The sequence below is a fragment of the Streptomyces sp. Je 1-369 genome, from assembly GCF_026810505.1.
In the GTDB taxonomy this organism is placed as follows: Bacteria; Actinomycetota; Actinomycetes; order Streptomycetales; family Streptomycetaceae; genus Streptomyces.
The window spans coordinates 4,217,527-5,015,000 of record NZ_CP101750.1 but is presented as its reverse complement, the minus strand read 5'-3'; the positions used below and the strand labels follow the sequence as shown (position 1 = coordinate 5,015,000).

Sequence of the window (797,474 nt, the reverse complement as noted above, 5' to 3'; positions counted from 1 at the left end):
CGCCGATTCCTCATTTCGCAAATACGCATGAAAACGAGCCGAAGGCGAGACCCAGGAGGGCGCACGACGTCGATCGTTGTAATGGTTCTTGCGGAATGGCTGCCCGGGGACCGACCATGTGGTCGACGCTCACGTCGGGCAACTCGGAGAACACTACGTAGCCCCTCCCGGAGTGTCAACCCGTGACGGCGGGCCTCCGCCAGGTCTACTCTGGGTGACGTGACTACACGTGCGTACGCCCAACTGTGGTGGGCCGCCTGAGGGCGGCCGTACATACGCATGTACTCGACGGCCGCCGCCTCGGCGGCCGTTTCTCGTTCTCCCCCTGGAGGATCCGGAGCCCGGTCGCCGGGTCGGCGGTCCTGACCAGGAGGCGGAGAAATGACGAGGATCTTCAGCGGGGTCAAGCCGACCGGGCATCTGACCCTGGGGAACTACCTGGGAGCCGTCCGGCAGTGGGCCGAGGTCGACCAGTTCCGGGCCGACTCCCTCTTCAGCATCGTCGACCTGCACGCCCTGACCGTGGACCACGATCCCGGGCGGGTGCGCAGGCTCAGCAGGCAGGCGGCGACGCTGCTGCTCGCGTCGGGCATCGATCCCGAGCGGGCGACCGTCTTCGTCCAGAGTCATGTGGACGAGCACGCCCGGCTGTCGTATCTGCTGGAGTGCGTCGCGACGGACGGCGAGATGCGGCGGATGATCCAGTACAAGGAGAAGTCCGTACGGGAACGGGCGCGGGGCGGGAGCGTGCGGCTGTCGCTCCTCACCTATCCCGTGCTGATGGCCGCGGACATCCTGGCGTACGGCGCGGACGAGGTGCCGGTCGGTGAGGACCAGACCCAGCACGTCGAGCTGACGCGGGATCTCGCGGTGCGGTTCAACCAGCGGTACGGGCAGACCTTCGTCGTACCGCGGGCCACGCCGCCCAAGGTGGCCGCGCGCGTCATGGACCTCCAGGACCCGACGTCGAAGATGGGCAAGTCCCACGAGGCCGGTGCCGGGATCGTCTATCTGCTCGACGAGCCGGACGTCGTCAGCAAGAAGATCATGCGGGCCGTCACGGACAGCGGCAGCGAGATCGTCTTCGACCCCGAGTCAAAGCCGGGGATCTCGAACCTGCTGGAGATCCTCGCGTCTTGTCAGGGCGGCAATCCGGAAGCCTTGAGCGGTGCGTATGAGTCGTACGGCGCGTTGAAGAAGGACACCGCGGAGGCCGTGGTGGAACTGCTCAGGCCCGTACAGCTGCGGCACAAGGAGCTGGTGGCGGACCCCGGGTATCTGGAGGGGGTGCTGCGACGGGGGGCCGAGCGGGCTCGGGGCATGGCCAAGCCGACGGTGGACGGGGCCTATCGGGCGATCGGGCTGCTGCCGCCGGTGAACGAGGCGCGGTAGGCGCGAGGGCTGGTGGCGAGGCGCGACGCGAAGTGCTGGCGCATCGTGACCTCGCTGCCGAAGCCCGCGCGGCGGGCCACCTCGGGCATGGGGAGGTCGGTGCGTTCGAGGAGTCTCTGCGCGGCCACGACGCGCTGGTCCAGGAGCCAGCGGAGCGGGGTCGTGCCGGTGGCCGCCGTGAAGTGGCGGGCGAAGGAGCGCGCCGACATGCCCGCGCGGGCGGCGAGGTCGGTGACGGCGAGCGGTTCGTGGAGGTGCCGGAGGGCGTACTCGCGGACGGAGGCGAGGGCATCGGCGTCGCGGTCGGCGCGCGGGGTCGGGTGCTCGATGAACTGGGCCTGGGTGCCGGACCGGAAAGGGGCGGTGACCATCGACCGGGCGATGGTCGCGGCGGCTTCGGAGCCGTGGGTGGTGCGGACGAGGTGCAGGCACAGGTCGATGCCGGCGGCCGTGCCCGCCGCGGTCCAGATGTTGTCGTCCTCGATGAAGAGGGCGTCGGGTTCCACGGTGACGCGGGGGTGGTGGGCGCGGAGCAGGTCGACGAGGTTCCAGTGGGTGATCGCTCGGCGGCCGTCGAGCAGTCCTGCCTGGGCGAGGGTGAAGGCGCCGCCGCAGAGTGCGGCGACGGTGATCCCTCGGGTGTGCGCCTCGCGCAGGGCTTCCAGGAGGGGCCGCGGGGCGGGCGTGAGGTGGTCGTCCAGGCCGGGGACGACGACCAGGTCCGTGCCGGTGAGGCCGGTCAGCCAGTCGAGGGTGCGGTCGGGGGTGAGGGTCAGGCCGCCTCGGATCGGTACGGGTGCGGGGTCGGCCGCGACACGGCGCAGGTCGAAGGCGGGCACGCCTCGGTCGGTCCGGTCGGTGCCCCAGACCTCCGTGATGACGGAGACGTCGAACGCGCGGACGCCGGGGAAGGTGAGGAGGGCGATGCGCTGGGGGGCTGGTGCACGCGGTGGGGCGGGGTGACTCGGCACCTTGGCAGTAAACCATCGATCGCTGTCTTTTCTGCTGCTGGGGCGGTGGGGTGCGGGGCGGCAGCATCGGGGGCATGGAGATCGCAGCGAACGCAGCACTGGTCGTGGTGGACGTACAGAAGGGGTTCGAGGAGGAGGAGTTCTGGGGGGCTCGGAACAACCCGGGGGCCGACGACAACATCGCGTCGTTGATCGACGTATGGCAGGCGACGGGGCGGCCGGTCGTCTTCGTACGGCATGACTCGCCGAAGCCGGAGTCGCCGTTGCGGCCGGGGTACGTGGGCAACGGCTTCAAGGAGTACGTCGAGGAGCGGCGGGGGAAGGGCGCCGGGGACGAGTTGCTGGTGTCCAAGACCGTGAACTCGGCCTTCTACGGCACGCCGGATCTGGACGCCTGGTTCAAGGCCGCGGGGATCACGCAGGTCGTGGTGGCCGGGATCCAGACCAACATGTGCGCGGAGACGACGGCGCGGATGGGCGGGAACCTGGGGTACGAGGTGGTGTTCGCGCTGGACGCGACGTACACCTTCGATCTGGTGGGGCCCTTCGGCTGGCGGTGTGCGGCGGAGGAGCTGGCGCGGGCCACGGCTGTTTCCCTGCACGGCGGGGGCTTCGCGCAGGTGGTGACCACGGAGACGGTGCGGGGTGCGGCCGCGCGGTAGGGCGGTAGGGCGGCCGACCGGGGCGGTCAGGTGTTGTTGCCGGAGGCCAGTTCGCGGCTGCGGTCGCGGGCCGCTTCCAGGGCGGCGATGAGGGCGGCGCGTACTCCGTGGTTCTCGAGTTCGCGGATGGCGTTGATCGTGGTGCCCGCGGGGGACGTGACGTTCTCGCGGAGCTTCACGGGGTGCTCGCCGCTGTCGCGGAGCATCACGGACGCGCCGATCGCCGCCTGGACGATGAGGTCGTGTGCCTTGTCGCGGGGCAGGCCGAGGAGGATGCCGGCGTCGGTCATGGCCTCGACCAGGAAGTAGAAGTAGGCGGGGCCGGAGCCGGAGAGCGCGGTGCAGGCGTCCTGCTGGGTCTCGGGAACGCGGAGGGTCTTGCCGACGGCGCCGAAGATGGCCTCCGCGTGCGCCAGGGCGGCGGAGGAGGCGTGGCTGCCGGCCGAGATGACGGACATGCCCTCGTCGACGAGGACGGGAGTGTTCGGCATGACGCGGACGACCGGGGTCGACTCGGTCAGGCGCTCTTCGATGAAGGCGGTGGTGATACCGGCGGCGGCGCTGATGACGAGGCGGTCGGGGGTGACGTGGGGGGCGAGTTCGTCGAGCAGCTTGGCCATGTCCTGCGGCTTGCAGGCGAGGATCAGGGTGTCGGCCTGCTTGGCGGCTTCGGCGTTGGTCACGGGGGTGACGCCGTAGCGGGTGCGGAGTTCGTCGGCGCGTTCCTGGCGGCGGGTGGTGACCAGGAGGTCGGCGGGTGCCCAGCCGCCGCGGATCATGCCGCTGAGCAGGGCTTCACCGATCTTTCCGGTGCCGAGGACTGCGACTTTCTGGCTCGTGTTGCTGCTCATGAACGGGGGCCTCCGGGGTTGCTTCGTCCGGGGGCCATCCTCGCATCGGTGCACCGGGGGCAGTGGGGGTGTCCGGTGGGCGGGATGTGGGGGCGAGGGTGGGGGTCGGGGGCGGGGTCGGGGGAGTTACGTCGTGCGGCGGCGGAGGGTGGCCGCGCCGAGGGCGAGGACCGGGAGGGCGCTGCCGGCGACGATCACGACGTCGCGGATGAAGTGGCCGGTGACGTCGGGGTTGTGGACGACCTGGTTCATGCCGTCGACGGCGTACGACATGGGGAGGACGTTGGAGATCCACTCCAGGATCGGCTGCATGGTGTCGCGTGCGGCGAACAGGCCGCAGAGCAGGAGCTGGGGGAAGATCACGGCCGGCATGAACTGGACGGCCTGGAATTCGGAGGAGGCGAAGGCCGAGACGAAGAGGCCAAGGGCGGTGCCGAGGAGGGCGTCGAGCAGGGCGATCAGGAGGAGCAGCCACGCGGAGCCGGTGACTTCGAGGCCGAGGGCCCAGAGGGCGAGTCCCGTGGCGAGGACGGACTGGATGACGGCGAGGGCGCCGAAGGCGAGGGCGTACCCGGCGATGAGGTCGCCTTTGCCGAGGGGCATGGCGAGGAGCCGTTCGAGGGTGCCTGAGGTGCGTTCGCGGAGGGTGGCGATGGAGGTGACCAGGAACATCGTGATGAGCGGGAAGATGCCGAGGAGTGAGGCGCCGATGGAGTCGAAGGTCTGCGGGCTGCCGTCGAAGACGTAGCGCAGGAGGAGCAGCATCACGCAGGGGACCAGGATCATCAGCGCGATGGAGCGCGGGTCGTGGCGGAGCTGGCGCAGGACTCGCGCGGCGGTGGCGAAGGTGCGGTAGGCGTTCATGGGGTGCTCCTGGGGGCCCTGGCTGTGGCCGTGGTTCCGGCCGTGGCCGCGTGGTGTGCGTCCGCTTCGTCCACGAGGTGGAGGAAGGCCTCTTCGACGGTGTCGGAGTGGGTGCGGGCGCGCAGGGCGTCGGGGGTGTCGTCGGCCAGGAGTTCGCCGTCCCGCATGAGGAGGAGGCGGTGGCAGCGTTCGGCCTCGTCCATGACGTGGGACGAGACGAGGATGGTGGCCGCGCGGTCGGCGGCGATGGTGTGGAAGAGCTGCCACAGGTCGCGGCGGAGTACGGGATCGAGGCCGACCGTCGGTTCGTCGAGCGCGAGGAGTTCGGGGGCGCCGAGGAGCGCGACGCCGAGTGAGACGCGGCTGCGCTGGCCTCCGGAGAGGTGTCCTGCGAGGGAGCCGGCGTGCGAGGTGAGGGCGACGTCGTCCAGTACGCGGGTTACCTGGTCGCGGCGGCGGTCGGCGGCGGTGCCCGGGCCGGGGTCGAGGATGGCCGCGAAGTAGTCGAGGTTCTGGCGGACGGTGAGGTCGTCGTAGACGGACGGGCTCTGGGTGACGTAGCCGACGCGGGAGCGGAGGGCGGGGGCGCCCGCGGGGTGGTCGAGGACTTGCAGGGTGCCGGTGACATTGGCCTGGGTGCCGACGATCGCCCGCATGAGCGTGGACTTGCCGCAGCCGGAGGGGCCGAGGAGTCCGGTGATTCGGCCTCGCGGGACGGTGAAGTCGAGGCCGCGCAGGACGGTGCGGGAGCCTCGGACGACGGTGAGGTCGCGGGCCAGGACGGCGGTGGCTTTCGCCGGGGCTGGTTGGGGCCCCGTCGTGTCCGGGCCGGGCGCCGGACTCCCCTTATTCACCATGTGATGAATAATCCTCCCGGCGGCAGGGGTCGTCAACCCGATCCGGTCGGGTGGCCGAGGCGCGGGTCAGCGCTTGCGGCGGTTGCGGGGGTTGCCCGTGCGGCGGGCCGTGCGCTTCTCGTACTGGTCGCGGGCCTCGTCGTACTCCTCGCGGTGCAGTTTCTCGCCCGGGGCCTCCGAGAAGGACCGGAAGAAGTACGCGAGGAGGGTGCCGACGAAGCCGATGGTCATCAGGCCGCGCGTCGAGGACTGGGATGCCGCGTCGTGACGGCGCGAGAACCCCTCCCACGTGCGGCGGAAGGCGAGGGCGCTGCAGATCGCGAACATCACGACGACCAGGAGGTTCACGAACGTGCCGACGGCCGCGATGGCCAGTCCCTCGTAGGCGAAGCGCAGCACGAAGCAGCCGATGGCCGCGGCCACGAGCGAGCCGATGGCCACGCCGACCCGCCGGGCGCCGTAACCGCCGTCGTGGGCCACCCAGGTCGTCCCGAAGAAGCGGAGCGGCTCCGGTTGCGGGCCGGGTGCCGTGCCGGAGGTTGTGGCCGTACTACCTGGGGGCGGTGTCTGGGGAGCGGGGTCTTCAGTCACCCTTTGATTATCGCCTGTCGCCCTGCGGGACCCGGCGCGCGTACAGGCGCGCCCTATTCGTCCCCCGCCTTGCCAGAGCGCACGCCCCGGCCGCTAGTTTGGGCAGCGAAACGTTGCATCGGTGAACGCGGGGGAGGTCGGTGAGCATGTCGCTCCGTGGAGGAGACCCGGAGGAGATCGGCGGATACCCGCTCGAGTCGCGTCTCGGTTCGGGCGGCATGGGCACGGTCTTCCTGGGGCGCTCGGCGTCCGGCCGTCCCGTCGCCATCAAGCTGATCCACCAGCAGTTCGCGGACGACGACGAGTTCCGGATCCGGTTCCGGCAGGAGGTCGCCGCGGCCCGCCGGGTCAGTGGCGCGTTCACCGCCGCCGTGATCGACGCCGACCCCGAGGCCGCGCACCCGTGGATGGCGACCACGTTCATCGAGGGCCCCACCCTCGCCCAGCGCATCGCCGAGCACGGCCCGATCGGCGGTGCCGACCTGCGCAGGCTGGCCATCGGGCTCACCGAGGCGCTGCGCGACATCCACCGCGCCGGTGTCGTGCACCGGGACCTCAAGCCGTCCAACGTGGTCCTCTCCCCCGAGGGCCCCCGGGTCATCGACTTCGGCATCTCGCGCGCCGCGGACCAGCAGACGCTGACGATGACGGGCCGGGTGATCGGCACGCCGCCGTTCATGTCGCCCGAGCAGTTGCAGACGCCGCGCGGCGTCGGGCCCCGCTCCGACGTCTTCTCGCTGGCCACGCTGCTGGTGTACGCGGCGACCGGGCAGGGGCCCTTCGACGCGGACAGCCCCTACATGACGGCGTATCAAGTCGTGCACGAGCCGCCCTCGTTGGGTGCCGTGCCGGGCGCGCTGCGGCGCGTGGTCGAGCCGTGTCTCGCGAAGGACCCTGACGACCGGCCCTCCGCGGACGAACTTCTCGTACGGCTGCGGGACCTGCCGTCCGATCTCGGCGGTACGACGGGGCCTGCCGCGGGCCCGCGCTGCACCCATGAGACCGACACGCAGCACCACCTCGCGGCGGACGACGACACTCCGGCGCCCGCTCCCGCAGCTACGGCTTCCCCGCGCTCCACCGAGACCGGGACCCTCCTCGGGCGCCGGCTGCGCCGCCGTTGGCGTCCCGCGCTCGCCGCCGCCGTGGCCGTGGCCGCGATCGGTGGCGGGGTCGCGATGATGCGGGCGGGCGACTCGGGCGGGTCCGGCGCCGACGCCGGAGACCGGGGGCGGGACATCGCGGCCGCCGGGGCGCGGCTCCCCGGCGGGTTCGAGCCGTGGCGCAAGACCGTGCCGGGCGGCCGCGCCGACATCCCGGACGAGCTGCGCTGCGAGGCACGCGGGGACGCGTTGTTCTGCGGGGGCGGCGGTGTCGTCGCCGCGCGGCTCAGGCTGTCCGACGGGTCCCGCGTCTGGACGGAGAAGAGCCCCGGCGTGCCCACACAGGGCATGCACATGGTGGGCGTCACCGACGACACGGTGCTCGGCTACCGCCTCGCCGCCGAGGACGACCCGGTCAACCCCGCCACCGAAGTGGTCGCCATCGACGCGGACAAGGGCAAGGAGCTGTGGTCCGTGCCGTCCGGCGCCCAGTCGACGGCCGTCACGAACCGTACGCAGGACGCCGTGGTCGTCAACTCGACCGTCGTGACGATCGACGCGTCCAACAGCCGCTTCGAGGCGCGGCGGGCGCACAGCGGGAAGGTCGCCTGGAAGCAGCCGTTCCCCGCGGGCAAGCAGTGCGCCCCGGTCACGGCGGGCACGCGCCTGTACGCGATGTGCGCGCCGCGCGCCGAACTGGCCGCGAGCGAGGTGCGCCACCCCGACCTGCGCGTCGTCGACCTCGCGTCGGGGAGCCTCGGCGAGCCCGTCGCCGTCCGGGGGCCCGCCGTGCCGGTCGGCACCGCGGGCGACAGCCTCGTACTCCTGCACGAGCGGCGTGAAGGGCCCGCGCTGGTGGGCTACGACGGGGTGACGCGGGTCGCCCGGGACTCCCACGAGGCCACGTACACGCGGCTGCCGAAGACGTACGACGGGACGCCCGGGATGGCGGACGGCACCGTCTTCGTGACCGGGCAGACCGGGCTCGTCACGGCGCTCGACCCGGCGACCGGCAGGAAGAAGTGGTCCCGGCAGACGGGTGTGGAGGGGCTGTCCGGACCGGTGTCCGGGGACGGCGACGGGATGCTGTACTTCAGCTCGGCCAGCGGGCGCGTCGCCGCGCTCACGTCCCGCAAGGGCGAGCAGCGCTGGGCCACGAACCCGCGGGCCGACGGTCTCGCGGGCGAGGTGGGCGCCAGCCCGCGCGTGAGCGTCAAGGGCGGCGTGGTGGTCGTGGCGGCCGCCAAGAACACGGTGTTCGCCTTCGACGCGACGAAGCCGCCGAAGTCCGGCTGAACGCTGACGTCCGGCCGGACCCGCACCCGGGATCAGGGATCAGCAGCGCGGTGCCACGTACCCGCTGCTGCCCGTGCGGACGTACGTGTCCGAGACGTAGCGGCCGCTGCCGATGCGGTCCCAGATCTTCGACGTGCCGGTCGGGCCCGTCACCGTCTCCCCCGGCTTCTGGCAGGCGATGGTGACGCGTGAGCCCGCGCTGAGACGGCCGACCTTGCGGTACGACGTGCCCGGTCCTGAACGGACGTTGACGTCCGCGGCGATCGGGTAGCTCCGCGCGGCCGGCGCCTCGACGGTCTCTTCCGGCTCGATGGCCTCGATGGCCGCGATTGCCTCGACGGTCTCTTCCGGCGCCATGACGTTCTCGCTCACAGTGCTCTCCCCCCGTACACGAGGACGCGGGCGCGCCCTCGGTGCGTATCTCACACCAAGGACGCGCCCGCGTCCCGAACGGTTTCCGTGTGTCGCCCCGCGAAGGGCCTTCGCTCAGCCGAGCTTCGACACGTCCCGGACCGCGCCCTTGTCGGCGCTGGTCGCCATCGCCGCGTACGCGCGCAGAGCAGCCGAGACCTTGCGCTCGCGTGCCTTGGGCGCGTACACGCCGCCGAGCGCCGCGCGGCGGGCGGTCAGCTCCTCCTCAGGGACGAGGAGTTCGATCGAGCGGCCGGGGATGTCGATGCGGATGCGGTCGCCGTCCTCGACGAGCGCGATCGTGCCGCCGGCCGCCGCCTCGGGGGAGGCGTGGCCGATGGACAGACCCGACGTACCGCCGGAGAAACGGCCGTCGGTGACCAGGGCGCAGGTCTTGCCGAGACCGCGGCCCTTCAGGAAGGAGGTCGGGTAGAGCATCTCCTGCATGCCGGGGCCGCCCTTGGGGCCTTCGTAGCGGATGACGACCACGTCGCCGTCCTTCACGACCTTGTTGAGGATCTTCTCGACGGCCTCTTCCTGCGAGTCGCAGACGACCGCGGGGCCCTCGAACGTCCAGATCGACTCGTCGACGCCCGCGGTCTTCACGACGCAGCCGTCCACGGCGATGTTGCCCTTGAGGACGCCGAGACCGCCGTCCTTGGAGTAGGCGTGCGCGACATCGCGGATGCAGCCGCCCGCGGCGTCCGTGTCGAGGGTGGCCCAGCGCTCGGACTGCGAGAAGGCCTCGGCGGAACGCTTGCAGCCGGGCGCCGCGTGCCACAGCTCGTTCGCCTCGTCGGAGGCGGAGCCGGACCGGATGTCCCAGGTGTCCAGCCACTCCTTGATGGAGGGCGAGTGGACGGTGTGCACGTCTTCGTTGAGGAGGCCGCCGCGGTAGAGCTCGCCCAGGAGCGCGGGGATGCCGCCCGCGCGGTGCACGTCCTCCATGTAGTACGTGGTGGTGGGCGCCGCGTTCGGGGCGACCTTGGCGAGGCAGGGGACGCGGCGCGAGACGGCGTCGATGTCGCCCAGGTCGTAGTCCACCTCGGCCTCGCGGGCCGCGGCGAGCAGGTGCAGGATCGTGTTCGTCGAGCCGCCCATGGCGATGTCGAGGGCCATGGCGTTCTCGAAGGCCGCGTGGGTGGCGATGTTGCGCGGCAGGACGGAGGCGTCGTCGCCGTCGTAGTAGCGCTTGGTGATGTCGACGACCGTGTGCCCGGCCTTCTCATACAGCGCCTTGCGGGCGGTGTGCGTGGCGAGGACCGAGCCGTTGCCAGGCAGGGAGAGGCCGATGGCCTCGGTCAGGCAGTTCATCGAGTTGGCGGTGAACATGCCGGAACAGGAGCCGCAGGTCGGGCAGGCGTTCTCCTCGATACGGAGGATGTCCTCGTCCGAGATGCTCTCGTCGACTGCGTCACTGATCGCGTTGACCAGGTCGAGCTTGCGGACCGTGCCGTCGACCAGTGTGGCCTTGCCGGCCTCCATCGGGCCGCCGGAGACGAAGACCGTCGGGATGTTGAGGCGCAGGGCGGCCATCAGCATGCCGGGGGTGATCTTGTCGCAGTTGGAGATGCAGATCAGGGCGTCGGCGCAGTGGGCCTCGACCATGTACTCCACGGAGTCCGCGATCAGGTCGCGGGACGGCAGCGAGTACAGCATGCCGCCGTGGCCCATCGCGATGCCGTCGTCCACGGCGATCGTGTTGAACTCGCGCGGGATGCCGCCGGCCTCGCGGATCGCGTCGGAGACGATGCGGCCGACCGGCTGCAGGTGCGTGTGGCCGGGGACGAACTCCGTGAAGGAGTTGGCCACGGCGATGATCGGCTTCCGCCCGATGTCGGCCCCGGGTACACCGGAGGCGCGCATAAGGGCGCGGGCGCCCGCCATGTTGCGGCCGTGGGTGACTGTGCGGGACCTGAGCTCGGGCATGGTCGCTCGCTCCTTCAGGGAATGGCAGGGATTCCGGCGATATACGGAGGGACAAGACTGCCATCGAGCGTACGCCGCGGCTCCAGGATCCGGACAGGGTGTCCGGATGGCGGGACGGCCGTCTCACTCCCCCGTCAGGTGCCCCTGCACCACCGGAGCCACCCGCGCCACGAGCTGTTCCACGTCCGCCGAGGCCAGCGGTTCGATCTGGATCACGTACCGGAGCATCGCGACGCCCACCAGCTGCGCGGCCGCGAGCTCGGCCCGCAGTTCCGCGTCCGGTACGTCGAGGCGGCCCGCGATGCGCCCGAGGAGCTGGGTGGAGATGAGGCGGCGGAAGACCGCGGCGGCCGTTTCGTTGTCGACCGCCGAGCGCACGATGGCGAGCAGCGGGGCGCGTGTCGCGGGGTTCTCCCAGACGCCGAGGACGAACCGGGTGAGGCGCTCGCCGACCCCGTCGAGCGGCCCGTCGTCGATCGCGGCGGGCGCTTCCAGTGCCGGGGCGAAGGCGATGGTGATGGCCGCCTCGAAAACCTGCTCCTTCGTACCGAAGTAGTGGTGTACGAGTGCCGAGTCCACGCCCGCGGCCTTGGCGATGCCGCGTACGGACGTCTTCTCGTAGCCGCGTTCGGAGAATTCCTCGCGGGCCGCGCGCAGGATCTGGTCGCGCGTCGCGGGGCCGGTCTCCGTCTGCGTACGGGACGGACGTCCCCGGCGCCGCGGCGCGGTGGCCTCCGACGGCGTGCCGGGGGCGGTCACGTGCGTGGCACCTTCACCGCGGACGCGAGGTGCAGCCGCGTGAAGGCGAGGGCCTCGGCGAGGTCGGCCTCCCGTTCGGCGCTGGACATCGCGCGGCGCGTGTTGACCTCGATGACGACGTGCCCGTCGAAGCCGTTGACCGCGAGGCGCTCCAGGAGCTCGGCGCAGGGCTGCGTGCCGCGGCCCGGGACGAGGTGTTCGTCCTTGGCGGAGCCCTTGCCGTCGGCGAGGTGGACGTGGCCGAGCCGGTCGCCCATGCGGTCGACCATGTCCATCGCGTCGGCGCGGGCGGTCGCGGTGTGCGAGAGGTCGACGGTGAAGTGGCGGTAGTCGTCCTTGGTGACGTCCCAGTCGGGTGCGTACGCGAGCATCTCGCGGTCGCGGTAGCGCCAGGGGTACATGTTCTCGACGGCGAACCGTACGTCCGTCTCGTCGGCCATGCGCCAGATTCCGTCGACGAAGTCGCGGGCGTACTGCCGCTGCCAGCGGAACGGCGGGTGGACGACGACGGTCGACGCGTCGAGCTTCTCCGCGGCGGCCTTCGCGCGCTGCAGCTTGACCCACGGGTCCGTGGACCAGACGCGCTGCGTGATGAGCAGGCAGGGCGCGTGGATGGCCAGGATCGGGATCCGGTGGTAGTCGCTCAGTCTGCGCAGGGCCTCGATGTCCTGGCTGACGGGGTCGGTCCAGACCATGACCTCGACGCCGTCGTAACCCAGGCGCGCGGCGATCTCGAAGGCCGTCGCCGTCGACTCCGGATAGACCGAGGCCGTCGACAGGGCGACCTTCGCATCCGGGATGCGCACCACTGGTTCTGCCACGAGGGACAGCGTACGGGCCGCGCCGGGGCGCCGGGGAGGTGGCCTCGTACCGCCCCGGTCGGGGCCCGTCCGGCCACTCACGGTGCCGGGAGGTGGTCGAGCTTGCGGAGGATCACACCCTCGCGCAGCGCCCACGGGCAGATCTCCAGGGTCTCGACGCCGAAGAGGTCCATCACGCCCTCCGCGACGAGCGCCCCGGCGAGCAGCTGTCCGGCCCGCCCCTCGGAGACGCCGGGCAGCTCGGAGCGCTCCTGCGTGGTCATCGCGGCGAGCTGCGGAACCCAGTCCTCCAGGGACTTCCGCTTCAGTTCGCGCTGTACGTAGAGACCGTCGGCGGAGCGTGCGGCGCCCGCGAGGCGGGCGAGCTGCTTGAACGTCTTCGACGTGGCCACGATGTGGTCGGGGGCGCCGAACCTGGCGAACTCGCCGACGGTCCGCGCGATCTGCGCGCGCACGTGGCGGCGGAGCGCCTTCACGTCGGAGGGGTCCGGCGGGTCCGTCTGGAGCCAGGCGGCGGTGAGGCGGCCCGCGCCGAGCGGCAGGCTCGCCGCCGCGTCGGGCACCTCGTCCATGCCGTACGCGATCTCCAGGGAGCCGCCGCCGATGTCGAGGACGAGGAGCTTGCCCGCGGACCAGCCGAACCAGCGCCGGGCGGCCAGGAAGGTCAGCCGGGCCTCCTCCTCGCCGGTGAGGACCTGGAGGTCGACGCCGGTCTCGTCCTTGACTCTGGCGAGTACCGCGTCGGCGTTGCTCGCCTCGCGCACCGCGGAGGTGGCGAAGGGCAGGACTTCCTCCACGCCCTTGTCCTCGGCTGCCACCATCGCCTCGCGGACGACGGTCACCAGGCGGTCGACGCCCTCGGGTCCGATCGCACCGGCGGGGTCGAGGAGTTGAGCCAGGCGCAGGTCGGCCTTGTGGGAGTGCGCGGGCAGCGGGCGCGCGCCGGGGTGGGCGTCGACCACGAGCAGATGCACCGTGTTCGACCCCACGTCGAGGACACCGAGTCTCATGTACGGAACGCTACGCCGGATGGCGCGGTCGGCTGGCCTCGGGCGGTCGGCCGCGCGCATACCCTGGAGACGTGCCAAAGACGAAAAAGGCGAAGACCGACAAATCGAAGTCGGGGAAGCCGTCGACCCAGCAGGCCGCGTCGGAGAAGCCGACGAAGAAGGGGAACCCGGAGAAGCCGGGGAATCCGGGAAAGCCGGAGAAGTCGGAGAATCCGGGAAAGCCGGAGAAGCTGGGGAGGCCGGAGAAGAGGGAGAAGCCGGGAAAGTCCGGGAGGCCTGCGAAGGTGGCGTCGGCGGAGCCGGACGAGAAGGGGCTCGACTTCGCCCGTGCCTGGGTGGAGTTCCCTGATCCCGCGGACGACGAGCAGACCTTCCGCTGCGATCTGACATGGCTGACCTCTCGGTGGAACTGCATCTTCGGCAGTGGCTGCCAGGGCATCCAGCCGGGTCGCGCCGCCGACGGCTGCTGCACGCTGGGTGCCCATTTCTCGGACGATGACGACGAGAAGCGGGTCGCCGGGTACGTCGAGCGGCTCACGCCCGACATCTGGCAGCACCACGACGTGGGCCGGGAGACCGGCTGGGTCTCCACGGACGAGGACGGCGACCGCCAGACCCGTCCGTACAACGGCTCGTGCATCTTCCAGAACCGCCCCGGTTTCGAGGGCGGCGCGGGCTGCTCGCTGCACATCCTGGCGTTGCGGGAGGGCCGCGAGCCGCTGGAGACGAAGCCCGACGTGTGCTGGCAGCTGCCGGTGCGCCGGACGTACGAGTGGATCGACCGGCCCGACGACACGCGCGTGCTGCAGGTGTCGATCGGTGAGTACGACCGGCGGGGCTGGGGTCCCGGCGGCCACGACCTGCACTGGTGGTGCACGTCGGCGACGTCGGCGCACGGCGCGGGCGACCCGGTGTACGTCTCCTACCGGCCCGAGCTGATCGAGCTGATGGGCAAGGAGGGGTACGACCAACTTGTGAAGCTGTGCGAGGAGCGGCTGGCCTCCCAGCTTCCACTGCTCGCACCGCATCCGGCGGATCCGGTGACGCGCTAGGCCTGTTCGGGCAGGCGGGGCTTCCGGCACGGTGCTAGCCCGGACCCGGTCCTCCGCCTCCGTCGCCCTGCGGCGGTGACGTGTCGCCCGAGCCCGGCCCCGGGTCCGACGGGGTGGGCGTCGGGTCCGACGGGGTCGGTGTGGGGTCGGGGTCGGAGGGGCCCGGGTCCGACGGGCCCGGATCCGAGGGTCCGGGGTCGGAGGGGCCGGGGTACGAGGGGCCCGGGTCGGAGGGGCGGGGGTCCGTGGGCCGCGGGCCCGGCCCGGGGTGGCCGGGCGGCCGCCCGTCCCCGTACCCGTCGATGGCGATGATCGCGCCCGACGGTGCGATCGAGACCCGCGCGCGCCAGTGCCCCGCGGGCTCGCGGTTGTGGTCGACGTACACCTGGATCGTGACCGACCGGCCCGGCGCGAGCGTCCCCGATGAGCGGCTCAGATAGAGCCACGACGCGTTCTCGCCCGCCGACCAGTGGACCGGTGCACCACCGGACGCCGTCAGCGTGATGAGCGTCGTGTCGCCGCTGGGCTGTGCTTCTACGGTGAGGCGTCCCGGGCCGGTCGACGAGCCGGACCCGCCGCTGATGACCTCCACGGAGACGTCGGGCGAGTGGCTGCCCTTGGTGAAGCGGGGCTCGGGGCCCTTGCGGGCGTTGCCCGCGTTCTCGTACCCGTCCCCCGTGCGTTCGCCGCCGAGGCCTCCGGCGCCGCCGTCCTCGCTCGCGGTGACCGAACGGCCGTCATGGCCCTCGCCGGTGAGCGGCGCTCCCCGGTACGCGGCCCAGAGGGCGAACACCGGGGCGGCCACCACCGTGGCGACGACGGTCGTCGTGACGGCACGCGCGCGGAGGCGGTCGCGGCGGGCCGCGTGGTCCTTGGGGTCCATCGGGAAGCCCCGCCGGTCGTACCGGGGACCGCCGCCACGCGCGCGTGGGACGTGCGCCATCGCCGTGTGGAGCGCGGGGCGCGGGGCTTCGACGACGGGGAGCGCGGCCGGGCTGACGGCCGTGCCGGGCCAGGCGGTCGCACCGGCGCGCTCGGCGGTGCGGCGGCAGCGCGGGCAGTCGTCGACGTGCCGGACGAGTTCGCGGCGCAGGGCGGTGCCGAGCAGGAGCTGGTTGTCGCCGGTGAGGCGGGCGACGATGGGGCAGCTGCCGGTCTCCACGACGGCGAGGGCGGCGCGGGTGCGCTCCACCTCGCAGGCGGCGGAGGCGAGCAGGCCGCGGGTCTTGGTGAGGTCCATGCCGAGGACGGCGGCGACCTGGGCGGGGGTGAGCTGGTGGCGGACGGCCAGTTCGAGGGCCTCGCGCTGCTCGGGGGTGGTGCCCGCGGCCTCCGGCCAGGCGAGCTGGGCGAGTTCGCGGCGGCGTTGGCGAGCCGTTTCTTCTGTGACTGCGGAGGCGGTGGGGTTGGTGGGGGTGGTGGAGAGCGCGGAGGCCTCTGTGGCTGCGGAGTCCGCCGAGGGCGCTGGGGGCGCTGGGGCTTTCGCGCCGTCAGTGCCGACCGCGCCCTCCGAGGAGGCCGCGGCCACATCCTCCCGCTTCGCCGCGCCGTCCCGCTTCGCCCCACCCTGCGCGTGCCTGCCGCCGCCCTCCCGGCTGCGCTTCGCCTCGGCCAGTCGGCGCAGGCAGACCCAGCGGGCGAGGGCGTAGAGCCAGGTCTTCAGGTCGCTCTCGGCCGCGGGGCCACGGGCGCCACGGCGCTCGGCGTGGTGGAGCACGTCACCCACGGCCGCCGTCGCCGCGTCGTGGTCGCAGAGCACCGACAGGCAGTACGTGAACAGGCCGTCCAGACACGGTTCGTAGCGCGCGGGAGGCATGGTCCGGGGCGTCGGGCGGGGCACCACGCGCTTGCGCGCATCACGGTGCGCCCGGTGTGCGCCGGTTGTGTTCGTGGGAGATTCCGGACTGCTGCTCATCACCCGTGCGAAGTTATGCGGATGATGCAGCTCGCTTCCTCCCCCTTGAGCACATTTAATCCTTACGGGTGAACAGATCCCTCAAAAGGGGACAGGAACCCCCGATTCCGTGGCCCCGGCTCGCACACGTGACGGACGGGGCGCGGACGCGGGGACGTCATCGGCGGACGCGGCCGCGTTGTCAGTGGCCTCGGCTACGGTTTCGACCATGGCTGCCCGTACGAAATCCACCAAGGACCGTCCGTCCTACCGCTGCACGGAGTGCGGCTGGCAGACGGCCAAGTGGCTCGGCCGCTGCCCCGAGTGCCAGGCGTGGGGAACGGTCGAGGAGTACGGCGCGCCCGCGGTCCGCACGACCGCCCCCGGCCGCGTCACCTCCTCCGCCGTCCCGATCGGCGAGGTCGACGGGCGCCAGGCCACCGCGCGCTCCACCGGCGTGCCCGAGCTCGACCGGGTGCTCGGCGGCGGTCTCGTCCCCGGCGCCGTGGTGCTGCTCGCGGGCGAGCCGGGCGTCGGCAAGTCCACGCTGCTCCTGGACGTCGCGGCGAAGGCGGCGAGCGACGCGCACCGCACGCTCTATGTGACGGGTGAGGAGTCGGCGAGCCAGGTGCGGCTGCGCGCCGACCGCATCGGCGCCATCGACGACCACCTGTATCTCGCCGCCGAGACCGATCTCGCCGCCGTCCTCGGCCACTTGGACGCGGTCAAGCCGTCCCTCCTGATCCTCGACTCGGTCCAGACGGTCGCCTCCCCCGAGATCGACGGGGCGCCCGGCGGCATGGCGCAGGTCCGCGAGGTCGCGGGCGCCCTGATCCGCGCCTCCAAGGACCGCGGCATGTCGACGCTCCTGGTCGGACACGTCACCAAGGACGGCGCCATCGCGGGCCCGCGCCTCCTGGAGCACCTCGTCGATGTGGTACTTCAGTTCGAGGGCGACCGGCACGCGCGCCTGCGCCTGGTCCGCGGCGTCAAGAACCGGTACGGGACGACGGACGAGGTCGGCTGCTTCGAACTGCACGACGAGGGCATCACCGGACTCGCCGACCCCAGTGGCCTCTTCCTCACCCGCCGCGCCGAGCCCGTCCCCGGCACCTGTCTGACCGTCACCCTGGAGGGCCGCCGCCCCCTGGTGGCCGAGGTCCAGGCGCTCACCGTCGACTCGCAGATCCCGAGCCCCCGCCGCACCACGTCGGGACTGGAGACCTCCCGCGTCTCGATGATGCTGGCCGTTCTGGAGCAGCGCGGCCGGATCACCGCCCTCGGCAAGCGCGACATCTACAGCGCGACGGTCGGCGGCGTGAAGCTCTCCGAGCCCGCGGCGGACCTCGCCGTCGCCCTCGCCCTCGCCAGCGCCGCGAGTGACACTCCCCTGCCGAAGAACCTCGTCGCGATCGGCGAAGTGGGCCTCGCGGGCGAGGTCAGACGGGTCACCGGCGTCCAGCGCAGACTGGCCGAGGCCCACCGTCTCGGCTTCACCCACGCCCTCGTGCCGTCCGACCCCGGGAGGATCCCCGCCGGTATGAAGGTCATCGAAGTCGCCGACATGGGGGACGCTCTCCGTGTCCTTCCGAGGTCCCGTCGCCGAGAGGCCCCACGGGAGGAGGAAGAGCGCCGGTAGACTTTGCCCTGGTCTCGCCCATCCGTACGAAGCAAGGTGCCGGCGAAGGCCTGGAGAACCTGCGACCGAGGGAGTGCAGTGGCAGCCAACGACCGGGCATCGGTTCCCGGCAAGCCGGGTTCGGGCTCCGGTGCCGATGGGCTGATGCGCGCCTCCCTGAGCGCCGTCGCGCCCGGGATGGCACTGCGGGACGGCCTGGAACGCATCCTCCGCGGCAACACGGGTGGCCTGATCGTCCTCGGCTGGGACAAGACCGTCGAGTCGATGTGTACGGGCGGTTTCATCCTGGACGTCGAGTTCACGGCGACGCGGCTGCGTGAGCTGTGCAAGCTCGACGGCGGCATCGTCCTCGACAAGGACATCACCAAAATCCTGCGCGCGGGCGTGCAGCTCGTGCCGGATCCGACGATTCCCACGGAGGAGACGGGCACACGGCACCGCACGGCGGACCGCGTGAGCAAGCAGGTCGGCTTCCCCGTCGTCTCCGTCTCCCAGTCCATGCGACTGATCGCGCTGTACGTGGACGGCCAGCGGCGCGTCCTGGAGGACTCGGCGGCGATCCTCTCCCGCGCGAACCAGGCGCTCGCCACCCTTGAGCGGTACAAGCTCCGTCTCGACGAGGTCGCGGGCACGCTGTCGGCTCTGGAGATCGAGGACCTGGTGACGGTGCGGGACGTCACCGCCGTCGCGCAGCGCCTCGAAATGGTGCGCCGCATCGCGACGGAGATCGCCGAGTACGTGGTGGAGCTCGGCACGGACGGGCGTCTCCTCGCCCTCCAGCTGGACGAGTTGATCGCGGGCGTCGAGCCCGAGCGCGAGCTGGTCGTGCGGGACTACGTGCCCGAGCCCACGGCCAAGCGGTCCCGCACGGTCGACGAGGCGCTGGCCGAGCTGGACTCCCTCACCCACGCGGAGCTCCTCGAACTCCCCACGGTGGCGCGGGCCCTGGGTTACACGGGCTCCCCCGAGGCGCTGGACTCCGCGGTGTCCCCGCGGGGCTTCCGTCTCCTCGCCAAGGTCCCCCGGCTCCCCGGAGCGATCATCGACCGCCTGGTCGAGCACTTCGGCGGCCTGCAGAAGCTCCTCGCCGCCAGCGTGGACGACCTCCAGACGGTGGACGGCGTCGGCGAGGCCCGGGCGAGGAGCGTCCGCGAGGGCCTGTCGCGCCTGGCGGAATCGTCGATCCTGGAGCGGTACGTCTAGCCTGCGGCGAACTGCGGCGAACTGCGGCGATCTGCGACGACCTGGGCCACTCCTACGCCGAAGGTGGCTAGTCCTTTTCGAGGACGAAGGAGGCCTGGGCCGTGCCCAGGCCCGGGGCATGCGCCTCGACCAGGTACGTTCCCGGGGCCGCCGACCCCGCCGAAGGCGTCGCGCACTGGGGCTCGCTGGCCCGCCGGTCCCACTGCACGGAATGCGTGATCCGACCGTCCGCGGGGACCCGCAGCAACAGGCTCCCGCTGCCCTCGGGGCAGTCCGCCGAGGACCAGAACTCGTCGTCGCCATCGGCCTGAGTGATCGTCAGCACCGTGCCCTTGCCGCCGAGATCGACCTTGCAGGCCTTGCCGCCGCTGTTCTCGGCGATCAGCTCGAACTTCGGCTTCTCGTCGACCGCGTACCGGTTCTCGATGCTGCGCACCTTCAACTTGACGTCGCCACTGGTGCAGTTGGGGAGCCGCGTACCGGCCGGAAGCCGGTCGCCCGAACCTCCGCCACCCTTCGCGTCGTCGCCGGAGCCACCGCCCCCCGAGCCCTCCGCACCGTCGGAGCCGCCCGAACCGCCCGACCCCGATCCACCGGAGCCACCGGAGCCGCCGGAACCGCCCGAGCCGGAACCGGAGCCTTCGCTCGACTCGTCCCGCCCGCCCGGGTGTTCGCTGATCGCGGGACCGGACCCGGTGGGCCCCGGAGTGATGGACGTGGCGGGGCCGTTGCCGCCCGGCCCGTCCGCGTTGTTGCCGCCGCCTCCGCCACCGGAGGTGACGATCCAGACGACGAGGAGCACCAGGAGGCCGAGTACGGACAGCAGAACGGCCCTCCGACGCCAGTAGATGGTGGAGGGAAGCGGCCCGACCGGATTGCGCAGAGATCCCACGCCCAAACCTTACGAGAGATCCGGTGCTTCTCCCGCCCCACCCGCCGCCTTGGGCGACAAAGTTTCCGGATCATCATCCCGGGACGCCTCTTACACCCCTGTCCATCGTCAGGTGTGTGACCGGACGATCGCCAGATGTGACGATTCGGCCGTACTACGTACCGTCCGTAATCATGGACACCATGACCGACGATCTCTACCGCGATATCACCGAGTTCGCCCACGACACGCCCTCGTGGTTCCAGCATCTCGCCGAGGTGTGGACGGAGCTCGGACTGCTGCTGTTCGGGGTGCTGTTCATCGTCGCCTGGTGGCGGGCCAGGCGCGGGGACCCCCGCGCTCTGGCGGTCGCGGTGCTCGCTCCTCTCGCCACGGCGGTGGCGTACGTGTGCAGTGAGCTGGCCAAGTCCGCGATCGACGAGGAGCGCCCGTGCCGGGCGGTGTCCGGCGCGCTGAGGCCGCTCGTCGAGTGCCCGCCGCACGGTGACTGGTCCTTCCCCAGCAACCACTCGACCATCGCGGGCGCCGCCGCCATCGGTCTCGCGCTCGCCTGGCCGCGCATCGCGGCCCTGACCGTGCCGATGGCCGTGCTCATGGCGTTCTCGCGGGTCTTCGTCGGCGTCCACTACCCGCACGACGTGGCGGTGGGGCTGGTCTTCGGCGCGTTGATCGTGTTCCTGCTCGTACGGATCGCGACGCGTCCGGTGGCGCGGATCACGCTGGCGATGCGGGGGTCGTCCACGGGGATCGTGAAGTGGTTCGCGGGTCCGGGTCCCGGCCGCGGCCGGGGCCGCGTCCACATCCCCGCGCCCTCGCCCGCCCCGGCTCCGGCTCCGGCGCCGACCCGCCAGCCGCCGGTCTACGACCCCGCCGCGTACGACCCGCCGACCATGACGATCCGCCGGGACGACACGCAGCAGCCCCGCTGATCTCTTCCGATCACCCCGTCCCGGAGCCCCGGCGTCCCGGAACCCCGTCGTCCCGGAGTCAGTCCGTCTCCGGGACGAGTTCCGCCTCGTACGCGACGATCGCCGCCTGCACGCGGTTCCTGACCCCGAGCCGGTCGAGGACCGCGCTCACGTACGCCTTCACCGTGCCCTCGACGAGATGCAGGCGCGCGGCGATCTCCGGATTGGACAGGCCCGCGCCGACCAGGCCCAGCACCTCGCGTTCGCGCGGCGTGAGGGCCTGGATGCGGGCGCGGGCCGTGGCGCCGCGGCCCATGCGCCGGGCGCCGAAGCCGTCGATGACGTGCCGGGCGACCTTGGGCGAGAGGAAGGCGGCGCCGCCTGCCACCGCCCGTACGCCCGCGATGAGTTCGTGCGGGTCGCCCGATTTCAGCAGGAAGCCGGTGGCTCCGCCGGCGAGCGCCCGTGCGATGTACGCGTCCTCGGAGAACGTCGTCAGCATCGCCACGGCGGTGCCGGGCGCCGTCCGTACGATCTCCTCCCCCGCGGTCAGGCCGTCCACGAGCGGCATGCGGATGTCGAGCAGCGCGACGTCGGGCCGGTGGGCCTGCGCCAGCGCCACGGCCTCGCGCCCGTCGCCGGCCTCCGCGACGACCTCGATGTCCTGTCCCGCGGCGAGGATGGCCCGTACGCCTGCCCGGATCATGGCCTCGTCGTCGGCGAGGAGGACGCGGATGGCGCGGGCGGCACCCTCCTGGTCCGGTCGTACCTCGTCGTTCATCGCACCCTCTCCCTGTTCTGTTGGTCCTGTGCCGTCGGGATGACCGCCTTGTCCACGAGACGGCCCTCCGATCCTCCGTCGCCTCCACCGCCTCTGCCGCCTCCACCGCCTACGCCCTCGAAGCAGAGCCTGAAGTGCGCGACGGAAGTGAAGAGTTCGCCGCTCGACCGGTAGTACGCGCAGTCGGCGCCCCGCGGCGGCGGGGTCGGGGCGCGTTCGAGGGGCGGGTCGGCGACGGTCCGGTCGGGGAGCACGCGCTCGACGTCGGCGCGGGGCTGGCCGATGCGCAGGCGTGCGTAGTCGGCGGGGGCGAGGACGGAGTGCGTGCGGGTGTACGCGTACCAGGCGAAGGTGCCCCCGACGAGCAGCGCTCCCGTGACGACGGCGGCGCCGAAGGCCAGGGCGGTGCGGCGGCGGGCGTCGGTGAGGCGGGGCGCGGCGGGCCGTGGGGTGACGCCTCGGTCGGGGAGGCGGGCGGTGACCCGGAAGCCGTCGCCGTGCGGTCCCGCTTCGAGCGTGCCGTCGAGGTCCGTGACGCGGGCGTGCAGGGCGCGCAGTCCGGAGCGGCCGCCTGACGGGGAGCCGGGTGCGCAACCCGGCGCGGCCGGGCGGCCGTTCATGACGGTCACCGTCGTCACGGACCCGTCCCGCGCGGATCCGTCCCGCGTTGACCCGTCCCGCGTTGGAGACCCGTCCCGCGTGACCGTGACGGTGACGTGCGCGCCCGGCGCGTGCTTGGCGGCGTTGGTCAGGGCCTCCTGGACGACCCGGTGGACGGTCCCCTCGGTCAACTCGCGGCGCCCCGTGTCACCCTGCGCCCGCGCCCGCGCCCGCACCCGCGCCTGGGGGCCGTCCCCCTCGTCGACGTACGTGATGCGCAGGCCCGACTCCGTGGCGCGCGCGACGAGTGCCGCGACGCTCTCACCCGCCGGGGCCAGCGGTGCCTGTTCGTCTCCTTCCTCGCGGAGCAGGCCGATGATCGTGTGCAGCCGGTCGGTGGCCTGCGAGGCGGCCACGCGGAGGTCGGCGGCGGCCTCGCGGTGGGGGTCCGGCAGGTCGGGGGCGACCTGGAGGGCCCCTGCGCGTACGGCGATCAGGCTCAGCTCATGGCCCAGGGAGTCGTGCATGTCCTGGGCGATGCGGGCCCGTTCGCGCAGCCGGGCGCGGTCGGCGACGATGCGCTGCTCGCGCTCCAGCTGGTCGGCGCGGGCCCAGCCGGCGGCGGCCAGTTCGCGGCCCTGACGCCAGTAGCGGCCGGCGAGCCAGGGGAAGACCGCGCCGAAGACGAGCGTCGCCATGAGGACGGCCCACTCGACGGTCGGGTCGACGTCGCGCACGGCGACCTTGACCGTGCCGACGGCGGCGATGCCGCCGAAGCCGAGCAGCGCGGTCCTCGCGCGGTCGGCGCGGCGGCCCAGGAGCAGCGCGAGGACGGCGAACGCGGGGCCGTAGGCGAGGGTGAAGAGGGAGGGGGCGGTGGCGAGGCCGAGGGTGGCGGCGAGGAGGAAGGCGGGGAGGGGGTGGGCCCGGCGGACGGTGACGGCGGCGGCGAGGACGGCGAGTCCGGCGAGCTGCTGCGTGGCGGAACGGGGTTCGTTGAGCCCCAGCCGGTCCACACTCACGACGGGCGCGGTGAGCGCTGCCCACAGCAGCACGCCTTTGGTACGTCCGCGGACGCCTCTCCCGGCGCCTCTCCCGGCGCCTTTCCCGGCGCCTTCCCGGCGGCGCCCTTCCCGGCACCCTTCCCGGCGCCCATCCCCGCTCCTTGATCCACCCCGCCGACGCTACTGGCCGCCCGCGTGTCCCCGCCCCTGCCGATCGTCAGGTCTCGACGCCGAGCGCGGCGCCACCGTGGCTGGTCGCGCAGTTCCCCGCGCCCCTGACCCACCCTGCACCCACGCCCCCTCACAGGCCGGCCCGGACCGCCGCCGCGCACCCGGCCCCTGACCCACCCTGCACCCAGGCCCACGCCCCCGTAGACGTTGGCCCGGGCGCCCCGTCGGGTGGGCGGCTCGGTGAAACCTGTGGCGCTAGCCGCGCGGTTGGCTCGTGTGTCGGCGGGCCCGTGGCAGGATCGGATGTGCCATGACTGCGCCCACGAAGCCCCTGCCGAACAGCCCCGTCCCCGGGGACGCCCCCGAGCCCGCAGGCGAGTTCCTGCACCGTCCCGTAATCGCGTGGTTCGACACGCATGCCCGTGATCTGCCGTGGCGTCGTGAGGACGCCGGGCCGTGGGGCGTGATGGTCAGCGAGTTCATGCTCCAGCAGACGCCCGTCAGCCGCGTCCTGCCCGTGTACGAGCAGTGGCTGGCCCGCTGGCCCCGCCCCGCCGACCTCGCCAAGGAGGCGCCCGGTGAGGCGGTCCGCGCCTGGGGGCGGCTCGGGTATCCGCGTCGCGCCCTGCGGCTGCACGGCGCCGCCGTCGCCATAACGGAGCGGCACGGTGGCGACGTACCGCGGCAGCACGCCCAGTTGCTCGCGCTGCCCGGCATCGGCGAGTACACGGCGGCCGCCGTGGCCTCGTTCGCGTACGGGCAGCGGCACGCCGTGCTCGACACCAACGTGCGCCGGGTCTTCGCGCGGGCCGTGACCGGCGTGCAGTACCCGCCGAACGCGACGACCGCCGCGGAGCGCAAGCTCGCCCGCGCCCTCCTCCCCGAGGAGGAGGAGACCGCGTCCCGCTGGGCGGCCGCCTCCATGGAGCTGGGCGCCCTGGTCTGCACGGCGAAGAACGAGAACTGCGCGCAGTGCCCGATCGCCGCGCAGTGTGCCTGGCGTACGGCGGGGAAGCCCCCGCACGAGGGTCCCGCCCGCCGCGGTCAGACGTACGCGGGAACGGACCGGCAGGTCCGGGGCAAGCTGCTCGCCGTGCTGCGCGAGGCCGTCGCGCCCGTACCGCAGACCGTGCTCGACCGGGTGTGGGACGAGCCGGTGCAACGGGCCCGCGCGCTGGACGGTCTGGTCGCGGACGGCCTGGTGGAGCCGCTGCCGGACGGTTTGTACCGGCTACCCCTGACCTGACCGAACCTGGCCGGACCTGACCGGGCCTGACCGCTTACCTGCTGGTTTCCCCGGCCTGTCCGCCTTCGACCCGATGGCCGGGACGCCTGGGGCCCTGGTAAACGCAGGAGTTTACTCGGGCCCTACTTCTGTTACACAACCTACGTACAGCCGTGCGTCCGCCGCTGGCTGCTCCGCACAACCTCGTGACAACCCCTCCGTAGCTTCTTACCTGTACCGCACAGCAGGGACGGCGGTCGGCAATGGGGACGGAACGGAGGCGGTTTGATATGGCGCACGGCGAGGTGCTCGAGTTCGAAGAGTACGTCCGCACTCGGCAGGATGCCCTGCTGCGCAGTGCCCGGCGCCTGGTCCCGGACCCCGTGGACGCCCAGGATCTGCTCCAGACCGCCCTGGTCCGGACGTACGGCCGCTGGGACGGCATAGCCGACAAGCGGCTCGCGGACGCCTACCTGCGCCGCGTCATGATCAACACCCGTACGGAGTGGTGGCGCGCCCGCAAGCTCGAAGAGGTGCCCACCGAGCAGCTGCCCGACGCGAGCGTGGAAGACTCCACCGAGCAGCACGCGGACCGCGCGCTGCTGATGGACATCATGAAGGTGCTCGCACCCAAGCAGCGCAGCGTGGTCGTGCTGCGACACTGGGAGCAGATGTCCACAGAGGAGACGGCCGCCGCCCTCGGCATGTCGGCCGGAACGGTCAAGAGCACGCTGCACCGGGCGCTCGCCAGGCTCCGTCAGGAGCTGGAGAGCCGCGACCTGGACGCGCGCGCGCTCGAACGTGAGGAGCGGGAGAGTTGCGCGGCCTAGGCCCTCGGGTCAGACACAGCGTGCAGGCGGTGAGCGCGGCGATGGCCGGGTTCGCCGCCCTCGGCCTTTTGCTCTCCGCCTGTTCGACGGGCGGATCCGGTGCGCGCGACGAGGGCCCTGCCCACAGCGAGCCCGGGGTGTCCTCCGCGCCGTCCCCCTCGCCCTCGGTGTCCGTGCCGGCGAAGAAGATCGACGCGGTGCGGCTGGTCAAGGAGGACCCCAAGGTCAGCCCTTCGATCAAGCGGGATCTGAAGCCGTGCGTGGGGAAGGCGTACCCGGTCGACGTGTCGTACGGGAACCTGACCGGGGGATCCGCCTCAGATGTTGTGGTGAATGTGCTGACCTGCGGTGATGCCGTGGGGATCGGCAGTTACGTCTATCGCGCCCAGGGCGATAAGTACGAGAATGTCTTCCAGGCCGAGGAGCCCGCCTCCGTCTACGCCGAGATCGACCGGGGCGCTTTGGTCGTGACGAAGCAGTTGTACGAGTCGGGCGACTCGGTGGCCTATCCCTCCGGCGAGGAAGTGATCACGTACCGCTGGTCCGCGAACCGTTTCACGGAGTCGGGGCGTACGCGCAACGACTTCGGAAACGCGGTGGGCGACGGGCCGACCGAGCCGTCCGTCGACTGACGCCCCCACCCGACCCACGTGGTGCACCCCATGGACCCGATGCACCCCGACGCCCCTGACGCCCCTGACGCCCCTGACGCCCCGTAAAGGACTGAGAGCACCCGATGGCAGAGCAGACCCACGTCCTGTTCGTCGAGGACGACGACGTCATCCGTGAGGCCACCCAGCTCGCCCTGGAGCGCGACGGCTTCGCCGTGACCGCCATGCCGGACGGTCTCGCGGGCCTTGAGGCGTTCCGCGCCGACCAGCCGGACATCGCGCTGCTCGACGTGATGGTGCCCGGCATGGACGGCGTCTCGCTGTGCCGCCGCATCCGCGAGGAGTCGACCGTCCCGGTGATCATGCTGTCGGCCCGTGCCGACTCCATCGACGTCGTGCTCGGCCTTGAGGCGGGCGCCGACGACTACGTGACCAAGCCGTTCGACGGCGCCGTCCTGGTCGCCCGCATCCGCGCCGTCCTGCGCCGCTTCGGGCACGCCAGCGGTCCCGGTTCGGCGGGCGGCGGCCACGACGAGGGCGATGCGGCGGACGGCGGGGTGCTGACCTTCGGCGACCTGGAGATCGACACGGTCGGCATGGAGGTGCACCGGGGCGGGGCGCCGGTCGCGCTGACACCGACCGAGATGCGTCTGCTGCTGGAGTTCTCGTCCGCGCCGGGCACGGTGCTCTCCCGCGACAAGCTCCTGGAGCGGGTGTGGGACTACGGCTGGGGCGGTGACACCCGCGTCGTCGACGTCCACGTGCAGCGGCTGCGCACGAAGGTGGGCCAGGACCGCATCGAGACGGTCCGCGGCTTCGGTTACAAGCTCAAGGCGTGAGCGGGACTCGTGCCGCACCCAGCAACGATCAGGGAACTCAGGGGACAGCGCATATGAACGGGGGGCGCAGGGCGGTCGGCCGTATCCGCGAGGTGTTCCGGTCCGGCGGGTCCTTCCGGCCGAACGGGGACTCCCGATCCGGCGGGGACTCCCGGTCCGGCGGGGACTCTCGGCCCGGCGGGGACTCCCGGTCCGGCAGGGACTCTCGGCCCGGCGGGGACTCTCGGCCCGGCGGGGACTCCCGGTCCGGCGGGGACTCCCGGCCCGGCGGGTCCTACCAGTCCGGCGGGGACTCCCGGCCCGGCGGATCCTCCCGGCCGGACTGGGACTCCCGGCCCGGCGGCAGCTTCCGGCCCGGCGGGGACTCCCGGTCCGGCGGATCCTTCCGGCCCGGTGGGGACTCCCGGTCCGGCGGATCCTTCCGGCCCGGTGGGGACTCCCGGTCCGGCGGATCCTTCCGGCCCGGTGGGGACTCCCGATCCGGCGGATCCTTCCGGCCCGGTGGGGACTCCCGATCCGGCGGATCCTTCCGGCCCGGCGGGGACTCCCGATCCGGCGGGGACTCCCGATCCGGCCGCGGCTTCCTGCCCGGCGGCGGCTTCCGGCCTGGCGGCGGCCTCCGGCCCGGCGGGCCACCGCGTGGCCGCCGCGTACAGCTGCGCACCGGCGTGCGCTGGAAGATCGCCGCCGCGATCGCCCTGGTCGGCGCGCTCGTCGCGATCGCTCTGAGCCTTGTCGTGCACAACGCCGCACGCGTCTCGATGCTCGACAACGCGCGCGACGTGCAGGACGAGCGCATCCAGTTCGCGCTGCGCCTCTACTCCTCCGCCTCCCAGCGCCAGACGCTGCAGTTCGGCACGAAGGTCGACGACCCCGAGCTGCCGCAGGAGCTGCGGCAGAAGGTCCTCACCGGCCGCCGCGCCACCTACGTCGAGCAGAAGCCCGACGGCGTGCCCGACATCTGGGCCGCCGTGCCGCTCGCGGACGGCCACGTCCTGTCGCTGCACTCCCGTTTCACCGACCGCAGCGCCACCGTGATGAAGGACCTCGACCAGGCCCTCGTCATCGGTTCGATCGCGGTCGTCTTCGGCGGCTGCGCCCTCGGCGTCCTCATCGGCGGGCAGCTGTCGCGGCGCCTGCGCAAGGCGGCGACGGCGGCGAGCGAGGTCGCGCAGGGCCAGACGGACGTGAGCGTCCGCGACGCGATCGGCGGTGTCGTGAAGGACGAGACAGACGACGTGGCGAGCGCCGTGGACGCCATGGCCGACGCCCTCAAGCAGCGCCTGGAGGCCGAGCGGCGGGTGACCGCGGACATCGCGCACGAGCTGCGTACGCCGGTGACCGGACTCCTTACGGCCGCCGAGCTGCTGCCGCCGGGCCGGCCGACCGAGCTGGTCAGGGACCGCGCGCAGGCGATGCGCACGCTGGTCGAGGACGTACTCGAAGTGGCGCGTCTCGACTCCGCCGCCGAGCGCGCGGAGCTGCAGGACATCACGCTCGGCGAGTTCGTGGCGCGGCGCATGGCCGTCCTGAGCACGGACGTGACGGTGACGGTGGTGCACGAGTCGGAGGTCACCACCGACCCGCGCCGCCTGGAGCGCATCCTCGGCAACCTCGTCGCCAACGCGACCAAGCACGGCAAGCCGCCCATCGAGGTCAGCGTCGAGGGCCGCGTGGTGCGGGTGCGCGACCACGGCCCCGGCTTTCCCGAGGCGCTCCTGGACGAGGGCCCGAGCCGGTTCCGCACGGGCAGCGCCGACCGCGCGGGCCACGGGCACGGTCTCGGTCTGACGATCGCGGCGGGCCAGGCGCGGGTGCTCGGCGCGCGGCTCACCTTCCGCAACGTACGCCCGGCGGGCGCGGCTCCCGAGGTGCCGTCCGAGGGCGCGGTCGCGGTGCTGTGGCTGCCGGAGCACGCGCCCACGAACACGGGCAGCTATCCGGTCCTGAAGCTGCCGGACAACCTGTAGGCCCTGACCTGATACGGACGACGGCCCCCGACGCGCGATGCGTCGGGGGCCGTCGTCCGTCGGGGCGGGGGTGGGATCAGACCGGCTCCGCGACCGTCGTCTGTCCGGCCGCCCGCGCGGAGTCCCCGTCCGCGTTCCCGGCAGGCTTGTCCGCGTTCCCGGCAGGCTTGTCCGCGTCTCCGGCGGCCTTGTCCGCGGGGCCCGAGCCGCGCAGCGGGACCTCCTTCACGAAGAACGCCGCGATCAGGGCGACGACGCTGATGCCCGCGCCGAGCAGGAAGGCGGAGTGCGTACCGGCGGACACCGCGTGCTGGTAGGCGTCCCTGATGGCCGCGGGCAGCAGCTTCAGATGGTCGGCGTCCAGCTGCGCGGTCGTCTCCGTGACCTTGCCGCCCGATGCCCCCGCGCGCTCCGCCATCACGTCGTGGACGCGGTTGTTGAAGAGCGCGCCCATGATCGCGACGCCGAACGAGGAGCCGAGCGTACGGAAGAGCGTGGCCGAGGACGAGGCGACGCCCATGTCCTTCATCTCGACGCTGTTCTGCGCGACCAGCATCGTGATCTGCATCAGGAAGCCCATGCCGGCGCCGAGCACCGCCATGTACAGGCCGGAGGTGAGGCGGGAGGTGCCGGTGTCCATCTGGGCAAGCAGGTAGAAGCCGGTGACCATCAGGATGGTGCCCGCGATCGGGAAGAGCCGGTACTTGCCGGTCGAGGTGGTGACGCGGCCCGCGACCATCGAGACCGCCATCATCGAGAGCAGCATCGGCAGGAGAAGCAGACCGGAGTTGGTCGCGGACGCGCCCTGCACCGACTGCTGGAAGAGCGGCAGGAACAGCATCGCGCCGAACATCACGAAGCCGGTGATGAAGCCGATCACGGCCATCAGCGAGAAGTTGAGGTTGCGGAAGATGTGTAGCGGCAGAATCGGTTCGGCGGCCTTCTTCTGTACGAAGAGGAAGCCGACGAGCGAGGCGACGCCGATGCCGATGAGCTCCATGATCACGGCCGAGCCCCAGGCGTACTCGGAACCGCCCCACGTGGTGACGAGCACGAGCGCGCTGATGCCCACGGTGAGCAGGGCCGCGCCGAGGTAGTCGATGCGTCCCTGCGCCTTCTTCTTGGGCAGGTGCAGGACGGAGGTCACCATGGCGAGGGCGACGGCGCCCAGCGGCAGGTTGATGTAGAAGGCCCAGCGCCAGCCGAAGTGGTCGGTGATGGAGCCACCGACCAGCGGTCCGCCGATCATCGCGACCGCCATGACGCCGGTCATCATGCCCATGTACTTGCCGCGCTCCCGCGGCGGCACCAGATCACCGATGATCGCCATGACGCCGACCATCAGGCCGCCCGCGCCGAGTCCCTGGATGGCCCGGAAGCCGATGAGCTGGCCCATGCTCTGCGCCATGCCGCTCAGCGCGGAGCCGACGAGGAAGATGACGATGGCGGTGAGGAAGGAGCCCTTCCGGCCGTACATGTCGCCGAGCTTGCCCCAGATGGGGGTGGAGGCGGCGGTCGCGAGCGTGTAGGCGGTCACGACCCACGCCAGGTGTTCCATGCCGCCGAGGTCGCCGACGATCGTCGGCATCGCGGGGCCCACGATCATGTTGTCGAGCATCGCGAGCAGCATCGTGATCATCAGGGCCATCAGCACGACGCGCACGCTGCGCGGCTGCGGCTCCGCCTTCCGCAGGACCGCCTCGGTCGGTTTCTCCGGCATGTTTCCCCACTCCCCGTACGATGCCGGGCTCCCCGATACTTACTTGCCGCCCGGCTAGTTGATTACACTGGGGAAGGTAGACCCGTAACTAGCCGGTCGTCAAGTAAGTTTTATCGAAGTTCAGTGGAGCCGAGGAGCACCCCGATGGGCACGGGCACAGGCACGAGCAAGCAGCAGCGCCGCGGGAACACGCGCCAGCGGATCCAGGACGTGGCCCTCGAGCTCTTCGCCGAGCAGGGGTACGAGAAGACGTCGCTGCGCGAGATCTCCGAGCGCCTCGATGTCACGAAGGCGGCGCTCTACTACCACTTCAAGACCAAGGAAGACATCCTGACCAGCATCTTCGATGACCTCACGAGGCCCATCGACGAGCTGATCGCCTGGGGTCACGAGCAGCCGCGGCCGGTCTCCCTCGAGACCAAGCAGCAGACCCTCACCCGGTACAGCGAGATCCTCATCCAAGCGGCGCCGCTCTTCCGCTTCATGCAGGAGAACCAGGCGACGGTGCGCGACCTGAAGACCGGCGAGAGCTTCAAGGACCGCATGCTCGGGATCTACGAGATCCTCAAGGACCCGCAGGCGCCGATGTCCGACCAGGTGCGCTGCTTCAGCGCACTGTTCACCATGCACGGCGGGATGTTCGTGCTCAAGGACGTCGAAGGCGACCCCGAGGAGAAGCGCAAGGCCATCCTGGAGGTCGCCATCGATCTGGTGACACGGGCGCACACGGGCGCCTGAGCGGTTGTGGGGACGTGGGTCGTCAGACCTTCACGCCCACCGACGCGAGGAACTTGACCGGGTCCACGGCCGTGCCGTAGTTCGGGGCCGTACGGATCTCGAAGTGCAGGTGCGGACCACTGGAGTTGCCGGTGTTGCCGGAGAGGGCGATGCGCTGGCCGGTGCCCACGGCCTGGCCCACCCGGACGTCGACCTGCGAGAGGTGCGCGTACTGGGAGTACGTGCCGTTGTCGTGCTTGATCACGACGGCGTTGCCGTACGCGGGGCCGTCACCGGCGCCGTTCGGCCCGGCCTTGACGACGGTGCCGCCGTGCACGGCCCCGACCGAGGTGCCGACCGGCACGGCGAAGTCCTGGCCGGAGTGCTTGTGGGACCACATGGTGCCGCCGAGGCCGAAGGTCGCGGAGAGCGTGTAGTTCTTGACCGGGTCGACCCATGCGGCAGCCTTCGCGGCGGCGGCCTTCTTGACGTCGGCGGCCTTCTTCGCCTGGGCGGCGGCCTGCTTCTGGACGGAGTTCGAGGCGACGCCGGGCAGCGCGCCACCGCTCTTCGTGTCACCGGCGGCGACCGAGACCCCCGCGCCGAGGGCCGTCGACACTCCGATGCCCGCGGCGATGAAGGCCACGCGGGTACGGAAGAACGACGGGCCGGGACGGTGGGACTGGGTGCGCTTCGACATGGGGATGTCCTCCGGGGTGTGACGACTGCGATGACGACTGCGTGACGACTGCGGCGACGCCTGACGCGTACGACCGAGGGGGGCATGAACGGACCCGGCAGGCGGGGCGGGCGGATCGCCCGCTGACCACGCTTCGCCGGGTCGGCCATCCCTTGGTAACCCCCACCCCGCCCGGGACCCAAAACGCCCATCTACTACCCAAAGCCGTAGCGAGGCGCAGGGATTTAGACCGCTTGACACCCCCAAATCCGGACAATTTCCCCGCAGTCCGGTAACGGAGCTTCGTCCGGCTCGCTGCGTTTACCCGCACGTCGGAGCCGCTCCGCACCCCCACCTACACCAGAGCCCCGCCTGCGGGGCCCGGACGCGTCCAAGGTCCCGGAGGTTGCGGGCCGAAGGTCCCGGGCAGGGGACCCGCCATATCCACTATTCCGCCTAGTACCACTCAAATCGCCTGTGCGGCATGTCACCGGCCCCCGAGATCCACCCCGCCGCGAATGTGACCCGCACTACGCTCACGCCCATGGATCCCGCGGTCATCGGCACCCGCCTGGCGTCGAGTGCAGTCGCCTCCCTGGTCAAGCGGCTGTTCGTACGGGAGGGCCCCGGCGCGGGCCTGGTGGAGAAGCCGGTCAGGCTCTCGTCCCTGGTGTCGTTCAGGGGTGAGCAGCGCACGCTGGGCCGCCGGGACGTGCGCCGCCTCGCGGAGCGGCTCGTGGCGGCCTCCCTCGCCTCCCCCGGCGAGCGCACCTTCCCGCCGGACGAGGCCGAAGCGGTCACCGACGCCCTGGCCCGGGCGCTCCTCTCGCTCGGCGACCTCGACATGGACGACGTGCAGGCGGTCCGGCTCGGCCACCGTGAGCTGGCCCGCACCCTGATCGGCGGCGCGTCGGCGGCCGGCCTCTCCGCCGACGCCGCCCTCTACCTCGACTCGGTCACCGAGTGGGCGTGCCTGCACATCCTCCAGTTCTTCACGCAACGCTCCACGTTCGTCGCGGCGACGCTGGTCGCGCAGAGCCGGGGCCAGGACGAGCTGATCGCGAAGGTCGACGAGCTGATCGCCCGCAGGCCGACCGCCGGGTCGCAGGACGTCACCTTCGAGCGGCGCTACCTCGCGTACGTGGCGAAGAAGCACTCCAAGCTGACGATCTTCGGCATCGATCTGACGGGCTCGCCGGGGAGGTGGCCGCTGGACGCGGCGTATATGTCGCTGGAGGCGGTGGGGCCCGGGCATGTGCGGAGGTTTCGCCACCTGACTGAAGAGGAGTACCGCTTCGTCGGAGGGGACGACCGCCCTTTCGAAGCGGAGCATCGCGTGGAGATGGTGGAGATCACCGAGCACGCGCCGCCACTCCCGGCGGACCAGGCCCTCGCTACCCATGACCGGGTCCTCCTGCGGGGTGAGGCGGGCTCGGGCAAGACCACGTTGGCGCAGTGGCTCGCGGTGAGCGCGACGCGCCGGGACGTGGCGGGACCGGACCCGTCCGCGACGCATCCGTCCATGGCCTATCTGACCGACCACGTCCCCTACGTACTCCCCCTGCGCACCCTCACCCGCCACGGCGAGCGCCTGCCCGCCCCCGCCGACTTCCTGGCCGCCGTCGGCTGTCCGCTCGCGGGCACCCAGCCCCAGGGGTGGGAAGCGCGCGTTCTGACGGCCGGGCGCGCCCTCGTCCTGATCGACGGCATCGACGAGATCCCGGACGCCGAGCGCGACCGCACCCGGGCCTGGCTGAGCGACCTCATCGACGCGTTCCCGGGCAACCGCTGGCTGGTGACGTCCCGCCCGTCGGCCGTACGCGAGGACTGGCTCACCGAGGAGGGGTTCACCGAGCTGACGCTCTCCGCGATGGGGCAGGACGAAGTGACGGCGTTCATCGAGCGCTGGCACACCGCAGCGGCCACGGGGGTCCCGGAGGAGGACGCCGAACTCGTCGCGTACGAGAGTCAGCTCCTCGCAGCCGTGCGCTCCAAGCCGGACCTCGGCCTCCTCGCCACCAACCCGCTCATGTGCGGCCTGATCTGCGCCCTCCACCGCGACCGGCGCGGTTTCCTGCCGATGGGCCGCAAGGACCTCTACACGGCTGCCCTCTCCATGCTCCTGGTCCGCCGGGACCGTGAACGCCACATGACGGTCCCGGAGTTGCGGGAGGAGCCACAGCTCCAGCTCCTGCAACGCCTCGCGTACTGGCTGATCCGCAACGGCCGTACGGTGATGGACCGTTCGCGCGCCGAGTCCATCATCGCGGACGCTCTCCCCGCGGTCCCGGAACTGGCGCCGCTCGGCGACGCCCACGCGGTCTACACCCACTTCCTGCACCGCAGCGGCCTCCTGCGCGAGCCGGGTCCGGGCACCGTCGACTTCGTCCACCGCACCTTCCAGGACTTCCTGGGGGCGCGGGCGGCGGTCGACGAGGGCGACTTCGGCGTACTCGCCCGGCACGCGGCGGACGACCAGTGGGAGGACGTCATCCGCATGGCCGTGGCGCAGGCGCGGCCGCGCGAACGGGCCGAACTGCTGGGTGACTTGCTTTCGTACGGGGACGGGCTTCCGGAGGAGGGGGCCCGCAAGCGTGTCCATCTCCTGGCCGCGGCCTGCCTGGAACACGCGGCGGAGCTGGCGCCGACGGTGCGGGCCGAGGTGGAGCGGCGGACGTCGGCGCTGATTCCTCCGCACGACGTGGCGAGCGCGCAGACACTGGCGAAGGTCGGCGCGATGGTGCTCGACCTGCTGCCCGGACCGGACGGCCTGTCCGACGACGAGGCCGTGCTGGTGGCCATCACCGCGACGCGCGTGGACTCGGACGCGGCGATCCCCTTCCTCGCCCGGTTCGCCCGGCACCGGGGTCTCGGGGTCCGCAGCCAGTTGATGTGGGGGTGGTACCGGTACGACTGCCGTGCGTATGCCGACCAGATCATCGCCCGGTTCGACGACGCCGAGGACATCCACTTCACTCTCCGCACCGACGATCAGATCGTCGAGCTCGAACGGCTGGGCCTGCGCCCTCGGAAGCTGGACATCAGGCCGGGCGTCACCCCCGCCGTGGCCTCCCGCTTCATCGCGGCCTGCGAGCCCACCTTCCTGATGCTCAACAGGTTCCCGCCGACCTTGCTGACGGCCGAGGCACTGAACGCCCTCGGCCACCTCGACGGACTCAGCCTCGTCGGCATGCAGGAGCCGTGGAGTCTTTCGCCGTTCCCCGCCGAGGCGCCCTTGACGTTCCTCAACCTCGTGGACTCCCGGGACTCCCTGACCGATCTGCACCTCGCGACCCGGTGGCCGACGCTGGAGCGAGTGGCCTTCGGCGACGACGATCCGCTGTCCGCCGCGGACTGGGAGGTGCTCGCGGCGCTTCCCGGCCTGACCGTGCTACACCTGCCGTCGCACGCCTTCACGGCCGTCCCGCCGGGACTTGCCCTGCCCGGCCTGGCACTCCTACAGCTCTCTCCGGACGCGTCCTGGGCAGCCATGACCTCCCGGCTCGGCACGGTCGCGCCGGGGCTCAGGCACCTCTACGTATACAATCGCCCGGTCAGCAGCCGGGACCAGCACGCCCCCATCGACGTCTCCGCGCTGGCCTGCCATCCGAGCCTGACGGAGCTGACGGTCCACGCCGTGGCCACCGGCCTGGACACCTTGCCCGCCCACATCGACGTACACGTCTACGGCCCACTCACCGATTGAGCTGAAACCACACTCCTTTGCCCGTACTCGCGGGCGTCACCCCGCACACGTCGGACAGTGCGGTCACGAGGAAGAGCCCCCGCCCGCCTTCCTCTTCCGCATCGGGCCTGCGGGGAGCGGGCAGTTGGTCGCCGCCGTCGTACACGGCGATGCGTACGTGGGTGGTGGCGACGGCGGCTCTCAGGTGGACGTCGCTCTTCGTGTGCTGGTGCACGTTGGTCACCAGCTCGGAGGTGCAGAGAGCGGCGGTGTCCCCGAGGTGGCCGAGGCCGAGGGTTTCCAGGGTGCGCTGTACGAAGTCGCGGCAGATCTTGGCGGAGTGGGCGTTGCCGGGGGTGAACAGGGTGTAGGTGTCCGACGTGAGGTCATGCGGGGGTACGCCCATGAGACGCCTCCATGGCGTTGGGGTCGCTGGTTCGACTGGTGAATGACCGGCCCCACGTGGCCCGACCGCAGTGGCCTACCGCTCCTCGCGAACAATCCCCCGTCCGGCACGGGGTGTTGGATCGGGCGGTGCGCTTCTGTGGGCGGGCAGGGTGGGGGGAATGCGTCGACAGCGAGGCTTCCGACAACAGTGTGTGAGCGTCGCCACACTCAAGGTAGCGAATACCGGCTCAGATCTGCAACCGTCTTGCGCGGATTGCTGGACCTTGCCCGATCAATAGCGGCAAACTGTGGGCCAACCACCGGGAGAACCCGCATGGCCCTGCGCACACACATCACCGAACGGCAGAGACGGCTCGGCTCTGAGCTCCGCAAACTTCGCGAAGCCGCAGGGCTGTCGGTCAATGCGGCCAGTAGCCGGATCGGCCTGGGTGCCGCCCACCTCAGTCACATCGAGGCAGCCCGGACGGCCGTCTCGGCGGACCGCCTTGTCGCACTCCTGTACGCCTATGACGTCAGATCTGAGCCCTACATCGCCACACTGACCAGGATGGCTGAGAGCGACGGCAAGGGGTGGTGGACGGAGTTCCGTAAGTCCCTGTCGCAACACAGCCTCGACTTGGCCGAGTTGGAGTCGCGCGCTGCTGGCGTCCAGAGCTACGAAACGCTCCTCATCCCGGGTCTGCTCCAGACCGAGGCCTACATGAGGGCCCTCTTCTACAGCTCGCGACCGGGCGCCTCCCCCGCGGAGATCGAGGCACTGGTCGACTTCCGCCGCGCCCGCCAACAGGTCCTCTCGGGTGACTACACCACGGCGCTCCACGCCGTCATCCACGAGGCTGCCCTGCGCATCACTGTGGGTAGCCCAGAAGTTATGCGGGGCCAACTCGCTCACCTCGTACGCGCCGCACAGCGCCCTGGCACGACCATCCAGATCCTGCCCTTCGACTCCGGCGCCCGCGCCTGGTTCGGCACGCCGCTTTTGATCCTTGACTCAGACGTAGCGGGGTTGGAAACAGTGCTGTTGGATCACCCGGCCGCTCCTCTCCTGCTGGGCGACGCCGAATCCATCACCCGTTACAAGAGCACGTTCGACTCGCTCAGGCGAAACGCCCTCTCGCCGGTGACGGCCGAGGGGCCACCGGGTAGCCACGAGCAACGGGACTCATGGGGCCTGATTCACCATGTCCTCTACACGCATTAGGGAAGCGCCGTGCACGAACTCGTCTGGCAGAAGTCTTCTTTCAGCGACGGGGCAGGCGTCAATTGCCTCTACGTCGCGGCGAGCCACAACGCCGAAACAGTCCACCTTCGGGAGAGCGACGCCCCCACCACAACTCTCACCACCCACCCCGCTGCGTTCGCCGCTCTCATACGAACCCTCTCCACCCGCACGACTACTTCTCGCCCCCTCCAGGGAGCCCCAGAATGAGCACTCTCAACTGGCAGAAGTCCACGTTCAGCGAGGGGGGAGGCGCCAACTGCGTCTACGTGGCCGCACACCCCACCGGCCGCATCTACCTCCAAGAGAGCGACGCCCCCGACACAACCCTCACCACCCATCCCGCAGCGTTTGCCGCTCTCATAGACACACACTCGCAGGGAAGGCGCACCGGGCGAATCGACCGCCAGGAGCCCTCTCAGCGAGCTGCAACGCAGTTTGTCCAACAGCCTGTTGGACAATTCACCGAGCCACCCGCGGCCATCCGGCACGGCTTCCCGCACCCACACCGGCGCCGATAGTGCAACGGCCTGTTGCACAATCGGCGTGGGGCCGCATCACCCGGCAGGGGGCAACCCGAGACGGCCCCGGCACGCCCTAACTACCCTACGTGTAACCGCCGTTGCCCTACCCTCGACCCATGGTCGACCCCGGAGCCCTAGGCGCCCGACTCGCGTCCAGCGCGGTCGCGCCCCTCGTGAAGAAGCTCTTCGTGAAGGACCAGCCCGGCGCCGCGCTGGTCACCAAGCCGGTACGGATCTCCGGGCTCGTCTCGTTCAGGGGCGAGAAGCGGGACGTCACCCCGAAGGACGTCGAGAAGATCGCGGACGAGCTCGTCCGCAGGGCGCTGCGAGCGGCCGGACCCGGCGAGGCCCCCGTGGACGCCGGGGAAGCCGTCGCGGTGCGGACCGCCCTCGCCCTCTCCCTCGCCGCCCTCGGCACCCTCACCATCGAGGACTACGAAGCCGTCGCGCTCGGCCCCGACGAGTTCGCGCGGACCCTCCGCTCGCAGTCGGCCGTGACCGTCGCGACGTTCACGTTCAGCAGCGACGCCGAGCTGTTCCTCGACCGGCTGCTGCACACCGCGTCGCTGCACATCCTGAACTTCTTCACGCAGCGGTCGACGTACATCGCCCGCCAGCAGACGCAACAGAGCCGCCAGCTCGCGCAGCTCGTCAAGGCCGTCGACGTACTCCTCGATCGGCTGCCGTCGCAGTCAGCAGAGGACGCCGCGTTCGAGGCGCGGTACGCGTCGTACATCACCTCGCACCACGGCACCCTCACCATCTACGGCCTCGACGTCTACGCGGGCACCAGCGAGTGGCCCCTCGACACGGCCTACCTCAGCCTGGAGGCGACCAGGGACCGCCTGGGCGAGGGCGCGGCCCAGGTCGCCGCCGAGCAGGTCCTCGCCCAGCACGACCACGTGCTGCTGCGCGGAGTCGCCGGGTCCGGCAAGACGACGCTGGTCCAGTGGCTCGCCGTGACGGCGGCCGACCGGACGTACGAGCACGGGCTGACCCACCTCATCGGGCGGGTGCCGTTCGTGCTGCCGATGCGGCGGATCGTACGGCCGGGCACCGAACTCCCCGCGCCGTACGACTTCCTGACCGCCGTCGGGTGCCTCGTCGCCGGGGAGGAGCCGCCCGGGTGGGTGAACCGCGTGCTGCGGGCGGGGCGCGGCGTGCTCCTCGTCGACGGGCTCGACGAGATCTCCGAGGACCGGCGCGAGTCCGCCAAGCGCTGGCTGCGCGACCTGACGCGTACCTTCCCCGGCAACCTCTGGCTCGTCACGACCCGCCCCTCCGCCGTCCCGGACCGCTGGCTGGACACCACCGGCTTCGCCGAGCTCACGCTGTCGCCGATGACCCGCGACGACGTCGAGACGTTCGTGCGGCGCTGGCACCGTGCTGCGGGCGCGGACGACGGCATCGGGACCGCTCTCCTGGAGACCGTGCGGGCCGCCTCCGAACTGAACCGACTCGCCACCAACCCGCTGATGTGCGGCATGCTCTGCGCGCTCCACCGCGAGCGGCGCGGCTTCCTGCCGCAGGACAGGAAGTCCCTGTACGAGGCCGCTCTGACGATGCTGCTTGAGCGCAGGGACGTCGAGCGGGACGTCATGGTCATACGGCTGCCGTTCGCCACCCAGGTGCAGCTCCTCCAGAAGCTCGCCTGGTGGCTGATCCGCAACAGCCGCTCGGAGATGGACGAAACGGATGCCGTGAGCATCCTCGGGGGTGCCGCGCCCGCGATGAACATCGACGGCAGCGGCGAGGAGGTGTACCACTGGCTCCTCCTGCGCTCGGGCCTGCTGCGGGAGCCGGCCGTCGGGCGCGTGGACTTCCTGCACCGCACCTTCCAGGACTACCTGGGCGCCCGTCTCGCCGTACAGGAGCTGGACTTCGACCTGCTCCTGAACAACGCGGACCGCACCGAGTGGGAGGACGTCATCCTGCTGGCGGTCGCCCACGCGCGGCCCAAGGAGGCGGAACGGATGCTTCAGCGGCTGGTGGCGGGCGGCACGGCGCGGGGGAAGCTGCTCGCGGCGGCGGGGGCAGCGTACGCGGCGGAGCTGGCGCCGGTCGTGCGGCAGGGTGTGGAGGAGGGGGTACGGTCGCTGATTCCGCCGCGAACGGAGCGCGAGGCGTACGCCCTGGCGGAGGCGGGCGGCGATCTGGTGCTCCACCTGCTGCCCGGACCCGACGACGTCGAGGGCGAGCTCGCCCACCTGGTGCCCTTGGTGGCCGCCAAGATCGGCAGTGACCCGGCGCTGCACTTCCTGACACGCTTCCGCGACCATCCCGACCGCCACGTCCAGCTGGTCCTCACCGCGTCCTGGACGATCTTCGACCGCGAGCCCTACGTGTCGGAGATCCTCGCCCACCTGTCCCGACGGCCCTTGGTTCCCGTGCACGGCGCCGCGGACCTCCGCGCCCTGCGCTCCATCGGAGGCTGGCCGAACATCAAGGTCATCGGCGCCTACCGCGTGGAGGACCTCGTGGAACTCATCGTGCCCGAGCAGCTCACCCGGCTCTCGCTGGACGCACCCCACCCCGTCGAGGGGCTCGCCTGGCTCTCGGCCTTCCCGCGCCTCACCGACGTGGACGTGGGCACGGAGGTGGACGCGGACACCGCCCGGCAGCTCCCGTCCGGCGTACGCCTCAACGCCCGCCCGGCGCAAGGCACTTGACCTATCCTTTGTGCCCATGGAGCCCGTAGTACGCACCCCCTCGGCCCGCACCATGCCCCTCGTACAACGGTTCTTCCGCGCCCCCTCCCGACCCCCCACCACCCCCGACCTGATCGCCGCCCTCACCACCTGGCGCGGCCCCGACGCCCCCGCCGACCCGGACCACGTCCACCGCACCGCCGCCGACTTCATCCAGCTCGCCGCGGAGCGGCACAGCGCGCCCACCGGCGAGCTCCCCGCCGTCGCCGACGTACTGACCCGCACCCTCCTCGCCATCGGCGAACTCGACCTCACCGACGCCGACGCCGTGCGCCTCGGCCCGCAGGACTATGCGCGGCGGCTGCGCGGCGCCGTGCAGGGCGCGGACCGCGGGCTGAGCCCCGACGCCGCCTGGTTCCACGACGAGCTGCTCGTCGCCGTCTGTCTGCACGTGCTGCACCACTTCGTGCGCCGCTCCCCGTACATCCAGCGCCACATGCCCGAGCGCGCCAGCCGCGTCCGTCAGCTCGTCGACCTCAACGACGCCGAGGTGGCGGCCGCCGCCCGACGGAACGAACCATCCCGCGAAGACGCCGAGTTCGAAGTCGCGTACGCGCAAGAAGTCGTACGGCAGCACGGCTGGCTGACCATCGTGGGCGTCGACCTCGCCAACGCTCCCGATCGGTGGCCCCTGGAGGACACCTACCTCAGCCTCCAGGCGGAGGAGAGCAGCGACGGACCCGCCTCCGCCCCCGGCGGGCACCAGCGCACCGTGCTCCTCGCCGACCGCGCCCTGGAAGGGCACGAGCGCGTGCTGCTGCGCGGTGTCGCGGGCTCCGGGAAGACGACGCTCGTGCAGTGGCTGGCCGTGGACACGGCCCGGAACGGCACCCGCGTGCCGTTCGTCCTTCCCGTACGCCGCTTCGCCAGGGAAGGCTTTCCCGCGCCCGATGACTTCCTGCACGCCATCCGCCACCCGTTGGCCGACCGGGCGCCCGAAGGATGGGTCGTACGGACCCTCCTCGCGGGCCGTGCCCTGCTCCTGGTCGACGGGATCGACGAGGCGCCCGAGGAGAGCCGCGGCGCCCTGCGCGACCGGCTCCGCCGGCTCCTGCGCATCTTCTCCGGCACCGCCTGCCTGGTCACCTCGCGGCCCTCCGCCGTCGAGGACGGCTGGCTCTCGCAGGAGCGCCTCGCCGAGGAAGGGTTCACCGAGCTGTCGCTCGCCCCCATGTCCCGCGACCAGGTCACCCACTTCATCCGCGACTGGCACACCGCCGCGATGGGCGACGAGCAGTGCGGGGAGCAGCGGGACCGGGACGCCCTCAAGGAGTACGAGCAGCGCCTGCTGCACTCCGTACGGATCTACCGCGAGCTGCGCCGCCTCGCCACCAACCCGCTGATGTGCGGCCTCATATGCGCTCTCAACCGGGACCGCTCCGGTTCCCTGCCCAAGGGCCGCAAGGAGCTCTACGACGCCGCCCTGGAGATGCTGCTCCAGCGCCGTGACCCCGAAAGGGACGTGCTGTACGCCGATGACGTACGGCTCCAGCAGGGTGCCCGCGAGCTGCTTCTGCGCAAGCTCGCCCACGCCATGCTCGACGAGGGTCTCTCGGAGCTGCCGCGCCCCCGCGTCATCGACGTCCTGAACGGTGCCCTGCCCGCCATTCCCTCGGCCCGTGCCGCGGGCGACGGCGAGAAGATCTTCCGGCATCTGCTGCACCGCACCGGGCTGCTGCGCGAGCAGGCGGGCGTCTCCGTCGACTTCATCCACCGCACGTTCCAGGACTATCTGGCCGCCAAGGAGATCGTGGCCCGCGGCCGCCTCAACACCCTCGTCGATCACGCCCACCAGCCGGAGTGGGAGGAGGTCATCCGCATGTCCGCCGCCCACGCCCGCCCTGACGAGTGCGCCGCCTTCCTGGAACGTCTGCTCGCCGCCGCCCCGGGTCTGCGCAGGCCGCACGTCAACCACCGGCGCCTGATGGCCGCGGCCTGCCTGGAACACGTCAGCGAGCTCGACCCGGCCGTCCAGGAACTCGTCCACCGGCGCACGAAGAACCTGCTGCGGCCCACGACGGAACAGGGTGCCCGCAGCCTCGGCTGGGTCGGACCCATCGTCCTGGAGCAGCTACCGGACCCCGAGCAGGTGCCCGGCGACCAGCAGGCGCTGCTCCTGGCCATCACGGCGACCCGCGTCCAGGAGGACGCCGCGATCGACTACCTGGCCCGGCTGCGCGGCCGCTCCTCCCTCGCCATCCGCACCGAGCTGGCCCGCCCCTGGCGGCACTTCGACACCGAGCGGTACGCGCGCGAGATCATCGCCCACCTCGACCCGGCGGGCCTGTACTTCCCCGTGTCCGACGCGGCGGAGCTGGCCGCCCTGCGCGGTCTCGGCGGGCGGCCCCGGATTCAAGTGGCGGGCGTCATGCGCACCGACGAACTCCTCTCGGGCCTCGTCCCCGAGCGGCTCACCCACCTGTGGATCAACGCGGAGCTGCCCGACCCGGACATGTCGTGGCTGGCCCGCTTCCCCGGCCTGCACGTCCTGCGCGTCAACCCGCGCCTGCCGCGCGTTCGGAACGTACCGGAGGGCGTGACGATCACCGCGTGACCGTCGCACACGAAAAAGTCGTGTACGAAAAAGTCGCATACGGAAAAGAGGCATACGGAAAAGGGGCTGCCCCGGACCGTACGAAACGGTCCGGGGCAGCCCCTTCGAGCGTTCAGCCCTGCGTGGGCGTCACGCGTCCTTGCTCAGGTTCGGGCCCGCGCCGCCACCGGCGGCCGACTCGATCGGCGGCACGTCGGGCAGTGCCGCCTTCTCCTCGCCGCGGAAGGTGAACGTGGCGGTCTCGCCCTCGCCCTCCACGTCGACGACCACGATGTGGCCGGGGCGCAGCTCGCCGAAGAGGATCTTCTCGGAGAGGGTGTCCTCGACCTCGCGCTGGATCGTGCGCCGCAGCGGACGCGCGCCGAGCACCGGGTCGTAGCCCTTCTTCGCGAGCAGCTCCTTCGCGGGCTGGGAGAGCTCGATGCCCATGTCCCGGTCCTTGAGGCGCTCGTCCACCTTGGTGATCATCAGGTCGACGATCTGCAGGATGTCGCCCTGGGTGAGCTGCGGGAAGACGACGACGTCGTCCACGCGGTTCAGGAACTCCGGACGGAAGTGCTGCTTCAGCTCGTCGCTGACCTTGTTCTTCATCCGCTCGTAGTTGGACTTCGTGTCGCCCTGGGCCGCGAAGCCCAGGTTGAAGCCCTTCGAGATGTCACGGGTTCCAAGGTTGGTCGTCATGATGATGACCGTGTTCTTGAAGTCCACGACGCGGCCCTGGGAGTCGGTCAGGCGACCGTCCTCCAGGATCTGCAGGAGCGAGTTGAAGATGTCCGGGTGGGCCTTCTCGACCTCGTCGAAGAGGACGACGGAGAACGGCTTGCGGCGGACCTTCTCGGTCAGCTGGCCGCCCTCTTCGTACCCCACGTAGCCGGGGGGCGAACCGAAGAGACGCGAGACCGTGTGCTTCTCGCTGAACTCCGACATGTCGAGGGAGATCAGCGCGTCCTCGTCGCCGAAGAGGAACTCGGCGAGCGCCTTGGACAGCTCGGTCTTACCGACACCGGACGGACCGGCGAAGATGAACGAGCCACCGGGACGCTTCGGGTCCTTCAGACCCGCTCGCGTACGCCGGATCGCCTTCGAGAGTGCCTTGACGGCGTCCTTCTGGCCGATGACGCGCTTGTGGAGCTCGTCCTCCATGCGCAGCAGGCGGGAGGACTCCTCCTCCGTGAGCTTGAAGACCGGAATACCGGTCGCCGTGGCCAGGACCTCGGCGATCAGCTCGCCGTCGACCTCGGCGACGACGTCCATGTCGCCGGCCTTCCACTCCTTCTCCCGCTTGGCCTTGGCGGCCAGGAGCTGCTTCTCCTTGTCGCGGAGAGAGGCGGCCTTCTCGAAGTCCTGCGAGTCGATCGCGGACTCCTTGTCGCGGCGGACGCCCGCGATCTTCTCGTCGAACTCGCGGAGGTCCGGCGGCGCGGTCATCCGGCGGATGCGCATCCGGGAACCGGCCTCGTCGATCAGGTCGATCGCCTTGTCCGGCAGGAAGCGGTCCGAGATGTACCGGTCGGCCAGCGTGGCGGCCTGCACCAGGGCCTCGTCCGTGATGGAGACGCGGTGGTGCGCCTCGTACCGGTCGCGGAGGCCCTTGAGGATCTCGATGGTGTGCGGCAGCGACGGCTCCGCGACCTGGATGGGCTGGAAGCGGCGCTCGAGGGCCGCGTCCTTCTCCAGGTGCTTGCGGTACTCGTCGAGCGTCGTCGCACCGATGGTCTGCAGCTCACCGCGGGCCAGCATCGGCTTGAGGATGCTCGCGGCGTCGATCGCGCCCTCGGCGGCGCCCGCACCCACCAGGGTGTGGAGCTCGTCGATGAACAGGATGATGTCGCCGCGGGTACGGATCTCCTTGAGGACCTTCTTCAGGCGCTCCTCGAAGTCACCGCGGTAGCGGGATCCTGCGACCAGCGCGCCGAGGTCCAGGGTGTAGAGGTGCTTGTCCTTGAGGGTCTCGGGCACCTCGCCCTTGACGATGGCCTGGGCGAGACCCTCGACGACGGCGGTCTTGCCGACGCCGGGCTCACCGATCAGGACCGGGTTGTTCTTCGTACGACGGGACAGCACCTGCATGACCCGCTCGATCTCCTTCTCGCGCCCGATGACCGGGTCGAGCTTGGACTCACGAGCGGCCTGGGTGAGGTTCCGGCCGAACTGGTCGAGGACCAGGGACGTGGAGGGCGTGCCCTCGGCAGGACCGCCCGCGGTGGCGGTCTCCTTGCCCTGGTAACCGGAGAGCAGCTGGATGACCTGCTGCCGCACCCGGTTGAGATCGGCGCCCAGCTTGACCAGGACCTGGGCGGCGACGCCCTCGCCCTCGCGGATCAGGCCGAGCAGGATGTGCTCCGTGCCGATGTAGTTGTGGCCCAGCTGAAGGGCCTCGCGGAGCGAGAGCTCCAGGACCTTCTTGGCACGGGGGGTGAAGGGAATGTGCCCGGACGGAGCCTGCTGGCCCTGCCCGATGATCTCCTCCACCTGCTGGCGGACCGCCTCGAGCGAAATCCCGAGGCTCTCCAGGGCCTTAGCGGCGACACCCTCGCCCTCGTGGATCAAGCCCAGGAGGATGTGCTCGGTGCCGATGTAGTTGTGGTTGAGCATCCGGGCTTCTTCCTGAGCCAGGACGACAACCCGCCGCGCGCGGTCGGTGAACCTCTCGAACATCGTTAATCGCTCCTCAGAGCGGTCAGGCAGTAAAGGGGTCGGTCCCCTCCCTGTCCTTCCGCAGCTTAGTCCCGCAAGCGGGGACCGCTCATTCCAACTGCCGACACCCGGACCCCAACTCGGAGGATCTCCTGACCCCGAACGCCGACAACTGCTCCAACCCGATGGTGCGAGACGATGTTCCCGCAGGCCAGGCAGTTACCCCCACCAGCACTACGCCGATGGCGAACGTGTGGCGCCCGGAAGCGCGTGTCGCCCCTCCCCACTAGGGATGTCTTACCCGTAAGGACTGACACTCCATGCGGCGCGCCCCGGTTCCCTCAGCTACGGGCGAACAGCCTTGCGTCGCCGAACACGTCCTCACGCCCACTTTCCGGACACGCAGCGCGTCCATTCGGCCACCCTGCGTAACCCGTGCGCCGTTGCGACTGTTGCCCCGGCATGGCCCCCACAGTTCCTCAGCCCCGGGTACCGGTCGAGCAGAGCGACCCGGTGCGGCAGTGGTACGAGAACGAGCTCGGCTGGGCGACCGCCCCCGAGCCAGGTCCCGCGCGGCTCCTGACGGGGCTGCGCTTCGACGTCCTGGAACTTCCCGCGGAGGCCGGTTTCGCGGCGCTGCGCCACCTCGGGCCGAAGGCTCCGGTGGCACTGCGCGGGGAAACGATGCGCCTCCTGGTGAGCGCGGGAAGCGCGGACGAGCTGCCGGGGCTGCTCGACTGGCTGGAGTGGGGACACATCCCCCTCGGCCTCACCGCGGTCGGGGCGGGCGGGCGGATCATCGCGCCGACGCCCCCGGGATGGACCGGCTCGCGGGGGGCCGCCGTCTGGCTGCGACCCCCGGAGCCCGGCTGTGAGGTGGAGCCGACGCTGCCCGCGCTCCCGTCCCTGCCCGGCATGGGGAAGGGAGGGACCACGCAGCACAGCGATCCCGCCGTGGGCTCCGGTCTCGTACGACTGGTGGACACGGCGGCGACGCAATGCCACCGGGTCCGGCTGCGGCGTCGCAGCCGTCAGCCGTTGGCCTTCTCGTAGGCCTCGCGAATGGACGCGGGAACGCGGCCGCGGTCGTTGACCTCGAAACCGTTCTCCTTCGCCCAGGCGCGGATGGCCGCCGTGTCCTGGCCACCGCCCGTCGCGGCGGCGCGCGCCTTGCCGCGACCGCCCGAACCACGGCCACCGGTACGCCGGCCGGCCTTGACGAAGTCCTCAAGGGCGCCACGGAGCTTGTCCGCGTTGGCCGTGGTGAGGTCGATCTCGTAGGACTTGCCGTCCAGCGCAAACGTCACGGTCTCGTCTGCCTCGCCACCGTCGAGGTCATCGACAAGAAGGACCTGAACCTTCTGTGCCACCGGATTTCCTTTCATCGATAACTGTGAGACCGGGCCGCAAGCCGCACGACACGCGCCGTCGATTCACCGGCCCCTGTTATATGCAGTACTGCAGTACGTCGGAAAGCAAACCGCTTTTGCTGGAAAAACACAAACCCCTGGGAGAGACCGGGGACCCCTAGAACCCTGGAAACGTGCGCGTTTCGGACATAGCCCACCCGGGCAGGGGACGATCAGGAATACCGCCTGACGATCACAGATGCAGAAGCATCCGGCTGTTGCCCAAGGTGTTCGGTTTCACTCGTTCGAGGCCGAGGAACTCGGCGACGCCCTCGTCATAGGAACGCAGGAGCTCGCTGTAGACATCTCCGTCGACCGGAGTCTCGCCGATCTCCACGAAGCCGTGCTTCGCGAAGAAGTCGACTTCGAAGGTGAGACAGAAAACCTTGCGGACGCCGAGCCAACCGGCGGTCCGCAGCAACTTGCCCAACAGCTGATGCCCCACTCCGGCACCCCTGACCTCGGGATTCACGGCCAGTGTGCGCACTTCGGCGAGGTCTTCCCACATGACGTGCAGAGCGCCGCAGCCGACCAACTCCGCGTTGTCGTCGCGTTCCGCCACCCAGAACTCCTGGATGTCCTCGTAAAGCGTCACCGTCGCTTTGTCCAGGAGGATGCGCTCGCGGACGTAGGAGTCGAGGAGCCGGCGGACGCCCGGCACATCGGAGGTTCGCGCCCTCCGGACGGAGACTGCTTTTGAGCTGAGTTCGCTGACTTCGTTGCGTTCGGGGACCTCTGCTGGCATGAAGCGGACGCTATCGCTCTGCGCCGCGCTCGACGGAGGCGGGGTTCTCGGGGGGTTGGGTGACTTCGGGGGAGTGGGTGACTTCGGGGCGCTGGACGACTTCGGAGCGTTGCGCGACTTCGGGGCCTTGGACGATACGCATCGCGTCGCTCAGCGCTTCCCGCTGTTCCGCCGACATCATGCCGAAGAAGGCGACGAGTGCGGCGGCGGGGTTGTCGCTCTGCGACCAGGCTTCGTTCATCAGTGCGGCTGCGTAGGCGGCACGAGTGGAGACCGCCTCATATCGATAGGCGCGGCCTTCCGCTTCGCGGCGCACCCAGCCCTTCTGATGGAGATTGTCCAAAACGGTCATCACGGTGGTGTACGCGATGGACCGTTCCTCCTGAAGGTCTTCCAGGACTTCTCGAACGGTCACGGGGCGGTTCCACTTCCACACCCGCGTCATGACTGAGTCTTCGAGTTCTCCCAATGGACGAGGCACAGCAGAACAATAGTGGGAGACGTCACTATTGGCGTGATGCGTGAGGGACGTGGCGTACCCCCATTTTCGACAACTTCTGCAACAAAAAGGGCGTACGACTCGAAACGCGCGTGAGTCGTACGCCGGGGCCCCGGGTGGGGGGCACTGGGAGTGCTGGGAGTGCTGGGGGTGCTGTGGGTGCCGGGGTGCTGCTACCGGTCAGGCGCTGCCGGTCTTCGGCGTCTGCCGGACGGCTTCGGCGCGGGAGATCGCGGCGTCGACGGCCGCGTCTTCCTTGGCCTTGTTGGCGCCGCCCTGGGTCTTCACGATCGTCACGATGAGCCCCGTGAAGAACACGGCCATCACTACGGGGGGCACGAGCGCGGAAACGTAGTCCATGCCCTCCAGAGTAGCTAGCCCGCGACGAGCTGGTGCGGCGGGTCCGCGGGTGTGGCGGGCGCGGAGGGCGCGGTGGGCTCCGCGGGCGCGGTGGGGGCTGCGGGCGTCTCGGGCCGCCGCTTGGGCGGGAACACCTCGGCGGGGGTGGGGACGGGGCGGGGCGGGGTGGTGGCGGGGCGCTCGGAGGATTGCCGGGGGTTGGGCGCGGCACACACGACCTGCCCGGTACTCCCGGTACTCCCGGCACTCCCGGTACTCCCAGTACTCGCAGCGCCCCCGGTGTCCAGGCCTCCGGGGAGGGCCAGGAGGCGGGTGCGGGAGGCCGGGATGGGGAGGGGGATGGGGAGGGGTGTGGCGTTGAGGGCGGCGGGGACGGCCCGGCCCGCGAGACGGGCGCGTACGGCTCGCTCGGCGATGACGCGGCAGCGGTCGAGCAGGGTGGCCGCGGTGGGGTTGCCGCGCAGGGCGCGCAGGGCGGCGAGGTCGTCGGCGGTCGGCTGGTAGCCGCCGCTCAGGACGTCGTCGAGGAGTGCGAGGTAGCCGGTGGCGGTGCCGGGCAGGGCGGCACGGTAGCGGGCGAGGTCGGCCACCAGGAAGGCGCGCAGCCTGGCGCCCTCGCGCACGGCTTCGTCGACCGATTCGGCGAGCCGGAGGCAGTCCTGGACGTCCTCGTCGCGGACGGGGCTGGGGTGCAGGGCGAGGCCCAGGGCACGACGGAGCACACGCAGCTCCTCCGCACTGAAGGCCATGCCGCCCCGGGATCCGTATGGCGTGGGCATGGGCTGACGATACGCGCCAACCGGACAAAATCCTCTTAACGCCACTTCTGGCGGGTCGCCTTGGGCGGGGGGCGCCGTCGGTCCGTTTCTGGGGGCGGGGCCGCGGGGGTATGTACGTACTCGCTATCCCTGCGCCGCGCCCGACATTCCCGGCCGTGGAGGTGTGCTCGGTGCTCCGTGCGCACATACCCCCACGTCCCCTCCGGCGCGCTCGCGGCCGCGGCCCGGTGGGACCGCCGCCGCTGCCCCTACTCCCGCTGGACGTCGCGGGGCAAACGGGCGGGCGGGTGGGGAGCATCCGCCGCGAAGCGGCGGGCTCGGCGCCCCTACCCGCGCAGGACGTCGCAGGGGAAGCAACGCCCGCCCGCCCCCGTAAGTCAGTCCGCGCGGCGGCGGGCCAGGGCGTAGGCCACCGCGCCGATGCCGAGCGCGGCGACCGCCGCGACGGCGAGCCAGGGGAGGATCCCCGCCCCGGCCCCCGCAAGGGGGGACGAGGAGGGCGAAGCCGCGTACGCCGCCGGCGCGGAGCCGACGAGCACCGCCCCCAGCGCCAGAACGCCCACCCACAGTCGTCTCTTGTGCCTCATCCGCCCCAGCCCGCCCCACACCCGCTCAAGTCCCCGTCCTGCGCAGACTCTTGCAGAAGCGGACGCGGAGTGCACACAGGCCGGTCGCGAATCGGCGGCAATCAGTCAGCTCCGGGCAACGTTCCGCTCGTAGACGAGCCGAAGCCCGATCAGCGTCAGCCACGGTTCGTGCTCGTCGATGACCGACGCCTCGCCGAGGACCATCGGCGCGAGACCGCCCGTCGCGATGACCGTGACGTCGTCGGGGTCCCCGCCCGCGCCCGCCAGTTCGCGGGCCATCCGGTTCACGACCCCGTCGACCTGCCCGGCGAAGCCGTACAGGATGCCCGCCTGCATGGCCTCCACCGTGTTCTTGCCGATGACGCTGCGCGGCCGGGCCAGTTCGATCTTCCGGAGCTGAGCTCCTCGTACACCGAGAGCCTCCACGGAGATCTCGATGCCGGGGGCGATGACCCCGCCCGCGTACTCCCCGCGCGCGGACACCGCGTCGAAGGTCGTGGCGGTGCCGAAGTCGACGACGATCGCCGGGCCCCCGTAGAGCTCGACCGCCGCCACCGCGTTGATGATGCGGTCGGCGCCGACCTCCTTGGGGTTGTCCATGAGGATCGGGACGCCGGTCTTGATGCCGGGCTCGACGAGGACGGCGGGGACGTCCCCGTAGTAGCGCCGGGTGACCTCGCGCAGCTCGTGCAGGACCGAGGGGACGGTCGAGCAGATGGCGATGCCGTCGATGCCGTCGCCGAGCTCGTCGCCGAGCAGCGGGTGCATGCCCATCAGGCCGTGCAGGAGCACGGCGAGCTCGTCGGCGGTGCGGCGCGCGTCCGTGGAGATGCGCCAGTGCTCGACGATGTCCTCGCCGTCGAAGAGGCCGAGGACGGTGTGGGTGTTGCCTACGTCGATGGTCAGCAGCATCAGTCGCGCACCGCTTCTCGCAGGTCGAGTCCGATGTCGAGGATCGGGGACGAGTGGGTGAGGGCGCCCACCGCGAGGTAGTCGACGCCCGTCTCGGCGTACGCCCTGGCGTTCCCCAGGGTGAGGCGGCCCGAGGACTCCAGGAACGCGCGGCCGTCGACGAGGGCGACGGCCTCCGCCGTCTCGCCGGGCGTGAAGTTGTCCAGGAGGATCAGGTCGGCGCCCGCGTCGACGACCTCGCGCAGCTGGTGGAGCGTGTCGACCTCGACCTCGACGGCCAGGCCCGGGAACTGCTCGCGCACGGCCTTGAAGGCCTGTGCGACGCCGCCCGCCGCCACCACGTGGTTGTCCTTGACCAGTGCCGCGTCGGCGAGCGACATGCGGTGGTTGACGCCGCCTCCCATGCGCACCGCGTACTTCTCCAGCGCGCGGTAGCCCGGCGTCGTCTTGCGGGTGTCGCGGACCTTCGCCTTCGTGCCGTCCAGAACGTCCGCCCACGCGCGCGTGGCGGTCGCGATGCCGGAGAGGCGGCACAGGATGTTCAGCGCGCTGCGCTCGGCGGTGAGCAGGTCGCGGGTGCGGGTCGTGACGCTCAGGAGGACGTCACCGGCCGCGACGCGGTCGCCGTCCTCGACGTGCCGCTCGACCTCGAACTCCTCCTCGCACACCACGGAGATGATGGCTTCGGCGACGCGGAGACCCGCGACGGTGCCCGCCTCGCGCGCCGCGAAGTCGGCGGTGGCGACGGCGTCCTCGGGGATGGTGGCGGCCGTGGTGACGTCCACTCCGCCTGCCAGGTCCTCCTCGATGGCCATGTGCGCGATGTCCTCGATCTGCACGGGATCGAGTCCTGCCTCGGCCAGGAGCTGTACGAGCGCGGGGTCGAGGCCGCACTCCATCGGGTCGTAGGAGTCGTCCCCGCCGCAGCCGCAGGCGTCGCCGCAGCCACCGCCTGCGGCTGAGGGGTCGGCGAGGGGGAGGTCGTCGGGGGTGCTCACGGTCACTGCTCCTGGGGACTGGGACGGGTCGGAGGGAAGTCGTGGGTCTCGGTGGTGTGCGCCGCCAGGGTCCTGTCCGGATTGAGGCGTACGACGATGTGGCGCCGCCAGGCCGCGTCGTCGCGGTCCGCGTGGTCCTCGCGCCAGTGGCAGCCGCGGGTCTCCTCGCGGCGCTGGGCGGCGGCCACCAGGACGCGGGCGACGCACAGGAGGTTGGTGGTCTCCCAGGAGTCGACGCCGGGCTCGGCCGTCTTGCCGTGTTCGGCGAGCGCGCCGGCGGCCTCGGCGTGGATGCGGGCCAGCCGCGCGGCGGCCTCGGTGAGGGACGAGGCGGAGCGGAGGACTCCGGCGCCTTCGGTCATGACGCGCTGGATGGCGAAACGGGCCTCGGCCGGGAGGAGGGGATGCGTCGGGGTCTCCGAGGGGGTGACGGGGGCAGGCACGCGCGCGTGGAGGGTGTTTTCCGCGTGGCGGGCCACGATGTCGTCGGCGATGCGCTCGGCGTAGACCAGGCCTTCGAGCAGGGAGTTGGAGGCGAGGCGGTTGGCGCCGTGCACGCCGGTGCAGGCGACCTCCCCGCAGGCGTAGAGCCCCGGGACGGTGGTGCGGCCGTGCGGGTCGGTGCGGACGCCCCCGGAGGCGTAGTGCGCGGCGGGGGCGATGGGGATGGGCTCGGTGACCGGGTCGATGCCGTGCGCCCGGCAGGCGGCGAGGATCGTCGGGAAGCGGTTCTCCCACATGTCGGCGCCGAAGTGCCGGGCGTCCAGGAACATGTGGTCGGCGCCCTTCTCCTGCATGCGGCGCGTGATGCCCTTGGCGACGATGTCGCGGGGCGCCAGCTCGGCCAGCTCGTGCTGTCCGACCATGAAGCGCACGCCGTCGGCGTCCACGAGGTGCGCGCCCTCGCCCCGGACGGCCTCGGAGACCAGCGGCTGCTGGCCCTCGGCGTCGGTGCCGAGGAAGAGCACCGTCGGGTGGAACTGCACGAATTCGAGATCGGAGACCTCGGCGCCCGCGCGCAGGGCGAGCGCGACGCCGTCGCCCGTGGAGACGGACGGGTTCGTGGTCGCGGAGAAGACCTGGCCCATGCCGCCGGTGGCGAGGACCACCGCGGGGGCGTGGACGGCGCCCACGCCGTCGTGCTGGCCCTCCCCCATGACGTGCAGGGAGACACCGGCGGTGTGGCCGTCGGCGTCGGTGAGGAGGTCGAGGACCAGCGCGTTCTCGACCGTCGGGATGCCGCGGGCGCGGACCGCCTCGACGAGGGCGCGGGAGATCTCCGCGCCGGTCGCGTCGCCGCCCGCGTGCGCGATGCGGCGCCGGTGGTGGCCGCCCTCGCGGGCCAGCTCGATGGCGCCTGCGGAGTCCTTGTCGAAGTGGGCGCCGGTCTCGATGAGGCGGCGTACGGCACCGGGGCCCTCGGTGACGAGGGTGCGCACGGCCTCCTCGTCACAGAGCCCCACGCCCGCCACGAGCGTGTCGTCCAGGTGCTGTTCGGGGGTGTCGCCCTCGCCGAGGGCCGCGGCGACGCCGCCCTGCGCCCAGCGGGTGGAGCCCGCGTCCAGGCGGGCCTTGGTCACCACGACCGTGCTGAGTCCCGCGGCCGCGCAGCGCAGGGCGGAGGTCAGTCCGGCCACTCCGGAGCCGACGACGACGATGTCGGCGTCGAGGGACCAGCCGGGGGCGGGCGCATGCAGCCGTATGCCGGTGGCACTCATGCGGGGGCTCCGAACGTCAGCGGGATGTTGTCGATGAGGCGCGTCGAGCCGACCCGGGCGGCCACGGCGAGGACGGCCTCGCCGCGGTGGCCGGGGCCGACCTCGGTGAAGTCGGCGGGGTCCACCAACGTCACGTAGTCCAGCTCCAGCGGGGGGACCAGGCGGGCGGCGTCGTCGAGGACGAGGCGGGCCGCGGCGACGACGGCGGCGGGTCCACCGGTCGCGGAGGGCTCCGCGGACTCCGCCACGGCGTGTGCGTCGGCCGCCGCGCGGGACTCGCCGATCTCGCTCAGGGCGACGGCACGCGCGCGTGAGGCGGGGGCACTGGCGGCCCGTGCGCGCAGCGCCTCCTGGGCGGCGTGCCGGTCGCGGCCCGCGAAGAGGGCCTGGGAGAGGGCGAGGGCGGTGCGCCGCTCTGCCGGGGCGAGATAGCGGTTGCGGCTGGAGAGGGCCAGGCCGTCGTCCTCGCGGACGGTGGGGACGCCGACGATCTCCACGGGGAAGTTGAGGTCGCGGACCATGCGGCGGATCAGGGCGAGCTGCTGGGCGTCCTTCTGCCCGAAGAGGGCCACGTCCGGCGCGGTGAGGTGCAGCAGCTTGGCGACGACGGTGAGCATGCCGTCGAAGTGCCCGGGGCGGGTGGCGCCTTCGAAGACGGTGCCCATGGGGCCCGCGCCGACGCGGACCTGCGGTTCGCCGCCCGGGTAGACCTCGTCCACGGCAGGGGCGAACACGACGTCCGCACCGGCCTCTTCGGCGATCTTGATGTCGGCTTCGAGGGTGCGCGGGTAGCGGTCGAGGTCCTCGCCCGCGCCGAACTGGAGCGGGTTCACGAAGACCGTGACGACGACCTCGCCCTCGGGTCCTGCGACGCGGCGGGCGGCGCGGACGAGGGAGGCGTGTCCGTCGTGCAGGGCGCCCATGGTCATGACGACGGCGCGGCGGCCCGCACGCGCGCGCGTGCGGAGCGACTCGGCGGTGTGCAGGAGCGTGGTGCTCGTGCTCATCGGACTCCCCCTTCGGCTCCGCCGGTGCCGGGGGTGCCGTTGGCTCCGTTGGCGAGCACGCCGAGGAGGTCCTCGGCGAGTTCGGGCTTGAGCAGGCCGTGGGCGAGGGCGCGGTCGGCGGTGGCGCGGGCCATCGCGAGGTAGCCCGCGACGGTCTGCGGGGCGTGCTTGCGCAACTCGGCGACGTGCGCGGCGACGGTGCCCGCGTCCCCGCGCGCCACGGGGCCCGTGAGCGCCGCGTCGCCCGAGCGGAGCGCGTTGTCCAGGGCGGCGCCGAGCAGCGGGCCGAGCATGCGGTCGGGGGCCGAGACGCCCGCGTCGCGCAGCAGGTCCATGGACTCGGCGACCAGCGTGACCAGGTGGTTCGCGCCCAGGGCGAGGGCCGCGTGGTACAGCGGGCGGTTCTCTTCGGCGATCCACTCGGGCTCGCCGCCCATCTCGATGACCAGGGCCTCGGCGGCGAGCCGCAGCTCCTCGGGGGCGGTCACTCCGAAGGAGCAGCCCGCGAGGCGCTGCACGTCGACGGCGGTGCCGGTGAAGGTCATGGCGGGGTGCAGCGCGAGCGGCAGGGCTCCGGCGCGCAGGGCGGGTTCGAGGACCTGCGTGCCGTACCGCCCGGAGGTGTGGACGAGGAGTTGGCCGGGGCGCACGGCGCCGGTCTCGGCGAGGCCCTCGACGAGGCCGGGAAGCGCGTCGTCGGGGACTGTCAGGAGGACCAGGTCGGCGCGTTCGAGCACCTCGGCGGGCGGGACGAGGGGGACGTCGGGGAGCAGGGCGGCGGCCCGTCGCACCGACGTGTCGGACACGCCGGACGCGGCCACCGGACGGTGCCCCGCGAGCTGCAACGACGCGGCGAGCGCGGGTCCCACCCGGCCCGCTCCCACGACTCCCACGGTGAGCCTCGCGGGGCGGTCCCGCGGGTCTGGCTGATGCGATGCGTTCACGCGGCGGCGCCTTCCGTTCCAGTCCGCTCGGGGTACCGGACGATTTCTCGTCATGTTAACGCGATCGGTTGGCGCCGCGTCTTCCGCTGTCCACAGCCTGTGGTTATTCATATGACCGGTGCGCGATGAACGGGTCATGCTCGGAGGATGCCCTCTGAAAGCGCGGTAGAAGAGCAACCGGAGCCGCGGAATGACGCGGACGAGATCCAGGCGGCCCGCCGCCGCGCCGCCGCCGTGGGCGCCGTCCGGACCCTGCACCGTTCCGTCCTGAACATCCCCCTCACCGAGCGCCTGTCGGCACTGGCCGCCGCGGCTCCCGAGGTGGTCGGCGCGGAGGACCCCACCGACATCTACGGCAACGCCGTCGTGGCCTCCCTGGAGGGCGAGGTCGCACGGCTGCTCGGCAAGGAGGACGCCGCGTTCTTCCCGACCGGCACGATGGCGCAGCAGGTCGCGCTGCGCTGCTGGGCGGGCCGTACGGGGAACGCGACCGTGGCGCTGCATCCGAAGGCGCATCCCGAAGTGCATGAAGGGTCCGCGTTCTCCGTGGTCAGCGGATTGCGGACGGTGCATCCGACGGGTGAGCCGCGGCTGCCGACGGCGGACGAAGTACGGGACTTCGAGGAGCCCTTCGGGACGCTGATGCTCGAACTGCCGCTCCGGGACGCCGGTTTCGTCCTGCCGGAGTGGGAGGAGCTGGAAGAGGTCGTGTCGGCGGCGCGCGAGAGGGACGCGGTCGTGCACTTCGACGGCGCCCGGCTCTGGGAGTGCACACCGCACTTCGGACGCGGTCTCGCGGAGATCGCCGGTCTCGCCGACTCCGTGTACGTGTCGTTCTACAAGTCCCTGGAAGGGCTGAGCGGCGCCGCGCTGGCCGGTCCGCGCACCCTCGTCGAGGAGGCGAGGGTGTGGCGCCACCGCTACGGAGGGCAGCTGTTCCAGCAGTTCCCCGTCGCGGTCTCGGCGCTCCTGGGCCTGAAGCACACGCTGCCCCGGCTGCCGGAGTACGTCGCCCACGCGCGCGTGGTCGCCGACGCCCTGCACGAGGGGTTCGCGGCCGCGGGGGTGCCCTGGTCGCGCGTACACCCGGAGCGCCCGCACACCCACCAGTTCCAGGTGTGGCTGCCGTACGCCCCCGACGTACTGGACGAGGCGTGCCTCGGGCAGGCCGAGGAGACCGGCACGCTGCTGTTCGGGCGCTGGTTCCCGGACGGGCCGCCCGGCCTGTCGGTCACGGAGGTCACCGTGACCGAGGAAGGCCTCAAGTGGACGGCCCATGACGTCAGGGAAGCGGTCGCGGAGTTCGTACGACGGATCCCCGCGTGAGGCGGGCCAGGGCGGCGCGGACCCTGCCGCGCGCGGGGCGTTCCGCGAGGACCGCGCGGAAGCGGCCGTAGTCGCGGACTTCGCGGACCGCCTGCCAGTCGTGCTGTCCGGGCGCGGGCGGCGTCGGTCCGCCGTGCTGCGCGGCGCGGTAGGAGTCGAGGAGGAACTGCTGGGTGACGCTCATGACGGATACCTCTCGGTATAAATAGTACTTAACGGACATCGATGGGCCGGTTCGTGCCTCGGCTCGGTCGTCGACCGTGACGGGTGAGGCGGGGTGGGGTGATGTGGGGCGGGGGATGTCGGCCACGGCGGCGCTGCCGTGCCTCCCGATGACCACAAGCCTGCGCCCGCCGCACCGTCCGCGTCGCGCCGATTGACGGCGCTCGTCAATCGGCGGCCGCGCTGTCAGTGGCGAGGTGCACCATGGGGCCATGAGCGTGAGCATCGACATCAGCGGGCTGGCCAAGGAGCGGATCCACGTCGTGCCCTCGCCCCTGTCCGAACTCGGCATGTCGCTGCACGCCCTGTCGGAGCCGGGCCACCACCCGGGGCTGCAGGGCTGGGTGACGGCCGTGTCCACGCGCCTGGACCCCTGCCTCGCGGACCGCCTCTGCGAGGCCGACTTCCTGTGGCGCACGACGTTCTCGGACGTGTTCGCGCCCTTCGCGGGACTTCCCGGGCAGAACGCGCTGCCGGGGGCCACGCTCGCCGAGGAGCTCGACCAGCTGGACAAGCTGACCGACGAACAGTTCGTGGACGCGGCCCTGGAGTTCACCTGCCAGTCGACGTACGCGGAGCCGGACCGCAAGCTCCTGTCCGACCCCGCCGTGCAGCGGCGCGCACTGGACCTGGCCGCCGCGCGCGGCCCGCACCAGGTGCGCTTCACCAAGCGGCTGCTCGAGGACCCGCCGGTCGTCCGGGCGTGGTTCCGCACGCTCATGGAGGACTGCGACGAGGCCTTCTTCGCGGACACCTGGGCCCGCGTGCACCACCAACTGGCCGCGGACGCCCGGCACAAGACCGAGCTGCTGCGGCGCAAGGGGCTCGCGGAGGCCCTGAAGGCCATCTCCGGAGCGGTGTCCCTGGACGAGAGTGGTCAGGTCATCACCGTGGACAAGATGAGCGACGGCCGGACCACCGCCGGCTCCGGAGGCCTGACGATCGTCCCGACCAGCCTCGGCTGGCCGCACCTGTGGGTGCTGCACCGGAGGGGCTGGCAGGCGTCGATCACATACCCGATCAGCTCCCCCGGGCTCACCGCCCCGCCCACCGTGGAGCAGCTGACCCGCCGCATGTCCGCGCTCGCCCACCCGGTGCGGATGCGCCTGTGCCGCCACCTCGCACGCGGGGCGTACACCACGAGCGAGCTGGCCGACGCGCACGGCATGACGGCGCCGGAGATATCCCGGCACCTCGGCGTCCTGAAGAAGGCGGATCTGATCACCACGCGCCGTCGGGGGCGCTATGTCCAGCACCAGCTGGACATCAGCGTCGTGTCCCGCCTGGGCAGCGACTTCATCGAGGGCGTACTGCGCTAGCCCCCCCCGGCGAGCCGTATGCCCTAGGAGTTGCCTCCGGCCCGCACGAGTCCCGTCTCGTACGCGAGGACCACCACCTGCACCCGGTCCCGCAGGTCCAGCTTGGTCAGGATGCGTCCGACGTGCGTCTTCACGGTCGCCTCCGACAGGACGAGCCGGGCGGCGATCTCGCCGTTCGACAGACCCTGGGCGACCAGGATCATGACCTCGCGCTCGCGGTCGGTGAGGCGCTCCAGGTGCTTGTGCTGCGGCTGTCCCCCGGCGTTCGGCAGCATCGGCGCGAAGCGGTCGAGGAGCCGTCGCGTGGTCGACGGCGCGACCACCGCGTCGCCGCTGTGCACGGAGCGGATCGCGGCGAGCAGCTCCCCCGGGGGCACGTCCTTGAGCATGAAGCCGGACGCCCCGGCCTTCAGCCCCGAGAAGGCGTACTCGTCGAGGTCGAACGTGGTCAGGATCAGCACCTTCGGCGGGTTCGCGTCCTGGCAGATGCGCCGGGTCGTCTCCACGCCGTCCAGCTTCGGCATGCGGACGTCCATCAGCACCACGTCGACCTCGGTCCCGCGCAGCACCTCCAGGGCCTCCACGCCGTCGCCCGCCTCCGCGACCACGTCCATGTCCGGCTGGGCGGCGAGCACCATCCGGAACCCGGTGCGCAGCAGCACCTGGTCGTCGACGAGCATCACGCGGATCGACATCAAGGGGTCCTTCCAAAGGGCTGAGGGCTGTCGGCTCACATAAGACTGTCAGGTGGTGTGATCAGTGTGCGGGCTTGAGCGGCAGCAGCGCACTGATCCGGAAGCCGCCGCCGGGACGCGGCCCCGCGTCGAGCGTGCCGCCGACCATGCCGACCCGCTCGCGCATGCCGATCAGGCCGTGCCCGCTGCCGTCGGCCCCGCCGTCCTCGTACAGCTCGTGCGGTGCGCCCTTGCCGTCGTCCTCGACCAGCAACCCCAGGCCGTCGTCGAAGTACACCAGGCGCACGCTCGCCCCGGCGTTCTCGCCGCCGTGCTTGCGGGTGTTGGTGAGGGCCTCCTGCACGATGCGGTACGCGGTGAGCTCCACGCCGCTGGGCAGGGGGCGCGGGGTGCCCTCGACCTTGTAGTCGACGGGCAGGCCTGCGGTGCGGACCTGCTCGATGAGTTCGTCGAGCTGCTCGACGTCGGGCTGCGGAACGTACTCGCCGCTCTCCTCGGGCTCCCCGGTGCGCAGCACACCGAGCAGCCTGCGCATCTCGGCGAGGGCCTGGCGGCCGGTGCCCGAGATGGTCTCCAGGGCCTTCCTGGCCTGGTCGGGCGCGGCGTCGAGGACGTACGCGGCGCCGTCGGCCTGGACCACCATCACCGAGACGTTGTGGGCCACGACGTCGTGCAGCTCGCGGGCGATCCGGGCCCGCTCGGCCGCCACCGCCACCTTCGACTGCGCCTCGCGCTCCCGCTCCAGGCGGTCGGCGCGCTCCTCCAGCTGCGCGAAGTAGGCGCGGCGGGTGCGGATGGAGTCGCCGAGGACCCAGGCGAGCACGAAGGGCACGATCTGGAACATCGTGAAGAAGACGAGCCCGAAGGTGCTGGTGTTCTCCGTGGGCCAGCGCATCATCGCCAGCGGGGCCGCGCACAGGCCGCCGATCAGCGCGAAGCGCGAGGCCCAGCGCGTTCCGTCGGCCGCCGCGGTGTAGACGATCACCAGCATCGCGAAGTTCGAGGGCATCGTCTCCACGTCGAAGACGAGCTGCAGGAAACCGATGACCGCGGCGAGCACCAGCATCTTCTCGGTGGCGCGTCGGCGCAGCGTCACCACCAGGGAGAGCCCGATGGCGACGGGGATCGAGAGCATCCGCGGCTCGCGTCCGCCCCCCTCGGCCATGGCCACCAGACCGATCCCGGAGATCCCGAGGAGGACGAAGGCCCAGAAGCCGTCGACCCAGGTCGGGTGTCTGCGGAGGAAGTCATAGAGGCGCTGCACGTAACCCAGCGTAGGCAGGCCATCGGCGCCCCCGGGTCAACCGGAGGTCCGATCCGTAGCAAGTACATGTACTCCCCAAGGTGGAGGCCCGCTTAGCCTGCGGGCTGTGACGAACGACAAGGAAGTGCTACGGACGACCGCCCCGCGCGGCTGGCGCGAGGCCACGGAGGCCGCCCTGTACGGCCCTCAGGGCTTCTATCGCCGACCCGATGGACCCGCCGCCCACTTCCGCACTTCCGTGCACGCCTCGCCCCTCTACGCGGGCGCCGTGGCGCGTCTCCTGGCCCGCCTGGACGCGGAGCTCGGTCACCCGTACGAGGTGGCCTTCGTGGACATGGGGGCGGGCCGCGGCGAACTCACCGCGGCCGTACTCGCCGCGCTCCCCTCCGATGTGGCGGCACGCGTGCGTGCGTACGCGGTGGAGCTCGCGGAGCGCCCGGCGGACCTCGACCCGCGCGTCGAGTGGCGGAGCACTCCGCCGGCCGGCGTCACGGGCCTGCTGTTCGCCAACGAGTGGCTGGACAACGTCCCGGTGGACGTCGTCGAGGTCGACGAAGACGGAGTGCCGCGCCGCGTGCTCGTGGACGGCGACGGCACCGAGGCTCCGGGCGACCCCGTGGACGGGCCGGACGCGCAGTGGCTGGCGCACTGGTGGCCACTGGCCCCCGAGCCCGGCCTGCGCGCGGAGATCGGGCGTCCCCGGGACGGGGCGTGGGCGGCCGCCACGGCGACCCTGACGCGCGGCCTCGCGGTCGCCGTCGACTACGCACACACCCGGGGCGCCCGCCCGCCCTTCGGGACGCTGACGGGCTTCAGAGAGGGCCGCGAGACGGCGCCCGTGCCCGACGGCAGCTGCGACATCACGGCGCATGTGGCGCTGGACGCCTGCGCGGCGGACGGATCCGCGCTGCTCACCCAGCGGGCCGCGCTCGGCGCGCTGGGCGTGAGCGGCGGCCGACCGCCGCTCACGCTCGCCTCCACCGACCCGGCGGCGTACGTACGCGCCCTCACACGCGCGGGAGAGGCCGCGGAGCTCACCGCGCCCGGCGGCCTCGGCGACTTCGGGTGGCTGCTGCAGCCGGTCGGCGTCGCCCTGGGGGCGCTACTGGCCGATGACCCTCTACTTGTCGATGTCGCCGACCACGAAGAACAGTGACCCCAGGATCGCCACCATGTCCGCGACCAGCTGCCCCGGAAGGAGCTCGGTGAGCGCCTGGATGTTGTTGTACGACGCCGAGCGCAGCTTGAGGCGGTACGGGGTCTTCTCGCCCTTGCTGACGAGGTAGTAGCCGTTGATGCCGAGAGGGTTCTCGGTCCACGCGTACGTGTGGCCCTCCGGGGCCTTCAGGACCTTCGGCAGCCGCTGGTTGACCGGCCCCTGCGGGAGCCCGGCGATCCGGTCCAGGCAGGCGTCGGCGAGGTCCAGGGCGTTGTGGGTCTGTTCCAGGAGGCACTCGAAGCGCGCCAGGCAGTCGCCCTCCTGGCGCGTGACGACCTTCAGCGTGTCCTGGAGTTCGCCGTAAGCCAGGTAAGGCTCGTCACGGCGCAGGTCGAGGTCGACCCCGGAGGCGCGCGCGATGGGACCACTCACTCCGTAGGCATGCACCGCCTCCGGGCTGAGGACACCGACGCCGCGCGTACGGCCCCGGAAGATCTCGTTGCCGAGCACCAGACGGTCGTACACGTCCATGCGCGACCGCACCGACGCGACCGCCTCCCGCGCGCGGGTGGTCCATCCGGCGGGCAGGTCCTCCTTGAGGCCGCCCACGCGGTTGAACATGTAGTGCATGCGGCCGCCGGAGATCTCCTCCATCACGTTCTGGAGCTCCTCGCGCTCGCGGAACGCGTGGAACACCGGGGTGATCCCGCCCAGTTCGAGCGGGTAGGACCCGAGGAACATCAGGTGGTTCAGGGTGCGGTTCAGCTCGGCGAGGAGCGTGCGCAGCCAGACGGCGCGCTCCGGGACCTCCATGCCGAGCATCCGCTCCACGGCCATGACGACGCCCAGCTCGTTCGAGAACGCCGACAGCCAGTCGTGGCGGTTGGCCAGCATCACGATCTGCCGGTAGTCCCGCGCCTCGAAGAGCTTCTCCGCACCGCGGTGCATGTAGCCGATGACCGGCTCCGCGTGCTGGATGCGCTCGCCGTCGAGGACCAGGCGGAGGCGGAGCACACCGTGCGTGGACGGGTGCTGAGGGCCGATGTTGAGCACCATGTCGGTGCTCTCGGCCGCTCCGCCGATGCCGAGCGTGGTCTCCGTGGTGGTCTCCGTCGTGGGACTCATGGCCACAGTCTCTCGCACGCGCCGCCGTGTCAGCGGCCCTACGTACGCTTGGGGCATGGACACGGGGACAGCGGGGCCGGCAGGGCCGGCGCGGGAGCGGGCCGAGCCGGTGTGGTCCGGACTGCCGCGGGGGCTGCTGAGGCTGCGGCGGCTTCTGCTGGTGGTCTGGCTCGTGCCGGTCGCGGTGGCCGTCGGGATCCCGCTCGGCCTGTTCGCGGGGCCCGCCTGGGCCGCGTTCGCGCTGGTGCCGCTCGCCGTCGTCGCCTGGGGATGGCGGGTGCTCGGCCGCAACTGGCGCTCGTGGCGGTACGCGGAGCGGGCCGACGACCTGCTCATCAGCCGGGGCGTGCTCTGGCGCAAGGAGACGGTCGTGCCGTACGGCCGGATGCAGCTCGTCGAGGTGACCTCGGGACCCGTCGAGCGCCGCTTCGGACTCGCGAGCGTCCAGCTGCGCACCGCGGCGGCGGCCACCGACGCACGCATCCCGGGGCTGCTCCCCGAGGAGGCGGAGCGGTTGCGCGACCGGCTGACGGAGCTCGGCGAGGCCCGATCGGCGGGGCTGTGAAGGGCGTACGGGAAGCGGCGGACGCAACCCGTCCCGGGGCCGACGGCGCGGTGCCGGAGCGGCGCCTGCACCCCTTCACGCCGCTGCGCCGCGCGTGGGCGCCCTTCGCGGTCCTGGTGGGCTGGGCGGTCCACGACCCGAACGGCACGCAGCAGCGCCTCTCCGCGCTGACCGCCACCACCCTGCTCCTCGGCAGCGTGGCCGTGGTGGTCGGCGGCGCGCTGTACGGCTTCCTGAGCTGGTGGTTCACGCACTTCTGCGTCACCGACACGGAGTTGCGCATCCGCACCGGGCTGTTCTTCCGGCGCACCGCCCACATCCGCCTCGACCGGCTCCAGGCCGTCGACGTGACACGTCCGCTGCTGGCCCGCATCGCGGGGGTCGCCAAGCTCAAACTGGATGTCGTCGGGGCGGAGAAGAAGGACGAGCTGGCCTACCTCGGTGAGCGCGAAGCGGCCGAGCTGCGGGCCGAACTCCTCGCGCGGGCGGCGGGTTTCGCCCCCGAGGAGGCGCGCGGGGTCGGCGAGGCGCCGGTGCGGGGCCTGCTGCACGTCCAGCCGCGCGTGCTCGCCCTCTCCCTGCTGCTCACCGGCGCACCCTGGGGGATGCTGCTCGCCGCGACCGTGGTGCCCGCCTTCATCTGGTTCGGCACCCACAGCCTGTGGACGGCCCTCGGGGCCGCCGTCCCCATGCTGGGCGGCGCGTTCGCGAGCAGCGGCGGCCGGTTCATCAAGGAGTACGACTGGACGGTGGGCGAGTCCCCCGACGGCATCCGCATCGACCACGGGCTGCTCGACAAGGCACATGAGACGGTGCCGCCGGGCCGGGTGCAGACGGTGCATGTGGTGCAGCCGTTGCTGTGGCGGCGGCGCGGCTGGGTGCGGGTCGAGCTGGACGTGGCGGGCTCGGCCAACAGCGTGCTGGTGCCGGTCGCGCCGCGCGAGCTCGCCGAGGAGGTGATCGGGCGGGTCCTGCCGGGGGTGCGGGTGCCGGATGCGGCGGACCTCGTGCGGCCGCCCGCGCGTGCGGCGTGGTGCGTGCCGCTCTGGTGGAAGGGGTACGGGCTCGCGATCACCGATGAGGTCTTCGCGGCCCGCCACGGCCTGCTCAGACGCCGTCTGTCCCTCGTCCCGCACGCGAAGGTCCAGAGCGTACGGCTCTCCCAGGGCCCCTGGGAGCGGTTCAAGGGCGTGGCGGACGTACGGGTGGACACGGGCGCCGACAAGACGGTGGCGGCCCGCCTACGCCCCGCGGACGAGGCGGCGACACTCCTCCGCGCCCAGGCGGACCGCTCCCGAACGGGTCGCAGGGAGGCCCTCCCGGACCGCTGGATGGCCTGACCCCTGCGGGCCCCGCCCTCGGGGGAGCGTTACGCCCGGAGGGCCGTACGCAGTTCCCCCACGTCGATCTGTTCCGTCTCGTCGTGGGCCGTCAGGTCGATGACCTGGCCGACTCCGCGCGCCGCGTCCCCCTCGGGCGCGTCCTTGAACTCGCCCTCGGTCTCCGCCTTGTGGACCGCGAGGGCCTCCTCGCCCACCACGTCGGCGAGGTCCTCGTTCTGCACGGACTCCAGCGCGGCCGGAGCCACGTTCTTCGTACCGAAGAAGTCGAACCCGCCCTGGGGAGCCTGACGTCGCGACTGCGCGGGCGGCGCGACGGCGACCGCGCGCTCGTGCCCGGCGTATCCATCGGCCGCCCCGGGCTTCCCCCGCGACTCGTCCTCCGTTTCCGGTGGTGCGGGCGGAGTCATGCGGTCGAGCGCCGCGTTGGCCCGCAGGAACAGCGAGGGCGTGGGAGACGCCCCCGGCCTGGCAGAGGTCTGCGCACGCGCCGCGGGCGTCTCCGTACGCGAGGGAGTCTCCGTGGGCGAAGGAGTCTCCGTGGGCGAGGAGGCCTCCGTACGCGGCGCGGGCGTGGACGGCACGCGCCCCGGCGCACCCGCGCGCACCGCGGGCACCAGGTCCTCGGCACCGGAACCGGACGCCGCACCCGAAGCGGGCAGCGCGGGCGGCCCCGAGGACGTCGCCTCGATGGCGAGCAGCCGCCGCCCCTCCAGGGCGCTGGCCCGCTCCGTCTCCGCGGTCGCGTACCGCCGCAGGAGCGCGGCGTGTTCGTTGCGCAGGGCCGCGAGCTCCGCACGCTTGGCGCGCAGCTTCGTCTCGAGCCTGCCCCGCAGCTCGCGGGACTCCTCCAGGTCGGACTCGGCCTCGGCTATCCGTTCCTCGTAGCGCCACTCATCACTTGCGCGGGCGCGGGTGAGCTCGGCGACGCGCTTGCCCGCCGTCTGGTCCCAGCGGCGCATGACGACCGACCCGATGACGGCAGCGGCGGCCGCGGCCGCGACGAGCCCGCGGAGCACGACCGGTTCCGCGAACATCCAGGCGCCGCCGGCGCTGAGAATCGAAACGCCTGCGACCGTCGAAGGAGGAAGCAGCCTGTGCAGGGGTGGGGAATGGCGGTGGCGTCCACGTGGCATGGCCAGAAACTTACCGCGCGTAGGCGAAGTCTGGTGCCCCGACCGGGAAAAAGCAGGCACCACGTCCGTAACTCGCCGCAACTCTCCACCCCTCTTACAACTTGTTTCAGCGCTCAACTTCCGCTGTGACTACAGAACTTCTCGGCGCTTTTCTTGATCATCTTCAGATGAGGCCCTTCGACTTCAGATACTCCTCGGCGACATCCGCTTCCTTCTGGCGCTCCTCGTCGACCTTCCGGTTTAGTTCGATGAGGTCGTCCGTCGTGAGCGTCTCGGTGAGCTTGCCGAGCGCGGCGGCTATCTCCTTGCCACCGGCCTCCTTCGCGTTCACGACGGGGAGGATGTTGTCCGCGTTCTGCAGCTTCTTGTCGTCCTCGAGGATGACGAGGTCGTAGTTCTTCAGCGTCGCGTCGGTCGTCGTGGTCAGCACCAGTTGGTCCGTGCCGTTCTTGACTGCCTGCTTGGACTGTGTGGTGCCGACGCCCTTGGGGTCGATTCCGGTGACATCGATGCCGTACTTTTTCTTCAGGCCCGGCGCGCAGAACGGGCGGGACTCGCATTCGTCGCCCGCCGCGATCTTGACCTTCTCCCCGGACTTGCCGAGATCCGAGAGCGTCTTGAGCTTGTGCTCCTTCGCGTATTCCTTGGAGACCGCGAACGCGTTCTGGTCGACCGCCCGACCCGCCGGAAGCACCTTCAGACCCTCCGGCTCCGCGAGCTTCTCCAGCGCGCTCACCGTGGCGTCCAGATCGCTGGAGGCGACCGTCTCGGCGTTCGGGCCGTTCTTCTCCAGGTTCAGGAATTCCGCGAGCGTCGCCGCGTATTCGGGAGCGACGTCGATCGAGCCCTTCTTGAGTTCGGGCTTGTAGATCTCGCGGTTCTGCACGGTCTTGACCTGCGCGTCATAGCCGGCCTTCGCCAGAACGCCGACGTAGAGCTCCGCGAGCACCTTCTGCTCGGTGAACCGCGCGGAGCCCACCACGAGCGAGCCCTTCTTGTCACCGCCCGCCTTGTCCGCCCCCTTGCCGTCGTCCTCCAGGCTGTCCCCGCCGCACGCGGCGAGACCCGCGGTCAGCGCCACGACGGCCGCGGCCGCCCCTGCCATCCGTCGCGCGCGACGCGTTGTGCTGTTCATCGGTGAACCACCATTTCGAGAAAGAAAAGAAAGGAACCAGAACCCACGACCGCCCGCACCCCGCCGTCCTACCGCCGCATCGGGTCGAAGAGCCGCCCTGCCACCACGAGGACCCCCTCCACGAGGAGTGCGAGCAGCGCCACGAGGACGGCGCCCGCCACCACTTGCGGAGTGTTCTGGAGGTTGAACCCGGCCGTGATGATCCGGCCGAGACCGCCCTCGCCCGCCATCGCGGCGAGCGTGGCCGTCGCGACGACCTGCACCCCCGCGGACCGTATGCCGGTCATGATCAGCGGGTACGCGAGCGGCAGCTCGACCCGCGCGAACAGCTGACCGCCGCTCATCCCCATCCCGCGCGCGGCCTCCACCACCGCGCGGTCCACCTCCCGCATCCCGAGGTAGGCGTTGGTCAGCAGCGGCGGGACGGCGAACAGCACCAGCGCGATCAGCGTCGGCGCGTCACCGTGCTCGCCGAGCGGGGTGAGCGTGAGCAGGATCAGCAGGGCCAGCGTGGGCACCGCGCGGCCGACGTTGGAGATGTTGACGGCGAGGGCGCCGCCCTTGCCCAGGTGGCCGAGGTACAGCGCCAGGGGCAGCGCGATGGCGCAGGCGACGGCGAGGCAGACCCCGGTGAAGTACAGGTGCTCGGCGAGGCGGTGCCACACGCCCTTCTCGCCCTGCCAGTTGGCGGCCGTGGTCAGCCACTCCCAGGCCCCCGTGATCGCGTTCATGCGGGCTCAGCCACCTTCGTTACGGCCGCCTTGCTCGACGCCCGGCCTGTCCGTACGCGATGGGCTCTCGTCCACGGGGTCAGCCACCGCTGGAGTCCCAGCAGCAGCAGGTCGGCGACCACGGCGAGGAGCACGCAGAGCACCGACGCGGTCAGGACCTGCGCCTTGAAGGTCGTGTCGAGGCCGTCGAGGATGAGGGTGCCCAGGCCTCCGTAGTCCACGATCGCGCCGACGGTGGTCAGGGCGACCGTGGAGACCGTGGTGATGCGCACGCCGGCGAGCAGCGCGGGCAGCGCGAGCGGCAGCTCCACCTCCCACAGCAGTCTCAACGGGCCGTACCCCATGCCCTTGGCGGCGTCCCTGGCCTCCTCGGGGACGGCCTGGAGGCCGGCCAGGATGTTCCGCACGAGGACCGTCAGCGAGTACAGCACGAGGCCGGTGACGACCAAGGAGACGGAGAGCCCGAAGAAGGGCAGGAGCAGCGAGAACATCGCCAGCGAGGGGACCGAGTAGAGCACGGTCGTCACGCCGAGGATCGGTCCCGCGAGGAAGCGGAAGCGCCGTGCGAGCAGCGCGAGCGGCAGGGCCACGGCGACCCCGATCGCCACGGAGACGACGGTGATCCCGACGTGCTCCAGGGTCGCGTCGATCAACTCCTGGCTGCGGGTGCGGAGATATTCCCCGCAGATCCAGTCGTTCGTCACCAGACAGTTCTGCTCGGCCACGCGCCCCACCTCCCCCGAATCCCCGGACGTATGCCGTACACACGTCCCCCCGTGTCTGGCGACCCTAACGCGAGGCACCGACAATCGCAGTGAGTCGTTGTACGGCCGCAACACGCCCGTCACGCACAGCCCCTCGCCGCCCTCCACAATGGGGAACCATGATCCGGTTCGAGCACGTCACCAAGCGGTACGCGGACGGCACCACGGCCGTCGACGATCTGTCCTTCGAGGTCGCCGAGGGCGAACTGGTCACGCTCGTCGGCCCGTCGGGCTGCGGCAAGACGACGACGATGAAAATGGTGAACCGGCTCATCGAGCCGAGCGAGGGCCGGATATTCGTCGACGGCGACGACATATCCGGAATCGATCCCGTACAACTGCGGCGCCGCATCGGCTATGTCATCCAGCAGGTCGGGCTCTTCCCGCACAAGACGGTGCTGGAGAACACGGCGACCGTCCCGCATCTCCTCGGCGTCAAGCGCGGCAAGGCCCGCGAGCGCGCCGCCGAACTCCTCGACCTGGTCGGCCTCGACCCCGCCGTCTTCGGTGACCGCTACCCCGAGCAGCTCTCGGGCGGCCAGCGCCAACGCGTGGGCGTGGCCCGCGCCCTGGCCGCCGACCCGCCGGTGCTGTTGATGGACGAGCCCTTCGGCGCGGTCGACCCCGTCGTCCGCGAGCACCTGCAGAACGAGTTCCTGCGGCTCCAGCAGGCCGTGCGCAAGACGGTGCTCTTCGTGACGCACGACATCGAGGAGGCGGTCCGCCTCGGGGACCGCATCGCGGTCTACGGTCACGGCAGCATCGAGCAGTTCGACACTCCGTCGACGGTCCTCGGGGCCCCCGCGAACGACTACGTCGCGGACTTCGTCGGCGCGGACCGCGGCCTGAAGCGGCTCTCCGTGACACCGATCGAGGAGGGCGACCTGGAACAGCCGCCCGTGGTGCACCTCGACGACGCGCTGCCCAAGGAGCTCGACGCGCGCTGGGCCGTCGTCCTGGACGGCGAGAACAACCTGCACGGCTGGCTCTCGGCCGAGCACGCGCGCGCGGAGAGCGGCACGGTCCGCGAGCACGCCCGCCGCATGGAGGCGTGGCTCCCGGTCGGCGCGAGCCTGAAGCAGGCGTTCGCGACGATGCTGCAGCACGACGCGGGCTGGATCGCGGTCATCGACAAGGACAGCGAGGGCCGCTTCCTGGGTGTGCTCACACCGACCCGGCTGCACGAGGCGCTGCGGCGCTCGACGGCGGCGGACGCGCGGGACATCGCCCGCGCGGAGGTCGAGTTGGAGACGGTGGCAACGATCACGCCCTAGTCGGCGTTCACCCGGCGCTCAGCCGTCCGCTGATCCACTCCAGCGTCGCCGGGATCTCCCGGCGCCAGGTGTTGAAGTTGTGCCCGCCGCTCTCGAGCGTGATCGACGAGACGCGCGTGGGCGCCTTCACCTTGTCGATGAACTTCAGGGTGTCCTTGTAGTTGCCCTCCCCCTTCTTGCTGGTGGTCACGAGGAGGGACGTCTTGGGCGGCGGCATGTGGTCCAGGTACCAGTCCAGGTCGGCGTGCTGCTTCCGCTCCTTGTCGCCGTGGAACAGGTCGCCCGTGGTGACGTCGATGGGTGCCTTGTAGTACGCGGACAGACCCGCTCCCGCCCCGTACGTGCCCGGGTGGTGCATGGCGAGCTTCAGCGCGCAGTAGCCGCCGGTGGAGTCGCCGATGACGCCCCAGTTCTGTCCCTTGCCGCCCACCCTGTAGTGGTCGGATATCGCTTTCGGCAGGTCCTTGGCGAAGAACGTCTCGGTCTGCGGCCCGCCCGGCACGTCCACGCACTCGGTGTCGCGCGGCGGCGCCACGGTCGGCCGCATCATGACGAGGATCATCGGCTGCATCTTGCCGTCGGCCGCCTGCTTGTGGGCGGTCTGCGGATAGTGCAGGCCCTTGATGAGCGCCTCCGCGGTGCCCGGGTAGCCGGTGAGCACCACGGACGCGGGGAACTTGCGGTCCTTGTGCTGCGGCTGGAAGTACTCGGGCGGCAGGTAGACGTAGGCGGGGCTGCCTATTTTGGACTCCTGTCCGCCGACCTCGATCTTCTGGATCTGGCCCCCGACGGAGGGGCGGCCGCCGCCCGGCACGTTCACGGTCTGGGTGTCGACGACCTTGACGGGCCCTTCTCCTTTGGCCGGATCGTGGTCCACCACCACTCCGGGCGCCGTCTCCTGGCCGAAGAGGTCGGCCCAGGTGGCGTAGAAGCCGAAGGCCTGGTTGGCCGACAGGCCCACCGAGGCGAAGACCGCGATCTGGGTGGCGAGGAGCAGCCCTACACGGCCCACGACCGCCTTCCAGCTGCGGCGGGCGAGCCGCGGCCAGAGCCAGATCGTGCCGACGAAGAACAGCACCGCCAGCAAGACCGCAAGGGCGAGGACCTTGTTGCTCGTGAGACCCATGGGGAGTTCTGCCTGCGCTTTCTAACCTGTGCCGGGCACGTGCCTCGGCTTGACCGGACCCTGGACGGTCCGGCCGGCGGAGATGCCGCGGGCCCGCCGGGGCCTGCCAGAGCATTTCCAGCCGTTTCCGGTCGGGAATGAACCCGTCTCCCTGAAGGACCGTCCTAGAGGGCGCAATGTAGCCGGATGCGCTTTTGGCACCGGATTAAAGCTCTCTCGCAGAACTACGGGATGCGATGTCTGTCAGGATAGATGGGGAAATGTCGGGCGGGGTTCCGGACAGTGAGGTGCGCCACCGCGACAGCCGACTGCACAAGGTGCTGCGCGGCCCGCGCCCTGAGGCGGTGCCCACGCTGGTCGCCAGAGCCTGCACCCTCGTCGGCCTCCTGAACGTCGCGGCAGGGGTCTTCCCCCGCTTCCGGCACAGCCGCATGCACGCCATCGCCGAGGTGCTGCCCGGCGCGCTCGGCCCCTTCGCCGCCGCGCTCGCGCTCAGCTCCGGCATCCTGCTGCTGCTGCTCGCGCACGGCCTGCGGCGCCACAAGAGGCGGGCCTGGCGGGCCGCCGTGGTGCTGCTGCCCGCGGGTGCCGCGGCGCAGTTCGCGTACCGGCACTCGGTCATCGGCGTCGTGATCTCGATCGCGCTCCTCGCACTGCTGTTGCGCCATCGGAGTGAGTTCACCGCGCTGCCCGATCCGCGCAGCCGCTGGCGTGCCCTTGCCAACTTCGTCCTCCTCGGTGCCGGATCGATTCTGCTGGGCCTGGTGATCGTCAGCGTCCACCCCGGCAAGGTCATCGGGGACCCCAGCATCACGGAGCGCCTGGAACACGTCCTCTACGGACTCTTCGGCTTCGAAGGCCCGGTCGACTACTACGGACGCACGTCCTGGACGGTCGGTTTCTCCCTCGGCGCCCTCGGCATGCTCACCGCCCTCACCACCATCTACCTGGCCTTCCGCCCCGAGCACCCCGCCGCGCGCCTCACCGAGGACGACGAGACGAAGCTGCGCGCGCTGCTCGACAAGCACGGCGGCCGTGACTCCCTCGGCCACTTCGCGCTCCGCCGCGACAAGGGCGTCGTCTTCTCCCCCAGCGGCAAGGCCGCCGTCACCTACCGCGTCGTCTCCGGAGTGATGCTCGCCAGCGGCGACCCGATCGGCGACGTCGAGGCGTGGCCCGGCGCGATCGAGCGCTTCATGGACGAGGCGAAGGCCCACTCCTGGACGCCGGCCGTCATGGGCTGCTCCGAGACGGGCGGCGAGGTCTGGACCCGCGAGACCGGCCTCGACGCCCTGGAACTGGGTGACGAGGCGGTGGTGGACGTCGCGGATTTCTCCCTGTCCGGGCGTGCGATGCGCAACGTACGCCAGATGGTCAAGCGGATCGAGCGCAATGGCTACGAGACGCGCGTACGGCGCATCCGTGACCTGGGCGAACAGGAGCTCACCCGGATCCAGCGGGCCGCCGAGGACTGGCGCGGCACCGACACCGAGCGCGGCTTCTCGATGGCCCTCGGCCGCATCGGCGACCCGGACGACGGCGACTGTCTGATCGCCACCGCCCACAAGGCGGACGAGGAGCCGGGCCCCTACGGCGACCTGAAGGCCGTCCTCCACTTCGTCCCGTGGGGCAAGGACGGCGTCTCCCTCGACCTCATGCGCCGTGACCGCGCGGCCGACCCCGGCATGAACGAGCTCCTCATCGTGGCCGCCCTCCAGGCGGCCCCGAAGCTCGGCATCGCGCGCGTGTCCCTCAACTTCGCCATGTTCCGCGCGGCCCTCGCCCGCGGCGAGAAGATCGGCGCGGGTCCGGTCCTGCGCGCCTGGCGGGGCCTGCTCGTCTTCCTGTCTCGCTGGTTCCAGATCGAGTCCCTGTACAAGTTCAACGCGAAGTTCCGCCCCCGCTGGGAGCCCCGCTTCGTCGTCTACCGCTCCAGCAAGGACCTCCCCCGCATCGGCTTCGCCGCGATGCAGGCCGAGGGCTTCGTCACGCTCGCCCTGCCGCGCTTCCTGCGCCGGGGCACGCTCCAGCGCCGCCCCTGCCCGCACCGGGCCGCCGAGCGGGAGGTCCAGGCGGCGTAATCGCGCCGCTTCCGGGCCTAGGCTGGAGGTATGAGTACGTTGCGCGGGCGGGGATCGGTCCAGGGACTGCCGGAGTGGGACCGCTGTGCGGTCATGGGCGTGGTGAACGTGACGCCGGACTCCTTCTCCGACGGCGGCCGCTGGTTCGACACGACGGCCGCCGTCAAGCACGGCATCGACCTGGTCGCGCAGGGCGCCGACCTCGTCGACGTCGGCGGCGAGTCCACCCGCCCCGGCGCCCCCCGCGTGGACGAGGACGAGGAGCTCAAGCGCGTCGTGCCCGTCGTGCGGGGCCTGGCCGCCGAGGGCGTCACGGTCTCCGTGGACACGATGCGCGCCACCGTCGCCGAGCAGGCGCTCGCGGCGGGCGCCGCCCTCGTCAACGACGTCAGCGGCGGCCTCGCCGACCCGCGCATGGTCCCGGCGGTCGCGGCCGCGCACGCCCCCTTCGTGGTCATGCACTGGCGCGGCTTCCTCACCGACATCCACGCGAAGCCGCACTACGAGAACGTGCTCTCCGAAGTCGTCGACGAGCTCCACGCGCGCGTGGAGGCTGCCATAGAGGGCGGCATCGCCCCGGAGCGCATAGTCGTCGACCCGGGCCTCGGGTTCTCCAAGGAGGCCGAGCACGACCTGACGCTCCTCGCCCACCTGAAGCGGCTGCGCGGGCTCGGCCACCCGATCCTCGTCGCCGCCTCCCGCAAGCGCTTCCTCGGCCGGGTCCTCGCGGGCCCGGAGGGCGCCCCGCCGCCCGCCCGCGAGCGCGACGCCGCCACCGCCGCCGTCTCCGCCATCGCCGCCCACCAGGGCGCCTGGGCGGTCCGCGTGCACGAGGTGCGGGCGACCGCCGACGCGGTCCGCGTCGCCCGTGCCGTGACCGGCGCGGCTGGCGGCCCTCGGTGACCGCCGCGAGGACCGACATCGAGCAGGTACAACTCGCCAACACGGCGTTCTACGAAGCACTGGAACGCGGCGACTTCGACGAGGTGTCCGACCTCTGGCTGGACTCCGAGGACACCCCGGAGAGCTCGGGCGGCACGGAGGACGCCGAGGACGCCGAGGACGCCGAAGGCGCCCAGGACGGCGACACGGCCGGTGACGCCGTCTCCTGCGTCCACCCCGGCTGGCCGGTCCTGACGGGCCGCGGCGAGGTCCTCAGGTCGTACGCGCTGATCATGGCGAACACCGAGTACATCCAGTTCTTCCTCACCGACCTGAAGGTCGGCGTGGCCGGCGACACCGCTCTGGTGACGTGCACCGAGAACATCCTCAGCGGCGGCCCGCCCCCGGAGGGCGGCGGCGAGCTCGGCCCGCTCGTGGGCCAGCTCGTGGTCGCCACCAATGTGTTTCGCCGCACACCCGACGGCTGGAAGCTCTGGTCGCACCACGCGTCACCGGTCCTCGCGGAAACCGATGACGAAGAGGATGAGGAGACCCCCACCTGAGTGGGTAGGCGCCCACTGATCAGTGTGTGCCGAGGCGCCCGACGGGCCCCGCGGGCGAGTGCTGTCAGTGCTCGCAGGTAGATTCGATCGAGGCTGGTGTGCCGACCGCACTCGGTACAGGCCTGCCGATACCGACGATTGCAGGAGTGATTCGCGTGGATCGTGTCGCGCTGCGCGGCCTCAAGGCCCGCGGGCACCACGGTGTCTATCCGCGGGAGCGCGAAGAGGGCCAGACCTTCATCGTGGACCTGGTGCTTGGTCTGGACACGCGAGCGGCCGCGGCCGACGACGACCTGGCGAAGACCGTGCACTACGGAGTCGTGGCCGAAGAGGTCGTGGCCGTCGTCGAGGGCGAACCCGTCGACCTCATCGAGACGCTCTCGGAGCGCATCGCCCAGGCGTGTCTCAAGCACGACGGAGTTCTGGAGGTCGAGGTCTGCGTGCACAAGCCGGACGCCCCGATCACCGTCCCGTTCGACGACGTGACCGTCACCATCACCCGGAGCCGAGTATGACTGCGCCCTTCAAAGCGGGTCAGAGCGACCCCACCGTCCAGCCGGTGCCCACCTCCGTCGTCGCGCAGGTGGACGCCGCGGACACGACCCTGTCCAACCCCAAGCGCGCCGTGATCTCCCTCGGCAGCAACCTCGGCAACCGCCTGGAGACGCTCCAGGGCGCCATCGACGCCCTGGAGGACACCCCCGGCCTGCGGGTCAAGGCGGTCTCTCCGGTGTACGAGACCGAGCCCTGGGGCGTCGACCCCGGCAGCCAGCCCTCGTACTTCAACGCGGTCGTCGTGGTGAAGACGACCCTGCCGCCCGCCTCGCTCCTGGAGCGCGCGCAGGCGGTCGAGGAGGCCTTCCACCGCGTGCGGGACGAGCGCTGGGGCCCGCGCACCATCGACGTGGACATCGTGGCGTACGCGGACGTGGTCTCCGACGACCCGGCCCTCACGCTGCCCCACCCGCGCGCCCACGAGCGCGCCTTCGTCCTCGCTCCCTGGCACGATGTGGAACCGGAGGCCCAGCTGACCGGCCGGGGCCCGGTCGCGAAGCTGCTCGAGGCGGTCACCCGGGACGGTGTGGCTCCCCGCGCCGACCTGGAACTCCGACTGCCCGAGTAGTCGTTGGAGAAGGCGGTCGAGGTAAGCAAGCCGATGAAGGGTCACCCGTGAAGGAACTGCGCATCAGGACACTGGTCGGCCTCTTCCTCGTGGCCGGAGTGCTGTCCTGGTCGGGCGCCCGCCTCTGGGACTCCGTCGGCTCGCTGCCGCGGGTGCCGCTGGCCGCGCCCATCGTGCTCGCGGTCATCGCCGTCACCCTCCTCGCGACGGCGCTCTCCCTGCGCGCCCGGCTTCGGGCCCAGCGCGAGCGGCGCCCCGGCGCGAAGGGTGTCGAGCCGATGATGGCCGCCCGCGCCGTCGTCTTCGGCCAGGCGAGCGCCCTGGTCGCCGCGCTGGTCGCGGGGATGTACGGCGGGACGGGCGCGTTCCTCCTGGAGTTCCTCGACATTCCGCCCCGCCGCGACCAGGCGGTGTACGCGGGGCTCTCGGTCCTCATGGGCATCGCGGTCATAGCGGCCGCCTTCTTCATGGAGCGGGTCTGCAAGCTCCCCGAGGACGACGACGAGAACGGCGAGACGACCGCGGCGGCGTAGGACCTCTCGAAACGCGTGCGCCCGTCAGGCGGGCGCTACAGCAGCGTGCCGCCCTCGACCTGCGTCTCGCCCAGGATCCGCTCCAGGCGCCCGAGGACGTCCGCGTCCAGACGTACGTGCGCGGCCGCGAGGTTCTCCTCGATGTGCTTCGGCGTACGGCTGCCGGGGATCGGCACCACGTTCGGGTCCTGGTGCAGCAGCCAGGCGAGCGCCAGCTGCGCCGGGGTGATGTCCAGTTCCTGCGCGACGCCCCGCACGGGCGCGAAGCGGTCGTTGTTGGCCTTCAGGTTCGCCGCGTCGAAGCGCGGCGCGTTCTGCCGGAAGTCGCCCTCGGTGACCTGGCCGACGGTGCCGGTGAGGAAGCCGGCGCCCAGCGGCGACCACGGCACGAGCCCGACGCCGAGCTCGCGCGCCGCCGCGAGGAGTTCCGGCTCGGCGGGCTTCCACATCGACCACTCGATCTGCACCGCCGACACGGGGTGCACGGCGTGCGCGGCCCGCAGCTGGGCCGCCGTCACGTTCGAGAGGCCCAGGTGCCGGACGAGCCCCTCCCTGATCAGCTCGGCGACCGCCCCGACGGTGTCCTCCAAGGGGATCTGCGGATCGGGGAAGTGCGGGTAGTACAGGTCGATGTACTCCGTCTCCAGGCCCCGCAGGCTCGCCTCGGCATAGCCGCGTACGTGCTTCGGGTCGCCGTTGACCGCCAGCTCACCGAAGGCGTAACCGATGGGGAAGGGGTGCGGCTCCACGCCCTCGGGCAGCCGGAAGCCGAACTTGGTGGCTATCGCGACCTGGTCGCGGCGCCCTCTCAGGGCCTTGCCGATGAGGCGTTCGTTGTGGCCGTCGACGCCGTACCCGTCGGAGGTGTCGATGATCGTGGCGCCCGCCTCGACCGCCGCGAGGAGGGCCCGCTCGCCGCGCTCGTCGTCGACCTCGCCGTAGACACCCGGGGAGAGCACCATGGCGCCGTAACCGAGGGCGGAGACCTCCAGGTCGCCGAGCTTGCGGGTGGGCAGGGACTGCGTGCTCGTATTCGTCATACACGCAGTCTTTCGGCCACGCCCCTCCACCGTCCACCACTTTGGGCCACAACAGCCGCACACGACACACGAGTTAAGCGGAACGAAGGCTTCAGCGGGCCATGATCAGACTCATCGCCTCGTTGCGCGTCGCGGGGTCGCGCAGCTGGCCGCGGACCGCGGAGGTGATGGTCTTGGCACCCGGCTTGCGGATGCCGCGCATCGACATGCACATGTGCTCGCACTCCACGACGACGATGACGCCGCGCGGCTCCAGGATCTCCATCAGCGAGTCCGCGATCTGCGTCGTCATGCGCTCCTGCACCTGCGGACGGCGCGCGTACACGTCCACGAGGCGGGCGAGCTTCGACAGGCCGGTGATCTTGCCGCTGGTCGCCGGGATGTACCCCACGTGGGCCACGCCGCGGAACGGCACGAGGTGGTGCTCGCAGCAGGACGTGACCTCGATGTCCTTCACCAGGACCATCTCGTCGTGGCCGAGATCGAATGTCGTCGTCAGCACGTCCTCGGGCTTCTGCCAGAGCCCGGCGAATATCTCCCTGTACGCCCGCGCAACGCGTCCCGGGGTCTCCCGCAGCCCTTCCCGGTCGGGGTCCTCCCCCACGGCGATGAGCAGCTCGCGTACGGCGTTCTCGGCCCGCTTCTCGTCGAACTCGCCGATCAGGCCGTCGCCGTCCAGCGTCACCGGGTCGGTCATCTTGTGCCTCGTTCCTGTGCGTCACACGCGGGCGTACGAAATAAGCCGCGCCCCCCAGGCTAGAACCAGGGGGGCGCGGCATCCATTCCGGGCCTGCTGAGGCGCGCGGGATCAGCTCTCGGGGCGGTCCTCGGGGGCCACCTCGATGGGCTGCTCCGTGCTGCCCGACGTCACCGCGGGGGTCGCGCCGTTCGCACCGTTCGTCAGCGACAGCTCCTTGGGGGAGAGCACCGGCGGGCGGGTCGAGGGCGTGCGCCGCGAGGAGCCGGTCCACGCCGGGCGGGCCGGGCGCTTCACGATGGTCGAGAAGATCTCGGCGATCTCGTCCTTGCCGAGGGTCTCCTTCTCCAGGAGCTGGAGGACCAGGTTGTCGAGCACGTCGCGGTTCTCGACGAGGATCTCCCACGCTTCGTTGTGCGCGGTCTCGATGAGCTTCTTGACCTCTTCGTCGACCAGCGCCGCGACCTCTTCCGAGTAGTCGCGCTGGTGGCCCATCTCGCGGCCGAGGAAGGGCTCGGTGTTGTCGCCACCGAACTTGATCGCGCCGAGGCGCTCCGTCATGCCGTACTGCGTGACCATCGCGCGGGCCGTGCCGGTGGCCTTCTCGATGTCGTTCGCCGCGCCCGTCGTCGGGTCGTGGAAGACGAGCTCCTCGGCCGCGCGCCCGCCCAGCATGTACGCCAGCTGGTCGAGCATTTCGTTGCGCGTGGTCGAGTACTTGTCCTCTTCGGGCAGGACCATGGTGTAACCCAGGGCCCGGCCGCGGGAGAGAATCGTGATCTTGTGGACCGGGTCCGAGTTCGGTGAGGCCGCCGCGACCAGGGCGTGTCCGCCCTCGTGGTACGCGGTGATCTTCTTCTCCTTGTCGGACATGATCCGGGTCCGCTTCTGCGGGCCCGCCACGACGCGGTCGATCGCCTCGTCGAGCATGCTGTTGTCGATCAGCTTCTTGTCGCTGCGGGCGGTGAGCAGCGCGGCCTCGTTGAGGACGTTGCTCAGGTCCGCGCCGGTGAAGCCCGGCGTGCGACGGGCGACCGCGGAGAGGTCGACGTCCGGAGCGACCGGCTTGCCCTTCTGGTGAACCTTGAGGATCTCCAGACGGCCCAGCATGTCCGGGCGGTCGACGGCGATCTGCCGGTCGAAGCGGCCGGGGCGCAGCAGCGCCGGGTCGAGGATGTCGGGGCGGTTCGTGGCGGCGATCAGGATGACGCCGCCCTTCACGTCGAAGCCGTCCATCTCGACGAGCAGCTGATTCAGCGTCTGCTCGCGCTCGTCGTGGCCACCGCCGAGACCGGCACCGCGGTGACGGCCGACGGCGTCGATCTCGTCGACGAAGACGATCGCCGGGGCGTTCGCCTTGGCCTGTTCGAAGAGGTCACGCACACGGGAGGCACCGACACCGACGAACATCTCGACGAAGTCGGAACCGGAGATCGAGTAGAACGGGACTCCGGCCTCACCGGCGACGGCACGCGCGAGGAGCGTCTTACCGGTACCGGGCGGGCCGTAGAGCAGCACGCCCTTGGGGATCTTGGCGCCGACGGCCTGGAACTTCGCCGGCTCCTGGAGGAACTCCTTGATCTCGTGGAGCTCCTCGACCGCCTCGTCGGACCCGGCCACGTCGGAGAACGTCGTCTTCGGGGTGTCCTTGGTGATGAGCTTCGCCTTGGACTTCCCGAAGTTCATGACCCGGGAGCCGCCGCCCTGCATCTGATTCATCAGGAACAGGAAGACGACGACGATGAGGACGAAGGGGAGCAGGGAGAGCAGGATGCCGACGAAGGGGTTCTGCTTCGACGGCGAGACGGTATAACCGTCCGGGATGTCCTTGGTCTGGTACTTGGACTGCAGGGACTTGGCGAGGTCGACGCCCTGGTCGCCGATGTAGCTCGCCTGGATCTTGCTGCTGTCCTTGACCTTCTGGCCGTCCTTGAGCTCGACCTTGATGATCTGCTCGTCACCGGTGGTGATCTTGGCGGACTCGACCTTGTTGTCGTTGATCGCCTGGACGACCTGGCCGGTGTCCACCGTCTTGTAGCCACCGGACGAGCCGACGACCTGCATCAACACGACCACGGCAAGGACGGCCAGCACGATCCACATGACTGGCCCACGGAAGTATCGCTTCACGTCCATCCATACGGAGCGATGACGCCCCGTCCCTCCTGCCATAGTGAGTTTGATAAAGACTGTTCTTCGGACGGTACCCCAGCATTGTGACCCGAAGCTGTCCGGGACTGCTGGCAATCCGGCCTTCGCATGCTCCAACGTCGGGAAACGGGTGAGGGTTCCCCTGCGCCGTACGCGGTGCGTACGGCGGCGCTACGGGACGTCAGCCGCCGTAGACGTGCGGAGCGAGCGTTCCGACGAACGGGAGGTTGCGGTACTTCTCCGCGAAGTCGAGGCCGTACCCCACGACGAACTCGTTCGGGATGTCGAAGCCGATCCACTTCACGTCGATCGCGACCTTGGCCGCGTCCGGCTTGCGCAGCAGCGTGCACACCTCGAGGGAGGCGGGCTCGCGCGAGCCGAGGTTGGAGAGCAGCCAGGACAGCGTCAGACCGGAGTCGATGATGTCCTCGACGATCAGGACGTGCTTGCCCTTGATGTCGGTGTCCAGGTCCTTGAGGATCCGCACGACGCCGGAGGACTGGGTCCCCGCGCCGTACGACGACACGGCCATCCAGTCCATCGTGACGGGAGTGGACAGGGCGCGCGCCAGGTCCGCCATGACCATCACCGCGCCCTTGAGGACGCCGACGATCAGCAGGTCCTTGCCCGCGTACTCCGCGTCGATCTTGGCGGCCAGCTCGGCCAGCTTGGCGTCGATCTCTTCTTTGGTGATGAGCACCGACTGGAGGTCGGTGCCCATGTCTTTCGCGTCCACCCGCATCACTTTCGGTCGTCCCACCGGCCGACTCGGCCCGTCAGTCACACGGGCCTCTCGTCAGCCTTGCCGGATCACCAGTCTGCCACCCTGGCGCTGAGCCATGACTTTGCCCGGGAGGTTGATGGCTCCTTGGCCGCGCCAGCCCGTGATCAGGCGGTCGACCTCCTCGATGTGCCGGGCGAAGAGCGAACCGGCGGGGGCGCCCGCGTCGATGGCGGCCCGGCGCACGATCCGGCGGCGCACCGCGGGGGGCAGCGCGTAGAGCTTCGCGCACTCCAGGAGGCCGGTGGCGTCGCGCACGGTCGTCTCGGCCTGGGCGGCCCAGGTGTCGAGGGCGTCGGCGTCGTCCCTGGACAGCTGGGCCGTGCGGGCGAGCGCCTCGACGACGCCCTTGCCGAGCGCCTTCTCCAGGGCGGGCAGGCCCTCGTGGCGCAGGCGGGAGCGGGTGTACGCCGGGTCGGCGTTGTGCGGGTCGTCCCAGACGGCCAGCGACTGGACCATGCAGGCCTTGCGTGCGGTCTGCCGGTCGAGGTGCAGGAAGGGGCGGCGGTAACGGCCGGCGACCCCCGAGGTCGCCGCCATTCCGGACAGCGAACGGATCCCGGAGCCGCGGGCGAGGCCCAGCAGAACGGTCTCCGCCTGGTCGTCGCGGGTGTGGCCGAGCAGGACGGCGGCTGCTGAATGCCGTTCGGCGGCGGCGTCCAGGGCCGCGTACCGCGCGTCGCGGGCGGCGGCCTCGGGGCCTCCGTCGCGGCCCACGTCCACGGCGATGGAGTCGACCGGGGTCAGGCCGAGCGCGGTGAGGCGCACGACGACCTCGGCGGCGCGCAGGTCGGACCCCGGCTGCAGGCCGTGGTCGACGGTGACGCCGCCGGCGCGCATGCCGAGCTTGGGGGCTTCGAAGGCGAGCGCGGAGGCGAGCGCCATGGAGTCGGCGCCGCCGGAGCAGGCGACGAGGACGAGCGGCGACGCGGCCTGCTCGTGCGGGGGGTGCGAGGGGTGAGAGGAGTGGGTGGGGCTCAGGGGGTGCGGGGTTTGCGGGGGTTCGCTCGCGGAGGTGCGTTGGAGGTCGGTCAGGACGTCGTGGAGTACGCGGCGGACCGCCAGGCGTATCGCCGCGACCGCAGGATGGGGACCCATGTCCGGTTCCCTTCGTGAAGTTCGGGGGGTGAGCTCGGGTCAGTCACTCAGGACCCACTCGGGATGTCCGGCCCCTCGGGGGGTCTCACTTCCCGCGCGTTCGGTCACTCAGAGTGTGTCGATGGTGACAGAGCCGAGCCGTTCCCCGAGCATTGCACGCCTACCCATTGCCTACGGTCCCTCGGACGGGTGATTACGGGGGCGTTCTCCTGCCATCGGCCGCATCCGGCCTCTCAGTCTCCTTTACGGTGCACCCGCGCGACCCAGTCCGCCGGTTTGGCGATCTCCGCCTTCGTGGGCAGCGTGTTCGGCGACGTCCACACGCGGTTGAAGCCGTCCATGCCGACCTCGTCCACGACGGCGCGCACGAAGCGCTCACCGTCGCGGTACTGGCGCAGTTTCGCGTCGAGGCCGAGGAGCTTGCGCAACGCTTGGTCGAGGCGGCTCGCGCCGCGGGCCCGCCGCTGCTGGAACTTCTCGCGGATCTCGCCGACGGACGGCACGACGTCCGGGCCCACGCCGTCCATCACGAAGTCCGCGTGGCCCTCGAGCAGGGACATCACGGCTGTCAGGCGGGCGAGGATCTCGCGCTGGGCGGGGGTCTGGACGAGCTCGACGAGGGAGCGGCCGCCCTCGGACTCCTCGCCCTCGGTGTCGGTGCGGCCGCCCGCGAGGGACTGGGCGGCCTCCCTGATGCGCTCCAGGACCGTCATCGGGTCGACCTCGGTCTCGCCGAGGAACGACTGGATCTCGGCCTCCAGGTGGTCGCGCAGCCACGGCACGGCGGTGAACTGGGTGCGGTGCGTTTCCTCGTGGAGGCAGACCCAGAGGCGGAAGTCGTGGGGGTCCACGTCGAGCTCGCGCTCCACGTGCACGATGTTCGGGGCGACCAGGAGGAGCCTGCCGCCGCCGTTCCCTCCCGCGGGGAGGTCGCGGGTGGCCGGGGCGAACGTCTCGTACTGCCCGAGGACGCGGGAGGCGAGGAACGACAGGAGCATGCCGAGCTCCACGCCCGTCACCTTGCCGCCGACCGCGCCGAGGACGGCGCCGCCGGGGCCGGTGCGGCGGTCCTGCATCTTGTCGAGGAGGGGCTTGAGGATCTCCCTGAACCCCGCGACGTTCGCCCGGACCCAGCCGGCCCTGTCCACCACGAGGACCGGGGTGTCGTGGGTGGACTCCGTCCCCATCCTCGTGAAGGAACGGACGTGTTCCTCCGAGGACTTGGCGTGCCGGCGGAGCTCCGCGACGACGGCTCGCGCCTCGTCACGGCTCACCTCTGGCCCCGGCCTCACGAGCCGGGTCGCGGTCGCCACCGCGAGATTCCAGTCGACCATCTCGGCACCACCGATGCTCGTCATGCGTCAACGGTACGTGCTGGCTCCCTCCCGTGGAGGGGCTAGCACCCCTGACATTGCCCTGGAGCCGCCCCTAGGGACCCTTGGGGTGGGCGGGATGTGGTGTTCGGGTGCGGGTGGATCGGCTTTTCTGCGTGCGGGTGGGTGGGCTCTTCTGCGGGTGGATCGGCTTTTCTGCGTGCGGGTGGGTGGGCTCTTCTGCGGGTGGGTGGGCTTTTCTGCGTGCGGGTGGGTTCTTCTGGTGCGGGTGGGTGGGGGTTGCTCGCGCAGTTCCCCGCGCCCCTGGCGGCGGCTCCCCGGCGCCGGGCGTTCAGGGCTCGGCGATCAGCGGCCTTCGTCCGCGGGTGCGTCGGGGGTGCTCGCGCAGTTCCCCGCGCCCCTGGCGGCGACTCCCCGGCGTCCGGTGTGCAGATCTCGGCGATCAGCGGCCTTCGTCCGCGGGTGGGTGGGGGTTGCTCGCGCAGTTCCCCGCGCCCCTGGCGGCGGCTCCCCGGCGCCGGGCGTTCAGGGCTCGGCGATCAGCGGCCATCGTCCGCGGGTGCGTGCGGGGTGCTCGCGCAGTTCCCCGCGCCCCTGGCGGCGACTCCCCGGCGTCCGGTGTGCAGATCTCGGCGACTCGGCCAGCCTTCGTCCGCGGGGCCGTGGGGGCTTGGCGCGCAGTTCCCCGCGCCCCTGGCGGCGGCTCCCGGGCACCGGGGATTAAGGGCTCGGCGGTCGGCGGCCTTCGGCCGTGGGGAACCCCTGGTGTCAGGCGGTCGGGGGTGTTTTAGCGGCAGCCGCAGTTCGCCACCGTCGATGCCATGTGATCCAGGGCCTTCTGCGCCGATTGGGGGTCTGTCGTGCCTGTGGTCATGAAGGCGAAGACCAGGAGGCGGCCGTCCGCGTCCACCACCGTTCCCGCGAGGCTGTTCACGCCGGTCAGGGTGCCTGTCTTGGCGCGGACCACGCCCGTGCCCGGGGAGTCCTTGGGGTAGCGGTCGACGAGGGTGCCGGTGAAGCCCGCCACGGGAAGGCCCGTGACGACCGAGCGCAGTTCGGGGCGGCCCGGGTCCGCCGCGTGGTCCAGGAGCGCGGCGAGGAGCTCCGCGGAGATGCGGTCGGCGCGGTCCAGGCCGCTGCCGTCGGCGAACTCCGTGCCGGACAGCGGCAGCTTCTGCTTGGCCAGGGCGTCCTTCACCGCTCTGCCCGCGCCGTCGAAGCTCGCCGGTTCCTTCCCGGCGATCGCCGCCTGGCGGGCCAGCGCCTCGGCGATGTCGTTGTCGCTGTGCGTCAGCATCCGCTCGACCAGGGCCGACAGCGGCGGCGACTCGACCTTCGCGAGGGCCTCGGCGCGCTCTGACGCCTTGGAGGAGCCAGGTGTGGTGTCGGGGGGTGTGGTCGTGGTGATGCCCTTGTCGCGGAGGAGGTCCGCGAACTTCTTCGTCGCCTCGCCCGCCGGGTCGGCCGTGCGCGGTGCGGGGCCGCTCGTGGAGTCGTCCAGACGGCCCTCGTCGGCCATCAGGGCGCTGACCGGCGTGATGTTCTCGTTCGGGCCGATCGGGTGCTGCACGGGTCCGGAGTACAGCGACGTGTCGTACGAGAGCTTGATCTTGTCGATGCCGCGGCTCTTGAGGGAGCGTGCCGTGTCCTCGGCGAGGGTGCGCAGGCTCGCCGCGGTGTCCGTGTAGCGGCCGTCCTTGCGGGCGGTGAGCGTGGGGTCGCCGCCGCCCACGAGGACGACGTCGGGAGCGGCCGAGGAGTCGGGGGGCTCGATCACCGTCTTCGTGGCGATGCGGTGGTCCGGGCCCACCGCGGAGAGCGCCGCGACGGCCGTGGCGATCTTGGTGGTCGACGCGGGCGTCAGGCCGTCGCCCGCGTTCTTGCCGTAGACCGGCTTCCCGGAGGCCGCGTCGAGCACGACGGCCGAGCGCTTCGGGCCGAGCGCAGGATCCCGCATGAGCGGATCGAGTACGTCCGCCATCGCGCTGTCCGTCGGCGCCGGTGCCACGCCCGCGGGCGCACCGAGGCCCGCGAGCACCGAGGGGGCGCTCGGAGCCGCTTCCGGCTCGCTTCCGGGCGCACGACCAGCGTGATCTGCGCCACCCCAGGCCTCCTGGGAAGCGGCCAGGTCCCGCTCCGCCGTACGCTGACCGGAGGAGTCCCAAGGGCCGGCCGCGGCCACCGCCCCGGCCGCGATGACCAGGCCGAAGGCGGCGGACCCAGCTGTGAGCTGCCAGGTCGTGAGCTTCCCGGTGAACCCGGAGAGCTGGATGGCGGAAGGCTTTGGCAGCTGTCTCAAAAGCTGTCGAGGCCGTTGCCAAGGCTTGAGCTCCGGCACGACGACCAGCCCCTTTCGCGATCACACATCTGCGTGAGGGACACTTAATCACCCGAAGTATGTGCTGATCATGGAGGAGCCACCCGTGGAGTTCGACGTCACCATCGAGATTCCGAAGGGTTCGCGGAACAAGTACGAGGTGGACCACGAGACCGGCCGGATCCGTCTGGACCGTCGCCTCTTCACGTCGACCAGCTACCCCGCGGACTACGGATTCGTCGAGAACACCCTCGGCGAGGACGGTGACCCGCTGGACGCCCTGGTCATCCTGGACGAGCCGACCTTCCCGGGCTGCCTCATCAAGTGCCGCGCGATCGGCATGTTCCGGATGACCGACGAGGCGGGCGGCGACGACAAGCTGCTCTGCGTCCCGGCCTCCGACCCGCGCGTGGAGCACCTGCGCGACATTCACCACGTCTCCGAGTTCGACCGCCTGGAGATCCAGCACTTCTTCGAGGTCTACAAGGACCTGGAGCCCGGCAAGTCCGTCGAGGGTGCCGACTGGGTCGGCCGCACGGACGCCGAGGCCGAGATCGAGCGTTCGTACAAGCGCTTCAAGGACGAGGGCGGCCACTGAGCCACTCGCCCCGGGCGGGCCGCGCGACCCCAGGGGGGTCACGCGGCCCGTTCGTGTATCTGTGCCCATACTGGCCATACGGAGGGTGCGTACGAGTCGTATGAGAAGTGAGGGCATCAGTGGCCGAGCAGGAGGCCGAGGACCGCAAGCCGCAGTCGGACGAATCACGCAGTGCGTTCGTGCAGCCCAGCGGTGTGATGGCGCAGCCACCGGCCCCTGAGGACGAGTCGCAGACGACGTCCGAGTTCGCCGTTCCCACCGGTTTCGCGTCGCCGTCGTCGACGACGCAGGAGACCGAGAAGTCGGCGTTCACCACGCCGCACACCTACACCTCCCGCAACGCCCCGCAGGCCTTCACTCCCGCGCAGGGCATACCCCTGGTGAAGCTCACCAAGGACGTGCCGTGGCAGGACCAGATGCGCACGATGCTGCGCATGCCGGTCACCGAGCGGCCCGCTCCTGAGCCCGCGCAGAAGCAGGAGGACGACACCGGGCCCGCCGTGCCGCGCGTGCTCGACCTGACGCTGCGTATCGGTGAGCTGCTGCTCGCGGGCGGCGAGGGCGCCGAGGACGTGGAGGCGGCGATGTTCGCCGTCTGCCGCTCGTACGGCCTCGACCGCTGCGAGCCGAACGTGACGTTCACGCTCCTGTCGATCTCGCACCAGCCGTCCCTGGTGGACGACCCGGTCACGGCGTCAAGGACGGTGCGCAGGCGCGGCACCGACTACACGCGGCTCGCGGCGGTCTTCCACCTGGTGGACGACATCAGCGACCCGGAGCTCGAGATCTCCCTGGAGGAGGCCTACCGCCGGCTCGCGGGCATTCGGCGTAACCGTCACCCCTACCCCGGCTGGGCCCTCACGGCCGCCAGCGGGCTCCTCGCGGGCTCCGCTTCGGTCCTCGTGGGCGGTGGCGCGCTGGTCTTCCTGGTGGCCGCCGTGGGCGCGATGCTCGGCGACCGGCTCGCCTGGCTCTGCGCGGGGCGCGGGCTGCCGGAGTTCTACCAGTTCGTGGGCGCCGCGATGCCGCCCGCCGGGATGGGTGTGGCGCTCAGCTTCGTGCACACCGAGGCGTCCATGGCCTCGGCGGTGATCACGGGTGGGCTCTTCGCGCTGATCCCGGGGCGGGCCCTGGTGGCGGGCGTGCAGGACGGTCTGACCGGCTACTACATCACCGCGGCCGCGCGTCTCCTTGAGGTCATGTACCTCATCGTGGGCATCGTCTGCGGTGTGCTGCTCGTGCTGTCGCTCGGCGTCATGCTCGACGCGACGAACCTGACTCCGGAGACGAAGTTCGGCGTGACGTCGTCGCGGCCGGTCATCCAGATCCTGGCGTCGATGGCGCTGAGTCTGGCCTTCGCGATCCTGCTCCAGCAGGAACGTAACACCGTGCTGATGGTGACCCTCAACGGCGGCATCGCGTGGGTGATGTTCGGTGCGCTGGCGCAGACGCCGCTGGAGCTCTCGCCCGTCGCCGCGACGGCCGTCGCGGCCGGTCTGGTGGGTCTGTTCGGGCAGCTCTTCTCGCGGTACCGGTTCGCGTCCTCACTGCCGTACGTGACAGCCGCGATCGGTCCACTGCTGCCCGGTAGCGCGACGTACTTCGGGCTGCTCGCGCTGGCGCAGAACGACCTGAACACGGGCATGAACTCGCTCACCAAGGCCGTCGCGACGGCCCTGGCCATCGCGATCGGCGTGAACCTGGGGAGCGAGGTCTCCCGGCTGATCCTGAAGGTGCCGGGCGCGGCCTCGGCGGCGAACCGCCGCGCGGCCAAGCGGACGCGCGGCTTCTAGGGCCTGGTTCCGACACAGGCCCAGGGCCTGTGTTCCGAGACAGGCCCTGGCGGGCCTTGCCGGGGGCGTCAGCGCTTGGCGTGGCGGCCGCGCTGCTGGGCCGGGGGCGTGCCCGGGGCGCCCGTGCCCTCGTCGGCCGCGGCCTTCTTGGACTTGCTGCGCGCCCGCAGGAACTCGATGGCGATCGGCACCACCGAGATGAGGACGATCAGGAGGAGGATCGCCTCGATGTTCTTGTGCACGAACTCGATGTTGCCGAGCCAGGCGCCGAGCAGGGTGACGCCCGCGCCCCACATGACGCCGCCGATGATGTTGAACGTGAGGAACGAGCGGTACCGCATGCCGGAGACACCGGCGATGATCGGCGTGAAGGTGCGCACGATCGGCACGAAGCGGGCCAGGACCAGGGACTTCGGCCCGTACTTCTCGAAGAACTCGTGGGCCTTGACCACGTTCTCCTGCTTGAACAGCTTGGAGTCCGGGCGGTTGAAGAGCGACGGGCCGACCTTCTTGCCGAAGAGGTAACCCGCCTGGTCGCCGAGGATCGCGGCGATACAGATCAGCAGGCAGGCCAGCCACAGCGGGGTGTCCAGCTTGTCCGTGGTGATCAGCAGACCCGTGGTGAACAGCAGCGAGTCGCCGGGCAGGAAGAAGCCGATGAGCAGGCCCGACTCGGCGAAGACGATCACCAGCAGGCCCCAGAGACCGAACTGGTTGAGCAGGTAATCCGGATCCAGCCAGCTTGGTCCGAGCGCAAGCGTCGTCACGGTTCCGGGCTCCTGAGGGGTGAGGGGGCGGGGCGGCGGCAGGTGCAGCCCCCCAATTTATCAACGCGGGGCGGCCCGCCCGGGTTCCACCTTCCTCAGGGCCCCGGAAGCCGGGTCAGCGGCGCCTCTCCTCGTTGCGGCGGTGGCTGCGGCGGCGGGCAGCCGTCGCGTTCCGCGTGCGGGGGCTCGGGACCCGTTCCCCCGCGGTACGTCCAGACTGCTCCGGCTCCAGCACCTCGGCCAGCGACGAGATCGTCGGGTAGGTGAAGAAGGCGGTCAGCGGGACGTCGATGCCGTGCCGGTCGCGGAGCTCCTGGCGTACCCGCACCACCAGAAGAGAGGTGCTGCCGGCGTCGAAGATGTTCTCCACGACACTGACCCGGGAGACGCCCAGGACTCCGCACCACGTCTCGTGCAGCAGGTCCTGGACCGGCCCCGTCGGGGGGACGTGGTCCGTGCCCGACGTCTGCTGCCGGGCGATGCTCCTCAGTGCGTTCCGGTCGGTCTTGCCGTTCGGGGTCAGTGGCAGCACGGGCAGCGTCAGGACGCGGCTGGGCACCATGTACTCGGGCAGGGCCTGGCGCAGGTGGGCCCGCGTGCTGTGCTTGAGGACCCGCAGCAGGGCTCCTTGCCTCGGGTCGTTGCCGACCGGCCCGTCGACGGCGGGACGTTCGTGGATGAAGCGGCCCTCCGCGCGGCCCCGGCGGGTGAAGGTCGTCCGGATGCGCCCCTCTCCGGGAAGACACCGGGACCAGGCGTGATGCGTCTGCCACCCGTGCCGCTCCGCCGTCCCGTCGATCTCCTCCGGCGAGCAGAGGGGCGGGGGCGTCTCCTCGTCCGACCGCGTCTCCTCGTCCGTCCGCGTCTCCTCGTCCGTGAGGAGCCGGGCGAAGCGGGCGACGCGGGCGTTCGGGATGCCGTCGACGACGACGGCGGCCGCGTCCGACGTGGCGAGCAGTTCCTCCAGGCCCGCGAGTCCGCCGGTTCCGTCCCAGTCGTGGCTCTCCCGGGGGTCTGCCTGGTCCGGTGCCTCCCCACCGATCCTGAGCAGGACGTCGTAGCGGAAGCGGGTCATCTCGTTGTCGTACCCGGACGTCTTGAGCGACACCTGGATCCCGGTCACCGCGGGCAGCTCGTCCTGCAACCGCGCGAAGTACCCGGGGTCGACGAGCAGTTCGTCCTCCTCCAGCGCGTGCCGGGCGGCGAGGGCGCGCAGCTCCGCGGGCCGTATCCGCTCGTCCGTCCGCAGCACACTGGCGTGGAAGGCCTCCGCCAGCCGCAGACTGCGCAGGTCACCGATGAAGACATGGCCCCCGGGGGCGACGATCCTGCTCGCCTCGGCCAGTACTTCCGAGAGGTAGTCCAGGCTGGGGAAGTACTGGGCGACCGAGTTGATCACCACGCAGTCGAAGAGTTCCCCGGCGGCCACCCCGGCGATCTCCGTGGCGGGCGCCGTGACCAGCCGCACCCGGTCGGTGATGCCCCTGCGGACGACCGCGTCCTCCACGTGTCCGACGGCTTTCGCGGAGAAGTCGACGCCCAGGTAGCGGTCGGCCGCGGGGGCCAGCCGCAGCAGCAGCAGTCCGGTGCCGCAGCCGATCTCCGCGAAGGTACGGGCACCGGTCCCGGAGATCCGCTCGACGGTCCGTGCCACCCAGTCCCGCATGTCCGCCTCGGGAAGCGGCTGCTTGGAGTAGCTGCTCTGCCAGCCCTTCAGGTTGAGGTCGTCCTCCGCGGCGGGTTCGCCCTCGGCGTACGTGGTCTCCCAGAGCGTGCGCCAGTCGTCCATGGAGTCCCCGGACCGCGCGTCGCTCCGCGGCGTCACGAACGTGACCAGCTGGTCCTCCCCCGCGGAGGTCGTGACGGCCAGCGTGCAGGCGTCGCGGACGCCCGGGCAGGCCTCGGCCACGGCGTCGACCTCCCCGGGCTCCACGCGGTGCCCACGGACCTTCACCTGGTCGTCGAGGCGCCCGAGGTACTCCAGGTTCCCGTCGGACCGCCACCTGACGAGGTCTCCGGTGCGGTACACCGGCACGTCCTGGACCGCGGTGAACCGCTCCGCGGTCAGCTCGGGCCGGCCGAGGTAGCCGAGTGCCAGGCCCGCGCCGCCGATGCACAGCTCCCCCGGCAGGCCCATGGGGACCTGGCGGCCGGCGGCGTCGATGACGAACAGGCTGGTGTTCGAGAGGGGCCGCCCGATGCCGGTGACGGAGTCGTGCCGCCGCAGCACGGCACGCGTCGACCAGATGGTGGTCTCCGTCGGCCCGTAGAGGTTGTGGACCTCGGGTCCCAGCGCGGTCAGCGCCTGGGCGAGCGAGTGCGGCAGGTGCTCGCCACCGCTCCAGATCTGCCGCAGCGCGGGCGGCGCGGCGCGGGTGGACGCGGTGTAGAGCTTCCAGGTCGCCGGGGTGGCCTGCACCACCGTGATGTCCTCGTCGGTGAGCAGCTCGTGCAGCCGTTCCGGGTCGCCCCCGGCGCCCGGCGGCCCGATGACCAGCGTCCCCCCGGTCAGCAGGGGCAGCCAGAGCTCCAGTCCCGCGATGTCGAAGGAGAGGGAGGTCAGCGCGAGCAGCCGGTCACTCGCCCCGAACTCCGACTCGGACGCGAAGTCGTCCAGGAGGTTCCCGAGGCTCGCGTGGTCGACCAGCACCCCCTTGGGGCGGCCGGTCGAGCCCGATGTGTAGATCACGTAGGCCACGCTGTCGCCGTCCGTCACCGGCTCCGGAGCCGTGGCGGGGAGCGTGGACGCCGGTCCGTCCAGCAGGAACACCTCGGTGCCCGCGGGGACCGGAACGCGGTCCGCGAGGTCGCTCGTGCTCAGCAGCACCTTGATGCCGGCGTCCGCCGTCATGTGTTCGAGGCGGGCGCGCGGGTACGCCGGGTCGAGAGGTACGTAGGCACCTCCCGCCAGCCAGACGCCGAGCAGGCCCGCCGGCAGGTCGCGGCCGCGCGGGAGGGCGACGCCGGCCAGCTCGCCCGGCCGCAGCCCGCGTGCCGCAAGCTCCGCGCCGATGGCCGTTGCCCGTGCGATGAACTGCGCGTAGGTGTACTCGCCGTCGGCCGCCTTCACCGCCACGTCGTCCGGCCGACGGCGTGCCGTCCCGGACAGCCTGACGGGCAGGGCGCGGGCGTCGACCGGGCGGGCGGGTCCCGTGCCGAGCTCGTTCAGTTCGGCGCGCTCCCGCGCGTCCGCCAGGTCGATGCCCCCGACGCGGACGTCCGGGTCGGCGGCGACGACGTCCCACAGCCGCCTCAGGTGCCGGCCGAACCGCTCCGCCGTCACGTGGTCGAAGAGGTCCGTCGCGTACCGCAGCCGGCAGTCGAGGCCGCCGTCGGCCGGGGTGACGGTCAGCGCCAGGTCGAACTGGGACGGCGGGCAGCCGGTGCCGACCGGTTCCAGTTCGGCGCCCGGGATCTCCATGCGGGGTCCGGGGTCGCTGCGGAACGTCAGCATCGCTTGGACCAGCGGGTGGTGGGACAGGCTTCGCTCAGGTGCCAGGCCGTCGACGAGTTCCTCGAACGGAACGCCTCGCGCGTCGGCCCTTCGGTGCGCGTCACGCAGGCGCTCGACGTACGCGGCGAACATCGGGTCGCCGGTCATGTCCGCGGGGATCACGAGGGTGTTGTCGAAGGGCCCGATCAGCCGCTCGGTGCCGGCCTGTGGGCGGGAGGCCGCCGGGGTGGCCAGCAGGAGGCGGGACTGCCCCGACCACAGACTCAGCACCGCCGAGAACGAGGCCAGCAGCATCGTCTCCAGGGTGGTGCCGCACTCCGTCGCCACCCTCTCGAAGTCCCTTGCCTGCGACGGCCGGACGTGCCAGGAGAGGGACGAGGCCGCGAACGTCTGCACGGCGGGCCGCGGGCGATCGGCCGGCAGGTCGAGGACCGGCGGGAACCCGGCCAGCTCGCTCGTCTGCGCCGCACGGCGTTCGACGGCCGACAGGGTGCCCGCCTCCTCGCGCTGCCGCTCGGCGAAATCGGCGTACCGGAGGGGCACCTCGTGCGGGTCCGCGTTCCCGCCGGGACCGTCCTGCCGGTAGAGCGCCGCGACCTCGCTGAGGAAGAGGTCCATGGACCGGGTGTCCGCCACGATGCGGTGGAGCACGAACACCAGCACTCCGGCGCCCTCGCCGCCCCGCACCAGGCCCACGCGTACCAGGGGCGTGCGGGTGAGGTCGAAGGGTTCGCGGGCGAACTCCTCCGCTCCGGCCAGGACCGCGGCGTCGTCGCGGGCTTCGATCGTCCGTACGGCGACGGGTGCCTCGTCCCGCGCTTCCTGGACGAGGACACCGTCCACGACGCCGAAGCGGGCCCGCAGCACCTCGTGCCGGTCGAGCACGCCGTTGACCGCCCGTTCGAGAGCGGGTACGTCCAGCTCGCCGCGTACGGCGAACTGTGCGCACAGGTGGTGCAGAGCCGTCCCCGGCACCAGCTGCTCGGCGAACCAGAGCCGCTGCTGCGACAGGGAGACCGGGTTCGCGTCCGTGCCGTACGTCATCGGCCGACCTGCTTTCCTGTGCGTTCCGCGGGGTCGGTCCCCGGGCCGTGGTCCTGCAGCACCGGGTGCAGGCAGGGGGTCCGGTCGAACTCCCGGGGCAGGGTGTCGATCCGTCGCGCGTGGTCGCGTTCGGCGTAGGCGTCCCAGTCGATCCGGATGCCCCGTTCCCACAGGTCGCCGACCGTCCGGAGCAGCGAGTGGCCCGGTGCGGCTTCCCCTTCGGGCAGCACGGCCAGGGTGGTGTCCTCGGCCGCTCCGGCGAGCCGGGCGGCCCGCAGCAGGCTCGTCCCGCCGCCCAACTGGAGGCAGACGGCACCGGGGTGCTCGACCGCGAGGGTGCGTACGGCGTCGTCGGGCGCGGCCGGCTCGCCCGGTTGGGCGCCCCAGTACCCGGGGTCGCACGCCTCCTCGGCGGTCAGCCACGTTCCGGTGGCCGCGGAGAGCGTCGGTGTCGTGGGGGCGTGCAGCCGCACCTCGCGCATCTGCCGGGTGAAGCGGACGGCGGCCTCCGCTCCTTCGTGCGCGTCCGCGAGGGTCTGGGCGCGTCGGCACACGGCCCGGGCCGCGTCCTCGGAGGAGAGGACTCCGCTCAACCGGGCGGCGGTCAGCTCCCCCACGCCGTGCCCCACAAGCAGGTCCGGGCCGATTCCCAGGTCGGCGAGGAACGCGTGCTGCCCGGTGGCCAGCAGGTGCAGTACGGGCCGGGTGGTCAGCGGGGTGTCGGCGAGCCCGTCCTGCCGGGACGCGCCGCGCCGGAACGCGTCGCGCACGGCCGCGAACGCCTCGGGAGCCAGCACCTCTTCCATGACGGCGAGTCCGTCGTCCACGGTCGCCCGGAAGACCGGCTCCGCCTCGTAGAGCGCGCGCGCCGCGTCCGGCGCCGGGACGTCGTCCCCCGGCAGCATGAAGACGAGGGCCGGGGGCCCTTCGGGGGCGGCGTGGAACCGCTCCCGGGCGGGCCAGCGCACGTCGGCCGCGCTGCCGTCGACGGGGATCAGCGCGGTCGCGCGCGTGGTGAGCTGCGGGCGTCCGGTGCGCAGCGTGTGTCCGATGTCCCGCCGGGTGTCGGCCGTGGCTCCGGCCACGGTCCCACGCGCCGCGTCGACGGTGGCCGCCAGGCGTTCCGGGTCGTCCGCGGAGAGCGGCAGCAACTGCCAGGAGCGGCCCTTGCGTTCGGCGAGCCGCACCTCCCGCTCGGCGTCGCCGATGACGACGTGCGCGTTCGTGCCGCCGAGGCCGAACGAACTGACGGCCGCGTAACGTCCACGGTCCGAACGGGGCCAGGGGGTCGGTCTGTCCGCCAGCGAGAACGGCGTACCGCGCAGGTCCGTCGGTGTTCCTCCCGCCACGAGGGGGGCGTTGGGCGGGATCTCGCCGTGCCTCAGGGCCAGGAGGGAGCCGATGATGCCGGCCGCGCCCGCGGCCGCGGTGAGGTTCCCGATGTTCGCCTTGACGGAGTGGAGCCGGCACTTGCCCGCTTCCGCTCCCGAGGACCGGAACGCCTGGGTCGCGGCCTCGATCTCCAGTGCGTCCCCGATGCGCGTGCCCGAGCCGTGGCCTTCGAGGAGACCGATGGCGGAAGCACTCAACTCGGCTACGTCCAGGGCCTCTTCGACCAACTCGGTCTGTCCGGCCACCCCTGGCGCGGTGAAGCCCGCCCGTTCCCTGCCGTCGTTGTTCACGGCCGTACCGGCCACCACGCCGAGGATCGGGTTGCCCGCGGCCAGTGCCGCGTCCAGGCGGCGCAGGAAGAGGACGGCGACGCCGTTGCCGTCCACGGTGCCGTCGGCCGCGGTCGTGTACGGCTCGCAGCGCCCTCGCGGTGAGTAGATGCCGTTCTCGGCGAACAGGTAGCCCGCGTCCCGCACGTTGACCGCCACCCCGCCGGCCAGCGCCGCGTCGCACTCGCCCGCGAGGATCGCCTGACACGCCAGGTGCACGGCGACGCTCGATGACGAGCAGGCGGTCAGGACGGTCATCGAAGGGCCGGTGAGACCGTAGGCATAGGAAATTCGGCTGGACATGTAGTCCGGGTCGGTTCCGATGGCGAGACCGGCGGTATCAAGATCACGGTCGGCTGCCGCCGACCGGTATTCGATCCGCGCGCCGTAGTCGGTCGTCCGGGACCCGAGGAACACTCCGACCCGATCCGGCAGCGAACCGATGAAGCATCCCGAACTCTCCACCGCCCGATAGCAGGCTTCCAGCATTACGCGATGCTGCGGATCGGTCAGTTCCGCCTCTGTCCTGGTGAATCCGAATGCCCGCAGATCGCATGCAAGTGCATCTGCCATCGGGAATTCGACCGGAACATATGCGGGGTTCTTGTAGCGGCGCTCGGGAACTCCGCGCCGCGCCAGATCCTCGGGGCTGATTTCTTGCCGACCGGAACGGCCCGTGCTGATGAGTCGCCAGAAGTCCGCCGTATTCCGCACATTCGCCGCACGGATCGACATCCCTACCACGGCAACACGATCAGACATTACACTACCCATCTCACGAAATGCGTCGAGCAGGATGCCGACCTGGATGACCAGGCTCGCCAGCGCGACCAATCTTGTCTCGCTGGCGAGACAAGCGCAATAATCGGCTCAGGGTGTTGCGACATCGCCCGTTAGACTGATTCCGCAGGAGAGTCCGTGGCGAAACCATTCGCAGATGAAGAAGTCGGATACCTGGTTCTTGTCAACGACGAGAACCAGCATTCACTGTGGCCCGCGTTCAGCACCGTACCGGCCGGCTGGGCGGTGGTGCACGGAAAGGACACGCGGGAGAAGTGTCTCGAGTACGTTTCCGCGCACTGGACGGACATGAGGCCGGCCGGCCTGATCAGGGCGATGGCAGATGAACCGCGTTAGAGAGGTGTCGGAGACGTGACGGTCGACAGTGGGTTCCGCAACCCCATGGACGCGCTGGTGGTCAACAGCGTGCGAAACCTGACGGGAAAGACGAGCGTCGGCATCGGCGACGACTTCTTCGACATCGGAGGCAACTCGATCATCGCGATCCGCCTCGGGCACGTTCTGAGCGAGGAACTCGGAATCCCCCGCACGGTGCGCGTCATCTTCAAGAATCCCGTGCTCAGCGATCTCAGCGATGCGCTCAGCGAGTTGGCTGGCGGTACGGCCACGGCCTGACCCCCGCACCACCAGCCATTTTGTTCGTCAGAGCTCGGCTGCGGCGCGCCGCAGCATCTCTGCCGCCCAGGTCTCGACCGGCGCGCTTTCCTTAGTGGCGGCTCTCTGGAACTTTTCCAGGTCCTCGGCCGAGAGTTCGAGGTTGAGCAGGCACGCCTCGGGCTCCTGCCCCTCCGCGGCGCAGCCCCCGGAATCCTGTGCCGCCATCTCGCCCTGCTGGATGAGCTGGCTGCTTCGGATCTGGCCACGGAGCTTGTTCCTGCTCCAGCCGAGCTCTTCCGCTTTCCTCAGCCAGTAGTCCTGCTGCGGTTTCTCGAGCGCCACGACCTCCAGGTGGTGGCTGAAGCTCAGGTTCTGCCGCCTGCGGTGCAGCGGAAACTCGCGGGCCACCCAGGTGTAGTTGCGAAGTGTCTGGTAGCTGAGCGACGTACGCCTTGTCGCTTCCACATACCGGTCGTGGAAGGTGGATTCACCGTAGACCAGCCAGTCGGCGATCCACCAGGCAGATGAATTCGCGAAAGAAAACAGGTTGACGCCAACCTTTTCCCACGCAACGAGGCTCTGCTTGGCGGTGAACACCAGGCCTGATTTGTGGAACTGGACCCCCAAACCCAAAGGGCCACCTGCGGCGCTTTCCGCTATCGAGTGCGGTATAACCGCCCCATTCAGCTTTGCCGAGTTGGAATCCATACTCATTGCTATCCCCATACAATTCGTGCAGAATACGAGGCACACTGTACCAGCGCGACTTCGTCCCGCTGACGTTTCGTTGCCCATCAAAAGCCGCAACTGGGCACCTTGTGCAACCTCTCACGGTGTCGCCCCATGGGTCGTGTGATCTATTCGTTCCGGCGGCTCTCACCCGCTGCTAAGTTCCTTGCACATGGCACAGACAGGGGAGACAACGGCGGGGCCCGGCCTGGGGTCCGCATTCATCAAGCTGTGGGCGGCGAACACGACGTCCGCGCTCGGCACCGGGCTCGTCACCATCGCCGCACCGCTGTTCGTGGCCTCGCGGACGAGCGACCCCCTGACCGTTTCGGCGATCACGGTCGTCACCTGGATCCCCTGGCTGCTGTTCACACTGCCCGGCGGGGTCTTCGTCGACCGCGTCGACCGCCGACGGCTGATGGTCCGGCTGGACTGGGCCCGAGTAGCGGTGATGACGGCGTTCGGCGCCGCGATCCTGCTGGACCGCGCGCCGCTGTGGATGCTGTTCGTGACCTTGTTCCTCATCCAGACCGGCGAGGTACTGTTCCGGTCGGCGAGTCAGTCGATGATCCCGGCGTTGGTGCCGCATCAGCTGCTCGAGCGCGCCAACGGCTGGTTGATGGGCGGCGTGACGACGACGCAGCAGATGATCGCCGGGCCGCTCGGCGGCTTCCTGTTCGTGCTCGCGGCGAGCATTCCGTTCCTGGCCGACGCGGGGACGTACCTGATCAGCGCCGTGCTGACCGCACTGATCCCAGGGACCTTCCGGGCCGTGGCGCGGGAGCGCGGCCACGACACGGCGGACGCGGACGGCCCGTCCCCCGTCGACGGTCCGTCCCCCATCGACGGGGCGGACAGCGCGGCGCGCCGCACCAGGGGCGGCCTGAAGCAGGGCCTGGCCTCGGTCCGCTCCGACATCGCCGACAGCGTCCGCTTCCTCATGGGCCAGCGGATCCTGCGCACCATGAGTGTGCTGATCGGCGTCCTGAACATCACGCTGTACGCGGGCGGCGCCGTCCTCGTCCTGCTCGCCAAGGAACGGCTCCACCTCACCTCGGTGGGTTACGGCCTGCTCATGACCTGCATGGCGGTCGGCGGCATCCTCGGATCCGCGTTCGGCGACCGGCTCATCCGGCGGGTGACGGCCACCTGGACGGTCCGCGTCGGCCTCGTCCTCGAGGCCGTGACACACCTGGTGCTCGCCCTGTCCCACAACGCCTACCTGGTCGGCGGCGCGCTCTTCGCCCTGGGCGTCCACAGCACGCTGTGGTTCATGGTCAGCAGTTCGCTGCGCCAACGCCTGACCCCGCCGGAGATGATGGGCCGCAGCGCGGGCCTGAACCTGTTCATCATCTTCGGCGGCAACGCGGTCGGAGCGCTGCTCGGTGGCATGGTCGCCAAACAGTTCGGCCTGTCGGCGCCGTACTGGATCGGGTTCGTGGTCGCCGTCGTCGTCGCGGCGACCGCGTGGCGGGTGTTCAGCCCGGCGGCCGTGGCCGAGGTCTACGCGACACCGGTGCCCGGGCCGGAGGCGGACGGCCCGGAGGGCGTCACGACCGCCGCTCCGGACTCCACCCGTTCGTCATGAGCGGGTGACGAGGCCCCGCAGGACCGGGCCGAACTGACGTACCGGCAGGGGATCCAGCATCTCCTCGTGCACACAGTCGACCGTGTGGACCTCCACTCCGTCCTTGGCGAAGCCGTCCCAGTCGATGTCCGACTCCCCGCGGACCCGCCGCGAGCCCACCGCCTCGATGCTGACGATCCGACCGCCGAACATCCGCGCCCGATGGCCCTGGAACAGCCGGAAACAGTGCCGGGTGATCTCCGAGAGCCGGTCGATCCGCGGGGCCGGCAGCTCCGCCAGGGCTCGGCCGACCCCCCGGACCGACTGCTCGACGAGTTCCAGGAGGTCGTCCGGCACCCCGCCCCCGGCTCCCCGGCCGTCCCCCGACGAAGGCCCCGCGTCGAACAGCACCAGGAGCGGCACGCTCTCCCCGAGCTCCTCCAGGGCCACCGCCATCTCCTGCGCGACCGTGCCGCCGAACGACCACCCCATCAGGGTGTACGGGCCGTCGGCCTGTACCTCACGGATGACGGAGACATACGTACGCGCCAGCTCCCGGACCGACTCCGGCCGCTGCCCGGTTCCGCCGAATCCGCTCGATTGCAGCCCGAAGACCGGATGCCCCTTCGGGATGTACGGCAGAAGCCTGGAGTAGCACCAGCTCAGCCCGCCGATCGGGTGGACGAGGAACACCGGGGCCAGGTTGCCTTCCGCCCTCAGCGGGAGAAGCGTCGCGAAGGAGTCGCTCTGGGCGCGGTCGAGCCGTCCGGCCAGTCCCGCGACGGTCGGGGCCTCGAACAGGGTCCGGATCCCCAACTCCGCGCCCAGCACCGCCCGTACCCGCGAGACCAGCCTGCTGGCGAGCAGCGAGTGCCCGCCCAGATCGAAGAAGTCGTCGTCGAGCCCGACCCCGTCCACTCCCAGTACCTCTGCGAACAGTTCGCACAGGGTCTCCTCACGCGGGGTGCGCCGTTCGTCGGCGGGCGCGGGCCGCACGTGGAGCGGGGCGGGCAGCGCCCGGCGGTCCAGTTTCCCGCTCGGGGTGAGCGGCAGCCGGTCGACCTCGACGATCATCGGGACCATGAACTCCGGCAGGTGCTCGCCCACGAACCGGCGTACCCGCGAGGGAACCAGGGCGGCTCGGGCGGACGGCACCACGTAGGCGACCAGACGCTTGTCACCCGGCCGGTCCTCGCGCACGGTCACCGCCGCTCGGGCGATGTCGTCGTGCCGTCGCAGCACCGCCTCGATCTCGCCCGGCTCGATCCGGAAGCCCCGTACCTTCACCTGTCCGTCGGCACGGCCAAGGAACTCCAGCTCTCCGTCCCGGTTCCACCGCGCCAGGTCCCCGGTCCGGTACATCCGCGTACCGGCGGCGCCGAACGGGTCGGCGACGAACCGCTCGGCGGTCAGGCCCGGCCGGTGCAGGTATCCCCGGGCGACCGTCGCTCCGCCGACGTACAGCTCGCCGACGACACCGGGCGGCACCGGGCGGAGTCGGTCGTCGAGCACATACGCCCTGGAGTTCGGGACCGGCGAGCCGATCGGGGCCGACGCCGGCCAGTCCTGGGTCTCGCCTGGCAGCGAATGGGCCGTCACGATGTGCGTCTCGGTCGGGCCGTAGTGGTTGTGCAGGCGGCGCCCCGGCACGGCGCGGTGGAAGGCGGCCAGCCGGTCGGAGAGTACGAGTGCCTCTCCCGCCTGGGAGATGTCGCGCAGTTCGGGCAGGGTGACGCCGGACTGCGCCGCCGCCTCGCAGACCGCGTCGACCATCACGTTCGAGGCGTGCAGCTCGCTCACCCGGTGGTCGTGCAGCCAGCGGACCAGTTTCTCCGGATGGCGTCGGGTGTCGTCGTCGGGCACCAGCAGACAGCCGCCCCTGTGCAGCGTCGAGAGGATCTCCAGGGCCGATACGTCGAAGCTGATGGCCGCGAACTGGGCGGTCCGCACCTCCGGCCCGGTCGGTGCGACCGAGGCGTGCCACAGCACGAGGTTCACCAGCACCCGGCCCGGCACCACGACGCCCTTGGGCACCCCGGTGGAACCCGAGGTGTACATCACGTACGCCGGGTGGTCCGGCCGCAGCGGCGTGCCGCGGTCGAGGTCGGACGGGTCCGTGGCCGGCCAGTCGCCTGCCGTCTCCTCCAGCAGGACTCGCGGGCACCCCGTTCCGGGCAGCGCACCGGCCGCCCCGGCCGTGGTCAGCACCAGGGCCGGGGACGCGTCGGCGAGCATGAACGCGATCCGGTCGGCGGGGTAGGCGGGGTCCAGCGGCAGATAGGCCGCGCCCGTCTTGAGGACCCCCAGCACGGCGACGATCATCTTCGCCGAGCGGTCCACCGCCAGGGCCACGGTCTGTTCCGGCCCCACGCCCCGGGCGATCAGCCGGTGCGCCAGCCTGTTGGCCCGCTCGTTCAGCTCCGCGTACGACAGCAGGACTTCACCGCACGACACGGCCGCCGCGTCCGGGGTCCGGCGGGCCCGGTCCTCGAACAGCGTGGGCAGGGCCGCCCCTGCCTCCTCCCGGACGCTCGGATTCCACTTTTCGAGCAGCACCTCTCGTTCCCGGTCCGTCAGGATCTCGGCGAGGACCACCGGCCGGTCGGGGGCGGCGACCAGCTGCTCGACCAGCCGCACCAGCCGTCCGGCGAACGCCACCACCGTGTCGTGGTCGAACAGCTCCGTCGCGTACTCGACGACGCCCGTGATCCCGGCCGCCCGCCCGTCCGCGTCGTACGACTCGCGGAACTCGCAGTTCAGATCGAACTTGGCGGAATCCCGCCCGGGCACGTGCATCTCCTCGACCCGCAGGTCCGGCATGTCGAGGGAGACCCCGGCGCCCGCGTCGAAGACCAGCATGACCTGGAAGAGGGGGTGGCGGGCGAGGGACCGGGGCGGGTCCAGGATCTCCATCAGCCGCTCGAAGGGCAGATCCTGGTTCTCGAACGCCGCCAGGTCCGTCTCCCGGACCCGGGCCAGGAGCTCGCGGAACGTGGGGTCCCCCGACACATCGGTCCGCAGCACCAGCGTGTTGGCGAAGAACCCGACCAGATCGTGCAGCGCTTCCTCACCGCGCCCGGCCACGGGCGTACCCAGCGGGATGTCCGTCCCGGCCCCCAGGCGCGACAACAGCGACGCCAGTGCCGCCTGCACCACCATGAACGGCGTCACGCCCGCCTGGCGTGCCAGTTCACCGATCCGCGCGTGGAGACCCGCGTCGATGGCCACGGGCACCTCCGCGCCGCGATGACCGGCCGCCGCGGGTCGCGGGCGGTCGAACGGCAGCGCCAACTCCGCAGGCAGCCCGGCCAGCGCGTCCCGCCAGTAGGCGGACTGCCGCGCCAGCACGCTGTTCGGGTCCTCCTCGGAACCCAGCAGCTCCCGCTGCCACAAGGTGTAGTCCGCGTACTGGACCGGGAGCTCGTCCCAGTCGGGCGCCCTCCCCGTCAGACGCGCGGCGTACGCGACCGCGAGGTCCCTGCCCAGCACCCCCATCGACCAGCCGTCGCAGGCGATGTGATGCACCAGCAGCATCAGCACGTGCTCGTCCGGGCCCACCGAGAAGCCACGCGCACGCACCGGTACCTCGGCCGACAGGTCGAACACGTGCCGGGTGGCATCGGCGGCCGCCAACCCCGCCACCTCGTCCTCCCCGGCCGTGGCCCACACCAGCGGCAGCACGGCCTCGCCCTCGGGCACGACTCGCTGCACCGGCTCACCGTCCACCACCGGAAACACCGTCCGCAGGCTTTCGTGCCGCACCACCACATCGGTCAGCGCCGCTTCCAGCGCCCCGGTGTCCAGGGAACCGGACAACCGCAGCACCAACGGCACGTTGTAGACCGCGCTCGGTCCTTCCAGCTGACCCACGAACCAGAGCCGCCACTGCGCGTACGACAACGGAAACATGTCGTCCCCCTCGCTGTCCCCGAGCACGCCTAGCTCCCGTTCCGGTTTCCGCTGTCCCCGGCGCTCTCGTGGTCCAGTTCGGCCAGCGGTCGCTCGCCGTCGGCGACCATGGCATCGAGCAGGTTGCGGAAGTACCGCGGGACGCGCTCGACGAGGTCGGCGGGGAGGACGTCGGCCGCGGCCTCGAACTCGCACCGGAACCCGTCCGTGCGGTCCACGATGTTCAACGCCAGCGGGTTGCCGACGTGGGTGATCGGCAGCGGGTCGGCCTCCGACACCGCGAGACCGTCCATGGCGGGCACCGACACCTGCCGGTAGAACGACATCGACGTCGTGAACAGCTCGCTGCGCAGGCCCTCTCCGGGCGCGGCGAACTCCTCGACCAGGTCCGCGAACGGGTAGTCCTGGTGCTCCAGACCGTTCACCAGCTGCATCAGGACCTCGGCCACGTAGTCCGCGACCAGGATGTCCGCCGGCATGCGCAGCCGCAGCGGCAACAGGTTCGAGCAGTACCCCACCACCCGGTCCAGCTCCTGCGGGCGCCGGGCGGACGCGACCGGTACGACGACGTCGTCCTGCCCCGTCAGCCGGTGCAGCAGTGCCCCCCAGGCCGCGACCAGGTAGGCGAACACCGTGACGCCCTCCTCGCGGGCGGCGTCCCGCATCCGCCCGCAGAACTCCGGTTCCAGGAGGAGACTGTGCCGTACCGCACGGTAGGGGAAGTCCGCCCGCCGCCCCGACGTCGGCAGTCCGAGGACGGGCGCCTCCTTGAGGAGGGAACGCCAGAAGCTCCGGTGCTCGGCGGCGGAGGAGCCGGTGATGGCCTTCTCGTGCCAGGTGACGTAGTCCTGGAACTGCGCGGCCGGCGGCAGCTCGGGGCTCGTCCCCCGGCAGTGGGCGTTGTACAGGGCGACGAGGTCGTCCAGCAGGACGCTGTAGGACCAGCCGTCCACGGCCGCGTGGTGCACCGTGATCAGCAGCAGGTGCCGCTGCGGGGCCGTCTCCACGACGGCGGCACGGAACACCTGGCCGCCGACCGGGTCGAGGGGACGCTCGGCCCAGGCGCGCAGGAAGTGCGCGAGATCGGCCTCGGTCCCGCAGGTGTGCTCGGTCAGCACGTCGGCCGCCGTGATCCGGCCCGCGGGACGGACGTCGAGCGTCTCGCCGTCCCCGCCGAACGTGGTCCGCAGGGTCTCGTGACGGTCGACGAGACCCCGCACGGCGGTGCGCAGCGCGTCGTGGTCCAGCGGGCCGTCGAGCCAGAACCCGACGGACATCTCGAAGGCACGCACACCCCCGTCGTCGAGGGCCTTCAACTGCCGCTGCGCGAGGGTGCTGCGCGGCGCCGTCGGCAGCGGCGCCACCGGGAGCGGCGGGGCCGCGGCCGGGCTCGTGCGGCCGGTGCCCAGCATGCCGTTGGCCCGCAGCTCCTCGACGGACTCGCGCACGGCGGTGCGGATGTGGTCGAGATCGGCCTGTTCGTGTGCGGTGGACAGGAAGAAGTTGCGCAGCTCCCAGACGAACACGCCGCGGTCGAGGAGGTTGAAGTAGAACGGGTCCATGTTCGCCTCGTGCTCGAACTTGAAGAGCGAGGAGAACCTCTGGACGTTGATCGGCACGTCGAGGGCGCGGAGGTCGTCGTTCAGTCCGTCCACGAACAACTCGGTCTTGCGGTCGAGGTCTCGTTGCAGGCCGGGCCCCTCCGCGCGCAGATGGTCCAGGACCGCCTTGGCCGCCGCCATGGTCAGCGGATGCTGGTTGAACGTGCCGCCGAAGAACGTGGATTCGACCGTCGGGCCCGAGTCGTCACCGAAGTTCCAGACACCGCCGTCGATGGAGTCCATGACGCCGTCACGTCCGGCGATCACCCCGAGCGGCATGCCGCCGCCGACGATCTTGCCGTAGGTGGCCAGGTCGGCCTCGATCCCGTACAGGCCCTGCACGCCCGCCGGATGGCAGCGGAAACCCGTCACCATCTCGTCGAAGATGAGCTTCGTGCCGTGCGCCTCGGTGATCTCACGCACCTCGTGCAGGAACTCGGGCTTCTGCACGCCGGGGGTGCGCAGGGTCACCGGCTCGGTCAGGACCGCCGCGAGCTCCGAGCCGTGCTTCCTGATGAAGTCGAGCGCGTCCCGCGAGCCGAATTCGAGCACGTACACGTTGTCCACGGCACGCGGTGAGACGCCCGGCGCGAGCGGCCTGGTGCCGAACACCCCGTTCTCGTACGACGGCGCGGCGAGCACGCTGTCGAAGTGGCCGTGGTACGCGGTGGAGAACACCACGATCTTGTCTCGACCGGTTGCCGCCCGCGCGAGGCGGACCGCCGTCATGACCGCTTCGGTGCCGCTGTTGAGGAAGGCGACCCGTTCCATGCCGGTGAGTTCGAGCACGCCGGCGGCGACATCCTCGACCAGCCGGGTGCGCGGCCCGAGGCTGAACCCGACGTCCAGCCGCTCACGGACGGCCGACGTGACGACCGACGGATTGTGGCCGAGGAGGTGGACGCCGTAGCCCAGGGTCAGGTCGACGTACTCGTTCCCGTCGACGTCCCACAGCCGCGCGCCGCGGCCCTGCTCGGCGACGAGCGGGTACAGCATCTCCTTGGTCGAGGGACGGAAGCCGACGGTGGACCGGCTGTCGGCCACCATCGGGCGGAACCGCTGGGCGAAGTCCTTCGAGCCCTTAGTCCGCGCGCCGAGCCGATCGGCCAGCGTCTTGAGGTAGCGGGTGCGCTGTGCCGTCTCCACGGGGCTGACCGCGCTGCCGCGGGCGCCGGGGGCGAGCGGGACCACCGACTTCGCCGGAGCCGTCCGCGCGGAGGGCAGCGGTGCGGGCCGCTGGGCGACCGGTGCGGCGGTCGCGTCGGCGGCGGGTCCGGTGACCGGCTCGCCGGACCTCAGCAGGTCGAGCTGTTGCCGCATGATCAGGAGCTGCTCCTTGATCAGGCTCTGGACCGCGGTGGAGGCTCCCGCGGACGCGGAGTCCGTGATCGCGGGGTCCGTGATCGCAGGGCCCGCGGGGGCCGTGGGCACGGCGGCCGCGGCGGCCGCGGTCGGGGGTTCGACCGTCGGCACCACGGGGGCCGGGACCGTCGGCGTCGGCGCCGGTGCCACCGGGACCGGCGCCTCCACCGCTTCCGCGGCCGGCACCGTCCGCGCTCCCGGCAGCCTGTCCGCCGCGGTGTGGGCGCGCAGGTGCTCGGCCAGGTCGGCCGGGGTCTGGACGGCCCCGAAGAGCTGCCGGAGCGACACCTTGCAGCCGTAGCGGTCCTCCACGATCCGCAACATGCCGAGCAGCGCCATCGAGTCCGCGCCGAGGTCCGTGAACGAGGCCTCGGGGTCCAACTGGTCGGGTTGGATGTCGAAATAGCCGCCGACCAGGGTGACGATCTCTCGGAGCAGTGGCTCCACGGTGTTCTCCTCGTGGTTCATGTCAGCCGGCCGAGCGCGGCGTTCGCGTGTCATGGGATGCGTGGGGGCCGGGCATCAGGTCGTCCCCGTCCGGCGGCCGGGGCGGCGGCGTGACGGCTCAGTGGTCCGTTCCGGATCGAGCCGCGCCGCCAGGAGGTCGACCGTCGGGTGGGTCAGGAGGTCGATCCCCGTCAGCGGCACACCGAGTTCCCTCTCGATGCGCCGGGCGAGTCTGACCGCGAGCAGTTCGTCGCCGCCCAGGTCGAAGAGGCTCAGGTCGTAACGGTCGACCTCGGTCCGCAGCACCTCGGACCAGAGCTCGGCCAGCGTCGCCTTCAGCTCGTCACCGCTCGGCCGCCGCGCGGGGACGACGGGCGCGGGTGACACCGGCTCCGGGCGTACGCCCTGTTCCTGTACCTGCTCCCGGACCTGTTCCTGTTCCCGTACCTGTACGTGGCGCTCCAGGTCGGTGGCGGACACCGTGAGCCGGGACGGCAGGCCGGAGCCGAGGACGAGGTCGAGGACGTCGGCCGCCTGCTCCGGTGGCAGAGAGCTCCGCCAGCTGACGCCCGCCAGTCCGTCCGCGGCCGACACCTGGGCGTCCAGGAAACGGTCGACCGCCGCGTGTACCGCGCCGCCGGTTCCGCCCGGCACCGAGGCCGGGGAGGACATCATGACGCCGAAGTCGGCGGGGGCGTCGCGGAAGATCTCGTCCAGCACCAGTGCCCCGCGGACCGCCGGGGCGAGGTGCTCCCGCCAGGCGCCCCGGTCGGTACGGGCGTTCCCGAGGCCGCCCCCGGCCCGCGGTGCTCCGGCGCAGTGGAACCAGCCGTCGATCCGGCCGAACCGGAGCCGCGTGGCGTCGACGAGCTCCCGCATCGCCCGGACGTCGGTGACGTCGACGGACGCCGTCGTGACGGTGCCCCCGAGCCGTTCGACGGCCCGGACGGCCTCGATCTTCCTGCTGACGGGGTCGGCGGGCCCGTGCTGGGCGACCCACCGGTCGAACTCGTCCGGGCGCGGGAGGGGGGTCCTGTCGGCGAGCACCAGTACGGCCCCGACGGCACGGCTCAGCCGGTCGGCCAGGAGCAGGCCGAGCTCCCCGAGGCCGCCGGTGACGAGGTACACACCGCCGGGCCGGAGTCGGCCGGACGGCTCCTCGCGACCGGCCGCGGACGTCACGGGGACGAACCGCCGCGTCCAGCGCCGACCGTGCCGGAACGCGACCGGGGCCGCGGTCGGAGCGGCGGCCTCCGCGAGGAGGGCTTCCGGCGTGCGGAGGCCCGCACGGAGGTCCGTGCCGGTGTCCGTCCCGATGTCGATGCTCCGGCAGCGGAGCCCCGCGAACTCCCGCGACAGGACGCCCAGTACGGCGTCGGTCATCGCGGCGGCCGGTGCGACGGACTCGCCGCCCGTGATGTCGTGCACGTCGCGCGCCACCACGGTGAGATGTGCGTCGGCACCGCCCCGGCCGCGGGTCAGGTGTACGGCGATGTCGAGCACCGAGAACAGCCCGAGGTCGCAGGCGCGGTCCAGACCGGCGAGCGTGCTCCGGCCCGACGCGATGTCGAGGGACCAGAAGTGCATGACCCGTTCCGGGGCCTGCCCGTCCGCGGCGATGGCCGCGAACAGCCTCTCGAAATCTCCGGCGTCCGCGGGATCGACGACGAAGGAGCCGTCTTCGGTCCGCCCGAAGGCATCTCCGTGCCGCACGACGACCACGGAGGCGCCCCGGCCGCGCAGGGCGTCCGCCAGTGCGTCGCAGACACCACCGGAGTCCGCGAACAGCAGCCACGGGCCCGCGGGTTGCGTGCTCCGCGCGTGCGCGTCCGTCACGGGGTCGAGGCGCTGCCAAGACTGTGTGTAGAGCAACGGGGCCGGACCCTGGACGCGCACCGGCTCCCGCGTCCCGGTGGCAGCGGGCGGCTCGATGCGGAGGAAGGTGCGGTTCAGTGGGTGGGCAGGCAGCGGAACGCGGCGCCCCGCCCCGCCGGACCAGTCCGACCAGTCCACCGGCACACCCGCGGTCCACAGCCGTGCCGCGGCGGTCAGCAGCCGTTCCACGGGCGGCAGAGCCGCGTCGGCGCCGAGGACCGAGTCCTTCGGCAGTGCGTCGGGCGGGGTGCCGATGGCGAGCACGGCCGCCCCGTCCCCCGACCGGCCCGAGAAGGCCTCGGCGGGCCGGTCGCCCTCCCAAACGTCCCGGGTCCAGTGCTGCGGGTCGAGCGCGCGCGCCTGCGGCAGCTCCCCGCCGACGACGGCCGACAGGACGGGGATGTCCGGCACCCTCGGCCGGATCTCGGGGGCGCGGTCGAGCCTCCCGGCCCGCCAGGACAGCAGCGCCATCGCGTCGGACGGCGAGAGGGCACCGGCGAAGCAGGCCGCGAGGACCTCGCCGGCCCCGGCTCCGCCGACCGCGGCGGGTCGTACACCGGACTCCGCCCACAGGGTCGCGAGCGCCTGAGTCGCCGTCACCCGAGCGGCCACCGGGTCGTCGTCCGCGGTGCCGGAGGGCGGGAAATTCCGCTCCACGAGGTCGGCGACGGCCGGCAGCCGCGCGGCCAACGTCCGGAACTCGTCGGCCGGAACCTCACCGAACAGGAAGGAGACGGCCGGTGCCGTCCCCTCCGGCGGCGGGCCCGCGGTCTGCCCGTCGGCGAGTGCCCGCAGTCGGGCCGCGGCCGTGGCGCGGTCGTCCGCGACGACGGCACAGCGGTGCGGGAAGGCACGCCGCCCCCGCCGCAGCGTGTACGCCGCGTCGGCGAGGTCGGGTGCGTCCGGGCCCTCCAGCGCGTCGGCCAGCCGGGCGGTCAGTTCGCGCAGGGCCGTGCCGCTCCTGGCGCTCACCGCGAGCAGCTGCGGGGCGACCGCCGGCTGTGGCGTGCCGGGCGGCGCGGGTGCCTCTTCGAGGACGACGTGGGCGTTGGTGCCGCCGATGCCGAACGAGCTGACCCCGGCCCGCCGGGGGGTTTCGCCGGACGGCCACGCCGCCGACGAGGTGTTGATGTGGAACGGGCTGCCGTCCAGGTCGATCCGGGGGTTCGGGCGGGTGAAGCCGGGGTGGCCCGGGATCTCACGGTGGTGCAGCGCCAGGACCGTCTTGATGAAGCCGGTGATTCCCGCCGCGGCGGCGAGGTGCCCGACGTTCGCCTTGACCGAGCCGAGGGCGCACCGCCCCGGCCGGGCGCCGCCGTCCACGAAGGCCTCGCTCAGCGCGGCGAACTCGATGGGGTCGCCCAGGGCCGTCGCGGTGCCGTGCGCCTCGACGTACGTGACGGTGTCGCTGTCCACTCCGGCGACCGCCTGCGCCTCGGTGATCACCGCTCGTTGGCCGCCGATGCTCGGGGCGGTGTAGCCGATCTTGTCGGAGCCGTCGTTGTTGATCGCGGAGCCCTTGACCACGGCGAGGATCCGGTCACCGTCCTCGATCGCCTCGGCCAGCCGCTTCAGGGCGACCAGACCCACACCGTCGCCGAACGTGGTGCCCGCTCCGTCGGCGTCGAACGGCCGGCACCGTCCGTCCGGGGACAGGATCATTCCCTCGCTGAAGACGTAACCCGGGTAGTTGTTGGCGATCACCGAGACACCGCCCGCCAGGGCGATGTCGCACTCGCCCGTGAGCAGGCTCTGCACCGCCAGGTGCACCGCCACCAGCGACGTCGAACAGGCGGTCTGCACATTGATGCTGGGACCGGTGAGGCCCAGCTTGTACGAGATCCGGGTGGTCAGGTAGTCCTTGTCGTTGGCGATCATGAGCTCGGTGCCGTCGTAGCCCAGCGGATCGCAGGAACGGGCCACGACGTTGGTCAGGTACGTGTTCATCGACGCGCCGGCGAACACGCCGATGGCCTGGTCGTCCGCGCCGCCGGAGTAGCCGACGGTTTCGAGCAGCTCCCACGCGACTTCGAGCAGGATCCGCTGCTGCGGGTCGAGCAGTTTCGCTTCGCGCCGGGTGTAGCCGAAGAACTCGTGGTCGAAGCCGAACGCGTCCGGCAGGACCGCGGCCCGCTTGACGAAGCAGGGGTCGCGCAGCACCTTCTCCGGTGCCCCCGCGGCCGCGAGCTGCTCGTCGGTGAACGTGGTCAGCAGGTCGTCCCCGGCGCGGAGCCTGCTCCAGAACCGGTCCAGGTCGGCGGCGCCGGGGAACCGGCCGCTCATGCCGATCACGGCCACGTCGTTCGGCCGGACCGGCGGGCCGGTCTCTTCGGCGTCAGACATCGTCGCCTCCCTGGGCGCCCGGGCGGTTCCGCTCCCGCGCGCGCAGCCGCGCGCTGCGGGCCGTGCCGTCGGCCAGCTGTGCCCGCCGGCTCGTCGCCCGGCCCCGGGCGGGGCTCGCGCCGGCCGTGGCGGCGGCCGGGCCGAGGCGCCGGGCCAGGGAGGTCACCGTCGGATAGCGGAACATCTCGTTCACCGTCAGCGGTGTCTCGGCGGACTCGTCGGCGAGCAGCGCGTGCACCTGCATCAGCAGCATGGAGTTGCCGCCGAGATCGAAGAAGTTGTCGTCGGGCCCGATGCCCTCGCGTCCGAGCACCTGTTGCCAGGCGGCGGTCACGCGCCGCTCGTGGACGATCGGCGCCGGGCCGCCGGGTTCGCCCCGCCGGACCGCGCCGACGGCTTCCCGCGTCGGAGCGGCGGGCCGGTCGATGCCGGGTTCGACCTCGGTCGCCATGGGCAGCTCCGCCACCCCGCGGCCGGGGTCGGCGAGCGCGGCCGTGAGCAGCGCCACGTAGTTGTCGGCCGCCTGACGGGCCGCCAGGGGGGAGAAGACGGACTTGCGGTACTTGAGCAGTCCGACGAGCCGGTCGCCGTCGTGCACGACCTCCAGCACGAGTTCGAGCTGGTCGTCCTGCTGGTCCAGCCGGAACGGCGTCGCGGTCAGACCGGCCCAGGGGACCGGGGACGCGCCCTCGTCGGCCACGTACAGGCCCGCCAACGCCGGGTACCTGCTGGGCTTCTGGTAGCTGAACATGGCCTGGAAGACCGGGTTGCGGTCGTCCACCCGGCGCGGGGCCAGCTCACTGACGAGCAGCTCGAAGGGGTAGTCCTGGTGCTCGAGCGCCTCCACGACGGTGCGGCGGGTCCGGCCGAGCTGCTCGCGGAACGACCCCGCCGAACGCAGATCGGCGCGCAGCACCACGGGGTTGACGAAGTTTCCGACGCACTCGGCCAGCGCCGGGTCGGTGCGGCCCGCGACCGGGGTCCCCACCAGCACGTCACGCTGTCCGGTGTACCGGCCGACGAGGACCTGGAAGGCCGTCAGGAGCACGGCGTAGGGCGTGACCCCCTCCTCCTGAGCCAGCGCGAACACACCGCGGGCGAGCTCGGCGGAGAGGGGGAACACAATGGATCCGCCCTCTTCGGCGTCGGCCGGGTCCAGTTCGAACCGGGGCCACGCGGCAGGTTCGAGCGGGCCGGAGAGCTGGTCGTGCCAGTAGGCGCGTGCCCTGCCGCCCTTCTCACCCGCGATCAGGTCGCGCTGGTAGGAGACGAAGTCGCTGTACGGGACGTTGTGGGCGGGCAGCCGCGCCGGACGCCGTTCGGCCTCCGCGAGGTAGAGCTGCTCCAGTTCCGACACGATGACGCCGAGGGACCAGAAGTCGCACACCACGTGGTGGAGGGCGAGCAGGACGACGGCCTCTCCCGTCGCCCCCGTGTACACCCGTACGCGGATGAGCGGCCCGGCCGTGAGGTCGAACGGCTCGCGGTGGGCGCCGCGCACCGCGTCGTACAGCTGCTGCTCGGTCCAGTCACGGGCGTCCAGCTCGGCGAAGTCGGGTTCGAGCCAGCCGTGCACGGTCTGGCGGCCCGCGCCGTCGTCCCTGTCCGCGCCCACGCGGCCGAAGGTGGTGCGCAGGGCCGCGTGCCGCCCGACGAGCGACTGGGTCGCGCCGCGGAAGGCGGTGGGGTCGAATCCGTCGGTGAACCGGGCGGTGAACGCGACGTTGTAGGACGCGCTGTCCGGGTTCATCCGGTGCAGCATGAGCAGCGGGCGCTGGGCGTACGAGAGCGGGTGGCCGGTGCGTGCCGTGCCGGCCCGCGACCGGAGCGCCGCCTCCAGTTTCTTCCGGACGTCGTAGTCGGTCATGAGGTTCCGTCCTGATCGGCCAGCCAGGGCAGCAACGCCTGGATCTGGTCCTCGGTCAGCGAGTCGAGGTTGGCCAGGAGGCGTTCCGCCTCTTCCGGCGAGAAGGGTTCCGTCCCGGAGGGTGCCTCGGCCGGTGCCGTCATGGACGGTGCCGCCTGGGCAGGAACCGTCCCGGCGGGCGCGTCGCGCGTCAGGAGCTCAGCGAGCTCGTCGACGAGCAGGCGCACGGCCTTGCCTTCGAGGAGGCCGGTGAGCGGCAGGTCGACGTCCAGGTCGCGGAAGACCTGGCCGCGCACCTCGACCGCCACGAGCGAGTCGAGTCCCGCCGCGGAGAGCGAGAGGTCCTCGTCGACAGCGGTCCCCGGCATGCCGAGCCGGGTGGCCAGCATGCCGCGCAGGTAGTCGAACACCAGCTCGCGGCGGCGTTCCGGTACGGCGCCGGGCCACTCCCGCCGCAGCCGCCCGACCGCCTCCGCTCCGTCCTGGGCGGGCCTTCCCGGCGCGTCGTCCGTGGTGACGGTCCTGGTTCCGGGGAACCGGGCCAGATAGCGGGCCCAGTCGACGGCGAAGACGCCGTACTGGCCGCCGGGCCCGGCCAGCAGCCGGTCGAGCGCGGCGAACGCAGGACCGGTCTCCAGCGGGGTGAATCCGGTGTCCGCGATCCGGTCCCGCAGGCGTCGGCTCAGTTGCGTCACCATGCCGGCCTCCCACGGTCCCCAGTCGACGCTGAGTGCGGGAAGCCCCAGCCCTCGCCGGTGGTGGGCGAGCCCGTCGAGGAAGGCGTTGGCGGCAGCGTAGTGCGCCTGTCCGGGCGACCCGAGCAGACCGGCCGTGGAGGCGAAGAGGACGAAGTGGTCGAGGTCGAGGCCGAGGGTGGCGCGGTGCAGGTGCCGGCCGCCCGTCACCTTCGGTTCGAGCACCGCCCGGAAGCGGTCCCAACTCAGCTGCGGCAGCACCGCGTCGTCGACCACGCCGGCCGCGTGCACGACGCCCTTCAGGCCGCCCCACTCGCGTTGTGCGCGTTCGACCAGCTGAACGACCGCCGCCTCGTCCGTCACGTCGAGGCCGACGACGGTGACCCGCGCACCCAGCTGCTCCAGCTCGCGGACCTGCTCGTCGATGCCCGCCCCGGGGCCGCGGCGGGAGGCGAGCACCAGGTGGCGCACCCCGTGCCGGGCCAGCCATGCCGCGGTGCGCAGTCCGAGCGCCCCGGTTCCGCCGGTGATCAGGTAGCACCCGTCCGCGCCGAGCCGGACCGGCGGCGCCGTCGGTGCCGTCGGTGCCGTCTCGTGGCGCAGGGTGGGCAGGTGGACGCGGCCGTCCCGGATCGCGGCCTCCGCCGGGGCGTCGGGCGTGGCGACCACCTCGGGCAGCATGCCCAGTGCGCGGGCGGCGTCGTACGGATCCACGTCCAGGAGCCGCACGTCGAGCTGTGGTGCTTCGAGTGCCGCGCTCCTGCCCAGCCCCCACAGCATCGCGCCGTGCGGATCGCGGGCCTCGGCGGACTCGCGGACGGCGACCGCGCCGCGGGTGAGCAGCACCACGGCGGCCGGTGTCCGGCCCGCGCGTTCGGCGGCCCGCACGAGGGCGGGCAGGCTGCCGCAGGCGGTCCGCGTCTCCTGTCCGGCCGGGCCGGGCTCGTCCAGCCCGAGGCAGTGCAGCACGCTCGCGGTCCCGGTGTCGCGCAGGAGCCGCGTCAGGTGGTCGGCGTCGGCGGGGTCGAGGGCGTAGTGGGAGGCGTCGTGGCGTACGAACTCCTCGCCCGCCTCGACGATCACGCAGCGGCTGCCACGCGTCTCCAGTGCCGTGACCGCGTGACGCCAGTGGCCCCCGCGGTCGGCGAGCACGATCCACGGTCCGGCCACGGTCGGCGCGCCGTCGGTCGGCTTGCCCAGCTCCCATTCCTCGACGTAGATCCGCGCCTCGGTCAGGGAGCCTTCCGGTGCGGCGGCCGGGGGCGAGCGGAAGGACACCGCCCGCAGTTCCAGGCCGAAGAGGTCGAGCAGCGGGTTGCCCTCGTGGTCGGTCAGCGAGACGTCGGCCACGGCCCGCGTGGCCTCGGCCGAACGGTGCCGGATGAGGACGACACCGGATTCCGACGTGCTCCGGGACGCGTGGAACACGGCCCGTTCGATGCGGAAGGGCAGCAGCACACCGTCGTCGGGGGCCTCGCGGACGATCCGTGCCGCGATCGCCAGCTGGACGCAGGAGTCGAGCAGCGCCATCGTCCGCTCCCGCGGCGAGGAGGCCGCGAAGTCGACGTCGCCGGTGCTGTCCTCGCCGGTCAGGCGCAGCTCCTTGATCCACTGGAACGCGGGACCGAACCGGAAGCCGTGCTTCTCGAACAGCGGGTAGAGCTCGGCGGCGGGGACCGGACTGCCCGCGCGGTAGCCCGCCGGGTCCGTCCGGGCCCCGGCCTGTTCGGCGGCGTCGGCCGTCCGCAGCCGACCCTCGGCGTGCACCTGCCATGACTCGTCGGCGAGGGGGGCGTCCGCGCGCGCCAGGCCGAGCGACTGCGCGACGAACCTGCCCTCGCCGGCCGGGGTGAGCACGAGCTGGACCCGGCGTTCCTCCTCCCCGGCCGTCAGGGCGCGCGGGAAGACCAGGTCCTCGACGACCGTGGCGGACCCGGCCGCCACCGCCTCCACCAGGCATGCCGTGTGGTAGGCGCCCGGTACGACGATGCGGCCGGAGATCTCGTGATCGGCGAGCGTACGCGGGGCCCGCGCGGCCACGGTCGTCTCGTAACGCCGCTGCGCGGACTGCGGCAGGGCGAGCCGCGTCAGTTCGGGCGGCTCACCGGCTCGCGGCGCGGACGGCGCGGTGTCGGTACGGGCCTGGGTCGGGGCCGGGGCCTGGGCGATCCAGTGCCGGGTCCGGGCGAAGGGGTACAGGGGGGCGGCCGCGTTGTTCGCGTGCAGCGGCGCGTAGTACGCCGCCCAGTCGACGGCCGCACCGGCGCGGTCCAGGCGGGCCAGGTGGGCGAGGACCGTGGCCGGGTCCGGGGTCCTCGTGGACAGGCCCGGCAGGAGGACGACGTCGTCGTCGGCCTGGGCACGGCTCGCGGTGGTGAGCGTCCTGCCGGTGCCCACCTCGAGGAGAACGGTGCAGCCCCCGTCGAGCAGCCCGGCCACGCCGGACGCGAATCTGACCGGTGAGGTGAGCTGGCGTCCCCAGTACTCCGCGCCGAGGTCGTCCCCGGTCGCCCACGCGCCGGTGAGGTTCAGCGCGAGCGGCACCTGCGGCGGCCGGTGCGTGATCCGGTCCGCCGCCGCCACCAGGGCGGGGACGGCGGGGGCCACCAGGGACGAGTGGAAGGCGTGCGTCGTCTCCAGGGGGATCGTCCCCCAGCCCCGCTGCCGGAACTCGTCCTCCAGCTCGGTCAGCACGGCGTCCGGGCCCGAGACGGTGACACGTTCCGGCGCGTTGTACGCGGCGACAGCCGCCGAACCGCCCTTGGCTTCGACCAGGCGCTCCAGCTCGGCCACGTCGGTGCAGCCCACGGCGACCATCCGGCCGCTGCCGGGTACCGCGGCGAAGGCGCGACCGCGCGCGCAGACCAGTTCGAGCCCCTCTTCGGGGGTGAACACACCGGCGACGCAGGCAGCCGCGTACTCGCCCAGGCTGTGGCCGACCACCGCGTCCGGCCGTACCCCGCACGAGGCCCAGAACTCCGCCAGGGCGACCTGCATGAGGAAGACCGCGGGCTGGAGCAGTTCGGCCCGTGCCTGTGCCGCGGGGTCGGTGAACACGTCGAGCGGGCCGACTCCGGTGAGGCGGCGGAAGAGGTCCGCGTGGCGGTCGAGGGCCGCACGGAACGCGGGGTGCGCACGGTGGAGCTCGACGGCCATGCCGGGGTACTCGGAGCTCTGGCCGGGGAAGAGGAACCCCGTCACCGGCTTGGCTCGCGCCGTCTCACCCGTGTCCGCCTGCCCGGTCCCCGACCGCAGCCACGACTCGATGCGCTCGGCCGCCGTGTGCCCGGTGTCGGCGACGACGCTGACCCGGTGCCGCAACGCGCGCCGTCCGACCTGGCTGGTGCGGGCCAGGTCCCGCAGGGCCGCGTCCGGCTCGCGCAGACGGCTCGCCCACCGTCCGGCGAGCTCCCGCAGCGCGTCGGGGGTCTTGGCACTGATCGTGATGAGCTCGTGTCCCGGCGGCTGGTCGGGCGCGCTCTCGGGTGCCGGCCGGCGTTCCGGCGCCTGTTCGAGCACGGCGAAGGCGTTGGTGCCGCCGATGCCCAGGGAGTTGACGGCCGCCCGGCGCGGGGAGCCCGGCATGGAAAGCGGCTCGGCGTTGACGAACAGGCCCGTTTCGTCCAGCTTCAGCCGGGGGTTCGGCGCCGTGAAGTACGGGCTCGGCGGGATCCGCCCGTGGTGCAGGGACAGGGCGGCCTTGATCAGGCCCGCGATGCCCGACGCCGCCTCCATGTGCCCGATCAGCGCCTTCACCGAGCCGATGGCGCAGGGCGCGTCCCGGCCGAAGAGCTTCTTCAGCGCACCGATCTCGGTGGGGTCGCCGAGCGGTACACCGGTGCCGTGTGCCTCGATGTAGCCGATCGTGGCGGGGTCGACGTCGGCGGCGGAGAGGGCCCGCCGCATCGCGCCAAGCTGGCCCGGCAGGCTGGCGGCGCCGTAACTCGCCTTGCCGCCACCGTCGTTGTTGATCGCGGTGCCGAGGATGGTGGCGTAGACGGTGTCGCCGTCGCGCTGCGCGTCGGCGAGCGGTTTGAGGACGACGGCGCCCACGCCGCTGCCGAAGATCGTGCCCTGCGCGCCGACGTCGAACGGGCGGCAGCGGCCGTCCGGCGACAGGATGCCGCCCCGGCGGTGCCAGTAACCGGAGGCAGTGGGCAGCCGGAGGTTCACGCCGCCGNCCAGCGCCGCGTCGCACTCGCCGCGCAGCAGGCTCTGGCAGGCGAGGTGCACCGCGACCAGCGACGTGGAGCAGGCCGTCTGCACCGTCAGGCTCGGTCCGGTCAGATTGAGCTTGTACGACACCCGGGTGGCGAGGAAGTCCTTGTCGGAGCCGAGCTGTTCGAGCGAGGCCGTCGGATCGGCCAGTGGCCCGGTGTTCGCGAGCACCTCGGGGAGGTAGCCGGTCAGAACGCCGCCGCTGCCGGCGAAGACGCCGACCGAGGCACCGGTACCGGCCGCCGGGCGCAGGCCCGCGTCCTCCAGCGCGTGCCAGCACGTCTCCAGGAAGACGCGGTGCTGGGGGTCCATCGCGGCGGCCTCGCGGCCCGAGATGTCGAAGAAGGCCGCGTCGAAGAGGTCGACGCCGTCGATCGACGAGGCCGCCCTGACGTAGTCGGGGTCCTTGAGCCACTCCGGATCCACCCCACCGCGCAGCAGTTCCTCGTCACCGAGGTCGCGGATCGACTCGCGTCCGGCGAGGATCGCGTCCCAGAACTCGCCCACGTCCGCGGCCCCGGGGAAACGCGCGGCGATGCCGACGACGGCGATCGGGCTGCCGCCCGGCTCCGGCTGTGTCATGACGGCTCGCCGGCACCGAGCCGGGGCCGGACGGCCGGGGCGTACGCCTCCAGCAGATCACCGACCGTGCGCACACCCGTGATGGGCATCTCGTCGGAGAACGGGTCGGCGTCCAGCTCCATCTCCAGGACGGCGACGAGCCGGGCGAGGTGCAGCGACTCCAGACCGAGCTGGTCGACGAGCAGCTGGTCCTCGTCCAGGTGCTCGACCGGCCCCGCCACCTCGTTCACGATGTCGAGCAGCGCGGCCATGACCGTCTCGCGCCTGTTCATTCGAATCACACTCCCGTTCGCATTTGCCCCGGTCCCCCGCAGTCGGGGTTCAGCAGGTGTAGCCACCGTCGACGGTGATGGTCTGGCCGGTGATGAAGCTCGCCGCGGGCGAGGTGAGGAACCGGATGACGCCCAGCACGTCCTCCGTCGAGCCGAGTCGGCCCAGTGGTGTGCGGCGCACGATGCGGCGGCGCTGGTCCGCGCTGATCCCCGCGGTCATCTCGCTCTCGAAGTAGCCGGGGGCGACGCTGACCACCCGGACTCCCGCGGGGCCGACCTCACGGGCCAGGCCTCGGGTCAGCCCGTCGAGGGCGGCCTTCGCCGCGCCGTACACGGCCACACCGGTCTGTCCGCGCAGCGCGTTGATCGACGACAGGTTGATCACCACGCCGTCGCGGCGGGCGAGCATGGGCTTGAGACAGGCACGGGCGAGCAGCACGGGCAGCGCCACGTTGGTCCGCAGCGCGGCGTCGATGGCCGCCGGGGCGGTCAGCGTCAGCAGGCCTTCGAGCCCGACGGCGGCGTTGTTCACCAGCACGTCGATGCGGCGGTGGCGGCGCACGGCCGTGCGGACGAACTCCTCGACCGCGTCGGCGTCCGTGCCGTCGACCGCGGACCAGAACAACGCGTCCGGGCCCGCCGACTCCCGCAGCGCGGCCAGTTCGGCGGACTCGGTACGGCTGAAGGTCTCGACCCGGTAGCCGCGCCGCAGGAAGTCCGTCACCAGCGCGAGGCCCAGGCCGCGGCTGCCGCCGCTGACGACCGCCACCGGACGCGGATCCACGGTGCCGCTCACACCGCACCTCCCTTTCGCTTGAAGCGCTCGCCGTGCAGCGGCACGTCCGAGACGGTGATGACGGCCGGGACCTTGTGGGGCGGGAGGTGCTCGGCGCAGAACCGGCGCAGCCGCCTGCTCAGCGCCTGCGGCTCCTCCGTCCCTGTCGCCTCGACCGCGGCGACGACGATCTCTCCCGTGACGGCGTTCGGGCGGCCGCTCACGATGACGTCCCCGACGTCGGGGGCCCGCAGCAGTACGTTCTCGACCTCCGTGGGGGAGACCTTCTCGCCGCCGACGTTGATCAGCGCCGAGAGCCGCCCGAGTACACGGAGCGTGCCGTCGTCGGCCACCTCGACCGCGTCGCCGGTGTCGAGCCAGCCGTCCTCGTCGAACGGGCTCGGCGCGTTGAGGTAACCGAGCATGCTGCTCGGCGACTTGATCCAGAGCACGCCGTCGCGCACGTCCGTGGTGAACCCGTGGCCTCCGACGTCCATCCGCAGCGAGTCCGACGCCGCGGACCGGGTGGGCAGGATGCCGGTCTCGGTGAGGCCGTACGTCTGCTTGAACCGCACGCCGGGGAACGCCTTGGCCGCTTGCGCGAGGGTGACCTCACGCATCGGCTCGGTGCCGTAGGTGACCAGTTCGAGCGAGGACAGGTCGTGGTCGCGGTGGGCCCCGGAGAGCAGCAGCATGTTGAGGAAGGTCGGTGTGGTCGGCAGCACCTGGACGCGGTGTTGCTCGATGGCCGCGCACGCGTGCTTCGGGGTGCGCCGCGGTTCGGTGACCACCGTGCCGCCGCCGAGGAGCGTGCGGAACAGCGTATTGACTCCGCCGATGTGGTCGAGCGCCATGAACTGCAGCGTTCGCCGCGGGCGGGGCGACGCACGGAATCCGCCGAGCAGCCGCGGCAGCGACAGGAGCGCCGCCTTGCTCTCGCCCGTCGACCCCGAGGAGAACAGCAGGAGGCCTGCCTCTCCCGCTCCGGCGAGCTTCGTCAGGAGGGCGGGCCGTGGCTCGTCCGGTGCCTGGACCGTCCGGAAGGTCCAGTCGTCAGGACCGTCGAACTCGATGACCCTGGTCGCGTGTGCCGTCGCGATCCGGCGCGTCCGCTGTTCCTCCGGCGGATCGGTGGGGGCGAAGGGAACCACGACCCCGCCCCGGACGGCGATCGCCATGAAGAGCGCGACCGTGGCCGGCGACGGGCTCCCGACGATCGCCACGGTCTCGCCCCCGGCCACCCCGAGCCGGTCGAGCTCGGCCAGCCAGCCGGTGGTCCGCTCGGCGAGCCGCGCGCACGTGACGCTGCCGCCGTGCCCGGCCATCGCCTCCGCGTCGCCCCGGTCCTGGAGTTGTGACAGCAGCCAGTCCATGGTGCCTTCCCCGCTTGTCATGGTGTTCACTTCCCTCGCCTGCGCAGCGCGGGCCTGGGCGCGCTGTCGGCGGCGCCCAACCGCGCCGCGATGTCGGCGATCGTCCGCGCCTCGAAGACGGTTCGGATCCGCAGCTCGCAGCCCAGGACGGCGCGTACGCGGCCGATGAGCGTCATGGCGAGCAGCGAATTGCCGCCCAGGTCGAAGAAGTTGGCGTCGAGTCCCACCTGCGGTACGCCGACGACCTCGGCCACGATCTCGCAGAGCGTGCGTTCGCGCGGGTCGGCGGGGACCGTGACGTCCCGGCCCGCGTCCGGCTCGGTGCCCGACGGACCGCTGTCGGACAGCGCCTTGCGGTCCAGCTTGCCGTTGGGCGTGATCGGGAACTCGTCGAAGATGCCCACCCGGTCGGGGAGCAGCGCGGCGGGGAGCCTGCCGCGCAGGAACTCCCGTACCGCGGCGGGGGTCAGACCGTCCCGGCCGTTCCCGTCGGGTACGACGTAGGCCACCAGTCGCGCCATGGGGGTGCCCGCGTCCGTCGCGAAGACGGCGGCACGGACGATGGCCGGGTGCGCGAGCAGCGCGTTCTCCACCTCACCGGGCTCGACCCGCAGGCCGCGGACCTTGACCTGGTCGTCGACGCGGCCCCAGAACTCCAGCTGCCCGTCGGCACGCAGCCGGCCCTTGTCGCCGGTGCGGTACATGCGCTGTCCGGGGACGCCGCTGAACGGGTCGGCGATGAAGCGCTCGCTGGTGTACGCGGGCTGTCCCACGTACCCCTGGGCCACTCCCAGTCCGCCGATGCAGATCTCCCCGACGAACAGGGGCGGCAGCAACTGGAGCTGGTCGTCGACGATGTAGATCCGGGTCGTGCCGACCGCGCGCCCGGACACCTGGTGCTCGAGTCCGCGGATCTCCGTGGAGGTCGAGTCGACGGTGCACTCGGTGAGGCCGTACAGGCTGAACGCGAGCAGCCCGGGCTGGTCGCGCAGGCGCCGCCAGAGCCGGTCGGACGTGTTCTCGCCGCCGAACGTGACGATCTTCGGTGGGTACGGCCTGTCCAGGAGACCGGCGTCGACGAGCATCTCCATCTGGCTGCTGTTGCAGTCGAGCACGTCGATCGCGGTATCGGGATCCGATCCGCGGGCGAGCAGTCGCAGCGGGTCCATGCGCTCTTCTTCGTCGAGCAGCAGCAGCCGGTGCCCGAAGACCATCATGCCGAGGCAGTGGTTGATGAACACGTCGAAGGTGACGGCGCTCAGTGCGCCGATGTTCACCTGACGGCCCTCGGGCAACTGCGCGTACATCGGCGCCTGCTGGGTGGTGGCGAGCGCGACCAGGCTCTCCTGGTCGACGATCACGCCCTTCGGCTTTCCGGTGGAACCCGATGTGAAGACCACGTAGGCCGGGGCGGCACCCGGACGCGGAAGGGTGGCGAAGACGTCGGCGGGGGCGCCGCCGGGGGCCGGGGCCTCCTCCGCGAGCCGGGCCGCGTCCGCCCGGAGCACGGCCGCCGAGACCGTCTCCACGTCGGAGAAGGGCTCGTCCGCGACCACCAGGGAGACGCCCGCCTCTTGCAGGAGCATGCGGCGGCGCTGTTCGGGCTGCTGCCGGTCGAGCAGCAGGAACGCTCCACCCGCGCACCAGGTGGCGAGCATCGTGACGATCAGGTCGCCCTGCCGGGGCAGGCAGATTCCCACCATGGTGCCGGTCCGCACGCCACGGGCCCGCAGACCGGCGGCCAACGTACGGGCGCGGTCGGCCAGTTCGGCGAAGGTCAGCCGTTCGCCTGCCGCGCCGACCGCCTGGAGTCGGGGTGTGGCGGCGGCGGTCCGCTCGAAGAGGTCCCACACCGAGGTGTGTCCGGTGCCGGTACGGCCCTGCTTCGCTTCGTCACCGGCGCCGAGTGCAAGCGTCTGCGCGCGCGTGGCCGCGTCGTGGACGGGGATGTCTCCGATCGGGACACCGGGCGTCCGGACGAGGGTGCGCAGCACATGTCCGTACGCGGCGGCGAACTGCCGCATGGCCGCTTCGGAGAACCGCCGGCGGTCGTACTCGACGGTGAGCGTGGTTTCGCCCGCCATGCGCTGGACGTCCAGCGTCAGGTCGAACTGGAGCCCCGACAGCTCCGTGGGCTCGGGCAAGGTCGAAACCTGGAGGCCGTCCAGCACCCAGACGTCGCTGGGGTCGAGCGAGGCGTAGCTGATCGCGACCTGGAAAAGGGGGTTGCGGTCGGCGTCGCGATGCGGGGCGACCGCGTCCACCACCGCCTCGAACGGCACGTCCTGGTAGGCGAGTGCGCCGTGCACCGTCTCCCGTACACGGTCGAGGTACTCGTCGAAGGTCAGGGCGGGGGCCGCCTGCGAGCGCAGCACCACCGTGTTGGCGAAGAACCCGATCGAGCCGAAGAGTGCCGAGTTCGGGCGGCTGAACACCTGCGTGCCGACCGTGATGTCATTCGTTCCCGCCCAGCGCTGGAGGAGAATGAAGTACACCGCGAGCATGCCGGTGAACGGAGTGATCGACCGGTCCTTGCAGAACCGTTCGAATTCTTCCGTCACACCGTCCGGCAGCGCGATCGGAAGCCGTGCGCCGATGGCCTTTCCCGGATTCTCCCCGCCGTCCTCGGGGAATCGATTCGAGGGAATGTCCGCCAACTGGTCGAGCCAGTACTCCAGTCCCGCACGGTCCTCGTCGGGCTTGTTCTCGGCCAGGCAGAAGTCGGCGTACTGCGCGGCCGGAACCGTCAGGGCGGGCGCGTCCGGGTCGGCGTAGGCAAGGCGGAGTTCTCCGGCGAAAACCTGCGCGGAGACTTCGTCGATGATGATGTGATGAAACGCCAGGGCCACCAGTTGCATCCCAGGCGCAACCCTTATGACACTCATCCGCCAGAGCGGCCCCGAAGCGATGTCGAACGGCAGCTCGATCAGCCTTCGGGCCTCTTTTTCCGCCCATGCGCGGCGCTCTCCGGGAGCGTTTCCCGGGGCCTCCACGACGTCGACCGGAGCCCGCCGCACGGAATCCCGTTCCGCGTCGTGCACGGCGTCCGATTCGTGCACGACCTGCAGAACCTCACCGGCACGCTCGAGGAAAGTGGTGCGCAGCGTCTCGTGCCTGCGGCGCAGCACGTCCACCGCGCGTTCGAGTCGCTCTACCGCAAGTTCACCCTCGACGACAAGGACAGTCCCCCACACGTCGGCCGAGCTGTCCGGCCGCATCATCGACGCGAAGTACATCCTGCGCTGCGCGGAAGAGGCGGGAATCACACGCGAAATACCCTTGGCCGAAAGACCGTCACCACCCAAATTCTGGTAATTCGCGTGATGCGTTCGAGGCATGAAAGCCCTCCAAGCGATCGGCCATGTCTACGTGTGGACTGTTAACGGACACTACCCGCTGGTCACCGGAGCGAGCGACGTACCGAAGGCTTCTCCACGCCTCTCCGCCGCGGCTTCTTGTCTCGCCGGCGGGACAGACCGGACCGACATCGTGCTCCACCATCAATTGATGCTTCCGCGAATCTGTGCCGATACTCCACACTGATCGGCGAGGGGAGCGATCACCATGGATTTCAGCCTTTTCTATTTCGCCAACGACAGCGGCACCACAGAGGACGACCGGTACCGGCTGCTTCTCGAGGGCGCCCGCTTCGCGGATGAGCACGGATTCCACGCCGTGTGGACCCCGGAACGCCATTTCCACCAATTCGGAGGTACCTATCCGAACCCCTCGGTGACCGGTGCGGCCGTTGCCGCGGTCACCAGCCGTGTCAAGATCCGGGCCGGCAGCGTGGTGGCACCGCTGCACCATCCGGTGCGGATCGCCGAGGAATGGTCGGTCGTGGACAACATCTCGCGCGGCCGCGTCGGGGTGTCCTTCGCCTCCGGATGGCACGCTACCGACTTCGCACTCAACCCGTCGACGTACGGGGACCGCCGGACCGAGATGTACGAGCGGATCGAGCAGGTGCGGGCGCTGTGGCGCGGAGAGGCGATCAAGGTCACGGACGGGCTGGGAAACCCGGCCGAGGTGCGGTCCTTCCCTCCCCCGGTGCAGGCCGAACTGCCGGTGTGGATCACCAGCGTGGGCGACATCGAGACCTTCCGCAGCGCGGGCCGGATCGGCGCCGGTCTTCTGACCCATCTGCTCGGGCAGACGCCGGAGCAACTGGCCGAGAAGATCGCCGCGTACCGGGAGGCCGCCGCCGAGGCGAACCCCGACGGACGGCCCGGTCACGTCGTGGTGATGGTGCACACGTTCCTCGGCGACGACAACGAAGCCGTCCGCGAGCTCGTCAGGCCGTCACTCTCCGCCTACATGCGCAGCTCGCTCAACCTCATTCTGGCCTCGGACACCGGCTCCGGCTCCGACGGTCCTGGAAGCCTCGACCCGGACGAGATCGATTTCCTGGTCGAGCGGTCGTTCGAGCACTACTTCGACAACATCGGGCTGCTCGGCTCGGTCGACAAGGCCCGGGAAGCCGTCCGGCGCCTCACGGAACTCGGCGTGGACGAGGTCGCCTGTCTCGTCGACTTCGGACTGCCGACGGACGAGGTCCTCTCGGGCCTCACGCATCTCCAGCACCTGCGCGACGCATGTGGCACCAGCGATGCGGCGGACGCAGCGGGATGACCACCTGCTGGGCCGGGTGACCGCGTCCTGCACCCCACCAGTAACGGGAGCATCATGCACATAGCGTTTATCCACACCCCCATTCCCTTGCGGAACGTGAACAACAGGGGGGACTACTGGACCAACTTCGACAGCCGCTACATCGCCGCGCACCCGAACGTGCAGCCCATGCGCAAGATCCTCTGGGAGCTGCCGCACTGGGTGCCCTGGCTCGCCGCCGTCATCGAGCAGGCGGGCTTCGACTCCATGGAAGCGCTCGACTTCTACGGCGACTGCGCGATCATCGACGGCATCGACGAGCCCCGGATCCACGACCGCCTGACGCGTCACCCGGCGGACGTCTACCTCTTCTCGCCCATGACCATCAACCTGCCGCAGGCGCTGCGCATCGCGGAGATGGTCAAGGAGATCCACCCGCGCGCCCGAACGATCTTCGGCGGTGTGGTGGCGACCCCGCTGTACGAGGAGGTGGCCCGCCACCCGGCCGTCGACTACGTGGTCCGCGACCGCGGCGAGTACGCGCTGCCCGAGCTGCTGCTGGCCCTGCGCGACGGCGGCGACCTGTCCGCCCTGCGCAACCTCGCGTACGAGACGCCCGGCGGAGAGCTGGCGGTCTCCAAGCTCCACCCGTACATCCCGGTCGAGGACATCCCCTTCCCCAAGGTCGACATCTTCCCGAAGGACACCGGCCAGGACCTCCGCTACATCCGGCAGAACTACGCGCTGGGCTGCCCCTTCACCTGCGACTTCTGCACCATCCAGACGATCGGCCGCAAGCCGATGTACTTCTCCCCCGACCGGGTCCTGGCCGAAGTGGCGGCCTACCGGGAGCAGTTCGGCAAGCACCACCACGTCTACTTCGGCGACGAGACCTTCACCGCCAACACCCAGCGCACCCTGGACATCTGCTCGGCCCTGGAACGCGACGGGACCATCACCTACGACGCGCAGACCCGCCTCAACTGCCTGCGCGACACCCGGCTGCCCAAGGCTCTCTACGACAGCGGCTGCCGCTGGATGGAGATCGGCCTGGAGTCGGCCAGCGCCGACACGCAGCACGCCTTCAAGCAGCACACCAAGCTGGACCCCCTGGAGGAGACACTCGCCCGGCTGCGCGACGCGGGGCTGCCGACCTGCTCGTACCTCATCATGGGCCTGCCCAACGAGAAGCCGGACGACATGCGCCGCACCATCGACTGGGCGTGTTCGCTCATCGACCGCGGGCTGCTCTACGCCTCCTACCTCTCGCTGTTCGTGCCGTACCCCGGCACGCCGATGTTCGACCACCCCGAGCGCTACGGCATGAAGCTCCTGCACCGCCAGTACGACCTGTACAACGAGGAGCTGCCGCCGGTCGTCGACACCAAGCACGCGACGAGCGAGGAGGTGTACGACATCTTCGTCGAGGGTGTCGGGATGCTCGCACAGGCCATGGGCCGGGCGCCCGCCCTCACCTTCGACCACGCGCCGTCGCAGCACCGGGCGTACGGCGAGTTCTGGAGGGCGGGCTGAGGCCTCACGCGTTGCGGGCCGCGTTCGCGAGGATCGCGTCCCGCAGGTACACCGCGAGGCCGGGCCTGATGTCTTCGTAGAAGGCCGTGAAGCGCTCGTCGGCCACGTACATCTCGCCGAGACTGGTGTGCATCTCGTGCGAGCACGTGTAGTGGTTCTCCGTGATGAAGCGGCGGTGCTCCTCCGCCGCTTCCATGGCCTCCACGGAGTCGGCGGGCACGCCGCGGCCGAGCAGCTCGCCCACGCGCGCGTGGACCGCGTCGAACTCGTCGTTGATCCGCTTCCAGTCGTCCTTGGTGTACGAGGCGGACTTGCGCTGCGCCTCGCGGTAGGCGTCCGTGTCGCCCCAGCGCTGCTCGACCTCCTCGGCGTACTGGTCGGGATCGTGGTCTCCGAAGACCTCGAACTTCTCCTCGGGCGTGAGGTTGATGCCCATCTTCTTCGCCTCCATGGCGGTCTCGACGGCGGCGGCCATCTCCTGGAGCCGGTGGATCCGCGCGGTCAGCAGTTCGTGCTGACGGCGCAGGTGGACCCGTGGGTCCGTGTCCGGGTCGTCCAGGAGGGCCGCCACCTCGTCGAGGGGGAAACCGAGCTCCCTGTAGAACAGGATCTGCTGCAGCCGGTCGAGGTCGTCGTCGCCGTAGCGCCGGTGACCCGCGTGGCTGCGCCCGCCGGGCACCAGCAGGCCGATCTCGTCGTAGTGGTGCAGCGTGCGCACGGTCACTCCGGCGAAAGCGGCGACCTGTCCCACGGAGTAGCTCATGGCGTCCGCCCTTCTTCTTCTCGGTACGCGGATCAGCCTCTGTCCTCACGTCGCGTGAGGTGCAAGTACGGAAGCCGGGCGGCCCGAGCTACCTGCTCAGCGCCGTGAACCTGCGGACCGCCAACGGCAGGAATACCCCCACGAGCACCACGGGCCACAGCACCGCCAGAAGCCCCGCGTGTTCCGCCGCCCAGGACGTGCCCACCACCCCCGGGTCGTTGCCGAAGAGATCACGGACGGCCGTGGCCGTCGCCGACAGCGGGTTCCACTCGACCAGCGCGCCCAGCCAGCCCGGCATGTTCTCCGGGACCGTGAAGGCGTTGGAGAGGAACCCGACCGGCCACACCAGGATCTGCACGGTCACCACCAGCTCCGGCCTGCCCGCGACCATCGCCAGGTGGATGCCGAGCCACAGCATCGCGAACCGCAGCATCAGCAGCAGCCCGACGGCCCCGACGACCGCCCCGGGCGAGCCGTGCCAGCGCCAGCCGACCGCGAGTCCGACGCCCATCATGACCAGGAGCGAGACGAACGACTGGAGCATGTCGGCGACGGACCGCCCCACCAGGACCGCGCCGTTGGCCATCGGCATGGAGCGGAACCGGTCGATCACGCCCTTGTTGAGGTCCTGGGTGACCGCGACCATCGTCGCGTCGAGCCCGAAGACCATCGTCAGCGCGAACATGCCGGGCACGAGGAACTCGGCGTACTCCCCCGCGATGCCCTTCCCGCCGCCGATCAGGTAGGTGAACATCAGCAGCATCATGACCGGGAAGACGAGTCCCACCAGGACCTGCACGGGCTGCCGCGCCCAGTGGGCGAGTTCGCGCCGCGTCATGGTCCAGGAGTCGGTCACGGCCCGGATCGTCGGCGTGGTCGGCGTACTCACACGGTCTCCTTCGTACGGTCCGTCAGGCTCAGGAAGACCTCGTCCAGCGTGGGCCTGCGCAGCGCCACGTCCTCCGCGTCGATGCCGGCGTCCCGCAGGCCCCGCACGACGGCCGTGAGGGCCTCCATGCGGTCCGTGACGGGCGCGGAGGCCATCCGTCGGTCCGCGTCCACCGTGGCGCCGGGAGGCAGCACGGCGGCCGCACGGGCCAGTTGGGCCGCGTCACGCACCACCACGTCGATGCGGTCGCCGCCCAGCTTCGCCTTGAGGTCGTCCGCCGTGCCCTCCGCGATGACGCGCCCCTCGTCGATCACCGACATGCGGTGGGCCAGCTGGTCCGCCTCCTCCAGGTACTGCGTCGTCAGGAGCACGGTGGTGCCGCCGCCGACCAGCGAGCGCACCGAGTCCCACACCTCGGCGCGGCCGCGCGGATCGAGGCCCGTGGTCGGCTCGTCCAGGAAGAGCACCTCGGGGTCGGTGACGAGGGACGCCGCGAGGTCCAGACGGCGCCGCATGCCGCCGCTGTACTGCTTGACGGCCTTGCGCCCGGTCTCCGCGAGCCCGAACCTCTCCAGGAGCTCGTCGGCCCGCACGCGCGCGTGGCGGGCGCCCAGGTGGTGGAGCCGCCCGAACATGTCCAGGTTCTGCCGACCGCTCAGCTCCTCGTCGACCGCCGCGTGCTGGCCGAGCAGCCCGATGCGCCTGCGCACCTCGTCGGGCCTGCGCCGCACGTCGTGCCCCGCGACCTCGACGCGCCCCTCGTCCGGCCGCAGGAGGGTGGCGAGCATCCGCACCGCCGTGGTCTTGCCCGCCCCGTTCGGCCCGAGCACGCCGTGCACCGTGCCGCGCTCGACCCGCAGATCGAGGCCGTTCAGCGCCTTCTTCCCCGCTCCCTTGGTCCCCTTGCCCCGCTGCCCGTACGTCTTGTGCGCACCTTCGACGACGATCGCGTCCGGCATCCGACTCCTCTCCGAACCCCACTGAACCCCGCTGAACCCACAGAAAAAGCCTTAGTCAAACTTGACTAGATGGACGAAGATAGCGGAGGCGCCCTCATTCGTCAAACTTGATTAGTGATCGTCCCCAGCGTGCCGGTCCCCCGACGCGAACGGGTTCTCCTCACCGTCCGCGAGCACGCCCACAAAGGGGTCGCCCTCCCCCGCGAAGGTGTACGCGCCGCCCTCCACGCGCGCGATGAGGCTCTGAGTCCACTCCGCGCCCGTGTCGGCCGAGTGCACCCAGTAGTTCATGATCTCGCCGATGTGGCCCAGCTGTTCGGGCCCTTCCTCCGGCGTGTAGTACTCGGTGACGGAGGTCCGCCACTCCTCGATGCGCCGCACCCGCTCCTTGAGGAGGCCCACGACCTCCTCGCGCGGCAGGTCGACCATGAGGCCGAGCGCCGCCGTGAGGATGTCGGGCCGCTGGTCGTACGTCGTCAGGGACTCACGGAGGAGGGAGAGGTATTCCTCCGTTCCCTGCTCCGTCATCTCGTACTCCGTGCGCGGCGGGCCGCCGGCCGTGGAGGGCGCGATCTCGTGCGCGCGCAGCAGCCCTTGCTTCGCCAGCTGCTTCAGGGCGTGGTAGATCGACCCCGGCTTGGCGTTGGACCACTCGTGGGCGCCCCAGTACTCCAGGTCGTTGCGGACCTGATAGCCGTGGGCGCGGCCGTGCTGGCGCACGGCCCCCATCACCAGCAGCCGGATCGCCGACATGTACCGCGCCCTTTCGTTCAGCCCCCGGACCCGTTCGCCCCCGCCCCCGGTCTTCAACTTTGACTAGGGTAGCCCTGTTCAAGTGCCACCAGCTCGAAGGCCGTCTTCCCGTCCAAGGACTCGCGGACGATGTCGGCGTGGCCCGCGTGCCGCCCGATCTCCTCGACCAGGTGCAGCATCAGCCAGCGCATCGACACGGCGCCGTCCTTCGGGAACCACGGCGCCTCGGGCAGCGGGAAGGTGTCGTCCAGGCTCGGCACCTCACGGATGAACGCCTCCGTCTCGCGGGCGACCCCGTCCCAGAACGCCAGCGTCTCCGCGAGCGTCTCACCCTCCGCCAGGACGAAGCCGTCGCCCCACGTCTCCTGCGTGCGGGCCTTCTCGTTGGGCTTGCCCTGCGCCATGCGGAGCCAGTTGAGCTCCACCTCCGCGACGTGCTTCACGAGACCGCCGAGCGTCAGCTCGCTGGCGCTCGGGCGGGTCCTCGCCCGCTCGTCGGTGAGGCCGATGACCGAGCGGCGGACACCGCCGCGCTGGGCCTCCACGAAGGCGATGAGGGCGCCGCGCTCGTCGCCGTGTGCTTCCGCGCTGACGTGGGTGACCATGGTGTCCGCCTCTCTCCGGCCCGCTGTCACGGGCTGTTCCGCCGGGCGTTCCCGCCGGGCTTCTCGACACCACAGACGCTACGGAGCCTTGCGGTCAGGTTCTGTCCGCAAGGCTCCGGGAGGCTCCGCAAGGCTCCAAAACAACGAGGGGGGTCAGAACGGGAAGCGCGACCTGCCGTGCTGCACCGAGATCCACTTCTGCGTGGTGAACGCGTCCACCGTCGACTCGCCGTTCAGCCGCCCCAGGCCACTGCTCTTCTCGCCGCCGAACGGCACGATCGGCTCGTCGTGCACGGTGCCGTCGTTCACGTGGATCATGCCGGTCCTGACGCGCTTGGCGATGCGTACGCCGCGCTCCGTGTCGGCGGTGTGCACGGCGCCGCTCAGGCCGTACGGGGTGTCGTTGGCGATGCGGACCGCCTCGTCCTCGCCGTCGAAGGGCAGCAGCAGGGCGACGGGGCCGAAGATCTCCTGGGTGAGGACCGGGGAGCCGTCGGGGAGGTCGGTCAGGACCGAGGGGGCGACCAGGTTGCCGTCGGTGCGCCCGTGCAGCAGCGCCTTCGCGCCGGCCGCGACGGCCTGCTCGACGACGGCGGTGACGGCGTCCGCCTGCGAGGAGTTGATGAGCGGGCCGATGTGAGTGGCGGGGTCGGACGGGTCGCCGACCTTCAGGCTCGCGACCTTGTCGACGAACTTCTCGGTGAACTCCGCCTGCACGGACCGGTCCACGAGGATGCGGTTGGCGGCCATGCAGACCTGGCCCTGGTGCACGAAACGGCTGAAGACCGCCGCGTCCACCGCGTAGTCGATGTCGGCGTCGTCCAGGACGATCAGCGCGCTGTTGCCGCCCATCTCCAGGATCGAGCGCTTGAAGTGCGAGGCGCAGACCGTGGCGACGTGGCGGCCCACGCGGTCCGAGCCGGTGAAGGAGATGACGCTCGGCACGGTGTTCTCGAGGAAGGCGTCGCCTATCTCGGCTATGTCCGTGATCACCACGTTGAGCAGTCCGGCCGGCAGGCCCGCGTCCTCGAAGACCTTCGCGACCAGGGCGCCGCCCAGCACCGGGGCGTTCTGGTGCGGCTTGAGCACCACGGCGTTGCCGAGGGCGAGGGCGGGCGCGACGCTCTTGATCGACAGGAGGAACGGGAAGTTGAAGGGGCTGATGACTCCCACCACACCGACCGGGACGCGGTAGAGACGGTTTTCCTTGCCCTCGTCCGGGGAGGGCAGGACGCGGCCCTCGGGGCGCAGCGCGAGATGGACCGCCTCGCGCAGGAACTCCTTGGTGAGGTGGAGCTCGAAGGCGGCCTTGAGGCGGGTGCCGCCCAGTTCGGCGACGATCGCCTCGCTGATCTCCTCCTCGCGGTCCTCGATGATCCGCAGGGCGCGCTCGAACACGGCACGGCGCGCGTAGGGGTTCGTATCGGCCCAGTCCCGCTGTGCCCGCTCGGCCGCGCGGTACGCCTGGTCGACCTCGTCCGCCGTGGCGACGGTGATGGACGCCAGCTTCTCCCCGTCGTACGGATTGAAGTCGATGATGTCCCAGGAACCCGACCCGGCCTTCCACTCCCCGTCGATGTACTGGTGAGCCAGGTCGGTGAAGAAGGACATGAGCGGACCCCTTGCCGCGGCAGCAGACGGCCGCAAACGGAAGCAGACACCTGATCTCACGTCATAGTACTTATGTTTCAGGTGAGTTGGAGCAGACCACGGAGAAGATCCCGGCTTCCGACCGGATCGGGGCTGTCCTTCTGCAGCTGCGCGACCACGCGCTCGTACTGGGCGACTTCCTCCGCCTTGTCGAGGTAGAGGGCGCCGGTGAGCTGTTCCACGTACACGACGTCGGAGAGGTCGGACTCCGGGAAGCTCAGCATGGTGAAGGCGCCGCTCTCGCCCGCGTGCCCGCCGAAGCTGAACGGCATGACCTGGAGGGTGACGTTGGGGCGCTCGGAGATCTCGATGAGGTGCTGGATCTGGCCCCTCATCACCTCACGGTCGCCGTACGGCCGACGGAGCGCGGCCTCGTCCAGTACGCAGTGGAAGCGGGGCGCGTGCTCGGAGGTGAGGAGTTTCTGGCGTTCGAGGCGCAGGGCGACGCGGCGGTCGATCTCGGCCCGGCTCGCGCCCTTCATGCCTCGGGCGACGACCGCGTGCGCGTACGCCTCGGTCTGCAACAGGCCGTTCACGAACTGGACTTCGTAGACGCGGATGAGCGAGGCCGCGCCCTCAAGGCCGATATATGTCTGGAACCAGCCGGGCAGGACGTCCGAGTAACTGTGCCACCAGCCCGTGAGGTTGGCCTCTTTGGCGAGCGAGAGCAGCGCGCCGCGCTCGGCGTCGTCGGTGACGCCGTAGAGCGTCAGAAGGTCCTCGACGTCCCTGGACTTGAAGCTCACCCGTCCCAACTCCATGCGGCTGATCTTCGATTCGGAGGCGCGGATGGAGTACCCGGCCGCTTCGCGCGTGATGCCGCGGGATTCCCTGAGCCGCCTCAGCTGCGAGCCCAGCAGGATGCGCCGTACCACCGAGCCGCTCGACTCCCCTGCGGTCACTTCGCTCAATCCTCCCGATCGACTGGAAGCCAGCAGTCTGCCATTAAACGCTCCGGGCCGTACACGTCCGGTTACAGAAACAGAAACGGTCCGAAAGGTCTCCACAAGAAGTCGTGGGAAGAAATGGGCAAGAAGTGGCACGGGAACGACCAAGTCCGGCGCGTGCACGTGCATCTGCCCTTGCATCTGCTGTGCGCATTCGGAACCATGGTCCGCGCGCCACCGCTGTACCGACCGCACCATCGGCGACCGACCGCGCCACCGCTCCATCGCTACGTACCGCGAAACCGGGGAGTGCCTCGCATGGGGACGAATGGATCGACCATGCTCGAGCCGTTAAGGCAGGGGCTACCTCCGATCGACCCCTCCGCCGTCTCGGACGCGGCGTCCGTCGCCCTCCCCGCCCGCTACGAAGCAGTGGGCAGCGCCCGGCAGTTCACCCGTAAGACGCTGGGCCAGTGGGACCTCGACGAGCGGTTCGACGACATCGCGCTGGTCGTCTCCGAACTCGTCACCAACGCGCTGCGCCACGCACTGCCCGCCGACACCCCGCGCGATCCCCAGGAACCGCCGGTGCGGCTGCACCTGATGCACTGGGCGACGCGGCTCGTGTGCGCGGTGCGCGACCCCAGCGACGAGAGTCCGGTCGCGCGCGACACGGACGACGACTTCTCCTCGGAGTCCGGGCGGGGCCTGTTCCTCGTGGACTCGTTCAGCGACAGCTGGGGCTGGCACCCGCTCGCGGGCGCGCTGCGCGGCAAGGTGGTCTGGGCACTGTTCAGCCTGCGCTGAGGGGGGTGGGTCAACCGCCTATCAGGTGGTCGAACTCCCCGTCCTTCATCCCCAGCAGCATCGCCTCGATCTCGGCGCGCGTGTAGACGAGCGCCGGGCCGTCCGGGAACCGCGAGTTGCGCACGGCGACGTCGCCGCCCGGCAGTTTCGCGAACTCCACGCACGAGCCCTGCGAGTTACTGTGCCTGCTCTTCTGCCAGACGACGCCGTGAAGCTCCGTGGCCGCCATGCCGTTAAACGCGTGGTGCACAGGTCGCTCCCCGGGTGGTGCGGTGCCGTGAGTGGCTCTAGATGCAGTGGTCAACTGTCCCGGATCATAGCTGTGTTCACATGCGGATGCATGGGCAGATGCACGTGCACGCGGGGTGTTCCCTTGATTACAGCGTTGAAAGCCCTCTCGGCACCTCGTCCTGGGAAGAGACGCAAACCGCGCCCTATCTGTTCCCTCCCGCTCCGTACGGCAGCAGCGCCATCTCGCGGGCGTTCTTGATCGCCGCGGCGATGCGCCGCTGCTGCCGCGCCGACACGCGCGTGACGCGACGGCTGCGGATCTTGCCGCGGTCCGAGAGGAACCTCCGGAGCAGATCGGTGTCCTTGTAGTCGATGTACGTGACGCCGGCGGCGTCCAGAGGGTTGGGCTTCGGCTTGAGCGGGCGGGCGGCGGACTTGCGCGGGGACAAGGGTCAGACCTCCAGGAGAGTGTCGAAGGCGGGGGGCAGGTGTTTCCAGGCGTCGCGCCCGGCGGCGTACTCCTCGTCCGTCAGCAGGCAGGACTCCAGGACCTCTTCGAGTCCGTCGCGGTCCAGGCCCGGCGAGGTGAACACCAGGTGGTTGCAGCGGTCGCCGTGCTCCGGGTGCCAGTCGAGGGCGGCGGCCGCGCGCCGCACCGGCGGGACCATCTCCCACGCGGCGTCCGGCAGCGAGGCCAGCCACGGCCCGGCGCTCTCGACGCAGAGCGCGCCGCCCGCCGCGTCCCACCCGAGCAGCGTGTCCGGGTGGTCGGCCAGCCAGAACCGGCCCCGGCTGCGGGCGGCGGCGCAGGTCAGGTCCTCCAGGGCGTCGTACAGCCGCTCCGGGTGGAACGGCCGTTCCCTGCGCCATACGAAGGTCGCGACTCCGCACGCGTCGGCCTCGGCCGGCAGCAGCGCGCAGGCGGGGTGCTGCGCCGCGGCGGCGGACTCGACATCGAACCCGGCGAGCGCGGCCGCGGCCAGCTCGCCCCGCCCGACCGGCACCTGGTGTGCCGTCGGGTGGAGCTGGGCCAGCAGCGCCCGGTCCTCGTCGTCGGCGGGTCCGGTGTCGTCGCCGTCCGCCACGGCGAGCACCGGTGCGTACTCCAGCTGTCGCGCCCAGGTGTCGGCGACGGTGCGCTGATCGTTCGGGGCGGCGGCGAGTCCGGCGTCCATGAGGTCGTCGCCGTTGCTGAGGCAGGGCAGGAGCAGCGCCGGGTCGACGGCGGTGACGACACCGCTGAGGACGAGGGCGTCACCGGCGTGCGCGGCGACGACCTCGGCCATCGCCTTGGGCTCGACCGAGTCCCACAGCTCGACGACCGCGAGCCGGGTGAGGCCCGCGTCCGCGAGGCGGTCGAGCTCGGGCATCAGGTCCTCGCGGAGCGCACAGCACGCGCAGTCGTTGACCAGGGGCGCGTCGCCGGTGGAGAGCACGCCGGTGGTGTCGCGCACCGTGCGGACGACGGTGCCGCCCACCGCGGTCGACAGGTCGTGATGGAGGGCCACGCTGTCCGGGACGGTGGCGAGGAGTTCGTCGACGGCCGCCTTGCGGGCGACCGCGTGCAGACCGCCGACGATCACGACGTCCATGCGGCGCGGCGGGTCCGTGGGCGCCATCAGCTCTTGCCGAACCGGCGCTCGAAGCGCTCGACGCGGCCCGCCGTGTCCAGCACGCGGGACGTGCCCGTGTAGAAGGGGTGGCTGGCGGACGAGACCTCGACGTCGATGACGGGGTAGGTACGGCCGTCCTCCCACTCGATCGTCCTGCCGCCGGTGGCGGTCTCGCTGCCCGCCGCCGTAGAGCGGGTGAGGAAGGCGAATCCGGCGGCCTTGTCGCGGAAGACGACGGGGCCGTACGGGGGGTGGATGTCCTTGCGCATGACGGTCAGCGCTCCTCTCGGAAGTCGAGGTGGCGGCGGGCCATGGGGTCGTACTTGCGGATGGTGAGGCGGTCTGGGTCGTTCCGCCGGTTCTTACGGGTGACGTACGTGTAGCCGGTCCCTGCCGTCGAGCGGAGCTTGACGACGGGGCGGAGTTCATTGCGTGCCATGGGGCTAGTATATGAAAATGACTCTCGTTTTCAACAGGGGATCCTGTGACTCCACAACGGGGTCCTGCGACCCCAAAACGGGGTCCTGTCCGACGTCACGACCCGACCCGACCGAGAGGTGCGTCACCTTGTCCGCCCACTGCCAGCTGACCGGAGCGGAACCCCGCTTCGGCAACAACATCTCCCACTCCCATCGGCGTACGTCCCGCCGCTTCGACCCCAACGTCCAGCGCAAGCGGTACTGGCTGCCGAGCGAGGGCCGGTACGTGCGGCTGCGGCTCAGCACGAAGGGGATCAAGACCGTCGACCGCATCGGAGTCGAGGCCGCCGTCGCCAGGATCCGTGCGCGCGGGGTGAGGATCTGATGGCCAAGAAGAGCAAGATCGCGAAGAACGAGCAGCGGCGCGCGATCGTCGCGCGGTACGCCGCGCGGCGTGCGGAGCTGAAGGAGATCATCCGGAAGCCGGGAACGGGTGACGCGGAACGGCGTTCGGCGCGGGCGGAGTTGGCGCGCCAGCCGCGGGACGCGAGTGCGACGCGGGTACGGAACCGGGACAGCGTCGACGGGCGCCCGCGCGGATACGTCGGGGCGTTCGGGCTGTCGAGGGTGAAGCTGCGTGAGCAAGCGCACGCCGGATTCCTCCCCGGGGTGCGCAAGTCGTCCTGGTAGCTTGGCGCGCGATTCGGCCGGACCGGTCGTGACCGCCCGGCACAACGCGGCCTCGGCCAGGGGGAGTTCAAGTGCGTACGTACGTCCGTAGTGTCCAGGTTCTCCGGATTCCCCGAGTTCCCCGGGTTCTCCGAGTTCTCCGAGTTCTCCGGGTTCCCGGTACGGCGGTGGCGGGGCTTGCGGCCGCGCTGGTGCTGAGCGGGTGCGGGAGTGGTGGGGGCGGGGATGGGGGCGGGGGTGGTGGTACCGGTGGCGGCGGTGGCAAGAAGAACGGCAGCTCGTCCGGCAGCTCGTCCGGCGGCTCGACCGACGGCTCGACCGACGGCTCGGCCGGGTCCGGTGGCTCGGGTTCCGAGGGCGGAAGCCTGGAAGGTTCGTGGATTGCCACGTCCGGCGGGAAGCCGCTCGTCCTGGCGGTCACCGGGAAGACCGTGACGCTCCTCGGCGAGGACGTGCTGTGCAACGGCACCGCGGACGGCGGGGCGGGCTCGCAGACGCTCACCCTCAAGTGCCCGAAGGGCAACGGGGACCGTACGGCGGGACGTGTCGAGTCCGTGAACGGCAAGTCGATGAAGGTCGCCTGGGAAGGCGCGGGCACGGACGAGTTCCTGAAGACGGAGGGCGGCAAGCTGCCTGAGGGTCTGCCGACGGCGGGGATGCCGTAGTCCTGCGGGGTCGGTATGGGTTACGCGCCCTCCTGACGCAGGGCCTTCAGCGGGCCGCGGGACCCTCCGGGTTCCGCGGCCCGTCGGCGTCCGGGCGCTTCGTGGCCGTGCCGTCGACCAGCATCGGCGGGGGTGTGGTGTCCAGGGCGTCGGACAGTTCGTCGAGGGTCTCCAGGAGCAGGCCCGCGCCCCGGCGGACCACGCGGTCGGGGACACCCTCGCCGTCCCACTCCTCCAGTGCGGTGCGGACCGCCTCCCACTTGGGCACCCGGCGTTCGCGCAGCGCCTTCGCGCCCTGTTCCGTCGACTTGCGCAGTGCCTCGGCGAGGCGGGCTGCCGCGGGGACGGGGGTGTCGCCGCGCTCCGGCAGATGGGCCTCCATCAGCATGGCGACGCGGCCCAGTTGGGCGAGTACTTCCTCGGCGTCGGCGGCCGCGGCGCGGGAGAGGCCGCGGTGGCGTACCGGCTCGTTCTTGGCCCGGTCGACGGCTTCCTGCCAGGCGACGCGGGCGTCACGGGCGGCGAGCAGGGCTTCGCGGACGTCGGGGCAGGCCTTGCCCGCGGGGTGGGCGTAGCGGTCGACGACGGCGGCGGCGTACCGGCCGTCGGCGACCAGCCAGTCGGCGAGGCGGGTACGGAGGCGGGGGGTCTCCCAGGCGGGGTAGAGCGCGTACGCGATCATCGCGAGGACGCCGCCGAGCAGGGTCAGGACGACGCGCTCCGGGACGGTCTGCGTCCACTGCTGGCCACCCATGCCGAGCAGGAAGACGACGTACGCGGCCACGCAGGCCTGCGCCGCGACCTGGCCGGTACGCATCAGCAGGTACATCATCCCGGCGCAGAGCACGGCGAGCGCGGCGGAGAGCCCCGTGCCGGGGTGGGCCAGCTGGACGAGCCCCGTGGCGAGGGCGACGCCGACGAGGGTGCCGCCGAAACGGGCGACCGCGCGGGAGTACGTCTGGGAGAAGTCGGGCCGCATCACCATGACCGAGGCCATGGGGGCCCAGTAACCGTGCCCCAGAGGCAGCAAGTGCCCGAACAAATACCCCGCGGCGGCCACGGCGGTGACACGGATGGCGTGCCGGGTGACCGGCGACTCATGCCGCAACTCCCCCCGAACGGCCCGCACCGCGGCGGGCACCAGCGCGAAGAGGGTGGGGCGGAGGAGGGGGGTGGGGGGTGTGGGGGTGGGTGCCGCTGGCGTGGGCTCCGTTGAGGCTTGACCACGCGAGGCAGGCGACGCTGGGGCTGGCGGTGTTGGGTTGGGCGCCGCTGGAATGGCCTCCGTTGAGGCCGGACCCGGCGAGGTGGGCTCCGCCATGGCCGTCTCCGCCGGAGCGGACGCCTCCGGGGCTGGCCCCGACGGGGCTGACTTCGACGGGGCTGGCTCAGTCGAGTTCGGCTCAGTCGAGGTCGGCTCCGTCGAGGGCGGCTCCGTGGTGGGGCTGTTCGTGTTGCCTGCTGTTTCCAGGACGTCCTTCAGGAGCGCGCCCAGGCGGGTCGCCGCGCGGTACGCCGGGCCCGTGAGGATCGCCCCCGTGTCCGGCGTCCGCAGCGCGGCCTGCGCCTCCGGGGGGATCTTGACCGGGTCCCCGTGCCGGATCGCCCGCGCCGCCGCGTCCAGGACCGCGCCCGCCGCCCCCAGGAGTTCCCGCACCCGGTCCCGCTCCTTGCCCTCCGCGGGGACGCCCACCGCCGGGTCCGCGAGGGAGGCGAGGACCGGGCGGATCCGTTCGGCGACGCCCCGCGCCCCGTGCAGCTCGGCGGGGCGCGTGCGGGCCTGGCGCGCGGTGATCGTCGCCGCGTCGCGCGCCGCCATCAGGGGCTCGGGGTCGAACGCGGCCACCGGATCGTGGCGGAGCCGGCGCGCGTAGTCCGCCTCGGCCGCCAACGCGTCCGCCAGCGCATCCCTGTGGGCGCCCCATCGGCGTACCGGAAAGAGGATCACCAGCGCCGCCTGCACACAGCCGCCCACGATCATCATCGCCGCGTGCCCCGCCGCCGCGGCGACCGACGTCGGGATCGTGACCGTCACCAGCATGATCGCCACGTTGGACGACGCGATGATGCCGACCGTGGGGCCCGCCGCCCAGCTCAGGCCCGCGAGGAACGTCCACAGGCAGAGCAGGGCGAGGAAGAGGAGCAGGTGGGAGCCGGTGAGGTAACCGAGGAAGGTGGAGACGGCGAGGCTCGTGCCGGAGGCCAGGGCCAGCTCCGGACGGGGCCGCCAGCTGCGCTGAAACGTGGCGATGGCCGCCTGGAACGCGCCGAACGCGGAGCTCGCCGCCACCGCGGGCCCGAACAGCGTCAGGCTGAGGCCGATGACGACGGCGAGGCCGGCGGCGCCGCGCAGGGCGACGAGGGGTTCCAGACGTTTGCGCTCGACGGTCAGGCCCGCGCGAGCTGTCTCTTTCAGCGCGCGGAGCCAGGTCACTCTGTGATGATACGGGGCATATCGGGCAGCGTGAGGCGCCTGCCTCACGGCGCGAGCGCCGGGAGTGGATTCAGAGGGGGTGGGTTCAGGGGGGTGGAGTCAGGTGGGGAGTGCCGGGCCCCGGTCGCGCGGGGTGACGTGCGCGCGGTCGGCGGCTGCCGTGCCGTGATGCCAGCCCTCGGCGTCCGTCACTCCCCGTACCCGCGTCGTGGACGTCTCCGGGAACATCCGCTCCGCGTGGTCCGTGACGGCGACGTCGCGTGCCGCCAGGACGGGAAGCAGCGCCGACACGTCCCGCGACTCCCCCGCCGCCCCGGTCGCCGCCCCGGTCGCCGCCTCCCGCACCGCGTGCTCGCCCGCCTCCGCCAGCCGGCCGCCGATGCGGTGCGCGTACGCCATCAGGAAGGACTGCCGGAACGTTTTCGTGCGCTTGCGGCCCGCGGCACGCTGGCCCGCCTCCGCCTTGGCCATCGCGGCGGTGCCCTGCACGAGGAGGGAGGTGTGGAGGAGTTCGACCGACTCCAGGTCGGCTTCGAAACCGACGACGGTCGAGAAGCCGTACGCCTCGTTCCACACCGCCCGGCAGTGGTTCGCGGCGGCCACGGCGTCGAGCAGGATCGCCTTCGCCGTCTCGTACGGCGCGTCCACGCCGATCCGGCACGCGGCCGGGACGTCCTTCGCGTGGGTGCGGGCGGCGAGCAGCGCCTCGTCGAGCGAGTGCCGCGCCATCAGCTCCTGCGCCTTGGCGGTGAGCGCCTCCGCCTCCTCCGGATAGCCGGTCGCCTCCGCCTTGGCGAGCAGCGCGCGGATACGGGTGAGCGTGCGCGGCTCGCCGTGGACCGGCCCCGGGACGCTGTCGCCGGGCGGCGGGCCCACCGGTTCGATCGGGGGGAGGCGCAGGAGAAGCCGGTACAGCTGGAGGTGCACGGTGGCGCGGGTGAAGCGGTCCCGGCCCTTGTCCCGGTCGCGGGCGGACTCTCCGTCCGGCCCGAGGTCGGCGAGCTGGGCGGGCCAGCGGGGCGGCAGGTGGGCGTAGCGGGCGGTCTCCGTGCGGATGAGGTCCGCGGTGAGACGTACGTGCGGGTCGTCCAGGTCGCGGCGGACCAGGCGGACCACGTCGGCGGGCTGCCAGCCGTGCCGCCAGGCCCGGTGCAGGTACTCCTCGCCGCGTCGGCGCAGGTCGGCGTCCGTGTCGGGGGCGGCCGCGAGGAGGGACGCGCCGGTGTCCAGACCGTCGTCACCGTCGCCGTACAGCGCCGCCGCGAACGCTCTGTCGATCACCGAATCCATGGGACAAGGGTAGGGGCGCGGCCTTGCCCGCTTCCCCCCGCGGCCAACTCATCCACAGGCTGTGGATGAGTTGGCGCGCCGCCGCGCTGCCACACCACACCGCGCCGCATCGCGCCGCGCTTCAGCTGTCGCCGCCCTCGTCGATGAGCCGCCGCACCTCACGGTCCACCATGCCGAGCCGCGCCTCGGCGACGAGCGGTACGGCGCGGCGCTGTCTGCGTGCCTCGTGTACGTCGATGTCGACCGTCACCAGTCCCGGCTCCCACTTCGGCGCCTGCGCGACGACGGTGCCGCGCGGGTCGACGACGCGGGAGCCGCCCCAGAAGGAGGCGCCGTTCTCGTTGCCGACGCGGTTCACGAAGACGACCCAGCACTGGAGCATGCGGGCGGTGTACGAGAGCAGTGTGTCCCAGTACAGGCCGGTGTCCATCGCCTCCGGGTCCAGGCTGGCCGCGCTGTTCGTCGGTACGACGATGACTTCGGCGCCGTCCTGCACGGCGAGCCACGGCAGGACGGGCTGCCAGGCGTCGTTGCAGATGAGCGTGGCGGCGCGGCCGTGCCCGCCGGGCAGGTCGTACGCGCGCAGGTGCTGCCCCGGGCTGACGTGCTTGCGTTCCTCCCACGCCAGGTAGTTGGGGAGGTACAGCTTCCGGTGTACGTGCAGGAGGCGGCCGCCCGTGTAGTACGCCGCGGTGTTGTACGCGCGCAGGCTGGTGTGCTCGTGGAAGCCGAGGAGGACGTCGGGGCGGCGTGAGCCTCCTGGGCCTTCGGTGCCGTCGGGGTCTTCGGGGGCGGAGAGGGTGAGCACGCGCGGGTCGTCCGTCGTGATCGACGTGTCCTTCTCCAGGCCGCCCAAGTGGTAGCCGTGCAGGCTCAGCTCCGGGAAGACGACGAGGTCCGCGCCCTGGGCCGCGGCCTGGGCGATGTGGTCCCGTGCGGTGTCCAGGTTCCGGCCGACGTCTCCCAGGGCGCAGTCGGTCTGTGCCAGCGCGACTCGCATGCGTTGAGCTTCGCAGCGGGGTTCGGGGGCCGCACGTGGAGGTCCCCCGGACGGGGGCGGGGTCCGGCGCCCTCCCCGCGACGTCCCGCGTGAGTAGGGCCGGGTAGGGCGGGTGGGGCCGGTAGGGCCGACGAACCCCCGGGCGATGTCAGTGGCGGGTGCGAGACTCGCCGTATGGCTGGTCGACGGTGGGTTGTCGCTGGGGTCGAGGGGGGAGGCGCTGAGCTCGTCCCCCTCGGGGACGACGCGCTGCCCGCGAGCCGCGTCGTCCGCGAACCCGACCTCGCCGAAGCCGTCCGGTCCCGCCCGGACGTCGACCGGTGGGTCTGGCGGTCCACCGCCGAGATCTACCCCCGCCTCCTCGCCTCCGGCACCCGCGTACCCCGCTGCTACGACATCGAGGCCGCCGAACTCCTCCTCCTGGGCCACGAGGGCCGCCTCGGCGAGCCCCGTTCCGCCGCCGCCGCGCTCGCCAGGCTCCGCCACACCCCCGTACCCCCGGATCCCCCGCCCCGCGCCGCCGAGCCCGGCACGCAGGACTCCCTCTTCGAGCCGCGCCCCGGCGGCGTCCCCGTCACGATCGACGAACTCGTCGAGGTGCACGCGGAGCAGCAGCGAAGACACGATGCCACCGCCCACCCCGGCCGGATGCGGCTGCTCACCGCGTCGGAGTCCGCGGGCATGCTGGTGGCCGCCGAGATGAACGCCGCGGGGCTGCCGTGGCGTGCCGACGTGCACCGGGACCTCTTGAACGAACTGCTCGGCGAGCGGTACGCGGGCCGGGGCGAACCCCGCCGCCTCGCCGAGCTCGCCGACGACGTGTCCGCCGCGTTCGGCCGCCGCGTCCGCCCGGACCTCGCCGCCGACGTGGTGAAGGCCTTCGCGCAGGCCGGAATCAAGGTGAAGTCGACGCGGCGCTGGGAGCTGGAGGGGCTCGACCACCCGGCGGTGAAGCCCCTGATCGAGTACAAGAAGCTGTACCGGATCTGGACGGCACACGGCTGGAGCTGGCTCCAGGACTGGGTGCACGACGGACGCTTCCGCCCCGAGTACACCCCGGGCGGCTCGGTCAGCGGCCGCTGGACGACCAACGGCGGCGGTGCGCTGCAGATCCCGAAGATCATCCGCAGGGCCGTCGTCGCCGACCCGGGCTGGCGGCTGGTCGTGGCGGACGCCGACCAGATGGAGCCGAGGGTCCTCGCCGCGATCTCCCGCGACCGGGGCCTGATGGAGGTGGCGGGCAGCGAGGAGGACCTGTACACCCGCCTGTCGGACCGCGCCTTCTCCGGCGACCGCGACCACGCGAAGATCGCGCTGCTGGGCGCGGTGTACGGCCAGACGTCGGGCGACGGCCTGAAGAACCTCGCCGCACTCCGCCGCCGCTTCCCGCTGGCCGTGGCGTACGTCGACGACGCGGCGAAGGCGGGCGAGGAGGGCAGGCTCGTAAGGACCTGGCTGGGCCGGACGAGTCCTCCGGCGGCGGGCGCGGGCGAGGACGACGAGGCGGGCATCCCGCAGGAGGAGGCCGCAAGCAGTAGCGGTGGTGGGCTCGGCTCCGGCAGCGAAGAGTTCGTTCCCGGGTACGCGTCCAGCAACGCACGTGCGCGGGGCCGCTTCACGCGCAACTTCGTCGTGCAGGGCAGCGCCGCGGACTGGGCGCTGCTGATGCTGGCCGCCCTGCGGCGGACGATCACGGAGGGCGGACTGCGGGCCGAGCTCGTGTTCTTCCAGCACGACGAGGTCATCGTGCACTGTCCCGCGGATGAGGCGGAGACGGTGGCGCTGGCCGTGCGCGAGGCGGGTGATCTCGCGGGCCGGATCGCGTTCGGGGAGACGCCGGTCCGCTTCCCGTTCACCACGGCGATCGTGGAGTGCTACGCGGACGCGAAGTGAGGGAGGGAGGGGGGAGGGGAGGGGAGGGGGGCTACGGCGTCAGCAGCGTCCTGAGTTCGTCCACCACCTTGCTGTCCGTGCCGTCCAGCGCCGCCAGCGCCGTCCGCCACTGTTCGTACGCGTCCTGCTCGCGCCCCTCCGCCCGCAGCAGGAGCCCGCGTTGGTGCCTGGCCAGACCCGTCATGTGGGCGTCGCCGCGTTGTTCGGCGCGGTCGAGCAGCGCGGTGCACTCGCGGGTCGCGTCCGTGGTGCGGGAAAGTCCGCGCAGGGCACGGACCAGGCCGAGGCGGGCCTGGGACGCGCTGTGCCAGTCCTCGTACTCACCGTGCAGGCGCAGACTCTCCTCGAAGTGGCCGAGGGCGGCGGCGGGTTCGCCGAGGGTGAGGTGGGCGTAGCCGATGTTGCAGTGGGCGGACTGCCGTACGACGGCGTGCCCGAGGGTGTCACCGATGGCGAGGCTGCGTTCGTGGTGGGTGATGGCGGCGCGGGCGTCCGTGTGCTCGTACAGGTTGCCGAGGTGGCTGAGGGTGATCGCCTCGCTGAGCGGGTCGGCGAGCTCCCTGGCGAGGTCCAGGCTCCGGTGGAGGGACTCGGCGGACTCGGTGTGGCGCCCGAGGCCTTCGAGGAGGAGGCCGCGGTTGTTGAGGCCTCGGCGTACGCAGGACACGTAGCCGAGGGTGCGCCAGAGGGTGAGGGCCTCGTCGTTCAGGGCGAGGGCCTCGCTGCTGCGGCCTGACATGAAGTGCACGCCCGCCGCGTCGGTGAGGGCCTGCGCCTCGGCGGCGGTGTCGCCCCGGCGGCGCGCGGCGTCCAGCGCGAGCGCGCCGAGTGCGGCCAGTTCGGTGAGGCGGCCACGGCGCTGGAGGTAGGGGAAGAGACAGCGGACCAGGACGGGGAGCAGTCCCGCGGGATCGGGGTGCCGTTCGGTGAGGGCGAGGACGTTGGGGAGTTCGGTGTCGCCCCAGGCGAAGGCGGACTCGGCGGTGAGGGGCGGGCCCGCGTCGGCGGCGGACCGGCCGGGGCGGGCGAGGACCGCGTCCACGCCACGGAGGCGGTCCGCGCGGTCCAGGCTCTCCGGGAGGATGGCGAGGAGGGTGCGGCGGGCGGACTCGGCGTACCAGCGGAACGCCTCCTCCACGAGGTCCGTCTCCGTGCCTGCTCCCCTGTCTGCTCCCCTGTCTGCTGCCCTGTCTGCTGCCCTGCCTGCTCCCCTGTCTGCTGCCCTGTCTGCTTTCCCATCTGTCTCCCTGTCCGCCTCCCTGCCCGCGTCCGCCGCCGTCTCCCTCGCGAAGTCGCGTACGAGGTCGTGCGGGGTGTAGCGGCCGTACGACGTCTCGTCGAGGAGGGCGACGTCGACGAGGCGGTCTAGGGCCGCGCCCGCACGCAGCTCGTCGGTGCCCAACAGGCGGGCCAGGAGCGGCACTCCGTACGTGGGGAGGTCGAGCGCGCCGATCCGGGTGAGGGCACGTGCCGCGTCGCGGTCGGCCTCGCGGTCGGAGGTCCGCAGGGCGTCGAGGGCGACGGCGAGGGAACGGCGCACGCTCAGGTCGTCGTACTCCAAGTGGTGCAGGCGGCCGCCACTGACGGTGAGGAGTTCGGCGAGGGCGTCCGGGGTGAGGGCGCGCCGGGCGGCGAGGCGGGCGGCGACGATGCGCAGGGCGAGGGGGAGGCGTCCTGCGAGTTCGACGAGGGGGTGCCCCGCGTCGAGTCCGGCGCGACCGGAGACGGCGCGCAGGAGCGCGGCGCTGTCCCCGTCGGAGAGGGGCTCCAGCGGGAAACGTTCCGCGCCGTCGAGGGCGGTCAGCGGGGAGCGGCTGGTGACGACGACCGCGCACCCGTCGCCCGCGGGCAGCAGGGGCCGCACCTGCGCGGCCGTGGCGGCGTCGTCGAGGACCATGAGGGTACGGGTGGGCGCGAGCAGCGACCGCAGCAACGCGCTCGCGGCAGCGGGGTCTTCGGCGCCGTCCGGCGCGTGCCGGGGCTCGGCACCGAGGTCCCGCAGGAGCGCGCCGAGGGCCTGCGTCGGGGTGAGGGGGGTCATGCCGGGGGTGGCGCCGCGCAGATTGACGTAGAGCTGCCCATCCGGAAACTCCGCGCGCAACGCGTGCGCGACGTGCACGGCAAGCGCGCTCTTGCCGACACCCGCCATGCCGGAGACGACGGCGACGCGCCCCCCTCCGGCTCCGGCCAGGGTTCGCCTCAGCTCCCGCACGGTGCGGTCCCGGCCGGTGAAGTGGGCGGGGGCGGGCGGAAGTTGCGAGACCCCCGACGCGGTCGAAGCAGACACACGGGACACCGGCCCGTCGGCCGTCGGACCGGTCGCACCAGGCGTCACGGAGGCGGCGCCGTCAGCCGCTGGACCGACGGAGGCGGTGCCGTCAGCCGCTGGACCGACGGAGGCGGCGGCAGCGGCACCGGCCTTGACACCGGCAGCGACAGCAACAGCGGCACCGGCACCGGACCCGAGACCGGCACCGCTACCACCACCGCCGCCTCCGGCACCGCTACCGCCAACGGCATCGCCACCGGCACCCCCCGGGGCGTTCACCCACGGCCCCCTCAGCACCTCCCGATGCGCGTCCCGTACCCCCTCCCCCGGCTCCGTGCCGAGTTCCCGGATCAGCCTGTGGCGCAGTTCGCGGTGGACGGCGAGGGCCTCCGCGTCGCGGCCCGTGCGGTGGAGCACCAGCATCAGCTGGCGGTGGAAGACCTCGCGGAGGGGGTACTCCGCGACCAGCGAAGCGAGTTCGGGCGCCAGCGCACTCAGCCCCGTGCCGAGTTCCAGTTCCGCGTCGTACCGCCACTGCAGCGCGAGGAGACGTGCCTCTTCCAGGCGCGGTACGAGAGGGTGGCCGTCCAGCGAGTCGGGAAGCCCGCTCAACGGCGTGCCCCGCCACAGCGCGAGCGCGTCCGTGGCGCACTGCGACGCCCGCACCCAGTCCCGTTCCGCGTGCGCCGCCCGCGCCCGTGCCACCAGGTGCTCGAAGACCCGTACGTCCAACTCGCCCTCGCCGACCCGCAACCGGTACCCCGGCGGAACCGCGTGCAGCCGCCCCGGGTCGTCCAGGAGCCGGCGCAGCCGCGTCACGTGGTTCTGGAGGGACGCCTGCGCCGACGCAGGGGGGAAGTCGCCCCACAGGGCGTCCTTGAGAGCGCCGAGGGAGACGACCCGGTCGGGCTCGAGCAGGAGCGCGGCCAGCAGCGCGCGCCCCTTCGCGCTGCGCACGGGGTGCGGCGCGCCCCCCGCGTCGTACACAGCGGGAGCCCCGAGCAGGCCGAACCGCAGTCCGCACCGCTCGCTCAACGCCTTCTCCCCATGCCGTGTCGCGCCCGGTGGCGCCCTGTAGAGCCCTGCAGAGCCCTGTCGCGCCGTACCGCAGGACCGTTGGCCACATGTTAGCGATCTGTTGGCGTGGCCTGATGTGATCTCTCCATCGGACCTGGCCCGCCGGTGCTCGCGCACAGCGCGTTACTCGGGGGAGTGTCGCCGCCGCGGCTGGGTCCGGGGGCAGAGAGAGCCCCGGTCGCCGGAGGTGAGCGACCGGGGCTTTCGCCCTGCCCGGCTCAGCCCTGCCCTGCCCCGCCCCGGCTCAGCCGGCTCGATCCGGCTCACCGGAGCGCACTGCCCCTCCCGGGCCGTCGCCCTCCCCCACCGGCAGCCGCACCGTGAAGAGCGAGCCCTTCCCCGGAATGCTCTGCGCCGCCACCGTCCCGTCGTGCGCCTCCACCAGTTTCCGCACGATCGACAGACCGAGCCCGCTGCCGCCCGTCGCCCGCGTCCGCGACTTGTCCGCGCGCCAGAAGCGGTCGAATACGTGTGGCAGATCGGCGGGCGCGATCCCCGTGCCGGTGTCGGCGACCTCGATCAGGACCGCCTCGGGTGTCGTGCGGCAGCTGATGCGGACGCTGCCGCCCTCCGGCGTGTGGCGGACCGCGTTGGAGACGAGGTTGCCGATCGCCTGCCGCAGCCGCAGCGGATCGGCCGTCACCCACGGGTCGCCGAACGCGGTGGCCCTGAGCCGTACCCCCGCGCCGTCCGCGCGCGCCTGGTGCGCCGCGGCGACCTGGTCGGCGATCTCGGCGGCCCGTACCGGCTCGCGGTGCAGCCGGAGCGTACCGGCGTCGGCGGCCGCCAGATCCTGGAGGTCGTCGACGATGTGCTGGAGCAGCAGCGCCTCTTCGAGGAGAGAGGTGACGAGTTCGGGGTCGGTGTCGACGACCCCGTCCTCCGCCGCCTCCAGCCAGCCGCGGATGTTGGACAGCGGCGTGCGCAGCTCATGCGCCACATCGCTGACCATGGCCTTGCGCTGTTCCTCCAGGGCCTTGCGGTGGGCCGCCATGTCGTTGAACGCGGCGGCGAGTTGGCTGATCTCGCCCGCCGAGCGCGTGGCCCTTGCGGGGACCGGTTCGCTCGACTCGCCGTTCTTCATGCGGCGCGTCGCGGCGGTGAGTGCGCGCAGCGGCCTGGTCAGCCGGGTCGCGGCCAGCGCGGTGACGGCGATCGTGACGGCGAGGACGGCCGCGGCGAGCAAGGCCAGACGGATGGTGTTGGCCCGGGAGAGGCTGAAGGCGGGGGTGCTGCGGGTGCCGTCGGAGCTGGTGATGAAGAGGAGCGCGGGCGACGAGACGTAGGGGCCGAGCTGCTCGCGGCGCGCGGTGTCGACGCAGGACGCGGTCGCGGCGGTGGTGGACTCCGGCCCGACGGCCCCGGCGTTCGGACGGATCGCCGCCCGCTCTTCACTGGGCCATACGGCGCCGTCGGGCGCTGGGGGTACGTCGGGCTTCGCGGCGGCGAACGACGGCACGGAGGCGGCGACCGGCTTCGGACCGCTCCGCCCCTCCAGGTCGAGGCCGACAGGGACGGGGTCGAGGCCCTGCCGCTTCAGACAGGCGCCGGTGAGGGCGTTGAGCTTCTTGAGGGCCTTCTGCTCGGACTCGGTGGGCATCTCCAAGGGAGGCGTACGGCACTGGGACTGCAGGAACTCGCCCGGGTCGTGGTCGACGCGGACGGTGGGTCGGCCGCCGGGGCCGACGACCACCTGGGGTGTCATGCCGAGGTCCACGAGACAGGCCGCGCGCCGGTCGGCGGCGTCCTTCAGGCGCGTACGTTCCACCTTGGTGAGCCGGTACGGGCCGACCGCCCGTGGATCGATGCGGTCCGCCGCGGCGTCGTCCGACGCCTCGTTGTCCGCACGGCCCGGGGCGAGCGCGCTGTCGACGGAGAGCGGGTCGAGGACGGCGGAGGCGGTCGGGGGGAGGGGTGCGGCGGACTTGTCGTCGCCGGTCTTGGGGCTGGTTGTGGCGTCACGCCCGGTGCGGGCCTTGGGAGACGGAGGCGGCCTCCCGGAGTCCCCACCCTCGGCGGCACCGCCGGCCCCCTTCGGCGGCGCCGACGAGTCCGCGATGACCTTGCGTTCCTGCGTGGTGAGCGCGATACGGCGGCCGGTCTGGCGGGACAGTTCGCGGACGGCCTCGTCGGCGCCCCGCCACTCCGGAGAGGTCGCGCCGAGGCCGAGGAGCTTGTCGTAGATACGGGCGTCGTCGGCGAGTACCTGCCCCTGTTCCTGCCGCAGCGCCCCGGACGTGGTCTGCGCGGCGAGCCACGCAGTGGCGGCGATGGAGCCGATGGATACCAGTACGGAGACGGCGAGCAGCCGGGCCAGCAGGCTCTTGCGCAGCGGAACGTCACGCGCCACGCGTCGCCCCCGCACCCGCACCCGGACCCGCGCCCGGACCGGCACCCGCCCCTGCCAGCTTGTACCCCACCCCGAACACCGTGAGAAGGCGGTCCGGGCGCCGCGGATCGGACTCGATCTTCTTGCGGAGGTTCAGCACGTGCACGTCGACCGTGCGCGCGGATATGTACCCCGACGAGCCGTGGATGCGGTCGAGGAGCTGCGGCCGCGTGAAGACCCGGTCCGGCTCCTCCGCGAGGACCGTGAGCAGGTCGAACTCGCCCGGCGTGCAGTCGACGTGCCGTCCGTCGACCGTCACCTCGTGCCGCAGCGGGTCGACGACGAGGCCGCCGACCCGCAGGATCCGCCGGTCCGTTTCGGGCAGCGGCGCGTGGATGCCGCCCGCGCGGCGCAGCAGCGTCCGGACCCGGGCCATCAGCTCGCGCGGACTGTACGGCTTGGTGAGGTAGTCGTCAGCGCCCGTGTCGAGGCCCATGAGGAGGTCGTCCTCGGTGGTGCGGGCGGTCAGCATCAGGATCGGGAGGCGGGTCAGCTCCGTCGGCCCGTTCCCGTCCCGGAGGAAACGGGTGACCTCCAGGCCGTCGGTGCCGGGCATCATCACGTCGAGGATCAGCAGGTCCGGCAGCCTGCGCCGCACCTCGGCCAGAGCGGCGGACCCGTCGTGGACGACGGCGGCCTCGTGGCCCTCGCGTTCCAGATAGCGGCGGACCAGCTCGGCCTGTTTCTCGTCGTCCTCCGCGACCAGGACAAAAGCGCACATGGCGTTGAGGATAGGCACCGCCCGACAGATTCCGGTGGGGCAAATGGGATCGCGACGGCGGGCTGACAGGATCCTCACAACTCGCTGCCAGGCTGTTCCGGGCCCTATCGCCCGCGCGCCCCCCGGCCTAGCCTCCCCGCATGGCAACCGCACAGGTCAACGGCATCACCATCGGCTACGACGACAACGGCCCCGGCGCGGGCGACGTCAGCCCCCGTCAGGGCGACGCCCGGCGCACCCTCGTCCTCCTCCACGGTCACCCCTTCGACCGCTCGATGTGGACCCCGCAGCGCGCCGCGTTCACCGCGACCCACCGCGTGATCACCCCGGACCTCCGCGGCTACGGCGCGTCCACCGTCGTGCCCGGCACCACCGGCTTCGCCACCTTCGCCGAGGACATCGCCGCCCTCATGGACCACCTGGGCGTGCGCGAATTCGCGCTCGGCGGGGTCTCCATGGGCGGCCAGCTCGTGATGGAGTGCTACCGCCTCTTCCCCGAGCGCGTCACGGGGCTGCTCCTCGCGGACACGTCCCCCGCGGCCGAGACCGCGGACGGCAAGGTGTTCCGCAACGCCCTCGCCGACCGCCTCCTCGCCGACGGCATGAAGGGGTACGCGGACGAGGTGCGGGACAAGATGGTGGCTCCGTACAACGCGAAGGTGTCCGCGTACGTCCACCGCCTGATGCTGTCCGCCCCGCCGGAAGGCGCGGCCGCCGCCCTGCGCGGCCGGGCCGAGCGCCCCGACTACCGCGATCTGCTGGCCCGCGCCGACGTCCCCTCGCTCGTCGTCGTGGGCCGCGACGACACGTTCACGCCGGTCTCCGACGCCGAGGCCATGCACGCCGTACTCCCCGACTCGACGCTGCACATCGTGGAGTCGGCGGCGCACCTGCCGAACCTGGAGCGCCCCGACGACTTCAACTCCGCGCTCCGCACCTGGCTGGCCCGCCTGGACGGCTGAGGACGCCCACCAGGTGGGCCGCTGCCGAGTGGGCAGGCCTACCAGGTGGGCCGCGCCCCCACCCCGCCGTCCACCACCAGGTCCGTCCCCGTGATCCAGGACGCCGCGTCCGAGGCGAGGAACACGCACGCGCTGCCGATGTCCTCGGGCCGCCCGAGCCGCCCGAGCGGTGCCGCCCTGCCCCACCGTTCCACGCCGTCGGGCCAGTCCTCGGCGAGCCCAGGACGGTCGATGAGGCCGGGCGAGACGCTGTTGACGCGGATGCCGTGCGGACCGTACTCCAGGGCTGCGGAGCGGGCGAACATGATCAGGGCCGCCTTGGACGCGCTGTAGTGCGCGTGGCCGGGCGCGGGGCGCGAGCCCTCGATGGACGCGATCTGCGTGACCGTACCGCCGCCGTCCTGGCCCACCATGATCCCGGCGGCCGCCTGCGTGCAGCAGAACGCACTCGTCACGTTCGCCTCGGACAGCTCCCGCCAGTCCGCCGCCGACATCCCGTCGAGCGCCTGAAGGGGCTGGATCCCGGCGTTGTTGACCAGCGCGTCGAGCCGCCCCCGCCAGGAGTGCGCCTCCTCGACGAGGCGGTGGCACTCCTCCTCCCGGGTCAGGTCCGCGGTCACGGCGACGGCGTCACCGCCCGCCGCCACGATCCGCCCGACCAGTTCCTCGGCCCGCTCGCCGCCCCGCCGGTAATGGACGACGACCGCGGCCCCCGCCTGCGCGAACCGCCAGGCGATCCCGGCCCCGACACCCCCGCTGGCGCCGGTCACCAGAGCGACCCGTCCCGCCAGCCCGGGCAGCGCCTCATCCCGCATGGAGCCCACGTCATTCACCACTCTCTGCCTCACCCAACTCCCTCTCGTCCCCCGTCCTCGTCCCCCGTCCTCATCCCCCATCCTCGTCCCCCGCCTTCATCCGCAACGGCTCCCCCGCCCGGCACAACTCCCGGATGAGTCCGGCCCGCCCCGGATACCGTGCGCTCAACTCCTCCGGGTCCCCGCCCTCGTAGTCCTCGGGGACGAAACCGGGCGCCATCGTCGTCCCGAAGAGCGCCCAGCCGTGCCGCCCGCCGTCGGCGGGGACGCGCGCGCCCATCCACGTGCCTGCGGGGACGACGAACTGCACGTCGCCGCCGGGGCCGAGGACGGCGATGCGGTCGGTGCCGTCCGGGGCGAGGAGCAGCAGTTCCAGGGCGTCGCCCTCATAGAAGTGCCAGACCTCGTCGGTGGGGAGCCGGTGCAGGGCGGAGAAATCGCCGGGGGCGGTGGTCAGGAGGACGACGATCGCCGAACCCGCGGGGCGCCCGTCCGCGTCCGGCGGCCCCACCCAGGTCCGCCGGAAGAGTCCGCCCTCCACCGGCAGCGGGCGCAGCCCGTGCCGCGCGGCCACCTCTTCTGCTGTTTCGACTGTCTCGGCCATGATCGATCGCTCCCCGGCCCAGGAGCGTCATAACCCCGGAGCTCACCATTCCGGAAAGCCGCGGAGGGCCGGGCCACGAAATGACTCGTGGCCCGGCCCTCCGCGACGGACGTGCCTGCTGAACGTACTGCTGAACGGGCCTACCGCGTCGGCGTCGCGTCGTACCCGAAGCGCGCCGCCATATCGACCAGACCCGGGTGGGCGAAGCGTTCCCGCAGGTCGCCCTCCCCGATCCACTCGCGCCACTCCCCCACCTGACCGCGCCGCATGATGCGCGCGTTCTTGGTGGTGTCGCCCTCACCCGCGGACGCCGCGTCCTCACGGGCCCGCATCGCCTTGAAGGAGCTGCGCTCGGCCGCCTGCTCGACCACCTCGGGCGGCACCGCGAGCCCCAGGGCCGCGAGCATGGCGGTGATGGCGCCCACGGGGTGGGACTTCAGGTCCTCGAACCGTACGACGGCGAACTTCGAGAAGTCCGGCGCCGCTTCGAGCCAGCTCCGGTAGAAGCGGGCCCAGCCCGGGATCGAGGGCTCCCCGTCCCCGAGCCTGACGCGGTCGAGGAAGTCGGGGTAGGTGAGCTTCCCGATCATGTCCGCGGCGTCCGGTATCCAGGAGCCGCCGAAGGAGGAGAACCACTTGTACGACGAGTAGATGGTGTCGCGCGGGTCCCGCACCACCAGGATCGCGGTGTTCACCGAGGACTCCGCGAACACCTCCGGGTAGAAGTGCGTCTTGATGAACCTCTTGGCGACGGCCCCGCTCGCCGCCCTGTCCAGAGCCGCCTGGCTCTTCTCGGACGTGGCCGCAAGACGCTGCCGGTAGTAGTCGAGACGGTCCTCCACCGACTGCGACACACCGTCGGCCTCTTGGGGCGGCTCGACGTACGGGTCGAGGTAGTCGAAGCCGAGCTCGAACACGATGTTGGCCACGAGCGCCTGCCCGGAGCCCGGGTCACCTGCCACGACGATGTCGTGCTCGCCCAGCAGTCGCGCACTGCGCCGGGCCAGTTCGTCCGGACGCAGTTCCCGGGCGGAGTCCTCGGTCATGTCGGAAGTCCTGTCTCTCCCCCGCGGCCCCACGGCCGAAGGCGTCGGTGCGGAGCCGGAGCGGTGGCGGGTCACTTCTTGGCGCGCGCCGCGACCGCCCTGGTCAGGTAGGTGACCTCAAGCTTCTGCGCGTCGGCGAGGCGCTCGCGGATGTAGTCGAGGAACTGCTCGAACTTGTCGACGCCGAGCTGCACCCGCACGTCGTTCACCGACTGCCACAGGCCGATGTAGTGGTCGATGCTCTGCTCGACGGAGTGCCTGCCCTCCAGCACGACGACGTCGTCGAAGCGCGGGCTGGCGTTGAACTTGTCCGACAGCTCCTTGATCATCTGCGGGTGGGCGGAGGTGATCCGCTTGCGCTCGCCCATCAGGCGCTTGAGCTCGTTCTCGATGTCCACGAGCACCGGGTTGACCTCGATCAGCCGCGGGTTGTAGAGCGCGACGAACCAGCCGCCGGGACGCAGGACACGGCAGAACTCGGCGGTGCCCACCTCGAAGTCGACCCAGTGGAAGGACGACGCCATGCTGATGAGGTCGGCCGACCCGTCGGCGAGTCCGGTCTGCTCGCCCTGGCCCTTGCGCCAGGTGATCGAGTAGCCCTCGGAGTCCGAGATGCCCTCGGCGCGCATGTTGTCGTTCGGCTCGACCGCGGTGACCGAGCGGAATCCGCCGTCCGCCACGATGCGGGTCCACAGGCCCGTGCCGGCGCCGACGTCGACGGCGTCGAGCTCGGCGGCCGGGCGGCCCACCAGGCCGATCAGCGCGTCCCGCACCGAGGTCGCGTAACCCTCGCGGTACTTCGAGTAGTCCTTCGCCAGGTCGGTGAAGTCTCCGTGCTTGAGCTTGGTCGAAGTCGTCGTCATGCGAGGCACAGCTCCTTATATGTTCGCTGAAAAGCTGAATCGATAACCGTGAAAGCCTGGTGGGGCTCCATGAGCCCTTTGAATTCGTGCCTCATGCCACGGCGGACGGCAAACGCTGCTCGTGCGCGAGTCGAATCATGGTGGCCGCGGCCTTCGGATCGACATCCCCGTAGTTGGTGACCACGAGATCGGGATCGGTCGGGAACTCGGCGGACTGCCCGATTCCGACCACGTCCTTGTCGTCGTTCTCGCTGTAGATGCCCTTGCTGTCCCGTCGCTTGAGTTCCGCGACGGGCACGTCGAGCAGCACCTCGAAGTAGTCGGGCTGGTTCTCCCGGTTGTGCCGCTGCACCTCGTGGAAGAGCGAGATGGTCGCGACGACCACGAGATGTCCCTGTTCCGCGAGCAGTTGGGACAGTCGCGCGTAGGTCATGGATGTCTTTATCCGGCTTTCACGGTCGAATCCGGAGGTCATCATGCCCAACGCGGTCCGCACCTCGTTGCCGTCGAGCAGAATCGGCTGCCGACCGCGCTGGAGCAGTTGGCGGACCAGTTCGCGGGCGACCGTCGTCTTGCCGGCCTCGGCAAGCCCGGTCACCCAGATGACCGCCCCGCCGGAATCGGCGCCTCCAACTCCCGTGGTTCCCATGGATGGCTCCCCTCAGTGGACGTACGGTGGCCCGCTCGGCGCAGGCGGACTCTTCACAGCACGACTTCACTGCTGTAAAGTTCCTCAGAAAATTTTGGCACGTAAATTCAGCATGCATTACTCGGAAAATCTCGAGTATCCCCGTGAAAAAAGGCCACTGTCTGGCCGTTGAATGCGCCGTTGAATGGTCGCTCTTTCCGGCGTTCCACTCGGTCGAGCGGACACCGATCGAGCGGACACTGATCGAGCGACCCCGTCAGTATTGTCCCGGCGTTTACCGGGCGTCCAATATCTGTTCGTACTGAAGCCTAGATCGGTCAGTTATGGAGATACGCCAACTCGAGTACTTCGTCGCTGTCGTCGAGGACGGCAACTTCACCAGAGCGGCGGCCAGGGTCCATGTGACACAACCGGGCGTGAGCGCACAGATCCGCCGACTCGAACGGGAACTGGGGTACGAACTGCTCGACCGGTCCGGACGCACGGTCCGCCCCACCGCCGTCGGCGAGGCCCTGCTGCCCTACGCCAAGGCCGCGCTGGCCGCGATCCGCAACGCCAGACTCGCGGTCGACCAGGTGGCGGGGCTGCTGCGGGGGCAGGTGAACGTGGGCATGGTGACGGTGGTGGCGTCGCTCGACGTGCCCGGCATGCTCGCGGAGTTCCAGGCGGAGCATCCCACCGTGGAGGTGGCGCTGCGCCAGGGCAGCACCGACGACCTCGTCGACGCGCTGAAGGACGGCGAACTCGACATGGCCTTCCTCGGCATGGCCGTCGAGCCCCCGGCCTTCCTGCGCACGGAGGTCATCCTCACCGACCCGCTCGTCGCGGTGCTGCGCTCGGACGACGAGTACGCCGAGCGGGATTCCCTGCTGCTCAAGGAGTTGGCGCCCCGTCAGCTGCTCTCGCTGCCGAGCGACAGCGGCACCCGGCGCCAGCTCGACAGCTCCCTCGCCACGGCGGGCATCGACGCACCCATCGCCTTCGCGGCCAGCGATCCGCAGGTCCTGGTGGACATGGCCGCCCGCGGTTTCGGCGTGGCGATCCTGCCGCGCGGGGCGGTCAGATCAGCGGGCGAGGATCTGCGACTGATCCCGTTCCGCGACCCGGACATGCACGGGCGGCTATATCTGGCGTGGCCCGACGACCGGACGATCGATCCCGCGGCGCAGGCGGTCATCCAGCACGCGCTCCACCGCATTCAGGAACGTAACGCCCCTGCCGAAACCGGACCCTGACGCGCCGTCACTTCACGGGCTGCGGCTCGCCCGCCTCGACACCGGCGTCACCGGCGTCCTGCGGCGGCTGCTTGGCGGCCAGGAAGTCCTTGGTGCGGATCAGGAAGAAGGCGAACACCGCTCCGGCCAGGGCCAGTACACCGGTGATGATCAGCAGATCGTTGAGCGCCTCCGCGTAACCGGAGTGCAGCGCGGTGGCGACCTCGTCCCGCATCGACGCCGGCACCTTCTCGCCGAGCCCCGACACGTCGCCGTGCTCGACGGCGGCCGCGACACCCGGGGCGCTGCTCGCCAGCTCCGGAATGCCCGACAGGTTCCGCAGGACGTCGTCGTGGAGCGACGCCGTGAAGATGGAGCCGAGGATCGGGATGCTGGCGGCCATGCCGACCTGCCGGAAGGTGATGTTGATGCCCGACGCGGTGCCCGACCGGTCCGGCGTGACCACGCCGACGGCGGTGGAGGCGAGCGGCGGGTTGACGACGCCGCTGCCGATACCGGCCACGACGAAGCCGGGGATGAGGTGGGTCCAGCTGCTCGACGCGTCGTTCCCCGACATGAGGAGCAGGCCGATGCCGACGAGAAGGAGACCGGGGCCGATCAGCCACTTCACCGGCAGCTTGCTGCTCAGCCGTCCCGCGACGGTCGACGCCACCAGGGCGCACACGCTGATCACCAGCAGGCGCACGCTGGATTCGAGCACGGAGTAGCCGAGGCCGTTCTGCAGGTAGAGCACCAGGTAGAGGAGCATCGCGAACAGCGAGCCGTTCATGGTGAACGCGGCTATCGAGCCGCCCACGAACGTCGGGGTGCGGAACAGCGACAGGTCGAACAGAGGTTCCGCGGACCGGAGTTCCACGATCAGGAAGGTGATCAGGAGGGCGGCGGCCGCACCCAGCCACAGCACGACGTCGGTGTTGCCCCACTCCGTCTCACCGGCCCGGATCAGACCGTAGATCAGCGCGACCAGACCACTGGTAAACAGGACGAAGCCCGGCCAGTCCAGCTTGAGCCTGCCCCGCGCCGGGGACTCGTCGACCTTCCACAGCGTCACCAGGATGGCGATGACGCCGAGGGGAACGTTGATGAGGAAGATGCCGCGCCAGCTGATGTTGGCCGCGATCAACCCGCCGAAGACGGGCCCGAGTCCGGAGGCCAGGCCCGTCACCGCACCCCAGACGCCGAAGGCGACGCCCCGCTCCTTCCCGGTGAAGGTCCGGGCGAGCAGCGCCAGCGACGTGGCGTACATGACCGATCCGCCGATGCCCTGTGCGGCACGCGAGAGGATCAGCATGAGGGGGGAGGACGCGATACCGCAGAGCAGCGAGCTGACGGTGAAGACGGCGAGGCCCACCATGAACAGCTTGCGGTAGCCGTAGCGGTCGGCCAGCGAACCGCCGACCAGCAGCATCGCGGCGAGGGTCAGCGAGTAGGCGTCGACGACCCATTGCGCGTCGGCGAAGCTGCTGTCGAGTCCGCTCTGGATCTGCGGCAGGACGACCGTGACGATGGTGGCATCCAGCAGGAGCATGAAGGTCGACGCACAGACGACCACCAACGTCCACCACCGCTTGGCCATGGCTGATCTCCCCCGGGGTCGATTACTTGGGCTGGATGAATTCGGGCTGGTCGAGGATGCGCAGCCACGAACCGTCGGGCTGGCGGCGCACGACCTGGGCGCGCGCGCCCGTGCCGTCCTTCGGCGGGGTGGACGTGAGCGCGATGTCACCGTTGATCAGAGTCGGAAGGGGCTCCTCCGGCTCGAACTTGGGGTTGCGCGTCATCGCCATTTCCCACAGCTTGCGGATGGCCTCGCGCCCCTGGGTGATCTGGCCGGGCGGGAAGGCGACCACCGCGTCCTCCGCGTAGAGCTCCGCCACGCCGGTCGCGTCGCCCTTGTTGGCGCGCTCGACGAACAGCCGCGTGATGTCTTCCGGCTTGAAGGCCTTCTCATATTCGGACACAGGGGAGCCTCTCGTTCAGAGCTGATTTCCAGCACCGTCAAGCTTGGCTGCGGGGATCTGGCAAGTCCAACTCCCCTTACTTCTGGCAACCAGAAGCAATAGATCTGGTTCGCGGGACCAGGACGACTGCCGGGGGGCTCCCGGCGACTGCGCTACCGACGGCTGCGCTACCGACGGCTGCCGGGGGACTGAGGAATTCCTCAGTCGCCACCTCGGCGTCCGGGCCGAACGCCCCGTACGCTCACTGGCTTCCCTGCCCCTCCGCTCCCTCCCTCTCCCCTCCCGCCCTCTCACACCGAAGACGGAGGCACCCATGTCCAGTTACGCACCGCACACGATCAGTCACGTCTTGCGAGCACTGCCATGAGGGTCGACGTCGCCTGGTGGCACCTGGACGGCACGCCGCAGACCATCGAGTCCATGCGCGAACACCTGCGCGACCACACGCTCGACCACTGGACCCAGGTGCCCGGTCTGCGGCTGAAGATCTACTTCGCGGACCGGGAGCAGAACCGGTGGGGCGCGGTGATGCTCTGGGAGACGGACGAGCGGCCACCGCTGGACGAACTGCCCCCGAACGCCGCCCTCGCACTGATCGGGCGGCCCCCGGACATACGCGCCACCTTCGAGGCGGAGGGCACGGTCGAGGGACTGCACGACCTGGCGTCGTTGCAGGCCCTGGGCCCGGCTTTCGCCGGGACGGCGTTCTCCGGGACAGCTATCACCGGGACACCCGTGGCGGTGTTGACACCCCCGAACAGCCCCGGTTCCAATGCCACGGTTCCTTCAAAAGAGAAAATGTCGGGCGAAAAGCCGGGAAGGACAACGACAACCACATGACGTCGAATACCTGGGACATCCTCGACCTCCCGCCCGGCGTCCGGCCCGACCCGGACGAATACATCAGGGCCGCGATGGACTGGCACTTCGGCCCCGAGACCGGCTCCCCGTACTGGCTGGAGCGCGCGAAGTCCCTGGACTTCGACCCGCGGACCGACATCTCCTCGGTGGCCGACCTCGTACGCTTCCCCAATGTCGCCGCCGAACTGCGCAAGGTCCGAGCCGAGGACCTGATCCCGCGCGGGTACGGCGAAAACCCGGACGTACGGGGCGTGTTCGAGAGCGGCGGCACCACCGGCGCCCCCAAACGAGTCGTCCTGCACGGCGACTGGCGCCGACGGCTGCTCCACTGGACCGGCGAGCAACTGGACGCCCACGGCTTCCCGCGGGGCGCAAACTGGCTGGGAATCGTCCCCAGCGGCCCGCACATCGTCGGTGAGTTCTTCCGGGGCTCGGCAACGACGCACGGCAACCACGGATTCACCATCGACCTCGACCCGCGCTGGGTGAAGCGCCTGATATCCGGGGGCCGCGGCAGCGAGGCCGACGACTACGCCGAGCACGTCGTAGACCAGGCGGCGGACGTACTGCGCTCGCAGAACATCGGCATCCTCACCGTCACCCCGCCGATCCTGGACCGGATCGCGCGCCGCGACGAACTCGTGGAGCTCATCAACGAGAAGGTCAGGGCGATCCGTTGGGGCGGCACACAGCTCGACCCCGACTCCCGCCAGGTGTACCGGACGGAGATCTTCCCCGACACCGTCTTCTCCGGGAACTACGGCAGCACGATGATCCTCGGCTTCGCGGGCGAGCGCCCCGGCCTCGGCGACGACGACCCCTGTGTCTTCGACACGCTGAGTCCGTACGTCACCTTCTCGGTCGTCGACCCCGAGACGCTCAGGCCGGTCCCGTACGGGGCGCGCGGCCGGGTCGTGGCCAGCCACGTCAGCAAGTCGTTCCTGCTCCCCAACAACCTCGAACGCGACCTGGCCACGCGGGTCGAGCCGCTCGACGGCGGCCCCGGCGACTCCGTGGCCGACATCGCGCCGGTCAGCAGGTTCGAGAACGAGGACGTGGTGGAGGGCGTGTACTAATGCCATCCACCCCGAATCCCGAGACCCCGAACCCCGACACCCCGTATCCCGACACCCCGACGCCCGCCCAGGACGGCACGACCGGCGATCCGGTGCGGAAACCGGTGCAGGAGCCGGTGCAGGAGCCGGTGCAGGAGCCGGTGCAGCTCGACGCGCTCGGCCCCCGCGGCGCGTTCCGCGCCAGAAACCGCCAGGTGGTCACGGACGTGACCGGCCGCCCCGCCGCCGAACTGAGCCTCGTACCCCCGCCGTTCGTCAGCCGCACCCACTCCGCGCTCCGCCGCGCGGCCCCCGCACCGGCCGATGAGCGGGTACGCAGGATCGCCGCCGCGGCCGACCTGTTCGCCACCGGCACCGTCGCCGGGCTGAGCGTGGCGGAGTACCGCCTCCTGGTCAGCCGCGTCGGCGGCGTTCCGCTCACGGAGGTCACCTCGGCCGTCGACCGGATCGCGGAACGGCTCCGGGACATCGCGACCGGCATCGCACAGGCACGGCCCGCCGGCGCGGTCACCGACTGGCGGGACCCGCTGGTCAGGAGCGGCCGGGCCGTCCACACCCGGCGCGGCGACACCTTCGCCGTGCACGCGGCGGGCAACCACCCCGGCACCCACAGCCTGTGGCCCGAGGCGCTCGCGCTGGGCTTCCGCGTCACGGTCCGGCCCTCCCGCCGCGAGCCGTTCACGCCGCACCGGCTCGTCTCCGCGCTGCGCCTCGCGGGCTTCGGGAACGACGAGATCACGCTGCTGCCCACGGACCACGCGGGCGCGGACGCCGTGCTGCGGGGCGCCGATCTGGGCCTGGTGTACGGCGGCGAGGACGTGGTCCGCAAGTACGGCGCGGACGCGACCGTCCTGCTCCAGGGCCCCGGCCGTTCCAAGGTCCTGCTGACGGCCGACGTGGACTGGCGCGACCACCTCGACACCATCGTGGACTCCGTCGCCGGGCGCGGCGGTACGGGCTGCGTGAACACGACGGCCGTCCTGGTGGAGGGCGACCCGACGCCGCTGTGCGAGGCGCTCGCCGAACGGTTCTCGGCGCTGCCCAGCCTCCCGCCGGACCACCCGAAGGCGGTGCTGCCCGTACAACCGGCCGCCGGTGCCCGGGCGCTCGCGGAGTACGTGGGGCGCCGTGCCGCGGGGGCCCGGGCCTGGCTGGGCGCGGACACGGTGGCGGACGAGCTGGGTGACGGCAGCGCGGTCCTGCGCCCGGCAGTCCACCAGCTCGACCGCGCCGACGCCCCTCAGCTCGGCGCCGAACTCCCCTTCCCCTGTGTGTGGGTGGCACCCTGGCGCCCGGCGGACGGAATCGCTCCGCTGCGCGACAGCCTGGTGCTCACCGCGCTGACGCACCAGGAACCGCTGCTCGACGGGCTCCTGGCGGAACCGTCCATCGCCAACCTGTACGTCGGAGACCACCCGACCCACTGGATGCGGCCCGGGCTGCCGCACGACGGCTACCTCTCCGATTTCCTGATGCGCACGAAGACGGTCGTACGAGACTGAAGTCGCCTCCGGTGCACCCGGCTACCGCCGGTTGCCCCGGCTGTCACCGCTGTGCGGAGCGACTGTCCACTTCCTGTGCGACGTTGAGCCAGACCTCTCCGCAGGCGCGTGCCACGTTCGCCACCATGTCGACGCAGTGGGCCGGAACGCTCTCGATGAGCCGGTTCCACTCGTCGGGGGGCAGCGTGGCCGCGTCGAGGAGCCGCAGCAGCAGACGGCCGGAGTCGGTGAAGCGGATGGAGGGGTCCCGCTTCAGGATCGGAATGAGGTCGGCGGCGACGCTCTGCTCCGCGTCCGCAGGGCTGAGCCGCGCGGAAATGGGCGATGTGACAGCGGAATCGGAGGCGATCCGGGCCGTCAGAGCCACGGCACCCACAGCACTCCCCGCCGCATCTCCCACCGGCATGGACCCCACAGACCCCACCGTTCCCATGCCACCCCTCTCTCCCATCGCCCCCACCGCTCCCACCGCTCCCACCGCTCCCAGGGCGGGGATGGCTGTGAGGTCGGGCGCGTCCTGGTGATGCGGCGAGGGAACGAGCCGCGGCCGCGCCACCACTCCCAGCCCCTGATCCCCCTCCTCCAACTTCCTGCGCACGTCACGGGCGGTGGAACGGGAGACTCCGGCGGCCCCGGCGATCTGCCGCAGCGTCGCGTCGGGGTGGGTCCGGATGAACTCGCCGGTGGCGGCGCGTGCGCTGCTGCTGTCGACCGGCCGCGTCCGGCCGTCGCGCCCGATCCGCACCGGCGCGGCGGGCAGATCGTCGCCGAGCCTGCGCCGGATGCTCCCGACCGTCTTGGGCGAGAGACCGGCGAACGAGGCGATCATGCGGTCCGACCACTGCGGGTGGGAGTGGATGATGCGGGTGGCCGCGGCGTTGCGGTCGGCCCGTGTCAGGGGCAGCCCGTGGGTGGTGTTGGCCTGGACGGCCACGATGAACACGTCCGGCTCGTATCCGTCGAGAAACCGGACGGCGATCTCCCGCTCACCGCGCAGCACGGTCGCCCGCAGGCGGTGCATGCCGTCGATGACGCGCATCGTCGGCCGGTGGACGAGGATCGGCGGCAGATCGGATCCGGCCTCGGCCAGGACCCGGATGTGGTCGACGTTCTCGCCGACCAGCCGCGGTGAGTCGGCCGACCACAAGAGGTCGACGGGTATCCGTTCGACCGGCAGTGAATGCGGCCGTATTTCCCAAGGCTTCTTTTCCGCTTCCACCGCTGCCACGACTCCCGCAGCTTCCTCGGCTTCCTCGGCTTCCTCGGCTTCCCATGCTTCCGTCGACTCGCTCGCATACATGAACCCGTCGCCCCCTGTCAGAGTTCGCCTGTCTGCATCGACACGCAACCGTCGCCCCCGCGAAGCGGAATCAATAATTCCCACCGGATTGCCCAGAACATGCTTCATGGAATGCGCAGAATGGACGCCGCGCAGGGCACAAACGGAACTCGTGACAACGCCGGAACCTGGAATAGTTGTTTACTTAAATTACCGCCCAGGTACCCCACGGGGCCACTGTGACAGCGGCCACGCCCGCCACACTCGCACACTTTCAAGCCAAATTCCCCAATTAGCTTGACAGTTAACCTCCCCACTCACACCCCAACCCCCCTCCGCCAAACCTCCATCTCTCCTCAAGCGGAATTTGACCAGAAGCCGAACGAATACCATCACCGATTACTAGAATCACGAGCCATGGAACTCAGGCAGCTCGAATACTTCGTCGCGGTGGCCGAAGAGGAGAACTTCACTCGCGCCGCGGAGCGCGTGCACATCAGCCAGTCCGGAGTGAGCGCCCAGATCCGGCAGTTGGAGCACGACCTCGGGACTTCGCTGTTCGACCGCTCGGGCCGCAGCACCCGACTCACCCCCGCCGGAGTGGCCGCACTGCGGCACGCGCGCTCGGCCCTGGCGGCCGTGGACGCCGTGCGGCAGGCGGTCGACGAGGTGAACGGCCTGATCCGGGGCAGGCTCGTGGTCGGCATGGTGACGGCATGCACGGTCACACCGCTCTTCGACGCGCTGTCCGCCTTCCACCACCGGCACCCCGGCGTGGAGATCACCCTCCTCGAAGACACCTCCGACCGCCTCCTGGAGCGACTGCGCGCGGGCACCGCGGACATAGCGCTGGTCAGCACCTCCGGTTCCACCCCACCGGGCCTGGAGGCATACGAGATCATCCGCGAGCCCCTGGTGGCCGCGATGCCCATCGGCCACCCGCTCTGCGAAAAGCCCGCGGTGACCCTCGAAGACCTGGCCCACCACTCGGTGGTGAGCCTCCCGACGGGCGCCGGGGTGCGCAGGGTCTTCGACGACGCCTGCGCCGCGGCGGGCGTCCACATGGAAATCGCGTTCCAGGCAGGCGCCCCCAGCGCAATCGCCGACCTGGCGATCCGCGGCCTGGGCGTCGCCATCCTCTCCGAGTCCCTGGTAGCCCAGCACCGCCCCCGCCTGACCACCCGCAGGATCGCGGACATCCACACGGAGCCCGTCCTGTCCCTGGCCTGGTCCACCACGGACAACCCCGCCCTGCGCCAACTGATCCACCACTGCCACGAGTCCTTCACCCGCCCGGCCCCCGTCCCCGAGCCGATCGCCTGACCAAACACAGAAAACCCCAGGTCAGATTGGATCTGACCTGGGGTTCCAGATGAGCCGCCTTCGGGATTCGAACCCGAGACCTACGCATTACGAGTGCGTTGCTCTGGCCATCTGAGCTAAGGCGGCGCGCCGTCCGCACCATCGTGCGATCAGCAACGCGGCCAAGTCTACACAGTTTTTCAGAGTGCTCCGCACACCCCCTGCGGGCGGCTATGAGCAGCGCTTTCCGTCCTTCGGGACGGTGCCCTCCAGGAGGTACGCATTGATCGTCGAGTCGACGCACTCGCTGCCGCGGCCGTACGCCGTGTGGCCGTCGCCCTCGTAGGTGAGGAGGCGGCCGGAGGAGAGCTGGGAGGCGAGGGCCTGGGCCCAGCGGTAGGGGGTCGCCGGGTCGCGGGTCGTGCCGGCTACCAGGATCGGCGCCGCGCCCTTCGCCTCGATGCGGTGCGCCTTGCCCGTGGCCCGCACCGGCCAGTACGCGCAGTTCAGCGAGGACCAGGCGAGGCCCTCGCCGAAGACCGGCGAGGCCTCCTTGAACGCCGGGACGCCCTTCTCGACCTCCGCGGGGGACGCGAAGGCGGGCGGGAGGTCCAGGCAGTTCACGGCCGCGTTGGCGAACATCAGGTTCGCGTACTTTCCGTCGCCGTCCCGCTCGTAGTAGCCGTCGGAGAGGGCGAGCAGGCCCGAGCCGTCCTTGTTCTTCATCGCCGACGTGAGCGCGTCCCGCAGCTGGGGCCAGCCCGCCTCGTCGTACATCGCCGCGATCACGCCCGTCGTGGCCAGCGCCTCGCCGAGCCGCCTGCCGCCGCTCCCCCCGATGAGCAGCGGCTGACGGTCCAGCTCGCCGAAGAACGCCTTGAGGCGCTTGCCCGCGTCCTCGGGGCTCCCCGCACCCAGGGGACACTCCTGGCCCTTCGACGCGCAGTCCTTCGCGAAGGACCGGAACGCCGTCTCGAAGCCGGCGGTCTGGTCGCGGTTCATGCGGCGCGCGGGCAGCGACGGGTCCATCGCGCCGTCCAGGACCAGCCGGCCCACCCGCTCCGGGTACAGCTCCGCATACGTCGCACCGAGGAACGTCCCGTACGACGCGCCTACGTACGACAGCTTCCCGTCACCGAGCACCGACCGCAGGACATCCATGTCGCGGGCCGCCTCGACCGTGGAGACGTGCGGCAGGACCTTCGCCGACCGCTCCTTGCAGCCGGACGCGAACGACTGGAAGGCCGTGCGCAGGGCGTCGGTCTCGTGGGGGTCGTCCGGGGTGACGTCGGTCTGCGTGTACGCGTCCATGCGCTCGCCTTCGAGGCACGTCACGGGCTCGCTGCGGGCCACGCCGCGCGGGTCGACGGCCACCATGTCGTAGCGGGCGCGGACCTCCGCGGGGTAGCCGAGGGCCGCGTACGACTGGAGGTACCCGATCGCCGAGCCGCCCGGCCCACCCGGGTTGACCAGGAGCGAACCGAGCCGGCCCTTCTTCTTGGTGGCCTGCTTGCGGGAGACCGCCAGCTGGATGTCGCCCGCCGCGGGCCTCGCGTAGTCGAGCGGGACCTTCATCGACGTGCACTGGAACCCGGGCGCACCGCAGTCGCGCCAGCTCAGCTTCTGCCCGTAGTACGGGGAGAGTTCCGCCGGTGTCGAGCGGGACAGCGACGCCAGCGAGGCCTCCACCGGTGAACTCCCGCTCGAACAGCCGGAGATGAGCAGCCCCGCGGCCACGAGCAGGATGCCGCCCGTACGGAGGGGGAGATGACGGCTGCGGCGACTGTTACGGGGGCGACCGCTGCGACCGCGACTGCTGATGTCCATCCCGCGAGACTAACTCTCCGCACGCGGACGGTCACACATCGCACTCGTACGAGTGACGCGACGTCAGTCGTCGATCCACCCCCGCCGTGAAGCCGTTCAGCCCGCCCGCAGCGCCACCGTCATCGCCTCGACCGCGAGCAGCGGCGCCACATTGCGGTCGAGGGCCGTACGGCAGGCACTGATCGCCTCGATGCGGCGGAGCGTGGCCTCGGGCGCCGCGGCCAGGGCCAGGCGCTGCAGCATGTCCTGGACCTCCGTGTTGGCGATGGCCACCTGCGAGCCGAGCTGCAGGGCGAGCACGTCTCTGTAGAGCGCGGTCAGGTCGGTGAGCGCGAGGTCGAGGCTGTCCCGCTGCGTACGCGTCCTGCGCCGCTTCTGCCTGTCCTCCAGCTCCTTCATCGCCCCGGCCGTACCGCGCGGCATCCGACCGCCCTGCGCCGCGCCGAGCGCCGCCTTCAGGTCCTCGGTCTCCTTGACGTCGACCTCCTCGGCGACCTGCTTCGCGTCCTCGGCCGCCGTGTCGATCAGCTCCTGCGCGGCCTTCAGGCAGCCGCCGATCTCCTCCACCCGCAGCGGCAGCTTCAGGACGGCGTTCCTGCGCTCACGCGCGCGTGGGTCGGTCGCAAGGCGCCGGGCCCGGTCGATGTGCCCCTGCGTGGCACGCGCCGCGGCAGCCGCCACGTTCGGCTCGATGCCGTCCCTGCGTACGAGCACGTCGGCGACCGCGTCCACCGGAGGTGTACGCAGCGTCAGGTGCCGGCAGCGCGAACGGATGGTCGGCAGCACGTCCTCCAGGGAGGGCGCGCAGAGCAGCCACACCGTGCGGGGGGCGGGTTCTTCGACTGCCTTCAGGAGGACGTTCCCCGCGCCCTCGGTGAGGCGGTCGGCATCCTCAAGGACGATGACCTGCCACCGGCCCACAGCGGGCGACAACTGGGCGCGCCTGACGAGGTCGCGGGTCTCCTTCACGCCGATGGAGAGCATGTCCGTGCGGACCACTTCCACGTCGGCGTGGGTGCCGATCAGGCTGGTGTGGCAGCCGTCGCAGAAGCCGCAGCCGGGGGCGCCGCCGAGCGCGCGGTCCGGGCTGGTGCACTGCAGGGCGGCGGCGAAGGCCCGCGCGGCGGTGGCCCGTCCGGAGCCGGGCGGGCCCGTGAACAGCCAGGCGTGCGTCATCTTCGACGACTCCGGAGGCGGCGTGTCCGTACTGACCGCGGTCACCAGCGCGTCGGCGTCCCGGGCGGCGGCGCCCAGCTGCTCGCTCACCCGCTCCTGCCCCACCAGGTCGTCCCACACGCTCATGGGGTCACCGCCTTACGCCGCGTTCTGCTGCTGTTCCACCGGACCGATCCGCCGGACCGATCCGCTGGACCGATCCGCCGGACTGCCATTGTGCGGGACGCCTCTGACAATCCGGCCCGGACCTTCAGCGACGTGCTCAGCGGCCTCGCCGACCGCGCCGCTTCCGCCGGTCGCCGTCGTCGTCACCCGCGGCGTCGTCGTCCGCGTCCTCGTGCGACCCGAGCAGTTCGTCCGCGAGCGACGGCAGGTCGTCGAGCGGCGTCTCCTCGGCCCAGTCGGAGCCCGCGTGCCGGGGCACGCCGTGCTCGTCGACCTGCGGCAGCTCACGGGTCCGGTCGTTGGCACCGTCGAGCGAGGACGCGGGCTCGGCGGCGGGTCGCTCGTCCCGGAAGTACCCCGGCGGCACCTTGTCCTGCCCCACGGCAGGCAGCACGGCCGTCTCGTCCGCGGCGCCCGCGGGCTCGGTCGCCCGCGGCAGCACCGCGGTGTCCTCCGCGCTCGGACCCTCGACCCCGGCATCGGCACCGTCACCGGTCCCGGTCCCGACCGCAGGCAGCACGGCCGTCTCGTCGGTGGCTCCGGACGGGGGCTTCACCACCGGCGTCGGCACGGTGGTCTCGTTGTCGGGTACGGACGGCTCGGCCGCAGCCTTCTGCTCGGGAGCAGGAGCGTCCCGCTCAGGAGCTGGGGCCTTCTTTTCAGCGGCCGCCGCCGGCTTACGCACAGGCGTCGGCCTCTTCCGCTCCGGAGCCGCCGCAGCCGTCGCCGCAGCCGCAGAGGCCGCCGCGAGCCGCCGCGCCTCCTCAGCCCGCAGCAGCGCCTCCTCGGCCTTCCGCTGCTTCTCGAGCCGCCGCTGCTCCGCCTCCGCGCGCAGCCGCGCCTCTTCCTCGGCCTCGCGCTTGCGCCGCGCCTCCTCGGCCGCCCGCACCTTCTCCTCGGCGAGGAGCCTGGCCTTCTCCCCCTCGGCCTTGCGCCGTGCCTCCTCGGCACGCTTCCTGGCCTCCTCGGCCTGCCGCTCGGCCTCGCGGCGCTGGGCCTCCTCCAGCTCGCGCCGCTTGCGCTCCTCCTCCTCGGCACGGAGCTTGGCGAGCTGCTCCTGGCGCTCGCGCTCGAGGCGCTCCTCCTCGGCCTTGCGCGCGGCCTCTTCCTCGGCCTTGCGCCTGGCTTCCTCCTCGGCGGCCTTGCGGGCCTCCTCCTGTGCCTTCACCTCGGCTTCGGAGAGGGGCAGTACGAGGTCGAGCCGGTGCCGGATCACGGTCGTGACCGCCTCCGGCTCCTGGGAGGCGTCGACGATCAGGTACCGCCCGGGGTCGGCGGCGGCGAGCGTGAGGAATCCGGAACGCACGCGCGCGTGGAACTCGGCGGGCTCCGACTCCAGTCGGTCGGGGGCCTCCGTGAACCGCTCGCGGGCAGCCTCGGGCGACACGTCGAGCAGGCACGTCAGGTTCGGTACGAGACCGCCGGTCGCCCAGCGGTTGATGCGGGCGATCTCGGTCGGCGACAGGTCACGTCCTGCGCCCTGGTAGGCGACGGACGAGTCGATGTAGCGGTCGGAGATGACCACGGCGCCGCGTTCGAGGGCGGGGCGCACGACGGTGTCGACGTGCTCCGCGCGGTCGGCGGCGTACAGGAGCGCTTCGGCACGGTGCGAGAGACCGGCCGACGAGACGTCGAGGAGGATCGAGCGCAGCCGCTTGCCGACGGGCGTGGCCCCCGGCTCGCGCGTGACGACGACTTCGTGGCCCTTGGCGCGGATCCACTCGGCGAGCGCTTCGGCCTGCGTCGACTTGCCGGCGCCGTCGCCGCCCTCAAGGGCGATGAAGAAGCCGGTGGCGCAGGGCGCCTGCGCCGGGTCGTCGCCGCCGCGCAGCGCGTCAAGGAGGTCGTGCCGGAGGGGGACGCCCTGCCGGTCGTCGGCCTTGGCGAGGACCAGCGCGGCCACCGGCAGGAGCAGGGCGCCGACCAGCATGAGCGTGAACGCGGCGCCGCCGTGGTCGAAGACGAACTTGCCGTTGACCATCCGGTGCGGCCCGATCGCGGCGGCCACCACCGGGGCGATCAGCGCGCCGAGCGCGAGGGTGAGGCGTACGACCGCGTGGAGGTGTTCCGTCGTACGGGCCCTGCGGTAGTCCTCGACCTCCTGGTCCAGCAGCGCGTGGCCGATGTTCGCGGCGACGCCCGCGCAGACCCCCGCGAGGGCCAGGAGCAGCAGCACGGTCGTCACGTCGGGCACGAGGCCCGCGGCGAGCAGCGCGATGCCGGTGAGGGCGATGGCGAGGGCGAGCAGCCTGCGGCGCGAGAGCGTGGGCAGCAGGGACGGCGCGGTGCGGATGCCGACGGCGGTGCCGCCGGTCAGGGCGAGGACGATCAGGCCGTATGTGACGGGTCCGCCGCCCAGGTCCTTGGCGTGCAGCACGGCGACGGCGACGGCGGCCGCGATGGCCCCCGTGACGGCGGCGCAGGCCGCGACGAACAGCGAGATGGCGCCGGTGCGGCCCTTGTCGGTGCCGGTGCCGGTACGCGGCCTGCGCAGCCCCTCGAGCGGGCTGCGGGCGCGGGGCGTCTGCGTACGGGGAAGTTCGAGGAGGTACAGGATCGACAGCGACGCGGCGAAGAGTCCGGCCGCCACGAAGGAGGCCAGTCCGGCTTGGTGGAGCTCGAACCAGTCGAGGCCCGCGCCGAGCAGGTTGCCGATGAGGGTGATGGCGACGAGGGTCGCGGCCGCGAGGGGCAGCGCGAGGAATCCCGTACGCAGGGACAGGCGCCGCAGCGCGTCCATGTGGTCCGGCAGCGGCCGTACCGTCGCGCCCTCCAGGGGCGGTGCGGGCAGCAGCGCGGGCGCCGCGCTCTCCTTGGCGACGGTCCAGAAGCGCTCGGCGACGCCGATGACGAAGGACGTCACCAGGATCATCGCGAGGGCGTTGTCCGGGGTCCAGTCGATCCACAGGGGTGCGACGACGAGGAGCGCGGCACGCACTCCGTCGGCGCCGACCATGGTCCAGCGGCGGTCGAGCGGTCCGTCCGGGGAGGTGAGCGAGGTGAGCGGTCCCAACAGCACCGCCCCGAAGAGCAGCGTCGCGAGGACGCGTGCTCCGAAGACGGCGGTCACGGCGAAGGCGACACCCCGATAGCCGCCTCCGAAGGCGGCTTCGGCGATGGCCGACTGGAGCGCGAGGATCACCAGGACGAGGAGCGCGAGCGCGTCGCCGACACTGCCGACGAGATGGGCGCTCCACAACCTCTTCAGCTGCGGTACGCGCAGCAAGGCGCGGACGGCACGCTCTCGGGAATCTGCGACCAGGGCGTCGTCGGGGGCCGGGTTTCCGGCCGTTGGCTGCTCGGCACGCGTCATCCGTCCAGCCTATCTGGACGGACCGACTCCCCGCCGAGCCACCCGAACAAACGACCGTCAGGTCCGGGTGGCTCCCGGTATGGGAGCCCTGGGGCACCCACGGGGCAGCGGTGTCACTCCTCCGAAGCAGCACTCTTCGAAGCGGCCGTCTTCTTGGCGGCAGTCTTCTTGGTAGTGGTCTTCTTCGCGGCAGTGGTCTTCTTGGCCGCCGTTTTCTTGGCGGCGGTCTTCTTTGCGGGCGCCTTCTTGGCAGGTGCCTTCTTCGCGGTCTTCTTGGCGGGGCCCTTCGCCCGCTTCTCCGCGAGGAGCTCGTAACCCCGCTCCGGGGTGATGTCCTCGACGGAGTCGGCCGCCCGCAGCGTCGCGTTCGTCTCGCCGTCCGTGACGTACGCCCCGAAGCGGCCGTCCTTGACGACGACCGGCTTCTTGCTGACCGGGTCCTCGCCGAGCTCCTTCAGGGGCGGCTTGGCGGCGGCGCGGCCACGCTGCTTCGGCTTGGAGTAGATCTCCAGGGCCTCTTCCAGCGTGATGGTGAAGAGCTGCTCCTCGGTGTCGATGGAGCGCGAGTCGGTGCCCTTCTTCAGGTACGGCCCGTACCGCCCGTTCTGCGCGGTGATCTCGACGCCTTCCGCGTCGGCACCCACCACGCGCGGGAGGGACATCAGTTTGAGGGCGTCCTCCAGAGTGACCGTGTCGAGGGACATGGTCTTGAAGAGGGAGGCCGTACGCGGCTTGACCGCGTTCTTGCCGGTCTTCGGGGTGCCCTCGGGGAGCACCTCGGTGACGTACGGGCCGTAGCGGCCGTCCTTGGCGACGATCTGGTGGCCGCTCTGCGGGTCCGCGCCCAGCTCGAAGTCGCCGCTCGGCTTGGCGAGCAGCTCCTCCGCGTACTCGACGGTCAGCTCGTCGGGTGCCAGGTCGTCGGGGACGTCCGCGCGCTGGTGGTTCTCGGAGTCGCGCTCGCCGCGCTCGATGTAGGGGCCGTAGCGCCCGACGCGCAGCACGACGTCGTTGCCCACGGGGAAGGACGACACCTCGCGGGCGTCGATCGCGCCGAGGTCGGTGACGAGCTCCTTGAGGCCGCCGAGGTGGTCTCCGTCGCCGTTGCCCGCGTCGGCGGCGCCGCCGGAGGCCTCGCCCTCGCCGAAGTAGAAGCGCCGCAGCCACGGCACGGCCTGCGCCTCGCCCCGCGCGATGCGGTCGAGGTCGTCCTCCATCCTGGCGGTGAAGTCGTAGTCGACGAGGCGGCCGAAGTGCTTTTCGAGCAGGTTGACCACGGCGAAGCTCAGGAAGGAGGGCACGAGGGCCGTCCCCTTCTTGAAGACGTATCCGCGATCGAGGATCGTGCCGAGGATCGACGCGTACGTCGACGGGCGGCCGATCTCACGCTCTTCGAGCTCCTTGACGAGGCTGGCCTCGGTGTAGCGGGCCGGGGGCTTCGTCGCGTGGCCGTCGACCGAGATCTCGTCGGCGGAGAGCGCGTCGCCCTGGTTGACCTGCGGGAGCCTGCGCTCGCGGTCGTCCAGCTCGGCGTTCGGGTCGTCGGCCCCCTCGACGTACGCCTTGAGGAAGCCGTGGAAGGTGATGGTCTTGCCGGACGCGCTGAACTCTGCGTCGCGGCCGTCGGAGGCGCGGCCGCCGATCTTGACCGTGACGGAGTTGCCCGTCGCGTCCTTCATCTGGGAGGCGACGGTCCGCTTCCAGATGAGCTCGTAGAGCCGGAACTGGTCGCCGGTCAGACCGGTCTCGGCGGGCGTGCGGAAACGATCCCCTGACGGGCGGATCGCCTCGTGCGCCTCCTGGGCGTTCTTGACCTTCCCGGCGTACGTGCGCGGCTTGTCCGGCAGGTAGTCGCTGCCGTAGAGCTGCGTGACCTGCGCACGGGCTGCGGTGACCGCCGTGTCCGACAGAGTCGTGGAGTCCGTACGCATGTACGTGATGAAGCCGTTCTCGTACAGCTTCTGGGCCACCTGCATGGTGGCCTTCGCGCCGAAGCCCAGCTTGCGCGAGGCCTCCTGCTGCATCGTCGTCGTACGGAACGGGGCGTACGGCGAGCGGCGGTACGGCTTGGACTCGACCGACCGCACGGAGAAAGAGGTGTCCTGGAGGGCGGCGGCCAGCGCGCGGGCGTTCGCCTCGTCCAGGTGCAGCGTGTCGGACTTGAGCTGTCCGACGGAGTTGAAGTCACGGCCCTGCGCGATGCGCTTGCCGTCGACCGCGGTGAGGCGGGCGACGAGCTGCGACGGGTCGGAGGCGTCACCGGCGCGGCCGGTGCCGAAGGTGCCGGTCAGGTCCCAGTACTCGGCGGAGCGGAAGGCGATGCGCTCGCGTTCCCGCTCGACGACGAGGCGGGTGGCCACGGACTGCACGCGGCCGGCCGACAGGCGCGGCATGACCTTCTTCCAGAGGACCGGCGAGACCTCGTAGCCGTAGAGACGGTCGAGGATGCGGCGGGTCTCCTGGGCGTCGACCATGCGCTTGTTGAGCTCGCGCGGGTTGGCGACGGCGCTGCGGATCGCGTCCTTGGTGATCTCGTGGAACACCATGCGGTGGACGGGGACCTTGGGCTTCAGGACCTCGAGGAGGTGCCACGCGATGGCTTCGCCCTCGCGGTCCTCATCGGTGGCGAGGAAGAGTTCGTCGGACTCCTTCAGGAGGTCCTTGAGCTTCTTGACCTGCGCCTTCTTGTCGGCGTTGACGACATAGATGGGCTGGAAGTCGTGTTCGACGTCCACGCCGAGGCGGCGGACCTCGCCGGTGTACTTCTCCGGCACCTCCGCGGCGCCGTTGGGGAGGTCGCGGATGTGCCCGACGCTGGCCTCGACTACGTAGCCGGGGCCGAGGTAGCTCTTGATCGTCTTCGCCTTGGCAGGCGACTCGACGATGACGAGTCGGCGGCCGCCCTGTGCGGTCTCGCTGGTCGGGGACAACTTCGCTCTTCTCTCCGGTCGGCGCTCGGTGGCAGTGCGCGGCAGCAGTGCTCGGTCGCACTGCCGCGTCGCCCCGCTCACTCGCATTGCGCTGTGGCAATGCTCGTGGCAGTGCGGTGACAGTGCCCGCATGGCTTGCGTTGCGCTGTCGCTGCGGAGTGTGACGGTACATCCCGCCCCCGTGTCAAACGGGAAAAGCCCGCAACGGCCACTCGAACGGTAACCCGACTACCGCCATTCCTGCCGCCCGGAGTGGCGACCCACTGTTTCAGCACCTCACACGGCCGGAGCCCGCACGAGGCCTGTGCGATCACTGGGGAGGGTGCGTCGCCGGAGTCGCGGCGCGGCCGCTCTCCAGCCGCTTTGCCTCCGCTTCACAGCCTCGTGAAGCACCACGCCCCGAGCAGCAGCGCGCCCGATCCCGCGAGCGTCGCGAAGGTCACCGATGCGACGGGGTTCACACCCTGGGCGACGGGAGCGCGGTGCGCGACACGCACACCCGTCCACATCAGCAGTCCGGCGCCGAACAGTGCGAACACCGTTCCGGCGAAGATCGCTGGCCCGCTCTCCATGGTCTTGCCTCCCCGTGCCGAGTTCCCCTGTCGGGAGGCTGACACGCACGGGAATCGGGAGGACGAAATCGGGGTGAACGGCGAGCGGGGATGTTGGCCTGATCAGCCCCCAACCGTCCCGTAACCAGCCCCCCAACCGGCCCGTCACCAGCCCCCAACCGGCCCGTAACCAGCCCCTACTCCGACGCGGGCAGCAGGAAGCCCTGCTGCACGAGGAGCCTGATCTGCGCGGGCGTACGGTCCCGCAGCAACACCGGGTCCTCCCCGACCAGTTGCGCGATGGCATCCAGGATCCGCCCGGCGCTCAGCGAGCCGTCGCAGACTCCCGCGAACCCGGCGCCCACCGTGTCGACCTTGGTGGCCCGCCGCATTCCGCGGTTCTGGCGCAGCACGACGTGCTCCGGGTCCTCGGCGCCCGGCAGTCCGACCTGCTCCTGCACGACCTCGTCGGCGAGCTTGAAGTGCGCGGCGAGCAGCGCGGCGTCGTCGTGGGCGCGCAGGTACTCCTGCCGCTCGAAGAACTCCCGCACCGTGTCGCCGAGCGGCTGCTCGACGGGGTGCGGCCACTCCTCGACGGTGACGGACGGCTCGGCGGCAGCCGTCTTCCTGAGCGTGATCCAGCCGAATCCGACGGCACGCGTGCCCCGCGCCTCGAACTCGTCCAGCCACGCGTCGTACCGCGCGGCGTACTCCGCGGAGTCCGTGCGGTGGTCCCCCGCGTCGCGCAGCCACAGCTCGGCGTACTGCGTGATGTCCTGCACCTCGCGCTGCACGATCCAGGCGTCGCAGTCGCGCGGCACCCAGGACCGCAGCCGGTCCTGCCACTCCTCGCCCTCCACGTGCTGCCAGTTGGCCAGGAAGTGCGCGTATCCCCCTTCGTTCAACCGCTCCCCCGCCTCCTGAACGAGCGAGCGGCACAGATCGTCCCCGCCCATGCCGCCGTCCCGGTACGTGAGCCGGGCGCCCGGCGAGATCACGAAGGGCGGGTTGGAGACGATCAGGTCGTACGTCTCGTCCGCGACCGGCGCGAAGAGCGAGCCCTCCCGCAGATCGGCCTCCGGGGCGCCGGACAGCGCCAGGGTGAGCCGGGTGAACCGCAGGGCCCGCGGGTTGAGGTCGGTCGCGGTCACGCGCGTGGCGTGCTGCGCGGCGTGCAGGGCCTGGATGCCGGAGCCGGTGCCGAGGTCGAGGGCGTTCCCGACGGGGAGGCGCACCGTGATGCCGGCCAGCGTGGTGGACGCGCCGCCCACGCCGAGGACGACGCCCTCCTCGTGCTTGCCGATGCCGCCGGCGCCGCCGACCGCGCACCCCAGGTCCGAGACGATGAACCAGTCCTCGCCGCTCGGCCCGCCGTACGGCCGCACGTCCACCGTCGCCCACAGTCCGCCGTCCCGCTCGGCCAGCCAGTCGCTCTCCAGGAGTACGTCGACGGGGAGAACGTCGGCCACGCGCGCGTGGGGCACCGATTCCTGCAGCAGGAAGAGGCGTACGAGCGCCGGGAGGGCCCCGTCCCCGCGCGTGGCCCGCAGCGCGGGCACGGTCTCGCTGCGGGCCAGCGCGGTGTAGGCGGGGGCCCCGAGCAGCTCGAGCAGCCCGTCGGCGGTGAAGTCGGCGGCGAGCAGCGCGTCGCGCAGGGCGGCGGCGACGTCGGCGCGGTCGGACGAGGGCAGGGGAAGGCTGGCGTTACTCACCCCTCCATTGTGGCCCGCCGGGCGCGCCGATGCCCTCGACACCGCGTGGGCACCGAGGGCATCCCTTGCGGAAGGGTCAGCTCTTGGCGGAGGGCGTGGCGGACGCGCTCTTGCAGCTGTCCTGCTTGCCCATCGCCTTGCCGACCTCCCCCTCCTGCAGCTTCTCCAGGGCCTCGTTGCCGCTCTTGCTGAGCTTGTCGAGCTCGCCCGCGACGTCCTTGAGGCCGTCGGCGAAGTCCGCCTGGTTCTTGGTGTCCAAGCCGTCGACCTGCTTCTTCAGGTCGCCGTACGACTTGGAGATGGCGTTGAGTTCCTTGACCGCGTCGTCGGTCTTCTTCTTGCCGTCGTCGACCGGGGGCGCGCCCGCGTTCTTCACGGCGTCGCCCATCGACTTGTAGGCGTCGGACATGTCCTTGAACGCCTTGGAGTCGGTCTTCTGGACGTCGCCCGGCGAGCTGTTGTCGGAGGTCTCCTTCTGGATCGCGGCGTTGGCGCCGGCGATCTTCTTCGACTGCGGCTGCACCGAGTCACAGACCTTCTTGGCCCAGTCGTCCAGCTTCTTGTTGCCGTCGTCGCTGCACCCTGACAAAGCGAGTACCAGTACCGCACCGCCGGACAGTGCGGCTGCAAGCTTCTTGTTCACCGGATTGGTCCCTTCCATGGCTCTCGGCCCCGGAACTTACACGCCAACTGGGCGACATCCGCATGCCGGGGGCTCGGTACATCCGCTATTGCAGCCATTTGCACCAAGCGGCGTACGGGAACGGGGCGCGAGAGAAGGCTCACGGATCTCTCCGCGGACACACGCAGGGCGGACGGCGCATCAAAAAGCGCCGTCCGCCCGCGTGTTGGGCAGAGCCCGACTAGGAGTCACCGAGTCGGGTCATGAGACCGCGGCCCTACGAGACCACGGCCGGATCGGCCGGCTTCGCCACCCGCTCGGAGTTGCCGTCGTCCCCGACGGCGATACCGCGCCGCTTGGAGACGTAGACCGCACCGATGATGACCGCGATGGAGAGCGACGCGATCAGCGCCCGCATCCCGACGCTGGCGTCGTCCCCGTAGCTGAACTTGACGACCGCGGGCGCGATGAGCAGCGCCACCAGGTTCATCACCTTCAACAGGGGGTTGATAGCGGGGCCCGCGGTGTCCTTGAACGGGTCGCCGACCGTGTCACCGATGACGGTCGCGGCATGCGCCTCGCTGCCCTTGCCGCCGTGGTGCCCGTCCTCGACGAGCTTCTTGGCGTTGTCCCAGGCACCGCCGGAGTTGGCGAGGAAGACCGCCATGAGCGTGCCGGTGCCGATCGCGCCCGCGAGGAACGAGCCGAGCGCGCCGACGCCGAGCGAGAAACCGACCGCGATCGGCGTGAGCACGGCGAGCAGACCCGGTGTGGCCAGCTCGCGCAGCGCGTCCTTGGTGCAGATGTCGACGACGCGGCCGTACTCGGGTTCCTCGGTGTAGTCCATGATCCCGGGGTGCTCGCGGAACTGCCGCCGCACCTCGTAGACCACGGCGCCCGCCGACCGCGACACCGCGTTGATCGCCAGCCCCGAGAAGAGGAAGACGACCGCGGCGCCGAGGATCAGGCCCACCAGGTTGTTGGGTTGTGAGATGTCCATCACAAGGTTCATCGGAGCGCCGTCGCCGAGTTTCTCGCCGACGTCCTTGGCCGCTTCCGCGATGGCGTCGCGGTACGACCCGAAGAGCGCCGACGCCGCGAGGACCGCGGTCGCGATGGCGATGCCCTTGGTGATGGCCTTGGTGGTGTTGCCGACGGCGTCCAGGTCGGTGAGGACCTGCGCGCCCGCGCCCTCGACGTCGCCGGACATCTCGGCGATGCCCTGCGCGTTGTCGGAGACGGGACCGAACGTGTCCATGGCGACGATGACGCCGACCGTGGTCAGCAGTCCCGTACCGGCGAGCGCGACCGCGAACAGGGCGAGCATGATCGACGTACCGCCGAGCAGGAACGCCCCGTACACGCCGAGCCCGATCAGCAGCGCGGTGTAGACGGCCGATTCCAGACCGATCGAGATACCGGCGAGGACGACGGTGGCCGCGCCGGTGAGCGAGCTCTTCCCGATGTCCTTGACGGGACGCCGGGTGGTCTCGGTGAAGTAGCCGGTGAGCTGCTGGATCAGCGCGGCCATCACGATGCCGATGGCGACGGCGATGAGCGCGAGAACCCGCGGATCACCGTCGTGGCCCTTGATCGCGGCGTCGGTGACACCGTCCAGGTCCGCGTACGTGGACGGCAGATAGACGAAGACCGCCACGGCCACGAGGACGAGCGAGATGACGGCGGAGATGAAGAATCCGCGGTTGATGGCGCTCATCCCGCTGCGGTCGGAGCGCCGGGGCGCCACCGCGAAGATGCCGATCATCGCCGTCACGACGCCGATCGCCGGGACGAGCAGGGGGAAGGCGAGCCCGGAGTCGCCGAACGCGACCTTGCCGAGGATCAGCGCCGCGACGAGCGTCACGGCGTACGACTCGAAGAGGTCGGCGGCCATACCGGCGCAGTCGCCGACGTTGTCGCCCACGTTGTCGGCGATGGTCGCGGCATTGCGCGGATCGTCCTCCGGAATGCCCTGCTCGACCTTGCCGACCAGGTCGGCGCCGACGTCGGCGGCCTTGGTGAAGATGCCGCCGCCGACTCGCATGAACATCGCGATCAGCGCGGCGCCGAGGCCGAAACCTTCGAGCACCTTCGGCGCGTCGGCCGCGTAGACGAGCACCACACAGGAGGCGCCCAGCAGACCGAGCCCCACCGTGAACATGCCGACTACGCCGCCCGTGCGGAAAGCGATCTTCATGGCCTTGTGCGAGACAGCGGTGAGATCCTTTTCGGGTTCACCTTCTGCCGGAGTGGCCTCTCGGGCGGCGGCTGCGACGCGCACATTGCTGCGTACGGCGAGCCACATACCGATATAGCCGGTGGTCGCCGAGAACGCCGCTCCGACCAAGAAGAAGATCGATCGTCCGGCGCGCTGATTCCAGTCGTCCGCGGGCAGCAGCATGAGCAGGAAGAACACCACGACGGCGAATACGCCGAGTGTGCGCATCTGCCGACCCAGATAGGCATTCGCGCCTTCCTGGACCGCCGCCGCGATCTTCTTCATGCTGTCGGTGCCCTCGCCCGCCGCGAGTACTTGTCGTACGAGCACACCCGCGACGACGAGCGCCGCCACCGCGACGGCTGCGATCACCATCACGATGAGACGGTTGTCATCTGTCAGGACTGCGGCTGCGAAGGTTGTGGGTTGGTCAAACTCATGAGGGGTAGAAAGCCCCGCCATTCGTCCTCCTTGACGCTTGGGCTGAGCTCAAGATGTGGACGGATTGTAGGGAGCGGAACCTGATCAAAACAGAGCGCCACAAACGGAATTGACCTGAGATTGCTTCTCAGCAAATGATCGCGCGTCTGGATTGGCCCCGAAAGCGGTAATGCCTCAAAACCGTTGACAGTTGACCGGTGAGTGATCGGAGCGAGATCGTCGATCTAGGGCCGTATAAGATCAGAAAAAGAAAAGGCCCAGTTCACCGTGGTGGTGACGGGGCCAGGGGACGCCGGGGCGGACGTCGGAACGCGGACGGCAAGCAGGCGTATGGCGCCCGGAAAGTGCCCGTGAGTGTCAGGGTGACGCCGCCCGGCACTGATCGACACCGCTGGACGCCACGTGGAACTGCTTGGCGGCATCGGCGCGGCGCGGGGCTACTCGGAGGCACTCGAACTCGGAGTCACTCGAAGCCGCTGCGAGCCGCTCGCTGGTGTGTGGGGTGTTCCTCAGCGCACAAGGGGTGCTTCTCAGCGCACGAGCGGCGCGGGCGTCGTCGGCCAGCTCATGCGGATGAGGCCGCCGGCCTCACCGGCCGTGACCTCCACGTCGTCCACGAGGCCGCTGATGACCGCGAGGCCCATCTCGTCCTCGCCCTCGGCATCCGCCTCTTCGCCGTCGTCGAAACGCACGCCGGGCGCCCGGTCACCGGGAGCCGCACGGGGGGCCTCGTCGCCGACCTCGATGGAGAACTGTTTCTCGTCCTCGATCAGCGCAACCCGCACCGGCGCCGTCACTCCGCTGCTCTGATGCAGCCCGACGGCGCGCGTGCAGGCCTCGCCGACCGCGAGCCTGACCTCGTCGAGAACGGCCTCGTCCACCCCGGCCCTGCGCGCCACCGCGGCCGCCACCAGACGGGCGGTCCTGACGTGCTCGGGCAGGGCGCTGAAGCGGAGCTCAACGGTGGCCATGCATCCCCCTCGACATACGCACGTGCTGTCAGGGGGCCGGGCCGCAGGCCCGGTCCCCTGCTGTACTGCCGTCCCGGGCCCAGGGGCCCGGGAGGTCAGGCGCTCGGTCGAAGGCCACTCAGTCGGTGGCCGCGACCGCTTCCTCGACCGAGGTGTGAATGGGGAACACCTTGGTCAGACCGGTGATACGGAAAATCTTGAGAATGCGCTCCTGGTTGCAGACCAGGCGCAGCGAGCCCTCATGGGCACGCACACGCTTCAGGCCGCCGACCAGCACGCCGAGCCCGGTGGAGTCGAGGAAGTCCACGCCCTCCATGTCGACGACCAGATGAAAACTGCCGTCGTTCACCAGCTCGACCAACTGCTCGCGCAGCTTGGGCGCGGTATAAACATCGATTTCGCCACCGACCTCGACGACCGTACGATCGCCGACGGTACGGGTCGACAGGGACAGGTCCACGGATCCTCCAGCACCTTGCTATCGAGCGGTCATCCCTCGGGACACCTCGGCAGAGCCCCCAGGACGGATCGCCAGCCGCGATGGCATTCAATCACTTACCGGCAGGCGTGCACGACGCCTTCGGACCATTGTCCATCTCGCCAGTGACACACTCGATGCCGATGGCCAAAATTTCTCCTCCCGGAGGACCCTCTGCGGGCGCCCCGGCACGCACGTCCCCGCGGACCGTTCTTGACCGGCTCACCGCGGGGCCGAGCCGTGCATCGCGCGTCACTCATACGGAGCACCTGCCCCCACGTGAGGCCCGGTATGCAGTCTGGCCCGACCGCATCCGTTCCGAGGTCATATCCGCCGTCCAGGCCGCCGGCATCGAGCACCCCTGGGCGCACCAGGCGCTTGCCGCCGAGCACGCCCTGGACGGGGAATCCGTGGTCGTCGCCACCGGCACCGCTTCCGGCAAGTCCCTGGCGTACCTCACCCCCGTCCTCTCCGCCCTCCTGGACGGCTCGGAAGCACCCAACGGGCGCGGCACCACCGCCCTGTACCTCGCGCCCACCAAGGCCCTCGCCGCCGACCAGCGCCGCGCCGTCCGCGAGCTGGCCGCCCCCCTCGGCAACGCGGTGCGCCCCGCCGTCTACGACGGCGACACCCCCTTCGAAGAGCGCGAATGGGTCCGGCAGTACGCCAATTACGTCCTGACCAACCCCGACATGCTGCACCGCGGGATACTCCCCTCCCACCCGCGCTGGTCCTCCTTCCTGCGCTCCCTGCGCTACGTCGTCATCGACGAGTGCCACACCTACCGCGGCGTCTTCGGCTCCCACGTCGCCCAGGTCCTGCGCCGCCTGCGCCGCCTCTGCGCCCGCTACGGCTCCGAGCCCGTCTTCCTCCTCGCCTCCGCCACCTGCGCCGACCCCGCGGCCTCCGCGGAGCGCCTCACCGGCCTCCCCGTGCAGGAGGTCGCCGACGACGCCTCACCCCGCGGCGACCTCGTCTTCGCCCTCTGGGAACCCCCTCTCACCGAGCTCCACGGCGAGAAGGGCGCCCCGGTCCGCCGCACCGCCACCGCCGAGACCGCCGACCTCCTCACCGACCTCACCGTCCAAGGCGTCCGCTCGGTCGCCTTCGTACGCTCCCGGCGCGGCGCCGAACTGATCTCCGTGATCGCCCAGGAACGCCTCGCCGAAGTCGACCGCTCCCTCGCCCGGCGTGTCGCCGCCTACCGCGGCGGCTACCTCCCCGAGGAGCGCCGCGCCCTGGAGCGCGCCCTGCACTCCGGCGAACTCCTCGGCCTCGCCGCCACCACCGCCCTCGAACTCGGCGTCGACGTCTCGGGGTTGGACGCGGTCGTCATCGCCGGCTACCCGGGCACGCGGGCCTCGCTCTGGCAGCAGGCCGGACGCGCGGGACGGTCGGCGCAGGGCGCGCTGGCCGTCCTCGTCGCCCGGGACGACCCGCTGGACACGTATCTCGTCCACCACCCCGAGGCGCTGTTCCAGCAGCCCGTCGAGTGCACGGTCCTCGACCCCGACAACCCCTACGTCCTGGCGCCCCACCTCTGCGCCGCCGCATCCGAACTCCCCCTGACCGAAGAGGACTTCACCCTCTTCGGCCCCACCACCGAAGAACTCCTCCCGCAGCTGGAAGCCGCGAAGCTCCTCCGGCGCCGGACCAAGTCCTGGCACTGGACCCGCCGGGAGCGGGCCGCCGACCTCACCGACATCCGCGGCGAGGGCGGAAAGCCTGTCCAGATCGTCGAGGAGGGCACGGGCCGGCTCCTCGGCACGGTCGACGCGTCCGCCGCGCACACGAGCGTCCACGAAGGCGCGGTCCACCTCCACCAAGGGCGTACGTATCTCGTCCGCCACCTCGACCTGGAGGACTCGGTCGCCCTCGTCGAGGAAGCCGCGCCGCCCTACTCCACGACCGCTCGCGACACGACGGCGATCTCCATCCTGGAGACGGACACGGAGGTCCCCTGGGGCGCGGGGCGCCTCTGCTACGGCTCCGTCGAAGTCACCAACCAAGTCGTCTCCTTCCTGCGTCGCCGCATCATCACCGGCGAGGTACTCGGCGAGACCAAGCTGGACCTCCCTCCTCGTACGCTCCGGACGCGCGCGGTGTGGTGGACGGTGACCGAGGACCAACTCGACGCCGCACGCATCAACCCCGAGATCCTCGGCGGCGCGCTGCACGCCGCCGAACACGCGTCCATCGGCATGCTGCCGCTCTTCGCCACGTGTGACCGATGGGACATCGGCGGCGTCTCCGTCCCGCTGCACCCGGACACGCTCCTTCCCACGGTCTTCGTGTACGACGGCCACCCCGGCGGGGCGGGCTTCGCCGAGCGGGCCTTCCACACGGCCCAGGAGTGGCTCACGGCCACGCGCCAGGCGATCGCCTCCTGCGAGTGCGAGGCGGGCTGCCCTTCGTGCATCCAGTCCCCCAAGTGCGGCAACGGCAACGATCCGCTGCACAAGCGGGGGGCGGTGCGGTTGCTTTCGGTGCTGTTGCGCGATGCGGGGGCCGGCGGGGCGCCTTGAGCGGTGTCTGCGGTGGGGGTTCGTCTGGCGTTGCGTTGCTGCGCGGGTGCGGCCGGGGGGGGGCGCACCTACTCCCGCTGGACGTCGCGGGGTGAACGGCTGGGCGGGTGGGCGAGTGGGGAACATCCGCCGCGCAGCGGCGGGCTTGGTGCTCCTACCCGCGCAGGGCGGTGCACGGGGGACAGTTCGGCGCTCCTATCCGGTGGGGCAACGCCCCGGATGTCACCGGGCCCGCCCGGGATCTGACCGTCGCGGTGAAAGGGCCCGCCGAAGACGAGACCGAGACCTCTGAGGTCTCGCCCCGCAACCCGCACAGAACCATTCGCGCACCTTGTGCCGCAGCCACCCGCCCCGCCCCCGCGCAAGCCGCATCGGACCCCGCAGACCACCGATCCGCCGCCGCCAGCGCCGCCAGGTCCGCCGCGCCGCCCGCCCGGTGCCGAGCCACGACGACCTGCGTCATCGCGAGCACCGCACCGCAGATCACGCCGAGTACGGCCATCACGACGACCACCCACACCGTGGCGGCTCCGCGATCGCGTCCCGCACCTGTCCACGTATCGACTCTCATACGGCCGCCCCCACGCTCTCCTCCGCCAACGCCACCGCTTCGGAACGCAGGCGCAGACCCAGCCCCAGCACCTCCGGGCCCGGGGCGTCCGCCACCACCTCGACCCGCACGAGGTCGGCCTCACGTCGCACGGATACGTTCGCCCCGCGCGGCGCCGCCTGCCGGGCCGCTGCCACGGCCGCCTCATCGGGGTCCTGACGGGCCGCCGCCCGCGCCCCGGCCCTGGCGGCGTCCACGCACTGGATCTGCGCGGAGGCCGCCAGCAGCGTCCAGATCAACGCCATCGTGAAGAGCACCAGCGTCGGCAGCACCACGGCCGCCTCCGCCGTCACGAACCCCCGGTCCGAGAGGCCGGGTAGGCGCGCCCGAAGCCGGGCGAGGCACCGCTGCCGCCCGCCCTCAGAACGGGACATCGAGCGCCTTCTCCACCAGCGCCTGCAGCGCCGCCTTGACCTGTCCGCTCGTCACCACCTTGTAGAGCAAGCCGGCGAAACCCACCGCCGCGATCAAGCCCATGGCGTACTCGGATGTCACCATCCCGGCATCTGGCCCCAGCGACCCCCGCGACGACCGCGCCCTTCGCCTCAGACCACACGTCCACCGCATCATCCGCCCCCGCATTTCAACCTCCGTCATGACGTGCTCGAAAATGTTTCTTCAGGTCCCTGTTCGTGTTTCGTGTTCGGCGCCTTCGGTCCTCAGCCCGCGCTCAACAACCCCTCCGCCAGTCCCATCACCACCGGCAGCACCCCGACCGCCACGAAGGCGGGCAGGAAGCACAGGCCGACCGGGGCCGTCATCAGGACCGCCGCCTTGCGTGCTGCGGCCGTCGACGCTCGGGCGCGGTCCGCCCTGGCGTCCGCGGCCAGGCGGGCCACCGGGTCCGCCGCCGGTGCGCCGGATTCGCCCGCGCGCGCCAGGAGGCGGGCCAGTGGGGCGGCACCCGGTATCGCACTCAACTGGCGCCACGCGTCCGAAGGTTCGCCGCCCAGCCGTACCTCTGCCGCGCCTCGGGACAGCCGTACGCCGACCGGACCCTGCAAGGACTCCCCCACCGCCTGCGCCGCTGCCGTCGGACTCGCTCCGGACGCGATGCACGCCGCTAAGAGGTCAGCCGCCAGGGGGAGTTGACGGGCCGCCTCCTCCGTGTCGTGATGCCGGCCCTCGGAACCTTCGCGCTTCTGGCGAATGCGGCGCCAGGCCAGGTGTCCTACCGCCGCCGCGGCCAGAACCCCCAACACGCCACCCGCCAGCACGTAGACCGCACTCGCCGTTCCGGCCGGTAGCAGCCAATCGCGTTGTACAGCCCAGCCGTTCAAGCGCGCTTTCCGGACTCCGGTCTTCGACGGCCGCGTCTCGGGCAACGCCCTGTCCACCCGCCTCCTCTGCGCCCTCTCCTTTCGCGCGGCCAGCGCCGTCAGCGTGAGCCACAGCACGGCTGCGGCAACCCACACGATCACCCCCAGCCTGTGGACAACGTTCACCGTTCCTCCGCCCCTCGCACGATGCGCAGCGCCCACCACACGCCGACGCCCTCCAGGACTCCGCCCACGGCGAGACACGCCAACCCGGGGCCGGTGTGGAGCAGCACCCGCAGCGGCTGTGCTCCCAGCGCGCTGCCCATCAGCAGGCCCAGCAGCGGGAGGGCGGCCAGCATCACGGCCGTTGACCGGGCGCCTGCCAGTTGGGCTCGCAGGTCGGCGCGTTGGTCGCGTTCTGAGCGCAGTGCGGCCTCCAGGCGTTCCAGACCGGCGGCGAGGCCCGCGCCCCGGTCCACGGCGACCCGCCAGCACGCCGCCAACCCCAGGAGGCCCTCGGCGCCCGGCTCCCGGGCCGCCGAGCGCAGCGCACCCGGCACGTCGCCGCCGAACCGTGTCGCGGCCAGCACCGCACTCCGGGCGGCGCCGGTGCCCACCCCGGCGTCGACAGGGTCGTGGAGTGTCAGGCGCAGCGCATCTCCGGGCTGGCGTCCCGCCCGCACCTCGGCCCCCACCTCCCCGAGCAGCGCGATCACCGCGACCTCGCGTCGCTCACGTTCCCGGCGCGCGGCCCTGGCCCTCCGCACGCCCGCCGCCAGCGGCACCCCGGCCACACCCAAGGCCAGCGGCACCACCGACTCCCCCAGCAGCGCCACCACCGCCCCGGCCGCCACGCACCACCATTCGGGACGCAAGCGGCCACGGGCTGTTTCGACCAGTCGTTGCCGACGCGGAGTTGCGGGTGGTTGTGCGGCGTGGGGTGGCAGGAGTTTCCGGAGGCGCCGTGACGCGTGATCCCGTCGGGTCAGCAGCCAGGCCGCGACACCCGCGCACATCGTCAGCGCCGCTGTCCATGCACCCATCGCCGTGGTCATCGATCCTCACCCCCGCCTGTGAGGAGGGTGTTCAGGCGGTTCCAGCCCTGCTCCCGGGTGAAGGCCCGCTCGCCCCATCGCAGTGCCGGTACCGTCACCACCAGACCCGACGCGGCTCGCTCCAGGACGTGCACCTCGGCCATGCGGCGGCGGCCCGCCCGGTCGCGTACGAGATGGATCACCACCGACAGGGCGGCCGCCAACTGGCTGTGCAGGGCGGCCCGGTCGAGGCCCGCGGTCGTGCCCAGGGCTTCCAGGCGTGCCGGTACGTCTCCGGCCGCGTTGGCATGCACCGTGCCGCACCCGCCCTCGTGCCCCGTGTTCAGCGCCGCCAGCAGATGCACGACCTCCGCGCCCCGGACCTCGCCCACGACCAGGCGGTCCGGGCGCATCCGCAGGGCCTGGCGCACCAGGTCGTCCAGGCCGACGGAGCCTGCTCCTTCCTGGTTCGCGGGCCTGGTTTCCAGGCGCACCACGTGCGGGTGGTCGGGTTTCAGCTCCGCCGAGTCCTCGGCGAGCACGATCCGCTCCTTCGGGCCCACCAGGCTCAGCAGCGTGCTCAGCAGGGTCGTCTTGCCGGTGCCGGTGCCGCCGCTGATCAGGAAGGACAGGCGGGCGTCGAGCAAGGCCCGCAGGATCGGCTCGCCGTCCGGCGGGATCGTCCCCGCCGCAGCCAACTCCGCGAGGGTGAAGGCCTTGGGGCGCACGACCCGCAGGGAGAGGCAGGTCGAGCCGACCGCCACTGGTGGCAGGACCGCGTGCAGGCGGGTGCCGTCCGGCAGGCGTGCGTCCACCCAGGGCCGCGCGTCGTCGAGGCGGCGGCCCGCCACGGCTGCGAGGCGCTGCGCGAGCCGCCGGAGTGCGGCGGCGTCCCGGAACGTGACGTCCGTGAGCTCCAGGCCGCCGCCCCGGTCCACCCACACCCGGTCGGGCGCGGAGACCAGCACGTCGGTCACGGAGGCGTCCGAGAGCAGCGGTTCCAGAGGACCCGCCCCGACCAGCTCCGAGCGCAGTTGTTCCGCCGCCCCGAGGATCTCCGTGTCGCCGAGCACCCGGCCCTGGGCCCGCAGCGCTTCGGCGACCCGGGCGGGGGTCGGCTCCGTCCCGCTCTCCGCGAGCCACTGCCGCACCCCGTCCAGCATCCGGGCCCCCACGACCGCGCTCATACGCCCCCTCCCACGGCGTCGACCGGCAGTCGGCCCCAGAAGGCAGCGCAGAACCGCGCGAGCGGCCCGCGTGCCACGCCTCCCGGTGGCGTCCCCGAGGCCTGCTGGGCCGCCAGGCCCGCCTCCCAGGGCACTTCCCCGGCCAGCGGCAGGCCGAGGAGCCCCGCGACCTCCTCCGAGTCGAGCCCGCCCGGTGCCGGACCTCGCGCCACCACCACCCGCAGATCCCGCAGCGCCATGCCCGCGGCCGCAGCCACCCGGCGGGCCCCCGCGACGGCGCGCAGCTCCGCGGGCACCACGAGCAGCCCCAGGTCCACCTGCGCCATGGCCTCCGCGACGGCCTCGTCCATCCGGCGCGGCAGGTCCACGACCACCGCGCCGCCCCGCCTGCGAGCCGCCGCGACGACCGCCCGCACGGCTTCGGGGGCGACCGCGACGGTCTCTCCCCGGTCCCAGCTCAGGACCCGCAGCGCGTGCATGTGGGGCAGCGACTCCTCCAGCGCGCCGCCTCCGACCCTGCCCCGCGAGGCGGCGAAGGCCGGCCAGCGGAGCCCTTCGGCGTCCTCCGCGCCGAGGACGACGTCCAGGCCGCCGCCCAGTGGGTCCGCGTCGACGAGCATCGTGCGCCGCCCTTCACGGGCCGCCGTGACCGCGAGGGCACAGGCCAGAGTGGAGGCGCCGGCGCCTCCACGGCCGCCGAGGACCCCGACGGTGAGCGCGGGGCGCCGCACGCCCTCGGCCACATCGGCGATGCGGTCCACGAGCCACTGCTCGCCGTCCGGCAGGACCAGCACGTGGTCGGCGCCGATCTCCACGGCCCGCTGCCAGACTCCGGGATCGTCCTGATCCCGCCCAACCAAGACGACTCCACGCCGTCGCACGGCCCCGCGCACCCGGTCCGCCGCGTCGTCCCCGACCAGAACGAGCGGTGCCGCGTCCCAGCTCCCCCGCCGCTCGGGCCCTCCGTGATGCACCTCCGGCAGCGCCCCCGCCGCGGCACACAGCCGCAGCAGGTCATCCAGCAACTCCACGTCCTCCGTGACGATCAGCGGTCCGCCCTGTCGGCCATCGGCCTGCATGGCCACGGCACTTGAAATGACTCCACCCACGATCCCGTCCCCCTCTTGGCACATGACTCCTGTTAATGCCGCGCTCGTCACCCGCGAAGAACCTGGCAAAGCAATCCGGCCATGAACTTCGCGAGTGGAACGGGCGGAATCAGCGTGCAGCGGCGCTGGAAAGCGTGTGGATCTTGGTCAATAACTGTGGACAAGACGGTGCTTGTGAATAACCCGCTCACCCATACCGGTGACATCCCACGGCCATCACCATGACTTCCACAGAGCAGCCCTGTGACTACACACAGTGACGAACCTTGGGCAGGGCGACGCGCGGTCGAGAAGGCAACGAGAACGGCTCAAGGGCCGGAAGAGGATCGACGGAGGGTTCAAAAACCCATCCGGACATGCGACGACCCCCGCCGGGGGGGAGAGCGGGGGTCGTCCCCACGGTCCGACTCGGGGGGGGAGGAGCCAGACCGGGTTAGCACGGTCGCGAACGATCCGTGACTTCCATGGTGTACCCGAGAGCCTTCTCAGGCAAACCCACGCGCCTCAGCTTACGCCGAATGGTGGGCGCCTATGCTCGGCCTCGTGGAAAACCACTCCCTTCCCCGCACTGCCGCGTTCTTTGACCTGGACAAGACGGTCATTGCGAAGTCGAGCACTCTCACCTTCAGCAAGTCGTTCTACCAAGGCGGCCTGATCAACCGCAGAGCAGTACTGCGCACCGCGTACGCGCAGTTCGTGTTCCTCGCGGGCGGAGCCGACCACGACCAGATGGAACGGATGCGTTCATATCTGTCCGCGCTGTGCCGCGGCTGGAACGTGGAACAGGTCAAGGAGATCGTGGCCGAGACGCTGCACGACCTGATCGACCCGATCATCTACGACGAGGCGGCGTCCCTGATCGAGGAGCACCACACCGCGGGCCGCGACGTCGTCATCGTCTCCACGTCGGGCGCCGAGGTCGTCGAGCCCATCGGGGAGCTCCTCGGCGCGGACCGCGTGGTGGCGACCCGCATGGTGGTCGGGGACGACGGCTGCTTCACGGGCGAGGTGGAGTACTACGCGTACGGCCCCACCAAGGCGGAGGCGGTCAAGGAGCTCGCGCGGTCGGAGGGGTACGACCTCGACCGCTGCTACGCCTACAGCGACTCGGCGACCGATGTGCCGATGCTGGAGTCGGTCGGACACCCCTTCGCGGTCAACCCGGACCGCGCGCTGCGCCGGGAGGCCCTCACGCGCGCGTGGCCGATCCTCGACTTCAACCGTCCGGTGCGCCTGAAGCAGCGCCTTCCCGCGCCGCCCCGGCCCGCGCTCGTCGCAGCCGCCGCGGTCGGGGCCGCCGCGGCCACGGCGGGTCTCGTCTGGTTCGCCAGCCGACGCCGCGCGGTCGCGGGCTGACCGAACCCCCACGGGCCCCTTCGCGGCCGGGCCGTCATGCCTCCGACACGAACTGTCCGCTTCGCTCCTATTTGAACCCAAAAGTAAAGAAGTGCGGCCAGGACTTCCGCTTACCCCAGGACAGGAGTACAAAGGAGTCAACGGCCCGCGAGACCAAGGACATCCGAGAGGATCACCTTCAAACGCAGTAAAGGCCCCACGGACCGAAGCATGAACACCGAGCACCCACGCGACGTCGACCCGTCGATTACGGGCCAGCCGCACCAGGTGACGGGCAACGTCCCGACCTGATGGGCAACACTTCGAGGACGCTTGGTAACCCGGTGAACATGCCAGCGGCGGTACGGCTTCCGTACCGCCGCAACCCTGTTCGGGACCGCCGCACCCCTCTCCGGGACCGCCGCAACCCTTTTCGGGCCCCCTACGCCGCGCCGCGCTGCAGCGCCTCGCAGACCGCCGTCGACTCCCTGACGCCCAGCTCGACCGCCTTCCCGCAATGGGCGATCCAGGCCGCCATACCCTCGGGCCTGCCGGACGCGTAGCCGTCGAGCGCCGCCACGTAGGCCGCCCGCCCCAGCTCTGCGTACCCCGCCTCGGCAGGGCAGACCGACTTCGGGTCGAGGCCGCTGCCCACCAGGACGATGCGTTCGGCCGCGCGCGCCACCAGGCCGTTGTGCGAGCCGAAGGGGCGGAGGCTGACCAGTTCGCCGTGGACGACGGCCGCCGTCACCAGCGCAGGCGCCTCGCTGCCCGCGATGATCAGCTGCGAGAGACCCTCCAGGCGGCCCGCCACCTCGTCCGCGTCCGGCACGGGAAGCTCGACCAACGGTTCGTCGACGGGCTCGCCGGCGAGCCGCGGGCGGCCCGCGCCCTCCGTGGAGTCGGCCGCGCCGACCAGGTGCAGACGCGCGAGGACCCGCAAAGGAGACTGCCGCCAGATGGACAGGAGCTGCCCCGCCTCCGCGGTGAGCCGCAAGGCCGCGCCGACCGTGCGCTCCTCGCCGTCGCCGCTGAAGTCGGTGCGCCGGCGCACCTCTTCGAGCGCCCAGTCGGCGCCGGAGAGCGCCGCGGAGCCCCGGGCGCCGCGCAGTGCCGCCTCGGAGGTGATCTCGTTGCTGCGGCGCCGCATGACCCGGTGTCCGTAGACCCGGTCCACGGCCCTGCGCACGGAGTCCACGGAGTCGGCCACGCCGGGGAGGGCCCCGAGGGCCGCGAGCGGATCGGCTGTCGTACTCATGAGTACGACCCTACGTACTTCCGGGCCGCGCTCCACGAAGGAGTGGTCTTCTTCACGCACATGACGCACGCATGGTGAGCAAACCGCTACGCTTCGTGATTATGAAAATCGCTTTCGTAGGGAAGGGCGGCAGCGGCAAGACCACGCTGTCCTCGCTCTTCATCCGGCACCTCGCCAGTACTGGCGCGCCCGTCATCGCGGTGGACGCCGACATCAACCAGCATCTGGGTCCCGCCCTGGGCCTCGACGAGGCGGAGGCCGCCGAGCTGCCCGCCCTGGGCGCGCGCCTGCCGCTCATCAAGGACTATCTGAGGGGCTCCAATCCGCGGATCGCCTCCGCGGACACGATGATCAAGACGACGCCCCCCGGCGAGGGCTCGCGGCTCCTGCGGGTGCGCGAGGACAACCCCGTGTTCGACGCGTGCGCTCGAACCGTGGAACTCGACGACGCCACCGTCCGTTTGATGGTCACCGGGCCGTTCACCGAAGCCGACCTCGGTGTCGCCTGCTACCACTCCAAGACAGGAGCGGTGGAGCTCTGCCTGAACCACCTCGTCGACGGCCGCGACGAGTACGCGGTCGTGGACATGACCGCAGGCTCGGACTCCTTCGCCTCCGGCATGTTCACCCGCTTCGACATGACGTTCCTGGTGGCCGAGCCGACGAGGAAGGGGGTCTCCGTCTACCGCCAGTACAAGGAGTACGCCCGTGACTTCGGCGTGAGCCTCGCGGTCGTCGGCAACAAGGTGCAGGGCCAGGACGACATCGACTTCCTGCGCGAGCAGGTCGGTGACGACCTCCTGGTGACCGTCGGGCACTCGGACTGGGTGCGCGCCATGGAGAAGGGGCGCCCGCCGCGCTTCGAGCTCCTGGAGGAGGAGAACCGCCGCTCCCTGCGGGCGCTGCAGGATGCGGTCGACGCCTCGTACGAGCGCCGGGACTGGGAGCGGTACACAAGCCAGATGGTCCACTTCCACCTGAAGAACGCGCAGAGTTGGGGCAACGAGCGGACGGGGGCCGACCTGGCCGCCCAGGTCGACCCCGCCTTCGTGCTCCGTGAGCGCATGACCGCCACGGCCTGAGCCCAGACGTCGGTCCCGGGCCGGGACGCCGGGCGCTACCGCTTGTCCGCCGGAGCGCCCGGGACGCCCTTGGGGGCCGGTGCGGGCCGCGCGGAGAGGAACGCCGACCAGCCCCCCTTCGGCGCCTTGCCGACCGGCAGTCCGGTCAGCCTCGCCAGCACCTTCGGGTCCTGTGCGTCGAGCCAGTCCGCGAGCTGGCGGAAGGAGACGCAGCGCACGTCGCGCTTGGTGCAGACCGTCTCGATGGTCTCCTCGATGGCGCGCATGTACGTGCCGCCGTTCCAGGACTCGAAGTGGTTGCCGATGATCAGCGGCGCGCGGTTGCCCTTGTAGGCGCGTTCGAAGCCCTGGAGCAGACCGTCACGCATCTGGTCGCCCCAGTACTCGTGCTGGGACGGGTCGCCGTGCGAGGTCGAACCGGACTGGTTGACCATGAAGTTGTAGTCCATGGTCAGCGTCTCGAACTTGCGGCCGGGGACCGGGACGAGCTGCATCGACAGGTCCCACAGCCCTTCCTTCTTCTTGGGCCAGGCCTGGTTGTTGACGCCGCTCGTGTCGTAGCGGAAGCCCAGCTCGCGGGCGGCACGCATGAAATTCTTCCGGCCTTCGAGGCAGGGCGTGCGGGCGCCGATCAGTTCCTTGTCGTAGTCGAAGGGCAGGGGCTGCGCCTTCTTCGCGCCGGTGTTGGTCTTCCAGGCCTTCACGAAGGACTTTGCCTGGGTGATCTCGTCCTTCCAGTCCGCGACGGACCACTCGCCCACGCCGCCGCCCTTGCCGCAGAAGTGGCCGTTGAAGTGCGTGCCGATCTCGTTGCCTTCGAGCCACGCGCCGCGGAGCTGCTCCACGGTGTCCTTGATTCCCTTGCGGTCGTTGAAGCCGATGTCCGAGCTGCCCGCCATGTGCTGCGGCGGCTTGTAGAGCTTCCGCTTCCCCTCGGGAAGCATGTACACGCCGCTGAGGAAGTACGTCATCGTCGCGTCGTTGCGCTTGGCGACCTTGCGGAAGTGTGAGAACAGCTTCTGACTGTCCTCCCCCGCCCCGTCCCAGGAGAAGACGACGAACTGCGGGGGCTTCTGGCCCGGCTTCAGGCGGGCGGGTCTGGGCAGGTGCGGCTGTTTGCCGGTGAAGGCCGTGGAGCCGTCACCGATCATCCGGACGGCGTTCTTGGGGGCGTGGGCACCGGCGCCCTTCTTCGGGCCCTGCGTGCCTTCCTTCGCGCCGGTGCTGCCGTCGGCGCAGCCGGACAGTGCCGCTCCGCACGCCACGAGGGCGGTCAGGCTCGCGGTGATCCTCCGGGTGGCGGCCATGTTCCGCCCACCTACTTCCGTGCAAGTCGGGACAATTCCGACCGAACGTCGCACGGCATCCGGAATCAAATGTTCCGACGAGCCGATTAAATTCTTTATTCACTCATCAGGGTGACTGATTGCACCATTTGCCCTGAAAATCCATCCCGGACCTTTACTCTGGATTACGATCCGTTTACCGAGAGTTGAGAAATCCCGCCGCTGCACGCCGTGACCCACGGCCGCGATATGCCCTCCAGAGATCTTCGGAGGACCCCTTGTCCCGCGACCGCGCTGCCCCGGAGGAGACGGGAAACATGTCTGCCTGCGTCCCCACCCGCACCCCTGACTCGGCTCACACGCCTCGCGCCAACAACCCCCACGCCCCGCCACCGGGCAAGAGGTTCCGCATCGCCGGTGCCGACCTCTCCGCATCGGTCGCCGTCTTCCTGATCGCCCTGCCGTTGTCGCTGGGCATCGCCCTCGCCACCGGAGCGCCGCTCCAGGCGGGCCTCGTCGCCGCCGCCGTCGGCGGCATCCTCGCCGGAGCGCTCGGCGGATCACCACTACAGGTCAGCGGCCCCGCCGCCGGCCTCACCGTCGTCACCGCCGACCTCATCCACCGGTACGGCTGGCGCACCACCTGCGCCATCACCGTCCTCGCCGGACTCGCCCAACTCGGCCTCGGTTGCCTGCACGTGGCCCGCACCGCGCTCGCCGTCAGCCCCGCCGTCGTCCACGGCATGCTGACCGGCATCGGAGTCACCATCGCCGTCGCCCAGCTGCACATCGTGCTCGGCGGCACCCCGCAGAGCTCCGTGCTCGACAACCTCCGGGCCCTCCCCGCCCAACTGGCCGACCTGCATCTGGCCGCCCTGGCGATCAGCCTGCTCACCCTGGCGATCCTGCTGCTCTGGCCACGGATTCCCGGCCGTGCGGGGCGCTTCACCCGCGTCATGCCCGCGGCCCTCATCTCCGTCGCCGCCGCGACGGCCGTCTCCGCGCTCGCCGGACTCCGGGTCGACGAGGTCGACCTGCCGTCCTGGCGCAGCCACGCGCTGGCCGGGCTGCCGGAAGGGCCCGCGCTCGGCCTCGTCGCCGCCGTGCTCACCATCACGTTGGTGTGCAGCGTGCAGTCGCTGCTCGGCGCCGTCGCCGTCGACAAGGTCATCGCCGGTCAGGCCGACCTCCACCCGGGCGTGCGCCGCGCCGACCTCGACCGCGAGCTGCTCGGCCAGGGCGCGGCGAACATCGTGTCCGGAGCGCTCGGCGGGCTACCCGTCGCCGGAGTCGCCGTGCGCAGCATGGCCAATATCCGGGCGGGCGCCGTGAGCCGGAACTCCACGATGCTGCACGGCGTTTGGGTAGTAGTCGCCGCGCTGCTCCTGGTGCCCGTCCTGGAGCTGATCCCCCTCGCCGCCCTTGCCGCGCTCGTCATGGTCGTCGGCATCCAGATGGTCAGCCTCAACCACATCCGCACCATCACCCGCCACCGCGAGATCGTCGTCTACGCCGTCACGAGCCTCGGCGTGGTCTTCCTCGGTGTCCTCGAAGGCGTGGCTCTCGGCGTCGCCGTCGCCGTGGGCGTCTCCCTGCACCGGCTCGCCCGCACCCGCATCACCCACTGCGAGGACGACGGTGTCCATCACGTGCGGGTGCGCGGGCAGTTGACGTTCCTCGCGGTGCCGAGACTCAGCAAGGCACTGCACCAGGTGCCCCACGGGGCCGACGTGATCGTGGAGTTGGACGGATCTTTCATGGACCATGCCGCGTACGAATCGCTGCAGTGCTGGCAGGACGCGCACACCGCGCACGGCGGCAGTGTCGAGGTCACCGGCCGCGCCGGGACTCGTATCTCCGTGCCCGCCGGGGGTTCAGGACCGGGGAGCCGGGAGCTGGTGGGCGCGTCCCACTCCTGTTGCAGGCCGTGGGCCCCATGGCGCAATCACCACTGCGACCGGCCGCAGGAGGAGCGTCAGGAGGGACAGGAGGGGCGTCGGCCCAGCGGGCACCAACTCGCCAGCGGGATCAGCGCCTTCCAGCGGAACACGGCACCTCATGTGCGGGGCGAGCTGGCCCGGCTCGCGCGTGAGGGACAGCAGCCCGCACAGCTCTTTCTGACCTGCGCGGACTCCCGCGTCGTCACCTCGATGATCACGTCGAGCGGTCCCGGTGACCTCTTCGTCGTCCGCAATGTGGGCAACCTGGTGCCGCTGCCGGGCGCCGAGAGCGGGGACGACTCGGTGGGCGCCGCGATCGAGTACGCGGTGGATGTGCTCGAGGTGCGGTCCATCACCGTGTGCGGGCACTCCGGATGCGGTGCCATGCAGGCGCTGCTCAACACACCGCCGGGCGGCGCCCAGACCCCGCTGAAGCGGTGGCTGCGGCACGGCCTGCCGAGCCTGGAGCGCATGGGCGCACAGGACAGGGCGTGGGCGCGTCTCGCCGGGCGCGCGCCCGCCGACGCGGTCGAGCAGCTCTGCCTCACCAATGTCGTACAGCAACTGGAGCACTTGAGGGCGCACGAGTCGGTGGCGCGCCGACTTGCCGAAGGTGATCTTGAGCTGCACGGTATGTACTTCCACGTCGGTGAGGCACAGTCCTATCTGCTGACGGAGGGCAGCGGTGCCGAGCCGCTTCCCGACGAGGTCTTCGACCAGGTGGCGCCCACAGCACAGGCCGAAGTCGAGCGGACGCCCTCCGGGTGACCCCGCCGAGTGCCCCCTCCGCGTGACCGGCCGGGAAACGCACGAGTAAAGGTCTAAACCAATTTTCGGCAGGCCCTTGTCACCACGGGTTGTGTCTGATGAGCTGTGGCTTCGGACACAACGGTCGCCCCCGGCAAAGCAGCGCAAGGGAGATGTCGTGAGCAATGAAAGCCTGGCCAACCTCTTGAAGGAGGAGCGTCGCTTCGCGCCGCCGGCGGAGCTGGCTGCCGCCGCCAACGTCACGGCGGAGGCGTACGAACAGGCCAAGGCTGACCGGCTCGGCTTCTGGGCCGAGCAGGCCCGTCGGCTGACCTGGGCCACGGAGCCGACCGAGACGCTCGACTGGTCGAACCCGCCGTTCGCCAAGTGGTTCGCCGACGGGAAGCTCAACGTCGCGTACAACTGCGTCGACCGCCACGTGGAGGCCGGCAACGGCGACCGCGTCGCGATCCACTTCGAGGGTGAGCCCGGCGACAGCCGGGCCATCACCTACGCCGAGCTGAAGGACGAGGTCAGCCGGGCAGCCAACGCGCTGACCGAGCTGGGCGTCCGGAAGGGCGACCGCGTAGCCGTCTATCTGCCGATGATCCCCGAGGCAGTCGTCGCGATGCTGGCCTGCGCCCGCATCGGCGCCGCCCACTCCGTGGTCTTCGGCGGCTTCTCCGCCGACGCGATCGCCAAGCGCATCGAGGACGCCGACGCCAAGGTCGTCATCACCTCCGACGGCGGGTACCGCCGGGGCAAGCCCTCCGCGCTCAAGCCCGCCGTGGACGAGGCCGTGAGCCGCGTCGAGGGCGTCCGGCACGTCCTCGTCGTACAGCGCACCCAGCAGGACGTGGCGTGGACCGAGGGCCGCGACGTGTGGTGGCACGAGATCACGCGAAAGCAGTCCGCCGAGCACACTCCCGAGGCCTTCGACGCGGAGCACCCGCTCTTCATCCTCTACACCTCGGGCACCACGGGTAAGCCGAAGGGCATCCTGCACACCTCCGGTGGCTACCTGACGCAGGCCGCGTACACCCACCACGCCGTCTTCGACCTCAAGCCGGAGACCGACGTCTACTGGTGCACGGCCGACATCGGCTGGGTCACCGGCCACTCGTACATCACGTACGGACCGCTGGCGAACGGCGCGACGCAGGTGATGTACGAGGGCACCCCCGACACCCCGCACCAGGGCCGCTTCTGGGAGATCGTCCAGAAGTACGGGGTCACGATCCTCTACACCGCGCCCACGGCCATCCGCACCTTCATGAAGTGGGGCGACGACATCCCCGCGAAGTTCGACCTGAGCAGCCTGCGGGTGCTCGGGTCGGTCGGTGAGCCGATCAACCCCGAGGCGTGGATCTGGTACCGCAAGAACATCGGCGGCGACCGCTGTCCCATCGTGGACACCTGGTGGCAGACCGAGACCGGCGCGATGATGATCTCGCCGCTGCCGGGCGCGACCGAGACCAAGCCGGGCAGCGCCCAGCGCGCCCTGCCGGGCATCTCCGCCACCGTCGTCGACGACGAGGCGAACGAGGTGCCGGACGGCGGCGGCGGTTACCTGGTCCTGACCGAGCCGTGGCCCTCGATGCTGCGCACCATCTGGGGCGACGACCAGCGGTTCATCGACACGTACTGGTCGCGTTTCGAGGGCAAGTACTTCGCCGGTGACGGTGCCAAGAAGGACGAGGACGGCGACATCTGGCTGCTCGGCCGCGTGGACGACGTGATGCTCGTCTCCGGGCACAACATCTCCACCACGGAGGTCGAGTCGGCGCTCGTCTCGCACCCGGCGGTCGCCGAGGCGGCGGTCGTGGGCGCGGCGGACGAGACCACGGGGCAGGCCATCGTGGCGTTCGTGATCCTGCGCGGCACGGCGAGCGCCGAGGACGAGGGGCTCGTCGCGGACCTGCGCAACCACGTGGGCGCCACGCTCGGTCCGATCGCCAAGCCGAAGCGGGTCCTGCCGGTGGCCGAGCTGCCGAAGACCCGGTCCGGCAAGATCATGCGCCGTCTGCTGCGGGACGTCGCGGAGAACCGGGAGCTCGGTGATGTCACCACGCTCACCGACTCGTCCGTGATGGACCTCATCCAGACGAAGCTTCCGGCCGCTCCCAGCGAGGACTAGGGCCCTCTGTACGGAAAGGGCACCCGGCGCCAAGCGCGCCGGGTGTCCTTTTTGCCCTTAGGGTGAAGATCACTGGATTCGTCCGGGCGCACGTTAGGTAAGCTAAGGATCGCGTCAACATCGCGACAAGACGATGCGACGAGAAAACGTGACAAGTAGTACCTAGGTGCGCCGGGAAGTCTGGTCGGCATGTGCTCAGCCCTGCCTACCCGACCGGAGGTCGACTCACGTGTCCGCGCCCGTCCCCAGCAACAACGACCGCAAGGTGCTCGGACGCCTTTCCCTGCCCGAGCGGAACTTCGTCGCGGAAGCCCTGCGCGCCGAGACCGTCGGCGGCGTGCTGCTGCTCGTCGCCGCCGTCGCCGCTCTGATCTGGGCGAACACGGCAGGCGGCTCGTACGACTCCGTCCGGAACTTTCACCTCGGGCCCGGCTCCCTCGGCCTCGACCTCTCCGTCCAGCACTGGGCGGCCGACGGTCTGCTCGCCGTCTTCTTCTTCGTGGCCGGCATCGAACTCAAGCGCGAGCTGGTCGCGGGCGACCTGCGCGACCCCAAGGCGGCGGCACTGCCCGTCGTCGCGGCGCTCTGCGGCATGGCGGTGCCCGCGCTCGTCTACTTCCTCACCAACACCGCGGGTGGCGGCTCACTGGACGGCTGGGCGGTGCCGACCGCCACCGACATCGCCTTCGCGCTCGCGGTCCTCGCCGTCATCGGCACCTCACTGCCGTCCGCGCTCCGCGCCTTCCTGCTGACCCTCGCCGTCGTCGACGACCTCTTCGCGATCCTGATCATCGCGGTCTTCTTCACCAGCGACCTCAACTTCGCCGCGCTCGGCGGCGCCGTCCTCGGCCTCGTCGTGTTCTGGCTGCTGCTCAGGAAGCGGGTGCGGGGCTGGTACATCTACGTTCCGCTGGCGCTCGCCACCTGGGGCCTGATGTACAACAGCGGCATCCACGCCACCATCGCGGGCGTCGCCATGGGCCTGATGCTGCGCTGCCACAAGGAGGACGAGAGCGAGGAGCACTCCCCCGGCGAGCACATCGAACATCTCGTACGTCCCCTCTCCGCGGGCCTTGCCGTGCCGCTGTTCGCCCTGTTCAGCGCCGGAGTGGTGGTCACGGGCGGCGCGCTCGGCGATGTCTTCACCCAGCCGGAGACGCTCGGTGTGGTCCTCGGCCTCGTGGTCGGCAAGGCCGTCGGCATCTTCGGCGGCACCTGGCTCGCGGCGCGCTTCACCAGGGCGGAGCTGAACGACGACCTGGCCTGGCCCGACGTGTTCGCGGTCGCCTCACTGGCGGGCATCGGCTTCACCGTCTCGCTGCTGATCGGCGAGCTCGCCTTCACCGAGAACCCGCTGCTCACCGACGAGATCAAGGCGGCCGTCCTGACCGGCTCTCTCATCGCGGCGCTGTTCTCCGGGATCCTGCTGAAGATGCGTAATGCCAAGTACCGCAAGCTGTGCGAGGACGAGGAACGCGACGACGACCTCAGCGGAGTCCCCGACATCTACGAGATGGACGACCCGGAGTACCACCACCGGATGGCCGCGATCTACGAGAAGAAGGCCGCGGAACACCGGAGGCTTGCCGAAGTAGCGGTTGGGGAACGCGAGGATGGCAACGGTCCGGCATGATCTGAGCAGACATATCTCAGAAGCAATCAGAAGAGAAAAAGGGGAGAACGCGATGAGCTCACCCGACGGCCCCGTCGGCGCCGAGCGCAGCCTCGGCCAACTGGTCGCCACGGCGACCGGTGAGATGTCCGCGCTGGTCCACGACGAGATCGCGCTGGCCAAGGCGCAGCTGCGGCAGGACGTCAAGCGCGGCGCGATCGGCGGCGGCGCGTTCGCCGCGGCCGGAGCGGTCCTCATCTTCTCGCTGCCGATGCTGAGTTTCGCGCTCGCGTACGGCATCCGTACCTGGAGCGGCTGGAACCTCGCCGTCTGCTTCCTGCTGTCCTTCGCCGCGAACGTGCTGGTGGCCGGGTTGCTCGCGCTGATCGGCGTCGTCTTCGCGAAGAAGGCCAAGAAGGGCAAGGGCCCGCAGAAGGTCGCCGCTTCGGCCAAAGAGACGGCTGCCGTACTGGGGAACGTCAAGCCGCATCCCCGTGCCGTGGGCCCCGCGGGTGCTGTCGACGTCCGAATCGGTGAGACGGGGGCCACTGTGGCACGCTCGTCCTCATGACGGACCCCGCCGCCCAATCGGCCCATTCCTCCGCCTCGGTCGTACGCGCCGAGGGACCCTGGACCCACCGGGATGTGGCCGCCAACGGCGCGCGCTTCCACATCGCCGAGATGGGGGACGGGCCGCTGGTCCTGCTCCTGCACGGTTTCCCGCAGTTCTGGTGGACGTGGCGGCACCAGATGGTGGCGCTCGCGGACGCTGGTTTCCGTGCCGTCGCGATGGACCTGCGGGGCGTGGGCGGCAGCGACCGCACGCCCCGCGGCTACGACCCGGCGAACCTCGCCCTCGACATCACCGGTGTCGTCCGTTCCCTCGGTGAGCCGGACGCCGCGCTCGTCGGGCACGACCTGGGCGGGTACCTCGCGTGGACGGCGGCCGTGATGCGGCCCAAGCTGGTGCGCCGCCTCGCCGTCTCCTCGATGCCGCATCCGCGGCGCTGGCGCTCGGCGATGCTGTCGGACCGCAAGCAGACCGCGTCGGCGTCGTATGTGTGGGGCTTTCAGCGGCCCTGGGTACCGGAACGTCAACTTGTCGCCGACGACGGCGCCCTGGTGGGCCGTCTGGTGCGGGACTGGTCCGGGCCCGGACTGCCGGACGACGAGGCGGTCGAGACGTACCGGCGGGCCATGTGCATCCCGTCGACGGCGCACTGCTCGATCGAGCCGTACCGCTGGATGGTGCGGTCGATGGCACGCCCCGACGGCATGCAGTTCAACCGTCGCATGAAGCGCCCGGTGCGGGTGCCGACGCTGCATCTGCACGGCTCGCTCGACCCGGTGATGCGGACGAGGAGCGCGGCGGGATCGGGCGAGTACGTCGAAGCGCCGTACCGCTGGCGCCTCTTCGACGGCCTCGGACACTTCCCTCACGAGGAGGATCCGGTGGCCTTCTCGACGGAACTCGTCAACTGGCTGAAGGACCCCGAGCCCGACCGCTGAGGGCCCGTGAGGCAGATCGCTGACGGGTTCATGCGAACGTCTGTCCTACGAACGCCAATTGCCTCGCGCATAGGCCAATTGGGGCCCCTGAGCGCGATTACCGACCATGGGGCACGGGCAGACGTCGGGGTATGGGCTGGACGCACGACTACAGTGACGTAGCACGCAATCGCCGCTCGGCCACAGCGCTGAACAGCCGCGAGAGGGGCGGGCCGCAGGACCCGGGCCATCACGGCCCCCCTCAAGAAATGGGCATTCCCCACATCCTCCGCCGGAGGGCACGCTGGGTCTCCGCGCGGCTCCGGCACACCCGCGACTGACCCCGTTCTCCTCCAGGGCCTCCGACCGCCGCTCCAGAGCCACCGACACAGGCCCTAGAGCGCGCAGCCCTCGCTGTCCACCTCTTGGTTGGCGGTGCGGCCCTTCTCGATGTCCTCGCGCACCTCGTCCGCCGTCAGCGCATAGCCGGTGTCCGGGTCGTCGAGGGACTTCGCGAAGACCACGCCGTAGACCTTGCCTTCGGGCGTGAGCAGCGGGCCTCCGGAGTTGCCCTGGCGGACGGTCGCGTAGAGCGAGTACACATCACGGCGCACGGTGCCCCGATGGTAGATGTCCGGGCCCTTGGCCGTGATGCGCCCGCGCACGCGCGCGGGACGCACGTCATAGGGCCCGTCCTCGGGGAAGCCCGCGACGATGGCGCCCATGCCGCTCGCCGCGTCCTTGGACGTGAACTGCAGGGCCGGTGCCCGCAGCGTGGGCACGTCCAGTACGGCGATGTCGCGCTCCCAGTCGTAGAGGACGACCTTGGCGTCGTGGATCTGGCCCTGATCGCCTATCTGGACCGTCGGGTCGTCCACGCCGCCGACCACGTGCGCGTTGGTCATCACGCGGCGGTCCGCGAAGACGAAGCCGGTGCCTTCGAGGACCTTGCCGCAACTGCGGGCCTCGCCCCGGACCTTCACGATGGAGCGCTTCGCCTTCGTGGCGACCGCGCTCTTGGCGAGCTTGGGGTCCGGAGGCTTGACCTCCGTGATGGGCTCGTCCGAGAACGGGCTGAAGACCTGCGGGAAGCCGTTGCGCGCGAGGACCGAGGAGAAGTCCGTGAACCAGGTGTCGGCCTGGCCGGGCAGGGCGCGGTCGACGCCGAGCAGCACCTTGGAGTTACGGACTTCCTTGCCGAGCGTCGGCAGCGTCGCACCCGCCAGGAGTGAACCGATCAGCCAGGCGACGAGGAGCATCGCCACCACGTTCACCAGTGCGCCGCCCGTCGCGTCAAGGGCCCGGGCCGGCTGCCAGGTGATGTATCTGCGCAGCTTGTTGCCGAGGTGCGTGGTGAAGGCCTGCCCGATGGAGGCACAGACGATCACGATGACGACGGCGATCACCGCCGCCGTCGTACTCACCGTGGCCGCGTCGTCGTCGTTGAGCGCGTCCCAGATGACCGGCAGGAGATAGACGGCCACGAGACCGCCGCCCAGGAACCCGATCACCGAGAGGATGCCGACCACGAAGCCCTGGCGGTACCCCACGACCGCGAACCACACCGCGGCGAGCAGCAGCAGGACGTCCAGCACGTTCACCGATTCAATCCTCGCCTCGCATCGCGGCCGCCGTTCCACGCAACCTTGTCATGCGCGCCAGTCGAGCGGGACCTGCCTGCCGCGGTCCCAGGGGCGCTCCCAGCCCGCGAAGTGCAGGATTCTATCGATCACGCCGGCCGTGAAACCCCAGACCAGGGCGGACTCGACAAGGAAGGCGGGCCCGTGGTGACCGCTGGGGTGTATCGCCGTCGCCCGGTTCGCCGGGTCCGTGAGATCTGCCACGGGAACCGTGAAGACCCGGGCCGTCTCGTTCGGATCGACGACGCCGACCGGCGTCGGGGTCCGCCACCAGCCGAGGACGGGCGTCACGACGAAGTCGCTCACGGGGATGAACAGGCGCGGCAGCTCGGCGAAGAGCTGGACGCCGCGGGGGTCGAGGCCCGTCTCCTCCTCGGCCTCGCGCAGCGCGGCACGCAGCGGGCCCTCGCCCTGCGGGTCACCGTCCTCGGGGTCGAGGGCGCCGCCGGGGAACGAGGGCTGCCCCGCGTGCGACCGGAGGGAGCCCGCGCGCTCCATCAGGAGTATCTCGGGGCCTTTCTCGCCCTCTCCGAAGAGGATCAGTACGGCGGACTGGCGTCCGGCGCCGCTCTCCGGGGGCAGGAAACGGCTCAGTTGGAGCGGCTGGACCGTCTGCGCGGCATGGACGACCGGGTCGAGCCAGGAGGGCAGGCCTGCGGTGCTGAGCAACTCTCCTTGGGGCCCTTGGGGCTGACGGCCCGCGTGGGTCGCTTGGGTCGTGTCACCGTTCTCGGTGGCGTTCGTCGTCTCGCTCGCGTGCGTCATCGGCACCCCCGTCCGTATCTGGACAACGCTCTTTCCCCTGCCGTTCGTTCCACCCTGCGTCGCTGTCGTCTCATCCCGCGGCGAGCGGGGGCGCCGGCTTGCCGGGGTAGTCCGGCGGCGGCTTGAGGCGCTGGCCCGGGAAGCCGCCCATCTCGTACTTCAGCAGCTTCTTCGCCTTCTCCGGGTCGGTCTCCCCCTCCCCGTACGACGGGCAGAGCGGGGCGATCGGGCAGGCGCCGCAGGCGGGCTTGCGGGAGTGGCAGATGCGGCGACCATGGAAGATCACGCGGTGCGACAGCATCGTCCACTCGCTCTTCGGGAAGAGCGCGGCGACCGCGGTCTCGACCTTCACCGGGTCGGTCTCCTCGGTCCACTTCCAGCGCCGCACCAGACGGCCGAAGTGGGTGTCCACGGTGATGCCGGGGACACCGAACGCGTTGCCGAGCACCACGAACGCGGTCTTGCGGCCCACGCCGGGCAGCTTCACGAGATCGTCGACGCGGCCGGGGACCTCGCCGCCGAAGTCGTCCCGCAGCGCCTTCGCCAAACCCATGATCGACTTGGTCTTGGCGCGGAAGAACCCGGTCGGCCTGATCAGCTCCTCGACCTCCTCCGGGACGGCCGCGGCCAGGTCCTCCGGGGTCGGGTACGCGGCGAAGAGGCGCGGGGTCGTCTGGTTCACGCGCAGGTCGGTGGTCTGGGCGGAGAGGACCGTGGCGACCAGGAGCTCGAAGGGGTTCTCGAAGTCCAGCTCCGGGTGCGCGTACGAGTAGACGTCCGCGAGCTCCCGGTTGATCCGCCGGGCGCGGCGGACGAGGGCGGCGTGGGACTCGGGCGCCTTCTTGGGTGCGGTGGCCTTCTTGGCCGCGGTTTTGGGTGCGGTGGCCTTCTTGGTTGGCGCGGCCTTCTTCGCCGGGACGGCGGTCTTCTTGGCGGCGGCTTTCGCGGACTTCTCGGACTTCTCGGACTTCTCGGACTTCGTGGGCTTTGCCGCCGTCGTCGTCTCAGTCGTCGTAGCCGTCGTCGGTTTCGTCGTCTTCTTCGTGCTCACAAGGCCGACCTCATCGCAGGGGACATCAGGAAACCTGTCCGATTTGTCGCTTCGTCAGGGGTGTAGGACGCGTGTTCGCCCACAGCGGAATCGCGGATTTCGGCCACCTGCCCAGCCCCCTCGGCCTGCGCTCTCACCGGCTTTTTGGACACCCGGCCAGCCTAGAGCCCGGCACTGACATTCGCCCTTGACCCCCTGGATCGGCCCCCAATTGGCCCCCTCCCGCACAGCTTGCGACGCCGGTGCGGCAGACTTGTGACTGATCACACTGTTTGGACCGTCCGGCAAAATGGGGAACACGGACCCCTGATATGCGGGGGAATCAAGATCCCCTGAGCAGGTCGACAAGGAGAGAACTCGTGGACGACGTTCTGCGGCGCGCCCCGCTCTTCGCGGCGCTCGATGACGAGCAGGCCGCGGAGCTCCGCGCCTCCATGAGTGAGGTGACGCTCGCGCGCGGGGATGCTCTCTTCCATGAGGGTGACCCCGGAGACCGCCTTTATGTGGTCACCGAGGGCAAGGTGAAGCTCCACCGCACCTCGCCCGACGGGCGCGAGAACATGCTCGCGGTGCTCGGTCCCGGCGAGCTCATCGGTGAGCTTTCGCTCTTCGACCCGGGCCCGCGGACCGCCACGGCCTCCGCGCTCACCGAGGTGAAGCTGCTCGGCCTGGGCCACGGTGACCTCCAGCCCTGGCTGAACGCCCGGCCCGAGGTGGCCGCCGCGCTGCTGCGCGCCGTCGCGCGGCGCCTGCGCAAGACCAACGACCAGATGTCCGACCTGGTCTTCTCCGACGTGCCCGGGCGTGTGGCCCGCGCGCTCCTCGACCTGTCGCGCCGCTTCGGTGTGCAGTCCGAGGAGGGCATCCACGTCGTGCACGACCTCACGCAGGAAGAGCTGGCCCAGCTGGTCGGCGCCTCCCGCGAGACGGTCAACAAGGCGCTCGCGGACTTCGCGGGCCGCGGCTGGCTGCGGCTCGAGGCCCGCGCCGTGATCCTGCTGGACGTGGAGCGGCTGGCCAAGCGGTCGCGCTGACGCCGCATCTGTACTGACGCAGTACCTGTACTGATGCTTTAGCAGTACCTGTACTGACGCTTTATCTGTACGTCGATGGGTCCCGCCTCCTGAGAGGCGGGACCCATTCGCGTTGTGCGGGCCCCTGGGTCCGACGGGCGGCAGGGCGCCGTCAGATCAGCCCGTGCTCCCGCAAGTAGTCCAGCTGCGCCCTGACCGAGAGCTCCGCCGCGGGCCACAGGGAGCGGTCCACGTCGGCGTACACGTGCGCGACGACGTCGGAGGCCTCCGCGTGGCCGTTCTCCACGGCCGTCTCGACCTGGGCGAGCCGCGTGGCGCGGTGGGCCAGGTAGAACTCGACGGCTCCCTGCGCGTCCTCCAGGACCGGCCCGTGCCCCGGCAGGACCGTGTGGACGCCGTCGTCGACCGTCAGGGACCGCAGCCGCCGCAGGGAGTCCAGGTAGTCGCCGAGGCGGCCGTCGGGGTGCGCCACGACCGTCGTGCCGCGGCCGAGGATCGTGTCGCCCGTCAGGACCGCCTGATCCGCGGGCAGGTGGAAGCAGAGCGAGTCCGCCGTGTGGCCCGGGGTCGCGACGACGCGCATCTCCAGGCCTCCCGTGGTGATGACGTCGCCGGGTGCCAGACCCTCGTCCCCGAGCCGCAGAGCGGGGTCCAGGGCCCGCACAGGGGTACGGGTCAGCTCGGCGAAGCGGGCGGCTCCCTCCGCATGGTCGGGATGGCCATGCGTGAGCAGGGTCAGGGCGACGTGCTTGCCCAGCTTCTCGGCCGTCTCGATGACACGGCTCAGGTGGGCGTCGTCCTGGGGGCCTGGATCGATGACCACGGCGAGCGGGGAGTCCGGCTCGGACACGATCCAGGTGTTCGTGCCGTCGAGGGTCATCGCGGAGGGGTTGGGCGCGAGAACGTTGACCGCGCGGGCGGTGGCGGGGCCGCTGAGGACCCCGCCGCGGGGCTGGCCGGGGAGGGCCGCGGCATCGGTCATGCGGGGGTGACTCCTGTCTGGGGCGGGCGGGGGCCCAGCGGGGGTTGTGTGTGGCGCCGGGCCTTCAGGGCACGTACGGGATGTTCCCGGGAACCCTTCACTTCTTCCGAGAACGTCACCGCTTGCCGAGAAACCGTCACTACTTGCCGAGAACCCGTCACTGCTTCTCGCGAACCCGTCACTGTTCCCCGCCCGCTCCCACCCGCTTGGTGAACTCGTCGTGCCCCGGCCAGGAGAGCACCAGCGTGTCGTTCTCCAGGCGGGCCTGGGCCAGGACCGGCGTCATGTCCTGGTCCGGGGCGGCGGCGAGGGCCGCGCGGGGTGTCGGGTGGGCGCTCAGGGACCGCAGGGTCGCGATGGTGGGCGGCATCATCAGGAGTTCGCCGTCGTCGTAGCGGGCGGCCGCCTCCGAAGGGCGGATCCAGACCGTGCGGTCCGCCTCCGTGGAGGCGTTGCGCGTGCGCTGGCCCTCGGGGAGTGCGGCCACGAAGAAGAACGTGTCGTAGCGCTTCGGCTCGAACTCGGGGGTGATCCAGCGCGCCCACGCGGCGAGCAGATCGCTGCGCAGGTACAGGTTCCGGTGGTCCAGGAACTGCGCGAAGGAGAGTTCGCGGGCCACCAGGGCCTTGCGGTCCGACTCCCAGTCGTCGCCCGTGGTGTCGCCGACGACCGTGTCGGGCGTCCGCCCCGCGAGCAGGACGCCCGCTTCCTCGTACGTCTCGCGGACCGCGGCACAGACGATCGCCTGGGCCTCGGCCTCGTCGTCGACGCCGAGGCGGGACGCCCAGGACGCGCGCGTGGGACCCGCCCAGCGCACCAGGTGGTCGTCGTCGCGCGGGTCGACGCCGCCGCCCGGATACGCGTACGCGCCTCCGGCGAAGGCCATGGAGGCGCGTCTGCGCAGCATGTGTACTTCCGGCGCGCCGTTCCCCGCCTCGTCCCACCCGTCCCTGAGCAGCATGACGGTCGCGGCGCGGCGCGGGGCGGCGGGTGTCAGCTCGCCGCTCGCGAGGGCGCGGATGCGGTCGGGCCACTCCGGGGGGTACCACTGCCCATTTGCCATGGGCGGAGGCTATCCCCTAGTGAGCTGATGTTCGAGAGGCAACTATCGGTGCCTACGGAGGGGCGCCTGTCGGCGCCTACGGAGGGACACCCATCGGTGCCTACAGGGACCCCGGTACGCACGACCGGCGCCCCCGAACGGCCGAAAACCGGTCACGCCTCGGTCAGTTCCACCTGGAACTCGACCTCGACCGGAGCGTCCAGCGGCAGCACGGCGACGCCGACGGCGCTCCGGGCGTGCACGCCCTTGTCCCCGAGGACCTCGCCGAGGAGCTCACTGGCACCGTTGATCACGCCGGGCTGGCCCGTGAAGTCCGTGGCCGACGCGACGAAGCCGACGACCTTCACGACGCGCGCGATGCGGTCCAGGTCTCCGGCGACCGACTTGATCGCGGCGAGTCCGTTCAGCGCGCAGGTGCGGGCCAGGTCCTTGGCCTCCTCCGGGGTCACCTCGGCGCCGACCTTGCCGGTCACGGCGAGTTTGCCCGCCACCATCGGGAGCTGGCCCGCGGTGTAGACGTACACGCCGGACTGGACCGCCGGCTGGTAGGACGCCAGCGGCGGCACGACCTCCGGCAGCGTCAGTCCGAGCTCGGCGAGGCGCGCCTCGACTGCGCCGCTCATGCCTGCCTCTCCCGCTTCAGGTAGGCCACGAGCTGCTCGGGGTTGTTCGGCCCGGGCACGACCTGGACCAGCTCCCAGCCGTCCTCGCCCCAGGTGTCCAGAATCTGCTTCGTGGCGTGGACGAGCAGAGGCACGGTTGCGTATTCCCACTTGGTCATATGGCCGACTGTAGTCGCTGTGCGGGGCTGCTCAGGGTGGGCTCCTGCATGGTCCGTGCGGCGACTGGTTAGGCTCGGAAGGGTGAGCAGGCTCCAGGTCGTCAGTGGCAAGGGCGGTACCGGCAAGACCACGGTGGCCGCGGCCCTCGCGCTCGCCCTCGCGACGGAGGGCAAACGCACCCTCCTCGTGGAGGTCGAGGGCAGGCAGGGCATCGCGCAGCTCTTCGAAACCGAAGCGCTGCCCTATGAGGAGCGGAAGATCGCCGTCGCTCCCGGGGGCGGGGAGGTGTATGCCCTCGCCATCGACCCCGAGCTCGCGCTGCTCGACTACCTCCAGATGTTCTACAAACTGGGGGGAGCCGGACGCGCCCTGAAGAAGCTCGGGGCCATCGACTTCGCCACCACCATCGCGCCCGGACTACGGGACGTGCTGCTGACCGGCAAGGCCTGTGAGGCCGTGCGCCGCAAGGACAAGCGCGGGCGGTACACGTACGACTGCGTCGTCATGGACGCCCCGCCGACCGGTCGGATCACGCGCTTCCTGAACGTGAACGACGAGGTCGCGGGGCTCGCGAAGATCGGGCCGATACACAATCAGGCGCAGGCCGTCATGCGGGTCCTGAAATCCCCGGAGACGGCCGTGCACCTAGTGACCCTGCTCGAGGAAATGCCCGTCCAGGAGACGGCGGACGGCATCGCCGAGCTGCGGGCCGCGCAGCTGCCCGTGGGCCGCGTCATCGTCAACATGGTGCGCCCAGCCCTGCTGGGCGACGCCTCCCTGGAACAGGGCCTCGACCGCACGCCCCGTACGGCCATCGCCAAGACGCTGTCCGCCGCCGGGCTCGGCGGCGCGCGGCGCGGCGGGGGCGCGGAGCGGCTGGTCGACCCGCTCCTGGAGCAGGCCGCGGAGTACGCCGAGCGGTACGCCCTGGAGCGCGACCAGCGCGCCCAGCTGACCGAGTTCGGCCAACCGCTGCACGAACTGCCGCTGCTCGCCGGCGGCATGGACCTCGCGGGCCTCTACGAGCTCGCCACGGCACTGCGGAAGCAAGGGATCGCATGACCAGGGACCGCACGACCAGGGACCACTCGCCCCAGGAACCGGCACGCCCCCTGGCCCCCGAACGCACGCTCGACGTGGACGCCCTGATCGACGACCCGAAGACCCGCATCGTGGTCTGCTGCGGCTCCGGAGGCGTCGGCAAGACAACCACGGCAGCGGCGATCGGGCTGCGTGCGGCGGAGCGGGGCCGCAAGGTCGTCGTGCTCACGATCGACCCGGCGCGCAGGCTCGCGCAGTCCATGGGCATCGACTCGCTCGACAACGTCCCGCGCCGGGTCAAGTCGATCGAACCCGTCGAGACGGGCGACGGCTCCGAGGGGCCCGGCGAGCTGTACGCCATGATGCTCGACATGAAGCGCACCTTCGACGAGATCGTCGAGGCGCACACGGACAAGGAACGCGCGAAGGCGATCCTCAACAACCCCTTCTACCAGTCGCTCTCCGCGGGCTTCGCCGGCACGCAGGAGTACATGGCGATGGAGAAGCTGGGGCAGCTGCGGTCCCGGGACGAGTGGGACCTGATCATCGTGGACACGCCGCCGTCGCGCTCCGCGCTGGACTTCCTCGACGCCCCCAAGCGCCTCGGGTCCTTCCTGGACGGAAAGCTGATCCGGCTCCTGATGGCGCCCGCGAAGGTGGGCGGCCGGGCCGGGATGAAGTTCCTGAACGCCGGCATGTCGATGATGACGGGCGCCCTCGGCAAACTCCTCGGCGGTCAGCTCCTGCGTGACGTGCAGATGTTCGTGACGGCCATGGACAGCATGTTCGGCGGTTTCCGTACGCGGGCCGACGCGACGTACCGGCTGCTGCAGGCGCCCGGCACGGCGTTCCTGGTGGTGGCCTCGCCGGAGCGGGACGCGCTGCGGGAGGCCGCGTACTTCGTGGAGCGCCTCGCCGCGGACGACATGCCGCTCGCGGGGCTCGTGCTGAACCGTGTGCACGGCAGCGGCGCCGCTCAGCTGTCGGCCGAGCGGGCGCTGGCCGCTGCGGAAAATCTTGAGGAGAGCGGCATTGTGGATCAGGAGGACGGGAAGGTAGCTGTTCGTAACTCCCCCGAGAATGACGCGACTTCAGAGATTTCCGCGCCGTCCGACTCAGCGAACTCAGCGAACTCCACGGCTCCCGAGGACCCCGATCCCTCCGGAGACCCCGACCCGTCCGTCGAGGACCCGTCCGTCGAGCAGCTGACCGTGGGGCTGTTGCGGCTGCACGCGGAGCGCATGCAGCTGCTCGACCGTGAGCGGCGCACGCGTGACCGCTTCACCGCGCTCCACCCCGAGGTGGCGGTGGCCGAGGTGGCCGCGCTGCCCGGTGATGTGCATGACCTTGCGGGGCTCCGGGCCGTAGGGGACCGGCTGGCGGGCTGACGGAACGTGGGGTTCGTCGGCCCGGATGCCCGGCTGCGGGGCGCGGGGCCCCGCCTGTCGGTCGGTCTTCTCGGGTTGTTCCCGGGATTTCCTCGCCTTCGGCGGTCTACCCGACCGCCGCGTAGCTCTCGTACGTCTCCTCGTCCTCCAAGTCCACGGGCAGCAGGCCCGCGCCACGCTCGTACTCGGAGCGCGCTGTCTCCAGGAGCCTGCGCCATGAGGTGACGGTGGGACGCCTGCGCAGCAGTGCGCGGCGCTCTCGCTCCGTCATGCCACCCCACACGCCGAACTCGACGCGATTGTCCAGCGCGTCGGCCAGGCACTCGGTCCGCACCGGACATCCGGTGCACACCGCCTTGGCCCTGTTCTGCGCTGCTCCTTGAACGAACAGTTCATCCGGATCGGTAGTGCGGCAGGCCGCCTGCGCACTCCAGTCGGTTACCCAGCCCATACCGGCGCCGTCCTCTCCCGAATCGAGGCTCCCCCACGGCGGCAGCGGCATATGCACCGCCGCCAGTTGAGGACGTTACGGAAGGTAGGGACAGCGCAACACCCCCTTCGGGCCCAATCTTGAATGGCCCGAACGGACTATGCGTAAGCGGCAGATCACCCGACGGAGTGAGCGGGCGACATCCGTGAGGAACCCGGCATTCCGGGACAGTTCAGTTGAGTCACAACGGACACCGGGCGCCACATAAGGCGAATTCGGACATGATTCCGTCGGATATGGGAGCGAGCCGGGCTTGGTGCCGAACCACTCTGCTGTGACAGTTGGGAGCAGCTTAGGCCAAGGCATTAAGGCGTGTCCGGCGAATCAGAACGTAGGCTGCCCTCATGGGAAAGAAGCGCTCGGGCGGTGGTCTGTCACCTACTCAGCAGGCCGCGAAGTTCCTCGGAGTCAGCGTTCTGGCGGGTGCGGTGCTTGCCGGGATCGCCCTGCCCGCCTTCGGGGCGCTGGGCCTCGCGGCCAAGGGCTCGGTCGAGGGGTTCGACGAGATCCCCGCCAACTTGAAGCAGCCGCCGCTCAGTCAGCGCACCACCATCCTGGACAACAAGGGCGGGCAGATCGCCACGGTCTACTCGCGTGACCGCACGGTCGTCCCGCTCAAGAACATCTCGCCGTACATGCAGAAGGCGATCGTCGCGATCGAGGACGCCCGGTTCTACGAGCACGGCGCGGTCGACCTCAAGGGCATCCTGCGCGCGCTCAACCAGAACGCGCAGAGCGGCGGCGTCTCGCAGGGCGCGTCCACGCTCACGCAGCAGTACGTGAAGAACGTGTTCGTCGAGGAGGCCGGCGACGACGCGACGAAGGTCGCCGAGGCCACGCAGCAGACGATCGGCCGCAAGGTCCGCGAGCTGAAGTACGCGATCCAGGTCGAGGAGGAGCTGGGCAAGAAGCGGATCCTCAAGAACTACCTGAACATCACCTACTTCGGGCAGCAGGCGTACGGCATCGAGGCGGCCGCCCAGCGGTACTTCTCGAAGCACGCCAAGGACCTGAAGGTCCAGGAGGCCGCTCTCCTCGCCGGTATCGTGCAGTCGCCGAGCCGGTACGACCCGGTGAACGACGCGGCCGAGGCCACCAAGCGACGCAATGTCGTGCTGCAGCGGATGGCGGAGACGCGCGACATCACGCAGGGCGAGGCCGACGCGGCCAAGAAGACCGACCTCGGGCTGAAGGTGAGCACGCCCAAGAACGGCTGCATCACCTCGGTCAGGGGCGCCGGCTTCTTCTGTGACTACGTTCGCGAGGTCTTCCTCAACGACCCGGTCTTCGGCAAGACGAAGGAGGACCGGGCCAAGGTCTGGAACCGGGGCGGCCTGAAGGTCCGCACGACGCTCGACCCGCAGACACAGGACTCGGTGCAGGCGTCGATAAAGAATCACGTGAACAAGGGCGACGACGTGGCGACCGCCGCCAGCATCGTCGAGCCGGGCACGGGCAAGATCCGCGGCATGGGCCAGTCGCGTCCCTACGGCATCAACCTCAAGAAGGGCGAGACCACTCTCAACCTCTCGGTGGACGACTCCATGGGCGGCGGCGCGGGCTACCAGCCCGGTTCGACGTTCAAGCCGATCGTCGCGGCGGCGGCCCTGGAGGGCGGCAAGTCGGCGGGGCAGAGCTACTCGTCCCCGTACGAGATGCCGTACCCGAAGCGGGTGGCCACCTGTGACGGCAAGCAGTGGGTGAACTCGGGCAACGCGAAGCTGACCAACGAGAACGAGTCCGAGGTCGGTCCGTACGGCATGCGGGAAGCGACCGCGAAGTCCGTCAACACGTACTACGTGCAGCTCATCGGCGACATCGGCATCTGCCCGGTGACGGAGCTGGCCGCCAAGATGGGCGTCGAGCGCGCCGACGGCAAGAAGATGGACCAGGCGCCGTCGATCGCCCTCGGTACGCAGGAGATGTCGCCGCTGACGATGGCGGGCGCGTACGCCACGTTCGCCTCGCGCGGCACGTACTGCACGCCGATCGCCATCGAGTCGATCGCCACGCTCGGCGGCAAGTCGCTGCCGGTGCCGAAGTCGACGTGCTCGCGCGCGATGTCGGAACGGACCGCCGACACCATCAACACGCTCCTGAAGGGCGTGGTCGAGGACGGTACGGGCAGGAAGGCCGGTCTCGGCTCCCGCGCGAGCGCGGGCAAGACGGGTACGACGGACTACCGCTACGCCGCCTGGTTCGTGGGCTACACCCCGAACCTGTCGGGCGCGGTCTGGGTCGGCGACCCGATGCACGAGCGGCGCATGGTCGACATCACCATCGGCGGCGTCCCCTACGGCAAGGTCTTCGGTGGCGAGGTGCCGGGTCCGATCTGGCGCGACGCGATGAGCGGCGCGCTCGCGGGCAAGCCGGCGCCGAACTTCAACACCGTCCACATCCCCGGCGGGGACAAGGACGAGGACGAGGACCACGGCGATGGCGGCGGCCACGACGACGGCAGGCCGGGCGGTGACGGCGGCGGTCTCGGGGGCGGCGGCAACGGCGGCGGTGCGGGTAATGGTGGCGGCGGGGGCGGGAACCCCTGGCCGGACATCTCGATTCCGTCGGACGTGCTGGGCGGGAACGGGAACGGTGGGAACGGAAACGGGAACGGGAACGGGAACGGTTTCGGCGGGATCGGTGGTGGCTGGCGGAGGTAGCTCCGGCCGGTTCCGCGGTCGTACGTGGCGGTAGTACGTGAATGAGGGCGCCCCCTGAGGCAGGGGGCGCCCTCATCGTCGTACTAGGGACTGTGCCGTTCGGGCTCAGCCCGCGAGGAGCTCCTTGACCGTGGCGGCGACGCGGCCGCCCTCAGCCAGGCCCGCGACCTTCGGGTTCACGATCTTCATGACCTGGCCCATGGCACGCGGCCCCTCCGCACCGCCGGCCTTGGCCTCGGCGACGGCCTCGGCGACGATCGCCCGCAGCTCGTCGTCGGAGAGCTGCTTCGGCAGGTACTCGGCGAGGATCTCGCCCTCCGCCTTCTCCTTGGCCGCCTGTTCGGCACGGCCGCCGTCGGCGAAGGCCTCCGCGGCCTCACGGCGCTTCTTGGCCTCGCGGGCGATCACCTTCTGCACCTCGTCGTCGGAGAGCTCACGGGCCGTCTTGCCCGAGACCTCCTCCTTCGTGATCGCGGTGAGGGTCAGCCGGAGCGTCGAGGAGCGCAGCTCGTCGCGCCCCCGGATGGCGGCGGTGAGGTCTTCGTGCAGCTTCGACTTGAGCGTGGTCATGCGTTGATTGTGGCAGGTGCGGATGATTCCCCGCCCACGGATTTTCGGGGGCCGATCCCGCTGCCGATCTTTCTGCCGAGTCCTGTGACGACTTCCGTGTCGACTCCTGTGTCGACTCCCTTGAGACGCAGGCCGGTTGCTCCAGGACTGCCCTCACGGGTTACCGCTCGAGTCTGAGACGATGGAGGGATGCGCGCGCGATACGCAGTACCCCTGGGCATCACGGCGACGGCTGCGGCCGGTCTCGCCTATTCGGTGGGCGTCGAGCCCCGTTCCTTCCGGCTGAGGCGGGTCACGGTGCCCGTGCTGCCGCCGGGGATGCGTTCCCTGCGGGTCCTCCAGGTCTCCGACATCCACATGGTGTCCGGGCAGCGCAAGAAACAGCGGTGGCTGCGCTCGCTGGCGGGCCTGCGACCCGACATCGTCATCAACACGGGCGACAACCTGTCCGACCCCGAGGGCGTCCCGGAGACGCTGGACGCGCTCGGGCCGCTGATGGAGTTCCCCGGGGCGTACGTCTTCGGTTCCAACGACTACTACGGCCCGAAGCCACGCAACCCCGGCCGCTACCTGATCGAGAAGGTGCAGGGCAGGCACGGCCTGAACGGCAACGCCCCCGCCGTGGGCGTTCCCCGCAACCCCTGGGAGGGCCTGCGCGACGGCTTCGACGCGGCGGGCTGGGTGAACCTCACGAACACGCGGGGCTCGCTGAAGGTCGACGGCTACGAGATCGCGTTCACGGGCCTGGACGACCCGCACATCAAGCGGGACCGGTACGCGGAGGTGGCGGGCGGTCCGGAGACGGGCGCCGACTTCTCGATGGGCATCGTGCACGCGCCGTACCTGCGCGCGCTGGACGCCTTCACGGCCGACGGCTACCCGCTGGTCCTCGCCGGTCACACGCACGGCGGGCAGCTCTGCATCCCCTTCTACGGCGCCCTGGTCACCAACTGCGACCTGGACACGGACCGCGTGAAGGGCCTCTCCCGGCACGAGTCCGAGGGGCGGACGTCGTACCTCCACGTGTCGGCGGGGTGCGGGGCGAACCGCTACACGCCGATGCGGTTCGCGTGCCCTCCGGAGGCGACGCTGCTGACGCTGACGGCGCGGGACACGGCGCGGGACTGAGGGGTCCGTACGTACGCACGGAAGGCATGCTTCCGGTAGACCCGCTTACGGTGGAAGCATGATCGCGCCGACTTCTTCGAGGGACAGGGACAGAGGCCGCCACGGTACGGGTGGGGGCGTCCCGGCGGAGGCGGTCATACCCCCGGTCCGCCGTCCCTTCGTGGCCGTCTTCCGTACGCTGATCGTGCTGGCCGCGGTGACCGGGGTGGTCATCGACCTGGTCACCGGGGAGCCGCTGCGCGTCCTCAGCTACTTCACGGTGCAGAGCAATGTGCTGGTGGCGGTGGTGCTGGGGCTCGCCGCGTGGCGCTCCTGGGAGGGCCGACCCGCCCTCCCCCCGTGGATGACGGCCGGCACGCTGCTCTTCATCACGATCACGGGCCTCGTCTACCACTTCGTCCTGGCCAACGACACGAGCGGCTTCTCGATGACGGAGGGCGCAGCGGCACTCTCCAGCTGGCACTCGACGTCCAACCAGCTCCTGCACACGGTGACGCCGATCGGCGTGGCCCTCGACTGGTTCCTGCTCACCAGGCCGGGCGGCCTGCGCCCGCGCCACGCGGGCCTGTGGCTGCTCTACCCCCTCGCCTACCTGGCCTTCGCCCTGGTCCGCGGCGCGCTCATGTCCCCGGGCCCCATGTCCCGCTACCCCTACCCGTTCCTCGACGTCGACCTGCACGGCTACCCCGGCGTCCTCGGCAACGCCGTCATCTTCGGCCTGGCCTTCTACGCCCTGGCCCTCCTGATCATCGGCCTCGACCGGATCCGGCCCGTTCCGCGGGGCCCCGGGAGCGCTCCTCCGAAAACCGGATTTCGTCTCCGGCCGCCGGTCCGCTAAAGTAATCGATGTCGCCACGACCTGCCCGCCAGGCCGCTGGAACAACGACATCGGGGTGTAGCGCAGCTTGGCAGCGCGCTTCGTTCGGGACGAAGAGGTCGTGGGTTCAAATCCCGCCACCCCGACAGCTGAAACACCAGGTCAGGCCCGGTACTGAGAGATCAGTGCCGGGCCTGATTTGCATTCGGGGGCCAGTTTGGGAGCCATTTGGGAGCCGACTTCGGGGTTCGGCTCCCAGCGAGCTCCCCGCTCTGGGCGAGCGGGCTTGCGAGTTCTCGTCGCGTGCTGACCGTGAGTGGCCGTTCTGACACCATTGCTGGCACTGGTCCGTCTTGCGCCGCTTCCCGCCGCCGGAGGTCTACCGCCATGCCGCTACTAGCCGCAGATCACCGTCGCGTTCAAACAGCAGTCATAGGCGACAAGGACTCCGATCTCGCGATCATCCTCCCCATGGAGGCGACAGAGCTTACGCGCTGGCGGCAGCAGCACCCCACGTACAAGTATTGGTGCGGCACACTGCTCGGCGGCTGCGGAGAGCCGCTGACCGACCGCCGCTATCACTCGAAGGTCTGCCACTTCGCGCACCACCCACATCACACCTGTACTCGCGCAGCCAATGGGGAGGACAGCGCCGACCACCTGTTCATGAAGCAGGCCCTGCACAACTGGATGGGGAGCCAGGGCTTCAAGGGGGCTGTGCAACTACCCAAGGATGCCGCTGGCCCCGGCAGCATGATCGATGTCGATCTGCAGGGCAGCCCGCGTCGACTGCGTTTCCGCCTGCGGCCAGACAGCAGTGGTTCATGGGGCCTCGCTTCCGACGAGGCAGACGTTCTGGGTGAGAGGGAAGCAGATTGGATCTTCGGGCTGGGCGGCCCCGCACCCGAGGAACTTCTGGACGACGTCGGCTATGTCTTCCGCATTCGGTTCGAGACCCAGGGAGCCGAGCGATGCCCCTACCTCGGCGTACAACAGCGCGGTCGTGCCACCGAGTGGACGCCGTTCGCCGACGTAGCCCTGACGGTCGACGGACTCTCGACACCGGCAGTCGAAGAGATCCGGGCCGCGCGCAGGCGGTCCAACGCGGGCAGCGCAAGCAGCAGCGCACGAAAGCCGTCGAGCGAAGCATCCCTCGCTGAACCCCGACCAGTTCGGCACATGGACCGGGAAGAGCTGGTCGTCGCACTTCGAGACGCCTTGGAGCTGGACGCGCGCTGGGCCATCAAGCCGACGTGGAATCGTCTGGGGCAGATGATCGGCGTGGACTTCGGCCCGTACAGCGACGTGGATCTCGTCGGATTGCTCACCGAGGTCGACGCCCCGTTCCCACAGAAGGACCCCGTCCTGTCCGCCCTTATACGGACTGACACCGGCGAGCCGCTGCCGTACCTGACCGGCATCATCGACGGTCTTGGGCTGGGCAGGCCGTCTTCGGGCCCCCATCTGAAGCGGTGGGCGCAACGGGAAGCGGACCGCGCGTTCGCGAAGTACGGGATCCCGGCACGCGCGATGCCGCCGACACTGCCGCTCGATGCAGCAGTGCCCGAGGTCCTCACCCCTCTCCCTCACTCCCCTCAACGAGGCGGAACCGCGCGAAACCGACGAGCTGTCGCACATGACGGCCAGACGCCCGCTCCCTGGAAGCGTCTGCAACGTCTGATCACCGAAGGACAGGAGTTGCTCGGTGGTACGCGGGGCAAGAGTGGTACGCGCCTGAAGCGAGAACTCCGAATCGCTCGCCGGTTGCTGGAGGACACACGGCGCATCCAGCTCAGCAACCTCGGGCTCCGTGCCCTGCGGGAGACAAACTCCCTGCTTGGGGCTGCGATCGCGGGGGCGCGGAAGGCGCCACGTCAGAATCGGAAGGCATCTGGCGAAGGCACAGGACCGAATCCCTCATTTGAGGCGTCGAAGCCTGACCGTCAGCAGCCCGATGCCCAGCCCCCGAAGGCCAAACGGACGGCTGTCCCGCTCTCAGGCCAAGATCTGCGCCAGCGGCTCATCGCGGTCGCACAGGCAGGCAGCACTACACACTGGCTGCTGCTGACTGGTGGAAAGAGCACCCCGCAGGAAGCACGACTCACGCTTCTGTTGCAGGTCGAGGATCACTCGGAAAGCGACGCACCGCTCCTGTCTGCGTTGGTCGTGGCTCCCGACGGCGGTCCGGTCCCGTACTTCCGGGAGATCCTGAAAGGCGTCGGGCTCGCTGTGCCGCAGTCAGACGAAGCGCTGTTGAGGATTTGGCGCCGCGAGCAGGAACGCGCGCACGCGGCCTACGCGGTCCCTCCCCGGCCGGTACCGCCCAGGCTTGTTCCGAGGAAGGCCGCTGCCGACGCTGTTCGCAAGCCCTCCTGACACTGGCAGTGGAGGTGGCTCGTCCGTAAACGTGCTTGGCCCCGTCAGCGTCATCATGAGGTCATTGACGGGCCGTCAGGCGCTGCTGGAGCAGGGAGTTGAGCACCCGCACCGGCGACGTCGGGCACATCGCGAGCCGGGCGTCGAGCGCCGCTTCCCACTAGCATGGACCGCAGCCCTGAACCTCATGGAGGGCATGACCTCCGACCGCACCCTCAAGGCCATCCAGTCGATCCGCCCCACCCTCGCGGTTTGCCAGCGGCGCAAAGTCCCTGGCGCTGCCGAACTCGCGCTCCGCGCGCGGGAAGCGCTCGCCTAACGAGCCCAACAACCCGGCCGACGAGGGGACCACCGTGGCTCAGCCGAACACCGAGGACCAGCCCAAAGCCCTCAAGCCCGCGCTCGAATCGATGACCTTGCTGGTCGCGGCCGTCATCGTCCACGACCAGGCCACCAACCGTGTCGTCCTCCTCCAGCGCAGCCAGAACGCCAAGTTCACCCAGGGCATGTGGGACCTCCCCGTCGGCAAGAGCGAGCCGGGCGAACCGGTCACGGAAACGGCGGTTAGAGAGCTGTACGAGGCAACGGGTCTGACGGTGAAGCCCGAGTCCCTGAAGGTCGCCCACATCATCCACGGCGCCTGGGTCGTCGAAGCCCCCAACGGCTTCCTCACCGTCGTCTTCGTCACCCACGAATGGACTGGCGAACCTGAGAACCGGGAACCTCGCAAGCACGGCCGGGTCCGCTGGGCCGATGCCGACGCTGTCCCGGAAGAGTTCGTGGACACGACCGCCAGCGCACTGCACGGGTACCTTGCCTCTGGGCAACAAGTGCCCCTGGATGGGTGGCAGTAGAGGACAAGCGGGCCCAGGGCAAGGCCGGAAAGTATGGCGTTCTTTGCCGTAACTACGCCGGTGACCAGGTCCGGAGCTGGAACAGCAGACATCCACTTGGTGCGGTCAATCGCAGATTCGTCGTGCGATGCCCGCCCCTCGGCACGAGGGTGTTGCTTGAGGCCACTCCCCTCAGGCGCAGAACAAGTGCGGGCACACCCAATAGCCCACTTCACAGAACGCATGTTCGACATGAATGATGAGGTTGGTCGCGTGCCAGTTCGGTACGTCGTTCGTTAGGCAGCACAGTCGAGGCGCCGAACACAAAGAACCGCGGGTGCTTCGCCACGTGCGCCGGGAGGGGCAGCGATGGGCGATCGCAGCACGATTGAGTGGACCGAGGCGACCTGGAACCCCACGACCGGATGCGACCGTGTGTCCACCGGGTGTGACAACTGTTATGCCCTGGTGTTATCAAGACGCTTAAAGGCCATGGGAGTTGCCAAGTACCAGACCGACGGAGATCCGAGGACTTCAGGTCCGGGCTTTGGCCTCGCCCTGCATCCGGACACCCTGGACATCCCGCGCCAGTGGAAGGCACCGCGCATGGTGTTCGTGAACTCCATGAGTGATCTCTTCCACGCCAAGGTGCCTCTGGAGTTCGTCCAGCAGGTGTTCCAGGTGATGGCGGAGACTCCGCAGCACACCTACCAGTTGCTCACCAAGCGGGCCCGCAGGCTCCGGCGGCTGGCGGACGAACTCGACTGGCCCTCCAATCTGTGGATGGGCGTCTCCGTAGAGAATGCCGACCACCTCGACCGAGTCGACGACTTACGTAGAGTTCCTGCCGCTGTGCGCTTTTTGTCCTGTGAGCCTTTGCTCGGCTCTCTGGCCGGTTTACACCTGGACGGAATCGGCTGGGTGATCGCCGGAGGGGAGTCCGGCCCTCATCACCGACCTGTCAGTGAAGAATGGTTGATCCATCTCCGCGACGCTTGCAAGGAGGGCCAAGTGCCCTTCTTCTTCAAACAATGGGGCGGCCGCACCCCCAAGTCCGGGGGGCGTGAACTCATCGGCGCGACATGGGACGAGATGCCTCCCCGGCTGTCGGCAACCGCGCACTAACAGCCATTCCTTAGCTACGCCGTACGCGCTCTGGTGGCATATGGCAACGGTGTGTGACGCTTTTCCCAGTGGGGTCGTACTGAAGTGGGGGGAGCGGCTATGGCCGTGCCAAAGGAGACGGTGTGGGATCGCGATCCGCACACTGCAGCCAAGCACGACTTACTGGAGCAGTATCTGGAAGCGTGGGCACCGATCCTGCTGTCGCGTCATGACGTGATCACCTACGCAGAGGGCTTCGCGGGATCCGGCATTTATAAACAGGGCGAGCCCGGATCCCCTGTGATCGCCTACGACGTATTTGCCGATGCCCTGCTCAGGTCTCCCAAACGGATGAGGCTGGTCCTCATGGAGGAAGACCCGCGGCGAGTGGCAGAGCTGGAGCGCCAGATGACGCTCGCTCGCGCGAAGCATTCGGTCGACGTGACCGGGCGGCTGACCGTCGACGTACGCCATGGAGAGTTCCATCCGGCCCTGCTGCAGAGGCTGCGGAGCCTCGGTTCGTTAGACCACCCGCTGTTCGTCTTGCTGGACAGCTTCGGAGGCCCGGACATTCCGTACTCGTTGCTGCAGGAGCTTGGCAGCTGTCGCAGCACAGAGGTCATGGTCACCTTCGCCCCCAACTTCCTCGCCCGCTTCGCCGAGAAGCACGATGGCCACCGTCAACTAGGCGATGACGCCTTCGGCAGCCCGCACTGGCAGGCCGTCTTCCAGCAACCCTCAACGCAGAAGTTCGCGTTTCTCCGCGAGCAGTACCGGGACACGCTGCGCAGGGCCGGCTTCCTCCATACGCTGTACTTCGAAATGGTCGATGAGGGGAACAGGAAGCTTTACCTGATCTTCGGTACCGCCCACGAGAAGGGGCTGGCGAAGATGAAGACGGCCATGTGGAAGGTCGACCCTTCCTATGGGGTCCGCTACCGCGACCCGAGGGACGTGCAGCAACAAGAACTGGCCCTCGAATTCGAGCCCAACACCGCGCCCCTCCAGCGGATCCTGCGCACGTTCGTCGCCGATTCACCCGACGGGCGGACTGTAGAGGAGCTCCAGAAGTACACGCTTCTGGAGACCGTCTACCGCCCCGAACAGGTCATCCGGCTGATACGTCAGATGCGCGATGAAGGTGTCGTGAAAACAGAGCCCCACGCTGTCAACGCGAAGACCCGGGTGACCATCTCGACGCCTCCGCCCAAGTCCAACCCGGCAGGGGAGCAAGTTTCACTCTGGTAGGTAGCCCGGTCGCATCAGTCGAACTGTGCGGCAGCCCCTGCCCTGCGACCAGGTCAGCCCGGTCGCAGGGGCCAACCGCAAACACCGTTCGCGGTTAGACAGCGCTGCTGTCCTTCCCGCCGCACCCTGCAGATACGGGAACCTCTGCGTTGTGTGGTTGCAGTTCCCGTGTTCTACGGATGTTGCTTCACGATGATTTCTGTCGTGCCGACACCACGTGCTGCGAGGAGTATCGCGGGCCTCAGAGGGAGGTGTACACGTACTGAAGGCAGTACGAGCGACCGTTGACGATGTATCCCGGCGCCATAACGAACAGCACCGGTGCTCCCTCGTCGCAAGAGGGCCATTGCTCCTGGCGTGCCGGTTCTAGCGCAACGCCCGGCGTGCAGATCGTGTCCCAGCTGTGGTGAAGACCAGCACGGTGGATCTCCGCTGCTAGCTCGGAGCAGTGACCGCGCAGTGTGGCGAGGGCGTTCTCGATGTGGCCATCGCTCTCCGGGAGGTGAAGGCGACGCACGATCTCTCGGCTGGACTTGAGGTCATCGGTGAACAGTTGCTGGCTTAGCAGCCCCATCAGGCGGTATCCGCGCTCACGTTCAGGGCGGTCCATGACGCGGTCGCAACGCTCGGCATAGCGGCGGGCGAAATTCAGCAGACGCTGCTCGACCAGAGTGCGGTACCGGCGGGCTAGGGCCTGATGCTTCCCGTGTTCTGCTCCGGGTAGATCATCGCGTTCGGCCGTCCGCACGGCCATCAACGTGCCGAGCTGACGTTCCAGTCGGTCCAATCGACGCCGCAACTGACCGTGTTCGTGTTCGCCGGCCTTGGCGGACTTCTCCAGCTGATCGATCCGCGCCAACGCTTGGTCAAGCTGCTCCTGCAGGAGATCATCTTCGTATTGCCACTCGATGTCTGCTGTAGGGCTGTCGTCGGGTACTTCACGAGGACGGCTCAAGAATTGCATCGTCATTCCTCGTCAGTAGTTGGAGTGGAAGCGGACGCTGGTGGCGATCTCACCACCGCCCTGGACGAGTTCGGCCCGTGCCTTGATCTCGGTCTCACCGAACCGCATGAAGAGACGCAGCGCGCGCTCCTCGAGCTCGAAGCGCATGACGGGCTTCAAGTCCACGGTGACCGTAGCCAGTGCGTCGCACCCCGGATCGGTGACATAGCGGGGGTCGGGATGGCTCGTGGCGTAGATCGTGAAGTCGACCTCTGTGTGGTCCTCCTCGAGCGGCACGTACTCACGCATCACCTCGGCGTCGGTGGGTACGGACGCGCCGGCGCGGGTGAAGATGGAGAAGCGGTCTTCGCAGGTGGCCTGACCCCGGGACGTCACGTAGCGCTTGGCCTCGGGGTCGATGCCTTCCTCGAAGTCATCGTTCACCTCGGTGCCGTAAGTAAAGCGGCTGCGCCGCGCACGGGTCTGGGGGTCGTAGCAGAAGTGCGTGGCACCGAACAGGACAGCGATGTCGGGGTTGGGGGGCACCATCACCTGGGTGCGCTCACCAAAGCGCTCCTTGACCGCCTGCTGGAGGTATGGGGAGTTGCTGAAGCCACCGACCAGGAGGATGACGTCGGGGCTGCTGTTCTCTCCGCGGGAGGCATCCATTTCCTTGAGCTGGGACTCGATGAGGTCGAGGGTGCCGGGGATGACGGTGTCGAACAACGCGTGGATCTGGGCGGGGGTGAGGACGATGGCATCGTTGATCTTGTTCTGGCGCCGGGCTAGGCGCTTGCGGACGGCGGCGCCCAGCCGACGGTCGATAGCCGTGGGGATCAGCAGGTTGAGGTTCTCATCCTGATCGAGGGCGACGTGCAGCTTGCCGCGCTCCCACTGGTCAACAAGATTGAGCAGGGCGTCGGGACAGTTTTCCTGGATCTCGTCCAGGATGTCCTGGTCGCCGAGACAGTCCCGGAGGTGCTCCTTCTCAAAGGCACGGTTGAGGAAGTCCGACCCGAAGCGGTCGCCGATGGATCGGCCGATCTCGATCATCTTTCCGTCGGTGTCGTTCTCGTAGGCCGTGATGTCCACGGTGCCGCCCCCGCAGTCCACCACCATGAACCGGGCGCCAGGAGCCAGGAGATCGCTGCTGGGGCCATTGTGGTCACCCACGACCCGCACCCCGGATACGCGCGCGTAGTGGGCCGCCGCCTCCGGCTCGAGAGATAGCAGCACCCTCCCGTCTTCACGGGGCAGTCCGGCGTCCATTGCGATGCCGCGCAGCACGGACTTTTGGTAATCGCTCCAGCAGGCGGGCGAAGTAAGGCACCAGCGGACGTCGTCCTCGTCATATCCGCTGGCAGCGATCTGCCGCAGGGTGACGGAGACGACCTCCCGCAGCAGCATCGTCAGCAGATCAGGTGTCAACCGGTCGGTGGGAGTGCCGCGTTTCAGTACTTCCCGCTCCTTGCCGGCGGGCTCGGCTGACGAAGAGTCCGAGTCAACGCTGCTGTCGTCGGTGGTCTGTGGGGCAGGGCGCACCCCGAGGTCCATCTTGAAGCCGTGGTGGTAGCGCGCCCCTTGGTTGCGGAGCGCGGCACCCTGGGTGAGCCAGAGCCGTCGGGCGTCGTACCCCCAGGCGATCAGCTTTCCGTTGGTGTCGAGCAGGAGTGCCGACAGGTTCTTCGCTGTGGGTGCGGGCTGCGACTCCCACTGGTCACAAAAATGGATCTTCCGGCTGGAAGGCTCGGCATTGGATTCCGAGATGACGCACCAGGCGGCGCCGATGCCGTGGGTGCCGATGTCGATGGCCGCTACGAGGCGAGGAGCAAACACATGATTCCGTTCGTACGGACGAAAGGGTGAACCTCAACGTCCGGAACACGGTGCCGGAACGCGAGGGTTGTGCAGTTCTGCACAACTGCCTTTCTTCTGTGGTGAGTTGACTCACGAGAAGTCGCAGACCAGCGGCTTCTTCTCCGGCAGGGGAGCGTCGACGCGGCGAAACATCCACCCGCAGGGAGTAGCCGGGTTGTGCAATTTTGAACAGGGCTGTGTAATGCAGCACAGCCGCCGCAAGCGTCGTCACCGCCTACTGTGCGGCGCATGGAGAGCAGCAGCGACTCCCGATCGCACCGCACGTACAAGATCGAGAGGGCGGGTGTCTCATATGCACCGTCGCCGGAAGACAGCGCAGACGTCGTGCGGGAGAAGCTTGAGAAGTACCGACGTACGTGTGCCACGCGAGATGGCTTGGTCATCGCGGCGAAGAGGTCGGGGTTGAGCGAGGTCGAAATCGCTCAACTCTCGGGCCACTCCCGCAACACAGTTCGCAGCATCCTCACGAAGCACGGCGAGAGCGCAGGCTGAGGGGTTCGGGCTTGCGGGATGTCCCTGTGGTGGCGGACACGTGGCTACTCCGCCACCGCAGGCCAGCCGTGCCGAATGCGTAAGCGATGCCTGAGCGGACGGCGCCCCACTGCTTGGTCATGGGTTCGTGCCCTGCAGCCATGCGCTCCATGGGCTTGTCCTCAGATGAGATAGGGGCGCCGATCAGTCGCCCTGCTGTCTGGCGATCATGTGGTGTAGCGCCAGCTCATGCGCGGCGTGGATGCTCCGGGCGTAGGAGCACACCACACAAGTACCGGGCCCGTAACCGGCACCGAAGTCATCGAGCCCAGTCACGACGAGGGTTTCTCGTTGGCAGACAGGGCAGTCCATCAGCCGCTTGTCGTCAATGAGGTCGTCAGGATGTACCGGTCCGTAGTCACCCACGACGGACATCCGCCTGTCCGCTTCGTCGTCACCGATCAGTTGCATGTAGTCGTAGGACCGCTGCTGCTCGTACCGGTCCTGGATCTCGTCCCTAACCCAGTCGGATTCCCTTCGCTCGTCGCTGACTTGCCCAAGGGCAGAGTGATCATCGAGCGCAAGCAGCGCCGTCACGTGCCGGGCTTCCAGCTCACCTGCACCTCTCGCATGCCGCACGCGCTGTGTCTGCTCCAGGGCGTCGCGCAGAGTGTCCGTGTCTACTGGCGTCCCTGGTGCGCCCACCTCGTCCGGCAACAGTCGTATGCCCTCGCCCGCCTCATCGCATCGCCGGGTGATGACCTGCAACAGTTGGGCTGCCGACTTCAGTCGGTGTTCGCCGTTTTTCCGCTTTTCCGCCTCCTCCCCGGGCCAGGTCTGCGCAACGATTGCTGCTAGACCGTTCGTCAACGCCTGATCGAAAATTGCGGCAGCACCGGGCACCTTGAGGTCGACATCCAGGACCGCAGCGCACTTTCCGTACTCTTCAGCTCGCTTCTCCTGCACCACCCCATCATCGGCGATGTGTCGGCGCGCCCTCGCTCTCTGCCAGTAGCTCAGCACTTCGATGCCCAGCAACAGGCACTGGCTGGTAGGCACACCGTCTTCAGAGACCCAGCCCGTCCACACGCAGGGACAAGCCCGCTTGGGAGCCATCTGGGAGCCGATTCACTCCCCTAACCCCCGCCAGACCCTCCGAACCCACCCGGTCCTATCTCCTTGACCTGCGCAAATACCATCCTCGCAGGCAAGATCATCAACCGAGCCTCATTCGGGACGAAGAGGTAGTGGGGTTCAAATCCCGCCACCCCGACGGCTGAAACACCAGGTCAGGCCCGGTACTGAGAGATCAGTACCGGGCCTGCTTTGCGTTCGGGGGCCATTTTGGAAGCCGTTTGGGAGCCGACTTCGAGATCCGGCTCTCCCGCGGGCCTCCCCCTCGCACCCGTTATCCCCTAGCGGTACTCGCGGAGCCGCTTCAAGAAGGCGCCAACGAGGTCGTCGATCTCAGAGTCGACGCTCGTCTCCTCCACCAAGATCCGCTCGATGTGAACGATCCCGCTGTTGCGCCAATGACGATCGCGAGTCGCATCCGCTGCCAATCGGCCCTTGTGGTGCGGTCCATCGACCTCAATGATCCCGATGCGGCCAGCCACAGCCACCAAGAAGTCCGGGGTCCACACGCTCCCAGTGGCTACACGACCCATCGGGAGCGGGAAAATGGAAACGGAGGAGTCAGCAGGCAGGACCTCCTGCTGCCTCTTGAGCGCCTCGTAGACTCGCATCTCCTCACGAGAGTCGAAGACGAAGCCGTCTGCACCAAGCACGGCCCCACTGCTCTTGGATCGCGTCCGGGCCGCCTGATTCGATGCCGTGCCCTGCGTCAGCCGCTGCTGCAACGCCTGTCGCCAGTTCTCATCCACCTTGGGAAGCGCTGGCGCAGCCGAGACGCTCCTGATCTCGATCTCGTGGCGTTCTGCGACATGGCCAAAGACTGGCTGTATGGAGTCGATGGCCTCCTTGGTGAAACGTGAGACCAGGTAGGGCGGCACGATCAGTACGGCGTCCTGCCAGTCGCCGAACCTGTTGCCAGGCACGATTTCTACGTCATCCACATCAAGCAGGAGCGCAGCTGCCTGGTTGTTTCCCTGCTCGTGCAGCAGATGGGCGGTCTGCGCAAGGACCGTCATCAATGCGCCCTCCATACCTCCCCCGTCTTCCGCGCTCTCTTCTCCGACCCGTGCCATCGGAGGCTGACTCGGCAACGAAGGGACAGGGAGCGTAGTCGGCAGGGGCCGTGATGACGTCGAGTCAGGTAGTTGTTTGTCGACGATCTGCCGAACAGTCGGGCGGATACCGAGGAGCGCGTCCAGCGTCTCCTCCAGCACTGCAACAGAGTTCGAGCTCACCCAGTTGTCGACCGCACCCTGGTTGATGAAGGCCAGTACGACGGTCGAGCCGTCGTACGATGCCAGCTGCGCATTTTGGGACAGCAGGAGCCACGTAAACCTTCGACGCTGCTTCACCGCGTCCAAAATGTTCGGCCAGTGCTGCTGCAACTCAGTCGTGCGCTCTACCTTGCCTGCCACGCCGCCTCCTCGCCCTGACTCCCGTATGCAGGATAGGGCGCAGCACTGACAACTCAGATCGCCACCTTCCGATCTGCGATCCTGAACTGGCCTTAATCTCAAACCAGTTCAGGGTCACCGAAAAGGCGGCGACAGCTGCCGCACTCAGACCTGGGTACGGCAGCTCTTCCTACAGCTGAGCTGCCGCCTTGGACCTCAGGAGATCGTTCAAAACGCGCACCGGGGATGTGGGGCACATCACGAGACGTGCGTCGAGCGCCGCCTCCCACTGCTCGGTCAGGCCAGACATGAGGCGTCGTCGCATGCCGAGCGTTACGTGCGCGTATCGGGCCGAGACCGAGCCGTCGATGTGGCCCATGCGTTCGTCCATGAGGACCTTCTCGGTGCCGAGGTCCTCCATCATCGTGCGGTGGGTGTGGCGCAGGCCGTGGGGCGTGAGGCCCTTGGCGATCGGGAGCCAGCAGGCGTCCGCCCGCGCTGCCGCTCCTCGGCCTCGGGCCGGGATGCCCGGCCACGGCTCACCGAGGATCGGCACCGGGCGCGCCTCCTGCGGCGCCTTCTTCGGGTACCAGCCGGAGACCGCCGGGGTGAACAGCCAGGTGGCGAAGCCGTTGCGGCGCCAGTGGGCCGCGTGCTCGGACGTGGTGCCGCCTCGTACGAACCCGAGCTCCGCGATGGCGAGTTCGACGCGGACTCGGGTGTCCTCCCGTACGCGGTCCGGGTGGTTGAGGACGTTCGAGACCGTACCCGTGGAGACTCCGGCACGGCGGGCGACGTCGGCGAGCTTCGCGCCCTGGTGGCCGCCGGTGCGGGCCGTGCCCTGGCCGCGGAAGACGTACGTCCTGCCGTGACAGGGGCAGGGCGTCGGCTTCGTACGGGCGATGTGGTTGGCGACCAGGGCGGACAGCCAGTCCATCGAGTCGATGGTGCGGTAGCTGTCGTCCTTGGGCGGGCAGCGGACCAGTTCGCCGGTGTCCAGTTCGTACAGCTGCCACTCGACCCGGAAGGCGTCACGGCGTACGAACTCCGTTTCCAGGCCGACGATTTCGCCCCAGCGCTTGCCGGTGTAGCCCTTGAGGACCGTGGCGACGAACTCGTCGTCCCGGCCGGAGAGCAGAGCCGCCCGCTCGGCGGTGAGCAGGATGCCGAGGGCGTCGGTGACGACCTTCTCGGGGCCGCGGTCGCGTGAGCGGCCTGCGCGCTTGCCGCGACCGCGACGGCGTGCAGCCGGGTTGGACGTGAGCAGGCCCTCGTCGATCGCGTCCTCGAAGATCAGGTGGAGCGTGGAGCGCCAGGTCTTGACGCTGGACGCCGCGTAGACGGCTCGCTCCTTCTTCTCCCACAGCTCGACGTCCGGGCGCAGGATGCCTGCGAGCGCCTTGTTCTCGAAGTCGGGGAGCAGGTGCTCCTCGATGTGGCGCTTGTAGTTCTGCATCGTCGAGGCGGCCAGGTCCTGGGCGGCGTACCAGCGGCTCGCGTACTCGCCGAAGGTCTCCTGGCCGAGTGCCGGGTCGCGCCAGTCGCCACGCCGGTACTTGTTCTCCGCCTCACTCGCGGCGCGCTGGGCCTCGCCCTTGGTGGCGAACTTCAGCGGCTTACCGTCTTCGCCGACGACCGTGAGGTGCTTGCCGGGCGCGATCTTGTAGCGGCCGCGCCAGTAGTTTCCGCGCTTCTCGCCGAAACCCACGTATCCCTCCCCTGCTTCGTCGTCGTGCTAGGCCGCGGTCCCGAACTGGCTCTGGCGCGCTCGGCGTGGTGGCCGGGCGCGGAGGCGGGTCGTGGGAGCATCGGGCGGCGAAGGAGGCTGCGAGGCAGGGGCCTTGGCTGCAGGAGCCGCTTTCGCTGCCCGTTGCTGCGGGAGGGCAGGGCGGGCCTCGTTCATGCGGATGATCTCCGCGAGGTGCTCGCTGGTGAAGCGGTACGCGCGGCCGACGCGGGTGAACGGGATGAGCCGGCGGCGGGCACGGTCCTTGACCCACCAGGCGGAGCAACCGAGGACGGCGGCGACTTCCTCGGGGACATAGAGGCGCGGCAGGGCGACCTCGGCGTCCGTGGTCGGAACGGAGGCAGGGGGTATTGCGGGTTGGCGCAAGGAGGGAGTCCTCTGCAGGTCTTGGCGGGCATGGGGCGCGGCAACGCCGACCCGCCGGTCGATCGCTAGGGATGTGGATGAGCTGCCCGGCCTGGGGGGTTTGCGGGCCCAGGGCGGGAGGGGGTGCCGGAGGCTATGCCCCGTTGGTGGAGTGGCCGTCGCTGTCACCAGGCGGAGGGCCGTGCATCTTCAGCATGGTCTTGTTGGCCTCCTCCGCGATGGCGCTCTGGACCATGAGGTCGGCTTCTTCGCGGATGTCGGGGTGCTCGGCGAGGTAGGCGTCAAACGCTTCGCGCGCCTGTGTGAAGGCCATGTTGGCTCTCTGGGTCGCGCGGAACGCGTCCACGACCTCGTCGATGAGTTCCATGGCGCGGGCCTTGGCCGCCAACTGCGGTGGCCCGACGAGATTGCGCAGGTCGATGCCGAGGACCTCGGCGAAGCCGATGGCGTCGTCGAGGTTGATGCGGCGCTTCCCGTTTTCGATCCGCCAGACTGCGGACGGGTTCATGTCGAAGCCGGCCTCGTTGAGCCGGTCGGACAGCGCGTTGGTGCTCCAGCCGCGCGCCTCGCGCTCCACCCTGATGCGGGTCGCGACGTTCGCCTCGCCGCTGAGCAGGACGCCCTCCGACGGTTCTTCCTCCGCCACCGGCGCCTCCTTCCGTTCGTAGCGACGCACTGCGGTTTGCAGCACAGCCTAAACAGTAGCATCACTACTGCGAGATGCAAAACACTACTGCGATCTGCAATTCATGTGGCATAGTGGTGGCATCCCACCCCACCGACATCAGGAGTCCGCACGCCCGCACATCGCATGAAAGAAGCCCCCGGCAATGCCGGGGGCTCAAGCGCAAACCTCTCAACCGCCATCCCTAGCGATCAACCTGCGGAGACCGGGATTGCCGTCCCATATGGCCCGCAAGCAGAGGAGCTGATGCCCAGTATGACCGATGCCCAGCCGAATACGCCATCCCTTCCCGACGGCTCCGGCACGTCGTGGCCCCCAGTCACCGTGCCCGGCCAGCCGTCCGGCTCCGCTGCGCCTTCGGCAGAAGAGGACCGCGACGACGGTGCCTCGTCACCACCGCTGGCCGAGGGGGCGCAGATCCTGGACGCCCTTCGGGCGCAGATCAAGCGCTACGTGGCCATGCCGAGCGAGGAGGCCGTCACGGCGGTGGCCTTGTGGGTCGCGGCGACGCATCTGCAGCGCGCGTGGCAGCACGCGCCGCGCCTGGCAATCGTCGCGCCGGAGAAGCGGTGCGGTAAGTCCAGGCTGCTGGACGTGGTCACCGAGACGGTGCACAACCGTCTGATCACGGTCAACGCCACCGCAGCGGCGATCTTCCGGTCGATCGACGGGGACGACCCGCCGACGCTCTTGGTCGACGAGGCGGACACCATGTTCAGCAGCACCAAGGCCGCGGAGAAGAACGAGGAGGTGCGCGGCCTCATCAACGCCGGGCACCAGCGTGGCCGACCGACGCTGCGGGTGTCCGGGCCGGAGCATCAGGTGCAGGAGTTCCCCACCTTTGCCATGGCCGCGCTCGCGGGGATCGGTGACCTGCCTGACACGATCATGGACCGTGCGGTGGTCATCCGGATGCGCCGTCGCGCGGCGGGCGAGAAGGTGGCGTCCTTCCGCACCGGCCGGGACACCCCCGCCCTGAACGCGATCCGCGACCGCCTCCGCACCTGGCTCCAGCCGCTGTACGCGCAGGCCATGGAGATGGAGCCGCCCATGCCGGTCGAAGACCGTGCGGCGGACACCTGGGAACCGCTGGTCATTATCGCCGACCTCGCCGGAGGCGACTGGCCCGCGCTGGCCCGTACCGCCTGCCGCACTATGACCGCCTACGAGGCCGGCCAGGACGAGGAAGGCGGTCTGCGCACCCGCCTCCTGACCGGCATCCGCTGCGCCTTCGCCGCCGTGGGCGACCCAGCCGTGCTGAGCACGAAGCACCTGCTGGAGTCCCTCAACGCGGACAGGGAAGCACCGTGGGCGGAGTACGGCGCCAACGGGCTGACCCCGCGCGGACTGCAGCTGCTGCTCAAGCCGTACGGGATTGGCTCGGCCAACCGCCGCTTCCCCGACGGCACCCAGGCCAAGGGCTTCGCGCGCAACCAATTCCTCGACACCTGGGCGCGCTATTGCCCCGAGCCGAAGGCAGCGGACGAGCCGGTGCCAGGCACCGCAGCCTGACTCGACGCCACTCGTATCACTCGTCCCCGCGCAGGTCAGCGCGGGGACGAGTGGACAGCCCGCAACGAGTCATCTCGACATCACCACGCCACTCGTACCTGTGCTGACCAGGCACGCGACGAGTGGTACGAGTCCCAGCACCTCGCGGCCGCAGCGCCATGCTCGCGCCCTGGCCGCTCGTAGGTGCCCCCATACACCGGAGGTCTCCCCTGCCCCCGCACGAACCCACCGCAGCCGAACCCACCACACCCGGGTCCGCCGCACCCAAGACCGGCGCCATCCGCTTCGGCATCGCCCTGCTCGGCACCATCGGCTTCGTCCTGTCCTACGACGCTCTGCGGCAGATGGCCGTCGCCGCCCACATCCGCCCGCTCTTCACCATCGGCTTCCCCCTCGTCATCGACGGGTTCATCGCCATCGGCATTGGCACCCTGCTCCTGGTGCGTACCGCGTCGACGGCCGCCCGCCTGTACGTGTGGATCCTCGTCATCCTGGCCACCGCGCTCAGCATCTGGGCGAATGCGCTCCACGCCGTACGCCTCAACCAGCAGGCCCACAACGGCGGTCTGCAGCTCGGTGACTGGACCGTGGCCGTGCTCTCCGCGCTCCCGCCGCTCGCCCTGGCCGGCGCGGTGCACTTCTACCAGATCATCCAGCGTGACCTCGCACTGGCTGCCAACCGGGAAGACACCGACCCAGTAGTCAACGGCGCCACCTCGGACGTCCAGCTGTCCGCGCACCTCAAGGTGGCGGGCGCTCTGGCAGACGTGGCGGAGGACGCTACTGATGTGGCGGGTTCGTCCGCCTCTTCCCCTTCGACCGGCGCGGAGGGCGACATCGTCGATCCCGAGCTGCTCTCCCTCGCCCGGCGTGCGCCTCGTGGGCGCGGAGGCAAAGCCTCCCGCCGCCACATCGAGGACGCGGTCCGAAGCACCGGCCGCACGATCGGCAAGGACGAGGCGGAACGCGTCAAGGACTCGCTCCAGGCCGAACTCGACGAAGCCGCAGCAGCCGAACCGCGCGAGACCGCGCCAGCGGTGATCGCTTCCTGACTACCGGCCACTGCCAACCGCGTCCCGCTTCTCTCGTCCCCGCGCACGTCAGCGCGGGGACGAGTCTCCCTCCGGCGACGAGTCGACCCGACATCACCGCACGCCCCGATATCCACACCCCACCGAGTAGGTCACCCATGCCCGCACCACAGCACGAACTGCCCACCCCACACGAGGAGATGACCACGACTACAGCAGCCACCACAACGCCAGCAAGGTATCCCGCTGGACCGTCCACAGGCCGGTCCCTCGGGGAAGCCTCCGCCCCGGGGGTAGCGCAGGCACTCGGGCACCAGGGGGTGCCCGAGGAGGAACTACCGGCACACGCCGATCCCGCCGCTGCTGCCGACGCTCCGCTGCCGCGTGCTGCAGACGTCGCCGCCCTGCACCGTGTCGCCCAGCGTCGCAAGCCCGACCCGGGCGGCCGGCGCAAGAAGCGCGTCGATGTCCGCTACAGCGTTGAGGAGAGGGACGCCATCCTCGCCAAGGCCACGTCACTGAACCTCAGCGGCGCCCACTACGTCGCTGCCGTAACCCAGGCCCACGTTGAAGGTGAACTCACCGTGCCCGGCCAGCGCACTCAGCTGGACGACTACATCGACGAGCTCAACGCCCTGCGCAGCGAGGTGGCAGCCATCGGCCGCAATGTCAACCAGATCGCCAAGAAGCTCAACTCCGGCAGCCATCCACACCCTGGGGACAGCGCCCTCCTCGCCCAGACCGACCGCACCCTGGACGCGGTCGGTGAGGCTGTGCGCCACATCGCGGCAGCCGCGAACCAGGCCGTCAGCCACAAGGCGGCCGGATGATCGCGAAGATCACGGGCGGCAAGGAGACCGCCAACTTGATCCGCTACCTGTACGACACGAAGAAGAAGGGCCACACCGACCCGCACCTGGTCGCCTCATGGGACGGCTTCGTTCCCGACCCCGGCCGCGCCGACGACGTCGACGCCACCAAGAGGCGCCTCGTCGCCGACCTCGACCTGCACGTCAAGCAGGCCGAGCGCCTCGGCCGCGCCCCCGAGAAGCATGTGTGGCACTGCTCAGTCCGTGCCGCCAAGACCGACCGTCACCTCAGCGACGAGGAGTGGGGCGACATCGGCCGCCGCGTCGTGGCCGCCACCGGCATCGCGCCGGACGGTGATCCGGACGGATGTCGCTGGGTCGCCGTACGGCACGCACCCGACCATATCCACATCGCCGCCACCAAAGTCCGCTCCGACCTGCGTACCGCCCGCCACTGGAACGACTACCTCACCGCCGACCGCGAACTCGCCGCCATCGAGAAGGAGTACGACCTCTTCCAAGTCATACGCGGGGACCGCACCGCCGCGAAGCGGCCCACCCGCGCCGAGCAGGAGAAGGCCAGGCGCGCCGGCCAGGCCCGCACCGCCCGCGAACACCTGCGCGCCACGATCCGTACCGCCGTGGCCGCCGCCACCAGCACCGAAGAGTTCATCCGTCTCCTGGAGCACACCGACGGCATCCTCGTGGACGTCAAGCACTTCCCCTCCGGAGACGTACGCGGCTACACCGTCGCCCTCGAAGGCGACGTCAACGCCGTACAGGAACCGATCTGGTACTCCGGTTCCGAACTCTCCCCCGACCTTTCCCTGCCCAAGATCCGCAAGCGCCTCGACGCCACCGACCCGCAACGATGCCCGCGCAAGACCAACCCGTGGCATCAGGCGACGGCCGCCGCAGAACGCATCCCCCACCACCTCGAACACGGCGACGACGTAGCCGCTCAAGCCCATCTGGCCGCCTTCGGTGAAGCCCTCGACGCCCTACCCCTTCGCGCGCCCCAGGCAATTCAGCCCCAACTCTGTCAGGCAGCTGAGGCGTTCGAGCGCGCCACTCGCTCCCGTATCCAGGCTGAGCACCAGCACGCCCGCGCCCTGCGCGGCGCCGTGCGGGCCATGGTCCGCGAGCCCACCCCCAAGGACGGCGCCCTGCTGGCGATGTTCCTCGACGCCGCGATCCTCGCCATCATCGCCGCCGCCCGCTGGCACCAGCTCCACCACCACGACCAACAGGTGGCCGCAGCCCACCAGGCCCTGGTCCACCTCCGGGCCGCCTACGAACAAACTGCCGTCGCGCCACTGACCGTGCTCGCCCAGCGCAGGCCACCCACTCAGGTAGTGGAGCGGCACATGCTCCTCATCCGGCAGACAATGCCCGATCACGCGGAACAGGTGTTGGAGGATCCGGCCTTCGACGCGCTCGCTGCCGTGCTCGCGGACGCAGAGAAAGCCGGGCACGACCCGAAGCAGCTCCTGCAACAGGCCGCCGACCAGCGTGCGCTCGATGATGCCCGCCGACCCGCGCGGGTGCTGACGTGGCGCGTCGAACGCCTCAGTACGAGGTCGGCGCCCAGCGCCCACGCACGTGCGGCACAGGCGCAGAGTGCGGCACGGCGGTCGAGCACGCCGGCGCAAACACCACCGGCTGCTCCGGCCGCTCAACCTCAGTCGCCCCAGGCTCGGCGACGGTGACACACCCACCGCGAGCCGCACGTGGAGTCGGCGCCATGCGGCTTCGACTCCACGTGCGGCGCCGGGTGCGTCCGCCGCCTGCCCGCCGCTCGCAGCGGCACGGCCTCGTACGGGCGTGCTGCTGACGGCCTCCGGACCAAGACCCTGGCGGCCTTACCGCCCCCGGGCCTCGGTGAGCGCCGCCACCAGTACGTCCAGGTCGCCGGTGTAGACGATCACGTCTTCGTCGTCGGCCGGGGGATCGAAGCGGGCGAAGAAGTCGTCCAGGGCTTCCGGGGTGACGGTCAGCGCGTTGGCGTCCTCGCGTACGTTGCGCTCGGTCAGGCGCCGCAGCAGTTCGTCGCGGTCGGCGGGGAGGTAGACGACAACGGGCAGGCCGCCTGCTTCGCGGGCGGCCTGCCGCCAGGCGTCGCGCTCGGCGCGGCGCCACAGCCCGTGGTCCAGGGCGACGTCGTTGCCGGCCTCGATCTCCTTGACGAACCGGCCCCGGGTCGCTTCGACCACGGGCCGTTCGCGCTCGAAGTAGGTGTGTTCGGGGTAGTCCACGCCGTACCGGCCGTGGAGACGGTGGACCTCCTCGTCCACGGACAGCCGGAGGTAGCCGCGGTCGGCCAGGGCCTGGGCGACGGTGGTCTTCCCGGAGCCTGTGAGACCGGCCAGGAGTACGGCGAGGGGCACGTGGTCATCCTTCCGCGACATGCTGTCCGCGCGTGAGTGCGTCGTGTGTCAATCCTGGCCGCTGTGGGCGTGCGGACGCCAGGTGGTGAAGACGTTGCGGGCCTCGGAGGGCCAGCTGAAGGGCATCCGATCCAGGCTCACCTGCCGGAAGGCGAACCGCGGGTCGCTGGTGTTGATCACGCCGCCGTGCTGTCCGACGTGGGCCAGCAGGCGTCCGGCCTCGTCGCGGACGGCCGGGGTGTGTTCCTGCCAGGTGCCGTGGGCGAAGTGCTGGACCCGTCGGCGCAGGTCGTCCAGGACGCCCGAGCGCCACTTGAAATGGTGAACCGCGCAGATGCGGTCCGCGTCCGGCCGCTGGCCCGGAGCACGGTGGTTGCCGGAGGAGACGGTGACGTCGTGGCGGGCGAGGACGATCTTCCTCGGGTCGCCGTGCAGGAGCCGGTGGGTGAGGTGTCCGCCGAGGGGATAGGCGAGTTCGAGTCCGCCTTCGGGCCGCCAGCCGGTCAGGCGTCCGCTGGCAGCGACGCGGTCGAGCATCAGACCGCCCACCACAGAGCTTCCGGACTTCTCGGCCTGGGCGATCACCTCGTTCAGCGGGGCGGGGTACTGCTGGAACTCGTCGGCGTCGGCAAGCAGATGCCAGCCGGGACCGGCCCGGTGCCGCAGGGCGTCGCGGAGCTGGGTGTTGGTGTGCTCGTGCCAGGGGCCGGTGCTGGTGCCGGTGGGGATGATGCCCAGCTCCCGGCACGCGGCCTGGAGCTCGTGTCGTTGTGCGTCGGGGACGTGGTCGGGGAAGTGGAAGGCGATCAGGAACCGCTCGACGCCCAGCCACCGGTAGTGGCGGGCCCAGGCGGCCAGCAGCGGCGGCTCGACGGGGCCGATGACGGCGATCAGCGCGGGAGGCGTGCTCGGCATTCAGGACTCCTTCGTGCGCAAGGGGGCGAAGGCGCGGGTGAGGAAGTCGGCCTGCTCGGCTGCGGACCGCATCCCGAGCAGAACCGGGGCCTCCGGTCCGGGCAGCGGGGGCGGCTGACGGATGACGGTGTGCAGGGCATCTGCGAGGGCGTCCGGGTCGCGTGCGGGGAACATCAGGGCCCAGGGCTGGCCGTGCAGGCGGGTGGTGAGGGCGTCGTCGTGCTCGGAGACGATCAGGGGGACGCCGAGCCGGGCGGCGTCCATGACGAGCCCGGATTCCTTGCCAGTCCCGGGGTGGCGGGTGACCAGGGCGGCGTCCGCGGCGGCGTACACCAGCCGCAGCACGGAGTCGCTGACCGGGCCGGGCACGGTGTGCACCCGCAGGCCGGGCAGGGACTGCCATCGCTCGAGGACGGCCTCGTCGAGCGGGGAGCCGGTGACCACTAGGTGCAGGGGCTCCTTGAGCCGGTCCAGGGCGGCTTCGAGGACAGGGATGTCCTTGTAGGGCCACCACCCACCGACCAGGCAGACCACCGCCTCGGCGGCGGGGATGTCGAATGCGGCTCGGCCCCCGTCACGTTCGGCGTCGCTCAGGCGGTGGCCGTCGTCGACTGCGAAGGCGCCCACCACCGCGGGCAGGTCGGCGAAGGCTGTGGCGAACTGATCGCCGACGGCCTGCGTCGGGTACACGGCAACCACCCGTTGCTCGCCCCGGCGGGCGAGCCGGCCCAGCATCCGCACGACGGCGTCCTCGGCCGTGACCGCCTCGTGGACGAACCGCAGGTGCGGCTGCCCGCCGAGGAGGGCGGCGGCCCCGTGCAGGGCCTCGCTCGCGGTCAGGATCACCACCGCGTCGGCGCCGGACTCCAACCGGCGGCCGGACCGCAGCGCGGACGCCTCGGACAGGCAGCGGGCGATCAGGGTGATCTGGTGCGGCACCCTCCGCAGGCGGCGGGGCCAGCGCCGCGAGCGGAACACACGCTGACCGGCCGAGGAGAGCCCGGCCGCCAGGCGGGAGACGGCCAACAGCACGGTCGCCGCCGGCCCGGCCGGTGCGGTCACCAGCCGGGCACCCGCCTCGCGCAGGGCACGTACCGCCTCGGAGGCGATCCCGTGCGGGGCGATGACGAGGCTGCCGGGCCGGGCCTGGGCGAGGGCCGCCAGCGTGCGCTGATGGTGCCCGCCCAGGCGGTTCGCGTACGGCTCGATGAGTACGAGCGGACCGGTCATCCGGACACCGCCTGGTCTCCGTGGGCGGCGGTGAACCTCTCCCGCAGCCAGGTGGGGTCGTTGAGGTGGTCGAACTGCTGCGGGTCACGCGCGGCCTGCCGGGCGAAGGCGACGCCCTCGGTCGCCCCAGCGGCGGCATAGGCGGCGAACTCGCCGCTGCGGCTGAGCATCCAGGCATCGACGCGCTGATGGGCGTCGTCGTCGGCCATGCCGTACTCGCTGCCGCGGGACAGCATCGCGCACTCGCGGAAACCGGCCTTCCAGGCGTGGAAGGGGCTCTGGTTGAACCGCGTGATCCCGGCGGTGTGCTGGGCGAATTCGATCCTTCCGGGCAGGGCGGCGAGCACGTCCACGGCGTCGCCCATCTCCCGCAGAGCGCTGCGGCGGATCAGCTTCAGGCCGCCGTAGCCGTAGGTCAGGCCGTTGACCGGGTTGACCGCCCGCCACACCCGCATGGAGACGCCCTCGTCCAGCGGCTCGACAGTGGCCACATCGAAGTCGGTGTCGATGGCGAAGTCGCCGTCGGCGAGGAAGAACTGCTCGCGCTCGACGACCTCGGCGCACAGCCGGTAGGCCCGGCGCATCCCGTGGACCCCGTGCAGGCGCTTTACGGTGCCGCCGAGAGTGCGCTGGAGGCGGGAGTGCAGGGAGTTGGCCATCGGCTCGTCGTAGGAGAGGAAGACAGCGTCGAAGCCGGTCACGAGATGGCCTCCAGGTAGCGGGCGGCGACCAGGGCGGGGGTGAAGTCGGCGGTGGAGGCGTGGGCCCGCTTGGCGTGGACGGCGTGGAACTCGTCGTCCGTGGCGAGGCGTTCGGCCAAGGCGACGGCCTCGTCCGGGGTGGTGAAGCACAGCTCGGGGTCGATGTGTTCGGCGAGCCAGCCCAGGCGAGGCGAGATGACCGGCAGGCCCATGCCCTGGCAGTCGATGACGCTCATCGACCACGGGCAGCCGGGCCTGAACGGGGCGATGCCGAAGCGGGCGCCGGCCAGCAAGTTCTTGTAGCGGACGCGGTCGCCACGGTCGGAGACGACCTGCACATGCGGCAATGCGGCGAGCTTCTCGCGCATCTTCTCGGGGCTGTCGTCCAGGCCCTTGCGCTCGGCCCGGCGCTGGCCGAACAGGTCCATCACCCGCAGCCGCACCGCACCGGAGTCGCTGAGTCGGCGGGCCACGTCCACGAACTGCTCGGTGCCGTAGTGCGCGTACAGCCGGTGGTTGTAGACACCGATCGCCGTACCGGTCGTGGGCTGGGCCGTGGCCGGGTCGCGGACCAGGCGCTCGTCACGCGGTGCGGGCACCACTCGCAGCCGGTTGCCGAGGTCCAGCGTCATCCGGGCAGCGGCGGCCGACACCCAGGAGGCGGCCGTGGAGGAGTGGACCATCACCCGGTCGCACGCGGCCAGGCCCGCGGCGAACGCCAGCAGCACCGGCCGCCCCAGCCCCGCGTCGTCCAACGACGGGTCGGGCAGCATCTGCCCGCCGCCCGCGAACGAAAACGGCAGGTAGTGGCAGTACCCGGCCAGCAGCGCATCCGACCCGGCCTCCAGCAGAGCCGTACGAACGGCCGGGGCCTCCTCGATCTGGTTGGCCACCACCACGTCCGGCTTCTCCGCCCCGATTAGGGCCACCAACTCGTCGATGTCCGCCGAGAACCGGGCCCGGTACTTCGTCCCGGGCACCTTGGTCTGGTGGAAGCCGCAGCGGGCATCCCCGGCCGCAGCCGGGGCAGCGACGGTTACATCCGCCCCGGCGTCGGCCAGGGACGGGGCCAGCAGATCCGCGAAGATCCACCCCGAATCCGCCGACAACCGGTCGGGGTTGGAGATGTTGAGCAGGTACAGCACGCGCATGGTTGCGTCGCCTCCCTCGTTCGCCCGGGGGTCGATCCGGGCCGTTGAGGGAAGGAAACCGGCGACGTGAGCCGTGACGGGATGATGAACTTGGATCACTCACGGTTCATTCATGCTCACCAAGTGACGCGGAGCGGGGCTTCGATGGACGCGCACAGCGAGGAGATCACCGTCGAGCAGGCGGCCGAGGACTTCGCGGCTGAGGTAGCCAGATGGCGGGAAGTACGCGGCATGTCCAAGCGGGCATTAGCGCTGGCCATGGGCTTCGACCCGTCCTACGTCAGCCACGTCGAGTCCGGCCGCCACAAGCCCACCGAGGAGTTCGCCCGGCTCGCCGACGAGCACCTCAACGCCGGGAAAGCGATCTGGCGGCGCTGGTGCGATTACGAGCAGGCCCGCACCAGGACCCGTCGCCAACCTGCGGCCCCACCGGCCCAGCGCAGGCACGAGCAGCCGTATGCCACCGGGTCCGCCCTCGTCGTCGAACACGACGCCGCCCGCCTCCAGTACGACGGCCACTCCTACCGGCTCACCATGCGACGGTTGCTGCGGAACACCGGCGACGAACCGGTGACCCGCTACCTGATCCGCATCTCCGTCGACCGCTACCCCGGCGACCCCGAGCAGTCCAACGCCCACTACCGAGTCCACCCGCTGACCTGGGACGAACTCGACCTCACCGCCACCTGCCGCGGCGAGACGATGCGCTGGCAGGCCAAGCACGACCGCGACGCCTTCAAGGAAGTCTGGCTGCTGTTCGACAACGAACACGGCCGCTTCCCGCTCTACCCCGGCGAGTCCGTATGGATCGAGTACGCCTACACCGTCGGCGACGACAAATGGGGCAACTGGTTCCAGCGAGCCGTCCGCCTGCCCACCGAACAACTCGAAGTCCAGCTTGCCTTCCCCGCCGCCCTCGACCCCGTCGTGTGGGGCACCGAGACCTCCATGACAGCCGAAGCCTCCCCGCTGCGGACCCCGCCCGTCCGCAGCGACGACGGTGAACTGAGGCAATTCACCTGGATCACGACCACGCCCGCCCTCCACGCTCGGTACCGTCTTGAGTGGAGGTTCCGGGCACGACCCGAACACGACACGGCACGAGGGGACTTCAGGTGATTGATGTGCGGCCCAGCCAGCAGATGCGAGACCTCGGCGTTGTTCAACACGGCGCCGGCATCCTCGCCGAACCGGCCCGCACCTTCACCCTGCCCGCCGAGCGCAACGAGGCCGAGCGCATCACCGACGAGCTGTTCGCCGCGATGGAACGGATCGGCCAGGTCCACCCCTTCGCCAAAGGCATGGGCATCGCCGCCCCACAGATCGGCATCGGCCGCACCGCCGCCGTCGTCCAGCCGCCCGGCGACGCACCCGCCATCATCCTGCTCAACCCGAAGATCACCGACCGCTCCGACGAGCTGGACGAGCAGTACGAGGGTTGCCTGAGCTTCTTCGACGTCCGCGGCCTCGTCCCCCGCCCTCTGAAGATCACCGTCGAGACCACGGCCCTGACCGGCGAGACCGTCACCACCGTGTACGAACGCGGCCTCGCCCGCCTCATCCACCACGAGATCGACCACCTCGACGGCCTGCTCTACACCACCCGCATGCGCACCGGCATCACCCCCATCCCCGTCGAGGAATACCGGCAGACCGGTCGGGCCTGGGCATACGAGCAGTAGCCGTCAACTGCGCGGGGAGGGCTGGGAGGCGAGCTCGGCGAACCGATCACCGAAACCGCAGTCCGATAGCTGTGCGAGGAGACCGGCCTGACAGTGAAACCGGAGTCCCCCAAGGTCGCCCACAACGGGATGATTCATGGCTGTTTACGGCGGGCGCTGCCCTGGTTCGCGGGCCGGTTCTGGTGCCAGTATCAGCAGCTTGTCCGGGCCGGGTGGGAGCGCGCCGATCACCTGCACCGCGAGGAGCCCCTGCTGCACCACCCAAGTCCCACCGTTGACGTGCGCCCTCGGCACCGGGCGTCGTGGGAGCCGTTTGGGAGCCAACCTGCTCCCCGAGCCCTTCCGACACCGCGCAAGCCTCATTGAGACCACGCCTCTGACCTGCGCAAACACCATCCATGCAGGCGAGATCACCAACCGAACCTCATTCGGGACGAAGAGGTCGTGGGTTCAAATCCCGCCACCCCGACAGCTGAAACACCAGGTCAAGGGCCTGATCCTCTCTGAGGGTCAGGCCCTTACTGCGTCTCCGGTGATCGTTTGGGAGAAATCTGGGAGAAGATCTTGGCGGAGCGTCTCCCACTGCGGTGCTGACGCGGGACGCTGAGACCGACACAGACCGGACCTCAGCCCTGCGCAACAGCGAATCGTCTCGCCACAGCCAGCAGCGGACCGTTGTAGCGAAGGTGCCTACAGGCCGGGAAAAACTCCCAGGAAGTCGCGCACACGACGCCACCCGACAGCCGTAACGGCTGCGGCGAGCGCACCCCCGGCGAGAAACCAGCCCGTGAGATCGTCACGGACGCCGAGCACAGGCAAGAGGGGGTCCAGGACAAGGACCGACCCAAGAGCTGCAACGACGCCACGCACGATGGCGAACGATTCCCGGAGCGCATGTCTCCGCAGGGAGACCGGGGTGACACCTTCCAGAGCCTCAGCAGGGAGGAGAGCACCGACGAATCCGGCTGCGTGTTGTTCACCGATCGTCGCGAGCATCTTGGCCAGGTCGTCCAGAGACTGGTCGGGCTCGACATCGAGCCTGACGAGTTCGCGGTGCAGGGCCCCAATGACAGCGGACGCGTGGTGACGGGCAGCGCCCCTTCGCGGTGAACGCCGGGTCATGCCACCGCGCCAGATGTGGGAACGCCAGACGCTCCACTCGATGGCTCGACACAGGCTGTCCACATGCCTGAGCCGATCCGGACGGTCGATACCTGTGGCGGCCTTCGCCTGCGCGCATCGCACGAGTGCCGCGCAAGTGCGCTGTGTAAGCCAGTACTTGCGGAGAACTCCCTTACGCAGGGTGCGCCACATGACCCACGCAGGAATTCCGAGCATCGCCAGGTTAGCCACCACTGCGAAGACAGGATCACGGCCCGCAGCCGAGCTGTCGGGCACCTTGCCCCACTGGTCGAAGAGGAACGCTGCCGCCTGCTCCAGGCTTTCGAAGCCGTAGTGATGTGCGAACTTCCAGGCCACCAGTGCAAGGAACGGCACGGCGATGATGACGATCACCATGCCCGCGACAGGGGCTCCGATACCCCGAGTAAGCAAGTACCCCCAGGTGATACTCAGCGACCGCTGCGCCTGCACTGTGCGAGGGAGATCCTCTTTGCAGATACCCAACCGGTCCAAAGCCGCCCAGAGATTTCGGGTCTCCTTCTGAAACCTTCGCTCGTTGACGTTCGCCCGCCAGTCGCGGAGACCCCGCCTGCTCGGACGGACTGCACGACGGGCGCGTAGACGGATCCGTACCCATGCTCGACTCCGAATGTCGCGCGGCGCTGGCAGGCAGGCTCGACCGCTCGGTTGCACTGTGGTCATGGGCGTGATGATGCAGTACGTGACTGACAACATCCCGCCGCATGAGAGAGTCGTAGTTGTTGTCTAGGGCCAAACCCTCCCGCTCTAGCCCACGTCTGCGGGAAGCCTCTTGCGGCTCCGCAGCAGTGGCAACAGAGCAGGGCACTCCCGGATAAACGCATGACTCATGGGGTGCAGGCGGTCGAACCCGAACGCTTGCACCTGGCTCGCAGCTACAGACGCCTTGTCAGCGAACGGACATTCTCCATCAGAGCGTGCAACAGGTACGGCGGCTCCGTCGCAGTCGTCCGGGTTGTCTCTAAATATGTCGCTGCGTTCTTTCCATCAATGCCTTCGCCAGCTCGGACGAGGTCCTGCCTACGCTCGTCCCATGCTGGCCAGTGCTGGGCAAGGTAGGTCTCCAAGGTGTCCTCGAAGACCGTGTACCGACCAGTCGAGTCGTTAGTAGGTCGGGGGCTCGGTGAAGCACCCAGGTACTGGAGGAGGTTCGCGTTCTTGGTCTGATTCGTCCGCGCCTGTCGCTCGAACTCCTGCTCCTTCTCCTGCCGCTGCGGCGGGACAAGGTGGCGTACCGACTCTCGCTTACGCTCTTCCATCTCGGCGTCCCCATCAAATGCGACGTAACAGGGCACGCCCAGGGCGCTGAAAAGCGCGTCGGAGATCATCAAGTTTTCCTTGCCGTGGACCTCAATGACGCTGATCCCTTCCGCGCCCTTCGACCAACACCACGGCATGCGCGAAGAAGCCGTCTGCCAGCGCCCCGCTTAGCGTTCCCTCTGTCCGACTCCTGATCACCTTCTGGCTCACCATCCCGTCGAGGGCCGTGCAAAGATCCTCTTCTACCGCTTGCCACACCTCGGTGACGGGATGTCCATCACCGGCAGCACGGCAAAAACGACGGATCTGGTGGTACCCCTTCGGATCGATGAAGACGGGGTTATGCGTGGGGTACATCACCTGTGTACGCCCCTGCGGAGAGGCGCTGACCAGCTCGCGCAGCACTTTCGCGAATGTCCGTGCCTGAGGCGGGTGCTGGAACAGCTCCGGCTCCTCGACAGCCAGACACAGCGTCCGCATGCCGTCAGCCGGCCGCCGGCGGTCTGCCAGATACGTCAACGCAGCGATGATCAAGGCCCGCTGAAACCCGTGCCCCTGCCGGTGCACCGAAGTTCGAGCAGCGCCGTCGCGAATACTCACCCGGAATGCAGTGCGAGCGAGTCTTGGCGCCTGCACGGTGGGGGTTACAACAACCTCGCGTCCAGTGGTGAACTTGCCAACCTCCGCGGAGAGCGCAGCCGCCACCTCATCCAGCACAGGGCCGTAGACCCTTGCATGTACGTCCTGCCGCGCCAGATGGGCGTTCTCCTCGATCTCGCCGAGTTGCTCGTTCGCCTGCGAACGATCTACACGACTGACGAGCAGTGCGCTCAGGAACGGCGCGACGCGAACAGAACACTCGATAGCTCTGCCCAAGCGAGGCCACTTTGGGGCTTCATCGGGTGCACAGTGCCGTCTTGCCCCTCCCCCCGGAGCGAAGCGGCGACCCTCGACGCGTCCCTCGCTGGGCGGCAGGAGTGCTCGCGTTGGTTGTTCGGTGTCCAGCGTGTCGGGGAGCCGAGACAGTAGGCTGCACTCAGCGGGATCGGGCCCGCTCATGTGGTGTCCGGGAGGTGCGTCATGACTGCCGAGATGGCAGCCCCTGCGTGGATGCACGAGCAGATCACGGCGGAGCAGTACGACTCCTGGTCCGATGAGCAGTGTGCGGGGATCGAGATCGTGGACGGGATGGTCGTTGTGAGTCCCAGCGCGTCCAAGCGCCACAACCGGCTCGCTCGGTTCCTGGCAAATGCCTTGGAATCCGCCGCAGGGCCTGATTGGAACGCCGATACCGACTTCGATGTCCGTCTGCAGGATGTTCCGCTCACGAATCGGCGTCCGGATGTCGTTGTGTATCGCGCGGACACGATCGACATCACGCCCACCCGTCCGGAGCACGTGCTGCTGGTCGTAGAGGTTGTCTCGCCAGGATCGGAGACTACCGATCGGATTGTGAAGACGGACCAATACGCCAAGTCTGGCATTGCCTTCTACTGGCGGGTCGAGCAGGCCGTGACCGGCGTCCCGCTGCTGTACACCTACGTTCTCGACCCGGCGGCCAGGGCCTACCGGAATGGGGATGTGTTCACTGGCGTCGTCAAGGTTTCGGCACCCTTCCAGGTCGAGATCGACCTCGGCCGGATCTGACCTCTCCCCAAGCGACTGCGGTTCCGGAAGTGACGCACGTCGTCGACGCCACGCCCTGTGGGAGCCATCTGGGAGCCAACCTGCTCCCCAAGTTTTCGCTGCGCCCTGCGAGTCCGATCGAGACCATGCGGGTTCAAATCCCGCCACCCCGACAGTGAAGGACCAGTTCAGGGGGCTGCTCCGCTTAGCGGGTCGAGCCCCTGATTGGTTTCGCAGGCCCGGCAGGCCGTGGCACGACGCAGTGGCGACCGCTGGTAGCCCATCGCCCGTGACCCGCCACAGTTCCTCTCCCCGCCGACGCGCAGAGATGGCCGGATGCCGTCCCTCCTGTTCAGCCTCGGCTGTCTCTTGCCAAGGCCCGCGTGCCAAAGTCGCCGGACGGACCGGGCCAGCACGTACGCGGACGCAAGGAGCAGCACATGCGCGACGGGGGAACGCTGTGGACACTTGCCGTGCCCACAGGCGGCGACACACTCCGGCAGGAGCGTCTCACCCGGGATTTGCACGCCACCCTGCACGGAACGGACGGTCTCGTCGTCGGCTTCCATGACGCCGACGAGCCCACCGGATCGGGCCATAAGGGTGCCGGCGTGGGTGAGGTAGCTCTCTGGGCCGCCGGCACCGCCGCCGTCGCCCGCCCGGCGTCTCAGGTCCTGATCACCCTTATCAAGGAGTGGTGCGCCAAGGAGCGGCACCGCAAGGTCGTGGTCACCGTCGGGGACGACTCCATAGAGATCACCGGGCGTCCGGATGTCGCACAGGAACGCATGGTCCGCGAGTTCCAGGACCGAGTCGCCGCCGACGACGGTCCCGAACCGGATGACGGCGCGGTATGACCCGCCTCCACAAGCGCCGGGCTCTCCTGATCGGCAATGAGCACTACGACGACGGCCGCTTCTCTCCGCTGGCCTCCGTACGGGCGGATGTATGGGGACTCGCCCAGGTACTGAAACACCGCAACATCGGCAACTTCGTCTCCGTCCGGACCGAATCCGATCTCACCGCCGACGACATGCGGGCGGTCATCGGCGAGTTCCTTCAGGAGCGCGACGAGGACGAACTCGCGCTCGTGTACGTCTCTGGGCACGGTGTGCGCACCGTACGCGACGGTGGCGAGTTCCACTTCGTCGCCAAGGACACCGACTACGACCGGGTGGCCTCGACCGCTGTCAGCGCCGGGTTCCTCAACGACACTCTGGAAGAGTGCGTCGCCCCGCAGAAGATCGTGATGATCGACTGCTGCCGCAGCGGTGGTTTCGCCGTGGGCCTGCGCACATCGGACCGCCGGCCCGAGAACTCCGTGTCCAAGTCGGGCGAGCAGCCCCCGCTGACCAGCAGGGGCGTGTACGTCCTGTCGTCCTCGCGGGCCGGGGAGGACTCGTATGCGGATACGGGCGATGGCGAGGACGTGAAGCCATCGGCGTTCACCGGCGAGGTCATCGAGGCGCTGCGCACGGGGAAAGTCAGCAAGGACGGCGGCAGCGCGGTAACGGTCAGTGACCTGTTCCACTACGTCAACCGGCGCATGCGTGCCCTGGACGGTGGCCGCCAGGTGCCGGTGCAGTCCACACACGGCGTCGACGACCGCATCGTCATCGCGGACAGCCCCTTCGGCCGGGCCCCCATCCTCGATCCTCTGCACTCCCGGCCCCGGGCCGCCGCCGGAGAAGCGCCACAACCGCGTGCCGCGAAATCCGCCAACGCGCAACCCGCGTGGGGCAACCTGCTGGACTACTACCGTGAATGCGTCCTGGCCGAGAGCGCCGAGACACCTTTGATGGACGTGATCCATCAGGACACGTCGTACGTGTGCCTGGGTGGCGCGGAGAGGTTCATCTCCGGCGACGTCGACGATGACGGCTGCGTCGCGCTTCCCGGGGAAGCGGCCGCGCTGGTGGGCTCAGCAGCCGAGGAGGACGCCGAGCTCTGGGCGGGCTACCCGGCCGTGGTCCTCACCGGGCCTCGCGCCGGGCGCCCCTGGCGGCAGCCGAAGTTCGCGCCGCTGCTGGTACGCCGCGTCGAGATCGTTCAGGACGGGGGCGAAGTGCGGCTCAAGCCGTACGGCCCGGTCCAGCCGCATCCTCAGCTGGCGCACGACTGGCTGGGCGAGGAGGAGGCCAACCAGCTCATCGACACGTTTCAGCCGTCCTGGCATCGAGGGCAGCACGACCGTATGGCGGTGGAGGTGCGCAACCTCCTCACGCAGGAGTTCGAGCTGCCGTGTGTGCAGGAGCTCCGTCCCGACCAGCTCGCCGACCGCATCGACGTCCGTACGCCCGGCCACGGGGCCCGCAACACTTCGGTCCTGTTCGCCGCACGCCCCCAGACAGGCTTCACGAAGGGGCTTCTCAACGACTTCGCCGGCATCGCCGAACAGGCGGACCAGATCGGAAAGACCGCCCTCGGTGCACTGGCGCCCGACGCCTCGCAGCGGGCCCGGTCCCACGCCCACACGGCCCCCGAACCGGCGCGCCTCGTGACGCCGCTGCCCTGCAACGAAGCCCAGACGGCGGTTCTCCGGTCCGCCATGACCCGCCGCCTCACGGTGGCCACGGGGCCGCCCGGTACCGGCAAGAGCCAGTTGGTCGCCAATCTCGTGGCCACGGCGATCGCGGCAGGTCAGACCGTACTGGTTGCGTCCACCAACAACGATGCCGTGGACGAAGTCTGGCGCCGCTGCGACAAGTTGGTGCCCGGCAGCGTCGTGCGGACCGGCTCGGCGCGGAAGAACGGCAAGAGCAACGCGGAGCACGAGGCCGCCGCACTGCACACGCTGCGTACCGGCCCGGAGCCGTCCACCACCGTGGCCACTGCGTCCATGGCTACCGCGCTGGCCACCGACCGCCTGGCAGAAGTACGGCAAGCTCTGGCACACCTCGCGGAGACCGAGGCGCGGCTTCGCCGGGCAGGCGAAGCCCGTGCCCACCACGCGGAACAGCTCACCACCACCATCACCGATCTCCAGGACCTGCTCGGTGACACGCACCGGCGGAGGGAACTGGAGAACAAGGCACGCCGCCTCGCCCACGCACGCTTCCTCGGCTCGTGGCGCCGGACCCGATTCCTGCGCACGACCGGTGTGCAGGGGCACGCCGGTGATCCCACCACGGGATGCCTCGCGCTCGCCGGCTTCGCCGCGTCTGAGACTGAATGGCGTGACGGGCTCGAGCAAGCGGCGGATGTCGACGACGCGGTACTCACACGGGCCCTCCGCGATGCGGAGAACGCCGTCCAGGACGCTTCACGCACGCTCCTCGCCACCACGGTCCAAGCCGCCGCCTGGGCCGGACGCCGCCGCATTCTCGACCTGTTGGCGGCTCGGGACGGCAAACGCAGCGACTGGTCGCAGATGCGGAGAGTTCTGGGACGCTCGAACGGTTCCATGGACGCGCCCGCTGTGGCCGGATGGGCTGTCACCAGTCTTTCCGCCCGGCGATTCCCGCTGGCACCAGCCCTGTTTGATCTCGTCATCGTCGACGAAGCAAGTCAGTGCGCCATCCCCCACGTCCTGCCGCTGCTGTTCCGGGCGCGGCGCGCCCTGGTCATCGGCGACCCCATGCAGCTCACGCACATCACACAGACCAGCCCGCACCGTGAGGCTCTTATCCGGCGCGGGAACGGGCTGCGGTCCGCCTGGCTGGAGAAGCACCACCTCGCCTACCGGCGCCACTCCGCCTTCCACGCGGCCGAGCAGTCCGCGGGCGGCACATTACTGCTCGACGAGCACTTCCGCTGTCATCCGCACATCGCCGGGATCTCCAACGACTTCTTCTACGACGGCGGGCTGACCGTCCTCACCGATACTCGCGGTCGGCCCGCTCTGGCAAGTCGCCCGGCTGTCATCTGGACGGACGTCACCGGACGGGCCGCCCGCCCTCCGTTCGGTGGTTCCTGGGTCAACGAGGACGAGATCCGCAAAGTGGTCGCCAGCGTCACCTACCTGTTGGACCAGCTGCCAGACGCGGCCACCGTCGGCGTCGTCACGCCCTTCGCCCCTCAGGCCGAAGCGCTGCGCAAGCGGCTGCGGCCGTATGACGACGAACGTCTGCGCATCGGGACGGTGCACACCTTCCAGGGCGGAGAACGGGATGTCATGGTGTTCTCGCTCGTTGCCGGAGAAGGCATGCATCCTCGCGCCGTCGAGTGGGTCGGTGGACAGCTGAACCTGTGGAACGTCGCCATCACCCGGGCCCGCGGCCACCTCATCGTGGTGGGGGACAAGGAGCTCTGGCGGAAGCGGGGAGGCGTGGGCGCCGCGCTGCTGGGAGCCGCGGAACGGGACAGCGTACCCACCGGCGGTGGAGACGAGGATGTGCTGCTCAAACGCCTGTACCGGGTCCTCTCCCGTGCTGAGGAAGGCACCGTCACGCTGGGCGAGACCGTTCACGGACATTCGGCGGACGCTCTGATCAGGGGCGTCGGTGTCACCACACCTAGGGCTGTACTACTCGACAGGGGAGTCGAAGAGGGCTCCGACGCGGCCCGCCACCTGCGGCTCATGCTTCACCGCCGGAACCTGCTGGGCAGTGAGGACGGAGAAATCGAAGCCGTTCGATGGCCGGCTTGGAGGCTGTACGAGACAGACGAACAGCGGGGGTGAGTCAAGAGGAGACCCGTTCTCACCGTGCCCGGACGGTCATGGATGGCGTTGCTCCGCTCGACTTGCCGTCATCGATGCCGATCTGGATTCCGCGGCGATGGCCTATTACGACGTGGGTGACGCAGGCGTCCACCAAGGGCCGGAAGACGGGCAAGGTCACGGGACCCCAGCGGGCATCGACTCGCGGATCCAGTAAGCCCCCCCGCGGGCCCGAGCAGCGGTGTCCCGACTGGGAGCCCCTCGCCGCAGAGGTTCCGGCGAACAGGGCTCCCGCGTCGTATCGGTGCCGGTCCCTCCCCTCGTGGGGACCGGCACCGATCGACGCGGACGGCGCCGACCCGTGGTGCTCCCGCGTATCGGCGCGGATCAGGGAAAATCCGGATTCGCATTCGAATGTGAATACGGTCCGGGTATGGCCGTCTGCTCAAGTCTTCGGGGCCCACACGGCGATCCCGTCGTCACTCCGGCACAAGCCGGGCTCAGAACGATCGGTGGTGTCAGCCGTCTCCGCGAGCGGTGGGCCGATGACCTGCCAGGACGCTGCGTGGTTGGTTCGCTACTGCGATGAGATCCTGCCAGTTGTGGGTCCCGCAGAGGAGGTGCCGGATCCGTCCGGACGCCTTCGCCGCAGGTCAGCCGTATAAAGTGAGTTTTCCGGTCCGGATGACCAAGTGCGGCGGAAGTAAGGGGTGGAGGCCTTGAGTTCCGACTCAGGGGCACGCACAAGCTTCGCGGAACGTCTCGCGCTGCTGTACAAGGAAGCCGGCAACCCGCCCCTCAAGCGTGTGGCCGAAGCGGTCGTCCGCCTTCAGCGGGTCGACGAGCGCGGGCGACCCGTACGCGTGTCCGCCCAGCGGATCAGTGACTGGCGGCGGGCCAAGAACGTACCGGCCCAGTTCGCCGCCCTCGCCGCGGTGCTCCACGTCCTGATCCCCGAAGCCCGGCGCGAGCGGCCCACCCCCGTGTCCCCCGGTCTCTACGACATGGCCCAGTGGCACCGCCTCTGGGAGAGCGCCGTCGCCGACCCCGTCGGCGAGCGGGCGGCAGCCGGTGACTCCGACGGCTCCCCGGAGGGTGGGGAGCGGGCGGGGAGTGGGGGCGGGGGTAGTGGGGGTGCTGTTCCTGGGGTTTGTCCTTATCGCGGGCTCGCCTCCTATCGGCCACAGGACGCCCAGTGGTTCTTCGGTCGCGAGCGGAGTACCGACGCCCTCGTCGGTCAGCTCCGTGCCGCCGAGGCGGGTGGTCTCGTCATGCTCGTGGGGGCGTCGGGGGCCGGGAAGTCCTCCCTCCTCAATGCCGGGCTCGTGCCGACCCTTCAGGGGGGTGCCTCGCTGGCCCAGGACCCGGGGAGCGCGAGCGCGTGGGTCGCCGGGCCCGTCCTTCAGCTCGTACCCGGTGCCGATCCCCTCACCGAGCTCACCCGGAACATCCCGGAGCTCGCCCGCGTCCTGCCCGCCGGGGAGGACGACCCGGGCGTGGACCACCGTGCTCGTGCGTGTGCGCAGGGCGTGCGGGAGGCCGTCACCGCGTGGGGCGAGCGTTTCGCCGCCGAGGCCGCCGAGGCCACCGGAGTCGCCGAAGTCGCCGAGGTGGAGGAGGTCGTAGGCGGCGACGGGGTCGTCCGTCGGCCCGTCATCATCGTCGATCAGTTCGAGGAGACCTTCACCCTCTGCCCCGACGAAGCCGACCGGCGGGCCTTCATCAGGGTCCTGCATGCCGCCTGCTCCCCCGGCGAGGGCCGGAGTCACGCTCCCGCCCTCGTCGTCCTTGGGATACGCGCCGACTTCTACGAGGAGTGCCTCAGGTATCCCGAGCTGGCCGACGCCCTGCAGCACCGGCACATGGTGCTCGGACCGTTGACGACGTCGGAGCTGCGCAAGGCGGTGACCGGGCCCGCCAAGGCCGTGGGGCTCGAACTCGAACCGGGGCTCGCCGAGCTGATCGTGCGGGAGGTGAGTACGGACGGGCCCCGCGGGGCGCACGACGCGGGTGTGCTGCCGCTGTTGTCGCACGCGCTGCTCGCCACCTGGCAGCGGCGGAAGACGGGGCGTCTCACGCTGGCCGGGTACCGGGCGGCGGGCGGTATCCAGGGCGCCGTCGCGGCGACCGCCGAGCGTGCCTGGTCCGGGCTCGACCCGGCTGCGCGGACGGCGGCGAGGGTGCTTCTGCTGCGGCTCGTCCGGCTGGGCGAGGACACGCAGGCGACCCGGCGGCGGGGTACGCGTCGGCAGCTGGCGGAGGAGTCGACCGACCCCCACAAGACGGAGGAGTCCCTCGAAGCGCTGGTCCGCGCCCGGCTTGTGACCCTCGACGCGGAGACCGTGGAGATCACCCATGAAGCGCTGCTGCACGCCTGGCCGCGTCTGCGCGAGTGGATCGACGAGGACAGGAACGACCATCTGCTGCGGCAGCGGCTGGAAGAGGACGGCAAGTCCTGGGAGGACTCCGAGCGCGACTCTTCGCTGCTGTATCGGGGGTCTCGGCTCGAGCAGGCCCGCGAGTGGGCGCGGAGTACCGGTGATACGTATCTGACCAAGGGCGCCGTCGAATTCCTCGCCGCTTCGGCGCGGCTGCGCAGGCGCATGGTGTGGATCAGCCGGGGCGCCGTGGCGACCCTGGTCGTCCTGGCGATGGTCGCCGTCGTGTCCGCGGTCGTCGCACGGCAGCAGCGCGACGACGCGGTGTTCGAGCAGGTCGTCGCCGAGGCCGACCGCGCCCAGCACACAGATCCGTCCCTGTCCGCCCAGCTGGACCTGGTGGCGCACCGGCTGCGGCCCGGCGACGAGGGCACCCGCAACCGGTTGATCTCGATCGTGAACGCGCCGCTCGCCACCCCGCTCCTCGGCCACAAGGGCGCCGTCTACCTCACGTCGTTCAGCCCGAACGGGCGGCTCCTCGCCACGGCCAGCTACGACCGGACCGTACGCCTGTGGGACCTCTCCGACCCGACGCGTCCCGAACCGCTGGGCAAGCCGCTCACCGGGCACAAGAGCTGGGTGAGCACCGCGGTGTTCAGCCCGGACGGCAACACCCTCGCGAGCGCGTCGGACGACGGCACGATCCGGCTGTGGAACGTACGGGATCCGCGGCATCCGCGGCTCCTCGGCAGCCCCGTGACCGGGCAGGGTGGGGCCATCTACCTGCTCGCGTTCAGTCCTGACGGGAAGACCCTCGCCGCCGCCAACGAGGACAAGGCCGTCCGCCTGTGGGACGTGGACCGGCCGCGCGAGCCGAAGCGGATCGCCACGCTGCCCGGGCACACCCAAGCCGTGCGTTCGGTGGCGTTCAGCCATGACGGGCGGACCCTCGCGGCCGGCGGGGACGACGGCACGATCCACCTGTGGAACACGGACGATCCCAAGCGGCCCGAGTCCGTCGGCACGGTGCTGCGCGGGCACTCGACCACCGTGCACTCCGTGGCCTTCAGCCCCGATGACAACACCCTCGCGAGCGGCGGCGCCGACAACACGATCCGGCTCTGGGACGTCGCCGACCCTGAGCACGGCAAGGCGCTCGGGACGCCGCTGACCGGGCACACCGGTCCGCTGTGGTCCGTGGCGTTCAACCCGGCGGGCACCATGCTCGCCGCCGCGAGCGCGGACAGCACGGCGAGCCTGTGGAACATCCGCGACCCGTCGCATCCTTCGCAGGTCGGCGAGCCCCTCGCGGGCAGCAGCGGGGAGATGTACGCCCTGGGGTTCAGCCCCGACGGACGGTTCCTCGCCACCGGGAGCGGCGACAACAAGGTCCGCCTCTGGTCGGTCTCGACGGGGGACATGCTCGGCCGGATAGGGGCGTTCCGGCCGGACGGGAAGGTGCTGGCGACAGCCTCGCGGGACGAGAAGGTCCGGCTGTGGGACGTGGAGCGGCCCGAGCGGCCCACTCCGCTGGGCAAGCCTTTCCGGCCCGGGGAGGGCAATGTCCGGGCGCCGGTGTTCTCGCCGGACGGCCGTACGCTCGCCGTGCTCACGGGCAACCGCGCGGTCCAGCTGTGGGACGTCGCCGACCCGAAGCACCCCGTCCCCTACGGGCCGCCCGTCCGGCTGCGGACCCGGTTCGCGGCCGCGCTCGCCTTCAGCAGGGACGGCCGTACGCTCGCGACCCCCTACACCGACCGCACCATCCAGCTGTGGGACGTCACCTCGCCCGCCCGCCCGCGCAGGCTCGGGGAGCCGCTCACCGGCCATCAGGGGTACGTCAACTCCCTGACGTTCGGGAAGGACAGGCGCACGCTGGTCAGCGGCAGCGCGGACGGCACCGTACGGCTGTGGAACGTGACCGATCTACGGCGTGCGGTGCCCTTCCAGGCGCCCCTCAAGGGTCATCAGGGTCCCGTCAACACCGTCGTCTACAGCCCGGACGGGCGCACGCTGGCCAGTGGCAGCGACGACGGCACGGTGCGGCTCTGGGACATCGGCGACCCGCGCGAACCGGTCCGGCTCGACGCCTCCCTGACGGGCCACACCGACGCGGTCGTGTCCCTGACGTTCAGCAAGGACGGCCACAAGCTGGCGACCGGCGGCAACGACAACACGGTGCGGCTCTGGAACGTCGCCGACCCCGCCGACGCCTCCCCCATCGGGCAGTCGATGAGCCCCAACACGAAGATGGGCAGCTTCCTGTCGTTCAGTCCGCAGAGCGACATGCTGGGGGTGGCGAGCGGTACGGATACCGTCCGGCTGTGGAACTTGGACACCGAGGAAGCGGTTAACCGTATTTGCTCGACCACGCGGGGTGTTCTGACGCGGGAGAAATGGGATGAGTATCTGCCCCGCCTCTCGTACGAGCCGCCGTGCGACGAGTAACGCACGGGCCGCACACGGGCCTTTTCGGCCAAGGTCCTGCCCGTTCGGGCACGCTGCCTGCCTTCTCGGCCGCTCAACGGGGTACGTGATCCCGATCACAACTCCATACTTTATTCGCGGAGTTGACTCCCACTATGCATTCGACCTTGTTACTGTTGGAACAGAGCCCGATCGCTGGTGCATCCCCCGTCGCCAGCGATCGGGCCCTTCCATTTGCACCGACGCTTTTACCTTATAGGCACGAGATCGTTTCGTAGGGAAACTTTCCGTCGCGACCGCCGACGCGCCGCCCCCTGTGACCTCGTCGACTCCTCTTCGGGAGTCGTAGGGTGTGGGCCGGTCCCGGACGACAGAAAGGTGGTGGGTGCCGTGCGCCGGCGCATCGTCATCGTCACCGCCGTCCACGCGCCGTCGGCCCCGTTCCTGTCCGACGCGTACGCGTCGCTGCTCGCGCAGGAGCTCCCCGACGGGTGGGAGTGGCACTGGATCGTCCAGGAGGACGGCAGGACCGACGAGGTCGCGCCGTACGTCCCGGACGACGAGCGCGTCACGTTCCGGCAGGGGCGGCCCGGCGGACCCGGCGTCGCGCGCACGATGGCGCTCGCGCACGCCCACGGGGAGTACGTGAAGGTCCTGGACGCCGACGACCAGCTCGCCCCCGGTGCGCTGGCCCGCGATCTCGCGGCGCTCGAAGGGGACCCGGCGCTCGGCTGGGCCGCCTCACGGGTGCTCGACCTGCTGCCCGACGGCTCCACGGTCGGCTTCCCCGGCGACCCCGAGCACGGTCCCGTCGAGCGCATGACGGTCATCGACTACTGGTCCGGGCACGACCACCGTGCGCCGGTCCACCCCGCGACGCTCTTCGTCCGCCGCGAACTCCTCGTCGCCCTGGGCGGCTGGATGGCGCTGCCCGCCTCGGAGGACACGGGCCTGCTCCTGGCGCTGAACGCGGTCGCGCGCGGCTGGTTCACGTCCGAGGTGGGCCTCCTCTACCGCAAGTGGGAGGGCCAGATGACGGGCCAGAGCGCGCACACCGACACGGCGGAGCGGGACGCGCGGATGGCGGTGGTGGCGGAGCGGGCGAGGGCGCTTTCGGCGTTCCAGTGGCGCTTCCCGCCGACGGCGTCGGCGACGCCGCCGTCACAGACAACAAAGACGGCACAGACGACGCAGACGACCCAAACGACCCAGACGACCCAGACGACACAGCAGACGGGCTGACCTCAGAGCGTCTCCGCGTCGGTCCGCGAGAAGACCAGCTCCGTCTCGCCAGTGATCGGCTCCCGCCACCGCACCGGCGGCGCGGGGCGGCGGATCGCGGCCGGGTAGGTGTCAGGGGCGTACTCGTTGACCAGCCGGTACGCGTGGAAGCCCGCCTCGCGCATCGTCTCCATCAACTCGTCCACGGAGTCGCCGAGTTGCTCCATGCGGTCCGGCGTCACCTCCACGGCGATCTCCACGTCCTCGCGGAGGCCGCCGAGCGCGGGTGCGAGGCCCCGGACGACACCGCCCTCCGCCCCCTCCACGTCGATCTTGATCACGCGCGCGCGGGCCAGCTCGTCGGGCTCCAGGAGCTCGGGCAGCGGCACGGCGTCCGACTCGAAGGTCGACTCGGCGGGCCCGTCGTACGGGACGATGCTGTTCGCGCCCATGTTGTTCGAGCTGGCGAGGATGAACGTGAGCCGCTTGTGCGCGTCCGAGACCGCCGCGTTGACCGCGCGGATGTTGGAGCAGCCGTTCAGCTCCGCGTGCAGCAGTACGCGCTCGTGGAACGTGGGCGAGGCCTCGACCGCCACGACCCGCCCCTCCGGGCCCACGAGCCCGGCCCCCAGGATGGCGAAGTAGCCCACGTTCGCGCCGACGTCGACGAACACGTCCCCGGGACCGAGGCGCCCGCGCAGCCACCGCGTCATGTGCGGCTCCCAGGCGCCGAACAGGTACACGTAGCGCTGGATGAGGTCCTGGGTGTCGACGGCGAACCGGTGGCCGTACCGGTCGGTGACGACCCGGCGGCGCGGGTTCTCCCGGAGGCGTGGGTTCAGGAACCCGGCCGCCAGCGCCGCCTTGCCGACGGTGCCGGGGGCGTCACGCACGTACCGCCGCCCGAGCGTGACCATCGTCTCCGAAAGGGGGGTGCTCATTCGATCGCCTCTCCGTCGCGCGCCTCCGCGGCGGTCGCTGGCGCGGTCGAATGAACCGTATCCGCCCCTCCCCCGCCCCCTACCTCCCGGCCCGGTCGAACGGCAGGTCCAGCATGCGGATGGCGTTGCCGCGCAGCAGCTTGTACGCGATCTCCTCCGGGAGGTGGCCGACGTGCTCGGCGGCGACCTGCTTGGTGTGCGGCCACGTGGAGTCGACGTGCGGGTAGTCCGTCTCGAAGGTGGCGTTGTCGACGCCGACGGTCTCGATCGCCTCGATGCCGTGCTTGTCGCGGAAGAAGCAGCAGAAGATCTGCCGGTAGTAGTACGTCGACGGGGGCTCCGGGACCAGGTCCTTCACACCGCCCCAGGCCCGGTGCTCCTCCCACACGTCGTCGGCGCGTTCCAGGGCGTACGGGATCCAGCCCATCTGGCCCTCGCTGTACGCGAGTTTGAGCCGCGGGAACTTCACCAGGACGCCGCTGAAGAGGAAGTCCATCATCGACGCCATCGCGTTGTTGAAGGAGAGCGAGGCCTGGACCGCGGGCGGCGCGTCCGGGGAGGCGGCCGGCATCTGCGACGACGAGCCGATGTGCATGTTCACGACGGTCCCGGTCTCCTCGCAGGCCGCGAAGAACGGGTCCCAGTACCCGGAGTGGATCGACGGCAGGCCCAGGTACGTGGGGATCTCGCTGAAGGTGACGGCCCGCACCCCGCGCGCGGCGTTGCGCCTGATCTCGGCGACGGCGAGGCCCACGTCCCAGAGCGGGATCAGGCAGAGCGGGATCAGCCGGCCGCCGCTGTCGCCGCACCACTCCTCGACCATCCAGTCGTTGTAGGCGCGGACACAGGCGAGACCGACCTCCTTGTCCTTGGCCTCGGAGAAGGTCTGGCCGCAGAAGCGGGGGAAGGTCGGGAAGCAGAGGGACGCCTCGACATGGTTGAGGTCCATGTCCGCCAGGCGGGCCTTGGGGTCCCAACAGCCCTTGCGCATCTGCTCGCGGGTGATGCCGTCCAGCGTCATCTCGTCGCGCGAGAAGCCGACGGCGGCGATGATGCGCTTGTACGGGAAGATGCTGCCCTCGTACTCCCACCAGTCGGTGATCTGTCCCGCCGGGTCGGTCGTGAACCGGTACTTGCCGCCGATGTACTCCAGCTCGCCGATGCCCGCGGTGAAGGGCTTCGGACCCCGGTCGCGGTACTTGGCGGGAAGCCATGTGTCGAAGAGGTGTGCGGGCTCGATCACGTGGTCGTCCACGCTGATGACCCGGGGGAGTTCCTTGGTGCCGTCCTCGCTGCTGACCACTGCTGTGCCCCCTACTGCTGCCGCTGTCGCTTCCGCTACCGCTGCCTGCCGGTGCCACCGACCTTAATCTGACGCTCCATCAGATTTAGCGTCGGATCGAGGTTATGGGCTCGCATCGTCGGCGGCAAGCGTCCGCCCGCAACTCGACCCCTTGCGCGTCGCAGCCTCATCCGGTGAACTGACGCCCCGTCAGGTTGGCTTGGGGAGGACGCGCGATGCAGACGATCTGGCTCGGCGGAGCCGAGTGGGTGGCCGTACTCCGGATCGGGATCGGCCTGTGGTGGCTGGAGAGCTGGCGCCACAAGGACAAGAAGACGTGGTTCGGTGGCGGCGGCATCGGCTGGGCCGCGGGCATCGCCGAGAAACACCGGTGGTCCGCGGTGCGCGAGGGCTTCAACGTGGTGGTGAAGCCGCGGCCGCGCGTCATGGCGTACGTCGTCGCCTACGCGGAACTCGCCCTGGGTCTCGGCCTGATCGTCGGATTCCTCACGCCCGTCGCCCTGATCTGCGGGTTCGTCCTCAACCTCGTCTATCTCGTCCTGATGATCCACGACTGGGCCGAGCAGGGGCAGAACCTCATGATGGCGCTGGCCTCGTTCGTCGCCTTCTTCGCGATGAGCTGGCAGGCGTGGTCGCTGGACGACGCGCTGGGGATGTTCGTCTGACCACGGGTGTACTACCGCCGTACGTCTGGCCAGTTGCGGGCCGACCTGTCACCCTGCCGCACATCCGGCACGATCCGCCCGTGGACAGGGAGACGGCCATGACGGAACGCAGCCACGCCGCACGCGCCGAGAGCGCCGCCTTCCGCGCCGCCTCGGTCTGCCACCACGTCGAGCGGCACGAGGCGCCGGAGCACGTCGTGTGGAAGGCCGCGCACGCCGCCCGCGTGTCCCTCCAGGCGCTCGCCGTGCTGTCGGAGTCCGCCCCCGACCCGGCGGCGGACTCGCGTTGCGCGCGCAACGCGGCGGCTGCCGCGGCCCAGGCCGCGCAGATGGGGCAGCAGCACGACGGCGGGAGCGAACCGGCCGTCGCCGCCTGCCGTGCCGCGCTCCGGGCGTCGCAGGCCGCGTCGGCCGCCGCGGGCCGGGAGGGCCTCGGCGCGGACGAGGCCCTGAACGCCGCGGCGGACGAGGCCGAGGCGGCGGCCGTCGCGGCTGCCGAGCGCGCGGGGTGGATGCGGCCGGGGCAGCGGCTCCCGGAGATGTCGACCGGTATGCGCAGCCCTGAGCTGATGTCGATGCTGCACTTCTGACGGACGTACGCCACGGAACGCTCGACGGACAACGGAGATACGTCACCGGTCGCTCGACGGACGTACGCCACGGGTCGCTCGGACGGTGGAATTGCCCGGGTTACTAACGATGTCGGGCGCATCTTCCTGCGCTCTGTTCCGTTTGAAAGACCATGAACACCTCGAAGCGCATGCTCACCGCCCTGACCCTGACGGCGGCCGCCGCCTCCGTCGCCGCTGCCGCACCCGCCCAGGCCGTCCCCGGCTCCGGTGAGGGCGCCCGCACCGTGGGCCGTGTCGTCGGCGAGACCCTGATGAACCCGGCCGAGACGGGCCGGGACGCGCTGGACGCGGGCAAGACGGGCCTGACGGTGGTCGAGACCGGCATGAAGTCCGTGCAGACCGGCTCGCAGTCCGTACACGTCTAGTACGGAGCCGCGGCGGCAGTGAGCCACAGCGGTGAGGAGCACCGGCGCCGACGGACGCGACACCGTCGGCGCCGGTGCTTTTCCGTCCTCTTCTCGTTCGCCGCTCCGTCCGCTCAGGACACGCACGGCGGCCCGGAGGAAGATGGGAAGCGTGCTGACCGTGCTGGTGCTGGTCGGGCGGGAGCGGGCGACCGACCTGATCTCCCGGATCGAGAGCATCCCCGAGGTGTGCGTCCTCTCCCACACCCATGACATCTCCCTGGCCCTCGCCCGGGCCCGGGTGCTGCTGCCGGACGCGCTGGTCATCGACGTGAGCGCCGCCTCACCCGGGGACGCGGACACGGTCGTCCACCGGGCGCGCGGACTCGGTCTGCCGAGCGAGCTGATCGTGCACGCCGACGGTCACGGCCCACCGGACGGCCTGGTCCGCAGGCTCACCCGACTGGCCCGCGACCAGCACGCCGTCTAGGGGCCGGGGGTGCGGCGGCTCTGCAGAGTACGGGCGAGGCGCGGGCCGAGGCGCTGTTTGAGCCAGCGCAGGGCCTGGAGTCGGCCGAGGGCCTGGTCGACGTGGAAGTACAGCTGCGGCGGCACGTAGGGCAGCAGGGGCGAGTGGCGCTGGCCGAGCAGGGCGAACATCTGGTGCGGCTCCAGGCCCATGTAGCGCGGCAGGCTCTCGTACCACTGGGCGCTGTGCCGTGCGGCGCTCTGCACCGACAGCAGGGCCTGCCTCCGTTCCCGCTCGTACGCGGCGAGTGCGGCGGGCAGCTCGCGCGGTCCGGCGACGGAGCCCACCGCGCGGGCCAGGCTCATCGCGTCGCGCAGCGCGAGGGTGGTGCCGGCTCCGATGGAGTAGTGCGTGGTGTGGGCGGCGTCGCCGATGAGTACGAGGTCGCCGTGCGACCAGGCCGTGTTCGTGACGGTCGGGAAGGCCTGCCACTGGGCGTGGCTCTCGATGTCCTTGCGGCCGAGGAGCTCGTGGCCTTCGAGCGGGTCGGCGAAGAGTTTCTCCAGCAGGCGCAGGGTCTCTGAGTGGTCGAGGCGGTCGAAGCCGAGGGCCGACCAGGTGGTGGCGGAGCACTCCACGACGCAGGTGCTGTGCTCGTCGCTGAAGCCGTACGCGTAGCACCAGATCCAGCCGTGGTCGGTCTCGACGAAGGCGAAGGTGAACGCCGTGAAGACCCGGCTGGTGCCGAGCCAGATGAAACGGTTGGCGCCGGTGGTCACCCGGGTGCCGAACCGGGCCGCCTGTTCCGTGCGGAGCCCGCTGTGCGCCCCGTCGCCCGCGACGACGAGGTCCGCGTCCGGCAGGTCGGCGCGGCCGCCGATCTCCTTGCCGAACTCCAGGCGTACGCCCAGGGAGCGGGCCCGGTCGGCGAGGATCGTACGCAGCCGGTGGCGGCCGATCGCGTGTCCTGGGTCACCGTCGTGCGCGGTGGTGCGGTCGCCGACGTACGCGAATCCGCCCCGCCAGCACACCGACTGCTCCTCGATGAGGCGGGCCGACTCGGGGTCGTGGGCGTGCAGGTCCCTCAGGAGGTCGGGCCAGTACGTCACGCCCCAGCCGTAGCTGGTCCCGGCCGCGTGCCGTTCGTGGACCGTGACCTCGTGGGCCGGTTCCCGGAGTTTGGCGAGGATGGCCAGGTACAGGGAGGCGGGCCCTCCACCGACGCAATCGATCTTCACGCGCGCTCCTGTGTGTCTTCGGGAGGAGCCTCAACGTAAGGGGCGGTGGTACGCGCGCGGTGCGCCACGCTGCGGGACCGGGTCGAGTTCATCAAATGGGACCGAGCCGACCGGAGCGGGTCCGGTGGCCGGGCGGGTGCGGGTGGCCGGGCGGGTACGGGTGGTGGCCGGACGGGTACGGGTACCGGCTGTGACTTGTCCCCGGTGGGCTGACGTCTCCCTGCCGATCCTGTATACCCGCAGAGAGCAGATCGTCCGAGCCGGTCCGGTCCTGTCGTGTCGTCGGGCCCGCACTCGCTGTCGGCCCCCGGAGGTGTGAGGGGTATGTCGCCGCACCGTCTGTCCATCGCGGGCCTCGCGCACTCCGACGCCTGCGCCGTGCTGCGGCTCAGCGGCGAACTCGACCGGGCGTCCGAGAAGTTCTTCATGGACACGCTGGCCGTCGCCCTCGACGCGGGCCGGCGCCACATCGTGCTCGACGTGACCGCCCTGACGTTCTGCGACTCGCGCGGCCTGAACTGCCTGCTGGCCCTGCACTGGCTCCTGCGGCGCAGAGCGGGCGACCTGATGCTCGCGGGAGTGGGCCGCCGCCTCGCCGCGCTGCTCGAACACAGCGGCAGCACGGCCCTGTTCTCGTCGCACACGTCGGTCGGCCAGGCCCTGCGCTCCCTGCCGGAACCCGCCCGCCCGCACTGGCCGCCGCCCGCGGAACGGAGTTCGGACGAAGGCGTCTCCCCGCCCACCTAGGGCCTGTGCCGGAGGTCCTGAGTGCCACGAGACGGTGCGCGACGTACGCCAGGCGGCGCACCCCGAGATGCGTTCGGGGCCCGGCACCAGTGAGCTGACGGACATGAATCACGACATAGCGAGCCCGGCAGAAGCGGCCACCACCCGGCGCCGTGCCCTGGGAGCCGCCGTGGCGCTGCTGGCCGGCGGGGCGGTACCGCTGACGGCGTCGCGCGCGGCGGCCAGGTCGGACGGCGGGCCGTCGGACACACCAGACACCTCAGACCCGCCGGACCACGTCTGTACCGGTGCATACGACGCCGAGTTCGAGGCGTCCCTGGCGGCGGCGGACGACCTCTTCGGCTCGCAGGAGATGCGGGGCATCCCGGAAGGGCCTCCCGAGCAGTACGCGATGCCGCTGCGCCGCGGCTTCAGGGTCACCGCGCCCTACGGCATCCGCGGCGACTGGCTCGCCGGGCACCACACGGGCATCGATCTGGCCGTTCCGCAGGGGACGCCCGTGTACGCCGTGGGCTCGGGCGTCGTGCTCGTGGCGCGGTGGTCGGGCGCGTACGGCAACGCCGTGACGGTACGGATGCCGGACGAGCACTACTCCCTGGTGGCGCATCTGTCGAGCATCGCGGTCCGCGAGGGTGCGCGGATCGAGGCCGGGACCCTCCTCGGCAGGAGTGGCGCCACGGGACGTGCCACGGGCCCCCACCTCCATCTGGAGGTACGGGCCCGCCGCGAGTACGGATCGGACATCAATCCGGTGAGTTACCTGGCCAAACGCGGAGTGCGGCTCCTGTGACAGTGCCGGTGACGGTGACGGTGACGGACGTCGTCACTGCACCAGGTTCGTGACGGGGGCCACCAGGTCCGTGATCTGGTGCAGCTGGTTCAGGTCGTTCAGCCGGTTGAGACCGGCGAGCTGGTTCGCGAGCCTCGGCATCTGGGCGCGCTGCTCCTCGGGCATACCGGCCGTCGCGAGGTCGTCGACGGTGCTGAGCACCGAGATCCTGCCCTCGTCGGCGGCGGGCACGGGGGCGGACGCCTGAGCGGCCGGCGCGGACAGGGCCGCGGCTCCGGCTGCCAGCGAGACGGCGGCGATGAGTCGTCGTGCTGATGTCATGTCCTCAAAACTTGTCGGGGAGCGCGAAGGTCACGGGTTCGGCGCCGCCCTCACTCGGGAAGCTCATATGCCATTCCGCGTACGCGCGGTACGCCCGCGCGCCGCGGTCGGCCACCCGGCCGGGCTATTTCTCTCCGGTATCCCCGGTGAGAATCTCTTTCAGCGATATCTCCTGCCGTGACCTTGTCTCGACGAATGGCGTTAGGGAATTACGCGGCTGTGTGTAGGCAGCCGCTTCTGTCCAAGTCAAAGGAGAACGTGATGTCTCGCATCGCTAAGGCAGCCGCTGTTACCCTCAGCACCGGAGCCGTCGCCCTCGGTGGTGCCGGCATCGCCATGGCGGATGCCGGCGCGCAGGGTGCTGCGGTCGGTTCCCCGGGTGTCATCTCGGGCAACATGCTCCAGGCCCCCATCAACGTCCCGGTGAACGTGTGCGGCAACACCGTCGACGTCATCGGCCTGTTGAACCCCACCTTCGGCAACAAGTGCGCCAACCCCGGCGGCGACGTCCACCACGGCCACCACGGCGGCCACCACGGCGCCGGCGCCGGTTACGGCAACTGATCCGACCCTGACGACGCCCCCGGTGCGCGTTCCACCGGGGGCTTCGTCGTGCTCCGGGCGCCTCCGCGCGGCGCGCGCACTACTCCCCGTACGCGTAAAGCCCCTGGTGGCCGAGGAGTTCGTCCGGACTGACGTCCCACGGCGGCATCGGCTCGTGGCGGGCGACGATGCGCCGGTACTGGGGTCGGCCGGGCTCGGGCGGCTGTTCCGGGAGGTAGCGCGCGGAGCGGGGGTGGCGGCGCTGCCACCGGTCCCACAGCAGGTCCACGAAGGCGTGGTTGAGCCAGAAGACCGGGTCGTTCACGGAGGCGCCGCCCAGCATGTGTCCGCCGACCCAGCGGTGGACGCGGTTGTGGTTGCGCCACCGTTCCGTGCCGCGCGCCGACGTCCAGCCCTCCAGCTTGTTGCGGAAGCCACCGGGTGCCGTGGAGTCCCAGGGCGGCACGTCGTAGCGGGGGTCGTCCATGGCCCGGGCCACGTCCCGTGCCGTGGGCAGGTCGATGGGGTCCCGGGGGTGACCGAGGTCGCGGGTGAGGAACTCGCCGTCGGTGACGTCCTCCTTGATGGTCCAGTGCCCGCTCCGGTACGCGAACGGGCCGCTCATGACCTGCCGGTCGCCCCGGCGTCCGTTGCCGCCCATCAGGTCCGCGCCCCACAGCGTGCCGCCGCGCCCGCGGTCCTCCGTCCAGTCCCAGTAGGGGACGGTGACGCCGGGGTCCATGCGCCGCAGGGCCCGTTCGAATTCGAGCAGGAACCGGCGGTGCCAGGGGAAGAACGAGGGGGTCATGTGGGCGACGCGGAGGCGGTCGTCGCCGTCCGAGACGTAGAAGTCGATGTGCGTGCGGACGAACGCGTCGTACTCGCCGCGGCGCTTCAGTTTCAGCACGGCGTCGACGAAGCGGCGCCGCTCGGCCCGGCTGAGGCTGCTCTGGTTCCTGCGCGTGTGGGCCATGACCGTCCCCTCAGTGGAGGCGGCCGCTGAGGGCGCGCAGGGGGCCGAGCTCGTCGACGGCTCCCCGCGCGGCGGCGAGCGGTGTCGCGTACGACTGGTAGTGGTCCACCATGCTCAGGTAGCTGCCGTCGGCGCGGCGCATGAGGCCGAGCTGACGTCCGTCGACGGTGATCCGCCAGCCTCCGGAGGTGTGGCCGCCCTGGTGGGCCATGGGTTCGCCCTGGATGCGCCGCCCCTGGTACGTCTCGTCGAACGGTGTGTCGCCGGGCGGGTCGGCCCGAGGCGTGTCCGGTACGGCGCGGGCGATCCCGGCGGCGGCGAGGCACGCCGCGGCCGCCGTGCCGATGAGGTGGCGGCGGGTCATGCGGTCGAGGAACGGGGAGCCCATGGCGTCCTTTCGTCGACGGTTCCTGTCAGGCGGTCCAGAAGTCCCACCAGCGCGTCAGGATCAGCATTCCGACGACGCCCAGGTGCAGGGTGGGAAATACCCACGTGAATTCGCCGAGGGCGGTACGCAGCCACCGGGGTGCGGGCAGGAATCGGGACCGTACGTTGTGCGCTGTCACGTACCAGAACATGAGCGTGGTGGCGGCCCAGGCGAGGCAGCACCACAGGCAGAGGGAATGGATGCGGTAGAGGGACTGGAATTGCAGCCAGCCGCAGAAGACGACGCCGAATGCGGTGCCCGCGTTGAAGGTCAGCCAGTACCAGCGGGGAAAGCGCGCGCCCCCGATCAGTCCGGCGCCGACGCAGATGACGACGGCGTAGGCGACGAGTCCCAGCATCGGATTGGGGAATCCGAAGGCCGCGGCCTGCTCGCTCTGCATGATGCTGCCGCAGGCGACCACGGGGTTGAGGCTGCACCCGGGGACGTAGTCCGGGTCCTTCATGAGGTGGAGCTTGTCGAGGGTGATGACCCAGGCGGCCAGGAGCCCCGCCGTGCCGGTGACCGCGAGGAGCAGGCCGAGCCGCCAGCCGGCGGTGGAGACGCGTGCGGGGGCGTCGGGCGCCGGGCGCGCCCCACGGGAGTCGCCGACGGCTTGGAGCGGTACCCGGTGCGGCAGGTCGGTGGTGCGGCTCATCAGCGCAGGCTGCGTGCGGGCAGCAGGCAGTGCGCGGCGTTGAGCATGGTCTCCTCGTCCCCGGCGAACTCGGTGAGGCGCTCCTCGGAGACGGGCTCGCCCGGCTTGGCGTCGGGCCACGCGCGCGTGGTGGCCATGAAGTAGGCGTGACCGCGCTTCTTGACGGCGGCGAGCCACTCCGGCGGCGCCACGCACTGGGCGTTCAGGAGGGGCATGTTGACCACGGCCTGGTCGCCCTGGACGAGGAGGCTGACCGGCAGGGAGGGGTTGCGCGCGCCGTCGAGGAGCGGACCGCCGATGGGCAGTCCCGCGTCGCCGAGGAGGCGGCGCATCGCTTCGGCGGTGGCCTCCGGGCCGCCCTCGGTGTCACCGAGGGAGTAGGCCAGCAGAAAGGGCATGTCCTTGTCCTCCTCGGGGTGTTCACCGCTCCAGGCGAGAACAGCCAGGGTTCCCAGATCAGTTACTTGGAAGGGGCGCTGTTCGCTGGAAGTTGAGGTCATGAGGGGAACCGTATAGACGTGGGCTTACGGGCCCGGGCCCGTTGTCACCCGTGTGGCCCAACGCGAAAACGCCATCACACGATGGGGTCACCCGGTCGGCCGCGGAGCTGACGGCCGTACGGACACGCCGCGTGGACGTGCCGTACGGACACGCCGAAGGGCCGGTCCGTGGAAGAGGTGACCGGCCCTTGCGCGCACGGGGCGCTGGCGGTTCGCATGCGCTGTCCCGGCCAGAAACGTTTGCTCTCCCGGGAACGGAGCGGCTTCTACTGGGCGAGGGGAAGCCCGCCGAGGAGCTCCGTGGGGCCGCCCGCGGAGTTCAGGCCCTCCGTGGTGTCCTTGACCGTGCTGACGACCGAGTCCTTGTTCTCGGTGTCGAGCATGTTGGTGCTCACCGGCTTGGTGTCGAGCAGGTGCGGGGTCTGTCCCGCAATGGTTTCGAGGCCACCGTTCAGGCTGGTGGGCACCAGGTCAGCGGCGAACGCGGGCGCGGCGGAGCCGGCCATGGCGATCGAACCGGCAAGAACTGCAGCAGCCTTCAGGGCCTTCATCATGTTCCTTTCTTTGGCGACGCGCGCCGCCTTTGGGAGCACCGTTCAGGCATCGTTCGCCTGATGTCTCTTACTTCGGTACTAACGAGCGCGCGCCGGTCCGGAAACCCCTGGCCCTGAAACTTCCCTGATCCCGGCGGATCAGGCGGGCAGCTTGGGCAGCGGCGGCAGGCCCGGCAGGTTGGGCGCGGGCAGGCCGCCGCCGAGGACGGAGGCGACGAGGAAGTTGACGACGCCGGTGAGGACCACCGGGACCTGCGCGACGACGGCCTTGGCGTCTCCCGCGGCGGCCGCCTTGAGCAGGCCGTCCACCGCCTTCTGCAGCGCGGCCAGGGCGTCGGCCTTGGCGTCGAGCGGCGCCTTCGCGGCACGGCCCGCGGTCTTGGAAGCCGCCCCGAGGGGCGTCCCGGGGGCCGTCTCGGGGACCACCTCGGGGACGGCTTCGGAGGCTCCCTTGGCCGGCGGCTTGGCCGCCGTCTCGATGGCCTTCTTCACCGCTTCGGTGTGCTTCTTGACCTCTTCGGCGGAGAGCTTGTTGCCCGGCGCCTTCAGTACGGCGGTCAGCAGGGCGGTGACGGGGGTCAGGACACCGGCGATGTTGGTCAGCTGCTGGACCTGAGCCATCGGGTCCGGCGCCGCGGGTGCGCGCGGGGCGGTACTGGCCGGGTCGCGGGAGGCGTCGCCCTCGGAGGCGAGGGCCGGTCCTGCCGTGCCGAGAAGCAGCGCGGCACACAGGGTGGTGGTCGCGAGGCGCCGTACAGGCAGAGCGCGCATGGTGTCTCCCTTTCGGTGATGCATCAGATCGTGTGATCACCGTGAAAGCGGCGCACGCCGTCCGCAACCGAGCGGCCGCGGAACGCATCGGCGGGTCGCGGTGGCCCGTACGGGCATCTGCGCTGGTGGGACGGGGATCTGACGGTCGGTCGGGCGTTCGGCGCGGCGCACTCCATTCGGGGTACCACCGGTCACACCGGAGCGGTGGTGCCGGGCTCCGCGCCGGAACGCGGAACGGCCGCCCCCGCTTTCGCGGGGACGGCCGTTCAGAACCGACGGTGCGTCAGTCGTTGGCGCACTGGTTGCCGAACGCGGGGTTCAGCAGGCCGATGACGTTGACGCTGTTGCCGCACACGTTGACGGGGACGTGGATCGGCACCTGAGCGTTGTTGCCCGAGATCACGCCGGGGGAGTTGGTGGCAGCGCCCTGCGCGCCGCTGTCGGCGGCAGCGACGCCCGCGGAGCCGGCCACGGCGGCGACGGCGACAGCGGACAGGGCAAGAGCCTTGGTGGTACGGGACATGGAGTGCTGCTCCTTGGTGATGATGCGACGTACGGGCGGGCTGCCCGTCTGGAGGGATCAACTGCCGACCTCGGTGCCGAGTTGTGCGCCCAGACGGGTGATGCGCGACGGCAACCATTGCGGGACCGACCTTCACCAATCCGACACACGCGCGGAGGTCGGCCGAGCCTCCCGCGTCAACGGCTACAGTGGCGCTGCCCTTTAGGGCATTCCAGTCATACGCCTTCAGGTTCGTGCAAACAGGGCGAAACCCCGTTATCTCCGCTGTGGTTCGAAGTTCACACACTCGGAAGGCCAACGCCGCCATGCGTCACTCCCCGGGCCTGCGTCGCGTGTTCGTCATCGGGACACGCATCGATTTCGCACAGCGATGCAGAGCGCCGCAGCACGGCGGGGTCATCGCCGAGGCCCCGGTCGGCGCGGTCTTCGCCGCCGTCGGCGCGAAGCGCTAGTCGGCAACCCCCCAGCACCGTTGCCCCGCTCCGAATCCGCGGTGCCCCGCACCGACTCGAAGGAGACGCGCATGCCTCTGCCTTCAGCACCCCGCCCCCCACGGGTCCTGCACGTCAGCCAGCCCGTGGACGGCGGCGTGGCACGGGTCGTCGTCGACCTGGCCGCCGCCCAGGCCGCCACCGGCACCGACGTGCACGTGGCCTGTCCCCCGGACGGTTTCCTGCCCGACGCGCTGCGCGCCATCGGCGCCGGCGTCCACGTACACCCCTGGACGGCGTCCCGCTCCCCCGGCCGCGGTCTCCCGGGCGAGGTGCGGGAGCTGCGGCGCGTCATCGGCGACGTCCGGCCCGGCCTCGTCCACGCCCACAGCGCCAAGGCCGGGCTCGCCGCACGTCTCGCGCTGCGCGGCAGCATTCCCACGGTGTTCCAGCCGCACGCCTGGTCCTTCGAGGCGGTCGGCGGCCCCACCGCGTTCCTCGCCCGCCTGTGGGAGCGCCGTGCCGCGCGATGGGCGGCCCGCATCGTCTGCGTCAGCGAGGCCGAGTGGGTGACCGGCCGCCGCGCCGGTATCTCCGGCTCGTACCAGGTGATCCCCAACGGCGTGGACACCGACCGGTTCGCGCCCTCCGGGCAGGACCCCACGCACGTCCCGCTGGTGGTGTGCGTCGGCAGGCTCTGCCGACAGAAGGGACAGGACGTACTCCTGCGCGCCTGGCCGTCGGTGGCCGCGCAGGTGCCCGACGCCCGCCTCGTCCTGGTCGGGGACGGGCCCGACGACGCACGGCTGCGGGAACGGGCAGGCCCCCGGGTGGCCTTCGCGGGGGCGGCCGCCGACGCCGCGCCCTGGTACCGGGCGGCCGACGTGGTCGTCCTGCCGTCCCGCTGGGAGGGCATGGCACTGGCCCCGCTCGAAGCCATGGCCTGCGGCCGTCCGGTCGTCGTCACCGACGTGGACGGGGCCCGGGAGAGCCTGCCGCCGTCCCACCGCCCGTACTCCCTCGTACCCCCGGAGGACCCCGGCGCGCTGGCGCGGGCCCTGGTCACCCTGCTGCGGGACGGGCGGCTGCGGGACGCGCTGGGTCGGCGGGGCCGCGAGCACGTACTGGACCACCACGACGCACGGCGCGCCGCGGCCGCGGTCGACGCGGTGTACGGCGAGCTTCTGGGCACGGCGCCCACCGAGTACAGGGAGTGCAGCACGACGTGAGTGCGGAACGGACCGTTGCATCCTCATCGGCTCAGGCACGGCAGGACACCCAGGCCCCGCCCGGCACCTTCGTCGTCGCGCCACGCGAGGCGACGGTCCTGCGCGGCGCGGCGGCGGCACGGCTCCCGGCCCGGCAACGCCGCTCGGCCGCGGCCCTCGTGGCCGTCGACTGCGCCGCCGCCCTGGCCGCCCTGCTGCCGCTCGACGACCCGCTCCGGCAGGCCGTCCTCGCCCCGCTGCTCGTGCTCGGCGTACTGGCACTGAACGTGCAGGGCCGGTTGTACGAGTACGCCGCGCTGCCCGACACGCTCGGGCAGTTGCCGTCGCTCACCGGGCGGATCGTGCTCGCCTGGTCGGTCACCGCGGTCCTGGCCACCGCCCTGCCCGCGGTGGGGCCGCTCGCCCCGCGGACGCTGCTCGGCATGGCCGCGGCCCAGTGCCTGCTGAGCCTCTGCGGACGCGCGCTCGTCCACCGGCACCGGCGGGCAGCCACCGTGCGCAGGCCCCGGCCGGTCCTCGTCCTCGGGCCGAGCGGCCAGGCCCGCGGGGTGGCGGCCGCGCTGCTGCGGCGCCCCGGCTGCGGCATGCGGCCGGTCGGCATCGTGAGCGAGACCGCGGACCCCCCGCAGGACAAGGAGGGCGGCACCGAGACGCAGACCGGGCCCGGACCCGAACTCCCCCTGCTGTGCACGGAGGACGAACTCCACCGTGCGGTGATCCAGAACGACGTCGGCGCGGTGCTGATCGTCGCCGGGCACGGCCCCGGACCCGCCGGATGGCTGCCGGTCCTGCACGGCCTCGGCTGCGACCTGTGGGAGCTCGAAGCACGCCACGCGGACCCGCTGCCCGTGCCGGACGGACCGCGGCGGTACGTGGCCGGGTTCTCCTGCCGCTCCCTGACGCCCGCCAGGACCCGCGGGACCAGCGTCGGCAAGCGGCTCCTGGACATCGCCGTCTCCGGAGTCCTGCTGCTCGCGGCCGCGCCGGTCCTCGCGACCTGCGCGCTGGTGCTGCGGACCGTCGAGGGGCCCGGCGTGATCTTCCGTCAGGAGCGCGTCGGCAAGGACGGACGGCTGTTCACCCTCCTCAAGTTCCGCACCCACAGGCCCGCCGACCCGCAGGAGGCCGCGACCCGGTGGAGCGTCGCCGACGAGCACCGGATGAGCGCGTTCTGCCGGTTCCTGCGCGGCACCTCGCTCGACGAGCTGCCCCAGCTGTGGAACGTGCTGCGCGGCGACATAAGCCTGGTCGGCCCGCGTCCCGAACGGCCGTTCTTCGTCACGCAGTTCAGCCAGACCTATCCGGACTACGCCCACCGGCACCGCATGCCCACCGGCATCACAGGACTTGCCCAGATCCACGGACTGCGCGGCGACACCTCCATCGAGGACCGGTGCCGCTACGACAACGCCTACATCGACAGCTGGTCGTTCTGGCAGGACCTGTGCATCCTGCTGCGCACCCTCGGCTGCCTCGTCCGCCGCACGGGGAGCTGAGCCGGTGACCCACGCCCCGTCCACCGCCGTCCCGTCCGGCGCCCGCCCGCGGGACCTGCGCGACACCCTGCCACCCGGGCTGCGGCGGAGCGCCCCGGTGCTGCCGGTGGTGCTCATGATCGCGCTGCTCGCCCTGCCCGCGCCCGCCGAGGGCGCGGCCTCCGGCGGCGGCACCGGCGGCATGGCCGACGCGGTGTCCGCCCTCGTCGTCGGGTACTGCGTCGTCCGCGCGGTGCGGTCCCGGCGGCGACCGCTGAGCCGCACCGCCGCCGTCGTCATCGGACTGCCGGTCGTCGGCATCACCGCGGCGGCGTTCGGCGCCTCGTCCGCTGCGACCGGCGTCGCCGGGGCCGCCCGCTACCTGCAGATCTTCGTGCTCGTACCGGCCGCCGTCCTGCTGCTCATCCGCGACGCCCACCACTTCCGCCTCCTCGCCTGGTCGTTCGTCGGGCTCGGGCTGTGGCAGGGCGTCATCGGCGTACACCAGAACCTCACCGGCACCGGCGCCTCCTACATGGGCGAGGACATCCGCGCCGTCGGCACGTTCGGCTCCACGGACGTCATGGGGATGGCCACCGTCGTGTCGTACGGCCTGGTCTGCGCGCTGGCACTGGCCTTCCGGCCGCACGCGCCGCGCCGGCGGACGGCGGCGGTGGTGTGCGCGGGCCTCCTCACGGTGCCGCTCGCCCTGTCCTTCAGCCGCGGCGCGTGGATCGCCACCGCGGCCGCCTGCGCCGTGGTGCTCGTGCTCGCCGGGGTGCGCCGCGCGGCCCGGATCCTGCTGGTCGCGGGGGCCGCCGCCGTGGTCCTGGTCGCCGGATTCGGCGTGGGCTCGGCGATGCTCCAGGAACGCCTCAGCAGCATCACCCAGGTCACGGACACCCCCGACCAGTCGGTGACCGACCGCTACACGATGTGGGCAGCGGCCGCCGACATGTGGCGCGAGCACCCGGTGGCGGGCGTCGGCCTCAAGGGCTTCCCCGACCACCGCGACAGCCACGCCTCGCTCGCCCTGTCCTCCGGCAGCGACACGGCGGGCGCCGGCAGCGGCTTCGTACGCCAGCCGCTGCTGTCCCCGCACAACATGTACCTGCTGGTCCTCAGCGAGCAGGGGCTCCTCGGGCTCGGCACGCTGGCCGGGGGCTGGGCGGCGCTCCTGGTGTGCGCGGTGCGCCGGTGGAAGCGGCAGCGCGCGGGACGGGACCAGGCGGGCGGGCCGCGGCTCGACTGCGCCCTTGTGGCGTGCGGACTGCTGGTCTGGCAGCTCATCGACTTCATGTACGCCGACATCGGCGGGACCTCCACCGTCCTGACCGCCGTCGCCCTCGGCATGGCCGCCTGGTGGGCGGTCGGCTCCCGCGGGCTTCGTACGACGGCCGTTCGCGGAGAGGCGGGTGCCGCCCGATGACGACCGTGCCGCCCGAGGTGGCCCCCGACCCGGACCCGCCGTCCACCACCGCGACCGTCCCGCCCCCGGTACTGGAGCCCGCCGGGAAGACGGGCGGCTCGTTCCTCGCCAAGGCCGCGCTGGTCACCGCCGCACTGTCCGTCGCGGGATCGCTCCTCGGGCTCGTACGCGACCAGGCGCTCGCGCACTTCTTCGGCGCCGGGACCGACACCGACGCCTTCCTGGTGGCCTGGACGCTCCCCGAGCTGGCCGCGACGCTGCTCATCGAGGACGGCCTCGCCTTCTTCCTCGTCCCCGCGTTCAGCCTGGCCCTCGCACGCCGCGCGGACGGCCCGCCCCTCGACCCGGTACGCGAGCTCGTCCGGGCCTCGCTGCCCCGCATGACCCTCTGGTTCGTGGGCACCGCCGTCCTGCTCATCGCGGCCGCCCCCTACCTGGTCGCCGTGCTCGCCCCCGGCCTGCCCGACCCACGGCTCGCCGTCGACTGCACCCGGCTGACCGCCACCTGCGCCCTGACCTTCGGCCTCACCGGCTACTGCAGCGCCGCGCTCCGCGCCCACCAGCGGTTCGTCGCACCCGCCACGGTCTACGTCGCCTACAACGCGGCGATCATCGCCGCCCTGTTCGCGCTCGCGGCGCCGCTGGGAGTGCGGGCCGCGGCTGCCGGTGTGGCGGTGGGCGGGGTGCTCATGGTCGTCGTACAGGCGCCCTCGTTATGGCGGCAGCTGCGGCACCCGTACCGGCCCGGGCCGGGGGCCGCGCCCGTTCCGGCGAGGTCGTCGGACAGCACCCTCCAGACCGCGATCATCTGGACCGTCCTGCTCTTCGCGCTGTGCCGCCAGTCGCAGGTCCTCATCGAACGGTTCCTCGCCTCGTCGCTGCCCGCCGGGGCCATCTCGCACCTGAACTACGCGCAGAAGGTCGCGCAGATGCCGATGGCCCTCTCGCTCATGATCTGCACGGTCACCTTCCCCGTGGTGGCGCGGGCGCTGGCCGCGGGCGAGACGGAGCGGGCCCGCGACCGCGTCGAGCGGGACATCGTCCTGGCGGGCTGCCTGGTGCTGCTCGGCGCCGCGGCCGTCGTCGCCACCGCGCCCCCGCTCATCGAACTCCTCTTCCAGCGCGGCGCCTTCACCGCGAGCGACACCGCCGCCACCGCGTCCGTCATGCGTGTCTACGCCTTCGGCCTGCTCGGCCACACACTGGTCGGCGCGCTGGCCCGCGCGCACTTCTCCGTCGCACGGACCACGTGGATCCCGCTCTACGCGATGGTCGTCGGCGTCGTCGCCACCGCGGGGATCGGCTTCCTGACCGTCGGCACGTGGGGCGTCCACGGGATCGCCGCCGCCAACGCGACCGGCATCTGCGTCACCGCGCTGCTCCTGCTGCGCGGCACGGGCCCGCGCACCGTGCCGGTCAGGACACGGGCCCTCGCCGGACAGCTGGGCCGCCTCGTCGTGGCCGCCGGGGGCGCGGCCGCCCTGGGCGCCGGATGCGCGCAGCGGGTGGCACAGCCCGCCCTCGCGGTCCTCGCGGGCTTCACCGTCGTGGCCGTCTCCTTCGTGCTCATCGGGCTGCTCCTGAGGGCGCAGCCCTGGCCGTCCGCCCTTCGATCCGTCAGCAGAAAGCTGCGCCATGTCCGTTGACCTGACCCCGTCCGCACCGTCGTCCGGCACGGAGCCGTTCCTGCGGCTGCGGCCGCCCCGCACCCCGGCGTGGGTGGCGATGTACCACTCCGTCGCGGACCCGTCCGACGATCCGTACGAGATCACCGTCGCCCCCGAGCGGCTCGGCGCGCAGCTGCGCTGGATGCGGCGCCAGGGGCTGCGCGGCGTCTCGATGAAGTACCTCCTGGAGGCGTGCGCGCAGGGCCAGGAGCACAACCTGGTGGGCCTCACCTTCGACGACGGGTACCGCGACTTCGTCGACCACGCGCTGCCGCTCCTCCAGCAGTACGACTGCACCGCCACCGTCTTCGTCCTGCCGGGCCGCCTCGACGGCGACAACGCCTGGGACCCGCTCGGCCCGCGCAAGCCGCTGCTCGGCGCCGACGGCATCCGGCACATCGCCGAGTGCGGCATGGAGATCGCCTCGCACGGCCTGACCCACGTCGACCTGACCACCGCCGACGACCGCGTCCTGCGCCGCGAGGTCAGCGGCAGCCGGGCCGCCCTGCACGACCTGACCGGCACCGAGGCGCAGGGTTTCTGCTACCCCTACGGCACCGTCGACCAGCGCGTCGTCACCGCCGTACGGAACGCCGGATACCGGTACGCCTGCGCCATCGCTCCCGGCGTGCTCACCGGCCCGTACGCCCTGCCCCGCGTCCACATCGGGCAGGACGACACCGCGTGGCGGCTGCGCCTGAAACTGCGCACCAACCGGCTGCGGCGCCGCGCCCTCGACCGCTCGGCGGTGACGGCCCCATGAAGGTCCTGCACATCATCACCGGGCTCGGCGTGGGCGGCGCGGAACAGCAACTGCGCCTCATGCTCCGGCACTTGCCGACCGACTCCGACGTCGTCGCGCTGACCAACGCGGGCACCGTCGCCCAGGCCATCGCCGCCGACGGCATCCGCGTCACCGACCTGGGCATGTCCGGCAACCGTGACCTGGCGGCGCTGCCGCGTCTGGTCAGGATCATCCGGGCGGGCCGGTACGACGTGGTGCACACGCACCTCTACCGCGCCTGCCTGTACGGGCGCATCGCGGCCCGGATGGCCGGGGTGCGCGCGGTGGTGGCCACCGAACACTCCCTGGGCGACTCGCAGATGGAGGGCAGGCCGCTCACCGCGGGGGTCCGCGCCCTCTATCTGGCCGGGGAGCGGCTCGGACGGGTGACCGTCGCGGTGTCCCCCGCCGTCGGGGCGCGGCTGCACCGGTGGGGCGTGCCGCGTCAGCGGATCCGGGTGGTGCCGAACGGCATCGAGGTGGAGCGCTTCCGCTTCGACCCCGCGAGCCGGGCGCGTACCCGGCAGCACCTCGGGCTGCCCTCCGGCGCGTTCGTCGTCGGCGGCGTCGGACGCCTCACCGCGGGCAAGCGCTTCGACGTGCTGCTGCGGGCCGCCGCGCAACTGCCTGACGACGTCGTCGTCGTCCTGGTGGGGAGCGGCCCCGAGGAGCCGGAGCTGCGCCGCCTCGCGCACCGGCTCGGGCTCGACGGACGGGTGCGGTTCGTGGGCGAGTCCACGCACGAGACCTCCCCCGAGGTCTCTCGCGAGGGCGACGCCGCGGTCGGCGCGCCGGACCTGCCCTCGCTCCTCTCCGCGATGGACGCGCTGGCCTCGCCCTCGCCGGAGGAGGCCTTCGGTCTGGCCCTGGTGGAGGGCCTGGCCAGCGGGCTGCCCGTGCTGTACGCCTCCTGCCCGGCCGTCGAGGGCCTCGACGCGGCGGAGCGGTCCGGCGCCGCGTACTGCCCGAGCGATCCGGACTCCTTCGCGCAGGCGCTGCACGGCCTGCGCGGCGACGTCCCGCCGCACCGCGAGGCACCGGCCGCGGTACGGCACTACTGCATCAGCCGAAGCGCCGACCAACTGATGAACGTATACGCGTCAGTTGCCCCCGGCCCGACCCTGGAGGTGACCCCTCGATGAGCGACTCCGTGAACGAGCGCCCGCGCATCCTCGCCCTGCGAGCCCGTGCCGCGCGGCTCCCCCGCTGGTCGGCCCTGCCGGCCTGCGCGGTCCTCGGCGCCCTGGCCGGTGCCGGGTACGGCGCGCTGCAGACCCCGCAGTACACGGCCACGAGTTACGTCGTCGCCGTCCCGCAGGAGAAGGCCGACCCGGCGACGGCGCTCGGCTTCGCGCAGGCGTACGGCCGGGTCGCGACGCAGCTCGCCGTGCTGGGCGACGCGCAGGTGGCGGCGGGCGTGTCGGCCACGGAGCTGCAGGACAAGGTGCGGGTCGCCACGTCGCCGGACGCGCCGATGATCGCGGTCTCGGCGACCACCGACAAGCCGTCGTCCGCCGCGATCACCGCCAACGCGGTGGCACGGTCGCTCTCCACCGGCGCCAACCATTCCAAGGACAGCACGCGGATCAAGCTGATCCCGTTCTCGCGCGCCCTGCCGCCCAACGCCCCCGCGTCGCTCTCCACCGGCGTGACGACCCTGGTCGGAGGGTGCGCGGGCGGGCTGCTCGGCAGCCTCGCGCTCCTGGTGCGGCCGCGCGCCCGTACGGAGGCGGTGGCGGGCCCCTCCGTACCGGGACCCGCGTCCGCGCTGGTGCGGAGCACCCCGTGAGTACGGCAGCGCGCACAGCGCCGCACACCGCGCCCGACACCCGCCCGATGGCCGAACTCTGCGTCGACGAGGACGAGTTCGACGCGCTGGCCGAGCCGTGGGGGCGCCTCCACCGGTCGTGCGGGGCGGCGACGCCGTTCCAGAGCCACGCCTGGCTGTCGTCCTGGTGGCAGTCGTACGGGAGCCCGGGGCGGTTGCGCGTCCTCCTGGTCCGCGACGGCGCACAGCTGATCGCCGCGGCCCCGCTGATGCGGGTGGACCGGCCGCTGCCCGCCCTGAAGCCGCTGGGCGGCGCGATCTCCGACTTCACGGACGTCCTGGTGGACGACGCGTGCCGGGAGGAGGGCACGGAGGCGCTCCTGTCCGGCCTGTACGCGCTGGCCAGGACCGCGCTGATCGACTTCGGGGAGGTCAGGCCGGGCGCGTGCGCCGAGGACCTCTACGCACGCTGGCCGGGCCCGCGCCGCGCCCTCGCGGGCTCCGCCTGCCTCGAACTTCCCGCGCTCCCCATGGAAGGCCTGCTCAAGCGGCTGCCGACACCGCGGGCGCAGCGCACCCGGGCCAAGATGCGCAAGCTGTCGGCGCTGGGCGTGCAGAGCCGTGTCGTACCCGCCGACGAGGTGGAGAACTCGGTGCGCACCCTGCTGCGGCTGCACCAGCTCCAGTGGCAGGGCCGCAAGGTGACGGCCGAGCACCTCCAGCCGCGGTTCCACGAGCATCTGCTGCGCTCGATGCGCCCGATGGTCGCGGCGGGCGAGGCGGTGGTGACCGAGTTCAGCCTGGACGGCGAGGTGATGGCGGCGGACCTGACGCTGCTTTCCGGCACGCTGGCGGGCGGCTACCTGTACGGGGCGCATCCCCGGCTCAGGGAACGGAAGGTCGACGTCGCCACGATGCTCCTCGACGCGTGCACGCGGCACACCGGCGGCGAGCACCCGCGCGCGCTCAGCCTGCTGCGCGGCAACGAGCCGTACAAGCACCACTGGCGGCCCGAACCGGTCGCCAACCAGCGGCTCCTCCTCGCCCGCAGGCGCACCGCGCCGCTGGTGTGCGCGGTGGCGTGGGGCGTCTCGGGGCGCCAGTGGGCGAAGCGGTGGCTGCGCGAGCGCGAGGAGCGGCGGGGCGACGGGTCCGGCCGCGGCGGCGGAGCCTCGACGTGACGGCTCGCACCACCGCGGACGGCCCGGGGGTCAGGACTTCCCGGGGTCCTCGGACTTCCCGGGGCCCTCGGACTTCCCGGGGTCCTGGGACTTCTTCGGGTCCCCGGTTTTCTGCGGGTCCTTCCACCAGTCGAGGCGCAGGCACAGCTTGCCGCCGAGCCACTGTTCAACCCAGTCGCCGAAATGCACCGGCGTACAGGTCGGCGGATTCACCGGCTCGGTCGGATCGGTGTCACGGCCCGAGAGGAGTTCGCGGTAGGCCTTCGCGGACTCAGGATTCTCCTTGCACTGCCACACGCCGTGCGGGCAGTAGTCGGTGACGGTGTTGTACAGCGGCTTCTTCTCCTTCATCCATTCCAGCATGCGGCGCATGTATTCCTCGTTGTCGCCGTTGCGGAACAGACCCCATTCCGGATACGAGATGGGCTTCTTGTGCTCCGCCGCGAAGTCCACGTGGTGCTGGAGTCCGTAGGGCTCCTTCACCTGCTCGTCGAATGACATTCCGCGCGGCTGGTCGTACGAGTCCATGCCGACGATGTCGACCGTGTCGTCCCCGGGATAGCACTGCGTCCACGGAACGGCGTCCCGGCCCCTGCTGGGCGTGAAGTCGAACCGGAACTTCTGGCCCGGCACCGAACGCATCGTGGTGACGATCCTGTTCCAGTACTTCTTCCAGGACTCCGGGTCCGGACCGCAGCGATGGGTGTAGGTCGTGCCGTTCATCTCCCACCCGAGCACGACGACCGTGTCCGGCACACCCAGGTCGACCAGGCGTTCGGCCAATGCCCGGAAGTGCTGGTCGAAGGCGCCCGTCGCGCCTCTCTCCAGCATTCCGGCCACCTCGGTGTCGCCGACGCCGTCCTCGTTGCGTTCGAGCATCGGGACGTTGAGGACAAAGAGCCTGTTGTCCTTAGCCTTGCGCCACTCGGCCCATTTCTCCAGGAAATTCGGGGCACCCTCGATATTGCTCCAGCGGTCGCCCGGGAGGTACGTGTGACCGACCCGCAGCTCGGCGCCGCCGAGCCATTTGCTGAGTTCCGTCATCCGCTCGACCCCGCGGGGGCCGTAGTCGAGATAAGCGCCGAAAGCGGGGGCCGCGGGTGCACCCTCAGGTGGTTCGCCGTCGCGTTCCGCACCCGCCGTTTGCCCCGGAACGGTGGCCAGGACGAGCGAAGAGACGATTCCCGCGGCGATGAAAGCGACACGTCCACGGCGTCGAAAACGTTGTGGGGGGTGTGACCCCATATCTGCTCCTCTTCTTCCGGCCTCCGGCCCTGCTCGACCGCTCAGTCCACTGACACCTCGTCATATGTATTTCTATTGCGCCAATCGAGCTTCTAATCCTGTGTTCCACCACATCGCCCGCATGGGCGATCGACAAGCGAGGGTGACGTTGCAGCCTCTGGATACACGCATTCCTGCGGTCCTGTTGCGGATCGACAGGAATCCCTTTCACCACGGGACGCTGGGCGCCCTGCGCTCGCTGGGGCGGGCCGGCGTCGAGGTCCACCTGGTCGCCGACGACCGGCGCAGCCCCGTGCGGCGCTCCCGCTATCTGCACCGGATGCACGCCCCGCCCATGCCGGGCGCATCGCTCGCCGAGGTCGCCGCCGTCCTGCGCCGCGTCTCGCGGCGCCTGTCGGGGCCCGCCGTGCTGATCCCGCTGGACGACGCGAGCGCCCTCGCCGTCAGCGCCCTGTACGAGGAGCTCACCGACTGCTTCCTGCTGCCCCGCACGGCGGGCAACGTCGCCGAGCGCGTCGCCGACAAGGCGACCCTCGCCCAGGTCTGCGCGCAGGCGGGCGTGGCCCACCCCACGACGCTGGCCCCGGAGTCCGCCGCCGAGGCCGCGGGCGCCGTCGACCGCATCGGGTCGCCCGCCGTCGCGAAGTGGAGCCGCCCCTGGCTGCTGCCCCGCGGCACCGGACTGCGCAGCACCACCGTGATCGGCTCCCCGCGCGAGGCCTCCGAGCTGTTCGAGCGCCGCGCCGAGGCGGGCAGCCGCCTGCTCCTCCAGGCCTTCGTGCCCGGCGCCCGCGACGCGGACTGGTTCGTCCACGGCTGCGCGGGCCGCGACGGCGTCGTACGCGGTGGGGGCACGGGACAGAAGCACCGCTCCTGGCCGCGTTCGGCGGGGCTCACGGTGAGCGGCGAGTGGGCCGAGAACCCCGCGCTGTGGTCCGCGGCCGCGCAGGTCGTGGCCGCCCTGGAGTACCGCGGGATCTTCGACCTGGACTTCCGCAGGGACGCGGCGACCGGCGACTTCCACCTGATCGACTTCAATCCGCGGCCCGGCGCCCAGTTCCGCCTCTTCGCCGACGGCACGGACACCGATGTCGTACGCGCCCTGCACCTGGACCTGACCCACCGCCCGGCCCCGGCCCCCGACCCGCTGCCGGGCCGCACGTTCCTGGTGGAGAACTACGCGCCGCTGGCCGCCCTGCGCGCCCTCGCCCGTCCGGGCGCCCGCCCCTCCCCCGCCGGCGAACTCGCCTGGCACGCCGACGACGACCCCGCCCCCGGGGCCACCCTGCGCCGCCTGTGGCGCCGTCACGTGGTGCGACGCCTCGGCGACGGCATGCGCCACCGCACGCACCGGCTCCTGACGTCCCTGTCGATCAGGGCGCGGAAGCACGCGCCCGCCGTCCTCCCCGGCACACCCAACCGAGAGCGAGCAGTCACCGATGCATGACCTGCATGACCAGCACGACCTGCACGACCTGCACGACCTGCTGATCGTCGGAGCGGGCCCCTACGGCCTCTCGATCGCCTCGCACGCCGCGGCGGCCGGCCTGGACGTACAGGTCTTCGGCAGGCCCATGGCGTCCTGGCGGGACCACATGCCGCGCGGCATGTTCCTGAAGTCGGAGCCGTGGGCGTCCGACCTGTCCGACCCCGCGGGCCGCTTCGGCCTGGCCGCGTACTGCGCCCGTGAGAACCTGCCCGCCGAGCACGGCAGGCCGCTCCCCATCGAGCACTTCGCGTCCTACGGCCTCTGGTTCGCCGAACAGGCGTCCCCGCGGGTCGACGAGCGCCTCATCGCCTCCGTCCGGACCGCCCCGGGCGGCTACGAGGCACGGACCGAGGACGGCGAGGTCCGCCGCGCCCGGGCCGTCGCCCTCGCGGTGGGCGTGCTGCCCTTCACCGAGATCCCCCGCGCCGTCCGCGGCCTGGGCGCCGAGTACGTCTCGCACAGCAGCCACCACGCCGACCTCGCACGCTTCCGCGGCCGGGACGTGACGGTGCTCGGGGCCGGGCAGGCGGCCCTGGAGACCGCCGCGCTCCTGTCCGAGCAGGGCACCCGGGTGCGCGTCATCGCCCGCTCCCCGCGCGTGAACTGGAACACCCTGCCGCCCGCCCGGCAGCGGCCGTGGCTGGAGTCGCTGCGCGCCCCGCACACCGGCCTCGGCTGCGGCTGGCGCAACAAGTTCTACGCCGACACCCCCGGTGTCTTCCGGCTGCTCCCCGAGACGGCCCGCGCCCGTGTCGCCGCCGACGCGCTGGGCCCTGCCGGGGCGTGGTGGGTCAGGGACCGCGTCGACGCGGGGGTCGAGGTGCGGGTCGGCCACCGGGTCGCGTCGGCCGAGGCCATCGGCGGCCGTGTCCGCGTGAACACCGTCGCCGCCACCGGCGGAGGCCTGAGCTTCGCGACGGACCACATCATCGCCGCCACCGGCTTCCAGGCCACGGCGGACCGCATCGGCGTCCTGCCCCCGGAGCTCCGGGGCGGCCTGCGCTGCCTCTCGGACGGCACGCCCTACGTCAGCGATCGCTTCGAGACCTCGCACCCCGGCCTCTTCCTGGCGGGCCTGACGACCGCGTCGAGCTTCGGACCCGCCATGCGCTTCGTGTACGGCGCCGCGTTCACCGCCGAACGGCTGGTGAGGGGCGTCGAACGGCACGTACGGCGCACGCGTCGGGCGACCCTGCCGGTCCAGTCGTACGACGAGAGTGCGCGCCGGACGGCGGCGGCCGCACGCTGAACGGGTGGCACCGGAACGCGTAGGGGCGTGGCGGCCCGGTGCCCAACTCCGTTGGCCCTAGCCTCGCTTCAGGTGACGCGCCGACGCCACCGGGCTCGGCTTCCGTGTCCGTGATCGCTCCACCGAAGCCGAGCCACCAAAGCGGCTCTCTTATGAGTGACACCGCGGGCGAATGGGTGAATGGCTCTTCCCGCGCGGGCCGTGCGGTGATGCACTGAATGCGCTTCATGGGACAGGCCGGGTCGCTTTCCGCCAGCCGTCGGCTCCTATGCCGTGGGTGAGCGACATTCACAGAGGCAGGTCTCTACCTCCCTTGCGCCGGCAGGGAAGCAATTCCATCTGCTTCCCTGCCGGCGTATTGCCGTTCCCGGCCCCGCAATTCCCGCTCAGCGCCGGGGCGATGCCTTTCCGCGCCGGTACAGGATCGCGCCGCCCAGCAGCAGGGCCGCGCTGGTTCCCGCCGCGCCGAGCAGCCTGTCGTCCGCTCCGGTCGCCGCGAGCCCGTCGCCGTGGGCCGGTGCCGCGTGCACCGGCCGTGCCGCCCGGCCGCCGTGCGGCTCGTGGCCCGGGTCGGTGGACGAGGACACCTCGTAGTGCTTCCGGGCGCCGGGGTGTCCCGGGGGCATGGCCCGGGGGTCCGGGTCGGAGCCTTCCGGGTCGGAGCCTTCCGGTGCGTGGCCCTCCGGCGGTGCGTGGCCCTCCGGCGGGACGGTGGTGGACGGCGGACGCTGGTGCGGGGCGCCCGCGTCGGCGTTGCAGCCGTTGCCCATGGCGGGAGAGAGACCGGCCACCACGTCCACGGTGTTGCCGCAGGCGTTCACCGGCACGTCGACGGGCGCCTTCGCGTTGTTGCCCCCCACCACGCCGGGCGAGCGGGCCGCGTCGCCGACCGCGGAGGCGCCGGTGAAGCCCGGGGAGCGGGTGGAGTCGTCGCCGGTCCGGTGCGAGGCCGCCTTCGGGGCGCGCGGTGCCGAGCGCGACGCATCGGGCCCGGAGTGCTTATGAGAAGAGGAGCCGCACGAGTTGCCGAAGGCCGGATTGCCGGCCCCTACGCCGTTCACACTGTTGCCGCAGACATTCACCGGCACTTCCACCGGGGCCTGCACGTTGTTGCCCGACAAAAAGCCTGGCGAATCCGCCGCCTGCCCGCTCGCCCCACCGGCGGCGAGCGCCGAGGCACCGGACAGGGACAGGATGCTCGTGGCGGCCGCGGCGGAGAGCATTCCTTTGCTTAGGGCCTGTCGCAATCTATTGGTCTTTCTCTGTCCGAGGGTGAAGCCGGCCCCGGCGCCGGAAAGGCTGCCGGGGCCGGCTGAGGCGCAGTGGGAACAGCTGGCGCCTACGTCAGTCGTTCGCGCACTTGTTGCCGAAGGCCGGGTTCAGGAGCGCGATGATGTCGACGGTGTTGCCGCACACGCTGACGGGAACGTGGATCGGCACCTGGACGTTGTTGCCGGAGATGACGCCCGGGGAGCCCACGGCCGCGCCTTCCGCGCCGGCGTCGGCGAACGCCGGAGCGCCCAGGCTCAGGGCCATCACGGTGCCGGCAATGATCGTTGCGCTCTTCTTGAGCTTCACAGCTTTTCCCTTCTTTCGGGTCACGCCTGAACGGCGACCTGAGTCCTGGTCAACGAGCGGAAGGACCACAGGAAACCGCGGAATTGTCAATTTTCGGAAGTTCACTCGACTGCGATCGCAGGGCATGAAAAAGCCCGGACCGCCCGAGGAGGAAGTGATTCGGACGGTCCGAGCAATTACCGCGGTGCGGCAGATCAGCCGTTGTGCTCGCCGTTGCCCGAGAGCAGCGGGATGTCGCTGAGGATGTGCGACAGCGGCTCGTCGCCCTTGGCCTGCGTCGAGTTCTCGGTGCACTGCTGGTTCTGCGGCGCCGAGAGGATCGGGATGTCCTGGAGGCCGACGTTGACCAGGCCGACGATGTTCTGGATGTTGGCCTTGACCGGGAGACCGATGCAGGGCTTGTTCAGCGAGCCCTGGACCAGGGACAGCTGCGGGCTCATGTCGCCCTTGGTCGCCGAGTTGCCGAACGACTGGCTGGCGCCGTTACCGCTCATCGACTGGGTTCCGCTGTCGTCACCGATGGCCATCGCGGGGGTGGCGATACCGGCGGACACGGCAACTGCGGCTGCGGCCGTTGCCATTGCCTTCTTAAGCATTTTGGTTCCTTTTCTGGGGCAGACGCTCACGTTACTGCGGCCTGCTCAACTCCCCACTCCGCGTTTGGTTCCGCGCATTCACTCCATCGGATCGATCAGTGGTCGCCATGACGACGGACCCGCCCCGGAAAAGACCGCACCGAAACAATGGTCTGATTATTCACAGTCCGTCGGGTCACGCCCCCCACAAAGCCGCGCATTGGGCCATAGGAGTGAAATTCAGCAACTCATCCCGTCTTGGACAGTTGCTCAGGGCGCTCCGAGGACGGGGCTAACTCAGAGAGGAACACCTGTGATCAAGAAGGTTATGGCCGCAGCTGCGGTCACGGCTTCCGTCGTCGGCATGTCGGCCGCGGCAGCGCCCACGGCACTCGCCATCGGCGACGACCACGGCACCGAGACCATGAGCGGCAACAACGCCATGCAGTCGTTCGGCAACTCCGCGACGTACGGCAACATGAGCCCCCAGATGGCGCTCATCCAGGGCTCGCTCAACAAGCCCTGCATCGGCCTCCCGGCCAAGGCCAACATCCAGAACATCGTCGGCCTGGTCAACGTCGGCCTCCAGGACATCCCGATCCTCTCGGCGCCGCAGAACCAGCAGTGCACCGAGAACTCGACGCAGGCCAAGGGCGACGAGCCGCTGTCGCACATCCTCAGCGACATCCCGCTGCTCTCGGGCAACGGCGCCCACAACGACTGATCCGGGCAACCGGCATCACTCGCCCGGCGGCGCCTTCCAGGCGCCGACCGGGCGAACGGCGCGGACAACGTGTGTGGCGGGGGACTCGTCGGGCAACCGAAGAGTGAACAGTCCCCACACCATCGGTGGGAGTGATGCGCTGTGACAACCGACAGCACGCAGGAAACCTGCGTCCTCACCCGCCCCCGAACCCCGGCCGCCGCCCGGGATGTCGTACGCGCACTGCTGCGCCAGGGGCACAACGACGCCAGTGAAATGGCTGTCGACGACGCGGTCCTGGTGACTTCCGAACTGGTCACCAACGCGCTCAGGCACGGAGGCGGCCTGCGCGGATTCGAGTGCCGGGTACGGTCCGGCTTCGTCGAGATCGCCGTCGAGGACGGCAGCGACGTGGTCCCGCGGACCCGCCCGCGCACCAGCCTCCTCACGAGCGGCGGACACGGCTGGCCATCCGTGTGCCAGCTGTCCGACGACGTGTCCGTGACACGCCTGCCCGAGGGCGGGAAGTGCATCGTCGCCCGCGTTCCGCTGGCCGCGTGAACCGCGCCCCCGAGGGCACGGCACGTACCCGTGTGGCTACCGGGCGGACCGGCAGGGACGGGGTTCCATGAGGCCGTACCCCACTCCCCTCCGGAAGGGCCGGTCCCCACGGTGCAGCGATACGTGAAGACAGTCCTCGTGACAGCGGTGGCCGCGGCGACGGCGCTGCTGCCCGGCGCGGCGCACGCCGCCGACCGCCACGAGGTCACCCTGGAACGCACGGCCCGGCTCACCCCGGACGGCACGGGAGCGGTCGTCAGCGGCACGTACACGTGCGAGGGCGTCCGAGGGCCCGTACGGCTGAGGGTCGCGCTGCGCACGCAGCAGAAGCGCGAGCTGACCGCCGACGAGAAGCAGACGGTGTCCGGCCTCTACCAGTGGCTGGGGCTCCCCAAGCTGCCCGTCCCGAAGACGGCGACGTCGAACACCTCCCGGGAGCAGATCCTCGACGGCACCTGTGACGGCACCGCCACGGCCCACCCCTGGCGGCACGCCTTCACCGGAGGGGTCGAGAAGGGCTCAAAGGCCTCCGTCACCGTGGCGATGACCTCGGTCGACTCCCGTACGGCCGAGGCGCGGACCCTCGCCGACACAGCGGGCGACGTGACCTTCGCCTAGGCGGTACGCACCAGCCTCACACGCGTCCTGTCACCGTCACCGAGACCCGTGACAGCTCCCCGGTCAGCCGGTCCAGTGTCTCCGTCACCGCGGCCCGCAGCTCGCGGGTGACGTCGAGGGTCCGGTGGCCGCGGCGCAGGACGACGTAGATCTCCGCGTGCCAGCCCGCGCCTCCCTTGTCCCGGCTGACGCGGACCGCCGAGGAGCGCGGGGACGCGGTGGCGCCCCGTCCCAGCGGGGCGGCGGCGCGGAGGAGGTCGGCGAGGCCCGGGCGCAGGAAGGCGACGCCCGGTGTGCCCAGTACGGCCTCCTGGATGGCCTCGGCCAAGGTGGCGCTGGAAACGAGTCGTTCCGTCACGGGAGCCGTCCTTCCGTGGTGTCGCCGTCGTCGGCGGCTTCGTCGAGGATGTCGGCGACCGTCACGTCGACGGCCGCGACGCGCATGCCGAGCTCGGCGTCGACCGCCTCCAGGATCGCGCGGCGGACCTGGTCGGCAACCTCCTGGAGGTTCCGGGTGAGGGTCACAGCCACCTCCGCGCGGATGTGCACGGGCCCGCGCGGCCACCGGCCCTCAGGTGCGGCGCCCGCCTCCTGGGAGAGCGCCTCGATGCGGCAGCTGCCCGCCCGTACGCCCGGCAGGGACTCGGCGGCCGCGCGGACGGTCCTGGCCGCGGCGGCCTCCACGATCCACAGGTCCTCGGCCGCCTCGCCCAGCGGCAGGGTGCGTCCCGGGCGCAGTTCGAGACGGACCACGTCCATGACGCGGCCGACGAGCGCGGAGGCGTCGGACTCGTACTCCCGCGGGTCGTCCTCGCGGGCGGCCGAGACGACGTCCTCCAGGCGCCACAGCGTGTGCAGCGCCTCCGTGCAGTGCGGGCAGGACTCGGCGTGCGGATCGCTCCCGCCGCTCTCCGCGCGCTCCCAGACGTCCCACAGCGCACGGCCGCAGGGGAGCAGTTCGTCGGGTCCGTTCGCCGTGGGTCCGCCCGTGGTGGGGGCGTCCGTCGTGGGTTCGTCCGTCATCGGCCCGTGCTCCTCGTTCACCGCCATGCGGCCATCGCCTCCGTGAGATGGCGCCGCGCCCGGAAGACGCGGCCCCTGACCGCCTCCGGGCTGATGCCCACCGTCTCGGCGATGGTGTCGTAAGGGAGGCCGTTGAGCTCGCGCAGCACCCAGCACACGCGCTGTTCCGGGGACAGTCCCTCCATCGCCCTGCCGAGGTCCTCCACGGCCGCGTGCGACTCGGCGACCCTGGCCGGGGACGCCTCGTGCTCCGGAGCCTGCGGTTCGGGCACCTCGCCCAGGTCGAGGGAGGGGCGGCGGGCCCGCAGCACGTTCAGGCACCGGTTGGTGACGATGCGGTGCATCCACGTGCCGAACTGCGCGTCCCTGCGGAACTCCGGCACCTTGCGCCAGGCGCTGACGAAGGAGTCCTGCACCGCGTCCTCGGCCTCCGTCCGGCTTCCCAGCAGCCGCGTGGCGAGCCGCAGCAGGCCGGGCGCATGACGGCGCACGAGCTGCTCGAAGGCCTCTTCGTCGCCCTCGGCGGCCCGTACGGCCAGCAACCCGTCGTCGCGCGGCACACGTGGCTCCTCTCGCTCCAGTCGTACACCTAGGACACGGGTCGGACCACCCGCGTTACGCGGCACGGGCGCGGCCACCGGCGGAAAAACTCGCGCGAGGCGCGTAACGAATCCGGGGCACCCGGGTCATAGGGGTGAGCAGTCCCCGACGACCTGACGACGAGGAGATGCCTTCCATGGCGACTCAGGAGAGCACTACGAAGACGGCCGCTACGGCGTCGCACGGCTCCGAACAGGGCCTCACCGGCACCGTGCAGACCGTGCCGGGCAGCACCACCGTGGCGGGCCGCACCGGGGCCACCGAACCGGCCGCCACCCGCGGCAAGACGTCCATCGCCGACGTGGTCGTGGTGAAGATCGCCGGCACGGCCGCGCGGGAGATACCCGGCGTGCACGACATGGGTGGCGGGCTCTCGCGGACGATAGGCGCCGTCCGCGACCGGGTCCCCGGCGGACGCCCCAACGTGGGGCGCGGGGTGAAGGTCGAGGTCGGCGAGCGGCAGACGGCGATCGACCTGGACATCGTCGTCGAGTACGGCGTGCCCATCACCGATGTCGCCCACGAGGTGCGGGAGAACGTCATCGCCGCCGTGGAGCGCATCACCGGGCTCGAGGTCGTCGAGGTCAACGTCGCCGTCAACGACGTACGACTGCCCGACGACGACAGCCCGGACTCCGCCGGCGAGACGCGCGTGGAGTAGGCGGTGAGCACAGCTCTGGTGGGTCTGGTCGCCGGGATGGCCCTGGGGTTCGCCGCGTGGTTCGGCGGCTTCGGGGCGTTCCTCCTGGTCGGTGCGCTCGGCGCGGTCGGCTTCGTCGTGGGCCGCCTCGTGGAGGACGGCACGGACGTACGGGGCTTCTTCGGCGCCCGTGACCGGGGGCGGCGATGAGCGTTCCCGCGGCGGACCGCGGTGCGACGAAGATCGCCGACCGCGCGGTGCGGCGGATCGCCGGGCGGGCCGCAACGGAGGCGCTCGCGCCCGGTGAGGTCAGGACGGACCGGAGTACGGCGTCGGTCCGCGGCCGCCGGGCGCGGGTCGACGTCGCTGTGACGCTGCCCTACCCCACCGTGCTCGACGAGTCCGGCGAACGCGTCCGGTCGCACGTCGCCGACCGCACGGCGCGGCTCACCGGCCTCGTCGTGCCGTCGGCGCGAGTGCGGGTGCGGGCGCTGCGCGTGCGGCCTGCGAAGGCCGTGGAGGCGACGCGGGAGGCGGCGGAGGCCGGTGGTGGGGCTCGAGTGCGGCGGCCGTGGTCCGCGCGCCGCGTGCCCGTGGCGGTGACGGCGCTCGTCGCCGCCACCGCGTGCGGCGTGTTCCTGTACGACGTACTGGCCGTGCACGCGGCCGGGCGTGCACCCGCGCGGTGGCGGGCCGACTTCATGGAATGGCTCGCCACGCACGGGCCGCACCGGGGCGTGTGGCCCGGCGCGGTGGCCGCGTTCGCGGTGTTCTGCCTCGGCGTGTGGCTGATGGTCCTCGCCGTCACGCCGGGCTCCCGCGGCCGCCTGCCGATGCGGGCTCCGCTGTCCGACGTCCACGCGGCCATCGACCGGCGCGCGTTGGCGTCACTGGTGCGGGACGCCGTATCGGGTCTACCCGGCATCACGCGCGCGCGGGTCCGCGTCGGACGGCGCGGGGTCACCGTGCGGGCGGGGCTCGCCTTCGGTGAACTCGAACCGGCGCGTACGGCGTTGACGGAGGCGGCGGAGCGGGTCCTGGGGTCCTCTGGAGTGGCGCGGCCGCCGCGGCTGCGGGTCCGGCTGCGCACGGAACCGGCGTGGCGTGCGCCGGTACGGGGAGGTGAGGACGGATGAGCGGCCTCCGTACCGGCGTCAACCGCACCGCCCTGCTCTGTCTCGCCGTGGCGCTCCTGGGTGCGGGCGCCGTCCTCGCGTCCGCGACCGATGTCGTACGTGACCGGCTGCCGTCGGACGTGCCGCGGCTCGGCTCCGACCGGGTGTGGGTGGACGGGGAGGAGCTCGGGCGGTGGCGGGACCACGGCTGGTGGACGCCGGTGGTGATCGCCGCGCTCTCCGTCGGCGTACTCCTGTTCCTGGGGTGGGCGTGGGCGCAGGTGCGCGGTGGGCGCCTGCGCGAACTGCCGCTGGGGCAGCCCGACGTGACGCTGTCCGGGCCGGCGCTGGCGGCGGCGATGACCGAGCGGGCGCGCGGCATCGAAGGCGTGGCCCACGTGCGCGTGCGGCTGCGCGGGGGTCCGCGGCGGCTGCGCGCCCGCATCACGCTGGTCCTGCTGCCGGACGCCTCTCCGGAGGCGGTGCTGCGGTGCCTCGCCCGGCAGACGGTGGCCGAGGCGCGGGCGGCGGTGTCACCGCGCCCGCTGATCGCCGACGTACGGCTCACGGGGAGGTCGCGGTAGCGAGGGCGGCCGACGTCCCGGCCCGCGGTGTCAGCGTTCGGTGAGCAGTCCGGAGCGGAGCTTGGCGAGGGTGCGTGTCAGCAGTCGCGAGACGTGCATCTGGGAGATCCCGAGCACGTCCCCGATCTGAGCCTGCGTCATCTCCTGGCCGAAGCGCATCTCGATGATGTGCCGCTCGCGCTCGTTCAGCTGCTCGATGAGCGGGGCGAGCGCGTGCAGGTCCTCGAAGAGGTCGAGGGAGGGGTCGTCCTCGCCGAGCACGTCGGCGTAGTCACGGCCCTGCGAGCCGTCGTCCTGGCTGACGGGGACGTCGATGGAGCCCGCCGTGTAGCCGTTGGCGGCGACGAGGCCGTCGTTGACCTCCTCCTCGGTGAGGTCGAGGTGGTCCGCGAGCTCCCGGACGGTGGGCTCGCGGTCCAGCTCGGCGCTCAGCGCCTCCTTGGCCCTCGCCAGGTCGACGCGGAGCTCCTGGAGGCGGCGCGGGACGTGCACGGCCCACGTGGTGTCGCGGAAGAAGCGCTTGATCTCACCGGAGATGTACGGCAGCGCGAAGGTGCTGAACGCGACCTCGCGGGACAGGTCGAAGCGGTCGATGGCCTTGATCAGGCCGATCGTGCCGACCTGCACGATGTCGTCGATGTCGGTGCTGCCGCCGCGGAACCGACTGGCCGCGAAGTGCACGAGCGACAGGTTCATCTCGATCAGGGTGTTGCGCGCGTACTGGTATTCGTGCGTGCCCTCTTCGAGGACCTGGAGCTTGTCGAAGAAGAGCTTCGACAAGTCCCGCGCGTCCTTGGGCGCGACGCTCCCCGCGTCCTCGACCCACGGCAGTTCGCTGCCGGACACCTCTTCCCAAGGGGCAACAGCCGTGCGCGCTTCCTCTTGTACAGATGTCGCAGTCAACTGAGTGGGTGTCTGCACGGGTTCACCTTCGCTCGGGGCAAGGGACGGATATCCATAGTCCCGCCTTCCCAGTACTTCCAGGTTTAAGCTCACCATGCGGATTCAGGGTGCACGGGGAGTCGCCCTCAACGGGGCGGGGCGGGAGGCGCACATGCCGGAGATGTTCCTGCGGCGGCTGAGCCGGTGGCAGGCGGAGGGGCAGCGGGAGGCGGTCGCCGACCTCTATGTGGACGCGAGCGGCGGGCCAGGACCAGGTGTACGGCCTGACTTCCTGCGCCGCTTCGAACACGACGTACAGCAGACGGACTTCGACATGGTCGTGGCCCACGTGGCGGGCGGCCTGGTCGGTTGCCTCTACGGCTACCGGGCCGAGCGGGGCAGCGAGTGGTGGGAGGCGTTCCGCCACGTCCTGTCCCCCGCCGTCGTCGAACAGACCGCTTCGGGGCGGATCTTTCTGCTGAGCGAGGTGATGGTGGCGCCCGCGGAGCGCGGCTCGGACGTCGCGTACCGGCTGCGGACGCTGCTCCTCACCCGGCACACGTCGGACGTCGTCGTCGCCGTCATCAGGCCGGACGACGACCAGGGCCGCGAGGTGCTGCAGTCGTGGGACTGGACGAAGCTGGGCGAGTTCGCACCGCGGTGCGAGGGCTGGTTACGGCCGCCGTCACCCTTGCCGTAGCCCTTACCGGCCCACGGGTCTGCTCGCCCGCAGGGAGTACATGAGGGGGACCCTGGGCCGGTCCGCGGGGAAGCGGTAGACGCCGTCGCGGAGTTCGAGCGTGCCGAAGCGTTCGAAGAGGGTCTGGTCGCGCTCGCGCAGGAACTCGATGCGCAGGCCCGCGGCGGCGAGCGCGGAGACGACGTCGCCGATCGGGTGCTGCCACTCGACGGTGCGGTTGTGGACGGTGGGGGTCGTCGTGTCCGCGTACCCGCCGGGTGCCTCGTCGACCCAGGCGTCGCGCGCGAAGTAGTCGTACTCGATGCGTGAGCCCGTGGCGTCGTCCAGGACGTCGGTGAGCGGATGGAACTCGGAGAGGTAGAGGAAGCCGCCGGGCGCGACCAGTGAGGCGGCGGTCTCGGCCCAGCGCTGGACGTCGGGGAGCCAGCCGAGGGCGCCCACGCCGGTGTAGACGATGTCGTACGAGGTGTCGGGCACCGCCTCCGCCGCGTCGTACACGTCGGCGGCGACGAACGTGGCCCGCTCCGGGGTGAGGCCGAGCTCGGCGGCGAGCTCGCGGGCCGCCTCGACGGCGGGTTCGGAGAAGTCGAGGCCGACCACGCGGGACGCGCCGTGCCGCGCCCAGGACAGGGTGTCCAGGCCGATGTGGCACTGGAGGTGCAGCAGGGACTTCCCGCGTACGTCGCCGACCTCGGCGAGCTCGTGGTCGCGGAGCGGGTCCTGGCCGGCGCGGAAGGCCTCCAGGTCGTAATAGTCGCTGGCGAGGTGGAGAGGGACCCTCTCGTCCCATCGTCTCCGGTTGGTCTCGCGCCAGTCGGCGGGCGTCGGGGAGTACATGGTCGGAAAGTTATCCACAGGCTGGGGAATCCCGCCAGCGGATTGTCGGCGGGGGCAGGCACTATGGGGGCATGAGCGAGACGGGTGCGACGAGCGGGCCGGGTGCAGGAAACGACGCAGGGGTGCCTGCTATGTCGGGGATGCCGGATTGGGAGAAGCGGTTCAGGGCACCGCGGGTGTCCTTGCCGGACTGGGCGGAGGACGCTCCGGAGCGCTCCCTGTTCGTGTCCAACGCGACGGGGACGTATGAGCTGTACGCGTGGGACAGGGCGACCGGCGCCCAGCGCCAGGTGACGGAGCGGCCGAACGGCACGACGGACGGCGCGCTGTCGCCGGACGGCGAGTGGATCTGGTGGTTCGACGACACGGACGGCGACGAGTTCGGCATCTGGCGGCGCCAGCCGTTCGCCGGGGGCACCGACGAGCCCGCGGTGCACGGCCTCGAACCCTCCTATCCGGCGGGTCTCGCCCTCGGCAGGGACGGCGGGACGGTGGTCGTGGGCCGCTCGACGGACGACGAAGGATCGACGATCCATGTCGTACGTCCTGACAGCCCCGCCCCGGTCGAGGTGTACCGCCACCGGGAGTCGGCGGGCGTCGGCGACCTCTCGCACGACGGCACGCTGATCGCCGTCGAGCACACGGAGCACGGCGACGCGATGCACTCCGCCCTCCGGGTGATCAGGCCCGACGGCTCGACCGTCGCCGAGCTGGACGACACGAAGGGCGGCACGGTCGAGCTGGGCCTAGAGGTCCTCGGCTTCGCCCCGGTCGACGGCGACACGCGGCTGCTCGTCGGACATCAGCGGCGCGGCCGCTGGGAGCCGATGGTGTGGGACGTCGCCTCGGGCGAGGAGAACGACCTGGTGCTCGGCCTGCCGGGCGACGTGAGCGCCGAGTGGTACCCGGACGGCTCCGCGCTCCTGGTGGCCCACGGCTTCGAGGCCCGCGGCGAACTGTTCCGCTACGACCTGGCGACGGCGGCGCTCACCCGCATCGACACTCCCGCGGGCTCCGTCTCCGGCGCGACGGCACGCCCCGACGGCTCGGTGGAGTACATGTGGTCGTCGGCAGCCGAGCCGCCGGTGGTCCGCTCCACGGCGGGCGGCGTGGTCCTGGACCCGCCCGGCATGAAGGCGCCGAAGTCCGTGCCGGTGGAGGACGTGTGGGTGGACGGTCCCGGCGGCCGCATCCACGCACTGGTGCAGCGCCCGGCCGGCTCCTCCGGCCCCCTCCCCACCGTCTTCGAGGTCCACGGCGGCCCCACCTGGCACGACAGCGACTCCTTCGCGGCGGGCCCGGCGGCCTGGGTCGACCACGGGTACGCGGTCGTCCGCGTCAACTACCGCGGCTCCACGGGGTACGGCAGGGAGTGGACCGACGCCCTCAAGCACCGCGTCGGCCTCATCGAGCTGGAGGACATCGCGGCGGTGCGGGAGTGGGCGGTCACGTCCGGCCTCGCCGACCCCGACCGGCTCGTCCTCGCGGGCGGCTCCTGGGGCGGGTACCTCACCCTGCTCGGCCTCGGCACGCAGCCCGAGTCCTGGGCGGTCGGTCTGGCGGCGGTGCCCGTCGCGGACTACGTGACGGCGTACCACGACGAGATGGAAGCGCTGAAGTCCATGGACCGCACGCTGCTCGGCGGCACGCCGGAGGAGGTCCCCGACCGCTTCCGCGCGTCGTCCCCGCTCACGTACGTGGACGACGTGAAGGCCCCCGTCTACATCTCCGCGGGCGTCAACGACCCCCGCTGCCCGATCCGCCAGATCGACAACTACGTGAACCGCCTGGCCTCGCGGGGCGCGACGCACGAGGTGTACCGCTATGACGCGGGCCACGGGTCACTGGTCGTGGACGAACGCATCAAGCAGATCGCCCTGGAACTGAGCTTCGCCTCCCGCCACCTCCCCTAGCGGACAGCGGACAGCGGAGCGCTGAGCCCCACGCGGGTCCGCCCCCGCACCGAGCGGTGCGGGGGCGGACCCCAGGGGCAGGCGCCCCGTAGGGGCCCCGTACCGTGGGGGTGTGTACCGGTTTCTGCTGACGCCCCGCTGGTGGGGGATCAACGTCTTCGTCGTGCTGGCCATCCCCTTCTGCATCTTCATGGGTTCCTGGCAGCTCGGCCGCTTCGAGGACCGCGTACAGGATCACGAGTCCGCCAAGGAGCAGGCCAAGGAGCAGTCCGCGGAGGCGAACGGCGACGCCAAGGCCCGCCCCCTCCGCTCCCTGCTCCCCGTGGACAAGGAAACCTCCGGCGAGCAGGCCACGGCAACGGGCCGTTACGGCAGGCAACTCCTCGTACCGGATCGCGAGTTGGACGAGAAGCACGGGTTCTACGTGCTGACGCTGCTCCGTACGGACGACGGAAAGTCACTGCCCGTGGTCCGCGGCTGGCTCCCCGGCGACGCGAACGCCGCGAAGGCCCCGGCCGCCCCCGAGGGCGAGGTCACCGTCAAGGGGGCACTCCAGGCCTCGGAGAGCCCGGGTTCCAACGGCGTCAGCGCCGCGGGCGGCCTGCCGAAGGACCAGCTGGGCGCGATCAGCTCGGCGTCACTGGTGAACCTCGTACGCGACGACGTGTACGACGCGTGGATCACTCTCGACAAGGCCGACGCGGGCATGAAGGCGGTCCCGGCGACCGCGCCGAACAACACGGGCCTGGACCTGAAGGCGTTCCAGAACCTCGGCTACACCGGCGAGTGGTTCGTCTTCGCCGGCTTCGTCCTCTTCATGTGGTTCCGGCTGTTCCGCCGCGAGGCGGAGTTCGCCCGCGACGCACGACTCGGCCTGCTCCCCGACCCGGAGCCCACGGAGACCGACGCCGAGGCCCAGACCAAGACCGAGACCGAGTCCAAGGCCGAGACCGAGGCCACCGCCTAGAGCTCGCGCCTCAGGCAGGGACGAAGACGCCCTCGTCGGCCCCGTCGAGGATGAACCCGTTGTCGAAGCGGACCCGCACGCTCACACGCGGCGCCCGTTCCTGGAAGGCGGTCCACGCGGGTTCCAGCGCACCGACCTTCTCTTCGAGCTGCTTCCTGCTCCCCGTGGGCATCTCGCCCCCGAAGGCGTCGAGCAGCGACTTGAGCCGCTCGTACTCGCGCACGTCGTCGCTCTCGTCCTGGTGGCCGACCACCTGCTCGACGGTGCCGACGGTGCCCGCCGCCAGGGACAGGAACCCCACGACCACCCCCGCCACCTCGGCCGTATCGGTCAGCGGGGTGTCCGCTGCCAGCACCACCCGCTGGCCCGCCTTGAGACCCATCCGTGCCCCATCTCCCTGGGTCGGCTACTGAACGCCTGGTCGACGGGGGTTGCACCGTCACCGGAACGCGATCGTAGACCGGCCTAGGAAGCGGGCAGCACCCCGGTGCGGTACACCGTCCCCGCACACGCGTTGGTGATCGTCGTCCCCGCTGTGGGCGCCCCCGCCTCCGCGGTCAGGGAGACCACGACGCTGCCGTCGGTCACGCCGCCGTCCGACCGCTCCAGCTGCGCGCTCGTACCGTCGGGCGTCCCGCCCTCAGGAGTCCCGCCGCCGCCCTCGGAGGGCGTCGGGTTGGGCGTGGGCTCCCCGCCGTCCGTCGCACACTTGTCCGACGGCAGCCAGGCGAACTTCACCTCGTACGCCGCGCCGGGCTGCAGTACGAGCGGGCTGGCCTCGAGCGACGGGTCGGGCAGTCCGGCCGCCGCGTCGCCCGCCGTGTGGTCGATGACGCCGACCTTCGCCGGGTCGGCCGCGCCCTGCGCCACCGCGCCGACGGCACCCGCCGCCTCGACGGTGCAGCTGCTGTCGGAGATGTTGGAGACGCGGAAGGAGCCGTACACCGCGCCGTTGGCGTCCGCCGGGTTCGTGCTGCCGGTGGCGCCGAGCTGGGTGGCGTCGCAGGCGGGGGAGCTGGCGGCCTCGGAGGTGGAGGGGTCGGGCGATCCCGTACCGCCGCCGCCCGTGCCGCCCTTCCCCTTGCCTTCCTTCTTCTCCTTCTTGTCCTTCTTGTCCTTGCCCTTGGACTTGTCGGGCTTCGCCCCGGCGTCCTTCTCGCCCCCGTCAGGCCCCTTGCCCTGACCGGAGCCGCCCTGCGCGTCCTGGCTGTTGCCCGCGATCGAGGTGCGGTCGTCGGAGTCGCCGTTGGAGGTGGTGACGTGCACCAGGGCGGGAACGGCGGTGCCGATGAAGAGCGCGGCGGCGGCCAGGCCGACGACGGCCTGGCGCTTGCGGGCCCGGCGCGCGGGGACGGCCTGCCGCAGGTGGTCGAGGGCGCGGTCACCCGGCTCGATCTCCTGCACGGCCTGCCGCATCAGCCGCCGCAGTGCGAGTTCGTCGGAGCCGAGGTCCTCGTCGTGACCCTGCGTGTCCCGCGCTCCTCCGGAGCCGGGCTCCGCCTCGGAACCGGCTCCGCCCCCGACGACGGCGCGAAGCCGCTCCAAACCAGCACCGGCACCGGCACCGTCATCCGCTCCCGGCTCAGCCTCCGACCCCGCCACAGACTCAGGCGCTGTCTCGGACCCGGTGTCGGACCCGGTATCGGAATCGGGATCGCCTACGGGACCGTGGTTCACGTCGTCGTTCCTGCCATGCCGCTCGATTCCGCCCTGCTCGTCACGCTTGCGCTCACTCATGCCGGCGCCTCCATGGCGACCCGCAGGGCCGCGATGCCGCGCGAGCCGTACGCCTTCACGGAACCCAGCGATATGCCGAGCGTCTCGGCGACCTGCGCCTCGGTCATGTCGGCGAAGTAGCGCAGCACGAGGACCTCGCGCTGGCGCCGCTGAAGGCCGCGCATGGCCTTGATCAGCTCGTCGCGTTCCAGCTGGTCGTACGCCCCCTCCTCCGCGCTCGCCATGTCGGGCATCGGCTTCGAGAGCAGCTTCAGCCCGAGGATGCGTCGGCGCAGCGCGGACCGCGAGAGGTTGACGACGGTCTGGCGCAGATAGGCCAGCGTCTTCTCGGGGTCCCGCACCCTCTTGCGCGCCGAGTGCACCCTGATGAACGCCTCCTGCACGACGTCCTCGCAGGACGCCGTGTCGTCCAGGAGCAGCGCGGCGAGGCCGAGCAGCGACCTGTAGTGGGCGCGGTAGGTCTCGGTGAGATGGTCGACTGTTGTGCCCGCGGTCATCGTGTCGTCAGCGCCCTCGCGCTGCGCCGGGATGCGGGTCGGACGCGCCGCGGGCATGGGTGCGATCACCGGCATGCCACCGGTCGCGCGGGGACGACGAGTGGGGCGCAGTGTCGCCGCGCCTCTCGCCTGTACCGCTGTGAAGTCGAGTACCTCTGCCACGCTTGTTGGACACGCTTCCCCCCATCAGGGTTGTACGCATCCGTCGTCGCGTTTGCGGCAGGTCGCGCGGGCACCGCTCGTGACGATGCATCAAATGCCCCCATGCGTACCAGCTCTTCCCCTATGCCCATTATTCCGGCGCTCGGGCCGCCCCTGAAGGGCGACCGCTAAAGACGTCCCCCCGCCCGTCGCCGGTTGCAGTGATCAGATGCGAATCTTCGAACGCGGAGATGATCCACTTCAAGGACGCACGACCACTGAGTTGGACACAGAACTTACACAGATCCCCCATAGGGCTCGGCCCTGGGGTGGTATGTACCAATACCGGCCGTGACGCGAAGTCGGCCTCAGCCGGCGGTGAACTCCCCGGCCACCAGCTCCGCGATCTGAGCGGTGTTCAGCGCGGCCCCCTTGCGCAGGTTGTCCCCGCACACGAAGAGTTCCAGCGCGGTGGGGTCGTCCAGCGACCGCCGTACCCGGCCCACCCAGGTGGGGTCGGTGCCGACGACGTCCGCGGGGGTGGGGAACTCCCCGGCGGCCGGGTTGTCGAACAGGACGACGCCCGGCGCGGTGGCGAGGATCTCGCGCGCGCGGTCCACCGTGACCTCGTCCTCGAAGCGCGCGTGGACGGTCAGCGAGTGGGTGGTGACGACGGGCACGCGTACGCACGTCGCGGCGACGCGAAGCCCCGGGAGCCCGAGGATCTTCCGCGACTCGTCCCGTACCTTCATCTCCTCCGACGACCAGCCGTCGTCCTTCAGCGACCCGGCCCACGGCACGACGTTCAGCGCGACGGGCTCGGGGAAGGGCCCGGTGTCGTCGCCGACGGCCCTGCGTACGTCTCCGGGGCTGGTGCCGAGCTCGCTGCCCGCGACCAGCTTCAGCTGCCGCCGCAGCGTGTCCACGCCATCGCGCCCGGCCCCGCTCACCGCTTGGTACGAGGAGACGATGAGCTCGCGCAGGCCGAACTCGGCGTGCAGCGCGCCGACGGCGACGATCATCGAGAGCGTCGTGCAGTTCGGGTTGGCGACGATGCCGCGCGGCCGCACGCGCGCGGCGTGCGGGTTGACCTCGGGGACGACCAGCGGGACGTCCGGGTCCATCCGGAAGGCGGCGGAGTTGTCGACCACGACGACGCCCTTGGCGGCGGCGACGGGCGCCCACTGCGCGGCCACCTCGTCGGGTACGTCGAACATGGCGACGTCGACCCCGTCGAAGACTTCCTCGGACAGGGCAAGGACCTCGCTCTCCTCCCCACGCACGGCCAGCTTCTTGCCGGCCGAGCGCGGAGAGGCGACGAGTCGGATCTCGCCCCAGATGTCGGCGTGCTGCGACAGGATCTGGAGCATGACGGTGCCGACGGCCCCGGTCGCTCCGACGACCGCGAGCGTCGGCTTACGGCTCATCGGCCGGTGCCTCCATAAACCACGGCCTCGTCCGTGTCGGAGTCGAGCCCGAAGGCGGTGTGCACGGCGCGGACGGCCTCGGTCACGTCGTCGTCGCGCGTGACGACCGAGATGCGGATCTCGGAGGTCGAGATGAGCTCGATGTTCACGCCGGCGTCGCTGAGCGCCTCGAAGAAGGTCGCGGTGACGCCGGGATTGGTCTTCATCCCGGCACCCACGAGCGAGATCTTCGCAATCTGGTCGTCGTACCGGAGAGAGTCGAACCCGATGGCCGCGCGGGTCTTCTCCAGGGCGTCGATGGCCTTGCGGCCCTCGGCCTTGGGGAGGGTGAAGGAGATGTCGGTCAGGCCCGTCGAGGCGGCCGACACGTTCTGCACGACCATGTCGATGTTGACCTCGGCGTCCGCGATGGCGCGGAAGATCGAGGCGGCCTCGCCCGGCTTGTCGGGCACGCCGACGACCGTGATCTTGGCCTCGGAGGTGTCGTGCGCGACACCGGAGATGATGGCCTGCTCCACCTTGCGGTCCCCTTGCGGTTCGTTGCTGACCCATGTGCCCTGAAGCCCCGAGAACGAGGACCGCACGTGAATCGGGATGTTGTAACGGCGGGCGTACTCCACACAGCGGTGGAGGAGCACCTTGGAGCCGGAGCTGGCGAGCTCCAGCATGTCCTCGAACGAGATCCAGTCGATCTTCCGGGCCTTCTTCACCACACGCGGGTCGGCGGTGAAGACACCGTCCACGTCCGTGTAGATCTCGCAGACCTCGGCGTCGAGAGCGGCGGCGAGGGCGACGGCGGTCGTGTCCGAGCCACCACGCCCGAGGGTCGTGATGTTCTTCCCCTCCTGGCTGACGCCCTGGAACCCGGCGACGATGGCGATGTTGCCCTCGTCGACGGAGGTCCGGATGCGGCCCGGGGTGACATCGATGATCCGCGCTTTGTTGTGGACGGAGTCGGTGATGACGCCGGCCTGGCTGCCCGTGAACGACTGGGCCTCGTGGCCCAGGTTTTTGATCGCCATGGCCAGCAGGGCCATCGAGATCCGCTCACCAGCGGTCAGCAGCATGTCGAATTCGCGCCCGGCAGGGATCGGTGACACCTGCCCGGCAAGATCGATCAACTCATCCGTCGTGTCACCCATGGCGGACACCACGACAACGACCTGATGGCCGTTCTTCTTGGCGTCGACAACCCTCTTGGCGACCCGCTTGATGCCTTCGGCATCGGCTACGGAGGAGCCTCCGTACTTCTGCACGACAAGGCTCACGTGCGCTCCTCGCTCAGTCCGTCTCTTACCGCACTACTGCGGTCGGCTCAGTCTAACGAGCGGCCGAAATTCGCCAGGGCGATATCGCATCGTGAGATGTCCCGCTCACGACTTGATCACCTCGGCATACGTCTCCCGCTTCTCGGGGCGTACGTTCCGACCGCTCGGCTTGGCACATGCCCGGTTCGGAGCGGGGCACTCCGGAAAGTGGGGTGGGTCACAGGATCTGGCCGGGGGCCTCAGGCGGTGTAGTCCTTGAGCTGCTCGGTGTGCAGGGTGATGGCGACGGGGGCAGGGAGCCCGACGGTGGCGCCGTACGCGTATGCGGCGCTCCGCCGGTAGTCGCCGTCGAGGGGGCCGCTGAACACTGTCACGGTGTCACTGTCCCGATCGATGAGGAGGTAGACGGGGATTCCTGCGCGGGCGTACCCGTGTCGCTTCTCGTGGCGGTCGCGGCGGTCGGTGTCGCGGTCGTACGAAGTGACTTCAACGACCATGAGGACGCTGCTGGGGTCCGCCCACTCCCCCTGCCCGCCGAAACTCCCTACCGGCGCAAGCGCTCCGTCGGGCTTCGCACGTCCTGCGCGGTACCCCGCGACGACCAATCCCTGCTCGGGGTACAGCCCAAGTTCCGGGCGTTGCCGCATGCACTGTCGCAGCAACCACATGATGATCTCTCCGTGGTCGCCGTCCGGCACGGGCTTGACCCCTAGTTTTCCGTCGATGAGCTCGAGAACCACCGCTTCGGGGGCCACTCGGGCGAGTTCCTCGAAGTCCTCGGCATCGATCGGACCGTGCTTCACGCACAACCTTCCCCCGAGGAATTCGAGCTTGTTGCGCACGGTCTCCGGAGCCCTGCGGACGAGTTCCTCGAAGTCCTCGACGGACATCTCCGGGCGCTCTTCAGTGCTGGGGGTCATGGCGTCGCCTCCTTGACCCCATGGTGCCCGGACCGGCACGTCCTGCACGCTCATACGCCGCCCCGCCCCGTCGGCAGCCCGGCGGCCCGGCGCAGCTCCGCCACCTTCTCGGTGACGTCCACGACGGTGTCGTGCCCCGCGTCGTCCCCGGCGGGGCGCGGGCGCGGCGGCCTCGCGAGGAACGTGTCCGGGACGTACCCCGACCGCTCCTCCGGGGGGCAGCACTCTGTACAGATCCCGTTGATCAGCTCGACGGACGTGTCGGGCTCCTCGCAGAACGGGCAGATCATGACGGCGCGGGTGACGCGGGCACGTGCCTTGGCGGGGGCCTGGCGCTTGGGGGGCATCTTGTTCTCCAGTCTGGTCCGGGCGAGTCCGCCCGGATTGGTGACGGTGGGCGGCAGCGCGTCGGTGAGGGCGCGGGTGATGTCCTGCGGCGTCGCGCCACGCTCCAGCCACTCCGCTGCGCGGGGCTCCAGCTGTCTGCACTCCCCCTCGGAGAGGGCCATGCGGCGGTCGGCGGTGCGGAGTTGGGCGAGGGTTTGGTGGGCGGTGCTCGGCCGGTCGGCGGGGGCCGCCGCCTCCGCCTCCTCCGGCTCGTCCACCCTGGCCAGGCCCGACTGGTAGGCGTCGGTGACGTCCCGCCCGTGCCGTTCGCGTACGAACTCGGCCCACCACTCCGGGGACTTGGGCTCCCTGGACCAGTACGTCCTGGTCACCCACCGCATCGAGTTGTCCTCGACGGTGATGTGTTCCTTGACCCACCGCAGGTGCCCGGCCTCGGTGAGGCGTCGCAGGGACGTGCGGGTGGCCTGCTGGCCGTAGCGGGGGTGTTCGGCGGCGATGACCTTGTGTCCCATCGCCGCCCCGTCGGGGAGGTGATCGACGAACGTCGCGAACTCGGCGTCGCGGGGAGCCAAGTGTGCGAAGTCGGGCTCGGTGTCCGGTTTCGCGTCACCCGCGAGGCGCTTCCCGTACCCCGATTTGGCCATGGGGTGGGACGGGGAGGGGAGTACAGCATTAGGCTTGGCGTAAGCCACGGTCGACCTCTGATCGATCGTAGGACTAGGCCTCGGAACCGGTGTTGGCGCACCGACCGGGGCCGTTCTATTGCCGCGAACCTAGGGCGGCTTTACGCTCCGGCGCAAGCTGACTACGGATCGTCACTCTTGAGGGTGACGGGACCCGTAACTCCCCTTTTGGCCAGGTTGGTTGGGTTCATTCCATCGGTGAACCAGACCCAGGGAAGAGCTCGGGTCCCGGGGCTCAAGCCCCGGGCTGAACTGCGGCGATGAAGGCGAGCCACGCGGCGGCGGAAAGGGCAATCTCGGGGCCCGAGGAGTCCTTCGAGTCGCGGATGTGGATGCCTATGGACGTGGACTCGTTCCGCTCCACGGCCACTTCGAGGCAGTTGGCACCCTCGTCATCGCTGTAGCTGGACTTGAACCACTGCAGCACGCCGCTCATAGGTCATCCACCATCCGCTCGATGAATTGGGCTGACTCAGTCGGACTGAGAGCCACGGTGCGGATCATGCTAAGCCGCTCACTCTGAGCGGTGACGACATCCGGGTCGGAGGTCAGCTGGCTCACGGACTGGCCCTCGGACAGGGCAAGCCGTTCATGGTCGCGGGTTTCCATCAGCACCATTGGACCCGAGAGAGCCGAGGGAATGGCTCGCTTGAAAGGCAGTACCTGCAGCGACACGTTGTACAGGCCGCTGGCCTCCAGCAGTCGCGCCATCTGTTCCTTGTCGACCTCTGGGGTGCACAACGAGGCCTCGTAGATCACAAAGCTGACCGCCACCGGCGGCTTCCGATGCAGAATCGCCTGCCGTTCGAGGCGAGCGGCAACTCGCTCCTCCACCGTTTCCTCATCCACCGGAGGGCAGCGGTTCCCAATCAGCGCTCGCGCGTACGACTCCGTTTGCAACAGCCCCGGAATCAGCGCTACTTCGTACGACCACAGAGACAGGGCCTCCTGCTCACGCGCCATGAAGTCCTGCACTCGCTGCGGAAACTTCTCCGCCCTGACGTAATCCTTGCCCGCGCTCAGCAACCCAGCCGCGTCGCAAAGGTCATCCGCCACATCCAGCACCCGAGCCGTCGGCATCCGAACGCCCTGCTCCATGGCCTTGATGGTGTCCGGCGCGTAATTGGAGGCGACGGCCAACTCCTCGCGCGAGACGTTCGCCTTCATGCGCCACCGCTTCAGCTGGTTCCCGCTGTACCGCCAGGTCGGGTTGTACTGCACGGACACAGCGACCACCTCCGTCGGGTACACGGAGGCGTGTATCCCCTGAGTCACTACCGAGCGTAACCCCGCACGTACCACGGTGTGACCATGACGAACGCAATTCACTGGCCGGAGTGGGTACCGCTGGCGGGCCACCACCTCCGCGTGTCCGGGGTCCACTTCGACGCGGTGCGGATTCAGGGCGTACGAGGGGAACAGGTCGCGGCGCGGCTGGTCGCGGAGGCGGACGAGAACGCGGGTCCCGTCATCTGCGAAGCAACGGGGTTCCGTTGGATGTACTTCCTGGTGGCGCCGGGCACGGCGAGGGACCACAACTGGCCGTTGGGCGTGCAACGGTTCGGCGGAGCGGGCTGCCGCACGGTGACGTACATCGGCGTCCCGGCGCTGGCCGGCAACACGTGGCCGTTGTTCTGGTACTCGGAACCAACGCCTACGGCACCGTATGTGGCGCCGGAGCGGTTGCTCGGGGCGCTGGAGGTCTGATCAGTCCGTGGCCTTCGCGGGCTTCCAGTGGGTCGCCCGTGCGAGCGCCTGGTAGCGGCGGACGACGGCCAGGTTGCTGCGCACCAAACGGGTCGTCGGATGGTCCGGACTCAGTGCTCTGATGGAGTCGTCAAGGACCTGTTCGTACATGTTCACCGCGCTGTCGACGTCACCCGTGGCACGGTACGCGTGGGCCAGGTTGCTCCGCGTCTTCAGCACATCGGGGTGGTAATCGCCCAACACCCGCTTCTGGTCGGCCAGCACCTGATCGAACAGGGTGATGGCAACGGCCGCGTCGCCCGCCTTCTCGTATGCGTAAGCCATGTTGTGGCGCGTCGCCAACGTGTGCGGGTGGTCCGCGCCCAGGACGCGCAGCAGATCCGCCAGCACGTCCTCGTACAGGGAGAGCGCACGTGCCACATCGCCGGCCGCCTCATGTGCGCCAGCCACGTTGTTGCGGGTCATCAGAGTGTTCGGGTGGAGGGTGCCCAGCACCCGCGCCTGGTCGCCAAGCAACTCCTCGTACATGGAGATCGCACGCCCCACCTCGCCCCGCTCCATGTACACACCCGCGATGTTGTTGCGCGACAACATAGTGTCCGGGTGATCACGGCCGAGCACGCGCAACCGGTCGGCAAGCACCTTCTCGTACAGGGAGAGCGCACGGGCCGCGTCGCCCGACGTCTTGTACGCGAAGGCCAGGTTGTGGCGGGACATCAGGGTGTCCGGATGGTCGGCGCCCAGCACCCGCAACCGAACCGCCAGCGTCTCCTCGTACAGGGAGATCGCACGCGCCACGTCTCCCATCGTCTCGCTGGCGCTCGCCACGTTGTTGCGTGACAGCAGGGTGTCCGGGTGATCGGGGCCGAGTACCCGCATCCGGGCATCGAGCACGTGCTCGTACATGTGGATTTCCCGCGCCACGTCGCCCACCAGCCCGTACACACCCGCCAGGTTGTTCAGCGCCGTCAACGTCCCCGGGTGGTCCGTTCCCAGCAGCCGCTCGGCCGTCTCCACGCCACGGCGGAAGTAGTCGATCGCCTTACGCAGCTCGCCTTGCCCCTGCAGGTAGAGCGCCATCTGGTTGAGGACGAAGTGAGTGTTCTCCGTGTCCTCCACGGGCGGCCAGGCCGCCAGGAGGGCTTCGGCGTGCGGCTGGAGCTCCCGCCACTTCGGCCAGCCGGTGACGTTGTCCACCGGGTCGCGCGGGCACTCCTCGCACAGCCGGACCGCGGCCTGCTGGCGAGCCCCCGCGATGAGGGCGTCGGTGCGGTGCGGGTCGTCCTCCGCGACCGTGCGGGCCACCGTCTGGACAAGGCGGTGGACGCCGAACGTCGAACGGTCGAGGGTGATCATGTTGTAGTTGGCGAGCAGGGCCAGGAGGCGGGCGAGGTCGACGGGGTTCTTCGCGAGGGGGGCGTACAGGTCGCGGGGGATGTCCGTCGGGGCGTACCAGGCCGCGATGCGCAGGAGGTCGACCGCGCGAGGGTCACGTGCGTGGAGGGCGTCCAGGGTGATGCGCCAGATCCGGGCCATCGTGCGCGCCGGGTCCGCGCCCTCCGGCGCGGCGTCGGTGGCCTCTCCCGGGTACCGTCCGAGCATCTCCCGGTACTCGCCCGCCGTCATCAGGGTCTGCGCCATGAACGCGCCCGCCTGCTCCAGGGCGAGCGGCAGGTGGCCCAGGTCTTCGGCCAGCGCGCGGGCCTCTTCCTCGTCACCGGCGTCGGTCAGACGTGCGAGCAGGTCCAGGGAGTCCTCGGTGGCCAGCACCGAGAGCGGGAGAGGCTCACCCGACCAGCCGCCCTTGCAGCGGCTGGTAATCAACTGGCGCCCCGTGTCCCGGAGTTGGCCGGTGACCGGCCGGACGTCCTCCGGTCTCTCCACGTTGTCGAAGACCAGGAGCCACCCCGGGTGGACCTGCAGCCATCCGATGGCCCAGGTGGCCGCCTGCGCCGTGGCGAGGACGGGGGCCCGGTCGCCCCGCAGGCGCGCGGCGAGCGCCGCCAGGCCCGTGTCGATCAACTCGGGCGTGTCCGCGCGGATCCACCACACCAGCCGGTACTCGTCCCGATGGTCGTGGGCGTAGTGCAACGCCAACGTCGTCTTCCCGACGCCGCCCAGGCCGTGCAGGGTCTGCGTGATCGTCTGGGAGTCCTCGGACAGCGCGCGGCTCAGCGTGGCGAGCGCCTCGTCGCGGCCCACGAAGATGCGCGACGGCAGGTCGGGGAGGTTGTGAATGCCGCGGGGCACCTCGACGTCGTACGCCGTGCGCGGCACCCCCGTGTCGGACGCCACGCTGACGTCCTCCAGGACCAGGTCCCCGCCCGCCGCCTTCACCGCCATCGCGAACCCGGGCCGCGCGGCGAGCGACGCGACGGACACGGCGGTGAGCTGATCGGCCTCGTAGTCCCGGGCCCGGTCAGTTGTCACCACACCCACCAGCCGACCCCGGGCGAACAGCGCCGCCCCGGACGTGCCCTTCCAGCGCGACTTGCCGTCCGGTTTGCTGGGGACGGCGGACTCGTTCACGTGCACCGTGATGCGCTCACCGCCCGACTTCAAGCCCGTCAGCGATTCGACGTACCCCCGGATCTCCTTGGTGTCGCGCACACCACCGCGCTCTTCCGACCGAGGGAACCCCACGGCCAAGCAGCCGAGTCGTTCCTCGACCACAGCGCCTTCGATACGCCCCCACCGGATCGGATCCATCCCGTCCGGAGCCGTCCACGCGCCGTCAGTCACCCGGATCAACGCGACATCGACCTGAGGGTCCTGCGTTCGCTCGGGCCAAAGCAGCTCAGCCGCGGCCCACCGACCGTCCCCCGCCCCTGGGGCGAGGCGTCGTACCTCCACTCGCCCCGCACCCAGCACGTTGTGCAGCGCCGTAAGAACGATCCGGTCCGCGACCAGATACCCGGTCCCGGAACACCCCGCCCCCGGATTCCAAATTTCCACGACCCGACGTACGTCCATGACGTGAACGCCGTCGCCCTACCGAGGCCGCTCGTCCACGTCATCGCCAACAAGCGCGTCCTCCCCCGTCACCGGATCCACCGGCTGCAACGTCACCTTGAGCCGGTTCACCGTGCCCTTGGAGCGGGCTGCCTTCGCCTCCGCGCCGAAGGGGAGGACGAGAACCTTCGCCCGCGCCTCACCCTCCTTGCGGACGTCGACCGTGAACTCCAACTCGACGGGTCCCGTACGGAACTGGAGATCCTGACCGCGGCCGTCCTCCGCCGCACGACGCAACTCCGCGCGCACCGCCCCGATCGCCTCGGCCAACCCCACCCAAGCGTCATCCGCCATGGCCCCCGCCCCCTAGCGCAGTCGTGTGACTCAGCGTAGCGCCGCGCTCCGCAGGAAGCGGAAGAACAGGGTGAGTTGACTATCTCAGGCTGCGCCGCCGACCCGATCCCCGTACTCAATGGACACCGTGAGCCTCGCGCCGAGCGCCGCCGCGTACGAGCGCATCGTCTCCAGGTTGTGGATCTCGCCCCGCTCGACCTGTGAGACCCGCGCTTGGGAGATCCCGACCGCCTTGGCGACGTCCGCCTGTGTCAGGTTCTGCTCTTCACGGATCTCGCGCAGGTGGTGTCCGAGGACGTGTGCCTCGGTGGCGGTACGGGCCGTCTGCTTGCGGCGCTCCCACTCGGCGTCGGACACGTCGGGCGCGTTTTCCCGCATCCGGCGCTTCACCTCTGCCCAGCCGCTGTACTCACCCATCAGACGCCTCCGCCCTTTCCTGCCCTGTCCCGTGACGCCAGGTACTCGTCATAGCGCGCCTCGGCCACGGGAATCGCCTCCTGGTACCAGTCTCTCCAGCGCCCGGCCTTGTCTCCGGCCACCAGCAGGATCGCCTGACGCCGTGGGTCGAAGACGAAGAGGACGCGGACCTCCGTCCGGCCCGAGCTGCCTGGACGCAGTTCCTTGAGGTTGTGGGTCCGGCTCCCCGTGAGCCTGTCGACGAGTGGGCGCCCCAGCGCCGGGCCATGCTCCGCCAGCATGTCGACAGCCGCCTCGACCAGGTCAGCCGACACCGCGTCCTCCTCTGCCAGCGCGAGCAACCACTTCTCCACCGATGAGTGGAGATTGATCTGCCAGTTCATGCTCCGCATCCCAGCGTAGGACGCGAACAGATAGAAGGGAATCCTTATACGCTCAGCTCAACGAGTGAACAAAGGCCATTCACGGGTCAGAGTCTTACTTGACCGTCCGCAACCCCAACGGCGCCGCGATCTCCTCCGCCATCACCTTCCCCGCCTCCTCCTCCAGGCCGTCCGCCTGGAGGTCCTCGTCCGTGTCCAGGCCGTCCAGGTCCTCCAGGGGCTGGTTCAGGCGGACGTGGGCCACCAGGGACTGGAGGGCTCGGAGGGCGCCGGAGGCTGTGGAGCCCCAGTTGGAGAAGTAGGAGAACTGCCACCACCAGAGGGCTTCCGTGGTGCGGCCCGCGCGGTAGTGCGCCAGGCCGTGGCAGAGGTCCGCCACCACGTCCGCCAGGTCGTCCGAGATGCGGCACGGGACGGGGGCCTTGCGGGGCTCGTACGGGTCGAAGACCTCGGAGTAGACGTCGATCGGGTCCAGGAGGGACGCCAGACGTTCGCGGAGGTCGTCCACGTCCTGTTCCGGGCCCAGGTCCGGCTCGTACCGCTCCTCGGGGACGATGTCCTCGTGTGCGCCGAGGCGGCCGCCCGCCAGGAGGAGCTGGGAGACCTCCAGGAGGAGGAAGGGGACCGCCGAATCTGGTTCGTCGCCCTTCGCCACCTCCCTGACCGAGACGATGAAGCTCTCGATCTGGTCGGAGATCTGGACGGCGAAGTCGTCCGGGTTGTCGGTCACGGTGTTCAGCGTGGCATCAGACATCTAGGAGTCGTCTCCCCTCGAAGGCGCGGCCCAGGGTGACCTCGTCCGCGTATTCCAGATCTCCCCCGACAGGGAGTCCGCTGGCCAGGCGGGTGACCTTCAGGCCCATGGGCTTGATCATGCGCGCGAGGTACGTCGCCGTCGCCTCGCCCTCCAGGTTCGGGTCCGTCGCCAGGATCAGCTCCGTCACCGTGCCGTCGGCCAGGCGCGCCAACAGTTCTCGTATGCGCAGGTCGTCCGGGCCCACACCCTCGATCGGGCTGATCGCGCCGCCCAGGACGTGGTACTTGCCCCGGAACTCGCGGGTCCGCTCGATTGCCACTACGTCCTTCGGTTCCTCTACGACACAGATCACCGAAGGGTCGCGGCGCGGGTCTCGGCAGATGTTGCAGAGCTCCTCCTGCGCGACGTTCCCGCAGGTCGCGCAGAAGCGGACCTTGTCCTTCACCTCAAGGAGCGCGTGCGCGAGGCGCCGTACGTCCGTCGGCTCCGTCTGGAGGATGTGGAAGGCGATCCGCTGCGCGCTCTTGGGACCGACGCCGGGCAGCCTGCCCAACTCGTCGATGAGGTCCTGAACCACGCCTTCGTACACGGAACGCCTTTCCCGTAGTCCTGCCGTGCTGCCGCTGTGCTGCTGAGAGTGTCCGGCTTCTACGTACCGTAGTTGGCCGGGGGGTTTCTTAGAAGGGAAGCCCCGGGATGCCGCCGCCTCCGCCGCCCAGGCCCTGCGCCAGCGGGCCCAGCTTCTCCTGCTGGAGCGTCTGCGCGTTCTCGTTCGCCGCCTGGACCGCCGCGACCACCAGGTCCGCCAGCGTCTCCGTGTCCTCGGGATCGACCGCCTTCGGGTCGATCACCAGGCCGCGCAGCTCGCCGGAGCCGTTGACCGTCGCCTTGACGAGGCCGCCGCCCGCCTGGCCCTCCACCTCCGTGCGCGCCAGTTCCTCCTGCGCCGCAGCGAGGTCCTGCTGCATCTTCTGGGCCTGCTGGAGCAGCTGCTGCATGTTGGGCTGGCCACCACCGGGGATCACGATCAGCTCCGTTTCGTACGGGTCCGTTTTTGCGGGTCCATCTGGCGGGGTTGCCGCCGAGAACGAGCCTACGTGGTCGGCGGGCGGGTCGCCCCAGCACTCTTTCGAGTGAGATCCAGCGTCTTCCTATACCTGATCAAGCAGCTCTTCCGGGCGGAAAAGCCGTGAATGCGGGCTCATGGCCACCCATTGGGCGGTAGGAATTGGTGTCGATACGCGTGATCGTCGCGTGATCGTCGTCGGAGGAGTGCCGGGTGAGCCAGCCGGAGATGCAGCCCGAGGGGGTGCCCCCCGAGCCCCCCGAGGGGCAGGGTTCTGGGGGGCGGGGTTCTGGGGGGCCGGGGTCTGAGGGGCCGGGGTCCGGGGGTCCGGGTTCTTGGGGCTCGGGGGGTTCTGGGGGCTCGGGGGGTTCGGGAGGTTCGGGGGGCTGTCGCTCGCGGGATCTGACCGGGCGCGCCTTTCCCCTCGGCGACTGGGGCGATCCCGCCGGGCGGCTCGACGAGCTCTACAGATGGGTGGAGCGGGGTGCCCTGAACACCGCCGACTGGTACCTCACCGACCGCGGCAGGAAGCGGCGTGCGGCGCGCCTGCTGCGGGTGGGCGCCGCCCTGGGCGCCGTGGGCGCCGGTGTGCTGCCGCTGCTCGATCTGGCGGGGGCCGGGGCGGGGAGCCCGGGGGCCGCCGGAGGGCTCGCCGGGTGGGGGTTCGTGTCGCTTCTCGTCGGGGTCGCTTGCGTGGGGTGCGACCGGTTCTTCGGGCTCACGTCCGGGTGGATGCGGGACGTGGCCACCGCGCAGGCCGTGCAGCGGCGGCTCCAGGTGCTGCAATTCGACTGGGCCTCCGAAAGCGTGCGGGAGGTTCTCGGGCCCACCGAAGGCACCGCCGGGGAAGCCGCCGAGCGGTGTCTCGGGGTGCTGCGGAAATTCACCGACGACATCACCGAGCTCGTGCGCGCGGAGACCTCCGACTGGATGGTGGAGTTCCGGGCCGGGCCCGTGCCGCTTTCCATGCAGGCGATGGTGCCGGGCGCGACGCCGCGCGAGTCGCCCGCCTCCCCGGGACGGTTTCCGCTGCCGCCCGGGGCCCGGCCCAACATGCCACGGCAGCGGCCGCCCGAGCCCCGGTGACGTAGGACCCGCGTGCTACTTGCGCCAGAACAGGTGGTGCGTCACTCCGCTCGGACTCGGCACGACCTCCAGGTGGTAGCGGTCGGTCAGGTCCTCGGGGGAGTTCCAGAGCCGTACCCCGGCTCCGAGCTTCATCTGCCCCACCGCCACGTGCAACGTGTCCACCAGGCCCGCCTCCAGGAACTCCCGGACGATCGTGGGGCCGCCGCCCAGCCTGACGTCCTTGCCCTGCGCCGCCTCCTTCGCCTGCTCCAGGACCGTCGCCGGGTCGCCCGCGACGAAGTGGAACGTGGTGTCGGAGAGCGTGAACGAAGGGCGCTCGTGGTGAGTCATGACGAAGACCGGAGTGTGGAAGGGGGGCTCGTCGCCCCACCAGCCGCGCCACTCGTGGTCCTGCCACGCCCCCCGCTGCGGCCCGAACTTGTTGCGGCCCATGATCTCGGCGCCGATGTTGTGGCTGAAGTCGCGGGTGAAGTAGTCGTCGAGGCCGCGGCTCCCGCCGTGATCCGTACGGTTCGGCCAGCTCGCCGTCGCGCCGGCCCAGGCGGACATCTCCCGGGGGTCGGCGTGACCGAACGGGCGCTCCAGGCTCTGGCCCTCACCGGTGCCGAAGCCGTCCTGCGACACCATGAAGTTCTGGACCTTCAGCAGCTGCTGTCGCGGCTGCGGCTTCTCCTGTTTCCGGTTCACGTCGCTCCTCATGCGTCTGTACGTGCGTGTACGTGCGTGTACGTATTCGTACGACAGTCAGACCGAGCCCGGGGCCCGAACTCATCGCTAGCTGTAGCTCTTCGTCAGCTGTAGCTCGTCGTCAGCTGTAGATGATCATCGAGCCCTGCGCCAGGCTCCGCGTCGCCGCCGCGTGCAGACCCAGCCACACGTGGCGTTCCCGCGCGAAGGGGCTCTCGTCCGGCGGGGGCGGAGCCGCGGGCTCCTCAAGGGATGTGGGGGCCGCCGGCGGGGCCGGGGCCAGCGGGGGGTTCGCCGCGTCTATGCCGATCGACGGGGCCACGTACTCCAGCTCCCGCAGCAGCGCCTGGGACGAGCCCAGCGGGCCACCGCCCGCGAGGAGCTCGTCGTTGGAGAGCGGGGCCGGGAAGTCCACGGGGACGTACGCGCCCGCGTGGTCGTAGTGCCAGACCAGGTGCGACTGCTGTGCCGTGGCGTCGAACATCTCCAGGAGCTGTTCGTAGTCCCCGCCCAGCTCGTCCACGGGCGTGACCTCCAGACCGCAGATCTGGAGGAGGTAGGCGCGGCGCAGGAAATGCAGCGCGTCGTAGTCGAAGCCCGCGACCGGGGCGACGTCGCCGGACAGGCCCGGCATGTAGGCGAAGACGGGTACGGGCGGGAGGCCCGCCTCATGCAGTGCCTTGTCGTAGACGGCGAGCTCATCCGCGAACGGGTTGTCGGCGCTGTGACACAAGACGTCGACGAGCGGGACCAGCCACAAGTCGCAGGCCAAGAAGGTCTCCTCGGATCGGGTGGGGGGGCGGGAGCGGAGCGGGGACGGGGGCACACGGATTACCGCAGGGACCGAACGTAGCTCCGCGTGCAGGCAGCGTAGTCGCGCCTCTGTCCCCTAACTGCCCTTGCGCAGGTCCCATATCCATACGCCGCCCACCCACTTTCCGGGACGACCGAGAAGCGCGTCCACGGTCTCGCGCAGTTGTCCGTCGTTCTGCTGCGGGGCCAGGACGAGGAGGCCCGCCTTCCAGTACTCCAGGTCCTGGCGGACCGCCTCGCGCCAGTCGGGCGTGACCTCGGGGACGCGGCCCGAGGAGCGGACGTCGCGCAGGAGGGTGGAGGTGTTGCGGGGCGAGGGGCCGTAGATGCCGACGCGGTCCGGGCCCCAGGGGCCGTTGAAGTAGCCGCCGGGGATGCGGAAGCCCAGGTCGGCGGCGACCTGCCAGTGCAGGCCCTCCGCGTTGGCGGGGTCGGGGACCGGCACCGGGACGAGGGTCTCGCCCTCGCCCAGGTACGTCCGCCAGGTGCCCTGTGCGATGAACGGCGGCACGTCGACCCGGTCCACGGCCTTGAGCGGCGCCGGGAAGATCGGCAGGAGCGCGAGGGCGACGGCCGCCACCCCCGCGAACCGGTTCATGCGCCGGGGAGCGCGCAACAGTTGTACGAGCGCCAGCGCGAGCAGCATGCCGAGCGCCGGTGCGCACACCATCGCCACCCGCGACTCGATGACGGACTCGAAGAGAGGTCGGCCGGAAAGCGCCGCCCACGGCCCGGTAAGGACGTGGTCCGTCAGCGGGATGCGGAACTTCGGGCCGAGCGAGAGCAGCGCGGCCGCGAGCACGGTGAACGTCAGCGCCTTGACGACCGTGCGCTCCCAGAGGCGTACGACGATCGCGAAGGCCAGGGCGGCGAGCGGCCAGCCGTAGAAGGCGTTCTGCTCGGTGGGGTTCATCGCGAGGTGGTCGGCGGTCTCGTGGCTGCCCGCGAGCGAACGCTCCGCGAAGGAGAGGAAGGCGAGCGGGCTGTTGCCCACGTTGTCGCCGTGCAGCACGCTCTTGTAGCTCTGCGCTCCGAAGAACTGCCAGTAGAGGGGGTACGCGACCAGGGGGATCGTGACCGCGAGAGCGATGGCGAGGCCGCGCGCGAGCGGGTGCCAGGCGGCGCGTGCCACGTCACGGCGCACGGCCGCGTACGCGAGCGCGAAGAGCAGCATGCCGAGCGCCGCCAGGAGCAGCGGCTCCTCGCCGAGGAAGATCTGATACGTCGTGTAGAGCCCGAGGACGACGCCGTTGCGTACGACCCGCGTGCCCTCGCAGAGCCGCAGCGCCCTCTCGATGATCAGCGGGATCATGAAGAGGACAATGAAGTTCGGGTGCGCGTTTGCGTGGCTGACCATCGGGGGCGCGAACGCGGCGAGGGCCGCACCGACGGCCGCGGCGCCCCGGTGCGGAACGAGGCGTCTGCGGATCAGCGCGTACCAGCTGACGGCGGTGGCGGCGAGGCCCCCCGTCATCGCCACGTTCAGGGCGACCGCGGGGCCGAGGAGCCAGGTGACGGGGGCGAGCGGGACGGAAAGCCCCAGCATGACCGTGTTGGCCATGAGGTTCACGCCGTCGGGCACGTTCTGGAGGGTGGTGAACAGGGGGTTGTTGAGGTGGCGGACGTTGTCCGCCGTCACCGCGAAGAACCACTCCCACTGGTTCTGGTCCTGGAGTGAGTCCGGGATGTAGCGGTGGGCGGGCGCCGTCCAGCGGCTGGAGTAGAGGAAGACGGAGAGGGCCAGGAAGAGGAGCGCGACCAGGACGTCGGCCCTGCGGACCATGCGCACCTTGAGGGTCGTCAGCTCGGCGAGGACCTTCACGTAGTCGAGGGGCCTGACCTTCGACCCCTCCTGGTGGGACCAGCGCACGGGCACCTCGGCGACGGGCCAGCCCGCCCGCCTGAAGTACTGCAGTATCTCGACGTCGATGCCCCAGCCGTGCAGCCGGGACGCGGCGAACGCCTCACGGGCCCGGTCGCCGTCGAAGAGCTTGAAACCGCACTGGGTGTCGCGGATTCCGGGGACGGCGACCGAACGTATGAGGAAGTTGCCGGTACGGCCGAGGAGCTCGCGCAGCCGGTGCTGGTGCGTGTCGATCGTCGCGCCCGGGCGGGCGCGGGAGCCGATCGCGGCCGCGTGGCCGTCGGCGAGCGCCTTGTCGAGGTGGTCGAGCTCCTCGATGGGCGCGGCCAGGTCGGCGTCGGTGACCAGGACACGGCGGCCGTACGAGGCGAGGACGCCGAGCCGCAGCGCGTGGCCCTTGCCGCGGTTGCGGCCGCCGCGCAACAGCTGGACGCGGGGGTCGGCGGCGGACGCCGCCGCGGCGATCTCCGCGGTCCCGTCGGTGGAGCCGTCGTCGACGACGATCAGCTCCCAGGCGCCACGACAGGTCGTCTCGAGGTGGTCGCGGAGCGCGTCGAGCGTGGGGCCGAGGCGCTGCTCCTCGTTGTACGCGGGAACGACGACGGAGAGGTCCACACCCGGGTCCACACCCAGATTCACACTCATGCAGCGGCCAGCCGCTCGATGAGGGACAGGGAGTGTGCGTTGTACTCCCTGACGATCCCGTGCGCCGCCTCCGGATCCTTGCGCACGAGGGCGTCGACGAGCTCGGTGTGCCGGGACCAGAGCAGGCCGCGCAGGTCACCGCCGTTGATGTCGCTCCACCGGCGGAGGTGGGTGACGGCGCAGACCCAGGACTTCACGCGCAGACGGTGCAGGAAGTCGGAGAGGTAGGCGTTGCCGAAGAGGGCGCTGAGTTCGCGCCAGAAGCGGAGGTCGTAGCCGATGAGGACGGTCAGGTCGCCCGCGCAGGCGGCGCGGGCGGCTTCCTCGCCTCGGCGGCGGACGGCGAAGAGGGCTTCGGTGTTGTCCCTGGGGGCGGTCGCGTCCCCTGTGGGTGCGTTCGCTGCGCGTGCGTTCGCTGCGCGTGCGTCGCCTTGGGCCATGAGGTCGCGGAAGATGCCGTCGGCGATGAGACCTCGGGCCTCCAGCATGGAGCGGTAGTCGTCCAGGGTGTGCTCGTGGACGTGGAAGCCGCGGTGCTGGTCGGCGTCCAGGAGGCCCTGCGCGGTGAGGTTCACGAGGGCCTCGCGGACAGGGGTCGCGGAGACGCCGTACTGCTCGGCGATCTCCTTGACCGTGAACTCCTGGCCCGGCTCCAGCCTGCCGGCCAGGACCTCGTCGCGGAGGGCGTCGGCGATCTGCTGGCGCAGAGTGCTGCGGATGACGGCGGGGCCGTCGGTGCCGGGCATCTGGGTTCCCCCGCGGAGTCTGACGTGGTCGTCTTGCTTACGAGCACGTCAGACTACGCGGTCGGGATTCCGGGGCCGGGGGCCCGCGGCGTGGCCTACCGCATGCCAGTCACCGCAGGTGAACGCCCTTGCACCCTGCGTCTACGCGGTGTGCTCGTCCGCCACCGAGAGCGCCGCGTCCAGCGCCGCGAGGCCCTCCTTCGCCTCCGTCTCCGTGATGTTGCACGCGGGGACCACGTGGGTGCGGTTCATGTTGATGAACGGCCACAGGCCGTGCTTCTTCGCGGCGGCGCCGAACGCGGCCATGGGGGCGTTCGCCTCACCCGTGGCGTTGTACGGCACGAGGGGCTCGCGCGTCTCGCGGTTCTTCACGAGTTCCAGCGCCCAGAACATGCCGACGCCGCGCACCTCGCCGACCGACGGGTGGCGCTCGGCGAGCTCGCGCAGGCCCGGCTCGACGACCTGGGCGCCGAGGTTCGCCGCGTGCTCGACGATGCCCTCCTCCGCCATGACGTTGATCGTGGCGACGGCGGCGGCGCAGGCCAGCGGGTGACCGGAGTACGTGAGGCCGCCCGGGTAGGGGCGCTCGGCGAAGGTCTCCGCGATCTTCCCTGAGATGGCGACGCCGCCGAGCGGCACGTAACCGGAGTTCACGCCCTTCGCGAAGGTCAGCAGGTCCGGTACGACGCCCTCGAAGAGGTCGGCGGCGAACCACTCGCCGGTGCGGCCGAAGCCCGCCATGACCTCGTCGAGGACGAAGACGATGCCGTACTTGTCGCAGAGCGCGCGCACACCCGCGAGGTAGCCGGGCGGCGGAATCATGATGCCCGCGGTGCCGGGGATCGTCTCCAGGATGATCGCCGCGATCGTCTGCGGACCCTCGTAGACGATCGTGTCCTCCAGGTGCTGGAGGGCGCGCTCGCACTCCTGCTGCTCCGTCTCGGCGTAGAAACGGGAGCGGTAGAGGAAGGGCGCCCAGAAGCGGACGACGCCCGCGGTGCCCGTGTCGGAGGCCCAGCGGCGCGGGTCGCCGGTGAGGTTGATGGCCTGGTGGGTCCCGCCGTGGTACGAGCGGTAGGCCGAGAGCACCTTGGGGCGGCCCGTGTGCAGACGGGCCATCCGGGTGGCGTGCTCGACCGCGTCGGCGCCGGCGTTCGTGAAGAAGATCTTGTCCAGGTCGCCGGGGGTCCGCTCGGCGATGAGGCGTGCGGCCTCGGAGCGGGCTTCCACGGCGAAGGCGGGGGCGAACGTCGTCATCGTCGCCGCCTGCTCCTGGATGGCGGCGACCACCTTCGGGTGCTGGTATCCGATGTTGGTGTAGACGAGGCCGCTGGTGAAGTCGAGGTAGCGGTTTCCGTCGTAGTCCCAGAAGTAGGAACCCTCGGCGCCGGCGATGGCCGGCGGGTCGATGAGCTCCTGCGCGGACCAGGAGTGGAAGACGTGTGCGCGGTCCGCGGCCTTCACGGCGGCGCCGACCTGGGGATTCGGCTGAGGGGTCATGGGGCCGAGGGTAGATGTCCACGGAGTGGACGGGACATGGGCGTCTTGTCTTACGTGACGGTTGGAACCCGACAGAGTGTCGGGGGCTGAGCGCGATCAGGCCCCACCGGCCCGCACGGGAAAACGCTCGTCTCAGTCGTCGTCCGTGTCCGGGACGACCCTCGCCCTCGGCGTGCCCCCCGCGCAGCGAATCTCGTACGGGAGGTCGGACTGTTCGTCGTCGTCCCCCGGCTCCGCCTCCAGACGGGCCACCGCCGCAGGACCCCGCTCCACGTCGTCGTCGATGTGGAAGCCGTCCGCCGGGCTCCACGAGACGAGGCGAACCGTGCCGTCCGCACGGCACTCCACCGTCGCGGACCCTCCGGTGAAGCGGACCGTGGAGCGATCGACCGAGGGCGTCGGCGAGGACGACGGCGAGGACGGCGGAGCGGGCGGAGGCGAGGACGGCGGTGTGGACCCGGAGGGTGACGTGGGAGTCCGCGTGGACGCCGTCAAGGCAGCCCGTACCGCCGCCTCGTCCAGCGGACGACTGTGCGCCGAACCCCCCGCCCCGTCCGAACTCGCCAACTGCCAAGCGCCCAGCGCCCCCGCGGCCGTCCCCACGGCAACCCACGCCGCCGTCACGACCGCGTTCCGCCACTTCCTCATTCCGCCACTGTGCCGCATCGTTTCCTAACGCCCGGTTAAGTCCCCGGTTAAGACCCCGCCAAAGCGCGTACCCCGGCCCTGACTACGGTGGTTGCATGGCGCATCTTCTCGTCGTCGAGGACGACCCCCAGCTCCGCGGCGCGCTCGTACGGGCCCTGCGCGACAAGGGGCACGCCGTGGCGACCGCGCCGAGCGGCATGGCCGGGCTCGACGCGGCGGTGACGAGCGGGCCGGACCTGGTCGTGCTCGATCTGGGGCTGCCCGACGTCGACGGGGCGCAGGTGCTGCGCATGCTGCGTGCCGTCAGCGACGTCCCCGTCATCGTGGCGACCGCGCGGGACGACGAGCCGGAGATGGTCACCGTTCTGGAGGCCGGAGCGGATGACTACATCGTCAAGCCGTTCGGCGCCGCCCAACTCGACGCCAGGATCAAGGCCGTGCTGCGCAGGCTCGGCGTCGCGGAGACCGAGGAGCCGTTGCGCGTGGGCGGCCTCTCCGTCGACCCCGGCTCCCGTGAGGTCACCCTCGACGAGGCCGCCGTCGATCTGACGCCCCGCGAGTTCGACCTCCTCGCCTACCTGGCGCGCCGCCCCGGCCAAGTCGTATCGCGCCGCGAACTCCTCGCCGAGGTCTGGCAACAGCCGCTGGGCGGCGCGGACAAGACGGTCGACGTGCACCTGTCCTGGCTCCGCCGCAAGCTCGGCGAGACGGCCCAGCGCCCGCGCTACCTGCACACGGTCCGCACGGTCGGCGTCAAGCTGGCGGCCCCCGACGAGCAGGGTCCCGGCGACCAGGACCCCACCTGATGCGCCGCAGCCTCCTCCTCCTGACCGCCGCGACGACCGCCCTCGTCCTCACCGCGCTCCTCGTCCCCCTCACCCTCCTCACCCGCAGCCACGCCGCCGACCGCGCCACGGCCGAGGCCACCGCCCGCGCCCAGTGGGTCGCCCACGCTCTGGGCCCGGTCCTCGCGACCGCCGACGAGCGCGAGACGGCCGAGCAGACGGTCGAGAGCGTCAACGGCAAGGGCCTGCCCGGCACTTCGCTCATCCTCGCCGACGGACGCGTCATCGGCCCCCGGACCACGGCGCACGGATCCGCCGTCACGGACCCCGTACGCCTCGCCCGAACCGGCCGCGCCTTCACCTACGAGACCAGCTCCGGGGGCCGCCTCGTCCTGGTCCCCGTGCAGGGCGCCAAGGACGGCACAGCGGTCGTCCAAGTGACGCTCAGCGAGCGACAGCTGTACGCGGGCACGCTCGCGTCCTGGCTCGTGCTGGCCGGCATCGGCGTCGGACTCGTACTCGTCGGTCTCCTGCTGGCCGACCGGCTCGGCGCGCGTCTGGTCGGGGCGACGCGCCGACTCGCCCGTACCGCGGACCGGCTCGCCGCCGGTGACCTGACGGCCCGCGCCGAGCCGGAGGGGCCGCCCGAGCTGCGCCTGATCGCGGGCGAGCTGAACCGCCTCGCCTCCCGCATCGACGAGCTCCTCACCGCCGAGCGCGAGAACGCCGCAGACCTCGCGCACCGGCTGCGCACCCCCGTCGCCGCCCTGCGCCTGGACGCGGAGACCCTCAGCGACCCGGACGAGGCGCACCGCATCGCGGCGGACGTCACGGCTCTGGAGCGCAGCGTCGACGACGTCATCCGCAAGGCGCGGCGCCCCCTGCGCGAGGCGCCCCGCGCGGACCTGGCGGCGGTGGCACGCGAACGTACGGCGTTCTGGGCGCCGTTGGCGGAGGACCAGAACCGGAGCGTGCGCACCGCGACGCCGGACAGGGAGATCCCCGTCCCCGTCCCCGCCGACGAACTCGCCGCCGCCCTCGACGCGCTGATCGGCAACGTCCTCGACCACACCCCGCACGGCACGGCCTTCTCCCTCACCGTCCGCCGCACACCCGACGGGCAGGCGGAACTGACCGTCGCCGACGAGGGGCCCGGCTTCCCCGACCCGGGCGCCACCCCCGGCCGCGGCACGAGCGGCGCGGGCTCCACGGGCCTCGGCCTGGACATCGCGCGCCGCACGGCGGAGGAGGCGGGCGGCACGTTCACGACGGGACCCGCGACCCCCGAGTCCGAACCCACCCCCGGCCGCCCCGAACCCACTCCCGGCCGCCCCGGCTCCGGTTACCGCCCCGCCGACCCCAGCCCGGGACCCGACCCCAGCCCCGGCCCCGGCCCCGGCGCCCGCGTAACCCTCACCTTCCCCCTCGCCCTCACGCCGCCCCCACCTCTCACGCCCCCGCGCGCGCACCCCGCGGAAACGCCGTCCGTACCGCCCGCGCCCACTTGTTGATGCCCAGCTCGGGCCTGACAGCGGCGTACCCCCCGCAGTACTTGGTGAAGTCCGCCGCCCGCACCCCGAACCGGTGCAGCACGCGGTCGGCGTCCGTCAGATGCCCCTTGGTCTTGGTCTCCACCAGGACGAGTCCGCTGTCGGCGGCGGCGCTGCGTCCCGTCACCGTGTCGCGCACGACGAGCCCCGCGTCACAGGTGATGCGCTGCCCGTCGGCGACGAAGGTGGCCCGCTGATAGTCGGTGACGAGTGTGGGAGTGAGGCCGTCCGGCGCCTCGATGCCGTACGACCCGCGCAGCACGCCCGCGAGGAACCCGAGCCGCACGCCGTCGAGGGCGTGGTCGTCGCCCTCCAGCCGCTGCCGGTGCTTGACGGTCTCGCCGCGCCCGCTCTTCAGCTTGATCTCGAACTGCCGCTCGCCGCTGTCCTGGTAGACGCGCTCGCGGATGCGGTAGCGGAGCCGTCGGCCCTGGCGGTGGTCGTGGAAGGTGCCGAGGTCGGGGGTGTCGTAGTACGTCGAGTGGTAGCGGAACCAGCGCTTGCCGCCGATGCTGAGCGCCCGGAAGGGGCCGCCGGCCCGGCGTGGGTCGGTGAGGAGGGCGGCGAGATCCTCGAAGATCTCGATCGGTACGAGGTAACTGTTGTCGAAGCGGGCGAGCAGCTCCGCCCTGGCGTTGACCTCGTCCAGCGCGATGGGGTGCGCGGCGGTGGCGGCGCGGCCGATGGCGCGTACGGCGGGGTTCACACGGTCTCCTTCGGGTGGCTGGGGGCGATCGTGCGGGACCGGGTCGTGCGTCGTCGTACCGTCAACTCCCCGGACGCCACGGAAGGTTCCGGCTGGCGGAAACGTACTTCCAGGACCATGAGGTCTCGTACGTAGTCCACTTCCTGGACGGTCCACCCGAGCGGCTCACCGAGCCGCCGCGCGAGCTCGGCCCGCAGGGACTCCTCCTCACGGTGGACGGAGTCCAGGGTGACGACGGTCCGACGGTCGCGGGCGAAGAGGCGGGGGTGGTCGGCGCCGTACATCACGACGAGCAGGACGCAGGCGAGGAGCGCCGCCACGGGCAGCCCGAGCGCGGGCAGTCCGCAGAGCAGGCCGAGTACGAGGGTGATGAAGTAGTACGCGACTTCCTGGTGCTGCAACGCGTCGGAGCGCAGCCGCACGATCGAGAGCACGCCGAAGAGCCCGAACCCGAGAGCGAGCCCGCCGTCGCCGCCGACGGTCCCGAGCCCGGCGACGATCGCGAACAGCGCGACGTTGAGCGCGAGATACGCGGGGACGAGCTCACGCCTGCGGTGCCGCGGATAGAACACGCCGAAGGTCAGCAGGGAGACGGCGGCGAGGTCGAGTCCCAGGTGGGCGCAGAGAGTCAGTGTGCTGTCCATGACGAGGACGCTAGGGAGCGGGGGGTTAAGGCCGCCCCTGGCAGGCGTTAACGAACGAGCCGCGACTCCATTGACAGCATGCTGTCGTTGCGACAGCATGCTTACACAAGCGCAAGGCACGTCACCCGCTTACTCGGAGGCCGTCATGTCCGCCATGCCCGTCACATCCCGCAAGCCCGTGCACCTGGCCCTCTACGACACGTTCGCCGACTGGGAGACCGGCCACACCACGGCCTGGCTCGCCCGCTTCGGCTACGAGATCCGTACGGTCGCCCCGACGGCCGAACCCGTCGTCTCCTTCGGCGGCCTGCGCGTACAGCCGGACCTCTCCCTCGCCGAACTGCGCCCCGAGGAGAGCTCCTTGCTGATCCTGCCGGGCGCGGACCTGTGGGACACGAGCGACGACCTCGCCCCGTTCGCCCGCACGGCCCGCGCGTTCCTGGACGCGGGCGTTCCGGTGGGCGCTATCTGCGGAGCCACGGCAGGCCTGGCCCGCGAGGGCCTGCTCGACGACCGCACGCACACGAGCGCGGCGCCCATGTACCTGGCCGCGACCGGCTACAAGGGCGGCGAGCGATACGCCGACGCCGACGCCGTGACCGACGGCGACCTGATCACGGCGGGCCCGACGGAGCCGGTCGCGTTCGCCCGCGAGATCTTCGGCCGCCTCGGCGACGTACTCGACGCCGAGAAGCTCGACGCGTGGTACCGCCTCTTCCACGACTCCGACGCGGCGGCGTACGAGACGCTGAACTCGTGAACGAGGAACCGCGGATGCCCACCCCCGCGCCCTCCCCCCAGGACCTGCTGACCCGCACGGCCCTGACGGTCTTCCACCTCAACGGCCAGTTCCTCACCGCGTCCGAGGAACTGGCGAAGCCTGCCGGGCTCACCGCGGCCTGGTGGCAGGTGCTCGGCGCGGTGCTGCGCGACCCGCTGCCGGTCGCGGGCATCGCCCGCACGATGGGCATCACGCGCCAGAGCGTGCAGCGCGTCGCGGACCTCCTGGTCCGCGAGGGCCTCGCCGAGTACGCCCCGAACCCGGCCCACCGCCGGGCCAAGCTCCTCCGCCCGACGGACGAGGGCCGGGCGGCCGTGGCCCACATCGACCCGGGCCACGCGGAGCTGGCGGGCCGTCTGTCGGACGCGCTCGGCGAGGCGGAGTTCGCGGAGACGGTACGGGTACTGGAACGCCTGGCCGCGGTCCTGGACGACGTCATCGACACGGACGCGGAAACCGCCACCTAGGGCCTGTGTCGGAAGTCCCGCCTGCCCCGCGACGCCCGGCACGCGCCCTCGCGGCGTTGTCGGGACACCCCGATACAACCAGTATCGGGGCGACCCTCCGCCTTGCGATCGCACGCTCCCCCAAGCTCTCGGCTCCGCTCGAGCAGGGAGGTGCCCCCATGACGCCGCGGGGCCCGCCCTCCGGGCGGACGACGGGACTTCCGACACAGGCCCTAGGCCGGCGATACACGTTGGCGGGAATCACCCTGAGGGCGGTCGCGCGTCTGCCTTAGCATGGATCGGTTACGCGACGGGAGAGACGCTTGGTGCTATCGGTCTCTTTGGGGGCAGCCGCAGTCGCGTACCGCACGACCCAGTTTGATCACCTTCAGGATTGACCGAGGAGGGAATCAATGGCTCATGCAACCGACGCACCCCCTCTGGACACCGAGTTCCGTGTCCTCGGCCCCATCAAGATCACCGTAGCGGGCCGGCCGCTGACCATAGCCTCAACCAACCAGCGGGTTCTGCTGGCGATGCTCCTGCTCAACGCGGGGCGATCAGTTCCGATCAATACGCTGATCGACGCGATATGGGACGACGATCCGCCCGCCACGGCGCGGAACGGACTGCAGCTGTGTGTGTCTCAGCTGAGGAAGCGATTCATCGAGGTCGGCGCCGGGCCCGTAGTGGAGACGCATCCGGGCGGATACCTGATACGCGATCCGAAAGACTCGTTGGACTTACGGCGATTTCAAGAACATATCCAGTCGGCGTCCGCCATTACCCGCACACGCCCTTCCGAGGCGATCCGGCACTACCGGGCAGGACTCTCGTTGTGGCGCGGGGACGCGGTCGACGACCTCGCGCGCCCCGCGGTCCAGCCCGCCGCCATGCGTCTGAACGAGGGACGTCTGGCCGCCCAGGAGTCGTGTCTGGACCTGGAGTTGCAGTTGGGGCACCATGCCCGGGTGACGGGTGAACTGGCCGAACTCGTGGCCCGGTACCCGTTCAGGGAGAGTTTCCGGAGACAACTCATGCTGGCGCTCTATCGCTCGGGGCGGCAGGCGGAAGCCCTTGAGGTCTACCGGAGATGGCGCGAGCTCAACCGCCAGGAACTCGGTCTCGACCCCGGTACCGAACTCAGCGAGCTACAGCAGGCGATCATCACCGGGGACGACTCCCTCGATCTGCCGGACCAGCCCGCGGACGGGACGGCCGCCACCACGCGGACGCCGACGGAGGTCCGCCCGCCCGCACACCCCCGGGGCAGCGCGGCCGGGGCGATCCCGGTGCCCCGGCAGCTGCCGCCGGCGGTCTCCGGATTCTTCGGCCGAACAGCGCTTCAAGCCCACCTCGAGCGCAGGCTGATGCCTCCGGCAAACAAGACCGACGCACTGGTGAGAATGGTGGAACTCACCGGTCGCGGCGGCATGGGGAAGACAGCGCTCGCGGTCCACGCCGGGCACTCCGTCGCCGGAGCGTTCCCCGACGGGCAGCTGTTCGCCCAGGTGAGCGACCAGAACGGCGCTCGGAAGGAGCCGCGGCAGATTCTCGGGGGGTGGCTGGGCGCGGTCGGCATCCCCGCATCAGCGGTCCCCGAAGACCTCGGTGACCGTGCGGCGATGTACCGCAGCTGGCTCGCCGACAGACGCGTACTCGTGATGCTCGACGGAGTGCCGGAGCAGTACGACATCACGCCCCTGCTGCCTGGCACCGCCGGCTGCGCCGTCATCGTGACCAGTCGTAGCCGGACGGTCCACCTGACCAGCGCGGATCGCCTTTCCGTCGGCCCCCTCGACGAGCCGTCGGCGAGCGACCTCCTGTCCTGGCTCATCGGCCGTGACCGGGCCGACGACGAACCCGGCCGGGTGCGGAACCTGGTGGAGTTCTGCGACGGCATGCCCCTGGCGCTGCGCATCGCGGGATCCAAGCTGGCGGAGCGCCCGCACTGGACGGTCGAGCAGCTGCACACGCGGCTGACGGACGAGGGGCGCGGGCTGGACGAGCTGGCACTGGGAGGAACGAGCGTGCGGGAGACGCTCGTTCCCTCGTGCCGTGACCTGCCGGACCGACTCCAGCACCTCCTGGCCCACCTCGCGATGCTCGACTTCACCGACATCCCCGCGTGGGCGGCGGCAGCGGCCGTCAACGTGGCCCTGGCGGAGGCAAGGGACATGCTGGAGGAGCTGGTGTCTGCGCAGTTGCTCGACGTTCGCATGACCCGGGACGGAACCGCGCGGTACCACATGGACAATCTGGTACGGATACATGTGCGGCAGGCCCACTCCGGGACGAGCCGAGGCAAGACCGCTCCGGGTCTCGTGCGCGCCCTTCAACCCCACGGCGCCCGCCGCGGGTTGGGTGACTCCGCGAGGCCGACGAAGCTGCAGGTAGGCAGCTCAGGGAAGGAACTCTGACATGGCGATCAATCCACCGCGCTCTCTGCCCGAGCGACGGCACGACGTACTCACGCGGCTCAAGGACGACGTGGACCTCTGGGTATCCACCGCCGACGCGGGCGGCGTTCCCTACCTGGTTCCACTGTCATTCCTGTGGATCGACGAAACCTTCCTGATCGCTACGCCGCCGACAGCTCCTACGGCGCGGAATCTCACCGCGGGCGGCAACGTGCGGCTGGCCCTGGGCGCGACGCGGGACGTCGTGCTGGTCGAAGGAGTTGCCCGCCCGCTCACGACGGCCGAATTGGGCACCATGGGTGACGCCTATGCGGCGCATACCGGTTGGGATCCACGTGCCGAGGGCACGGACTACCAGTACTTCCGGATCGAGCCACGGCGCATTCAGGCATGGCGTGAGGTGAACGAGCTCAAGGGCAGGGACATCATGCGCGACGGGGTCTGGATCGACTGAACCGCCGGACCACTATGGCCACGCTGTGCTGCCCAGCGGGGTGACCACAGGGATTCGACAGCGGTGTCACAAGCGGAACCGGCAGGGTGAGTCCATGATTTCCCCTTGCGTCGTCATCGTGGATGATTACGGACCGGCCTGCCGGCACGCACCCAGCTTTCAGGAAGCGGGTTTCGCGTGCGTACGGGTGCAGAGCACACCGGAAGTGCCGAGCATCTACAAGGCGGCAGTCGTCCTGGACGGCTACGTCGCCCATATCGTGCACGAGGGCTCACTCGACCGGACGTTGCGTGAGATCGAACCGTTCGCGCCGGTCGCGGTGGTGGCGGGAAGCGAGGTCGGCGTCGAGCTGGCGGACGCGCTCAGCGAGAGGCTGGGCGTGGTCGGCAACGGCACCCGGCTGAGCCGGGCCCGCCGCGACAAGTTCACCATGATCGAGCAGGTCGCGGCAGCCGGGCTCCAGGCCGCGGCACAACTGCGGGTCACGTCCGAGGACGAACTGCGCGCCTGGCACGAGCGGGTGGGCGGCCGGATCGTTCTCAAGCCCCTGCGGAGCGCGGCCGGCGACGGAGTCCACTTCTGCGCCTCCCCGGAAGAATCGGTCGCCGGCTACCGGGACATCATGGGGAGAACCAACGTGTTCTCCGAGCGCAACTCCGGCGTCGTCGCCCAGGAATACCTGGTCGGCACCGAGTACGTCATGAATACGGTGAGCAGCGCGGGACGGCACCACGTCTGTGATATCTGGCAGACGGTCCGTGTCGACGTCAATGGCGTGTGCGACGCTCTGAACGGAATGCATATCCTGCCGCGTGCGGGCCACATCCAGGACCGTTTGGTCGCCTACGCCACCCAGGTCCTCGACGCACTCGGCATCGCCTACGGCCCCGCCCACATCGAGCTCAAGATGACGCCCGCGGGCCCGTGCCTGGTCGAGCTGGGTGCCCGGATAGCCGGGAGTGACATGTCGTACTTCGTCGAACTGGCAACCGGCGAGTCGCAGATACCGTGGACCGTCGATGCCTACACCCGCCCGGCACGCTTTGCGCGGCGTTACCGCGAGCCTTACACCGTCCAGCAGTACGTCGCAGGGGTGATCATGCTCTCGCCGCGCGGCGGGACCCTTCGCTCCTACCCCTACCTGGACGCCGTCAAGAGCCTGGACAGTCTGCACAACATCCGGGTGCTGATCGCGGAAGGTGACGCCATTCTCCCGAGCCGGGGCGGCGTCCGCCCCCCGATCATCGTGAGTCTCGCGCATCCGATCGAGGAGCTGGTCATGCGCGACATGGAGACACTCAGATACCTGGACGGCCACGCCTTCTATGACATTCATTCGACGTCGTAGAACGCCGGTCCGTCGAGATAGCGGAGAGTCGACATGTCCCGCATGACGATCCCCTCGGAGCGATGTTTGAGGTTCACGGTCATGGGCGAGGTCAGGTCGTCGACGCTGTACGTGATCGGATCGCCGGGTTCAACCGCAGCGCGAATGTCGTGGAGGCTTTCCAGCCCTTCGACCTTGCTCATGAACGGATAGGACCGGAGCACACCTTTTGTGGGTGACATCATGACGACCGAGGCGAAGTGCTCCCGGATCCGATAGGGCTCCGCACACCGGGCATTGAACCGCTCGGGGTTGGTGTACGCGTCGACATCCCAGTTCAGCTGGGATTCCCCAGTGGCCAACTCGGCATAGTAGGGACTGTCCGCACCGCCCATCCGGGCACCGACCTCAATGAGGCAGGGACCGTCGGGAGTCATCTTGATCTCGATGTGCGCGAGGCCGACCTGGATTCCGAGCGCGTCGAGAACCGCCGACGCGTAGGACACGAGCTCCTCCTGGACAGCACCCTCGAACGGGATGATGTAGAAGCCGGCCAGCAGATCCGGGACCCCGTTCACTTCGACACGGACAGTCCGCCAGATGTCACAGACATGCATCCGTCCCGCGTGACTGACCGTGTTGAGAAAGTATTCCGTGCCGAAGAGATACTCCTGCGCCACGACCGCGTCGTTCCGCTCGGAGAATATGTTCTCCTTGCCCAGGATCTCTTCGTACGCGGCCGCCGACTCCTCCGGTGAATCACAGAAGCGGACCCCGTCGTTGGCCGCACTGCGGACGGGCTTCACAACGATCCTGCCGCCGATCTCCTCATGCCAGCGCCGCAGTTGCTCCTTCGACTCGATGAGGAGTTGCGTGGCCGTGCGGAGTCCGGCGGCATCAACCGCTTCGATCATGGCGTACTTGTCCCGCCGAGCCGCGCTGAGCCGGGTCCCATTGGTCGGCAGACCGAGGCGCTCGCTGAGGGTGTCGGCCAGTTCCACCCCGCTCTCACTCGCGGGGACCACCGCGACCGGCTGCCAGGCGGCCAGCTCGCCCAGCGTCTCCTCCAGCGAACCCGAGTGCACGATATTGGCGGCGTAGTCATCGAGACTGAACGGCGACCGGTACACGGCGGGGACTTCCGGGCCGCTCTGCACCCGGACGCAGGAGAAACCCGCATCGCGGAAGTGCGGCGCCAACCGCCGGGAGGATGCGTACGCGTCAACGATGGCAACAGTTTTCATGCCTGGAGCCTTACAGCGCCTGCTGTGGCGGCACTGACCCGTCGCTATGGATCGCCTGTGGTCCGATTCCGCCGTACAGGATCAGTGGGAAGCTTCGGCGTGGGCGTCTCCCACGTCCGCGAGTTCCTTCTGGACCCGTGGGGTGAAGGTGCGCAGGAACGGGAGGACGACCGCCAAGGTGGCGCAGGCGAAAATCGCAAAGGCGACACGGTATCCGAGGGCCTGCGCGAGCACACCCGCCAGCGCGGCACCCAGCGGCAGCGAGCCCCAGCTGAACAGGCGCGACGCGGCGCTGTAGCGGCCCATCATCCCGGCGCCGACCAGGGTCTGGCTGATGACCCGGCTGTTGACGACCCAGAGGGTACCGCCCATGCCACCGAGGTAGGCCCCCGCTCCCACGGCCCAGACATTGGAGGTCACGGCCGGAACGGCGACCATCGAGCACGTCAGAAACACGTTACTGAACATGACTCTGCGGCGGCCGAACCGGCGGTTCAACGCGTTGACGACGATGGCACCGGTCAGTCCACCGAAGCCGAGGGCGCCGACCAGAGTGCTGTATCCGGTCGGGCTGAGATCCCACTCCTTTGTCGCGACGACGGGCATCAGCGCGAACCAGGCCGCCCAGCACGTGACCAGAACGGTGACCGTGAACGCGAAGAGCCGCAGCAGCCGTTGCCCCCACAGATAGCGCAATCCCGCTATCGCTTCCCGGTTCACCGACGACGCGGCACCGGTGCGGCGCGCCACCTTGAAGTGGCCCACCAGGAGGGGCAGCACGGCAACGCCGACCAGATAGCCGCCCGCGGAAGCCCCCAGCGCGACCGAGGCACTGGCCGCGACCAGCACGCCCCCGATGAACGGCCCCGCGAATTCGTTGCACACCGTCTCGACCCCGGCCACCCAGCTGTTGGCGCGGTCGCGTTCCGATGACGGCACGGCATCGGGGACGATCGCCGCGGCCGAGGTCAGCGCGAGCACTTCCGCGACACCGAGTGCGGCTGCCGCGGCGTAGAGCAGGGGCAGCGTCAGTGCGCCGGTGCTGACCCCGGCCAGCAGGCAGAACACGGTGGCACACCGCATGGCGTTCGCCACCCGCAGCAGCTTGCGCCGGTCCGCGCGATCGACCAGCACACCCACATGCAGGGCGACGAGGAGCCAGGGCAGCGTAAAGGCTGTCAGCACGCCCGCTACCAGAGCCGGCGAGTCGGTCAACGACGTGGCCAGCAGCGGGAGCGTCACCTTGATGACGCCATCCGTCAGGTTCGTGACCGCCGTGAAGACGGTCAGAACCCAGGTATTGCGCGGGACTCGCGTCACATTGCCCCTTCAGAACGCAGAACCGACGGCGAACGGCGCGGTCCACGTTCACGCTCCCCGGCGTGTACAAGTGCCGCCGCCGCCCCGGCAACCGACGCTTCGTCGTGTTCCCGGTGCACAACAAAGCGAACGTATCCATCGAACAGGGGAAGCACCAGCACACCCCGATCGGCCAGCCGCTGCCGGAGCAGCTGTTCCGGCATGCCAGGCAGCCGCACCGTCACGATGTTGGTGCGCCGGGACGGTGCGGGAACATCGGCTCCCTCCACCCGGTCGAGCTCCGTGGCGAGGAGTTCCGCGAGCGCATGGTCGTCCGCCAGGTGCGGGACGCGTTGCAGGGCTTCCAGCCCCGCCGCCGCGAGCACGCCGCTCTGGTGCATGGTTCCGCCCAGGTCCAGACGCAGACCGCGGGCCCGGTCGACGAACTCGGCGCTGCCCCCGAGCAGCGAGCCGACAGGGGCGCCGAGTCCCTTCGCCAGGCAGAACGTCACGCTGTGCGCCCCGGCGGTCATATCGGACACGGGGCGCCCATGGGCCACGGCGGCGTTGGCCAGCCGTGCCCCGTCCAGGTGCAGGTGCGCTCCGTGGTGTTCCACCAGCACGGCCAGTTCGGTCTGCGACGAAGGGGGCAGTGCGTTCCCTTCGCACAGCATGACCGTGTTCTCCATACAGACCACGTGCCGGTCGCCTGTCGTCAGCGCCTGCCGGACCGGTTCCGCGTCGAGCATCCCGTCGGAGTCCTGCCGGACCGCGGTCACGGGGGTACGGGCGAACCGCCGCATCGCCGCCGCCTCGAAGTGAGCGATGTGCGTGGCTCTGCCCGCAATGAGCGGTGTCCCCTCCGCCGGTGCGGCGGCCAGCACCGCGACCAGGTTGGACATGGTGCTGCTTGGCAGGAGGACGGCTGCCTCCGTGCCCAGCAGCCGGGCGCCCTCGGACTCCAGGCGCCCGACGGTCGGGTCGTCGCCGTAGGCGTCGTCCCCCACCCGCGCGGCCGCCATGGCCCTGCGCATCACCGCGTCGGGTGCGGTCCGTGTGTCGCTGCGGAAGTCCAGGTGGGCGGCACCGCTCATGCGACGACAGTGCTCAGGGCGGACAGGAAGACCTCCCGGGTGAGGCCCTCATGCGTGCTGCTCATCAGCTTTCCCTCGACGCCCGTCGTGGCGTCGCTCCACTGGGCGTCGAAGGGGCCGAGCACCGGGTCGATGTACGCCAGGTGCACGAGTTGACCGTCCAGGCCGATCTCCTCGGTGACGGCGGGGTGGTTCTCCCGTTCCGGCGGGAACGGGATCCGTCCCTTGCCCGTGCGCTGGAGCACCAGGCGCAGCTCGCCGCCGTCGATGTCCGCGCGGACGTAGACGATCTCGGTCTCCTGCTCGCCGGAGGAGCCGGTGAAGGTCGCCGCGCTTTCGGCCACGAAGCCGCCCGGAGCGGACGGAGCGTCGTGTGCGGCCAGGAAGCCGTCGAGCTCACCACGCGGGACCCAGGTACCGGTGTGCACTCGGTCATGCCGCTTGAAGGAGTACAGCCCGGTGGGGACGGAGACCATGCTCACCGGGTAGCGGGCCCAGTAGCTGAGTTCGTGGAACGGGGTCCGCAGCACCCGCTCGACGACGTCGTCGCCGGACGGCACGAATCCGTTGTGGAGGGCGACCAGTTCGGCGTCCGAGAACTCACCCTCCAGAACGGACAGTTCGACGGTGGTCCGGCTCATCCGTGCCGATGTCGCGGCGTTGCCGAGATAGTCGGTGCCGAACCAGAGCACCTGCCCGCCGGAGAGGACCTCGGGCCGGGTCGCGCTGCCCCACAGGCAGGGGTGGTCGGCCGCGGGAAATGCCCAGTCGTACAGGAACTGCTTGATGCGCAGGCGTCGGCCCGGGCCGCCGATCTCGCTTCGGTACACCGCGTTGTTCGCGTCCGACCAGGGGCTTCGTCCGGTGGCGCCCTCCCTGTGCCCGGGGGGAGCCTCCTTGCGCAGAGTCGACGTCAGCAGGCTGCATCCGTCGGGCAGCAGGGTCGGCCGCCAGAGCACGAAGTTGCACCACTCCTGCGCTTCCTCGGCGGGCAACTCCTCGGGCGCGGACGACAGCTCCCCCGCGTCCGCGACGATGCGCCAGCTCCAGCCTTCGGTGACCGTCATACGTTGATTCCTGTCTTCTCTTAACGTGCGAACACGCTGGGGTCGGACCTCTTCGGACGCCCGGGCCGCACGAGGCGCGGGCCCGCGAGCCAGACGGAGCTGGAAGCCAGGAACATCAACTCCGAAGTGTTCAGTTCGGACCGGAGTTCCCTGGGCACAGCCGGCAGATCGAACGGCATGCCGCTGTCCGCCAGCAGGCTCCGCAAAGCGTCCCGGTACGCGGTGTCGACGGGCGCGGGGAATCCCTGCTTGCGCCGGTCGATGACCGGTTGCGGCAGGAGGTCGGCGAGTGCCTTCTTGAGGAGATCCTTGTGGCTGCCCGGCGTCCAGGAGCTCTTGAGGTACTCGGGGGACCGGAAGGCGAGCTCGGCGAGGGTGACGTCCTGAAAGACCGGGCGGTCCTCCAAGGTATGCGCGGACGACGTGGCGTCCACCATGTCGTTGACGTAGACCAGGAAGCGCCGCATCAGGTGGTGGCGCCCGCGCTTGAGCGGCTCGGCCCCCGCCGGCGCCCGGTACTCCCTCAGTACGCGGTCCCAGACCTGCTCGTGGACGTCATCCATGTCGACGTCCAGTTCCCTCGCCATCCACCGCAGCAAGCGGCCCCACAACGGCCGCTCATCCGGGTACAGGCGGTGCGTGAGGTAGTGCCTGCCATGTATCTCGACGCGCGCCGCCGGGTCGACGATGGGGAAGTAGCCGCCGTCCTGGTAACCCCACATCTCGTCGGCTCCATGGCCCGAGTACACCACCACCTGCCCCTGCGCGGAGATCCGCTGGTACAGCTGGTACATGGCGAGCTCCGCGCCGTGGAGCAGCGGGCGCATCAGCCGGCTGGTGACCTCCGGGACGAGGTCCACGGCCGCGTGCTGCGACAGTTCGCAGACGGTGAGGTCCACCCCGTGCTCGGCGGCCACGAGCCGGGCATGTGCCACATCGTCGGCGGAGCCCCCGATGCCGTCCCGGTACTGCAGCACGTAGGGGGCGACTTCTATGTCCCGCTTGCGCAGCGCCGCGAAGGCCGCCGAGCTGTCCACGCCCCCGCTGAGCACTGCCGCCCGTGGCACATCCGCCCTGCAGCGCTGATCGACGGCCCGGTCGAACGCGGCTCGGATCTCCTCGGCGCCCACGGGTGTGTCGTCCGGCTCCGGCTGCCAGTAGCGGTGCAGGCGGATCCGCGGGGGATCCACCTCCAGGTACTCCGCAGGCTGGAGGCACCGTACGTTCTTCAGCCAGGTGCGCTCGTCCGCGGCGTCCATGCGTACCCAGGAACGGAGCACGAACTCGGTGGTGTCCACGTCCGCGGCGACCAGGCCGCTGGCCAGCAGGGCCTCGGCTTCCGACGCGAACAGCAGCCCGTCGTCGACGACGCTGTACACCAGGGGCTTGACCCCGAAGTGATCACGCGCAAGGACGGTGCGGCCCTCGCGGGTGTCGTGCCAGGCCAGCGCGAACATTCCGTCGAGCCCACGCAGCATGTCGGCCACGTCGGTGGTGGAGGCGACCTGCTGCAGCACGAATTCGGTGTCGCAGTGGGTGCGGCTTGGCCATGGCCCGGCGACCCGGCCCCGTGAACCGTAGACCTCGCCGTTGCTGACGAGTACGGTGCCGCCGTCCGGGCTGGCCATGGGCTGAGCGCCCGCCGCGGACCGGTCCTGAACGGCCAGCCGGACGCAGGCCAGCATCACCTGCCCGGATTCCGAGACCCACTGCATGCCGGGGCTGTCTCCGCGGTGGCTCATGGCCCCGGTCATGGTGGCGCCGAGCGACCTGAGCCATTGAGGGTCCCGGGGGCCGCGCAGGCTGACGTATCCCGCGATTCCGCACATGCCTACCGCGCTCCTTCTCGGTCGCCGCGCCAGAGCTGTTTCAGGAGGGAGAGCGACTCGATGAAGCGGTGCTCGATGCCCTGATGGCCGCCGTCGTGTTCCCCGTACGTATGGCTGATCCCGTGCGCGGCCAAGGTGGCGTGCAAGGCGCGGGCGCCCCAGTGCATGTGGTACTCATCGCGCTGCCCCGTGTCCAGGTGCAGCAGCCGCAGGTCCCTGAGCCGGCCGAGATGTCCGGGCACCATGCGTACCGGATCGTGACGGAGCCAGGTCTGCCAGACCGCGGGCCGGAACACCCCCGTCTCCGGGTCGCAGGGCAGCGCGTCGGCCGGATCGGACGGCACCTCGTCCGCGTAGCACATGCCCATGGCCAGAAGGCTCATGGCCACCATGAACTGTCCGTCGTGCGGCCCGGTGCCGCGCCGTCCGAGGAAGGCCGTCACGCCTCCTGCGTCCCGCATCGTGTCCAGGGCTCCGGGCAGGAGCCCCAGATAGGAGTGCTCGAAACCCGCGTCCGGTGAATGGGCCAGCACCGCGCCGAAGAGATCGCTGCGCATGCCGGCGACCAGGGCACCGTAACCTCCGCTCGACTTGCCGCCGATGGCCCGCCACGCGGGGCCGGGGCGGGTGCGGAAGCGCTGGTCGACTTCGGCGACCACCTCGGCGAGGTAGTCGGAGTAGTCGCCGCACGCGGGGGAGTTGATGTACTGCGAGCCGCCGTAGGCGGTCGTGCAGTCGGGCACCACGACCAGCGCGCGGGGAATCGTCCCCTGCGCCATGCCCGTCCGCACGCGTTCGGCCACGGAACCGCCGAACACGATGCTCCGGCTGGTGAGCGAGGCGGTCGCGCCGTATCCGGGGAGCCAGTAGACGACCGGAAGCCGTTCGTCGGAGCGGTATCCAGGAGGCAGCAGAACCTCGACCGTGCGGAGATGCGGATCCCCCAGAGGGTTGGCCAGCAGGCACTTGCTCTCGTGGGTGATGGTCACTCGCTGTCCGTGCTCCACGGTCATGCATCGATCTTTCGTTCACTGCCCGCGGCGGCGCCCAGCACCTGCTCGACGTAGCGCGTGTAATAGACGGGGTGGTGGAACACCGCGGACAGCAGGTTGCTGTTGCTCGCCCACAGGACGTACGAGCTGCCGAACAGCAACTCGCCGTCGAGCAGGGACTGGAGCGTGCCGGCGGCGATCTCGGTGTACCCGCTGTCCTCCGCCGTGTGCTTTCTGGCCGCTCCCGTGCCGATGTGCACCACCCGGCCGCTGACCGGCTCCAGCAGATACGCCGATGTCACACCGTCGTCGCCGTGCAGGGACAGCGTGTGGCTCGCACCACTGTCCAGCGCCCGGTACCAGAAGTCCGTGCCGACCAGGAGCTCCATGAGCTCACCGATGAGCCGCTCGTTGTCCCGGGTCTGCCGCCCCCAGCAATCGCGCTCGGGGTCGAAGGCGGGTACGACGAAGTCGGGGTCCATCGTCACCTCGGCGAACAGCGACTCGAAGTCGTAGCCGTCCGGCGCCGAGGGGGCGTGGTGCAGAACGGTCGTCCCCTCATGGATCTCAAGGACCTGCCCGGGCCCCCACAGCGCGCCCCGGCGATCGAGTTCACGCAGCCGTTGGAGCGCCTCGAACGGGGTGAACGGAAAGATGGTGCGATTGCACCAGTCGTAGTCCTCGGCTCCTTCACCGCTGACCTTCCATCCGAACGAGGACGGGATGGTGAGCCGGGCGTTCAGCGTCGTGACGTAGTGGTCGAAGTTGGCCCGCGCCCGCGCCTTGACGCCCTCGGGGTCGACGAGCGGCCGTCGCTCGGTCAGCACCCCGGGCGGTGAGACGCTGTGCGCCGGCACGAAGGCGACATCCACGCGGGGGGCGTCGGGCCGGTCGAAGAACTGAACGGTCGACTCGTGCAGGATCGAGTCCCCGCACAGCATGACGTTCCCGTCGGAGGTCTGGAGCAACAGGCTCATCTCGGGAAACGGCACGTGGGACACGAAGGTCCGCACCAGCACGTCGCCGAGCTGCACGGTGTCTCCCGGAGTCACGGGGGTGAGCCGTTCGAATCCCAGCCTGCGCAGCGTCCACGGCATGGCCTGGTGGCCGAGTCCGGAGGCGGTGAACCGCGGCAACGCCGGGCCCACGGGGAAGACGCAGTTGGTCTCCGGTGCCCGTCGCGGGCTCTCGTCGAAGTCGACATCGCTGTCGTCGAGGATCTTGGCCAGCGAGGGGAAGTGGTGGTGGTCGAAGTGGTGGTGGCTGAAGACGATGTGGTCGACACCGCCGTCGAGGACCCGGCTCAGACCGTCGGGTACTTCCGGGTGGTGCTCCCAGAAGCGGTCGAGGCGCTGCGTCAGCCACGGGTCGACCAGGATGCGCTGGGTCGCTGTCTCGACCAGCACGGCGGCATGACCGAGCGATGTCAGCCGTATCATTCCGCCACCTCGTAGACGCAGCGGAAACCCACCTCGTTGTGGAAGTCGGTGATCAGGTCCTTGCCCCGGTAGAACGTGGTCAGGCAGGTCTGCGGCGAGGTCCAGGTGCCGCCGCGCAGCACGTGGAAGGCGTCCTTGCGGTTCATGAACTCCATGGGATGCCGGCCCTTGAAGAACGGATCCATGTCCTGGCCGGTGTAGAAGTTCGTCCGGGTCAGTTCCCACACGTTCCCCGACATCTGCAGGGCCCCGTACGGGCTCGCACCCGCCGGCAGGCTGTCGGAGGGAAGCACCGGATGCTCCGGTACGTCGGTGTCGGTCGTGGTCACCAGCAGTGCTTCGAGTTCGTCCAGGTCGGCGACCGCGGTGCCGTACGAGCGTGCCACGAAGTTGACGCGGTCCGGATCCCAGTCGTTTCCCCAGGGGTAGATACGGCCGTCCGTGCCCCGCGCCGCCTTCTCCCACTGCAGCTCGGACGGCAGAGTGCCGCCGCTCCACCGGGCGAACGCCCACGCGTCGTACCAGTCGACCCCCACGATGGGCATCTCCGGGGCGTTGAACCGCGGATCATGCCAGTGCACGGGCTGGTGGGGGCGGCGCTCCGGCTGTTCCGGCTGATCCGGGTGGTCGAACTCCGTGGACCCGCCGGTGTCCGCCAGGAACTCCGCGTACCGGGCATTGGTCACCGTAGTGCGGTCCATGTAGTACGCGGACAGGTCCTCGGCGCGGAGCGGGTTGTCGCCCTGCGTCATCCGGAAGGGGCCACTGCCGGGCTTCGACACCCCCGCCATGAAGGGGCCCTCCGGCACCAGCACCACATCCTGGTTGCGCCGGGATCGCGTGGCCTGTGCGCGGATCCGGGTCTGCATCCCGGCGAAGTACTCGTCCTCCAACTGCCTCAGCCGGTCCGGGTCAGTGGTGCCGAAGATGGCCAGGAGGGCGCGTTTGGTGAAGGCCGCACCACAGCCGACGGGTTTGCGCGTGAAGTCCTTGCGCGTGAAGTTGCTGGGCCACCCGGAGATCCGGATGAGGTCCGGTACAGCGGCATCGATGCGGTACTCGGTCGCCATCTTGAGGGCGGTGAAGGCCACCCAGTCCACCGGGTCGTGGCTGGCCGCCGCCACCGCTGACGCCGCTTCGGGAACATGCCGGTGCCGGCCGGCCAGGATGCGGACCGCGGCGGCCCGCACGGGCCACTCGGGGTGGCGCGCGGAGAGGCTCATCAGGAGGGGAATACTTGAGGAATCCTGGCCGTGCTGGTCGACAAGGGCAATCAGGGAACGGATGGATGTCCAGTACTGCTCGTCGCTGGACCCGTCCAACTTGAGGTACTCAGGCGGTATCACAACGGTTTCCGAAACTAGATGCCCTACCACCAGAAATCTCCCCTGAAAGCCGTCTTGGAAGCCGCCCGCACGCTTGCAGCGTGCGGGCGGCGGAATGCTACTTCGCGGACGAAGCGAGCAGTACTACCACTTGGTGGTGTCCTGCTCGCCGTCACGGGTACCCATGAAGTCCTTCTCCGACATGAAAAACACCTCCCTTCTCAAGATCGACAAAGCCAGGTTCATTTTGATATCCGGCGTAGCGACCTTCCCGCCCCGCATCTTGAAAAGTCAACGGGGCACCGGCCGTGTGAACAGATGCGGCTCATTTCATACCCCCCGGCACAGCGCACAAAAACCAGCGGTCCAGGGCGGAAAAGCCAAGGCCACACGGCCCGTCACCGGCATCGCGAGGCCCGGACGGAACGTGGCAGAAAATCATCGGTACGCAGGTCCCGAGTCTCCGGGAAGACGTCGCCCAATCAGCCCGCCTCCCCCAGTAAATGCCCCCTGACCAGGGCACTTTTACCCAGCTGGGGGCCGATGACCGACCGCCTACAGCACCAGCACATCGGCAGCACATCGAGAACACAACATGGCCAGGAACGATGGCTCACCGTGACTACGCGACTGGAAACCAATTCGCCGAGCAAAAGCGTAGTGATCAAGGTCGGTACTTCTTCACTGGTCACCGGAGGAAAGCTGGACCTGGAAAAGGTCGGCATGCTCTGCACCACCGTGGTGGCCGGCATTGAATCAGGTCTTGCCCCGGTCCTTGTCACTTCGGGGGCAATAGCGATGGGCCGGACAAGGCACGAGGCCTTGTCCACCGCTACGCCTGCGGCGCGTCAGACCGCCGCGGCACTGGGTCAGGGATTCCTCTACTCGGCGCTACGGGAACGTTTCGCCGAACTGGGAATTGAAACGGCCCAGCTCCTGCTCACCCCCGCCGACCTCACGGAACCCGAACGCGGCGCTGAGCTCCGGCCCGCACTGGAACTGATGCGGACGCTGTCCGTTGTTCCTGTCGTAAACGAGAATGACGTACTCGGGGTTCGCAACAATGACGTCCTGGCAGCGGTGCTCAGCGGGTATCTGCGAGCCGGACTCCTCCTGCTGCTGACCGATGTGCCGGGACTCTACGACCAGGGACGTCCCCTGCCGGGCGGGCGGCCGAGGCCCATCCCCGAGGCAGTGGACGAGGTGACCACGATCGAGGCGGCCGTCATCGGCGGGGCGGGTGCGGGCGGCACCGGCGGGATGCTGGCCAAGCTGAGTGCGTGCTGGATCGCGACGCACGCCGGAGTCAGAACCGTGATCGCGCACGCCGCCGATCCGTCCGCTCTGCTCGCCGCCCACCGGGGAGATCCGGTCGGCACCGCATTCCCACCACGGCCGCTGTCCGTCGACCCACCTGATCTCGGTCGTCTCTGGCGGGCCTTCCGTACGCCGCCGCGGGGCACGGTCGTGTGCAACCCGCACGGACTCCAGGCCGTTGGACAAGGCCAGCCGGTGTGGCGCGGCCACGCCACCGGCCTCCGAGGTTCCTTCGAGGCAGGCGATGTCGTCGACATCGCCGGGCCGAACGCGAGGGCGGTCGCGCGGGGCAGCGTACGGCTGGCCGCGAACTCCCTCAACGCGCCGGATTCCCTGCTGTTCCACCCGTCGGATTACGTGCAACTCCTGGAGTCGAGCCATGTCGGTGACTGAGATCTGCGAGAACGCTCTGGCTGCTTCAGCGGTGGTCGGACAGCTGACCACCGCGAAGAAGGACCAGTTACTTTCGGACATGGCGGCCGCGGTGGACCGGCACAGGCAGCCGATCGCCGAGGCGAACCGGCGGGACGTCGCCGCCGCCCGTGAGGCGGGAGTCGTCCCGACTCTCATCGACCGCCTCACCCTGAACGACCGCCGCATGGACGGCCTGGTGAAGGCGATCCGTACGGTCATGGCGCAGCCTGATCCGGTGGGCCAGATCGTCAAGGGCTGGACCCGCCCCAACGGCCTGCTCGTCGAACAGGTGCGGGAGCCGCTCGGTGTGGTGGCCGTCATCTACGAGGCCCGGCCGAACGTCACCGCCGAGGTCGCCGCCCTCTGCCTGAAGTCCGGAAACTGCGCCGTGCTGCGCGGCTCATCGACAGCGATGGAGACCAACGCGGCGATCATGGAGGCGTTGTCCGAGGCGATCGCCCTGCACGACGACGTTCCCGCCGCGGCCGTCCAGTTGATCAGCGACCCGTCGCGGGAGGCGGCGCTCGATCTGATGCGCGCGAAGGGCTACGTCGACCTGCTCGTGCCCAGGGGCGGCCCGGCTCTGATCGCTTCGGTGGAAGAGAACGCGACCGTCCCGGCCGTCATCGACGGAGCGGGCAACTGCCACACCTACATCGACGCGGCAGCCGACCCGACGATGGCGACCGAGGTGGCCATCAACGCCAAGACGTCGCGACCGAGCGTCTGCAACGCGATGGAGACCCTGCTGGTCCACAACGATCTCGCCGCCGACTGGCTGCCGGGCGTGCTGGACGCGTTCGCGGACCACGGGGTCGAGATCCGCGGCTGTGAAACGGTCCAGCGGGTGTGGCCGAAGGCCGTGGCGGCCACGGAGGAGGACTGGGGCACCGAGTACCTGGCGCCAGTGCTCGCGGTCCGCGTCGTCGCCGACGCCGACGAGGCCATCGCCCACATCCGCCGCTGGGGCACCTTCAATGCCGAGGGCATTGTCACCGGAGACCTGGCTGTCGCACGCCGATTCGCCCAGTCCGTGAACGCGGGGAGTGTTTTCGTCAACGCTTCGACCCGCTACTCCGACGGCGGTGAGTTCGGGTACGGGGTCGAGATCGGCGTATCCACGCAGAAGCTCCACGTCCGCGGCCCCATGGGGGTCGAGGCGCTCACCGCGGTGAAGAACGTGGTCTGGGGCACCGGCCAGACGCGGGTGTTGTGATGCGGCCGCCCTTGCACGTCTCGCCGGTCGTGGCAGGCATCGGACAGGCCCTGTCCATCCAGTACAACAACCGGGTGTACGAGCTGAACGAGGCCGGCCAGGACGTCATCACGCTCTCACTCGGAGAGGCCTTCTTCGACATCCCGGTGCCCACCTTCGAAGGCCTGTCCGACACGGGCCTGCACCATTACTCGCACTCACGTGGCCTGCCAGAACTCAGGCAACTCCTTGCCAAGTACTACGAAGTCCAGTTCGAAGTCGCAGTGGACCCCGAGCACGAGGCGGTCATCACCGCGGGATCCAAAGCGGCCATCTACATGGTGCTGCTCGCCGTCCTCGCCCCCGGTGACGAGGTGATCATCCCTGAGCCCTTCTGGCTGAGCTATCCGGCGCAGGTCAGGCTGTGCGGGGGCACCCCCGTGCCGATCCCCCACGAGCTCTCGGTCCTCGACCTGGAGCGGTATGTCACCGCCCGCAGCCGCGTCCTCATCATCAACAACCCGAACAATCCCACCGGACGCGTCTACTCCAGAGCCGAACTGGAATTCCTGCACGCCATGGCGGACAAGCACGGCCTGCTGCTCCTGGTCGACGAGGCCTACAACGAGTTCGTTCCTGAGGGCACCGAGTTCGTATCGGCCGCTTCCCTCGATCCGGACAAGGAACACACCGTCACGGTGAACTCGATGTCCAAGAACTACGGGATATCCGGGTGGCGGATCGGCTATCTGCTGGCGCATCGCCGCCTGGTGGACGAGGTGCTCAAAATCCAGCAGCACCTGGTGACCTGTGCGCCCACGATCCTCTCCAGCTACCTGGCCGGGAGGTTCGACCAGCTGTTGAACATCACCCGGCCCCAGATCCAGCACTTCGTGGAGTTGCGCAACCGTACGGACCGGCGGTTGGCCGGGCACGGGATAGCGACCCTTCCCGGATCCGCCACGTTCTACCTCTTCGCCTCCATAGCCGGGTCGCGGCTCACTTCCGGCGAGTTCGCCGACGAACTGCTCCGGAAGAGCGCCGTCAGTGTCGTGCCCGGCATGGGGTACGGCGAGTCGTGCGACCGGTTCATCCGGGTCTCCGTGGGAAGCGAGCCGGAGGAACGCGTCATCAGAGGCATCGAGGCGATCCGGGACCTCATCCGGGCCACCGGTGGACCCGGATGACGCAGCAGCGGACCGCGATCGTCTCGGGCGGGACTCGCGGCATCGGCCTTGCGCTGAGCCGCCGCCTCGTGCACATGGGATACGGCGTCACCGCCTTGTACCGCCGGGACGCCGCGGCGGCGGACGACGCCGTCAAGGAGCTGGGCCCGGCACTTCGGCCCGTGTGTGTCGACCTGGCCGACGGGCCCGCCGTCGCGGGTGCGGCCGCCGAGATACTCTCCGCCCACGGCGCGCCGGCCGTGCTGGTGAACAATGCGGGGGTCAACGTGGACCGGCCCTTCCTGGAGATGACCCACGAGGACTGGCACCGCGTGATCGACAGCAACCTGTCCGGTGTCTTCCACCTGACACGGGCTGTCGCTCCAGCGATGATGGCGGCGGACGCCGGGGCGGCCATCGTCAACATCGGGGCGACCACAGGGATCCGGCCGCGGCTCAACGGCGCCAACTACTGTGCCAGCAAAGCCGGGTTGCTCCAGCTGACCAAGTGCCTGGCGCTCGAACTCGCCCCCAAGATCCGCGTCAACTGCCTGATCCCCGGGGTGATCGGGACGGAAGAGGTCACCGAGCGGCTCGGCCTCGACGACGAGGACGCCCGCGAGCGCGTGCTCGCCGGGATTCCGCAGCGGCGGATCGGCACCTGCGCGGACATCGCGGATGCCTTGGCGTTCTTGATCGGTCCGGGGAGCGGATATCTGACCGGCCAGAGACTGATCATCGATGGCGGTCAGTTCATGTGGTGACCGGCCTTGTGCGATGCCGCACGTCCATCAGGGGGCTATTGCCTGCCCACCCTGTCAACGGTCAGTAGACTCCTCACCCTGTTGCACACCAATGGGGGAGGTCGGTGCGGCGATGGAGAAGCTCGTGCCTGGGGATCCGCAGCGGATCGGCGCGTACCGTCTGCTGGCGCGGCTCGGGGCCGGGGGCATGGGGCACGTGTACCTCGCCCGGTCCGAACGGGGTCGTACGGTCGCCGTGAAGCTCGTCCGGCAGGAACTCGCCGAACAGGAGGAGTTCCGGAACCGGTTCCGGCAGGAGGTGCAGGCCGCCCGGCAGGTCGGCGGCGCCTGGACCGCGCCCGTTCTGGACGCCGACACCGACGCCGCCATCCCGTGGCTCGCCACCGGGTACGTCGCCGGGCCCTCCCTCCAGAGCGTCGTCTCGCGCGATCACGGGCCCCTCCCCGAGCGGTCCGTCAACATCCTCGGCGCCGGGCTCGCCCACGCCCTCAAGGACATCCACGCCGCCGGGATGGTCCACCGCGACCTCAAGCCGTCCAACGTCCTCGTCACCATCGACGGGCCCCGCGTCATCGACTTCGGCATCGCGCGTGCCCTGGAGACGGTCACCGACGGGGGGCTGACCCGTACCGGTGCGCTCGTCGGGTCGCCCGGGTTCATGGCCCCCGAACAGGTGCGGGGGGACCGGATCACCCCCGCCTGCGACGTCTTCTGTCTCGGGTCCGTGCTGGCTTACGCCGCCTCCGGCGCCCTGCCCTTCGGGACCGCCAACAGTGGCGTGCACGCGCTGATGTTCCGCATCGCGCAGGAGGAACCGGATCTGGAGGGGCTTCCCGAAGGGCTCGCGGAGCTGATCGCCGCCTGTCTCCGCAAGGAGCCCGGCGACCGGCCCTCCCTCGACGAAGTCCTTGAGCGTACGGGGGCCGCCGACGCCCTGGCGGACGACGGGCACACCCTCGATCCCTGGCTGCCCGGTGCCCTGGTCGCCCAGCTGGGGCGCCACGCCGTCCAGTTGCTCGACGCCGAGGACCCGGAAGAGGCGCAGGAAGCTGCCGAGAGGGCGGCCGAGGCGGGCTCCGGTGGAACTGGTGGCGCGGCTCAGGACGCCACTCCCCCGCCCCCCGGCAAACCCCGCACCGCCCCCCTCGACCACCTGCCCACCATGGTCTCCGGCAGCGGCGGCCAGGCTCCGCCCGCACCCGCGCCGACGCCCGCGCCGACGCCCGCCTCCACGCCGACGCCCGCGCCCATGCCCGCTTCCCCGCCCGGCGCCCCCGTCGCGTACGGCTACCCCCAGCAGCCACCCCACCAGCCCGCCGGCTACGGCTACCCCCAGTACCAGCCCCAGCAGCCCCACCAGCCCGCCCCGCCCGGCTTCGGGCCCACTCCCCCCTACGGGCCCGTCCCGCCGCCCCCCGAGCCCCCGCGGCGCAGTGCGCGGTCCACCGCCGCGCTCATCGTCGTCGCCCTGATAGTGGCTCTGGGCGCGGGCGGCACCGTCTACGCCGTCATGAACGGTGACGGCACCGAGGACAAGCGCGACGACTCCGCCAACGGGAACAACACCAGCAGCGCGCCGAAGACTCCGGATTCCGCCTCGCCGACCCCCGAGCCGAGCAGCCCCGACCCGTCCGCGTCCGGCGACGACGAAGGCACCGTCCCGGACAAGTACCTCGGCACCTGGTCCGGTGGCCTCGACACCGACGACGGGCACAGCACCCGCGAACTCACCCTCCAGCAGGGCGATGTCGGCGACACCGTGCTGTCCGTGACGGCCGACGGGCCCGCCGACGGCGGCGGCACCTATCACTGCGTCTTCCAGGGCAAACTCGTGTCCGCGTCCGGCGAGCGGCTGCGCATCGGGCCCACCGAGGTCACCGTCGGCGAGCCCATGACGTCCTGCACGCCCGGCGACCCGAGCGTCATCACCCTCCTCGGCAACGGCAAGCTCCGCCGCGCCAACACGGACGGCAGCGGCGAGTTGACGTACGACAAGGGGAACTGACAGCCGGTAGGGCCCGGGAACTTACGGCTCCGCGAACAGTCGTCGACCGGACGGCGAAGCCCGCGCCCCGGGCCGCCCGGCCCGCCTAGCCTCACCGCCCATGGACTGGTTGAGCGCCGAGAACACCATCGCCGTGCTCACGGCTGCCCTCGGCCTCGCCGCCACCGTGGGCGCCCTCTGGTACGAGCGGCGCGTCCCGCGGCGCAAACGCCTCGGCTACCGCGTCCAGTTGGACACCGCCATAGGCGACAACGTGCGGACGGGCGGCGCCAACGCCCGCCTCGGCCTCTTCGACGAGACCCCCGAGATGTCCGACGCCACGCTCGTCCTGCTGCGCGTCGAGAACGACGGCTCCCAAGCCGTCTCCGACGCCGACTACAGCGGGCGCGCCCTGCACGGGCTCACCGCGGTCTTCACGGGGCGCACCGTTCGCGGCCTCGCCGTCACCGCGCCGTCCGGCGACGACCACCTGATGGAGCACTTCACGGCGGCGGCCGGACTGCGGTACGAGGGCAGCACCCTGCACATCCCGCGCGTCCCCCTCAACCGGGGGCAGCACTACAAGCTGCTCGTCCTGCTCACCGGCGGGCCCGTCGGCGGCGACGTCACCCTGTCCGGCGGCATCCAGGCCGGTGACGTACAGCCCAACCGGTCCACCACCCTCGACGACAAGCCGCCGCTGCTGTCCCGGCCCGCGCAGCTGCTCACCGTGCTGCTCACCCTGTCCGTCGTCACCCTGGCCTCGATCATCGTGCTCCGCGACGACGACCCGCCGCCGCCGATCGAGTGCGCGGCCGGTGAGCTGACGGTGCTCGGTTCGACGGCGTTCGCGCCGGTCGTCGAGGAGCTCGCCGCCAAGTACGAGGACGACTGCCCCGGTTCCGACATCACGGTCAGCGCCCACGGCAGCGCGGCGGGCGTGCGGGAACTGGACGACGCGGGGCGGAAGTTCGGACGGGGGAAGAGTGACGGGGCGCCGCCCCTGCTCGCCTTCTCCGACGGGCCCAAGTCCGACGGCTTCCCCCGGCTCGCCGAGACCCGCGTCGCCGTCTCCGTCTTCGCGCTCGTCCTCAACGACCGCGTCCCGCTGCGGAACCTGACCCTGCCGCAGGTGCGCCGCCTCTACCGCGGCGACGTACGCAACTGGAAGGAGCTCGGCGGCCCCGACCTGCCGGTGGTCCTCGTCAGCCGCGGCTCCAGCTCCGGCACCCGCGACACGCTCCAACGCCGCGTCCTCGGCGGCTCCTTCGAGATCAAGGCGTCGTCCAACGACTGCCTCGGCAAGGACGACAGGACCGTCCCCGTCACCCGCTGCGAACTCGACTCCACCGACCAGGTCCTCGACGCCGTCGGCCGCATCCCCGGCGCCATCGGCTACAGCGAACTCCGTACCGCGTCCGGCCTCAAGGGCCTGCACCGCCTCGACCTGGAGGGCCACGCCCCGTCCACCGACCAGCTCCTGAAGACCGGCTACCCCTACCGCGAGATCGAGTACGCCTACACCTACGGCCTCCCGCCCGCCGACTCCCTCGCCGCCGGTTTCCTCGCCTACGCGCGCGGCACCGGCCTCGACGTCATCCGCACCCACGGCCACCTGCCGTGCGCGACCCCGGAGGGCCTGCGGGTGTGTGGCGACGACTCAGAACCCGACCGACGGGGTCAGGAGCGGTAGCGCGGGAACCCGCCGGTGTTCACCGGCCTGCTGCCCTGCCGGCTCCGCCGACTGCGCACCGATGGCTGGCGTGCCCGTCAGTCTTCCGGGCACGCCGAAGGGGTGGGTCGCACTTCAGCGCGACCCACCCCTTCGTGTGACTGGTGAGCCGATCAGACGAACGAGTTGATCTCGATCGTCTCGGTACGGCCCGGACCCACACCGATCGCGGAGATCGGCGCGCCGGACATCTCCTCCAGCGCCTTCACGTAACCCTGCGCGTTCTTCGGCAGGTCGGCGAAGGTCTGGGCCTTGGTGATGTCCTCGGACCAGCCCGGCAGCATCTCGTAGATCGGCTTCGCGTGGTGGAAGTCGGTCTGGTTGTACGGGAGCTCCTCGACGCGCTTGCCGTCGATCTCGTACGCCACGCAGACCGGGATCTGCTCCCAGCCGGTGAGGACGTCGAGCTTCGTAAGGAAGAAGTCCGTGAGGCCGTTCACGCGGGTCGCGTAGCGGGCGATCGGGGCGTCGAACCAGCCGCAGCGGCGGTCCCGTCCCGTCGTCACACCGCGCTCGCCGCCGATGGTGCGCAGCGCCTCGCCGTCCGCGTCGAACAGCTCCGTCGGGAACGGGCCCGCGCCGACGCGGGTCGTGTACGCCTTCAGGATGCCGATGACCCGGCTGATCTTCGTCGGTCCCACGCCCGTACCCGTGCAGGCGCCGCCCGCGGTCGGGTTCGAGGAGGTGACGAAGGGGTACGTGCCGTGGTCCACGTCCAGGAGCGTGCCCTGGCCGCCCTCGAACAGGACGACCTTGTCGTCGTCGAGCGCGTTGTTCAGGATCAGCGTCGTGTCGGCGACGTACTGCTTGATGTTCTCGCCGTGCTCCAGGAGCGTCTCGACGATCTGCTCCGCCTCGATCGCGCGGCGGTTGAAGACCTTGGTCAGGAGCTGGTTCTTCTGCTCCAGGGCCGCTTCGACCTTCTGCTGCAGAATCGACTCGTCATAGAGGTCCTGCACGCGGATGCCGGTGCGGTTGATCTTGTCGGCGTAGGTCGGACCGATGCCGCGGCCCGTCGTGCCGATCTTCCGCTTGCCGAGGAAGCGCTCGCCCACCTTGTCGACCGTGACGTTGTACGGCGTGATGATGTGCGCGTTTCCGCTGATCAGAAGCTTCGACGTGTCGACGCCGCGCTCGTTCAGACCGCTCAGCTCGGAGAGCAGGACCGACGGGTCGACGACGACTCCGTTGCCGATGACGGGCACGCAGTCCGGGGAGAGAATCCCGGAAGGGAGGAGATGCAGCGCGTACTTCTGGTCGCCTACGACGACCGTGTGGCCGGCGTTGTTGCCGCCCTGGTAGCGCACTACATAGTCCACGGAGCCACCGAGCAGGTCAGTGGCCTTTCCCTTGCCTTCGTCACCCCACTGAGCACCGAGCAGCACAAGTGCGGGCACAGGCGTACACCCCTTCCGGGCGGGGCATGTCCAAGGTCTGGGGCCGTAGCCGCCGTATGGGTGTGCCTTGGATGCTGCCCCGGAATAGACGAAGCCCCTGGCGCAATAGCGCAAGGGGCTCTTGCACAAAGATGCTACCCGAGGTCTCAAAGAACGGCTAAAAGAAAGGGCGCACGTTGTCGGCTCGCGACCAGCTCCTAGTCGTCATCGACCCGGTCGCCCGGCGCACGGACGGTGAGTCGGTACGGATCGCGAAGGATGTGCTCGGCGCGGGCGCGGCGGTCCGGGTCTGCCTCCCCGACGGCCCCGAAGACTTCACGAAAGCGCTGGCCAGGCGGGGTGCGAGGCGGCTCGTGGTGATCGGCGACGACCGGGCGCTGCTGCGTGCGGTGGCGGCGCTCCACCGGGAGCGGGACCTCGCCGGATGCGCGCTTTCCGTCGTCCCCGTGGGCGCCGCGCAGACGCTCACACTGACGCGGGGCCTGGGGGTGCCGACGGGGGCCGTGGCCGCCGCGCGGACGGTCCTGGAGGGCGCCGAACGGAGACTCGACCTGCTGGTGGACGACAGTGACGGGGTCGTCCTCGGGGATCTACGGATTCCGCCGGTGGGGGCGGACACCTCCGACAGGTCCCCTGCGGAGGTGGACGACGTCTCCTCGGCCGTGGGGGCGGCGGGCTCCTCCCGGGTGATCGCGGGGAGGGCGGGCGTCGCGGCGGAGGGGCATGCGTGGCTGCGCTCCTGCCAGTCCTTCGTCCGCACACTCGCCACGCGGCCCGTACGTCCCTCCCGGCCCGCGCCGCCCGCCCGGCTCCGGGTCGAGGCGGACGGGGTCACGCTCGTCGGCCTGGACCAGCCGGTCGAGGGCGTCCGCGTCACCGCCGGAGGCGGTGGCCTGGCCCGCGTGGAGGTCCACCCGTCGCCGTCGGCGGGGGCGGGCGCCTCGCCGGTACGGGTCAGGGCGCGGACGGTGACGGTGTCGGGGGCGGACTTCCGGTACCGGGCGGACGCGGTGGTCGCGGGGCCGGTACGGACCCGGACGTGGACGGTGCGGGCCCGGGCCTGGGGGCTCACGTTGCCCCGGTGAGGTCCCTGCCGCGGCGCCTCACACCGTCACCAGCAGTTCCTCGAAGCCCCGGATGACGAAGTTCGGCGTGCGGGGCGGGGCCGCCACGAGCCGCAGCCCGGGGGCCCGGCGGAGCAGCGCGTGCAGCGACGCCGCAAGTTCGATGCGGGCCAGGGGCGCGCCGATGCAGTAGTGGATGCCCGCGCTGAAGGAGATGTGCGGGTTGTCGCGGCGGCACAGGTCGAGCTCGGCGGGGGCGTCGAAGACCGCGGGGTCATGGTTGGCGGAGCCGAAGAGGAGGGCCAGCTCCGCGCCGCGCGGGATCGTCACGCCGTCGATCTCGATGTCGTCGAGGACCCAGCGCTCGAAGAGCTGGAGCGGGGTGTCGTACCGCATCAGCTCCTCGACCGCCGTGGGAACGAGCCCGGCCGGGTCCGCCCGCAGCGCGGCCAGCTGCGCCGGGTCGCCGAACAGCGCGTGCCAGCCGTTGACCGTGGCGTTCACCGTCGCCTCGTGCCCCGCGTTGAGCAGCAGCACGCACGTCGAGATCATCTCCTGCTCGCTGAGCGACTCCCCGTCCTCGTACGCCGCGATCAGACCCGAGATCAGGTCCTCGCCGGGCCCCTCGCGGCGTACGGCGATCAGCTCCCGCAGGTACGCAGTGAATTCGCGGGAGGCGCGGACCGCTCGCGTCGCCGTCTCCTCCGACGGGTTCAGCTCGTACATGCCGCAGATCGCCGCCGACCAGGGGCGCAGCAGTCCCCGGTCGCTCTCCGGGATGCCCAGCATCTGGGCGATGACCGCCACCGGCAGCGGTTCGGCGACGCGGGCCTTGAGGTCGCCGCCGCCGTCCGCCACCAGGTCGCGCACGAGGTCGTCCGCCAGCTGCTCCACGTAGGGGCGGAGTCCCTCGACGGTCCGTGGTGTGAACGCCTTCGCGACGAGGCGGCGGATGCGGGTGTGCGTGGGCGCTTCCAGGTCGAGCATGCCGTTGTCGTTGAGGGTGTGGAACGGCTCGTGCTCGGGCGGCGGTGGCGTGCGGCCGAACTCCTCGTGCGTGAAGCGGTGCAGGTAGGTGCGGCCGAGGCGCCGGTCGCGCAGCAGGGCCGAGACGTCCGCGTGGCGCGGGATCAGCCACTGGCCGGTGGGCGGGCAGTAGTGGGCGCGGCCCGCCTCACGCAGGCGTGCGTACGCCGGGTAGGGGTCGGCCACGAACTCCGGTGCCGAGGGGGTGAACACCTCTGCCGCTTCGAACGCTGCGTCCATGCGGGGACGCTAGACCCGCTCACCCCGCTATGACCAGCCTCACCCCGGCGTGACCAGCCTCGCCTCGTACGCGAACACCGCCGCCTGCGTGCGGTCCCGCAGCCCCAGCTTCACCAGGACCCGGCTGACGTGCGTCTTGATGGTCGACTCGGCGACCACGAGGCGGGAGGCGATCTCCGCGTTCGACAGGCCCTGCGCGATGAGGACGAGTACCTCCGTCTCGCGCTCGGTGAGCTCCCCGTACTGCTGCGCCTGGACGCTCGCCGAGAGCCTCGGCGTCTCCGCGAGCTTCGAGAACTCCGTGATCAGGCGGCGCGTCACGGTCGGCGCGAGCAGCGCCTCGCCGGACGCCACCACCCGTACACCGTCCGCGAGTTGGCGTGCCGAGGCGTCCTTGAGGAGGAAGCCGGAGGCGCCCGCGCGGAGCGCCTGGTAGACGTACTCGTCGAGGTCGAACGTGGTCAGGACGAGCACCTTCGAGACACCCTCGGACGCGATGATCTCGCGGGTCGCCTCGATGCCGTTCAGCTCGGGCATGCGAATGTCCATCAGGACGACGTCGGGGGCGAGTTCACGGACGCGCTGGACCGCCTCGCGGCCGTTGACGGCCTCGCCGATGACCTCGATGTCGGGCATGGCGTTCAGGAGGACGGAGAAGCCCTCGCGCACCATCATCTGGTCGTCGGCGATGAGCACCTTGATCGTCATGCGTCTTCTCCCGCCGGTTCCATGCGGTCCGCGAGCGGCACCGGCAGGAAGACCGTGACCTCGTAGCCGCCGTCGGCGGCCGGTTCCGCCGTCATCTCGCCGTTCAGCATCGTCACGCGCTCCCGCATGCCGGTGATGCCGTGGCCCGCGCCCGGGGACGGCTTGACCAGGCCGGTCGCCGGGCCGTTCACGACGCGCAGGCCCAGACCGCCGAGGACGTAGCCGACCTCGACGCGCGCCGGGGCGCCGGGCGCGTGGCGCAGGCTGTTGCTGAGCGCCTCCTGCACGATGCGGTACGCGGAGAGCTCCACGCCCTGCGGCAGCTCGCGGGCCGCCCCGGTGATCACCTTGTCGACGGTCAGGCCGGCGTCGCGGACGTTGTCCAGGAGCCGGTCGAGGTCAGCGAGCGTGGGCTGCGGGGCGTCCGGCGCCTCGTAGTCCTCGGCCCGTACGACGCCGAGGACGCGACGCAGTTCGGTGAGCGCGGACACCGCGTTCTCGCGGATCGTCACGAACGCCTGCTCCAGCTCGGGCGGCGGGTTCTCCACGCGGTAGGGCGCGGCCTCGGCCTGGATGGCGACCACCGACATGTGGTGGGCGACCACGTCGTGCAGCTCGCGGGCGATGTTGGTGCGCTCCTCCAGGAGGGTGCGCTTGTCGCGCTCGATGGCGGTGACGGTGCGCTGCACGGTGACCTCGCGCTGCGCCTCGCGGCGCACGTGCACCACGGTGGTGACAAGCAGCGCGAGCGCCGAGACGAACAGCATCACCGGAGCGTCGGAGCCACCGGGCGACCCGAACCAGACCTCCGTGACCAGGCCGTACGCCGCCGTGCCGAGCCACATCCACAGGGCGGTGCGCGGTCCGGTCCTGGCCGCGACGACGACCATCACCACGATGTGCGCGAAGAACGCTGCGGGCGTCCACGGCCAGCCGTCGTACGTGTTGCCGAGCACCGCCGTGAACGGGGTCGTGGCGAGCGAGACCCAGAAGGCGCCGACCGGCCTGACCAGGGTCATCAGGATGGCGGCCGCCGGGATGAAGCCGGTGAGGAGGTGCGCGACCTCGTCGGTGCCGAGACCCACGTTGTAGGCGAGTACCAGGGTGAACAGGGCCGCGGCGACCACCAGGGCGTGCGGGGTCCACACGGCGTACGGGCGTATCCGCTTCGGCAGGAGGCGGGCCAGGCGGCCCTCCGTCGTCCTGGGCGGCAGCAGCCGGTAGGCGAAGGCGTCGTGGAACAGCGCCTCGCGCAGGCCGCCGAAGGCCTCCCGCACGAGGTGGTACTCGGGGCTCTTCGGGCCTCTGGCCTTGAGCTGCTCAGTCGTCGTATCGGTCACGTCTACGAAGGTAAGGGCACGCGGCGAACGGGTCGTCCACAGCAAGACGGGTTCCGCGGGGTCCGTCGCAGGTACTACTCGGGAGCGCTACAGGGTGCTTCGGCCCGACGGGCGGACCACGCCCGTCTCGTACGCGTACACCGCCGCCTGCGTGCGGTCACGCAGGCCCAGCTTCACCAGGATGCGGCCGACGTGCGTCTTCACGGTCTGCTCGGCGACGACGAGCCGCGCCGCGATCTCCGCGTTCGACAGGCCCTGCGCGATCAGGGCGAGCACCTCCGTCTCACGTCCGGTGAGCTCGCCGGCCCGGGGCTTGAGCGGGCCCCGCGTCCCGCCGTCCATGCGGGAGAACTCCGCGATGAGGCGCCGGGTGATCCCGGGCGCGAGCAGCGCGTCCCCGGCCGCCACGACACGGACCGCCTCGGCGAGCTGGTCCGCCGACGCGTCCTTGAGCAGGAAGCCGGAGGCCCCGGCGCGCAGCGCGTCGTACACGTACTCGTCGAGGTCGAAGGTGGTCAGGACCAGGACCTTGACGTCGGGGACGCCGGGCAGCTCGCCCGTGATGCGGCGGGTCGCCTCGATGCCGCTCAGCTCGGGCATGCGGATGTCCATGAGGACCACGTCCGGCACGAGCTCGGCGACCTTCGCGACCGCGTCCGCGCCGTCGACGGCCTGCCCGACCACCTCGATGTCCGGCTCGGCGTCGAGCAGGACGGTGAAGCCCTGCCTGACCATGATCTGGTCGTCGGCGATCAGGACTTTGATCGTCATGGCGTGGTCTCTCCGTCGGTCGGCGTCGTAAGGGTGGTCGGGGGTGTGGTCGGCAGGAACGCCGCCACCTCGTAGCCGCCGTCCTGCGTGGGGCCCGTGGCGAGGTCGCCGCCCAGCATCGTCGTACGCTCCCGCATGCCGAGCAGCCCGTGGCCCGCGCCCGGCGACGGCGGCGCGGCGGCGCGCGCGCCGGAGTCGGTGACCCGGACGTGCACCCCGGCCCGCGCGTACGTGAGGTCGATCCGCACCGTGGAGCCCGGCGCGTGCCGGATCGCGTTGCTGAGCGCCTCCTGCACGATGCGGTACGCCGACAGGTCGACGCCGGGCGGCAGCGGGCGCGGCTCCCCCGCGTTCTCGCGGCGCACGGTGAGTCCGGCCGCGCGGGCGTTGTCCACGAGGACGTCCAGGCGTTCCAGGGTGGGCAGGGGGGCCTGCGGGGCGCCGTCCGGGTCCTCGGGGTTCTCCGAGCGCAGGACGCCGAGGACGCGGCGCAGCTCGGTGAGGGCTTCGAGGGCGTTCTCCCGGATGCCCGCGAGGTTCTCCCTCAGCTCGTCGGGCGGGTCCTTGACCAGGTGCGGGGCGACCTGCGCCTGGATGGAGATGACGGACATGTGGTGGGCGACCACGTCGTGCAGCTCGCGGGCGATGCGGCTGCGCTCCTCCAGGAGGGTGCGGCGGGCCCGTTCCCCGGCGGTGATGGTCTCCTGCTCGACGAGCCGGGTACGGGCCTCGCGACGGCCGCGCAGGAGGGTGCCCACGAGGGTGACGGCGCCGAACACGACCACCGAGAGCGGCACCGTCGTGTCGTACGACTCCGGCCCGCCCGTCTGTTGCAGGAGCCAGGGGACGCCGACGCTGAGGACGCACGCCGCCCACGCGCCCCGCGGCGCCAGCCGCAGCGCGAGGAGCAGCAGCACCGCGGCGTGCGCGACGAGCGCGGGCGGGCCCCACGGCCAGGGCTCGGGCTCCTGGCCGAACGGCACCGCGGTCATGACGGCCGCGGACACGTTCACGCCGAGGGACAGCCACCACGCCGGAACCGGGCGGGCCGTCGCGAGCAGCAGGGCCACGGCCTGGACCAGGGACAGGAACGAGCCGATCGTGAAGCCGAGCCGGTAGCGCGCCGACATCTGGTCGAGGTTGCCGAGCGTCGTGCTGAGGGCGATCCACACGACCACGACGTGCGGCAGCCAGCGCAGCCGACGGGGCTTCCCGAGCGGCGGCAGCGGCAGCGGCGCCGCGGACCACAGCTCCTTGCCCACGCCGCGCAGCCCGGACACCACCGCCCCGCCGAACCCCTGCCCGCCGAACCTCGCCCCGCCGGACCGCTCTTTGCCGAACCGCTCCCCGTCACCGCTCCCGCGGTCCGCCTCTTCCACAAGATCAACCCTAGGCACGCCGCGCCGCCTCCGCCGCCGCACCCCCGGCCCCGCGCCCCGCCCGCACGGCGGACGTCCTGGTCCGGCCGCCCCCCTCGTACGTGCGGAACGCCGACCAGCACACCGCGAGCCCGAGCCCGAACACCGGCAGCCAGGCGACGCGGGCCAGGACCCAGCCCGGCCCGTCAGGCACCGTGTGCAGGCCGGGCAGCGGGGTCCCGGCGAGCAGACCGAGCGCGGTGACCACCATCAGTGCCGTCTGGTGCCAGAGGAATATCGTCATCGCCGAGAGGTTCACGAGGGCCACCGCCGCCCACGCCGCGGGCCCGCGCAGCCACCGGGCCAGGGGCTCCCGCAGCAGCACCGCGAGGCCGCACTGGGCGAGCCCGAACGCGACGGCCGCCAGCGTCGGCGGGTCCAGGTTCGACACCGTCTCGCCCGGCACGCCGACCATCGAGGCCGGGTAGCCGGCCCACAGGACGAGACCCGCGGTGGCCGCCGCCCCGCCCACCAGGAGCACCCGTCCCGCGTTCCGCGTCAGCTCGCCCCGCGACCAGGCCGCGCCCAGCGTGTACGGCACGAGCCAGCCCGCCGCCACGTTCACCCAGCCGAGCCAGGCGGGGCCGCCGAAGCCGAACCGCACGAGATCCACGTGGAGTACGACGGCCAGCGGCCACAGCGGGTTGAGCCGCCGCACCAGCGGGGTGGCCGCGGTGAGCGCCGCGAAGACCAGCAGGAACCACAGGGGCGACAGCGCCAGCTTGACCAGCGTGCGGACGGTGGCCAGGTCCGCGCCCGAGAGGACCAGGCCCGCGGTGACCGCCGTCCACAGCGCGAGGACGGCGGCGACCGGCCGGAACAGGCGGCCGAGCCGGGCGGCGAGCCACGCGCGGTAACCGGTGCCACGCGCGCGTGCCGACGCGTAACCCTTCGCCGCCACCCGCCCGCCCACCAGGAAGAACACGGCCAGCGTCTGGAAGACCCAGGAGATCGGGGCGAGCCACGGCATGCCGCCCAGCGGGCTCGCCGTGTGCAGTGCGCCGCCGTCCGGGACCAGGGCGGTGACCAGCCAGTGGCCGCCCACCACCCCGAGGATGGCGAAGGCCCGCAGCGCGTCGAGGGCGCGGTCCCTGCCGGGTGGTGTGGCGGCGTCGACGCGCCGGACGAGGGCCTGTGTCGGGCGGTGCTCACGCATGAGTGACCTCCGGTGCGTCGCCGCGCACGATCCGTGCGAGGTTGCCGAGCGGGACCGAGCCCGGCTTCAGGTAGTCGCTGTGGCCGCCGTCGCCCGCTGCGAAGACGCGGGCGCCGAAAGCGGCGGAGACGGGGTCCGTGCCGAAGCCGACAGTCGTGCCGAAGAGGTCGGCGCTGGTGTGGGGCACGTCGGCGATCCAGTCGGCGGAGCCGCGCCCCGCCCAGATCCGGGCCCGGGTGTGCAGATCGGCGGCCGTGTCGACGCCGGTGCCCGGACTGCCGTAGAGCGCGATGTCGGCGACGTCCAGGCCGCGCGGGCCCGCCGCGGCACTGGCGCACACCACCGAGCCGTACGAGTGGCAGAGCAGCGACACGCGCGCGTGGGCGTTGATGGTGTGGAGTCCGCCGACGAAGGAGCGCAGGCCGGGCGCCGCCCCGTCCGCGCGGCCCGTGGTGAGGACGGCTGGGCTGACGGTGCCCGGCGTCTCGTACCCGAGCCAGGCCACGACGGCCGTGCGTCGCCCGGTCACCGCCTGCCGGTCGAGCTCCGCGCGCAGGGCCAGGGCGCCGGAGCGCAGCCTGCCGTACGAGTCGAGGGACGTGTCCGAGCCCGGCACGAGGACGGCCACGCGGTCCGCGTCCGCCAGATCGCCGAACACCTCGGCGGTGCGGCCCGTGCCGCGTCCGTCGAAGGCGAGGAACGTGCGGTGCGGGGAGGCCATGGCGCGCAGGGTCGCGGCCCGGTCCTGCGCGCCGTACTCCTCCGCCCGGGCCGCCGCCTCCGTGGCGTTGGCCCGGTTCGCCGCGTACGCGCCGGGGAGCGTCGCCGCCGTGACGCGGCCGAGGGGGGCGGGGGCGGGGGCCGGGATCTCCGGGCGGGCGGCGCCCGACAGCGGGACCACCACGGCGGCGGCGACACCGAAGGACAACAGGGTGCGGCGCAGCCGCCCGGCCCGGAACCTCATCGCGTCCTGCCTCTCCGCTTCTTCGCGGGCCGGCGTTCCGACTCGCGCTCACGGAAAGGAAGTTATGGACCGGGCTCTGTAACTCACATCACGCTGGGGTATACAGCCGCACGTAGCTCTCAGGTATTACGGGTATCCCGGGGCCCCACGGGTGATCAGCCCGTGGTCGTCGGAACGCGAGTCGCGCGGTCGTCAGAACGCCAGTTGTGCGATCTCCTCCGCGACGACCGCGCACGCGTCCGCCGCCGGGTCGATCAGCGGGAAGTGCCCCACGTCCTCCAGGAGCGTCAGGCCCACGACCTCGCCCGCCCCGGCCGCCGCGTCGGCGTACGCCTCGGACACGGCCTGCGGCACGACGATGTCGGTGCGGCCCTGCACCACGGTCGTGGCGATGCCGGTGGGGAGCAGCGCGGCCGGGTCGGCGTACGGCAGCCGGTCCTCGAAGCGGGCCGCGCCGCCCAGGAGTTGCGCGGACGCGCCGCCGCAGACCTCCAGGGCCTCGGCGGTACGGAGGTCCGCGATCGGCGCGAGCGCGACGACGCCGCGCAGCGCGGCGGGCCGGTCGGTGCGCCAGGGCGCGTCGGCGGGCAGCAGGTGGCGTGCGGCCACCCACAGGGCGAGGTGGCCGCCCGCGGAGTGCCCGGTCACGACGGTGCGGCGCGGATCGGCCGACGGCAGCGCGTCCCGTACGAGCGCGGGGAGCGCGTCGAACGCGGCGGCCACGTCGTCGAAGGTCTCCGGCCAGCGCCCGGCCACGGGGCTCTTGCCGCCCTGGGCGGGGATCGGGCTGCCCCTGCGGTACTCGACGTTGGCCACGGCGAAGCCGCGGCGGGCCAGGAAGTCGGCGAAGGGGGTGACGTGCTGCCGGTCGTAGGGCGCGCGCCAGGCGCCGCCGTGCAGGACGACGACGAGGGGGGCGGGGCCCGGGGCGTCGCCCCTGGGGGCGTAGAGGTCCACGACCTGGTCGGGGTGGTCGCCGTACGCGACGGTGGCGTCCGGCTTCACGGCGGGATGCGAGAAGGCGGCTTCCGCCTCGGCGGCATCACGGGCCACGGCGGCGTCGTCCGGCATGCGGCAACCTCTCCACAGCTGTGCGGCTTGTGTTCGGGCCCCCGCTCTTCCGGCGTACGGAAAAGCGGGTACGGAAAAGCGGGGGCAAGATCCGCCGGACGCTATCAGGCCAGCGTGCGCGCGAGGACACGAGCCGCCCACTCGGCATCGCCGAAGGAGACGTAGAGCGGCGTGAACCCGAACCGCAGCACGTCCGGGGCGCGGAAGTCGCCCACCACGCCCTGCTCGACCAGGCGCTTCATCACGTCGCCCGCACCCTCGCAGCGCAACGCGACCTGGCTGCCGCGCTCGGCGTGCGCGGCCGGAGTGAGGGACTCGACGCGGCCGGTCGGCACGTACGCCCCGACGCACCGCAGGAAGAAGTCCGTCAGGGCGAGGGACTTGGCGCGGACCGCTTCGATGGAGACGCCGTCCCAGGCGTCGAGGGCCGCCTCAAGGGCGAGCATCGACAGGATGTCCGGCGTGCCGACGCGGCCGCGCGGCGCGCCGTCCGCCGCCTCGAAGTCGGGGCGCATCCCGAAGGGTTCGGCGTGCGAGTTCCAGCCGGGCAGCGGCGAGTCGAAGCGGGGCTGCAGGGCTTCGCGTACGTAGAGGTACGCGGGGGACCCCGGGCCGCCGTTCAGGTACTTGTACGTACAGCCCACCGCGAGGTCCACGCCGTGTTCGTCCAGGCCGACGGGGAGGGCGCCCGCCGTGTGGCACAGGTCCCAGACGACGAGGGCGCCCGCCGCGTGCACCGCGGCGGTGAGGCCCGGCAGGTCGTGCAGGCGGCCGGTGCGGTAGTCGGCGTGGTTGAGCAGGACGGCGGCCGTGCGGTCGCCGAGGACGCCGGGGACGTCGTCGGGCGCCACCGGGATCAGGCGGCAGCCGGTGAGGCGGGCCGCCGACTCCGCGATGTACCCGTCCGTGGGGAACGTCGTGGCGTCGACGACGATCTCGTCGCGCCCCCCGGAAGGGCCGGAAGAGTTGCCGGGGCCCCGCGCGATGCGGACCGCGGCCACCAGCGCCTTGAACACGTTGACGCTGGTGGAGTCGCCGACGACGAGCCGGCCGGGGGCGGCGCCGACGAGCGGGGCGATGCGGTCGCCGATGCGCTCGGGTGCGGTCCACCAGCCGCTCTCGTCCCAGGAGCGGATGCGGAGCTTGCCCCACTCGTGGGTCATCACCTCGGCGAGGCGGCCCGGCACGTTCGCGGGCAGGGCGCCGAGGGAGTTGCCGTCCAGGTACACGGTCTCGTCGAGGACGAACTCCGCGCGCTTGGCGGCGAGTTCGTCCTTGTCGTCCAGTACTTCCGCCTCGGCCCGCAGGTCAGACATGGCTCCTCGCAGTCCACAGCTCGGGGAAGACGTTCTTCGTGGCGCGCTTCTCCAGCCAGGCGACGCCCGCCGAGCCGCCCGTGCCCGTCTTGGAGCCCATGGCGCGGCGGGTGGCGACGAGGTGGTCGTTGCGCCAGCGCCAGACCAGCTCGCCGACGTCGGTGAGCGTCTCGCCGAGACGGGCCAGGTCGCCGCTCTCGTCACCGGAGTAGAGCTCGGTCCAGACGGCCTCGACCTCCGGTGACGGCTCGTAGCGCTTGGAGAGGTCGCGATCGAGGACGGACGCCGGTATCGCGTGACCGCGCCGGGCGAGGAGGCCGAGCACCTCGTCGTACAGGCTCGGCTCGTGCAGGGCCTTCTCCAGCTCCGCGTGGACGCGGGGCGCGCCGCGGTGCGGGACGAGCATGGACGCGGACTTGTCGCCGAGCAGGAACTCCATGCGGCGGTACATCGCGGACTGGAAGCCCGAGCCCTCGCCGAGCGCGCCGCGGTAGGAGTTGAACTGGGCGGGGGTGAGCTGGGCGAGCGGGCGCCAGGAGGCGTTCAGGGCCTCCAGCTCGCGCAGGCTGCGCTTGAGCGCGGCCACCGCCGTGGGGATGTCGTCGCGGCGCAGGGCGTGCGCCGCGGTCTCCCACTCGTGGACGATCACCGTGAACCACAGCTCCATGACCTGGGTGGTGACCAGGAAGACCATCTCGCCGGGGTCGTCCGAGCGCAGGTGCTGCAGGTGGGTGAGAACGTCCGCCTGCACGTAGTCCTCGTAGGGGGTGGTGCCTGCGAAGTCGAGGTTCGGGCTCTCCGCCTCGCCTGCCTCGCCGGACGCCGCGCGCTCCTCGGGGGATGCCTCATGCGTCTTGGGGGACATCACTGTCTCCTCGATACGTACTCCGGGTAGCGGTCCGCCCCTGCCGTTACCGGCACGGGGGCCCCGGTCCCCACGGGAATCTTCTGCAACTTTCCCGGAATCGGCAAGGCGCACCCGCATCGGACAGCAGCTAAGCGATGACACCACTTTCCTTTGAATCCTGCCCGGCACCTTGACCGGCGCCTTGCTCCGCACCCGTGTGTCCGCGGCGCCGCTCCCGGCAGGCGCGCAGATGGGCGGCGTTCCCGCAGCCGCGGACCGAGTGCCAGACGCCGCTGTTGTTGCGCGAGCGGTCGTAGAACGCGGCGGAACAGGACGGGTTGCGGCAGATCTTCAGGCGGCGCCAGGTGCCCGACGCCTGGGCGAGCAGCCCCTCGGCGAGCACCGCGGACGCCAGCCAGCGCGCACCCGCGCCCTCCGGCTCCAGGGTGAGCGTGCCGTCGCCCGCGAGCCCGACGACGACCGGCGCGGAGGTGAACCGCACCGCGTCGCCGCCGCAGTCGCCCGCGGCGAGCGCGCGCCGCACCTGGTCGCGCAGGCAACGCAGCTCGGACAGGTCCTCGGCGGACAGCGTCAGGCGCACGTCACCGCGCCCCGTCTCCGCGGCCCAGCCGCGCACGGCGGGGTCGGCCCACTCCTGGGCGCGGTCGAGCGCCCCGTCGGCGAGCAGGTCGACGGAGTCGGGGCGGCCGGCGGGCGCGGTGTTCAGGAGGTCCTGGACAAGGGCGAGGCCGCCGGGCGCGGGGGTCAGACGGAAGCGCTCGGTCGCGGGCCAGTTCATGCCCTTCACGGTACTAGCCTCGCGGCCATCACCCCCGAGGCGACATGAGCTAAGTGCTTACAGTGCTGTCAAGGGCGTACGATGCCCGCATGGATGCCACGGAAACCACCACCTCGCGCGCCGCCCGACTCCTCGGCCGCCCCTTCGACATCAACGGCCTCAGCCTGCGCAACCGCATCGCCATGGCCCCCATGACCCGTGAGTTCTCCCCGGACGGCGTGCCCGGCGCCGACGTGGCCGAGTACTACGCGCGCCGCGCCGCGGGCGGCGTCGGCCTGATCGTCACCGAGGGCACGTACGTCGACCACGACTCCGCGGGTGGCAGCCACCGCATCCCGCTCTTCCACGGCGAGGCCCCCCTCGCGGGCTGGCAGCGCGTCGCCGAGGCCGTGCACGCGGCGGGCGGCAAGATCGTCCCGCAGCTGTGGCACATCGGCGCGGTCCGCAACGAGGGCGACGGGCCCTTCCCGGACGCGCCCCCGACCGGCCCCTCGGGCCTGAACCTGGACGGCGAGCCGAAGGGCCACGCGCTGACGTCCGCCGACATCGACGAGATCATCGCCGCCTTCGCGCGCGCGGCGGCCGACGCCGAGCGGAACGGCTTCGACGGCGTCGAACTGCACGGCGCGCACGGCTACCTGATCGACCAGTTCTTCTGGAACCGCACCAACCGCCGCACCGACGGCTACGGCGGCGACATCGCTTCCCGCGCCCGTTTCGCGGCCGAGATCGTCGAGGCGGTGCGAGCGGCGGTCTCGCCCTCGTTCCCCGTGATCTTCCGGCTCTCCCAGTGGAAGGCGAACGCCTACGACGAGAAGCTGGCCGCGGACCCGGCCGAACTGGATGCTTTGATCGCCCCGTTGGCGACCGCGGGCGTCGACGCCTTCCACGCCTCCACGCGCCGCTACTGGCTCCCCGAGTTCGACGGCGCCGACCTGAACCTCGCGGGCTGGATCAAGAAGCTCACCGGCAGGGCCACGCTGTCCGTCGGCTCGGTCGGCCTCGACAAGCAGTTCACGACCGCGGAGACGTTCTCCACGGAGACCACGTCGGCCGCCGGCATCGACCTGCTCCTCGACCGCATGGAGCGGGAAGAGTTCGACGTCATCGCGGTGGGCCGCGCGCTGATCGCGGACCCGGAGTGGGCGAACAAGGCGCTCACGGACCGGCTCGGCGAGGCGACCCCCTACGACGCGGGGATGCTGCGCACGCTGGCCTGAGTCCGAGCCCGTCCGGCGATTGAGGACGAGGCCGTTCAGGCCGATGAGGGGGTCCGGGGGCAACCCGGACCCCGCTCACGTCAGCCGAGCGTCTTCGCCGCCGTCTCCGAGGAGTCGCGGAGGAAGCCCGCGCAGCGCTCGTACTCCTCCTGCTCGCCGATCGACTGCGCCGCCCGCGCCAGGGCGTGCAGCGCGCGCAGGAAGCCGCGGTTGGGCTCGTGCTCCCACGGCACCGGGCCGTGGCCCTTCCAGCCACTGCGGCGCAGGGAGTCCAGACCGCGGTGGTAGCCCGTGCGGGCGTACGCGTACGACTCGACGACGCTGCCCCGCTCGTACGCCTCGTCGGCGAGCTGCGCCCAGGCGAGCGAGGACGTCGGGTGCTTCGCGGCGACGTCGGCGGGTGCCGCGCCGTTCGCGAGCAGCTCGCGCGGCTCGGGTTCGTCGGGCAGGTGGGTCGGGGGCGGTCCCCCGAGCAGATCCTTGTGAATGGCCATGGGCCCAAGTCTGCGCCATACGCGTGCGGGCCCGGCACCCAGGGAAGGGTGCCGGGCCCGCACGGAGCCGTAGCGGCTACTTCAGCTTCGTGCCCGTGGAGCGCAGGTTCTCGCACGCCTCGGTGACACGCTTGGCCATGCCCGCCTCGGCGGCCTTGCCCCAGGTGCGCGGGTCGTACGTCTTCTTCGAGCCGACCTCGCCGTCGACCTTCAGGACGCCGTCGTAGTTGCGGAACATGTGGTCCGCGACCGGACGCGTGAACGCGTACTGCGTGTCGGTGTCGAGGTTCATCTTCACGACGCCGTTCTCCAGCGCAGTCGCGATCTCCTCGGCGGTCGAGCCGGAGCCGCCGTGGAAGACGAAGTCGAACGGCTGCGAGCCCGCGGCCTTGCCGTACTTCGCGCCGACGCCCTCCTGGAGGTCCTTGAGGAGCTCGGGGCGCAGGACGACGTTGCCCGGCTTGTAGACGCCGTGGACGTTGCCGAAGGACGCGGCGAGCAGGTAGCGCCCCTTCTCGCCGAGGCCGAGGGCCTCCGCCGTACGCAGCGCGTCGTCGACCGTCGTGTACAGCTCGTCGTTGATCTCGTGCGTGACGCCGTCCTCCTCGCCACCGGTCGGGGTGATCTCGACCTCAAGGATGATCTTCGCGGCGGCGGCCTTCGCGAGCAGTTCCTGGCCGATGGCCAAGTTGTCGGCGAGGGTCTCGGCGGAACCGTCCCACATGTGCGACTGGAACAGCGGGTTCCGGCCGGCCTTGACGCGCTCGGCGGAGACGTCGATCAGCGGGCGGACGTACGTGTCCAGCTTGTCCTTGGGGCAGTGGTCGGTGTGCAGCGCGACCGTGATGTCGTACTTCGCGGCGACGATGTGCGCGAACTCGGCGAGCGCGACGGCGCCGGTCACCATGTCCTTGTTGTGCTGGCCGCCCAGGAACTCCGCACCACCGGTGGAGATCTGGATGATGCCGTCGCTCTCGGCCTCGGCGAAGCCGCGCAGGGCCGCGTGCAGGGTCTGCGAGGACGTCACGTTGATCGCCGGGTAGGCGAACTTGCCTGCCTTCGCCCGGTCGAGCATCTCGGCGTAGACCTCGGGGGTTGCGATGGGCATGTGTCCGCTCCTTGGGATGTGCGGGTGTGTGCTTGGCCCTGACCTATGGGGGCGACGTCATCGTCGCCCCCATCTTTCCAGACGCGGCCGTCAGTCCAGGCCGAGGTCGTCCTTCGAGTACGCGAAGAGGTAGGGCACGCCCGCGCCCTCGGTGATCTTCTCGCCCGCGCCGGTGGCCCGGTCCACGATCGTGGCGACGCCGACGACCTCGGCGCCCGCCTCGCGGACGGCTTCGACGGCGGTCAGCGGCGAGCCGCCGGTGGTGGAGGTGTCCTCGACGACCAGGACGCGGCGGCCCTTGATGTCGGGGCCCTCGACGCGGCGCTGCATGCCGTGCGCCTTGGCGGCCTTGCGGACGACGAACGCGTCCAGGCGCTTGCCGCGGGCGGCGGACGCGTGCAGCATCGCGCCTGCCACCGGGTCGGCGCCCATGGTCAGACCACCGACGGCGTCGAAGTCCAGGTCGGCGGTGAGGTCCAGGAGAACCTGGCCGACCAGCGGGGCGGCCTCGCCGTCGAGGGTGATCCGGCGGAGGTCGATGTAGTAGTCGGCCTCCAGGCCGGAGGAGAGCGTCACCTTGCCGTGCACGACGGCCTTGTCCTTGATCTGCTGCAGCAGCTCGCCGCGTACGTCAGTCATGCCTATGAGCTTAAAGGCGCTGCCAGGTCCACGTCGTCGCCGTCTCCAGGGGCTCGATGGGGGTGACCAGGCGCGGGTCGGTGTTGAGGCCGTTGGGCGGGCCCGTCTGCGGTTCAACGCAGACCGCGGCGTCCTGCTCGTCGTAGACGACGACCCACGGCTCACGGCTCTTGACGTTCACCGCGAGCCGTCCTGGCCAGGTCAGGGTCACGTCGACGCCGTCGGGCATGCCGAAGCAGTCGTCCCAGGGGCCGGGCCGTACGTCGATGCGGCGGCCGGTGGGCAGGTGGTCGTCGCCGCGCTCCTCCTGCCAGGCGGCGTCGAAGTCGATGCGGACGGGCTAGCCGCCGTCTTCCAGGACCCGGTTGAACCAGGGGTGCCAGCCGGCCTGCGCGGGGAACGAGTCGCCGTACGTCTCGACGCCCATCCGCAGCGTCAGACCGTCCTCGGTGAGCTCCACGATCTGGGTGACGCGGCCCGGGTAGGGCCAGGGGTCGGTCAGGTCGTACGTGAAGACCGCCTCGGTCTTCGACGTCCGCGCCGTGCGCCACTCGGCGTCGCGCGCGAAGCCGTGGATGGCGTGGGGCGGGGAGTTCAGCGGCATCCGGTGGACGGCGGCGCCGTCCCGGAACCGCCCGTCCGCGATCCGTCCGCACCAGGGCACCATCGGGAAGCAGCCGTACTTCTTCCCCTGGCGCAGCAGCTCGACGCCGCCGACACGCAGACTTCCGATACGGCAGCCGTTGCCCGGCTGCACCGTCACTTCCGCGTCGCCCGCGGTGAGGGTCACGTCTTCGGTACTCACAACGCCGACCCTATGACGTGAACCGTCAGCGGCGGCGGCGCAGGGCCCGGCCGACGACGATCGCCGACGCGAGGGCGAGGGCGGCGGCGGGTGCGGCCCAGCGGAGCGTGGCGTTGGCGGCGAGGGACTCGGGGGCGGGCGCGGGTGCGTACCGGCCGCGGGGCGGGGCGTGGTCGACCTCCTCCGCGCTGCGGCCGATCATGGTGCGGCGGGCGTGCGCGGCCTCGGCGGGCGGTACGCCGATCGTCTCCAGGTCCTCGAGATCCTCGATGGTCTCCAGGTCCTCGATGTCGTCGGCATCGTCCAGGACGTTGGTGTCGTCGAGGCTGATGCCGTCGTCATCGACGTCATCGACGTCGTCAACGTCATCGACATCGTCGGCGTCGCTCAGCGGGTCCAGGGACGGCGGCGGTACGTCCGTCTGGAACACGGTCACCGTGTGGGTCGCGGGCTCCTCCGGCTCCTCGGGCGCCGTGTCGGGCGGTGCCCCCGCCCCGAGTGCCTCGGCGAACCGCTCCAGGAGCCGGTGCACCGCGGATTCCACAGCCTGTGGAGAACCCTCCGTGATCCGCCCGTCGGCGCTCGCGCTCCCGCCGAACACGAGGTTCGTGCCCTCGGTGGCCGGTTCGAGCCGCACGGTCAGCGTGAACTTCACGGAGCCGGAACCGCGCACTTCCTCGCCCTCGGCCTCCAGCGCGTACGTCCCGTCCTTGCGGGCGTCGGTCCGCCCCGAGCCGCGGTAGGTGATGGAGTGCCCGTCGACACGCACTTTGAGGCGCCCGGAGAGCGGCCCCGCCGTCTCCCCCTCGCCCCCCACGTCACGCTGGAGCCCCGGCACCGCCCCGGCGACCCTCTCGGGGTCGGCCAGGACCTGCCGGAGCCGCTCTGCGGAGACCGGGACGAACACCTCATGCTCCATGGCAATTGAGCCTACCCACGTGTCCGCCACCATGTGCGACAGTTCGCCGCTCCGTGTACGTCAGTTCGCGTAACGCGGATGCATCAGGGTGGACGGCGCGAGACCCCGCTGCCGCGTCGGCTCGGCCGCGGGCGCCCCGGCACGCACCACCGCCGACCCTGCCGCCCTGCGCAGGACCGGACGGGTCCGCGAGGCCAGCACGAAGCCCCAGTCGCGGGGCGCCGTGGGCCCGCCCACCGTGCGGTCGGGCCCGGGGGCGAACCCGGACTGCCTGCCGCCCACGCGGTACGCCACGGTGCGCAGCCCCACCGCGCGCAGCGTCGCGTCGACCGTCCAGAAGACGCGGGGCCTGGTCGACAGGGGGCCCGCGTGGACGGCGAGGCGGCCGCCGTCGGCGAGGACGCGGGTGGCCAGGCCGTAGAACTCCTGGGAGTACAGCTTCGTGCTGGGTGTGATGCCGGGGTCGGGCAGGTCGGAGATCACCACGTCGTACCGCGCGCGGATGAGGCGCAGCCAGCGGAACGCGTCGGCGTGGATCACGCGGACGCGCGGGTCGCGGTAGGCGTGGTTGTTGAGCTCGCTGAGGGCGGGGTCGTGCCGCGCGAGGTCGACGACGCCCGTGTCCAGCTCGACGATGTCGACGCGGCGCACCCCCGGATGGCGCAGGACCTCGCGTGCCGCGAGACCGTCGCCGCCGCCGAGGACCAGCACGCGCGCGTGGGGCCCGCGCATCGCGGGGTCGACGAGGCCCCGGTGGTAGCGCGCCTCGTCGCGTCCACTGATGCGCAGGCGGCCGTCGAGGAAGAGGTCGAGGGAGCCGAGCCGCCCGCCGGTGAGGACGACTTCCTGGACGTCGGTCTGTACGGCGACCCGCACGTCGTTGCCGTACACGGCGCGCCGGGCGGCCCGCTCGAAGTCGTCGACGAGCACGGCGGCGGAGGCGAGCAGGGACAGGACGACGACGTTGACGGTCAGGAGCACCCAGCGGGCGCGCACGCTCAGGTCCCGCCGGAACAGGCCGAAGACGAGCGCGCCGCCCGCGATCGCGTTGACGGAGCCGGTGAACAGGGCGCCCGTGAGCTGCCCGAACAGCGGCAGGAGCAGGAACGGGAAGGCGAGCCCGCCGACCAGCGCGCCCACGTAGTCCGCGGCGAACAGGTCGGCGACCGCGCCGCCCGCGTCCTGCCTGCGGATGCGCTGGATGAGCACCATCAGGAGCGGCACCTCGGCGCCGATGAGGATGCCGATGGCGAGGGAGAACGCGACGAGCAGGTAGCGCGAGCCGCCCGCCCACAGCTCGCCCCTGCCACCGGACCACGCGAACGCCGCGTACAGCACCATGGCGCTGCACCCGCCGACCAGCGCGAGCGCCGATTCGAGGAGGCCGAACCAGGCGGACGCGTGGTGCCTGAGCCGCTTGGCGAGGAGCGATCCGATGCCCATGGCGAAGACCATCACGGAGAGCACGACGGACGCCTGGGTGACCGAGTCACCGATCAAGTACGCCGCGAGGGCGACGAGTTCCAGTTCGTAGACGAGCCCGCAGGCAGCGCAGACGAATACGCCCGCAAGGACGAGGAAGCGTCCTGTCCGGGGCGAGACCGGCAGGCGCACCGTCGACTCGATCACCCTGGAACGCTACGTCACCACATGCTCACACCGGGTCCCCCACATGAGTGTAAACAGGACTGCGCACCCCCACCCGCGTGCGCGTCGCGACGAGTTGGCCCTCCTGCGGGTACGCGTGCCACGTACGCCACATCAGGGACCCTTCGTGCCGCTGCGCGAGGAGCGCGGTGAACGCGTGCGGGCTGCCGGGGAACACGCCCGCGAGCCCGTGCGGGTGCTCGGCGACCAGGGCGAGCAACTCCTGCGCGCGGCCCGCGAACTGACCGTGCGACAGCGTCTCGACCCGCGCGGCGAATTCGTACTCCCATTCGCCGACGCGCTTCGAGACACCGAGCGGCAGCGGCGTACTGCTGCCGGGGATGCAGGCCACGGTCTCGGAGCAGCCGCCCCGCTCCTCCTCCAGGAGCACCTGGTGCGAGGCCCCGAGGAGCCTCAACTGCATTCTTGCGCCGTCCAGTTCGAGGTCGAGGGTCGCGAGCGCGGGCAGCGGCTCGCGCCCCAGGGCCCAGGCGAGATCCGCGGCGCGCGTGTCGGTATAGCCAGTCTTCAGGGTCGTGAGCATGGGTCGGCTCCGCTAACACGCAATGGAGGTGGGGCCGGCGCACCCGGAAGAGGCTCCGGGCGGTCGGTATGCCGGCTCGTGCCCACGAGAACGTCTTACGGGTTTCCAGATTGTCGCCGGTGAAACCTGCGCCGTTACGAGAAACCTGCGCCGGTCTGCGAAACCTGTACCGGACGTCCGAGGGCGGTGCTGACGTTTAAGAGGGAATCATGGTCGGCGACGCTGCCACTGCACTTTTACCCAACTTCGTGTGGTTTCCATCCCCATGAGGGCTACACAGTTCAACTGTTCAGTACAGCCACATGACACAACACAGAAGCGCCCGGCGAGGTTTGGCCGCCCCGCCGGGCGCTTGTGTGGAACCGGTGGACCAGCTGCCCCGTGTCAGCTGCCTCCGCCGCATCCGCCCCCGCCGCCCCCGCACGAGGACCCACCGCCCCCGCAGGAGGACCCGCCCCCGCACGACGAGCCGCCGCCGCACGAGGACCCGCCGCTCCCGTGACCGCTCCCCGCCCACCAGCTGCCGCCGCCCGCCGAACCGGACGCGGCCCCCGAACCGCCCCACCGCGAACGCTTCCCGCGCCGGCCGCTTCCCCCGTAAGCGACCGCCGCGATCAGGGCGAACACGAGCACCGCCACGAAGACGAAAGCCACGAACATGGCCCTCACACCCCTTCCGTTCCCCCGAAGCCGGTCCCCCGTGGGCCGTGCTCCGTGCGTGACAGGGGGATGCCCCTGTCCGCACCGGCGCAAAGCAGAGTTGAGGAACTCCAGAGGTTCGGCGCAGGATGGCGGCCATGACCTCCACTTCCGGGAGCGGGCGCCCGCTGCTCAATCGCCGCCTCGCCGAGTTCGGTACGACGATCTTCGCCGAGATGTCCGCGCTCGCGGTGTCCACGGGCGCGATCAACCTGGGCCAGGGCTTCCCGGACACCGACGGTCCCGAGGCCGTCCGTGAGGCGGCGGTACGAGCGCTGCGCGACGGCCGCGGCAACCAGTACCCGCCGGGGCCCGGCGTCCCGGAGCTCCGCACGGCGGTCGCCGAGCACCAGCTCGCCCGGTACGCGCTCTCCTACGACCCCGACCGCGAGGTCCTCGTGACGGCGGGCGCGACCGAGGCCATCGCGGCGTCGCTGCTCGCCCTCGTCGAGCCCGGCGACGAGGTCATCGCCCTTGAGCCCTACTACGACTCGTACGCCGCCTCGATCGCCCTAGCGGGCGGCACCCGCGTCCCGGTCACGCTGCGCCCCGCCGACGGCCGCTTCCGCCTCGACCTGGACGAACTGCGCGACGCGGTCACCGACCGCACCCGCCTGATCCTCCTGAACACCCCGCACAACCCGACCGGCACGGTCCTGACCCGCGCCGAGCTCACGGAGATCGCGAACCTCGCGGTCGAGCGCGACCTCCTCGTCGTCACCGACGAGGTCTACGAACACCTCGTCTTCGACGACGCCGAACACATCCCGCTCGCCACGTTCCCCGGCATGCGCGAGCGCACGGTCAGCATCGGCTCGGCGGGCAAGACGTTCTCGTTCACGGGCTGGAAGGTCGGCTGGGTCACCGCGTCGCCGGAGCTGGTCTCGGCGGTCCGCTCGGCCAAGCAGTTCCTCACGTACGTCGCCTCGGGCCCGTTCCAGTACGCCGTGGCCGAGGCGCTCGCCCTGCCCGGCTCCTACTTCGACGACCTCCGCGCGGACATGCGGGCCAAGCGGGACCTCCTGAGCGAGGGCCTGACGGCCGCGGGCTTCGACGTCTACCGCCCGGCCGGCACGTACTTCATCACGACCGACATCACCCCGCTCGGCCTCGCCGGGAACGACGGCTTCGCCTTCTGCCGCGCGCTGCCGGAGCGGGCCGGCGTCGTCGCCATCCCGAACGCGGTCTTCTACGACCACCGGGACGCGGGCGCGCCCTTCGTACGCTTCGCCTTCTGCAAGAAGACGTCCGTCCTGGAGGAGGCGGTGAGGCGCCTCAAATCGCTGGCGGGCTGATCGTGACAGGCCGAGAGCCCGGCGGAGTGGACGCTGATCCGTCCACCCCGCCGGGCTCTCACATGCGTACGGGCGGCCCTCAGGCCTCGTCGTCGCCCGGCTTCTCGTCGGTCTCGCCCTCGGCGGAGTCCACGTCGGACTCCAGGCCGAGCTGCTCGACGAGCCAGCGGTCGAACTCGATCGCGGCGCGCACCCAGCTGACGGTCGACGACACGAAGTGCTCCAGCGAGACGCCGGTGCCGATCAGCATCTGCGCCTCGCCGATGAGGCGGACCGTGCCGTCGTCGTGCGTGTGGCTGTAGACCTTCGGCCACAGCGTCCGGCGGTTCCAGTCGTCGATCGACTCGAGAAGCTGCTGCTTCTGCTCGATCTGGTGCGGCCGGTCGTAGAACGTCCGCACCGAGAAGACCTGCTGGTCGTCCTCGCCGCGGAACATGAAGTACGTGCGGAACTCCTCCCACGGCGCCGCGAGGTCACCCTCGTCGTCGACGACGTGCTTGAGCTCCATCTGGTCCAGGAGCTGCTTCACCAGGTCCTGGTCGGGGACGACGGGGCCCGCCGGTCCTGCGCCCTGCTGCGGTTCGGGCTGTCCCCCGAAATTCGGAATCGAGGACGGGTCGATGCTCACGTGCGTGGTCCCTTCGTATGGATGGGCCCATCCTGCCCCAGGATGGGGCCCCCGGGGCAAGCCCGGCCCCTCGTCTGCCGGGTTTCTGCCGTTCGCCATCTGCGGACAGACCGCGGCCGGTCGCGCCCCTGGGGGGTGCGCCCCGTCAGGGGCGCGGGGAACTGCGCGAGGACGGACCACTGCCCGCAGCCGGGCACCGGGCGCCCCCGGCAGACGGGATGCCGCTACAGCGACTTCCCCGCAGGGGACCCTGACGCGGGACCCACGACGAGCCCCTCCTCAAAACGGTCGACGCAAACCGTGTCGCCGTCCTTCACCTCACCCGCCAGAATCTCCTTGGCGAGCTGGTCGCCGATGGACGTCTGGATGAGGCGCCGCAGCGGCCGCGCCCCGTACGCCGGGTCGTTGCCCTCGTCCGCCAGCCAGGCCAGCGCCTCGGGCGTGACGTCCAGCGTGAGCCGCCGCTCGGCGAGCCGCTTCGCGAGCCGCTTGATCTGGAGCTCGGCGATGTGCGCCAGCTCGTCCTTGCTGAGCGCGGAGAAGACGACGAGGTCGTCGAGCCGGTTGAGGAACTCCGGCTTGAAGGAGGCCCGCACCACCTCCAGGACCTGCTGCTTCTTCTCCTCCTCGGAGGTGAGCGGCTCGACCAGGTACTGGCTGCCGAGGTTGGACGTAAGGATCAGGATCGTGTTGCGGAAGTCGACCGTCCGCCCCTGCCCGTCGGTGAGCCGCCCGTCGTCGAGGACCTGGAGCAGCACGTCGAAGACCTCGGGGTGCGCCTTCTCGACCTCGTCCAGCAGGACGACGCTGTACGGACGCCGCCGGACCGCCTCGGTGAGCTGGCCGCCCTCCTCGTACCCGACGTACCCGGGCGGCGCGCCCACGAGCCGGGCGACGCTGTGCTTCTCGCCGTACTCGCTCATGTCGATGCGGACCATGGCCCGCTCGTCGTCGAAGAGGAAGTCCGCGAGGGCCTTGGCCAGTTCCGTCTTGCCGACGCCGGTCGGGCCGAGGAAGAGGAAGGAGCCGGTGGGCCGGTCGGGGTCGGCGATCCCGGCGCGGGTGCGCCGCACCGCGTCGGAGACGGCCCGTACCGCCTCGCCCTGCCCGATGAGCCGCTTGCCGAGCTCGTCCTCCATGCGCAGCAGCTTCTGCGTCTCGCCCTCCAGGAGCCGCCCGGCGGGGATGCCGGTCCAGGCGCCCACCACATCGGCGATGTCGTCGGGCCCGACCTCCTCCTTCACCATGGTGTCCTTGGACTGGGCGGCGGCCTCCTCCTCGGCCTCGGAGGCGGCTTCGAGGTCGCGTTCCAGGGCGGGGATCTCGCCGTAGAGGAGCTTGCTCGCCGTGTCGAAGTCGCCGTCGCGCTGGGCGCGCTCGGCCTGGCCGCGCAGCTCGTCGAGCTTCTCCTTCAGCTCACCGACGCGGTTGAGGGACTGCTTCTCCTTCTCCCAGCGAGCGGTGAGACCGCGCAGCTCCTCCTCCTTGTCGGCGAGATCGCGCCGCAGCTTCTCCAGACGCTGCTTGCTCGCCGGATCAGTCTCCTTGCTGAGCGCCAGCTCCTCCATCTTCAGCCGGTCGACGGCGCGCTGGAGCTCGTCGATCTCGACGGGCGAGGAGTCGATCTCCATGCGGAGCCGGGACGCGGCCTCGTCGACGAGGTCGATGGCCTTGTCGGGCAGGAAGCGCGAGGTGATGTACCGGTCGGAGAGCGTGGCGGCGGCGACGAGCGCGCTGTCGGCGATCTGGACCTTGTGGTGGGCCTCGTACCGCCCCTTGAGCCCGCGGAGGATCGCGATGGAGTCCTCGACGCTCGGCTCGGCGACGAGGACCTGCTGGAAGCGGCGCTCCAGGGCGGGGTCCTTCTCGATCCGCTCGCGGTACTCGTCGAGGGTGGTCGCGCCGACCATCCGCAGCTCGCCGCGGGCGAGCATGGGCTTGAGCATGTTGCCCGCGTCCATGGCGGAGTCCCCGCCGGCACCGGCACCCACGACGGTGTGCAGCTCGTCGATGAAGGTGACGATCTGCCCGTCGCTCTCCTTGATCTCGGAGAGGACGCTCTTGAGGCGCTCCTCGAACTCGCCGCGGTACTTCGCGCCGGCGACCATCGCGCCCAGGTCGAGGGAGACGAGCCGCTTGTTCTTCAGCGACTCGGGGACGTCCCCCTTCACGATGCGCTGGGCCAGCCCTTCGACGACGGCGGTCTTGCCGACGCCGGGTTCGCCGATGAGCACGGGATTGTTCTTCGTACGCCGCGACAGCACCTGCACGACGCGCCGGATCTCCTGGTCCCGCCCGATGACGGGGTCGAGCCTGCCCTCGCGGGCCGCGGCGGTGAAATCGGTGCCGAACTTCTCCAAGGCCTTGTACTGGCCCTCGGGGTCGGGTGTCGTCACCCGGCGCCCTCCCCTGGTCTTCTCGAATGCGTCCAGCAGCTTCCTGCTACCGGCTCCGTGCTCGGTGAGTACGTCACCCGCCTTGCCGCCCTTGGCCGCGATGCCGATGAGCAGGTGCTCGGTGGAGAGGTACTCGTCCCCGAGCTCCTTGGCGCGCTTCCCGGCGTCCGTGACGACGGCCAGCAGGTCGCGGTCGGGCTGCGGCGGCGCGACGGTGGACCCCGTCACGCTGGGCAGCGCGGCGAGCACCCGCTCGGTGTCCGCGCGGACGGCTGCCTGGTCGGCGTCGACCGCGGCGAGCAGGTCGACGATGTTCGCGCTCGCCTGTCCTCCTTCGCCCTCCAGCAGCGCGAGCAGCAGATGCGCGGGGGTCAGGTCGGGGTGACCGTCCTTGACCGCACGGCTGGTGGCCGCGTTGATCGCGTCCCGGCTCCTGTTGGTCAGCTCGGCGTCCACGTGCGTCTCTCCTCCTTACGGGGTCCGGCTTCGGGACCCGGAGCTGTCCGGGTCCTCACTTTCCTGACTTCCTGCCTTACCCAACGTACACAAAGTTGAGTCTATTCCACTCAAGGAAGGACGGGAAAGTCCGGGCGGCTAAGTTCCGTACCCATGGCACCCACGACCCCGCCCACCTCCGCCCCCGCCTCCTCCAGCCGTCGCATCGACCTCTCCGCCCCTCCCGAGCCCTACCTCACCTTCTGGCAGGAACGGCGCGTCTGCACGCTGACGACCCTGCGCCCGGACGGCACGCCGCACGTGGTGCCGGTCGGCGTGACGTACGACCCGGAGGCGAAGGTCGCCCGGGTCCTCGCCCGGAAGACGAGCCGCAAGGTCGCGCACGTCCTGGCGGCGGCGGGCACGGAGGGCCCCGGCGCGCGGGTGGCGGTCTGCCAGTTCGAGGGCAGGCGCTGGGCGACGCTGGAGGGGCTCGCGGAGATCCGTACGGATCCGGCGGGGATAGCGGAAGCGGAACGCCGCTACGAGGAGCGCTACGGGCGGCGCCCGTCCCCGAACCCGGACCGGGTCCTGATCGAGATCAGCCTGACGAAGGCGCTGGGCAAGGTCTGAGTACCCGGGTCCGGCCCCGCGACACACCACAGCGGCGCCACCGTGTTCAGGTCCACGGTGGCGCCGCTGCTGGGGGAAGTGCCTGCGCGATTTACAACGACGGGGGAATCGCGTCAGGCACTGCGGGGGGTGGCTGTGATGTTGTCCGGGACGCCCACGGCGTCCGGGCCCTGCTGTTCCTGCTGCCCGACCAGCTGGTGGTCGCGCCGGTCGAGATTGACGAAGACCATCCCGTACCGAATGGCACACCGCACGGGCTGCGGCGCGCCGCGGGGCCGCCGCAGGCACCGGTACGCCCGAATCTCCTCCTCGTCGTCACGCGTGACGACGATCGGTTCACCGAGCAAGGTCACCATCAACGAATCGCCGCGGTGGGGGATCGCGGTCACAAGGTCGATGAAGTGCCACCCGGATCGATAGGCGGTGGCCATTTCACGACGGAAAGTGCGGTCGTCGGGAGGGGTGCTCATGCCGCGCCTCCCTTAGGAACGGACGACCAGATGACATCGCCTTTACCGGCGGACGCCCATACGACGTCTCCCTTTGCGGAGGAGCCCCAGATGACATCCTGGGTCGTCACACCCGACTCCGACGCATGCGTTGCAGCGGCATCGGCGTCCGAGAGCGCGTCGAGACCACTGAAGGCACCGGCAGCCAACCCAACGGAGAAGGCACAGACAAGTACCGAGCGAAGCATTCCCTTGCGCATAGCGGGCTTCGTCCTCACTTCCATAGCGACTCTCCCCCGGCCTTCAATGACGATGGCTCATTCAGCCATGCGAACACCACAGGACCGATGCATCATGTTCCTGCACGTTCAGGACCCTGGGGGGTGGAGCTATGACAACAAACAGCCCAATTAGGGCACATCCACACGCCATGGCCGAACTATGCGATGAGGGAAAGCGGCTCTACGCCACGGCGCTGCGCACCGGACGCATCCGGCGGGCGGAAGCGGAAGCCGCCCCCTGCCTCATGGAGTTCGCTCTCGTCGACCCCGATCCGGACGACGCCGAGTGGCTCCGCCCCGTTCCGCCGACGTCCGCTCTCGCACAGCGGCTTCGGCCCATCGAGCGGGAGATCCAGGAGCGGAGGACCCTCGCGAACGAACTCTCCGTCACTTTCGAGCCATTCATGGCCATCAGCGCCCAGGACCGGCCGGCCGTTCATTCGATCACCGTCCTGGAGGGCGCGGGGCGCATCAACGCGGCCATACAAGTGGCGATAGCCGAGTGCCAGTCGGAGGTCATCACGGTGCAGCCCGGCGGGGGCCGCAGCGAGGAGATCGTCACCGAAGCCGTGAAGCAGAGCCAGCGCATCCTCGACCGTGGCATCAGCATGAGGACGCTCTACCAGCACACCGCGCGGCACAGCCAGGCCACCATCGCCTACGCCGAGCACATGCGGCAAGGGAAAGTCGAGGTGCGCACCCTGGAGGAGCTCATCGAGCGGTTGATGATCTTCGACAGAACCGTGGCCTTCATCCCGGCCCGCGAAGACCGCCAGGCAGCCCTCGAGCTCCGCCACCCGGGGCTCGTCCAGTACCTGGTCAACGTCTTCGAGCAACTCTGGCAGCGCGCGGCGCCCTTGCTCGACGAGGCACCGTACGCTCCCTCGACCGACGGCATCACGGGAGTCCAGCGCTCCATCGCCAAACTCCTCGTGGAGGGCCACGTCGACGAGGCGATCGCCCGGCGCCTCGGGATGAACGTCCGTACCTGCCGCGCCCACATCGCCAAGATCGCCGCCGCCCTCGGCAGCGGCAGCCGCGCCCAACTCGGATACCTCATCGCCCAGTCCGGAATCCTCGACCAGGACCGCGGCGCATAGACTCACCGGCCCTTCAACCAACTCGCAGGAAGGGCAGCGTGCCCGTGGAGCACATACCGCACGGAGTGGAGAACCTCTGCGAGCCGGGAGCGGCCGTGTACGCCCGCGCCCTGCGCGAAGGAGGCGTCCGCGGCAGCGACGCCGACGCCGCGCCCTGCCTCATCGACTTCGGCCTGCTCCACCCCGGCCCGGACGACATGCGGTGGCTGCACCCGACCGCACCCGCCGTGGCCCTGCCCCGGCTCCTGCGCACCATCGAGAACCGCGTCGCCCAGCACCGCCGCCACGGGGAGAACCTCGCCGCGGTGTTCGAGTCCTTCCTGGGACCCGACGGTGTCTCGTCCCCCGACGGGGAGACCTCCGCCATCAGCGTCCTCCAGGGCCTCCCCCGGATCGAGGGCGCCATCGAGCAGGCCATCGCCGGGGCCTGCGACGAGGTGCTCGTCATCCAGCCGGGCGGGGTCCGCCCGCCCGAGACACAGGCGCGGATCGGCGACCGCGAGCAGGAGATCCTGTCCCGCGGCGCCCGGCTGCGGACGCTGCGCGTGCACACGACCCGCGACTGCCTTCCCGAACTCGCCCACTACGAAAAGCTGGCAGGCGACATCGAGGCCCGCACCCTCGACGAGGTGACCGAGAGTCTCTTCGTCTTCGACCGGACCGTGGCGTTCATCCCGGCCAGCAAGGACGACGGCATCGCCCTCGAACTGCGCCACCCCGCGCTCGTCGAGTACTTCGCCACCACCTTCTGGCGCCTGTGGCGGCTGGCCACCCCCATGTGGCCGCAGGCCGCGCCCCCACCGGTCGACAGCGACATCACCGCCCGGCAGCACGCCATCGCGGGCCTCCTCGTCGAAGGCCTCACGGACGCCGAGATCGCCGACCGCCTCGGCATGAACATCCGCACCGCACGCGTCCACATCGCCAAACTCGCCGCCACCCTCGGCAGCAACAGCCGCGCCCAACTCGGCTACCTCATCGGCCAGTCCGGAATCCTCGACCAGGGGCGGTGACGCCCCGTCCAGAAGCAGTCACTTCACCTACGGGATCCGGCCCGGCCACTCTCAGCCTGCATAGAATCGCGACGCTTCAACCAGGCAGGAGGGGGCTCGCATGGCCACGAAGCACTTACCGCACACCGTCGAAGAACTCTGCGAGACAGGCCTGTCCGTCTACGCCCGCGCCCTGCGCGAAGGCCGGATACACCACAACGCCGCCGAACCCGCTCCCTGCCTCCTCGACCTGGGCCTCCTCCAGCCGGGCCGCGACGACCCGCAATGGCTGCACCCCACCGCATCCGCCCTCGCCCTGCCCCGTCTGCTCCGGTCCATGGAGGACCGCGACAAGCCGCCACGCCGCCGTGAGCTGCGGCTCAGCGCCGCCTTCGAGCCGTTCGCCTCCCTCGACCTGCGCATCGGATCCGCCGCGGGCACCCCGTCCATCACCGTCCTGGACGGTGTCGCCCGCATCAACTCGGCGATCGACCGCGCCATGAACGAGGCCACCGAGGAGTTCCTCGCCGTCCAGCCCGGCGGCACCCGGCCGCCCGAGACACTGGCCGAAGTCTTCCCCCGGGACCAGGCGATCCTGACCCGCGGATGCCGCATGCGGACCCTTTACCAGCACACAACGCGCCATTCTCTGCCCGTGCTCGCGTACTTCGAACAGCTCGACGGCGACACCGAGGCCCGCACCCTCGACGAGGTCACCGAGCGCCTTTTCGTCTTCGACCGGACCGTGGCGTTCATCCCCGCGAGCAAGGACCGCAGCATCGCCCTCGAACTCCGCCATCCGGCCCTCGTCGAGTACTTCGCCACCACCTTCTGGCGCCTGTGGCGGCTGGCCACCCCCATGTGGCCGCAGGCCGCGCCGCAGCCCGCGGAGAACGGCATCACCACCCGCCAGCACGCCATCGCGGGCCTCCTCGTCGAAGGCCTCACGGACGCCGAGATCGCCGACCGCCTCGGCATGAACATCCGCACCGCACGCGTCCACATCGCCAAACTCGCCGCCACCCTCGGCAGCAACAGCCGCGCCCAACTCGGCTACCTCATCGGCCGGTCGGGCATCCTCGAACGCCCCTGAGCGGCCCGTTCCCCTAGTCTCCGGCCCACTCCCGCAACAACGCCTCCCGCTCCCCCGCCCGAGGCGAGCCGCCCTCGTGCCGTCGTCCCCAGTCCGACATCGCGGCCAGGGTGGTGAGGAGCGAGCCCGCGCCCTCCGTGAGGCGGGACAGAACGGTGCGGGATAGGTCGTACTCCGTCCGGGAGTAGCCGACCGCTGCCGCCGTGTACGCCGTCAGTTCCGTCTCCGTGCCCGCCGCGTCCGTGACGCGGACCGTCATCGTCGGGGCCTCGTCGTTGCCGCCGAGGCCCACCGTGAGCACCATGTCGACGGCCACGCCCACGTGCCGCTTCAAGGTCTTGACCGGGACGTGGTCGATGGTCAGCGCGTGCACGTCCTCCCAGGGCCACATGCCGGTCTGCCTGTCGCCGAGGGCCAGCACGCCCTCCGTGGTCAGGCGCACCCCCGGGGCGAGCCCGGCCGGCTTCGCGCCCACGTACACATCGCCCTCGGCGATCCAGAACAGCCCCACCATGGCCATGACCGGCTCCACTCCCCGTAGCCCAAAACGTAACCCCGCAAACAGCGATACAGGGCCGGGAGGTTGTCACCTCCCGGCCCTGTATCAGGGTACGGAACCAGCGTGCGGAGCCAGTGTGCGGAACCTACTGCTCCGTTGATCTCTTCGGCCGCCACACCACGAGCGCACTCGCCTGCTGCACGTCCTGGTACGGGACCAGGTCGCGGCGGTACGACGCGTGCACCGCCGCCTCGCGCTGCTGCATGGCCGCCGCGGCGCCCTCCACGGCGGTGGAGAGCTCGGCGACGCGCGCCTGCAACGCGGTGACCTGGTTCTCCAGCTCGATGATGCGTTTGATGCCCGCGAGGTTGATGCCCTCCTCCTGCGACAACTGCTGCACGGTGCGCAGCAGTTCGATGTCGCGGGCGGAGTAGCGTCGGCCGCGGCCCGCGGTGCGGTCCGGGGAGACCAGGCCGAGGCGGTCGTACTGCCGCAGGGTCTGCGGATGGAGACCGCTCAGCTGGGCCGCCACCGAGATGACGTACACCGGCGTCTCGTCGGTCAGCTGGTACGGATTACGACGACGGCCGACCCTGTCCATGGGGTCACGCTCCCTTCGCGGCCTGGAACAGTTCTGCCCGCGGGTCGTCGCCCGCAGTCGCCTTGCGGTAGGACTCCAGGGCGTCCTTCGCCGACTCCGACAGGGAGGTCGGAACCGACACCTCCACCGTCACGAGCAGGTCGCCCCGGGTGCCGTCCTTGCGGACCGCGCCCTTGCCCCGGGCCCGCATGGTACGGCCGTTCGGCGTTCCCGCGGGCAGTTTCAGGGTGACGGGCGGGCCGCCCAGGGTGGGCACCTTCACCTCGCCGCCGAGCGTCGCCTCCGGGTAGGTCACCGGGACGGTGACCGTGAGGTTGTCGCCCTTGCGGCCGAAGACCGGGTGGGTGTCGACGTGCACGACCACGTACAGATCGCCGGCCGGGCCGCCCTGTTCACCGGGGCTTCCCTTGCCGCGCAACCTGATCCGCTGGCCGTCGCTGACGCCCGCCGGGATGCGCACCTGCATGGTGCGCGACGACTTGGCGCGCCCCGAGCCCTTGCACACGTCGCAGGGGTTCTGGGCGATGAGCCCGCGCCCCTTGCAGTCCATGCACGGGTCGGTGAGGGAGAACCCTCCGCCGCCGCCCCGCGAGACCTGACCGGTGCCGACGCAGGTCGGGCACACGCGCGGTGTGCCGTTCTTGTCGCCGGTGCCCGAGCACGCCTTGCAGGGCGCCTGGGAGGACATGCGGAGCGGCACCGTCGCGCCGTCCACCGCCTCCGTGAAGCTCAGCGTGACCTCGGACTCGATGTCCTGGCCGCGCCTCGGCTGCGTACGCGTGCCGCCGCCGGGGCCGCCGCCCCGGTTGAACAGGCTCCCGAAGACGTCACCGAGGCCGCCCCCGAAGCCGCCGCCGGCCGCTCCACCGCCACCCGGGGCGCCGCCTCCGAAGAGGTCGCCCAGGTCGAAGTTGAACGAACCGCCGCCGCCTCCGGGGCCCTGCCGGAATCCGCCGTTGCCGAAGAGAGCACGCGCTTCGTCGTACTCCTTGCGCTTCTTGGGGTCACCGAGGATGTCGTTCGCCTCGGAGATCTCCTTGAAGCGCTCCTCCGCCTTGGTGTTGCCGGTGTTGGCGTCCGGGTGGTTCTCGCGTGCGAGCTTCCGGTACGCCTTCTTGATCTCGGCTTCGGTGGCGTCCTTGGGGACGCCGAGGACCTTGTAGTAGTCCTTCTCGATGAAGTCCTTGGTGCTCATCCCCGACGTCCCTCCTCACTCATGTCGTGACCGTCAGCCCTCGTCCGGGCCACCGGTCTCCTTCTCGTCCGCCGCCGCCGCGTCGGGAGCGGAGTCGGCGCCTTCGGCGGCATCCTCGCCCTTGACGGTCTGCGCGCCGGGCTGGGGCTCGGCGACGGCCACCCGCGCGGGGCGGATGGTGCGCTCACCGATGCGATACCCGGGCTGCAGGATCGCGACGCAGGTCGTCTCGGTGACATCCGGCGCGTAGCTGTGCATCAGCGCTTCGTGGATCGTCGGGTCGAAGGGCTCGCCCTCCTTGCCGAACTGCTGAAGGCCCAGCTTGGCGACGACCGTCTCGAGCGACTCGGCGACCGACTTGAAGCCGCCCACCAGCTCGCCGTGCTCACGGGCGCGGCCGATGTCGTCGAGGGTGGGGAGGAGCTCGGAGAGGAGGTTCGCCGAGGCGATCTCCTTCACCGTCACCTTGTCCCGCTCCACACGACGGCGGTAGTTCTGGTACTCGGCCTGCAGCCGCTGGAGGTCCGCGGTGCGCTCGTTGAGCGCGGTGCGCACCTGGTCCAGCTGTGCGGTCAGGCCCACGTCCTGTGCGGACGTCTTGCTCGCTGCTGCGTCCCCGGCCGGGGCCGCCGTGCCCTCCTCGGTGGAGGGCTCGGCGGCCTTCGGCGCCGCGTCATCAGGGGTGGCGCCGGAGGGGACGTCAGGCTTCTCGGCGTTCTCGCCGAAGCCCGGGGTCTCCTCGGTCATCAGGCGGCGCCGCCCTTCGCGTCTCCGGGCTTCTCGTCGTCGACGATCTCGGCGTCGACGACGCCGTCGTCCTCCTTGGCCTGCTCGGCACCCGGGGCGGCGCCCTCGGGACCGCCGGCGGCCTGCGCGCCCTGGGCGTCGGCGTACATGGCCTGGCCCAGCTTCTGCGAGACGGCGGCGACCTTCTCGGTGGCGGTGCGGATCTCGGCCGTGTCCTCGCCCTTGAGCTTCTCCTTCAGCTCGGTGACGGCTTCCTCGACCTCGGTCTTCACGTCACCGGGGACCTTTTCCTCGTTGTCCTTGAGGAACTTCTCGGTCTGGTAGACGAGCTGCTCGCCCTGGTTGCGGGACTCGGCGGCCTCGCGGCGCGCGTGGTCCTCGTCCGCGTACTTCTCGGCCTCTTCGCGCATCCGGTTGACCTCGTCCTTCGGCAGCGAGGAGCCACCGGTGACGGTCATCTTCTGCTCCTTGCCCGTGCCCAGGTCCTTCGCGGTCACGTGCATGATGCCGTTGGCGTCGATGTCGAAGGAGACCTCGATCTGCGGGACACCGCGCGGGGCCGGCGGCAGGCCCGTCAGCTCGAACATGCCGAGCTTCTTGTTGTACGCCGCGATCTCGCGCTCGCCCTGGTAGACCTGGATCTGGACCGACGGCTGGTTGTCCTCGGCCGTCGTGAAGATCTCGGAGCGCTTGGTCGGGATCGTGGTGTTGCGCTCGATGAGCTTGGTCATGATCCCTCCCTTGGTCTCGATGCCGAGGGACAGCGGGGTCACGTCGAGGAGCAGGACGTCCTTGACCTCACCCTTGAGGACACCGGCCTGGAGCGAGGCGCCGATGGCGACGACCTCGTCCGGGTTCACACCCTTGTTGGCGTCCTTGCCGCCGGTGAGCTCCTTGACGAGCTCGGCGACGGCGGGCATGCGGGTGGAGCCACCGACGAGAACGACGTGGTCGATCTCGGAGAGCTGGATGCCCGCGTCCTTGATGACGTTGTGGAACGGCGTCTTGCAGCGCTCCAGGAGGTCGGACGTGAGCTGCTGGAACTGGGCGCGCGTGAGCTTCTCGTCCAGGTGCAGCGGGCCCTCGGCGGACGCCGTGATGTAGGGCAGGTTGATCGTGGTCTCCGTGGAGGAGGACAGCTCGATCTTGGCCTTCTCGGCCGCCTCGCGCAGGCGCTGGAGCGCCATCTTGTCCTTGCCCAGGTCCACGCCGTGGCCGTTGTTGAACTGCTTGACCAGGTAGTCGACGACGCGCTGGTCCCAGTCGTCACCACCGAGGTGGTTGTCGCCGTTCGTGGCCTTCACCTCGACGACGCCGTCGCCGATCTCCAGCAGCGAGACGTCGAAGGTGCCGCCACCGAGGTCGAAGACCAGAATGGTCTGGTCGTCCTTGTCGAGGCCGTAGGCAAGGGCGGCGGCGGTGGGCTCGTTGACGATGCGCAGGACGTTCAGACCCGCGATCTCACCGGCCTCCTTGGTGGCCTGGCGCTCCGAGTCGTTGAAGTACGCCGGGACGGTGATGACCGCGTCGGCCACCTTCTCGCCCAGGTACGACTCCGCGTCGCGCTTCAGCTTCTGCAGGATGAACGCCGAGATCTGCTGGGGGTTGAACCCCTTGTCGTCGATGTCCACCTTCCAGTCGGTGCCCATGTGGCGCTTGACCGACCGGATGGTCCTGTCGACGTTCGTGACCGCCTGGCGCTTGGCGACCTCGCCGACCAGCACCTCGCCGTTCTTCGCGAAGGCGACGACGGACGGCGTGGTCCTGGCGCCTTCGGCGTTGGTGATGACGGTGGGCTCGCCGCCTTCGAGAACGCTGACGACGGAGTTAGTCGTGCCCAGGTCGATGCCGACCGCACGTGCCATTTCGGTTCCTCCAGATGTACTTCTTGAGTGGATCTGACTCAAGCATGCATGAGCGCCGCGTCGGCGTCAACAGATGTGAGTCGAGGAGGCTCAACTCTTATCCCGCACTTACGCGCAGGTACAGCGCGGCAACAACCGCCCGGCACGCCCGTGCGCGCGAAGGGTTGCCTGAGCGACGCAGATCACCGCCCTGCTGGCTACAGTGCGGCGGAGTAAGTGGGTAGTCTCAGACGGACTGCATAAGTTACCGCTTAGTAATAGTTCGCCTCGCAGGCCCGAGGAGCCCCCAAATGCAACTCGCCGCGATCATCGTGTCGCTGGTCCTAATCGCGGTCGGCGTCGCGCTGTTCGGCCGTGCCATCGTGCAGATCTACAAGTTCGTGCGCCTCGGCCAGCCCGTGCCCGCCGGACTCAGGACCGACAACCCCTTCCAGCGCACCGTCACCGTGGTCAAGGAATTCCTCGGCCACACGCGCATGAACAAGTGGGGCATCGTCGGCTTCGCGCACTGGTTCGTGGCGGTGGGCTTCTTCTCGCTGCTGCTGACGATCGTCAACGCCATCGGCCAGCTCTTCGAGGCCGACTGGATGCTGCCGATCATCGGCGAGTGGGCGCCGTACAACATGTTCGTCGAGTTCATCGGCACGATGACCGTGCTCGGCATCCTCACGCTGATCGTCATCCGGCAGCTGAACCGCCCCGACAGGCCTGGGCGCAAGTCCCGCTTCGCGGGCTCCAAGACCGGCCAGGCGTACTTCGTCGAGACCGTCATCCTCATCGTCGGCGTCTGCATCTTCACGCTGCACGCCCTTGAGGGTGCCCAGCACCACGTGGACAGCTACGAGGCGTCGTTCTTCATCTCGTACCCGTTCGTCTCCTGGTTCGCGGGGATGGACCTCTCCACCCTCCAGAACCTCACGTACTTCTTCGCCGGCCTGAAGATCGCGACCTCCTTCATCTGGATGATCGTGGTCGGCCTGAACACCAACATGGGTGTGGCCTGGCACCGCTTCCTCGCCTTCCCGAACATCTGGTTCAAGCGCGAGGCCGACGGCGGCACGGCGCTCGGCGAGCTGCAGCCCATGACGTCCGGCGGCAAGCCGATCGACTGGGAGGACCCGGGCGAGGACGACGTCTTCGGCGTCTCCCAGGTCGAGCAGTTCAGCTGGAAGGGCATCCTCGACTTCTCCACGTGCACCGAGTGCGGCCGCTGCCAGTCGCAGTGCCCCGCCTGGAACACGGGCAAGCCGCTCTCCCCGAAGCTCCTCATCATGTCCCTCCGGGACCACGCGCACGCCAAGGCGCCGTACCTGCTCGCGGGCGGCGGCAAGACCATGGAGGGCGAGGAGAAGGCGACCGAGGAGCAGCTGAAGGACGTGCCCGCCGCCGCCCTCGCGGAGGCCGAGCGCCCCCTCATCGGCACGGTCGAAGAGAACGGCGTCATCGACCCCGACGTCCTGTGGTCCTGCACCACGTGCGGCGCCTGCGTCGAGCAGTGCCCGGTGGACATCGAGCACATCGACCACATCGTCGACATGCGCCGCTACCAGGTGATGATCGAGTCGGCCTTCCCCTCCGAGGCGGGCACGATGCTCAAGAACCTGGAGAAGAAGGGCAACCCCTGGGGCCTGGCCAAGAAGCAGCGCCTGGAGTGGACGAAGGAAGTCGACTTCGAGGTGCCGGTCGTCGGCAAGGACATCGAGGACCTCACCGAGGTCGAGTACCTGTACTGGGTCGGCTGCGCCGGCGCCTTGGAGGACCGCGCCAAGAAGACCACGAAGGCCTTCGCGGAACTCCTCCACATCGCGGGCGTCAAGTTCGCGATCATGGGCGGCGACGAGAAGTGCACCGGTGACTCCGCGCGCCGCCTCGGCAACGAGCCGCTGTTCCAGCAGCTGGGCCAGGAGAACGTCGCCACGCTGAACATGGCGTTCGGCGAGGATGACGAGGACGAGTCGACGAAGAAGCCGAAGGCGTCGAAGAAGATCGTCTCGACCTGCCCGCACTGCTTCAACACGATCGCCAACGAGTACCCGCAGCTCGGCGGTGACTACGAAGTCATCCACCACACGCAGCTGCTCCAGCACCTCATCGACGAGGGCAAGCTGATCCCGGTGACGCCGGTCGAGGGCCTCATCACCTACCACGACCCGTGCTACCTGGGCCGCCACAACAAGGTCTACACGCCCCCGCGCGAGATCATGTCCGCCGTCCCCGGCCTGCGCCAGCAGGAGATGCACCGCCACAAGGAGCGCGGCTTCTGCTGTGGCGCGGGTGGTGCGCGCATGTGGATGGAGGAGCGGATCGGCAAGCGGATCAACACGGAGCGGGTCGACGAGGCGCTGTCCTTGAACCCCGACATCGTCTCCACGGCCTGCCCGTTCTGCCTGGTCATGCTGACCGACTCCGTCAACGGCAAGAAGAACGACGGCCAGGCCAAGGAGTCCCTCCAGGTCGTGGACGTCGCTCAGCTGCTGCTCGACTCGGTGAAGACGCCGGTCGACCCGGCGGGCGAGCCGGAGTCGGCGGACGAGCCGGAGCCGGAGCCGGTGAAGTAGCCGCTGGTCCACTGACGTGGCCCGACCCCGTTCCCTCCCCCCGGAGGGGGCGGGGTCTTCGCCTTTCAGGCGGCAGCCACGGCGCCCGTCAGCTCACACCACACGAGCTTCCCCCGCCCCTCGTCCCGCTCCCGCGCGCACCACCCCCACCCGTCGGCACATTCCCGTACGATCCCGAGCCCTCTGCCCGACGCCTCGTCCCACCCGGCGGCCCCCCTGGCCGGGGACGGGGGCGTGGGATCCGTGTCCCACACCCCGATACGGAGCACCGCCCCCGCCCACTGCATGCGCAGGGCGGCGGGCCCTTTGGTGTGCTGCACGGCGTTGGCGATCAGCTCCGTGGCGACGAGCTCGGCGGCATCTACGAGGTGGGGCAGACCGTACGCCTTCAGGATGAGGCGGAGGGTGTGGCGGCTCACGGGCACAGCGAGGGGGTCGTTGGGGATGGAGAGGGTGTAGGTCCAGGTCTCGTTTTCCGGCATCGGTGAACTCCGTTGTTCATATGGGAGTTGGGCGGCTGCGGCGATCTCCTGACGGTGGCAGTGTCGCGACCGCCATGGCATGGCGGGGCGGGGCGCTTCCGTTGATCCAGGTTCGCTGCGTATGCGACGCATCACTGACGGTAGAGACTAAGGTTAGTCTCGCGCAACTGGTTGTCGTAATCTGGTCACCCAACGGAGTGACCAACCGCCGCGTTCGTGATGCGTGTTGCGAAGAGGGTGAGGTACGAGTGCCACGGAAGCAGCCCACGGCGCGACAGGAGCGGCTCGGCTGCGAGCTGCGCAAGATGCGCGAGGCGGCCGGACTGACAGCACGCGAGGCGGCCCAGCTACTGGGTGCCGTGCCCGTGACGATGAGCCAGATCGAGTCCGGGGTCACCGGCGTGAGCGAGGCGCGATTGCGCCGGATGGCGGCGAACTACCACTGCGGGGACACCGCGTTGATCGACGCGTTGACGAGAATGGCTACTGATCGGACACGAGGGTGGTGGGAGGAGTACCGCGAGGTGTTGCCGCCTGTATTCGCCGACCTTGCCGAGCTTGAGCATCACGCGCAGTTCATGCAGGTGATCGGAACCGCACACGTTCCGGGTTTGTTGCAGACCGAGGACTACGCCCGAGCGGTACTCGCCTACCGAGTGCCGGAACTTCCGGACAGCGAGCTGGAGCCGAGACTGGCTCACCGGATGCGCCGCAAACTCGTTCTCTCCAGTGAGAACGCACCTCCGTTCGAGGCAGTGATCCACGAGTCCGCGCTTCGCACCCGCGTCGCGGACCGCCGTGTGGCGCGGGCCCAACTGAGCTCGCTGCTCAGCGCAACGGAGCGGACCAACATCACTGTGCGCGTCATCCCGTTCGACGTGGATGGCTTCGCCGGCGCGAGCTCGATGATGCTGTACGCAGGAGGCGCGGTACCCGCACTCGATACGGTCCAACGGGATGCGCCCTACGGGTCAGTGTTCCTGGATGCGTCCGCCCAACTCATGGCTATGCGAACACTCTTCCGTAAAGTGGAGTCAGCGTCCCTTGAGCCTGCTCCTTCATGGGACCTCATCCACCGTCTGGCTAAGGAAATGTAAGCCGTGCTTCAGTGGCAGAAGTCCTCGTTCTCTGGACCCGGTGACGGCAACGAGTGCATCGAGGTCGTCCGAGACGAGAGCGACCTACGCCTCCGCGAGAGTGACGCCCCCACCCACATACTCACTCTCGCTCCTCAAGCCCTTGCTGCCCTGATATCGCACGCTACGCACCTGGACGTGACCCGTAGGTGACCAAGGCGGTGTGAGCCATGCCCCAGTGGCAGAAGTCCTCGTTCTCCGGGGCGCCGACGGCAACGAGTGCGTCGAACTCGCCCGCGACGAACCCAGCCTGCTCCTCCGCGAGAGCGAGGACCCCGACCGCACACTCACCCTCGCCCCTCAAGCCCTCGCCGCCTACCTCAGAAGGCTGTTGACTCCGTGAGTGGGCACCACGGCCCGGGCCCCGGCAAGGCGGTGACTTCGGTGGGCCGGTGACGTTGATGGTCACCGGGGCCGCCCGGGGTTTTGCGGAGTGTGGCGGTTCCGGGCCGGGAGTAAAGGGCGCTCCGCTGCGCTACGCGTCGGCTGCGCCGATTCCGCTCCGCTCCACCCTTGACTCCCGCCCCTGCACCGCAGTTGAACATTGACCCGGACGGCCAGGGGTGGGGGCTGCGGGGACGGTTGGGTGGGTCACGCTCTTTCGCTGCCGGGTGCGGCCCGGTCCAACGTGGCCGACCGCCTCGGTCGCGGCGCCGCCAGCTGCGCGGCTGCGCTGCTCGGGTCATCACCTCGCGTTGCCGGGTGCGACCCGGCCCAACGTGAGTCACCGTCACGGTCTGGGGCGGGTCATCGGCTTTCGTTGCCGGGTGCGGCCCGGCTCATCGTGGGTGGCCGCCCCGGTTGCGGCGCCGCCAGCTGCGCGGCTGCGCTGCTCGGGTCATCCGCTTGCGTTGCCGGGTGCGGCCCGGTCCATCGCGAGTCGCCCTCACCGTCGCCGTCATGGTCGGGGGGTGAGGTCGGTACGTTGTGCGCGGGGTGACCACTCCGGGCAGACCGAAGCGCCACCGAAGCGTCACCGCCCCCGCCCCCGGCCCGGGTGCCCTCCGGCACCTACTTTGGGAAAGTTGCGAACCGTCCCGGCGCACGCCCCCCTCCCACACCCCACACGCCCCCACCCACGCCACTGATCTCGCGCATCCGGCGCGGCAAATCCCGCATGCCGGGGGGCGCATCGGCATCTGCTGGGGGGCGCGCGGCGAAGGCATTCGCAACTTTCCCAAAGTAGGTGCCGGAGAGGGGGCGGCCCGACCCAACCGCCACCCGCTGGACCCCGCGCGCCGCCGCCCAGAGCACTGCTCTCACGCAGCCGAGCCAGCAATCCCACACGCCGGGGGGCGCATCGGTATCTGCCGAGGGGGCGCGCGGCCAACCCATTCGCAACTTTCCCAAAGTAGGTGCCGGAGGGGACGGCCCAGGCAGCCCTTCGGCAGACCGACCACCACTCCCACCCACGTTGGACCGGTCCGCACCCGGCAACGAAAGCCGATGACCCACCCCAGACCGTGACGGCGACTCACGTTGGGCCGGGCCGCACCCGGCAACGCGAGCAGATGACCCGAGCAGCGCAGCCGCACGCATGCGGTGAGGACGACTCACGTTGAGCCGGGCCGCACCCGGCAGCGAAAGAGAGTGACCCACCCAACCGTCCCCGCAGCCCCCACCCCTGGCCGACCGGGTCAACGTCCAACTGCGGTGCAGGGACGGGAGTCAAGGGTGAAGCGAAGCGGAATCGGCGCAGCCGACGCGCAGCGCAGCGGAGCGCCCTTTACTCCCGACCCGGAACCGCCACACTCCGCAAAACCCCGGGCGGCCCCGGTGACCGACGAAGACACCGGTCCACCGAAGTCACCGCCCGACCCGCCACGCACCTCCGCCCCGCTGTGATGGAAACGGAACCACCTCGGACCCCTCCCGCGAGGGGAGCGGGAGCATCATGGGCTGGTTGTTGTCGACTGTGGCGTTCGGGGTTGGTGAGGAGCATGCGGAGTGCCGGGATACGGGGCGCGAGGCGGAGCATGTGGTGCGGCGGATCCGCCGGGCTGGCCACCGCCGTGAGCTGCGCGCTTCTCCTCTCGGCCTGCGGCGGCCACGACGACGGCGCCGGCCCCGGTGACGCCTCGCACAAGCCGGTGAGCATGGCGGGCAAGGGCCCCGCCCAACAGCCCGTCCCGCGAGGCAAGGGCGGCAAGGGCGGCAAGGGCGGCAAGGGCAACAACGTCCAGGACGACTTCAATGGTGACGGCGCCCGTGACCTCGTACTCGACGACCTCGTGCACCCCGACCACGGCGACGACGCAGGCATCGGGATCGTGTACGGCAGTACGCGGGGCAAGCGCGGCCTCACCCCCGGCGCCCGGCAACTCGTGAGCGCCCACGCCAACGGTGCCCGTACGAAGGGCCAGTTGCCCGCCGCCTTCGACTCCGAGGCGTCCTGCGACCTCGACGAGGACGGCTTCAGCGATCTGCTCGTGTCGACGGATCCGCCGTACGACGGGCAGGGGCAGCCCCCCGTACCGCTGCAGATCCTCTTCGGTTCACCGAAGGGGCTGGTCGGCAAGGCGGTGAAACTCAACGTGCCCGCGCAGGCCCGCTTCGGCAACGACTGGCCGGACCAGCCGGTCTGCGGCGACTTCGACGGGGACGGCGCCAACGACCTCGTCCTGCACGCGAGCGGCGCCCGGCTCACGTTCCTGCGCGGCCCGTTCAAGCGGAACGGCGCCCCGCGCGCGGCGGGCGAGCCCGTCACCGCGCCCGGCAACAACCTCGCCACCGGCCGCGCCACGGACGTCGACGGCGACGGCTACGACGACGTACTCGTCCGCAAGGCCGCCGACGCGAAGGGCGCCGCCACGAGTGCCCTCGTCATGGGCGGCCCCCAGGGCCCCGACGAGACCGGCGTGCTGTTCCCCGGGGGCCAGGACCAGGACATCGTCTTCGGCCGCTTCGGCGAGGGGAAGGGAATGGATGCCGCCATCACGTCCCCGAAGGGCATCGCCCTGCGCTACGACGTGCCGGGCACCCTGCGCGGCTCCCTGGAGGCCAAGAACGTCGCCGTCGACACGGGTGACCTCGACGGGGACGGCCTGAGCGAGCTCGTGGTGAGCGGCGCGGGCAGCGGGTCCGGAGGAGGCGCGTGGGACGTGCGGGTCTTCCGTGGCCGTACGTCGGAGCTCGCGCCCAACGCCTCCGCGCTCGTCCGGCCGCCGGGCAAGAGCAAGAGCAAGGGCAAGGGCAAGACCGAGGTACTCCAAGTCGCGGACTTCGACGGCGACAAGCGAGCCGACCTCGTCACGCGGACGTACCGAGGCGACAGCCAGGACATCGTCGCCGTGTACCCCGGCCGCGAAGGAGACCTCGTGGCGCGCGACCCACGGGTCACCTTCTCCACCGCGGAGTTCCTGGCGCCGAGCGGGGAGTAATCAACTGCCGTTCACCTGACGGCTACCACGCAACTCCCCGCACACAACCCTTCGTACGCCTCACGAGTCACACCCCCCGGAAGCCATACCCAAAGGCTCACCCCAAGGCCCACTTCCGGGAGATCCACGTGCGCGTAAGAAACCTGGCCGTCACCGCCACCGTCGCGGCCCTCGCGGCCGCAGGCCTCGCGCTGCCCATGGCCGGTACGGCGAGCGCCGCCTCCGCCCTGAAGGACGACTTCAACGGGGACGGCTACCGCGACCTCGCCATCGGGTCCCCCGACTCCAACTCCGTGACGGTGACGTTCGGTTCAGCGGGCGGCGTGTCCGAGCGCCGCTCCGTAACCGTCACCCAGAACACCGCGGGCGTGCCCGGCGTCACCGAGCCGGGCGACGAGTTCGGCGAGAGCGTGACCAGCGGTGACGTGAACGGCGACGGCTTCGCCGACCTGATCGTCGGCGCCCCCGGCGAGCAGGTCGCGGGCAAGCCGTCCGGCTCCGTCTCCGTCGTCCACGGCGGCCGGAACCCCTTCACCTCCGGCGGCCGCGCCCTGAACTCCCCCGCCGACACCACCGGCCGCTTCGGCGAGGCCGCCGTCTGGACCGACCTGGACTACGACGGCTCACCCCAGTTGGCCGTCATCAGCGGCGACAACTGGTACTACTACACCGGCACGGGCGAGAACGGGAACGTGCACGGCCTGGAGGTCGACTTCCTGCCGGACGGCGTCCGCCTGGACGGCATGGTCGCCGGCAACTTCAAGTACAAGGACGGTGTCGGCTTCGTCCTGTACGGCGAGCGCGCGGACGGCGGCGCCTGGACCGCGCACATGTACGGCGGCGTCGGCGACTACGGCTACCGGGCCGAGGTACTCGCCGAGGGCGGCGACCCGACGGCGACGCGCGACGCGGCCACCGCGGGTGACGTCGACGGCGACGGCTACGACGACCTCATCACCGGCAACGCGCGCGACACAGCGGGCGGCAAGGGCGGCTCGGTCACCGTACGGCGCGGCGGTGACGGCAGATTCGGCGCCCCGGTGACGTACAACCAGGACAGCGCGGGCGTACCGGGTGCCGACGAAAAGGGCGACGGCTTCGGCGCGGCCGTCTCCGCGGGCGACGTCACCGGCGACGGCCTCGCGGACCTCGCGGTGGGCGCGCCCGGCGAGACGGTCGACGGGGTGGCGGCGAGTGGGAGCGTGACCCTGCTCAAGTCGGCGCACGGCACCCTCACTTCGGGCCAGGCCTGGCACCAGGAGACGTCGGGCGTACCCGGCGCCGCCGAGGACGGCGACCGTTTCGGTACGTCCGTACGCCTCAAGGACATCAACAAGAACGGCAAGGCCGACCTGGCCGCGGGCGCGCTCGGCGAAGACATCGGCACGACACGGGACGTCGGCGCCGTATGGGTCCTGCGCGGCACGTCGACGGGCCTGACCGCGTCCTACGCGGCCTCGTTCAACGGCACGGACTTCGGGGTCGGCGGCGCGGGGGCGGGGTTCGGGCGCGCGCTGCGCTGACCCGCCTCCCCCTCCCCCCTTTACCTACTTTCAAGGCAACTCCCGTACCACCTACACACGTTGGAGGCCTCTCCATGCCTACGTACGCCCGTAACCACCTCCTCGGCACGGCCGCACTCTGCGCCGCCACCGCCCTCGGCGCCACCGGCCTGGCCGCGGGCAACGCGGCAGCCGTCGACGCCCCCTCCAAGATCCGCGGCGACTACAACGGCGACGGCTACGTGGACCTCGCCGTCGGCGTGCCGAGCGCCACCGTGGACGGCAAGGCCGAGGCCGGGTACGTCAACGTCGTCTGGGGCGGCGCGTCCGGCCTCGGCAAGCACGGGTCGACGACCGTCAGCCAGTCCACAGCCGGTGTACCGGGCACGGCCGAGGCGGGCGACGCGTTCGGGTTCGCCGTCGCGTCGGACGACATGAACGGCGACGGCTACAGCGACCTGATCGTCGGCGCGCCCGAGGAGGACACCACGGCCGGGCTGAGCGCCGGGACCGTCGCGGTCGTCTGGGGCGGCGCGGGCGGCTTCAAGGGCGGCTTCACCGCCGCCAACGGCGACTTCGACAGTTCCCGGTTCGGAGCACAGCTCGCCACCGGCGACTTCGACAAGGACGGCAACAAGGACATCGCCTTCAACCGTCACTTCGACGAGGTCGGCTCGGTCGTGACCCGGCCGGGTCCGTTCACCGCGGGCTCGCCCGCCAAGGTCTCCCGGGTCACCGGCTGGCACTTCACGGACGCCACCGCCCTGGCCTCCGGCGACTTCGACGGCGACGGCCGCGACGAGCTCGCCGTCTCGTACCGGGGCTTGGAGATGAGCGGTACGACCGTCATGAACCGTGCGACGGGCGAGTGGAAGTCGGCGTGGGCCACGGGCGACCGCACGGACACCTCGCTCGCCACCGGCGACTTCGACGGGGACGGCACGACCGACCTCGCCGTCGGCAACGTACAGCCCCACCCCGAGACCGAGCAGACCCACTGCGAGGACCGGCTCGGCGGCGCGATCCTCACGGTCTACGGCAAGAAGGACGGCGCGCCCGGCGACGGCGGCACCTCGTGCACCACCCAGGCCTCGCCCGAGGTCGGCGGCACGGCCGAGGCCGGCGACAACTTCGGCGCGCAGCTCGCCGTCGGCGACCTCGACCGGAACGGCGGCGACGAGCTGGTCGTCGGCGCGGACGCGGAGGCCGTCGGGACGGTCAAGAACGCGGGCACGTACTGGACGCTGGCCTCGACCGGAGCGGGCAAGCCGTTCACCGGTCCCGCCTTCAGCCAGAACACCGCGGGCGTCGCGGGCACGGCGGAGGCGGACGACCACCTCGGCGCGTCCGTCGCGACCGGCGACTACAACGGCGACTCCTACCCCGACGCCGCGGTGGGCGCGCCCGGCGAGGACGGCCGGAAGGGCGGCGTCTGGTACGCGCCGAGCCCCAAGGACGGCGGCCCGCGCCCGGACGTCACGTCGGTGACGCCGGGGAAGCTCGGTCTCGCGGGGGCGCGTGAGTACGGGATGGTTCTTGGGCGGTAGGTAGCAGCACCGTCGGACGCGCGCCGTCGGACCCGCACCGTCGGACCCGCACCATCGAATCACCGGCTTCGCCGAATCACCGGCTTCGCCGGGTTCGTCCTCGAACGCCGGACGGGCTGAACCCCAACTCAGCCCGTCCGTACAACCCTTGCCCCCCACCATCGGTCTCTCCTTCGCCGACCGCGGCGTGACGCCCGGGTCAACGCCCGGTGAACGCGCCCGTCGCACCCCATCGACTGCGGATGCCCGCCAGGCATCCCCGCACGTAGCAGGAGAACCGCATGGCCCAGCACAAGCGCACCTCCACCACCGCCCGCTCCAGACGTACGCGGCTCGCCGCCGCGACGGCCGTCACGGCCGCGCTGACCGGCGGACTGCTCGCCGTCACGGGAGCGACCGCCTCCGCCGCACCGGCCGAGCCGCTGCCCTCGCACGAGGCCGACTTCAACGGCGACGGCGTCGCCGACCTCGCCACCTCCGCGGCCTACGCCAACGTCGGCGGCAAGGACCAGGCAGGCCAGGTCGTCGTCACGTACGGCGGCAGCACCCTGCGCCACAAGACGTTCAGCCAGAACAGCGCGGGTGTCCCCGGCTCCGCCGAGGCGGGCGACGTCTTCGGGTACGACACCGCGTACGGCGACTTCGACCGCGACGGCTACGACGACCTCGCGATCGCCGCACCCGGCGAGGACGTCGGCAGCGACAAGGACGGCGGCACCGCGCAGATCCTGTGGGGCTCCCCGAACGGCCTCTCCGGCGGTACGACGGTGAAGGACCCCCGCCCGAGCGGCCACGACTTCTTCGGCGGGCCCATCGAGGCCGGTGACTTCGACGGCGACGGCAACACCGACCTCGCCATCGGCGCCCGGTCCGGCGCGGCCACCATCGACGTGGTGAACGGCAAGATCTCGCGTACCGGCGGCACCGGCAGCGGCCACTACACGGTCAAGCCCGCCATCCAGAGCGGCGAGGGCGCCGGGCCCTTCAATCTGCACGCCGGTGACGTGAACGGCGACAAGAGGGAAGACCTCATCGTCGACGGCTACTCCACCGGCGACAGCTACAACGCCAACCTGTGGGTCCCCGGCACCGCCGACGGCCTCAAGACGACCAACCAGCAGCGGCTGCCCGGCGGCATCATCACCGACGTCGGCGACACGGACAGCGACGGCTACGGCGACATCGTCATCGGCCTCGAATGGGACGACGAGATCGCCGGGGCGAACAAGGGCGGCTCGGTGTACGTGGTGCACGGCTCGGCCACCGGACCGTACGGCGGCACGCAGGTCTTCACCCAGGACAGCGCGGGCGTCCCGGGCGCGGGCGAGAAGGGCGACTCCTTCGGCAACGAGCTCGACCTCGGCGACATCAACGGCGACGGCCACCTCGACCTGGTCGTGGGCGCGGCGGGCGAGGACCTCGCCGGTGTCACGGACGCGGGCTCGGTCACCGTCATCTACGGCAAGGCGGACGGCTCGGGCCTCTCCACGGACGGCGCGGTCTTCCTCGATCAGAACACGCCGGGCGTGCCCAACTCCAACGAGAAGGGCGACTTCTTCGGCGCGGACGTCCACGTCGACGACCTGAACGGCGACGGCCGGGGTGACGTCACGGTCGGCGCGTACGGCGAGAACGGCGCGAACGGCGCGCTCTACCCGCTGATCAGCGGGAGCGACGGCACCCTCACCGGCGCGACCGGCGTCTACACGTCGACCGTGGGCGTCTCGGCGACGGGCACGCCGCGGCTCGGCATGCACTTCGCCGACTGACCCACGTCGTCCACCGCTGTCCCTGACCACCGGGCCCGCACCACCGGTGCGGGCCCGGCCTCCACCCCTACCCCCGGAGCCCCCATGCGCGCACGTACCCACACCCTGGCGTTGGCCGCGGCGACCGTCCTGGCCACGACCGGCCTGACCCTCCCCTTCACGACCTCCGCGGCCGCGGCGGCCCCGGCACCCCCGCTGAAGGCCGACTTCGACGGCAACGGATACGCGGACCTCGCCGTGGGCGTGCCCGGCGGCACCGTCGACGGCAAGGCGAAGGCGGGATACGTGAGCGTCGTCTTCGGCGGCGAGGGCGGCCCGGGGTCGAGCAACGTGCGGCGCATCACGCAGGCCACGGTCGAGGTCCCCGGCACACCGGAGACCGGCGACCGCTTCGGCGCGGCCGTCACCACGGCGTACATAGACGACGACAAGTACGCCGACCTGGTCATCGGCGCCCCCGGCGAGGACATCGACGCCAAGACGGACGCGGGTTCCGTCACCGTCCTCTACGGCACGGGCGACGGCTTCGCGCTGGCCAACACGGCGGCGCGGGGCGCGAAGACGGGCGACGCGTACGGAAACGCGCTGACGGCAGCCGACTTCACCGGCGACACGGACGTCGACCTGGCGATCGGCGGCAAGGACCAGGTCGTCTTCAACGGCAACCCGTACACCGCCGACACCTCCCCCGGCATGGCTCGCCGCATGGGCGGCCGCGCCCCCGTGCTGACGACCGGCGACTTCGACTCCGACGGCCTCCCCGAGCTGGCCGTCGCGTACTACGAGCAGAGCCCCACCCGCACGCAGTCCCACGTCCAGCTCTACCGCTACGACAAGAACGACGAGGTCCCCGGCGCCTTCGACCTCACCTGGAGCAGCGACAACAGCGCCGCGAACGCGCTGGCCACCGGCGACTTCAACGGCGACGGCCACGACGACCTCGCCCTCGGCAACTGCCGCGAGATCGCCGACGAGAACATCGACGACCCGTGCGGCCCCGAGGAGCTCGCGGAGGGCGGCGGCATCCACATCCACTACGGGGACGGCGACGGCCTCGTGTGGGAGGGCCAGACCCTCAACCAGGACACCCCGGGCGTTCCGGGTGTCGCTGAAAAGGGTGACGACTTCGGCAACGCGCTCGCGGCCGCGGACGTCGACGGAGACGGCAAGGACGACCTGATCGCGGGCGCCCCCGGTGAGGCGATCGGAAGCGCGGCGCGCGCGGGTGCGATCACCGTCCTGAAGGGCGGCGCGAAGGGCATCCTCACGGAGGACGGGAAGGCGGTGGGCGCGGTCTCGTACCAGCAGAACTCCCCCGGCGTCCCGGGCGGCGCCGAGGCGGGCGACCTGTTCGGCGCGAGGCTCGGCTTCGCGGACCACAACGGCGACGGCAGCCCGGACCTCTCCGCCGCCGCGCCCGGCGAGAACGCGTCGGCGGGCGGCGTCTGGAACCTCCCGCACCTGGCGACCGGCACGAGGGGCGCGTCAGCCGTCACCCCGAACTCACTGGGTCTTCCGACGTCTTCGGGCCCGCTGACGTACGGAGCGTCGCTGGCGCAGTGAAACTCGTACGGGCTGCACGGGCCGTACGAGAAGACCCGCACGAGAACACCCGTACTGGAACACCCGTCCGGGTACCCCTAGGGGTTGTCACAGGTCGGCCGCAAAGCCGCGTCTCCTCCCGAGGAGGGACGACCCCGCCCCTGGAGACCAGGTACGTTCGATTCGTGGCTGGATTCAGGATCGGACGCGGCCGGGACAACCGCGCCCCGCGACCGCAACAACAACCGCGACCGCACCAACAACCGCGGCAGCAGCCGTACGGACAGCAGGCCCCGCAGCAGGGAGGGCAGCAGCCGTACGGCTACCCGCCTGCGCCGTCGGCCCCGCAGTACGGGGGCGGCGCACCGCAAGGCGGCGGCCGGCCCTACGGCGGCGGTGGCGGCGGCAACCAGCAGTGGCCCCAGGCGGGCGGCGGCGCCGGCAACCACGGCGAGCCGGAGTACTTCGGCGCCCCCGACGACCGCGGCCACGGCCACGGCGCCCCGCAGGGCCACGGCGCTCCGCAGGGCGGCTACGACCCGTACGCGGCGAACAACCCCGGGCACACGCAGGCCTTCTCCATCGGCGAGGACCCGTACACCCAGGGCGACACGTACCGCGCGGGCCAGGCGAGCGCCGCCCCCATGGGCCCGCGCCTGCACTGGAAGGACCTGCTCCGCGGCGTCGTACTGCGCCCCGCCCCCACCTTCTTCCAGATGCGGGACTACGCGATGTGGGGCCCCGCCCTCGTCGTCACGTTCCTCTACGGCGCGCTCGCGATCTTCGGCTTCGACGACGCCCGCGAGGACGCGATCAACGCGACGCTGTCGTCGGCGGTCCCGTTCGTCCTCACGACCGGCGTCGCGATCACCATCAGCGCGTTCATCCTGGGCGTGGTCACGCACACCCTCGCCCGCCAGCTCGGCGGCAACGGCGCGTGGCAGCCGACGGTCGGCCTCTCCATGCTGATCATGTCGCTGACGGACGCGCCCCGAGTGATCGTGGCGATGTTCCTCGGCGGCGGCCAGCCCTTCGTCCAGCTTCTCGGCTGGGCGACGTGGCTCGCGGCGGGCGCGCTGCTCACGACGATGGTCAGCAAGTCCCACGACCTGCCGTGGCCGAAGGCGCTGGGCGCGTCGACGATCCAGCTGCTGGCGATTCTCTCGATCATCAAGCTGGGTACGTTCTAGTAGGCACGTGCGCGAGAAGGGGCCGGTGAACGCAAAGTCCACCGGCCCCTTACCCACGTACCCGGATACTCGCGTACTCGGATACTCACGTGCTCACGCGTCGAGAACCTGCCCCTGACGCTTCACGACGGGCGGCTCGACGCTCCACGGGAAGTTGATCCACTCGTCGGTGCGCTTCCACACGTACTCGCACTTCACGAGGGAGTGCGACTTCTCATAGATGACGGCGGACCGTACTTCGGCGACGTGATCGAGGCAGAAGTCGTGGACGAGCTTCAGCGTCTTGCCGGTGTCGGCGACGTCGTCGGCGATCAGCACCTTCTTGTCGGTGAAGTCGATGACGTTGGGAACGGGCGCGAGCATCACAGGCATTTCCAGAGTCGTCCCGACCCCGGTATAGAACTCCACATTCACCAGGTGGATGTTCTTGCAGTCGAGTGCGTACGCGAGGCCGCCCGCGACGAAGACGCCACCGCGGGCGATGGAGATGATCACGTCGGGCTGGTACCCGTCGTCGGCGATCGTCTGCGCGAGCTCGCGCACAGCGCCGCCGAACTTGTCGTACGTAAGGTTCTCGCGCACGTCACTCATGCTGGATGTCACACCTGTGTCCGATGGAAATTGAGGAAGGACCGGGAGGCGGTCGGGCCCCGCTGTCCCTGATAACGCGACCCGTACCGCTCGGACCCGTAGGGGGCCTCCGCGGACGAGGTGAGCCGGAACAGACACAGCTGTCCGATCTTCATGCCCGGCCAGAGCTTGATCGGCAGAGTCGCCAGGTTCGAGAGCTCAAGGGTCACGTGCCCGCTGAACCCCGGGTCGATGAACCCGGCGGTGGAGTGCGTGACGAGCCCGAGCCGCCCGAGGCTGGACTTGCCCTCGAGCCGACTGGCGAGATCGTCCGGCAGGGAGATGACCTCGTACGTCGACGCGAGCACGAACTCGCCGGGGTGGAGGATGAACGGCTCGTCACCCTCGGGCTCCACGAGCCGCGTCAGGTCGGCCTGCTCGACGGAGGGGTCGATGTGTGGGTAGCGGTGATTCTCGAACACCCGGAAGTAGCGGTCCAGCCGCACGTCGATGCTCGAGGGCTGCACCATGGATTCGTCGTACGGGTCGATCCGCACCCGTCCGGAGTCGATCTCGGCCCGGATGTCCTTGTCTGAGAGAAGCACGCACCGAGGATACGCAGAGCGCGCGGGCCGCCCCCAATCGGACAGGACCCGCGCGCCTGGTATCTCGCTGACGACTTACATTCCCCGCTGCCTGCTCACGTTCGATACGGCCGTTACCGCCGCTACCGGCACTACCGGCACTACCGGCGCTACCGGCGCTGCAAGGTCACCGGCACGGCATGCCGGAGCCGGGCACAGCGCGGGCAGCGGATGAGCCGGCCAGGACCGAGCCGGTCCGCCTGCTGCATCGGGAACGAAGCGGTGCTGAACACGTGCCCTTCGGCACATCGGACGACGGTGCGCTCCATCAAGTCCTGTAGTCCCTTCCCCAGTCGTAGGTGAGCTCGTACGTACCCGTACCACCCGTACCAACTCGTCTCACGCTCGCCTCCGAGCCGACGACGAAAGGCCACATTACGGTATGAAAGGGACGCTCATCCAGGCGGCACGACCGCGAGCCACGGTACGCCCCAACTCCCTCCGAACGCACGGCGCATCCCCCTCCCGGACAGCACGAAGGCCCCACGGCGAGAGCGCCGGGGGCCCGGGATGAGGTACAGTGTGCGACGTTACGACACCGGTTCATACGGCGTCTTTCGCGGGTGTAGTTTAGTGGTAGAACATCAGCTTCCCAAGCTGAGAGTGCGAGTTCGATTCTCGTCACCCGCTCTTACTCGAACCCCCGGGTCATGGACCCGGGGGTTTCTTGCTGCCCCTCGCCGCCGCTTGCCGCCCGGCTGCGTTTGCGCATGGCGCCGACCGGACACGAGGGGACCCAAAGCCAGTGAGAACAGCGGTAATCATCTCCAAGGCGATACTCACGACCCTGGCCACGTGGCTGACGCTGACCCTCCTGATCGCACTCCCCGCCCTGCTCCCCCCGCGCTGGGAGTACTACCTGATCTCCCCCGCAAGCGTGGCCCTCTACCTCCTGGCCATGCTGACGGCGCCTCCTCTGGTCTGCTGGAGATTCCGCAACTGGATCCGAACGGTCCCGGGCGACAACCGACACCCGAACGCCTGACTCCCCCCCACCCCCATTCCACGACACCTCTCAGTCGGCAGGCAGCTGATACGCGAGGACGTAGGCGTCGGCAGCCATGACGGTGTCGCAGACCTCCACGGCCCGCCCCTCCTTGTCGTACGCGGTGCGGATCAGGCTGATGACCGGCACACCGGAGGCCAGCCGCAGCGTCCGCACTTCGTCGGGCGAGGGCATTCTGGCGCGGATCTCCTCTTCGAAATGGTCGAGGTGGTGGCCGAGTTCTTCGAGGCGGGCGTAGATGCCGCCGGGGCCGGGGTTGGGCTCGGCGATCTGCGTACCGCGCGCGATGTCGAGCGGGAGGTACGAGACGGCGAACTCGACCGGCCGCCCGTCGAGGAGATACCGGCGCCGACGAGCAAGCACGCGCCGCGCCGCCCCGAGCCGGGTGGCGATGTCCTGGTCGGCCTTCTCCTCCTTGACCTCCAGGCTGTCCACCTCGGGATGTCCGCCTGCGGCATCGGCCTCGACGAGGAAGGCGGACTTGCCCTGCTCCCGGTGGCGCCGGGCGAACCGGTCGGAGGCGAGCCGACGCACGGGCTGCCGGGGCCGCACGAAGACGCCTCTGCCGTGCTCGGCGTGCACGAGTCCCTCGCCCTGAAGAATCGAGAAGGAATTCCGGACGGTCATCCGGGAGACCCCGTAGTGCTCGACGAGTTCGGCCTCCGAGGGCAGCTTCTCGCCCTCCGTGAACCGCCCCCGGTCGATGGCCTCACGCAGCTGGTCGGCGATCTGCCGGAAGACCGCACGATCACTCGTGGGGTCGACGGCACCGAGCCGGCTCGGGAGTGACGTCACATGTACTCCTTTAGATATCTAGACAAGTAGCCGAGTGCTGTTGCTACGGTGGGCAGCCTAGCCATCGGAGAGGTTCCGGAGAGGTTCCGGAGGAGAGTCGAGAACCGTGAGCACGACCCGTCCGCACTCTGTGAGCGTCGCCGGAGTCATCGTCGACGACCAGGACCGGGCCCTCCTCATCAAGCGCCGCGACAACGGACATTGGGAGCCGCCGGGCGGCATCCTCGAACGCGAGGAGACCATCCCCGAGGCTCTGCAACGCGAGGTCCTCGAAGAGACCGGCATCAAGATCGCACTTCCCGCGACCCTGACCGGCATCTACAAGAACATGACGGGCTTGATCGTCTCCATGGTCTTCCGCTGCGAGGCCGCCGACGGCACACCCACCACCGGGGCCGAGACCCGAGCTCTGCGCTGGGCGACCCGCGACGAAGTCACCGAACTCGCCGACGAGGCGTACGCGATCCGCGTCCTGGACGCACTCGACGCGGCGTCCCCGCCTGCCATCCGTGCCCACGACGGCGTGAAACTCGTCTAGCTCGAACCCGCTGCACATGGCGGCCTACCAGCACGAAGGAACTTGTATGCACGAGTATACGAGCACTGCCCGAGTCTGGGGCCTCACTTGCCCAGGATTCCCAGAAGAGGTCAGCCGGGCCCGACGCTGGACGCGGGACATCCTTCGCGGCTCACCACTCGCGGACGCCGCCGAACTCATCGTGAGCGAACTGAGCACAAATGCGATCCTGCACACAGCCAGCGGGCGTCAGTCGGGCAGCTTCTCCCTGGCTATCGAGGTATCCCCGCAGATGCTCACCCTGTCGGTCACGGACGACGGGGGCGCGGGAACCGCGCCGAAGGTCGAGCACCAGGACGAGGAGGCGGAACACGGCCGGGGCCTGGACATGGTCAGCGCCATCGCGCACCGCGTCGTCGTCAACGACAGCGACCACGGCCACACGGTCACCGCGGCTTTCTTCACCGAGGCCGGCAGGGGAGGCCAACTATGCGGATGACCGAGCTCCGACGCGGCTACTGGTGCGAGTGCTGGACGGAGTCCACCGCCACGAACGGCCAAGCGGGGCCGCAGCTACGAGCATCGTTCGACGCCTACTCGGCACCGCAGGCGGATCGGTGGGTAGCGGTGACACTCCGCACGATCTCCCCGGCACTGAACACTCACGCCTCAGGCGAAGCCTGGGAGTGGCTATACGAGGGCCGCGTCCGCACCCGCAGAGCCCTTCTCCGGATGCAGCCCTGCACGGTCTCAGTGACTCACGCGGACACACGCATCACCTGGACGATACGACCAGTCCTGTCCCTACCCCTGGCACACCGCCAAGCGGCGGAACTCCCAGCGCGCGCACACGACTTCAAGCCCCGACAGACGGACTGAGTTACAACTTTCTCTACTGGTTCAAGGCGGCTCGCGTCCCGCTCGCCGCGCGGCCCGGCTCCCCGGGCCGCCGCTCCTGTCTCCGCCCCGCTCCGGCCCGGTCCGCCAGGCCGCGCGACATGAGCTTGCGGCCAACTGAACTCAAAGAATGGGTGCATCGTGGCTGGGGCGGTCGGCTCCACGGCTTTAGGCAGCCACTTTGGGGCGAGCCTCTAAGATCATGGCCCCAACGTCGTGCTTTACGGGCAGGTCCACAGACTGCCCGACTCGCCATGAGCTTGCGGGGCCATGATCACTCGCCCCAAAGCAGCTCCCGCCCAAAGCCGCTCCGCCGCCCTACCACTCAGCGCGCTCTATCGCGGGGGCGGCGAAACCTTGGCCCGGTCCAGCGCCCTATGGAGAGCGCTAGCAACAGAAATCCACTCGATCACTTCGTCTGTATTGAAGTTCGGGTCCGAAGGCCTGTGCGCGCGGGGATTTCGAGCAGCCCGGAATAGGGCCATTCCTAGGTACATGTACCCTTCCTGCTCGCTCGCATCTGTCTTAGACACACCGTCGTTGATTTGGATCAACCGACGCCCTCCCAGGGCGTTGGTTACCAGTGAGGCTCCGTCCTCATCAAGACCACTGAGATCCCGGAGACGAGCTCCCACACTTTTGCACGCCTCCTCGACAGCCTCGTCACCGTGCCCACTCGCCAACCTCGCCAGCGCACCAGACTTCACAGCTGAATGGAGATGCTGCAGGCGCGACTCGATATCACCCCCTCCTCCAGAGTTCATTCTTGCGAGATCAGGAAAGTTGATAGCTTGGAGAATAAAGCTCTGGAGGCTTCGCACTAGCCCTTCGCAATCACGCTTTACAGGACCAGAAGCGAAAACCCAGGAGGTGTCCTTTTGGCTTTTTGAGAGCGTCACCGTGGCGTACATGTCGGAGTCATCACCATCACGCTCAATACGCGAGATGTCCACCTCGGTGACATCGCGGTGATCGTCCCCCAGGCCCACCTTCGCATCGATGAGGCTGTTATACCTGCCGTAGAGTTCCCTCTTACCTCTGACGGTAATCTCAGTCTCTGCACCCTGCCATTGGTCAGTGACCCGTTCCAACTCTCGAATGATCTCTTCGATCAGGTCCCAATTCTGATGATGCCCGTGAGGAATTAGCGCGTTAGCAGTGAAGTCTCTTCTCGCCATATCGGCGCCCCCTTAGCTTAGGTGCGGCCGATAGATCATAGTCCGCGGCGAGCGAGGCACGCGGGTGGTTAAGCAACAGTCGCACCCTGCCTGACACGCTTCGCCGAGTGTGATCACAGGTTGAGCCCATGCGACCGAACATGGGGTGAGCGCCCTCCCGGGCCGCCCTGGGACCGTGGAAGGGCGCCCATTGGCGATCAGTGCTGACAACTGACGACGGCTGCGCCGCAGTTCAGAGCGGTGATCGAGTAGACGGCCGCAGGTCACGGCCGTCCGTGATCAGTTGTGGCTGTACTGAACGAGCGGCGTTAAGCAACCCGCCCCCGACAAGAGGCAGCGTGGCTGAGGTCGGTGGGGGTAAAGCGAGGCCCACGCGCGCCTGGCCGGTCGACGCACCCGCCATCGTGACTGGCTGTCGTCGGCTGAGTCCCAGACCCCAGGGCCGAACCTGCGCCCAGGGTTTCCGAGGCGAACGGGGCATGCCATTCGCGTGCCAGATCCTGCGGGTAGCCACGGGGAACAGCGGGAACTGGCTACGGATGCGATCACGCCTCGGAAACAACCCGCCGCAGGTCTGCGCAGCAATCGCCGTCCGAAAACCCGAGCTTCCCAACTGAGAGTGCGAGTTCGATTCTCGTCACCCGCTCTTACTCGAACCCTCGGGTCATGGACCCGGGGGTTTCTTGCTGCCCCTCGCCGCCGCTTGCCGCCCGGCTGCGTTTGCTCCTGGCGTCGGCCGATCGTCCAGATGCCCGCCGCCTCCGTCGAGGTGATGAGGGACCCGAGCAAAGCGGCGGCGGTGCCCCGGCTGCGGGCGTTCCGGGGGGGGGACGTATACGGAGTGCTCGACTACCCCTGCGTACGCGCACCTGGCTGAGGCCGCGGATGCCGCGGTCCAGCCGAGCACCGTGCCGACGCGGTCGAGGGCGACGAGGCGTTGTTCGGGCAGGTTGGCAGCGTCGAAGGCCGGCCAGGTGGGGCGGCGGGTTCGAATGTGGCGTTTACTTCGTCGATGCCGAGTTAGTAGATCTTCAGGACGTCGTCGGCGTGCTCGGGCCGCCGGGCGTTCGATGCGGACGTTCCGGGTGCCGGGCCTCATGTGCGGGCGATCGGTGCGATGTCGTCGATCAGGGCTCGGACGCGTTGTTCGATCTCGTCGCGGGTGGGGCGGACCGCGGCGATTCCTTGGCCCGCGGGGTCGGGGAGTTGCCAGTCGAGGTAGCGCTTGCCGGGGAAGACGGGGCAGGTGTCGCCGCAGCCCATGGTGATGACGACGTCGGAGGCCTGGACGGCCTCCACGGTGAGCACCTTGGGCACCTCGGCGGAGATGTCGATGCCGATCTCTGCGAGTGCTTCGACCGCGGCCGGGTTGACCGTGTCCGCCGGGGCCGACCCGGCCGACCGGACCTGGACGCGGTCCCCGGCGAGGTGGGTGAGGAAGGCGGCCGCCATCTGTGAACGCCCGGCGTTGTGGACGCAGACGAACAGCACGGAGGGTTGGGGCGGGGTGTCAGGCATGGGTGGAGGTTCGGGCATGGGTCTGCTCCTCCTGCCGCGAGGTGGGGGGAGTTGAGGTCGTGAAGTAGCGGCGCGCGTACAAGGCCACGTAGACCAGGCCGATCAGGACCGGCACTTCGATGAGTGGGCCGACGACCCCGGCCAGTGCCTGGCCCGAGGAGGCGCCGAACGTGGCGATGGCCACGGCGATGGCCAGCTCGAAGTTGTTGCCCGCCGCGGTGAAGGCGAGCGTGGTGGTACGCGGGTAGTCGAGGCCGACGGCCTTGCCGAGCAGCATCGATCCGGCCCACATGAGCGCGAAGTAGACCAGCAGCGGTAGCGCGATACGGACCACGTCCAGCGGTCGGCCGGTGATGGCGTCGCCCTGGAGCGCGAAGAGGACGACGATGGTGAACAGCAGCCCGTACAGGGCGAACGGGCCGATGCGCGGGACCAGTTCCGCCTCGTACCAGGCGCGGCCCTTGGTCCTCTCGCCGATGCGGCGGGTCAGGTAGCCGGCCGCGAGCGGGATGCCGAGGAAGACCAGGACGCTGCGTGCGATCTCCCAGACGGATACGTCGAGTCCGGTCTGCTCCAGGCCGAGCAGGCCGGGCAGCACCTGGAGGTAGAACCAGCCGAGCGCGGAGAACGCGATCACCTGGAACACCGAGTTGAGCGCGACCAGGACGGCGGCCGCTTCCCGGTGTCCGCAGGCGAGGTCGTTCCAGATGATGACCATGGCGATGCAGCGGGCCAGGCCGACGATGATCAGGCCGGTGCGGTACTCGGGCAGGTCCGGCAGGAACAGCCAGGCCAGCGCGAACATCAGGGCAGGGCCGATGATCCAGTTCAACAGCAGCGAAGGCAGCAGCAGGCGGCGGTCCCTGGTCACGGTGCCGAGCCGGTCGTAACGGACCTTGGCCAGCACCGGATACATCATCACGAGCAGGCCCAGCGCGATCGGCAGGGACACGCCACTCACCGTCACGGTGGCCAACGCGTCCCCGAGCCCCGGGAGGGAGCGGCCCACGCCGAGACCGACGGCCATCGCGGCGAGGATCCACACCGCCAGGTAGCGGTCCAGGAACGACAGTCGCCCGGCCACGCTCTGCTCGGCAGCGCTCTCCTCAGGTGCGGCAGCACTCTGCCCAGGTGCGGCAGCACTCTGCCCAGGTGCGGCACCGCTCTGCCCAGGTGCGGCATCGCTCTGCTCGGGTGCGGCACCGCTCTGCTCAGGCGCGGCACCGCTCACGAGGCAGCTCCGGCCGTCTCGCCACGCTCGGGCAACGGCGCGCCGGCGGGGCGGGTCAGGATGCCCGCGAGGCGGTCGGTCATCTCCGGCAGCAGCCAGTAGTAGACCCACGTGCCGCGCCGCTCGCAGTCGATCAGGCCGGCCTGCCGCAGCAGCTTGAGGTGATGCGAGATGGTCGGCTGTGACAGGTCGAAGGCCGGTGTCAGGTCGCACACGCAGACCTCTCCGCCCGCCTGCGAGGCGATCATGGACAGCAGCCGCAAGCGCACCGGGTCGCCGAGCGCCTTGAAGACTTTCGCCAGGTCAACGGCTTGCTCCTCGTCCAGCGGGGTGGTCAGCAACCCCGGGCAGCACGCATCTGCTCCACTGGCTCGCCCCAACACCACAAGCTCTTGATTCGACATTCCTCTATGTTGACACCCTTCGATGCAGGGCGCAATGTTGCATCGACGGACATCAATGCAGCAAGTGGATGGGAGTACCGCCATGTCCCGCGCTCAGCTCGCCCTGCGTGTCAGCGACCTGGAAGCGTCGATCACCTTCTACTCGAAGCTGTTCGGCACCGAACCGGCCAAACGGCGTGAGGGCTACGCCAACTTCGCCATCACCGAGCCCCCGCTCAAGCTCGTCCTCATCGAGGGCGAGCCGGGGCAGGACACCCGCCTCGACCACCTCGGCGTCGAGGTCGAGTCCACCGACCAGGTCACCGCGGCCACCGGCCGTCTCAAGGACGCGGGCCTGGCGACGTTCGAGGAGAACGACACCTCCTGCTGCTACGCCCTCCAGGACAAGGTCTGGGTGCACGGCCCCGGCAAGGAGCCCTGGGAGGTGTACGTCGTCAAGGCCGACGCCGAGTCCCAGGGCGCGAGTGCGGGCTGCGGCTGCGGCTGCGGCTGCGGCTGCGGCTGACGCACTGCGCGGCGATGTCGGAGGTCACCCTGCTCGGCATCCCCACCAGTCCTGCCCCATCCGTCAGAGAGGGAGATCGTCAGGCAGTACTCGGAATGCTTTGTGGCGGCCGAGAGGGCGTACCGCGCGGAAGTCCCGGCGGTCGAGGGTGAGGATCGCATCCGTGTCGTAGTCGGCGGCCAGAGCCACATTCACCGCGTCCGTGAGGTCGAGGTTCAGTCCCCTGTATCGCGCCCTGACCGACTGAGCGGCGCCCAAGTGATCCTCTGTGATCTCCGGGGCGACGACGCGGCCTCGATGCATCCAACGCCGGATGTCGTCGATCGCGCTGAGCGCGGCCTCCCGGCCCAGTTCGCGCGTCGCTACATGGTCGAGTTCGGCGAGCAGGAGCGGGGACATGACGAGGAGTCCGGCGGCCAGGATCGCCTCGTTCGCGGCCTCGTGTTCCGGGTGCGTGGAGTCCAGAGCGGCCAGCAGTCCGGAGGTGTCGGCGACGACGATGATCACGCGACGGTTCCGGGGTCCGTATCGCGAGCACTCCGTACCGCTTCGGCGACCGTGTCGCGGACCGCGGCCTTGGACGGCGTGCGCCCCGGGCCCTCGAAGGTGCGCGAGAACAGGGGCTCGTCCCAGACCCGGTTCGCCATGGCGGCGAGGTGGATGCCCTGGCGAATGATCTCCGCCTCGCTAATCCCTCGACGCTTGGCGGCTTCCTTGATGATCGCCAGGTCGTCGGGGTCGGCATAGACGTTGGTGCGCTTCATGGACATGTACCAAGGGTAGTCCATGTACCGGGTCAGGACATGCCGGGAGTCGACGTTGTGTGCCTGGGACGCTGCGACTCAGAGGGCCGCAGGCCTGTCCTCCAGGTCACGGAGGACCGAGGAAGCCTGCGCGACAGTCGCCCTGGTGCGTTCTTTGCTGCGCTTCAGGCGGCGGCGCCAGGTGAAGCGGGAGCGCTGCGGATGCCAGAGGGCCTGATAGACGAGCTCCGTGGCGCCGGAGAACGCGTCCATGTACGTGGTGGACACGCCTCCGCCGAACTCCGGGTCCGGGTTGCGGTCCCACTCGCGGCGGCTCTCCAGGTAGATCGCCACGCGAGTCTTGACGTACCAGCCCGAGACCGCGCGAGGCACCCCCGCGGCCATGGCAGCTGACTCGAAAGCGTGCACAGCGGCCCGCAGTTGGGGCCATTCGTTGTCCCTGCCGTGGGCCCAGTGCGCCTGCTCAAGTGTCGCCATGGCCTCCCGAGCCGTGGCGCGAGCCCGGCGGCGCTCCGGACCGGCCGACACGTACTGCGTCACGACGGCGCCGACGCTGCCGGCTCCGAGCAGCTGGATCAGGGAGGCGAGATCGGCCATGCAGGGAAGGTACAGCGTCCGCCACTCCTAGGAGTCCGTCCCCCGTGCACCGTGGAACACAGCGACGGCCTCCGGGGCGGCGCGGCTGCTGACCGAGACCGTCCGGGTGAAGGGGGAGCGAGTACGGCCCACCGGCACGTACCGGGTGACCGTGAACGACTTCCTCGCCAATGGAGGCAACGGCTTCCCCACGTTCACCGAGGGGACGGAGCGTGACGGCGGCTCGGTGACCGGCCTCGACGCGCTCGTGCGCTACCTGGAGAACAACTCCGCCCCGAACGCGCCCCTCGACCCGCCCGAGCCCGGCAGGATCACCTTCCTCGCCGGGTAGCAGGACGGCAACGCCATCGCTCTTCACATCAGGCCGTATCAGGCCGCCTCAGGCCTCCTGGCATATAGCGGCCACTTTCCTCCCTCTCCCGACGGGCCGGACTCCGCTAGGCTCGGAAGGTGACGGCCGCCCAGCCCAACGTCCCCAAGCCCGACGCCGACCACCCCAGCGCCGGCCGAGCCCCCGCGGGTCCCTTCGGCGTCGTCGCCGTCGCGTCGTCCGCGGGCGGCATCCAAGCGCTGAGCGCACTCCTGGGGGCGTTGGGTCCTGAGTTGTCCGTGCCGGTGCTGGTGGTCCAGCACCTCGATCCGAGGCACCGGACCGTGATCGCCGACGTGCTCAACCGCCGTACGGAACTGCCGGTCGAGCTCGCGACGGCCGGGGAGAAACCGGTCCCCGGCACCGTCCACATCGCGCCACCCGGGCGCCACCTGCTCATCGGCTCGGACGGGGACCTGACGCTCTCCGACGCCGAGCTGGTTCACTTCGTACGCCCCTCCGCCGACCTCCTCTTCGAATCGGTCGCCGGCTCCTACGGCCCCCGCGCCATCGCCTGCGTGCTGACCGGGACCGGCGTTGACGGGGCGATGGGTGTGGAAGCCGTGCATTCGCGCGGCGGGACCGTGATCGCCGAGGATCCGCGGACGGCTGAGTTCTCCGGGATGCCCCAGGCGGCCGTGAACACGGGCGCGGTGGATTTCGTGCTACCTCTAGTGGAGATCGCGGCGGTCGTCCGCGGACTTCTCGACGCCCCGGGGCAGTGATGAACGAATCTCGCAAAGAACCGCGCAACGAGGGGCGCCAAGAGCCTCACAGCGAGCCTCGCAACGAATCTCGTAAGGAGTCTCGTAAGGAGTCCCGCAAAGAGCTTCGCCCCGATGCCCGTCAAGAGGCCCGCGGCGATTCCCAGAAAGCGGCACCCAACGAAGCCCTGGAAGAGCTGCTGCTCTTCATCAGGGAGGCGCGGGGATTCGACTTCACCGGGTACAAGCGGTCCACCCTGGGACGCCGCATCCACAAGCGGATGTCCGACGTCGGCATCGACTCGTACCAGGACTACCAGGACCTCCTGGAGACCAGCGCCGACGAATTCGGCGCTCTCTTCAACACGATCCTGATCAACGTCACCTCCTTCTTCCGTGACCCGGAAGCCTGGACCTTCCTCCAGCACGAGGTCGTCCCCGAGCTGATCGCGAGCCTCACGCCCGACCAGGAGATCCGCGTGTGGAGCGCGGGCTGCTCCAGCGGCGAGGAGGCGTACTCGCTGGCCATCATGTTCGCGGAGGCGCTGGGCATCGAGGAGTCTCTGCGCCGCGTCAAGATCTACGCCACGGACGTGGACGAGGAGGCGCTGCGCGAAGCCAGGTCGGGGCTGTATCCGACGAAGTCGCTGGAGCCGCTCTCCCCCGAGCTGCGGGACAAGTACTTCGAGCCGAACGGCGCGCAGCTCAGCTTCCGCGCCGACCTGCGCCGCCGGGTGATCTTCGGGCGGCACGACATCACCCGTGACGCCCCGATCTCCCGGCTCGACCTGCTGATCTGCCGGAACACGCTGATGTACTTCAACGTCGAGGCGCAGACGCAGATCGTCGACCGTTTCCACTTCGCCCTGCGCCAGGGCGGCTTCCTCTTCCTCGGCAAGGCCGAGATGCTGCTGAACGACGCCGAGCGGTTCGATGTGGCGGACATACGACAGCGCGTCTTCCGTCGCCGTACGGGCGAGGCGGGGCTGCCCTACCAGCCCGCGCCCCTGAAGGTGCGGAGCAGCTCGGGCCTCGAACTGCACTCCGTGGCGCGCACCCGGCAGCTGCGCGATCTGGTCCTCGACGCGGGCCCGATCCCGTGGATCGCGATCGACGGGGACGGCGCCGTCGTGGTGATCAACCACCAGGCGAGGATGCAGTTCGGGCTGAGCGCCGGTGACGTGGGCCGTCCCTTCCAGGACCTGGAGATCTCCTACCGTCCGGTCGAGCTGCGCTCCCTCATCGATCAGGCCACGCACGAGCGCCGGACGCTGCGGGTCAACCGGGTGGAACGGCGGGCCGGTGAGGAGACCCAGTTCCTCGACATCCTCATCCAGCCGCTGTCCGGGCCCAACGGCCTGCACGTGGCGACCACGATCTCCTTCACCGACGTCACCGTGGCCACGCAGCTGAAGGCCGAGGTCAAGCGCGTACGCGAGGACCTGGAGACGGCGTACGAGGAACTCCAGTCGACCAACGAGGAGTTGGAGACCACCAACGAGGAACTCCAGTCCAGCATCGAGGAGTTGGAGACCACCAACGAGGAACTCCAGTCCACGAACGAGGAGCTGGAGACCACCAACGAGGAACTCCAGTCCGGCAACGAGGAACTGGAGACCATGAATGACGAGATGCGCATCCGCACCGAGGAGCTGGACGAGGCAAGGGCGTTCCTGGAGGCCGTGCTCACCAGCATCGCGGCGGGCGTGGTGGTCCTCGACAGCAAGCTGAGGGTGAAGAGCTGGAACCGGGGAGCCGTCGACCTGTGGGGGCTGCGCAGCGACGAGGTCGTCGACAAGGTCTTCTTCGACCTGGACTTCGGGCTGCCGACGGAAGAGCTGAGGCCTCTGGTGAAGGACTGTCTCAAGAGCCGCCAGCGCACCGGGCCGGTACCCGTGCACGCCCTGAGCCGCATCGGGAGGCCCATCACGTGCGACATCTTCTGCTCCCCGTTCGACGGGCACAACGGCGGCGTCGTCCTCATGATGGAAGAGAGCCGGATCCTCTCCACCGATTGATGCTGCGGGCGTACGCTTCGGACATGAAGCCGCAGGGGAACGACGAAGCCCTCGGTCAGGTCGCGACCGCGCGAGGACGTGCCGCCCGAGAGCTCGATCGGGCTGCGCGAGCCGCGGCGTCGGCCGAGCGGCACGAGAGACTGGCGTCGGCCGATCCCGATGCCGACGGCCGCCAATTCCACGCGCAGGTCGCCGACACACACCGTCGGACGGCCGCCTGCCACCGTTCCTCGGCCGCCCTGCACGCCGCCTTCGCCGACCGCACGTCGGCGTGGGTCCGGGGCAAGGGCAGCCGGCCCCGCTTCATGACCGGCGTGGCGGACGCGCTGGGCACGGACAGCGCCGCGATCACCCTGGTCGACTCCGCGCAGAACCAGCTCGCGGTCGCGGTGTCCGACCAACCCGCCCTGGCAGCCCAGGACTTGGAGTACGTCCTGGGGGAGGGCCCGTGCCGCGACGCGGCGCACGAACGCTGTCCGGTCCATTCGGCGGGTGAGGACATCGAGCGCCGCTGGCCCGGGTACGGTCCCGCGCTCACCTCCCTGGGCATCACATCGGTGCTCGCGGTCCCCCTGGAGTCGAAGGCCGGCTGCTTCGGTGCCCTCGCGGTGTTCGAACCACGCGCGGGACTCCTGGGGTCCACGGACCTCGCCGAGGTCACCGCGGCCCTCACCCGCATCGTGCTGCTCGGCCCGGACGCCGATCCGGAGCTGTACGGCAGCACGGACCACAGGGACACCGTCCAGCAGGCGGCGGGTGTCCTCTCCGTGCGGGTCGGCTGCGGCATCGACGACGCACTGGCACTGATCAAGGCCCGGGCATTCGCCGACGAGACGACGACCGCCGCCATCGCCCGGCGGATCCTGAACGGAGACCCGTATCTCTGAATCCAAGAGGAGCTCGGCATGACGCCCCAACAGCAGCTGGCCGACGTGTTCGTCGCCCTGGCCGGCAGCGCGACGGAAGGCTCACCGGAGGTACCCGAAATCCTCGCGATTCTGGCGGACCGCAGCCCCTCCCTGCTCCAGGTGCGTGCGGCGTCCGTGGTGTACGCGCCGGACGGGCGCGAGAAGGCGCAGGCGAGCGGCTCCGATCCCGAGGTGACCCGGCTGGAGCGCGAGGCGCTCACGTGGCGCGAAGGCCCGGGCCACGCCCCGCACGGCACCGACGCGCACCTCGCGGCGCCGCTGCCCCTCGATGGCGCCCCGACGCGGCATCGCTGGCCCCGGTACACGCCGGCAGCCCTCGCGCTCGGCCACACCCACGTCGTCGCCGTCCCGCTCCAGGTGCCCGACCGCGCGCTCGGGGCGCTCGTCCTCTTCTCGGACCAGGGAGACGTCCCCTCGGCCGACGCACGCGCGCTCGGCCGGTCCCTCGCGGACTTCACCGCCGTAACGCTGCACCGCGCGCAGGAGGCCGAGCAGGGCCGGACGCTCACCAGCCAGTTGGAGCGGGCCCTGACCAGCCGCGTGGTCATCGAGCAGGCGAAGGGCGTGCTCGCCACGCGCAGGTCGCTGACCATGGACGACGCGTTCGACGCGCTGCGGTCGCACGCGCGCTCCCACCGTCGGCTGCTGAACGACGTGGCACGCGAGGTGGTCGACGGGCAGGCGGACCCGGCGCTGACCCATCCCCCCGTCCAGGCCGCGGTACGGCACGACAGCGGGACGTGAGCGGTACGGCAGTGGAACGTGAGCGGTGCCGGTCAGAGTGGTGCGTGTCAGCAAGTCCGCGGGTCGGACGCTGATTCGCAGCAGCTCAACTCCGAGCGGCTGAGCACCGTTCACTCCCGGGGGAATTCCCATGCGCACGTTCCGCAGCCGCTCCACCGTTCTCGGCCGCCCCACCGTTCTCAGCCGTTCCACTGTTCTCGGCCGCTCCACCGTTCTCGCCGCGACCGGCGCCGCCGTGCTCGCCCTGTCCCTCACCGCCTGCGGCGGCAGCTCCGACACGAAGGCGGCGGAGCCGGCCGGGGCGACGGTGGCGGCCACCGAGACCACGGTCACCGTCGGCGCGTCCCACGACGTGAAGGCCGCGGGCGCCACCGTGGCCGCCGCGCCCGTCTGCACCACCAAGGACGTCACCATCAGCGCCGCGCGCCACGGCGGCCCGCCCTACACCCACATCGTCCTGACCGCGAAGAATACGTCGGGCCACAGCTGCAAGATGACGGGCTTCCCGGAGATCCAGTTCCTGGAGAGCCACAAGCAGGACGTGCCCGCGGTCGCCAAGAGCAAGCCCGCGTCCCCGGTCGTCCTGAAGGCGGGCGCTCCCGCGTACGCGCTGGTCAAGATCTCGGACGGCGGCGTCGACGAGACCAACGAGCCCGTCTCGGCCTTCCAGGTGACGCTCCAGGGCGGCGGCGGGAGGGCCGCGGTCAGGGCCCCGGGCAGCGCCGGCATCGCGGTCGACCCGGCGAAGGCGCTGACCGGCTACTGGACGTACGAGCTGCGCAACGGCGCGGACGACTTCTAGAGGGTGCGTTCGGGGCCGGGTCGGCGAGGGCGAGGTCGGGCTCGGACTCGGGGTCGGGCTCGGGCATGCGGAGACTCAGCCGCCCGAGTCGCTCGACGCGCCCAAGTCGCCGGAGCCGCTTGAGTAGTTGCCTCTCCGGCGGCTCCTCTTCGACGCCGCGGCGACCACATCCGCGGTGACCATCGTCGCCTTCGCCACGCCATGGACCCAGCGCGGTCCGCCCCGGGCCGCCCAGATGACCGCTCCCAGCCCGGCGGCCACGAACATCATCACGATGGTCAGCAGCACGATCATCATCGGGCTCCCCCTTCTCCGTTCGTTGGGTGAGACGTGAGTTTCCCGGCCGGGGTTGTCCGACCCGCGTACCGGGAATCCGTGCCCGCGGACGGTTCGCCCCGCCCCGTCGCACAGACCTTCGACTCCGCCCCACTCGCCCCCGTACAGTGGCAAAATCCCGCATTCCACAATGCCGGGGCTGTAGATCCACCAAGGGGGGCCTGACATGGCACTGTTCGGAAACGCGCACACCGTAGATCCGATGAAGGCGCAGAACGAGTACGCGCGCCTGCTCGGACACGGCGAGCAGGTGCACGCCGCGTACACGCTGATACGCGACACCATGCTGTTCACGGACCGTCGACTGATCATGGTCGACAAGCAGGGGATCACCGGCAAGAAGGTCGAGTACCACTCGGTGCCGTACCGCAGCATCACGCACTTCGCCGTGGAGACGGCGGGCCACTTCGACCTCGACGCCGAGCTGAAGATCTGGGTCTCCGGCAACCCGACGCCGATGCAGAAGACGTTCACGAAGGGCGTCGACATCTACGAGGTCCAGGCGATCCTGACGCAGTTCGTGGCTCGCTGACGGGACGCCCGGAGGAGCCGTCCGTGCAGACCTTCGGCGACCTCGTATAGACCAAAGTGCGATGAGCGCGCCCCGCGCTGATCGGCATGCTCGGGATCACCGGACGGCGGCGGTTGGGGCCGCCGCCGGTTCGGGATCACGGGAGGCGCTGTGCGGGACGACGTCGGTGGGATCAGCAGGGGACGGTTTCTGGTGGGGAGCGCGGCCGTCGGGGCCGCCGTCGCCACTGGGGCGCTGACGGCGGGGGCCGGGAAGGCCGCCGCCGGTGTGGCCCCCCTCGACGGAGCGGGGGACCGGCGGGGGCTCCGGTATCGCGGTGTCTGTTACGAGGTGGGGGACGGGGACGGGCCCGCCACCGCGTGGAGTGCGGGACGTATGCGGCGCGATCTGCACGCCATCCGGCACGAGCTGCACGCCAACTCCGTCTCCGTGTACGGCACCGGCGTCGACCGCCTCGCCGCCACCGCCTCCGAAGCCGCCGAGCGCGGGCTCCACGTCTGGCTTCAGCCGCGCCTCGCCGACGTCCCGGAGCGGGACATCCTCGATCATCTCGCCGAAACCGGTCGGCACGCCGAACGCATGCGGCGGCAAGGGGCTCGCGTGTACCTCAGCGTCGGGTGCGAGTTCGTGCTGTTCGTGCCCGGGATCGTGCCGGGGGACGACGCGCTGGAGCGGGTCCAGAACATCCTCAAGGGAAACTACGACCCGCAGCACATGGCCCGGGAAGTGCGGCGCTTCGTCGGGCTCGCCGCGAAGACAGGTCGCCGCGTATTCCGGGGTCCTCTGACTTACGGTGCCGCTCACGACGACGACGTCGACTGGTCCCTCTTCGACCTCATCAGCGTGAACTACTACGGGTACCACGGGAACGCGAAGGGCTACGTCAAGGACCTCACCCCGCACACCCGTTGGGGCAAGCCCGTCGCCATCACCGAGTGCGGCTCCTGCACGTACGAAGGGGCTCCGCAGGACGGCGGCATGGGGTGGTACGAGTCGATCGACTACACCGCGGATCCTCCGGAGATCACGGGTGCACTCGTGCGCAGCGAGCGTACCCAGGCCGCTTACCTCTCCGACGTCTTCGACGTCTTCGAGTCCATGAACCTGCACGCCGCGCTGGTCTACCAGTTCGTCAGCCCCGAGCTGCCGCACCGACCGGACTCCCCCCGCCATGACCTCGACGTCGCCAGTTACGGGCTCGCCAAGGCCCTGCGGAAGCGGCCCGACGACCCCGCCTCCCCCTGGCACTGGGAGCCGAAGGAGTCCTTCCGGGCGCTGGCCCACCGTTTCGCGCGCGCAGAGCGTCGATAGCCAGTCCGCGCGCCGACTTGGCTCGGCGTGGCTTGGCTTGGCTTGGCTCGGCTCGGCTTGGCTCGCGGAGGTCTTCCCTCCCCGTCGCCCTTGTGTTTGCCTTAGGGCCATTTCGGCTGTCTGGGGCGGGAGTTGCCGCATGCGGAAGCGGATCGGGAAGCGGGTCGGGAAGCGGAGTCTTTGGAGCGCGGGGCTCCTCGCCGGGGCGCTGTTGTTGGGCGCGTGCGGGGACCCCGGCTCCGGGGACGCGGCGCCGGCGGACCTTCCCGAGGCGTCGGGTTCCGCGGCGCCCTCCGACCCGTCCGCCGCGCCGTCCGCCACGCCCCGTGAGCGTGCCGCGCGGAACGCTCCGGACAAGCCCGCCCGCGCCCCCAAGGTCCTCTACCTCGGCGACTCCCTCGCCATGGAGAACCAGGTCGTCCTCGGCCAGCAGCTGAAGGACCGCCTCGGTGCGCGGTACCGGAGCGCGCCGTACTCCGGCACGACCCTCTGCGACTACCTCGACGGCACGGGCGAGGACTCCCTCGTCCCCGACAAGGACAAGGCGGCGGCCCTCGTGCGGGCGCAGCGGCCCGACTACGTCGTCCTCCAGTTCTGGGGCAACGCGTGGGGCTACACGCCCTGCATGAAGGGGATCACGTACGACAAGCGGCGCGCGGAGTACTTCGACCGGTACGCGGCCGATGCGCGGCGGCTCGCCGCGCAGATCCGGGGCGCCGGGGGTGGGCAGACCCGTGTCGTGTGGGTCCTCCAGGGCCCCGACCCGATCACACCCGACCGCGTACGCCGCGTCAACGCCATCTACCAGGCCCAGGCCCGCGCCTCCGGTGGCCTCGTCGCCGACGCGGGCAGGACGGTGGCTCCGGGCGCGGATCGCTATACGTGGGTGGAAAAGTTGCCCTGCACGGCGTACGAGCGGGCGCACGAGGCGTACTGCACGGAGCCGGGTGCGGGGCGTACGGCTCTCCACCGTGACAAGGACTACCTGCACTTCTGCCTGGCGCCGACGACCGCCAAGTCCCGCCCCTGCCCGGTGCGGTCGCCGGGCATCCGGCGGATGGCCGAGGCGGTTACCTCGCGGGTCGCGTCAGATCTCCGCTAGCGGCGGCCGCGACGAAGCGGGTGAACGCGGTGCGGGTGACGGTGAAGGTGGGGCCGGTGGGGTTCTTGCTATCGCGTACACCGACGGTGCCGTTGCACTGGGCTTGGGCGAGTTCTATGCAGTCGCCGCCGCTGCTGCCGCTGTGCGTCGACTTTTGCCAGGTGGCGCCGTTGAGGGGTGCGCACTCGACGCACTCGCCGCCACTCGTGCCGCTGTAGGACGACCTACGCCACTGTGCGCCCGTCGGGTGCTGCACGCTTGCCATAGCGTTCCTCCATCACGCGAGCGATCAGTTCCGCCGAGCCGTCCGTTGAGAGCGCACAGCTCTGCAAGCGAGCGTATCCGACAGAACGCTCCCTGATCACTGTGGAGTTGGCAGTCATGTGGCCGGTGTCGTAGCTCTCCGCATAGAAGAGGTCCGGGTCGTCCTCGAAGCGAAGGAGCGTGAACGAGCCCATCATCCCCGTGTGCTGCCCGACCGAGTAGGGCAGTACTTGGACCTGCACCCACGGGTGGTCCCGGAACTCCACCAGACGTGCCAGTTGGCCACGCATGACGTCCTGACCACCGACCTCCTGGTGCAGGACCGCCTCACCGAGCACCACCCACAGGGCCGGCGGGGTGCCTCGTTCAAGGATGCGCTGCCTCTCCATCCGAGCTGCCACCAACTCAGCTTCCCTGCCAGGGTGATCGACCCCGAGTAGCGCCCGTGCATACGCCTCCGTCTGCAACAGCCCGTACACCAGCTGGCACTGGTACGTGGAGATGAAGTTGGCCCGCGCCTCCATCTCCGCGTACGCCTGAAACCACGTCGGCAACTGGCTCCGCAACACGAGCCCCACCAACCGCGAGAAGAGACCATCCGTCCCCAGCGCCGCGTCCACCCGTTCGGAGAAGTCCCTCGTCGGCACCCTCCTCGTCGTCTCGACCTGGCCGATCAGGGACGCCGTGACGAAGACACACGAACCCAGCTGCGACTGGCTGAGGCCCGCCGCCTCCCGCAGGCGGCGCAGCTCCGAGCCGTAGTAGTCGAGCGGGGACGCGCTGGGGTTGAGGTCGCGCAGTTTGACCATGTGCCCAGAGTAATCAGAGCGTCGCTCTGAGGTGATGGAGATCACGTAACTCGTCCCGTCACCCGTTCGGCCCACACCGCTAGCAGCGCCCCCCGTACCGCTCGACGCTGAAAGTCACCTTTGTGTCCCTACGGAAGAGAAGGGGCGGCACCATGAGCAGCAGTGCCACCGCGCCCAACAAGCCGGACGACCACCGCCACGACGAGAGCGGCTCCGCGCTCTGGGCGTCCGGCGGGACGATGTTCGCCGGGGTCCTGATGATGGTGAACGGCATCCTCGGCATCTTCGAGGGCATCGCCGGTATCGCGAAGGACGACGTGTACGAGCGGGTCGGCGACTACGTCTACAAGTTCAACCTCACCACGTGGGGCTGGATCCACCTGGTCCTCGGCATTCTCGTGGCCGTTGTCGGCTGGGGCGTCCTCAAGGGCGCGAGCTGGGCCAGGGCGACCGGCGTCGCGCTCGCCGCGCTGGCCATCGTGGCGCAGTTCCTGTGGCTGCCGTACACGCCGGTCTGGGCGCTGATCTCCATCGCGATCGGCGTCTTCGTCATCTGGGCGCTCTGCAACGACCGCTCCGACGTCGCCGGGCCATGACGGCGACGAGATCAGTGTCCGCCCCGGTCCGCCGGGACGCCGAGTGACGTCAGGCCGTCAAGGACCAGGTCCACACCCACCGCCGCGAGCAGCAGCCCCAACAACCGGCCGAGGAGTTCGATCGTCGCGTGGTGCGTGCGGCTGAGGATGCGCGCCGGTACGACGACACACAGCAGGTCGACCACGATCACGGTGACGTACGCGCCGACCACCGTCGACCGCCACGTCCAGGAGTCCCGCGCCGCGCCCTCGATCAGTACCGCCGTCATCGCGAGGGGACTCACCACGTACGGCATGAGCAGCTGCCGTACCCCGCTGACCGGGTCCGGCGCGTCGGGGCCCGAGGCCTCCGTCCAGGCCCACGAGGACCGCTCAGAGCGGTCATGGGGGGGGGCATCCTGCACGTCCGTGGCGGGTCGGGCGGCGTCTTCGGTGGCCCGGTGTCTTCGTCGGTCACCGGGGCCGCCCGGGGTTTTGCGGAGTGTGGCGGTTCCGGGCCGGGAGTAAAGCGCGCTCCGCTGCGCTGCGCGTCGGCTGCGCCGATTCCGCTTCGCTCCACCCTTGACTCCCGCCCCTGCACCGCAGTTGAACGTTGACCCGGACGGCCAGGGGTGGGGCGGCGGACTTCTCTGGATGGGTCATCGGCTTTCGCTGCCGGGTGCGGCCCGGCTCAACGTGAGGCGTCCTCACCGCATGCGTGCGGCTGCGCTGCTCGGGTCATCACCTCTCGTTGCCGGGTGCGGCCCGGCCCAACGTGAGTCACCGTCACGGTCTGGGGTGGGTCATCGGCTTTCGTTGCAGGGTGCGGACCGGTCCAACGTGGGTGGGAGTGGTGGTCGGTCTGCCGAAGGGCTGCCTGGGCCGTCCCCTCCGGCACCTACTTCGGGAAAGTTGCGAATCGGCTGGCCGCGCGCCCCCTCGGCAGAGTGAATGCGCCCCCCGGCATGCCCCCTTTGCCGCGCCGGCTGCGTGAGAGCAGTGCTCTGGGTGACGGCGCGCGGCGTGCGGTGCGCGGGGGCCAGCGGGGGGCGGTTGGGTCGGGCCGTCCCTCCCGGCACCTACTTTGGGAAAGTTGCGAATGCCTTCGCCGCGCGCCCCCCAGCAGATGCCGATGCGCCCCCCGGCATGCGGGATTTGCTGCGCCGGATGTGCGAGATCAGTGGCGTGGGTGGGGGCGTGCGGGGTGTGGGAGGGGGGCGCGCGCCGGGTCGGTTCGCAACTTTTCCAAAGTAGGTGCCGGAGGGGGCCGGGGCTGGGGGCGGTGGCGCTTCGGTGGGCGGTCTGCCCGGGGTGGTCGCCCCGCGCACGACGTACCGACCTCACCCCCGACCATGACCATGACGGCGACGGCGACGGCGACACGCGATGGACCGGTCCGCACCCGCCCGCGAGAGCCGATGACCCGAGCAGCGAGGCCACACCCCCAGCCGGTGAGGGCAACTCACGTTGGACCGGTCCGCACCCTGCAACGAGAGGTGATGACCCGACCGGCGCACCGCGCGGCTGGCGGCGCCGCAACCGTGGCGGCGATGCACGTTGGGCCGGTCCGCACCCGGCAACGAGAGCCGATGACCCGCCCCAGACCGTGGGGACGACTCACGTTGGGCCGGGTCGCACCCGGCAGCGCGAGGTGATGACCCGAGCAGCGCAGCCGCGCGGCTGGCGGCGCCGTGACCGGGGCGGTCGGCCACGTTGGACCGGTCCGCACCCGGCAGCGAAAGCCGATGACCCACCCAACCGTCCCCGCAGCCCCCACCCCTGGCCGTCCGGGACAACGTTCAACTGCGGTGCAGGGGCGGGAGTCAAGGGTGGAGCGAAGCGGAATCGGCGCAGCCGACGCGCAGCGCAGCGGAGCGCCCTTTACTCCCGACCCGGAACCGCCACACTCCGCAAAACCCCGGGCGGCCCCGGCAACCATCAACGCCACCGGCCCACCGAAGTCACCGCCCGACCCGCCCACCTAGTACGCCGCAGGCCCCCCGTTGGCCTCAACAGCATCCCGTACCGCCCGGATGAACCCCTCCACCCGCGCGTTCGTCCCCGCCGTGCGGTGGATCAGTGCGACCTCGGCGGACTGCACATCCTCCAGGGGGACGAACGTGACGCCGGGGCGCGCGTAGTACTTCTCCACGGACGCGACGACCGGTGAGATTCCCTGGCCCGCCGCGACCAGCGTCATCAGTTCCTGGAACGACGCCACCGCCCGGCCCCGGCGGATCTCACGGCCGCTCGGCGTGCGCGGCGGCACGTGGAAGTCCCACCAGTACGCGGGCGCCCCGTTCACGACGCCGAAGAACGTCTCGCCCGCGAGCTCCTCCAGAGAGACGGAGGTCCGCCCGGCCAGCGGGTGGCCGACCGGCGTCGCGAGCAGACGCGGCTCGTTGATGACGACCGGGCCGACGGTCAGGTCCGGCTCCCGGACGGGGAGACAGGTGAAGAGCACGTCGATCTCGCCCGCGCGCACCGCGCCCAGCGGATCCTGGAACTGGGTCTCCCGCATCCGTACCTCGACCCCCGGGCTGCGCTCCCGGAACAGCGCCAGGATCGGGGCCGTCAGCGTGCCCGCGCCCGCGCCGAGGAAGCCGACGTTCAGCTCGCCGCCGACGCCCCGCGCGGCGTCCTTCGCGCGGGCCACCGCCGCCTCCATCTCCTTGTGGAGCGGCGCCAGATCGTCGTACAGCTGACGCCCCAGCGGCGCCAGCCGCACCACGCGGCTCGTGCGCTCGAAGAGCGGCGCGCCGATCCTGCGCTCCAGCTTCTTCAGCGTCTGGCTGACCCGCGCCTGCGAGAGCAGCAGCCGCTCCGCCGTACGTCCGAAATGTAGCTCCTCGGCCAGGGTCAAGAAGGTCTCCAGCTCTTGCCGCTCCACCGCGTACCCCCTGTGACCTGCATCGATAAGCCCGATCGCGTCGATCGTTTCACGGATCGCCGTTGATGGTGGAGCGCGGTCGGCGGATCTTTGAGGAGTCAGGACGGCGGCCCGCCGAACGGACACCTTCCCTCCTCAACCACCGGGAGCCTTCGATGATTTCGCGTGCCCGCACTTCCCTCGCGACCACCCTCACCGCCACCGCCGCCGCCCTCGCCCTGACCGCCGGGCTCGCCGTGGCGGGGGCTCAGGCCTCGCCCTCGGAGCGGGGCCAGCGCGGTACGTCCTGGAGCGCCGCCTGGGCCGGCTCCCCGCAGCGCCCCAGTACCGGCTTCAAGCCCAACTGGTCCGAAGCCGGGTTCGACGACCAGACCCTCCGCCAGGTCGTCCGCGTCACCGAGGGCGGCGACAGAGCCCGCATCCGGCTCTCCAACGCGTACGGGAGCTCGCCGCTGCGGATCGAGAGCGCGACGATCGCCCGTACCGAGAAGGGGGTGCCGGCGGCCGTCGAGAAGGGGTCGCTCACGCGGCTCACCTTCGGTGGGGAGTCGGGCGTCACCATTCCCGCGTACGGGCAACTCGCCAGTGACGCCGCGGGGTTGGACCTCAAGCCGTTCGAGTCCGTCACCGTCACCCTCCACCTCTCCGGTACGACAGGGCCCGCCACCTTCCACTCCCAGTCCTTCGCGACCAGCTACCGCGCAGACGGCGACCACACCTCCGACACGGGCGGCCGGGCCTTCGGCGAGTCCACCGAGTCCTGGTACTACCTCTCCGGCGTCGACGTCGGCGGCCCGCGGAGTTCCCGGGCCCCCGCTGAGCGCGACGGCGTCGTCCTCTTCGGCGACTCCATCACCGACGGGTTCGCCTCCTCCACCGACCGCGACCGCCGATGGTCCGACGCGCTCGCCGAACGCCTCGACAAGGCGGGCAAGCCGCGCCCCGTCCTCAACTCCGGCATCGGCGGCAACATGGTCCTCAACGACTCCGCCTGGTACGGCGAGAAGAGCGCCAACCGGTTCTCGCGCGACGCCCTCGACCTGCCCGGCGTCGGCACGGTCGTCGTCCTCGAAGGCCTCAACGACATCGGCTACAGCGAGACCGACAAGCCCACCTACAAGCCCGCCCCTGTCGTCTCCGCCCGTGAACTGATCGCGGGTCACCGGGAGTTGATACGTGAGGCGCGTGCTGAAGGCGTACGTGTCGTCGGTGCGACTCTTCTCCCCCTCGGCGGCTCCGACCACTACGGCAAGCACGCCGCCGCCGTGAGCGACGAGTTCAACGAGTGGGTGCGTACGTCCGGCGAGTACGACGCGTACGTCGACTTCGACAAGGCCCTCGCCGACCCGAAGGACCCCGAGCGCATCGCCCCCGCGTACGACAGCGGTGACCACCTGCACCCGAACGACGCGGGATACCGGGCCATGGCCCGCGCGGTGGACCTGGAGACCCTGTGATGACCACGACCGGCGACACGATCACTACCGTGCGTCAGAAGCTCGTCCTGGTCCTCCTCCTCGGCTCCCAGTTCATGATCGCCGTGGACTTCTCCATCCTGAACGTCGCCCTGCCCGTCGTCGGTGAAGGTCTCGGCTTCTCGCTCTCCGGGCTCCAGTGGATCGCCACCTCCTTCGCCCTCGCCGCCGCCGGATTCACGCTCCTCCTCGGCCGGATCGGCGACCTCTTCGGGCGCAAGCGGCTCTTCATCGGCGGCATGGCGCTGCTCGGCCTCTCCTCCGCCCTCGGCGGCCTCGCCACCTCGCCGGAGGTCCTGCTCACGGCGCGGGTGCTGCAAGGACTCGCCACGGCGGCCGTCACCCCGGCCGGGCTCGCCCTGCTCACCACCGCGTTCCGTGAGGGGCCGCTGCGGGACCGGGCCCTCGGCCTCAACGGCGCGCTGATGTCGGCCGGCTTCACCACCGGCGCCATTCTCGGCGGGCTCCTCACCGAACTGCTCTCCTGGCGCTGGGCGTTCCTCATCAACGTGCCCGTCGCGGCCGCCGTCGTCGCCCTCGCGCCGACCCTCCTGACGGAGTCGCGGATCGTGTGCAAGCACCGCCTCGACCTGCCGGGCGCGGTCACCGTCACGGGCGGGCTGCTCGCCCTCGTCCACGGGCTCACGCGGGCCGGTGAGAGCGGCTGGAGCGATCCTCTCACGCTGGGCGCGCTGCTCACGGGCGGCGGGCTGCTCGTCGCCTTCTGGTTCGTGGAGCAGCGCTCGCCCGCGCCGCTCGTACCCGTCCGCATCATGCGGCGCCGGTCGGTCGTCTGGGGCAACACGGCGGGCCTGGTCGCCTTCGCCACGGAGACCTCGCTCGTCTTCCTCATGACGCTCTATCTGCAAGAGGTGCTCGGCTACTCCGCCCTCTCCACCGGGCTCGCCTTCGGCGTTCTCGGCGTCGGCACGGTGGTCGGCGGGGTGCTCGGCGGGCGGGCCGTGAGCCGGTTCGGCGGGCGGGCGACGATCCTCGGCGGGGGTGTGGTGCAGGCCGCCGCCACCGTGTCGCTGGTCGCGCTGGGGACGTCCGGCGGGTGGCTGTATCTGCTGCTCGCCGCGACGTTCGTGGGCGGCGTCGGCAACATGCTGCTGATCGTGGGGTTCATGGTGACCGCGACATCGGGTGTCGCCGACTCCGAGCAGGGACTCGCGACCGGGCTCGCGACGATGACCCAGCAGGTCGGCATCACGCTCGGCATTCCGGTGATGAGCGCGATCGTGGCGGCGGCCCGGACAGGAGGCCACGGGGGGCTCGGGGACCCGCAGGGCGTCCTGTCCGGGGTGAGTGTCGCTGTGGCCGTCAACTCCGGTCTGGTGCTGGCCGCTTCACTGCTCGTCGCGCACCGGCTCGGCGGTGACCGTGGGAAGGGCCCGGCTCACTCGGTCGTGTAGTAGCGGTAGAACAGCACCGCGAAGACACCCGCCGCGACCACCAGCGCCATCACGGTGGACCGCAGCACGCTCGCCCCGCCCAGGCTGTAGAGGAAGCCGAACGCGATGCCCGCGAACGCCGTCCAGGACAGCGCGCGCAGTTCACGCGGGAGCGAGGGTGCGAGGCGGTGCAGGGCGAACATGACGGCGGCGAGTATCAGGCCGGTCACCACTCCGAACATGACGTTCCCGGTGGTGATCGGCCCTCCGTCGCGCCGGATCGCGCAGGCCCAGAGGCCGTAGACGACCCCCGCGAGCAGGGCGAGTCCGGCCCAGCGGGACGCGGAGGACGAGGCCGCGCGGGCGCGCGGTGCGTAGTGGACGGGTGCGGTGTGTGCCATGACGGTTCCCTTCTCGGCCCCCTGCGTATGACGGTTCCCTTCTCGTCCCCCTGCGTACGTCAGTCAGTGGTCGCGGTATCCGCACGGGTCGCAGTCCTGGTGGTGGTCCCGGTCGCGCCACTGGGGGCACGGGTCCTCGGACGACGAGCCGCAGCTCGGCACGTGACGGCCGCCCGTGTCGACGTACTCCGCGCTCACCCAGCCGCGGACGCCCTCCAGCCAGTACCAGTGCGGGTTGCCGTGGACGGACATGCCCCGCACGGCGCATTTGACGCGGTCCTCGCTGCCGTACGGCATCTTCGTCAGGATCGAGCCGTGCGTACTCGGCTCGTCCCTGACCTTCAGGTCCGGACCCGAGACGACGGTGCCCCAGATGACGCTGTCGTTGTCGTGGGCGGGAGCGGCGGTGGCGGTGGCGGCAGCGGTCCCGAGGGTCAGCAACGCCGCGGCCCCCGCGCTCAGAGCGATTCGCATGATCAGCCTCCTCGCCCCCTCATCCAGGAAACACCCGAACGGCCGAGCGCTCCACCGGAAGCTTCCCTACGCCGAGATCGATGAGTTTCCGGGGCGGCCCCGGTCTGCCCTCATGACGAATCCTTTACCTCTTGCTCCGGTGAGACGTGAGAAGGCGGGCGGACATGAGCAGCATGGCCATCGAGACCGCGGGTCTGGTCAAGACCTTCGGCGACAACCGCGCGGTCGACGGCATCGACCTCACCGTCCCGGCAGGCACGGTCTACGGCGTACTGGGACCGAACGGAGCGGGCAAGACCACAGCGGTCAAGATGCTCGCCACCCTGCTGCGGCCCGACGGGGGCGAGGCGCACGTGTTCGGGCACGACGTCGTGCGCGAGGCGGACGCCGTACGCAGCCGGGTGAGCCTGACCGGGCAGTACGCGTCGGTCGACGAGGACCTGACCGGCCTGGAGAACCTGATCCTGCTGGGCCGCCTCACCGGTCACTCCAAGCAGGCGGCGCGCGGCCGTGCCGGGCAGCTGCTCGAAGCGTTCGGGCTCACGGAGGCGGCGGCGCGGCAGGTGAAGAACTACTCGGGCGGCATGCGGCGCCGTATCGACATCGCCGCGTCCATCCTGAACACCCCCGACCTGCTCTTCCTCGACGAGCCGACGACGGGGCTCGATCCGCGCAGCCGCAACCAGGTCTGGGACATCGTGCGCGCGGTCGTCGGCCACGGCACGACGGTCCTCCTCACCACGCAGTACCTCGACGAGGCCGACCAGTTGGCGGCGCGGATCGCGGTCATCGACCGGGGGAAGGTCATCGCCGAGGGGACCAAGGGCGAGCTCAAGGCTTCGGTGGGCGCGGGCTCGGTGCACGTGCGGCTGCGGGAGGCCGCGCGGCGCGAGGAGGCGGCGCGGCTGCTGGGTGCGGTCCTCGACGCGCAGGTGCAGCTGGAGCCGGATCCGGTCGCGCTGACGGCGCGGGTGGGCACGGACGGGGCGGGCACGGGGCCCGGCGAGGGCGGCGCCGCCGAGCAGGCCTCCCGGGCGCTGGCCGAGCTGGCCCGCGCCGGGATCACCGTCGACAACTTCTCCCTCGGCCAGCCGAGCCTCGACGAGGTGTTCCTCTCCCTGACCGGCACGGACGCCTCCCACCAGACCCCCGCCGAGCTGAAGGAAGAGGCCACCGCATGAGCACCGCAGCCACCACCGGCGAGTCGCAGGACCTCGCCCTCGCCCCCGTCAGGGCCGAGTCCCTCGCCGAGCTCCTCATCGCCACCGAGCGGCCGCCCCGGCCCAGCGCGCTGTCCGCCTGCCTCACCTTCGGCTGGCGCGCCATCCTCAAGATCAAGCACGTGCCGGAGCAGCTCTTCGACGTCACGGCGTTCCCGATCATGATGGTGCTGATGTACACGTACCTGTTCGGGGGCGCGCTCGCCGGTTCCCCGTCCGAGTACATCCAGTACCTGCTGCCCGGCATCCTCGTGATGTCCGTCGTCATGATCACGATGTACACGGGCGTGTCGGTCAACACCGACATCGAGAAGGGCGTCTTCGACCGCTTCCGTACGCTGCCGATCTGGCGCCCGTCGACGATGGTCGGCTACCTCCTCGGCGACGCCCTGCGCTACGCCATCGCGTCCGTCGTCATCCTGACCGTCGGCCTCATCATGGGCTTCCGCCCGGACGGCGGCTTCGTCGGCGTCGTGGCGGGGATCGCGGTCCTGCTCGTCTTCTCCTTCGCGTTCTCGTGGATCTGGACGATGTTCGGGCTGCTGCTGCGCACGGAGAAGTCGGTGATGGGCGTCAGCATGATGGTGATCTTCCCGCTGACGTTCCTCAGCGACATCTTCGTGAAGCCGGAGACGATGCCGGGCTGGCTGCAGGCGTTCGTCAACAACAACCCCATCACCCACTGCTCGTCGGCGGTGCGCGCCCTGATGGACGGCACGTCACCGACGACGGAGCTGGCCTGGACGCTCGGCTGGGCGCTGCTGCTCGTGGCGGTGTTCGGGCCGGTGACGATGCGTCTGTACAACCGCAAGTAGGCGCCGTTGCCCCATATGCAGTCGCCCCGGTCGCGCCCCGCGCGACCGGGGTCTTGCCTTGGAGGCGTGCCGAAATCCGTCCGCGGTCCGCTGTCCGTCGCCCTCCTGGTCCTCGCCTGCGTCCTGGTTCCGCTCGGCGTGCTCTCCATCTGGGCGAAGTACGAGATCGGGGACCGGGACAGCTACGTCGCCACGATGGCGCCGCTCGCCTCCGCCCCCGCGGTGCGCGCGGCCGTCGCGGACGAGGTCACCGGTTCCGTGATGAAGGAGATCGACGTGGGCCCGCTCCAGGGCACGGTCGAGTCGTTCGTACGGGACGCGGTGCGCTCCTTCACGGAGACGGCGTCGTACAAGACGGCCTGGAACGCGGCGAACCGCGCGGCGCACGACGCCGTCCAGTCGGCCCTGAACGACGACTCGAACGGCGAGGTCACCATCGACCTCGCGCCCATCACGCAGCAGGTCAAGCAGCAACTGGTGGACGAAGGCGTACCCTTCGCGTCGAAGATCCCGGTCAAGCACACGGACATCACGGTGCTCCAGTCCAAGGACCTGGGCTGGCTGTGGCACAGCTTCCACGCGCTCCAGGTGGCGGGCGTCTGGCCCGCGGTGGCGGCGGCGCTCCTGGCCGCCGCGGGCATCCTCCTCGCCACCCGCCGCCGCGGGGCGGTCCTCGCCACGGCGCTCGGCATGGCGCTCGGCGCGGCGCTCCTGGTGGCGGCGGTGGCCATCGGCCGCTCCCTCACCCTGGACGACCTCCCCTCGGACATCTCCCACGACGCGGCGGGCGCGGTGTACGACGCCCTGACGGAGACGCTGCGGGTGACGGCGTGGGTGATCGTGGGGGTGATGGTGCTGGTCGCCCTGGCGGTGTGGCTCGTGCCGCGGGTGCGCCGCCGCGCCTGACCCGGCGCGGCGGTCGTCGGGCAACCGCCGTCCGCCGTGTCCCGTCTCTGGGAGAGGATGCGGGTGACCGGTGTGAGGGGTGGCTTCTTGGACAGCGCGGAGAGTGTGGCCGTCGGGGCCGACGTCGAGGAGGACCTCGACGCGCCGAAGCCCCGGCGGCGAGTGGGGCGGGTTGCGGCGTGGGGGGCCGGGGTCCTGCTGGCCGGGGTCAGTGTCGTCATCGGATTTCGGGTGGCCGATTCCGATGGGGTCACGCCCGTTCCCCAGGTTCTCGCGTTTCTGCCCTGGCTGCTCCTGCCCGCTGGGGCCGGGCTGCTCATGGCCGTGCTCGCGCGGTGGCGGTTCGGGATGCTGTGGGGAGTCGTCGCGCTGGGGGTCGTCGCCTGGTACGTGGAGCCCTACGGGAACACCGACTCGCCGAAGGGGCCCGCCGTCGCCGAAGTGCGGGTGCTGACGTCCAACGTCGAGTTCGGGGGCGGGACGGAAGGGCTGATCGATGCGGTGCGTGAGGAGCGGCCCGACCTGCTCTTCGTCGAGGAGTGCGACTTCGCGTGCTCCGCGCTGCTCCGCAAGGAGCTGCCCCGTTCCGACTACCCCCACCGCGCGTCCGTCGAGGCGTCCGGCGCCGAGGGCTCCGTCATCCTCTCCAAGGTGCCGCTGAAGAGCGCGGACGGGGTGGAGGGCACGCTGGGCATGCCGGGTGCCGTCGCCGACGTACAGGGACACGACGTACGGGTGCAGCTCGCGCATCCCATGCCGCCCATGCCCCGCGAAGTCGACCTGTGGCAGTCCGAGCTCCGCCGGATCCAGGAGTACGCGGCCGCGGGCGACGGCACGCCCACCATCATCGCCGGGGACTTCAACGCCACCCAGGACCACGCGGCGTTCCGGAAGGTCCTCGACGAAGGGCTCCGCGACACCGCCCGCCTCGCCGGCGCGTCGCGCACCCCGAGCTGGCCCGCCGCCGCCCCCGCCCCGCTCGGCGCCCAGATCGACCACGTCCTCGCCACGCCCGACTTCTCCGCCCGCGACGCCCGCTTCCTGGACATCGGAAACACCGACCACCGCGCCCTCGTCGTCACACTGACCCTGCACAAAGCCGAAACAGAGCGTTGATCCCACGGCCAGGGCAAGTCACGTAAAGCGCCGATAATGGGCGCATGCCCCGAGAGTCCCGCCCCGCCCGTCCGGTCTCACTGAGCCCGCTCACCCCACCCGACTGGCTGGTCAGGTCCCTCAAGCCGCAGTCCGCGCCCATCCCCTGGGCGGCCGTGGCCCGCGCCTCCGTGGCGATGGCGCTCCCCCTCGCCCTCGGCATCCTCGCGGGACAGCCCTCCTACGGCGCGCTCGCCTCCATGGGCGCCCTCTCCGGAGTCATCGGCGACACCGCCGACGCGTACCGCATGCGGATCTTCAACATCGCCGTCCCGCAGCTCTTCGGCGCCCTCGGCGTCACCCTCGGCTCGCTCGTCTTCGGGCACGGCTGGGTCGCCGTCGGCGCCGTCACCTTCGTCGCGCTCGTCTCCGGGATGATGTCGACGATCGGCGCGGTCGCCTCCGTCTCGGGGCTGCTCCTGCTCCTCAACAGCGTGGTCGGCGCCGGGCTGCCCATGCCGGGGCAGTGGTGGCTCGCGCCGCTCCTGATGACCGGCGGCGGCCTCCTCGTCCTCACCCTCGCCCTGCTCGCCTGGCCGCTCCGCTCCGGCGTCCCCGAACGCGCCGCCGTCGCCGCGTCCTACCGAGCGGTGGCCGCGCTCCTCGACGCGGCGGGCACGGACACGTACGGCGAGGCACGCACCGCGGTGACGGCCTCCCTGAACCAGAGCTACGACCTCGTCCTCGCCCGACGCACCCGCGACCACGGCCGCAACCCCGAACTTGTCCGCCTCGTGGCCCAGTTGAACGCCCTGACTCCCGTGATCGAGGCGGCCCCCGCCGCCGACCAGGCGGCCCGCCACGCCTGCGTACGCCTGCCGCCCGAAGTACCCGCGGCGGTCCGCGCGCTCGCCGAGGCGGTGGAGCGGGGCGAGACCCCCCGCACGGACCCCGCCGAGGCGCCCGCCCGCGCCGCCGCCCGCATCCCCGAACCCCAGGACCACGCGGCCCGCGCCCTCGACCACGCCGTGCTGCACGCCGCTGAGACGCTCGCCGACCCCGACCCGCTCGGCGTCATCGGCACCGACGACCGCCTCGGCCGCCCCGCCGCGCTGCGCGTCCGCGCCCGCCGCGCCGCCCGCAACGTCATCCTGTCCGGCGCCTCCTGGCGCTACGGCCTGCGCCTCGCCCTCTGCATCGGTCTGGCCCAGTCGTTGGTCTCGATCATCGACGTACCCAGGTCGTACTGGGTGGCGCTCACCGTCACGTTCGTCCTCAAGCCCGACTTCGGCTCGGTCTTCTCGCGCGCCGTGCTGCGGGCGCTCGGCACGGCGGCGGGCCTGGTGGTGGCGGCAGCCGTCCTCGCCGAGGTCCCGCACGGCTGGTGGGACGTCCCGGTGATGATGCTGCTCGCCCCGCTGATCCCGGCCCTCACCACCCGCGGCTACGGCTACCAGACAGCAGCGATCACCCCGGTCATCCTGCTCCTCTCCGACATCCTCAACCACCAGGGCCTCGGCCTCGTCGTACCGCGCCTCGTCGACAGCCTGATCGGCTGCGGCATCACGCTCGTCGCCGGGTACCTGCTCTGGCCGGAGAGCTGGGGCACGCGGATCGGCGACCGGCTCGCGGACGCGGTCGCGGACACGGCGCGGTACGTGGAGTGCGCGTTCGGCGACGGCGACGCGGCGGCCCGCGCCCGCATGCGCCGCGGCCTCTACCGCGACTTGTCCGTCATCCGCTCCGAGTTCCAACGCGCCCTGACCGAGCCCCCGCCCACGGGAACGCGAGCCGCGGCGTGGTGGCCGCTGGTCGTCGCCGTGGAACGCATCCTGGACGCGACGACAGCGGCGAGGGTCCGCATCCGGCACGGAGCGCAGGCCCCCAAGCCGGACGAGGTGGCCGAAGTGGCCCACGAACTACGCGGCCTTGCAGACCGCCTGCGCGCCTCGGTGAACCTGGAAAAGGGCCACGTCGACTTCACCGACGACGCCAAGGACAGCGTCCTGGAACCCCTGCGCCAGGAGGTGGCGGCAGCCCGAGCGGTGGCGTCACCGCAGGGTGGGTAAAAGGGGCGCGGGGAACTGCGCGGCCAGCCACAGCCGGCCCGCAGCTCCCCGACGACCTGGTCCTGTCTCAGCCCGCGCTCAGCGACCGTTGACCTTGTGCAGCGCCTTGGCGAACCCGTTCGCCCAGAGCTGGTCCACCTGCCCCCGCTCCGTCGCGTCCGGCTTCGAGTTCGTGCAGGACGGGCCGGGCCCGCCGCCCGACATCAGCTGGCTGCACGGCCCGTCGTACGTGTCGGGAAGCCCGAGCACGTGCCCGGTCTCGTGCGCGGTGACACGCGTCGAGTCGTACTCCTTGTTCTGCGCGTAGTCCAGGAAGATGTAACCGCTGCCGTGGCCGTCCGTGCTCGCGTACGAGCCGCGCGCGTCGTTGCCCTCGCGGTACTCGAAGCTGGCGCCCGAACTCCCCTCCTGAAGCTTCACGTTGGAGACCGAGCTGTTCCAGATGGACGTGGAGCTGGCTATCTGCTGGGCGAAGGTGGGCGCGCCGGACGCGTCGTACGTCACGGTCACGGACTTCGCACCCGGGTTGGCCGCCCGCTTCTCGGCGACCGCCTTCACGACGGCCTCGAAGAACGCCTTGTTGGCCTTGGCCTCGGCGGCGGAACCCTCGTACGCGGCGTACGAGGACGTGGCGGACACCGGCGCCGTGGCAGGCGCGGAGTCGGCGGTCGTAGCCGTGGCCGAGGTCGCGCCGAGACCGGCGACGGCGAGGCCGAGAACAGCGGCGACAGACAGGTAACGCTTGTTCATGTGTGGGGGGCTTCCTACTCGTTCCACGACCGCGTGGGGCAGTCGATGAAAGGTGAACGGTTCGGTAGCTGTGAGTGTCGGGGAGCGTGGGGCGCGTGGGAATGATGGCAACTCGCGATAGCCCGGAGCTATCGCCATGACCCGGCCTGCCCAGAACGGCCGGTTCTCATGGGGTTTGAGCGTCTGGTGCAGCGGCCGTACCGCCTCTACGCTCATCGGCCATGGAGCTCGAGGTGAGACACCTCCGCGCACTGTGCGCCATCGCCGACACCGGCAGCCTGCACAAGGCCGCGCGGCAGCTCGGCATGAGCCAGCCGTCGCTGACGACCCAGCTGCGCCGCATCGAGCACGCGCTCGGCGGCCAGCTCTTCTCCCGCGAGCGCACCGGATGCCGACCCACCCAGCTCGGCCGGGTCGTCCTCAGCCGCGCCCGGCCCCTCGTCACGGAGATGCGGGCACTCGTCGCCGAGACGAAGGCGGCCGCCGCCCGCACCGCCGAGGGCCCGCAGCTGCGCATCGGCTCCACGGCGAGCCGCGCCATACCGGGCTGGCTGCGCAAACTGCGCGCACGGTTCCCCGGCACCGAGATGTCGCTCCAGATGGACGTGTCCGCGAACGCGCTCCTGCGCATGGTGGAGACCGGCCACCTCGACATCGCCTTCGTGCACGAGGTGGAGGGCTGCCCGCTGCGGCTGCCCGAGAGCCTGCGAAGACGGGTCCTCCTCGACCGGGAGCCGCAGTTCGTCTCCCTCGCCGCGGACCATCCGGCGGCGGACCGGCCCGTCGTACGCCTCTCCGACCTCGCCGAGGACCGCTGGATGGTCGACCCGACGGTCGACGGCGAATGGGACGGCCTGCGCCGCGTCCTGACCGCGGCCGGGCTCAACCCCCGTGTCCTGCACGGCGATTACCTCACCGCGGCGTCCCTCGTCGCCACCGGCGAGGTCGTCGCCCTCTGCCAGCCGACGTCGCGCGGCAGGACCGACATGGCCGTACGCCCGCTGTACGGCGACCCCCTCGGCGTACGCCTCATCCTGGCGGCGCGCACGGAGGAGGAGCTCGACGCGGTGTACGGGGAGCTGGAGGCCGCCTACTGGGAGGCGGCCCGGCAGGCGCCCGCCTATGTGGAGTGGCTGCTGAGGTCGGGCGACGCCAGGGGGACGGGAGGCGTCGGCGGGGCGGGAGGCCCCGGCGGGGCGCCGGGCGGGACCTTGGTCCCCGCAAGCCGGTGACCTTCGGCGACACCCTCTCTGACCTGCACTTTTAGGCGATTTACGGTACTGGGTCACGCCCTGGGCGCACTTGTTACATTCCCTATGGATGACGCACACACGGCGCCCGTAACTTCATCTGTGTCGCCACCGCAAAGGGGCACAAACACGGACAGCTCGACCCGCAGCCTGAGTAGACGAGGGAAGTCACCGCCATGCGCGCCACCCGCCGTACCTTCCGCACCGCCGCCATCGCCACCGGAGCCATCGCCGCGCTCGCCGTCCCCACCACGGCCGCGTTCGCCGCGGACGCGCCCTCGACTCCACAGGGCCAGGTCGCGCAGGACGACCAGCAGGGCACCCAGGACCAGGACAAGAAGCAGGACGACAACCAGGACAAGTCCAAGGACGACCAGGACCAGACGGACAGGGACAAGGCTGACAAGGACAAGGAGCAGCCCCCCGTCCCCGGTGGCTGGGAGTCGAAGGGCACGACCGACCTCGGCAAGGGCTGGACCGCGAACGTCCAGGTCAACGCCTCCGCCCGGACCGCCAAGGCGACGATCTCCCTGAACGGCGCCGCGAAGGGCTCCCTCACCGCCTACGAGAAGTCCGCGTCCACGACGATCGACGGCAACACCTTCACCCTCACCCCCGACGGCACGGCCACCGCCAAGCTCACGGACAAGGGCAAGGACAAGGACCCGGTCGTCGGCGGCTGGGAGTCGAAGGGCACGACGGACCTCGGCAAGGGCTGGACCGCGAAGGTCGACGTCAACGCGTCGGCCCGTACCGCCAAGGCCGCGATAGCCCTGAACGGCAAGCCGAAGGGCTCGCTCACCGCGTACGACAAGTCCGCGACCACCAAGATCGACGGCAACACCTTCACCCTCACGCCCAGCGGCACCGTCACGATGCAGGCCAAGCCGACCCCGCCGAAGCCGAAGCCCGACCACAAGCGCGTCTTCGTGCGCGAGTACAAGAACCTCGGCGGCAGCGGCTTCGACGCGAAGGTCTACAAGGTCACGAACGGCTACGAGGCCGACATGATCGCCAAGGCGCCGGACACCGGCAAGAAGTCGGTGTGGGACACGCTGAAGCAGTCCGGCAGCAAGCCCGCGTACGGCCAGCACAACGGCGCCCACTTCGTCCTCAACCCCGACGGCACCATGAAGGGCTGGACCGAGGGCAGGACGAACAGCAACGGCCACCACGACAACAACGGCACCAAGCCGCAGCCCCAGTCCCACTCCCACTCCCACTCCCGGAACGACTCGCAGCAGGTCGTCCCGAAGGGCGGCGTCAAGGCGGGTGCCGACGGCGTCAAGGCGGAGTCCTCGTCCGACGACGCCCCGCTGATCGCCGCGGGCAGCGGCATGGCGGCGGCGGGCGCGGCGGGCCTCGGCTTCGCGCTGTACCGCCGCAAGCAGAACGGCTGAGTGTGATCTGACAGCGGTACGGCTGTGGGGCACCCCGCAAGAGCGGGGTGCCCCACAGCCGTAGTGAACGTTCGAATCAAACCCCGATGTCGCAGCCGTCCTCGCGCCACACCGAGACGACCGACGGCCGGACGATCTTGCCGGGTCCGTCCGGCCAGGCGCTCGCGGGCTTCTCCACGGACGCGCCGTCGATTTCACCCGGGTGCTGCACGGAGACGAGCACGCGCCGATCCTGGATGAGCGGCCCGCACGTCTCGGCGCCGTTCGGCATCGTCAGGAACTGCTTGAGCTCCCCGCGCCGGTCGCCGCGCGTGGCGACGCCGAACAGGCCGTCGTGCGAGCCGAGTTGGTTGCCGTCGGTGGAGATCCACAGGTTGCCGTGCGGGTCGAAGGCGACGTTGTCCGGGCAGGAGATCGGGGAGACCCGCTCCTTGGGGAATCCCGCGAAGTACGTGGCGGGGTCGTTCGGGTCACCGGCGACGAGGAACAGCGACCAGCCGAAGGAGGTCGCGTCCGCGCGGTTGCGGCGCTCGGTCAGCTCAAGGATCTGCCCGTGCTTGTTGAGGTTGCGCGGGTTGGCCTCGTCGGCGCCCGTCTTGCCCGCCTTGCCGCGGTCGGAGTTGTTCGTCAGGGCGACGTACACCTTGCCGGTGTGCGGCGACGGCTCGATGTCCTCGGGCCGGTCCATCTTCGTGGCGCCCACCTTGTCACCGGCGAGGCGCGTGAAGACGTACACCTCCTCGGCGGTCATGCCGTCGACGTGGCTGACGGCCTTGCCGCCGGGCCCGGCGGTGGCGAGCGGAATCCACTTGCCGCCGCCGTCGAACTCACCGTCGTCCGGGAGCGTCCCCTTCCCGTCGATCTCCTCGGCCGGGGAGTCACCGGTCAGCTTGGCGACGTAGAGCGTCCCCTCGTCGAGCAGGCTCAGGTTGTGCTCGTGGGCGGCGCGGGACGTGCCCTTGGCGACGCGCTTGCTGCTGACGAACTTGTAGAAATAGTCGAACTTCTCGTCGTCCCCCATGTAGACCACGGGACGGCCGTCGTGCGTGAGGCGCGGCTGCGCGGCCTCGTGCTTGAAGCGGCCGAGCGCGGTGCGCTTGCGCGGGGTCGAGTCCGGGTCGTACGGGTCGAGTTCGACGACCCAGCCGAACCGGTTGGCCTCGTTGGGCTCCTGGGCGAGGTCGAAGCGGCGGTCGAACCGCTCCCACTTGCGCTCGGAGGCCTCGCCGGTGACGCCGTACCGCTTGAGGCGGGCGGCGGTCTTCGGGTCGGTCACCTTCGCGGCGTTGGCGAAGTACTGGTTGAAGTTCTCCTCGCCGTGCAGGGTCGTGCCCCACGGGGTGGTGCCGCCCGAGCAGTTGTTGAGGGTGCCGAGGACGGTGGTGCCGCGCGGGTCGGCCTTGGTGCGGACGAGGTCGCTGCCCGCGACGGGCCCGGAGAGCCGGAACCGGCTGGTGGCGGTGAGCCGCCGGTTGAGGTGGTGCCGCGACACGGCCCGCAGCTTCCCGCTCCGCCGCTCCCCCTCCACGACGACCACGGACAGACCATGGGCGGCCCACGCGATCTCGACCTGCTCGCGGGTCGGGTTCTCGGGGTCGTACCCCTTGAACATCAGGATCTCGTCCGTGTACTCGTGGTTGGCGACGAGGACCTGCCGGCCGTGCTCGCGCCGGAGCGGCAGCAGGCTGAGGAAGTCGTTGTTGTACCCGAACTGCCCGGCCTGGGCCGCCGCGGTCTGCTTCTCCGCGTCGAAGGCGGGCGCACCGCGGAGGATGGGCTCGCCCCAGCGTATGACGACGTTCTGCTCGTACCCGTCGGGGACGGTGACGGTGTCGGCGGTGTTGGGGGCGACGGGATTGAAGCGGAGACCGCGCGCACCCTTGTGCTTACGGTCCCTGCCGTGCCCCGCGGCCGTTGCCGCGGGCGCGGCGGCAGCGGCCTCGCCCGCTCCCGGCCCGGCGAGGACGGCGCCGCCCGCGGCGGTGGCGACCGTCACGACGGCGGCGGCGCGCATCATGGAACGGCGGCTGAGCGCACCGGCGATGACGTCGCCGACGTACGCGTTGTCGCTGGCGTTGGGCACCTCGCCGAAGCAGGCGTCGCCGCAACGGAAGCGGCAGGTCAGGGCGGAACGGCCGCCGCTCCCCTGATGCGAGGTGATGATCGGCAGCAGCTTGGGCACGAGTCCTCCGTCGTTGTGGCTTGTTTCCGCCGTGAGGCTAGGCGCAGGGTTCGGCACGGCGGCGGCCTACGGGTGAACGGAGGGTGAATCCGGGGCGCATGGGAGGGAGTTGCGGCGCCGGGTCCATGGAGGTGCTCCGCATGGCGGTTCGCGTGGGTGGCTCGCGCGGGTGACGGATGGTGACCCTGCCCAAGATCGCGTACTGCGGCGGCTAACCTTACGTGTCCGCCCTGGCCAGGGATTTTCGGGAATCAACTCACGCGAAGGGTTGCGCACATGGGCATTCTGAACCGCCTGCGGAACGCGTTCGGACGGTCACGCAAGGAGAGCGTTCCGGAGGCACGGGAGCCTGAGCGTGCGACTGCGCCGGAGCAGATCTCGCCCTCCGCGCCGGAGCCGGACGCGGCTCCCCCGGTCACGGTGACGGTCCCGTCCCCCTCCCCGGAACCGAACCCGGCCCCCAAGGCCACGCTCCCGTCCCCCAGCAAGGAGCCCACCCCAACGGTGGACGACTTGGTAGCGGCGGCTTTCGACAACGTAACGGTCCCGCCCCCGTCGCCGTCCCCGCCCCAGGAGCGCACGCCGCTCGGCGAGGAGGCGGAGAAGTCCCCGGAGCCGGAGCCCGAGGCGGCTCCCGCTGAGGCACGTGAGGCACGCCCCGAGCCCACCGCTGCGGCGGCCCCGAAGACCGAGGCGTCCGAGCCCGCATCCACCCCGGCTGAAACTGCCCCCAAGCCGAAGACTGAGGCACCCCCCACCGAACCGGCCACGGAGCCCACCGCTACCACGGAGCCGAAGGCCGAGGTCGAGCCGAAGGCTGACGCCGAGCCGAAGGCCAAGGTCGAGCCGAAGGCTGACGCCGCCGAGCCCGCAATCGCCCCGGAGCCCGCTCCCGAGCCGGAGCCCGCTCCCGAGCCGGAACCAAAGACTGAGATCACGGAGACCGCATCCGCGACCACTGAGGCTGAGACCGAGCCGCAGGCTCAGGTCGCCGAGGCCGGAGCTGTCACCGCCGAGACTGATACCCGGCCGAAGGCTGACGCCACCGATGCCGCCCCCGAGCCGAAGGCTGACCCCGCAGGAACCGAAGCCGCCACCGCCGAGCCCGCCCCCGAGCCGAAGGCTGACCCCGCAGAGACCGAAGCCGCCACTGCTGTGGGCAATCGTCCCGCTGGGCGGGACGGGTGGGCACAGCCCCCGGTGCAGGGTGCCGAAGAAGCAGGCGCCCCCGAGGACAACCCGGAGCCGCAGGCTGAGGCCATCCCCGAGGACAAGCCCGAGCCGCAGGCTGAGGCCAGCGCCAACGTCACGCCCGAGCCGCAGGCTGAGGCCAGCGCCAACGTCACGCCCGAGCCGCAGGCTGAGGCCAGCCCGCAGGACGACGGCAACCCCACCCCGGTCAACGGAAAGCCCGCGGTCCCCGCAGCGAAGGTGCGGTCCGCAGCCCCCGCCCTCGCCACCGCGTACCGCGCCGCCGGCTCCGCCCTGAAAACGCACGACCTCACAGGAACCCGAGCCCAGGTCTACCTGGTCCTCGACCGCTCCGGCTCCATGCGCCCGTACTACAAGGACGGCTCCGCCCAGAGCCTCGGCGAGCAGGTCCTCGCGCTGGCCGCGCACACGGACCCCGACGCCACCGTCCACGTCGTCTTCTTCTCCACGGAGATCGACGGCACCGGCACGCTCACGCTCCCCGAGCACGAGGGCCGTATCGACGAGCTGCACGCCGCAGCGGGCCGCATGGGCCGCACGAGCTACCACCGCGCGATCGAAGAGGTCGTGGCCCACTACGAGAAGTCGGACCACAAGGGCGAGCCGGCCCTGGTGATCTTCCAGACGGACGGGCCCCCGGACACGAAGGGTGTGGCGACGCAGGCCCTGGCGGACGCCGCCGCGCACCCCCTCTTCTTCCAGTTCATCGCGTTCGGCGAGCACGACGCGAAGGGCTTCGACTACCTCCGCAAGCTCAAGGCGGACAACGCGGCGTTCTTCCACGCGGGCCCCACCCCCAAGGAGCTCACGGACAAGGAGCTGTACGAGGGCCTCCTGGCGGCGTACCCCGAGTGGCTGGCCCGCACCGAAGCCTGACACCGACGCCTGACACGACGCCTGACATCGACCGTCACCCACCCCCCGCACCGAAGGCGGGCCACGGAGCGCCCCTCGCCCCGCGGCCCGCCTCGCTGCACCTGCCCGCCTGCCTGCCTACCTACTTGCCTGCCTACCCACCCGCCCAACCCGCCCACCACCTGAGACCGCGCGAAACCGATGTGAGTCGATCTTCGTCAGGCCGTTAGGATTTCGACCATGGCGGCCACTGGATCCGAGAAGCAGGGAGCGGGCGAGAACGCGAAGGCGTTCTACGTCTCGACCCCCATCTACTACGTAAACGACGCTCCTCACCTGGGCCACGCCTACACGACCGTTGCAGGGGACGTGCTCACGCGCTGGCACCGTCAGCGCGGCGAGAAGGTGTGGTACCTCACCGGCACGGACGAGCACGGTCAGAAGATCATGCGCACGGCCGAGGCGAACGACGTCACCCCCCAGGAGTGGTGCGACAAGCTCGTCACCGAGGCCTGGAAGCCCCTCTGGGAGCACCTGAACATCGCGAACGACGATTTCATCCGCACCACGGAGAAGCGTCACACCGACCGCGTGCAGGAGTTCGTCCAGGATCTCTTCGACAAGGGCGAGATCTACAAGGGGGGCTACGAAGGCCCGTACTGCGTGGGCTGCGAGGAGTACAAGCTCCCCGGTGACCTCATCGACGGCGAGGGCGACTTCGAGGGGCAGAAGCTCTGCCCCATCCACAAGAAGCCGGTGGAGCTCCTCAAGGAGGAGAACTACTTCTTCAAGCTGAGCGAGTACGGCGACAAGCTCCTCGCCCTCTACGAAGCCAACCCCGACTTCATCCAGCCCGAGTCGGCGCGCAACGAGGTAGTGAACTTCGTCCGCCAAGGCCTCCAGGACCTCTCCATCTCCCGCTCGACGTTCGACTGGGGCGTCAAGGTCCCGTGGGACGACAAGCACGTCATCTACGTCTGGATCGACGCGCTCCTGAACTACGCGACGGCCGTGGGCTACGGCGCGAACGAGGAGAAGTTCACCTCGACCTTCCCCGCGAACGTGCACCTCGTCGGCAAGGACATCCTCCGCTTCCACGCGGTGATCTGGCCCGCGATGCTCCTGGCGCAAGGCCTCCCGGTCCCCGGCAAGGTCGCGGCGAACGGCTGGCTGATGGTCGGCGGCGAGAAGATGTCGAAGTCGAACCTGACGGGCATCAAGCCGCAGGACCTCACGTCCCACTTCGGCGTGGACGCGTACCGCTGGTACTTCCTGCGCGCGATCGCGTTCGGTAGCGACGGCTCGTTCTCGTGGGAGGACTTCACGGCCCGCTACACGTCCGAGCTGGCGAACGACTACGGCAACCTCGCGTCCCGTGTCGCGGCGATGGTCGGCAAGTACTTCGGCGGCGAGCTGCCCGAGGCGACGGCGTCCGGTGACGCCGAGCAGGCGGTTCAGGACGGCCTGACGAAGGCGGTCGCCGAGGCGGACCGGAAGATCGGCGAGGAGCTGGACTTCCAGGGCGGCATCCTGGCGATCTTCGACTTCGTGAAGCAGGTCAACGGCTACATCACGGAGCAGGAGCCGTGGAAGGTGGCCAAGGACGACAGCCCGGAGGGCAAGGCCCGCCTGGCGACGATCCTCTACACGGCCGCCGAGTCGCTCCGCGCGGTGGCGGTGCTCCTCAACCCGATCATGCCGGACACCTCCCAGAAGCTCTGGGACTCCCTCGGCGCGGAACCCCTCCTGGGCGCACTCGCCGACCAGGACGTCAGCGCCGCCGCCACGTGGGGCACGCTCCCCGCGGGCGCGACGGTCACGAAGGGCGCGGTGCTGTTCCCGCGCCTGGAGGAAAAGCCGGCCACGTAGCGGTACGTGACGTCTCGCGGAAAAGTCCCGCCACGGCCCCACTGGACACGGGGAAGATGGCGGGACTTTCTGCTGTACGGGATCAGGCGCCGTCGCCCTTGAACAGCTCGGCCGCGTCGGCAGCGTGGACCGCCCGTTCCGACCAGGCCTTGAGCTGCTCCAGGTCGGGGCACGCGGTGACCCGTGCACGGACGGCGGGAGGCACGTCGATGCCCCGCCAGGAGAGAATGTTCAGGATCGTCTCGGCACGTTCCTCGGCCCGGCCCTCCTCCCGGCCCTCCTCCCGGCCCTCTTCCCGGCCCTCTTCTCGACCTTCAGCTCGGCCTTCCTCCCGGCCTTCGGCCCGGCCGTCCTCCCGCTCCTTCACCGCGAACGGGTGGTCGAAGAAGTACTTGGTCGCCGTCATCAGTTCCTCCCAGATCTCCTTCGCCCGGGGGTCCACCAGACCGGACCGGGTGAGCTGTGCGAACATTCCCGCCGCTTCGCGGTCGATCGTCTTCAGAGCCGCGGCCAGTGCCTCCAGTATGGCGGCGGAACCCGCTCCTCTTCCATGTGTAATCGCCGAGAACACCGCAAGGGGGACATCCCTCTCGGCCTCCTGCCGGTCCGTGATCACCGGCACGTTGTCCGGCCCCAGGACCAATGGACGAACGGTGAGCGAGGACCAGCCCGGCAGTCCGAACTGGATGGGCTTGGCAGCCCATCGAGCCGTCGCCGCGCTCTGCGTCACGACGATCAGAACCGGCTCGCAGTGGTACTTCTCGTAGAGGTACGAGAGGTAGTACGGCCAGCTGCCGCGCTTGGACTCGTCCTTCTTGCCCTGCGACTCGATGACGAACAGATAGTTGCCGTCGTCGGTGTCAACCCGTAACAGAGTGTCGCAGCGGCGCTCGACCGGTTCGATCTCCGTGAGGTCCACGTCGAGGGTCATGATGTCCACGGGTTCCGGAAATGGAACGTGGAGCAGGCGCTGGAGGGATCGGACCAGCAGAGCCGTGTCCTTCTGGAAGATCCGGTGCATCGCTTCGTGTGACGAGCTGACCATCGGTTCTCCTTTCTGTTCGGCATGATCAACGAGCTACCCCGCACTTAGTTCGCACCAGACGTGCTTGCCGGGTTCCGCGGCCTCCGGGTACCAGCCCCAGCCGTCCGCGCAGGCCCGCACAAGGTCGAGGCCCCGGCCCCGCTCGGCGTCCGCGGCTGCGGCGCGTGGCGGCGGAGCCGGTGGCGTCGGGTCGGCGTCCCACGCGCCGATCCGCAGCACCCCGTCGGCGCAGCGGACGCGGAGGGCGGCGGGGCCTTTGGTGTGCCGTACGGCGTTGGACACGAGCTCCGTGGCCAGAAGCTCCGCCATGTCGACGAGTTGCGGCAGGCAGTGCAGCGTCAGCATCAGCCGCAGAGCCCGTCGGCAGAGCGTGACGGCGCGGAGGTCGTGGGGGATGTACAGGGTGTACTCCCAGGGTTCGCTTTCGCTTCCGGGCATGCGAGAACTCCTGTGTTCGGGGCGGGGGAGTTACCGGACGCGGCGGATTGTGGGCGGTGGCAGTGTCACTCCGTCATGGCATGACGGGGCGGTGCGCTTTCGGAGTCCCGGTTCTCGCAGCGTGTGCGACGCGTCACTGACGGTAGGGTAGAAATTAATACCCCTGCAAGCCGGTCGCGTAATCTGACACCCGAATGGGGTGGCCCAACCACACCCGACGCCACGGCCGTTGAGGAGACCGCGCCGGATGACGATGCGGAACGATCCCACCGCTCGCCAGGTACGCCTGGGCACGGAACTGCGCCGTCTGCGCGAAGCCGCAGGCATGTCGGCCAAGGAACTCGCGGGACTACTCGGCTCCAGTTCCGCACACATGAGCCAGATCGAGGCGGGCAGCTCCGGCATCAGCGAGGACCGGCTGCGAAGGCTGGCTGCGCATTGCGCCTGCCGGGACGAGGAACTGATCAACGCGCTGGCGTCGATGGCGACGGAACGCTCGCGCGGGTGGTGGGAGGAGTATCGGGGGTCGTTGCCCACGGCGTTCCTGGACATCTCCGAACTCGAACACCACGCCACGTTCCGGCGTGATGTCGAGTTCCTCCAGATCCCGGGGCTCCTTCAGACGGAGGACTACGCCCGCGCGCTCTTCTCGTTCCGGGTCCCTGAACTCCCCCAAAGCGAACTCGAACCACGCGTGAGCCACCGCATGAGGCGTCGCACGATCATCGAGGGGTCACACCCTCTCCCGTACGACACCGTGATCCACGAGTCGGCGCTCCGGTTCCGGGTCGGGAACCGTTCAGCCGCACGGGCTCAGCTCACGCACGTGCTCGAACTGTCTGACAGCACGAGTGTGACCGTTCGGGTCATCCCGTTCGATCTGGACGGGTTCGCCGGGTCGAGCAGTGCGATGGTGTACGCAGGCGGCCCCGTTCCCCGGCTGGACACCGTCGTACGGGACGCTCCCCACGGCACCGGCTTCCTCGACTCCCAAGCCCAACTCGACCGCTTCCGAACACTTTTCCGTAGGGTGGAGGAGCTGGCGCTCGCCCCCGAGCGGTCACGGGATTTCATCCACAAGTTGGCGAAGGAACTGTGAGGCCCGCCATGACCACCTCCGTGCATTGGCAGAAGTCCACCTTCTCGGGAGGCGGCGACGGCAACGCTTGCGTCGAACTGGCGAGCGCCAACAACCGTATCCTCCTCCGCGAAAGCGACGCCCCCGCCGAGGAGCTGCGCACAAGCCCGGCCGCCTTGGCTCAACTCCTGCGAGCCATCAAAGAGGGCGAACGATGAGCGCCCCCGACTGGCAGAAGTCGTCCTTGAGGGGAACGTTTCCTCCGTACTCGAAAGGGTGATCCCACCCTGCCGACCGGGACACCCGCGCCTTGATCCACCTAGGTTCCGCGTATGGTCACATCACAACACGAGGCCTCGCACCGGATCTTCCAGGAGCAACCGGAGCTACTGAGACCGGTATTCCGCATCCTGGGCGTACCACTTCCCGAGAGACCGTCCGTCGAGGTGATCACACCGGACGTCACCGAGACCCGTCTCCTTGAACGCCGGATCGACACCCTGCTCCGTATCAATGAGCCAGATGGTGACGGTTTCCTCCTGGCCATCGAGGACCAGCGGCGCCGGGATCCGGACAAGGCCGCGAGCTGGGGGTACTACCTGTCCTACCTGCACTCGAAGTACAGCATCCCGGCGCTGCTGCTCGTCGTGTGCCAGGACAAGACCACATCCGACTGGGCCAAGGGTCCCTTCCGGATGGGCCTGAGCGACTGGACCGCCCTCAGCGTGCAGCCCATGGTCGTCGGCCCCGACAACGTGCCGATGATCACCGACCCCGACGAGGCCGCGCAGGACTTGGCCTTTGCCGCCTTCTCCGCCGTGACGCACGGGCGCAGTCCCGGCGGCAAGGCCGTACTGGAGACACTGGTCACTGCCCTGGGGTCGACCGGGGACAGGGAGACGTTCGACCGCTACTGGCAACTGGTTGACGCAGGTCTGGGAGAAATCCCGGCCAGGACTGCTTGGAGGGACTTGATCAAGATGGCTGCGGACATCTACTACCCCGGACAGGGAACCCTCGCCGAGGAGAAGTACCTCGAAGGCGAGGCCAAGGGAAAGGCTGAGGGAAAGGCCGAGGCCCTTCTGATCTTCCTGGAGCAGCGCCAGGTCCCGATCCCGAATAACGCCCGCTTCCGGATCAGCGCCTGCACCGACCTGCACACCCTCGACCACTGGCTCACCCGCTCCCTCACGGCCGCCCACGCCGACGATCTCTTCGCCGACGCGCCGGAGCACGGCGAGGCGTGACGCTTACGGCGACGCAACGCGAATGTGAGGGGCCCGGAACCGTGACGGCGGTTCCGGGCCCCTCATGCGTGCGTCAGCTCAGACGATGAACTTCTCGCAGGCGGTGGGAATCCAGCCCTTGGTCCCCTGGTAGTTGATGTACGACCACCGGTTGTCGTTGTGCCAGCCGCACATCGAGTAGGTCTGCCCGTACTTCACCTCGCACGCGGCCCACTTGGCCTTGGCGCCCTTCGGGTACAGGACCACGGCCGTCGAGTTGAGCTTCCGCGTCTTGCGGATCTTGACGCTCTCCTTCGCCTTGATCGGGTTCCCCTTGCCGCACGCCTTGCTCGCCACGCTCGTGGGAGCGGCATCCGACGTGACCGCACTGGCCGTCGCCGTTCCGGCCGCAAACGCGGCCCCCGTCATCGCCACGACACCCAGCAGAGAAGTCAACTTCCGCACTGCATAACCCCGTTCACTAACTGCGGGGCTTCTGCACACCCCGCGGTACGCCGCACAGCCTAGGTCATCATGATCGCGTACGCGAACGGAAAGGGACACGTAAAGAAACACGGGAGGAGACGTGGAAGGAGACGCGGCCCCGACCCCCCAAAGTCTCCCGCCGGGCCCGCCGTTGAGCGTTCCCGTCGGAGTGGAAGACCAAGGGAGCGGCAGCACCGCCAATGTGGAGAGCTCCGCCTCGGGCGGACAGCACATCGAGACCGTCACCACCGGCTCCCCCACCCCGTGGGAGCTCACCGCTGGGCCCAGTCCTCCCCCTCTCCGGCCACCACGGCCAGGGCGTGCCTGGCCCTCGCCCTGGCCCTCCCGCCCGCTGAAGCGAAGAAGGCCGCCGCCCTGGCCACCCACCACAGCCACTGGATCACGGCCCTCCCGGCCCTCCTCAACGCCGACCCCACCACCCTCGACGTCCTCACGGCACCCGACGTCCGGCCCCGCCCGACCGCGTGGCGAACGGCCGAGCCAACGGCTCAGGGCCTGTGTCGGAAGTCCCGTCGTCCGCCCGGAGGGCGGGCCCCGCGGCGTCCGGTATGTGCGATCGCAAGGCGGAGGGTCGCCCCGATACTGGTTGTATCGGGGTGTCCCGACAACGCCGCGAGGGCGCGTGCCGGGCGTCGCGGGGCAGGCGGGACTTCCGACACAGGCCCTAGCGCCCGTACGACTCCACAAGCCGCCTCAACTGCCGCCCCGCCGCCCGCAAGGGCTCCTCGCTCCGGCTGACCTGGGACGTCACTTCGGCGCCCTCCAGCGCGCTGATCACCGTCGTGGACACCTCGCGGGCGTCGTCCGCGGCGAACCCGGCGTCGAGGAGCCGCTCCTCCACGATCCGCTCCCAGCCGCGCAGCGCGTACGCGCACACCTGCTGGATCTCCGACTCCGTCCCCAGCGTCTCCAAGGCAGCCGCCGTCACCGGGCAGCCGTCGGTCCACCCCGACTCCCGCAGCAGGACGGCGAGTTGGACCGCGCAGCCCTCCACCGCCACCCCCGGGTCCGCCTCCCGCGACAGCGCGTCCCTCAGCACCGCCGCGAACTCCTCCTCGCTGTGCTTGATCGCGGCGACCGCCACCGCCTCCTTCCCGCCGGGGAAGAAGTGGTAGACGGAGCCGAGCGTGGCCTCCGCCTCCCTGGCGATCTGTTTGATGCCCGTTCCCACGTAGCCCTGCCGCTGGATGAGGCGTGCGGCGACGACGACGATCCGGTCGCGGGTGCCGAGGGCTGAGCTGTTCTGGACCATGCCCCCCAGCCTACCCGTCATTAAGTAGAGCGTTCGTTCTAGAGACGTGCTACGTTCCTCCCGTCCCGCTGGATAGAGCGATCGTTCTAGCAGCACCGTTCGACCGGTCCCCGGAGTTCCGCATGCCTTCCGCCACGCAGCCCACGCAGCCCGGCCCGTCCACCCCGTCCGTCACCGTCATAGGCCTCGGCCCCATGGGCCAGGCCATGGCCGCCGCCTATCTCGACCGCGGCTACGACGTCACCCTCTGGAACCGCACCCCCTCCCGCGCCGACGCCCTCGTCGAGCGCGGCGCGCACCTCGCCGGCAGCGTCGAGAAGGCCCTGCTCGCCAATGAGCTGGTCGTTCTCAGCCTCACCGACTTCGACGCGATGTACGCGATCCTGGAGCCCGCCAAGTCCGCCGTCGCGGGCCGCACTCTCGTGAACCTCAGCTCGGACACGCCGGAGAAAGCGCGGGCGGGGGCCCGTTGGGTGACCGGGCTCGGCGGGACGCATCTCACCGGCGGCGTCCTCTGCCCGCCGCCGCTCATCGGCACCCCGGACACCTCGACGTTCTACAGCGGCCCGCGCGAGGCGTACGACACCCATCGCGCCGCCCTCGAAGTCATCACCGGAACAACCGACTACCGGGGTGAGGACCAGGGGCTGGCCGCGCTCATGTACCAGCTGAACATGGCGGTCTTCTGGCCCGCGATGATCGCCTTCTGGCAGGCCGCCGCCATCGCGGGCGCGCACGGCCTGACCGCCCAGGAGATCGCGCCGTACGTCACGGAGAACTTCGCCGGCATGGGCCACTTCGTCGACTTCTACGCGTCCCGCATCGACGCGGGCAATCACGCGGGCGACGTCGACCGCACCGCGATGGGCCTGGCCAGCATGGAGCACGTCGTCCACACCGCGTCCGACGCTGGGGTGGACACGGCGTTCCCGCGGGCGGTGCACGACGTCTTCCGGAGAGTGGTGGAGGCGGGCCACGGCGCGGACAGCTTCTCGCGCGCCGTGGAGCTCATGCGCAACCCCGCCGCCTGAGAAGCACGTCGATCGGGTCACGCCACCTTCGGCGCCACCCGCATCCCGATGCAGCAGCTCTCCGTGCCGTCGCTCAGCGTCGAGAACACCACGGGCATGTAGCCCTCGCTGAAGGACGGCCCCGCGCCTGTACCGGCGAAGGCGGACTCCGTCACGGCGTACAGGTCCACCTCCAGCGGCGGCGAGAAGTCCTTCATGCCGTCCACGAACTCGTAGACCAGGTGGGGCGCGCCGTCGCGCTCGGTGACGGTGATGACGACACCCGCCCGCTTGTACGTACCGAAGTACCGGGAGAAGTCCACCTCCGGCGCCTGCGCGGGCGGTTCGAACGCGTCCGGCATCCGCACGCCCGCCAGCTCGCCGAGCAACTCGCGGAAGAGCGCGGCGTACAGCTCCCGCGCGCCGCCGCCGTTGGTGAGGAGCGCCACGACGACGCCCGCCCGGGGGACCACGCGCAGGTAGCCGTACTGGCCGATGGAGGCGCCGTCGTGGCCGTAGCCCGCGATGCCGTCCCAGTCGTAGAGGGTCCAGCCGAGGCCCCAACCGTCGGCGCTGACCGTCCACTTGTCCGGCACGTCGGCGACGCGGCGCTGCATCTCCTCGACGGTCGCGGCCGTGAGCAGCGGCGTGCCGTCGGGGGCCGTGCCGCCGTCGAGGTGCAGGCGGGCCAGGCGGGCGACGTCACCGGCGGAGACCAGGACCCTGCCGTACGGGCCCGCCGAGCGCGGCATCAGGTCCCAGGCGGGGGCCGGGTCCGGGTAGCGGCCCGGCTCCCCGAGGTGGCTCATCGCGACGCGGTACGACAGCGCCTCCTCGGGCAGCGTCATGGAACGCTCCAGGCCGAGGGGGGTGAAGAGGCGGTCCTTGAGGGCCTGGTCCCAGGTCTGGCCCGTCAGCACCTCGATGATCCGGCCGAGGACGTTGTAGCCGAGGCTGCTGTAGGAGACGGCGGTGCCGGGACGGCAGTCCATCGCTACTCCCTTGGCAGCCTCGACGTACCGGGCGAGGCAGTCGTCGCCGCGGCCCGCGTCGTAGGTGAAGTCGCACGTCAACCCGCTCGTGTGGGAGAGGAGTTGGCGCGTGGTGATGGAGTGGGTCGCTTCGGGGTCGGCGGCTTCGAACTCGGGGAGCACCTCCTTCACGGGTGCGTCCAGATCCAGTTCACCGGCTTCGGCCAGACGCATGATCAGCGTCGCCGTGTAGACCTTGGCGATCGAACCGGACTGGAACACCGAGTCCGTGGTCACCTCCACTCCGGTCCCGCGGTGCAGCACGCCGCTCGCCAGTTCGTGGATCTCGCCGTCGACGAGGACGGCGAGCGCGGCGCCCGGCACGTGATGGGCGGCGCGCAGCTCGTCGAACCTGGCCTGCCAGCGGGCGAGTTCGAACCGGTTCTTCGACATGGCGTCCTCCACGTGGTGTCGCGTTGAGCGTTGCGTACAGCGTTCCTTCGTTGCGAACACTGTACGCATGAGCGTCGGCTGTACGCAATGCGCGTACGCCGTGCGCTACCGTGGGAGCCGACAGCAGCCCTCACCCCAGGAGCCCCCATGTCCGCCGAGCAGAAGCCCGAGATCGCCTCCGTCTGGACCCGTCCGCGCCGGCAGCGCGAGCAGCTGAGCCGGGAGCAGATCGTGGCGGAGGCGGTGCGGCTCCTCGACGCCGACGGGCTCGAAGCGCTCAGCATGCGCAAGCTCGGCACCCGGCTCGACGCGGGCGCGACCTCGCTCTACCGGCACGTGGCCAACAAGGACGAGCTGATCGAGCTGGTGGTCGACGAGGTCTACGGAGAGCTCTCGGTGCCCGCCGCGACCGGCCCCGCCGAGTGGCGGGACGCGGCCTCGGGCAGCGCCCGCAGCCTGCGAACGATGATTCTGAGCCACCCTTGGGTCGCCTCGGTGCTCGGCCAGGTCGGCCTCGTCCACCTCGGCCCGAACGTGACGAAGATGTCGGAGCGGATGGCCGCGGTCTACCGGACGGCGGGATTCCCCGAGGCCGAAACCGAACTGGCCCTCAGCACCGTCATCTCCTACGTGATCGGCATGGCGACCAGCGAGGCCGCGTACCTTTCACTGATCGCCCGAAGCGGCGTGACGGAACGGGAGTTCGCGGAGAGGCTGGGGGGCGACGGAGGGTCGGACTCGCGTACGGACGACCCTGAGCAGGTGCGCGAGGAGACTTTCGACTACGGGCTTCAGCGCGTGCTCGACGGGCTCCAGGCGCGGCTGGCCTCGACTGCCCCTTGAACCACGCTCGGTTCGACTGCCCACTCGAAACGGGAGATACGCATCACGGTGAGCTAAGTCATGCGCAGGGGAGGCTTGAATTGACGCCGCCTTCACACCTGTGTACGTAAGCTTCACGACATGGCCACGACTCCCTCCCCCGACCGGCGACGCACCGCCGACGAGGTCAATGAGGAAATCCGTGCGCTGTGGTTGCGCGCGGGCGGACGCCTCCGACCGGACGAACGCCTCGTATACGAACGGCTCGTGACGGAATGGGCCGAGGCGGAAGCGAACTCTTCCCCGACCCCGGCGGTTTGACCTGACGGCCCCACAGCCGAAAACGAATACAAAAGGCCCCGGAACCAACGGTTCCGGGGCCTTCAATGCGACGTCACCCCGTCGCAGGGAAGACCGCTACTGCGCCGCGGGCTTCCGCAGGGAGATGTTCAGCTCCCGCAGACGCGACTCGTCCAGCTCGGTCGGCGCCCCCATCATCAGGTCCTGCGCGTTGCCGTTCAGCGGGAACGAGATCGTCTCGCGGATGTTCGGCTCGTCGGCGAGGAGCATCACGATGCGGTCGACGCCGGGCGCGATGCCACCGTGCGGCGGCGCACCGAGGCGGAACGCGCGCAGCATGCCCGCGAACTCGTGCTCGACGGTCTCCGCGTCATAGCCCGCGATCTCGAACGCCTTCAGCATGACCTCGGGCTCGTGGTTCCGGATCGCGCCGGAGGAGAGCTCGATGCCGTTGCAGACGATGTCGTACTGCCAGGCGAGGATGTCGAGCGGGTCCTTCTCCTCCAGGTCCTTCATGCCGCCCTGCGGCATCGAGAAGGGGTTGTGGGAGAAGTCGACCTTGCCGGTGTCCTCGTCCTTCTCGTACATCGGGAAGTCGACGATCCAGCAGAAGCGGAACACGCCCTCCTCGAAGTGGCCCGCACGCTTCGCGGCCTCGACGCGGACCGCGCTCATGATCTTCGAGACCTCGTCGAACTCGCCCGCGCCGAAGAAGACGGCGTGCCCCGGGGCCAGCGAGAGGCGCTTGGTCAGCTCCTCGACGTTCGCCTCCGTGAGGAACTTGGCGATCGGGCCCGTCAGCGAACCGTCCTCGGCGACCCGCACCCAGGCCAGGCCCTTCGCGCCCTGCTCGACCGCGTAGTCACCCAGGCCGTCGAAGAACTTGCGGGACTGCGACGCCGTGTCCGGCACCGGCAGCGCGCGCACGTGCTTGCCCGCGAACGCCTTGAACTCGGAGCCCTCGAAGATGTCCGTGATGTCGGTCAGTTCGAGCTTGGCGCGCAGGTCCGGCTTGTCGTTGCCGTACTTCAGCATCGACTCGCGGAACGGGATGCGCGGGAAGGGAGACGTCACCTCACGGCCGCCGCCGAACTCCGTGAAGAGCTCCGTCATCAGCTTCTCGATGGGCTGGAAGACGTCTTCCTGCTCCACGAAGCTCATCTCGACGTCGAGCTGGTAGAACTCGCCGGGCGAGCGGTCCGCGCGGGCGTCCTCGTCGCGGAAGCACGGCGCGATCTGGAAGTAGCGGTCGAAGCCCGAGATCATCAGCAGCTGCTTGAACTGCTGCGGGGCCTGCGGGAGCGCGTAGAACTTGCCGGGGTTCAGGCGGGACGGGACGACGAAGTCACGGGCGCCCTCGGGGGAGGTCGCGGTGAGGATCGGCGTCGCCATCTCGTTGAAGCCGAGGGCGACCATCTTCGAGCGGATCGAGGCGATCACGGCGCTGCGCAGCATGATGTTGCGGTGCATGCGCTCGCGGCGCAGGTCCAGGAAGCGGTACTCCAGGCGGCGCTCCTCGTTCACGCCGTCCTCGGCGTTGATCGTGAAGGGGAGGGGGCCCGCGGCGCCGAGCACCTCGACCTCGCTCGCCTCGATCTCGACCTCGCCGGTGGGCAGCTCCGGGTTCACGTTGTCCGTGCCGCGCGAGACGACCTTGCCGTCGACGCGGACGACGGTCTCCTTGGACAGCTTGTCCAGGACCTCGGCGGCCTTGGTGCCGGGGCGGGCCACCAGCTGCGTGATGCCGTAGTGATCGCGGAGATCGATGAAGAGAATGCCGCCCAGGTCTCGGCGATTGTGCAGCCAGCCGCTCAGCCGGACGTCGGTGCCGACGTCAGAGGCGCGGAGCTCGCCGCAGGTGTGGGACCTGTACCGATGCATCGTCGTTCATCCAGTCTTCGCGAATAGGGGAGAGAGCAGACCCCCACAAGGCTACCGTCCGGCCGAAGATCGGTTTCCGGATATCCGCCGCGGCCATCCTCCGCAGGGCCGGGTGAGGGTCCCGGGACCGGCTTGGTTCGACGGGGCTCGGTGGCGCCCACCGTGTACATCTTCCTAAAGTGGGTCAATGCGCACCGACGATCCCCTCCTACCGGTGGGGGACGACTCCCTGCCTCCCGTACGGGACGTCCTGGCCGCCATCGCGACCGGGCTGTGGCGCTGGGACAACGCATCCGGGACCGTCACGCTCGACGCCGAGGCCGCCCGGCTCCTCGGCCTGCCCGCCCACGCCCAGACCCTCTCCGAGGCGGGCGTGCGCTCCCGTTTCCACCCGGTCGACTGGAACGAGATCTACGGAACCGTCCAGCTCGCCGTCGCCGAGGGCACCCTCGCCGAGGCCCGGCTGCGGATCATGGACGAGACGGGGCGGCGCGTCCTGCGGACCGTGCGCAGCCGTTCCAAGCCGGTGATGCACGGGGCGACCGAGGCGTACGAGCTGATCGGGACGTTGCAAGAGGTCACCGAGCCCGCCCCCGGGACCGCCGCCCGCACCCCCATCACCGGGGACTGGCGCCGCTCCCGCGAGGCGTTCCTGCTCGACGCGGGGCGTGCGCTCGCCGAGGCGCGCTCCACGGAGGAGGTCCTCAGGGTCGCCGGTGGGCTCTCCATGCCGGGGTTCTCGCCGGACGGCCTCGCGGTCTTCGGGGTCGAGGGCGAGCGGCTGACGATCATCGGGCACCACGGCCACGAGCCCGGCGACGACGGCCCCTTCTCCGCCATGCCGCTGGACACCGACTATCCGGCGGCGGAGGTGGTGCGCACCGGCCGTGCCGTCTACCTCTCCACCCCGGAGGACTACCGCAGGCGCTACCCCGCCGCCTGGCCGCTGGCCAGCCGCTTCGAACGGCAGTCGTGGGCGTTCCTGCCCCTGACGGTCGCGGGGCGCACGATGGGGGCGTGGATGGCGGCCTTCACGTATCCCGTCTCGTTCACGCCCGACGAGCGCTCCGTCCTGACGACGGTGGCGCGGATGCTGGCGCAGGCCCTGTCGCGGGCCGGGGTCGCGGAGTCCGAGCGGGAGCTGACGGAGGGGCTGCAGCGGTCGATGCTGCCGATGCTGGGGCCGCAGATCCCGGGGATGAGCGTGGCCGCCCGCTACGTGCCGACGGGCGGCGGGCTCCAGGTCGGCGGCGACTGGTACGACATGATTCCGCTGCCCAGCGGCCGCATCGCCTTCGTCATCGGCGACGTACAGGGGCACGACGTGCGGGCGGCGGGCCTCATGGGGCAGCTGCGGATCGCCCTGCGCGCCTACGCCTCCGAGGGCCACCGCCCCGACGCGGTCCTCTCCCGCGCCACCCGCTTCCTCTCCGGGATCACCGAGTCCATCACCTACGGGTCGAGCGGCACGGGCGCCGACGAGGCCATCGAGTACGACCCGCGCTTCGCGACCTGCCTGTACGTGGAGGCCGACCCGGCGACCGGCGTCCTGGAGATGGCCCGCGCGGGCCACCCCGAACCCGCGATACGCATGGGTGACGGAACGGTTCTGCTGCGCCCCACCGCGGGCGGCCTGCCGCTCGGCATCGACCCCGACGCCGACTACCCCACCACCCGGCTCGTCCTGGAGCCCGGCGAGACGATGCTGATCTGCACGGACGGCCTCATCGAGACCGGCGGCCACGACCTGGACACCGGCTGGTCGCGGATCAGGACGACCCTGGAGGAGTACGCGGGGGAAGGCGAGCCCGACGCTCTGGAGCAGCTCGCCGACGCGCTCGTGCAGGCCGTGCACGGCCCCTCCTCGCACCACACCACCGGCCCGTTCGCGGACCGCCGCGAGGACGACATAGCCGTGCTGCTGCTGAGCAGGACCGGCCACTCCGAGCGGCGCACCGACGCCCGCCGCACGGTCCTGACCGTCGCCCAGGCCGAGCCGGAGCGCATCGCGGGCGCCCGCAGCCACCTGCGGGACCTGCTGCACGACTGGGCGGACGACGACCAGGTCGACTCGGCGGTCCTGATGGTCTCCGAGATGCTCACGAACGTCCTCGTGCACACGGACGGCGACGCCCTGATGGTCGCCGAGGTCACCGGCGAGCCCGGGGCTCGCAGGCTGCGGGCCGAGGTCGCCGACGGCAGCGACGACCTGCCGCACAAGCGCCACCCGGGCGAGCTCGCCTCGTCGGGCCGCGGCCTGGTCCTGATGGAGCTGCTCGCCGGGGCGTGGGGCGTGGACCCGCGCGGCGAAGGCAAGAGCATCTGGTTCGAGCTCTACGAGGACGCGGGCGCTTCCGGCGGTTTCGCGGACGTGGACGACTTGGACATGGACGCGGACGCTGACCCTGACGTACCGGAGTAGCGCACGCGCAGTTCCGAGACGATGCCGAACGCCGCCGCCGTCAGGGGCACCGCGAGCAGCATCCCGAGGATCCCGGCCACAGAGGCGCCCGCGGTGATCGCCAGCATCACCACGGCCGGATGCATCTGCACGGTCCTGCTCTGGATCATCGGCTGGAGGATGTGCCCTTCGAGGACCTGCACGGCGAGGACCACGCCGAGCGCCCACAGCGCGATGGCGAACCCCCGGTCGGCGAGGGCGACCAGGATGGCGACCGCGCCGGACAGGAACGCGCCCAGGTAGGGGATGTACGCGCCGACGAACACGAGCGCGCCGAGACCCAGCGCGCCGGGGACGCCGAGGATCAGCAGGCCCACGGTGATGCACAGGGCGTCGATGAACGCGATGATCGTCGTCCCGCGCATGAACCCCTCGATGGCCTCGAAGGCGCGCCGCGCCATGGCCTCGATGGAGTCGGCGCTGTCACCGGGGGCGAGCTGGCGCAGGGTGCCCACGGCGCGTTCCGAGTCACGCAGGAAGAAGAAGACGAGGAGCAGCGCGAGGACGGCCATCGCCATCATCTCGCCGACGGTGCTGAGCCCGCTGATCACTCCGGACGCGGCGGTCCCGCCGAACTTCCCGAAGAATTCCTTGGCGTTGGACGCCATGTCGTCGAGCGAGGTCCCCGCCGCCCCGAAGTGCTTCGACAGGTCCCTCGCGGCCTGCTTGAGGGAGGCGAGGATCTGGTCGCCGCTGTCGATCAGCGCGTTGACGACGATGTAGCCGGCGCCGCCCACGACGGCGACGACGGCCGCGCAGGTGAGGCCGGCCGCGAGGGAGCGCTGCACCTTCATCTTGAGCAACCGCCGGTACAGCGGACCCAGGAGCGCGGTGCCGAGCAGCGCGAGGAGGACCGGGGTCACCGCGGTCTTGAAGGTGACGCAGAGCCAGATCCCCACGGCGGCCACGCCGGTGACGAGCAGGACGACGACGCACCAGGCGGCGATGCGGCGCACGGACTCGGGCAGGAGGGTACTCACCCCTCCTACCCGAGCACGTCACCCCGGGCCCCGCACGTTATGTACGGCTGCCTGCCGCGGAGCTACCTGCTGGCTGCCGCGGCCGTACGACTCACATGCCGTGCACGGCGGGAACCGTGCCGAGCAGGCCCTTCTGGAAGTCCTCGAAGGCCTGCTGCAGCTCCGCCTTGCTGTTCATCACGAACGGGCCGTAGTGCGCCATCGGCTCGCGGATCGGCTGCCCGCCGAGCAGCACGACCTCCAGGTCGGGGGCGTGCGCGTCCTGGCGTTCGTCCGCGCGGACGGTCAGCGAGGAGCCCGCGCCGAAGACCGCGGTCTGACCCATGTGGACGGGGCACCGCTCGGCGCCCACGCTGCCGCGTCCCGCGAGGACGTACGCGAGACCGTTGAAGTCCTCGCGCCAGGGCAGCGTCACCTCGGCACCGGGCCGCACGGTCGCGTGGATCATCGTGATCGGCGTGTGCGTGATGCCGGGGCCCTCGTGTCCGTCGAGCTCACCGGCGATGACGCGGAGCAGCGCGCCGCCGTCCGGGGTGGAGAGCAGCTGGACCTGGCCGCCGCGGATGTCCTGGTAGCGGGGGTTCATCATCTTGTCCTTCGCGGGCAGGTTCACCCACAGCTGGAGGCCGTGGAAGAGGCCGCCGGACATGACGAGGGACTCCGGCGGCGCCTCGATGTGGAGCAGGCCGCTGCCTGCCGTCATCCACTGGGTGTCGCCGTTCTGGATGGTGCCGCCGCCACCGTTGGAGTCCTGGTGGACGAAGGTCCCGTCGATCAGGTACGTGACCGTCTCGAAGCCCCGGTGGGGGTGCCAGGGGGTGCCCTTCGGCTCGCCCGCCTCGTACTCCACCTCGCCCATCTGGTCCATCATGATGAACGGGTCGAGGTGCTGGTAGTTGATCCCCGCGAAGGCCCGGCGCACCGGGAATCCCTCGCCCTCGAAGCCGCTCGGCGCCGTGGTCACGGCGAGCACGGGGCGCGGCGTCGCATCGGCCTGCGCCACCACTCGGGGCAGGGTCAGCGGGTTCTCGACAGTCACTGCAGGCATGGTCGGTACCTCCTGTGCGCTCACTTTAGTTGAACGTAGAACTTTCTGCCACCTGGAACGAACGGGGCCCGGCGGGAATTCCCGCCGGGCCCGCAGGAGCGGAACCTCAGGAGCGGAACCTCATGAGCGGACCTCAGGAGCGGACCGGCTCCAGCTGCAGGTAGTCGAGGTTCCAGTTCTGGAAGGCGCCCTCGTCCAGGGAGAGGCGCACGGTGTGCCGACCGCGGGTGAGCTGCCGCGGGTCACGGCTGTCCTGGAGGAAGAAGGCGTGGTGGGCGGTGGTGCCCGCGACCCGTACGGCCTTGCCCGGCCTGCCGCCGTCGTAGGCGATCCGACAGGTCCCGGCGGGCTCGTACGGGGACGACGCCCGGATCTTGAGCGCGTACCGCCCGGTCTTCGGTACGTCGACCGCGTACGTGAGCCACTCCGAACCGCGCATCCAGCAGACCACCACGGCCCCGTCGTGGTCGCACACGTCGACGTTCTCGCCGCGCCGCCCCGGCCCGTCCCCCCGGTTCCCCGCGTCGGTGTCGTGGTACGCCTTGCCCTCGCCACCGGGGGCGTACCCCTCCGCCTGGACGCGGACCGCGCCGGGCGGCACCCGGCCCGCGGCGCCCGTGGTCAGGTAGGACCTGAGGGCCTGCACGTTGTCGGTCTGCAGGATCGTCGCCCCGTAGTCGGCGATGAGTCTGCCCCAGCCGCGCGCGGGGTCGATCAGCGACGCCTCGTCGGTGAAGCGGGCGGCGGAGCCGTCCCGCATCGTGTTGAACCAGACGCGGCCGGTCGACCGCAGCCCACGGACGAAGGCGGGAGCGGCCACCTTGTCGCGGACGTCGTCGAAGACGACCTCGAACGCGGGCGGCCTGCTCTTCCCGAACTCCCCCACGGACCCGGCGTTGGCGTCCTCCACCAGGTGCATGTAGAGCGCGTCCTTGTGGCGGCCGAGGAACGCGCGCACCTCCGGCACCGGGGCGCGGGACTTGAAGAGGCCGTTGCGGACGGTGCCCGTCTCCTCCAGGACCCGCCAGACCGCCTCGCGGTCCTCCCAGGACTGGTCGAGGTTGACGAGCCCGAGCGTGCGGGCGGCCTTCATGGCGTCGGCGACGGTGGGGACGCGTTCACCGGTGAGCGGCGCCCGGCGGCCGCCCAGACCCGCGCGCAGCTTGAGGCCGCGCAGCTGGGCGAGGGTGAGGTCGGAGACGCGCCCTTTGCCGTTCGTGGTGCGGTCGACGGTCGCGTCGTGCATCAGGACGGGGACTTTGTCCTTGGTCATCCGGACGTCGACCTCGACGATCTCGGCGCCGTCCGCGAAGCCCGCCCGGAGCGCGGCGAGGCTGTTCTCGGGGGCCTTGCGCCACTGGCCGCGGTGCGCGGCGGTCAGCACGGCGGCCTTGGGCCCGTGGTCGAGGAAGAGGCGGCGGGCACGTTCGGCGCCGGTCTCGGCGGGGGCGGCGGTCTCCGCGGAGGCGGTGCCGAGCAGGGCCGCGCTCACCGCCGCGCTCACGGCGACGGTCACGAGGACGGCGGGACGGCGACGCAAGATCCTGGACGAAGGCATAGGTCAGAGCATCGGGTGCGGCCCCCGTCCACACCCGGATCAACGCGCGCGCGTCACCCGTACATGCGCCGCATCGCGAAGTCGACCATCTGCTCCACGGCCTTCGCGTCGAAGACCATGCGGTGCTCGCCCTCCATGTCGAGGACGAAGCCGTACCCCGTCGGGAGGAGGTCGATGACCTCCGCGCCGGTGATCACGAAGTACTTGGAGTCCTTGCCCGCGTACCGGCGCAGCTCCTTGAGGGAGGTGAACATCGGGATCACGGGCTGCTGGGTGTTGTGCAGCGCGAGGAAGCCGGGGTTGTCGCCGCGCGGGCAGTAGACCTTCGACGTGGCGAAGGCCTGCTGGAAGTCCTCGGCGGACATCGACCCCGTCGTGAAGGCGCGCACGGCGTCCGCGAGGGACGGCGGCGAGGGCTCGGGGTAGAGCGGGGGCTGCTGGCCGTAGCCACCGCCGGGCATGCCCTGCATCTGCTGCGGTGGCGGCTGCGCGCCCGGCGGGGCGTACTGCTGCTGGGCGCCGGGATTCTGGTCGTAGCCGTACATGCGCGTAAGCGTACTGAGTCACGGACGTCACAGATGGACGGTTAGGGGTTGCGTCTTATTACCGACGGGTAGCATCATCGTAGCTACTTGCTGGTATTCATCCCTTTCCTGCTTACGGAGCCTTCGCCATGGGCCACTACAAGTCGAATCTCCGCGACATCGAGTTCAACCTCTTCGAGGTGCTCGGCCGCGACAAGCTGTACGGCACCGGCCCGTTCGCGGAGATGGACGTCGACACCGCCAAGAGCATCCTCGACGAACTGCGCCGCCTTGCCGAGAACGAGCTGGCCGAGTCCTTCGAGGACGCGGACCGCAACCCGCCGGTCTTCGACCCGGCGACCAACACCGCCCCGGTGCCCGCGTCCTTCAAGAAGAGCTACCAGGCCTTCATGGACTCCGAGTACTGGCGCCTCGGCCTGCCCGAGGAGATCGGCGGCACGACCTCCCCGCGCTCCCTGATCTGGGGTTACGCGGAGCTGCTGCTCGGCGCGAACCCGGCGGTCTGGATGTACTCCTCCGGTCCCGCGTTCGCCGGCATCCTCTTCGAGGAGGGCAACGAGGCGCAGAAGAAGGTCGCCGAGATCGCCGTCGAGAAGCAGTGGGGCTCGACGATGGTCCTGACCGAGCCGGACGCCGGTTCGGACGTGGGCGCGGGCCGCACGAAGGCCGTGCAGCAGGACGACGGCTCCTGGCACATCGAGGGTGTGAAGCGGTTCATCACGTCCGGTGAGCACGACATGTCGGAGAACATCCTCCACTACGTCCTCGCCCGCCCCGAGGGCCACGGCCCCGGCACGAAGGGCCTCTCCCTCTTCCTCGTACCGAAGTACGACTTCGACTGGGAGACCGGCGAGCTGGGCGAGCGCAACGGCGTGTACGCGACGAACGTCGAGCACAAGATGGGCCTCAAGGCCTCCAACACGTGCGAGATGACGTTCGGCGACCAGCACCCCGCCAAGGGCTGGCTGATCGGCGACAAGCACGACGGCATCCGCCAGATGTTCCGCATCATCGAGTTCGCCCGCATGATGGTCGGCACGAAGGCGATCGCGACGCTGTCGACGGGTTACCTGAACGCGCTGGAGTACGCCAAGGAGCGCGTCCAGGGCCCCGACCTGGCCCAGTTCATGGACAAGGCCGCGCCGAAGGTGACGATCACTCACCACCCGGACGTGCGCCGCTCCCTGATGACGCAGAAGGCGTACGCGGAGGGCATGCGCGCCCTGGTGCTGCACACCGCGGCCGTCCAGGACGACATCCAGGTCAAGGAGGCGGCGGGCGAGGACGCGTCGCAGCTGCACGCCCTCAACGACCTGCTCCTGCCGATCGTGAAGGGCTACGGCTCGGAGAAGTCGTACGAACAGCTGGCGCAGTCGCTCCAGACGTTCGGCGGCTCGGGGTACCTCCAGGAGTACCCGATCGAGCAGTACATCCGTGACGCCAAGATCGACACCCTCTACGAGGGCACGACGGCCATCCAGGGCCAGGACTACTTCTTCCGGAAGATCGTCCGCAATCAGGGCGCCGCGCTGAACGGCCTCGCCGAGGAGATCAAGAAGTTCCTCGCGGTCGGCACGGGCGGCGAGGAGCTGGCCGGCGCCCGCGAGGAGCTGGCCAAGGCCGCGGTCGATCTCGAGGCCATCGTCGGCGTCATGCTGACGGACCTCGCGGCGACGGAGCAGGACGTCAAGTCCATCTACAAGGTGGGCCTCAACACGACCCGCCTCCTGATGGCCTCGGGCGACGTCGTCGTCGGCTACCTGTTGCTCCGCGGTGCCGCGGTGGCAGCCGAGAAGCTGGAGACGGCCTCGCCGAAGGACAAGGCCTTCTACTCCGGCAAGATCGCCGCGGCCAAGTTCTTCGCCACGAACGTCCTCCCGAACGTCACCGCCGAGCGCAAGCTCGCCGAGGCGGTCGACCTGGACCTGATGGAGCTGGACGAGGCGGCGTTCTAGTCAGGCCCGGTTCGACCGTATTTCTCTCGCACGTCAGCGCGATGCCGCCACCTGATCCTTTCGGGTGGCGGCATCGTCGTATGCCCTGGGTACGCTGAGTGAACGGCCGAGAATCCCGTCCATGGGAGGAACCATGACCGCCGAGCCCCGCACCGAAGCGCTGCACGCACTCCAGCCCGATGGCTCGGCGTGGCCGATGCCACCTGAGGACGGCTACACGACGGACGAATTCTTCAGCCTCGACCTCCCGCCGCACACAGAGTTGATCGACGGGAGCCTGATCTTCGTGAGTCCGCAGCGCAAGTTCCACACACTGGCCATGTACCTCTTGGAGCAGGGGCTGCGCGCCACCGTCCCCGAACCTCTGCGGGTCCGCCGCGAGATGGCCGTCGTCCTCGGCCGCAGGCAGGCACCCGAGCCGGACCTCGTGGTCGTGACCGCGGAGGCCGACGCCGACCAGACACAGACGCGATACCAGGCGGAGGACGTCCTGCTCGCCGTAGAGGTCATGTCCCCCGACTCGGAGGAGCGCGACCAGGACACCAAGCCCCGCAAGTACGCCGCAGCCGGAATCCGGCACTACTGGCTGGTCAGGATGGACGAGAACAAGCGGCCCGCCGTCCACACCTACGAGCTCGACCCGCACACCGGCACCTACGCGCCCACCGGCATCCATCACGACCGGCTCAAGCTCGCCGTGCCGTTCACGATCGACATCGACCTCACCGAGATCGACCGCCTCTGATCGCCCCGCCACCCGGACAGCCACCCCATTAGGCTGGCTGGCATGCGCACACCCTCCCGGCCCTTCGACCGTGGCCACACCGAAGACCTCATGACCTTCCTCGCGGCGAGCCCCACGCCGTACCACGCCGTGGCGAGCGCCGCCGAGCGGCTGGAGAAGGCCGGGTTCCGGCAGGTCGAGGAGACCGACTCCTGGGACGGTACAACCGGCGGGAAGTACGTGCTGCGCGGCGGCGCCATCGTCGCCTGGTACGTCCCCGAGGGCGCTCCCGCACACACCCCCTTCCGCATTGTCGGCGCCCACACCGACTCCCCCAACCTGCGCGTGAAGCCGCAGCCCGACGCGGGCGCCCACGGCTGGCGGCAGGTCGCCGTGGAGATCTACGGCGGGCCGCTGCTCAACTCCTGGCTCGACCGCGACCTCGGCCTCGCGGGACGCCTCTCGCTGCGCGACGGCACCACGCGGCTCGTGGACATCGACCGGCCGCTGCTGCGCGTGCCCCAACTGGCCATCCACATGGACCGGTCCGTGCACACCGACGGGCTCAAGCTCGACAAGCAGAAGCACATGCAGCCCATCTGGGGCCTCGGCCACGACGTCCACGAGGGCGACCTCATCCGCTTCCTGGAGGACGAGACCGGCCTCGACGAGGGCGACGTCACCGGCTGGGACCTCATGACGTACGCCATCGAGGCGCCCGCCTTCCTCGGACGTGACCGCGAGCTCGTCGCGGGCCCCCGCATGGACAACCTCCTGTCCGTGCACTCCGCGACCGCCGCCCTCACCGCCGTCGCCGCCCAGGAGAACCTCCCGTACATCCCCGTGCTCGCCGCCTTCGACCACGAGGAGAACGGCTCGCAGTCCGACACCGGCGCCGACGGCCCGCTGCTCGGCAGCGTCCTGGAGCGCTCCGTGTTCGCGCGCGGCGGCTCGTACGAGGACAAGGCACGGGCGTTCGCGGGGACCGTCTGTCTCTCCTCCGACACCGGCCACGCCGTCCACCCCAACTACGCGGAGCGGCACGACCCGACGCACCACCCGCGCGCCAACGGCGGACCGATCCTCAAGGTCAACGTGAACAACCGTTACGCCACCGACGGTTCGGGCCGCGCGGTCTTCGCCGCCGCGTGCGACAAGGCGGGCGTCCCCTTCCAGTCGTTCGTCTCCAACAACGCGATGCCGTGCGGCACGACGATCGGCCCCATCACCGCGGCGCGCCACGGCATCAAGACGGTCGACATCGGCGTCGCGATCCTCTCCATGCACAGCGTGCGCGAGCTGTGCGGCGCCGACGACCCGCACATGCTGGCCAACGCGCTGGTCGCGTTCCTGGAGGGCTGAGCTCCGAATGCCTGTGTGGGTACGGAGCCTCCGGGTACTCGGAGGCTTCGTAGCCACTACGCAGGGAGGCGGTCCTCATGGGCCTCGGCGGATGCATACTTCTGATCGCCGCGGGTGCCATCCTCACGTTCGCGACCGACTGGGAGATGGACGGGCTCAACGTCACCGTCACCGGCCTCATCATGATGGCCGTGGGCCTCATCGGTGTCGCCGTCTTCACCAGCATCGCCCGACGCAGGAGGGCGGTGGTCCCGCCGGTCGCCCAGACGACCGTCGTCGACCCCGACCAGCAGCCCCGCGGCTACTGACGCCGTCCCACCGCTCGTGACCATGTCCGAAGTGCGGCGGTTCGGGGTAGTCATGCGCCATGAGACTTCTCGTACGCGACCGCATGCTCGGCATCGGCGACGACTACTGGATCGAGGACGACCAGGGGCGCAAGGTCTTCCTCGTCGACGGCAAGGCCATGCGCCTGCGGGATACCTTCGAGTTGAAGGACATGCAGGGCAGGGTGCTCGTCGACATCCACGCCAAGATGCTCTCCCTGCGCGACACGATGGTCATCGAGCGGGAGGGCGAGCCGCTCGCCAAGGTCAAGCGCAAGCGTCTGTCGCTGCTGCGCAACCACTACCGCGTCGAGCTCGTCGACGGCACGGAGCTGGACGTCAGCGGCAAGATCCTCGACCGCGAGTTCGCCATCGAGTACGACGGTGAGCTGCTCGCGGACATCTCGCGCCGCTGGTTCCGCGTACGCGAGACGTACGGCCTCCAGGTCGTACGCGAGGACGCCGACCCCGCACTCCTCCTCGCCGTCGCGGTCTGCGTGATCCGGCTGGCGGAGAAGGAACGGGAGGGGGACGACGACTGACGCACCGCATGACGCCCGCGCCCGACGATCGCGGCGAAGCCGCGTTCAAGGGGCGCGGGGAACTGCGCGACCAGCCACGGCGCGCCCGCGGTCGTGACTCAGAGCCGCGTCGGCGGGGCCTGCCCGAGAAGGCGGTCCTTCAGCGCGGGGAACTGCTCGCGGGTCGCCGCGACCTTCGCGGGATCGAGGTCGACCGTGAGGACCTCCTCACCGTCACCCGCCTCCGCGAGCACCTCACCCCACGGGTCGACGACGACACTGTGCCCCGCCTGCGGAACCCCCGCATGCGTCCCGCCCGTGCCGCACGCCAGGACGTACACCTGGTCCTCGACCGCCCGCGCCCGCGCGAACAGCAGCCAGTGCTCCCGGCGCCGCGCGGGCCACCCCGCGGGTACGACGAACATCTCGGCACCCGCGTCGACGAGCCCCCGGAAGAGCTCGGGAAAACGCAGGTCGTAGCAGGTCGCCAGGCCGAACGTGGCGTCCGGCGTGCGGAACGTCGCCAGCTCGGAGCCCGCCGCCATCATGACGGCCTCGCCCTTGTCGAAGCCGAAGCGGTGGATCTTCCGGTAGGCGGCGACCAGTTCACCGGCCGGGGAGAAGACGAGCGAGGTGTTGTAGAGCGGCCCGTCCGGGTCCCGCTCGGGGATCGAGCCCGCGTGCAGCCACACGCCCGCCTCACTCGCGGCCTTCGACATGGCCTCGTACGTCGGGCCTTCGAGAGGCTCCGCCTCGTCCGCGAAGGACTCGTACGCGAACGCGCCCGTGGTCCACAGTTCGGGGAGAACGACCAGATCCGAACCGTCCCGGGCACTCACTTCACGTACCAGCGAAGCGACCCGCGTACGACGGGAATTGACCGGTTCGTCCTCGTCTACGGCGATCTGGATGAGAGAGGCGCGCACACTACCACCGTCCTGGCATTCGAGTCGGCAACACGGGCCTACGATCGTCACACGAAAGCACTGCCGGGGTGCCTGCGGGCAGCGTAACTTAACGTCTCAGACACCCACCGCCCGCGCACAACCGCAAGGGGTCCCGTGAGTCTCCATCCCAGCCTGCAAACCTACGCCGATGCCTGGACGCACTCCGTCGAAGCGATATCCGAGCTGGTGTCGCCGCTCGCCGAGGGGGAGTGGAACTGGGCCACCCCCTGCCCCGGCTGGTCGGTGCGCGACATCGTCTCCCATGTCATAGGCCTGGACTGCGAGATGCTGGGCGACCCCCGCCCCATCCACACCCTGCCCCGCGACCTGTACCACGTACAGACCGAGGGGCAGCGGTACATGGAGATGCAGGTCGACGTGCGGCGCCACCACACCGCACCGGAGATGACCTCCGAGCTGGAGTACACGATCATCCGCCGCTCCCGGCAGCTGCGGAACGAGTCGCGGGAACCCTCCACCAAGATCCGCGGCCCCCTCGGCTCCGAGCAGACCCTCGAACTCGCCATGCGGCTGCGGGCCTTCGATGTGTGGGTGCACGAGCAGGACCTCCGCACCACTCTGCGCAAGCCCGGCAACCTCGACTCCCCCGGGGCGTACGTCGCACGGGACCTGCTGCTCAAGGGCCTCCCGAAGGTCGTCGGCGAGAAGGCCGGCGCCCCCGCGCAATCGGCGGTCGTCTTCGACGTCAGCGGGCCCGTCGAGTTCCTGCGCACGGTCCGCATCGACGCCGACGGCAAGGGCACCGTCGACGGCGCGCCCTCGCTCGGCCCGCTCGCCACGCTCGGCCTCGACTGGGAGACGTACTTCAGACTCGCCTGCGGCCGCGTGACGTACGCGTCCGTCACGGACCGCGTCAAGGTCGAGGGCGACCACGACCTGGCGGACGCGATCCTGCGGAACTTCGCGGTCACGCCGTAGCCACTCGGGCAAACAGCTCAGGCGGGGACGTGCACGGCCTCGACGCGGCTCGCGACGAGCCGCTCCCGCTCCCTGCGCACGGCCCGCGACTTGAGCCGCAGGATCTGGACGAGGCCGAGCGCCTCCAGGACGAAGACGGCGGAGAACGCGATCCGGTAGTTGTCGCCGGTCGCGTCGAGCAGCACGCCGATCGCGAGCAGGGTCGTCATGGAGGCGACGAAGCCGCCCATGTTGGTGATGCCCGACGCCGTGCCCTGCCGCTCCGGCGGGTTGGCGGGCCGTGCGAAGTCGAAGCCGATCATGGAGGCGGGCCCGCAGGCGCCGAGGACCGCGCACAGGACGATCAGCAGCCACATCGGGGCGTGCTCGCCCGGGTAGGCGAGCGTGGTGCCCCAGGCCGCCGCCGTCGTCCCGATGGTGCCGAACGCGAGCGGGAGGCGCGCGGCGTGGTGCCGGGCCACGATCTGGCCGTAGACGAGGCCGATGACCATGTTGGACAGCACGACGAGGGTGAGCAGTTCCCCGGCCGTCGCGCGGGACAGTCCCTGCGCCTCGACGAGGAACGGCAGGCCCCACAGCAGCAGGAACACCATCGCGGGGAACTGCGTCGTGAAGTGCACCCACAGGCCGAGCCGGGTGCCGGGCTCCCGCCAGGACAGGGCGATCTGCTTGCGGACGTAGGCGGCGCCGGTGTGCCGCACCGGTTCCGGCTCGTGCCCCTCGGGGTGGTCCTTCAGGAACAGCGTCATGAGGACGAGGACGACGACACCGCACAGCGCGCTGCCGGCGAAGGCGGCCGTCCAGCCGACGGAGTGCAGCAGCCGGGCCAGGACGAGCGTCGAGACGAGGTTGCCCGCCATGCCGACGAGGCCCGCGAGCTGGGCGACCATCGGGCCGCGCCGGGCCGGGAACCAGCGCGTGCCGAGCCGCAGGACGCTGATGAACGTCAGCGCGTCACCGCAGCCCAGCAGGGCGCGGGAGACGAGCGCCATGCCGTACGAGGGCGAGAAGGCGAAGCCGAGCTGCCCGATCGTGAAGAGGACGACTCCGATGGTCAGCACCCTCTTGGTGCCGAGCCGGTCGACCATCAGGCCGACGGGTATCTGCATGCCCGCGTAGACGAGCAGCTGGAGTATGGAGAACGTCGAAAGCGCCGACGCGTTGACGTGGAAACGGTCCGCGGCGTCGAGGCCCGCGACGCCGAGGGACGTCCGGAAGATGACGGCGACGAAGTAGACGGCGACGCCGATGGACCAGACGAGGACGGCCTTCTTCCCGCCAATGGGGTCTCCCCCGGCTCCTTCGGAGCTTGGGGAAGGGTCGCCGGGAAGGGGCTCGGGTGCGGCGGCTGAGCTCATCGGACTTCGCCCCGCGCCAGATTCTGGAACCAGCCGACGTGCCGGGTGACCACGGCGACCGCCGCGTCCGCGTCGTCGCGGCGCAGCGCGTCGAGGATCTCCTCGTGCTCGGCGAGGGTCTTCGCGATCCGGTCGGGGTGCGAGTGCAGCACTGCGACACCCATCCGCAGCTGACGGTCCCGCAGCTGGTCGTAGAGGCGGGACAGGATCTCGTTGCCGCCGCTGCGGACGATCTCCGCGTGGAAGCTGCGGTCGGTGACGGCGGCCTCGGCGAGGTCACCGGCGGCGGCCTGCGCGCGCTGCCGGTCCAGGAGCTCTTCGAGGCGGCCGATCAGACCCGCGGGCGCGGGCACCGCCTTGCGCACGGAGTGCGTCTCGACCAGTAGTCGCGTCTCCACGACGTCCGCGATCTCCTGCGCGGAGACGGGCAGCACGAGGGCGCCCTTCTTCGGGTAGAGCCGCAGCAGCCCCTCGACCTCCAGCTTCAGCAGCGCCTCGCGCACGGGGGTGCGGGACACCCCCACGGCCTCGGCGAGCTCGCCCTCGGTGAGGAGCGTGCCGCCTTCGTAGCGGCGCTCCAGGACGGCTTGCTTGACGTGCGCGTAGACGCGCTCGGCGGCGGGGAGCCGTTTGGCGGGAGCGGCAGAAGCGGCGGAAACGGCAGAAGCGCTGGGGGCGTCGGGCGTGAGGGCGGTGGCGGCTGGCATGCGCACAGCATAGATACAACAGGTATACAGAGGTACCACCGTCCACATCGCGGGCACCCCGGCGCGGTCATCGCCTGAATTTTCCTGGCACATCAGCGCATCCATCCGCCCCTCCCGTTCGTCTAATGAGTGAGCGGCACCCTCATGCGGCCGCAGCCCAGGGGCATTTGGAGCACTTGACTTGAATACCGGCATCAAGGGCGCACGTCGCGCGACCGCCGTCCTCGTCACCGCGAGCGCGATGCTCGCCGGCGGCGCCCTCACCTCTCCGGCCCACGCGGCCGCACCCCCGAAGCCGTCCATCGTCGCCAAGGGCGGCTATGTGATGAACAGCGCCACGGGGAAGACTCTTTTCACGAAGTCCGCCGACACCCGCCGTTCCACCGGCTCCACGACGAAGATCATGACGGCGCGCGTGGTGCTCGGCCAGCGGAACCTGAACCTGAACTCCAAGGTCAAGGTCGACAAGGCGTACAGCGACTACATCGTCCGCAACAACTACGCCTCGTCGGCCCGGCTGATCGTCGGTGACAAGGTCACCGTCCGTCAGCTCCTGTACGGCCTGATGCTGCCGTCCGGCTGCGACGCGGCGTACGCGCTCGCGGACAAGTTCGGCAAGGGCACGACCCGCGCCAAGCGCGTGAAGAGCTTCATCGGCCAGATGAACTCGACCGCCAAGACGCTCGGCATGCGGAACACGCACTTCGACTCGTTCGACGGCATCGGGCACGGCGCCAACTATTCGACGCCGCGCGACCTGACGAAGCTCGCCCGCAACGCGATGAAGTACTCCACGTTCCGTACGGTCGTGAAGACGAAGTCGACGAAGCAGAAGGTCACCACGAAGTCCGGTGGCTACCGCAACATGTCGTGGACGAACACGAACAACCTCCTCGGTTCCTACCGCGGCGCCATCGGCGTGAAGACGGGCTCCGGCCCCGAGGCGAAGTACTGCCTCGTCTTCGCGGCGACCCGCAACGGCAAGACGGTCATCGGCACGGTCCTGACCTCTTCCTCGCTGGCCAACCGCACCAAGGACGCCAAGAAGCTGCTGGACTACGGCTTCAAGGTCGCGTAGCGACCGCCCGGCAGTTCTCGTTCCAGGAGTACGCGTTCCAGGAGTACGCGAAGGGCCCCGCCGCGATGTCGCGGCGGGGCCCTTTTCTTCGCTCTGGTGCTTACGCCCAGGTCATGAGCCGCTTCGGCTGCTCAAGGATGGCCGCCACATCGGCGAGCACCTTCGAGCCGAGCTCCCCGTCCACCAGGCGGTGGTCGAAGGACAGCGCGAGCGTCGTCACCTGACGGGGCTTCACCTTGCCCTTGTGGACCCACGGCTGGAGCTTGATCGCGCCGACCGCGAGGATCGCGGACTCGCCGGGGTTCAGGATCGGCGTGCCCGTGTCGACGCCGAAGACGCCGACGTTGGTGATCGTGACCGTGCCGCCCTGCATGGCGCCGGGCGAGGTCTTGCCCGCACGCGCCGTGGACACCAACTCGCCGAGCGACTCGGCCAGTTCGGGCAGGGTCTTGGCGTGCGCGTCCTTGATGTTCGGCACGATCAGACCGCGCGGGGTGGCCGCGGCGATGCCCAGGTTCACGTAGTGCTTCTGGACGATCTCCTGGTTCGCTTCGTCCCAGGCCGCGTTGACGTCCGGGTTCCGCTTGATCGCCACGAGCAGGGCCTTGGAGATGAACAGCAGCGGATTGACCCGCAGCCCCTCGAACGCCTTGTCCTGCTTGAGCTCCTCGACGAGCTTCATCGTCCGCGTCACGTCGATCGTCACGAACTCCGTGACGTGCGGCGCCGTGAACGCCGAGCCGACCATCGCCTGCGCGGTGGCCTTGCGGACGCCCTTGACCGGGATGCGGGTCTCGCGTGCGTCCGTACTCACCACGGGGGCGGCGGCGGGCGTGGGGGCGGGTGCCTCGGTCGCCTCGGGCGCCTGCGGGGCGGGTGCGGCGGCCGGGGCAGGGGCCACCGCCGCGTGCACGTCCTCGCGGGTGATGATCCCGTCGGGGCCGGACGGGGTGATCGTCGCGAGGTCCACGCCGAGGTCCTTGGCGAGCTTGCGGACCGGCGGCTTGGCGAGCGGCCGGACTCCGTTGTGCCCGTTCAGGGACGGGGACTGCGGCGCCGGGGCGGGTGCGGGTGCCGACTCAGCGGCGGGAGCGGCGGGAGCGGCGGGCGTCTCCGACGCGGCGGGCTTGCGGGCCCGTCGCTTGGTGGAGGACTCGGCGACCCCGTACCCGACGAGGACCGGCTTGCGGCCTTCGGGAGCGGCGGGCTCGGCCTCGGGCTCGGCGGCCGTCACCGGCTCCGCGGCCTGCGGCGGCTCGGGCACCGTCGCCTGCTCGGCGGTCGCCGGGGCACCTCCGCCCGCCCCGCCCGACACGTCCACCGCGATGATCACCTGGCCGACGTCGACCGTGGTGCCCTCGGGGAACCGCAGTTCCTGTACGACCCCGTTGAACGGGATGGGGAGTTCGACGGCGGCCTTGGCCGTCTCGACCTCGCACACGACCTGGCCGTCGGTGACCGTGTCACCGGGCTGTACGTACCACTTGAGGATCTCGGCCTCGGTGAGTCCCTCGCCCACGTCGGGCATCTTGAACTCGGCAAGAGCAGTGTCTGTCATCGTCGTCACAACCCTCTCCCCCTCAGTACGCCAGCGAGCGGTCGACGGCGTCGAGCACCCTGTCGAGACCCGGCAGGTACTCCTCCTCCAGGCGCGCCGGCGGGTACGGGGCGTGATAGCCGCCGACCCGCAGCACGGGCGCCTCCAGGTGGTAGAAGCACCGCTCGGTGATGCGCGCCGCGATCTCCGCGCCCGTGCCCAGGAAGACCGGGGCCTCATGGACGACGACGAGCCGCCGCGTCTTCTCCACGGACGCCTGCACGGAGTCGAAGTCGATGGGCGACATGGAGCGCAGGTCGACGACCTCGAGGGACTTGCCCTCCTCCTCGGCGGCCGCGGCCGCCTCCAGGCAGACCTTCACCATCGGGCCGTACGCGGCGAGCGTGAGGTCGGTGCCCTCGCGGGCGACGGTGGCCTTGTGCAGGGGGCCGGGGATCGCTTCCTTGTCGACCTCGCCCTTGTCCCAGTAGCGCCGCTTCGGTTCGAAGAAGATCACCGGGTCGTCGCTCTGGATGGCCTGCTGCATCATCCAGTAGGCATCCGCCGAGTTCGAGGGGGAGACCACCTTGAGGCCCGCGACGTGCGCGAAGAGGGTCTCGGGGGACTCGCTGTGGTGCTCGACCGCGCCGATGCCACCGCCGTACGGAATGCGGATGACGACGGGCATCTTGATCTTGCCGAGCGCGCGGGCGTGCATCTTCGCGAGCTGCGTGACGATCTGGTCGTACGCCGGGAAGACGAAGCCGTCGAACTGGATCTCCACCACGGGGCGGTACCCCCGCAGGGCGAGGCCGATGGCCGTGCCGACGATGCCGGACTCGGCGAGCGGGGTGTCGATGACCCGCTCCTCGCCGAAGTCCTTCTGCAGCCCGTCCGTCACCCGGAAGACGCCGCCGAGCTTGCCGACGTCCTCACCCATGATGAGGACCTTGGGGTCGTTCTCCAGCGCGGTGCGCAGGGATTCGTTGATCGCCTTGGCGATGGGAAGTTTCTGGACAGCCATGGTTACTTGACCTCCCCGGCCGCGGGGGCGTCCGCGAACGACGCCTGATAGGCGGCGAACTGGGCGCGCTCCTCGTCCACGAGCGCGTGCCCGTCCGCGTAGACATTCTCGAAGATCGCCATCAGATCCGGATCCGGCATCGCCCGCACCACCTCTCGCACTCGCTTGCCCAACGCTTCGCTCTCGTCTTCGAGTTCCGCGAAAAATCCCTCATCCGCGTGACCTTCGGTCTCCAGGTACGCCCGGAGCCGCAGGATCGGGTCCTTGGCCTCCCAGGCCACCCGCTCGTCGTCGTTGCGGTACTTGGTCGGGTCGTCGGAGGTGGTGTGCGCGCCCATGCGGTACGTGAACGCCTCGATCAGCGCCGGGCCCTCGCCCGTGCGGGCGCGCTCCAGCGCCCACTTGGTGACGGCGAGCACGGCGAGCACGTCGTTGCCGTCGACCCGTACGCCGGGGAAGCCGTAGCCCTGCGCGCGCTGGTAGAGCGGCACCCGGGTCTGCTTCTCGGTGGGCTCGGAGATCGCCCACTGGTTGTTCTGGCAGAAGAACACGACGGGGGCGTTGTAGACCGCGGAGAAGGTGAACGATTCAGCTACGTCGCCCTGGCTGGAGGCGCCGTCTCCGAAGTACGCGATCACGGCCGAGTCCGCGCCGTCCTTGGCCACGCCCATCGCGTAACCGGTGGCGTGCAGGGTCTGCGAGCCGATGACGATCGTGTACAGGTGGAAGTTGTTGCTGTTCGGGTCCCAGCCGCCGTTGTTCACGCCGCGGAACATGCCGAGCAGGTTCGTCGGGTCCACCCCGCGGCACCAGGCGACGCCGTGCTCGCGGTAGGTGGGGAAGACGTAGTCGTCGTCGCGGGTGGCGCGGCCCGAACCGATCTGGGCGGCCTCCTGGCCGAGCAGCGACGCCCACAGACCCAGCTCACCCTGGCGCTGCAGCGCGGTGGCCTCGGCGTCGAAGCGACGGGTGAGGACCATGTCGCGGTAGAGGTCGCGCAGCTCCTCCGCGGTGATGTCCGCGACGTACGCGTCGTACACCGCGTTCTTCGCGTCCTTGACCCGCTTGCCCTCGGGCGTCAACAGCTGAATCAGCTCGGGCTCGGTGCTTTTCTGCGGCGCGGGCTTCTTGGCGCTTGCGCGCTTGCCGCTGCCGGTACTGCTGCGGCGCGGTTTGCGCGCGGCGGTGCTCTCCACGGTCACGTGTGCTCCTCCGTCGGTCCGGCCCCCGGGGGTTACCGGGAAAACCAGTACGGCTCGCCTGGTCCGTGCCCGCGCACGGGGTGGGTGCGACTCAGCCGGGAACAGGCGTGACAGGTGCCCCGGCGAGCGCCCTGCTCAAAGCACGTTACCCAGTGCTTCCCATTTCTGTGAAACCCCATCTGACCTGCGAATTTGCTTGGATTTCCAAGTAAACGGTCAGTCGCTCGACATACTCGGATTTCCGAGTATGTCGAGAAAACCGGGAACACTTCCTGGTCACAGCACTGATCACAGCCTGGCAGGGGGCCGGAACACCGGCACGTTATCCCGGCCACCCCGGGGACGGGAAGGGTTCCGAAGGGTTCCGCACGGGCACGCAAAGAGATCGTGTGTGAGACTGGCTCCGTGCGCGAAGATGGAAAAATTACGGTTTTTCTCCTCGACGACCACGAGGTGGTCCGGCGTGGAGTCCATGAGCTGCTGTCCGTGGAGGCCGACATCGAGGTGGTCGGCGAAGCCGGCACCGCGGCGGACGCCCTGGTCAGGATCCCCGCGACCCGTCCGGATGTGGCGGTGCTCGACGTGCGCCTGCCGGACGGCAGCGGTGTCGAGGTGTGCCGCGAGATCCGTTCGCAGAACGAGGACATCAAATGCCTGATGCTCACCTCGTTCGCCGACGACGAGGCCCTTTTCGACGCGATCATGGCCGGTGCCTCCGGTTATGTCCTCAAGGCCATTCGCGGCAATGAGCTCCTCACCGCCGTGCGCGACGTCGCTGCGGGAAAGTCCCTGCTCGACCCCGTCGCGACGGCCCGGGTCCTGGCGCGGCTGCGCGACGGCAACAACGCCAAGGGCGACGACCGCCTGGCGAACCTCACCGACCAGGAGCGGAAGATCCTCGACCTCATCGGCGAGGGCCTGACCAACCGCGTGATCGGTGAGCGGCTGCACCTCGCCGAGAAGACGATCAAGAACTACGTCTCCAGCCTGCTGTCCAAGCTGGGCATGGAGCGGCGCTCCCAGGCCGCGGCGTACGTGGCGCGCATGCAGGCGGAGAAGCAGCACTGACGCGAGCGGCGGCGCGCGGGAAGCACGGGGGCGCGCGGGGGCGCGACGGATGACGGCGTGCGGGGCACGACGGATGACGGTGTTCAGCGGTTCAGGGACTTACGTCCTTCGTTGATGGGGGCGGGATCCCCTTTTCCGACGCCCTGTCCATGAACCAAGGTGGGGGCATGTCCACCGACGAACAGCTCGCCTTCGAACTGCTCCGCCGCACCGACTACGGCCGGGTGGCGACCAGCATGCGCGCGCTGCCCTTCCTCGCCGCGGCCCGGCACATCGTCGTGGACGAGAAGCTCCTGCTCCGCATGCACAAGGGATACGGCTACCACCAGGCCTGCGTCGGCAGTGTCGTCGCGTACGGCGCGGACAACCTCAACGTGGCGAGCGCGAGGGACGGCCAGTGGACCGTCCAGCTCGTCGGCGTCTGCGACCGGGTCGAGCCGACCAACGCGGAGCTCGAACTCTTCGGGCCCGCCCCGCACTACATGGACGGCGAGCTCTTCGACCCGGTCTACCTGCGGATAGAGCCGCAGTTCAGCACGGTCCACACGCTGCACGCCGGCCACGACCGCCAGCTGCAGCACATCCTGTAGACCGGGGCCTGTCTCTCAGGCCCCTTCGCCGTCGGCGCCGCCGTTGCCCGCACCCTCGTCGTCGCCACCGGGATCGGTCGGGTCGCTCGTCGGCTCGGTCGGGTCCTTGGTGGGCGTGGTCGGATCGCCGGTCGGCGTGGTCGGATCACCGGTCGGCGTCGTCGGGTTCCCGGTGGGCGTCGTCGGACGCGTCGTCGGGTACGTCGGGTTCGTCGGCCGGTTCGTCGGCTCGGTGTAGTCCGTCTCGCCGCCCGTGCCCGTGTCCGGGTCCGACGTCTCGTCCTGCGTCTCGTCGTCCGCGCTCTTGCTCGGCTCCTTGGACTGCGACTGCTTCGTCGCGGGAGTCTTCGGCGGGTCCTTCTTGTCCTTCTTGTCGGTCGCGGAGAGCGCGAACGCCACACCCACCGCGATGGCGATGATCGCGAGCACGGCGACGATCCACAGTCGGCCGCGGCGGCCCTTGCCGCCGTGGTGCCCGCCGTCGAAGCCGCCGTCGTCGCCCGGCGGACGCAGCATGGGACTGGGGATCTGCGCCGTACCGGAGTCCGGGTGCGCCATCGCCGTGGTGCCCGCGAGGCCCATGGCCGAGGTGTTGCCGCCCTCGTGCATCGCCACGGGTCCGGTGTTCCAGGTCCCGGTGTGGCTGCCCTGCTCGGCCAGCATCTGCAGCCCGTACTGGACCAGGCCGCGCATCTCCTCAGCGGTCTGGAACCGGTCGTCCGGGTCCTTCGCGAGGGAGCGCATGACGAGCCCGTCCAGCTCCGGCGGCGCCGCGTCCGAGACCTCGGACGGCGGCACGGCCTGGTCCTGGACGTGCTGGTAGACGACGGAGAGCGGCGTCTCACCGGTGAAGGGGGGCCGCAGGGCGAGCAGTTCGTAGAGGAGACAGCCCGTCGCGTACAGGTCGGAGCGGTGGTCGACGGCCTTGCCGAGCGCCTGCTCCGGCGAGAGGTACTGGGGCGTGCCCATGACCATGCCGGTCTGCGTCATCGTCGACTGCGCGCCGTGCAGGGCGCGCGCGATGCCGAAGTCCATCACCTTCACCGCACCGGTGTGGGTGATGATCACGTTCGCGGGCTTGATGTCGCGGTGCACGATGCCGTGCTGGTGCGAATAGGCCAGGGCTTCGAGGACGCCCGACACGATGATCAGCGCCTGCTCGGGACCCGGCGCCTCCGCGTTGATCAGCAGATCGCGGATCGTCCGGCCCTCGACGATCTCCATGACGATGTACGGGACGACGCTCGGCCCGACGACGTCTTCACCGGAGTCGTACACCGCGACCACAGCGTGGTGGTTGAGACCGGCGACGGACTGCGCCTCACGCGTGAAACGCGCCTTGGAGACCGGGTCCTCCGCGAGGTCGGAGCGGAGCAGCTTGACCGCGACCGTACGCCCGAGACGTACGTCTTCGGCCGCGAAGACCTCGGCCATGCCGCCCCGGCCGAGTCTGTGGGTCAGCCGGTACCGGCCGTCGCCGACGAGCCCGCCGTTACCCCACAATTCAGGCGCGTCAGACATACCGCCGCCAGTCGCCTCGGGGTCGGACGGGCCCTGAGCGCGCTGCGTCTGTGCCATCAGTCCTCGCCGTCGTTTCTGGTCGTGGTACTTGGTGCCGAGTACGTGGAGATACCGGGTACTCAGTCGGCCACGCTACAGCCTTCGCGCGCCCCGCCGGTCCGAGGTGGACCGGACATCAAAGCCGCCCGGGGGTCCCATGCGCAAACTTGTAACGCTTCCGAGACGCTTCTTGCGCGTACGGTCACGGAACGGGCACCGAGCTTGACGCGTCATCGTCCTGGGGCAGACTTGGCCTGGAATAGCGGTAATCGATCAGGAGCCGCGGAGCCGTCCGGCAGCCGCGCCGATGGGGGACGCACGAGATGAGCAGCCAGGACGGCGCACAGGGGCGGTACGCGGGGCGTTCGCTGGCCGGTGGCCGCTACCAACTGCGCGATCTGCTCGGCGAGGGCGGCATGGCCTCCGTGCATCTCGCGTACGACACCGTCCTGGACCGCCAGGTCGCCATCAAGACACTGCACACCGAACTCGGCCGCGAACAGTCCTTCCGCGAGCGCTTCCGCCGCGAGGCCCAGTCGGTGGCGAAGCTCACGCACACGAACATCGTGTCGGTCTTCGACACGGGTGAAGACGACCTTGATGGCACGACGATGCCGTACATCGTCATGGAGTACGTCGAGGGCAAGCCGCTCGGCTCCGTGCTCGACGCGTCCGTCACCCAGTTCGGTGCGATGCCGACCGACCAGGCGTTGAAGATCACCGCGGACGTCCTCGCGGCCCTGGAGATCAGCCACGAGATGGGCCTGGTCCACCGCGACATCAAGCCGGGCAACGTCATGATGACCAAGCGCAACGTCGTGAAGGTCATGGACTTCGGCATCGCCCGCGCCATGCAGTCGGGCGTCACCTCCATGACGCAGACCGGCATGGTCGTCGGCACCCCGCAGTACCTCTCCCCCGAGCAGGCCCTCGGCCGCGGCGTCGACGCCCGCTCGGACCTGTACTCCGTCGGCATCATGCTGTTCCAGCTGACCACCGGACGACTGCCGTTCGAGGCGGACTCGCCGCTCGCCATCGCGTACGCGCACGTCCAGGAGGAGCCGGTCGCTCCCTCCTCCATCAACCGCTCCCTGCCGCCGGCCGTCGACGCGATCGTCGCCCGCGCGCTGAAGAAGAACCCGAACGAGCGTTTCCCCACCGCCGAGGCCATGCGCGACGAGTGCCTGCGCGTCGCCCAGTCCTTCCAGGCGGCGGCCCCGAGCATCGTGCCGGGCGCGCAGACCGCGAGCGGCGCGGGCGTCGGTTCGGCGGTCTTCCCGCCGGTCGACACGTCGATGCCGCAGAGCGGCGCCGTCCAGACGCCGTACCAGCCGGGTTCCTACGGCCCCGCCACCCCGTCCCCCGCACCCACGCCGGGCTACGGCTACCCGCAGCAGGGCGGCTACCAGACCCCGCCGCCCGTCAACGCGTACGCCCCGCAGCAGCAGGGCGCGCACACCCCGCCGCCGTACAACCTCTCGCCGCAGCCCGCCACGACGGCGTCGTCGGTCGGTCCGGGCGGCTCCGGGGGCTCGGGCGGCTCCGGCGGCGGCAAGCGGAACATGCCGGTGATCGTCGGCTCGATCGTCGTCGCGCTCATCGCCGTCGGCGGCCTGATCACCGCCCTGACGCTCAGCGGCGACGACGGCAAGGAACCCACCGACGACAAGTCGAAGCAGCCGGTGGCGGGTCACAAGGGTCCCAATCGGACCATGACCATGGAGACCGAGAAGTGCACCGACCCCGAGGTCGGGTACAACGACGAGGAAAAGATCAAGGTCCCCGACTTCACCTTCAAGGACTGGAAGTCGGTCCTGTCCTGCCTGCAGTCCGCCGGCTGGCAGCACGACAAGCGCTCGGTCGACGAGAACGCGTACGGCGAGGACACGGTCATGCGGCAGACCCCGAAGGAGGGCACGGAGGTCGACCCGAAGGGTCTGGAGATCCAGTTCGACGTGTCTTCGGGCAATCCTGCTTGATCTGCGCTGGTCTTCGCACGCAGAGGGGCTCGGTACGCGGTGCGCGTACCGAGCCCCTCTGCGTACTGCGGGTACTGCGGGTACTGCTGGTCTACAGGTAAGGGCCTCCCGTGCGGCCCGCGAGGCCGCCGCCCTCGTCCTCCTCCTCGCCGCCGCCCATACCCGGCGGCAGCGCCCGCCGCATGGACTCGAGCTGGGCCCGCGCCGCCATCTGCTGCGCGAACAGCGTCGTCTGGATCCCGTGGAAGAGGCCCTCCAGCCAGCCGACCAGCTGAGCCTGCGCGATCCGCAGCTCCGCGTCGCTCGGCGTCGCCTCCTCGGTGAAGGGCAGGGAGAGCCGCTCCAGCTCCTCGACCAGCTCGGGGGCGAGGCCGTCCTCCAGCTCCTTGACCGAGCTGGCGTGGATCTCCTTGAGGCGGACCCGGCTCGCCTCGTCGAGAGGAGCCGCCCGCACTTCTTCGAGCAGCTGCTTGATCATGCTGCCGATGCGCATCACCTTGGCCGGCTGTTCGACCATCTCCGTCACCGGGACCTCGCGGGATTCGTCGTCTCCGCCACCACCGAGTGCCATTCCGTCCTGGCCCACGACCAGGACCTGGGGGCTCTCCGGCGACCGTTCGTTCCTCGGCATCTCCATGCCGCCATTCTCTCGCACCCGTACGTCACACATCGGTGGTGCCCCCATACGCGACTGATCCACCCTCAGCCGCGGCGCAGCCGCAGCCCCAGGAAGCCCAGTCCGAGCCCGATGAGGACGAGCCCGCCGCCGAGGGGCAGGACGCGGAAATTGGGCAGCACGGGGCCGACCGGGGCACGTTCGGTGGGGTCGGATGCGGTGTCCCGGTGGGCCGCGGGGGTCGGCCTCGGCTGCCGCGGGGGCGGGGCGACCGGGGGCGGCGTGTGGGGCACGGACGTCGGGTCCAGGATGGGCGGCTGAGCCCCTCCGGGCCGCTCACGTCCCTCACCGGCGGGGCTTCCGGCGCGGGCGGTCTCTTCGACGCTGGTGCCGGGGGCGCGCGCGGCGGGGACGTGCGCGGCGAGAGCGGGGGCGTATGCCGTCATGGTCGCGAGGAGCGCTGCGCCGACCAGGGTGATCGCGGGGGCCGCGCGGTGGCTCGGCCGGAAAGGCTTCACGGGACCAGCGTCACATGAGGGGGCATATCCGGCATCCCGGCCTGGGCGGGATGCCGGGACGGCCGGATGGCCGGACGGCGGGACGGCGGGACGGCCGGATGGCCGGACGGCGGGACGGCGGGACGGCCGGACGGCCGGACGGCGGGGCGGGGCAGGGAGGCGGCCCCCGCTCTGTCCCGCCCCGCTGTGCCCCGCTAGCGCGTGAGCAGCACCTTGCCGATGTGGCTGCTCTCCTCCAGGACCCGGTGCGCCGCCGCCGCATCGTGCATCGGCACGGTCTGATCCACGATGGGCCGCACGTGGCCCCCGCCGATGAGCGGCCAGACGTGCTCCCGTACGGCGGCGACGATCGACGCCTTCTCGGCCGCCGGGCGACCGCGGAGCGAGGTGGCGGTGACGGCGGCGCGCTTCTGGAGCAGCGCGCCGATGTTCAGCTCGCCCTTGGCACCGCCCTGCATGCCGATGATCGCGAGGCGGCCGTTGACGGCGAGGGCGCGCACGTTGCGGTCGAGGTACTTCGCACCCATGTTGTCGAGGATGACGTCCGCGCCGGACCCGTCCGTGGCGCGCTCGATCTCCTCGACGAAGTCCTGCTCGCGGTAGTTGATGAGGACGTCGGCCCCCAGTTCGCCGCAGAACGCCAGTTTCTCCTTGCTGCCCGCCGTGACGGCGACCTTCGCGCCGACGGCCTTGGCGAGCTGGATGGCCATGGTGCCGATGCCGCTCGACCCGCCGTGCGCGAGCAGCGTCTCGCCGGGCCTGAGGTGGGCGATCATGAAGACGTTGGACCACACGGTCGAGGTGACCTCGGGCAGCGCGGCCGCCGTGACGAGGTCGACGCCGTCGGGCACGGGCAGCAGCTGGCCTGCCGGGACGACGACCTGCTCGGCGTAGCCGCCGCCGGAGAGCAGTGCGCACACCTCGTCGCCGACCGTCCAGCCGGAGACGCCGGGGCCGAGCGCGGCGATGCGGCCCGAGCACTCCAGGCCGGGGTACGGGGAGGCGCCGGGCGGCGGGTTGTAGAAGCCCTGCCGCTGCAGCAGATCGGCACGGTTGACGGCGCTCGCCGCGACCTCGACGAGCACCTCGCCCTCGCCGGGCACGGGATCGGGGACCTCGGCCCAGACGAGCGCTTCGGGGCCACCGGGTTCGGGGATCGTGATCGCATACATGCTGGCGAGGCTACTCGCGTACGGGGCGAAGGGCCGGGCGTAGGAGTTGCCCGCGGCACGGGGCTCCACCCCTCTCCCGGGATCAGTTCGGACGCAGCGGCTTGATGTCCGGAGCGACGGCCGTGCCGGGTGACGCTCGTACGATCGTGATCAGGCGGTCCGTCAACTCCAGCTTTCCGACCGCCGGGTCGTCGTATCCGAGCACGCGATGCCCGCGTACGACGCTCACCACCAGGTCGTCCGTCTCCCGCACGTTCAGCCCGACCTCGGCCTTTATGACCGGGCGCTCCACGAGGTCGAGGCCGCTGCCCTGCTGGATGAGGTCCTCCATGACCATGCCCGCGCTCGGGCTCAGCACGGAGAGACCGAGCAGTCGGCCCGCCGCGCTGGCGCTGGTGATCACGGCGTCCGCGCCGGACTGACGGAGCAGCGGAGCGTTCTCCTCTTCCCGCACCGCCGCCACGATCTTCGCCCCGCGGTTCAGCTGCCGCGCGGTGAGAGCGACCAGCACCGCCGTGTCGTCGCGCTGCGTCGCGATGATGATCTGACGGGCCCGCTGCACCTCGGCACGGAGCAGCACATCGCTGCGCGTCGCGTCGCCGACGACACCCGCGAACCCCTCCGCCGTGGCCGCGTCGATCACCTTGGCGCTGGGGTCGACGACCACGATCTGCTCCGGCTTCAGGCCGGTCGCGCAGACCGTCTGGATCGCGGAACGACCCTTCGTACCGAAGCCGACGACAACAGTGTGTTCACGCAAGTTGGACCTCCAGCGGGACAGACGCCATTCCTCGCGCGTCCGTTCCGTGAGCACTTCGAGAGTGGTGCCGACCAGGATGATCAGGAAGAGCACGCGCAACGGCGTGATCAGCAGAATGTTGGTGAGCCGCGCGCTGTCGCTGTACGGGACGATGTCGCCGTACCCCGTGGTCGAGAGCGTGACCGTCGCGTAGTACGCGGCGTCGAGGAAGTCGATGCGGTCGTCCGAGTTGTCGTGGTAGCCGCCGCGGTCGATGTAGACGATGAACGTCGTCAGGGCCAGCACGAACAGCGCCATCGCGAGACGGCGGGTGACCTGGCGCAACGGACGCTCGACCGTGCGCTGGGGCAGTTTGATGCGGTGTGTCGTGTGGTGCTCTTCGGGGTGACGCGCCATGGCGTCATGCCCGGGAAGTTTCACGTGAAACGCTCCTCGCCGTCTACGGCTGCCCCATCCCCGGGCCCACTGTCCTCGCTTCGGCCGGTTGAGCCCCCGTCAATCGGACCACCGTACAAAGCCGCGCCCGCACCCGTTCCGGTGCCCACCTCGGGAACGGCCCACGGCAGGTCGAGAACCTCCAACTCCCTGCCCTCCCGCGCCCCGCCGGGCGGCACGACGGCGAGCCCGTCCGCCGCCGCGATCCCGCGCAGCATCGCGGGCCCGTTGAAGTGCAGCGGCACGGCACGCTCGGCGCGCAGGGCGACGGGAACGAGACGGGTGTCGTGCGGGTGCCCCTGGACGGCGTCGCGCAGGGGAGCGGTGTACGTGGACGGCCCGCCGCAGCCCGCCGCACGGCCGGAGAGCGTACGCAGCAGGGGTTCGGCCAGCGTGAGCAGTCCGGATACGGCGGCGAGCGGGTTGCCCGGCAGGCCCACGAGGTGCCGCCCCGGCCCGACGCGGGCCAGCAGCATGGGGTGCCCTGGGCGCACCGCGACACCGTCCACGAGCAGTTCCGCGCCGATCCGGCGCAGGATGGGGTGGACGTGGTCGACCGGACCCGACGCGGTGCCGCCGGTGGTGACGATCAGGTCGGCGGTGGACGAGGTGATCGCGTCGCGCAGGGCCTCGGCGTCGTCGCCGAGCCGCCGGACTGCGGTTACCTCGGCGCCCAGCGCGTGCAGCCACGGCGGCAGCATCGGGCCGAGCGCGTCCCGGATGAGCCCGTCGCGCGGAAGGCCGTCCGTCAGCAACTCGTCGCCGAGGACGAGGACTTCGGCGCGGGGCCTGCGGAACACCGGCAGAGCGTCGTACCCGGCGGCCGCGGCCAGACCGAGCACGGCGGGGGTCACCAGGGCGCCCGCGGGCATGAGGTGTTCGCCGTTACGGCACTCCTGGCCGCGCGGCCGGATGTCCTGCCCGGTGACCACGTCGCGCAGGGCATGCAGCCTGCCCTTGTCGTCGGTCCTGCCGTGCTCGCTGCGCAGCACCGCGGTGGCGTCCTGCGGGATGCGGGCGCCCGTCGCGATACGGACCGCCTCGCCGTCGGAGAGGGCCTCCGGCCTGGCATGCCCGGCGAGAATCCCGTCGGCCCGTACGGTCCAGGGGCCGGGTCCTCCGACGACCCAGCCGTCCATCGCCGAGGTGTCGAAGGACGGCAGGTCCGTGAGGGCGGTGAGCGGCGCGGCGAGGATCAGGCCGAGCGCCCGGTGCAGCGGTACGTCGACGGGTTCGGTGCCGGGCCCGGGGGCGGCCCGCTCGGCGCGGGCGCGGGCGGCGGACCAGGAGATGGTGTCGCGGGCGGCGGGGATGGAGGGCGGGGCTGCTGGGGAGGGCGGGGCCGGTGCGGGTGGCGAGGACGGCCGGGGGGCGGGGTTTTCGGGGGCGTTGGAGGGGTTGGGGCCGTTGTGGGCGTGGGGGCCGTTGTGGGAGTTGGGGGCATCGTGGGCGTCACGGTGTCCGTTCACCAGGGCGAGCGCCTCATCGAGCTCTGCGTCCGACACGGGCTGCCCGGTCATCCGGCGACCGGAGGCGTGGCGGGCGCGGTGCCGGGCTTGGGGGAGCCTGACTGCGGGGGGCCGGGCTGAGGGGGGCCGGGCTTGGCGGAGCCTGACTGCGCGGAGCCAGGCATCGCGGAACCGGATTGCGCGGAGCCGGGCGCTGGGGTGCCGGGTTTCGCGTCCTGCTGGTCCTCGTCCGCCCAGCGCGCCGCGAGAGCCGCGGCCTTGCGCGTCGCCTCGGCCACCGCCCCGGCCACCGTTTCAGCACCACCGGCCGCTCCGCCGCGCGCCGCGGCCTGCGCCGCCGCGTACCCGACGAGGAACGTGGTCAGCGGTGCCGCGGGCCTGGCCACGCCGTGCGCGGCGTCGCGAGCGAGGTCCAGGAGGGCGCCGGTGTCGACGTCGAGCTCGATGCCCAGCTCGTCCTTGACTGCGGAAATCCATTCATCCAACACGTTGCCATGCTCCCTGATCCGCGCCCGGGCGGAGGCGATGTCGTCCCAGGTGTCGCAGTCGAAAGCGGCGAGGGGGTCGGCGACCCGGGTGAGGGAGAGCCGCCCGGTGAGCCGCCGCAACGGCAACCCGGCGAGCCCGCCGCCCCCGTGGCTGCCCCGTCCGTCGTGCCCGCCGCCCCCGTCGCTGCCCCGTCCGTCGAGCGCGGCGATCTCCCGCAGGAGCGCGGCACGCCGATAGGCCGCGACGAGTGGCTGGTCGCGGCCTTCGGGGTCGGTGAGGACCGCGCCGTCCGCCCCGCTCCCGGCCAGCGCGGCGAGGAGTCGGCTCACGGTCTGCGCGCCCAGGAACGGCAGGTCGGCGGAGAGCACGACCACCCGCTCCGCCGTCGTGCGCGCGAGCCCCGCGTCGAGCGCGGCCAGGGGGCCACCGCCCGCGGGCTCCTCGCGCGCCCAGACGACGGGGCGCACGGTCGGCCGGGGCGCGGCCACCACGACGGTCGTACCGGCGCCGGAGCACGCCGCGAGCACCCGGTCGAGCAGCGCACGGCCGCCGACCCGCACCCCCGGCTTGTCCGCGCCGCCGAGCCGGGCGGCGCCGCCCCCGGCGAGCACGACGGCGTCGTACGGGCCGCCCTCTTTCGTGGTCACATTCGTGGTCACACCCCGAGTATGGGCGTACGAAGGATCATTGGGCCCCCGCGAAGGGCCCTACGGGCACGGGACTTACGTCACGCGTCCCCCGCCGGGCCCTGCCTGGCCCTGCCTGGCCCGCTGTGCCTCATACCGACCGCAGCAACACCGCCGGCTGCTCGACACAGTCCGCCACGTACCGCAGGAAGCCACCCGCCGTACCGCCGTCGCACACCCGGTGGTCGAACGTGAGCGACAACTGCACGACGTGCCGCACGGCCAACTCGCCCTGATGCACCCACGGCTTGGGCACGATCCGGCCCACGCCGAGCATGGCCGCCTCGGGGTGGTTGATGATCGGCGTGGAACCGTCGACCCCGAACACCCCGTAGTTGTTGAGCGTGAAGGTGCCGCCGGTGAGCTCCCCCGGCGTGAGCGTTCCCGCGCGCGCCGACTCCGTGAGCCGGATCAGCTCCGCGTTGATCGAGTCGGTCGACCGCGCCTGGGAGTGCCGCACCACGGGGACGACAAGGCCGCGCGGGGTCTGCGCGGCGAAGCCGAGGTGGATGTCGGCGAACTGCCGCACCTCACGCGCCTCCATGTCCACGGAGGAGTTGAGCGCCGGGAAGCGGGCCAGGGCAGCCACGCTGATCCGCGCGAGGAGCGCGAGCAGCGACACCTTCTGGCCGTCGCGGTCCGTCATCGCGTCGTTCATGGCCTTGCGGGCCGCCAGCAGCTCGGTCGCATCGGCGTCGACCCAGCAGGTCGCCTCCGGTATCTCACGACGACTGCGGGACATCTTGTCGGCGACGAGCCCGCGGAGTCCGGTCAGGCGATGCCGGGACTCAGGGCCCGCCTTGCGCGGCTCCTTCCCGGCCGCCACGCTCTGCCGCGCCTCGTGCCGCCCCGCGCGGATCAGCTCGTCGTCCTCCAGAACGGCTGCCTCGATCGCCCGTGTGCGCTCGTCGTCGGACGTCCCGGCCTGCGCCACCGCCCGGCCCGCCTCGACGACGGACTCGACGTCCGCCCGCAGGATCAGCCCCTCCGGCCCGGACCCCACCAGACTGCGCAGGTCCACACCGTTCTCCCGCGCCAGCTTGCGCACGAGCGGGGAGATCACCGGAACCGGCCCATCGGAAGCGGGGGTGGCGGGGGCAGGCGCGATGGGAGCCGCCGCGACGGGAGAAGACGCGACGGGAGAAGACGCGGCCGGAACCGGAGCAGCGGGCGTCGGAGCGGCGGGCGTGGCCGCAGGCGGGGCGGAGACCCGCACGGCCCGCACCCGACGCCGCCGCGCGGGCGCCGCAGCCGTCCCGTACCCGACCAGCACGTTCCCGGAGGACTCCTCGGCGACCCGCTCCGCGGCAGCACGCTCCGCGGCCGTCTGAAGAGCCCGCTCAGCAGGTTCCTCAGGCGCCCAGCCCGAAACCGAACCATCCGGAACCGAACCATCCGGAACCGCCCCGCCTGAGGCCGCCCCGCCAGACCCCGCACCCACCGCGACCGTCAACAGCGGCGCCCCCACCGGCAGTTCCGTGCCCTCCTCGCCGAAGCGGGCCGTGACCACGCCTCCGTAGGGACACGGCACCTCGACCATCGCCTTGGCCGTCTCGACTTCGACGACCGGCTGGTCCACGACCACGACGTCGCCGACCTCGACGAGCCAGCGGACGACTTCCGCCTCCGTCAGCCCTTCCCCGAGGTCGGGCAGCTTGAATTCAAGGACCTGGGCCATCAGCTGTCCGCCTCCCACTGCAACCGCGCGACCGCGTCCAGGATCCGGTCGACGCCCGGGAGATGGTGCTTCTCCAGCATCGGCGGCGGATACGGGATGTCGAAGCCCGCGACCCGCAGCACCGGCGCCTCCAAGTGGTGGAAGCACCGCTCCGTGACGCGCGCGGCGATCTCGCCGCCGGGGCCTCCGAAGCCGCCGGACTCGTGGACGACGACGGCCCGCCCGGTCCGCCGCACGGACGCGGCGACCGTCTCGTCGTCGAACGGCACCAGGGAGCGCAGGTCGACCACTTCGAGGTCCCAGCCCTCGGCGCGGGCGGCCTCGGCCGCCTCCAGGCAGACGGGCACGGACGGCCCGTACGTGATGAGCGTGGCACTGCGTCCGGGGCGGCGCACCACCGCGCGGCCTATCGGTTCAACGGTCTGCGGGGCCTCCGGGTTCCAGTCGGCCTTCGACCAGTACAGCCGCTTCGGCTCCAGGAAGACGACGGGGTCGTCGGAGGCGATGGAGGCGCGCAGCAGGCCGTAGGCATCGGACACCGTGGCGGGGGTGACGACGTGGAGGCCGGGCGTCGCGATGTAGTACGCCTCGGAGGAATCGCTGTGGTGCTCGACGCCGCCGATGCCGCCGCCGTAGGGCACGCGCACGGTGATGGGCAGCGGCATCGCGCCCCGCGTGCGGTTGCGCATCCGCGCCACGTGCGAGATCAGCTGCTCGAAGGCCGGGTACGCGAACGCGTCGAACTGCATCTCGACGACCGGCCGCAGCCCGTACATGGCCATGCCGACCGCCGTGCCGAGGATGCCGGCCTCGGCGAGGGGCGTGTCGGTGCAGCGGTCCTCGCCGAACTCCGCGGCGAGCCCGTCAGTCACCCTGAAGACACCGCCGAGCGCTCCGACGTCCTCTCCGAGGACGTGGACGGACGGGTCCTCGGCCATCGAGTCCCGCAGCGCGCGCCCGAGCGCCTGCGCCATGGTGGCCGGTTTGTTGGCCGGTTTGGTGGCCGGCTTCGCCGCGACCGTGGTCATCGGGCTTCCTCCTCGGCCTCTTCCGAGGCCACTTCGAGCTCGGCCCGCAACTGTGCCGCCTGCTCCCTCAGCTGCGAGGTCTGCTCGGCGTACACGTGCGTGAAGAGGTCCATGGGGTCGAGCACGGGCTCCTGGTTCATGTGCTCGCGCAGGTCGGCGGCCATGGCCTCGGCGTCGTCGCCCACCTGCCGTTTCATGTCGTCGTCCAGAAGTCCGCGCTCCGTCAGCTCCCGCTCCATGAGCAGGATCGGGTCGTGGTCGCGCCAGGCGTCGACGTCGGTGTCCTGGCGGTAGCGCGTCGCGTCGTCGGCGTTCGTGTGCGCCTCCATGCGGTACGTGACCGCCTCGACGAGCGTCGGGCCGCCGCCCTCACGCGCGCGGGCGACCGCTTCGCTCAGCACCTCGTGCATCGCCGCCGCGTCGTTGCCGTCGACCAGGCGGCCCGGCATGCCGTACCCCACGGCCTTGTGGGCCAGGGACGGCGCCGCGGTCTGCTTGGCGAGCGGCACGGAGATCGCGAAGCCGTTGTTCTGTACGAGGAAGACGACGGGGGCCTGCCACACCGCGGCGAAGTTCAGCGCCTCGTGGAAGTCGCCCTCACTGGTGCCGCCGTCACCGACCATGGCGAGGGCGACCACGCCGTCGCCCTTGAGCCGGGCCGCGTGCGCGAGGCCCACGGCGTGCGGGAGCTGGGTCGCAAGAGGCGTGCTCAACGGCGCTATGCGGTGCTCGCGCGGGTCGTACCCGGTGTGCCAGTCGCCGCGCAGCAGCGTCAGCGCGCTCGCGGGGTCGAGCCCGCGGGCGACCACGGCGAGCGTGTCCCGGTAACTGGGAAAGAGCCAGTCCCGCTCCTCCAACGCGAGGGCGGCGGCGATCTCGCACGCCTCCTGCCCGGTGCTCGAGGGGTAGACCGCGAGCCTGCCCTGCTTCGTCAGCGCCGTCGCCTGCGTGTTGTACCGACGGCCGCGCACGAGCTCCGCGTAGAGCAGTCGCAGCAGCTCCGGGTCGACCTTCTCGGCGGCGCCGGTGCCCAGGACGCGGTAGGGCTCCGCGTCCGGCAGCAGCGGCGCGGGGTCGGTCCTGGGCTGCCAAGCGGGGGGCGGGGTGGGCCGGTAGGCGCCCCGCTGCTCCATGACCGTCATGACGGCACCTCCTGGGGGAAGCGGACTCCTCGTGGGAGCGGCAAAAGAGGCGCGCGACGTGATGCGCCTCACCTACCGATTGTTCGGTCGACGGCACATTTTGGCTACAGGCACCTCCAGGCTGTGGACAAACGGTTCTGCACAGCCTGGGATGGATGCAGTACGTCCATGGTAGGGAGGCGGGGGGACATGGCATCTGAACGAATGGCCGACGGACCGGTCGGCGACCGTCCGGAGCCCCAGATCCCGGATCCGCGCCCGCTGGACGCCATAGACCGCGACATCCTGCAGATCTTGCACACGGACGGACGCGCGTCGATACGCTCCGTGGCCGAGCGGGTCCATGTGTCGCGCGCCAACGCGTACGCGCGCATCAACCGCCTCATCGACGACGGGGTCATCCGGGGCTTCGGGGCGCGCATCAATCACGAACGCGCCGGACAGGGCGCGTCCGCCTACATCACGCTCAAGATCGTCCAGAACACCTGGCGCACGGTGCGCGAGCATCTGCGCGCACTTCCCGGTGCGTCCCACATCGCGCTCGTCAGCGGCGACTTCGACGTACTGCTCCTGGTGCACACGCCGGACAACCGGGCCCTGCGCGAGCTGGTGCTGACCCGGCTGCAGTCCATCCCCGAAGTACTCAGTACGCGTACGTTGCTGGTCTTCGAGGAGGACGACATGGAGCCGGAGAACTGAGAGGCCGTCTGCAACGTCCCCGGGCCGGGGCTCAGCGGTCGGTGCGCAGCCCCGCGAAAGCCAGTTGCACGACGGCGTCGGCGATCTGCTCGCCGTTGGCGGCGCCCCGGCTCTCCGGCCGGTACCACTCCACGATGGAGTTGATCATCCCGAAGAGCAGCCGGGTGGCGAGCCGCAGCTCGATGTCGGAGCGCAGATCACCGTCGGCGACGGCCTCCTTGAGCAGCGCCGCCACCTGCTGGTCGAACTCCCTGCGCCGCTCCATGGCCCAGCGTTCGGTGTCGGTGTTGCCGCGCACCCGCAGGAGCAGCGTCACGTAGGGCAGTTCGGCGACCAGCACCTCGACGGTGCGGCGCGTCACGTACTCCAGGCGCTGGACCGCGCTGCCCACGCGCGCGTGGTCCTCGACGAGGATCCCGAAGAGCCCGTCCAGCGCCCGGCTCACGGCGCGGCGCAGCAGCTCCTCCTTGCCCGCCACGTGGTGGTAGATCGAGGACTTGGAGATGCCGGCCGCCTTGGAGAGGTGCTCCATGGACGTGCCGTCGTAGCCGCGCTCGTTGAAGACCCGGACGGCCACGCTCAGGAGCGTCTCCGGGGTGTACGTGTCGCGCCGGGCGGTGGTCATGAGTACTCCTCTCGCACGGCTTGGCGCCGCAGTGCCTGGGAGGGCGCGTAACGCCCGGTGGGGTACTCGTCGTGCAGGGCGTCGAGCGCCTCTGCCACCCGGTACGCGGTGAGGCGGCGGCCCCATGCGACGGGCCCGAGCGGGTAGTTGACGCCGAGCCGCATGGCGGTGTCGATGTCGTCGGCGTCCGCGACCTCGCGTCCGACGGCGTCGAGGGCGAAGTCGACGAGCATCCACACCGTGCGGGCCACGATCATGCCGGGGCTGTGCCCGATGACGCTGACCTTCTTGCCGAGCGCCTGGAAGAGGCCGATCGCCTCCTTCAGGGACTGTTCGCCGACCCTGCTCGAAGGGGCGAGGGCGACCCTGGTGGCGGCGCGGTAGTCCAGCGCCAGGTCGAAGTGGATGGTGGGCTCGGCACCGGCGTCGGCGGCCGTGCCGTCGGCCGGGGCGAGCCGGGCCCCACTGGGGAGTTCGATGAAGCCGGGGTACTCGGGGACGCCCTCGCCGCGTCCGACCCGGATGCCCGCCTCCCCCATGAGGGTGGTCAGCGCGTCCGCCGGGAAGAGGTCGCCGTGCACGGTGACGGACTCCGGCGCATGCGCGGGCGGCGCGGTGTGCGGCTCCGCGCGCGGGGCGTCGTCCCCGTACGCGTACCAGCCCTGTCCCGACTTCCGTCCGAGGCGGCGCGACTCCACGAGGCGGCGCTGCGCCAGCGACGGCGTGAACTTGGGGTCCTGGAAGAAGGACTCCCACACGGAGCGCGTGACGGCTTCGTTGACGTCCTGGCCGATGAGGTCGGTGAGCTCGAAGGGGCCCATCTTGAATCCGCCGCACTCGCGCAGGACGGCGTCGATCGTGGCAGGGTCGGCGACCCGCTCCTCGTACAGGCGCAGCGCCTCGGCGTAGAAGGGCCGTGCGATGCGGTTGACGATGAAACCGGGAGTGTCCGAGCAGTGCACCGGGGTCTTCCCCCAGGCCTTGGCCGTCTCGTACGCGCGCGTGGCCGCTGTTTCCTCCGTCGCGGAGCCGCTGACGACCTCGACGAGGGGCAGCAGGGGCGCCGGGTTGAAGAAGTGCAGACCCACGAAGCGGCCCGGCGCGCGCAGGGCGCCCGCGATGGCGGTCACGGAGAGGGACGACGTGTTGGTGGCCAGCAGACAGTCCTCGGCGACGACGTCTTCGAGGTCCTGGAACAGCCGCTGTTTCACGTCGAGTTGTTCGAGGATCGCCTCGACGACGAGACCGCAGTCGGCGAGCTCCGCGAGGCTTTCGGCGGGGGCGAGTCGGGCACCGGTCGCGGCGCGGTCCTCGGCCGTGAGCCTGCCCTTCTCGACGAGCCGGTCCAGGCGCGCACCGATCGCGTCGGCCGCCGCCTTCGCGCGGCCCGGCGCGGCGTCGTACAGCCGCACGGGGTGGCCCGCGACCAGGGCGACCTGGGCGATGCCCTGCCCCATGGTTCCGGTACCGACCACGGCAACGGCGCTGCTGAGCTCGAGTGCTGTCATGTTCGCGATCCTCCCGCACGGCCCGTCGGCCGCGGGGTCCGGGGGTGGCCGGCAAGAAGTTGTCCACAGCTTTGCCGGACCCTCTTGTCCCGACCGATCGTTCGGTTACTCTAGCCCTGACAGAGCGTTCCTGCCCACCGTCCCTGCCCAGCTCGCCAGCTCGACGCAGAGCTGCCCGAGGAGGAGTTGGTCCCGTCATGGCCGCCGAACTCACCGCGCCCCAGCTGATCGCCAAGCACCGGCCCACCCTCGACCAGGCGCTGGAAACCATCCGCACGCGTGCGTACTGGTCCCCTCACCCCGAGCACCCGAAGGCGTACGGGGAGAACGGCAGCCTGAGCCTGCCCGAGGGCAAGGCCGCCTTCGACGCCCTCCAGGGCACCCGCTTCGACCTCGACCAGCCCGGTACCGACGACTGGGTCGGCGGAGAAGTCTCGCCGTACGGACCGGAGTTGGGGATCACCTACCCCCACCCGGACATCGACACGCTGCTGCCCGCCATGCGCGCCGGAATGCGCGCCTGGCGCGACGCGGGCGCGGAAGTGCGCGCGATGGTCTGTCTGGAGATCCTGTCGCGCATCAGCTCCCGCACGCACGAGTTCGCGCACGCGGTCATGCACACCAGCGGCCAGGCCTTCATGATGGCCTTCCAGGCGGGCGGCCCGCACGCCCAGGACCGCGGCCTCGAAGCGGTCGCGTACGCGTTCGTCGAGCAGACCCGCATCCCCGACGCCGCCGAGTGGACCAAGCCCCAGGGCAAGCGCGACCCGATCGCGCTGAACAAGCGGTTCACCCCCGTCGCACGCGGCATCTCGCTCATGATCGGCTGCAACACCTTCCCGACGTGGAACGGCTATCCCGGCCTGTTCGCCTCGCTCGCCACCGGCAACCCCGTCCTGGTCAAGCCCCACCCGCGCGCGGTCCTGCCCCTGGCGCTCACGGTGCGGATCGCCCGCGAGGTCCTCGCCGACGCGGGCTTCGACGCGAACCTCGTCTGCCTGGCCGTCGAGCGGCCCGACGAGGGCATCGCCAAGACCCTCGCCGTGCGCCCCGAGATCACGCTGATCGACTACACCGGATCGACGGCCTTCGGCGACTGGCTCGAGGCCAACGCCCGCCAGGCGCAGGTCTACACGGAAAAGGCCGGCGTCAACACGGTCGTCGTCGAGTCGACGGACAACTACAAGGGAATGCTGGCCAACCTCGCCTTCTCCCTGTCGCTGTACAGCGGCCAGATGTGCACCACCCCGCAGAACCTGCTGATCCCGCGCGACGGCATCCGGACCGACGCCGGCGCTAAGTCGTACGACGACGTGGTCACGGACCTCGCGGCCTCGGTGAACGGCCTGCTCGGCGACGACGCGCGGGCGAACGGCGTCCTCGGCGCCCTGGTCAACCCCGATGTGAAGGCCCGCCTCGAAGCGGCCGCGGGACTCGGCGAGGTCGCCCTCCCCTCGCGGGAGATCACCAACCCGGAGTTCCCGGACGCCGTGGTCCGCACCCCGGTGATCGTCAAGCTGGACGGCGCCAAGCCCGACGCCGAGGCCGTCTACCTGAACGAGTGCTTCGGCCCGGTCTCCTTCGCGGTCGCCGTCGACTCGGCGGCGGACGCGGTGGAGCTGCTGCGCCGCACGGTGCGCGACAAGGGAGCGATGACCGTCGGGGCGTACACGACGTCGGAGGAAGTCTCCGCCGCCGTCGAGGAGACCTGCCTCGAAGAGTGCGCCCAGCTGTCCCTGAACCTCACGGGCGGCGTCTATGTGAACCAGACGGCGGCGTTCTCGGACTTCCACGGCTCGGGCGGCAACCCCGCGGCGAACGCCGCGCTGTGCGACGGCGCGTTCGTGGCCAACCGCTTCCGCGTGGTGGAGATCCGCAAGGACGCGTGACGCCCGACGCGTCTCGCGTGACGCGTCTCGCGTGACGCGTCTCGCGTGACGCGTGACGCGCGGCGGGTCAGGCCTCCGGCCCCGGGGGCCTGCCCGCCGACCAGTGGAAGAGCGTCATGCCGACGCTCGTCGCCAGGTTGTAGCTGGAGACCTGCGGGCGCATCGGCAGGGACACCAGGTGGTCCGCGTGGTCACGCAGTGCGGCCGAAAGCCCGCTGCGCTCGGAGCCGAACGCGAGCACGGCGTCGTCCGGGAGCTTCAGCCCCCTGATGTCCTCGCCCTCCGCGTCGAGCGCGAAGACCGGGCCTGGCGGGAGATCGGTCACGTCCATGCGCTCCACGGCGGTCGCGAAGTGCAGGCCCGCGCCACCGCGCACCACGGTGGGGTGCCAGGGGTCGAGCGTGCCGGTCGTGACGACCCCGGTCGCGCCGAACCCCGCGGCGAGCCGGATCACCGCCCCGGCGTTGCCGAGGTTGCGCGGATCGTCGAGCACGACGACCGGCGCGGCCCTGGACGTCCTCCGCAGCGCGTCCAGGTTGGCCGTACGAGAGGGACGTACCGCCAGGGCGGCCACGGCCGTGGGATGCAGCCGCGGCACGAGGGCGCGCAGCCGGGCGTCCGGGACCTGCGTCAGGAGTTCGCCGAGCTCGTCCTTCACGTCCGGCGCGAGCTCGTCCGCGAGGGCCAGGACGGCGGGCCGGTCGCTGGTCAGCGCCACCGGCACCCGCGCGCCGAAGCGCAGCGCGTGCTTGATCGCGTGGAAACCGTCGAGCAGCACGGACGTATCGGCGAGCCCGTGCCAGGCGCGTACGGCGCCGTCGGGGTCCGCCCCGTCCGTCCTGTTCATGGCGTGAAGCCTACGCGGGCGGGGTTGGTGGGTTCTTCGCCCCGCCTCCCGTCCACGGAGTCCACAGTGTCCACGGAACCCACGGACTTCGCGGAGTTCCCGGAGTTCGCGGAGTTCCCGGAGTTCGCGGAGTTCCCGGAGTTCGCGGAGTTCCCGGAGTTCGCGGAGTTCCCGGAGCGCTGTTCCGGCACATCACTGCCGCGGGAGAGCGGAAGACGGGATACCGCCCCTTCACGCGCGCGTGCCGCCCATCGGCCGAGGCGCCGCAGGAACGACGTCGGCAGGAAGACGGCGTCGGCCGCGATCATCGCGAGCGAGAAGAACGGCAGCCCCAGAACGACCGCGATCACGGAATGCTCGACGATCATGGCCGCGAGCAGGACGTTCTTGACCCGGCGGTTGAAGAGGGTGAAGGGGAAAGCCACCTGCACGACGACCGTTCCGTACGTCACCAGGAGCACCATGATGCCGTGCGACGAGAGCAGTTCGGAGAGGGCGGGCCACGGGGAGAAGTAATCGAGGTTCAGCGGGTAGTAGACGGCCGTGCCGTCCTGCCAGCGACTCCCCTGGATCTTGTACCAGCCGGCCGTCGCGTAGATCAGACAGGCCTCAACCATGATCACCAGCAGGCCCGCGTTGTGGGCGACGTTGGCCACGACGTCGAGAAGCTTCCGCAACTCGCTCTCCGGAGCCCGCCGCCCCACGGCCCACCAGAAGCCGTGCACCAGCCACAGCCCCCAGAGCAGCAGCAGCCACCCGCCGCTGAGCTCCCCCATGAACGTCACGACGGACAGCCCGAGCCCGAGCACCCACCACAGGACGGGCCCGACCGGACCGACCGGGTCTCCCGCCCCCTCACCTGCGCGTTCCGCTCGCCGTGCGTCCAGCGACCAGACCTGACCGCAGCGCGTGAAGACCAGATACGTCGACATCAGGTGGATGACGTTGTCGCCGCCGTCTCCCATGAAGATGCTGCGGTTCTGCAGCGACAGCACACCGATCATGAAGAGCACGGACATCGCGCGCGTGTGCCATCCGAGCAGCAGCAGGACGCTGCTGAGGATCCCCACCGCGTAGACGATCTCGAACCAGAGGTTCCCGTCCGCCCACATCAGTGCGGTGAAGGCGCCGTTGCTCGCGATGAGCTGCTGCGCCATGTCCCAGTTCCAGGGCCCGTCGGGCCCGTACATCTCATGGCGGTGGGGGAGTTCCCGCAGCAGGAAGAACAGCCAGGTACCGGCGAATCCGATACGGATCACCGCGGTCTGGTACGGCCCCAGGGCGAACCCGGTGACGTTGTTGATGCCCCGCGCCAGCGGGTTCTCGAAGCGGCTCATCGCGCAGCACCCTCCGCGTCGGAGCCCGCGCGGCCCTTCGTCCCTGCGCCCGCGTCGCCCTTGCCGTCGGCGAGCGGCAGGTCGTCCGGCTCCACCTTCCACCACGGGAGCATGCGGTAGGCGGGCTTGAGGGAGACCTTCTCGTCGCTCCACTTCGGCGGACGCACGCTCGTGGTCTTCGAACGCAACTGCACGCGCGCGATCTCGTCCCCCTTGCGACCCGGATCCTCCCGGTCGAGCCGCATGTACGCGATACGGCGGACATAGCGCTCGGAGAGCTGGCCCCGCAGGCCGACGGGACGATTCTGCGAGTCGTGCGAGCCGACGTAGAAGTCCCAGGCGCGGCGGAGTTCGTTCTGCTGCGTGTGGCTGGGCAGGAGGCTTCCGTCGATGGCGGCGCCGTCGTCGGCGGAGAGGCCGTACCAGTCCGTGGTCCGCACACCCCCGTCAGCCGTACGGAGCTCCGCACGGGCCTGCACCGCGACGTTCTGCTGGAGCGGGTTGGGCGCGAAGAGCTTCCAGTTCTGCTCGAACTCGGGGTAGATCCATTCGTCCACCACGTCCCCGTGCTGCTTGGTCAGCGTGTTCGAGGGCGCGACATGCAGGAACAGCATGGCGACATGGACGCAGGCGGCCGCGGCGACGACGGCCAGGGCGCACGCGGCGGCAATCTGATACCCGAGCCTGAGCCCGGCGATCCCGACCCGGACCGGCCGCTCGGCCTCCGGGTCTCCCACTTCGGCCCCGACGGACTCACCGGGCCCGGGCCCGCCACCGGAGCCCTCGTCGTTCCGGTCCATTCCGCCCCGTTCCCCGTTCCCGCACCGAACCCTGCCGCCGGAACGGTACTCAGGCCTGCCCCCGGCGCACAGCGTCCGTGAAGTTATCCACAGGGTTGACACCTTATGGCGGAGGGCCGCACCATTGAATTCAACGAACCGAACGATCGGTCGGGCGGTTCGCTCACAGCTCGAGGGGGACCGAGATGGCGACAGCAGCCGCACACCGGGCGGCGGGCACGAAGCCGGACGAGGCCGTGTCCGCTGCGGACTCCGCCGCCCGCACGGCGGAGCACCAGGCCGTCTTCGACGCGGCGGTCGCCGCCGACGAGCGCATCGAACCCCGCGACTGGATGCCGGATGCGTATCGCGCGTCCCTCGTGCGCCAGATCGCCCAGCACGCACACTCCGAGATCATCGGCATGCAGCCGGAAGCCAACTGGATCACGCGCGCCCCCTCCCTGCGGCGCAAGGCGATCCTCATGGCCAAGGTGCAGGACGAGGCCGGCCACGGCCTGTATCTGTACAGCGCGGCGGAGACCCTCGGCACGAGCCGTGACGAGCTGCTCGACAAGCTGCACTCCGGCCGCCAGAAGTACTCGTCGATCTTCAACTACCCCACGCTGACCTGGGCGGACGTAGGCGCAATCGGCTGGCTTGTGGACGGCGCGGCGATCACCAACCAGGTCCCCCTGTGCCGCTGTTCGTACGGGCCGTATGCGCGGGCGATGGTCCGCGTCTGCAAAGAGGAGTCCTTCCACCAGCGCCAGGGGTACGAGTCGTTGCTCGCCCTCAGCCGCGGCACCGAGGCCCAGCACGCCATGGCGCAGGACGCGGTGGACCGCTGGTGGTGGCCCTCCCTGATGATGTTCGGCCCGCCCGACGACGAGTCCTCGCACTCCGAGCAGTCGATGACGTGGAAGATCAAGCGCCACTCGAACGACGAGCTGCGTCAGCGCTTCGTGGACATCTGCGTCCCCCAGGCGGAATCCCTCGGTCTGACGCTCCCCGACCCGGACCTGGTGTGGAACGAGTCCCGGGGTCACTTCGACTTCGGGGCCATCGACTGGACCGAGTTCTGGGACGTCCTCAAGGGCAACGGCCCCTGCAACGACCAGCGCATAACCCAGCGGCGCCGCGCCCACGAGGAGGGCGCCTGGGTCCGCGAGGCAGCGGCTGCGTACGCGCGCAAGCAGACACCGCCCGCACAGACGCGGCCCACGCAGACGACGCCCACGCAGGGCGCGGCCACACAGCACGGAGAGGCGACAGCATGAGCAGCTCGACCGACTGGCCGCTGTGGGAGGTGTTCGTCCGCTCTCGTCGCGGGCTCTCCCACACCCACGCGGGCAGCCTGCACGCGCCGGACGCGGAGATGGCGTTGCGCAACGCCCGCGATCTGTACACGCGCAGGAGCGAAGGCGTCTCGATCTGGGTCGTGCCGTCCACCGAGATCACCGCGTCCTCGCCGGACGAGAAGGACTCCTTCTTCGAGCCGGCCGGCGACAAGCCCTACCGCCACCCGACGTTCTACGAGATCCCGGAAGGGGTGAAGCACCTGTGAACACCCAAGCACCCGTGCCCGCCCCGGCCGCCACCCCGCTCCCAGCCCCGGCCGCCACCTCGACCGACGCATCGACCGACACCCCGGCCCTCCCCGCCCTGGCCCTCGGCGACGACGCGCTAGTGCTCTCCCACCGGCTGGGGGAGTGGGCCGGACACGCCCCCGTCCTCGAAGAGGAGGTCGCCCTGGCGAACATCGCGCTCGACCTGCTCGGCCAGGCCCGCCTCCTGCTCTCCATGGCCGGCGACGAGGACGAGTTGGCGTACCTCCGCGAGGAGCGCTCCTTCCGCAACCTCCAGCTCGTCGAGCAGCCGAACGGCGACTTCGCCCACACCATCGCCCGCCAGCTCTACTTCTCGACCTACCAGAAGCTGTTGTACGGCGAGTTGGCGTCCGGAGACGGCGTCTTCGCCCCCTTGGCCGCGAAGGCCGTCAAGGAGGTGGCCTACCACCAGGATCACGCCGAGCAGTGGACCCTGCGCCTCGGCGACGGCACGGACGAGAGCCACGCGCGCATGCAGGCGGGCATCGACGCCCTGTGGCGGTTCACCGGCGAGATGTTCAAGCCGGTGCCGGGGCTGGCCGCCGACTGGCAGACCATCCAGCAGCGGTGGACCGCGTCGGTGACGGCAGTCGTCGAGCGGGCGACCCTGACCGTGCCGCAGGGCCCGCAGACCGGCGCGTGGACGGCGGGCGCCGGACGCGAGGGACTGCACACCGAGTCGTTCGGCCGGATGCTCGCCGAGATGCAGCACCTGCACCGCAGCCACCCGGGGGCGTCATGGTGACGACCGCGCCCACCGCCCTGGAAGCGGAGCTCCTGGCCTTGGCGGGTTCGGTGCCCGACCCCGAGCTGCCCGTGCTGACACTGGCCGAGCTCGGCGTGGTGCGCGGCGTGCGGGTCCTCTCCCCGGGCAGGGTCGACGTCGAGCTGACCCCCACGTACACGGGCTGCCCGGCGATAGAGGCCATGTCCGCCGACATCGAGCAGGTCCTGCACGAGCACGGCGTGGCCGAGGTCGCGGTGCGCACGGTGCTCTCCCCCGCCTGGTCGACCGAGGACATCAGCGCCGAGGGCCGCCGCAAGCTGGCCGAGTTCGGCATAGCTCCCCCGCGTTCCCACGCGGCGGACGGTCCCGTTCCGCTGAGCCTGTCGATCCGCTGCCCGCACTGCGGCTCGACCGACACCGAACTGCTCAGCCGCTTCTCCTCCACGGCCTGCAAGGCACTGCGCCGCTGCGACTCCTGCCGTGAACCCTTCGACCACTTCAAGGAGTTGTGATGGCCCGCTTCCACCAGCTCCGGGTAGCGGCGGTCGACCGGCTCACCGACGACTCCGTGACGCTGACGTTCGACGTGCCGCCGACGCTCCGCGAGGAGTACCGCTTCACACCGGGCCAGCACCTCGCCATCCGCCGCTTCGCGGACGGCACGGAGATCCGGCGTACGTACTCGATCTGCTCCGCGGCACCGCCCGTCGACGCCCCGGAGGAGCCCCGGTTCCTGCGCGTCGGGGTGCGCCTCGTCGAGGACGGCGCCTTCTCCACGTACGCGTTCAAGGAAGTCGCCGTCGGCGACGAGCTGGAGGTGATGACGCCGGCCGGACGGTTCACGCTGGACCCGGCCCCCGGGCGCTACGCGGCGATCGTCGGCGGCAGCGGCATCACACCGGTGCTCTCCATCGTCACGACGCTCCTGGAGCGGGAGCCGAAGGCGGACTTCTGCCTCATACGCAGCGACCGCACCGCCGCGTCGACGATGTTCCTGGAAGAGGTCGCGGACCTGAAGGACCGCTGGCCCGACCGGTTCCAGCTGGTCACCGTGTTGTCCCGCGAGGAGCAGCAGGCGGGGCTCGGCTCCGGGCGGCTCGACGAGGAGCGGCTCGCCCAGCTCCTGCCGGCGCTGCTGCCCGTGACGGAGATCGAGGGCTGGTTCCTGTGCGGCCCGTTCGGCCTGGTGCAGGGGGCGGGGCGAACGCTGCGTGCCCTGGGGGTCCCCCGCCGCCGCGTCCACGAGGAGATCTTCCACGTGGACGACGGAGGCGCCTCTGTCGTCGCCGCCGTTCCCACGACGCCGGCGCTCGCGCACAGCACGGTGACGGCGACCCTGGACGGCCGCTCCGGCACCTGGGCCGTGCAGGCCGGGGAGTCCCTTCTCGAGACGGTGCTGCGCAATCGCGCCGACGCCCCGTACGCCTGCAAGGGCGGGGTGTGCGGCACGTGCCGGGCCTTCTGTGTCTCGGGTGAGGTGCGGATGGACCGCAACTTCGCGCTGGAGCCGGAGGAGACGGAGGCCGGGTATGTGCTGGCGTGCCAGTCCCGTCCGGCCACGGACACCGTGGAGCTGGACTTCGACCGCTGACCCCCGCCGCCCCCACTGCCTGCCTGTTCCCTTCCCGTAGAACCTGTTCTATCTTGACGCACCGTCAGGTACGAGAAGGCGACATACGAAGAGACGAACAGGGCGACGGAGACGTCGGTCGGCCGGGGCACGGGAGGACGGGCAGTGGACTTCACTTTCACCGAGGAACAGCAGGCCGTGGTCGAGGCGGCGCAGGCACTCTTCGCGGACGTCGAGCCGGACGGGGTGCCCAGCCCCGCCCTCACGCCCGGTGCCGTCGCCGAGGACTTCGACCGCGCCCTGTGGTCCCGGCTCGCCGACGCCGACCTGCTGGGCGTGCTCATCGCCCCGGAGCACGGCGGTGTGGGCCTGGACGCCATCGCCCTGTGCCTGGTGCTGCGCGAGTCCGCGAAGGTGCTCGCCCGGGTCCCCCTCCTGGAGAACAGCGCCGCCGCACTCGCGGTCCAGGCCGACGGCAGCGCCGAGTTGAAGCGAAGGGTGCTTCCCCAGGTCGCGTGCGGCGAACTGGTTCTGACGGTCGCCGCCAACGGCCGCACCGGCCACGACCCGGCCGACCTGGCCGTCACCGCACAGCGCGACGGCGACAACTGGATCCTGGACGGGCTCCAGACAGGCGTGCCCTGGGCGCAGAACGCGGACCTCGTGGTCGTACCCGCCCACACCCCCGAAGGCCACACCGTCCTCGCACTCGTCCCCCGCCTCCACGAAGGCCTGACCGTCGCCGAACAGATCTCCACCAGCGGCGAGCGTCTCGGCGAGCTCCGCCTGGCGGCCGTGCGCATCGCCGCGTCGGACGTCATCGAAGCCGACGGCGCCTGGGAGCGGCTGCGCGACCTGCTCGCCACCGGCACCTGCGCGCTCGCGCTGGGTCTGGGCGAGGGCGTCCTGCGCATGACGAGCGAATACGTCAGCAAGCGGGAACAGTTCGGCCACCCCGTGGCCACGTTCCAGGCCGTGGCCGTGCAGGCGGCCGACCGCTACATCGACCTGCGCTCGATGGAGGTCACCCTCTGGCAGGCCGCCTGGCGCGTGAGCACCGGCGCGGACGGCGCCCTGCCCAGGACAGGGGACGTCGCCGTCGCGAAGATATGGGCTTCGGACGGCGTACGCAGGGTCGTGCAGACAGCCCAGCACCTGCACGGCGGCTTCGGCGCCGACACCGACTACCCCCTGCACCGCTATCACGCCTGGGCCAAGCAGTTGGAGCTCTCCCTCGGTCCTGCGGCCGCCCACGAGGAGGCCCTGGGCGACCTGCTGGCCGCCCACGCACTCGGCTGAGATCCCGCCCCGGTCAGACCACGGTGCCCGGCTGGCCCTTGTCGTCCACCACGGGCCGCCCCGAGGCCGCCCATGCCTCCATGCCACCGGCGACGTTGAACGCCTCGATGCCCTGCTGCCCCAAGTACATGGCGACCTGCGCGGAGCGCCCGCCGGACCGGCAGATGACGTTGACCTTGCCGTCCTGCGGCGCGGCCTCGGTCAACTCGCCGTACCGGGCCACGAATTCGCTCATCGGGATGTGCAGCGCGTCCGCGGCATGCCCCGCCTGCCACTCCTCGTCCTCACGGACGTCCAGCAGAAAATCGCCACTCGTGAGGTCGTCGACGCCGACCGTGGGCACCTGAGATCCAAAAGCCATGCCCCCGACGCTACCCGAAGGCCCGCCCCGTCAGTCGCGCAGTCGCGCCAGCTCCGCCTCACGCTCGGAGACCTGCGCGAGCAGTTGCTCGGCGATCTCGTCGAGGAGCGTGTCCGGGTCGTCGGGAGCGAGCCGCAGCATGCCGCCGATCGCGCTCTCCTCCAGCTCCTTGGCGAGGACCGTCAGGAGCTCCTTGCGCTGGGCGAGCCACTCGAGCCTGGCGTACAGCTCCTCGCTACGGGTGAGCCGCGTCTCCTCGGGGACGGGGCCCGCGGCCCACTCCTCGGACAACTCCCGCAGCATCGCCTCGTCGCCACGGGCGTACGCCGCGTTGACCCGCGTGATGAACTCCTCGCGCCGCTGCCGCTCGCCCTCCTCCTGCGCCAGATCCGGGTGCGCCTTGCGGGCCAGCTCGCGGTAGAGCTTGCGGGCCTCCTCGCCGGGGCGCACCCGCTGCGGCGGCCGCACCGACTGCTCGGTGAGCATCGCGGCGGCCTCGGGGTAGAGCCCCTCGCCGTCCATCCAGCCGTGGAACAGCTCCTCGACGCCGGGCATCGGCATCACCCGGGCCCGCGCCTCCTCCGCCTTGCGCCGGTCCTCCGGGTCACCGGTGCGGGCAGCGGTGGCCTCGGCGATCTCCGCGTCCAGCTCGTCGAGGCGCGCGTACATCGGGCCGAGCTTCTGGTGGTGCAGGCGGGAGAAGTTCTCCACCTCCACGCGGAAGGTCTCCAGCGCGATCTCGTACTCGATCAGTGCCTGTTCGGCGGCGCGCACGGCCCTTTCGAGCCGTTCCTCAGGGCGTTCCCTGGGGGTCTCGTCGGCGGGACGCGGCTCACCGCGCTCTTCCGACCCGTCCGAGCGTGCCTCGGACCTCTCCCTGAGCCGTGCCTTCAGCTGCTCCTTGAGCCGCCCTTCGGAGCCCGGCTGCCGCGCTCCCTGCGAGGGAGTCTCGGGCGTCTCGGGCTGCGTCGGCTCGGCTTCCGGGGTCGTCACTCGTCCAGCCTAGGCCACACAAGGCCCGGTCCAGGAAACCCGCCCGCGCCACGCCCGGACACTCCCCTGTCACACCCCTGACTCCGCCGCCACCCGCCCCTCCTTGACCGCCCGCACCAGCAGCGCGTGATCGGCCTCCGTACGGTCCGCGTACGCCGTCGCGAACCGCGCCATCGCCTCGTCCAGCTCGTCGTTCTTCCCGCAGTACCCCGCTATGAGGCGCGGGTCCGCGCTGTGCGCGTGTGCGCGGGCCAGCAGGGCGCCGGTCATGCGGCCGTAGTCGTCCAGCTGGTCCGCTGCCAGCTCGGCCGGGTCGACGCTGCCCTTGCGGTTCCTGAACTGCCGTACCTGGAAGGGCCGTCCGCCGACCGTCGTCCACCCGAGCAGGAAGTCGCTGACGACCTGCATCCGTTTCTGGCCGAGCACCACCCGGTGCCCTTCGTGCACGGTCTCCGGCGCCTTGAAGCCGGCCACCGGCAGGTGCGGCAGCAGCACGGAGGGCCGCGTCTCCTTGACCTGGAGCACCAGCGGCTCCCCCCGGTGGTCGAGGAGCAGCACCACGTACGACCGCAGCCCGACGCTGCCCGTCCCGACGACGCGGAACGCCACATCCTGGATCGCGTACCGCGCGAGCAGCGGCAGCCTGTCCTCGGTCAGCGTGCTCCGGTACTCACCGAACGCCGCCGCCACCGAGGCGGCCTCCGCGTCCGGCACGCGCCGCAGCACGGGCGGCGCGTCGACGAAGCGGCGTCCCTCGGTGCCGTCCCCGTTCACGACCCGTTCCGTGGACTTCGCCGCGAAGCGGGCGCTGGTGTTGTGCCGCGCCTTCTCGGAGACCTGCTCCAGGGTGCCGAGGAGGTCACGCGCGTCCGTGTGGGACACCAACTGCTCGTCCGCGATGGCGTTCCACGCGTCGAGGACCGGGAGCTTGGCGAGCAGCCGCATCGTGCGGCGGTATGCCCCGACGGCGTCCAGCGCCGCCTCCTGGCAGGCGTCCTCGGCCGCGCCCGCCTCGCGCCCCGCAAGCACCAGGGACGCTGCCAGACGCTTGAGATCCCACTCCCAAGGGCCGTGCACCGTCTCGTCGAAGTCGTTCAGATCGATGACGAGACCGCCCCGCGCGTCCCCGTACAACCCGAAGTTCGCCGCATGCGCGTCACCGCATATCTGCGCGCCGATACCGGTCGACGGGGTGCGCGCGAGGTCGTACGCCATCAGGCCCGCGGACCCCCGCAGGAACGCGAACGGCGACGCCGTCATCCGGCCGACCCGGATCGGCGTGAGTTCGGGCAACCGGCTGCGGTTGGACTCCTCCACGGCGGCCACCGCGTCGGGCCGCGCACCGTCCACCTCGAACTCCGCGTGCGCGACACGCGGCACGCGCCCCCGCACCGCCTTGCCCTCCGCCTTCGGCGACCCCTGCGCGGGCCACTCGGCGAACCCCCGCACCCGCGGCAGCCGCTCGCCACGCTGCCCGGGAATCCTTCCGCTGTGCTCCACCATGTTCACCGCCCCCCGCTGGCCATCGGCCGACCACGCGTCCGGCCTCGAAGGTACCGCCGCTCGCCGACCGACGTCAGAGCCTGTGGATAACTTCGGTGACATACATCACCGCCCTCGCCAGGAAGGCACACGCGAGCTCGTGCGGGCACATGCAGTCACGCGCGGAGACAAAAAGAAGCGGCCCCCTTCCGGACTTTCGTCCGGAGGAGGACCGCTTCCTCGTGGTGCGCGAGGGGGGAGTTGAACCCCCACGCCCTTTCGGGCACTGGAACCTGAATCCAGCGCGTCTGCCTATTCCGCCACCCGCGCATGGGTGCTGTCTTTGGGTCTCTCACTGTGTGGTGCGAGCGCCTGCCGACATCCAGAAGATTAGCACGCTGCAGCGGGTGGATTCACATCCGTATTCGGCGGGCAACCGGCACCAGAAGCCTTGCCCCGGCCCAGGGCGGGGCTCATCCGCCCCACACGGCGAACCGGACCCGCCGCCACCCCGGTCCCGTATTCACCTCTCCCCGGCCGAGCTCGCCGAGGTCCACAGCCAGGTGCGGGACACTGGCTTTGGGCCCCCTCTACGATCCCTTGTAAAAGGAGGCTCGAGCAGACGTCCCGAGCAGCTGCCCGTAAGGGGCTCAAGGGCCGGAATCAGGGCTTGATCAGGGGTCCCGGAGGGTCCTTGGACGCTGGTGCGGGCATGTCTTGTGAGAGGCGACACTCGTCGACTGGGCGGACAGGGGGAACCAGCCGATTTCCCGGCGCGTGGATACGATCAGTAAGCAGTACCAGGATGACTACGACGGAGGAGGTGCCCCATGGGAGTCCTGAAGAAGTTCGAGCAGCGACTCGAAGGTCTGGTCAACGGCACCTTCGCCAAGGTGTTCAAGTCCGAGGTCCAGCCCGTCGAGATCGCCGGCGCGCTCCAGCGGGAGTGCGACAACAACGCGACGATCTGGAACCGCGAGCGGACCGTCGTCCCGAACGACTTCATCGTCGAGCTGAGCGCCCCCGACTTCGAAAGACTGAGTCCGTACTCGGGCCAGCTCGGCGACGAGCTCTCCGGCATGGTGCGTGACTACGCGAAGCAGCAGCGGTACAGCTTCATGGGCCCCATCAAGGTCCACCTGGAGAAGGCCGAGGATCTCGACACCGGCCTGTACCGCGTGCGCAGCCGCACCCTCGCCTCCAGCACCTCCCAGGCGCCCGAGCGCGCCCCCGCGGGCCCCGGCGGCCCGGCGGCCCCCGGCCGCGGCGCGGGTGGCGGCGGAGGGGCCGCGGGAGGCTTTCCGCAGCCGCCGTCCGGGGCTCCCGGGGGCGGATCTCCCGGAGGCCCACCTCCCATGCCCGCCGCGCCGCCACCCGGCGCGGGTCGCCCCGGCGGGCAGTCCCCGGCTCCGAACAGGCCCGCGGGCCCCGGTGCCGGACCACTTCCGGGCGCCCAGGTGCGGCGCTGGATCGAGATCAACGGCAATCGCCATCAGATCTCCCGCCCGACGCTGGTGCTGGGTCGCAGCACCGACGCCGATGTGCGGATCGACGACCCCGGCGTATCCCGTCGGCACTGTGAGATCCGGACCGGAACGCCCTCGACGATCCAGGATCTCGGGTCTACCAACGGCATCGTGGTAGACGGGCAGCACACCACCCGCGCTACGCTCCGCGACGGCTCGCGGATCGTCGTGGGCCAAACCACCATCGTTTACCGGCAAGCCGAAGGGTGAAGCGGGGGCAATGTCAGAGCTGACCCTGACGGTCATGCGGCTAGGTTTCCTGGCCGTTCTGTGGCTGTTCGTGATCGTGGCCGTCCAGGTCATCCGCAGCGACCTGTTCGGAACGCGCGTCACACAGCGCGGTTCCCGGCGTGAACGGCCGCAGCAGGCCGCACGCCAACAGCAGGCCGCACCCCCACAGCAGCGCCAGCAGCAGGGCGGTGGCGGCCGCTCGCGGCGCGGCGCCCCCAGCAAGCTGGTCGTCTCCGAGGGCATCCTCGCCGGGACGACGGTCGCGCTGCAGGGGCAGACCATCACGCTGGGACGTGCGCACGACTCCACGATCGTGCTGGACGACGACTATGCCTCCAGCAGGCATGCCAGGATCTACCCGGACCGTGACGGCCAGTGGATCGTCGAGGATCTCGGGTCCACCAACGGCACGTATCTCGACCGGACCCGACTCACCAGCCCGACGCCCATTCCGCTGGGCACGGCGATCCGCATCGGCAAGACCGTCATCGAGCTGCGGAAGTAGTACTACGTCATGACAGAGCGCGAGCGGAGCGAGCGAGCCGAAACGGCTGTCCAGGCACTGGACGCCGGCTCGCTCCCGACCGGAGGGTGGGCACCGTGCGGATGTACCCGGAGCCGACGGGCGAGGTGCGCATGAGTCTGTCTTTGCGCTTCGCCGCCGGATCGCACAAAGGCATGATCCGGGAGGGGAACGAGGACTCCGGTTACGCCGGGCCGCGTCTCCTCGCGATCGCCGACGGCATGGGGGGCCAAGCCGCGGGTGAGGTGGCCAGCTCCGAGGTCATCTCGACGCTCGTCACGCTCGACGACGACGTCCCGGGCTCGGACATCCTCACGTCGCTGGGCACCGCCGTGCAGCGGGCCAACGACCAGCTGCGCATGATGGTCGAGGAGGACCCCCAGCTCGAGGGCATGGGGACCACCCTGACCGCCCTCCTGTGGACGGGCCAGCGCCTCGGCCTCGTGCACGTCGGCGACTCGCGCGCGTACCTCCTCCGGGACGGCGTCCTGACGCAGATCACGCAGGACCACACCTGGGTGCAGCGCCTCGTCGACGAGGGCCGCATCACCGAGGAGGAGGCCACCACCCACCCGCAGAGGTCGCTCCTCATGCGCGCGCTGGGCAGCGGCGACCACGTGGAGCCCGATCTGTCGATCCGCGAAGTGCGCGCCGGCGACCGGTACTTGATCTGCTCGGACGGCCTCTCCGGAGTCGTCTCGCACCAGACCATGGAGGACGCCCTCGCGTCCTACCAGGGCCCCCAGGAGACCGTGCAGGAGCTCATCCAGCTCGCGCTGCGCGGCGGCGGCCCCGACAACATCACCGTGATCGTCGCCGACGTCCTGGACATCGACAGCGGCGACACCCTGGCGGGCCAGCTGTCCGACACCCCCGTGGTGGTCGGCGCGGTCGCCGAGAACCAGCTCCAGTCGCAGGACGACGGCGCGATGCAGACCCCCGCGGGCCGTGCGTCGGGCCTCGGTCGTCCGGTGCCGCCGCAGGCTCCCCAGGGAGGGGGCGGCTTCGGCCCGCCCGGCAGCGGCGACACCACGGGGTACGCCCCCGAGGGCAGCTTCGGGGCGTACGACGACGAGGACTTCGAGAAGCCCGGTAACGGCCGCAAGTGGCTCAAGAGATCCCTCTACGGAGTGCTTGCTCTCGCCGTCATCGGCGGCGGTCTCTACGGCGGCTACCGATGGACCCAGACTCAGTACTACGTGGGCACGAAGGACAAGCACGTAGCCCTGTACCGCGGTATCGACCAGGACCTCGCGTGGGTCAGCCTGTCGAAGGTCGAGAAGGATCACCCCGAGGTCGAACTCAAGTACCTGCCGCCGTACCAGCGCAAGCAGGTCGAGGCCAACATCGCCGAGGACAGTCTCGACGAGGCCAAGAGCAAGATCGACGAGCTGAGCCTCCAGGCCACCGCGTGCAAGAAGGACGCCGAGCGTCGCGAGGTCGAGCGCGAGAACAACGCCAAGACCGGCGAGGGCGAAGCGGGCGGCACCACCGGACTGCGCACCGCGCCGTCCCCCGACCCGACCTCGCCCGGCGGAGACGCCAGGACCGACGAGAACGACAAGAACAACTCGACCGACAAGAACAAGTCCAAGACCGCACCGACTCCCACACCCGGCCCCAGCCTCTCCGAGGATGAGCAGAAGCTGGTCCCGCTGTGCGGTAAGCAGTAAGCAGCCGTTGGGGGCCTCTGCACGCCATGAGCAGTAGTACTACACACACGTCGACGATCGGCGCGATCGGAGCGCCGAGCAGGCGCAACACCGAGCTCGCGCTGCTCGCGTTCGCCGTCGTCATCCCGCTGTTCGCCTACATGAACGTGGGCCTCGCGCTCGACGGCAAGGTGCCCACGGGCATGCTCGGCTACGGCCTGGGCCTCGGCCTACTGGCCGGCGTCGGGCACATCGTGGTGCGCAAGTTCGCCGCGTACGCCGACCCGCTGCTCCTTCCGCTGGCGACGCTGCTCAACGGCCTCGGCCTGGTGATCATCTGGCGGCTCGACCAGTCGGAGAAGCTCCAGCAGCGGGACAACTTCATCCAGGCCGCGCCGAACCAGCTGAAGTACTCGGCGATCGGCGTCGCGCTCTTCGTGGGCGTGCTGCTGCTGCTCAAGGACCACCGCGTCCTGCAGCGCTACACGTACATCTCCATGGTCGGCGCCCTGGTCCTGCTGCTCCTGCCGCTCGTGCCGGGCCTCGGCATGAACGTGTTCGGCGCCAAGATCTGGATCCGCATCGGCTCGTTCTCCATCCAGCCGGGCGAGTTCGCGAAGATCGTCATCGCGATCTTCTTCGCCGGGTACCTGATGGTGAAGCGCGACGCGCTCGCCCTGGCCAGCCGCCGCTTCATGGGTCTCTACCTCCCGCGCGGACGCGACCTCGGCCCGATCGTGATGGTCTGGGCGATGTCCATCCTCATCCTGGTCTTCGAGACCGACCTCGGTACGTCGCTGCTGTTCTTCGGCATGTTCGTCGTGATGCTCTACGTGGCCACGGAGCGCACCAGCTGGATCGTGTTCGGTCTGCTGATGTCCGCCGTCGGCGCCGTCGGTGTGGCCTCGTTCGAGCCCCACGTGCAGCAGCGTGTGGACGCCTGGCTCAACCCGTTCTCCGACTCGACGCTCGCCCAGACCGACCAGATCGCCCAGTCGCTGATGGCCTTCGGCTCCGGCGGCGTCCTCGGCACCGGCCTCGGCCAGGGCAACTCCGACCTCATCGGCTTCGCCGCCAACTCCGACTTCATCCTCGCCACCTTCGGTGAGGAAATGGGTCTCGCCGGTGTGATGGCGATCCTGCTCATCTACGGCCTGATCGTCGAGCGCGGCGTCCGCACGGCGCTCGCCGCCCGCGACCCGTTCGGCAAGCTCCTCGCGATCGGTCTCTCCGGAGCCTTCGCCATCCAGGTCTTCGTCGTCTCCGGCGGCGTCATGGGCCTGATCCCGCTGACGGGTATGACCATGCCCTTCCTGGCATACGGCGGTTCCTCCGTCATCGCCAACTGGGCCCTGGTCGGCATCCTGATCCGGATCAGCGACACCGCGCGCCGTCCCGCCCCGTCCCCCGCCCCGAACCCCGACGCCGAAATGACCCAGGTGGTCCGACCGTGAACAAGCCCCTGCGCCGGATCGCGATCTTCTGCGGGCTGCTCGTCCTCGCCCTGCTCGCCCGGGACAACTGGCTCCAGTACGTGCAGGCCGACTCCCTGGCCAAGCACGAGAAGAACCGCCGCGTCACCATCGAGCGCTACGCCCAGCCGCGCGGCGACATCATCGTCGACGGCAAGCCCATCACCGGCTCCAAGTCCACCCCGGGCAGCGACCTCAAGTACAAGCGCACTTGGAAGGACGGGCCCATGTGGGCCCCCGTCACCGGGTACTCGTCGCAGCGCATCGGTGCCACCCAGCTGGAGAGCATCGACGACGGCATTCTCACCGGCAACGACGACCGGCTCTTCTTCCGCCGCACGCTCGACATGCTGACCGGGGAGAAGAAGGAGGGCGGCAATGTCGTCACGACCCTCAACGGCGCCGCCCAGAAGGCCGCGTACGACGGCCTGAAGGGCCGCGGCAAGGGCGCGGTCGCCGCGATCGACCCGTCCACGGGCGCGATCCTGGCGCTGGCGTCCACTCCCTCGTACGACCCGGGAGACTTCGCCGGCAACACCAACGACGAGGCCCAGAAGTTCCTCGACCTCGACAAGAGCAAGGACAAACCGCTGGTCAACCGCGCACTGCGCGAGACCTACCCGCCCGGCTCCACCTTCAAGGTGGTCACGGCGGCGGCCGCCCTGGAGCACGGCCTGTACGACGGCATCGACGAGAAGACGGACTCCCCGCTGCCGTGGACGATGCCGAACACCACGCAGCCGCTGAAGAACGAGGGCGACCTGCCCTGCAAGAACGCCTCGATGCGTGAGGCGCTGCGGGTCTCCTGCAACACCGTCTTCGGCAAGATCGGCTCCGATCTCGGCAAGGACAAGATGCTGGAGACGGCGAAGAAGTTCGGCTTCAACGAGCAGCAGTTCGTCCCGGTCCGCTCCAACGCCTCCAACTTCCCCGAGGAGATGGACCGACCGCAGACCGCGCTGTCCTCCATCGGCCAGTTCGAGACCGCCGCGACCCCGCTGCAGATGGCCATGGTCGCTTCCGCGATCGCCAACGACGGCACGCTCATGGAGCCGTACATGGTCAGCGAGCTGCAGGCGCGCAACCTCGACGTGGTCGAGAAGCACTCGCCGAAGGAGATGAGCGAGCCGCTCTCGAAGGAGAACGCGCAGAAACTCCAGGAAATGATGGAGACGGTCGTCAAGTCCGGCACCGGAACCATGGCGCAGATCCCCGGCGTCACCGTCGGCGGCAAGACGGGTACGGCACAGCACGGCGTCGCGAACAGCAAGAACCCGTACGCCTGGTTCATCTCGTACGCGAAGACGGACTCCGGGTCGCCGGTCGCCGTCGCCGTGGTGGTCGAGGACAGCGACGCCAGCCGCCAGGACATCTCCGGCGGCGGCCTCGCCGCACCGATCGCCAAGAACGTGATGAAGGCAGTCATCGACAGCAAGAAGTGACCCCCGTCACGGCCCCTCCACATCGGTGCACGTTGCGGTACCGGTCCGGTATCGGGTGACGGTCGCGGCCGGGTCACGTAAGTGGAGCCGGGTACCGTATGCCCGGACAGCACACCGCCGGACCACACAACGGTGCGGTCGGGACCGACGGAGAGGGCTGGATTAGCTATGGAAGAGCCGCGTCGCCTCGGCGGCCGGTACGAGCTGGGCCAGGTGCTCGGCCGTGGTGGCATGGCCGAGGTGTACCTCGCGCACGACACTCGGCTCGGCCGCACCGTGGCGGTGAAGACGCTGCGGGTGGACCTCGCGCGCGACCCGTCCTTCCAGGCCCGGTTCCGCCGTGAGGCCCAGTCGGCCGCCTCGCTGAACCACCCGGCGATCGTCGCGGTCTACGACACCGGCGAGGACTACGTGGACGGGGTCTCGATCCCGTACATCGTGATGGAGTACGTCGACGGCTCCACGCTGCGTGAGCTGCTTCACTCGGGCCGCAAGCTGCTGCCCGAGCGGGCCATGGAGATGACGATCGGCATCCTCCAGGCCCTGGAGTACTCGCACCGCAACGGCATCGTGCACCGCGACATCAAGCCGGCGAACGTCATGCTGACGCGCAACGGCCAGGTCAAGGTCATGGACTTCGGCATCGCCCGCGCGATGGGCGAGTCCGGCATGACGATGACGCAGACCGCAGCGGTCATCGGCACGGCGCAGTACCTCTCGCCGGAGCAGGCCAAGGGCGAGCAGGTCGACGCCCGCTCCGACCTCTACTCCACCGGCTGTCTCCTCTACGAACTGCTCACCGTCCGGCCGCCCTTCGTGGGCGACTCCCCGGTCGCCGTGGCCTACCAGCACGTACGTGAGGAGCCGCAGGCCCCGAGCGTCTTCGACGGCGAGATCACGCCGGAGATGGACGCCATCGTCCTGAAGGCCCTCACCAAGGACCCGGACTACCGCTACCAGTCGGCCGACGAGATGCGCGCCGACATCGAGGCCTGCCTCGACGGCCAGCCCGTCGCCGCCACCGCAGCCATGGGCGCGGTGGGCTACGGCGGCAATCCGGACGACCAGCAGACCGCCATGCTCCGCCCGCAGAACGGCGGGGGCCAGACCTCCATGCTCCCGCCGGTCAACCCGGACGACGGGGGCTACGGCTACGACGAGGGCCGCGGCCGCCGTCAGAAGAAGAGCAACATCTCGACGTGGCTGCTCGTCCTCGCCGGCATCCTCGTCCTGGTGGGCGCGATCCTCATCGGGAAGTCCGTCTTCGGCGGGGACGGCGGGGGTGACGGGACGATCAAGGCCCCGAAGCTCGTCGGCGAGTCCGAGGCCGAGGCCAAGAGGTCCGCCACGAACGTCGGCCTGAAGTTTGAGGTCGGCGAGCGCAAGCGGTGCGCCAAGTTCCCGAAGGGCGAGGTCTGCGACCAGGACCCCGGAGTGAACGCCGACGTCAAGAAGGGCGACACCATCACGGTGACCGTCTCGACGGGCTCGCCGAAGATCACCGTCCCGGACGTGCAGGGCCTCAGCTACGAAGTCGCCGAGAAGCAGCTCCAGGACAAGGGCTTCACCAACATCGAGAAGGCGACCGAGGAGTCCGACCGGACCCCCAACAAGGTCATCCGGCAGAACCCCGAGGGCGACACCAAGGCGGAGAAGAGCGAGAAGATCACGCTCACCGTCGCCAAGGAGAAGAAGCAGGAGACCGTCCCGGACGTCGCAGGACTCGACTACGACGCGGCCGCGAAGCAGATCACGGACAGCGGCTTCACTCCGGCCCGCCAGGACGTCGCCAGCGAGGACGTCGATGAGGGCAAGGTCATCAAGACCACGCCCGGGGCAGGTACGCCCGCCGACCCCGGCTCCACGGTCAACGTCCAGGTCGCCAAGGCGGCCGAAGAGGCCACGGTGCCGCCTCTCACCGGCCAGAAGCTGAAGGACGCGCGCAAGGCCATCGAGGACGCGGGGCTGAGCGTCGGCACCATCCAGGGCCCGCAGGACGACGACGCCCTCGTGGTCCTGTCCACGCCCAACGCCGGTGAGAAGGCGGAGCCCGGCACGGCGGTCAACCTGACCACCGCGGGCGGCGGCGGAGACAACGGCATCGGCGGCGGGGACGGTGGAGGCGGCATCGTCGGCGGCCTGACCAACGGCAACAACGGCCACCGCGACGACCACTGGTGGGACTGACCCGACCCGCCCGTGACGCACACGGAGAAGCCCCGGCACCGCTCAGCGGTACCGGGGCTTCTGCGTTGCTGCCTCTGTTGTCCGGGCTACTTCAGCTCCGCCGGAGGCGTCCGCTTGCTGTCCACCTTCTCGATGCGCTCCAGCTCACCCCACACGACGTACCGGTAGCGGGAGGTGTAGACGGGCGTGCAGGTCGTCAGCGTGATGTAGCGGCCCGGCTTCTTCACGCCCGATTCCTTGGGGACGGGGTTCAGGACCTTCACGTTGTACTTCGAGGTCTCGGGCAGCGTCGCGTAGACCTTGTAGACGTACCACTTGTCCCGGGACTCGTAGACGATCGCGTCGCCCTTTTCGATCTTGTCGATCTTGTGGAACTTCGCGCCGTGCCCGTCGCGGTGCGCGGCCAGCGTGAAGTTGCCTTCCTTGTCCTCGGGCAGCGCCGACTTGACCGGGTCCTTGTAGTAACCGGCCACGCCGTCGTTGAGGATCTTGTTGCCCGTACCCGCCTTGACCAGCACCTCGCCGCTGCCCATCGCCGGTACGTGCAGGAAGCCGATGCCGTCCTTGGTGTCGATGGAGCCGGGGCCGCTCGCCCAGTGGTCACGCACGCGGTCGCCCTGTTTGTGCGCCTCGCGGTCCGCTATGACGTTGGTCCACCACAGGGAGTAGACGACGAAGAGACCGAGCACGAGGCCCGCGGTGATGAGAAGTTCACCGAAGACGCTGACCGCCGTGGCGATGGGACCGCGGCCGCGGCGCCGTGGTGCGGGGGCCGGCGCGGGCGCCTCGTCCTGCTTCTCGTCATCGGTCGTGGCTGCCACTGGTTCCGCCCCGTTCTCACCGTTCTAGTTCACGAGCGCGCTCGGTTTGCCCTTGTCGCGCGGTCGCTCCTCGACCATCTTGCCCCAGACGATCATTCGATACTTACTCGTGAATTCCGGGGTGCAGGTGGTCAGTGTGATGTACCGGCCGGGTTTGGTGAAGCCCGAACCCGGCGGCACGGGGCCGATCACACTCGTGTTGCTGGGCGCGGTCTGCGGCAGGATGCTCGCCATCTTGTAGACGAAGTACGTGTCCTGCGTCTCGACGACGATCGGGTCGCCCGGCTCCAGGCGGTTGATGTAGCGGAACGGCTCGCCGTGCGTGTTCCGGTGGCCCGCGACCGCGAAGTTGCCCTTCTCCGCCTCCGGCATCGCGGTCTTGGTGGCGCCTTCGTTGTAGTGGCCGACCATGCCGCGGTCGAGGACCTGCTGCTTGTCGATGCCCTCGGCGACCGGCACGACGACGTCCAGGCGCGGAATGTGGAGGAGAGCGAAGCCCTGTCCCGGCTCGAAGCTGCCGGGCTTGCCCTTGCCCTGCGCCCAGCTCTCCTGGAGGTCGTGCGCGGCTCCGTCGGCCTGCTGCTGGGCACGGATGTTCGTCCACCAGAGCTGGTACGTGACGAAGAGGAGCATCAGGACGCCGACCGTGATGAAGACCTCGCCGAGCCCCCGGCTGATCACCGCGCCCGGGGACGGCCTGCGGGCACGCTCCGCGCGGCGGGCCTCGACGCGCGACAGGGGGGCGGCACTCGGCGGCGACTCCGCGGGGCGCCTGCCGCCCTTCTTGGCGGCCTTGCGGCGGGCGGCCCGGCCTTCGGTGGGGTCTGGTTGCGCTATTCGCCGCGTGTCGGCGGTCCGCAGGCCCACGGTCTCGTCGTCGGGTACGGGAGCGGGCTGTTCCGGGACGTAGGCACCGTACAGCTGCTCGTACGTGGGCTCGGCGTCGTACCGCTCCTGTTCCCGCGGCTCGGCGGGCGTCTGCGGCTCGGCAGTCCCCTGTGGTCGGGCGGGTGCCTGCTGCTCGGCCGATGTCTGCTGCTCCGGCTCCGCGCTGCCGCTGCCGCTGCGGAACCACGGTGAGGGGTGCTGCCCCGGCAACGGATCCGTCAGGGGGTCCTCCAGGTGATCGACCGCCGCCTCGAACGCACCGTCGTCCCCGTACGCGTCACTCGCGTCGTACGGGGCTCCGGAGGAGTCGCGCTCGGGGCGCAGGTCCGTCACGCCGTGGCCCTGCCCACCACCGGGGCGAGCCCGCTCGATCGGGCGACGGCTCCGGTGTCGCCGCACTCCACCAGCCAGTTGGCCAGCATGAGGTGGCCGTGCTCGGTCAGCACGGACTCCGGGTGGAACTGGACGCCCTCGACCGCGAGTTCCCGGTGGCGCAGGCCCATGATGATGCCGTCCTCCGTGCGCGCGGTGACCTCCAGGTCGGCCGGGACGGTGGTGGGCTCGGCGGCGAGCGAGTGGTAGCGGGTCGCGGTGAACGGGGACGGCAGACCGGCGAAGACGCCCTTGCCCTCGTGGCGGACGAGCGAGGTCTTGCCGTGCAGGAGCTCGGGGGCGCGGTCCACCACTCCGCCGTACGCCACGGCCATGGACTGCATGCCGAGGCAGACGCCGAAGACGGGCACGGCGGTGGTGGCGCAGTGGCGCACCATCTCGACGCAGACGCCCGCCTGCTCCGGGGTGCCGGGGCCGGGCGACAGCAGTACGCCGTCGAAGCCGTCCTGCGCGTGCCGCAGCTCGACCTCGTCGTTGCGCAGGACCTCGCACTCGGCGCCCAGCTGGTACAGGTACTGGACGAGGTTGAAGACGAAGCTGTCGTAGTTGTCCACGACGAGAATGCGGCTGCGGCTGGGGCCGCCGGCGGCGCTCACTGGCCGTCCACGGTGACGTCGTTGAAGGGCAGCAGCGGCTCCGCCCACGGGAAGACGTACTGGAACAGCACATAGACCACCGCGAGGACGAGCACCAGGGAAACCAGTGCCCTCACCCATGCGTTTCCCGGCAGATGCCGCCAGATCCAGCCGTACATGCCGTCCCTTCCGTCGCGTACGGCGGGGCCTCCCTCGCCGTACCGCACCAGACTAACGGCGCAGTGCCTCCGGTTTCCCGGCCTCCACGGGCTGGGTCGCGTCCAGATGTGCCCAGACGATCAGCCGGTGACTGTGGCCCCACTCTGGTTCACAGGTCGTAAGGGTGAGGTAACGGCCCGGGCCGTCATAGCCGGATCTGCGCGGCACGGGATCAATGACGTCGATGTCGCCGGGGAGCGTCCTGTAGGGCTTCCTGTCGATGCGGTACGTGAACCAGGTCGCGCCGTCGGTGAGGACCACGGCGTCGTCGGGGCGCAGTTCCGGGAAGTCCTTGAAGGGGTCGCCGTAGGTGCGGCGGTGGCCCGCCACGGCGAAGTTGCCCTTCTGGCCGAGGCGGGCCGTGGAGGCGTAGTGGCCGAGGCCCTTCTTGAGGACGTCGGTGCCGGTGCCGTGGAGCACGGGCTTGTTCCACGTGAAACCGAACCGCGGGATGTACATGACGGCGAAGGCTTTGCCGTCCTTGTAGGGGGCGGGTTCGTCCAACGAGCCCGGAGAGGAGTCCGGAGAGGAGTCCGGCGGGGTCCCGGTGGGCTTGTCGTCCGCCCCCGTGGAGACCGCGCCCCGCGCCCACCGGTCCTGCAACTCGTCGATCTGGCTGTCCATGGCGCTGTCGGCCTTCACACCGGTCCAGAACAGGACGTACACGACGAAGAGCACGATCAGCGTCCCGACGGTGATGCACAGTTCGCTGAACGTCCTGACGAGCACGCGCACGGACACGGGTCCCCCCAGGTGCGGCTACTCCGCGGGCTTCGCGTAGTGGAGATCCACTGTGCCCGAGTAGCCGGGAAGAGTCACCGCTCCGTCGTCGTCCACTTTCCAGCCGAGACCGTACGCGTTGACGTAGAGCATGTAGTTCTGGATCTCGGGGGAGGCCGCGAGGGCGGTCCTGAGCTTGTCGGGGTCGCCGACCGCGGTCACCTTGTACGGCGGGGAGTAGACGCGGCCCTGGAGGATCAGGGTGTTGCCGACGCAGCGCACGGCGCTCGTGGAGATCAGGCGCTGATCCATGACCTTGATGCCCTTGGCGCCGCCCTTCCAGAGGGCGTTGACCACGGCCTGGAGGTCCTGCTGGTGGATGACCAGGTCGTTGGGCTGGGGCTCGGGGTAGCCGGGGAGCTTGGCGGTGGCGTTGGGCGGGGCGTCGGCGAGGGTGACCGTGACCGCCTTGCCGTTGAGCTTCTTGGTGCCGGCGTTCTCCTCCAGCGCGTCGAGCCGGGCGTCGTCCGCCTTGGTGCCGCCGCCGTCTCGCTGGGCGAGCGACTCGACGTCGTCGCGCAGCGTTCCGTTGGACTCGTCGAGGGCGCCGTTCTTGTGGCTGCGCTCCTGAATGAGGTCGGAGAGTTTCAGCAGCGAGGCATCGGTACGAATGTTGGTGCCCTTGGCCGTGTTGAAACTGGTGAAGAAGATCAGCCCGGCGAGAGCGAAAACAGCACCCGTAAGCACCCGAACCGGACGCCATCGGGGGCGCCGAACGGGACCTTTGTGGGAGTCGGCAGAATTGCTCAACGTACCCTTATCTCCTTCGACGCCGCGGAAGCACTACGCTAACGGACGCCCGGGGGAGGCTTCAGCTCCCCGTGACGTCCCGCCCGGCGCCAGACAACAGTTACCTGCGCGGCCACGCAGCGCATCGACAGGAGAGACCCTCGTGCCGAAGTCACGTATCCGCAAGAAGGCAGACGACTACACGCCGCCGCCCGCGAAGAAGGCGACGACCATCAAGCTGACGAATCGCAGCTGGGTGGCTCCGGTGATGCTGGCGATGTTCCTCATCGGCCTCGCCTGGATCGTCGTCTTCTACGTCACGGACGGAAAGCTGCCGATCGATCCGCTGGGCAACTGGAACATCGTGGTGGGCTTCGGCTTCATCGCCGCGGGGTTCGGCGTCTCCACCCAGTGGAAGTAGGCTTCCCCGGCTGAGGCAGGCCTGGTCCTGCCTCAGCTTCCGCATGCCCCGAACCCCCTGCTCCGACGCAAGCCTTGCCCTGAGTTATCCACAGCGCTATCCACATGGGGAAAAGGTCTGAAGATCTGTGGATAACCTTCGGCCGGTTGACGCCGGTGTGACTGGCCGACCGGAACTCTGTTCGCCGCGTGCCCCTTGTCCTTCCTGGGGAAACCCAGGTCAGCGACAGGGGGCACGGTTGTTCCCCACAGCATGCACAAGATCCGGCACACGCTGTGGACAACGTCAGTACGTCAGGTGAGCTCGGCGGTCCTCATGACGACCATGACCACCGTCGCGAGCAGCACCAGCGCACAGCTGCCGTACTGGATGAGGTTCCGCCGCTCGCGGGGCGCGTGCACCATCGCGTAGCCGACGATGAGACCGCCGACGAGCCCGCCCACGTGCGCCTGCCAGGCGATGTTGGGCCAGAAGATGGTGATCATCATGTTGATCACAAGCAGCGCGATGACCGGCCGCAGGTCGTAGTTCAGCCGCTTCATCAGAATGGCGGTCGCACCGAAGAGGCCGAAGATGGCGCCGGACGCTCCGACGGAGCCCACGTTCGGCTCCGCGAGCAGATACGTCAGCGCGCTGCCCGCGAGACCCGACGCCGCATACAGCGCGAGGTAGCGGACGCGGCCGAGTGCGGCTTCCAGCGGGCCGCCGATCCACCACAGGCTGAGCATGTTGAACGCGATGTGCATGTAGCTGCTGTGCAGGAACATCGACGTCACCAGGCGGTACCACTGGCCCTCGGCGACGCCCTCGACCGTGCCGAACTCCGGGACGTAGGCCCGGCCCAGCAGGGAGAACCGGTCGGTGAAGCTGTCCCCCACTGAAAGCTGCACGAGGAACAGGGCGAGGTTCAACCCCACCAGGATCTTGGTGACCAGGCGCGGGTCGGCGGCGACCGTGCCACCCGCGACCGTGCGCGGCTGGTTGGCGGTCGGCGCGTGGCCCGTGCCCGAACCGCCACGGACGCACTCGGGGCACTGGAAGCCGACCGAGGCGCTGACCATGCATTCGGGGCAGATGGGGCGCTCGCAGCGCGTGCAGGTGATGCCGGTCTCACGGTCCGGGTGCCGGTAGCAGGAGGGCACGTCCGCCGCCCCTTGTGGCTCCTCCGGGCTGCCTGGCGCCTGGTCCATGGGGTCCCCTCAATCTCCGTACGAAGGCACTGCGACGGCACACGTGGCAACGCGCCGCCCCGCCCTTCCTTACGGATGGGCGGGGCGGTTTGGTTCCCTCGCGGAACGCGCGGGTACGCGCAGGTCAGGCGTCGCGGGTCTCGATGACCACGGACTCGATGACCACGTCGTTGACCGGGCGGTCGGTGCGCGGGTTGGTCTGGGTGCCCCCGATGGCGTCCACGACCTTCTTGCTGGCGTCGTTGGTGACCTCGCCGAAGATCGTGTGCTTGCGGGTCAGCCACGCCGTCGGCGAGACAGTCACGAAGAACTGCGAGCCGTTGGTGCCCGGACCGGCGTTGGCCATCGCCAGCAGGTACGGCTTGTCGAAGGCGAGGTCCGGGTGGAACTCGTCCTCGAACTCGTAGCCGGGGCCACCGGTGCCGTTGCCCAGCGGGTCGCCGCCCTGGATCATGAAACCGCTGATCACCCGGTGGAAGACGGTGCCGTCGTACAGGCGGTCCGAGGTCTTCTTGCCGGTCGCGGGGTGGACCCACTCGCGCTCGCCCTGAGCGAGCTCAACAAAGTTCTTGACCGTCTTGGGCGCGTGGTTCGGCAGAAGCCGGACCTCGATGTCGCCCTGGTTGGTCTTCAGGGTGGCGTAAAGCTGCTCAGCCACGATCTGCCTTCCGTTGTCTTCTGTGACACCCCGATCCTCGCACGGACCGGATTGGGACGAGTAGCCACCGACCGGGCGCGCACCGGAGGGATCCGTGGCATTGTCGGCCGGGAGCTCTCCGCCGCAGAGATTTTGCCTGGTTCAGAGACTGAAACGCGCGAAAACAGGAACTCAGAATGCCGGGGTCAGCTTCCATGACCCGGATGCCCGCCCTCGCATGTCATCGGAGCGATCCGAAAGGCATGATCCCTGAAAGGGTGGAAAGGTGACATACCTATACGCCACCGAGGAGGAGGATCCCGTGACCCGCATCGACAGCGTGCGCGCCGCGACCGGCTCGGCCAAGGACAGCGTGCGTCACGCCGCGGACGCGGTGGCACCTTACGCCGACACGGCCAAGGACCGGGCCACTCATTACGCCCACGAAGCGCGCGTACGCATCGCACCCAAGGTGTCTTCTGCTGCCCAGCAGGCCGCCGAACAGGCCCGCGTGCAGTACGGCGCCCACGTCGCCCCCCGTGTCGAGCAGGCCCGCACCCATGTGCCGCCGAAGGTCGACCACGCCGCACACGAAGCCGCCGCCCGTACCCGCAAGGCCGCCCGCCAGGCCGCCGACTACTCCAGGCCCCGCATCGAGCAGGCGGTCGCCGCCGCGCAGCCCGTCCGCGAGGAGGCCACGTCCCGTGGCACGGCGGCTCTCGCCGCGCTGCGCGGTCAGGTCTCGGCGGGAGAGATCCAGCGTCTGGTACGCAAGCACGAGCGCAGGGCCAAGAGGGGCCGCCTCGTCAAGCGGCTCGCTGTCCTCGGCCTGCTCGCCGGCGGTGCCGTGGCCGCGTGGAAGTGGTGGGACAAGCAGGCCAACCCCGACTGGCTGGTCGAGCCGCCCGCGGCCACGGAGGTGCCCGACAGCACGCCGCTGACCTCGGTCGACGGCAGCGGTCAGGCCGCCCTCGACCCCGAGGTGCAGGCCAAGCAGGCGGAGGCCGAGGCCGAAGCGACCGACCGGGACAAGCGCGGCTGACGCCGTCTACGACGTCGTGGGGCGGGGGACCGGACGGTCTGCCCGCCCCGCGTTGTTTCACGTGAAACATGGCGCGCAGATAGGCCCTGATTCGTGCACGGAGGAAGGGGAACTGCTCCTGGCATGGCTGCGAACCGAAGCTTGAACCACGACGAGGCGCCCGTCCTGGACGCGCTGGAGCGCTACCACAAGGCCGACGAGCTCGCCTTCACCCCGCCGGGCCACAAGCAGGCGCGGGGCGCCGACCCCCGGGTCAGGAAGGTGCTCGGCGAGGCGGTGTTCCTCGGCGACGTACTCGCCACGGGCGGGCTCGACGACCGGTTGAGCCGCCATCAGATCCTGGAGGGCGCCCAACGGTTGATGGCCGACGCCGTCCACGCCGAGCACACGTTCTTCTCGACCTGCGGCAGCTCCTTGTCGGTCAAGGCGGCCATGCTGACGGTGACCGCGCCGCACCGCCGTCTCCTGGTCGGACGTGACGCCCACAAGTCGGTGATCGCGGGCCTGATCCTTTCAGGCGTCGAGCCCGTCTGGGTAGAACCTGCCTGGGACCCCGAGCGCCACATCGCCCACCCGCCAACGGCCGACGCGTTCGAGGAGGCCTTCACCGCCCATCCCGACGCCGACGGTGCGCTGGTCACGAGCCCCACGCCCTACGGCTCGGCCGCCGACCTCGGCGGCATCGCCGACGTGTGCCACCGGCGCGGCAAGCCGCTGATCGTCGACGAGGCCTGGGGCGCGCACCTGCCCTTCCACGACGAACTGCCGACCTGGGCGATGGACGCGGGCGCCGACATCTGTGTGACCAGCGTCCACAAGATGGGCAGCGGCCTCGAACAGGGCTCGGTCTTCCACCTCCAGGGCGATCTGATCGACCCCGCCGTCCTCGCGTCCCGCGCGGACCTGCTCGGCACCACCAGCCCTTCCGTCCTGCTCTACGCCGGGCTGGACGGCTGGCGCCGCCAGATGGTCCAGCACGGCGAACAGCTCCTGGGCGACGCCCTGCACCTGGCCGCCCGCACCCGTGCGGCGATCGAGGACATCGACGGCCTGCACGTCGACGACGCCGACGACTACTGCGGCCCAGGACGGGCGGCCGATCTCGACCCGCTGCCCGTCGTGATGGACATCTCCGCGCTCGGCACGACGGGTTACGCCGCCGCCGACTGGCTGCGCGAGCACCACCACATCGACATGCATCTCTTCGACCACCGCCGGATCAGTGCCCAGCTCACGCACGCCGACGACGAGGCCACCACCACGCGCCTCCTCGACGCCCTGCGCGACCTGTCCAGGCACGCCGACGAACTGGCCGACGCCCCGCAGGTCGACGTCCCCAGCCCCGGCGACCTGCGGATGCCCCAGGCGGACCTGCCGCGCGACGCCTACTTCGCCCATCCCGAGGACGTACCCGTGGCGGAGGCGGCAGGGCGGATCGCCGCGGAAATGATCACCCCGTACCCGCCGGGCATCCCCGTCGTCCTGCCCGGCGAGCGCCTGACGGAGCCCGTCCTGACCTATCTGCGTTCGGGCGTACGAGCGGGCATGAACCTTCCCGACGCGGCCGACAGCTCTCTGGAGACGGTGCGCGTCGTACGGGACGAGGGGTGGTAAGGGCGTGGGCCGCGACGCGGAGAACGCAGACGCCACGGATGGCACGGCCGAAGCGGACGCCACGCACGCCACGGACGACGTGGATGACGTGGACAAAGGCATCGTTGACGTGGACAAGGGCATCGCGGCCTTCACCGCGCTCGCGGACTCGTCCGTGTACGTCGTCACCGCCGTATCGGACGGACAGCGCGCGGGCTGCCTGGTCGGCTTCGCCAGCCAGTGCTCACTGGAGCCCGTCCGGTTCGCCGTATGGCTCTCCAAGGCCAACCACACCTACCGGCTGGCCCTCGCGGCGACCACTCTCGCCGTACACCAGCTGCCCAGGGACCGGCACGACCTGGCGGAACGCTTCGGGTCGCTGTGCAGCGACCGGACCGACAAGTTCGCCGGGCTGTCCCTGGAAGAGGGCCCCGAGGGAGCTGTCGTCCTGTCCGACTCCCTGACCTGGTTCGTCGGCCGCATCCACGACCGGTGCGACGGGGGCGACCACGTCGCGTTCCTGCTCGACCCGATCGCCGCCCACGCCCCGGCCCCGGAATCGCCCGGAGCCGGGTCACCGCTGACGCTGCACGACGCGGGCGACATCACCGCGGGCCATCCCGCGTAGACGCGCCGAGGGCCGCCGTTGTCCGTGGTGGGTTCCGTGCTGAGCACGGAGGCGGACGTCACCCCGCGCGGGTGAGGCTGAGACCACCTCACGCCCTCGGCCCACAGGAGCATCCATGAGCGTCCCTCCGCGTCCCCGCGCCCAGCGTCGCCACGACACCGGGCACCGGCTCGCCCACGACATCGACGTATGGGTGGCGAGCGCGTCCCCGGAAGGCACCCCGTACCTGGTGCCGCTCTCCTTCGACTGGGACGGTGAAGCGCTGTGGGTGGCGACCCCGGCCGACAGCCCGACCGGCAGGAACCTGACCGCCACCGGAAGCGCCCGGCTGGCTCTCGGCACCACCCGGGACGTGACCATGATCGAGGGGGACGTCCAGCCCTTCGGGATCGACGAGCCGCCGCGGGAACAGACCGACCGCTTCACCGCGCGCACCGGCTTCGATCCGCGCGAGCAGACCGCTCCGTACAACTGGTTCCGCATCGTCCCGCGCCACATCCAGGCCTGGCGGGAGTCGAACGAACTGCGGGGACGCGACCTCATGCGGAAGTCCGTCTGGCTCGACTGACCACCAGCCGCCGAGCACGAAAAATGCCCTCCGAGCCTGCGTTTCCGCAGTTCGGAGGGCATATCTCTTGTGGAGCCTAGGGGAGTCGAACCCCTGACATCTGCCATGCAAAGACAGCGCTCTACCAACTGAGCTAAGGCCCCGCGACGGTACGCCGAACCGGAAGAATCACGTCCCGACGTGCATCGCAGACCAGAGTACCGGGTCACCCCCCAGATCTCGCAAAAGGATTGGGGGTCCCGGTCCACGACCACTCTCCGTAAGATGCACGACGTGGTTCGCGGCAGCGAACCGCGGTCTTAGGGGAAGCGATGGGGAGACGCAATGGACGCCGCACAACAAGACACCACCGCGAGAGCACGAGAGCTCCAGCGGAATTGGTACGGAGAGCCGCTGGGGGCGCTCTTCCGTCGCCTCATCGATGATCTGGGCCTGAACCAGGCACGCCTCGCCGGAGTCCTCGGCCTGTCCGCGCCCATGCTGTCCCAGCTGATGAGCGGTCAGCGTGCCAAGATCGGCAATCCCGCGGTGGTCCAGCGCGTGCAGCTCCTCCAGGAGCTGGCGGGCCAGGTCGCGGACGGCAGCGTGAGCGCCGGCGAGGCCACCGACCGGATGGACGAGATCAAGAAGTCGCAGGGCGGTTCCGTCCTCACCAACACCGCACAGACAGCGACCAGTTCGGGCGCGCCCACGGTCAAGCGCGTGGTGCGCGAGATCCAGTCACTGCTGCGCTCCGTCGCGGCAGCAGGCGACATCATCGATGCCGCCGACTCCCTCGCCCCGACCCACCCGGAGCTGGCAGAGTTCCTCCGGGTGTACGGCGCCGGGCGCACCGCGGACGCGGTCGCCCACTACGAGGCGCACCAGAGCTGATCCGTCGACCGGGCCGCGCACGGCTCGGAAGGGGAGCGGAGCGCGACCATGGGTGAGGTCTTCGCCGGCCGGTACGAACTGGTCGACCCGATCGGACACGGGGGAGTCGGGGCGGTCTGGCGGTCCTGGGACCACAGACGCCGCCGGTACGTGGCCGCCAAGGTCCTCCAACAGAGCGACGCACACGCGCTGTTGCGGTTCGTACGGGAGCAGGCTCTACGGATCGACCACCCCCATGTGCTCGCGCCCGCCAGCTGGGCCGCCGACGACGACAAGGTCCTCTTCACCATGGACCTGGTCGGCGGCGGCTCACTGGCGCACGTGATCGGGGACTACGGCCCGCTCCCGCCCCATTTCGTCTGCACCCTCCTGGACCAGCTCCTCTCCGGCCTGGCCGCCGTCCACGCCGAAGGCGTCGTCCACCGTGACATCAAACCGGCCAATATCCTGCTGGAAGTCACCGGTGCCGGGCGCCCGCATCTGCGCCTTTCCGACTTCGGCATCTCGATGCGCAAGGGTGAGCCCCGGCTGACCGAGACCGACTACGTCGTCGGTACGCCCGGCTATTTCGCGCCCGAACAAATGCTGGGCGCCGAACCGGACTTCACCGCCGACCTCTTCGCCGTCGGCCTGGTCGCCCTGTACCTCCTGGAAGGCGCCAAGCCGGACGCCAAGGCACTGATCGAGTACTTCGCCGAACACGGCACGCCACGGGCCCCTCAGGGCATTCCCGAGCCCCTCTGGCAGGTCATCGCCACGCTTCTCCAGCCGGATCCCCAGACGCGCTTCCGTACCGCCACGGGGGCGCGCAAGGCCCTCGCATCGGCCGCGGACATGCTGCCCGAACCGGGCCCGGACGACGAGCTCATCGAAATCTTCGATCAACTCGCCCCGCTGCCCACCGGATTCGGCCCTCACGGACCCGACGACGTCACCGGCCCCCAAGGTCGGGCGACCGGCCCCGACACCTCCCGCACCCCCACTCCGTACGCGCACCAGGGCCCTCACTCGCACCAGGGCCCGCACTCGCGCCCGCGCACCGCACCTCGCCACGCGCGCCCCGCCACCGGACCCGGAATACCCGACGCGCCCTCCACACCGCCCCCGCCTCCGCACCTGCCGCCGCCGGCAACCAATCCCACGCCCGCCCCTGGGCCGTCACACACAGAGGGCTTTCCGCTGCCCCCACCCGTACAGCCCGCCCCTGCTCGACCACCGCAGCCCCACTACGCCCCGCAGCCCCCACACACCCCACCCACGCAGCCGCCCACTCCCCCCACTCCGCTGCCTCAGCGGGCACCCGAACCCGAACCCGATCGCACGTACGACCCCGCACGGGCCGTGACGTCGTCAGCGCGCCGCGGTCAGGCCCTCACCCCCGCCGCCACTGCGCCTGCTCCTGCCCTCGCCGCCCTTGCCCTTGCCTCCCACGCACCGGCCAACGCCACGGCTCCCCCCGCCCCCAGACGACGTCCCGGACCGCCCGCGAAGGTGGCGGTCCCGATGCTGCTCGTGGCGTTGGCCTGCCTCGCGATAGGGGTCTGGGCGCTCACGCAGCTCTGAGGTCCGGGCCGTACGAGTCCGCTCACCACTCCTGCGGTGGTCCGAACCCCGCGGCCGCCCCCGCCCTGCGGCGCGCGACCAGCGTCCACACCGCGAGAATGCCGAGGAGCACCACGCCGGTACCTATCCCCCCGGCCGCGATCACCGCCATCAGCTCGTCGTCACGCCCGCCGCTGCTTCCCCCGGCGCCGTTCACGGCCCCCGCCGTCTCACCCCGTTGCGCGGCCTCCGCGTCCCGCTCGGACACGCCGAAGTCGTCGGCGGGCCGGTGCGCTCCCGCATAGGCGGGCCCCGGCCGCGGCGACCCGTCCACGTCCACCCGCAACGTCAGGTCCAGCGGCGCCTTGCCGAACTTCTCCGCGACATCGGGGCTGAGGTGAACCGACACGTAATACCAGCCGGCGAACCGCATCGCGGCCACCTCGTCGGTGAGGGAGAAACGGTTCTCGTACGCGACCGGCGGCAGCGGATCCAGGGACGCCGACTTCTGCTTGCCGTCGTACGCGGTGTCGGTGTCCTCGATCTCGGCGCGCACCGGATTGTGCAGCGACGTGACCAACGCGGACGAGACGTACCCCCTGTCCCGACCTGGCCCGATCCCCGCCGCCCCGCTCCCGACCCCGCTCCCGCTCATACTGCCGAGCTCCGCGGAGACGGAGAGCTGCTGCCCCCAGTCGACCGGCACGCGGTAGAAGAGGGTCTCTCCGGGCTCTATACCGGTCCCCCAGACCCCTTTCTCCAGACCTCGCGCATCGTTGAAGCTCGTGCCGCCCTCACGCGGCGTCCGCTCCCCCGAAGGCGGCACAGGCGACGCGGAGTGCCACGCCCGTGGCGGTGCCGTTGCCGTCGCACCTCCCGCCCGCAGCACGGGTTCTGACGCCACGTGGAGTTCCAGGTCCCAGTCCTCCTGCGCGGTCGTCGACCGGACGGTCCCGGAGGATCTGGTCCGCTCGACGAGCACGTAGTACGTACCGGCGCCCGTACAGCTCTTCTCGCCGGGACCGGCCCTGCGTGCCGCCGTCGCCGTGATCGGACGCGGGCTCTCGGAAGATCCGAAGCGCGCTTCTTCCGCATCCAGGGGGCTGCAGTTGTTGCCGTCGGAGTCCTGGACGGACACCTCGACCCCGTCGGCGTAGGAGACCGCAGTGTCGGCCTTCGGGACGGCGGTCACCGAGACGTACGCGTTCTCCGCCGCCGTCAGCTCCAGACGGTAAAAACGCTGTCCCACGCGCGGGAGGGTGCTTTTGTACGTCCTGCCGGGAGTCAGCCGGTGCCCTTCGACGTTGCTCGTAGCGCCGTCGACGGTCTCGGCCGCCTCAGCGAAGGCGTACGAAGGGTCGGCCGTATCCGCGGCCCCGGCCTCCCCGGGAAGCAGTGCCACCGTGCACAGCGCGGCAGCCACCGCCGCGGCCGCAGGTGCTCGACCCGGCTCAAGGCCGATCCCCAGGCCCCGGCCCCGGCCCCGCCTCGCCGTCCCCCGGCACCCGTTCAGCCGCCACCCCATCGCGCGTCACCCCTCGCCGACCCCAGCCGTCCCACCCGTCCCGACCGTCCTGCCCGTCCGACGCCGCGCGGACACCACCACGGACAGTCCACCGACGCAACCGCGCCAGCCCCCACCACTGCAATCATTCACATACGCAACCATTTGATTCACGAAAGCAAACAAAAAGAGAAGAACCCCGGAAATCCGGACACCCGGACACCCGGACACCCGGACAACACAAAGCCCCGGCCGCAAAAGCGACCGGGGCCTGTGAAGTGACTGTGTCGGTACTCACGAACCCGTGGGCACGGAGTCAGTCGCCTCCGTCCACAGATCCTGCTCGGCGCGATCCGCCTGGATCTGGCGGTACACGAGGAGCCCGCCGATGGCGGCCAGTGCGACCAGGAGAAGCTTCTTCACCGCGCGACCTCGTCTTTCCTTGACGTAGGGGACTTCTGGCGCCCGACTATACACACCGAGCGATATCGATCGGTGACCTGGTTGGGCCCCAACTCCCGCCCTGCGGAGAGCAGTAGAAACGGACCCCGCAGCTCCGCCGACGACCCCCACCCACTGTGACTTTCGCCGCTTTGCCCCCTTCTCGGCGCCCTTGGGGCCATCCGGGTGGTGTTCATCTGAACATCGACGCGCCACGAGCGTCGGTCCACCACTCTCGACCGCGCATACACATCATGAGGAAAGTACGCAAATCGCCCAACCCGAAATGAGGGGCAATGACCGGCAACAAGGCCATGAAGCTCTGGACCACGATCGTCACCGCGTTCCTCGCGCTCTTCGCCGCGATGGGGCTCACCACGACGGCGACGGCCGCCACGGCCGTACAGGAGACCACGAACGCACGCAACGCCACGGTGTGCGCACCCACGCCGACGATGGCTCTCTGGTCGGCGGCGTACGAACGGTCCTTGCCCCCGACGATGAAGCAGCGCATCCGCGCCGAGGCCCATGGCTCGTCCCCCAGCTGCCGTCACCTGCCCACGACGGACACCGAGGCCGAGACTGACGCCACCGCGCAGGAACCAGGACTCGCCCCGGAGCCGTAACCCCGGGCACACCCCCGGGGCCTACGCCCTGAACCTGAACGCAAGAAGACCCCCGGCCGCCACAGGCCGGGGGTCTTCTTGCGTGTGCCACGCCCGACAACAGCCAGAGCTGAGACCACCGGCACCGGTCAGATCGGGGAGGCTGCCTGATGGCGAAGCGTCGGCCCAACGGTGGCGGCACGATCACTAAGCGGTCGGATGGGCGCTACCAGGGTGCCGCATACGTGACCAACACGGACGGCCACCGGGTCCGCAAGTACGTCTACGGCCGGACCTGGGACGAGGCCAACGAGAAGTTGGGCAAGCTCCAGGACCCGGAGCGCAACGGCGTTCCGGTGCCGTCGCGTGCGTGGACGCTCGGCGAGTGGCTCGCGTACTGGATCAAGCACATCGTGGAACCGAACCTGGAGTTCAACACCTACTCCAAGTACGAGTCCAAGGTTCGGCTCTACCTCTGTCCGCACCTGGGGAAAAAGCCGCTCACGCGCCTTTCGGCCGCACAGGTGCGGGTCTCCATGGTGGCGCTCGCGGCCGACGGGGCCCCTGCCGCGACGCGGTTCGAGGTGCTGCGCACCCTCCGGAACGCGTTGAACCGCGCGATCAAGGAAGAGATCCTGACCCGCAACGTGGCGCTGCTGGTGGACATGCCGAAGGTCCGCAAGGAGAGGGCCAAGCCGTGGAATCCCGAGGAAGCGGTCACCTTCTTGCGGTCCGCTCGGGCCCACCGGCTCTTCGCCGCGTTCGCCCTGGTGCTGGTCCTGGGTCTGCGGCGGAGTGAGTGCTGGGGCTGCGCTGGCAGGACTTCGACTTCGACTACCGCCAGTTCACGCCGGTCAAGCAGGTGCGACGGGTCCGTGGGGAGCTGATCCTCAAGGATTTGAAGACGGAGTCCTCTCAGGCGGCTCTACCGCTGCCCGGGTTCTGCGCTCGGGTCCTGGAGGAGCGCCGCTATCTGCAAGATCTGGAACGGCAGATTGCCGGTGATCACTGGGTACAGGGGCCGGACGCTACTGCTGGAAGATCCGCTCATCGGTTGACGCCCTACAGGAGCTAGCGACGGAACCGCTTCCGGACCCAGCCCGCCCCTAGAACCACGGTGGCGACGCCAGTCAGAAGGATCGCTCCAAGGACCACCGTCATCCCGAGCGAGATCACGATGGTTAACCACCACGGCGGGTCGCCTTCCACAGCGCCTCCCCAACGAATCGCGCGTATCAAGCACGACGCTGGACTTCGAGGACTGGTTCCGTTGGCCACCACTGATGTCAGCCGTAGATGTCAAAGACCCCCCACCATGATTGGTGGGGGGTCTTTGCGCTGGTGGGGCTAACAGGATTTGAACCTGTGGCCTCATCCTTATCAGGGATGCGCTCTAACCAACTGAGCTATAGCCCCGCCGCGCTGCGGTATGTCCCGCGCGCTGACCTCTGAAGATTAGCGCACCTCGGGGCCAGTCCCAAAATCGATACCCGCGCGCGGGGGAGCGAGGACTATTCGTCCTCGGCCAGGGTCAGCTCGACGCCGCCCACGAAGCCCGCGGAGAGGTTGTAGATGAAGGCGCCCAGCGTCGCCAGAGCGGTCGCCAGGACGACGTCGATAACCGCGATGATCGTCGTGAACATCAGGACGCGCGGCAACGACAGGAAGGACTGCAGGTCGAAGCCGTTGGACTCGTTCGAGCCGGTGGCCTCGGAGATCGTGCCGCCGACCGTCGAGAAGACGCCCATCGCGTCCATGACCATCCACAGGACGGCCGCCGCGACGATCGTGCAGATGCCGAGCGCGATGGAGAGCAGGAAGCTGACCTTCATCACCGACCACGGGTCGGCCTTGGACACCCGCAGACGCGCCTTGCGCGTGCGCGGGGTCGTGCGCGCCCCCGTGCGCGGCCGACGCATCGAGCCCGTCTGGGAGCCCTGCTGATACGCCTGCGGCGGGTGGTAGGGCTGAGAGGACTGCTGCTGGGGCTGACGCTCCCCGGGCAGTGCCCCGCCCGCGCTACCCGCCCCGCCCGCGCTGCCCGCACCGGCCGCGCCACCCGCCGCGCCCGCGCCGCCCCCCTGCTTGCCCTTGTTCTTGCTCTTGCCTTTGCCCTTGCCCGCCGCGTACGCGTTGTCGTACTGGTCGGAAGTCTGACCAGAAGTCCCTGGCCCTCGGGTGTCCGTCACAGTCCCCCCCTGGGATCCATGAGACTCGTCGGAGTCGTGTGCATCAGTGGCGGAGCCACGGGCACTGTCCGTGCCGGTGGTGCCGGTTCGATTCGTCCCGGCGCCCGTGGCTCCGCTCACGATGACTCACTCCTCGCGCTACTCGGCCGAGGAGTCCACGCCCTCGTCCGTACCGTCGACCGGCTCGGCGGCGTCCGATTCGTCGACGACGATGTCCCCGTCGACTTCCTCGGCCTCGCGCCCGGCCTCGGCGTTACGAGCGATACCGACCACGGCATCGCGCTTGCCCAGGTTGATCAGTTGGACGCCCATGGTGTCACGGCCCGTCTCCCTGACCTCGTTGACTCGCGTACGAATCACACCGCCGGACAGCGTGATGGCGAGGATCTCGTCGGTCTCCTCGACCACCAGGGCACCGACGAGCTCGCCGCGGTCCTCCACGATCTTGGCGGCCTTGATGCCGAGGCCACCGCGACCCTGAACGCGGTACTCGTCGACGTTGGTTCGCTTTGCGTACCCACCGTCGGTGGCGGTGAACACGAACGTACCTGGACGAACGACATTCATCGAGAGCAGTTCGTCGCCGTCGCGGAAACTCATTCCCTTGACGCCCGAAGTGGCGCGGCCCATCGGGCGCAGCGCGTCGTCCGTTGCGGTGAACCTGATCGACTGGGCCTTCTTGCTGATGAGCAGCAGGTCGTCGTCGGAGGAGACCAGCTCGGCGCCGATCAGCTCGTCGTCCGAACCGTCCTCCGTCTCCCGGAGGTTGATGGCGATCACACCGCCCGAGCGGGGCGAGTCGTAGTCCTTGAGCGGTGTCTTCTTTACAAGGCCGCCCTTTGTGGCGAGCACCAGGTAGGGCACCGCTTCGTAGTCACGGATCGCGAGGATCTCGGCGATCTGCTCGTCCGGCTGGAAGGCGAGCAGGTTCGCCACGTGCTGGCCGCGGGCCTCACGGCCGGCGTCGGGCAGCTCGTACGCCTTCGCGCGGTAGACGCGGCCCTTGTTCGTGAAGAACAGCAGCCAGTGGTGTGTCGTCGACACGAAGAAGTGGTCGACGATGTCGTCCTGCTTCAGCTTCGTGCCGCGCACGCCCTTGCCGCCGCGCTTCTGCGAGCGGTAGTCCTCCGTCTTGGTGCGCTTGATGTAGCCACCGCGCGTGATGGTGACGACGATGTCCTCTTCGGCGATCAGGTCCTCCATGGACATGTCGCCGTCGAAGGGCACCAGGGCGGAGCGACGGTCCTCGCCGAACTTGTCGACGATCGCCGCGAGCTCTTCGCTGATGATCTGACGCTGCTTCTCGGGGGACGCCAGGATCGCGTTGTACTCGTTGATCTTCGTCTGGAGTTCGTCGTGCTCCGCGACGATCTTCTGGCGCTCCAGGGCCGCGAGGCGGCGCAGCTGCATCTCGAGGATCGCGTTTGCCTGGATCTCGTCGATCGCCAGGAGGCCCATCAGGCCCTCGCGGGCGACGTCGACGGTCTGGCTGCCGCGGATGAGCGCGATGACCTCGTCGATGGCGTCCAGGGCCTTGAGGAGGCCACGCAGGATGTGCGCGCGCTCCTCGGCCTTGCGCAGCCGGAACTTCGTGCGCCGGACGATGACCTCGACCTGGTGGGTCACCCAGTGCCGGATGAACGCGTCCAGCGAGAGGGTGCGCGGCACGCCGTCGACCAGGGCCAGCATGTTGGCGCTGAAGTTCGACTGCAGGTCGGTGTGCTTGTAGAGGTTGTTCAGCACGACCTTGGCGACCGCGTCGCGCTTCAGGACGATCACGAGGCGCTGGCCGGTGCGCGAGGACGACTCGTCGCGGACGTCGGCGATGCCGCCGACCTTGCCGTCCTTCACCAGGTCGGCGATCTTCTGCGCGAGGTTGTCCGGGTTGGTCTGGTACGGCAGCTCGGTGACGACCAGGCACTGGCGGTTCTGGATCTCCTCGACCGCGACGACCGCGCGCATCGTGATGGATCCACGGCCCGTGCGGTACGCCTCCTCGATGCCCTTGCGGCCCACTACGAGGGCACCGGTCGGGAAGTCGGGGCCCTTGATGCGCTCGATGAGGGCGTCGAGGAGCTCCTCGTGCGAGGCCTCGGGGTGTTCGAGGGCCCACTGCGCACCCGCCGCGACCTCGCGGAGGTTGTGCGGCGGGATGTTGGTGGCCATGCCGACCGCGATGCCCGCCGAGCCGTTGATCAGCAGGTTCGGGAAGCGCGCCGGCAGGACCGTCGGCTCCTGGTTGCGGCCGTCGTAGTTGTCCGTGAAGTCGACGGTGTCCTCGTCGATGTCACGGACCATCTCCATGGCCAGCGGCGCCATCTTGCACTCGGTGTACCGCATGGCGGCCGCCGGGTCGTTGCCCGGCGAGCCGAAGTTGCCGTTGGAGTCCACCAGCGGCATCCGCATCGACCACGGCTGGGCGAGGCGCACCAGGGCGTCGTAGATGGAGGAGTCACCGTGCGGGTGGTACGTGCCCATGACGTCGCCGACGACGCGGGCGCACTTGTAGAAGCCCTTCTCGGGGCGGTAGCCGCCGTCGTACATCGCGTACAGAACACGACGGTGGACGGGCTTCAGGCCGTCCCGTACGTCGGGCAGTGCGCGGGACACGATGACGGACATCGCGTAGTCGAGGTAGGAGCGCTGCATCTCCGTCTCGAGCCCGACGGGCTCGACACGCATGCCCACGCCAGGAACGGCGGGTTCCTCTTCGGGCGTCACAGGGGTGTTGTCGTCGGCCATTGCTGGTCAGAGTCCTTTCGAGGTGCGGCTTGTACGGGCCGACTCAGATGTCGAGGAAACGAACGTCCTTGGCGTTGCGCTGAATGAACGAGCGCCGTGCCTCGACGTCCTCTCCCATCAGCACCGAGAAGAGGTCGTCGGCCTGCGCCGCGTCGTCCAGGGTGACCTGGCCGAGCACGCGGTGTTCCTGGTCCATCGTCGTGATGCGCAGCTCCTCGGCGTTCATCTCGCCGAGGCCCTTGAAGCGCTGGACGGAGTCGTCCTTGATGCGCTTGCCGGCCTGGCGGCCGAGCTCCACCAGGGCGTCGCGCTCGCGGTCCGAGTACGCGTACTGGAAGTCGTCCCGCGACCACTTGATCTTGTAGAGCGGCGGGCGCGACAGGTAGATGTGCCCGGCCTCGACCAGCGGCCGCATGAAGCGGAACAGGAAGGTCAGGAGCAGCGTGTTGATGTGCTGACCGTCGACGTCGGCGTCCGCCATCAGGATGATCTTGTGATAGCGCAGCTTCTCGATGTCGAAGTCCTCGTGCACACCGGTGCCGAAGGCGGAGATGAGCGCCTGGACTTCCTGGTTGTGCAGGATCTTGTCGACGCGGGCCTTCTCGACGTTCAGGATCTTGCCTCGGATGGGCAGGATCGCCTGGTACATCGGGTTGCGGCCGGACTTCGCCGAACCACCGGCGGAGTCACCCTCGACGATGAAGATCTCGCACTTCGTCGGGTCGTTCGACTGGCAGTCGGAGAGCTTGCCCGGCAGGGACGCCGTCTCCAGGAGGCCCTTGCGGCGGGTCAGGTCGCGCGCCTTGCGGGCGGCGACACGCGCGGTGGCGGCCTGGATGCCCTTGCGGATGATGTCCGCGGCCTCGTTGGGGTTCCGGTCGAACCAGTCCGTGAGGTGCTCGTGGACGACCTTCTGGACGAAGGTCTTCGCCTCCGTGTTGCCCAGCTTGGTCTTGGTCTGGCCCTCGAACTGGGGCTCACCCAGCTTCACCGAGATGATCGCGGTCAGACCCTCGCGGATGTCCTCACCCGTGAGGTTGTCGTCCTTCTCGCGGAGCAGCTTCTTCTCGCGCGCGTAGCGGTTGACCAGGCCCGTCAGTGCGGCCCTGAAGCCCTCCTCGTGCGTACCGCCCTCGTGCGTGTGGATCGTGTTCGCGAAGGAGTACACACCTTCGGTGTACTGCGAGTTCCACTGCATGGCGATCTCGGCCGAGAGGAGGCGGTCCTTGTCCTCGGCCTCGACGTCGATGACGGTCGGGTGAATGACCTCGCCCTTGCGGGAGTTGAGGTACTTCACGAAGTCGACGATGCCGCCTTCGTAGTGGTACGTGACCGTGCGGCCCTCGGTGGACGCGTCGTCGGTCGCCTCGACCGAATCCGCACCCGCCGTGGCCTTCGCCGACTCGCGCTCATCAGTGAGTTTGATCGTCAAACCCTTGTTGAGGAACGCCATCTCCTGGAAACGCCGCGCCAGCGTCTCGAAGGAGTACTCCGTCGTCTCGAAGACGTCCGGGTCGGCCCAGAAGGTGACCGTGGTGCCCGCGTCCTCGACCGCCTCGTGCTTGGCGAGGGGCGCCGTCGGAACACCCAGCTTGTAGTCCTGGGTCCAGCGGTAGCCGTCGCGCTTGATGTCGACCGCGAGCTTGGTCGACAGGGCGTTCACGACGGAGACGCCGACGCCGTGCAGACCACCGGAGACGGCGTACCCGCCGCCGCCGAACTTGCCGCCCGCGTGCAGAACGGTCAGCACGACCTCGACGGCCGGCTTCTTCTCCACGGGGTGCATGTCGACCGGGATGCCACGGCCGTTGTCGATCACGCGCACGCCACCGTCGGGGAGGATCGTGACGTCGATCGTGTCCGCGTGCCCCGCGAGGGCCTCGTCCACGGAGTTGTCGACCACTTCCTGCACCAAGTGGTGCAGGCCACGTTCACCGGTCGAGCCGATGTACATGCCGGGTCGCTTGCGGACCGCGTCCAGACCCTCGAGGACGGTGATCGCGCTGGCGTCGTACGAGGGCGGGGCCTCGCCGTTCTCGCCTGCGGCGGTGGACGGGATGTTCTCGTTGGGGTTGCCGGAATCGGCCACGAAGCGCCCTTTCTGGCACAGCACAAGCCAAGCTCCCGGCGGTGGCCGGAGCGGCTGCGTCGTTCAGCGATAGTCAGCGTTGCTCGGTGCGTCCCACAGGTGGGGCGGGATTAGCTTCCAGTCTACCGGTAGCGCTGACAGTGATGGGGGTTTGCCGGTACCTGAGTCCTCATGTGCCGCCCTGAACCGGCCTCGGCCGACTCCCCATATGGGGCCCCGGGCTCCAGAACGCTCACAGCGGCACTCAGCGCTTCGGGACGTCAACCGCCAGCTACGGTCGCCGACGGCCTCAGCCGTAGGTGTCGCCGGGGCCCGTGCTGCCGGGTGCGCGCAGGGGTCCGAAGCGCTGCGCGGGGCCCCCGGGGCCGAGCACCTTGATGAGGCGTACGGTGCCGTGTCCGAGGTCCTCGTTGAGGCGTGCGACCAGCTGTGGGGCCATGAGACGCAGCTGGGTGGCCCATGCGGTGGAGTCGCACTGCACGGTCAGGACGCGCTCGTCCTCGTCATACCGCTGGGGGACGCAGTGGTTGGCCAGGTCGTCGCCGACGATCTGCGGCCAGCGCCCCATCACTCCGCCGACCGCGGCGGGCGTCTCCCAGCCGCGCTCGGTGATCAGACGGTTGATCGCGGAGCCGAGCGGCAGCGGGTCGCGTCCGTCGGAGCGCGCGCCGGACCTCAGTCCGCCGCGCCGGGCCTGCTTCTTCTGTTGCACGGCATCACCACGCGCGCGTGCCTGTTCCTTCGCGGCCCGCAGGGCCACCCTGGCGAGGTCGACGCCGGAGGGCTCGGGGGTCTTCGGGGCGGGCGTTTCCGGGGTGCCCGCGGAACCGGCCCCGGAGGGGCCGTCGAGGGGCTCTTCGGAGCTCATACGCGGTCCACCGCGCCGTCCGACACCTGGAACCGCGTGCCGGCGAGCACGCCCGGCACGTCGTCGTCCACGGCGGCGGTGACAAGCACCTGCTCGCCGGGGGCCACCAGCTCCGCGAGTCGCTCCCTGCGGCGGGCATCGAGCTCCGCGAAGACGTCGTCGAGGACGAGCACCGGCTCGTTGCCCTCGGCTCTGAGCAGGTCGTACGAGGCGAGACGGAGCGCCAGGGCGTACGACCAGGACTCGCCGTGGCTCGCGTACCCCTTCGCGGGGAGCTGGCCCAGCTTGAGCAGCAGATCGTCGCGGTGCGGGCCGACCAGGGTGACCCCGCGCTCGATCTCCTGCTTGCGGGCCTCTTCGAGGGCGGCGGTCAGCTGTTCGTAGAGCACCTCGCGCGTGTGGCCTTCGCCGGGCGCGGACGGCTTGTACTCCAGGGAGACCGGTCCGCCGCCGGGCGCCAGCTGTTCGTACGCCTTGTCGGCCAGCGGCTGCAGTGCGGAGATCAGGCCGAGCCGCTGGGCGAGCAGCTCGGCTCCCGCGCGCGCGAGGTGCTGGTCCCAGACGTCGAGGGTGGACAGGTCCATGGAGCGGCCGCCGTGGCGCCGGGCGAGCGCCGCCGACTTCAGGAGGGTGTTGCGCTGCTTCAGGACCCGGTCGTAGTCGGAGCGGACCCCGGCCATGCGCGGCGAGCGCGCGGTGATCAGCTCGTCGAGGAAACGGCGCCGCTCACCGGGGTCGCCCTTGATCAGCGCGAGGTCCTCGGGCGCGAACAGCACGGTACGGACGATCCCCAGCACGTCACGGGGTCTGACCTGCGAGGACCTGTTGATGCGGGCGCGGTTGGCCTTGCCCGGGTTGAGTTCGAGCTCGACCAGCTGCTGGCGCTCGCCCTGGCGGATCTGGGCCCTGATGACGGCGCGCTCGGCGCCCATCCGCACCAGCGGGGCGTCCGAGGAGACCCGGTGGCTGCCGAGCGTGGCGAGGTAGCCGACGGCTTCGACGAGGTTGGTCTTGCCCTGCCCGTTGGGCCCCACGAACGCGGTGACGCCCGGATCGAGAGGGACCTCGACCCGGGCGTACGAGCGGAAGTCGGCCAGCGACAGATGCGTGACGTGCATGGTGTGCGCCGACCTCCCCCGGCCTACTTCTTCTTACTGAAGCCTGTGCACAACCGCCGAGGTCGCGCACAGGCTGTGGATCAGTGCTCGCTCTTGGACTCCACCGCGTGGCCACCGAACTGGTTGCGCAGCGCGGCGATCATCTTCATCTGCGGGGAGTCGTCCTGCCGCGAGGCGAACCGCGCGAAGAGCGAGGCCGTGATCGCGGGCAGCGGCACGGCGTTGTCGATGGCGGCCTCGACCGTCCACCGGCCCTCTCCGGAGTCCTGCGCGAAGCCGCGCAGCTTCTCCAGGTGCTCGTCGTCGTCCAGCGCGTTGACCGCGAGGTCGAGCAGCCAGGAACGGATGACCGTGCCCTCCTGCCACGAGCGGAAGACCTCACGGACGTCCGTGACCGAGTCGACCTTCTCCAGGAGCTCCCAGCCCTCGGCGTAGGCCTGCATCATCGCGTACTCGATGCCGTTGTGGACCATCTTCGCGAAGTGCCCTGCGCCGACCTTGCCCGCGTGGACGGAGCCGAAGTCACCCTCCGGCTTCAGTGCGTCGAAGACGGGCTGCACCTTGGCGACGTCGTCCTTGTCGCCGCCGTACATCAGCGCGTAGCCGTTCTTCAGGCCCCAGACGCCGCCGGAGACGCCGCAGTCGACAAAGCCGATGCCCTTGGCCTTCAGCTCCTCGGCGTGCTTCTCGTCGTCCGTCCAGCGGGAGTTGCCGCCGTCCACGACGATGTCGCCGGGCTGCAGCAGCTCGCCCAGCTCATCAATGGTGGCCTGGGTCGCGGCCCCCGCCGGGACCATCACCCACACCACGCGCGGGCCCTTGAGCTTGCCCACAAGCGCTTCGAGACTGGGGACATCCGCGAGATCCGGGTTGCGGTCGTATCCGATGACGGTGTGACCTGCGCGGCGGATGCGCTCGCGCATGTTGCCGCCCATCTTGCCGAGGCCGACGAGACCGAGCTCCATCAGAGGTTCCTTCACTAGCGAGGTGGCGTTACGGCACTTTCGTACCTGCGTCCGAGCCTACGCCCGGACGCACGCTCACACCTGTGGGCTCAGCCGCTCAGACGTACGGGCATGATCAGGTACTTGTACGCCTCGTCCGCCTCGGCGTCCACGGCCGGCTTGCCGCTCAGAAGAGCGGGCTTCGTCGACGTGGTGAACGACAGCTGGGCGACCGGCGAGTCGATCGCGCTGAGGCCGTCGAGCAGGAACGTCGGGTTGAAGGCGATCGAGATGTCGTCGCCGTCGAGCTGGGCGTCGACCCTCTCCACAGCCTGTGCGTCGTCGCTGGAGCCGGCCTCCAGGATCAGCACGCCCTGCTCGAAGCTGAGCCGCACCGGGGTGTTCCGCTCGGCGACCAGGGCGACGCGCTTGACGGCCTCCACGAAGGGGGCGGTCTCGATCACGGCCACCGAGTTGAACTCGGTCGGGAAGAGCGTGCGGTACTTCGGCAGGTCGCCCTCGAGCAGACGCGTGGTCGTACGCCGACCGGCGCCCTCGAAGCCGATCAGGCCCTCACCGGCACCCGAGCCGGACAGGGCCAGGGTGACCGTGTCGCCGCTCGTGAGCGCCTTGGCGGTGTCCAGGAGCGTCTTGGCGGGCACCAGGGCCACCGCGGACGCCTCGGGGTTCTCCGGCTTCCACAGGAACTCACGGACCGCGAAGCGGTAGCGGTCGGTGGAGGCCAGGGTGACCGTGTCGCCCTCGATCTCGATGCGGACACCGGTCAGCACGGGCAGCGTGTCGTCGCGTCCCGCGGCGATGGCCACCTGAGAGGCGGCGGAAGCGAAGACCTCACCCGGGACGGTGCCCGTGGCGGTCGGCATCTGCGGCAGCGCGGGGTACTCCTCCACAGGGAGTGTGTGGAGTGTGAATCGCGAGGAGCCGCAGACCACCGTCGCCCGTACACCGTCTGTGGAGATCTCCACCGGTCGGTTGGGGAGTGCGCGGCAGATGTCCGCGAGCAGGCGGCCCGATACGAGGACCGTGCCCTCCTCGTCGATCTCCGCGTCCACCGAGACGCGCGCCGAGACCTCGTAGTCGAAGCTCGACAGGCTCAGTGCGCCCTCCTCGGCCTTCAGCAGCAGGCCCGCGAGGACGGGCGCGGGCGGCCGGGCCGGGAGGCTGCGCGCCGCCCAGGCCACTGCCTCCGCGAGTACGTCGCGTTCAACCCGGATCTTCACCTAAGCCGCCTCCTGCTGTTGCTGGCTGCTCTCGCCCGCTGGGCCTGTGGCCCTCGTCGTCTGACTCGGTGTCTCTCAGCCATGCCGTGGGAAGGACACCGGGGACCAGTCTGACGCACCGCACTGACAGTCGGTGCCTGTCGGGGTCAAGTCGTGCCGAGAGGTGTCGGAGCTCCGGAGCGAGAGTTGTGCACAGCCCCAGCTTCGAAACCATTTCCCTGGTCTCTCTAGTTGGGAGTAGTAGTAGGGGCTGTGGAAACCGTGGATAACCGCGAAAGTGCTGGTCAGGCCCGGTTTTTTATCCACTGACCCTGTGGGCGACACCCGTGGACAACCCGGTGTTTCTGTGGACGGGCGAAAGTTCTGCACACCCGGTGCACAGGCAGGGGCCACTTCTCCCCAGCACTGTCCCCAGCTTTACCCAGCTTCCCCACAGGCCAACCGACCACCTTGGTGTGACGCCTTTCACTCGACACGGTGAGAGGGCGCGTTGCGTTGCCGAACAGTGGACAGCGGTGTGGAGAAGCTGGGAAAAGCTGGGGACAACGCGCGCTGTCCTGTGGGCCGCCGGTGGACAACCTCATGCACAGCCTGTGGACGAAATTTTTCTCCACAGCCTGTGGACAGTCTTCGTCCACGAATCCACAGTCGCCTGACCTGGCCTGATGATCTCTCAGCAGGGTCCCCTGTGGACAGCGTCTGGACAACTTCCCAGTCCCCAGGGTGTGGAAGGGAAAAAGTCGCCCAATCTGTGGAGAACAGCCGCCTGAGCAGGGGAAATCGAACAGCGAGAATCTGCTCCGGACCGCGGCGGCTGCTGAGGGGGCACCAAAAAGGCGCCCCAGGAGGAGTCCTGGAGCGCCCTCGGCGACGTTCTACGGAGGCTGTCAGCCGTTCTTGATGCGGTTGGTGAGCTCGGTGACCTGGTTGTAGATGGAGCGCCGCTCGGCCATCAGAGCGCGGATCTTGCGGTCCGCATGCATCACGGTCGTGTGGTCGCGGCCGCCGAACTGCGCGCCGATCTTCGGCAGGGAGAGGTCGGTCAGCTCCCTGCACAGGTACATGGCGATCTGCCGTGCCGTCACCAGGACGCGGCTGCGCGAGGATCCGCACAGGTCGTCCACCGTGAGGCCGAAGTAGTCGGCCGTGGCCGCCATGATGGCCGGCGCGGTGATCTCCGGAGCCGCGTCCTCACCACCCGGGATCAGGTCCTTGAGGACGATCTCGGTGAGTCCCAGATCCACGGGCTGCCGGTTGAGCGACGCGAAGGCGGTCACCCGGATCAGCGCGCCCTCCAGCTCACGGATGTTCCGCGAGATGCGAGACGCGATGAACTCGAGCACCTCCGGAGGGGCGTTCAGCTGCTCCTGCACCGCCTTCTTACGAAGGATGGCGATACGCGTCTCCAGCTCCGGTGGCTGGACGTCGGTGATCAGTCCCCACTCGAAGCGGTTGCGGAGCCGGTCCTCCAGCGTGACCAGCTGCTTGGGCGGCCGGTCACTGGAGAGGACGATCTGCTTGTTCGCGTTGTGGAGCGTATTGAAGGTGTGGAAGAACTCCTCCTGCGTCGACTCCTTGTCCGCGAGGAACTGGATGTCGTCGACGAGCAGGATGTCCATCTCGCGGTAGCGCTTGCGGAAGCTGTCGCCCTTGCCGTCGCGGATGGAGTTGATGAACTCGTTGGTGAATTCCTCCGAGCTCACGTACCGCACGCGCGTGCCGGGATAGAGGCTGCGGGCGTAGTGCCCGATCGCGTGCAGGAGGTGCGTCTTGCCGAGCCCCGACTCCCCGTAGATGAAGAGGGGGTTGTACGCCTTCGCCGGCGCCTCGGCGACGGCGACCGCGGCCGCGTGGGCGAAACGGTTCGACGCACCGATGACGAAGGTGTCGAAGAGGTACTTCGGGTTGAGGCGCGCGGTGGGCTCGCCCGGACCCGTCGCCGGCGCAGGCTGCGCCGCAAGTGGGCCGGGGGCGCCGCTCGACGAGGTGGGACCGACCGGCCCGCCCCTGTGCACGCCGTGGCCGCCGTGCCCGCCGCCCCGGGGCCCGCCGTGCTGCTCGGACATGCCATGACGCTCACGCCGGTCCTGCGGCTCGGAGCGCTGCTGCTCGTACGGCGAGCGCTCCTGCGGCGGCTCCGAACGGTAGTCGTGCTGCGGCTGCCGCACCGGGGACGCGTAAGGGTCGCGCTCGGGGAAGCCGAGACGCTGCTGCTGCCAGCCGTAGTCGTCCTGGGGCTGCGGCCAGGCGCCGGGGGCCGGGCGCTGGTATTCCGGATAGGCGGGGCGTGCCGTCGGCATCTGGTCGGGCCGTGAGCCGCCCTGGTGCTCATCCGAGGTGCGGCGTCCGTAGCTGTCGTACGTGTCGCGTCCCTGCCCCGAGGAGGGCGGCATCTCGGGCTCTTCGTAGCGGTGCTGGTGGGACGGCTGCTGCGGGGCTGACTGATGCTGGCCGGGAGGGCCCGGGGGCTCGCCCACGGAGTCGTCGACCGTGATGGCGATGCGGATCGGGCGGCCGCATTCCCGGCTCAGGGTCTCGCTGACCACGGGCGCCAGACGGCCTTCCAGTACGCCCTTGGCGAATTCGTTCGGGACGGCGAGCAGTGCGGTGTCCGCGACGAGTGCCAGAGGCTGGCAGCTTCGCAGCCACCGCTCGTCCTTCGCCTCGACGCCCTGTCCGCGGCCTTCACCCAGCAGATGTTCCAGAACTCGTGGCCACACTGCGGCAAGATCGGCAGGTACGTCAGCCACAGGGCACGCTCTCTCACGGGGTCCCACGAACGTGTGGTTCCTGGGACGGAAATCGGTATGGGGAGAAGGAAGGGAACGAATCGGAGTTCCGTCACGGTAGTCAGGGCGACGGGTGCGGTTCAAGTTGTTGTCCACAGGCTGTGCACAGTGTCTCTCCATCGCGGCCGGTTTGACCGGATGGCGTAGCCCCGCGTACCGTGACCAGGTCGAGTTGTCGATGGCTGCTGCCGCCTGCCTCCGATGGGCAAAGATCACGATCTGTGATTGTGAAGCGGTGCACTCGGTGCGTATTCGCGAGCTTCTCGTGGGCGCACGGTGACAGCCAGGCGATGTCCCGCCACCAACGAATCATTTCTGGAGCCCCCGAGTGAGCAAGCGCACCTTCCAGCCGAACAACCGTCGTCGCGCCAAGACCCACGGCTTCCGCCTGCGGATGCGCACCCGTGCCGGCCGCGCGATTCTCGCGAACCGTCGTGGCAAGGGTCGCGCCAGCCTGTCCGCCTGATCTCAGTCAGGTCATGACGTCGTGCTGCCTACCGAGCATCGGCTGAGGCGGCGCGAAGACTTCGCGACCGCGGTACGCCGAGGACGCCGGGCCGGACGCCCGCTTCTCGTCGTCCATCTACGTAGCGGCGCAACGGACCCGCACGTGTCGGGGGAGAGCTCTCCCCCGACACGTGCGGGTTTCGTCGTCAGCAAGGCCGTGGGTGGAGCCGTCATACGCAACACCGTGAAGCGCAGACTCCGTCACCTCATGCGCGACCGGCTGGCCCTGGTGCCCCCCGGTAGCCTGGTAGTAGTACGAGCGCTGCCCGGAGCGGGCGACGCCGACCATGCACAGCTGGCCCGAGACCTGGATGCCGCCCTGCAGCGGCTGCTGGGAGGGGGCGCGCGATGAAGTACCCGCTGCTGGCTCTGATCAAGCTGTACCAGTGGACGATCAGTCCGCTCCTGGGCCCGGTGTGCAAGTACTACCCGTCGTGTTCCCGCTACGGCTACCTGGCCATCGACCGGCACGGTGCGATCAAGGGAACGGCGCTCACGGCCTGGCGCATCCTGCGGTGCAATCCGTGGTCGCTCGGTGGTGTCGACCATGTTCCGCCGCGCAAGCGTCCGCGGTGGCACGAGATGCTGCGCGCTTCCTGGCGCGAACGCAAGGGCGGGACCTCCGCCGCAAGCGAGCCGACCGGGGATCTTCCCCCGGGCCCGGCCGCCGAGACCGAGACCCCGTCCCATGCTCAAGGAGCCTGATTAGTGGACACGATTGCCAGTCTCTTCAGCTTTATCACGACACCAGTTTCGTGGGTCATCGTTCAGTTCCACTCGGTGTACGGGAAGATCTTCGGTCCTGACACGGGCTGGGCCTGGGGCCTGTCCATCGTGTCCCTGGTGATCCTGATCCGGATCTGCCTGATCCCGCTCTTCGTGAAGCAGATCAAGGCCACTCGGGCGATGCAGACGCTGCAGCCCGAGATGAAGAAGATCCAGGAGCGCTACAAGAGCGACAAGCAGCGCCAGTCCGAAGAGATGATGAAGCTGTACAAGGAGTCGGGTACCAACCCGCTCTCCTCGTGCCTTCCCATCCTGGCGCAGTCGCCGTTCTTCTTCGCCCTGTACCACGTGCTCAACGGCATCGCGACGGGCAAGACGATCGGGGTCATCGACGATCAGCTCCTGGAGAGCGCGCGTAAGGCGCACATCGTCGGTGCCCCGCTGGCCGCGAAGTTCACCGACGGTGCCGACAAGGTCGCCTCCCTCGGCGCCACCCTGACGGACGTCCGGGTCGTCACCGCGGTCATGATCGTCCTGATGTCGGCGTCGCAGTTCTTCACGCAGCGCCAGCTGATGACGAAGAACGTCGACACCACGGTCAAGACGCCGTTCATGCAGCAGCAGAAGATGCTGATGTACGTCTTCCCGGTCATGTTCGCCGTCTTCGGCATCAACTTCCCCGTCGGTGTTCTCGTCTACTGGCTGACCACCAACGTGTGGACCATGGGCCAGCAGATGTTCGTCATCCGCCGGAACCCCACCCCGGGCTCCAAGGCCCAGGCCGCGTTCCTGGAGCGCCTGCACAAGCAGGTCACCCAGCACAAGAAGGTGCGTGGGCGTGGCAACACGAACGTCATCAAGGCCATCGTCGCCAAGGGCCGGGACCGTAACGAGTTCGAGCGGAAGTTCATCAACGGTCTGACCAAGTCGGGCCTCGCGGCCCAGGCCGACGGCACCGTGGTGGAGAGCGAGTCCTCCGTCCTCACCGAGACCGAGGACGGCACCCCCGCGAGCGGCGGCCCGAAGCGACAGCAGCCCAAGCGCCAGAGCAAGGCCAAGCGTCAGTCCGGCACCGTCCAGGGTGCGGCCGGAGCCGGTGAGGCCGGCGCCACCGAGGCGGACGAGCCCTCCGACGCGAAGCCCTCGCTGGAGAAGACCGCGGCCGACCCCAAGGACGACTCCCCCAAGACCAAGCAGGCCGGTGGCAACAAGCAGGGCAACCAGCCCGGCTCCGGTCAGCGCAGCCGAGCAAAGTCGGGACAGCGCAAGGGCCAGCAGCGGCCCAAGCACCCGTCCTCCAAGAAGTAGAAGGAGCCCATCCAGTGACGGAAGGCACCACCACCTCCGCCGCAGCTGAGGCCGGCGACACCCTGACCCGCCTTGAGCAGGAGGGGGAGATCGCGGCGGACTACCTCGAAGGTCTGCTGGACATCGCCGACCTCGACGGCGACATCGACATGGACGTCGAGGCCGACCGGGCCGCCGTCTCGATCATCAGCGACAGCAGCAGCCGCGATCTGCAGAAGCTGGTCGGCCGTGACGGCGAGGTCCTGGAGGCGCTCCAGGAGCTCACGCGCCTGGCCGTGCACCGCGAGACCGGGGACCGCAGCCGCCTGATGCTGGACATCGCGGGCTACCGCGCACAGAAGCGCGAGGAGCTCTCGGAGCTGGGCGCCAAGGCCGCGGCCGAGGTGAAGAGCAGCGGTGAGCCCGCCAAGCTCGAGCCGATGACGCCGTTCGAGCGCAAGGTCGTGCACGACGCGGTCAAGGCCGCCGGTCTGCGCAGCGAGTCCGAGGGCGAGGAGCCGCAGCGCTTCGTCGTCGTACTCCCCGCCTGATCGGCACAGCGTCAACCGGCCCCGTCTGTTCGCAGGCGGGGCCGATCTTTGTCAGCCTGATAGACAGCCACCCCAGTGCGGTACGGAAGGACGGTCCCCGTGACGGAGGCAGCGGAGCTCCCCCCGGCGCCGGAAGAGGCCCGGACGGTATTCGGTGATCGCTTCTCGGACGCGGTCCGGTACGCGGAACTGCTGGCCGACGCGGGAGTCCAGCGAGGCTTGATCGGCCCTCGCGAAGTGCCGCGGCTGTGGGAGCGGCATCTGCTGAACTGCGCCGTGCTGTCCGAGGTCGTGCCCGAGGGCGTCACGGTGTGCGATGTCGGTTCCGGTGCGGGGCTGCCGGGTATTCCGCTGGCTCTGGTCCGCCCCGACCTGAAGATCACGCTTCTGGAGCCGCTGCTGCGGCGCACGAACTTCCTCCAGGAAGTCGTGGAGCTGCTCGGCCTGGACCACGTGACGGTCGTGCGGGGGCGCGCTGAGGAAGTCCTCGGCAAGCTGTCGCCCGTCCATGTGGTGACCGCGCGCGCCGTCGCGCCGCTGGACCGCCTGGCAGCCTGGGGCGTCCCGCTGCTGCGTCCGTACGGGGAGATGCTGCTTCTCAAGGGCGACACCGCCGAGGAAGAGGTGAAGGCGGCGGGCGCCTCTCTGAGTAAGCTCGGTGCGGTGGACACGTCTGTCCTGCATGTCGGTGAGGGCGTGGTGGACCCGCTGTCCACGGTCGTACGGGTCGAGGTCGGGGAGAGCCCCGGCGGTGTGCGCTTCGCGGCGAAGCGTGCCAAGGCCGCTCGAGCCGGACGCGCGCGACGCCGCCGCTGATCCGTCCTGACGACGAGACTTACTCCACAAAAGCTGTCAAACGTACCCATACCGGGGTGTCGCACCAGCGGCACCCCGGCTGCCGTGCATCGTGTTTCACGTGAAACGTCGCTCACTGCTGCATGGCATCATCAGCCGCGGCCGCGCTGCCGAACCCCGCGACCGTCGACCACTCGGTTCCCTCGATAAGGGCACGGAGTTGTCCACAGAGGTGGATTCGTCCACAGAAGACCGGGCCTCGCTGGTTCATGACCCTCAAAGCATGGGAGGCTCTGTTCATTGCGAGCCTGATGTCGAGGAGAGTGAATCCTTGCGGTCCGACGCCAACATCGCGGGACCGATGACCGATCCGGTCCCCGGCCCCCGTACCGAATCGGCGGGGGAGGATGTTTCACGTGAAACACCGACCCCGATGGACGACACACCCATCGGTCGTGCTGCCCAACTGGCGGTGGAAGCGCTCGGCCGCGCAGGCGAAGGTCTGCCGCGCCCCGAGCAGACCCGCGTCATGGTGGTCGCCAACCAGAAGGGTGGAGTGGGCAAGACGACGACGACCGTCAATCTCGCCGCTTCGCTCGCTCTGCACGGCGCCCGCGTCCTGGTGATCGACCTCGACCCACAGGGCAACGCCTCCACGGCTCTCGGTATCGACCACCACGCCGAAGTCCCGTCCATCTACGACGTGCTGGTCGAGAGCAAGCCGCTCTCCGACGTGGTCCAGCCGGTGGTCGACGTCGAGGGGCTCTTCTGCGCCCCGGCCACCATCGATCTCGCCGGTGCGGAGATCGAGCTCGTGTCACTCGTGGCACGGGAGAGCCGACTGCAGCGAGCCATCCAGGCGTACGAGCAGCCGCTGGACTACATCCTCATCGACTGCCCGCCGTCCCTGGGCCTCCTGACGGTCAACGCGTTGGTGGCCGGTGCGGAGGTGCTGATCCCCATCCAGTGCGAGTACTACGCACTGGAAGGCCTCGGACAGCTCCTGCGCAACGTCGATCTGGTGCGAGGGCACCTCAATCCGAACCTGCACGTGTCGACGATCCTGCTCACCATGTACGACGGCAGGACCCGGCTCGCCTCGCAGGTCGCGGACGAGGTGCGCAACCACTTCGGCAAGGAAGTCCTGAGGACGAGCATTCCGAGGTCGGTCCGCATCTCCGAAGCCCCGAGTTACGGACAGACGGTCCTCACCTACGACCCGGGGTCGAGTGGCGCCCTCTCCTATTTCGAAGCGGCACGTGAGATCGCGCTGCGAGGGGTCGGGGTCCACTACGACGTCCAGCACGCCCACATGGGCGCTCAGAACGACCAGCACAGCATGACGGAGGGGATGCAGTGAGCGACCGACGCAGAGGGCTGGGGCGAGGCCTCGGTGCCTTGATCCCTGCTGCCCCGACGGAGAAGCAGGTCCCGCAGAGCATGGGAGGGGGCTCGACCTCTCCCTCGGCGGTCCCGGTACTGACCGCCGAGCGAGGCGTGGCCGCCGCGAAGGTGGCGTCGCTTCCGCAGAGCCCTGTTTCACATGAAACGGCGGAGCCGCCGCAGCACGTCGCGGAGTCACCCGAGAGCCAGACCGTGACCGGCGCGCACTTCGCCGAGCTGCCGCTCGACGTCATCACGCCGAACCCGCAGCAGCCTCGTGTGGTGTTCGACGAGGATGCCCTCACGGAGTTGGTGACCTCCATCAAGGAGGTCGGGCTCCTCCAGCCGGTCGTGGTGCGGCAGGTGGGTCCCTCGCGCTACGAGCTCATCATGGGCGAGCGGCGCTGGCGGGCGTGCCGTGAGGCGGGCCTTGAGCGTATCCCCGCCATCGTGCGGGCCACGGAGGACGAGAAGCTCCTCCTGGACGCCCTTCTCGAGAACCTGCACCGTGCTCAGCTGAATCCGCTGGAAGAGGCCGCGGCCTACGACCAGTTGCTCAAGGACTTCAACTGCACGCACGACCAGTTGGCTGACCGCATCGGCCGGTCCCGCCCGCAGGTCTCCAACACCCTGCGACTGCTGAAGCTCTCGCCGTCCGTGCAGCGCAGGGTCGCCGCCGGAGTTCTCTCCGCGGGGCACGCCCGGGCGCTGCTCTCCGTCGAGGACTCGGAGGAGCAGGATCGGCTGGCCCACCGGATCGTCGCCGAAGGCCTTTCGGTGCGTGCTGTCGAGGAGATCGTGACCCTCATGGGCTCACGGCCGCAGAGCGCCCCCAAGGCCAAGGGGCCGCGTGCCGGCACCCGGGTCTCACCCGCTCTCAGCACCCTTGCCACTCGGCTCTCCGACCGGTTCGAGACCCGCGTCAGGGTGGACCTGGGCCAGAAAAAGGGGAAGATCGTCGTCGACTTCGCCTCTCTGGAAGACCTGGAGCGCATCCTCAGCACGCTGGCTCCGGGCGAGGGACCGGTCCTGAAGAACGGGCTTGCCGAAGACACCGCGGAGAACGACGGTTCCGAGGACGGCAAAGCCTGATTCGCACAGGTCAGCACCGCGAGAGCGGGTCGTGTCCGGTCTGTCCGGAACACGGCCCGCTCTTTGCTTTTCTACGCTATCGATGCGATCTCATCGTGGATACGATGCGTTCGGGTATGGCGCATCCACCTGACGGCACCTCATTGGGGAGGCAGGGGCCATGCGAACGATGAGCCGCACCGGACTGATGACCGCGGGCCTCGGGCTGGGAGCGGTCGGCGGCTTCGTCGGCAGCCTGCTCAGGGAACGCAGTGCGCTGACAGCCGCCCGCAGCGCGGCGGCCGACGGAAGTGAGGAACCGCCTACATGGGGCGTCGGCTCGTACCGCTCACACTGGACAACCTCCCGGACCTCCCCCAGCGGTGCCGGAGCTGCGTCTTCTGGGAGCTGGACCCGGTCAGCGGCCAGGCCGCGGTAAAAGCCGGAACGCCCGAGCTGGAGAAGGAGGCGTGGATCTCCGCCGTCCTGCTGGAGTGGGGGTCCTGCGGCCGGGTCGTCTACGTCGACGACGTAGCGGTGGGCTTCGTGCTCTACGCCCCTCCGGCGTACGTTCCGCGCTCCACGGCCTTCCCTACGAGCCCCGTGTCGCCGGATGCCGTCCAACTGATGACAGCCTGGATCATGCCGGGCTACCAGGGGCAGGGGCTGGGGCGGGTCATCGTCCAGACGGTCGCCAAGGATCTGCTGCGCAGGGGCTTCAAGGCGATCGAAGCCTTCGGAGATGCACGGTGGGAGAAGCCCGCGTGTGTGCTGCCCGCCGAGCATCTCCTCTCGGTGGGCTTCAAGACGGTCCGGCCCCACCCCTCCTACCCACGGCTGCGCCTGGAACTCCGTACGACGCTCTCGTGGAAGGAAGACGTCGAGCTGGCGCTCGACCGGCTGCTGGGAGCGGTACAGAAGGAACCGGCGCTCCGACCATTGTGAGCCGAAAAGCAGGCGTCTGAACGGCGAATGGACCAGACCCCGGGAGGGACTGGTCCATTCGTGTTTCACGTGAAACATCGCCCACTGACTACTCGGTGATGAAGTCCTCCAGGTCCTTCACGATGGCAGCCTTCGGCTTGGCACCGACGATGGTCTTGGCGACCTCGCCACGCTGGTAGACGTTCAGGGTCGGGATCGACATGACGCCGTACTTGGCGGCGGTGCCCGGGTTCTCGTCGATGTTGAGCTTCACGACCTGGATCTTGTCGCCGTGCTCCTTGGCGATCGCCTCGAGGGAGGGGGCGATCTGGCGGCACGGGCCGCACCAGGCAGCCCAGAAGTCCACCAGTACGGGCTTGTCGCTCTTGAGGACGACCTCCTCGAAGGAGGCGTCGGTCACGTTCTGCAGGTCGGCCACGGGAGGCTCCTTTTACTCGATGGTGCGGTGGGGGAAGAGGTGTCAGACGGCGACGGCCGCGGTCTCGCTGTCCACGAGGGCAGCGAGGAAGCGCTCGGCGTCGAGAGCGGCGGAGCAGCCGGTGCCGGCCGCCGTGATCGCCTGACGGTACGTGTGGTCGACGACGTCGCCGGCGCCGAAGACACCGGGCACGTTCGTCCGGGTCGAGGGCGCGTCGACCTTCAGGTAGCCCTCGTCGTCGAGCGTCAGCTGGCCCTTGAAGAGCTCGGTACGCGGGTCGTGGCCGATCGCGATGAACAGGCCCGTCACCGGCAGCTCGGACGTCTCGCCCGTCTTGAGGTTGCGCAGCGTCAGACCGGAAAGCTTCTGCTCGCCCTTGATCTCGGCGATCTCGCTGTCCCAGACGAACTTGATCTTCGGGTCGGCGAAGGCACGCTCCTGCATCGCCTTGGAGGCGCGCAGGGTGTCGCGGCGGTGCACGATGGTGACGGACTTGGCGAAGCGCGAGAGGAAGGTGGCCTCCTCCATCGCGGTGTCACCGCCGCCGATCACGGCGATGTCCTGGTCCTTGAAGAAGAAGCCGTCGCACGTGGCGCACCAGGAGACACCGCGGCCGGAGAGGGCGTCCTCGTTCGGCAGGCCGAGCTTGCGGTGCTGGGAACCGGTCGTGACGATGACGGTCTTCGCGCGGTGCACGGTGCCCACGGTGTCCGTCACGGTCTTGATCTCACCGGTGAGGTCCACGGCGACGATGTCGTCCGGCACGAGCTCGGCGCCGAAGCGCTCGGCCTGGGCGCGCATGTTGTCCATGAGGTCGGGGCCCATGACACCGTCCTGGAAGCCGGGGAAGTTCTCCACCTCGGTGGTGTTCATCAGCGCACCGCCGGCGGTGACGGCGCCCTCGAACACCAGCGGCTTCAGCGACGCGCGCGCGGTGTAGAGCGCCGCCGTGTAGCCGGCGGGCCCGGAGCCGATGATGATCACGTTACGGACGTCGGTCACGGCTTGATTCCTCGTCTCTGGGGACTGCTGCGTACTGCTGGTGGGTGCCTGTCTCATGGCTCTCACCCCACCCAACGGATCCTACGGGGCGTGCATTCCCGCCTGTGTCCGCGCACACGGAAGCCGCTGGAAACAGACCGGGGAAAGAGCCCGAAAGAGACCGGGTCGTCAGCTCTGCGGGTACGCGTGCGTCATGAGGACCTTGCCGGCGGGCGGCGAGGACTTGCCCACACAGGCCGCGTCGACGACGTACGCGGACACCTTGGTGCTGTCCGAGTCATGGGGCACCACGACGAGGTAGGCGCGCTTGCCGTCGTACGAACCCTCTTCGGCGGCGAGCGGAGTCCTGTCGCCGATGCCGCGCTGAATGCACTCCGGCACCTGTACCTGGACCGCGGTCTTCGGCGAGTTCTTCTCGGGGGATTCCGGGCTGGAGCGGGTGTCGAAGGACGGAGTCGAGGCGTCCGACTTCCCGCCGGTCCTGTCGGGGCCGTTCTTCTTGAGGAGATCGGCGACGCGGCCATCGAGCTTCTGTCCGGAGAACGAGCTGTTCGCTGAGTTCTGCCGCTCGGAGGCCGTTCCTGTCGTCCCGCCGGAATCGTCACCCATGGTCTGGATCAGCAGGGAGCCGAGACCGATCGCGGCCGCGGTGAAGACGGCGCCGAGCACCGCCGTACGCCGACGTGTGCCGCGCAGACGGCTGCCACGGCCCGGGCCGGTGGAGGCACGGGCATGGCCCGCGGGCCGATCGGCACCCCCGGAGGAGGAGACCGGGGACGACGTTGTTTCACGTGAAACACGCGCTGCGGCGGGCGAGGAAGAAGCGGGGGAGGAAGACGTGACGGACGAAGACGCCGGTGAAGACGAGGCGACGGACACCGGCTCGGACGCCTCATCCTCCGCGACAAGGCCTTCGGACGTGGTGGAGGCGAGCAGCGCTTCGGCCGCCAGCGCCGCGTCAATACGCCCGGCGACGTCGTCCGGCATGCGGGGTGGCCCAGGCAGCGTGCCGAGGAGGCCGCGGATCTCCTCCAGGGAGGCGTGGACGTCGGCACAGAGCTCACAGCCGTCCAAGTGCCTTCGCACGTCGCTCGTGCGCGACGGGGAGAGCAGGCCCTCGGTCAGATCCGAGATCTCAGCGACGTCCGGGTGCCCGGCCGAGTCGGTCGTATCCGTCACGCTCGCCCACCTCCGCCCTTCACGGCAGCTGAATCACTTGGTCCTGTATCCCGTGGCCCTGCTGCCGGTGGGACGGATGTCCCCTGCGTCCGGTTCCTTCCTGAGCGGGCTTTCCCGCTTCCCTCTTCGCTTCCGTCGCCGCCGTTCCCGTCGCCCGGAGGCGGATTCGTGCGGAGATGCGTGAGCAGCGGCAGGAGTCTGGCTCTGCCGCGGGCGCAGCGGCTCTTCACCGTGCCGGTGGGCACCTCAAGGACGCGGGCGGCCTCGGCCACCGGATAGCCCTGCATGTCGACGAGGACGAGGGCGGCGCGCTGATCGTGCGGGAGGGTGCCCAGAGCCTCCACCAGCTCCCGGTGGAGGTCGCCGCGCTCGACGGGAGCGGCAGCCGATTCCTCCGGCTCCAGGAGTTGCTCAAGGCGCTCGGCGTCGTCGATGGGGGAGGTCTTGCGGGAGGCAGCCTTGCGCGCCCGGTCGAGGCAGGCGTTCACGGTGATCCGGTGCAGCCACGTCGTCACGGCCGACTGCCCGCGGAACGTGTGGGCCGCGCGATAGGCGGACACCAGGGCGTCCTGCACCGCATCAGCCGCCTCCTCGCGGTCCCCGAGGGTGCGCAGTGCGACGGCCCACAGCCGGTCGCGATGGCGCCGCACCAGCTCGCCGAAGGCGTCGGTGTCGCCGGCGACATGAGCGGCGAGGAGGTCCTGATCGCTCATGTCACCGTGTGCGGTGCTGTCCATCGTCGAACCCCCTCCCCCAGTGAGCCGTGGCGGGCCGATCCCTCAGCCCTTGAGCTTCACGTCCGTGATGGCTTGCTTGTACCCCGCGCCGTAGTACCCGTCGACAGGGGACTCCGGCACCTCGGTCATCCAGAGGAGTACGTACCGCGACTTCACCGGCTTCTTGGCCTTGAGCTTCAAGGTCTGGCTCGTCGTGGTGGCGGTGCCGATCTCCTTCATGGATTCGACGTTCGCCGACGGCGTCAGCGAGTCCGCGGCGTACAACGAGATCTTGGTGCGGTCGCCGCCGTAGCGAAGGGCCACCGACGCCTCGGAGACGTCCTGCTCCGAGCCGAGGTCGTAGACGATACCGACGCCGGCCTTGTACGGGGCGAGCCGCGGGCCTTCCTTGAACGTCTTCGTGCGCCAGAGCGTAGACGCGTCCTTGTCGTGCGTGCGGCTGGCGTTCGACGGGTCCTGGGTCTTCCCCCCGACGACGAGTTCCTGACTGTTCTCGATCTGGAGGGGCTTCGCCGGCTTCGGCTGGCCCTTGTCCCCACCGTCGTTGGTGTGCGACGTACCGGAGTCTCCGGAGTTCTCCCGGTCCATCAGGGCGTCCGCCAGCTGCCAGCTGCCGAGGCCAAGCGCGGCGATGAGCAGCGCGGAGACACCCCACTTCAGCGCCCTGCCGGTGCGGCTCTGCAGCGGGGGCGGCGGGGTGGGTACGGGCTGGGTCGCTCCGGGATGTGCTGCGGGACGGCCGTACGTGCCCTGCTGGTACGTGGTGCGCTGGTATTCGGGGGGCGCGGTGAACACCGGCTCCGGCGGGCGGATGCGGGGCATCTCGCCGATCGCCTTCACCAGTTCCTCCGGCGTCGTGCACGGAGGGTCCTGACGGGAAGCGGTCGCGCCGTCGTTGACGAGCGCGCGCATGGCGAGCTCTGAGAGGCCGCGGTGGACGCCCGCGCGGACCTGGTCGGGGGCGATGAGGCCGACGTCCTTGGGGAGGCCGGAGAGGCCGTACGCATCGTCCTCGTACGGCCAGCGCTGGGTGAGCGAGGCGTACAGGAGAGCGCCGATCGCTTCCGTGTCCGTGCGTTGGGGCGTCTCGGAGCTGATGCCGCGCAGCGCGGCGTTCACCGCGAGACCGCGGATGCGGTACTGACCCGTGGACGTGCGCAGCACGGCGCCCGGGGTCAGGCGCAGGTGCGCCAGGCCCTCACGGTGCGCCGCGGCCATGGCCTGGGAGACCTGACTGACCAGCTGGTAGGCGTCGTGGGCCTCAAGTGGTCCCGCGGCGAGGAGCGCGGTGAGCTCCGTGGCGTCCGGCAGCCACTCGTGGACCACGTAGACGAGGTCGTTCTCCTCGACGGCGTCCAGGACCTGCACGAAGCGCGGGTCGCCGAGCAGTGCCGAGGAACGCGCCGCCGCCAGGACCGAGCGGGCCCGCGGGTGGTCGGCGGGCAGGAGATGCACGCCGACGGCACGGCGAAGCTTCTCGTCGACCGCACGCCAGCTGCTGAAACCGTCCAGACGGGTGACGCACTCCTCGAGCCGGTAGCGTCTGGCGAGCTTGTGGCCACTGTGCAGTTCTGGGGGTGAGGAAGCCCCGCGGCTCTGCGACTTGTCGGTCTCCGCCGCCTCTTCTTCTGCTGCCGTGTCCCGCTCCCGGGTCTGGGCCACCCCGTCGGCCGTGGCCTGTTCCGCCTTTGCGGTCAGCGGCTCGTCGCCGCTGTTGTCTGCCACGTCGACGGCAGCCGTGCTCCGTTCCGCCACCGTCGTTCCTGCCTCCCCATCCATTGCGCTTCGTCGGACGCCAAAGCCAATTGTGCCCACAGTCCGGCGCTATGCACGACACACGGTGGCCGACGATGGTTGTGCGGGCCCGCTCATCTCACCGACCGAGACGGCCGCGGACCATGCCGACCATGGAGTTGAGCTCCGCAATCCGCATCTTTCGGGCGGCCACGAAGAAGACACCGAGAAGTGCGATGCCACCGACGACCAGCGCCACGAAGGAGCTGAACGCCCCGGTGCCCATCACCCTCAGGACAGCGAATGCGACGCCGCCGCCGACGATCGCCGCAGGGACCGAGGCGCCGAACAGCCGAGTGTACGTACGCGCCACCTGGGCGCCGTCCAGATCGCCGCCCAGACGCCGGCGCAGCCGCCGCCAGGCGACACCGACGCCCACCGTGTAGGCGAGGCCGTAGGAGGCGGCCATGCCGACCACGGCCCACCTGGCGGGCAGGACGAAGAAGCACAGGGCCGAGCCCCCCGCGTTGACGGCCGCCACGATTACGGTGTTGTAGAACGGCGTGCGCGTGTCCTCGTAGGCGTAGAAGCCGCGCAGGACGACGTACTGGACCGAGTACGGAATCAGGCCGAGCCCGAACGCCATGAGGATGTAGCCGATGTTCTGCGCGCCCGAGCCGGAGCCCGCGTACAGCAGCGTGGCCATCGGGACGCCGAGGGCGAGGAAGGCGAAGGCGCACGGCACGATCGCCACGGCGGAGGTCCGCAGACCGTACGAGATGTCGTCCCGGACGGCGGCGGCGTCGTCGTCGACCGCGGAGCGGGAGATGCGGGGCAGGACCGCGGTCATCACGGAGACCGTGATGATGGCCTGCGGCATCTGCCACAGCAGCAGCGCGTAGTTGAACGCGGTGATGCCGGTTCCCGAATAGCCGTGATCCTCGGCCGTCGCGCCCGCGCTGGTGGCCAGCTGGGTCACGACGATCATGCCGAGCTGGTTGGCGAGGACGAAGAAGAACGTCCACTTGGCGAGGCCCGCGGCCTTGCCGAGGCCCTGTCCGCGCCAGTCGAACCGGAGCCGCAGCTTGAAGCCCGCCTCGCGCAGGTAGGGCAGCATGGAGAGCGCCTGCACGGTCAGGCCGAGCAGGGTGCCGAGGCCGAGGAGCCGCACTCCGTCGGGCGTGATGCTGCCCGCGTTGACGTCGGAATCGGTGAAGCTGCCGAAGGCCCAGATGAAGGCGCCGAACGTCGCGATGACCACGACGTTGTTGAGGACCGGGGTCCACATCATCGCGCCGAAGCGGCCGCGGGCGTTGAGGACCTGCCCGAGCACGACGTGCAGGCCCATGAAGAACATCGTGGGGATGCAGTACCGGGCGAAGGTGACGGCGACGTCCATCTTCGCGGGGTTGGCGGCGATGGTCGGCGACATCATGCGGATGAGCAGGGGCGCCGCGATCACACAGATGACGGTGACGGCCCCGAGCAGGACCATCACGAGGGTCAGCAGGCGGTTGGCGTAGCCCTCGCCCTCGTCCTCGTCGTTCTTCATCGCCCTTACGAGCTGTGGGATGAACACCGCGTTCAGGGCGCCGCCGCCGACGAGGACGTAGATCATCGTCGGGAGGACGTTGGCGACCTGGTACGAGTCGTTGAGCGTGCCGACGCCGATCGCGGCGGCCATGACCAGGGTGCGCAGGAAGCCGGTGAGGCGGGAGACGATCGTCCCCGCCGCCATGAGCGCGCTCGACTTCAGGAGGCTCGACGCGCGCCCGCCGGACTTGGCGGCGGGCGCCGGTGCGGCCGCGGGTGCGGGGGCGGTCACGGGTGCGGCTGCCGGGGCGCCCGCGGGGTTCGGGACGATCGGCTGGTCGGCCGGCGGGTACCCGCCGTTGACGGGCTGCTGGTACTCGTTGCCCTGCGGGTAAGCGGCGCCCTGGGGGTATCCATTGCCTTGGGGATAGCCGTTGCCCTGGGGGTAGCCGTTGCCGTGCCCCTGCGCGTAGCCGTCGTTCTGGGGGTAGCCGTCCTGCTGGTACGCGCCCTGGGGATACCCACCCTGCTGGTAGCCGGCCTGCTGATAGCCAGCCTGCTGGTACTCGTCCTGCTGGTACTCGCCCTGCTGATAGGCGGCTTGCTGGCCGCGGTATCCGCCCGGCTGCTGGTCGCGGTAGAGGTGAGCGAACGCGTCCGGCTCGTGGTGCTCCTCGCCGGCCTGGGTGACCAGGTCGTCGACGCCCACGAACTGCGTCGTGCGGGCGTCGTCACCGTACGGGAGGTGGCGGGTCGGGCCCTCCGGCTCGGGAGCCGGGGTCTGCGCCCACACACGCGGGTCCGGGGCGTGCTGCGGGGAGGGCGGCTGGGCGTAGAGCGGAGGCTGCTGCTGATAGGTGCCGGGCGGCGGCGGGGGGTGCGCCGCACGGTCGTAGAGCGCTTCGGACACCGGGTCCTGGGCGGAGAGGTCCTGCGCCCGGTAGGGATCCTGGTCGTAGGCGTCCTGAAGGTAGATGTCCGGCGCGGGCTGCGGGGGTACCTGCCCGTGCTCGGGGGAGCCGGGCGGCGGGCCTCCGGGCGAGGCGGAGCCGCCCGAACCCTGGCCACGGTCACCGTCGTACGGCGCGTTCATGGTTACCCCACCTCATCGTCCCCGGGCCCACCGGCCACGACATCGCTCAACGGTCCACTCTCTCACCCGTGTCCGACGGGTCGGTGCTTTCCGGAGCGGTGTCCGGTGTCGGGTCACTCGGGTGCTCGGGGTCGTCCGTCCTGGGGTCGCCCCCGGATTCGCCCTCGGGACCGTGGTCCGGACCGTCCTGCGAGCCCTGTGCCGGACCCTCGTCCGGGCCCTCCTGGGCGCGCTTGCGAGCCGCGCGCTTGCGCTGTGTGTACATCCGGAAGCCTGCGAGCACGAGCAGCAGGAGTCCACCGGCGATGACCAGCATCACGGTGAGGGTGACCTCGGTGACGTTGACGTCAAAGCGCACGGCCTCGCCATAGGGCTCTCCGTCCTCGGTGTAGAGCTGCGCATACACCGAGACGGGGCCGTTGGCGTTGGCCGTGGTGGTGAACTTGACGGACTGGGAGTGGCCGCCCGCGATCTTGATCTGCTTCTCCTCGAACTGCCCGTCGCCGATCTTCAGACGGGTGGGGTTCTTGGAGGACAGGCGCAGGACCAGGTGATCGACGCCCTGCACCAGGTTGTTCTGCACCGACACCGGGATGGTCGCGCTGCGGCCGGAGAGCTTCGCGTCGGACCGCTGAACCAGCGATACCTGCTTGGTGAGCTCCTGGAGATACGCCCATACGCTCTGCCGATAGGAATTCCCCTTCGCCGGGTGGCCGCGCCAGGACGTCGACATCTCACGGTCTATGGCCCGCCCGAAGGGGGTGACCACACGGTCCTTCGCGGTGAGGATCACCTGGAAGCGTTCGAGCGAGTTCTTGGTGTTCTGGATCTTCTCGAAGGCCGTGCGAGGCAGCTCCTGCTTGCGCAGTGCGGCCGGGTAGGCGGCGGCCGAAGGCACCTGGGTGGTGGCCTGTGGGTCCGGCTTGGCCTTCGCGGCGGCCGTCAGGTCCTGGGACTGCGACCACTTTCCGCCCTCGAGAGAGCCGAGCGCCTTCTCCATGGCCTGCGCCTGGCTGACCGTGGGCATGCGCTGCGGAGCGACGACGATGTTCCGCTGCCTGTCGGGGTCCTGCAGGTTGATCATCAGGCTCTGGGCGAGGAACTCCTGGACGGCGAGCGTGGAGTTCTCCGCCCCGGTCATGTCGCCCTGGAAGGCCGTGGACAGGCGTGCGTCGGCCACCACCGCGGTGGTACCGCCGCCGATGGGCCGGGCCGCGGACGGCGAGTACTGCAGGCCGTTGGTCTCGCGCAGGCTGTCGCTGCGGGCGATCACCGTGTGCGCGCCGGCGGACGTGGCGACGTCGACGACCGACGGGTCGATGGCTCCGTCGGCGGGCCAGGCGAAGTCGGTGCTGGGCTTCACCTGGAGGATCGTGGTGACCGCCTTGTAGCCCGCGTCGGTGGCTTCCTTGAGGTGACCGAGGGAGCCGCTGACCGCCTTGCCGGTGTGGGCGAGTGAGGCGAGGTCGGGGTCGGCGAAGGGGAGCGCGACGACCTTCTTGCCCTTGACGGCGGCCTGGAGGTCGTTCAGCCACTCGCTGGCGACCGACTGCTGCTTGCCCGCCCTGGTGGTCTTCCCGTCGGGGTTCTCGACCCGGTAGTTCTTCGTCATCGCCTCGACCGAGGCGAGCAGGTCCGGATCGACGACCCAGGTGACGTCCAGACGGCTGCCGAGGGACAGCAGCTGTTCCAGACGTCCCCCCGGGGCCAGCTCGTCGGCGAGGTCGTCGTTCTTGAAGACGGGCGTCTGCAGTTCGTCCGAGCCGGTCTTCGCCGTGAGGTGCGTGGCGGTGGTGAGCGGCCACAGGTACGTGGTCTTCGTCTTGGTGTCGGCGGCGTCGGGCTGCCAGGGCAGGAAGGTCCGCTCGATGCCGAGCACCTGGGGGTAGGGCTGGGCGGCGCTCTGGCCGGTGAGGGCGACACCCAGCTGGTAGACGCCGCCGGTGCCGAGGGACAGCGCCTTCACCGGTACGGAGATGCTGAAGTCCTGGCGCACACCGGGTGTGAGCTTGGCGATCTTCTCGACGTACTTCCCGCCGACCTCCGTGCCGTCGACGCCCGGCTGGAAGCCCGTGCGCTTCGCGGCGCTGTCGATCTCGCTGCGGCTGCCGAGGGGCGAGCCGACGCGGAGCCCGACCTGCGCGCCTGTCACCGTCTGCTTGCTGTTGTTGGTGACCGTGCCCGAGACGGTGAGCGTGTCGCCCTCACCGGGGGCGGTGGGGGTGAGCGCGTCGAGGGAGACGTCGACGGTGCGGGACCCGGTGGGGGCGGCCTTTACGCGCGACGTCGCGGCTTCCGCCTTCGCGCCGCCTCCTGTGGCATGCGCCACGGGGCCCACCGGTGCCTGCAGCAGTCCGGCCAGCAAAGGGGTACCCACCAGCAGTGCTGCGGTGCGCCGCAGCCACCGGCGGGCAGGTGTGGGGCTCGTCCCCGGAAAGTCTGCCGCCTCGGCCACGCGTTCGCCCGTCCCTCGTCGTCAGTGGTCGTCGGTTGTGCGTCCACGCATGGTAACGATGCGCGCTGTGGCGAAGTGCCGCGGACTGCTCCACGTGATCGCAAGACGTGCCGAAGAGCGGTTGTACGGCCCGATGGGGTCGGGCGGTAATCGGGTCGGCCGCGGGCGCGCGGGGCACGTACCCTTTTCTGTTGTGCCGAACGCCAATGAAGACAACCCCAACGCCCTGAGCCAGGTGCAGCGCCGCGCGGTCAGTGAACTGCTGCGTGTGTCCCCTGTCGCGGACGACCTCGCCCGCCGTTTCCAGGAGGCCGGGTTCTCCCTCGCCCTGGTCGGCGGCTCGGTCAGGGACGCCCTGCTGGGCCGGCTCGGCAATGACCTGGACTTCACGACCGATGCCCGCCCCGAGGACGTACTGAAGATCGTCCGGCCGTGGGCCGACGCGGTGTGGGAGGTCGGGATCGCCTTCGGCACGGTCGGCAGCCAGAAGGACGGCTATCAGATCGAGGTGACCACGTACCGCTCGGAGGCGTACGACAGGACCTCGCGCAAGCCCGAGGTGTCCTACGGCGACTCCATCGAGGAAGACCTCGTGCGCCGTGACTTCACCGTGAACGCGATGGCCGTGGCGCTTCCCGAGAAGGAGTTCGTGGACCCCCACGGCGGGCTGGACGACCTCGCGGACCGTGTGCTGCGCACCCCTGGCACCCCCGAGGAGTCCTTCTCCGACGATCCGCTGCGGATGATGAGGGCCGCGCGGTTCGCCGCGCAGCTGGACTTCGAGGTGGCTCCCGACGTCATCGCCGCGATGAAGGCGATGGCCGAACGCATCGACATCGTCTCCGCGGAGCGCGTGCGGGACGAACTGAACAAATTGCTCCTTTCCGCACATCCGCGCAAGGGCCTCGCGCTTCTCGTCGACACGGGCCTCGCCGAGCGGGTTCTCCCCGAGCTCCCGGCCCTGCGCCTGGAGCGGGACGAGCACCACCGCCACAAGGACGTGTACGACCACTCGCTGATCGTCCTCGAGCAGGCGATGGCCCTGGAGACGGACGGCCCCGATCTGACGCTGCGGCTCGCGGCGCTGCTGCACGACATCGGCAAGCCGAAGACGCGGCGCTTCGAGGACGACGGCCGGGTCTCCTTCCACCACCACGAGGTGGTCGGCGCCAAGATGGTCAAGAAGCGCATGACGGCGCTCAAGTACTCCAACGAGCTAGTGAAGGACGTCTCGCGCCTGGTCGAGCTCCACCTGCGCTTCCACGGTTACGGCACGGGAGAGTGGACGGACTCGGCCGTACGCCGCTACGTACGCGACGCGGGTCCCCTCCTGGAGCGCCTGCACAAGCTGACCCGCTCCGACTGCACTACCCGCAACAAGCGCAAGGCCAATGCCCTGTCGAGCGCGTACGACGGCCTGGAGGAGCGCATTGCCCGTCTCCAGGAGCAGGAAGAGCTGGACTCGATCCGCCCCGATCTCGACGGCAACGACATCATGAAGGTCCTGGACGTGAGGCCGGGCCCGGTGATCGGTCAGGCCTACAAGTTCCTGTTGGAGCTGCGCCTCGAGAACGGTCCGATGGAGCGGGAGGCGGCGGTCGCAGCGCTCAAGGAGTGGTGGGCCGCGCAGAGTTGAGTCGGGCGGGCGGATGTTTCACGTGAAACACCCGCTCTCCGAGATACGCCGAGGGGCGTTGTTTCACGTGAAACCGTGAAACAACGCCCCTCGATTGTTCCTGCTACGCCTTCTTCAGGCAGAGCACGACGTTGTGGCCCTTGCCCGACTGGTAATAGGCGACCTCGGACGTCTTGACCGTCTCGCACTTGGAGCTGTCGCTCGTGCCGTCGAACTTCTCGACGACCTTGAACTCGGAGTCGCTCGAGCCGCAGTCGACTTCTTCCAGTTCTGGCCGGATCTGCGTGCCCTTGTTGTGCATGCAGCTGCCGACGCTGGTGGACTCGGCGTCGCTCTTGGTCATGTAGTGCTTGCCGACGCCTATGAGGATCGCGACCAGGATGAAGCCGCCGATGCGCAGGAGCAGTTTCTTGCCGCGGCCGCCACGGGGAGCGGGCGGCGGGGGCACGGGTCCGCCCTGGTTGAAGGCCGGGTACGGGGCCGTCGGGCCGCCCGGCTGGCCCTGCTGCGGCGGGTACGGGGCCGGGGGGGCCTGACCGTACGGAGCGACGCCGCCCTGGGGCTGGCCATAGGGGTTCTGGCCCTGGGGCGGGTACGGAGTCTGGCCCTGGGGCGGCGGAGTGGTCACTTTGGGGGTCCCCCTCGAACGAGAGCGCGATGGCGCGAATACGACGCCCGTAAGTTATCCGGGTCCACCGACATCTCTGTAGCCCAGAGGGGCTCTGTGTCACTGATGTGACACTTATTGCGCGCCGAAACGGGCCATACCCCCAGCAACCGCCGCGTAGAGCAGAGCCACCACCAGGACCAGCGGAACCGATTGGCCGTCCGGGGGCAGCATGAGGGCCGCTACCGCTGCCGCGCCCACGAATGCGACGTTGAAGAGCACGTCGTAGATCGAGAAGACGCGTCCGCGGAAGCCGTCGTCCACCGAGGACTGCACCACCGTGTCCGTGGCGATCTTCGCGCCCTGGGTCGTCAGGCCGAGGAGGAAGGCAGCGACGAGGAGAGGGGCTGGTTCGAAGGGGAGGCCGAGTGCGGGTTCGAGGAGCGCCGCCGTTGCCGCGCAGGTGACGATCCAGCCACCCGGGCCAAGGCGTCCCACCGCCGCAGGCGTGACCACGGCCGCCACGAAGAACCCCGCGCCGGAGATGCCCACGGCCAGGCCGAGCAGCGCGAGCCCGTCGGCTTCCGTCGACGTCCAGGCGTACCGGCACAGCATCAGGACCATGACGGTCAGCGCGCCGTAGCAGAACCGCAGGACCGTCATCGCGGCCAGCGCGCGAGCGGCCGCGGGGCGTTGCGTGAGGTGGTGCACCCCTGCTCTCAGGCCGCGTGCCGTGCCGGCGAGCGCGGTCGCGAGCCGGGGCTGCACCAGGTCAGGGTCGGGGCCGAGCAGTTCGCGTGCCATACGGAGCGAGGCGAGCGCCGCGCACAGGTACAGGGCGGCGCCACAGAGGACCACGGCCGCGTCCGAGTCCGAGGCCGCCAGGCGGATCACGAAGGCGAGACCGCCGCCCAGCGTCGCGGCGAGCGTGCCCGCGGTCGGCGAGAGGGAGTTCGCGAGAACCAGACGGTCGGCATCGACCACCCGGGGCAGCGCGGCCGAGAGTCCCGCGAGGACGAAGCGGTTGACGGCCGTGACGCAGAGGGCGGAAGCGTAGAAAAGCCAGTCGGGCACGTCGCTCAGCATCAGTACGGCGGTCAGGGACGCCAGGGCGGCCCGCAGGAGGTTGCCGTACAGGAAGACCTGTCGGCGCGGCCAGCGGTCCAGGAGGACGCCCGCGAAGGGGCCGACCAGGGAGTACGGGAGGAGCAGCACGGCCATGGCGGAGGCGATCGCTCCGGGCGAGGCCTGCTTCTCGGGGGAGAACACGACGTACGTGGCGAGCGCGACCTGGTAGACGCCGTCCGCGCCCTGGGAGACAAGCCGTACGGCCAGCAGCCGTCGGAAGTCCCGCAGTCGCAGCAGTATCCGCAGGTCACCGACGACAGCCATGGATCACAGCCTCACATACGAGGAGGGTCCCCGGGCGGAATGCCCGGGGACCCTCGACAAGCAACAAGGAGAGAGCTGTTTAGCGCTCGACCTCGCCCTTGATGAACTTCTCGACGTTCGCGTAGGCCTCGTCGTCGAAGTACTGGACCGGCGGGGACTTCATGAAGTAGCTGGACGCGGAGAGGATCGGGCCGCCGATGCCGCGGTCCTTGGCGATCTTCGCGGCGCGCAGCGCGTCGATGATGACACCGGCCGAGTTCGGGGAGTCCCAGACCTCGAGCTTGTACTCCAGGTTCAGCGGGACGTCGCCGAAGGCACGGCCCTCGAGGCGGACGTACGCCCACTTGCGGTCGTCGAGCCACGCGACGTAGTCGGACGGGCCGATGTGGACGTTCTTCTCGCCCAGCTCGCGGTCCGGGATCTGCGAGGTGACGGCCTGCGTCTTCGAGATCTTCTTCGACTCGAGGCGGTCGCGCTCGAGCATGTTCTTGAAGTCCATGTTGCCGCCGACGTTGAGCTGCATCGTGCGCTCAAGGCGGACACCGCGGTCCTCGAACAGCTTCGCCATCACGCGGTGCGTGATGGTGGCGCCGACCTGCGACTTGATGTCGTCGCCGACGATCGGGACACCGGCCTCGGTGAACTTGTCCGCCCACTCCTTGGTGCCGGCGATGAAGACCGGGAGGGCGTTGACGAACGCGACCTTGGCGTCGATGGCGCACTGCGCGTAGAACTTCGCGGCGTCCTCGGAACCGACGGGCAGGTAGCAGACGAGGACGTCGACCTGGCGGTCCTTGAGGATCTGGACGATGTCCACGGGGGAATCGTCGGACTCCTCGATGGTCTGGCGGTAGTACTTGCCCAGGCCGTCGTAGGTGTGGCCGCGCTGGACGGTGACGCCCTTGTTCGGCACGTCGCAGATCTTGATGGTGTTGTTCTCGCTGGCGCCGATGGCGTCCGAGAGGTCGAGGCCGACCTTCTTCGCGTCGACGTCGAACGCGGCGACGAACTCGACGTCACCGACGTGGTAGTCGCCGAACTGGACGTGCATCAGGCCCGGGACCTTGGCGTCCGGGTCTGCGTCCTTGTAGTACTCGACGCCCTGGACCAGCGAGGCGGCGCAGTTGCCCACGCCGACGATGGCTACGCGAACCGAACCCATTCCGGTTGCTCCCTGTGTGATCTCGGTATTCCGGATGAGACCCGGCGGAACGCTGGGTCTCACTTGGTGGGGTCATCGGACGGATCCGGCGGCGGGTCGTTCTCCCGCCGCCGGGGCAGGCCCGCCGACTCCCCGGATGTGCTGTTCTGCTGAGCTGAGCTGCCGGGGGCGGACCGTTGCTGGTCCCGTCCCGCTCGCTCGCTCTCGATGAGCTCGTTCAGCCAGCGCACTTCGCGCTCCACGGACTCCATGCCGTGCCGCTGCAGCTCAAGCGTGTAGTCGTCCAGGCGCTCCCGGGTACGGGCCAGGGAGGCGCGCATCTTCTCCAGGCGCTCTTCGAGGCGGCTGCGGCGGCCCTCGAGCACCCGCATCCGGACATCTCGCGAGGTCTGCCCGAAGAAGGCGAAGCGGGCGGCGAAGTGCTCGTCCTCGTACGCGTCGGGGCCGGTCTGCGAGAGCAGATCCTCGAAGTGCTCCTTACCTTCCGCCGTCAACCGATAGACGATCTTGGCGCGACGTCCTGCGAGCGGAGCTGCGAGGGCGTCTTCGGGGGTGCTGCCCGACTCCTCGATCAACCAGCCGTTGGCGACCAGCGTCTTGAGGCAGGGGTAGAGCGTCCCGTAGCTGAAGGCACGGAACACTCCCAGCGACGTATTGAGTCGTTTGCGCAGCTCATAGCCGTGCATCGGGGATTCGCGGAGCAGACCGAGGACGGCGAATTCCAGGATGCCGGAGCGCCTGCTCATCTTCGCCTCCCGTCTCCCGCGGTCCCTCAGTACGGCCTTTATGCCGAGCTGATGTATCGACTCGATACATCGAGACGATAGAACGGGGATCCGGTTGAGACAAGAGGGGGCACGGTGAACGGCGTCACATCACCGATTCGTAGGAAGTAACTTGCCTGATTTGGGGTGAACTTCGGCTCTAAGAGGGTTTTGACGGTGCGTAGTCTGTGCGCCATGCATGCCGCCGGGAACCAAGTGACGTCAGGGAGCGTCGTGGTCCCCGGTGTAGTGCGGGCGCGTTCAGGAACGGGCGCTTCCGCACTTCGGGGGGACCGGAAACCAGCCGCCGTTTCCAGGCGTGGACAGCTGCGCCTGCCCGAGGAGTAATCGTTCGATGAGCGAGCACCGTCGCAAACCGCCGCAGCCGCAGGGCGGCGGACGCGCCGCGGCCAGGCGCGGCACCCCAGGGGCGCCGTCCGGCCGACGCGCGGCACCACGGGGCGACACAGAATCACCCTCTGCGTCCTACGGAGGACCGGGGCCCGGTTCCGGGGCACCCGACGACGGGGACCGCCCCTACGGCGGCAGGGCCGAGGCCCGGCGCGCCGCGCAGCGCAGCGGTTCGGTCGGCGCGGGCGGCGGACGCCGCAGGGCGCCCGACGGCGGCGGACGTGCGGGCGGTGGTGGCGGCCGTCGCGGCGGCGGGTCCGGTGGACCCGGGCCGGGCGGCGCGGGCCGTGGCAGGGGCCGCGGCGCGGAGCCTCCGCGCAAGAAGCGGTTCATCGACTACCCGCGAGCGGGCAAGGTCGGCGCGCGCCGCTGGCTCCCCTCGTGGCGTCTGGTCACCGGCGTGTTCCTCGGCTTCTTCGGCGGTCTGATGGCGGTCGCCGGCATCTCGTACGCCCTGGTGGAGGTGCCGGAGGTCGACAAGGCGGCCAAGGCCCAGAACAACGTCTACTACTGGGCCGACGGCAAGCAGATGGTCGCGACCGGCGGTGAACGCAACCGCCAGATCATCGACTACGACGACATCCCCAAGGAGATGCGCTTCGCCGTCATGTCGGCGGAGAACAAGTCGTTCGAGAAGGACAAGGGCGTCGACCCGATGGGCATCACCCGTGCCTTGGTCAACATGGCCAAGGGCGGGCAGACCCAGGGTGGCTCCACGATCACCCAGCAGTACGTGAAGAACGCGCGACTGGGTGATCAGTCGCAGACGTTCACCAGGAAGTTCAAAGAGCTCTTCATCTCCATAAAGGTCGGCCGGACGGTGTCCAAGGAGGACATCATGGCCGGTTACCTCAACACGGCTTATTACGGGCGTGGTGCCTACGGCATCCAGGCGGCGGCACGGGCGTACTTCAACGAGGAGGCCAGCAGGCTGGATCCGAGCCAGTGCGCCTTCCTTGCGACCGTGCTGAAGGGCGCCACGTACTACGACCCGGCCGGCTACCCCGAGATCGATCCCGCTGCCAACAAGCAGGACAACAGCGCGCGCGCCAAGAAGCGCTGGAAGTGGATCCTCGACGAGGAGGTCAAGGACGGCCACCTGACGAGTGAGCAGCGGGCCAAGTACACGGCTTTCCCGAAGCTGCAGAACCCGCGGTCGAACATGGACCTGGCCGGCCAGACCGGTTACCTGGTGGACCTGGCCAAGGCGTACGTCATCAGGAACACCAACATCACCGCCGAGCAGCTCCAGCGGGGTGGCTACGAGATCCACACGACCTTCGAAAGGAAGAAGGTCAAGGAGCTCGAGGACGCGGTGAACAAGGTCCGCAAGGAGAGGATCAAGCCGAAGGTGCGTCCGGAGAAGGACACGCACGTTCAGTTCGGCGGGGCCTCGGTGGACCCGAAGGACGGCGCGATCAAGGCCATCTACGGCGGTGAGGACGCGACCAAGCACTTCACCAACAACGCCGACCAGACCGGCGCCCAGGTCGGCTCGACGTACAAGCCGTTCGTGCTGGCCGCCGCGTTCAAGTACGGCGTGCGTGACCCGGACGGTCCGGAGGAGCAGACCGAGTCCGAGCGCACCATCGTCAACCCGAAGAGCCGCTACAGCGGCAAGAACGAGTTGAAGATCCAGAAGTACAACGGTCAGGTCTGGACGGACCGCGACGGCAAGCAGTGGAACCAGAAGAACGACGGCAACCAGTCCTACAACCGTCCCACCTTCCAGATCGACCTGCGCGAGGCGATGAGGGAGTCGGTCAACTCGGCCTATGTGCAGCTCGGCATGGACGTCGGCCTGGAGAAGGTGAAGCAGGCCGCGATGGACGCCGGCCTCAAGGACGACGACTCCATGGCCGGCGCCACCTACCCGTCCTTCTCGCTCGGCACCTCGTCGCCGAGCGCGATCCGGATGGCCGGCGCGTACTCCACCTTCGCTGCGAGCGGCAAGCAGAACGAGCCGTACTCGGTCACTGAGGTCAAGCACGAGGGCGACACGGTCTTCCGGCACGAGAACAAGCCCAAGCAGGCCTTCAACGCGGAAGTCGCCGACAACGTGACCGACGTCCTGCGCACCGTCGTGGACAAGGGCACCGGAACCTCCGCCCAGCTCACCGGCCGCCAGGTCGCGGGCAAGACCGGTACGACCGACGGCAACAAGTCCGCCTGGTTCGTCGGCTACACGCCGCAGCTGTCGACGGCGGTCAGCATGTACCGGCTCGACGACGACGAGACCAACAAGAAGCGCAAGTTCCTGGAGATGTTCGGCACGGGTGGCGAGGAGAAGATCCACGGCGCCTCGTTCCCCGCGCAGATCTGGCAGGACTACATGGAGGAGGCGCTCAAGGGTAAGGCTGTCGTGAACTTCCCGGTGCCCGGCCCGATCGGCAAGGTCGTCGGCGAGACTCCGCCTCCGCCGCCCACGCCGACGAAGACCGAGGAGCCGGAGGAGACCACATCTCCGACACCCACCGAGTCCAAGACCACGAAGCCGCCGTCGGAGTCGCCCGACCCCGGTGAGTCCTGTGACCCGTTCGACTGGGACTGCAACCACGACGGCGGTCAGGAGAACGGCGGTGCCGACGGAGGCGTCGACGGCGGACCCGGCGGGGAGTCTCCACCCCCGACGGAGGACCCGGTCGGTGGCGGCGCCAACAGCGGCAATGGCAATGGCAACGGAGGGGGTGGAATCTTCGGCGGGCCATCGGGCTGAGCCGAGGACGCCGGGGCGTCCCGGCGAGCCGCCGGGGGCGCTCCCCCACGGATGTTTCACGTGAAACGAGGGCCGTCGCACCGATGGGTGCGGCGGCCCTCTCCGTGTTCCCGGTCGTGTACGGCAGGATGGCGGGCATGCCCAGTGCAGACCCCAGCGCAGAGACGCCGCGCACGAGCGCGTACGAGCCTGTGAGCCCGCAGGAGCAGGAGCAGGTACGTCCTGCAAGGGAGGACGAGGTCGCCCGGTCCGGCAGTGAGCTGGTGGGCGGCCCGGTCGGCCGAAGAGTGCTGTTCGCGGCGACCTGGTGGACTCCCGTGCGCATCATCGCTCTCGTCGCACTCGGGATGTTCGCGCTCGGGATGATCCAGAAGATGCCCTGTTACAACGGCGCCTGGTTCTTCGGCGCCAGTTCGCAGTACACGCACGCGTGCTACTCCGACATCCCGCACCTCTACCAGGGGCGCGGATTCGCCGACGGCCTGGTGCCGTACTTCGACCGGCTACCCGGTGACATGGAGTACCTCGAGTACCCGGTTCTGACGGGCGTGTTCATGGAGATGGCGTCCTGGGTGACGCCCGGCAGCGGATCCATCCAGCACCAGGAAAAGATCTACTGGATGGTCAACGCCGGGATACTGATGGCCTGCACCGCGGTGATCGCCGTATGCGTCGCACGCACTCACCGGCGCCGCCCCTGGGACGCGCTGCTCGTCGCCCTCGCGCCGGCCTTCGCGCTGACGGCCACCATCAACTGGGATCTGCTCGCCGTGGCGCTCACCGCCGCCGCGATGATGATGTGGTCACGTTCGCGTCCCGTCGCCTTCGGGGTACTCCTCGGGCTCGCCACGGCGGCCAAGCTGTATCCGGCGCTGATCCTGGGGCCGCTGTTGATCCTCTGCTGGCGCGCGGGCAGGTGGCGGGCGTTCGGCACCGCGCTGGTCGGCGCGGTGTGCGCCTGGCTGGTCGTGAACCTGCCGGTGATGCTGCTCGCGAGCGACGGGTGGTCGAAGTTCTACACCTTCAGCCAGGAACGCGGCGTCGACTTCGGGTCCTTCTGGCTGATCCTCTCGCAGCGGATGGACTCCCCGTTGGCCACTGACACGGTCAACACCCTGGCCACCGCGCTGATGCTCCTTGCCTGCCTGGGCGTCGGCGCCCTGGGGCTCACCGCACCGCGACGTCCGCGCTTCGCGCAGCTCGCCTTCCTGGTGGTGGCCGCCTTCATCCTCACCAACAAGGTCTACTCGCCGCAGTACGTCCTGTGGCTGATCCCCCTCGCCGCTCTGGCCCGGCCGCGCTGGCGCGACTTCCTCATCTGGCAGGCGTGCGAGGTCGCGTACTTCCTCGGGATCTGGCTCTACCTGGCGTACACGACGAGCGGCGACGCCCATAAGGGGCTGCCGACCGAGGGGTACCAGTTCGCCATCGTCGTGCATCTCCTGGGCACGCTGTACCTGTGTGCGCTGGTGGTGCGCGACATCCTGATGCCGGAACGGGACGTGGTGCGGCGAGCCGGGGACGACGACCCCTCAGGGGGCGTTCTGGACGGCTCGCGGGACGTCTTCGTGCTGGGAACAGCAGGACATGTGGACCGGGCCGCCCTGCGCACCACGGAGGCGCCCGCCGTGAAGTGGGGCACGGCGGCCGACATGCCGCGCTGAGGGGCGTACGCACACGCGGAAGGGCCGGTACGAAGCGTCGTACCGGCCCTTCCGCGTGCTGGATCGATCCGCCTCAGCGGTCGATCATCCGGTCGAACTGCGTGGTGGTGTGCCGCAGATGGGCCACCAGCTCCTCGCCGACCTTCGGCTCGGGGGCGTCCGAGGGCACGAAGAGGATCGAGACCTGCATGTGCGGCGGCTCCGCGAACCAGCGCTGCTTGCCCGCCCAGACGAAGGGCGAGAGGTTGCGGTTGACGGTCGCCAGGCCCGCGCGCGCCACGCCCTTGGCCCGCGGCATCATGCCGTGCAGTGCCTTCGGGGCCTCCAGGCCCACACCGTGCGAGGTGCCGCCCGCCACGACGACCAGCCAGCCGTCGGAGGCGGCCTTCTGCTGGCGGTAGCCGAAGCGGTCGCCCTTGGCGACGGCGGTGACGTCCAGGACGGCACCGCGGTACTCGGTGGACTCGTGGTCGCCGAGCCAGAGGTTCGTGCCGATGCGGGCACGGAAGCGCGTCTGCGGGAACTGCTGTTGCAGGCGGGCCAGTTCACCGGACTTGAGGTGGCTGACGAACATCGTGTGCAGCGGCAGGCGGGCCGCGCGCAGACGGTCCATCCAGCCGATGACCTCCTCGACGGCGTCCGAGCCGTCGGTGCGGTCCAGCGGCAGGTGGAGCGCGAAGCCTTCGAGGCGTACGTCCTCGATGGCGGCGTGCAGCTGCGGAAGGTCCTGCTCGCTGACGCCGTGGCGCTTCATCGAGGACATGACCTCGATGACGACGCGGGCTCCCACGAGGCCGTGTACGCCGTCCAGTGACGACACGGAACGGATGACGCGGTCGGGCAGCGGCACCGGCTCCTCGCCCCGCCGGAACGGGGTCAGGACCAGGAGGTCGCCGCTGAACCAGTCCTTGATCCGAGCGGCTTCATAGGTGGTGCCCACGGCGAGCACGTCGGAGCCGAAGCGCGTGGCTTCCTCGGCGAGGCGCTCATGACCGAAGCCGTAGCCGTTGCCCTTGCAGACCGGGACGATGCCCGGGAACTGCTCCAGCATGTGCTTCTGGTGTGCCCGCCAGCGCGCGGTGTCGACATAGAGCGTGAGCGCCATGGCTGGATCCCGGAACCTTTCTCGTGTCTGCGGTGTATCAGAGTGATCGAAGGAAATTGTGCGGGATCAGCGGCGCGACATGTAGATGTCCAGCGCCTTGTGCAGCAGCTTGTTGAGCGGGAAGTCCCACTCGCCGATGTACTCGGCGGCCTCGCCGCCGGTGCCGACCTTGAACTGGATCAGACCGAAGAGGTGGTCGGTCTCGTCCAGGGAGTCGGAGATGCCGCGCAGGTCATAGACGGTGGCGCCCATGGCGTACGCGTCGCGGAGCATCCGCCACTGCATCGCGTTCGAGGGCCTGACCTCGCGTCCGATGTTGTCCGATGCCCCGTAGGAGTACCAGACGTGCCCGCCGACGACGAGCATCGTGGCGGCCGACAGGTTCACGCCGTTGTGCCGCGCGAAGTACAGCCGCATGCGGTTCGGGTCCTCGGAGTTGAGGGCCTGCCACATCTGCTGGAAGTAGCCGAGCGGCCGCGGGCGGAACTTGTCGCGCACCGCGGTGATCTCGTAGAGACGCTGCCACTCGGGAAGGTCGTAGTAGCCGCCCTGGACGACCTCGACGCCGGCCTTCTCGGCCTTCTTGATGTTGCGCCGCCACAGCTGGTTGAAGCCCTTCTGGACCTCGTCCAGGGAGCGGTTGGCCAGCGGCACCTGGAAGACGAAGCGGGGCTGGACGTCACCGAAGCCGGCGCCGCCGTCCTCGCCCTGCTGCCAGCCCATCCGGCGCAGCCGGTCGGAGACCTCGAAGGCGCGCGGCTCGATGTGCGTCGCCTCGGTGTCCCGCAGCCGCTTCACGTCGGGGTTCTGGATGCCCGCCTTGATCGCCGGAGCGTCCCAGCGACGGATCACGACCGGCGGCCCCATCTTCACCGAGAAGGCACCCTGCTGCTTCAGATGCGCCAGCATCGGCTGCAGCCACTCGTCCAGGTTCGGGGCGTACCAGTTGATCACCGGGCCCTCGGGCAGGTACGCGAGATAACGCTTGAGCTTGGGCAGCTGCCGGTAGAGCACCAGGCCCGCACCGACCAGCTCACCGGTCCTGTCGTCGAACCAGCCCAGGTTCTCCGAGCGCCATTCGCTCTTCACGTCAGCCCATGCCGGGACCTGGCAATGACTCGCCGACGGCAGTGTCTGGATATACGCCAGATGCTGCTCGCGACTGATGGTCCTCAGGGTCAGACTCATTCGGGGCGCTCCTCGGGCTGGTGTGTCCCCATGGGTTCAGGGGCTCCGGCTCTCGCGCCGAAGCCTACTGCGCCCTGCGAGCGCCCCGTCTGGGCGTACGGAACTAAGAGCCGTCAGCCGACGACGCCGCCGAAGAGTCCACCGTGTGCCATGCCCAGGAAGAAGCCGACTGCCGAGGCTCCGAGACCCAGGATCAGGCCGAAGCGCTCACGCGTCGTCACCGAGATGAACTGGCCGTACGCACCCGTGGCGATCCCGATCAGGCCCGTCCACGAGCTGATCAGGTGGAGGTTGTGGAACATCGCCGTGACGAAGGCGATCGCCCCGAGCACCAGTGTCACGCCGAGCAGCGCGTCCTGGAGCGGATGGGCCTTGCCGTCCGTGGCGAAGAGGGATGTGGCGGTGTTCGGTCGCATTACCTGTGCCATGAGAGGCACCTCCTGCGGAAGCGGCGCATCGTAGCGCCATAGACACCCGATGTGTACAGATTCTGCCCGTCCCTCGCCGGATTTCAACCGGAAGCCTCGGTGCGGGTACTCTGTACCCTCTGCACCGGTGTCTGCCCTGGCCACGACATGAACCCCCGCTCGCGGGAGCCGATTGTCAGTGGCGGCCGATACCGTTGCGTACGCATCACGACCCTCCTGCCACGGAACGACCGTGGCCGCTGAGTCCAAAGGAGGTGGGTTCCACATGCGTCACTACGAAGTGATGGTCATCCTCGACCCCGATCTCGAGGAGCGCGCTGTCTCCCCGTTGATCGAGAACTTCCTCTCCGTCGTCCGTGAGGGCAACGGAAAGGTCGAGAAGGTCGACACCTGGGGCCGTCGTCGTCTGTCCTACGAGATCAAGAAGAAGCCCGAGGGCATCTACTCGGTCATCGACCTCCAGGCTGAGCCTGCGGTCGTCAAGGAGCTCGACCGACAGATGAACCTGAACGAGTCGGTCCTCCGGACCAAGGTCCTCCGTCCCGAGATGCACTGAGCTTTCTAGCTCAGCAGCACCCGGGAATCGAGTAGCAGCAACAAGCAGCCAGCAGCAAACCCGCCGAGAGGTTCCCCCATGGCAGGCGAGACCGTCATCACGGTCGTCGGCAATCTTGTCGACGACCCCGAGCTGCGCTTCACCCCCTCCGGTGCGGCGGTCGCGAAGTTCCGTGTCGCGTCCACTCCCCGCATCTTCGACAAGCAGACCAATGAGTGGAAGGACGGCGAAGGCCTGTTCCTGACCTGCTCGGTCTGGCGTCAGGCGGCGGAGAACGTCGCGGAGTCGCTCCAGCGAGGCATGCGCGTCGTCGTGCAGGGCCGGCTGAAGCAGCGGTCCTACGAGGACCGTGAGGGCATCAAGCGCACGGTCTACGAGCTGGACGTCGAGGAAGTCGGCGCCAGCCTGAAGAACGCCACGGCCAAGGTCACCAAGACCACCGGTCGAGGTGGCCAGGGCGGTTACGGCGGCGGTGGCGGCGGCCAGCAGGGCGGCGGCTGGAGCGGTGGCTCCGGCGGCGGTCAGCAGCAGGGTGGTGGCGGTGCTCCCGCCGACGACCCCTGGGCGACCGGTGCGCCGGCCGGCGGCGGTGGCCAGCAGCAGGGCGGCGGCGGTGGCGGCTGGGGCGGAAGCTCCGGCGGCTCCGGTGGCGGCTACTCGGACGAGCCCCCCTTCTAAGCCTCAGGGCTTTCAGGCCTCCGGGCCGAGGGTGGGCCGTAACCCCACTTCTTGATCACACAGGAGAAACACCATGGCGAAGCCGCCTGTGCGCAAGCCGAAGAAAAAGGTCTGCGCTTTCTGCAAGGACAAGGTCACGTACGTGGACTACAAGGACACGAACATGCTGCGGAAGTTCATTTCCGACCGCGGCAAGATCCGTGCCCGCCGCGTGACCGGCAACTGCACGCAGCACCAGCGTGACGTCGCCACGGCCGTGAAGAACAGCCGTGAGATGGCGCTGCTGCCCTACACGTCCACCGCGCGATAAGGGAAGGGTGACCGAAAAATGAAGATCATCCTCACCCACGAGGTCTCCGGCCTCGGCGCCGCCGGCGAGGTCGTAGACGTCAAGGACGGCTACGCCCGCAACTACCTGATCCCGCGGAACTTCGCGATCCGCTGGACCAAGGGTGGCGAGAAGGACGTCGCGCAGATCCGTCGTGCGCGCAAGATCCACGAGATCGCGACCATCGAGCAGGCCAACGAGATCAAGGCCCAGCTCGAGGGCGTCAAGGTCCGTCTGGCCGTTCGCTCCGGCGACGCCGGTCGTCTCTTCGGTTCCGTCACCCCGGCCGACATCGCTTCGGCGATCGAGGCTGCCGGTGGTCCGAAGGTCGACAAGCGCCGTGTCGAGCTGGGCGCGCCGATCAAGACCCTGGGCGCCCACGCGACGTCCGTGCGTCTGCACCCCGAGGTTGCCGCGAAGGTCAACGTCGAGGTCGTCTCCGCCTAAGCACTGCGCTTGGCAGAGTTGAAGCAATCGTTGGGCCGCACCCCTTGGGGTGCGGCCCAATGTGCTTCGTAAGACTTGCTCCGCGGCCTGTTTCACGTGAAACAGGCCGGGGTCCTCAGCGTGTGGCGCCCGTGACGAGCCAGCGGCCGGAGCGGGAGCGCAGCCAGAGGGTCAGCATCCGTACCGCCATCATCAGCGTCATCGCTCCCCACAGTGCGGTCAGGCCGCCGCCGAAGGTCGGTACGAGCAGGGCGACCGGAGTGAAGGCGACCAGCGTGACGATCATTGCCCAGGCGAGGTACGGTCCGTCGCCCGCTCCCATCAGGACGCCGTCCAGCACGAAGACGATGCCGCAGATGGGCTGGGCGAGCGCGATGACGACGAGGGCGGGCAGCGCCGCGTCCTGGACGTCGCCGTCGCCGGTGAAGAGCGGGATGAACACGGGCCGTGCGAGGACGACCAGCAGGCCGAGGACGACGCCAGAGGCGATGCCCCACTGGACCATGCGTTGGCAGACGGCGCGGGCGCCTTCAGGATCGTCGGCGCCCAGGTAGCGCCCGATGATCGCCTGTCCGGCGATGGCGATGGCGTCGAGCGCGAAGGCCAGCAGACTCCACAGGGACAGAACGATCTGGTGGGCGGCCACGTCGGAGTCGCCGAGGCGGGCGGCGACGGCGGTCGCGATCATGAGGATGGCGCGCAGAGAGAGCGTGCGGACGAGAAGCGGCGCACCGGCTTGTGCACAGGCGCGGATCCCGGCGGCGTCGGGGCGCAGTGAGGCGCCGTGCCGCTTGGCGCCGCGTACGACGACGGAGAGGTACACGGCGGCCATGGCGCATTGGGCGATGACGGTGCCCCAGGCGGAGCCGGCGATGCCGAGGTCCGCGCCGTAGACCAGGCCGACGTTGAGGACGCCGTTGGCGACGAAGCCACCGATGGCGACGTACAGCGGGGTCTTGGTGTCCTGGAGGCCGCGCAGGACGCCGGTGGCGGCGAGCACGACGAGCATGGCGGGGATGCCGAGTGAGGAGATCCGCAGGTAGGTGACGGCGTACGGGGCCGCGTTGTCGGAGGCGCCGAAGAGGTCCACGAGTGCGGGGGCGGAGGGCAGGGTGACGGCGATGACGGCGGCGCCGAGGAGCAGCGCGAGCCAGATGCCATCCATGCCCTGTCGGATGGCGGCCTGTAGATCTCCGGCGCCGACGCGGCGGGCGACGGCGGCCGTGGTGGCGTACGCGAGGAAGACGAAGATGCTCACCGCGGTGGTGAGGAGCGCCGAGGCGACGCCGAGACCGGCCAGTTGGGCGGTGCCGAGGTGCCCGACGATGGCGCTGTCGGCGAGCACGAAAAGGGGCTCGGCCACGAGCGCGCCGAACGCGGGGACGGCGAGCGCGATGATCTCTCGGTCATGCCTTCGCCGTGCGGCCTTGGGTGCCGCGGGAGCCTGTGTCATGCACACCAATCTAATCTTCCACAGGTAAGAGATGCAATGCTATTTGGACCCTTACCTAGTGACCTGTCGGGCGCGTCGTCACGTGCTGTTTGCGGCGATCTTGATCCGAGTGGGAAAGTTTTTCTTCTGCACAGCCGGTGGACGGGAAAGTAGCAGGTCAGAGGGTATCTCTAGAACGTGCTGAGGGCTTGTTCACAGGCCTGTCCACCGAGCCGTGCACAGGTTTGGCGGAGTTCTCCACAGCATCGGGCCCGTCATCCACACCGCCTGTGGATAACCAGATTGGCTGACGGTGCCCACAGGCCTACCGTGGTCCGGCACCCGCCTCGTCGTACGACCTCGGAAAGCCCGGAAAACCGACGCGTCAGAACCGGAGTTGGGCCCGCTTATTTGTCAGTGTCGTGCCGTACGAAAGAGGGGCACGGCGAGGTCCGCGCGGCGGACGGGAGGAGGTGGCCCGGTGAGTATTTCCGAGCCTTTGGACGACCCCTGGGCCGACAGCGGTCCCAGTGACCGTCTGCCCGTCTCCCGCCAGCGTCGCGACGGCGGCGGCGGTCGAGGTCGCGACGAACAGCACGATCGTGGCCGCGAGGGCGGCTGGGACGGTGGGGGTTCGTCGTTCGAACGTGTTCCTCCGCAGGATCTCGACGCGGAGCAGTCGGTGCTCGGCGGCATGCTGCTCTCCAAGGATGCGATCGCCGACGTCGTCGAGGTCCTCAAGGGCCACGACTTCTACCGGCCCGCGCACGAGACGATCTACGCCTCGATCCTCGACCTCTACGCGAAGGGCGAGCCGGCCGACCCGATCACGGTGGCGGCCGAACTCACCAAGCGGGGTGAGATCACCAAGGTCGGCGGTGCGTCCTATCTGCACACACTGGTGCAGACGGTGCCGACCGCGGCGAACGCGGAGTACTACGCGGAAATCGTCCACGAGCGGGCGGTGCTGCGCCGTCTCGTCGAGGCCGGCACGAAGATCACCCAGATGGGATACGCGGCCGACGGCGACGTCGACGAGATCGTCAACAGCGCCCAGGCCGAGATCTACGCGGTCACCGAGCAGCGCACCACCGAGGACTACCTCCCGCTCGGCGACATCATGGAGGGCGCTCTCGACGAGATCGAGGCGATCGGTTCGCGGTCGGGCGAGATGACCGGTGTGCCGACCGGCTTCACCGACCTCGACCAGCTCACCAACGGACTGCACCCGGGTCAGATGATCATCATCGCGGCCCGTCCCGCCATGGGTAAGTCGACGCTGGCCCTCGACTTCGCACGCGCCTGTTCGATCAAGCACAACATGCCGAGTGTGATCTTCTCGCTCGAAATGGGCCGCAACGAGATCGCCATGCGTCTGCTCTCCGCCGAGGCGCGCGTGGCCCTGCACCACATGCGTTCCGGCACGATGACGGACGAGGACTGGACGCGCCTCGCCCGGCGTATGCCGGACGTCTCGGCCGCCCCGCTCTACATCGACGACTCCCCGAACCTGTCGATGATGGAGATCCGCGCCAAGTGCCGCCGCCTCAAGCAGCGGAACGACCTCAAGCTCGTCGTCATCGACTATCTGCAGCTGATGCAGTCCGGCGGATCCAAGCGGTCCGAGAGCCGCCAGCAGGAAGTCTCGGACATGTCGCGAAACCTGAAGCTGCTCGCCAAGGAGCTGGAGCTGCCGGTCATCGCGCTCTCGCAGCTGAACCGTGGCCCCGAGCAGCGCACCGACAAGAAGCCCATGGTCTCCGACCTGCGTGAGTCCGGCTCGATCGAGCAGGACGCGGACATGGTGATCCTGCTGCACCGCGAGGACGCGTACGAGAAGGAGTCGCCGCGCGCGGGCGAGGCGGACATCATCGTGGGCAAGCACCGTAACGGCCCCACGGCGACGATCACCGTCGCCTTCCAGGGCCATTACTCGCGCTTCGTGGACATGGCACAGACCTGACAGGCCCACCGCGTCGGAGTCGGCGAAGGTGATCACGCGGTGCGGGTCGCCGGTGAGGGCCACGCCGCCCGCTTCCTCGAAGGATCACGCCCGGGGTGTGTGGGCCCATGCCTCCAGGACGGCGTACTGGGCCGCGGCACCGCCCTGATCGGCGAAGGGGACGAGGCCGAGGACCTCGTCCCCCACGGCGGTACCGACCACGCCCTCTCCCACCTCGTCGACTGCCCCGGCGGCATCCGTACCAGTCGGCGGGGGTGACGCCGGTGGCGCGCACCGCGACGCGGACCTGGCCGGGCCCCGCGTGCGGTTCTCCGGCCTCCTCCAGGCGGAGGACTTCGGGACCGCCGTAGCGGTGGTGTCGCATGGCAAACACGGACAACCACCGGGCGGGAACGCTCATTTCGGGACGCGGGGCTTGAAGTGGTTCGGCGGGGTTTGAAGCGGTTCAGCGGGGCGCTTGAAGTGGGTCAGCGGGGCGCTTGGAGTGGTTCAGATGACGATGACCCGGCGTCCACGCGTGTGCCCGGCCCGGCTGTCCGCCTGCGCCGTCGCTGCCTCGGTGAGCTGGTACGTCTTCTCGACCGGGATGTGGAGCTGGCCCCGCGCGATGAGGTCGCCCGCCTCGGCGAGGGCCTGCGGCACGTCCCCGGTCACGCCGGAGAAGCGGACGCCGTGGTCCGGTGCGGTCAGGTCAGCGATGGAGATCACCTTCTGCGGGTCGCCGGTCAGTTCGACGAGGTCGGGGAGCACGCCGGAGCCGGCCAGATCGAGCGCGGCGTCGACACGGCCCAGTTGTCGGACCCGCTCGACCCAGCCCTCTCCGTACGTCGTGGCGAGGGCACCCAGACCACGCAGGTAGTCCTGGTTCGCGGCCCCGGCCGTGCCGATCACCGTGATGCCGCGGTCGCGGGCGATCTGCAGCACCGCTGATCCGACGCCTCCGGACGCGCCGCTGACCAGCAGAGTCTGCCCGGGCTTCACGCCGGACTGGCGGATGATGCGCAGCGCGGTCTCCACCACGGAGGGGTACCCGGCCGCCTCTTCGAAGGTCAGGCTCTCGGGCATGCGGGCCCAGGCCGACAGCACGGCGAACTCGGCGTACGTGCTCGATCCTCGCCCGAACACGCGGTCGCCGACCTCCACCGTGGTGACGCCCGGGCCGACCTCGTCCACCAGCCCGGCGGCGTCCTGCCCGGTCCCGGAGGGCAGCTCGATCTGATGGGTCCGCTGGGAATCGCCTCCGCTCCGCTGGAACTGGCCTTCGCGGATCCTCCAGTCGACGGGGTTCACGCCCGCCGCGCGCACGGCGATACGTATCTGGCCCGGGCCCGCGTGGGGCTCCTCGGCCTCGGTGAGGTGCAGGACGTCAGGGCCGCCGAACTCGGCGAAGCTCACTTTCTTCATGCCGCCGAACGTAACACTAACGGTTATGTTTTTGGAATTGTTACACCTTCGCATTTGATAGCGTCAGCGCCATGACCGTCCCGACGACGCCGAACGACCTGACCTCGCCGGTCGGCCCGGCCGCGCCGACCGGCTCGACTACGCCGACGGGGCGCCGCGAACGCAAGAAGGCCGCGACCCGGCAGAAGATCGCCGACACCGCCATGCGGCTCTTCCTGGAACGCGGCTACGACGCGGTGGGCATCAGGGACGTGGCAGCCGAGGCCGACGTTGCTGTCACCACGCTCTTCTCCCACTTCGCCTCGAAAGAGGCGCTGGTGTTCCAGCAGGACGACCAGTTCGAGCAACGCCTCACGCAGGCGGTCACCGGCAGGGCACCGCACGAGCCGCTCATCCCCGCGCTGCGCCACGAGATCCACGTGATGGTCCGGCACTGCACGGCGGACGGCACCGCCGCCATCTACCGGATGATCGACGAGACACGTGCCCTGCGGGAGTACGAGGAGTCGATGCGGCTGCGCCACGCGGAGTCCCTGGCGGCGGCCATCGCCGCGGACCCCGAGCTGTCCCGGACCACGATGGCGTGCCGCACGATCGCGCGGTTCGTGCTCGACGCCTATGCGCTGGCCCGCGAGGCATCCGACCCGCAGGCCGCCGTGGACGAGATCTTCCGGATGATCGAGGCGGCCTGGGACGTCGCCTGACCTGCCCACGCGGCCCGGTCTTGGTATGACTTCTTGGTATGACCAGGCTCAGAACGCGTTAAGTCCGGTGAGTTCGCAGGAGAGGTCCCAGAGCCGGGCTGCCGCGTCGGGGTCGACGGCCCAGGGTTTGACGCCGCCGATCAGCATGTCGTCGGTGGTCGCCGGTTCGGCGATGTCGCAGTCCTGGCAGTACGCCCCTCCCCGGTCCTGCAGCAACGGTGAGGTCGCCGCCCACACAGCCGTCGCCGCGCCCTGCTCGGGGCTCTTGAAGCCGGTGGCCGGTGTCCCTTCCGGAGTCACCCAGCCTTGCGCGAGCCACTGCTCCCGCGGGATATGGCGTTGCAGCGGGGTGAGGATGCTGCCAGGGTGCACGGCGAAGGCCCGCAGGTTGTGGGTGGCACCGAGGCGGTTCAAGTGCAGGGAGAAGAGGGCGTTGGCGGTTTTCGACTGGGCGTAGGCCAGCCATCGGTCGTAGCCGGTGTCGAAGTGGAGGTCGGTCCAGCGGATGTCGGAGAGAAAGTGTCCGGAGGAGGCGACGGCGACGACGCGCGCTCCGTCCGGTGCGAAGGCGGGGCGCAGACGGTGGGTCAGCGCGAAGTGTCCGAGGTGGTTGATGGCGAAGTGTGCCTCCCAGCCGGGGCCGACGCGTGTCTCCGGGCAGGCCATCACCCCGGCGCCGTTGATGAGGATGCCGAGCGAGCGGCCGGTGTCGAGGAAGCGTTCGGAGAAGACGCGGACGCTGTCCAGGTCCGCGAGGTCGAGGGCGTGCACCTCGGTCCGGGGCAGGCCGCGCAGGGCCAGTTCGGCGGTTTCCGGGCGCCGGGCGGGGACGACGACGTGCGCGCCCGCGTGGACGAGGGCGCGGGTCGTGGCGAGTCCGAGGCCGGAGTAGCCACCGGTCACGAGGGCCGTGGTGCCCGCCAGGTTCATGCCTGCGAGAACGTCGTCGGCGGTGCTGTGGGCGCCGAAGTCCGTGCCGAGCTTTCGCTGTTCGGTGATCATGTTCTCGACGCTAAAACCTAGAGTCAGCGCTAGGTCAAGAGCAGGTCTGCCGCACGGCGTACGGTCGCGTCATGAGCGAGTATCCGGGCGCTGTGTCCGAGGAGCAGACGTCCGAGGAGCAGACGTCCGAGGAGCAGACGTCCGAGGAGCAGATGCCCGAGGAGGCGATGCCTGGGGCGAAGAGCGGCAGCGGGGGCGGCCTGTCCATAGGCAGGGTCGCCGAAGCGACGGGCCTGAGCGTGCACGCCCTGCGGTTCTTCGAGCGGGAAGGGCTCTTCCTGCGCGAGATTCCGCGGACCGGCGGCGGACAGCGGGTCTACGAACAGGCGGATGTGGACTGGCTCCTGCTGTGCGGGCGGCTGCGCGTCTCGGGCATGCCGATCGCCACGATCAAGAAGTTCGCGGCGCTCATACGTTCCGGCCCCGGCAACGAGCGGGACCGGCTGGCGTTGCTCCAGGAGCATGAGCGCGACGTACGCGCGAAGATCGACGACCTGAACGCCTGCCTGGAGGTCATCCACGGCAAGGTCAGCACCTACGAGCAGCACCTGCGTGACGGGACGGCCGCCGGTCTCTGGTCGCCGCGGCCGCTCACATCTCCGCGTCGCGATTCGTCGGTGCAATAACGGACCACAACGACGCCTCTGCGGCCAACAGCGGCGCCGGGCAGACGCTTGAGGAGAAAACTCATGCAGGCTCGTATGCAGAACCCCGCCATGATCGTCCCTGAGGCCATGAAGGCCTTGCTGAGCCTGTCCCAGGTCTCCAGGAAGCAGGGGCTGTCCCAGGCGACGATCGAGCTGGTGCAGCTGCGTGTGAGCCAGATCAACGGAAGCAGCGTCTGCGTGGACGGGAACGCGCGCAGTGCCGTCGCGGCGGGCGCCACGGACCTGCAGTGTTCCTCGGTGGCGGCCTGGCGGATCCTGCCCTGTTTCACACCCGCGGAACGGTCCGCCTTCGCCCTCGCGGAGGCCGCCACGCGGCTCGCCGACCGGCCCGACCCGGTGCCGGCCGCGGTCTGGGACGAGGCCGCACGACACTTCACCGAGCGGGAACTCGCGGCACTCGTCCTCGCCATCGGCGTGGCCAACATGCTCAACAGGATCAACATCATCGCGCGGCGCTTCGCCGGCTCTCAGCCCTGGGAGTGCTGACAGAACCGAATTCGCTCGACGCACGGACGCCTCCCAGGTGAACTGGTCCCATGACAACACCCCGTGAAGAGCTGCTTCCGTCCACCCGCCGAGCCCTGCTGCACCGCGTCGCCACCGCTCAGACGGAGGGCCGGACACCTTCGTTGGTGGCCGCGGTGGCCCGGGACGGTGAATTGGTGTGGGCCGGCGGCCGCAGCATGGTGGACGGGCACGAGCCGGACGAGAACGTCCAGTACCGCATCGGTTCGATCACCAAGACCTTCACCGCCGTCCTGGTGATGAGGCTGCGCGACGAGGGCGTACTGGACCTCAACGACCCGCTGGAGAAGCATCTGCCGGGCACTGGAGCGGGCGAGGCCACGATCGCCGAACTCCTCGCGCACACCGGAGGGCTGGCCGCCGAGACTCCGGGAGAGTGGTGGGAGCGGACCCCGGGGACGACGCGCCCGGAGCTCGCGGACGTTCTCGGTGACGAGCCCTTCAAGCACCCCGTCGGCAGGCGCCACCACTACTCCAACCCCGGCTACACGCTGCTGGGTTCACTGGTGGAGGCGTTGCGTGGCGCTCCGTGGGACGACGTGCTGCGCCGTGAGGTGCTCGAACCGCTGGGGCTGTCCCGTACGAGTGCGCAGCCGCAGGCTCCGCACGCCGGCGGCTGGGCCGTGCACCCGTGGGCGGACGTGATGATGCCGGAGCCCGCCGAGGACCTGGGCCTGATGGCTCCGGCCGGACAGCTGTGGTCCACGACGGCGGACCTGGTCAGGTTCGGGCACTTCCTGGTCACGGGCGACGACCGGGTCCTCGGTGCGGAATCCGTACGGGAGATGCGGACCCCCTCGGCGCCGCTGCCGACGGGTGAGTGGGACAGGGCGTACGGCCTGGGAGTGGACCTGCTGCGGTGGGGCAAGGGCAGCCTGGCGGGGCACGGGGGGTCGCTGCCGGGGTTCCTGGCCGCCCTGTGGGTGAGCGAGGCGGATGGTGTGGCCGCGGTCGCGCTCGCCAACTGCACGTCCGGGCCGCCGGTGGCAGCGCTGGCGGTGGACCTGGTGAAGATCGTCGCCGAGGCCGAGCCCCGGATTCCGGAGCCGTGGCGGCCGCTGCCCGAGGTCGACCAGAAGGTGCTGGAGCTGACGGGTCCCTGGTACTGGGGGACTCAGGTGCTCGTGCTGCGTCTGACGGCCGACGGCGGCATGGAGCTGGGGCCGCTGTCCGGTGGGGGACGTCAGGCCCGGTTCCGGTCCAACGGGGACGGCACCTGGACGGGGCTCAACGGGTACTACGCGGGGGAGCGGTTGCAGGCCGTGCGGCGGCCCGACGGGTCGGTGAGCCATCTCGACCTGGGGTCGTTCGTCTTCACCCGCAAGCCGTACGACGAGGGAGCGCCGGTTCCGGGTGGGGTGGACCCGGAGGGGTGGCGCGGCTTCTAGTTCCTCGGTCTGTTTCACGTGAAACAGACCCCCGTCGTACGGCTGCTACGGCTGATCCCAGCGTCAGAGAGACAACTTGAAGCCCAGGTGCGACGCCTCGAACCCGAGTCGCTCGTAGAAGCGGTGGGCGTCAGTGCGCGTGGCATCGGACGTCAGCTGCACCAACTGGCAGTTCTGGCGCCGGGATTCCGCAACGGCCCATTCGATGAACTGTGTGCCGAGCCCGCTGCCCCGCTCGTCGGCATGCACGCGCACGCCTTCGATGATGGAGCGGGTGGCGCCCTTCCGGGAGAGCCCCGGAACGATCGTGAGCTGGAGTGTGCCGACGACGCGCCCCTTGCGCTCGGCTACAACCAGATGCTGGTTCGGGTCTTCGGCCAGCCGCTCGAACGCGGTGACGTACGGGGTGAGGTCGTCCGGCGACTCACGTGTCGCGCCCAAGGGGTCATCGGCGAGCATGCCCACGATGGCGGGCAGGTCAGCGGCGACAGCGGGGCGTATCTCAAGATCTCCCATGGTGCGCAGCCTATGCGTGCGGCTACGCGCGCAGCGTTTCGACAGCGTTGACCAGTGGGGCGAGCTCCGGGTTCCGCGCGGCCTCGTCGAGCGCTTCGCGCAGGGCGGCGTCGTTCGTGGGCCGCGCTTCGGCGAGCAGCGCGGCACCGGCTTCACTGACGTCGGTGTAGATGCCCCGACGGTCGGTGGGGCACAGATAGCGGGCCAGCAGGCCGCGCTCCTCGAGCCGGGTCACCAGGCGTGTGGTCGCGCTCTGGCTCAGCACCACGGCGTCGGCGACCTGCTTCATCTGCAGGTGGCCCCCCTCGCCGTCGTGCTGGCGGTTGAGCACGTCCAGGAGGCCGTACTCCCGCACGCTCAGGCCGTGCTTGGCCTGTAGGGCGCGCTCCACATAGGCCTCGATCTTCCCGTGGAGCAGGGAGAGGGCGCACCAGCTTTGGGCGAGCGCGGTCAGTGCGGGGTCTGTCGCTGTCATGGCTCTTGGTCCTCCGTCCCGGAGCGGCTGCACCCAGGGTAGTCCACCCCTGCAATATCCATCGGTTGCATATAGCCCGCGTCTGCAACTATTGTGGACGCACGTTAAGCGCACCTGCAATCGTTTGGAAGGTAGATCCATGCCTCTCGCGCTTCTGGCCCTCGCGATCGGGGCTTTCGGAATCGGAACCACCGAGTTCGTGATCATGGGGCTGCTTCCCGAGGTCGCGGGTGACTTCGGTGTCTCCATCCCGACGGCCGGCTTCCTCGTGACCGGCTACGCCCTCGGCGTCGTGCTCGGCGCTCCCCTGATGACCGCCATCGGCACCCGGATCCCGCGCAAGCGGATGCTGATGCTGCTGATGGGCCTCTTCGTCGTCGGCAACCTGCTCTCCGCCGTGGCTCCCATCTTCGGCGTGATGCTGGCAGGCCGCGTCGTCGCCTCCCTCGCCCACGGCGCCTTCTTCGGCATCGGTTCGGTCGTCGCGGCCGAACTGGTGGCTCCCGAGAAGAAGGCCGGGGCGATCGCCATGATGTTCTCCGGCCTCACGGTCGCCAACGTGATCGGCGTTCCGCTCGGCACGCTCGTGGGACAGGCCATCGGCTGGCGGATCACCTTTGTGATCGTCGCCGCGCTCGGCGTGGTCGGCCTGTTCGGCATCGCCAAGCTCGTACCGGACCTGCCCAAGCCCGAAGGCGTACGGCTGCGCGACGAGATCGGCGCCTTCCGCAACGTACAGGTGCTGCTCGCCATGGCGATGACGGTGCTCGGCTTCGGCGGTGTCTTCGCGGCCATCACCTACATCACGCCGATGATGACGGACGTCGCCGGTTACGCGGACTCCTCCGTCACCTGGCTGCTCGTTCTCTTCGGGCTCGGCATGGTCGGCGGGAACCTCGTCGCGGGCCGGTTCGCGGACCGTGCGCTGATGCCGATGCTGTACGTGACGCTCGGCTCACTCGCCCTGGTGCTCGCCCTGTTCACCCTCACCGCGCACAACAAGGTCGCGGCCGCCGTGACGGTCCTGCTGATCGGAGCGCTGGGCTTCGCGACGGTGCCGCCGTTGCAGAAGCGCGTCCTGGACTACGCCTCGGGCGCCCCGACGCTCGCCTCCGCCGTCAACATCGGTGCCTTCAACCTGGGCAACGCGCTGTCGGCCTGGCTCGGTGGTCTCGTCATCTCCGCCGGACTCGGCTACACGGCCCCCAACTGGGTCGGCGCGGTGCTCGCCGCCTCCGCGCTCGTCCTGGCCCTCGTGTCGGCCGCCCTGGAGCGCCGCTCCGGAGCTCCCAGCCCGGTCGTGGCGAGCGCGGCACCTGTCGAGCAGCGGACACCCGTCCACCACTGACCCTCACACCCCCCCTCCACAGCCCTCTTCAGTTCCCCCCACAGCACTACCCCGCAAGGAGAAACCCCTCATGAGCACCACCACCCCCACTCCCACCGCCGTCGCCCCGCTGACCATCGGGGACGCCGAGGCCCTCGTCGCCGCCGCCCGCCGCGCCGCTGAAGAAGCCGGTGTCACGGTCAGCGTCACCGTCCTCGACGCGGGCGGCCACCTGCTCGCCTTCCGACGCGACGACCGGGCTGTGCTGATCTCCGGTGAGACCAGCACCCGCAAGGCTTACACCGCCCTCCAGTTGGACGCCCCCACCGCCGACCTCGTCGACGCGGTCCAGCCCGGCGGCCTCTTCCACACCCTGCCCACCGCCCTCGACCGGCCCCTGCTCTTCATCGCGGGCGGAGTGCCGGTCCACCGGGACGGCCGTCTGATCGGCGCGGTCGGTGTCGGTGGCGGCGCGCCCGAGCAGGACCACGGCTTCGCGACGGTGGCCGTCGAGGCCCTCGCGTAGCAGGTCAGTGGCGTACGGGCGTACGGCGTACGAGAAGGCCCGCCCCCGGTGAACCCGGGGGCGGGCCTTCTCGCGTCGGTCTGGGGCCTGCGGTCTGGGGCCTGCGGTGGGGTCAGCCCGCCGCGACGGTCAGCGGAGCGAAACGGCGGGTCCAGTCGCCGGGCAACTCCGGCACGCCGTACGCCATCACGGTGTTGAAGGCGACGGATTCGAGACCGTTCTGCTTCACCCAGGCGAGCAGCTCTTCGTGCCGTACGTCGATGTCGGTGCGCAGCGGCCGGTCCGTACCGGCGCCGAGGGAGGCGATGAGAGCCTTCGCGGTTTCGGTGTCCCGCGCGACGAGCGGCCCCACGACATGGGTGGCCATGTTGGGCCAGGCGCCCGCGTATCCGACGATCTCGCCGTCGGCCTCCGCGACCCGCAGCTGGTCCGTGAAGGCGGGGAGCCTGGTGATCACATGCATGCGGTCGTGGCCGAAGACCTCGGTGTCGAGCCGGAGGATGGAAATCAGGTCTTCCGCGGTGGCCGGCCGGGTGGTGACCTCGCACGGGGCTCCCAGCGCTCCACGGGCTCCCAGGGCTTTCGCCGGGGTGAAGTGCCCCTGGACCATCTCGGCCCGACCGATCACCTCGAAGCCGAGCTGCTCGTAGAGGGGGCGGCCGTTCGGGGTCGCGTGGAGGGTCAGGGGGGTGCGGCCGGCTTCGTCGACCGCGTTCCGCATCAGCCTGCGGCCGACGCCCTGGCGGGCGTACCGCTCTGCCACGAGGACCATGCCGATCGCCGCGAGGGCGGGACGCCCGGGAGGACCGTACTGGGTCACTACGTAGGCGCCCATGAGGCCGTTGCCATCAGGGGCGTCGATCCCGTAGCCCGTTCCGGCCGACAGCAGCAGGCCCCACTTGTGCTCTTCACGAGGCCAGCCCCGGTCCTCGGACAGATCGGCGCAGACCTGCAGATCGCGGGGGGTCAGTCGGCGGATGGGCGGTGCGGAGAGGGAAGGTGTCGACACGCGGGCCAGGCTGTCTGACATACATCCCCGGCGTCCAGCCGTTTGTGGGCAGAACCACGTAGCTTTCGGCCACGGTTCAGCTGTTCGTTTCACGTGAAACACGAGGACGAGCGGTCTCCGCCGACACTAGCCTCGGCCCACATGGCTCGCCTGCACCTTCAAGGTGAAGATCACGGACCGCCTCTGTGAAGAGTTCGGGGTGGGCAGGAGTGACTGCGTAGCGTACGGCGACTCGCTTTCCGACCTGGAGTGTTCGGCGCGGTGCCGGTTGCCGTGGCGGCCAATGCGGATCAACGGCTGGTGAGCCTGGCAACCCACTCCTATGTAGGGCGTGATCTGCGTAAGGCGTACGAATTGGTCCGGCACGACGGGTAAATGAGGCAATTGGCAGGCGCGTCCCTCGAATTCGAGGCCGACGGCCAGACACTTGTACGTTCAGCGGCTGCCGGTATGGTCGATCAAGGTCCGCGCCGGGTGCGTCTCTCCATACTCCGGAGCGCGGCGCGCAGGTGAATGAAGCCTAACGGGGCATAGAGATCGAGAACCCGTACTTCCTGTTATGCGGCCGTCGCGGCTGTGGGGAATGGGATGCTGCGATGAGGGGGCTGCGGCCAATGTCACATTCTCGGCCTACTTGTCCGTAGGGTCAGGTGGGCCGGGGTTCAATGTCGCCATATCGGCCATCGAGGCAGATGAGCGGGGACAGCAGGTAGAGCGGGGACAGAGACAGAGCGGGGACAGCAGGCAGCTTCCGGCAGGGAGTGCGCAGACCGACCGAGAGATGTTCGAGGCGAGGCACAGCATGGACGCTCCGACCACCACGTCGGCCGATGACGGCACGCCCGGCGACGGAGGCGACTGGTTTACCCCGTGCAATCCGCAACAGGGTCCGGAGGACGGGCGAATACCCGCCATCCCGGAGGCGCAGGGAGTGTCACAGCGCCAGGCTCCGCCCCCTCAGGCCCAGTCCACAGCGCCCCCGATATCCGTCCGGCAGGTGAACCCGGCGCAGAAGGCCTCCGCCGACGCCGTCCTGGTGCAGCGCACGATGGCCGAGATAGCGCCCGTCGCCGACAAGGCCACCTCGTACTTCTACGCGCTGCTCTTCACCCGACATCCCGAACTCCGCGCCCTGTTCCCCGCGGCGATGGACGCCCAGCGGGACCGCATCCTCAAGGCGCTGCTGACCGCGGCCGAGCACATCGACCACACCGACGTGCTCGTCCCGTACCTGAAGAACCTCGGACACGGGCACCGGAAGTACGGCACCCAGCCCGAGCACTATCCGGCCGTCGGCGAATGCCTGATCGGCTCGCTGAGCCGGTACGCGAGCGCGACCTGGGACGAGGAGACCGAAGCCGCCTGGGTCCGGACGTACACGACGATCTCCCAGATCATGATCGACGCGGCTGCCGAGGACGAGATGCGCGCCCCCGCGTGGTGGTTGGCCGAGGTCGTCTCGCACGATCTCAGGACCCCTGACATCGCTGTCGTCACGGTCCGGCCCAACCAGCCGTACCCCTTCGTCGCAGGGCAGTACACGAGCCTGGAGACCCCCTGGTGGCCCCGGGTCTGGCGGCACTACTCCTTCGCGTCGGCCCCGCGCCCGGACGGCCTGCTGTCCTTCCACGTCAAGGCCGTGCCGGCCGGCTGGGTCTCCAACGCCCTGGTACACCACGCCCGCCCCGGCGCCGTGCTGCGGCTCGGCCCGCCCGCCGGTTCGATGACCGTCGACCACACCACCGACAGCGGACTGCTCTGTCTGGGCGGCGGCACGGGCATCGCGCCCATCAAGGCCCTCGTCGAGGACGTCGCGGAGCACGGCAGACGGCGTCCTGTTGAGGTGTTCTACGGAGCACGCACCGACCACGACCTGTACGACATCGACACGATGCTGCGCCTCCAGCGGTCCCACCCCTGGCTCGCCGTCCGGCCGGTCGTCGACCAGCAGGCACAACTGCCGGAGGCCGTACGCGAGTACGGCCCGTGGAACGAGTACGACGCGTACCTCTCGGGACCGCCCGGCATGATCCGCAACGGCGTGGACGCCTTGCGGGACATCGGCATCCCGGAGGGCCGGATCCGCCACGACTCGGTAGAGGAACTGGTGGCCTCAAACTAGGCAGTAGGCAGTAGGCAGCCCTAGCCCAGATCGGGGGCGTGCATCGCGCGTACGCCCTCGATGTTGCCGTCCAAGTAGTGCCGCAGGGACAGCGGGACGAGATGGACCGAGGCGATGCCAACTCGGGTGAACGGCACGTGCACGATCTCGTACTCGCCGCACGGCTCCTCGACCTCGGGGCCGTGCCGCTGACCGAGGTCCATGGATTCCAGGCGGCAGACGAAGAAGTGCTGCACCTTTACGCCGGTCGCGCCGCCGTCCTCGCCGATGTGCTCAACGGTGTCGACGAAGCAGGGCACCACGTCGGTGATTTTGGCGCCCAGTTCTTCATGGACCTCACGATGGAGCGCCTCGACGACGGAGTCGTCCTCCGCCTCCACACCGCCTCCCGGAGTGATCCAGTACGGATCGACGCCCGGCTTGGTGCGCTTGATCAGGATCAGGTCGTCACCGTCCAGCAGGACGGCGCGTGCGGTGCGCTTGACCACAGGTCGGACGGTCATGGGGGAAATGTGGCCCGGACTGTTCCACGTGAAACATCGCGGACCAGCCGCGCCCTCGTTCGGCGACACCGAGGAGGCCCTGGAGGGGCTTGCACTCGTCATGCCGCACATTGCGCGGGCGCATGATTGGTCGGTGCGTGCCGCGGACGACTGGGCTTGATGGGCGGAACGGTCCGAGCCACGAAGGGGGAGGCTCGGACCGTTCGTTGTACGTAGCCGGGGCGAGTGCCGCGCGTCGGCCGGCGCGCCGCCCGAGGCAGGTCAGTCGGTTGCTGCGGCCGCCTCGTCCAGCGCACGCAGTACGTCCGCCACGAGATCGTCGGGGTCCTCGGCGCCAGCGGAGAAGCGGATGAAGCCCTCCGGAACGGCGTCACCACCCCAGCGTCCACGGCGCTCGGCCGTCGACCGGACACCGCCGAAGCTCGTCGCGTCGTCGACCAGACGCAGCGCTTCGAGGAAACGCTCGGCACGCGCACGCGTGGGCAGCGTGAAGGAGAGCACGCAGCCGAAGCGGCGCATCTGTCGGGAGGCCACCTTGTGCGAGGGGTCGTCGGGCAGCCCGGGATAGCGCAGCCCCGCAACCTCGGTGCGTCCGCGCAGAGCCTCGGCGAGAGTGAGGGCATTCGCGTTCTGCCGGTCGGCGCGCAGTTGGAGCGTGGCCAGCGAGCGGTGCGCGAGCCAGGCTTCCATCGGCCCCGGGATCGCCCCGACGATCTTGCGCCAGCGCCGCACCGACGCGATCAGTTCCGCGTCACGGCAGGCGACGTACCCCAGCAGGATGTCGCCGTGGCCTGTGAGCATCTTGGTACCGCTGGCCACCGCGAAGTCCGCGCCGAGTTCGAGAGGCCGCTGGCCGAGCGGCGTCGCCAGGGTGTTGTCGACCGCCACCAGCACGCCGCGCGCGTGCGCCGCGTCGGCCAGCCGCCGCACGTCGCACACGTCGAGGCCGGGGTTGGACGGCGTCTCGATCCACAGCAGCTTGGCGCCGTCCAGGACGTCGAGCTGGGCGTCGCCACCGGTCGGGGCGGTGCGCACCTCGATGCCGTACGCCGTGAGCTGCTCGCGGACCAGCGGAAGAACCTGGTAGCCGTCGTCCGGCAGGACCACCGCGTCCCCCGCGCGCAGCTGCGAGAACAGGACGGCCGAGATCGCGGCCATACCGGAGGCGAAGACCAGGGTCTCGACGCCCGCCCTTGAGTCCGAACCCGAGTCCGAACCTGAGTCTGCACCCGGCGCCTCGAGCTCGCCGATGGCGCGCTCCAGGTGAGTCCAGGTGGGGTTCTCGTCGCGTCCGTAGGCATAGCCACCCGTGTGGTCGCCCGGCAGGTGGAAGTGCGCGGCGAAGACCGGCCCGGGCAGTGTCGGCTCGTGTTTCACCGGCTCGGGCAGCCCGACCCGGACCGCCCGCGTGCCGTCGCCGAGGCCGGTTCCGCCGCCGTCCCTGTGTCCCGTTTCCGTCATGCCGCCCGCCTTTCCACTGCTGCACGTACCACGTCGAGCAGCATTCGCTCGCCGCCGCCACCATTCTCGGACACGCCCCGGGCCGTCCGGTCAGTCGTCCTCGGATACCCGGTCAGTCGTCTTCGGGCACCCGGTCAGTCGTCCTCGGGCAGGACGACGTTCAGGGCCCAGGACACGACCGAGATGATCAGGCCGCCCAGAACGGCGGTCCAGAAGCCCTCGACGTGGAAGCTGACGTCGAGCTTGTCGGCGAGCCACGAGGTCAGCAGCAGCATCAGGGCGTTGACCACGAGGGTGATCAAACCGAGGGTCAGGATGAACAGGGGGAAGGTGAGGACCTTCACCACCGGCTTGACCAGGAAGTTCACCAGTCCGAAGAGCAGGGCGACAACGATGAGGGTGCCGACTTTCTTGCCCGTGCTGTCCCCGGTCAGAGTGATCTTGTCGAGCAGCCACACGGCGACGGCCAGGGCCGCGGCGTTGGCGATCGTCTTGACTACGAAATTCTTCATGTGTCTGATCGTGGCAGACACGGGCCGTGAACGGTCGGCCCGCGAAGGCCCACGAAGAACCGCGAGCAGCTCTGGGCGAACAGCCCGGGGCGAGCAGCGGCACCACGGTCATCAGCGAGGGGTGTACGAAGGCGATGAAGGCTTTCCGACTGGACGAGCTGGAGGCGGAGCGCGCCGCGAACGACGGTGCGTATCTGCAGTTCCTGCGGGAGAGGAACATGTCGGTCGGGCTGTACGCGCTCAACGCCGGGGACACCGACCCGCAGCAGCCGCACGGGCAGGACGAGGTGTACATGGTCGTCAGCGGGCGCGCGGCGATCACCGTCGGAATGGAGACGACGCAGGTGGCGCGGGGCAGCGTCGTCTATGTGCCGGCCGGTGTCGCCCACAAGTTCCACCACATCAGCGAGGACCTGCGGGTGCTCGTCGTGTTCTCTCCCCCGGAGTCCTGACCCCTCTGTCTGTTGCGGCCTGTTCTCCCTCCGCAGGCTGACCTCCTCAGGGCTGCGACCTCGGGGTTCCCTAGGGGTCGGATCAGGGGAGGGCAAGGGATCCGAGGCCCCCGCAGCGAGCTTCGGCGCTCTAGCATCGAATGCAAGAAGCCGGGAACCTGCGGAGATTCAGGAAACAGAGCGGAGTGAGGTAAGGACGATGGCAGTCAAGGAGATCTTTGCGGGAATGCCGTGGTGGGTGAAGTGGGTGGCCGTTCCGGTCGTCGCACTCGTCGTGTTCGGCAGCCTGATAGCGACCGTGGTCGGTTTCGTGGTCGGCCTGCTCTTCAAGGCCCTGCTATTCGTAGCCTTGGTCGGCGGACTCATCTATGTCGTACGGAAGTTCATATCCGGCTCGTCCTCCTCGCGCACCGACTGGTGAATTTTCGCGAGAGTTCCCTCGGGCGGGGGAAGTTTCTCGGCGGGGCGCCGTAGGACGGTGGCAGAGGATTAGAGTCCGGATGCCGACGCGGGGTCCGATCCCCGCGGCCGGGCGTACGTACGTGCACCGCTCTTTCCTCGCTACCCGCGCACGGGCGGGCACGGGCGGGCCCTCCACGCGCTTCGGGAGTGAACCTTGGCCGCGGTTGACACCACCAGCTCATCGGTCGCCATCAGCGCCTCACGGGCTGACGCCACCGCTGCACCGGTCGGCCCGGACCCAGCCACGACCACCGACCCAGCCACGACCACCGACCCAGTCACGATCACTGGTTCACCCACGATCACTGGCTCACCCACGACCACCGGCCCAGCCACGAGCGCCGACCCACCCACGAGCACGAGCACGAGCCAAGCCACAAGCCCGGCCACGGGCCTCGGCGGCGCCCCCGCCGACCCTGCCGCCGGACCTACCCTCATCGGTTCCGTACAGCGGGCGATGCGGCTCCTGGAAGCCGCCGCGTCGCACCAGAGCGGCGCGCCCGCGAAGCAGTTGGCGCGGGAAGCGGGGCTCGCACTCCCCACCGCGTACCACCTGCTCCGCACCCTGACCCACGAGGGATATCTGCGCCGGGACAAGGGCCTGTTCGTGCTCGGCGAGGCGGCCGAGCGGCTGAGCAGCAGCGGAGCGCAGCAGGACCGGCGCGCACGGATCAACGAGACCCTCGCGCACCTGCGCGACACCCTCGGCGTTCCCGTGTACTTCGCCGTCTATCGAGAGGGGGAGATCGATGTCGTGGCCGTCGCGGACACCCCGGGCAACCCCGCCGTCGAGGAGTGGGCGGACTTCCGGGAGACGGGACATGCCCACGCGATCGGCCAGTGCCTGCTGGGCCAGCTCGACGACGAGGCGCGACAGAACCACCTCGATCGCTACCCGGTTCAGTCGATCACGCGCTACTCGGTCCGGGACGACCGCGCGTTCATCCGGCGGCTCGACGCGATGGAGCGCATGCGGCCCGTCGTGGAGCGGCAGGAGTACGCACTCGGGGCACTGTGCGCCGCCGTCCCGATCATGGCCGGCGACACCGCGGCGACCATGGCCATTTCCGTCCCCTCCGCACAAGCCGACCGACTGCTGCCGGCAGCCGAGAAGTTGCAACGGGAGATCGGAAAGCTACTAGGGACACTCGCCTTCTCTATCAGCATCTGAAAACTCACTCCTTGTGATCTGGTACTTACGTTGCGCAAGATGCGAGGGGTGTCAGGGAGCTGGTTCCTGGCCACGTGAGGGCCTCGAGGGCCAAGTGACGGGGTAGGGCGCGAGATGGGCGAGACCGAGACGGTGCAGGCAGAGGTCATGATGAGCTTCCTCGTTTCCGAGGAGCTGTCGTTTCGCATCCCGGTGGAGCTGCGATACGAGCTCGGGGATCCCTATGCCGTGCGGCTGACGTTCCACTTGCCGGGGGACGCCCCGGTGACGTGGACCTTCGGGCGGGAGCTGCTGATCGACGGGGTGGGCAGGCCGTGTGGGGACGGGGACGTGCGCGTCGAGCCCACCGATTCCCCGTTGCTGGACGAGGCCCTGATCAGGCTTCAGGTCGGCGGGGACCAGGCGCTGTTCAGGGTGGGTATTCCTCCGCTGCTCGCCTTCCTCGACCGTACGGACAAGTTGGTGCCGCTGGGGCAGGAGCGGGCACTCGCCGACTTCGATGCGGACCTCGACGAAACGCTCGACCGCATCCTCGCGGAGGAGCAGAACGCGGGTTGAACCGCTGACATAAACGGACGGAGGCCCACGGCATTTTGGTGCATTTCGAGAGCCGACGCCTGCGGCCCCGCAGCCGACGCTTGCGGCCATGCAGCCAACACCCGCGGTCCCACAGCTAACGCTTGCGGCGCCTTCCCTTTCCCCCGCGGGCGGCCCGGGTCGCCCCGATCGACGCGGTGCGCCCGGGCGTGGTGGAGCGGTCCGCCGAGACGACCAGGGCGGCCAGTGCGGTCGTGACCGGCACTGAGGCGACCAGACCGATCGAGCCGATCAGGGTGCGCACGATCTCCTCGGCGACCAGTTCGCTGTTGGCCACCGTGCCCACGCTGGACTGGGCGATGGAGAAGAGGAGGAGCAGGGGCAGTGCGGCGCCCGCGTAGGCGAGGACGAGGGTGTTGACGACCGAGGCGATGTGGTCGCGGCCGATGCGGATGCCCGCGCGGTACAGGCCGCGCCAGCCCATCGTCGGGTTGGCCTGATGCAGCTCCCAGACCGCGGAGGTCTGGGTGACCGTCACGTCGTCGAGGACACCGAGCGAGCCGATGATGACGCCCGCGAGCAGCAGGCCGCTCATGTCGATGGACGGATACAGGCCATGGATGAGGCCGGTGTTGTCGTCCGTGTTGCCGGTGAGCGCGGCCCAGCCGATGAAGAGCGAGCCGAGGAGGCCGATGAGGAGGAGGGAGATGAGGGTGCCGAGTACGGCGACGGAGGTCCGGGCTGTCAGGCCGTGGCAGAGGTAGAGCGCGATCAGCATGATGGCGCTCGCCCCGATCACCGCCACGACCAGGGGGTTCGAGCCTTGGAGAATCGCCGGCAGGATGAAGAACGTGAGCACCATGAAGCTGATGGCGAGGGCGACCAGGGCCATCACGCCGCGGAGTCGGCCCACGACGACGACGGCGAGCGCGAAGATGCCGGCCAGGAGCGCCATCGGGATCTTGCGGTTCACGTCGGTGACGGAGTACTGCAGTCCTTCGGGGGCCTTGGGCTCGTAGGCGACCACCACCTGTTGGCCCTGCTTCAGTTGGCGTGGCGAGTCGGGCTGGATGATCTCCGTGAAGGTGCGGCCCTTGTCGTCGCCGCTGGTGACCTTGACCGTCGCCTTCTTGCAGATGCCCGTGGCGGTGGACTGTGCGGACTGGCCCTCGGCGGTGGAGGTGTCGCCGTTCGGCGGGGTCTGCGAGGGGCTGAGGTCCTTGCAGGGCAGCTCCTGCACCTTCGTGACGCTCGCCGACTGTGTCTGCCGGTCGAAGCCGACGCCGGTGCGTTCGTGGCTCGGCGTGCCACCGGGCCAGAGCACCACGAGGCCCACGACGACCGCTGTGGCGAAGGGGATCAGTACCGCGGCGATGACCTTGCGCAGGTGCTGGGAGACCGGTGCGGCCGGGCCGTGGCTGTGGGAATGCCCGTGTCCGTGGCCGTCTCCGTGGCCATGTCCGTGGCCCTCCGGAGGCGTCCCGGAGGCGGGCGGCTGCGAGGGCGGCGGGGGCGGCGGCTCTGTGGTGGTCACTGCCCGATCATCGCAAGAACGGGAGGGGCCCTCTGTTCAGCGCGCCCGACATGACGCTAGCGTGGAGCCACCTTTGCAATCGCGGGAGCTCGGAGCACCGGGCTGAGAGGGCGCTGACCTCCGTACGAAGCGGCACAAAATGTGCACGAGCCGTACGGGATTCGCTGCGTCGACCGCCGAACCTGTTACCGGGTAATGCCGGCGTAGGGAGTAGGTCTCATGACCACATCGGACGCACGCACGCCTGCCTCGACGCAGAACGACCAGAACCACCAGGTCCAGAGCGACGAGGCCGGGAAGTCCATCGGCTGGCACAAGGCGTATGTCGAGGGTTCGCGCCCCGACCTGCGGGTGCCGGTCCGACAGGTGCACCTCACCAATGGCAAGGCCGTCACCCTGTACGACACTTCGGGTCCGTACACCGACCCGTCGGCCGAGACCGACGTCCGCCGCGGGCTGGCGCCGCTGCGGGAGAACTGGATCATCGCCCGCGGCGACACGGAGGAGTACGTGGGCCGTCCGCCGCGTCCCGAGGACGACGGCATCAAGCACACCTCGCCCCGCGGCGGGCTCAAGAACCTGGACGCGGTCTTCCCCGGCCGCCCCCGCCAGCCCCGACGCGGCCGTGACGGTCAGGCGGTGACGCAGCTCGCGTACGCCAGGCGCGGCGAGATCACGCCCGAGATGGAGTTCATCGGGATCCGCGAGGGCATGGACCCGGAGATCGTGCGGGAAGAGGTCGCCGCGGGCCGCGCGGTGATTCCCGCCAACGTGAACCACCCGGAGATCGAGCCGATGATCATCGGCAAGAAGTTCCTGGTGAAGGTGAACGCGAACATCGGCAACTCCGCGGTCACCTCCTCCATCGAGGAGGAGGTGGACAAGATGACCTGGGCGACCCAGTGGGGCGCCGACACGGTCATGGACCTCTCCACCGGCCGCAACATCCACACCACCCGCGAGTGGGTCCTGCGCAACTCCCCCGTGCCCATCGGCACCGTCCCCCTCTACCAGGCCCTGGAGAAGGTCGACGGCAAGGCCGAGGAGCTGACCTGGGACATCTACAAGGACACGGTCATCGAGCAGGCCGAGCAGGGCGTGGACTACATGACGGTCCACGCGGGCGTGCGCCTCCCGTACGTGCCGCTCACCGCGCGCCGCAAGACCGGCATCGTCTCGCGCGGTGGTTCGATCATGGCCGCCTGGTGCCTCGCGCACCACAAGGAGAGCTTCCTCTACGAGCACTTCGAGGAGCTCTGCGAGATCCTCGCGGCGTACGACGTGACGTACTCGCTCGGCGACGGCCTGCGGCCCGGTTCGATCGCGGACGCCAACGACGAGGCGCAGTTCGCCGAGTTGCGGACGCTCGGGGAACTCAACACGATCGCCAAGCGTCACAACGTACAGACGATGATCGAGGGCCCCGGGCACGTCCCGATGCACAAGATCAAGGAGAACATCGACCTCCAGCAGGAGATCTGCGAAGAGGCGCCGTTCTACACGCTCGGCCCGCTGACCACGGACATCGCGCCCGCCTACGACCACATCACCTCCGGCATCGGCGCCGCGATGATCGGCTGGTGGGGCACGGCCATGCTCTGCTACGTCACGCCGAAGGAGCACCTGGGCCTGCCCAACCGCGACGACGTGAAGACCGGCGTCATCACGTACAAGATCGCGGCGCACGCGGCGGACCTCGCCAAGGGGCACCCGGGCGCGCAGGACTGGGACGACGCGCTCTCGGACGCGCGCTTCGAGTTCCGCTGGGAGGACCAGTTCAACCTGGCCCTCGACCCGGTCACGGCGCGGGAGTTCCACGACGAGACCCTGCCGGCCGAGCCCGCGAAGACGGCGCACTTCTGCTCGATGTGCGGGCCGAAGTTCTGCTCGATGAAGATCTCGCAGGACATCCGGCGCCAGCACGGCGGCGACCTCGGCTCCGAGGACATCGAGGCGGGCATGGAGCAGAAGTCCAAGGAGTTCGCAGCCGCGGGCAACCGGGTCTATCTGCCGATCGCCGACTGAGAGCGATCGCCGACTGAGGCTCCGTGGTCCCGCCCCCCAGTGGGGCGGCGGGGCCACGAAGCGGTGGTGCGACCCCGAAGCGGTCCGGTTCGGCCGGGCCGCTACTCCGGCTTGTGGTCGGGCCCGCCGAAGTCGGGGCTGGAGAAGTCCGGGCTCGAGTAGCTCGGCCGCGGTCCTGCCGGGCCGCCGTCCGGGCTGCTGAACCCCGGCCTGTGATAGCCGAGTTGCGGCATGCGGCCACCGGCACCGCCGCCGCCCGGCTTCCCCGACGGCGTACGGCCGGCGGGAGCGCCGCCCGGCTCCGTCAGGGCCTCCCGGAGGAACGGCACGACGCCCCGCTCGAGGAGCGCCCGGCCCCAGTCTTCCCTGGCACGGGACACCTCCTCGAGCTGCTCGCCGTGGAGCCCCGCAGGGAGCGAGGTGGACCCGTTGCGCAGGGCGGTCAGGAGCAGACCGACCGCGGCGACCAGGATGGCCCCCGCGGTGAGCGCGCCGAACAGCCATCCCGCGGTGAGCAGGGTGTCCGCGAAGGCGGGCTCGGGGTTGAGCATCTTCAGGATGTAGCCGACGAGCAGGAAGATCGCGGCGGCCGTCCCCGCGAGGACGGGTGCGAGGACCGCGACTACGGCGATCGCGCCGGCGCCCGCCGCTGCCGCAGGTTCGGCGACCTCACCCATGGTGGTGGCGAGGCTGACGCCGCCGGAGCCCGACTCCGCGGCGCTCTGTCCGCTCCCTTCGCGGATCGAGGTGGATGTCGGTCGAGGTTCGCGCAACTCCTCGCGAACCTTCACGTAGTGCGCGTACTCAGCCGCGGCCGCGGCCGTGATCAGTGCTGTCGCGTTCAGGGCCATGGTGCGCAGTTGTTCGGTGTTGAGCCGCCGGCCCACTGCGGCGAGTTCGGGACGGTCAGGTGCGGTGCGCAGCGCCTCGTCGAGGATCCGCTCGTACTCGGGGCGGTCCTCATTGAGCAGGTGTGGAGCGCTGTTCATGTGCATCCCCCGATGCTCCGTAGGGCTGAGGCTCGCATGGCTACGAGCCGTTGGGCAGAAACGGAGGGGAGCCTGCTACGGATAAGCCGATGGTAGAGCCGTGACGGCACGCGGTGACAGGGGGTTTCCGGAAATTGCCCCCCTGGCCAGCGTGATCGTGTAGGGGGGCGGCTGCTCGCGGAACGCTCAGACGGGCAGCGGGAGTTGGCAGACCAGCAGCTTTCCGGCCATGGTCACTCCGCCGTCCATGGCGATGGCCAGGCCGTCGGCGTACACGTGCGGTCCCTCGATGACCGGACCCGCGCCGTCCGACTCGTCCTCGGAGCCGACGTCACCCAGGAGGTAGGGGATGGGGCTGTGACCGTGGACGATGCGTGTGCCGCCGTACATGTCGAGAAGTTCGCGTACGGCCGAGGGGCCCGACTCGTCGCGGAACGCGAAGCGCTTGGTGAACTTGCGGAAGAGGTCCCAGCAGTCGTCCGCGTCGTTGCGCGTGAGGGTCTCCCGGATGGTGTCGTTCACCGCCTCGATCGAGTCACCGTAATCCAGATAGGCGGTCGTGTCGGAGTGCACGAGCAGGTGGCCGTCGGCTTCCTCCATCGCGTCGAGGCGGGCCATCCACTGCAGGTGGTGGTCCTCCAGGCGCTCCATGTCGGTCTTCTGCCCGCCGTTCAGGAGCCAGGCGGCCTGGAAGGTGGCGGTGCCGGCGCCCGAATTCACCGGGGTGTCGCCGAAGCGTTTGGCGCCGAGCAGGAGCAGCTCGTGGTTGCCCATGAGCGCCTTGCAGTACCCGCCGGCGGCGGCGGCCTCCGCGGAGAGCCGCATCACGAGGTCGATGACGCCGATGCCGTCGGGCCCGCGGTCGGTGAAGTCGCCGAGGAACCAGAGGCGCGCGTTGCCCGCGGACCAGTTGCCCTCGGCGTCGAGGAGGCCCTGCTCCTGGAGGGCCGCGACGAGCTCGTCCAGGTAACCGTGCACGTCGCCGACGACGAACAGCGGGCCGTACTCCTCGTTCGCCCGCGGCTGCGGGGGCTCCGGCATGACCTGCACCTGGACGGTGTCACCACGGTTGATGACGGGCAGGTCGCGCTGGGTCGGGGTGTACCCCTCCTCCGGCGCCGCGCCTGGCTCGCCGGGGCTCGCCGGGGCGGGTCCGGTCGTCTCATGGACGTACGCGGGAACGCGGAAGTCGCGCAGCGTCGCCGTCCGCACATCGGGTCCCTGACCGGCCCCCTGAGTCATCGACCCCTCCACCACCATTGCGCCGCATCTGCACCGAGATCGGACTGCTTGGTCGCAGCGGCCCGCGGTGTCGTCCGCCCATCATAGGAATGCGGCTCCCGCTGTGTGGTGCACCAGGGGTGGTGAATCGGTGCCGGACCACGATTCACCGCGCTTTTCTCCCGAATTGGGCAGAGGTTTCCCCGCTGGTGGCGGGTTGGATGCCTACCTCTGCCCGGGTCGGGGGTATGGGCGGGAGCGATCAGCCGGAGCCGGGCGAGCGGGGCGGGCTGACCGTCGTGCGCGGCGGACGTCGCTCGGACGAGGTGCGCACGATCAGTTCGGTCGGTATCACCTGCTCGACCGGACGCCCCGAATCGAGGCCCTCGATGGCGTCGATCAGCAGCTGGACGACGGCTGTGCCGATGCGCCGCGGCTTGAGGGAGAGCGTGGTGATGGGCGGTTCGGTGGTGGCGTACACCGTCGACTCGCTGCAGCAGACGAGCAGCAGGTCGTCGGGGACGCGCAGGCCGTACCGCCGGGCGGCGGCGAGCAGGTCGGTGCCGTTGGGGTCGAAGAGGCCGTAGACGGCGTCGGGCCGGTCGGGCCTGGCGAGCAGCCGGTCGGCGGCGACGGCGCCCGCGCAGGGGTCGTGCGCGGGATAGGACTCGTAGACCGGGTCCTGGCCGACGCGTTCGCACCAGCGCAGGTAGGCGGTCGTGGACAGGTGGGTGTAGGTGTCCGTGGTGGTGCCGGTGAGCAGGCCGATCCGGCGGGCGCCGGCGGCGGCCAGGTGGTCGAGGATCTCCAGGACCGCGGCCTCGTGGTCGTTGTCGACCCAGGCGGTGACCGGCAGGGATCCTGCCGGGCGGCCGTCGGAGACCACCGGCAGGCCCTGTCGGACCAGCTCGCTGACCACGGGGTCGTGGTCGGAGGGGTCGACGACCACGGTGCCGTCGAGTGCGACGTTGGACCATACGTCGACGGGGCTGCGGCGGGAGGTGGCGGGCAGGATGACCAGGGCGTAGCCCCGGGCGAGTGCGGCCGAGGTGGCGGCTCTGGCCATCTCGGCGAAGTAGGCGAATTCGGTGAAGGTGAAAGGTTCATCCCCGTACGTCGTCACGGTCAGGCCGATGAGGCCCGACTTGCCGGTACGGAGGGTGCGGGCCGCGGCGGACGGGCGGTAGCCCAGCCGTTCTGCGACCTCGCGGACGTGGCGTCGGGTGGCGTCGGGCAGCCGACCCTTGCCGTTGAGGGCGTCGGAGACAGTCGTGATGGAGACACCGGCGGCGGCGGCGACGTCTCTGATGCCCGCTCGACTCTGCCGGTTGCCCCGGCGTGCGGTCTCCGCTCGGCTCACCTGGTGCTTCCCTGCTGCTGTCATGGCGAGCCGATAGTAGGGCTCATGGGGGTGGGTAGCAGGGACGCATATTCACTCGTTGACAGGCACGTTTCTGCATGGCAGAGGAGGGGCAATGGCCTTGGAATGCAAGGGAGTTGCCGGGTTCGAAGGGTAGCTGCCCCTGATCGTCGCGCGCGGACCTGCCAAAGGTGTCAGGTCTCGAAGAGGTCTCAACTCACCTTCACGAGGGACGCGCGCCACGGAGTGAGCTACCGGCGCGTGAGGGAGCGTGGGGCGCTCCCCCCTCTCCGCACGCCTTGGGCGGGCGACGGACCCGGGGGGGGATCCAGGGTGCGGATCCAGGGTGCGGATCGGAGGGGCGGATCGGAGGGGCGGATCCGGAGGGTTCGTACGCGGATTCCGGCAGGCCATTCGCAGCGGGGCCGAATCCTCATAAGGTAAGCAGTATTCGAACTGATGTGACGGCAAGAGCGTGCATGGCCCAGAGGAGGACTGCGGTGAGCGAGACGAACCCGAGGCTGCGTGCCGAGCTTGAGGGGATTCCCACCTACAAGCCGGGCAAGCCCGCTGCGGCGGCCGACGGTCCCGCAGCCTACAAACTGTCCTCCAACGAGAACCCCTATCCGCCGCTGCCCGGCGTGATGGAGAGCGCACTCGCCGCCGCCGGGTCCTTCAACCGTTACCCCGACATGGCGTGCACGGCCCTGATGAGCGAGCTGGCCGACCGCTTCGGAGTGCCCACGTCGCACATCGCCACCGGCACGGGTTCCGTCGGCGTCGCCCAGCAGCTGCTGCAGGCCACGTCGGGACCGGGGGACGAGGTGATCTACGCGTGGCGTTCCTTCGAGGCGTACCCGATCATCACGCAGGTCAGCGGTGCGACGTCGGTGCGGGTGCCGCTGACGGACGGCGAGGTGCACGACCTCGACGCGATGGCCGACGCCATCACCGACCGCACCCGGCTCATCTTCGTCTGCAACCCCAACAACCCCACGGGCACCGTGGTCCGCAGGGCCGAGCTGGAACGGTTCCTCGACCGGGTGCCGAGCGACGTCCTGGTCGTCCTGGACGAGGCGTACCGCGAGTTCATCCGTGACCCCGAGGTGCCGGACGGCATCGAGATCTACCGAGACCGGCCGAACGTCTGCGTCCTGCGTACGTTCTCGAAGGCGTACGGCCTCGCGGGACTGCGCGTCGGCTTCGCGGTCGCCCACGAGCCGGTGGCCGCCGCGCTGCGCAAGACGGCGGTGCCCTTCGGTGTGAGCCAGCTCGCGCAGGACGCGGCGGTGGCGTCGCTGCGTGCCGAGGACGAGCTGATGGGCCGGGTCGGTTCGCTGGTCAACGAGCGCACGCGGGTGGTCGAGGCGCTGCGCGGGCAGGGCTGGACGGTGCCCGAGACGCAGGCGAACTTCGTGTGGCTGCGGCTCGGGGACCGTACGGCGGACTTCGCGGCGGCGTGCGAGAAGGCCGGCGTGGTCGTGCGGCCGTTCGCGGGCGAGGGGATGCGGGCCACGATCGGCGAGACCGAGGCCAACGACATCTTCCTGCACGCGGCGGAGGCCTTCCGCAAGGAGTTCTAGGAGCGAGTTCTAGGAGCGAGTTCAGGGAGCGAGTTCCAGGGTCCTTCGGGGCTCTGGCTTCTGGAAGGCCTCGGGCGGTGCCCGGGGCCTTCTTTCGTGCCCGCTCAGGACGGTCCCGTCACCCGGTCCGGCCGTACCCGTCGGTAAGGGGGACCCCCCTTTCGGGTTTCGACAGCTCGTACGACATAATGCTTGTGAATGTGAACGCGTTCACAAGCGTGCCCCGGTTCGTCCCGAGATCAGTGGGAGAAAAGGGACGAATGTTCGCTGTGGGCACGGCGAGTAAGGAGAGACGCAGTGGACCTGGCTCTGGCGCCGGAAACCCTGGCGCGATGGCAGTTCGGCATCACGACCGTCTACCACTTCCTGTTCGTTCCCCTGACGATCTCGCTCGCCGCCCTGACGGCGATCCTTGAGACGGCATGGGTGCGGACGGGCAAGGAGCACTACCTCAGGGCGACGAAGTTCTGGGGAAAGCTGTTCCTGATCAATATCGCGATGGGTGTCGTCACGGGCATCGTGCAGGAGTTCCAGTTCGGCATGAACTGGTCCGACTACTCCCGCTTCGTCGGTGACGTCTTCGGAGCGCCGCTCGCCTTCGAGGCGCTGATCGCCTTCTTCTTCGAGTCGACCTTCATCGGTCTGTGGATCTTCGGCTGGGACAAGCTGCCGAAGAAACTGCACTGCGCGACGATCTGGATCGTCTCCATCGGCACGGTCCTGTCGGCGTACTTCATCATCGCCGCCAACGCCTTTATGCAGCACCCGGTCGGCTACAAGATCGTGGAACGGGACGGCACCAAGCGCGCGGAGCTCACCGACTTCGCGAAGGTGCTGTTCCAGGAGACGACGCTCGTCAACTTCTTCCACGTCATATCGGCGGCCATCCTGGTCGGCGGCGCCTTCATGACCGGCATCGCCATCGTCCACCTGCGCAAGAAGCAGCACATCCGCACCATGCGGATGTCGATGCGGCTGGGCCTGGTCACCGCGTTCGTCGGCACCCTGCTCACCGTCGTCAGCGCCGACACCCTCGGCAAGGTGATGTACGAGCAGCAGCCGATGAAGATGTCGGCGGCCGAGGCGCTGTGGGAGACCGAGAAGCCGGCGCCGTTCTCGCTCTTCGCGTACGGCGATGTCGCCAAGGGACACAACGACGTCGCCATCGAGGTGCCCGGCGTCCTGTCCTTCCTCGCCAAGAACAACTTCGACGCCGAGATCCCCGGCATCAACGACCTCAACAAGCAGGCGCAGGAGAAGTACGGGCCCGGCGACTACCGGCCCAACATCCCCACCGCCTACTGGTCGTACCGCTGGATGATCGGCTTCGGCGGGGTCTCGATGGCGCTGTGCACCGCGGGCCTGTGGCTGACGCGGAAGAAGTTCTGGCTCGCGCCCGAGCACCGCACCGGCGCCGACGACATCCCCAAGCTGATGCTCACCAAGAACAAGGAGCTCTCGCCGAAGCTCGGCAACTGGTGGTGGCGGCTCTCGCAGTGGACGCTGATCTTCCCCCTCATCGGCACCGCCTGGGGCTGGATCTTCACCGAGACGGGGCGGCAGCCCTGGGTGGTCTACGGAGTCCTGCGCACCCGGGACGCGGTCTCCCCCGGCGTCTCGCAGGGCGAGGTGCTCACCTCACTCATCGGGTTCACGCTGATCTACGCGATCCTCGCCGTGATCGAGGTGAAGCTGCTGCTCAAGTACGTCAGGAAGGGCCCGCCCGAGCTGACGGAGGCGGACCTCAACCCGCCCACCAAGATCGGCGGACCCGGCTCGGGCAAGGGCACCGGCTCGGACTCCGATTCCGATGCCGACCGGCCCATGGCCTTCTCGTACTGAAGGAAGGAGAGACGCGGACATGGAACTTCACGACGTCTGGTTCGTACTGATCGCCGTCCTATGGATCGGCTACTTCTTCCTGGAGGGCTTCGACTTCGGGATCGGCGTTCTGACCAAGCTGCTCGCCCGCGACCGGGTCGAGAAGCGGGTCCTCATCAACACCATCGGGCCCGTCTGGGACGGCAACGAGGTCTGGCTGCTCACCGCGGGCGGCGCGACCTTCGCCGCCTTCCCCGACTGGTACGCGACGCTGTTCTCCGGCTTCTACCTGCCGCTGCTGATCATCCTGATCTGCCTGATCGTGCGCGGTGTCGCCTTCGAGTACCGCGCCAAGCGGCCGGAGGAGCGCTGGCAGACCAACTGGGAGCACGCGATCTTCTGGACGTCGCTGATCCCGGCGGTGATGTGGGGCGTGGCGTTCGGCAACATCGTGCGGGGCGTGAAGATCGACGCCCACAAGGAGTACGTGGGCAGCTTCTGGGACCTGCTCAACCCGTACGCGATCCTCGGCGGCCTGGTCACCCTGACGCTGTTCACGTTCCACGGCGCGGTGTTCGCCTCGCTGAAGACCGTGGGCGACATCCGGATGCGGGCGCGGAAGACGGCGCTCGGCCTGGGTCTCGTCACCGCCGTCCTCGCCCTCGGGTTCATGGTCTGGACCCAGGCCGACAAGGGCGACGGCAAGAGCCTGATCGCGATGATCGTGGCGGTGGTCGCCCTGGTGGGAGCCATCGCGGCGATCAAGATCGGTCGTGAGGGCTGGTCGTTCGCGCTGTCGGGGATCACGATCGCGGCGGCCGTCGCGATGCTCTTCCTCACGCTCTTCCCGAACGTCATGCCGTCGTCGCTGAACGAGGAGTGGAGCCTCACGGTCACCAACGCCTCGTCCAGCCCGTACACCCTGAAGATCATGACGTGGTGCGCGGGCATCGCGACGCCGGTCGTGCTGCTCTACCAGTCGTGGACGTACTGGGTGTTCCGCAAACGGATCGGGACGCAGCACATCGCGGATGCCGCGCACTGAGGCCGTTGCCCAAGCCTGTTGAAGGGTGTGTTTCACGTGAAACCGATCGACCCGCGTCTGCTCCGGTACGCCCGCGCCACTCGCTTCTTCCTGGTCGCGGTCGTGGTCCTGGGGCTGGCCGGAGCGGGCCTGGTCGTCGGGCAGGCGATGCTCATCGCCGAGATCGTGGTGGGCGCCTTCCAGGACGGGCGTTCCGTCGGTGACTTGGGCACTCCCCTGGTACTGCTCGCGGCGGTCGCCGCCGGGCGGGGGCTGGTCTCCTGGCTGACCGAGCTCGCCGCGCACCGGGCGAGCGCGGCGGTCAAGTCCGAGCTGCGCGGGCGGCTCCTGGAGCGGGCGGGGCAGCTCGGGCCGGGGTGGCTGACCGGACAGCGGACCGGTTCGCTCGTCTCGCTCGCGACGCGCGGCGTGGACGCGCTCGACGACTACTTCTCGCGTTATCTGCCGCAGCTGGGGCTCGCGGTGGTGGTGCCGGTGGCGGTGCTGGCCCGCATCGTCACTGAGGACTGGGTGTCGGCGGCGATCATCGTCGTGACGCTGCCGCTCATCCCGGTCTTCATGATCCTGATCGGCTGGGCCACGCAGAACCGGATGGACCGCCAATGGCGGCTCCTCTCGCGCCTGTCGGGGCACTTCCTGGACGTGGTCGCGGGACTCCCGACCCTCAAGGTGTTCGGCCGCGCCAAGGCGCAGGCCGAGTCGATCCGGAAGATCACCGGCGAGTACCGGCAGGCCACGATGCGGACGCTGCGCATCGCCTTCCTGTCGTCGTTCGCCCTGGAGCTGCTCGCGACGATCTCGGTCGCCCTGGTCGCGGTGACCATCGGCATGCGGCTCGTGCACGGCGAGATGGAGCTGTACGACGGACTCGTCGTCCTCGTCCTCGCTCCGGAGGCCTACCTGCCGCTGCGCCAGGTCGGTGCGCAGTACCACGCGGCGGCGGAGGGGCTGTCGGCCGCCGAGGAGATCTTCGAGGTCCTGGAGACCCCGGTGCCGGCTGCCGGGACGGGGGCGGCGCCTTCGGGTGTCCTGAGCGTGCGGGGCGTGACGGTCCGGTACCCGGGGCGGGCGGCCGACGCCGTCTCCGGGGCGTCCTTCGAGGTGGCGCCGGGGGAGACCGTGGCGCTCGTGGGGCCCAGCGGGGCGGGCAAGTCGACGCTGCTGAACGTGGTGCTCGGGTTTGTGCGGCCGAGCGAGGGGCGGGTGTGCGTCGGGGGCGTCGATCTGGCGGAGGTATCGCCGGAGTGGTGGCGCGAGCGGATCGCGTGGGTGCCGCAGCGGCCGCACCTGTTCGCCGGGACCGTCGCGGAGAACGTGCGGCTCGCGCGGCCCGACGCGGACGACGCGCAGCTGCGGGAGGCCCTTAAGGACGCGGGTGCACTGGAGTTCGTGGACGCGCTGCCTGCCGGGGTGCAGACCCTCCTCGGGGAGGACGGCGCCGGGCTCTCCGCAGGGCAGCGGCAACGGCTCGCGCTGGCCCGCGCGTTCCTCGCGGACCGGCCCGTGGTGCTGCTCGACGAGCCGACGGCGGCGCTGGACGGCGGTACCGAGGCGGGTGTGGTGGAGGCGGTTCGCCGGCTCGCTGTGGGGAGGACGGTACTGCTGGTCGTGCACCGGCCCGCGCTGCTGGCCGTCGCCGATCGTGTGGTGCGGCTGGAGGCCGGGGGCGGGGTGGCCTCTCCGGCTGCCGATCCGGCTGCCGACAGCAAGACCGGCCCGGACGCTCGTGGTGTGGAGGGCGTGGAGGACGTGGAGGGTGTGGCGGGCGTAACCGGTGACGCGGTGATGCCTGACGCTCCGAAGAGCGAGACCACGAGCGGCTCCAAGGGGGCCCGTTCGGGCGCCGGGGTCCTGGCCAGGGTCCGGGACGCCGCCCGGGCGCGGCGCGGGCAGCTGGCGCTCGCGCTGCTCCTGGGAAGCCTCGCGCTCGCCAGTGCCGTCGGGCTCATGGCCACCTCCGGGTGGCTGATCTCGCGGGCCTCCGAGCAGCCCCCGGTGATGTACCTGATGATCGCCGTGACGGCGACCCGCGCCTTCGGCATCGGTCGCGCCGTCTTCCGGTACGCCGAGCGCCTCGTCTCGCACGACGCGGTGCTGCGGATGCTCGCCGACACCCGGGTCGCCGTCTACCGGCGCCTGGAGCGGCTCGCCCCGGCAGGACTGCGTGGGACCCGGCGCGGCGACCTCCTCTCCCGGCTGGTCGCCGATGTCGACGCACTGCAGGACTACTGGCTGCGCTGGCTGCTCCCCGCCGCCTCCGCCGCCGTCGTCGGCGCGGGAGCCGTCGGGTTCACCGCCTGGCTGCTGCCCGAGGCGGGTGCCGTGCTCGCCGCCGGACTGCTCGCCGCGGGTGTCGCCGTGCCGCTGGTGAGCGGCGCCGTCGCCCGCCGTGCGGAGCGGAAGCTGGCTCCCGCGCGCGGGGTGCTCGCCACGCGGGTGGCCGATCTGCTCACGGGGACCGCGGAGTTGACCGTCGCCGGTGCGTTGAAGCGACGTACCGCCAAGGCCGGTGAGGCCGACGCCGAGCTGACCCGCATCGCCTCGCGGGGCGCCACCGCCACCGCGCTCGGCGACGGGCTCGGGGCCCTCGTGACCGGGCTCACCGTGGCCGCGGCCGCGCTCGTCGGTGTGCAGGCGGTCCACGACGGACGGCTCAGCGGTGTCGCCCTCGCCGCGGTCGTCCTCACCCCGCTCGCCGCCTTCGAGGCGGTGATGGGCCTGCCGCTCGCCGTGCAGTACCGCCAGCGGGTCCTGAAGAGCGCTGAGCGCGTCTACGAAGTCCTCGACGCGCCCGTGCCGGTACCCGAGCCCGCCGAGCCCGCAGAGGCGCCGCAGACGCCCTTCCCGCTGCGTGTCGAGGGGCTGCGCGCACGCTACGAGGGTCAGGACCGGGACGCGCTCGCGGGCGTCGGCCTCACGCTGGAGCGAGGGCGGCGGATCGCCGTCGTCGGGCCGTCCGGATCCGGCAAGACGACGCTGGCGCAGGTGCTGCTGGGGTTCCTCGGGGCGTACGAGGGGACGTACACGCTGGGTGGGACGAACGCGCTCGGTGGCAGTGAAGTGGCCGCGCTGGACGGCGACACCGTGCGCCGCATGGTCGGTCTGTGCGCCCAGGACGCCCACATCTTCGACAGCTCGGTGCGCGAGAACCTGCTGCTCGCCAAGAAGGACGCCACGGACGACGAACTGCGCGACGCCCTGGAGCGCGCACGGCTCGACGACTGGGCCTACGCGCTGCCCGACGGCCTCGACACGCTCGTCGGCGAGCACGGGGCGCGGCTCTCCGGAGGGCAGCGGCAGCGGCTCGCGCTGGCCCGCGCGCTCCTCGCCGACTTCCCCGTCCTCGTACTGGACGAGCCCGCCGAACACCTCGACCTGCCGACCGCCGACGCCCTGACCGCGGACCTCCTGGCCGCGACCGAGGGGCGCACGACGCTGCTGATCACGCACCGGCTGGCAGGCCTCGACGCCGTGGACGAGGTGATCGTCCTGGACGCGGGCCGGGTGGCACAGCGCGGCACGTACGCGGAGCTCGCGGCGGAGGAGGGGCCGCTGCGGCGGATGCTGGACGTGGAGCGGGCGGCGGATCTGCTGGTGGCCGGGTGAGGGCGGCCCGGGTCTGGTGGCTGGGGTGAGGACGGCCCGGGTGAGGACGGTCCGGGTCTGGTGGCTGGAGTGAGGACGGTCCGGGTGAGGACGGTCCGGGTGATGACGGCCCGCCGCGTACGGTCTCGACTCGGTCTCGACTTTCCCCTGTAAATAGGACTTACTAGGCTCAAAGCATGCCAGTACCCTCGGCCTCCGCCGACTCCCCGCTCCCCGACGGCTCACCGGACACGGTGGATGCCGCGGCGGCGCGGGCGACCCACAGCCTCCAAGGGCTGTCCCCCGAGCTGACGTCGCGGGTGCCGCAGCTGCTCGAAGCGATGCGGGCGGTCGGCACCGGGCTCGAACTGCACATCACCCTGGACCGCATCTGCGAGACCGCGGCCGAGCTCGCGAACGCGCACTACGCCGCGATCGGCGTCGTCGCCGAGGACGGCGAGGGCCTCTCCGACTTCGTCTACCACGGCATCGACGAGGCGACCGCGGAGCGCATCGGCCGTCTGCCGGACGGCCACCGGGGGCTCCTCGGCGCCCTCATCCACCAGCCGAGGACACTGCGCCTCGCGGACCTCTCCGCCGACCCGCGCTCCTGCGGCTTCCCGGCCCACCACCCGCCGATGCGGACGTTCCTCGGCGTCCCCATCCGCGTCCAGGGGGAGATCTTCGGGAACCTCTACCTGACCGAGAAGCGCGACGGCGCGGACTTCAACGACTACGACGTGCACATGGTCCGTGTCCTCGCCACGGAGGCGGGCATCGCGATCGGCAACGCGCGCCTCTACGAAGCCGCCAAACAGCGCGAACGGTGGATCGACGGCTCGGTGGCGGTCACCACCGCGCTGCTGTCCGGCAGCGACGCCGAGGAAGCGCTCGCGGTCGTCGCCGAGCAGGCCAGGCACCTCGCGGACTCCGCCGCCGGCATCGTGCTGCTGCCCGACGACGAGGGCGGCATGGAGGTCGTCGCGGTCTCCTCCGACGAGCCCAACGGGGCGCTCGGCGTGATCGTCCCTCCGGAGAGCCGCATCGTCGCGGACCTCCTCGAAGGGGAGTCGGTTTTCGTCGACGACGCGGCGTCGGACCCCCGCATCATGACCGACATCGCCCGCGCCTACGGCCCCGTCATGATGCTGCCGCTCCAGAGCGACGGCCGCGTCCTGGGGACGTTGGTGACGCCCCGCGCGCGTGGGGCACGTCCTTTCAGCGAGGCGGAGCGGACCCTCGCCACCCAGTTCGCCTCACAGGCCGCGCTCGCGCTGATGATGGCCGAGGCCCAGCGGGACCGGGAGCGGCTCGCGGTGTACGAGGACCGCGACCGGATCGCCAGGGACCTGCACGACCTCGTCATCCAGCGGCTGTTCGCGACGGGGATGATGCTGGAGAGCGCGCAGCGCAGGTCGGTCGTGCCGGAGGTGCAGGTCGGTGTCGGCAGGGCCGTCGACGAGCTCGACGTGACGATCCAGGAGATCCGCACGGCGATCTTCGCGCTGCAGCAGGGTCCCGCGGAGGCGCCGTCGGGGCTGCGCACCCGCGTCCTGCGCGAGATCAACATGGCCGCCGTGCCGCTGGGCTTCAAGCCCTCGCACCACTTCGTGGGGCCCGTCGACGCGGTGGTCGGCGAACTGACGGGCAAGAACCTCATCGCGGCGCTGCGGGAGGCGCTGTCCAACGCGTTCCGGCACGCGCAGGCCGCCCGTATCGACGTCGTGGTCGACTCGACCGTGGTCCTCGCCGACGGGCAGCACGGGGTGCGTCTGACGGTCGCCGACGACGGCGTGGGCATCGCGGAGGGCGGTCGGCGCAGCGGCCTGAAGAACCTCAAGCGGCGCGCCGAGTCGCTGGGCGGTGACAGCTGGTACGGGCCGGGCATCGGCGAGGACGGGGGCGGTACGACGGTGGTGTGGGAAGCGCCGTACTGATGTCGGGCGTCAACATCCGGCGCCCTGTGTCAGGCGCCGTCCGACGTTCCGCGTCAGGCGCCGTCCGACGTTCCGCGTCAGGCGCCGTCCGACGCCCGGCGGTCCGCCAGGATCTGTTCGATCACGACCGCCACACCGTCGTCGTTGTTGGCGACCGTGCGCCCGGAGGCCGCCGCGATGACGTCCGGGTGGGCGTTGCCCATCGCGTACGACGTACCCGCCCAGGCGAGCATCTCGATGTCGTTCGGCATGTCTCCGAAGGCGACGACTTCCGCGGGCGTGATGCCGCGCTCGGCGCAGCACAGCTCTAGAGTGCTCGCTTTCGAGACGCCCGGGCCGCTGATCTCCAGGAGGGCGCTGGGGCTCGACCGGGTGACCGTCGCCCGGTCGCCGATGGCCGCGCGGGCGAGGACCAGGAACTCGTCGGGCGCGAGTCCGGGGTGGAAGGCGAGCACCTTCAGGACGGGCTGCTCGGCGACCGCGGAGTCCGCGAGGGTCTCGGCGAGGAGTTTCTCGGCGGGCGCGACGCTCTCACCCGGCTCCATGTGGAGCGGCGGGTACGTCTCCTCGTGGTGCAGTCCCCCGGTCCGCTCGATCGCGAAGGACGTGCCCGGCGCGGCGGCGCGCAGCCTGCGGACGACGTCGAGCGCGCACTCCCGCGAAAGCTCGCGGATCTTGACGAAGCTGTGGGTGCCGGGGCCGCCGTGCAGGTCGACGACCGCGGCGCCGTTGCCGCAGATGGCGAGGCCGTGGCCGTGGACGTGGGCGCTGACGACGTCCATCCAGCGGGCCGGGCGGCCGGTCACGAAGAAGACCTCGATCCCCGCCGCCTCGGCGGCGGCGAGGGCGGCGACCGTGCGGTCGGAGACCGACTTGTCGTCGCGCAGCAACGTGCCGTCCAGGTCCGTCGCGATCAGCCGGCACCGCGGCCGCGGGGCGGCCTGGCTGCTGGCTGCGGGGGCGCTGGGGGCCGGGGTCCGGGGCCCTGGGGTAGCTGAGGTCACGCCGTCGATTGTCCCGCACATGCCTGCACGGGCGTGCGCTGGGGCGCACATTTGAGTGGGCGGGCGCGGCCCGGGCCCCCGTAAGCTCTGAGACATGAGTCTGCGCCTGAGCACCGTGATTCTCCCCGTACACCGCTGGAACGAGGGTGGCCGCGATCAGTGGCGGCGGGCCGAGGAGCTCGGCTTCCACACGGCGTACACGTACGACCACCTGGCCTGGCGCACCTTCCGCGACGGCCCGTGGTTCGGCGCGGTGCCCACGCTGACGGCCGCCGCGACGGCCACCGAGCGGCTGCGCCTGGGCACACTCGTCACCTCGCCCAACTTCCGGCACCCCGTGACGCTCGCCAAGGAACTCATCTCGCTCGACGACATCTCCGGCGGCCGGATCACGCTCGGCATCGGCGCGGGCGGCAACGGCTTCGACGCGACGACGCTGCTGAAGGGCGACGAGGAGCCGTGGACCCCGCGCGAGCGCGCCGACCGCTTCGGCGAGTTCGTACCGCTGCTCGACCGGCTCCTGACCGAGGACGCGGTGACGTACGAGGGGACCTTCTACTCGGCGCGTGAGGCGCGCAACATCCCGGGCTGCGCGCAGCGGCCGCGGCTGCCGTTCGCGGTCGCGGCCACCGGGCCGCGCGGTCTGCGGCTCGCGGCCCGGCACGGGCAGGCGTGGGTGACCACGGGGGACCCGAAGCTCTACGAGTCGGGTACGCCCGAGGAGTCCCGCGAGGCGCTCCGCGGCCAGGTCGACAAGCTCGGCAAGGCGTGCGCCGAGGCCGGCCGCGACGTGGCCGAGCTCGACAAGATCCTTCTGACGGGCTTCACCCCGGACCGCAACCGCCCGCTGGAGTCGCTGGACGCCTTCGTGGACTTCGCGGGCCGCCACCAGGAGCTCGGCTTCACCGAGCTCGCCGTCCACTGGCCGATCCCCGGGTCCGACTTCGCCGCGGACCAGTCGGTGTTCGAGCGGATCGCCACCGAGGCGGTCGCCCAGCTCGGCTGAAGTCGGTGGTCCGGCCGAGGCCGGAGGGGGGCTCAGCGCGATCCCGGGAACCGCACGAAGCGCGGCGGCACCGCGGCCGTGAGCCAGACGCCGTTGGCGCTGACCTGGAAGACGTGTCCGGCACGGTGCATCGCGCCCGAGTCGACGGACAGGACGACGGGCCGGCCCCGGCGGGCGCCGACGCGCGTCGCGGTCCCGCGGTCGGGCGAGAGGTGCACGGCGTGCCGGTTCATGGGGCGCAGGCCTTCGGCGCGGATCGCGGCCAGGTGCGTGGCGACGGTGCCGTGGTAGAGGTACGCGGGCGGGGTCGCCGGGGGCAGGTCCAGGTCGATCTCGACGGAGTGGCCCTGGCTCGCGCGGATCCGGTCGCCGTCGATGGCGAAGCGCTGCTTGTCGTTGACGGCCACCACGTGGTCGAGCTCGGCCCGGGTGATGGGGAAGCGGTGGGCGGCGGCCGCGGCGAGGAGCGCGTCGATCTCCACCCAGCCGTTCGCGTCGAGGGTGAGTCCGATCCGGTCCGGGCTGTGGCGCAGGTGCTTCGACAGGTACTTGGACACCTTCACGGTGCGCTGCTCGCCCGCTGTGGTGCGCTGTCTGTCCGCCACGGTGTGCTGCTCGCCCGCCACGACGGTTCCTTCTTCTGCGGGACGTCTTTCTTTCATGCCTCCAGCGTCTCGGTCAGCCGTTCTCCGCGCACTCGATTTTCGTCCACCGGTTTTTCATCGAGAGATTCCGGGCCAAAGGTTTGATCCACAACCAAGTCGAGTTATCCACAGGCCAGTTGGCGATTCTGTGGACAACTCCCGGGCAATAAACGCCTTTTGGGCAAGTTAGCTACTAGCGCGCGGACTTGCGGCTAGTGCGTCCAATGTCCGCGTCTGCACTTCGCGTTCGGCGGCCGCTGCGACGAACGCCGCTACGCCCTCGTCGCCAACCAACGCCTGTACACGCCGCATTGTCGAGCCGGGCAGTGCCACGTACTGCGGCTCCTCCGCCGCTGGCGGCGCCGCGCCCGCCTCCAAGTGCTGTCGCAGGTGCTTCGTGGCGAACATCCGCATGGCGCGGGCCAGTTCTGCGTCGACCGACTGCTGGGCGAGCGGTCGCAGCTTGCGTACGAGGGACGCCGCCTCGGCCGCGTCCGCCTCCGTCGGTGGATGGTGGTCCAGATAGCGCGCGAAGACGTGCTCGGTCGTGAACTCCAGGAAACGGGACGCTATGTGCTCGACCTGGCCTCTCAACTCGCGCAAATGCCCCGAAATCGCAAGCAGCGGGACCCCGGCCGCGTACAACTCCACCGCCACAGCCAGCTCTTGAGGGCTCGGGACCAGGTACTCGTCATCGCGCCCCGGCACCGGCTCCAACACGCCGAGAGCGACCGCGTCGGCCACCGCGGCCTCGTCCGGCGTCCCGCCGAACGCAGCGTCCAGCTCGGCCCGGGTGATCCGGTCGGCCTTCTCGTCCGTCCACGGCCCGTCGACCTCGGCGACCAGGCCAAGCACCCCGCCGAGACCCCGTCCCGCGTCCCAGGCCTCCAGGAGCTCCTTGATGGAGGCCAGGGTGTAACCGCGGTCCAGCAGGTCCGCGATCTGGCGCAGCCGTGCCAGGTGTGCGTCCCCGTACACGTTGGCCCGGCCGCGGCGCTCCGGGCGGGGGAGCAGACCGCGGTCCTGATAGGCGCGGATGGTCCGGACCGTCGCACCGCTGTGGTGCGCCAGATCCTCGATGCGGTACTCCACGCTGCCCGTCCTCCGTGCTGACTCGTGCCGAAGCCGTGTGCCAAAGCTGTGTGCCAAAGCCTTGTGCCGAAGCCGTGTGCCGAAGCGTGATCCCACGCACCGGCCCTAGGCGGTGGCCGCCCGGCCGATCGCGCCCGCCGCCACCCGCGCCGCGGGCGACTGCGCCAGATACTCGACGGCCTTGCGCAACGAGCCTTCCTGCGAGGGATGGTACGACCGTCGCAGGTAGCGCGGTATCGCCGTGCCGAGCTCACGCCAGGTGGGCAGCAGGCCCTTCCCGACAGCTCTGTTGTGCTCGGCCAGTGAGTACCGCAAGCGGCCCGCGAGTTGGGGGTCATGGCGGATCAGATAGCCGGTGCCCCACACCCACAGGTACAGCATCACCGGCGCCGTGACCGCCATGCCCGCGATGCGGCGGGCATACCGGGGCAGGCCCCGGCCGCCGCAGTGCTGGAACATGTCGAAGGCGACCGCGCGGTGCTCGACCTCCTCCGCGCCGTGCCAGCGCAGCAGGTCCAGCATCACCTCGTCGGACCCCGCCCGTTCGAGGCCCTCGGCGTGCAGGACCCAGTTGCCGAGGACCGCCGTGAACTGCTCGATCGCGGCGATGATCGACAGCCGGAAGCGCAGCCACTCCCGCGTCGGCACCGGTGCCCCCAGCGGCGGCCGCTCCCCGAGGAGCTTCTCGAAGACGAAGTCGACGTACTTCGTGAAGGCGGCGGTGTCGAGGTGCTGGGCCGCCAGATGGTCCAGCACGTGCGCGTGCTGCACGCTGTGCGTGGCCTCCTGGCCCATGAACCCCTTCACGTCACCGCGCAGCACCGGATCGGTGATCAGCGGCAGGCCTTCCTTCAGGACCTTCACGAACCACCGCTCTCCCGCGGGGAGCAGCAGGTGCAGGACGTTGATGACGTGTGTGGCCGTCGGCTCGTCCGGTATCCAGTGCAGCGGAGTCTCGTCCCAGTCGAACGAGACCCGGCGCGGAACGATCGTGTAGTGCTCCGCGGCACGTGTGCCGGGCTCCTTGTCCGGGATCACAACGGCGGCTCCAATCGGGCGATCGCGCGCAGTGCCTTCGGGCTGAAGCGCGACATGAAGCGGGCGCCGCGCGCCTCGGGGGTGACCGGGACCACCGCCTGGTTCTTGACGACGGCGTGCAGGACCGCGTCCGCCACCTTCTCCGGCGGGTAGTTCCGCAGGCCGTACAGCCTCGCGGACCTCTTCTGGCGGCGCTTCTCCTCTTCCGCCCCGACGCCCACGAAACGGGACGTCGACGTGATGTTCGTGTTCACGAAGCCCGGGCAGATCGCGGAGACGCCGATGTCCTGACCCGCGAGCTCCGCGCGCAGGCACTCGCTGAGCATCAGGACCGCCGCCTTCGAGGTGCTGTAGGCGGGCAGGGTCTTGGACGGCTGGTACGCGGCGGCCGACGCGGTGTTCACGATGTGGCCGCCCTGCCCGCGCTCGGCCATCTGCTTGCCGAAGAGCCGGCAGCCGTGGATGACGCCCCACAGGTTGACGTCGAGGACCTTCTTCCAGTCGTCGCCCGTGGTGTCGAGGAAGGAGCCCGCGAGGCCGATGCCCGCGTTGTTCACCAGGACGTCCACCACGCCGTACTCCGCGGCGACGCGGGCGGCGAGCTTCTCCATGGCCTGCTCGTCGGAGACGTCGACCGCCTCGCCCCAGGCGTCCGGGGCGCCTATCAGGCGGGACATCTCCGCCGTGCGGGCCGCGCTCTCCGCGTCCCGGTCGACGGCCACCACGCGCGCGCCCGCTTCGGCGAACGCGAAGGCGGTGGCCCGCCCGATGCCGCTGCCCGCCCCGGTGACCAGGACGAGCTGGCCGCCGAACCGGTCGGCGTGCTTCCCGGTGGCCGCGCCGGCCCGGGTGGACAGACCGGCCGGGCCCCCTTCGTTCGCCGTCACGAACTCTCCGATCCACGCCGCCAGTCGGTCGGGCCTGGTGCGCGGCACCCAGTGCTTGGCGGGCAGGGTGCGCCGGACCAGCTGAGGGGCCCACTGCTCCAGCTCGTCGTAGAGCCGCTCGGACAGAAAGATGTCTCCGGAGGGCGTGATGAGCTGGACGGGCGCGTGCGCGTACGCATCGGTGCGCGGCCTGCGCAGCCGCGCGCGGACGTTGTCCCGGTAGAGCCAGGCGCCGTGCGCGGCGTCCTGGGGCAGGGATGCCGTCGGGTAGTCGCCCGCCGGGACCTTCTCCATGCGCTGCAGGATCTTCGGCCACTGCTTGCCGAGCGGGCCGCGCCAGGCGAGCTCGGGGAGGACCGGGGTGTGCAGCATGTACACGTACCAGGACTTGGCGCCCTGGCCGAGGAGTTGGCCGACCTTGCGGGGGGTCGGCCGTGCCACGCGCTTCTTGATCCAGTGGCCGAAGTGGTCGAGCGACGGGCCCGACATCGACGTGAAGGACGCGATGCGGCCCTCCGTCCGCTTGACCGTGGCGAACTCCCAGGACTGCACCGAGCCCCAGTCGTGCCCGACCACGTGCACCGGCTCGTCCGGGCTGACCGCGTCGATGACCGCCACGAAGTCGTCGGTCAGCTTCTCCAGCGTGAAGCCGCCGCGCAGCGGCCGTGGCGCGGTCGACCTGCCGTGCCCCCGGACGTCGTACAGCACGACGTGGAAGTCGTCGGCCAGTCGCTCCGCGACCTCGGACCACACCTCCTTGGAGTCCGGATAGCCGTGCACAAGCAGGACCGTGGGCCGCTCCGGGTCGCCGAGTTCGGCGACGCACAGCTCCACGCCACCCGTCCGCACCCAGCGCTCACGCGCGTCCCGCAAGCCACGGCCCGTGCCCTTGCCGGTGCCCTTGGCGATGTCTCCGGTCGTCATGCGGCGGCCCTCTCCTCAGCCCAGCGCCGCACATGCGGCAGGTCGTCGTCCAGCCAGAACGCGCTCTGTTCGGGATCCTTGGAGTCGGTGACGACCAGGATCTCCTCGAACTTCGCGCCCGTACCCCGGAAGCCGAGGTGCGGTTCGACCGCCCAGAGCCCCTGCCGGGGCGGGTGGTCGGAGAATTTGTACGGGGACCACAGCGGCGACCAGCCGTCCCGGTGACCGCGGAGGGCGTCGCTCGCCAGGCCCTTCAGCGACTGCGTGCCGAACCCGAACAGGTGCGGGGTCAGCCGGCGCTCCTTGACCCGGTCGACCTTGTGCGCGATGACGCCGAACGGATACGCCCGGTGCCGGTTCGCGTACCCCTGGCGGACCATGAGACGGTCCACGTCCTCGTAGATCTCACGGAGCGGTCGCCGCTCGCGGACCTCCCGCAGGATCAGCTCGCGGTGCGCCTCCAGGTCGGCGAGGAGCTTGTCGTGCACGGGGTTGAGGCCGAGACAGCCGGAGTAGCCGATGTCCGCCGTGCACCCCTTGTACACGGGAGCCATGTCGAGGATGAACGGCATCCCCGGCTCCAGCCTGCGGTTGGTCGGGAAGAACTGCAGCGGGACACGGAAGTTCACGAACGCCGTACGGTCGCCGAACCAGGCGAAGGGCAAGTGGAACCAGTCCCGCACGCCCCGCTCGCGCAGCCACTCACGCTGCATCCGCGCCGCCTCGCGCTCCGTCACACCCGGCTTGAGCTGGGCCGCGACCGCCTCCGCGCATGCGTACGCCAGAGTCTGAACCTCTCTGAACCCCCGCAGTTCCGCGGAGAGTTCGCCTGCCACTGCTGAGGTCATGCCACCGTCCGTCCCGAGTCCGGTCTTCCCGTGTCCGGTCCATCGCCGTACGCGGTCGTAACTTGACACTGATGAATGTGACAATGCCCGGCGGCTACGTCAATAGTTCTGCCCAACCCTGCGGGCAAGGTCCGGAAGAACCCCCAGGGGTCGACTTCAGGACGACCCTTACGGGCCCGTAATACTCCAGAGTGAGAGCAGGGCAGGACCATGGTCTGACGACCCGGTGTGGTGTGCGCCACTACGGTCGAACCGTGACTGTGATCGCGACCGAAAGCCTGAGCAAGCGGTTCCCGAGGGTGACCGCGCTTGACCGGCTCTCCATGGATATCGGGCCCGGTGTGACCGGACTCGTCGGAGCCAACGGAGCCGGCAAGTCCACCTTGATCAAGATCCTGCTGGGTCTGTCCCCCGCCACGGAGGGCCGCGCCGCCGTGCTCGGACTCGACGTCGCCACCCGCGGCGGCGAGATCCGCGAGCGCGTCGGGTACATGCCGGAGCACGACTGCCTGCCTCCCGACGTCTCGGCCACCGAGTTCGTCGTCCACATGGCGCGCATGTCGGGACTCCCGCCCACCGCGGCCCGCGAGCGCACCGCGGACACCCTGCGCCACGTCGGGCTCTACGAAGAGCGGTACCGCCCCATGGGCGGCTACTCCACCGGCATGAAGCAGCGCGTGAAGCTCGCCCAGGCGCTCGTCCACGACCCCCAGCTGGTCTTCCTCGACGAGCCGACCAACGGCCTCGACCCGGTCGGACGCGACGAGATGCTCGGCCTGATCCGCCGCGTCCACACCGACTTCGGTATCTCTGTGCTCGTCACCTCGCACCTCCTCGGCGAGCTGGAACGCACCTGCGACCACGTCGTCGTCATCGACGGCGGCAAGCTCCTGCGGTCCAGCTCCACCACCGACTTCACCCAGACCACGACGACCCTCGCCGTCGAGGTCACGGACAACGACGAACACCCCGACGGCACCCGGGCGCTGCGCGACGCGCTCCAGGCACGCGGCATCGACACGGAGACCGGCGGCGAGCTCCCCGGCGCCGGGCACACGATCCTGCTCACCGCGGAGGGCGAGGAGACGTACGACGTCGTGCGCGACCTCGTCGCCGACCTCGGCCTCGGCCTGGTCCGCATGGAACAGCGCAGGCACCACATCGCGGAGGTCTTCAAGGACGAGCCGCGACAGGAGCCCGTGACCGAGCCGGCGACCGAGCCCGTGACCGAACGCGCGGCCGCCTGGGCGGCCACCGCCGCCGCACAGCAGAAGGAGGGAGGGGCGCGATGAGCACCGAGTCCACCCAGATCCACAACATCGGCTACCGGAACTACGACGGCCCCCGCCTCGGCCGTGCCTACGCCCGCCGTTCGCTCTTCTCGCAGAGCCTGCGCGGCGCGTACGGACTCGGGCGCTCCGCCAAGTCCAAGGTCCTGCCGATGATCCTCTTCGCGGTGATGTGCCTGCCCGCGGCGATCATGGTGGCCGTCGCCGTGGCCACCAAGGCCGACGACCTCCCCGTGGACTACACGCGCTACGCCATCGTGATGCAGGCCGTCATCAGCCTCTTCCTGGCCGCCCAGGCCCCCCAGACCGTGTCGCGCGACCTGCGCTTCAAGACCGTCCCGCTCTACTTCTCACGACCCATCGAGCGCGGCGACTACGTCCTCGCGAAGTTCGCCGCGATGACCTCCGCGCTCTTCGTCCTCACGGCCGCCCCGCTCCTCGTGCTCTACGTAGGGGCACTGCTCGCCAAGCTCGACTTCGCCGACCAGAGCAAGGGATTCGCCCAAGGACTGATCTCCGTGGCGCTGCTCTCCCTGCTCTTCTCCGGCATCGCCCTGGTCATCTCGGCGATCACACCCCGCCGCGGCTTCGGCATCGCCGCCGTCATCGCCGTCCTGACCATCACCTACGGAGCGGTGTCCACGGTCCAGGCCATCGCGTTCGAACAGGGCAGCAGCGCCGACGCCATCAGCTGGCTCGGACTCTTCTCGCCGATCACGCTCATCGACGGCGTGCAGACCGCGTTCCTCGGCGCGACCTCCGCCTTCCCCGGAGGGGAAGGCCCCTCTTCCGGCGTGGGCGTGGTCTACGTAGTCGTCGTCCTCGGCCTCATCGCGGGCTGCTACGGCGCGATGATGCGCCGCTACCGAAAGGTCGGGCTGTGAGCACGATCAATATTGACCACACCTCCCGCTGGTTCGGAAACGTGGTGGCCGTCAACGACATCACCATGAACATCGGCCCGGGCGTCACGGGCCTCCTCGGCCCCAACGGCGCGGGCAAGTCAACCCTCATCAACATGATGGGCGGCTTCCTCGCCCCCTCCACCGGCAGCGTCATCCTCGACGACAAGCCGATCTGGCGGAACGAACAGATCTACAACGACATCGGCATCGTCCCCGAGCGCGAGGCCATGTACGACTTCCTCACGGGACGGGAATTCGTCGTCGCCAACGCCGAGCTGCACGGACTCGACGAGCGGGCCGCCAGGAAGGCGCTCGCCACGGTCGAGATGGAGTACGCGCAGGACCGGAAGATCTCCACGTACTCCAAGGGCATGCGCCAGCGCGTGAAAATGGCGTCCGCCCTGGTCCACGACCCGGCCGTGCTGCTGCTCGACGAACCCTTCAACGGCATGGACCCGCGTCAGCGCATGCAGCTGATGGAACTCCTGCGGACCATGGGGGACCAGGGCCGCACGGTCCTCTTCTCCTCGCACATCCTCGAAGAGGTCGAGCAACTCGCCTCGCACATCGAGGTGATCGTCGCCGGACGGCACGCGGCCAGCGGCGACTTCCGCCGGATCCGCCGCCTCATGACCGACCGGCCCCACCGCTACCTCATCCGCTCCAGCGACGACCGCGCCCTGGCCGCCGCGCTGATCGCCGACCCCTCGACGGCCGGCATCGAAGTCGACCTCAAGGAGGGCGCCCTGCGCATCCAGGCGGTCGACTTCGGGCGGTTCACCGCGCTGCTGCCCCGGGTCGCCCGGGAGCACGGCATCCGGCTCCTCACGGTCTCGCCCTCGGACGAGTCCCTCGAGTCGGTCTTCTCCTACCTCGTCGCGGCCTGAAGGGAGCCATCATGTACGACCCCACTGTCGCCCGGCTCACCTACCGGGCCCTGCTCGGCCGCCGCCGGGCACTCATCCTCTTCGCCCTGCCCGTCCTGCTGATCGCCATCTCCGCGGCGGTACGCGGCTTCAGCGGCGCCGACGACCAAGTGGCCGTCGACGTCCTCGGCGGATTCGCGCTCGCCACGATGGTGCCGATCATCGGCGTCATCGCGGGCACGGGCGCCATCGGCCCGGAGATCGACGACGGCTCGGTCGTCTACCTGCTCTCCAAGCCGGTCAAGCGGCCCGCGATCATCTTCACCAAGCTGATCGTCGCCATCGCCGTGACCATGGCGTTCTCCGCGATCCCCACGTTCATCGCCGGGATGATCCTCAACGGCAACGGCCAGCAGATCGCCATCGCCTACACGATCGCGGCACTCGTCGCCTCCATCACGTACGCCGCGATCTTCCTGCTCCTCGGCACGATCACCCGGCACGCCGTGGTCTTCGGCCTCGTCTACGCCTTGGTGTGGGAGGCCCTCTTCGGATCGCTGGTCTCCGGAGCGCGCACCCTCAGCGTCCAGCAGTGGTCCCTCGCCGTGGCGCAGAAGGTCGGCAAGGGCGACCTGATCACTTCGGACGTCGGCCTGCCCGCCGCGACGGTCCTGCTGCTCGCGGTCACGGTGGCCGCCACGTGGTACGCGGGCCAGAAGCTCCGCTCGCTGAAGCTGGCGGGCGAGGAGTAACCGGCTTTTATTCGGTGGCGGTGAAGTCGGGCCGCGGGCACAGTAGTTGGTGCCACCGCGTCGGGAACATCCGGCGCTCACCTTCTGGGAGAGGAGTCGGCGCGACCGTTACCACGGTCCGTCGACTTCCCGTCAGGGCAGCCGTGAGAGGCTCCGGAGCAGTTACTCGCTCCCGTCGAGTCCGCGCACGGGGGAGCTGCCCGGGGCGGCCGCTTCGAGCGCGCAGAATCCGCATCGCTGCGCAGGCCGCCCCCCCCAGAGGGGGCATGAACCTCAGCCGGAGAGGGCCTCAGCCCAGCAACCGCTCCAGCACCACCGCGATGCCGTCCGCCTCGTTCGACGTCGTCACCTCGTCGGCGACCGCCTTGAGCTCGTCGTGGGCGTTGGCCATGGCCACGCCGTGCGCCGCCCAGGCGAACATCGGGATGTCGTTCGGCATGTCGCCGAACGCGATCGTGTCCACGGCCTTCGCGCCCAGGCGCCGCGCCGCGAGCGAGAGCCCCGTCGCCTTGGAGAGGCCGAGCGGCAGGAGTTCGACTATGCCCTCGCCCGCCATGGTCACGCCGACCAGGTCGCCCGCGACCTGGCGCGCCACGTCGGTGAGCGCGTCGTCGCCCAGACCGGGGTGCTGGATGTACAGCTTGTTCAGCGGTGCCGCCCACAGGTCGGCGATGTCCGTGAACGGGGTCGCGGGGAGCGGCCCGCCCTGGACCTCGTACCCGGGGCCGACCATGACCTCGCCGTCGATGCCGTCCCGGCTCGCCGCGAGCGCCAGCGGGCCGATCTCCGCCTCGATCTTGGCGAGCGCAAGACCGGCCAGCTGGCGGTCGAGCGTCACCGAGGTCAGCAGGCGGTGCTCCCCCGCGTGGTAGACCTGCGCGCCCTGGCCGCAGACCGCGATGCCGTCGTAGCCGAGGTCGTCGAGGATGTGGCGGGTCCAGGGCACCGCACGGCCGGTGACGACGATGTGCGCCGCGCCCGCCGCGGTGGCCGCGGTGAGCGCGTGGCGCGTACGTTCCGACACCGTGTCGTCGGGGCGCAGCAGCGTCCCGTCGAGGTCGGTCGCGACCAGCTTGTACGGGAAGGAGGGCGTGACCGGAGCTGGGTGGCTCACTTGGCGATCGGCTCCAGAATCTCTCGACCCCCGAGGTACGGCCGCAGGACCTCGGGCACCACGACGGTGCCGTCGGCCTGCTGGTGGTTCTCCAGGATGGCCACGATCGTCCGCGGGACGGCGCACAGCGTGCCGTTCAGCGTCGCGAGGGGCTGCACCTTCTTGCCCTCGCGCATGCGCACGGAGAGGCGGCGGGCCTGGAAGCTGTCGCAGTTCGAGGCCGAGGTCAGCTCGCGGTACTTGCCCTGGGTGGGGATCCACGCCTCGCAGTCGTACTTGCGCGAGGCGGAGGAGCCCAGGTCACCCGTGGCCACGTCGATCACCTGGAAGGGCAGGCCGAGGCCGGTCAGCCACTGCTCCTCCCACTCCAGGAGGCGCTTGTGCTCGTTCTCCGCGTCCGCCGGGTCGACGTACGAGAACATCTCGACCTTGTCGAACTGGTGGACGCGGAAGATGCCGCGGGTGTCCTTGCCGTACGTACCTGCCTCGCGGCGGTAGCAGGGCGAGAAGCCCGCGTACCGCAGGGGCAGCTTGTCGGCCTCGATGATCTCGTCCATGTGGTACGCCGCGAGGGGGACCTCGGAGGTGCCGACCAGGTAGTAGTCGTCCTTCTCCAGGTGGTACACGTTCTCCGCGGCCTGGCCGAGGAAGCCCGTGCCCTCCATCGCGCGGGGGCGGACCAGCGACGGCGTCAGCATCGGGATGAACCCGGCCTCCGTCGCCTGGGCGATCGCCGCGTTGACGAGGGCCAGCTCCAGGAGGGCGCCGACACCCGTCAGGTAGTAGAAGCGCGAGCCGGAGACCTTCGCGCCGCGCTCGACGTCGATGGCGCCGAGCGCCTCGCCGAGCTCCAGGTGGTCCTTGGGCTCGAAGCCCTCGGCGGCGAAGTCGCGCGGGATGCCGATGGTGTCGAGGACGACGAAGTCCTCCTCGCCGCCGACCGGGACGTCCGGGTGGACGAGGTTGCCGAGCTGCTGCAGGAGGCGCTTGGTCTCGTCGTCGGCCTCGTCCTGGGCGGCGTCCGCGGCCTTGACGGCGGCGGAGAGCTCGCCGGCCTTCTTCAGGAGCTCCTGCTTCTCCTCGGGCGCGGCCTTGGGGATCAGCTTGCCCAGGGCCTTCTGCTCGGAGCGGAGCTCGTCGAAGCGGAGGCCGGAGGACCTGCGCCGCTCGTCGGCGGAGAGCAGGGCGTCGACGAGCGCGACGTCCTCTCCACGGGCGCGCTGGGAGGCGCGAACACGGTCGGGGTCCTCACGGAGCAGGCGAAGGTCAATCACCCCTCAAGGCTACCGTCGAGCGGTTCCGGCCCACGACTCCATATTCCCGCGTGTACGGTATGCCCGATTTGCCGGAATATGAATTCCCGGTCAATAAAAAGGGCGCCATTCCCCGAAACGGGGCAGAGCGTGCACGCCGCTTTGACCGGAACCCCTTGCGGCGGGCGGGACTTGGGCCGCTTGTCCACCGCTGTTGTCCACAGGAATCAGGGGGTCCGGACGGTTATCCACAGGGTGTGCGAAAGATCTGTGGATGCCGGAACATCCCATTCCGCCAGCCGTTCAGGCGCCCGGGGATTCCCTTCCCAAACCGCCCGCACACTCACTTTCGAGTGGAAATACCTCACTCCAAAGAGTTGATCAATGGAAAAGAGTGGACGAGGGGTGACGTGCGGAGCTGTGGATGCACTTGGGTGCTCCAGGGCGATTTGTCGACCATGTCATGCTTCGTTGTCGACTTGTCCCCAGGTCGAGACGTACGCCTGTGGATAACTTCTGTGGATAACGTAAATCTGCAGGTAGGACCGCAGGGACCGGCTAGAAACGGCCGTCCTGGCAGCGCGTCAGCCAGTCCGACGCCGCCATGAACTCGGTGTCCGTCGTACCGGGCCGCAGCGGCCGGACGTCCTCCGTCGCCACCCCGGCCCTCGGGTACGAGCCGAGGAAGCGCACCTGCGGGCAGATCCGCTTGAGCCCCATCAGGGCCTCACCGACCCGGCGGTCCGTGATGTGCCCCTCGGTGTCCACCGAGAAGCAGTAGTTGCCGATGCCCTGACCTGTCGGCCGCGACTCGATCCGCATCAGGTTGACGCCGCGCACGGCGAACTCCTGGAGCAGTTCGAGCAGGGCGCCGGGGTGGTCGTCGCCCAGCCAGATGACGACGGAGGTCTTGTCGGCGCCGGTCGGCGCGGCGGGGCGGGCCGGACGGCCGACCAGGACGAAGCGGGTCTCGGCGTTGGCCGCGTCGTGGATCTCGCTGACCAGCGCCTCCAGGCCGTACGTGGCCGCCGCGAACTCACCCGCGAAGGCCGCGTCGAACCGGCCCTCCTGGACCAGCCGGGCACCGTCCGCGTTCGAGGCGGCCGACTCCCACGCGGCGTCCGGCAGATGAGTGGTCAGCCAGTTGCGGACCTGCGGCTGCGCCACGGGGTGACCCGTCACCGTCTTGATGTCCTTGAGTTTCGTGCCGGGCCGCACGAGCAGCGCGAAGGCGATCGGCAGGACGACCTCGCGGTAGATCATCAACGGCTCACCCTTGGCGAGCTCGTCGACGGTGGTCGTGACGCCGCCCTCGACCGAGTTCTCGATCGGCACCAGCGCGGCCGCCGCCTCACCGCTGCGGACCGCGTCCAGGGCGGCCGGGACGGAGACCATCGGGACGAGCTCCCGGGTGGCCGCCTCGGGCAGCGTACGGAGAGCCGCCTCGGTGAAGGTGCCCACGGGGCCCAGGTACGTATAGCGCGTCGCCGACATACCGTCACCCTAATGGGCCGGACGTGGCGCGGCTCACGCGTCTCACCCAGCGGCCCGGGTCACCCCTCCAGCAGCCCCTGCCCCACGTACTCACCCTTCCCCGCCCCGCCCGGCACCGCGAAGAGCCCGCTCGCCTCGTGCCGGATGAACTCCGACAGGGCGTCCCCCCGGTCGAGCTTGCGCTGCACCGGGACGAAGCCGCGCATCGGGTCCGCCTGCCAGCAGACGAAGAGCAGCCCCGCGTCGGGCTCGCCCTTGTCGTCGAAGCCGTCGTGGTACGAGAACGGGCGGCGCAGCATCGCGGCGCCGCCGTTCTGGTCGGGGCGGGTGATGCGGGCGTGCGCGTTGGCCGCGATGACGACCTTGCCGTCCGGGCCGGTCCTGTCGAGCTTCGGCTCGGTCGTCTCCGTGCCGCCGGTCAGCGGCGAGCCGTCCGACTTGTGCCGGCCGATCACTGCCTCCTGCGCCTTCGTGCCGAGCTTCTCCCAGTCGTCGAGGAGCATCCGGATGCGGCGTACGACGACGTAGGAACCGCCCGCCATCCACGACGGGTCGCCGTTCGGGGGCACGAAGATCCGCTGGTCGAAGTCCTTCTCCGAAGGCTTCGGGTTGTTCGTGCCGTCGACCTGGCCCATGAGGTTGCGGGTCGTCATCGGCCGCGAGGTGGCGCCCGGCGAACGGTTGAAGCCGTTCATCTGCCAGCGCACCCGCGCGGTCCCTGCTGCCTCCTGCTGGATCGCGCGCAGGGCGTGGAAGGCGACGAGCGGGTCGTTCGCGCCGATCTGCACCCACAGGTCGCCGTTGCTGCGCGCCTTGTCGAGGTGGTCGGAGGAGAAGTCGGGCAGCGGGTCCAGAGCGGCCGGACGCTTCTTCTCCAGACCCGTACGGGAGAAGAAGGAGGCGCCGAACCCGAACGTGACGGAGAGCGAGGACGGGCCCGCGTCTCGGGCGACCGCCGTGTCCCCGCCGTCGGCGGGCTCGCCCGCCATCAGCCGCTCGGCCGTGGCCGACCAGCGGCGCAGCAGGGCCGCCGCCTCCTTGCGGCCCGCGCCCGCCGTCAGGTCGAAGGCGATCAGATGGCCGCGGGACTGCAGAGGCGTGGTGATGCCCGGCTGATGTTTCCCGTGAAACATCACCTGATCGGAGCCCAGGGAAGCGAGCTCCGCCGCCGAACCGGCGGCGGCAGCGGCGTCTGCGGTGTCCGAGGGCGCCGCCGCGTACCCGACGACGCCGCCCGCCGCGCCGAGCGCGAGGCCCGTCGCGCCGGCGGTGCCGATCAGCCGCCGCCTGGAAATCCCGTTGTCCGCCATGGTGGTTGTTCCGTTCAGCCGATCTGCGCGTTCTTCTTCACGGTGATCTGGTCGATGTCGGAGGTCCGCACCGTCACCGCGATCTTCCATGTGCCTGCCATCGGGACCTGCACGCCGTTCGCACTCCAGTGTCCGGTGGCGATGTGGTCCGGGGCGATGGGCAGCGGGCCGACGTCCTTGGCCTCGTTGGTGAGGGAGACCTTCACCTCGGGGACGTCGAAGGCGCTGCCGTTGGGCCGCTTCACGTACAGGTGCAGGGTGTTGCTGCCGCTGCGGCCGGGGTCGAGGTCCAGCTGCACGGTGCCCTTGCCGTCCGTGCCGCCCGTGTCGAAGGGGACCTCGAGCTGGAGCGGGCCCGAGCGCTGCGCGGCCGCCGCGGACGTGGCCTTGGCGGCCTCCTCCTCGGTGCGGCCCGGCTCGGTCGTGGTGAGGAACGTCGTCACGCCCAGCAGGACGACGGCGATGCCCGCCTCGGCGAGCACCGAGCGGCGCAGGCCGGAGCGGTGCGGGTCGGCGTCGCGGATGCGCTTCTCGCGGGCGGTGTCCATGGCGGCCTGCTGGCGCGCCAGCTGCGCGGAGCGCTCGGGGTCGTCGTCGCCGTCCTGCCCGGAGGCCGGCACCGTGACCGGCTTCTTCTGGGGCTTACTGGACGCCTGTTTGGACGTCTGCCTGGACGCCTGCTTTGCCGTCTGCTTCGCGCGCTGTTCGACGACCATGGCGGCCGCCGCCTCCGGAGCGAGGCCGTTCGCCTCGGTGGCGATATGCCCGGTCCACCGCCGCGAGATGGAGGCGACGCCCACCAGGACGGCGACCAGCCCGATCTTGACGAGGAGCAGCTGTCCGTACGAGGTGCCGGTCAGCGCCGACCACGAGCCGACCTGCCGCCACGCCTGGTAGGTGCCGGTGGCGGCGAGTACGACGACGCTGGTGAACGCCACGGTCGAGAACCGCTGTACGGCGGAGGCGTCCACCGCGGTCGTGCGGAACAGCGCGACGAGCAGCGCGGCGAGCCCGCCGAGCCAGGTGGCGACGGCCAGCAGGTGCAGCACGTCGACGGGCATCGCGATGCCGGTCTGGATGCCGGTCGAAGCGTGCTCGGCCATCGCCCAGGTCGCCGCGATGCCGAGGGCGACGACGGTGCCGCCGATGGCGAGCCCGAAGGTGAGGTCCTTCTTCTCGGCGGCCTGACCGGGCCCCTCACGCTTCACGTACGCCCCGAAGAGCACCGCGATGAACAGCGCGGCGGCGGCGAGCAGCAGCAGCCGGGAGACCAGGGCCGCGCCGGTCTTGGTGTTGAGGACGTCGCCGAGCTTGCCCATGTCGAAGGCGTCCGCGAGCTTCCCGGAGCTCGTGTAGGGGGCGCGCAGGAGGAGCAGGGCGAGGGTGGCGGCGGTGAGCGTGACCCAGCCGGCGGTCACGAGCCGCTGCACGGGCCGGGCGCCCGCGCCCCGCGGCCAGCAGCCGAGGACGAACGCGGCGCCGCCGACGAGCAGGATGAACCCGGCGTACGACAGGTAGCGGGCGGTGTCGTAGAGCCCGCCGACGAGGCCGCCGCCGGCCTCCTGGTCGGGCAGCGCGACCTTCGTGTCGGAGGGCGCGCCGATGGAGAACGTGTAGGCGCCGGCGACCGGGTGGCTGTCGGCGGAGACGACTTGGTAGGCGACGGTGAAGGTGCCGTCGGGCAGGCCCGGGCGCAGCTTCACGCCGTACGTGTTGGAGCCCAGGTCGGTCGTCTTCTCGGTGTCGACGCGCTTGCCGGACGGGTCGAGCACCCGCACGGAGCCGTCCGACATGGCGACCTTCTCCGAGAAGGTGAGCTTGACCTGGTCGGGGGCCCGTTCGACCACCGCTCCCTGCTTCGGGTCGCTGCCGGTCAGCGCGGCGTGCGCGGACGACGGCGCGGCACCGGCGAAGAAGAGCCCGGTCGCGGCGAGGAGCACCAGAAGAAGCTGCCAGAGGCGCGGGATCCCGCAGCGGGAAGCGATGGTCTGCATCAACGGTCCGTCCCTCAGTGCGACTTGTGCGACGTGTGCGAGGCGTTGCTGTCGTGCTGCCCGGGGTTGTACGTCGCTTCCTTGACCGGAACCTCGACGGTGATCGGGTCCGACTTCTGGAAGTGCAGCGTCAGGGCGACCTTCTCGCCCTTCTTCGGCTTCTGCTTGAGCTTCTCGAACATGACGTGGTTGCCGCCGCTGACGAAGGCGAGCTCGCCGTTCGCGGGCACGTCGAAGGACTTCTCCTCCTTCATCGTGCCGCCCTTGGTGCTGTGCAGCGTGACGGAGCCCGCGATGTCGCTGGTGGCGGAGGTGAGCTTGTCGGCGGCGCCGTCGTTCTTCAGCGTGAAGAAGCCCGCCGCCATGTCGGCCATGGTGGGCTCGGGGACATAGGCCCCGCTGACCTTGAGAGCGGGCTTCTTCGCGGTGTCCGCCGAGTCGGAGCCCGAGTCGTCGTCGCAGCCCGCGAGGGCGAGGACGGCGGTCAGTGCCAGGGCCCCTCCGGTGAGTGCGCGGTGCTTGGTGGTGCGGTGGTTCACGGGGTCTGTCCCTTGAGGAGCTTGGGGAGGTCCTTGGTGTAGTCGCCGGCGGTGGCGTCCTCTCCGTAGAGGACGTATCCCGCGTCGTTCTTCGGCGAGAAGGCGAGGACCTGTGTGCCGTGCATCGAAACGATCTTGCCGTTCTTGTCCTTCTTGGACGGCTCGATGCTGATGGCGAGCTGGCGTGCGCCGGCCTGGATGGTGGCGAAGTCGCCCGTCAGACCGACGAAGTCGGCGTCCACGCCCTTGAGCCACTTGCCGAGCTCGGCGGGGGTGTCGCGGTCGGGATCGGTGGTGACGAAGACGACCTTGAGCTTGTCCTGGTCGGCCTTGGGCAGTGCCTTCTTGGCGACCGCGATGTTGTTCATCGTCAGCGGGCATACGTCGGGGCAGTGCGTGTAGCCGAAGTAGACCAGCGTCGGCTTGCCCTTCGTCTCCTCGCGCAGGTCGTACTTCTTGCCGTGCGTGTCGGTGAGGACGAGGTTCGGCTTCTTGTACGGCTTGTCGAGGACCGTGGCGGCCTTGCCCGAGTCGGACTCCACGGAGACGTCGGCGACGGACTTCTTGTCGTCGTCGCCGCCGCAGGCGGTCAGGGTGAGGGCGGCCACGGCCAGCAGAGCGGCGGCGGCGAGCTTCTTGTTGGTGCTCTTGGTGCTCTTGGTGCGCATACGAAAATGTCCCAGATGTGAGGGGGCCGGGGTGCGCCGGGGCGGCTGTACGCCGCGTCGGCGCACCCCGAGTGGGCTCAGCCGACGGCTCAGCTGGTGGCGCGGCGGCGGCCCGCGAGCACGCCGAACGCGACGCCCGCGACGCCGATGACGATGCCGACGATGCCGAGGACGCGCGCGGTGGTGTCACTGCTGTCGGAGGAGTCCGACGACGCGTTCTCGGTCTTGTCGCCCTTGTCGTCCGCCTTGGCGGTGTCGGCGGCGGCGCCGTGCCCGTCGGACGCGGCGGTCAGCGCGAGGGCGGGCGCCGGGTGCTCCGGCTCCTCCTGGCCCTTCTGCTGCGGCTCGATCCAGCGGACGACTTCCTTGTTGTCGTACGTCTGGACCGCCTTGAAGACGAGTTCGTCGGCGTCCTCGGGGAGCTGGCCCATGGAGACCGGGAACTTCTGGAAGGTGCCGGGCTGGATGCCCTTGCCGTCGGCGGTCCAGGTGACCTTGGAGACGGCCTCGTCGATCTTCTCGCCGTGCATCTCCATCGGCTTGTCGAGCTTGGTCTTGGTGACCTTCGCGGTCCAGCCGGGGACGGGCGTCGTCATGACGGAGGCGAGAGGGTGCTCGCTCGGGAAGGAGACCTCGAGCTTGTTGGTCGAGGCGTCGTCCATCTCGTTCGGCACCTTGAAGTTGACCGTGGCGTAACCGCCCTTGGCGGCCTGGCCCTCCGGCGAGACGCTGACGTGCGCGAAGGCGGGCGCCGAGAGCACGAGAACGGCGGAGGCGGCGACGGTGCCGACGGCGGCGATACGGGACATCTTCATGACAGGAACACTCCACTTTCGTCAGTGGTGACCGGGCAGAGGCGCGCGGGGCGCCGTGCCGGGTACGCGATGCGTAGTAGTACGGGGGACGGGGGTGCGTGCGGCCGCGGTGGCACGCGCGCGTGCGCGCCGAGCGACCCCTCCGTACTGCGCTGTGGAGTGTGTCGCTTCAGGCGGCGAGTTCGACGTCGCGGGCGCCGGCCGGGGGACCGCGCCTGATCACCGCGTCCTCGAGCGCGACCGTGCGCGGCTTGGCGGGTACGAGCAGCGCGGTGCGGGGAGCCCGCGGCCCGGTCGTCTCGGGCGCGCCGGGCAGACCTGCCCGCAGGGCGCGTACGAGAGTGAGCGCCGAGCGAAGTGAACGTACGAGCGCCCCTTGGGCCACCCCGTGCGCCCCGTCGGCGAGCCGGACGAGGCGGAGCAGGGCGAGGTCGCCGCGCCGGAGCAGCCATCCCGCGGCGAGGGCCGCGAGGAGGTGCGCGACGAGCATCGGCACGGACGGCATGAGCCCCATGCCGCCCATCGATCCCATGCCCCCGCTGCCCGGAGTACCGGCCGTCATCGAGTCCAGCGCGGTGTCCGCGGCCGCGGCGGCGGAGCTGCCGTGCTGGTGCCCCGCGGAGCCCCCCGCTCCGCCGGGGCCGAGCCCCGCGGTGGTGAGGATCCGGTGGGCCTGCGCCGGCGTGATCGTCGCGGCGCCCGCCCCGCAGACCAGGCGCGCGGCCCGCTCCACCAGGGAGGCGTCACCGGCCACGGCGGACGTCGCCGCCGTGCCGTGCTGGCCGAGTCCGAACAGCGCGTGCAGGCCCAGCTGTCCGGCCGCGAGCAGCGCGGCGATGCCGGGCAGCGAACGGGCCCGCCCGGCGAGCGGCAGCGCGACCGCGAAGACGGCGAGGAAGCCCACGCCGAGCGTCCACAGCGGGACGGCGGCGCAGGAAGCGAGCACATGGCCCCCGGCGGACAGCGCGACGCAGACCGCGGCGAACGTCGCGGCCCTCAACAGCCGGAAATCGGCTCCGTCGCGCGGCTGGCGCTGGTGGGGGGCAGTCATGGCCGGGCCATCATCGCACTGGGCCCACCCCGTGCACACGGCAGGTCCGGAAGGTCCTGTTCCAGGTGATAGGAGGGGCATAGGAGGGGCATAGGTGGGGCGTGGGCTGGGCGCGGACGGGGCGTGGACGGGGCATGGGCGGGGCGCGGACGGTACATGTCCGGCCGTCCCCGTCCCGCCGTCCTACACCGAGTGGCGGGTGGCGCGCGTCCGCCGTATGGGCGGTATCACGTCCATCGCGCGCTTATTCGGGTGCGCGGACGGCAATACGTATCGGTATGTCGAGCCGCAGCCAGGAGGCTGGAGCATGAGCATGTGGTGGTCTCTCCATTTGCGGCGCGAAGCCGCGAGCGTCCCGCTCGCCCGCCGTCTGCTGATCGGCACGATGGAGACCGCGGGCGTGGACCCGGACGTCTCCTACGACCTGTCGGTCGCCCTCAGCGAGGCGTGTGCGAACGCCGTCGAGCACGGGGGCGCGGGCGCCCCCGGGAGTGCGCCGGGCGGCTACCGGGTCACGGCCTACCTGGACGGCGAGAAGTGCCGCATCGAGGTGACCGACTCCGGACCCGGCTTCCCCGGCACGTCGCGGGGCTGCCCCGCGCCCAGGCCCGCCGCCACGGCGACGGACGAGCACGGTCGGGGCCTCGGTCTCATCGAGGAGCTCGCCGACCACGTCCACCTCGGCAACAAGCCGGGCAGGGGCGGCGGAGCGGTGATCAGCTTCGACAAGATCCTCAAGTGGCGCGAGGACGCGCCGCTGATGATGCCGCTGCTGACGGCGTAGGCGTGACGGGCCGCAGGGAGCTCACTTCGGGGCGTGACCCGCGCGGGCCAGCGCGATGACCGGGATCGTGCGCGGGGCGCGGTCGAGGAACTCCGCGAAGTTCGGGTCGCGTTCGATCTGACGGCGCCACAGCGCGTCGTGCTCACTCGCGTCGACGGGCGTGGCAAGAGCCTCGTACCGCTCGCCGCCCACCTCGACGACGACCGCCGGGTCCGCGACGAGGTTGTGGTACCAGCCGGGAGCCTTCTCGGAGCCGCCGTTGGAGGCGAAGACGACCAGTCGCCCCCGGTCGGGATCCGGCAGGTACACCGCCGGAGTCGTCCGCGGCAGCCCGCTCTTCGCGCCGCGCGTGGTCAGCAGGAGCAGGCTCGCGCCCTCGAACGGGCCGCCGACCCGCCCCTCGTTGGCGCGGAACTCCTCGATGACGCGCTGGTTGAAGGTGTTGCTCATGGTTCGGTCCCCCGGGTGATCGTTCAGTGCTGCGGCCCCCACTCAACGATCACTGAGCTGCGCGTATTTCCCAGGAGGCGGGCGGCGGCGTCCGCTTTCTCAGGAGGTCGGTGGCAGCGTCCGCAGCAGCGCCTCCAGTGCGGCCCCGTACGCGTGCTCCGTCGGTGTCGCGTAGCCGACGACCAGTCCGTCCCCGGCGGGCATCGTCGCCCGTGGGTGGCGGAACGTCGTGAGTCCGTCCAGCGCGACCCCCTGCCAGGCGGCCGCCTTGACCGCGGACGCCTCCGTGCCCGGCGGCAGCCGCAGCACCGCGTGCAGGCCCGCCGCGATGCCGGTGGCCGTGATGTGCGGGGCCCGCTCGGCGAGGGCGGTGACGAGCCGGTCGCGGCGGTGCCGGTAGCGCTGCCGCATGCGGCGGATGTGCCGGTCGTACTGTCCGGAGGCGATGAACTCGGCGAGCGTGAGCTGGTCGAGGGCGCTCGCCCACGCCTCCCGCTCCCCCTTGGCCGCGAGGACGCCCTCGACGAGCTGCTCGGGCAGGACCATCCAGCCGATGCGCACCGCGGGGGACAGGCTCTTGCTGACCGAGCTGAGGTAGACGACCCGTTCGGGGTCCAGGCCCTGCACGGCGCCGACCGGCTCGCGGTCGTAGCGGAACTCCCCGTCGTAGTCGTCCTCAAGGATGAGGCCGCCACTGGTACGTGCCCAGTCGACGACCGCCGCGCGCCGGGCGGGGTGCAGCGGGCCGCCGGTCGGGAACTGGTGGGCGGGGGTAAGCAGTACGCCACGCACGCGTGGAGCCTCTTTCCCGGTCAACTCCTCCACACAGGTGCCCTGTTCGTCGAGACCCAACGGCACCGTCCGTACGCCCGAGTCCGCCAGGATCTCGCGGTGGAACCCGAGCCCGTACGACTCCACGGCGAACGGCCCGCGCAGCACACCGCCGCCCGCCCCACGCTCCCCCGCGAACAGCAGCCGCAGCGCGTGTGCGAACCCCGAGCAGACCACGACGCGTTCGGGGTCGGCGCGCACTCCGCGCGCCCGCGTGAGGTAGTCGGCGAGCGCCCTGCGCAGCTCGACGCGGCCGCGCGGATCGCCGGGCCCGAAGGCATCGTTGGGCGCGGCGTTGAGGGCCCGCCGGGCGGCCGCGAGCCAGGTGGTGCGGGGGAAGGAGGAGGCATCCGGCTGTCCCTGGCGCAGGTTGTACGCGGGCGCCGCGGCGCGGGTGGGGGCGGGCTTCGGCCGCCGCGGGCGCTTGGGCGGCTCCGCGCGCTCCGCCACGCGCGTCCCCGACCCCTGGCGCGCCGTCAGCCAGCCCTCGGCGACGAGTTCGGCGTACGCGTCGGCGACCGTGTTGCGTGCCAGGCCGAGGTCGGCGGCGAGGGAACGGTAGGGCGGCAGACGGGTGCCGGGGGCGAGCCTGCCCTCGCGTACGGCGTCCCGCAGCGCGCCGATGAGAACGGCGCGGCGGCTGCCCGGACCTGACAGGTCGACATGCAGGTCACTACCGATGCGCTCCGCCAAATTGACCCATGATTCCGGCATGGAAATGCACCCTACTGGAGGTCTTTCACACGCCTAGATTCATGGTCATGACGAACAACACGAGCACCGCGAACAACACGAGCACCGCGAACAACACGAGCACCGCGAACGACACGAACGCCCCTCAGAAGGCGGCCGCCCCCCGCCTCGACTTCGCCAAGGCCGCCCCCAAGGCCTTCAAGGCCCTCATCGGCTTCGACGCCGCCGCCCGCGACGGCCTCGACCCGGCCCTCGTGGAGCTCATCCAGATCCGCGCCTCGCTCCTCAACGGCTGCGCGTACTGCCTCCACATGCACACCTCCGACGCCCGCAAGGCGGGCGAGGACGAGGCGCGGCTGCACATGGTCGGCGTGTGGCGCGAGGCCCGCACCTTCTTCACGGAGAAGGAGCAGGCCGCCCTCGCCCTGACCGAGTCGGTCACTCTCGTGGCGCGGGGCGGCGTCCCGGACGACGTCTACGTAGAGGCCGCTCGGCACTTCGACGCGTCCGAACTCGCCCGCGTCCTCGCCCTGATCTTCACGATCAACACCTGGAACCGCATCGCTCTGAGCACCGCGAAGGTCGCGGGCGAGGACGAGAGGGTGGCCCACTGAGTGGGCCCGGCGTCAGCCCTTGAGCTGCGCCATCCACGCCTCGACGTCGTCGGACGTACGCGGCAGCGCGGCCGACAGGTTCCTGTTGCCGTCGGCCGTCACGAGGATGTCGTCCTCGATCCGGACGCCGATGCCGCGGTACTCCTCGGGCACGGTGACGTCGTCCGCCTGGAAGTACAGGCCGGGCTCGACCGTCAGGCACATGCCGGGCTCCAGCGTGCCGTCCACGTACGTCTCGGTGCGCGCGACGGCGCAGTCGTGGACGTCCATGCCGAGCATGTGGCCGGTGCCGTGCAGCGTCCACCGGCGCTGCAGACCCAGCTCGAGTACGCGCTCGACGGGGCCCTCGACGATGCCCCACTCGACGAGCTTCTCGGCGAGCACGCGCTGCGACGCGTCGTGGAAGTCGCGGAACTTGGCGCCCGGCTTCACCGCCGCGATGCCGGCCTCCTGCGCCTCGTACACGGCGTCGTAGATCTTCTTCTGCAACGCGTCGAAGCGGCCGTTGATCGGCAGCGTGCGCGTGACGTCCGCGGTGTAGTACGAGTGCGTCTCCACACCGGCGTCGAGCAGGAGCAGCTCGCCGGAGCGTACGGCGCCGTCGTTGCGCACCCAGTGCAGGGTGGTGGCGTGCGGGCCCGCGGCGCAGATCGAGCCGTAGCCGATGTCGTTGCCCTCGACGCGGGCACGCAGGAAGAACGTTCCTTCGATGTAGCGCTCGCTGGTGGCCTCGGCCTTGTCGAGGACCTTCACGACGTCCTCGAAGCCGCGGACGGTGGAGTCGACGGCCTTCTGGAGCTCGCCGACCTCGAAGTCGTCCTTGACCAGGCGTGCCTCGGAGAGGAAGACCCGCAGCTCCTCGTCGCGCTCGGCGGTGACCTTGTCGGTCAGGGCCGCCTCGATGCCGGCGTCGTAGCCACGCACGACGCGCACGGGGCCGGTGGCCTCGCGCAGCGTGTCGGCCAGCTCGCGCACGTCGGACGCGGGGATGCCGTAGAGCTTCTCGGCCTCGGTGAGGGAGTGGCGGCGGCCGACCCAGAGCTCGCCCTGGCCGTCGAGCCAGAACTCGCCGTTCTCGCGGTTGGAGCGCGGCAGCAGGTAGATCGTGGCCTTGTGCCCGTCGGAGACCGGCTCCATGACGAGGACGCCGTCCTCGGTCTGGTTGCCGGACAGGTAGGCGTACTCGACGGAGGCGCGGAACGCGTACTCGGTGTCGTTCGAGCGGGTCTTCAGGTTCCCGGCGGGGATCACCAGGCGCTCGCCCGGGAAACGCGCGGAGAGGGCGGCACGGCGGGCCGCGGTGTTCTCGGCCTGCGCGACGGGCTGCAGGTCGTGCAGCTCGGTGTCGGCCCAGCCGGACTTCATGCTTTCGGCGAGCTCATCGGAAACGCCCGGGTACAGGCCGTTCTTGCGCTGCTTGATCGGCTCTTCTTCGGTCTCTTCCGGGTTCGCCGGGTTGAGCGCCTCCGACACGATCTGCCTCCTATGTACGACACTGGGCCACCCTCCATCGTACGGGCGTACGGAAGGGGTCCCAGGGCCGGAAGGCCACTTACACAGCGTGCCCGGAGTCTCACCCGGACGCCCTCCACGCGCGCGTGCCCACGCATCGCCGGAAAGCGCCGCTCACTCGAAGCGCGCCGCCAGGAGCACGACGTCCTCGTCGCTGTCCACGGCGTCGAGCCCGTCGGGCAGGACGGTGTGCAGCACGTAGTCGGCGATGGCCCCGGGGTCGTCCCTGATGCCCTTGGGGACGCTCGCCGCCGCCGCGTGCAGCCGGGCGAAGGCGCGGTCCATCGGGTCGCCGGTGCGGTGCAGGAGGCCGTCGGTGTAGAGAAGCACCGTTTCTCCGGGCTCCGGAGTGATCTCCACGCTCGGCGCCTCCCAGCAGGCGAGCATGCCGAGCGGCGCGGACAGGGAGGTCTCCACGTACTCCGTGCGCCGCTCCCCGATGATCAGCGGCGGACTGTGCCCGGCACCGGCGAGGACGATCTTGCGCAGGGCGGGCTCGCAGTACGCGAAGAGTGCCGTCGCCGACCGCGCGGGCTCGGTCAGCCGCAGCAGCAGCTCCAGGTCGGAGAGGACGGCCACGGGGTCCTCTCCCTCCATCACCGCGTACGCCCGCAGGGAGGCGCGCAGCCGTCCCATCGCGGCCACGGCGCTGGGGCCGGAGCCGGTGACGGAGCCGACCGCGAGGCCGAGCGCCGCGTCGGGCAGCGGCAGCGCGTCGTGCCAGTCGCCGCCGCCGCGCGGCCCGGTGCGGTGCCTGGCGGCGAGCTGCACCCCGGCGACCCGCGGCAGCCGCGAGGGCATGAGCTCCTCGCGGAGGGTCGCCTCGGTCGAACGGGCGCGGTCCAGGACGAGCAGGCGCGCCACGTGCTCGGAGGCCTGGCGTGCGTAGAGCCCCACGAGGTGGCGGCGGCGCTCGTCCGGTTCGGCGGGCTCGTCGTACAGCCAGACGGCGGCGCCGATCCGGCCTGCTGTCCCGGTGGTCAGGGGCAGCGCGTAGCTCGCGGCGTAGCCGAGGACGGCGGCGACCTCGCGGTGGCGGGGGTCGAGGCCCTCGTCGGCGAGCAGGTCGGGCTGCACGATCTCGTCCGGCACGGTGCCGGGTCTGCCGTCGGTGGCGTCCAGGAGCCTGCCGTACGAGGTGGCGCGGCGCGGCACCGTCTCGATCTGTCCGAGGTCGGCGCGGCCGAGTCCGAGCCCGATCGTGGTGTCGGGGCCGAGTCCGTCGGCCGGTTCGACGACGACGAGGCCGCGCCGGGCGCCCACCAGGGCCGCTCCGGCGCGCAGGAGTTCGCGCAGCGCCTCGTCGAGGGTGGCCGTGTGGGCGAGCCGTTCGGTGAGTTCGTGGAGCGTGGTGAGATCGGAGACCCAGCCCGCGAGCCGGTCCTGGATCATGGCGCCGGGCGCGCCGGGGGCGGGAGTGTCCTCGGTGCGTGCCGCGGCGGGTGTGGTCTGCGCGGTGGGCGCGACAGTGTGTGCCGGTGGCGGAACAGTGGAATCGATTCCGGCCACTTTCGGAAGGTGCGGGGCGTTCATGGCTGACGACTTTCCGGCCGGTGCGTAATGCTCAAAAGCATCGCAAACCCCCATGTCGTTATGCGCCGCTGGCAATGCCTCCAGATGTACACGCACTGGTGAGGGGATGTCCAGCATTGTCCTGCCGGGATTCATGGTGTTCGGGGGAATTCCGTGATCCGTAAAAGATCTTGAAAAGATGGCTGAAAACAGCGCCGGGTTAGGGCATATTAGGATCGACTGACGTTGTTCGGTAAAGCGTTGCAGTGGTCGCGCTGGGTACGTACTCAGTGATGGCCAGGGGCAGTTGGGATCGATCCGGAACCTGTCGAAGGACCCGGGCGTCCTAACTCACGACGACCGTGCCCCATCCTCCCGTGGCGGAGGCGGCAAGCAATATCGCGGGACGGCAAACGCCAGGCGCCGCCACCCCACGCCACGTCAACGCTCGGTTCAGAGTGGTTCCCCATGCCGCAGGCTGGGTGCAGATGTGCCAGCTCGTACGTACAGCGAAGTGATCCACACATGGTGTGATGTGGCCCGCAGTCTCCCCGGCTAACGCCGGCGTGCAACGGAAAGGAACGAGCGCTCATGCGCGAGATCCTCGGAAGGCGACGCAGGCTCCTGTCCTGGCGAATCGGAAGGAAGCCCGGCCGGAGCGCCGGACAGCTCGGCGCGGCTCTGACCTTCGCGACCGCATGGCGGTGGCCCGTACTGCCCGGAGTCGGTCTCGACCGGCGCGACGGCACCCGGTGCGCCTGCCCCGACCCCGACTGCGCGGTACCGGGCGCGCACCCCCTCGACCCCGGCCTCCTCGCCGCCACCACCGACGAGCGGATGGTCCGCTGGTGGTGGAACAACCGACCCGGCGCACCCATCGTGCTCGCCACCGGAGACCGCGCCCCGTGCGCCGTCAGCCTCCCCGCGGAAGCGGGTGCGCGTGCCCTCGCCGTGCTCGACGAGGCGGGCATCAGGCTCGGCCCGGTGGTCGCCACCGACGCCAGACTCCACATCCTCGTCGCGCCGTACTCGATGGCCCAGTTGGGCGAGCTCCTCTACACGAAGGACTACGTCCCGGGTTCCCTGCGCTTCCACGGAGAGGGGGGCTACATCGCCCTGCCGCCCTCCGTGACCGGCCAGGGCCCGGTCCGCTGGGAGCGCGCGCCGCTGCCCGGATCGGCCGCCCCCTGGGTGCCGGACGTCGAGGCGGTCGTGGACGCCGTCGTCGACGCCCTCACTCGTACGGGTGTGAGCGCGCCCGAGTTGTAGGGGAATTGGGCGCGCGGCGAACGGGCCGCGCGCCCACTGTCGTTATCTTCGGCTCATGCAACCCCGCCTGATCATGCTCCTGGGCGTCGCGGCCGTCACGGTTCTCCTGCCGCTCGCCGAGGCGTCCGCGGGGCCCGTGGGCGACGGTGACGCGAAGTCGCCCCTTCCCCACCCCGCAGCCGCCCCTTCGAACGCCCCTTCGGAGCCGCGCGCGGAGACCGTCTCGCGGTGCGGTCCCGAACTCTCCTCGCCCGACGGCATCGAGGCCCAGACCTGTGTCCTCACCCTGGGACATGACACCTGGGCGCGTACCTATTACCGCAACGCCACCGGCGGCGAGCTGACCGCCGTCCTGACCCTGATGGGCCCCGGCGGACGCACCGTGCAGATGCACTGCGAGGTGGAGGCGGGCGACGAACCGGCAGCGTGCGAGACCCCGCGGGAGCGGTCGGCGGGTGCCGCGGCGGCGTACTCGGCGGTGGCGGAGTACGCGGCGGGCGAGACGGACGGGCTGCTGCTGCGCTCGGGCAGCAACTCACCGCCCCCACAGGACAGTTGAGCCTTCGACCGGTCCCCGGACACAAAAGGGCCCGGTTGCTGGCGACGGGGGATGCACCAGCAACCGGGCTACCTGAACGGTAACAAGAGATCGGCTCTTGGCAAATTCGATCCCAGTTATCCGGACAGGGATTTACTTACCGCTACGGGGAGTTGTGACTGGAGTCACGAGTTCCGTTCCCAGCCGTACCGACTGACTGGTGCGTCAGTCGGTACGGAGCGGCACGCATGGGGACGGTGGGGTCAGCTGAGGGTGACCTGGCGGTTGGTGAGGCCGCCGCGCGCCCGGCGCTCGTCCGCGGTCAGCGGGGTCTGTGAGGCGAGCGCCGCCGTGAGCCGCTCGGCGAACTCCGCCGCGGGCTTCTCGACGTCCGCCGCCGAGACACCGGTCGGCAGGTCCCACACCGGAACGGTCAGACCGTGCGCACGGAAGGAACCGACCAGCCGGGTGCCCTCGCCGAGACTCGACGTACCGGCCGCGTGCAGCCGGGCCAGCGCGTCGAGGAGCTGCTCCTCGGCGTGCGGCATGACCCAGCGCAGGTGGTTCTTGTCCGGCGTCTCGCACCAGTACGCGGCGTCCACGCCGGTCAGCTTCACCGTCGGAATGGCGGCATCGTTCGCCCGTTCGAGGGATGCGGTCACTTCCGGAGTGGCGTTCTCCGCGTCCTGCACCCAGAACTCGAAGCCCGAGTGCACAACCGGCTCGAAACGGCCCTCCGGGTCGATCAGGTCCTGCAGCCGCGGCCCGTCGGCCGGGGCGCGACGGCCCTTCACCGGCGTACCCGGCTCGGCCTCCAGGGCGCGCTGCAGGGTGTCCGCCAGGTCGCGGCTGATGTCGCCGGACGCGGTGTCGTTCTGCAGACCGAGCAGCACCGAACCGTCGTCGCGACGCAGCGCGGGCCAGGCCATCGGCAGCACGGTGGCGAGGGAGACCGACGGAATCCCCTCGGGCAGCCCGTCCTTGAGGGTCAGCTCGACCGTGGCGGCGGGCACCAGCTCGCGCAGCGCGATCCAGTCGCACTCGCCGGGCAGGCCCTCGAAGGGGCGCTGCACCAGCTCGGTCACCGCGTGCGCGGCGGCCCGTCCGTGACACGCCTTGTAGCGCCGGCCCGAGCCGCAGGGGCAGGGTTCACGGGCGCCGACGACCGGATAGTTCTCCGCGCCGCCGGTGCGGGCTCCGTCCTTGACCTGCGACTGCTGCTTGCCCTTGGTCTGAGGGCGCTTCTTGGCCATCTGGGTGTCTCCCGGCTGCGGCTCTGTTGCACTCTTCCGTACGGGCGCGAGCCTAGCCGTTCGCGGATTCAGTCCAGGTCGTCGAAGGGGTCCGCGAAGGCGAGCTCCGATATCGCGGCCGCCGACGGTGCGGCGACGCGCGTAGCGAAATCCTCGTGGTGGTGTCCTCCTTGCACGACGGCCCACACGGTGACCTCGCCGTGCACGTCGTCGCGGACGCCCCAGGCGTCGGAGAGCGCCGTGATGATGTTGAGCCCACGGCCGCCGTGCGCCGTGACCGACGGAGTGGCCGGTACCGGACGGGTCGGGCCGCCGCCGTCCGTCACTTCGACCGTCAGCCGACCCGACTTGTCGACGTGCCACGCCACCCGGACGTCGCCGTCGCCGACCATTCCTCGGCCCAGTGGCCTGCCGTGCCGACAGGCATTGCTGAGCAGTTCCGACAGGATCAGTACGGCATCGTCGACGACCGACTCGGACACCCCGCTCATGCGCAGCTGATTGCGCATGTGGTGCCTCGCTTCCCCCACGCCCGCAGGGCCATGGGGAACGGCCATGCTCGACGACGTGGGCACCTCCCGTGCCACCACCAACGCCACCCCCGAGACCTCCTTCGCCCCACGCCACGGTGTGGATGCCCCATTGGACTGGACCGGAAACCGGCCAATCCCCGTCCGGTGACGCACTCGTGACGATCGAATACGGACCGAACGCGCCGGTGCACTCCCTGTAACCGGAGTTAATGGAGTCCCAGTTGATTCAGCTGTGACAGAACTTGCTTGGGGCGGTTGGTGATGATCGCGTCAACGCCCAGTTCCGCACAGAGTTCGACATCCTCCGGCTCGTTCACCGTCCATACGTGCACCTGGTGTCCCGCGCGCTTCAGCTTCGCGACGTACGAAGGGTGGTTGCGCAGGATCCGCATGGCCGGACCAGCGATGCGTACTCCCTCGGGGAGGCGTCCGTCACGGTGGCGCGGCGAGACGAACTGCATCAGGTAAACGGTCGGCAGCGTCGGGGAAGCGGCCCGGACACGGTGCAGCGAACGCGCCGAGAAACTCATGACCCGTACCGGTGAAGGGCCCTCAGCGGGCGGCGCGTCCAGGCCGAACCGCTTGAGCAGCATGAGCAGGCGCTCCTCGACCTGTCCCGCCCAGCGGGTGGGGTGTTTGGTCTCGATCGCGAGGCGTACGCGGCGGCCCGAGGCATTACTTTCGGCCACGAGCTCTAGGAGCCGTTCCAGGGTCAGGACCGAGGTGTCCGCGCCCGTTCCCGTGCCGCCGCCTGTGCCCTCACCCGTGTCCTCCCCTGTGTTCTCCCCCGTGTCCTCCCCCGTGGCGGACGCCCAGTCGGGGTCCTCCTCGGCCTCTCCGTGGTGCTTCTTCCAGGAGCCGAAGTCCAGGGCGGCGAGGTCGGCCAGTTCGAGGGCGGAGACGGCGCCGCGGCCGTTCGACGTACGGTTGACGCGCCGGTCGTGGACACAGACGAGGTGGCCGTCGGCGGTGAGCCGTACATCGCATTCGAGGGCGTCGGCACCGTCCTCGACCGCCTTCTTGTAGGCGGCCAGCGTGTGTTCGGGAGCGTCTTCGGAGGCTCCGCGGTGGGCGACGACCTGAATCTGGTGCTGTCGTGCGTGGGTCACCGCGTCATGGTGCCATCACGGGGTACCCGGAGGCTCGCCGGGCGAGGCCCTCACGGGGCGCCGAACACACAGGATCGGCTTATGGTGCCCTGACAGCCCATGGGAAAAGCTGACTGCAGACAACTGCGACTGTGACCGTGCGGCCGCGTGCGGACCGCATGCCGCCCGCATGTCGGCCGCGTGCCGCCCGCAGGGTCCGCACAGCCGGCACCGCCGGGCCGTGACCGAGAACGTACGTAACGACAGCATGGACCGAGGAGAAGAGCTGTGAGCACCGAGAACGAGGGCAACGAGGTACCCCAGGCCCCGTCCGCGCCCCCTGCGCCGGTGGACGCTCCCGCTGTTCCCGCAGACTCCACCGACTCCGCCGCCTCCGGCCCCGCGGGTGGTGCCGCCCCACTCTCCGGGCGGGCCGGGCAGGCCGGGCAGGCCGAGCCGCAGGGGCACGAGGGGGCGCCTTCCGCTCCCGCGCACGCCCCCTCCGCGGAGGCGCCGGGTCAGACGCCGGGCCACGCTCCTGGCCACGCCCCCGGCCACGCTCCTGGCCACGCTCCTGCGGCGGCTCATGGCGCGCATGCGGGCGCTCCGGAGGGGGCGCCTTACGGTGGTGCGGCCCAAGGCGCGCCGCACACCGCCCCCCAGCCCGCTCCGCACACCGCCCCACACCCGGCTCCGCACCCCGCCCCCCAGGCCGCTTCCGGCGCCGGGAACTGGCCGCCGCCGCAGCCGCCCGCCGTGCCGTCGTACGCGACGGACGGCGGCTCCGGTTCGGGCTGGGGCGCCTCGTACCACCCGCAGGAGCCGAAGCCCGGCGGCCGGCGCGGCGGTCTGGTCGCCGCGGTGCTCGCGGCCGCTCTGCTCGCGGGCGGCATCGGCGGCGGCGTCGGCTACTGGGCGGCGGAGCGCGGCGACAGCGACACGAACTCGACCACGGTCTCCGCGCCCGACACGCCCGCCGACCTGAAGCGCGAGCCCGGCTCGGTCTCCGACATCGCGAACAAGGCCCTGCCCAGCGTCGTGACCATCGAGGCGCAGAGCGGCGGCGGCGAGGGCGGCACGGGCACCGGCTTCGTCTACGACACGCAGGGCCACATCCTCACCAACAACCACGTCGTGGCGTCGGCCGCCGAGGGCGGCAAGCTCCAGGTGACGTTCTCGAACGGCAAGAAGTACGCCGCGGAGGTCGTCGGCCGCGCCGAGGGGTACGACGTGGCGGTCATCAAGCTCAAGAACGCCCCGGCGGGCCTGCAGCCGCTCAAGCTCGGCAACTCCGACCGGGTGGCCGTCGGCGATTCGACGATCGCGATCGGCGCGCCCTTCGGCCTCTCGAACACCGTCACCACCGGCATCATCAGCGCCAAGAACCGTCCGGTGACCTCCAGCGACGGCGGACAGAGCGGCAAGAGCTCGTACATGAGCGCGCTGCAGACCGACGCCTCGATCAACCCCGGCAACTCCGGCGGCCCGCTCCTGGACGCGCGCGGCGCGGTCATCGGCATCAACTCCGCGATCAAGCCCGCCGAGAGCGGCGGCGGCCTGGGCGGCCAGGGCCAGTCCGGCTCCATCGGCCTGGGCTTCGCGATCCCGGTCAACCAGGCCAAGCAGGTCGCCCAGCAGCTGATCAAGACGGGTCAGCCGGTCTACCCCGTCATCGGCGCCTCGGTCTCCCTCCAGCAGGAGGGCACGAGCGGCGCGACGATCTCCCGGGAGGCCGTGAGCGGTTCGGAGCCGGTCACGCCGAACGGCCCGGCGGACAAGGCGGGCCTGAAGCCCGGCGACGTCATCACGAAGCTCGACGACATGGTGGTCGACAGCGGCCCGACCCTGATCGGCCAGATCTGGACCCACAAGCCGGGCGACAAGGTCAAGATCACATACGAGCGTGACGGCAAGGAGCGCACGGCCGACGTGACACTGGGCCAGCGCAAGGGCGACAGCTGACCCGCTAGTCTTGTCCCCGCGCCGTCCGGTTCCGGTCCTGATTCCGGTGGACGGCGGCGCGGGGTGGGTTGCCCGAGCGGCCTAAGGGAACGGTCTTGAAAACCGTCGTGGCGAGAGTCACCGTGGGTTCAAATCCCACACCCACCGCAGCAGGTCAGAGTATTGACTGGTCAGAAGGGTGTCTCTCACTGAGAGGCACCCTTCTTCGTGGGTCCGTGTCTCACCTTGATCCGCAACTGTCACGCCGTTGACCAGTGTGTGTGGACCAGGCGTGGACCACGGTGGAGCCTGAACAGGGCCTTTCACCAGGGGCTATGGGCCATTGGTGGGCCACCGGCCGGTAAACCTGTGGCTGCCGAGACGCGGCCGGGTGAGTGGCCCTGCTTCATGCGCCTGGGTGTGAGTCGGTGCGCTGGCAATGCTGCGGTCCGGGGGCGTGCACTGTGGATGCGCGCGCTTGGGCTGGATACCGTTTGAAGCAAAATGCTGGTGCGCGTGTCGACACCTGCCATGGTTACTGTGCTTCTCGGTCTCCAGACCTTGGGTCGCGCACAGGGCAGGCGGCCGGAGCCCTCGGATCCTGCGGCGGACACAAGGGCCCCGGCACTCCGTCCTCCCAGCCACCCTTGGGGCGACTCCCGCTCGCTCCAACGGGGAGGACGAAATGGCGTGGAGACACCTGTGGAAGGGGAGCCGCAATGTCCCCACGCCTGCGGCCGCCGTCGATCGCCGACAAACGGCGGTGGCCGCACTCACCGCCTGCCACCTCACCTAGCACCTTGCCAAGGGTTGTGGGTCCCTTGGCGAAGGTGAGAGACAGTGGCGAGCGGGAGTTCCTATTTCGACGGCCAGCCGACCGCTGCGGCCTCCTCGGAGAGGGATGTGCGTAGAGCGATAAGGCCGGCTAGATCTGCATCTCGCACGAAGATTTCCATCAAGACGCCAGCCCGCCAGTAGCTCACCGCACGGACTGCGTCCATGATCTCCTCGATCACCGCAGCCTGCTCAGGCGACGACGCGTTCATCGGGACACCTTCCAAGGGAGCACCAGAACCCAGAGGGATCCCACCCCCTAGTCTCCTCCCCTTTAGGGCGCGCTAACCGGAACTAGTCCTGCCAGTTCACCCGTTGACATGCAAGGATCACGAACAGGTGATTGAGCTGCCCGCTTGCGCCTCGGTCTTTCTGGCGGAGGAGCAGGTGGGACCCGCCTCGGGCGGGCGCCACTCACGTAGTCGGGATTCAGGTGAGTCGGTATATCCGGCGCCCTCGCCAGCATGAGCGATAACCCCGAGCGCGTCGAGGCGTAAAGCGGCCCAACAACGCAGGAGACGCCGTCCTGCCCAATGTGGGCGAAGGACGGCGCCTAGTGGAGCGCGTGGGACCGGTCAGTCTTCTTCCTCTGCTGCCTCCAGAGCCCGCTCAATCTGGCGGTTCGAGCGATCCTGGCTGCGGTGGATGGCCTTCGCGTAGAAGCGGAAGAGGACCGCAATGCTGTGGCCCGCGCGACGGGCGACCTCTGCCGGGGAGACCCCCGACTCAAGCCAGAGCGACACGCCCGCATGCCGCAGTGAGTAGGGCACCTCCGCCAGGGGCGAGGCCACCTCGGAACCCGACAGCACTGCGAGTCGTGCGGCCTTCCAGAGCTCCCCGTACTCCTTGGACAGGAGATGCCCACCTTGGACCGCACGGAACAGGCGGCCGTCATCGGCCGTACCGAACTCCTTGACGTGATCGCGGATCATGCGGACCAGGACGGGCGGAATGGGGACGGGCCGAGTGGCCTTCCGGGCGCGCTTCTTCAAGCCGCGTGAGTCAAACGACTCGCCCGTGTCCGTCCACCCAGAGCCGACGCGGGGAGTGCTGATCGACAGGAGTACCTCTCCCCAGCCCTCTTCGGGCAGGGCGAAGTCCGACTCACAGAGATTGGACGCCTCACCGGGGCGATTGGCCGCGTAGTAGAGGCAGCCGAAGAATGCCCTCAGGTGTCGGCCGCGCTCCCCCTGGGCTCCCACACCTTCGATCAGCTTCCGTGCCAGCTTTGGGCCGGGCACGAACCGGAAATCGATCTCGCCATCGGATTCCGGGGGCGTCCAGTCCACCTTGTCGAGGGGGAGTGTTGTCAGCAACTCCCGCTCCAAGGCGTACCGCAGGCAGTTGCTGAATACGGTCCGCTTGCGGTTCACCGTGTTGTCGGCGGCGGCCGTGCCGTCCATCTTCTGCGAGAGCGCGTCGAGGGCGGAGCGCACCACGGAGGGGGTGTTGAGGGCAGTGATGTCCACCGATTTGCGGCCGATCCAGTCGAGCGCCGCCGCGATGTCCTCGGGGGGTGTCACCACATCCGCACGGCGGTTCCACTTTCCTTCGTCGTCCAGGACGAAGCGGAAGGCCCATGAGTAGAGCGCGGCCCGGAGCACCTTCGCCGCCGGGGCCCCACGGTTGTCCTTGATCAGCCGAGGCGTAACCGTGGCCAACGCATCAGCGATGCCCGCACGGTGCTTGGCCGAGACACCGGGCCACTTCATGTCCGTGTACGCGAGGGTGTGCGCGTACCAGGTGGGTGGCTTGGGAGCCTGGATCTCAGAGGAAGGCAGACCAGTTTCCGAATCGAACTGCTCGCGGTTGCGCAGGGCGGACAGCAGCTCTGAACGGCGGCCGTCAGCTTGGGCCTTGATCTTGTAGCTCTTGGAGAAGGGACGGGGCCCGACACGCCAGCGGAGTTGGTAGGCCGCAGCGCGATGGGCGCGCTTCCGGATGCTCCAGATCTGAACGTCGTACGTCAGCATGTGGAGACCTCACAGGTGGCGAACCAGGCGTCGAGGTCCGAACGGCGTATGCGGATCTGGCCGTTGGGGAGTTTCAAGCACTTCGGGGCATAGCCACGCGCTCGCATTCGATAGAACGCCGCCCGTGAAAGCCCGATCTCGTCGAGCGCTTCCGCCAGGGTGAGCTTCTGGTCACGGTGGGAGGTCACAGCCAGAGGGCTCCTTCGGTCTTGGCGCGTTCCTTCTCGGCGCGGGCTTCGGCGAGGTCATTGCGGACTTGAGCGGCAAGGAGTTCTTCTCCGGGGCTGTAGCCGGTGCCCAGAAAGGTCCAGTCGGAGAAGACGAGGGTGGTGTCGTCGGTTGCTTCGGTCTCGGTGTCTTCCACGTCGAGGACGGCGCGGCGTTGTTCCGCCTGCCAGGCTCGGCGCTCTTCTCGCAGTGCGCCGAGAGTGGTGGAGTAGCGCCGGGATTTCGTGGAGAAGTGGCCGCGAAAGCCGAGCATGTGGGCCCACTTCCAGAGCTTGAGCTCTTTGAATTCGGGCAGCGCTCCGAGGTCCCAACAGGTGCGGATCATCTGCCGAACGTGTCCGGCCACAGGAAGGTGTGCGAGGGATTCGCGACCGGTTCCGGTGCAGGTATCGCAGGGTTCAGGGACGCCAGCCACAGAAGTGGTCATCCCGTGTCCACGGCAGTCCCGGCAGTAGAGGGGGCGGTCGATGGTGCCGGAGTCTTCAGCGCCCTTGGTGGCGTACTTGGCGATGTATCCGGCGACTGCTTCGGCCGTCACCCGTCCCTTGCCGTCATCGGCAGTGATCTGCCGTACGTCGACCTGCCGCCCCCAACGCAGCGTGCGGGCGCCGATGCGGTCGGAGTCCACGATGAGGGTCACGTGCCGGGCCGCGAGCTTGACGGCCTTGGCGAGTACGCCAGCCGTGGCTTCGGCGGGCGGGGGCGTAGAGCTGCCTTCGGGACCGTCGAAGCGGACGATGGCATGAAAGTGGACGACGCCGCGCTTCTGATACTCGGCGACCTTGGCGAAGGACACCCGCACGACTTCGGCCGCCGCCTTCTGCGTCATGTTCAGCAGGTGGGCGACGTAGCGGCGAAGGTAGGTGGTGAACCGCCCCCACAGCTCCCCCGCGTGCGCATTGAAGAGGACCGCACCGGTGTAGTCGTAGCGGGCGGGGTCCACCGGCGTGCCAATGGCCGGGTCATTGTCGGCATGATGGCCGCCGCAACGGCAGCCGGGGCGGTCGCGCCAGGTGAGGCCGTGCACCGGGCCGAAGCTGGGGGCGGTGAGGGTCGCGAACACCCTTGGATGCGTGCGCACTTCGGTAGGAATGCTCTTGCCGCCCACCACACCAGCCTTGATCAGTTGGTAGGTGTCCCCCGCGTAGATGCGTGAGCAGGAGGGGCAGCGCGAGGCACGACGGTTTCCGCAGGCCACCAGGATGCGGCCCGTGGGGTCGTCTGCCGTGTTGAAGCTGTGGAGCACACGCCCGGTGGGGGCATGAACAGTCTGGGTGTACCCGGCAAGGCGGATGGGGTGGGTACAACCGCGGACTGCCTTGACCTGGTTGTGGACGCGGTCGAAGTTGTCGCCGTTGGCGAGTTCGATGAGGTCCCGTACAGCCAGGCTCGCCACGTGGCGGAGGTCCAGGGGCTGGGGCATGGGCGGCGTCCCTTCGTTTTTCAGAGGTACGGGGATGGGACCCGAGCCGCAGCGGGGCAGGAGTGGGTGCGGCTCGGGGCAGGGAGAACCGTGGCCGGACACGGCCAGCGGAGAGAGAAAATTTGCCGGGCCAGGTGGCCGGCGGGCGGCTCAGGCTTTGAGCTGAGCGGCGATAGTGCTCGCCAGGTCCAGCAGCGGCGCGGGTGCCTGGGCGACCGGATCGGCCGGGGCCGCCGGGGCGGCCGCCGGGGCGGGCGCCGGGTCCGGCTCAGGAGCAGGGGCCGGTACGGGAGCCGGGTCCAGGTCCGGGGCCGGGCCGGGGGCGGGTGTGGTGGCGAGGGTGTGGAAGTGGCGGAGCATCTGAGGGCCGACTGCTCCCCAGCCGAGCAGGAGCAGCGGGGCGACCGCGTCCAGGGCGGCGCGGCCGTAGTGTCCGGCGGCGATGGGTTCGGCCACGTTGAGGGCGAGGGTGAGCAGCCCGGACAGGTGCATGAGCCGGGTTGCGCCGCGCAGTTCCTTGCCGGGCACGCCGCGCAGGGAGAGGTAGCGCAGTCCGACGAGGAGGCCGACGACGGACAGATCGACCATGGGGGCGATCAGTGGGGCGATGGGGCGGGGCACGCCCAGGCGCAGCGCCAGGGACCAGACGTTGCCGAAGCTGAACACGAACGCCAGAGCGGCGATGGTGGCCATGACGATGGTTACGGTCCGCTGCGTCACCCGTTCTCCAGCCATGCGAGTCACCTCCTTTCAGCAGGTTTGAGGGTTAGGGGAGTTCACGCGGCGACGAGCGGGCCGCCGTCGTCGTCCGGGGGCAGGACCTTGCGCAGGACCAGGCGTCCGCCCGCGAGGTCGTCCAGGAGCAGGATGGGGCAGCGCATCAGGTGCGCGGTCGCTTCCGCGATCCGAGCCGTGTCCGCATCGGAGACGTAGGGGGTGCGGATGCGGATGAAGCCCTTGCGGTCGTGCGCCTTCATGACCAGGACGCCGACGTAGTCGGGACCCTGAAGCTCCACCGGGTCCATGTCGGGCCACTCGCGGATGTTGTCGCCGAGCGCGGCCACGGAGGCGTCCGTGGTCTTCTGCGCGAAGGACAGCCCGTAGGGGCACACATCCCGGATGAAGGTAGGGATCGCATCCCCGGTGGCCTTCTGCGTGAGCGGCAGGGTCACGATGCCCGACGAGCGGCCCTTCTTGACGAGGTCTTCCACCAGGCGCGCGTTCTCCGCCGCCAGAGCCGCGAGCCGCTTGGACTTTTCGTCCCGGCCCTTGTGGTCGCGGAAGAAGGTGTGCGCTTCGTCGATGATCAAAAAGACGATCGGCCAGTCCTCACGCGGCCCCTTGTGCCACATGTCCGTGGTGCCGAAGACGCTCTTGGCCAACTGGGCACGGCGCTCGCGCAGTTCGACCAGCTCAGTCAAAAACGCGTTGGCCTCTTCCACGTCATCGCCGACGTAGCGGAACAGACGGTGCGCGATGCTGGCGTAGTCGCCCTGCTCTGCCTTGGACGCCTTGCCATCGATCACCGCGAACTGCACCAGGGGCGAGGGCGCGAAGTCACAGATCAGACGGTTGATGAGCGAGGTCTTCCCGTAGCCGGGCAGACCGGCCACCGTGACCCCGGGCACCTCCTTGATCGTCGCGGCAGCCGGGACGCCGTACTCATCAGTGCCCAGGTCCCAGCACGTCACGTCCTTCGGGGGCGCACCCGTGGGCACGTGGGTGGTCGTGATGGCCAACGGGTCCTCCCGCACGCCACGGATGATCACGTAGCCGGGCTTGAGGTCCGGGGTGACCGAGACCCGCACGCACCCCCAGGCGTCGGCCAGGAACCGGGCCGCCTTCTGGAATTCCTCGCGGGACACCTTGGGCAGGCACTTGGCCCGCACCACCACGCCGAACCGGTCGGGGGTGACCTTGATGGCGGGGGTCAGTATCCGGGGTTCGGGCTTGTGGCCTTCCTTCGTGGTGAGCGAGGCGAAGGCGGTGGGGGTCCGGTCGGTCACCGACAGGCCCGCCATCGGGGCGAGCCGCTTCCAGCCGCGCCGTACCCGGCCCGCTTGCAGGATGCTGGCCCGCAGCATCGCGTCCGCCCGTATGTAGCAGACGATCCACCACACGAGCCAGACGAAGAGAAGGGCCAGGCCCGCCCCGACCATGATCGGGGCGAGCTGCGAGATTTCGGACAGGTTCACTCGCCCGCCTCCCTTTCACCAAGGCCGCCCAGGAGGGCGACCGGATACGACGTGGGGTCGGTCGCCATTACGCGGCCTTCTTGGACTCGGCCGACGCGGCGGGCTGAGCGGCCGGGGCGGGCGGCGTGGCCAGGTCCAGGGACTTGGCGCGGTAGGCGACGCCGTCGGACAGGTTGCCGTTGTTGATGCGCGCCCACGGGGTGGCGAACAGGTCCACCGGGCGGACCACCGACCCGATCTGGAGGCCGTTGGGCAGTCCCGACTCGGGAACGGTGATGCGCATCATCTCCGCACGGCCGTCCTCCATCAGCATCACCGTGACGTGGAAGAGCCGTTCACCGGTGTCACGGTCCTTGGACTCCTGCGTCTTCTCCATGTCCACGTAGCGCTGCTCGGGCAGCGTGCCGACGATGCCGATCGTCGTGTCCAGAATCCGCACGGGGATACGGGTCATTGCCATGAGATGGCTCCTTCATTGGTTCGGTGACCGCTTGTTCGGCCGCCGAGATCAAGTAGACCTAGCCAGGCTAGCCATGTCAAGTGGGATAGCCGACGTGGCTAGGTGCTTTCAGGAGAACGCCTGGGTTAGGTGGGCTAGGCCGGGCTACGCTGAGGCCATGACGAAGCCGACTACCGACGCCCGCCCGCCATACCAGCGGGTTGCCGACGTCCTGCGGCAGGAGATCAAGTCCGGCCGCCTCAAGCCCGGCGAGCAGATGCCGTCCCACCGCGAGCTGCAAGAGCGGTTCGAGATCGCGAACATGACCGCCCGCAGCGCGCTGCGCGTCCTACGCGAAGAGGGACTCGTCTACACGGTCCAGGGGCGGGGCAGCTACGTCATGGACCGCGAGGGCGCGGCGGACGGGGGCAGCGTCAACCACGCGCCGCCCGCCTGGTGGACCGCGAGCCAGGACACTCCGTCACTCAAGGGGGCAGCCGAGGCCGAGCAGGAGGCGCCGCAGGACGCGAGCCTTACGGAGGTCCTGCGCGGCGTGGTGGGCCAGCTTGATGCGCTGACTTCCGAGATGGGTGATCTCAGGCATCAGGTGTCCCAGCTTCGGGGGAAAGTCGAGGAGCTAGAGCGCCAAGACGGGCGTTGAGCTCTTCGGCCCCCTCATGCAGTTCCCATATCTGCCCACGCAGGTCCGCGACCCTTTCCGTGATGTGTTCCAGCAGCCCGCGGATTTCCTCGCTCACCGCGTCCCTCCCCGTCCTCGTGCCGTTGCTCATGCCGTCAGTACTCCACACAGCCCTTACCGCCCCGCTTACCAAAGCCGCCCGCAGCGGCCACAGTTGAGTCACAACGCCTGTGGTAAATGCCGTGGTAAGCGACCGTCGCGGCCGCGACTACCAATCTGGCGTACGTGTCGGACACCAGCGCGGGCCGATCCCGCCCCACGGGCAACAGTCCGGCGATTTCCCGCGCTGCGGCGATCTGATCCGTCTCCGCAGCCCGCCTTGCGAATAACACTCCGCCTCCTCCGGTACGTCGCGGGCCACGCACCCGCAGGGACACCACCAGGGTCCGGAAAAACGCCGGTTTGGGTAACCGGCGATCGTCGGCTATGTTGCCGCCAGCCCACGCCCGACTGCCTCATGCCTGAACCTCCGTTTCTCGGGTCTCTCCTGCTACAGGTAGAAAAATCCGGCCCCGTGTGACACGCGCGCCGCCCCAATTTCGAGCCGCCTCATCACAGCCACAGCCCGGCGGACAAGTCGAACCAAGTGCGCATAGTGGGAACCCTCTTCCTGGAAACGGGCACCTTTTGACGCCCCTCGTAGAGGGGTCTTTTCGGTACACCGTGTGACCCCCACCGGGCGTGATGTGCGTCACTGTGCATTCAGGTCAACTCCTTTCCTGCGAGAAGGGGATCGCCAGAACTCTGTTTGTGACACCGGACCTGAAATTGCCCAGAACATCCCGGTAGCTCCCAATGCCAGCCAGCAGCCCAACCGCTCGTGTGATCCACGGGCGCAATGAACCATGAGAACCGGCTGTGGATAACTTTTCGCGATCGGACGCCCGTTGACGCCCAGGAGCATCCTGGCCCGATGTGCCTGTGGATAGATCTGGACGATCCGGAGCACAGAATATGCTGAACATGGGCAATTGCTGATTAAACGGGAATTTCTGCCGTCCAAGTCCGAGTAAGCGAGCGCTCGCGCAGAACGAGGCAGGCCGCGCCGGAGCAGCAGGCAAGCGACGAAGCCGAAGGCGCCCGGCAGGCAGACGTGTTCAGACTTTCTCTACTGATTCAAGGCGGCCCGCTGACGCGGGCCGCGCGGCGCGGCGGCCGTGCCGCCGCACGCTCCTGTCTACCGCCCCGCTACGCGACGCCCCCGCCACTCGCGCCGCAAGCCCGAAGAAGCGGGCAGCAGGACCCAGGCAGAACCCCGACCAGGTAGCAGCCGAACAGCACGGCCAGGCGCAGCGAGAGCACCACCGAGGCAGCCACGACCAAGCACAGCGCGCCCAACTCGCCAGGGCAGCAGGAATCCGCGGTGACCACATGCCGTGCTCGCCGAGGCCCCGTGGCTGGGGCGGACGGCCTCCACGGCTTTAGCCACCTCTTCGGGCCGGGGCCCGCGTCGGGCAAGGCCAGGGGGCCACTCGTTCAAATTCCGGGCAGGTGCAAAGCCTGCCCGAGTTGCCGGGAAGCGTACGGCCCCCTGACCATGCCCGACCCCAACCCGAACAGGACACCGGCCAAAGCCGCTCCGGCCGGCCGCGTGGGTCAGTGCGCCGCTCATTGGGCTGAGGCGCCGCAGATCAACTGACCAATGACGGGGGTGCGATCGTTCGCGCGCGGTCGTAGAGGTCGCGGGCCGCAGCGTTCTTCAGGTGCGGTCGGATGAGGCTGAACATCGTCTTCACGCGGTCGTCGGCCCGTCCGGATTGGACCATGGGGTAGTCGTCGAGCGCCTGGTGCCAGGTGGAGCAGGCCGCTTCCAAGTGGCCTATCTCCAGTTGCCGTTCTGCCAGCGTGGCACGGTGCCGAACCCGTGCGCGCCGGTAGACGCTGAAGCGGACCTTGTCTGACTGATGCATGGCTTCGACTGCCCCAGGCACATCACCGAGCTCGTAACGCACTTGGCTGATGTGGTAGTTGAGCGACGACGGATCGTACGAGCCGAACGCCTTACCGCGAGACTCGGCACGGTCCATGGCCGCCTCTGCCTCCCGGATGTACCGCAAGGCGTTCGCGCGGTCGCCTGTCTGCGCAGCCGTGTGCGCCTGCTGACCGGCCAGGAAGGCCCGCATCCGAGGACCGGCTTTCGGGGACGCTGCGGCAGCAGCATCCGCGAGCTCCATGGCTTTGGCCCCATGGTGCAGGTCGACCGCTTGAACGCTCATGCCACGCAAGGTCGTGCAGTACGTCAGGTGATCCTCAGCCGCCCCAGCCAGCTCCAGGGCCTTGATGTAATAGCGCTGGGCGAGCCCGTGCAGCCCCTCATCCACGGCCATGTAGCCAGTCAGGTAGAGCAGGTCCGAGGCAGCGGACTGCATCGCTTGCCGGACATCGGCGGGAGCATCGGCGCGCAGGTACGAGGCGACTGTGTTGACCATGAACGAGGCCGCCATGGGACGTGCGTGACGTCCGCCGAATTGGTCGTCCAGCTCTGAGACGCGCTCAGTCATCGCTATGACCATGTCTACTTCGTTCATGCCGATACGTGACGCGCGTCCGGACTGCACGGCCTCAGCGCGTCCGATGACGTCGGGCCACCCGGGGATCGTCAAGGCGACCGAGAACAGGCCCGCACCGAGGACTCTGCGGCGGGACGGGTCCATATCTTGCCTCCCCAGATCGATCAGCCCTTCCACGGTATCCGTGGAGACAGGGGAGTGATCGAGGGGAACGGGCAGGCCCGCTTCAGCATGCGTGACCGGACGGCCGAGCCGACGGGAGAAGGCTTCGAGGATGCAGCCCCGCACGGCGTCACGCGGGACGGTGCCGCCAAGCCAGTGGCTCACGGCTGACTCGTCGTAGCGCAAGGGGGTGCCGGTTTCCGTGCCTATGCGGTTTACGGCCCGTGCGAACTGGCGGTACGTCCAACGGCTCTCAGTGAGCAGGTGGCCGAGGGCCCCGTTCGGTTCGCGCTTCGCCATGACTCTCAACTCCCCACGCTCTTGCGTGCTTTCAAGGCTTTCAAGTCCCGAGGGTGCTGCAACGGTACCGCCGTGCGTGGTCGCGCGGTTGCGTAGAGCACACGAAAGATCGGCGAACGGCTCGCCACAGAGATCTCCGCCGAGGAGCTGAGTCATGAGAAGCGAAGCGCGGGCAGTGCTTGCCCAGATGACCGAGAAGCAGGGCACAGACGGAGTGCTGAAGCTCGACACCGGTGACGGGCGCGAGCTGCCTCCAGGGTCGATGAAGTACCCACCGTGCCAGTGCCCCCAGCATCGCGCCGGTCAGGCACAGGAGCCCCCCAGTGACGTGCTCGGAGCCAAGGTTCGAGAGGCCAATGCGCGCAGTGCTGGCGGCCAGCCGTGAGCCGGTTAACCGCCCGCGTAACGAGCTACGCCGGGCCCCTCCTGATCATCGCCATCTCGGCATCGATCGGGTTCGTACTCGGTGTGACTGCCGCAAGCCCGACCACCCCATGAACTCCTCCCTGGCCGCGTGAAGTGGCTCCCCCACGGGCGGCCAGGGAGGGCTGTACTGCCGCCCACGTACGGCGGTAGCTCCCCGTTCGACTGCCTTGGCGTGACGGCGGTTGGCAGCCGGACGAGCCCACCGATGCACCAACCAACGAAGGAGAGTGCAGCAGTGTCCACAACGCTAGTACGGCCCGCGCCGGAGATCGTGGCGCGGCGAGCCCGCGACATCCTCGCGATCGTCGAGGCTGACCGGGAGTTCGACCGGTTGCGCACGGCATGCTCGAAGTACGACGAGGACTGGCAGTGCTTCATGGGGTATGCCCTGGTGAACGGGTTCGACGTCGCGAAGGACACCGAGCCTCTGTTCCCCGAGGCCATGCGCGCCATGGCGATCAAGTCGGCCATCTACGAGATGACGGACCAGAATGAGGAGGCAGCAGAGATTCCCGTAGCGGTGCCCGTCGACGAGATGATCCATGCGCTTGCCGCTCAGTTCACGGTGCTCTGCCGCATCCAGGACCGTACGAACATCAAGTTCGTGCACGCCACTGACCGCGAGGCCATCGGCGAGTGGGATCACGGCGACTACACCCACCAGGTCTACCGGGCGGCGTGGGGACCGATGAACGAGCGCTACTGGTTCGGCAAGGAGGAGACCGCCAGGCGCAAGGCGGTCGTCACCGCGAAGTACGGCCCCATCGGCATCCTTGACGGTGGCCGCCGCTTCGCTCCCGGTTTCCCCATGGCGAGCTAGGAGCGCTAGTTGAAGGCACGGCGTAGTGCCAAGGTCGCGTCGACCTCTGGGAAGACACGCCGGATCTCGCGGTCTGCCAGGTCGATCAGCAGCTCCAGCGCGCCAGGGGCTGCGCCGTGCACCAGCTCACGCAGGTACCCATCGAGGTCCGCGACGTCATCGGGTAGCGCGACGTCCCCGAGTAGAGCTACACCGTCCGTCTTGTACGGCGCGGGCGGTAGGCCCACCTTCTCCGGGTGAACGCAGACAGGCACACCACGCAGGGTGTACCTGTGACCGTCCTCGGGACTGAAGGGACACTCACGAGACGGACGCTCGACCACGTCGAACTCACCGAGCGGAAAGAGTCGCGACGGACAGATGCCGCACGCGCGGTGGCCGTCACCGGAGACGAAAGCCTCAGCCATGGGCGGCAGCGTAGCGTGGCCGACGTGCCGGGACGGCAGCTCTAGGGGGCCCACACCCGCGTGGGTGACGGCTGGCAGGAGCAGCGCAGTACCGGATATCCAAGACGTGAGCCGGAGCCGGTGGACCAGGTGTGGACCGCCGAGCGGTATGCCTCTGGTGACTGATCGGATATTGGCAGGTCAGAGTACCTATCCCTCCAAAAGTGCGCACGTTCTTGAAAACCGTCGTGGTTCACGCCACCGTGGGTTCAAATCCCACACCCACCGCTGGTGTTCCGGCGTTTGTGTCGGGGAAAAGGGTGTCTCTCGCTGAGGAGGCGAGCAGGAAGCAGGTGCCATGGAGCGGGGTGCCGAACATCGGTTGGTGCTGCGTCGAGCTCCCGTGGGCCGGTCCGTGGTGCTGATACGGCTGTCCGGTGAACTGGACCTCGCCACCGCCGCCCTGCTGCGCGAGGCCATCGTGCGGATGACGGCGGAGCCGGGGTGACGGTCGTCGGCTGAGGCTGGGTCCGCCCGCCCTCAATGACTGCGACACCGCGGGACTCTTCATGCTGCTGGGCATCTGTCATGCGCTGGACGCGGTCGGGATCGAGGTGTCCATCCCGAAGATCGGGTTCGTCGCGTGCGCCGCCATCAGCCGGGCGGAGCTGCGGGACCGGTTGCCACCGGCGCTTCCGTGATCATGCGTGGCCTGTGATCACGCGTGGCCCGTGAGGCGGGCCGCCGAGGCGATCGTCGAGCGGGCCTCGTGTTCGGTGAGGCCGACGTGGATCGCTGCTTCCGTGAGTTGCGGGGACAGGGTCTCGCCGATGCCGTTCTCGTAGGCGCGGCAGGCCGCCCAGAAGAGGCGGGTGTTGCGTTGGCCCTCATGGGCGGCGCGTACGAACTGGACCAGGCCCTGGCCCGGTTGGTGCGGGGTGGGGTCGGGGGACGGGTGCGTGCCGGGCGACGGCGCGGAGTGCGGGGGTGCGTGCCGGTGTGCGCGCCGTGAGGTTGCGAGCAGGCGCAGTAGGGCGGGCGGACAGGGGGCGGGAGGCAGGTGCGCCGTGCCGGGCACGGTGCTGTAGACACCGTGTTCCGTGCGGGAGCCGGGGCCCACGAGGTAGCCGCCCGCGCCCCTGATGTCGATGCCCGGCGCGAGCCGTCCCGCCGAATTGGGGACCACCGCGTCGGGCGGGCCCGTCAGCCAGATGTGGCGCCCTCCGCTGGGCGTGCTCACGACGACGGTGCCGGGGATCGTGAAGAGGTGGCGCAGCGCCAGTTCGCGCAGGGCCGCCGACGCGTCCGTACCGGACTTGGTGTCCAGGTCGATGCCGATCAGATGGTGGGGCGGCAGCCCGCAGGCGATGCCGTACCCGGTGGCCCAGGGGGCGGCGGCGAAGAGCTCTCGGATGCGTCGCGGGTCCGCCGATGCGTCGTACACCCCGTGCCCGAGACGCCCGCATTCGCCGTGGCAGAGGGCGGTGGGGTGGGGGTCCTCGTGGTGGGGGGAGCGCAGGGCGGGAAGTTTGGAGCGCGAGAGCGGGATCACCGCGAGCCCGCGCTCGGCGGCGGACAGGGCGTGGGCGAGCGCGAGGGTGGTGGCATGGCGGTCGGTGGTGGCCATGGCTCCATGTTCGTACACGCGTTCGAAGAAGGGAAGAGGGGGCGAGCGGGCTCGGGGCCAGGATGAGCCGTTCAGGGAGGGCGGCGCCCCGGTGGGCGGCCCGGGTGCTCGGTGCTGCCGGAACGGTTCTTCCCGTGCGGCTCCTGGCCTGAGCTGCGACCCCGCGGGGGCCGGCGGGAGTCGGAGATCAGCCGGTGGGGCGCGCGGCGGGTTTATCGACATGTCATCACGCTTGCGGGGGAATCGTGATCAATGGGGTAGTTCAGCGGGGATTCGGTGGGCAACTCTGGAGTCGCGACGTTGTGCAGCACTCCGAGGCGGTCGGCCAACTGCCCGGGAAACAGCCGTACTTCCGGTACGTCCGGCTCCGGCCGCGCGTACCTCCTGCACTGGAGGAAAAGACATGGCAAGCATCCGCACCGCCCGCATCATCGCCGCCGCCGCTGCCGTGCCGCTGGCTGCCGCGCTCTTCTCGGGCGTCGCGTTGGCCGACAACGGCGCCTTCGCTAACAACGGATCGAACGCCGGTGTGGCGACCGTGAACGGAAGTGGCGTCGGTGACGACAACTCGGGCAACTCGTCCACCACTCAGCAGCAGGCCGTCGGCAACGGGGCTTCCAACCAGAACAACTCGGCTCAGGTGAACGGTTCCGGGTTCACGGCGATCGACCAGTCGAACGACAACATCGCGGTCAACTTCGCTCAGCTCTGGTGAGCCGGTAGCTCTGGGCGTCGATCGGGACGGCTCCCAGCGGACGAACCTTGGGGTGTGACGCCCTGTGCGGCGGTGCTTCGGCGCCGCCGCACAGGTGTGTTCGGGTTGCTTCGGTGCTGCTGCTTGGTTGTGCGGGGCTGCTTCGGCGCCGCCGCACAGGTGTGTGCGGGCTGCTTCGGTGCTGCTGCTTGGCTGTGTGTGGGTCGCTGCGGTGCTGCCGCTCAGCTGCGTGCGGATCTCTTGACACTAGTGCGGTTTCTGACGGACAGTCAGAAACCCCTGTCGGTACGAGACGGAGAGGCCGCCCCCGTGCACCTCGCCCCCACCGAACGCCAGCGCCGACTCCGCGCCGACCTGCGCGCCTACTTCCGGGACGTCATGCCCGACGGGCCGCCCGACGCCACGGACGTCGTGGGGCAGCGTCGTCTGCTGCGGCGCATCGGCGCAGACGGCATGCTGGGGCTCGGCTGGCCCGTCGAGTACGGCGGGCAAGGGCGCGGTGCCGACGAGCAGTTCGTGTTCTTCGACGAGGCGTATCGCGCGGGCGCCCCCGTCTCCATGGTCACCCTGAACACCGTCGGGCCGACCCTCATGAAGTACGGGACCGAGGAGCAGAAGGCCGCCTTCCTGCCCCGCATCCTCAGCGGCGACGTCGTCTTCGCGATCGGCTACAGCGAACCGTCCGCCGGTACGGATCTGGCGGCACTGCGGACCAGAGCCGTGCGCGACGGCGACGAGTGGCTGATCGACGGCCAGAAGATCTTCACCTCGAACGCGCAGAACGCCGACTGGATATGGCTGGCCTGCCGCACCGCCCTCAACGCCCCCGCCGCCCCAGGCGCCCCAGGCGCCCCCGGCGTCCGCGACGTCCCCAAACACCGGGGCATCTCCATCCTGCTCGTACCGACCGACGCGCCCGGTTTCTCCTGGACCCCGATCCACACGGTGGGCGGGCTGACGACGACGGCGACGTACTACGACGGGATCCGCGTGCCGGCCGCGAACCTTGTCGGCGAGGAGAACGGTGGCTGGGGCCTCATCACCAACCAGCTCAACCATGAGCGGGTGGCGCTCGCCGCCATCGGCATGCAGGCGGAGGACTTCTACGCGGCGGCGCTCGACCGGGCGCGCACGCCTGATCCGGTGACGGGCGAGCGCCGAATCGACGCACCGTGGGTGCGGTCGAGACTGGCCGAGGTGCATGCACGGCTCGCGGCAACGCGCCTGCTCAACTGGCGTCTGGTGGGTGATGTCGGGGCGGGCCGGCTGGCTCCCGGCGACGCGAGCGGCGTGAAGTTCATGGGGACCGAGTCGGCGGTCGAGGTGTACCGGATGTGCCAGGAGATCGCGGGCGAGGCGGCACTCGTGCGGGCCGGTTCGCCGGGCGGTTTCGGTGACGGCGAGCTGGAGCGGATGAACCGGGCCGCGCAGATCAACACGTTCGGGGGCGGGGTGAGCGAGGTGCAGCGGGAGCTCGTCGCGACGATGCGGCTCGGCATGCGGAAGGGGCGGCGGTGATGGGGGCCGGGGGCGGTGAGGGGGCGGCGGTGAAGGAGATTCCGTACGAGGAGCTGCGGGCGTTCGAGGGCAATGTCGCCGCCGAGGCGGGGCGCGGTAAGGACCTGGTCAACGCGGCCATGATCCGGCACTGGTGCGAGGCCATGGGCGACACCAACCCCGCCTACGCGGGAGCGGATCCCGTGGCGCCCCCGACGATGTTGCAGGTCTGGACGATGGGCGGCCTCTCCGGGCACGACGGCCGCTCGTCGGCGTACGACGCACTGTTCGACCTGCTCGACGGCGCCGGGTACACCTCGGTGGTCGCCACCGACTGCGAGCAGGAGTACGTGCGGGCACTGCGGCCCGGCGACGAGATCACGTTCGACGCGGTGATCGAGTCGGTGTCGGAGCGCAAGACGACCAGGCTGGGCACGGGGCATTTCGTCACGACGCGGATGGACATCCGCGTGGGAGGCGTACTCGCGGGGACGCATCGTTTCCGCATCCTCAAGTACGCCCCGGCGGACCGGAGACCGGGGGGCAAGCGGCCCCGTCCGGTCGTCAACCGGGACAACGCGGGGTTCTGGGACGGCGTCGCCGGGCACCGGCTGCTGATCCAGCGCTGCGGCGGCTGCGGCACGCTGCGCTTCCCCTGGCTGCCCGGCTGCAACGCCTGCGGTGCGCCCGAGTGGGACACGGTCGAGGCGAGCGGTGAGGGCACGGTCTATTCGTACGTCGTGATGCACCACCCGCCCTTCCCCGCGTTCGATCCGCCTTACGCCGTGGGGCTCGTCGAGCTGGCGGAGGGCGTGCGGATCGTCAGCAACATCGTCGGGGTGCCGTACGACAAGGTGCGGATCGGGATGCCGGTGCGGCTCGAATTCCTGCGGGTGGACGCGGAGGTGGAGCTGCCGGTGTTCCGGGGCGACGTGGGGGGCGTAGGGGGCGTAGGGGACGTGGGAGATGGGGGAGGTGTGGGCTGACGTGGACTTCACTCCTACGGAGGAGCAGGCCGCCGCGCGCGATCTCGCCGCCGAGATTTTCGCCGACCTGGCCACACCGGAGCGGCTCGCGGCGGCGGGCACCGGGTCGGACGCCGAGCTGTGGAAGGCGTTGTGCGCGGCAGGGCTGCCGGGCGCGGTGGAGGACGTCGGGCTGCTCGGGCTCGTACTGCTCCTGGAGGAGCAGGGGCGGGTGACGGCGCAGGTCCCGTTCGCGGCGAGCTGTGTCTATGGGGTGCTGGCGGTCGCCGCGCACGGTACGGCGGAACAGCGGGACCGGCTGCTGCCCGGGCTGCGGCAGGGGAGCGTGGTCGCGACGGGGGCGTTTCCGGCGGGGGGTGGTGTGAGGGTGGCGTCGGTGGGCGGCGGCACGGTGTTGGTGGACGGCGGGACGGTCGCGGTGGACGGCGGGACGGTCTCGGTGGACGGCGGGACGGTCGCGGTGGATGGCGGGGCGGCGTCGGCTCAGGGGGCTGCCTCCGCGCACGGCGCGCTGAGCGGCACCGTGCCCTGGGTGCCGTGGCTCCGGGACGCGACCGTCGTCCTCGTGGCGGCGGCCGACCGCGCCCTGTGGCTGGTACGCGTCGCCGACGCGCAGGTCGAGCCGGTCGAGCTGACCGCGCCGTGGGCGGCGGGGCGGCTCGTCCTCGACGGCACGTCAGCGGAGCGTCTTGGCGGCGCCGGGGCGTACGACGACGTGCTGGCGGGTGCGCGGACCGCCTTCGCGGGGCTGCAGGCCGGGGTGTGCGCGGGATCGCTGGCCCGCGCGGTGGCCCACACGAACGAGCGGGAACAGTTCGGCCGCCCTCTCGCCGCGAAGCAGGGCGTGCAGCTCCGGGCCGCCGACGCCTACATGGACACGGAGGCCATACGCGTCACGGCCTACGAAGCGGCCTGGCGCCGGGACACGGGCCTGCCGTACGACACGCACGCGCTCACCGCCGCGTGGTGGGCGTCGGAGGCGGGCAAGCGCGTCGTCCACGCGGGCCAGCACCTGCACGGCGGCGCGGGAGCCGACCTCGACCACCCGGTGCACCGGCACTTCCTCTGGGGGCGGCAGCTGGACGCGTATCTGGGGTGCGGCAGCGAAGTACTGGAGGAGCTGGGCGTGTTGGTCGCACGGTCGCACGAGGGAGAGGGCCGTATGGCGCAGACGACGCAAGGTCAGGAACTCGCTCCGCTGGAGATCCCGATCACCCGCACCCTGATCGTCTCCGGCGCCATCGCGTCCCGCGACTACCAGGACGTGCACCATGACGCGGAGCTCGCGCGGGCCAAGGGCTCCCCCGACATCTTCATGAACATCCTGACGACGAACGGCCTGGTCGGGCGGTACGTCACGGACCACTTCGGCCCCACGGCCGTGCTGCGCAAGGTGGCGATACGGCTGGGGGCGCCCAACTATCCCGGGGACACGATGGTGCTGAGCGGGACGGTCGAGCAGGTCGAGACTACGCCCGAGGGCGCGACCGCCGCGGTCAGGATCGTTGGGACCAACGGCATCGGCAACCACGTCACCGGCACGGTCACCGTGACGATCCCCGTGGGACCCGTGGGACCCGTGGGACCCGTGGGACCCGAGGAACAAGAAAGGCACGAGCGACCCGAAGGAGCCCCCGCATGAGTGTCCGCTCCCGCGACCGCCTCGGCGGCAGAGCCGCGATCGTCGGCATCGGGGCGACGGAGTTCTCCAAGGACTCGGGCCGCAGCGAGCTCAAGCTGGCCGTGGAGGCGGTCGGCGCCGCGCTGGAGGACGCGGGCCTCACCGCCGCCGACGTCGACGGCATGGTCACGTTCACCATGGACACCAACCCGGAGATCACGGTCGCCCAGGCGGCCGGCATGGGGGAGCTGTCCTTCTTCTCCCGCATCCACTACGGCGGCGGCGCGGCCTGCGCCACCGTCCAGCAGGCGGCCCTCGCCGTGGCGGCCGGGGTGGCCGAAGTCGTCGTCTGCTATCGCGCGTTCAACGAGCGCTCCGGGCGCAGGTTCGGCTCCGGCGTACAGCAGCGCGAACCCTCCGCCGAGGGCGCCGCACTCGGCTGGGCCCTCCCCTTCGGCCTGTTGACACCCGCCTCCTGGGTGGCGATGGCGGCCCAGCGCTACCTGCACACGTACGGCCTGACACCGGACGTCTTCGGGCACGTGGCCGTCATGGACCGCAAGTACGCGGCCACCAACCCCGCGGCGTACTTCCACGGGAAACCGATCACCCTGGAGGACCATGCCGCGTCCCGCTGGATCGTCGAGCCCCTGCGGCTCCTGGACTGCTGCCAGGAGACGGACGGCGCCCAGGCGATCGTCGTCACGAGCGCGGAGCGGGCCCGCGACCTGCGGCGTCCGCCTGCCGTGATCGTCGCGGCGGCCCAGGGGGCGGGCCGGGCGCAGGAGCAGATGACCAGCTTCTACCGCGACGACCTGCGGGGGCTGCCGGAGACGGGGGTGGTGGCGAAGCAGTTGTGGCGTACCTCGGGGCTCGGTCCCTCGGACATCGACGTGGGGATCCTCTACGACCACTTCACCCCGTTCGTGTTGATGCAACTGGAGGAGTTCGGGTTCTGCGGGCCGGGTGAGGCCGCGGATTTCGTGGCCGGGGAGGGGCTGCCGCTGAACACGCACGGCGGGCAGCTGGGAGAGGCGTACCTCCACGGCATGAACGGCATCGCGGAGGCGGTGCGTCAGGTGCGCGGCACCTCCGTGAACCAGGTGCCGGGTGTCGCGCGCACGCTGGTGACCGCGGGCACGGGGGTCCCTACATCTGGGTTGATTCTGGGGGCGTACGGCTGAACGCGGCGCGTGTCCCGGCGGCGGGACGGGTCGGCGGGCTTTCACTCGCCGTATGCGTATCCAAAAGATGATCATTGGATTCGGCCTCGTCCTGACGGCCCTGTCCATGAACCTGACAGCGTCCCCACCAGGTGTCGCAGCACCGGGCGTCGCAGCACCGGGCGTCGCAGCACGAGGTGTCGCAGCACCGGGCGTCGCAGCACCGGACGTCGCCCCCGCCAAGCCGACGGCCTTCCGCGGCTGGGCCTTCGACACCTGCCAGACCCAGTCCACCGACACGATGCGGCGCTGGCGCGACTCCAAGTACCGCGCCGTCGGCGTGTACTACGGAGGCCGCGGCCGGGCCTGCAAGAAGCAGCCGCACCTGAACCACGACTGGACGCGCGCGGTGCAGCGGATGGGCTGGCGGGTCCTGCCGGTGTACGTCGGCTCGCAGTCGCCGTGCGTCATCGCGAAGAACAAGCAGCACGTCCGTATGGGGAAGTACCCCTGGCAGCAGGGGAGGAACGAGGCCCGCGACGCGGTGCGCGCGGCGAAGGCCATCGGCGTCCGGCAGGACAGCCCGCTCTACCTGGACATGGAGGCGTACACGTACAAGCAGAAGGCGTGCGCGAGTACGACGCTCGCCTTCGTCAGGTCCTGGGACCGCGAGGTGCGCAGGCTCGGGTACGTTCCCGGGTTCTACAGCAGCGCCGACGCCGGGGTGCGGCACATGGAGGCGGCGCGGCGTGCGGGCGTACGGGACCTGCCGTCGGTGATGTGGTTCGCGCGCTGGCACACCAAGCCCGACCTGTACGGCGAGCCCGCGCTGGCGAGTGACGCCTGGCGTCCGGCACGGCGCATCCACCAGTACGCGGGGAACAAGAAGGAGCGGCACGGCGGGCGGACGCTGGTGATCGACCGCAACCTCATGCACGCTCCTGTGGCGCGCATCAGCTAGGCGGAGCACCGGAACACCAGAACACCGGAGCACCGGAACACCAGAACACCGGAACACCGGAGCACTGGACGGAGTGCCTGGCGCGGGGGCGCCGGGCCGGGCGGTTCTCAGGGGTGAACCCTCAGGGAGCCGCTCCGTCTCCTCCACCTGTAGGAGGTGGAGCCAGCCCTACTCGTACAACCTGAGGCGGACACGGCTTCGGGACCTGCGGCCGATCCGCTGAAGTAGGGGGCGCTTCTAGCGTGGAGCCATGACCGCATCCATGGTGACCGTGTGCACCAGCGCATCGAAGGCCGCGACGCGGGGCACGGGTCCCACGAGGACCACCGGGCCCTCCGCGTACCCGTCGTTCGCGTCCTACGTACGGGCGCGCCAGCCCGTACTGCTGCGCACCGCCCGCTCGCTGACCGCGAATCCGAGCGATGCCGAGGACTTGTTGCAGACCGCGCTCACCAAGACATACGTGGCGTGGGACCGGATCGAGGACCACCGGGCGCTCGACGGCTATGTGCGCCGCGCCCTGCTGAACACGCGCACGTCGCAGTGGCGCAAGCGGAAGGTCGACGAGTTCGCGTGCGACGAGCTGCCGGAGCCGGAGGTGACGCCGGCGGGGGACCCGGCCGAGCAGCAGGTGCTCCGCGACGCGATGTGGCGCGCGATCATGAAGCTGCCCGCGCGGCAGCGGGCGATGGTCGTCCTCAGGTATTACGAGGACCTGAGCGAGGCGCAGACCGCCGAGGTGCTCGGGGTGTCCATCGGCACGGTGAAGAGCGCGGTGTCGCGCGCGCTCGGCAAGCTCCGCGAGGACCCGGAGCTCACGCCGGTCCGCTGAGCCGAGCTCATCGGAGCGGCCCGGCGATGATCGATCATCCTCTGGACTAGTGACATACCGCGCGGTATGCGCGCAGAATCAGCGCAGCCCCCTTACTGCCGCGTAGGCGATGTCCAGGCGATGTCGCATCAGGAGGACGCCGTGCTGAGCACGATGCAGGACGTACCGCTGACCGTCACCCGCATCCTCAGGCACGGCATGACCGTGCACGGGACGTCGCAGGTCACGACCTGGACCGGCGAGGGCGAGCCGCAGCGGCGCAGCTTCCGCGAGATCGGGGAGCGCACGGCCCAGCTCGCGCACGCCCTGCGCGAGGACCTCGGCGTCACGGACGACGAGCGCGTCGCGACCTTCATGTGGAACAACGCCGAGCACGTCGAGGCCTACTACGCCGTGCCCTGTATGGGCGCGATACTGCACACCCTCAACCTGCGGCTGCCCGCGGAGCAGCTGGTGTGGATCGTCCACCACGCCGCCGACCGCGTGATCATCGTCAACGGCTCCCTCCTCGGCCTGCTCGCGCCGCTCCTCCCGCGGCTGACGAGCGTGGAACACCTGGTGGTCTCGGGACCCGGCGACCGCTCGCTCCTGGCGGGCTCGCACGCGCAGGTGCACGAGTACGAGGAGCTGCTCGCAGGCAAGCCCACCGCGTACGACTGGCCCGAGCTCGACGAGCGCTCCGCGGCCGCCATGTGCTACACCTCCGGCACCACCGGCGACCCCAAGGGCGTCGTCTACTCCCACCGCTCCATCTACCTGCACTCCATGCAGGTCAACATGACGCAGTCGATGGGGCTCACGGACGCGGACACGTCACTGGTCGTCGTCCCGCAGTTCCACGTCAACGCCTGGGGTCTGCCGCACGCCACCCTCATGACCGGCGTGAACATGCTGATGCCGGACCGCTTCCTGCAGCCCGCGCCGCTCGCCGAGATGATCGAGAAGGAGCGGCCCACGCACGCGGCCGCCGTCCCCACCATCTGGCAGGGCCTGCTCGCCGAGCTCACCGCGAAGCCGCGCGACGTCAGCTCCCTCGGCCAGGTCACCATCGGCGGCTCCGCCTGCCCGCCCTCCCTCATGGAGGCCTTCGACAAGCTCGGCATGCACGTCTGCCACGCCTGGGGCATGACGGAGACGTCCCCGCTCGGCACCGTCGCCCGCCCGCCGGCCCACGCCGCGGGCACCGAGGAGGAGTTCGGCTACCGGCTCACGCAGGGCCGCTTCCCCGCCTCCGTCGAGGCCCGCCTCGTCGGCCCCGGCGGCGAACACCTGCCGTGGGACGGTACGTCGGCCGGTGAGCTGGAGGTGCGCGGCCCCTGGATCGCGGGCGCGTACTACGGCGGTGCGGGCGGCGACGTCCTGCGCCCCGACGACAAGTTCAGCGACGACGGATGGCTGAAGACGGGCGACGTCGGCGTCATCACCGCCGACGGCTTCCTCACCCTCACCGACCGCGCCAAGGACGTCATCAAGTCGGGCGGCGAGTGGATCTCATCCGTCGAGCTGGAGAACGCGCTGATGTCCCACCCGGACGTGGCCGAGGCCGCGGTCGTCGCCGTGCCCGACGACAAGTGGGGGGAGCGCCCCCTCGCCACGGTGGTGCTGCGCGAAGGCGCGTCGGCCGACTACGCGTCCCTCCGCGACTTCCTCGCGGGCCGCATCGCCAAGTGGCAGCTCCCGGAGCGCTGGACGTTCATCCCCGCGGTCCCGAAGACCAGCGTCGGCAAGTTCGACAAGAAGGTCCTGCGCAGGCAGTACGCGGACGGGGAACTGGACGTCACGAAGCTCTGACGCGACGTCGTACGTTCCTAATTCGTGCCGATCTTCGCCAGCAGGTCCACGATCCGGCCCTGAACCTCCGTGCTCGTGGACCGCTCCGCCAGGAACAGGACGGTCTCGCCCGCGGCCAGCTTCGGGAGTTCCGTCTCGTCGACGGCGGCGGTGTAGACGACCAGCGGAGTGCGGTTCAACTGGCCGTTCGCGCGCAGCCAGTCGACGATTCCGGCCCTGCGGCGGCGTACCTGCAGCAGGTCCATCACCACGAGGTTCGGCCGCATCTGGGCCGCGAGCGTCACCGCGTCCGCGTCGCTCTCGGCCCGCGCGACCTGCATGCCGCGCCGCTCCAGCGTGGCCGTCAGGGCGAGCGCGATCTCCTCGTGCTCCTCGATGAGCAGGACGCGCGAGGGGTGCTGTTCGCTGTCGCGTGGAGCCAGGGCCTTCAGGAGTACGGCGGGATCGGCGCCGTACGCCGCCTCGCGCGTCGCCTGCCCGAGCCCCGCCGTCACGAGCACGGGCACCTCGGCCGCCACGGCGGCCTGCCGCAGCGACTGGAGCGCCGTGCGCGTGATCGGCCCGGTCAGCGGGTCCACGAACAGCGCCGCGGGGAACGCCGCGATCTGCGCGTCGACCTCCTCGCGCGAGTGCACGATCACCGGGCGGTAGCCGCGGTCGCTCAGCGCCTGCTGTGTGGTGACGTCCGGCGCGGGCCACACCAGGAGGCGGCGCGGGTTGTCCAGCGGTTCGGGCGGCAGTTCGTCGTCCATGGGCTGGGGCTGCGGCCGGTTCGCGACCTCCACGGCGCCGCCGGGCCCGTCGAGCGGCTCCGGACCCTCGTCGGCGTCCTCGTCCGGGGCGCCGATCGCGTACGAACGGCCCGCGCCCTCGGTAGCCGACGCGATGCGGGACTGCGGGTGCTGCGGGTGCTGCGCCGGAACCCCCGGCTGCTGGGCCTGGGGCTGGGACTGGGGGTGCGGGCGCGTCGAGGTCTCGGGGCGCTCGTCGGCCGCGGGGTCGGGCGGCGTGGACAGCCTGCGCCGACGCCCTGAGCCGCCGAGGGTGTGCGACTGCGCGGCGGCGGCTGCTGCTTGGGGCTGCTGCGGGTCGGTGGCGGGAGCGGATGCGGGGGTGGGGGCGGGTGCCTCCGGGGTCGGCATCGGGCCCGCGGCGGCGGCCGGCGGGGGCTGCGGAGCCTGCGGGGGCTGCGGTGACGTGGGGATCCGGGGGGCCCGGGGCGGCTGCTGCGGGCGGCCCTGACCGGGAACGGTGGCACCGCCCTGCGGCGCGCCCTGCTGCTGGCCCGCCTGCTGCTGGCCTGCCTGCTGCTCGGCGATCTGCTGCCCGAACGGCACGCCCTGCCCGAGCGTCCGCACGCTGATCGCGCGCCCCTGCGTCGAGTTGGGGTCGCCGGGCGCGGCCTCGGCGGGCAGCGGCTGGGCCGCCCGTGCCTGCGCACCGCGCTCGGGCGGGAGCGCGGCGCCCCGGCCCGGCGCCGGGATGCCGTGCGCGGGGGTACCGGCGGAGTGCGGGGTGCCCTGCGCGGGCACGCCGCCGGGCGGAGTCGTGCCGTCGGGCCACGGCTGCGGCACGGGCGGCGGGCCGGACTCGGTGTCCTGGCCGCCCTGCCGCGGGTTCCGCGGGTCCTGGGCGGGCGCGGGGGCCGCCTGGCGGGAGCGGCGGCCCGTCGGGGCCTGCGTGGGGTGCGGTTGCGGCGGGGTGTGGTCGTCCTCGCCGCGTACGGCCGGGGCGTGGTGCCCGGTCCCGCCCTGGACGCCGTCACCTTGTACGCCGTCTTGTACGCCGTCACCCGGGGCAGCCTGTACGCCGCCACCCTGGACGGCGACGCTCTCCTGGCCCGCGTACTCCTGGCCCGCGTACTCCTGACCCGGGGCGCGGTCGGCCGTGGCGGGCGGCAGCGCGAAGACGCGTCCGTTGTTCGCCTCCTCGGCCTCGGCACGCTCCTTGGCGGCGGCCAGCGCACGCCGCGCACGCCGTCCCGTGGGCTTCCCCGCGCCGTCACCCTGCCCGGCACCGGACGTCTCCATGGGGCCCGAAGCGGGGCCCGAAGCGGGGCCCGAAGCGGGGCCCGAAGCCAGCGCGGGCAGCGCGTGCTGCTCACCGGCGGGCCGGGCACGCCGTCCCGTCGCCCCACTGGGCACGGGCACGCCCTGCGGCGGCACCGTCTCGCCCAACGCGGCGCTGCCGGCCGCGTGTTCCGCCGCCGTCATCACGGCACCCTCGGCCGCGCTCGGCCGCCCGCGCCGCCGTCCCGTACCGCCACTGGCGGCGCCACCCGACGTCTCCGGAGACGGAGCCTGCGCCGTCAGACCGGGGCCGCCCATGCGCGGGCCCACGAGATCCGTGGCCACGGAACCGCCGAGGCTCTCCGAAGAGGCCTCCGCGGCACGCCGACCCCGGCGCCGCCCGGTACCGCTCGGCTCACCGGGACCCGGCTCCCCGGCACCCGTCTCCGCGGTCTCCGTCTCCGGGTCCGTAGCTCCCGCGACCGCACTCTCCAGGAAGGAGTCCACCGAGGGCCGCCGAGCCCGCCGACGCCCACCGCTCGCACCTGAAGCCGACCCCGACCCCGATTCCGCCCCCGATCCCGCAGGACCGGACGCCTGCGCGGGCACGACGACGGACCCACCGCCCCCCTTGACGGAGCCCGCACCAGCCGCACCAGCCGCGCTAGCCGCGCCAGCCGCACCAACGGCCCCGATCGGCACCTCAAGCACATACGCACTGCCGCCCATGCCCGGCACCTCATGCGTCTGCAGCACACCTCCGTGTGCCCGCACGATGCCCCGCACGATCGGCTCGTGTACCGGGTCACCGCCGGCGAAAGGCCCCCGCACCTCGATGCGGACGACCTCGCCGCGCTGGGCGGCGGCGACGACGATCGTCGAGTCCACATAGCCACCGGAGACGCCCGCGCCGACGTCCGAACGCGCGTTGCCGGTCGCGTCGATGCCCGCCACGTCCGCGACGAGGTGGGCGAGGGCCGTGGCGAGCCGCCCCGCGTCGGCCATGAGCTCGATCGGCGGCGCGTGCACCGCGAACTGGGCGCGCCCGGGCCCGATCAGCTCGACCGCGCCCTCCACACCGGCGGCGACGACCGCGTCGAGCAGGACCGGCGTGAGGGAGAGCTGTTCGTCGCCCGCGTCGAGCCGCTGGTAGCCGAGGACGTTGTCGACGAGCGTCGTCATCCGGGCGTACCCGGCCGACAGGTGGTGCAGGACCTGGTTGGCCTCGGGCCACAGCTGGCCCGCGTCGTCGGAGGCGAGCGCGTTCAGCTCGCGGCGCAGCTCGTCCAGGGGTCCGCGCAGCGACGAGCCGAGGACGGCGAGCAGCTGCTCGTGCCGTGCGGCCAGTGCCTCGTACCGCGTCTTCTCGCGTTCGGCGAGCTCTTCGAAGCGGTCCTTCTCGCGCTCGGCGAGCGCCGCGTACCGCTCCTGCTCGGCGGCGAGCTCCTCGGCCCGCTGCTCCTCGGCGGCCTTGATCTCGGCGGTGCGCTCCTCGGCGAGGGTGGTGAGCTCCTCCGCGTGCCGGGCGAGGGCCGCCTCGTACTTCTCGTTCAGCTCGTCGTAGGGCCTGCGGTCGGTGAAGGTCATCACCGCGCCGACCAGCTGGTCTCCGTCGCGCACCGGCGACGTCGTCAGGTCGACGGGCACCTTGGCGCCGCTCTTGGACCACAGGACCTGCCCGCGCACCCGGTGCTTGCGCCCGGAGCGCAGGGTGTCGGCGAGCGGGGACTCGTCGTACGGGAACGGCTCACCGTCGGCGCGCGAGTGCAGGACCAGCGGGTGCAGTTCCTGCCCGCCGAGGTCGCTGGCCCGGAAGCCCAGTATCTGAGCGGCGGCCGGATTGACGAGGACGACCCGTCCGTCGGTGTCCGTGCCGACGACTCCCTCGGCCGCGGCCCGCAGGATCATCTCGGTCTGCCGCTGCGAACGCTGCAGTTCGGCCTCGGTGTCCACGGTGCCCGAAAGGTCGCGTACGACGAGCATGAGCAGTTCGTCGCCCGTGTACCCGTGGTGGTCGTAGGCGTCCCTGCCGTCCTCCAGCGGGGAGCTGGTGACCTCGACGGGGAACTCGAAGCCGTCCGTGCGCCGGGCGACCATCCGGGTCGGCTTGGTGCGGCCGCGCTCGTCGATGGTGTCCGGGCGCCGCATGGAGCCGGGGATGAGCCGGGAGTCGAACTGCGGCAGCAGGTCCAGCAGACCGCGCCCCACGAGCGCGGTGCCGGGTGTCTCGAACGCCTCCAACGCGATGGCGTTGGCGTTCACGACCGTGCCGTTGGCGTTGACGAGGACGAGCGCGTCAGGGAGCGCGTCGAGTATGGCTGCGAGGCGAGCAGCGCCTCGGGATGGCCTGCTGCTCACGACGACGCTTCCTCCCTGGTTACCGCTGCTTGCCGACTCGCTCAGACCATTTTGCCCCTCGGTCCGTGGCGTGTCACGGGAGGGAGTCTACGGGGAGTGGTTGTGGGCGCGACGCCGGATGAGAGGGAGGTCGCACGCAGAAGATGTGAGTTTTCCGTACCGCCTGGTCACGCGGAGGTCGCGGGCAGCACCGGTACGAGACCGTCCCACCGCGAGATCTCGCAGCCGTTGCTGCGGTCGTACGTCGCGTCGACGGGCCTGCCCTGCCAGGTTCCCGTGACGTGCGCGGTGGCGGGTCCGCCGTACTGCATCGTGCACATCGAGTCCTTGGGCACGGGCGCGAACGGGTCGGTCCCCCACACGGTGACCTCCTGGAGCCGCTCGCACGCCTTTGCCGCGTCCGGGTGCGTACCGCCCGTCGGGTGGCACTTCAGTTCGTACGTCCCGTCGCCGGCGCCGCCCGCGCCGGTGACCTTGACGGTGAGGCGGTCGGAGGGAGAGGAGGGAGGCGCGACCACGGTGGCGTCGGCGGTCGCGTGGGCGGCGGCGGGTACGGCGGACAGCGCGGCGACGGAGGCGGCGGCAGTGAGGACGAGACGACGCAGCATTTCGGGCTCCACGAGTACGGCGGGACGGATGGTTCTACGGAACTAACGCCGTTCGCCCCGCGATGTTGCGGTGCCGCGTAACGCTTTGCCCCGCGGGCCGCACCACTAGTACCGTGGGTGCCGCGATTGGTGACACACCCACTGGCTGTGTCATCATCTGCACGCACCCCCGCTCGCGCAGGTGTGCAAGCTGGAGGCGTCGCCTAGTCCGGTCTATGGCGCCGCACTGCTAATGCGGTTTGGGACTTAAATCCCATCGAGGGTTCAAATCCCTCCGCCTCCGCAGCTTGATCCGAAGCCCCGGCCCCTGGACCGGGGCTTCGGTGCGTCATGGGCGCTCCGGGCGGTGTTTCCGCAGCTCACAAGGGGTCCGCCGAACGGATTTCACATGGCGGCGGCAGTCATGTAATGTTCTTCCTGTCGCCGCGAACGGGCCGAAGGGCCGGGAAGCGAAGACAAGAACAAAAGAAAAATCAAGCACTCGTAGCTTAACGGATAGAGCATCTGACTACGGATCAGAAGGTTGCAGGTTCGAATCCTGCCGAGTGCACATGAACAAGAGGCCCCCGGAGTTGATCCGGGGGCCTCTTGCGTTGTCCGGGTGCGGGGAGTGATGGCTGTGGAGTGGCGGTGTGCGGGGCTCGGGTGGCCGGACGGGCAGCCCGTGCTGCGGTGGGACGGTGGGCGGCGCAGCGTGCTCGCGTACGGGCGGGACATCGGGTTCCGGGCCGTCGGGGAGCGGCGGTGCGTGGGGGCGCGCGGCAATGCGTGTCCGGTGCGGGCCGTCGTGCCGGGGGCGGCCACGCAGGCGCGGTGCCCGGAGTGTGCGCGGCTCGACCGGGCGTTCTCGGTGGCGGCGGACGGCGTGCCCGACGATCCGCGTACCTACCGGGTCTACCTCGCGTGGTTCGGGGCCGGAGTCGTGAAGGTGGGGATCACGGCCGAGGAGCGGGGTGCGGGGCGGCTCCTGGAGCAGGGGGCCGTGGCGTTCTGCTGGCTGGGGCGCGGTCCGCTGATGGCGGCGCGGCGTACGGAGGAGTTGCTGCGGGCGGCGCTCGGGGTGCCGGACCGGGTGCCGTACGCCCGCAAGCGTGGGCTTCGTGGGGCGTTGCCCGGGTGGGGTGAGCGGGAACGGGAGCTCGCCGAGCTGCACGGCCGGGCCGTCGCACTCGGCGGGTGGGCGGAGGCGCTGGAGCGGGTGCCGTTCGACGCCGTTGACCACTCGGAGGCGTTCGGGCTCGACGACCGGGGTGGTCCGGCCGCGACGGGCGGGGTGGTGCGGGAACTGGTCGACGGCGGGGCGGTCGCGGGGCGGTTGGTAGCCGCGGCCGGGCCCGACCTTCACCTGGAGGTGGCGGGCGGGAGCGTGCTGGTGGTCGACACGCGGGTGCTCGTGGGGTGGGGGCTGGCCTCGGCCGACGCGGGGGCGGGGGTGACCGTTCCGGTGCGGGCCGTGGAGGTCGTGGGCGGTGGCGCCGAGCAGGACGGGCTTTTCTGAGCACCTTCCGTGCCCGTCGACCGGTTCTCTGACCGAATGGTCAAGTCCGGGCGACCGTTGGGCAAGGACGGTCGAAAAGGGTGGACGAGGGTGCGGTGTGAGCCCGAGTGTGTCGACATGAGTGATCACGGCACAGGACCTGTCGGACCCTTCGAACCGCCCTACTACTCCGTCGTCTTCTCCTCCGTGCGCACCGAGGGGGACAACGGCTACGGCGAGATCGCCGACCGCATGGACGAACTGGTCGCGGACGTACCGGGTTTCCTCGGCACCGAGTCCGCCCGTACGCCCGGCGGCCTCGGCATCACCGTCTCGTACTTCCGCGACGAGGAGTCCATCAAGGCCTGGCGGAGCAACCTGGAGCACCGCGCGGCCCAGCGCCGCGGGCGCGAGGACTGGTACGAGAAGTACGTCCTGCACGTCGCGAAGGTCGAGAGGAGTCACGGGTTTGTGCGGGAGTAATGGGAGTAGCGGGAGTAATGGGAGTAATGGGAGTAATGGGAGTAGCGGGGGCGCGGAAACCAGTGCCGATGCCGCCTCCGTGCGCGGCTTCTGGGAGCGGCTCGGGCTGCCGGGGCTCATCGACGTACACACGCATTTCATGCCGGAGCGCGTGCTGAGGAAGGTGTGGGCGTACTTCGACTCCTTCGGGGCGGCGGGCTCGGCGGCAGGCTCGGCGGCGGGCACCGTGGAGTGGCCCATCACCTACCGGCACGAGGAGGAGCGGCGGATCGCGCTGCTCGGGGAGTTCGGGGTGCGTGCCTTCACCTCGATGCTGTACCCGCACAAGGCGGGCATGGCGGAGTGGCTCAACGGGTGGGCCGCCGACTTCGCGCGGCGTACGCCCGGCTGTCTGCACACCGCGACGTTCTTCCCGGAGCCCGGCGTGGACCGGTACGTGCGGGAGGCCGTCGAGGCGGGTGCCCGCGTCTTCAAGTCACATGTGCAGGTGGGCGGGTACGACCCCAACGACGCGCTGCTCGAACCCGTGTGGGGCCTGCTCGCCGAGGCCGGGGTGCCGGTGGTCATGCACTGCGGGTCCGGTCCCGAGCCCGGCAAGCACACCGGGCCGGAACCGGTCGCCGCGCTCCTCGCCCGGCACCCGCGGCTGCCCGTCATCGTGGCGCACCTGGGCATGCCGGAGTACGCCGAGTTCCTCACGCTCGCGGAAAGGTACGAGGAGGTGCGCCTCGACACGACGATGGTGTTCACCGACTTCAGCGAAGGCCTCATGCCGTTCCCGGCGCGGGAGCGGGGCAGGCTGGCCGACCTGGGCGGGAAGGTGTTGTTGGGCAGCGATTTCCCCAACATCCCGTACTCGTACGTCCATCAGTTGGAGTCCCTGGAGCGGCTCGGGCTCGGGGACGCGTGGCTGCGCGGGGTGCTGTACGGGAACGCCGCCCGGGTGTTCGGGGTGGAGTGAGAGGGGGGGGGGGGGGGGGCGGGGGGGGGACGGGGGAGTAAAGGGCGTGGTCAGAGGCGGGTGTTCGCGTCGCCTGCTCGGAGTTTCTGTTGCGGGGCCAGCGTCGCCTGGCCCGCGGCGTCGATGCTCACGTTCAGCACGTGCCAGATGGGTTCGGTCTGTGCGCCGACGGCGGCCGCCACCGTGTACTGACCCAGCTGCGTGGTTCCCTGGGCGACCGTGACGACGGCGAGCGAGTTCTCGAAGGTGCCGCCGGTGAAATTGTGCACCCAGTACCGGTACTGGCCGGGCACGAAGTCCGCCACGGTCGGGGTGATCGTGACGTTCTCCGGGCCGAAGGCCTGCTTGGCGTCCACGTCGAGCGCCACGTATGTCACCGGGGGCGGCGACATGGACGCGTACGACAGGTGGAAGCGACCGTTGTTGGTGTCCGGGCCCGACAGGTGCGAGTCGAGGTCGGCCGGGGCGCTGCCCCACGTGAGGGTGAGGACGATCGGCTCGGTCCGGACGGGTGGGACCGGGACGAGTTGGAGGTCGACCACCGTGACCGGTGACTGGGCCGCGACCGTCGCCTCCGCGTCGAGGTAGCCGGTGTACGACGCGGAGACCGTGACGCGGTTGTCGGAGTCGAGCGGGGCGCAGGCGAATTGGTACGCCCCGGCGATGTCCGTGGTCGTCGCCGCGACCGACGTGCCGGTGAGGGTGACCGTGGCGCCGGCGACGGGGTTTCCGGTCGCCGCGTCGGTGACGGTGCCGCGGACCTCGACGCAGCCCGTGACGAGCTCCACGCCGCTCACACCGAGGGGCGGCACGAACGCGGACACTTTGCTGGCGCCCGCCGTCCAGAAGAACCAGGTCAGACCGGCCGGGCCGTGCGGCACGCACCGCAGGGTCCAGGTGCCGTCCGCCCGGGTGGTCGCCTCGATGAACGGTCCGCCGCCGGGACGCCTGACCTTCTGTCCCGCCGCGTCCATGAGGAAGACCTTGACGCCGGCCGCCGGGGTTCCGGTGGCGGTCCGCACGACGCCGGAGACGGGGGTGCACGTCAGGTCGGTCTCCAGGTCGACCGCCGTCTCCGGCGCGACGGAGATCTCCCTCCGGTGCTCCTGGTGGGTGTCGTGGCTGGTGGTGAGGACGTACATGCCCTGCGGGACGCAGGTGGTGGTGCCCTTGGCGAGGGTGAAGCGGCCCTGCGCGTCGGTGACGGCCGTGAAGCCGCTGCCCTCGGCGACGACGACCGCCCCGGCGAGGGGCTCGCCGCTGGAGAAGTCCCTGACCAGGCCCGTGACGGGAGCGCAGTTGCGGCGCAGGTCGATGACGACGTCGAGGGGGACCTCCGGTTCGACGGTGATCTGCCGCTTGTCCTCCAGGTGGGTGCCGTGCGTCGTGGTGAGGGTGTGGGCGCCCGCGGGGACGCAGGTGGCGGCGCCCTTGGCGAGGGCGAAGCGGCCGTGTTCGTCGGTGACGGCCTCGAACCCGGTGCCGTCGGCGACGACGTGGGCGCCCGCCACCGGTTCGCCGGTCACGTGGTGCCTGACCAGGCCGGTGACCGGCGCACAGCTCATGCAGACCACCTTGCCGGGGCGCCAGCCGTCGGCGGGGCGCACTTCGTTGACGAACAGCCGGAAGACGGTGTCGTCCGCGGCGACCGCGCCGTCCGCCGTCACCGTCCCCGGCCACTGCTCCGCTGGGCCGCGCACCCGGAAGTACGTCCCTTCCGCGGCGACGAGGAGCACGTCGTCGCCGCTGGTCGGCTCCTCCGACGAGCCGTCGGCCCGGACCACGCGCACGGTGTACTCCTCTTCGGCGCCGTGGTGGCCGGGGACGCTGAGCGGGTACGAGCTGACCCAGACGTCGCAGCCCGTGCCGCCCCAGCGGTAGTGCTTGATGTGCTCCTTCGGGTGGGGCTCGGTGCGCGGGTCGACGCGGACGATGTTCCCGGACACCTCCCAGCCGGGGCCGCAGGCCGTGAGGACGGATGCCTCGAAGGTCGGCGGGGCCGTGAAGTAGAAGGTGTGGAAGGGGCCGGGGGTGGGTGTGGGGTCCGCGGAGAGCCGCCCGGCACCGCCGGACGTATACAGCCAACGGCCGTCCCGCATACGGAAACGCATCGCGTTCAGCCGCACCGCTGACGGGACGCACCGCTCGTTCACGCACTCGCACCAGGCAGGGCACTCGATGCCACCACAGCTCATGTCGTCCTCCCCCGGTCGGGTCTCCCGGTCGGGTCCCCCGGCGCGGGCGACCTTCGTACACACGGCGTACCGCTGGGATCTAGGGCTGTCACTGCGGGGGCCCGCACTCCGCCTCGCCGCCGCCCCCGCCGTCCCCGCCGTCCCCGCGGTCCTTTCTCAGGGAATTCACAGGTTCGCGCAAGAGTGCTCTCAGGGGCGCCGCGCAAGGTGTGGGGCATGACCACGACCACGCCGCAGGCGCGTACCGAACTGCTCAGGCCGGACGGGAGCCCCGTCCGCGTGCTCGTCGTGGACGACGAGGTGTCCCTCACCGACCTGTTGTCCATGGCCCTGCGCTACGAGGGCTGGCAGATCCGCAGCGCGGGCGACGGGGCGGGCGCGGTGCGGGCCGCGCGGGCGTTCCGGCCCGACGTCGTGGTGCTCGACATGATGCTGCCCGACATGGACGGGCTCTCCCTGCTCGGCAGGCTGCGCCGGGAGATGCCGGACGTGCCCGTGCTGTTCCTGACCGCGAAGGACGCCGTGGAGGACCGCATCGCCGGGCTCACGGCGGGCGGCGACGACTACGTCACCAAGCCGTTCAGCCTGGAGGAGGTCGTGGCGCGGCTGCGCGGACTCATCCGGCGGGCCGGTGCCGCCGACAAGCGCAGCGAGTCGACGCTGGTCGTGGGGGACCTCACCCTCGACGAGGACAGCCACGAGGTGACCCGCGGCGGCGACTCCATCCACCTCACCGCCACCGAGTTCGAGCTGCTGCGGTACCTCATGCGCAATCCGCGGCGGGTGCTCAGCAAGGCGCAGATACTCGACCGGGTGTGGAACTACGACTTCGGGGGCCAGGCCAACGTCGTCGAGCTGTACATCTCGTATCTGCGCAGGAAGATCGACGCGGGCCGGGAGCCGATGATCCATACGCGGCGCGGGGCGGGCTACCTGATCAAGTCCGCGGTGCCGGTCGCTTCTTGAGCTCCCGCTTCCAGAGTTCCCGCTTCCGGAGTTTCCGCTTCCAGAGTTTCCGCTTCCAGAGAGTTCGCTCGTGAGACTCACGCTACGGACGCGGCTCGTTCTCTCCGCCGTCGCGCTGATCGCCGTCGTGTGCGCGGTCATCGGCGTGGTGACGACCATCGCTCTCAAGTCCCATCTGTACGAGCAGTTGGACGGCGCCCTCGGCGGGGTCGCCCAGCGGGCTTCGGGGCCCGCCGTCGCGCCGGGGCCCGGTCCCGGTTCGCGGGACGACCCGTTGGACTTCGTCACGCACGGGCCGCAGGAGATCGGTGCCGTCGGCGCGGAGGTGGGGCGGGACGGCTCGGTGGGGCGGGCCCTCGTCAGTACCGAGGACGACGCGGGCGACACGGTGCCGGATGCCACGGAGCTCGACGCGGCGCAGCTGGCCGCGCTCGGCGGCGTACCGAGGGACGGGCAGGCGCACAACGTCGGCCTGCCGGGGCTCGGGGAGTACCGCGTGACGTACACGAGCGGACACAAGGGCGACTTCCTCGTCGGGCTGCCGACCGCCAAGGTGCGGAACACGCTCAGCACGCTGATCGTCGTCGAGGTCTGCGTCACCGCGGCGGGCCTCGTCGCCGCCTCGCTCGCCGGGGCCGCGATGGTCGGCGTCGCGCTGCGCCCGCTGCGCAGGATCGCGAGCACCGCCACCCGGGTCTCCGAGCTGCCGCTGCACAGCGGCGAAGTGTCCCTGCACGAACGCGCGCCCGACGCCGACCCGCGCACGGAGGTCGGGCAGGTGGGCGCCGCACTCAACCGCATGCTCGACCACGTCCACTCGGCACTCGACGCACGCCAGCGCAGCGAGACGCGGGTACGGCAGTTCGTCGCGGACGCCAGCCACGAGCTGCGGACCCCGCTCGCCTCCATCCGGGGGTACGCGGAACTGACGCGCCGCGGACGGGAGCCGACCGGGCCCGACACGCGGCACGCGCTCGGCCGGATCGAGTCCGAGGCCGAGCGGATGACGGGTCTCGTCGAGGATCTGCTGCTGCTCGCGCGGCTCGACGCGGAACAGCCGCTCTCGTACCGGAGCACTGATCTCGCACCGCTCGTCGTCGACACCGTCAGCGACGCGCGGGCCGCCGGACCCGGCCACCACTGGCGCCTCGAACTCCCCGCCGAACCCGCCCTGGTGAGCGCGGACGCCGCACGCCTGCACCAGGTCGTCGTCAACCTCCTCGCCAACGCCCGCACCCACACCCCACCGGGTACGACGGTCACGGCCCGGCTACGGCACGAGGGACCCCACGTACACCTGGAGGTGCGGGACGACGGGCCCGGCATCGCGCCCGGTCTCCTGCCCACCGTCTTCGAACGGTTCGCCCGCGGCGACGCGTCCCGCTCGCGCCGGGCGGGATCCACGGGGCTCGGCCTCGCCCTCGTGCGGGCCATCGTGACGGCGCACGACGGCACGGTCACGGTCGAGAGCGTGCCGGGGCGGACCGTGTTCGTGGTCACGCTCCCGGCGGTCCACCACAGCACCACTTCCGACGCTTCACAGCCCGGTGACAGCCTCACCACACAGCCCTGACAGACCACTTGGCGAATGTCGGCCCCATGCGAACCGACACCTCCCCGGACGTGCTGCCGTCACGGGACCACCTCCCCGCCACCGGGCGTGACGTGCCCGTCCTGGACGTCGTGATCCCGGTCTACAACGAGGAGAAGGACCTCGAGCCGTGCGTCCTGCGCCTGCACGACCACCTCGCCCGCACCTTCCCCTACCCCTTCCGCATCACCGTCGCGGACAACGCGTCCACGGACCGCACCCCGCGGGTCGCCGCCGAACTCAGCGGGCGGCTCGAAGAGGTGCGGCACGTACGCCTCGACCGGAAAGGGCGCGGGCGGGCGCTGCGCGCCGTCTGGTCCGCCTCCGACGCGCCGGTCCTCGCGTACATGGACGTCGACCTCTCCACCGACCTCAACGCGCTGCTCCCGCTCGTCGCCCCGCTGATCTCCGGCCACTCGGACCTGGCGATCGGCTCGCGCCTCGCACGCAGCTCACGGGTGGTGCGCGGGCCCAAGCGGGAGTTCATCTCCCGCGCGTACAACCTCATCCTGCGCGGCTCCCTGCACGCCCGCTTCTCCGACGCCCAGTGCGGGTTCAAGGCGATCCGCGGTGACGTGGCGCGGGTGCTGCTGCCGCTGGTCGAGGACACGGGGTGGTTCTTCGACACCGAGATGCTCGTCCTCGCCGAGCGCGCCGGGCTGCGCATCCACGAGGTGCCGGTCGACTGGGTCGACGACCCCGACTCGACGGTCCACCTGGTGCGGACGGCCGCGGACGACCTCAAGGGGGTGTGGCGGGTGGGTCGGGCGCTCGCGGTCGGCGCGCTGCCGCTCGACCGGCTGGCCCGCCCGTTCGGCGACGACCCGCGCGACCGCCGACTCACCGGCGTGCCCGGCGGCCTCACCCGCCAGCTCGTCGGCTTCTGCGTGGTCGGCGCGCTCTCGACCCTGTTCTACCTCCTCCTCTACAGCGGATTCCGTACGTTCACGGGGTCGCAGGCAGCCAACGCGCTCGCCCTCCTGGTGTCGGCGGTGGCCAACACGGCAGCGAACCGGAGGCTCACCTTCGGCGTACGCGGCCGGGACCGCGCGGTCCGCCACCAGGCACAGGGCCTCGTCGTCTTCGCGATCGGCCTCGCCCTCACGAGCGGCTCCCTGGCGGCCCTCGACACCGCGTCGGTCCACCCCGCGCACTCCACGGAACTCGCGGTCCTGGTCGCGGCGAACCTGGCGGCGACGGTGCTGCGGTTCCTGCTGCTGAGGGCGTGGGTCTTCCCGGCCGACGCCACCGGCGCACCTTCTTGCACGACCACCCCCCACGACCCGAGGGACGCACGATGACGATCACCTCTCCCCCCTCGGCGCCGTGGCGCGGGCGCGCGGGCGACCCCCCGTGGGCGCGGCCCGCGCTGCTCGCGCTGTTGCTGGCCACCGCCGGGCTCTACCTCTGGAACCTCAGCGCGTCCGGCTACGCCAACTCCTTCTACTCCGCCGCCGCGCAGGCCGGCAGCCAGAGCTGGAAGGCGCTCTTCTTCGGCTCGCTCGACGCGGGCAACGCGATCACCGTCGACAAGCCCCCGGCCGCGCTCTGGCCCATGGCGCTCTCCGTACGCCTCTTCGGCCTCAACTCCTGGGCCGTACTCGTCCCGCAGGTCGTCATGGGCGTCGCCACGGTCGGCGTGCTGTACGCGGCCGTGCGGCGCCGGTTCAGTGCCGCCGCCGGGCTGATCACGGGCGCGGTGCTCGCGCTCACACCCGTCGCCGCGCTGATGTTCCGCTTCAACAACCCGGACGCGCTGCTCGCCCTCCTGATGACCGTCACGGTGTACTGCGTCCTGCGCGCCCTGGAGCACGGCCGCACCAAGTGGCTGGTGTGGGCGGGCGTCGCGGTCGGTCTCGCCTTCCTCACCAAGACGCTGCAGGCGTTCCTGATCCTGCCGCCGCTCGCGGTCCTCTACGCGGTGTGCGCCCCGGTGCGGCCGCGCAGGCGCATCGGCCAGCTCGCCCTGTCCGCGGGCGCGATGCTCGTCGCCGGTGGCTGGTGGGTGGCGGCCGTCGAGCTGTGGCCCGCGTCCTCGCGCCCGTACATCGGCGGCTCGCAGAACAACTCCTTCCTCGAGCTGACCTTCGGCTACAACGGTCTCGGCCGCATCAACGGCGACGAGACCGGCAGCGTGGGCGGAGGCGGCGGGCCCCGCGGCGGCGGGGGCGGGGGTGGTGGTCAGTGGGGCGAGACCGGGCTGGGGCGGATGTTCAACTCCGAGATCGGCGGCCAGATCTCCTGGCTGCTGCCCGCCGCGCTGATCCTCCTGGTGGCCGGGCTCGTCCTCACCCGCAAGGCACGCCGTACGGACACCGCGCGGGCGGCGTTCGTGGCGTGGGGCGGCTCGCTCGTGATGACCGCCGCGGTCTTCAGCTTCATGGCGGGGATCTTCCACCAGTACTACACGGTGGCCCTCGCCCCCTACATCGCCGCTCTCGTCGGCATGGGCGCGACGGTCCTGTGGGAGGAGCGCGGCTCGCGGTGGGCGGGCGCGGTGCTCGGGGTGACGGTCGCGGGTACGGCGGTGTGGGCGTACGTGCTGCTCGGCAGGGCGGCGGACCACCTGCCGTGGCTGCGGTGGGCGGTGCTCGCGGCGGGGCTGGTCGGGGCGGTGGGGCTGCTGGTCGTGGGGCGGCTCGGGCGTCGGCTCGCGCTGGCCGCGGTGGGGCTGGGCATGGCGGCATCCGTGGCGGGACCGGTGGCGTACACCCTGTCGACGGTGGACAGCGCGCACACGGGGTCGATCGTGACGGCGGGTCCGGCTTCGGCGGGCGGCCGGGGCATGGGCGGGCCTCGGGGCGGGGGTGGGCCGGGTGGCGGTCCTGGTGGTCCTGGTGGTCCGGGCGGTCCGGATGGCCAGGCCCGTCAGGGTGGGGCTCCCCAGGGCGGTGCCCCGCAAAGGCAGCCCGGTGGTGGGGTGCCCGGCGGTGGGATGCCCGGTGGTGGGGTGCCCGGCGGTGGGATGCCCGGCGGTGGGATGCCCGGCGGTGCCACGGGCGAGCGCGCCGGACGCGGTGGCGGCACGGGCGGCGGTATGGGCGGTCTCCTGAACGGAGCGCAGGTCTCCGCCGAGGCCGAGTCCCTCCTGGAGCCGGACGCCGGTGACACCTGCACGTGGGCCGCCGCGGCCATCGGCTCCCAGAACGCGGCCAGCTACCAACTCGCCACCGGCGAGCCGGTGATGGCGATCGGCGGCTTCAACGGCAGCGACCCGTCACCGACCCTCGCGCAGTTCAAGAAGTACGTGGCGGACGGCGACATCCACTACTTCATCGCGGGCGGCACGGGCGGCGGGGGCGGCATGGGCGGAGGCGGCACCGAGATCGCGTCCTGGGTGGCATCGACGTACAAGAAGATCACGGTCGGCAGCGCCACGTTCTACGACCTGACGCAGCCGAGGAAGTAGCCGCCCGCCCCCCTCGGCGTAATCCTCTTGTACGCCGTACGGGAACTGTTCTACGGTGTACGTCGCACCACCGCCTCGTACACCGTAGAACAGTAGAAACCCGGAAAGGGAGGGCTGATGACGGCAACGACCGCCGAGAACCCCACCACCTCACAACGGCACCCGCAGCGCTGGCTGATCCTCGGCGTCATCTGCCTGGCGCAGCTCACCGTGCTGCTCGACAACACCGTCCTCAGCGTCGCGATCCCCTCCCTCACCAAGGAACTGGACGCGTCGACCTCCGACATCCAGTGGATGATCAACGCGTACTCGCTGGTCCAGTCCGGCCTGCTGCTCACCGCGGGCAGCGCCGCGGACCGCTACGGGCGCAAGAAGATGCTCGCCGCGGGCCTCGCCCTCTTCGGCATCGGTTCGCTGGCCGCGGGCCTCGCGCAGAGCTCCGGGCAGCTCATCGCCGCCCGCGCGGGCATGGGCATCGGCGGCGCGCTCCTCATGACCACCACGCTCGCGGTGGTCGTGCAGATCTTCGACGACGCGGAGCGCGTCAAGGCGATCGGCCTCTGGGCCACCATCAACTCCCTCGGGTTCGCGGCGGGTCCGCTGCTCGGCGGCTTCATGCTCGACCACTTCTGGTGGGGCTCGATCTTCCTGATCAACATCCCCGTGGCGCTGATCGGCCTCGCCGCGGTCCTGAAACTGGTCCCGGAGTCCAAGAACCCCCACGGCGACCGCCCCGACCTGCTCGGCGCCCTGCTCTCGACGATCGGCATGGCCTCCGTGGTCTACGCGATCATCTCCGGGCCCGAGCACGGCTGGACGTCCGGCCAGGTCCTGGCGCCCGCCGCGGTCGGCGTGCTCGTCCTCGGCGCGTTCGCGCTCTGGGAGCTGCGGATCCCGTACCCGATGCTGGACATGCACTTCTTCCGCAACCAGCGCTTCGTCGGCGCCGTCGCGGGCGCCATCCTGGTCGCCTTCGGCCTGAGCGGCTCGCTCTTCCTGCTCACCCAGCACCTCCAGTTCGTGCTCGGCTACGAGCCGTTGGAGGCGGGCCTGCGCACGGCGCCGCTCGCGGTGACCATCGTGGCCCTGAACCTGATCGGCGTCGGCGCGAAGCTGCACGCCAAGATGGGCACGCCCGGCACGATCGTGACCGGCATGAGCCTCAACGCGGCGGGCCTCGCGGTCATAGCGGTGCTCGGCGGAGACAACTACAACGGCATGCTGCTCGGCCTGATCGTGATGGGCGCGGGCATCGCGCTCGCCATGCCGGCCATGGCCAACGCCATCATGAGCGCCATCCCGCCCGAGAAGGCGGGCGTGGGCGCGGGCATCAACGGCACGCTCGCGGAGTTCGGCAACGGCCTCGGCGTCGCCGTGCTCGGCGCGGTCCTCAACTCCCGCTTCGCGTCGCTCGTCGCGGTCTCCGCCGCGTCGTTCCCCGCGGCCATGGCGGCGGCGAAGTCGCCCGGTGAACGCGAGCGGATCGCCGACGCGTTCTCCTCGGGCCTCGAGACGAGCCAGCTCGTCGGGGCGGCGGCGGTGTTCGCCGGAGGTGTCCTGGCGGCGGCGTTGTTGCGCAGGGCGGAGAGGGCAGACTCCGTGGGTAAGACAGCGGCATAGCATCAGGGGGAGGCGGACCGCCCGGCTCCGGTTGACCCGAGGACCAACGAGGAAGGTGCGCCATGGCGAAGGCAGCCGGCCGCACGAAAGCCGCGGCGAAGACGAGTGTCTGGCTGCAGGACAAGGCGCCACGCGGCGGCGGCCGCAAGGTCGACCAGCCGAGCGGCCTGGACCGGGACCGCATCACGCGGGCCACGGTCCGGCTCCTGGACGCGGAGGGGCTCGACAAGTTCTCCATGCGCAGGCTCGCCGGTGAACTGAACGTCACGGCGATGTCCGTCTACTGGTACGTGGACACCAAGGACGATCTCCTTGAGCTCGCCCTGGACGCGGTGTGCGGCGAGATGCGTCTCCCCGACACGGAGACGGCCCCGGAGGAGTGGCGCGACCAGCTCCGCGCCCTCGCCGACGAGTACCGCGCGACGCTGATCCGCCACCCCTGGGTATCCCCGCTGGTCGGCCGCTTCCTCAACATCGGCCCCAACTGGCTGGCCTTCGCGCTCGCCATCCAGAAGACGGTGGGGAACACGGGGCTGCCCGCGTACACCCAGAACGGCGCGATCTCGGCGGTCTTCCAGTTCGTGTACGGCTTCGGGACCATCGAGGGCCACTATCGCGCGCGGTGCGCGGAGGCGGGGATGTCCCAGGAGGCGTACTACCGCGAGGCCGTCGGCACGGTCCGCGAGGAGCTCGCCTCGCACGGGCTGCTGGAGAGCGCGGACGAGCTGATGGCCGCGCGGGACGGCGACACGGTCGAGGAGATGTGGGCCCGCGACTTCACGATCGCTCTGGACCTGATGATCGCGGGCATCGAATCCCTGCTGACGAAGAACCCCTAGGGCCTGTGTCGGAAGTCCCGCCTGCCGCGCGACGCCCGGCACGCGCCCTCGCGGCGTTGTCGGGACACCCCGATACAACCAGTATCGGGGCGACCCTCCGCCTTGCGATCGCACGTACCGGACGCCGCGCGGCCCGCCCTCCGGGCGAACGACGGGACTTCCGACACAGGCCCTGGACGCAGGCGGGCGGGGTCGTCGTCACGCCTGCGGCAGGGCCTCTCCCTGTACGGCCTGGATGTCCAGCTCCACCTTCAGCGTCGTGCCGATCGCCGAGATCCCCGCCTGCACCACCTGGTTGTAGTTCATCGCGAAGTCCTCGCGGCGCAGCTCCGCCGTGGCCCGGAAGGCCGCGCGCGTGCCGCCCCACGGGTCCGCGCCGGTCCCCAGGTAGCTGAGGTCCAGGTCGACCGGGCGTACGACCCCGTGCATGCCGAGCTCCCCGTGGACCGTCCAGCGGTCCGTGCCCGACGGCGTCAGGCCGTTCGACCGGTACGTGATCTCCGGGTACTGCTCGACGTCCAGGAAGTCCGCCGACTTCAGGTGCCCGTCGCGCATGCCGTTGCCCGTGTCGATCGACGCCGACCGGATGACCGCCTCGACGCGCGACTTCTCGACGTCCTCGGCGATCTCGATCCGCCCGCCGAACTCCAGGAACCGGCCGTGCACGCTGGTGATCCCGAGGTGCTGGGCGACCGCGCCCACGGTCGAGTGGGCCGGGTCGACGGTCCACGGTCCGGGCGGCGGCAGTTCGGTGCCGCCCTGCCGGGCGAGGACGACGTTGCCGACGTCCGCCCGCCCGCTCGCCGTGACGAGCGCGGTGGACGCGACGGGCGCGTAGCCGACGGCGGTCACGATGACGGTGTAGGGCCCGGCCGCGAGCGCGGTCCCGTCCCGTACGACGCCCTCGACGTCCGCGTCGGCCCGCAGTACCTGCGTCCCGGTCATGTCCGTCACCGTGACGACGGCGTGGGGCACGGCCCATCCGTCACGCGTCCGGATCCGAGCGTTCAGTGCCATCCCGTTTTACTCCTTGCCGGGCTTCCCGCTTCGGGAAGCCTCACAGTCAAAGCCCAGTACACGCTTCAATACGCGGACGGCCCCCGGCGGCGGTGACTGGCCGTCCCCTGCCATGTGTGCCACCGCCGGCCCGGGGGCCTCTCCGCCACCGGCCCGCGGCCGCGCCTCCGCTCGGGGCGCGGCCGCGGGCCGGAGCCGTCACTCGCCCGGGTGGGCGAGCTCGATGTCGTGGCCGTCGATGCCGCTGCCGGCCACCGTCAGGCCCGTCGCCACCGGCGGGTACCCGGTCGCGATGACCGTGTAGTCGCCGCTGTCCAGGTCGGTGAAGGCGTACGCCCCGTCAGCCCCGGTCGTCGCGGTGGCGACGACGTTGCCCGCCGCGTCCACCAGGGTGACGCGCGCGTCGTTCAGCGCCGAGCCGCCCGCCCGCACGGTGCCGAGCACCTGTGCGCCGGAGTTGAGCTCGACCTCGACCCGGGTGACCCCGGTGCCGCCGACCTCGACGGGCAGCGCCAGCGGGCGGTGCCCCGCGGCGTTCACCGCGATGGTGACGGTGCCGGGGACCAGCTCGGCGAAGGTGAACTCGCCCTGCTCGCCGGAGAGCCCGGTGGCGAGGACGTCACCGCGCACGTCGGTCACGATGACCATGGCGCCGCTGACGGGCAGCTTGCTGTCCGCGTCCCGCACCAGACCGCTGAGGCCGCTGGTGCCGCTGAGCAGGATGTCGTACGCGAGGGCGTCCTCGCCCACGACGACCGTGGAGGCCTGCGGCTGGAACCCGTCGGCCGACGCGATGAGCACGTACGAACCCGCACCCGGGGCGTCGACGGCGTAGGAACCGTCGCCCTGCGCGACCGAGCGGCCGAGCTGCCGTCCCCCGAGGGAGATCAGCGTGACGGCGGCCTGCGGAACCGGTGCGCTCTCGGCGCCGCGGACGTAGCCGCGTACCGGGATGCCGCCGGTGATCTGCGGGAGTTCACCGGAGCCCGCGCCGGGCTGTGCGGCGGACGCCGCGGCGGCGAGCCGCTGCGTGCCCTCGGGCCCGGTGTCGGTCCCCGAGGTGACGGAGGCGAGCACGGGCTGCTCGGCGGTGGCCGCGGCCCCGGCGGTGTCAGCCGGAGCCGAGCCGTCCGTCGTCTCCGAAGCGGCCTGGGCCAGCGCGCCCGACGTCCGCAGCGGCACCTCCTTGATGAAGATGGTGATCAGGAAGGCGATCAGCGCCATCGGAGCGGCGATGAGGAAGACATCGGCGATGCCGTGCCCGTACGCGCTCTCCATGACCGTGCGGAACGGCTCCGGGATCTTCTCCAGGTCCGGGATGCCACCGCCGCCGGTGCCGCCGTGGCCGAACTGCGCCGCGGCCTTCGGGCCGAGGTCGGTGATGCCGTCCTTGACGTAGTCGGTGATCCGCGTCGACATGATCGCGCCGAGCGCCGAGACACCCATCGCACCGCCCAGCGAGCGGAAGAAGGTGACGGTGGAGCTGGCGGAACCGAGGTCCTCGGGAGCGACCTGGTTCTGCGTGCAGAGCACGAGGTTCTGCATCATCATGCCGATGCCGAGACCCATCAGGGCCATGAAGATCGCGATGTGCCAGTACTCGGTGTCGTACCGGATGGTGCCGAGCAGACCGAGGCCCGCCGTCACCAGGAGGCCACCGCTGACCAGCCAGGCCTTCCACTTGCCCGTCTTGGTGATGACCTGGCCCGAGACGGTCGACGAGATGAACAGGCCGCCGATCATCGGGATCGTCATGACACCGGACATGGTCGGGGACTCGCCCCGCGCCAGCTGGAAGTACTGGCTGAAGAAGACCGTGCCCGCGAACATCGCGACACCCACGAAGAGCGAGGCGAGGGAGGCGAGCGTGATGGTGCGGTTGCGGAAGAGCCGCAGCGGGATGATCGGCTCGGTCGCCTTCGACTCGACGAGCACGAAGATCAGCGCGAGCAGGACCGAACCGCCGACCATGGCGCCGGTCTGCCAGGACATCCAGTCGTACTTGTCACCGGCGAAGGTGACCCAGACGAGCAGCAGGCAGACGGCGGCGCTGATGAAGAAGGCGCCGGCCCAGTCGACCTTGACGTCACGCTTGACGACGGGAAGCTTCAGGGTCTTCTGCAGGACGATGAGCGCGATGATCGCGAACGGCACGCCGACGTAGAAGCACCAGCGCCAGCCGAGCCACGAGGTGTCGGTGATGACACCGCCGAGCAGCGGTCCGCCGACGGTGGCGACGGCGAAGGTCGCACCGAGGTAGCCGGAGTACCGCCCGCGCTCACGTGGGGAGATCATCGCGGCCATGACGATCTGCGCGAGGGCGGAGAGACCGCCCACGCCGATGCCCTGCACAACGCGGCAGGCGATCAGCATCCCTGCGCTCTGCGAGAGACCGGCGACGATCGAACCGCCGACGTAGATGACCAGGGCTATCTGGACCAGGGCCTTCTTGCTGAAGAGGTCCGAGAGCTTGCCCCACAGGGGCGTCGTCGCGGTCATCGCGAGCAGCGACGCGGTGACGACCCAGGTGTAGGCGGACTGGCCGCCGCCGAGGTCGCCGATGATTTCGGGCAGGGCGTTGGAGACGATCGTCGACGAGAGGATCGCCACGAACATGCCGAGCAGCAGCCCGGACAGCGCTTCCATGATCTGCCGGTGCGTCATCGGAGCGTTCTCACCGCTGTGACCGTGATGTGCTCCGTGCTTGGCATGGCTGCCCCGCACACCGGCTGGTGTGGTTGTTGCCATGGACTTCCTTTTCTTACGCGGGTGTACGGGTGGTCTCCGACGTGGTCTGCACGTCGTGGGGGGAAGGGGTCAGCCGGGCCGAAGCCGCACGGCAGTCCCCGAAGCTGTCGCGCAGGCGCGCCAGCAACGTGCTGAGCTGGACGACCTCGTCGTCGGTCCAGTCGTGCAGGTAGTGGGTGAGCGTCCGGATGGAGAGCTCGGAGAGCTCGTCCACCTTGGCCTCGCCCTCGGGCGTGAGCCGCAGGATCCGGGAGCGCTTGTCGGCGGGGTCGGGATCGCGGACGATCCATTCCTTGTCCGCGACATGGGCGACGTGGCGGCTGGTCACCGACGTGTCGACGGCGAGCAGCTCCGCGAGCCTGCTCATCCGCATCGCACCGTGGCGGTCGAGCAGAATGAGTACGGCGGCGGATCCGGCGGGGCAGTCGTGCGGCAGGCCCCGTCCGAGACCACGCTTCACGGCACCGATGGCGCTGAGCTGTCGGGCCAGCTCCTCGTACTGACGCTGCGCGGCCACGGCACCTCCAATATTTTTGTTGCTTAGGGCAACGATAGAAGCAGTTGGTTGCCGCAGGCAAACTAAAAAGGGCCCATCGGACTAAAGACTCGGCAAAGCGTTGGGGCCCTGCTCGTAAAGTCGCTGGCCAGAGGGGGTTGGGCCGATGGCGGTGAATTCGCTAGGGTCCTGCTCCATGGCACACAACCCCCAGGGCAACCAGGGCAACCCCGATCCCGCAGGCAGCACGCAGATGTTCCGCGCGTTCGTCGACGAGGCGCCGCGCGGTGGCCGCCAGCAGGCGGCGCCTTCCTCTTCCGGCCCGCGGGTGGGCCTGATCGTCGGCGTGATCCTCGCGATCGCGGTGGTGGCGGGGGTGGCGTGGCTGGCGCTGTCCTAGCGGGGCTTGGGCGGCTTCGGGTGCGGGTGTGTGGGGGCTGGTCGCGCAGTTCCCCGCGCCCCTAGGTCACCCGGGGCGAGCCCAGCCGTCCAGTGGGGCCGGACGAGGTGCTGGTCAGGGGCGCGGGGAACTGCGCGAGCGACCACGACGCACCCGCAGACGTATATGGCGCTCCGGGCCCCCGGCACGGGCTACCGCCACTTCACCGCGACGTCCCGCGTCTCCACGTGCATGCCGAGCGGAACGCGCCACGCGTCGACGCATACCGGCCAGGTTTTCTTCTTCTTCTGACCGGGTCCGATCGGCGTCGGCAGCTTCACGGTCGACTCGATCGTGGCCCAGTCGACGCCGAGCGCGCCGATGACGTGCGTCCCGAGAGTCACCGTGCCCGAACGCACCGGTGCGCCACCGGTGTTGTGGAAGGCGACGGTGACGTTCTCGCACCAGCGCTTGTCCGCGGGCTTGCGGTCGGGGTCGCCGACGGAGAGCGCGGCGGGGCCGCTGGGAGGGCCGGGCTCAGGGCCTGGCTCCGGGCCGGGCTTCGGGTCCTGCGGGGTCTGCGGGGTCCGAGGGGTCTGCGGGTCCTGCGGGGCCTGAGAGCCGGGGCCGTCCGCCCCAGGGCTGCCCGCCCCCGCCCCCGGCGCCGACGGACTGCCGGAGCGCCCCTCCGTGCGCGCGCCCGGCGACGAACTCCCCGCCGAAGCGGGCGACTTCCCCTCCGAGCCGCCTCCACCACGGGGCCCCGCCGAGGCCGAGGAGGGCGACCTCCCGCCCCTGCGAGCGGCGGAGTCACCGTCTTCCTCGTCGAGCGGCACCAGCTTCACGTCACGGTCAGGGCCCACGGCCTGCCCCCGCGCCCGCTCAGGGGCCGCGCCGGTCGCCACGTAACCGTCGTCGCCGCCACCGTCGCCGCAGGCGGAAAGGAGCCCGCCGAGGCAGAGCACGGCGGCACCCGCACCGAGCACGTTCCGTACGCCACGTCGCATCGCGCCAGTGTGGCTGACGGTCCGTCAATTAGGAACCCCGTCAGCAACACGGGCCCCCGCGCGTCGCGTTGGTGCCTCAGTCCGAGATGAGTCCCTCGCGCAGTTGCGCGAGCGTCCGGGTCAGCAGCCGGGAGACGTGCATCTGCGAGATGCCGACCTCCTCGCCGATCTGCGACTGCGTCATGTTGGCGAAGAAGCGCAGCATGATGATGCGGCGCTCGCGCGGCGGCAGCTTGGCGAGCAGCGGCTTGAGGGACTCGCGGTACTCCACGCCCTCCAGTGCCGTGTCCTCGTACCCGAGCCGGTCCGCGAGGGAGCCCTCGCCGCCGTCGTCCTCGGGGGTCGGGGAGTCGAGCGACGACGCCGTGTACGCGTTGCCGACCGCGAGGCCGTCGACGACGTCCTCCTCCGAGACGCCGAGCGCGGCGGCGAGCTCGGGCACGGTCGGCGAGCGGTCGAGGCGCTGGGCGAGCTCGTCGCTGGTCTTCGTGAGGGCGAGCCGCAGTTCCTGGAGGCGGCGCGGCACGCGCACCGACCAACTGGTGTCGCGGAAGAAGCGCTTGATCTCGCCGACGACCGTCGGCATCGCGAACGTCGGGAACTCCACGCCGCGTTCGCAGTCGAAACGGTCGATCGCCTTGATCAGGCCGATCGTTCCGACCTGGACGATGTCCTCCATCGGTTCGTTGCGACTGCGGAAACGAGCCGCCGCGTACCGCACGAGCGGCAGGTTGAGCTCGATGAGCGTGTCGCGTACATAGACGCGCTCCGGGCTGTCCTGGGCGAGCGTGGCGAGCCGCAGGAAGAGGGAGCGGGACAGGGTCCGGGTGTCGATGGCTTCCGAGGCTGTTGAGCTGTGAAGCGCGTCGGGCGCGGATTCGCTCGGGCTCTTGACGAGCGTGAGCGTGAGCACCTTCGAGCTGCCCTGGTCTGCGGACATGCCACCCCCTTGAGGTCGCGGACGGTCGCGGCGGGCGCTCCGTCGGAGGAACGCAGCCTCCACCTGAATACCGGAGGTGGGGCTACGGCAAACGCGGTTCCAGCAGAATGTCACATGTCGGCAACACGCTGTAGTTACTTGTCGACAAACAAGGGTGACATCCGTGCAGGAAAGAGGGGGTCTGGGGCATTTCAGCAAAGAGTGCCGTCGGGAACAGCCCCGACGGCACTCCACTCGAACCGGTTACGCCTCGATACGGTTTGCGGACCGGAGGCGTGCGAAGCTCCTGGCGAGCAATCGCGACACGTGCATCTGCGAAACACCCAGCTCGGCGCTGATCTGTGACTGCGTCAGATTGCTGTAGTAGCGCAGGAGGAGGATCCGCTGCTCGCGCTCGGGCAGCTGGACCAGGAGGTGGCGTACGAGGTCGCGGTGCTCGACGCCGTCGAGTGCGGGATCCTCGTAGCCGAGCCGGTCGAGCAGGCCGGGCAGCCCGTCGCCCTCCTGGGCCGCCTCCAGTGAGGTCGCGTGGTACGAGCGGCCGGCCTCGATGCAGGCCAGCACCTCGTCCTCGGTGATGCGCAGCCGCTCGGCGATCTCCGAGGTGGTCGGCGAGCGCCCGAAGGCGGTGGTGAGGTCCTCGGTCGCCCCGGTCACCTGCACCCACAGCTCGTGCAGGCGGCGCGGTACGTGGACCGTGCGGACGTTGTCGCGGAAGTACCGCTTGATCTCGCCCACCACGGTCGGCATCGCGAAGGTCGGGAACTGCACGCCGCGCTCGGGGTCGAACCGGTCGATGGCGTTGATCAGGCCGATGGTGCCGACCTGGACGACGTCCTCCATCGGCTCGTTGCGGCTGCGGAAGCGCGCGGCGGCGTACCGCACGAGCGGCAGGTTGGCCTCGATGAGCGCGCCGCGCACCCGGCCGTGCTCGGGGCTGCCCGGCTCCAGGTCCTTGAGCTGGCCGAAGAGGACCTGAGTGAGGGCGCGGGTGTCGGCACCTCGGGTGCTTCCGGTGCTCCTGGTACTGCCGGGGCCCCCGGTGCCCTCGGTGCTCCCAGTGCTCTGTGCGGTCCTCGCGGGTGGTGCTTCGGGCGCAGTACTGGCCGGCACGGTCAACGCCACCCCTTCTCAGACAGGCACTGTCAGTCAGGCACAGTCAAGCTCGGTCGACGTCCGGTCGACCTCGGTCAACTCATTCGTCAAAAGCGGTCATAGCATCACAAGACATGTGCACTGTGTGCAAGCACCTGATAACTACGTGTTGGGGGCGAGTTGGGGCGTACGAGCGCGAAGGACCCCGCACCTTCGCGGTGCGGGGCCCTTCGGGAGCAGGTGGGGCGGGCGGCTCAGAACTCGTAGTCGGCGATCACCCACGTGGCGAACTCGCGCCACAGCGCGACGCCCGCCTGGTGGGCCGGGTGCTCGATGTACCGCTTCAGCGCATCGACGTCCTCGACCGCCGAGTTGATGGCGAAGTCGTACGCGATGGGGCGGTCGGTGATGTTCCAGTCGCACTCCCAGAACGTGAGCTCCGGGATCTGCCCGCCGAGGGCGCGGAACGCCTCGACGCCCTCGACCACGCGGGGCTCGTCGCGCTGGACGCCGTCGTTGAGCTTGAAGAGGACCAGATGGCGGATCACGGGCACTCCTTGGAGAGGGCTGGGAGGGCTGGGAGGGCTGGGAGGGCTGCGGCGGGACAGCCGCTCAGTCCTTGCCTCCGTTGGCGACCCACGTCATGAAGTCGCCGATGCTCTGAGCGGCGCTCGAAATGCCCTCGAACCCTATCTGCACGTAGTCGGCGGCTTTGGCGGGGTCGGTGATGATCACGTAGAGCACGAAGACGACCACCGCGAAAAGGCCGAGCTTCTTCCACTGCACTGCCACGATCTGGCCTCCCCTTGCCGCGCCCCGTGTGACCCCTGTGACGGCGGCGAGTCTAACCCGGACCGTACTGACGAGGCTTTTAGGGACCAACGACCTGGCAGCAGAGGTCCTTTGCCCGCGCTCCACGGGCGGCGCGGGCAGCAGGATGGGTGGTGAGCCCAGCGGATCTGGCAGGAATCCGCGGGGCGCGGGACCGGCCCCACTGCGGGGTCCGCGCCGTCTGCTTCCCCCCTGACGGCGGCGCTGACTTGAGGGCCAGTCCTCGTCGGGGGGAGCGGCTTGTCCCCCCGATGCCGCTTCCCCCGTCCTGACGGGAGAGAACCCCGGTGCCGTTACAGGCACCGGGGTTCTCTGTGTGGGCACCGTGCGGGCACGTGGGCACCGTGCGGGCAACGAAAAACCGCCCCCGACCTGTTCTCACAGATCGGGAGCGGTTCCCTTGAAGCGGTAGCGGTGGGATTTGAACCCACGGAAGGGGGTTACCCTTCACTCGCTTTCGAGGCGAGCTCCTTCGGCCGCTCGGACACGCTACCGAGAGGAACTCTAGCCCAAGGTGGGCCGCGGACAGAAATCCGTTTGGGGCGCCCCCTGATTTCAGTGCGTCAGCGGTTCCGGAAGAAGTCCGTCAGCTGTGCGGAGCACTCCTCGGCGAGGACGCCGTGGACGACTTCGGGGCGGTGGTTGAGCCTTCTGTCGCGTACGACGTCCCAGAGCGAGCCCGCCGCGCCCGCCTTCTCGTCGCGCGCTCCGTAGACGACCCGGTCCACGCGGGACTGCACGAGCGCGCCCGCGCACATCGTGCACGGCTCCAGCGTCACGACGAGCGTGCAGCCGGTCAGCCGCCATTCGCCGAGCGCCGCGGCGGCCCCGCGCAGCGCGAGCACCTCCGCGTGCGCGGTGGGGTCGCCACCGGCCTCGCGTTCGTTGTGCCCCGCGGCGATCACCGTCGTGCCGTCCGGGGACAGCACGACGGCGCCGACGGGAACGTCACCGCCCTTGCCTGCCAGCTCGGCCTCGGCCAGAGCGAGCCGCATGGGCGCCCGCCAGCGGTCGCGTACGGGATCGGGTTCGGGTTCGGGTTCGGTCGGATTGATCGGGTCGGTCACACGGGGAACCTAGCGGACGGTCTCGAGCACCTCCGCCGCTCCGAGGATCTCGGCGATCTCGCTCAGCGCGTCGCCGCTCTCCAGGCCGAGCAGATCCTTCTCGGGCACGCCGAGGTCGGCGAGGATCTCCGAGTCGCCGAGCGGCCCGGAAGGCACCCCCGACGCACCGGCGTCGGCGTCGGCGTCCGGGTCCGCCTCGGCCTCGGCGGCCTCGGGTTCACCGTCCTCCGTGCCGTCGAGGTCGAGGGCGTCCAGATCGACCGTCCCGTCGTCGTCGGGGGCCCGGCCGAGCATCTCGTCGGTGAGCAGGATCTCCCCGTACGAGCTGCGGGCGGCCGCGGCCGCGTCGGACACGTAGATACGAGGGTCCTCCTCACCGTCGACGCGGACGACGCCGAACCACGCGTCTTCCTGTTCGATGAAGACGAGCACCGTGTCGTCGTCGTAATCGGCCGTGGCTTCACGGGCCAGATCGGCCAGATCCGACAGGGTCTCCACATCGTCGAGCTCCGTGTCGCTCGCTTCCCACCCGTCTTCGGTGCGCGCGAGCAGTGCGGCGAAGTACACCGTGACTCTCCCACTGGTCATAGGCAGTGCCGGTTGGCGGTTTGGGGTCCCCCCGGCGAGGTCGGGGAGCGGGGAGTGCGGTACGAAGCCCCGCCCATTCGGAATCGTGGCAGAAACGGCGCCGTCAGGAGAGGTCTTCCGGCCGCTGTGTTCCGCGTCGCGTTTTTCGGTGGCCCCCGCCGGGCCCGCCGCCGGGCGGCCGGGCGGCGGGTCGCTACCAGCGGAACGTGCGCATACGCATCTGCTGTCGCATGCGTGCCGCCCGGGCGCGGCGCGGCTTCACGCGGTCGCGGAGCTCGATGGCCTCGGTGCGTTCGCGCAGGAACTGGGCGCGCCGCCTGCGGCGCTCGGTGTCGGTCTCGTCTTGCGGACTGTGCTCCGTCATGGGCCACACCACCTCAGTTCGTACGTCCCCACCTTCCCTCGGATGGCGGTGTTGATGCCAGCGAGAGGCGTGGGGCCCGAGCCCGGTTACTGTTGATGTCATGCGGATCCACGTCGTCGACCACCCGCTGGTGGCGCACAAACTCACCACGCTGCGCGACAAGCGCACCGACTCCCCGACCTTCCGGCGCCTCGCCGACGAGCTGGTCACCCTGCTCGCGTACGAGGCCACCCGGGACGTGCGCACCGAGCAGGTCGACATCGAGACCCCCGTGACGCGGACGACGGGCGTGAAGCTGTCGTACCCGCGTCCGCTGGTGGTCCCGATCCTCCGGGCCGGGCTCGGCATGCTCGACGGCATGGTGCGGCTGCTGCCGACCGCCGAGGTGGGCTTCCTCGGCATGATCCGCAACGAGGAGACCCTGGAGGCCTCCACGTACGCGACGCGCATGCCGGAGGACCTCTCCGGGCGTCAGGTGTACGTCCTCGACCCGATGCTCGCCACGGGCGGCACGCTCGTCGCGGCGATCCAGGAACTCATCAAGCGCGGCGCCGACGACGTGACCGCCGTGGTGCTGCTCGCCGCCCCCGAGGGCGTCGAGGTCATGGAGCGCGAGCTGGCGGGGACGCCGGTGACGGTCGTGACGGCCTCGGTCGACGAGCGGCTCAACGAGCAGGGGTACATCGTGCCGGGACTCGGCGACGCGGGTGACCGGATGTACGGGACCGCGGAGTAGTCAGCGGCTCTTCCGCGGAGGACGTCTCAGCAGTTCTTGTCGGACGCGATGGGCGTCGGCTCGGGCTTGGCCAGTGCGGCCAGGGCCTTGTCGGCGTCCTCTTTTTTGGCCAGGTTCTTGAACCGCGTGCCGATGACCAGGTCGACCTCGCCGCTCTTGCGGGCGTCGGACCGGTGCTCGGCGCCGGTGAGCTGCGTGCCGAGCACGGGGATCGCGGTGTCGGCGGCGGACTTGGCGCCGAGGAGCAGCGCGGTGCCCTTGACCTTCTTGTCGTACGCCTTCGTCGCGTTGCCGACCTTGCCGATGGTGAAGCCGCGCTTCTTGAGCTCGTCGGCGGTGTTCTTGGCGAGGCCGCCGCGGGGCGTGGCGTTGTAGACGTTGACGGTGATCTGCTTCGGCTCGGGCAGCGGTTTCTGCTTCTGTTTCTGCTTCTGTTCCGAGGTCGTCCGGGGTGCGTCGACGGCCTGTTTGCGGTCGCAGTCCTGGGAGGCGTGGCCCGCGGCGGATGCCTTGGTGCCGCCCGTGAACACGTCGATGAGCTGCAGCGTGCCCCAGCCGATCAGGCCGACGGCCGCGACGGACGCGATGACCGCGAGCACGATCCTGCGGCGACCGCTGGGGCGGCGCATCCGTGGATATTTGTCCCCCGTGATGCGGTACTTGCCGCCCATGCCGGGGGGAGTGAGCATGCTCATGGGCGCAGCGTAGTGCGGCGGGGCGGCGATGCCTACTAAATGATCATTGCCCGGGGTCCAGTCCAACCCGAAAGGGCCAATATGGGCGGCGAGGGGCGAGGGGCGCGCGGTGCGGGGCGCCGGGCTCGGCTGAGGGCCTCGGGGGTCGGTCAGCCGAGCTCGGGGATCGGTCAGCCGAGTTCGGGGTAGGTCAGCCGAGTTCGAGCACGCGCGCGTGGAGCACCTGGCGCTGCTGGAGCGCGGCGCGGACCGCGCGGTGCAGGCCGTCCTCGAGGTAGAGATCGCCCTGCCACTTCACGACGTGCGCGAAGAGGTCGCCGTAGAACGTCGAGTCCTCGGCGAGGAGGGTCTCCAGATCCAGCTGGCCCTTGGTGGTGACGAGCTGATCGAGGCGGACCGGGCGCGGCGCGACGTCCGCCCACTGCCGGGTGCTTTCCCGGCCGTGGTCGGGGTACGGCCGGCCGTTTCCGATGCGCTTGAAGATCACACGGAAAGCCTACCGGGCAAGGCTCTCCGGGCGCAGCCATGGCGACGGAGTGCGAGCCTGGGAAATGACGCCTTAAATCGGGTCAAACCGGGAACACGCCAGCCGGGAACAGGGGACGAAGTGAGCGAGAGCGAGTCGATTCCGTCCACGCCGGGCCACGCGAACCGCCCGAACGAGTCTGTGCCGGGTGCGGGGGTGACGGGCGGAGGCGAGGGTTCCGGACGGCGGCTCGGCAACCGCGCACAGCACGCGCTGCGGACGTTCCCCCCGACGACCAGAAGGCGCTGAGGGCGACGGTACGGACGTTTCCCGACTCGGCGTACGACCTGGAGGAGGTCCTTACCGGCCTCGGTACGGGCGAGGCGGTGGTGACCGTCCTCAGCGAGAAGGGCGCGCCCGCGCCGGTGGCGGTGACGCGGCTGCGGGCCCCCGAGTCGCTGATGGGGCCCGTCGAGGCGGGGGAGCTGGCGCGGGCGGTGCGGTCGTCGGCGCTGTACTCGCGGTACGCGGAGGCGGTGGACCGGGAGTCGGCGTACGAGAAGCTGAGCGCGCGGGAGGCGGAGCGGGCTGCGTCTTCGTCTTCGGCTCCGGCTCCTGCCGCGGGTGGGGGCTCTGTCGTGGAGCAGGTGGTGGGGAGCGGGATGTTCAAGTCGCTGCTGCGGTCCATGGGGACACAGATCGGGCGGGAGATCTCGCGGTCGGTGTTCGGGACGGCTCGGCGCAGACGCTAGGTCTGGCGGGGGCGCCTTGAGCGGTTTTGCCTGCGCCGGCCGTCGGGGTCGTCCCGGTCGTCCCGGTCGTCCCGGTCGTTCTGGTCAGCCGTTCCCGCTGCCCGAGGGGTGCTGTCCGTGCTGTCCGTGCCGGTTGTGCTGCGGGTCCTCTGTGCCGTCTTCGGAGGGGGTGGCGGGCGGTGCTTCGGCGGGGGTCGCTCGTACGGCTTCTGCGCGGAGCAGGGCTTGCAGGGCCGCGTGGGGGTCGATCGGCATGGGGGTGTCCTTTTGCGTTGCGCAGGTGGGGGTGGCTGGGGTGGCTGAGGACCCTCAGCAGCGCAGGACGACCGAGCGGGGGGGTGGGGACGGCGGGGAGGAGGCGGGGCGGCGGGGCGGGTGCGGTGGGGGGTGAGGCGCGGTGGGGTGGTGCGGGGGCGGTCGGGCGTGGGGTGGGGATGTGGGTGGCGCGGCGGGTGGGGATGCGGAGGCGGAGACGTAGGGCTGTGTCCGTGGGGTCGTACTGGACCTCGCTGCTGCCGCCGCTGGTCTCGGTGGAGAGGGCGGGGGGTGGGGGCCGGGGCGAGGGTGATCAGGAGAACCGTGAGGAGGGTGAGCAGCGCCCGGGGCCACGTGGCGTGGCGGCGTGGGGTGGCAGGCGGGGCGCTCATGGAGGGCATGTCCCCGGGTGGGGGCCGGGCCGATCGCTATGGGCCCGGATGCCGCCCTCATGGACTAGAGGCCGGGCGCTTCGGGCGGCGTCTGCGTTGGAGGGGGCGGGTGCGCCCAGGGTGCGTCTGTGGGGGCGGGGCCGCGCGGGTATGTGCGTACTCGTTATCCCTGCGCCGCGTGGAATGTGTCCGGCCGTCTCGGTGGGCTCGGTGCTCCGTGCGCACATACCCGCACGTCCCCTGGCGTCTCGCTCGCGGGTGCGGGCCGGTGGGGGCGGGTGTGCCCAGGGTTCGTCTGTGGGGGCGGGGCCGCGCGGGTATGTGCGTACTCGCTATCCCTGCGCCGCGTGTGATGTGTCCGGCCGTCTCGGTGGGCTCGGTGCTCCGTGCGCACATACCCCCACGTCCCCTCCTGTCTCGCTCGCGGGCGCGGGCCGGTGGGGGGCGGTTCGCCCTCGGTCCGTCTGGTGGGGCGGGGCCGCGTCCGCGTCCCCTCGCGGGTGCGGGTGCGGGTGCGGGTGCTGGTGCTGGTGCTGGTGAGTGGGGGGCGTGGGCTCCGGCCGTAGGAGCTGGAGAGGGCTCGGGAGTGGCGATCGTGTTGCCTGGGAAATTGCGTGCAGGGGGAACCGGTGTCGCGTTAGCCTCGGTGTCATGTCTACGCCTCGCATTTCCTAGCTGGGACACACGCCTTCACGTCACCCGTGTGTCCATTCGCTATTGCGGAGCGTTACCTCATGATCACCGTTCGAGGTGTCGACGTGCGCGTCGGTGCCCGTCTTCTGCTGTCCGACGTCTCCTTCCACATCGCCCCCGGCGACCGCGTCGGCCTGGTCGGGCGCAACGGCGCCGGTAAGACCACCCTCCTGAAGGTCCTCGCGGGGCAGACCGCCCCGGCCGACGGCACCGTCACCCGTACCGGTTCCGTCGGGCATCTCGCCCAGGACCCGCGCGCCGCCGACCCTGCCGTCACCGTCACCGACCGCATCCTGTCCGCGCGTGGCCTGGACGAGGCCGTCGCGGCGCTGCGTACCGCGGAGGCCGCGATGGCCGGAGCCGCGGGACCGGCCGCGCAGGAGCGTGCCATGGCCGCCTACGCCCGCGCCGACGACCGCTTCCAGGCATACGGCGGGTACGCCGCCGAGGCCGAGGCCGCCCGGGTCGCCGCCGGGCTCGGACTGCCCGAGCGGGTGATGGGCCGGCCCGTCGGCGAGCTCTCGGGCGGCCAGCGACGCCGCGTCGAGCTCGCGCGGATCCTGTTCGCGCACCACGACACCGTGCTCCTCGACGAGCCGACCAACCACCTGGACGCCGACTCGGTGGCCTGGCTGCGCACTTACCTCGCCGGGTATCCGGGCGGCGTCGTGCTCATCAGCCACGACACCGGACTCCTCGCCGAGACCGTCAACCGTGTCCTCCACGTCGACGCGCTGCGCGCCACCATCGACGTCCACAACACCGGTTGGCACGCCTACCGCGCCCAGCGCGCCGCCGACGAGCGTCGACGTACCCGCGAACGCGCCAACGCCGAGCGCAAGGCGGCCTCGCTGCGCGCGCAGGCCGACAAGATGCGCTCCCACGTCTCCACCGCCACCGCCGCGAAGAACATGGACCGGCGCGCCGAGCGGATGCTCGCCGGTACGGAGCCGGGGCGGCGGAGCGAGAAGGTCGCGCGGATCCGGCTGCCCGAGCCCGCGCCGTGCGGCCGGATGCCGCTCGGCGCGGTGGCATTGAGCAAGTCGTACGGGACTCATGACGTCTTGAGCGGCGTCGACCTGGCCGTCGACCGGGGGAGTCGGCTCGTCGTCCTCGGTCTCAACGGTGCCGGGAAGACGACGCTGCTGCGACTGCTCGCCGGGCGTGAACTCCCGGACGCCGGGCGGGTGGTGGCCGGGCCCGGGCTGCGGCTCGGGTACTTCGCGCAGGAGCACGACACGTTGGACGGTACGAGAACGGTCCGGGAGAACCTCGCGGGTGCGGCCCCGCAGCTGACCGACGGCGAGGTGCGGCGCGTGCTGGGGTCGTTCCTGTTCGGCGGCGACGACGCGGACAAGCCCGCATCGGTCCTCTCGGGCGGCGAGAAGACGCGGCTCGCGCTGGCCGGGCTCGTCCACTCCGGCGCGAACGTCCTGCTCCTCGACGAGCCCACCAACAACCTCGATCCGGCGTCCAGGAACGAGGTGCTGAGCGCGGTGGGGACGTACCCCGGAGCCATCGTGATGGTCACGCACGACGAGGGTGCGATCGACGCCCTGCGACCGGACCGGGTGCTGCTGCTCCCGGACGGGGACGAGGACATGTGGAGCTCCGGATACCGGGAGTTGGTCGCGCTCGCCTGACGCGGTTGTTGTCGAAATGTCTACTTGGGCGTGCGGGGCGTACGCGGCCGACCGCTGTGATTCGATGCTCCGATGAGACGAGACCGTGCCGCCGACGCGGCAGACGGCCACCCCGTCCTCCGGCTGCGGGAACGTTCCGGCCAGCGTGACCTGGAGGCCTGCGTCGGTGTGCTCGCGGCCGTGCACAAGGCCGACGGGTACCCGGTCAACTGGCCCGACGAGCCCGGGACTTGGCTGGAGGGCGCGGACGCCATAGGTGCGTGGGTGGCCGAGCTCGACGGGCGGGTCGTCGGCCACGTCGCGCTGTCCCGGCCCGGGCCGGGGGACGCGGCACCGGGGCTGTGGGGGCGCGAGGAGGCGGTGACGGAGGCGGTGGCCGTGACGGAGGCGGAGGCCGTGGCCGTGATGAGTCGCCTGTACGTCGCGCCGGACGCCCGGGGGCATGGGATCGGGGCCCTTCTGATGGGGAGGGCCCTCCGGGAGGCGCGGGGGCGCGGACTGCGTCCGGTCCTGGACGTGGTGTCATCCGACCGGTCGGCTACCGCGCTCTACGAACGTATGGGGTGGCAGCTGCTGGGCGTGGTCGAGCAGGAGTGGGAGCCGGGGCAGCGGGTCGTACTGCACTGTTACGCGGCTCCCGGCGGCGAGTAGGCCGCGCCGGACTGTTCAGGGGCCCGCCCGTCGTCGGCGCCGGGGATATGTCACCCCAACTCCCGTCGCCTCTTGGCCCCTTCGCCCCGCAGCCACTCCGCTACGTCGTCGGCTCCCGCCTCGACCGCGATGTCCAGGGGCGTCATGTCGTCGTACCCGATCCAGTCGAGGTCGGCGCCCCGTTCGAGCAGGAAGCGGGCGGTCGCCAGATGTCCGCCGTGGCACGCGCCCCAGAACGCGCCGGTGATGTCGTCGGAGTCGGTGTCCGTACCTGTGTCGATGCAGGACGTGACCCTGTCCAGCAGGCCCAGCGTCGCCGCGTCCTGGAGCGTCGTCCGCGCCCCGAGTTCCAGGAGCCGACGGGCCGCACGCCACTGTCCGAAGCCGCGCGCGTCGGCCAGCGGCGTGCCGCCTCCGATGACCGCCCCGGCCGCCTCGATGTCCGCGCCCGCCGCGACCAGCGCGTCCACCGCCGCCACGTCGTCGTTGCTCGCCGCCCAGTGCAGCGGAGTTTCGCTGTGGGCGCCGACGAACCGGGCGTCGGGGTCCGCGCCCGCCGCGACGAGTACCTCGATGACCTCGGGTCCGGCGGGGAAGTGGCCGGGCCAGTCCGTGGCGAGGTGGAGCAGGCTGCGCACCCCCGCCGCCTCACCGTGCTGCTCGACGCCCGCGGCGGCGAGTCCGGGGTGCGTGGCGAGCAGCTCGCGCAGGGCCGCGACGTCACCGCTCCGGATCGCGCCCGTTACGGCTGCGGCCAGCGGGGCGCCGGCGTCGAGAACCACCCTCTCCGGCGCCCCGCTCATGTCCGGCGTCCCGCTCATGTCCGGCCTCCCGGTCATGTCCGAGCTTCTGGCCATGTCCGACCTCCTGATCGACTGCCTCCGATACTGGCAGCGCCCACTGACAACGGGCGGTCGTCCCGTGCAGTACGAGACCGAGAACCATCGCCACGGTTACCGCGACCAAGTGCTCACGGCCCGCCAGGTTCGGCTCGGCGATCGACCCCGTCACCGTCGGTACGACCGCGGCGAGGAAGAGCAGCGGCGAGCGCAGCGCCACGGCCGTGTAGGCGAAGAGGCCGACGATCGCCGCCGAGGCCCCGGTGTCGACCGTGTGCGCGGCCTCCGCGGGGAGACCGAGCCGGTCGGGTCCGAGGGCGACCATGACGCGCGCCCCGAGGGTTCCCGCGAGCGTGACGGCGTACGCCACCAGCAGCGTCCGTACGCGTCCGAAGAGCAGCTCCGCGAGTGCGAACGCCAGGAACAGGCGGGGCAGGCCGCCCCAGGCCGACAGGTCGACCGCGGGCACGAACACGGAGACGGGCGTGCGGAGCAGGGACAGCCAGACCGGCTGGTCGGCGCGTACCTCACTGAGTACGCGCACCACGCCCGCACCGGCAGCGGTCTGCTGGAACTCGTGCAGGCCGATCACGGCGACGCAGGCGGCGACGGCCAGTGAGACGCCCAGGGGGCCGCGCTCCCTGAGCCTGCGGCACGGGCCCACGACGACGCTGCGCCACTCATGGAGCATGGCGTTCCGGCACCAGCCGACCAGGCGGGAGACCCGCGGCACCCGCGACCCCCGCGTCACCCGCGATATTCGCGACACCAGCTGTCCATTCTCTTCCTGCTCGCTCACTCGCCCGGACGGGCGAAAGCGGAGGATACGTGATGCTATGCGTCAGGACCGGTGCGCTTCGGTCCGTCCTCCCGGCGCCTGCGCGGCCGGTGCGCCATCAGGTCCCTCGTTCCGCGGACCTCGTCCGTGCCCACGATCGGCAGCGGGTGCGTGCCGCGCGGGGCGTCCGTAGGGAACCGGAGCAGCCTCGCGGATGAGGGGGACGACGCCCCCGTGGATGCCCCCGTGGACGGCGGCTGCTCGTCCGCGTGACCGGCGTGACCCGCCGGCGAACCGGCTCCGGGGCCGTCGTCGGCCGTACGCGCGTGTTCCGTGGCGCGGGCGTGCTCCGCCCAGCCCTCCTGGAACCAGCGCAGCTGCGTCATCTGCGCCTCCTCCTCGGTGAGGATCCGGACGCCGTCGACCCCGGCCTCCTGGATCTTCGAGCCGAGCTCGATCAGCAGCCCGCCGACGAGGTAGGCCAGCTCCTCGGACGCCCTCGTCCCGCTCTCGGCGTCATGGCGTCCCGCGCCGCGCCGCCGTGCGCCCCCGGACGGCCCCTCCGCTTCGTCAGTCGGCATGTTCGCACTCCCTCTGTGCCCCCGGGCTGCGTAAGTCGGCCGTGAGTCGGCCCCCAGCTGTTCGACTACTCGACCTGCGGCAGGAACGCCTTCGTGACCCTCACGAAGACCGCCTGCAGCTCTGGGGGCACCCCCATTCTCCGGGCCGCTTCCTCGGGGCTCAGCAGTCGGGGGGCCTCGGGATCCCCGCCCCGTGCCGCCATGATCGGCAGATCGTTCTCGGACAGCCGCCCCGAACGGATCAGCATGTCCCGCAGGGGGACCCCGAGCACCGCGGCGAGGCGCCGCATCGTCTCCAGGTCCGGCATGCTCTGCCGCTGGATGAGGCGGCTGACCGCGGCCCGGTGCACGCCCGCGTCGTCCGCCAGTTTCGACTTGCCGCCGCCGCGCGGACTGTCGATGTCGTAACCGCGCTCGCGCATCACGCCCTCGATCCACTCGGCGAACTCCTCCAGTTCGTCCGCTCGGTTCCGGCCACCCTCACGGCTGTGTTCGTGGTCGCTCCCGGGTCGGTACCCCTGGTCGCTGCGGGCGCTGGCCCGCGGGCTGGACACCATGTCGTCGCTCTCCCCTCGTCGCAGAGCGAGCGTACCGATCGCGCGCGCACTGAAATATGTGCGCGCTCGCACGTTGTTGTGAAGATCCGGCACGGGCGGGCGCGGAAGGGCGCCCTCCAGGGGGTGCGACAGCGTCTGTTTCCGGCCACTTCCGTCTCCTTCCCCTATTCCACTCCTCGCCGTTTTTAGTTGCGCATGCGCACGTAGCGTGGAACTCTGATCACGCATCGACGTCTTCGAACTAATGTTCGCATACCTGCGGAGGGGATGCGCATGCCCAATCGGACAGATCTGCCCGCACCTGCTCTGAACAGCGCGTTCGCTGACATACGAGTCTCCGGGCCCCGCCGGGACGAAGCTCTCGACTGGCGCCGGAACGCCGCCTGCGTGGATCTCCCCCAGCAGTACGTCTTCACTCGCACCCCTGCCGAAGCGGCGCCGGTATTGCGCGCCTGCAATCAGTGCCCGATCCGACGTGAGTGTGAAGCCATCGTCGACCCGTCGCACACCTGGTTCGACGGGGTCAGCGGGGGACGCCTCTGGCGCAACGGCCGCGAGGTCAAACCGCGCAAGCCGAAGCCCACCGAGAAGCTGGGGAGTTCGTGATGAGCAGTGCCGTGGACCGTGCCGCGCTCTGGATCGACTCGCTGCGACGCCGGTACCCCTTGCTCCTTGAGGAGCTCGCGCCCGGCACGGGACGGACGTTCCGCGAGGTGCGGGGCGGCGGTCCCGCCGCGTCGACCGTCGCGCCCGTACGCCTCTACGTCTCCGATGCCCTCCGCGACGTCGGCGACGGGGTGGTCGAACTGGAGGAGGCGGTACGGGACCGCCTCGGCCTGCGCCGCATCTCCGCCGCCCCGGTGCCGGTCCGCCTGCGCCGCCTCACCGAACTCCTCGACGTACTGCGGGACAGGGACATGCCCGACCTCGCGGCCCACGTCGAGGAGGAGACCCGCCGGATGGCCAACCGCTGCGCCCGCGCCCTCGGGGACCCCGAGCAGCTGGTGCGGCTGCCCGGCCGCTGTCCGGCCTGCGGCTCCGTGTCGCTGCGCGCCTTTCCCGAACGCGGGGTCGCGATGTGCGTGAACCCGCCCTGTCGGCACGTGCTCGACGAGGAGACGGGCGAGGAGACGGGGGACGCGGCATGAACACACCGCTCATCTCGGGCGACCTCGCCGCCACCGAGGCCGACGTCTCGCCCGCGACCATCCGCAAGTGGGTCCAGCTCGGCCACCTGAAGGCCGCGGGACGGCAGGGACGGCGCTCCATGTACCGCCTGGAGGACGTGTTCGCCGCGGAGCGCGTCGTGCGACGGGCGGCGAGGGCGTAGGCGCAAGGCGAGTCGAGAGGGCCCCGCACCGGATGGTGCGGGGCCCTCTTCACGTTCCGGGACAGCCGCTCAACCCCCGCCGCCCGACAGTCAGTTGCGGGATCAGGGCACCTGGATCACACTTGGAGCAGCGGCAGAGCTGCGCCCCACACCGGGGCGGCGGACCTGCCGCTTTGTGTTGCCCCCACTCGTTTCCCTTCTCATGACAGGGAGTGTCCATGTGTCCATCCTGACCTTCCCCGACGCGGAACGGCTCGTCGTCGACTTCCTCAAGAACCGGGCGGAGCTCGCCGGTTCGGTCGTCGACAACAAGCCGCCCGCCGGGTTCGACGGCACCCAGAAGGCCGTCCTCGTCTCCCGCGTCGGCGGCGCGTGGGTCGACGACCGGCATCTCGACCAGCCGCTGCTCGACCTGGAGGTCTACGGCCCGGACAAGTCCACCGCGCACGGCATCTCCCTCGCCGCCCGTGCCTGTGTGCTCGAACTGGCCGGCACCTCGTACGGCGGGGCCGTCGTCACCGACGTCGCCGAGGCGGACGGGCCGCGCTGGCTGCCCGACTACAACCGTCCGGCGGGCAACCGGTACCTGTCGACGGTGCGGATCTCGATCCGCCCCGCGTAACACCACCGCACCACGTCGCAGCCGCACCACCCCCTCAAGGCCCTGCCACCCGGCGGGGCCTTCGTCGTGACGGCCTTCGTCGTACCGACAGACAACCGAGATCCGAGGAGTTCGCATGGCAGGCAACAACGGCAAGGAAATCCGCGTCGCAGGTACCGGACGCGTGCTGATCGCGCAGGTCGGGACCGAGGCGCCGGCCACCATCGCCACCGACTGGGACAAGGCGAAGTGGACGGACCTCGGTTACACCACGACCGACGGCATCAAGTTCAACAAGAAGGACAAGATCGACCCGGTCGACACCTGGCAGTCGGTGAGCCCGGCGCGGTTCATCTACTCCGACCGCGACCTCACCGTGAAGTTCCAGCTGCTGCAGCTGAACAAGGCGAACCTGGCCTTCTTCATGGGCGGTGGCGAGGTCAAGGCGGCCACCACGCCGACGACGATCGACGCGCAGGCCGAGGCCGACCTGAAGGAGTTCACGTACGACCTCGCCAACTCCCCGGCGGCGGACGAGCGTGCGCTCGGCATCGAGTTCACCGACGGAGCGGCGAAGTACCGGTTCATCGTGCCGCGCGGTCAGGTCACCGAGACCGAGGAGATCGGTCTGACCCGGACCGGCGCGGTGAAGCTGGGCGTGACGTTCACGGCGCTGGCCAAGGACGACAACGCCCCGCTGGCCAGCTTCCGGATCAAGGAACTGGCCACGTCGTACTCGTAAGCGGGCCCGGCGGGGCGGTGGGGGGACGAGGGCGTGCACTGATATCGCTCAACACCCCCTGCCGACCGCTTGGTTGATTGCGCGAAATCGCCGGTTGCGCTTGCGCGCGACCGCATAGGATCCCAGCGACGCCCGGCCCGTGCCCCCAGCACGGCCGGGCGTCGCCTTTGCCGAAGGAGAGACCCGTGTCCGGCTTCAACGTCAACGCCGCCCGAGCCCAGCGCCTCGAAGCGCTCGGCCGGGCGTGGACCTTCGAGCTCGACTCCGACAGCTTCGAGCTGCCGACCGAACTGACCCGCGCGACCGCGCGCAAGCTGCGCGACCTCGACGACAACGACGTGGACGGGCTGCTCGAACTCCTCCTGGGGGAGCAGCAGTACGCCCGCTTCGAGCGGCACGAGGTCACGATGCAGGACATCGCGGCGATCCTTGAGGCGTACGGCAAGGAGACCGGGCTCGGCCTGGGGGAAGGCTGAGCCTCGGCGTGTTCGTCGACGAACACGCCGAGGCTCTTGAGGCCGACCTGCTCCGCTTCTACGGCCTCGACCTCCTGGACTGGCACCGCGGCCGCCTCTCCTCCCGCCGCCTCGCCCTCCTGATCCGGCATCTGCCGCAGGAGGGGGCGTTGGCGCGGGAGACGGAGGGGGAGGCTGCGGAGTGGTCGGTCACGGACTACCTCCTGGCCCACGTGGTGGACCAACTGGCCGACGCGAACTGGATGTTCGCGACGGTCAACCAGGACGAGGACGCGGATCCCCTGGACCCGCCGAAGCCACTGCCACGTCCCGGCACGCCCCGCCCTGCGGAGGACCGCGTCGAGGAGCGGGCACCTGCCTCCGAGCCCTCCATGCCGTCGGCGGAGCAGCTGGTCGCCTTCTTCTCCTGACGGGGAGCCGACGGGGTCAGCGCCCGCGAAGGGTGAGTTTCCACTTCTGCATCGGACCCCAGCCACCGAAGGGCTGAGAGATCGCGACCACGCCGTCCCCGGGGATCGTGATGGTTCCGCGGAAGCTGCCGGTGTTACTGACGATCTCCTGTTCTTTGCCGCCCTCGAGATCGAAGTGCCGTACAGAGCCTGCGCCCGCGAATTCGACGTCTGCGCGCCTCGCTCCACCGCGTATGAGGAACATGCGCGATGCGCCGGCCGAGTTCTCGGACGACAGCTCGGGAAGCTCCGGGAAGCTCTTGCATTCCAGGCTCCAGCGGCCGGTTTTACGGTCACTCGATGCGCCCTTGACGACCAGTCTTTCGTACTGTCCGGGGATCATCATGTGAATTGTGTCGCCCCAGTGCACGAAGCCTATGTGCTCGTGCTTGGTGATGCCGTCCTCGTGGATCTCGCCGTGAATGGCAAAACCGGGGCCGAATATCCGGCATCGTGCCTCGATAAAGAATTCTCCCCCGGACAAGTGCTTGGGCACGTCGAACTCGAACATTCCGCGACCGGAAAATTGAGTACCGGTATTCCCATACATGACTGAACCCTTCCAAGGAGATGAGGGCCATGAGTGGCAGCGAGGGCAAGCCTCTGAAAGACAGAATTACAGATCTCGAGGATTCAGTCCAGGGCCTCGGGGAGTCAGTCCAGTCATTCACGACGAAGATGGAATACGGCGGCGCCAAGGCGGACATCGTCGGTGCCACCGGTGCGGCCACCGGAGCCACCGCTTCGGTCACCGGAGCCTCGGCCGAGTTCACCGGTTTCAGTACCGGCGTGAAGCTTTGGAGTGCCGAGCTCGATCTCAAGGCGAAGTGGGAGGAGAGGAAACTCAGGGCCGCGCTGAGCGACCCTGAAAAGCTCAGGCTGGATCTCAACGACGCCGCGTCGAATATCACGCGAATTCGGACGGACCTGACGCGCGTCAATGAACGCGTGTCCAACCTTTCCACCGAACTCAACCGCAAGATCGCCCGCAAAGCCGACCTCTCCGACCTCCGGTCGACCGCCAGTCGGCAGAACAGCCAGCTCGAAGGGCTTCGGACCAGTCAGGTCAACGCACTGAACCGAGAGGCCCGCCAAGCCAGGCTCACCGTTCAGGGGCTCGAGGACGAGCTCGCCCGGCTCAATGCCCGCTTCTGATCCGGCGTGCAAGGAGTAGACATCCGGAGGAGTAGACAACCATGGCATTGAACAAGTCCATAAGTACCGCGGCCACCCAACTCGGCCGCATGCGCGGCGCCGCGAGCCAGGCCGCCACTCAAGTCGGCAAGTTGGGGAAGTCCACCGGCTCCGCCGCGGGCTCCGTCAACAAGCTGGGCAAGCCCACCGGTTCCGCCGCCTCCGCCGTCGGCAAGCTCGGCAAGTCCACCACGTCCGCCGCCTCCGCGGTGGGCAAGCTGCGTACGTCCGCCAACAGCAGCAGCAGCGCGGTGAAGAAGCTGCACTCCGGGCTCCGTACCGCCGACGGGTCCCTGGGGAAGGCGAAGAAGGGGTCCGACAAATTCAAGAGCTCGCTCGACAAGCTGCGGAGCTCCGCGGACAAGGCCAAGACCGCCCTGCGTGACGTGAAGCGTCAGGCCGATGCCGTCGACAAGTCCGTCGGGAAGGCGGGCAAGAACGCCGACAACGGCGGCAAGTCGATGGGCAAACTGGGCAAGGGGCTCAAGGGGGCGAGCGCCGCACAGAAGGGGCTCAACCTCGCCATGGCGGGCAGCCCGTTCGGGCTCATCATGACGCTCGCCGCCCCGCTGATCACCCAGTTCGTGAAGATGGACAAGGTCACCGCCGCCCTGAAGCGCGGCATGAACGCCGCTTGGAAGGGCATCAAGTCCGGTACCCGCTCCGCCGTCGACTTCATCAAGCCGCTGGTGAAGGGGCTCGGCAATCTGATCCTGACCCCGATCAAGGGGCTCGCCTCCGCCCTCAACGGCGTGTTCGGCGTCCTCGCCGGGATCAAGATCTCCATCCCCAGCTGGGTGCCGAAGTGGGGAGGGAAGTCGTTCGGGTTCCCGCGGCTTCACGTGCCCGTCCCGCACCTCGCCCAGGGCGGCATCGTGCAGGCCCGCAACGGCGGCACGCTCGCGCTCGTCGGTGAGGCGGGCGAGAGCGAAGCCGTCATCCCGCTCTCCCGGCTGGAACGGATGATCAGCAACGGCGGCGGCAACGCCGTCGCCCTGCGCCGCCTCGCCGAGGCCATGGAGCGCCTCGCCGACCGGCCCGTCCACGTCGACGTCGACTCGCAGACCATCGCCCGCGCCGTCTTCGCGGGCCGGCGTGCCCTCGCCCGCAGGTAACCGAGGCCCCACCGCCCGCGACCCACAACAGAACAGGAGGAGTCCATGGCCAGGAACCTGTGGATCGGAGCCCCCGGCCGGCTCCGGGAAATCCGGCAGGCGGCGAAGAGCTGGGACCGCACCGCCGAGCTCAACGTCACCGAGTTCAAGGCGCTCGAAGGGCGCGTCACCACCTTCGCGCCCACCCGCACCATTCGCCGTCTCAAGCTGTCCTTCGAGTGGCTGGAGCCCGAGGACGCCCAGCACCTCGCCCGGCTCGCGCGCCGCGTCGGCACCGGGCGCGGCCCCCTCGTCGTCCTCGACCCCGCCTCCGTCAACCTGCTCGACCCCTATCAGGCGGCCGGGCAGTCGGAGATCCCCGGCGGCTGGGACCACTGGTTCACCATGAACGGCGACATCGCGCTGGCCAGGGCCGCCGACGGTGTCACGACTGTCGACTGCCGGGAAGCGGGCGCCGCCGTCGGGTGGATCCACGGGGTGTGGACCGGCTGGCCCGTCGTGCCGGGCATGCGGGCGTCCTGGCTGCTTCCGGAGGGCTGGGATCCGGCCGTCGCCACCGTCCAGCTGGACTGGAAGGCGGCGGACGGCAAGTACCTCAGCAGCAGCCACGCCACCGGCGCCTCCGTCACCGCCGTCGCTCCCGCGGACGCCGCCTACGTCACGCCCGTCGCACGGCCCGGCGTCGTCGGCCTGTTCGGTCTCGCGGGCGCCTGCCTCACCCTCGACGAGGAGCCCGTCGCGCACGCGCTCGGCGACGGCTGCCCGGCCATGACGGTCACGGCGTACACGGACGTACCCGCGGCCCGCCTGCCGTACCGCAACGTCAGCCTCGACCTCGTGGAGGTCCGCGATGCAGCGCTCTGACGAGGTCCTGGACCGGGCCCTGTCCACACCGGAGCGCGCACCGGCCCACTCCACCCGCCTCGGCGGCAAGGAGGTCGGCCCGCAGGTCCAGTCGTGGAAGGTCGAGCGGGCGTACGCGACGGACCTTCCCGAGGCGATGCGTGCCGTTTCGGGCAGTGCCTCCGCGCAGCTGGAGCTGTTGCTCGGCGGCGCGGAGGGCGTTCCCGCGCCGCGGCTCTATTCGGCCTGGGCGGACCGGCTCACGGGTGATCTCGTACGTCCCGGACAGTCCGTCGTCCACACGGCGGGGGCCGGGGGCCGTACCGTGCCCGCCTTCCGCGGCACCGTCCGCTCGCGCACGGCGTCGTCAGGCAGTGACACCGTCACCGTGCAGGCGCTGGACGGGGCGGAGCGGTTGAGGGGCCCGGCTTATCTGCCGCGGCCGTACCACGGGTACATGTTCAAGAAGCCTGTGGCCACCGCCACCTGGTGCGTCGACGAACTCCTGCGCCAGGGCGGCATCCACAGCTGTCCGCCGCCGCGTGCTCCGGCCGTCGACCCGGCCGACGTCAAGCCGTTCACCGCGCTCTACGCTTCCCTGCACGGCGGGTTCAACGCGACGTACGGCCAGCCGGAGAGCCTGCCCGATCCGTCGGAGTACGACTGGATCCGCGAGGGCGCGCCCTTCGAGATGGCCCTGATGCCGAAGGCGGCCGGGCTCAAGGTGTCCTGGATGCCGCGCTCGCGGTTCACCCTGCCGGGCAAGGTCTTCCAGATGGAGTGCTGGGTCAACACGGCGCTCACGCGCGGCAACATCGTCGAGTTGACGGCGGTGTTCGACCAGAACGGCACGAGGACAGGGGACATCAGGGCCACCTTCGACATCGCCACGGGCAACGTGCACATCGGATCGGGCACCAACACCGTCGGCGGACTGGAGATCACCCGGACCTTCGCCAAACTGGCCACGCTGCGCGGGACCTGGCACCTGAGCCTCATGGTCGACACCACGTCGACCGGGACGATCGTCCGTCCGACCGTGCAGCCACGCCTGACCGCGCCCGACGGCTCGTACCACGTGGGCGAGAAATACACCTTCGTGGAAGAGGCCGCTTGGCAGCCGGTCTCCGAGTTGCAGCAGATCAACCTGAAGACGGACATGGCCGTCGAGTGCCTCCAGGTCACCGACCGGGTCTGGACGGACACCTCCACCTATCCGCAGGAGGAGTGGGAGCAGCGGGGGCAGTGGACCAAGGGTGCCGTCCTCGACACCCCCGAGCTGCCTCTCTACGACATTCCGAAGGTGTCGGGATCCCAGTGGGACGCGATCACCGAGATCGCCCGGGCCAGCATGTCCACCGCCGAATTCGACGAGCAGGGCGTCTTCCACTGGCGCGGCCCCTCGCGGTTCACCAAGGTGCCGGCCGCGCCCGACCTCACCGTCACCACGCGCCGGAACATCTCCTCGCTCACCGTCACCGAAGAGATCGACGCGTGCCGCAACCACTGTGAGCAGCCCTACCAGGACTGGAAAGGGGTCGGGTACGTGGACGGCGAGCCGATCCTGGACACCGCGGTACGGGAGATCAAGCCGAACTCGGCGATCGTCGTGCAGTACGCCATGGCCGAGGACGACGTCGAGGTCGGCCCGCCCGTCGTCCTGGACGACAGCGTCGTCGGCAAGGGCCACCAGGTGCGCTTCGGCACCGCCAAGACCGGTGGGACGTCGGTCAAGGGCGATGTCACGGTCAGCTGTTGGCGGGACGGGCCGACGTACTTCGTGCGGTTCGCCAACCACAGCGCGGCCACCCTGTGGACGGTGACGAAGGACGGCAAGCCCTCCGTGCGGCTCCAGCCGATCAAGCGCAATGTCGACCCGAAGCTGCGTTCGTACGCGTGGACCAACTCGACCAGCCAGAAGTACTACGGCAAGCAGCAGTACACGGCGCCGTCCGCCGACTGGGTGCAGACGGTGGAGACCGCTTCCGTGCTCGCGAAGGCCATGCTCACCGCGGGCCGCTACCCCGTGCCACTCCTCGGCGACGTCGAGGTCCTGCACGATCCGCGCATCCAGCTCGGCGACGTCGTCCGGGTGGTCGACACGGCGGGCGCCGAACTCGACACGCTGGCCTGGGTCGTGGGCATCCGCACCACGCACGCGGCCGGTGGCGTGCCGCAGCAGACCCTCACCCTGCGCGGCACCGCTTACAACGGCGCACCGGGCGATGAAGGGCTGGTCCCCGACGCCCCGGTCGACCCCGCCTACGGAGTGCAGCGGAAGTACGGACGCCTCACCGCCCAGTATGCGACGCTCGGCGCCCTCACGGCGAAGGCGATCAGCTACCGGACGCTGCTGGAGACGACGGGAGACCCGGCGTGAACGAGGAAGCGACGCTCACGGAGGGGTACGTACCGCCGCCCGGCCCCGTTCAGATCGACGACCCCCTGGTGGCGGCGGACGACGAGGGGTCGGGGCTGAGCGACATGCTGCAGCCGCCCCTCGCAGGCTGACCCCTCAACGCCCCCTGTATTCGGAGGAGACAGAAGACCATGGTCGCTCTCACCCCCCTCGGCAACCTGCCCTACCCGCAGCCCGCCGACAACGCCGACATCCCCGTCCACCTGCAGTCCCTCGCCGAGGCCGTCGACGGCCGCACCGTGCTGCGGTTCGCCGACGCCGCCGCCCGCGACGCGAAGGTGACCGACCCGATCCCCGGCATGATCGCCTGGCTCAACAACCCGGGCCGGCACTACTACTTCACCACCGGCAAGCTGTGGGCCCCGCTCTCCCTCGGCCCGGCGCACTGGTCGAGCCCCCTGACGGGTACGACGACATCGACCGCATATGTCGAGACACTCACCGGCGCCACCGAGCCCTTCGCCATGACGTTCCTCGCCCCGCCGTACGGCGCCGCGGTCCTCACGGTCGGTGCCCGCTTCAACAACAGCGCGGCCGGTCTCGCGTACTTCTCGGCCTCCGTGAAGCAGGGCACCAGGGTCGTCAGTGCCGCTGCCGACGCCCGCGCGGCCGTCGTCGGCGGCACGAACCAGGTCACGGCGAGCATGCAGATCCCGCTCACCGGCCTCACTCCGGGCGCCGCCTACACCGTGACCGGCGCCTACCGCACCACCGCGGGCACCCTCACCCTCAGCAACCGCTACCTCAACATCACATCCCTGATCTGACGCGTCTGACGCATCTGACACACCCCGGGGAGGCCACATGGCCACGCCTCTGTCCCCCGACGCCCTCGTTCGCGCCCTGCGCGGCGAGGGCGTCCGCATGAGAGAACACGGCAACTGGAGGACGCACAACCGCAACCACAAGGGCGCCTGGGGCCCGGTGCACGGCGTCATGCTGCACCACACCGCAGGACGCGACAGCCTCGCCCTCTGCCGCCGGGGCATGCCGGATCTGCCGGGACCGCTCTGCATCGGGCTGATCGGCAAGGACGGCACGCTCCACCTGGTCGGCTACGGCCGCACCAACCACGCGGGCAACGGTTCGGCCGCGGCGCTCGACGCCGTGCGCAGGTCGAAGACGCTGCCGTCGCGGCCGGGGCCCGACGCCGTGGACGGCAACGCCCGGTTCTACGGCTTCGAGATCGAGAACCTCGGCAACGGCCGCGACCCCTTCCCCGCCGCCCAGCTCGACACGGTGGAACGCCTCTCGGCGGCGCTGTGCCGGGCGCACGGCTGGTCGGGGGCGAGCGTCATCGGCCACAAGGAGTGGACCCGGCGCAAGATCGACCCGACCTTCTCCATGCCGGTGATGCGGGGGCGGGTCGCGAAGCGGCTCGGCTCCGACGCGCCGGGCGGCGAAGGCGACGGAGGCACCGCGTACGAACCGTTCCCCGGGGCCGCGTTCTTCGCGATCGGGCGGCGGGACGCGCTGTTCACGTCCGTCGGGCGGCGGCTCGTCAAGGAGGGCTGCGGGCGGTACGAGGTCGGGCCCGGGCCCGTCTGGACCGAGGCCGACCGTGCCTCGTACGCCGCCTGGCAGCACAAGCTCGGCTACCGGGGCGCGGACGCGGACGGGATACCGGGCCGCGCGAGCTGGGACCGCCTGCGCGTGCCGCGGGCGTGATCCCCGACGTTCCGAGGCCCACGTCCCGAGTCCTGGAGGACGATCATGACCGATGCCACGCGCAGAGGCCTGCGCACCGCCGTACAAGCGCTCGTCACCCTCATCACCGCGCTGCCGCTGCTCGCCGCCGACCCTGGCGTCGCCGACGTCCCGGTGCTCGCGGGCCTCGTCGCCTTCGCCGCGGCGCTGAGCCGCCTGATGGCCGTGCCGGCCGTCGAGGCGCTGCTGCCCCCGTGGCTGCGGAGGCGGGGGGTGGACGATGGCGGGAGCTGAGACGGGGAGCGTCCCCCTCGAGCTGGAGCGGCTGCGCCGTTCCGTAGACGTCGGTTTCGCCACCACCAGGGGTGATCTGGCGCTCCTGCTCCAGCGCGCCGACCAGACCGACAAGACCCTCTCGGAGCACGAGGACCGTCTCGACGCCCTGGAACGCAGCCGCTGGCCGCTGCCCTCCCTGGCGGCGATCACCTCCTGCACCGCCCTGGCCGTCACGCTCTGGCAGTCGGGCGGCAGGTGAGGCGCTGAACGACATGGGCCCGGCCGCCACGGTGGCCGGGCCCTTTCGTCGTTCCCGCTATCACCCCCGGAGGGTGACCACCGGGGCCCCGGCCGGGGAGAAGACTCCACGCACAACGGTGCAACCGGCACTTCCCGAGCTTGGAGGTCCTGTCATGGCCACCTCGACACCTGTGCACCACCGTTCGAGCAGCACCGCACAGGCGGCCGCCGCCGGACTGACCGTCTTCGCCGCGGTCATGCTGATGATCGCGGGCATCATGGGCTTCATCCGTGGCCTCATGGCCGTGCTCGAGGACGACGTGTTCCTCACGACCCGCGACTACGTCTTCCAGTTCGACCTGACGAGCTGGGGCTGGATCCACCTGATCCTCGGTGTGGTCGCGATCGGCGTCAGCGCGGGTCTGTTCGTGGCGATGGCGTGGGCCCGGGTGCTCGGCGTGATCATCGCCGGGCTGCTGATGATCGCCAACTTCCTGTCGATCCCGTACTACCCCTTCTGGTCCCTGACCCTGATCGCCGTCAACGGCTTCATCATCTGGGGTCTGTGCGTGGTGCGGCGCGAGGACGTCTAGGGCCATGCGGGACGGACGGGAACGTACGCCGAAGAAGCAGGCCCACCAGGAGGTTCGACATGGCTGAGCACTACACCCGGAACCCGGCCGCCGGCCCCGGTGCGCCCCCGCCCGAACCGGAGCACCGCGTCGGCGTCCTGACCCTCGGCGGGGTCGTGTTCGCCGCGTGCGTGCTGGGCCTCGTCGGCTCGTTCCACGTCATCGCGGGCCTCTCCGCGATCCTGAGCGACAACTACTACGAGACGCAGAACAACTATTCCTACGACTTCGACGTCAACACCCGCGGCTGGGTCGAGATGCTCACCGGAGTCGTGGTGCTCGCCGCGGCGCTGAGCCTCTTCTCCGGCAAGACGTGGGCCCGTGGCGTGGGCATCGGGCTCGCGGGGCTGAGCGCGATGGAGCACTTCTTCTTCACGCCGTACCACCCGGTGTGGTCGGCGCTCATCATCCTGCTCGACGTCGTGGTCATCTGGTCCCTCGCCACGTACGGGCGACGAGAGGCCCACAAGGCGTACGGGGCACCCCTGTGAGGTGGTGACGTGCTGAGGACGGTCGGTGGCGCCGAACCTCACCCGCCAGGGAGGAGGACGGCGGCCCGGCGGTCCGGTGCGATGCCGGGGTGAACGCATGCAGAGGCACCGACATCGCAGGCACGCTGCTGTTCGTGCCGCGCCTGGTGCTCAGGGCCGCGGGCGCGGGTCTCGACGCGGTCGTACGTGAACTGCTCGCCGCCGTCGTGCGGCGCATCGAACTCGACGACGTGGTGTCCCGCGTGGACGTCGACCGCGTGGTCGAGCGGGTCGACGTCGACCGCGTGGTCGAGCGGGTCGACGTCGACCGGGTCGTGGAGCGCGTCGACGTCGACCGGATCGTGTCCCGCGTCGACGTGAACCGGGTCGTGGGGCGCGTGGACGTGGACGAGATCGTGGACCGTGTCGACGTCGACGCGATCGCCCGGCGCCTCGACGTGGACCGGGTGGTGGAGCGGGTGGACGTCGACGCGATCGCCCTGCGCCTCGACGTCGACGCCGTCATCGCCCGCATCGACCTGGTCGCCCTGGTCCTCGACGTCCTCGCGGAGATCGACGTGCAGCGCATCGCCAGAGAGGCCGGCAGCGGCATGACACGCGAGACCGTCGAGGCCGTACGGGAACGCGGCATCAGGGCCGACCGCCTGGTCGCCCAGCTCACGGACCGCCTCCTGCGCAGAACGCCGGACGGGCGGCGCGAGACCCCGCTGTCCCGGCCGGTACGGCCGCCCGCGTGAACGGCGACGCGGCGGCCCCGGACGTGCCGCGGCAGGCGCGGGGACGGCCCGCCGGGCTCGTCTCACGGCTCCTCGCCTGTGGCATCGACGCGCTGGTCGTGGCGTTGCTCGGCGTCGTCCTGCACCTGGGGGCGTCCGCGCTCGTCCTCGTGGTGACCGGACCGCCGTTCAGGACCCTCGACCCGCCCGCGTGGGTGACGGCGGCGTGCGGCACCGCGATCGCCCTCTCCTACGCGGCGGGCAGCTGGGTCACGACGGGCCGTACAGCCGGGGGCCAGGTGATGGGGCTGCGGGTGAGCGCCCGCTCGGGCCGCCTGCTCCGGGCAGCGCCCGCGCTGCTGCGGGCCGCACTCTGCCTGGCCCTCCCGGCGGGCCTGCTGTGGATCCCCCTGAGCCGCCGCAACGCATCCGTCCAGGACGTTCTGGTGCGCAGCACGGTCATCTACGACTGGACACCCCGCAGCCCGGCGGTCTCCGCGTACCGCAGCAACGCCCCGAACCCCTAACCCGCCCCCGCGGCCCGCCCCCGCGTCGTCGCCACGTTCGGGACCGCGCCCCTGGGCAGTAGCGTCGCGGCGCCGAGGCCGACCAGGCCCAGCGCGGCGAGGGTGATCAACGCGGCGGCGTACGCGTGGGCCGGGTCGGCGACGAGGATCGTGCCCGCGATGGCGGTGCCCACGGACGAACCCAGGTTCGAGACGCTGCGGGACAGGCCCGATATCTCGCCCTGCTCGTCCTCGCCGAAGCTCGACTGGACGATGTTGACCGACGGAGTCAGCATCACCCCGAGGCCCACCCCGATGAGGAAGAGCCCGGGGGACGACGCCCAGGCGCTCGCGGAGCCGCCCGACATGGCGAGCAGGACGACGAGGCCGCCGAGGGTGATGGCGAACCCGCCCGTGATGAGCGTCCGTTGGGCGCGGCGTCTGGCGAAGCGTTCGGCGGCCAGGGACGAGGCGAGCAGGCCCACCGTTGCCGCCGTGAAGATCACGCCGGTCTCGATGGCGTTGTAGCCGCGGACGACCTGGAGGTAGGCGGCGACGACGAACGACACCCCCATCAGCACCAGCCACTGCACGTGCTGGGTGATGAGGCCCAGGTTGGAGGTGCGGTTGTGGAAGAGGGAGGTGGAGAGGAGCGGTTCCTTGCCCGCCCTCTCCATCGCGCGTGCCGAGCGGAAGAACCAGAGGAGGATCAGTGCCCCGGCGGCGAGCAGCGCGACGGCCAGCCACGCGTTGTCGTCGACGGCCAGGATGCCCGTGACCAGGACGATGAGTCCGACGGCGCTGAGGACCGTGCCGCGGATGTCGAAGGAAGCGGTGGGGGCCGCGGGCAGCGGGTCGGGCACGCGACGGCTGAGCAGCAGGATGAGGCCGACGATGAGGGCCTGGAACACGAAGGCGGCACGCCAGCTGATCGCCGTGGTGATGAGTCCGCCGATCAACGGCCCCGCGGCCGCGCCGATGCCGCCCATGGCCATGATGGCGCCGAAGGCGCGGGCCCGGTCGGTCACGCCGGTGTACAGCAGCGTGGCGAGGATGTACACGGGCGGGATGAGCAGGGCCGTGCCGATGCCCTCCAGGACGGAGTTGCCGAGGATGAGCAGGCCGAGGCCGGGTGCGAACGCGCTGAGCAGGGCGCCGACGCCGTACACCGCGAGGCCCGCCTGGAAGCAGCGTTTGCGGCCGTAGCGGTCGGTGAGCTTGCCGCCGGGGATCATAAGGGCCGCCATCACGAGGAGGAAGATCGTGATGGCGGTCTGGACGCCCTGCACCGTGGTGTCCAGGTCCTCGCTGATGTCGTTGATCATCACGTTCATGTTGGAGCCCGCGAAGCTGCAGATGAACTGGGCGAGGGCCAGGGGGAGCAGGACGTGGCGGGGTCCGCCGGTGGTCGGTCCCGGCGCCGGACCCGATGCCGGGCCCGGCGGCGTGGTGTGGTCGGACATGGGTGCCGCCGTCCGGTCAGGTGCCGCTGTCGGCGGCGACGGCGAACAGGTGGGTGCCCCAGGGGGCGAGGTCGACGTAGAGGCCGGGGTCGTTCAGCTCGTCGCCGGAGCGTGCGTGGCGGGAGCCGTCCAGGAGGCCGGTCAGCTGCGTCGGACGGCCGCCCAGTTCGGGCCAGGGCAGGCGGATCCTGGCCTGCGCGGGCCGCCCGGAGAGGTTCACGGCCACGGCGAACCGTCCGCGGGCACCGGTCCAGCTCCAGGCGAGCACGGAGCGGTGGCTGGGGTTGTCGGGCCACCCCTCGCTGCCGATCAGCCGCCAACTCCCCTCGCGCATCCCGCTCTTGTGGACGGCGGACAGGAGCCGTTCGTGGAAGGCGCGGAGCCCGGTGTCGGGTTCCTCCTCGGGCCTGCGGTCCAGGAAGACGGGCAGCTGGGTGCGGCGCCCGGTGAACTGGCCCTCGTGCCACAGCGTCGCCCCGGGCAGTGTCGCGATGGCGACGGCCGCCGCACGTTCCTTGTCGGCGGGCAGCGTGTGCGCGGCCCTCGGCTCGTCGTGGTTCTCCAGGAACCGTACGAGGCGGCGCTGGTAGTCCACCGGCGCCTGGAGGTGCTGCCGGACGGATTCCGCGTCCTCGTGCACGATGCGGTCGTAGAGCCGCTTGTCGTAGCAGAAGTCGAACCCCTGTTGCTGGAGGGCCCATTCGAGGTCCCAGTACGCCTCGGCGGCGAAGACCATGGCCGGGTGGCGGCGCCGGACGTCGGCGAGCACGGTGGGCCAGAACTCCTGCTGGGGCGCGAACCCCGCGTACTGCCCCCAGGTGCGGGCGAAGACGTCGTTCATGAGCAGCATCGCCATGTCGCAGCGCACCCCGTCGCAGACGCTCCCGATGTCGGTGAGGACCTGGGCGGTGGCGGCGCGCAGGGCGGGCGCGAAGGCGTCGAGCTGGACGACGTCGGGCCACGGCGGGAAGAAGGGGTCCCGGCCGCGCGCGTACACCTCGGTGCCGGTGTCGAGGAACGCGGCCGGATCGCGCCGCAGGTCCTCGGCCGTGCCACGGACGAAGTACTCGGGGTGCTCGGTCACCCACGGGCTGTCGGGCGCGACGTGGTTCGGCACGTAGTCGAGCAGCAGTCCGACGCCGCGCCGGTCGAGCTCGGCGCGGGCCACGGCGAGCCCCTCGGCGCCGCCCAGGGCCGCGTCGGCCTCGTAGCGGCGGATGCAGTAGGGCGACCCGGCGATCTCGTCGTCGGCGATGTCGGGCACCGCCCGCGCGAAGGCGTCCCGCAGCGACGCGTCGCGCAGGGCGATGGCGCGGCCCGCCGGGCTCCGCTCCCACACCCCCATGAGCCAGACGGCGTCGACGCCGTGCGGGGTGATGTGGTCCCAGGCGTCCTTGGGGACGTCGGCGAGGCCGGTGTGCGAGCCGGTGCGCCGCTGGAGCTCGCGCAGCCACACCCGGGTGTTCACTTCGTGCACGACGGGTTGTGCGGGCAGCCCGGTCATGAGGTCCCCTCCCCGGAGTCGGGGTCGGCCAGGAAGTCCCGGGGGCCGAGGCTCCCGAAGACCATCATCAGGGGGGCCACCAGGCCGGTCCAGCCGGTCTGGTGGGCGGCGCCGATGCCCGCGCCGTTGTCCCCGTGGAAGTACTCGTAGAACGAGATCAGGTCGCGCCAGTGCGGGTCGTTCTGGAACTTCTCCTGCCCGCCGTAGACGGGCCTGCGCCCGTCGGCGTCGCGCAGGAACGTCGCGCCGAGCCGCCGCGAGATCTCCTCGGCGACTTCGTAGAGGTTCATCCGCACACCGGAGCCGGAGGGGCACTCCACGGTGAGGTCGTCGCCGTAGAAGCCGTACAGGTTGAGCAGGGCCCGTACGACGAGGGCGTTGACCGGGAACCACACGGGCCCGCGCCAGTTGGAGTTGCCGCCGAACATCCCGGAGTCCGACTCGGCGGGCACGTAACTCACCTGGTGCTGCTCGCCGTTGACCCAGAAGGTATAGGGGTGCTCGGCGTGGTGTCGGGAGAGGGCACGCAGACCGTACGGGCCGAGGAACTCGTCCTCGGACAGCAGCCGTTCGAGTACGCGGAGCAGCTTCTTCTCGTCCATCACCGACAGCAGCCGCGGCCCGCCCGTGGAGCCTGCCCGGGCGGAGGCGAGGGTGGCGGAGAGCGACGGGTGGCGGGTCGCGAAGCGGTGCAGCCGTTCGCGCAGACCGGGCACCTTCGCGAGCTGGGAGGGCCGGAACACGGTCGACGCGCAGAGCGGAAGCAGCCCGACCATCGAGCGCACCTTGAGTCGGATCGCCTGCCCGTCGGGCAGCCGCAGCACGTCGTAGTAGAAGCCGTCCTCCTCGTCCCACATGCCGTCGTCGAGGTCGCCGACGCGGTCCATGGCGGCGGATATCCACAGGTAGTGCTCAACGAACTTGAGGACCAGGTCCTCGTAGGCCGGGTTGTGCTCGACGAGTTCCAGGGCGATCTGGAGCATGGCCTGGCAGTACAGGGCCATCCACGCGGTCCCGTCGGCCTGTTCGAGCTGGCCGCCGGTGGGCAGGGGCGCGCTGCGGTCGAAGACGCCGATGTTGTCGAGGCCGAGGAAGCCGCCCTGGAAGACGTTGCGGCCGGTGGGGTCCTTGCGGTTGACCCACCAGGTGAAGTTCGTCAGGAGCTTCTGGAAGGTGCGCTCCAGGAACGCGCGGTCGGCGTGGCCGCTGATGCGCTCCTCCATCGTGTAGACGAAGTACGCGGCCCACGCGTGCACCGGCGGGTTGACGTCGCTGAAGTTCCATTCGTACGCGGGGAGCTGCCCGTTGGGGTGCAGATAGGCGTCCCGGGTCAGCAGCTCCAGCTGCTCCTTGGCGAAGCCGACGTCCACCATCGACAGGGCGATGGCGTGGAAGGCCAGGTCCCAGGCGGCGAACCAGGGGTACTCCCACTTGTCGGGCATGGAGATGATGTCGTCGCTGACCATGTGGAACCACTCGCGGTTGCGGGTGTCGTCGCCGCGGGGCAGGCTCCACGGCGCCAGGCCGTGCTCGGCCAGCCACGTCTCCAGGTCGAAGTGGTAGTACTGCTTGCTCCACAGCATCCCTGCGAAGGCCTGCCGCATCACGCGGCGCTCGTCCTCACCCGCACGCTCCGGCGCCAGCTCGTCGTAGAAGCCGTCCGCCTCGGCGATGCGCGCGGCGAGGACGGAGTCGAAGCCGCGGCCGAGCGAGGGCTGTGAGCCGGTGGGCGCGAGCCGCATCCGCAGGGTCGTCGAGCTTCCCGCGGGCAGGGTGAGGGTCCAGTGGCCGGCGGCCTTGGTGCCGTGCCGCGCCGGATTGACGGCTCCGATCTCCCCGTTCACGACGTGCCTGCCGATGCCGTCCTTGGTGTACGGCGATGCGTTGGGCGAGCCGAAGAGCCGCTCGTTGTCGGTCTCGTTCTCCGTGCAGAGCAGGGGCACCCGGTCGCCGAAACGCAGGTCGTAGCTGCCGAGTTCGGGGTGGGTCGCGGTGAGGGACACGGTGCCGCCGGAGCTGTCGGCCGCGGTGATCCGGGGCTTCTCGCCGCCGCCCTCGGTCCACGACCAGGTGTTGCGGAACCACAGTGTCGGCAGGACGTGCACGGTGGCCTCTTCGGGGCCGCGGTTGTCGACGGTGACGCGGATGAGGATGTCGTCGTGCGCGGCCTTGGCGTACTCGACGGTCACGTCGAAGTAGCGGTTGTCGGCGAACATCCCGGTGTCGAGGAGCTCGTACTCGAAGTCGCCGCGTCCGCGCTCCCGGTTGGTGGCCACGAGGTCGCCATAGGGGTATTCGGCCTGCGGGTACTTGTACAGGTAGCGCATGTACGAGTGGCTGGGGGTGCTGTCGAGGTAGAAGTAGTACTCCTTGACGTCCTCCCCGTGGTTGCCCTCGCCGTTGGTGAGGCCGAAGGCGCGCTCCTTGAGGATGGGGTCGCGGCCGTTCCACAGCGCGAGGGCGAAGCAGAGGCGCTGCTTCTCGTCGCAGATCCCGCCGAGTCCGTCCTCGCCCCAGCGGTAGGCCCGGGACCGGGCGTGGTCGTGCGGGAAGTACGACCACGCGTCGCCGTTCTCGCTGTAGTCCTCGCGGACCGTGCCCCACTGGCGCTCGCTCAGGTAGGGGCCCCAGAGCCGCCACCGGCCTTCGTCGTCGCCCCTCGGGCCGATCTGTTCGGTGTTCGTGCCTGTGCTCATGGGTTCCCTCCCTGCGACGAGGTGACCTGGGCAGCGTCAGTCTCCGTGCCGGGTCGTGGCCGGGCCTCACCTGCGGTGGGTGAGGCAGCATCGCGGTCCTCGGAGGCGTCGTCGCGGTCCTCGGAAGCCGCTTCGGGCCCGCCGCGCGCCAGGAGCGTGACCCCCGCCTCGTACGCGAGGAGCACCAGGGCCACGACGAGCAGCGCCGTCCACGAGGCGAGCAGCAGCGCGACGAGGACCGCCACGAAGAGCCCGCCGACCCGCAGCACATCGGCGTGCCCGCGGACCCACCGCCGCGCTCCCGCCCCCGTGCCACGGCGTGCGGCCCGCACCACGAGCCCGCCGAAGGCCCGCGCCCCCTTGGCGACGGTGCGTCGCAGCCACACGGGAAGCCGGCCGGGCCCGACGAGGTAGGCGACGACGGCGATGGCGACGCCGAGCCACAGGAGCTGGGCGCCCCGCTCGCGCAGGGTCTCGAACACGGTCCACAGCACGTCACGCACCCCTTCGCGGTACGCGCCCGGCTTCACCTGGGCCAGGAGCTGGTCCCGCACCGCCCGCAGCACGCTGGTCAGCACGGTGACGGCGACCACCAGCCACAGCCCGAACTGGAGGACGGTGCGGCGCCGGTTCGGGGAGATCCACAGGGCGAGGGCGAGCAGTACGGGTACGGCGATGACGATCCCCCACACCGCCCGCTTGAACAGCAGCACCATCTCCTGGACCTGGCTCAGCTCACCGCGGTCGTAGAGCCGCACCTGCCCGAAGTCGTCCGGCAGCGTCACGCCGAGCGCGTCCTCGATGCGGTCGTGCAGCCCGGGCGGTATCTCGCCGGAGGTGATGCGGGGCAGGTCGAGGTCCTTGCCGAAGAGCGTGGGGAGCCGGTCCTCCAGCGTGTCGAGCACGTTGTTGATCATGGGGAGGAGGTTGAGGGTGACCGTGTCGCCCTCGGCCCGCACGTTCTTGTTCCTCTCCTCCAGGATCGTGACGATCCGCTCGTGCGCGAACCGGTTGGTGGTGCGCCACAGGGTCTGGAACTCGTCGGTCGCGATGAGTTCGGAGACCGAGGTGCGTACGTAGTCCCGTACCGCCCCGGTGACCGGCGGGGCGAGGAACGCCGCCCGGTCGGGCAGCGCCTCCGACAGCCGCTGCTCGACCTCGAGCCGGCCGAAGATCTGGTCCGTGAGGTACGCGGACACGGCCCTGTTCACCGCGGGGTGGCTCGGCAGGTCGTCCACCGTGTCGACCCACCGCCCGGTGCTGAGCGTGGTCCGCGCACCCCACACGCCGACGACCGACGTGACCGCGAGGACGGCCGCGAGCGCGATCAGCACGGCGGCGGCCACGCGCCGGACCACCAGGAGCCGGACCTTCCCGCTCCGTCGGGTGTCGGCGCGGGACCGCAGGGCCGCGACCTCCGCGCGCAGCCGCACCAGTTCGTCGTCGGCACCGGGGCCACCGGTGGTCGTGCGGTCGTCCGCAGCTTGTTCGTGGGCCATGGCGTCGCACCTCCGGCGCCCACTGTCGGGCAGCGACCGCGGGGCGACCTTCACCTGTGGTGGGTGACGTGGGACGGGGCGCGAAGCGGCCTGATGGGAGCGAACCGTCGATTGTCGAGGAAGGGAGTCTCGATGAGCGCCATCGGGCCCATACAACTGCTGACGGTCGAGTTCGGCCCCTCGGCCAAGTTCGAGGGCCGGGTCATCGAAGAGTTGATCATCCTGGAGTCGAACGGGCAGATCCGCGTGCTCGACATGCTCTTCGTGCAGAAGGAGACCGACGGACGGCTGACCGTCCTCGACTACCAGGCCGAGGACATGGGCGACACCGTCGCCGCACTGCTCGGCATCTCCCGCGACAGCATGCGGGGCGCGGAGAAGACGTTTCCGTCCGTGTCCGAAGGGAGCGCCTTCGGTCTCACGCTCGCCGAGATCACGGACACCGCCCAGGCGTTGGAGCCGGGCACCGCCGCGGCGTTCATCCTCTTCGAACACGTGTGGGCGAAGTACCTGAGGGCCGCCATCCGCAACGCCGGAGGCGTACCCGTGGCCGAGGGGTTCCTCACCGAAGAGGCGCTGCTGCCCATCGCGGCGGAGCTCGTCGCCGTCGCGGACCGGCGGGGAGAGCCCATCGCCTCGCGGCACCGCACGGGGCCCGTGCCGGAGAAGCCCGCGCAGGAACCGGAGACCAGGAAAAAGAACCGGACCAGGAGGACATGATGGCCGATCTAGTCGTGCTCGGCTTCACGGACAAGGACAAGGCAGAAGCGGTCCTGCGGCTCAGCAAGGAGCTGTCGCGGCAGGAACTGCTCGACCTGGAGGACGCCGCACTCGCCTGGCGGACCGCGGACGGCAAGGTCCACGTGCGCCAGAGCTACAGCCTCACCGGGGCCGGTGCGTCGGGCGGGGCCCTGTGGGGGACCCTGTTCGGCATGCTCTTCCTGATGCCGGTCTTCGGCGCGGCGGTCGGTGCGGCCACCGGCGCGGTCGCGGGAAAGCTCTCCGACATCGGCGTGAGCGACGCCTTCATCAAGGAGGTCGCCAACACGCTGGAGCCCGGCAAGGCCGCGGTCTTCGCGCTCGTCCGCCGCTCCACGCCGGACCGGGTACGAGAAGCCCTACGCCCCTTCAACCCCACCGTCCTGCGTACCTCCCTCACCAAGGACCGGGAGGAGGAACTCGTCGCGGCGCTCCAGGCCAAGTGAGCCCGGTGTCCGGCGCCGCGTACGCCGCCAGGCACGGCGGTGCACGCACGCCGGGCGCACGGAAACTTCACCCGGGTGAGATGGCCGCCCCCAAGGGCGCCGTCCCACCCGGCGGGCCCAGACTCGTCTTTCCAGCACCACCCGATCCGAGAGGGAGGTGCCGTCGATGGACGACCACCTGGGGAGGCCGCCTGCCGAGACCGTCTTCACGCCCGAAGCACCCGTGCCCGAACCCCGCACGGCCGTGCCCGAACCCCGTACCGTCGTTCCCGAGCTCCCCGGGTGGCTTGTCCCGCGCCCGCGGCTCGCCGAACGGCTCTCGCGTGGCGTGCTCGGGCCGCTGACCGTGGTCGTGGGGCCGGTGGGAGCGGGCAAGTCCGCACTCGCCACGGAGTGGCTGCACACCGGCCGGGCCCCCGGCCCGGTGGCCTGTGTGCGGTGCGAGGGGCGCGAGGAGCGCCCCGACGTCTTCTGGCCACGCATCCTCACCGCGCTGCGCCGCGCGGGCGTGGACCTGCCCGCGTTCGACGACGTGCCCGTCAACGAACTGCTCGTCGCACGGCTCTCCGCGCAGCTCGCGCTGCGCGGCACACCCGTCGTGCTGGTGCTCGACGACTTCCAGCCGGAGCCGGGCTCACCGGTCGCCGAAGGCGTCGTCAGCCTCCTGAGACACACCTCGTCCATGCTGCGCGCGGTCGTGCTCTCGCGTCGGGACCCGCCGCTGCACCTGCACCGCTACCGGCTCTCCGGCGAACTCACCGAACTGCGCACCGCCGACCTCGCGTTCACCGACGCGGAGACCGCCTCGCTGCTCTCCCAGCACGGCCTGGACGTGGCCCGCCACGTCGTCAGGGCGCTGCGGCGGCGTACGGCGGGCTGGGCGGCGGGGATCAGGCTCGCCGCGATGTCGATGCAGGGGCACCTCCACCCGGACCAGTTCATCGCCCGGTTCGCGGGTGACGACGAGGCGATCGTGACGTACCTGGTCGAGGAGGTGCTCGACGTACAGGCCCCGGAGATGCGCAGGCTGCTCCTGACCACCAGCGTCCTCGAGCACGTCAACGCGGAGCTGGCCACGGAGGTCGCGGGCGAGGAGGCGGGACGCTGCTTCGCCACCCTCGTACGACAGAACTCCTTCCTGCAGCCCGTGGGGCAGGGCTGGTTCCGCTGCCACCGGATGTTCGCCGACGTGCTCCAGCTCAGACTCCAGCACGAGCTGCCGGGCAGCGTCGCCGGCGTGCACCGGCGGGCCGCCGCCTGGCTCGCCGAGCACGGGTGCCTCGCGGCGGCGGTGGGCCATGCCCTCGCGGCGGACGACGCGCACTACGCCAGCCGTCTGGTCGTGGAACAGCTCGGCATCGGACAGCTCCTGGGCCTCACGGCGACCCGGCTGCCGGACATTCCGGGCCAGTGGTCCCCCGCCGAGGTGGGGACGGACGACCCCGAACCCGTGCTCGTCGCCGCGGCCGCGCAGTACACGGACGCCGACGCGGTCGCCGAAGCGCTGGCGGAAGCGGCCCGGCTGACCCGCGGGCTGCCGGACGCGGAGGTCGACCGGGCGCTCAGGTGCCGGCTCACCCACGCGGTGATCCGGATGGCCGCCGAGCACTCCAGGGACCTCACCGCCGCGCGGGCCGCCGCCGCCGAGGCCAGGGCCCTGTACGCACGGCTGCCCGCGCACGCGCTGGACGGGCGGCCGGAGATCAGGGCGCTGACGCTGTTCGTGCTGGGGCGCGCGGAGTTGCGCGCCGGGGACCTGAAGGCGGCCGAGCCCCTGCTCACGAGCGGCCTCAAGGCGGCCGGAGCCACCGAGAACGGCGCGCTGCGCCGGGGCTGCCTGGTGGAGCTCGCCCTGCTCGAAGCGGTCCGCGGCCGCTTCCGGGCGGCCGGCGAGTTCGCCACGCTCGCGACCCGGCCTCCACTGCCCACCTGGACCGCGCGGGACAGCTCCAACGCGACACTCCTGGCCGTACGGGCCTGGGTGGCCCTGGCCCGCGGCGAACCAGCCCTCGTACGCGCCGAGTTGGGGCACGTGGGCGCCGCCCTGCACGCGCTGCCCGACCCCTTCACCGCGGGCGTCGCGTCCCTGGTCGGCCGACTGGTCAACATCGCCGAGCAGGGCCTGACCGCGGCCCCCGAGGCACTCCTGGCCACCGCGGGACCGTGGCTGCCGCCGACACTGCGGCAGCCTCTGACGCGGGCCTGCGCGGCCTCGCTCGACACGCCCTGCGCCCGAGCCCGCCACTCCGTCCTCGGCGACGGGAACGGCACGGCCGACGTGCCGGTCGAGCGGCTCACCGCCAGGGAGGAGGACGTGCTGGGACGGCTGTCGCAGATGATGACCACCGAGGAGATCGCGGAGGACCTGTTCCTCTCGGTCAACACGGTGAAGACCCACCTGAAGAGCGTCTACCGCAAACTCTCCGTGTCCCGGAGGTCGGCGGCGGTACGGCGGGCGCGGGAGCTCCAGCTGCTGTGACGTGTCAGAGGAGTTCCAGCTCGCGGGCGCGGCACAGCGCCTGCGAGCGGGAGCTCACGCCGAGTTTGCGGTACACGGAGCGGGTCTGGCTCCGGACCGTGTTGTGGGAGACGTGCAGGCTGTCGGCGATCCCGCGCAGCGTCGCGTTCTCCCGCAACTCGCGCAGGACGACGAGTTCGCGGCGGGTGAGGGGGGTGGTGAGGGGGGGTGGGGAGGGGCGTGGTGAGGGCCGTCGGCTCCGCCGGGGTGGCGGCCGTCGGCTCCGCCGGGGTGGCGGCCGTCGGCTCCGCCGGGGTGGCGGAAAGAGCCGCCAGGGTCGCCGACGCCTCGTCCGCCAGCAGCTTCGCCGTGCGGACGTCCCCCGCCCTCCCCGCGATCTCCACGAGCACTCCGGCAAGCCAGGCGAGACAGGCGGCCTCCAAGGCATCCGAGCGGTCCGGGGGCTGACCTGACGCGCGCAGGACCCTGCGCAGCCTGGCCCGGCGCAGCCCGGCCCTGCGCAACTCGGCCCTGTGCGACTCGGCCCTGCGCGGCTCCGCCCTGCGCGACGAGGCCCGGGGGCCCGGCGCCGGCGGACGTGCCGTCGGCGCAACCGGTGGCACAGCCGTCGGCGCCCGGCCCTCGTGCGCCGCGGGAATGAGATACGCGCGCACCGCGGGCATGTCCTCACCTTCCTGCCGGTCGGCAGCACATACCCAACGTGACCGCTCCCCGCGGTTCCGGGAAGGGCCCGTACGGCCTAACCGGACGGCTTTTCGGCCCTCGTCGGCGGGGGCAGGCCGCGCACCTCCAGAAGTTCGAGCCCCAGCGCCTGGATACGGTCGAGAATCCCGTACAGCGCGCTCTGGTCGATGCCGCCCCCGTACATGACGGTCTCCGCGGGACGCAGCGTGACCGTGAGTTCGGCGAAGGCGGACCGTAGCCCCTCACCGAGTGTGCCGCGCACCCGGATCTCGAACCTGCCGCCTTCGGGAAGCGGTTCGGACCGCCCCGCGCCCGCGCCCGGCCGATCGGTGCCCATGGCATCACCTCCTGCGATACCTGCCCGTGCGGCCATTCTTCCGGCCCTGTCCCACGGGACCTCACCCCGGCCAGGTGACTGTGCCCGGGACCGGCCCCGCCCGGCCCCGCATCTCGCCTGCCAGGGGTGAACCGCCCGAGGGCGGTCCGGACCACGCTCCGGTCCCACCGGAAGTCCCGCTGCAAGGGGAGGGAGCAGTCATGGCCGAACACGCCGGGCCGCGGCAGCCCGCGGCCGGTCCGCGGCAGCCCGCCGCAGGACCGATCGCGGTCGCCACCGTGGTGTTCTCCGTGTGCGTCCTGACGATCGTCGGCAGCTACCACGCGCTCGCCGGGTTCGCGGCGATCATCGACGACAGGTTCTTCGTACGGCCGGACGACTACCCCTACGCCCTCGACGTCACGGCCTGGGGCTGGCTCCACCTGATCGTCGGCATGATCGTCCTCGGCGCCGCGCTCACCCTGCTCAGCGGGCGCCTGTGGGCGCGTGCCGTCGGGGTGACGGTCGCGGCGCTGAGCGCGCTGGAGTGCTACTTCTTCGTCCCGTACTACCCGGCGTGGTGCGTCGTCATGATCGCGCTGGACGTCCTGGTGATCTGGTCGCTCGTCCGGTACGCGCGCCCGGTGTCCCACAAGCTCCTGGGTACGGGCGACGTGGACGACACCGCCCCGTGACGCCGTCGACGTCAGCCCCGCCGCCCCACCGCCAGCCTCCCGATGCGCCGCCAGTCCAGCATCGGCCGGGCCCCGCGCACGCCAGGACGGTGGCGCGGCACCAGCACCCGCAGGGCCCGCTGCCGGACCTCGCAGCGCACGGGCACCCGCAGGGACAGGGACTCGCCGTCGACGCCGACCTGGATGCGGTCCTGGTCGGCGTCGACGACCACGTGCGCCGCGTTCGTGCGTACGAGACCCGCCGCACGCCGTCCGCGCAGCAGCCCGGCGGCCTGGGCGGCGCTGGTGACCCTGACCCCGACGCAGCCCAGCTCCCCGCCGTCCATCCGGGCCCGGCGGCCGAGTCCCGCGATGTCCCCCGTCCCGTAGGGGTTGTTGCTGACGAGCAGCGCCTGCGGCTCGGCGAACTCCACGTGCCCGGCGCGCGCGGAGAGCCGCGGCCCCTGGTGGCCGGCCAGCATGTCGGGCAGCAGCCGCAGCGCCGTGCGCGTCTTGTCGTCCCGGTACGCGGGACTCGCCACGACCTCGGCGTAGGCGCCGAAAGAGACGTTGTTGACGAAGGGGAGGCCGTTCGCGCTGCCGAGGTCGACGCGGAGCTCCACGCCGTCCCGCAGTGCGTCGAGCGCCTTCGACGGGTCGTCCCTGTCGAGCCCCAGGTCGAGGGCGAAGTGGTTGCGGGTGCCTGCCGGGATCACCAGGAAGGGCAGGTCCAGCGCGGCGGCCACCTCGGCGACCTGCGCCTGTGTCCCGTCGCCGCCCGCGACCCCGAGCAGGTCGGCGCCCTCGGCGGCCGCCTTGCGGGCCATCTCGGCCACGTCGCTGCCTCCGCTCCCTTCGCGCCACTCCAGGAGCTGCACCTCGGCGCCCAGGTCCCGGGCGCGCTCCCGCAGCTCGAAGCGGCGGACCTTCCCGCCCCCGGACCGCGGATTCATGATCAGTACGGGGTGACGCACGCGCGGAGCCGGATGTTCGGGCATCGGGGCCGCCCCCTCGTCCTCGCCCCGCACGAGCGCCGCGCGCCCCGTGGCGACCGCCACCAGCCACAGGGCGACCGCGAGGACGGCGACCCAGGTCAGGTGGGCACGGGTGTACGCGACGAGGACCCACACGGGCGCCCCGAGGGTCAGTACGACGGCCAGCACCCGCAGCGTGCCCTGCCTGGTCAGGCTCCACCACAGCCCGGCGGCCACGAGCACCAGGCCGACGAGGCCGACGGCCAGCAGCCCGACGGTCCGCGCGCCGGCGAACACGCCGAGGGTCAGCACGGCGGCGAGTATCGATGCCAAAGACGCCCGCGCCAGCCAACGGCGCTGCGTCGTCGTCGGATTCATGGCGACACGGTGCAGGGCGCGGACGGTCCCGACCTCACCCCCGGAAGGTGGTTCGCCACTGTCGTCGCACCGGCAGGATCAGCCGCGTGGACGAGGCGTCGTGTCGTAAGGGTCGTGGACGAGGCGTCGTAAGGGTCAGAGAGGCGTCGTAAGAGTCAGATCGGAAAAGGTCGGAAAGGGGCAGGCCATGACCGAGGGCGAGCACGTACATCTCACTCCGGAGGAGCGCGCGGCGCGCGGCCGGGCGGCCCGCACGAAGGCGCCGCGCTCGGGCCACGCCGAGTTCGCCCCGGCACCGGACCGCGCCGACCCGGTCGACGTGCTGGAGCGCCAGTCGTCCCGCCGCCTGCCCGAGCTGGTGCCGATCAGGTACGGGCGGATGCTCGAATCGCCGTTCCGCTTCTACCGCGGCGCCGCCGGACTGATGGCGATGGACCTGGCTACGACGGTGTCGAGCGGCATCACGACGCAGCTGTGCGGGGACGCGCACATGCTCAACTTCCGGCTCCTCGCATCGCCGGAACGCCACCTCATGTTCGACGTCAACGACTTCGACGAGACGCTGCCCGGACCGTGGGAGTGGGACGTCAAGCGGCTGTCGGCCAGCCTCGCCATCGCGGGCCGCGCCAACGGATTCGGCACGCCGGAGCGGTCCCGCGTGATCCGGGAGACGGTGCGCTCCTACCGGGAGGCGATGCGCGGCTTCGCCCACATGACCAACCTCGACGTGTGGTACACCCGGATCGACGCCGACGACCTGTACGGCACCCTCGCCGGGGAGCTGCGCCCGCGCGCCCAGCGCCGTCTGGCGCGCACCCTCACCAAGGCCAGGGGCCGCGACCACCTCCAGTCCCTGGAGAAACTCGTCCACCGGGTCGGGGACGACCTGCGGATCGCTCCCGACGCCCCGCTCGTCACCCCGCTCTCCGACCTGCTCCCGGAGGTCGAACGCTCCGAGCTGGAGAAGCAGTTGAGGGAGCTCATCGGGCACTATGTCCTGACGCTGTCGTCCGACCGGCGCGCGCTCCTCGCGCAGTACCGGGTGGTCGACATGGCGCGCAAGGTGGTCGGCGTCGGCAGCGTGGGGACCCGGTGCTGGGTGCTGCTGCTCCTCGGACGGGACACGGGCGACCCCCTGTTCCTCCAGGCCAAGGAGGCCGAGGAGTCGTCACTGGCCCCGTACTGCGAGGTCAGCGCCTACGCGAACGAGGGGGAGCGCGTCGTATCCGGGCAGCGCTTGATGCAGGCGACCAGCGACATGTTCCTGGGCTGGGAGCGGGTGGCGGGCCTCGACGGCCGTGAACGGGACTTCTACATCCGCCAGTTGCACGACTGGAAGGCCATCCCCAAGGCCGAGGGCATGACTCCGAAGGTCATGCGGCTGTTCGGGCGGCTCGCCGGGGGGACCCTGGCCCGCGCACATGCCCGCTCCGGGGACCGCATCGCCATCGCGGCGTACCTGGGCGGCTCCGACCGTTTCGACCGCGCACTCGCGGAGTTCGCCGAGCACTACGCCGACCAGAACGAACGCGACCACCGGGCGCTGTCCGAAGCGGTACGAGGCGGCCGGGTCGCGTCGTCGTCGACGTGACGCGCAAGCGAGATCACGTCGTCGTCGCAGAGCCCCCATCACCGTCCGCCACCACCTCCACCCCCTCCGACGCCTCCGCTTCCGCTTCCGCCGCCTCCGCTTCCGCCGCCTCCGCCGACGCACCCGCTGCCGCCGCCTCCGCCTCCGACGCGCCCGCCTCCGCCTCCGCCTCCGCCGCGCCCGCCTCCGCCGCCCCCTCCGCCGCGCCCGCCTCCGCCACCTCCGACGCGCCCGCCCCCGCCCCCGCCTCCGCCGCCGGAATGCGCAGCACCCGCCGCACCCGCTCCTCCTGCGCGAACACCTGACCGAGGGCGATGCCGACCGCGACGACCGTGAAGAAGACGATCAGCCAGGACAGCAGCGTGAAGACCGAGCCGAGCGGCCCGTACCGCTCCACACTGCGCTGCAACGCCCCCGGCAGCCACACGGCGGCGACCTGGGAGTACACGACCACGCCCGAGCCGACGAGCAGCGCCCCCGGCAGCAGGGGCCGCCACGGCACGCGCCCCGCGAGCAGCAGGTGCTGCGTCCACCACCACATCAGGACCGCGCCGACGGCCTGCAACGGAATCCCCAGCACGGGACCCGCGCCGAACCCGTCGTGCAGCAGCCCCTGGAAGAACAGCGCGGTCAGCCAGACGAAGAGCCACAGGGCCCAGCGCCACAGCAGGATCCGCACGCCGGACGGCGACAGATGCCAGCAGCGTTCGCAGAGCCGTTGCAGGGCCCTGGAGAAGGCCGTGGCGGACAGCAGCGCGACCAGTACGCTCGCCGCGCCCCAGCTGTTCACTGCCTGCGGCTCGCCCGCGTACACCTGGTCGAGCATGGACGCCTCGGTCCCGCCCGAACCGAACAGGGACCGCAGCGACCTGCGGAGCTCGCGCCGCCAGCCGGGCGGGCAGAACGAGGCGACCGCGATGAGCATCGGCAGCGCGGCGAGGAACGCCTGGGCCGCGAGCCGCGTCGCGAGATCCAGGATGTTCACGCCCGCGAGCTGCCGGACGACACGAACCGCCAGCGGCCGGGCGCGCGTGGCGGTCAGCATGACGGTGCCCCCTCGCAGCAGTGACGGCGGTCCGGTGCTCCGGGACCACTGTCGCGCGGGTTCGCCGTACGCGGGTTCGCCCCGCAAGGGTGATACGCCCCGGGGCGGCGCCCCCCGAAGCTGGTGGCCACCGGACCGAACGGAAGGGCTGGCTGCCGTGGACGACTACCCGATGTTCGACGTCTTCCTCACCATGCTCATCTTCTTCTTGTGGGTGATCTGGTTCTCCATCGTGATCCACATCGTGGTGGACATCTTCCGCAACGACGGCCTCAGCGGCATGCGCAAGGCCCTGTGGCTGCTGCTCGTGTTCGTCCTGCCCCTGGTCGGCGTACTGTGCTACGTCATCTCCCAGGGCTCCGGGATGGGCAACCGCAACGTGGCCACCCGCATGTCCGCCTTCAACAACGACCCCATGGGTTCGTCGGCGGTCGCCGGCGCGGGGGAGCTGGAGCGGCTGGCGGCACTGCACCGTTCGGGCGCGCTGACGGAGGCGGAGTACGCGAGGGCGAAGCACCACGCGCTGCCGATGTAGCCGTCACCGGCTCCGGAACGCGGCGACAGCGGCCTCGACCGTGGGGAAGATGTGTCGCTCGTCGATGGTCCGCGTCAGCTCGTACCGCACGATCTTGCGCCGTACCGGGTCCTTCAGCTCCGCGAAGACGAGATGTACTCCGCGGGAGTTGAGGGACTCGTCGAGCGCCTCGAGGACATCGGCGGCGGTGGTGTCCACATCGGTCATGGGCTCAGCGGCGATCACGATCCACTCGGGCGCCGGCTCCGACCGCGAGAGCCGCGTCACCTCGTCGCGGAAGGTCTTGGCGTTGGCGAAGATCAGCGGGGCGTCGAAGCGGTAGATGACGAGCCCAGGAAGCTGCTCGGCGGCGGGATAAGAGCGGATGTCGTGATACCCGGGCAGCCCCTCCACCCACCCGAGGACGGTCTCGTAAGGCCACCAGGTCCGCCGGAAGACATTCAGCACGGACAGCCCCACAGCCACGGCGATCCCCTCGAGCACCCCCACCAGGGCGACCCCGAGAAAAGCGGCGAGACACAGCAGGAACTCGATCCTGCGCTGCCGCCACAGCCGCACGGTGCCGGGGACGTCGGCCAGGGAGAGCGAAGCGGTGATGACGACGGCGGCGAGCGCGGGCTGCGGCAGATGCCGGAAAAGCCCGGGCGCGAGCACGAGCATGAGCACGATGAGCCCCGCGCCGACCACGCCGGTCAACTGCGTACGCGCCCCGGCGCGCTCGGCCACAGCCGTGCGCGACCCGCTCGTACTGACGGGAAACCCCTGAAAGAGCCCGGCGGCGAGATTGGCCGCGCCCACGCCCGCCATCTCCTGATTCCCGCGCACTTCCTGCCCGGTACGGGAGGCGAAGGCGGAGGCATTGGAGATGGTGTCGGCAAGAGAGACAACGGCGATACCCAGAGCCCCGGCCAAGAGGGGCCCGAAATCATCGAGCCCGACGTCAGGAACGGTCAACGGCGGAAACCCCTCGGGCAACACCCCGACGAGCGCGACCCCACGTTCCTGGAGGTCGAACGTGATGACGGCACCGATCGCCAGCACCACCATGACGAGAACGGCAGGCACCCGGGGCAGCCACCGCTGAAGCGCGAGAATCAATACGATCCCCCCACACCCCACGGCAACGGCGGCCCCAACACCTTCCCCATCCGCAACCCCCTCCACCACGGCCACACACTCGTCGACCAACCCCTCGGCATCCACCTTGAACCCGAGCAACTTGGGTAACTGGCCGACGAGGATGGTCACGGCGAGGCCGTTCATATAGCCGATCATCGTGGGCTTGGAGATCAGCTCGGCGACGTAACCGAGACGGGCGGTGGACGCCAGGATCATGATGCCCGCGACCATGAGCGACAACATCGAGGCCAGGGCGACGGCACGGTCGGGATCGCCGTCGGCGGCGACGAGCGGCAGCACCGTCGCCGCGATCATCGGCCCGAGCGAGGAGTCGGGCCCGAGGACGAGGATGCGCGAGGGCCCGCACACGGCATAGCCGAGCAGACACAGGATCGACGTGTAGAGCCCGGTGATGGCGGGCAGCCCGGCGAGTTCGGCGTACGCCATGCCCTGCGGCACGAGCAGCGTCGTCAGCACGACCCCCGCGACGATGTCCTTGGACAGCCACTCCCGCCGGTACGCACGGACCGCCCGCACCCCGGGCACGGCACACAACACCGCCCCGAGCCGCCCCCCACCACCCCACCGCCCGCTACCCCCCATAAAGCCCCTCCCCACCCCCATGAAGCCCTTGCCGCCTCCGCGACCCCGCCCAGGTTGGACGAGACAGCGAGCAGAAGGAATCACCCCACAGGGGTGGTCGCCCCCAACAAACAACGACCCCCCGACAACACGTTCGGGCCACCGCACACCCAAGCGAACTCGGCTACCCACGCCCCGACTTGCAGCGCAAACTTTGTCAAGACGGCAGGTTGGACATCACGTTGACGGGGGCATATCACAAAAGAAAACCCTTACCCCCAACGCACGTCGCACTCCGCACCCGCACTCCGCGTGTCGCACCCCGCACTCCGCGTGTCGCACCCCCGCACCCCGCACTCCGCACCCTGCACGTCGTCACCCAGGACCTCGGTGGCTCCTCGTCCCACCCGCCCATCCGGCCCCCTGGAGGTGGGCCGCTCGCAGTGAGGATGCCGCCATGATTCACGGCGTTCCGCTCCCCGACGGGCATCTGCGCGTCCACCGGGCCCCCGGCCATACCGTCATGGAGTTCCACGGCGAGATCGACATCGCGTCGGCCCTGACGATCCTGCCGATCCTGGACGCGGCCACCACGCCACAGGAAACCCTGCTCGTCATCGACCTCACACCGACCACGTTCTTCGACTGCTCCGGCCTGGCCCTGCTCTGCCGCGCCCGCACCCGCCTGGAGGAACGCGACGGCGACCTACTCCTGGTCTGCCCCCACCCATTCATCCTGCGCATGCTCCGAATCCTCCACCTCACCACCCGCCTCCGCCCGGCCCCCACTGTGGAGGACGCACTGCGCGGACGGTTACGGGACGCGGGCTGAACCGGATGCCGGGCCTTCTGCCGACGGGGGATACGAGATTCGACCTGGCACGGAATCGGGCATCGGACGGTTGGTGAACGATGCTGGACGCTGGACGCTGGACGCGGGTGAATGAGACCAGAATCGAGACCGGAGCGCCGGGTCAGACCTTCTTGACGACGATCGCGTCCGGGACCAGCTTCTCCAGGTCGTCTACGTCCGAGGTGAAGACGGTGACCTGCCCCTCCTGCTGGCGTGCGATGACGGCGAGTACCGCGTCGATCGCGTACTTGTGCCCATGCAGCTCGGCATCCGCCAGCAGGTGGCGGGCTCGGCGCGCCTCGTCCTTTCCGATGTCGGCGACCTTGAGCCGGGAGAGCACCCAGTCCCAACGCTGTCCGGTGGTCCTGCCGTCGTAGGCCCCGACCAGCGTCATGGGGGACGTCACCACCTCGGCTTCGCCCCGGGCCGCGAGGTCGAGCCACGCGATCATCCTCCGGTCGCCGCGCACGGCCAGGGACAGGGCTTCGCAGTCGAGTACGAAGACGCGCAGTGGTCGCCGCCCGCGCTCACCGGCCCGTTTCTTCACGCGGCCTCTCCGGCGCCATGTGTTCCGGTGGCGCGGCGGCGCTCGTGTTCGGCGTCGAGCTCCGCCAGTTCCTCGAACGTCGTGGTGCGTTCCTCCTCGGTGAGGGGACGGTGTTCCTCCTGCAGCCAGTCGGACAGTTCCCGCAGCCGGTCCCGGTCGCGCTTGAAGCGCAGTGCTTCGGCAACGTATGCCGATAGGCCCCGCTCCGCCGCTTCCGCACGGATCTCGTCCAGGAGATCCTCGGGGATCGTCACCGTGACCTTCTTGGTCGTCGCCACACAAGTAACCATCGGTCAGGGGGGCGTGGCAGGGCGTGGGCTGCCGTGGAAGACCTGGCTGGTGTGCCAGGAGCGGTGGGTGGCGGCGATGGGGCGGACGCCCGGCTGGGGACCGATGACCGGACGGCCGGCGAGCATGATGACGTGCTCGCGGGCAGCGGTGCTGCGCCCGACGAAGCCCTGTGAGACCAGGATGCGATGGCCCTCGCCGTGGCCCTCACCGAGACCGAGCACACCCTTGTCGAAGAGCTTGTGGTGCAGCGAGCACAGGCACAGCCCGTTGTCGACGTCGTCCGGTCCGTCAAACGCCCACCAGCGCACATGGGCGGCCTCAAGGCCGACCGGCACTGCGCCGATCCTGCCGTCGTACCCGCAGAAGGCGCACTGGTACTCGTACGCGGTCAGGACCATCTCCCGCATCCGCCGGTCCCGCTGTCTGCGCGCGGCCGTGAGCTGTCCGGTTTCGGCCTCCTCCAGCTCCAGACCGACGGCTTCGCACAGCTCGCCGTGGAGGGAGGGCGGGAAGTTCAGGTCGAGCAGCACCCGTGTCATCCGGCCGAGCAGGGACGGCTCCCGCCGCAGTGCCGCCCGCAGTTGCGGCGTCAGCCGCCCCGCGGCGCCGGACGCCCGCAGTTCCTTGACCCCGGTCCCGGGGCTCCCCGGCCCGCGCTCGGTGCGCACCTCCCACACCCCGTCACGCACCAGGTGATGGAATGGATAGGCGGGCGTCGTCCGGTTCCCGGGCCCGTACTCGTCGAGCAGCCGCCGCAGATCCTGCTCCACCGCGCTGTACCGCAGCTCGCCGTCAGCGTCTTGTTGAAACCGGCTGAGCGCGTACAGAAACAGGAGCGGCTTGTGCGGTGCGCGCGTCCCGCTCCTCGTCCACTGCCTCAACTGCGTTGTGCGCTCGACCCAGTCCACGATCGGCGATCGTAGTGGAGGCTCGCCGCAGCATCGGGCCGGGCTGCCCGGGCATGACGCCGTGGCTGGAGGAGAGGGGGAAGGCCCGTTCGTCGTCCCGCAGATGGCACCAGGCACACAGGTGGGGCGGGTCGAGATCGAGCTCGCTGAGGGTGCGTATGGTCCGGTTGCCCGAGGCGGCGACGCCGGGTGCGGAAGACGGTCTGTGACGCCGAGAACCCCGGCCGCTCAGCGGACCGGGGTTCTCGTTTCGCCTGTTCAGGCGGGTGCGGAGGATACGAGATTCGAACTCGTGAGGGGTTGCCCCCAACACGCTTTCCAAATGTTCGTCTGGGGGTTCGGGGGCGTGCGGAGACGTCCTGACCTGGTACGGAGCTAGGCGTCGGACGGTCGATGAACGGCGCCGGACGGGGGTGAACGAGACCAAGACTCAGACCACGCAGTCGGGCGCGACCACGCCTTTTCCCGGATGCTCGACAACAGAGTGGGGGGAGAAGGCTCCCACTGGGGGTGGGCCCAGGGCGGAGGAGCAGATCGGCCGCCTCGGCGTCAATTCAGATGAAGAGAAGCCGATCCGTGACAGCGAGGTGCGGGAGGGCCTGAATTTCCATCTTTCCGGCACACTCGCCCATGTGGAACTCAATCAGGATGCGTGCGGTGCGTGAATCCGAGTGCACTGTCATCTGGGTGGCGCCCTCGTGGAAGATGTCGAGGACCTCTTCCCCGCGCCTGTTCTTCCAACGGGCCCTGACCGATCTGGAAAGAGCGTCGTAGGACAGCATGATGCGCTCGTCTCCCTCGCCCTGGAGCGTGAGCAGGCGGGCGTTGCTGTCCTCCTCGCTCTCGGGCCATTCACCGATCGCTTCGAGGACTTCGTGATCGCCTGGGACGATGAACTCTCGATACATGCCTTCTCCGGCTTCGTATGGCTAGTGATTGTAGGGCGGCCATTTGTCGGAGTTCTTGACGATGCTCACGCCGGGCCCACTGCCACGGAAGATGACCGTGGACAGCCTACGTGTGCCGTCTGGCAGCAATTGCCAGGTGCTCTCGACACCGAGTGCGCCGCGTGGGCCATGGACGATGGAGTTCGTCACGCCGAATTCACCGCTCCCGCCGTCCCACTCCTTGGAGAAGGTCCTCTCGAACGGTTGCTTGGACGCGCCGGTCAGGTGTTCGGTCACGTACTGCCGCATCCCCGCGGTGTCGTTGATGCCGATCCGCCCCAACTGCTGTTCGTTCTGCGCCGCCCTGGGCGAGTTGTGTGAGTCCGGCTTGATGTTCTTGTTGAAGAGGTAGTCCAGTTTCCGGGGGTCGACCTCTGTGCCCCCTTCGCCCGGCTTGCACGCTGCGAGTCCCAGAGGGTCGGCCCATGTGTGCGGGTTGCGTACGTAGGCGACAGGGTTCGGTGCGGGAGCCAGGCCCAGCGGGTCCGGTGTGAGGTACCGGGCGGTTTCGGGATCGTAGTGACGGAAGTAGTTGTAGTGGAGGCCGGTTTCCGGGTCGTGGTACTGGCCGGGGAATCGGAGCGGGGTATGAGCGGTGGCGGCGCGGTTCCAGGTGGTGGCGCCCCAGAGCGTGGTGCGGGCTTGCCAGGCGATCTCTCCGTGCTCGTCGACGAGTTCGGTGGGCGTGCCGACGAGGTCGGTCACCATGGCGTAGAAGCGCTGGTCGACCTCGGAATCGTCGAGGTACTTGTGTTCGGCCTGAGTTAGGGGACGCAGGCCGTCGTGGGTCCAGGTGAGAGTGACGGTTTCGGAGCAGTCGAGCGAATGGCTGGACTGCTCGGCGAGTGTGGTGCCGTCCCAGGCGAAGTCGGTCTGGTCAGCGACGGTGTGGCCATCGGACGCGAGGCGTTGTTTGGCGATACGCCGGCCAACCGGATCGTAGCGGTAGCGCCAGATCGTGCCGTCAGGAGTGACGACCTGGGTGAGACGGTCCTCGGCGTCCCAGGTGTAGCGCCAGTTGTCCGGCTTGCGGGACAGACGGGGCTTCTGGCGCAGGGTGACGCGTCCGGCATCGTCATGTTCGTAGCGGACCTGACCGGCCCTCGTGATGCGGGTACCGGAGTATGAGCGGGTGCCGATGGCTTCCTGACCGGAGTGAGCGGAAGGCCAGGCAGCTTGGGTCTGGTTACCGGCGTCGTCGTAGGCGTAGGTCTCGGACCACTGGTCGGCGCGGACTGCGGTGACCCTACCCGCGGCATCCAGATCGAAGTGACGGAGACCGTTGAGGTGGTCCTTGACGGAGACGAGGTTTCCGTCGGCGCGGTAGTTGTAGTCCCGCCGCTGGATCACTCCGTGTGGAACCGGCCCCGTCATCGTCTGGCTCGTAAGGCGGCCGAGGGGGTCGAAGGAGCTGGTCAGGCTGAGGGTCTCACCTATGCGGCGGGACACCTCACGGCCTGTCCGGTCGTGGTCGAAGGTCAGGGTGCGGCCGGAGGTGGTCAGCTGGGTTCGGTGCCCGGCTGCGTCGTAGGCGTAGGTGGTGGTCGCACCGGTTGGTGTGGTGCGGCCAGTGCGGCGCCCCAGCAGGTCGTAGGAGTAGGTCGTGGTGCGGTCGTCGACTGTTTCGGAGAGCAGGTGTCCGGCAGCGTCGTGCAGCAGACTCAGAACGGTGTCGCCGTTTACGGCCCGGGTCAGACGGCCCGCGTCATCGTAGGCATACGTGGTGACGCAGCCTTCGACGTCCTTGGTCACGGTGCGGCCGAGGACATCGCGTTCGAAGTGGATCTGCTGCCCGGCGGCGGTGGTACGGGCGACGAGCTGACCACCAGCGTCGTGGACGTAGGTGAGGGTTCGGCCGTCGAAGTCCGTCTCGGAGACCAGGCGGCCAGCCGGGTCGAAGGTGTAGGTCCACGTCGACCCGTGCGAGTTGGTGACACCGGTGAGGCGCAACTCTGCGTCGTGCGTGAACTCGTATCGGACGCCGTCAGGTCCGGTACGTGCGGCGAGCTGGTCGAAGTGTGTGTACTCGAAGCGGCTGACCGCCCCCATCGGGTCGGTGTGACGGATGCAGTTGCCCTCACCGTCGTACTCCCAGGACTCGCTTGACCCGTCCGCGTGTGCGCGACGGGCGAGCTTGCCCTCCACCGTCCATTCCAGGCGGGTCACATGCTCCAGCGGGTCGGTGATGCTGACGGGGTTGCCGAAGCCGTCGCGCTTGTACGAGGTGACGGCGCCGAGCGGATCGGTGACCTTGACGGGCAACCCCGCCGCATCGCAGCGAACCTGGATGGTGTGGTCCAACGCGTCGGTGACCGCGACGAGGTGGCCCGCTCTGTTGTAGCGGTAACGCGTCGTGGCCCCGGCGGGATCAGTGACGACGATCCGGTTGCCCCGCTCGTCGTACTCCTGCTGCCACACACTGCCGTCTGGCTCGGTGATCGTTATGGGGAGGCCGAGTTCGTTGTACTCCGCCCGGGCTTCCCGGCCGTCCGGCCGCATCGTGGACGCCACCCGGCCGTGTTCATCGTGGATGTAGCGCGTCGTGCGGCCGAGTGGGTCCGTGACCGCGATGAGGCGGTGGTCGGCATCCCATTCCTGGCGGGTGACATGTCCGAGTGGGTCGGTTTGCTGGACGAGGCGGTATGCCTCGTTGTGCTCGTAGCGGGTCGTGCTGCCGAGGCCGTTGGTGACGAGCGTCGTGCGTGTCTCGTCGTCGTAGGAGAGGGTGCCGGACAGGAAACCGTCGCTGCCCTCGGTGCGGACGACCCGGCCGAGGTCGTCGTAGGCGTACTGGTAGACGGTCCCGTTGCGGTCGGTCCACGAGGTGATACGCCCCACCTTGTCGTAGGTGAACCTCAGCGGCAGTCCCGACGAATTGGTGACCTCGGAGAGGTGCCCGGCGTCGTTGTAGCCGTAAGAGGCGAGGAGCGTCCCGTTCGTGCCCGGCTGACCCGGGGCGACGAGCCGGAGGGCCGAGATGCGGGGCAGCCTGGGGTGGCGGTCGATGGCGATGCGGTAGCCGCCGGAATGGGTCACCTCGGTAGGGGCGCCGTCGTCGCCGTAATGGATGGCGATCCGCTGGCCGTTGCGGTCCAGGATGGCCTGCAGGGGCAGGTCGACCGCGTCACTGCTGTCGGTGGGCCGCGGGCTGTGGAAGATGTATGCGTACCCAGTGTCCGGATCGGTGATGCGCAGGGCCCCGGCTGTCTCGGTATCCCAGGTCAGGGGAAGACGTGGACCCGCCTCAGGGTGGACCGGGGCTTCGGAGCCGGGCGCGGGGAGCGGGTAGCTCAGCCGGGCACCGTCGGGCGCGGCGTAGGTGACCCCGTCCTCGTCGACCTGGAGGCGCTGGTCGAGGGTCGATGCCCAGGTGGGGCCGAACCAGCCGCCCCAGCGGTACGACGAGAGGTGCGTGCGCTCCAGCACGAGGGAGAGAGTGCCGGGCAACTGCACGTCGATCTGGGGCAGCAGCATGTCGCCGGTGGCGACGTCGATCGGGTCCAGGTCGCACTTCTTGAGGACTGCCTTGATGGAGGCGGGCAGCTTCTCCCACTCCGAGGGGCGCAGCTTGAGCCGGGACAGGCCGGAGCCGTCGAGCCCCATCCTCTGTCCGAGCTTGGCGAGTTCGCTGGGCTTGAGCTTGCCCAAGCCCTTGCCGAGGAGCTTGCCCAGACCTCCCGCACCGACCCCGAAGGCGGCCCCCAGTGCCAGGGTCTCCGCCAGTTTGCCCGGGTCCTTGAAGGTCCCCGGATCCTGCAGGGCAGCGTCGAAGGCGGCGAACTTCATGCCCTCGCCCGCGAGTTTGCCGGCCTTGGCGATGGTCTTGATCTCGCCGAGGGCCTTCAGCGCTCGCTCCAGGCCGCGGATCGCCTCCATGACGGTGCGGATGACCCGGGCCATGCGGCTGCCGGACTTCTCGATCCGGGCGATCAGCGCCACGACCTTCGCGGCACGTGCACCGGCCGCAAGGTTCCCGGCGATCATGGACAGGCCGCCGGTCAGCACCGACAGGGCCAGGCCCGCGATCTCGAACTCCGCGATTTCGGCGAGGATCACGCCGATCTCGGTCAGCAGGTCGTGGGCCTCGTCGGCGAAGCCGTCCAGTGCCTTGGCGCCCGTGCGCAGGGAGTCGGCCATGTCGGTGGCCTGTGTGCGGGCGGTCTTGGCCCGCTTGTGGAGGGCCTTGGCGGCCTTGCCCTTCCACTCCAAGCCCGTGAGTGCCGTCTCGGCGTCGCGGGCGGCGGCATCGAGGCCCTTGGCCAGGGCCCGCCACTGCTTGGCTATCTCGCGGATGCCGTCCGGGTCGACGGCGGGGTCGGTGATGCCCAGGAACTCCAGCCCGCTGGCCAGGGTGTTGCCGAAGGCGTGGTTGGCCTTGTTGATCCAGTGCAGCGGGTTGAGGTCCCCGGCGTCAATTTCGAACTCGGCGTCGCCGGGGATGATGTCGAAGCCCATGTACGGCTCAGCCCTTCTTGGCGCGAGCCGCAGCCGTCAGCAGGACGTCCAGCAGGTCGAAGGCGTCGGAGACGTCGTCCATGAACTTCGCCTCGGCCTCCCACTCCTTGTGCAGGTCCTTGGTGAGCTTGGCGATGGTGTCCATGCCGTCTTGGATGTCGTCCTTGGCGCTCATCAGTGCGCCCAGCACACCGAAGGCGGACAGGTCGTGTGACGCGGCCTTGAAGTCGTGCAGCGGCTTGCGGGTGTGGTCCTCTGCCTTGCCCAGCGCCGAGGCTGCCTTGTGCAGGGATTCCGCGTCTTTCCTCAGGTCCGACATGCGTGTCTGCCCTCGTGGTTGAGATGTCTGTGCGTGTTGCTCGCCGACCGGCTGGCAGTCTCGGTCAGCGGTTGATGGACTGGATCTCTTGGACGTCCATGTCCTGTGTGGTTTCGAAGGAGCCGTTGGGCAGATCGCCCCCTGTTTTCCCCGCGCCTTGCCAGGTGACCTCCCACGTCACAGAAGCTTTCAGCTGGTAAGGCTCGCCGGCGGTGGCGCGCTGGTACTCGACGCCACAAGGGGGTGTCTCGTCGGAGTCGCCCTTGGTGTAGGGCGTCCCGACGCTGTTGTCGTCGTTGATGGCGCACTCGCCGGAGGCGGGATACGTCTCAGCGTCTTCCGCGCCGGGATTCAGATGGAGCCCGACGGGCTTGGCGATGGTCTCTGCCCACAGGCCGGTGCCCGGCAGGTCGGCGCGGACCTTGACCTCCTTGAACTTGGCTTTGTCCAGCCACACCCACGTGGGCAGGTTCACTGTGGACCGGTTCTCCGGCTTCACCTCGACCTCGGTGTCCGGCACTTTGGTCCGCTGGTAGGCAAGGTCAGCAAGCGTCTGGGTGTCGATGGCGTCGGGAACGCCCGGGTCCTTGCCGGTGTCGACCCAGAAGGGCTTGCGGTCGCAGGCTCCTGCGGCTGGGTCGTCCTCCATGTCCTTGTTCTTGACGCCTACCCACCACATACCCTTGTCGCTCTTGGCGGTGTTGAAGTTCTTGTAGGGCTTACCGCCCTTGTAGTGCGCCTTGTCGCCCGCGATGCCTTTAGGGTCTCCGCCGACCGACGCGTACATGGACCACTTGGCTTCCGTGAAGGTCTTGAAGCCCTTCGCCTTCCAGTACGGCTCGTACCAGCAAGCAGGCGCCTTCCAGTCCGTCGAGGTGGGCGTGAGTGTGCCGGAGTGGCCGCCCCGCGACGATCCGCCTTCCGACTTGAAGACAACCTTGGAGAAGAGGTCCTGCCCAGAAGACCCCCCCGGACGTCTCCGGGGCCTGGGTCCCGACGGCACCGTGGCCCCCGGCCAAAGCCTCATGCGTCCCCGCGATGCACATCACGGCTGCGAGGGCTACTGCCGTCCCCTTACGCTTCACCGCTGGCACCGCTGCGCTCCCCTGTCCTCGCTGAGATCCCGCGTCTGCCAGACACCGTCCTTGTTCTTCGTCATCGCGGTGTTGTAGTAGACGTAACTGTCTGGCGAGGTCTTGACCTTCGTGACCTTGTTCGTCTTACGGTCCTTGGCGTTCGACCGGCTTTCGTCCGCGCAGTACGTCACTGCCGCCGAGGTCTGACTGAAGATCGTCACCTGGCGGTCGAAGTAGCGTGTGGTGCCCGTCCAGCTGATGTTCTTGTCGACGGCACGCTTGGTGTACTCGGTGAGCCCCGTGAGTGCGCGATCCGTCGTGTAGTAGGCGATGGCGGAGTGCTTCAAATCGCCCGATGCGAGAGCTGCGTCCACTGCGTTGATGCGCCGCTCGTTGTCCGCGAGGATCGCGTCCTTGACGGCGTCCCCGGTTTCCCGCCCCTCGAAGGCGTTCTTCATGTCGGCTGGGAGCTTGATCTCCGGCCGGTCAATTCCGTCCGCCGTCGCGGACGGCGAAGGTGACGCAGACTTCTTTGTGCCGGTGTCCGCCCCGGCGATCTTGCCGTTGTCCTCGTCAGCGCCCGAGCCACCACAGGCGGACAGCACCAGGGCCGTACATGCTGTGAGCGTGGACGTCGCAAGCCGGATCGAGCGATTCACAGGGATCTCCGGGAAGTAGGAACTGAACCAATCAAACCAACGCTATCTGTGACCACGTGGTGACAGTCAGGCGGGCCGAATGATGGCCAGAGCCCCAAGAGGGGTCAGACGATACGGGTATGCGACGTACACGGATTGCTGCAGGAAGTGGGTCAGATGGGGGGTAAATGCCGCAAATGCCGCGCAGGAAGAAGAAGCCGTCCGAGGAGACGCTGCGTTGCCGCAGGCCATGTTGCTTTGTCCGTCGGCAGAGAGCAGCCGGAGCCTGTCCGTGGAAGTCCGCGGCTGTCCGTCCTGTACGGCTGAGACCGAAACTTAGACCACGCAACGACGAAGGCCCCGGCCGCTGAGCGGTCGGGGCCTTCGTCTGCCCTTGCGGGCGGGTGCGGAGGATACGAGATTCGAACTCGTGAGGGGTTGCCCCCAACACGCTTTCCAAGCGTGCGCCCTAGGCCACTAGGCGAATCCTCCGCCGCAAACAATACAAGACGTTGGGGAGTGCTCGCGAACACGATCCACTCGGGGGACTCCCGGGATGGTGCCGAGGGGGTGCCGGGGGCGGAACCGTTCCGGTCGGCGTCGCTTCCGGTCCCCGGGATCCGCTAGTGTGGGGGCCAGCCCCTCACGTGGCGCTATCTGACTGAACTCCCCCAGGGCCGGAAGGCAGCAAGGGTAGGTCGGCTCTGGCGGGTGCGTGGGGGGCGTTTTGCGTTTGGGGCGGTCCTGGTTGTCGGTGGTCGCCTATAACCTCGTATGCGTGTCGTCTCTCGCCTTGTACCGCCGCTATCGCCCGGAGTCGTTCGCCGAGGTCATCGGGCAGGAGCATGTGACCGACCCGCTGCAGCAGGCGCTGCGGAACAACCGGGTTAACCATGCCTACCTGTTCAGTGGCCCGCGCGGCTGCGGCAAGACGACGAGCGCGCGCATTCTGGCCCGCTGTCTCAACTGTGAGCAAGGTCCCACCCCCACGCCCTGCGGCGAGTGCCAGTCCTGCCGCGACCTGGCGAGGAACGGGCCGGGCTCGATCGACGTCATCGAGATCGACGCCGCGTCGCACGGAGGCGTCGACGACGCCCGTGACCTGCGCGAGAAGGCCTTCTTCGGTCCCGCGTCGAGCCGGTACAAGATCTACATCATCGACGAGGCCCACATGGTCACCTCGGCGGGCTTCAACGCCCTCCTGAAGGTGGTCGAGGAGCCTCCGGAGCACCTCAAGTTCATCTTCGCGACGACCGAGCCCGAGAAGGTCATCGGCACGATCCGGTCGCGCACCCACCACTACCCGTTCCGGCTCGTGCCCCCCGGTACCCTCCGCGACTACCTCGCCGAGGTCTGCGGTCACGAGGACATGGCCGTCGAGGACGGGGTGTATCCGCTGGTCGTGCGCGCCGGTGCCGGATCCGTGCGTGACTCCATGTCCGTCATGGACCAGCTCCTCGCCGGCGCCCGCGAGGACGGTGTGACGTATGCCATGGCGACGTCCCTCCTCGGGTACACGGACGGCTCGCTGCTCGACTCCGTCATCGAGGCCTTCGCCTCCGGGGACGGCGCCGCGGCCTTCGAGGTCGTGGACCGCGTCATCGAGGGCGGCAACGACCCGCGCCGCTTCGTCGCCGACCTCCTGGAGCGGCTCCGGGACCTCGTGATCCTCGCCGCCGTGCCCGACGCCGCCGAGAAGGGGCTCATCGACGCCCCCGCCGACGTCGTCGAGCGCATGCAGGCGCAGGCCGGCGTCTTCGGCGGCGCCGAGCTCAGCCGCGCGGCCGACCTCGTGAACGAGGGCCTCACGGAGATGCGCGGCGCCACGTCCCCGCGCCTCCAGCTGGAGCTCATCTGCGCCCGCGTGCTGCTCCCCGCGGCCTACGACGACGAGCGCTCCGTCATGGCCCGTCTGGAGCGCCTGGAGCGCGGCGGGAACTTCGTGCCGGGTGGGCAGGGGCCCGGCCCCGCGATGGGGTACGTTCCCGGGCCCGAGGCCCACGCGGGTGGCCCGCAGGGGGGCGTATCCATGCCGCCGGGGGGTGGTCCCGCGCACGTCCCGCATGTTCCGCATGTTTCGCAGGGGCCGTCGGTGCCGTCGGTGCCTCCTGTGCCTCCGGGGGGCGGGCCTGCGGCAGCGCGGGCGGCGGTGCGGGGGGTTGGCGGGGCGCCTGAGACGGGGCCGAACCCGGCTGCGTCTCCTGCCCCCACTCCGGCTCCTGCCCCTGCCCCTGCCCCTGCCCCTGCCCCTGCCCCTGCTCCTGCTCCGGCTGCGCAGGCGAGCGCGAGTGCTCCGTCGCCCGCCGCGGGCCCGGCCGCTTCCGTTGCCCCCGCCGCCGAACCCGCGGGCGAGCGTCGGCCCGGTGGCTGGCCCACGGCCTCGGCTCCCGCCCAGACGTCGTCCGCGCCGCGCCCGGGTGGCTGGCCGACAGCGGCGTCCGCGGGCAGCGGCGCGTCCTCCGCACCGCCCGCCTCCGCCCCGGCCGCCCCGCAGGCCCCCGCCCAGGCCCCGGCGGCCCCGATGGCGGCGGCCCCCGCGGGCGGGCCTGACCCGCGCTCCCTGTGGCCGAACATCCTGGAGGCGGTGAAGAACCGTCGCCGTTTCACGTGGATCCTGCTCAGCCAGAACGCCCAGGTGGCCGGGTTCGACGGGACGACCCTGCAGATCGGCTTCGTCAACGCGGGCGCGCGGGACAACTTCGCGAGCAGCGGCAGCGAGGACGTGCTGCGACAGGCGCTGTCCGAGCAGTTCGGCGTGCAGTGGAAGGTCGAGGCGATCGTCGACCCGTCCGGCGGCTCGGCGCCTCCGCCCGCGGCCGGTAACTTCGGCGGCGGCGCGCCGCAGGCCCCGCGTCCCGCCGCGCCCCCGCAGCAGCACTCCCCGCCCCCGGCGGCCCCGGCCCCGTACTCACCGCCCACGCCGGCCCCGGAGCCCACCCCGGCCCCCGCTCCGGCCCCCGCCCCGCCCCGGGAACACATCTCCCCCGAGGACGACATCCCCGAGGACGACGACCCGGACCTGGTCGAGTCGGCGCTGTCCGGCCACGACCTGATCGTGCGCGAGCTGGGCGCGACGGTGGTCGACGAGTACCCGAACGAATAGCCGCCCCCGCCGCGGTCTCCCCCCCATGCGTTCCGCCCGTTCACCGCGCACCACCCAGTGAGAGCAGGGGCGGACACGGCGGACCGCACACCTCCACCCGTCCGGGTTCCTGCCTCGCGGGGCGGTGCGTGGTGCCACCGAACGCGCCGGGAGTTGGAGGAACGTACAGGAGGGGGAAGCGTGTCCAGTGGGCGGCCCGTACAAACGGGCGGAGTCGCGCGGGCTACCCTGACCCCGTGAAGGTCCTCGTCATCGGCAGTGGTGCCCGCGAACACGCCCTGTGCCGCTCTCTGTCCCTCGACCCCGACGTCTCCGCGCTGCACTGCGCCCCCGGCAACGCCGGCATCGCAGACGTGGCCGAGCTGCACCCCGTCGACGCCCTCGACGGCGCCGCCGTGGCGGGCCTCGCCCGGCAGCTGGGTGCGGGGCTCGTCATCGTGGGGCCGGAAGCCCCCCTCGTCGCCGGTGTCGCCGACGCCGTGCGCGACGCGGGCATCCCCTGCTTCGGCCCGTCCAAGGAAGCCGCCCAGCTGGAGGGCTCCAAGGCGTTCGCCAAGGACGTCATGGCGGGCGCGAGCGTGCCGACCGCCCGGTCGTACGTATGTACGACCCCCGCCGAGATCGACGAGGCGCTCGACGCGTTCGGAGCGCCGTACGTCGTCAAGGACGACGGGCTCGCCGCCGGCAAGGGAGTCGTCGTCACGGCCGACGTCGACGTGGCCCGCGCCCATGCCCTCGCCTGCGACCGCGTAGTCATCGAGGAGTTCCTCGACGGCCCCGAGGTCTCCCTCTTCGCGGTCACCGACGGCGAGACGGTCGTCCCGCTCCAGCCCGCCCAGGACTTCAAGCGCGCGCTCGACGGCGACGAAGGACCGAACACGGGCGGCATGGGCGCGTACTCGCCCCTCCCGTGGGCCGACCCGAAGCTCGTCGACGAGGTCATGCAGAGCGTGCTCCAGCCGACCGTGGACGAGCTGCGTCGCCGTGGCACCCCGTTCGCGGGGCTGCTGTACGCGGGGCTTGCGATCACGAGCCGCGGCGTGCGCGTCATCGAGTTCAACGCCCGGTTCGGCGACCCCGAGACCCAGGTCGTCCTCGCCCGCCTCCGCACCCCGCTCGCCGGGCTCCTGATGGCCGCGGCGACCGGCAACCTCGCCGACCTGCCCCCGCTGCGCTGGAGCGACGACGCCGCGGTGACCGTGGTCGTCGCCTCGTACAACTACCCGGGTACGCCGCGCACGGGCGACCCGATCGACGGCCTGGACGACGTCGCCGCGCAGGATGCCCCGGATGCGTACGTCCTGCACGCCGGAACGAAGCGGGACGGTGACGCCGTCGTCAGCGCGGGCGGCCGCGTGCTGTCCGTGACGGCGACCGGCGCGGGACTCGACGAGGCACGCGAACGTGCGTACGCCGCGCTGTCCCGTATCCGCCTCGACGGGTCCCAACACCGCACCGACATCGCGGCGAAGGCCGCCACCGAGGAGTGACGCACGCGGCTTCCGCGTGAACTTTCGGCCACCCCCGAGCCCCGAGGGCCCCGGATCTGACACTGGATCCGGGGCCCTTTCGGCATCCAGCTTTAGCCAAAGCCATTCCATCGGGTGACCGGTGGCCCATCCGGATGACGACGACCGGCGCCCCAACTAGGGTGCGGCGAAAGCGTTCAAGGCGCCCAGGACCAAACAGACCACCGGCATTGCGATGTCGGTGGCGGGTGCCACAGTGGGGGAGTGAGCAAGACCAACGCCGTTGATGTGCGCCGCCGACTCCCGTCGGTGGCCGAACAGTAGGCAGCAGGGGGTGCTATCGGTCGTGCCAGGTACGGGTGTGGAGGTGGGCGCGCAGGCCGCGCGCTCCCGGGCTCTGGCCGTGCTGCGTCTGCGCAGCAGGGCGCTGGCCGTCGCCCTGCTGCCCGCGGCCGTCGCCGTCGTGCTGTTCGCGGCGGGGGCCACGGGGCATGCCAGTGGCGGGAGTTGGTACGTCGCGAGCTGGACGGTGACGGTCGTCGCGCTGCTCGTCCTGCTCGCCGCGGTCGCGGTCGGCCTGGTCGTCGCGCGGGCGCGGCCCGCCCTGAGTCCTACCGTGCCGATCGCCGAGGAGTCGGCCCCCGACCTGTACCGGCTGGTGCGGGACCTCGCCGACCGCCTCGACGTGCCGGCCCCCTCGGCGATAGCGCTCACCCCGGACTGCGACAGCTGGCTGGAGGACCGTACGCATCCGGCGCACGGGGCGCGGAGGCGGCGGGGCCGGGACCGGGACCGGGGGCGGGGGCCGGAAGCCCGTGACGTGTCCGGCGTCGGCGGCGTTGGCCCCTCCGCGCCCGGGGAGGCCACCGGCCCCGGAGGAGACGGCGAAGGCGGGGCCGCCGGGCCCGTCGCCCCTGTCCTCGTCATCGGCTCCCCGTTCCTGTGGTGGATGCGCGTCGGCGAGCTCCGCGCGGTGCTCGCGCCCGTCGTGGCGGGTACGGGGCCTTCGGCGCATCCCGACATAGCCGCCGCCCGGCGCTTCGTGCGCGGGCTCGACGCGGCGGTCGCGGTGGCCGCCGCCCCGGGACGCGGGCTCCTGGCCCGTGTGGCGCTCGGCGGTATCGGGCGGGTCGCGCGGCTCCTGCTGCGCCACTGCCGGGTCCATGCCGCCGAGATGGAGCGGGGTGTCGCCGCGGCGGCCGCGGAGCGTGCCCAGACGGTGGACTACGGCGTGCGGATCGTCGCCCAGGAGCAGGTCGGCCTCGCGTACGCGGGGTGGGACCGCCTCCTCACGCGCGTCGCCCTGCCCGCCTGGCGCATGGGCCGCTGGCCCTCCCGGCTCGACGCGGGCGTCGTCTCCGCGCTGACGGAGCTGTCGCGCAGGGACCGGTTGGCGGAGGGCTTCGCCTCACGGCTCGGCGAGCGCCCCGCCTGCGACCTTCTGGAGGAGCCCGGGTCGGTTGACGAGGCGGCGTCGCTGCTCGCCGCGCGTCTCTTCCACGGTGGTCCCGCGGAGTCGGGGCCGGACTGGGCGCCGGTTGCCTGGCAGGAGTATCCCGACGAGGTCGTCGACCGGAAATGGCGCATGGACGCGGCGCGGCTGCACCGGGTCCTGGACGCGCTGGACGTCGACGGCTCCGCCGACCGAGCCACGTGCGCGCCCAAGGGCCCGACCCTCGACCGGGTCCTGTCCCACCTGACGACGCTCCCGCAGGGCCTCACGGAGAGTAGCGAGACGCGGGCCCCAGCGACTCCCGATCTCACCTCCGCCGACGCCACTGACGCCGCCAACGCCACCGACGCCCTGGACACCCCCGAGCGCGCCGCCTCCCTCTTCCCCGAGGTGGACGAGGGAGCCGATGAGGCCGACGAGGGCAGTCGTGGCGGCATGCTCGCCGCGGGGCTCACCGCCGAGATCGCCCGCGAGGAGGCCGCGGCGCCCCCGCGTCCCGCCCCCACGGGCCAGGGCCCCGACGAAGCGCTCTGGGACGACGGCGCGCTGCCGCTGTTCCCGTTGCAGCCGCCCCGCACCGGCCGTGAGCTGCTCGTCGACCACGTCACGGCGATGGTGTGCTGCGCGGCCATCGACACCGCGGGGGCCGCCCCCGGCCTCGACTGGCTCGACGGCCCCGTCCTGCTGGTGGGCGGTGAGCGCGCGGCGGATCTCGCGCCGCGTGTCCTGAGCCTGGTCGAGGGCGGCGACCCGTCCCCGCTGCGGGACTGGCTCACCCGCCTGGGAATCCGCCCCGAAAAACCGGTCCGCCTGGTCTGATCCCGCTGCCCGCTGCCCGCTGCCCGCTGCCCGCTGCCCGCTGCCCGCTGCCCGCTGCCCGCTGCCCGCAGCCGCAGCCCGCTGCCCGCTGCCCGCTGCCCGCTGCCCGCAGCCCGCACCCCTCTCCGAGCACCATCACGCCCCCATCCCCCCACCCCCGCCCCACCCGGAGCATCACGCTCCGTTCATATCAATTCGCGACGAACGGTAACGGGGCGCGTGCGTAATGTGATGTGCTGGGAGCGGCTGCCGGACCGTATGCACCACGGGCGGCGCAGGCTCGGGGGAGCGAGGGAGGGGCACAGATGAGGTCGGAGCCGAACCGTCGATGGGAATCGGGTGCGCTGGCGCACGCCGTATCGGACCCTTTCGGCCAGGGCCCCCTGCCCTGGCTGCGCGGCACCGAGCACTACTTCGACGACACCGGCCACGTCGTCCCCTGGTACATCGATCACGCCCCCGCCCCCGGCGCCGCCAACATCCCCGCGCCGCGCACCGGCGGCCCGCTCAACGCCGACGACGTGCACTGCCAGATCAAGGGGTTCACCTCGACCGGCGCCGCCGCCCCCGGTGAGGCCATCGACTTCCACGTCACCGTCGACCCGCCCCAGCAGTTCGGCGTCGACATCTACCGCATCGGGCACTACGGAGGGGACGGCGCCAGCAAGATCACTACGAGTCCCCGGCTCTCCGGCATCGTCCAGCCCGCCCCGCTCACCGCCGACCGCACGGTCTCCTGCCACCACTGGTGGCTCTCCTGGCGCCTGCAGATCCCGAGCTACTGGAGCGTCGGGGCGTACGTGGCGGTCCTGACCACCGCCGACGGATACCGCTCGCACGTCCCCTTCACCGTCCGCGACGACCACCCGGCCGACCTCCTGCTGCTCCTGCCGGACGTCACCTGGCAGGCGTACAACCTCTACCCCGAGGACGGCCGCACGGGCGCCAGCCTGTACCACGCGTGGGACGAACAGGGCGGGCTGCTCGGCGAGAGCGAGGCCGCCGTCACGGTCTCCTTCGACCGGCCGTACGCGGGCGCGGGCCTCCCCCTGCACGTGGGCCACGCCTACGACTTCATCCGCTGGGCGGAGCGGTACGGATACGACCTGGCGTACGCGGACGCCCGCGACCTGCACGCGGGACACATCGACCCCACCCGGTACCGGGGCCTGGTCTTCCCCGGCCACGACGAGTACTGGTCGCCGAGCATGCGCCGCACCACGGAGCAGGCCCGCGAGCACGGCACGTCACTGGTCTTCCTCTCCGCCAACACCATGTACTGGCAGGTGGAGTTGAGCCCCTCCGCGTCCGGCGTCGAGGACCGCCTCCTCACCTGCCGCAAGCGCCGCGGCCCGGGCAAACCGGCGCTCTGGCGCGAGCGGGACGGCGGCAAGGCGGCCGAGCAGCAGCTCCTCGGGATCCAGTACGCGGGCCGTGTCCCCGAGCCGCGGCCCCTCGTCGTCCGCAACTCCGACCACTGGCTGTGGGAGGCCACGGGGGCGCACGACGGCGACGAGATCGACGGCCTCGTCGCGGGCGAGGCCGACCGCTACTTCCCGCGGACGGCGCTCCCCGAGCACCAGGGCCGCATCCTGCTCGCCCACTCCCCGTACGAGGACACCGAGGGCGTCGTCCGCCACCAGGAGTCGTCGCTCTACCGCGCCCCGTCCGGCGCCCTCGTCTTCGCGTCCGGCACCTTCGCCTGGTCCCCGGCGCTGGACCGCCCCGGCCATGTGGACGCCCGTATCCAGCGCGCCACGGCCAACCTCCTGGACCGCATCTGCAAGCGTGACTGACCACCCCACTCGACCGCGCACTCGGCGCCACCTCGGCCGCGCACTCGACGCCCACTCGACCGACCATTCGCCCGCCCCACTCAACCCCTGGCCAAAACCACACCTCCCATACGGGAGAATCGACCTCACTTGGCCAGAACCACGGGAGGGAACCGTGTCCGGATTCGTAGAAAAGCCCGAGCCGCTCCAGGTGCCGGGCCTGGTCCACCTCCACACCGGCAAGGTGCGCGAGCTGTACCAGAACGAGGCGGGCGAGCTCGTCATGGTCGCCAGCGACCGCCTCTCCGCCTATGACTGGGTGCTGCCGTCGGAGATCCCCGACAAGGGCCGCGTCCTCACCCAGCTCTCCCTGTGGTGGTTCGACCAGCTCGCGGACCTCGTGCCGAACCACGTCATCTCCACGGAGCTGCCGAAGGGCGCGCCCGCCGACTGGGAGGGCCGCACGCTGGTCTGCAGGTCCCTGGAGATGGTCCCGGTCGAGTGTGTCGCCCGCGGCTATCTGACGGGCTCGGGCCTCCTTGAGTACAACGAGACGCGTACGGTCTGCGGCCTCGCCCTGCCCGAGGGCCTGGTCGACGGCTCCGAGCTGCCCGCGCCGATCTTCACGCCCGCCGCGAAGGCCGCCGTCGGCGAGCACGACGAGAACGTGTCGTACGAGGAGGTCGCCCGCCAGGTCGGTGCGGAGACCGCGGCGCAGCTGCGCCAGACGACCCTCGCGGTCTACGGCAGGGCGCTGGACATCGCGCGCGAGCGCGGCCTGATCCTCGCCGACACGAAGTTCGAGTTCGGCTTCGCCGGGGATGAGCTCATCCTCGCCGACGAGGTCCTGACCCCGGACTCCTCGCGTTTCTGGCCCGCGGACCAGTGGGAGCCGGGCCGCGCGCAGCCGTCGTACGACAAGCAGTTCGTACGGAACTGGCTGACCTCGCCGGCCTCGGGCTGGGACCGCAGGAGCGAGCAGCCGCCGCCCGCGCTGCCGCAGGACGTGGTGGACGCCACGCGCGCCAAGTACATCGAGGCGTTCGAGCGGCTCACCGGTACGCCCTGGTAGGCGGGGCGTACCGCAGCAGCTGAGCATGAAGAAGGCCCCGGTCCAGAGGACCGGGGCCTTTCACTGAGCGGACGACCAGGTTCGAACTGGCGACCTCAACCTTGGCAAGGTTGCGCTCTACCAACTGAGCTACGTCCGCGCTGCGCCGTAGCGCGAGGACAACTATACCCAACCTCGCTCGCGTGCGAGACGCACCGCGGCATGACGGTTCTCGGCACCGATTTTGGTGGCCGCGGAGGAGAGGTAGTTGCGGACGGTTCCCTGGGAGAGCGCGGCGCGCTCGGCGATCTCCGCGACGGGCGCGCCGTCGGCGGCGAGTTCGAGCACCTCGGCCTCGCGGGCGGTCAGCGGTGAGTCCCCGGCGGAGATGGCGTCGGCGGCCAACTCCGGGTCCACGTAACGGTTTCCGGAGTGCACGGTACGGATGATCTCGGCGAGGCGCTGGGCGCTGACGGTCTTCGGCACGAAGCCTCGTACGCCCACCGCGAGGGCCCGTTTCAGATGTCCGGGTCTGCCATGACTCGTCACGATCATGGTCCTGCAGTCGGGGAGTTCGTCGCGCAGGGATGTGGCCACACTCACACCGTCGGCGCCCGGCATCTGCAGATCGAGGACGGCGACGTCGGGCCGGTGGGCCCGCGCCATGGCGAGCGCCTCGGGCCCTGACGCGGCCTCGGCGACGACGACGAGGTCGTCCTCCAGCGCGAGCAGCGCGGCGAGCGCGCCCCGGATGAGGTGCTCATCATCGGCAAGCAACACGCGAAGCCTCACGCCGCCACCTCCCCACCCGAACCGGAACGGGGTCCGGGACGGGACCCGGGACCGTACCCGGGGCCCTGCCCCTCCTGGCCTGCCTGCCCCGCTTGCCCCATCTGCCCCGGGTGCTCTGTCTGCCCCGGCGGCTCTGCCTCCCCTGCCTGCCCGGACTGCCCCGGGCACCCCTTCTGCCCCGCCTGCCCTGCCTGCCCCGCCTGCCCCGCCGCCCACGTCCCCGGCCCCTCCGACGGCGGCAGCGGCACCTGCACGGCGAGCCGGAAGACCCCGTCGCCGGACGCGAAGTCCAGTGTCCCGCCCACCGCGGCAAGCCGCTCCCGCAGCCCCACGAGCCCGGAGCCACTCCCCGCGACCCGAGTCTCGCGCCACGCGACCCCGGCCCCCTGCCCCGCGACCCCCGACCCACGCCCCGCGACCTCCGACCCACTCCCCGCGACCTCAGCCCCATGCCCACTCCCCGCGCCCCCGGCCCCACTCCCCCCAAGACCTGCCCCCCGCCCCACCGGCGCTCCCACCGGCGCCCCCTCCGGCACCCCGTCGTTCTCCACGCTCAACGTCGCCCGTCCCTCACTCACAGCGAGAGCGATGTCGCACCGTCCCGCGTCGCCGTGCCGCAGCACGTTCGTCGCTGCCTCCCGCACGACCCATCCCAGCGCCGACTGGACCGAGGCGGGCAGCGCCGCCCCGGACCCGATGACCCGGCACTTGATCCCGGCCGCCTCCAACACGCCCTGCGCACCGGCGAGTTCCACCTTCAGGTCGGCCTCGCGGTATCCGCGTACGACCTCTCGTACTTCCCGCTGCGACTCCTGCGCGATCCGCTGCACCTCGACCATCTGGTCCACGGCCTCCGGGCGCCCCCGGCGCGCGAGCTGCACCGCGAGTTCGCTCTTCAAGGCGATGACGGCGAGGTTGCGGCCCATCACGTCGTGCAGGTCCCGCCCGAACCGCAGCCGCTCCTCCGCGACCGCGAGCCGCGCCTCGACCTCGCGGGCCCGGTCGGCCTCCCACATCACAGAGAGCGTCCAGGCGCCGCAGCGCGTGGAGACCAGCGCGAGGAAGCCTGCGAAGGCGATGACGACGCCGATCGCGACGAGCTGCCCGCCGCGTGCCCCGGCGACGGCGAACGCACCGACGGCCGCGACGACGACCAGCGCCATGCGGGCCGCGTAGCCGCGGATGGTGGCGGAGAAGGCGAGCGACTGGGCGAACGGTATGGGGACGAACAGCGCGGTGAGGCCCAGCATCTCCGAGCGCACCCCGTCCACCGCTTGGAGGCCCACGGCCAGTCCCATCGTGGCGGTCATGAGGACGCCCGCCACGACGAGGTCGCGGCGCGGCAGCGGGGCCCGCCGCAGGTAGTGGTCGATGGAGTGACGCAGTGAGCGGTTGGCCTGCAAGCACTGCGCGGCGGCCGTCACGATCAGGGTCCAGCCGAAGAGCTGTGGGGCGAGGTCGTGGCGCAGGCCCAGGCCGAGCGGTACCGAGACCCAGCTGAGGAAGAAGATCCACGGCATCAGGTGCCACGTCACCGTCGACTGGAACTCGACCTTCTCGATCTTGCTGCGCCCGTGCCAGCTCCGCTGCCAGGCCCGCATCCGGCCGACCACGTCCGTCGCCTCCCTCAGTGCCGTGGTTCCCACCGGAACCACCGCCGTACAGCAAACACCGCGAGCGCGGTCCAGGCCACCGCGGTGGCGGCGGCGCCGAGCGCGTCACCGGCGGAGAGGTTGCCTGCCCAGCCGCCGCGGATCAGCTCGATGACGGGCGACAGAGGCAGCAGCTCGCAGACCGAGGCGAGCTTGTCGGGCATGACCTCCAGGGGGACGAAGAGCCCGGAGCCGAGCATCGACACGAAGAGCAGGGGCATGGCCATGACCTGCGCGGACTCGGTGGACCGGCTGAAGCTCCCGGTGACGGCGGCCAGCGCGGCGAACATCACGAGGCCCGCGACGACGCCGAGGACGACGAGGTGCGGCGCGCTCGGGCCCCCCGCGTCGAGGAGCACCGCGCAGCCCACGGAGAGGACGAGGCACTGCACGACGCCGATGAGGACCGAGGGCAGTGCGGCGCCCGCCAGGATCTCGGGGTCCCGCAGCTCGCCGGTGCGCAGCCGCTTGAGTACGAGTTCCTCGCGCCGGGCGACGTAGACGGCGGTCAGCGCCGAGTACACGGCGAAGAGCAGGGAGAAGCCGAGGGCGCTCGGCAGTACGACGGTGCCGATGTCGAGTCCGGTGCCCTTCAAGTCCATGCCGTCGGCGGCCTGCCGCATGCTGAACGGGATCACGGCAGGCACGAACAGCGCCGCGAACAGCGTGCCCTTGCTCCGCCCGAGCAGCGTCATCTCGGAGCGCGCGAGCGCCCGCATGCGTCCTGCGGGCGTCGTCGTGGCCGTCGCGGTCCTCGCGGTCCTCGTGGTCTTCGTGGTCTTCGTGGTCGTCGTGCTCATGCCGCCATCTCCTCGTTCTTCGCGCCGCTCTCGGCTGCGCGTGCGATGCGCAGGAACGCCTCCTCCAGGGATGCCGCCCGTACGTCGAGTCCGGCGAGCTCGACCCGTGCGTCTCTGGCCCACAACAGCAGCCCGGTGGCCGCGCGTTGGAGTTCGTTCGTACGCAGCCGGACCCTCCTCCCCGACGTCTCGTGGCCGCTCACGCCCAGCTCGCCGAGGGGCGGCAGGTCGCCGACGAAGTAGCCGTCGGGCAGCTCGAAGGAGATGTGCGAGGGCTGGCTGGCGACCACGTCGGAGACGCTTCCCTCGGCGGCGATACGGCCCTCGTGCAGGATCGCGAGGCGGTCGGCGAGCGCCTCGGCCTCTTCCAGGTAGTGCGTGGTGAGCAGCACGGTCGTGCCGTTGTCGCGCAGGTCCTGCACCAACTTCCAGGTCTCGCGGCGCCCTTCGGCGTCGAGGCCGGTGGTGGGTTCGTCGAGGAAGAGCACCTCGGGCCTGCTGAGGAGCGCCATGGCGAGGTCGAGGCGGCGCTTCTCGCCGCCGGACAGCTGCTTCACCCGTACGCCGGACCGTTTGCCGAGCCCGACGGTCTCCAGGGCCTCACCGACGGGCATGGCGCCGCTGGTGCACCCCGCCCACATGCGGGCGGTCTCCCGGACGGTCAACTCCGTGGGGAATCCGCCCTCTTGGAGCATGACGCCGATGCGGGGCCGTACCTTGGCGCGTTCGGTGTACGGGTCGTGCCCGAGGACGCGTACGCGTCCGTCGGCCGGGGCGGCGAGTCCTTCGAGGAGTTCGAGGGTGGATGTCTTGCCGGCGCCGTTGGTGCCGAGGAGCGCGAACAGTTCGCCGCGTCCCACGGCGAAGGAGACCCCGCGTACCGCCTCGAAACCGCCCCCGTACACGCGCCGCAGATCGGTCACGTCGATCACTTGGTCAGTCATGATCCGAGCGTCTCCCGGCCGGGGAGCGGTCGGCAGTGCGCCTTGTCACCGGCCCGCATGACAAATGTCAGAAGGCGGAAGACGTGATCGGCCACGGAATACGACCGAGGACGCGACCGAGAACGCGACCGAGGAAACGAAGAAGGCCCCGGTCGAATCGACCGGGGCCTTCTCACGTGGAGCGAACGACGAGGTTCGAACTCGCGACCTCAACCTTGGCAAGGTTGCGCTCTACCAACTGAGCTACGTTCGCATTGCCTCCGACCAGCTCTCACTGATCGGCGCGAGCACCAGCTTACCGCAACCGGAGGACCGGTCGGTGAGCGATGCAGAGCGGGTGACAGGAATTGCACACTGCGCCTTCCCCCTGGAAGGGGGATGTTCTACTACTGAACTACACCCGCATGACTCCGTGAGGCCCGGCCTTTCGGCCTCGCCCCTCGGCGTGCTCCGAACTCTAGCTGACCAGCGGGGGTGCAGCGCAAGTCGGTTGTCCCGAGGGGCGCGGATCGGACGCGGACCGGACGTGGATCAGGCACGGATCAGGCACGGATCAAGCGGGGATCAGGCGCGGACCTGCCGGTTCAGGCGGCCGTTCAGTTCGCCGCCTCGAACGCCTCGTAGACCTTCTTCGGGATGCGGCCGCGCGGCGGAACGTTCATGTGGTGCGAGCGCGCCCAGGCTCGGACCGCCGAGGGGTCGGGGGAGAGGGCCGTGTGCCGGAAGGCGATGCCGGACCGCGACCGCTTGCGGGCCGCCTCCAGGTACGGGGCAAGTGCCCCGCGCAGTTTCTCGGCATTGGTGGGATTGAGGTCGATCTCGTACGAGGTGCCGTCAAGACCGAACGCGACCGTTTCCGCCGCTTCCCCGCCGTCGATGTCGTCAAAGAGAGTGACCACGACACGTTGCGCCACGAATATCGGTCCCTTCGCGCGGCTCTACCGCGTTGACATGCGGTGATGCCGATTGCACGGATGTTTTCGGCAAAGTATCGACTATTGCCATTTCCTTTGTACAGTGCCCGGCATTGCATTGTGAAGCCTGTCCTAATACCTCCGCGTGTCAGGTTCCAATGACGTTGCGTGATCTTTCATGGATTCATCGTGAAGGTTCTCGGTTCGAAACCTGTTTGGGCACCGGAACGTGACCGTCATCTCGTAGGTTGCTACGAATCTACGCGAGTAGAATTTTTGTGCCGGTAGTCTGAAGGAACCTGCTCAGCACCAGCAAGCAGCACACGCCAGCACCACGCACCACACACCGGGAGTGCCAGTGGCACGCGTCGTAGTCGACGTCATGCTCAAGCCGGAGATCCTCGACCCCCAGGGCCAGGCGGTGCAGCGTGCACTGCCGCGCCTCGGTTTCCAGGGCATCTCCGACGTACGTCAGGGAAAGCGGTTCGAACTCGAGGTGGACGGGCCCGTGGATGCCGCGGCCCTCGCCCGTATCCACGAGTTGGCGGAAACCTTCCTCGCCAACACGGTGATCGAGGACTTCGTCGTAAAGGTCGAAGAGGGCCAGGAGACGCCGAAGGCCGAGGAGGCCGCGAAGTGACCGCTCGAATTGGAGTCGTCACTTTCCCGGGAACCCTCGACGACCGCGACACCCAGCGCGCCGTCCGTGTGGCGGGCGCCGAAGCCGTGCCGCTGTGGCACAAGGACAAGGACCTCAAGCAGGTCGACGCCGTGGTGCTGCCCGGCGGCTTCTCCTACGGCGACTATCTGCGGGCCGGTGCCATCTCGCGTTTCTCCCCGGTGATGGAGTCCGTCATCGAGCAGGCGAAGGCCGGCATGCCGGTCCTCGGCATCTGCAACGGCTTCCAGGTGCTCACCGAGACGCACCTCCTGCCCGGCGCGATGCTGCGCAACGGCCACCTGCACTTCATCTGCCGCGAGCAGAAGCTGCGCGTGGAGAACGCGGAGACCGCCTGGACCGCCGACTACACGGCCGGTCAGGAGATCCGCATCCCGCTGAAGAACATCGACGGGCAGTACACCGCCGACGAGCGGACGCTGGACATGCTGGAGGCCGAGGGCCGCGTCGCCTTCCGCTACCTCGACGGCAACCCCAACGGCTCGCTCCGTGACATCGCCGGCATCACCAACGAGGCGGGCAACGTCGTCGGCCTCATGCCGCACCCCGAGCACGCCGTCGAGCCGCTGATCGGGACCGGCCGCACCGACGGTCTCGGATTCTTCACCTCGATCCTGAAGAAGCTGGTCAACGCATGACTCTGGACACCGTCAAGCACGCGGCCGAGACGCCCGACGTCAAGCTCCCCTGGGCCGAACTGGGCCTGAAGGAGGACGAGTACGAGCGCGTCCGCGAGATCCTCGGCCGCCGCCCGACCGGCGCCGAGCTCGCCATGTACTCCGTCATGTGGTCCGAGCACTGCTCGTACAAGAGCAGCAAGGTCCACCTGAAGCAGTTCGGCGAGAAGGTCCCCGAGAACGACGCCATGCTCGTCGGCATCGGCGAGAACGCCGGTGTGGTCGACGTCGGCCAGGGCTACGCGGTCACCTTCAAGGTCGAGTCGCACAACCACCCGTCGTACGTCGAGCCCTACCAGGGCGCGGCCACCGGCGTCGGCGGCATCGTCCGCGACATCATCGCGATGGGCGCCCGCCCGGTCGCCGTCGTGGACCCGCTGCGCATGGGCGACGCCCAGCACCCCGACACCAAGCGCGTCCTCCCCGGAGTCGTCGCGGGCATCGGGGGCTACGGCAACTGCCTGGGCCTGCCCAACATCGGCGGCGAGCTCGTCTTCGACGCCTGCTACCAGGGAAACCCGCTGGTCAACGCGGGTGCCATTGGTGTCATGCGGCACGAGGACATCCACCTCGCGAAGGCGTCGGGTCCCGGCAACAAGGTCATCCTGTACGGCGCCCGCACAGGCGGCGACGGCATCGGCGGCGCCTCGATCCTGGCGAGTGAGACCTTCGACGACACGAAGCCGTCGAAGCGTCCCGCCGTCCAGGTCGGCGACCCCTTCCAGGAGAAGCTCCTCATCGAGTGCACCCTGGAGGCCTTCGCCGAGAAGCTCGTGGTCGGCATCCAGGACCTCGGCGCGGCCGGACTCTCCTGCGCGACCTCCGAGCTCGCGTCCAACGGCTCTGGCGGCATGCGCGTCGAGCTGGACGACGTGCCGCTGCGCGACTCCACGCTCACCCCTGAGGAAATCCTCATGAGTGAGTCGCAGGAACGCATGTGCGCCGTGGTCGAGCCCGGCAAGGTCGACCGCTTCCTCGCGATCTGCGAGAAGTGGGACGTCATCGCCACCGTCGTCGGTGAGGTGACCGACGGCGACCGCCTGGAGATCTTCTGGCACGGCGAGAAGATCGTCGACGTCGACCCGCGCACGGTCGCGCACGACGGCCCCGTCTACGAGCGTCCGTACGCCCGCCCGTCCTGGCAGGACGCCCTCCAGGCCGACGACGCGAACAAGCTGGCCCGCCCGGCGAACGGCGAGGAGCTGCGCGAGCAGGTACTCAAGCTGGTCGCCGCCCCGAACCAGGCCGCGAAGTCCTGGGTCACCGACCAGTACGACCGCTTCGTGCAGGGCAACACCGTGCTCGCGCAGCCCGAGGACTCCGGGATGATCCGGATCAACGAGGAGACGGGCCTCGGCGTCGCCATCGCCACCGACGGCAACGGCCGGTTCGCGAAGCTCGACCCGTACACGGGCGCGCAGCTCGCGCTCGCCGAGTCGTACCGCAACGTGGCCGCGTCCGGCGCCAAGCCCCTCGCGATCTCGGACTGCCTGAACTTCGGCTCGCCCGAGGACCCGGACGTCATGTGGCAGTTCGCCGAGGCCATCCGCGGCCTCGCGGACGGCTGCCTGGAGCTGGGCACCCCGGTCACCGGCGGCAACGTCTCGCTCTACAACCAGACCGGTGAGGCGGCGATCCACCCGACGCCCGTCGTCGCCGTGCTCGGTGTGATCGACGACGTCGCGCGGCGTACGCCGATGGCGTTCGAGGAAGAGGGTCAGCTCCTCTACCTGCTCGGCGAGACGCACGACGAGTTCGGCGGTTCTGCCTGGTCGCAGGTGGTCCACGGGCACCTCGGCGGCCTGCCGCCCAAGGTCGACCTGGCGCGCGAGAAGCTGCTCGCCGACATCCTGATCTCGGCCTCGCGCGACGGCATGATCGACGCCGCGCACGACCTGTCGGACGGCGGTCTCGTGCAGGCCGTCACCGAGTCGTGCCTGCGCGGCGGGAAGGGCGCGCGTCTCGTCGTCCCGGACGGCCTGGACGCGTTCACCTTCCTCTTCTCCGAGTCGGCGGGGCGCGCGGTCGTCTCGGTGCCGCGGAGCGAGGAGCTGCGCTTCACCGACATGTGCGGGGCGCGGGGCCTGCCCGTCCGCCGCATCGGTGTGGTCGACGGTGACGTCATCGACGTACAGGGCGAGTTCACGCTGCCGCTGAGCGAGCTGCGCACGGCGCACGAGGAGACGATCCCGGGCCTGTTCGCCTGACGATTCGCAGTCGTGGCCCCCGTTCGGACCTGGTCCGGGCGGGGGCTTCGGCATGTGCGGCCAGGGGTTGCACGAGATTACGTAATTACGTAAGTTACGAACCATGGATCTGGAAGAGCGTGTCGCCGAGCTCGAACGGCGCGTGGCGGAGCTGGAGAGCGCGGAGCCGGCCGCGCCCGCCGTGGGAGAGGGCGATTTCTGGGCCCTCGACGCCCTGAAGGCGCGGCACCCGGTGACGGACGACGCGGACGGCGCCGTCCTGTTCACCGGGACGGTGCGGGTGCCGACGGGGCACCGGTACGAGTGGCAGTACGGCCTGCTGACCGAGTCGGTCTTCGAGGGTGACTGGTCCGAGGCGGCCGAGTCGTTCGCCGCGCTCGGCAACCCGGTGCGGCTGCGGCTGCTGCGGGAGATCCTCGGCGGCCTGCGCACCACCGCCGAGCTGGCCGCGCTCGACGACGTCGGCACGACCGGCCAGATCTACCACCACCTGCGCCAGCTGACCGGCACCGGCTGGCTGCACAGCACGGAGCGCGGGCGCTACGAGGTGCCTGCCGGACGTGTGGTGCCACTGCTCGTGGTGCTCACGGCGGCGAGACCGGTGACCTGACGGGTTCTGCATGGCCCGCTCTGTCCGACCAGCTCTGTGCGACTTTGTGGCTTTACGACCGTACGCGTACGAGGGGGAAGTTATGTCCGTAGGCCTGCGCAAGACCGCAGCTGTCGCCCACCGGCTGCTGTGGGTCGTGTTCTTCGCCCAATTCGTCGTCCGGCAGTTCACGGAGCTGCCGTACGACTACTGGCTGAGCTGGCTGCCCGCGCTCGCCGCGATCGGCATCAGTACGGCGACGTCCCGCTCCGCGCGCAAGCAGATCGAGACGGACCCCCCGGCCCCGGTCGAGGTCGAGCCCCCGGTCACCGGCCGCTGGTCCGCGCTGAACAGCCCCGCCGACAAGGTGCCGAGCCACGGCACGCACCACCTGGGCCAGACGTACGCCATCGACATCACGGCCGAACCGGCGGGCGGGCCCGCGCGTCCCAAGCCCATCTGGTTCTGGCCCGTCGCCCGGCGCGGGCAGGCCTACCCGGCCTTCGGGGAGCCGCTGCTCGCGGTGGCCGACGCGACCGTCGTGCACGCCGCGGACGACCAGCGCGATCACCTCAGCCGCAGCTCGCTCGTCGGAGTCCTGTACTTCTGGCTGGTCGAGGGCGTCGGCAGGACGCTCGGCGGCGCCCGCCGCGTCGTCGGCAACCACCTCGTGCTCGACCTGGGCGAGGGGACGTACGCCGTGTACGCCCACGTCAAGCAGGGTTCGCTCGCCGTGCGGCCGGGGGACCGGGTGACCGTCGGACAGGAGCTCGGCCGGTGCGGGAACTCCGGCAACTCCACCGAGCCGCACCTGCACTTCAGCCTGATGGACGGGCCCGACATGGAGACGGCCCGGGGCATCCCGTTCACCTGGCGCGGCGTCGGAGTGCCCGCGAACGGCACGGTGTTCACGGTCGGTGAGCGCGTGCCGAGCCCGCACGTGAGCGCGGAGTAAGGATTTACCAAGTCAAAATTTCATCCTGGTACAGTGCGGACATGGCTGGGGCAGAAGCAGGCGTCGCCGCGCAACCACTCGGACTGCGCGAGCGCAAAAAGCGGCAGACCGCGGCGCGGATCTGGCGCAGCGCGCTCGACCTGTGCCTGGAGCGTGGCTACGACAAGGTCTCCGTCGCGGAGATCGCGGCCGCCGCCGACGTCTCGAAGATGACGGTCTTCAACTACTTCGGCACCAAGGAGGACGTCCTCCTCGGCCCGATGGAGGAGCACGTCTCCGACGCCGCCGACGCGGTGCGCGAGCGCGAGCCCGGCGAGAGCGCGGTCGCCGCGCTGCGCCGCCAGTTCCTCGCCAAGGTCGACGCGCGCGACCCCTCGATCGGCCTCTCCGGAGACCCCCGCCTGCTCCAGATGCGGCAGCTCATCAGCGACACTCCCGTCCTCGCGCGCCGGACGCTCACCTTCCAGATGCGCGGTGTCGAGCTCGTCGCCGGAGTCCTCGCCGAGGAGACCGGTGACCGGCTCCTCGCCGGGGTCGCCGCCCACCAGCTCGTCGCCGCACGGGACGCGGTGATCCTGGAGAACCACCGCAGACTCCTCGCGGGCGACAGCGTCGACGCCATGGCCGACGACTGCGCGGCCCTCGCCGAGCGCGCCTTCGATCTGGTGGAAAAGGGACTTCAGGGGTACCCCGGAAACGCTTAGGCTCGGCACCATGCCACCGGCCAAGAAGCGCACGCGCTCGTACGATTCCGCCAAGACCCGCACCGCCGTCCTCGCCCAGTTCGGCAACGTACGCACCGCGGTCCGCACCCTCACCCCCGAGCAGCTCGCCCGCCCGACGCGGCTCGGGGAGTGGACCGTACGCGAACTGGCCGCACACCTCGCGATGGTTCTCGGCACCGTCCACCGCTACCTCGGCATGCCGGAACCCGCGAAGCACGAAGTGCCGCTCATGGAGTGGCCGTTCGCCACGGTCACCGCGGCCACGCAGGTCGACGAGGACACCCGGGCGCTCGCGGAGACGGCGGGCGCGGACCTCGACGAGCTGTTCACACGCACGCTGACCGGCATCGAGGAGTCCCTGGCCGCGGCGTCCGACGACCGCCTGGTGCCCTCGCGCTTCGGCGCCATGACCCTCGGCGACTTCCTGGTCACCCGTACCGTCGAACTGACCGTCCACACGGACGACTTGAACGACGCGGTGCCCGGCCTCGACGTGCCGTACGACCGGCAGGCCCTGGCGTCCTGCGCCCGGCTGCTGGCGGACGCCCTCGCGGTGAAGGCGCCGGGCGCGTCGACGGAGGTGCGGATTCCGCCGTACGCGGTGGTGCAGTGCGTCGAAGGGCCCCGGCACACCCGCGGCACCCCGCCGAACGTCGTCGAGACCGAGCCGCTCACCTGGATCCGCCTCGCGACAGGGCGGACGGAGTGGGCGACGGCCCTCGACGCGGCGCAGGTCAGCGCGAGCGGGGAGCGGGCGGACCTGTCGGGGCTGCTGCCGATCATGGGGTGACCCTGGCGGCCGCCGGACCGGTGGATGGAACCGGCACCCCCACTTGTCCCGTCACATTGCCATGCACACGCAGCGACTGACCCTCACCCTGACCGCGCTGGCCTCCGCGGGGCTGCTGCTCACGGCATGCGGCAGCGAGTCCGGAACCGGCTCCGACAGCGGCTCCGGCGGCGGCTCCGGCGGCCGTTCCGTGGAGAGCGAGCAGGCACTCACCGGCGTCCGCTGGAACGTCGAGAGTCTCACCGTGGGCGGCAAGAAGCACGACGCCCCGGAAGGCGCCTACCTCAAGATCGGCAAGGACGGAAAGGCCACCGGCAGCTACGGCTGCAACCAGGCGGGCACCACCGTGTCGATCAAGGGCGACACCGTGGACTTCGGTACGACGCAGACGACGAGGATGGCCTGCGAGGGCGGCGGCCGCATGAAGTTCGAGGAGAACCTCACGCGCGCACTCGGCGCGGGCAAGTTCACCGCGAAGGTGGACGGCGACCGCATGACCCTCACCACCGCCAAGGGAGACCGCGTGGCCTTCACCTCGCACCCCGCCGAGCCCGACGCGCCCCTCACCGGCACCAAGTGGACGGTGAACGGCATCGGCGACGGCAGGACGGCGGCAACCCTGCCGAAGGCCGTGTCCGGCAGGGTCCACCTCACTTTCGGCGACGACGGCAAGGTCAGCGGCAACCTCGGCTGCAACGACGTATCCGCCACGGCGGAGGCGAAGGACGGCCGCATCACCTTCGGCAAGCCCGCGACCACCCGGAAGATGTGCCCCGGCGACGCGATGACCACCGAGCGCAAGCTCCTGAAGCTCTTCGACGGCGAGGCGCGCTACGAGGTGCGGCAGGACACGCTGAAGCTCACCGCGGACGACGGCACGGTCATCACCGCGAAGACCGTTCCTTCGGACTCGTAGGAAGCCACAACAGGTCCCCGGCCCGTTCGGCCGCCGCCGAGCCGCAGGCGCCGAAGCCCGCCCGAGCGCTGTTGTAGGTCTCGACAAACGGGCCGGTCACCGCATTCGCGATTACGGTCCGTGCAGGGTCCGTATCCCCAATTCGGACCAGTGGTCGATCTCGCCTACACTCGATGGCGTGCCACGTGGTGACGGTCGACTCAATCACGATCTGCTTCCCGGCGAGAAGGGCCCCCAGGACGCTTGCGGCGTCTTCGGTGTCTGGGCTCCGGGTGAAGAGGTCGCAAAGCTCACTTACTTCGGGCTCTATGCCCTCCAGCATCGGGGCCAGGAATCCGCGGGAATCGCGGTCAGCAACGGCTCCCAGATCCTCGTCTTCAAGGACATGGGCCTCGTGTCCCAGGTCTTCGACGAAACCTCTCTCGGCTCGCTCCAGGGTCATATAGCGGTCGGTCACGCCCGCTACTCGACCACCGGTGCCTCCGTCTGGGAGAACGCCCAGCCGACGTTCCGTGCCACCGCGCACGGCTCCATCGCGCTCGGGCACAACGGCAACCTCGTCAACACCGCCCAGCTCGCCGAGCTGGTCGCCGCCCTGCCCAAGGAGAACGGCCGCGCGACCCAGGTCGCCGCGACCAACGACACCGATCTGGTGACGGCTCTCCTCGCGGGCCAGGTGGACGACGACGGCAAGCCGCTGACGATCGAAGAAGCCGCCACCAAGGTCCTCCCGGACGTGCAGGGCGCCTTCTCCCTCGTCTTCATGAACGAGAACACGCTGTACGCGGCCCGTGACCCGCAGGGCATCCGCCCGCTGGTCCTCGGCCGCCTGGAGCGCGGCTGGGTCATCGCCTCGGAGTCGGCGGCGCTCGACATCTGCGGCGCCAGCTACGTCCGCGAGATCGAGCCCGGCGAGTTCGTCGCGATCGACGAGAACGGACTGCGAACGTCCCGATTCGCGGAAGCGAAGCCCAAGGGCTGTGTCTTCGAGTACGTCTACCTGGCGCGCCCCGACACGGACATCGCGGGCCGGAACGTCTACCTCTCGCGGGTCGAGATGGGCCGGAAACTCGCCAAGGAAGCTCCCGTCGAGGCCGACCTGGTCATAGCGACGCCCGAATCCGGCACTCCCGCCGCGATCGGTTACGCGGAAGCGTCCGGCATCCCCTTCGGCGCGGGCCTGGTCAAGAACGCCTACGTCGGCAGGACCTTCATCCAGCCCTCGCAGACGATCCGCCAGCTCGGCATCCGTCTCAAGCTGAACCCCCTCAAGGAAGTCATCAAGGGCAAGAAGCTGGTGGTCGTCGACGACTCGATCGTCCGCGGCAACACCCAGCGCGCCCTGGTCAAGATGCTCCGCGAGGCCGGAGCCGCCGAGGTCCACATCCGGATCTCGTCCCCGCCCGTGAAGTGGCCGTGCTTCTTCGGCATCGACTTCGCGACCCGCGCCGAGCTCATCGCCAACGGCATGACCATCGAGGAGATCGGCACCTCGCTCGGCGCCGACTCCCTCTCGTACATCTCCATCGACGGCATGATCGAGGCCACGACCATCGACAAGCCGAACCTCTGCCGTGCCTGCTTCGACGGCGAGTACCCGATGGACCTGCCCGACCCCGAGCTGCTCGGCAAGCAGCTCCTGGAGACGGAGCTGGCCGCCGGTCCGGCGTCCACGGCAGCGGCCGACGCGATCCGTCGCCCGTAAGCCCACGTAGTAACGACACGAAAGCTCTCAATCACCATGCCCGAGACCACTGGTGCCAGCTACGCGGCCGCCGGCGTAGACATCGAGGCGGGCGACCGCGCCGTCGAGCTCATGAAGGAGTGGGTCAAGAAGACCCAGCGTCCCGAGGTCAAGGGCCTCGGCGGCCTCGGCGGCTTCGCCGGGCTCTTCGACGCCTCGGCCCTCAAGCGCTTCGAGCGTCCGCTCCTCGCCTCCGCCACCGACGGCGTGGGGACCAAGGTCGACGTCGCCCGTCAGATGGGTGTCTACGACACCATCGGCCACGACCTCGTCGCGATGGTCATGGACGACATCGTGGTGTGCGGCGCCGAGCCGCTCTTCATGACCGACTACATCTGCGTCGGGAAAGTCCACCCCGAGCGTGTCGCCGCCATCGTGAAGGGCATCGCCGAGGGTTGTGTCCTCGCGGGCTGCTCCCTCGTCGGCGGCGAGACCGCGGAGCACCCGGGCCTGCTCGGCCCGGACGACTTCGATGTCGCGGGCGCCGGTACCGGCGCGGTCGAGGCCGACCGGCTCCTCGGCTCCGATCGCATCCGTAAGGGTGACGCGGTGATCGCCATGGCGTCCTCGGGTCTTCACTCGAACGGGTACTCGCTCGTCCGGCATGTGGTCTTCGACCGCGCGGGCTGGGCCCTGGACCGCCGGATCGAGGAGTTCGGCCGCACGCTCGGCGAGGAGCTCCTGGAGCCCACCAAGATCTACTCCCTGGACTGCCTGGCGCTCACCCGCACCACGGACGTCCACGCCTTCAGCCACGTCACGGGCGGCGGCCTCGCGGCCAACCTCGCCCGGGTCATCCCGGACGGCCTGCACGCGATCGTGGACCGTGAGACGTGGACCCCCGGCGCGGTCTTCGACGTGGTCGGCCAGGTCGGCCGGGTCGAGCGCCTCGAACTGGAGAAGACGCTGAACATGGGCGTCGGCATGATCGCGATCGTCCCCGAGGAGTCGGCGGACGCGGCGCTCACCACCCTCGCGGACCGCGGTGTGGACGCCTGGGTCGCAGGCGAGATCACGGACCGCGGCGAGCACGCCACGGGCGCCGCCCTGATCGGCGACTACGCCAAGTAGTAGTAGGCAGCACAAAACCCGGTCCGGTGTGGTGACCACCCCGGACCGGGTTTTGTGCAGTTGCTACGAGAACTGCGAATGCTGCGTAGGCAACAGATGCTGCGTATGCAACGAGGTCAAGCGCCGCGGCGCTGCGACGACGGACCGGACTCGTCGGAGTCCTCGTCCTCGTCGTCGTTGTACAGATCCGCGTACTGGGCGTACGGGTCGTCTTCCTCGTCGTCGTCTTCGAACGGCTCGCCATTCGGCGGCTGTTGCGAAGTCGAAGCGCCCAGCTCATTGGCCAGACGCGAGAGGTCAGTCCCGCCGCTGCTGTACTTCAGCTGGCGGGCGACCTTCGTCTGCTTGGCCTTTGCCCGGCCGCGCCCCATGGCTCGACCCCCTCGGATACGGGGCTCGACGGCCCCAGAGTCTTGACACGCGTTCATGATCTGGAACGGGCTCTCCGTGGAGAGACCGGTCCGTAGGGCTTCCACGGTACCTGCTCCTGCGGCCATACGGTACGTCGCCCGCAGGACGCGCCTCGGCGCACGACCCTCAAGGAGCCCCGTCCTCGCTGGTCAACTGCGATTTTAACCTCTTCTTGGCGGGCGACCCGCCGACGGGGGTGAGTCTTGTCTCTCCTGTACGTCGACGGGGCCCTGTCAAAACGTCACACAGCGCCGGAAGATCAGATTCCGGACTGTTTCAGCGCGCGTCGGACATGCGCTGTTCGGCAATCCTGTCGGCCGCCGCGGCCGGCGGGATGCCGTCCTGCTTTGCGCGAGCGAATATGGCGAGCGTGGTGTCGAAGATCTTCGACGCCTTCGCCTTGCACCGGTCGAAGTCGAACCCGTGCAGCTCGTCGGCGACCTGGATCACGCCGCCCGCGTTCACCACGTAGTCCGGCGCGTAGAGGATCGACCGGTCGGCCAGGTCCTTCTCCACACCCGGGTGCGCCAGCTGGTTGTTCGCGGCGCCGCACACCACCTTCGCGGTGAGGACCGGCACGGTGTCGTCGTTCAGCGCGCCGCCCAGCGCACACGGCGCGTAGATGTCGAGGCCCTCGGTCCGGATGAGCGCATCAGTGTCCGCCACCGCCGTCACCGACGGGTGCTTGTGGACGATCCGGGTCACCGACTCCTCGCGGACGTCCGTGATGACGACCTCGGCGCCGTCCTCCAGGAGGTGCTCGACCAGGTGGTGGCCCACCTTGCCGACGCCCGCGACACCGACCTTGCGCCCGCGCAGCGACGGGTCGCCCCACAGGTGCTCTGCGCTGGCCCGCATGCCCTGGTAGACACCGAACGCGGTGAGTACGGAGGAGTCGCCCGCGCCGCCGTTCTCGGGGGAGCGTCCGGTGGTCCAGCGGCACTCGCGCGCGACGACGTCCATGTCGGCGACGTACGTACCGACGTCGCAGGCCGTCACGTAGCGGCCGCCGAGCGAGGCGACGCAGCGGCCGAAGGCGAGCAGCAGCTCCTCGCTCTTGATCCGGTCCGGATCGCCGATGATCACGGCCTTGCCGCCGCCGTGGTCGAGCCCGGCCATGGCGTTCTTGTACGACATCCCGCGCGACAGGTTCAGGACGTCGGCGACGGCCTCTTCCTCGGTCGCGTACGGGTAGAAGCGGGTGCCGCCGAGGGCGGGGCCCAGGGCGGTGCTGTGGATGGCGATCACGGCCTTGAGGCCACTGGCGCGGTCCTGGCAGAGCACTACTTGCTCGTGGCCTCCCTGGTCCGAGTGGAACAGGGTGTGCAGGACGCCGTTGTCTGCTTCGGTCACTGTGGTGACTCCCGGTCAAGTGCGGCGGTTGGGCGGGCTCCCGTACGGGTGGCGGGGCCCGATGGGCATGAGACTAGAGGCTGTCCACCGACCTTGGCCTCCCGGTGCCGAGGATCACGTTTTCCGGCGCGTCCGCGGGGGAGAGAGGAGCCGTGCCCAAGGTGTCTTCGGTGACGGTCCCGTACGCGTCCTACCTGCGTGTGTACGAGCCGCTGGCCGCCTTCCCCGAGCCGGAGCGCGGCCACTGGGCGCGCTATGCCCGCCGCCCCGGCCTGCCCTCCTGCCAGGACGAGCTCCGCCGCTCGCTGGCCGACCTGCTGCCCACGCCCCCGGTGCCCGTGCCGGTGCACGAGAGCGACGACGCGTTCGTGGCCGAGGTCGACGGAGTGCTGCACGTCTGCCCGTGGCGGACCCGGCTGCGCGGCTGGCAGGCCATGGAGGAGCTGGCGGGACAGCTGCCCCCGTCGGTCCTGGACGCGGTGCTCCCCCCGGTGCTCCGCCGTCAGACGGTCGCGGACTACGAGCAGTGGCTGGCGCGCAACCCCGACGCGCGCCCCTGGATCCGTACGTCGACGTGGCAGGTGCCGCTGCACTGGTTCGTGCTCGTCTCCGACGAGGAGCGCAGCCACGAGAAGAGCCACGAGAAGGGGGAGCCGCCGGGGCTCCGCTACCGCACCCCGATGGTGCAGGCCCGGCGCCGGGTCGCGCGCGGGCTGCGGACGCTGCGGGACGCGCTGGACGAGGGGCCGATCATCGAGGGGCTCGTGGACGTCGGCCGGTGGCTGGAGGAGTTCCACCCCCGCTCCCTGGTCGAGCTCGACTACGGCGGGCTCGTGCACGCGGTCTCCGCCGACGAGCTCGACGAGGACCACTCGGCGGCGGATGTCGCCGAGGGAATCGAGGCGCTGCGCACCGGCGACGGCGAGGCGGCCGGCGAGGCGTATGCGAGGCTCGTGGAGCGATGGCGGGCGGTCCGGGACCTTCAGTTCGCGAACTGAGGTCTCCGGTCGCCCCGGTGCCAGGACGTAGGTCCCGATCCGGGCCTTTGCCTCAAGCGTGACGGACCGCACTAACTGCACCCTTGCGCCCATCACCCCTCCTCGTGCCAAAATAGGACAAGGAGTCCGGGGAGGGCTCCTTCCGCCCAACTACGGGCGGAATGCTCAGCATTGCACTCTATGGGGGGTCTGTTGACTCCTGATCGCTCTGTGACTGATCGTCACTGTGGCGTGACTGTCCGCTATGGCATGGTCCATCGGCTTCCGTCGGTGATGAACACCTGGGAGGGCAATTCCATCGGTTTGGCCGACGCGGCTGGACGGATGGTGTAGTTGTAGTGCCGAGGACAAGCCGTTCGTCCTATAACCGACTCGACTCGCGTCCGCCATTTCGGGCAACGCGGGTCAAGGTGCAGAATTTAGAGGAATGAACCGAGAAGGTTCGGTTCTCCCGAGGAGGCCGCTCATGACCGCTCGCACCCCTGATGCCGAGCCGCTGCTGACCCCGGCTGAGGTCGCCACGATGTTCCGCGTCGACCCGAAGACGGTGACGCGCTGGGCCAAGGCTGGCAAGCTCACGTCGATTCGCACGCTCGGCGGACACCGCCGGTACCGCGAGGCTGAGGTCCGCGCACTGCTCGCGGGTATTCCGCAGCAGCGCAGCGAGGCCTGACGTACCGCTCAACCTGCAGTAACCCGCACAACTCGGGCGAAGAGCACCACTGCTGCCAGGTCCCCCAACCTGGCCGTACGTCCGACATATGGCTACACACGACGAGGGTCCTGCCCCAACGGGGCCCACGCCTGACTCACTTGGGTGCGTCGTTTCGATCGCGCTGGACTCCGCCGGGTCCAGCGCGATCTTTTTTGTGCGCCGAGGACGCGCTGGTGGGCGGGGTCTGAGCGGCCCTGTTGGTCTCTGGGGAGTCTCGGCCCGGGGCCCGGGAAGGGCGCCGGGGGCGCGTCCGGGGGGTGGTGCAATTGCACATATTAAATTGGCTCATTGTAGGGAGGGTGTAAGTTCCGGGGTTCCTAAAACTTGTTCGGTGACACCCGTCACACGTCGTGAAGCTTGTTGCGCACGACACCCCTGCGCTAGAGGGGCCCTACACCTCTCAGCCTCCCACCGGGTGGGGGCCCCGCGCGTCGTCTTTGGTCATGCGTCGGGAGGACTTTCGTCCCCCGCCTCGGTACGGGCGGCTGTGGCGCTCTCGCGGACGAAGGCCGCCTCGGGGGCCTCGTGCTCGCCGTAGACGCGCTGAGAGGGCTCCAGGGCGAGTCTCAGCAGTCGGTGGCAGATCGGGCAGTGCCGGGTCACGTGGCGGTATCTGGTGGCCGCCGCGAGGTGCGCGCGCAGCAGGGCGCGCGTCTCGTGCCGTGCGGATGAGGAAGAAGCGGACATGCGTCACCTCCTGGGGAGCCTCCCGCGGCTCCCTGATGTCCGGGGTACCGGCGGAATGTGACGGAGTCAAGACGCGGGCACCACAACGGGCCGCGCGCGGGGAACGCACGAGAAGGGGCCGCACCTTGACGGTGCGGCCCCTCTTCTGCTGCGGTCCTGACGGGATTTGCTGTGTCTGATTGCGGCTCCGCCGCGGGCGCGGCCTTGGGGTGGGCGGGAACGCAAGAAGGGCCGCACCTCGGGTGCGGCCCTTCTCTTGCTGCGGTCCTGACGGGATTTGAACCCGCGGCCTCCACCTTGACAGGGTGGCGAGCACTCCAAACTGCTCCACAGGACCTTGCTCGCGGCACTTGGTGTTGCGTTGTGCTGCGAGATGAGACTGTACAGCAGCGCAGGCCCGGCGGTCGAACTCACCGTGTGCGGTCACCCGGTCACGGCACCGCCGCGTCGATCGCCTTCACGATCCGCTTGTCCGAGACGGGGTACGCCGTGCCCAGCGCGTGCGCGAAGTAGCTGACGCGGAGCTCCTCGATCATCCAGCGGATGTCCAGAACCTCCTGCGGCACCGGCCTGCCCTGCGGCATCTGTTCGAGCAGCCACAGGTATTCGTCGCGCATCTCGCGGACCTTCTCCATGCGCGTGGTGTCCCGCTGGACGTTCGTCGGCATCTGCTGGAGGCGCCGGTCCGCCGCCACCATGTACCGCATCAGGTCCGGCAGCCGCCGCAGCCCTGTCTCCGTCACGAAGCCGGGCTTGATGAGGGAGTTCAACTGCTCCCGTACGTCCGAGAGGTTCGCGAGGAGTGCCGGGCTCTTCGCCGACTTCAGCCGGCGCTCGCACGCCTGCCACGCGGCGAGGACCTGCTGCACCTGGGCGACCGCGTGCACGGTCGTGTCGACGATCTCCGCCCGCACCTTGTCGAAGAGCTTGCGGTACGACTCCTCGTCCCAGACGGGCCCGCCGAAGTCCGCGATCAGCTTGTCCGCGGCGGCCATCGCGCAGTCGTCGAAGAGGGCCTGCATGGAGCCGTGCGGGTTCGCGGACAGGGCGAGCTTCTGCTGGTTGCTCAGCTTGTCGGAGGCGAACTTGGCCGGATTGACGGGGATGTTGCGCAGGATGAGGCGCCGCAAGCCCCGCCACATCGCCCGGAGCTGCTCCGCCTCCGTGTCGAAGAGGCGTACGGAGACGGTGTCGCCGTCGTCCACCAGCGCCGGGTACGCCTTCACCGGCTGGCCCGCGCGGCGCGTCTCGAAGACGCGTGCGAGCGTGCCGAGCGTCCAGTCCGTGAGGCCCGTGCGCTCCACGGCCGCCCCGCCCGTCCGCTCGGCCGTCGCCGCGGCCGCCTGCGAGAGCGCCTTGCGGGCCTTCGGCTTGAGGCGGACCTTGAGGGCTTCGAGGTCCTTGTCCTCGGCGAGCTTCTTGCGCCGCTCGTCGGTGATCCGGAACGTGATCTTCAAGTGGTCGGGCACGCGCGTCAGATCGAAGTCGTCCGGCGCCACCGGCACGCCGACCATCCGCTGCAGCTCGCGCGCCAGCGTGACGTGCAGCGGCTCCTGCAACGGCACCGCACGCTCCAGGAACGCCTTCGCGAAGTTCGGCGCGGGCACGTAGTTGCGGCGGATGGGCTTCGGCAGGGAGCGGATGAGCTCGATGACCACGTCCTCGCGCAGGCCCGGGATCTGCCAGTCGAAGCCGTCGTCGGTGACCTGGTTCAGGACCTGGAGCGGGATGTGGACCGTCACGCCGTCCGCGTCCGCACCCGGCTCGAACTGGTACGTCACCTTGAACTTGAGCTGCCCCTGGCGCCACGAGTCGGGGTAGTCGTCCTTGGAGACGTCCCCCGCCTTCTCATTGATCAGCATCGACCGCTCGAAGTCGAGCAGCTCCGGCTCGCCTCCCGCCGCGGATCGCTCCTTCTTCCACCAGGAGTCGAAATGCGCCCCCGACACGACGTGTTCGGGGACCCGCTGGTCGTAGAAGTCGAAGAGCGTCTCGTCGTCGACGAGGATGTCGCGGCGCCGGGCCCGGTGCTCCAGCTCCTCGACCTCGGTCAGGAGCCTGCGGTTGGCGGCGAAGAACTTGTGGTGCGTGCGCCAGTCGCCCTCGACCAGCGCGTTGCGGATGAACAGGTCGCGGGAGACCTCGGGGTCGATGCGGCCGTAGTTCACCTTGCGGTCGGTGACGATCGGGACGCCGTACAGCGTGACCTTCTCTATCGCCATGACCGCCGCCTGGTCCTTCTCCCAGTGCGGCTCGCTGTACGTCCGCTTCAGGAGGTGCTGGGCGAGCGGCTCGACCCACTCCGGCTCGATACGCGCGTTCACCCGCGCCCACAGGCGCGAGGTCTCCACCAGCTCGGCGGACATGATGAAGCGCGGGGGCTTCTTGAAGAGCGCGGAGCCGGGGAAGACCGCGAACTTGGCGTTGCGGGCGCCGATGTACTCGTTGCGTCCGCCGCCGCGCTGCTTCGGGTCCTTCTCCTTGCTCTCCTTCGACTCCTTCACGTCCTTCATCCCGATGTGGGAGAGCAGGCCGGACAGGAGCGAGATGTGCACGTGCTGCTCGGGGGCGTCCTCCTCGTTGAGGTGGATGCCCATCTGCTTGGCGACCGTGCGCAGCTGCGAGTAGATGTCCTGCCACTCGCGGATCCGCAGGAAGTTCAGGTACTCCGCCTTGCACATGCGCCGGAAGGACGAGGAGCCGCGCTCCTTCTGCTGCTCCCGCACGTACCGCCACAGGTTGAGGAAGGCGAGGAAGTCGCTCGTCTCGTCCTTGAAGCGGGCGTGCTGCTGGTCGGCCTGCGCCTGCTTCTCCGCGGGGCGCTCGCGCGGGTCCTGGATGGAGAGCGCGGCGGCGATCACCATGACCTCGCGCACGCAGCCGTTCTTGTCGGCCTCCAGGACCATCCGGGCCAGGCGCGGGTCGACGGGGAGCTGGCTGAGCTTGCGGCCCTGCTCGGTGAGCCGCTTCTTCGGGTCCTTCTGCTCCGGGTCGAGCGCGCCCAGTTCCTGGAGGAGCTGCACGCCGTCGCGGATGTTGCGGTGGTCCGGCGGGTCGATGAAGGGGAACTTCTCGATGTCGCCGAGGCCGGCCGCGGTCATCTGGAGGATGACGGAGGCGAGGTTCGTACGGAGGATCTCCGCGTCCGTGAACTCGGGGCGCGAGACGAAGTCGTCCTCGCTGTACAGGCGGATGCAGATGCCGTCCGACGTACGCCCGCAGCGGCCCTTGCGCTGGTTGGCGCTGGCCTGGCTGATCGCCTCGATGGGCAGGCGCTGCACCTTCGTGCGGTGGCTGTAGCGGGAGATGCGGGCCGTGCCCGGGTCGATCACGTACTTGATGCCGGGGACGGTCAGCGAGGTCTCGGCGACGTTCGTCGCGAGGACGATGCGGCGGCCCGTGTGCTGCTGGAAGACGCGGTGCTGCTCGGCGTGCGAGAGCCGGGCGTAGAGCGGGAGTACCTCCGTGAACCGAAGGTTCTTCTTGTTCAGCGCGTCCGCCGTGTCCCGGATCTCGCGCTCTCCGGAGAGGAAGACGAGGATGTCGCCCTTGCCCTCGGCCTGGAGCTCCTCGACGGCGTCCGTGATCGCGGTGATCTGGTCGCGGTCGGAGTCGTCCGAGTCCTCTTCGAGGAGCGGGCGGTAACGGACTTCCACCGGATACGTGCGTCCGCTGACCTCGACGATCGGCGCGTCCCCGAAGTGGCGCGAGAAACGCTCGGGGTCGATGGTCGCGGAGGTGATCACGACCTTCAGGTCCGGGCGCTTCGGCAGCAGCTGGGCGAGGTACCCGAGCAGGAAGTCGATGTTGAGCGACCGCTCGTGGGCCTCGTCGATGATGATCGTGTCGTACGCGCGCAGCTCGCGGTCCGTCTGGATCTCGGCGAGCAGGATGCCGTCCGTCATCAGCTTCACGAACGTGCCCGTGCCGACCTGGTCGGTGAAACGCACCTTCCAGCCGACGGCCTCGCCCAGCGGAGTGTTCAGCTCTTCCGCCACGCGCTCGGCGACCGTGCGGGCCGCGATGCGGCGGGGCTGCGTGTGGCCGATCATGCCGCGCACGCCCCGGCCGAGCTCCATGCAGATCTTCGGGATCTGCGTGGTCTTGCCCGACCCGGTCTCACCGGCGACGATCACGACCTGGTGGTCGCGGATCGCCTCGGCGATCTCGTCCTTCTTCTGGCTGACCGGCAGCTGCTCCGGATACGTGATCACGGGCAGGCGGGAGCCGCGCTCGGCCATCCGGGCCTCGGCCTTCTCCACGTCCGCCGCGATCTCGGCGAGGACGGCGGCGCGGGCCTCGGGCTTACGGATGCGGCGGGCACCCTCCAGCCGCCGGCCGATCCGGTGCTCGTCGCGCAGCGAGAGCTCGGAGAGTCGGGGGGCGAGGGCGTCGAGGGCAAGGGCGGGCTGCGTAGACATACGGCGTCCAGGATCTCACCCGCGACTCGGCAGTGGCGAACCGATTTCCTCCGCGGGCCGCCCCGGCACGTACGATTCCGGGCATGTCGTCCCGCGCGCGCACGCTCTGGAGCCCCCTGGCGGGGGCGCTCCTCATCGTGCTCGGGCTGTTCTGCGCCCCCGCGGCGACGGCGACGGCGACGGTGACGGCGACCGTGAGCCCCGCGGCCTCCGCGGTCGACGGCCACGCACAGCCGGGCTGCGGGAAGGGCGTGCAGGGAGACGGTGAGCAGGGCCCGGCCGCGCCGCCGCGCACGAACTCCCCGCACGAACTGCTCCCCGCGCTCTGCCAGGCCCACGGCGCGACCGGCTCCTGGGGCGCCGACCAGGCGTTCCTCGACCTCACCCCGGTACGCGGGCCGCCCGAGCTCGTACCGCTCTCACCCGTCGATCTCTCGGTCCTGCGCGTGTAGGAGGCCCCTGTCTGCACCAGGGGCCCCTTCATCGACGTACAACAGGACAAGAGAGACCGCTCTGATGCCCAAGAACGACCCCAAGAACGGCAACAAGAACGCTCCCAGGAACGGCAACAAGAAGAGCCGCAACATCGCCATCGGCGCGGGTGTCGCTGTCGCCGCGGCGCTGCTCGGCGTCGCCTCGTACACGGCGACCAAGCCCGCCGACTCCTCCTCCCATGGCGGCACCGTCAAGGAGGAAGCCGCGGGCGCCGCGCCCTCCACCGAATCGCAGGCCGGCGTCTACCCCGAGCTGGAGAAGCTCGCCCGGCGCGACGGCAAGGACCCGCTCGCGCAGGGCCGCGCGGACGCGCCCGTCGTGATGGTCGAGTACGCCGACTTCAAGTGCGGCTTCTGCGGCAAGTTCGCCCGCGACACCGAGCCGGGCCTCGTGAAGAAGTACGTCGAGGACGGCACCCTGCGCATCGAATGGCGCAACTTCCCGATCTTCGGCGCGGACTCCGAGCGGGCCGCGCGCGCCGCGTGGGCGGCGGGCAGGCAGGGGCGCTTCTGGCAGTTCCACGAGGCCGCGTACGCCGAGGGCTCGAAGGAGAAGGGCTTCGGCGACAGCCGCCTGAAGGAGCTCGCCGAGGACGCCGGGGTCAAGGACGTCGACCGCTTCGTCACCGACGCGGGGAGCGACGCGGCGAAGAGCGCCGTGAAGAAGGACCAGGAGGAGGCGTACGGCCTCGGCGCCGCCGCGACGCCCTCCTTCGTGATCAACGGGCGGCCCATCTCGGGCGCCCAGCCGGACCAGGTCTTCCACCAGGCCATCGAGTCGGCGGCGAAGAGCGCGAAGCCGGCCGCCGGCAAGGGCAAGGGTTCCGAGTGACCGCCGACGTCGGGTACTTCGCCGCGTTCCTTGGCGGCCTCCTCGCCCTGGTCAGCCCGTGCAGCGCCCTGCTCCTGCCCGCGTTCTTCGCCTACTCCATCGACTCCACCTCACGGCTCGTCGCCCGCACCGGCATCTTCTACGCGGGACTCGCGACGACCCTGGTGCCGCTCGGCGCCGCCGGGTCCTACGCCGGGCGCTTCTTCTTCGGCCACCGCGACCAGCTGGTGCTCGTCGCGGGCTGGCTGATCATCGGGCTCGGCGCGCTCCAGATCCTCGGCATGGGCTTCGCCTCGCGGCGGATGGCGGAGCTCTCGGGCCGCATCCGCCCGACCACGGCGTTCTCCGTGTACGCGCTGGGCGCGGTGTACGGGCTCGCCGGGTTCTGCGCGGGGCCGATCCTCGGCAGCGTCCTGACGGTGGCCGCGGTGAGCGGAAGCCCGGTGTACGGAGGGCTGCTGCTCGCCGTGTACGCGCTCGGGATGGCCGTGCCGCTCTTCGTGCTCGCCCTGCTCTGGGAGCGGTTCGACCTGGGTCGGCGCAGGTGGCTGCGGGGCCGGACGTGCCGGCTCGGGCGGTTCGAACTGCACACGACGTCGCTGCTGTCCGGCCTCTTCTTCATCGCTCTGGGCGCGCTGTTCCTCGCGTACGACGGGACGACCGCACTGCCCGGGCTGCTCGGCGTGGACGACTCCTTCGCGGTGGAGCAGTGGGCGGGGGACCTCGGCCGTGCGGTGCCGGACTCGGTGCTGCTGGTAGGGGTCGTGGTGCTGGTGGGGGCGGTGCTCGGGGTACGCGGGTGGCGCAGGCGCGAGAGCGGTGGGTCGGATTCGTCCGTTACCGAGCGTTCATCCGTTACCGAACGCTCGTCCGTTACCGAGGATTCGTCCGTTAGTGAGGATTCGCCCGTTACCAAGTGAGAAGGATGCGTATACGTGGTTTAGCGTATTCGTATGCCTGATCAAGAGCCGGAGCCGCACCAGGACGGTGCACACCAGCACGGCGCGCACGGGCGCGTGCCCACCCGCGGTGAGCGGTGGGACGCGTTCAAGCAGTCGCCCTTCCTGCCCGCGATCGTGCTGGTGTTCATCCTGGCGGCCGCCGCCGGGCTCTTCGCCGGTTCGTACACGTTCTCCATGGCGAAACCGACCCCGCACCACATCCCCACCGCGGTCGTCGACGCCAAGGACAAGGGTGACTCGGCCCGCGGCAAGGCCTTCCTCGACGGCATGGAGAAGGCGCTGAACGCCTCCCTCGAGGTGCACCGGTACGACACCCGGGAGGCGGCCCGGCTGGACGTGGAGGAGCAGAAGGTCTTCGCGATCCTCGACGTGGCCCGCGGCGGCGACAAGGTGACGCTGGACGTCTCCGGGGCGTCCGGCGCCTCCGTCGCACAGGTCCTCGCGGAGACCGCGCCGAAGGTCGGCGAGAAGGTCGGCGTCCCCGTCACGGTGAAGGACATCAAGCCGCTCCAGGAGGGCGACCCGCGCGGCCTCGCCATCTTCTACATCTCCCTCGCCGCCGTGATCATCGGCTTCGTGGGGGCGATCCAGCTGAGCGTCCACGCGCGCGGCCTGAATCCGGCGGAGCGGATCGGGTTCACCATCCTCTACGCGCTGCTCGGCGCGTTCGTCATCTCCGCGGTCGTGGACTGGTGGCTGGGCGCGCTGGACCTGCCCTTCGTGGAGTCCTGGCTGATCCTGGCGCTGACGATGTTCGCGTCGGGCATGGTCTTCACGATGTTCAACACGCTGTTCGGGCGCTGGGCGATGATCCCGACGTGGGGCCTGATGGTGCTCCTGGGGAACCCGTCGTCCGGCGGCGCGGTGTCGTGGCCGCTGCTGCCCTCCGTGCTCGGCCACATCGGGCAGTGGCTGCCGCCGGGGGCGTCGGTGAACGCGCAGCACACGGCGGTCTATTTCGGCGGCCACCAGCACGCGTTCCCGTTCCTGGTGCTCGCGGCGTGGGCGCTGGTGTCCTCGACGGTGTTCTGGGTGTGGCGGCACCGCCATCCGGGGGGCCGGGTCTCGGCACCGGCCCACGCGGGGATGTGAGAGAGGCGAGGAAGTGGCTGGGGCCGGGATCGAACCGGCGACCTATCGCTTTTCAGGCGATCGCTCGTACCAACTGAGCTACCCAGCCACGCGATCCGCGTGGAATCGCAAGCGGTCCTGACGGGATTTGAACCCGCGGCCTCCACCTTGACAGGGTGGCGAGCACTCCAAACTGCTCCACAGGACCAAGCGTTGTGCGGGCACCAGTCTCGCACAAGGTGTCGCGTGCCCCCAACGGATTCCCTCACGTGAGGGAGCCTCATCTGGCGAGTTCCTCGTCGCCGCGCAGCTGGGTGTGCGGGCTCAGCGAATGGACCAGGCCGTAGGCGCGGTCGGCCGTCTCCTGCCGGAAGTCGGGGGGATCTTCGACGGTGGCGCGTTCCAGGCCGAAGGCGAGCGTGAGTTCGTGCACGTGGAACCACGTTTGGCCGTCCGCGACGCGAGAGACGGTGACGAAGTGCGTCTCGAGGAGGGGGTCGAGGCGGTCCTCGGCCTCGACCAGGCTGAGGCCCTCGAGCGCCGCGACGGCTTGGAGCGGGAACTCGGCGGCACCCAGGTAGCAGAGCTTGCGCAGGGTGGCCCGCGCCTCGGCGGGGAGTCGGCCGTACCTGAGCGCCAGGGTGCCGCGCACGCCGCGTCCGCCGACCTCGAACTCGTCGAGGCGGGTGCCGTCATGGGTGAGCCGCTCCGCGACCTGGGAGAAGCGCTGGTCCGGCCGGGCGGCCATCCGTGCGCCGAGCGTGTCCAGAGCAAGCATGGAGCCGGCACACACTTGCAGGACCCGCCGCACCTCCTCCGGTTCCGTCCGCACCCGGGAGCGGCCCACATGGGATTCGAGCAAGGAGAGTGACTCACCGGCCGTGACCTGCCGTATGGCGATCCGGTGCGTCACCTGCGGGAGCCCGCACAGGGCGGTGCGGGCCGTGATGAGCACGGCGCACCGTGGTTCCGAGGGGAGCAGCAGCTCGACCTGGGCCGCCGCGCTCACGTTGTCCAGGATGATGAGCAGGCGCCTGCCCGCGGTCCGCGAGCGGAAGCGGACGGCTCGCTCCTGCGGCGTGCGCGGGATCTCCGCAGCACCGAGACCGAGGTCGCAGAGGAACCGGCCGAGGATCTCGTGCGCGGTGGCCGCCCCGACGCCGGGTGCGTGGAAGGCGGCGAAGAGCTGCCCGTCGGGATAGTCGACGGCTGCCCGGTGCGCCGCCTCCACCGCGATGGTGGACTTCCCGAAGCTCGGCGGCCCTGCCATGACGACGATGGGCGGGCAGTCCCGCGGCCCGTTTCCGGCGAGTGCGGCTGTCGTCGCCGCGACGTCCGTCTGCCGTACGGTGCCCGAGGCGCGGGCGGGGAGCTGGCGAGGGGCGGGTGCCGGGGACGGCCGCGCCTCGGTGGCCGGGGCGAGTGCGGGATCGTGGTTGAGGATCTGTCCGTGCAGCCGCTCCAGCTCGGGGCTCGGGGACAGGCCCATCTCTTCGGCCAGGAGAGTGCGCAGCCGGGTGAACTCCGCAAGGGCCCGGTCGATCCGGCCGGCCCGGTAGAGCGCGATCAGCTGCAGGCGGCGGAACCGTTCGGCGAGGGGATCGCTCTCCACGGCGGCCTCGATGACCGGGATGGCCAGGGCCGCCTGCCCCAGTTGCAGCTGTGCCTCGACCCAGTTCTCCAACGCCGTGCGATGCAGCCCCTCATGCCAGTTGATGACGCCGTGGACCCCGGCGGCCACCGGGTCGGGAACGGTGAGGTCCCCCCACAGTCCCACGGCACGCCTGAGCGTCCGTTCGCCCTCCCGCCACCGTCCGTCCTGTACCTCGGTGAGCCCCGCACGGCAGTTCTGCTCGAACTCGGCCAGGTCCAGGGACGCCGTGGCGGAGAGCGTGAGGCGGTAGCCGCCGTTGACGCTGACGACTGCCGCAGCGCCGGGCTCGAGCGCCTTGCGGATCACACTGACGTGGGCGCGCAGCTGCGCGTCCGCACTCTGGGGCGGAGTTCCTTCGTAGATCCCGTCGATCAACCGGTCCTTGGGGACGACCTCGCCCTGCCGCAGGGCCAGGATGCGCAGCACGTAGCCCGGCAGCTTGCAGGACAGGTCGAGGCTGCGGTCCGGCCCGTCGATGCGGACAGCCCCCAATACGCCAAGCCGAATATCCCCCGTCACGCGCAATACCTCCGTCCCCAGCGGTGTTGCTGGGGCGAAGGTAGCACTCAGGTTGAACTCATGAACTAAATATGAACTCGAGGATCGATGTATGGCCGGGCTGCCCGCACGCCGCTACCCTGCCGCACGGGACTTGGCATATGCCTCGATGATGGTGCGCTCCTGGTCGAAGAGGTCGCCGGGCAGGCGGTGGACGTCGAAATAGGAGAGTTCCAGAACCTCGCTGCGATCGGGACGGACCTCGCTCGGCAGGAGTGGCGCCGAATAGACGACCGTGACCTTGAAGATTTCGTCCCCGTTGGGGTACTTGTAGTAGAAATCCTTCCCGGAGAAGATGCCGACGAGCTCCAGCTCGCCCACCTCGATGTTGGTCTCCTCGCGGACCTCGCGCCGCCCCGTGTCCTGGATGGTCTCACCAGGCTCCATGTGGCCGCCGGGCAGGCTCCACTCACCCGTGTCGGTGCGCCGGGTGAGAAGGATCTTTCCGTCGTCCCTTTCCACGATGACGAGTGCGCCGGGAAGAAGCAGGGGTCTGGTTCCCACCAGGCCGCGCATTTCCTTGATGTAGTCCATGGCTCAACTCTCCGTGCTCGTTACGTAGGCCAAGGCGATTCGTGCGACTTCCTCGGTGAACTCGTGTCCCAGTTCGGGCAGCACGACATGGCGGGCAAGCCGACCATATCCCCGTTCCAAATCCGCGCGGACCGCGTCATGTTGAACGAATCGGTCGCGCCCCCCGGTCACCACTAATACGTCAGGTACCGCATGTCCGATATTCGGCGCCGGTATTCGACTGTCCGGAGCCGGTATCCGACCGCAGACCAGCACGGCCCGCCCGCAGAGTGACGAGCCTGCCACCGCCGCGGCGGCCACCGACGCTCCCTGGGAGAACCCCACGACGCCGGTGTGCCGCGCCTGCACCCGGTGCTGCTGCTGCAACCGTGCGATGTACTCGGCCACGGCCGGGGCGGCCCGGCGGGACCGATCCGCGATCACCGAGGGCTGCGAGGAGATCTCGAACCAGGCCCGCCCCTCCCGGGCGAACCTGGGTGTGCACGGCCCGTCCGGTCCTGCCACCACCGTGCGGGTGTCCTGACGCTCGCTGTCGCCCACGGCCGCGGTCAGGACTCCGGCCATCTCCGCCCCTGTCCCCCCGTACCCGTGCAGCGCGACGATCAGCCGGCGGTGTCTAGGCACTGACCGGCACCTCGCTCCTGGCCGCGGAGTCGTCCAGCCAGTGGAGCCACTCCACGGTGGACAACAGCGCGAACGCCAGGGTGCAGGCCGCCGCGTCACCGGCGGCCAGACGCTCCCGCAACAGCAGCATTCCGGCGGGCCGCACACCCAGCCGCCGCAGCGACTCGGTGGCGTCGGCCAGGGTCCGGTCCACCCGCGGCAGCAGGCCGCCCCGGAGCCACTGGCGAACGGGGGCGCGGAAGGGCTGCTTCGGCTGCACGCGGTAGGACGGCGGGAGCAGGTCGGCGAACGCCTCGCGCAGCGCTGCCTTCGTCTGGCTGCCGCGCACCAGCGAACGTGCCGGGTACCGCCTGGCGAGCTCGGCGACTCCACCGTGCAGGAAGGGCGTTCTGCCTTCGATGCCCTCAGCCATCAACAGGTGGTCGGTGCGGCGCAGCAGCGGTTCGAGGCTGTGCTCGTACTCGTGCTCCCGCACCACGTCGATGACGGTGGGCTCGATGCCGAGGCGTTCGGCGGCGGCCTCCCTCGACCGGCCCACCGCTCTCCTCAGTTCTCCGGTGGCGTCGGCACACGCGTCTCCTCCGAGTAGGGCGGTGACGAGTTCCAGCCGCTCGTACGGGAGGTAGAAGTCGACGGGATCGGTGAACTCACCGGCGTAGAGCGCCCGGTAGCGGTGGTAGCCCGCGAACAGCTCGTCCGCTCCTTCGCCGACCAGCAGCACCGTGATCCCAGCGGCTCCGGCCAGCTTCGCCAGTGCCCGGTACATCGGCAGGCTCGACATGGCCACCGGTTCACCGAGCGACCGGACCGCGGCTGGCAGCCCGGCGAGCAGGTCGGCCGGGCCGAACGAAGTCGAGTGGTGCTGCCAGGTGTCGATGACGGCATCGGAAAGACCCAGGTCGCTGAGGTCGCGGACCCCGTCGCCGGTGTCCTGGGGCAGGACGCTGACCGTGGGCAGATCGCGGATGCCGCGCCGCGCGAGCAGCCGGGCGACCAGGGTGGAATCCAAGCCACCGCTGACGGCGAGGCCCACACGGCGATCGGTCAGGAGCATCCGGTCGACAGCCGTCTCGAGGGCGGCCCGCAGCTCCGCCGCCTCGGGCATGCCGGGGGCACAGGGCGCCGGGCGTGCCGGGACCGACCGGGTGATCCGCCCGTCGCGCAGCGTCAGCCGCTCTCCCGGCCTGACCGCTCTGATCCCCTCGAAGAACGATCCGCCGTCGACGACCCGGCGCCCACTGAGCAGGAACTGCGCGAACGCCGCCGGTCGGACCGGAGCCCGGCCGAAGACATCCACCAGCGGCCCCACCTCGGAAGCGACCGCAACGCCTTCCGGTGCTTCGCGCAGGTAGAGAGGTTTGATGCCCAGCGGGTCGCGCACCGCTCGCAGCGTCCCGTCGGGGTCCCCGCCGACCACCGCGTACATCCCGTCCACCGCCGTGGCCGCGTCCGGCTCACCGGCCCGCCGCGCCTCTTCGAGACCGCCCTCCGGCACCACGCCGTCGGCACGGTAGACCTCCCCGTTGAACGCGAAGACGGCACCTGATCCGGCGAAGGGCACGGAATCCAGCGGTCTGCTCCGTACCCGGAGCCGGGCCATCCCCAGGGCCGCGGTCCCGTGGTCGACGAGGCCGAGGCCGTCCGGTCCGCGGTGCCGTAGCTGTTCGAGGACCCCGGCGGCGACTTCGCTCGCCGACCGCTTCCCCGCGTGCGGTCTCAGCGAGACACCCACCACGCCGCACACGGTCAGGCCCGGCTTTCGAAGACCGGCGGATCGAGCAGACTGCTGTTGTAGTCACCGGCCAGCACATGGTTGAGGTAGGTGCCGGAACCGGCGACCACCTGGTAGCTGTGCCGCACCCCCGCGGGGATGAACACCGAGGCCGGACTGAGCACCCGAAACGTCTCCTCACCCAGGTGTACGTCCACTTCGAGCCCCTGGTAGTTCTCCTGGGTGCCGAGGAAGACGAACAGGCTGTCGCAGTGGTGCACATGGCCGTCGACGTGCCCGGTGCCGTAGCTGGCGAGTTCGGGGATGCGGCGGGCGATGCAGTACTGGCCTGCGCCTGCGACGAACCTGTCGTCCACCAGGACGAACCGGTCGCCGGGCCCTGCGCGGTGGTGACGCAGTTCCGTCGCGGACACGACCGGCGGCTTGACGATCCACTCGGCCGGAGTCCTCGGCGGCCCCTCACCGCCGATGACCCGTTCGGCCCCGAAGAGTTCAGGGGCGATCCACTCGTAGGAGGCGGGATCGCGGTCCACCGCCATGAGGTGGAGCCTGGACACGTGGCGGAAGACGTTCTTGCCCACGACGGGCCGCCGGTCGTCCGGCGCCGACCGGGAGTAGGCGCCGACGCGGCGGCTGAGGTCGCGCAGCCGCCGGCCGTCCGCACACGTGCGGGTGCCCCGGTGGTCCAGGTTGGCGAGCAGCGCGCCCAGATCGACGATTCCGGCCCGCTCTCCGAGCCCGTTGACCGAGGTGGAAACCCAGGTGGCCCCGGCGTCGATGGCTGCGAGTGCGTTGGCCAGGGCGAGACCTCGGTCGTCGTGCAGGTGCACCTCGATATCGGCGTCGAGGCCGCTCGACACCAGCCTCCGCACGAGCTCGCCCGTCTTCCCCGGTTCCAGCACCCCCACGGTGTCGGCGATGCCGATCCGGCCGGCGCCCGCTCTGATCGCTCTGGTGTACGTCTCCACCAGGAGGTCGATGTCGGTACGGCTGCTGTCCTCGACGGTGAAGCGCACTTGCAGGCCCAATTGACGTGCGTATCCGACGGACTCGTCGATCTTGCGGTGCACGTCGTCTCTGCTGCAGCCGGGGAGCCTGCTGTTGAGCGAGATCTCGTTGACCCCGAGGAAGATGCCCACCCAGTCGGCGCCGGTCTTGGCCACCGCGTCGACATCGTTGTTGTTGGCCCTGGCGTGTGCGAGAACAGGCACCGCGCCACAGGCTTCCACTACCGCTGCCACCCGAAGCTGCTCATGGTGGCCGATCGCGGGGTGCCCGCATTCCACCGTGTCGACGCCGCACGCTATGAGACAGCGCGCCACTTCCACGCTCTGTTCCGTGGTGAAGGCGCCGTTGGCAGCCTGCATTCCTTCGCGCAGCGTGGCGTCGATGATGCGCACCGGCCGGTCATTCATGGTCGCCCCTCTCCGTTGCCCAAGTCGGACCAGCACCCGTCGCGCACACCCCGCCCCGGTACGCGCCGCCCTCCGTACTGCCGTACATGTCGGCGTATTCGGGCGGCAGGGCAGGACTGCCTGCGAAAGAGAGCCACAACCGCAGAAGCAACCTGCCTCCGTCAGGACCGGCGGCGTCACGGAACGCGCTCCTGGAGTGCAGGATGTGGAAATTGTTGATCCATTGGATGTCGCCCGGCTGCAGTTCCATCTGCAGCGCCACTCCGTGCCGGTGGAGCAGCTCGTCCATGAAATCCATGGCGGCGACCTGCTCGGCGGTCAGCCGCGGTGCCCGCGCATGACGCTGGGAACCCTCGACGAAGCGCCGTACGTAGCGGGCCGCGAAATCCCCCGCGAACCGGCTGAACACCGGGAGTTCACACCAGCCGGGACGGCCGGGAGGGGCCTCGCCCCGCTGGTCGTGCGGAAACGGCTCGTACAACACCGCGAGGAGATCGGGACGTTCGCGCAGTGCGAGGTTGTGGAGGGCCTTGCTCGACACCAGTTGGCTGTGTCCGCCCTCGGCCGCGGCACGGATGCACAGCAGTCCGATGACGTCCGTACGGTCGGCGTGAAAGGCGAGGGCGCTGGAACTGTGGTGGCCGCGCTGGGTGGGAACCGCGATCTTCGCCCCCTGATCCTCGACCCGGGCGATGAGGTTTCCCGCGCGTGTCTGGGAAACGGGCGGGCCGATCAACCTGCCGAACAGCGAGTACGCCGCTTCCACCAGTTCGAAGTCGGCATTCACCGGGAAACCGGTGAGCTGGACGAAGCCGGGGAAACCGGCGAGACGCCGGTGTACCTGTCCGGCCAGGGCACGCGTCGCGGGCCCGGCCCCGGGAAGCGGTGCGTCGGGGAACTTCTCCGCCGCCTTGTCGAGGGAATCACGGGCCAGCACGAGCAGTTCGTCTGCGACCTGCCGCGGAACGGGGAGGCGCCACTGTTCGGGGTCGGCGGACAGGTCCGCTCCGAGCCAGTCTCCCGCTACCGCTGTCGGTGCGGTGCGTATCCCGGTCATACGCCACTTCCCGCACGGCAATCAGTCGTGACGTCCGGATGCCGCCGGCCGGACCGGCACTGTCCAGCCGGATCACCGCGCTGGACGGACGCGGCGACGGACAGGTGGTCGCTGTAGCGCTCATGGGTGTAGTCGGCGTACTCGCCCGCGGTCAGTGCGTCTCTTATCTCTCTGATGCCGTCGACGACCCTCAGGTCCGCGTGAAACCCGATGCGCTTCTCCATTCGGTCGAAGCTGACCCGGTAATCACGTACGTCGGTGACGGCGTCCAGCGTGACGAGTTCGGAACCCGGCACTTCCGCCGCGATCTGCCGTCCTATGTCACCGAGCTGATAGCAGTCCGCGTTGGAACCGCAGTTGTACACCTGCGGTACGGGAGGTGTGGCACCTGCTTCCACCGCCAGTTGCAGTGCTTTCGCCGCGTCGTTGACGTGGAGGAACGGCCGCCATTGCTTTCCGCCGTGGACTTCGATCTTGCCGTTGCGGACCGCGTTCGCCGTCATCACGTTCACAGCGAGGTCGAATCTCATACGAGGCGCCAACCCGTACAGCGTGGCGAGCCGCACAATGACGGGCGTGAATCCGACATCCTGGCTCACCAGGAGATGGTGTTCGGCGCGGACCTTGGATTGCGCGTAATCCGAGTGCGGTTGCAGAGGCGAGTCCACGTCCGCCACATCGTCGACGACGCCGTAGTTGCTGCACGTCGAGGAGAAGACGAAGCGGGCCACCCCGGCCTTGCGGCACTCCGTGACCAGCCGCACGGTGGCCAGGTAGTTGACCTCCCAGGTCAACTGGGTATCGATGCTGCTGGCCGGATCGCCCACGACTGCTGCCAGATGGACCACAGAGTCCACGTTCTTCAGCAGCGCCGACCAATCGGCGGTGTCACGCACATCGCCTTCGACGTAGTCGACGGGGCCTCCCTCCATGCGCCGGCCCGGAACCAGTCCGTTGTCGAGAACGGTGACGTGATATCCCCCGTCTCGAACCAGCCTTTGCACCAGGGCGGATCCGACGTACCCGCAGCCTCCGGTAATCAGAACCCTTCGTCTCACGCGCCCTCCTTGGATTCTCCGGCTCCCTCGCCGTCCGGCTCGATGACAAGCACGTCAGGAACAATGGAACCCGCGTACCAGGGCTGCGCTCGGCGCAACTGTGCCCGCAGTTCCTTCTCGTCCGGCACACCGCGCGTCGTCAGCCGCGCGTGCAGCTCGATCGAGCCGTCTTCCATGTGCCGGGGAGTCAGTTCGCAACTCGTGACGCCGGGTGCGGAAAGCACCAGCCGCCTGACCATTTCCGGATCGATGGCGACCCCGCTCCGGTGCCCGTACAGCAGCGAGCCCCGCGCGCCGAGTTCCGGAATCCCCAACTCTGAGATGGGCAGGTCGGGATGTTCGGCCAGCGCGTCGAGGAACGTGAGTCCGTGGTCGAGGAGTTTCCGCGCATCCCGCTCCGCACACAGCGGGCCGCGCACGGTGAGCAGGAGGAGCGGCTCCGGCAAGTGGCGAATGGTGAGGGCCAGATCCGGCTTGCCCGCGG

The 797,474-nt window shown here is 70.4% G+C and carries 717 protein-coding genes, 17 tRNA genes, 1 other RNA gene, 7 pseudogenes and 1 riboswitch (1 of these 743 running past the window's edge); of the genes and pseudogenes, 335 read left to right on the top strand and 407 right to left on the bottom strand.

The window, feature by feature from the left end; genetic code table 11:
* Positions 1-381 precede the first annotated feature (381 nt).
* Positions 382-1,392, top strand: coding sequence for a tryptophan--tRNA ligase (gene trpS / locus NOO62_RS22840; protein WP_268772755.1), 1,011 nt, complete (start codon positions 382-384; stop codon positions 1,390-1,392).
* Here the strand turns inward: trpS and NOO62_RS22835 are convergent.
* Positions 1,347-2,363 (bottom strand): GlxA family transcriptional regulator, encoded by a 1,017-nt coding sequence (locus NOO62_RS22835; protein WP_268772754.1) that lies wholly within the window; start codon positions 2,361-2,363, stop codon positions 1,347-1,349. The two genes, trpS and NOO62_RS22835, sit on opposite strands and share 46 nt — an antisense overlap.
* 74 nt (positions 2,364-2,437) lie before the next feature.
* On the opposite strand from NOO62_RS22835, the gene NOO62_RS22830 reads away from it, so the two are divergent.
* Entirely contained in the window at positions 2,438-3,025 is a 588-nt protein-coding gene (locus NOO62_RS22830; protein WP_268772753.1) for a cysteine hydrolase family protein, read from the top strand.
* Positions 3,026-3,051: 26 nt separating this feature from the next.
* Here the strand turns inward: NOO62_RS22830 and proC are convergent, their stop codons facing one another.
* The 4 genes from proC to NOO62_RS22810 all read right to left on the bottom strand — a co-directional run bounded on the left by proC (position 3,052) and on the right by NOO62_RS22810 (position 6,188).
* Positions 3,052-3,876, bottom strand: coding sequence for a pyrroline-5-carboxylate reductase (proC, locus tag NOO62_RS22825; protein ID WP_150170691.1), 825 nt, complete (start codon positions 3,874-3,876; stop codon positions 3,052-3,054).
* A 126-nt stretch (positions 3,877-4,002) separates the two neighbouring features.
* Positions 4,003-4,740 (bottom strand): ABC transporter permease, encoded by a 738-nt coding sequence (locus NOO62_RS22820; RefSeq protein WP_268772752.1) that lies wholly within the window; start codon positions 4,738-4,740, stop codon positions 4,003-4,005.
* Positions 4,737-5,597: an ABC transporter ATP-binding protein gene (locus NOO62_RS22815; RefSeq protein WP_268772751.1), complete on the bottom strand. Its 861-nt coding sequence runs from the start codon at positions 5,595-5,597 to the stop codon at positions 4,737-4,739. The genes NOO62_RS22820 and NOO62_RS22815 overlap by 4 nt, the downstream gene beginning before the upstream one ends.
* A 66-nt stretch (positions 5,598-5,663) precedes the next feature.
* Positions 5,664-6,188, bottom strand: coding sequence for an EamA/RhaT family transporter (locus NOO62_RS22810; protein ID WP_268772750.1), 525 nt, complete (start codon positions 6,186-6,188; stop codon positions 5,664-5,666).
* A gap of 146 nt (positions 6,189-6,334) precedes the next feature.
* Here NOO62_RS22810 and NOO62_RS22805 point away from each other — a divergent pair, with 146 nt between their 5' ends.
* On the top strand, positions 6,335-8,587 hold the full coding sequence (locus NOO62_RS22805; RefSeq protein ID WP_268772749.1) for a serine/threonine-protein kinase: 2,253 nt from the start codon (positions 6,335-6,337) through the stop codon (positions 8,585-8,587).
* Between the two features lie 39 nt (positions 8,588-8,626).
* Here NOO62_RS22805 and NOO62_RS22800 read toward each other — a convergent pair whose 3' ends face one another.
* From NOO62_RS22800 to NOO62_RS22780, 5 genes are all read right to left on the bottom strand, one after another.
* A complete protein-coding gene (locus NOO62_RS22800; RefSeq protein ID WP_414931005.1) occupies positions 8,627-8,944 on the bottom strand; it encodes an SH3 domain-containing protein in 318 nt (105 codons plus the stop codon).
* 129 nt (positions 8,945-9,073) lie between these two features.
* Complete coding sequence (ilvD, locus tag NOO62_RS22795) at positions 9,074-10,927, bottom strand: dihydroxy-acid dehydratase (protein WP_268772747.1); 1,854 nt, start codon at positions 10,925-10,927, stop codon at positions 9,074-9,076.
* Between the two features lie 123 nt (positions 10,928-11,050).
* The gene (locus NOO62_RS22790) at positions 11,051-11,686 is read right to left on the bottom strand and encodes a TetR/AcrR family transcriptional regulator (RefSeq protein WP_268772746.1); all 636 of its coding nucleotides are present in this window, start codon (positions 11,684-11,686) and stop codon (positions 11,051-11,053) included.
* Positions 11,683-12,507 (bottom strand): sugar phosphate isomerase/epimerase family protein, encoded by an 825-nt coding sequence (locus tag NOO62_RS22785; RefSeq protein ID WP_268772745.1) that lies wholly within the window; start codon positions 12,505-12,507, stop codon positions 11,683-11,685. Before NOO62_RS22785 ends, NOO62_RS22790 begins: the two co-directional genes overlap by 4 nt.
* 77 nt (positions 12,508-12,584) lie before the next feature.
* Positions 12,585-13,517 carry a Ppx/GppA phosphatase family protein gene (locus tag NOO62_RS22780; protein WP_268772744.1) on the bottom strand — a complete coding sequence of 311 codons (933 nt, stop codon included), beginning with the start codon at positions 13,515-13,517 and terminating at the stop codon, positions 12,585-12,587.
* Positions 13,518-13,588: 71 nt separating this feature from the next.
* Between NOO62_RS22780 and NOO62_RS22775 the strand changes: the two genes are divergently transcribed.
* Complete coding sequence (locus NOO62_RS22775) at positions 13,589-14,569, top strand: hypothetical protein (RefSeq protein WP_414930868.1); 981 nt, start codon at positions 13,589-13,591, stop codon at positions 14,567-14,569.
* Between the two features lie 34 nt (positions 14,570-14,603).
* Here the strand turns inward: NOO62_RS22775 and NOO62_RS22770 are convergent, their stop codons facing one another.
* Entirely contained in the window at positions 14,604-16,484 is a 1,881-nt protein-coding gene (locus NOO62_RS22770) for a BACON domain-containing protein (protein ID WP_268772743.1), read from the bottom strand.
* Between the two features lie 208 nt (positions 16,485-16,692).
* Between NOO62_RS22770 and radA the strand changes: the two genes are divergently transcribed.
* Positions 16,693-18,102, top strand: coding sequence for a DNA repair protein RadA (gene radA / locus NOO62_RS22765; protein ID WP_268772742.1), 1,410 nt, complete (start codon positions 16,693-16,695; stop codon positions 18,100-18,102).
* Positions 18,103-18,180: 78 nt separating this feature from the next.
* On the top strand, positions 18,181-19,305 hold the full coding sequence (gene disA / locus NOO62_RS22760; RefSeq protein WP_150170668.1) for a DNA integrity scanning diadenylate cyclase DisA: 1,125 nt from the start codon (positions 18,181-18,183) through the stop codon (positions 19,303-19,305).
* Positions 19,306-19,372: 67 nt separating this feature from the next.
* Here the strand turns inward: disA and NOO62_RS22755 are convergent, their stop codons facing one another.
* Entirely contained in the window at positions 19,373-20,197 is an 825-nt protein-coding gene (locus tag NOO62_RS22755) for a hypothetical protein (RefSeq protein ID WP_268772741.1), read from the bottom strand.
* A gap of 173 nt (positions 20,198-20,370) precedes the next feature.
* Between NOO62_RS22755 and NOO62_RS22750 the strand changes: the two genes are divergently transcribed.
* A complete protein-coding gene (locus tag NOO62_RS22750; RefSeq protein WP_268772740.1) occupies positions 20,371-21,126 on the top strand; it encodes a phosphatase PAP2 family protein in 756 nt (251 codons plus the stop codon).
* A 58-nt stretch (positions 21,127-21,184) separates the two neighbouring features.
* On the opposite strand, the gene NOO62_RS22745 is transcribed toward NOO62_RS22750, so the two are convergent.
* Both NOO62_RS22745 and NOO62_RS22740 read right to left on the bottom strand, forming a co-directional pair.
* Positions 21,185-21,886, bottom strand: coding sequence for a response regulator transcription factor (locus NOO62_RS22745; RefSeq protein WP_268772739.1), 702 nt, complete (start codon positions 21,884-21,886; stop codon positions 21,185-21,187).
* Entirely contained in the window at positions 21,883-23,541 is a 1,659-nt protein-coding gene (locus NOO62_RS22740; RefSeq protein ID WP_268772738.1) for a sensor histidine kinase, read from the bottom strand. The genes NOO62_RS22745 and NOO62_RS22740 overlap by 4 nt, the downstream gene beginning before the upstream one ends.
* A 430-nt stretch (positions 23,542-23,971) precedes the next feature.
* Here NOO62_RS22740 and NOO62_RS22735 point away from each other — a divergent pair, with 430 nt between their 5' ends.
* From NOO62_RS22735 to cseC, 5 genes are all read left to right on the top strand, one after another.
* Positions 23,972-24,907, top strand: coding sequence for an A/G-specific adenine glycosylase (locus NOO62_RS22735; RefSeq protein WP_268772737.1), 936 nt, complete (start codon positions 23,972-23,974; stop codon positions 24,905-24,907).
* 269 nt (positions 24,908-25,176) lie between these two features.
* Positions 25,177-25,716 carry a SigE family RNA polymerase sigma factor gene (locus tag NOO62_RS22730; protein ID WP_055567865.1) on the top strand — a complete coding sequence of 180 codons (540 nt, stop codon included), beginning with the start codon at positions 25,177-25,179 and terminating at the stop codon, positions 25,714-25,716.
* 41 nt (positions 25,717-25,757) lie between these two features.
* On the top strand, positions 25,758-26,348 hold the full coding sequence (locus NOO62_RS22725; RefSeq protein WP_268775728.1) for a hypothetical protein: 591 nt from the start codon (positions 25,758-25,760) through the stop codon (positions 26,346-26,348).
* Between the two features lie 104 nt (positions 26,349-26,452).
* Complete coding sequence (gene cseB, locus NOO62_RS22720) at positions 26,453-27,166, top strand: two-component system response regulator CseB (protein WP_268772736.1); 714 nt, start codon at positions 26,453-26,455, stop codon at positions 27,164-27,166.
* Positions 27,167-27,750: 584 nt separating this feature from the next.
* Positions 27,751-29,136 (top strand): two-component system sensor histidine kinase CseC, encoded by a 1,386-nt coding sequence (gene cseC, locus NOO62_RS22715; protein ID WP_414931004.1) that lies wholly within the window; start codon positions 27,751-27,753, stop codon positions 29,134-29,136.
* A gap of 76 nt (positions 29,137-29,212) precedes the next feature.
* Here cseC and NOO62_RS22710 read toward each other — a convergent pair whose 3' ends face one another.
* Entirely contained in the window at positions 29,213-30,856 is a 1,644-nt protein-coding gene (locus NOO62_RS22710; RefSeq protein WP_268772735.1) for an MDR family MFS transporter, read from the bottom strand.
* A gap of 144 nt (positions 30,857-31,000) precedes the next feature.
* On the opposite strand from NOO62_RS22710, the gene NOO62_RS22705 reads away from it, so the two are divergent.
* Positions 31,001-31,594 carry a TetR/AcrR family transcriptional regulator gene (locus NOO62_RS22705; RefSeq protein ID WP_268772734.1) on the top strand — a complete coding sequence of 198 codons (594 nt, stop codon included), beginning with the start codon at positions 31,001-31,003 and terminating at the stop codon, positions 31,592-31,594.
* A gap of 22 nt (positions 31,595-31,616) precedes the next feature.
* Here the strand turns inward: NOO62_RS22705 and NOO62_RS22700 are convergent, their stop codons facing one another.
* Positions 31,617-32,273, bottom strand: a complete 657-nt coding sequence (locus NOO62_RS22700) for a M23 family metallopeptidase (protein WP_268772733.1) — start codon at positions 32,271-32,273, stop codon at positions 31,617-31,619.
* A 523-nt stretch (positions 32,274-32,796) separates the two neighbouring features.
* Between NOO62_RS22700 and NOO62_RS22695 the strand changes: the two genes are divergently transcribed.
* A complete protein-coding gene (locus NOO62_RS22695; RefSeq protein ID WP_268772732.1) occupies positions 32,797-35,958 on the top strand; it encodes an NACHT domain-containing protein in 3,162 nt (1,053 codons plus the stop codon).
* On the opposite strand, the gene NOO62_RS22690 is transcribed toward NOO62_RS22695, so the two are convergent.
* Positions 35,948-36,343 (bottom strand): ATP-binding protein, encoded by a 396-nt coding sequence (locus NOO62_RS22690; RefSeq protein WP_268772731.1) that lies wholly within the window; start codon positions 36,341-36,343, stop codon positions 35,948-35,950. The two genes, NOO62_RS22695 and NOO62_RS22690, sit on opposite strands and share 11 nt — an antisense overlap.
* Positions 36,344-36,658: 315 nt before the next feature.
* On the opposite strand from NOO62_RS22690, the gene NOO62_RS22685 reads away from it, so the two are divergent.
* The 5 genes from NOO62_RS22685 (at position 36,659) to NOO62_RS22665 (ending at position 43,350) form a co-directional block, all read left to right on the top strand.
* A complete protein-coding gene (locus NOO62_RS22685; RefSeq protein ID WP_268772730.1) occupies positions 36,659-37,546 on the top strand; it encodes a helix-turn-helix domain-containing protein in 888 nt (295 codons plus the stop codon).
* A gap of 9 nt (positions 37,547-37,555) precedes the next feature.
* On the top strand, positions 37,556-37,774 hold the full coding sequence (locus tag NOO62_RS22680) for a DUF397 domain-containing protein (protein ID WP_268772729.1): 219 nt from the start codon (positions 37,556-37,558) through the stop codon (positions 37,772-37,774).
* Positions 37,771-38,085 (top strand): DUF397 domain-containing protein, encoded by a 315-nt coding sequence (locus NOO62_RS39130; protein ID WP_321170594.1) that lies wholly within the window; start codon positions 37,771-37,773, stop codon positions 38,083-38,085. Before NOO62_RS22680 ends, NOO62_RS39130 begins: the two co-directional genes overlap by 4 nt.
* 119 nt (positions 38,086-38,204) lie before the next feature.
* Positions 38,205-40,757: an NACHT domain-containing protein gene (locus NOO62_RS22670; protein WP_268772728.1), complete on the top strand. Its 2,553-nt coding sequence runs from the start codon at positions 38,205-38,207 to the stop codon at positions 40,755-40,757.
* A gap of 16 nt (positions 40,758-40,773) precedes the next feature.
* Positions 40,774-43,350, top strand: coding sequence for an NACHT domain-containing protein (locus NOO62_RS22665; protein WP_268772727.1), 2,577 nt, complete (start codon positions 40,774-40,776; stop codon positions 43,348-43,350).
* A 129-nt stretch (positions 43,351-43,479) separates the two neighbouring features.
* Here NOO62_RS22665 and NOO62_RS22660 read toward each other — a convergent pair whose 3' ends face one another.
* Entirely contained in the window at positions 43,480-46,008 is a 2,529-nt protein-coding gene (locus NOO62_RS22660; RefSeq protein WP_268772726.1) for an ATP-dependent Clp protease ATP-binding subunit, read from the bottom strand.
* A 441-nt stretch (positions 46,009-46,449) separates the two neighbouring features.
* Here NOO62_RS22660 and NOO62_RS22655 point away from each other — a divergent pair, with 441 nt between their 5' ends.
* On the top strand, positions 46,450-47,040 hold the full coding sequence (locus tag NOO62_RS22655) for an SCO3374 family protein (protein ID WP_268772725.1): 591 nt from the start codon (positions 46,450-46,452) through the stop codon (positions 47,038-47,040).
* Here NOO62_RS22655 and NOO62_RS22650 read toward each other — a convergent pair.
* The 11 genes from NOO62_RS22650 to NOO62_RS22600 all read right to left on the bottom strand — a co-directional run bounded on the left by NOO62_RS22650 (position 47,019) and on the right by NOO62_RS22600 (position 55,945).
* Entirely contained in the window at positions 47,019-47,357 is a 339-nt protein-coding gene (locus NOO62_RS22650) for a histone-like nucleoid-structuring protein Lsr2 (RefSeq protein WP_268772724.1), read from the bottom strand. The genes NOO62_RS22655 and NOO62_RS22650 overlap by 22 nt on opposite strands.
* Before the next feature lie 232 nt (positions 47,358-47,589).
* Entirely contained in the window at positions 47,590-48,141 is a 552-nt protein-coding gene (locus NOO62_RS22645; protein WP_268772723.1) for an amino-acid N-acetyltransferase, read from the bottom strand.
* Between the two features lie 10 nt (positions 48,142-48,151).
* The gene (locus NOO62_RS22640) at positions 48,152-48,586 is read right to left on the bottom strand and encodes a BlaI/MecI/CopY family transcriptional regulator (RefSeq protein ID WP_414930867.1); all 435 of its coding nucleotides are present in this window, start codon (positions 48,584-48,586) and stop codon (positions 48,152-48,154) included.
* A 234-nt stretch (positions 48,587-48,820) separates the two neighbouring features.
* Complete coding sequence (locus NOO62_RS22635; protein ID WP_150170627.1) at positions 48,821-49,000, bottom strand: hypothetical protein; 180 nt, start codon at positions 48,998-49,000, stop codon at positions 48,821-48,823.
* A 14-nt stretch (positions 49,001-49,014) separates the two neighbouring features.
* Positions 49,015-49,779: a hypothetical protein gene (locus NOO62_RS22630; protein WP_268772721.1), complete on the bottom strand. Its 765-nt coding sequence runs from the start codon at positions 49,777-49,779 to the stop codon at positions 49,015-49,017.
* A 377-nt stretch (positions 49,780-50,156) separates the two neighbouring features.
* On the bottom strand, positions 50,157-50,366 hold the full coding sequence (locus tag NOO62_RS22625; protein WP_268772720.1) for a hypothetical protein: 210 nt from the start codon (positions 50,364-50,366) through the stop codon (positions 50,157-50,159).
* A 105-nt stretch (positions 50,367-50,471) separates the two neighbouring features.
* A complete protein-coding gene (locus NOO62_RS22620) occupies positions 50,472-51,278 on the bottom strand; it encodes a type III pantothenate kinase (RefSeq protein ID WP_150217079.1) in 807 nt (268 codons plus the stop codon).
* Complete coding sequence (gene nadC / locus NOO62_RS22615) at positions 51,278-52,276, bottom strand: carboxylating nicotinate-nucleotide diphosphorylase (protein ID WP_268772719.1); 999 nt, start codon at positions 52,274-52,276, stop codon at positions 51,278-51,280. The genes NOO62_RS22620 and nadC overlap by 1 nt, the downstream gene beginning before the upstream one ends.
* 2 nt (positions 52,277-52,278) lie before the next feature.
* Positions 52,279-53,994 carry an L-aspartate oxidase gene (locus tag NOO62_RS22610; protein WP_268772718.1) on the bottom strand — a complete coding sequence of 572 codons (1,716 nt, stop codon included), beginning with the start codon at positions 53,992-53,994 and terminating at the stop codon, positions 52,279-52,281.
* On the bottom strand, positions 53,991-55,001 hold the full coding sequence (panC, locus tag NOO62_RS22605; protein WP_268772717.1) for a pantoate--beta-alanine ligase: 1,011 nt from the start codon (positions 54,999-55,001) through the stop codon (positions 53,991-53,993). Before panC ends, NOO62_RS22610 begins: the two co-directional genes overlap by 4 nt.
* Entirely contained in the window at positions 54,998-55,945 is a 948-nt protein-coding gene (locus tag NOO62_RS22600; RefSeq protein ID WP_268772716.1) for a Rossmann-like and DUF2520 domain-containing protein, read from the bottom strand. Before NOO62_RS22600 ends, panC begins: the two co-directional genes overlap by 4 nt.
* A gap of 147 nt (positions 55,946-56,092) precedes the next feature.
* Here NOO62_RS22600 and NOO62_RS22595 point away from each other — a divergent pair, with 147 nt between their 5' ends.
* Positions 56,093-57,271 carry a threonine aldolase family protein gene (locus tag NOO62_RS22595; protein WP_268772715.1) on the top strand — a complete coding sequence of 393 codons (1,179 nt, stop codon included), beginning with the start codon at positions 56,093-56,095 and terminating at the stop codon, positions 57,269-57,271.
* Here NOO62_RS22595 and NOO62_RS22590 read toward each other — a convergent pair.
* Entirely contained in the window at positions 57,228-57,455 is a 228-nt protein-coding gene (locus NOO62_RS22590; protein WP_150170608.1) for a hypothetical protein, read from the bottom strand. The genes NOO62_RS22595 and NOO62_RS22590 overlap by 44 nt on opposite strands.
* 250 nt (positions 57,456-57,705) lie before the next feature.
* Here NOO62_RS22590 and NOO62_RS22585 point away from each other — a divergent pair, with 250 nt between their 5' ends.
* Positions 57,706-58,812: a DUF5937 family protein gene (locus tag NOO62_RS22585; RefSeq protein WP_268772714.1), complete on the top strand. Its 1,107-nt coding sequence runs from the start codon at positions 57,706-57,708 to the stop codon at positions 58,810-58,812.
* 23 nt (positions 58,813-58,835) lie between these two features.
* On the opposite strand, the gene NOO62_RS22580 is transcribed toward NOO62_RS22585, so the two are convergent.
* Complete coding sequence (locus tag NOO62_RS22580) at positions 58,836-59,507, bottom strand: response regulator transcription factor (RefSeq protein ID WP_268772713.1); 672 nt, start codon at positions 59,505-59,507, stop codon at positions 58,836-58,838.
* Between the two features lie 61 nt (positions 59,508-59,568).
* The gene (locus NOO62_RS22575) at positions 59,569-60,771 is read right to left on the bottom strand and encodes a sensor histidine kinase (RefSeq protein ID WP_268772712.1); all 1,203 of its coding nucleotides are present in this window, start codon (positions 60,769-60,771) and stop codon (positions 59,569-59,571) included.
* 106 nt (positions 60,772-60,877) lie between these two features.
* On the opposite strand from NOO62_RS22575, the gene NOO62_RS22570 reads away from it, so the two are divergent.
* The gene (locus NOO62_RS22570) at positions 60,878-61,927 is read left to right on the top strand and encodes an SAM-dependent methyltransferase (RefSeq protein ID WP_268772711.1); all 1,050 of its coding nucleotides are present in this window, start codon (positions 60,878-60,880) and stop codon (positions 61,925-61,927) included.
* Here the strand turns inward: NOO62_RS22570 and NOO62_RS22565 are convergent.
* Positions 61,892-63,055 (bottom strand): NADH-quinone oxidoreductase subunit D, encoded by a 1,164-nt coding sequence (locus tag NOO62_RS22565; RefSeq protein ID WP_268772710.1) that lies wholly within the window; start codon positions 63,053-63,055, stop codon positions 61,892-61,894. The two genes, NOO62_RS22570 and NOO62_RS22565, sit on opposite strands and share 36 nt — an antisense overlap.
* Positions 63,056-63,110: 55 nt before the next feature.
* Here NOO62_RS22565 and NOO62_RS22560 point away from each other — a divergent pair, with 55 nt between their 5' ends.
* On the top strand, positions 63,111-63,620 hold the full coding sequence (locus NOO62_RS22560) for a PH domain-containing protein (protein ID WP_268772709.1): 510 nt from the start codon (positions 63,111-63,113) through the stop codon (positions 63,618-63,620).
* Positions 63,617-64,960: a PH domain-containing protein gene (locus NOO62_RS22555; protein WP_268772708.1), complete on the top strand. Its 1,344-nt coding sequence runs from the start codon at positions 63,617-63,619 to the stop codon at positions 64,958-64,960. The genes NOO62_RS22560 and NOO62_RS22555 overlap by 4 nt, the downstream gene beginning before the upstream one ends.
* Positions 64,961-64,989: 29 nt before the next feature.
* On the opposite strand, the gene NOO62_RS22550 is transcribed toward NOO62_RS22555, so the two are convergent.
* From NOO62_RS22550 to NOO62_RS22535, 4 genes are all read right to left on the bottom strand, one after another.
* Positions 64,990-66,096, bottom strand: a complete 1,107-nt coding sequence (locus NOO62_RS22550) for a hypothetical protein (RefSeq protein WP_268772707.1) — start codon at positions 66,094-66,096, stop codon at positions 64,990-64,992.
* 163 nt (positions 66,097-66,259) lie between these two features.
* Positions 66,260-67,231, bottom strand: a complete 972-nt coding sequence (locus tag NOO62_RS22545) for an ABC transporter substrate-binding protein (protein WP_268772706.1) — start codon at positions 67,229-67,231, stop codon at positions 66,260-66,262.
* A gap of 68 nt (positions 67,232-67,299) precedes the next feature.
* Positions 67,300-67,962, bottom strand: a complete 663-nt coding sequence (locus tag NOO62_RS22540) for an ABC transporter permease (RefSeq protein ID WP_268772705.1) — start codon at positions 67,960-67,962, stop codon at positions 67,300-67,302.
* Complete coding sequence (locus NOO62_RS22535; RefSeq protein WP_268772703.1) at positions 67,959-68,687, bottom strand: ABC transporter permease; 729 nt, start codon at positions 68,685-68,687, stop codon at positions 67,959-67,961. The genes NOO62_RS22540 and NOO62_RS22535 overlap by 4 nt, the downstream gene beginning before the upstream one ends.
* A 158-nt stretch (positions 68,688-68,845) precedes the next feature.
* Between NOO62_RS22535 and NOO62_RS22530 the strand changes: the two genes are divergently transcribed.
* The gene (locus tag NOO62_RS22530) at positions 68,846-70,000 is read left to right on the top strand and encodes an ABC transporter ATP-binding protein (RefSeq protein WP_268772702.1); all 1,155 of its coding nucleotides are present in this window, start codon (positions 68,846-68,848) and stop codon (positions 69,998-70,000) included.
* 7 nt (positions 70,001-70,007) lie between these two features.
* Here the strand turns inward: NOO62_RS22530 and NOO62_RS22525 are convergent, their stop codons facing one another.
* Positions 70,008-71,126: an alpha/beta hydrolase gene (locus tag NOO62_RS22525; RefSeq protein WP_268772701.1), complete on the bottom strand. Its 1,119-nt coding sequence runs from the start codon at positions 71,124-71,126 to the stop codon at positions 70,008-70,010.
* Positions 71,127-71,386: 260 nt separating this feature from the next.
* Between NOO62_RS22525 and NOO62_RS22520 the strand changes: the two genes are divergently transcribed.
* The 6 genes from NOO62_RS22520 (at position 71,387) to NOO62_RS22495 (ending at position 76,308) form a co-directional block, all read left to right on the top strand.
* Positions 71,387-73,207 carry a phosphatidylglycerol lysyltransferase domain-containing protein gene (locus tag NOO62_RS22520; protein WP_268772700.1) on the top strand — a complete coding sequence of 607 codons (1,821 nt, stop codon included), beginning with the start codon at positions 71,387-71,389 and terminating at the stop codon, positions 73,205-73,207.
* A gap of 30 nt (positions 73,208-73,237) precedes the next feature.
* A complete protein-coding gene (gene folP, locus NOO62_RS22515; RefSeq protein WP_268772699.1) occupies positions 73,238-74,110 on the top strand; it encodes a dihydropteroate synthase in 873 nt (290 codons plus the stop codon).
* Positions 74,107-74,652: a nuclear transport factor 2 family protein gene (locus NOO62_RS22510; RefSeq protein ID WP_268772698.1), complete on the top strand. Its 546-nt coding sequence runs from the start codon at positions 74,107-74,109 to the stop codon at positions 74,650-74,652. Before folP ends, NOO62_RS22510 begins: the two co-directional genes overlap by 4 nt.
* 155 nt (positions 74,653-74,807) lie before the next feature.
* Positions 74,808-75,167, top strand: a complete 360-nt coding sequence (folB, locus tag NOO62_RS22505; protein ID WP_150217102.1) for a dihydroneopterin aldolase — start codon at positions 74,808-74,810, stop codon at positions 75,165-75,167.
* Positions 75,164-75,775 carry a 2-amino-4-hydroxy-6-hydroxymethyldihydropteridine diphosphokinase gene (gene folK, locus NOO62_RS22500; protein ID WP_268772697.1) on the top strand — a complete coding sequence of 204 codons (612 nt, stop codon included), beginning with the start codon at positions 75,164-75,166 and terminating at the stop codon, positions 75,773-75,775. Before folB ends, folK begins: the two co-directional genes overlap by 4 nt.
* A gap of 47 nt (positions 75,776-75,822) precedes the next feature.
* A complete protein-coding gene (locus tag NOO62_RS22495; protein WP_268772696.1) occupies positions 75,823-76,308 on the top strand; it encodes a DUF3180 domain-containing protein in 486 nt (161 codons plus the stop codon).
* Positions 76,309-76,343: 35 nt separating this feature from the next.
* Here NOO62_RS22495 and NOO62_RS22490 read toward each other — a convergent pair whose 3' ends face one another.
* The 7 genes from NOO62_RS22490 to dacB form a co-directional block, all read right to left on the bottom strand.
* The gene (locus NOO62_RS22490; protein ID WP_268772695.1) at positions 76,344-77,348 is read right to left on the bottom strand and encodes an aldo/keto reductase; all 1,005 of its coding nucleotides are present in this window, start codon (positions 77,346-77,348) and stop codon (positions 76,344-76,346) included.
* A gap of 91 nt (positions 77,349-77,439) precedes the next feature.
* Entirely contained in the window at positions 77,440-78,045 is a 606-nt protein-coding gene (gene folE / locus NOO62_RS22485) for a GTP cyclohydrolase I FolE (protein WP_268772694.1), read from the bottom strand.
* Between the two features lie 111 nt (positions 78,046-78,156).
* Complete coding sequence (ftsH, locus tag NOO62_RS22480) at positions 78,157-80,181, bottom strand: ATP-dependent zinc metalloprotease FtsH (RefSeq protein WP_268772693.1); 2,025 nt, start codon at positions 80,179-80,181, stop codon at positions 78,157-78,159.
* 196 nt (positions 80,182-80,377) lie between these two features.
* Positions 80,378-80,938, bottom strand: a complete 561-nt coding sequence (gene hpt, locus NOO62_RS22475; RefSeq protein ID WP_268775726.1) for a hypoxanthine phosphoribosyltransferase — start codon at positions 80,936-80,938, stop codon at positions 80,378-80,380.
* Positions 80,939-80,992: 54 nt separating this feature from the next.
* Positions 80,993-82,075, bottom strand: coding sequence for a tRNA lysidine(34) synthetase TilS (gene tilS, locus NOO62_RS22470; protein ID WP_268772692.1), 1,083 nt, complete (start codon positions 82,073-82,075; stop codon positions 80,993-80,995).
* Positions 82,076-82,308: 233 nt separating this feature from the next.
* The gene (locus NOO62_RS22465) at positions 82,309-83,433 is read right to left on the bottom strand and encodes a zinc-dependent metalloprotease (protein WP_268772691.1); all 1,125 of its coding nucleotides are present in this window, start codon (positions 83,431-83,433) and stop codon (positions 82,309-82,311) included.
* A gap of 763 nt (positions 83,434-84,196) precedes the next feature.
* On the bottom strand, positions 84,197-85,699 hold the full coding sequence (dacB, locus tag NOO62_RS22460) for a D-alanyl-D-alanine carboxypeptidase/D-alanyl-D-alanine-endopeptidase (RefSeq protein WP_268775725.1): 1,503 nt from the start codon (positions 85,697-85,699) through the stop codon (positions 84,197-84,199).
* 133 nt (positions 85,700-85,832) lie between these two features.
* Here dacB and NOO62_RS22455 point away from each other — a divergent pair, with 133 nt between their 5' ends.
* Both NOO62_RS22455 and NOO62_RS22450 read left to right on the top strand, forming a co-directional pair.
* Positions 85,833-86,324, top strand: coding sequence for an inorganic diphosphatase (locus tag NOO62_RS22455; protein WP_055568469.1), 492 nt, complete (start codon positions 85,833-85,835; stop codon positions 86,322-86,324).
* Positions 86,325-86,443: 119 nt separating this feature from the next.
* Entirely contained in the window at positions 86,444-88,117 is a 1,674-nt protein-coding gene (locus tag NOO62_RS22450) for a threonine/serine ThrE exporter family protein (protein ID WP_268772690.1), read from the top strand.
* A gap of 68 nt (positions 88,118-88,185) precedes the next feature.
* On the opposite strand, the gene NOO62_RS22445 is transcribed toward NOO62_RS22450, so the two are convergent.
* From NOO62_RS22445 to NOO62_RS22435, 3 genes are all read right to left on the bottom strand, one after another.
* A complete protein-coding gene (locus NOO62_RS22445; protein ID WP_268772689.1) occupies positions 88,186-88,884 on the bottom strand; it encodes a DedA family protein in 699 nt (232 codons plus the stop codon).
* Between the two features lie 115 nt (positions 88,885-88,999).
* Positions 89,000-93,382: a non-ribosomal peptide synthetase gene (locus NOO62_RS22440; protein WP_268772688.1), complete on the bottom strand. Its 4,383-nt coding sequence runs from the start codon at positions 93,380-93,382 to the stop codon at positions 89,000-89,002.
* A complete protein-coding gene (locus NOO62_RS22435; protein ID WP_268772687.1) occupies positions 93,379-95,865 on the bottom strand; it encodes a beta-ketoacyl synthase N-terminal-like domain-containing protein in 2,487 nt (828 codons plus the stop codon). The genes NOO62_RS22440 and NOO62_RS22435 overlap by 4 nt, the downstream gene beginning before the upstream one ends.
* A 156-nt stretch (positions 95,866-96,021) precedes the next feature.
* Between NOO62_RS22435 and NOO62_RS22430 the strand changes: the two genes are divergently transcribed.
* Both NOO62_RS22430 and NOO62_RS22425 read left to right on the top strand, forming a co-directional pair.
* The gene (locus NOO62_RS22430) at positions 96,022-96,240 is read left to right on the top strand and encodes an MbtH family protein (RefSeq protein ID WP_268772686.1); all 219 of its coding nucleotides are present in this window, start codon (positions 96,022-96,024) and stop codon (positions 96,238-96,240) included.
* A gap of 15 nt (positions 96,241-96,255) precedes the next feature.
* The gene (locus NOO62_RS22425; RefSeq protein ID WP_268772685.1) at positions 96,256-96,519 is read left to right on the top strand and encodes a phosphopantetheine-binding protein; all 264 of its coding nucleotides are present in this window, start codon (positions 96,256-96,258) and stop codon (positions 96,517-96,519) included.
* Positions 96,520-96,546: 27 nt separating this feature from the next.
* On the opposite strand, the gene NOO62_RS22420 is transcribed toward NOO62_RS22425, so the two are convergent.
* Positions 96,547-97,209, bottom strand: coding sequence for an LmbU family transcriptional regulator (locus NOO62_RS22420; protein ID WP_268772684.1), 663 nt, complete (start codon positions 97,207-97,209; stop codon positions 96,547-96,549).
* Positions 97,210-97,402: 193 nt separating this feature from the next.
* Here NOO62_RS22420 and NOO62_RS22415 point away from each other — a divergent pair, with 193 nt between their 5' ends.
* Entirely contained in the window at positions 97,403-98,818 is a 1,416-nt protein-coding gene (locus tag NOO62_RS22415) for an MFS transporter (protein ID WP_268772683.1), read from the top strand.
* On the opposite strand, the gene NOO62_RS22410 is transcribed toward NOO62_RS22415, so the two are convergent.
* The 9 genes from NOO62_RS22410 to NOO62_RS22370 all read right to left on the bottom strand — a co-directional run bounded on the left by NOO62_RS22410 (position 98,813) and on the right by NOO62_RS22370 (position 123,382).
* The gene (locus tag NOO62_RS22410; RefSeq protein ID WP_268772682.1) at positions 98,813-102,733 is read right to left on the bottom strand and encodes a non-ribosomal peptide synthetase; all 3,921 of its coding nucleotides are present in this window, start codon (positions 102,731-102,733) and stop codon (positions 98,813-98,815) included. The two genes, NOO62_RS22415 and NOO62_RS22410, sit on opposite strands and share 6 nt — an antisense overlap.
* A 2-nt stretch (positions 102,734-102,735) precedes the next feature.
* Positions 102,736-106,116 carry an aminotransferase class III-fold pyridoxal phosphate-dependent enzyme gene (locus tag NOO62_RS22405; protein ID WP_268772681.1) on the bottom strand — a complete coding sequence of 1,127 codons (3,381 nt, stop codon included), beginning with the start codon at positions 106,114-106,116 and terminating at the stop codon, positions 102,736-102,738.
* Between the two features lie 75 nt (positions 106,117-106,191).
* A complete protein-coding gene (locus NOO62_RS22400; RefSeq protein ID WP_268772680.1) occupies positions 106,192-110,334 on the bottom strand; it encodes a beta-ketoacyl synthase N-terminal-like domain-containing protein in 4,143 nt (1,380 codons plus the stop codon).
* On the bottom strand, positions 110,327-112,201 hold the full coding sequence (locus tag NOO62_RS22395; RefSeq protein ID WP_268772678.1) for a condensation domain-containing protein: 1,875 nt from the start codon (positions 112,199-112,201) through the stop codon (positions 110,327-110,329). The genes NOO62_RS22400 and NOO62_RS22395 overlap by 8 nt, the downstream gene beginning before the upstream one ends.
* Complete coding sequence (locus NOO62_RS22390; RefSeq protein WP_268772677.1) at positions 112,198-117,696, bottom strand: type I polyketide synthase; 5,499 nt, start codon at positions 117,694-117,696, stop codon at positions 112,198-112,200. Before NOO62_RS22390 ends, NOO62_RS22395 begins: the two co-directional genes overlap by 4 nt.
* Complete coding sequence (locus NOO62_RS22385; protein ID WP_268772676.1) at positions 117,693-117,968, bottom strand: acyl carrier protein; 276 nt, start codon at positions 117,966-117,968, stop codon at positions 117,693-117,695. The genes NOO62_RS22390 and NOO62_RS22385 overlap by 4 nt, the downstream gene beginning before the upstream one ends.
* A 49-nt stretch (positions 117,969-118,017) precedes the next feature.
* The gene (locus NOO62_RS22380) at positions 118,018-118,764 is read right to left on the bottom strand and encodes an SDR family NAD(P)-dependent oxidoreductase (protein WP_268772675.1); all 747 of its coding nucleotides are present in this window, start codon (positions 118,762-118,764) and stop codon (positions 118,018-118,020) included.
* Positions 118,761-120,137, bottom strand: a complete 1,377-nt coding sequence (locus NOO62_RS22375) for a class I adenylate-forming enzyme family protein (protein WP_268772674.1) — start codon at positions 120,135-120,137, stop codon at positions 118,761-118,763. Before NOO62_RS22375 ends, NOO62_RS22380 begins: the two co-directional genes overlap by 4 nt.
* Positions 120,138-120,142: 5 nt before the next feature.
* Positions 120,143-123,382, bottom strand: coding sequence for a non-ribosomal peptide synthetase (locus NOO62_RS22370; protein ID WP_268772673.1), 3,240 nt, complete (start codon positions 123,380-123,382; stop codon positions 120,143-120,145).
* A 298-nt stretch (positions 123,383-123,680) separates the two neighbouring features.
* On the opposite strand from NOO62_RS22370, the gene NOO62_RS22365 reads away from it, so the two are divergent.
* Both NOO62_RS22365 and NOO62_RS22360 read left to right on the top strand, forming a co-directional pair.
* A complete protein-coding gene (locus tag NOO62_RS22365) occupies positions 123,681-124,748 on the top strand; it encodes a MupA/Atu3671 family FMN-dependent luciferase-like monooxygenase (RefSeq protein WP_268772672.1) in 1,068 nt (355 codons plus the stop codon).
* Between the two features lie 96 nt (positions 124,749-124,844).
* Positions 124,845-126,260: a B12-binding domain-containing radical SAM protein gene (locus NOO62_RS22360; RefSeq protein WP_268772671.1), complete on the top strand. Its 1,416-nt coding sequence runs from the start codon at positions 124,845-124,847 to the stop codon at positions 126,258-126,260.
* A 4-nt stretch (positions 126,261-126,264) separates the two neighbouring features.
* Here NOO62_RS22360 and NOO62_RS22355 read toward each other — a convergent pair whose 3' ends face one another.
* From NOO62_RS22355 to NOO62_RS22325, 7 genes are all read right to left on the bottom strand, one after another.
* The gene (locus tag NOO62_RS22355) at positions 126,265-127,023 is read right to left on the bottom strand and encodes a MerR family transcriptional regulator (RefSeq protein ID WP_268772670.1); all 759 of its coding nucleotides are present in this window, start codon (positions 127,021-127,023) and stop codon (positions 126,265-126,267) included.
* Positions 127,024-127,111: 88 nt separating this feature from the next.
* On the bottom strand, positions 127,112-127,861 hold the full coding sequence (locus NOO62_RS22350) for an ABC transporter permease (RefSeq protein ID WP_268775724.1): 750 nt from the start codon (positions 127,859-127,861) through the stop codon (positions 127,112-127,114).
* 47 nt (positions 127,862-127,908) lie between these two features.
* Positions 127,909-128,871 (bottom strand): ATP-binding cassette domain-containing protein, encoded by a 963-nt coding sequence (locus tag NOO62_RS22345; RefSeq protein WP_268772669.1) that lies wholly within the window; start codon positions 128,869-128,871, stop codon positions 127,909-127,911.
* Between the two features lie 111 nt (positions 128,872-128,982).
* Positions 128,983-129,624 carry a PadR family transcriptional regulator gene (locus NOO62_RS22340; protein ID WP_268772668.1) on the bottom strand — a complete coding sequence of 214 codons (642 nt, stop codon included), beginning with the start codon at positions 129,622-129,624 and terminating at the stop codon, positions 128,983-128,985.
* 53 nt (positions 129,625-129,677) lie between these two features.
* Positions 129,678-130,229, bottom strand: a complete 552-nt coding sequence (locus NOO62_RS22335) for a DinB family protein (RefSeq protein WP_268772667.1) — start codon at positions 130,227-130,229, stop codon at positions 129,678-129,680.
* A gap of 153 nt (positions 130,230-130,382) precedes the next feature.
* On the bottom strand, positions 130,383-131,840 hold the full coding sequence (locus NOO62_RS22330) for an aldehyde dehydrogenase family protein (protein WP_268772666.1): 1,458 nt from the start codon (positions 131,838-131,840) through the stop codon (positions 130,383-130,385).
* A gap of 77 nt (positions 131,841-131,917) precedes the next feature.
* Complete coding sequence (locus NOO62_RS22325; protein ID WP_150170547.1) at positions 131,918-132,781, bottom strand: helix-turn-helix domain-containing protein; 864 nt, start codon at positions 132,779-132,781, stop codon at positions 131,918-131,920.
* Between the two features lie 303 nt (positions 132,782-133,084).
* On the opposite strand from NOO62_RS22325, the gene NOO62_RS22320 reads away from it, so the two are divergent.
* Entirely contained in the window at positions 133,085-133,573 is a 489-nt protein-coding gene (locus NOO62_RS22320; protein WP_268772665.1) for an ATP-binding protein, read from the top strand.
* Positions 133,574-133,583: 10 nt separating this feature from the next.
* On the opposite strand, the gene NOO62_RS22315 is transcribed toward NOO62_RS22320, so the two are convergent.
* The 5 genes from NOO62_RS22315 to rpmG form a co-directional block, all read right to left on the bottom strand.
* Complete coding sequence (locus tag NOO62_RS22315) at positions 133,584-133,823, bottom strand: DUF397 domain-containing protein (protein ID WP_223775964.1); 240 nt, start codon at positions 133,821-133,823, stop codon at positions 133,584-133,586.
* A 184-nt stretch (positions 133,824-134,007) separates the two neighbouring features.
* Complete coding sequence (rpsR, locus tag NOO62_RS22310) at positions 134,008-134,253, bottom strand: 30S ribosomal protein S18 (protein ID WP_268772664.1); 246 nt, start codon at positions 134,251-134,253, stop codon at positions 134,008-134,010.
* A gap of 3 nt (positions 134,254-134,256) precedes the next feature.
* Positions 134,257-135,423, bottom strand: a complete 1,167-nt coding sequence (locus NOO62_RS22305) for a CobW family GTP-binding protein (RefSeq protein WP_268772663.1) — start codon at positions 135,421-135,423, stop codon at positions 134,257-134,259.
* Positions 135,423-135,686 (bottom strand): type B 50S ribosomal protein L31, encoded by a 264-nt coding sequence (locus NOO62_RS22300; RefSeq protein ID WP_268772662.1) that lies wholly within the window; start codon positions 135,684-135,686, stop codon positions 135,423-135,425. Before NOO62_RS22300 ends, NOO62_RS22305 begins: the two co-directional genes overlap by 1 nt.
* Positions 135,687-135,691: 5 nt before the next feature.
* Positions 135,692-135,856 carry a 50S ribosomal protein L33 gene (gene rpmG / locus NOO62_RS22295; RefSeq protein ID WP_268772661.1) on the bottom strand — a complete coding sequence of 55 codons (165 nt, stop codon included), beginning with the start codon at positions 135,854-135,856 and terminating at the stop codon, positions 135,692-135,694.
* A 128-nt stretch (positions 135,857-135,984) separates the two neighbouring features.
* On the opposite strand from rpmG, the gene rpmB reads away from it, so the two are divergent.
* The 3 genes from rpmB (at position 135,985) to NOO62_RS22280 (ending at position 137,191) form a co-directional block, all read left to right on the top strand.
* Positions 135,985-136,221 carry a 50S ribosomal protein L28 gene (gene rpmB, locus NOO62_RS22290; RefSeq protein WP_268772660.1) on the top strand — a complete coding sequence of 79 codons (237 nt, stop codon included), beginning with the start codon at positions 135,985-135,987 and terminating at the stop codon, positions 136,219-136,221.
* Positions 136,221-136,526 carry a 30S ribosomal protein S14 gene (rpsN, locus tag NOO62_RS22285; RefSeq protein WP_268772659.1) on the top strand — a complete coding sequence of 102 codons (306 nt, stop codon included), beginning with the start codon at positions 136,221-136,223 and terminating at the stop codon, positions 136,524-136,526. Before rpmB ends, rpsN begins: the two co-directional genes overlap by 1 nt.
* 167 nt (positions 136,527-136,693) lie before the next feature.
* Positions 136,694-137,191: a hypothetical protein gene (locus NOO62_RS22280; RefSeq protein ID WP_268772658.1), complete on the top strand. Its 498-nt coding sequence runs from the start codon at positions 136,694-136,696 to the stop codon at positions 137,189-137,191.
* 46 nt (positions 137,192-137,237) lie between these two features.
* On the opposite strand, the gene NOO62_RS22275 is transcribed toward NOO62_RS22280, so the two are convergent.
* From NOO62_RS22275 to NOO62_RS22265, 3 genes are all read right to left on the bottom strand, one after another.
* Positions 137,238-139,625: an FUSC family protein gene (locus tag NOO62_RS22275; protein WP_268772657.1), complete on the bottom strand. Its 2,388-nt coding sequence runs from the start codon at positions 139,623-139,625 to the stop codon at positions 137,238-137,240.
* A 99-nt stretch (positions 139,626-139,724) separates the two neighbouring features.
* Positions 139,725-140,915 (bottom strand): DUF2786 domain-containing protein, encoded by a 1,191-nt coding sequence (locus NOO62_RS22270; protein ID WP_268772656.1) that lies wholly within the window; start codon positions 140,913-140,915, stop codon positions 139,725-139,727.
* Between the two features lie 121 nt (positions 140,916-141,036).
* Positions 141,037-141,915 carry a nitrilase-related carbon-nitrogen hydrolase gene (locus NOO62_RS22265; RefSeq protein ID WP_268772655.1) on the bottom strand — a complete coding sequence of 293 codons (879 nt, stop codon included), beginning with the start codon at positions 141,913-141,915 and terminating at the stop codon, positions 141,037-141,039.
* Positions 141,916-142,089: 174 nt separating this feature from the next.
* Between NOO62_RS22265 and NOO62_RS22260 the strand changes: the two genes are divergently transcribed.
* On the top strand, positions 142,090-143,808 hold the full coding sequence (locus NOO62_RS22260) for a bifunctional 3'-5' exonuclease/DNA polymerase (RefSeq protein ID WP_268772654.1): 1,719 nt from the start codon (positions 142,090-142,092) through the stop codon (positions 143,806-143,808).
* Between the two features lie 31 nt (positions 143,809-143,839).
* Here NOO62_RS22260 and NOO62_RS22255 read toward each other — a convergent pair whose 3' ends face one another.
* The 3 genes from NOO62_RS22255 to NOO62_RS22245 form a co-directional block, all read right to left on the bottom strand.
* Positions 143,840-147,112 carry an AfsR/SARP family transcriptional regulator gene (locus tag NOO62_RS22255; protein ID WP_268772653.1) on the bottom strand — a complete coding sequence of 1,091 codons (3,273 nt, stop codon included), beginning with the start codon at positions 147,110-147,112 and terminating at the stop codon, positions 143,840-143,842.
* Positions 147,113-147,398: 286 nt separating this feature from the next.
* Complete coding sequence (locus NOO62_RS22250; protein ID WP_268772652.1) at positions 147,399-149,504, bottom strand: sensor histidine kinase; 2,106 nt, start codon at positions 149,502-149,504, stop codon at positions 147,399-147,401.
* The gene (locus NOO62_RS22245) at positions 149,494-150,264 is read right to left on the bottom strand and encodes a response regulator (protein ID WP_268772651.1); all 771 of its coding nucleotides are present in this window, start codon (positions 150,262-150,264) and stop codon (positions 149,494-149,496) included. The genes NOO62_RS22250 and NOO62_RS22245 overlap by 11 nt, the downstream gene beginning before the upstream one ends.
* A gap of 140 nt (positions 150,265-150,404) precedes the next feature.
* Between NOO62_RS22245 and NOO62_RS22240 the strand changes: the two genes are divergently transcribed.
* Positions 150,405-151,226: an alpha/beta fold hydrolase gene (locus NOO62_RS22240; protein ID WP_268772650.1), complete on the top strand. Its 822-nt coding sequence runs from the start codon at positions 150,405-150,407 to the stop codon at positions 151,224-151,226.
* 38 nt (positions 151,227-151,264) lie between these two features.
* Here the strand turns inward: NOO62_RS22240 and NOO62_RS22235 are convergent, their stop codons facing one another.
* From NOO62_RS22235 to NOO62_RS22215, 5 genes are all read right to left on the bottom strand, one after another.
* Positions 151,265-152,041, bottom strand: a complete 777-nt coding sequence (locus NOO62_RS22235; protein WP_268772649.1) for an SDR family NAD(P)-dependent oxidoreductase — start codon at positions 152,039-152,041, stop codon at positions 151,265-151,267.
* A gap of 70 nt (positions 152,042-152,111) precedes the next feature.
* Positions 152,112-152,645, bottom strand: a complete 534-nt coding sequence (locus tag NOO62_RS22230; protein WP_268772648.1) for a cupin domain-containing protein — start codon at positions 152,643-152,645, stop codon at positions 152,112-152,114.
* 140 nt (positions 152,646-152,785) lie between these two features.
* Positions 152,786-153,691, bottom strand: coding sequence for a sulfotransferase domain-containing protein (locus NOO62_RS22225; protein WP_268772647.1), 906 nt, complete (start codon positions 153,689-153,691; stop codon positions 152,786-152,788).
* Positions 153,692-153,762: 71 nt separating this feature from the next.
* Entirely contained in the window at positions 153,763-154,554 is a 792-nt protein-coding gene (locus tag NOO62_RS22220) for a class I SAM-dependent methyltransferase (RefSeq protein ID WP_268772646.1), read from the bottom strand.
* 91 nt (positions 154,555-154,645) lie between these two features.
* Positions 154,646-155,203, bottom strand: a complete 558-nt coding sequence (locus NOO62_RS22215; RefSeq protein ID WP_268772645.1) for an adenylyl-sulfate kinase — start codon at positions 155,201-155,203, stop codon at positions 154,646-154,648.
* Positions 155,204-155,526: 323 nt separating this feature from the next.
* Here NOO62_RS22215 and NOO62_RS22210 point away from each other — a divergent pair, with 323 nt between their 5' ends.
* A complete protein-coding gene (locus NOO62_RS22210; RefSeq protein WP_268772644.1) occupies positions 155,527-156,438 on the top strand; it encodes a LysR family transcriptional regulator in 912 nt (303 codons plus the stop codon).
* Positions 156,439-156,445: 7 nt separating this feature from the next.
* Here the strand turns inward: NOO62_RS22210 and NOO62_RS22205 are convergent, their stop codons facing one another.
* Positions 156,446-158,014: an MFS transporter gene (locus NOO62_RS22205; protein ID WP_268772643.1), complete on the bottom strand. Its 1,569-nt coding sequence runs from the start codon at positions 158,012-158,014 to the stop codon at positions 156,446-156,448.
* 22 nt (positions 158,015-158,036) lie between these two features.
* A complete protein-coding gene (locus NOO62_RS22200; protein WP_268772642.1) occupies positions 158,037-158,399 on the bottom strand; it encodes a YybH family protein in 363 nt (120 codons plus the stop codon).
* A 363-nt stretch (positions 158,400-158,762) separates the two neighbouring features.
* Between NOO62_RS22200 and NOO62_RS22195 the strand changes: the two genes are divergently transcribed.
* Genes NOO62_RS22195 through NOO62_RS22185 form a run of 3 tightly spaced genes read left to right on the top strand, consistent with a single transcriptional unit; the run spans position 158,763 to position 161,838 of the window.
* A complete protein-coding gene (locus NOO62_RS22195; RefSeq protein WP_268772641.1) occupies positions 158,763-159,239 on the top strand; it encodes a hypothetical protein in 477 nt (158 codons plus the stop codon).
* Positions 159,236-160,336 (top strand): phenazine antibiotic biosynthesis protein, encoded by a 1,101-nt coding sequence (locus NOO62_RS22190; protein WP_268772640.1) that lies wholly within the window; start codon positions 159,236-159,238, stop codon positions 160,334-160,336. The genes NOO62_RS22195 and NOO62_RS22190 overlap by 4 nt, the downstream gene beginning before the upstream one ends.
* Positions 160,336-161,838 (top strand): aldehyde dehydrogenase family protein, encoded by a 1,503-nt coding sequence (locus tag NOO62_RS22185; RefSeq protein ID WP_268772639.1) that lies wholly within the window; start codon positions 160,336-160,338, stop codon positions 161,836-161,838. Before NOO62_RS22190 ends, NOO62_RS22185 begins: the two co-directional genes overlap by 1 nt.
* Positions 161,839-161,881: 43 nt before the next feature.
* On the opposite strand, the gene NOO62_RS22180 is transcribed toward NOO62_RS22185, so the two are convergent.
* Positions 161,882-163,138 (bottom strand): ParB/RepB/Spo0J family partition protein, encoded by a 1,257-nt coding sequence (locus NOO62_RS22180; RefSeq protein ID WP_268772638.1) that lies wholly within the window; start codon positions 163,136-163,138, stop codon positions 161,882-161,884.
* 396 nt (positions 163,139-163,534) lie between these two features.
* Between NOO62_RS22180 and NOO62_RS22175 the strand changes: the two genes are divergently transcribed.
* Complete coding sequence (locus tag NOO62_RS22175) at positions 163,535-164,440, top strand: LysR family transcriptional regulator (RefSeq protein ID WP_268772637.1); 906 nt, start codon at positions 163,535-163,537, stop codon at positions 164,438-164,440.
* Positions 164,441-164,492: 52 nt separating this feature from the next.
* Here the strand turns inward: NOO62_RS22175 and NOO62_RS22170 are convergent.
* From NOO62_RS22170 to bldG, 11 genes are all read right to left on the bottom strand, one after another.
* A tRNA-Thr gene (locus NOO62_RS22170) sits at positions 164,493-164,566 on the bottom strand.
* Between the two features lie 84 nt (positions 164,567-164,650).
* Positions 164,651-166,246 (bottom strand): alpha/beta hydrolase, encoded by a 1,596-nt coding sequence (locus NOO62_RS22165; RefSeq protein WP_268772636.1) that lies wholly within the window; start codon positions 166,244-166,246, stop codon positions 164,651-164,653.
* Between the two features lie 96 nt (positions 166,247-166,342).
* A complete protein-coding gene (locus tag NOO62_RS22160) occupies positions 166,343-167,548 on the bottom strand; it encodes a DNA polymerase III subunit delta' (protein ID WP_268772635.1) in 1,206 nt (401 codons plus the stop codon).
* A 136-nt stretch (positions 167,549-167,684) separates the two neighbouring features.
* Complete coding sequence (gene tmk / locus NOO62_RS22155; RefSeq protein ID WP_268772634.1) at positions 167,685-170,900, bottom strand: dTMP kinase; 3,216 nt, start codon at positions 170,898-170,900, stop codon at positions 167,685-167,687.
* Between the two features lie 113 nt (positions 170,901-171,013).
* A complete protein-coding gene (topA, locus tag NOO62_RS22150) occupies positions 171,014-173,830 on the bottom strand; it encodes a type I DNA topoisomerase (RefSeq protein WP_268772633.1) in 2,817 nt (938 codons plus the stop codon).
* 374 nt (positions 173,831-174,204) lie between these two features.
* Positions 174,205-174,402 carry a hypothetical protein gene (locus NOO62_RS22145; RefSeq protein ID WP_268772632.1) on the bottom strand — a complete coding sequence of 66 codons (198 nt, stop codon included), beginning with the start codon at positions 174,400-174,402 and terminating at the stop codon, positions 174,205-174,207.
* Positions 174,403-174,578: 176 nt separating this feature from the next.
* Positions 174,579-176,093, bottom strand: a complete 1,515-nt coding sequence (locus NOO62_RS22140) for a class I SAM-dependent methyltransferase (RefSeq protein WP_268772631.1) — start codon at positions 176,091-176,093, stop codon at positions 174,579-174,581.
* A gap of 76 nt (positions 176,094-176,169) precedes the next feature.
* On the bottom strand, positions 176,170-176,754 hold the full coding sequence (locus tag NOO62_RS22135; protein WP_268772630.1) for a small secreted protein: 585 nt from the start codon (positions 176,752-176,754) through the stop codon (positions 176,170-176,172).
* Between the two features lie 238 nt (positions 176,755-176,992).
* Positions 176,993-179,395 (bottom strand): sodium-translocating pyrophosphatase, encoded by a 2,403-nt coding sequence (locus NOO62_RS22130; RefSeq protein WP_268772629.1) that lies wholly within the window; start codon positions 179,393-179,395, stop codon positions 176,993-176,995.
* Between the two features lie 509 nt (positions 179,396-179,904).
* On the bottom strand, positions 179,905-180,345 hold the full coding sequence (locus NOO62_RS22125) for an ATP-binding protein (RefSeq protein ID WP_268772628.1): 441 nt from the start codon (positions 180,343-180,345) through the stop codon (positions 179,905-179,907).
* 118 nt (positions 180,346-180,463) lie between these two features.
* Positions 180,464-180,805 carry an anti-sigma factor antagonist BldG gene (bldG, locus tag NOO62_RS22120; RefSeq protein ID WP_003975386.1) on the bottom strand — a complete coding sequence of 114 codons (342 nt, stop codon included), beginning with the start codon at positions 180,803-180,805 and terminating at the stop codon, positions 180,464-180,466.
* An 80-nt stretch (positions 180,806-180,885) separates the two neighbouring features.
* On the opposite strand from bldG, the gene NOO62_RS22115 reads away from it, so the two are divergent.
* A complete protein-coding gene (locus NOO62_RS22115; RefSeq protein ID WP_268772627.1) occupies positions 180,886-183,348 on the top strand; it encodes a DEAD/DEAH box helicase in 2,463 nt (820 codons plus the stop codon).
* Between the two features lie 154 nt (positions 183,349-183,502).
* Here NOO62_RS22115 and NOO62_RS22110 read toward each other — a convergent pair whose 3' ends face one another.
* From NOO62_RS22110 to ssd, 7 genes are all read right to left on the bottom strand, one after another.
* A complete protein-coding gene (locus tag NOO62_RS22110; protein ID WP_414931003.1) occupies positions 183,503-183,850 on the bottom strand; it encodes an Rv3654c family TadE-like protein in 348 nt (115 codons plus the stop codon).
* Positions 183,851-183,915: 65 nt separating this feature from the next.
* Positions 183,916-184,332: a TadE family type IV pilus minor pilin gene (locus NOO62_RS22105; RefSeq protein ID WP_268772625.1), complete on the bottom strand. Its 417-nt coding sequence runs from the start codon at positions 184,330-184,332 to the stop codon at positions 183,916-183,918.
* Positions 184,319-184,456: a DUF4244 domain-containing protein gene (locus NOO62_RS22100; protein WP_244177928.1), complete on the bottom strand. Its 138-nt coding sequence runs from the start codon at positions 184,454-184,456 to the stop codon at positions 184,319-184,321. The genes NOO62_RS22105 and NOO62_RS22100 overlap by 14 nt, the downstream gene beginning before the upstream one ends.
* A 161-nt stretch (positions 184,457-184,617) precedes the next feature.
* Entirely contained in the window at positions 184,618-185,160 is a 543-nt protein-coding gene (locus NOO62_RS22095; protein WP_321170593.1) for a type II secretion system F family protein, read from the bottom strand.
* 239 nt (positions 185,161-185,399) lie between these two features.
* Positions 185,400-186,272, bottom strand: coding sequence for a type II secretion system F family protein (locus NOO62_RS22090; RefSeq protein WP_414930866.1), 873 nt, complete (start codon positions 186,270-186,272; stop codon positions 185,400-185,402).
* Positions 186,269-187,438, bottom strand: coding sequence for a TadA family conjugal transfer-associated ATPase (locus NOO62_RS22085; protein WP_268772622.1), 1,170 nt, complete (start codon positions 187,436-187,438; stop codon positions 186,269-186,271). Before NOO62_RS22085 ends, NOO62_RS22090 begins: the two co-directional genes overlap by 4 nt.
* Positions 187,435-188,517 (bottom strand): septum site-determining protein Ssd, encoded by a 1,083-nt coding sequence (gene ssd / locus NOO62_RS22080; protein ID WP_268772621.1) that lies wholly within the window; start codon positions 188,515-188,517, stop codon positions 187,435-187,437. The genes NOO62_RS22085 and ssd overlap by 4 nt, the downstream gene beginning before the upstream one ends.
* A 561-nt stretch (positions 188,518-189,078) precedes the next feature.
* Between ssd and NOO62_RS22075 the strand changes: the two genes are divergently transcribed.
* Positions 189,079-189,903, top strand: coding sequence for an HAD family hydrolase (locus NOO62_RS22075; protein ID WP_268772620.1), 825 nt, complete (start codon positions 189,079-189,081; stop codon positions 189,901-189,903).
* A gap of 421 nt (positions 189,904-190,324) precedes the next feature.
* Here the strand turns inward: NOO62_RS22075 and NOO62_RS22070 are convergent, their stop codons facing one another.
* Complete coding sequence (locus NOO62_RS22070; protein ID WP_268772619.1) at positions 190,325-191,140, bottom strand: Fic family protein; 816 nt, start codon at positions 191,138-191,140, stop codon at positions 190,325-190,327.
* A 101-nt stretch (positions 191,141-191,241) separates the two neighbouring features.
* Between NOO62_RS22070 and NOO62_RS22065 the strand changes: the two genes are divergently transcribed.
* Positions 191,242-192,222: an ATP-binding protein gene (locus tag NOO62_RS22065; protein ID WP_268772618.1), complete on the top strand. Its 981-nt coding sequence runs from the start codon at positions 191,242-191,244 to the stop codon at positions 192,220-192,222.
* Positions 192,223-192,257: 35 nt separating this feature from the next.
* Here NOO62_RS22065 and NOO62_RS22060 read toward each other — a convergent pair whose 3' ends face one another.
* On the bottom strand, positions 192,258-193,529 hold the full coding sequence (locus NOO62_RS22060) for a hypothetical protein (RefSeq protein ID WP_268772617.1): 1,272 nt from the start codon (positions 193,527-193,529) through the stop codon (positions 192,258-192,260).
* A gap of 296 nt (positions 193,530-193,825) precedes the next feature.
* On the opposite strand from NOO62_RS22060, the gene NOO62_RS22055 reads away from it, so the two are divergent.
* The 6 genes from NOO62_RS22055 (at position 193,826) to NOO62_RS22030 (ending at position 201,773) form a co-directional block, all read left to right on the top strand.
* Entirely contained in the window at positions 193,826-196,216 is a 2,391-nt protein-coding gene (locus tag NOO62_RS22055) for a bifunctional SulP family inorganic anion transporter/carbonic anhydrase (protein WP_268772616.1), read from the top strand.
* Between the two features lie 157 nt (positions 196,217-196,373).
* On the top strand, positions 196,374-198,332 hold the full coding sequence (acs, locus tag NOO62_RS22050; RefSeq protein ID WP_268772615.1) for an acetate--CoA ligase: 1,959 nt from the start codon (positions 196,374-196,376) through the stop codon (positions 198,330-198,332).
* A gap of 229 nt (positions 198,333-198,561) precedes the next feature.
* The gene (nhaA, locus tag NOO62_RS22045) at positions 198,562-199,965 is read left to right on the top strand and encodes a Na+/H+ antiporter NhaA (protein ID WP_268772614.1); all 1,404 of its coding nucleotides are present in this window, start codon (positions 198,562-198,564) and stop codon (positions 199,963-199,965) included.
* Positions 199,966-200,017: 52 nt separating this feature from the next.
* A complete protein-coding gene (locus tag NOO62_RS22040) occupies positions 200,018-200,515 on the top strand; it encodes a phage holin family protein (protein ID WP_268772613.1) in 498 nt (165 codons plus the stop codon).
* Complete coding sequence (locus tag NOO62_RS22035) at positions 200,512-201,453, top strand: alpha/beta fold hydrolase (protein ID WP_268772612.1); 942 nt, start codon at positions 200,512-200,514, stop codon at positions 201,451-201,453. Before NOO62_RS22040 ends, NOO62_RS22035 begins: the two co-directional genes overlap by 4 nt.
* Positions 201,454-201,584: 131 nt before the next feature.
* Positions 201,585-201,773 (top strand): hypothetical protein, encoded by a 189-nt coding sequence (locus NOO62_RS22030; RefSeq protein ID WP_268772611.1) that lies wholly within the window; start codon positions 201,585-201,587, stop codon positions 201,771-201,773.
* A gap of 54 nt (positions 201,774-201,827) precedes the next feature.
* Here NOO62_RS22030 and NOO62_RS22025 read toward each other — a convergent pair whose 3' ends face one another.
* From NOO62_RS22025 to nth, 3 genes are all read right to left on the bottom strand, one after another.
* Positions 201,828-203,033 (bottom strand): MarP family serine protease, encoded by a 1,206-nt coding sequence (locus NOO62_RS22025; RefSeq protein WP_268772610.1) that lies wholly within the window; start codon positions 203,031-203,033, stop codon positions 201,828-201,830.
* A gap of 48 nt (positions 203,034-203,081) precedes the next feature.
* The gene (locus NOO62_RS22020; RefSeq protein ID WP_268772609.1) at positions 203,082-203,837 is read right to left on the bottom strand and encodes an NUDIX hydrolase; all 756 of its coding nucleotides are present in this window, start codon (positions 203,835-203,837) and stop codon (positions 203,082-203,084) included.
* A 70-nt stretch (positions 203,838-203,907) separates the two neighbouring features.
* Complete coding sequence (nth, locus tag NOO62_RS22015; protein WP_268772608.1) at positions 203,908-204,888, bottom strand: endonuclease III; 981 nt, start codon at positions 204,886-204,888, stop codon at positions 203,908-203,910.
* A 359-nt stretch (positions 204,889-205,247) separates the two neighbouring features.
* Here nth and NOO62_RS22010 point away from each other — a divergent pair, with 359 nt between their 5' ends.
* Positions 205,248-205,922, top strand: coding sequence for a Crp/Fnr family transcriptional regulator (locus NOO62_RS22010; RefSeq protein ID WP_016642758.1), 675 nt, complete (start codon positions 205,248-205,250; stop codon positions 205,920-205,922).
* A gap of 151 nt (positions 205,923-206,073) precedes the next feature.
* On the opposite strand, the gene NOO62_RS22005 is transcribed toward NOO62_RS22010, so the two are convergent.
* The 4 genes from NOO62_RS22005 to NOO62_RS21990 all read right to left on the bottom strand — a co-directional run bounded on the left by NOO62_RS22005 (position 206,074) and on the right by NOO62_RS21990 (position 208,748).
* On the bottom strand, positions 206,074-206,904 hold the full coding sequence (locus NOO62_RS22005; RefSeq protein WP_268772607.1) for an MBL fold metallo-hydrolase: 831 nt from the start codon (positions 206,902-206,904) through the stop codon (positions 206,074-206,076).
* 178 nt (positions 206,905-207,082) lie between these two features.
* Positions 207,083-207,967 carry an NUDIX hydrolase gene (locus NOO62_RS22000; RefSeq protein WP_268772606.1) on the bottom strand — a complete coding sequence of 295 codons (885 nt, stop codon included), beginning with the start codon at positions 207,965-207,967 and terminating at the stop codon, positions 207,083-207,085.
* Positions 207,968-208,119: 152 nt separating this feature from the next.
* Positions 208,120-208,590 carry a RidA family protein gene (locus tag NOO62_RS21995; RefSeq protein WP_268772605.1) on the bottom strand — a complete coding sequence of 157 codons (471 nt, stop codon included), beginning with the start codon at positions 208,588-208,590 and terminating at the stop codon, positions 208,120-208,122.
* Positions 208,587-208,748 (bottom strand): DUF4177 domain-containing protein, encoded by a 162-nt coding sequence (locus NOO62_RS21990; protein WP_010986011.1) that lies wholly within the window; start codon positions 208,746-208,748, stop codon positions 208,587-208,589. Before NOO62_RS21990 ends, NOO62_RS21995 begins: the two co-directional genes overlap by 4 nt.
* Positions 208,749-208,830: 82 nt before the next feature.
* Between NOO62_RS21990 and NOO62_RS21985 the strand changes: the two genes are divergently transcribed.
* Together NOO62_RS21985 and NOO62_RS21980 are read left to right on the top strand one after the other, a co-directional pair.
* Positions 208,831-209,811, top strand: a complete 981-nt coding sequence (locus NOO62_RS21985) for an ArsA-related P-loop ATPase (protein ID WP_268772604.1) — start codon at positions 208,831-208,833, stop codon at positions 209,809-209,811.
* Complete coding sequence (locus tag NOO62_RS21980; RefSeq protein ID WP_268772603.1) at positions 209,808-211,178, top strand: ArsA family ATPase; 1,371 nt, start codon at positions 209,808-209,810, stop codon at positions 211,176-211,178. Before NOO62_RS21985 ends, NOO62_RS21980 begins: the two co-directional genes overlap by 4 nt.
* A gap of 106 nt (positions 211,179-211,284) precedes the next feature.
* Here the strand turns inward: NOO62_RS21980 and NOO62_RS21975 are convergent, their stop codons facing one another.
* The gene (locus NOO62_RS21975; RefSeq protein ID WP_030782081.1) at positions 211,285-211,629 is read right to left on the bottom strand and encodes a WhiB family transcriptional regulator; all 345 of its coding nucleotides are present in this window, start codon (positions 211,627-211,629) and stop codon (positions 211,285-211,287) included.
* Between the two features lie 383 nt (positions 211,630-212,012).
* Between NOO62_RS21975 and NOO62_RS21970 the strand changes: the two genes are divergently transcribed.
* Positions 212,013-214,328, top strand: coding sequence for a transglycosylase domain-containing protein (locus NOO62_RS21970; protein WP_268772602.1), 2,316 nt, complete (start codon positions 212,013-212,015; stop codon positions 214,326-214,328).
* Between the two features lie 105 nt (positions 214,329-214,433).
* On the opposite strand, the gene NOO62_RS21965 is transcribed toward NOO62_RS21970, so the two are convergent.
* The gene (locus NOO62_RS21965) at positions 214,434-214,898 is read right to left on the bottom strand and encodes a GatB/YqeY domain-containing protein (RefSeq protein ID WP_268772601.1); all 465 of its coding nucleotides are present in this window, start codon (positions 214,896-214,898) and stop codon (positions 214,434-214,436) included.
* A gap of 189 nt (positions 214,899-215,087) precedes the next feature.
* On the opposite strand from NOO62_RS21965, the gene NOO62_RS21960 reads away from it, so the two are divergent.
* From NOO62_RS21960 to NOO62_RS21930, 7 genes are all read left to right on the top strand, one after another.
* Positions 215,088-216,026, top strand: a complete 939-nt coding sequence (locus NOO62_RS21960; RefSeq protein WP_268772600.1) for a metallophosphoesterase — start codon at positions 215,088-215,090, stop codon at positions 216,024-216,026.
* 58 nt (positions 216,027-216,084) lie between these two features.
* Positions 216,085-216,864, top strand: a complete 780-nt coding sequence (locus NOO62_RS21955; RefSeq protein WP_268772599.1) for a Pr6Pr family membrane protein — start codon at positions 216,085-216,087, stop codon at positions 216,862-216,864.
* A gap of 51 nt (positions 216,865-216,915) precedes the next feature.
* Positions 216,916-216,989: transfer RNA gene (locus tag NOO62_RS21950), tRNA-Pro, on the top strand.
* A 325-nt stretch (positions 216,990-217,314) separates the two neighbouring features.
* Positions 217,315-219,219, top strand: a complete 1,905-nt coding sequence (locus tag NOO62_RS21945) for a competence protein CoiA family protein (RefSeq protein ID WP_268772598.1) — start codon at positions 217,315-217,317, stop codon at positions 219,217-219,219.
* 353 nt (positions 219,220-219,572) lie between these two features.
* Positions 219,573-220,073 carry an NUDIX domain-containing protein gene (locus NOO62_RS21940; protein WP_268772597.1) on the top strand — a complete coding sequence of 167 codons (501 nt, stop codon included), beginning with the start codon at positions 219,573-219,575 and terminating at the stop codon, positions 220,071-220,073.
* 348 nt (positions 220,074-220,421) lie between these two features.
* A complete protein-coding gene (locus NOO62_RS21935; protein ID WP_268772596.1) occupies positions 220,422-221,177 on the top strand; it encodes a DUF5131 family protein in 756 nt (251 codons plus the stop codon).
* 99 nt (positions 221,178-221,276) lie between these two features.
* Entirely contained in the window at positions 221,277-222,404 is a 1,128-nt protein-coding gene (locus tag NOO62_RS21930; RefSeq protein ID WP_268772595.1) for a three-Cys-motif partner protein TcmP, read from the top strand.
* A 241-nt stretch (positions 222,405-222,645) separates the two neighbouring features.
* Here NOO62_RS21930 and NOO62_RS21925 read toward each other — a convergent pair whose 3' ends face one another.
* Both NOO62_RS21925 and NOO62_RS21920 read right to left on the bottom strand, forming a co-directional pair.
* Complete coding sequence (locus tag NOO62_RS21925) at positions 222,646-223,374, bottom strand: hypothetical protein (protein WP_268772594.1); 729 nt, start codon at positions 223,372-223,374, stop codon at positions 222,646-222,648.
* A 6-nt stretch (positions 223,375-223,380) separates the two neighbouring features.
* Positions 223,381-225,183, bottom strand: coding sequence for an Hsp70 family protein (locus tag NOO62_RS21920; RefSeq protein WP_268772593.1), 1,803 nt, complete (start codon positions 225,181-225,183; stop codon positions 223,381-223,383).
* Positions 225,184-225,453: 270 nt separating this feature from the next.
* Between NOO62_RS21920 and NOO62_RS21915 the strand changes: the two genes are divergently transcribed.
* The gene (locus NOO62_RS21915; RefSeq protein WP_268772592.1) at positions 225,454-225,717 is read left to right on the top strand and encodes a hypothetical protein; all 264 of its coding nucleotides are present in this window, start codon (positions 225,454-225,456) and stop codon (positions 225,715-225,717) included.
* 183 nt (positions 225,718-225,900) lie between these two features.
* Here the strand turns inward: NOO62_RS21915 and NOO62_RS21910 are convergent, their stop codons facing one another.
* The 5 genes from NOO62_RS21910 to NOO62_RS21890 form a co-directional block, all read right to left on the bottom strand.
* A complete protein-coding gene (locus tag NOO62_RS21910; protein WP_268772591.1) occupies positions 225,901-226,755 on the bottom strand; it encodes a hypothetical protein in 855 nt (284 codons plus the stop codon).
* A 356-nt stretch (positions 226,756-227,111) separates the two neighbouring features.
* Positions 227,112-228,245 carry a hypothetical protein gene (locus NOO62_RS21905; RefSeq protein ID WP_268772590.1) on the bottom strand — a complete coding sequence of 378 codons (1,134 nt, stop codon included), beginning with the start codon at positions 228,243-228,245 and terminating at the stop codon, positions 227,112-227,114.
* Positions 228,246-228,414: 169 nt separating this feature from the next.
* Complete coding sequence (locus NOO62_RS21900; protein WP_268772589.1) at positions 228,415-229,932, bottom strand: LacI family DNA-binding transcriptional regulator; 1,518 nt, start codon at positions 229,930-229,932, stop codon at positions 228,415-228,417.
* 27 nt (positions 229,933-229,959) lie between these two features.
* The gene (locus NOO62_RS21895; RefSeq protein WP_268772588.1) at positions 229,960-230,337 is read right to left on the bottom strand and encodes a helix-turn-helix domain-containing protein; all 378 of its coding nucleotides are present in this window, start codon (positions 230,335-230,337) and stop codon (positions 229,960-229,962) included.
* A gap of 133 nt (positions 230,338-230,470) precedes the next feature.
* Positions 230,471-231,028, bottom strand: coding sequence for a helix-turn-helix domain-containing protein (locus NOO62_RS21890; protein ID WP_414930865.1), 558 nt, complete (start codon positions 231,026-231,028; stop codon positions 230,471-230,473).
* A gap of 249 nt (positions 231,029-231,277) precedes the next feature.
* On the opposite strand from NOO62_RS21890, the gene NOO62_RS21885 reads away from it, so the two are divergent.
* The 4 genes from NOO62_RS21885 to NOO62_RS21870 all read left to right on the top strand — a co-directional run bounded on the left by NOO62_RS21885 (position 231,278) and on the right by NOO62_RS21870 (position 236,083).
* Entirely contained in the window at positions 231,278-232,534 is a 1,257-nt protein-coding gene (locus NOO62_RS21885) for a DUF3631 domain-containing protein (protein ID WP_268772587.1), read from the top strand.
* A gap of 158 nt (positions 232,535-232,692) precedes the next feature.
* A complete protein-coding gene (locus NOO62_RS21880; RefSeq protein WP_268772586.1) occupies positions 232,693-233,586 on the top strand; it encodes a DUF2637 domain-containing protein in 894 nt (297 codons plus the stop codon).
* Positions 233,587-233,723: 137 nt separating this feature from the next.
* Positions 233,724-234,395, top strand: coding sequence for a plasmid mobilization relaxosome protein MobC (gene mobC, locus NOO62_RS21875; RefSeq protein WP_268772585.1), 672 nt, complete (start codon positions 233,724-233,726; stop codon positions 234,393-234,395).
* Positions 234,392-236,083 (top strand): relaxase/mobilization nuclease domain-containing protein, encoded by a 1,692-nt coding sequence (locus NOO62_RS21870; protein ID WP_268772584.1) that lies wholly within the window; start codon positions 234,392-234,394, stop codon positions 236,081-236,083. Before mobC ends, NOO62_RS21870 begins: the two co-directional genes overlap by 4 nt.
* Positions 236,084-236,236: 153 nt before the next feature.
* On the opposite strand, the gene NOO62_RS21865 is transcribed toward NOO62_RS21870, so the two are convergent.
* Genes NOO62_RS21865 through NOO62_RS21845 form a run of 5 tightly spaced genes read right to left on the bottom strand, consistent with a single transcriptional unit; the run spans position 236,237 to position 240,758 of the window.
* Positions 236,237-236,761 (bottom strand): AAA family ATPase, encoded by a 525-nt coding sequence (locus tag NOO62_RS21865; protein ID WP_268772583.1) that lies wholly within the window; start codon positions 236,759-236,761, stop codon positions 236,237-236,239.
* 48 nt (positions 236,762-236,809) lie between these two features.
* Positions 236,810-237,676 carry a glycosyltransferase family 2 protein gene (locus NOO62_RS21860; RefSeq protein WP_268772582.1) on the bottom strand — a complete coding sequence of 289 codons (867 nt, stop codon included), beginning with the start codon at positions 237,674-237,676 and terminating at the stop codon, positions 236,810-236,812.
* Positions 237,677-238,906 (bottom strand): glycosyltransferase, encoded by a 1,230-nt coding sequence (locus NOO62_RS21855; protein ID WP_268772581.1) that lies wholly within the window; start codon positions 238,904-238,906, stop codon positions 237,677-237,679. It abuts the gene before it with no gap.
* Positions 238,903-239,607, bottom strand: coding sequence for a hypothetical protein (locus NOO62_RS21850; RefSeq protein ID WP_198503272.1), 705 nt, complete (start codon positions 239,605-239,607; stop codon positions 238,903-238,905). Before NOO62_RS21850 ends, NOO62_RS21855 begins: the two co-directional genes overlap by 4 nt.
* Entirely contained in the window at positions 239,604-240,758 is a 1,155-nt protein-coding gene (locus NOO62_RS21845) for a glycosyltransferase family 1 protein (protein ID WP_268772580.1), read from the bottom strand. Before NOO62_RS21845 ends, NOO62_RS21850 begins: the two co-directional genes overlap by 4 nt.
* Positions 240,759-240,902: 144 nt before the next feature.
* Between NOO62_RS21845 and NOO62_RS21840 the strand changes: the two genes are divergently transcribed.
* Positions 240,903-241,877: a helix-turn-helix domain-containing protein gene (locus NOO62_RS21840; RefSeq protein ID WP_268772579.1), complete on the top strand. Its 975-nt coding sequence runs from the start codon at positions 240,903-240,905 to the stop codon at positions 241,875-241,877.
* Positions 241,874-242,440 (top strand): peptide deformylase, encoded by a 567-nt coding sequence (locus tag NOO62_RS21835; RefSeq protein WP_198503269.1) that lies wholly within the window; start codon positions 241,874-241,876, stop codon positions 242,438-242,440. Before NOO62_RS21840 ends, NOO62_RS21835 begins: the two co-directional genes overlap by 4 nt.
* 690 nt (positions 242,441-243,130) lie before the next feature.
* Here NOO62_RS21835 and NOO62_RS21830 read toward each other — a convergent pair.
* The 3 genes from NOO62_RS21830 to NOO62_RS21820 form a co-directional block, all read right to left on the bottom strand.
* Positions 243,131-243,958, bottom strand: coding sequence for a hypothetical protein (locus NOO62_RS21830; protein ID WP_268772578.1), 828 nt, complete (start codon positions 243,956-243,958; stop codon positions 243,131-243,133).
* A 518-nt stretch (positions 243,959-244,476) separates the two neighbouring features.
* Complete coding sequence (locus tag NOO62_RS21825) at positions 244,477-244,929, bottom strand: hypothetical protein (protein ID WP_268772577.1); 453 nt, start codon at positions 244,927-244,929, stop codon at positions 244,477-244,479.
* Positions 244,930-244,951: 22 nt separating this feature from the next.
* Complete coding sequence (locus NOO62_RS21820; RefSeq protein WP_268772576.1) at positions 244,952-245,737, bottom strand: ATP-dependent nuclease; 786 nt, start codon at positions 245,735-245,737, stop codon at positions 244,952-244,954.
* A 204-nt stretch (positions 245,738-245,941) separates the two neighbouring features.
* Here NOO62_RS21820 and NOO62_RS21815 point away from each other — a divergent pair, with 204 nt between their 5' ends.
* From NOO62_RS21815 to NOO62_RS21795, 5 genes are all read left to right on the top strand, one after another.
* Positions 245,942-246,508: a Uma2 family endonuclease gene (locus NOO62_RS21815; protein WP_268772575.1), complete on the top strand. Its 567-nt coding sequence runs from the start codon at positions 245,942-245,944 to the stop codon at positions 246,506-246,508.
* A 419-nt stretch (positions 246,509-246,927) separates the two neighbouring features.
* Positions 246,928-247,344 carry a hypothetical protein gene (locus NOO62_RS21810; RefSeq protein WP_268772574.1) on the top strand — a complete coding sequence of 139 codons (417 nt, stop codon included), beginning with the start codon at positions 246,928-246,930 and terminating at the stop codon, positions 247,342-247,344.
* The gene (locus NOO62_RS21805) at positions 247,341-251,108 is read left to right on the top strand and encodes a caspase, EACC1-associated type (protein ID WP_268772573.1); all 3,768 of its coding nucleotides are present in this window, start codon (positions 247,341-247,343) and stop codon (positions 251,106-251,108) included. The genes NOO62_RS21810 and NOO62_RS21805 overlap by 4 nt, the downstream gene beginning before the upstream one ends.
* A 689-nt stretch (positions 251,109-251,797) precedes the next feature.
* A complete protein-coding gene (locus tag NOO62_RS21800) occupies positions 251,798-255,913 on the top strand; it encodes a hypothetical protein (protein ID WP_268772572.1) in 4,116 nt (1,371 codons plus the stop codon).
* A 369-nt stretch (positions 255,914-256,282) separates the two neighbouring features.
* Entirely contained in the window at positions 256,283-257,134 is an 852-nt protein-coding gene (locus tag NOO62_RS21795; RefSeq protein ID WP_268772571.1) for a glycosyltransferase family 2 protein, read from the top strand.
* Between the two features lie 2 nt (positions 257,135-257,136).
* On the opposite strand, the gene NOO62_RS21790 is transcribed toward NOO62_RS21795, so the two are convergent.
* Positions 257,137-258,054 carry an FkbM family methyltransferase gene (locus tag NOO62_RS21790; protein WP_268772570.1) on the bottom strand — a complete coding sequence of 306 codons (918 nt, stop codon included), beginning with the start codon at positions 258,052-258,054 and terminating at the stop codon, positions 257,137-257,139.
* Between the two features lie 79 nt (positions 258,055-258,133).
* Entirely contained in the window at positions 258,134-259,357 is a 1,224-nt protein-coding gene (locus NOO62_RS21785; protein ID WP_268772569.1) for an amidohydrolase family protein, read from the bottom strand.
* Positions 259,358-259,572: 215 nt separating this feature from the next.
* Between NOO62_RS21785 and NOO62_RS21780 the strand changes: the two genes are divergently transcribed.
* From NOO62_RS21780 to NOO62_RS21765, 4 genes are all read left to right on the top strand, one after another.
* Positions 259,573-260,022: a DoxX family membrane protein gene (locus tag NOO62_RS21780; protein WP_268772568.1), complete on the top strand. Its 450-nt coding sequence runs from the start codon at positions 259,573-259,575 to the stop codon at positions 260,020-260,022.
* Between the two features lie 98 nt (positions 260,023-260,120).
* Positions 260,121-260,612 (top strand): hypothetical protein, encoded by a 492-nt coding sequence (locus NOO62_RS21775; protein ID WP_268772567.1) that lies wholly within the window; start codon positions 260,121-260,123, stop codon positions 260,610-260,612.
* 152 nt (positions 260,613-260,764) lie between these two features.
* Positions 260,765-261,019: a hypothetical protein gene (locus NOO62_RS21770; RefSeq protein WP_268772566.1), complete on the top strand. Its 255-nt coding sequence runs from the start codon at positions 260,765-260,767 to the stop codon at positions 261,017-261,019.
* A 151-nt stretch (positions 261,020-261,170) separates the two neighbouring features.
* Positions 261,171-261,488 carry a hypothetical protein gene (locus NOO62_RS21765; protein ID WP_268772565.1) on the top strand — a complete coding sequence of 106 codons (318 nt, stop codon included), beginning with the start codon at positions 261,171-261,173 and terminating at the stop codon, positions 261,486-261,488.
* On the opposite strand, the gene NOO62_RS21760 is transcribed toward NOO62_RS21765, so the two are convergent.
* Entirely contained in the window at positions 261,485-262,705 is a 1,221-nt protein-coding gene (locus tag NOO62_RS21760) for an FAD-dependent monooxygenase (protein ID WP_268772564.1), read from the bottom strand. The genes NOO62_RS21765 and NOO62_RS21760 overlap by 4 nt on opposite strands.
* A 324-nt stretch (positions 262,706-263,029) precedes the next feature.
* Here NOO62_RS21760 and NOO62_RS21755 point away from each other — a divergent pair, with 324 nt between their 5' ends.
* Both NOO62_RS21755 and NOO62_RS21750 read left to right on the top strand, forming a co-directional pair.
* A complete protein-coding gene (locus NOO62_RS21755) occupies positions 263,030-263,452 on the top strand; it encodes an STAS domain-containing protein (protein WP_268772563.1) in 423 nt (140 codons plus the stop codon).
* A 34-nt stretch (positions 263,453-263,486) separates the two neighbouring features.
* A complete protein-coding gene (locus tag NOO62_RS21750) occupies positions 263,487-264,242 on the top strand; it encodes a M23 family metallopeptidase (RefSeq protein WP_268772562.1) in 756 nt (251 codons plus the stop codon).
* 33 nt (positions 264,243-264,275) lie between these two features.
* Here NOO62_RS21750 and NOO62_RS21745 read toward each other — a convergent pair whose 3' ends face one another.
* Positions 264,276-264,563, bottom strand: coding sequence for a hypothetical protein (locus NOO62_RS21745; protein ID WP_268772561.1), 288 nt, complete (start codon positions 264,561-264,563; stop codon positions 264,276-264,278).
* 261 nt (positions 264,564-264,824) lie between these two features.
* On the opposite strand from NOO62_RS21745, the gene NOO62_RS21740 reads away from it, so the two are divergent.
* Positions 264,825-265,127 (top strand): chaplin, encoded by a 303-nt coding sequence (locus NOO62_RS21740; RefSeq protein ID WP_268772560.1) that lies wholly within the window; start codon positions 264,825-264,827, stop codon positions 265,125-265,127.
* Positions 265,128-265,206: 79 nt separating this feature from the next.
* Here the strand turns inward: NOO62_RS21740 and NOO62_RS21735 are convergent, their stop codons facing one another.
* The 7 genes from NOO62_RS21735 to NOO62_RS21705 all read right to left on the bottom strand — a co-directional run bounded on the left by NOO62_RS21735 (position 265,207) and on the right by NOO62_RS21705 (position 269,509).
* Complete coding sequence (locus NOO62_RS21735) at positions 265,207-266,079, bottom strand: tyrosinase family protein (protein WP_268772559.1); 873 nt, start codon at positions 266,077-266,079, stop codon at positions 265,207-265,209.
* Between the two features lie 10 nt (positions 266,080-266,089).
* Complete coding sequence (locus tag NOO62_RS21730) at positions 266,090-266,467, bottom strand: tyrosinase cofactor (protein WP_398978301.1); 378 nt, start codon at positions 266,465-266,467, stop codon at positions 266,090-266,092.
* Between the two features lie 25 nt (positions 266,468-266,492).
* Positions 266,493-267,161, bottom strand: a complete 669-nt coding sequence (locus NOO62_RS21725; protein WP_268772558.1) for a vitamin K epoxide reductase family protein — start codon at positions 267,159-267,161, stop codon at positions 266,493-266,495.
* Positions 267,161-267,661 carry a DUF5949 family protein gene (locus tag NOO62_RS21720; RefSeq protein WP_268772557.1) on the bottom strand — a complete coding sequence of 167 codons (501 nt, stop codon included), beginning with the start codon at positions 267,659-267,661 and terminating at the stop codon, positions 267,161-267,163. The genes NOO62_RS21725 and NOO62_RS21720 overlap by 1 nt, the downstream gene beginning before the upstream one ends.
* Before the next feature lie 266 nt (positions 267,662-267,927).
* Complete coding sequence (locus tag NOO62_RS21715) at positions 267,928-268,212, bottom strand: hypothetical protein (RefSeq protein ID WP_268775721.1); 285 nt, start codon at positions 268,210-268,212, stop codon at positions 267,928-267,930.
* 141 nt (positions 268,213-268,353) lie between these two features.
* Positions 268,354-268,986 (bottom strand): hypothetical protein, encoded by a 633-nt coding sequence (locus NOO62_RS21710; protein WP_268772556.1) that lies wholly within the window; start codon positions 268,984-268,986, stop codon positions 268,354-268,356.
* Positions 268,987-269,269: 283 nt separating this feature from the next.
* Complete coding sequence (locus NOO62_RS21705; RefSeq protein ID WP_268772555.1) at positions 269,270-269,509, bottom strand: chaplin; 240 nt, start codon at positions 269,507-269,509, stop codon at positions 269,270-269,272.
* A gap of 305 nt (positions 269,510-269,814) precedes the next feature.
* On the opposite strand from NOO62_RS21705, the gene NOO62_RS21700 reads away from it, so the two are divergent.
* The 9 genes from NOO62_RS21700 to NOO62_RS21660 all read left to right on the top strand — a co-directional run bounded on the left by NOO62_RS21700 (position 269,815) and on the right by NOO62_RS21660 (position 279,473).
* Complete coding sequence (locus NOO62_RS21700) at positions 269,815-269,961, top strand: hypothetical protein (RefSeq protein WP_268772554.1); 147 nt, start codon at positions 269,815-269,817, stop codon at positions 269,959-269,961.
* 71 nt (positions 269,962-270,032) lie between these two features.
* On the top strand, positions 270,033-271,169 hold the full coding sequence (locus tag NOO62_RS21695; protein ID WP_268772553.1) for a glycosyltransferase: 1,137 nt from the start codon (positions 270,033-270,035) through the stop codon (positions 271,167-271,169).
* Positions 271,166-272,665 carry an exopolysaccharide biosynthesis polyprenyl glycosylphosphotransferase gene (locus tag NOO62_RS21690; protein WP_268772552.1) on the top strand — a complete coding sequence of 500 codons (1,500 nt, stop codon included), beginning with the start codon at positions 271,166-271,168 and terminating at the stop codon, positions 272,663-272,665. Before NOO62_RS21695 ends, NOO62_RS21690 begins: the two co-directional genes overlap by 4 nt.
* 115 nt (positions 272,666-272,780) lie before the next feature.
* Positions 272,781-274,073, top strand: coding sequence for an O-antigen ligase family protein (locus tag NOO62_RS21685; protein ID WP_268775720.1), 1,293 nt, complete (start codon positions 272,781-272,783; stop codon positions 274,071-274,073).
* Entirely contained in the window at positions 274,070-275,719 is a 1,650-nt protein-coding gene (murJ, locus tag NOO62_RS21680; protein ID WP_268772551.1) for a murein biosynthesis integral membrane protein MurJ, read from the top strand. Before NOO62_RS21685 ends, murJ (NOO62_RS21680) begins: the two co-directional genes overlap by 4 nt.
* The gene (locus NOO62_RS21675; RefSeq protein ID WP_414930864.1) at positions 275,709-276,503 is read left to right on the top strand and encodes a polysaccharide deacetylase family protein; all 795 of its coding nucleotides are present in this window, start codon (positions 275,709-275,711) and stop codon (positions 276,501-276,503) included. The genes murJ (NOO62_RS21680) and NOO62_RS21675 overlap by 11 nt, the downstream gene beginning before the upstream one ends.
* On the top strand, positions 276,500-277,666 hold the full coding sequence (locus tag NOO62_RS21670; RefSeq protein ID WP_268772550.1) for a glycosyltransferase: 1,167 nt from the start codon (positions 276,500-276,502) through the stop codon (positions 277,664-277,666). Before NOO62_RS21675 ends, NOO62_RS21670 begins: the two co-directional genes overlap by 4 nt.
* Positions 277,663-278,313 carry a lipopolysaccharide biosynthesis protein gene (locus NOO62_RS21665; protein WP_268772549.1) on the top strand — a complete coding sequence of 217 codons (651 nt, stop codon included), beginning with the start codon at positions 277,663-277,665 and terminating at the stop codon, positions 278,311-278,313. The genes NOO62_RS21670 and NOO62_RS21665 overlap by 4 nt, the downstream gene beginning before the upstream one ends.
* A gap of 47 nt (positions 278,314-278,360) precedes the next feature.
* The gene (locus tag NOO62_RS21660; RefSeq protein ID WP_268775718.1) at positions 278,361-279,473 is read left to right on the top strand and encodes a GNAT family N-acetyltransferase; all 1,113 of its coding nucleotides are present in this window, start codon (positions 278,361-278,363) and stop codon (positions 279,471-279,473) included.
* Between the two features lie 30 nt (positions 279,474-279,503).
* Here NOO62_RS21660 and NOO62_RS21655 read toward each other — a convergent pair whose 3' ends face one another.
* Positions 279,504-280,718 (bottom strand): glycoside hydrolase family 26 protein, encoded by a 1,215-nt coding sequence (locus NOO62_RS21655; protein WP_268772548.1) that lies wholly within the window; start codon positions 280,716-280,718, stop codon positions 279,504-279,506.
* 148 nt (positions 280,719-280,866) lie between these two features.
* On the opposite strand from NOO62_RS21655, the gene NOO62_RS21650 reads away from it, so the two are divergent.
* A complete protein-coding gene (locus tag NOO62_RS21650) occupies positions 280,867-282,165 on the top strand; it encodes an ATP-grasp domain-containing protein (RefSeq protein ID WP_268775717.1) in 1,299 nt (432 codons plus the stop codon).
* Between the two features lie 28 nt (positions 282,166-282,193).
* Positions 282,194-283,456 (top strand): FAD-dependent oxidoreductase, encoded by a 1,263-nt coding sequence (locus tag NOO62_RS21645; protein WP_268775716.1) that lies wholly within the window; start codon positions 282,194-282,196, stop codon positions 283,454-283,456.
* 386 nt (positions 283,457-283,842) lie between these two features.
* On the opposite strand, the gene NOO62_RS21640 is transcribed toward NOO62_RS21645, so the two are convergent.
* The 3 genes from NOO62_RS21640 to NOO62_RS21630 all read right to left on the bottom strand — a co-directional run bounded on the left by NOO62_RS21640 (position 283,843) and on the right by NOO62_RS21630 (position 285,630).
* On the bottom strand, positions 283,843-284,679 hold the full coding sequence (locus NOO62_RS21640; protein ID WP_321170591.1) for a chaplin: 837 nt from the start codon (positions 284,677-284,679) through the stop codon (positions 283,843-283,845).
* Positions 284,680-284,800: 121 nt separating this feature from the next.
* On the bottom strand, positions 284,801-284,992 hold the full coding sequence (locus NOO62_RS21635; RefSeq protein WP_268775715.1) for a chaplin: 192 nt from the start codon (positions 284,990-284,992) through the stop codon (positions 284,801-284,803).
* A gap of 236 nt (positions 284,993-285,228) precedes the next feature.
* Positions 285,229-285,630 carry a rodlin gene (locus NOO62_RS21630; RefSeq protein ID WP_268772546.1) on the bottom strand — a complete coding sequence of 134 codons (402 nt, stop codon included), beginning with the start codon at positions 285,628-285,630 and terminating at the stop codon, positions 285,229-285,231.
* 292 nt (positions 285,631-285,922) lie between these two features.
* Here NOO62_RS21630 and NOO62_RS21625 point away from each other — a divergent pair, with 292 nt between their 5' ends.
* The 3 genes from NOO62_RS21625 (at position 285,923) to NOO62_RS21615 (ending at position 287,491) form a co-directional block, all read left to right on the top strand.
* Entirely contained in the window at positions 285,923-286,333 is a 411-nt protein-coding gene (locus NOO62_RS21625) for a rodlin (protein WP_268772545.1), read from the top strand.
* A gap of 141 nt (positions 286,334-286,474) precedes the next feature.
* The gene (locus tag NOO62_RS21620) at positions 286,475-286,873 is read left to right on the top strand and encodes an ATP-binding protein (protein ID WP_268772544.1); all 399 of its coding nucleotides are present in this window, start codon (positions 286,475-286,477) and stop codon (positions 286,871-286,873) included.
* Between the two features lie 123 nt (positions 286,874-286,996).
* Entirely contained in the window at positions 286,997-287,491 is a 495-nt protein-coding gene (locus NOO62_RS21615; RefSeq protein WP_268772543.1) for a hypothetical protein, read from the top strand.
* 16 nt (positions 287,492-287,507) lie between these two features.
* Here the strand turns inward: NOO62_RS21615 and NOO62_RS21610 are convergent, their stop codons facing one another.
* Genes NOO62_RS21610 through NOO62_RS21600 form a run of 3 tightly spaced genes read right to left on the bottom strand, consistent with a single transcriptional unit; the run spans position 287,508 to position 289,074 of the window.
* On the bottom strand, positions 287,508-287,849 hold the full coding sequence (locus NOO62_RS21610; RefSeq protein ID WP_268772542.1) for an Asp23/Gls24 family envelope stress response protein: 342 nt from the start codon (positions 287,847-287,849) through the stop codon (positions 287,508-287,510).
* On the bottom strand, positions 287,846-288,514 hold the full coding sequence (locus NOO62_RS21605) for an Asp23/Gls24 family envelope stress response protein (protein ID WP_268772541.1): 669 nt from the start codon (positions 288,512-288,514) through the stop codon (positions 287,846-287,848). The genes NOO62_RS21610 and NOO62_RS21605 overlap by 4 nt, the downstream gene beginning before the upstream one ends.
* A 17-nt stretch (positions 288,515-288,531) precedes the next feature.
* On the bottom strand, positions 288,532-289,074 hold the full coding sequence (locus NOO62_RS21600; RefSeq protein ID WP_268772540.1) for an RNA polymerase sigma factor: 543 nt from the start codon (positions 289,072-289,074) through the stop codon (positions 288,532-288,534).
* A 176-nt stretch (positions 289,075-289,250) separates the two neighbouring features.
* Here NOO62_RS21600 and NOO62_RS21595 point away from each other — a divergent pair, with 176 nt between their 5' ends.
* Genes NOO62_RS21595 through NOO62_RS21580 form a run of 4 tightly spaced genes read left to right on the top strand, consistent with a single transcriptional unit; the run spans position 289,251 to position 291,453 of the window.
* Positions 289,251-289,775, top strand: coding sequence for an Asp23/Gls24 family envelope stress response protein (locus NOO62_RS21595; RefSeq protein ID WP_268772539.1), 525 nt, complete (start codon positions 289,251-289,253; stop codon positions 289,773-289,775).
* Between the two features lie 3 nt (positions 289,776-289,778).
* The gene (locus NOO62_RS21590) at positions 289,779-289,964 is read left to right on the top strand and encodes a hypothetical protein (RefSeq protein ID WP_268772538.1); all 186 of its coding nucleotides are present in this window, start codon (positions 289,779-289,781) and stop codon (positions 289,962-289,964) included.
* Positions 289,961-290,890, top strand: coding sequence for a DUF6286 domain-containing Asp23/Gls24 family envelope stress response protein (locus NOO62_RS21585; RefSeq protein WP_268772537.1), 930 nt, complete (start codon positions 289,961-289,963; stop codon positions 290,888-290,890). The genes NOO62_RS21590 and NOO62_RS21585 overlap by 4 nt, the downstream gene beginning before the upstream one ends.
* Positions 290,887-291,453 (top strand): hypothetical protein, encoded by a 567-nt coding sequence (locus NOO62_RS21580; protein ID WP_268772536.1) that lies wholly within the window; start codon positions 290,887-290,889, stop codon positions 291,451-291,453. Before NOO62_RS21585 ends, NOO62_RS21580 begins: the two co-directional genes overlap by 4 nt.
* A 30-nt stretch (positions 291,454-291,483) precedes the next feature.
* Here NOO62_RS21580 and NOO62_RS21575 read toward each other — a convergent pair whose 3' ends face one another.
* Complete coding sequence (locus NOO62_RS21575) at positions 291,484-292,356, bottom strand: RNA polymerase sigma factor SigF (RefSeq protein WP_398978620.1); 873 nt, start codon at positions 292,354-292,356, stop codon at positions 291,484-291,486.
* Between the two features lie 151 nt (positions 292,357-292,507).
* Between NOO62_RS21575 and NOO62_RS21570 the strand changes: the two genes are divergently transcribed.
* Positions 292,508-293,035, top strand: coding sequence for a hypothetical protein (locus NOO62_RS21570; RefSeq protein ID WP_268772534.1), 528 nt, complete (start codon positions 292,508-292,510; stop codon positions 293,033-293,035).
* Between the two features lie 3 nt (positions 293,036-293,038).
* On the opposite strand, the gene NOO62_RS21565 is transcribed toward NOO62_RS21570, so the two are convergent.
* Positions 293,039-293,872 carry a class I SAM-dependent methyltransferase gene (locus tag NOO62_RS21565; protein WP_268772533.1) on the bottom strand — a complete coding sequence of 278 codons (834 nt, stop codon included), beginning with the start codon at positions 293,870-293,872 and terminating at the stop codon, positions 293,039-293,041.
* A gap of 140 nt (positions 293,873-294,012) precedes the next feature.
* Between NOO62_RS21565 and NOO62_RS21560 the strand changes: the two genes are divergently transcribed.
* Together NOO62_RS21560 and NOO62_RS21555 are read left to right on the top strand one after the other, a co-directional pair.
* Positions 294,013-295,785 (top strand): prolyl oligopeptidase family serine peptidase, encoded by a 1,773-nt coding sequence (locus tag NOO62_RS21560; RefSeq protein WP_398978261.1) that lies wholly within the window; start codon positions 294,013-294,015, stop codon positions 295,783-295,785.
* A gap of 112 nt (positions 295,786-295,897) precedes the next feature.
* A complete protein-coding gene (locus NOO62_RS21555) occupies positions 295,898-296,752 on the top strand; it encodes an SURF1 family protein (protein ID WP_268772531.1) in 855 nt (284 codons plus the stop codon).
* A 10-nt stretch (positions 296,753-296,762) separates the two neighbouring features.
* Here NOO62_RS21555 and NOO62_RS21550 read toward each other — a convergent pair whose 3' ends face one another.
* The 9 genes from NOO62_RS21550 to NOO62_RS21510 form a co-directional block, all read right to left on the bottom strand.
* Positions 296,763-297,134 carry a hypothetical protein gene (locus NOO62_RS21550; RefSeq protein ID WP_268772530.1) on the bottom strand — a complete coding sequence of 124 codons (372 nt, stop codon included), beginning with the start codon at positions 297,132-297,134 and terminating at the stop codon, positions 296,763-296,765.
* A gap of 83 nt (positions 297,135-297,217) precedes the next feature.
* The gene (locus tag NOO62_RS21545) at positions 297,218-298,297 is read right to left on the bottom strand and encodes a hypothetical protein (protein ID WP_268772529.1); all 1,080 of its coding nucleotides are present in this window, start codon (positions 298,295-298,297) and stop codon (positions 297,218-297,220) included.
* Between the two features lie 188 nt (positions 298,298-298,485).
* A complete protein-coding gene (locus NOO62_RS21540; protein ID WP_079075189.1) occupies positions 298,486-299,148 on the bottom strand; it encodes a SigE family RNA polymerase sigma factor in 663 nt (220 codons plus the stop codon).
* A 347-nt stretch (positions 299,149-299,495) separates the two neighbouring features.
* Positions 299,496-300,554, bottom strand: coding sequence for an aspartate-semialdehyde dehydrogenase (locus tag NOO62_RS21535; RefSeq protein WP_268772528.1), 1,059 nt, complete (start codon positions 300,552-300,554; stop codon positions 299,496-299,498).
* Positions 300,551-301,822, bottom strand: coding sequence for an aspartate kinase (locus tag NOO62_RS21530; protein ID WP_268772527.1), 1,272 nt, complete (start codon positions 301,820-301,822; stop codon positions 300,551-300,553). Before NOO62_RS21530 ends, NOO62_RS21535 begins: the two co-directional genes overlap by 4 nt.
* Before the next feature lie 239 nt (positions 301,823-302,061).
* The gene (locus NOO62_RS21525; RefSeq protein ID WP_268772526.1) at positions 302,062-302,712 is read right to left on the bottom strand and encodes a Uma2 family endonuclease; all 651 of its coding nucleotides are present in this window, start codon (positions 302,710-302,712) and stop codon (positions 302,062-302,064) included.
* An 80-nt stretch (positions 302,713-302,792) separates the two neighbouring features.
* Positions 302,793-303,734 carry a hypothetical protein gene (locus NOO62_RS21520; RefSeq protein WP_268772525.1) on the bottom strand — a complete coding sequence of 314 codons (942 nt, stop codon included), beginning with the start codon at positions 303,732-303,734 and terminating at the stop codon, positions 302,793-302,795.
* Between the two features lie 274 nt (positions 303,735-304,008).
* Positions 304,009-304,209 (bottom strand): DUF397 domain-containing protein, encoded by a 201-nt coding sequence (locus NOO62_RS21515; protein WP_268772524.1) that lies wholly within the window; start codon positions 304,207-304,209, stop codon positions 304,009-304,011.
* Positions 304,206-305,000, bottom strand: coding sequence for a helix-turn-helix domain-containing protein (locus NOO62_RS21510; RefSeq protein WP_268772523.1), 795 nt, complete (start codon positions 304,998-305,000; stop codon positions 304,206-304,208). The genes NOO62_RS21515 and NOO62_RS21510 overlap by 4 nt, the downstream gene beginning before the upstream one ends.
* 84 nt (positions 305,001-305,084) lie before the next feature.
* Between NOO62_RS21510 and NOO62_RS21505 the strand changes: the two genes are divergently transcribed.
* The gene (locus tag NOO62_RS21505; RefSeq protein WP_321170589.1) at positions 305,085-305,480 is read left to right on the top strand and encodes a hypothetical protein; all 396 of its coding nucleotides are present in this window, start codon (positions 305,085-305,087) and stop codon (positions 305,478-305,480) included.
* On the opposite strand, the gene NOO62_RS21500 is transcribed toward NOO62_RS21505, so the two are convergent.
* From NOO62_RS21500 to NOO62_RS21470, 7 genes are all read right to left on the bottom strand, one after another.
* Positions 305,481-308,453 (bottom strand): tetratricopeptide repeat protein, encoded by a 2,973-nt coding sequence (locus NOO62_RS21500; RefSeq protein WP_268772521.1) that lies wholly within the window; start codon positions 308,451-308,453, stop codon positions 305,481-305,483.
* Positions 308,454-308,471: 18 nt separating this feature from the next.
* Positions 308,472-308,786: a trypco2 family protein gene (locus NOO62_RS21495; protein WP_268772520.1), complete on the bottom strand. Its 315-nt coding sequence runs from the start codon at positions 308,784-308,786 to the stop codon at positions 308,472-308,474.
* A gap of 84 nt (positions 308,787-308,870) precedes the next feature.
* Entirely contained in the window at positions 308,871-309,203 is a 333-nt protein-coding gene (locus tag NOO62_RS21490) for a helix-turn-helix domain-containing protein (RefSeq protein ID WP_268772519.1), read from the bottom strand.
* Entirely contained in the window at positions 309,203-309,586 is a 384-nt protein-coding gene (locus NOO62_RS21485) for a type II toxin-antitoxin system RelE/ParE family toxin (RefSeq protein ID WP_268772518.1), read from the bottom strand. The genes NOO62_RS21490 and NOO62_RS21485 overlap by 1 nt, the downstream gene beginning before the upstream one ends.
* A 94-nt stretch (positions 309,587-309,680) precedes the next feature.
* Positions 309,681-310,340, bottom strand: a complete 660-nt coding sequence (locus tag NOO62_RS21480) for a DUF5063 domain-containing protein (RefSeq protein WP_268772517.1) — start codon at positions 310,338-310,340, stop codon at positions 309,681-309,683.
* On the bottom strand, positions 310,333-310,932 hold the full coding sequence (recR, locus tag NOO62_RS21475) for a recombination mediator RecR (RefSeq protein WP_268772516.1): 600 nt from the start codon (positions 310,930-310,932) through the stop codon (positions 310,333-310,335). The genes NOO62_RS21480 and recR overlap by 8 nt, the downstream gene beginning before the upstream one ends.
* An 88-nt stretch (positions 310,933-311,020) precedes the next feature.
* Entirely contained in the window at positions 311,021-311,368 is a 348-nt protein-coding gene (locus NOO62_RS21470) for a YbaB/EbfC family nucleoid-associated protein (protein WP_268772515.1), read from the bottom strand.
* A gap of 254 nt (positions 311,369-311,622) precedes the next feature.
* Between NOO62_RS21470 and NOO62_RS21465 the strand changes: the two genes are divergently transcribed.
* Positions 311,623-312,495 (top strand): SLATT domain-containing protein, encoded by an 873-nt coding sequence (locus NOO62_RS21465; RefSeq protein ID WP_414930863.1) that lies wholly within the window; start codon positions 311,623-311,625, stop codon positions 312,493-312,495.
* 15 nt (positions 312,496-312,510) lie between these two features.
* Here NOO62_RS21465 and NOO62_RS21460 read toward each other — a convergent pair whose 3' ends face one another.
* The 6 genes from NOO62_RS21460 to NOO62_RS21435 all read right to left on the bottom strand — a co-directional run bounded on the left by NOO62_RS21460 (position 312,511) and on the right by NOO62_RS21435 (position 319,101).
* Positions 312,511-313,197: a dihydrofolate reductase family protein gene (locus NOO62_RS21460; RefSeq protein WP_268772514.1), complete on the bottom strand. Its 687-nt coding sequence runs from the start codon at positions 313,195-313,197 to the stop codon at positions 312,511-312,513.
* A 109-nt stretch (positions 313,198-313,306) separates the two neighbouring features.
* Positions 313,307-313,957 carry a hypothetical protein gene (locus NOO62_RS21455; protein ID WP_268772513.1) on the bottom strand — a complete coding sequence of 217 codons (651 nt, stop codon included), beginning with the start codon at positions 313,955-313,957 and terminating at the stop codon, positions 313,307-313,309.
* 117 nt (positions 313,958-314,074) lie between these two features.
* Positions 314,075-316,507 (bottom strand): dolichyl-phosphate beta-glucosyltransferase, encoded by a 2,433-nt coding sequence (locus tag NOO62_RS21450; RefSeq protein WP_268772512.1) that lies wholly within the window; start codon positions 316,505-316,507, stop codon positions 314,075-314,077.
* The gene (locus NOO62_RS21445) at positions 316,504-317,253 is read right to left on the bottom strand and encodes a GntR family transcriptional regulator (RefSeq protein ID WP_268772511.1); all 750 of its coding nucleotides are present in this window, start codon (positions 317,251-317,253) and stop codon (positions 316,504-316,506) included. The genes NOO62_RS21450 and NOO62_RS21445 overlap by 4 nt, the downstream gene beginning before the upstream one ends.
* A 141-nt stretch (positions 317,254-317,394) precedes the next feature.
* Positions 317,395-318,753, bottom strand: coding sequence for an aspartate aminotransferase family protein (locus NOO62_RS21440; protein WP_268772510.1), 1,359 nt, complete (start codon positions 318,751-318,753; stop codon positions 317,395-317,397).
* A gap of 132 nt (positions 318,754-318,885) precedes the next feature.
* Positions 318,886-319,101 carry a hypothetical protein gene (locus tag NOO62_RS21435; protein ID WP_268772509.1) on the bottom strand — a complete coding sequence of 72 codons (216 nt, stop codon included), beginning with the start codon at positions 319,099-319,101 and terminating at the stop codon, positions 318,886-318,888.
* 28 nt (positions 319,102-319,129) lie between these two features.
* Between NOO62_RS21435 and NOO62_RS21430 the strand changes: the two genes are divergently transcribed.
* The 3 genes from NOO62_RS21430 (at position 319,130) to NOO62_RS21420 (ending at position 321,697) form a co-directional block, all read left to right on the top strand.
* Positions 319,130-319,429 (top strand): hypothetical protein, encoded by a 300-nt coding sequence (locus tag NOO62_RS21430; RefSeq protein WP_268772508.1) that lies wholly within the window; start codon positions 319,130-319,132, stop codon positions 319,427-319,429.
* Between the two features lie 67 nt (positions 319,430-319,496).
* The gene (locus NOO62_RS21425; RefSeq protein ID WP_268772507.1) at positions 319,497-320,207 is read left to right on the top strand and encodes a response regulator transcription factor; all 711 of its coding nucleotides are present in this window, start codon (positions 319,497-319,499) and stop codon (positions 320,205-320,207) included.
* Positions 320,207-321,697, top strand: a complete 1,491-nt coding sequence (locus tag NOO62_RS21420; RefSeq protein ID WP_268772506.1) for a sensor histidine kinase — start codon at positions 320,207-320,209, stop codon at positions 321,695-321,697. Before NOO62_RS21425 ends, NOO62_RS21420 begins: the two co-directional genes overlap by 1 nt.
* Here NOO62_RS21420 and NOO62_RS21415 read toward each other — a convergent pair.
* Together NOO62_RS21415 and NOO62_RS21410 are read right to left on the bottom strand one after the other, a co-directional pair.
* Positions 321,636-322,442 carry a VTC domain-containing protein gene (locus NOO62_RS21415; RefSeq protein ID WP_268772505.1) on the bottom strand — a complete coding sequence of 269 codons (807 nt, stop codon included), beginning with the start codon at positions 322,440-322,442 and terminating at the stop codon, positions 321,636-321,638. The two genes, NOO62_RS21420 and NOO62_RS21415, sit on opposite strands and share 62 nt — an antisense overlap.
* Positions 322,439-323,086 carry a DUF4956 domain-containing protein gene (locus tag NOO62_RS21410; protein ID WP_268772504.1) on the bottom strand — a complete coding sequence of 216 codons (648 nt, stop codon included), beginning with the start codon at positions 323,084-323,086 and terminating at the stop codon, positions 322,439-322,441. The genes NOO62_RS21415 and NOO62_RS21410 overlap by 4 nt, the downstream gene beginning before the upstream one ends.
* A gap of 145 nt (positions 323,087-323,231) precedes the next feature.
* Between NOO62_RS21410 and NOO62_RS21405 the strand changes: the two genes are divergently transcribed.
* From NOO62_RS21405 to NOO62_RS21385, 5 genes are all read left to right on the top strand, one after another.
* Positions 323,232-323,846 carry a DJ-1/PfpI family protein gene (locus tag NOO62_RS21405; protein WP_268772503.1) on the top strand — a complete coding sequence of 205 codons (615 nt, stop codon included), beginning with the start codon at positions 323,232-323,234 and terminating at the stop codon, positions 323,844-323,846.
* A 14-nt stretch (positions 323,847-323,860) separates the two neighbouring features.
* Positions 323,861-324,334 carry a MarR family winged helix-turn-helix transcriptional regulator gene (locus tag NOO62_RS21400; RefSeq protein WP_268775713.1) on the top strand — a complete coding sequence of 158 codons (474 nt, stop codon included), beginning with the start codon at positions 323,861-323,863 and terminating at the stop codon, positions 324,332-324,334.
* Between the two features lie 392 nt (positions 324,335-324,726).
* Entirely contained in the window at positions 324,727-326,733 is a 2,007-nt protein-coding gene (locus tag NOO62_RS21395; RefSeq protein WP_268772502.1) for an AfsR/SARP family transcriptional regulator, read from the top strand.
* Position 326,734: 1 nt separating this feature from the next.
* Positions 326,735-327,187, top strand: a complete 453-nt coding sequence (locus NOO62_RS21390) for a pyridoxamine 5'-phosphate oxidase family protein (protein ID WP_268772501.1) — start codon at positions 326,735-326,737, stop codon at positions 327,185-327,187.
* Between the two features lie 118 nt (positions 327,188-327,305).
* Positions 327,306-328,535 carry an ATP-grasp domain-containing protein gene (locus tag NOO62_RS21385; RefSeq protein ID WP_268772500.1) on the top strand — a complete coding sequence of 410 codons (1,230 nt, stop codon included), beginning with the start codon at positions 327,306-327,308 and terminating at the stop codon, positions 328,533-328,535.
* Here the strand turns inward: NOO62_RS21385 and NOO62_RS21380 are convergent.
* The 8 genes from NOO62_RS21380 to NOO62_RS21345 all read right to left on the bottom strand — a co-directional run bounded on the left by NOO62_RS21380 (position 328,520) and on the right by NOO62_RS21345 (position 338,701).
* Positions 328,520-329,758 carry an ATP-grasp domain-containing protein gene (locus NOO62_RS21380; RefSeq protein WP_268772499.1) on the bottom strand — a complete coding sequence of 413 codons (1,239 nt, stop codon included), beginning with the start codon at positions 329,756-329,758 and terminating at the stop codon, positions 328,520-328,522. The genes NOO62_RS21385 and NOO62_RS21380 overlap by 16 nt on opposite strands.
* 81 nt (positions 329,759-329,839) lie before the next feature.
* The gene (locus NOO62_RS21375; protein ID WP_268772498.1) at positions 329,840-331,078 is read right to left on the bottom strand and encodes an MFS transporter; all 1,239 of its coding nucleotides are present in this window, start codon (positions 331,076-331,078) and stop codon (positions 329,840-329,842) included.
* Positions 331,075-332,151, bottom strand: coding sequence for a GntG family PLP-dependent aldolase (locus NOO62_RS21370; RefSeq protein WP_268772497.1), 1,077 nt, complete (start codon positions 332,149-332,151; stop codon positions 331,075-331,077). The genes NOO62_RS21375 and NOO62_RS21370 overlap by 4 nt, the downstream gene beginning before the upstream one ends.
* Positions 332,148-333,218, bottom strand: a complete 1,071-nt coding sequence (locus tag NOO62_RS21365; protein WP_268772496.1) for a hypothetical protein — start codon at positions 333,216-333,218, stop codon at positions 332,148-332,150. Before NOO62_RS21365 ends, NOO62_RS21370 begins: the two co-directional genes overlap by 4 nt.
* Before the next feature lie 20 nt (positions 333,219-333,238).
* On the bottom strand, positions 333,239-334,960 hold the full coding sequence (locus tag NOO62_RS21360; RefSeq protein WP_268772495.1) for an asparagine synthetase B family protein: 1,722 nt from the start codon (positions 334,958-334,960) through the stop codon (positions 333,239-333,241).
* Positions 334,961-335,049: 89 nt separating this feature from the next.
* Positions 335,050-336,060: an alpha/beta hydrolase-fold protein gene (locus NOO62_RS21355; RefSeq protein ID WP_268772494.1), complete on the bottom strand. Its 1,011-nt coding sequence runs from the start codon at positions 336,058-336,060 to the stop codon at positions 335,050-335,052.
* On the bottom strand, positions 336,057-337,478 hold the full coding sequence (locus NOO62_RS21350) for an MBL fold metallo-hydrolase (protein WP_268772493.1): 1,422 nt from the start codon (positions 337,476-337,478) through the stop codon (positions 336,057-336,059). Before NOO62_RS21350 ends, NOO62_RS21355 begins: the two co-directional genes overlap by 4 nt.
* Positions 337,475-338,701, bottom strand: a complete 1,227-nt coding sequence (locus tag NOO62_RS21345; protein ID WP_268772492.1) for a formylglycine-generating enzyme family protein — start codon at positions 338,699-338,701, stop codon at positions 337,475-337,477. The genes NOO62_RS21350 and NOO62_RS21345 overlap by 4 nt, the downstream gene beginning before the upstream one ends.
* Before the next feature lie 720 nt (positions 338,702-339,421).
* Between NOO62_RS21345 and proB the strand changes: the two genes are divergently transcribed.
* From proB to NOO62_RS21315, 6 genes are all read left to right on the top strand, one after another.
* Positions 339,422-340,513: a glutamate 5-kinase gene (proB, locus tag NOO62_RS21340; RefSeq protein WP_268772491.1), complete on the top strand. Its 1,092-nt coding sequence runs from the start codon at positions 339,422-339,424 to the stop codon at positions 340,511-340,513.
* The gene (locus NOO62_RS21335) at positions 340,500-341,750 is read left to right on the top strand and encodes a glutamate-5-semialdehyde dehydrogenase (RefSeq protein WP_268772490.1); all 1,251 of its coding nucleotides are present in this window, start codon (positions 340,500-340,502) and stop codon (positions 341,748-341,750) included. Before proB ends, NOO62_RS21335 begins: the two co-directional genes overlap by 14 nt.
* Positions 341,750-342,916 carry a pyridoxal phosphate-dependent aminotransferase gene (locus NOO62_RS21330; protein ID WP_268772489.1) on the top strand — a complete coding sequence of 389 codons (1,167 nt, stop codon included), beginning with the start codon at positions 341,750-341,752 and terminating at the stop codon, positions 342,914-342,916. Before NOO62_RS21335 ends, NOO62_RS21330 begins: the two co-directional genes overlap by 1 nt.
* Complete coding sequence (locus NOO62_RS21325; protein ID WP_268772488.1) at positions 342,913-343,659, top strand: SDR family NAD(P)-dependent oxidoreductase; 747 nt, start codon at positions 342,913-342,915, stop codon at positions 343,657-343,659. Before NOO62_RS21330 ends, NOO62_RS21325 begins: the two co-directional genes overlap by 4 nt.
* 112 nt (positions 343,660-343,771) lie before the next feature.
* Positions 343,772-345,664, top strand: coding sequence for a serine/threonine-protein kinase (locus NOO62_RS21320; protein WP_268772487.1), 1,893 nt, complete (start codon positions 343,772-343,774; stop codon positions 345,662-345,664).
* 100 nt (positions 345,665-345,764) lie between these two features.
* The gene (locus NOO62_RS21315) at positions 345,765-347,336 is read left to right on the top strand and encodes a substrate-binding domain-containing protein (RefSeq protein ID WP_268772486.1); all 1,572 of its coding nucleotides are present in this window, start codon (positions 345,765-345,767) and stop codon (positions 347,334-347,336) included.
* Between the two features lie 152 nt (positions 347,337-347,488).
* Here NOO62_RS21315 and NOO62_RS21310 read toward each other — a convergent pair whose 3' ends face one another.
* On the bottom strand, positions 347,489-348,772 hold the full coding sequence (locus NOO62_RS21310; RefSeq protein WP_268772485.1) for an adenylosuccinate synthase: 1,284 nt from the start codon (positions 348,770-348,772) through the stop codon (positions 347,489-347,491).
* Between the two features lie 176 nt (positions 348,773-348,948).
* Between NOO62_RS21310 and NOO62_RS21305 the strand changes: the two genes are divergently transcribed.
* Positions 348,949-349,857 (top strand): diacylglycerol kinase family protein, encoded by a 909-nt coding sequence (locus tag NOO62_RS21305; RefSeq protein ID WP_268772484.1) that lies wholly within the window; start codon positions 348,949-348,951, stop codon positions 349,855-349,857.
* 18 nt (positions 349,858-349,875) lie between these two features.
* Here the strand turns inward: NOO62_RS21305 and NOO62_RS21300 are convergent, their stop codons facing one another.
* The 11 genes from NOO62_RS21300 to NOO62_RS21250 form a co-directional block, all read right to left on the bottom strand.
* The gene (locus NOO62_RS21300) at positions 349,876-351,102 is read right to left on the bottom strand and encodes a cytochrome P450 (protein ID WP_268772483.1); all 1,227 of its coding nucleotides are present in this window, start codon (positions 351,100-351,102) and stop codon (positions 349,876-349,878) included.
* Between the two features lie 39 nt (positions 351,103-351,141).
* The gene (locus NOO62_RS21295) at positions 351,142-351,810 is read right to left on the bottom strand and encodes a response regulator (protein WP_268772482.1); all 669 of its coding nucleotides are present in this window, start codon (positions 351,808-351,810) and stop codon (positions 351,142-351,144) included.
* The gene (locus NOO62_RS21290) at positions 351,807-353,150 is read right to left on the bottom strand and encodes a sensor histidine kinase (protein ID WP_268772481.1); all 1,344 of its coding nucleotides are present in this window, start codon (positions 353,148-353,150) and stop codon (positions 351,807-351,809) included. Before NOO62_RS21290 ends, NOO62_RS21295 begins: the two co-directional genes overlap by 4 nt.
* Positions 353,151-353,237: 87 nt before the next feature.
* Positions 353,238-353,921 carry a response regulator gene (locus NOO62_RS21285; protein WP_268772480.1) on the bottom strand — a complete coding sequence of 228 codons (684 nt, stop codon included), beginning with the start codon at positions 353,919-353,921 and terminating at the stop codon, positions 353,238-353,240.
* The gene (locus NOO62_RS21280) at positions 353,918-355,300 is read right to left on the bottom strand and encodes a sensor histidine kinase (RefSeq protein ID WP_414930862.1); all 1,383 of its coding nucleotides are present in this window, start codon (positions 355,298-355,300) and stop codon (positions 353,918-353,920) included. Before NOO62_RS21280 ends, NOO62_RS21285 begins: the two co-directional genes overlap by 4 nt.
* A gap of 10 nt (positions 355,301-355,310) precedes the next feature.
* The gene (locus tag NOO62_RS21275) at positions 355,311-356,495 is read right to left on the bottom strand and encodes an acyltransferase family protein (protein ID WP_268772479.1); all 1,185 of its coding nucleotides are present in this window, start codon (positions 356,493-356,495) and stop codon (positions 355,311-355,313) included.
* Positions 356,488-357,459: an alpha/beta hydrolase gene (locus tag NOO62_RS21270; RefSeq protein ID WP_268772478.1), complete on the bottom strand. Its 972-nt coding sequence runs from the start codon at positions 357,457-357,459 to the stop codon at positions 356,488-356,490. Before NOO62_RS21270 ends, NOO62_RS21275 begins: the two co-directional genes overlap by 8 nt.
* A gap of 192 nt (positions 357,460-357,651) precedes the next feature.
* Positions 357,652-358,530: an alpha/beta hydrolase gene (locus NOO62_RS21265; protein ID WP_268772477.1), complete on the bottom strand. Its 879-nt coding sequence runs from the start codon at positions 358,528-358,530 to the stop codon at positions 357,652-357,654.
* Positions 358,531-358,634: 104 nt separating this feature from the next.
* Complete coding sequence (gene kynU / locus NOO62_RS21260) at positions 358,635-359,846, bottom strand: kynureninase (RefSeq protein WP_268772476.1); 1,212 nt, start codon at positions 359,844-359,846, stop codon at positions 358,635-358,637.
* The gene (locus NOO62_RS21255; RefSeq protein ID WP_268772475.1) at positions 359,839-360,711 is read right to left on the bottom strand and encodes a tryptophan 2,3-dioxygenase family protein; all 873 of its coding nucleotides are present in this window, start codon (positions 360,709-360,711) and stop codon (positions 359,839-359,841) included. Before NOO62_RS21255 ends, kynU begins: the two co-directional genes overlap by 8 nt.
* Before the next feature lie 130 nt (positions 360,712-360,841).
* Entirely contained in the window at positions 360,842-361,492 is a 651-nt protein-coding gene (locus tag NOO62_RS21250) for a CGNR zinc finger domain-containing protein (RefSeq protein ID WP_268772474.1), read from the bottom strand.
* An 89-nt stretch (positions 361,493-361,581) separates the two neighbouring features.
* Here NOO62_RS21250 and NOO62_RS21245 point away from each other — a divergent pair, with 89 nt between their 5' ends.
* The gene (locus NOO62_RS21245) at positions 361,582-362,712 is read left to right on the top strand and encodes an NADH:flavin oxidoreductase (protein ID WP_268772473.1); all 1,131 of its coding nucleotides are present in this window, start codon (positions 361,582-361,584) and stop codon (positions 362,710-362,712) included.
* A gap of 80 nt (positions 362,713-362,792) precedes the next feature.
* Here the strand turns inward: NOO62_RS21245 and NOO62_RS21240 are convergent, their stop codons facing one another.
* The 7 genes and pseudogenes from NOO62_RS21240 to NOO62_RS21210 all read right to left on the bottom strand — a co-directional run bounded on the left by NOO62_RS21240 (position 362,793) and on the right by NOO62_RS21210 (position 368,868).
* Positions 362,793-363,206: a DUF3151 domain-containing protein gene (locus NOO62_RS21240; RefSeq protein WP_268772472.1), complete on the bottom strand. Its 414-nt coding sequence runs from the start codon at positions 363,204-363,206 to the stop codon at positions 362,793-362,795.
* A 76-nt stretch (positions 363,207-363,282) separates the two neighbouring features.
* The gene (fbaA, locus tag NOO62_RS21235) at positions 363,283-364,314 is read right to left on the bottom strand and encodes a class II fructose-bisphosphate aldolase (RefSeq protein ID WP_268772471.1); all 1,032 of its coding nucleotides are present in this window, start codon (positions 364,312-364,314) and stop codon (positions 363,283-363,285) included.
* Positions 364,315-364,404: 90 nt separating this feature from the next.
* Positions 364,405-364,953, bottom strand: coding sequence for an orotate phosphoribosyltransferase (gene pyrE / locus NOO62_RS21230; protein ID WP_062774598.1), 549 nt, complete (start codon positions 364,951-364,953; stop codon positions 364,405-364,407).
* A 10-nt stretch (positions 364,954-364,963) separates the two neighbouring features.
* A pseudogene (locus tag NOO62_RS21225) lies at positions 364,964-365,758 on the bottom strand (aldose 1-epimerase).
* A 25-nt stretch (positions 365,759-365,783) separates the two neighbouring features.
* Complete coding sequence (locus NOO62_RS21220; protein WP_268772470.1) at positions 365,784-366,677, bottom strand: SRPBCC family protein; 894 nt, start codon at positions 366,675-366,677, stop codon at positions 365,784-365,786.
* 60 nt (positions 366,678-366,737) lie between these two features.
* A complete protein-coding gene (locus tag NOO62_RS21215; protein ID WP_268772469.1) occupies positions 366,738-368,306 on the bottom strand; it encodes a polyamine aminopropyltransferase in 1,569 nt (522 codons plus the stop codon).
* 25 nt (positions 368,307-368,331) lie between these two features.
* Positions 368,332-368,868 carry a DUF2617 family protein gene (locus tag NOO62_RS21210; RefSeq protein WP_268772468.1) on the bottom strand — a complete coding sequence of 179 codons (537 nt, stop codon included), beginning with the start codon at positions 368,866-368,868 and terminating at the stop codon, positions 368,332-368,334.
* A gap of 788 nt (positions 368,869-369,656) precedes the next feature.
* On the opposite strand from NOO62_RS21210, the gene NOO62_RS21205 reads away from it, so the two are divergent.
* Positions 369,657-370,862 carry a pyridoxal phosphate-dependent aminotransferase gene (locus tag NOO62_RS21205; RefSeq protein ID WP_268772467.1) on the top strand — a complete coding sequence of 402 codons (1,206 nt, stop codon included), beginning with the start codon at positions 369,657-369,659 and terminating at the stop codon, positions 370,860-370,862.
* A gap of 79 nt (positions 370,863-370,941) precedes the next feature.
* On the opposite strand, the gene NOO62_RS21200 is transcribed toward NOO62_RS21205, so the two are convergent.
* Positions 370,942-371,490 carry a YbjN domain-containing protein gene (locus NOO62_RS21200; protein ID WP_268772466.1) on the bottom strand — a complete coding sequence of 183 codons (549 nt, stop codon included), beginning with the start codon at positions 371,488-371,490 and terminating at the stop codon, positions 370,942-370,944.
* A gap of 224 nt (positions 371,491-371,714) precedes the next feature.
* Positions 371,715-374,342 carry an ATP-dependent chaperone ClpB gene (clpB, locus tag NOO62_RS21195; protein WP_268772465.1) on the bottom strand — a complete coding sequence of 876 codons (2,628 nt, stop codon included), beginning with the start codon at positions 374,340-374,342 and terminating at the stop codon, positions 371,715-371,717.
* A 153-nt stretch (positions 374,343-374,495) separates the two neighbouring features.
* On the opposite strand from clpB, the gene NOO62_RS21190 reads away from it, so the two are divergent.
* On the top strand, positions 374,496-374,954 hold the full coding sequence (locus NOO62_RS21190; RefSeq protein WP_268772464.1) for a pyridoxamine 5'-phosphate oxidase family protein: 459 nt from the start codon (positions 374,496-374,498) through the stop codon (positions 374,952-374,954).
* Between the two features lie 113 nt (positions 374,955-375,067).
* Here the strand turns inward: NOO62_RS21190 and NOO62_RS21185 are convergent, their stop codons facing one another.
* Positions 375,068-375,424 (bottom strand): hypothetical protein, encoded by a 357-nt coding sequence (locus NOO62_RS21185; RefSeq protein WP_268772463.1) that lies wholly within the window; start codon positions 375,422-375,424, stop codon positions 375,068-375,070.
* Between the two features lie 370 nt (positions 375,425-375,794).
* On the opposite strand from NOO62_RS21185, the gene NOO62_RS21180 reads away from it, so the two are divergent.
* The 3 genes from NOO62_RS21180 (at position 375,795) to NOO62_RS21170 (ending at position 378,869) form a co-directional block, all read left to right on the top strand.
* Entirely contained in the window at positions 375,795-376,784 is a 990-nt protein-coding gene (locus NOO62_RS21180; protein WP_398978138.1) for a helix-turn-helix transcriptional regulator, read from the top strand.
* Positions 376,785-376,822: 38 nt separating this feature from the next.
* Positions 376,823-377,797, top strand: a complete 975-nt coding sequence (locus NOO62_RS21175) for a helix-turn-helix transcriptional regulator (protein WP_268772461.1) — start codon at positions 376,823-376,825, stop codon at positions 377,795-377,797.
* Between the two features lie 100 nt (positions 377,798-377,897).
* Positions 377,898-378,869 carry a helix-turn-helix transcriptional regulator gene (locus NOO62_RS21170; RefSeq protein WP_268772460.1) on the top strand — a complete coding sequence of 324 codons (972 nt, stop codon included), beginning with the start codon at positions 377,898-377,900 and terminating at the stop codon, positions 378,867-378,869.
* A gap of 13 nt (positions 378,870-378,882) precedes the next feature.
* Here the strand turns inward: NOO62_RS21170 and NOO62_RS21165 are convergent, their stop codons facing one another.
* From NOO62_RS21165 to dnaK, 5 genes are all read right to left on the bottom strand, one after another.
* On the bottom strand, positions 378,883-379,389 hold the full coding sequence (locus NOO62_RS21165) for a hypothetical protein (RefSeq protein ID WP_268772459.1): 507 nt from the start codon (positions 379,387-379,389) through the stop codon (positions 378,883-378,885).
* A gap of 124 nt (positions 379,390-379,513) precedes the next feature.
* Positions 379,514-379,969, bottom strand: a complete 456-nt coding sequence (locus tag NOO62_RS21160) for a heat shock protein transcriptional repressor HspR (protein WP_268772458.1) — start codon at positions 379,967-379,969, stop codon at positions 379,514-379,516.
* 4 nt (positions 379,970-379,973) lie between these two features.
* A complete protein-coding gene (gene dnaJ / locus NOO62_RS21155) occupies positions 379,974-381,164 on the bottom strand; it encodes a molecular chaperone DnaJ (RefSeq protein ID WP_268772457.1) in 1,191 nt (396 codons plus the stop codon).
* A 33-nt stretch (positions 381,165-381,197) separates the two neighbouring features.
* Positions 381,198-381,911: a nucleotide exchange factor GrpE gene (grpE, locus tag NOO62_RS21150; RefSeq protein ID WP_268772456.1), complete on the bottom strand. Its 714-nt coding sequence runs from the start codon at positions 381,909-381,911 to the stop codon at positions 381,198-381,200.
* Positions 381,911-383,776 carry a molecular chaperone DnaK gene (dnaK, locus tag NOO62_RS21145; RefSeq protein WP_268772455.1) on the bottom strand — a complete coding sequence of 622 codons (1,866 nt, stop codon included), beginning with the start codon at positions 383,774-383,776 and terminating at the stop codon, positions 381,911-381,913. The genes grpE and dnaK overlap by 1 nt, the downstream gene beginning before the upstream one ends.
* A 290-nt stretch (positions 383,777-384,066) precedes the next feature.
* Between dnaK and NOO62_RS21140 the strand changes: the two genes are divergently transcribed.
* The gene (locus NOO62_RS21140; RefSeq protein ID WP_268772454.1) at positions 384,067-386,334 is read left to right on the top strand and encodes a (Fe-S)-binding protein; all 2,268 of its coding nucleotides are present in this window, start codon (positions 384,067-384,069) and stop codon (positions 386,332-386,334) included.
* A 65-nt stretch (positions 386,335-386,399) separates the two neighbouring features.
* On the opposite strand, the gene NOO62_RS21135 is transcribed toward NOO62_RS21140, so the two are convergent.
* Positions 386,400-386,816 (bottom strand): ATP-binding protein, encoded by a 417-nt coding sequence (locus NOO62_RS21135; protein ID WP_268772453.1) that lies wholly within the window; start codon positions 386,814-386,816, stop codon positions 386,400-386,402.
* A gap of 248 nt (positions 386,817-387,064) precedes the next feature.
* Here NOO62_RS21135 and NOO62_RS21130 point away from each other — a divergent pair, with 248 nt between their 5' ends.
* The 9 genes from NOO62_RS21130 to NOO62_RS21090 all read left to right on the top strand — a co-directional run bounded on the left by NOO62_RS21130 (position 387,065) and on the right by NOO62_RS21090 (position 398,882).
* On the top strand, positions 387,065-387,913 hold the full coding sequence (locus NOO62_RS21130) for a helix-turn-helix domain-containing protein (RefSeq protein ID WP_268772452.1): 849 nt from the start codon (positions 387,065-387,067) through the stop codon (positions 387,911-387,913).
* A 3-nt stretch (positions 387,914-387,916) separates the two neighbouring features.
* Positions 387,917-388,105, top strand: coding sequence for a DUF397 domain-containing protein (locus NOO62_RS21125; protein ID WP_268772451.1), 189 nt, complete (start codon positions 387,917-387,919; stop codon positions 388,103-388,105).
* A 10-nt stretch (positions 388,106-388,115) separates the two neighbouring features.
* Complete coding sequence (locus NOO62_RS21120) at positions 388,116-388,295, top strand: DUF397 domain-containing protein (protein WP_268772450.1); 180 nt, start codon at positions 388,116-388,118, stop codon at positions 388,293-388,295.
* Positions 388,296-389,892: 1,597 nt separating this feature from the next.
* A complete protein-coding gene (locus NOO62_RS21115) occupies positions 389,893-391,332 on the top strand; it encodes an FG-GAP-like repeat-containing protein (protein ID WP_268772449.1) in 1,440 nt (479 codons plus the stop codon).
* A gap of 128 nt (positions 391,333-391,460) precedes the next feature.
* A complete protein-coding gene (locus NOO62_RS21110; RefSeq protein ID WP_268772448.1) occupies positions 391,461-392,855 on the top strand; it encodes an FG-GAP-like repeat-containing protein in 1,395 nt (464 codons plus the stop codon).
* A gap of 74 nt (positions 392,856-392,929) precedes the next feature.
* Positions 392,930-394,381 (top strand): FG-GAP-like repeat-containing protein, encoded by a 1,452-nt coding sequence (locus tag NOO62_RS21105; protein ID WP_268772447.1) that lies wholly within the window; start codon positions 392,930-392,932, stop codon positions 394,379-394,381.
* Between the two features lie 281 nt (positions 394,382-394,662).
* Entirely contained in the window at positions 394,663-396,150 is a 1,488-nt protein-coding gene (locus NOO62_RS21100; protein WP_268772446.1) for a VCBS repeat-containing protein, read from the top strand.
* Between the two features lie 84 nt (positions 396,151-396,234).
* Positions 396,235-397,713 (top strand): FG-GAP and VCBS repeat-containing protein, encoded by a 1,479-nt coding sequence (locus NOO62_RS21095; protein WP_268772445.1) that lies wholly within the window; start codon positions 396,235-396,237, stop codon positions 397,711-397,713.
* A 164-nt stretch (positions 397,714-397,877) separates the two neighbouring features.
* Positions 397,878-398,882, top strand: a complete 1,005-nt coding sequence (locus NOO62_RS21090; protein WP_268772444.1) for a Yip1 family protein — start codon at positions 397,878-397,880, stop codon at positions 398,880-398,882.
* Positions 398,883-398,975: 93 nt separating this feature from the next.
* Here NOO62_RS21090 and NOO62_RS21085 read toward each other — a convergent pair whose 3' ends face one another.
* Positions 398,976-399,473 (bottom strand): phosphoribosyltransferase, encoded by a 498-nt coding sequence (locus NOO62_RS21085; protein ID WP_268772443.1) that lies wholly within the window; start codon positions 399,471-399,473, stop codon positions 398,976-398,978.
* Between the two features lie 8 nt (positions 399,474-399,481).
* Positions 399,482-400,057 (bottom strand): dCTP deaminase, encoded by a 576-nt coding sequence (dcd, locus tag NOO62_RS21080; protein ID WP_268772442.1) that lies wholly within the window; start codon positions 400,055-400,057, stop codon positions 399,482-399,484.
* A 598-nt stretch (positions 400,058-400,655) separates the two neighbouring features.
* Here dcd and NOO62_RS21075 point away from each other — a divergent pair.
* Positions 400,656-400,726, top strand: a tRNA-Gly gene (locus NOO62_RS21075).
* Positions 400,727-400,841: 115 nt separating this feature from the next.
* Positions 400,842-401,081, top strand: coding sequence for a hypothetical protein (locus NOO62_RS21070; RefSeq protein ID WP_268772441.1), 240 nt, complete (start codon positions 400,842-400,844; stop codon positions 401,079-401,081).
* Positions 401,082-401,111: 30 nt separating this feature from the next.
* Here NOO62_RS21070 and NOO62_RS21065 read toward each other — a convergent pair whose 3' ends face one another.
* Positions 401,112-401,897: a GntR family transcriptional regulator gene (locus NOO62_RS21065; protein WP_268772440.1), complete on the bottom strand. Its 786-nt coding sequence runs from the start codon at positions 401,895-401,897 to the stop codon at positions 401,112-401,114.
* 130 nt (positions 401,898-402,027) lie between these two features.
* Between NOO62_RS21065 and NOO62_RS21060 the strand changes: the two genes are divergently transcribed.
* The 3 genes from NOO62_RS21060 to NOO62_RS21050 are packed head-to-tail and all read left to right on the top strand — an operon-like array spanning position 402,028 to position 403,293.
* Positions 402,028-402,435, top strand: a complete 408-nt coding sequence (locus NOO62_RS21060) for an NUDIX hydrolase (RefSeq protein WP_268775711.1) — start codon at positions 402,028-402,030, stop codon at positions 402,433-402,435.
* A 46-nt stretch (positions 402,436-402,481) separates the two neighbouring features.
* A complete protein-coding gene (locus tag NOO62_RS21055) occupies positions 402,482-402,913 on the top strand; it encodes an ATP-binding protein (RefSeq protein WP_268772439.1) in 432 nt (143 codons plus the stop codon).
* Positions 402,910-403,293 (top strand): hypothetical protein, encoded by a 384-nt coding sequence (locus NOO62_RS21050; protein WP_414931002.1) that lies wholly within the window; start codon positions 402,910-402,912, stop codon positions 403,291-403,293. Before NOO62_RS21055 ends, NOO62_RS21050 begins: the two co-directional genes overlap by 4 nt.
* Before the next feature lie 353 nt (positions 403,294-403,646).
* Here the strand turns inward: NOO62_RS21050 and NOO62_RS21045 are convergent, their stop codons facing one another.
* The 5 genes and pseudogenes from NOO62_RS21045 to NOO62_RS21025 form a co-directional block, all read right to left on the bottom strand.
* Positions 403,647-404,489 (bottom strand): TIGR02391 family protein, encoded by an 843-nt coding sequence (locus NOO62_RS21045; RefSeq protein ID WP_268772437.1) that lies wholly within the window; start codon positions 404,487-404,489, stop codon positions 403,647-403,649.
* A 738-nt stretch (positions 404,490-405,227) separates the two neighbouring features.
* Positions 405,228-405,503, bottom strand: a pseudogene (locus NOO62_RS21040) (N-acetyltransferase family protein); the annotation flags it as partial.
* Positions 405,504-405,584: 81 nt separating this feature from the next.
* On the bottom strand, positions 405,585-406,007 hold the full coding sequence (locus NOO62_RS21035) for an arsenate reductase ArsC (protein ID WP_268772436.1): 423 nt from the start codon (positions 406,005-406,007) through the stop codon (positions 405,585-405,587).
* Positions 406,000-407,034 (bottom strand): ACR3 family arsenite efflux transporter, encoded by a 1,035-nt coding sequence (gene arsB, locus NOO62_RS21030; RefSeq protein ID WP_268775710.1) that lies wholly within the window; start codon positions 407,032-407,034, stop codon positions 406,000-406,002. The genes NOO62_RS21035 and arsB overlap by 8 nt, the downstream gene beginning before the upstream one ends.
* A 200-nt stretch (positions 407,035-407,234) precedes the next feature.
* On the bottom strand, positions 407,235-407,642 hold the full coding sequence (locus NOO62_RS21025; RefSeq protein WP_268772435.1) for an ArsR/SmtB family transcription factor: 408 nt from the start codon (positions 407,640-407,642) through the stop codon (positions 407,235-407,237).
* 82 nt (positions 407,643-407,724) lie between these two features.
* Between NOO62_RS21025 and NOO62_RS21020 the strand changes: the two genes are divergently transcribed.
* A complete protein-coding gene (locus NOO62_RS21020; RefSeq protein WP_268772434.1) occupies positions 407,725-408,147 on the top strand; it encodes an ArsI/CadI family heavy metal resistance metalloenzyme in 423 nt (140 codons plus the stop codon).
* 63 nt (positions 408,148-408,210) lie between these two features.
* Here NOO62_RS21020 and NOO62_RS21015 read toward each other — a convergent pair whose 3' ends face one another.
* The 3 genes from NOO62_RS21015 to NOO62_RS21005 form a co-directional block, all read right to left on the bottom strand.
* Positions 408,211-408,654, bottom strand: coding sequence for a PIN domain-containing protein (locus tag NOO62_RS21015; RefSeq protein WP_268772433.1), 444 nt, complete (start codon positions 408,652-408,654; stop codon positions 408,211-408,213).
* On the bottom strand, positions 408,651-408,917 hold the full coding sequence (locus NOO62_RS21010; protein WP_268772432.1) for a CopG family transcriptional regulator: 267 nt from the start codon (positions 408,915-408,917) through the stop codon (positions 408,651-408,653). The genes NOO62_RS21015 and NOO62_RS21010 overlap by 4 nt, the downstream gene beginning before the upstream one ends.
* 72 nt (positions 408,918-408,989) lie before the next feature.
* A complete protein-coding gene (locus NOO62_RS21005; RefSeq protein ID WP_268772431.1) occupies positions 408,990-409,508 on the bottom strand; it encodes a hypothetical protein in 519 nt (172 codons plus the stop codon).
* An 85-nt stretch (positions 409,509-409,593) separates the two neighbouring features.
* Between NOO62_RS21005 and NOO62_RS21000 the strand changes: the two genes are divergently transcribed.
* From NOO62_RS21000 to NOO62_RS20975, 6 genes are all read left to right on the top strand, one after another.
* Entirely contained in the window at positions 409,594-409,839 is a 246-nt protein-coding gene (locus tag NOO62_RS21000; RefSeq protein WP_321170653.1) for a 5'-nucleotidase C-terminal domain-containing protein, read from the top strand.
* A gap of 119 nt (positions 409,840-409,958) precedes the next feature.
* Entirely contained in the window at positions 409,959-410,603 is a 645-nt protein-coding gene (locus tag NOO62_RS20995; RefSeq protein ID WP_268772430.1) for a chemotaxis protein CheB, read from the top strand.
* Positions 410,603-412,600 carry a CheR family methyltransferase gene (locus NOO62_RS20990; RefSeq protein ID WP_268772429.1) on the top strand — a complete coding sequence of 666 codons (1,998 nt, stop codon included), beginning with the start codon at positions 410,603-410,605 and terminating at the stop codon, positions 412,598-412,600. The genes NOO62_RS20995 and NOO62_RS20990 overlap by 1 nt, the downstream gene beginning before the upstream one ends.
* A gap of 23 nt (positions 412,601-412,623) precedes the next feature.
* Positions 412,624-413,487 carry a GAF and ANTAR domain-containing protein gene (locus NOO62_RS20985; RefSeq protein ID WP_268772428.1) on the top strand — a complete coding sequence of 288 codons (864 nt, stop codon included), beginning with the start codon at positions 412,624-412,626 and terminating at the stop codon, positions 413,485-413,487.
* Between the two features lie 18 nt (positions 413,488-413,505).
* Positions 413,506-414,273, top strand: coding sequence for an ANTAR domain-containing response regulator (locus NOO62_RS20980; protein ID WP_268772427.1), 768 nt, complete (start codon positions 413,506-413,508; stop codon positions 414,271-414,273).
* Between the two features lie 130 nt (positions 414,274-414,403).
* Positions 414,404-415,075 carry a DUF4232 domain-containing protein gene (locus NOO62_RS20975; protein WP_268772426.1) on the top strand — a complete coding sequence of 224 codons (672 nt, stop codon included), beginning with the start codon at positions 414,404-414,406 and terminating at the stop codon, positions 415,073-415,075.
* Between the two features lie 75 nt (positions 415,076-415,150).
* Here NOO62_RS20975 and NOO62_RS20970 read toward each other — a convergent pair whose 3' ends face one another.
* Positions 415,151-415,372: a hypothetical protein gene (locus tag NOO62_RS20970; RefSeq protein WP_268772425.1), complete on the bottom strand. Its 222-nt coding sequence runs from the start codon at positions 415,370-415,372 to the stop codon at positions 415,151-415,153.
* Positions 415,373-415,577: 205 nt separating this feature from the next.
* Between NOO62_RS20970 and NOO62_RS20965 the strand changes: the two genes are divergently transcribed.
* From NOO62_RS20965 to NOO62_RS20955, 3 genes are all read left to right on the top strand, one after another.
* Positions 415,578-415,943, top strand: a complete 366-nt coding sequence (locus NOO62_RS20965) for a PH domain-containing protein (RefSeq protein ID WP_268772424.1) — start codon at positions 415,578-415,580, stop codon at positions 415,941-415,943.
* 150 nt (positions 415,944-416,093) lie between these two features.
* Complete coding sequence (locus tag NOO62_RS20960) at positions 416,094-417,254, top strand: abortive phage infection protein (protein WP_268772423.1); 1,161 nt, start codon at positions 416,094-416,096, stop codon at positions 417,252-417,254.
* Positions 417,255-417,393: 139 nt separating this feature from the next.
* Positions 417,394-418,356, top strand: a complete 963-nt coding sequence (locus NOO62_RS20955) for an SGNH/GDSL hydrolase family protein (protein WP_268772422.1) — start codon at positions 417,394-417,396, stop codon at positions 418,354-418,356.
* Here NOO62_RS20955 and NOO62_RS20950 read toward each other — a convergent pair.
* Both NOO62_RS20950 and NOO62_RS20945 read right to left on the bottom strand, forming a co-directional pair.
* Positions 418,325-418,621, bottom strand: coding sequence for a DUF397 domain-containing protein (locus NOO62_RS20950; RefSeq protein ID WP_268772421.1), 297 nt, complete (start codon positions 418,619-418,621; stop codon positions 418,325-418,327). The two genes, NOO62_RS20955 and NOO62_RS20950, sit on opposite strands and share 32 nt — an antisense overlap.
* Complete coding sequence (locus NOO62_RS20945) at positions 418,581-419,429, bottom strand: helix-turn-helix domain-containing protein (RefSeq protein WP_268772420.1); 849 nt, start codon at positions 419,427-419,429, stop codon at positions 418,581-418,583. The genes NOO62_RS20950 and NOO62_RS20945 overlap by 41 nt, the downstream gene beginning before the upstream one ends.
* A gap of 152 nt (positions 419,430-419,581) precedes the next feature.
* Here NOO62_RS20945 and NOO62_RS20940 point away from each other — a divergent pair, with 152 nt between their 5' ends.
* Entirely contained in the window at positions 419,582-420,025 is a 444-nt protein-coding gene (locus NOO62_RS20940; RefSeq protein WP_268772419.1) for a hypothetical protein, read from the top strand.
* Positions 420,026-420,036: 11 nt separating this feature from the next.
* Here the strand turns inward: NOO62_RS20940 and NOO62_RS20935 are convergent, their stop codons facing one another.
* Positions 420,037-420,429: a MarC family protein gene (locus tag NOO62_RS20935; RefSeq protein ID WP_268772418.1), complete on the bottom strand. Its 393-nt coding sequence runs from the start codon at positions 420,427-420,429 to the stop codon at positions 420,037-420,039.
* Between the two features lie 1,556 nt (positions 420,430-421,985).
* Positions 421,986-422,894, bottom strand: coding sequence for a LysR family transcriptional regulator (locus tag NOO62_RS20930; protein ID WP_268772417.1), 909 nt, complete (start codon positions 422,892-422,894; stop codon positions 421,986-421,988).
* A gap of 155 nt (positions 422,895-423,049) precedes the next feature.
* Between NOO62_RS20930 and NOO62_RS20925 the strand changes: the two genes are divergently transcribed.
* Together NOO62_RS20925 and NOO62_RS20920 are read left to right on the top strand one after the other, a co-directional pair.
* A complete protein-coding gene (locus NOO62_RS20925) occupies positions 423,050-424,351 on the top strand; it encodes an SGNH/GDSL hydrolase family protein (RefSeq protein WP_268772416.1) in 1,302 nt (433 codons plus the stop codon).
* A complete protein-coding gene (locus NOO62_RS20920) occupies positions 424,351-425,784 on the top strand; it encodes an MFS transporter (protein ID WP_268772415.1) in 1,434 nt (477 codons plus the stop codon). Before NOO62_RS20925 ends, NOO62_RS20920 begins: the two co-directional genes overlap by 1 nt.
* Here NOO62_RS20920 and NOO62_RS20915 read toward each other — a convergent pair.
* Both NOO62_RS20915 and NOO62_RS20910 read right to left on the bottom strand, forming a co-directional pair.
* Positions 425,769-426,164 carry a hypothetical protein gene (locus NOO62_RS20915; protein ID WP_268772414.1) on the bottom strand — a complete coding sequence of 132 codons (396 nt, stop codon included), beginning with the start codon at positions 426,162-426,164 and terminating at the stop codon, positions 425,769-425,771. The genes NOO62_RS20920 and NOO62_RS20915 overlap by 16 nt on opposite strands.
* 63 nt (positions 426,165-426,227) lie before the next feature.
* Entirely contained in the window at positions 426,228-426,638 is a 411-nt protein-coding gene (locus NOO62_RS20910; protein WP_268772413.1) for an SH3 domain-containing protein, read from the bottom strand.
* 164 nt (positions 426,639-426,802) lie between these two features.
* On the opposite strand from NOO62_RS20910, the gene NOO62_RS20905 reads away from it, so the two are divergent.
* The 5 genes from NOO62_RS20905 (at position 426,803) to NOO62_RS20885 (ending at position 432,743) form a co-directional block, all read left to right on the top strand.
* Positions 426,803-427,819: an ATP-binding cassette domain-containing protein gene (locus tag NOO62_RS20905; protein ID WP_268772412.1), complete on the top strand. Its 1,017-nt coding sequence runs from the start codon at positions 426,803-426,805 to the stop codon at positions 427,817-427,819.
* Positions 427,816-428,673: an ABC transporter permease gene (locus NOO62_RS20900; RefSeq protein ID WP_268772411.1), complete on the top strand. Its 858-nt coding sequence runs from the start codon at positions 427,816-427,818 to the stop codon at positions 428,671-428,673. Before NOO62_RS20905 ends, NOO62_RS20900 begins: the two co-directional genes overlap by 4 nt.
* Positions 428,674-428,739: 66 nt before the next feature.
* Entirely contained in the window at positions 428,740-429,579 is an 840-nt protein-coding gene (locus NOO62_RS20895) for a hypothetical protein (RefSeq protein ID WP_268772410.1), read from the top strand.
* Between the two features lie 87 nt (positions 429,580-429,666).
* Positions 429,667-430,695, top strand: a complete 1,029-nt coding sequence (locus tag NOO62_RS20890; protein ID WP_414930861.1) for an endonuclease/exonuclease/phosphatase family protein — start codon at positions 429,667-429,669, stop codon at positions 430,693-430,695.
* A 44-nt stretch (positions 430,696-430,739) separates the two neighbouring features.
* Positions 430,740-432,743, top strand: a complete 2,004-nt coding sequence (locus NOO62_RS20885; protein WP_268772409.1) for an FUSC family protein — start codon at positions 430,740-430,742, stop codon at positions 432,741-432,743.
* A gap of 78 nt (positions 432,744-432,821) precedes the next feature.
* Here the strand turns inward: NOO62_RS20885 and snpA are convergent, their stop codons facing one another.
* Positions 432,822-433,493, bottom strand: a complete 672-nt coding sequence (snpA, locus tag NOO62_RS20880) for a snapalysin (protein WP_268772408.1) — start codon at positions 433,491-433,493, stop codon at positions 432,822-432,824.
* 221 nt (positions 433,494-433,714) lie between these two features.
* Here snpA and NOO62_RS20875 point away from each other — a divergent pair, with 221 nt between their 5' ends.
* Both NOO62_RS20875 and NOO62_RS20870 read left to right on the top strand, forming a co-directional pair.
* A complete protein-coding gene (locus NOO62_RS20875; RefSeq protein ID WP_268772407.1) occupies positions 433,715-434,725 on the top strand; it encodes a LysR family transcriptional regulator in 1,011 nt (336 codons plus the stop codon).
* Between the two features lie 194 nt (positions 434,726-434,919).
* Complete coding sequence (locus tag NOO62_RS20870; protein ID WP_268772406.1) at positions 434,920-436,143, top strand: hypothetical protein; 1,224 nt, start codon at positions 434,920-434,922, stop codon at positions 436,141-436,143.
* 76 nt (positions 436,144-436,219) lie between these two features.
* Here NOO62_RS20870 and NOO62_RS20865 read toward each other — a convergent pair whose 3' ends face one another.
* Positions 436,220-438,325 (bottom strand): PhoX family protein, encoded by a 2,106-nt coding sequence (locus NOO62_RS20865; RefSeq protein ID WP_268772405.1) that lies wholly within the window; start codon positions 438,323-438,325, stop codon positions 436,220-436,222.
* Positions 438,326-438,601: 276 nt separating this feature from the next.
* Between NOO62_RS20865 and NOO62_RS20860 the strand changes: the two genes are divergently transcribed.
* Both NOO62_RS20860 and metG read left to right on the top strand, forming a co-directional pair.
* Positions 438,602-440,413 (top strand): VWA domain-containing protein, encoded by a 1,812-nt coding sequence (locus NOO62_RS20860; RefSeq protein WP_268772404.1) that lies wholly within the window; start codon positions 438,602-438,604, stop codon positions 440,411-440,413.
* A 219-nt stretch (positions 440,414-440,632) separates the two neighbouring features.
* The gene (metG, locus tag NOO62_RS20855) at positions 440,633-442,261 is read left to right on the top strand and encodes a methionine--tRNA ligase (RefSeq protein WP_268772403.1); all 1,629 of its coding nucleotides are present in this window, start codon (positions 440,633-440,635) and stop codon (positions 442,259-442,261) included.
* Between the two features lie 82 nt (positions 442,262-442,343).
* Here metG and NOO62_RS20850 read toward each other — a convergent pair whose 3' ends face one another.
* Together NOO62_RS20850 and NOO62_RS20845 are read right to left on the bottom strand one after the other, a co-directional pair.
* Positions 442,344-443,306, bottom strand: a complete 963-nt coding sequence (locus tag NOO62_RS20850; protein WP_268772402.1) for a hypothetical protein — start codon at positions 443,304-443,306, stop codon at positions 442,344-442,346.
* A gap of 33 nt (positions 443,307-443,339) precedes the next feature.
* The gene (locus NOO62_RS20845) at positions 443,340-443,744 is read right to left on the bottom strand and encodes an ATP-binding protein (protein ID WP_268772401.1); all 405 of its coding nucleotides are present in this window, start codon (positions 443,742-443,744) and stop codon (positions 443,340-443,342) included.
* Positions 443,745-443,991: 247 nt separating this feature from the next.
* Here NOO62_RS20845 and NOO62_RS20840 point away from each other — a divergent pair, with 247 nt between their 5' ends.
* The 3 genes from NOO62_RS20840 (at position 443,992) to NOO62_RS20830 (ending at position 446,069) form a co-directional block, all read left to right on the top strand.
* On the top strand, positions 443,992-444,843 hold the full coding sequence (locus NOO62_RS20840) for a helix-turn-helix domain-containing protein (protein WP_268772400.1): 852 nt from the start codon (positions 443,992-443,994) through the stop codon (positions 444,841-444,843).
* Positions 444,844-444,851: 8 nt separating this feature from the next.
* A complete protein-coding gene (locus NOO62_RS20835; protein ID WP_268772399.1) occupies positions 444,852-445,040 on the top strand; it encodes a DUF397 domain-containing protein in 189 nt (62 codons plus the stop codon).
* A 114-nt stretch (positions 445,041-445,154) separates the two neighbouring features.
* Positions 445,155-446,069 carry a hypothetical protein gene (locus NOO62_RS20830; protein ID WP_268772398.1) on the top strand — a complete coding sequence of 305 codons (915 nt, stop codon included), beginning with the start codon at positions 445,155-445,157 and terminating at the stop codon, positions 446,067-446,069.
* Positions 446,070-446,147: 78 nt separating this feature from the next.
* Here NOO62_RS20830 and NOO62_RS20825 read toward each other — a convergent pair whose 3' ends face one another.
* From NOO62_RS20825 to NOO62_RS20815, 3 genes are all read right to left on the bottom strand, one after another.
* Positions 446,148-446,504, bottom strand: a complete 357-nt coding sequence (locus NOO62_RS20825) for a hypothetical protein (RefSeq protein ID WP_268772397.1) — start codon at positions 446,502-446,504, stop codon at positions 446,148-446,150.
* Positions 446,505-446,806: 302 nt separating this feature from the next.
* A complete protein-coding gene (locus NOO62_RS20820) occupies positions 446,807-446,938 on the bottom strand; it encodes a hypothetical protein (protein WP_268772396.1) in 132 nt (43 codons plus the stop codon).
* A gap of 281 nt (positions 446,939-447,219) precedes the next feature.
* Positions 447,220-447,807, bottom strand: a complete 588-nt coding sequence (locus tag NOO62_RS20815; protein ID WP_268772395.1) for a TetR/AcrR family transcriptional regulator — start codon at positions 447,805-447,807, stop codon at positions 447,220-447,222.
* Between the two features lie 122 nt (positions 447,808-447,929).
* Between NOO62_RS20815 and NOO62_RS20810 the strand changes: the two genes are divergently transcribed.
* Complete coding sequence (locus tag NOO62_RS20810; RefSeq protein ID WP_268772394.1) at positions 447,930-448,838, top strand: NAD(P)-dependent oxidoreductase; 909 nt, start codon at positions 447,930-447,932, stop codon at positions 448,836-448,838.
* A gap of 17 nt (positions 448,839-448,855) precedes the next feature.
* Here NOO62_RS20810 and NOO62_RS20805 read toward each other — a convergent pair whose 3' ends face one another.
* The gene (locus tag NOO62_RS20805) at positions 448,856-450,241 is read right to left on the bottom strand and encodes a serine hydrolase domain-containing protein (protein WP_268772393.1); all 1,386 of its coding nucleotides are present in this window, start codon (positions 450,239-450,241) and stop codon (positions 448,856-448,858) included.
* Positions 450,242-450,388: 147 nt separating this feature from the next.
* Here NOO62_RS20805 and NOO62_RS20800 point away from each other — a divergent pair, with 147 nt between their 5' ends.
* A complete protein-coding gene (locus NOO62_RS20800; RefSeq protein ID WP_268772392.1) occupies positions 450,389-451,084 on the top strand; it encodes a TetR/AcrR family transcriptional regulator in 696 nt (231 codons plus the stop codon).
* A gap of 120 nt (positions 451,085-451,204) precedes the next feature.
* Positions 451,205-451,384, top strand: coding sequence for a hypothetical protein (locus tag NOO62_RS20795; protein WP_268772391.1), 180 nt, complete (start codon positions 451,205-451,207; stop codon positions 451,382-451,384).
* A 96-nt stretch (positions 451,385-451,480) separates the two neighbouring features.
* On the opposite strand, the gene aspS is transcribed toward NOO62_RS20795, so the two are convergent.
* Complete coding sequence (gene aspS, locus NOO62_RS20790; protein WP_268772390.1) at positions 451,481-453,244, bottom strand: aspartate--tRNA ligase; 1,764 nt, start codon at positions 453,242-453,244, stop codon at positions 451,481-451,483.
* 187 nt (positions 453,245-453,431) lie between these two features.
* Between aspS and NOO62_RS20785 the strand changes: the two genes are divergently transcribed.
* Positions 453,432-455,666, top strand: a complete 2,235-nt coding sequence (locus NOO62_RS20785; protein WP_268772389.1) for a SpoIIE family protein phosphatase — start codon at positions 453,432-453,434, stop codon at positions 455,664-455,666.
* Here the strand turns inward: NOO62_RS20785 and NOO62_RS20780 are convergent.
* The 4 genes from NOO62_RS20780 to NOO62_RS20765 form a co-directional block, all read right to left on the bottom strand.
* Positions 455,579-456,685 carry an AI-2E family transporter gene (locus NOO62_RS20780; RefSeq protein ID WP_268772388.1) on the bottom strand — a complete coding sequence of 369 codons (1,107 nt, stop codon included), beginning with the start codon at positions 456,683-456,685 and terminating at the stop codon, positions 455,579-455,581. The genes NOO62_RS20785 and NOO62_RS20780 overlap by 88 nt on opposite strands.
* Positions 456,686-456,776: 91 nt before the next feature.
* Positions 456,777-457,733, bottom strand: a complete 957-nt coding sequence (locus NOO62_RS20775; protein ID WP_268772387.1) for a pirin family protein — start codon at positions 457,731-457,733, stop codon at positions 456,777-456,779.
* A 133-nt stretch (positions 457,734-457,866) separates the two neighbouring features.
* Entirely contained in the window at positions 457,867-459,291 is a 1,425-nt protein-coding gene (locus NOO62_RS20770; RefSeq protein ID WP_268772386.1) for a glycerophosphodiester phosphodiesterase family protein, read from the bottom strand.
* A gap of 53 nt (positions 459,292-459,344) precedes the next feature.
* On the bottom strand, positions 459,345-459,836 hold the full coding sequence (locus NOO62_RS20765) for an SseB family protein (protein ID WP_055563227.1): 492 nt from the start codon (positions 459,834-459,836) through the stop codon (positions 459,345-459,347).
* A gap of 128 nt (positions 459,837-459,964) precedes the next feature.
* Here NOO62_RS20765 and NOO62_RS20760 point away from each other — a divergent pair, with 128 nt between their 5' ends.
* The 5 genes from NOO62_RS20760 to NOO62_RS20740 all read left to right on the top strand — a co-directional run bounded on the left by NOO62_RS20760 (position 459,965) and on the right by NOO62_RS20740 (position 464,745).
* Positions 459,965-461,791 (top strand): acyl-CoA dehydrogenase, encoded by a 1,827-nt coding sequence (locus NOO62_RS20760; RefSeq protein ID WP_268772385.1) that lies wholly within the window; start codon positions 459,965-459,967, stop codon positions 461,789-461,791.
* Positions 461,792-461,924: 133 nt separating this feature from the next.
* Positions 461,925-462,536 carry a Uma2 family endonuclease gene (locus tag NOO62_RS20755; protein WP_268772384.1) on the top strand — a complete coding sequence of 204 codons (612 nt, stop codon included), beginning with the start codon at positions 461,925-461,927 and terminating at the stop codon, positions 462,534-462,536.
* Positions 462,537-462,578: 42 nt separating this feature from the next.
* The gene (locus NOO62_RS20750) at positions 462,579-463,877 is read left to right on the top strand and encodes a M18 family aminopeptidase (RefSeq protein ID WP_268772383.1); all 1,299 of its coding nucleotides are present in this window, start codon (positions 462,579-462,581) and stop codon (positions 463,875-463,877) included.
* A 77-nt stretch (positions 463,878-463,954) separates the two neighbouring features.
* Positions 463,955-464,185, top strand: a complete 231-nt coding sequence (locus tag NOO62_RS20745; RefSeq protein WP_268772382.1) for a DUF6458 family protein — start codon at positions 463,955-463,957, stop codon at positions 464,183-464,185.
* Between the two features lie 59 nt (positions 464,186-464,244).
* The gene (locus NOO62_RS20740; RefSeq protein ID WP_268772381.1) at positions 464,245-464,745 is read left to right on the top strand and encodes an LURP-one-related/scramblase family protein; all 501 of its coding nucleotides are present in this window, start codon (positions 464,245-464,247) and stop codon (positions 464,743-464,745) included.
* Between the two features lie 98 nt (positions 464,746-464,843).
* Here the strand turns inward: NOO62_RS20740 and NOO62_RS20735 are convergent, their stop codons facing one another.
* Positions 464,844-465,650, bottom strand: coding sequence for a carbon-nitrogen family hydrolase (locus NOO62_RS20735; protein ID WP_268772380.1), 807 nt, complete (start codon positions 465,648-465,650; stop codon positions 464,844-464,846).
* 135 nt (positions 465,651-465,785) lie between these two features.
* Here NOO62_RS20735 and NOO62_RS20730 point away from each other — a divergent pair, with 135 nt between their 5' ends.
* Positions 465,786-466,610 carry a maleylpyruvate isomerase family mycothiol-dependent enzyme gene (locus NOO62_RS20730; RefSeq protein WP_268772379.1) on the top strand — a complete coding sequence of 275 codons (825 nt, stop codon included), beginning with the start codon at positions 465,786-465,788 and terminating at the stop codon, positions 466,608-466,610.
* A 17-nt stretch (positions 466,611-466,627) separates the two neighbouring features.
* Here the strand turns inward: NOO62_RS20730 and NOO62_RS20725 are convergent, their stop codons facing one another.
* Together NOO62_RS20725 and NOO62_RS20720 are read right to left on the bottom strand one after the other, a co-directional pair.
* Positions 466,628-467,968 (bottom strand): MFS transporter, encoded by a 1,341-nt coding sequence (locus NOO62_RS20725; RefSeq protein WP_268772378.1) that lies wholly within the window; start codon positions 467,966-467,968, stop codon positions 466,628-466,630.
* Positions 467,965-468,681: a GntR family transcriptional regulator gene (locus tag NOO62_RS20720; RefSeq protein ID WP_414930860.1), complete on the bottom strand. Its 717-nt coding sequence runs from the start codon at positions 468,679-468,681 to the stop codon at positions 467,965-467,967. Before NOO62_RS20720 ends, NOO62_RS20725 begins: the two co-directional genes overlap by 4 nt.
* A 175-nt stretch (positions 468,682-468,856) precedes the next feature.
* Between NOO62_RS20720 and NOO62_RS20715 the strand changes: the two genes are divergently transcribed.
* Positions 468,857-469,753, top strand: a complete 897-nt coding sequence (locus tag NOO62_RS20715; protein ID WP_268772376.1) for a D-alanyl-D-alanine carboxypeptidase family protein — start codon at positions 468,857-468,859, stop codon at positions 469,751-469,753.
* A gap of 100 nt (positions 469,754-469,853) precedes the next feature.
* Here NOO62_RS20715 and NOO62_RS20710 read toward each other — a convergent pair whose 3' ends face one another.
* Genes NOO62_RS20710 through pdhA (NOO62_RS20700) form a run of 3 tightly spaced genes read right to left on the bottom strand, consistent with a single transcriptional unit; the run spans position 469,854 to position 473,516 of the window.
* Positions 469,854-471,320, bottom strand: a complete 1,467-nt coding sequence (locus tag NOO62_RS20710) for a dihydrolipoamide acetyltransferase family protein (RefSeq protein WP_268772375.1) — start codon at positions 471,318-471,320, stop codon at positions 469,854-469,856.
* A 13-nt stretch (positions 471,321-471,333) separates the two neighbouring features.
* Positions 471,334-472,314, bottom strand: coding sequence for an alpha-ketoacid dehydrogenase subunit beta (locus NOO62_RS20705; RefSeq protein ID WP_268772374.1), 981 nt, complete (start codon positions 472,312-472,314; stop codon positions 471,334-471,336).
* Between the two features lie 2 nt (positions 472,315-472,316).
* Positions 472,317-473,516, bottom strand: a complete 1,200-nt coding sequence (pdhA, locus tag NOO62_RS20700) for a pyruvate dehydrogenase (acetyl-transferring) E1 component subunit alpha (protein WP_268772373.1) — start codon at positions 473,514-473,516, stop codon at positions 472,317-472,319.
* Between the two features lie 405 nt (positions 473,517-473,921).
* Between pdhA (NOO62_RS20700) and NOO62_RS20695 the strand changes: the two genes are divergently transcribed.
* Both NOO62_RS20695 and NOO62_RS20690 read left to right on the top strand, forming a co-directional pair.
* A complete protein-coding gene (locus NOO62_RS20695) occupies positions 473,922-474,584 on the top strand; it encodes a response regulator (protein WP_268772372.1) in 663 nt (220 codons plus the stop codon).
* A gap of 167 nt (positions 474,585-474,751) precedes the next feature.
* Positions 474,752-475,174 (top strand): pyridoxamine 5'-phosphate oxidase family protein, encoded by a 423-nt coding sequence (locus tag NOO62_RS20690; protein ID WP_268772371.1) that lies wholly within the window; start codon positions 474,752-474,754, stop codon positions 475,172-475,174.
* Between the two features lie 15 nt (positions 475,175-475,189).
* Here NOO62_RS20690 and NOO62_RS20685 read toward each other — a convergent pair whose 3' ends face one another.
* Complete coding sequence (locus NOO62_RS20685; RefSeq protein WP_268772370.1) at positions 475,190-476,752, bottom strand: protein kinase domain-containing protein; 1,563 nt, start codon at positions 476,750-476,752, stop codon at positions 475,190-475,192.
* Positions 476,753-477,057: 305 nt separating this feature from the next.
* Here NOO62_RS20685 and NOO62_RS20680 point away from each other — a divergent pair, with 305 nt between their 5' ends.
* Positions 477,058-478,713: a protein kinase domain-containing protein gene (locus NOO62_RS20680; RefSeq protein WP_268772369.1), complete on the top strand. Its 1,656-nt coding sequence runs from the start codon at positions 477,058-477,060 to the stop codon at positions 478,711-478,713.
* Positions 478,714-478,804: 91 nt separating this feature from the next.
* On the opposite strand, the gene NOO62_RS20675 is transcribed toward NOO62_RS20680, so the two are convergent.
* From NOO62_RS20675 to pdhA (NOO62_RS20635), 9 genes are all read right to left on the bottom strand, one after another.
* Positions 478,805-479,350, bottom strand: a complete 546-nt coding sequence (locus tag NOO62_RS20675) for a bacterial proteasome activator family protein (protein ID WP_268772368.1) — start codon at positions 479,348-479,350, stop codon at positions 478,805-478,807.
* A 65-nt stretch (positions 479,351-479,415) separates the two neighbouring features.
* Positions 479,416-479,847, bottom strand: a complete 432-nt coding sequence (locus tag NOO62_RS20670; RefSeq protein ID WP_268772367.1) for a hypothetical protein — start codon at positions 479,845-479,847, stop codon at positions 479,416-479,418.
* 194 nt (positions 479,848-480,041) lie between these two features.
* On the bottom strand, positions 480,042-481,019 hold the full coding sequence (locus NOO62_RS20665) for an NAD(P)H-quinone oxidoreductase (protein ID WP_268772366.1): 978 nt from the start codon (positions 481,017-481,019) through the stop codon (positions 480,042-480,044).
* 82 nt (positions 481,020-481,101) lie between these two features.
* Complete coding sequence (locus NOO62_RS20660) at positions 481,102-482,199, bottom strand: potassium channel family protein (RefSeq protein ID WP_268772365.1); 1,098 nt, start codon at positions 482,197-482,199, stop codon at positions 481,102-481,104.
* On the bottom strand, positions 482,196-483,734 hold the full coding sequence (locus NOO62_RS20655; RefSeq protein ID WP_268772364.1) for a molybdopterin molybdotransferase MoeA: 1,539 nt from the start codon (positions 483,732-483,734) through the stop codon (positions 482,196-482,198). Before NOO62_RS20655 ends, NOO62_RS20660 begins: the two co-directional genes overlap by 4 nt.
* Positions 483,731-484,831, bottom strand: a complete 1,101-nt coding sequence (locus NOO62_RS20650; RefSeq protein ID WP_268772363.1) for an NTP transferase domain-containing protein — start codon at positions 484,829-484,831, stop codon at positions 483,731-483,733. The genes NOO62_RS20655 and NOO62_RS20650 overlap by 4 nt, the downstream gene beginning before the upstream one ends.
* A 118-nt stretch (positions 484,832-484,949) precedes the next feature.
* Positions 484,950-486,536, bottom strand: coding sequence for a dihydrolipoamide acetyltransferase family protein (locus NOO62_RS20645; RefSeq protein ID WP_268772362.1), 1,587 nt, complete (start codon positions 486,534-486,536; stop codon positions 484,950-484,952).
* On the bottom strand, positions 486,536-487,564 hold the full coding sequence (locus tag NOO62_RS20640) for an alpha-ketoacid dehydrogenase subunit beta (RefSeq protein WP_268772361.1): 1,029 nt from the start codon (positions 487,562-487,564) through the stop codon (positions 486,536-486,538). The genes NOO62_RS20645 and NOO62_RS20640 overlap by 1 nt, the downstream gene beginning before the upstream one ends.
* Positions 487,561-488,706 carry a pyruvate dehydrogenase (acetyl-transferring) E1 component subunit alpha gene (gene pdhA / locus NOO62_RS20635; protein ID WP_268772360.1) on the bottom strand — a complete coding sequence of 382 codons (1,146 nt, stop codon included), beginning with the start codon at positions 488,704-488,706 and terminating at the stop codon, positions 487,561-487,563. The genes NOO62_RS20640 and pdhA (NOO62_RS20635) overlap by 4 nt, the downstream gene beginning before the upstream one ends.
* Before the next feature lie 189 nt (positions 488,707-488,895).
* Between pdhA (NOO62_RS20635) and NOO62_RS20630 the strand changes: the two genes are divergently transcribed.
* Complete coding sequence (locus NOO62_RS20630; protein WP_398977897.1) at positions 488,896-489,405, top strand: Lrp/AsnC family transcriptional regulator; 510 nt, start codon at positions 488,896-488,898, stop codon at positions 489,403-489,405.
* Positions 489,406-489,436: 31 nt separating this feature from the next.
* Here NOO62_RS20630 and NOO62_RS20625 read toward each other — a convergent pair whose 3' ends face one another.
* Both NOO62_RS20625 and NOO62_RS20620 read right to left on the bottom strand, forming a co-directional pair.
* Positions 489,437-490,030 (bottom strand): TetR/AcrR family transcriptional regulator, encoded by a 594-nt coding sequence (locus NOO62_RS20625; RefSeq protein WP_268772359.1) that lies wholly within the window; start codon positions 490,028-490,030, stop codon positions 489,437-489,439.
* Positions 490,027-491,538: a 3-hydroxyacyl-CoA dehydrogenase gene (locus NOO62_RS20620; protein WP_268772358.1), complete on the bottom strand. Its 1,512-nt coding sequence runs from the start codon at positions 491,536-491,538 to the stop codon at positions 490,027-490,029. Before NOO62_RS20620 ends, NOO62_RS20625 begins: the two co-directional genes overlap by 4 nt.
* A gap of 197 nt (positions 491,539-491,735) precedes the next feature.
* On the opposite strand from NOO62_RS20620, the gene paaN reads away from it, so the two are divergent.
* The gene (paaN, locus tag NOO62_RS20615; RefSeq protein ID WP_268772357.1) at positions 491,736-493,427 is read left to right on the top strand and encodes a phenylacetic acid degradation protein PaaN; all 1,692 of its coding nucleotides are present in this window, start codon (positions 491,736-491,738) and stop codon (positions 493,425-493,427) included.
* A 67-nt stretch (positions 493,428-493,494) separates the two neighbouring features.
* Here paaN and NOO62_RS20610 read toward each other — a convergent pair whose 3' ends face one another.
* The 3 genes from NOO62_RS20610 to NOO62_RS20600 are packed head-to-tail and all read right to left on the bottom strand — an operon-like array spanning position 493,495 to position 496,411.
* Complete coding sequence (locus NOO62_RS20610) at positions 493,495-494,274, bottom strand: TrmH family RNA methyltransferase (RefSeq protein WP_268772356.1); 780 nt, start codon at positions 494,272-494,274, stop codon at positions 493,495-493,497.
* Positions 494,271-495,611: an HTTM domain-containing protein gene (locus tag NOO62_RS20605; RefSeq protein WP_268772355.1), complete on the bottom strand. Its 1,341-nt coding sequence runs from the start codon at positions 495,609-495,611 to the stop codon at positions 494,271-494,273. The genes NOO62_RS20610 and NOO62_RS20605 overlap by 4 nt, the downstream gene beginning before the upstream one ends.
* Positions 495,608-496,411: a DUF5819 family protein gene (locus NOO62_RS20600; protein WP_268772354.1), complete on the bottom strand. Its 804-nt coding sequence runs from the start codon at positions 496,409-496,411 to the stop codon at positions 495,608-495,610. The genes NOO62_RS20605 and NOO62_RS20600 overlap by 4 nt, the downstream gene beginning before the upstream one ends.
* Before the next feature lie 185 nt (positions 496,412-496,596).
* Here NOO62_RS20600 and paaA point away from each other — a divergent pair, with 185 nt between their 5' ends.
* From paaA to NOO62_RS20570, 6 genes are all read left to right on the top strand, one after another.
* Positions 496,597-497,667, top strand: coding sequence for a 1,2-phenylacetyl-CoA epoxidase subunit PaaA (gene paaA / locus NOO62_RS20595; protein ID WP_268772353.1), 1,071 nt, complete (start codon positions 496,597-496,599; stop codon positions 497,665-497,667).
* Positions 497,664-497,954, top strand: a complete 291-nt coding sequence (gene paaB / locus NOO62_RS20590) for a 1,2-phenylacetyl-CoA epoxidase subunit PaaB (RefSeq protein ID WP_030972485.1) — start codon at positions 497,664-497,666, stop codon at positions 497,952-497,954. Before paaA ends, paaB begins: the two co-directional genes overlap by 4 nt.
* 98 nt (positions 497,955-498,052) lie before the next feature.
* The gene (gene paaC, locus NOO62_RS20585) at positions 498,053-498,742 is read left to right on the top strand and encodes a 1,2-phenylacetyl-CoA epoxidase subunit PaaC (protein ID WP_268775706.1); all 690 of its coding nucleotides are present in this window, start codon (positions 498,053-498,055) and stop codon (positions 498,740-498,742) included.
* A complete protein-coding gene (paaD, locus tag NOO62_RS20580; RefSeq protein ID WP_268772352.1) occupies positions 498,736-499,236 on the top strand; it encodes a 1,2-phenylacetyl-CoA epoxidase subunit PaaD in 501 nt (166 codons plus the stop codon). Before paaC ends, paaD begins: the two co-directional genes overlap by 7 nt.
* Positions 499,236-500,315, top strand: coding sequence for a 2Fe-2S iron-sulfur cluster-binding protein (locus tag NOO62_RS20575; RefSeq protein WP_268772351.1), 1,080 nt, complete (start codon positions 499,236-499,238; stop codon positions 500,313-500,315). Before paaD ends, NOO62_RS20575 begins: the two co-directional genes overlap by 1 nt.
* A gap of 144 nt (positions 500,316-500,459) precedes the next feature.
* The gene (locus NOO62_RS20570; protein WP_268772350.1) at positions 500,460-501,593 is read left to right on the top strand and encodes an acyl-CoA dehydrogenase family protein; all 1,134 of its coding nucleotides are present in this window, start codon (positions 500,460-500,462) and stop codon (positions 501,591-501,593) included.
* 13 nt (positions 501,594-501,606) lie between these two features.
* Here NOO62_RS20570 and NOO62_RS20565 read toward each other — a convergent pair whose 3' ends face one another.
* From NOO62_RS20565 to NOO62_RS20550, 4 genes are all read right to left on the bottom strand, one after another.
* Positions 501,607-501,936: a rhodanese-like domain-containing protein gene (locus NOO62_RS20565; RefSeq protein ID WP_268775705.1), complete on the bottom strand. Its 330-nt coding sequence runs from the start codon at positions 501,934-501,936 to the stop codon at positions 501,607-501,609.
* A gap of 48 nt (positions 501,937-501,984) precedes the next feature.
* Positions 501,985-502,947: a hypothetical protein gene (locus tag NOO62_RS20560; RefSeq protein ID WP_414930859.1), complete on the bottom strand. Its 963-nt coding sequence runs from the start codon at positions 502,945-502,947 to the stop codon at positions 501,985-501,987.
* A gap of 69 nt (positions 502,948-503,016) precedes the next feature.
* Positions 503,017-504,450 carry a DUF2252 domain-containing protein gene (locus NOO62_RS20555; RefSeq protein WP_268772349.1) on the bottom strand — a complete coding sequence of 478 codons (1,434 nt, stop codon included), beginning with the start codon at positions 504,448-504,450 and terminating at the stop codon, positions 503,017-503,019.
* A gap of 222 nt (positions 504,451-504,672) precedes the next feature.
* Positions 504,673-504,759, bottom strand: a tRNA-Leu gene (locus NOO62_RS20550).
* Between the two features lie 500 nt (positions 504,760-505,259).
* Here NOO62_RS20550 and NOO62_RS20545 point away from each other — a divergent pair.
* From NOO62_RS20545 to pknB, 6 genes are all read left to right on the top strand, one after another.
* Entirely contained in the window at positions 505,260-506,165 is a 906-nt protein-coding gene (locus NOO62_RS20545) for an FhaA domain-containing protein (RefSeq protein WP_268772347.1), read from the top strand.
* A gap of 10 nt (positions 506,166-506,175) precedes the next feature.
* Positions 506,176-506,691 carry an FHA domain-containing protein gene (locus NOO62_RS20540; protein WP_268772346.1) on the top strand — a complete coding sequence of 172 codons (516 nt, stop codon included), beginning with the start codon at positions 506,176-506,178 and terminating at the stop codon, positions 506,689-506,691.
* A gap of 131 nt (positions 506,692-506,822) precedes the next feature.
* On the top strand, positions 506,823-508,382 hold the full coding sequence (locus NOO62_RS20535) for a Stp1/IreP family PP2C-type Ser/Thr phosphatase (RefSeq protein WP_268772345.1): 1,560 nt from the start codon (positions 506,823-506,825) through the stop codon (positions 508,380-508,382).
* A 26-nt stretch (positions 508,383-508,408) separates the two neighbouring features.
* Positions 508,409-509,815: an FtsW/RodA/SpoVE family cell cycle protein gene (locus NOO62_RS20530; protein ID WP_268772344.1), complete on the top strand. Its 1,407-nt coding sequence runs from the start codon at positions 508,409-508,411 to the stop codon at positions 509,813-509,815.
* Entirely contained in the window at positions 509,812-511,275 is a 1,464-nt protein-coding gene (locus tag NOO62_RS20525) for a peptidoglycan D,D-transpeptidase FtsI family protein (protein WP_268772343.1), read from the top strand. Before NOO62_RS20530 ends, NOO62_RS20525 begins: the two co-directional genes overlap by 4 nt.
* A 168-nt stretch (positions 511,276-511,443) precedes the next feature.
* The gene (pknB, locus tag NOO62_RS20520) at positions 511,444-513,462 is read left to right on the top strand and encodes a Stk1 family PASTA domain-containing Ser/Thr kinase (protein WP_268772342.1); all 2,019 of its coding nucleotides are present in this window, start codon (positions 511,444-511,446) and stop codon (positions 513,460-513,462) included.
* 86 nt (positions 513,463-513,548) lie between these two features.
* On the opposite strand, the gene NOO62_RS20515 is transcribed toward pknB, so the two are convergent.
* From NOO62_RS20515 to NOO62_RS20495, 5 genes are all read right to left on the bottom strand, one after another.
* Complete coding sequence (locus tag NOO62_RS20515; protein ID WP_268772341.1) at positions 513,549-514,283, bottom strand: class E sortase; 735 nt, start codon at positions 514,281-514,283, stop codon at positions 513,549-513,551.
* Between the two features lie 24 nt (positions 514,284-514,307).
* A complete protein-coding gene (locus NOO62_RS20510; protein ID WP_268772340.1) occupies positions 514,308-515,504 on the bottom strand; it encodes a class E sortase in 1,197 nt (398 codons plus the stop codon).
* Positions 515,501-516,160, bottom strand: coding sequence for an aminodeoxychorismate/anthranilate synthase component II (locus NOO62_RS20505; RefSeq protein ID WP_268772339.1), 660 nt, complete (start codon positions 516,158-516,160; stop codon positions 515,501-515,503). The genes NOO62_RS20510 and NOO62_RS20505 overlap by 4 nt, the downstream gene beginning before the upstream one ends.
* 210 nt (positions 516,161-516,370) lie before the next feature.
* Positions 516,371-517,093, bottom strand: a complete 723-nt coding sequence (locus NOO62_RS20500) for a class E sortase (protein WP_268775703.1) — start codon at positions 517,091-517,093, stop codon at positions 516,371-516,373.
* A gap of 24 nt (positions 517,094-517,117) precedes the next feature.
* Positions 517,118-517,888, bottom strand: coding sequence for a DUF881 domain-containing protein (locus NOO62_RS20495; protein ID WP_268772338.1), 771 nt, complete (start codon positions 517,886-517,888; stop codon positions 517,118-517,120).
* Positions 517,889-518,030: 142 nt separating this feature from the next.
* Between NOO62_RS20495 and crgA the strand changes: the two genes are divergently transcribed.
* Positions 518,031-518,288, top strand: a complete 258-nt coding sequence (gene crgA / locus NOO62_RS20490; RefSeq protein ID WP_268772337.1) for a cell division protein CrgA — start codon at positions 518,031-518,033, stop codon at positions 518,286-518,288.
* 293 nt (positions 518,289-518,581) lie between these two features.
* Here crgA and NOO62_RS20485 read toward each other — a convergent pair whose 3' ends face one another.
* Together NOO62_RS20485 and NOO62_RS20480 are read right to left on the bottom strand one after the other, a co-directional pair.
* The gene (locus tag NOO62_RS20485) at positions 518,582-519,478 is read right to left on the bottom strand and encodes a rhomboid family intramembrane serine protease (RefSeq protein WP_268772336.1); all 897 of its coding nucleotides are present in this window, start codon (positions 519,476-519,478) and stop codon (positions 518,582-518,584) included.
* A 124-nt stretch (positions 519,479-519,602) separates the two neighbouring features.
* Positions 519,603-520,136: a peptidylprolyl isomerase gene (locus NOO62_RS20480; RefSeq protein WP_150217405.1), complete on the bottom strand. Its 534-nt coding sequence runs from the start codon at positions 520,134-520,136 to the stop codon at positions 519,603-519,605.
* 301 nt (positions 520,137-520,437) lie between these two features.
* Between NOO62_RS20480 and NOO62_RS20475 the strand changes: the two genes are divergently transcribed.
* The 4 genes from NOO62_RS20475 to NOO62_RS20460 all read left to right on the top strand — a co-directional run bounded on the left by NOO62_RS20475 (position 520,438) and on the right by NOO62_RS20460 (position 523,946).
* On the top strand, positions 520,438-521,157 hold the full coding sequence (locus NOO62_RS20475) for a DUF5324 family protein (protein WP_268772335.1): 720 nt from the start codon (positions 520,438-520,440) through the stop codon (positions 521,155-521,157).
* 123 nt (positions 521,158-521,280) lie between these two features.
* Positions 521,281-522,771 carry an aminotransferase class I/II-fold pyridoxal phosphate-dependent enzyme gene (locus NOO62_RS20470; protein WP_268772334.1) on the top strand — a complete coding sequence of 497 codons (1,491 nt, stop codon included), beginning with the start codon at positions 521,281-521,283 and terminating at the stop codon, positions 522,769-522,771.
* A gap of 4 nt (positions 522,772-522,775) precedes the next feature.
* A complete protein-coding gene (locus NOO62_RS20465; protein WP_321170588.1) occupies positions 522,776-523,378 on the top strand; it encodes a flavin reductase family protein in 603 nt (200 codons plus the stop codon).
* 115 nt (positions 523,379-523,493) lie between these two features.
* Complete coding sequence (locus NOO62_RS20460) at positions 523,494-523,946, top strand: pyridoxamine 5'-phosphate oxidase family protein (RefSeq protein WP_268772333.1); 453 nt, start codon at positions 523,494-523,496, stop codon at positions 523,944-523,946.
* 70 nt (positions 523,947-524,016) lie between these two features.
* Here the strand turns inward: NOO62_RS20460 and NOO62_RS20455 are convergent.
* A tRNA-Ala gene (locus NOO62_RS20455) sits at positions 524,017-524,089 on the bottom strand.
* Positions 524,090-524,270: 181 nt separating this feature from the next.
* Between NOO62_RS20455 and NOO62_RS20450 the strand changes: the two genes are divergently transcribed.
* Positions 524,271-524,819, top strand: a complete 549-nt coding sequence (locus NOO62_RS20450) for a helix-turn-helix domain-containing protein (protein WP_268772332.1) — start codon at positions 524,271-524,273, stop codon at positions 524,817-524,819.
* Positions 524,820-524,867: 48 nt separating this feature from the next.
* Positions 524,868-526,382: a serine/threonine-protein kinase gene (locus tag NOO62_RS20445; protein WP_268772331.1), complete on the top strand. Its 1,515-nt coding sequence runs from the start codon at positions 524,868-524,870 to the stop codon at positions 526,380-526,382.
* A gap of 22 nt (positions 526,383-526,404) precedes the next feature.
* Here the strand turns inward: NOO62_RS20445 and NOO62_RS20440 are convergent, their stop codons facing one another.
* Both NOO62_RS20440 and NOO62_RS20435 read right to left on the bottom strand, forming a co-directional pair.
* On the bottom strand, positions 526,405-527,610 hold the full coding sequence (locus NOO62_RS20440; RefSeq protein ID WP_268772330.1) for a hypothetical protein: 1,206 nt from the start codon (positions 527,608-527,610) through the stop codon (positions 526,405-526,407).
* Between the two features lie 549 nt (positions 527,611-528,159).
* Positions 528,160-528,288, bottom strand: coding sequence for a DLW-39 family protein (locus NOO62_RS20435; RefSeq protein ID WP_003999697.1), 129 nt, complete (start codon positions 528,286-528,288; stop codon positions 528,160-528,162).
* A 314-nt stretch (positions 528,289-528,602) separates the two neighbouring features.
* Here NOO62_RS20435 and NOO62_RS20430 point away from each other — a divergent pair, with 314 nt between their 5' ends.
* Positions 528,603-528,932 carry a DUF6344 domain-containing protein gene (locus tag NOO62_RS20430; protein WP_268772329.1) on the top strand — a complete coding sequence of 110 codons (330 nt, stop codon included), beginning with the start codon at positions 528,603-528,605 and terminating at the stop codon, positions 528,930-528,932.
* 149 nt (positions 528,933-529,081) lie between these two features.
* Entirely contained in the window at positions 529,082-529,798 is a 717-nt protein-coding gene (gene xerC / locus NOO62_RS20425; protein WP_268772328.1) for a tyrosine recombinase XerC, read from the top strand.
* A gap of 452 nt (positions 529,799-530,250) precedes the next feature.
* Here xerC and NOO62_RS20420 read toward each other — a convergent pair.
* The 9 genes from NOO62_RS20420 to dnaA all read right to left on the bottom strand — a co-directional run bounded on the left by NOO62_RS20420 (position 530,251) and on the right by dnaA (position 542,852).
* Positions 530,251-530,327 (bottom strand) — tRNA-Ile (locus NOO62_RS20420).
* A 95-nt stretch (positions 530,328-530,422) separates the two neighbouring features.
* The gene (locus tag NOO62_RS20415) at positions 530,423-531,220 is read right to left on the bottom strand and encodes a DUF3566 domain-containing protein (protein WP_268772327.1); all 798 of its coding nucleotides are present in this window, start codon (positions 531,218-531,220) and stop codon (positions 530,423-530,425) included.
* An 18-nt stretch (positions 531,221-531,238) separates the two neighbouring features.
* The gene (gyrA, locus tag NOO62_RS20410) at positions 531,239-533,842 is read right to left on the bottom strand and encodes a DNA gyrase subunit A (protein WP_268772326.1); all 2,604 of its coding nucleotides are present in this window, start codon (positions 533,840-533,842) and stop codon (positions 531,239-531,241) included.
* Between the two features lie 43 nt (positions 533,843-533,885).
* On the bottom strand, positions 533,886-535,955 hold the full coding sequence (gene gyrB / locus NOO62_RS20405; protein ID WP_321170587.1) for a DNA topoisomerase (ATP-hydrolyzing) subunit B: 2,070 nt from the start codon (positions 535,953-535,955) through the stop codon (positions 533,886-533,888).
* 265 nt (positions 535,956-536,220) lie between these two features.
* Positions 536,221-536,799, bottom strand: a complete 579-nt coding sequence (locus tag NOO62_RS20400; RefSeq protein WP_268772325.1) for a DUF721 domain-containing protein — start codon at positions 536,797-536,799, stop codon at positions 536,221-536,223.
* Positions 536,796-537,917 (bottom strand): DNA replication/repair protein RecF, encoded by a 1,122-nt coding sequence (gene recF, locus NOO62_RS20395; RefSeq protein ID WP_268772324.1) that lies wholly within the window; start codon positions 537,915-537,917, stop codon positions 536,796-536,798. The genes NOO62_RS20400 and recF overlap by 4 nt, the downstream gene beginning before the upstream one ends.
* Positions 537,918-537,997: 80 nt before the next feature.
* Positions 537,998-538,882: a phosphogluconate dehydrogenase (NAD(+)-dependent, decarboxylating) gene (gene gnd, locus NOO62_RS20390; protein WP_268772323.1), complete on the bottom strand. Its 885-nt coding sequence runs from the start codon at positions 538,880-538,882 to the stop codon at positions 537,998-538,000.
* An 89-nt stretch (positions 538,883-538,971) separates the two neighbouring features.
* Positions 538,972-540,102: a DNA polymerase III subunit beta gene (gene dnaN / locus NOO62_RS20385; protein ID WP_150169944.1), complete on the bottom strand. Its 1,131-nt coding sequence runs from the start codon at positions 540,100-540,102 to the stop codon at positions 538,972-538,974.
* A gap of 887 nt (positions 540,103-540,989) precedes the next feature.
* The gene (gene dnaA / locus NOO62_RS20380; RefSeq protein ID WP_321170586.1) at positions 540,990-542,852 is read right to left on the bottom strand and encodes a chromosomal replication initiator protein DnaA; all 1,863 of its coding nucleotides are present in this window, start codon (positions 542,850-542,852) and stop codon (positions 540,990-540,992) included.
* Positions 542,853-543,219: 367 nt separating this feature from the next.
* Here dnaA and rpmH point away from each other — a divergent pair, with 367 nt between their 5' ends.
* The 9 genes from rpmH (at position 543,220) to NOO62_RS20335 (ending at position 550,156) form a co-directional block, all read left to right on the top strand.
* Positions 543,220-543,357, top strand: coding sequence for a 50S ribosomal protein L34 (rpmH, locus tag NOO62_RS20375; RefSeq protein ID WP_006381191.1), 138 nt, complete (start codon positions 543,220-543,222; stop codon positions 543,355-543,357).
* Positions 543,358-543,378: 21 nt separating this feature from the next.
* Positions 543,379-543,750: a ribonuclease P protein component gene (gene rnpA / locus NOO62_RS20370; protein ID WP_268772321.1), complete on the top strand. Its 372-nt coding sequence runs from the start codon at positions 543,379-543,381 to the stop codon at positions 543,748-543,750.
* Complete coding sequence (gene yidD / locus NOO62_RS20365) at positions 543,747-544,103, top strand: membrane protein insertion efficiency factor YidD (RefSeq protein ID WP_268772320.1); 357 nt, start codon at positions 543,747-543,749, stop codon at positions 544,101-544,103. Before rnpA ends, yidD begins: the two co-directional genes overlap by 4 nt.
* A gap of 3 nt (positions 544,104-544,106) precedes the next feature.
* A complete protein-coding gene (gene yidC, locus NOO62_RS20360; protein ID WP_268772319.1) occupies positions 544,107-545,432 on the top strand; it encodes a membrane protein insertase YidC in 1,326 nt (441 codons plus the stop codon).
* A 14-nt stretch (positions 545,433-545,446) separates the two neighbouring features.
* Positions 545,447-545,962, top strand: coding sequence for a protein jag (locus tag NOO62_RS20355; RefSeq protein ID WP_268772318.1), 516 nt, complete (start codon positions 545,447-545,449; stop codon positions 545,960-545,962).
* A 99-nt stretch (positions 545,963-546,061) separates the two neighbouring features.
* Positions 546,062-546,778, top strand: a complete 717-nt coding sequence (rsmG, locus tag NOO62_RS20350; protein WP_268772317.1) for a 16S rRNA (guanine(527)-N(7))-methyltransferase RsmG — start codon at positions 546,062-546,064, stop codon at positions 546,776-546,778.
* A 262-nt stretch (positions 546,779-547,040) separates the two neighbouring features.
* Complete coding sequence (locus tag NOO62_RS20345; protein ID WP_150217423.1) at positions 547,041-548,117, top strand: ParA family protein; 1,077 nt, start codon at positions 547,041-547,043, stop codon at positions 548,115-548,117.
* Positions 548,114-549,232 carry a ParB/RepB/Spo0J family partition protein gene (locus NOO62_RS20340; RefSeq protein ID WP_268772316.1) on the top strand — a complete coding sequence of 373 codons (1,119 nt, stop codon included), beginning with the start codon at positions 548,114-548,116 and terminating at the stop codon, positions 549,230-549,232. Before NOO62_RS20345 ends, NOO62_RS20340 begins: the two co-directional genes overlap by 4 nt.
* 306 nt (positions 549,233-549,538) lie before the next feature.
* Positions 549,539-550,156, top strand: a complete 618-nt coding sequence (locus tag NOO62_RS20335) for a GNAT family N-acetyltransferase (RefSeq protein WP_268772315.1) — start codon at positions 549,539-549,541, stop codon at positions 550,154-550,156.
* Positions 550,157-550,244: 88 nt separating this feature from the next.
* Here the strand turns inward: NOO62_RS20335 and trxA are convergent, their stop codons facing one another.
* The 7 genes from trxA to NOO62_RS20300 all read right to left on the bottom strand — a co-directional run bounded on the left by trxA (position 550,245) and on the right by NOO62_RS20300 (position 560,307).
* A complete protein-coding gene (trxA, locus tag NOO62_RS20330; protein ID WP_268772314.1) occupies positions 550,245-550,574 on the bottom strand; it encodes a thioredoxin in 330 nt (109 codons plus the stop codon).
* Positions 550,575-550,616: 42 nt separating this feature from the next.
* On the bottom strand, positions 550,617-551,576 hold the full coding sequence (gene trxB, locus NOO62_RS20325; RefSeq protein WP_268772313.1) for a thioredoxin-disulfide reductase: 960 nt from the start codon (positions 551,574-551,576) through the stop codon (positions 550,617-550,619).
* Positions 551,577-551,744: 168 nt separating this feature from the next.
* Positions 551,745-552,755: an anti-sigma factor family protein gene (locus NOO62_RS20320; protein WP_268772312.1), complete on the bottom strand. Its 1,011-nt coding sequence runs from the start codon at positions 552,753-552,755 to the stop codon at positions 551,745-551,747.
* Positions 552,752-553,492, bottom strand: coding sequence for an RNA polymerase sigma factor SigM (gene sigM, locus NOO62_RS20315; RefSeq protein WP_268772311.1), 741 nt, complete (start codon positions 553,490-553,492; stop codon positions 552,752-552,754). Before sigM ends, NOO62_RS20320 begins: the two co-directional genes overlap by 4 nt.
* Positions 553,493-553,534: 42 nt before the next feature.
* Positions 553,535-555,247, bottom strand: coding sequence for a protein kinase family protein (locus tag NOO62_RS20310; protein ID WP_268772310.1), 1,713 nt, complete (start codon positions 555,245-555,247; stop codon positions 553,535-553,537).
* 118 nt (positions 555,248-555,365) lie between these two features.
* The gene (gene murJ / locus NOO62_RS20305) at positions 555,366-557,852 is read right to left on the bottom strand and encodes a murein biosynthesis integral membrane protein MurJ (RefSeq protein WP_268772309.1); all 2,487 of its coding nucleotides are present in this window, start codon (positions 557,850-557,852) and stop codon (positions 555,366-555,368) included.
* 46 nt (positions 557,853-557,898) lie between these two features.
* A complete protein-coding gene (locus NOO62_RS20300; RefSeq protein ID WP_268772308.1) occupies positions 557,899-560,307 on the bottom strand; it encodes a DUF6049 family protein in 2,409 nt (802 codons plus the stop codon).
* Positions 560,308-560,500: 193 nt separating this feature from the next.
* Between NOO62_RS20300 and NOO62_RS20295 the strand changes: the two genes are divergently transcribed.
* On the top strand, positions 560,501-561,943 hold the full coding sequence (locus NOO62_RS20295; protein WP_268772307.1) for a CCA tRNA nucleotidyltransferase: 1,443 nt from the start codon (positions 560,501-560,503) through the stop codon (positions 561,941-561,943).
* A 103-nt stretch (positions 561,944-562,046) separates the two neighbouring features.
* Here NOO62_RS20295 and NOO62_RS20290 read toward each other — a convergent pair whose 3' ends face one another.
* From NOO62_RS20290 to NOO62_RS20275, 4 genes are all read right to left on the bottom strand, one after another.
* On the bottom strand, positions 562,047-562,571 hold the full coding sequence (locus tag NOO62_RS20290) for a hypothetical protein (protein WP_268772306.1): 525 nt from the start codon (positions 562,569-562,571) through the stop codon (positions 562,047-562,049).
* Between the two features lie 114 nt (positions 562,572-562,685).
* Complete coding sequence (locus NOO62_RS20285) at positions 562,686-563,942, bottom strand: MFS transporter (RefSeq protein WP_268772305.1); 1,257 nt, start codon at positions 563,940-563,942, stop codon at positions 562,686-562,688.
* Between the two features lie 79 nt (positions 563,943-564,021).
* Entirely contained in the window at positions 564,022-565,104 is a 1,083-nt protein-coding gene (locus tag NOO62_RS20280; protein WP_268772304.1) for an inositol-3-phosphate synthase, read from the bottom strand.
* Positions 565,105-565,163: 59 nt separating this feature from the next.
* Positions 565,164-565,850: a PadR family transcriptional regulator gene (locus NOO62_RS20275; RefSeq protein WP_268772303.1), complete on the bottom strand. Its 687-nt coding sequence runs from the start codon at positions 565,848-565,850 to the stop codon at positions 565,164-565,166.
* Between the two features lie 373 nt (positions 565,851-566,223).
* Between NOO62_RS20275 and NOO62_RS20270 the strand changes: the two genes are divergently transcribed.
* Entirely contained in the window at positions 566,224-568,995 is a 2,772-nt protein-coding gene (locus NOO62_RS20270) for a transglycosylase domain-containing protein (protein ID WP_268772302.1), read from the top strand.
* Positions 568,996-569,123: 128 nt separating this feature from the next.
* Complete coding sequence (locus NOO62_RS20265; protein ID WP_414931000.1) at positions 569,124-570,659, top strand: glycosyltransferase family 87 protein; 1,536 nt, start codon at positions 569,124-569,126, stop codon at positions 570,657-570,659.
* A 73-nt stretch (positions 570,660-570,732) separates the two neighbouring features.
* Here NOO62_RS20265 and NOO62_RS20260 read toward each other — a convergent pair whose 3' ends face one another.
* From NOO62_RS20260 to NOO62_RS20250, 3 genes are all read right to left on the bottom strand, one after another.
* The gene (locus NOO62_RS20260; RefSeq protein ID WP_268772300.1) at positions 570,733-571,764 is read right to left on the bottom strand and encodes an alanine racemase; all 1,032 of its coding nucleotides are present in this window, start codon (positions 571,762-571,764) and stop codon (positions 570,733-570,735) included.
* A gap of 66 nt (positions 571,765-571,830) precedes the next feature.
* Positions 571,831-572,952, bottom strand: a complete 1,122-nt coding sequence (locus NOO62_RS20255) for a lipid II:glycine glycyltransferase FemX (RefSeq protein WP_268772299.1) — start codon at positions 572,950-572,952, stop codon at positions 571,831-571,833.
* Between the two features lie 113 nt (positions 572,953-573,065).
* Entirely contained in the window at positions 573,066-573,380 is a 315-nt protein-coding gene (locus NOO62_RS20250; RefSeq protein WP_268772298.1) for a hypothetical protein, read from the bottom strand.
* 265 nt (positions 573,381-573,645) lie between these two features.
* Between NOO62_RS20250 and rpsF the strand changes: the two genes are divergently transcribed.
* From rpsF to rplI, 4 genes are all read left to right on the top strand, one after another.
* A complete protein-coding gene (rpsF, locus tag NOO62_RS20245; RefSeq protein WP_016644628.1) occupies positions 573,646-573,936 on the top strand; it encodes a 30S ribosomal protein S6 in 291 nt (96 codons plus the stop codon).
* Positions 573,937-574,014: 78 nt separating this feature from the next.
* Positions 574,015-574,614: a single-stranded DNA-binding protein gene (locus NOO62_RS20240; protein ID WP_268772297.1), complete on the top strand. Its 600-nt coding sequence runs from the start codon at positions 574,015-574,017 to the stop codon at positions 574,612-574,614.
* Between the two features lie 73 nt (positions 574,615-574,687).
* A complete protein-coding gene (gene rpsR, locus NOO62_RS20235) occupies positions 574,688-574,924 on the top strand; it encodes a 30S ribosomal protein S18 (protein ID WP_003949403.1) in 237 nt (78 codons plus the stop codon).
* An 18-nt stretch (positions 574,925-574,942) separates the two neighbouring features.
* Positions 574,943-575,389: a 50S ribosomal protein L9 gene (gene rplI, locus NOO62_RS20230; RefSeq protein ID WP_268772296.1), complete on the top strand. Its 447-nt coding sequence runs from the start codon at positions 574,943-574,945 to the stop codon at positions 575,387-575,389.
* A 115-nt stretch (positions 575,390-575,504) separates the two neighbouring features.
* On the opposite strand, the gene NOO62_RS20225 is transcribed toward rplI, so the two are convergent.
* On the bottom strand, positions 575,505-576,842 hold the full coding sequence (locus NOO62_RS20225) for an MATE family efflux transporter (RefSeq protein WP_268772295.1): 1,338 nt from the start codon (positions 576,840-576,842) through the stop codon (positions 575,505-575,507).
* Positions 576,843-577,302: 460 nt separating this feature from the next.
* Here NOO62_RS20225 and dnaB point away from each other — a divergent pair, with 460 nt between their 5' ends.
* Complete coding sequence (gene dnaB / locus NOO62_RS20220) at positions 577,303-578,784, top strand: replicative DNA helicase (RefSeq protein ID WP_150185078.1); 1,482 nt, start codon at positions 577,303-577,305, stop codon at positions 578,782-578,784.
* 87 nt (positions 578,785-578,871) lie between these two features.
* On the opposite strand, the pseudogene NOO62_RS39310 reads toward dnaB, so the two are convergent.
* Positions 578,872-579,157 (bottom strand): annotated as a pseudogene (locus NOO62_RS39310) (NADP-dependent oxidoreductase); the annotation flags it as partial.
* Positions 579,158-579,273: 116 nt separating this feature from the next.
* A complete protein-coding gene (locus tag NOO62_RS20210) occupies positions 579,274-580,188 on the bottom strand; it encodes an NADP-dependent oxidoreductase (protein ID WP_268772294.1) in 915 nt (304 codons plus the stop codon).
* 71 nt (positions 580,189-580,259) lie between these two features.
* Here NOO62_RS20210 and NOO62_RS20205 point away from each other — a divergent pair, with 71 nt between their 5' ends.
* A complete protein-coding gene (locus NOO62_RS20205) occupies positions 580,260-580,892 on the top strand; it encodes a TetR/AcrR family transcriptional regulator (protein ID WP_268772293.1) in 633 nt (210 codons plus the stop codon).
* A 48-nt stretch (positions 580,893-580,940) separates the two neighbouring features.
* On the opposite strand, the gene NOO62_RS20200 is transcribed toward NOO62_RS20205, so the two are convergent.
* Positions 580,941-581,894: an SDR family NAD(P)-dependent oxidoreductase gene (locus NOO62_RS20200; protein WP_268772292.1), complete on the bottom strand. Its 954-nt coding sequence runs from the start codon at positions 581,892-581,894 to the stop codon at positions 580,941-580,943.
* A 167-nt stretch (positions 581,895-582,061) separates the two neighbouring features.
* Between NOO62_RS20200 and NOO62_RS20195 the strand changes: the two genes are divergently transcribed.
* The 3 genes from NOO62_RS20195 (at position 582,062) to NOO62_RS20185 (ending at position 584,475) form a co-directional block, all read left to right on the top strand.
* Complete coding sequence (locus NOO62_RS20195; protein WP_268775700.1) at positions 582,062-582,520, top strand: MerR family transcriptional regulator; 459 nt, start codon at positions 582,062-582,064, stop codon at positions 582,518-582,520.
* Positions 582,521-582,583: 63 nt separating this feature from the next.
* Positions 582,584-583,048 (top strand): carboxymuconolactone decarboxylase family protein, encoded by a 465-nt coding sequence (locus NOO62_RS20190; protein WP_268772291.1) that lies wholly within the window; start codon positions 582,584-582,586, stop codon positions 583,046-583,048.
* Positions 583,049-583,098: 50 nt separating this feature from the next.
* Complete coding sequence (locus NOO62_RS20185; protein ID WP_268772290.1) at positions 583,099-584,475, top strand: serine hydrolase domain-containing protein; 1,377 nt, start codon at positions 583,099-583,101, stop codon at positions 584,473-584,475.
* Positions 584,476-584,538: 63 nt separating this feature from the next.
* On the opposite strand, the gene NOO62_RS20180 is transcribed toward NOO62_RS20185, so the two are convergent.
* Positions 584,539-584,991 carry a GNAT family N-acetyltransferase gene (locus NOO62_RS20180; RefSeq protein WP_268772289.1) on the bottom strand — a complete coding sequence of 151 codons (453 nt, stop codon included), beginning with the start codon at positions 584,989-584,991 and terminating at the stop codon, positions 584,539-584,541.
* 22 nt (positions 584,992-585,013) lie between these two features.
* Complete coding sequence (locus NOO62_RS20175; RefSeq protein WP_268772288.1) at positions 585,014-585,466, bottom strand: MarR family winged helix-turn-helix transcriptional regulator; 453 nt, start codon at positions 585,464-585,466, stop codon at positions 585,014-585,016.
* 139 nt (positions 585,467-585,605) lie between these two features.
* Here NOO62_RS20175 and NOO62_RS20170 point away from each other — a divergent pair, with 139 nt between their 5' ends.
* The gene (locus tag NOO62_RS20170) at positions 585,606-586,814 is read left to right on the top strand and encodes an MFS transporter (RefSeq protein ID WP_268772287.1); all 1,209 of its coding nucleotides are present in this window, start codon (positions 585,606-585,608) and stop codon (positions 586,812-586,814) included.
* 70 nt (positions 586,815-586,884) lie between these two features.
* The gene (locus NOO62_RS20165) at positions 586,885-587,319 is read left to right on the top strand and encodes a GlcG/HbpS family heme-binding protein (RefSeq protein WP_268772286.1); all 435 of its coding nucleotides are present in this window, start codon (positions 586,885-586,887) and stop codon (positions 587,317-587,319) included.
* A 112-nt stretch (positions 587,320-587,431) separates the two neighbouring features.
* Here the strand turns inward: NOO62_RS20165 and NOO62_RS20160 are convergent, their stop codons facing one another.
* Complete coding sequence (locus NOO62_RS20160; protein ID WP_268772285.1) at positions 587,432-588,328, bottom strand: GNAT family N-acetyltransferase; 897 nt, start codon at positions 588,326-588,328, stop codon at positions 587,432-587,434.
* Positions 588,329-588,488: 160 nt separating this feature from the next.
* On the opposite strand from NOO62_RS20160, the pseudogene NOO62_RS20155 reads away from it, so the two are divergent.
* Together NOO62_RS20155 and NOO62_RS20150 are read left to right on the top strand one after the other, a co-directional pair.
* Positions 588,489-588,703 (top strand): annotated as a pseudogene (locus NOO62_RS20155) (HAD hydrolase family protein); the annotation flags it as partial.
* A 427-nt stretch (positions 588,704-589,130) separates the two neighbouring features.
* Complete coding sequence (locus tag NOO62_RS20150) at positions 589,131-590,450, top strand: globin domain-containing protein (RefSeq protein WP_268772284.1); 1,320 nt, start codon at positions 589,131-589,133, stop codon at positions 590,448-590,450.
* A gap of 20 nt (positions 590,451-590,470) precedes the next feature.
* Here NOO62_RS20150 and NOO62_RS20145 read toward each other — a convergent pair whose 3' ends face one another.
* The 3 genes from NOO62_RS20145 to NOO62_RS20135 all read right to left on the bottom strand — a co-directional run bounded on the left by NOO62_RS20145 (position 590,471) and on the right by NOO62_RS20135 (position 592,926).
* Complete coding sequence (locus NOO62_RS20145) at positions 590,471-590,953, bottom strand: NUDIX domain-containing protein (protein ID WP_268772283.1); 483 nt, start codon at positions 590,951-590,953, stop codon at positions 590,471-590,473.
* Between the two features lie 261 nt (positions 590,954-591,214).
* On the bottom strand, positions 591,215-592,414 hold the full coding sequence (locus NOO62_RS20140) for a cystathionine gamma-lyase (protein WP_268772282.1): 1,200 nt from the start codon (positions 592,412-592,414) through the stop codon (positions 591,215-591,217).
* A 134-nt stretch (positions 592,415-592,548) separates the two neighbouring features.
* Entirely contained in the window at positions 592,549-592,926 is a 378-nt protein-coding gene (locus NOO62_RS20135; protein ID WP_268772281.1) for a phage holin family protein, read from the bottom strand.
* 134 nt (positions 592,927-593,060) lie between these two features.
* Here NOO62_RS20135 and NOO62_RS20130 point away from each other — a divergent pair, with 134 nt between their 5' ends.
* The 4 genes from NOO62_RS20130 (at position 593,061) to NOO62_RS20115 (ending at position 595,569) form a co-directional block, all read left to right on the top strand.
* The gene (locus tag NOO62_RS20130) at positions 593,061-593,378 is read left to right on the top strand and encodes a cupin domain-containing protein (protein ID WP_055565768.1); all 318 of its coding nucleotides are present in this window, start codon (positions 593,061-593,063) and stop codon (positions 593,376-593,378) included.
* A gap of 199 nt (positions 593,379-593,577) precedes the next feature.
* Entirely contained in the window at positions 593,578-593,799 is a 222-nt protein-coding gene (locus NOO62_RS20125; RefSeq protein WP_268772280.1) for a DUF5326 family protein, read from the top strand.
* A 498-nt stretch (positions 593,800-594,297) separates the two neighbouring features.
* Complete coding sequence (locus tag NOO62_RS20120; protein WP_398977769.1) at positions 594,298-595,011, top strand: IclR family transcriptional regulator; 714 nt, start codon at positions 594,298-594,300, stop codon at positions 595,009-595,011.
* A 114-nt stretch (positions 595,012-595,125) separates the two neighbouring features.
* A complete protein-coding gene (locus NOO62_RS20115; protein WP_268772279.1) occupies positions 595,126-595,569 on the top strand; it encodes an SsgA family sporulation/cell division regulator in 444 nt (147 codons plus the stop codon).
* 115 nt (positions 595,570-595,684) lie between these two features.
* Here NOO62_RS20115 and NOO62_RS20110 read toward each other — a convergent pair whose 3' ends face one another.
* Positions 595,685-597,082 carry a YibE/F family protein gene (locus NOO62_RS20110; RefSeq protein ID WP_268772278.1) on the bottom strand — a complete coding sequence of 466 codons (1,398 nt, stop codon included), beginning with the start codon at positions 597,080-597,082 and terminating at the stop codon, positions 595,685-595,687.
* Positions 597,083-597,153: 71 nt separating this feature from the next.
* Positions 597,154-597,309, top strand: a riboswitch (TPP riboswitch).
* Between NOO62_RS20110 and thiC the strand changes: the two genes are divergently transcribed.
* Positions 597,302-599,107, top strand: coding sequence for a phosphomethylpyrimidine synthase ThiC (gene thiC, locus NOO62_RS20105; RefSeq protein ID WP_268772277.1), 1,806 nt, complete (start codon positions 597,302-597,304; stop codon positions 599,105-599,107). (Overlaps the previous riboswitch by 8 nt.)
* 101 nt (positions 599,108-599,208) lie before the next feature.
* Here the strand turns inward: thiC and NOO62_RS20100 are convergent, their stop codons facing one another.
* The 3 genes from NOO62_RS20100 to NOO62_RS20090 form a co-directional block, all read right to left on the bottom strand.
* Entirely contained in the window at positions 599,209-600,102 is an 894-nt protein-coding gene (locus NOO62_RS20100; RefSeq protein WP_268772276.1) for a hypothetical protein, read from the bottom strand.
* Positions 600,103-600,282: 180 nt separating this feature from the next.
* On the bottom strand, positions 600,283-601,338 hold the full coding sequence (locus NOO62_RS20095) for a metallophosphoesterase (protein WP_321170585.1): 1,056 nt from the start codon (positions 601,336-601,338) through the stop codon (positions 600,283-600,285).
* Between the two features lie 241 nt (positions 601,339-601,579).
* Positions 601,580-602,701, bottom strand: coding sequence for a LacI family DNA-binding transcriptional regulator (locus tag NOO62_RS20090; RefSeq protein ID WP_055565761.1), 1,122 nt, complete (start codon positions 602,699-602,701; stop codon positions 601,580-601,582).
* A 476-nt stretch (positions 602,702-603,177) separates the two neighbouring features.
* Here NOO62_RS20090 and hisC point away from each other — a divergent pair, with 476 nt between their 5' ends.
* The 5 genes from hisC to NOO62_RS20065 all read left to right on the top strand — a co-directional run bounded on the left by hisC (position 603,178) and on the right by NOO62_RS20065 (position 612,648).
* Positions 603,178-604,260: a histidinol-phosphate transaminase gene (gene hisC, locus NOO62_RS20085; protein ID WP_268772275.1), complete on the top strand. Its 1,083-nt coding sequence runs from the start codon at positions 603,178-603,180 to the stop codon at positions 604,258-604,260.
* Positions 604,261-604,557: 297 nt separating this feature from the next.
* Positions 604,558-606,102: a cytochrome ubiquinol oxidase subunit I gene (locus NOO62_RS20080; protein WP_268772274.1), complete on the top strand. Its 1,545-nt coding sequence runs from the start codon at positions 604,558-604,560 to the stop codon at positions 606,100-606,102.
* Positions 606,103-606,121: 19 nt separating this feature from the next.
* Positions 606,122-607,126 (top strand): cytochrome d ubiquinol oxidase subunit II, encoded by a 1,005-nt coding sequence (gene cydB / locus NOO62_RS20075; RefSeq protein WP_268772273.1) that lies wholly within the window; start codon positions 606,122-606,124, stop codon positions 607,124-607,126.
* Between the two features lie 36 nt (positions 607,127-607,162).
* On the top strand, positions 607,163-610,732 hold the full coding sequence (gene cydD / locus NOO62_RS20070; protein ID WP_414930858.1) for a thiol reductant ABC exporter subunit CydD: 3,570 nt from the start codon (positions 607,163-607,165) through the stop codon (positions 610,730-610,732).
* A 176-nt stretch (positions 610,733-610,908) separates the two neighbouring features.
* On the top strand, positions 610,909-612,648 hold the full coding sequence (locus NOO62_RS20065) for a GAF domain-containing sensor histidine kinase (RefSeq protein WP_268772271.1): 1,740 nt from the start codon (positions 610,909-610,911) through the stop codon (positions 612,646-612,648).
* Positions 612,649-612,725: 77 nt separating this feature from the next.
* On the opposite strand, the gene NOO62_RS20060 is transcribed toward NOO62_RS20065, so the two are convergent.
* Positions 612,726-613,652, bottom strand: a complete 927-nt coding sequence (locus NOO62_RS20060; RefSeq protein WP_268772270.1) for a Cof-type HAD-IIB family hydrolase — start codon at positions 613,650-613,652, stop codon at positions 612,726-612,728.
* Between the two features lie 94 nt (positions 613,653-613,746).
* Here NOO62_RS20060 and NOO62_RS20055 point away from each other — a divergent pair, with 94 nt between their 5' ends.
* Positions 613,747-614,658, top strand: coding sequence for an LLM class flavin-dependent oxidoreductase (locus tag NOO62_RS20055; RefSeq protein ID WP_268772269.1), 912 nt, complete (start codon positions 613,747-613,749; stop codon positions 614,656-614,658).
* A 32-nt stretch (positions 614,659-614,690) separates the two neighbouring features.
* Here the strand turns inward: NOO62_RS20055 and NOO62_RS20050 are convergent, their stop codons facing one another.
* The 5 genes from NOO62_RS20050 to NOO62_RS20030 all read right to left on the bottom strand — a co-directional run bounded on the left by NOO62_RS20050 (position 614,691) and on the right by NOO62_RS20030 (position 620,091).
* Positions 614,691-615,320, bottom strand: coding sequence for an RNA 2'-phosphotransferase (locus NOO62_RS20050; RefSeq protein WP_268772268.1), 630 nt, complete (start codon positions 615,318-615,320; stop codon positions 614,691-614,693).
* A gap of 168 nt (positions 615,321-615,488) precedes the next feature.
* Positions 615,489-616,394 (bottom strand): MerR family transcriptional regulator, encoded by a 906-nt coding sequence (locus NOO62_RS20045; protein WP_268772267.1) that lies wholly within the window; start codon positions 616,392-616,394, stop codon positions 615,489-615,491.
* Between the two features lie 105 nt (positions 616,395-616,499).
* Entirely contained in the window at positions 616,500-617,429 is a 930-nt protein-coding gene (locus NOO62_RS20040; protein WP_268775697.1) for a metal-dependent hydrolase, read from the bottom strand.
* The gene (locus tag NOO62_RS20035; RefSeq protein WP_268772266.1) at positions 617,429-619,243 is read right to left on the bottom strand and encodes an SDR family oxidoreductase; all 1,815 of its coding nucleotides are present in this window, start codon (positions 619,241-619,243) and stop codon (positions 617,429-617,431) included. Before NOO62_RS20035 ends, NOO62_RS20040 begins: the two co-directional genes overlap by 1 nt.
* Positions 619,240-620,091, bottom strand: coding sequence for a M24 family metallopeptidase (locus tag NOO62_RS20030; RefSeq protein WP_268772265.1), 852 nt, complete (start codon positions 620,089-620,091; stop codon positions 619,240-619,242). The genes NOO62_RS20035 and NOO62_RS20030 overlap by 4 nt, the downstream gene beginning before the upstream one ends.
* A 260-nt stretch (positions 620,092-620,351) precedes the next feature.
* Here NOO62_RS20030 and NOO62_RS20025 point away from each other — a divergent pair, with 260 nt between their 5' ends.
* From NOO62_RS20025 to NOO62_RS20010, 4 genes are read left to right on the top strand one after another with little or no spacing between them, the layout of a single operon-like run.
* Positions 620,352-621,383, top strand: a complete 1,032-nt coding sequence (locus tag NOO62_RS20025; RefSeq protein ID WP_268775696.1) for an ABC transporter ATP-binding protein — start codon at positions 620,352-620,354, stop codon at positions 621,381-621,383.
* Positions 621,380-622,264, top strand: a complete 885-nt coding sequence (locus tag NOO62_RS20020) for an ABC transporter permease (RefSeq protein WP_268772264.1) — start codon at positions 621,380-621,382, stop codon at positions 622,262-622,264. The genes NOO62_RS20025 and NOO62_RS20020 overlap by 4 nt, the downstream gene beginning before the upstream one ends.
* Positions 622,261-623,172 carry an ABC transporter ATP-binding protein gene (locus tag NOO62_RS20015; RefSeq protein ID WP_268772263.1) on the top strand — a complete coding sequence of 304 codons (912 nt, stop codon included), beginning with the start codon at positions 622,261-622,263 and terminating at the stop codon, positions 623,170-623,172. Before NOO62_RS20020 ends, NOO62_RS20015 begins: the two co-directional genes overlap by 4 nt.
* Before the next feature lie 11 nt (positions 623,173-623,183).
* Entirely contained in the window at positions 623,184-623,903 is a 720-nt protein-coding gene (locus NOO62_RS20010) for an ABC transporter permease (protein WP_268772262.1), read from the top strand.
* Positions 623,904-624,192: 289 nt separating this feature from the next.
* Here the strand turns inward: NOO62_RS20010 and NOO62_RS20005 are convergent, their stop codons facing one another.
* From NOO62_RS20005 to NOO62_RS19965, 9 genes are all read right to left on the bottom strand, one after another.
* Positions 624,193-625,017, bottom strand: a complete 825-nt coding sequence (locus NOO62_RS20005; RefSeq protein WP_268772261.1) for an HAD family hydrolase — start codon at positions 625,015-625,017, stop codon at positions 624,193-624,195.
* On the bottom strand, positions 625,014-626,291 hold the full coding sequence (gene serS, locus NOO62_RS20000; RefSeq protein WP_268772260.1) for a serine--tRNA ligase: 1,278 nt from the start codon (positions 626,289-626,291) through the stop codon (positions 625,014-625,016). Before serS ends, NOO62_RS20005 begins: the two co-directional genes overlap by 4 nt.
* A 537-nt stretch (positions 626,292-626,828) precedes the next feature.
* Positions 626,829-627,764, bottom strand: a complete 936-nt coding sequence (gene pheA / locus NOO62_RS19995; RefSeq protein WP_268772259.1) for a prephenate dehydratase — start codon at positions 627,762-627,764, stop codon at positions 626,829-626,831.
* 59 nt (positions 627,765-627,823) lie between these two features.
* A complete protein-coding gene (gene efeB / locus NOO62_RS19990) occupies positions 627,824-629,074 on the bottom strand; it encodes an iron uptake transporter deferrochelatase/peroxidase subunit (protein ID WP_268772258.1) in 1,251 nt (416 codons plus the stop codon).
* Positions 629,075-629,088: 14 nt separating this feature from the next.
* On the bottom strand, positions 629,089-631,068 hold the full coding sequence (locus NOO62_RS19985) for a copper resistance CopC/CopD family protein (protein ID WP_268772257.1): 1,980 nt from the start codon (positions 631,066-631,068) through the stop codon (positions 629,089-629,091).
* Between the two features lie 14 nt (positions 631,069-631,082).
* Positions 631,083-631,607, bottom strand: a complete 525-nt coding sequence (locus NOO62_RS19980) for a copper chaperone PCu(A)C (RefSeq protein ID WP_268772256.1) — start codon at positions 631,605-631,607, stop codon at positions 631,083-631,085.
* The gene (locus NOO62_RS19975; RefSeq protein ID WP_268772255.1) at positions 631,604-632,275 is read right to left on the bottom strand and encodes an SCO family protein; all 672 of its coding nucleotides are present in this window, start codon (positions 632,273-632,275) and stop codon (positions 631,604-631,606) included. Before NOO62_RS19975 ends, NOO62_RS19980 begins: the two co-directional genes overlap by 4 nt.
* 89 nt (positions 632,276-632,364) lie before the next feature.
* Positions 632,365-633,090 (bottom strand): YcnI family protein, encoded by a 726-nt coding sequence (locus NOO62_RS19970; protein WP_268772254.1) that lies wholly within the window; start codon positions 633,088-633,090, stop codon positions 632,365-632,367.
* 169 nt (positions 633,091-633,259) lie between these two features.
* Positions 633,260-634,141 carry a hypothetical protein gene (locus NOO62_RS19965; protein WP_268772253.1) on the bottom strand — a complete coding sequence of 294 codons (882 nt, stop codon included), beginning with the start codon at positions 634,139-634,141 and terminating at the stop codon, positions 633,260-633,262.
* A gap of 307 nt (positions 634,142-634,448) precedes the next feature.
* On the opposite strand from NOO62_RS19965, the gene NOO62_RS19960 reads away from it, so the two are divergent.
* Positions 634,449-634,925, top strand: a complete 477-nt coding sequence (locus tag NOO62_RS19960) for an ATP-binding protein (RefSeq protein ID WP_268772252.1) — start codon at positions 634,449-634,451, stop codon at positions 634,923-634,925.
* Between the two features lie 21 nt (positions 634,926-634,946).
* Here NOO62_RS19960 and NOO62_RS19955 read toward each other — a convergent pair whose 3' ends face one another.
* Both NOO62_RS19955 and NOO62_RS19950 read right to left on the bottom strand, forming a co-directional pair.
* Entirely contained in the window at positions 634,947-635,375 is a 429-nt protein-coding gene (locus NOO62_RS19955; protein WP_268772251.1) for a nitroreductase/quinone reductase family protein, read from the bottom strand.
* 99 nt (positions 635,376-635,474) lie between these two features.
* A complete protein-coding gene (locus NOO62_RS19950) occupies positions 635,475-636,920 on the bottom strand; it encodes a PLP-dependent aminotransferase family protein (protein WP_268772250.1) in 1,446 nt (481 codons plus the stop codon).
* A gap of 41 nt (positions 636,921-636,961) precedes the next feature.
* Here NOO62_RS19950 and NOO62_RS19945 point away from each other — a divergent pair, with 41 nt between their 5' ends.
* Positions 636,962-637,513 carry a carboxymuconolactone decarboxylase family protein gene (locus NOO62_RS19945; protein ID WP_268772249.1) on the top strand — a complete coding sequence of 184 codons (552 nt, stop codon included), beginning with the start codon at positions 636,962-636,964 and terminating at the stop codon, positions 637,511-637,513.
* Between the two features lie 12 nt (positions 637,514-637,525).
* Here the strand turns inward: NOO62_RS19945 and NOO62_RS19940 are convergent, their stop codons facing one another.
* Positions 637,526-638,986 carry an aminopeptidase P family protein gene (locus tag NOO62_RS19940; protein ID WP_268772248.1) on the bottom strand — a complete coding sequence of 487 codons (1,461 nt, stop codon included), beginning with the start codon at positions 638,984-638,986 and terminating at the stop codon, positions 637,526-637,528.
* A gap of 153 nt (positions 638,987-639,139) precedes the next feature.
* Complete coding sequence (locus NOO62_RS19935; protein ID WP_268772247.1) at positions 639,140-640,675, bottom strand: PP2C family protein-serine/threonine phosphatase; 1,536 nt, start codon at positions 640,673-640,675, stop codon at positions 639,140-639,142.
* 453 nt (positions 640,676-641,128) lie between these two features.
* Here NOO62_RS19935 and NOO62_RS19930 point away from each other — a divergent pair, with 453 nt between their 5' ends.
* Together NOO62_RS19930 and NOO62_RS19925 are read left to right on the top strand one after the other, a co-directional pair.
* Positions 641,129-641,806 carry a bifunctional DNA primase/polymerase gene (locus NOO62_RS19930; protein ID WP_268772246.1) on the top strand — a complete coding sequence of 226 codons (678 nt, stop codon included), beginning with the start codon at positions 641,129-641,131 and terminating at the stop codon, positions 641,804-641,806.
* A gap of 55 nt (positions 641,807-641,861) precedes the next feature.
* Positions 641,862-642,365: a hypothetical protein gene (locus NOO62_RS19925; protein ID WP_268772245.1), complete on the top strand. Its 504-nt coding sequence runs from the start codon at positions 641,862-641,864 to the stop codon at positions 642,363-642,365.
* 242 nt (positions 642,366-642,607) lie between these two features.
* Here NOO62_RS19925 and NOO62_RS19920 read toward each other — a convergent pair whose 3' ends face one another.
* The 3 genes from NOO62_RS19920 to NOO62_RS19910 all read right to left on the bottom strand — a co-directional run bounded on the left by NOO62_RS19920 (position 642,608) and on the right by NOO62_RS19910 (position 645,239).
* Entirely contained in the window at positions 642,608-643,597 is a 990-nt protein-coding gene (locus NOO62_RS19920) for a DUF5926 family protein (RefSeq protein ID WP_268772244.1), read from the bottom strand.
* A gap of 68 nt (positions 643,598-643,665) precedes the next feature.
* Entirely contained in the window at positions 643,666-644,283 is a 618-nt protein-coding gene (locus NOO62_RS19915) for an ATP-binding protein (protein ID WP_268772243.1), read from the bottom strand.
* A 53-nt stretch (positions 644,284-644,336) separates the two neighbouring features.
* Entirely contained in the window at positions 644,337-645,239 is a 903-nt protein-coding gene (locus tag NOO62_RS19910; RefSeq protein WP_268772242.1) for a glycerophosphodiester phosphodiesterase, read from the bottom strand.
* Positions 645,240-645,506: 267 nt separating this feature from the next.
* Between NOO62_RS19910 and NOO62_RS19905 the strand changes: the two genes are divergently transcribed.
* The gene (locus tag NOO62_RS19905; RefSeq protein WP_268772241.1) at positions 645,507-647,180 is read left to right on the top strand and encodes a S1C family serine protease; all 1,674 of its coding nucleotides are present in this window, start codon (positions 645,507-645,509) and stop codon (positions 647,178-647,180) included.
* Positions 647,181-647,242: 62 nt separating this feature from the next.
* Positions 647,243-647,327, top strand: a tRNA-Ser gene (locus tag NOO62_RS19900).
* A gap of 689 nt (positions 647,328-648,016) precedes the next feature.
* Here the strand turns inward: NOO62_RS19900 and NOO62_RS19895 are convergent.
* From NOO62_RS19895 to NOO62_RS19865, 7 genes are all read right to left on the bottom strand, one after another.
* Positions 648,017-648,205: a hypothetical protein gene (locus NOO62_RS19895; RefSeq protein WP_268772240.1), complete on the bottom strand. Its 189-nt coding sequence runs from the start codon at positions 648,203-648,205 to the stop codon at positions 648,017-648,019.
* Positions 648,206-648,568: 363 nt separating this feature from the next.
* Complete coding sequence (locus NOO62_RS19890; protein WP_268772239.1) at positions 648,569-649,966, bottom strand: tyrosine-type recombinase/integrase; 1,398 nt, start codon at positions 649,964-649,966, stop codon at positions 648,569-648,571.
* On the bottom strand, positions 649,960-650,154 hold the full coding sequence (locus NOO62_RS19885) for a helix-turn-helix transcriptional regulator (protein WP_268772238.1): 195 nt from the start codon (positions 650,152-650,154) through the stop codon (positions 649,960-649,962). Before NOO62_RS19885 ends, NOO62_RS19890 begins: the two co-directional genes overlap by 7 nt.
* Positions 650,151-651,617, bottom strand: coding sequence for a replication initiator (locus NOO62_RS19880; RefSeq protein WP_268772237.1), 1,467 nt, complete (start codon positions 651,615-651,617; stop codon positions 650,151-650,153). Before NOO62_RS19880 ends, NOO62_RS19885 begins: the two co-directional genes overlap by 4 nt.
* 150 nt (positions 651,618-651,767) lie before the next feature.
* Positions 651,768-652,352 carry a DUF2637 domain-containing protein gene (locus NOO62_RS19875; RefSeq protein ID WP_268772236.1) on the bottom strand — a complete coding sequence of 195 codons (585 nt, stop codon included), beginning with the start codon at positions 652,350-652,352 and terminating at the stop codon, positions 651,768-651,770.
* A 41-nt stretch (positions 652,353-652,393) separates the two neighbouring features.
* Positions 652,394-653,812, bottom strand: a complete 1,419-nt coding sequence (locus NOO62_RS19870; RefSeq protein ID WP_268772235.1) for an FtsK/SpoIIIE domain-containing protein — start codon at positions 653,810-653,812, stop codon at positions 652,394-652,396.
* A 67-nt stretch (positions 653,813-653,879) separates the two neighbouring features.
* Positions 653,880-654,272 (bottom strand): hypothetical protein, encoded by a 393-nt coding sequence (locus NOO62_RS19865; protein ID WP_268772234.1) that lies wholly within the window; start codon positions 654,270-654,272, stop codon positions 653,880-653,882.
* Between the two features lie 157 nt (positions 654,273-654,429).
* On the opposite strand from NOO62_RS19865, the gene NOO62_RS19860 reads away from it, so the two are divergent.
* Positions 654,430-654,912 (top strand): GntR family transcriptional regulator, encoded by a 483-nt coding sequence (locus NOO62_RS19860; protein ID WP_268772233.1) that lies wholly within the window; start codon positions 654,430-654,432, stop codon positions 654,910-654,912.
* Positions 654,913-656,582: 1,670 nt separating this feature from the next.
* On the opposite strand, the gene NOO62_RS19855 is transcribed toward NOO62_RS19860, so the two are convergent.
* Positions 656,583-657,923: a tetratricopeptide repeat protein gene (locus tag NOO62_RS19855; protein WP_268772232.1), complete on the bottom strand. Its 1,341-nt coding sequence runs from the start codon at positions 657,921-657,923 to the stop codon at positions 656,583-656,585.
* Between the two features lie 661 nt (positions 657,924-658,584).
* Here NOO62_RS19855 and NOO62_RS19850 point away from each other — a divergent pair.
* Complete coding sequence (locus NOO62_RS19850) at positions 658,585-659,169, top strand: hypothetical protein (RefSeq protein WP_268772231.1); 585 nt, start codon at positions 658,585-658,587, stop codon at positions 659,167-659,169.
* A gap of 5 nt (positions 659,170-659,174) precedes the next feature.
* Here NOO62_RS19850 and NOO62_RS19845 read toward each other — a convergent pair whose 3' ends face one another.
* The gene (locus NOO62_RS19845; protein WP_160506019.1) at positions 659,175-659,576 is read right to left on the bottom strand and encodes a hypothetical protein; all 402 of its coding nucleotides are present in this window, start codon (positions 659,574-659,576) and stop codon (positions 659,175-659,177) included.
* A gap of 364 nt (positions 659,577-659,940) precedes the next feature.
* On the opposite strand from NOO62_RS19845, the gene NOO62_RS19840 reads away from it, so the two are divergent.
* Together NOO62_RS19840 and NOO62_RS19835 are read left to right on the top strand one after the other, a co-directional pair.
* The gene (locus NOO62_RS19840) at positions 659,941-660,063 is read left to right on the top strand and encodes a hypothetical protein (protein ID WP_268772230.1); all 123 of its coding nucleotides are present in this window, start codon (positions 659,941-659,943) and stop codon (positions 660,061-660,063) included.
* Positions 660,064-660,124: 61 nt separating this feature from the next.
* A complete protein-coding gene (locus NOO62_RS19835; RefSeq protein ID WP_268772229.1) occupies positions 660,125-660,256 on the top strand; it encodes a hypothetical protein in 132 nt (43 codons plus the stop codon).
* 17 nt (positions 660,257-660,273) lie between these two features.
* Here NOO62_RS19835 and NOO62_RS19830 read toward each other — a convergent pair whose 3' ends face one another.
* Positions 660,274-661,182 (bottom strand): bifunctional DNA primase/polymerase, encoded by a 909-nt coding sequence (locus NOO62_RS19830; RefSeq protein WP_268772228.1) that lies wholly within the window; start codon positions 661,180-661,182, stop codon positions 660,274-660,276.
* A 403-nt stretch (positions 661,183-661,585) separates the two neighbouring features.
* Between NOO62_RS19830 and NOO62_RS19825 the strand changes: the two genes are divergently transcribed.
* The 9 genes and pseudogenes from NOO62_RS19825 (at position 661,586) to NOO62_RS19790 (ending at position 670,748) form a co-directional block, all read left to right on the top strand.
* Positions 661,586-661,897 carry a hypothetical protein gene (locus tag NOO62_RS19825; RefSeq protein ID WP_268772227.1) on the top strand — a complete coding sequence of 104 codons (312 nt, stop codon included), beginning with the start codon at positions 661,586-661,588 and terminating at the stop codon, positions 661,895-661,897.
* Between the two features lie 309 nt (positions 661,898-662,206).
* Complete coding sequence (locus NOO62_RS19820) at positions 662,207-663,415, top strand: acyl-CoA dehydrogenase family protein (protein WP_268772226.1); 1,209 nt, start codon at positions 662,207-662,209, stop codon at positions 663,413-663,415.
* Complete coding sequence (locus NOO62_RS19815; RefSeq protein ID WP_268772225.1) at positions 663,415-664,380, top strand: bifunctional MaoC family dehydratase N-terminal/OB-fold nucleic acid binding domain-containing protein; 966 nt, start codon at positions 663,415-663,417, stop codon at positions 664,378-664,380. Before NOO62_RS19820 ends, NOO62_RS19815 begins: the two co-directional genes overlap by 1 nt.
* A 1-nt stretch (position 664,381) precedes the next feature.
* Positions 664,382-665,530, top strand: a pseudogene (locus tag NOO62_RS19810) (acyl-CoA dehydrogenase family protein); the annotation flags it as partial.
* A gap of 12 nt (positions 665,531-665,542) precedes the next feature.
* Positions 665,543-666,022: a MaoC family dehydratase gene (locus NOO62_RS39305; protein ID WP_414930999.1), complete on the top strand. Its 480-nt coding sequence runs from the start codon at positions 665,543-665,545 to the stop codon at positions 666,020-666,022.
* Entirely contained in the window at positions 666,019-667,185 is a 1,167-nt protein-coding gene (locus NOO62_RS19805) for a lipid-transfer protein (RefSeq protein WP_268772223.1), read from the top strand. Before NOO62_RS39305 ends, NOO62_RS19805 begins: the two co-directional genes overlap by 4 nt.
* 52 nt (positions 667,186-667,237) lie before the next feature.
* Positions 667,238-668,125 (top strand): DUF1906 domain-containing protein, encoded by an 888-nt coding sequence (locus NOO62_RS19800; protein WP_268772222.1) that lies wholly within the window; start codon positions 667,238-667,240, stop codon positions 668,123-668,125.
* Positions 668,126-668,375: 250 nt separating this feature from the next.
* Positions 668,376-668,957, top strand: a complete 582-nt coding sequence (locus NOO62_RS19795) for a SigE family RNA polymerase sigma factor (protein ID WP_414930857.1) — start codon at positions 668,376-668,378, stop codon at positions 668,955-668,957.
* Positions 668,958-669,077: 120 nt separating this feature from the next.
* Positions 669,078-670,748: a long-chain fatty acid--CoA ligase gene (locus NOO62_RS19790; RefSeq protein ID WP_268772221.1), complete on the top strand. Its 1,671-nt coding sequence runs from the start codon at positions 669,078-669,080 to the stop codon at positions 670,746-670,748.
* A gap of 17 nt (positions 670,749-670,765) precedes the next feature.
* Here NOO62_RS19790 and NOO62_RS19785 read toward each other — a convergent pair whose 3' ends face one another.
* Together NOO62_RS19785 and NOO62_RS19780 are read right to left on the bottom strand one after the other, a co-directional pair.
* Entirely contained in the window at positions 670,766-675,115 is a 4,350-nt protein-coding gene (locus tag NOO62_RS19785) for a PAS domain-containing protein (protein WP_268772220.1), read from the bottom strand.
* Between the two features lie 167 nt (positions 675,116-675,282).
* Positions 675,283-675,723: an SSI family serine proteinase inhibitor gene (locus NOO62_RS19780; protein WP_268772219.1), complete on the bottom strand. Its 441-nt coding sequence runs from the start codon at positions 675,721-675,723 to the stop codon at positions 675,283-675,285.
* 192 nt (positions 675,724-675,915) lie between these two features.
* On the opposite strand from NOO62_RS19780, the gene NOO62_RS19775 reads away from it, so the two are divergent.
* From NOO62_RS19775 to NOO62_RS19755, 5 genes are all read left to right on the top strand, one after another.
* Positions 675,916-676,006, top strand: a tRNA-Ser gene (locus NOO62_RS19775).
* 194 nt (positions 676,007-676,200) lie between these two features.
* Positions 676,201-676,273 (top strand) — tRNA-Arg (locus tag NOO62_RS19770).
* Positions 676,274-676,342: 69 nt separating this feature from the next.
* Positions 676,343-677,221 (top strand): DUF2797 domain-containing protein, encoded by an 879-nt coding sequence (locus NOO62_RS19765; RefSeq protein ID WP_414930998.1) that lies wholly within the window; start codon positions 676,343-676,345, stop codon positions 677,219-677,221.
* 117 nt (positions 677,222-677,338) lie between these two features.
* Positions 677,339-677,683, top strand: coding sequence for an antibiotic biosynthesis monooxygenase family protein (locus tag NOO62_RS19760; RefSeq protein ID WP_268772217.1), 345 nt, complete (start codon positions 677,339-677,341; stop codon positions 677,681-677,683).
* 79 nt (positions 677,684-677,762) lie between these two features.
* The gene (locus NOO62_RS19755; RefSeq protein WP_268772216.1) at positions 677,763-678,644 is read left to right on the top strand and encodes an amidohydrolase family protein; all 882 of its coding nucleotides are present in this window, start codon (positions 677,763-677,765) and stop codon (positions 678,642-678,644) included.
* A 50-nt stretch (positions 678,645-678,694) separates the two neighbouring features.
* Here NOO62_RS19755 and NOO62_RS19750 read toward each other — a convergent pair whose 3' ends face one another.
* The gene (locus NOO62_RS19750; RefSeq protein WP_268772215.1) at positions 678,695-680,839 is read right to left on the bottom strand and encodes a carboxypeptidase regulatory-like domain-containing protein; all 2,145 of its coding nucleotides are present in this window, start codon (positions 680,837-680,839) and stop codon (positions 678,695-678,697) included.
* A 216-nt stretch (positions 680,840-681,055) separates the two neighbouring features.
* On the opposite strand from NOO62_RS19750, the gene NOO62_RS19745 reads away from it, so the two are divergent.
* The 6 genes from NOO62_RS19745 to NOO62_RS19720 all read left to right on the top strand — a co-directional run bounded on the left by NOO62_RS19745 (position 681,056) and on the right by NOO62_RS19720 (position 689,264).
* Positions 681,056-681,805 (top strand): response regulator transcription factor, encoded by a 750-nt coding sequence (locus tag NOO62_RS19745; RefSeq protein ID WP_268772214.1) that lies wholly within the window; start codon positions 681,056-681,058, stop codon positions 681,803-681,805.
* Between the two features lie 70 nt (positions 681,806-681,875).
* Positions 681,876-683,378 (top strand): sensor histidine kinase, encoded by a 1,503-nt coding sequence (locus NOO62_RS19740; protein ID WP_268772213.1) that lies wholly within the window; start codon positions 681,876-681,878, stop codon positions 683,376-683,378.
* 26 nt (positions 683,379-683,404) lie between these two features.
* Complete coding sequence (locus NOO62_RS19735; protein ID WP_268772212.1) at positions 683,405-684,697, top strand: bifunctional glycosyltransferase family 2/GtrA family protein; 1,293 nt, start codon at positions 683,405-683,407, stop codon at positions 684,695-684,697.
* A complete protein-coding gene (locus NOO62_RS19730) occupies positions 684,694-686,805 on the top strand; it encodes an ArnT family glycosyltransferase (protein ID WP_268772211.1) in 2,112 nt (703 codons plus the stop codon). The genes NOO62_RS19735 and NOO62_RS19730 overlap by 4 nt, the downstream gene beginning before the upstream one ends.
* A gap of 117 nt (positions 686,806-686,922) precedes the next feature.
* Positions 686,923-688,425 carry an MFS transporter gene (locus tag NOO62_RS19725; protein ID WP_268772210.1) on the top strand — a complete coding sequence of 501 codons (1,503 nt, stop codon included), beginning with the start codon at positions 686,923-686,925 and terminating at the stop codon, positions 688,423-688,425.
* Positions 688,426-688,487: 62 nt separating this feature from the next.
* The gene (locus NOO62_RS19720; RefSeq protein WP_268772209.1) at positions 688,488-689,264 is read left to right on the top strand and encodes a TetR/AcrR family transcriptional regulator; all 777 of its coding nucleotides are present in this window, start codon (positions 688,488-688,490) and stop codon (positions 689,262-689,264) included.
* A gap of 198 nt (positions 689,265-689,462) precedes the next feature.
* Here the strand turns inward: NOO62_RS19720 and NOO62_RS19715 are convergent, their stop codons facing one another.
* From NOO62_RS19715 to NOO62_RS19705, 3 genes are all read right to left on the bottom strand, one after another.
* Positions 689,463-690,281, bottom strand: a complete 819-nt coding sequence (locus NOO62_RS19715; protein WP_268772208.1) for a YceI family protein — start codon at positions 690,279-690,281, stop codon at positions 689,463-689,465.
* Between the two features lie 198 nt (positions 690,282-690,479).
* Positions 690,480-693,029, bottom strand: a complete 2,550-nt coding sequence (locus NOO62_RS19710; protein ID WP_268772207.1) for an MFS transporter — start codon at positions 693,027-693,029, stop codon at positions 690,480-690,482.
* A 13-nt stretch (positions 693,030-693,042) separates the two neighbouring features.
* Complete coding sequence (locus NOO62_RS19705) at positions 693,043-693,546, bottom strand: MarR family winged helix-turn-helix transcriptional regulator (RefSeq protein ID WP_268772206.1); 504 nt, start codon at positions 693,544-693,546, stop codon at positions 693,043-693,045.
* Between the two features lie 175 nt (positions 693,547-693,721).
* Between NOO62_RS19705 and NOO62_RS19700 the strand changes: the two genes are divergently transcribed.
* On the top strand, positions 693,722-693,925 hold the full coding sequence (locus NOO62_RS19700) for a hypothetical protein (protein WP_268772205.1): 204 nt from the start codon (positions 693,722-693,724) through the stop codon (positions 693,923-693,925).
* Positions 693,926-694,116: 191 nt separating this feature from the next.
* On the opposite strand, the gene NOO62_RS19695 is transcribed toward NOO62_RS19700, so the two are convergent.
* The 9 genes from NOO62_RS19695 to NOO62_RS19655 all read right to left on the bottom strand — a co-directional run bounded on the left by NOO62_RS19695 (position 694,117) and on the right by NOO62_RS19655 (position 699,796).
* Positions 694,117-694,911 (bottom strand): hypothetical protein, encoded by a 795-nt coding sequence (locus tag NOO62_RS19695; protein ID WP_268772204.1) that lies wholly within the window; start codon positions 694,909-694,911, stop codon positions 694,117-694,119.
* A 76-nt stretch (positions 694,912-694,987) separates the two neighbouring features.
* Positions 694,988-695,851, bottom strand: coding sequence for an RNA polymerase sigma factor SigF (locus NOO62_RS19690; protein WP_150169731.1), 864 nt, complete (start codon positions 695,849-695,851; stop codon positions 694,988-694,990).
* A gap of 243 nt (positions 695,852-696,094) precedes the next feature.
* Positions 696,095-696,964, bottom strand: coding sequence for an RNA polymerase sigma factor SigF (locus NOO62_RS19685; protein ID WP_268772203.1), 870 nt, complete (start codon positions 696,962-696,964; stop codon positions 696,095-696,097).
* Between the two features lie 236 nt (positions 696,965-697,200).
* Positions 697,201-697,494 carry a Dabb family protein gene (locus NOO62_RS19680; protein WP_150217546.1) on the bottom strand — a complete coding sequence of 98 codons (294 nt, stop codon included), beginning with the start codon at positions 697,492-697,494 and terminating at the stop codon, positions 697,201-697,203.
* Positions 697,495-697,558: 64 nt separating this feature from the next.
* On the bottom strand, positions 697,559-697,738 hold the full coding sequence (locus NOO62_RS19675; protein ID WP_150169725.1) for a hypothetical protein: 180 nt from the start codon (positions 697,736-697,738) through the stop codon (positions 697,559-697,561).
* Between the two features lie 445 nt (positions 697,739-698,183).
* A tRNA-Ser gene (locus NOO62_RS19670) sits at positions 698,184-698,271 on the bottom strand.
* 69 nt (positions 698,272-698,340) lie between these two features.
* Positions 698,341-698,772, bottom strand: a complete 432-nt coding sequence (gene tadA, locus NOO62_RS19665) for a tRNA adenosine(34) deaminase TadA (RefSeq protein WP_268775694.1) — start codon at positions 698,770-698,772, stop codon at positions 698,341-698,343.
* Positions 698,773-698,853: 81 nt separating this feature from the next.
* Positions 698,854-699,411: a hypothetical protein gene (locus tag NOO62_RS19660; protein WP_268772202.1), complete on the bottom strand. Its 558-nt coding sequence runs from the start codon at positions 699,409-699,411 to the stop codon at positions 698,854-698,856.
* 214 nt (positions 699,412-699,625) lie between these two features.
* Positions 699,626-699,796 carry a hypothetical protein gene (locus NOO62_RS19655; RefSeq protein ID WP_268772201.1) on the bottom strand — a complete coding sequence of 57 codons (171 nt, stop codon included), beginning with the start codon at positions 699,794-699,796 and terminating at the stop codon, positions 699,626-699,628.
* A gap of 100 nt (positions 699,797-699,896) precedes the next feature.
* Between NOO62_RS19655 and upp the strand changes: the two genes are divergently transcribed.
* Positions 699,897-700,532 (top strand): uracil phosphoribosyltransferase, encoded by a 636-nt coding sequence (gene upp / locus NOO62_RS19650; RefSeq protein ID WP_268772200.1) that lies wholly within the window; start codon positions 699,897-699,899, stop codon positions 700,530-700,532.
* Between the two features lie 26 nt (positions 700,533-700,558).
* On the opposite strand, the gene NOO62_RS19645 is transcribed toward upp, so the two are convergent.
* Both NOO62_RS19645 and NOO62_RS19640 read right to left on the bottom strand, forming a co-directional pair.
* Positions 700,559-701,227 carry a LytR C-terminal domain-containing protein gene (locus tag NOO62_RS19645; RefSeq protein WP_268772199.1) on the bottom strand — a complete coding sequence of 223 codons (669 nt, stop codon included), beginning with the start codon at positions 701,225-701,227 and terminating at the stop codon, positions 700,559-700,561.
* Positions 701,228-701,417: 190 nt separating this feature from the next.
* Entirely contained in the window at positions 701,418-701,714 is a 297-nt protein-coding gene (locus NOO62_RS19640) for a type II toxin-antitoxin system VapB family antitoxin (protein WP_003955420.1), read from the bottom strand.
* Positions 701,715-701,939: 225 nt separating this feature from the next.
* On the opposite strand from NOO62_RS19640, the pseudogene NOO62_RS19635 reads away from it, so the two are divergent.
* Positions 701,940-702,445 (top strand): annotated as a pseudogene (locus NOO62_RS19635) (helicase HerA-like domain-containing protein); the annotation flags it as partial.
* 84 nt (positions 702,446-702,529) lie between these two features.
* Here the strand turns inward: NOO62_RS19635 and NOO62_RS19630 are convergent.
* A complete protein-coding gene (locus tag NOO62_RS19630) occupies positions 702,530-702,700 on the bottom strand; it encodes a hypothetical protein (RefSeq protein ID WP_268772197.1) in 171 nt (56 codons plus the stop codon).
* A gap of 1,126 nt (positions 702,701-703,826) precedes the next feature.
* Between NOO62_RS19630 and NOO62_RS19625 the strand changes: the two genes are divergently transcribed.
* Together NOO62_RS19625 and NOO62_RS19620 are read left to right on the top strand one after the other, a co-directional pair.
* Complete coding sequence (locus tag NOO62_RS19625) at positions 703,827-705,428, top strand: ABC-F family ATP-binding cassette domain-containing protein (RefSeq protein ID WP_268772196.1); 1,602 nt, start codon at positions 703,827-703,829, stop codon at positions 705,426-705,428.
* Positions 705,429-705,500: 72 nt separating this feature from the next.
* Positions 705,501-706,079, top strand: a complete 579-nt coding sequence (locus tag NOO62_RS19620) for a GNAT family N-acetyltransferase (RefSeq protein WP_268772195.1) — start codon at positions 705,501-705,503, stop codon at positions 706,077-706,079.
* A gap of 50 nt (positions 706,080-706,129) precedes the next feature.
* Here the strand turns inward: NOO62_RS19620 and NOO62_RS19615 are convergent, their stop codons facing one another.
* From NOO62_RS19615 to NOO62_RS19600, 4 genes are all read right to left on the bottom strand, one after another.
* Positions 706,130-706,861 carry an ankyrin repeat domain-containing protein gene (locus tag NOO62_RS19615; RefSeq protein ID WP_268772194.1) on the bottom strand — a complete coding sequence of 244 codons (732 nt, stop codon included), beginning with the start codon at positions 706,859-706,861 and terminating at the stop codon, positions 706,130-706,132.
* On the bottom strand, positions 706,800-707,687 hold the full coding sequence (locus NOO62_RS19610; protein WP_268772193.1) for a hypothetical protein: 888 nt from the start codon (positions 707,685-707,687) through the stop codon (positions 706,800-706,802). Before NOO62_RS19610 ends, NOO62_RS19615 begins: the two co-directional genes overlap by 62 nt.
* Before the next feature lie 65 nt (positions 707,688-707,752).
* On the bottom strand, positions 707,753-708,277 hold the full coding sequence (locus NOO62_RS19605; RefSeq protein WP_268772192.1) for a hypothetical protein: 525 nt from the start codon (positions 708,275-708,277) through the stop codon (positions 707,753-707,755).
* Between the two features lie 65 nt (positions 708,278-708,342).
* Complete coding sequence (locus NOO62_RS19600) at positions 708,343-708,699, bottom strand: transcriptional regulator (RefSeq protein WP_268775693.1); 357 nt, start codon at positions 708,697-708,699, stop codon at positions 708,343-708,345.
* Between the two features lie 408 nt (positions 708,700-709,107).
* Between NOO62_RS19600 and NOO62_RS19595 the strand changes: the two genes are divergently transcribed.
* The 7 genes from NOO62_RS19595 (at position 709,108) to NOO62_RS19565 (ending at position 712,393) form a co-directional block, all read left to right on the top strand.
* A complete protein-coding gene (locus NOO62_RS19595; RefSeq protein ID WP_268772191.1) occupies positions 709,108-709,440 on the top strand; it encodes a WhiB family transcriptional regulator in 333 nt (110 codons plus the stop codon).
* The gene (locus NOO62_RS19590) at positions 709,440-709,982 is read left to right on the top strand and encodes a hypothetical protein (RefSeq protein WP_268772190.1); all 543 of its coding nucleotides are present in this window, start codon (positions 709,440-709,442) and stop codon (positions 709,980-709,982) included. The genes NOO62_RS19595 and NOO62_RS19590 overlap by 1 nt, the downstream gene beginning before the upstream one ends.
* Complete coding sequence (locus NOO62_RS19585; RefSeq protein ID WP_268772189.1) at positions 709,979-710,164, top strand: helix-turn-helix domain-containing protein; 186 nt, start codon at positions 709,979-709,981, stop codon at positions 710,162-710,164. The genes NOO62_RS19590 and NOO62_RS19585 overlap by 4 nt, the downstream gene beginning before the upstream one ends.
* Before the next feature lie 220 nt (positions 710,165-710,384).
* A complete protein-coding gene (locus NOO62_RS19580; RefSeq protein WP_385959934.1) occupies positions 710,385-710,786 on the top strand; it encodes a hypothetical protein in 402 nt (133 codons plus the stop codon).
* A gap of 115 nt (positions 710,787-710,901) precedes the next feature.
* Entirely contained in the window at positions 710,902-711,507 is a 606-nt protein-coding gene (locus NOO62_RS19575; protein WP_268772186.1) for a phage tail protein, read from the top strand.
* Between the two features lie 185 nt (positions 711,508-711,692).
* Positions 711,693-711,983 carry a hypothetical protein gene (locus tag NOO62_RS19570; protein ID WP_150184971.1) on the top strand — a complete coding sequence of 97 codons (291 nt, stop codon included), beginning with the start codon at positions 711,693-711,695 and terminating at the stop codon, positions 711,981-711,983.
* An 8-nt stretch (positions 711,984-711,991) separates the two neighbouring features.
* The gene (locus NOO62_RS19565; RefSeq protein WP_268772185.1) at positions 711,992-712,393 is read left to right on the top strand and encodes a hypothetical protein; all 402 of its coding nucleotides are present in this window, start codon (positions 711,992-711,994) and stop codon (positions 712,391-712,393) included.
* Between the two features lie 16 nt (positions 712,394-712,409).
* Here the strand turns inward: NOO62_RS19565 and NOO62_RS19560 are convergent, their stop codons facing one another.
* Positions 712,410-712,943 (bottom strand): hypothetical protein, encoded by a 534-nt coding sequence (locus NOO62_RS19560; protein WP_268772184.1) that lies wholly within the window; start codon positions 712,941-712,943, stop codon positions 712,410-712,412.
* Positions 712,944-713,011: 68 nt separating this feature from the next.
* Between NOO62_RS19560 and NOO62_RS19555 the strand changes: the two genes are divergently transcribed.
* The 13 genes from NOO62_RS19555 (at position 713,012) to NOO62_RS19495 (ending at position 722,532) form a co-directional block, all read left to right on the top strand.
* Positions 713,012-713,587, top strand: a complete 576-nt coding sequence (locus NOO62_RS19555; RefSeq protein ID WP_268772183.1) for a hypothetical protein — start codon at positions 713,012-713,014, stop codon at positions 713,585-713,587.
* A gap of 41 nt (positions 713,588-713,628) precedes the next feature.
* Entirely contained in the window at positions 713,629-714,741 is a 1,113-nt protein-coding gene (locus NOO62_RS19550) for a hypothetical protein (protein WP_268772182.1), read from the top strand.
* A 45-nt stretch (positions 714,742-714,786) separates the two neighbouring features.
* The gene (locus NOO62_RS19545; protein WP_268772181.1) at positions 714,787-715,605 is read left to right on the top strand and encodes a hypothetical protein; all 819 of its coding nucleotides are present in this window, start codon (positions 714,787-714,789) and stop codon (positions 715,603-715,605) included.
* Entirely contained in the window at positions 715,592-717,964 is a 2,373-nt protein-coding gene (locus NOO62_RS19540) for a hypothetical protein (RefSeq protein ID WP_268772180.1), read from the top strand. The genes NOO62_RS19545 and NOO62_RS19540 overlap by 14 nt, the downstream gene beginning before the upstream one ends.
* The gene (locus tag NOO62_RS19535) at positions 717,961-718,095 is read left to right on the top strand and encodes a hypothetical protein (RefSeq protein WP_268772179.1); all 135 of its coding nucleotides are present in this window, start codon (positions 717,961-717,963) and stop codon (positions 718,093-718,095) included. The genes NOO62_RS19540 and NOO62_RS19535 overlap by 4 nt, the downstream gene beginning before the upstream one ends.
* A 39-nt stretch (positions 718,096-718,134) precedes the next feature.
* On the top strand, positions 718,135-718,770 hold the full coding sequence (locus tag NOO62_RS19530; RefSeq protein WP_268772178.1) for a hypothetical protein: 636 nt from the start codon (positions 718,135-718,137) through the stop codon (positions 718,768-718,770).
* 37 nt (positions 718,771-718,807) lie between these two features.
* Positions 718,808-719,671, top strand: coding sequence for a peptidoglycan-binding protein (locus NOO62_RS19525; protein ID WP_268772177.1), 864 nt, complete (start codon positions 718,808-718,810; stop codon positions 719,669-719,671).
* A gap of 45 nt (positions 719,672-719,716) precedes the next feature.
* Positions 719,717-719,944 carry a hypothetical protein gene (locus NOO62_RS19520; protein WP_268772176.1) on the top strand — a complete coding sequence of 76 codons (228 nt, stop codon included), beginning with the start codon at positions 719,717-719,719 and terminating at the stop codon, positions 719,942-719,944.
* Positions 719,931-720,185, top strand: coding sequence for a hypothetical protein (locus tag NOO62_RS19515; protein WP_268772175.1), 255 nt, complete (start codon positions 719,931-719,933; stop codon positions 720,183-720,185). Before NOO62_RS19520 ends, NOO62_RS19515 begins: the two co-directional genes overlap by 14 nt.
* A gap of 154 nt (positions 720,186-720,339) precedes the next feature.
* Entirely contained in the window at positions 720,340-720,759 is a 420-nt protein-coding gene (locus NOO62_RS19510; RefSeq protein ID WP_268772174.1) for a hypothetical protein, read from the top strand.
* Between the two features lie 59 nt (positions 720,760-720,818).
* Positions 720,819-721,289, top strand: coding sequence for a hypothetical protein (locus NOO62_RS19505; RefSeq protein WP_268772173.1), 471 nt, complete (start codon positions 720,819-720,821; stop codon positions 721,287-721,289).
* An 89-nt stretch (positions 721,290-721,378) separates the two neighbouring features.
* Positions 721,379-722,026, top strand: a complete 648-nt coding sequence (locus NOO62_RS19500; protein WP_268772172.1) for a hypothetical protein — start codon at positions 721,379-721,381, stop codon at positions 722,024-722,026.
* Positions 722,023-722,532, top strand: a complete 510-nt coding sequence (locus tag NOO62_RS19495) for an RDD family protein (RefSeq protein ID WP_268772170.1) — start codon at positions 722,023-722,025, stop codon at positions 722,530-722,532. The genes NOO62_RS19500 and NOO62_RS19495 overlap by 4 nt, the downstream gene beginning before the upstream one ends.
* Here the strand turns inward: NOO62_RS19495 and NOO62_RS19490 are convergent.
* The 4 genes from NOO62_RS19490 to NOO62_RS19475 are packed head-to-tail and all read right to left on the bottom strand — an operon-like array spanning position 722,529 to position 729,673.
* Positions 722,529-723,974 carry an MFS transporter gene (locus tag NOO62_RS19490; protein ID WP_268772168.1) on the bottom strand — a complete coding sequence of 482 codons (1,446 nt, stop codon included), beginning with the start codon at positions 723,972-723,974 and terminating at the stop codon, positions 722,529-722,531. The genes NOO62_RS19495 and NOO62_RS19490 overlap by 4 nt on opposite strands.
* 16 nt (positions 723,975-723,990) lie before the next feature.
* Positions 723,991-725,478 carry an alpha-amylase gene (locus NOO62_RS19485; protein WP_268772166.1) on the bottom strand — a complete coding sequence of 496 codons (1,488 nt, stop codon included), beginning with the start codon at positions 725,476-725,478 and terminating at the stop codon, positions 723,991-723,993.
* The gene (locus NOO62_RS19480) at positions 725,475-728,174 is read right to left on the bottom strand and encodes an MGH1-like glycoside hydrolase domain-containing protein (RefSeq protein ID WP_268772165.1); all 2,700 of its coding nucleotides are present in this window, start codon (positions 728,172-728,174) and stop codon (positions 725,475-725,477) included. Before NOO62_RS19480 ends, NOO62_RS19485 begins: the two co-directional genes overlap by 4 nt.
* Positions 728,171-729,673, bottom strand: a complete 1,503-nt coding sequence (locus NOO62_RS19475) for a hypothetical protein (RefSeq protein WP_268772164.1) — start codon at positions 729,671-729,673, stop codon at positions 728,171-728,173. The genes NOO62_RS19480 and NOO62_RS19475 overlap by 4 nt, the downstream gene beginning before the upstream one ends.
* Positions 729,674-729,805: 132 nt before the next feature.
* On the opposite strand from NOO62_RS19475, the gene NOO62_RS19470 reads away from it, so the two are divergent.
* The 3 genes from NOO62_RS19470 (at position 729,806) to NOO62_RS19460 (ending at position 733,357) form a co-directional block, all read left to right on the top strand.
* Entirely contained in the window at positions 729,806-730,393 is a 588-nt protein-coding gene (locus tag NOO62_RS19470) for a DUF1269 domain-containing protein (protein ID WP_268772163.1), read from the top strand.
* Positions 730,393-730,878: a DUF1269 domain-containing protein gene (locus NOO62_RS19465; protein WP_268772162.1), complete on the top strand. Its 486-nt coding sequence runs from the start codon at positions 730,393-730,395 to the stop codon at positions 730,876-730,878. Before NOO62_RS19470 ends, NOO62_RS19465 begins: the two co-directional genes overlap by 1 nt.
* Positions 730,879-731,044: 166 nt before the next feature.
* Positions 731,045-733,357 (top strand): LuxR C-terminal-related transcriptional regulator, encoded by a 2,313-nt coding sequence (locus tag NOO62_RS19460; protein ID WP_268772161.1) that lies wholly within the window; start codon positions 731,045-731,047, stop codon positions 733,355-733,357.
* A gap of 4 nt (positions 733,358-733,361) precedes the next feature.
* Here the strand turns inward: NOO62_RS19460 and NOO62_RS19455 are convergent.
* A pseudogene (locus tag NOO62_RS19455) lies at positions 733,362-733,538 on the bottom strand (response regulator transcription factor); the annotation flags it as partial.
* Positions 733,539-733,576: 38 nt separating this feature from the next.
* On the opposite strand from NOO62_RS19455, the gene NOO62_RS19450 reads away from it, so the two are divergent.
* Entirely contained in the window at positions 733,577-733,804 is a 228-nt protein-coding gene (locus NOO62_RS19450) for a hypothetical protein (RefSeq protein ID WP_268775982.1), read from the top strand.
* A 292-nt stretch (positions 733,805-734,096) separates the two neighbouring features.
* Here NOO62_RS19450 and NOO62_RS19445 read toward each other — a convergent pair whose 3' ends face one another.
* Positions 734,097-734,378 carry a hypothetical protein gene (locus tag NOO62_RS19445; RefSeq protein WP_268772160.1) on the bottom strand — a complete coding sequence of 94 codons (282 nt, stop codon included), beginning with the start codon at positions 734,376-734,378 and terminating at the stop codon, positions 734,097-734,099.
* A 200-nt stretch (positions 734,379-734,578) separates the two neighbouring features.
* On the opposite strand from NOO62_RS19445, the gene NOO62_RS19440 reads away from it, so the two are divergent.
* Positions 734,579-735,052 (top strand): hypothetical protein, encoded by a 474-nt coding sequence (locus tag NOO62_RS19440; RefSeq protein WP_268772159.1) that lies wholly within the window; start codon positions 734,579-734,581, stop codon positions 735,050-735,052.
* An 11-nt stretch (positions 735,053-735,063) separates the two neighbouring features.
* Here NOO62_RS19440 and NOO62_RS19435 read toward each other — a convergent pair whose 3' ends face one another.
* Entirely contained in the window at positions 735,064-736,383 is a 1,320-nt protein-coding gene (locus NOO62_RS19435) for a diacylglycerol/lipid kinase family protein (protein ID WP_268772158.1), read from the bottom strand.
* 187 nt (positions 736,384-736,570) lie between these two features.
* On the opposite strand from NOO62_RS19435, the gene NOO62_RS19430 reads away from it, so the two are divergent.
* Positions 736,571-737,974: a DUF2252 domain-containing protein gene (locus NOO62_RS19430; protein WP_268772157.1), complete on the top strand. Its 1,404-nt coding sequence runs from the start codon at positions 736,571-736,573 to the stop codon at positions 737,972-737,974.
* 13 nt (positions 737,975-737,987) lie between these two features.
* Here NOO62_RS19430 and NOO62_RS19425 read toward each other — a convergent pair whose 3' ends face one another.
* On the bottom strand, positions 737,988-739,019 hold the full coding sequence (locus tag NOO62_RS19425) for a YhjD/YihY/BrkB family envelope integrity protein (protein ID WP_268772156.1): 1,032 nt from the start codon (positions 739,017-739,019) through the stop codon (positions 737,988-737,990).
* Positions 739,020-739,176: 157 nt separating this feature from the next.
* Here NOO62_RS19425 and NOO62_RS19420 point away from each other — a divergent pair, with 157 nt between their 5' ends.
* Positions 739,177-739,554 carry an SHOCT domain-containing protein gene (locus NOO62_RS19420; RefSeq protein ID WP_268772155.1) on the top strand — a complete coding sequence of 126 codons (378 nt, stop codon included), beginning with the start codon at positions 739,177-739,179 and terminating at the stop codon, positions 739,552-739,554.
* A gap of 3 nt (positions 739,555-739,557) precedes the next feature.
* On the opposite strand, the gene NOO62_RS19415 is transcribed toward NOO62_RS19420, so the two are convergent.
* Complete coding sequence (locus tag NOO62_RS19415) at positions 739,558-741,276, bottom strand: SulP family inorganic anion transporter (protein WP_268775692.1); 1,719 nt, start codon at positions 741,274-741,276, stop codon at positions 739,558-739,560.
* A gap of 436 nt (positions 741,277-741,712) precedes the next feature.
* On the opposite strand from NOO62_RS19415, the gene NOO62_RS19410 reads away from it, so the two are divergent.
* Positions 741,713-742,087, top strand: coding sequence for an STAS domain-containing protein (locus NOO62_RS19410; protein WP_268772154.1), 375 nt, complete (start codon positions 741,713-741,715; stop codon positions 742,085-742,087).
* A 142-nt stretch (positions 742,088-742,229) separates the two neighbouring features.
* Here NOO62_RS19410 and NOO62_RS19405 read toward each other — a convergent pair whose 3' ends face one another.
* The 9 genes from NOO62_RS19405 to NOO62_RS19365 form a co-directional block, all read right to left on the bottom strand.
* A complete protein-coding gene (locus NOO62_RS19405) occupies positions 742,230-742,655 on the bottom strand; it encodes a hypothetical protein (protein ID WP_268772153.1) in 426 nt (141 codons plus the stop codon).
* On the bottom strand, positions 742,652-742,945 hold the full coding sequence (locus tag NOO62_RS19400) for a CopG family transcriptional regulator (protein WP_268772152.1): 294 nt from the start codon (positions 742,943-742,945) through the stop codon (positions 742,652-742,654). The genes NOO62_RS19405 and NOO62_RS19400 overlap by 4 nt, the downstream gene beginning before the upstream one ends.
* 3 nt (positions 742,946-742,948) lie before the next feature.
* Positions 742,949-743,854, bottom strand: a complete 906-nt coding sequence (locus NOO62_RS19395) for a phosphorothioated DNA-binding restriction endonuclease (protein ID WP_268772151.1) — start codon at positions 743,852-743,854, stop codon at positions 742,949-742,951.
* Positions 743,855-744,408: 554 nt separating this feature from the next.
* Positions 744,409-744,762 carry a hypothetical protein gene (locus NOO62_RS19390; RefSeq protein ID WP_268772150.1) on the bottom strand — a complete coding sequence of 118 codons (354 nt, stop codon included), beginning with the start codon at positions 744,760-744,762 and terminating at the stop codon, positions 744,409-744,411.
* A 21-nt stretch (positions 744,763-744,783) separates the two neighbouring features.
* On the bottom strand, positions 744,784-749,256 hold the full coding sequence (locus NOO62_RS19385) for an RHS repeat-associated core domain-containing protein (RefSeq protein WP_268772148.1): 4,473 nt from the start codon (positions 749,254-749,256) through the stop codon (positions 744,784-744,786).
* Between the two features lie 7 nt (positions 749,257-749,263).
* Positions 749,264-749,575: a hypothetical protein gene (locus NOO62_RS19380; protein ID WP_268772147.1), complete on the bottom strand. Its 312-nt coding sequence runs from the start codon at positions 749,573-749,575 to the stop codon at positions 749,264-749,266.
* Positions 749,576-749,639: 64 nt separating this feature from the next.
* The gene (locus NOO62_RS19375; RefSeq protein WP_268772146.1) at positions 749,640-750,362 is read right to left on the bottom strand and encodes a hypothetical protein; all 723 of its coding nucleotides are present in this window, start codon (positions 750,360-750,362) and stop codon (positions 749,640-749,642) included.
* 294 nt (positions 750,363-750,656) lie between these two features.
* Entirely contained in the window at positions 750,657-751,310 is a 654-nt protein-coding gene (locus NOO62_RS19370; RefSeq protein WP_268772145.1) for a hypothetical protein, read from the bottom strand.
* A gap of 386 nt (positions 751,311-751,696) precedes the next feature.
* Positions 751,697-751,781 (bottom strand) — tRNA-Ser (locus NOO62_RS19365).
* 143 nt (positions 751,782-751,924) lie between these two features.
* Between NOO62_RS19365 and ffs the strand changes: the two genes are divergently transcribed.
* The 6 genes from ffs to NOO62_RS19335 all read left to right on the top strand — a co-directional run bounded on the left by ffs (position 751,925) and on the right by NOO62_RS19335 (position 760,980).
* An RNA gene (ffs, locus tag NOO62_RS19360) (signal recognition particle sRNA small type) lies at positions 751,925-752,019 on the top strand.
* Between the two features lie 48 nt (positions 752,020-752,067).
* Positions 752,068-754,392 (top strand): DNA polymerase III subunit gamma and tau, encoded by a 2,325-nt coding sequence (locus NOO62_RS19355; RefSeq protein ID WP_268772144.1) that lies wholly within the window; start codon positions 752,068-752,070, stop codon positions 754,390-754,392.
* Positions 754,393-754,628: 236 nt separating this feature from the next.
* Positions 754,629-755,882: a phosphoribosylamine--glycine ligase gene (gene purD / locus NOO62_RS19350; protein WP_268772143.1), complete on the top strand. Its 1,254-nt coding sequence runs from the start codon at positions 754,629-754,631 to the stop codon at positions 755,880-755,882.
* A gap of 325 nt (positions 755,883-756,207) precedes the next feature.
* Entirely contained in the window at positions 756,208-758,133 is a 1,926-nt protein-coding gene (locus NOO62_RS19345; RefSeq protein WP_268772142.1) for a hypothetical protein, read from the top strand.
* Positions 758,134-758,438: 305 nt separating this feature from the next.
* Positions 758,439-759,929 carry a N,N-dimethylformamidase beta subunit family domain-containing protein gene (locus tag NOO62_RS19340; protein WP_268772141.1) on the top strand — a complete coding sequence of 497 codons (1,491 nt, stop codon included), beginning with the start codon at positions 758,439-758,441 and terminating at the stop codon, positions 759,927-759,929.
* 154 nt (positions 759,930-760,083) lie between these two features.
* Positions 760,084-760,980, top strand: a complete 897-nt coding sequence (locus NOO62_RS19335) for a phosphoribosylaminoimidazolesuccinocarboxamide synthase (RefSeq protein WP_268772140.1) — start codon at positions 760,084-760,086, stop codon at positions 760,978-760,980.
* A 66-nt stretch (positions 760,981-761,046) separates the two neighbouring features.
* Here NOO62_RS19335 and NOO62_RS19330 read toward each other — a convergent pair.
* The 8 genes from NOO62_RS19330 to NOO62_RS19295 form a co-directional block, all read right to left on the bottom strand.
* Positions 761,047-761,119, bottom strand: a tRNA-Gly gene (locus tag NOO62_RS19330).
* A gap of 23 nt (positions 761,120-761,142) precedes the next feature.
* The gene (locus tag NOO62_RS19325) at positions 761,143-761,751 is read right to left on the bottom strand and encodes a response regulator transcription factor (RefSeq protein ID WP_268772139.1); all 609 of its coding nucleotides are present in this window, start codon (positions 761,749-761,751) and stop codon (positions 761,143-761,145) included.
* Positions 761,748-763,397: a sensor histidine kinase gene (locus NOO62_RS19320; protein WP_268772138.1), complete on the bottom strand. Its 1,650-nt coding sequence runs from the start codon at positions 763,395-763,397 to the stop codon at positions 761,748-761,750. Before NOO62_RS19320 ends, NOO62_RS19325 begins: the two co-directional genes overlap by 4 nt.
* Entirely contained in the window at positions 763,379-764,203 is an 825-nt protein-coding gene (locus tag NOO62_RS19315) for an ABC transporter permease (protein ID WP_268772137.1), read from the bottom strand. Before NOO62_RS19315 ends, NOO62_RS19320 begins: the two co-directional genes overlap by 19 nt.
* Complete coding sequence (locus NOO62_RS19310; protein ID WP_268772136.1) at positions 764,200-765,147, bottom strand: ABC transporter ATP-binding protein; 948 nt, start codon at positions 765,145-765,147, stop codon at positions 764,200-764,202. Before NOO62_RS19310 ends, NOO62_RS19315 begins: the two co-directional genes overlap by 4 nt.
* 177 nt (positions 765,148-765,324) lie before the next feature.
* Positions 765,325-765,400, bottom strand: a tRNA-Gly gene (locus tag NOO62_RS19305).
* A 79-nt stretch (positions 765,401-765,479) separates the two neighbouring features.
* Positions 765,480-765,551: transfer RNA gene (locus NOO62_RS19300), tRNA-Gly, on the bottom strand.
* 192 nt (positions 765,552-765,743) lie between these two features.
* The gene (locus NOO62_RS19295; protein ID WP_268772135.1) at positions 765,744-766,061 is read right to left on the bottom strand and encodes a histone-like nucleoid-structuring protein Lsr2; all 318 of its coding nucleotides are present in this window, start codon (positions 766,059-766,061) and stop codon (positions 765,744-765,746) included.
* 358 nt (positions 766,062-766,419) lie between these two features.
* Here NOO62_RS19295 and purS point away from each other — a divergent pair, with 358 nt between their 5' ends.
* The 10 genes from purS (at position 766,420) to purM (ending at position 776,414) form a co-directional block, all read left to right on the top strand.
* Positions 766,420-766,701, top strand: coding sequence for a phosphoribosylformylglycinamidine synthase subunit PurS (purS, locus tag NOO62_RS19290; protein ID WP_268772134.1), 282 nt, complete (start codon positions 766,420-766,422; stop codon positions 766,699-766,701).
* Positions 766,698-767,378 carry a phosphoribosylformylglycinamidine synthase subunit PurQ gene (gene purQ, locus NOO62_RS19285; RefSeq protein WP_268772133.1) on the top strand — a complete coding sequence of 227 codons (681 nt, stop codon included), beginning with the start codon at positions 766,698-766,700 and terminating at the stop codon, positions 767,376-767,378. Before purS ends, purQ begins: the two co-directional genes overlap by 4 nt.
* Positions 767,375-769,624: a phosphoribosylformylglycinamidine synthase subunit PurL gene (gene purL / locus NOO62_RS19280; RefSeq protein ID WP_268772132.1), complete on the top strand. Its 2,250-nt coding sequence runs from the start codon at positions 767,375-767,377 to the stop codon at positions 769,622-769,624. Before purQ ends, purL begins: the two co-directional genes overlap by 4 nt.
* A gap of 103 nt (positions 769,625-769,727) precedes the next feature.
* Positions 769,728-770,234, top strand: coding sequence for a helix-turn-helix domain-containing protein (locus NOO62_RS19275; RefSeq protein WP_268772131.1), 507 nt, complete (start codon positions 769,728-769,730; stop codon positions 770,232-770,234).
* Positions 770,235-770,316: 82 nt separating this feature from the next.
* The gene (locus tag NOO62_RS19270; RefSeq protein ID WP_268772130.1) at positions 770,317-771,168 is read left to right on the top strand and encodes a M23 family metallopeptidase; all 852 of its coding nucleotides are present in this window, start codon (positions 770,317-770,319) and stop codon (positions 771,166-771,168) included.
* A 41-nt stretch (positions 771,169-771,209) separates the two neighbouring features.
* On the top strand, positions 771,210-771,872 hold the full coding sequence (locus NOO62_RS19265; RefSeq protein WP_268772129.1) for a TetR/AcrR family transcriptional regulator: 663 nt from the start codon (positions 771,210-771,212) through the stop codon (positions 771,870-771,872).
* 10 nt (positions 771,873-771,882) lie between these two features.
* The gene (locus NOO62_RS19260; protein WP_268772128.1) at positions 771,883-772,683 is read left to right on the top strand and encodes a maleylpyruvate isomerase family mycothiol-dependent enzyme; all 801 of its coding nucleotides are present in this window, start codon (positions 771,883-771,885) and stop codon (positions 772,681-772,683) included.
* Positions 772,684-772,744: 61 nt separating this feature from the next.
* On the top strand, positions 772,745-773,599 hold the full coding sequence (locus NOO62_RS19255; RefSeq protein WP_268772127.1) for an META domain-containing protein: 855 nt from the start codon (positions 772,745-772,747) through the stop codon (positions 773,597-773,599).
* Positions 773,600-773,777: 178 nt separating this feature from the next.
* Positions 773,778-775,304 (top strand): amidophosphoribosyltransferase, encoded by a 1,527-nt coding sequence (gene purF / locus NOO62_RS19250; RefSeq protein WP_268772126.1) that lies wholly within the window; start codon positions 773,778-773,780, stop codon positions 775,302-775,304.
* Positions 775,305-775,340: 36 nt separating this feature from the next.
* The gene (gene purM / locus NOO62_RS19245) at positions 775,341-776,414 is read left to right on the top strand and encodes a phosphoribosylformylglycinamidine cyclo-ligase (protein ID WP_268772125.1); all 1,074 of its coding nucleotides are present in this window, start codon (positions 775,341-775,343) and stop codon (positions 776,412-776,414) included.
* 116 nt (positions 776,415-776,530) lie between these two features.
* On the opposite strand, the gene NOO62_RS19240 is transcribed toward purM, so the two are convergent.
* Both NOO62_RS19240 and NOO62_RS19235 read right to left on the bottom strand, forming a co-directional pair.
* Positions 776,531-776,785, bottom strand: coding sequence for a DUF3073 domain-containing protein (locus NOO62_RS19240; RefSeq protein WP_055568369.1), 255 nt, complete (start codon positions 776,783-776,785; stop codon positions 776,531-776,533).
* A 316-nt stretch (positions 776,786-777,101) separates the two neighbouring features.
* Entirely contained in the window at positions 777,102-778,178 is a 1,077-nt protein-coding gene (locus tag NOO62_RS19235; RefSeq protein WP_268772124.1) for a Leu/Phe/Val dehydrogenase, read from the bottom strand.
* Between the two features lie 152 nt (positions 778,179-778,330).
* On the opposite strand from NOO62_RS19235, the gene NOO62_RS19230 reads away from it, so the two are divergent.
* Together NOO62_RS19230 and bldC are read left to right on the top strand one after the other, a co-directional pair.
* Complete coding sequence (locus tag NOO62_RS19230; protein ID WP_268772123.1) at positions 778,331-779,176, top strand: hypothetical protein; 846 nt, start codon at positions 778,331-778,333, stop codon at positions 779,174-779,176.
* Between the two features lie 466 nt (positions 779,177-779,642).
* The gene (gene bldC, locus NOO62_RS19225; RefSeq protein WP_003949541.1) at positions 779,643-779,849 is read left to right on the top strand and encodes a developmental transcriptional regulator BldC; all 207 of its coding nucleotides are present in this window, start codon (positions 779,643-779,645) and stop codon (positions 779,847-779,849) included.
* A gap of 483 nt (positions 779,850-780,332) precedes the next feature.
* Here bldC and NOO62_RS19220 read toward each other — a convergent pair whose 3' ends face one another.
* From NOO62_RS19220 to hrpA, 3 genes are all read right to left on the bottom strand, one after another.
* Positions 780,333-780,578 carry a DUF6274 family protein gene (locus NOO62_RS19220; protein WP_268772122.1) on the bottom strand — a complete coding sequence of 82 codons (246 nt, stop codon included), beginning with the start codon at positions 780,576-780,578 and terminating at the stop codon, positions 780,333-780,335.
* A gap of 262 nt (positions 780,579-780,840) precedes the next feature.
* Positions 780,841-780,915: transfer RNA gene (locus NOO62_RS19215), tRNA-Asp, on the bottom strand.
* A 94-nt stretch (positions 780,916-781,009) separates the two neighbouring features.
* Entirely contained in the window at positions 781,010-784,999 is a 3,990-nt protein-coding gene (gene hrpA, locus NOO62_RS19210; RefSeq protein ID WP_268772121.1) for an ATP-dependent RNA helicase HrpA, read from the bottom strand.
* Positions 785,000-785,082: 83 nt separating this feature from the next.
* On the opposite strand from hrpA, the gene NOO62_RS19205 reads away from it, so the two are divergent.
* The 4 genes from NOO62_RS19205 (at position 785,083) to NOO62_RS19190 (ending at position 788,379) form a co-directional block, all read left to right on the top strand.
* The gene (locus NOO62_RS19205) at positions 785,083-785,451 is read left to right on the top strand and encodes a hypothetical protein (RefSeq protein WP_268772120.1); all 369 of its coding nucleotides are present in this window, start codon (positions 785,083-785,085) and stop codon (positions 785,449-785,451) included.
* Positions 785,452-785,515: 64 nt separating this feature from the next.
* The gene (locus NOO62_RS19200) at positions 785,516-786,325 is read left to right on the top strand and encodes a DsbA family protein (protein WP_268772119.1); all 810 of its coding nucleotides are present in this window, start codon (positions 785,516-785,518) and stop codon (positions 786,323-786,325) included.
* Complete coding sequence (locus NOO62_RS19195; RefSeq protein WP_268772118.1) at positions 786,322-787,245, top strand: cytochrome c biogenesis CcdA family protein; 924 nt, start codon at positions 786,322-786,324, stop codon at positions 787,243-787,245. The genes NOO62_RS19200 and NOO62_RS19195 overlap by 4 nt, the downstream gene beginning before the upstream one ends.
* Positions 787,246-787,278: 33 nt before the next feature.
* Positions 787,279-788,379, top strand: a complete 1,101-nt coding sequence (locus tag NOO62_RS19190) for an ABC transporter permease (protein ID WP_268772116.1) — start codon at positions 787,279-787,281, stop codon at positions 788,377-788,379.
* Positions 788,380-788,393: 14 nt separating this feature from the next.
* On the opposite strand, the gene NOO62_RS19185 is transcribed toward NOO62_RS19190, so the two are convergent.
* From NOO62_RS19185 to NOO62_RS19140, 10 genes are all read right to left on the bottom strand, one after another.
* Positions 788,394-788,467: transfer RNA gene (locus NOO62_RS19185), tRNA-Phe, on the bottom strand.
* Between the two features lie 24 nt (positions 788,468-788,491).
* Positions 788,492-788,566, bottom strand: a tRNA-Asp gene (locus NOO62_RS19180).
* A gap of 72 nt (positions 788,567-788,638) precedes the next feature.
* The gene (locus tag NOO62_RS19175; protein ID WP_268772115.1) at positions 788,639-790,504 is read right to left on the bottom strand and encodes a BTAD domain-containing putative transcriptional regulator; all 1,866 of its coding nucleotides are present in this window, start codon (positions 790,502-790,504) and stop codon (positions 788,639-788,641) included.
* A 141-nt stretch (positions 790,505-790,645) separates the two neighbouring features.
* A complete protein-coding gene (locus tag NOO62_RS19170) occupies positions 790,646-791,104 on the bottom strand; it encodes an NUDIX hydrolase (protein ID WP_268772114.1) in 459 nt (152 codons plus the stop codon).
* A 3-nt stretch (positions 791,105-791,107) separates the two neighbouring features.
* Entirely contained in the window at positions 791,108-791,728 is a 621-nt protein-coding gene (locus NOO62_RS19165) for an alpha/beta hydrolase (RefSeq protein ID WP_268772112.1), read from the bottom strand.
* Complete coding sequence (locus NOO62_RS19160; RefSeq protein ID WP_268772111.1) at positions 791,721-793,463, bottom strand: asparagine synthetase B family protein; 1,743 nt, start codon at positions 793,461-793,463, stop codon at positions 791,721-791,723. The genes NOO62_RS19165 and NOO62_RS19160 overlap by 8 nt, the downstream gene beginning before the upstream one ends.
* An 11-nt stretch (positions 793,464-793,474) precedes the next feature.
* Positions 793,475-794,875, bottom strand: coding sequence for a hypothetical protein (locus tag NOO62_RS19155; protein ID WP_268772110.1), 1,401 nt, complete (start codon positions 794,873-794,875; stop codon positions 793,475-793,477).
* Complete coding sequence (locus NOO62_RS19150; protein WP_268772109.1) at positions 794,868-795,932, bottom strand: TauD/TfdA family dioxygenase; 1,065 nt, start codon at positions 795,930-795,932, stop codon at positions 794,868-794,870. Before NOO62_RS19150 ends, NOO62_RS19155 begins: the two co-directional genes overlap by 8 nt.
* Positions 795,929-796,990 (bottom strand): NAD-dependent epimerase/dehydratase family protein, encoded by a 1,062-nt coding sequence (locus NOO62_RS19145; RefSeq protein WP_268772108.1) that lies wholly within the window; start codon positions 796,988-796,990, stop codon positions 795,929-795,931. The genes NOO62_RS19150 and NOO62_RS19145 overlap by 4 nt, the downstream gene beginning before the upstream one ends.
* Positions 796,987-797,474, bottom strand: partial view of a condensation domain-containing protein gene (locus NOO62_RS19140; protein ID WP_268772107.1) — the end only. 1,114 nt of this gene lie beyond the right edge of the window; 488 of the gene's 1,602 nt are visible here — the last part of the coding sequence; its start codon lies off the right edge, out of view; it ends in the stop codon at positions 796,987-796,989. The genes NOO62_RS19145 and NOO62_RS19140 overlap by 4 nt, the downstream gene beginning before the upstream one ends.

What these genes read in the sequence shown, in the direction of transcription:
- trpS (WP_268772755.1), top strand. Translation starts at nt 382, where the DNA reads ATGACGAGGATCTTCAGCGGGGTCAAGCCGACCGGGCATCTGACCCTG.
- NOO62_RS22830 (WP_268772753.1), top strand. Translation starts at nt 2,438, where the DNA reads ATGGAGATCGCAGCGAACGCAGCACTGGTCGTGGTGGACGTACAGAAG.
- proC (WP_150170691.1), bottom strand. Translation starts at nt 3,876, where the DNA reads ATGAGCAGCAACACGAGCCAGAAAGTCGCAGTCCTCGGCACCGGAAAG.
- NOO62_RS22820 (WP_268772752.1), bottom strand. Translation starts at nt 4,740, where the DNA reads ATGAACGCCTACCGCACCTTCGCCACCGCCGCGCGAGTCCTGCGCCAG.
- NOO62_RS22815 (WP_268772751.1), bottom strand. Translation starts at nt 5,597, where the DNA reads ATGGTGAATAAGGGGAGTCCGGCGCCCGGCCCGGACACGACGGGGCCC.
- NOO62_RS22805 (WP_268772749.1), top strand. Translation starts at nt 6,335, where the DNA reads ATGTCGCTCCGTGGAGGAGACCCGGAGGAGATCGGCGGATACCCGCTC.
- NOO62_RS22800 (WP_414931005.1), bottom strand. Translation starts at nt 8,944, where the DNA reads ATGGCGCCGGAAGAGACCGTCGAGGCAATCGCGGCCATCGAGGCCATC.
- ilvD (WP_268772747.1), bottom strand. Translation starts at nt 10,927, where the DNA reads ATGCCCGAGCTCAGGTCCCGCACAGTCACCCACGGCCGCAACATGGCG.
- NOO62_RS22780 (WP_268772744.1), bottom strand. Translation starts at nt 13,517, where the DNA reads ATGAGACTCGGTGTCCTCGACGTGGGGTCGAACACGGTGCATCTGCTC.
- NOO62_RS22770 (WP_268772743.1), bottom strand. Translation starts at nt 16,484, where the DNA reads ATGAGCAGCAGTCCGGAATCTCCCACGAACACAACCGGCGCACACCGG.
- radA (WP_268772742.1), top strand. Translation starts at nt 16,693, where the DNA reads ATGGCTGCCCGTACGAAATCCACCAAGGACCGTCCGTCCTACCGCTGC.
- NOO62_RS22750 (WP_268772740.1), top strand. Translation starts at nt 20,371, where the DNA reads ATGGACACCATGACCGACGATCTCTACCGCGATATCACCGAGTTCGCC.
- NOO62_RS22745 (WP_268772739.1), bottom strand. Translation starts at nt 21,886, where the DNA reads ATGAACGACGAGGTACGACCGGACCAGGAGGGTGCCGCCCGCGCCATC.
- NOO62_RS22735 (WP_268772737.1), top strand. Translation starts at nt 23,972, where the DNA reads ATGACTGCGCCCACGAAGCCCCTGCCGAACAGCCCCGTCCCCGGGGAC.
- NOO62_RS22730 (WP_055567865.1), top strand. Translation starts at nt 25,177, where the DNA reads ATGGCGCACGGCGAGGTGCTCGAGTTCGAAGAGTACGTCCGCACTCGG.
- NOO62_RS22725 (WP_268775728.1), top strand. Translation starts at nt 25,758, where the DNA reads ATGGCCGGGTTCGCCGCCCTCGGCCTTTTGCTCTCCGCCTGTTCGACG.
- cseB (WP_268772736.1), top strand. Translation starts at nt 26,453, where the DNA reads ATGGCAGAGCAGACCCACGTCCTGTTCGTCGAGGACGACGACGTCATC.
- NOO62_RS22710 (WP_268772735.1), bottom strand. Translation starts at nt 30,856, where the DNA reads ATGCCGGAGAAACCGACCGAGGCGGTCCTGCGGAAGGCGGAGCCGCAG.
- NOO62_RS22705 (WP_268772734.1), top strand. Translation starts at nt 31,001, where the DNA reads ATGGGCACGGGCACAGGCACGAGCAAGCAGCAGCGCCGCGGGAACACG.
- NOO62_RS22700 (WP_268772733.1), bottom strand. Translation starts at nt 32,273, where the DNA reads ATGTCGAAGCGCACCCAGTCCCACCGTCCCGGCCCGTCGTTCTTCCGT.
- NOO62_RS22695 (WP_268772732.1), top strand. Translation starts at nt 32,797, where the DNA reads ATGGATCCCGCGGTCATCGGCACCCGCCTGGCGTCGAGTGCAGTCGCC.
- NOO62_RS22690 (WP_268772731.1), bottom strand. Translation starts at nt 36,343, where the DNA reads ATGGGCGTACCCCCGCATGACCTCACGTCGGACACCTACACCCTGTTC.
- NOO62_RS22685 (WP_268772730.1), top strand. Translation starts at nt 36,659, where the DNA reads ATGGCCCTGCGCACACACATCACCGAACGGCAGAGACGGCTCGGCTCT.
- NOO62_RS39130 (WP_321170594.1), top strand. Translation starts at nt 37,771, where the DNA reads ATGAGCACTCTCAACTGGCAGAAGTCCACGTTCAGCGAGGGGGGAGGC.
- NOO62_RS22670 (WP_268772728.1), top strand. Translation starts at nt 38,205, where the DNA reads ATGGTCGACCCCGGAGCCCTAGGCGCCCGACTCGCGTCCAGCGCGGTC.
- NOO62_RS22665 (WP_268772727.1), top strand. Translation starts at nt 40,774, where the DNA reads ATGGAGCCCGTAGTACGCACCCCCTCGGCCCGCACCATGCCCCTCGTA.
- NOO62_RS22660 (WP_268772726.1), bottom strand. Translation starts at nt 46,008, where the DNA reads ATGTTCGAGAGGTTCACCGACCGCGCGCGGCGGGTTGTCGTCCTGGCT.
- NOO62_RS22655 (WP_268772725.1), top strand. Translation starts at nt 46,450, where the DNA reads ATGGCCCCCACAGTTCCTCAGCCCCGGGTACCGGTCGAGCAGAGCGAC.
- NOO62_RS22645 (WP_268772723.1), bottom strand. Translation starts at nt 48,141, where the DNA reads ATGCCAGCAGAGGTCCCCGAACGCAACGAAGTCAGCGAACTCAGCTCA.
- NOO62_RS22640 (WP_414930867.1), bottom strand. Translation starts at nt 48,586, where the DNA reads ATGACGCGGGTGTGGAAGTGGAACCGCCCCGTGACCGTTCGAGAAGTC.
- NOO62_RS22635 (WP_150170627.1), bottom strand. Translation starts at nt 49,000, where the DNA reads ATGGACTACGTTTCCGCGCTCGTGCCCCCCGTAGTGATGGCCGTGTTC.
- NOO62_RS22630 (WP_268772721.1), bottom strand. Translation starts at nt 49,779, where the DNA reads ATGCCCACGCCATACGGATCCCGGGGCGGCATGGCCTTCAGTGCGGAG.
- NOO62_RS22625 (WP_268772720.1), bottom strand. Translation starts at nt 50,366, where the DNA reads ATGAGGCACAAGAGACGACTGTGGGTGGGCGTTCTGGCGCTGGGGGCG.
- NOO62_RS22620 (WP_150217079.1), bottom strand. Translation starts at nt 51,278, where the DNA reads ATGCTGCTGACCATCGACGTAGGCAACACCCACACCGTCCTCGGCCTC.
- NOO62_RS22610 (WP_268772718.1), bottom strand. Translation starts at nt 53,994, where the DNA reads ATGAGTGCCACCGGCATACGGCTGCATGCGCCCGCCCCCGGCTGGTCC.
- panC (WP_268772717.1), bottom strand. Translation starts at nt 55,001, where the DNA reads ATGAGCACGAGCACCACGCTCCTGCACACCGCCGAGTCGCTCCGCACG.
- NOO62_RS22595 (WP_268772715.1), top strand. Translation starts at nt 56,093, where the DNA reads ATGCCCTCTGAAAGCGCGGTAGAAGAGCAACCGGAGCCGCGGAATGAC.
- NOO62_RS22590 (WP_150170608.1), bottom strand. Translation starts at nt 57,455, where the DNA reads ATGAGCGTCACCCAGCAGTTCCTCCTCGACTCCTACCGCGCCGCGCAG.
- NOO62_RS22585 (WP_268772714.1), top strand. Translation starts at nt 57,706, where the DNA reads ATGAGCGTGAGCATCGACATCAGCGGGCTGGCCAAGGAGCGGATCCAC.
- NOO62_RS22580 (WP_268772713.1), bottom strand. Translation starts at nt 59,507, where the DNA reads ATGTCGATCCGCGTGATGCTCGTCGACGACCAGGTGCTGCTGCGCACC.
- NOO62_RS22565 (WP_268772710.1), bottom strand. Translation starts at nt 63,055, where the DNA reads ATGAGTCCCACGACGGAGACCACCACGGAGACCACGCTCGGCATCGGC.
- NOO62_RS22560 (WP_268772709.1), top strand. Translation starts at nt 63,111, where the DNA reads ATGGACACGGGGACAGCGGGGCCGGCAGGGCCGGCGCGGGAGCGGGCC.
- NOO62_RS22550 (WP_268772707.1), bottom strand. Translation starts at nt 66,096, where the DNA reads ATGCCACGTGGACGCCACCGCCATTCCCCACCCCTGCACAGGCTGCTT.
- NOO62_RS22545 (WP_268772706.1), bottom strand. Translation starts at nt 67,231, where the DNA reads ATGAACAGCACAACGCGTCGCGCGCGACGGATGGCAGGGGCGGCCGCG.
- NOO62_RS22540 (WP_268772705.1), bottom strand. Translation starts at nt 67,962, where the DNA reads ATGAACGCGATCACGGGGGCCTGGGAGTGGCTGACCACGGCCGCCAAC.
- NOO62_RS22530 (WP_268772702.1), top strand. Translation starts at nt 68,846, where the DNA reads ATGATCCGGTTCGAGCACGTCACCAAGCGGTACGCGGACGGCACCACG.
- NOO62_RS22525 (WP_268772701.1), bottom strand. Translation starts at nt 71,126, where the DNA reads ATGGGTCTCACGAGCAACAAGGTCCTCGCCCTTGCGGTCTTGCTGGCG.
- NOO62_RS22520 (WP_268772700.1), top strand. Translation starts at nt 71,387, where the DNA reads ATGTCGGGCGGGGTTCCGGACAGTGAGGTGCGCCACCGCGACAGCCGA.
- folP (WP_268772699.1), top strand. Translation starts at nt 73,238, where the DNA reads ATGAGTACGTTGCGCGGGCGGGGATCGGTCCAGGGACTGCCGGAGTGG.
- folK (WP_268772697.1), top strand. Translation starts at nt 75,164, where the DNA reads ATGACTGCGCCCTTCAAAGCGGGTCAGAGCGACCCCACCGTCCAGCCG.
- NOO62_RS22490 (WP_268772695.1), bottom strand. Translation starts at nt 77,348, where the DNA reads ATGACGAATACGAGCACGCAGTCCCTGCCCACCCGCAAGCTCGGCGAC.
- folE (WP_268772694.1), bottom strand. Translation starts at nt 78,045, where the DNA reads ATGACCGACCCGGTGACGCTGGACGGCGACGGCCTGATCGGCGAGTTC.
- ftsH (WP_268772693.1), bottom strand. Translation starts at nt 80,181, where the DNA reads ATGGACGTGAAGCGATACTTCCGTGGGCCAGTCATGTGGATCGTGCTG.
- hpt (WP_268775726.1), bottom strand. Translation starts at nt 80,938, where the DNA reads ATGCGGGTGGACGCGAAAGACATGGGCACCGACCTCCAGTCGGTGCTC.
- tilS (WP_268772692.1), bottom strand. Translation starts at nt 82,075, where the DNA reads ATGGGTCCCCATCCTGCGGTCGCGGCGATACGCCTGGCGGTCCGCCGC.
- NOO62_RS22465 (WP_268772691.1), bottom strand. Translation starts at nt 83,433, where the DNA reads ATGACGAGCATCGGTGGTGCCGAGATGGTCGACTGGAATCTCGCGGTG.
- NOO62_RS22440 (WP_268772688.1), bottom strand. Translation starts at nt 93,382, where the DNA reads ATGACGTACGGCACGGACGCGAACCCGGTCTCCCTGTCGCAGCAGCGG.
- NOO62_RS22435 (WP_268772687.1), bottom strand. Translation starts at nt 95,865, where the DNA reads ATGTCTGATCGTGTTGCCGTGGTAGGGATGTCGATCCGTGCGGCGAAT.
- NOO62_RS22420 (WP_268772684.1), bottom strand. Translation starts at nt 97,209, where the DNA reads ATGGATTCCAACTCGGCAAAGCTGAATGGGGCGGTTATACCGCACTCG.
- NOO62_RS22415 (WP_268772683.1), top strand. Translation starts at nt 97,403, where the DNA reads ATGGCACAGACAGGGGAGACAACGGCGGGGCCCGGCCTGGGGTCCGCA.
- NOO62_RS22400 (WP_268772680.1), bottom strand. Translation starts at nt 110,334, where the DNA reads ATGTCTGACGCCGAAGAGACCGGCCCGCCGGTCCGGCCGAACGACGTG.
- NOO62_RS22395 (WP_268772678.1), bottom strand. Translation starts at nt 112,201, where the DNA reads ATGACCGACTACGACGTCCGGAAGAAACTGGAGGCGGCGCTCCGGTCG.
- NOO62_RS22385 (WP_268772676.1), bottom strand. Translation starts at nt 117,968, where the DNA reads ATGAACAGGCGCGAGACGGTCATGGCCGCGCTGCTCGACATCGTGAAC.
- NOO62_RS22375 (WP_268772674.1), bottom strand. Translation starts at nt 120,137, where the DNA reads ATGACAAGCGGGGAAGGCACCATGGACTGGCTGCTGTCACAACTCCAG.
- NOO62_RS22365 (WP_268772672.1), top strand. Translation starts at nt 123,681, where the DNA reads ATGGATTTCAGCCTTTTCTATTTCGCCAACGACAGCGGCACCACAGAG.
- NOO62_RS22355 (WP_268772670.1), bottom strand. Translation starts at nt 127,023, where the DNA reads ATGAGCTACTCCGTGGGACAGGTCGCCGCTTTCGCCGGAGTGACCGTG.
- NOO62_RS22350 (WP_268775724.1), bottom strand. Translation starts at nt 127,861, where the DNA reads ATGACGCGGCGCGAACTCGCCCACTGGGCGCGGCAGCCCGTGCAGGTC.
- NOO62_RS22345 (WP_268772669.1), bottom strand. Translation starts at nt 128,871, where the DNA reads ATGCCGGACGCGATCGTCGTCGAAGGTGCGCACAAGACGTACGGGCAG.
- NOO62_RS22340 (WP_268772668.1), bottom strand. Translation starts at nt 129,624, where the DNA reads ATGTCGGCGATCCGGCTGCTGGTGATGGGGGCCGTGCGCCAGCACGGC.
- NOO62_RS22335 (WP_268772667.1), bottom strand. Translation starts at nt 130,229, where the DNA reads ATGGTCACCCACGTCAGCGCGGAAGCACACGGCGACGAGCGCGGCGCC.
- NOO62_RS22330 (WP_268772666.1), bottom strand. Translation starts at nt 131,840, where the DNA reads ATGTCCTTCTTCACCGACCTGGCTCACCAGTACATCGACGGGGAGTGG.
- NOO62_RS22320 (WP_268772665.1), top strand. Translation starts at nt 133,085, where the DNA reads ATGGGGACGAATGGATCGACCATGCTCGAGCCGTTAAGGCAGGGGCTA.
- NOO62_RS22305 (WP_268772663.1), bottom strand. Translation starts at nt 135,423, where the DNA reads ATGGCGCCCACGGACCCGCCGCGCCGCATGGACGTCGTGATCGTCGGC.
- NOO62_RS22300 (WP_268772662.1), bottom strand. Translation starts at nt 135,686, where the DNA reads ATGCGCAAGGACATCCACCCCCCGTACGGCCCCGTCGTCTTCCGCGAC.
- rpmG (WP_268772661.1), bottom strand. Translation starts at nt 135,856, where the DNA reads ATGGCACGCAATGAACTCCGCCCCGTCGTCAAGCTCCGCTCGACGGCA.
- rpsN (WP_268772659.1), top strand. Translation starts at nt 136,221, where the DNA reads ATGGCCAAGAAGAGCAAGATCGCGAAGAACGAGCAGCGGCGCGCGATC.
- NOO62_RS22270 (WP_268772656.1), bottom strand. Translation starts at nt 140,915, where the DNA reads ATGGATTCGGTGATCGACAGAGCGTTCGCGGCGGCGCTGTACGGCGAC.
- NOO62_RS22265 (WP_268772655.1), bottom strand. Translation starts at nt 141,915, where the DNA reads ATGCGAGTCGCGCTGGCACAGACCGACTGCGCCCTGGGAGACGTCGGC.
- NOO62_RS22260 (WP_268772654.1), top strand. Translation starts at nt 142,090, where the DNA reads ATGGCTGGTCGACGGTGGGTTGTCGCTGGGGTCGAGGGGGGAGGCGCT.
- NOO62_RS22245 (WP_268772651.1), bottom strand. Translation starts at nt 150,264, where the DNA reads ATGTGCGCTTTTGTCCTGGTCGCGGAGGACGACGAGAAACAGGCCGAG.
- NOO62_RS22240 (WP_268772650.1), top strand. Translation starts at nt 150,405, where the DNA reads ATGGCAACCGCACAGGTCAACGGCATCACCATCGGCTACGACGACAAC.
- NOO62_RS22235 (WP_268772649.1), bottom strand. Translation starts at nt 152,041, where the DNA reads ATGCGGGATGAGGCGCTGCCCGGGCTGGCGGGACGGGTCGCTCTGGTG.
- NOO62_RS22230 (WP_268772648.1), bottom strand. Translation starts at nt 152,645, where the DNA reads ATGGCCGAGACAGTCGAAACAGCAGAAGAGGTGGCCGCGCGGCACGGG.
- NOO62_RS22225 (WP_268772647.1), bottom strand. Translation starts at nt 153,691, where the DNA reads ATGACCGAGGACTCCGCCCGGGAACTGCGTCCGGACGAACTGGCCCGG.
- NOO62_RS22220 (WP_268772646.1), bottom strand. Translation starts at nt 154,554, where the DNA reads ATGACGACGACTTCGACCAAGCTCAAGCACGGAGACTTCACCGACCTG.
- NOO62_RS22215 (WP_268772645.1), bottom strand. Translation starts at nt 155,203, where the DNA reads ATGGGAACCACGGGAGTTGGAGGCGCCGATTCCGGCGGGGCGGTCATC.
- NOO62_RS22210 (WP_268772644.1), top strand. Translation starts at nt 155,527, where the DNA reads ATGGAGATACGCCAACTCGAGTACTTCGTCGCTGTCGTCGAGGACGGC.
- NOO62_RS22205 (WP_268772643.1), bottom strand. Translation starts at nt 158,014, where the DNA reads ATGGCCAAGCGGTGGTGGACGTTGGTGGTCGTCTGTGCGTCGACCTTC.
- NOO62_RS22195 (WP_268772641.1), top strand. Translation starts at nt 158,763, where the DNA reads ATGAGGGTCGACGTCGCCTGGTGGCACCTGGACGGCACGCCGCAGACC.
- NOO62_RS22190 (WP_268772640.1), top strand. Translation starts at nt 159,236, where the DNA reads ATGACGTCGAATACCTGGGACATCCTCGACCTCCCGCCCGGCGTCCGG.
- NOO62_RS22185 (WP_268772639.1), top strand. Translation starts at nt 160,336, where the DNA reads ATGCCATCCACCCCGAATCCCGAGACCCCGAACCCCGACACCCCGTAT.
- NOO62_RS22180 (WP_268772638.1), bottom strand. Translation starts at nt 163,138, where the DNA reads ATGTATGCGAGCGAGTCGACGGAAGCATGGGAAGCCGAGGAAGCCGAG.
- NOO62_RS22175 (WP_268772637.1), top strand. Translation starts at nt 163,535, where the DNA reads ATGGAACTCAGGCAGCTCGAATACTTCGTCGCGGTGGCCGAAGAGGAG.
- NOO62_RS22165 (WP_268772636.1), bottom strand. Translation starts at nt 166,246, where the DNA reads ATGGACATCAGCAGTCGCGGTCGCAGCGGTCGCCCCCGTAACAGTCGC.
- NOO62_RS22160 (WP_268772635.1), bottom strand. Translation starts at nt 167,548, where the DNA reads ATGAGCGTGTGGGACGACCTGGTGGGGCAGGAGCGGGTGAGCGAGCAG.
- tmk (WP_268772634.1), bottom strand. Translation starts at nt 170,900, where the DNA reads ATGACGCGTGCCGAGCAGCCAACGGCCGGAAACCCGGCCCCCGACGAC.
- NOO62_RS22145 (WP_268772632.1), bottom strand. Translation starts at nt 174,402, where the DNA reads ATGGAGAGCGGGCCAGCGATCTTCGCCGGAACGGTGTTCGCACTGTTC.
- NOO62_RS22135 (WP_268772630.1), bottom strand. Translation starts at nt 176,754, where the DNA reads ATGGAAGGGACCAATCCGGTGAACAAGAAGCTTGCAGCCGCACTGTCC.
- NOO62_RS22130 (WP_268772629.1), bottom strand. Translation starts at nt 179,395, where the DNA reads ATGGCGGGGCTTTCTACCCCTCATGAGTTTGACCAACCCACAACCTTC.
- NOO62_RS22125 (WP_268772628.1), bottom strand. Translation starts at nt 180,345, where the DNA reads ATGGCCACCGTTGAGCTCCGCTTCAGCGCCCTGCCCGAGCACGTCAGG.
- NOO62_RS22115 (WP_268772627.1), top strand. Translation starts at nt 180,886, where the DNA reads ATGGCATTCAATCACTTACCGGCAGGCGTGCACGACGCCTTCGGACCA.
- NOO62_RS22110 (WP_414931003.1), bottom strand. Translation starts at nt 183,850, where the DNA reads ATGGCCGTACTCGGCGTGATCTGCGGTGCGGTGCTCGCGATGACGCAG.
- NOO62_RS22105 (WP_268772625.1), bottom strand. Translation starts at nt 184,332, where the DNA reads ATGTCCCGTTCTGAGGGCGGGCGGCAGCGGTGCCTCGCCCGGCTTCGG.
- NOO62_RS22100 (WP_244177928.1), bottom strand. Translation starts at nt 184,456, where the DNA reads ATGGTGACATCCGAGTACGCCATGGGCTTGATCGCGGCGGTGGGTTTC.
- NOO62_RS22090 (WP_414930866.1), bottom strand. Translation starts at nt 186,272, where the DNA reads ATGACCACGGCGATGGGTGCATGGACAGCGGCGCTGACGATGTGCGCG.
- NOO62_RS22085 (WP_268772622.1), bottom strand. Translation starts at nt 187,438, where the DNA reads ATGAGCGCGGTCGTGGGGGCCCGGATGCTGGACGGGGTGCGGCAGTGG.
- ssd (WP_268772621.1), bottom strand. Translation starts at nt 188,517, where the DNA reads ATGCAGGCCGATGGCCGACAGGGCGGACCGCTGATCGTCACGGAGGAC.
- NOO62_RS22075 (WP_268772620.1), top strand. Translation starts at nt 189,079, where the DNA reads ATGCTCGGCCTCGTGGAAAACCACTCCCTTCCCCGCACTGCCGCGTTC.
- NOO62_RS22070 (WP_268772619.1), bottom strand. Translation starts at nt 191,140, where the DNA reads ATGAGTACGACAGCCGATCCGCTCGCGGCCCTCGGGGCCCTCCCCGGC.
- NOO62_RS22065 (WP_268772618.1), top strand. Translation starts at nt 191,242, where the DNA reads ATGAAAATCGCTTTCGTAGGGAAGGGCGGCAGCGGCAAGACCACGCTG.
- NOO62_RS22060 (WP_268772617.1), bottom strand. Translation starts at nt 193,529, where the DNA reads ATGGCCGCCACCCGGAGGATCACCGCGAGCCTGACCGCCCTCGTGGCG.
- NOO62_RS22055 (WP_268772616.1), top strand. Translation starts at nt 193,826, where the DNA reads ATGTCTGCCTGCGTCCCCACCCGCACCCCTGACTCGGCTCACACGCCT.
- NOO62_RS22040 (WP_268772613.1), top strand. Translation starts at nt 200,018, where the DNA reads ATGAGCTCACCCGACGGCCCCGTCGGCGCCGAGCGCAGCCTCGGCCAA.
- NOO62_RS22035 (WP_268772612.1), top strand. Translation starts at nt 200,512, where the DNA reads ATGACGGACCCCGCCGCCCAATCGGCCCATTCCTCCGCCTCGGTCGTA.
- NOO62_RS22030 (WP_268772611.1), top strand. Translation starts at nt 201,585, where the DNA reads ATGGGCTGGACGCACGACTACAGTGACGTAGCACGCAATCGCCGCTCG.
- NOO62_RS22020 (WP_268772609.1), bottom strand. Translation starts at nt 203,837, where the DNA reads ATGACGCACGCGAGCGAGACGACGAACGCCACCGAGAACGGTGACACG.
- NOO62_RS22005 (WP_268772607.1), bottom strand. Translation starts at nt 206,904, where the DNA reads ATGACCGATGCCGCGGCCCTCCCCGGCCAGCCCCGCGGCGGGGTCCTC.
- NOO62_RS22000 (WP_268772606.1), bottom strand. Translation starts at nt 207,967, where the DNA reads ATGGCAAATGGGCAGTGGTACCCCCCGGAGTGGCCCGACCGCATCCGC.
- NOO62_RS21995 (WP_268772605.1), bottom strand. Translation starts at nt 208,590, where the DNA reads ATGAGCGGCGCAGTCGAGGCGCGCCTCGCCGAGCTCGGACTGACGCTG.
- NOO62_RS21990 (WP_010986011.1), bottom strand. Translation starts at nt 208,748, where the DNA reads ATGACCAAGTGGGAATACGCAACCGTGCCTCTGCTCGTCCACGCCACG.
- NOO62_RS21980 (WP_268772603.1), top strand. Translation starts at nt 209,808, where the DNA reads ATGACCAGGGACCGCACGACCAGGGACCACTCGCCCCAGGAACCGGCA.
- NOO62_RS21975 (WP_030782081.1), bottom strand. Translation starts at nt 211,629, where the DNA reads ATGGGCTGGGTAACCGACTGGAGTGCGCAGGCGGCCTGCCGCACTACC.
- NOO62_RS21970 (WP_268772602.1), top strand. Translation starts at nt 212,013, where the DNA reads ATGGGAAAGAAGCGCTCGGGCGGTGGTCTGTCACCTACTCAGCAGGCC.
- NOO62_RS21965 (WP_268772601.1), bottom strand. Translation starts at nt 214,898, where the DNA reads ATGACCACGCTCAAGTCGAAGCTGCACGAAGACCTCACCGCCGCCATC.
- NOO62_RS21960 (WP_268772600.1), top strand. Translation starts at nt 215,088, where the DNA reads ATGCGCGCGCGATACGCAGTACCCCTGGGCATCACGGCGACGGCTGCG.
- NOO62_RS21955 (WP_268772599.1), top strand. Translation starts at nt 216,085, where the DNA reads ATGATCGCGCCGACTTCTTCGAGGGACAGGGACAGAGGCCGCCACGGT.
- NOO62_RS21945 (WP_268772598.1), top strand. Translation starts at nt 217,315, where the DNA reads ATGGAGGCGACAGAGCTTACGCGCTGGCGGCAGCAGCACCCCACGTAC.
- NOO62_RS21935 (WP_268772596.1), top strand. Translation starts at nt 220,422, where the DNA reads ATGGGCGATCGCAGCACGATTGAGTGGACCGAGGCGACCTGGAACCCC.
- NOO62_RS21930 (WP_268772595.1), top strand. Translation starts at nt 221,277, where the DNA reads ATGGCCGTGCCAAAGGAGACGGTGTGGGATCGCGATCCGCACACTGCA.
- NOO62_RS21925 (WP_268772594.1), bottom strand. Translation starts at nt 223,374, where the DNA reads ATGACGATGCAATTCTTGAGCCGTCCTCGTGAAGTACCCGACGACAGC.
- NOO62_RS21915 (WP_268772592.1), top strand. Translation starts at nt 225,454, where the DNA reads ATGGAGAGCAGCAGCGACTCCCGATCGCACCGCACGTACAAGATCGAG.
- NOO62_RS21885 (WP_268772587.1), top strand. Translation starts at nt 231,278, where the DNA reads ATGACCGATGCCCAGCCGAATACGCCATCCCTTCCCGACGGCTCCGGC.
- NOO62_RS21880 (WP_268772586.1), top strand. Translation starts at nt 232,693, where the DNA reads ATGCTCGCGCCCTGGCCGCTCGTAGGTGCCCCCATACACCGGAGGTCT.
- mobC (WP_268772585.1), top strand. Translation starts at nt 233,724, where the DNA reads ATGCCCGCACCACAGCACGAACTGCCCACCCCACACGAGGAGATGACC.
- NOO62_RS21870 (WP_268772584.1), top strand. Translation starts at nt 234,392, where the DNA reads ATGATCGCGAAGATCACGGGCGGCAAGGAGACCGCCAACTTGATCCGC.
- NOO62_RS21860 (WP_268772582.1), bottom strand. Translation starts at nt 237,676, where the DNA reads ATGCCGAGCACGCCTCCCGCGCTGATCGCCGTCATCGGCCCCGTCGAG.
- NOO62_RS21855 (WP_268772581.1), bottom strand. Translation starts at nt 238,906, where the DNA reads ATGACCGGTCCGCTCGTACTCATCGAGCCGTACGCGAACCGCCTGGGC.
- NOO62_RS21845 (WP_268772580.1), bottom strand. Translation starts at nt 240,758, where the DNA reads ATGCGCGTGCTGTACCTGCTCAACATCTCCAACCCCGACCGGTTGTCG.
- NOO62_RS21840 (WP_268772579.1), top strand. Translation starts at nt 240,903, where the DNA reads ATGGACGCGCACAGCGAGGAGATCACCGTCGAGCAGGCGGCCGAGGAC.
- NOO62_RS21830 (WP_268772578.1), bottom strand. Translation starts at nt 243,958, where the DNA reads ATGGTGATCGTCATCATCGCCGTGCCGTTCCTTGCACTGGTGGCCTGG.
- NOO62_RS21825 (WP_268772577.1), bottom strand. Translation starts at nt 244,929, where the DNA reads ATGATCTCCGACGCGCTTTTCAGCGCCCTGGGCGTGCCCTGTTACGTC.
- NOO62_RS21815 (WP_268772575.1), top strand. Translation starts at nt 245,942, where the DNA reads ATGACTGCCGAGATGGCAGCCCCTGCGTGGATGCACGAGCAGATCACG.
- NOO62_RS21810 (WP_268772574.1), top strand. Translation starts at nt 246,928, where the DNA reads ATGCGCGACGGGGGAACGCTGTGGACACTTGCCGTGCCCACAGGCGGC.
- NOO62_RS21805 (WP_268772573.1), top strand. Translation starts at nt 247,341, where the DNA reads ATGACCCGCCTCCACAAGCGCCGGGCTCTCCTGATCGGCAATGAGCAC.
- NOO62_RS21790 (WP_268772570.1), bottom strand. Translation starts at nt 258,054, where the DNA reads ATGAGCACCCCCCTTTCGGAGACGATGGTCACGCTCGGGCGGCGGTAC.
- NOO62_RS21780 (WP_268772568.1), top strand. Translation starts at nt 259,573, where the DNA reads ATGCAGACGATCTGGCTCGGCGGAGCCGAGTGGGTGGCCGTACTCCGG.
- NOO62_RS21775 (WP_268772567.1), top strand. Translation starts at nt 260,121, where the DNA reads ATGACGGAACGCAGCCACGCCGCACGCGCCGAGAGCGCCGCCTTCCGC.
- NOO62_RS21770 (WP_268772566.1), top strand. Translation starts at nt 260,765, where the DNA reads ATGAACACCTCGAAGCGCATGCTCACCGCCCTGACCCTGACGGCGGCC.
- NOO62_RS21755 (WP_268772563.1), top strand. Translation starts at nt 263,030, where the DNA reads ATGTCGCCGCACCGTCTGTCCATCGCGGGCCTCGCGCACTCCGACGCC.
- NOO62_RS21745 (WP_268772561.1), bottom strand. Translation starts at nt 264,563, where the DNA reads ATGACATCAGCACGACGACTCATCGCCGCCGTCTCGCTGGCAGCCGGA.
- NOO62_RS21740 (WP_268772560.1), top strand. Translation starts at nt 264,825, where the DNA reads ATGTCTCGCATCGCTAAGGCAGCCGCTGTTACCCTCAGCACCGGAGCC.
- NOO62_RS21735 (WP_268772559.1), bottom strand. Translation starts at nt 266,079, where the DNA reads ATGGCCCACACGCGCAGGAACCAGAGCAGCCTCAGCCGGGCCGAGCGG.
- NOO62_RS21730 (WP_398978301.1), bottom strand. Translation starts at nt 266,467, where the DNA reads ATGGGCTCCCCGTTCCTCGACCGCATGACCCGCCGCCACCTCATCGGC.
- NOO62_RS21725 (WP_268772558.1), bottom strand. Translation starts at nt 267,161, where the DNA reads ATGAGCCGCACCACCGACCTGCCGCACCGGGTACCGCTCCAAGCCGTC.
- NOO62_RS21720 (WP_268772557.1), bottom strand. Translation starts at nt 267,661, where the DNA reads ATGACCTCAACTTCCAGCGAACAGCGCCCCTTCCAAGTAACTGATCTG.
- NOO62_RS21715 (WP_268775721.1), bottom strand. Translation starts at nt 268,212, where the DNA reads ATGAAGGCCCTGAAGGCTGCTGCAGTTCTTGCCGGTTCGATCGCCATG.
- NOO62_RS21710 (WP_268772556.1), bottom strand. Translation starts at nt 268,986, where the DNA reads ATGCGCGCTCTGCCTGTACGGCGCCTCGCGACCACCACCCTGTGTGCC.
- NOO62_RS21705 (WP_268772555.1), bottom strand. Translation starts at nt 269,509, where the DNA reads ATGTCCCGTACCACCAAGGCTCTTGCCCTGTCCGCTGTCGCCGTCGCC.
- NOO62_RS21700 (WP_268772554.1), top strand. Translation starts at nt 269,815, where the DNA reads ATGCGTCACTCCCCGGGCCTGCGTCGCGTGTTCGTCATCGGGACACGC.
- NOO62_RS21695 (WP_268772553.1), top strand. Translation starts at nt 270,033, where the DNA reads ATGCCTCTGCCTTCAGCACCCCGCCCCCCACGGGTCCTGCACGTCAGC.
- NOO62_RS21685 (WP_268775720.1), top strand. Translation starts at nt 272,781, where the DNA reads ATGATCGCGCTGCTCGCCCTGCCCGCGCCCGCCGAGGGCGCGGCCTCC.
- murJ (WP_268772551.1), top strand. Translation starts at nt 274,070, where the DNA reads ATGACGACCGTGCCGCCCGAGGTGGCCCCCGACCCGGACCCGCCGTCC.
- NOO62_RS21675 (WP_414930864.1), top strand. Translation starts at nt 275,709, where the DNA reads ATGTCCGTTGACCTGACCCCGTCCGCACCGTCGTCCGGCACGGAGCCG.
- NOO62_RS21670 (WP_268772550.1), top strand. Translation starts at nt 276,500, where the DNA reads ATGAAGGTCCTGCACATCATCACCGGGCTCGGCGTGGGCGGCGCGGAA.
- NOO62_RS21665 (WP_268772549.1), top strand. Translation starts at nt 277,663, where the DNA reads ATGAGCGACTCCGTGAACGAGCGCCCGCGCATCCTCGCCCTGCGAGCC.
- NOO62_RS21660 (WP_268775718.1), top strand. Translation starts at nt 278,361, where the DNA reads ATGGCCGAACTCTGCGTCGACGAGGACGAGTTCGACGCGCTGGCCGAG.
- NOO62_RS21655 (WP_268772548.1), bottom strand. Translation starts at nt 280,718, where the DNA reads ATGGGGTCACACCCCCCACAACGTTTTCGACGCCGTGGACGTGTCGCT.
- NOO62_RS21640 (WP_321170591.1), bottom strand. Translation starts at nt 284,679, where the DNA reads ATGCTCTCCGCCGCGGCCGCCACGAGCATCCTGTCCCTGTCCGGTGCC.
- NOO62_RS21635 (WP_268775715.1), bottom strand. Translation starts at nt 284,992, where the DNA reads ATGGCCCTGAGCCTGGGCGCTCCGGCGTTCGCCGACGCCGGCGCGGAA.
- NOO62_RS21630 (WP_268772546.1), bottom strand. Translation starts at nt 285,630, where the DNA reads ATGCTTAAGAAGGCAATGGCAACGGCCGCAGCCGCAGTTGCCGTGTCC.
- NOO62_RS21605 (WP_268772541.1), bottom strand. Translation starts at nt 288,514, where the DNA reads ATGACGGACGAACCCACGACGGACGCCCCCACCACGGGCGGACCCACG.
- NOO62_RS21595 (WP_268772539.1), top strand. Translation starts at nt 289,251, where the DNA reads ATGGCGACTCAGGAGAGCACTACGAAGACGGCCGCTACGGCGTCGCAC.
- NOO62_RS21585 (WP_268772537.1), top strand. Translation starts at nt 289,961, where the DNA reads ATGAGCGTTCCCGCGGCGGACCGCGGTGCGACGAAGATCGCCGACCGC.
- NOO62_RS21580 (WP_268772536.1), top strand. Translation starts at nt 290,887, where the DNA reads ATGAGCGGCCTCCGTACCGGCGTCAACCGCACCGCCCTGCTCTGTCTC.
- NOO62_RS21570 (WP_268772534.1), top strand. Translation starts at nt 292,508, where the DNA reads ATGCCGGAGATGTTCCTGCGGCGGCTGAGCCGGTGGCAGGCGGAGGGG.
- NOO62_RS21565 (WP_268772533.1), bottom strand. Translation starts at nt 293,872, where the DNA reads ATGTACTCCCCGACGCCCGCCGACTGGCGCGAGACCAACCGGAGACGA.
- NOO62_RS21560 (WP_398978261.1), top strand. Translation starts at nt 294,013, where the DNA reads ATGCCGGATTGGGAGAAGCGGTTCAGGGCACCGCGGGTGTCCTTGCCG.
- NOO62_RS21550 (WP_268772530.1), bottom strand. Translation starts at nt 297,134, where the DNA reads ATGGGTCTCAAGGCGGGCCAGCGGGTGGTGCTGGCAGCGGACACCCCG.
- NOO62_RS21535 (WP_268772528.1), bottom strand. Translation starts at nt 300,554, where the DNA reads ATGAGCCGTAAGCCGACGCTCGCGGTCGTCGGAGCGACCGGGGCCGTC.
- NOO62_RS21525 (WP_268772526.1), bottom strand. Translation starts at nt 302,712, where the DNA reads ATGTCCGTCGAGGACTTCGAGGAACTCGTCCGCAGGGCTCCGGAGACC.
- NOO62_RS21520 (WP_268772525.1), bottom strand. Translation starts at nt 303,734, where the DNA reads ATGGCCAAATCGGGGTACGGGAAGCGCCTCGCGGGTGACGCGAAACCG.
- NOO62_RS21515 (WP_268772524.1), bottom strand. Translation starts at nt 304,209, where the DNA reads ATGAGCGGCGTGCTGCAGTGGTTCAAGTCCAGCTACAGCGATGACGAG.
- NOO62_RS21505 (WP_321170589.1), top strand. Translation starts at nt 305,085, where the DNA reads ATGACGAACGCAATTCACTGGCCGGAGTGGGTACCGCTGGCGGGCCAC.
- NOO62_RS21500 (WP_268772521.1), bottom strand. Translation starts at nt 308,453, where the DNA reads ATGGACGTACGTCGGGTCGTGGAAATTTGGAATCCGGGGGCGGGGTGT.
- NOO62_RS21495 (WP_268772520.1), bottom strand. Translation starts at nt 308,786, where the DNA reads ATGGCGGATGACGCTTGGGTGGGGTTGGCCGAGGCGATCGGGGCGGTG.
- NOO62_RS21490 (WP_268772519.1), bottom strand. Translation starts at nt 309,203, where the DNA reads ATGGGTGAGTACAGCGGCTGGGCAGAGGTGAAGCGCCGGATGCGGGAA.
- NOO62_RS21485 (WP_268772518.1), bottom strand. Translation starts at nt 309,586, where the DNA reads ATGAACTGGCAGATCAATCTCCACTCATCGGTGGAGAAGTGGTTGCTC.
- NOO62_RS21480 (WP_268772517.1), bottom strand. Translation starts at nt 310,340, where the DNA reads ATGTCTGATGCCACGCTGAACACCGTGACCGACAACCCGGACGACTTC.
- NOO62_RS21460 (WP_268772514.1), bottom strand. Translation starts at nt 313,197, where the DNA reads ATGAGGAGCGACGTGAACCGGAAACAGGAGAAGCCGCAGCCGCGACAG.
- NOO62_RS21450 (WP_268772512.1), bottom strand. Translation starts at nt 316,507, where the DNA reads ATGAGTGTGAATCTGGGTGTGGACCCGGGTGTGGACCTCTCCGTCGTC.
- NOO62_RS21445 (WP_268772511.1), bottom strand. Translation starts at nt 317,253, where the DNA reads ATGCCCGGCACCGACGGCCCCGCCGTCATCCGCAGCACTCTGCGCCAG.
- NOO62_RS21440 (WP_268772510.1), bottom strand. Translation starts at nt 318,753, where the DNA reads ATGACCCCTCAGCCGAATCCCCAGGTCGGCGCCGCCGTGAAGGCCGCG.
- NOO62_RS21425 (WP_268772507.1), top strand. Translation starts at nt 319,497, where the DNA reads ATGGCGCATCTTCTCGTCGTCGAGGACGACCCCCAGCTCCGCGGCGCG.
- NOO62_RS21420 (WP_268772506.1), top strand. Translation starts at nt 320,207, where the DNA reads ATGCGCCGCAGCCTCCTCCTCCTGACCGCCGCGACGACCGCCCTCGTC.
- NOO62_RS21410 (WP_268772504.1), bottom strand. Translation starts at nt 323,086, where the DNA reads ATGGACAGCACACTGACTCTCTGCGCCCACCTGGGACTCGACCTCGCC.
- NOO62_RS21405 (WP_268772503.1), top strand. Translation starts at nt 323,232, where the DNA reads ATGTCCGCCATGCCCGTCACATCCCGCAAGCCCGTGCACCTGGCCCTC.
- NOO62_RS21400 (WP_268775713.1), top strand. Translation starts at nt 323,861, where the DNA reads ATGCCCACCCCCGCGCCCTCCCCCCAGGACCTGCTGACCCGCACGGCC.
- NOO62_RS21395 (WP_268772502.1), top strand. Translation starts at nt 324,727, where the DNA reads ATGGCTCATGCAACCGACGCACCCCCTCTGGACACCGAGTTCCGTGTC.
- NOO62_RS21390 (WP_268772501.1), top strand. Translation starts at nt 326,735, where the DNA reads ATGGCGATCAATCCACCGCGCTCTCTGCCCGAGCGACGGCACGACGTA.
- NOO62_RS21380 (WP_268772499.1), bottom strand. Translation starts at nt 329,758, where the DNA reads ATGAAAACTGTTGCCATCGTTGACGCGTACGCATCCTCCCGGCGGTTG.
- NOO62_RS21370 (WP_268772497.1), bottom strand. Translation starts at nt 332,151, where the DNA reads ATGAGCGGTGCCGCCCACCTGGACTTCCGCAGCGACACACGGACCGCA.
- NOO62_RS21365 (WP_268772496.1), bottom strand. Translation starts at nt 333,218, where the DNA reads ATGACGGTCACCGAAGGCTGGAGCTGGCGCATCGTCGCGGACGCGGGG.
- NOO62_RS21360 (WP_268772495.1), bottom strand. Translation starts at nt 334,960, where the DNA reads ATGAGCCACCGCGGAGACAGCCCCGGCATGCAGTGGGTCTCGGAATCC.
- NOO62_RS21355 (WP_268772494.1), bottom strand. Translation starts at nt 336,060, where the DNA reads ATGACCGTGGAGCACGGACAGCGAGTGACCATCACCCACGAGAGCAAG.
- NOO62_RS21350 (WP_268772493.1), bottom strand. Translation starts at nt 337,478, where the DNA reads ATGATACGGCTGACATCGCTCGGTCATGCCGCCGTGCTGGTCGAGACA.
- NOO62_RS21345 (WP_268772492.1), bottom strand. Translation starts at nt 338,701, where the DNA reads ATGAGCCTCTCCGCGCGCCACCCCGAGTGGCCCGTGCGGGCCGCCGCG.
- NOO62_RS21335 (WP_268772490.1), top strand. Translation starts at nt 340,500, where the DNA reads ATGTCGGTGACTGAGATCTGCGAGAACGCTCTGGCTGCTTCAGCGGTG.
- NOO62_RS21330 (WP_268772489.1), top strand. Translation starts at nt 341,750, where the DNA reads ATGCGGCCGCCCTTGCACGTCTCGCCGGTCGTGGCAGGCATCGGACAG.
- NOO62_RS21325 (WP_268772488.1), top strand. Translation starts at nt 342,913, where the DNA reads ATGACGCAGCAGCGGACCGCGATCGTCTCGGGCGGGACTCGCGGCATC.
- NOO62_RS21320 (WP_268772487.1), top strand. Translation starts at nt 343,772, where the DNA reads ATGGAGAAGCTCGTGCCTGGGGATCCGCAGCGGATCGGCGCGTACCGT.
- NOO62_RS21315 (WP_268772486.1), top strand. Translation starts at nt 345,765, where the DNA reads ATGGACTGGTTGAGCGCCGAGAACACCATCGCCGTGCTCACGGCTGCC.
- NOO62_RS21300 (WP_268772483.1), bottom strand. Translation starts at nt 351,102, where the DNA reads ATGGACGCAGCGTTCGAAGCGGCAGAGGTGTTCACCCCCTCGGCACCG.
- NOO62_RS21295 (WP_268772482.1), bottom strand. Translation starts at nt 351,810, where the DNA reads ATGACGATCAAGGTGCTCATCGCCGACGACCAGATGATGGTGCGCGAG.
- NOO62_RS21285 (WP_268772480.1), bottom strand. Translation starts at nt 353,921, where the DNA reads ATGACGATCAAAGTCCTGATCGCCGACGACCAGATCATGGTCAGGCAG.
- NOO62_RS21275 (WP_268772479.1), bottom strand. Translation starts at nt 356,495, where the DNA reads ATGCGTGAGCACCGCCCGACACAGGCCCTCGTCCGGCGCGTCGACGCC.
- NOO62_RS21270 (WP_268772478.1), bottom strand. Translation starts at nt 357,459, where the DNA reads ATGAGGTTCCGGGCCGGGCGGCTGCGCCGCACCCTGTTGTCCTTCGGT.
- NOO62_RS21265 (WP_268772477.1), bottom strand. Translation starts at nt 358,530, where the DNA reads ATGCCGGACGACGCCGCCGTGGCCCGTGATGCCGCCGAGGCGGAAGCC.
- kynU (WP_268772476.1), bottom strand. Translation starts at nt 359,846, where the DNA reads ATGTCTGACCTGCGGGCCGAGGCGGAAGTACTGGACGACAAGGACGAA.
- NOO62_RS21255 (WP_268772475.1), bottom strand. Translation starts at nt 360,711, where the DNA reads ATGTCCCCCAAGACGCATGAGGCATCCCCCGAGGAGCGCGCGGCGTCC.
- NOO62_RS21250 (WP_268772474.1), bottom strand. Translation starts at nt 361,492, where the DNA reads ATGAACTGGCCCGCGACCGAGCGCTTCCGTCTGACCCCCGCGCCCGGC.
- NOO62_RS21245 (WP_268772473.1), top strand. Translation starts at nt 361,582, where the DNA reads ATGGATGCCACGGAAACCACCACCTCGCGCGCCGCCCGACTCCTCGGC.
- NOO62_RS21240 (WP_268772472.1), bottom strand. Translation starts at nt 363,206, where the DNA reads ATGGCCATTCACAAGGATCTGCTCGGGGGACCGCCCCCGACCCACCTG.
- fbaA (WP_268772471.1), bottom strand. Translation starts at nt 364,314, where the DNA reads ATGCCCATCGCAACCCCCGAGGTCTACGCCGAGATGCTCGACCGGGCG.
- pyrE (WP_062774598.1), bottom strand. Translation starts at nt 364,953, where the DNA reads ATGACTGACGTACGCGGCGAGCTGCTGCAGCAGATCAAGGACAAGGCC.
- NOO62_RS21220 (WP_268772470.1), bottom strand. Translation starts at nt 366,677, where the DNA reads ATGGAGCATGAGGTGTTCGTCCCGGTCTCCGCAGAGCGGCTCCGGCAG.
- NOO62_RS21210 (WP_268772468.1), bottom strand. Translation starts at nt 368,868, where the DNA reads ATGCTCACGACCCTGAAGACTGGCTATACCGACACGCGCGCCGCGGAT.
- NOO62_RS21205 (WP_268772467.1), top strand. Translation starts at nt 369,657, where the DNA reads ATGGCGGCCATGACCTCCACTTCCGGGAGCGGGCGCCCGCTGCTCAAT.
- NOO62_RS21190 (WP_268772464.1), top strand. Translation starts at nt 374,496, where the DNA reads ATGGCACCCACGACCCCGCCCACCTCCGCCCCCGCCTCCTCCAGCCGT.
- NOO62_RS21185 (WP_268772463.1), bottom strand. Translation starts at nt 375,424, where the DNA reads ATGAGCACCCCTCCCGACGACCGCACTTTCCGTCGTGAAATGGCCACC.
- NOO62_RS21180 (WP_398978138.1), top strand. Translation starts at nt 375,795, where the DNA reads ATGACAACAAACAGCCCAATTAGGGCACATCCACACGCCATGGCCGAA.
- NOO62_RS21170 (WP_268772460.1), top strand. Translation starts at nt 377,898, where the DNA reads ATGGCCACGAAGCACTTACCGCACACCGTCGAAGAACTCTGCGAGACA.
- NOO62_RS21165 (WP_268772459.1), bottom strand. Translation starts at nt 379,389, where the DNA reads ATGGCCATGGTGGGGCTGTTCTGGATCGCCGAGGGCGATGTGTACGTG.
- NOO62_RS21160 (WP_268772458.1), bottom strand. Translation starts at nt 379,969, where the DNA reads ATGGACAGGGTCGGCCGTCGTCGTAATCCGTACCAGCTGACCGACGAG.
- dnaJ (WP_268772457.1), bottom strand. Translation starts at nt 381,164, where the DNA reads ATGAGCACCAAGGACTTCATCGAGAAGGACTACTACAAGGTCCTCGGC.
- grpE (WP_268772456.1), bottom strand. Translation starts at nt 381,911, where the DNA reads ATGACCGAGGAGACCCCGGGCTTCGGCGAGAACGCCGAGAAGCCTGAC.
- dnaK (WP_268772455.1), bottom strand. Translation starts at nt 383,776, where the DNA reads ATGGCACGTGCGGTCGGCATCGACCTGGGCACGACTAACTCCGTCGTC.
- NOO62_RS21140 (WP_268772454.1), top strand. Translation starts at nt 384,067, where the DNA reads ATGCAACTCGCCGCGATCATCGTGTCGCTGGTCCTAATCGCGGTCGGC.
- NOO62_RS21135 (WP_268772453.1), bottom strand. Translation starts at nt 386,816, where the DNA reads ATGCCGGAAAACGAGACCTGGACCTACACCCTCTCCATCCCCAACGAC.
- NOO62_RS21115 (WP_268772449.1), top strand. Translation starts at nt 389,893, where the DNA reads ATGCGGAGTGCCGGGATACGGGGCGCGAGGCGGAGCATGTGGTGCGGC.
- NOO62_RS21105 (WP_268772447.1), top strand. Translation starts at nt 392,930, where the DNA reads ATGCCTACGTACGCCCGTAACCACCTCCTCGGCACGGCCGCACTCTGC.
- NOO62_RS21100 (WP_268772446.1), top strand. Translation starts at nt 394,663, where the DNA reads ATGGCCCAGCACAAGCGCACCTCCACCACCGCCCGCTCCAGACGTACG.
- NOO62_RS21095 (WP_268772445.1), top strand. Translation starts at nt 396,235, where the DNA reads ATGCGCGCACGTACCCACACCCTGGCGTTGGCCGCGGCGACCGTCCTG.
- NOO62_RS21085 (WP_268772443.1), bottom strand. Translation starts at nt 399,473, where the DNA reads ATGAGTGACGTGCGCGAGAACCTTACGTACGACAAGTTCGGCGGCGCT.
- NOO62_RS21055 (WP_268772439.1), top strand. Translation starts at nt 402,482, where the DNA reads ATGCACGAGTATACGAGCACTGCCCGAGTCTGGGGCCTCACTTGCCCA.
- NOO62_RS21050 (WP_414931002.1), top strand. Translation starts at nt 402,910, where the DNA reads ATGACCGAGCTCCGACGCGGCTACTGGTGCGAGTGCTGGACGGAGTCC.
- NOO62_RS21045 (WP_268772437.1), bottom strand. Translation starts at nt 404,489, where the DNA reads ATGGCGAGAAGAGACTTCACTGCTAACGCGCTAATTCCTCACGGGCAT.
- NOO62_RS21035 (WP_268772436.1), bottom strand. Translation starts at nt 406,007, where the DNA reads ATGCCTGACACCCCGCCCCAACCCTCCGTGCTGTTCGTCTGCGTCCAC.
- arsB (WP_268775710.1), bottom strand. Translation starts at nt 407,034, where the DNA reads ATGGCCGTCGGTCTCGGCGTGGGCCGCTCCCTCCCGGGGCTCGGGGAC.
- NOO62_RS21025 (WP_268772435.1), bottom strand. Translation starts at nt 407,642, where the DNA reads ATGTCGAATCAAGAGCTTGTGGTGTTGGGGCGAGCCAGTGGAGCAGAT.
- NOO62_RS21020 (WP_268772434.1), top strand. Translation starts at nt 407,725, where the DNA reads ATGTCCCGCGCTCAGCTCGCCCTGCGTGTCAGCGACCTGGAAGCGTCG.
- NOO62_RS21010 (WP_268772432.1), bottom strand. Translation starts at nt 408,917, where the DNA reads ATGTCCATGAAGCGCACCAACGTCTATGCCGACCCCGACGACCTGGCG.
- NOO62_RS21005 (WP_268772431.1), bottom strand. Translation starts at nt 409,508, where the DNA reads ATGGCCGATCTCGCCTCCCTGATCCAGCTGCTCGGAGCCGGCAGCGTC.
- NOO62_RS20990 (WP_268772429.1), top strand. Translation starts at nt 410,603, where the DNA reads ATGAACGAATCTCGCAAAGAACCGCGCAACGAGGGGCGCCAAGAGCCT.
- NOO62_RS20985 (WP_268772428.1), top strand. Translation starts at nt 412,624, where the DNA reads ATGAAGCCGCAGGGGAACGACGAAGCCCTCGGTCAGGTCGCGACCGCG.
- NOO62_RS20980 (WP_268772427.1), top strand. Translation starts at nt 413,506, where the DNA reads ATGACGCCCCAACAGCAGCTGGCCGACGTGTTCGTCGCCCTGGCCGGC.
- NOO62_RS20975 (WP_268772426.1), top strand. Translation starts at nt 414,404, where the DNA reads ATGCGCACGTTCCGCAGCCGCTCCACCGTTCTCGGCCGCCCCACCGTT.
- NOO62_RS20970 (WP_268772425.1), bottom strand. Translation starts at nt 415,372, where the DNA reads ATGATGATCGTGCTGCTGACCATCGTGATGATGTTCGTGGCCGCCGGG.
- NOO62_RS20965 (WP_268772424.1), top strand. Translation starts at nt 415,578, where the DNA reads ATGGCACTGTTCGGAAACGCGCACACCGTAGATCCGATGAAGGCGCAG.
- NOO62_RS20955 (WP_268772422.1), top strand. Translation starts at nt 417,394, where the DNA reads ATGCGGAAGCGGATCGGGAAGCGGGTCGGGAAGCGGAGTCTTTGGAGC.
- NOO62_RS20950 (WP_268772421.1), bottom strand. Translation starts at nt 418,621, where the DNA reads ATGGCAAGCGTGCAGCACCCGACGGGCGCACAGTGGCGTAGGTCGTCC.
- NOO62_RS20945 (WP_268772420.1), bottom strand. Translation starts at nt 419,429, where the DNA reads ATGGTCAAACTGCGCGACCTCAACCCCAGCGCGTCCCCGCTCGACTAC.
- NOO62_RS20940 (WP_268772419.1), top strand. Translation starts at nt 419,582, where the DNA reads ATGAGCAGCAGTGCCACCGCGCCCAACAAGCCGGACGACCACCGCCAC.
- NOO62_RS20925 (WP_268772416.1), top strand. Translation starts at nt 423,050, where the DNA reads ATGATTTCGCGTGCCCGCACTTCCCTCGCGACCACCCTCACCGCCACC.
- NOO62_RS20920 (WP_268772415.1), top strand. Translation starts at nt 424,351, where the DNA reads ATGACCACGACCGGCGACACGATCACTACCGTGCGTCAGAAGCTCGTC.
- NOO62_RS20915 (WP_268772414.1), bottom strand. Translation starts at nt 426,164, where the DNA reads ATGGCACACACCGCACCCGTCCACTACGCACCGCGCGCCCGCGCGGCC.
- NOO62_RS20910 (WP_268772413.1), bottom strand. Translation starts at nt 426,638, where the DNA reads ATGCGAATCGCTCTGAGCGCGGGGGCCGCGGCGTTGCTGACCCTCGGG.
- NOO62_RS20905 (WP_268772412.1), top strand. Translation starts at nt 426,803, where the DNA reads ATGAGCAGCATGGCCATCGAGACCGCGGGTCTGGTCAAGACCTTCGGC.
- NOO62_RS20900 (WP_268772411.1), top strand. Translation starts at nt 427,816, where the DNA reads ATGAGCACCGCAGCCACCACCGGCGAGTCGCAGGACCTCGCCCTCGCC.
- NOO62_RS20885 (WP_268772409.1), top strand. Translation starts at nt 430,740, where the DNA reads ATGCCCCGAGAGTCCCGCCCCGCCCGTCCGGTCTCACTGAGCCCGCTC.
- snpA (WP_268772408.1), bottom strand. Translation starts at nt 433,493, where the DNA reads ATGAACAAGCGTTACCTGTCTGTCGCCGCTGTTCTCGGCCTCGCCGTC.
- NOO62_RS20875 (WP_268772407.1), top strand. Translation starts at nt 433,715, where the DNA reads ATGGAGCTCGAGGTGAGACACCTCCGCGCACTGTGCGCCATCGCCGAC.
- NOO62_RS20870 (WP_268772406.1), top strand. Translation starts at nt 434,920, where the DNA reads ATGCGCGCCACCCGCCGTACCTTCCGCACCGCCGCCATCGCCACCGGA.
- NOO62_RS20860 (WP_268772404.1), top strand. Translation starts at nt 438,602, where the DNA reads ATGGGCATTCTGAACCGCCTGCGGAACGCGTTCGGACGGTCACGCAAG.
- metG (WP_268772403.1), top strand. Translation starts at nt 440,633, where the DNA reads ATGGCGGCCACTGGATCCGAGAAGCAGGGAGCGGGCGAGAACGCGAAG.
- NOO62_RS20850 (WP_268772402.1), bottom strand. Translation starts at nt 443,306, where the DNA reads ATGGTCAGCTCGTCACACGAAGCGATGCACCGGATCTTCCAGAAGGAC.
- NOO62_RS20845 (WP_268772401.1), bottom strand. Translation starts at nt 443,744, where the DNA reads ATGCCCGGAAGCGAAAGCGAACCCTGGGAGTACACCCTGTACATCCCC.
- NOO62_RS20840 (WP_268772400.1), top strand. Translation starts at nt 443,992, where the DNA reads ATGACGATGCGGAACGATCCCACCGCTCGCCAGGTACGCCTGGGCACG.
- NOO62_RS20835 (WP_268772399.1), top strand. Translation starts at nt 444,852, where the DNA reads ATGACCACCTCCGTGCATTGGCAGAAGTCCACCTTCTCGGGAGGCGGC.
- NOO62_RS20830 (WP_268772398.1), top strand. Translation starts at nt 445,155, where the DNA reads ATGGTCACATCACAACACGAGGCCTCGCACCGGATCTTCCAGGAGCAA.
- NOO62_RS20815 (WP_268772395.1), bottom strand. Translation starts at nt 447,807, where the DNA reads ATGGTCCAGAACAGCTCAGCCCTCGGCACCCGCGACCGGATCGTCGTC.
- NOO62_RS20810 (WP_268772394.1), top strand. Translation starts at nt 447,930, where the DNA reads ATGCCTTCCGCCACGCAGCCCACGCAGCCCGGCCCGTCCACCCCGTCC.
- NOO62_RS20805 (WP_268772393.1), bottom strand. Translation starts at nt 450,241, where the DNA reads ATGTCGAAGAACCGGTTCGAACTCGCCCGCTGGCAGGCCAGGTTCGAC.
- NOO62_RS20800 (WP_268772392.1), top strand. Translation starts at nt 450,389, where the DNA reads ATGTCCGCCGAGCAGAAGCCCGAGATCGCCTCCGTCTGGACCCGTCCG.
- NOO62_RS20795 (WP_268772391.1), top strand. Translation starts at nt 451,205, where the DNA reads ATGGCCACGACTCCCTCCCCCGACCGGCGACGCACCGCCGACGAGGTC.
- aspS (WP_268772390.1), bottom strand. Translation starts at nt 453,244, where the DNA reads ATGCATCGGTACAGGTCCCACACCTGCGGCGAGCTCCGCGCCTCTGAC.
- NOO62_RS20785 (WP_268772389.1), top strand. Translation starts at nt 453,432, where the DNA reads ATGCGCACCGACGATCCCCTCCTACCGGTGGGGGACGACTCCCTGCCT.
- NOO62_RS20775 (WP_268772387.1), bottom strand. Translation starts at nt 457,733, where the DNA reads ATGCCTGCAGTGACTGTCGAGAACCCGCTGACCCTGCCCCGAGTGGTG.
- NOO62_RS20770 (WP_268772386.1), bottom strand. Translation starts at nt 459,291, where the DNA reads ATGCCTTCGTCCAGGATCTTGCGTCGCCGTCCCGCCGTCCTCGTGACC.
- NOO62_RS20765 (WP_055563227.1), bottom strand. Translation starts at nt 459,836, where the DNA reads ATGTACGGCTACGACCAGAATCCCGGCGCCCAGCAGCAGTACGCCCCG.
- NOO62_RS20760 (WP_268772385.1), top strand. Translation starts at nt 459,965, where the DNA reads ATGGGCCACTACAAGTCGAATCTCCGCGACATCGAGTTCAACCTCTTC.
- NOO62_RS20755 (WP_268772384.1), top strand. Translation starts at nt 461,925, where the DNA reads ATGACCGCCGAGCCCCGCACCGAAGCGCTGCACGCACTCCAGCCCGAT.
- NOO62_RS20750 (WP_268772383.1), top strand. Translation starts at nt 462,579, where the DNA reads ATGCGCACACCCTCCCGGCCCTTCGACCGTGGCCACACCGAAGACCTC.
- NOO62_RS20745 (WP_268772382.1), top strand. Translation starts at nt 463,955, where the DNA reads ATGGGCCTCGGCGGATGCATACTTCTGATCGCCGCGGGTGCCATCCTC.
- NOO62_RS20740 (WP_268772381.1), top strand. Translation starts at nt 464,245, where the DNA reads ATGAGACTTCTCGTACGCGACCGCATGCTCGGCATCGGCGACGACTAC.
- NOO62_RS20725 (WP_268772378.1), bottom strand. Translation starts at nt 467,968, where the DNA reads ATGAGCTCAGCCGCCGCACCCGAGCCCCTTCCCGGCGACCCTTCCCCA.
- NOO62_RS20705 (WP_268772374.1), bottom strand. Translation starts at nt 472,314, where the DNA reads ATGGCTGTCCAGAAACTTCCCATCGCCAAGGCGATCAACGAATCCCTG.
- NOO62_RS20690 (WP_268772371.1), top strand. Translation starts at nt 474,752, where the DNA reads ATGTCCACCGACGAACAGCTCGCCTTCGAACTGCTCCGCCGCACCGAC.
- NOO62_RS20685 (WP_268772370.1), bottom strand. Translation starts at nt 476,752, where the DNA reads ATGGCACAGACGCAGCGCGCTCAGGGCCCGTCCGACCCCGAGGCGACT.
- NOO62_RS20680 (WP_268772369.1), top strand. Translation starts at nt 477,058, where the DNA reads ATGAGCAGCCAGGACGGCGCACAGGGGCGGTACGCGGGGCGTTCGCTG.
- NOO62_RS20675 (WP_268772368.1), bottom strand. Translation starts at nt 479,350, where the DNA reads ATGGAGATGCCGAGGAACGAACGGTCGCCGGAGAGCCCCCAGGTCCTG.
- NOO62_RS20665 (WP_268772366.1), bottom strand. Translation starts at nt 481,019, where the DNA reads ATGTATGCGATCACGATCCCCGAACCCGGTGGCCCCGAAGCGCTCGTC.
- NOO62_RS20655 (WP_268772364.1), bottom strand. Translation starts at nt 483,734, where the DNA reads ATGACCGGGCAGCCCGTGTCGGACGCAGAGCTCGATGAGGCGCTCGCC.
- NOO62_RS20645 (WP_268772362.1), bottom strand. Translation starts at nt 486,536, where the DNA reads ATGGCCCAGGTCCTTGAATTCAAGCTGCCCGACCTCGGGGAAGGGCTG.
- NOO62_RS20640 (WP_268772361.1), bottom strand. Translation starts at nt 487,564, where the DNA reads ATGACCACGGTCGCGGCGAAGCCGGCCACCAAACCGGCCAACAAACCG.
- pdhA (WP_268772360.1), bottom strand. Translation starts at nt 488,706, where the DNA reads ATGACGGTCATGGAGCAGCGGGGCGCCTACCGGCCCACCCCGCCCCCC.
- NOO62_RS20630 (WP_398977897.1), top strand. Translation starts at nt 488,896, where the DNA reads ATGGCATCTGAACGAATGGCCGACGGACCGGTCGGCGACCGTCCGGAG.
- NOO62_RS20625 (WP_268772359.1), bottom strand. Translation starts at nt 490,030, where the DNA reads ATGACCACCGCCCGGCGCGACACGTACACCCCGGAGACGCTCCTGAGC.
- NOO62_RS20620 (WP_268772358.1), bottom strand. Translation starts at nt 491,538, where the DNA reads ATGACAGCACTCGAGCTCAGCAGCGCCGTTGCCGTGGTCGGTACCGGA.
- paaN (WP_268772357.1), top strand. Translation starts at nt 491,736, where the DNA reads ATGGCCGCCGAACTCACCGCGCCCCAGCTGATCGCCAAGCACCGGCCC.
- NOO62_RS20610 (WP_268772356.1), bottom strand. Translation starts at nt 494,274, where the DNA reads ATGAACAGGACGGACGGGGCGGACCCCGACGGCGCCGTACGCGCCTGG.
- NOO62_RS20605 (WP_268772355.1), bottom strand. Translation starts at nt 495,611, where the DNA reads ATGAGCCGCTTCGAGAACCCGCTGGCGCGGGGCATCAACAACGTCACC.
- NOO62_RS20600 (WP_268772354.1), bottom strand. Translation starts at nt 496,411, where the DNA reads ATGGACCGGAACGACGAGGGCTCCGGTGGCGGGCCCGGGCCCGGTGAG.
- paaA (WP_268772353.1), top strand. Translation starts at nt 496,597, where the DNA reads ATGGCGACAGCAGCCGCACACCGGGCGGCGGGCACGAAGCCGGACGAG.
- paaB (WP_030972485.1), top strand. Translation starts at nt 497,664, where the DNA reads ATGAGCAGCTCGACCGACTGGCCGCTGTGGGAGGTGTTCGTCCGCTCT.
- paaD (WP_268772352.1), top strand. Translation starts at nt 498,736, where the DNA reads ATGGTGACGACCGCGCCCACCGCCCTGGAAGCGGAGCTCCTGGCCTTG.
- NOO62_RS20575 (WP_268772351.1), top strand. Translation starts at nt 499,236, where the DNA reads ATGGCCCGCTTCCACCAGCTCCGGGTAGCGGCGGTCGACCGGCTCACC.
- NOO62_RS20555 (WP_268772349.1), bottom strand. Translation starts at nt 504,450, where the DNA reads ATGGTGGAGCACAGCGGAAGGATTCCCGGGCAGCGTGGCGAGCGGCTG.
- NOO62_RS20545 (WP_268772347.1), top strand. Translation starts at nt 505,260, where the DNA reads ATGGGAGTCCTGAAGAAGTTCGAGCAGCGACTCGAAGGTCTGGTCAAC.
- NOO62_RS20540 (WP_268772346.1), top strand. Translation starts at nt 506,176, where the DNA reads ATGTCAGAGCTGACCCTGACGGTCATGCGGCTAGGTTTCCTGGCCGTT.
- NOO62_RS20535 (WP_268772345.1), top strand. Translation starts at nt 506,823, where the DNA reads ATGAGTCTGTCTTTGCGCTTCGCCGCCGGATCGCACAAAGGCATGATC.
- NOO62_RS20530 (WP_268772344.1), top strand. Translation starts at nt 508,409, where the DNA reads ATGAGCAGTAGTACTACACACACGTCGACGATCGGCGCGATCGGAGCG.
- pknB (WP_268772342.1), top strand. Translation starts at nt 511,444, where the DNA reads ATGGAAGAGCCGCGTCGCCTCGGCGGCCGGTACGAGCTGGGCCAGGTG.
- NOO62_RS20485 (WP_268772336.1), bottom strand. Translation starts at nt 519,478, where the DNA reads ATGGACCAGGCGCCAGGCAGCCCGGAGGAGCCACAAGGGGCGGCGGAC.
- NOO62_RS20470 (WP_268772334.1), top strand. Translation starts at nt 521,281, where the DNA reads ATGGCTGCGAACCGAAGCTTGAACCACGACGAGGCGCCCGTCCTGGAC.
- NOO62_RS20460 (WP_268772333.1), top strand. Translation starts at nt 523,494, where the DNA reads ATGAGCGTCCCTCCGCGTCCCCGCGCCCAGCGTCGCCACGACACCGGG.
- NOO62_RS20450 (WP_268772332.1), top strand. Translation starts at nt 524,271, where the DNA reads ATGGACGCCGCACAACAAGACACCACCGCGAGAGCACGAGAGCTCCAG.
- NOO62_RS20445 (WP_268772331.1), top strand. Translation starts at nt 524,868, where the DNA reads ATGGGTGAGGTCTTCGCCGGCCGGTACGAACTGGTCGACCCGATCGGA.
- NOO62_RS20430 (WP_268772329.1), top strand. Translation starts at nt 528,603, where the DNA reads ATGACCGGCAACAAGGCCATGAAGCTCTGGACCACGATCGTCACCGCG.
- xerC (WP_268772328.1), top strand. Translation starts at nt 529,082, where the DNA reads ATGGCGAAGCGTCGGCCCAACGGTGGCGGCACGATCACTAAGCGGTCG.
- gyrA (WP_268772326.1), bottom strand. Translation starts at nt 533,842, where the DNA reads ATGGCCGACGACAACACCCCTGTGACGCCCGAAGAGGAACCCGCCGTT.
- NOO62_RS20400 (WP_268772325.1), bottom strand. Translation starts at nt 536,799, where the DNA reads ATGAGCTCCGAAGAGCCCCTCGACGGCCCCTCCGGGGCCGGTTCCGCG.
- recF (WP_268772324.1), bottom strand. Translation starts at nt 537,917, where the DNA reads ATGCACGTCACGCATCTGTCGCTGGCCGACTTCCGCTCGTACGCCCGG.
- gnd (WP_268772323.1), bottom strand. Translation starts at nt 538,882, where the DNA reads ATGGAGCTCGGTCTCGTCGGCCTCGGCAAGATGGGCGGCAACATGCGC.
- yidD (WP_268772320.1), top strand. Translation starts at nt 543,747, where the DNA reads ATGAAGTACCCGCTGCTGGCTCTGATCAAGCTGTACCAGTGGACGATC.
- NOO62_RS20345 (WP_150217423.1), top strand. Translation starts at nt 547,041, where the DNA reads ATGGGAGGCTCTGTTCATTGCGAGCCTGATGTCGAGGAGAGTGAATCC.
- NOO62_RS20335 (WP_268772315.1), top strand. Translation starts at nt 549,539, where the DNA reads ATGGGGCGTCGGCTCGTACCGCTCACACTGGACAACCTCCCGGACCTC.
- sigM (WP_268772311.1), bottom strand. Translation starts at nt 553,492, where the DNA reads ATGGACAGCACCGCACACGGTGACATGAGCGATCAGGACCTCCTCGCC.
- murJ (WP_268772309.1), bottom strand. Translation starts at nt 557,852, where the DNA reads ATGAACGCGCCGTACGACGGTGACCGTGGCCAGGGTTCGGGCGGCTCC.
- NOO62_RS20285 (WP_268772305.1), bottom strand. Translation starts at nt 563,942, where the DNA reads ATGGCTGTCGTCGGTGACCTGCGGATACTGCTGCGACTGCGGGACTTC.
- NOO62_RS20280 (WP_268772304.1), bottom strand. Translation starts at nt 565,104, where the DNA reads ATGGGTTCGGTTCGCGTAGCCATCGTCGGCGTGGGCAACTGCGCCGCC.
- NOO62_RS20275 (WP_268772303.1), bottom strand. Translation starts at nt 565,850, where the DNA reads ATGAGCAGGCGCTCCGGCATCCTGGAATTCGCCGTCCTCGGTCTGCTC.
- NOO62_RS20270 (WP_268772302.1), top strand. Translation starts at nt 566,224, where the DNA reads ATGAGCGAGCACCGTCGCAAACCGCCGCAGCCGCAGGGCGGCGGACGC.
- NOO62_RS20265 (WP_414931000.1), top strand. Translation starts at nt 569,124, where the DNA reads ATGGCGGGCATGCCCAGTGCAGACCCCAGCGCAGAGACGCCGCGCACG.
- NOO62_RS20260 (WP_268772300.1), bottom strand. Translation starts at nt 571,764, where the DNA reads ATGGCGCTCACGCTCTATGTCGACACCGCGCGCTGGCGGGCACACCAG.
- NOO62_RS20255 (WP_268772299.1), bottom strand. Translation starts at nt 572,952, where the DNA reads ATGAGTCTGACCCTGAGGACCATCAGTCGCGAGCAGCATCTGGCGTAT.
- NOO62_RS20250 (WP_268772298.1), bottom strand. Translation starts at nt 573,380, where the DNA reads ATGGCACAGGTAATGCGACCGAACACCGCCACATCCCTCTTCGCCACG.
- rpsF (WP_016644628.1), top strand. Translation starts at nt 573,646, where the DNA reads ATGCGTCACTACGAAGTGATGGTCATCCTCGACCCCGATCTCGAGGAG.
- NOO62_RS20240 (WP_268772297.1), top strand. Translation starts at nt 574,015, where the DNA reads ATGGCAGGCGAGACCGTCATCACGGTCGTCGGCAATCTTGTCGACGAC.
- rpsR (WP_003949403.1), top strand. Translation starts at nt 574,688, where the DNA reads ATGGCGAAGCCGCCTGTGCGCAAGCCGAAGAAAAAGGTCTGCGCTTTC.
- rplI (WP_268772296.1), top strand. Translation starts at nt 574,943, where the DNA reads ATGAAGATCATCCTCACCCACGAGGTCTCCGGCCTCGGCGCCGCCGGC.
- NOO62_RS20225 (WP_268772295.1), bottom strand. Translation starts at nt 576,842, where the DNA reads ATGACACAGGCTCCCGCGGCACCCAAGGCCGCACGGCGAAGGCATGAC.
- NOO62_RS20210 (WP_268772294.1), bottom strand. Translation starts at nt 580,188, where the DNA reads ATGAAGAAAGTGAGCTTCGCCGAGTTCGGCGGCCCTGACGTCCTGCAC.
- NOO62_RS20205 (WP_268772293.1), top strand. Translation starts at nt 580,260, where the DNA reads ATGACCGTCCCGACGACGCCGAACGACCTGACCTCGCCGGTCGGCCCG.
- NOO62_RS20200 (WP_268772292.1), bottom strand. Translation starts at nt 581,894, where the DNA reads ATGATCACCGAACAGCGAAAGCTCGGCACGGACTTCGGCGCCCACAGC.
- NOO62_RS20195 (WP_268775700.1), top strand. Translation starts at nt 582,062, where the DNA reads ATGCCTGGGGCGAAGAGCGGCAGCGGGGGCGGCCTGTCCATAGGCAGG.
- NOO62_RS20190 (WP_268772291.1), top strand. Translation starts at nt 582,584, where the DNA reads ATGCAGGCTCGTATGCAGAACCCCGCCATGATCGTCCCTGAGGCCATG.
- NOO62_RS20185 (WP_268772290.1), top strand. Translation starts at nt 583,099, where the DNA reads ATGACAACACCCCGTGAAGAGCTGCTTCCGTCCACCCGCCGAGCCCTG.
- NOO62_RS20180 (WP_268772289.1), bottom strand. Translation starts at nt 584,991, where the DNA reads ATGGGAGATCTTGAGATACGCCCCGCTGTCGCCGCTGACCTGCCCGCC.
- NOO62_RS20175 (WP_268772288.1), bottom strand. Translation starts at nt 585,466, where the DNA reads ATGACAGCGACAGACCCCGCACTGACCGCGCTCGCCCAAAGCTGGTGC.
- NOO62_RS20170 (WP_268772287.1), top strand. Translation starts at nt 585,606, where the DNA reads ATGCCTCTCGCGCTTCTGGCCCTCGCGATCGGGGCTTTCGGAATCGGA.
- NOO62_RS20165 (WP_268772286.1), top strand. Translation starts at nt 586,885, where the DNA reads ATGAGCACCACCACCCCCACTCCCACCGCCGTCGCCCCGCTGACCATC.
- NOO62_RS20150 (WP_268772284.1), top strand. Translation starts at nt 589,131, where the DNA reads ATGGACGCTCCGACCACCACGTCGGCCGATGACGGCACGCCCGGCGAC.
- NOO62_RS20145 (WP_268772283.1), bottom strand. Translation starts at nt 590,953, where the DNA reads ATGACCGTCCGACCTGTGGTCAAGCGCACCGCACGCGCCGTCCTGCTG.
- NOO62_RS20140 (WP_268772282.1), bottom strand. Translation starts at nt 592,414, where the DNA reads ATGACGGAAACGGGACACAGGGACGGCGGCGGAACCGGCCTCGGCGAC.
- NOO62_RS20135 (WP_268772281.1), bottom strand. Translation starts at nt 592,926, where the DNA reads ATGAAGAATTTCGTAGTCAAGACGATCGCCAACGCCGCGGCCCTGGCC.
- NOO62_RS20130 (WP_055565768.1), top strand. Translation starts at nt 593,061, where the DNA reads ATGAAGGCTTTCCGACTGGACGAGCTGGAGGCGGAGCGCGCCGCGAAC.
- NOO62_RS20125 (WP_268772280.1), top strand. Translation starts at nt 593,578, where the DNA reads ATGGCAGTCAAGGAGATCTTTGCGGGAATGCCGTGGTGGGTGAAGTGG.
- NOO62_RS20120 (WP_398977769.1), top strand. Translation starts at nt 594,298, where the DNA reads ATGCGGCTCCTGGAAGCCGCCGCGTCGCACCAGAGCGGCGCGCCCGCG.
- NOO62_RS20115 (WP_268772279.1), top strand. Translation starts at nt 595,126, where the DNA reads ATGGGCGAGACCGAGACGGTGCAGGCAGAGGTCATGATGAGCTTCCTC.
- thiC (WP_268772277.1), top strand. Translation starts at nt 597,302, where the DNA reads ATGACCACATCGGACGCACGCACGCCTGCCTCGACGCAGAACGACCAG.
- NOO62_RS20100 (WP_268772276.1), bottom strand. Translation starts at nt 600,102, where the DNA reads ATGCACATGAACAGCGCTCCACACCTGCTCAATGAGGACCGCCCCGAG.
- NOO62_RS20095 (WP_321170585.1), bottom strand. Translation starts at nt 601,338, where the DNA reads ATGACTCAGGGGGCCGGTCAGGGACCCGATGTGCGGACGGCGACGCTG.
- NOO62_RS20090 (WP_055565761.1), bottom strand. Translation starts at nt 602,701, where the DNA reads ATGACAGCAGCAGGGAAGCACCAGGTGAGCCGAGCGGAGACCGCACGC.
- cydB (WP_268772273.1), top strand. Translation starts at nt 606,122, where the DNA reads ATGGAACTTCACGACGTCTGGTTCGTACTGATCGCCGTCCTATGGATC.
- NOO62_RS20065 (WP_268772271.1), top strand. Translation starts at nt 610,909, where the DNA reads ATGCCAGTACCCTCGGCCTCCGCCGACTCCCCGCTCCCCGACGGCTCA.
- NOO62_RS20055 (WP_268772269.1), top strand. Translation starts at nt 613,747, where the DNA reads ATGAGTCTGCGCCTGAGCACCGTGATTCTCCCCGTACACCGCTGGAAC.
- NOO62_RS20050 (WP_268772268.1), bottom strand. Translation starts at nt 615,320, where the DNA reads ATGAAAGAAAGACGTCCCGCAGAAGAAGGAACCGTCGTGGCGGGCGAG.
- NOO62_RS20035 (WP_268772266.1), bottom strand. Translation starts at nt 619,243, where the DNA reads ATGACGACCGGAGACATCGCCAAGGGCACCGGCAAGGGCACGGGCCGT.
- NOO62_RS20030 (WP_268772265.1), bottom strand. Translation starts at nt 620,091, where the DNA reads ATGACCTCAGCAGTGGCAGGCGAACTCTCCGCGGAACTGCGGGGGTTC.
- NOO62_RS20020 (WP_268772264.1), top strand. Translation starts at nt 621,380, where the DNA reads ATGAGCACCGAGTCCACCCAGATCCACAACATCGGCTACCGGAACTAC.
- NOO62_RS20010 (WP_268772262.1), top strand. Translation starts at nt 623,184, where the DNA reads ATGTACGACCCCACTGTCGCCCGGCTCACCTACCGGGCCCTGCTCGGC.
- pheA (WP_268772259.1), bottom strand. Translation starts at nt 627,764, where the DNA reads ATGTCGGCGACGCGCTATACGTACCTGGGCCCCGTGGGCACCTTCACC.
- efeB (WP_268772258.1), bottom strand. Translation starts at nt 629,074, where the DNA reads ATGGCGGACAACGGGATTTCCAGGCGGCGGCTGATCGGCACCGCCGGC.
- NOO62_RS19985 (WP_268772257.1), bottom strand. Translation starts at nt 631,068, where the DNA reads ATGCAGACCATCGCTTCCCGCTGCGGGATCCCGCGCCTCTGGCAGCTT.
- NOO62_RS19975 (WP_268772255.1), bottom strand. Translation starts at nt 632,275, where the DNA reads ATGCGCACCAAGAGCACCAAGAGCACCAACAAGAAGCTCGCCGCCGCC.
- NOO62_RS19970 (WP_268772254.1), bottom strand. Translation starts at nt 633,090, where the DNA reads ATGAAGATGTCCCGTATCGCCGCCGTCGGCACCGTCGCCGCCTCCGCC.
- NOO62_RS19965 (WP_268772253.1), bottom strand. Translation starts at nt 634,141, where the DNA reads ATGACTGCCCCCCACCAGCGCCAGCCGCGCGACGGAGCCGATTTCCGG.
- NOO62_RS19960 (WP_268772252.1), top strand. Translation starts at nt 634,449, where the DNA reads ATGAGCATGTGGTGGTCTCTCCATTTGCGGCGCGAAGCCGCGAGCGTC.
- NOO62_RS19955 (WP_268772251.1), bottom strand. Translation starts at nt 635,375, where the DNA reads ATGAGCAACACCTTCAACCAGCGCGTCATCGAGGAGTTCCGCGCCAAC.
- NOO62_RS19950 (WP_268772250.1), bottom strand. Translation starts at nt 636,920, where the DNA reads ATGCCGGAATCATGGGTCAATTTGGCGGAGCGCATCGGTAGTGACCTG.
- NOO62_RS19945 (WP_268772249.1), top strand. Translation starts at nt 636,962, where the DNA reads ATGGTCATGACGAACAACACGAGCACCGCGAACAACACGAGCACCGCG.
- NOO62_RS19935 (WP_268772247.1), bottom strand. Translation starts at nt 640,675, where the DNA reads ATGCTGGACATCCCCTCACCAGTGCGTGTACATCTGGAGGCATTGCCA.
- NOO62_RS19930 (WP_268772246.1), top strand. Translation starts at nt 641,129, where the DNA reads ATGCGCGAGATCCTCGGAAGGCGACGCAGGCTCCTGTCCTGGCGAATC.
- NOO62_RS19925 (WP_268772245.1), top strand. Translation starts at nt 641,862, where the DNA reads ATGCAACCCCGCCTGATCATGCTCCTGGGCGTCGCGGCCGTCACGGTT.
- NOO62_RS19920 (WP_268772244.1), bottom strand. Translation starts at nt 643,597, where the DNA reads ATGGCCAAGAAGCGCCCTCAGACCAAGGGCAAGCAGCAGTCGCAGGTC.
- NOO62_RS19895 (WP_268772240.1), bottom strand. Translation starts at nt 648,205, where the DNA reads ATGAACGCGTCGTCGCCTGAGCAGGCTGCGGTGATCGAGGAGATCATG.
- NOO62_RS19890 (WP_268772239.1), bottom strand. Translation starts at nt 649,966, where the DNA reads ATGCTGACGTACGACGTTCAGATCTGGAGCATCCGGAAGCGCGCCCAT.
- NOO62_RS19880 (WP_268772237.1), bottom strand. Translation starts at nt 651,617, where the DNA reads ATGCCCCAGCCCCTGGACCTCCGCCACGTGGCGAGCCTGGCTGTACGG.
- NOO62_RS19875 (WP_268772236.1), bottom strand. Translation starts at nt 652,352, where the DNA reads ATGGCTGGAGAACGGGTGACGCAGCGGACCGTAACCATCGTCATGGCC.
- NOO62_RS19865 (WP_268772234.1), bottom strand. Translation starts at nt 654,272, where the DNA reads ATGGCAATGACCCGTATCCCCGTGCGGATTCTGGACACGACGATCGGC.
- NOO62_RS19860 (WP_268772233.1), top strand. Translation starts at nt 654,430, where the DNA reads ATGACGAAGCCGACTACCGACGCCCGCCCGCCATACCAGCGGGTTGCC.
- NOO62_RS19855 (WP_268772232.1), bottom strand. Translation starts at nt 657,923, where the DNA reads ATGGCGAAGCGCGAACCGAACGGGGCCCTCGGCCACCTGCTCACTGAG.
- NOO62_RS19845 (WP_160506019.1), bottom strand. Translation starts at nt 659,576, where the DNA reads ATGGCTGAGGCTTTCGTCTCCGGTGACGGCCACCGCGCGTGCGGCATC.
- NOO62_RS19835 (WP_268772229.1), top strand. Translation starts at nt 660,125, where the DNA reads ATGCTGCTGGGCATCTGTCATGCGCTGGACGCGGTCGGGATCGAGGTG.
- NOO62_RS19830 (WP_268772228.1), bottom strand. Translation starts at nt 661,182, where the DNA reads ATGGCCACCACCGACCGCCATGCCACCACCCTCGCGCTCGCCCACGCC.
- NOO62_RS19825 (WP_268772227.1), top strand. Translation starts at nt 661,586, where the DNA reads ATGGCAAGCATCCGCACCGCCCGCATCATCGCCGCCGCCGCTGCCGTG.
- NOO62_RS19815 (WP_268772225.1), top strand. Translation starts at nt 663,415, where the DNA reads ATGGGGGCCGGGGGCGGTGAGGGGGCGGCGGTGAAGGAGATTCCGTAC.
- NOO62_RS39305 (WP_414930999.1), top strand. Translation starts at nt 665,543, where the DNA reads ATGGCGCAGACGACGCAAGGTCAGGAACTCGCTCCGCTGGAGATCCCG.
- NOO62_RS19805 (WP_268772223.1), top strand. Translation starts at nt 666,019, where the DNA reads ATGAGTGTCCGCTCCCGCGACCGCCTCGGCGGCAGAGCCGCGATCGTC.
- NOO62_RS19800 (WP_268772222.1), top strand. Translation starts at nt 667,238, where the DNA reads ATGCGTATCCAAAAGATGATCATTGGATTCGGCCTCGTCCTGACGGCC.
- NOO62_RS19795 (WP_414930857.1), top strand. Translation starts at nt 668,376, where the DNA reads ATGACCGCATCCATGGTGACCGTGTGCACCAGCGCATCGAAGGCCGCG.
- NOO62_RS19790 (WP_268772221.1), top strand. Translation starts at nt 669,078, where the DNA reads ATGTCGCATCAGGAGGACGCCGTGCTGAGCACGATGCAGGACGTACCG.
- NOO62_RS19780 (WP_268772219.1), bottom strand. Translation starts at nt 675,723, where the DNA reads ATGCTGCGTCGTCTCGTCCTCACTGCCGCCGCCTCCGTCGCCGCGCTG.
- NOO62_RS19760 (WP_268772217.1), top strand. Translation starts at nt 677,339, where the DNA reads ATGAGTGATCACGGCACAGGACCTGTCGGACCCTTCGAACCGCCCTAC.
- NOO62_RS19750 (WP_268772215.1), bottom strand. Translation starts at nt 680,839, where the DNA reads ATGAGCTGTGGTGGCATCGAGTGCCCTGCCTGGTGCGAGTGCGTGAAC.
- NOO62_RS19745 (WP_268772214.1), top strand. Translation starts at nt 681,056, where the DNA reads ATGACCACGACCACGCCGCAGGCGCGTACCGAACTGCTCAGGCCGGAC.
- NOO62_RS19735 (WP_268772212.1), top strand. Translation starts at nt 683,405, where the DNA reads ATGCGAACCGACACCTCCCCGGACGTGCTGCCGTCACGGGACCACCTC.
- NOO62_RS19730 (WP_268772211.1), top strand. Translation starts at nt 684,694, where the DNA reads ATGACGATCACCTCTCCCCCCTCGGCGCCGTGGCGCGGGCGCGCGGGC.
- NOO62_RS19725 (WP_268772210.1), top strand. Translation starts at nt 686,923, where the DNA reads ATGACGGCAACGACCGCCGAGAACCCCACCACCTCACAACGGCACCCG.
- NOO62_RS19720 (WP_268772209.1), top strand. Translation starts at nt 688,488, where the DNA reads ATGGCGAAGGCAGCCGGCCGCACGAAAGCCGCGGCGAAGACGAGTGTC.
- NOO62_RS19715 (WP_268772208.1), bottom strand. Translation starts at nt 690,281, where the DNA reads ATGGCACTGAACGCTCGGATCCGGACGCGTGACGGATGGGCCGTGCCC.
- NOO62_RS19710 (WP_268772207.1), bottom strand. Translation starts at nt 693,029, where the DNA reads ATGGCAACAACCACACCAGCCGGTGTGCGGGGCAGCCATGCCAAGCAC.
- NOO62_RS19700 (WP_268772205.1), top strand. Translation starts at nt 693,722, where the DNA reads ATGGCACACAACCCCCAGGGCAACCAGGGCAACCCCGATCCCGCAGGC.
- NOO62_RS19695 (WP_268772204.1), bottom strand. Translation starts at nt 694,911, where the DNA reads ATGCGACGTGGCGTACGGAACGTGCTCGGTGCGGGTGCCGCCGTGCTC.
- NOO62_RS19690 (WP_150169731.1), bottom strand. Translation starts at nt 695,851, where the DNA reads ATGTCCGCAGACCAGGGCAGCTCGAAGGTGCTCACGCTCACGCTCGTC.
- tadA (WP_268775694.1), bottom strand. Translation starts at nt 698,772, where the DNA reads ATGCGGCTCGCTCTGGCCGAGGCCGAGCTGGCAGGCAAGGGCGGTGAC.
- NOO62_RS19655 (WP_268772201.1), bottom strand. Translation starts at nt 699,796, where the DNA reads ATGACGGAGCACAGTCCGCAAGACGAGACCGACACCGAGCGCCGCAGG.
- upp (WP_268772200.1), top strand. Translation starts at nt 699,897, where the DNA reads ATGCGGATCCACGTCGTCGACCACCCGCTGGTGGCGCACAAACTCACC.
- NOO62_RS19645 (WP_268772199.1), bottom strand. Translation starts at nt 701,227, where the DNA reads ATGAGCATGCTCACTCCCCCCGGCATGGGCGGCAAGTACCGCATCACG.
- NOO62_RS19630 (WP_268772197.1), bottom strand. Translation starts at nt 702,700, where the DNA reads ATGCCGATCGACCCCCACGCGGCCCTGCAAGCCCTGCTCCGCGCAGAA.
- NOO62_RS19625 (WP_268772196.1), top strand. Translation starts at nt 703,827, where the DNA reads ATGATCACCGTTCGAGGTGTCGACGTGCGCGTCGGTGCCCGTCTTCTG.
- NOO62_RS19620 (WP_268772195.1), top strand. Translation starts at nt 705,501, where the DNA reads ATGAGACGAGACCGTGCCGCCGACGCGGCAGACGGCCACCCCGTCCTC.
- NOO62_RS19605 (WP_268772192.1), bottom strand. Translation starts at nt 708,277, where the DNA reads ATGCCGACTGACGAAGCGGAGGGGCCGTCCGGGGGCGCACGGCGGCGC.
- NOO62_RS19600 (WP_268775693.1), bottom strand. Translation starts at nt 708,699, where the DNA reads ATGCGCGAGCGCGGTTACGACATCGACAGTCCGCGCGGCGGCGGCAAG.
- NOO62_RS19595 (WP_268772191.1), top strand. Translation starts at nt 709,108, where the DNA reads ATGCCCAATCGGACAGATCTGCCCGCACCTGCTCTGAACAGCGCGTTC.
- NOO62_RS19590 (WP_268772190.1), top strand. Translation starts at nt 709,440, where the DNA reads ATGAGCAGTGCCGTGGACCGTGCCGCGCTCTGGATCGACTCGCTGCGA.
- NOO62_RS19585 (WP_268772189.1), top strand. Translation starts at nt 709,979, where the DNA reads ATGAACACACCGCTCATCTCGGGCGACCTCGCCGCCACCGAGGCCGAC.
- NOO62_RS19575 (WP_268772186.1), top strand. Translation starts at nt 710,902, where the DNA reads ATGGCAGGCAACAACGGCAAGGAAATCCGCGTCGCAGGTACCGGACGC.
- NOO62_RS19560 (WP_268772184.1), bottom strand. Translation starts at nt 712,943, where the DNA reads ATGTTCGAGTTCGACGTGCCCAAGCACTTGTCCGGGGGAGAATTCTTT.
- NOO62_RS19555 (WP_268772183.1), top strand. Translation starts at nt 713,012, where the DNA reads ATGAGTGGCAGCGAGGGCAAGCCTCTGAAAGACAGAATTACAGATCTC.
- NOO62_RS19550 (WP_268772182.1), top strand. Translation starts at nt 713,629, where the DNA reads ATGGCATTGAACAAGTCCATAAGTACCGCGGCCACCCAACTCGGCCGC.
- NOO62_RS19545 (WP_268772181.1), top strand. Translation starts at nt 714,787, where the DNA reads ATGGCCAGGAACCTGTGGATCGGAGCCCCCGGCCGGCTCCGGGAAATC.
- NOO62_RS19540 (WP_268772180.1), top strand. Translation starts at nt 715,592, where the DNA reads ATGCAGCGCTCTGACGAGGTCCTGGACCGGGCCCTGTCCACACCGGAG.
- NOO62_RS19530 (WP_268772178.1), top strand. Translation starts at nt 718,135, where the DNA reads ATGGTCGCTCTCACCCCCCTCGGCAACCTGCCCTACCCGCAGCCCGCC.
- NOO62_RS19525 (WP_268772177.1), top strand. Translation starts at nt 718,808, where the DNA reads ATGGCCACGCCTCTGTCCCCCGACGCCCTCGTTCGCGCCCTGCGCGGC.
- NOO62_RS19520 (WP_268772176.1), top strand. Translation starts at nt 719,717, where the DNA reads ATGACCGATGCCACGCGCAGAGGCCTGCGCACCGCCGTACAAGCGCTC.
- NOO62_RS19515 (WP_268772175.1), top strand. Translation starts at nt 719,931, where the DNA reads ATGGCGGGAGCTGAGACGGGGAGCGTCCCCCTCGAGCTGGAGCGGCTG.
- NOO62_RS19510 (WP_268772174.1), top strand. Translation starts at nt 720,340, where the DNA reads ATGGCCACCTCGACACCTGTGCACCACCGTTCGAGCAGCACCGCACAG.
- NOO62_RS19505 (WP_268772173.1), top strand. Translation starts at nt 720,819, where the DNA reads ATGGCTGAGCACTACACCCGGAACCCGGCCGCCGGCCCCGGTGCGCCC.
- NOO62_RS19490 (WP_268772168.1), bottom strand. Translation starts at nt 723,974, where the DNA reads ATGTCCGACCACACCACGCCGCCGGGCCCGGCATCGGGTCCGGCGCCG.
- NOO62_RS19485 (WP_268772166.1), bottom strand. Translation starts at nt 725,478, where the DNA reads ATGACCGGGCTGCCCGCACAACCCGTCGTGCACGAAGTGAACACCCGG.
- NOO62_RS19480 (WP_268772165.1), bottom strand. Translation starts at nt 728,174, where the DNA reads ATGAGCACAGGCACGAACACCGAACAGATCGGCCCGAGGGGCGACGAC.
- NOO62_RS19475 (WP_268772164.1), bottom strand. Translation starts at nt 729,673, where the DNA reads ATGGCCCACGAACAAGCTGCGGACGACCGCACGACCACCGGTGGCCCC.
- NOO62_RS19470 (WP_268772163.1), top strand. Translation starts at nt 729,806, where the DNA reads ATGAGCGCCATCGGGCCCATACAACTGCTGACGGTCGAGTTCGGCCCC.
- NOO62_RS19465 (WP_268772162.1), top strand. Translation starts at nt 730,393, where the DNA reads ATGGCCGATCTAGTCGTGCTCGGCTTCACGGACAAGGACAAGGCAGAA.
- NOO62_RS19460 (WP_268772161.1), top strand. Translation starts at nt 731,045, where the DNA reads ATGGACGACCACCTGGGGAGGCCGCCTGCCGAGACCGTCTTCACGCCC.
- NOO62_RS19445 (WP_268772160.1), bottom strand. Translation starts at nt 734,378, where the DNA reads ATGGGCACCGATCGGCCGGGCGCGGGCGCGGGGCGGTCCGAACCGCTT.
- NOO62_RS19440 (WP_268772159.1), top strand. Translation starts at nt 734,579, where the DNA reads ATGGCCGAACACGCCGGGCCGCGGCAGCCCGCGGCCGGTCCGCGGCAG.
- NOO62_RS19435 (WP_268772158.1), bottom strand. Translation starts at nt 736,383, where the DNA reads ATGAATCCGACGACGACGCAGCGCCGTTGGCTGGCGCGGGCGTCTTTG.
- NOO62_RS19430 (WP_268772157.1), top strand. Translation starts at nt 736,571, where the DNA reads ATGACCGAGGGCGAGCACGTACATCTCACTCCGGAGGAGCGCGCGGCG.
- NOO62_RS19425 (WP_268772156.1), bottom strand. Translation starts at nt 739,019, where the DNA reads ATGCTGACCGCCACGCGCGCCCGGCCGCTGGCGGTTCGTGTCGTCCGG.
- NOO62_RS19415 (WP_268775692.1), bottom strand. Translation starts at nt 741,276, where the DNA reads ATGGGGGGTAGCGGGCGGTGGGGTGGTGGGGGGCGGCTCGGGGCGGTG.
- NOO62_RS19410 (WP_268772154.1), top strand. Translation starts at nt 741,713, where the DNA reads ATGATTCACGGCGTTCCGCTCCCCGACGGGCATCTGCGCGTCCACCGG.
- NOO62_RS19400 (WP_268772152.1), bottom strand. Translation starts at nt 742,945, where the DNA reads ATGGTTACTTGTGTGGCGACGACCAAGAAGGTCACGGTGACGATCCCC.
- NOO62_RS19390 (WP_268772150.1), bottom strand. Translation starts at nt 744,762, where the DNA reads ATGTATCGAGAGTTCATCGTCCCAGGCGATCACGAAGTCCTCGAAGCG.
- NOO62_RS19385 (WP_268772148.1), bottom strand. Translation starts at nt 749,256, where the DNA reads ATGGGCTTCGACATCATCCCCGGCGACGCCGAGTTCGAAATTGACGCC.
- NOO62_RS19380 (WP_268772147.1), bottom strand. Translation starts at nt 749,575, where the DNA reads ATGTCGGACCTGAGGAAAGACGCGGAATCCCTGCACAAGGCAGCCTCG.
- NOO62_RS19375 (WP_268772146.1), bottom strand. Translation starts at nt 750,362, where the DNA reads ATGTACGCGTCGGTCGGCGGAGACCCTAAAGGCATCGCGGGCGACAAG.
- NOO62_RS19340 (WP_268772141.1), top strand. Translation starts at nt 758,439, where the DNA reads ATGAGGTCGGAGCCGAACCGTCGATGGGAATCGGGTGCGCTGGCGCAC.
- NOO62_RS19315 (WP_268772137.1), bottom strand. Translation starts at nt 764,203, where the DNA reads ATGAGCACGACGACCACGAAGACCACGAAGACCACGAGGACCGCGAGG.
- NOO62_RS19310 (WP_268772136.1), bottom strand. Translation starts at nt 765,147, where the DNA reads ATGACTGACCAAGTGATCGACGTGACCGATCTGCGGCGCGTGTACGGG.
- purL (WP_268772132.1), top strand. Translation starts at nt 767,375, where the DNA reads ATGACTCTGGACACCGTCAAGCACGCGGCCGAGACGCCCGACGTCAAG.
- NOO62_RS19275 (WP_268772131.1), top strand. Translation starts at nt 769,728, where the DNA reads ATGGATCTGGAAGAGCGTGTCGCCGAGCTCGAACGGCGCGTGGCGGAG.
- NOO62_RS19270 (WP_268772130.1), top strand. Translation starts at nt 770,317, where the DNA reads ATGTCCGTAGGCCTGCGCAAGACCGCAGCTGTCGCCCACCGGCTGCTG.
- NOO62_RS19265 (WP_268772129.1), top strand. Translation starts at nt 771,210, where the DNA reads ATGGCTGGGGCAGAAGCAGGCGTCGCCGCGCAACCACTCGGACTGCGC.
- NOO62_RS19260 (WP_268772128.1), top strand. Translation starts at nt 771,883, where the DNA reads ATGCCACCGGCCAAGAAGCGCACGCGCTCGTACGATTCCGCCAAGACC.
- NOO62_RS19255 (WP_268772127.1), top strand. Translation starts at nt 772,745, where the DNA reads ATGCACACGCAGCGACTGACCCTCACCCTGACCGCGCTGGCCTCCGCG.
- purM (WP_268772125.1), top strand. Translation starts at nt 775,341, where the DNA reads ATGCCCGAGACCACTGGTGCCAGCTACGCGGCCGCCGGCGTAGACATC.
- NOO62_RS19240 (WP_055568369.1), bottom strand. Translation starts at nt 776,785, where the DNA reads ATGGGGCGCGGCCGGGCAAAGGCCAAGCAGACGAAGGTCGCCCGCCAG.
- bldC (WP_003949541.1), top strand. Translation starts at nt 779,643, where the DNA reads ATGACCGCTCGCACCCCTGATGCCGAGCCGCTGCTGACCCCGGCTGAG.
- NOO62_RS19220 (WP_268772122.1), bottom strand. Translation starts at nt 780,578, where the DNA reads ATGTCCGCTTCTTCCTCATCCGCACGGCACGAGACGCGCGCCCTGCTG.
- hrpA (WP_268772121.1), bottom strand. Translation starts at nt 784,999, where the DNA reads ATGTCTACGCAGCCCGCCCTTGCCCTCGACGCCCTCGCCCCCCGACTC.
- NOO62_RS19205 (WP_268772120.1), top strand. Translation starts at nt 785,083, where the DNA reads ATGTCGTCCCGCGCGCGCACGCTCTGGAGCCCCCTGGCGGGGGCGCTC.
- NOO62_RS19200 (WP_268772119.1), top strand. Translation starts at nt 785,516, where the DNA reads ATGCCCAAGAACGACCCCAAGAACGGCAACAAGAACGCTCCCAGGAAC.
- NOO62_RS19190 (WP_268772116.1), top strand. Translation starts at nt 787,279, where the DNA reads ATGCCTGATCAAGAGCCGGAGCCGCACCAGGACGGTGCACACCAGCAC.
- NOO62_RS19170 (WP_268772114.1), bottom strand. Translation starts at nt 791,104, where the DNA reads ATGGACTACATCAAGGAAATGCGCGGCCTGGTGGGAACCAGACCCCTG.
- NOO62_RS19155 (WP_268772110.1), bottom strand. Translation starts at nt 794,875, where the DNA reads ATGAATGACCGGCCGGTGCGCATCATCGACGCCACGCTGCGCGAAGGA.
- NOO62_RS19150 (WP_268772109.1), bottom strand. Translation starts at nt 795,932, where the DNA reads ATGACCGGGATACGCACCGCACCGACAGCGGTAGCGGGAGACTGGCTC.